This window comes from Bradyrhizobium arachidis, assembly GCF_024758505.1.
GTDB lineage: Bacteria > Pseudomonadota > Alphaproteobacteria > Rhizobiales > Xanthobacteraceae > Bradyrhizobium > Bradyrhizobium manausense_C.
Genome location: NZ_CP077970.1, coordinates 8008691 through 8692500 on the forward strand (window position 1 = coordinate 8008691; position 683810 = coordinate 8692500).

Annotated in this window: 651 protein-coding genes, 4 tRNA genes, 1 other RNA gene and 11 pseudogenes (2 of these 667 running past the window's edge); 292 read left to right on the forward strand and 375 right to left on the reverse strand. The window is 63.2% G+C overall.

Features of this window, described 5'->3' with window-relative positions:
- Positions 1 to 848 carry the 5' portion of an FAD-linked oxidase C-terminal domain-containing protein gene (locus KUF59_RS37145; protein WP_212460464.1) on the reverse strand. Its footprint begins 646 nt before the window's first position, so only the first 848 of its 1494 coding nucleotides appear in the window; it begins with the start codon at positions 846 to 848; the stop codon falls past the left edge of the window.
- Positions 849 to 1112: 264 nt separating this feature from the next.
- Between KUF59_RS37145 and cycA the strand changes: the two genes are divergently transcribed.
- Positions 1113 to 1520, forward strand: coding sequence for a cytochrome c-550 CycA (cycA, locus tag KUF59_RS37150; protein ID WP_212460463.1), 408 nt, complete (start codon positions 1113 to 1115; stop codon positions 1518 to 1520).
- A gap of 21 nt (positions 1521 to 1541) precedes the next feature.
- Here the strand turns inward: cycA and KUF59_RS37155 are convergent, their stop codons facing one another.
- Positions 1542 to 2498: an alpha/beta fold hydrolase gene (locus KUF59_RS37155; protein ID WP_212460462.1), complete on the reverse strand. Its 957-nt coding sequence runs from the start codon at positions 2496 to 2498 to the stop codon at positions 1542 to 1544.
- Between the two features lie 321 nt (positions 2499 to 2819).
- Here KUF59_RS37155 and KUF59_RS37160 point away from each other — a divergent pair, with 321 nt between their 5' ends.
- Entirely contained in the window at positions 2820 to 3002 is a 183-nt protein-coding gene (locus KUF59_RS37160; protein ID WP_212460461.1) for a hypothetical protein, read from the forward strand.
- A 63-nt stretch (positions 3003 to 3065) separates the two neighbouring features.
- On the opposite strand, the gene KUF59_RS37165 is transcribed toward KUF59_RS37160, so the two are convergent.
- The 4 genes from KUF59_RS37165 to KUF59_RS37180 form a co-directional block, all read right to left on the reverse strand.
- Positions 3066 to 3329 (reverse strand): hypothetical protein, encoded by a 264-nt coding sequence (locus KUF59_RS37165; RefSeq protein ID WP_212460460.1) that lies wholly within the window; start codon positions 3327 to 3329, stop codon positions 3066 to 3068.
- Between the two features lie 192 nt (positions 3330 to 3521).
- Positions 3522 to 4172 (reverse strand): tetratricopeptide repeat protein, encoded by a 651-nt coding sequence (locus tag KUF59_RS37170; protein ID WP_212460459.1) that lies wholly within the window; start codon positions 4170 to 4172, stop codon positions 3522 to 3524.
- A gap of 117 nt (positions 4173 to 4289) precedes the next feature.
- On the reverse strand, positions 4290 to 4415 hold the full coding sequence (gene ykgO, locus KUF59_RS37175) for a type B 50S ribosomal protein L36 (protein WP_006611362.1): 126 nt from the start codon (positions 4413 to 4415) through the stop codon (positions 4290 to 4292).
- Between the two features lie 210 nt (positions 4416 to 4625).
- Positions 4626 to 4868, reverse strand: a complete 243-nt coding sequence (locus KUF59_RS37180; RefSeq protein ID WP_212460458.1) for a MaoC family dehydratase — start codon at positions 4866 to 4868, stop codon at positions 4626 to 4628.
- 116 nt (positions 4869 to 4984) lie between these two features.
- Between KUF59_RS37180 and KUF59_RS37185 the strand changes: the two genes are divergently transcribed.
- From KUF59_RS37185 to KUF59_RS37195, 3 genes are read left to right on the forward strand one after another with little or no spacing between them, the layout of a single operon-like run.
- On the forward strand, positions 4985 to 5869 hold the full coding sequence (locus KUF59_RS37185) for an amidohydrolase family protein (RefSeq protein WP_212460457.1): 885 nt from the start codon (positions 4985 to 4987) through the stop codon (positions 5867 to 5869).
- 12 nt (positions 5870 to 5881) lie between these two features.
- A complete protein-coding gene (locus tag KUF59_RS37190) occupies positions 5882 to 6622 on the forward strand; it encodes a haloacid dehalogenase type II (protein ID WP_212460456.1) in 741 nt (246 codons plus the stop codon).
- Complete coding sequence (locus tag KUF59_RS37195) at positions 6619 to 7086, forward strand: YbaK/EbsC family protein (RefSeq protein WP_212460455.1); 468 nt, start codon at positions 6619 to 6621, stop codon at positions 7084 to 7086. Before KUF59_RS37190 ends, KUF59_RS37195 begins: the two co-directional genes overlap by 4 nt.
- A 445-nt stretch (positions 7087 to 7531) precedes the next feature.
- On the opposite strand, the gene KUF59_RS37200 is transcribed toward KUF59_RS37195, so the two are convergent.
- A complete protein-coding gene (locus tag KUF59_RS37200; RefSeq protein ID WP_212460454.1) occupies positions 7532 to 7870 on the reverse strand; it encodes a hypothetical protein in 339 nt (112 codons plus the stop codon).
- Between the two features lie 104 nt (positions 7871 to 7974).
- Entirely contained in the window at positions 7975 to 8964 is a 990-nt protein-coding gene (locus KUF59_RS37205) for a Bug family tripartite tricarboxylate transporter substrate binding protein (RefSeq protein ID WP_212460453.1), read from the reverse strand.
- A gap of 290 nt (positions 8965 to 9254) precedes the next feature.
- Between KUF59_RS37205 and KUF59_RS37210 the strand changes: the two genes are divergently transcribed.
- On the forward strand, positions 9255 to 9518 hold the full coding sequence (locus KUF59_RS37210) for a hypothetical protein (protein ID WP_212460452.1): 264 nt from the start codon (positions 9255 to 9257) through the stop codon (positions 9516 to 9518).
- Positions 9519 to 9545: 27 nt separating this feature from the next.
- Here KUF59_RS37210 and KUF59_RS37215 read toward each other — a convergent pair whose 3' ends face one another.
- Together KUF59_RS37215 and KUF59_RS37220 are read right to left on the reverse strand one after the other, a co-directional pair.
- Entirely contained in the window at positions 9546 to 10064 is a 519-nt protein-coding gene (locus KUF59_RS37215) for an REP-associated tyrosine transposase (protein WP_212460451.1), read from the reverse strand.
- A 48-nt stretch (positions 10065 to 10112) separates the two neighbouring features.
- Positions 10113 to 11057 carry a LysR family transcriptional regulator gene (locus tag KUF59_RS37220; protein WP_212460450.1) on the reverse strand — a complete coding sequence of 315 codons (945 nt, stop codon included), beginning with the start codon at positions 11055 to 11057 and terminating at the stop codon, positions 10113 to 10115.
- A 117-nt stretch (positions 11058 to 11174) separates the two neighbouring features.
- Here KUF59_RS37220 and KUF59_RS37225 point away from each other — a divergent pair, with 117 nt between their 5' ends.
- From KUF59_RS37225 to KUF59_RS37240, 4 genes are all read left to right on the forward strand, one after another.
- Entirely contained in the window at positions 11175 to 11927 is a 753-nt protein-coding gene (locus KUF59_RS37225; RefSeq protein WP_212460449.1) for an SDR family NAD(P)-dependent oxidoreductase, read from the forward strand.
- 37 nt (positions 11928 to 11964) lie between these two features.
- Complete coding sequence (locus KUF59_RS37230; RefSeq protein WP_212460448.1) at positions 11965 to 12663, forward strand: pirin family protein; 699 nt, start codon at positions 11965 to 11967, stop codon at positions 12661 to 12663.
- Between the two features lie 89 nt (positions 12664 to 12752).
- Positions 12753 to 13352 (forward strand): NAD(P)H:quinone oxidoreductase, encoded by a 600-nt coding sequence (wrbA, locus tag KUF59_RS37235; RefSeq protein WP_212460447.1) that lies wholly within the window; start codon positions 12753 to 12755, stop codon positions 13350 to 13352.
- Positions 13353 to 13418: 66 nt separating this feature from the next.
- Positions 13419 to 13556 carry a hypothetical protein gene (locus KUF59_RS37240; protein ID WP_212460446.1) on the forward strand — a complete coding sequence of 46 codons (138 nt, stop codon included), beginning with the start codon at positions 13419 to 13421 and terminating at the stop codon, positions 13554 to 13556.
- A 10-nt stretch (positions 13557 to 13566) separates the two neighbouring features.
- Here the strand turns inward: KUF59_RS37240 and KUF59_RS37245 are convergent, their stop codons facing one another.
- On the reverse strand, positions 13567 to 14037 hold the full coding sequence (locus KUF59_RS37245; RefSeq protein WP_212460445.1) for an Lrp/AsnC family transcriptional regulator: 471 nt from the start codon (positions 14035 to 14037) through the stop codon (positions 13567 to 13569).
- 121 nt (positions 14038 to 14158) lie between these two features.
- Between KUF59_RS37245 and KUF59_RS37250 the strand changes: the two genes are divergently transcribed.
- Entirely contained in the window at positions 14159 to 14701 is a 543-nt protein-coding gene (locus KUF59_RS37250) for an RBBP9/YdeN family alpha/beta hydrolase (protein ID WP_212460444.1), read from the forward strand.
- Between the two features lie 142 nt (positions 14702 to 14843).
- Here the strand turns inward: KUF59_RS37250 and KUF59_RS37255 are convergent, their stop codons facing one another.
- Positions 14844 to 15719 (reverse strand): LysR substrate-binding domain-containing protein, encoded by an 876-nt coding sequence (locus KUF59_RS37255; RefSeq protein ID WP_249140548.1) that lies wholly within the window; start codon positions 15717 to 15719, stop codon positions 14844 to 14846.
- A gap of 86 nt (positions 15720 to 15805) precedes the next feature.
- Between KUF59_RS37255 and KUF59_RS37260 the strand changes: the two genes are divergently transcribed.
- Positions 15806 to 16324, forward strand: coding sequence for a DinB family protein (locus KUF59_RS37260; RefSeq protein WP_309501009.1), 519 nt, complete (start codon positions 15806 to 15808; stop codon positions 16322 to 16324).
- 341 nt (positions 16325 to 16665) lie between these two features.
- Positions 16666 to 17043, forward strand: coding sequence for a VOC family protein (locus KUF59_RS37265; protein ID WP_212460441.1), 378 nt, complete (start codon positions 16666 to 16668; stop codon positions 17041 to 17043).
- Positions 17044 to 17165: 122 nt separating this feature from the next.
- Here KUF59_RS37265 and KUF59_RS37270 read toward each other — a convergent pair whose 3' ends face one another.
- Both KUF59_RS37270 and KUF59_RS37275 read right to left on the reverse strand, forming a co-directional pair.
- Complete coding sequence (locus tag KUF59_RS37270) at positions 17166 to 18038, reverse strand: GNAT family N-acetyltransferase (RefSeq protein ID WP_212460440.1); 873 nt, start codon at positions 18036 to 18038, stop codon at positions 17166 to 17168.
- A 207-nt stretch (positions 18039 to 18245) separates the two neighbouring features.
- Positions 18246 to 19544 (reverse strand): hypothetical protein, encoded by a 1299-nt coding sequence (locus tag KUF59_RS37275; protein WP_212460439.1) that lies wholly within the window; start codon positions 19542 to 19544, stop codon positions 18246 to 18248.
- Between the two features lie 71 nt (positions 19545 to 19615).
- Between KUF59_RS37275 and KUF59_RS37280 the strand changes: the two genes are divergently transcribed.
- Positions 19616 to 20821, forward strand: coding sequence for a glycosyltransferase family 4 protein (locus KUF59_RS37280; protein WP_212460438.1), 1206 nt, complete (start codon positions 19616 to 19618; stop codon positions 20819 to 20821).
- Here KUF59_RS37280 and KUF59_RS37285 read toward each other — a convergent pair.
- The 7 genes from KUF59_RS37285 to KUF59_RS37315 all read right to left on the reverse strand — a co-directional run bounded on the left by KUF59_RS37285 (position 20751) and on the right by KUF59_RS37315 (position 29313).
- The gene (locus tag KUF59_RS37285) at positions 20751 to 21908 is read right to left on the reverse strand and encodes a glycosyltransferase (RefSeq protein WP_212460437.1); all 1158 of its coding nucleotides are present in this window, start codon (positions 21906 to 21908) and stop codon (positions 20751 to 20753) included. The two genes, KUF59_RS37280 and KUF59_RS37285, sit on opposite strands and share 71 nt — an antisense overlap.
- Positions 21901 to 22905, reverse strand: a complete 1005-nt coding sequence (locus tag KUF59_RS37290) for a polysaccharide deacetylase family protein (protein WP_408918052.1) — start codon at positions 22903 to 22905, stop codon at positions 21901 to 21903. Before KUF59_RS37290 ends, KUF59_RS37285 begins: the two co-directional genes overlap by 8 nt.
- Positions 22902 to 23261: a hypothetical protein gene (locus KUF59_RS37295; RefSeq protein WP_212460435.1), complete on the reverse strand. Its 360-nt coding sequence runs from the start codon at positions 23259 to 23261 to the stop codon at positions 22902 to 22904. Before KUF59_RS37295 ends, KUF59_RS37290 begins: the two co-directional genes overlap by 4 nt.
- Positions 23262 to 23342: 81 nt before the next feature.
- Complete coding sequence (locus KUF59_RS37300; RefSeq protein ID WP_258767859.1) at positions 23343 to 24722, reverse strand: O-antigen ligase family protein; 1380 nt, start codon at positions 24720 to 24722, stop codon at positions 23343 to 23345.
- Positions 24719 to 25876, reverse strand: a complete 1158-nt coding sequence (locus tag KUF59_RS37305) for a glycosyltransferase (RefSeq protein ID WP_212460433.1) — start codon at positions 25874 to 25876, stop codon at positions 24719 to 24721. The genes KUF59_RS37300 and KUF59_RS37305 overlap by 4 nt, the downstream gene beginning before the upstream one ends.
- Positions 25873 to 28128 carry a GumC family protein gene (locus KUF59_RS37310; protein WP_212460432.1) on the reverse strand — a complete coding sequence of 752 codons (2256 nt, stop codon included), beginning with the start codon at positions 28126 to 28128 and terminating at the stop codon, positions 25873 to 25875. The genes KUF59_RS37305 and KUF59_RS37310 overlap by 4 nt, the downstream gene beginning before the upstream one ends.
- A 27-nt stretch (positions 28129 to 28155) precedes the next feature.
- Positions 28156 to 29313 carry a glycosyltransferase gene (locus KUF59_RS37315; protein ID WP_212460431.1) on the reverse strand — a complete coding sequence of 386 codons (1158 nt, stop codon included), beginning with the start codon at positions 29311 to 29313 and terminating at the stop codon, positions 28156 to 28158.
- Positions 29314 to 30028: 715 nt separating this feature from the next.
- Here KUF59_RS37315 and KUF59_RS37320 point away from each other — a divergent pair.
- Positions 30029 to 30370, forward strand: coding sequence for a hypothetical protein (locus tag KUF59_RS37320; protein ID WP_212460430.1), 342 nt, complete (start codon positions 30029 to 30031; stop codon positions 30368 to 30370).
- On the opposite strand, the gene KUF59_RS37325 is transcribed toward KUF59_RS37320, so the two are convergent.
- Positions 30344 to 34459, reverse strand: a complete 4116-nt coding sequence (locus KUF59_RS37325) for a bifunctional diguanylate cyclase/phosphodiesterase (RefSeq protein ID WP_212460429.1) — start codon at positions 34457 to 34459, stop codon at positions 30344 to 30346. The two genes, KUF59_RS37320 and KUF59_RS37325, sit on opposite strands and share 27 nt — an antisense overlap.
- Before the next feature lie 307 nt (positions 34460 to 34766).
- On the opposite strand from KUF59_RS37325, the gene KUF59_RS37330 reads away from it, so the two are divergent.
- The 3 genes and pseudogenes from KUF59_RS37330 to KUF59_RS37345 all read left to right on the forward strand — a co-directional run bounded on the left by KUF59_RS37330 (position 34767) and on the right by KUF59_RS37345 (position 38086).
- The gene (locus KUF59_RS37330) at positions 34767 to 35819 is read left to right on the forward strand and encodes an Ldh family oxidoreductase (protein WP_212460428.1); all 1053 of its coding nucleotides are present in this window, start codon (positions 34767 to 34769) and stop codon (positions 35817 to 35819) included.
- Between the two features lie 22 nt (positions 35820 to 35841).
- A pseudogene (locus KUF59_RS44145) lies at positions 35842 to 37210 on the forward strand (LLM class flavin-dependent oxidoreductase).
- 270 nt (positions 37211 to 37480) lie between these two features.
- Positions 37481 to 38086 carry a restriction endonuclease gene (locus KUF59_RS37345; RefSeq protein ID WP_212460427.1) on the forward strand — a complete coding sequence of 202 codons (606 nt, stop codon included), beginning with the start codon at positions 37481 to 37483 and terminating at the stop codon, positions 38084 to 38086.
- A gap of 21 nt (positions 38087 to 38107) precedes the next feature.
- Here KUF59_RS37345 and KUF59_RS37350 read toward each other — a convergent pair whose 3' ends face one another.
- The 4 genes from KUF59_RS37350 to KUF59_RS37365 all read right to left on the reverse strand — a co-directional run bounded on the left by KUF59_RS37350 (position 38108) and on the right by KUF59_RS37365 (position 41615).
- Positions 38108 to 38848 (reverse strand): hypothetical protein, encoded by a 741-nt coding sequence (locus tag KUF59_RS37350; RefSeq protein WP_212460426.1) that lies wholly within the window; start codon positions 38846 to 38848, stop codon positions 38108 to 38110.
- The gene (locus tag KUF59_RS37355; protein WP_212460425.1) at positions 38845 to 39795 is read right to left on the reverse strand and encodes an STM4504/CBY_0614 family protein; all 951 of its coding nucleotides are present in this window, start codon (positions 39793 to 39795) and stop codon (positions 38845 to 38847) included. Before KUF59_RS37355 ends, KUF59_RS37350 begins: the two co-directional genes overlap by 4 nt.
- Before the next feature lie 141 nt (positions 39796 to 39936).
- Entirely contained in the window at positions 39937 to 40995 is a 1059-nt protein-coding gene (locus tag KUF59_RS37360) for a S1 family peptidase (protein ID WP_212460424.1), read from the reverse strand.
- Between the two features lie 164 nt (positions 40996 to 41159).
- Positions 41160 to 41615, reverse strand: a complete 456-nt coding sequence (locus tag KUF59_RS37365; protein WP_212460423.1) for an Lrp/AsnC family transcriptional regulator — start codon at positions 41613 to 41615, stop codon at positions 41160 to 41162.
- A gap of 155 nt (positions 41616 to 41770) precedes the next feature.
- Between KUF59_RS37365 and KUF59_RS37370 the strand changes: the two genes are divergently transcribed.
- Positions 41771 to 45214: an indolepyruvate ferredoxin oxidoreductase family protein gene (locus KUF59_RS37370; protein ID WP_212460422.1), complete on the forward strand. Its 3444-nt coding sequence runs from the start codon at positions 41771 to 41773 to the stop codon at positions 45212 to 45214.
- A 3-nt stretch (positions 45215 to 45217) separates the two neighbouring features.
- Here KUF59_RS37370 and KUF59_RS37375 read toward each other — a convergent pair whose 3' ends face one another.
- Positions 45218 to 46129, reverse strand: coding sequence for a LysR family transcriptional regulator (locus KUF59_RS37375; protein ID WP_212460421.1), 912 nt, complete (start codon positions 46127 to 46129; stop codon positions 45218 to 45220).
- A 51-nt stretch (positions 46130 to 46180) separates the two neighbouring features.
- A complete protein-coding gene (locus KUF59_RS37380; RefSeq protein ID WP_212460420.1) occupies positions 46181 to 47113 on the reverse strand; it encodes a LysR substrate-binding domain-containing protein in 933 nt (310 codons plus the stop codon).
- A 97-nt stretch (positions 47114 to 47210) separates the two neighbouring features.
- Here KUF59_RS37380 and KUF59_RS37385 point away from each other — a divergent pair, with 97 nt between their 5' ends.
- From KUF59_RS37385 to KUF59_RS37400, 4 genes are all read left to right on the forward strand, one after another.
- Complete coding sequence (locus KUF59_RS37385) at positions 47211 to 47966, forward strand: TSUP family transporter (RefSeq protein ID WP_212460419.1); 756 nt, start codon at positions 47211 to 47213, stop codon at positions 47964 to 47966.
- A gap of 225 nt (positions 47967 to 48191) precedes the next feature.
- Positions 48192 to 49367 (forward strand): HlyD family secretion protein, encoded by a 1176-nt coding sequence (locus KUF59_RS37390; protein ID WP_212460418.1) that lies wholly within the window; start codon positions 48192 to 48194, stop codon positions 49365 to 49367.
- A 115-nt stretch (positions 49368 to 49482) separates the two neighbouring features.
- Positions 49483 to 51099, forward strand: a complete 1617-nt coding sequence (locus KUF59_RS37395) for an MDR family MFS transporter (protein WP_212460417.1) — start codon at positions 49483 to 49485, stop codon at positions 51097 to 51099.
- 35 nt (positions 51100 to 51134) lie between these two features.
- Positions 51135 to 51596 carry a carboxymuconolactone decarboxylase family protein gene (locus KUF59_RS37400; RefSeq protein ID WP_212460416.1) on the forward strand — a complete coding sequence of 154 codons (462 nt, stop codon included), beginning with the start codon at positions 51135 to 51137 and terminating at the stop codon, positions 51594 to 51596.
- Positions 51597 to 51772: 176 nt separating this feature from the next.
- Here KUF59_RS37400 and KUF59_RS37405 read toward each other — a convergent pair whose 3' ends face one another.
- The 6 genes from KUF59_RS37405 to KUF59_RS37430 form a co-directional block, all read right to left on the reverse strand.
- Positions 51773 to 52633, reverse strand: coding sequence for a D-amino-acid transaminase (locus KUF59_RS37405; protein ID WP_212460415.1), 861 nt, complete (start codon positions 52631 to 52633; stop codon positions 51773 to 51775).
- Between the two features lie 190 nt (positions 52634 to 52823).
- A complete protein-coding gene (locus KUF59_RS37410) occupies positions 52824 to 53555 on the reverse strand; it encodes an amino acid ABC transporter ATP-binding protein (protein WP_212460414.1) in 732 nt (243 codons plus the stop codon).
- 11 nt (positions 53556 to 53566) lie between these two features.
- Positions 53567 to 54259 carry an amino acid ABC transporter permease gene (locus KUF59_RS37415; RefSeq protein ID WP_212460413.1) on the reverse strand — a complete coding sequence of 231 codons (693 nt, stop codon included), beginning with the start codon at positions 54257 to 54259 and terminating at the stop codon, positions 53567 to 53569.
- Between the two features lie 3 nt (positions 54260 to 54262).
- Entirely contained in the window at positions 54263 to 54994 is a 732-nt protein-coding gene (locus KUF59_RS37420; protein WP_212460412.1) for an amino acid ABC transporter permease, read from the reverse strand.
- A 264-nt stretch (positions 54995 to 55258) separates the two neighbouring features.
- Positions 55259 to 56170: an amino acid ABC transporter substrate-binding protein gene (locus KUF59_RS37425; protein ID WP_212460411.1), complete on the reverse strand. Its 912-nt coding sequence runs from the start codon at positions 56168 to 56170 to the stop codon at positions 55259 to 55261.
- Between the two features lie 84 nt (positions 56171 to 56254).
- Entirely contained in the window at positions 56255 to 57640 is a 1386-nt protein-coding gene (locus KUF59_RS37430) for a M20 family metallopeptidase (protein WP_212460410.1), read from the reverse strand.
- Positions 57641 to 57833: 193 nt separating this feature from the next.
- Between KUF59_RS37430 and KUF59_RS37435 the strand changes: the two genes are divergently transcribed.
- The gene (locus KUF59_RS37435) at positions 57834 to 59213 is read left to right on the forward strand and encodes an LLM class flavin-dependent oxidoreductase (RefSeq protein ID WP_212460409.1); all 1380 of its coding nucleotides are present in this window, start codon (positions 57834 to 57836) and stop codon (positions 59211 to 59213) included.
- Positions 59214 to 59416: 203 nt separating this feature from the next.
- Here KUF59_RS37435 and KUF59_RS37440 read toward each other — a convergent pair whose 3' ends face one another.
- From KUF59_RS37440 to KUF59_RS37460, 5 genes are all read right to left on the reverse strand, one after another.
- Complete coding sequence (locus KUF59_RS37440; RefSeq protein ID WP_212460408.1) at positions 59417 to 61078, reverse strand: thiamine pyrophosphate-binding protein; 1662 nt, start codon at positions 61076 to 61078, stop codon at positions 59417 to 59419.
- Between the two features lie 108 nt (positions 61079 to 61186).
- Complete coding sequence (locus KUF59_RS37445; RefSeq protein ID WP_212460407.1) at positions 61187 to 61690, reverse strand: GFA family protein; 504 nt, start codon at positions 61688 to 61690, stop codon at positions 61187 to 61189.
- A 123-nt stretch (positions 61691 to 61813) separates the two neighbouring features.
- A complete protein-coding gene (locus KUF59_RS37450) occupies positions 61814 to 62941 on the reverse strand; it encodes an alkene reductase (RefSeq protein ID WP_212460406.1) in 1128 nt (375 codons plus the stop codon).
- A gap of 187 nt (positions 62942 to 63128) precedes the next feature.
- The gene (locus KUF59_RS37455; protein WP_212460405.1) at positions 63129 to 63992 is read right to left on the reverse strand and encodes an outer membrane protein; all 864 of its coding nucleotides are present in this window, start codon (positions 63990 to 63992) and stop codon (positions 63129 to 63131) included.
- 206 nt (positions 63993 to 64198) lie between these two features.
- A complete protein-coding gene (locus KUF59_RS37460; protein ID WP_212460404.1) occupies positions 64199 to 65695 on the reverse strand; it encodes an aldehyde dehydrogenase family protein in 1497 nt (498 codons plus the stop codon).
- Positions 65696 to 65897: 202 nt separating this feature from the next.
- Between KUF59_RS37460 and KUF59_RS37465 the strand changes: the two genes are divergently transcribed.
- Together KUF59_RS37465 and KUF59_RS37470 are read left to right on the forward strand one after the other, a co-directional pair.
- Positions 65898 to 66743, forward strand: a complete 846-nt coding sequence (locus KUF59_RS37465; RefSeq protein WP_212460403.1) for an SDR family NAD(P)-dependent oxidoreductase — start codon at positions 65898 to 65900, stop codon at positions 66741 to 66743.
- Between the two features lie 224 nt (positions 66744 to 66967).
- Complete coding sequence (locus KUF59_RS37470) at positions 66968 to 68503, forward strand: flavin monoamine oxidase family protein (RefSeq protein WP_283844325.1); 1536 nt, start codon at positions 66968 to 66970, stop codon at positions 68501 to 68503.
- A gap of 33 nt (positions 68504 to 68536) precedes the next feature.
- Here the strand turns inward: KUF59_RS37470 and KUF59_RS37475 are convergent, their stop codons facing one another.
- The 6 genes from KUF59_RS37475 to KUF59_RS37500 form a co-directional block, all read right to left on the reverse strand.
- The gene (locus KUF59_RS37475; RefSeq protein ID WP_212460402.1) at positions 68537 to 68743 is read right to left on the reverse strand and encodes a hypothetical protein; all 207 of its coding nucleotides are present in this window, start codon (positions 68741 to 68743) and stop codon (positions 68537 to 68539) included.
- A 100-nt stretch (positions 68744 to 68843) separates the two neighbouring features.
- Positions 68844 to 70046: a hypothetical protein gene (locus KUF59_RS37480; RefSeq protein WP_212460401.1), complete on the reverse strand. Its 1203-nt coding sequence runs from the start codon at positions 70044 to 70046 to the stop codon at positions 68844 to 68846.
- Complete coding sequence (locus tag KUF59_RS37485; protein ID WP_212460400.1) at positions 70043 to 71068, reverse strand: hypothetical protein; 1026 nt, start codon at positions 71066 to 71068, stop codon at positions 70043 to 70045. The genes KUF59_RS37480 and KUF59_RS37485 overlap by 4 nt, the downstream gene beginning before the upstream one ends.
- A gap of 126 nt (positions 71069 to 71194) precedes the next feature.
- Positions 71195 to 71446, reverse strand: a complete 252-nt coding sequence (locus KUF59_RS37490) for a hypothetical protein (protein ID WP_212460399.1) — start codon at positions 71444 to 71446, stop codon at positions 71195 to 71197.
- Between the two features lie 88 nt (positions 71447 to 71534).
- Positions 71535 to 71819, reverse strand: coding sequence for a YiaA/YiaB family inner membrane protein (locus tag KUF59_RS37495; RefSeq protein WP_212460398.1), 285 nt, complete (start codon positions 71817 to 71819; stop codon positions 71535 to 71537).
- A 49-nt stretch (positions 71820 to 71868) separates the two neighbouring features.
- Complete coding sequence (locus tag KUF59_RS37500; protein WP_212460397.1) at positions 71869 to 72564, reverse strand: PspA/IM30 family protein; 696 nt, start codon at positions 72562 to 72564, stop codon at positions 71869 to 71871.
- Positions 72565 to 72664: 100 nt separating this feature from the next.
- Here KUF59_RS37500 and KUF59_RS37505 point away from each other — a divergent pair, with 100 nt between their 5' ends.
- Positions 72665 to 73273, forward strand: coding sequence for a TetR/AcrR family transcriptional regulator (locus KUF59_RS37505; protein ID WP_212460396.1), 609 nt, complete (start codon positions 72665 to 72667; stop codon positions 73271 to 73273).
- A 238-nt stretch (positions 73274 to 73511) separates the two neighbouring features.
- The gene (gene hydA, locus KUF59_RS37510; RefSeq protein ID WP_212460395.1) at positions 73512 to 74966 is read left to right on the forward strand and encodes a dihydropyrimidinase; all 1455 of its coding nucleotides are present in this window, start codon (positions 73512 to 73514) and stop codon (positions 74964 to 74966) included.
- 9 nt (positions 74967 to 74975) lie between these two features.
- Here hydA and KUF59_RS37515 read toward each other — a convergent pair whose 3' ends face one another.
- Positions 74976 to 76292 carry a glycoside hydrolase family 3 protein gene (locus KUF59_RS37515; RefSeq protein ID WP_212460516.1) on the reverse strand — a complete coding sequence of 439 codons (1317 nt, stop codon included), beginning with the start codon at positions 76290 to 76292 and terminating at the stop codon, positions 74976 to 74978.
- 188 nt (positions 76293 to 76480) lie between these two features.
- Between KUF59_RS37515 and KUF59_RS37520 the strand changes: the two genes are divergently transcribed.
- The 3 genes from KUF59_RS37520 to KUF59_RS37530 are packed head-to-tail and all read left to right on the forward strand — an operon-like array spanning position 76481 to position 80300.
- Positions 76481 to 78001 (forward strand): DUF4153 domain-containing protein, encoded by a 1521-nt coding sequence (locus tag KUF59_RS37520; RefSeq protein ID WP_212460394.1) that lies wholly within the window; start codon positions 76481 to 76483, stop codon positions 77999 to 78001.
- Positions 78002 to 78015: 14 nt separating this feature from the next.
- On the forward strand, positions 78016 to 78717 hold the full coding sequence (locus KUF59_RS37525; RefSeq protein ID WP_212460393.1) for a response regulator: 702 nt from the start codon (positions 78016 to 78018) through the stop codon (positions 78715 to 78717).
- Complete coding sequence (locus KUF59_RS37530; RefSeq protein WP_212460392.1) at positions 78714 to 80300, forward strand: ATP-binding protein; 1587 nt, start codon at positions 78714 to 78716, stop codon at positions 80298 to 80300. The genes KUF59_RS37525 and KUF59_RS37530 overlap by 4 nt, the downstream gene beginning before the upstream one ends.
- 4 nt (positions 80301 to 80304) lie before the next feature.
- Here the strand turns inward: KUF59_RS37530 and KUF59_RS37535 are convergent, their stop codons facing one another.
- A complete protein-coding gene (locus KUF59_RS37535) occupies positions 80305 to 80451 on the reverse strand; it encodes a hypothetical protein (RefSeq protein ID WP_212460391.1) in 147 nt (48 codons plus the stop codon).
- A 170-nt stretch (positions 80452 to 80621) separates the two neighbouring features.
- Between KUF59_RS37535 and KUF59_RS37540 the strand changes: the two genes are divergently transcribed.
- The 7 genes from KUF59_RS37540 (at position 80622) to KUF59_RS37570 (ending at position 86007) form a co-directional block, all read left to right on the forward strand.
- A complete protein-coding gene (locus KUF59_RS37540; RefSeq protein ID WP_212460390.1) occupies positions 80622 to 81011 on the forward strand; it encodes a DUF3606 domain-containing protein in 390 nt (129 codons plus the stop codon).
- Positions 81012 to 81054: 43 nt separating this feature from the next.
- On the forward strand, positions 81055 to 81537 hold the full coding sequence (locus tag KUF59_RS37545) for a hypothetical protein (RefSeq protein ID WP_212460389.1): 483 nt from the start codon (positions 81055 to 81057) through the stop codon (positions 81535 to 81537).
- Positions 81538 to 81658: 121 nt separating this feature from the next.
- Positions 81659 to 82588, forward strand: coding sequence for an alpha/beta hydrolase (locus tag KUF59_RS37550; RefSeq protein WP_212460388.1), 930 nt, complete (start codon positions 81659 to 81661; stop codon positions 82586 to 82588).
- Positions 82589 to 82701: 113 nt separating this feature from the next.
- Entirely contained in the window at positions 82702 to 83925 is a 1224-nt protein-coding gene (locus KUF59_RS37555) for an ABC transporter substrate-binding protein (protein WP_212460387.1), read from the forward strand.
- A gap of 195 nt (positions 83926 to 84120) precedes the next feature.
- Positions 84121 to 85212 (forward strand): enolase C-terminal domain-like protein, encoded by a 1092-nt coding sequence (locus KUF59_RS37560; protein WP_212460386.1) that lies wholly within the window; start codon positions 84121 to 84123, stop codon positions 85210 to 85212.
- A gap of 91 nt (positions 85213 to 85303) precedes the next feature.
- Positions 85304 to 85606 carry a TonB-dependent receptor plug domain-containing protein gene (locus KUF59_RS37565; protein WP_212460385.1) on the forward strand — a complete coding sequence of 101 codons (303 nt, stop codon included), beginning with the start codon at positions 85304 to 85306 and terminating at the stop codon, positions 85604 to 85606.
- 224 nt (positions 85607 to 85830) lie between these two features.
- Positions 85831 to 86007 carry a hypothetical protein gene (locus tag KUF59_RS37570; protein ID WP_212460384.1) on the forward strand — a complete coding sequence of 59 codons (177 nt, stop codon included), beginning with the start codon at positions 85831 to 85833 and terminating at the stop codon, positions 86005 to 86007.
- Between the two features lie 81 nt (positions 86008 to 86088).
- Here the strand turns inward: KUF59_RS37570 and KUF59_RS37575 are convergent, their stop codons facing one another.
- From KUF59_RS37575 to cpdR, 3 genes are all read right to left on the reverse strand, one after another.
- Positions 86089 to 86304 carry a hypervirulence associated TUDOR domain-containing protein gene (locus tag KUF59_RS37575; protein WP_212460383.1) on the reverse strand — a complete coding sequence of 72 codons (216 nt, stop codon included), beginning with the start codon at positions 86302 to 86304 and terminating at the stop codon, positions 86089 to 86091.
- Between the two features lie 156 nt (positions 86305 to 86460).
- A tRNA-Val gene (locus tag KUF59_RS37580) sits at positions 86461 to 86535 on the reverse strand.
- A gap of 74 nt (positions 86536 to 86609) precedes the next feature.
- Positions 86610 to 86969 (reverse strand): cell cycle two-component system response regulator CpdR, encoded by a 360-nt coding sequence (gene cpdR, locus KUF59_RS37585; protein ID WP_140976363.1) that lies wholly within the window; start codon positions 86967 to 86969, stop codon positions 86610 to 86612.
- Between the two features lie 323 nt (positions 86970 to 87292).
- Between cpdR and KUF59_RS37590 the strand changes: the two genes are divergently transcribed.
- The 3 genes from KUF59_RS37590 to KUF59_RS37600 all read left to right on the forward strand — a co-directional run bounded on the left by KUF59_RS37590 (position 87293) and on the right by KUF59_RS37600 (position 90522).
- On the forward strand, positions 87293 to 88183 hold the full coding sequence (locus tag KUF59_RS37590; protein WP_212460382.1) for an N-formylglutamate amidohydrolase: 891 nt from the start codon (positions 87293 to 87295) through the stop codon (positions 88181 to 88183).
- A 570-nt stretch (positions 88184 to 88753) separates the two neighbouring features.
- The gene (hisN, locus tag KUF59_RS37595) at positions 88754 to 89536 is read left to right on the forward strand and encodes a histidinol-phosphatase (protein WP_212460381.1); all 783 of its coding nucleotides are present in this window, start codon (positions 88754 to 88756) and stop codon (positions 89534 to 89536) included.
- Positions 89537 to 89553: 17 nt separating this feature from the next.
- Positions 89554 to 90522 (forward strand): Bug family tripartite tricarboxylate transporter substrate binding protein, encoded by a 969-nt coding sequence (locus KUF59_RS37600; protein ID WP_212460380.1) that lies wholly within the window; start codon positions 89554 to 89556, stop codon positions 90520 to 90522.
- 148 nt (positions 90523 to 90670) lie between these two features.
- Here the strand turns inward: KUF59_RS37600 and KUF59_RS37605 are convergent, their stop codons facing one another.
- A complete protein-coding gene (locus tag KUF59_RS37605; protein WP_212460379.1) occupies positions 90671 to 91561 on the reverse strand; it encodes a LysR substrate-binding domain-containing protein in 891 nt (296 codons plus the stop codon).
- Positions 91562 to 91655: 94 nt separating this feature from the next.
- Here KUF59_RS37605 and KUF59_RS37610 point away from each other — a divergent pair, with 94 nt between their 5' ends.
- On the forward strand, positions 91656 to 92408 hold the full coding sequence (locus KUF59_RS37610) for a sulfite exporter TauE/SafE family protein (RefSeq protein ID WP_212460378.1): 753 nt from the start codon (positions 91656 to 91658) through the stop codon (positions 92406 to 92408).
- A 103-nt stretch (positions 92409 to 92511) separates the two neighbouring features.
- Here the strand turns inward: KUF59_RS37610 and KUF59_RS37615 are convergent, their stop codons facing one another.
- The 8 genes from KUF59_RS37615 to KUF59_RS37650 all read right to left on the reverse strand — a co-directional run bounded on the left by KUF59_RS37615 (position 92512) and on the right by KUF59_RS37650 (position 99132).
- Entirely contained in the window at positions 92512 to 92937 is a 426-nt protein-coding gene (locus KUF59_RS37615; RefSeq protein WP_212460377.1) for a DoxX family protein, read from the reverse strand.
- A 92-nt stretch (positions 92938 to 93029) separates the two neighbouring features.
- Positions 93030 to 93452 carry a nuclear transport factor 2 family protein gene (locus KUF59_RS37620; RefSeq protein ID WP_258767860.1) on the reverse strand — a complete coding sequence of 141 codons (423 nt, stop codon included), beginning with the start codon at positions 93450 to 93452 and terminating at the stop codon, positions 93030 to 93032.
- 120 nt (positions 93453 to 93572) lie between these two features.
- On the reverse strand, positions 93573 to 94568 hold the full coding sequence (locus KUF59_RS37625) for a DUF808 domain-containing protein (RefSeq protein ID WP_212460375.1): 996 nt from the start codon (positions 94566 to 94568) through the stop codon (positions 93573 to 93575).
- A gap of 180 nt (positions 94569 to 94748) precedes the next feature.
- Complete coding sequence (locus KUF59_RS37630) at positions 94749 to 95579, reverse strand: potassium channel family protein (protein WP_212460374.1); 831 nt, start codon at positions 95577 to 95579, stop codon at positions 94749 to 94751.
- Positions 95580 to 95669: 90 nt separating this feature from the next.
- A complete protein-coding gene (locus KUF59_RS37635) occupies positions 95670 to 95930 on the reverse strand; it encodes a GlsB/YeaQ/YmgE family stress response membrane protein (protein ID WP_212460373.1) in 261 nt (86 codons plus the stop codon).
- 26 nt (positions 95931 to 95956) lie between these two features.
- Complete coding sequence (locus tag KUF59_RS37640; RefSeq protein ID WP_212460372.1) at positions 95957 to 96424, reverse strand: YidB family protein; 468 nt, start codon at positions 96422 to 96424, stop codon at positions 95957 to 95959.
- A 483-nt stretch (positions 96425 to 96907) separates the two neighbouring features.
- Positions 96908 to 98473, reverse strand: coding sequence for an amidase family protein (locus KUF59_RS37645; protein WP_212460371.1), 1566 nt, complete (start codon positions 98471 to 98473; stop codon positions 96908 to 96910).
- A 26-nt stretch (positions 98474 to 98499) separates the two neighbouring features.
- A complete protein-coding gene (locus KUF59_RS37650) occupies positions 98500 to 99132 on the reverse strand; it encodes a LysE family translocator (protein ID WP_212460370.1) in 633 nt (210 codons plus the stop codon).
- Positions 99133 to 99358: 226 nt separating this feature from the next.
- On the opposite strand from KUF59_RS37650, the gene KUF59_RS37655 reads away from it, so the two are divergent.
- Positions 99359 to 101149 (forward strand): adenylate/guanylate cyclase domain-containing protein, encoded by a 1791-nt coding sequence (locus tag KUF59_RS37655; protein WP_212460369.1) that lies wholly within the window; start codon positions 99359 to 99361, stop codon positions 101147 to 101149.
- Between the two features lie 189 nt (positions 101150 to 101338).
- On the forward strand, positions 101339 to 104134 hold the full coding sequence (locus KUF59_RS37660) for a di-heme-cytochrome C peroxidase (RefSeq protein WP_212460368.1): 2796 nt from the start codon (positions 101339 to 101341) through the stop codon (positions 104132 to 104134).
- Positions 104135 to 104240: 106 nt separating this feature from the next.
- On the opposite strand, the gene KUF59_RS37665 is transcribed toward KUF59_RS37660, so the two are convergent.
- From KUF59_RS37665 to KUF59_RS37675, 3 genes are all read right to left on the reverse strand, one after another.
- A complete protein-coding gene (locus KUF59_RS37665; protein ID WP_212460367.1) occupies positions 104241 to 104966 on the reverse strand; it encodes a class I SAM-dependent methyltransferase in 726 nt (241 codons plus the stop codon).
- Positions 104967 to 104982: 16 nt separating this feature from the next.
- Positions 104983 to 106005, reverse strand: coding sequence for an adenylate/guanylate cyclase domain-containing protein (locus KUF59_RS37670; RefSeq protein ID WP_249140561.1), 1023 nt, complete (start codon positions 106003 to 106005; stop codon positions 104983 to 104985).
- A gap of 183 nt (positions 106006 to 106188) precedes the next feature.
- On the reverse strand, positions 106189 to 107136 hold the full coding sequence (locus KUF59_RS37675) for an alpha/beta hydrolase (protein WP_212460365.1): 948 nt from the start codon (positions 107134 to 107136) through the stop codon (positions 106189 to 106191).
- Between the two features lie 217 nt (positions 107137 to 107353).
- Between KUF59_RS37675 and KUF59_RS37680 the strand changes: the two genes are divergently transcribed.
- Together KUF59_RS37680 and KUF59_RS37685 are read left to right on the forward strand one after the other, a co-directional pair.
- Positions 107354 to 107824: an Hsp20 family protein gene (locus KUF59_RS37680; protein ID WP_212460364.1), complete on the forward strand. Its 471-nt coding sequence runs from the start codon at positions 107354 to 107356 to the stop codon at positions 107822 to 107824.
- A gap of 183 nt (positions 107825 to 108007) precedes the next feature.
- On the forward strand, positions 108008 to 108778 hold the full coding sequence (locus tag KUF59_RS37685) for an alpha/beta fold hydrolase (protein ID WP_212460363.1): 771 nt from the start codon (positions 108008 to 108010) through the stop codon (positions 108776 to 108778).
- A 155-nt stretch (positions 108779 to 108933) separates the two neighbouring features.
- On the opposite strand, the gene KUF59_RS37690 is transcribed toward KUF59_RS37685, so the two are convergent.
- Positions 108934 to 109704, reverse strand: coding sequence for a hypothetical protein (locus KUF59_RS37690; protein WP_212460362.1), 771 nt, complete (start codon positions 109702 to 109704; stop codon positions 108934 to 108936).
- 499 nt (positions 109705 to 110203) lie between these two features.
- On the opposite strand from KUF59_RS37690, the gene gltB reads away from it, so the two are divergent.
- Both gltB and KUF59_RS37700 read left to right on the forward strand, forming a co-directional pair.
- Positions 110204 to 114937 (forward strand): glutamate synthase large subunit, encoded by a 4734-nt coding sequence (gene gltB / locus KUF59_RS37695; protein ID WP_212460361.1) that lies wholly within the window; start codon positions 110204 to 110206, stop codon positions 114935 to 114937.
- 143 nt (positions 114938 to 115080) lie between these two features.
- Positions 115081 to 116532: a glutamate synthase subunit beta gene (locus KUF59_RS37700; RefSeq protein WP_212460360.1), complete on the forward strand. Its 1452-nt coding sequence runs from the start codon at positions 115081 to 115083 to the stop codon at positions 116530 to 116532.
- Between the two features lie 140 nt (positions 116533 to 116672).
- Here KUF59_RS37700 and KUF59_RS37705 read toward each other — a convergent pair whose 3' ends face one another.
- The gene (locus tag KUF59_RS37705; protein ID WP_212460359.1) at positions 116673 to 118415 is read right to left on the reverse strand and encodes an outer membrane beta-barrel protein; all 1743 of its coding nucleotides are present in this window, start codon (positions 118413 to 118415) and stop codon (positions 116673 to 116675) included.
- Positions 118416 to 118604: 189 nt separating this feature from the next.
- Here KUF59_RS37705 and KUF59_RS37710 point away from each other — a divergent pair, with 189 nt between their 5' ends.
- Positions 118605 to 119612 carry a KpsF/GutQ family sugar-phosphate isomerase gene (locus KUF59_RS37710; RefSeq protein ID WP_212460358.1) on the forward strand — a complete coding sequence of 336 codons (1008 nt, stop codon included), beginning with the start codon at positions 118605 to 118607 and terminating at the stop codon, positions 119610 to 119612.
- A 1-nt stretch (position 119613) separates the two neighbouring features.
- Here the strand turns inward: KUF59_RS37710 and KUF59_RS37715 are convergent, their stop codons facing one another.
- On the reverse strand, positions 119614 to 120156 hold the full coding sequence (locus KUF59_RS37715; protein ID WP_212460357.1) for a carboxymuconolactone decarboxylase family protein: 543 nt from the start codon (positions 120154 to 120156) through the stop codon (positions 119614 to 119616).
- A gap of 71 nt (positions 120157 to 120227) precedes the next feature.
- Here KUF59_RS37715 and KUF59_RS37720 point away from each other — a divergent pair, with 71 nt between their 5' ends.
- On the forward strand, positions 120228 to 120554 hold the full coding sequence (locus tag KUF59_RS37720) for a winged helix-turn-helix transcriptional regulator (RefSeq protein WP_212460356.1): 327 nt from the start codon (positions 120228 to 120230) through the stop codon (positions 120552 to 120554).
- A 158-nt stretch (positions 120555 to 120712) separates the two neighbouring features.
- On the opposite strand, the gene KUF59_RS37725 is transcribed toward KUF59_RS37720, so the two are convergent.
- The 4 genes from KUF59_RS37725 to hemH form a co-directional block, all read right to left on the reverse strand.
- Positions 120713 to 121156 carry an NfeD family protein gene (locus KUF59_RS37725; protein ID WP_212460355.1) on the reverse strand — a complete coding sequence of 148 codons (444 nt, stop codon included), beginning with the start codon at positions 121154 to 121156 and terminating at the stop codon, positions 120713 to 120715.
- 22 nt (positions 121157 to 121178) lie between these two features.
- Positions 121179 to 122177 carry an SPFH domain-containing protein gene (locus KUF59_RS37730; RefSeq protein WP_212460354.1) on the reverse strand — a complete coding sequence of 333 codons (999 nt, stop codon included), beginning with the start codon at positions 122175 to 122177 and terminating at the stop codon, positions 121179 to 121181.
- 276 nt (positions 122178 to 122453) lie between these two features.
- Positions 122454 to 123431, reverse strand: coding sequence for an ABC transporter substrate-binding protein (locus KUF59_RS37735; protein WP_212460353.1), 978 nt, complete (start codon positions 123429 to 123431; stop codon positions 122454 to 122456).
- A 41-nt stretch (positions 123432 to 123472) separates the two neighbouring features.
- A complete protein-coding gene (hemH, locus tag KUF59_RS37740) occupies positions 123473 to 124507 on the reverse strand; it encodes a ferrochelatase (protein ID WP_212460352.1) in 1035 nt (344 codons plus the stop codon).
- An 84-nt stretch (positions 124508 to 124591) separates the two neighbouring features.
- Between hemH and KUF59_RS37745 the strand changes: the two genes are divergently transcribed.
- Positions 124592 to 124990, forward strand: a complete 399-nt coding sequence (locus tag KUF59_RS37745) for an MAPEG family protein (RefSeq protein WP_212460351.1) — start codon at positions 124592 to 124594, stop codon at positions 124988 to 124990.
- A 173-nt stretch (positions 124991 to 125163) separates the two neighbouring features.
- On the opposite strand, the gene KUF59_RS37750 is transcribed toward KUF59_RS37745, so the two are convergent.
- From KUF59_RS37750 to KUF59_RS37765, 4 genes are all read right to left on the reverse strand, one after another.
- The gene (locus tag KUF59_RS37750) at positions 125164 to 125601 is read right to left on the reverse strand and encodes an acyl-CoA thioesterase (RefSeq protein WP_212460350.1); all 438 of its coding nucleotides are present in this window, start codon (positions 125599 to 125601) and stop codon (positions 125164 to 125166) included.
- Between the two features lie 86 nt (positions 125602 to 125687).
- The gene (locus KUF59_RS37755; protein ID WP_212460349.1) at positions 125688 to 126773 is read right to left on the reverse strand and encodes a nickel/cobalt transporter; all 1086 of its coding nucleotides are present in this window, start codon (positions 126771 to 126773) and stop codon (positions 125688 to 125690) included.
- A complete protein-coding gene (locus KUF59_RS37760; RefSeq protein WP_212460348.1) occupies positions 126770 to 127414 on the reverse strand; it encodes a DUF1007 family protein in 645 nt (214 codons plus the stop codon). The genes KUF59_RS37755 and KUF59_RS37760 overlap by 4 nt, the downstream gene beginning before the upstream one ends.
- A complete protein-coding gene (locus KUF59_RS37765; protein ID WP_212460347.1) occupies positions 127414 to 129504 on the reverse strand; it encodes a M3 family metallopeptidase in 2091 nt (696 codons plus the stop codon). The genes KUF59_RS37760 and KUF59_RS37765 overlap by 1 nt, the downstream gene beginning before the upstream one ends.
- A 135-nt stretch (positions 129505 to 129639) precedes the next feature.
- On the opposite strand from KUF59_RS37765, the gene KUF59_RS37770 reads away from it, so the two are divergent.
- The 5 genes from KUF59_RS37770 (at position 129640) to KUF59_RS37790 (ending at position 134480) form a co-directional block, all read left to right on the forward strand.
- Complete coding sequence (locus tag KUF59_RS37770; protein WP_212406018.1) at positions 129640 to 129894, forward strand: hypothetical protein; 255 nt, start codon at positions 129640 to 129642, stop codon at positions 129892 to 129894.
- A 703-nt stretch (positions 129895 to 130597) separates the two neighbouring features.
- Positions 130598 to 131740: a type III PLP-dependent enzyme gene (locus tag KUF59_RS37775; protein WP_212460346.1), complete on the forward strand. Its 1143-nt coding sequence runs from the start codon at positions 130598 to 130600 to the stop codon at positions 131738 to 131740.
- A 142-nt stretch (positions 131741 to 131882) separates the two neighbouring features.
- The gene (locus tag KUF59_RS37780) at positions 131883 to 132485 is read left to right on the forward strand and encodes a GNAT family N-acetyltransferase (protein WP_212460345.1); all 603 of its coding nucleotides are present in this window, start codon (positions 131883 to 131885) and stop codon (positions 132483 to 132485) included.
- A gap of 128 nt (positions 132486 to 132613) precedes the next feature.
- A complete protein-coding gene (locus KUF59_RS37785; RefSeq protein ID WP_212406020.1) occupies positions 132614 to 133000 on the forward strand; it encodes a RidA family protein in 387 nt (128 codons plus the stop codon).
- 37 nt (positions 133001 to 133037) lie between these two features.
- Positions 133038 to 134480, forward strand: coding sequence for a homospermidine synthase (locus tag KUF59_RS37790; protein WP_212460344.1), 1443 nt, complete (start codon positions 133038 to 133040; stop codon positions 134478 to 134480).
- A 107-nt stretch (positions 134481 to 134587) separates the two neighbouring features.
- Here KUF59_RS37790 and KUF59_RS37795 read toward each other — a convergent pair whose 3' ends face one another.
- Complete coding sequence (locus tag KUF59_RS37795; RefSeq protein ID WP_212460515.1) at positions 134588 to 134917, reverse strand: hypothetical protein; 330 nt, start codon at positions 134915 to 134917, stop codon at positions 134588 to 134590.
- 108 nt (positions 134918 to 135025) lie between these two features.
- Positions 135026 to 135742 carry an MgtC/SapB family protein gene (locus KUF59_RS37800; RefSeq protein WP_212460343.1) on the reverse strand — a complete coding sequence of 239 codons (717 nt, stop codon included), beginning with the start codon at positions 135740 to 135742 and terminating at the stop codon, positions 135026 to 135028.
- 248 nt (positions 135743 to 135990) lie between these two features.
- Between KUF59_RS37800 and KUF59_RS37805 the strand changes: the two genes are divergently transcribed.
- Entirely contained in the window at positions 135991 to 136962 is a 972-nt protein-coding gene (locus KUF59_RS37805) for an ABC transporter substrate-binding protein (protein ID WP_212460342.1), read from the forward strand.
- A gap of 151 nt (positions 136963 to 137113) precedes the next feature.
- Here KUF59_RS37805 and KUF59_RS37810 read toward each other — a convergent pair whose 3' ends face one another.
- Positions 137114 to 137344 (reverse strand): hypothetical protein, encoded by a 231-nt coding sequence (locus KUF59_RS37810; protein ID WP_212460341.1) that lies wholly within the window; start codon positions 137342 to 137344, stop codon positions 137114 to 137116.
- Between the two features lie 38 nt (positions 137345 to 137382).
- Complete coding sequence (locus KUF59_RS37815; RefSeq protein WP_212460340.1) at positions 137383 to 137664, reverse strand: hypothetical protein; 282 nt, start codon at positions 137662 to 137664, stop codon at positions 137383 to 137385.
- 543 nt (positions 137665 to 138207) lie between these two features.
- Here KUF59_RS37815 and KUF59_RS37820 point away from each other — a divergent pair.
- Positions 138208 to 138786 (forward strand): phospholipase A2 family protein, encoded by a 579-nt coding sequence (locus tag KUF59_RS37820; protein ID WP_212460339.1) that lies wholly within the window; start codon positions 138208 to 138210, stop codon positions 138784 to 138786.
- Positions 138787 to 139093: 307 nt separating this feature from the next.
- Here the strand turns inward: KUF59_RS37820 and KUF59_RS37825 are convergent, their stop codons facing one another.
- The 11 genes from KUF59_RS37825 to KUF59_RS37880 form a co-directional block, all read right to left on the reverse strand.
- Positions 139094 to 140272 carry an HlyD family secretion protein gene (locus KUF59_RS37825; RefSeq protein ID WP_212460338.1) on the reverse strand — a complete coding sequence of 393 codons (1179 nt, stop codon included), beginning with the start codon at positions 140270 to 140272 and terminating at the stop codon, positions 139094 to 139096.
- A gap of 37 nt (positions 140273 to 140309) precedes the next feature.
- On the reverse strand, positions 140310 to 140786 hold the full coding sequence (locus KUF59_RS37830; RefSeq protein WP_212460337.1) for a DUF3302 domain-containing protein: 477 nt from the start codon (positions 140784 to 140786) through the stop codon (positions 140310 to 140312).
- Positions 140787 to 142062: 1276 nt separating this feature from the next.
- Positions 142063 to 143082 (reverse strand): WD40 repeat domain-containing protein, encoded by a 1020-nt coding sequence (locus tag KUF59_RS37840; RefSeq protein WP_212460336.1) that lies wholly within the window; start codon positions 143080 to 143082, stop codon positions 142063 to 142065.
- Entirely contained in the window at positions 143082 to 144134 is a 1053-nt protein-coding gene (locus KUF59_RS37845; protein ID WP_212460335.1) for a CobW family GTP-binding protein, read from the reverse strand. The genes KUF59_RS37840 and KUF59_RS37845 overlap by 1 nt, the downstream gene beginning before the upstream one ends.
- 53 nt (positions 144135 to 144187) lie before the next feature.
- A complete protein-coding gene (locus KUF59_RS37850) occupies positions 144188 to 145057 on the reverse strand; it encodes a metal ABC transporter solute-binding protein, Zn/Mn family (protein ID WP_258770074.1) in 870 nt (289 codons plus the stop codon).
- A 5-nt stretch (positions 145058 to 145062) separates the two neighbouring features.
- Positions 145063 to 145932: a metal ABC transporter permease gene (locus tag KUF59_RS37855; protein WP_212460513.1), complete on the reverse strand. Its 870-nt coding sequence runs from the start codon at positions 145930 to 145932 to the stop codon at positions 145063 to 145065.
- A gap of 5 nt (positions 145933 to 145937) precedes the next feature.
- On the reverse strand, positions 145938 to 146693 hold the full coding sequence (locus KUF59_RS37860; protein ID WP_212460334.1) for a metal ABC transporter ATP-binding protein: 756 nt from the start codon (positions 146691 to 146693) through the stop codon (positions 145938 to 145940).
- 2 nt (positions 146694 to 146695) lie between these two features.
- A complete protein-coding gene (locus KUF59_RS37865) occupies positions 146696 to 146944 on the reverse strand; it encodes a hypothetical protein (RefSeq protein ID WP_212460333.1) in 249 nt (82 codons plus the stop codon).
- Positions 146945 to 147086: 142 nt separating this feature from the next.
- Complete coding sequence (locus KUF59_RS37870) at positions 147087 to 147587, reverse strand: hypothetical protein (protein ID WP_212460332.1); 501 nt, start codon at positions 147585 to 147587, stop codon at positions 147087 to 147089.
- Positions 147584 to 148195: a permease gene (locus tag KUF59_RS37875; RefSeq protein WP_212460331.1), complete on the reverse strand. Its 612-nt coding sequence runs from the start codon at positions 148193 to 148195 to the stop codon at positions 147584 to 147586. The genes KUF59_RS37870 and KUF59_RS37875 overlap by 4 nt, the downstream gene beginning before the upstream one ends.
- A 255-nt stretch (positions 148196 to 148450) precedes the next feature.
- On the reverse strand, positions 148451 to 149047 hold the full coding sequence (locus tag KUF59_RS37880) for a superoxide dismutase (RefSeq protein WP_212460330.1): 597 nt from the start codon (positions 149045 to 149047) through the stop codon (positions 148451 to 148453).
- 244 nt (positions 149048 to 149291) lie between these two features.
- Here KUF59_RS37880 and KUF59_RS37885 point away from each other — a divergent pair, with 244 nt between their 5' ends.
- Positions 149292 to 149819, forward strand: a complete 528-nt coding sequence (locus KUF59_RS37885) for a GNAT family N-acetyltransferase (RefSeq protein WP_212460329.1) — start codon at positions 149292 to 149294, stop codon at positions 149817 to 149819.
- Between the two features lie 80 nt (positions 149820 to 149899).
- The gene (locus KUF59_RS37890) at positions 149900 to 151285 is read left to right on the forward strand and encodes an MATE family efflux transporter (protein ID WP_212460328.1); all 1386 of its coding nucleotides are present in this window, start codon (positions 149900 to 149902) and stop codon (positions 151283 to 151285) included.
- A 19-nt stretch (positions 151286 to 151304) separates the two neighbouring features.
- Here the strand turns inward: KUF59_RS37890 and KUF59_RS37895 are convergent, their stop codons facing one another.
- Positions 151305 to 152453, reverse strand: coding sequence for a DUF3095 domain-containing protein (locus tag KUF59_RS37895; protein WP_212460327.1), 1149 nt, complete (start codon positions 152451 to 152453; stop codon positions 151305 to 151307).
- Here KUF59_RS37895 and KUF59_RS37900 point away from each other — a divergent pair.
- The gene (locus KUF59_RS37900) at positions 152453 to 152614 is read left to right on the forward strand and encodes a hypothetical protein (protein ID WP_212460326.1); all 162 of its coding nucleotides are present in this window, start codon (positions 152453 to 152455) and stop codon (positions 152612 to 152614) included. The genes KUF59_RS37895 and KUF59_RS37900 overlap by 1 nt on opposite strands.
- 41 nt (positions 152615 to 152655) lie before the next feature.
- On the forward strand, positions 152656 to 153033 hold the full coding sequence (locus tag KUF59_RS37905) for a hypothetical protein (protein ID WP_212460325.1): 378 nt from the start codon (positions 152656 to 152658) through the stop codon (positions 153031 to 153033).
- A gap of 24 nt (positions 153034 to 153057) precedes the next feature.
- On the opposite strand, the gene KUF59_RS37910 is transcribed toward KUF59_RS37905, so the two are convergent.
- The 5 genes from KUF59_RS37910 to KUF59_RS37930 all read right to left on the reverse strand — a co-directional run bounded on the left by KUF59_RS37910 (position 153058) and on the right by KUF59_RS37930 (position 157684).
- Positions 153058 to 153258 carry a hypothetical protein gene (locus KUF59_RS37910; RefSeq protein ID WP_212460324.1) on the reverse strand — a complete coding sequence of 67 codons (201 nt, stop codon included), beginning with the start codon at positions 153256 to 153258 and terminating at the stop codon, positions 153058 to 153060.
- A gap of 125 nt (positions 153259 to 153383) precedes the next feature.
- Positions 153384 to 154106, reverse strand: coding sequence for an SDR family NAD(P)-dependent oxidoreductase (locus tag KUF59_RS37915; RefSeq protein ID WP_212460323.1), 723 nt, complete (start codon positions 154104 to 154106; stop codon positions 153384 to 153386).
- Positions 154099 to 155484: a class I adenylate-forming enzyme family protein gene (locus KUF59_RS37920; protein ID WP_212460322.1), complete on the reverse strand. Its 1386-nt coding sequence runs from the start codon at positions 155482 to 155484 to the stop codon at positions 154099 to 154101. Before KUF59_RS37920 ends, KUF59_RS37915 begins: the two co-directional genes overlap by 8 nt.
- Entirely contained in the window at positions 155471 to 155716 is a 246-nt protein-coding gene (locus tag KUF59_RS37925; protein ID WP_212460321.1) for an acyl carrier protein, read from the reverse strand. The genes KUF59_RS37920 and KUF59_RS37925 overlap by 14 nt, the downstream gene beginning before the upstream one ends.
- Before the next feature lie 150 nt (positions 155717 to 155866).
- Positions 155867 to 157684, reverse strand: a complete 1818-nt coding sequence (locus KUF59_RS37930) for a long-chain-acyl-CoA synthetase (protein ID WP_212460320.1) — start codon at positions 157682 to 157684, stop codon at positions 155867 to 155869.
- Between the two features lie 196 nt (positions 157685 to 157880).
- Here KUF59_RS37930 and KUF59_RS37935 point away from each other — a divergent pair, with 196 nt between their 5' ends.
- Positions 157881 to 158861 carry a Bug family tripartite tricarboxylate transporter substrate binding protein gene (locus KUF59_RS37935; protein ID WP_212460319.1) on the forward strand — a complete coding sequence of 327 codons (981 nt, stop codon included), beginning with the start codon at positions 157881 to 157883 and terminating at the stop codon, positions 158859 to 158861.
- 93 nt (positions 158862 to 158954) lie between these two features.
- Positions 158955 to 159698, forward strand: coding sequence for an SGNH/GDSL hydrolase family protein (locus tag KUF59_RS37940; RefSeq protein ID WP_212460318.1), 744 nt, complete (start codon positions 158955 to 158957; stop codon positions 159696 to 159698).
- Positions 159699 to 159723: 25 nt separating this feature from the next.
- On the opposite strand, the gene KUF59_RS37945 is transcribed toward KUF59_RS37940, so the two are convergent.
- From KUF59_RS37945 to htpG, 3 genes are all read right to left on the reverse strand, one after another.
- Positions 159724 to 159990 (reverse strand): DUF3551 domain-containing protein, encoded by a 267-nt coding sequence (locus tag KUF59_RS37945; RefSeq protein ID WP_212460317.1) that lies wholly within the window; start codon positions 159988 to 159990, stop codon positions 159724 to 159726.
- A 427-nt stretch (positions 159991 to 160417) separates the two neighbouring features.
- Positions 160418 to 161677 carry a DMP19 family protein gene (locus KUF59_RS37950; protein ID WP_212460316.1) on the reverse strand — a complete coding sequence of 420 codons (1260 nt, stop codon included), beginning with the start codon at positions 161675 to 161677 and terminating at the stop codon, positions 160418 to 160420.
- 83 nt (positions 161678 to 161760) lie between these two features.
- Positions 161761 to 163626 (reverse strand): molecular chaperone HtpG, encoded by a 1866-nt coding sequence (htpG, locus tag KUF59_RS37955; RefSeq protein ID WP_212460315.1) that lies wholly within the window; start codon positions 163624 to 163626, stop codon positions 161761 to 161763.
- 251 nt (positions 163627 to 163877) lie between these two features.
- Between htpG and KUF59_RS37960 the strand changes: the two genes are divergently transcribed.
- Positions 163878 to 165017 carry an OpgC domain-containing protein gene (locus KUF59_RS37960; protein WP_212460314.1) on the forward strand — a complete coding sequence of 380 codons (1140 nt, stop codon included), beginning with the start codon at positions 163878 to 163880 and terminating at the stop codon, positions 165015 to 165017.
- A 7-nt stretch (positions 165018 to 165024) separates the two neighbouring features.
- Here the strand turns inward: KUF59_RS37960 and KUF59_RS37965 are convergent, their stop codons facing one another.
- Positions 165025 to 165828, reverse strand: coding sequence for an MBL fold metallo-hydrolase (locus tag KUF59_RS37965; RefSeq protein WP_212460313.1), 804 nt, complete (start codon positions 165826 to 165828; stop codon positions 165025 to 165027).
- Positions 165829 to 166021: 193 nt separating this feature from the next.
- Between KUF59_RS37965 and KUF59_RS37970 the strand changes: the two genes are divergently transcribed.
- Together KUF59_RS37970 and KUF59_RS37975 are read left to right on the forward strand one after the other, a co-directional pair.
- Positions 166022 to 167140: a pentapeptide repeat-containing protein gene (locus KUF59_RS37970; protein WP_212460312.1), complete on the forward strand. Its 1119-nt coding sequence runs from the start codon at positions 166022 to 166024 to the stop codon at positions 167138 to 167140.
- Positions 167141 to 167322: 182 nt separating this feature from the next.
- Positions 167323 to 168522 carry an MFS transporter gene (locus tag KUF59_RS37975; protein WP_212460311.1) on the forward strand — a complete coding sequence of 400 codons (1200 nt, stop codon included), beginning with the start codon at positions 167323 to 167325 and terminating at the stop codon, positions 168520 to 168522.
- Positions 168523 to 168538: 16 nt separating this feature from the next.
- Here KUF59_RS37975 and KUF59_RS37980 read toward each other — a convergent pair whose 3' ends face one another.
- Positions 168539 to 169393, reverse strand: a complete 855-nt coding sequence (locus KUF59_RS37980; protein WP_212460310.1) for an outer membrane protein — start codon at positions 169391 to 169393, stop codon at positions 168539 to 168541.
- A 283-nt stretch (positions 169394 to 169676) separates the two neighbouring features.
- Here KUF59_RS37980 and KUF59_RS37985 point away from each other — a divergent pair, with 283 nt between their 5' ends.
- A complete protein-coding gene (locus tag KUF59_RS37985) occupies positions 169677 to 170627 on the forward strand; it encodes a helix-turn-helix domain-containing protein (protein WP_212460309.1) in 951 nt (316 codons plus the stop codon).
- A 17-nt stretch (positions 170628 to 170644) separates the two neighbouring features.
- Here KUF59_RS37985 and KUF59_RS37990 read toward each other — a convergent pair whose 3' ends face one another.
- From KUF59_RS37990 to KUF59_RS38000, 3 genes are all read right to left on the reverse strand, one after another.
- The gene (locus KUF59_RS37990; protein WP_212460308.1) at positions 170645 to 172258 is read right to left on the reverse strand and encodes an acyl-CoA synthetase; all 1614 of its coding nucleotides are present in this window, start codon (positions 172256 to 172258) and stop codon (positions 170645 to 170647) included.
- A 126-nt stretch (positions 172259 to 172384) separates the two neighbouring features.
- Positions 172385 to 172873, reverse strand: a complete 489-nt coding sequence (locus KUF59_RS37995; protein WP_212460307.1) for a DUF2059 domain-containing protein — start codon at positions 172871 to 172873, stop codon at positions 172385 to 172387.
- A gap of 43 nt (positions 172874 to 172916) precedes the next feature.
- Positions 172917 to 174125, reverse strand: coding sequence for an OpgC domain-containing protein (locus tag KUF59_RS38000; RefSeq protein ID WP_212460306.1), 1209 nt, complete (start codon positions 174123 to 174125; stop codon positions 172917 to 172919).
- Between the two features lie 331 nt (positions 174126 to 174456).
- Between KUF59_RS38000 and KUF59_RS38005 the strand changes: the two genes are divergently transcribed.
- Together KUF59_RS38005 and KUF59_RS38010 are read left to right on the forward strand one after the other, a co-directional pair.
- Entirely contained in the window at positions 174457 to 174843 is a 387-nt protein-coding gene (locus KUF59_RS38005) for an MAPEG family protein (RefSeq protein WP_212460305.1), read from the forward strand.
- A 136-nt stretch (positions 174844 to 174979) separates the two neighbouring features.
- Positions 174980 to 175258, forward strand: coding sequence for a hypothetical protein (locus tag KUF59_RS38010; RefSeq protein ID WP_212460304.1), 279 nt, complete (start codon positions 174980 to 174982; stop codon positions 175256 to 175258).
- A gap of 83 nt (positions 175259 to 175341) precedes the next feature.
- On the opposite strand, the gene KUF59_RS38015 is transcribed toward KUF59_RS38010, so the two are convergent.
- On the reverse strand, positions 175342 to 176184 hold the full coding sequence (locus KUF59_RS38015; protein ID WP_212460303.1) for an FkbM family methyltransferase: 843 nt from the start codon (positions 176182 to 176184) through the stop codon (positions 175342 to 175344).
- Between the two features lie 693 nt (positions 176185 to 176877).
- Here KUF59_RS38015 and KUF59_RS38020 point away from each other — a divergent pair.
- The 4 genes and pseudogenes from KUF59_RS38020 (at position 176878) to KUF59_RS38035 (ending at position 180738) form a co-directional block, all read left to right on the forward strand.
- A complete protein-coding gene (locus tag KUF59_RS38020) occupies positions 176878 to 177195 on the forward strand; it encodes a hypothetical protein (RefSeq protein ID WP_258767862.1) in 318 nt (105 codons plus the stop codon).
- Between the two features lie 583 nt (positions 177196 to 177778).
- A complete protein-coding gene (locus KUF59_RS38025) occupies positions 177779 to 178507 on the forward strand; it encodes a hypothetical protein (RefSeq protein ID WP_258767863.1) in 729 nt (242 codons plus the stop codon).
- Positions 178508 to 178610: 103 nt separating this feature from the next.
- Positions 178611 to 178835 carry a hypothetical protein gene (locus KUF59_RS38030; protein ID WP_258767864.1) on the forward strand — a complete coding sequence of 75 codons (225 nt, stop codon included), beginning with the start codon at positions 178611 to 178613 and terminating at the stop codon, positions 178833 to 178835.
- 545 nt (positions 178836 to 179380) lie between these two features.
- A pseudogene (locus tag KUF59_RS38035) lies at positions 179381 to 180738 on the forward strand (IS701 family transposase).
- 30 nt (positions 180739 to 180768) lie between these two features.
- Here KUF59_RS38035 and KUF59_RS38040 read toward each other — a convergent pair.
- A protein-coding gene (locus KUF59_RS38040) for an IS5 family transposase (protein ID WP_258767866.1) occupies positions 180769 to 181534 on the reverse strand; the annotation gives its coding sequence in 2 pieces (ribosomal slippage) (positions 180769 to 180912 and positions 180914 to 181534; 765 coding nt in all).
- Between the two features lie 310 nt (positions 181535 to 181844).
- Here KUF59_RS38040 and KUF59_RS38045 point away from each other — a divergent pair.
- Together KUF59_RS38045 and KUF59_RS38050 are read left to right on the forward strand one after the other, a co-directional pair.
- On the forward strand, positions 181845 to 183707 hold the full coding sequence (locus KUF59_RS38045; protein ID WP_258767867.1) for an NAD(P)-binding protein: 1863 nt from the start codon (positions 181845 to 181847) through the stop codon (positions 183705 to 183707).
- 397 nt (positions 183708 to 184104) lie between these two features.
- On the forward strand, positions 184105 to 185070 hold the full coding sequence (locus KUF59_RS38050) for a PGN_0703 family putative restriction endonuclease (RefSeq protein ID WP_258767868.1): 966 nt from the start codon (positions 184105 to 184107) through the stop codon (positions 185068 to 185070).
- 450 nt (positions 185071 to 185520) lie between these two features.
- Here KUF59_RS38050 and KUF59_RS38055 read toward each other — a convergent pair whose 3' ends face one another.
- From KUF59_RS38055 to KUF59_RS38070, 4 genes and pseudogenes are all read right to left on the reverse strand, one after another.
- The gene (locus KUF59_RS38055; RefSeq protein ID WP_258767869.1) at positions 185521 to 185820 is read right to left on the reverse strand and encodes a hypothetical protein; all 300 of its coding nucleotides are present in this window, start codon (positions 185818 to 185820) and stop codon (positions 185521 to 185523) included.
- Positions 185817 to 186173, reverse strand: coding sequence for a hypothetical protein (locus KUF59_RS38060; protein ID WP_258767870.1), 357 nt, complete (start codon positions 186171 to 186173; stop codon positions 185817 to 185819). The genes KUF59_RS38055 and KUF59_RS38060 overlap by 4 nt, the downstream gene beginning before the upstream one ends.
- Before the next feature lie 34 nt (positions 186174 to 186207).
- On the reverse strand, positions 186208 to 186675 hold the full coding sequence (locus tag KUF59_RS38065) for a hypothetical protein (RefSeq protein ID WP_258767871.1): 468 nt from the start codon (positions 186673 to 186675) through the stop codon (positions 186208 to 186210).
- An 829-nt stretch (positions 186676 to 187504) separates the two neighbouring features.
- Positions 187505 to 188837: pseudogene (locus KUF59_RS38070) on the reverse strand (IS5 family transposase).
- A 293-nt stretch (positions 188838 to 189130) separates the two neighbouring features.
- On the opposite strand from KUF59_RS38070, the gene KUF59_RS38075 reads away from it, so the two are divergent.
- Positions 189131 to 189550 carry a hypothetical protein gene (locus tag KUF59_RS38075; RefSeq protein WP_258767872.1) on the forward strand — a complete coding sequence of 140 codons (420 nt, stop codon included), beginning with the start codon at positions 189131 to 189133 and terminating at the stop codon, positions 189548 to 189550.
- On the opposite strand, the gene KUF59_RS38080 is transcribed toward KUF59_RS38075, so the two are convergent.
- The 7 genes and pseudogenes from KUF59_RS38080 to KUF59_RS44465 all read right to left on the reverse strand — a co-directional run bounded on the left by KUF59_RS38080 (position 189547) and on the right by KUF59_RS44465 (position 196665).
- Positions 189547 to 190248: a peptidoglycan-binding domain-containing protein gene (locus KUF59_RS38080; RefSeq protein ID WP_258767873.1), complete on the reverse strand. Its 702-nt coding sequence runs from the start codon at positions 190246 to 190248 to the stop codon at positions 189547 to 189549. The two genes, KUF59_RS38075 and KUF59_RS38080, sit on opposite strands and share 4 nt — an antisense overlap.
- 99 nt (positions 190249 to 190347) lie before the next feature.
- The gene (locus KUF59_RS38085; protein WP_258767874.1) at positions 190348 to 191136 is read right to left on the reverse strand and encodes a protein-tyrosine phosphatase family protein; all 789 of its coding nucleotides are present in this window, start codon (positions 191134 to 191136) and stop codon (positions 190348 to 190350) included.
- Positions 191133 to 192044, reverse strand: coding sequence for a hypothetical protein (locus KUF59_RS38090; protein ID WP_258767875.1), 912 nt, complete (start codon positions 192042 to 192044; stop codon positions 191133 to 191135). Before KUF59_RS38090 ends, KUF59_RS38085 begins: the two co-directional genes overlap by 4 nt.
- Before the next feature lie 95 nt (positions 192045 to 192139).
- A complete protein-coding gene (locus tag KUF59_RS38095) occupies positions 192140 to 192520 on the reverse strand; it encodes a hypothetical protein (RefSeq protein WP_258767876.1) in 381 nt (126 codons plus the stop codon).
- 402 nt (positions 192521 to 192922) lie between these two features.
- On the reverse strand, positions 192923 to 194482 hold the full coding sequence (locus KUF59_RS38100) for a hypothetical protein (RefSeq protein WP_258767877.1): 1560 nt from the start codon (positions 194480 to 194482) through the stop codon (positions 192923 to 192925).
- A 953-nt stretch (positions 194483 to 195435) separates the two neighbouring features.
- Positions 195436 to 196179: pseudogene (tnpC, locus tag KUF59_RS38105) on the reverse strand (IS66 family transposase); the annotation flags it as partial.
- A 183-nt stretch (positions 196180 to 196362) separates the two neighbouring features.
- On the reverse strand, positions 196363 to 196665 hold the full coding sequence (locus KUF59_RS44465; RefSeq protein ID WP_408918053.1) for a transposase: 303 nt from the start codon (positions 196663 to 196665) through the stop codon (positions 196363 to 196365).
- Positions 196666 to 197746: 1081 nt separating this feature from the next.
- Here KUF59_RS44465 and KUF59_RS38110 point away from each other — a divergent pair.
- The 6 genes and pseudogenes from KUF59_RS38110 to KUF59_RS38135 form a co-directional block, all read left to right on the forward strand.
- Positions 197747 to 197941, forward strand: coding sequence for a hypothetical protein (locus KUF59_RS38110; RefSeq protein ID WP_258767878.1), 195 nt, complete (start codon positions 197747 to 197749; stop codon positions 197939 to 197941).
- Between the two features lie 178 nt (positions 197942 to 198119).
- The gene (locus KUF59_RS38115) at positions 198120 to 198614 is read left to right on the forward strand and encodes a hypothetical protein (RefSeq protein ID WP_258767879.1); all 495 of its coding nucleotides are present in this window, start codon (positions 198120 to 198122) and stop codon (positions 198612 to 198614) included.
- Between the two features lie 56 nt (positions 198615 to 198670).
- Positions 198671 to 199705, forward strand: coding sequence for a fatty acid desaturase (locus KUF59_RS38120; protein WP_258767881.1), 1035 nt, complete (start codon positions 198671 to 198673; stop codon positions 199703 to 199705).
- Positions 199702 to 201426, forward strand: a complete 1725-nt coding sequence (locus KUF59_RS38125; protein WP_258767882.1) for a sulfatase family protein — start codon at positions 199702 to 199704, stop codon at positions 201424 to 201426. Before KUF59_RS38120 ends, KUF59_RS38125 begins: the two co-directional genes overlap by 4 nt.
- A gap of 154 nt (positions 201427 to 201580) precedes the next feature.
- A pseudogene (locus tag KUF59_RS44470) lies at positions 201581 to 201778 on the forward strand (hypothetical protein); the annotation flags it as partial.
- Positions 201779 to 201839: 61 nt separating this feature from the next.
- Positions 201840 to 202071, forward strand: a pseudogene (locus KUF59_RS38135) (IS3 family transposase); the annotation flags it as partial.
- Here KUF59_RS38135 and KUF59_RS38140 read toward each other — a convergent pair.
- Complete coding sequence (locus tag KUF59_RS38140; protein ID WP_258767883.1) at positions 202041 to 204110, reverse strand: recombinase family protein; 2070 nt, start codon at positions 204108 to 204110, stop codon at positions 202041 to 202043. The pseudogene KUF59_RS38135 and the gene KUF59_RS38140 overlap by 31 nt on opposite strands.
- Positions 204100 to 204270, reverse strand: coding sequence for a hypothetical protein (locus KUF59_RS38145; protein ID WP_258767884.1), 171 nt, complete (start codon positions 204268 to 204270; stop codon positions 204100 to 204102). The genes KUF59_RS38140 and KUF59_RS38145 overlap by 11 nt, the downstream gene beginning before the upstream one ends.
- 423 nt (positions 204271 to 204693) lie before the next feature.
- On the opposite strand from KUF59_RS38145, the gene KUF59_RS38150 reads away from it, so the two are divergent.
- On the forward strand, positions 204694 to 204933 hold the full coding sequence (locus KUF59_RS38150) for a hypothetical protein (protein ID WP_258767885.1): 240 nt from the start codon (positions 204694 to 204696) through the stop codon (positions 204931 to 204933).
- Positions 204934 to 204958: 25 nt separating this feature from the next.
- Here the strand turns inward: KUF59_RS38150 and KUF59_RS38155 are convergent, their stop codons facing one another.
- The 6 genes from KUF59_RS38155 to KUF59_RS38180 all read right to left on the reverse strand — a co-directional run bounded on the left by KUF59_RS38155 (position 204959) and on the right by KUF59_RS38180 (position 227981).
- A complete protein-coding gene (locus tag KUF59_RS38155) occupies positions 204959 to 208726 on the reverse strand; it encodes a Tc toxin subunit A-related protein (RefSeq protein WP_258767886.1) in 3768 nt (1255 codons plus the stop codon).
- A gap of 18 nt (positions 208727 to 208744) precedes the next feature.
- On the reverse strand, positions 208745 to 217063 hold the full coding sequence (locus KUF59_RS38160; RefSeq protein ID WP_258767887.1) for a neuraminidase-like domain-containing protein: 8319 nt from the start codon (positions 217061 to 217063) through the stop codon (positions 208745 to 208747).
- A 55-nt stretch (positions 217064 to 217118) separates the two neighbouring features.
- The gene (locus KUF59_RS38165; protein ID WP_258767888.1) at positions 217119 to 217463 is read right to left on the reverse strand and encodes a hypothetical protein; all 345 of its coding nucleotides are present in this window, start codon (positions 217461 to 217463) and stop codon (positions 217119 to 217121) included.
- Between the two features lie 87 nt (positions 217464 to 217550).
- Entirely contained in the window at positions 217551 to 225503 is a 7953-nt protein-coding gene (locus tag KUF59_RS38170; RefSeq protein ID WP_258767889.1) for a SpvB/TcaC N-terminal domain-containing protein, read from the reverse strand.
- Positions 225504 to 226267: 764 nt separating this feature from the next.
- The gene (locus KUF59_RS38175) at positions 226268 to 227146 is read right to left on the reverse strand and encodes a M48 family metalloprotease (protein ID WP_258767890.1); all 879 of its coding nucleotides are present in this window, start codon (positions 227144 to 227146) and stop codon (positions 226268 to 226270) included.
- A gap of 10 nt (positions 227147 to 227156) precedes the next feature.
- Positions 227157 to 227981 (reverse strand): hypothetical protein, encoded by an 825-nt coding sequence (locus KUF59_RS38180; RefSeq protein ID WP_258767891.1) that lies wholly within the window; start codon positions 227979 to 227981, stop codon positions 227157 to 227159.
- Positions 227982 to 228734: 753 nt separating this feature from the next.
- On the opposite strand from KUF59_RS38180, the gene KUF59_RS38185 reads away from it, so the two are divergent.
- Positions 228735 to 228950: a hypothetical protein gene (locus KUF59_RS38185; protein ID WP_258767892.1), complete on the forward strand. Its 216-nt coding sequence runs from the start codon at positions 228735 to 228737 to the stop codon at positions 228948 to 228950.
- Between the two features lie 806 nt (positions 228951 to 229756).
- Here KUF59_RS38185 and KUF59_RS38190 read toward each other — a convergent pair.
- From KUF59_RS38190 to KUF59_RS38200, 3 genes are all read right to left on the reverse strand, one after another.
- Entirely contained in the window at positions 229757 to 230491 is a 735-nt protein-coding gene (locus KUF59_RS38190) for an HNH endonuclease signature motif containing protein (protein ID WP_258767893.1), read from the reverse strand.
- Positions 230492 to 231504: 1013 nt separating this feature from the next.
- Positions 231505 to 232041 (reverse strand): ImmA/IrrE family metallo-endopeptidase, encoded by a 537-nt coding sequence (locus KUF59_RS38195; protein ID WP_258767894.1) that lies wholly within the window; start codon positions 232039 to 232041, stop codon positions 231505 to 231507.
- On the reverse strand, positions 232038 to 232355 hold the full coding sequence (locus KUF59_RS38200) for a helix-turn-helix domain-containing protein (RefSeq protein WP_258767895.1): 318 nt from the start codon (positions 232353 to 232355) through the stop codon (positions 232038 to 232040). The genes KUF59_RS38195 and KUF59_RS38200 overlap by 4 nt, the downstream gene beginning before the upstream one ends.
- A 180-nt stretch (positions 232356 to 232535) precedes the next feature.
- On the opposite strand from KUF59_RS38200, the gene KUF59_RS38205 reads away from it, so the two are divergent.
- The 5 genes from KUF59_RS38205 to KUF59_RS38225 all read left to right on the forward strand — a co-directional run bounded on the left by KUF59_RS38205 (position 232536) and on the right by KUF59_RS38225 (position 236070).
- Complete coding sequence (locus KUF59_RS38205; protein ID WP_258767896.1) at positions 232536 to 232844, forward strand: hypothetical protein; 309 nt, start codon at positions 232536 to 232538, stop codon at positions 232842 to 232844.
- The gene (locus KUF59_RS38210; RefSeq protein ID WP_258767897.1) at positions 232837 to 233265 is read left to right on the forward strand and encodes a putative metal-binding protein; all 429 of its coding nucleotides are present in this window, start codon (positions 232837 to 232839) and stop codon (positions 233263 to 233265) included. Before KUF59_RS38205 ends, KUF59_RS38210 begins: the two co-directional genes overlap by 8 nt.
- A gap of 23 nt (positions 233266 to 233288) precedes the next feature.
- Positions 233289 to 233729: a hypothetical protein gene (locus tag KUF59_RS38215; RefSeq protein WP_258767898.1), complete on the forward strand. Its 441-nt coding sequence runs from the start codon at positions 233289 to 233291 to the stop codon at positions 233727 to 233729.
- A gap of 29 nt (positions 233730 to 233758) precedes the next feature.
- The gene (locus tag KUF59_RS38220; RefSeq protein ID WP_258767899.1) at positions 233759 to 235102 is read left to right on the forward strand and encodes a ThiF family adenylyltransferase; all 1344 of its coding nucleotides are present in this window, start codon (positions 233759 to 233761) and stop codon (positions 235100 to 235102) included.
- Positions 235103 to 235545: 443 nt separating this feature from the next.
- Entirely contained in the window at positions 235546 to 236070 is a 525-nt protein-coding gene (locus KUF59_RS38225) for a hypothetical protein (RefSeq protein ID WP_258767900.1), read from the forward strand.
- A 50-nt stretch (positions 236071 to 236120) separates the two neighbouring features.
- Here KUF59_RS38225 and KUF59_RS38230 read toward each other — a convergent pair.
- The 6 genes and pseudogenes from KUF59_RS38230 to KUF59_RS38255 form a co-directional block, all read right to left on the reverse strand.
- Positions 236121 to 236558, reverse strand: a pseudogene (locus KUF59_RS38230) (DUF2130 domain-containing protein); the annotation flags it as partial.
- Entirely contained in the window at positions 236507 to 237076 is a 570-nt protein-coding gene (locus KUF59_RS38235; protein WP_258767901.1) for a hypothetical protein, read from the reverse strand. The gene KUF59_RS38235 and the pseudogene KUF59_RS38230, both read right to left, overlap by 52 nt.
- Before the next feature lie 17 nt (positions 237077 to 237093).
- Positions 237094 to 237798 carry a thermonuclease family protein gene (locus KUF59_RS38240; protein WP_258767902.1) on the reverse strand — a complete coding sequence of 235 codons (705 nt, stop codon included), beginning with the start codon at positions 237796 to 237798 and terminating at the stop codon, positions 237094 to 237096.
- A 182-nt stretch (positions 237799 to 237980) separates the two neighbouring features.
- A complete protein-coding gene (locus KUF59_RS38245) occupies positions 237981 to 238181 on the reverse strand; it encodes a hypothetical protein (RefSeq protein ID WP_258767903.1) in 201 nt (66 codons plus the stop codon).
- 273 nt (positions 238182 to 238454) lie between these two features.
- A complete protein-coding gene (locus tag KUF59_RS38250; protein ID WP_258767904.1) occupies positions 238455 to 239285 on the reverse strand; it encodes a hypothetical protein in 831 nt (276 codons plus the stop codon).
- Between the two features lie 91 nt (positions 239286 to 239376).
- On the reverse strand, positions 239377 to 240495 hold the full coding sequence (locus KUF59_RS38255; protein ID WP_258767905.1) for a S1 family peptidase: 1119 nt from the start codon (positions 240493 to 240495) through the stop codon (positions 239377 to 239379).
- Between the two features lie 1209 nt (positions 240496 to 241704).
- Here KUF59_RS38255 and KUF59_RS38260 point away from each other — a divergent pair.
- The 3 genes from KUF59_RS38260 to KUF59_RS38270 all read left to right on the forward strand — a co-directional run bounded on the left by KUF59_RS38260 (position 241705) and on the right by KUF59_RS38270 (position 243371).
- Positions 241705 to 242097, forward strand: coding sequence for a hypothetical protein (locus KUF59_RS38260; RefSeq protein WP_258767906.1), 393 nt, complete (start codon positions 241705 to 241707; stop codon positions 242095 to 242097).
- Entirely contained in the window at positions 242064 to 242474 is a 411-nt protein-coding gene (locus KUF59_RS38265) for a hypothetical protein (protein ID WP_258767907.1), read from the forward strand. Before KUF59_RS38260 ends, KUF59_RS38265 begins: the two co-directional genes overlap by 34 nt.
- Before the next feature lie 528 nt (positions 242475 to 243002).
- On the forward strand, positions 243003 to 243371 hold the full coding sequence (locus KUF59_RS38270; RefSeq protein ID WP_258767908.1) for a hypothetical protein: 369 nt from the start codon (positions 243003 to 243005) through the stop codon (positions 243369 to 243371).
- Here the strand turns inward: KUF59_RS38270 and KUF59_RS38275 are convergent.
- The 3 genes and pseudogenes from KUF59_RS38275 to KUF59_RS38285 all read right to left on the reverse strand — a co-directional run bounded on the left by KUF59_RS38275 (position 243316) and on the right by KUF59_RS38285 (position 245816).
- Positions 243316 to 244647, reverse strand: a complete 1332-nt coding sequence (locus tag KUF59_RS38275; RefSeq protein WP_258767909.1) for a tyrosine-type recombinase/integrase — start codon at positions 244645 to 244647, stop codon at positions 243316 to 243318. The two genes, KUF59_RS38270 and KUF59_RS38275, sit on opposite strands and share 56 nt — an antisense overlap.
- Positions 244648 to 244976: 329 nt before the next feature.
- A pseudogene (locus KUF59_RS38280) lies at positions 244977 to 245198 on the reverse strand (GreA/GreB family elongation factor); the annotation flags it as partial.
- Between the two features lie 165 nt (positions 245199 to 245363).
- Positions 245364 to 245816: a hypothetical protein gene (locus KUF59_RS38285; RefSeq protein ID WP_212461989.1), complete on the reverse strand. Its 453-nt coding sequence runs from the start codon at positions 245814 to 245816 to the stop codon at positions 245364 to 245366.
- A 1328-nt stretch (positions 245817 to 247144) separates the two neighbouring features.
- Here KUF59_RS38285 and KUF59_RS38290 point away from each other — a divergent pair.
- Positions 247145 to 247483, forward strand: a complete 339-nt coding sequence (locus KUF59_RS38290) for a hypothetical protein (RefSeq protein WP_212461988.1) — start codon at positions 247145 to 247147, stop codon at positions 247481 to 247483.
- Positions 247484 to 247527: 44 nt separating this feature from the next.
- Here the strand turns inward: KUF59_RS38290 and KUF59_RS38295 are convergent, their stop codons facing one another.
- Together KUF59_RS38295 and KUF59_RS38300 are read right to left on the reverse strand one after the other, a co-directional pair.
- The gene (locus KUF59_RS38295; protein ID WP_212461987.1) at positions 247528 to 247935 is read right to left on the reverse strand and encodes a hypothetical protein; all 408 of its coding nucleotides are present in this window, start codon (positions 247933 to 247935) and stop codon (positions 247528 to 247530) included.
- Positions 247936 to 248156: 221 nt separating this feature from the next.
- Positions 248157 to 248525 carry a hypothetical protein gene (locus tag KUF59_RS38300; protein ID WP_212461986.1) on the reverse strand — a complete coding sequence of 123 codons (369 nt, stop codon included), beginning with the start codon at positions 248523 to 248525 and terminating at the stop codon, positions 248157 to 248159.
- A gap of 361 nt (positions 248526 to 248886) precedes the next feature.
- Between KUF59_RS38300 and KUF59_RS38305 the strand changes: the two genes are divergently transcribed.
- Positions 248887 to 249129 (forward strand): DUF3551 domain-containing protein, encoded by a 243-nt coding sequence (locus KUF59_RS38305; protein ID WP_212461985.1) that lies wholly within the window; start codon positions 248887 to 248889, stop codon positions 249127 to 249129.
- Positions 249130 to 249345: 216 nt separating this feature from the next.
- Here the strand turns inward: KUF59_RS38305 and KUF59_RS38310 are convergent, their stop codons facing one another.
- Both KUF59_RS38310 and KUF59_RS38315 read right to left on the reverse strand, forming a co-directional pair.
- Positions 249346 to 249864 carry a hypothetical protein gene (locus KUF59_RS38310; RefSeq protein WP_212461984.1) on the reverse strand — a complete coding sequence of 173 codons (519 nt, stop codon included), beginning with the start codon at positions 249862 to 249864 and terminating at the stop codon, positions 249346 to 249348.
- Positions 249865 to 249920: 56 nt separating this feature from the next.
- Positions 249921 to 251468 (reverse strand): acetolactate synthase large subunit, encoded by a 1548-nt coding sequence (locus tag KUF59_RS38315; RefSeq protein ID WP_212461983.1) that lies wholly within the window; start codon positions 251466 to 251468, stop codon positions 249921 to 249923.
- A gap of 270 nt (positions 251469 to 251738) precedes the next feature.
- On the opposite strand from KUF59_RS38315, the gene KUF59_RS38320 reads away from it, so the two are divergent.
- Complete coding sequence (locus KUF59_RS38320; protein ID WP_212461982.1) at positions 251739 to 252314, forward strand: L,D-transpeptidase; 576 nt, start codon at positions 251739 to 251741, stop codon at positions 252312 to 252314.
- Positions 252315 to 252397: 83 nt separating this feature from the next.
- On the forward strand, positions 252398 to 253213 hold the full coding sequence (locus KUF59_RS38325) for a DUF2927 domain-containing protein (RefSeq protein ID WP_212461981.1): 816 nt from the start codon (positions 252398 to 252400) through the stop codon (positions 253211 to 253213).
- 36 nt (positions 253214 to 253249) lie between these two features.
- Here KUF59_RS38325 and KUF59_RS38330 read toward each other — a convergent pair whose 3' ends face one another.
- Positions 253250 to 254056 carry a class I SAM-dependent methyltransferase gene (locus KUF59_RS38330; RefSeq protein ID WP_212461980.1) on the reverse strand — a complete coding sequence of 269 codons (807 nt, stop codon included), beginning with the start codon at positions 254054 to 254056 and terminating at the stop codon, positions 253250 to 253252.
- Positions 254057 to 254225: 169 nt separating this feature from the next.
- On the opposite strand from KUF59_RS38330, the gene KUF59_RS38335 reads away from it, so the two are divergent.
- Positions 254226 to 255071 carry a metal-dependent phosphohydrolase gene (locus tag KUF59_RS38335; protein WP_212461979.1) on the forward strand — a complete coding sequence of 282 codons (846 nt, stop codon included), beginning with the start codon at positions 254226 to 254228 and terminating at the stop codon, positions 255069 to 255071.
- 3 nt (positions 255072 to 255074) lie between these two features.
- On the opposite strand, the gene KUF59_RS38340 is transcribed toward KUF59_RS38335, so the two are convergent.
- The 3 genes from KUF59_RS38340 to KUF59_RS38350 all read right to left on the reverse strand — a co-directional run bounded on the left by KUF59_RS38340 (position 255075) and on the right by KUF59_RS38350 (position 257672).
- On the reverse strand, positions 255075 to 255335 hold the full coding sequence (locus KUF59_RS38340; protein ID WP_212461978.1) for a hypothetical protein: 261 nt from the start codon (positions 255333 to 255335) through the stop codon (positions 255075 to 255077).
- 96 nt (positions 255336 to 255431) lie between these two features.
- Complete coding sequence (locus KUF59_RS38345; RefSeq protein WP_212461977.1) at positions 255432 to 256544, reverse strand: M48 family metallopeptidase; 1113 nt, start codon at positions 256542 to 256544, stop codon at positions 255432 to 255434.
- Between the two features lie 3 nt (positions 256545 to 256547).
- Entirely contained in the window at positions 256548 to 257672 is a 1125-nt protein-coding gene (locus KUF59_RS38350) for a DUF898 family protein (RefSeq protein WP_212461976.1), read from the reverse strand.
- A 325-nt stretch (positions 257673 to 257997) separates the two neighbouring features.
- Between KUF59_RS38350 and KUF59_RS38355 the strand changes: the two genes are divergently transcribed.
- The 3 genes from KUF59_RS38355 (at position 257998) to KUF59_RS38365 (ending at position 261063) form a co-directional block, all read left to right on the forward strand.
- A complete protein-coding gene (locus tag KUF59_RS38355) occupies positions 257998 to 259263 on the forward strand; it encodes a cytochrome P450 (RefSeq protein ID WP_212461975.1) in 1266 nt (421 codons plus the stop codon).
- A gap of 88 nt (positions 259264 to 259351) precedes the next feature.
- The gene (locus KUF59_RS38360) at positions 259352 to 260626 is read left to right on the forward strand and encodes a cytochrome P450 (protein WP_212461974.1); all 1275 of its coding nucleotides are present in this window, start codon (positions 259352 to 259354) and stop codon (positions 260624 to 260626) included.
- A 5-nt stretch (positions 260627 to 260631) separates the two neighbouring features.
- Positions 260632 to 261063 (forward strand): PaaI family thioesterase, encoded by a 432-nt coding sequence (locus KUF59_RS38365; protein WP_212461973.1) that lies wholly within the window; start codon positions 260632 to 260634, stop codon positions 261061 to 261063.
- Positions 261064 to 261178: 115 nt separating this feature from the next.
- Here the strand turns inward: KUF59_RS38365 and KUF59_RS38370 are convergent, their stop codons facing one another.
- On the reverse strand, positions 261179 to 262099 hold the full coding sequence (locus tag KUF59_RS38370; RefSeq protein WP_212461972.1) for a LysR substrate-binding domain-containing protein: 921 nt from the start codon (positions 262097 to 262099) through the stop codon (positions 261179 to 261181).
- A 125-nt stretch (positions 262100 to 262224) separates the two neighbouring features.
- On the opposite strand from KUF59_RS38370, the gene KUF59_RS38375 reads away from it, so the two are divergent.
- Genes KUF59_RS38375 through KUF59_RS38385 form a run of 3 tightly spaced genes read left to right on the forward strand, consistent with a single transcriptional unit; the run spans position 262225 to position 265387 of the window.
- A complete protein-coding gene (locus tag KUF59_RS38375) occupies positions 262225 to 263397 on the forward strand; it encodes an acyl-CoA dehydrogenase family protein (RefSeq protein WP_212461971.1) in 1173 nt (390 codons plus the stop codon).
- Between the two features lie 9 nt (positions 263398 to 263406).
- The gene (locus tag KUF59_RS38380; protein WP_212461970.1) at positions 263407 to 264510 is read left to right on the forward strand and encodes a CaiB/BaiF CoA transferase family protein; all 1104 of its coding nucleotides are present in this window, start codon (positions 263407 to 263409) and stop codon (positions 264508 to 264510) included.
- Positions 264511 to 264535: 25 nt separating this feature from the next.
- Positions 264536 to 265387, forward strand: coding sequence for an HTD2 family dehydratase (locus KUF59_RS38385; RefSeq protein WP_212461969.1), 852 nt, complete (start codon positions 264536 to 264538; stop codon positions 265385 to 265387).
- Positions 265388 to 265513: 126 nt separating this feature from the next.
- Here the strand turns inward: KUF59_RS38385 and KUF59_RS38390 are convergent, their stop codons facing one another.
- A complete protein-coding gene (locus KUF59_RS38390) occupies positions 265514 to 266032 on the reverse strand; it encodes a MarR family winged helix-turn-helix transcriptional regulator (RefSeq protein ID WP_249140825.1) in 519 nt (172 codons plus the stop codon).
- 83 nt (positions 266033 to 266115) lie between these two features.
- On the opposite strand from KUF59_RS38390, the gene KUF59_RS38395 reads away from it, so the two are divergent.
- The 3 genes from KUF59_RS38395 to mdlC all read left to right on the forward strand — a co-directional run bounded on the left by KUF59_RS38395 (position 266116) and on the right by mdlC (position 270124).
- On the forward strand, positions 266116 to 267069 hold the full coding sequence (locus KUF59_RS38395) for an alpha/beta fold hydrolase (protein ID WP_258767911.1): 954 nt from the start codon (positions 266116 to 266118) through the stop codon (positions 267067 to 267069).
- Positions 267070 to 267107: 38 nt separating this feature from the next.
- Positions 267108 to 268334, forward strand: a complete 1227-nt coding sequence (locus tag KUF59_RS38400) for an ABC transporter substrate-binding protein (RefSeq protein ID WP_212461968.1) — start codon at positions 267108 to 267110, stop codon at positions 268332 to 268334.
- Positions 268335 to 268495: 161 nt separating this feature from the next.
- Positions 268496 to 270124 carry a benzoylformate decarboxylase gene (gene mdlC / locus KUF59_RS38405; RefSeq protein WP_212461967.1) on the forward strand — a complete coding sequence of 543 codons (1629 nt, stop codon included), beginning with the start codon at positions 268496 to 268498 and terminating at the stop codon, positions 270122 to 270124.
- A 74-nt stretch (positions 270125 to 270198) separates the two neighbouring features.
- Here the strand turns inward: mdlC and KUF59_RS38410 are convergent, their stop codons facing one another.
- Together KUF59_RS38410 and trhA are read right to left on the reverse strand one after the other, a co-directional pair.
- Positions 270199 to 270996: an SDR family oxidoreductase gene (locus KUF59_RS38410; RefSeq protein WP_212461966.1), complete on the reverse strand. Its 798-nt coding sequence runs from the start codon at positions 270994 to 270996 to the stop codon at positions 270199 to 270201.
- A gap of 34 nt (positions 270997 to 271030) precedes the next feature.
- Complete coding sequence (gene trhA / locus KUF59_RS38415) at positions 271031 to 271726, reverse strand: PAQR family membrane homeostasis protein TrhA (protein ID WP_212461965.1); 696 nt, start codon at positions 271724 to 271726, stop codon at positions 271031 to 271033.
- A 183-nt stretch (positions 271727 to 271909) separates the two neighbouring features.
- Between trhA and KUF59_RS38420 the strand changes: the two genes are divergently transcribed.
- The gene (locus tag KUF59_RS38420) at positions 271910 to 273379 is read left to right on the forward strand and encodes a YcjX family GTP-binding protein (protein WP_212461964.1); all 1470 of its coding nucleotides are present in this window, start codon (positions 271910 to 271912) and stop codon (positions 273377 to 273379) included.
- Complete coding sequence (locus KUF59_RS38425) at positions 273376 to 274404, forward strand: YcjF family protein (RefSeq protein WP_212461963.1); 1029 nt, start codon at positions 273376 to 273378, stop codon at positions 274402 to 274404. Before KUF59_RS38420 ends, KUF59_RS38425 begins: the two co-directional genes overlap by 4 nt.
- An 80-nt stretch (positions 274405 to 274484) precedes the next feature.
- Here the strand turns inward: KUF59_RS38425 and KUF59_RS38430 are convergent, their stop codons facing one another.
- Positions 274485 to 276056 carry a glycosyltransferase family 39 protein gene (locus tag KUF59_RS38430; protein ID WP_258770075.1) on the reverse strand — a complete coding sequence of 524 codons (1572 nt, stop codon included), beginning with the start codon at positions 276054 to 276056 and terminating at the stop codon, positions 274485 to 274487.
- Positions 276057 to 276297: 241 nt separating this feature from the next.
- Here KUF59_RS38430 and KUF59_RS38435 point away from each other — a divergent pair, with 241 nt between their 5' ends.
- The 4 genes from KUF59_RS38435 to KUF59_RS38450 all read left to right on the forward strand — a co-directional run bounded on the left by KUF59_RS38435 (position 276298) and on the right by KUF59_RS38450 (position 280121).
- On the forward strand, positions 276298 to 278031 hold the full coding sequence (locus tag KUF59_RS38435; protein WP_212461962.1) for an adenylate/guanylate cyclase domain-containing protein: 1734 nt from the start codon (positions 276298 to 276300) through the stop codon (positions 278029 to 278031).
- Between the two features lie 146 nt (positions 278032 to 278177).
- Positions 278178 to 279377, forward strand: a complete 1200-nt coding sequence (gene sorA / locus KUF59_RS38440) for a SorA family sulfite dehydrogenase catalytic subunit (RefSeq protein ID WP_212461961.1) — start codon at positions 278178 to 278180, stop codon at positions 279375 to 279377.
- A gap of 5 nt (positions 279378 to 279382) precedes the next feature.
- Positions 279383 to 279712: a SorB family sulfite dehydrogenase c-type cytochrome subunit gene (gene sorB, locus KUF59_RS38445; protein ID WP_212461960.1), complete on the forward strand. Its 330-nt coding sequence runs from the start codon at positions 279383 to 279385 to the stop codon at positions 279710 to 279712.
- Between the two features lie 208 nt (positions 279713 to 279920).
- Positions 279921 to 280121 (forward strand): cold-shock protein, encoded by a 201-nt coding sequence (locus KUF59_RS38450; RefSeq protein WP_212461959.1) that lies wholly within the window; start codon positions 279921 to 279923, stop codon positions 280119 to 280121.
- A gap of 246 nt (positions 280122 to 280367) precedes the next feature.
- On the opposite strand, the gene KUF59_RS38455 is transcribed toward KUF59_RS38450, so the two are convergent.
- Positions 280368 to 280829, reverse strand: coding sequence for an Lrp/AsnC ligand binding domain-containing protein (locus KUF59_RS38455; protein ID WP_212461958.1), 462 nt, complete (start codon positions 280827 to 280829; stop codon positions 280368 to 280370).
- Between the two features lie 113 nt (positions 280830 to 280942).
- On the opposite strand from KUF59_RS38455, the gene putA reads away from it, so the two are divergent.
- A complete protein-coding gene (gene putA / locus KUF59_RS38460; protein ID WP_258767912.1) occupies positions 280943 to 283942 on the forward strand; it encodes a bifunctional proline dehydrogenase/L-glutamate gamma-semialdehyde dehydrogenase PutA in 3000 nt (999 codons plus the stop codon).
- A 1-nt stretch (position 283943) separates the two neighbouring features.
- On the opposite strand, the gene KUF59_RS38465 is transcribed toward putA, so the two are convergent.
- Positions 283944 to 286070 carry a tetratricopeptide repeat protein gene (locus tag KUF59_RS38465; RefSeq protein WP_212461956.1) on the reverse strand — a complete coding sequence of 709 codons (2127 nt, stop codon included), beginning with the start codon at positions 286068 to 286070 and terminating at the stop codon, positions 283944 to 283946.
- Positions 286071 to 286295: 225 nt separating this feature from the next.
- Between KUF59_RS38465 and KUF59_RS38470 the strand changes: the two genes are divergently transcribed.
- Both KUF59_RS38470 and KUF59_RS38475 read left to right on the forward strand, forming a co-directional pair.
- A complete protein-coding gene (locus KUF59_RS38470; protein WP_212461955.1) occupies positions 286296 to 287501 on the forward strand; it encodes a CaiB/BaiF CoA transferase family protein in 1206 nt (401 codons plus the stop codon).
- Positions 287502 to 287599: 98 nt separating this feature from the next.
- Positions 287600 to 288244, forward strand: coding sequence for a glutathione S-transferase family protein (locus KUF59_RS38475; protein WP_212461954.1), 645 nt, complete (start codon positions 287600 to 287602; stop codon positions 288242 to 288244).
- Positions 288245 to 288247: 3 nt separating this feature from the next.
- Here the strand turns inward: KUF59_RS38475 and KUF59_RS38480 are convergent, their stop codons facing one another.
- The 3 genes from KUF59_RS38480 to KUF59_RS38490 all read right to left on the reverse strand — a co-directional run bounded on the left by KUF59_RS38480 (position 288248) and on the right by KUF59_RS38490 (position 291158).
- Entirely contained in the window at positions 288248 to 288412 is a 165-nt protein-coding gene (locus KUF59_RS38480; RefSeq protein WP_212461953.1) for a hypothetical protein, read from the reverse strand.
- A 58-nt stretch (positions 288413 to 288470) separates the two neighbouring features.
- A complete protein-coding gene (locus KUF59_RS38485) occupies positions 288471 to 290015 on the reverse strand; it encodes a hypothetical protein (RefSeq protein WP_212461952.1) in 1545 nt (514 codons plus the stop codon).
- Between the two features lie 96 nt (positions 290016 to 290111).
- A complete protein-coding gene (locus KUF59_RS38490) occupies positions 290112 to 291158 on the reverse strand; it encodes a hypothetical protein (RefSeq protein ID WP_212461999.1) in 1047 nt (348 codons plus the stop codon).
- Between the two features lie 295 nt (positions 291159 to 291453).
- On the opposite strand from KUF59_RS38490, the gene KUF59_RS38495 reads away from it, so the two are divergent.
- Together KUF59_RS38495 and KUF59_RS38500 are read left to right on the forward strand one after the other, a co-directional pair.
- The gene (locus KUF59_RS38495) at positions 291454 to 291825 is read left to right on the forward strand and encodes a Crp/Fnr family transcriptional regulator (RefSeq protein WP_212461951.1); all 372 of its coding nucleotides are present in this window, start codon (positions 291454 to 291456) and stop codon (positions 291823 to 291825) included.
- On the forward strand, positions 291822 to 292634 hold the full coding sequence (locus KUF59_RS38500) for an MBL fold metallo-hydrolase (RefSeq protein WP_212461950.1): 813 nt from the start codon (positions 291822 to 291824) through the stop codon (positions 292632 to 292634). The genes KUF59_RS38495 and KUF59_RS38500 overlap by 4 nt, the downstream gene beginning before the upstream one ends.
- A 209-nt stretch (positions 292635 to 292843) precedes the next feature.
- Here KUF59_RS38500 and KUF59_RS38505 read toward each other — a convergent pair whose 3' ends face one another.
- From KUF59_RS38505 to KUF59_RS38515, 3 genes are all read right to left on the reverse strand, one after another.
- The gene (locus KUF59_RS38505) at positions 292844 to 293341 is read right to left on the reverse strand and encodes a TPM domain-containing protein (protein ID WP_212461949.1); all 498 of its coding nucleotides are present in this window, start codon (positions 293339 to 293341) and stop codon (positions 292844 to 292846) included.
- A 5-nt stretch (positions 293342 to 293346) separates the two neighbouring features.
- Positions 293347 to 294237 (reverse strand): TPM domain-containing protein, encoded by an 891-nt coding sequence (locus KUF59_RS38510; RefSeq protein ID WP_212461948.1) that lies wholly within the window; start codon positions 294235 to 294237, stop codon positions 293347 to 293349.
- Positions 294238 to 294435: 198 nt separating this feature from the next.
- The gene (locus KUF59_RS38515) at positions 294436 to 295038 is read right to left on the reverse strand and encodes a LemA family protein (protein ID WP_212461947.1); all 603 of its coding nucleotides are present in this window, start codon (positions 295036 to 295038) and stop codon (positions 294436 to 294438) included.
- 247 nt (positions 295039 to 295285) lie between these two features.
- Here KUF59_RS38515 and KUF59_RS38520 point away from each other — a divergent pair, with 247 nt between their 5' ends.
- The 3 genes from KUF59_RS38520 to KUF59_RS38530 are packed head-to-tail and all read left to right on the forward strand — an operon-like array spanning position 295286 to position 298506.
- Positions 295286 to 296140 (forward strand): enoyl-CoA hydratase, encoded by an 855-nt coding sequence (locus KUF59_RS38520; RefSeq protein ID WP_212461946.1) that lies wholly within the window; start codon positions 295286 to 295288, stop codon positions 296138 to 296140.
- Between the two features lie 4 nt (positions 296141 to 296144).
- Positions 296145 to 297293, forward strand: a complete 1149-nt coding sequence (locus KUF59_RS38525) for an acyl-CoA dehydrogenase family protein (RefSeq protein ID WP_212461945.1) — start codon at positions 296145 to 296147, stop codon at positions 297291 to 297293.
- A gap of 16 nt (positions 297294 to 297309) precedes the next feature.
- Positions 297310 to 298506 (forward strand): acyl-CoA dehydrogenase family protein, encoded by a 1197-nt coding sequence (locus KUF59_RS38530; protein ID WP_212461944.1) that lies wholly within the window; start codon positions 297310 to 297312, stop codon positions 298504 to 298506.
- Between the two features lie 264 nt (positions 298507 to 298770).
- Here KUF59_RS38530 and KUF59_RS38535 read toward each other — a convergent pair whose 3' ends face one another.
- From KUF59_RS38535 to KUF59_RS38545, 3 genes are all read right to left on the reverse strand, one after another.
- Positions 298771 to 301092 carry a xanthine dehydrogenase family protein molybdopterin-binding subunit gene (locus KUF59_RS38535; RefSeq protein ID WP_212461943.1) on the reverse strand — a complete coding sequence of 774 codons (2322 nt, stop codon included), beginning with the start codon at positions 301090 to 301092 and terminating at the stop codon, positions 298771 to 298773.
- 185 nt (positions 301093 to 301277) lie between these two features.
- Complete coding sequence (locus KUF59_RS38540; RefSeq protein WP_212461942.1) at positions 301278 to 302153, reverse strand: dihydrodipicolinate synthase family protein; 876 nt, start codon at positions 302151 to 302153, stop codon at positions 301278 to 301280.
- 65 nt (positions 302154 to 302218) lie between these two features.
- Positions 302219 to 303196, reverse strand: coding sequence for a VOC family protein (locus KUF59_RS38545; RefSeq protein ID WP_258767914.1), 978 nt, complete (start codon positions 303194 to 303196; stop codon positions 302219 to 302221).
- Positions 303197 to 303419: 223 nt separating this feature from the next.
- On the opposite strand from KUF59_RS38545, the gene KUF59_RS38550 reads away from it, so the two are divergent.
- A complete protein-coding gene (locus KUF59_RS38550) occupies positions 303420 to 304286 on the forward strand; it encodes a S1C family serine protease (protein ID WP_212461940.1) in 867 nt (288 codons plus the stop codon).
- Positions 304283 to 304654 carry a response regulator transcription factor gene (locus tag KUF59_RS38555; protein ID WP_212461939.1) on the forward strand — a complete coding sequence of 124 codons (372 nt, stop codon included), beginning with the start codon at positions 304283 to 304285 and terminating at the stop codon, positions 304652 to 304654. Before KUF59_RS38550 ends, KUF59_RS38555 begins: the two co-directional genes overlap by 4 nt.
- A 2-nt stretch (positions 304655 to 304656) precedes the next feature.
- Here KUF59_RS38555 and KUF59_RS38560 read toward each other — a convergent pair whose 3' ends face one another.
- The 4 genes from KUF59_RS38560 to KUF59_RS38575 form a co-directional block, all read right to left on the reverse strand.
- Positions 304657 to 305730: a sensor histidine kinase gene (locus tag KUF59_RS38560; RefSeq protein WP_212461938.1), complete on the reverse strand. Its 1074-nt coding sequence runs from the start codon at positions 305728 to 305730 to the stop codon at positions 304657 to 304659.
- The gene (locus tag KUF59_RS38565) at positions 305717 to 306409 is read right to left on the reverse strand and encodes a response regulator transcription factor (RefSeq protein WP_212461937.1); all 693 of its coding nucleotides are present in this window, start codon (positions 306407 to 306409) and stop codon (positions 305717 to 305719) included. Before KUF59_RS38565 ends, KUF59_RS38560 begins: the two co-directional genes overlap by 14 nt.
- A gap of 97 nt (positions 306410 to 306506) precedes the next feature.
- Positions 306507 to 307058, reverse strand: a complete 552-nt coding sequence (locus KUF59_RS38570) for a hypothetical protein (protein WP_212461936.1) — start codon at positions 307056 to 307058, stop codon at positions 306507 to 306509.
- 126 nt (positions 307059 to 307184) lie between these two features.
- Positions 307185 to 309521, reverse strand: coding sequence for a Tex family protein (locus tag KUF59_RS38575; RefSeq protein WP_212461935.1), 2337 nt, complete (start codon positions 309519 to 309521; stop codon positions 307185 to 307187).
- 388 nt (positions 309522 to 309909) lie between these two features.
- On the opposite strand from KUF59_RS38575, the gene KUF59_RS38580 reads away from it, so the two are divergent.
- The gene (locus tag KUF59_RS38580; protein WP_212461934.1) at positions 309910 to 310197 is read left to right on the forward strand and encodes a hypothetical protein; all 288 of its coding nucleotides are present in this window, start codon (positions 309910 to 309912) and stop codon (positions 310195 to 310197) included.
- A 233-nt stretch (positions 310198 to 310430) separates the two neighbouring features.
- Here the strand turns inward: KUF59_RS38580 and KUF59_RS38585 are convergent, their stop codons facing one another.
- Positions 310431 to 311273 carry a hypothetical protein gene (locus KUF59_RS38585; protein ID WP_212461933.1) on the reverse strand — a complete coding sequence of 281 codons (843 nt, stop codon included), beginning with the start codon at positions 311271 to 311273 and terminating at the stop codon, positions 310431 to 310433.
- A gap of 199 nt (positions 311274 to 311472) precedes the next feature.
- Between KUF59_RS38585 and KUF59_RS38590 the strand changes: the two genes are divergently transcribed.
- Entirely contained in the window at positions 311473 to 312948 is a 1476-nt protein-coding gene (locus KUF59_RS38590; RefSeq protein ID WP_212461932.1) for an amidase, read from the forward strand.
- A gap of 15 nt (positions 312949 to 312963) precedes the next feature.
- Here KUF59_RS38590 and KUF59_RS38595 read toward each other — a convergent pair whose 3' ends face one another.
- Entirely contained in the window at positions 312964 to 313278 is a 315-nt protein-coding gene (locus KUF59_RS38595) for a hypothetical protein (RefSeq protein WP_212461931.1), read from the reverse strand.
- A 236-nt stretch (positions 313279 to 313514) separates the two neighbouring features.
- On the opposite strand from KUF59_RS38595, the gene KUF59_RS38600 reads away from it, so the two are divergent.
- The 6 genes from KUF59_RS38600 (at position 313515) to KUF59_RS38625 (ending at position 319687) form a co-directional block, all read left to right on the forward strand.
- Positions 313515 to 313970, forward strand: coding sequence for an RbsD/FucU family protein (locus KUF59_RS38600; RefSeq protein WP_212461930.1), 456 nt, complete (start codon positions 313515 to 313517; stop codon positions 313968 to 313970).
- A gap of 455 nt (positions 313971 to 314425) precedes the next feature.
- The gene (locus tag KUF59_RS38605; protein WP_212461929.1) at positions 314426 to 316087 is read left to right on the forward strand and encodes a type 2 periplasmic-binding domain-containing protein; all 1662 of its coding nucleotides are present in this window, start codon (positions 314426 to 314428) and stop codon (positions 316085 to 316087) included.
- A gap of 111 nt (positions 316088 to 316198) precedes the next feature.
- Complete coding sequence (locus tag KUF59_RS38610) at positions 316199 to 317314, forward strand: carbohydrate ABC transporter permease (RefSeq protein ID WP_212461928.1); 1116 nt, start codon at positions 316199 to 316201, stop codon at positions 317312 to 317314.
- A gap of 87 nt (positions 317315 to 317401) precedes the next feature.
- Complete coding sequence (locus tag KUF59_RS38615) at positions 317402 to 318262, forward strand: carbohydrate ABC transporter permease (RefSeq protein ID WP_212461998.1); 861 nt, start codon at positions 317402 to 317404, stop codon at positions 318260 to 318262.
- Between the two features lie 79 nt (positions 318263 to 318341).
- On the forward strand, positions 318342 to 319253 hold the full coding sequence (locus KUF59_RS38620) for a PaaI family thioesterase (protein ID WP_212461927.1): 912 nt from the start codon (positions 318342 to 318344) through the stop codon (positions 319251 to 319253).
- Between the two features lie 68 nt (positions 319254 to 319321).
- On the forward strand, positions 319322 to 319687 hold the full coding sequence (locus KUF59_RS38625) for a hypothetical protein (protein ID WP_212461997.1): 366 nt from the start codon (positions 319322 to 319324) through the stop codon (positions 319685 to 319687).
- 10 nt (positions 319688 to 319697) lie between these two features.
- On the opposite strand, the gene KUF59_RS38630 is transcribed toward KUF59_RS38625, so the two are convergent.
- A complete protein-coding gene (locus tag KUF59_RS38630) occupies positions 319698 to 320330 on the reverse strand; it encodes a 2-dehydro-3-deoxy-6-phosphogalactonate aldolase (RefSeq protein ID WP_212461926.1) in 633 nt (210 codons plus the stop codon).
- Positions 320331 to 320342: 12 nt separating this feature from the next.
- A complete protein-coding gene (locus KUF59_RS38635) occupies positions 320343 to 321254 on the reverse strand; it encodes a 2-dehydro-3-deoxygalactonokinase (RefSeq protein WP_212461996.1) in 912 nt (303 codons plus the stop codon).
- A 237-nt stretch (positions 321255 to 321491) separates the two neighbouring features.
- Here KUF59_RS38635 and KUF59_RS38640 point away from each other — a divergent pair, with 237 nt between their 5' ends.
- Entirely contained in the window at positions 321492 to 322589 is a 1098-nt protein-coding gene (locus KUF59_RS38640; RefSeq protein ID WP_212461925.1) for an LLM class flavin-dependent oxidoreductase, read from the forward strand.
- A 122-nt stretch (positions 322590 to 322711) separates the two neighbouring features.
- Complete coding sequence (locus tag KUF59_RS38645; RefSeq protein WP_212461924.1) at positions 322712 to 323266, forward strand: flavin reductase family protein; 555 nt, start codon at positions 322712 to 322714, stop codon at positions 323264 to 323266.
- A gap of 44 nt (positions 323267 to 323310) precedes the next feature.
- Here the strand turns inward: KUF59_RS38645 and KUF59_RS38650 are convergent, their stop codons facing one another.
- From KUF59_RS38650 to KUF59_RS38670, 5 genes are all read right to left on the reverse strand, one after another.
- The gene (locus KUF59_RS38650; protein WP_212461923.1) at positions 323311 to 325167 is read right to left on the reverse strand and encodes a sigma-54-dependent Fis family transcriptional regulator; all 1857 of its coding nucleotides are present in this window, start codon (positions 325165 to 325167) and stop codon (positions 323311 to 323313) included.
- 171 nt (positions 325168 to 325338) lie between these two features.
- On the reverse strand, positions 325339 to 328644 hold the full coding sequence (locus KUF59_RS38655) for an acetyl-CoA carboxylase family protein (RefSeq protein WP_212461922.1): 3306 nt from the start codon (positions 328642 to 328644) through the stop codon (positions 325339 to 325341).
- Between the two features lie 137 nt (positions 328645 to 328781).
- On the reverse strand, positions 328782 to 329186 hold the full coding sequence (locus KUF59_RS38660; RefSeq protein ID WP_212461921.1) for a YccF domain-containing protein: 405 nt from the start codon (positions 329184 to 329186) through the stop codon (positions 328782 to 328784).
- 84 nt (positions 329187 to 329270) lie between these two features.
- A complete protein-coding gene (locus KUF59_RS38665) occupies positions 329271 to 330953 on the reverse strand; it encodes a methyl-accepting chemotaxis protein (protein ID WP_212461920.1) in 1683 nt (560 codons plus the stop codon).
- Between the two features lie 118 nt (positions 330954 to 331071).
- Positions 331072 to 332334, reverse strand: coding sequence for a serine hydrolase domain-containing protein (locus tag KUF59_RS38670; RefSeq protein ID WP_212461919.1), 1263 nt, complete (start codon positions 332332 to 332334; stop codon positions 331072 to 331074).
- Positions 332335 to 332491: 157 nt separating this feature from the next.
- Here KUF59_RS38670 and KUF59_RS38675 point away from each other — a divergent pair, with 157 nt between their 5' ends.
- The gene (locus KUF59_RS38675) at positions 332492 to 332863 is read left to right on the forward strand and encodes a hypothetical protein (RefSeq protein WP_212461918.1); all 372 of its coding nucleotides are present in this window, start codon (positions 332492 to 332494) and stop codon (positions 332861 to 332863) included.
- Between the two features lie 35 nt (positions 332864 to 332898).
- Here the strand turns inward: KUF59_RS38675 and KUF59_RS38680 are convergent, their stop codons facing one another.
- Positions 332899 to 334047, reverse strand: coding sequence for a DUF3047 domain-containing protein (locus KUF59_RS38680; RefSeq protein WP_249140822.1), 1149 nt, complete (start codon positions 334045 to 334047; stop codon positions 332899 to 332901).
- 194 nt (positions 334048 to 334241) lie between these two features.
- Here KUF59_RS38680 and KUF59_RS38685 point away from each other — a divergent pair, with 194 nt between their 5' ends.
- On the forward strand, positions 334242 to 335279 hold the full coding sequence (locus KUF59_RS38685) for an AraC family transcriptional regulator (RefSeq protein ID WP_212461916.1): 1038 nt from the start codon (positions 334242 to 334244) through the stop codon (positions 335277 to 335279).
- Here the strand turns inward: KUF59_RS38685 and KUF59_RS38690 are convergent.
- Positions 335245 to 336075: a dienelactone hydrolase family protein gene (locus KUF59_RS38690; RefSeq protein ID WP_212461915.1), complete on the reverse strand. Its 831-nt coding sequence runs from the start codon at positions 336073 to 336075 to the stop codon at positions 335245 to 335247. The genes KUF59_RS38685 and KUF59_RS38690 overlap by 35 nt on opposite strands.
- Before the next feature lie 92 nt (positions 336076 to 336167).
- Between KUF59_RS38690 and KUF59_RS38695 the strand changes: the two genes are divergently transcribed.
- From KUF59_RS38695 to KUF59_RS38715, 5 genes are all read left to right on the forward strand, one after another.
- Complete coding sequence (locus KUF59_RS38695) at positions 336168 to 337094, forward strand: GlxA family transcriptional regulator (RefSeq protein ID WP_212461914.1); 927 nt, start codon at positions 336168 to 336170, stop codon at positions 337092 to 337094.
- A gap of 114 nt (positions 337095 to 337208) precedes the next feature.
- Positions 337209 to 337475, forward strand: coding sequence for a hypothetical protein (locus KUF59_RS38700; protein WP_258770076.1), 267 nt, complete (start codon positions 337209 to 337211; stop codon positions 337473 to 337475).
- 272 nt (positions 337476 to 337747) lie between these two features.
- Positions 337748 to 339013 carry a glycosyltransferase family 2 protein gene (locus KUF59_RS38705; protein ID WP_212461913.1) on the forward strand — a complete coding sequence of 422 codons (1266 nt, stop codon included), beginning with the start codon at positions 337748 to 337750 and terminating at the stop codon, positions 339011 to 339013.
- Entirely contained in the window at positions 339010 to 340056 is a 1047-nt protein-coding gene (locus tag KUF59_RS38710) for an HlyD family secretion protein (protein WP_258767915.1), read from the forward strand. The genes KUF59_RS38705 and KUF59_RS38710 overlap by 4 nt, the downstream gene beginning before the upstream one ends.
- A gap of 29 nt (positions 340057 to 340085) precedes the next feature.
- Positions 340086 to 340349 (forward strand): TackOD1 domain-containing metal-binding protein, encoded by a 264-nt coding sequence (locus KUF59_RS38715; protein ID WP_212461911.1) that lies wholly within the window; start codon positions 340086 to 340088, stop codon positions 340347 to 340349.
- 86 nt (positions 340350 to 340435) lie between these two features.
- Here the strand turns inward: KUF59_RS38715 and KUF59_RS38720 are convergent, their stop codons facing one another.
- From KUF59_RS38720 to KUF59_RS38735, 4 genes are all read right to left on the reverse strand, one after another.
- Positions 340436 to 342202, reverse strand: coding sequence for a methyl-accepting chemotaxis protein (locus KUF59_RS38720; RefSeq protein ID WP_212461910.1), 1767 nt, complete (start codon positions 342200 to 342202; stop codon positions 340436 to 340438).
- Between the two features lie 146 nt (positions 342203 to 342348).
- A complete protein-coding gene (locus KUF59_RS38725) occupies positions 342349 to 342549 on the reverse strand; it encodes an ABC transporter substrate binding protein (RefSeq protein ID WP_212461909.1) in 201 nt (66 codons plus the stop codon).
- Between the two features lie 188 nt (positions 342550 to 342737).
- Positions 342738 to 342812, reverse strand: a tRNA-Glu gene (locus KUF59_RS38730).
- Positions 342813 to 342868: 56 nt separating this feature from the next.
- Positions 342869 to 343204: a hypothetical protein gene (locus tag KUF59_RS38735; RefSeq protein WP_212461908.1), complete on the reverse strand. Its 336-nt coding sequence runs from the start codon at positions 343202 to 343204 to the stop codon at positions 342869 to 342871.
- On the opposite strand from KUF59_RS38735, the gene KUF59_RS38740 reads away from it, so the two are divergent.
- From KUF59_RS38740 to KUF59_RS38750, 3 genes are all read left to right on the forward strand, one after another.
- Positions 343203 to 344210 carry an RluA family pseudouridine synthase gene (locus tag KUF59_RS38740; protein WP_212461907.1) on the forward strand — a complete coding sequence of 336 codons (1008 nt, stop codon included), beginning with the start codon at positions 343203 to 343205 and terminating at the stop codon, positions 344208 to 344210. The two genes, KUF59_RS38735 and KUF59_RS38740, sit on opposite strands and share 2 nt — an antisense overlap.
- 217 nt (positions 344211 to 344427) lie before the next feature.
- Positions 344428 to 345327 (forward strand): RNA polymerase sigma factor RpoH, encoded by a 900-nt coding sequence (rpoH, locus tag KUF59_RS38745; protein ID WP_212461906.1) that lies wholly within the window; start codon positions 344428 to 344430, stop codon positions 345325 to 345327.
- Positions 345328 to 345662: 335 nt separating this feature from the next.
- Positions 345663 to 346004, forward strand: coding sequence for a hypothetical protein (locus KUF59_RS38750; protein WP_212461905.1), 342 nt, complete (start codon positions 345663 to 345665; stop codon positions 346002 to 346004).
- 60 nt (positions 346005 to 346064) lie between these two features.
- Here KUF59_RS38750 and KUF59_RS38755 read toward each other — a convergent pair whose 3' ends face one another.
- From KUF59_RS38755 to KUF59_RS38770, 4 genes are all read right to left on the reverse strand, one after another.
- Positions 346065 to 346688: a peptidoglycan recognition protein family protein gene (locus KUF59_RS38755; RefSeq protein ID WP_212461904.1), complete on the reverse strand. Its 624-nt coding sequence runs from the start codon at positions 346686 to 346688 to the stop codon at positions 346065 to 346067.
- Positions 346689 to 346716: 28 nt separating this feature from the next.
- Complete coding sequence (locus KUF59_RS38760) at positions 346717 to 347931, reverse strand: GGDEF domain-containing protein (RefSeq protein ID WP_212461903.1); 1215 nt, start codon at positions 347929 to 347931, stop codon at positions 346717 to 346719.
- A gap of 584 nt (positions 347932 to 348515) precedes the next feature.
- The gene (locus KUF59_RS38765) at positions 348516 to 349127 is read right to left on the reverse strand and encodes a LysE family translocator (protein ID WP_212461902.1); all 612 of its coding nucleotides are present in this window, start codon (positions 349125 to 349127) and stop codon (positions 348516 to 348518) included.
- A gap of 78 nt (positions 349128 to 349205) precedes the next feature.
- Positions 349206 to 349583: a response regulator gene (locus KUF59_RS38770; RefSeq protein WP_212461901.1), complete on the reverse strand. Its 378-nt coding sequence runs from the start codon at positions 349581 to 349583 to the stop codon at positions 349206 to 349208.
- A gap of 171 nt (positions 349584 to 349754) precedes the next feature.
- Here KUF59_RS38770 and KUF59_RS38775 point away from each other — a divergent pair, with 171 nt between their 5' ends.
- Complete coding sequence (locus tag KUF59_RS38775) at positions 349755 to 350585, forward strand: SDR family NAD(P)-dependent oxidoreductase (protein WP_212461900.1); 831 nt, start codon at positions 349755 to 349757, stop codon at positions 350583 to 350585.
- 177 nt (positions 350586 to 350762) lie between these two features.
- Here KUF59_RS38775 and KUF59_RS38780 read toward each other — a convergent pair whose 3' ends face one another.
- The 4 genes from KUF59_RS38780 to KUF59_RS38795 form a co-directional block, all read right to left on the reverse strand.
- A complete protein-coding gene (locus KUF59_RS38780; RefSeq protein ID WP_212461899.1) occupies positions 350763 to 351563 on the reverse strand; it encodes a lytic murein transglycosylase in 801 nt (266 codons plus the stop codon).
- 805 nt (positions 351564 to 352368) lie between these two features.
- Positions 352369 to 352779 carry a hypothetical protein gene (locus KUF59_RS38785; protein ID WP_212461898.1) on the reverse strand — a complete coding sequence of 137 codons (411 nt, stop codon included), beginning with the start codon at positions 352777 to 352779 and terminating at the stop codon, positions 352369 to 352371.
- On the reverse strand, positions 352739 to 353692 hold the full coding sequence (locus KUF59_RS38790) for a zinc metalloprotease (RefSeq protein ID WP_212461897.1): 954 nt from the start codon (positions 353690 to 353692) through the stop codon (positions 352739 to 352741). The genes KUF59_RS38785 and KUF59_RS38790 overlap by 41 nt, the downstream gene beginning before the upstream one ends.
- 55 nt (positions 353693 to 353747) lie before the next feature.
- Complete coding sequence (locus KUF59_RS38795) at positions 353748 to 355769, reverse strand: S41 family peptidase (RefSeq protein WP_212461896.1); 2022 nt, start codon at positions 355767 to 355769, stop codon at positions 353748 to 353750.
- A 408-nt stretch (positions 355770 to 356177) separates the two neighbouring features.
- Here KUF59_RS38795 and KUF59_RS38800 point away from each other — a divergent pair, with 408 nt between their 5' ends.
- Complete coding sequence (locus KUF59_RS38800) at positions 356178 to 356414, forward strand: hypothetical protein (RefSeq protein ID WP_212461895.1); 237 nt, start codon at positions 356178 to 356180, stop codon at positions 356412 to 356414.
- Positions 356415 to 356432: 18 nt separating this feature from the next.
- Here the strand turns inward: KUF59_RS38800 and KUF59_RS38805 are convergent, their stop codons facing one another.
- The 4 genes from KUF59_RS38805 to dnaG all read right to left on the reverse strand — a co-directional run bounded on the left by KUF59_RS38805 (position 356433) and on the right by dnaG (position 362739).
- On the reverse strand, positions 356433 to 356810 hold the full coding sequence (locus KUF59_RS38805; RefSeq protein ID WP_212461894.1) for a thiol-disulfide oxidoreductase DCC family protein: 378 nt from the start codon (positions 356808 to 356810) through the stop codon (positions 356433 to 356435).
- A gap of 45 nt (positions 356811 to 356855) precedes the next feature.
- Positions 356856 to 357767: a DUF817 domain-containing protein gene (locus tag KUF59_RS38810; protein WP_212461893.1), complete on the reverse strand. Its 912-nt coding sequence runs from the start codon at positions 357765 to 357767 to the stop codon at positions 356856 to 356858.
- Positions 357768 to 358195: 428 nt separating this feature from the next.
- On the reverse strand, positions 358196 to 360346 hold the full coding sequence (rpoD, locus tag KUF59_RS38815; RefSeq protein WP_212461892.1) for an RNA polymerase sigma factor RpoD: 2151 nt from the start codon (positions 360344 to 360346) through the stop codon (positions 358196 to 358198).
- Between the two features lie 383 nt (positions 360347 to 360729).
- Entirely contained in the window at positions 360730 to 362739 is a 2010-nt protein-coding gene (dnaG, locus tag KUF59_RS38820; protein ID WP_212461891.1) for a DNA primase, read from the reverse strand.
- A gap of 171 nt (positions 362740 to 362910) precedes the next feature.
- Between dnaG and KUF59_RS38825 the strand changes: the two genes are divergently transcribed.
- On the forward strand, positions 362911 to 363474 hold the full coding sequence (locus tag KUF59_RS38825) for a chlorite dismutase family protein (protein ID WP_212461890.1): 564 nt from the start codon (positions 362911 to 362913) through the stop codon (positions 363472 to 363474).
- On the opposite strand, the gene KUF59_RS38830 is transcribed toward KUF59_RS38825, so the two are convergent.
- The 3 genes from KUF59_RS38830 to KUF59_RS38840 form a co-directional block, all read right to left on the reverse strand.
- On the reverse strand, positions 363471 to 363869 hold the full coding sequence (locus KUF59_RS38830; protein WP_212461889.1) for a gamma-glutamylcyclotransferase family protein: 399 nt from the start codon (positions 363867 to 363869) through the stop codon (positions 363471 to 363473). The genes KUF59_RS38825 and KUF59_RS38830 overlap by 4 nt on opposite strands.
- A 71-nt stretch (positions 363870 to 363940) precedes the next feature.
- Entirely contained in the window at positions 363941 to 364756 is an 816-nt protein-coding gene (locus KUF59_RS38835; protein ID WP_258767916.1) for a transglutaminase-like domain-containing protein, read from the reverse strand.
- Positions 364757 to 364888, reverse strand: a complete 132-nt coding sequence (locus KUF59_RS38840; protein ID WP_258767917.1) for a hypothetical protein — start codon at positions 364886 to 364888, stop codon at positions 364757 to 364759.
- 91 nt (positions 364889 to 364979) lie between these two features.
- On the opposite strand from KUF59_RS38840, the gene KUF59_RS38845 reads away from it, so the two are divergent.
- Positions 364980 to 365783, forward strand: a complete 804-nt coding sequence (locus KUF59_RS38845) for an N-formylglutamate amidohydrolase (protein WP_212461887.1) — start codon at positions 364980 to 364982, stop codon at positions 365781 to 365783.
- A 59-nt stretch (positions 365784 to 365842) separates the two neighbouring features.
- Here KUF59_RS38845 and KUF59_RS38850 read toward each other — a convergent pair whose 3' ends face one another.
- The 4 genes from KUF59_RS38850 to KUF59_RS38865 all read right to left on the reverse strand — a co-directional run bounded on the left by KUF59_RS38850 (position 365843) and on the right by KUF59_RS38865 (position 369810).
- Positions 365843 to 366829 carry a DUF3592 domain-containing protein gene (locus KUF59_RS38850; RefSeq protein WP_212461886.1) on the reverse strand — a complete coding sequence of 329 codons (987 nt, stop codon included), beginning with the start codon at positions 366827 to 366829 and terminating at the stop codon, positions 365843 to 365845.
- 76 nt (positions 366830 to 366905) lie between these two features.
- On the reverse strand, positions 366906 to 367526 hold the full coding sequence (locus KUF59_RS38855) for a LysE family translocator (RefSeq protein ID WP_212461885.1): 621 nt from the start codon (positions 367524 to 367526) through the stop codon (positions 366906 to 366908).
- 288 nt (positions 367527 to 367814) lie between these two features.
- Entirely contained in the window at positions 367815 to 368357 is a 543-nt protein-coding gene (locus KUF59_RS38860) for a hypothetical protein (protein ID WP_212461884.1), read from the reverse strand.
- A 4-nt stretch (positions 368358 to 368361) separates the two neighbouring features.
- Entirely contained in the window at positions 368362 to 369810 is a 1449-nt protein-coding gene (locus KUF59_RS38865) for an LVIVD repeat-containing protein (RefSeq protein ID WP_212461883.1), read from the reverse strand.
- A gap of 113 nt (positions 369811 to 369923) precedes the next feature.
- Between KUF59_RS38865 and KUF59_RS38870 the strand changes: the two genes are divergently transcribed.
- The 3 genes from KUF59_RS38870 to KUF59_RS38880 are packed head-to-tail and all read left to right on the forward strand — an operon-like array spanning position 369924 to position 371210.
- The gene (locus KUF59_RS38870) at positions 369924 to 370238 is read left to right on the forward strand and encodes an ArsR/SmtB family transcription factor (protein WP_140977353.1); all 315 of its coding nucleotides are present in this window, start codon (positions 369924 to 369926) and stop codon (positions 370236 to 370238) included.
- Positions 370231 to 370698: an SRPBCC family protein gene (locus KUF59_RS38875; RefSeq protein ID WP_212461882.1), complete on the forward strand. Its 468-nt coding sequence runs from the start codon at positions 370231 to 370233 to the stop codon at positions 370696 to 370698. The genes KUF59_RS38870 and KUF59_RS38875 overlap by 8 nt, the downstream gene beginning before the upstream one ends.
- On the forward strand, positions 370698 to 371210 hold the full coding sequence (locus KUF59_RS38880; RefSeq protein WP_212461995.1) for an SRPBCC family protein: 513 nt from the start codon (positions 370698 to 370700) through the stop codon (positions 371208 to 371210). The genes KUF59_RS38875 and KUF59_RS38880 overlap by 1 nt, the downstream gene beginning before the upstream one ends.
- 173 nt (positions 371211 to 371383) lie before the next feature.
- Here KUF59_RS38880 and KUF59_RS38885 read toward each other — a convergent pair whose 3' ends face one another.
- Positions 371384 to 372154 (reverse strand): DUF2189 domain-containing protein, encoded by a 771-nt coding sequence (locus KUF59_RS38885; protein WP_258767918.1) that lies wholly within the window; start codon positions 372152 to 372154, stop codon positions 371384 to 371386.
- 133 nt (positions 372155 to 372287) lie between these two features.
- Positions 372288 to 373064 (reverse strand): DUF2189 domain-containing protein, encoded by a 777-nt coding sequence (locus KUF59_RS38890; RefSeq protein WP_258767919.1) that lies wholly within the window; start codon positions 373062 to 373064, stop codon positions 372288 to 372290.
- 278 nt (positions 373065 to 373342) lie between these two features.
- On the opposite strand from KUF59_RS38890, the gene KUF59_RS38895 reads away from it, so the two are divergent.
- Complete coding sequence (locus KUF59_RS38895) at positions 373343 to 375574, forward strand: ATP-binding protein (protein ID WP_212458559.1); 2232 nt, start codon at positions 373343 to 373345, stop codon at positions 375572 to 375574.
- An 8-nt stretch (positions 375575 to 375582) separates the two neighbouring features.
- Here the strand turns inward: KUF59_RS38895 and KUF59_RS38900 are convergent, their stop codons facing one another.
- The 6 genes from KUF59_RS38900 to KUF59_RS38925 all read right to left on the reverse strand — a co-directional run bounded on the left by KUF59_RS38900 (position 375583) and on the right by KUF59_RS38925 (position 380398).
- Positions 375583 to 376023: a hypothetical protein gene (locus KUF59_RS38900; RefSeq protein WP_212458557.1), complete on the reverse strand. Its 441-nt coding sequence runs from the start codon at positions 376021 to 376023 to the stop codon at positions 375583 to 375585.
- A gap of 2 nt (positions 376024 to 376025) precedes the next feature.
- Complete coding sequence (locus KUF59_RS38905) at positions 376026 to 376394, reverse strand: YybH family protein (protein ID WP_212458556.1); 369 nt, start codon at positions 376392 to 376394, stop codon at positions 376026 to 376028.
- A 74-nt stretch (positions 376395 to 376468) separates the two neighbouring features.
- Positions 376469 to 376939 (reverse strand): MarR family transcriptional regulator, encoded by a 471-nt coding sequence (locus KUF59_RS38910; protein WP_212458554.1) that lies wholly within the window; start codon positions 376937 to 376939, stop codon positions 376469 to 376471.
- A gap of 32 nt (positions 376940 to 376971) precedes the next feature.
- Entirely contained in the window at positions 376972 to 378582 is a 1611-nt protein-coding gene (locus tag KUF59_RS38915; RefSeq protein WP_212458553.1) for an acyl-CoA synthetase, read from the reverse strand.
- A 126-nt stretch (positions 378583 to 378708) separates the two neighbouring features.
- Entirely contained in the window at positions 378709 to 379845 is a 1137-nt protein-coding gene (locus tag KUF59_RS38920; RefSeq protein ID WP_212458552.1) for an epoxide hydrolase family protein, read from the reverse strand.
- A gap of 97 nt (positions 379846 to 379942) precedes the next feature.
- Positions 379943 to 380398, reverse strand: a complete 456-nt coding sequence (locus KUF59_RS38925; protein ID WP_212458550.1) for a GatB/YqeY domain-containing protein — start codon at positions 380396 to 380398, stop codon at positions 379943 to 379945.
- Between the two features lie 74 nt (positions 380399 to 380472).
- On the opposite strand from KUF59_RS38925, the gene KUF59_RS38930 reads away from it, so the two are divergent.
- The 4 genes from KUF59_RS38930 (at position 380473) to KUF59_RS38945 (ending at position 384933) form a co-directional block, all read left to right on the forward strand.
- On the forward strand, positions 380473 to 380841 hold the full coding sequence (locus KUF59_RS38930; protein WP_212458549.1) for a hypothetical protein: 369 nt from the start codon (positions 380473 to 380475) through the stop codon (positions 380839 to 380841).
- 259 nt (positions 380842 to 381100) lie between these two features.
- Complete coding sequence (gene carA, locus KUF59_RS38935; RefSeq protein WP_212458547.1) at positions 381101 to 382291, forward strand: glutamine-hydrolyzing carbamoyl-phosphate synthase small subunit; 1191 nt, start codon at positions 381101 to 381103, stop codon at positions 382289 to 382291.
- 229 nt (positions 382292 to 382520) lie between these two features.
- Entirely contained in the window at positions 382521 to 383054 is a 534-nt protein-coding gene (locus KUF59_RS38940) for a cupin domain-containing protein (protein WP_212458545.1), read from the forward strand.
- 415 nt (positions 383055 to 383469) lie between these two features.
- Positions 383470 to 384933, forward strand: coding sequence for a DUF1254 domain-containing protein (locus tag KUF59_RS38945; RefSeq protein ID WP_212458544.1), 1464 nt, complete (start codon positions 383470 to 383472; stop codon positions 384931 to 384933).
- A 10-nt stretch (positions 384934 to 384943) separates the two neighbouring features.
- On the opposite strand, the pseudogene KUF59_RS38950 reads toward KUF59_RS38945, so the two are convergent.
- A pseudogene (locus KUF59_RS38950) lies at positions 384944 to 385202 on the reverse strand (ferritin family protein); the annotation flags it as partial.
- A gap of 261 nt (positions 385203 to 385463) precedes the next feature.
- Between KUF59_RS38950 and KUF59_RS38955 the strand changes: the two are divergent.
- Together KUF59_RS38955 and KUF59_RS38960 are read left to right on the forward strand one after the other, a co-directional pair.
- The gene (locus KUF59_RS38955; RefSeq protein ID WP_258767921.1) at positions 385464 to 386699 is read left to right on the forward strand and encodes a M4 family metallopeptidase; all 1236 of its coding nucleotides are present in this window, start codon (positions 385464 to 385466) and stop codon (positions 386697 to 386699) included.
- Positions 386700 to 386749: 50 nt separating this feature from the next.
- A complete protein-coding gene (locus tag KUF59_RS38960; RefSeq protein ID WP_212458543.1) occupies positions 386750 to 387055 on the forward strand; it encodes a protealysin inhibitor emfourin in 306 nt (101 codons plus the stop codon).
- 32 nt (positions 387056 to 387087) lie between these two features.
- Here the strand turns inward: KUF59_RS38960 and KUF59_RS38965 are convergent, their stop codons facing one another.
- Entirely contained in the window at positions 387088 to 387627 is a 540-nt protein-coding gene (locus KUF59_RS38965; protein WP_212458541.1) for a Dps family protein, read from the reverse strand.
- A 113-nt stretch (positions 387628 to 387740) separates the two neighbouring features.
- Here KUF59_RS38965 and KUF59_RS38970 point away from each other — a divergent pair, with 113 nt between their 5' ends.
- Complete coding sequence (locus KUF59_RS38970) at positions 387741 to 388445, forward strand: class I SAM-dependent methyltransferase (protein WP_212458540.1); 705 nt, start codon at positions 387741 to 387743, stop codon at positions 388443 to 388445.
- A 338-nt stretch (positions 388446 to 388783) separates the two neighbouring features.
- On the opposite strand, the gene KUF59_RS38975 is transcribed toward KUF59_RS38970, so the two are convergent.
- Positions 388784 to 389155: an ArsR/SmtB family transcription factor gene (locus tag KUF59_RS38975; RefSeq protein ID WP_212458539.1), complete on the reverse strand. Its 372-nt coding sequence runs from the start codon at positions 389153 to 389155 to the stop codon at positions 388784 to 388786.
- A 110-nt stretch (positions 389156 to 389265) separates the two neighbouring features.
- Here KUF59_RS38975 and KUF59_RS38980 point away from each other — a divergent pair, with 110 nt between their 5' ends.
- The 4 genes from KUF59_RS38980 (at position 389266) to KUF59_RS38995 (ending at position 395284) form a co-directional block, all read left to right on the forward strand.
- The gene (locus KUF59_RS38980) at positions 389266 to 390435 is read left to right on the forward strand and encodes an MFS transporter (RefSeq protein WP_212458538.1); all 1170 of its coding nucleotides are present in this window, start codon (positions 389266 to 389268) and stop codon (positions 390433 to 390435) included.
- Between the two features lie 144 nt (positions 390436 to 390579).
- Positions 390580 to 394044 carry a carbamoyl-phosphate synthase large subunit gene (gene carB, locus KUF59_RS38985; RefSeq protein WP_212458537.1) on the forward strand — a complete coding sequence of 1155 codons (3465 nt, stop codon included), beginning with the start codon at positions 390580 to 390582 and terminating at the stop codon, positions 394042 to 394044.
- Between the two features lie 215 nt (positions 394045 to 394259).
- Positions 394260 to 394733, forward strand: a complete 474-nt coding sequence (gene greA / locus KUF59_RS38990) for a transcription elongation factor GreA (protein ID WP_212402281.1) — start codon at positions 394260 to 394262, stop codon at positions 394731 to 394733.
- 152 nt (positions 394734 to 394885) lie between these two features.
- Positions 394886 to 395284 (forward strand): DoxX family protein, encoded by a 399-nt coding sequence (locus KUF59_RS38995; RefSeq protein WP_212458536.1) that lies wholly within the window; start codon positions 394886 to 394888, stop codon positions 395282 to 395284.
- A gap of 3 nt (positions 395285 to 395287) precedes the next feature.
- Here KUF59_RS38995 and KUF59_RS39000 read toward each other — a convergent pair whose 3' ends face one another.
- Entirely contained in the window at positions 395288 to 395767 is a 480-nt protein-coding gene (locus KUF59_RS39000; RefSeq protein ID WP_212458535.1) for an Lrp/AsnC family transcriptional regulator, read from the reverse strand.
- A 269-nt stretch (positions 395768 to 396036) separates the two neighbouring features.
- On the opposite strand from KUF59_RS39000, the gene trxB reads away from it, so the two are divergent.
- From trxB to KUF59_RS39025, 5 genes are all read left to right on the forward strand, one after another.
- A complete protein-coding gene (gene trxB / locus KUF59_RS39005; protein WP_212458534.1) occupies positions 396037 to 397002 on the forward strand; it encodes a thioredoxin-disulfide reductase in 966 nt (321 codons plus the stop codon).
- Positions 397003 to 397007: 5 nt separating this feature from the next.
- Positions 397008 to 397931 (forward strand): LysR family transcriptional regulator, encoded by a 924-nt coding sequence (locus tag KUF59_RS39010; protein WP_212402277.1) that lies wholly within the window; start codon positions 397008 to 397010, stop codon positions 397929 to 397931.
- Positions 397932 to 398371: 440 nt separating this feature from the next.
- Positions 398372 to 399280 (forward strand): 4-hydroxy-tetrahydrodipicolinate synthase family protein, encoded by a 909-nt coding sequence (locus KUF59_RS39015; protein ID WP_212458532.1) that lies wholly within the window; start codon positions 398372 to 398374, stop codon positions 399278 to 399280.
- A gap of 357 nt (positions 399281 to 399637) precedes the next feature.
- Complete coding sequence (locus KUF59_RS39020) at positions 399638 to 399787, forward strand: hypothetical protein (protein WP_212458531.1); 150 nt, start codon at positions 399638 to 399640, stop codon at positions 399785 to 399787.
- A 125-nt stretch (positions 399788 to 399912) separates the two neighbouring features.
- Positions 399913 to 400062 (forward strand): hypothetical protein, encoded by a 150-nt coding sequence (locus tag KUF59_RS39025; RefSeq protein WP_212458530.1) that lies wholly within the window; start codon positions 399913 to 399915, stop codon positions 400060 to 400062.
- A gap of 75 nt (positions 400063 to 400137) precedes the next feature.
- On the opposite strand, the gene KUF59_RS39030 is transcribed toward KUF59_RS39025, so the two are convergent.
- The 3 genes from KUF59_RS39030 to KUF59_RS39040 all read right to left on the reverse strand — a co-directional run bounded on the left by KUF59_RS39030 (position 400138) and on the right by KUF59_RS39040 (position 402114).
- Entirely contained in the window at positions 400138 to 400815 is a 678-nt protein-coding gene (locus tag KUF59_RS39030; RefSeq protein WP_212458529.1) for a ParA family protein, read from the reverse strand.
- A gap of 546 nt (positions 400816 to 401361) precedes the next feature.
- Positions 401362 to 401730, reverse strand: coding sequence for a hypothetical protein (locus tag KUF59_RS39035; protein ID WP_212458528.1), 369 nt, complete (start codon positions 401728 to 401730; stop codon positions 401362 to 401364).
- Between the two features lie 120 nt (positions 401731 to 401850).
- Complete coding sequence (locus tag KUF59_RS39040) at positions 401851 to 402114, reverse strand: hypothetical protein (RefSeq protein ID WP_212458527.1); 264 nt, start codon at positions 402112 to 402114, stop codon at positions 401851 to 401853.
- A 326-nt stretch (positions 402115 to 402440) separates the two neighbouring features.
- Between KUF59_RS39040 and KUF59_RS39045 the strand changes: the two genes are divergently transcribed.
- A complete protein-coding gene (locus KUF59_RS39045; RefSeq protein ID WP_212458526.1) occupies positions 402441 to 403385 on the forward strand; it encodes an AEC family transporter in 945 nt (314 codons plus the stop codon).
- A gap of 18 nt (positions 403386 to 403403) precedes the next feature.
- Here KUF59_RS39045 and KUF59_RS39050 read toward each other — a convergent pair whose 3' ends face one another.
- Positions 403404 to 403991, reverse strand: a complete 588-nt coding sequence (locus tag KUF59_RS39050) for a DUF4126 domain-containing protein (protein WP_212458525.1) — start codon at positions 403989 to 403991, stop codon at positions 403404 to 403406.
- Positions 403992 to 404215: 224 nt separating this feature from the next.
- Here KUF59_RS39050 and KUF59_RS39055 point away from each other — a divergent pair, with 224 nt between their 5' ends.
- The 4 genes from KUF59_RS39055 (at position 404216) to KUF59_RS39070 (ending at position 406532) form a co-directional block, all read left to right on the forward strand.
- Entirely contained in the window at positions 404216 to 404602 is a 387-nt protein-coding gene (locus KUF59_RS39055; protein ID WP_258767925.1) for a nuclear transport factor 2 family protein, read from the forward strand.
- A gap of 103 nt (positions 404603 to 404705) precedes the next feature.
- Complete coding sequence (locus KUF59_RS39060; RefSeq protein WP_249140316.1) at positions 404706 to 404879, forward strand: hypothetical protein; 174 nt, start codon at positions 404706 to 404708, stop codon at positions 404877 to 404879.
- A 113-nt stretch (positions 404880 to 404992) separates the two neighbouring features.
- A complete protein-coding gene (locus tag KUF59_RS39065) occupies positions 404993 to 406162 on the forward strand; it encodes a helix-turn-helix transcriptional regulator (RefSeq protein WP_258767928.1) in 1170 nt (389 codons plus the stop codon).
- An 88-nt stretch (positions 406163 to 406250) separates the two neighbouring features.
- The gene (locus tag KUF59_RS39070; protein WP_212458522.1) at positions 406251 to 406532 is read left to right on the forward strand and encodes a hypothetical protein; all 282 of its coding nucleotides are present in this window, start codon (positions 406251 to 406253) and stop codon (positions 406530 to 406532) included.
- A 75-nt stretch (positions 406533 to 406607) separates the two neighbouring features.
- Here the strand turns inward: KUF59_RS39070 and KUF59_RS39075 are convergent, their stop codons facing one another.
- Positions 406608 to 407078 carry a GNAT family N-acetyltransferase gene (locus KUF59_RS39075; protein ID WP_212458521.1) on the reverse strand — a complete coding sequence of 157 codons (471 nt, stop codon included), beginning with the start codon at positions 407076 to 407078 and terminating at the stop codon, positions 406608 to 406610.
- A 102-nt stretch (positions 407079 to 407180) separates the two neighbouring features.
- Between KUF59_RS39075 and KUF59_RS44475 the strand changes: the two are divergent.
- Positions 407181 to 407309, forward strand: a pseudogene (locus KUF59_RS44475) (AEC family transporter); the annotation flags it as partial.
- A gap of 76 nt (positions 407310 to 407385) precedes the next feature.
- The gene (locus tag KUF59_RS39080) at positions 407386 to 407541 is read left to right on the forward strand and encodes a hypothetical protein (RefSeq protein WP_258767930.1); all 156 of its coding nucleotides are present in this window, start codon (positions 407386 to 407388) and stop codon (positions 407539 to 407541) included.
- Positions 407542 to 407747: 206 nt separating this feature from the next.
- Here KUF59_RS39080 and KUF59_RS39085 read toward each other — a convergent pair whose 3' ends face one another.
- From KUF59_RS39085 to KUF59_RS39095, 3 genes are all read right to left on the reverse strand, one after another.
- Positions 407748 to 408233, reverse strand: a complete 486-nt coding sequence (locus tag KUF59_RS39085) for a cache domain-containing protein (RefSeq protein ID WP_212458520.1) — start codon at positions 408231 to 408233, stop codon at positions 407748 to 407750.
- A gap of 490 nt (positions 408234 to 408723) precedes the next feature.
- The gene (locus tag KUF59_RS39090; RefSeq protein ID WP_212458519.1) at positions 408724 to 409722 is read right to left on the reverse strand and encodes an ABC transporter substrate-binding protein; all 999 of its coding nucleotides are present in this window, start codon (positions 409720 to 409722) and stop codon (positions 408724 to 408726) included.
- Between the two features lie 300 nt (positions 409723 to 410022).
- Positions 410023 to 411000, reverse strand: a complete 978-nt coding sequence (locus KUF59_RS39095; RefSeq protein WP_258767932.1) for an ABC transporter substrate-binding protein — start codon at positions 410998 to 411000, stop codon at positions 410023 to 410025.
- A 297-nt stretch (positions 411001 to 411297) separates the two neighbouring features.
- Here KUF59_RS39095 and KUF59_RS39100 point away from each other — a divergent pair, with 297 nt between their 5' ends.
- Together KUF59_RS39100 and KUF59_RS39105 are read left to right on the forward strand one after the other, a co-directional pair.
- Positions 411298 to 412218: an adenylate/guanylate cyclase domain-containing protein gene (locus KUF59_RS39100; protein WP_212458517.1), complete on the forward strand. Its 921-nt coding sequence runs from the start codon at positions 411298 to 411300 to the stop codon at positions 412216 to 412218.
- A gap of 252 nt (positions 412219 to 412470) precedes the next feature.
- Complete coding sequence (locus KUF59_RS39105) at positions 412471 to 414267, forward strand: flavin-containing monooxygenase (RefSeq protein WP_212458516.1); 1797 nt, start codon at positions 412471 to 412473, stop codon at positions 414265 to 414267.
- A 172-nt stretch (positions 414268 to 414439) separates the two neighbouring features.
- On the opposite strand, the gene KUF59_RS39110 is transcribed toward KUF59_RS39105, so the two are convergent.
- The 12 genes from KUF59_RS39110 to KUF59_RS39165 form a co-directional block, all read right to left on the reverse strand.
- Positions 414440 to 415444 carry an ABC transporter substrate-binding protein gene (locus KUF59_RS39110; protein WP_212458515.1) on the reverse strand — a complete coding sequence of 335 codons (1005 nt, stop codon included), beginning with the start codon at positions 415442 to 415444 and terminating at the stop codon, positions 414440 to 414442.
- Positions 415445 to 415673: 229 nt separating this feature from the next.
- Positions 415674 to 416654, reverse strand: coding sequence for an ABC transporter substrate-binding protein (locus tag KUF59_RS39115; RefSeq protein ID WP_212458514.1), 981 nt, complete (start codon positions 416652 to 416654; stop codon positions 415674 to 415676).
- Positions 416651 to 416854 carry a hypothetical protein gene (locus KUF59_RS39120; protein ID WP_212458513.1) on the reverse strand — a complete coding sequence of 68 codons (204 nt, stop codon included), beginning with the start codon at positions 416852 to 416854 and terminating at the stop codon, positions 416651 to 416653. The genes KUF59_RS39115 and KUF59_RS39120 overlap by 4 nt, the downstream gene beginning before the upstream one ends.
- Positions 416855 to 417490: 636 nt before the next feature.
- The gene (locus KUF59_RS39125) at positions 417491 to 418474 is read right to left on the reverse strand and encodes an AraC family transcriptional regulator (RefSeq protein ID WP_258767933.1); all 984 of its coding nucleotides are present in this window, start codon (positions 418472 to 418474) and stop codon (positions 417491 to 417493) included.
- A 400-nt stretch (positions 418475 to 418874) separates the two neighbouring features.
- Positions 418875 to 419282 carry a hypothetical protein gene (locus KUF59_RS39130; protein WP_258767935.1) on the reverse strand — a complete coding sequence of 136 codons (408 nt, stop codon included), beginning with the start codon at positions 419280 to 419282 and terminating at the stop codon, positions 418875 to 418877.
- A 257-nt stretch (positions 419283 to 419539) separates the two neighbouring features.
- Positions 419540 to 419665 carry a hypothetical protein gene (locus KUF59_RS39135; protein ID WP_258767937.1) on the reverse strand — a complete coding sequence of 42 codons (126 nt, stop codon included), beginning with the start codon at positions 419663 to 419665 and terminating at the stop codon, positions 419540 to 419542.
- Positions 419666 to 419670: 5 nt separating this feature from the next.
- Positions 419671 to 420258: a Swt1 family HEPN domain-containing protein gene (locus KUF59_RS39140; protein WP_258767939.1), complete on the reverse strand. Its 588-nt coding sequence runs from the start codon at positions 420256 to 420258 to the stop codon at positions 419671 to 419673.
- The gene (locus KUF59_RS39145; protein ID WP_258767941.1) at positions 420251 to 420868 is read right to left on the reverse strand and encodes a DUF5343 domain-containing protein; all 618 of its coding nucleotides are present in this window, start codon (positions 420866 to 420868) and stop codon (positions 420251 to 420253) included. The genes KUF59_RS39140 and KUF59_RS39145 overlap by 8 nt, the downstream gene beginning before the upstream one ends.
- Before the next feature lie 415 nt (positions 420869 to 421283).
- The gene (locus KUF59_RS39150; protein ID WP_258767942.1) at positions 421284 to 422267 is read right to left on the reverse strand and encodes a substrate-binding domain-containing protein; all 984 of its coding nucleotides are present in this window, start codon (positions 422265 to 422267) and stop codon (positions 421284 to 421286) included.
- Between the two features lie 141 nt (positions 422268 to 422408).
- Complete coding sequence (locus KUF59_RS39155; protein WP_258767944.1) at positions 422409 to 423461, reverse strand: ABC transporter permease; 1053 nt, start codon at positions 423459 to 423461, stop codon at positions 422409 to 422411.
- Positions 423454 to 425019 (reverse strand): sugar ABC transporter ATP-binding protein, encoded by a 1566-nt coding sequence (locus KUF59_RS39160; RefSeq protein WP_258767945.1) that lies wholly within the window; start codon positions 425017 to 425019, stop codon positions 423454 to 423456. The genes KUF59_RS39155 and KUF59_RS39160 overlap by 8 nt, the downstream gene beginning before the upstream one ends.
- On the reverse strand, positions 425016 to 426017 hold the full coding sequence (locus KUF59_RS39165; RefSeq protein ID WP_212458505.1) for a LacI family DNA-binding transcriptional regulator: 1002 nt from the start codon (positions 426015 to 426017) through the stop codon (positions 425016 to 425018). Before KUF59_RS39165 ends, KUF59_RS39160 begins: the two co-directional genes overlap by 4 nt.
- Positions 426018 to 426439: 422 nt before the next feature.
- Between KUF59_RS39165 and KUF59_RS39170 the strand changes: the two genes are divergently transcribed.
- From KUF59_RS39170 to KUF59_RS39210, 9 genes are all read left to right on the forward strand, one after another.
- The gene (locus tag KUF59_RS39170) at positions 426440 to 427753 is read left to right on the forward strand and encodes a tyrosine-type recombinase/integrase (RefSeq protein ID WP_258767946.1); all 1314 of its coding nucleotides are present in this window, start codon (positions 426440 to 426442) and stop codon (positions 427751 to 427753) included.
- Between the two features lie 647 nt (positions 427754 to 428400).
- The gene (locus tag KUF59_RS39175; protein ID WP_258767948.1) at positions 428401 to 429315 is read left to right on the forward strand and encodes a hypothetical protein; all 915 of its coding nucleotides are present in this window, start codon (positions 428401 to 428403) and stop codon (positions 429313 to 429315) included.
- A 185-nt stretch (positions 429316 to 429500) separates the two neighbouring features.
- Positions 429501 to 430937, forward strand: coding sequence for an SIR2 family protein (locus KUF59_RS39180; protein WP_258767950.1), 1437 nt, complete (start codon positions 429501 to 429503; stop codon positions 430935 to 430937).
- Positions 430938 to 430939: 2 nt separating this feature from the next.
- Positions 430940 to 431416 carry a TIR domain-containing protein gene (locus tag KUF59_RS39185; RefSeq protein ID WP_258767951.1) on the forward strand — a complete coding sequence of 159 codons (477 nt, stop codon included), beginning with the start codon at positions 430940 to 430942 and terminating at the stop codon, positions 431414 to 431416.
- Positions 431417 to 431646: 230 nt separating this feature from the next.
- A complete protein-coding gene (locus tag KUF59_RS39190; RefSeq protein WP_258767952.1) occupies positions 431647 to 432054 on the forward strand; it encodes a hypothetical protein in 408 nt (135 codons plus the stop codon).
- 290 nt (positions 432055 to 432344) lie between these two features.
- Positions 432345 to 432797, forward strand: coding sequence for a hypothetical protein (locus KUF59_RS39195; protein WP_258767953.1), 453 nt, complete (start codon positions 432345 to 432347; stop codon positions 432795 to 432797).
- A gap of 190 nt (positions 432798 to 432987) precedes the next feature.
- Positions 432988 to 434358: a hypothetical protein gene (locus KUF59_RS39200; protein ID WP_258767954.1), complete on the forward strand. Its 1371-nt coding sequence runs from the start codon at positions 432988 to 432990 to the stop codon at positions 434356 to 434358.
- Positions 434355 to 434672: a hypothetical protein gene (locus KUF59_RS39205; protein ID WP_258767955.1), complete on the forward strand. Its 318-nt coding sequence runs from the start codon at positions 434355 to 434357 to the stop codon at positions 434670 to 434672. Before KUF59_RS39200 ends, KUF59_RS39205 begins: the two co-directional genes overlap by 4 nt.
- Positions 434605 to 435564, forward strand: a complete 960-nt coding sequence (locus KUF59_RS39210; RefSeq protein WP_258767956.1) for a hypothetical protein — start codon at positions 434605 to 434607, stop codon at positions 435562 to 435564. The genes KUF59_RS39205 and KUF59_RS39210 overlap by 68 nt, the downstream gene beginning before the upstream one ends.
- A gap of 217 nt (positions 435565 to 435781) precedes the next feature.
- Here KUF59_RS39210 and KUF59_RS39215 read toward each other — a convergent pair whose 3' ends face one another.
- The 6 genes from KUF59_RS39215 to KUF59_RS39240 all read right to left on the reverse strand — a co-directional run bounded on the left by KUF59_RS39215 (position 435782) and on the right by KUF59_RS39240 (position 440263).
- Positions 435782 to 436099, reverse strand: a complete 318-nt coding sequence (locus tag KUF59_RS39215) for a hypothetical protein (RefSeq protein WP_258767957.1) — start codon at positions 436097 to 436099, stop codon at positions 435782 to 435784.
- A gap of 158 nt (positions 436100 to 436257) precedes the next feature.
- Positions 436258 to 436683 carry a hypothetical protein gene (locus KUF59_RS39220; protein ID WP_258767958.1) on the reverse strand — a complete coding sequence of 142 codons (426 nt, stop codon included), beginning with the start codon at positions 436681 to 436683 and terminating at the stop codon, positions 436258 to 436260.
- 10 nt (positions 436684 to 436693) lie between these two features.
- Entirely contained in the window at positions 436694 to 438454 is a 1761-nt protein-coding gene (locus tag KUF59_RS39225; protein ID WP_258767959.1) for a hypothetical protein, read from the reverse strand.
- Between the two features lie 230 nt (positions 438455 to 438684).
- Positions 438685 to 438761: transfer RNA gene (locus KUF59_RS39230), tRNA-His, on the reverse strand.
- Between the two features lie 253 nt (positions 438762 to 439014).
- Complete coding sequence (locus KUF59_RS39235) at positions 439015 to 439449, reverse strand: phasin (protein ID WP_212458504.1); 435 nt, start codon at positions 439447 to 439449, stop codon at positions 439015 to 439017.
- A 430-nt stretch (positions 439450 to 439879) separates the two neighbouring features.
- On the reverse strand, positions 439880 to 440263 hold the full coding sequence (locus tag KUF59_RS39240) for a phasin family protein (RefSeq protein WP_212458503.1): 384 nt from the start codon (positions 440261 to 440263) through the stop codon (positions 439880 to 439882).
- A gap of 307 nt (positions 440264 to 440570) precedes the next feature.
- Between KUF59_RS39240 and KUF59_RS39245 the strand changes: the two genes are divergently transcribed.
- Positions 440571 to 443951, forward strand: a complete 3381-nt coding sequence (locus KUF59_RS39245) for a PAS domain-containing sensor histidine kinase (RefSeq protein WP_258767963.1) — start codon at positions 440571 to 440573, stop codon at positions 443949 to 443951.
- Between the two features lie 662 nt (positions 443952 to 444613).
- Positions 444614 to 444997, forward strand: a complete 384-nt coding sequence (locus KUF59_RS39250) for a universal stress protein (protein ID WP_258767964.1) — start codon at positions 444614 to 444616, stop codon at positions 444995 to 444997.
- 168 nt (positions 444998 to 445165) lie between these two features.
- On the opposite strand, the gene KUF59_RS39255 is transcribed toward KUF59_RS39250, so the two are convergent.
- Both KUF59_RS39255 and KUF59_RS39260 read right to left on the reverse strand, forming a co-directional pair.
- On the reverse strand, positions 445166 to 445543 hold the full coding sequence (locus tag KUF59_RS39255) for a hypothetical protein (RefSeq protein ID WP_258767965.1): 378 nt from the start codon (positions 445541 to 445543) through the stop codon (positions 445166 to 445168).
- Between the two features lie 512 nt (positions 445544 to 446055).
- The gene (locus KUF59_RS39260) at positions 446056 to 446868 is read right to left on the reverse strand and encodes a response regulator transcription factor (RefSeq protein ID WP_309500894.1); all 813 of its coding nucleotides are present in this window, start codon (positions 446866 to 446868) and stop codon (positions 446056 to 446058) included.
- A 93-nt stretch (positions 446869 to 446961) separates the two neighbouring features.
- Between KUF59_RS39260 and KUF59_RS39265 the strand changes: the two are divergent.
- The 3 genes and pseudogenes from KUF59_RS39265 to KUF59_RS39275 all read left to right on the forward strand — a co-directional run.
- Positions 446962 to 447188 (forward strand): annotated as a pseudogene (locus KUF59_RS39265) (hypothetical protein); the annotation flags it as partial.
- Between the two features lie 29 nt (positions 447189 to 447217).
- Positions 447218 to 447448, forward strand: coding sequence for a hypothetical protein (locus KUF59_RS39270; protein ID WP_258767966.1), 231 nt, complete (start codon positions 447218 to 447220; stop codon positions 447446 to 447448).
- Positions 447449 to 447621: 173 nt separating this feature from the next.
- Positions 447622 to 448200 carry a hypothetical protein gene (locus KUF59_RS39275; RefSeq protein ID WP_258767967.1) on the forward strand — a complete coding sequence of 193 codons (579 nt, stop codon included), beginning with the start codon at positions 447622 to 447624 and terminating at the stop codon, positions 448198 to 448200.
- A gap of 155 nt (positions 448201 to 448355) precedes the next feature.
- On the opposite strand, the gene KUF59_RS39280 is transcribed toward KUF59_RS39275, so the two are convergent.
- On the reverse strand, positions 448356 to 449564 hold the full coding sequence (locus KUF59_RS39280) for an NnrS family protein (RefSeq protein WP_258767968.1): 1209 nt from the start codon (positions 449562 to 449564) through the stop codon (positions 448356 to 448358).
- A 139-nt stretch (positions 449565 to 449703) separates the two neighbouring features.
- Between KUF59_RS39280 and KUF59_RS39285 the strand changes: the two genes are divergently transcribed.
- Positions 449704 to 450414 carry a Crp/Fnr family transcriptional regulator gene (locus KUF59_RS39285; RefSeq protein WP_212456657.1) on the forward strand — a complete coding sequence of 237 codons (711 nt, stop codon included), beginning with the start codon at positions 449704 to 449706 and terminating at the stop codon, positions 450412 to 450414.
- 83 nt (positions 450415 to 450497) lie between these two features.
- On the opposite strand, the gene hemN is transcribed toward KUF59_RS39285, so the two are convergent.
- A complete protein-coding gene (gene hemN, locus KUF59_RS39290; RefSeq protein ID WP_258767969.1) occupies positions 450498 to 451850 on the reverse strand; it encodes an oxygen-independent coproporphyrinogen III oxidase in 1353 nt (450 codons plus the stop codon).
- Positions 451851 to 452038: 188 nt separating this feature from the next.
- Here hemN and KUF59_RS39295 point away from each other — a divergent pair, with 188 nt between their 5' ends.
- From KUF59_RS39295 to KUF59_RS39310, 4 genes are all read left to right on the forward strand, one after another.
- Positions 452039 to 452239 carry a hypothetical protein gene (locus KUF59_RS39295; RefSeq protein WP_258767970.1) on the forward strand — a complete coding sequence of 67 codons (201 nt, stop codon included), beginning with the start codon at positions 452039 to 452041 and terminating at the stop codon, positions 452237 to 452239.
- A 79-nt stretch (positions 452240 to 452318) separates the two neighbouring features.
- The gene (locus KUF59_RS44485) at positions 452319 to 453194 is read left to right on the forward strand and encodes a copper chaperone PCu(A)C (protein WP_408918054.1); all 876 of its coding nucleotides are present in this window, start codon (positions 452319 to 452321) and stop codon (positions 453192 to 453194) included.
- 126 nt (positions 453195 to 453320) lie between these two features.
- Complete coding sequence (nirK, locus tag KUF59_RS39305) at positions 453321 to 454418, forward strand: copper-containing nitrite reductase (protein ID WP_258767971.1); 1098 nt, start codon at positions 453321 to 453323, stop codon at positions 454416 to 454418.
- Between the two features lie 144 nt (positions 454419 to 454562).
- Entirely contained in the window at positions 454563 to 455441 is an 879-nt protein-coding gene (locus tag KUF59_RS39310) for a formylglycine-generating enzyme family protein (protein ID WP_258767972.1), read from the forward strand.
- A gap of 93 nt (positions 455442 to 455534) precedes the next feature.
- Here the strand turns inward: KUF59_RS39310 and KUF59_RS39315 are convergent, their stop codons facing one another.
- The 4 genes from KUF59_RS39315 to KUF59_RS39330 form a co-directional block, all read right to left on the reverse strand.
- The gene (locus tag KUF59_RS39315) at positions 455535 to 456479 is read right to left on the reverse strand and encodes an alpha/beta fold hydrolase (RefSeq protein WP_258767973.1); all 945 of its coding nucleotides are present in this window, start codon (positions 456477 to 456479) and stop codon (positions 455535 to 455537) included.
- A gap of 276 nt (positions 456480 to 456755) precedes the next feature.
- The gene (locus tag KUF59_RS39320) at positions 456756 to 457391 is read right to left on the reverse strand and encodes a GNAT family N-acetyltransferase (protein WP_212456664.1); all 636 of its coding nucleotides are present in this window, start codon (positions 457389 to 457391) and stop codon (positions 456756 to 456758) included.
- Positions 457392 to 457412: 21 nt separating this feature from the next.
- On the reverse strand, positions 457413 to 458063 hold the full coding sequence (locus tag KUF59_RS39325) for a 3-oxoacid CoA-transferase subunit B (protein WP_212406232.1): 651 nt from the start codon (positions 458061 to 458063) through the stop codon (positions 457413 to 457415).
- A 68-nt stretch (positions 458064 to 458131) separates the two neighbouring features.
- A complete protein-coding gene (locus KUF59_RS39330; protein ID WP_212456665.1) occupies positions 458132 to 458839 on the reverse strand; it encodes a CoA transferase subunit A in 708 nt (235 codons plus the stop codon).
- A gap of 260 nt (positions 458840 to 459099) precedes the next feature.
- On the opposite strand from KUF59_RS39330, the gene KUF59_RS39335 reads away from it, so the two are divergent.
- The 4 genes from KUF59_RS39335 to KUF59_RS39350 all read left to right on the forward strand — a co-directional run bounded on the left by KUF59_RS39335 (position 459100) and on the right by KUF59_RS39350 (position 464373).
- Positions 459100 to 461034, forward strand: coding sequence for an AsmA family protein (locus KUF59_RS39335; protein WP_212456991.1), 1935 nt, complete (start codon positions 459100 to 459102; stop codon positions 461032 to 461034).
- A 157-nt stretch (positions 461035 to 461191) separates the two neighbouring features.
- Positions 461192 to 462577 carry an ABC transporter substrate-binding protein gene (locus tag KUF59_RS39340; protein ID WP_212456666.1) on the forward strand — a complete coding sequence of 462 codons (1386 nt, stop codon included), beginning with the start codon at positions 461192 to 461194 and terminating at the stop codon, positions 462575 to 462577.
- Positions 462578 to 462652: 75 nt separating this feature from the next.
- On the forward strand, positions 462653 to 463525 hold the full coding sequence (locus tag KUF59_RS39345) for a carbohydrate ABC transporter permease (protein WP_212456667.1): 873 nt from the start codon (positions 462653 to 462655) through the stop codon (positions 463523 to 463525).
- Positions 463522 to 464373: a carbohydrate ABC transporter permease gene (locus KUF59_RS39350; protein ID WP_212406236.1), complete on the forward strand. Its 852-nt coding sequence runs from the start codon at positions 463522 to 463524 to the stop codon at positions 464371 to 464373. Before KUF59_RS39345 ends, KUF59_RS39350 begins: the two co-directional genes overlap by 4 nt.
- Here KUF59_RS39350 and KUF59_RS39355 read toward each other — a convergent pair.
- The 6 genes from KUF59_RS39355 to KUF59_RS39380 are packed head-to-tail and all read right to left on the reverse strand — an operon-like array spanning position 464348 to position 472047.
- Positions 464348 to 464869: a DUF6622 family protein gene (locus tag KUF59_RS39355; RefSeq protein WP_212456992.1), complete on the reverse strand. Its 522-nt coding sequence runs from the start codon at positions 464867 to 464869 to the stop codon at positions 464348 to 464350. The genes KUF59_RS39350 and KUF59_RS39355 overlap by 26 nt on opposite strands.
- A gap of 34 nt (positions 464870 to 464903) precedes the next feature.
- Positions 464904 to 465716, reverse strand: coding sequence for an ABC transporter permease (locus KUF59_RS39360; protein ID WP_212456668.1), 813 nt, complete (start codon positions 465714 to 465716; stop codon positions 464904 to 464906).
- 1 nt (position 465717) lies between these two features.
- Complete coding sequence (locus tag KUF59_RS39365; RefSeq protein WP_212456669.1) at positions 465718 to 466632, reverse strand: ABC transporter permease; 915 nt, start codon at positions 466630 to 466632, stop codon at positions 465718 to 465720.
- Positions 466629 to 467780, reverse strand: coding sequence for an ABC transporter ATP-binding protein (locus tag KUF59_RS39370; protein WP_212456670.1), 1152 nt, complete (start codon positions 467778 to 467780; stop codon positions 466629 to 466631). The genes KUF59_RS39365 and KUF59_RS39370 overlap by 4 nt, the downstream gene beginning before the upstream one ends.
- Positions 467781 to 467832: 52 nt before the next feature.
- On the reverse strand, positions 467833 to 469317 hold the full coding sequence (locus KUF59_RS39375; protein WP_212456671.1) for a glycerol-3-phosphate dehydrogenase: 1485 nt from the start codon (positions 469315 to 469317) through the stop codon (positions 467833 to 467835).
- Between the two features lie 39 nt (positions 469318 to 469356).
- Entirely contained in the window at positions 469357 to 472047 is a 2691-nt protein-coding gene (locus KUF59_RS39380) for a sensor domain-containing protein (protein WP_212456672.1), read from the reverse strand.
- Positions 472048 to 472252: 205 nt separating this feature from the next.
- Here KUF59_RS39380 and KUF59_RS39385 point away from each other — a divergent pair, with 205 nt between their 5' ends.
- Positions 472253 to 473356 (forward strand): NAD(P)/FAD-dependent oxidoreductase, encoded by a 1104-nt coding sequence (locus KUF59_RS39385; protein WP_258767974.1) that lies wholly within the window; start codon positions 472253 to 472255, stop codon positions 473354 to 473356.
- A 173-nt stretch (positions 473357 to 473529) separates the two neighbouring features.
- Here KUF59_RS39385 and KUF59_RS39390 read toward each other — a convergent pair whose 3' ends face one another.
- Positions 473530 to 473715 (reverse strand): YdcH family protein, encoded by a 186-nt coding sequence (locus KUF59_RS39390; RefSeq protein WP_212406244.1) that lies wholly within the window; start codon positions 473713 to 473715, stop codon positions 473530 to 473532.
- Between the two features lie 332 nt (positions 473716 to 474047).
- Here KUF59_RS39390 and KUF59_RS39395 point away from each other — a divergent pair, with 332 nt between their 5' ends.
- From KUF59_RS39395 to KUF59_RS39405, 3 genes are all read left to right on the forward strand, one after another.
- Positions 474048 to 474254, forward strand: coding sequence for a YdcH family protein (locus tag KUF59_RS39395; RefSeq protein ID WP_212456674.1), 207 nt, complete (start codon positions 474048 to 474050; stop codon positions 474252 to 474254).
- A gap of 140 nt (positions 474255 to 474394) precedes the next feature.
- Positions 474395 to 474619 carry a hypothetical protein gene (locus KUF59_RS39400; protein ID WP_212456993.1) on the forward strand — a complete coding sequence of 75 codons (225 nt, stop codon included), beginning with the start codon at positions 474395 to 474397 and terminating at the stop codon, positions 474617 to 474619.
- A gap of 34 nt (positions 474620 to 474653) precedes the next feature.
- A complete protein-coding gene (locus KUF59_RS39405; protein ID WP_212456675.1) occupies positions 474654 to 474905 on the forward strand; it encodes a hypothetical protein in 252 nt (83 codons plus the stop codon).
- Positions 474906 to 474911: 6 nt separating this feature from the next.
- Here the strand turns inward: KUF59_RS39405 and KUF59_RS39410 are convergent, their stop codons facing one another.
- A complete protein-coding gene (locus tag KUF59_RS39410; protein WP_258767975.1) occupies positions 474912 to 475685 on the reverse strand; it encodes a GGDEF domain-containing protein in 774 nt (257 codons plus the stop codon).
- A 143-nt stretch (positions 475686 to 475828) separates the two neighbouring features.
- Between KUF59_RS39410 and purE the strand changes: the two genes are divergently transcribed.
- Both purE and KUF59_RS39420 read left to right on the forward strand, forming a co-directional pair.
- The gene (gene purE, locus KUF59_RS39415) at positions 475829 to 476317 is read left to right on the forward strand and encodes a 5-(carboxyamino)imidazole ribonucleotide mutase (protein ID WP_212456677.1); all 489 of its coding nucleotides are present in this window, start codon (positions 475829 to 475831) and stop codon (positions 476315 to 476317) included.
- Positions 476314 to 477417, forward strand: a complete 1104-nt coding sequence (locus KUF59_RS39420) for a 5-(carboxyamino)imidazole ribonucleotide synthase (protein ID WP_258767976.1) — start codon at positions 476314 to 476316, stop codon at positions 477415 to 477417. The genes purE and KUF59_RS39420 overlap by 4 nt, the downstream gene beginning before the upstream one ends.
- A 44-nt stretch (positions 477418 to 477461) precedes the next feature.
- On the opposite strand, the gene aqpZ is transcribed toward KUF59_RS39420, so the two are convergent.
- Entirely contained in the window at positions 477462 to 478187 is a 726-nt protein-coding gene (aqpZ, locus tag KUF59_RS39425; RefSeq protein ID WP_258767977.1) for an aquaporin Z, read from the reverse strand.
- 263 nt (positions 478188 to 478450) lie between these two features.
- Between aqpZ and rpsU (KUF59_RS39430) the strand changes: the two genes are divergently transcribed.
- Positions 478451 to 478753: a 30S ribosomal protein S21 gene (gene rpsU / locus KUF59_RS39430; protein ID WP_212406250.1), complete on the forward strand. Its 303-nt coding sequence runs from the start codon at positions 478451 to 478453 to the stop codon at positions 478751 to 478753.
- A gap of 128 nt (positions 478754 to 478881) precedes the next feature.
- A complete protein-coding gene (locus KUF59_RS39435; protein WP_212456680.1) occupies positions 478882 to 479541 on the forward strand; it encodes a tetratricopeptide repeat protein in 660 nt (219 codons plus the stop codon).
- Between the two features lie 20 nt (positions 479542 to 479561).
- Here the strand turns inward: KUF59_RS39435 and KUF59_RS39440 are convergent, their stop codons facing one another.
- The 11 genes from KUF59_RS39440 to KUF59_RS39490 form a co-directional block, all read right to left on the reverse strand.
- On the reverse strand, positions 479562 to 480497 hold the full coding sequence (locus KUF59_RS39440; RefSeq protein WP_258767978.1) for a hypothetical protein: 936 nt from the start codon (positions 480495 to 480497) through the stop codon (positions 479562 to 479564).
- A gap of 91 nt (positions 480498 to 480588) precedes the next feature.
- Positions 480589 to 480873: a cupin domain-containing protein gene (locus tag KUF59_RS39445; protein ID WP_212456682.1), complete on the reverse strand. Its 285-nt coding sequence runs from the start codon at positions 480871 to 480873 to the stop codon at positions 480589 to 480591.
- 10 nt (positions 480874 to 480883) lie between these two features.
- Positions 480884 to 481981 (reverse strand): calcium:cation antiporter, encoded by a 1098-nt coding sequence (locus KUF59_RS39450; RefSeq protein ID WP_212456683.1) that lies wholly within the window; start codon positions 481979 to 481981, stop codon positions 480884 to 480886.
- Positions 481982 to 482043: 62 nt separating this feature from the next.
- Entirely contained in the window at positions 482044 to 482844 is an 801-nt protein-coding gene (locus KUF59_RS39455) for an alpha/beta hydrolase (protein ID WP_212456684.1), read from the reverse strand.
- A 22-nt stretch (positions 482845 to 482866) separates the two neighbouring features.
- The gene (locus KUF59_RS39460) at positions 482867 to 483052 is read right to left on the reverse strand and encodes a hypothetical protein (protein WP_212456685.1); all 186 of its coding nucleotides are present in this window, start codon (positions 483050 to 483052) and stop codon (positions 482867 to 482869) included.
- 19 nt (positions 483053 to 483071) lie between these two features.
- Positions 483072 to 484469, reverse strand: a complete 1398-nt coding sequence (locus tag KUF59_RS39465) for an NAD(P)(+) transhydrogenase (Re/Si-specific) subunit beta (RefSeq protein WP_212456686.1) — start codon at positions 484467 to 484469, stop codon at positions 483072 to 483074.
- Positions 484470 to 484508: 39 nt separating this feature from the next.
- Positions 484509 to 484826: a proton-translocating transhydrogenase family protein gene (locus tag KUF59_RS39470; protein ID WP_011089862.1), complete on the reverse strand. Its 318-nt coding sequence runs from the start codon at positions 484824 to 484826 to the stop codon at positions 484509 to 484511.
- Positions 484827 to 484837: 11 nt separating this feature from the next.
- A complete protein-coding gene (locus KUF59_RS39475; RefSeq protein WP_212456687.1) occupies positions 484838 to 485965 on the reverse strand; it encodes a Re/Si-specific NAD(P)(+) transhydrogenase subunit alpha in 1128 nt (375 codons plus the stop codon).
- Positions 485966 to 486106: 141 nt separating this feature from the next.
- Positions 486107 to 486259, reverse strand: a complete 153-nt coding sequence (locus tag KUF59_RS39480; RefSeq protein ID WP_212456688.1) for an aa3-type cytochrome c oxidase subunit IV — start codon at positions 486257 to 486259, stop codon at positions 486107 to 486109.
- A 164-nt stretch (positions 486260 to 486423) separates the two neighbouring features.
- Positions 486424 to 489405, reverse strand: a complete 2982-nt coding sequence (locus tag KUF59_RS39485; protein WP_212456689.1) for a cell division protein — start codon at positions 489403 to 489405, stop codon at positions 486424 to 486426.
- Between the two features lie 70 nt (positions 489406 to 489475).
- Positions 489476 to 490180, reverse strand: coding sequence for a TetR/AcrR family transcriptional regulator (locus KUF59_RS39490; protein WP_212456690.1), 705 nt, complete (start codon positions 490178 to 490180; stop codon positions 489476 to 489478).
- An 87-nt stretch (positions 490181 to 490267) separates the two neighbouring features.
- On the opposite strand from KUF59_RS39490, the gene KUF59_RS39495 reads away from it, so the two are divergent.
- Positions 490268 to 491065 carry a sterol desaturase family protein gene (locus KUF59_RS39495; protein ID WP_212456691.1) on the forward strand — a complete coding sequence of 266 codons (798 nt, stop codon included), beginning with the start codon at positions 490268 to 490270 and terminating at the stop codon, positions 491063 to 491065.
- Positions 491066 to 491119: 54 nt separating this feature from the next.
- Here KUF59_RS39495 and KUF59_RS39500 read toward each other — a convergent pair whose 3' ends face one another.
- The gene (locus KUF59_RS39500; RefSeq protein ID WP_212456692.1) at positions 491120 to 492673 is read right to left on the reverse strand and encodes a winged helix-turn-helix domain-containing tetratricopeptide repeat protein; all 1554 of its coding nucleotides are present in this window, start codon (positions 492671 to 492673) and stop codon (positions 491120 to 491122) included.
- Positions 492674 to 492843: 170 nt separating this feature from the next.
- Here KUF59_RS39500 and KUF59_RS39505 point away from each other — a divergent pair, with 170 nt between their 5' ends.
- Positions 492844 to 493092, forward strand: coding sequence for a YjiS-like domain-containing protein (locus KUF59_RS39505; protein ID WP_212456693.1), 249 nt, complete (start codon positions 492844 to 492846; stop codon positions 493090 to 493092).
- A 38-nt stretch (positions 493093 to 493130) separates the two neighbouring features.
- Here KUF59_RS39505 and KUF59_RS39510 read toward each other — a convergent pair whose 3' ends face one another.
- Positions 493131 to 495026, reverse strand: coding sequence for a M3 family oligoendopeptidase (locus KUF59_RS39510; protein WP_212456694.1), 1896 nt, complete (start codon positions 495024 to 495026; stop codon positions 493131 to 493133).
- A 139-nt stretch (positions 495027 to 495165) separates the two neighbouring features.
- On the opposite strand from KUF59_RS39510, the gene KUF59_RS39515 reads away from it, so the two are divergent.
- From KUF59_RS39515 to mepK, 3 genes are all read left to right on the forward strand, one after another.
- Positions 495166 to 496671 (forward strand): sigma-54-dependent transcriptional regulator, encoded by a 1506-nt coding sequence (locus KUF59_RS39515; RefSeq protein ID WP_212456695.1) that lies wholly within the window; start codon positions 495166 to 495168, stop codon positions 496669 to 496671.
- Between the two features lie 335 nt (positions 496672 to 497006).
- Positions 497007 to 499196 carry a L,D-transpeptidase family protein gene (locus KUF59_RS39520; RefSeq protein ID WP_212456696.1) on the forward strand — a complete coding sequence of 730 codons (2190 nt, stop codon included), beginning with the start codon at positions 497007 to 497009 and terminating at the stop codon, positions 499194 to 499196.
- Positions 499197 to 499504: 308 nt separating this feature from the next.
- Entirely contained in the window at positions 499505 to 501136 is a 1632-nt protein-coding gene (gene mepK, locus KUF59_RS39525) for a peptidoglycan L,D-endopeptidase MepK (protein ID WP_258767980.1), read from the forward strand.
- Positions 501137 to 501182: 46 nt separating this feature from the next.
- Here mepK and KUF59_RS39530 read toward each other — a convergent pair whose 3' ends face one another.
- The 4 genes from KUF59_RS39530 to KUF59_RS39545 form a co-directional block, all read right to left on the reverse strand.
- Positions 501183 to 502949, reverse strand: a complete 1767-nt coding sequence (locus tag KUF59_RS39530; RefSeq protein WP_212456698.1) for an adenylate/guanylate cyclase domain-containing protein — start codon at positions 502947 to 502949, stop codon at positions 501183 to 501185.
- A gap of 192 nt (positions 502950 to 503141) precedes the next feature.
- Complete coding sequence (locus tag KUF59_RS39535; RefSeq protein WP_212456699.1) at positions 503142 to 503564, reverse strand: DUF1801 domain-containing protein; 423 nt, start codon at positions 503562 to 503564, stop codon at positions 503142 to 503144.
- Between the two features lie 38 nt (positions 503565 to 503602).
- A complete protein-coding gene (locus tag KUF59_RS39540; RefSeq protein WP_212456700.1) occupies positions 503603 to 503875 on the reverse strand; it encodes a DUF2312 domain-containing protein in 273 nt (90 codons plus the stop codon).
- Positions 503876 to 504082: 207 nt separating this feature from the next.
- Positions 504083 to 504385, reverse strand: a complete 303-nt coding sequence (locus tag KUF59_RS39545; RefSeq protein WP_212456701.1) for a DUF1244 domain-containing protein — start codon at positions 504383 to 504385, stop codon at positions 504083 to 504085.
- A gap of 176 nt (positions 504386 to 504561) precedes the next feature.
- Between KUF59_RS39545 and KUF59_RS39550 the strand changes: the two genes are divergently transcribed.
- Together KUF59_RS39550 and pyk are read left to right on the forward strand one after the other, a co-directional pair.
- Positions 504562 to 505158, forward strand: a complete 597-nt coding sequence (locus KUF59_RS39550) for a DUF1036 domain-containing protein (RefSeq protein ID WP_212456702.1) — start codon at positions 504562 to 504564, stop codon at positions 505156 to 505158.
- On the forward strand, positions 505155 to 506591 hold the full coding sequence (gene pyk, locus KUF59_RS39555) for a pyruvate kinase (RefSeq protein WP_212456703.1): 1437 nt from the start codon (positions 505155 to 505157) through the stop codon (positions 506589 to 506591). Before KUF59_RS39550 ends, pyk begins: the two co-directional genes overlap by 4 nt.
- Positions 506592 to 506727: 136 nt before the next feature.
- Here the strand turns inward: pyk and KUF59_RS39560 are convergent, their stop codons facing one another.
- Positions 506728 to 507405, reverse strand: coding sequence for a TetR/AcrR family transcriptional regulator (locus tag KUF59_RS39560; RefSeq protein WP_212456704.1), 678 nt, complete (start codon positions 507403 to 507405; stop codon positions 506728 to 506730).
- Positions 507406 to 507663: 258 nt separating this feature from the next.
- Between KUF59_RS39560 and KUF59_RS39565 the strand changes: the two genes are divergently transcribed.
- Positions 507664 to 508644 (forward strand): phosphatase PAP2 family protein, encoded by a 981-nt coding sequence (locus KUF59_RS39565; protein ID WP_212456705.1) that lies wholly within the window; start codon positions 507664 to 507666, stop codon positions 508642 to 508644.
- A 101-nt stretch (positions 508645 to 508745) separates the two neighbouring features.
- On the opposite strand, the gene KUF59_RS39570 is transcribed toward KUF59_RS39565, so the two are convergent.
- The gene (locus tag KUF59_RS39570; protein ID WP_212406139.1) at positions 508746 to 508910 is read right to left on the reverse strand and encodes a Flp family type IVb pilin; all 165 of its coding nucleotides are present in this window, start codon (positions 508908 to 508910) and stop codon (positions 508746 to 508748) included.
- Between the two features lie 294 nt (positions 508911 to 509204).
- Here KUF59_RS39570 and KUF59_RS39575 point away from each other — a divergent pair, with 294 nt between their 5' ends.
- Positions 509205 to 510689, forward strand: a complete 1485-nt coding sequence (locus KUF59_RS39575; RefSeq protein WP_212456706.1) for a hypothetical protein — start codon at positions 509205 to 509207, stop codon at positions 510687 to 510689.
- Between the two features lie 112 nt (positions 510690 to 510801).
- On the opposite strand, the gene KUF59_RS39580 is transcribed toward KUF59_RS39575, so the two are convergent.
- Positions 510802 to 511041 (reverse strand): hypothetical protein, encoded by a 240-nt coding sequence (locus tag KUF59_RS39580; protein ID WP_212456707.1) that lies wholly within the window; start codon positions 511039 to 511041, stop codon positions 510802 to 510804.
- Positions 511042 to 511205: 164 nt separating this feature from the next.
- Here KUF59_RS39580 and KUF59_RS39585 point away from each other — a divergent pair, with 164 nt between their 5' ends.
- On the forward strand, positions 511206 to 511388 hold the full coding sequence (locus tag KUF59_RS39585; RefSeq protein WP_212456708.1) for a hypothetical protein: 183 nt from the start codon (positions 511206 to 511208) through the stop codon (positions 511386 to 511388).
- Between the two features lie 32 nt (positions 511389 to 511420).
- Here the strand turns inward: KUF59_RS39585 and KUF59_RS39590 are convergent, their stop codons facing one another.
- From KUF59_RS39590 to KUF59_RS39600, 3 genes are all read right to left on the reverse strand, one after another.
- Positions 511421 to 511636 (reverse strand): hypothetical protein, encoded by a 216-nt coding sequence (locus KUF59_RS39590; protein ID WP_212456709.1) that lies wholly within the window; start codon positions 511634 to 511636, stop codon positions 511421 to 511423.
- 63 nt (positions 511637 to 511699) lie between these two features.
- Positions 511700 to 511942, reverse strand: coding sequence for a transcriptional regulator (locus KUF59_RS39595; RefSeq protein WP_212456710.1), 243 nt, complete (start codon positions 511940 to 511942; stop codon positions 511700 to 511702).
- 97 nt (positions 511943 to 512039) lie between these two features.
- Positions 512040 to 512249, reverse strand: coding sequence for a cold-shock protein (locus KUF59_RS39600; RefSeq protein ID WP_212406143.1), 210 nt, complete (start codon positions 512247 to 512249; stop codon positions 512040 to 512042).
- 435 nt (positions 512250 to 512684) lie between these two features.
- On the opposite strand from KUF59_RS39600, the gene rpsU (KUF59_RS39605) reads away from it, so the two are divergent.
- Positions 512685 to 512948, forward strand: a complete 264-nt coding sequence (gene rpsU, locus KUF59_RS39605; RefSeq protein WP_212456711.1) for a 30S ribosomal protein S21 — start codon at positions 512685 to 512687, stop codon at positions 512946 to 512948.
- A gap of 104 nt (positions 512949 to 513052) precedes the next feature.
- Here the strand turns inward: rpsU (KUF59_RS39605) and KUF59_RS39610 are convergent, their stop codons facing one another.
- The 3 genes from KUF59_RS39610 to KUF59_RS39620 all read right to left on the reverse strand — a co-directional run bounded on the left by KUF59_RS39610 (position 513053) and on the right by KUF59_RS39620 (position 513960).
- Positions 513053 to 513331 (reverse strand): DUF1488 family protein, encoded by a 279-nt coding sequence (locus tag KUF59_RS39610; protein WP_212456712.1) that lies wholly within the window; start codon positions 513329 to 513331, stop codon positions 513053 to 513055.
- 73 nt (positions 513332 to 513404) lie between these two features.
- Entirely contained in the window at positions 513405 to 513701 is a 297-nt protein-coding gene (locus KUF59_RS39615; RefSeq protein ID WP_212456713.1) for a hypothetical protein, read from the reverse strand.
- Entirely contained in the window at positions 513694 to 513960 is a 267-nt protein-coding gene (locus tag KUF59_RS39620; RefSeq protein WP_212456714.1) for a hypothetical protein, read from the reverse strand. Before KUF59_RS39620 ends, KUF59_RS39615 begins: the two co-directional genes overlap by 8 nt.
- A 350-nt stretch (positions 513961 to 514310) precedes the next feature.
- On the opposite strand from KUF59_RS39620, the gene KUF59_RS39625 reads away from it, so the two are divergent.
- Positions 514311 to 514658 carry a hypothetical protein gene (locus tag KUF59_RS39625; RefSeq protein WP_212457008.1) on the forward strand — a complete coding sequence of 116 codons (348 nt, stop codon included), beginning with the start codon at positions 514311 to 514313 and terminating at the stop codon, positions 514656 to 514658.
- A 66-nt stretch (positions 514659 to 514724) separates the two neighbouring features.
- On the opposite strand, the gene KUF59_RS39630 is transcribed toward KUF59_RS39625, so the two are convergent.
- Entirely contained in the window at positions 514725 to 514970 is a 246-nt protein-coding gene (locus tag KUF59_RS39630) for a DUF6894 family protein (protein ID WP_212456715.1), read from the reverse strand.
- Between the two features lie 386 nt (positions 514971 to 515356).
- Between KUF59_RS39630 and KUF59_RS39635 the strand changes: the two genes are divergently transcribed.
- The 3 genes from KUF59_RS39635 (at position 515357) to KUF59_RS39645 (ending at position 517483) form a co-directional block, all read left to right on the forward strand.
- Positions 515357 to 516352: an ABC transporter substrate-binding protein gene (locus KUF59_RS39635; RefSeq protein ID WP_258767982.1), complete on the forward strand. Its 996-nt coding sequence runs from the start codon at positions 515357 to 515359 to the stop codon at positions 516350 to 516352.
- A 739-nt stretch (positions 516353 to 517091) separates the two neighbouring features.
- On the forward strand, positions 517092 to 517277 hold the full coding sequence (locus tag KUF59_RS39640) for a hypothetical protein (RefSeq protein WP_212456717.1): 186 nt from the start codon (positions 517092 to 517094) through the stop codon (positions 517275 to 517277).
- On the forward strand, positions 517274 to 517483 hold the full coding sequence (locus KUF59_RS39645; RefSeq protein WP_212456718.1) for a hypothetical protein: 210 nt from the start codon (positions 517274 to 517276) through the stop codon (positions 517481 to 517483). The genes KUF59_RS39640 and KUF59_RS39645 overlap by 4 nt, the downstream gene beginning before the upstream one ends.
- A 28-nt stretch (positions 517484 to 517511) precedes the next feature.
- Here the strand turns inward: KUF59_RS39645 and KUF59_RS39650 are convergent, their stop codons facing one another.
- From KUF59_RS39650 to KUF59_RS39720, 15 genes are all read right to left on the reverse strand, one after another.
- Positions 517512 to 517949: a DUF3052 domain-containing protein gene (locus KUF59_RS39650; RefSeq protein ID WP_258767983.1), complete on the reverse strand. Its 438-nt coding sequence runs from the start codon at positions 517947 to 517949 to the stop codon at positions 517512 to 517514.
- Positions 517946 to 518467: a DUF2867 domain-containing protein gene (locus KUF59_RS39655; protein ID WP_212456719.1), complete on the reverse strand. Its 522-nt coding sequence runs from the start codon at positions 518465 to 518467 to the stop codon at positions 517946 to 517948. The genes KUF59_RS39650 and KUF59_RS39655 overlap by 4 nt, the downstream gene beginning before the upstream one ends.
- A gap of 91 nt (positions 518468 to 518558) precedes the next feature.
- Positions 518559 to 520481 (reverse strand): ATP-dependent zinc metalloprotease FtsH, encoded by a 1923-nt coding sequence (gene ftsH, locus KUF59_RS39660; RefSeq protein WP_212456720.1) that lies wholly within the window; start codon positions 520479 to 520481, stop codon positions 518559 to 518561.
- A 257-nt stretch (positions 520482 to 520738) separates the two neighbouring features.
- On the reverse strand, positions 520739 to 521803 hold the full coding sequence (gene tilS, locus KUF59_RS39665; protein WP_212456721.1) for a tRNA lysidine(34) synthetase TilS: 1065 nt from the start codon (positions 521801 to 521803) through the stop codon (positions 520739 to 520741).
- A 78-nt stretch (positions 521804 to 521881) separates the two neighbouring features.
- Positions 521882 to 522937, reverse strand: coding sequence for a tol-pal system protein YbgF (gene ybgF, locus KUF59_RS39670; protein ID WP_212456722.1), 1056 nt, complete (start codon positions 522935 to 522937; stop codon positions 521882 to 521884).
- Positions 522938 to 523125: 188 nt separating this feature from the next.
- Positions 523126 to 523614 carry a peptidoglycan-associated lipoprotein Pal gene (gene pal, locus KUF59_RS39675; RefSeq protein ID WP_212456723.1) on the reverse strand — a complete coding sequence of 163 codons (489 nt, stop codon included), beginning with the start codon at positions 523612 to 523614 and terminating at the stop codon, positions 523126 to 523128.
- Between the two features lie 354 nt (positions 523615 to 523968).
- On the reverse strand, positions 523969 to 524850 hold the full coding sequence (locus KUF59_RS39680) for an AraC family transcriptional regulator (protein WP_212456724.1): 882 nt from the start codon (positions 524848 to 524850) through the stop codon (positions 523969 to 523971).
- A gap of 179 nt (positions 524851 to 525029) precedes the next feature.
- Positions 525030 to 525755 carry an N-acyl amino acid synthase FeeM domain-containing protein gene (locus KUF59_RS39685; RefSeq protein ID WP_212456725.1) on the reverse strand — a complete coding sequence of 242 codons (726 nt, stop codon included), beginning with the start codon at positions 525753 to 525755 and terminating at the stop codon, positions 525030 to 525032.
- A gap of 172 nt (positions 525756 to 525927) precedes the next feature.
- Complete coding sequence (locus tag KUF59_RS39690; protein ID WP_212456726.1) at positions 525928 to 528255, reverse strand: putative bifunctional diguanylate cyclase/phosphodiesterase; 2328 nt, start codon at positions 528253 to 528255, stop codon at positions 525928 to 525930.
- Positions 528256 to 528288: 33 nt separating this feature from the next.
- Positions 528289 to 528471, reverse strand: coding sequence for a hypothetical protein (locus tag KUF59_RS39695; RefSeq protein ID WP_212456727.1), 183 nt, complete (start codon positions 528469 to 528471; stop codon positions 528289 to 528291).
- Between the two features lie 33 nt (positions 528472 to 528504).
- Positions 528505 to 529881 (reverse strand): Tol-Pal system beta propeller repeat protein TolB, encoded by a 1377-nt coding sequence (gene tolB, locus KUF59_RS39700; RefSeq protein ID WP_212456728.1) that lies wholly within the window; start codon positions 529879 to 529881, stop codon positions 528505 to 528507.
- 16 nt (positions 529882 to 529897) lie between these two features.
- Positions 529898 to 530854, reverse strand: a complete 957-nt coding sequence (locus tag KUF59_RS39705) for a cell envelope integrity TolA family protein (RefSeq protein WP_212456995.1) — start codon at positions 530852 to 530854, stop codon at positions 529898 to 529900.
- Positions 530855 to 530864: 10 nt separating this feature from the next.
- On the reverse strand, positions 530865 to 531317 hold the full coding sequence (gene tolR, locus KUF59_RS39710; protein ID WP_212406158.1) for a protein TolR: 453 nt from the start codon (positions 531315 to 531317) through the stop codon (positions 530865 to 530867).
- 39 nt (positions 531318 to 531356) lie between these two features.
- Positions 531357 to 532073: a protein TolQ gene (gene tolQ, locus KUF59_RS39715; RefSeq protein ID WP_212456729.1), complete on the reverse strand. Its 717-nt coding sequence runs from the start codon at positions 532071 to 532073 to the stop codon at positions 531357 to 531359.
- Between the two features lie 357 nt (positions 532074 to 532430).
- Complete coding sequence (locus tag KUF59_RS39720) at positions 532431 to 533975, reverse strand: FAD-dependent oxidoreductase (RefSeq protein ID WP_212456730.1); 1545 nt, start codon at positions 533973 to 533975, stop codon at positions 532431 to 532433.
- 572 nt (positions 533976 to 534547) lie between these two features.
- Here KUF59_RS39720 and KUF59_RS39725 point away from each other — a divergent pair.
- A complete protein-coding gene (locus KUF59_RS39725; protein ID WP_212406184.1) occupies positions 534548 to 534835 on the forward strand; it encodes a hypothetical protein in 288 nt (95 codons plus the stop codon).
- A gap of 22 nt (positions 534836 to 534857) precedes the next feature.
- On the opposite strand, the gene KUF59_RS39730 is transcribed toward KUF59_RS39725, so the two are convergent.
- Positions 534858 to 535361 carry an SCO family protein gene (locus KUF59_RS39730; RefSeq protein ID WP_212456731.1) on the reverse strand — a complete coding sequence of 168 codons (504 nt, stop codon included), beginning with the start codon at positions 535359 to 535361 and terminating at the stop codon, positions 534858 to 534860.
- A complete protein-coding gene (locus KUF59_RS39735) occupies positions 535355 to 536878 on the reverse strand; it encodes a linalool dehydratase/isomerase domain-containing protein (RefSeq protein ID WP_212456732.1) in 1524 nt (507 codons plus the stop codon). The genes KUF59_RS39730 and KUF59_RS39735 overlap by 7 nt, the downstream gene beginning before the upstream one ends.
- 161 nt (positions 536879 to 537039) lie before the next feature.
- Between KUF59_RS39735 and KUF59_RS39740 the strand changes: the two genes are divergently transcribed.
- The gene (locus tag KUF59_RS39740; protein WP_212456733.1) at positions 537040 to 537687 is read left to right on the forward strand and encodes a TetR/AcrR family transcriptional regulator; all 648 of its coding nucleotides are present in this window, start codon (positions 537040 to 537042) and stop codon (positions 537685 to 537687) included.
- Positions 537688 to 537769: 82 nt separating this feature from the next.
- Positions 537770 to 539485, forward strand: coding sequence for a gamma-glutamyltransferase (ggt, locus tag KUF59_RS39745; RefSeq protein WP_258767984.1), 1716 nt, complete (start codon positions 537770 to 537772; stop codon positions 539483 to 539485).
- Positions 539486 to 539635: 150 nt separating this feature from the next.
- Here the strand turns inward: ggt and KUF59_RS39750 are convergent, their stop codons facing one another.
- The 4 genes from KUF59_RS39750 to KUF59_RS39765 all read right to left on the reverse strand — a co-directional run bounded on the left by KUF59_RS39750 (position 539636) and on the right by KUF59_RS39765 (position 543906).
- Positions 539636 to 540346 carry an SDR family NAD(P)-dependent oxidoreductase gene (locus KUF59_RS39750; protein ID WP_212456735.1) on the reverse strand — a complete coding sequence of 237 codons (711 nt, stop codon included), beginning with the start codon at positions 540344 to 540346 and terminating at the stop codon, positions 539636 to 539638.
- Between the two features lie 11 nt (positions 540347 to 540357).
- Positions 540358 to 541554 carry an ABC transporter substrate-binding protein gene (locus KUF59_RS39755; RefSeq protein ID WP_212456736.1) on the reverse strand — a complete coding sequence of 399 codons (1197 nt, stop codon included), beginning with the start codon at positions 541552 to 541554 and terminating at the stop codon, positions 540358 to 540360.
- Positions 541555 to 541588: 34 nt separating this feature from the next.
- Complete coding sequence (locus tag KUF59_RS39760; protein WP_212456737.1) at positions 541589 to 543175, reverse strand: class I adenylate-forming enzyme family protein; 1587 nt, start codon at positions 543173 to 543175, stop codon at positions 541589 to 541591.
- Between the two features lie 71 nt (positions 543176 to 543246).
- Complete coding sequence (locus KUF59_RS39765) at positions 543247 to 543906, reverse strand: 2-hydroxychromene-2-carboxylate isomerase (RefSeq protein WP_212456738.1); 660 nt, start codon at positions 543904 to 543906, stop codon at positions 543247 to 543249.
- Between the two features lie 207 nt (positions 543907 to 544113).
- Here KUF59_RS39765 and KUF59_RS39770 point away from each other — a divergent pair, with 207 nt between their 5' ends.
- Positions 544114 to 544623, forward strand: coding sequence for a winged helix-turn-helix transcriptional regulator (locus KUF59_RS39770; protein ID WP_212456739.1), 510 nt, complete (start codon positions 544114 to 544116; stop codon positions 544621 to 544623).
- Positions 544624 to 544644: 21 nt separating this feature from the next.
- Here KUF59_RS39770 and KUF59_RS39775 read toward each other — a convergent pair whose 3' ends face one another.
- From KUF59_RS39775 to KUF59_RS39795, 5 genes are all read right to left on the reverse strand, one after another.
- On the reverse strand, positions 544645 to 545412 hold the full coding sequence (locus KUF59_RS39775; RefSeq protein ID WP_212456740.1) for a serine acetyltransferase domain-containing protein: 768 nt from the start codon (positions 545410 to 545412) through the stop codon (positions 544645 to 544647).
- Between the two features lie 160 nt (positions 545413 to 545572).
- On the reverse strand, positions 545573 to 545830 hold the full coding sequence (locus tag KUF59_RS39780; RefSeq protein ID WP_212456741.1) for a hypothetical protein: 258 nt from the start codon (positions 545828 to 545830) through the stop codon (positions 545573 to 545575).
- A 77-nt stretch (positions 545831 to 545907) separates the two neighbouring features.
- The gene (locus KUF59_RS39785) at positions 545908 to 546072 is read right to left on the reverse strand and encodes a hypothetical protein (RefSeq protein WP_212457009.1); all 165 of its coding nucleotides are present in this window, start codon (positions 546070 to 546072) and stop codon (positions 545908 to 545910) included.
- A gap of 189 nt (positions 546073 to 546261) precedes the next feature.
- Positions 546262 to 546756: a DUF2852 domain-containing protein gene (locus KUF59_RS39790; RefSeq protein ID WP_212456742.1), complete on the reverse strand. Its 495-nt coding sequence runs from the start codon at positions 546754 to 546756 to the stop codon at positions 546262 to 546264.
- Positions 546757 to 546876: 120 nt separating this feature from the next.
- Complete coding sequence (locus KUF59_RS39795) at positions 546877 to 547617, reverse strand: TetR/AcrR family transcriptional regulator (RefSeq protein ID WP_212456743.1); 741 nt, start codon at positions 547615 to 547617, stop codon at positions 546877 to 546879.
- 199 nt (positions 547618 to 547816) lie between these two features.
- On the opposite strand from KUF59_RS39795, the gene KUF59_RS39800 reads away from it, so the two are divergent.
- On the forward strand, positions 547817 to 548008 hold the full coding sequence (locus KUF59_RS39800; RefSeq protein ID WP_212456744.1) for a hypothetical protein: 192 nt from the start codon (positions 547817 to 547819) through the stop codon (positions 548006 to 548008).
- A 117-nt stretch (positions 548009 to 548125) separates the two neighbouring features.
- On the opposite strand, the gene KUF59_RS39805 is transcribed toward KUF59_RS39800, so the two are convergent.
- The 5 genes from KUF59_RS39805 to KUF59_RS39825 all read right to left on the reverse strand — a co-directional run bounded on the left by KUF59_RS39805 (position 548126) and on the right by KUF59_RS39825 (position 550630).
- A complete protein-coding gene (locus tag KUF59_RS39805) occupies positions 548126 to 548491 on the reverse strand; it encodes a YciI family protein (protein ID WP_212456745.1) in 366 nt (121 codons plus the stop codon).
- Positions 548492 to 548525: 34 nt separating this feature from the next.
- Positions 548526 to 548948 carry a YciI family protein gene (locus tag KUF59_RS39810; RefSeq protein WP_212456746.1) on the reverse strand — a complete coding sequence of 141 codons (423 nt, stop codon included), beginning with the start codon at positions 548946 to 548948 and terminating at the stop codon, positions 548526 to 548528.
- Positions 548949 to 549069: 121 nt separating this feature from the next.
- Positions 549070 to 549486 (reverse strand): YciI family protein, encoded by a 417-nt coding sequence (locus KUF59_RS39815; RefSeq protein ID WP_212456747.1) that lies wholly within the window; start codon positions 549484 to 549486, stop codon positions 549070 to 549072.
- 120 nt (positions 549487 to 549606) lie between these two features.
- Positions 549607 to 549972, reverse strand: a complete 366-nt coding sequence (locus KUF59_RS39820) for a nuclear transport factor 2 family protein (protein WP_212456748.1) — start codon at positions 549970 to 549972, stop codon at positions 549607 to 549609.
- Positions 549973 to 549976: 4 nt separating this feature from the next.
- Positions 549977 to 550630: a glutathione S-transferase family protein gene (locus KUF59_RS39825; protein WP_212456749.1), complete on the reverse strand. Its 654-nt coding sequence runs from the start codon at positions 550628 to 550630 to the stop codon at positions 549977 to 549979.
- 338 nt (positions 550631 to 550968) lie between these two features.
- Here KUF59_RS39825 and KUF59_RS39830 point away from each other — a divergent pair, with 338 nt between their 5' ends.
- Entirely contained in the window at positions 550969 to 552636 is a 1668-nt protein-coding gene (locus tag KUF59_RS39830) for a methyl-accepting chemotaxis protein (protein WP_212456750.1), read from the forward strand.
- A gap of 200 nt (positions 552637 to 552836) precedes the next feature.
- Here KUF59_RS39830 and KUF59_RS39835 read toward each other — a convergent pair whose 3' ends face one another.
- A complete protein-coding gene (locus tag KUF59_RS39835) occupies positions 552837 to 553238 on the reverse strand; it encodes a cupin domain-containing protein (RefSeq protein WP_309500896.1) in 402 nt (133 codons plus the stop codon).
- Between the two features lie 65 nt (positions 553239 to 553303).
- Here KUF59_RS39835 and KUF59_RS39840 point away from each other — a divergent pair, with 65 nt between their 5' ends.
- Positions 553304 to 554092 (forward strand): SDR family NAD(P)-dependent oxidoreductase, encoded by a 789-nt coding sequence (locus KUF59_RS39840; RefSeq protein ID WP_212456751.1) that lies wholly within the window; start codon positions 553304 to 553306, stop codon positions 554090 to 554092.
- 49 nt (positions 554093 to 554141) lie between these two features.
- Positions 554142 to 554573 (forward strand): S49 family peptidase domain-containing protein, encoded by a 432-nt coding sequence (locus KUF59_RS39845; protein WP_212456752.1) that lies wholly within the window; start codon positions 554142 to 554144, stop codon positions 554571 to 554573.
- Between the two features lie 10 nt (positions 554574 to 554583).
- Here the strand turns inward: KUF59_RS39845 and KUF59_RS39850 are convergent, their stop codons facing one another.
- The 4 genes from KUF59_RS39850 to KUF59_RS39865 all read right to left on the reverse strand — a co-directional run bounded on the left by KUF59_RS39850 (position 554584) and on the right by KUF59_RS39865 (position 557387).
- Complete coding sequence (locus KUF59_RS39850) at positions 554584 to 554997, reverse strand: VOC family protein (protein ID WP_212456753.1); 414 nt, start codon at positions 554995 to 554997, stop codon at positions 554584 to 554586.
- Positions 554998 to 555021: 24 nt separating this feature from the next.
- Complete coding sequence (locus KUF59_RS39855) at positions 555022 to 555558, reverse strand: SRPBCC family protein (RefSeq protein ID WP_212456754.1); 537 nt, start codon at positions 555556 to 555558, stop codon at positions 555022 to 555024.
- 171 nt (positions 555559 to 555729) lie between these two features.
- Positions 555730 to 557022 carry an RNA polymerase sigma factor gene (locus KUF59_RS39860; RefSeq protein ID WP_258767985.1) on the reverse strand — a complete coding sequence of 431 codons (1293 nt, stop codon included), beginning with the start codon at positions 557020 to 557022 and terminating at the stop codon, positions 555730 to 555732.
- Positions 557019 to 557387, reverse strand: coding sequence for a YciI family protein (locus KUF59_RS39865; protein ID WP_212456756.1), 369 nt, complete (start codon positions 557385 to 557387; stop codon positions 557019 to 557021). Before KUF59_RS39865 ends, KUF59_RS39860 begins: the two co-directional genes overlap by 4 nt.
- A 145-nt stretch (positions 557388 to 557532) precedes the next feature.
- Here KUF59_RS39865 and KUF59_RS39870 point away from each other — a divergent pair, with 145 nt between their 5' ends.
- Positions 557533 to 558498, forward strand: coding sequence for a 2-hydroxyacid dehydrogenase (locus tag KUF59_RS39870; protein ID WP_212456757.1), 966 nt, complete (start codon positions 557533 to 557535; stop codon positions 558496 to 558498).
- Between the two features lie 86 nt (positions 558499 to 558584).
- Here the strand turns inward: KUF59_RS39870 and KUF59_RS39875 are convergent, their stop codons facing one another.
- Together KUF59_RS39875 and KUF59_RS39880 are read right to left on the reverse strand one after the other, a co-directional pair.
- Positions 558585 to 559163 (reverse strand): hypothetical protein, encoded by a 579-nt coding sequence (locus tag KUF59_RS39875; RefSeq protein WP_212456758.1) that lies wholly within the window; start codon positions 559161 to 559163, stop codon positions 558585 to 558587.
- A gap of 265 nt (positions 559164 to 559428) precedes the next feature.
- Positions 559429 to 560082 carry a TetR/AcrR family transcriptional regulator gene (locus KUF59_RS39880; RefSeq protein WP_212456759.1) on the reverse strand — a complete coding sequence of 218 codons (654 nt, stop codon included), beginning with the start codon at positions 560080 to 560082 and terminating at the stop codon, positions 559429 to 559431.
- 109 nt (positions 560083 to 560191) lie between these two features.
- On the opposite strand from KUF59_RS39880, the gene KUF59_RS39885 reads away from it, so the two are divergent.
- Both KUF59_RS39885 and KUF59_RS39890 read left to right on the forward strand, forming a co-directional pair.
- Positions 560192 to 560836, forward strand: a complete 645-nt coding sequence (locus KUF59_RS39885; protein WP_212456760.1) for a glutathione binding-like protein — start codon at positions 560192 to 560194, stop codon at positions 560834 to 560836.
- 152 nt (positions 560837 to 560988) lie between these two features.
- A complete protein-coding gene (locus KUF59_RS39890; RefSeq protein WP_212456761.1) occupies positions 560989 to 561693 on the forward strand; it encodes a type 1 glutamine amidotransferase in 705 nt (234 codons plus the stop codon).
- 65 nt (positions 561694 to 561758) lie between these two features.
- On the opposite strand, the gene KUF59_RS39895 is transcribed toward KUF59_RS39890, so the two are convergent.
- The 10 genes from KUF59_RS39895 to KUF59_RS39940 all read right to left on the reverse strand — a co-directional run bounded on the left by KUF59_RS39895 (position 561759) and on the right by KUF59_RS39940 (position 569119).
- Positions 561759 to 562226, reverse strand: a complete 468-nt coding sequence (locus tag KUF59_RS39895) for a nuclear transport factor 2 family protein (protein ID WP_212456762.1) — start codon at positions 562224 to 562226, stop codon at positions 561759 to 561761.
- Between the two features lie 80 nt (positions 562227 to 562306).
- The gene (ybgC, locus tag KUF59_RS39900) at positions 562307 to 562708 is read right to left on the reverse strand and encodes a tol-pal system-associated acyl-CoA thioesterase (protein ID WP_408918134.1); all 402 of its coding nucleotides are present in this window, start codon (positions 562706 to 562708) and stop codon (positions 562307 to 562309) included.
- A 114-nt stretch (positions 562709 to 562822) separates the two neighbouring features.
- A complete protein-coding gene (locus KUF59_RS39905) occupies positions 562823 to 563737 on the reverse strand; it encodes a metallophosphoesterase (RefSeq protein ID WP_212456764.1) in 915 nt (304 codons plus the stop codon).
- A 186-nt stretch (positions 563738 to 563923) separates the two neighbouring features.
- The gene (locus KUF59_RS39910) at positions 563924 to 564796 is read right to left on the reverse strand and encodes a DUF6869 domain-containing protein (RefSeq protein ID WP_212456765.1); all 873 of its coding nucleotides are present in this window, start codon (positions 564794 to 564796) and stop codon (positions 563924 to 563926) included.
- A gap of 87 nt (positions 564797 to 564883) precedes the next feature.
- Complete coding sequence (ruvB, locus tag KUF59_RS39915) at positions 564884 to 565936, reverse strand: Holliday junction branch migration DNA helicase RuvB (protein ID WP_212456766.1); 1053 nt, start codon at positions 565934 to 565936, stop codon at positions 564884 to 564886.
- Positions 565933 to 566352 carry a cytidine deaminase gene (locus tag KUF59_RS39920; RefSeq protein ID WP_212456767.1) on the reverse strand — a complete coding sequence of 140 codons (420 nt, stop codon included), beginning with the start codon at positions 566350 to 566352 and terminating at the stop codon, positions 565933 to 565935. Before KUF59_RS39920 ends, ruvB begins: the two co-directional genes overlap by 4 nt.
- Before the next feature lie 55 nt (positions 566353 to 566407).
- The gene (locus tag KUF59_RS39925) at positions 566408 to 566938 is read right to left on the reverse strand and encodes a hypothetical protein (protein ID WP_212456768.1); all 531 of its coding nucleotides are present in this window, start codon (positions 566936 to 566938) and stop codon (positions 566408 to 566410) included.
- Positions 566935 to 567552 carry a Holliday junction branch migration protein RuvA gene (gene ruvA, locus KUF59_RS39930; RefSeq protein ID WP_212456769.1) on the reverse strand — a complete coding sequence of 206 codons (618 nt, stop codon included), beginning with the start codon at positions 567550 to 567552 and terminating at the stop codon, positions 566935 to 566937. Before ruvA ends, KUF59_RS39925 begins: the two co-directional genes overlap by 4 nt.
- Positions 567549 to 568076 carry a crossover junction endodeoxyribonuclease RuvC gene (gene ruvC, locus KUF59_RS39935; protein WP_212456770.1) on the reverse strand — a complete coding sequence of 176 codons (528 nt, stop codon included), beginning with the start codon at positions 568074 to 568076 and terminating at the stop codon, positions 567549 to 567551. The genes ruvA and ruvC overlap by 4 nt, the downstream gene beginning before the upstream one ends.
- 296 nt (positions 568077 to 568372) lie before the next feature.
- Entirely contained in the window at positions 568373 to 569119 is a 747-nt protein-coding gene (locus KUF59_RS39940; protein ID WP_212456771.1) for a YebC/PmpR family DNA-binding transcriptional regulator, read from the reverse strand.
- Positions 569120 to 569324: 205 nt separating this feature from the next.
- Between KUF59_RS39940 and KUF59_RS39945 the strand changes: the two genes are divergently transcribed.
- Together KUF59_RS39945 and KUF59_RS39950 are read left to right on the forward strand one after the other, a co-directional pair.
- A complete protein-coding gene (locus KUF59_RS39945) occupies positions 569325 to 571079 on the forward strand; it encodes a methyl-accepting chemotaxis protein (protein ID WP_212456772.1) in 1755 nt (584 codons plus the stop codon).
- Positions 571080 to 571228: 149 nt separating this feature from the next.
- Positions 571229 to 572653, forward strand: a complete 1425-nt coding sequence (locus KUF59_RS39950) for a methyl-accepting chemotaxis protein (protein WP_212456773.1) — start codon at positions 571229 to 571231, stop codon at positions 572651 to 572653.
- 243 nt (positions 572654 to 572896) lie between these two features.
- On the opposite strand, the gene KUF59_RS39955 is transcribed toward KUF59_RS39950, so the two are convergent.
- The 5 genes from KUF59_RS39955 to KUF59_RS39975 all read right to left on the reverse strand — a co-directional run bounded on the left by KUF59_RS39955 (position 572897) and on the right by KUF59_RS39975 (position 575405).
- Entirely contained in the window at positions 572897 to 573721 is an 825-nt protein-coding gene (locus KUF59_RS39955; RefSeq protein WP_212456774.1) for a TIGR00282 family metallophosphoesterase, read from the reverse strand.
- Positions 573699 to 574295, reverse strand: a complete 597-nt coding sequence (locus KUF59_RS39960; protein ID WP_212456775.1) for a 5-formyltetrahydrofolate cyclo-ligase — start codon at positions 574293 to 574295, stop codon at positions 573699 to 573701. The genes KUF59_RS39955 and KUF59_RS39960 overlap by 23 nt, the downstream gene beginning before the upstream one ends.
- A 184-nt stretch (positions 574296 to 574479) precedes the next feature.
- Positions 574480 to 574640: non-coding RNA, 6S RNA (gene ssrS, locus KUF59_RS39965), on the reverse strand.
- A gap of 64 nt (positions 574641 to 574704) precedes the next feature.
- The gene (locus tag KUF59_RS39970) at positions 574705 to 575088 is read right to left on the reverse strand and encodes a cell division protein ZapA (RefSeq protein ID WP_212456776.1); all 384 of its coding nucleotides are present in this window, start codon (positions 575086 to 575088) and stop codon (positions 574705 to 574707) included.
- On the reverse strand, positions 575085 to 575405 hold the full coding sequence (locus KUF59_RS39975) for a DUF4164 domain-containing protein (protein WP_186294371.1): 321 nt from the start codon (positions 575403 to 575405) through the stop codon (positions 575085 to 575087). The genes KUF59_RS39970 and KUF59_RS39975 overlap by 4 nt, the downstream gene beginning before the upstream one ends.
- 411 nt (positions 575406 to 575816) lie before the next feature.
- Here KUF59_RS39975 and tkt point away from each other — a divergent pair, with 411 nt between their 5' ends.
- From tkt to KUF59_RS40020, 9 genes are all read left to right on the forward strand, one after another.
- Positions 575817 to 577802 carry a transketolase gene (tkt, locus tag KUF59_RS39980; RefSeq protein WP_212456777.1) on the forward strand — a complete coding sequence of 662 codons (1986 nt, stop codon included), beginning with the start codon at positions 575817 to 575819 and terminating at the stop codon, positions 577800 to 577802.
- A 144-nt stretch (positions 577803 to 577946) separates the two neighbouring features.
- Positions 577947 to 578954: a type I glyceraldehyde-3-phosphate dehydrogenase gene (gene gap / locus KUF59_RS39985; protein ID WP_212456997.1), complete on the forward strand. Its 1008-nt coding sequence runs from the start codon at positions 577947 to 577949 to the stop codon at positions 578952 to 578954.
- Between the two features lie 9 nt (positions 578955 to 578963).
- A complete protein-coding gene (locus tag KUF59_RS39990) occupies positions 578964 to 579092 on the forward strand; it encodes a hypothetical protein (protein ID WP_258767987.1) in 129 nt (42 codons plus the stop codon).
- A 27-nt stretch (positions 579093 to 579119) separates the two neighbouring features.
- Positions 579120 to 580313, forward strand: a complete 1194-nt coding sequence (locus tag KUF59_RS39995; protein ID WP_212456778.1) for a phosphoglycerate kinase — start codon at positions 579120 to 579122, stop codon at positions 580311 to 580313.
- 38 nt (positions 580314 to 580351) lie between these two features.
- Positions 580352 to 581419, forward strand: coding sequence for a class II fructose-bisphosphate aldolase (fba, locus tag KUF59_RS40000; protein ID WP_212456779.1), 1068 nt, complete (start codon positions 580352 to 580354; stop codon positions 581417 to 581419).
- 264 nt (positions 581420 to 581683) lie between these two features.
- On the forward strand, positions 581684 to 582709 hold the full coding sequence (locus KUF59_RS40005; protein WP_212456780.1) for a class I fructose-bisphosphate aldolase: 1026 nt from the start codon (positions 581684 to 581686) through the stop codon (positions 582707 to 582709).
- A gap of 2 nt (positions 582710 to 582711) precedes the next feature.
- Positions 582712 to 583404, forward strand: coding sequence for a thiamine phosphate synthase (locus tag KUF59_RS40010; protein ID WP_249140120.1), 693 nt, complete (start codon positions 582712 to 582714; stop codon positions 583402 to 583404).
- Between the two features lie 9 nt (positions 583405 to 583413).
- Positions 583414 to 584481 (forward strand): tetratricopeptide repeat protein, encoded by a 1068-nt coding sequence (locus KUF59_RS40015; protein WP_212456782.1) that lies wholly within the window; start codon positions 583414 to 583416, stop codon positions 584479 to 584481.
- A gap of 84 nt (positions 584482 to 584565) precedes the next feature.
- Positions 584566 to 585360 carry an inositol monophosphatase family protein gene (locus KUF59_RS40020; RefSeq protein ID WP_212456783.1) on the forward strand — a complete coding sequence of 265 codons (795 nt, stop codon included), beginning with the start codon at positions 584566 to 584568 and terminating at the stop codon, positions 585358 to 585360.
- Positions 585361 to 585493: 133 nt separating this feature from the next.
- Here KUF59_RS40020 and KUF59_RS40025 read toward each other — a convergent pair whose 3' ends face one another.
- From KUF59_RS40025 to KUF59_RS40045, 5 genes are all read right to left on the reverse strand, one after another.
- Positions 585494 to 588649, reverse strand: a complete 3156-nt coding sequence (locus KUF59_RS40025) for a multidrug efflux RND transporter permease subunit (protein WP_212456784.1) — start codon at positions 588647 to 588649, stop codon at positions 585494 to 585496.
- Positions 588650 to 588654: 5 nt separating this feature from the next.
- On the reverse strand, positions 588655 to 589845 hold the full coding sequence (locus KUF59_RS40030) for an efflux RND transporter periplasmic adaptor subunit (protein WP_212456785.1): 1191 nt from the start codon (positions 589843 to 589845) through the stop codon (positions 588655 to 588657).
- Between the two features lie 302 nt (positions 589846 to 590147).
- Complete coding sequence (locus tag KUF59_RS40035; protein ID WP_212456786.1) at positions 590148 to 590615, reverse strand: GNAT family N-acetyltransferase; 468 nt, start codon at positions 590613 to 590615, stop codon at positions 590148 to 590150.
- Between the two features lie 53 nt (positions 590616 to 590668).
- Positions 590669 to 591697 carry an SAM-dependent methyltransferase gene (locus KUF59_RS40040; protein WP_212456787.1) on the reverse strand — a complete coding sequence of 343 codons (1029 nt, stop codon included), beginning with the start codon at positions 591695 to 591697 and terminating at the stop codon, positions 590669 to 590671.
- On the reverse strand, positions 591694 to 592521 hold the full coding sequence (locus tag KUF59_RS40045; RefSeq protein WP_212456788.1) for a DUF1295 domain-containing protein: 828 nt from the start codon (positions 592519 to 592521) through the stop codon (positions 591694 to 591696). The genes KUF59_RS40040 and KUF59_RS40045 overlap by 4 nt, the downstream gene beginning before the upstream one ends.
- Positions 592522 to 592723: 202 nt before the next feature.
- Between KUF59_RS40045 and KUF59_RS40050 the strand changes: the two genes are divergently transcribed.
- The 3 genes from KUF59_RS40050 (at position 592724) to KUF59_RS40060 (ending at position 595342) form a co-directional block, all read left to right on the forward strand.
- Complete coding sequence (locus tag KUF59_RS40050; RefSeq protein WP_212456789.1) at positions 592724 to 593737, forward strand: flagellar motor protein MotA; 1014 nt, start codon at positions 592724 to 592726, stop codon at positions 593735 to 593737.
- A gap of 23 nt (positions 593738 to 593760) precedes the next feature.
- Positions 593761 to 594789 (forward strand): peptidoglycan -binding protein, encoded by a 1029-nt coding sequence (locus KUF59_RS40055; protein ID WP_212456790.1) that lies wholly within the window; start codon positions 593761 to 593763, stop codon positions 594787 to 594789.
- Positions 594790 to 594898: 109 nt separating this feature from the next.
- Entirely contained in the window at positions 594899 to 595342 is a 444-nt protein-coding gene (locus KUF59_RS40060; protein ID WP_212456791.1) for a GNAT family N-acetyltransferase, read from the forward strand.
- 171 nt (positions 595343 to 595513) lie between these two features.
- On the opposite strand, the gene KUF59_RS40065 is transcribed toward KUF59_RS40060, so the two are convergent.
- Entirely contained in the window at positions 595514 to 597376 is a 1863-nt protein-coding gene (locus KUF59_RS40065; protein ID WP_212456792.1) for an ABC transporter ATP-binding protein/permease, read from the reverse strand.
- Positions 597377 to 597578: 202 nt separating this feature from the next.
- Here KUF59_RS40065 and rpmE point away from each other — a divergent pair, with 202 nt between their 5' ends.
- The gene (gene rpmE / locus KUF59_RS40070) at positions 597579 to 597806 is read left to right on the forward strand and encodes a 50S ribosomal protein L31 (RefSeq protein ID WP_140980169.1); all 228 of its coding nucleotides are present in this window, start codon (positions 597579 to 597581) and stop codon (positions 597804 to 597806) included.
- Positions 597807 to 597873: 67 nt separating this feature from the next.
- On the opposite strand, the gene KUF59_RS40075 is transcribed toward rpmE, so the two are convergent.
- A complete protein-coding gene (locus KUF59_RS40075) occupies positions 597874 to 598578 on the reverse strand; it encodes a hypothetical protein (protein ID WP_212456793.1) in 705 nt (234 codons plus the stop codon).
- Between the two features lie 77 nt (positions 598579 to 598655).
- On the opposite strand from KUF59_RS40075, the gene KUF59_RS40080 reads away from it, so the two are divergent.
- Positions 598656 to 599135 carry a winged helix-turn-helix transcriptional regulator gene (locus tag KUF59_RS40080; protein WP_212456794.1) on the forward strand — a complete coding sequence of 160 codons (480 nt, stop codon included), beginning with the start codon at positions 598656 to 598658 and terminating at the stop codon, positions 599133 to 599135.
- A 211-nt stretch (positions 599136 to 599346) separates the two neighbouring features.
- Here the strand turns inward: KUF59_RS40080 and rcdA are convergent, their stop codons facing one another.
- Positions 599347 to 599859, reverse strand: coding sequence for a protease adaptor protein RcdA (gene rcdA / locus KUF59_RS40085; protein ID WP_212456795.1), 513 nt, complete (start codon positions 599857 to 599859; stop codon positions 599347 to 599349).
- A gap of 425 nt (positions 599860 to 600284) precedes the next feature.
- Positions 600285 to 600476, reverse strand: a complete 192-nt coding sequence (locus KUF59_RS40090) for a DUF1192 domain-containing protein (RefSeq protein WP_212456796.1) — start codon at positions 600474 to 600476, stop codon at positions 600285 to 600287.
- A gap of 111 nt (positions 600477 to 600587) precedes the next feature.
- Here KUF59_RS40090 and KUF59_RS40095 point away from each other — a divergent pair, with 111 nt between their 5' ends.
- From KUF59_RS40095 to KUF59_RS40105, 3 genes are all read left to right on the forward strand, one after another.
- Positions 600588 to 601586: an NAD(P)H-quinone oxidoreductase gene (locus tag KUF59_RS40095; protein WP_212456797.1), complete on the forward strand. Its 999-nt coding sequence runs from the start codon at positions 600588 to 600590 to the stop codon at positions 601584 to 601586.
- A gap of 165 nt (positions 601587 to 601751) precedes the next feature.
- Positions 601752 to 604628, forward strand: coding sequence for an EAL domain-containing protein (locus KUF59_RS40100; RefSeq protein ID WP_212456798.1), 2877 nt, complete (start codon positions 601752 to 601754; stop codon positions 604626 to 604628).
- Between the two features lie 105 nt (positions 604629 to 604733).
- Positions 604734 to 605846 (forward strand): D-alanine--D-alanine ligase family protein, encoded by a 1113-nt coding sequence (locus KUF59_RS40105; protein WP_258767989.1) that lies wholly within the window; start codon positions 604734 to 604736, stop codon positions 605844 to 605846.
- A 23-nt stretch (positions 605847 to 605869) separates the two neighbouring features.
- Here the strand turns inward: KUF59_RS40105 and KUF59_RS40110 are convergent, their stop codons facing one another.
- On the reverse strand, positions 605870 to 606568 hold the full coding sequence (locus KUF59_RS40110) for a GntR family transcriptional regulator (protein ID WP_212456800.1): 699 nt from the start codon (positions 606566 to 606568) through the stop codon (positions 605870 to 605872).
- Between the two features lie 140 nt (positions 606569 to 606708).
- Between KUF59_RS40110 and KUF59_RS40115 the strand changes: the two genes are divergently transcribed.
- The 5 genes from KUF59_RS40115 to KUF59_RS40135 all read left to right on the forward strand — a co-directional run bounded on the left by KUF59_RS40115 (position 606709) and on the right by KUF59_RS40135 (position 611552).
- Positions 606709 to 607608: a VOC family protein gene (locus KUF59_RS40115; protein WP_212456801.1), complete on the forward strand. Its 900-nt coding sequence runs from the start codon at positions 606709 to 606711 to the stop codon at positions 607606 to 607608.
- On the forward strand, positions 607605 to 609218 hold the full coding sequence (locus KUF59_RS40120) for a bifunctional 3-(3-hydroxy-phenyl)propionate/3-hydroxycinnamic acid hydroxylase (RefSeq protein ID WP_212456802.1): 1614 nt from the start codon (positions 607605 to 607607) through the stop codon (positions 609216 to 609218). The genes KUF59_RS40115 and KUF59_RS40120 overlap by 4 nt, the downstream gene beginning before the upstream one ends.
- On the forward strand, positions 609215 to 610060 hold the full coding sequence (locus KUF59_RS40125; protein ID WP_212456803.1) for a fumarylacetoacetate hydrolase family protein: 846 nt from the start codon (positions 609215 to 609217) through the stop codon (positions 610058 to 610060). Before KUF59_RS40120 ends, KUF59_RS40125 begins: the two co-directional genes overlap by 4 nt.
- Positions 610061 to 610148: 88 nt before the next feature.
- On the forward strand, positions 610149 to 611126 hold the full coding sequence (locus KUF59_RS40130; RefSeq protein WP_212456804.1) for a Bug family tripartite tricarboxylate transporter substrate binding protein: 978 nt from the start codon (positions 610149 to 610151) through the stop codon (positions 611124 to 611126).
- Between the two features lie 156 nt (positions 611127 to 611282).
- The gene (locus KUF59_RS40135; protein ID WP_249140121.1) at positions 611283 to 611552 is read left to right on the forward strand and encodes a hypothetical protein; all 270 of its coding nucleotides are present in this window, start codon (positions 611283 to 611285) and stop codon (positions 611550 to 611552) included.
- Positions 611553 to 611707: 155 nt separating this feature from the next.
- Here KUF59_RS40135 and KUF59_RS40140 read toward each other — a convergent pair whose 3' ends face one another.
- From KUF59_RS40140 to KUF59_RS40170, 7 genes are all read right to left on the reverse strand, one after another.
- Positions 611708 to 612733: a hypothetical protein gene (locus KUF59_RS40140; RefSeq protein WP_212456805.1), complete on the reverse strand. Its 1026-nt coding sequence runs from the start codon at positions 612731 to 612733 to the stop codon at positions 611708 to 611710.
- Positions 612734 to 612737: 4 nt separating this feature from the next.
- Complete coding sequence (locus tag KUF59_RS40145) at positions 612738 to 613961, reverse strand: vanadium-dependent haloperoxidase (RefSeq protein WP_212456806.1); 1224 nt, start codon at positions 613959 to 613961, stop codon at positions 612738 to 612740.
- Positions 613962 to 614546: 585 nt separating this feature from the next.
- Positions 614547 to 615437, reverse strand: a complete 891-nt coding sequence (locus KUF59_RS40150) for a DUF1259 domain-containing protein (protein ID WP_212456807.1) — start codon at positions 615435 to 615437, stop codon at positions 614547 to 614549.
- A gap of 81 nt (positions 615438 to 615518) precedes the next feature.
- Entirely contained in the window at positions 615519 to 615722 is a 204-nt protein-coding gene (locus tag KUF59_RS40155) for a hypothetical protein (protein ID WP_212456808.1), read from the reverse strand.
- A 201-nt stretch (positions 615723 to 615923) separates the two neighbouring features.
- On the reverse strand, positions 615924 to 616400 hold the full coding sequence (locus tag KUF59_RS40160) for a DUF3833 family protein (RefSeq protein ID WP_212456809.1): 477 nt from the start codon (positions 616398 to 616400) through the stop codon (positions 615924 to 615926).
- Between the two features lie 430 nt (positions 616401 to 616830).
- A complete protein-coding gene (locus tag KUF59_RS40165; protein WP_212456810.1) occupies positions 616831 to 617073 on the reverse strand; it encodes a hypothetical protein in 243 nt (80 codons plus the stop codon).
- Between the two features lie 10 nt (positions 617074 to 617083).
- Positions 617084 to 617341, reverse strand: a complete 258-nt coding sequence (locus tag KUF59_RS40170; RefSeq protein WP_212456811.1) for a DUF7662 domain-containing protein — start codon at positions 617339 to 617341, stop codon at positions 617084 to 617086.
- Between the two features lie 145 nt (positions 617342 to 617486).
- Here KUF59_RS40170 and KUF59_RS40175 point away from each other — a divergent pair, with 145 nt between their 5' ends.
- On the forward strand, positions 617487 to 618983 hold the full coding sequence (locus KUF59_RS40175; protein ID WP_212456812.1) for a sensor domain-containing diguanylate cyclase: 1497 nt from the start codon (positions 617487 to 617489) through the stop codon (positions 618981 to 618983).
- A 185-nt stretch (positions 618984 to 619168) separates the two neighbouring features.
- Here the strand turns inward: KUF59_RS40175 and galU are convergent, their stop codons facing one another.
- Positions 619169 to 620047: a UTP--glucose-1-phosphate uridylyltransferase GalU gene (galU, locus tag KUF59_RS40180; protein WP_212456813.1), complete on the reverse strand. Its 879-nt coding sequence runs from the start codon at positions 620045 to 620047 to the stop codon at positions 619169 to 619171.
- A gap of 203 nt (positions 620048 to 620250) precedes the next feature.
- Here galU and KUF59_RS40185 point away from each other — a divergent pair, with 203 nt between their 5' ends.
- A complete protein-coding gene (locus KUF59_RS40185; RefSeq protein WP_212456998.1) occupies positions 620251 to 621624 on the forward strand; it encodes a lytic murein transglycosylase in 1374 nt (457 codons plus the stop codon).
- A 159-nt stretch (positions 621625 to 621783) separates the two neighbouring features.
- The gene (locus tag KUF59_RS40190; protein ID WP_212456814.1) at positions 621784 to 623484 is read left to right on the forward strand and encodes an SGNH/GDSL hydrolase family protein; all 1701 of its coding nucleotides are present in this window, start codon (positions 621784 to 621786) and stop codon (positions 623482 to 623484) included.
- A 9-nt stretch (positions 623485 to 623493) separates the two neighbouring features.
- Here KUF59_RS40190 and KUF59_RS40195 read toward each other — a convergent pair whose 3' ends face one another.
- Together KUF59_RS40195 and KUF59_RS40200 are read right to left on the reverse strand one after the other, a co-directional pair.
- On the reverse strand, positions 623494 to 623868 hold the full coding sequence (locus tag KUF59_RS40195; RefSeq protein WP_212456815.1) for a CsbD family protein: 375 nt from the start codon (positions 623866 to 623868) through the stop codon (positions 623494 to 623496).
- 187 nt (positions 623869 to 624055) lie between these two features.
- A complete protein-coding gene (locus KUF59_RS40200; RefSeq protein WP_212456816.1) occupies positions 624056 to 624790 on the reverse strand; it encodes an SDR family NAD(P)-dependent oxidoreductase in 735 nt (244 codons plus the stop codon).
- Positions 624791 to 624892: 102 nt separating this feature from the next.
- Here KUF59_RS40200 and KUF59_RS40205 point away from each other — a divergent pair, with 102 nt between their 5' ends.
- Both KUF59_RS40205 and KUF59_RS40210 read left to right on the forward strand, forming a co-directional pair.
- Positions 624893 to 625672 carry an SDR family NAD(P)-dependent oxidoreductase gene (locus tag KUF59_RS40205; RefSeq protein ID WP_212456817.1) on the forward strand — a complete coding sequence of 260 codons (780 nt, stop codon included), beginning with the start codon at positions 624893 to 624895 and terminating at the stop codon, positions 625670 to 625672.
- A 97-nt stretch (positions 625673 to 625769) separates the two neighbouring features.
- Positions 625770 to 626657 (forward strand): TauD/TfdA dioxygenase family protein, encoded by an 888-nt coding sequence (locus KUF59_RS40210; RefSeq protein WP_258767990.1) that lies wholly within the window; start codon positions 625770 to 625772, stop codon positions 626655 to 626657.
- Between the two features lie 238 nt (positions 626658 to 626895).
- Here KUF59_RS40210 and KUF59_RS40215 read toward each other — a convergent pair whose 3' ends face one another.
- Positions 626896 to 627540, reverse strand: coding sequence for a YqgE/AlgH family protein (locus KUF59_RS40215; protein WP_212456819.1), 645 nt, complete (start codon positions 627538 to 627540; stop codon positions 626896 to 626898).
- 160 nt (positions 627541 to 627700) lie between these two features.
- Here KUF59_RS40215 and KUF59_RS40220 point away from each other — a divergent pair, with 160 nt between their 5' ends.
- The 3 genes from KUF59_RS40220 (at position 627701) to KUF59_RS40230 (ending at position 631183) form a co-directional block, all read left to right on the forward strand.
- Complete coding sequence (locus KUF59_RS40220) at positions 627701 to 628540, forward strand: protein-disulfide reductase DsbD domain-containing protein (RefSeq protein ID WP_212456820.1); 840 nt, start codon at positions 627701 to 627703, stop codon at positions 628538 to 628540.
- A 254-nt stretch (positions 628541 to 628794) separates the two neighbouring features.
- On the forward strand, positions 628795 to 630168 hold the full coding sequence (locus tag KUF59_RS40225) for a flippase (protein ID WP_212456821.1): 1374 nt from the start codon (positions 628795 to 628797) through the stop codon (positions 630166 to 630168).
- Positions 630169 to 630358: 190 nt separating this feature from the next.
- Positions 630359 to 631183 (forward strand): sulfite exporter TauE/SafE family protein, encoded by an 825-nt coding sequence (locus KUF59_RS40230; RefSeq protein ID WP_212456822.1) that lies wholly within the window; start codon positions 630359 to 630361, stop codon positions 631181 to 631183.
- 47 nt (positions 631184 to 631230) lie between these two features.
- On the opposite strand, the gene KUF59_RS40235 is transcribed toward KUF59_RS40230, so the two are convergent.
- The 12 genes from KUF59_RS40235 to cysG all read right to left on the reverse strand — a co-directional run bounded on the left by KUF59_RS40235 (position 631231) and on the right by cysG (position 642571).
- Positions 631231 to 632016 carry a 3-hydroxybutyrate dehydrogenase gene (locus KUF59_RS40235; protein WP_212456823.1) on the reverse strand — a complete coding sequence of 262 codons (786 nt, stop codon included), beginning with the start codon at positions 632014 to 632016 and terminating at the stop codon, positions 631231 to 631233.
- A gap of 1 nt (position 632017) precedes the next feature.
- Positions 632018 to 633199, reverse strand: a complete 1182-nt coding sequence (locus tag KUF59_RS40240) for a DUF3734 domain-containing protein (RefSeq protein WP_212456824.1) — start codon at positions 633197 to 633199, stop codon at positions 632018 to 632020.
- 90 nt (positions 633200 to 633289) lie between these two features.
- Complete coding sequence (locus KUF59_RS40245) at positions 633290 to 633793, reverse strand: CAP domain-containing protein (RefSeq protein WP_212456825.1); 504 nt, start codon at positions 633791 to 633793, stop codon at positions 633290 to 633292.
- A gap of 201 nt (positions 633794 to 633994) precedes the next feature.
- A complete protein-coding gene (locus KUF59_RS40250; RefSeq protein ID WP_212456826.1) occupies positions 633995 to 635029 on the reverse strand; it encodes a sulfate/molybdate ABC transporter ATP-binding protein in 1035 nt (344 codons plus the stop codon).
- The gene (gene cysW / locus KUF59_RS40255) at positions 635019 to 635924 is read right to left on the reverse strand and encodes a sulfate ABC transporter permease subunit CysW (protein WP_212456827.1); all 906 of its coding nucleotides are present in this window, start codon (positions 635922 to 635924) and stop codon (positions 635019 to 635021) included. The genes KUF59_RS40250 and cysW overlap by 11 nt, the downstream gene beginning before the upstream one ends.
- Positions 635925 to 635934: 10 nt before the next feature.
- The gene (cysT, locus tag KUF59_RS40260; RefSeq protein ID WP_249140144.1) at positions 635935 to 636720 is read right to left on the reverse strand and encodes a sulfate ABC transporter permease subunit CysT; all 786 of its coding nucleotides are present in this window, start codon (positions 636718 to 636720) and stop codon (positions 635935 to 635937) included.
- Between the two features lie 89 nt (positions 636721 to 636809).
- Positions 636810 to 637811 carry a sulfate ABC transporter substrate-binding protein gene (locus KUF59_RS40265; RefSeq protein WP_408918055.1) on the reverse strand — a complete coding sequence of 334 codons (1002 nt, stop codon included), beginning with the start codon at positions 637809 to 637811 and terminating at the stop codon, positions 636810 to 636812.
- Positions 637812 to 637923: 112 nt separating this feature from the next.
- On the reverse strand, positions 637924 to 638643 hold the full coding sequence (locus KUF59_RS40270) for a phosphoadenylyl-sulfate reductase (RefSeq protein ID WP_258767991.1): 720 nt from the start codon (positions 638641 to 638643) through the stop codon (positions 637924 to 637926).
- Positions 638644 to 638651: 8 nt separating this feature from the next.
- Positions 638652 to 639167 (reverse strand): DUF934 domain-containing protein, encoded by a 516-nt coding sequence (locus KUF59_RS40275; protein WP_212456831.1) that lies wholly within the window; start codon positions 639165 to 639167, stop codon positions 638652 to 638654.
- Positions 639154 to 640809: a nitrite/sulfite reductase gene (locus KUF59_RS40280; protein ID WP_212456832.1), complete on the reverse strand. Its 1656-nt coding sequence runs from the start codon at positions 640807 to 640809 to the stop codon at positions 639154 to 639156. The genes KUF59_RS40275 and KUF59_RS40280 overlap by 14 nt, the downstream gene beginning before the upstream one ends.
- An 11-nt stretch (positions 640810 to 640820) precedes the next feature.
- Positions 640821 to 641138 carry a DUF2849 domain-containing protein gene (locus KUF59_RS40285; protein WP_212456833.1) on the reverse strand — a complete coding sequence of 106 codons (318 nt, stop codon included), beginning with the start codon at positions 641136 to 641138 and terminating at the stop codon, positions 640821 to 640823.
- The gene (gene cysG / locus KUF59_RS40290; protein WP_212456834.1) at positions 641135 to 642571 is read right to left on the reverse strand and encodes a siroheme synthase CysG; all 1437 of its coding nucleotides are present in this window, start codon (positions 642569 to 642571) and stop codon (positions 641135 to 641137) included. Before cysG ends, KUF59_RS40285 begins: the two co-directional genes overlap by 4 nt.
- A gap of 254 nt (positions 642572 to 642825) precedes the next feature.
- Here cysG and cysD point away from each other — a divergent pair, with 254 nt between their 5' ends.
- The 3 genes from cysD to KUF59_RS40305 all read left to right on the forward strand — a co-directional run bounded on the left by cysD (position 642826) and on the right by KUF59_RS40305 (position 648012).
- Entirely contained in the window at positions 642826 to 643620 is a 795-nt protein-coding gene (gene cysD, locus KUF59_RS40295; RefSeq protein WP_212456835.1) for a sulfate adenylyltransferase subunit CysD, read from the forward strand.
- 19 nt (positions 643621 to 643639) lie between these two features.
- Entirely contained in the window at positions 643640 to 645577 is a 1938-nt protein-coding gene (gene cysC, locus KUF59_RS40300) for an adenylyl-sulfate kinase (RefSeq protein WP_212456836.1), read from the forward strand.
- 272 nt (positions 645578 to 645849) lie between these two features.
- Complete coding sequence (locus KUF59_RS40305; protein ID WP_212456837.1) at positions 645850 to 648012, forward strand: malate synthase G; 2163 nt, start codon at positions 645850 to 645852, stop codon at positions 648010 to 648012.
- Between the two features lie 95 nt (positions 648013 to 648107).
- Here the strand turns inward: KUF59_RS40305 and KUF59_RS40310 are convergent, their stop codons facing one another.
- Entirely contained in the window at positions 648108 to 648263 is a 156-nt protein-coding gene (locus tag KUF59_RS40310) for a Thivi_2564 family membrane protein (protein WP_212456838.1), read from the reverse strand.
- A gap of 270 nt (positions 648264 to 648533) precedes the next feature.
- On the opposite strand from KUF59_RS40310, the gene KUF59_RS40315 reads away from it, so the two are divergent.
- Positions 648534 to 650627: a methyl-accepting chemotaxis protein gene (locus tag KUF59_RS40315; RefSeq protein ID WP_212456839.1), complete on the forward strand. Its 2094-nt coding sequence runs from the start codon at positions 648534 to 648536 to the stop codon at positions 650625 to 650627.
- Positions 650628 to 650840: 213 nt separating this feature from the next.
- Positions 650841 to 652937 carry a methyl-accepting chemotaxis protein gene (locus KUF59_RS40320; RefSeq protein ID WP_212456840.1) on the forward strand — a complete coding sequence of 699 codons (2097 nt, stop codon included), beginning with the start codon at positions 650841 to 650843 and terminating at the stop codon, positions 652935 to 652937.
- Positions 652938 to 653100: 163 nt separating this feature from the next.
- On the opposite strand, the gene KUF59_RS40325 is transcribed toward KUF59_RS40320, so the two are convergent.
- Positions 653101 to 653748 carry a DUF2865 domain-containing protein gene (locus KUF59_RS40325; RefSeq protein WP_212456841.1) on the reverse strand — a complete coding sequence of 216 codons (648 nt, stop codon included), beginning with the start codon at positions 653746 to 653748 and terminating at the stop codon, positions 653101 to 653103.
- A 10-nt stretch (positions 653749 to 653758) separates the two neighbouring features.
- A complete protein-coding gene (locus KUF59_RS40330; protein ID WP_212456842.1) occupies positions 653759 to 654571 on the reverse strand; it encodes a L,D-transpeptidase in 813 nt (270 codons plus the stop codon).
- A 212-nt stretch (positions 654572 to 654783) separates the two neighbouring features.
- Between KUF59_RS40330 and KUF59_RS40335 the strand changes: the two genes are divergently transcribed.
- From KUF59_RS40335 to KUF59_RS40345, 3 genes are all read left to right on the forward strand, one after another.
- Positions 654784 to 655896: an AI-2E family transporter gene (locus KUF59_RS40335; protein WP_212456843.1), complete on the forward strand. Its 1113-nt coding sequence runs from the start codon at positions 654784 to 654786 to the stop codon at positions 655894 to 655896.
- Positions 655897 to 656009: 113 nt separating this feature from the next.
- Positions 656010 to 656381, forward strand: a complete 372-nt coding sequence (locus KUF59_RS40340) for an ElaB/YgaM/YqjD family protein (RefSeq protein WP_212456844.1) — start codon at positions 656010 to 656012, stop codon at positions 656379 to 656381.
- A gap of 169 nt (positions 656382 to 656550) precedes the next feature.
- Positions 656551 to 656994, forward strand: coding sequence for a hypothetical protein (locus tag KUF59_RS40345; protein WP_212456845.1), 444 nt, complete (start codon positions 656551 to 656553; stop codon positions 656992 to 656994).
- Between the two features lie 26 nt (positions 656995 to 657020).
- Here KUF59_RS40345 and KUF59_RS40350 read toward each other — a convergent pair whose 3' ends face one another.
- Both KUF59_RS40350 and KUF59_RS44490 read right to left on the reverse strand, forming a co-directional pair.
- Positions 657021 to 657410, reverse strand: a complete 390-nt coding sequence (locus KUF59_RS40350) for a hypothetical protein (protein ID WP_212456846.1) — start codon at positions 657408 to 657410, stop codon at positions 657021 to 657023.
- Between the two features lie 485 nt (positions 657411 to 657895).
- The gene (locus KUF59_RS44490; protein ID WP_408918056.1) at positions 657896 to 658171 is read right to left on the reverse strand and encodes a helix-turn-helix domain-containing protein; all 276 of its coding nucleotides are present in this window, start codon (positions 658169 to 658171) and stop codon (positions 657896 to 657898) included.
- Between the two features lie 1259 nt (positions 658172 to 659430).
- Between KUF59_RS44490 and KUF59_RS40355 the strand changes: the two genes are divergently transcribed.
- The 3 genes from KUF59_RS40355 to KUF59_RS40365 all read left to right on the forward strand — a co-directional run bounded on the left by KUF59_RS40355 (position 659431) and on the right by KUF59_RS40365 (position 664014).
- On the forward strand, positions 659431 to 661074 hold the full coding sequence (locus KUF59_RS40355; protein WP_258767992.1) for a recombinase family protein: 1644 nt from the start codon (positions 659431 to 659433) through the stop codon (positions 661072 to 661074).
- Between the two features lie 784 nt (positions 661075 to 661858).
- Entirely contained in the window at positions 661859 to 662056 is a 198-nt protein-coding gene (locus tag KUF59_RS40360; protein WP_258767993.1) for a hypothetical protein, read from the forward strand.
- 260 nt (positions 662057 to 662316) lie between these two features.
- Positions 662317 to 664014 carry a recombinase family protein gene (locus KUF59_RS40365; RefSeq protein ID WP_258770077.1) on the forward strand — a complete coding sequence of 566 codons (1698 nt, stop codon included), beginning with the start codon at positions 662317 to 662319 and terminating at the stop codon, positions 664012 to 664014.
- Here KUF59_RS40365 and KUF59_RS40370 read toward each other — a convergent pair.
- Positions 663971 to 664047, reverse strand: a tRNA-Met gene (locus tag KUF59_RS40370). The two genes, KUF59_RS40365 and KUF59_RS40370, sit on opposite strands and share 44 nt — an antisense overlap.
- A 336-nt stretch (positions 664048 to 664383) precedes the next feature.
- Between KUF59_RS40370 and KUF59_RS40375 the strand changes: the two genes are divergently transcribed.
- Positions 664384 to 665802, forward strand: a complete 1419-nt coding sequence (locus KUF59_RS40375; protein ID WP_212460512.1) for a coniferyl aldehyde dehydrogenase — start codon at positions 664384 to 664386, stop codon at positions 665800 to 665802.
- A 154-nt stretch (positions 665803 to 665956) separates the two neighbouring features.
- A complete protein-coding gene (locus tag KUF59_RS40380) occupies positions 665957 to 667549 on the forward strand; it encodes a GMC family oxidoreductase (RefSeq protein ID WP_258767995.1) in 1593 nt (530 codons plus the stop codon).
- A gap of 113 nt (positions 667550 to 667662) precedes the next feature.
- Here KUF59_RS40380 and KUF59_RS40385 read toward each other — a convergent pair whose 3' ends face one another.
- The gene (locus KUF59_RS40385; protein WP_212460301.1) at positions 667663 to 668424 is read right to left on the reverse strand and encodes an SDR family oxidoreductase; all 762 of its coding nucleotides are present in this window, start codon (positions 668422 to 668424) and stop codon (positions 667663 to 667665) included.
- Between the two features lie 113 nt (positions 668425 to 668537).
- Here KUF59_RS40385 and KUF59_RS40390 point away from each other — a divergent pair, with 113 nt between their 5' ends.
- The 3 genes from KUF59_RS40390 to KUF59_RS40400 all read left to right on the forward strand — a co-directional run bounded on the left by KUF59_RS40390 (position 668538) and on the right by KUF59_RS40400 (position 670999).
- Entirely contained in the window at positions 668538 to 669050 is a 513-nt protein-coding gene (locus KUF59_RS40390) for a CvpA family protein (RefSeq protein ID WP_212460300.1), read from the forward strand.
- Between the two features lie 180 nt (positions 669051 to 669230).
- On the forward strand, positions 669231 to 670013 hold the full coding sequence (locus tag KUF59_RS40395) for an SDR family oxidoreductase (protein WP_212460299.1): 783 nt from the start codon (positions 669231 to 669233) through the stop codon (positions 670011 to 670013).
- Positions 670010 to 670999 (forward strand): NADPH:quinone reductase, encoded by a 990-nt coding sequence (locus KUF59_RS40400; protein ID WP_212460298.1) that lies wholly within the window; start codon positions 670010 to 670012, stop codon positions 670997 to 670999. Before KUF59_RS40395 ends, KUF59_RS40400 begins: the two co-directional genes overlap by 4 nt.
- 3 nt (positions 671000 to 671002) lie before the next feature.
- Here the strand turns inward: KUF59_RS40400 and KUF59_RS40405 are convergent, their stop codons facing one another.
- Complete coding sequence (locus KUF59_RS40405; protein ID WP_212460297.1) at positions 671003 to 671434, reverse strand: DUF3775 domain-containing protein; 432 nt, start codon at positions 671432 to 671434, stop codon at positions 671003 to 671005.
- A 113-nt stretch (positions 671435 to 671547) separates the two neighbouring features.
- On the opposite strand from KUF59_RS40405, the gene KUF59_RS40410 reads away from it, so the two are divergent.
- The 4 genes from KUF59_RS40410 (at position 671548) to KUF59_RS40425 (ending at position 675197) form a co-directional block, all read left to right on the forward strand.
- Positions 671548 to 672402 carry an MBL fold metallo-hydrolase gene (locus KUF59_RS40410; RefSeq protein WP_258767996.1) on the forward strand — a complete coding sequence of 285 codons (855 nt, stop codon included), beginning with the start codon at positions 671548 to 671550 and terminating at the stop codon, positions 672400 to 672402.
- Positions 672403 to 672662: 260 nt separating this feature from the next.
- Positions 672663 to 673505, forward strand: a complete 843-nt coding sequence (locus tag KUF59_RS40415) for a fumarylacetoacetate hydrolase family protein (protein WP_212460295.1) — start codon at positions 672663 to 672665, stop codon at positions 673503 to 673505.
- A 195-nt stretch (positions 673506 to 673700) separates the two neighbouring features.
- A complete protein-coding gene (locus tag KUF59_RS40420) occupies positions 673701 to 674312 on the forward strand; it encodes a glutathione S-transferase family protein (protein ID WP_212460294.1) in 612 nt (203 codons plus the stop codon).
- Positions 674313 to 674327: 15 nt separating this feature from the next.
- The gene (locus KUF59_RS40425) at positions 674328 to 675197 is read left to right on the forward strand and encodes an MBL fold metallo-hydrolase (RefSeq protein WP_212460293.1); all 870 of its coding nucleotides are present in this window, start codon (positions 674328 to 674330) and stop codon (positions 675195 to 675197) included.
- A 127-nt stretch (positions 675198 to 675324) separates the two neighbouring features.
- Here KUF59_RS40425 and KUF59_RS40430 read toward each other — a convergent pair whose 3' ends face one another.
- Positions 675325 to 675867 (reverse strand): methylated-DNA--[protein]-cysteine S-methyltransferase, encoded by a 543-nt coding sequence (locus KUF59_RS40430; protein WP_212460292.1) that lies wholly within the window; start codon positions 675865 to 675867, stop codon positions 675325 to 675327.
- Positions 675868 to 676013: 146 nt separating this feature from the next.
- On the opposite strand from KUF59_RS40430, the gene KUF59_RS40435 reads away from it, so the two are divergent.
- Positions 676014 to 676832 carry an alpha/beta fold hydrolase gene (locus KUF59_RS40435; protein WP_212460291.1) on the forward strand — a complete coding sequence of 273 codons (819 nt, stop codon included), beginning with the start codon at positions 676014 to 676016 and terminating at the stop codon, positions 676830 to 676832.
- A 2-nt stretch (positions 676833 to 676834) separates the two neighbouring features.
- Positions 676835 to 677647 (forward strand): alpha/beta fold hydrolase, encoded by an 813-nt coding sequence (locus KUF59_RS40440; RefSeq protein ID WP_212460290.1) that lies wholly within the window; start codon positions 676835 to 676837, stop codon positions 677645 to 677647.
- Positions 677648 to 677848: 201 nt separating this feature from the next.
- Here KUF59_RS40440 and KUF59_RS40445 read toward each other — a convergent pair whose 3' ends face one another.
- On the reverse strand, positions 677849 to 678304 hold the full coding sequence (locus tag KUF59_RS40445) for a carboxymuconolactone decarboxylase family protein (protein ID WP_212460511.1): 456 nt from the start codon (positions 678302 to 678304) through the stop codon (positions 677849 to 677851).
- 132 nt (positions 678305 to 678436) lie between these two features.
- On the opposite strand from KUF59_RS40445, the gene KUF59_RS40450 reads away from it, so the two are divergent.
- The 5 genes from KUF59_RS40450 to KUF59_RS40470 all read left to right on the forward strand — a co-directional run.
- Entirely contained in the window at positions 678437 to 679306 is an 870-nt protein-coding gene (locus KUF59_RS40450; protein ID WP_212460289.1) for a sigma-70 family RNA polymerase sigma factor, read from the forward strand.
- A gap of 194 nt (positions 679307 to 679500) precedes the next feature.
- Positions 679501 to 680178, forward strand: coding sequence for a GntR family transcriptional regulator (locus KUF59_RS40455; RefSeq protein ID WP_212460288.1), 678 nt, complete (start codon positions 679501 to 679503; stop codon positions 680176 to 680178).
- A 113-nt stretch (positions 680179 to 680291) separates the two neighbouring features.
- A complete protein-coding gene (locus tag KUF59_RS40460) occupies positions 680292 to 681092 on the forward strand; it encodes a phytanoyl-CoA dioxygenase family protein (RefSeq protein WP_212460287.1) in 801 nt (266 codons plus the stop codon).
- 162 nt (positions 681093 to 681254) lie between these two features.
- Positions 681255 to 682565 carry an NAD(P)H-dependent oxidoreductase gene (locus tag KUF59_RS40465; RefSeq protein WP_258767997.1) on the forward strand — a complete coding sequence of 437 codons (1311 nt, stop codon included), beginning with the start codon at positions 681255 to 681257 and terminating at the stop codon, positions 682563 to 682565.
- Positions 682566 to 682850: 285 nt separating this feature from the next.
- Positions 682851 to 683810 carry the 5' portion of a TRAP transporter substrate-binding protein gene (locus KUF59_RS40470; protein WP_212460285.1) on the forward strand. It continues 132 nt past the right edge of the window, so 960 of the gene's 1092 nt are visible here — the first part of the coding sequence; its start codon is at positions 682851 to 682853; its stop codon lies off the right edge, out of view.

The following is a 683810-nucleotide window of genomic DNA, read 5'->3' on the forward strand; positions in this document are numbered from 1 at the left end:
AGCGGATAGCCGGCATGGACAAAAGCCTCCGCCGCGTGGATCGCGGGCTTGTCCATCATCTCCATGCCGCCGGGAATGATGCCGGCGCCGATGATGCGGGCCACGCATTCGCCGGCCGCCTCCACTTCGGCGAAGCCGACCATCAACGCGCGCGCCGTCTCGGGCTTCTGAAGGATGCGCACCGTGATCTCGGTGATGACGCCGAGCAGGCCTTCCGAGCCGGTGATGACGCCCATCAGGTCGTAGCCGGCGTTCTCGGCCGACTTGCCGCCGATCCGCAAGATCTCGCCGCTCATCAGCACGATCTCGCAGCCCAGCACGTTGTTGGTGGTCATGCCGTATTTCAGGCAATGCACGCCGCCGGAATTTTCCGCGACGTTGCCGCCGATCGAGCAGGCGATCTGTGAGGACGGGTCGGGCGCATAGTAGAAGCCGGCATGCGCGACCGCCTGGCTGATCGCGAGATTGGTGACGCCGGGTTCGGTGACGACGACGCGGTTGTCGAAATCGATTTCGCGGATGCGCTTGAACTTTCCGAGCCCCAGGAGCACGCCGTCCTCGAGCGGCAGCGCGCCGCCCGACAGCGACGTGCCGGACCCGCGCGGCACCACCTTGATGCCCTCGGCGGCACAATATTTCAGAACCAGCGACACCTGCTCGGTGGTGTCAGGGAGCACGACAACCATGGGCGGCTGCCGATAGGCCGTGAGCCCGTCGGACTCATAGACCCGCATCTCCGCCGGACTGTCGATCACGCCCTCGCCCGGCACGATCGCGCGAAGAGCGGCAACGATCTCACTGCGGCGCGCCAGGACCGCGGTGTCGCTCGCAGGCATCATGATGGCCATAGTCAGAAACTCTCCTCGCCGGCGCAATTTGTGCCGACAAATCAATCATGTCCGCAAGGCTTTGGGCAAGGCCTTGGGCAAGTCTCTGAGTAAGGCTTTGGGATGGTCATCCGAAGGTCCCATTGCTTTGTTGCAGCGCAAGTTCTCTCTGGGGCAAGTCTGGCATCGTGAAACCTGCCAAGGTTTCACGGCTTGTCCACGTACAGCGGACCTGCCAAAACCACGACCCTCAATCTGACCCCGGGAAGAGACGAAGAGCATCCTATGACAAAACTGACTTTGGGCGCACTGGTTGCCCTCGCCATGACCGCCGCAGCATCCAGCGCCATTTCTTCCAGTGCCATGGCGCAGGACGCCGCAGCCGGCAAGACGTCGTTCAACAAGTGCCTGGCCTGCCACGCCATCGGCGAAGGCGCCAAGAACAAGGTCGGCCCCGAGCTCAACGGCCTCAACGGCCGCAAATCCGGGACTGCGCCGGACTACAGCTATTCGGACGCGAACAAGAATTCCGGCATCACCTGGGACGAGGCGACCTTCAAGGAATACATCAAGGACCCGAAGGCCAAGATCCCCGGCACCAAGATGGCATTCGCCGGCATCAAGAACGAGACGGAGATCAACAATCTCTGGACCTTCATCGCCCAGTACGACAAGGACGGGAAGGTCAAGTAACGACCCAAGGCCCGGCGGCCGCTAATCGGCGGCCGCCGCCATCGGAACGATCCTCGCGATCAGCGCCTCGATCTCGCTCTTGACAAGATCCGGCACCGCGTTCTGCACCATGTGGCCGAGCTCGGGCAGCACGATCAGTTTTGCATTGGCGACCGTCGCGGCAAACGGCCGGGCGTGAATATTGGTCGACACTGTCTTGTCGGGCTCGCCCGCGATGATCACCGTCGGCACCTTGATCTCGCCATAGCGCGGAGCTTGCGCGGCGACGGCCTCCTTCAGCGTCACCAGATCGTAGGCGTTGGCGATGAACTCGCGCGGGCGCAGCAAGAGCGGCGTCGCTGAGTCCCTCACAAATCCATCCGGCATCAGTTGCGGCAGGAAAACGCTTTGCGCGCCGGGATCGAGCAGGAAATAGCCGAGCGGCAGCGTGACCGTGTAGGCGAGCAGAGGGCCGATCACCGGCGTTGCGATGATCCTGTTGTAGCGGCCGACGCCGCCGCGCCAGGGATGGGTCACCGGTGCGAGCATCACGAGGCCCGCGACACGGGCGGGATGATCGAGCGCGAGCCGCGTGCCGAGCGCTCCGCTCCAGGAATGCACCACGAAGATGGCGCGCGCGATGCCGAGCTTGGCAAGCGCCTCGTCGATCATGCGCGCCTGCACGTCGGGCGTGGAATCCGCGCGCCGTGCCCGCGTGCTCCAGCCATGGCCGGGACGATCGATCAGGATCACGCGATGATCCTTTGCCAGGAGATCGCCGAGCGGGCGCCGCATCGCTTCGAGATTGGAGCTCGCGCCATGCAGCATCACGATCGGCGGGCCGGAATCGCGCGGGCCGAGATCGACGACATGCAGCGTTGCGCCGGCCACCTCGACCATCTTACCCGGCGGCGGATATGCGCGCTCGACCGCCCAGACTCCGGCTTGCGTGATCAGCGCCAGCACAGCCAGCGCCGTCACGACGAGAATCATGGTCATGGAGATGGTCCGGGAAAACTTGGGCACACGACAGCTACGGTTCTAACCGATGACAGTTTCGCCCGTCGTCGGTTCCAGGGAAAGTACGGTCTGTGGATAGCGGGGGCATCTTTGACGTTAAAAAGCATAATAGAATCAGCGCCATTCCCGCAGGTTTCGGACCGACGGCATCGGCTTCATGCGACCGTCATCGCCTCGTCCATATAATCGCCACGGTCGGTTCGGCCATCTAGGGGCGGATGGTGCCGATCCTCCACGCGGGCTCCTTAAGGGAACGCGGGAACGACCGGCAGATTGGCCTGGTTTGAACCGGAGATACCTATGAGTGTCAGATCAAACGACGCTGCGATCGACGAGATCGTCGCGAGCTGCAATGGCGATCTGCGCGGTGCCGTGCGGGCGCTGCTGCTGATCAACGAGCATCTCGAAGCCGAACTTGCCAAGCTCTACGCCGCCGCCGCCGACCACAGCCTGGTCGAACGCGGCAACAACGCGCTGCATTAGCGCGCAAGGCGCTTCAGCTCTTTGTCTTGAGCATCACCTGATTGGTGTCGTTTCGAGCATCACCTAGTTGGTGTCGCTCTCGCCGTCCTTCTCTTCGTCGGGATTCACCGGCGGACAGGCACGGATCGTCGAGCGGGCAAGCTTCGCATCGCTCCGGGATCGATAGGGTCCGTCGCCGAACCAGATGTCGCCTGATATGACCGGGTTGCTGGTCACGATCTCACATTTGCCGGTGGCGTGATTGCCGACCACCCAGAACAGGCTATCGGCCAGCCCGACCGTTCCGGTCGCCAGCAGCAGGGCGCCTGCGGCTATCCAGCGTTTCATGGCTTCGCTCCTGCCGTTCATGTCATGCAGGTAAGCCCGCGCACGTCCGAAAGACATCCCTCGACGACGGGACGGATCGCCGCGTGGTTAATCCTTGCACGCCGCAATCGCTCAACAGCGCATCGAATTGGGAATTATTTTCTTGAGCATGATCTTTTCGGAAAACCGCTGCACACTTTTCCGGATCATGCTCTAGATGTCGCGCCCCTCGACCTTCTCGGTCAGCGACTTGACCTGATCGGGGATCTTGTCGAGGTGCGGATTGATGGCGAGCGCCTTGCGATAGGCATCGAGCGCGCGCTTATCGTTGCCGAGTTCCTGCATGATCATGCCGAGACCGGCGAGTGCACCGAAATGGCGGGGCTCGCGGATCAGCACCTGCTGGATGTCGGCGAGCGAGCGGCCGTAATCGTTCTGCATGTAGTAGAGCGTGGCGCGCCGGTTCCAGGCCTCGATATAGTCGGGACGCAACTTGATGACGGAATCGAGCAGCTTGATTGCAATATCGATTTTCTGTGCGTCGACCGCCGCCTTCGCCCGCGTCATCAGGAGTGCGGCGGTGTCGCTCGGGGTCTGGAGCCAGATCGCCCAGATCCGCGCCTCGACATGCTTGGCGCTGGCGTCATCGGGTGCCGCCTTCAGTGCTCCGAACAGGAAATCGAGATTTTTGCTGCGGTCGACCTTCGGCAGCTTGGCGGGCGCCTCCGGCAGCTTCTTCTGCTTGACCGGCGGCCCCTTGGGACCGTCTTGCACAGGGTTTTGCGCAATGGCCGGGGCGACGGCGGCAATCGCGGCTAGAACGACCGCCAGACGGAGGGAGCGTGCCAAGAATCTCACTGTCATGGTGAAAGTCTAAACGCGACAAGCCGCCCTTGCATAGCAAGGACGGCGTCAAAGTCGTGTGAGACCGTGGTCTTGCGGGCCGCGCGCGGGGCCTCAGCCGGGCAAATCAGCCGCTGATCAGCCTTGGCGAGCCTTGAAGCGGCGCTGCACCTTGTTGATCACATAGACCCGGCCCTTGCGGCGGACCAGGCGGTTGGCGCGATGGCGACCGCGCAGCGATTTCAGCGAGTTACGGACCTTCATGGCAGAATCCTGAACGTTCGAAAGGCCGTGTTCGGCACTACCGTTTCGGCACGCGCGAATGTGGCAAAATGAGATTTTTCCCGCCGGCGGACGACCGCCCGGGACGGGGCGGTTTCTAAGCCATGCGACCGGCGAATGTCAATGCGACCGGCCCCCTGCTCCGAGAAATCCTTGAAAACAACCCCACGCAAAGTAGGGAAACGGCCGTTTTCAGGCCGGGAACTCGACCAGGACCTCCCCGGTTGCAACCCGCTCGTCGTTCTGGTTCCGCACCACCATGTCGGTCAGGACCCACCCCAAGCGGGCGGTCGCCTGTTTGGACTTGATGATTCCCGAGGGCTGGATGGTGTCGCCGGGCCGGACCAGTTCGACCCAGCGGGTCTTGAGCCGGCGATGGACGGTTGAAGAAGACGTTGTCGTTAAAAGGAATCTGGAGCCCCGTTCCAATTCCATCGGAGCGAAATGGGCTCCAGCGCAGGAATCGCCAGCGACCAATGCAGCAATGGCGGCTTGCCAAATTCGTTATATGATATAATCAATTTGCGAAACGCGTTGCCGGGAGGACCCAGATGCCGAAACTCAAACTGCCTGACATCGAGAAAGTCATCGCGATCGACATCCACACCCATGCCGAGGAGCCCTGCGGCTGCCATCCCGACGACGGCTATGACGACTTCCAGGCGCAGATGGCGGAGTATTTCAAGTCGCCGAACAAGCATCCGCCAACCGTGCCGGAGACCGCGGCCTACTACCGCTCCAAGAACATCGCGGCCGTGATCTTCCCGGTCGATGCCGAGCGCGAGACCGGCTTCCGCCGTTACAACAATTACGAGATGCTGGAGGTCGCATCCGACCATCTCGACGTCCTCATTCCCTTCGTCTCGATCGACCCGCACAAGGGTAAGCTGGGCGCGCGCGAAGCGCGCAAGCTGATCGAGGAATACGGCGTCCGCGGCTTCAAATTCCATCCGACCATGCAGGGCTTTTACGCCAACGATCGCATGGCCTACCCGCTTTATGAAGAGATCAACAATGGCGGCGCGATCGCGCTGTTCCACACCGGTCAGACCGGTGTCGGGTCAGGCATGCCGGGCGGCATGGGCATGCGACTGAAATACTCCAACCCGATGTACATGGACGACGTCGCGGCCGACTTCCCCGACCTCAAGATCATCCTCGCCCATCCCTCCTTCCCCTGGCAGGAAGAAGCGCTATCGGTCGCGACCCACAAGCCGAACGTCTATATCGACCTGTCGGGCTGGTCGCCGAAATATTTCCCGCCGATCCTTGTGCGCTATATCAACTCGATCCTGCAGGATAAGATGCTCTTCGGCTCGGACTGGCCGGTGATCACGCCGGACAGGTGGCTCTCGGATTTCGCCAAGATCGACATCCGCGAAGAGATCCGGCCGAAGGTGTTGAAGGCGAACGCGAGAAAGCTGCTGGGAATCTAACGAGAGGTCAGCGTGACGATCAAAGCCGTCGTCTTCGACGCCTACGGAACGCTCTACGACATCCAGTCGGTCGCCGAGATCACCGAGGATGCGTTTCCGGGCTACGGCGAGATCATCACGCAGATCTGGCGCATCAAGCAGCTCGAATACACCTGGTTGCGCTCGCTGATGCAGCGCTACCAGGATTTTGCAGCTGTCACGCGCGACTCGCTCGCCTATACGCTCCGTGTGCTCGGCCTTGTCTACGAGCGCGAAGTGTTCGAGCGCGTGATCGAGAAGTATCTTCACCTCGATCTCTATCCGGATGCAACAGCGGCACTTGCGGCCCTGAAGCCGCACAAGCTCGCCATCCTCTCCAACGGCAGCCCGGACATGCTGGACGCACTCGTCCGCAACTCCGGTCTCGATCGGCTGCTCGACGCCGCGATCAGCGTCGATGCGAACAAGATCTTCAAGCCCGCTCCGCAAGCCTACGCGCTGATCGGCGACGTGCTCGGCACGCAGCCCGACGAGGTGCTGTTCGTGTCCTCCAACCCTTGGGACGTCGCGGGCGCAAAAGCGTTCGGGCTCAAGGTCGCCTGGATCGAACGGGTGACGCCCGAGGCCATGGCGCTGGCTTGCGTCGAGAACGAAGTCGTGGCACCGCTGACGATGTTCAGGGCGATCCGGACCCAGATGGACGAGCTCGGGTTCGCACCGGATCACCGTGTTCGCTCTCTCTCCGAACTGCCAGGAATTGTTGCCCGCTCATGAGTCTGGAATCCGTTCGCGCCTTCTTCGCCGAGAAAGCCCCCGAAATATCAGTGATTGAATCGCCGATCAGCTCGGCCACGGTGCCGCTTGCCGCCGAGGCCTATGGCGTCGAGCCCGGCCGCATCGCCAAGACGCTGTCGCTGCGGATTGGCGAGCGCGTGATCCTGATCGTTGCCGCGGGCACGTCGCGGATGGACAACAAGAAGGTGAAGGCGGCGTTCGGCGGCAAGCCGAAGATGCTCGGCCTCGAGGAAGTCGCCGAGATCACCGGGCACGAGGTCGGCGGCGTCTGCCCGTTCGGGCTGAAGGCGCCGCTGCCGATCTATTGCGACGTGTCGCTGAAGGCGTTCGACGTGGTGGTGCCCGCCGCCGGCTCAACCCACAGCGCGGTGCGCATCGCGCCCGATCGCATGGCCGAGCTGGTCGCGGCTGAATGGGTCGACGTCTGCGAGCACAGACCTTGAGCAGCCCAGGATGGGTCCGAAGTTTAGGCGACCTCGCGATCTAGCCGCCCCAACCACAGTAGGGACGGCAGCGATAGCGTCCCCCATGCAAGCCGCCGTGCCAACGGCCCCAGTGCCACCAACGCACTTGGACCGATTCACTCTCCTGCACTGTCGGCTTGGCGGCCCCGGATAAAGGAGTGAGCGGGGCAGCCATTGCAGGTGCACCGAGCGATATCGCACCAATCACGAAAAGCGCCGCAGCAATTCTAGACATGGCATCCCTCCAATCCGCGACCTCCGACCGCAATCAACTTGGCTGACTGCAATTCGTTGCTATGACGGCTTCGGGTCAGGACCGGCCGTCAAACCGCTGTCGCGCCAGAGGTTCAGTTTCGGGTCGTAGTCGGCGCGCCAACTGGGCGGCTGCTTGGCCGCCCGCGACCGACGTCCGCGCCTCTATGACCTAATCGTCCTCATCGTAATAGGGTTGCGGCGGGGGCCGCAGCGGCGGCGCTCTGTTATATTGTGGCGGCGCCGCCCGTCCGCGCGGGATCGGTTGCTGCTGATTGTTGGTTTCGAAGACCGCACGGCAACCATTCGAGAGCTGCGGCGTATTCTGCCGCAGGCACGCGACGATGCGGTTCACGTCGGGGATCTCTGAGCTGCACAGACGCCAGACATCGGGCGTGCAGGCCATCTGCTGTTCCATGGTGCCGCGGTATTCCTGCGCGGAGGCGGCGCTCTGCGCGAGGATGCCGCCGATGATGAGCGCCACACCCAGCGCAATCCGCCCTGTTCGCATGTTCCAGGTCCTTCCGGTTCACCAAATGCTGCTCAATCAATGAGGCACCGGAAGGTTCTGGACCAACAACTAAACGTGAAAGCAGAACGCGCCGCGTTTGGAACCTATTCCACCTTGCCGATCTTCTTCACCGCCGCGATCAGCCGCGCACTGTCCTCCTTGACGAATTTGGCAAACTCCGGCGCATCCTGATAGGCGACGAGACTGCCCGACGCCTCGAACGTCTTGATGACCTCGGGACTCTTCATCACCTGCGCCATCGCTTCGCGGAGCCGGGTGACGATCGGCGCGGGCAGCGCGCTCTGCCCGAACACGCCGGCCCAGATATACATTTCGACGTCCTTGTAGCCGAGCTCCTGGAAGGTCGGCACATCAGGGAAGCTCGCGATGCGTTGCGCCCCGCAATTGCCGAGCACGCGCAGCTTGCCGTCATCGACTTGCGGCTTCAGCGTGCCGGGTGCCGCCGCGATCGCCTGCACCGTGCCGCTGAGGATCGCCGTCAGCGCAGGGCCCGCGCCGCGGAACGGCACGTGCAGCAATTTGATGTCGGCGCTGCTCGCGAACATCTCCATCGCCACATGCAGCGTGCCGTAAGGACCGGACGAGCCATAGGTGATCTGTCCCGGACGCTTCTTTGCATCAGTGACGAAATCCTGCACCGTCTTCCACGGCGCCGATGCCGGCACCGCAAGCAGCGTGGGATCGGCGAGCACGCGCGCGATCGGCGCGAATTGCGAGACTTCATAGGCGACGGGACGATCGAACAGCCGATCGGCCTCGGGCAGCACTGCGAGCGAGGACAGCGTCATCAGAAGCGTGTGGCCGTCCGGCTCGGCGCGAGCCGCCGCCGCATTACCGACGGAGCCGCCGCCACCGCCGGCGCGATTGTCGACGATGACGGCCTTGCCGAGGATGCGCTCCAGCGCGAGCGCGACCGGGCGCGCGGCAAGATCGGCCTGGCCGCCGGCCGGAAACGGCACGATCATGGTGATGTTTCGCGAGGGATAGGCGCCTTGCGCGAAGCTGGTGCGTGAAAGCGCGGTTTGAGCCAGCGGCAGCATTGCCGCCGCGCGCAGGAGATCGCGTCGATTCATCGGATAGCCCCTCCCTCATTTCTTCTTGTTGCGGACGATAGCCTAAAGCATGATCCGGAAAAGTGCGCAGCGGTTTTCCGAAAAGATCATGCTCAAACAAAGAGCTAAGGCGCGATGACGATTCAACCTGGAATCATCGCGCCTTAGCGCAGCGATGCCTGTGAACAAAGGTATCTCTGTGCCGCCTCGATGCGGCGCCGAGCGGCCTGTTTACCTGACGTTATCCCTGTCCGCGCGCGCAGCGGAACGTTGCTTGATGCCTGGCGGTTAGCCGGCTGGGAGTATGTGGGATGAACGAGCTTGGCACCATCGACGGCGCCCTCGACGAGATGCTGGTCAATCTCGCAGGGATCGTGCTGCGGCTTTCAAGTCCGGCCATTACGAACACGCCGGACACTCGGCAGGCGCTGGCGCGCTCCGTCCATCAATATGCGGTCTGCGCATCGCGCTCTGCCGATCCGCGCGTGCACGCGTTGAAGGCACAGTTGGAAGCGACGTTGAAGCCACGTTTGCGGGTCATCGTGAGCAATGGAGCCAAATCGAAGGTGCCGTAGGGTGGGCAAAGCGAAGCGTGCCCACCATCATTCGCCAAACTGCCCTGCAATTTCCCGCATGTTCCCTCCCCAATCAGCAGCAAGAACGCCCTGCTCCACGTAACGACGAAAGCTGCTGTATGGCCAGTCGCTCACGCGCGACACGTGACCATGCTTTACCGGATTGAAGTGAATGTAGTCGACGTGCCGCTCCAGATCCGCATCATCGCGTATCGCATGTTCCCAGTAGCGACGCTGCCAGATGCCCTTCTTACGCTTGACCACCTTGCTTATCGAACGCGACCGAGCCTCCAAGCCTCGTGAAAAGCCGCTCTTGATCAGGCTCCATCGTGACGAGAAATCGCTGTCGTTCTCAGGAAGCTCCCAGATCGCGTGAAGATGGTCTGGCAGGATGCAGATAGCGATTGTCTCGAACGGGCTCCGTTGCTGAGCCGCACGATACGTCTTCCTGAGGCGATCGATCTCATCCACAAGCAAAGTGCTCGATCGGTCTGCGAGAACGATCGTGAAGAAGACCTTGCCCGTTGCTCGACGGTACTGAGGCATCTGTTGGTTTGTCAACGAAAGTGGTGGGCACGCTTCGCTTTGCCCACCCTACGAAGTCTTCGACGTTTTGGCACCCGACTTCGGGCGCCGCTTGCAGGTGAGCGGCAACTTTGCGGCAAGGAAGTCCGCGAGCACCTCGACGCGAAGAGGACGCGGGCCGCCGGGCGGCATCACCAGATGCACGGCGCCTTCCGCCTGCTTCCAGTCCTTCAGGATCACCTCGACCTCGCCGGAGGCAATCGCTTCACCGACGATGAACTCGGGAAGATCGGCGATGCCGAGTCCAGCGACGACCGCAGGCATCACGGCTTCGCCGTTGTTGACGCGAAGCTGCCCCGCCGGCCGCACGCTCGCCTGTTCGCCAGCAGCGTTGGTGTAGTGCCAGACATTCGGCGTGGAGAGATAGGCGTAGCTGAAGCATTTGTGCTCGGCGAGGTGCATCGGATGCGTCGGCCGCCCCTGGCGCTTGAGATAGGACGGCGCCGCCACCGTGTAGCGCGGCATGGTGAAGAGCCGCCGCGCGATCAGCGAAGAGTCCGGCAGCCGCGCGATGCGCAGCGCCGCGTCAAAACCATCGCCGATCAGATCGACGGTCGCATCGCTTAAGTGCAGGTCGACCGACACCTCCGGATAGGCCTGGAAGAATTCCGGCAGCAGCGGCGCCACCGCCTTCACCCCGAACGTCATCGGCACCGCGAGGCGCACGAGGCCGCGCGGTGCGACCGACTGCGCCAGCGCCTCGTTCTCCGCGGCCTCGCCATCGGCGAGCAGGCGCGCCGCCCGGTCGGCGAGTTTGTGCCCGGCATCGGTCAGCGCAAGCCGGCGTGAGGTGCGGTTGAAGAGCCGCGCGCCCAGCCGCTCTTCCAGCCGCGTCACCGCCTTGGAGACCGTCGCCTTGGACATTCCAAGTTCGCCGGCGGCGGCCGCAAACGACCGTAATTCCACGACTTTTGCGAAAATCGCGAGCGCCTCGAAATCCGGGAGTTTTGCCATGGGAACCGTCCGTCAGATGAATTTACAGAAACAATGCGTTTCGACAGTTTCTATTTCTATACCACAGGCGGAGGCTTATCCAAGAGCCATCAGGAATTCAGGAACTGGAGAAATCCAATGACCAAGAAGCTCTCAGGCAAGGTTGCCCTCGTCACCGGCGGCTCGCGCGGCATTGGTGCTGCGTCCGCCCGCGCCCTCGCCGATGAAGGCGCCGACGTCGCCATCAGCTATGTCGCCTCGCCCGACAAGGCCGAAGCCGTGGTCGCGGAATTGACCGCCAAGGGCGTCAAGGCGCGCGCTTACAAGGCAGACCAGGCTTCTTCCGTTGAAGTCGACCAACTCGTGAAGGATGTCGCGAAGGATTTCGGCCGTCTCGACATTCTCATCAATAATGCAGGCGTTGCCGTCGGTGGGCCGATTGGTGACGCCAACACGGATACCGCGGCGCTGGTCCGCCAGGACGCCATCAACGTGCACGGCGTGATCACCGCGATCAGAACGGCGTCGAAGCTGATGGATGACGGTGGACGCATCGTCACCATCGGCTCGGGCATCGCCAGCCGCGCCTCGTTCCCGGGCCTTGCCGATTACGCCGCCACCAAGGCTGCGGTCGTCGGCTACTCGAAGGGCGCAGCGCGCGACCTCGGGCCACGCGGCATCACGGTGAACGTGCTGCAGCCCGGCTCGATCGATACCGACATGAATCCGAAGGACGGCGGCGATTTTGCCGAAGCCCAGCGCACCCAGCACGCGCTGCAGCGTTTCGGCACTGCTGAAGAAATCGCAGCCGGTGTTGTCTTCCTCGCAAGCCCCGAAGCCTCGTTCGTGACAGGCACGGTGCTCAACGTTGATGGCGGCTTTGGCGCCTGATCGACACGACATTCATTCAGTTGAAGGAACTATTCCCATGATCGAACTCAGACCCTTTGCAAAGCTCGGCGGCGCCGATCACGGCTGGCTCAAGGCCAAGCATCACTTCTCCTTCGCGAGCTACTATGACCCCGCCAATGTGAGCCATGGGTCCTTGCGCGTATGGAATGACGACGAGATCGCGCCGAACACGGGCTTTCCCGCCCATCCGCACGCCAACATGGAAATCATCACCTATGTGCGCGAGGGCGCAATCACCCACCAAGACAGCCTCGGCAACAAGGGCCGGACCGAAGCGGGCGATGTGCAGGTGATGAGCGCCGGCAGCGGCATCCGTCACTCCGAATACAATCTCGAGCCGACCAAGACGAAAATCTTCCAGATCTGGATTGAGCCGACCGCGCGCGGCGGCCAGCCCACCTGGGGCTCAAAGCCGTTCCCGAAGGCGGACCGCTCCGGCAAGCTGGTGACGATTGCGAGCGGCGACGAGAACGATACGGACGCGCTGCCGATCCGCGCCAATGCCCGCGTGCTCGCCACCACGCTGAAGGCCGGCGAGAGCGCCGAATACGCCCCGCAGAAGTCGCGGCACCTTTATCTGGTGCCGGCGGCAGGCGCGATCGAGATCAACGGCGTGCGCGTCAATGCCCGCGACGGCGCCGCGATCCGCGACGAGGACAGTTTGAAGATCACGGCTCTGGAGGATTCCGAGCTGGTGCTCGTCGACGCGGCATAACCCCACACAGCGTCATGCCCGGCGCGATCCGGGCATGACGACTAAAATCATTCGAACAACTCACGACTTCAATTCAACGGAGACCACCCATGGCTAAAGTTCTCGTTCTCTACTATTCCGCCTACGGCCACATCGAAGCGATGGCGAATGCGGTTGCCGAAGGCGCGCGCGAAGCCGGCGCGACCGTCGACATCAAGCGCGTGCCCGAGCTCGTGCCGGCCGAAGTCGCAAAGGCATCGTATTACAAGGTCGACCAGGCTGCGCCCGTCGCCAAGATCGATGACCTCGCGAATTACGACGCGATCATCGTCGGCACCGGCACCCGCTTCGGACGGATGTCCTCGCAGATGGCGAACTTCCTGGACCAGGCCGGCGGGCTCTGGGCCAAGGGCGCGTTGCACGGCAAGGTCGGCGGCGCATTCACGTCAAGCGCGACCCAGCATGGCGGCCAGGAGACCACCCTGTTCTCGATCATCACCAACCTCCTGCATTTCGGCATGGTCGTGGTCGGCCTGAATTACGGCTTTGCCGGCCAGATGAAGCTCGACGAGGTCACGGGCGGCGCGCCCTATGGCGCCACCACCATCACCGGCGGCGACGGCAGCCGCCAGCCCAGCGCCAACGAGCTCGCCGGTGCGCGCTATCAAGGACGCGTGATCGCGGAGACCGCGAACAAACTGCATGGCTGATGCGTTCGGGGCGGCATTCTCTTTTGCGGATGCCGCCCCATCTAGCGGTCAGGAGCACCCGACGGCATGGCCGTAATTGAAATTCTCATGATGGCGCAGATGATCCGGCGGCCGGCGCAGGCGCTGGCACGGCGCTGGTATTGCCGCAGCCTGTTCCGCGCCTCGCGCGGCAGGCTGCACTGTACGGGGTGCTCGGGATCGTGACGACCTCGCGCTAGTCAGGCTTCTTCCTGAGCAGTTCGCGGCCAATCGGGCGAACGGCCTCGCTGCGCAGCACGAGCGACGTCGTCACCGCGCCGTATCCTGCGATCCGGTCCACGATCGTCTCAAGGTCTTCCGGCACAGGCACCAGCACCTTCAGCACAAAGCAGTCCTCGCCAGTCACGCGATGGACCTCGATGATGTTCGGAATCTCAGCGAACTTCTTCAGACAGGTCTTGATGTGTTCATGCGAGGTGCGCAGCCGGACCAGCGCCATCAGGCCGAGCCCGAGCGCACGCGGATTCACCCTGGCGCCGTAACCTTCGATGATGCCGGCCTCCTCGAGGCGCTTGACGCGCTCGGAGATTGCCGGCTGCGACAGGCCGACCGCGCGCCCGAGCTCGGACAACGGCACGCGCGCGTTCGCCTGTAGCGCTTCGAGGATCTTCATATCCTTGCTGTCGACGCTCCCGAAACGATCCAACCGAACTCTCCATTCCACCTTGAGATCATCGGCGAACGGGCCGCCCCGCCGATGACTTGCCATGTCATGCGTGACCCGGACCGTCCACACTGCGCACTCAACCAGATATCACGAGACCAGCATGCGCAAAATGATCACCCTTCCCGGCATCGGCGGCTCCGGTGACGCCCACTGGCAGACGCGCTGGGAGCGGACAGAGCCTCGCTTCACCCGCTTCGTACCCGCAAGCTGGGATCAACCTGACCTGGACGACTGGGTGCAGGCGCTGGAGCGCGCCGTGGCTGATAGCGATGAGCCTCCCGTGCTGGTCGCGCACAGCCTCGCCTGCCTGCTGGTGGCACATTGGGCCGCGCGGTCGTCGTCCCCGGTCGCCGGGGCGTTCCTCGTCTCCGTGCCGAATCCTGATGGACCTGCGTTTCCATCAGCAGCGGCCTCGTTTCGATCCGCGCCATCGGCACCGCTGCGCTTTGCCTCGCTCATCGTCGCGAGCAGCGACGATCCCTATGGCGATCTTGCTTATATCAGGCAACACGCACGCGACTGGCATGCGGGGCTGGTCACGGTTGGCGCGCTCGGACACATCAACGCGTCGAGCGGACTTGGCGACTGGGCTCAGGGACGGGGTTTGCTGGAAGCGTTCTGCGCCGGACTTGCGCGCCGATAGGCCGGCGTCATAACCACGGTCTGCAAGCAGCATTGACCCGGCCTTCAGGTGGCGCGGCGGTCTGCCGGAACCCTCTGCACGCCCTTACAAGTCCGGCTTGATCGGATCGCGGAGCGAATCTTGGAAAGTAGGGGATCGTCTCCTATGGGACGCAGGCATTAGGTGGGTTGTCGGTCTGCGCCTGACCGAGAAGCCATATCTCCAATCGCCTTATCGTCTCGGCACGCGATTTTTGCCCGCCTTTTGTGACGAGGTAATAGCCCTCAGGAAGAGGGACTGTTGCGTCGAGAGCGCGGAGGCGACCGCTCGCAAGATGGGGCGCAGCATAGGCGAGATCCATCGCAGCTATGCCCGCACCAGCTAGAGCAGCATCCATAGCCTGGGCTCGGGTCTCGACCACGACGCTCCGATCGGGTGGATCACCGACCCTACCTGATAAGCGCCACCAACGATTCCAATCGCGAAAGCGCGAGCGCGCGCGGATGACGGTACTATTGCTGGAAAGCTCAACGATATGCGGATGTGCGACGGGAAGCAATGTTTCGTTGAACAGGCGAGTTGCCGTGAGGCCTTTCCAATCGCCGAGGCCATGTCGAATAGCACAGTCGAAGTCTTCGTTCGTAAGATCGATCGTCCGGGTCGTCGTCGAGATCGCCAACTCCACATCGGGGTTCAGGTGTTGCCAATCCGGAAGGCGCGGGATCAACCAGTGTGAGGCGAACGTTGCAACAGTGCTGATCCTCAGTTGTCCACGCCGGCGCCGAAGGGGTGTCACGGCTGCTTCGATGCGGTCGAGCGCGTCACCCATAACCATCAGAAGGGATTCGGCGTCTTCTGTCAGTTTGCCGCATCGACCGACTTGGCGGACGAGCGTGACGCCGAGCTGACGCTCCAATTCTGCAATCCTGTGCGACAATGCCGACCGCGTCACGCCAAGCACTTCGGCAGCCTTGGATACGCTTGGTGCCTTCTTTAGCGCCGCGAGTGCCTGCAAGCCCCTTGTCGAAGGTAGATCCATGTCAATGTTCCCCGACACGATGCGTGAATATATCTCACACAATATCCCTTGCGAAGCCGCTACATTCCCGAGCGGAGGTTTGGATGATGACAGCCGTTTTCAGTCAGTTCGCTGCGTACAACCGATGGGCCAATGCTCGCCTTTACGCTGCTGCGCTAGCTCTGCCAGACGAAGCGTATCGGCGTCCGATCGGCGTTTTCTTCGGGAGCCTTCACGGGACGCTTAATCACCTGCTCGTCACAGATCGGCTCTGGCTCCGTCGTCTGACGGGTGAGGGTGAACACCCCGATCGACTCAACGCCATCATCCATGACGATCGGAATGAACTGGCACGTGCCCGTTTTAGGGAAGACGAGCGCCTGATCTCCGTGGTCGAAGCCTATAGCGATAGCGACTTGGATCGGGCGCATGGCTATCAGACGACCAGCGGTCAGCCACACGAGCAGCGGATCGCAGATATCCTCCAGCACCTTTTCAACCACCAGACGCATCATCGCGGTCAAGCACATGCTTGTTGCTCAATTCTAACCGGAAAGGAGCCGCCCTCCCTGGATCTCCTAGCGTTCCAACGAGGGGTCCCGGCGCCTTCAATATCGCTCGACTAAGAAAGCGGTCGCTTCGGTTTACCCCGTCAGTGTCACGCAGGCGAGGAATCTCAAGGCTCATCTTCCCTGCAGAGCTTTCGCTGCCCTGATAGGCGGCCTCCTCGCGGCGTTGCTGAAATTTGGCTGGTCTGGCCAGACGCAACGCTTCCGGGCAGGCCCCGGTTGGATGCTTACGGGATAGAAGCGGACATCAGCCAGCCGACGATCTCCGCTGAAACCGTCGAAAGTGACCCGAAGCGGTCATCTGGCTGTCCCAACTCCAACTCCCACCTTGAAGGTGACAAATTTTCAGACATTGAGAAGAGCGGACGAAAATTGTTGCATGACGTCGGAGTGTACGAATGAGCCCTTCCGGAGCTTTGATCGCGATCCTGCCGTGTAATGACCTTAATGCGTCGGAGCGGTTCTACAATCGACTGGGCTTTGCGCGCCCGGACAGTGAAAGGCCTGCTCCGGGAGAGCCCGACACCTATCGCATGCTGTCGAACGGGAAGGGCGGATATCTACATCTGACGGACGCGGTCGCGGGATGGCTAACGCCGGGCAGAAACCCTTTTGGGCTTTATCTTTACCTCGAGAGTGTTGATGCTGCGGCGCGCGAATTTCAGCAATCACCCGAAGACAAGCCGTGGGGGATGTACGAATTTGCGATCTCGGACCCAGATGAAACGTTGGTCCGTGTCGGTTGGCCAATTCCTCTCCGCACCGGAGCGCAATAATTCGTGTGCAACAGGTCCATCGTGACATTTTGCGTTGCGCTGCCGCACGACCTTGGATGCTATAGGAGCAAAGCGGACGTCTCACCGGTCAAATGACGTTGCCGGGTTTATAGGTACACGGCCTAGCTGTCGAACAGCGCGGCTTCGGTGAATGCGAGATCGCCGAGCCGCGGCGGCCGCGGGCCCTTTGCGTATTTCCGGCCGCGCTTCTCGGAATACCAGCCGACAATTCCCGGCACAGATCGGTTTGCATCGAAGCGAACGAGCAGACCGCCGCGCTTCGCGAGGAAGCGTCCGACATTTCCGGCAAACCTTGCGAGTTCGGCGGTGTCCCGGCAATAGAGCAGCCGATAGACCGGCACGAGATCCTTGACCTTGTGCTTCTGAAACACGAAGGGGTGGCAGCTGTCGCCATCGCGCACGACGACGCTGAGGCAGCCAAAGGACGCATGCTGACGCAGCAGATCGGCCTCGAAGACTGAAAGCCCGTCCGCATGGTCTTCCCTGAGCTGCTCGACGGTGGCGCGCGGCACAGGCCTCGCCAATGCGAGCGCACCGTACATCTGCCCCTTGCAATAGACCGAAAAGCCCTGCGCCTCCACGGACGCCCAGGTGTGCGGCGCCGGCGTGATGTTGAAATAGGTCACGCTCTTGTCGCGCGTTGCAGCTCGTACCATCTGCGAGCCGAACATCCTGAATTCGGGTTCGACATACCAGCTCGAAACATTGCAGCGAATGACGGCCTCGTCGCCTGCGCGCAGCTCCGAGAACAGCAGCAGGATGACGCCGACCGGCACGCCGCCACGATCGAGGCAATAGCCGAAGGCGGGATAGCCGGCCGGACGCGCACGCTGGGCGTGGCGCGCGAGTCCGCGACGCCAGTATTCGTTGGAGCGAAACGCAAAACCCTTGTTGAGCAGCGCGGCAATCGCCGGCAGATCGTTCTCGACGATCTCGCGAACCTTCAGACGCGGCCCGGTTGACGGCGCAGACATTGCATTCGGCGGATTTGATGTGTCCGTAAGATGCACGTGCGCGCGACCCAAATGATCCCTGCTGCGACAATCAGTATCACAGCCAAATTGACGCATGGTGGATAACAGTATGTCGCGTTCCATGCTTACAAAAGCAGCCGATAGCGGCGACTTCACTTGCGTTTACCTTAATGAAGCGCCCGCGCGCACAAGGATTTCCGGGCCGGATTACCGCCGCGGCACGCGGATCATGAACGTCTCGCCTTCGCCGAGATCGTTAAGCACGTTGCGTCCGCCGGTCGCGGCGGCGCGGCGGCGCAAGCCTTCCCAGCCCCATATCTCGACCGTGTGCGCCCAGTCGGGCAGCGTCAGCTCGAGCGCGCGGCCTGGCCGGTCGGTCCAGCCCTGCAGGTTCTGCCAGACGTAGAGCTCGGCGTCCGCACTCGTCAGCGTGGTGAGGCCGCGGCTCTTGTCGATCGACGTCAGCGTCATGTCGCCGGCGAGCCGCAAAATTGTCTGCAGCACCACGCCGCGAATCTCCGGCGACCACGGATTCTCGGTGACAGCCATGGCGTAGTGCGGACCATCGACTCGCGGCGTGTCCGCGAGATTCCATGGGAATGCCAGCGCCATGACAGGCGAACGCCCGTCCTGGCCGACCACGGCGACCTGGTCCCAGAACGCGCTCAGAAACAATTTGCCGAGCACCCTGGAGTCGTCCCACTCCCCTGCCCGCGCCACGTTGAATTCGGTGGCGTAGAACCTGACGTCGCGCTTGAGCCCCATCGCCTGCTTGACGCGGTCGAAGCAGGTTTGCGCGGAAAACTCGCGGCCGCGCGTGATCGGGTACCAGCGGTCATTGTAGTAGGTGTGGAGATCGATGCCGTCGAGGCGACCGTCTTCCAGCAGATCCGCGATCGCAGGCCCGTAGCCGCGCAAGGTGGCATCGAGATGCGAATTGCAGGTCGCAAAGCCGCCGGGCACGACGCGCAAGGTCGCATCGACGCTGTGCACGCCATCCGCAAGCCCCGCCAGGGCATCGTGGTAAGCCGGGCGCGGAATATTGGCCAGCACGTCAGGTTCGTTAATGGCCGAGAAGACAGTGGCGCCCCATCCCGAGATACCGTTTTCCTTCGCCCATTCACCATCCGGGCGGAATCGCTCCGCGATCGCCTTCCCGGCCTGGAACCAGTCGTTATACGATCCGATCGGTTGCGGAGGATCGAGCGTTTGATAGCTGCCGTCATATTCGAGCAGGATGATCGGCGTGATTCCGTTCTTGTGCGCTTCGAGCATGCCTGCATCGAAATCTCTGGGTGTCGGACTACGCGCGACCGTCCGCCAGCCGTAGGAATTCATTCGTCCCAGTTTGGCCCCGACGCCGTGCAGGGCCTCATAGAGCTGCTCCACCGCGGGCTTGCCAGCAAGATGCGTCACGAGGTTGCCACCGCCGATGCGATCCCTCAGCCGTTCACTGCCCGCACGGTCAATCGGCGCCGCCTGCGCCGCCGCCAGGCATGACGCCATGGTTAACGCGACTGCGACTATGTCACGCAAATTAGAACGAATTTGCAATGCGAGCTTCATAGATAAGCCCAATGACGCCTAGGATCGTCCAGGTCGTTCAGGAACTCAGCAGCGCCGGCGGCGTCGAAACCGTCGCCAGCGAGCTCGTGCGCATCTTTAACCGCAACGGCTTACCAAATGTTGTGCTGGCAAGCGCAGTCAGCAGCGATTTCGAGCGCACCGCGGGCATCGAGCGCATCATGCCCTGGCTCTCGCGGATTCCGACCCGCGGGCCGCTTCGCTATATCGGCCGGGCCATCGTGGTGCCGCTGTTCACGCTCGCGGTCACCCGCGCGCTGAGCCGCCATCCCGACGCCGTCGTGATCAGCCATGGCGACAGTTTCAAGGGCGACGTGCTGGTGGTGCACGCCGTCAACGCACAGAGCCTCGCCGAGAAGCGCAGCACCGGCCAGTGGCGCTGGCGGCTCAATCCCATGCATCTGTGGGTGAGCCTGCGCGAGCGCTGGATGATCGGCGGCTTGCGCTACCGCGTCTTCGTCGCGGTGTCCTCGCGCGTCACGCAGGAGCTGCAGCAATTCTATGACGTGCCGTCCTCCCGCATCCGCGTGATCTCCAACGGCATCGACCTCAATCGCTTCACGCCCGATCCGCAAGGTGGCCGGGCGATCCGCGCCGAACTCGGCATTCCCGCCGATGCAAAGCTGTTGCTGTTCGTTGGCCACGAATTCCACCGCAAGGGCCTGGCGCATGTCATCGCCGCCCTGGAGACGCTCGATGACAATGTCTGGCTGCTCGTCGTCGGCTCCGACGATCCTGCGCCCTATCGCAAGCTCGCGCACAAGGCGCGCGACCGGCTGATCTTTGCCGGCCATCGCTCCGACCTGCCGGCGATCTATTCGGCTGCGGATGCCTTCGTGCTCCCGACGGCTTATGAAACGTTTTCGCTGGTCTGCATGGAGGCCATGGCCTGCGCGCTGCCGGTGTTCGCGACGCCCGTCGGCGGCATCGAGGAATATCTGACCTGCGGCGTGAACGGCTTTCGGATCAAGCCCGATGCCGACGACATCGCAGCCACGATCGCCGACGCGTTTGCCGATCCGGCGCTGATGACCCGCATGAGGGAAGGCGCGCGCGAGACCGCACGCAAGTATAGCTGGGAGCGGATCGGCGCGCAGTATATCGAGCTATTGAAGCAGATCGACGCGATCAAGCGCGGTGGCGACGAGACGCTGGACGAGCGAGCGCCTCCGCTGCAGCCCGACACGCCGACACGATAGCGCTGGCCACCGCTTCGTAGGTGAAGCGCGCCTCGACATTGCGTCGCGCGGCCTGCCCCGTCGCCTGCACCAGCGCGGCATCGTCGGTGAGGCTGGCGAGCAGCTTGCTGAGGCTGTCCGGATCGCGCTCCGGCACGATCCATCCGCCTTCGCCGACGACGTCGGGAATAGCTCCACAGGTCGACCCGATCACCGGGATGCCGCAAGCTTGCGCCTCGATGATCACGCGTCCGAACTGCTCGCGCACGGCCTTGGTCGTCCGGGTCAGCAGCACCAGCGCATCGAGGCCGCGGATGAAGCTTGCGACGTCGGCAGGCGCGCCCCAGCCGCGAAAATCCACGCGTCCCGCAAGGCCGAGCTCATCGACGCGCCGGCGCAGCGTCTCCTCATAGGGTCCCTCACCCATGATGCTGAGCGACACCGGCGAGGCACCGCGCGCCATCGCGTCGAGCGCCTCATCAAGTCCCTTCTCCTCGATGATGCGGCCGACATAGCCGATCCGGAACGATTGTCCGTGCTTGGAGGAGCCGGGCGTAAAGGTCGAAACATCCACGCCGTAGCCGATCGGCGTCACCGGCCCTGCATAGCCGCGCGCGCGGACGACGGCGGTGGCGTCGGGGCTGCGCGACAGCAAATGGTCGGTGTGCTTGAGCACATGCTTGCGGATCGATTCGAACGGCGGCGGCAGCCGCTTGAGGATGTTCTGGTCCACCTCCAGCACCAGGGCCGCGCGTCGCCTGAGGATCTGCGCCTGGAGCGCAACGACGCTCCACGGCTCTTCCCAGAGATGGATGACGTCCGGCTCGAGCTCGCGCAACAGTCGGCGCAGCCCGGGATAGAAATGGAGATACCAGCTCATCGGCCCCGCATGCGGGATCCGGATCGGCAGCACGTGAACCGATACACCATCGGCCTGGAACGGCTCCGCCGTCATGCTGCGGCCGAACTCCTGCCAGGTCGCCGGCATCACCAGATGCATGTCGACGTCGGGCCGGGACGCAAAGTGGCGGTAGCGCAGTCGCCCGGCCTCACTGCTGACGGCCGGGTGCGCGATCGACACGATCCGCAGCGGCGCGCCGTCAGACACGCCCCAGCACCCTTGCGGCCGTGCCGGTGAAGCCTGTCAGATGCATCTCCATCGCAGCAAGGCTGCGATGGCCGCCATTGATGGTGTTGCGCGGCAGGCTGAACGCGTCGTGCCCGCGGCGCACCAGGCCCTTGCGCGTGGTGGAAGCGCTGCGGAAGCCCGCACGCTGCGCCAGCGCGAAATCGCGCGGACCGCAATCGAAGGCCCGGCCATAGGGAAACGCGAAGTGCTCGACCTGGATGCCGAGGCGCTCGTTGAGGCGCTCGCGCGACTGCTCGAGCTCCACCATCGCAGCCTCAGGCTCCAGCGAGGAAATACGTGCGTGGGTGACGGTGTGCGCGCCGATCTCGAACAGCGGATCCCGCGCAAGCTCGGCCAGCATCTCCCAGGAGATCGCGTGCTTCCAGTGCATCGCCTCGATATCGATGCCATTGGCTGCGCAGAACGCGGCATAGTGCTTTTCGGCGTCGGAACCATCCCAGGATGCGGCGATTCGATGATAGGCCGCGCGTTTCGCCTCGCTGCTCTCGACCACGACGGTCTCGTCGCCGACCCGCACGCGGTCGCGGTTGAGCAACGCGTCTTCAAGCCCGGACGACCACAGCGGGAGGGTTCCGTCGGGAATGCCGGTCGTGACGAACAGCGTCAGCGGCACCTTGTGCTTGCGGAACAAGGGCGCAATCACTTCGTACGTATCGCGATAGCAATCGTCGATCGAAAAGTTCACATAGCCGTTGCCGCGCTCGCCGCTCGACATGCGGCGCTGCGCCTCGCTCATCGTCACCACGTCCCAGTTCTGCGCTGCGAGATAGGCCAGGAATTTGTCGAGGAACGCGGCGTCGATATAGAAATTGCGATTGGGCAGCTTCTCCCAGAGTTCCGAAGGTGCTGCGCGATGAAAAGTAAACAGGCAGCCGCGCGGGCCGAGGGCGCGGTCAGTCACCCTGGCAAACGGTAGCGCAAGTGCACTGGCTGTGGCGAACAGCAACAATTTCAACTCAGCTCCCAACTCACGCGCAGTGTCCTGCGCACACGGTTCAGAACCGACAGTCCCATGTTGGGGAGCAGGAGCTCGACTGCGAAACCGATGCAGACGAGATAAGCGAGCCCCCCGATGAAAAGTCGAACCAGCAGTTCAATTAACGAATTCTGAATCCGCAGGTGGTGATCGACCAATAGCAGTACGAACAGCAGCGCAAAAGCCAGGAGTGTTAGGACGTTTCGCCGCTCCTCGCGCACCGACACCTTGCCGCGCAGAAGCATCAGGCCGCGAGATGCTTTTCCCAGGCTAAAATACAGCGAAATCCGCTCGGATGAGCCCTGAATCGACCACGCCCGAAGGTTAATGGACATGTTAACGATACACGCAGAAACAATGACGAACGCCGCCAGGCCGCAGCGATTTTGGAGCGCGAACGCGATGCCGCGCAGCGGTCATTCGGCCGATCCCTCGGCGAGCCGGGGCGTCAGCAGAACGGCAAAAGTCCAGAACAGGAATCCGGCCTCGCCGGAGGTGATGCTGGCGAGCGGCAACTGCGCCAGCGCACCGAGCGCAAGCGCGCCGACGATGACGGCGTCCGCGGTTTGATCGGCAAAGGCCGTGCTCAGCGCGTTGCCGATCGACCAGAACAGGGCGGCGAGACAGAGGCCGCCGACGATGATCCCCATCGAGAGCCAGCAGGCGATGATCATGCCGTCGATGGGCATCGCGCCCGCCGAGCCAACGTCCGTGATCGTGAAGCCGGAGCCGAACAGCGAGGAGTCCGGCAACTTCCACAGCGTGACGAATTCCTCGAGGCGCTCCTGCGCGCTGCCGTCCTGGGTGCCTTCGCCGAGGGTCGAGAGGCGCTCGCCGACGACGTCGCCGAACGGCGTCAGCGTCGCGGCCAGCACCAGCGCGACCGCGGTCCCGATCAGGATCATGCTGGCCCGCCGCCGCGTCGCGGAGAACAGCAGGCAAAACAGAATGCCGACGGCGAGCGAGATCCACGCCGTACGGTAGAGCGACAGCAGCAGCCCAAGGCCCGCCGGCAACGCGATCAGCAGGGCCGGCCAGCGCTTCTGCGAGAAGGCGAGCAGGAACAGCCCGACCGCGGTGAAGCTCGCATAGCTCGCCGGCGAGTTCATGGTGCTGAAGGAGCGAACGCCGTAGGGAATCGGCTGGCCGATCGACAGGATCGGCGCAAGCTGCATCCAGTACTGGTCCCATGCCGGCGGATCGACGTATTGATAGATGGCGTAGAGCCCCGTCACGGGCAGGATGACCAGAAATGCCGCCGTCGCGGCGTCGATCACTTCGCGCCTATTAGCGCTCAGCATCAGCACCGACGCATAGAGCAGCGGCGCCAGCCATTTCAGCGTGCCCGAAGCGGCATTGTTCCAGTCGGCCTGCGCCATGGACAGCATCCCGGCATAGATCACCGAGCAGGCGACGATGCCGAGCGGCCAGAACCATTTTGCCGGCACGTCCTCGGTCTCCAGCAGCCGCGGCAGATATAGCACGGGAACGAGGATCGCGAGCAGCGGCCCGATCAGCATCAGGCCGAGCGTATCGAAGCCGATCGCGAGATCAACGAGCCGGCGCACGAAGGGCGCGAACGTGAAGAGCACCAGCGCGGCCTGCAAATGCGCCGCGGCGCCCTGACGCCACGCATACCAGCCGACCGCACCGCAGCCGAGCACGAAGACCAGCCGCGACAAACCGCCGAGCACGCCACCGAGGCCGGCGATGACCGCCAGCAAGAGCACGGCCGCGAGCCAGCCCGGCAGCGGCCACACGCCCTGCCGTTGCGACGAGGCCAGGCTCGCGCTCATGTCGCGGCTCCCGTCTGCGCCTTGCGGATCACGAGCCCGATCGTGTCGAGCATCTGTTTCAGGCTGTAGTGCACGCGCGCGCGGACGGAGGCATATTCGAGCTGGCCGGAGAGCTGCTCGGGTTTTGCCAGCACGCCTGCTATTGCGTCGGCGAGCGCAGCGGCGTCGTTGGGCGGCACCAGCGTGCCGGCCTTGCCGCCCTCGAGGATGTCGGGCGCTGCACCGGAATTGGTGGCCACCACGGGCACGCCCGCCAGCATGGCTTCGACGAGGGTGCGACCGAACGGTTCCGGATCGATCGACGGATGCACCATGACGTCGACGGCCTTCATCAATTTCGGCACGTCGTTGCGATGACCGAGGAAGCGGATGCGATCCTCCACTCCCAGTTCGGCAACCAATCTGGTCAGCCGCGCTGCATAGTCCTGTTCCCCAAACAGCGCATCGCCCACGATGATGCAGTTCACACCGGCAAGTTTTGCAACGGCCTCGACCAGCACATGCTGGCCCTTCCAGGCGGCAAGGCGGCTGAACACGCCGACCAGCGGACCTGCGGGCAGGCCGAGCCTTTGCCGGAGTTCGCCGGGCGAGCTCGGATCCGGCTGAATGGCAAGGCCGTTCGGCACGACGTCGATGAGCTCGCGCCGGCCGCCTGCCTCGATGAACGCGGTGGCGGCAACCTCGGAGGGGACGATCACCTTCGTCGCGCAGGCGTTTGCGAGCAGCACCTGGGCCCGCCGCTGCGCTGCACCGAAATGATCGGAGCTGATGATGTCGTGCAGGTGCCAGATCAGCGGGCGCCGCGCAATCACGCTTGCGATCGCCGACAGGATGAAGGCCTTCTGTGAATTGGCATAGACGATGTCATGCCGGCGCGCGGCACGCGCGATCTCGAACACGATTGCCGCCATGCGCCCCGCGAGCGGGAATGCGCTCAACGGCGAGCTGTCGCGATGGAACTGCGACAGGCCCTTGCCCCATTTCGACGCAATGAGATTGAGCCGCTTGTCAGCGATCGCCTTGCTCAGGGGTCCAGTCTCGAACAGGAAGACCGAAGACTGCTGCCGTCCATCAATGACGTCGAGCAGAATCAGCTCAGCGCCGCCGATCTGCCCGGTGTGATCCACGAACAGGACGCGCTCGCTCGACATCATCCTGCCCTGGCATATGCTTCGGTCGGGATGAACGCCGGCTGATAGGCGTGGCTGCGCTGGCTTTCCTCCATCGTCACCGCGATCACGACACTGCCCGCACCGAGCGCCTTCACCTCAGTGATGACAGGCGCGGCGCGCCCCATCAGCGAACCGTCGCCCTTCAGGCAGACGATGGTGTGGTCGATATCAGCGAGGTAGTTGCCGGCATTGAGCGGTATCGGGCTGTCGATCAGGACGACATCGTAGCTGCCGACATTGCCGAGCAGATCGACGAGTCTCCTGCCGAACAGCATATTCGCGGCCCGCGCGCCCACGCCGCCGGACACCAGCACATCGAGATTCGGCACCGCCGTCCGGACCACCGCATCGCGGGCCGTCATCGAGCCGGCGAGAACGCCGAGCAGGCCGACGCCGCCCTCGATGCCGAGCGCGGCTTCAAAAGCCGGATTGAGCACGTCGCATTCGACGGCGAGGACGCGACAGCCGAATGCCGCGAGATGCTCCGCCAGCGCCAGCGTCGTCACGGTCTTGCCTTCGCCCGCGGCAGGCGACGTCACGACGATGCGTTGCGCGCCCTCGGCACTGCCGAGGCGCAGACCGAGCTTGAGATTGTGCAGCATCCACTGGAAATCGTCGTCGCTGACCGCGAGCCGCAACACTTCGAGAATCGGCAGCTTCAGATGCGACTGGAGGATGCTGCTGACGGGCGAGGCCTGCTGCGGCTCACGCAGCCGCGGCAGGCGCGCAATGATCGGGGCTCCCGTCATGGCCGAAAGCAGCGAGGATCGCTCGACCGGCATCGCTACGGGCACCGCGGTCGGCGGCGGCTCGTCCTTGGTTGCGGCGGCGTTCGTCGTCCCGGCTGCATCGTCCGGACGTGCCGCGCGGGACGGCGCCGGCTGCTCCGCGGCTGCGGGGCTCGGGTTGAGCCGCTCCGCAAGGAGAGCGGCGACAACACCCAGGATCAACGCCAACGTCGAGCCGGCTGCGAGGAACGGCAGCTTCTTGGGGAAGAACGGCTTGTTCGGCAGCTCGGCCAGGCTGACGAGCCGCGTCGAGCCCTGCAGCACGCGCCGCTCGGTCTCCAGCTCGCTCGCCTTCTTGTAGAGCTCGGCATATTGCTGGCGCTTGATCTCAGTGTCGCGCACCATGCTCTCGATCGAGGCTTCGTCCAGAGTCGCCGATCCGGCCTCGGCCTTCGCCGTCTCCATCTGCTTCTTCAGCGACGCCACGAGGTTGTCGTTGGCGTCATAGGCCTTCTGGGCGCTGGCGGCGATGTTCTGCATCTCGTCGGCGAGACGCTGCTGGATCAGCCCCTGCTCGCGCGTGAGCGCCATGATCGAGGGATGCCGCGGCCCCAGCACGCTGGTGGCGCTGGCGAGCTGCGAGCTCACCGTTGTCAATTGCTGCTTGAGATCGGCGATGGTCCGGCTCGACAGCACCGAGGGCGCGTCCGTCAGGCCGCGCGCCTGCTGCGACTTGATCTCCTGCAGGCGTGCAGCGGCCTCAGCCCGGGCCGCCTCGGCCTGCGAGAGCTGCTGGCCGATGCTCGACAGCCGCTCCGAGGTGATGGGCGCGTTGGCGCCGCGCATCAGGCCCTTGGTGCGGCGGAATTTCTGGATCTTCTCATCCGCCTGCCGCAACTGGTCGTCGAGCTGGCGCAGCTCCTGCCACAGCCAGGTCGTCGCCACCTCGCGGCTGTTGGCGCCTTCCGTGCGCTGGTCCTCGAGGAACGCCGTCGTGAGCGCGTTGGCCAGCGTCTTGGCGACCTCGGGTATGGCGGACTGGTAGGAGATGTTGATGACGCGCGAGCGGCCGGCCGACGACACCGTGAGATGGCCGTCGACAAGCTCGATGAACGCGGTGCTGTCCGTTCGCAGTCGCTGGCAGGCCTCGCCCGAACCGAACAGGCGGCCGCGCTCGCACTCCTGCGTCACGGCGTCCAGCACGCCCGGCGCGTTCATCACGATCCGCATCAAGCGCGGCGAACGAATGACCAGAAGCTGGCTTTCGAGGTCGGCCGGGTCGCCGATCTTCTGCGCCCAGGCGGGCGAAGCGTTGGCGACGCCCGGCTCCTGCTCGGCGACGATGACGGATGCGGTGGCGAGATAGCGGACCGGCAACACCAGGAGCGCAACGATCGTGAGCACGATCGTGCCGAGAAACACCGCAGCGAACAGCCGCCGGCGCCGCCAGATTCTACCCAATGATTCCAGACCGGATAAGGCTTCCGATACGCTCGCGTGCCTCATTCTTTTGTTCTCGGCACAATGGCGAGCCTATGCGATCAACCGAGGCGTCTCGAGCCCCTGGTCTCCCGCACGGAACCGCTCCAATTCCTCGTTCACGGCCGCAACGAACTGGTTGCGGAATCTCTCGGCCGAGAAGAGGGTCGCGCGATGGCGGCAATCCAGCCGCGAGATCGTCTTCTCCCTGGCGACAAACGACCGCACGCATTCGACGATCGACTGCGGGTCCGGCTTGTCGAAGAACATTCCGGTCGGACGCGGGCCGGACCCGGCAATCGACTCGCGCGCGCCGCCCTTGCCGAGCGCGAGCACGGGCGTGCCTTCCGACTGTGCCTCGACCAGCACGATGCCAAAATCCTCTTCGGCTGCGAACACGAAGGCCCGCGCCGTGGTCATCAGGTCGCGCAGGTCGTTGTCGGGCACGAAGCCGACGAACTTCACATTGGAGCCCGCGAGCTTCTTCAGCCGCTCGGCCTCGGGGCCGGCGCCGGCGACGACGAGCTCCAGATCGGGCATCTCGTTGAAGGCGCGCACGATCGGCTCGATCCGCTTGTAGGGCACCAGCCGACTAGCCGCGAGGAAGTGGTTGCCGACCGGCAGGATGACGTCACGGTTGGCGAGCGTCACCGGCGGATAGATGACCCTGGAGTCGCGGCCGTAGGTCTTCTTGACGCGACGGGCGACGAACTGGGAATTGGTGATGATGGCGTCGGGGCCGTGCGCCGTGCGCGCGTCCCACATCCGCATCTGGTGCAGGATCGACCGCGCAACCACGCTCTTGATGCCGGACTCCATCCCGCTCTCCTTCAGGTAGACGTGCTGAAGGTCCCAGGCATAGCGCATCGGCGAATGCACATAGGCGACATGCAACTGATCCGGCCCGGTGATCACGCCCTTTGCGACCGCGGCACTGCTGGAGATCACAAGATCGTAGCTCGACAGGTCGAACTGCTCGATCGCGAGCGGCATCAGCGGCAGATAGGAACGGTGATGCCGCTTGAGGAACGGCATCTTCTGCAGGAAGCTGGTGTGTGAAGTCTCGAAGCCGAGCTTGCGGCGATCTTCCGGGCGCAGCAGATCGAACAGCGTGTAGACGTCCGCGTTCGGATAGCACTTCAGGATCTCGCGAAGGACCTGTTCGGCGCCACCGAGAACGTAGAGCCAGTCGTGAACGATAGCGACGCGCATCTTGATTCCCACAAGCCAGGGCAATTTGATGAAACCCTTAAGGGTCCGGGGCGCGCGCACAACTCGTTCCTAAATTCCTAGTTAACCTGCTCTGGTTCCATCCCTGCTTTTTCGTCATTAACAGGTAAGAAAATTTTAAGTCTTGGTTTTGCGGGTCGAGCGCAGCCGATGCCGATGGAAGCTGCGTCGAAAACGGAGAAATGACGTCGGAATGATGCAGTTCTGGCTCTGAGTTACGAACGTAAATGACCTTAGTTAATAGGAGATTTCGCAATCGCGAAGATTTGCGGGGAATACCTTCAGCTTTCGAGCGAAATCGTGACACGATACGCCTCGATTGACGCTCGATTTGCAGCGCAGAAGCACGCTTTCGTGAGCCTTGAAGCCGCGCGTGCGACGCTTCACCGCGCCTCGTCGAACTCCCCTTCCGCGTCTTGACGTCAGGTAAACAAGCCGGATCGCCTTCGCCGCGGATCTTACCGAATGAGCCAATTTGAAAGGCTACCATGACGCAGTGATTGCCTTGCCGACCCGCGACCGGGGCGAGTAAAATAGCGGCAGTCAGTCGGCGTTCATGTCCTGCGACTGGTGCGCGTTTTGCGTACGGCAGCGTTGCAGCGGGGCGTTTGCCCGCATCGCGCAATCGACGTCCGATCGATTGTTTGAGGACGATGCCCGATCCGATCTTTCACGCGTGGCGGGGAGTTTTGCCGGAATGCACCAGGCTGCAGGCCTGCAGTTCGAGCGCATGATGGACGAGCTCGCGCGGTGGCGCGCGGTGCCCGAACACGAGCGCTCGCCTGCGCCGGCCTGGTGGTGGGGCGCTGCCATGGCCGTGCGCGACGCGCACGAGCCGATGCGACGCGCTTGGTGCAATCGGCTTGGCTTGCGCGACGGATCGAGCTTCGCCGACGGAGCGCACGCCGTTCTGGCGCTGTTCGGCGGACAGACCTCACTGCCCTGGGTTCACGACTTTCCGCGCATGAGAGACGATGCAGATCGCGACGTGCCAGATCTGCATCCGCAGCCGTCAGACGACAGCGCGTTTCAACCGTGACGACACGCCGTCGTCGCTGCCCGCTTGCTGGTCCGGCTGCAGCGGCGGGGAGATCGGAAGGCTCATCGGCCGCAGCAATTCGGCCATCTGCTGCGGCGGCAGCGGCTTTGCGACCAGATAGCCCTGCATCTCGTCGCAGCCATGGGTGCGCAGGAAAGCCTCCTGCTCGGCATTCTCCACGCCTTCGGCGACCACGGTCATGCCGAGCGCCTTGCCCATGCTGATGATCGCCTGGGCGATCGCCTGGTCCTCGCTGTCATGTGGCAGGTCGCGCACGAAGGAACGGTCGATCTTGATGGTGTCGATCGGAAAATGCTTCATCAGCGACATCGAGGAATAGCCGGTGCCGAAATCGTCGATGGCAAGGCGGATGCCGCGGCTCTGGATGGCGTCGAGCACTTTCAGCGCCCGGCCGACATTGCGCATCATCATGCTCTCGGTCACTTCGAGCTGCAGCAGCACGGGCGACATGCCGCTCGCCGCAAGCGCCTCGTCGACGTCCTGCAGGAGATGCTCGTCGGCGAACTGCCGCGGCGACAAATTGACCGCCATCGACAGCGGCAACAACCCGCGGCGCTGCCAGGCCATCGCCTGCGCGCAGGCTTCCTTCACGACCCAGCGCCCGATCGGCACGATCAGGCCGGTTTCCTCGGCGAGCGGAATGAACTGCGCCGGCGACACGCTGCCGAGCTCGGGATGGGTCCAGCGCAACAGCGCTTCCACGCCCGTGATCTGGCCGGTCTCCATGTCCACCTTGGGCTGATAGTGCAGCGAGAACTGCTCGCGCTCCAGCGCCCGGCGGAGCGCGCTTTCCAGCGACAGCCGCTCGATCGACTGCGTCTTCACTTCCTTGGAGAAGAAGCGGAAGCCGTTCTTGCCGTCTTCCTTGGCAAGATACATCGCCATGTCGGCGTTCTTGGTCAGGGTCTGGGCGTCCGCGCCATTGGCCGGATACATCGCGATGCCGATCGACGCCGTGGTGTGGCATTCGTGGCCGGCGAGCTCCATGGGCTGGCCGAGCGCAGCCAAAAGCTCGGTCGCAATGTGCTGGACGTCGTCGATGTCGCCGCACTGGTCGAGGATGACGACAAACTCGTCGCCACCGAGCCGCGCCACCACATCGCTCGCCCGCAGCGCCTTGCGCAGCCGGTTGGCGACCTCGAGCAGGAGGAGATCGCCGGCCTCATGGCCCAGCGAATCGTTGATCACCTTGAAGCGGTCGAGGTCGATGAACAGCACGGCGAACCGGCGCTCGTGACGGTGCGCCTCGTCGATCGCCTCGCGGAGCAACCCATTGAAGGTCTCGCGGTTCGGCAGATTGGTCAGGCTGTCATGCGAGGCCAGATATTCGATGCGCTCGTCCGCCCTGTTCTTGGCGTCGGCGCGATCAAAGTTCTCCATGGCGAAGGAAACATTGTCGGCGAGGCGCTGCAGCAGCTCGACGAATTCGCCGGTAAAAGTGTCCTGATCGATCGACATGTAGATCATGACGCCGACGGCCTCGCCGTGCGCGATGAGTGGGAATGAGGCGCCGGACCTTGCACCGTCGTTGCGGACGATGGCGTGGAAGGCAGCGACACGATTGTCGTTGAGATAGTCGTTGCTGATGCAGGGCTGTCGCGTGCGGAACGCCGTGCCAGCCATGCCGCGCCCTTCGGGGCGCGCCGGGTCGATGGAAAGCCTGACGTTGCGCGTGGTCTCCGCGGACGGTCCGGCCGCGGCCACGATCTCGAGCTGATCGCTGTCGGCCTTGGCGAGCGCGACGGTGGTCGAGGTAAACTTGGCACCGTTCGAGGCGGCCTGGCAGACCAGCTCGAACAGCTCGCTACGGGATTTCGCCCGCATGATCGCTTCATTGGTTGCGCTGAGCGCGGCGAACATGCGCGTCAAGCGCTCCTTCTGCGCCTCGGTCCGGGCCTTCTCCTCGGCGCGATCGAAATTGTCGAGGGCGAACGAGACGTTCTCCGCAAGGCGCTCCAGCAGCTCGACGAGGTCTGGCGTGAACGTCTCTGCTTCAGGCGCGAGGAACAGCAGGGTGCCGATGGGCTCGCGACCGGCGCGGAGCAGCGGGAAGCTCGCCGCAGCACGGGTGCCGTCCTCGACCGCCTTCGCGCGCCAATTCGCCGACCGCGGGTCGTTCAGATAGTCGTTGATCACACAGGGACGCAGCGACCGCAGCGACGTGCCGATGATTCCCTCGCCCTCGGGATGACCGGGCGCGATGGTGCAGGTTCTGCCGAACATCCGCTCGTGGTTGCGTCCCTTCGCAGCGACGACACGGACGACCTCACCGGCCGGATCCATCATCCCGATCGTCGTCGATGCAAACATCCCGCCCAGCACGGCCGCCTGGCAGGCGACCTCGAACAGCTCCTCGCGCGTCTTGGCGCGCATGATGGCTTCGTTGGTGGCGCTCAACGCCTGGAACATGCCGCTGAGCCTGTCGCGCTGCCTGTCGGCCCGCGCCTTCTCTTCCGCGCGGTCGAGGTTCTCCAGCGCAGAGGCGACGTTCGCCTGCAACCGCTGGAGCAATTCGACAAACTCCGGAGTGAATGTGTCGCGCTCCACGGCATTGAAGAGGAAGACACCTTCGACCCGACTGCCGTTGAACAGCGGCAAGGCGGCTGACGAATGTATGCCGGCGCGACGCGCGCTTTCGTGCCATGGCTTGATGCGCTGGTCGGCCAGGAGGTCGTTGCTGATATAGGTCTGGCGGGTCCGGAAGGCGGTTCCGGTCAACCCTCGTCCCTCCGGCACCGCGTCGGTGAGGGCGAAGGTGTAGTTGCGCAAGTCATCAGCGTGCGGTCCATAGCTCGACGCGACACGGAGCAGTTCCGCGTCAAGATCGGCCAGAAAGATCGTGGTCGAGGCGAATTTTGCACCCTGTACCGTGGCCTCGCAAACCAGATCGAACAGTTCGGCACGCGATCGCGCGCGCAGGATCGCCTCGTTGGTGGCGCTGAGCGCGGCATACATCCGCGCCAGCCGCTCCTCCTCGGCGGCGATCCGCGCCCTCTCCTCGTCGCGCGCAAAGTTGTCGAGCGCGAAGGATACGTTCTCCGCCATCCGCAGCAGCAGGCCGACGATCTCCCGGTCTTTCGCCCAGGACCGGCTGATGAAGAACAGCAGCACGCCGACGCTCTCGCCGCGCTTGATGAGGGGCGCGGCCACGCAAGCCGCGACGCCGGTATCGACGTTGACCTGCTCCCAGGGCGTCCCCTTGGTACGCAGGGCGAGATCGCCCTCAACGACGGGTTCTTGGGTCCGGAACACCTGGCCGGAAATGCCGCGGCCGAACGGATTCTCCGGATCGGTCGAATAGCGCGCCTGGGTGACGAGGTCGAGATTATCGCCCGTTCCGGCCACCGGCTTCAACCAGTGTGAACCCTGCTCGCGAAGCAGGACGATGGTCGCGATCGACTTGGCGCTGTGCACGGAGGCGTCGCAGACGAGCTGGTACAGTTCGAGCTCGGTCTTGGCGCGCAGGATGGCTTCGTTGGTCGCGCTGATGGCGCTGAACATGCGGTTCAGCCGCCGCATCGCCTTTTCGCCGTCGACGCGCGCCGTTTCGCGCTCGAGATTCTCAATCGCATAGGAGATGTTGGACGACATGCGCGTGAACAGCGAGACCATCTGCTCATCGAGCGATCCGGCCTCGGTGCGGGTGGCGAACAGTACGCCTATGCTCTTCCCGTTGCAGATCAGCGGCAGCGCCGCGGCAGCGCCGACGCCGGCCTTGGTGGCGCTTTCGCGCCAGGCCAGCGAACGCGTATCGTTCAGAAAATCATTGCTGATGCAGAGCCGCTGCGTGCGGAACGCCTCGCCGCCGACGCCCGACCCTTCAGGCGTCCCCTCCTCGGTGGTGATCTCGATCGAGCGCAGCCGCGGAACGTCCTCGCCGCAGCCGGCCGCAAAGCGCAGCCGCCGGCCGTCCGGCTCGACCAGGAACACGGAAACAGCCAGAAAATCCCCACTCGAAAACCCGGCGTCGCATACCCGTTGGTACAGCTCGTCCGGCGATTTCGCGTAGAGGATCGCTTCGTTGATGGCACTCAACGCTGCAAATGTGCGCGCGAGGGTCGTCTGCAAGGTCCTAGCTCCCGGGCATTCCTGCCTTTTTTCCCGGGCCCGTTATCGCGAGAAATCACCTAAGTGGTCGTTATTGCGCCCGGCAAACCATTCATCAGAGTGAACGAGCTGCGAACATCAGGCGCAAAACTGGTGGGAAAACTACGGTGAATGTATTGCGCAGAGGGCGGATGCCGGACGAACGCCCGTAGCTCTACGAATTTGCAGCCCTGCCTTGGTTTACAGGAGATTGATATCGCGCGGGCGCTTTGAGACGATGGCGATAACAATTGGCGCCCGCCAAGGGCGACCGCCCCGGGGAAACGCCATGCCGATCGTTCAGGCCGACCGCCTCACCCGCATCTGTACGGCGCTCCTCAGGTCAGCCGGAGCCTCCGCCGAAGAAGCCGACGCCGTTGCTGTGGGCTGCGTCAACGCCAACCTCGCCGGCCATGACTCGCACGGTGTCATCGCGGTGCCGACCTATATCGACCGTGTCAAAGCGGGGCACATCGTCCCGGGCGCGCCATGGACCATCATTCAGGAATCGCCAACAACGACGGTGATCGACGGTCATTGGGGCTTCGGTTTCCACGTCAACGCCAAGGCGATGGCGCTCACAATCGAAAAGGCCAAGACCGCGAACCTCGCCGCCTGCACCGTATTCCGGCAGAGCCATGTCGGCCGCCTCGCCGCCTACCCGCTGATGGCGATGCGCGAGGGCATGATCGGAATCGCGACGGCGGACTCCGGCCGCTCGCCAAAGCACGTCGCGCCGTTCGGCGGGCGCGAGGCGCGGCTCGGCACCAACCCGATCTCGATCGCGGTGCCCTCCGATCTCGACGCGCCGTTCTACCTGGACATGGCGACCTCGGCGGTCGCCGCCGGCAAGGTCCAGCTCGCGGTTGCCCGCGGCGAGCAGATCCCGACGGGGTGGATCATCGACGCCGAGGGCCGGCACACCACCGATCCCACCCAGTATCGCAAGGGCGGCGCGCTGCTGCCGCTCGGCGGCAGCGAGGGCTACAAGGGCAGCGGGCTCGCCGCGATGGTCGAGGTGCTGTGCGGCCTGCTCACGGGCCTCGGCTTCGGCGTCGAGCCGACCGGCCGTCACAACGACGGAACCTTCATGGCGGTGCTCAACGTCGCTGCGTTCCGGCCGCTGAAGGATTTCAAGAAGGAGGTCGCCGAGTTCGCGCGCTATCTGAAATCGACGCCGCCCTCCGAGGGCAGCAAGGGCGTGTTCTATCCCGGCGAAGTCGAGCATCTGCGCGCAGTCGAACGCCGGCAGAGTGGCATCGAGATCGAGGACGCCACGTGGGAGAACTTCCGTGCCCTCGCCCGCGACTACAAGCTCGATGAAGAGCTCGATCTCGCCTGATCCGGACAAGGAGAGCAACGGCATGACACGGCAGATGGTACTAGTCGGCTTCCTGCAGGCGCAGAACTGCACCAATTTGCCGAGCTCGTGGCGGCATCCGGACTCGCGCGAGGATTCCATGTCGGCCGATTATTACCAGGAGATCGCGCGCATCCTGGAAGCCGGCAAGTTTCATATGGCGTTCTTTGACGATCGCCTGGCAATGCCGGATCGCTACGGCAATGATCACGCCCACACCGTCGAATACGGCATCCGCTGCGTGAAGATGGACCCGCTGATCGTGCTTACCACCATGGGCGTGGTGACGGAGAAGCTCGGGCTGGGCTCGACCTGCTCGACCACCTATTTCGAGCCCTTCGACGTCGCGCGCCGTTTTGCAACGCTCGACCTGATGTCCGGCGGACGCGCCGGGTGGAACGTCGTCACATCGCTCAACGACGGCGAAGCGCTCAACATGGGCAAGGATTCCCACCCCGAGCACGACTCCCGCTACGACCGCGCCGACGAATTCATGGAAGTCGTGCTCGGCCATTGGGATACCTGGGAAGACGGCGCGCTGATCATGGACAAGACCAGCGGACGCTTCGCCGATCCGGGCAAGGTGAAGCGGCTCGACCACAAGGGCGTGGCTTTCAAGTCGCGCGGGCCGTTCACCGTGCCGCGCTCGAGCCAGGGCCATCCCGTCATCATCCAGGCCGGCGCCTCCGGCCGCGGCCAGCGCTTTGCGGGACGCTGGGGCGAGGTGATCTTCACCGCCGCGCGCAGATCTCGCAGGCGCCAAGGAAGGCTATACGGCCGTCCGCAACGAGGCCGCCAAGGCCGGCCGCGATCCCGACCAGATGTTCCTCTGCAACCTCGCGACGCCGGTCTGCGGCGCGACCAAGGCCGAGGCTGAGGACAAGATGGCGCTGATCAACAAGCTGCCGCTGCAGATCGACGCGCTGTCGCTGCTCGCGGAAGCACTCAACTACGATTTCGCGTCCAAGGGTCTCGACGAGCCGCTGACGACCGACGAGTTGAAGAGCATGCAGGGCATTCTGGGCATCCGCGACGGCGTGCTGAAGATGTCGGGCAAGAGCAATCCGAGCGCGCGCGATTTCGTCACCTTCTCCGGCCGCGGCCAGGTTCAGGACGCGATGGTCGGCGGCCCCAAGGAGATCGCCGACAAGTTAGAGGAGATGTTCGTCGAGCGCGGCTGCGACGGCTTTGTCATCGCCGCGACCTACGTGCCCGGCTCCTATGCGGATTTCGTCCGGCATATCGTGCCGGAATTGCAGCGCCGCGGACTGTTCCAGAAAGATTATCGCGGCAAGACGCTGCGCGAAAACCTCGGATTGAAGCGACCCGCTGCCGGCGCTTGGAAGACCCAGCCATCGGCCGCCGCCGAGTAACGAGAACAAAGGGATTTTGCATGCGCTGGCTGAAATTCACCGCCTCAGGCGTGACCTCCTGGGGGCTCGTCGCACGATGCCGCAGGATGGGTTAGCGAAGCTAACCCACCTCTTCATTCTCCCTCCGCGGAGACAGAAGTGGTCGGTTACGCTTCGCAGAACGTTCGATTTTCAATGTTGCGACTCGCGCCATGCAGAAGCATCCTGACGACCACCTGAATAGTAGGGAGAGGGCCGCGTGTTGCAGCGCATATTGGCGCAGGCTGTCCAATGATCGGCGGTTTCGGACGCATGGGGGTCGGCTTTGGGAAGCTCGGAGCGAGCAGCCCTCGAAAGCGGGCGATAGAGTCACTCAGCAATGCCACGGCTATAGCGTCAATTACGCTGGGCGGCCTCATCATTCCGGAGAGGCAAACTTCGGAAGGGGTTCTGATCAGGTCCTACGCCGCTGCGTGGATTGAGATCGCCCAGCAATTGAGCGAGGACTGGAGCCTGGCATTTCAGCTTAATTCCCGACAATGGGAGGAGATGCTCGCCGGCGCGATGAGTGCAGACGGATATGAAGTTACGCTTACGCCGAGGTCGGGCGATCATGGCCGCGATGTGATCGCGGTCAAGCACGGGATCGGCACCATCCGCATTCTTGGTTCCATGAAAGCCTATGCGCCAGATCACCTCGTCGGCCGCGACCATGTTGACGAGATGCTTGGGGTGCTCTTCAGGGAGGCCAACGCGAGCAAAGGCATAATTGCAACGACGTCTGACTTTGCACCACGTTTGTTCGAGGCGCCCAATATGAATCTGGTGATTCCTAGTCGTCTCGAACTGATGAACGGCGTGAAACTGCAAAAATGGTTGACCGATCTTTCAGATTAGTAGGCGTCGAAGAAGCAAAGCCTACAGCGTTTCGATCTGCTTGATCGCGTCCCAGCGCAGGAAACGCACCCTTTTTGTATCCATCGAAAAGAAGAGAATCCCCTTATCGCCGCCTCGGATAAGTCGTGCGGGAATCAACTTGTCATCAGCGCCAATCGTTTCGGATGCGCTTTGACTATTTATAATGGAGTGAGCTCGTTGAGCGCCGATCACGAATGACAGGACTAACGCTGCAAAAGCACACGTCACCATCAAGAAGGGCGAACGACCTTTCCACGCTACGTGTAAGGCTGGAGCGTTTAGCATGTAGACAAACAGGCCAACCAGCAGGAAACCAACGGCGTATTGACCAACCCAGGCTTCGACAAATATGACGAGGATCATTGTTGCAGCATACAATCGCTGCAACCATGGACGCGGTGTGACGTATTCTACGCAGCTACGGATCAAGGAGCCTAACTTGCTGACTCTCGGGTTGGTGTCACCGCTGGAGATAGTCGCATCGTGAAAGCCCAGCCGATAACTGTACCATCCGGTAGTAAACCAGAATAAGAGAACCGCAACGGGTGGGATCGCAAATGGCAGCGATTGCAGAGCAAAGACGAGATGTTCGCTCAAGCTGAAAAACGAAAAATAGCCAATACCGACTCCCGCGAAAAACCCAACATCGTAGGTAATCGCCAAAGAACTTGCGAGGAGAGGACCAGCGAAGGTCAAAACCTTCAGCGTGCTGTCGCCTAACGCGAACCTCTGTTCGCTCACAAGCGCTTCTCCGACTCGGACAGAAAGAGGATCGTTGAAGCCGTCATGTGAAGAACATACGCAACCAGTTCATCGGGGGGCTCGGGTCTGGCTTGCGTGCCGGAGCCATGACCAGCTTGGCGATTTCGTGCAGTCGGAATACCGGACTGAAGAACGGTTCGCAGAGCAGCAAAATGGCCTTGCCAAAATGATGGGATTAAAGCGTTTGACAGGCAGATATTGACCAGATCAGACGCGCTTGCCTTGTTCTTGTCATAAGCCCAGCCCTGCTTATCGCAAATTGCCTTCATCGTGCTCTCAAACGACTTGCAGGCGTCCACCAGCGCCTCTTCCTTCTTTCCATGTCGATAGTGCTCAAACGCGCTCAGGAATTCTTCCTGCGCACCGGCGAGGTGCTCGCCATGCAAGAGGGCGAGTGCAGGGATAACGACTTCACTGTGTACAAGCATCGAGTCCACTCGCAGAAGTTTGCCTTCCGTAAATTGATATCCCACTCCATGCTCCTTGAACCGGGTGTTCAACTCCTCGACGATGCCGTCAGCAATCTCTCTGTTCTTTCTACCGTAGAGATAGTGATCCTCTCCACAGTACACTTCGATTATTCGGAATGTTAATTCTATTGCATCAAGGATGCGGCCGTTGTCTTGTTCTTTAAGAAACCAGCCTACAAGGTCGTCTCTGGCTTCTCTTTTGTCCAGCGGATCGCGCGAATTAGACAGTCTGAACAATCCGTATTCACGACGGAGAATTTGAGCTATCTCGAGATAGGTGTTCTGAATTGTCCTTGTCTCAGCATCACCCGAACGATACTCAACGCCGATGGCATCGTTCCACATGTGGACGACTTGCGTTCTTAGAGCGGCTGGAATGCTGTCATATGTAAAAACGTCGGCCAATTGACCGAGTTCTTTCTTTCGTCGCTTTGAGTAAAGTTCCCAAACTGCCATTTTTCCCGTCCGCGCCTCGCTTCTTCCGAATCACGAATAATCACGGTGGCACAGTGCAAGGTAGCAACACGAGGGCTGGGACGTTTGTCCCGGTTATTCACAGGATGCTCAGCCCGCCGTCCGTCTAGCCGCGCTGGGACCCTAGAGTCCCGCTCCTTGGATATTCGCAATACCCTCATTTCCGCTCCTCATGAGATCGAGCAGGCTTTTGTTCTCGATTATTGGCAGGCCCATCATCGGTACAATCAGACATCCGCTTGCGTGATTGTCGTTGCTACCCAAGCTGCGGCTGACCACTCCCTTCGTTAGAATGCCCTCGCCAACCAAAATGGGGCTGCCACTCATCTTGCCAGGGATTTTGGCGTCAAATTCAAAGTTCGGCCCGGGCGTTGAATTTTGTTTCTCGGTTATATTGTCCGGGTAGATGTTTGTTACGGAGCCAACGGAAACAACCAGTTCAGGCTGATAGTCGTCGCCCACAAGTCGGATGTTCCTCATTTCGGGGTAACCAATCGCTACAGCGCGGTCGCCAAGTTTGAGATTGTACAAGCCGATGTTCAACGGCTGATATGGGCCAATCAAGGGGTGTTCCTGCACTTTGCAGACTGCAATATCGAGTAGCGGTTTAAATTCGGGCTTTTGATGTAGAAGCGGACTCACAACATCACTGCCCCAATAATACGCCCACTCGAATTCGCACATAAACCAATTCGCGTCCCGCATTACCGGATGAATGTGGAACGGAGCATTTTTCATAGCTGGGTTCGTGGGTAGCAACGCGCCGAAGTGCAAATCTTCGCTGAATTTGTGGGTCCTTTCGCCGACTTGAGTAAGACTCGAATAATTTTCGTCGGCCGGATCACGAAGCACGTGAGCGGCGGTCATCAATATGCCAGACGCGCTAATGAAAAAACCGGTGCCAATGCATCGAATCTCTTCATCGCCGTCAATCCAAGCTACGATAGGCACGATGCTCTGCCGAACTAAAAATTCGGTAGTGCCAAACGTAGCGAAGAAATTATTCATGATCTGACCCGGCCTTTGGGTCATAAGATTCACTTCATCATCGATTTTGAAATAGTCCTTCGAGAAACCCTTTCGTGGTTTCAGGTCTATGCCTGAAAGATCGTGCGTAGCCCAAACGCCCGCCGCATTCTTTCGCCAAATCGACTTTAGAATCCCGATTTCGTCTGTTGACATCTGTCAATCTGACCAATCTAAGAAATACGATCATACATTACATCCGTTACGTGTAGCGCGCACTGGATATAGAGGCAATGAACAGGGCGGACGCAAAAGCCCGGCCAGCGATATGCTGACCGGGCTGCTTCGCTAACCCACCCTACGAGAGCTTGCGCCGCAGCCTAGAACGGCAGCGCCACGCTCGTCTTGATCTCCTTCAAGATCACGTTGCTGCGCACGTAGCGGATGCCCGGAATCCGGAACATGAACTCGTCGAGGAATTTGTTGTAGGCCGCCATGTCGCGCACGACGACGCGTAAGTGATAGTCGGCGTCGCCCGTGGTCGCAAAGCACTCCAGCACCTCGCGACGTTTGGTTACCCGAGAAACAAACTCGTCGACGAATTTTGCGTCGTGCCGCTCCAGCGAAACATGGAGCACGGCCGACATCGTAAAGCCGGCACGCTCGCGCGCCACCAGCGCGGCGTAGCCCTGGATGACACCGCTTTCCTCCAGTGCGCGAACCCGCCGCCAGCAGGCCGAGGTCGACATGCCCACCTCGTCAGCCAGTTGCTGGTTGGTGGCGCGGCCATCCCTTTGGAGATGCGCGAGAATCTGCGCGTCTTGGTCTTCAACCATACGGAACCCTCAAATCGGTTGATTTTACCAAATCTCTATTGAATTTGCAAAATCATACCGTAATTCGGCTCTGCGCGGGAAATATAGGTAAGACCTACCAGCCCTCCGGGACTACCCTCGACCCATCCGCCAGTGATGCCGTCGCGAGGCTAGCCATGGACGCCATTTCCTCCCTCGACCCCTATGAGCTCTCCGACCGCTACGACCGCGAAGAGGGCCGGGTCTTCCTCACGGGCACGCAGGCCATCGTCCGCATCGCACTCGACCAGGCCAAGCGCGATCGCGCCGCGGGTCTCAACACTGCAGGCTTCATCTCCGGCTATCGCGGCTCGCCGCTCGGCGGCGTCGACCTCGAGCTCTGGCGCATCAAGGAGCGGTTGACGAACGATCGCATCGAATTTCTCCCCGCTGTCAACGAGGACCTCGCCGCAACCGCAGTGCTCGGCTCGCAGCAGGTGGAGACGCAAGGCGATCGCGAGGTCGATGGCGTGTTCGGGCTCTGGTACGGCAAGGGCCCCGGCGTCGACCGCTCGGGCGACGCGCTCAAGCACGGCAATGCCTATGGCTCATCGCCGCATGGCGGCGTGCTGGTTGTTGCCGGCGACGACCATGGTTGCGTCTCCTCATCGATGCCGCACCAGTCCGACGTTGCCTTCATGAGCTGGTTCATGCCGACGCTGCATCCGGCCAGCGTCAGCGAATATCTGGCGTTCGGCGAATATGGCTACGCCATGAGCCGCTTCTCCGGCATGTGGGTCGGCTTCAAGGCGATTTCGGAGATCGTCGAATCCGGCGCGTCGGTGGCGTTGCGGCCGCCACGGCAGTTCGTGCGTCCCGACTTCACGCCGCCGCCGGGCGGCCTGCATTATCGCTGGCCCGATCTGCCGGGACCGCAGATCGAGGAGCGGCTGGAGGCGAAGAAGCACGCGGTCTACGCGTTTGCCAAAGCCAATCCGATCGATCGCCACATCTACGACATTCGCAACGCCACCTATGGCATCGTCACGACCGGCAAAGCCCACCTCGACCTGATGGAAGCTCTGCGGCTGCTGGGCCTCGATGAAGCGGCCTGCCGCAAGATCGGCATCGACATCTACAAGGTCGGCATGGTCTGGCCGCTTGCGCTGCACGATGCCATGGAGTTCGTCAGGGGCAAGCGCGAGATCCTCGTCGTCGAGGAGAAGCGCGGCATCATCGAAAGCCAGTTCAAGGAATATTTTTACGACTATCCGGGCGCAAAACCCGAACGCATGGTCGGCAAGCATGACGAGACGGGCGCGCGGCTGATCTCTTGGATCGGCGAATTGTCGCCGCGTGCGCTGGCTGATGTACTCGCACGGCGGCTCGATCCGATGTTCAGGGGACTCGATCTCGTGACCCGCGCCGCCTCGCTCGTGCCGGAAGCCCAGCGCGTGATCACGGTCGCAGGCGCAACCCGCACGCCTTATTTCTGCTCGGGCTGCCCGCACAACACCTCCACCAAGGTGCCGGAGGGCTCGAAGGCGCTGGCCGGCATCGGCTGCCATTTCATGGCAAGCTGGATGGACCGCGAGACATCGTCGCTGATCCAGATGGGCGGCGAAGGCGTGAACTGGGCGGCCTCGTCGAAGTTCACAGGCGGAAAGCACATCTTCCAGAACCTCGGCGAAGGCACCTATTATCATTCCGGCTCGATGGCGATCCGGCAGGCGATCGCCGCCGGCACCAACATTACTTACAAGATCCTGTTCAACGACGCCGTCGCCATGACCGGCGGCCAGCCGGTCGACGGGCCCGTCAGCGTTCAGGCCATCGCCCACAGCGTCCGCGCCGAAGGCGTTTTACGCATTGCGCTGGTCTCGGACAATCCCTCGCAGTTCTCGTCGGCCGACCTGCCGAGTGGTGTCACGATCCATCCGCGCGAGGAGATGGACGCCGTGCAGCGGAGCTTGCGAGAAATCCCCGGCGTGTCCGTGCTGATCTATCAGCAGACCTGCGCCACCGAAAAACGCCGCCGGCGCAAGCGCGGGCAGATGGTCGATCCACAGCGCTTTGCCTACATCAACGATCTCGTCTGCGAGGGCTGCGGCGATTGCTCGGTCGAGTCCAACTGCCTCAGCGTCGAGCCGAAGGAAACGCCGTTCGGTCGCAAGCGGCAGATCAATCTCTCGGCCTGCAACAAGGATTTTTCCTGCCTCAACGGGTTTTGCCCGAGCTTTGTTACCGTCGAAGGTGCAACGCGGCGGAAGAAGACGGCAAGCGACATCGATGCGCCGGATCGAGCAACGGCGTTGCCTTTGCCAACGCCGGCAACGCTCGACAAGCCCTTTGATCTCCTGGTGACCGGCGTCGGCGGCACCGGCGTGATCACGGTCGGCGCCTTGATCGGCATGGCTGCGCATCTCGAACGCCGCGGCGTCTCGGTGCTGGATTTCACGGGCTTTGCGCAAAAGTTCGGCCCCGTGTTGAGCTACATCCGCATCGCCGCTAGTCCGGACGCGCTGCATCAGGTCCGCATCGACCAGGGTGCCGCCGACGCGCTGATCGGCTGCGATCTCGTCGTCAGTTCCTCGCCGAAGGCCTCCAGCACCTACCGGCAGGGAACGCGCGCCGCGATCAACACGGCGGAGATGCCGACCGGCGACGTCGTGCGCCTGCGCGACGCCGACCTCGCCTCGCCTGCCCGGCTGCGTGCCATCGGCCGCGTGATTGGCGAGAACAATTTCGCCACCATCAACGCCAACACGCTGGCCGAACGCCTGCTCGGCGATGCCGTCTATGCCAACATCATCATGCTCGGCTTTGCCTGGCAGCAGGGTTTGGTCCCGCTCTCGCTGCAAGCGCTGCTGCGGGCGATCGAGCTCAATGACGTCGCGGTGGAGCGCAACAAGCAGGCCTTTGCCTGGGGTCGGATCGCCGCGGCCGATCCCGCCTCTTTGCCGAAGCCCGACAACGCTCCGTCGACCGAAACGCTCGACCAGATGATCGATCGCCGCGCCGGTTTCCTCGCCGCCTATCAGGATGCAGCCTATGCGGCGCGGTACCGGACGATGGTCGCCCGGGTCCGCAGCGCGGAGGCCGCATTCGGTAGTGAGGCCCTGACTGACGCGGTGGCGCGCGCCCTGTTCAAGCTGATGGCCTACAAGGACGAATACGAGGTGGCGCGCCTGCACATGCAGACCGGCTTCCTCGACGAGCTTCAACGCGAGTTCGAGGATGGCTTCAGCGTCAACTATTATCTCGCGCCGCCCTTCCTGCCTGCGAGACGCGACGCCCGCGACCGGCCCCGCAAGCGCGCCTTCGGTCAATGGATTCAGATGCCGTTCGCCTTCCTCGCGCGATTGAAGGGTTTGCGCGGCACGCCGCTCGATCCGTTCGGCTACTCGGCCGAGCGGCGCGCGGAGCGGGAGCTGATCACCTGGTATGAAGCGCTGATCGAGGAGATGCTCGCCCACCTCGACGCGAGACGGTTGCCTCAGCTTCTCGCCATCGCCAAGGCGCCGATGGAGATCCGCGGCTATGGACCGGTGAAGGACGTCGCGATCGCAAAGGTGAAGGCCGAGGTGGCAAGTCGCCAGGCCAATCTCGCGGAAGGCAAAGAGACCGGACGCGCTGCTTGAGCCTCAGGAATAGGGGTTGATCAGCTTCTGATGCTCGGCGCTGTGGTGCACCAGCATATCGATGAAGGTCCTGACCTTGGCCGACAGATGGTGCTTGTGCGGATAGACCGCGTTCATCGACAGCTCGACCGGCCGGTATTCCGGCAAGAGGCGAACCAGGTGGCCGGCTTCGAGATCGTCGCGCACCAGAAAGCCGGCGGCGAGGCAGATCCCGGCGCCTTGCAGCGCCACGGTCCTCAAGGCCTCACCGCTGTTGGTGATCAGATTGCCCGCGATGCGCACCGATGCCGGCGCGCCCTTGCGATCGAGGAAGCGCCACTCCTCGCCAAAGGGATAGTTCACATGGCGGATGCAATTATGCGCGGCCAATTCGGAGAGCGCCTGCACCCGGCCATGCTTCTCGATGTAGGCATGCGAACAGCACAGCACGTGACGCCAGGTGGCAAGGCTCCGCACGATCAGGCTCGAATCCGGCGGCGCCGTCAGGCGGAGCGCAATGTCAAAACCGTCCTCGATCAGGTCGACATTGGCCTCGCCCATCTGCAGATCGACCTTCACTTGCGAATAGGACGAGAGGAATTCTGCCACGACAGGCGCGACGAACGGAACCATGTGGGTGGCGATGTGGATGCGCAGGGTGCCGCGCGGCGTCGATTGCAGCGCGCCCGCGATGTCATCGGCCTGCTCGATGTCGGCGAGGATCTGGATACAGCGGTCGTAATAGGCCTTGCCGATTTCGGTGAGGTTGACCTTGCGCGTGGTGCGATTGAGCAGCCGCACCCCGAGCCTGTCCTCCAGCGCCTGAACGTGATTGCTCACCATGGTCGTGGACATGTTGAGCTTGCGCGCTGCTGCGGAGAAACCGCCGGTCTCGACCACCCGGCTGAACACTTCGAGGCTGGTCAATCGGTCCATGTCCGCCGGATTATCCGCGTCTGATCGACAATCACGAGAAATTCACTGCGATTATCTATCAGATAGTCCACGCGGCTGCACCCGCCCACCTCTGCCGGCGACGTTCTTGTCCGCAAACGCATTGCGCAGCCAGGCGCGAAATGCCGACAAATTGGCATCGTCCTTGCGGAATGGGCGATAGACGAGGTACCAGGCGCGCCCCTTCGGCACCGAGAGTGCAAACGGCGCGACGAGACGGCCGGCCGCGATGTCATCCTCGACATAAGGACGCAGCGCCATCGCAACGCCGGCCCCGTCGACGGCGGCCTGCAATGCCATCGCGTAATTGTCGAAGGTCGGCCCGACGACGCGGCGCCGCAGATTGACGCCGGCAGCCGCCAGCCAGAGCGTCCAGTCCTCCGGCCAGTGCGATACCTGGAGCAGCGTCTCCTTCGCTAGCTGCGACGGTTGCTTCAGCCGCGCCGCGATCGCCTTGGTGCACACCGGAAACAGATCGGCTGAGAACAACGGTTCGGCCTCATAGCCGGGCCAGTTGCCGTCGCCGAGCAGCACGCCGCAAGTCCAATCGTCGCGATACGGATTGATGGCGCCGCCGGTCGCGAGCCGCACCTCGATCTCCGGATGCAGCTCATAGAAGCTGCGCAGTTTCGGGATCAACCATCGCACCGCGAAGGACGGACCGACACCGAGCGTGAGCACCGGTGTCGTCCGCATCGCGCCGACCTGCTCGGCAATGCCGGCAATGGCATCGAAGGCGGACGTCAGTCCCGGCTGCAACGCCTTGCCCTGCGCGGTGAGATCGAGCCCGTTCGGCCGGCGCTCGAACAACTGGAAGCCGAACCGCTCCTCGAGCAACCGCACCATGCGGCTGATCGCGGCCTGCGTGACATTCAGCTCGTCGGCGGCACCGACGAAGCTGCCATGGCGCGCAGCCGCCTCGAAGGCGCGCAATCCGTTCAGCGAAGGCAGGCGACGGCTGACCATAGGGATAGTTTTCCTGAGCCTATGGCCCAGATAAACCCGTTTGCGCGCGTGCTGTCAAACGGCCCATGAAGGCGCATCGCATTTCATGGAGGTCGCCATGATCAGCATGCCCTTCGCCGCAGCGCTCGCGGCGTCCGTGCTGTCCACGTCATTCGTCTCCGGCCTGTTCGGCATGGCCGGCGGGATGATCCTGATGAGCTTGCTGCTTTACCTGATGCCGGTGGCACCGGCCATGGTGCTGCACGGCATCACCCAGATCGCGGCCAATCTCGCCCGCGCCTGGAACTTGAGGCAGCACATCGTGCGGCCGGTGGTCGTGCGATACACGGCGGGTGCGCTTTTGGCCGGCGTGATCGTGGCCTCGGGCCTGGTCGCGCCAAGCAAGCCCGTAGCCCTAATTTTCATTGGCCTTACTTCGTTCGCGGGTCTCGCTTTGCCACACCGCCTGACCCCCAATGTCACGGCTCCAAGCCAGGCGATCGGTTGCGGCACGCTGTGTACAGGCCTGCAACTGATCTCCGGCGTCTCGGGGCCGATCCTCGATTTGTTCTTTGTCAGGACGGCCCTCGGCCGGAAGGAGATCATCGCCACCAAGGCCGCGATCCAGTCGATCGGCCACGTGCTCAAGCTGATCTATTTCGGCCGGCTGCTGCTGATCGAAGACGGCGGGATCTCTCCCTTGGCCGTGCTGCTCGCCATCGCCGCGGCGGTACTCGGCACCCTGCTGTCCCGCGGCCTGCTCGATGCCCTGACCGATATCGGCTTCGCGCTCTGGTCGCGGCGGCTGATCGCAGCGGCTGCCGCCGTCAGCCTCGCACAAGGCCTCGTCCTCGAATTCGGGAGCTTCAGATGAGTCCGTCACGCCCGTTAGCAGCAATCGCTCGTCAGTCCGGGCAATCGCTCTGGGGCAGTCGGAGGTCTTGCTCGCTAGACCATCACGGTGCCCACGCACAGGAGAGGAGACCAACGATGACAGGAGCAACTATCCACTCTGAATGGATAATCCTTCCAATATTTCACTGATTATCGTCCGAACCAGAAAAGCCGATGTTATCGGAAAGCCCGATAGGAGACCACCATGTCCGAGATGCCCCGCACCGCAAGCTTTCAGCAAGCCGCTGAAATCGCTATTGAAACACCAAAACCCTCGATTTCGGTCCGCAACGTGGCCCGGCGCGCGGCACTGGTGATCGCTCTCCTCGCCGGTACCGCTGCGGTCGCCTATTACGGCCACGACTACTGGATCAACGGCCGTTATCTCGAGACCACCGACGATGCCTATGTGAAGGCTGACTCCACGATCATCGCACCGAAGGTCTCCGGCTACATCGCGCAGGTCCTGGTCGGCGACAACCAGCCCGTGAAGGCGGGCCAGTTGCTGGCCGAGATCGACGATCGCGACTTCAAGGCCGCGCTCGGCCAGGCCAGGGCTGATGTCGCCGCGGCCGAAGCCGCTGTTCGCAACCTCGATGCGCAGATCGCGCTTCAACAGCCGATCATCGAACAAGGCACTGCCGACGTCGCGGCTGCGGAAGCGAATCTCAAGTTCGCGCAGGAAGAGCAGACCCGTTACGACGGCCTGATGAAGACCGGTTCCGGCACGGTGCAGCGCGCGCAACAGACCGACGCGGCGCTGCGCACCAGCACCGCGCAATTGCAGCGCTCGCAATCCGGTCTCCTGGCCGCACAGCGCAAGGTCGATGTGCTCACGACGGAGCGCGCCAAGGCAGTCGCCCAGCTCGAACGCGCCCGCGCCGTGGAGCAGCAGGCGGAGCTGAATCTCTCCTATACGCAGATCAAGGCGCCGGTCGATGGCACGGTCGGCGCGCGAACGCTGCGCGTCGGACAATTCGTGCAAGCGGGCACGCAGCTGATGGCGGTGGTGCCGCTGGACCAGGTCTATGTGGTCGCCAACTTCAAGGAGACCCAGCTCACTCATGTGCGCAACGGCCAGCCCGTCGAGCTCATGATCGATGGCTTCCACGGCACCAGGCTGAAGGGCCATGTCGACAGCCTGTCGCCGGCGAGCGGCCTCGAATTCGCATTGCTGCCGCCTGACAACGCCACCGGCAATTTTACAAAGATCGTGCAGCGCGTGCCGGTGAAGATCGTACTCGACGACACCAGGCTGAAGGGCCTGTTGCGCCCGGGCATGTCGGCCGAGCCGACCGTCAACACCAAGGCGACTGTCATCGCCGAGCGTGAAACCGCAAAGCGCGTCGCCGGCACCGCCGCGCGGCCGAACGGCGGCTAAAGCAAATCATCCGGCGCGATTATCAAGTCCTGCCGGATGATGCTTCCAGAACTCCGCTGATTATCGAACTCAGGCACCTGATGCATCCTGTCTCTGGACACGAGACGAGGCCCTCATGAGCACGCTCCAACCCACCCTCAACGCCGCTTCCGCCGTAAGCATCCCTGCCCCTGCGGCGCCCGCGACCTCAGCCGTCTCCGCAAAAACCTGGATCGCAGTTGCCGGCGCCACGCTCGGCGCCTTCATGGCGGTGCTCAACATCCAGATCGTCAACGCCTCGCTCGCCGACATCCAGGGTGCGATCGGCGCCGGCATCGATGACGGCGGCTGGATCTCCACCTCCTATCTGATCGCCGAGATCGTCGTGATCCCACTCTCCGGCTGGCTCGCACAGGTATTCTCGGTCCGCATCTATCTCCTCACCAACGCGATCCTGTTCCTGGCGCTGTCGATCGCCTGTGCCTTCGCGCAGGATTTGCCGCAGATGATCGCACTGCGCGCCGTTCAGGGCTTTACCGGCGGCACGCTGATCCCGCTCGCCTTCACGCTGATCATCACGCTGCTGCCCAAGGCCAAGCAGCCGGTCGGTCTTGCGCTGTTCGCGCTGTCGGCGACCTTTGCGCCCGCGATCGGCCCGACCATCGGCGGCTATCTCACCGAGAACTTTGGCTGGCAGTACATCTTCTACGTCAACCTCGTCCCCGGCATCATCATGATCGCGATGCTGTATGCCTCGCTGGAATCCAAGCCCATGAAGCTGTCGCTGCTGCGCCAGGGCGACTGGCTCGGCATCGTCACCATGGCGATCGGCCTGTCCGCGCTGCAGACCGTGCTCGAGGAAGGCAACAAGGACGACTGGTTCGGCTCGCCCTTCATCGTCAAGCTGTCGGTCATCGCCGCTGTCGCGCTCGGCCTGTTCCTGTGGATCGAGCTGACCACCGACAAGCCGCTGCTCAACCTGCGCCTGCTTGCCCGCCGCAACTTTGGCTTCGGCATCCTCGCCAACTTCCTGCTCGGCATCGCGCTCTACGGGTCAGTGTTCATCCTGCCGGTCTATCTGTCACGGATCCAGGGATACAATGCCGAGCAGATCGGCATGGTGCTGGCCTGGACCGGCCTGCCGCAACTCCTCCTGATCCCGCTGGTGCCGCGGCTGATGCAGCGTTTCGACGCCCGCCTCGTCATCGGGATCGGCTTTGCCCTGTTCGCCGCGTCGAACTTCATGAACATCTATATGACCAACGACTACGCCACCGATCAGCTGTTCTGGCCCAACATCGTGCGTGCCCTCGGCCAGGCCCTGGTCTTCGCGCCGCTGTCGGCGGTCGCCACCGCCGGTATCGAGGCGGAGAATGCGGGCTCGGCCTCCGGCCTGTTCAACATGATGCGCAACCTCGGCGGCGCCGTCGGCATCGCGCTGCTGCAGACGCTGCTGACCAAGCGCGAGCAGTATCACTCCAACGTGCTGATGCAGTCCGTCTCGATGCTGGAGCAGGCGACGCAGACCCGGATCGAGAAGCTGACGCAGTACTTCATGGCCCACGGCGTGGTCGATCATGCCGAGGCCGTGCATCGCGCCATCGCCGCCATCGGCAAGATCGTGCAGAAGCAGGCGTTCATCCTCGCGTTCAGCGACATGTTCTTCCTGCTGGGCGCCGCGCTGATCGTCGCGCTCGTCGCATCCCTGCTGCTGAAGAAGCCCGGCCACCTCGACGCCGGTGGCGCACACTGAGACCATCAACCCCGACCCGTCACAGGAGAACGACCATGAAGCCCCGCATGAATTTCTACCAGGCCGCCCCCGACACCATCAAAGCGCTGAGCGCGCTGGAGACGCAGATCCAGTCCACGGGACTGGAAAAATCCCTGATCGAGCTCGTCAAGATCCGGGCGTCGCAGATCAACGGCTGCGCCTTCTGCATCAACATGCACACCGAGGACGCCCGCAAGCGCGGCGAGACCGAGCAGCGCATCTATCTGCTGAGCGCCTGGCGCGAGTCCCCGCTCTACACCGACCGCGAGCGCGCTGCGCTGGCCTGGACCGAGTCGGTGACGCTGATCGCGGACACGCATGCGCCCGACGATGTCTATGAGCAGGTCCGCAAACATTTCTCGGAGGAGGAGACGGTCAATTTGACCATGCTGATCGCGACGATCAATGCCTGGAACAGGCTCGCAATTTCCTTCCGGGCGATTCATCCGGTGAAGGTGAAGGCGTCGGTGGCGTAATGCGCGGCACGGCCGCCGCAACGGCAGAGCCGTAGGGTGGGTTAGCCCCGTGGCCGCGCGAAGCGCGGTCCACTGGCGTAACCCACCACTTCTGTCACCGCGGAAACCAAAGAGGTGGGTTACGCCGCGTCGCCTGCGCTGCGCGCAGTCGCGGGGCTAACCCACCCTACGCAGCGCTAGCTCGCCGTCGCCTTGGCGAAATCGACATAAATCTCCCGCAGGCGCGTGGCCATCGGGCCGGGCTTGCCGGTGCCGACTGTCTTGCCGTCGATCGTGACGACCGGCTGCACGAACACCGACGCTGACGTGATGAAGGCTTCCTTGGCGGCAACCGCCTCGGCGACCGTGAAGGGACGCTCCTCGACGCGGAGCTGGCGTTCTTCGGCGAGCGCCACCACCGCCTTACGGGTGCAGCCCGGCAAAATGGCGTTGGAGTTCTGGCGCGTCACGATGACGTCGTCCTGGGTGAGGATGAAGGCCGAGGACGAGCCGCCTTCGGTGACGAAACCGTCCTCGAGCATCCAGGCCTCCGCGGCGCCGGCTTCGGCCGCGGCCTGCTTCGCCAACACCTGCGCCAGCAGCGCCACGCTCTTGATGTCGCGACGTTCCCAGCGGATGTCGGGCACCGTGATCACACCGACGCCGGTCTTGGCGGACGGCGCATCCACGATCTCCTTCTCGGAGACGAACATGACCAGGCTCGACTTGACGCCGCTCTTGGGGAACGCGAAGTCGCGTCCCGTATCGGCGCCGCGCGTGACCTGGAGGTAGACGAGGCCGCTGACCAGCTTGTTGCGGGTGATGAGCTCCTTCTGGATCTCGATGATGCGCGCAACCGTCTCCGGCAGTTTCAGCGCGATCTCGCCGACGGAACGCTCCAGCCGCGCCAGATGCGAGGCGTTGTCGATCAGCTTGCCGTCGAGCACGGCCGCGACCTCATAGATGCCGTCCGCAAACAGGAAGCCGCGGTCGAGGACCGAGACCTTTGCTTCCGAGAGCGGGACGAATGAGCCGTTGACGTAGGCGATCGAGTCCAAGGCAGGTCTCCTGAGGGCGAAGGGGGATTTGGCGCGCTTATACGCCAGTTAGGGGCTCACGACACCCCTCGTTTCGTCATTCCGGGGCATTCGCGTAGCGAATGAGCCCGGAATCCATTTCACCTCATGGACTGCCGCCCGATGGATTCCGGGCCCGCGCCAAGGGGCGCGTCCTGGAATGACAGAGGAGTTAATGCGACAAAATCTTCGACAAGAACTTCTGCGCGCGGTCGCTTCTCGGCTTGCCGAAGAAGTCGTCCTTCTGGGCGTCCTCGACGATCTCGCCACGGTCCATGAAGATGACGCGGTTGGCGACCTTGCGGGCAAAACCCATTTCGTGGGTGACGACCATCATGGTCATGCCTTCGCGGGCGAGGTCCACCATGACATCAAGCACCTCGCTGACCATTTCAGGATCGAGCGCCGAGGTCGGCTCGTCGAACAGCATGACGATCGGGTCCATGGCGAGCGCGCGTGCGATGGCGACGCGCTGCTGCTGGCCGCCGGAGAGCTGCGCAGGAAACTTTTCCGCCTGCTCCTTCAATCCGACGCGCTCCAGGAGCTGCATGCCCTTCGCCTTCGCCTTGTCCTGCCCCCGTCCCAGCACCTTGGTTTGCGCAAGGCAGAGATTGTCGATGATCTTGAGGTGGGGGAACAGCTCGAAGTGTTGGAACACCATGCCGACGCGCGAGCGCAGCTTTGGCAAATTGGTCTTGGGATCGTTGACCTTGGTGCCGTCGACGGAGATGTCGCCGCTCTGGAATGGCTCCAGCGCGTTGACGCATTTGATCAGCGTCGACTTGCCCGAACCCGACGGTCCGCACACCACGACGACCTCGCCCTTGGTGACGCTGGTGGTGCAGTCGGTCAGCACCTGGAAGGTCGGGCTGTACCACTTGTTGACGTGACTGATTTCGATCATGACCCAGAACTCTACCTGATGATGGCGATGCGCGACTGCAGGCGGCGAACGCCGAAGGACGCGATACAGGAGATGGTGAAGTAAACTACAGCCGCGAACAGATACATCTCGACCAGACGTCCGTCGCGCTGCGCGACCTTGCTGGCCGCGCCCAGGAAGTCGGGGATCGACAGCACGTAGACCAGCGAGGTGTCCTGGAACAGCACGATGGTCTGCGTCAGCAGCACCGGCAGCATGTTGCGGAACGCCTGCGGCAGCACGACGTAGCGCATGGTCTGCGCATAGTTGAGACCGAGCGCGCTTGCCGCCGCCGGCTGTCCGCGCGAGATCGACTGGATGCCGGCGCGCATGATCTCGGAGAAATACGCCGCCTCGAACATGATGAAGGTGATGAGCGAGGAGGCGAACGCGCCGACCTTGATCGGCCGCGGCGCGCCGGTGATCCACTGCCCGATATAGGGCACCAGGAAGTAGAACCAGAAGATGACGAGCACCAGCGGCAAGGACCGCATGAAGTCGACATAGAGGCCGGCGATGCGCCCGAGGATCTTGTAGCCGGACAGGCGCATCAGCGCGATGGCCGTGCCGAAGACCAGGCCGCCGAAAGCGGCGAGCGCCGTCAGCGTCAGCGTGAAGGTCATGCCCTCATAGAACAGATAGGGCAGCGAGCGGCGGATGACGTCGAAATCGAAACTGCCGAGCATTGGTTATTTCCCCGTGATGTAGCCGGGGATCGCGACGTAGCGCTCGAGGAAGCGCATCGCGGTCACGACGACGGCGTTGACGAGGAGATACAGGATGGTCGCGGCGGTGAAGGCCTCGAACACCTGGAACGAGAATTCCTGCATCGAGCGCGCCTGCCCGGTGAGCTCGATCAGGCCGATGGTGATGGCGACCGCCGTGTTCTTGATGGTGTTGAGGAACTCGGAGGTCAGCGGCGGCAGGATGATGCGGAAGGCCATCGGCAGCAGCACGTAGCGATAGCCCTGCACGGTGGTGAGCCCGAGCGCGGTCGCCGCCATCTTCTGGCCGCGCGGCAACGAGCCGATGCCGGCCTGCAATTGCACGGCGACGCGCGCCGACATGAACAGGCCGACGCCGATCGCGGCCGTCCAGAACGGCGCGTTCGGCAATTGCTTCAGCCACAGGCCGGCCGCGCGCGGCAAGATCTCCGGCAGCACGAAGAACCACAGGAACAACTGCACCAGGAGCGGCATGTTGCGGAAGAATTCGACCCAGCAGAAGCCGAACCAGTAGGCGCCCCGGGAGGGCAGCGTCCGCAGCACGCCGACGATCGAGCCGACGGCCAGTGCGATGATCCAGGCGAGCAGCGCCGTCTTGAGGGTCAGCACCAGGCCCGACAACAGCAGGTCGAGATAGGTGCCGGTCCCCATCGGGTTCGGCTCGAGAAATATCTTCCAGTTCCAATTGTAGTTCACGAGTCCCCCACGCGAACGCGACGATTACAAAAACCGAAATCGTCTATGCAAATGTCCGGCCATTCCCTCCAGATTGGCCGCACTCAACTCCCTCTCCCCGCGTGCGGGGTCGGGACGAGCAAGCTCGCCCTGCGAGGGTTGGCGTGGGGGCTCTCCACGAAGGAGGTGATAGTTGACCTCGTGGAGACTCCCCCTCACCCGGAATCCGCGCTACGCGCGAATTCCGGCCTCTCCCCGCAAGCGGGGAGAGGCGAAGAGTCCGTCTTACTTGTAGTCGTCCGGGCTCGGCGAGTCCGTCGGCTTGGCGAACTCGTTCTTCAACTCGGCCGAGATCGGCGTGTTGAGGTTCAGGCCCTTCGGCGGCACCTTTTCCATGAACCATTTGTTGTAGATCTTCTCGCCTTCGCCCGAGGTGTAGAGCGCGGCGGTCGCCGCATCGACCACCTTCTTGAAGGGCGCGTCGTCCTTGCGCAGCATGATGCCGTAGGGCTCGGGCTTGGAGAACGCATCCTTGGAGATGACGTAGTCGCCCGGCGCCTTCGAGCCGGCAACGAGACTCGCCAGCAGGATGTCGTCCATCACGAAGGCCACCGCGCGATCGGTCTCGACCATCAGGAAGGCTTCGGCATGGTCCTTGGCCGGGATGATGTTGGCGCCGAGGCCCTTAGCGACGTTGGCTTCAGTGAGCTGCTTGATGTTGGTGGTGCCGGCGGTCGAGACCACCGTCTTGCCCTTCAAATCCTCGATCGACTTGAGGCCGCTCGACTTCTTGAAGACGTAGCGGCTGGCGGTGAGGAAGTGGGTGTTGGTGAAGGCGACCTGCTTTTGCCGTTCGGCATTGTTGGTGGTCGAGCCGCATTCGAGGTCGATCGTGCCGTTCGCCATCAGCGGAATACGCGTCGCCGAGGTCACCGGGTTGAGCTTCACCTCGAGCTTGTCGAGCTTGAGCTCCTTCTTCACGGCATCGACGATCTTGAGGCAGATGTCCATCGCGAACCCGACGGGCTTCTGGTTGTCGTCCAGATAGGAGAACGGGATCGAGGAGTCGCGGAAGCCAAGGGTGATGGCCCCGGTGTCCTTGATGTTCTTCAAGGTGCCGGTGAGCTCCTGGGCACCGGCCTGGCTCGCGACCAAGGTGGCGGCGAGCGCGAGGCCTACGTTACGGAAATGTTTCACTTTTTCTCCCCTTATGGATAGTGCGGCCGGATGCTGGCACAAATTGGGCCGGATTAGAATGTGACTTTCGGCTCCCCCCAAAGTCTAACCCAGCGGGCGCGGCAGCTCCCCCAGATCCCAGAACAGGCCCGCCATTGTAGCAAGCGCCTCCTCGGTCAGGGGCAACAAAATGTGCTCGTTGGGGGCGTGCTGGGAGCAGCCGGGATAGGAGTGCGGGACCCAGATCGTCGGCAGGCCCAAAATGTCCGAAAACACGTCGTTGGGCAGCGAGCCGCCGAAATTCGGCAGAATCGCCGGCGCCTTCCCGGTGGTCTTCTGGACCGAGGCCGCGGCCCATTTGATCCAGGGACTGTCAAAATCGGTGCGCGAGGCGGCAAAGCTCTGCGCCGCCCGCACCTCGACCATCGGAAAGCCCTTCGCATCGAGATGGGCGCGGATCGCCTCGATCATCCCGTCGATCCTGGTGCCGACGACGAAGCGCAGTTGCAGCACGGCATTGGCGTGGCCGGGGATCGCGTTCGCAGGCTTCTCGATATTGCCCGAGGACACCGCCAGCACTTCCAGCGTATTCCAGGCGAACAGCCGCTCGGCGTCGGACAGGCCTTCCTCGCCCCAGTTCTCGGCGAGCGCGGGCTCGTCCGCGGTCGGCTCGACCTTCACATCGGCCAGGAAACTCCTGATCTGGTTGGTCAGCCGCGGCGGTTTCAGCGCATCGAGCTGAAGGCGGCCATTGCCGTCGACCAGCGTCGCAATCGCGTTCACCAGGATGGTCGCTGGGTTGGCGAGCACGCCACCCCAATTGCCGGAATGGTTGCCGCCATCGCGCAGGTTGACGTCGAGATGGATGCGGATGCCGCCGCGGCAGCCGAGGAACAGCGTCGGACGATCGGCTGACAGCCGCGGCCCGTCGGAGGCCATGAACAGATCGGCCTTGAGCGCGTCGCGATTGGCGTCGCAGACCTTGCCGAGATCGGGCGAGCCGATCTCCTCGCCCATCTCGACGATGAACTTTGCATTGAAGCCGAGCTTGCCGCCTCGGGCGTCGCGCACGGCGCGCAGCGCGGCCATGTTGATGCTGTGCTGGCCCTTGTTGTCGGCGGTGCCGCGGCCATAGACGCGCGCGCCTGAAATCGTCGTGCGCCAGGGATCGCGGTTGTCGCGCCACTCGCCCTCCATGCCGTCGACGACGTCGCCATGGCCGTAGATCAGCACGGTCGGCGCGGAACTGCTCTCGCGATGCTCGGCGATCAGGAACGGCGCCTTGCCGCTCGGGGATTCCACCATCCGGCTTTCGAAATCGAGCGCCGCGAACGCCGGCTGCATCTCCTGTTCCAGATAGGCGCGCAACTCGGCGGAGCGCGACCCGTTCTGGCTTTCGGTCTTGTAGGAGACGCGGCGATCGAGTTCGGTGAGGAAGGCGCCGGACGTGATGTCGTGACGGGCGCGGGCGATGGCGTCGGCTCTGGTCATTGCCTTCTTTAGCAGGGCTTCAGTCTGGAGCAAGTCTCACGACTTACGCGGGCTCGCAAAAGTGGACGAGGGTGCGAATTGGCTCTTGCCAAGAGTATGACTTACAAGAGTATGACTAATGCAAGAACTTCGCCAAGTTTCGCGCTGCATCTAACATTCCAAGAGCGCCGGGCTGAGGGCGCCGAGGGACAGCATGGCAAAAGAGATCAGGCTCAACGCATTTGCGATGAATTGTGTGGCGCATCAATCGCCGGGCCTGTGGACCCATCCCCGCGACCGCACCGCCGAGTATAACCGCCTGCCCTACTGGATCGATCTTGCCAAAACGCTGGAGCGCGGCCGTTTCGACGGGTTGTTCCTCGCCGACGTGCTCGGCGTCTATGACGTCTATGGCAACAGCCCCGACGCTGCATTGCGCAATGCAGCGCAGACACCGTCGAACGAGCCACTGCTGCTGCTCTCGGCGATGGCGGCGGTGACGAAAGATCTGGGCTTTGGCGTCACCTCCAACCTCTCCTACGAGCCGCCCTATCCGTTCGCACGGCGGATGTCGACGCTCGATCATCTCACCGAGGGGCGGATCGGGTGGAACGTCGTCACCGGCTATCTCGACAGCGCCGCGCGCGGCGCCGGCAAGCAGAAGCAGACCGGGCATGACGACCGCTACGACATCGCCGACGAATATATGGAGGTCGTCTACAAGCTCTGGGAAGGAAGCTGGGAGGACGATGCGGTGCTGCGCGACCGCACGCGCGGCATCTTCACCGATCCCGCAAAGGTTCATCGCGTCAATCATGACGGTGCGAACTACCGGATCAACAACACCATTCATCTGAGCGAGCCGTCGCCGCAGCGGACGCCCGTGCTGTACCAGGCCGGCACATCGCCGCGCGGACGGCAGTTCGCGGCACAGCACGCCGAATGCGTGTTCATGTCGGGTCCGTCGGCGAAGGTGATCGCGCCGCGCGTGTCGGCGATCCGCGAGACGGCGGCCGAGCTCGGGCGCAATCCCCAGGAAATCTTGATGTTCTCGATGATGACGATCATCCTCGGGAATACCGAGGCCGCGGCGAAGGCAAAATACGCCGACTATCGCGCGCACATCAACCCCGAGGGCGCGCTGGCGCTGATGTCGGGATGGACCGGTGTCGACTTCTCCGGCTACGAGCTCGACCAGCAGGTGCGCCACGTGCAGAACGACGCCGGCCGCAGCGCCATGGACAATGTCACGCGCGCCGACCCCGATCGGGTCTGGACGGTGCGCGACGTCATCGAACATGTCGGCATCGGCGGCGCCGGCCCCGTCGTGGTCGGCACGCCCGAGAGCGTCGCTGACAAGATCGAAGAGTGGTTTGAGAAGACCGACGTCGACGGCCTCAACGTCGCCTTTGCGATCTCGCCCGGCGATTTCGAGGACATTTCGGACATGCTGGTGCCGGAGCTGACGAAGCGCGGACGCTACAAGCCGGACTATGCGAAGGGCACGCTGCGGGAAAAGCTGTTCGGTTCAGGCCGCGCGCGGTTGGCCGCGCCACATCCGGCCGCGGGGTATCGGGTGGGGAAGAAGGGGTAGAGTTACAGGTCAGGTAGCCACGCGGGTTGCCACTCCCTCGGTGTCGTCCTGGCGAAAGCCAGGACCCATAACCCCAGGGAGAAGTTTTGCGAAGACTCGTCGTTCGGGATTAGCACCGCCCGCCGTCGATAGATTCCGCGGCATGGGTCCTGGCTTTCGCCAGGACGACGTTGGGGAGGCAGTGTGCGTCCCGCCCTACGTCCTTACACCTTCCCGTCCACCATCACCTCAATCAGTTTTGTACCCGGCCGATTGAATGCCGACGCAAACACCGACTTCAACTCCGCCGGATCCGTCACCTTGATCGCCTCGCAGCCCAGCGATTTTGCAATGCCTGCGAAGTCCACGGGCGGATCGACAAAATCCATGCCGACATAATTGTCATCGCCGTGGAAGGCGAGCAGGCGCTGCTTGATGATGCGGTAGCCGCCATTGTTGGCGATGACGACCGTGAGCGGCAGCTTGTGGTGCGCGGCGGTCCACAGCGACTGGATCGAATACATCGCGCTGCCGTCGCCGGAGAAGCACACGACGGGGCGTTCGGGGTTCGCGAGGCTGACGCCGACCGACGCCGGCAGGCCCCAGCCGATGCCACCCGAAGCCAGCCCGTGATAGCCGTAGCGGTCGCGATGCGGGCGCAGGTTCGTGATCTGCCGTCCCGAGGTAAGGCCTTCGTCGACGAGGATCCCGTGGTCGGGCATCGCCTCGACCATTTGCAGCACCAGGAAGTCCGGATCGATGGGGTTGCGGTCCCTGGTCTTTCCGATCTGCTCGACGAGAGCCGCGCGGCGCGCGGTCCAGTTCTTCGGCGCGAGTTCGGCGAGCCGCTGTTTCGCGCGGCTCGCGAGCGCCGCGCCGCCCATCTCCTTCAGCACCGGAATCAGCGCGCGCAGCGTTTCCTTCACATCGGCCTTGAGCGCAATCTCGACGCCATAGTTCTTGGCGATCTCCCAGTCGGCGAGGCCGATTTGCACGATCCCGAGTCCGTCCGGCAACGCATCGACCTCGCTGTAGACCGACATGCGCAGGGGATCGCCGCCGAGCGCGATCAGAAGGTCATGCGGCGCGAGCGTGTCGCGCGCGACTTTTTGCACGCGGGCGAGCGTGCCGACGAAGCTCGGGCTCTCGGAGAGGAAGTGCGCACCATAGGGCGTCGACGACTGATAGGCGGCGGCCCCGAGCAGTTCCGCAAGCTCGGCCGCCTCCTTCAGCGCGTCGCTCTTGACGACCTCGTCCATGGTGACGACGACGGGACGCTCGGCCTTGAGCAAACGTGCAGCAAATGCCCTCAGTGCCTCGTCGGATGGTTTCGTCCGCGCATCGATCCGGGTGGAGCGGCCGAGATCGATGCCGGCTTCGGCATTGAGGATATCGCCCGGCAGCGAGATGAACACCGGGCCGGTCGGCGGCGTGGTCGCGATTTTTGCCGCGCGGCGCACGATGCGCGGCAGGTCCTCCAGTCGCGTGACTTCCACCGCCCATTTCACCAGCGGCTCGGCCATGCGCACCAGCGGACCCGCGAGTACCGGCTCCATCAGCCCGTGACCCTGCTCCTGCTGGCCCGCGGTCAGGATCATCGGCGTGCCCGTGAACTGCGCGTTGTAGAGCGAGCCCATCGCATTGCCGAGGCCGGGCGCGACATGGACGTTGCAGGCGACAAGTTTTCCGGAGGCGCGGCTAAAACCGTCGGCGATCGCGACGACGAGGCTTTCCTGCATCGCCATCACATAGGTGAGATCGGGATGGTCCTTCAGCGCATGCATGATCGGCAATTCGGTGGTGCCGGGATTGCCGAACAGATGCGTAATGCCCTCGTCCTTGAGCAGCGCCAGAAACGCCGAGCGGCCGGTGATGCGGTTCTTCATTGTTCCTCCTGGCCGGACGGTCGTTGCCGCTGGGCACGGAGCGCATGATGACCGAATTCGCCAGATGCGCGCAAGGAAGCGCGCTCATGGCTGCCTTGCGCCAAGACCTCACATCTCGTCGTGGCCGAGCTCGAACGGGTCCTCGCCGCTAGCGCGCCTCCTCTTTTTCGAGCGCTGCCAGACCACGCCGGGAAAGCCTTTGAGCGGCACCAGCGGCTCGCCGGTGTAGGCCCATTCCTGAAGCTCTTCGATGGCGATGTGATAGAGCGGCTGCCGGCCGGTGCGTTCCTTGAAGAGCGCGCGAGGGATGTTGACCATGTGCTGAGAGCGCGGGCGCTCGTACATGATCGGCGTGCCGCAATGCGTGCAGAAGCTGCGCGTAGTCTTCGTGGCCTTGTCTTCGTAACGCGCCAGCGCGGTCTTGCCAGAGGTGATGCGAAACCGCTTCTTCCAGCTTCCGACATAGGTGGCGTAGGCCGCGCCATGGGCGCGGCGGGAGCTTGCCGAATGATCATGCCAGGCCCAGCGCGCGGGAACATCGATCTCGAAGGTCACCTTGCCGCACAGGCACTGGCCGGTGGCGGTTCCTGCGGCGACGGCGGCTTTGGCCATGATGTGTCTCTCCATCGTCATTGCGAGCGCAGCGAAGCAATCCAGACTGCCCATCGCGGAGAGAGAGTCTGGATTGCTTCGCTTGCGCTCGCAATGACGGAGATGGCGTTGTCCGCCGGAGGATCAAGCCGGCGTCAGCTCGTCATAGACAGGATAGTCCGTATACCCCTTCTCCTCGCCGCCGTAGAACGTCGCGCGGTTGTACGGCGTGATCGGATAGTCGTGCTGCAGGCGGCGCGGCAGGTCCGGATTGGAGATGAAGATGCGGCCGAAGGCGATGAGGTCGGCATGGCCGTCGGCGATCGCGGCATTCGCGGTCTCGCCGGTGAAGCCGCCGGCGGTCATCAGCACGCCGCTATAGAGCGGACGGAACAGTACCATGGCCGACGGCACGTTCTGCCAGTTGACCTCGGCGCGCCCCGAACCGCTCGAGCGCGGCTCGATGAAGTGCAGATAGGCCAGGCCGAGTCTGTCGAGCGCCTTGACGACATGGGTGTAGAGCGGCATCGGATCAGGCTCGCCGGATCCATTGGCGATGCCGTAGGGCGACAGCCGCACGGCGACGCGGTTCGCGCCCCAGACGTCGATCGCTCCTTGCGTCACCTCAAGCAGCAGCCGCGCGCGGTTCTCGATTCCGCCGCCATATTCGTCGGTGCGCTGGTTGCTGTGCGATTGCAGGAACTGCTCGAGCAGATAGCCATTGGCGCCGTGGATCTCGACGCCGTCAAAACCAGCGGCGAGTGCGTTCTTCGCGGCCTGCCGGAACGCCTCGACGACGTCCTTGACCTCCGTGGTCTCGAGCGCGCGCGGCGTCTCGTAGTCGCTGACCTTGCCGTCGGCGGTCATCGCCCTCATGCCTTCAGCCCTGATCGGAATCGCCGAGGGAGCCACCGGCAGCGCGCCGCCGTGGAACGAGGAATGCGAGACGCGGCCGACATGCCAGAGCTGAAGGAAGATGATGCCGCCCTTGGCGTGAACGGCATCGACCACCTTGCGCCAGCCCGTCACTTGCGCATCCGAATAGATACCGGGCGTCGCGGGGTTGCCGCGGCCGGTCGAGACGACCGGCGAGGCTTCGGCGATGAGCAGCCCGCCCTTGGTGGCGCGCTGGCCGTAATATTCGGCGTTGAGAACGCGCGGCGCAAAGCTCTCGCGCTCGGCCCGCATCCGCGTCAACGGCGCCATCGCGACGCGATGCGCCAGTCTGTATGGACCGACCTGCAACGGTTTGAACAACGCCGGAAACTTCATGTTGGCCCCAAATGGCTATGGAAGGACGGGCAACATATGAGAACCGACGCGCGCGCGGAAGCGGCCTGAATGGATGGCTGGCCAGACGAATACGGACGTCCTGGACCGGCACGGCCGCATTGTCCGCACGACGAAATGAAAAACCCCGGGCGATTACCCGGGGTTTGAGTCCGACGAGAGCCGCCGATCAGTATCTGGCGACGACCGGTCCGGAGTCGAACTTGTAGTTCAGACCGACCCGCGCGATGTGCCCCCTGAAATTCGCTGACGCGTCAAAGCCGCGATCCGGTCCCGGGGTGAACGGGAACAGCGGATTGAAGAAGGTATATTTCACGCTGTCGAGGTCATAATAAAGATATTCGAGCTTCACGCTCCAGTTCGAGGCGAAGCGATACTCGCCGCCGCCGCCCACCGTCCAGCCCGCGCGCCAGCTGTCCGCCGAGCCCGCACCGCAGATGATGTTCAGGCAGGGAACGCCGCTCACACCGGTGAGATCAACGATCGACGTCGTCGCCTTGACGTGGCCATAGGCGAGGCCGCCGGTGACATAGAGCAACCAGTCGGGCGTGACGGTCGCGCCGATGCGGCCGCGCACGGTGCCGAGCCAGTCGACCTTCTGCTCCTGCGTCGTGGTGAAGGTCGAGAAAAACGGCGCCGTGCCGGAGACCGTGGAACTGCCCTTGATGGCGGCCGCGGCGATGTCGGCCTCAACGCCCCAGACGAAGGCGCCGCTCTGCACATTGTAGCCGGCTTGCAAGCCACCCAATACGCCGCGCGGGTTGGTGGCAAGCGACGCCGGCACGACCCCGTTGGCGAGCGCGATGTCGAGGACACCCGCGGTGAAGGCCGGATTATGCGGCGCAAGATCGATCGCGCTGTCGCCCCAGCCGTAACCGAGGTTGACGCCGGCATAGAAGCCCGACCAATCGTAGGCCACGGACGCGGGCGGAGCCTTGTAGAGCGGCGCGCGTCCGGCAATGTCGGCTGCAAGCGCCGGCTGCAGCGAGGCGAATCCAACAGCCGCAAGGACGATCGAAGCGACGCGAAGCATGAACGTTATCCCAAATCTCAAAAATCCAACGCCGACCAGACCTAACCGGCCGGCGTTCGAAATGGGATAACGAACCGCGCAGAAACGCAGGCGACGCGCGCTTTCAACGTCGCCTGTAGTGCCCGGGCAACAACCTCAAGTCGCTGCAAGCAAGCCGCCGTCGCCGCAAGCAAGCCACATCGCTTGAGCCCGCACGCGATGGCGCGTCAGGCCGTCTTGATCCAGACCGCCTTCACGTTGAGATATTCCTCGACATGCTGCTTGCCGGATTCGCGACCGTAGCCGCTCATCTTGTAGCCGCCGAAGGGAACGGCGGGGTCCATCGCCTGGTAGCAATTGACCCAGACCGAGCCTGCGCGCAGCGACTTTGCGACCTTGTGCGCCTTGCTGACGTCGCGCGTCCAGAGGCCGGAGCCGAGGCCGAACGTCGTGGCATTGGCGCGCTTGATCAGTTCGTCCATGTCCTTGAATGCGATCGCGGAGATGACGGGACCAAAGATCTCCTCCTGCGCAATGCGCATATTATCCTGGACGTTGGCGAACACCGTCGGCTGCACGAAGAAGCCTTTTGACAGCGCACCTTCGGTGACACGGCCGCCGCCGGCGAGCGCCTTGGCGCCCTCCTTCTGGCCGATGTCGAGATAGCCGGTGACGCGCTCGAGCTGCTGCGCGGACACCAGCGGACCGATCTGCGTATTGGGATCGAGGCCGTTGCCGACCTGCAGCTTCTTGCCGAACTCGGCGACACGGCCGACGAACTCTTCGTAGATCGACTGCTCCACGAACAGCCGCGTGCCGGCGCTGCAGATCTGGCCGGAGTTGGCGAACACCGCCATCGCCGCGCCCGGAACGGCGGCGTCGAGATCGGCATCGGCGAACACGATGTCCGGCGACTTGCCGCCGAGCTCGAGCGAGACGCGCTTCAAATTGCCGGCCGACGCACGAATGATCGACTGGCCCGTGACATGCGAACCGGTAAAGGCGACCTTGTCGACGTCGGGATGCGAGGACAGTGCCGCACCTGCGGTCTCGCCATAACCCGGCACGACGTTGATGACGCCGGGCGGCACGCCCGCTTCCATCGCGAGCTCGGCGATGCGCAGCGAGGTGAGCGGCGCTTCTTCGGCAGGCTTCAACACCACGGTGCAGCCGGTCGCAATCGCGGGTCCGATCTTCCAGATCGTCGCGGTGAGCGGTCCGTTCCAGGGAATGATGGCGCCGACGACACCGACCGGCTCCTTCAGCGTGTAGGAGAAGATGTCGCCGGGCAGCGAGTTCTCGATGGTCTCGCCATGGATCGCGGTGGTCTGGCCGGCGTAGTAGCGCAGCATGCCGACGGCGCGCAGATGATAGGCGCGCGTGCGGCTGACGGGCGCGCCCATGTCGAGCGTGTCGAGCTGCGACAATTCGTCAAAATTCTTCTCGACGAGATCGGCGAGTTTCAAGAGCAGGTTCTGCCGCTCGAACGGCTTGACCTTGCTCCAGGGCCCCTCGAAGGCGCGGCGAGCGGCGGCGACCGCACGGTCGATGTCTTCCTTGTCGCCCTCGGCAACGGTTGCGAGCAATTCACCGGTCGCGGGATTGTGGGTCTCAAAGCGCTTGCCGGATGCGGCATCGACCCATTTTCCGTCGATCAGCATCTGCTTGTAGGACCCGTTGGCGAACGGATGGCGCGTGATCGGAATAGCCTGCGTCACAGCCATGGCTGCACTCCCTTTTCGGTTTCTTGGCTCGGGTGTTGATTGGTTTCGATCTGGGCGGGATCGTTATGGCGCCGAAACTACAGCGCGGGGGATTTTGCGTAAAGCTGCCGCGCGTAGACCTCCCATGCGTCCCGGTCGTGGTCAAAAGCTTGCCGTGATATAGGTCGATCGTTTTGCAGTGCCACCTCGCCGGAGACGATCCATGCCGCATCCCGCCATGACAGAAGACAACGTTGCCGTGATCACCGGGGGCGCCGCCGGCATCGGGCTTGCCGCCGCGCTGAAATTCGCTAGCCACGGCATGAAGGTCTGCATCGCAGATGTCGACCAGGGCCGGCTGACGGAAGCCGAAACAAAACTGTCATCGATCGTGGGTCGCGCGAATGTGATGGCATCCGTGGTCGATGTTGTCCGGCCTGAGACCATCGCGGAGTTGGAGGCCGCCGTGCGCGCGCGGTTCGGCGGCACCGACATCCTGATGAACAATGCCGGCATCCAGCCCGGCAGCACGCTGTTCGGCGCGCCGGACAATTGGCAACGCATCATCGGCGTCAACATGTGGGGCATCATCAACGGCGCGCGCATCTTCGCGCCCAACATGATCGCGCGCGGCAAAGCCGGCCTCATCATCAACACCGGTTCCAAGCAGGGCATCACCACGCCACCGGGCGATCCCGCCTACAACGTGTCGAAGGCCGGCGTGAAGGCATTCACCGAGGCGCTCCAGCATGAGCTGCGCAACACCAAAGACTGCAAGATCACTGCTCACCTGTTGATCCCCGGCTTCGTCTTCACCGGTCTGACCGCAAAGGGCCGCACCGAAAAGCCGGCCGGGGCCTGGACGCCGGAGCAAACGGTGGATTTCATGATGGAGCGGCTGGACGCCGGCGACTTCTACATCCTTTGCCCGGACAATGACGTGCCGCGCGCGCTCGACGAGAAGCGCATGCTCTGGGCGGCCGGCGACATCGTCGAGAACCGCCCGCCACTGTCGCGCTGGCATCCGGATTATGCGGACGCGTTCGCGACATTCGTGAAGGGCGACTAGACGCCGCGCGGCGTCGCGAGTCGGCCCAGGCCAGCAACCGACGAGCGTGGCGAGGACGCGTCCACGTGCGCGGCGCTATGTCCGAATCCCACCCTCGACACGACCCAAGGTTGCAGGCTAATCTCGCGTTTTATGACCGGCCCGAGACGGGCAGACCCCGCCGCTCATTTCAAGCGATCCGGCCGGCCGACATTGCTTCTTGATTTTGACTTGAGGATATTGACATGCGCTCGATCTACGCGCGGCTCAATCGCCGTTACGGCAAGAAGTTCATCGGCTTCGACCGTCAAAAGCTCGTCAGCGCGACTCTCGCCAAGCCACTGGTCGTTTCCGCCGCGACGCCACCACGCGACATGCCGCGTCTCGCGCGGGCCCGGCGCCGGCCGCGGGTCGCAATCGTCGGCGCGGGCTTCGGCGGCCTGATGGCCGGCTATACGCTTGCCCACCGCTGCGACGTGACGATCTTCGAGGCGCGCGAACGCGTCGGCGGCCGGGTCTGGAGCAAGAACAAGTCCAGCGGCGTGGTCGAAGCCGGCGGCGAGCTGATCGGCTACAATCATCCGCTATGGTTGGCGCTGGCGCGGCAGTTCAGGCTCGGCCTTTCGCTGTTCACGCTGGACTCGAATTTTGACGCGCTCGATCTCGATATGCCGATCTATCTCGACGGCCGAAAGATCTCGAACCCTATCGCCCTCAAGAACCTGTTCGAGCAGATGGAGGAATCGTTCAAGCGGATGGCGCGGCGCGCGCAGCACGTCCACAAGCATGCTCCGTGGCGGACCAGTGACGCCGATACACTGGATGGGCAATCCATGGCGGATTGGATCCGGGACGAACACTGCAAGCCTCTCGTGGAGCTCGCGATGAAGGAGCAGTTCAGCAACGACGCCGGTCAACCCGTCGAGCGTCAGAGCCTGCTCGCCAATCTCGCAGTGGTCCACGGCGGAGCACTCAAGGGACATCCGGGCGCCTTCTTCACCCAGACCGAGACGCTGCGCTGTTCGGAAGGCAATCAATCGCTGGCCGAGCACCTCGCCGAGGAAATCAGACGGGTCGGAGGGGTGGTTCATCTGTCGTCGCCGGTCACCGTCATCGACATCGACAAGGAGGGCGTGACGGTCACGCCGGAAGGCGCTTCACCCCATCTTGCCGATTACGTCGTGCTTGCGATTCCGCCGAGCCTGTGGCCTGGCGGACGCTTCGCCAAGATCGACATTACCCCGCAGCTTTCGCCCGACCACTACATCTCGATGGGCACCGCCGTGAAGTACCTTAGTCCGGTCAAGCGCCGCTTCTGGATCGACCATGGGCTGGCGCCAGCTGCGACCTCGAGCAGTTTTGGCGTCACGTGGGAAGGCACCGACAACCAGATCGCGCCGCATGGGCGCGAGGTCGAACTCAGCCTGTTTGCCGGCAGCGCGCCGGCGCACCGGGCGCTGCGGCAATGGGAGCGCGGCGGCAAGGCCGCCGTCGATGCCTTCTATGCGTCACGGATCGGCAAGGTCTATCCCGGCTACAAGGACAACCTTTCGCAGCAACCGGATTTCATCCCCTGGCCCGCGGATCCCTGGACCGGCGCCGGCTATTCCTGTCCCGCGCCGGGCGAAGTCACGCGGGCCGGACCGCTGCTCAACGGCGCGTTTCACAAACGAATGTATTTTGCGGGCGAGCACACCTGCTTTGCCTATTACGGCTACATGGAAGGCGCGCTGCAGTCCGGTCTCAAGGCCGGTTCGGCAATCCTCAGGGCAGTCGCGTAAAAGCGCGACAACGTCAGCCGATCTGACCGGCCTTCACAGCGTCTCCTGCTTGTGACCGCATTGCTTACAGGCGAACTTGACGCGCGTCTGGCCTTTCGGGGCCTGGACCCGGTTCGGCGCGCCGCACTTGCCGCAGATCGCCTCGATGCGGGTATCACCCTGCTTGACGGTGATGGTCTTCTTTTCCATGGACTCGCGGATCAGGCGCTCGGCCTCCTCACGCATGGACTGTTTTGACAAGGCTGTTCTCCGCTGCAAAGGCGGGAGACCCTTATCGCGCCTGCGTCCAAATCACAATCGGCAAAGTCGCCTCTTCACACCTCGACGATCACGCAATCCGTCAGGCGGTCGCTTTGTCCGTCATAATCAATATCCGCTGCACCAGCGCGATGGCGGTCTCGGTGGCGGGATCGGCCGAGATCACGGGAACTGCGAGCACGAGGAGGTCGACGGGATCGTCGGAGAGAATGACGACATGCGTCGCGCTGCTCGCGGCCAACAGCGAGACCAGCCGCTCCACCGCAGGATCGGTCGGCGGATGGCCCCATGGCGCATCCGACTGCCGCAACACACGATGCGTCGCCAGGCGGTTGCGCAACAAGGCGGGATCGTAATCGGCGAGATCGGCTTCGCGATAGCGCCGCGCGCTCTCGAACAGCGGATGTCGGACCAGCTCCGCGATGAGCTGGTCGCGCTTGGCGGCGGGCGAGATCGCGAGCGAGCTGAGAACGCCGGGCTCGCGCGATTCGAGGTAGGCACGCAGCGTATCGGTCATCAGGCCGATGGTCAGCACACCCGAGACGGCGATGACGCAGAAGCGCGCGATCTGGGCCGCATCGGCATCGGGGGCAACGAAGGCCGCGGCAAGACCAAGCAGCGCGGAACTCGCCAGCCGCAGCACGGTCAGCAGCACTCCGTGCCAGCGCGCCTCGCTGCTGGAACCGGCGATCAGCACCGCGGTGACCACCAGCAATGCGCCGAGGGCGCCGAGACGAACCGGCATATCCGGCATCAACGCCTGGAAATCGGTGACGATGAAGGGCAGCACAATGACGGCGCCGACGATCATGCGATCGATGCTGCGGTTTTCCGACGCCATCAGCGCATGGCGGTCGCGGGTAGCGAGCAGCCAGGCACAGGCGGCGAAGCCACCGACCTGAAACAGCGCCAGCGCGACGGCGTAGGGCGTCGCGAAATGGCCGAGACCCAGCGTGCCGCCAAAGCCGAGCACGATGGCGCCTGATATCACCGCCAGCTTGAGCACGCGCGGCGCATGCCGTCGCAACAGGCCCTCGGTGACAACAAGCGCGCCAAAGGGAATTGCCGCCGCTGGAATCGCCGAGAGATCGTCGAGCACTTCGTTTTGGGTCAGCCACGCCGTGGCGCGCAGGAGAAACAGCAGCGCGCCGATGCCGAGCGCGACCAGGAGACGGCGGGTGAGCGGACTGCGCGCATCGCGGCGGTAGAGCGCGAGCATGGCGACCGCGAGACCGATCACGCCGCAGAGATTGACGATCGCATCGGCAATGACGGCTGAACTCATCGGCCATTCCCCTGTCGGGGACGCAATGTGCCGAAGCTGCGAGTGTCATCCAGCCAATGCAGCACCGGCAGCACCAGCCGTTGCAGCGTCAGAAGCACCGACGCGGCGAACAGGCCGGGCAAGGAGCGGTGCGGCACCTGCTCCATCAAATAGCTGCGTGCGGCCGCAAGATCGATGCGGCCGATCTGGAGGACGTCGTCGCCCCTGCCGTAGTCGAGCTCGCGCGCGCAAAAGTCAGCGTATTGCGGATCACGATGCTTTGGCGCCTCGTCAAACGTCTTCTTCAGCGCGTCGGAGCCGCCGGTATAGGCGTCGGTGATGACAAAGCGGGCCTCGTCGAAGCCGGCATCGTCGCCGACGCCGAACACGGCACGATGCTGCCGCATGATGCCGCGGGCGAGTTGCAAATGCGCAAAGCTCTGCCGCGCGTCCGCGCGCGGCGACGGGTAGACGTCGGAAAAAGTCTCGCTGACCATGCCGACCACGGCCGGTACCTGCGTGACGTTGGAGATCCAGCGCGGGCGCAGGCCGTCGCGCGCGAACAGCACCAGCGTGGTCAGGCCGTAAAGCACCCAGGACAACCCCTTCCCTCGCGCCTCAGGGTCGACCATCACGAGCCCGAGATGGGTAATGTCCACCGGCGCGCCGTCAAGCTCGACCTGCATCACCGACAGCGCGTTGAAGGCGATCGGCTGGCCACTCGCCTCCTCCGAGATCAGCGTGACGATCGCGCGTGACAACCGCTCGCGCGCACCGGAGAAGATGCCGTAGGTCAATTGATCGGCCGGCAGGGTCTTGGCCGCGACCACGCGGAGCTGCGCGATCAGCCGCTCAAGCTCGTCCTCGGAAAGGGATACGCCCGGGCTTTCGACGATCCGCGTCACCAGGCCCGCATGCGTGCGCAGGCTGAGATCGATGCTCGGCTGGGTAAAGGCCTGCAGCCAGAACGCCGCATGGCGGCGCAGCCTTCCGGCCGCGCCGCGCAGATGTTGCCAGCTCTGTTCGCTCCCAGGATCCGCCATGCCGCCCGCCCGTGATCGGGATGGTTGTCGCGCGAGGCCATTAAGGAGCGATGAGTACCATTTTTTGGGACGGTTACACGGTAAAGGATGTCTTGCCGCGACCGCGGCACGAGCACCGCGGCCAGTTCAACTACGAGCACCAAAGTGGCCGATGAGGATCGAAAGCAGGAGCGGTGGAAAGAGCATGAGGTGCATGTGGAACAACCATTCTCCAGAAAGTCGCCCCTTAGTGGCGTAGGCGGCGATAACCGTGAGAGCCTCAGCAACGAAAATGCTGAACTGCCATGTTCGAATAATAGAGCCAATCAGCACGCCGGGCAGGATCGCAAAGGCGAATATCGGGGGCCAGCTAACCGCATACGAAAGGTAATCCAGCATGGCTCAGAGCCCCTCCATTAGTTAGGGCTGCGCGCAAAGGAAATGAGGCGGCGGATGATGCAGCATCCGCCGCCCCGGCTTCATCCGCTCACGCCGCGCGGGAGCCACGCTCGACTTCCATCAAGAGGCGCTCGGCCTTGGCGTCCTCGATGCGGTTCACGAGGCGACCGCTTTCGTGGTTGTCGCGCATCGTCTTGGTCATGGTGATGCAGGACTGCACCAGCATCAGAAAACCCATAATGAGGTAGCCCTTGATCGAGAGATCGACCGGCATGAGGAAGATGCCGATGCCGACCATGAAAGCGGAGGCGGCGAACGAGGCGTAGGTGAAGGCGACCCAGGCGGGGCTGTGGGACGGGGTGGTCGGGTTCATGACAGTCTCCTGTTGCTTGAGGTTGAGGTGAATGATCATCGTTTAGGTCTTAGGCAGTCGGCGTGCGCTTGGCCTTCAACCGCGCGAGCACGTCATCGGCGGTGGTCTTGAGCCGGGGGCCAAAGCCCTGTTCGGCGAGCTTCTCGGCGGTGGCGAGCGGACCGCTGGCCGCATCGAGCTCGATCAGGGCGTCATCGGCGGCCTGCGCTTCGATCTGCCGGTCGCGCAGGCGCTTCAGCGTCCTTTCGGCCTCGGACAGCGTCGACTCGTAGGGCCGGGCCGCTTCGATGCCGCCGCGGCGCAGGCCACGAACCGCCTCGGCTGCGCGCGCCACGCGCCGGCCGCGATCGAGCTCGGTGATACGCGCCTCGGCATTCGCGACCTGCCGCTTGAGGCGGGCAATCTCGGTTGCGAACAGCGTGCGCGCAGTCATCGCGGCGTCGCGATCGGCTTCCAGCCCGGCGATGGCCTGGGCCGCTTCCGTTGCGAGGTCCTCGCGACCGCCGTCGAGTGCCGCGGTCGCCCGCGTCTCGAGATCGGCGATGCGGGCGTTGGTCGCTTCCAGCCGGCGGCCCTCCTGCTGGTCCTGGGCAATCGCCAGGGCCAGCGTCCGCTTGCTGCGCTCGACGGCCGCGGCCGCGTCGCGCATCTGCTGATCGAGGATCAGAAGCGCCGATCTGTCTTCCAGCTCTTCGCCGGCGGCGGCCACGCTGCCGCGGAAGAGGGTCACTACGGTCTTGAACATTTGCTGCTCCCTGTTATGAGCATTGCTCACGGATGCTTTGTAGCACATCTTGAGCATTGCTCAAGATGTTTTTGAGCAACGCTCAAGATTGTGATTAACAATGTCTAAAGCCTTGGAACGACGAGAGAAACTAAGGGTTGACCTGATCCTGGCGGCGGAACGGATGATCGCCGAGCGGGGTTTGGCGGGGCTAAAGACCCGGGATCTGGCCCGCGAGATCGGCTGCGCCAATGGCGCGGTCTATAATCTGGTGGCCGACGTCGACGAGCTGATCCTGCGCGTCGGCTCGCGCACGCTCTCGCGGCTTGACCAAGCCCTCACCGCCGCCGAGGCCGTGGATGATCCCTCCCCGCAAGCGACGCTGATCCGCATCGCGGTCGCCTATTGCGATTTTGCCGCGAGCAATCTCGAACTCTGGCGCGCGCTGTTCGAGCATCGCATGGAGCGCGGCAAGGAGGTCCCCGACTGGGCGATCAGCGAACAGATGGAGCTGTTCCGCCACATCTACCGCCCGCTCGCCGCGCTGTTTCCGCAGCGCTCGGTGGAGGAACTGAGCATCACCGCGCGCAGCCTGTTCTCCGCCGTACACGGCATGGTGGCGCTCGGGCTGGAGCAGAAGCTCATCGCAGTGCCGCAGCCGGCGTTGCGCAGGGAGATATCAGCGCTGGTGCGCGCGACGCTGGACGGGCTGGTGGCGGGTATACGCTGAAGATTTGCGCCGTTCCGCCGATTTGCCTCGGCGAGTCAAATGGTTTGGTGAGACCGGCGAGGCATCACGCCGAACGAAGTCGGCTACTGTGCATGGGGTTGTTTCGATGTTTTGGTGTCGGGTCATGCCTCCGGCACCCACTGACTAAATTTTCGCCTGTCGAAGCCCGCGCGGCGACTCTAAGCTTTGCGCGGCGGCGCCCGACCGCTGTCCTCGCAACCTCTCCCCGGAGTGTCCCATGCCCCTCCTCATTCGCGGCGGCACCGTCGTCAATCATGATCACTCGCGCCGCGCGGACGTGCTGGTCGACGGCGAGAGCATCGTCGCGGTGGGGTCATCGATATCAGCGCCGACCGGCGCTGACATTATCGACGCCGGCGGATGCTTCGTAATTCCGGGCGGCATCGATCCGCACACCCATCTCGAAATGCCGTTCATGGGCACCGTCACCGCCGACGATTTCGAATCCGGCACCAAGGCGGCGCTATCGGGCGGCACCACCATGGTGGTGGACTTCTGCCTGCCCGATCCCGGCCAGTCGATGCTCGCGGCCTATCAGGACTGGCGGCACAAGTCGGAGAAGGCGGCCGCCGACTACGGTTTCCACATGGCGGTGACGTCGTGGTCGAAGCAGATCTATGACGAGATGGAGACCGTGGTCAAAACCTACGGCATCAACACCTTCAAGCACTTCATGGCCTACAAGGGCGCGCTGATGGTCAACGACGACGAGCTCTACAACTCGTTCGCGCGCTGCGCCCATCTCGGCGCCATGCCGGTCGTGCACGCGGAAAACGGCGACGTCGTCGCCTTGATGCAGGAGGCGCTGATCGCGCGCGGCGTCACCGGTCCGGAAGGCCACGCCTATTCGCGGCCGCCGGAGGTCGAGGGCGAGGCCACCAACCGCGCCATCATGATCGCCGACATGACGGGTACGCCGGTCTATATCGTGCACACGAGCTGCCGCGAGGCGCATGAGGCGATCGCGCGGGCACGCGCGGCGGGAAAACGCGTCTATGGCGAACCGCTGATCCAGCATCTGCTGCTCGATGCGCGCGAATATGAGAACAAGGACTGGGATCATTCGGCCCAGCGGGTGATGTCACCGCCGTTCCGTGACAAGTCGCATCAGGACAGCCTGTGGGCCGGGCTGCAATCCGGTTCGCTTCAGGTGGTCGCGACCGACCATTGCGCATTCACGACGGCGCAGAAGCGGTTCGGCCGCGACGATTTCCGAAAAATCCCGAACGGCACCGGCGGGCTCGAGGACCGCCTGGCGCTGCTGTGGACCGCTGGCGTCGCCACGGGACGGCTGACGAAGGAGGAATTCGTCGCGGTGACCTCGGCGAACATCGCACGCATCCTCAACATCTTCCCGCGCAAGGGTGCCGTCGCAGTAGGCTCGGATGCCGATCTCGTGGTGTGGGATCCCAAGGCCACCAAAACCATCAGCGCCAAGCGCCAGATGAGCAAGATCGATTACAACGTGTTCGAAGGTTTTTCCTGCACGGGCGGACCGGCGCTCACGCTCTCGCGTGGCCGGATCGTGTGGAAGGACGGCAATCTGCGCGCCGAAGCCGGCGACGGCCACTATGTCGAGCGGCCGGCCTTCTCTCCGGTGCATGTCGCGAATTCGACCTGGAAGGAGCTGACCGCTCCGCGCGCGGTGGAGCGCGGGGCGGTCACGCCCTAACGCGATGGCTCAGTCGACCTCCGCAATCCGATCCCCGGGGCGCATCTTGTCCAACCTCGCCTCGCTCGCACGCAGCATCGCCGTGTCGAGCTTGCCCTCGCGCGATCCATCCAGCGCGCATTTGAAGATGCGGTAGAACTGCGCGCCGTCATAGGCGACCAGCAGCAGGTCGACGCCGGCGTTGATTGCCTCGACTACGGCCTTGCAGACGTCGTGCTGGTAGATCGCGCCCATCACGAGGTCGTCGGTCATGACGACACCCTGGTGGTGCCATTTGTCACGGATGATGCCGTCGACGACGCGCTTCGAATGCGAGGCGGCGCGGTCCGGGTCGACCGCGGTCAGCGTCACGTGCCCAACCATGAGCGCTGCGCGTGAATGCGCCAGCACCTCACGAAAAGGCTGCCAGTCGGATGCCTCGAGCTCCGCGACCGTCGCGTCGAGGTTGGCGCTGAAATGATGGGTATCGGTGCGCACGCGGCCGATGCCCGGAAAATGTTTGAGCGTGGCGCCGACGCCCGAAGCTTCGAGGCCGCGCACATAGGCGCTCGCAATCGTGCCGACAACGACGGGGTCGGTGGCAATCGCGCGCTGGCCGATCAGCGTATGGAAGTCGAGCCGGTTACGCCGAACCGGCGGCTTGAGATCGAGAACGGGTGCGAGGTTGAGGTTGACGCCGAGCCCGGCGAGCTCGCGCCCATGGATGCGGCCGAACTCCTCCGCCTTGACCTGTTGGAGGTCAGGGGCGAGCCCGGCGAGCGTCGCCAGCGCCGGCACCCTCGTCAGCGGCGGCGAGAGATGGCCGACGATGCCGCCCTCCTGGTCGGCGGCGACGACGAGCGGCGGCAAGCCGGCGGCGCGACGCTTGTCCTGAAGCGACGCGATCTCGGCCTGCAGCTCGTCGATCGTCTTGCGGCGGAGGTTATGGCGGGTGACATAAACGCCGCCGATCAGGCCCTGCTCGGCGAGCCGCGCGACGTCAGCGAAGGACGAATAGCCGACCATGAAGTGCGGGCCGAGCTGCCGCGCCTCGGCGACGCTGGCGGTGAGGACATCGCGCTTGCGCAGCTCGAATGTGAGATGGGCCGCCGACATCAGGAGCGGCGGCAGGCACCAAAGCGCGATCAGCAGCTTTCCCATCGCGCGGCGCCAGTGCCCGCGGCGGAGAAGGAGGACAACGATGGCGATGCATGCGAGCACGAGCCCGATGTTTCCCGCGCCGCGCAGCGCAAGCAGATAGGGATCGTTCTTGTTCGCCGCGATGAATGCGGCCAGCGGTAAGGCAAGCCAGAGCAGGATGAGAGCGAAGCGACGCGCGAATGGCATGGATACCAACATGTGCAGGGCGACGAATGCTTCGCACCTATCAAAGCGCTTCGCGTCGCGCGAGGGGCGAAACGGCCTCTGCACGGAAACTGCACAAGACTCCTGAGATCGTGCAGAGGTCGATCCCATCGTCTGCACGCGAGCCGTCCAAGCTGGTCGTGTCCCCATCCACGAAAGGCCTTTTGGACATGACAAGCCTGGCACCGGCTGACGCGACCGAGATCCAGCCTGCGACGACATCATCCCTGCCGTTCAAGCTCGCGATCGTGCTGGCGCTCGCAGCGCTCGCCGACTTCCTGTTCTACAACGCATGGATCGGGCTGTCGCTCGCCGTCTTTGCCATTGCGGTTGCCGGCGGATCGTGGCTCGCCAACCGCACGACGCTCGATCGGCGGAGCACATTGGTCGGTGCAATCGTTCTGCTTGTCGGCCTCGTGCCCGCCATCGAGGAGGTCAATACCGTCTCGATTCTGTTCGTCATCATGGCGCTTGCACTCGGGCTTCTGCTCGCGACCAATCCGGATACGACCACGCTCGGCGACGGAGCACGCGCGCTGCGCAACCTGTTCCTGTTCGGACCGTTCAGGTTCTTCCTCGAGGTGCTGCAAATCTTCAGCCTGTCGTCGTTCACGCGGGGTATCGCCGCCTGGTTCCTGCCGGCGGTACTCAGCATCGTCTTCATCGCGCTGTTTGCGGCGGCTAACCCGCTGATCGAGCAGTGGGTCACGCTGCTCAATCCAAAGCTCATCCTCGACTATGTCAGCGTGGGGCGGATCCTGTTCTGGGCGATGATGCTGGCGCTGATCTGGCCGTTCATTCACGTCCGCTGGCGCAAGCGCCGCGCCAAAGCGGTCGCCGAAGCCGCGGAGCAGGAGCCTGCCGTCGCGGCCCGCGCCGAGTTCCTGGGCGCGCCGACGATTTTGCGCTCGCTGATCCTGTTCAATGTCCTGTTCGCCGCGCAGTCGGTGCTCGATGCGCTCTATCTCTGGGGCCATGCAGCACTGCCGGCCGGCGTCAGCTATGCGACCTACGCCCATCGCGGCGCCTATCCGCTGATCGTGACCGCGCTGCTCGCCGCCGCCTTCGTTCTGGTGGCGATGCGCCCGGGCGGGCCGGCCGAGAAGTCGCCGGTGATCCGTCTATTGGTCTACATCTGGGTCGGACAGAACGTGCTGCTGGTCGCCTCCTCGATCCTGCGCCTCGATATCTACGTGGCGATCTATCTCCTGACCTATTGGCGGATTGCCGCCTTCATCTGGATGGGACTGGTGGCGTTGGGGCTGGTCCTGATCGTCGCACGCATCATGCTGGAACGCTCGAACGAATGGCTCGTCGGCGCTAATCTGATCGCGCTCACGAGCGTGCTCTACATGGCTTCGCTGGTGAACTTCGATGCCATCATCGCCGACTATAATGTGACCCACAGCCGCGAAATGTCGGGCAAAGGCGTGCAGATCGACGTTAACTATCTCTCGCAACTCGGGCCGCAGGCCTTGCCGGCGATCGAAAAGGTGATGCAGCTTCGTCCCAACGAAGCCTGCCTTGTCGGCCGCCGCGATCGGCTATTAGAACGTCAGCGGCTGGACATGGCGTCCTGGCGGACCTGGGGTTTTCGGAGCTGGCGCCTGCAACGCAGGCTCGACGCCCAGGCCAAGGACCCGGCCAAGGACCCGGCCAAGGACCTGGCGAAGAGCCCGGCAGCCGGCTGAAGGCGGAGAGACTATTGGCGCATCGCATTCTCATTGTCGACGACGAAGGCCATATCCGCGAAGTCATCCGCGTCGCGCTCAGGAAGGCCGGCATGGACGTGATCGAGGCGCGCGACGGCAAGGAGGCATTGAGCCGCTTTGCCGCCGACAAGCCCGACCTGATCGTGCTCGACATCGGCATGCCCGAGTTCGACGGACTCGATGTCTGCCGCGAAGTGCGCAAGACGTCCGACGTGCCGATCCTGTTCCTCTCCGCGCGCGACGAGGAGATCGACCGCGTGCTCGGGCTCGAGATCGGCGGCGACGACTATGTAACAAAGCCCTTCAGTCCCCGAGAGCTGGTGGCCCGGGTCAACGTCATCCTGCGCCGGCTCACTCCGCGCAACGGCGAGGCCAAGGCTGCCTCCGTGCTGGCGCAAGGCGGCCTCTCGATCGACCCCGAGCAGCACGTGGCGTCGTTCGCGGGCACGGCGCTGAAGCTGACCGCGATCGAGTTCGGGATTCTGCGCGCGTTCCTGACGCGGCCGACCTCCGTCTTCAATCGCGAGCAGTTGATGCGGGCGGCGTATCAGCTCAATATCCAGGTCTCCGACCGCACCATCGACAGCCACATCCGCAACATCCGCGCAAAGCTTGCGGCGCAGAACTGCGACAATGTGATCGAGACCATTCACGGCGTCGGCTTCAAGCTTGGCCGCTGCGAGAAAGAGGCATGAGCCGCGCGCCCGACAAGTGGCGGCCGTCGCTCGGGTTCGTCATCTTCACGGTGCTGGCGACGGTCGCCGTGCTGCCGCTGGTCGGGCTGTTCTTTTTCCGCCTCTACGACAACCAGCTGATCCGCCAGACCCAGGCCGAGCTGATCGCGCAGAGTCGCGTCGTCGCCACGGTCTATGCCCAGGAGGTCGAGAAGCGGCTCGGCAGCGGCATCGAGCTGGGCGCCGAGGTGCCCTCAGGCGTGCTACCCGACCCTGGCGACCAGTTCACGCCGATCCGCCCTGCCCTCGATCTCGCCGGCAACGATCTGTTGCGGCGGCGCCCCGATGCGCTGCCGACCAACCGGCCGGCGGATCCGGCCTATGTGGAGATTGGCGCAAAGCTGACGCCGATCATCCGCGAGACCCAGAAGGTGACGCTGGCAGGGTTTCGCATCCTCGATCCGCAGGGCGTGGTGATCGCAGGCCGCGCCGAGGTCGGGCAATCGCTCGCCCATATCGAAGAGGTCTCCGACGCGCTGCACGGGCAATACCGTGCCACGCTGCGCAACCGCGTGCCGGACAAGGCGGTGCCGCCGATCTACTCCATCAGCCGCGGCGTCGGCGTGCACGTGTTCTCGGCGATGCCGGTGATCGTCAACAACCGCGTCGCCGGCGTGATCTACACAACGCGCACGCCGCGCAACATATTTGATCATCTCTATCAGGAACGCGGCAAGTTCATCCTGGCCGGCCTCGCCGTGATCCTCGGCACCATCGCGATCGGTCTCGTCTTCTCCCGCACCATCACGCTGCCGATGCGCGAATTGATCGAGCGCGCCGCCAGGATCGGCCGCGGCGACCGCGAGGCGTTCAAGCCGCTCCGGCACTACGGCACAAGCGAATTCGCCCAGCTTTCGCACAGCTTCCTCGGCATGGCCGAGCAGCTCGCACGCCGCTCCGACTACATCGCGACGTTCTCGGCGCACCTGACCCATGAGCTGAAATCGCCGCTGACCTCGATCAAGGGCGCGGCCGAGCTGTTGCAGGATTCGCTTCAGGACAAGCCGGGCGGCCTGACACCTGCCGAGCAAAAGACCTTCGTCGCCAACATCCTCAGCGATGCGGCGCGGCTGGAGGCGATGGCACAGCGATTGCGCGAGCTGGCGCGGGCGGAAAGCCTGCCGCAGAACGAGCGCACCGAGCTGGCTCCCGTGATCGGCGATCTCAAGACGCGCTTCCCGGCCGGTCATATCGAAGCCACCGGCAGCCTCGACCGTCCGATCGGCATGTCAGGCGAGAAGGCGCTGATCGTGCTTTCGCATCTCGCCGACAATGCGATGCGGCATCGCGCCAAGACGATCCGGCTCGAGGCGGTCGACGAGCGCACGAGCCTGCGGCTGACCGTGCGCAATGACGGCGATCCGATCTCGCCACCCAATCGGGACAGGATCTTCGATGCGTTCTTCACCACACGTCGCGACGCGGGCGGTACCGGGATGGGGCTGGCGATTGTGCGGGCGGTGATGGCGAGCCATGGCGGCTCGATCAGGCTCTTGCCGACCGAAGTCGGCGCGGCCTTCGAGCTTCAGTTTCCCATCGCGTAGGGTCTCAAATCGCAAAGACCCAGGCGGCGACGATGGCCCCGAGGGTGACGAGGCCAGCGATGGTCCAGCCTGCGGCATATTCCAGTTCGGGATGGCCGGTGGCCCGCATGATCTCGCGGGGGTCGGCCGTGTGTCTCCAGTGCTGTGACATGGCAGCCTCGCACACTGTTCGTCTTGGATATAAGTCGCGCCAGCCGGCTTTAGGTTCCTTCACGGACGCGAGAGGACGACGGAGCACATGCGTCCGAGGTTCTGACAGGATTGCTTTCCTACGGCCGGTTGCGTGCTAGAGTTGCGCGCCATCCACGGCAGGAGGGAAGCATGGCGGACAACAAGGCCAAGCAGGGCGGAGCGGATCGCGCCCTGATCGCACTCACCGAGAAATACGAGGTCGCCTACTGGTCCAAGAAGTTCAAGGTGACGCCGGCCAAGCTGAAATACGCGGTCAAGAAAGTCGGCCACTCCGCCAAGAAGGTGGAAGCCTATATCAAGGAACAGAAGCACCGCGCCTCCGACAAGGCCCGGATCGCGCTCAGCGAGCCCTATGAAGTCCGCTACTGGTCGAAGAAGTTCAAGATCACCCCGGCGAAGCTGAGGGCGGCCGTGGCGGCGGCCGGCCACTCCTCGAAGAAGGTCGCGGCCTATCTGACGGCGAGCAAGAAGAAGGCGAAGAAAGCCACCAAGAAGACTGCCAAGAAGAAGGCCGCCTGAGCGGCCATGTCACGACAGCGCGGCGCCAGACCGGAGGCAAAGCATGAGATCGGGCAGATTGATCCTCGCACTGGCGCTCGCGTTCGGCGGCGGCGCCAGCGCCCACGCCGCCTCGGGCTCGACCTCAGGTTCGACGGCGCTGGCATTGGCCGGCGTGGTCGCCACGAAGTCACCGCTGCTGACCTCGGCCGAGAAGAAGGCGATGGCCATGCTGTTCGCCGCCAACAGCGATATTCCCTACAATAAGCCGATCCTGGTGACGGCGGACCGCATCGTCTGCCGTACCAGCAATGTCGACATCACCGTCCGCTCCTGCGAGCTCACCTTCGGCAAGAAGGTCAAGACCGTGAACGGATCGACCGCCAACGAGGTCTTTGCCACCGAAGCCCTTGCCGGCGTTCCACCCGACGGCGCCGCGGGGTCGACCTTCGAAAGTCTGTCCAAGCTCAGCTGCACGATCGATCCCAACGCAATCAGGCAGAAGGACGGGTCGGGCGCCAATTGCACGTTCGAGACCGGGAACTAGGCAGAGCGTTTTGCACCGATCCCGGGCGCCGTCAAATCGCCCAAGACGAACGCGTAAGATAAGGCGACAGGACGAACCGGCATGGCATGCTGATGCTTGCCGCACGGGCGGCGTCACAACAATGAAAAACTTTTCTGCAATTGCCCCTCTTCTGATCGCAACAGCGGCCTCTGCGCATGGGCCGCTTCCCGCGCCCCAGCACCTCCCGTCCGATCTGGTGCGGGCGGGCCTCACCGAGGACGCCACCTCCGCCGGCGGCACCGCGCGGCTCTGCGAGCAGGTGTCGTTCGCGCGCGGCCTGCGTTACGGCGAGAGCGAGGCCAACGTGCTCGACGTCGCGACCAGCGAGACCAAGGCGACCGTGCCGCGGCCGATCCTGTTCTTCGTGGCCGGCGATACGTTCACCGGCGACAGCGCCGCACCCGACCTCGTCCATGACCTGCAGGACCAGGCGATGTGCTTCGCCGCGCGCAACGGCATGGTCGGCGTGCGTGTGAACTATCGGCTGGCGCCGTCGGCGCAGTGGCCGTCAGGCGCGAGGGACGTCGCGGCTGCACTGTCCTGGGTCCATCAAAACGCAGATCTCTTCAATGGCGACACCCGCGAGATCGTCGCGGTCGGCTATGCGGCCGGCGCCTTCCATGTCGCGAGCCTGCTCGCCCATCCCGAGCTGCAAAGCCCCGACACCGACGTTGCCGGCATCGTGCTGGTGTCCGGGATCTATCGGGCGGATAAGGACGCAAGCGACAGCGAGAAGGCGTATTTCGGGACAGACACCAGTGAATATGACAAGCGCTCGGTGTTTCCCGGTATCCTCAGGGTCGACGATCCGATTCTCTTGGCCTGGGCCGCGGCCGACCCCGCGGGCCTGGTGGCACAAGGCGAGGCGCTGAAGAAGGAGCTCTGCGCCAGCGGCCATTGTCCGCGCACCACGATCCTGCACAACCGCGACGGGCTCGCCTCGGTCTTCGGGCTCGACGGCTCCGCCGACAGTCTTGCCGAGCCGACGCTTCAACTCGTGCGGCAATTGGAAGCGCGCGGTTTGCCGTGAACGCGCGACGAGTCAGCACAACTGCCGCAAGGGATGCGGTCCCTTGACCTATATCAAGCGGCGCGCTCGCCGCTGACGACGACTCCGGATGAGGCCAAACATCGGGGTGGACCATGACCGTCAACAGCCGTCTGCTGATCGCCTTTGCCGTCGCGCTGACGTCGCTCGGCGCCATGTCCTCGCAACGCGCCGAGCAGGCCGAAAACGTGACGGAAATCCGCATCGGCAACATCATGCCGTATTCGGGGCCGCTGGCGGAATTCGGCGCCATTGGACAGGCCGAGGCCGCCTATTTCGACATGATCAACGATCGCGGCGGGATCAACGGCCGCAAGATCCGCTTCATCACCCGCGACGACAATTCCGACCCCGCCAACGCGCTGGAGCAGACCCGCAAGCTCGTCGAGCAGGACGACGTGCTGCTGATGTTCGGATCGTTCGGCACGCCCGGCAATCTCGCCACGCGCTGGTACTTGAACGAGAAGAAGATCCCGCAGCTCCTCGTCGCCTCGGGCGACGAGGAGCTGAGCCAGGCCAAGGCGTTTCCCTGGACCATGGGATGGCAGCCGCCGTTCCGGTCGGAGGGGCGCATCTACGCTAACTACATCCAGGCCTATTACCCGCATCGCAAGATCGTGGTGCTCTGGCAGAATGACCAGTTCGGGCGCATACTCTACAAGGGCATCCAGGAAGGTCTTGGCGATCTGAACCGCCTCGTGCTCGTCGACATCGCCTTCGACATCTCCGATGAGCATCTCGACGGGCACGTCTCGATCCTCAAGCGCGCGGGCGCCGACATCTTTGTCTTTCTCGGCGTGCCGTCGACGGCGGCCAAGGTGATCAAGCTGGCGGCGTCGCTCAAATGGCACCCGGTCTTCATCGTGAACGATGCCTCCGCCTCGATCGCGAATGCGATGGCGCCGGCCGGATTGGAGAATTCGGCCGGCGTGATCTCGGCGGCCTTTCTGAAGGACCCGAGCGATCCTGCATGGAAAGACGATCCTGCCATGAAGGACTGGTTCGCCTTCATGGACAAGTACCATCATGTCGAAAGCACGAACAATAGCGCCGCGCTCTATGGCTACGCCGCAGCCGAGGCGTTGACGCAGGTGCTGAAGCAATGCGGCGACGACCTGTCGCGTGACAACATCATGCGCCAGGCGGCCTCGCTCAGGGACCACCAGCCCTCCGTTGCGCTGCCGGGGATCAGGATGAACACTTCGCCGGACCGCTATCTGCCGATCAAGCAAATGCGGCTTGTCCAGTTCGATGGCCGCTCCTGGCAGCCATTCGGCGAGGTCATCGAAACCGCCTTCTCTGAGGTGAAGCGAAAATGACCGCGCCTGACGCCGTCTATTGACGTCGCAAACGCTCGCGCCGCTCCAACGCGCGACCGGACAAGGGCGCTCAACCGTGACGGTATGCAACCCCTGACTACGGCGGTGCGAGGTCTGAGGCTGTTTGCCTTGGCACGATGACCGTCTAACATCTGCACCGACCTGCATCCGATCCGTTTCACCTGGGAGCGAGCCATGCCCGAAGCCCTCCGCATCACCCGTTTCGTCGCGCGCGCCGTGATCGTCCCGATGAACCTGCCGTTGGAAACCTCGACCGGCGCTGTCGCGAAAGCGCCGCTGGTGCTGATCGACTGCGAAACCGATCAGGGCGTGCGCGGCCATGCCTATCTGTTCTCGATCACGCCCGCAGCGCTCAAGCCGCTGACGAGCATGGTGAGCGAGATGGCCGAGATGATCGCGGGCGACGAGCTGTTGCCGTTCGAGATCGAGCGCAAGCTGAGCCAGCGTTTCACGCTGCTTGGACTTGCCGGCTTGCAGCGGCTGGCGCAATCCGGCATCGACATGGCGGCGTGGGATGCGCTGGCACGTGCCCGCGGCCTTCCGCTCGCGCGCCTGCTCGGCGGCGCGCCAAAACCGGTGCGCGCCTACAATTCAAAGGGTCTCGGCATCATGCCGGCCGGCGCCGCCGTGGAGGAGGCGCAAAAACTGCTCGCCGAAGGCTTTCACGCCGCCAAGATCCGCGTCGGCCGCAACGATGCGCGCGAAGATCTCAACGTCGTCCGCGCGGTGCGAAAAGCCGTCGGCGACGAGGTGACGCTGATGTGCGACTACAACCAGGCGCTCTCGGTGACGGACGCGATCCACCGCGGCCGGATGCTCGACGATGAAGGCCTGCTCTGGATCGAGGAGCCGATCCGCCATGACGACTACCCCGGGAACGCGCGCATCGCGGCCGAGCTCCGCACGCCGATCCAGATCGGTGAGAATTTTGACAGCGCCTTCTCGATGCAATCGGCGCTGTCAGCAAAATCGTGCGACTTCGTGATGCCCGACGTGCAGCGCATCGGCGGCGTCACCGGCTGGCTGCGCGCCGCGGCGCTCGCCCATGCCGCCGGCATCGAGATGTCGACGCATCTGTTCTCGGAGGTCAGCGCGCACCTACTCTGCGTGACGCCGACCGCGCATTGGCTCGAATATGTCGATTGGGCCGATGCGGTGCTGGCCAAGCGGCTCGCCATCAAGGACGGCTTTGCCCTGCCGAGCGAAGAACCCGGCAACGGCATCGCATGGGACGAGACGGCGGTGAAGAAATATATGGTCGGGTGATCTAACTTGGCGTTGGCGCCCGCGCCAGATCATTTGATCTGCCACGGCAGGGGCAGTGTGCTAGGCTGGTTGCTCCGACAAGGGAGATCGCATGCCCGCAAACATGTTGCGAACGATCGCAATTGTCACCGTCTGCTTGTCCACCGGAGCATTTGCTGCTGACAGTGGACGGACGCGCCACGCGCCGGTTCAGAAACCGGCCACCGACCGCGGCTCCTTTGCCGATCCGGCAGCACCTTATAAAGCCGATCGCCTGTCCTGGACGCGGAAGGAACGGCCCGTCAATATTCCCGGGCAGACCACCGTGCTGACGCGGCAAGTTCTCGACGACATGAAGGCCACGAGCCTGCGGGATGCGCTGCGCTCGACCGCGGGCGTGACGGTTGGACGATAGGACGCACCCGCTATCGCGGTGTCCGCACAGTCCTTCGATGCCTGGCGGCGCGAAATCCTCCAGACACGATGCGAGCAAATGACAAGTGCAGTTTGTGCCAGACGTGATGCGCTGACGGAACATGCCGTAGCGTCGGACGAACACTCCCCGAGGTGCATTCCACATGGTTTTCTACCATAATGTGTGCGGGCAGATGGGAGCATCATGCGTGGGACAGGAAGACGATGGGGCGCTGGAAGCAGTCGTGGAGTGACGAGGACATCAAGAAGCTTAGGGCGCTCGCAGGCACCATGCCGGTGACGATGATCGCGAAGGAGCTTGGCCGCACCACCGGTACTGTGCTCGCGAAGGCCGTCGAGCAGAAGATTCCCATCCTGCTTCGACCGCGCGAGCTGGTTTGAGGCCGTTCAGTCGGGGCGCGTGGCGTGGCCGATCGTGAAGAAGGGATGAGAGGACGCCTCGTTAGCTCGGCTCGCGCCCCGTCAGCTCTTTAGCAACCGCAGCGCGCGGCCCTTGTGCATGGCGACGTGATCGGTCTTGTCGCTCTTGATCTCGTATTGCGGATCGTCCGCGCTCGCGTGGTGGACGTGGCCCTTGTAGTCGACATCCCCAGTGTGCACGCGGAGAATATGGCCGCGGACCCGGCCGGCCTCCGAGTTCCAGCTGACGTGATCGCCGCGCTTGAAGGTCTTTGGCATAAAGGAACAATGTCGGAGCGCCTTGGGGCGTTCCAATGAGCCTCGTCACGTCGAAAATTACGCTTCGCGCCGATGGATTTTTGGCTTCCGGGAAAAGCCCGCCTGCGCCCGCTGGGCTTCGGCGCGGCATCCGCCTCTCGCTTCGCGAGCGACGGATGGTGGGCACGACAGGGATCGAACCTGTGACCCCTACCATGTCAAGGTAGTGCTCTCCCGCTGAGCTACGTGCCCTAGAGGTCATTAACGTCGGGTGGGGTCCCTATAACGGCTCAGGGGACCCTGCGCAAGGATGCTCAGCGGCCGATTTAGGCCGCCAGCATCTTATTCACTTCGCTCACCAATTCGCGCAGGTGGACGGGCTTGGACAGCACCTTGGCGTTCTTGGGGGCCTCCGAATCCGAGTTCAGGGCCACTGCGGCGAAGCCGGTGATGAACATGATCTTGATGTCGGGATCGAGTTCCGAGGCGCGGCGGGCGAGCTCGATGCCGTCCATTTCCGGCATCACGATATCGGTCAGCAGCATCTCGAACGGCTCCTCGCGCAGCCGCTGATAGGCCGACATGCCGTTATCGTGGGAGGAAACCTGAAATCCGGCGTTTTCCAGCGCTTTGACCAGGAAACGGCGCATGTCGTTGTCGTCTTCGGCGAGCAGGATCTTGTGCATGGCTGGAAACGTCGAATCCCCGGAAACTTTACTGAGATCACTAAGCCCGACAGAGGGTAAATTTCGGGTGAAAAATGCACCTCTTTGCCGCGCGTGGCCGACCCTTTCTGGACCGGAACAGGACACGAATCAATCGGACCGCACCCGCAGGGTTAAGACACGTTCCAAATCATTTGCCAGCCCATTTCACGTTTTTTCGCTTGGCAGAATGGTTGCGATTCCTGACAATGAAAGCACATAAAAGCCTCGCGCGACCGGCCGAATCGCTTTTGTCCGGACCTTGAGCGGACCCGCGCGAAAGACCATGGGATGACGCCCAGAAGATGACCCGGTTTGACGGCGATCTGTCGCCACCGTTCGAGATCGTGGAGCCCAGGGAATGGCGGGCGCCGATCATCTTCAACTCGCCCCATTCAGGCTCGACCTATCCCGACGATTTCCTCGCCGCCTCGCGCATCGACCTGTCGACGCTGCGGCGTTCCGAAGATTCCTTCATGGACGAATTGGTCGGCCATTTGAGCGATCGCGGCTTCCCGGTCGTGCGCGTCAACTTTCCGCGCTCCTATGTCGACGTGAATCGCGAGCCCTATGAGCTCGATCCCCGCATGTTCGCAGGGCGCCTGCCGAGCTTTGCCAACACCCGCTCGATGCGGGTCGCCGGCGGTCTCGGCACGATTCCGCGGGTGGTCGGCGACGGCCAGGAGATCTACCGCGACCGCATCGCGGTCGACGATGCGCTGGAGCGGATCGAGGTGCTGTACAAGCCCTATCACCGCGCGCTGCGGCGACTGATAAACAAGGTGCACCAGATGTTCGGCACCGTGGTGCTGGTCGACTGCCACTCCATGCCGTCGGTCGGCGTCAGCCGAGACGAGCCGCGCCGCCCTGACATCGTGATCGGCGACCGCTACGGCACGAGCTGCGTGCCGCTCCTGCCCGACAGGGTCGAGGAGACCATGAGCGGGCTCGGCTATTCGATCGGGCGCAACAAGCCCTATGCGGGCGGCTTCATCACCGAGCACTACGGCAATCCGGCGAGCGGGCTGCATGCCGTGCAGCTCGAGCTCAACCGCGCCATCTACATGGATGAGCGGCGGCGCGAGCGCGGGCCCCGCTTTGGCCAGGTCGCGGCCGACTTCGCCGTGCTCGCCGACGTGCTGGCCACAACCATCTCGTTCGGCGATCTCGGTCCCTTCCAGGCTGCCGCGGAGTAAGTCCGCGCCATCAGAGCATCGCAGAAGGCGCGAGCGATTTTCGCTTGGGCAGCGCCGCGCGTCGCAAAGTGAAAGCGACGCTTCCGAAAATGCGGGCAAGAAAAAAGGGCCGCTTGCAATGAGCAAGCGGCCCAAGTCTAGGGAGGAAACGCCCAAGGAGGGCAGCGGTAACGCGAGGCGCTACCGCACCGCAACAATATGCGACTGCGCTGCACAAAGTGCAAGGGCTTTTGAGCGATTTCCTATGCAAAAAACACAGAGCTCCTTTGCCTCCGGAGAAACCCGGATTCAGCTGAATATCTAAATAAAATCAAATGCTTAGATATCGTTTGCATACCAACGAGGCATGTCCGGAACTAAGCTCTCATCACCGTGATCGATATTTGATCAGCGGATGGCTCAGTCAGCGGCACGATTTGCGGCATGCAAAATACCAGGGTGCAAATTAATACAGCGCTGCACGTCACAGGCGATTTGAGCTAGGCAATAACAAGCGTTCGCTCCGCTTTCGCTTTCCACTATCCGCGTTCGCCTCCACATTCTCTTGCCTGTCGAGTTGAAGGACCCGCTGTGACGGTGATCGATTTCTCAGCCTTCATCGGACGGCTCGCCACCGCCTCCGGCGAAACTATTTTGCCGTTCTTCCGCACGTCGCTGTCGATCGACGACAAGAGCAAGACCAAGGACTTTGACCCCGTCACCGAGGCCGACCGCGCGGCGGAGGCCGTGATGCGGCGGCTGATCAAGGCCAACTTCCCCCAACACGGCATCGTCGGCGAAGAGTTCGGCAACGAGCGCGAGGACGCCGACTATGTCTGGGTGCTCGATCCCATCGACGGCACAAAATCCTTCATCGGCGGCTTTCCGATCTGGGGCACGCTGATCGCGCTGTTGCACAAGGGCGCGCCGGTATTCGGCATGATGCATCAGCCCTTCATCGGCGAACGCTTTTCCGGCGACAACGGCTCGGCCAATTATAGAGGCCCCTCCGGCGAGCGCCGGCTCCAGGTCCGCCGCTGCGCCTCGCTCTCGGAGGCAACGACCTACACGACCAGCCCGCTGCTGATGAACGAGCGCGACCGCGCCATCTTCGGCCGCATCGAGATGGGCGCGCGTCTGTCGCGCTATGGCGGCGACTGCTACTCCTATTGCATGCTGGCCGCCGGCCATGTCGACCTCGTCGTCGAAACCGAGCTGAAGCCCTACGATATCGCGGCGCTGATTCCGATCATCACCGGCGCCGGCGGCGTCGTCACGACCTGGGAAGGCAAGCCCGCGCAGGGCGGCGGCCGCATCATTGCCGCAGGCGATCCGCGCGTGCATGAAGAAGCGTTAAAACTGCTCAACGGATAGGCCGGCGGGGAGCCTGCATGAAAAACTTGCGCAAGCTGCTCGCCGCGCTGTTGCTGCTGGCCCCATCCTTCGCACTCGCGCAGGACTATCCGACAAAGCCGATCAAGCTGATCGTGCCGTTTCCGGCCGGCGGGCCCAACGACATCATCGCCCGCGTGGTCGGCCAACGCATGTCCGAGCTGGCGGGACAACCGGTGCTGATCGACAACCGCGGCGGCCAGGGCGGCGTGCTCGGCACCGACGTCGTCGCCAAAGCCAACCCCGACGGCTACACGATCGCGATCACCAGCGCCGGCGCGCTCGCAATCAGCCCGAGCCTGGAAAAGGTCGCCTACGACACGCTGCGCGACCTCGCCCCGGTGACGCTCGTCGCCACCGTGCCGGAAATTCTGGTGGTTCCGAACAGCGTGCCCGCGCAAAACCTCAGCGAACTGATCGCACTCGCCAAGGCGCAGCCGGGAAAGCTCAATTTTGCCTCCACCGGGCCCGGCGGCCTGCCGCATCTTGCCGGCGAGCTGCTCAAATCCGCCGCCAAGATCGACATCGTGCACATCCCCTATCGCGGAGCAGCGCCAGCCGTGAACGACATGCTGGGCCAGCAGCAGGTGCAGATGGCGTTCTTCGACATGCCGATCCTGTTGCCGCAGATCCAGGCCAAGACGCTGCGTCCGATCGCGATCGGCTCGCTGACGCGGGCGCCGACCGCGCCCGACATCCCGACTTTGGCCGAAGCCGGTTTTCCCGACATGCATATCGAGAACTGGTACGGCATGGTGGCGCCAAAAGGCACGCCGCCGCAGGTCGTGGCCGCGCTCCACCGCCTCACCACGCAGGCGATGGCCGATCCGGCCGTAAAGGAAAAGCTCGCCGCGCAAGGCGCGACGCTGGTCGGCGACACGCCGGAGCACTTTCGCCAGTTGATCGCCGACGAGACCAGCCGTTGGGCCAAGGTGATCAAGGACGCCGGCATCGAGACGACGAAATAGCGAGGTCTTCTTCGCGAACGCGCTTCGCACAGGTGTTGCCACACCGTCATGGCCGGGCTTGTCCCGGCCATCCACGTCTTTCCCGCGCGGTGCAAAGAACGTGGATACCCGGGACAAGCCCGGGCATGACGAGTTCGGAGAGCGCTCCTCACATCGCCGCCGCGCGCAGATGCTCCACGAGCATCTTCGCCGGCCGCGGCAGCGTCTTGAAGCTGCGGGCGCAGATCACGAGGCGGCGGTTGGCCCAGGCGTCGCGCAGGCGCACCATCGCGATCGGCATCACGCGCGCGCAGCGACGAGCGGCGGCTTCCGGAACGAGAGCGACGCCAACGTCGGCGGCAACCATCTGGCAGATCGCATCGAAGTCGCGCAGGCGCGCACGAAAATGCAGGCGCATTCCGAGCCGCGCCGCGTGTTTTGAGATGTGGACCTGGAGCGCGGTGGCGCTGGTCAGCCCGACGAAATCGCAGCCGCTGGCCTCCTGGAAGTCGATCTGGCGACGCCCGGAAAACGGGCCGCGCCGCGACGTCACCAGTGTCAGGCGGTCCTCGTTGAAGGCGAACCGCTCGATATGGTTGGGCAGCGCGTGCTCCGCGGCAAAACCGAGATCCGCGGCGCCTGCGGTGATGGCGGCGGCGATGTCGGTGCTCTCGCGCTCCTCGATGTCGACGGCGACATCGCGATGCTCGCGCAAAAAGCCGGCGAGCGCCTTCGGGAGATGCTCCGACAGTCCCGATGTGTTGGCGAGAAAGTGCACGCTCGCCCTCACCCCGCTGGCAAAGCCTGCGAGATCACCGCGCATGGCATCGACCTGGTGCATGACGAGGCGGGCATGATCGAGCAGGCTTTCGCCGGCGGCGGTCAATTCCACGCCGCGACGGCCGCGCTTGAGCAGGGCAACGCCGAGCGAATCCTCCAGGCCCTTGATCCGCGCGCTGGCCGAGGCCAGCGCCAGGTTCGACCGCTCGGCGCCGCGGGTGATGCTGCGCTGGTCGGCGACCGCAATGAAGAGCTGAAGGTCGACGAGGTCGAAACGCAAGGGCGCCTCCTATAGCTTAGCCTTCGTTCACAACGAAGGCTGTCTCCGTAACCTCCAGATTGTGCCGGCGCGCGCGATCGGTCAATGTGGCGCCATGCTCGACCCGCTCCTCATCGCCATCGCCGCCGTTTTCCTGCTCGCCGGGTTCGTCAAGGGCGTAATCGGGCTCGGCCTGCCGACCGTGTCGATGGGCCTGCTCGCAGTCGCCATGGCGCCGAGCCGGGCGATCGCCATCGTCATCGTGCCCGCGATCGTCACCAACATCTGGCAGACCTTTGCCGGCCCCTATCTCGCCGACATCCTCAAGCGGTTGTGGCCGCTGATGATCGGCACCGTGATCGGTTGCTGGCTGAACGCCGGCGCGCTGACCGGCCCGCACGCGGCCTATGGCACCGTGGTGCTCGGCCTTCTGCTGGTGATCTACGCAATCATCGGCCTGAACAAATTCCATTTCCGCGTGGCGCCCGGCAACGAAAAGTGGGTTGGCGGCGCGGTCGGCGTCGTCACCGGCGTCATCTCGGCTTCGACCGGCGTGCAGGTGATCCCGTCGATGCCGTTCATGCAGGCGATCGGCATGGAGAAGGACGAACTGGTGCAGGCGCTCGGCGTGTTCTTCACGGTGGCCACCGTCGCCCTCGCCTTCAACCTCACCGCCGGCGGCTTGCTCAATGCGGCAACCGCGGTGCCCGGTGCGGTGGCAATGGCCTGCGCGTTCGGCGGCATGTATATCGGCCAGGCCGTGCGTGCGCGCATGCCGGCGGAAACCTTTCGCCGCTGGTTCTTGATCGCGATGATTTTGCTGGGCATCTACCTCATGGGCAGTGCGGTGCTGAAGGGATTTGGCTAGCAGCCTCTGCGAGATCTCGGCCTGTAGGGGCGACTTCGAATCGCTGTGCAAAGCACGCACGAAGACCCGCCGTGGCCGGCGGGTCCTCTGCAATGCAGCCAGTTCAGCGCGCGTGCGCCGCTGCCACAACTGCGCCGCCGCTCCGCAACAGACGCGCATCGAGGCTGATGGCGCCGGCGCCGAAGGCGAAGATCTGAAGCAGACCGCCTGCCATCATCACGTTCTTGAGGAAATGGATCATCTGGTTCTGGTCGGCGAAGTTGCCGTGGAACGCGACTGCGGCTGCCAACGAGAACACGGCAAGCGCCAGCGCGACCGGGCGCGTCTGATAGCCCGCGATCAGCAGCAGACCGCCGCCGAGTTCGACGAGAACCGCGACCGCGTAAGCCAGCGGCGGCACCGGCAGTCCGGCCGCGGCGATGTAGGCGGTCGTCGCACCATATGCGGCGAGCTTGCCGAAGCCGCTCATGGCAAAGGGGAGGCCGATCAGCAGCCGGCCGACGAGGGAAGCGTAGCGGGTCGTATCCATGGTAGTTGCTCCTGTGCTTGGTTGAAGTCCGACGGCTCGACGACGCGCGTCAGCGCTCGCCGCCGAGTAGAAAATTCGTTTCGCAATGCGGATTAGACGGGGACCGAGTCGAGATAGATGTAGAGGGCTGCGATCTTGCCGTTTCGCACGAGGATGAAGTCCTCGCCGGTGTAGGCCGGGGGCTCACCTTCGGGCCCCGATCCCCAGGCCAGCCGGGCCGAGTCGTGTAGGACCTGCGGCTCTCCGAACGGCGTATAGACGTAATGAGGATGAGTGCTTCGCAGATCGCCCGCGAACTTGTCGAGCGCATGGCGTCCGACGATGGCGCCGACGGGAGCGTGCACGACTGCGTCTTCGGCGTAGATCTCGCGGATCACTGCCCTCCGACGCTCGGGATCATTCTCGCCGAAGACCTCGGAGACGTTGCGCTTCAACAACGTCGCGATGAGGTCTGCGTCCTCGCCGACGGAGAGCCTGACGTCTTCTGCTTTCTTCGCTTTTGTCTGCCTTGTCATGGGTGAGCTCCTTCGCTGCACCCTCAAACTGACGCCGTCCGATTGAGATCGAAATAGAAATGATGGAAAGGCACCGTTTCTATTTTTGGCCCCTTACGACGCCTACTCTTCTGTCACCCCTCAGCCGCGCTTCGCACGGAGAAGCCGCTTCGAGAACGTCCACGCAGGAGCGATCACAAACCCGATCACGGGAATCGCTATTCCGCCGATCAGCAGGCCGACGATTCCAGACAGGACGGTTTCAACCGTCCATTTCATCGCGCCGGCAACAGGCGGCAGGGCGTGAGCTGCCGCTTCAGCCACGGATTCGATGGCATGGGCGACGGAATTCAGACCATAGGCTTCGAGCCCATGGACGATGATGCTGCCGCCAACCCAGATCATGGCCGCCGTGCCGACGACGCCGAGAAACGTCAGGAATCCCGGCATGCCGAGCACAAGTCCTCGTCCCAATGTGCGGCGCGTGAGATCGACAAATGACTTTCCATCGTGCCGCGCGAGAGCCACGCCGATGTCGTCGGCCTTCACGATCAACGCGACCACGCCATAAACCGCGATGGTGATGACTATCCCCACAATCGCCAGCACCAGCGCTTGCATCCAGAAGCTCGCATCGGGAACAGCCGCCAAGGTGATCGCCATGATTTCCGCGGAGAGAATGAAGTCGGTCTTGACGGCGCTGGCGACCTTCTTGTCCTCGAATGTCTCCGCGTTGATCGCAACCGTCCCGACCTCGGCTTCATGATCGTGCGCCTTGTGGGGCGCGATGGCCTCCAGAACCTTTTCAGCTCCCTCGTAACAGAGGTAGACACCTCCCAGCACGAGAAGGGGTATGAGCATCCGGGGAAAAAAGTAGCTGATGGCCAAGGTCGCAGGCAGCAGAATGAAAAGCTTGTTCCGAAGCGAGCCGGCGGCGATCTTGCCGACAATCGGCAATTCCCGGTCAGCCGAGAAGCCGAATACGTAACGCGGCGTCACCGCTGCGTCATCGATCACGACGGCGGCGGCCTTGGCTCCTGCCTTGACGGACTGAGCCGCCACGTCGTCGAGTGACGCCGCCGCGACCTTCGCGATCGCAGCGACATCGTCGAGCAGCCCGAGCAGCCCGATACTCATTGCAAATTCGCTTGATTTTCAGGAAGCAACTTGCAGTCCGCCTTCCACCTGTCCGACACCGTCGTCACCGCCGTATAACCTAAAGCGCGATGATTTTTGGTTGAATCGTCATCGCGCTTTAGCTCTTTGTTTGAGCATGATCTTTTCGGAAAACCGCTGCACACTTTTCCGGATCATGCTCTAGTCCGCGCCTTCGTCGGGTATATTCAACACGGTGCCACAGGCCTTGCAATGCACCGCGTCAACATCATGGCGCTGCAGGCCGCAGATCGGGCACGGAAACCGCACCTTGGAGGGCGCGAGCAATGCCTTGGCGAGATTCAGGAAAAGAGTGACGCCGAAGATCATGATCACGACGGTTATCAGGCGCCCGATTGTGCCTGGCAAGGTGATGTCGCCGAAGCCAGTCGTGGTCAGCGCGGTGACCGTGAAATAGAGCGCATCGGCATAGTTGGCGATCTGAGTATTGTGAGACCTCTGCGTCTCGTAGACGATTCCCGTCATGACGAAAACGAACACCGCGAGGTTCGCGACGGCAAAGACGACTTCCTCATTGCGCCGAAAGAAGGAGCTGTCGACCCGGAGCCGCGCCACCATCTGATAGTCGCGCAGCAGCCGCAATGTTCGAAAGGCGCGCAGGAAACCGCCGGCTTCTCCGGCAAGCGGCGCAAGAAATGAAATGATGACCACGATGTCCGTCCAGGTCGACAGGCGCGCAAAATCCTGCAGCGGCTGACGACTGATGATCAGCCGCGCGGAAAAATCCGCCAGGATCAAGACACCGAACACGATGTCGAGCGACTCGATGCCCTTGTTGCGAGGCAGGAACGACGTCGCAACGATGAACAGAACCGTAATGACATCGAGCCCGAGCAGGGCGTATCGGAATCGCACCCCGCCGGGCGTTTCGCCCTCATAGAGTTGCCGGAGCCTGCTTTTGAGCGTGTCAAATGGGGCAGCGACAAGAGCGAACAACCCAGGTTCATTCGGGTTGTTGCGCGAAACCACCATGGTCAGCGGATACCGATTGTCGTTGCTCGGGCCGTCCTCCCGTCAAGAGGAATGACGGGAGACTTTTCTTTCGCATCCACGGCAGGACAATCAAGCGGATCGACGCTGGCCGACGACGAATCCGTATATCGCCAGCAGGATGATCGCTCCTACGACGGCACCAATGAAGCCGGCGCCCTCGCCCGCCTTGTACCAACCGAGTGCCTGGCCGAGATAAGATGCCAGGATCGAGCCCACGATGCCCAAAATTGTCGTCAGTACGAACCCTGACGGCTCGTTGCTCCCGGGCATGATGAATTTGGCAACGACTCCCGCCAGAAAGCCTATAATAATCGTCCAGATGATGCTCATCGTGCTGTTCCCCGTAAGTGGTGAAATCAACTGGCGCGCGGAGGCAAACGGCCGTCGGGCGTATATCGGTCGATGGCCGTTGGCAGTTCTCGCGAAAGTCGCGCGAGAAGCTCTTCTCGGGACAGCCCGGTCTGCTGCTCCAGCGCGGCCAGGACATCAGGCCCGATGGCTTGCTGAAGCTGAGGAGGCGAGATCTCCTTGTTGGGGCCTGTGCCGACCCAGGATTCGGCTGCTTCCCCCTGTCCGTTCTTTGAGAATTGATCGAACAATTCGTTGAGACCGCCACCAAGCAGACTTCCGGCTCCCCCTCCTCCCAGCAGGCCGCCAAAGATACTCGACAGGTCGCCCTGTGCCGCGGCCTGTCCGCCGCTGCCGGGTTTGGACTGGCTGCCCGTCGCGCTGTTGAAAATTTCCATGAGCTTGTCCCGGTTCTGGTAGCCCGCGAGGGCAAGCATTCCAAGAAGCGCAGTCATTGAGGGCATTCCGCGGCTCATATTCGCCTCCTCCATTTGGAATTTGTGCTGCTTTGCGTTCGTTCACCCATCAAGCGAAATCATTCGAACATCGGCCAAGGCCGCTTCTGCCGCCTTGCTGATCTCAGATGCCGGCTCGGCCGAGCGGGTCGCAAGTCTTTCGGTTGCGGCAGCGCCCTGACTGACGCGGCGAGATTGTGACGGCCGGGGCGTGACCGGAGTCCTTGCCTCCCGACGGTACAGTCCGCTTGCTGAAGGAATTGACATGGATCAATGAAACGACGTCGTGGCGCGTTCGTCGCGCGTGCCGGCAGATACGTTTCGCCGCAGGTTCTTGATCGCGATGATTTTGCTCGGCCTCATGAGCAGCGCGCTGCTCGAAGGGCTCGGCTAAGGCATGATCCGGAAAAGTGCGCAGCGGTTTTCCGAAAAGATCATGCTCAAACAAAGAGCTAGAGCGCGATGACGATTCAACCTAAAGCCATCGCGCTCTAGCGCGCTGACTCACAAGCCTGGCGGCGGCTTGCGCTTGTTGGAGGCCTGCTCATAGGCGTAGGCCAGTCGCAGAAGCTTGTGCTCACTCCAGGCTCGCCCCGCAAAAGTGACGCCGAGCGGATAGTCCGGCGTGTCCTTGCCGTCGACCCCCGAGACGAAGCCTGCCGGCACCATGACGCTGGGATAGCCCGCCTTCGCTGATATCACGCAGCCGCCGCTGCCGGGGAACAGCACCGCGTCGAGCTTGTGCTGCTTCATGTAGGCGTCCATGCCGCGCGTTCTGGCGGCGAGCAGGTCCATGGCGCGTGCCGACTTGTACTCGCGCTCGCTCAGATCGCCCCTGGTGATGTCGGCGGCAAGGAACAGGTCCTGGCCGAAGCGTAGCGCCTTGTCGGCGTTCGCCTCGTTGAAGGCCACGATGTCGGCGAGGGTCTTGATCGCGGTGTTGGTCGCCCAATCCTCCAGATAGAGGTTGAGATCACGCTTCAGCTCATACAGGAAGACGATCGGCGGCGTCGCCAGATTGCCCTTGTGGCGGCTCAGCGGATTACGGTTGAGCACCGTCATGGTCGTGCCCGGCCCGCCGATCCAGCCCAGTGTCGGCATGTTGGCGCGCACGATGACGGCGCCCAGATCCCTGAGCAGCTCGATCGCCTCAGTCATGACCTTGGCCCAGCCGGCCGGCAGCTTGCCGTAGTAGCGATCGTTCAGCGGATCGGTGGGATCGCTCGGCACGCCGATCCGCGCGCCCTTCATCGCGTCGCGCGCGAGGCCGGCGGTGTAGTCGGCCGGCCGCCGCTGCCGCCCAGTCTCCGGGTCGAGCGGATCCTTGGCGGCCAGCACGTTCAGCAGCATCGCCGCATCGCGCACGGTGCGCGTCATCGGCCCTGCGGTATCCTGGCTGTGTGCGATCGGCAAAATGCCGGCTCGGCTGATCAGCCCGACGGTCGGCTTTACGGTGACGAGGCCGTTCTGGCTGGCGGGGTACAGCAGCGAGCCCGAGGTCTCGGTGCCGATCGAGGCGGCACATAGACCGGCCGCGACAGCGACCGCGGAACCCGAACTCGATCCGCCCGGCTGCACGATCGGAATGCCCTGATCGTCGAAAAGCGCCGGCGCATAGGGATTCTTCACCTGGCCGCCGAGCGAGGAGTAGCCCGAGGGCATGTCGATCGCGAGCATGTTGGCGAATTCCGTCAGGTTCGCCTTGCCCAGGATGACCGCACCGGCGTCCCGCAGCAGCTTGACGACGGTGGCATCGCCTCTGGCACGCGCGCCCTCCAGCGCCAGCGAGCCTGCAGTGGTGGGCTGCCTGTCACCGGTCGCGATGTTGTCCTTCAACAGGACAGGGACACCAGCCAGCGGCCGCTTGGCCGACGGCCTGGTGTCGTCGAGCTTGCCCGCAATCGCCAGCGCGTCGGGATTGAGCTCGCGTATCGCGTTGAGCTTGGATCCGCCGCGGTCGTAAGCCTCGATACGCGCCAGATACAATTTGGTTAGCGCGGTGGCGGTGACCTGCCCGCTGGCCAGCGCCTCGATGATATCGCTCATCGGCGCGTTCTCGAGCGGGAGCATGGCCTGCGCCTTCACGAGTCCACGCCCTACCGCGTCTCCAGCATCGCGACGCGAAAGCCGAGATAGATGAAGAGCCCGCCGAGCGCGCGGTTGATCCAGGCGATCACGCCTTCGGATCGCCGCAGGCGGTGCGCGGCCCTGGCAGCGAAAGCAGCCACGAACAGGCACCACAGCGTGCCCGTGCAGATGAAGATCAGGCCGAGCGTCAGGAAGGCGAGCGCCTTGTGCGGCGCATCGACCGCGACGAATTGCGGCAGGAAGGCGAGGAAGAATAGTGCCACCTTGGGATTGAGCGAGTTGGTCAATACGCCCTGCAAAAACACCCGCCGCAGCGAGGCCTTGTCGTCGCTCGCCGCCACGCCGGCAATCGCAGGCTTCGACCACAACATTTGCAGGCCGGTGAACAGGAGATAGCCGGCGCCGACCAACTTCAGGATCGAGAAGGCGGTGGAGGAGGCCATCAACAGCGCCGACAGCCCGATCGCCGCTCCCGTGACGTGGAATAAGCAGCCAAAGCTGATGCCGAGCGCGGCCGCCGCACCGCCTCGCCATCCCAATTGGAGGCTACGGCCGATGATGTAGACGGTATCGGGGCCCGGCGTGATGTTGAGCAAAAGGCCGGAGAGAACGAACAGCCAGAGTTCGTGAATGCCGAGCATGCCGATATCCAAAGCGCTGCGACGGGAGGGCAATAGTACCCCGGCTTAGTCGGTTCCTACGCCGCCGTCCACCTCCGGTCTTGCGTTGATTTACATCGAAATTGCATTGCCGATAACACTTCCGCTCCGCGTCTCGTGCTCTATAAAGACCCTGTTCTTGAAATGCCGGATTCGAAGAGACTGCCACGCGGCGGCCGGTCCCGGGTCCATTGGAGCCTTTTCGGATATGGAAAGACGCTTGGCCGCCATCGTTTGCGCCGACGTCGCCGGCTATTCGCGCATGATGGGCGCGGACGAGGCCGGCACCCATGCCGCGTTCAAGGCCCATCGCACCGCGATCCACCCGATCATCCTCAATCATGGCGGCCGCGTCGTGAAGAACACCGGCGACGGCTTTTTGCTGGAGTTTCCCAGCATCGTCGGCGCCACCGAGGCGGCGATCGCGATCCAGACCATGATGGCCGAGCGCAATCATCAATTGCCAGCCGACCGTGCCATGCAGTTCCGGCTCGGCATCCACATGGGCGACGTGATCTCCGACGAGGACGAGGTGTTCGGCGACGACGTCAACATCGCCGTCCGCCTCGAATCGGTGTCGGCGCCCGGCGGCATCGCGATTTCGGCCAAAGCCCATGGCGAGGCCGCCAAGCATCTCAGCGTGCCCCTGACCGACGCCGGCACGCACCGGTTCAAGAACATCAACCAGCCGGTCGGCGTCTGGACCTGGACGCCGGAAGGCGCCGCGCCACGGCGAGCTGACGCAGTCGTCACGCTTGGACAGCAATACCGCACCGCCATCGTCGGGGTGCTGCCCTTTGCCAATCTCTCCGGCGAGCACGACGAGTATTTTTCCGACGGCCTTACCGAGGATCTGATCCACGCGCTGTCGCTGCAATCCTTCTATCGTGTGCTCAGCCGCAACTCGACGTTCCCGTTCAAGGGCAAGAACGTCTCGACCCGCCTGATCGCGCGCGAGATCGACGCGACTTACCTGATCGAGGGCTCGGTGCGCCGTGCCGGGACCAAGGTCCGGGTCACCGCCGAGTTGATCGCGCCGGAGACCGGCGAGCAGATCTGGACCGGACGGTACGACCGCGACATCGGCGATCTCTTCGCGATGCAGGACGAGATCACGACCAATTTGTCGGCAGCGCTGGCGACCGAGATTTTCCGCGCGGAGGCTTCCGCACCGGCGCGCCTGACCACCGACGTGACCGCCTGGGACCGCTTCCTCAAAGGTCTTTCGCACTACTACCGGCAGACCAAGGAGGATTTCGACACCTCCATCGCCCTGTTCAGAGAGGCGATCGCGCTCGATCCAAAACTGTCGATCGCGCATGCCTATCTCGTCACCATCCAGATCCAGAGCATCCAGTTCGGATGGGTCAAGGGCACGCGCGAATTGTGGGCCGAGGCGCGGCATCTCGCGGAGACCAGCGTCCGGCTCGACCCACGCTCGTCGTTCGCGTTTTCGTGCCTGTCGTGGGTGGACGTGATCGACGGCCGTTACGAGGCCGGAATGGATGCCGCCAATCGCGCGGTTGCGCTCAATCCCTACGACATGGGCGCGCGCGGCGTGCTCGGGATCTGCCACTTCATCATCGGCGAGCATCGCAAGGCGATCGAGCTGTTCTCGATGGCCGTGCAGCGCGGCAACAGCGATCCGCGCTACCAATGGGCGACGCTGAATGCATTCAGCCATTATCTGCTGGGGCAATATGACGCGACGCTGTCATGGGCGCGCGAGCAGCTCTACCTCAATCCGAACCATTTGCAGGCGCTGGCGATCCGCGCCGCGGCACTGGCGCAATTGGGGCGGGCTGAGGAGGCCACTGAAGCGACCGGGGTGCTGCTGAGCAACTACCCCACCCTGACCGTCGATCGGCATCTCAAGAACTTCCATTGGAAACAGGCTGACGACCTCGCGCACTACCGCGAAGGCTTGCTCAAGGCCGGCGTCCCGCTCGGCAAATTGACCCTGGTCCAGACGGACGTGAAGCGGGCGGCCGATTCCTGAAGCGCCGGGCCGCGCAACGCGCGCCTGCCCCCATCCGGCACAGTTGACGCGGCTGTGAAGTAGGCAACACTTTGCTGCACGCTGAAGTAGTATAGTCTCCCAGACTGCGCTTTCGGTTTGTTAGGGATTTCTCCGGTTCTATCCGCGCGTCTCGTTTTCTCGATTCGTCGTTTTTCAGGATCCAGGGCCATGCCAGACCCCCACATTCCCCTCAACCCGCCGATCGAAGTCTCCAAGGACAATCCCTGCCCATTCCTGCGCGGCCTCGTCGGCGAGGGTTTTGTCAAGGCCGGCACCGTGCCACTCGGCACGCTTGCGAAAACGATTGGGGATGCGAGCGGCAAGACGGGATTGCCCAAGGTCAAGGCGCGCGTCGAGGTCCGTGGCGTCGCGCTCATCGCCAACGGCTTCCGTCACATCCTCAAGAGCGCATGGCAAGGCGCGCAACTCAACGACCTACGCAACGGCCCGCTGGACAAGCATGGCGCCGGTTCGCGCATCCTCAGCGTCGAGGGGGTCGTGAATGAGGACGAAATCGCGCGGCTGGCGACCTTCGGTCGCGACTATCCGGATCCGTTCGGCGGCGGCACCGAGCGCGGCCTCAACGCGCACGAGATCAAGACCTTCATGCGCGAGAACCTCGAGCGCGCCGGCGACGACGCGCGCTGGTACTACCCGCTGCTCATGAAAAACGAATGGCCGGTCCTGCTCGACATCATGGGCAAGGGTGAAGGCGACAACCGCTATCTCAGCGTGGCCGAGGTCCGGACGCTGTTCACCGAGCGGAAGTTTCCGCCACGGATCGAACAGCGGATCATCACCCGGCCCGTGATCACGCGCCGGCAGCGGGTCCTGCGCTATGTGGGCGCGGCTCTCGCCGCGCTGGTCGTGCTACTGCTTGCGAGCCTGCGTTTCCCCGACCAGTTCCAGCCCATGCTGCCGAAATTCGTCGGGCAGTTCATCGCCCCGTCATTGCCGGCGCATGTCGAGGCGAAGGAGGCCTATTGGCTCGAGCAGAACTGGGCGCTGGAAGACCGGCACTGGTTCCATCACGTAAGCCAGGGCACCGCGACGTTCCCGGTGCCCTATTCCTGGTTCATGGCGCTGGAGCAGCCGCGCCTCTACTTCTTCGCGCGGCCGGGACTGCTGAGCGACAGCGCCCATCTCGAGCGCTTCGGCTTCATTCCGAGCCCGAGGACGATCAACGCCGACGAGACCACGCTGCGCCGCTTCGGCTATGCCAACGTCTATGAGACGACGCCGGCGGTCCCTGCGCGGCAGTGGAATCCTCCGGTCAAATGGGAGACCCCGGTCGACAATGTCGGCGGCCTTCCGGTCGGTTTTGCGCGCATGACCGGCGTGCGCGATCCGGCGACGGGCCGGCAGGAGGAAGACAAGATCGGCCTGACCTGCGCCGCCTGTCACACCGGCCAGATCCACTACAAGGGCGTCGACATCCGCTTCGACGGCGGCCCGGCCATGACCGATCTCAAGAAGCTCGAGATCACGACCGGCCTGTCCATCGCCTACACGCTTTACGTACCGGGCCGCTTCACGCGCTTTGCGGATCGCGTGCTCGGCGCCTCCGCAAGCGATGCCGACCGGGAGGCGCTGAAGCAGAAGCTCGGCGCCATCGGTTCGTTCCTGCTCAACTGGCAGAAGAACTACGACAAGACGATCGAGGGCAAGAAAACCTGGGACGGCAAGCAGCAGCAGGATACGGAAGAGGGATTTGGCCGTCTCGACGCGCTCAACCGGATCGGCAACCAGGTGTTCGCCCAGGACCTGACGCTCAGCGGCATCGAGGGATTTGAAAAGAACCTGCATGCCCAGGATGCGCCGGTCAGCTTCCCGCCGATCTGGACCGTGCCCTGGCTCAAATACGCGCAGTACGATGCCTCGATCGAGCAACCGCTGATCCGCAATGCCGGCGAGGCGCTCGGCGTGACCGCGCTGCTCAACCTGTCCGATGCTTATCCCAACGGCACGATGTTCCGCACCTCGACCGACGTGAAGAATCTGCATTGGATCGAGGAGATGCTGCGGGGCTCCCCACCGAAGCCCAAGAAACAGCTCAGCGGACTGACGTCACCGAAATGGCCCTCGCAAATCTTCGGCGATGGCGCCTGGACGATCGACCCCGTGCGCGTCGAGCGCGGCCGGCAGCTCTATGCCGACATCTGCGTCGAATGCCATCTGGGCCCGGTCACCGATCGCGTGTTCGACGAGAAGTACAATGACAAGAGTGTGTGGGAGTCGAAACGCTGGGAACGCATCGGCGACGAGGACATCCTGAACCCGGTCCAGAAGAGTGTGAAAGGCATGGGCACGGACTCCGCGCAGGCCTATGTGCTGGAGAAGCGAATGGTTCAGGCTCCGGGCTTCCTCGACATCGATCCGACGAAAAAGCTCTATGACTGGTGGAAATGCGACAACCTGCCGACGGCAACGTCGACCGAGATGCCGTACTCGATCGGCCTGATGGCGCTCGTCGAGATCGTCGGCCGCAAGGCGATGAACGATGGCAAGGTCCCGCCGGACGAGCAGACGAAATGGTGGGGCGGCCGCAAGAACTGCCCCAATCCCGGTCCACAGCCGCCCGAGCCCGTCAAGGAGCCGCGCCCCTGGTACCGCGCACGCCCGCTGAACGGTGTGTGGGCCACCGCACCGTATCTGCACAACGGCTCGGTGCCCTCGCTCTACTGGATGCTCAGCCCTGCGCGCGATCGGCCAAAATCGTTCTGCATGGGCAATCGCGACTACGATCCGAAGCAGGTCGGCTTCGCGGTCGAGGATGGCGAGAGTTGCAAGACGGGCCAGACGCGGTTCTCGACCACGACGTGGAGCGGGACCGAGATCAATGGCAACAGCAACGCCGGCCATTCGTTCGAAGGAACGCCGGGACCGAACAATCCGGGCGTCATCGGCCGCATGCTCAAGGAAGACGAGCGCTACGATCTGATCGAATATCTGAAGACGCTATAGGGCCTGTGCTCACAGATTCGCCGCGCCCGCTTTGCTCCCGCAAGGCGGCGTTGCAGACGACATGACTGTTTGTCGGCATTGGCCGGCCGACGTGAACCATCGACGTTCAGTCGGCCAAGGGGCGCCGCACCGAAGCGACCCATTTGCCCCTCATGCCCGCACCGTCGTGCGATTTACGCATGGCCTTCCGCAACCCGATGATCTGGAATAAACGCAGCAGATCGCGCAAATCGTCTTCATCGCAATAGTGATGAGGCAGGAAGTCATCGTCCATCTCATCGAGATCAGGACGTTGGTCGACAAAGGTGCTGGGTTCGATTTCGGCGATCTGCCCGGCGGCGACCCGCTCGCGCAACAGCTGATAATCGAGACCGTCGGTACAGGGAAAATCGACCAGCAACAATCCGCCCGGCTTGAGTACGCGCCTGACCTGGCCAAGCGTCCGTATGATCTCTTCCCGTTTCTGATGATGGATCGTCGATGTCGACAAGACAGCATCGAATGTTCGGTCCGGCCAATGCACCGTGGTCATGTCGGAAACCTGTCCCTCAAAACTGATCCGACTGTCCGCGCACGCTTCCTGGGTCAACCGAATGCCGCTCGGCGAGATGTCGATTCCCGCCATGCGAAACCCGCAACCGCCCAGATGGATCACGTGCCGTCCAACCCCGCAGCCAAGATCCAGCACGAAACCTCCTGCTGCAATGGTTGCCGCCCATTCCATCACGGCTGGATCAGGGGCGGCGTAGCTCCCGTAGCGGGGATGTCCGTTGCCGTGTCGCCATATCAGTTCCCAGCCTACCCGTTCGTCTGATTTAGAAGCATTCGGCATGATTATCGGTCTTCGCCTAATCGATGTCTGTCGATCCCGCTTGCCTTGCGGGGGAAACGCTAAATACTTGCATGGGGCGCGCGACGTTCTTGAGAGCGATTTCGCCCATGTCGACGAAACATGCATTGATCCAGTCACGGACCTGATCGTGAACCGCACGGGTGATCGAAATGCCTCCGGCCGCAGTCATGCTTTCGATACGCGCTGCGATGAACACGTTGTCGCCCGTCAAGTCTTCACCTGTCGTTATGACATCTCCAACGTGGACTCCTATACGCAGCCGCATGCCTTTGTTGTCGCCAGCCGCGGCGGCTACCCGCTCGGTTTCCGCCTGAATGGCCATGGCGCAACCCACCGCCTGAACCGCAGTGGGAAATTCTGCCAGGAAGGCGTCGCCATTGACCCTGAACAGCCGGCCATCATGCTGTGCGATACTGGGCTCGATGATTTCGTAGCGAAGCGCGCTGAGCCGCTCCAGCGCGACCGCCTCGTCAAAGCTGGTATAGCCGTCCACGTCCGCGATGAGGATTGCGGCGAGGCGGCGCGTCAATCTGGCGGTCTTTGGCGCTACTGATTGAACGTCGCTGTTCATCCGAACGCGCCAGATTCGCATCGGATACGAGATATTCTTCAGAGATCGCGAACCCAAATCTTCAAGGATGACATTCGCCTTGCCGCGTATTTGTCGGTACGCGTCATCGGAAACACACACGCCTCCCGGTTCGGCGAGTGCCTCAAGGCGCGCAGCGATATTGACGGCATCGCCAAAGAGGTCGCCTCCCCTGACCATCACATCACCAACGTGCACGCCAATGCGGAAGTTGACGTGACGCTCGAGTGACAGACCGGAATTGGCCTCGGCCAGCGCTGCCTGCACCTCCACCGCGCATTGAATAGCTTCAACAGCACTGCCGAATTCTGCCAGCACGCTGTCCCCGGCGGTATTGGCGATGCGGCCTCGATGAACCGCAATCAGGCGGTCGAGGATGGCCCGCCGATGCGTCAAGCTCCGGAGGGTCCCGACCTCGTCGGCCCCCATCAATCGGCTATATCCTTCGACGTCGCCAGCGAAAATCGCGACCAGCCTGCGCTCTGTATCAGTCACTTCAGACCGAGCCCCTAAAGCCTGTCAGCAGCATATCGCGGGACAGGAAGAGAGGACACGTCAAAGATTGAGGCTTGCCGGGCGGACCGCGTCAGGCGTCTGAGACGACGTGGGGCCCTAGCCGAACAGTGGCGTGCCCGGCACGAAGGCATCGAACGCGGCCCAGAACTGGGCGCGGTAGCGATCCTGCTCCTGCAAGATCTCGTGCTTGGCGCCGGCGATCACGAGGTGCGAGCCGGCGCGCAAGTGATAGGCGAACTCCTCGATTGCCGCGGTCGATACGACGGTGTCGTTGGAAGCCGCCAGCATCAGGATCGGCTGGCGGATCTCCGAGGGGTAGTTCATGCCCTTGAAGGTATTCATGGCGCGGAACGCAGTATCGGCCCAGGCGATGGTCGGCGAGGCGAGGCCAAGCGTCGGATCTTCCTCCAGCACCGCGGCATTGCGGGCATAGCGCACGGGATCGCTGGTCAGGGGATTGTTGATGAAGGGATCCATTCCGGTAAGGCGGTCGTTGCCGCCGGGCACGTAGCGGCCGCCCTGCCCCATCAGGCGCAGCGTCTTGAGCAGCATCCGCGTCGGAAGTGCGGTGGTGCGGCCCGGCAGGTCGATCATCGGCGCCGACAGCACCATGCGATCGAACCAGCGTTTGCCGGAATGCGCGACGCGCAGCATCACCGCGCCGCCCATCGAATGGGCCAGCGCGAAGAACGGCGGCGGGCAATCCGGCAGCACCACCTGCTGCACGAAGGTTTCGACGTCGACCTCGAAGTCGGCGAAGTCGCGCACATAGCCCTTGCGCGGATCGCGCAGGCGGCGTGAGGAATGGCCCTGCCCGCGCCAGTCGATCATCGCCACCGCAAAACCGCGGTCGCGCAGGTCTCGCACCGTCTCGAAATATTTTTCGATGTATTCGGTGCGTCCGGCGAAGACGCAGACCGTGCCCTTGCGGCCCGCCGGCGGGGCCCAGCGCGCAAAGCGCAGCTCGGCGCCGTCGGGCGTCCTGATGGTGCCGCTGACGACGTCTTCGGGAACGGGATTGGCGGGGATCGAGACCAGCGTCATGATTGGAAGTGCTTGGGCGGGAAGTACTGCAATTCAAGGGGCGGAAGCGCCGAAAAGGCGCCGATATCGCCCTCTTGAACGCCGTCTCTGTCCACCCATATCATTTTCGTGCAGGCCGCTACCAGTGTTTCGGAACCGAAACATCAGGCTGCACACAACATGCCCGGCCCGATTGGCGGGCGGGTTTACACATAGTCGCTCAATGGAGGACTTTTATATGCGTAGCTACGACCTCACCCCGTTTTATCGTTCCACCGTCGGCTTCGACCGCCTCTTCTCCCTGCTCGACCAGGCGACCTCGGACGGCAGCCCCGGTTATCCCCCCTACAACATCGAGCGCACCGGCGAGAACGCCTACCGCATCACGGTTGCGGTCTCCGGCTTTGCCAAGGATGAGCTCTCCATCGTCGCGAAGGAAAACACGCTGACGATCAAGGGCGAGAAAGTCGCCAACGAGAACAGCAAGTCCGAAGTGCTCTACCGCGGCATCGCCGCGCGTGCCTTCGAGCGCGCCTTCCAGCTTGCCGATTTCGTGCAGGTGAAGAATGCCTCGCTCGAGAACGGCTTGCTCCATGTCGACCTCGTACGCGAGATTCCGGAGGCCAAGAAGCCGCGCCAGATCGCGATCAACACGGTCGCGCAAGGCGCGCCGGTGATCGAGGGCTCGGCCGAGAAGGCCGCCGCCTAAGCGAGCACGACTTCAACGATCCAAGTTGCGAAAGCGCCCCGGTGCCCCGGGGCGTTTTTGTTTGCGTTCACATTGTTGCCTTGGATGTGTTCGCGCCGCATCACGGAACGGTGAAGCGCGTAACGTCTGCGCCTTGCGATTCGTCCTTTGCGGTACCTGACCCAAGAAAGACGGAGACCGATCGTGAAACTTTGGCGCAGCCTTTTTGTCGCCGCGAGCCTTTTGGCCGCTCCCCTCAACCTCGCTCACGCGCAATCGGCACCGCCGGTGAAGGCGAAGAACGTCGTGCTGGTGCACGGCGCCTGGGCCGACGGATCGAGCTGGTCGGAGGTGATCCCGATCCTGCAGGCCGCCGGACTGCACGTCACCGCCGTGCAGAATCCGCTGTCGTCGCTGTCCGATTCGGTCGATGCGACCAAGCGCGCGCTTGCCGAGCAGGATGGACCGACCGTGCTGGTCGCGCATTCCTGGGGCGGCACCGTGATCAGCCAGGTCGGCACCGATCCGAAAGTCACCGGCCTCGTCTACATCGCGGCGCGTGCGCCCGACGCGAACGAGGATTTTGTCGCGCTGTCCAAGCAATTCCCGACCGGCCCGGTGCGCGCTGGCATCGTCGAGCACGACGGCTACACGAAGCTCTCGGAGGATGCCTTTCTAAAATATTTTGCCAATGGCGTCGCGCCTGACAAGGCGAAGGAGCTCTACGCCGTGCAATGGCCCACCGCTGCCTCGATCTTTGCCGGCCGCACCACCGAAGCCGCCTGGCATTCGAAGCCGAGCTGGTACGCCGTGTCGAAGAACGACGACACCATCAATCCCGATTTCGAACGCTTCCTTGCCAAGCGGATGAAGGCGACCACAGTCGAGCTCGATGCCGGCCACCTCTCGCTGGTGTCGCATCCGAAGGAGGTCGCGAATTTGATCCTGAAGGCGGCAGGATACGGGCAGAGCTGACCGGCCGCATCAGCACAGACGAAAAACGCTCCGGACAACCGGAGCGTTTTTGTTTTGCGCACCTCTCACCTCAACGTCGTCCCGGCGCAGGCCGGGACGACACTGTGGGTGGTGGCGCGTGACTTCCCTCAATCACGCGAGCCGAAGCGACGCGCCTAATCTAGCCCCTGCGCGGCCGGCATGCCCTGCGTCGGCAAAATCGTCGGGGCTGGCTTGGCCTGGCCTACGGTTGGTGCGGCGGCCTGTCGCGCGGACTCGGCGGGCTTCGCTTGCGTGGCGGCGGTTTGCTGTGCCGGCTGCGCAGGCTGAGCCTGCGGCGCCGGCTCGGACACGACCGGCTTAGCCACAGCCGCCGGGGCCACAGCCACCGGGGTCTCGCCGCGGTGGGGTGCTGCCTTCGGCAGTGGCACGCTGCGGCTTGCGACATGCGGCACCGGGGCCGGGGGCCGCGGGACCGCACTGCGGATGGCAGTCGGCGGCGGCAGCGCAGCCTGCGCCCCGTAGGGCGCGAGCGCGCCTTCCTCATAGGCCGGCTCCGCGCCGTAGGCAGGTACGAAGCGCAGGATCCGGCCGTCGCGGGCGTCGATCACCAGCCGCCCGTCGTCGCCGCGGCGGTCGATCACGGTGATGGTGTAGACAGTGCCCCGCAGCCGCGGGATGCCGAGCGGCGAAAAGCCGTTTTCGCGCAGCACGGCGTAGACCTCGGTCGCCGGCAGCAGCCCCGGCGCCTGCTCATAGCCGTAAGAGGAACCGTAGCCATAGCCGTAACCTTGCCGTGGCGGGGGCGGCGGCGGGCCCGGCGGACCGTAGGGACCGTCGAAATCCGAGGCCGCCACATAGGGCGAACGCACCAGCACCTGCGCATCGGCAGCAGATACCGCCAGAACCAGCGTGGCCGCAGCCACACATCCTGTGAAAAACTTCATGGTCGAGACGCTCCTGTCAGGCCTCCCGATGGCGGCGCTCTTTCGCTTGTTGGAGCGTGGCGCGCCTGGTCGAGGGCTGATCCGAAGCATCCGCGGGGATTCCGGCCTCCCTTCGACCTCCCTTGGGCCGGATCGCGGCACGTTTGCTTCAAATCCGGGGCGGACGTGCTGGAAAGCGGTGGCTGACACGTTCGGAATCGGGGACTTCCGCGCGCTTGTGTGATAGACAAAAGTTTGGCAAAGTGATCGTTAGGACAGGAAGACTGTCTCAATTTGCCTGCAAACCCGGCATGGGGCTTGCAGCGAAAAATGGCGCCTTCGCGCGCCAAGAAGTTACAGGCAAAGCCGTTCGTCGGGGACGTTGAACGCCTTGGCCTGAATTTAAGAAAATGCGGCTCGCAACGGACGAGCGGTGGCCCACTTTGCGGGTGCCGCGGGACGCCCAAGGTGCGCCGATCACGGCGGTGAGGCGTCTCGCCGCATGGAGAGGACGAGGACAATGAACGGGTCGCAATTCGAGCGCGCAAACATCGTGGCAGAAGAGCTGTCGGCGACGGTCGCCTCGAAAACGACCGATCCGGTTGAGGCGCATACGTTCCGCCCCCCTGCTGAAGGTCTCTACGATCCGAGCCTGGAGAAGGACTCCTGCGGCGTCGGCTTCATCGCCAACATCAAGGGCAAGAAGTCGCACGAGATCGTCTCCGACGCGCTCAGCATCCTCTGCAACCTCGAGCATCGCGGCGCGGTCGGTGCCGATCCGCGCTTCGGCGACGGCGCCGGCATCCTGGTGCAGATTCCGCACGCCTTCTTCGCCCGCAAGGCGAAGGAGCTCGGCTTCACGCTGCCCAAGCCCGGCGAGTATGCGATCGGCGCGCTGTTCATGCCGCGCGACACCGCCTGGCGCAACGTCATCAAGAGCATCATCGCCGACCAGATCAAGGCGGAAGGCCTGAAGCTGCTCGGCTGGCGCGACGTGCCGACCGACAACTCCTCGCTCGGCGTCTCCGTGAAGCCGACCGAGCCCGCCTGCATGCAGGTGTTCATCGGCCGCAACGGCGCCGCCAAGACCGAGGACGAGTTCGAGCGGAAGCTCTACATCCTGCGCAAGTCGATCTCGCAGGCGATCTACCAGCGCCGCGACCGCGGCCTTGCCGGCTATTACCCCTGCTCGCTGTCCTGCCGCACCGTGATCTACAAGGGCATGTTCCTCGCCGACCAACTCGGCAAGTACTATCCCGATCTGCATGAGGCGGACTTCGAGAGCGCGCTTGCGCTCGTGCACCAGCGCTTCTCGACCAACACCTTCCCGACCTGGTCCCTGGCGCATCCCTACCGGATGATCGCGCATAACGGCGAGATCAACACGCTGCGCGGCAACGTCAACTGGATGGCTGCGCGCCAGGCTTCCGTGAGCTCGGAGCTCTACGGCAAGGACATCAGCCGGCTCTGGCCGATCTCCTACGAAGGCCAGTCCGACACCGCCTGCTTCGACAACGCGCTCGAATTCCTGGTGCAGGGCGGCTACTCGCTGCCGCACGCCGTCATGATGATGATTCCGGAGGCGTGGGCCGGCAATCCCCTGATGGATGAGAAGCGCCGCGCCTTCTACGAATATCACGCCGCGCTGATGGAGCCGTGGGACGGCCCCGCCGCGATCGCCTTCACCGACGGCCGCCAGATCGGTGCCACGCTCGACCGCAACGGCCTGCGGCCCGCGCGCTATCTCGTGACCAAGGACGACCGCATCGTGATGGCGTCCGAAATGGGCGTGCTCAAGATTCCGGAGGACCAGATCGTCACCAAGTGGCGGCTGCAGCCGGGCAAGATGCTGCTCGTCGACCTCGAGCAGGGCCGCCTCATTCCCGACGACGAGATCAAGGCCGAGCTCGCCAAGAGCCATCCTTACGCCGAATGGCTCGAGCGCACCCAGATCGTGCTGGAAGAGCTCCCCGAAGCGACCGCCACCGGCGTGCGCTCCAACCTGCCGCTCCTGGATCGGCAGCAGGCGTTCGGCTACAGCCAGGAAGACATCACCATCCTGATGACGCCGATGGCCTCCACCGGCGAGGAAGCGACGGGGTCGATGGGCAACGACACGCCGGTCTCGGCGCTGTCGGCCAAGCCGAAGCCGCTGTTCACCTACTTCAAGCAGAATTTTGCGCAGGTCACCAACCCGCCGATCGACCCGATCCGCGAGGAGCTGGTGATGAGCCTGGTCTCGATCATCGGACCGCGGCCGAACCTGTTCGACCTGCAAGGCCTCGCCTCGACCAAGCGCCTCGAAGTGCGCCAGCCGATCCTGACCGATGCGGACCTCGAAAAGATCCGCTCGATCGCCGACCTCGGCGATTCCCACTTCAAGTCGCGCACGCTCGACACCACCTTCCACGCCGGCCTGGGTGCGGCGGGCATGGACCAGGTACTCGACGAGCTCTGCGCGCGCGCTGAAGCCGCGGTGCGCGAGGGCGTCAACATCATCATCCTGTCCGACCGCATGGTCGGCACCGACCGGATCCCGATCCCGGCGCTGCTCGCCTGCGCGGCCGTGCATCATCATCTGATCCGCGTCGGACTGCGCACCTCGGTCGGCATCGTCGTCGAATCCGGCGAGCCGCGCGAAGTGCATCACTTCGCCTGCCTGGCCGGCTACGGCGCGGAGGCGATCAACCCCTATCTCGCGTTCGAGACCATCATCGCGATGAAGGATCGCCTGCCCGGCTCGCTCAGCGATTACGAAGTCGTCAAGCGCTACATCAAGTCGATCGGCAAGGGCCTGCTGAAGGTGATGTCCAAGATGGGCATCTCGACCTATCAGTCCTATTGCGGCGCGCAGATCTTTGACGCGGTCGGCCTCAAGGCGGACTTCGTGTCCAAGTTCTTCGCAGGCACCCACACCCGCATCGAGGGCGTGGGCCTCGGCGAGATCGCCGAAGAGGCCGTGCGGCGCCATGCCGACGCCTTCGGCGACGCGCAGGTCTACAAGAGCGCGCTCGACGTCGGCGGTGAATATGCCTACCGCACCCGCGGCGAGGACCATGCCTGGACGGCCGAGTCGGTGTCGCTGCTGCAGCACGCCGCGCGCGGCAATTCGCAGGAGCGCTACCGCGCCTTCGCAAAGATCCTCAACGAGCAGTCCGAGCGTCTGCTGACGCTACGCGGCTTGTTCCGGATCAAGAGCGCCGAGGAAGACAAGCGCAAGCCGGTGCCGCTCGACCAGGTCGAGCCGGCCAAGGACATCGTCAGGCGGTTCGCCACCGGCGCGATGAGCTTCGGCTCGATCTCGCGCGAGGCGCACACCACGCTGGCGATCGCCATGAACCGGATCGGCGGCAAGTCGAACACCGGCGAGGGTGGTGAGGAATCCGACCGCTTCAAGCCGATGCCGAACGGCGACAGCATGCGCTCGGCGATCAAGCAGGTCGCCTCGGGCCGCTTTGGCGTCACCACGGAGTATCTCGTCAACTCCGACATGATGCAGATCAAGATGGCGCAGGGCGCAAAGCCCGGCGAAGGCGGCCAATTGCCCGGCCACAAGGTCGACGCCACCATCGCAAAAGTCCGGCATTCGACGCCCGGCGTCGGCCTGATCTCGCCGCCGCCGCATCACGACATCTATTCGATCGAGGATCTGGCGCAGCTCATCTACGACCTCAAGAACGTCAACCCGACCGGCGACGTCTCGGTCAAGCTCGTCTCCGAGATCGGCGTCGGCACGGTGGCCGCGGGCGTCGCCAAGGCGCGCGCCGACCACGTCACCATCGCGGGCTTCGAGGGCGGCACCGGCGCTTCGCCGCTGACCTCGATCAAGCATGCCGGCTCGCCCTGGGAGATCGGCCTTGCCGAAACCCACCAGACGCTGGTGCGCGAGCGGCTGCGCAGCCGCATCGCGGTCCAGGTCGACGGCGGCTTCCGCACCGGCCGCGACGTCGTGATCGGCGCGCTGCTCGGGGCCGACGAGTTCGGCTTCGCCACCGCCCCGCTGATCGCGGCGGGCTGCATCATGATGCGCAAGTGCCATCTCAACACCTGCCCGGTCGGCGTCGCGACGCAGGATCCCGTCCTGCGCAAGCGCTTCACCGGCCAGCCCGAGCACGTGATCAACTACTTCTTCTTCGTCGCCGAGGAAGTGCGCGAGATCATGGCCGCGCTCGGCTTCCGCAAGTTCAACGACATGGTCGGCCAGACCCAATTGCTCGACCAGACCAGGCTGGTCGCGCATTGGAAGGCCAAGGGCCTCGACTTCTCGAAGCTGTTCGTGAAGCAGAAGGAAGAGAAGGGCCAGAAGATCTATCATTCGGAGCTCCAGAACCATCACCTGGAGGCCGTGCTCGACCGCAAGCTGATCGAGAAGGCGCAAGCCACGCTCGACCGCGGCGCACCGGTCAAGATCGAGGCCGAGATCAACAGCACCAACCGCTCCGCCGGCGCGATGCTGTCGGGTTCGGTCGCCAAGATCTACGGTCATGCCGGCCTGCCGCATGACACGATCCATGTCAGCCTCAAGGGCACCGCGGGCCAGGCGTTCGGCGCGTGGCTGGCACACGGCGTCACCTTCGAGCTCGAAGGCGAAGCCAACGACTATGTCGGCAAGGGCCTGTCGGGCGGCAAGATCATCGTCAAGCCGCCGCGCAACAGCGCCATCGTGCCGGAGGAGTCGATCATCGTCGGCAACACCGTGATGTACGGTGCGATCGAGGGCGAGTGCTACTTCCGCGGCGTCGCCGGCGAACGCTTTGCGGTGCGCAACTCCGGCGCCGTCGCCGTGGTCGAGGGCGCCGGCGATCATTGCTGCGAGTACATGACCGGCGGCATCGTGGTCGTGCTCGGCAAGACCGGGCGCAATTTTGCAGCCGGCATGTCCGGCGGCATCGCCTACGTGCTCGACGAAACCGGCGACTTCGACAAGCTGTGCAACCTCAGCATGGTCGAGCTCGAGCCGGTGCTGTCGGAAGAGCTGATCAACGCCGGCACCTACAACCACTCCGGTGACCTCGAGGCGCATGGCCGGGTCGACGTGTTCAAGAACCTGCTCGACTCCGACGTCGAGCGGCTGCACGTCCTGATCTCGCGCCACGCGAAAGCCACCGGCTCCAAGCGCGCCGCCGAAATCCTTGCCAACTGGAAGGATTGGCTGCCCAAATTCCGCAAGGTGATGCCGGTCGAGTACCGGCGCGCGCTGCGCGAAATGGCCGCCAACGCGGACGCCGAGCCGAAAATCGCGATCGGGGCGTAAGTATCGGAACCCGTCATTGCGAGCGTAGCGAAGCAATCCAGAATCTCTCCTCGGGCGATAGCCTGGATTGCTTCGTCGCTTCGCTCCTCGCAATGACGGTGAGGAAACAACAAACGAACTAAGCGGCAGGGACTTCGGGTTTAATGGGCAAGATTACGGGCTTTCTCGAAATCGAACGGTATGATCGCAAGTACACCCCGGTCGCCGATCGTCTGAAGCACTTCAAGGAATTCGTCGTTCCCTTGAGCGAGAAGGAAACGCGCGACCAGGCCGCGCGCTGCATGAATTGCGGCATTCCCTATTGCCACGGCACCGGCTCGGTCGCGCCCGGCACGCCCGGCTGCCCCGTCAACAACCAGATTCCGGACTGGAACGACCTCGTCTATCAGGGCAACTGGGAAGAGGCCTCGCGCAACCTGCACTCGACCAACAATTTTCCGGAGTTCACCGGGCGCATCTGTCCGGCGCCGTGCGAAGCGTCCTGCACGCTCAACATCGACGACAACCCCGTCACCATCAAGACCATCGAATGCGCGATCGTCGACCGCGCCTGGGACAATGGCTGGCTGAAGCCGGAGATATCAGCGGAAAAGACCGGCAAGAAAGTCGCCGTGATCGGCTCGGGTCCCGCTGGGCTCGCCTGCGCGCAGCAGCTCGCGCGCGCCGGCCACGACGTCCATGTCTACGAGAAGTTCGCCAAGGCCGGCGGCCTGCTGCGCTACGGCATTCCCGACTTCAAGATGGAGAAGGGCGTCATCGACCGCCGCGTCGCGCAGATGGTGGCGGAGGGCGTCACCTTCCACTACAACAGCCATGTCGGCGCCACCGGCAACGTCGATCCGCGCGAGCTGTTGAACGAGTACGATGCCATCGCGCTCACCGGCGGTGCGGAAGCGCCGCGCGACCTGCCGATCCCCGGCCGCGAGATGGACGGCGTCCACTACGCGATGGACTTCCTGCCGCAGCAGAACCGCCGCGTCTCCGAGGAGCCGCTGAACGGGGTCACCGAGATCCTCGCCGGCGGCAAGCATGTCGTCGTGATCGGCGGCGGCGACACCGGAAGCGACTGCATCGGCACCTCGCTGCGCCAGGGCGCCAAGTCGGTGACCCAGCTCGAGATCATGCCGGCCCCGCCCGAGCACGAGAACAAGGCGCTGACCTGGCCGAACTGGCCCTTGAAGATGCGGACCTCCTCCAGCCAGGCCGAAGGCGCGGTGCGCGAATTCGCGGTGCTGACGCAAAAGTTTTCGGGCGAGAACGGCAAGGTCAAGAAGCTGCACTGCGTGCGCGTCGACGACAAGTTCAAGCCGCTTCCCGGCACCGAGTTCGAGCTCGACGCCGAGCTCATCCTGCTCGCCATGGGTTTTGTGCACCCCGTGCACGAGGGCCTGTTGAAACTGCTCGCGGTCGACCTCGACCCGCGCGGCAACGTCAAGGCCAACACGCTGGACTACCAGACCTCGCGTCCGAACGTGTTCTCCGCCGGTGATATGCGCAGAGGCCAGTCGCTGGTGGTATGGGCCATCCGCGAAGGACGGCTGTGCGCCAGGTCGATCGATACGTTTTTGATGGGGAAGACGGACCTGCCGCGCTGAGTTTGGCGCGAGCTGACCACCACGATTGAGACTGTCATCGCCCGCGAAGGCGGGCGATCCAGTATTCCAGAGACAGCGACGTAGTACGGAGAAGCCACGGCGTACTGGATGCCCCGCCTTCGCGGGGCATGACAGCGGGGCTAATTCTGCAACCTCACCCCCAGCATCACCACCGTCCCCTGTGAACCCGCGCCCACGACATTCGACTGCAGAATGTCGTGACGCAGCGTGCCCTTGATCCAGAGGTTGCGGTTGAGCTTGTAGATCAGGTCGCCCTGCATCGAGTAGGTCTTGTCGTTGCGGTTCAGGCCCTGGTAGTCGAGCGTGCCGTAGGTGAACTTGCCGATGGCAGTCAGCCAGCGACGGAAGTCGTGGTCGACCTCGGCGGTGTAGGTGCGCACCAGGACGCCCGAGCCGCCGGGGACGGCGGTTTCGGAGATTTGCGTGTCGGTGATGAATTTGACCGTGGTGAGCCCGCTCGCGTTCCACACCAATGAGCCCGTCGTGAGCAGGCCTTTCAACTGGCTGAGGCGCGGATCGACATAGTTGCGCGCGGTGTAGCCGATCGAGAGTTCGCCGATGAGGATGCGCGAGAACTCGAAGGACGTACCGACCTTGGCATAGCCGCCGTTGGAATCACGGAAGTAGCCGTTGCGGTCGGCGGGCTGGTCGTGCACGCGGGTGTCGCCCTCGACTTCCACGAACGGTTTCAGGCCCGGCTTGAGATCGTAGGAGACGCGCCCGACGCCACCATACTGGTTGTAGTTGCGGTCGTCGTTGCTGGAGGTCGAGCCGTCGGTGAGCTTGGAGTCCGTGTAGGCCGTGCGATCGACGGTGCCGCCGGCGGAGAGCTGGAGGCGGTTGAAAGTCTGGTCGACGCCAACCGTGGTGCCGAAGGTGGCATAGACCGGATACCTGGCGAGGCCGGCCTGGATGTTCGGGCTGCCGGGATTGTCGGTCGCAAGCCGCAGGCGCAGTTGCGAGGTCAGCTTGAGGTCGCGGTCGACATCGAGGCGGCCGTCGATATGGCCGGTGAAATCCGGACGGTCGATGTCGACAGGCGCGGGCGAAGCGGCGCCGTCGATGGTCGCGGGCAGCGTGTTGGTGTAACCGGTGAAGGAGCCGCGGAGGTCGGCGACCAGTGCGTGGCGTTCCCAGTCGGACACCGCCAAAAACTCCGGCGCGATCATGTAGAACGGCGAGCCGATCGGCTTGTTGAGGCGCGCGGGGTTGGTGTCGTAGCCGGTGGAGAGTTCGACCGCTCCCTTGAGCAGGAACGAGCCGGCGTAATCGCCGACCGCGCCGAACGGATCGTCGTCGGGCTTGAGGCGGCGGCGCGGCGGCTGGCCCGGCACGTTGCCGGCCATTGCCGGCGGCACCGGCGTCTTGGCGGCGTTGACCGAGGGCGGCGGCGCGATCGGCGGCGGCTGACCCGTGCTCGATCGCACCGGTGTCGGCGGAGGCGGCGTGCCCGGCCCCGGCGAGCGTTTTGGCCGCGCCTGCCCCGGATAATATTTTGGCTGCGTGCGCTTGCGGTTCAGCGAGTCATAGCCGGAGGCCGCAGCGCCGCTGGCGGGCTTCAGATCGTAGCTCGGAAGCTGGCCGATCCGCGTCGGCGCGGGCGGCGGCTCCTTCAGCTTGTTGAGCTCGCTGCCGGGCACCGAGGGTTGGTCGATCGTGCTGGCGGTGTCGGTCGTCGTCTTGCGGGTCGGCAGGTTCTGCTGCGCAACGAAGCCGCCCCGGTTGGGATTGAAGAGGTCCGGTGTCGTCATGGTCTGCGCCGCCGCCGGCGCGGCCTTGAGGGCGATCAGCGCAAGGCACGGCAAGGCGGCGCGAACGAGATGCGCGCGCTTGCTCCGGCCCCTGCCTGGAGGCGACCCCACGATGGAAAACTCCAACGAATTCATACGCTTCGAGGACGAGTTCCACCGTTTCGCGGAAAACGTCGTTAATGGAGTTAAAACAATTATGGTTAATGAGCCGTTGAGGGCGGAACGGGTTACGTCGCCTCTCCGTCCCGGCCGTGCTAAGGAGGCGGCGACGGGCGAACGCCCACCTCCCTGGATAGAAAAATGCCGAGTTCGAAACCGCTGATGACCTCATCATCCGGCCCCGCCTCTTCACCCGTCGAATCCGCGCTCCGCACGCTGGAGACGGAAGCAAGCGGCATCAGCGCGCTCTCCGCGGCCCTGAAGGGCCCGCTGGGCGCGACGTTCGCGGCAGCCGTCGAGATGATCCGGCAAGCCAAGGGCCGCGTCATCGTCACCGGGCTCGGCAAGTCCGGCCACATGGCGCGCAAGATCGCGGCAACGCTGGCCTCGACCGGCACGCCGGCCTTCTTCGTCCACACCGCCGAAGCCGCCCATGGCGACCTCGGCATGATCACTGCCGACGACGTCATCATGGCGCTGTCCTGGTCCGGCGAGCAGCCGGAAATGAAGACCCTCGTGAACTATTCGGCGCGTTTTGCGATCCCGATGATCGCGGTGACGTCGAACGCGGCGTCCTCGCTGGGCCAGGCCGCCGACATCGTGATCGAACTGCCGAAGGCGCGCGAGGCCTGCCCGCACAATCTGGCGCCAACCACCTCGACCATGATGCAGGTCGCGATCGGCGATGCCATCGCGATCGCGCTGCTGGAAGGCCGCGGCTTCACCGCGCTGGAATTCGCCCACTTCCATCCCGGCGGCAAGCTGGGCGCGATGCTGAAATTCGTGCGCGACTACATGCGCACGGGCGCGGAGATCCCGGTCAAGCCGATGGGCACAAAAATGTCGGATGCCGTGGTCGAGATGTCGGCCAAGGGGCTCGGCTGCGTCTGCATCGTGAACACCACTGGCGACGTCGCGGGCATCATCACCGACGGCGATCTGCGCCGCCACATGCGCCCCGACCTGCTCACGGTCGCGGTCGACGAGATCATGACCAAGCAGCCAAAAACCGTGCCGCCCTCGATGATGGCGACCGAGATGATCGAGGTCTTGAACTCACGCAAGATCACGACGCTGATCGTGACGGAAGCGAACAAGCCGGTCGGCATCGTGCATCTGCACGATCTGCTGCGCGCGGGGGTGGCGTAGGCTAGCGCGGAAACCGCGCCGCCTTCCCCTCCAGCGGCAGCCTCAACCCGTTCGCGAGATACGACACGGTACGATAGAAGCCGCACAGCAGCATGATTTCCAGAATCTGCGCGTTGTCGTAATGCGCCGACAGCGCTGCGAACTCGGGTTCATCGAGCGTCGCACGATGATGCAGCGCTTCGACCGCCGCGATCATGGCCTGCTCGGCCGGTGACCAGCACGGCGAGTTCGCATTGCCCAGCACCGTGGCGCGAACCTCCTCCTCGGTGAGGTGCGCAGCCCCGGCGAAAATCGCGACATGCACGCCCCACTCATATTCGCAACCATTCAGTGCGGTCGTGCGATCGATGACGATCTCACGCTGGCGCAGGGAGAGCGGCCCGGGATCGAGCAGGCTGCCGGCGCGAAATTTGTCCCAGGCGCGCGGATGGCCCGCCATCACCCGGAACAGCGTCAGCGGCGGCGCGCCGCGCATGATGCGGTCGAACTGGGCCTGAACTTCCGGTGGATATGGCGGCTCGAGCGGTGCAATGCGTGCTGACATGGCCGGCCTCTTTGCTACAATTATAGTAGCAATACGCTACACTATTTGTAGCATCGCGCAAGGGGGGCCGGATGGCAAAGCAGCAGGTGTCGAAACAGCGTGGCGTGCGCGGCTCGCGCACGGGGCGTCCGATCATGGCGCTGCTCGATCTGCTCGGCCGGCGCTGGGCGTTACGGATTTTGTGGGAGCTGCGCGAAGCCCCCCTCACCTCGCGCGCACTGCGCACCGCCTGCGACGAGGCCTCACCGACGGTGCTGCAGACCCGACTCGACGAATTGCGAGATGCGGGGTTCATCGAGCTAAGCGATGGCAGCGGTTACGGCCTGACCCCGCTCGGCCGCGAACTATGCGAGACGTTCATGCCGCTGCATCGCTTTGCGGAGCGGTGGCGGAAGTGAGCGCCCTCTTACCCTCCCCTGGAGGGGGAGGGTCGGCGCGTAGCGCCGGGGTGGGGTGACAGACTATCCATTGAAGCGGTGCCCGAGTGGAGGGATCACCCCACCCCGCTCGCGCTTCGCGCGATCGACCCTCCCCCTCCAGGGGAGGGTGGAAAGAGCTACGCCGCCGCCACGGTGAGATTCGCCCCGTCCACCTGCACCACCTTCACCCTGGTGCCGGCCGGTGTATCCGGGCCGGCAACGCGCCAGATGGTGTCGCCGAGACGCACGGTGCCGCTTCCGTCGATGATCGGCTTCTCCAGCGTGAACTCGCGTCCCAACAGCGCGTCGGCGCGCTTGTTGAGGAACGGGCTCGCATTCGCGTCCGTGCGGCCGCGCGCGAGCCGGCGCCACACTGGCACTGCCGCTGCCGCAAACACCGCGAACATCACGAGCTGCGCCTGCCAGGCCGGGTGAAACACGAACGACAGCAGCCCGACCAGCAGCGCCGCAAGCCCGAGCCAGAACAGGAAGACGCCGGGCGCGAACACCTCCAGCCCCATCAAGATGAAGCCGAAGATCAGCCAATTCCAGGTCCCCAACGTAACGAACATCTCGGTCATGACACGACCTCTGTGAAAAAATCTAAGGCCTCGGCGGCACGGCCGGCGGCGTGGGGCCGGTCGGCGGCACCGAGCCACGTCGGGCGGCGGCGGACGCGGCCGCAGCACTCTCGCCGAACGTGGCTTTCGCGATCTCGCCGATGCCGGCGAGCGAGCCGAGCATGCTCATGGCTTCCACCGGCAGCATGATGACCTTCTGGTTCGGTGAGTCCGCGAGTTGTCCGAACGCCTTGATATATTTGTCGGCGATAAAATAGTTCAACGCCGAGACGTCGCCCTTGGCGATGGCTTCCGACACCACCAGGGTCGCCTTGGCTTCGGCTTCGGCCAGGCGCTCGCGCGCCTCGGCATCGCGGAAGGCAGCCTCGCGGCGGCCCTCGGCCTGGAGGATCTGGCCCTGCTTGGCGCCCTCGGCGCGCAGGATCTCGGACTGGCGCTGGCCTTCGGCAGAGAGAATGTCGGCGCGCTTGACGCGCTCGGCCTTCATCTGCCGCCCCATCGCCTCGACGAGGTCGGCCGGCGGCACGATGTCCTTGATCTCGATGCGGTTGACCTTGACGCCCCAGGGCGAGACCGCGGCATCGACCACGCGCAACAGGCGCTCGTTGATCTCGTCGCGATGCGACAGCACCTGGTCGAGATCCATCGAGCCCATCACCGAGCGGATGTTGGTCATGGTCAGCACAGTGATCGCGTTGTTCAGATTGGCGACCTCGTAGCTCGCCTTCGCCGCGTCGAACACCTGGTAGAAGGCGACGCCGTCCACCGTCACGGTCGCGTTGTCCTTGGTGATCACCTCCTGCTCGGGAATGTCGATCACCTGCTCCATCATGTTCATCTTGCGCCCGACGCGATCGAAATAGGGCACGATCAGGTTGAGCCCCGGGCTCAGCGTCTGGGTGTATTTGCCGAATCGCTCGATGGTCCAGTCATAGCCCTGCGGCACCGTCTTCACGCCGGCCAGCAGCGTGACAATGACCAGCAATACCAGCGCAATCGCGAAAAAATCGAAACCGCTCATAGCTCCTCCAAGGCGGGAAAATGCGTTTCCCGCGCCGTTGATTGGTCGGGATCGCCACCCTACCGGTTCAGCGGTCGCGATTCACGTCGGCGCGGGAGCACGTTTCCACAAGAAGTACGGAGGCGGAACGGCCGCCGATAAGTATTGGCGAGCAGGCCCTTGAAACGGCACGGCGGCAACCTAGAGCATGATCCGGAAAAGTGTGCAGCGGTTTTCCCTCGCGACAAACGCGGAACGCGTTTGCGCGGAGATCATGCTCAGACAAGGAGCCACGCGCTACTCAACCACGGTATCGGCGATCGCGAGCAGCGACGGCGAGATCGTCAACCCCAGCGCCCGCGCGGTCTTCAGATTGACCGCCAGCTCGAATTTCGTGGGGTTCTGCACCGGCAGGTCGGCCGGCTTCGCTCCCTTCAGGATGCGATCGATATAGGACGCGGCCTGCCGCATCTGCTCGGCGCTATCAGTGCTGTAGGACATCAGCCCGCCCTCCTCGACGAAGCTACGGCTCCAGTACACGGCCGGGATGCGAGCCTCATCGACCGCCGCCAGCAGGCGCGCGCGGTTGGCGAGCGTGAAGAAATCCGGCAGCACGAGCAGGGCTGAATCCGTCCGCCCGGCCAGTGCCGCGATCGATGCCGCGTCGGTGACAGTGACGGCCTCGACCGCCACGCCGAGCGCGCGTCCCGCATCTTCGATCGTATGCAGCATGAGGCCGGCGAACGGCGCGGTCGCGGGATTGTAGACCACGCGCACACGGCTGACCTTTGGGGTGACCTGGGTCAGCATCTCCAGCCATTTGCCGGCCATCGGACCGTCGAAGTCCGTGAAGCCGGTGACGCTGCCGCCGGGACGGGCGAGACTTTCGACAAAGCCCTGGCCGACGGGATCGGTGACGACGGCAAAGACCATCGGCGTCGTCCCGGCCCGCTTGCGCAACTCTTCCACCGAGGGCGTGCCGATCGCGAGCAGGATGTCCGGATTGAGCCCGGCCAGCTCGCCGGCAAAGCGCCCGATCAGGGCGCGGTCGCCGCGGCCGCTGCGCCAGTCGATCTGGAGATTGTCCTGCTCCTTCCAGCCGCGCGCGGCGAGTGCTTCGAGGAGGACGGCGGTGCGGGTCTGGCCGATCGCATCATCCGCCGCCGTCACGGTCAGGACACCGAGGCGGCGTGGACCGGCCTGCGACTGCGCCCGTGCCGGAAACGGGAGCGCCAGGGCCGTACCGAGAAGCGCCAGGACATCGCGCCGTTTCATGAGAATTCCCGTCAGATCCAGCCTCTTCAGATCCAGCCTTTTCAAATCCAGCCCTGCAGCTCGCGCAGCACCAGCGTGCGGATGACGTCCATGCCGGCATCGCTGTCGTTGAGGCAGGGAATCGCGGCAAACTGCTCGCCGCCATTGTGCTTGAAGATCTCGGCGTTCTCCTGCGCGATCTCCTCCAGCGTCTCCAGGCAGTCGGCGGCAAAACCCGGCGTGACCACGGCGATGCGGCGCACGCCTTCGCGCGCGAGACGCTCCATGGTCTTGTCCGTATAGGGCTGCAGCCACTCGTCATTGCCGAACCGCGACTGGAAGGTCAGCAGCAGCTTTGTCTCGTCCATCCCCAGGCGGCGCCGCAGCGCGTTGGTGGTGGCGATGCAGTGGTCCTGATAGGGGTCGCCCTTGTCGACATAGCTCTGGGGCATTCCGTGGAACGAGGCGACGATCAGCTCGGGCTTGAAGGTGAGCGTCGCGAGATGGCCGTCGATCGAGGCTGCGAGCGCCTCGATATAGGCTTCGTCGTCGTAATAGGGCGGCGTCACCCGCAACGTCGGCTGCGCGCGCAGGCGCGACAGCACGCGAAACACCTCGTCGCACACCGTCGCCGAAGTCGAGGCCGAATATTGCGGATAGAGCGGCACCGCCAGGATACGGTCGCAGCCTTGCGCGATCAGCGCCTCGACGCCCGCGCGGATCGACGGATTGCCGTAGCGCATCGCCCAGTCCACCACGACATGCGTCCGGTCGGCGAGCGCGTCCGCGAGCTTCTCGGCCTGCGAGCGCGTGATGGTCTTGAGCGGCGACTCGTTCTTCTCGTTGTTCCAGATTTTTCGGTAGTCGAGCGCCTTGGTGCGCGGGCGGCGGCGCAGGATGATGCCGTTGAGAATGAGCTTCCAGACCAGCCCCTGGTCCTCGATCACGCGAGCGTCGGACAGGAATTCCTTGAGGTAGACGCGGACGCCCGGGGCATCGGCAGTGTCGGGCGTGCCCAGATTGACCAGCAGCACGCCGACGCGCTGCGCGCCTGATGCGGCTGGCTTCGACGTGCCGGTGGGGAGGACGGAGGTCATGACTGCCGTGGGTTCGCGCGTTGCACCGAACTTGTCAAGGCAAGGCGGTTTTCGCTAATTTTAGGCCGAACGGGGCGGGTAAAGATGACCCTTGCGGAATTGTGCGTCTTCGGAGCATTGCTGCTCTATCTCTCGACGATCGTCGCGATCAAATGGATCAGGATCGGACGCTTCGACAATGCGCGGCCGCGCGATGGCGCATTCTACGAGGATGCCATCGCCCAACGTGCACTGGGCGCGCACCAGAACGGCATCGAGACCTTCCCGTTCTTCGCCTTCGCGGTGCTGCTCGCCGAATACCGGGATTCGCCGCAACGCCTGATCGACGAGCTCGCGGCCCTGTTCCTGCTCGTGCGGATCGCCTACGTCTTCACCTATGTCGGCAACCGCCCGACGCTGCGCTCCATCCTCTGGAGCATCGGCTTTTTCATCAACGTCGCGATCTTCTTCATGCCGGTGCTGAAGCGCTTTTTGCCGGTATGAACACTCACTTGCTGACCCTCCCCTGGAGGGGGAGGGTCGGCTCACATTGAGCGCAGCGAGAATGTGAGACGGGGTGGGGTGACGGTCCCTCCGCGTCGAACACTGCCCGAGTGGAGAGATCACCCCACCCCGCTCGCGCTGCGCGCGATCGACCCTCCCCCTCCAGGGGAGGGTCACGCCGACAGATGCCGCTCTCGCGTCGCGATCAGGCCGCGCATCGAGGCCGGGATCGCGACCGGACGATGGCTCTGCTGGTCCGTGTAGACCCACACGATCTCGCCGGTGATGAGGGCCTCGTTGCCGCCCTTGAGGAAGATCGCCATCTCGAAGGTGAGGCTCGAATTGCCGATCCGCGCCACCCGCGCGCCGACGTCGATCTCCTGGTCAAACCGCGCCGGCGCCTTGTACTCGATCAGCGATTTCACGACGTGGAAGTCGATGCCGCTCTGCTTGGCATCGGCATACTGGTCGAAGCCGAGCGCGCGAAAATACTCGGTGATGGTGGTGTCGAAGTAAGTCAGATAATGCGCATTGAAGACGACGCCCTGGCCGTCGATCTCGGAATAGCGCACCCGGAACGGGTGAAAGAACCAGAAGTTTTCGCGCGACATCGATTTCCTCGGCCCAGCGTTCTTGTTTGTTCTATCGCCTGAATAGCCGACGGGACGCCGTCCTCAAAGCCCGGGCAGCGCGGCGGTTAGAAGCACGTCGTCCGCTCGACGGCGAGATAGCCGAACAGGAGGCCCGCGCCGAACAGCAGCACGAGTCCGGCGGCCCCAAACTCGATGCCGCGCATGAAAAGCACGCCGCTGCCGTCGCGGGCCGAGCTCAGGCGCCGCGCGATATCCTTGGCGGAGACCGCCACCACCGCGATGGTCGCAACCGTGATCGCGGTGCCCAGTCCCATCAAAAAGGTCGCGGCGATGCCGGCCCAGAACAGGCCCTGGGCGAGCGAGAACACCAGGACCAGGATTGCGCCCGAGCAAGGGCGGATGCCCACGGTGAGGATCGCGGCTAGCCCCCGCCGCCAGCCGCCGGGTCCGGCGAGCTCGCTCGGCGTCGGCCCATGCGAATGGCCGCAATGCTCGTCATGGACGTGGTCGTGGGAATGGGCGTGATCGCGGTGATGGTGGCCGTGATCATGATCGTGGTGGTGATGGTGATGCCCGTGGTCGTGATGCGCCGCGCCGGCGAGGGCCGGCACAGGCTGGCTCGCCTGAAGGGCGCGCATGAAGGCGCCGCCCTTGACCCAGACCAGGCGGGCGCCGAACGCCGCGATCAGGGCGTAGCTTGCGATCTCGATCACCTTCTCGGCGTTGCACATGGTTTTGGCGGTGGCGTTCAGCGCCCAGGCCGAGATACCGACGACGGCGACCGCCACCAGCGACTGCATCAGGGCCGACGCAAACGACAGCGCGATGCCGCGCCGCGCGGTCTCCTGATTGGCGACGAGATAGGACGAGATCACAGCCTTGCCGTGGCCGGGACCTGCGGCATGGAAGATCCCGTAGGCAAAGGAGATCGCGAGCAGCGTCCACACCGCCGAGCCGTCGGACTTGGCGGCGCGGATGGTGGTGGAGATCTCGCGGTAGAATTCCGACTGCTTTGCCAAGAGCCAGCCGACGATACCTCCGACCTCAGGGTCGGCAGCCGGCGCCGGACGCGGCGCGCCAAAGGGGTTTTGCGCCAGGAGATCGTGAAGCGCGGCGTCGGCAACAAGCACTGCGGCGATGAGCGCCGCAGCGGTGACGAGCCCGCGCGCGAGGGGCGATGTCGGGTTCACGGACAGTCCACGGTGATCTTGTTGGCGAACATAAGGCCGAAATTGGCGTTCTCGCCGTTCATGAAGGTCTGCTCGTTGAGCTTTTGCGCGCTCGCGGTGCCGTCGTTCGGACGCTCCAGCTTCATCTGGCAGCCGGCGGGGGCACCGACCAGCTTGACCGGCTCCTTGTCCGTCATCTTGAAGTCGATGAAGAAGGAGCGGTCGAACACTTCCAGCATCAGTTGCTTTGATTTGACCGGGTTCTTCAGCGGCAGCGTGAAGTGCAGGGTCAGCACGGTGTCCTTGTAGTCGAGGAAGTAGTCGATCGGCTCGTTGAAGCGCTCCTTCTTCCCGTCGGCCTTGGCGAAGGTGAAGTAGGCGTATTCCTTGAGCGACTCGACGTTGGTCTGGGCGAGCGGCGCCAGTTCCTCGCGGCTGTAGGTGCCCTTGGTCTTGCCCTCGAGCCCCTGCACCGCATAGGCCGAGAACATGTCGTCGAACGTCCAGGCGTGGCGCACGCCGGTGACCGAGCCATCCGGCGCATACAGCACCTCGCTGGTGGCCGTGATCCAGACATGCGGATGTGCCTGGGCCGCCCCCGCCGCCGCGAGCGAGAGAGCTGCGGCGAGCAGCAATCCGGAGAGGGCGCGTATCCAGTCCATCAGGCAGCCTTTGCGTTGTCCAACAGACCCCGGCGGCGCAACAGCGCGTCGGGCTCCGGCGGCCGGCCGCGGAAGGCCTCGTAGGCGGCCTCCGGATCGACCGATCCGCCCGTCGAGTAGATGTCGTCATGCAGGCGCTTGGCGACCGCGGGATCGAAGATGTTGCCGGCTTCCTCGAATGCGCCGAAGGCGTCGGCGTCCATCACCTCCGACCACATGTAGCTGTAGTAGCCGGACGCGTAGTGGTCACCGGAGAAGATGTGGCCGAATTGCGTAGGCCGGTGGCGCAGCGCGATCTCCTCGGGCATGCCAATCTTCTCGAGCTCCTTCTTCTCGAAGGCCCGCACATCCTCGGCGGCGGCCGCCGGCTGGGTGTGGAACTCGAGATCGACCAGCGCCGAGGAGACGAACTCGACGGTGGCAAAGCCCTGGTTGAACTTTCGCGCCGCGAGGAAGCGCTGGAGCAGGTCGTCGGGCAACGGCTCTCCGGTCTGGTAGTGGCGGGCGAACTGCTGGAGCACCTCGGGCCGCTCCTGCCAGTGCTCGTAGAGCTGCGAGGGCAGCTCGACGAAGTCGGTGAACACGGAGGTGCCGGACAGCGACGGGTAGGTCACATTGGAGAGCATGCCGTGCAGGCCGTGGCCGAACTCGTGGAACAGGGTGCGGGCATCGTCGGGCGACAGCAGCGAGGGTTCCCCGCCGGATCCTTTCGCGAAGTTGCAGACGTTGATGATGAGCGGCGCGACATCGCCGTCGAGCTTCTGCTGGTCGCGCAGCGAGGTCATCCAGGCGCCTGAGCGCTTTGACGGCCGGGCAAAGTAGTCGCCGTAGAACAGCGCCTTGTGGTTTCCGGCGCGATCCCGGACCTCCCAGACCCGCACGTCCGGGTGCCAGGCCGGCACGTCCTTGCGCTCGGTGAAGGTGATGCCGAACAGCCGCGTGGCGCAGTCGAAGGCGGCGGCGATCATGTGGTCGAGCGTCAAATACGGCTTGATCGCGGCGTCGTCGAAATTGGCGCGCTGAAGGCGGAGCTTTTCGGCGTAGTAGCGCCAGTCCCAGGGCGCGAGGCGGAAATTGCCGCCCTCCTGCGCGATCAGGGCCTGCATCTCGTCGCGGTCGGCGAGCGCCCGCGCCCGCGCCGGCTTCCAGACCCGCTCCAGGAGGCCACGTACGGCGTCGGGCGTCTTGGCCATGGAGTCCTCCAGCCGGTAGGCGGCGAAGGTCGGGTAGCCCAGTAGGTTGGCGCTCTCCTCCCGCAGCTTCAGGATCTCGACGATGGTGGCATTGTTGTCGTTCGGGTTGCCGTTGTCGCCCCGCGCCGTGAAGGCCTTGTAGACCTTCTCGCGCAGGTCACGCCGGGCCGAGCTCTTCAGGAAGGGCTCGGTCGAGGAGCGCGAGAGCGTGACGATGGCCTTGCCGGCCATGCCGCGCTCTTCCGCCGCAGCCTTGGCGGCGGCGACGAAACTCTCGGGCAGGCCCTCGCGGTCGTCCCCGCCGAGCTCCATGAACCACTCCTGCTCGTCGCCGAGCAGATGGTGGCTGAACGTGGTGCCGAGCTGGGCGAGCCGCTCGTTGATCTCGGCCATCCGCTTCTTGGCCTCCTCGGTGAGGCCGGCACCGGCGCGGTGGAAGCGGGTGTAGGTGCGCTCCAGGAGGCGGAGCTGCTCCGGCGTCAGGCCGAGCGCGGTGCGATTCTCGTGGAGCTGGGCGATGCGACCGAACAGCACAGCGTTCATCATGATCGGATTCCAGTGCCGCGCCATCCGCAAGGACACCTCCTTGTCGATCTCCAGGATCGCCGGATTGGAGTGCGCCGAGACGAGGTCGTAGAACACCGCCGCGACCTTGGTCAGCAGCTTGCCGGAGCGCTCCAGCGCCGTGACGGTGTTGGCGAAGTCGGGCGCCGCCGGGTCGTGGGTGATGGCCGCAATCTCCGCGGAGTGGTCCGCGAAGGCTTGCTCGAATGCGGGGAGGAAGTGCTCCGGGCTGATCTCGTCGAATGGCGGGGTCGCAAAGGGCGTTACCCAGGCCTTCAGGAGCGGGTTGGTCTCGGCCTGCGCGGGGCCGGTATTCTGGCGGGTTTCTGACATCGCTTGTCCCGATTTTGTGGTTCGATTGTTGCGGCCAGCTATAGCATGCGATGGGGCTTTTTTGGGCCATTTGGCCTTGCTCTGGGCGGCCTTTTCGGAGAGATTGCGGCCCTCTTAGACGAGGGATTTTGCCCCATGGACGCGCCTGCCTCTTCCTCCCGCCAGATCGTCTGGCCGAGCGTGATCACTGTCATCAGCGCCGCCATCCTGATCGGCGCCGAAGTGTTCGGCGCGGCCTTCGCCGGCGGCTGGGCGCTCGCGATTCTGTTCGGGCTCGACAACACCGGCGCGCACATCCTCCAGGCGGTGCTGTTCGGACTCGGCGTCCTCGTCATGACGGCCTTCATCCGCGCCGCGCAGCGCGTCGAGCCCTTCACGCGCCGCGTCTAGCGAGGCGAGTCGTCGCGCTCGGTCGCTCGCAGCGACGCGCGCGACGCTGAAGCTTAACGACCATTCATCTTCGGTGTCGCTCGCGCCTCACTGCGCAAGCAGTCGTTAGGCAAATCTGTCGCTAACCTAAAAAAATTCTTGCGAAGGCGAGTCAAAACGCTTATGTGCGGACTTGCCCAATTTCGCACGTGCCTGTGGTCGTGTGTCAGTCGGTAGGTATCCGGACAAGAGGCCGGACAGCCGCCAAGGGGTGAAGAAGCCGAGGGGCTCTTCGGAAGTGCGGAAGTCGGAAGACTTGAAAGTCGAAGGACTGACAAGTCGGAAGACGAAGCAAACGCCGGAGCGTCCAGCATCTCTCTCAAAGAGATGCCTTGTCGAAGGTGACTTCGCTCTTTGCAACCGTGACTGGCAGCCGGAGGCGAACCGGCGCACCCCGCTCTCAACGGGGGACGCGACTTAAAGCAACGACGGATCGGGCTTTTTTGGTCTCTACCGGCATTCCAACGCCGGCGCGGGCTACTGAAAAGGCTTGTCCTTCATTGCCAGGTGTGCGGGCGGGAAATTCCCAACCAATCCACGGCAGCACAGTCTGGTTTGAGTCTTTTGGCTTCGTTGCGCCTCCATCGCGCAATCTGGCCGGGGCACTCTTATCCGACGTCATTTTTTGAACGGATCCCCGTCGCTGGGCCGTTTGGAGGGTGCTATGACCGAACGTATTCAGGAATTCCTGCGCAACCGCCGCAGCGAGGGCCTCGACACCGAGCCGTGTCTCGTCGTCGACCTCGAAGTCGTGCGCGACAATTACCAGACCTTCGCCAAGGCGCTGCCCGACAGCCGCGTGTTCTACGCGGTCAAGGCGAACCCGGCTCCGGAAGTGCTGACGCTGCTGGCGTCCATGGGCTCCTGCTTCGACACCGCGACCGTCGCCGAGATCGAGATGGCGCTGGCCGCTGGAGCGACGCCGGACCGCATCTCCTTCGGCAACACGATCAAGAAGGAGCGCGACATCGCGCGCGCCTTCGCGCTCGGCATTCGCCTGTTCGCAGTCGATTGCGCCGCCGAGGTCGAGAAGGTCGCCCGTGCCGCCCCGGCAGCGAAGGTGTTCTGCCGCATTCTCTATGACTGCGCCGGCGCCGAGTGGCCGCTGTCGCGGAAGTTCGGCTGCGACCCGGAAATGGCTGTCGAGGTCCTCGACCTTGCCAAGCGTCTGGGCCTGGAGCCGTGCGGCATCTCCTTCCATGTCGGCTCGCAGCAGCGCAAGGTGAAAGCGTGGGACCGTGCCCTGGCGATGGCCTCGACCGTGTTCCGCGACTGCGCCGAGCGCGGGATCAACCTGACCATGGTCAACATGGGCGGGGGTTTTCCGACGAAGTATCTGAAGGACGTGCCGCCGGTTCTGCAGTACGGCCGTTCGATCTTCCGTGCGCTGCGCAAGCACTTCGGCAACCAGATTCCGGAGACCATCATCGAGCCGGGCCGCGGCATGGTGGGCAATGCCGGGATCATCGAGTCCGAGGTCGTGCTCATCTCGAAGAAGAGCGACGAGGACGAGGTGCGCTGGGTCTATCTGGACATCGGCAAGTTCGGTGGTCTGGCCGAGACCATGGACGAGTCGATCCGCTACGCCATCCGCACCGCCCATGACGGCGCGGACATGACGCCGTGCGTGCTCGCAGGTCCGACCTGCGACAGCGCCGACGTGCTGTACGAGAAGAACCCGTATCCGCTCCCGGTGACGCTCGAGATCGGCGACAAGGTGCTGATCGAAGGGACCGGGGCCTATACGTCGACCTACTCGTCGGTGGCGTTCAACGGCATCCCGCCGCTGAAGACCTATCACATCTGATAGGCCACATCTGATCCGCCTCTCTTTCGAGGCCTGACGAACCCGGGAGCCGGCTTGCCGGCTCCCTCCCCACATTGCCATTTCTGACAACGCTTGAGGCGCGTGCCGTTCGCACGCGGGTCCAAGCGGGGACTGACGTGCCATGACTGCTTCTCGGAAGCCACAGATCGCCCTCACCTCGAAAGCCGCTCCGTTCGCGATCCGAGCCGAGCGTGCTTCCGACGTCGCGATGCGTGAAGCGCTGCTCGATGCCTGTTTTGGCGAGACCCGCCATCAGCGCACCTGCCAGCGCCTGCGCGACGGACGCGCCCCCGCCGCCGGCCTCGCGCTGGCCGCGGTGCGCGAGGGAAAGCTCGTGGGAACCGTGCGGCTGTGGCACGTCAGCGCCGGAGGCAGGCCCGCGCTGGTCCTCGGACCGCTCGCGGTCGACCCTGCCTGCCGCGAGCTCGGGATCGGCGCCGCGCTGATGCATCAAGCGCTGGCCGCCGCCCGGGCGCGCGGGCACGCCGCCGTGATCCTGCTTGGGGACGCGCCCTACTACGCCCGCTTCGGCTTCACGGCCGAGAAGACCGGCGAGTTGTCGCTGCCGGGCGCATTCGAGCGCGACCGGCTGCTCGGCCTCGAATTCACTGAAGGTGCGCTGGATGGCGCCTGGGGCATGGTCGTCCCGACGGGCAAGCCCTTGCCCAAAGCGAGGGCAGTTCGCGCGGTGAAGGCCCCGCTCGCCGTGCCGCACGCGGCCTGAGGGCCGCGATCGCGCCTGCCGCACACACAGCCAGTCCCGCTGGGCGCTGATCCTTTAAGGGTTGCGCGCGGCGGCGAAATGCCCGTAAACCCCCGCGCAAAGCCCCCTTCAGTCGAGGTCCGAACAGCATGTCCCGTCGCCTGATTTCCACCGGCTCGCCCTTTGAAAAGACCGCCGGCTATAGCCGCGCCGTGATCGACGGCGACTTCGCCTTCGTCGCCGGCACCACCGGCTACGACTACACCACCATGACGATGCCAGCCGATGTCACGAGCCAGTCACGCAACTGCTTCAAGACCATCGAGGCGGCCCTCAAGGAGGGCGGCTTCGCGATGGCCGACATCGTCCGCGCGACCTACTACATCACCGACGCCAAGGACGCGGATGCGCATTTCGCCGTCTGCGGCGAGGTGCTCGGCGACATCCGCCCGGCCGCAACGCTTCTCGTCGTCTCAGGCCTCTACAAGCCCGAGATGAAGATCGAGATCGAAGTGACCGCGAAGCGCCGCACCTGATCCCACCAACACCTAGACGTTCTCCTGGAGATATTTGATGAGCCCCGCCTCGCAGATCTACGCGAAGATTACCGGCCCCATCGTCATGGTCGGCTTCGGCTCCATCGGCAAAGGCACGCTGCCGTTGATCGAGCGGCATCTCGATTACGACAAGTCGCGCATCACTGTGCTCGATCCCAAGGACGAGGGCCGCAAGGCACTTTGCGAGAAGCACAATGTCCGGTTCATCCAGCAGGGCCTGACCAAGGACAATTATCGCGACGTGCTGACCCCGCTGCTCACTGAAGGCGGCGGCCAGGGGTTTTGCGTCAATCTCTCGGTCGATACCGGTTCGACCGACATCATGGAGCTCTGCAACGAACTCGGCGCTCTCTATATCGACACCGTCAACGAGCCCTGGCTCGGCTTCTATTTCGATTCGTCGAAGGGCCCGGAAGCGCGCTCCAACTACGCCCTTCGCGAAGTGACGCTGGCCGCCAAGAAGGCGCGCCCCGCGGGCTCGACGACGGCCGTATCCTGCTGTGGCGCCAATCCCGGCATGGTCTCCTTCTTCGTCAAGCAGGCGTTGCTCAATGTCGCCGCTGACCTGAAGCTCAACGCCCCCAAGCCGAAGACCAAGGCCGAATGGGCGGACCTGATGCGGCAGGCTGGCATCAAGGGCATCCACATCGCCGAACGCGACACCCAGCGCTCCAAGAAGCCGAAAGAGCCTGATGTCTTCGTCAACACCTGGTCGGTGGAAGGCTTCCTGTCGGAAGGCGTGCAGCCGTCCGAACTCGGTTGGGGCACCCATGAAAAATGGATGCCCGAGAACGCGCGGACCCACGAAGCCGGCTGCGGCGCCGCCATCTATCTGATGCAGCCCGGCGCCAACACGCGCGTTCGCACCTGGTGCCCGACCCGCGGCGCGCAGTACGGCTTCCTCGTCACCCACAACGAGTCGATCTCGATCGCCGACTACTTCACGGTGCGTGACGCATCCGGCACGGCGATCTATCGGCCGACCTGCCACTATGCCTATCATCCGGCTGACGATGCCGTGCTGTCGCTGCATGAAATGTTCGGCCGCGCAGCGAAGATGCAGGAGAAGCACCACATCCTCGACGAGAACGAAATCGTCGATGGCATCGACGAACTCGGCGTGCTGCTGTTCGGCCATGACAACAATGCCTACTGGTACGGCTCGCAGCTCTCCATCGAAGAGACCCGCGCACTCGCGCCCTATCAGAACGCCACCGGCCTGCAAGTGACCTCCGCCGTGCTCGGCGGCATGGTGTGGGCGCTGGAAAACCCGAACGAAGGCATCGTCGAAGCCGACGAGATGGACTTTGATCGTCTGCTGGAAATCCAGCTGCCCTATCTCGGCCCGGTGAAGGGTTTTTACACCGACTGGACGCCGCTGACGGATCGCCCGGGCCTGTTCCCGGAGGACATCGACACGTCCGATCCCTGGCAGTTCCGGAATATTCTGGTGCGCTGAGGGGCACCCGCCGGCAAAGCATCGAAACAACCCCATGCACAGTAGCCGGCGCAACGGCTACGGATCGCGAAGCGATTGCGCGTGTGGGGCAAAAAGACGAGCGCCGCCTACTGCTTGTCCTTGATCGGCGGCGCGATCTTCTCGGCCGGGGCCGGCGGCAGCGCCGGCTTGGCCGCACCTTGCGTCTGCGGTTCGGGGCGCGCGGGCTGGGGGGCGGGCGTGGTCGGACGGTCGCCGCCGGGCTTCGATTCCGCCGGCGTCCTGGTCTGATCGTCGGACGGCGTGCCCTGCAGCGGCTGCGTCGCCTGCGCCATCTGCCGGTTCTCGGTCCGGATCTGTGCGATCGACAGGCCTGATACCACGACGCCCGCCGCGAACAGCGCACCGGCCATCAACAGGTCTCGTCTCACGCTGCGCTTGTCGTCATTGCCGGTCATGTCGCTCACCCGCGAGCCTTTCCACGGGATTCAACGAAATTGCCCGACGGCGGTTCCGTGGAAAGCCTGCGGCTCCGGAACCCCGGTTCACGCGGCAAAAGGCCCCGTTCAGTCGGTGGTCGAGACCTCCCAGGTGGCATGGCGCACGCCGCTCTGGCGCTGCATCTCGACGGCGACGGCGTTGAGCTCGTTCGGGTCAACGGCTGACGCGACCAGGGTTGCCACGATCTCCAAAATGTCGTCGCCGATCTCGACGACCTCGACATCGGCCACCGGATAGTTCGCCGCCTCCAGCTTCTCGACGAGACGGTCGCGCATGTCGGGCAGCGCCTCGGTCGTCACGGCAAGCTTGAAGTAATAGGTCGCCTCGGAACGCCGCTCGTCGAGCGGAATGCGGTTGATCGCGTTGACCAGCGGGCGCAGCAGCGTGTTGCCGGCGATGACGAACACGGTGAGCGCCACCGCCTGCGCGACCATGTCGGCGCCGGCGCAGGAGCCGACCGCGGCCGAGGCCCACAGCGTCGCCGCCGTATTCAGGCCGCGCACGTCCATGCCCTGCTTCATGATCACGCCGGCGCCTAGGAAGCCGATGCCGGAGACGACATAGGCGATCACCCGCACCCCGCCATCGGCGCCGGTCAGGTGCATGGCGAGATCGACGAAGGCGGCCGCGCCGACCGCGACCAGCACATTGGTGCGCAGGCCCGCCGTGCGCTGCCGATATTGCCGCTCGGCGCCGATCAGCGTGCCCAGCACGAAGGCCGTGAACAGGCTGACCAGCGTGTCAGCGAAGTCGGCGAACTGGAAGGTCGTCAGAAACCGCATGGCTATTGATACGGTTTGAAGATGACGATTGATTAGAGGTCCACAAGGCCGGTCAGCTCGGATTCCTTGAGTCCGCTTCTGGCCCGTAGCGGACCTGTCCCGCGCCTTCCGGCAAGGACCGCTTCTGACCCATTGCGGTCCTGCGCCACGCGTCGCATCTGCGACGCAGCATTTGAACCCGTGAGTGCGACGACCATCGAGACATGGTACTCTGCGTCCCATCGTCCTCAGGCCTCGATGAGGAGCGAATGAACCGGCGCGATTTCATAGCGGGTACTGCGACACTGCTAGTTTCGTCACGGACTTCGCGGGCAGAAGGGCCGCCTCGCCGGATCGGCTATCTTGATTCTGTGCTCAAAGAGTTGCCACGTTACAAGGTGTGGCTAGACAGCTTGCGCGATCATGGCTGGGTCGAAGGGAAGAACCTCATCATTGATTACCGGTCGATCGAGGGGCGTGCCGAGCGCATACCGCCTCTAGCGAACGAGCTCGTCGCTCTCAAGCCCGATGTGCTCGTTGGTGTGAGCCCGCAGATAGCTCTAGCCCTGAAATCCGAAACGGCAACCATTCCGATTGTATTCATCGCGGTGTTCGATCCCGTGGCGATCGGCCTTGTCCAAAGCCTGTCACGCCCTGGCGGCAACATAACGGGTCTTGCGACCTACGCGCCGGGAGATTGGATCGGAAAACGAATAGAAATCTTGCGGGAACTGGTTCCCAGCGCCTCCAAAATTGCGCTCTTGGTCAATCCCCGCAACCCGATTCACAGGCTGGTATTGGCCAATGAAGTATCCAGTACAGCCCGAAGCATGGGCGTGGCTCTGCCGATAGTCGAGGCAACCACGGCTGATGAACTCGATACCGCCTTTGCGTCGGCCGCCGCCCAGCAAGCCGACGCGATGATTGTTTTTAGCGACAATCTAACTGGTCAAGAGGCCCCGCGCGTTACCGCGCTCGCGGCAAATCATCATCTGCCTGCAATTTACCTTTTCGGACAAATCGCGACCGGCGAATTGATCGTGTACGGCCCCGACATAGCCGATCTGCTCCGCCGTGCTGGCGGCTACGTCGATAAAATTCTCAAAGGCACCAAACCTGCGGACCTACCAGTTGAGCAACCGACTAGGTTCGAGCTGACGATCAACATGAAGACTGCCAAAGCGCTCGGCCTCACTGTTCCGCCCTCGTTGCTCGTCCGCGCCGATGAGGTGATCGAATAGATATGCTTGCTGCCGCGCGCGAGCCCGGTTATGGCCCTTAGCAGACATGGCAGCCGGGTTCATCGACGTCCGCTTCCTTCGGTAGAGCGGTCACGGAGCGGGACAGGTCAGGACTTCAGCTTTTGACCCCACGTAAACCATTCGCGTTGATTTACGCGGCGCGTTCCTTGTCTGACTGCTCCTCTACGGCGGTCGCGGTTTCTTCCAACCCCTTTTCGTAATTGCCTGCGAACCTCTCAATACTATCGGCCCACATCCTCAGCATTGAGACCTGAAAGTGCATAATTGGCTTCAAGGCATTCATGCCGATTGCTGTCGCTGCGGCGATGCCTCTTTGTGGGTCGCGCGCGAAACGGTTTGAGTCAGCGGATTTGTCTGCCATGCTGTTCGCTCCTTCCCTCTGGCGTTATTTGCCTAAAGCTAGGTGTCGGGTTGAGCACTGCGTGATTCTAAACGTTCGGCCAAAATGTTATCTACCGCGAGCCTTGCAGCTCGGTCGTCATGCAATTCGTCCAGTTTTTTCAAGTAAGCGACAGCCGCTATTTGCAAGAGATCGAAATCATCTTCTCCGGTATCACAAAGATTGGCGACGTAGCGATAGAGGGCGGAACGCCGAGTATCGTTCTCGCTGATGCCGTTGTGTCGCAGCAAGTAGTTCCGCCAAGCAAACGCGCAGGCGCCTTCTGTGGCCTGAGAAGTCATGTGCACCTCCCAAAGGCCAGAGAAAGACTGACGGCCCGTTTCGTTCCGCGTATCTCTCAGATGTAATATTGTTCCGTAGCTGCGCTGCAAGGTGTTTGCAGCTGGACGACGTCGATGCTGCAGTCTGCAACTGTCGATAACCCAGTCGGTCAATGCGATTGGTTCGAACGGCCTTCGAGCGCACGCATTTCGAGTGGCGGGTTTGCGCGAATGATCGTGCGTGTGTTCCCCAGAAAATGAGACTGCACTACGTGCGAGACTTCCGGTTCTGGCCCCCAGCCGACCTGCCGGGCGCGTTCAGTCGTGGACCGCTTCTGACCCCCAAGTAGACGTTCAGTGCTGTTCAACCGGCCACAGCCTCCCGGCTGACCAGCGGGTATTTTTATCCGCAGCTCTTGGGTGCCGCCTTGCTGATCGGCAGTTCGCTTATACCCTGCATGATACAGGAATTGATGCGGTAGGCAGTGGCGCCCGCTCCATGTTTTCGACATGCGGTCACGCTAGATCGGCAGGGCAAAGTGGCCCACAAAAAGGGAGGTATCGATGTACATCAATTGGGACGTAACGATACGCTTTGATCCGAACTCAGTTCTGCCTTCCACAGAGCATGGCATTCCTGTTCCGAGCTACGGAAACTATGGTGGCCCAAACTATTCTGCTGGCGAAGAAGGTGGGAGGACTCCCGAGTTCGGGACAGCCGACTACTTGGCTCATCCTCCAAAGGACGATCTCGATCAGCTCTTTTATGCACACGATCTCGTCTATCAACATTTAAGAGATGGCACTGCGACCGCACTCCAGACGTTTGATGCAGACGCGAAACTGCTAGAGGGCATGTATGCGCTAACACAGTCAGAGCCGGCGCTGTTCGCTAACGACCCCGAAGCACTTCTCTATGAGGGGTTTGCCACTCTGGGCATTCTCGGCAAGATTGAAACTACGCCGGGTGAAAGTGAATATCTCCAAACAACGCTGCCTCCGGCCGAACAGCAGCTCTTCGCTGCCGCGGCAATACAAAGCTTTGAGACCGGACTCACTGAAACGCCAGGCAACGAATCCCGCAGCTTGCATGGCGCGTTGCACGTGTTCGAAGCTCATTTCGGAGATCTTCTGCTCGCGTAAGAGGAGCAGTTTAGAGGGACTGTCGATCGGCTATTTGCTGCCACGAGAAGGTCGCCCAACGGGGCGACCTTTGTTCGTCCCTCACGGCTTCCTTTGGGCTGCGAGTGTGTGCATGTCGGGCGGCAACATGTCTGAAGTTAGGGGTAGATCGGAAGTCGCTGGCTAACTGCTAGAATGACGCGATTGACCCGTAGCGGACCTGCCACCCGGTTCTGAAGTCCGGTTTTGACGCTAGCGGACACGACGCCGCGCCTATCTCGTTCTTCGCTCCCATTGCCGCCAACGGGGAAACGAGCGCGTGGCGTCACTAATGGTGGCCGCCCGATCCTCCACCACCCCCGCCATGTCCTTCGAGGAATACGTAATTCTGCCAACTGCGCATGCGCAGAAGGATTTTTCGGAGCAGTGACAGCTCGTGAAAATGCTCGGTGTAGATAGCGGCTTCGCCTTCCGAACCGAGCGGCACCTGGTAACCGGACACGTCATCGACGAGGTCAAGCCAGACCAGAGCCCGGTCTCCAGTCGGCGGCCCCTCGACATTCACTAGCGTGCCCGTGGTCTGAAGCTGGCCGCTGGCGATCGCATCAATCACGAGGCGGACCTTGGCCTTGAAGACGCGACCAGGTATGCCCTTGAACAGAACTTCACCTTCATTGCCAGGGCGAACACGCTGCAGGGTGTTTTGCTGGAACGCCGCTACCAAAGCCCGGTCCCTTTGGCTGTCGTTGACGAAAACCATGGCTGGACGGAAGGGCGCCGGGACCACATACACGCCCGGCCGCAGCGCCAGCTCGGTGACAAAGCCGCCTGTCGGGGCTCGAACAACGGTCTGGTCCAGATCGTATTGAGCATCCGCAAGCTCATTGCGCAAGCGCACGACGGCCGTATGTTCACCGTCAACTAATGCGCCGAATGCCTGTCGGGCTCGATCTTCTGCAGCAGCAGCCTCGGCGACCGTCTGTTTTGCCGCATCGAAGTTACGCGTTGCGGTGTCGAGTGTTGCCTTCGCCACAACGTTTTTCTGGAACAGCGTCAGCTGACTATCGTAGTTTTCCTGCGCGAGCTGCAGTTGGGCCTTCGCTTTTCCGGTCGCCGCCGAGGCCTGATCAACTGAAGCCCTGAGCTGGGCAACATTGGCCTCCGCGTCCGCCAGCCCCGCCCGCTTTTGCGCGACGACATATTCGTAAGGCTTGGGATCGATCTTGAAGAGAACTTCTCCGGCTTCGAGGTGCTGATTGGTACGGTCCTCAACCGGCACCTCGATCACGCGACCCTTCACCGCGGGGAGCACTGGGGTAACCGCGAAATAGATGCGTGCGTTGGTCGAAAACGGGTGGTTGTAGGCCATGGTTATGAACAGCAGCGCCAGGCCAACGGCGCCGCCGAGTACTGCTGTCACCAGCGTCCATTGATTGACCGGGATTCTGAAAATCTTGAAGATGGCATAGCAGAGTGCGGCGTAGGTCAATACGAGCAAGATTTCCATCTGCGACCTCCCACTCCGAGCTTTGAGCGAGCATCAGCTATCGCCGAGCACCTCGGCTCTTCGCATCTGCCCCTTCCGTCGCAGGAGCGCTCACCTCGGCAGCTGAACCCGATGATCCAGGCGACTCGACTGCAACCCGGCGCCCGCCTTTGCTCAATTGAGCTGCTCGATCTCCGATCTCGAGCTTGGCCTCGATCTCTGCCATGCGATGCCTGAGTTCCTCCAACTCAGCCACCGCCTCCTTCGGCGAGGCCGGCTCGCCCGGCTGGTGAGCGAACCCCCAGCCTCGATCCGGCTGATACATCATTGCCCAAATCCAAAGGAACGGCCACAGCACATGCAGCAAGAACAGGCTGATCCAGCCGGCGGCGTGGATCGCGTCCGCGTGCGGATGGTGACGCGCGTGCGCGATCTTGGCTGGAATGTCGTGGATCGCGATCATGCCGTACACCAGAACGATCACCACGAAGAACAGCAAGCCGAGTGCGAAGTAGTTCAGGAATGGATCTTCCATGTCACTTTCACATTTTGACTCTGGATCAAGAATCGTTCAACGCGCTGCGTGGGCTCCGCATCGTGCAGTGACCATCGTTCGAGCGTCGAGTGCACCGAATTTTAGTTCGGCAGCTCATTCGTACTGTGCGCACACGCCTCTTTGCCGGCGAATGCAGCGGCGGACGGCTCGACGGGTCTGGCAGATGGTGGTCCTCGCCACGCAGACGCCGTTAATGAGCGTTCGGCCTGGGCCGCAGCCTACGGCCACTTGCGTGATCATGTCGTCCGGCTGAGGTATCGGCGAGGCGTTATGGCATTTGCCGAGGTTGCAACCGCTAAGGCGAAGCCTGCCACAGCAATCAGTCGATTCATCTTGCCTCTCCCTTGATCGTTCAAGGCACTGACACTGCACAATGAAACGATACAACCTGCGAGGAGGCGAACCTTGACGTGGGTCAAGGTTTCAACAGTCCGAAAGAGAGCATGCGTCAAAGACGCTGACCAAAAACGAAGAGCAGCAATCGTGAGCACTCGGAACAGCGGGCCGCCGCGCCGGTGCCGATAAGGGTGACCGATGTCTGCTTGTGGCCCATCAGAGAAGTGACGACACCCCTCGTTGACGTCCGCTTAATGGAGCGGAGCGGACTGGATTTGCTCAGTCTGAGTTCTTCGCTTGTTGACCCGGAACGGGCATTTTGAACGTGTTGAAAGTCGGCGCCCCAAGAGTTTCACTAACTCGGTGGGTTGCTGGTATCAGCGCTGACGATGGCGATCGGTCTGACGCATAGTGTCTTCGTTCCACTAAATTGAACCATCGACATTTTTCGAAGGTGCGCGAAACATTTTCGTATCCCTGTAACTTAAGTTAATCGTGGGGCCTATCGAAAGGTCGCGATATGGAACCGACCAATCGAATATCGGACCACATCGACCATAAGACTGCCCGGTCGATCTGTGACGAGGTGGGTGACAGATTGCAACAGAGGTTACCTCTCGAAGCCTCGCCTCTGCCGCCCTACCTCGAACGTCTAGTCGATGAATTGCGCAAACAGGAGCGTCTTCCAATTGATGGCGTCGCAGCGCCCGCTAACCGTTTCCTTCATGCGACGCGGCGGGTAGTCGCTGCCGTTTGAGCGCGCAAAGAAGAAGTCGTCGCCGTTCCAAACCGGCGGCGGCTTTTTCGCAATCTTGTCGCTGGAAATGGTGGCGCAGGCCTTAAACGTAAACCTGTTGTCTTTCGATACAAGGAGTGCCGATGATTTGGAGAGAGCTTTCGGAAATATAAGACGCGTGCTCTAAAGATCCAACAGCCCCGCGTCGCCGCTCTCGTCGGAGAACGCCAGCAGCGTGCCCTTGGCGTTCCAGGCGAGTGCCGCGATCGGCGGGGTGCCGTTCTTGCGGACCAGGATCTCGGCGCCGTCCTCCAGCCGCACCATCAGGATGGTGCCGTCGCTATAGCCGGCGGCGAGGATGTCGCTCTTGGGATTGCAGGCGACGGCAACGACCCGCGCCTGGAGCGGCGCGAGCATTGCGGGCTCCTTGCCCATCGGGCCGTCCTTGCTGGCGAACGGCCACATGATGACGGTGTCGGCGCCCGAGGTCGCCAGCGCCTTGCCGCCCGCGCTCCAGGACATCGAGCGGACGCGAGCGGGATAGCCGGTCATGCGCATATGCCTGTTGTCGGCGAGCCGCCAGCCATGCAGCGCCGGCTCGTGCATCGCGGTGACCAGAAACTTGTTGTCCGGCGAGAAGGTGACGGCGTGATGCGAGCCGGCCCATGGCAAAAACTCCGCCGTCGCGGCCATGTTGGGAAACCACAGCGTCACACCATTGTAATGGGAGATCGCGACCCGCAGGCCTTTTGGCGCGAAGGCGAGACCGCCGACGGTCGAGGGCACCTCGAGCGACTTCTCCTCGCTCTTGCCGCTCTTGACGGTGGCGACCTTGCCGGCCGACCAGGCGAAGGCGCCGTCGGGATGCAGCGCCACCGCATCGATCCAACGCCGCTTGGGATCGGTGGCGAGCAGCTTCACTTCGCCCTTGGCGTCGAGCGCGACCACCTTGCCGTCGTCGCCGCCCATCACCAGGCGCTTGCCGTCGCTCGCGGTCGAGAGAATGCCGCCGCTATGCACGGCGACCTTGCTGACCTCTCCATTGGCATCGACCAGCGCGACGTTCTCCTCACCGCCGACAAAGGCAACGCGGTCGGACAGGAAGTGCGCGGATGTCACCGCCATTCCGAGCGCAACCGGGCGGACCCGGTTGGTGGCGGAGACGATGGAGCGGGATTCGTTGTCGGGATCGAACTCTGACATCACGAGACGATGCAGCTCTCAAAGCCCTTGCGAATGGCCTCTTCCGGCAATTCGCGGCCGATGAAGACCAGCCGGCTCTCGCGCGGCTCGCCGTCCTTCCATTTCCGCTGATGGTCGCCCTCCAGCATCATGTGGACGCCCTGGAAGACGTAGCGGTCGTCATCGCCGCGGAACGACAGAATGCCCTTCGAGCGTAAGATCTTCTGGCCCTCGGTCTGCACCAGGTTCTGGAGCCAGGGCATGAACATGCCGGGATCGAGCGGCTTGTCGGTCTTGAGGGAGAGCGACTGCATCTCCTCGTCGTGATAATGCTTCAGGCCATGGCCGTGATCATGGTGGTGGTGATGGTCGTGGCCGTGATGGTGGTGGTGATCATGGTCGTGGTCATGATCGTCGGCCTCCAGAAAGTCAGGCTCGATGTCGAGGATGCGGTCGAGATCGAAGGCGCCGCGATCGAGCACGTCGGCCAAGGCCACCGAGCAGCGCTCGGTGCGGTGCATCTTGGCGTAGGGGTTGATGCCGCGGATGCGGGCCTCGACCTCGGCAAGCTCGCCCTTGGAGACGAGATCGGTCTTGTTCAGCACGATGACGTCGGCAAAGGCGATCTGGTTCTTGGCCTCGGGCGCGTCCTTCAGCCGGTCGGATAGCCACTTTGCGTCTGCGACGGTCACCACGGCGTCGAGCCGGGCGTTCTTCTGCACGTCCTCATCGACGAAGAAGGTCTGCGCGACCGGCGCCGGATCGGCGAGACCCGTGGTCTCGACGATGATGGCGTCGAACTTGCCCTTGCGCTTCATCAAGCCGTCCATGATGCGCACGAGGTCGCCGCGCACGGTGCAGCAGATGCAGCCATTGTTCATCTCGAACACCTCTTCATCGGCGCCGATGATGAGGTCGTTGTCGATGCCGATCTCGCCGAATTCGTTGACGATCACGGCGTACTTCTTGCCGTGGTTCTCCGAGAGGATGCGGTTCAACAGGGTGGTCTTGCCGGCGCCGAGATAGCCGGTCAGGACGGTCACGGGAATCTTGGAAGACGTCACTTCAGACATAAGAACTCCGACATCGGGCATTGCGCGCGACGCGCGGCGGGGTGGCCCCCACCCTAATGGTCAAGCGCGCTGGTCAGGGCCTTTATATTGTGCCTGACCATGTCAATGTAAGTGGGGGCAGGCCCCTTTTCCGCCGTCAAACCGTCCGAAATCAGGGTCCCGCCGACTTTAGAACCGGTCTCAGCCGCGATCCGCCGGATCAGCCGGTCGTCACTGATATTTTCGAGGAAAACGGCCGGAATTTTTGCGGCCCGGACCTGGCTGATAATGGCCGCGATATCGCGCGCGCTGGGCTCGGTTTCCGTGGAAACCCCGAGCGGCGCGATGAACTGGATACCGTATTCGGCCGCGAGATAACCGAAGGCGTCGTGGGTCGAGATCACCTTGCGCCGTTCCGGTGGAATTTTCGCCAGGGTCTCACGCACTTCACGGTCGAGCGTTTCGAGCTTTTCCAGATAGGCCTTGGTCTGGGCGCGGAAGAACTCGGCATCATCGGGCGCGGCGGCGGCCAGCGCGTTGCCGATATTGGTCACGTAGACCCTGGCATTGGGGATCGACTGCCAGGCATGAGGATCGGCGCCCGAGCCGAGCTTCAAGGGCGCGATGCCGGCGCTGGCCGTGATGACGGTTGCCTTGCTACCTGACGATTGCACGAGACGCGGCAGCCAGCCTTCGAGGCCGAGACCGTTGACGATCACGAGTTTTGCGTCCGCGACCCGCTTCGCATCACCCGGCGCCGGCGCAAACACGTGAACGTCGCTGTTGGCGCCGACCAGCGTGGTGAGGTTGACCCGATCAGCCCCGATAGTGCGGACGAAGTCGGCGAGGATCGAAAAACTCGCAACGACGTTCAGCTTTTCAGCGGCGTGCGAGGGCGTGACCGCGAACTGCGACGCGAGCAGCAGGAACAGGATGCGCCGCATCGTCGTCATGCTTCGAGATGCCGGCCAGGAAACATCTGACGGACCAGCCCGCCGATGCGGCCGAACAGCACGGAGACGACGTAAAACACCGTCGCCACCAGGATGATCGCGGGGCCCGAAGGCACGCGGGTCTGGAACGACAGCACAAGCCCGGCATAGCCTGATACTGCGGCAGCGATCACCGCAATACAGATCATCGCCGTGAGATCCCGCGACCAGAACCGCGCGATGCCGGCCGGCATGATCATCAGGCCGACCGCGAGCAAGGTGCCGAGCGCCTGAAAGCCGTTGACGAGGTTGACGACGACGAGCGCGAGGAAGGCAAGATGCGCCGGTCCCCCGGCGCGGCTGACGGTGCGCAGGAACAAGGGGTCGACGCTCTCGATCACCAGCGGCCGAAAGATCACCGCGAGCACCAGCAGCGTGATGGTGGCGTTGAAGGCGACGACCAGCAGCGTCTGGTCGTCCATCGCGAGGATGTTGCCGAACAGCACGTGCAGCAGATCGATATTGGTGCCCTTGATGGAGACGATGGTCACGCCCAGCGCGAGCGAGGCCAGATAGAAGGTCGCAAGCGAGGCATCCTCCTTCAGGCCCGTCGAACGCGCGACGACGCCGGCGAGGATCGCGACCGCAAAGCCGGCGACCAGGCCGCCAAAAGTCATCGCGAACAGATTGAGGCCCGAGAGCAGGAAGCCGACCGCGGCCCCCGGCAGGATCGCGTGCGCCATGGCATCGCCGACGAGGCTCATCCGCCGCAGCATCAAAAAGACGCCGATCGGCGCACCGGCGAGCGACAGCGCAATGACGGCCGCAAGCGCGCGCCGCATGAACTCGAATTCGGTGAAGGGGCCGATCAGCGCGTCATAGATCATCCCGGTCACGCCGCCTGCGAGTGCGCGTCGTCGGCGCAGGCCGCCGCGCTGTCGTCGAAGGCCTCGCACATCCGCATCGCGACCATGAGGTTTTCCGGCGTCAGCGCCTCTGATGTCGGGCCCCAAGCCACCGGACCGCGTGCCAGCACCAGCGTCTCGCTAAAATGGTTGCGCACCATTTCGAGGTCGTGCAGCGCTGCGAGCACGGTGCGGCCCTCGCCATGCCAGCGCTTCACCAGCGCCAGCAGGTCGGTCGTCGTCTTGCTGTCGATGGCGTTGAAGGGCTCGTCGAGCACGATCAGGCGCGCATCCTGCAGCAGCACGCGCGCGAACAGCACGCGTTGCATCTGCCCGCCCGACAGCGTTTCGATGGGACGGTTCTCGAAGCCGGAGAGCCCGACGGCCGCGATGGCATCAAGGATCTTTTTACGCGCGGTCTTGCCGATGCCGCCGAACAGGCCGGTACCGCGCCAGAGGCCAGTGCCGACGAAGTCGAACACCGAGATGGGGAAGGAGCGGTCGATCTCGGCGCTCTGCGGCAGGTAGGCGATATCGCGCGCGTCGATACCGCCGAGATGAATGGAGCCGGCGAGCGGCTTGACGATGCCGACGATGCCACGGAGCAGCGTCGACTTGCCGGCGCCGTTCGGACCGATGACAGCGACCAGCGCGCCGGATGCGACCTCGCCCTTGAGGTGGTGAACCGCCGGATGGCGGTCATAGCCGAGCGTGACGTTGTGGAATTGAAGCTGCGCCGCCATGGTCACCTCATCGCCAGAAAGACGATGCCCCAGAGCACCGCGCAGACGGCGCTGGCCGCCATCAGGCGGCCGGCCATGGTCATGCGCAGGATCGACCAGGGCGCCGCCTGCGCCGGATGCGGCGCGGCGGGATCGTGGACATGGGCGTGCGTATGATCATGCCCATGCGCGTGGTCATGCCCGTGGCCGTGGGAATGCGCGTGGCCGTGCGAATGGTCGTGATGATGGGCGTGGGACGCGGCGGGAACCATGCCTGGGACGTTATATTATAACATTACCTCTGTCCACGACCGGCTCGCCGTCATTCCGGGGCGGCTCGAAGAGCCGAACCCGGAATCTCGAGATTCCGGGTTCGATGCTTTGCATCGCCCCGGAATGACGGTGGAAGCCGTCTCACGGCTTGCCGATCACCATGGCAATCGCCGCCGCCAGGAACGGGAACGGCACCGAGACCGCGCAGCGGAACCAGACGAAACGGGCCGGCATGAACGGGATTTCCCACAAAATCACCCGCTGGAAGGCAAACAGGGCCCAGGCGACGACATAGGCGACCACCTGCGGTACGCCCCCGCCCGACTTCAGCGCCACCGTGCCGATGGAGAAGCCGATCACGGGTCCGCCAGGGGTGGCGGCGCCGGCGACCACGGCAGTGATGATGCCGAGCCAGCCGCTGTCCGGCCCGAGCCAGCCGGTGATGACTGACTGCGGGATGATCGCCGCGATGTAGCCGGAGCCGATCACGCCGAGCGCGATGCGCGGCACGATGTTGATGAAGTCCATCGAGCCTTCGCGCAGCGAAGCCGTGAACACCGGCTGGCCGCGGCGGAAAGCGATCAGGCCGACGCCGATCACCGAGCCCCAGAGCAGGATGTCGATCAGTAGCGCGGCGCTCACGTCTCGGCCTCCTCTGTCACGCGCTTCGGATAGAGGCGGACATAGACGAAGCGGCCGAGCGCGCCCGCAAGCACCGGCAGCGGCAGCGAGATGATGATCCGCCACAGCGTGAAATCGGTGCCCATGATCGGGATTTCCCAGGCCACTGCGCGGCCATAGCCGATCAGCGTCCAGCTCACGACCATGGCGATCACGGCGCCGAAATCGGCGCCGACCGTGAGCAGCGCGCTGCCCACGGGATAGACGGTGAAGGGCCCGCCCGGCAGGATCGCGCCGAAGGCGGTGCCGATCAAAAGACCCTTCAAGCCGGATTTCGGCCCGAGCGAGCGCGACACCTTTTCGTGCGGCAAAATCTCCGAGATGAAGGCCCCGAGCAGGCAGCCTGCGAGCACGCGCGGGATGATGCCGCCAAACAGCGCGAGATCGTGGGTGAGGATGTCGAGCACGCCATCGGTGCCGTCGCGGCGCCAGACCAGCGCCGCACTGACCGCGACCAGCACGGCGATGAAGATGGTCGACCAGCCGATGGGTTTACGGATGCGCCCCGGCCGCGGCTCGGACTCCGCGTCCTCGGCAGGCGCCGGCTGTTTCGGGGAAGGTTCTGACAACGGGCTCGGATCTGGCGGGGTGGGATGCAAGACCTGATTAAAGACGCCGTCCGCGTGATGCAAACGGAACGATGATGGGGCTCATGCGCGCGCGGCGCAGGGCTCTGCGGGAATTCCGCGCAGCAAAAAAGGCGGCCGCGATGCGACCACCTTTTTCTATTCCGTCATTCCGGGGCGATGCGGAGCATCGAACCCGGAATCTCGAGATTCCGGGTCTGGTCCTTCGGACCATCCCGGAATGACCGAGTGACTCACTCACGCCTTGTCGAACAGCGACTCCACATATTCCCAGTTCACGAGGTTCTCGACGAACGCTTTCAGGTAATCCGGGCGGCGGTTGCGGTAGTCGATGTAGTAGGAGTGCTCCCAGACGTCGCAGCCGAGGATCGGGGTGGCGCCGTGTACCAGCGGATTCTCGCCGTTCGGGGTTTTTGAGATCTCGAGCTTGCCACCCTTGACCTGGAGCCAGCACCAGCCGGAGCCGAACTGGCCGACACCAGCGGCCTGGAAATCGGCCTTGAACTTGTCAAAGCCGCCGAGGTCCTCGTCGATCTTCTTGGCGAGCTTGGCCGGCAGCTTGGTGCCGCCGCCATTCGGCTTCATCCAGCTCCAGAAGTGGATGTGGTTGTAGTGCTGGCCGGCATTGTTGAACACGGCCGGGTTCTTGCCGAACGAGCCCTTGACGATCTCCTCAAGGGTCTTGCCTTCCCATTCGGTCCCCTTGAGCGCGTTGTTGCCGTTGGTGACATAGGCCTGATGGTGCTTGTCGTGGTGGAATTCCAGGGTTTCCTTCGACATGAATTGCCCGAGGGCGTCATAGGCGTAAGGAAGTGGGGGAAGCGTGAATGTCATGGGTTCTTGTCCGCAACTGGTGGGGAACGTGGCTTAACGGTCACCCCTTATAGAAGGTTCCTCGTCCGTAAAACACCGGTATTTGTGCAGACGGGTGATGCGGCGGCGTGGCTTGATGGCCCAATTGCGCGGCAGACCATCGGTCGTTCAGCAGGCCTGACGTTCGACGCAAAATATCATTGCGTTTGAGGCGCTTATAAAAGAACGAAGGCAGTGCCGGGCGAACGACGCGGAAGAGAGAATCATGAGCATCGAGATCGACATTTTGAACGGCAAGGCCTCGTGGCCGATCGCAAAGCCGCTGTTCGACGCGGTCTGGCCGCGCCATGAGACCGAGAAGCTGCCCTGGGGCCATATCGAATGGGCCGAACCCGATCTGCGCGTGCTGATCGAGGAGTCCGCGGGCGGGCTGGTCTGCCATGCCGGCATTTTTTTCCGCACCATCCTTTGGAACGGCCACAAGATGCATGTCGGCGGCATCGGCGGCGTGGCGACGCGCGAAGACTGTCGCGGCCGCGGCTATGCGACGCTGGCGCTGGAGGCCGCAACCCAGACCCTACGCGCCAACGAGGCGGCGCGGTTCGCGATCCTGTTCTGCCAGCCGCACAATTTCGCGTTCTACGAGGCGCGTGGCTGGCACCGCTTCACTGGCGAGGTCCATGCCGAGCAGGCCGAGGGCCGCATCCGCTACGATTTCATGACGCCCTTCGTCTTCGATCTCGGCCGCGCGCCGCGCCAGGGCACCATCGACCTATGCGGCCTGCCGTGGTGAGCCCTGCGTGGTGGAGGGCTGGCAGCACCGCCCCCGCCCTATAATATGTCACCCATCATCTAATTTCCGCCGCGTGACATATGACCATCGACGCCCCCGTTGACGCCGCCCCGGTTCGCGCCGCGGTCCCCTCCTCCATCAGCAACCTGCTGACCGCGCCGATCCTGCCGACGCTGCTGCGGCTCGCGATCCCCAACATGATCGCCATGGTCGGCAGCACGCTGGTCGCGATCGCCGAGACCTCCTATATCGGCCGGCTCGGCACCATTCCGCTCGCCGCGATCGCGCTGGTGTTTCCCTTCGCCATGCTGACGCAGATGATGAGCGCCGGCGCGATGGGCGGCGGCGTGTCGTCGGCGATCAGCCGCGCGCTTGGCGCCGGCAACCGCGAGCGCGCCGCGACGCTGGCGCTCCATGCCGCCATCATTGGCCTCTGCGGGGGGCTGTTCTTCACCGTGCTGATGCTGGTGTTCGGCAAGTCGTTCTTCACCCTGCTCGGCGGCCGCGAGCGCGTGCTGGAAGAGGCCAGCGCCTATTCGAGCGTGCTGTTCTCCGGCGCGGTCGCGATCTGGCTCGTCAACACGCTCGCCTCCGTGATCCGCGGCACCGGCGACATGCGGCTGCCTTCGATGACGCTGATCGGCGTCAGCCTGGTGCAGGTCGCGGTCGGCGGCACGCTCGGGCTCGGCCTGTTCGGCGTGCCGCAATTCGGCATGCGCGGGGTCGCCGCCGGCCAGTTGATCGCCTTCACGCTCGGTGCGCTGTTCTTCATCTGGTATCTCGCCGCCGGCCGCAGCCGGCTGGCGCTGAACTTTGCCGCGTTCCGCTTCGAGCGCGCGATGTTCCTGGACATTTTGAAGGTCGGCGCGCTCGCCTGTCTGTCGCCGCTGCAGACCGTGCTCACCATTTTGATCTTCACAAAGGTGCTCGCCACCTTCGGCACCGAGACGCTCGCCGGCTATGGCATCGGCTCACGGCTGGAATTTCTGCTGATCCCGATCACCTTTGCGTTCGGCATCGCATCCGTGCCGATGGTCGGCATGGCGATCGGGGCCGGCCAGGTGAAACGCGCGCGGCGCGTCGCCTGGACCGCGGCTGCGGCGTCCGGCATCACGGTCGGCCTGATCGGCCTGATCGTCGCGCTCGATCCGGCGCTGTGGGTCTCGCTATTCACGCGCGATGCCGGCGTATCCGCCGCCGCGCACGCCTATTTCCGCTTGGCCGGGCCCGCCTTCGCCTTCTTCGGCATGGGCGTCTCGCTCTACTTCTCCTCGCAAGGCGCGGCCCATGTCGGCGGGCCCGTGCTTGCCTCCACCGCGCGCCTGCTGATCGTCGCCATCGGCGGCGTCTGGCTCGCCACGATCACCGCGCCGGCCTGGACGCTGTTCGCGCTGGTCGGCGGCGCCATGGTGGTGTTCGGGCTTTTGACGGCGGCGTCGGTTGCCTTCGCGCGCTGGGGTAAATGAAGGCGGGCACGCCTCAGGCTCAAGCCGCCGCCATCGCCTTCAGCGCGGTTGCCGCCGTCGCATAGCCGCCTCGCGCGCCATCGATGAAGTGGACGTGATCGCTGCGCAGCGCCGACGGCGTGAAGCAGGTCATCATCGCCGCGTCCTGGCGGTGCAGCCCGTAACGGACGATGCCGTTCGCCGCCGCCGCGGCGAGACGCTCGCTCAATCCGCGCTCGAGCTCCGGCGTGCAGTCGAGGATCATGCGCAACCCGTCGTCATATTTGCGGAAGTCCGAGTTCTCCACCACCTGCTGCGTGTAGACTTTTGGCACGAAGCCGCCGACCTTGAGATCGAAGCGCACGATCACATAGGCGAACAGCGTATAGGCCAGCACGCCGAGGCGGCGCCTCAGCAGCGAGCCGCCGCGCTGCGCGCGCGCCTCGTAGTCGAGCCCCTGCGGCGGCCATTTCAGCGGCGGCCCCTGCGGCGGCACCGGCCGCCCCGCATCCGGGCTGCGTTCGACCAGCGTGAGGATGTCCTCGATCGCCTTGCGGAAGGCTGCCGGATCAGCGCCGCGCGCCGGCACCACCAGCACCGACAGGATCAGGCCGCGCGAAGCCGGAATCTCCTCGAATCGGCATGACAGGCCGGAGAGATCCGGCTGCGTGCCATCCGGCGCCTCCGCGACCGCGAACTCGCCGCGCTTCATCGCGGCTTCCGCCCAGCCAAGGCCGCCGCCGGAGAACATCGCATAGGACAAGTTCGCCGACGGCCCGAACCGCGCGACGCGCACGTCGAGTCCCTGCGCGCGGATCGCGCTCACCGGCACCAGCGCGACGCGCATCTTCAGATCCAGATCCTCCCGCACCCAGGTCGCGGTCGCGGCTAGCGCCTCGCGGGCGCGTTCGAGATCGCCAGGGGCGACCGCAAAACTGGCGCCGTCGCCGCCAAACACGAAGGGGAATTCCCGCCCCTCCAGCGCATTGGTGATCCCTGCGATGACGGCGGCGCCGGCCATGTTGACCGCCTTGTAGCGCTGCGCGGCGATCGCCTTGGTGGAATCGACGATGTCGGCGACCCCAATGGTCCAGTCGTCGGGCACGCGCGAATAGAGCGCGGGGTCCATCAGCTTGGCGAAGCCGCGGAAGACGGGGATGCTGCCGTAGAAACTGGACGCTGATGTCATTGTCAAAGCCGGAAGGTTGCTCGCCAAGATACGAAGAAGGTCGCGATCGGGTTCGTCGATCATTGGCTGAAACCGCGCCGGACAACAAGATCGCGCCGCGCTGCATTGCCGCAGGCCCGTCATTGATCGACATCAAACCGCCGACCACCAATGCCGTCTAGGAATTGACGGGGGTAGGAGAGTTGCGAACGGGACGATCGAGGTGGCCGACTTCAGCGACAAAGAGTCCATTCCGCCACTGCGCCGGCGCACGGGGCTGGATGCGGTCAGCGCGGTGAAAATGTCGGAAGACCTAACCGCCGCCGTCGATGCCTGGGCCGAGGCCCATCGGCTGACGCGCTCGGATGCGATCCGCGCGCTGGTCGAGATCGGCCTCCGGGCCGCGCCCGTGACCCACCCGGTCAATCATCCCGTCGCCGCCTATCCCACCGAGATCGAGGAACTTGCGGTGAGACAAATCGGCGAGATGCTCGATCCCGCGCTGCCGGCCGACGAGCGCGAGCGGCGCATCCGCCGCCTCACCGAGGGGCCGCCGGAGTTTTCAAGAGAGCGGATCGATCTGCGGAAGCCGCGGGACTGAAGCTGCGCGCAAGCAATACATTCGCTAATGCAGCTTCGTCTCTTCCTTGTCGCGCGCGGCCGGCGCGTGCATGTCGTGACAGCCGACGAGGCGGACGAATTGCTGCGGATACATTTCGTGACCGTGGTCGCCGGAATTTTGATGCGACATCGGCACGCAATTTGTGGCGCCCTGCCTGCTCTGCGAGGATTCCACGGATGTCCGGCCCAGATTTGAAGCGGTCATGAACTGCTCCCTGTCGATTAGGGCAGATCGATTGACGTACCGCCATCGATTGCGCGGCATCATAGGCACAAACCCGCCGAAAAGGAATTGAGTTGGCTCAACTCAATTATGGCAGCGATGTTCCCTTAAGCCGTATTGCCCGCATCGATGGTGAACACCGTGCCGGTGACGTTGCGGCCGCCCTCACCCAGCAGATATTCCACCATGCGCGCGACGTCATCGGTATCGGGCAAACGGCGCAATGCACTGCGGCCTGCGATGCGCTTGCGGCCTTCGTCCGACAGATTGTGCGTCAGCTCCGTGTCGATAAAGCCCGGCGCGATTGCATTCACGGTGATGCCGACCTTGCCGACCTCGCGCGCGAGCGAGCGGGTAAAGCCGGTCGCGGCCGCCTTGGTCGCGCCATAGACCGACAGGCCGTTATAGCCGGTGGAGGCGATGATCGAGGAGATGTTGATGATGCGCCCCTCGCCGTCAGCCATCATCTGCCGCACGACGTATTTCGACAGGATGATCGGCGACAACACGTTGAGCTGCACCAGCGCCTCGATCTCGGAATTGTGCATGGTCGCGAGCAGGCCTTCGGTGCCGAGGCCGGCATTGTTGATGAGGCCGTAGATCGGGCCAAATTCGTCGCGGAGCAATTTCGCGAAGGCTGGGATCGCGTCGATGACAGCGAGGTCGCAGGCGCGGAAATGCAGGCGGCCGTCCGCCTCGCTCTTTGCAGCCAGCAGCTCCTCGCTCTCGCGCCGCGCAGCCGCGATGACGTTGAAGCCGGTGCCCGCGAGACGCTTCGCGATCGCTAGGCCGATGCCGCGGCTGCCGCCGGTGACGAGAACGTTACGCATCTGATCGCGCCAGCTTTCCGGCCGGGGTGACGTCGAGCGCGTCGACGAAGCGGACCACCGCCGGCACCTTGTGGGACGCGAGCTGCGCCCGGCATTGCGTCACGATCTGGTCGCGGATCTCTTTTGCGCGCGCCGGATCCGTGCCGTCGGCCAGGATCACGTCGGCCACGACGATGCCGCCGGTGATCGGGCTCTTTCGCGATTTCGCGCGCGACATCCGCACATCCGGATGACGGTTGATAACGGCTTCGATCTCCTCGGGGTGAACCTTGAGACCGCCGATATTGATGATGCCGCCGCGACGCCCGACAAAGTAATAGCGGTCGCCGCGTAGCTCGACCATGTCGCCGCTATCGACAAAACCGTCGCAATCTGCGAGCGCGGTCGCATTGCGACCGACATAGGCGTGCGCGATGCGTCTGGAGCGGATGCGCAGCGAGCCGTCGACGACCTTCATCTCGACGCCGTTGCTGACCGTGCCGACGTAATCGGCCGGAAAACCTTCGAGCCCGTCATTGACGGCAAAGCCGACGCCGGCCTCGGTCGAGGCATAGGCGTGGCCGACCGATGCGGTGGGGAATGCTGCCTTCAAGCCGTCGAGCACCGCCTGGTCGGCAATCTCGCCGGAGAGGCGGACATAGCCCGGGGCGAACTTCGCGGCAGCGCCGCTCATCAGAAGCTTGCGCCAATGCGAGGGCGTGCCTGATATGTGCGAGACGCCGCGCTCGTTCAGCCGCGCGACGTGATCGCCGAGCGCTTCATGCGGATCGGACAGCACCATCGAGCCGCCGCTGAGCACCGCACGCAGGAAGATCTGAAGGCCGCCATAGCGGCGAATGTCGTAGAACGTCGCCCACACCGGTGCAGATCCCCGTGCGGGGCCTTCGGCGACGATTGCGCCCGTCAGGGCTTCGAGCGTATGCGCCGCGATCTTTGGTAGGCCCGACGTACCCGAGGTCAGCATCAGCCATTCGGTGGCGCGCTCAGTCTTCGCCGGCGCGCTTGCCGAGAGCGGCAATTGCGCCGTCACGATCAGCGCGATGGCCTTCTCAGTCCATTGCCCGGGATCATCGGTGACGACAGCGTCGATCTCGGCGTCCGCGATCAGCGCGTCGAGATGATCAGGATTGAGATCGGGCGGACACAGCAGCATGCGCCGCGCGACGCCGTCGAGCTCGATCATGGCAAGGCCGGATTTGAGCTGGTCCGACAGTTTCAGCAGCACGGAGCGGCCTGCCAGCTCACGCAGGCGCCCGCCCAAAACCGTGTGCGACAGGACGTCGGTCAGCGACACCACATGATGGGCGTCGGAGATCGTGCGGCCCTTGAGCTCCGGGCTCAGATAGTCGCGAAGCGCAAAAATCTCACGCGGGGACATTTTCGTAGGCCCGCACGAAATCCCCGATGGTCGAGGGGAACGCCGCGTCCTCGGAAATCGTGAAGGGGTCGGTGCCGATCTCGTCCTCGAGGCGGGCGACCAAGATGGCGAAGGCGAGCGAATCAAAACCCGTCTCATGCAGGGATAGATCGTCCGTCAGCGGCGGCAGCGTGACGTGCTGCTCCTGTGCGATCTGCTTGATGGCTTCAAGGATCTTTAACCTTACCGACATGGCCTGCTCGCTTCTTTATTGTTGCGGCGGAGTGTCGAGCACCCGCCTCCCAATGTGCTTGAGTATCTCGCGCTTTGTTTACCCGACAGAAGTAAATTCCTTCTTGGACAATTCAGATAAAATCCGACCTATCTCCGATTTTTCGTCGCTTCAGATTCGGATCGAGCCGTCCAGAATGGACGCATGGACGTTCCGGTCGAGCGCAACATAAACGCCCGATGTCGGGTCGGCGAAGAACAGGGGATCGGCGACCTTATCCGGATCAAATCCGTCACGCGCGAGCTCACCCTTCTTCTGCTTGAACGTATCGGTCGCATCGAGCTCGCGCGCGATGCGGATGAAGAGCGGGTGCGCATAGGCCGGCAGGCGTTTTGCAAGATGCGCGGCGAGACCTGAGAGATGAAAACCCTCGTTCACGACCAGCGCGCTCATGCCGGCGCGGCCGTCGGTGCCGGGGATGCTGACGCCGTAGGTGGTGGCATCGACGACGCCGGCGAAGTCGCGCACGGCATCGTTCACCTCTGACGTCGCGACGTTCTCGCCCTTCCAGCGAAAGGTGTCGCCGACACGGTCGACGAAGTGGAAAAAGCCCTTGTCGTCAAGCTGCATGAGATCGCCGGTGCGGAACCAGGCATCGCCCTTGGCGAGCACATCGCGCAAAACCTTCTTCTCGGTCTCGCCGGCATCCGTGTAGCCCTCGAAGCGGCCGCCGCCTTCATCGGCGACGCCGATGCGCCCGATGGCTTCACCCACCTCACCGCGCCCGCACGTCAGGCAAAGGCCGTCAGCGTTACGCAGCGGCGCGCCGGTGTCGGAATCGACCTTGACGATCGCCGCCGGGAAGCGATGCGCGAGCAGCGGCGGAATGCGGCCGATTGCACCTGGCTTGCCCTCGACGTTGAACAGCGAAAAATTGCCCTCGGTCGCGGCGTAGAATTCCAGCACGCGCGGGATGGCAAAGCGCTCCTGAAAGTCGTCCCAGATGTCGCCGCGCAGGCCGTTGCCGCAGACCAGCCGCAGGCGATGGCGGTTCTCGTATTCGGACGGCGGCGCCTTGAGGAGATAACGGCAGAGCTCGCCGATATACTGGAACAGCGTGCAATCGAAGCGCACGATGTCATTCCAGAAGTTCGTCGCCGAAAATTTTTCGGCAATAACCACCGAGCCGCCGGCGGCCAGCATGCTGCAGGGCGCGACGATGCCGCCGACCGAATGGAACAGCGGCAGGCAGTCGTAGAGCCGGTCCTGCGGCGTGGCGCCGGTGAGGCCGGCGAACCAAAGGCCCCAGTTGAGAATGCGGCGGTGGCTGATGCTGGCGGCCTTCGGCAGGCCCGTGGTGCCGGACGTGTAGATCAGCAGTGCACGGTCGTTGATGGTGACGTCGCCATGCTCCTCCGCCGTGAGCGGATCATCGCTGACGGCTGCGAGTGCGACGTCGATCGAGCGTTCTGCTCGGGCATCGCCATGCGTCCAGATCTTTGGCGACGATTTCAGATGCGGCGAGGCGCCTGCCAGTGCGTCCGTCAGATCATGGGCGACGATGAGATGAGAGGACTTTGCGACGTCGATGCAATGCGCCAGCGACGGTCCGACCAGCTTTGTATTGAGCAACGCCACCACACAGCCGACCCGACTGATGCCGAGCCAGGCCGCGAGATAGTCGGCGCCGTTCGGCATGATCAGGCCGACCGTATCGCCCTTGGCGAGACCGACCGAGCGCGCCCAGCGCGCATAACGGTTGATGCGCCGCGCCAGCGTGTCGTAGTCGATCGTCACATCGTCGGTGAGAAGCGCGGCGCGCTCCGGCTGGCGCCTGGCCCAATCATCCACGACATCGGCGAACAGCCGACCCTGCAGCGTCTCGATGCGCGCGGTGAGCTCGATCGCCTTCAGCCAGATCTTTGATGCGGAGGGAGCTTTGACAGCTTTGAACTTTTCTTGGGGCTGCTCGATGATGCCGGTGGTCATTGGCCTGTTCTTTCGGCAGGTCTCGTCTCTCGTGCAGTAGCTATAAACCGCGAGCCCCTGACCAGGTGTTAAGAGACAGGGTAAAACACAGTTAGTCCTGCATTAACGCCAGCTATCCTTTACCAAGCCGAAGGGAACGGCGTGCGGGCGCAGGCAAATCTTGCGATACGGGCCTTAACGAGAAGAAGAGGCTCCCATGATCAGCAAGAGAACTTTCCTTCAGTCGGCCGCCTGTGCCGCGGCCACCCTCGCCGCTGACAGCGCCTTTGCGGTCGGTAACCCCGCCTATCCCTCACACAGTGTGAAATGGGTCGTGCCTTATGCGCCGGGCGGCGCGACCGACGTGTTGTCGCGGCTGCTGTGTCAGCGCCTGTCCGACAGGCTCGGCCAGACTTTTGTGGTGGAAAACAAGCCGGGCGCCGGCGGCAATATCGGCACACAAGCGGTGATCGCGTCGGCGCCTGATGGCTACACGCTGCTGCTGACCTCGACGGCGAATGCGATCAACGCCTCCTTCGATCCGGCGTTGCCGTATGACTTCGCCAAGGGCATCGCGCCGGTTGCCGGCGTCGCGCGCATTCCGCTGGTGCTGGTCGTCAACAACGACCTGCCGGTGAAGTCCGTCGCGGAGTTCATCGCCTATGCAAAAGCCAATCCCGGAAAACTGTCGATCGCCTCCTCCGGCATCGGCACCTCGCTGCATCTCTCCGGCGAATTGTTCAAGGCGATGGCGGGCGTGCAGTTCACGCACGTGCCCTATCGCGGCTCCGCGCCGGGATTGACCGACGTGATGAGCGGCCAGGTGCAGGGCATGTTCGACAACGTGACCTCGTCCTTTGAGCTGGTGCGCGCCGGCAAGCTTCGCGCGCTCGGCGTGACCACGCGCGAGCGCTCCGACATCTTGCCGGATGTGCCAGCGATCGCGGATACGCTTGTCGGCTTTGAGACCAGCTCGTTCTACGGCGTCGGCGCGCCGCACGACACACCGCCCGAGATCGTCGGTCTCCTCAACCGCGAGATCGACACGGCGCTGTCCGATCCCGAGATCAGGCAGCGCATCACCGATCTCGGCGCCATCGCGCTGCACGGCAATGCGGCCCAGTTCGGCGGCATGCTGACCGAAGAAACTGCGCGCTGGCGAAAGGTCGTCGAGCTGTCGGGCGTGCGGAAGGAATAAGGGGAGACGTATCCCGCGCTAGGCGGTCTCGAACAAACGGGCTATCTTCTGCTCTACCTTGCGTTGTCCTGACTATGACAGGGAGGCGACCCCGTGGCTCTCGACCCTTCGCAGATTCCGGTTCACGCCGCGACGTTCGAGCAGCCGCTGATTATTCTTGCGAACCGCCTGCGAGCCGAAGGTCCTGCCAGGGTCGTTGCGATCGGCTCGTCGACCACGGCGGGCGAAGGCGGCATCGCACCCTATCCGCAACGGCCGCTGGCCGAGCTTCGGAACCGATTCCGGGGACCATTTCCCAAGGCCACGATCGATGTGATCAACCGGGGCGTCGGCGGCGAAGAGGCCCCTGCGGAGCTAAGGCGGTTCGACCACGACGTCTTCGATCTGAACCCAGACCTCGTCATCTGGCAGGTCGGCACAAATTCGGTCTGGCAACCTGCCGACCAGAACCCGCCCTCGTTCAGGGAAACCACACAAGCCCTTAATGACGGCGTAGACCTGCTGCTCGCCCGGCGGATCGACGTGATTCTGATGGACCTGCAATACGTGCCGGCGCTGCTGACACCGGCCAAGATCGACAAGGCGCTCGCGATGGTCGATGCGATCAGCCAGATCGCACACACGAAGGGCGTCAGTGTCTTTCGCCGATTCGAGCTGATGAAAGCCTGGCACGACGTGGCAGAAATCTCGTTCGACCGGATGGTCGACCCAGGCGATGACACCCGGCTGCACGCGAGCGACTGGACCACAGAAAAAATGGCCGCGCAGCTGGCCGGTGCGATTGTCGACGCGGTGAACAGGGCGCCACCGCCATCAGGAGGCGTACCAAGCAGCTAGCGCGGCATGCGACGCACTGGCAGCCCTAGTAGACCGGCTTGCGCCTGCGTGGCGGAGGAGGCTGGTTGCCGGCATAGTAGGGATTGACGTCGCACGTCGCGGCAAGGCCCGACGCTGTCGCCCTGCATTGTTCCAATGATGTGAATGAGCAGTCGAAATAGTCTGCTCCCATGAAGCTGCCCCCATAGCGATGCATGCAGACCGGATAGCGCGGATCGTACCTCTGGGCGTCGGCCGGCGAGGCCGCAAGCCACATGCCGACCGCCATGATGATCCCGAATGTCGTGCGCATGGTCTTCTCTCCCGCAACGGCGCGACGCAACGGTCGCGTGGAACCCTTACCAGACTGACACGCGGATACAACTGTCCCTCAGGCCGGTCGCCGCGCGCCTTATGCCACGCCTCCGACGAAGGAATAAAGTCGTGCGACCGCATATGTGCTCATATCCTAAGGTCGGACTCTCTCTTGGCCGCCCCTCTTGTGTTAGACTTCACGAATCACCGCGAAGCACCTTTCCGCACAGCGCACATTTCCCCGCACATGGATCCGTATCCCATGCTTGCGACCATACTTCTGTTGCTGGTTTTCGGACTGATTCCCTGCGCCGTCATCATTGCGGTCTACGAGCGCGCGGCGCACCGGACGCTGCGGCGAAAACACTGACACGAACCTGACGTCCGGGATCGGACCGACGCGGCTCTCTGCGCCGGATCATGCTCTAGCACGGCAGCAGGCTGGTCTTGCGGGCATAGTTGAGCATGGCGAATTCGATGCCGGGACCGCCCTCGACGACCATGCTGTCCTTGATCTGGTGAAACGCGAGCCCACCGTCGAGCGCATAGAGCTCGTCGGTCAGCGCCGCGAGGCGCTCGCCCCACTCCTTCTTGTCGTCACCATGGAAGTAGGCCTCGCGTCGGCGCTGGGTATCGCGGACATAGGGTTTTGCGAACATATCGAGGCCGCGCTGGAGGATCGCCGCCTGCGCGGTCATGCCGAGCTCGATCATAGCTTCCCGCACCTCGGGCGCGAGCGCGCCCTCCGAATTGTAGAAGAACTGGTGCACGCCTCCGTTCATGAACTCGTCGTTGAAGGCGGACATGACCAGCAGGGTGCGCTGTGGCCTCGTGAACGAGGCGAGGCGCTTCTCGATTTCCGGATAGGGCCGCCACAGCGAGACCATGTCCTTCCAGAGCGCAGACGTCAGGATGCGCAGACGATCTTGTTCGTTGAGATGGGCGCGCTCGCCCTCGATCCGCTGCCACAGTGCGGGCTTGCTCTCGACGAAGGCGGTGATGCGTTTGGCCAAAGCCGCCTTGCTGCCGAATTCGCGGGCGAGCGCCATCATGCGATAGTCAAAGGCGTTGAGCGGCGCAGGCCTGGAGGTGACGGCGTCGATCTGCGTGGACGGCTGGCTCCAGCCGTAGAAATTCCAGCGCGTGTCCCTATCGAGCGGGTAATCCTTGCCGAACAGCGCCATGGCACGGGTAAAGACGTCGTGCTCACGGGTCATGCCCGCCGCCTTCAGGGCGTCGCGGACCAGGGGCGCTGCGTCACCGGCTTCACCACTGAGGAACGTGTGCAGCCCGTCGCGGCCAAAATAGTGCCACAGCATATAGAGTGTCGCGAGGTTGCGGGCGTCCTCGTCCAGCGGGGCGATGAGCTTTGCATATGCTTCGTGGCCGTCGAGGATGACGCGCAAGCTGGCGTGGAGATTGACGTGCTCGATCAGGCTCCAGAACGGCACCTCGCTCAGTGCACCGGTCTCGCGCTCCGCCGGCGACGCCCGCAAGCGGCAGCCATTGTTGGCGGCATCGGGCTCGTGCGGAATGGGAATCCGCGTCTCGAGGATGCTGCGCGGCGATTTTGGCACATCCGGCTTGGTGCCGTCGTCAGAGGCCGCATACGCGGATGCGGACAGCGCGAGACCGAAAGCAAGCGCAAGGATGGGACGGAAGTGACGTGACGGGATGAATTGCATCCCCGTTCGTCGGGCGCGTCAACGACAGGGTTCAACGTGGACGCGCTTCTTGCCTAGTGCCGTCATTGCAAACGCTCGCCTCGTTAACCGAGGCCCTGTAGCACCAGCCGGTTCAGCCGCGCCGCGAATGCAGCCGGATCCTCCGGCAATTCGCCGTCGAGGATCTGCGCCTGCTCGAGCAGGAGCAGACTGAGGTCGTCGACCGTCGTCGAGCCGGCCGCTGCCTTTGCGATCGCGGTGACGAGCGGATGGCGCAGGTTGATCTCGAGGATCGGCTTCGAACGCTCGCCGCGGTTCTGCTGCGCCAGAATGCGCTCGAGCTCGCGGCTCGGCCCCTGGCTGTCAGCGACCAGGCAGGACGCGGAGCTGGTGAGCCGCGTCGACGCCTTGACATCGCTGACGCGTTCGCCGAGCGAGCCCTTGATCACGGCAATGGTCGCGGCCTCGTCGGCGGCCGGCTCGTCCTTCTTCTCTTCGTCGACGCGCGGGATCAGGTCGAGATTGAGATCGCCCTGGCTCAGCGACTTCAGCGGCTTGCCGTCGAACTCCGACGGCATCGAGGTCCAGAAGGCATCGACGGGATCGGTGAGCAACAGCACCTCGATGCCGCGCGCGGTCGCCGCTTCCAGCCGCGGATTCGACTTCAGCCGCTCGATGCTGTCGCCGACGAGGTAATAGATCTCGGTCTGGTTCGGCTTGAAATCGGCAACGACCTCCTTCAGCGCACGCTTCTCTCCGGTCGTGGTGGTGAAGCGCGACAGCGACAGGAGTTTTTCGCGGCGCTCGAAATCCTCGTAGATGCCTTCCTTGACGACGGCGCCGAACGCGTCCCAGATTTTTGCAAAGTTCTCCGCGTCCTTGTCGGCGAGGCTTTCGAGCTCGCTGACGACCCGGGTGGTCACGGCTTTCCGGATCTGCGCGAGCTGCGGATTGTTCTGCAGCATCTCGCGCGAGATGTTGAGCGGCAGGTCCTCGCTGTCGACCACGCCGCGGACGAAGCGGAGATAGCCGGGCAAGAGATCGGCGTCGTCGGTGATGAAGACGCGGCGCACGTAGAGCTTCACGCGGCCCTTGCGCGACGGCTCGAACAGGTCGAACGGCTTCGTCGACGGCGCGAACAGCAGCACCGCATAGGAGTAGCGACCTTCGGCACGATAGTGCAGCGTCATCGCGGGATCGTCGAAGGCGGTCGCGATCTGCTTGTAGGCCTGCTTGTAGTCCTCCGCCGTCAGCTCCGATTTCGACCGCTGCCACAGCGCGCTTGCCGAATTGATCTGGCGCGGCTCACCCTCTTCGGGCACCAGCTCGATCGGAAAGAGGATGTTGTCGGAATAGGCGCCGACGATGCGCTCGATCTCGTAAGCCTCGAGATATTTCTTGGCGTCATCCTTCAGATGCAGCACGATCTCGGTGCCCCGTGTCACGCGCGCCGCATCCTCGTCGCTGGCACGCGCGATCTCGAAGCCGGAGCCGCCGGAGGACGTCCAGGTCCAGACATCGCTCTCGCCGGCGCGGCGGCTGATCACCACGATCCTGTCGGCGACCATGAAGGCGGAATAGAAGCCGACGCCGAACTGGCCGATCAGGCCGAGGCCGTCCTTGGCCTCCTTCAGCTTGGCGACGAAGGCCTTGGTGCCGGAGCGGGCGATGGTGCCGAGATGGTCGATCAGCTCCTGCCGCTCCATGCCGATGCCGTTGTCAGCGACGGTGAGCGTTCCGGCCTGCTTGTTTGGAATGATGCGGATTTTTGGCGCCTCGCCCTCACCCAGCAGCGCCGGAGTGGCGATCGCCTCATAGCGGAGCTTGTCGCAGGCGTCCGACGCGTTGGAGATCAGCTCGCGCAGGAAGATGTCGGTCTCCGAATAGACGGAGTGCACCATCAGGTGCAGAAGCTCGGACACCTCGGCCTGGAAGGGCTGCGTATGCGCAGCCGTATCTGACGTCGTCATGCGTTTACCTGGTCAAATCCATCAGGGGAAAACCCGGATATAGCGCAGGAGAGCCAGGGATCAAGAGCTTGTGATCGATACCCGATGGCCTTCTGCAGGAACGGCTCCCCGCCGGGGCGGCCGAGGACGGCTCGAACCGGTCGAAGCCCCAGTGGGCCGCACGTTTCCTCTTCACGGAAACGCTACTCGGATACTGTGATTCTTGCCGCTAAAAGCGTCGCCCCTGCGATTGCCATCACCATACTTTAGCAATGAATTCGACCGCCAAAGCGAACCTCGCCGCATTCAGCCACGATGCCCGCCTCTATCTCACCCTCGGCATCGCCAATTGGTCGATCTTCATCGACCACATCCCGAACAATGTCGTTAACCTGCTGACGCTGCGGAATTTCGGCTTCAGCGGCGCAGCCGACCTGTTCGTGTTCGTGGTGGGCTATGGGGTTGCGATCATCCACGGCAAGATGGTGCTGGAGCGCGGCTTCGTGGTCGCAGCGACGCGCATCTTCCGCCGGGTCTGGCGGCTCTACGCCGCCTATGTGGTGCTGTTCGTGATCTATATCGACACGATCGCCTATGTCGCCTCGCAGTCGAGCTCGCCCGAGATCATCCACGAATACAACATCTCGGGGATTCTCGAGCATCCCCTGCGCATCCTGGTACGCGGGCTGGTGTTGCAGGAGGAGCCGCTGAATCTCGACCTGTTGCAACTGATGATCCCGCTGATGGCGTTCTTCCCGCTCGTCTTGTGGGGCCTGATGCGGCGGCCGAACCTGACGCTGCTCGCCTCCGTCGCGCTCTATGCGGCCGCACGATATTTCGGCTGGACCTACCGCCTCTACCCCGAGGGCGAATGGACCTTCAATCCGTTCTGCTGGCAGTTGCTGATGGTGCTGGGCGGCTGGTTCGCGGTCACAGGCGCGCCCAGCCGTCTGCACGGGCTATCGTGGCTGCGGGCACTTGCCGGCGCCTATCTGGTGTTGGCGATGGCGATCACGCTGGCGCGGCATTGGCCGCCGCTGGCCGCCTACGTGCCGGACGCCGTGCTCGGCGCGTTCACGCCGAACGACAAGGAGAACCTCGCGCCCTATCGCGTGCTGCATTTCCTCGCGCTGGCCTATCTCGCGACCTATCTGGTGCCGGCCGACCACCCGGCCTTGCAATGGCGGTTGCTCCAAATCGTCATCAAATGCGGCGAGGAATGGCTGGCGGTGTTCTGCATCGCCGTGTTCCTGTCCTTCGCCGCGCATCTGATCCTGATCACCGGCCCCAACCTGGTCGCCATGCAGATCGCGGTCAGCCTGCTCGGCTTCGCCGCGCTGGCGGCGGTGGCCTATTACGTCTCCTGGTCCAAGTGGCAGGATTTGCCTGCCGCTGCACGGCAGCGGGCGTAGTGCGGCTCTAGGCAATCGCGGCGAGATAGCGCGCGACAGATGCCGCGAAGGCGGCCTTCGCGCCCTCGGCGATATTGCGGCCCCACCAGGCGCCATAAATGCGCTCGAATGCAAACGGCGCGACGCTGTCCGCGATGCGGCGCACGGCGGCTGCGTTGAGCGGCGTGTAGTTCGGATAGGAGTACATGAAGCTGACGAAGCGGCGGTCCATCGTCACCTGCGCGATGTCGCCGGTGAGCAGCGCACCCTTGCCATCCGCGCCGCGCGCCCAATGCAGCATGGTTGCGCCGGCGAAATGGCCGCCGCTGCGCAGTAGAACGACATCGTCGGAGATGCGGTGAGTGTCGCCGGTCCAATGCACGACCGCGGGATGCGGCCGCGTCACCCATTGGCGATCGTCCGCGTGAAGATAGACCGGCGCGCCGCCAAAGGCGTCGCTCCAGTCGGCGAGCGCGCCATAGTAGTGCGGATGAGAGATCGCAATCGCCTTCAGTCCGCCAAGGGATTTGATATGAGCGATTGCCTCCGCCGTGGCGAGCGGAACGCAGTCCCACATCACGACGCCGCCGGCGTCGGGCACGAGCAACGCCCGTTGCCCGATCGCAAAGCTTGGCTCCAGCGCGAGGCCGGTGAGGCCAAGATCGTCGCGCCAGACCAGGCGGCAGCGCTGCGCCAGCTCCTCGCGGGTCAGGAACGTCTGGCCCCTCCAGTTCACATATTGGCGCTCGTCCTCGCAGATCGGGCACGCCGCGGGCGGCCTGTCGCCGGCAGGAAATTGCGCGCCACAGGTTTCGCAGGTCCAGAGAGGCATCGTCTTCGGCTCCTTGGCAGCAAGGCTGGTTACCACCTCGCGCAAATCGTTCCGGCATGGTTGCATCGTACAGATGCATGTGAAATATTCATCTATCTAAAAATGCATTTCATCAAAAACTGAGACCCTTACGACCAACCAGTCTCAGCACAATTCGTTGCTCCATATTTTTTTCCGACGCGGGAAGCGGCCAATGCACCAGGCATTTGCTCTATGGGGATACAGCATCAGTGCAGGCGAATTCCTGGCTGGTGTCGCGATCTACCTTGCTGTGGCGATCGCGGCGATCGTCCTCATACCTCGGATCTCGGTCAGGGGCGGGCACTACCACTCTCTCGACGCCAAAACCAAGATCGCCGACCTTCGCGGCAAGGTCAGGCAATCCGTCATCCAGGTGGTGGGCGGCATCACGGCGGTGGCCGCGTTCATCGTCACGATTCAACAAATCCGGGACAACGAGGACACCTTCAAGGGAAAGAAGGCCGATCTGCTCGCGAATTCCATTTCAGGCCTTTTCGATGACAAGGCAGCGCCGAAAGACACCGCAAAGGCGATGTATCTGCTGTCCTACATCGCGACGAGCGATCCCAGCTATCATCGCATCGTCTATGACGCACTTGCGACGCACGTCCGCACACTATCCGGGAGCGCGTGTCGCGAATTGGAAGACTCGGAGACGATGCAGAACCTCGATCTTCAACTCGCCCTGCGCGTCATTGGCGACCGGAGTCCTTCCGCTGATCCGACCAAGAAGCGCATCAATCTCGAAGGCTCATGTCTGATTGGCGCCGATATCCGGGATGAGCCCGGCATCGTCGCGGGTCTTCGCCGCGCGCGACTATCCAACTCCCTGCTCTATCGCGCCGACTTTACCGGGATCGATCTAACCGGAGCTGAATTGAAGGGCATCTACGCGAGCGATTACAAATCCTACAATTTTCAAGTGGCTGACGGCTATCAGTTCAACCGCGGTGTCGAAGGTGACGATCGCGGCAACGTCGACTGGGCGCCGGAAACCGAACGGCGAAAGCATATCCTGCTGTTCGTCGGCGCCACCCTGACCGACGTGGATTTCCAGACCGCCGAACTCGCAGGAGCCGACTTCAGCAGGGCGGACCTGACCGGCACCAAGTTCCTCTACGCAAATATTTCTCGCGCGAACTTTATCGGAGCGAAGGGACTGGACAAGTCGACGATCAGGGACGGATGCGTCGGCAACAAAGGCTTCGACGATGACGAGATGAAGCGCCAACAGCCGTATTTCTCGAAAGCTGACCGCGAGAAAATTGGCCCGATCAAGCCCTGCCCGTAAATCTCAACGCGAACAAGGCTCGTAACTCAGGCCCCGCATCGCGGGGCATGCGTCGTGCTCCATTCCAATACAGACCTGCACGAGATGGCGTCGAGGGCCGAACCGCAAGGGATTTAGGAACCAACGCGATCAACGCCGGTTACGTCTTCGCAACCCTTGAAGGGACCACGCCCGACATTTCGATGACATCGCGTTCCCGCTCACCCCGTCTCTGGCCCCTCCTCGCGCTCAATTTCTTCATGGCCGACATGCAGTCGGGCATCGGGCCGTTCGTCGGCGTCTTCCTGCAGGCGCATGGGTGGGCCAGCGGGATGATCGGCACGGCAATGACGATCGGCAATGTCGCGGGCATGCTGATCACCACTCCGATCGGCGGCTTCATCGACGCCAGCCGCAACAAGCGCATGTGGGTGGTCATTCCCGGGATCTGCGTCGTCGCGGCCTCCGCGATCATCCTGATCTCGCAGAATTTCTGGGCGGCGACGGCCTCGCAGGTCGCGCAATCGCTCGCCAGCGCCGCGATCGTGCCGGCGGTGACGGGCATCACGCTCGGAATGGTCAAGCAGAAAGGATTCAACCAGCAGAACGGCCGCAATCAGGCGTTCAACCACGCCGGCAACATGGTCGGCGCGGCACTGTCGGGCTATCTCGGCTGGGCCTACGGCTATGTCGCGGTGTTCGTGCTGGCGGCGGCCTTCGGCGCCATCGCGATCGCCTGCGTGCTGATGGTCCCGCCCCGGGCGATCGACGATCGCGTCGCGCGCGGCAGCAAAGAGGACGACTCGAAGGCGCCGCCGGACGCGATGAGGATGCTGCTGAAGCACAAGCCGCTGCTGGTGCTGGCGCTTGCGCTCGCGATCTTCCACCTCGGCAACGCCGCCATCGTTCCCCTCTACGGCCTCGCGGCGGTCGCCGACGAACAGGCCAACGGGCCGAGCTTCGTCGCAACGACCGTCGTCATCGCGCAAGGCGTGATGGTCGTGACGTCTCTGATCGCCATGAAGGTCGCCAGCAAGCGCAACTACTGGCCGGTGATCCTGGCCTCCTTCATGTTCCTGCCCATCCGCGGCGTGCTCGCCTTCTTCCTCACGGGCTGGTGGGGCGTCGTTCCCGTGCAGGTGCTGGACGGCATCGGCACGGGATTGCAGACGGTCGCCGTGCCCGGCATGGTCGCAAGCTCGCTCAACGGCACCGGCCGCATCAATCTCGGCCAGGGCGCCGTCATCACCGTGCAGGGCGTCGGCGCCAGCTTAAGCCCCGCGCTCGGCGGCTGGATCGCCGAATGGATCGGCTACGGTCCGACCTTTCTGCTGCTCGGCGGCTTCGGGATCGCCTCAATGGCGCTATGGTTCGCGTTTGGCGCTGCCGTGAAGAAGTACTGAGAGGCCGGGCCCGGCCTCACGGTGCAAATCGCCGGTTCAATCCAACCCTGAACGTGTGCAGCTCGATATCCCCTCCCGTCAGGCTGGTGCCGGGAATCGAGAGCGAGACGTTGCGACCGAGATTGAGGTAGAGATATTCTCCCTTGAGCGACCATTGCGGGGCGAACGCCCACTCGCCGCCTGCGCCGGCCGCGTATCCGATGTTGAAGCCGCTCGTGGCGGCGTGTCCGTCGAGCGCCGCCGGAAAGCCGGCGATCAAGATATTGTTGGTCAATCGGACATGGCTGCTGTCGAGGCTTGCCTTGACATGACCCCAGGCGAGGCCGCCCGTGGCGTAGAGCAGCCAGCCATTGCCGCCATAGCCGAGGCGGCCGCGCAGCGTACCAAAATAGTCGATCTCCTGCTTCACCCCGACCTGGCCCGCGTAGTTATCGAAATCGCCGATCAGGAAGACGGGCCGCAGCGCGTACGCGCCTGTCGCGGACCCACGAATGCCTGACGCGCTGATGTCGGCTTCGATGCCCGCTACCGTATGTCCGGATTGCCAGTTGTAGCCGGCCTGCACGCCGCCCAGCCAACCCGACTGCCCGACGCCGAGCGTGAACGGCGGAGAGGTCGTTGACGTGACCGGATTGATGCCGGGAAACGCCGGAAACAACGCCAGGAGTGCGCTCGGATCCACGGTCGCGCTGTTGCCGTTGCCGGTGCCATATCCGGCGTGAACACCTGCGTAGAAGCCGGTCCAGTCGAACATCGGCACTGGCGGGACGGCCTTGTAGGCGAGATCCGCGGCCATCGCGCCGCCTCCGGCATGCCCTCCGAAGATGAGCGCCACGACAATTGCAATCCGATATTTCGCCCGGCCCGACATCAAAGCATTCCTCTTCATCGTCACGTCGGCAGACGATAGGGCGAAGGCGGCCGCTGATCTTGGCGCGTGACGAACGACGAGATGGACTGAGGTGAAGGCGCGTCACATTCGCGGTCGCCTGTTGCGATCCGGGCACACCGGGCTGCGGCACCTCGTCACTGGCTCAGCGCGCTATCGCGAGTGGCCTTTCGCGCAATTCCGCGCTTTTCTCGTTGCCGCACTGCAGGCCAACGGCGAGGATGCACTCGCCCGAGATTGCCAACGAACGATTCCCGCCAGATCGATGACCCAGCCTCAACTCTCATTCGATGGCGACCCGAACGGTCCGGCCTATGAAATGTGGCGCGAGCAATTTTGCCGCCGGGTGGCGGCGGTCGATTTCGTTCCGGTCGGGGATGGGCGAGTTCACCGGACGATGACGCCGGTCATTCTTCCCCGCCTCAATATGTCGGCCTCATCAGGCACCCCGATGTCTTTCGTGTCGATGGGGACGAACGACGAACTGGTGATTACGACGTCGCCCAATTCGGCGTTGAGCGGGAAAATGGGAAATCGCCCGCTGGAGATCGCGGCCGGGGACATCACGATCGGCGATCCCTCGATCAAGGGCGCCTTCATCACGCAGACGGTACATGGTAATTTCCAGACCGCGCTGTTGCCGCGCAAGGCGCTGCTGCGCGCGTGCCCGAACGCCGAGGACCTGATTGCCGGGTCGATCGCCGGTGCCAGCCCGATCGCGTCGATGTTTTTGCGGTATTACGACCTCGCACTCGCGCATGCGACCGAGCTTCAGCCGGCGGAGCTCGACGCGGTCTCACAGCATCTGTTCGACCTCGCCGTGCTGATGATCGGGGCGCGCGGCACCGTGGCGGAGGAGGCCCGCTCGCGCGGCCTTGCGGCAGCGCGCCTCGAAATGCTCAAGTCCAACATCCTGGCACAACTGGACAGTCCCGCACTGTCGCTCACCAGCCTTGCAGCCGCGCACCGGATCAGCCCGCGCACCATCCAGTTGATGTTCGAGCAGGCCGGCGAGACCTATACCGGCTTCCTGCTGGAGCATCGGCTGCTGCGCGCCGACCGGCTGCTTCGCAATCCGAACCTGCGCGCGCGCAAGATCATCGAGATCGCGCATCTCGCCGGTTTTCAGGATGTGTCCTACTTCTATCGCGCGTTTCGCCGCCGCTTCGGACGGACGCCAGACGACACCAGGAAGCTGGCCGACGCGGCCGATTAGAGGCTGTCAGCTCCGTCTCAGGTGCCAAAATTCTTCTGGATCGCCTTGTCGAGGGTATCAGCCCCGACAAAACGCTGGCGCAGCTCGCGCTTGAGCAGCTTGCCGCTCGGGTTCTTCGGCAGGCTGTCGACGAAGATGACGCGCTTCGGCACCTTGAAATGCGCCATCTGGCCGGCGCAATGCTTGATGACGCCCTCCTCGTCGAGCGTCTCGCCGGTCTTCACCACGATGATCGCGGTGACCGCCTCGATCCAGCGCGGGTCCGGTAGGCCGACGACGGCGACCTCGGAGACCGCGGGAATGCGATAGACCATCTCTTCGACCTCGCGGCTCGCAACATTCTCGCCGCCGGTCTTGATCATGTCCTTCACGCGATCGACCACGGTGATGTAGCCGTCGGCATCGACGGTGGCGAGATCGCCGGAGTGGAACCAGCCGCCGGCGAATGCCGACGCGGTTTTCACGGGATCGTTGTAATAGCCGGACAGAAGATGCGGCGAGCGGTGCACGATCTCGCCGACCTCGCCGACCCCGACGTCCTCCATCGCCGTGTTGACGACGCGCGTCTCGACATTGATCGCAGGCTTGCCGGCCGAGCCCGCCTTGCGAAGCTGGTCTTCGGGCCGCAGCACGGTCGCGAGCGGCGCGATCTCGGTCTGGCCGTAAAAATTCCAGAACTTGACGTTCGGCAGCCGGCGCTGCAGCTCGAGCAGCACCTCCACCGGCATGATCGAGGCGCCGTAATAGCCCTTCTGCAACGTCGACAGGTCGGTCTTGTCAAAGTTCGGCGAGCGCAGCATCGCGATCCAGATCGTCGGCGGCGCGAAGAAAGCAGTAATTTTGTGAGCCGCAATCAGCGCCAAAATGTTGTCGGCGGTCGGCTTGCCCGTGATCACGCCGGAGGCGCCGAGATAGATTTGCGGACCCAGGAAGACGTCGAGCTGGGCGCAATGATAGAGCGGCAGCGCGTGCAGGACCTTGTCGTCCACGCTCATGCCACCGTCGATGACGCAGCTCACATATTGCCACATCACGGCTTCATGGCTCAGCATCGCGCCCTTGGGCAGCGATTCCGTGCCGCTGGTGTAGACGATCTGCGCGAGATCGCGGCTGTCGACGGAGGTTTCGAGGAAGGAGCCGTCGGGATGAAGGAGATCGTCGAAGGTGGTGAGGCCCGCAGGCGCCGTGGCGGGATCCTCGCCCGGCAGCCAGATCAGTTTCTCGACCGCGCAATCCTTGGCCGAAGCGGCGCGCGCAGCGTCCACGAAATCGGGACCGGTCGCGAGCAGCTTTGCGCCCGAGCTCTTGAGGATGAAGTTGATCTCATCGGGATTGAGCATGAAGTTGATCGGCACCAGCACCGCACCGATCCGCGCCACCGCGAAGCGCAGCGCGGCAAAGGCATGCGAGTTGCGCGACAGCACCGCGAGCCGGTCGCCCTTCGTCACGCCGAGGCCGGAGAGGCCGCGGGCCAGCCGGTTGCAGATCGCGTCCAGCTCCGCAAAGGTCCAGCTCACGCTGCCGCAGCTCAGACCGAGCTTACCGGGATCGCGCTGCGCCGAGCGGCGCAGGAGATCGCCAATCGCATGTTCGCGGGCTTTCGAAATGGTGGCTGCGATATCTCCGGTCATGGTGTCCTCCCAAAACCTGCCTTCTCGATCGTTTGAACCGACATGGCTTGCGTAAGGCCGCTATCGACGCGGGGCGGCCTTACGCGTATCCGTTTTGGTTCGGGCCGGGAAGGACCGGAAGCAGCCTCAGAGCTTGTGGCCCTTCTGGCGCAGCGCGTCGGTCAGGCGCTGCTTCAACTCGTCGGCGGCCTTGCGGCTGACGTCCTGGCCGATCTGCGCACTCTGCTGTGCGAGCGCGTCCGACTTCTCCAAGAACTTCTGACCGGCTGGCTGGGCGTAGAACGCCTCGATCTGGCGCAGCTCGTCGAGGGTGAAGCTTGCGGCATAAGCCGCGGCCATCTGGTCAATCATCGTATTGACGAACGGCGTGTAGATGCCGGAGCCGGGCGCGGTCAGCGCGTCGTAATCGCGCTCGATCTCCGGCCGGTCCTGCGCCACCGCGGGCCTGAGCTTGAGTAGGAGCTGCGGCAGCAGCGCGCGATATTGGTCCGCGATCTTCAGGGTGCCGACGAGTTTTCGCGCAATACCTAGCGCTTCGGGCGACGGCGTCTGTGCGGCCGCACTGACGGTGAGGAGCAGAAGAGCGCCGGCAATCGTCAACAGACCTCTCGACATGGACCTCTCCACGAAAAATCTCAACTCGACTGCGCGGGCCGTCTCAGCGGTTGGCGGGCGTCGCCGCCGCGGCCAGCTGCACGATGTCGCCGACGGGCTCCTCGACCTCGGTCACCCTGACGAACAGGTTCGGCACCCGCTTGGCACGGTCGAGCAGCCAGGCCACGACGACCATGACGACGATGCCGGCGAGGGAGACCGCGATCTGCTCCCAGACGCCCTTGGTGTACTGCGTCAGGATCCAGTGTGCGGAGAACGACAGGAAGACGCCGAGGCAGAAGATCGGCAGCGAGTTCTGGCCGCACAGGATCACCGGGCGCAGCCAGTTCGACTGCAGCGCCTTCCACTGGCGCGAGATGAAATAGGTGACCCAGATCGCCAGCGCCAGGAAATGGGTGAAGCGCAGCATGTCGAGGTCGGTCTTGTCGATCGGATAGATCGCCTTGATCATCCATTTCGGGATCATGGCTTCCAGCGTATGGACGTGCCAGGTCATCACGATCACCAAGGCGAAGGCCATCCAGGCCGCCGCAAGCGTCATCACCGGCTTGGACCAGACCCATTTCGCGACCTTGTCGATCTCGCCGATGCCGCACCAGGCCGCGAACACGAACATCAATTGCCAGCAGAACGGATTGAAATACCAGGTGGTGCCGGGCGGATAGGAGGCGACGTTCCAGTCGAACCAGCGCGACAGGATGTAGAGCACCACGGAGCCCGCCAGCGTGAGGTTCGGCCGCTTGGTCAGGCCCCACACCATGAAGGGCGCGATGAATACGAGCGAGATATAGAGCGGCAGCACGTCGAGATTGACCGGCTTGTATTTCAGCAGCACCGCCTGCCCGATCAGCTCGTCCGGGTGCTGGAGGAAGTTGAAGACGTTGAACTCGTGCTCGTACATCGGATTGTCGAAACGGCGCGCGGTGCGCGCGATCTGCGCGGTGAACAAGAGGAACAGCATGATGTGGGCGACGTAGAGTTCGGCCGCGCGGCGCCACAGCCGCTTGAGCGCAGCAAGAAACCAGCCGCCCGCGATGATCGGGCCATAGATCCATCCGATCAGATAACCCGAGATGAAGACGAAGAACTCCGCGGCGTCGCTAAAACCGTAATTGCGCAAGGTCAGCCACGCCACGACGTCGTGCGGGATGTGATCGAGGAAGATCATCCACAAACCGAAGCCGCGGAAGAGGTCGAGCCGGAGGTCGCGCTCGACCGGTGACAACAGTGCTGCCGGATCCCGTGCGGTCATGGCGCCACCCATCTACCCCTCAATGCTGCGCCAGCCCGGCGCAAGACGAAATCAATACTGGAAACATTACTGTAAAATGTCGCCTGCCCTGTTGGCGAGGCCACGCAGCGTATCACGTCCATAGCCAAAAAGCAGCGGACACGATCACGGACCGGCTGCCGTCCGGATGCCCACCTCGCGCTTCCCCGCGCCGCACAAATCGCGAGAGCGTCGGCATGCCAACCGGCCGCCGAGGCGCATCCCCGGCGTTGCGCCACCTTCCCGGCCGCGCCGCAATCTGGTTTGCTCTCGCCCATCCTTGGGGAGTGACCATTTGGGGGAGTCACCACGCATGAACGTCGCCATCATCTGCACCGCCTTGCTCGGCCTGTTGCTGTTCGGGCTCGGGCTCAACGTCTCGCTGCAGCGGCGCAGCAACCGCCGCAGCATCGGCTACGACCCGAGCCCGACCGATCCCGTCCACCGCGCCGTGCGCGCCCACGCCAACACCGCCGAATACGCCCCGTTCTTCGCCGTGCTCTTCCTGTGGTTCGCCGCCCACCCCGCGCCGCTCTGGATCACCGCCACCATCGTGATCGCCACGCTCGCGCGCTTCTCGCTCGCCGCGAGCCTCTTGTGGGGCAAATCGCTGAACCGCCCGAACCCGGCGCGGTTCGCAGGGGCGCTGTTTACGTATCTCAGCGGGTTGGTGCTGGCGGTGGGGCTGATGGTGGCGTGAGGGGGGCGTGGGTGGGGCGCCAATGTGATCGAGGCCCGCCTTCGTTGACCTTCATTCACTTCTTCGTTGTTGATACCGCAGCGAGGATTTCGCACACTGTTTCCGTTTGCAGCACTTTATTTTCAAAGGAGGCTACATGCAGTATTTGCAGAAGTTTTCTTTGGTCATCACGACGGCCGCCTTCATCACCATCGCCGGCACGGTCAGCGCGCTCGCCAATTCCTGCACGACGCAGGCCCAGGAGTGCAAGATCTGGGCAAGCAGTCAGGGCGCGCAGGCCAGCACCTATGCCGCCGCCTGCACGCGCGAAATCTCCGCCTGCATCAACAGGTGCAAGGGCGGCAAGAAGTTCTTCCTGGGCGTCTCCAAGGGAGCCGGCGGCGGCCAGCAATATCCGGTCGACGAGTGCAAGTGAGGCGCGCACCAACAAAAATGGCCCGCTTGATGCGGGCCATTTTCGTGTCATCGAAACGCTGATCCGGAAAAACCGCGTCGACCCTAGCGTCCGGAAACCTGCACCGACGCCATGTAATCGTGGATCGACCGATCGGGGATCGCCTTGCGCGCGATCAGGTGGTGAACGCAGTTCGCGGCAAGGTCGAACGAGCGGTAGCAATGATGGGCGATCATGGCGAGATGCATGAGTTGCTCGACCGTCATGTCGGCTGACCGCATGAAGTTTCTGACATAGACGATGTCGGCCTCCAGCAACTGGTTCATGGCCGCATGGGGATTGGACGGGTCGCTCAGGGGAGCGATCATGCGCTGCTTGACGGCCGTAAAGGCGTGGGGAACGAACCCCTGCTTGCGCAATTCGCCGTCGATATCGCCAAATGTCGGCTGCTCCTTGTAGAGGCAAAGAAACGAGACCTCCGTCTCAACGGCGACCGCCTGCTTCAGCTTTTGCCGCCCGCTGCCGAACACGGCCAGTTCCGAACCCTGAACGTCGATCTTCAGGAAATCCAGATCCCGGATTTCCAGGATATCGTCGAGCCGGCGGGTCTGGACCGGATGTTCGCTGACGACGCTGCCCCATTCGGTAAATTTCGCGAAATGCGAGAGCACGTTCTGGTCCGGCACCAGCAGGCTCGTCATTCCCGGCAGTCGGCAGAGACGCAGCTTTGCCTTGTGCCCGTTGCCGACGACATAGTGATAGTAGCTCTCGAGGTCGCTCTTGCGGGCATTGAGCTCTGCGAGCGCCTCGTCCTGCGGCTCGAAGCCGACGACGGTGCAAAGCCGTCGCTGCAGCATCGCCTTGTAGGGCGGCTCGCCATCGATCGGATTGGCCCCGACATCAACCACCGCGGTCAGCCGTGCCGGCTGGAGGAGGTTGTGCAGCAAGTCCGGCTCGTCGTTACTCATATGCGGGGAGGCCTGGGTGAGGAATTACAGTCGGCGCCAACCTATCACAGGCCAACGGAACAAGAGCGGAGCTGTGCACCGCTGATCGCCCAATCGATTGGACGATGCGTCTTCACGGCGAACTGCCTCGCAAAAACAAAAATGGCCCGTTTGATGCGGGCCATTTTCGTTGCCGGAACCGGTAAAGTCCGAACTTGGTTGCGGGGACTCGCAACCACCGATACCGACATTCGGTGATCGTCGCCGTTTGAAGTAGACAGCGGCGACATCCCGAGCGCAGTTAGAACTTCATAACGTGTTGATTTTTCTTAGCTAACGCATGTTTCAGTCCCATTTTTTCAGGCGAGAACTGCCGCCGTGGAACAGGTCGTCATGTTGCCGTGGGACATTACCAGAAGGCCAACACCGTGCTTGCGCCGGAAGATTCTGAGACGAGGCGTTCCTCTCATTCGAGCATTCCCCACAGTCGAGCTACCAGTACCTAACCGGCACGAAATTCCGCCAGAGGGTAGATGCCGTCGTCGAGAAATTGAACGATATCCACCGGGTTGACCGTGCGAAATGCCTCCATTGGCCTCGAAAGGCTCTGATTGTGATAGCAAGGATCGAGTAGAATATCGGATAGTTCCACTACGAGTTTTCCTTTGATTTCAACCGTCTAGGAGGTGGGATATGGGCAGGCCGATTGGTTCTCCAAACCGAGCGAAACCGTTCGCTGACGCACTTAGGGTGGCCCTGCTAAGCGGCGGCGGGCGCCGTCTCCGCATCATTGTCGAGCAGCTGGCGGTGAAAGCCGAGCAAGGCGACATGGCCGCCATCCAACAGATCGGGGATCGACTGGACGGCAAGCCATCGCAGGCAATCGAACGCGGCGAAGTCTCGGTAGAAATGCTGTCCGACGCTGAACTGTTAGCAATTATTCGAGACGGATCACACGAACCGAAAAATGAACCAGTCCTTATTTGCGGGCCTGACGCCCCAAGCAAATAACATCTGGACCGCGTTCAGTTTGGGGGCTGATTTGGGGATCGGCCTTTCCGCTTCCGGAAATAGTCAAATTACTTCAAATGAATATGCGATACTCGTGGCGGAGAGAGTGGGAGAAGTTTCCCGAATTCCTGTCCGTAGCGATATCAGGGGCTTACCAAACGTTCTCAGCCGACTTGTTTGTTGATTGTACCACCTGACTGTACCAGGTCCAGCGAAGTGGCCGTCTGGTGCGGGGAGAAACTAAATTGTCCGCCCTACGTAGGCTCCTCAACTCAGAGCTTGCGGACACAGCTGGAAAGCCGCACCTCGGATCGTCCCCAAAACCCGCCAATTTCGACCGCCAGGCAGCGGGGGTCACGCTGCCAGGTCGTTTAAGCGAAGTTCATCAACTTAAGCGCTCTATCGGCTACCACATGGGGATGGCTCGCGCTGGGCGTCCTATTTCCGGGCGATCGGTAGGATGTACGGGGAAGAAAATGCATTGTTCAGTCCAAGACGAAGTGCCCCGTAAACCAAACGGGGCCACTTGTATCCTGACACCCGTCCCCCCAGATTTCCGGTAAACCGCCTAGGAGGGGCGACGATGATTACCGAGGAAGATTTTGCGGCCGTGGCTGACTGCCCGCCGGATTTGGCGTTTGCGCGGCTTGAGAAGAAATTCCGGGACCGGCTCGAAACGAACCTTGAGAACTCCCAGAGCAACAATACCTGGGCGCATTACATCATTGAGTACATGAACCACACCCACGCTGCCGCCGAAGCGCTCGGGTTGGACTTCCTGGACCTCTTCTCAGTCCCCGATGAAGACAACACTTCAAACCTCCAAGACGTGCATAACGCCTTCCTCAGGGCCGTCGATAACTACACAGTACGCGCCCATATTCGAAATGTCCGGCATGGTCCGTCAAACTCGCTCCCGCTTGACGAGCACGACAAGAAACACATCCGGGCCTATGTCACCAAGATCAAGGAAATTGTCGAAGCCTCTGCCCTAGAGATCGGCAAGAAGGAAGCCTTGATGAATAAGCTGAATGCGTTCTTGGCTGAAGTCGATCGCGACCGCACTTCAATGCAGCGGTTCAGCGATTTCATGATGGGGCTGGCCAGGACTACCGCCGATGCGACCGAAGAGCTGGAGCCGACGTGGAAGTGGGCGCGTCTCATAGCCGCGATTTTCGGCGCTCGCTATGACGCCGAGAACGCCAAGCTGCCGCCGCCGCAGAAAAAGATCGAACCGCCGAAACCGAAACTCCCGCCACTTAGAAGCGTGAACGGCAGCCGTCGAGATATGGACGACGATATTCCCTTTTAGGAACATCTCGCTCGCCCGCGAAACGTCCCGACCCATCAGAGACCGGCCGACTGAGGATCAACAGGTTGACGTTCTGCAGGCCCTCCGGACCGCGCCTGACCATATGTTGGCCATCGCCGCAGCGTACGTGGACTACGCGCTTGAAATGGTCATCAAGGACGAGGACGGGCGGATGTTCGACGGCGCGCAGAACGCCTTTCTAGCTACGGCATCCTCAAAAATCGCCATCGCCTATGCCCGCCCGATTTGTCGAAAGGCCGTCGCGGGATGTTTTGCGGATCATCAACAAGGTCCGAAATATCTTCGCCCACTCTATGCACCAGATTGACTTCAAACACCCCGAGGTTTCTGCCAGGTGCCGAACCTGAGTTCGGTGCAGCGACGAAGCGATATGTGTCCCGACGCCGCGACCGCAGACCCGCGCTCGCTTTACTGGAATACATGCCTCGACTTCGTCGCCGCTTGGCGATTTCAGCGGCGCGGCATCCGGGAAGACGGCACTGGCATGATCGCCGTCCCGATTCGACGACGAGTAATCTGCACGACGACGAGTACTTTACTCCCTTCATTTCCGCTTCCTGGAATGAGGTGCCATGCCCATAGTTCGTCTCCAAGAATCCCGTTAATTTCGTGCTTGAAGAAAGCTCATCAGCCCGCATTGATCCAACAGATTGACCTACGCCACGGAGGAATATCCGCCCCGCCTTGAAGTTTGAGCCCTCAACGATCGCCTACACCGAGGCGAGTTTGTACTGGGCGCCTAATTTCAAGGTGCGCTAATGGATTGGATACTATCCCGAAACGCGAACTAGCACTACTTTGGCAGATTCGTCAGGTTAGCGAGCCTGTTAGGATTCCCGAATCGATTTTTCAATGATTCATAGGGGGTCGGCTTTGGAGGGCCGACCATGGGGAACGCGACGTCGGATTGGGAAGACCAGCTCGAGCGTTGGCTGAAGCCATTCCTGGATCGCTTGGGTCACAAGGCCCGGCGGCGGATGTGTCCGCGTTACATTGCGGGGCTGATCGGCCCTGGTGAGCGCAAGAGCATTCAACCGATGGCGGAGCGCTTTGCAGCGGGCGATTACGATCAGCTGCACCATTTCATCGCTGATGGCGTCTGGGATGCGACACCGCTGGAGACACAGCTGCTCAAGGAGGCCGACCAGCTCGTCGGCGGCGATGATGCGGTGCTGGTTATCGACGACACCGCAATGCCGAAGAAGGGCGAACACTCGGTCGGTGTCGCGGCTCAATATGCCTCGGCTCTTGGCAAAACGGCAAATTGCCAAACGTTGGTGTCGCTGACGCTTGCGCGCGGTGAAGTGCCGGTGATGATCGCATTGCGTCTCTTCGTACCCGAGAGCTGGACGAGCGATGTCGCACGGTTGAAGCGCGCCGGCGTACCGGTCGAATACCGAACGCCACGGTCCAAGCCAGAGATCGCTTTGGCGGAGATCGATCGCGCGATGGCAGCCGGCGTGCGCTTCGGTTGTGTGCTGGCGGACGCGGGATACGGCCACAGTGCGCCGTTTCGACAAGGGCTCACGGCACGCGGGCTGGCGTGGGCCGTTGGCATCCCGCGTCACCTCAAGGTGTACCCGGTCGGCGTCAAGCTTATCTGGCCGGTTGCGATGCGCGGGCGTCCCCGCAAGCGGTCGATTCCGGATATCCTGTCGCGCCCGTCCGAAGACATGCTCGCCGACGCCAAGTGGAAAAATGTGAGTTGGCGAACGGGGACCAAAGGCCGATTGAAAGCCCGTTTTGCTGCGGTTCGGGTGCGGATCGCCGATGGACCTCCCCAGCGGATCAAGGACAAAGGCCAGCAGCATCTTCCCGGCGAGGAGGCTTGGCTGATCGGCGAACACAGGACATCAGGGGAAAAGAAATACTATCTCGCCAACCTGCCCGCCGCGACAGATCTGCGCACATTAGCCGCCGCCATCAAGGCGCGATGGATATGCGAACAGGCGCATCAGCAGTTGAAAGAGGAGCTCGGGCTTGATCACTTCGAGGGGCGGTCCTGGCAAGGCCTGCATCGTCACGCGCTGATGACCATGATCGCCTACGCCTTCCTACAACACCGTCGCCTCGCCCAGGCGGGGCGGAAAAAAAAGAATCAACGGACCGCCGCCGCAGCCAAGCTTGCCGGCGGTACGCCACGCCATCATCGATCTCATCCTTCGACCGTCAGCTCAGCGATGCCCCTACTGCCGAAAACGAATCCGTGAAAAGCTGCAACTCAATCTGCCAAAGTAGTGCTAGGGCGTGGACTCATAACGCGCGGCCAGCCATAGCCGGATAGATGCGAGTTGGACGAAGGCAAGGTAGTTTCCCGCAAGCCTGTCGTATCGCGTCGCAACCCGACGACATTGTTTGATCCTGTTGAAGAACCGTTCGACCTGGGTTGCGAGCGCGATAGAGGTAGGCGCTGAAGCAGATCGGATCGCGGCGGTTGGTTTTTGGCGGGATATTGGCCCACGCACCCTTCCTCATCGCAAGCTCCCTGATCCAGTCGGCGTCATAGTCCCGGCCGGCAAGCAGCATTGATCCGGATTTGAGACGAGACAGCAGTTTTCCGGCAAGTCGAACGTCGTGCGCCTCGCCGGGGCTCAACGCAAGCCGTACCGGCAGACCATTGCTATCGACGACCGCGTGGATTTTGCTCGTCAGGCCGCCGCGTGACCTTCCCATCGATTGGCGCTGCTTCCTTGTGATGCATGCCCCATGCTGATGCACGCGGACAATCGAGGTGTCGATCATCTGGACAGCGGCATCATGGGCAGCGGCAAGTGCGTCTATGATGCGGCCCCAGACACCGGCCCGCCGCCAACGGACGAAGCGGTTGTAGCACGTGGTATACGGACCAAACGTCTCCGGCAGATCACGCCATGGTGCTCCGGAGCGCAGGACCCAGAAGATGCCATTGAGGACACGACGGCCGTTTACCCGAGGAACGCCACGCGGCTTGTTCGGCAGCATGGGCTTGCTGGCGATCCATTCATGATCGGCGAGTTCGTAGCGCATGATTCGAGCCCCCTGTCTGGAAGCTTGAATCACAGGGGTCTGGCCAAAGCAACGCTTCCGGGCAGGCCCGGTTGGACGCTTACGGAGTAGAAGCGGACTTCAACCAGCCGACAATCTCCGCTGAAACCGTCGAAAATGACCCGTTGCAGAAGGTCACATTCAGACGGTCGCCCTGCCATTTGGCCGTTGGGCGTATTATGCTGTCTCGGACGACACGCTTTCACGAAGGGCAATTCTGCCGACGGACCAGGGCCGCGATGGACCAGTAGAGCCCTGTTGCATATGTAGCGTTAGAGCAAAGGGTGAATTCATGAGATGGCACCCCGACGACATTTTGCAAGCTGCTGCGACCTCAATGGACCGCATCTATGCCGCCAATTGTTTCTCACGAAAAAATATTTCAATTGTTGACCAGCAATTTCGAACTCTCAATTTGTGCTACGCACTATCTGAATCCAAAAAACTCCGTATCGGCCCTAACAGCCACATTGCAATAATTGGGGCGGGATTTTCCGGCATGACATGTGCCGTCGCATTGGCTGCTCGGCACGACTGCGTAATCAGCGTCTTTGAAAGCGAACCTACTCTACTTAAAAATTTCCGAGAAGCCGGCTTTCGGTATCTTCACCCGGACTTAAACGCGCGCGAACGTCTGGAGGGTACGCGCCAAATCCGATTGCATAAATCAACAACTTTTCCCTTTCTAAACTGGTTTGGGGATTACGCCCCCCTCGTTGCAGAGGAGATTGTACGAAAGTTCAACCACTATCGCATGTATAGCAACATAGCACTTCATATCGAGGAGGTTATTGACCTGAAGGTTGAAAGTGGGCGGCCGACGGTGATTTTGAAAGATGCCCCGTTTTTCTTTCCAGTGCCAGGGCGGCGACACCTAGCTTGCGACGTGGTCATTATAGCCACGGGCTTCGGAAGTTATGGAATTAGCCCTCATACGAATGACGTTTCGTACTGGCATTCCGGTAACCCCGAATATTATTGGCCAATTCTTAGGCGCGAGAGGAAGGTGAAGGAACGCATTTTGATATCTGGAAATGGGGACAGTGGAGTAATTGAATTGGCTCATTTTTTGATCGGCGGATTTGCTCATGATAAAATCTTTCAGCATCTGCCGGACAGCGAGATATCCCTTCTTCAACGCGCTAACTATGCCGATGAGGTCAGGGCACTAACATTTCGCAGCGTTGAACAAGACGATGAGGAGCACCCGGAGCTCCCGGGACCGATCTCTTGGTACTGGCGCAAAAGAGCTAACGCTGGAGAAAATTCGATCAAGCCGATTAAGGGACGAACGGCAAGTGCACGAGAGGCACAAGAACTTTACGATAAAATCCATCTGCATCTGTCAACTCGTGAAGCATGGAGCAAACTTGAGCACAGCCTAGTCGAAACTATCGAAAAAGAGATTGAAGGGATCGCGAGCTTTGAGATTTGCAGACTCATAAAATCCCAATTTTCGAAAGAGAAGCGTCAATCCAACGACTACATCTACGAAGCCGAGATGAAGCGAACAATCGCAAAGGGCAGAGAGTTCTGTGTGACTATGATAGGTAAGACGCCGACGGTTTATTCACGCCGCCAAGCGCCTTCCAACTGGATGTTGCTTGGAGCAATGCAGAAGTATGGCAAATTCCAGTACATACAGGGGGTATTGGGAAATGTTAAGGTCGAGGAAGGACGCAAGTTCGCTGAGGTGCACCCAGTGGACTACGATGCGCCAGCCCGACGCCTCGAATTCGACAGGTTGATCATACGGCATGGACCAAAATATAACTTCGGAATCCGCAACAGCAAAATCTCTGCGGGATTTTCATCCTCTAAGTACCGAATGACGAGCAACAACCCTGTCTGTGAACTAACTGAGTTATTCAACTATTTCAGAACCATTCGATGGTACCTGATTTGTAGCAAGCCTATTCCATTCGACGACACGGGAAGCAAGGAAACACAGAAAAACCTTGAGCACCTTGACGAAACACTACTTAACAGTTGTCTGTTAAGAGAGGGGAAGAGGGCGAGACGCCTGTTCAAGTTGATCAAGACCGGGCGCGCAGAGAGCAAAAGCAGATTGCGGCAAATAAAGAGAGAGTTCTTAGAACTCAAGAATGCTACGAAAATAATGGCGGATAAGAGGAGGGGAGTTCGCCGCAGTTAGGGCCTGTCGAAGAGAGGCCTTCCTTTGGTCCAGACGAGGCCGGCATCGTCGCATGCGTTGTGATATCAGAATTGGCCCCATTGCTCCCTATTTTTAGCGCTCGCGATTGACCGCTCCTTGGGAGCAGGTCGCCTATTGGCCCCATCGCGACATATTGCGCTGCCGCATGAACTTGGTCGCCATAGGAGCGGAGCGGGCTAGGCACCAGTCACGTGATGCCGCCCGATTTATAGGTGCATAGCCTAGCGTTCCATCACACCCGTTGACTGTTTTGTGCAATTTCAGCAATTGTCCCGGTTCTAATCGCATTTCCAAAATTCGCTTTGCTGTGGGACTTCCCGGGGCACCGATTTCAACCGAGAGCGGCTGCTGTGGCGATTTTTGCGAGGGCTACTGAATGGCCAATACCTATCTACGCGATCTCAGAACGAGTTTTTCCTATTACCGAAATACTTACTTTTCCAACCAACCTGACTGGTTCGAACCGCGGCCTATTAATGGCGCTGTCGTTTTCAAGAAGGAATATCGCGACTGGAACCTGCTGATCCCCCCCTGCGGAGTAGCGGATCGCCAGCGGATCGTCGGAAAAATTCCAAAATCGAAGCGGCATAAGCATTTTGGCAGTATGCAGAGTTCACAAGCCCTCGCACAATCTGTGTTTGGCACGATTGAAGTTCTGGGTCGACTGCCGTTGTTGGCAACGGTCAGGGCAGAGGACGGCAGACCAGCATTTGGCCCATCACCAGACCGATCTGATCTCGAATTCGAGAAAAGCGTGACCACGCTTGGCGAGGTGGGGGACAGGGCGACCTCTGTGGACGTTTGGTTTGAGGGCTCATACCACGTCGCAGTCGAATGCAAGCTCGCGGAGGCTGAGTTCGGAACCTGCTCGCGTACACGTTTGAAAGAAACGGATGACAAGTTCGAGGGACAATTCTGTGATGGAAGCTATGCCAAACAGCGAGGACGCCAGCGTCGATGTGCGTTAGCTGAATTGAACATCGACTATTGGGAATATACCGAAAGCGCCTTCGGTTGGGCAGCCAACATCGACCATAAGAAATGTCCTTTGAGGGACACCTACCAGATTGTTCGCAACGTTCTGGCTGCCTGTGTTACAGACGACCATCGGCTCGATGAGAACGGTGGTCACGCGCTCATACTCTATGATCAGCGTAATCCTGCGATGTTGCCTGGCGGCAGGGGAGAATCCCAATGGCGTGACGCTTACGGCGCAATTCAGACTGCTGGCACATTGAGACGACTTTCGTGGCAGTCGCTCATGGCGCAGTGGCCTACCGATGAAGTCCTTGATTGGATGAAAGCGCGGCTTAAAGACAAATACGGGCTGCATCCCGATTAAGAGGTTTCTAAATTGCGTGCGACCACGGCGGGTAACTGGCTCCGGCACCTCAAAGATCGTCCTGAAAATTCCACCAATTCGGCCACCAGACCAGCGGGTTTTCGGCGCCAATCGTATCAAACTTCCAAATTCATCAGCCCTCATCGTTGTCCCTGATTGAGCCGCGCCACGGGAGAAAATCAAGCTCGCCTTGGAATTGGAGCCTCAACAACGGCCTACACCAGGGTGATTTCGTTCTGGGCGCCTTATTTTCAGGTGTCCTGTAGGGTTGGATGGCTAGGGAAAAAGCGAACTGGCGGGCCGTGGCTTCGAATGGCAGAGACATGCCTTTGCGCCTGCCTCGCCCACAGTGTGGTCCGCAGAGATGCGCTGCAACAACGCTGATCCCATCTTGGTCTCGTGGCGCCAGAATACTCGCCTCCTGCGGGCCGAAATTGAAGCCTGGTTGGACTACGGCTTGAACCGGTATCCGGGACAGAAGCGCTGGGTCGCCTTCGTCACGCTGATCTTGCCGTGGCAGACCTGATCGCACAGGGGTCCCAGGTCCAGCTCGGGATGTGCGTCCGTGAATGTGATCAGGTCCTTACTCTCCCCGGCCCCCGTCCTGTGCACCATAAAACATTGCGGTTGCTTCACAGAGACCGAGCAGGCGTCGAAGATGTACGCGATCGTGTCGCAGGTGGCGGTATCATATTTCGCGGCCTGAGCCGGGCTGATCAGCAGTGCCAGTACAATTAATTGTAATTTCATCCGGCCCTCCGTGTGCGAAATTTGAAACCTGGTTGGGCTAGGTCTTGCGCCACCCCGACGGGCAGAACCTGGACAGGGCCTCCGCGACGGTGAGTTGCCCGGCACAGACGCGACGGCACACGGCCTCGAACTTTCTGTGACAGCCAGTGGTCTGCGATCATCTGGCGGTACCCCTTGGCGTGGCCCGGCGGGTCGATCCAATTGCAGATGGTCTTGTTTATCCGGCTCTCGTTGCAGGTTTCGAGCATGTGCTCGACAGAGCTGCAGATCATGAACTGCCGCGACGGGGTGACGTCAGTCTCGGCAGCGGCCGGGGTGACGAGCAGCCCCAGGGCCAGAATGGCGTATTTCATCCCACCCTCCATCACATTGAGAACCTGGGCCGGGCTACGGCTTGGTTCGGGACGGCTTCAGTACCTTCGCGACCGGCGCTGCCAACCGGAGGGCGTCAGCAGCACTGATTTCCCCCCGCGAATAATGCCGCAGCATCGCGGCCTCGGCCTCCTGGATCACGATCTCAGCGTAGCCCGCGGGCGCGGGGCGCGGGCAGAACTTCTTCAGCGCCCGCTGCCATGTCGTCTTTTCGTGGCAAACCTGCTGGCACAGTTCGGGAAATGCGGTATCACTGAGGTGGTGGCGCTGCGTGATTACGTCGAGGTTGTCGCGGCTCCATCGTAGCCGTCTGTAGCCTACCCCGGCATCCATGCACGTGCCATCGACGGTATCATTAATGGTGTTAGCCATCTCCACGCAGTACCGGAAATACTGTTCCACGACGGCGCACTCTCGTTTGGTGTAGGTCTCGGCGACGGCCGGGGTGATGAGCAGCCACAGGACTAGGGCAACGCGATACATGAAAAAGCTCCTTTCAAATGAATGACCTAATGAGAGAAGATTAGCGAGTGCACGCCGTCAGTAAAGAGGACCAGACTAGGTCCAGAGGCCTCGCCGCTCACGATGTCGCAAGGCGACGCACTACAAATTCGTCTCCAAAATTCCCGTCAATTTCGGGCATGATGAACGCCGTTTCCGAGCCCGGATCGCCTCAGCGTGCAAATTCATCAGCCTCTCGGCGCTATGGCTAATTGGCTGCGCCACAGGAGAAAATCCGCCCCGTCTTGGAAGTTGAGCCCTCAACAGCGCCTACACCAAGGTGATCTCGTCCTGGCCGCCTTATTTTCAAATGGCGGTAGGATTGGATGGCTGAATGTATCGCGAGCTGGCGGGCTCTGGCTTGGTCTGGCAAAGGTATGCCATTTGTGCATTTGATATACACACCTCAGCAGATTTTCCCTGCTTCCTGTGGTGATCCTCGGAGCCTATGACGACCTAATGGAGGTGAACCGGCGGCGGATCGCACTCCTGGAGGAAATGGCGCGGCGGCTACCCGAAACGTGGCGGAGAGAGTGGGAGTCGAACCCACGATCGTGGTGCTGAACCAGTAAGTAGCCGGCGGCCGCCAGGCTCGGACCGCGCGCAACGGCTCTGCGAAAGAACCAAGCCGGTGCTTCAGGTCAGCCGACCACTCACAAAGGTCTGGTGGAAGTTCCATCATGCAGCAAGGCGAACTGACCCAAGCTGAACAGAGGCAACATGAGCAAATTCAGAAACAAGCGATTGGCCGAGGGACGTCGAGTCGGCGAGCAACTCTAGTCCGCCGTGAAGAACGCGGACGATCGCTGATTTAAGCGATCTTTTGTGCCAGGACGGTTTGAGCCAACGCCCGGATGATGACTCGCAAAAGCTCTGCGATCCATCGCAGGAGCAGGCCGATGTTGTAGCCGGCAGCGGCGAGGACGGCGTTGATGCGGTCGCCGAGGCGGCCCTTGAGATAGTTGCGATCCATGCGGTGCTCGGCCTTGACATGGCCGATGACGGGCTCGACAGCCGCACGACGCTTCATCTCGCGCCGGATGGAAGCGGTGACGCGGCGAACCTGACCAGAGATCCAGACCCTGAACCGATGCGGGTGGTTGTGACCGCGATACCCTTTGTCGACGTGGATGCGGCGAGCCTCCACGCCGGTGAGCTTCTCCATGTCGGCGATCACGGGGCCAAGCGTGTGGCCGTCGATGATTGCCGTGCAGGGCCTTGGTATGGAGCACGAACTGTCCGCCCTGCGGAGACGTTACGGGGGTGGCGATACTGACCTTGCAGCCGAACTCGTAAGGCGCGCGGGCTTTCCCCTTGCCGATGCACTCGACCTCCGGCGCATGTAATGCATAGACCTTGGGGCCGCGCTGATGCTGATCCTGGCTGCGCACCTGCTGCGCTAAACCGAGCAGCGGGCCGGAGCGAGCTTCCAGCACCGCATCGCCATCAATCTTGCGGCGAATGTCGCGGATGATCCGGCCAAGCCGTGTCCGTAGGAACTTGAGCTGGCGCCGGGCGCGTTTGAACTGGTGGGCGTGGGTATAGCGGCCGACCATGATGGCGGCGCGCTTGGCCAGGCGCAGATAGCTCTGGCGCAGCGGCACACGGTTGCGCTTGGCGAGCCCGACGAGCTTGATGATGGCCCGATGCATCAGCCGCGCGTCGGTCGGATGCGCAACGGCCTTGGGCTGGACCGTAGTATCGACCACCACCCGCTCCAGGTCGTTTGGACCAATGGCGCCAGTCTTGTGCGCCACCGACAGACTTTCCTGGATCAGCGCGACGAGCTGCTCCTCGCCGAGCCGCTGGCGCCAACGCGTCATCGACGATCGATCGAACGGCAAACGGTGGCAAAAGCTCAACTCGCCACAGAAGTATTGGTAGTAGGGATTCTCGATCCAGCGGGCGCACAGCACCTCATCTGACAGATTGTGCGTGTGCTTCAGGATGAACAGGCCGGCGACAAGCCGCGTCGGCAGGCCAGGCTGCCCCGGACCGATCTGGCACACCGAACCAAAACGGTCATCCAGAAACTTCCAGTCGATCAGCGCCGCCAACTGCACCAGCGGGTGGCCCATGTCGATGATTTGATCAAGCGCCGGAAGCAACAGGTCCTTCTGGCGATCGTCCCGCGGTTTGCTCATCGCCGTTCCCAATGCCGATGACCCGCCGCAAGGGAATCACGAATCGCTCGAAAGCAAAATCCCAAAACGCAAGAAAGCGCGGCCCAACACCCAGCTTTCCTGCAAAAACGAATACTTTATCGAGACAACTTCCGTCTATCTCTCAGGCCGATCGGAATTCTTCACGGGCGACACTCTACCCCCAACCAAGTCTCGGCAACTTCCAGCGATTGGCTCCTACAGCAGACTGATAAGCTTTCGTATGAAACCTTATCAGTTCGCCCAGTGACTCCGATTGTCTGAAAACGTTATCAGTGAACCAACTGACTCCGTTTCTGCGAAGTACTTATCGGCACGTCGAACAAGATTTTATTTTGCTGCAGCTTTCGGATCCAGCGCGCGGAGCCAACCATCACACGAACGTTAAAGTCTTCAATTGCTTTCTTTCCGGCTCCGCCGGGCCTTTCGGGCCTGCCCCGGCCTTGTCCGCGCACCTCAAAACGGCTGTAACGTCTGCCGACCACACCAATTTCTTCTGCGGCGCCAGCTCGGCGATCCGACTAAAGGTGCTGCATCCTTTCAAAACGGCACAGCTCTTCGGCCCGCCCGGGCTGGTCCCACCGCGCTCGGTTCGCCGGCATCCGAAGCCCGACCACATCGAGCGCTTGCCAGTCGGCTCCCCGTTCGCGCTGCAGCAATCGCGCAGCCTTGTGGTCTCACAACGGCCCGGCTAAAGGCCAATGTTCAACCGCCTTGCAGTCTGGGGGCCCACCTGTCCGTCAACCACGAGTCCTTTGACTGCCTGGAAAGCGGCGACCGCTGCGACTGTAAGGTCGCTGTACTCGCCGTTGATGGGACCCGGGTTGAAACCAAGTCCTTTCAAGGTGCGCTGAATGTCGCGAATGACGGATGCCTTCATGTTCGGTTGTCCCAGAGCGTAAAGCTCGCTTGGCTTCTCAAGCTCGAGATCCTCGCCCGGAGAGCCATACGTAAACTTCGGCAGAAGGATTCCCGTATCCCAATTGCGGCCCGATACCTTACCCTCACGGACTCCATAGGCCGTCCCCATCGCCTCAACGGTGCCGCCCTCACCATCACATACGACGATATGACCCATCATGCCTGGTCCAGGCGGATAACGAAGAAGAATGCCTCCAACCGTTGAGGCCGCCTGCTTCACGGCGACGCGCTTTCCGAGCCGCTGTGAATCGGCCTTCCAGGCGCCCGTGTATGCCTCAACCGTTGCGGGATTCCCGTTGTCATCAACGCAACCGTAGAGGAAGCCGCCAACCTGATAGACCAGCCAGGACATGAACTCCGCGCAATCCCACGGGCCGTGCCAGTTCTTGTTGTTCTTGGGCACGCAGACATTGACGTACCTCTCGCCGATACGCGTCCGGGCCAGCCGGAGCATTTTCTCGCCGTCCGTCATGCGATTTTCTCCTCAAATGAACCGTTCGACTACGTTTGCGGAAAATTCCTTGGCTCCGCTCGCCGCGTCTTGAGGATAAGTCCGGCGCAGCTCGCTCTTCTAGCGCGGTAAGCGCCAGACCGCATGCTGGCCCGCGATAGGCCCTTGGAAACATACCATTTGCTGTTGTTTCGCCGTGATCGAGAGTGATTCAATGGGCTTGAAATTGCGTATTTGTGCGAGGGACCGCTCCCTTGCCTTCTCCTCCAACGGCGTTGCGGTCGTGATCCAGTAGGTGACGGCCTCCTCGGCGCTCAATCCACAGAACTGACGAAGGGCGATGGCAGATGAAACCCCGGAAGCATGGTAGCCATTCCAGCAGTGAACCAGGATGGGTTCGTGATTGCCGCTCACGATCCTGTCGCGAATGGCGGTCAGAAACGTTTTTCGACCATGATCGGAATATTGAGGATGCAAAGCGCTGTAATTAAAGACGTTGGTCGTGCCATTTCGTTCACACTGCGTAGGCGCAGGCTTAAACCCGGAAGCACCATAGACATAGTATGCTTGTGAAAATCCTTCCTGACATAGGTTAGTGAGCCCCTCTTCGGGAAGAGGCCCGTTGTTTGGCAGCTGTGGTTTTCCATAGGCTGCGCGGTACGAATTATTAGCGCCTGCGCGATACAGGATACCGGGAAGGACTGCGCGGAAATTGCGCACTCCCCATAGGTCCGGCTTTCCCTGGCCATGATCGTCGACGGCGCTTTCGTAAAGCGTTGTGAGCGCATACCGTGCTTGGAAAGCCTCAACCGACTTCTGAAGGCTTTCATCATGATTTGCGGGTTCATCGGCGCGGCTAAGCGTTGCCGCGCAAAGAATCAACGACGCTAGATAAATTCTCCGCGTCATCGGCTCCAATCCGCAACGCATTGTTCGACCGCAGACGCGGTGGGATGAACCGTGCCCCCACGCTCATCCTTGGGAAACACGGCTCTGATGGATGCAACTCTGCTGAGCGAGCCTCTCAGTGAGCCGCGGCATGTCCCCTTTACGTATTGGTCGAGCATGCAATTGACCATGTCCCATTCGTCCGCCTTCGCTTTGCAGGCCTCCTTCCACACGACAGGCTGGCAGCTTTGGGTGCGCCTGAGGTTGTTTGCGACCACCGCCATGGCGGTGTTTCCAAACTCAGTCTTGAGACCGAGCGAGGCATAACGGGCGAGCCGCAGCTCATACTCCGCGAGCGCGTAGTCCATCTGCGCTTTACGAAATTCAACCGTCTTCAAAGCAGCGGCGAATGCCGACCGGAAATCTGGCTTGCACATCAACTCCGCCTGTTGGTTGGCCCGGCAGGTCCATTCCCGATCAAGGCATCCGTCTTTCGTCGGCAGGTTAAGCTTGTCGAATTGCGCGGCAAACGATGCAGGGCCGCGCTGTTGATAGGCCTTGAGCAGGCCCGGGAGGTTCGACGACGTCCAATCAAGGATGCCAAATGTCATGCCGTCGAGCCCAAAATAGCCATCAAAGTGCTTTTCCTGACATTGGCCCGACACCGCTTTCAGGAATTTTCCAAACCCGCCCGCATTAGCACACGAAGCGATCTCCCTGCAGATCTGGTCGGGAGCATGCCCGTTGGTATTCGGCCCGCATGGCGTCGTCCAAACCCTTTGCCCCGCACTATTCGGATCAAACCGCAACTTTCCGGCGGGTGGCGTTTGCCGGCATTGGTTGGCGCTCGGACAGAACTGTGCCGCGGCGGAGCCGGCGGCCATAACCTGAATAAATAGAGCTGTCAGGACGGTAAGCAACAGCTGCATGCAATTCTTTCCAAGCCAGATTTTCCAACGGGCGGCAAAGCCCCGAATGTCGCAGCATTTAGCGAGGTATCACTTATGAGCCAGGCAGCTCTGCTTCAGACAGTCCCGATCCAAAAGCTGTGATCAGAAATACCGTCAATCTGAGTCCCGTTTTGGTTGCGGAATATGGCGACTGGCGTTCGATTTAATGTCGTGACAATCGTGAGCTTCACGCCGTGAACCTCGAACTTGGCCGAAGCATCAGTACTCCCGTTCAGCGTGACCTCACATGAACCAGAAGCCGCAGCTGGACTGCCGTCGTTGAGTCGGATGCGGATCGTGACAGTGCCGGCTTGTCCGAATGCTTGGTAAGAACCTACAAAGTCTACTTCGCGGTCATTGAGAACGGTGAAGGTGCCAGATCCCACCTGAAAGAAGCCAACATAAATCCTCAAAACGCCACTATGGTTTCCGAAGTAGAGACTGAGTTTTGCCATATCTTGCTCGCAAGGTCTTCTTGCCGTATTGCATTCGCTCTAATTCTTGGAAACGCGGCAACATGCCCGCGCGTTCGGTTCAGCGCCTCGCTCTATTGTAATCGCGCAAACGCGTAACGAGTATCGACTACCGCTTTGTCGCGACCGAACCACTCAAGCGCACACCGCCCCCTTCAGTAACGTTACATTTAATTACGAAAACCTCGGCGCATGTAGGTGCCGAAGCGATAGCCAAGTTCAATGATATTGCCACCGATTCATTATACCGGCCGATACCACAACCTTAACAAGAAGTGCTGCGGGCTGCAATAGTCCTCGATTTTCGCCGGCCAGCCTGCCCCGTTCGGGAAGATTCTGCGTAGTCCGGGGGAGCCTATTTCAGCGTTTGGGGTGCCACCGAAGCTAGTGCGGAGCCGACGCCGCGACAGCTGGCGAGGATTGTTGGCTCGGCTTTTTGATCGCGATTCGCCCGCACATCCATTTCCGGCTTTCCATAGAGGCCGTGATCCAATCGAAATCATCGTACGCGACCAGCTTAGTCACCGCGGCTGTCTCGTTAAAAATCGGCTTGAGCAGAGCCACGTTCTCTATGCTGAGGGTCGCATCATCCTTGTCCGCTTTGAAAGCGAACAAGAGCGTCTTACCGCCATCAAGCTTTTGGCCAAGGTTCGTCGCTTGATAGCAGCCAAAGCGTCGGTATCCGGACTTCACGAAAAATTCCGCAAGATCCGCTCCGGCTGCATAATCCTTAGGTTCTCCGCCAAAAAGTTTGCTGACCGACTCATCGTCGAGCGTTACAGGCTCCTTCAGCGTCTTCGAAAATGCGGCTCTATCGGAGTTCGCGACCGGCTCCGAGCGCGTCAGCCTGGAAAGCGCATCTGTAAAGCGTTTCAGCCTGTTCTCGTCAAAATCAGGTTGGTATGGGACCGGCGCCTGCGGAGGGTGCTCTATAGTAGCCTCCTTAGGCGTAAGCACTTGGTTTGCTCTGCCTGCAAACTCCCACAAGCCCGACTTGATAGAAGCTGCTGCGATGGCATAGTCATCGCCTAGACACTGGCTGGCTTGTGCTGCCGTCAGTCCAGACCGGATACCTTTGTAAGCCAGCGCGTACGGAATGTCGTTTTCCTTTGAGAACCCGATTGCAACGAGATCTCCTGCGAGATTGGTACAAAGGCCTAGGTTATTGGCATCGATTTTCTGCGGCGAGGTGTCGATCTGCTTGCGAAAGAATTTCATAGCCGTGTCGCCACCGTCGTTTATAATCGACGGCACATATTTGACGTTAATCTTTACCGAGCTGAAAGCGGTTCTCACTTCGTAGTCGCCTGGCGATAGTCTTCTGCTGACTGGATAATTTTCCTCTGTATTGAGTGCCGACAGGGTTTTCTTCAGTGGATCCTCAGTATTTCCAAATGCGGTCAACTGGTCTTTTGTCGGGCCCGAGAGCTTTCCGTTGAACATCGCCCATAGCGGCGGGATTAAGCCAGCAACTGCATAGCCAAGACTAAGCAATATGCCGGGCTCGTTCTGCGTTGAATAATTTGCGTAGGCCTGCAAATAAAGTTCAGGGCCGCCGGTGATGTATTGCGTACTCAAGCATGCACCGCGATTGTCTATCTTGATCACGCCTTTGGTGATCGCAAATACCGGAAAAAATGCCACGCCGGTGGTTGGGACGGTAGTATTGCCGGCCGTGTCCGAACTCATGAGCTTGTCGTTGATGACGATGAAATGGCTCGATGTTGCATTCTCTCTGATGAAAATATTTGAGGCCTGCCCATTGGTCAGGTTGGCAAGTGCGTTGCAACTGAAGGTGAGCTTATAAATCCGCTGGTCGCTGAGAGGTGCCTCTTGCCGTGGATGGTAGAGGGTAAGGTCCATTGCAGCCGATTGAGCCAAAACGTTGCTGGGAATCGCTGAAGAGGCCAATCCAAGAACGGCAAGTAAAGTCACTGAGCGCATTAAGCTACCTCACGAATATCAGTCTTAGGTTTGCAGTTGCACGAAAGGGTGAATTCGAGCGCCCGCAGGTTTTGGACACTGCGGAGCCGGCCGTTCTTCCAAGGAAATTAGACTAGCTCAATATACTCGGAGATAGACTAGCGCGAATCATCCGGCAAAACAACTTGCAAGAGTGTGGCTTTGAAGAAAGCTAGCCAACGCTAGCTGCTAAGCTGAAACGTCCTGGCCGGGTCACGCGCGCCGGAGTATCCCTGCTCGGTTCGCGAGCACGATTCCTAGGGCTTCTTGGTCATAACGCGCGCGCATCTTTGCGTTGCAGCATGATGTCTTATAGACCTTTAGAAGCGCACTGGTTCGTTGCCGGTGAGCCCGGAACTAGCCACAAGCGAAGAAGGCGAACCGCTGAAGAAAGGCCCTCGTCGACCTTCGAGGAGCGGACCACCGCCCGACGTCCGTTGGTCCTCAATGGTAGGAAACTGAGCCGAACCTTCCTTGCGACCGAGCGTGTGGGTGTTCGCATTTCGGGCTGCCCAAGTTTGCGACGCCCTCCCGCTATTGGCCACCTAGGCTCGCCGAGATCGCCAGTTTCTGGTTGATTGCAACCTCAAGTATAGCTTTGATAGCGCCGGTCGTCGTCGCGAGGTGCCCAATGAGAATTTGCATTATTCTGCTGCTGGGATAATAGCGCCTTCCGTTTCGCTTGCTGAACCGCTGACGACCGGAACGACCGTACTGGTGCTTGGCAAATACACCGCGCCAGAATCTGACAAAGACAACAAGCCGCGCGGCATTAGCTGGACGGGCTGTCTCGGTCGCCCAGGCGATGCACACGCGAGTGTTTGGTCATCAATGACGAAACGAGAGCCAATGGACACAGGACTGGCACAACATTCTAACTCGCGCATAAGTTCGCGACGGCAACCTGCATCAGCTCGAAGGCCAGCCCCTCTAAACGGATCGACGTTGTTCATCTTCGCTGTCTGCAGCAGTGTTGCGATGGTCGCCCAGGTTCGTCCGCCGCCGTCGCTGCCAGCGAAGAGGCTATTCCTTCTCGTAATTGTTGGTGGCCTGATGGCGCGTTCGACAATGTTGGAGTCGAGCTCAATGCGGCCGTCGGTGAGGAAGCGTTCGAAGATGGCACGGCGCGAGACAGCATAGCGGATCGCCTCGGCCAGTTTTGATTTGCCGGAGATCCGCCGCAACGTCTGCTGCCAGAGATCGAAGAGATCTGCGACGACTGCCGCGGAGGCTTGTTGGCGCGCAGCAACGCGTGCGTCGGGGCTTTGACCGCGCACGGTCTTCTCGATCTGCCAGAGCTTTGCCATCCGCTCGACCGTCACCGTTGCCACTTCCGAGCTCCCTGCAACATGCAGCTCATAGAACTTGCGCCTGCTGTGTGACCAGCAGCCAGCCAATGTGATGCCATCATTGCCGCGATCGGGGCGCGCCAACTTGTTATAAGCGGCATAGCCATCTACTTGCAGGATGCCGCGATAACCATTGAGATGGCGGACCGCGCATTCGCCGGAGCGGCTGTCTTCGAAGCGATAAGCCACCATCGGCGGATCGCTGCGGCCAAAGGTTCGGTCATCTCGGGCATAGGCCCATAAGTAGGCCGTCTTCGTCGATCCGGAGCCGGGAGCGAGCGTCGGCAAGGTGGTTTCGTCGGCAAAGAGCCGTTCGGCCTTCTTGACGTCGCATCGCCCACAAGCGCAACAAGGCCATCGATACCTTTGCGGAAGTCGACTGGATGGCTGGCGAGGAACACCTTCAAACCAGAGGGGATCATGCCGAACGGACCGCCCGGATCACCCGCTGCAAGTGCGCCTCGTCGACATCCACGCCGGCGCGCACGACGACCTCGCCAATGGCAATCTCGATCACTGCGCCTCCCACAGACGCCACCACACCCTCGCAACTCGAGTGCCGCAAGCGATAATGCCGCTCGGCCTGAGCATCACGGCGCCAGGCGAATGCTGCGACGGGTGAATGCCGATCCGGCGGGCGATCGCCGATAGGCTCGCACCAGGCTCCAGCGCCTCTGTCACAACTTGCGCCTTGAACTCGTCCAACCAGCGTCGGCGAGGCTGCCGCGGCGCTCCCTCAAGACGGTCGGCGACCGCTTCGATCAAAGGTTCTAGTTCCAGAACTAGGCGCAGACATAGAAGCTCACATCGGCCCACTCAGCAGCCGATAGCCGATCGCTCACCCAGTCCGCTAGACGGGGTCTCTTTGCCACTTACGACCGTCACGTGGCGCGCCTTCGATCGCGAGGGTCTCATCGGTATTTACTAGCTGTGCTCCCGATAACGGGTATGAGGTTGTAAGTTAGTAACAGAGAGCTTTGCCGGATGACGCTCACGACCGAAGCGGCTCTTGCCAGTCCAGCCCGCAGTGCCAGCAGGATCCAACCTCGCAGTACCCGCTTGCGTAAGTTATCCTGACCGGTCTGCGACCAATGGCCCCTCAAATTGAACTTCACTAGTCAGTGAACCTTCGATGGTATATTCTCAGTCGTTGTTATTTAGCGATACTGCAAGTTGCAGCACTTGAGATCAATGGCGCGACAATAACGCGCTCGAACCGATCGGCCTTTGATCAGCAGCACTACAACGGGAGATTTAGTCGGAGCTGATGACCTCAGTACCGGAACGGGGGACTAGCATGTTATTCCTTCGCAAGGTCATAACCGCTTCGTTGGTGTTCATAGCTTGTGCCGCCCAAGATTGTTATGAGGACGTGCACGCAGCCAACGGCCTGTCCACGCTGTGGTCCCCTGCCATAACAATTGGGTCGCCAGCGGGGCGGGCGCTATCATATCTTGGCAAACAAAGCAGACGTCAACTACAACCTTTGCTTGTTGACCAGGAAGAGCTAGATCAATCCAAAGCGACAAGTCTCCAAAATATACTTAGACTTTGGCAGCAGATTACAACGTCAGGATCTTCGTTAACCTAAGAGCGAATGCGTATCTTCTTTCTATGCCGCCCTTGTCCGGCACGCTTTTGGGTATTGTTTTAGCCTATTTTTTTAGCGATTGAATGCACTATCGGAAGGAACGGATACTCTCGCGCTGTTTATCGCGCGGAAGGCGGACATGCGGTTAGATCGTTGCTCTACAAAAAGAGGTCGGACTCAACTCTGTATGCGGTACTCATCGACGGGATGACATTGACATAAAGACTATCGCTCTGGCTGCACGGTGAGAAGTTCGGTCTCACGCTGAACGACATTATGGAGCGCGCGAACGGAGAAGCAGACGACATGCACGAGGTGCACTACCAGATCATTGCCGCCGAAGCCGTGATCACAGGCCTTGAGGTAATCCACGGGATGGCCGAAGACGTCGGCTTGCTTGCTCTCAGCCGCATGAGCGAGGAAGCGTTGCTCGCGCATACGAAACGTACAGCGATCATGTCTGGCGCCGCGCGGTTGGGAAGCGCGCTCGGATTCACCTGAATCGCGGCTCAATACATATGGGAAGCTCACGGACAAGAAATCAGTACCGCCCCAGGGAGGCGGTCAGGATGGTCGATCGAGACAAGGGGCTGTTGGAAACTTGGGCAACAGCGCGTTTGCTGCAGCCCCTATTGAACGACGTCGCCGAGTTTCTGCATGACCCGATGGGAGGCAACTCATGAGGACAGGATCAGTGCTCGCTGCTGCTTGGGTTTCGTTAGTGTTGGTAAGTGGGGTTTACGCGAGTGGACCGAGCGGCCTTTATATCCTCGTTGAAGAGGTCGAACTTGGTCCAACAGCGGACGCGCCGGAGTGGATCAAAATCGGCGGCGTGTTTCATTCCGAGATCGACGTTGAGAGAGAGAACAGGTTTGATGATGGTAGTTGGGGGCCAAAGCGAGGATGGGCGCATTTTACCTTGCCGGATCGAAAAAAAGATCTGGCCCGCGCCGAATGGCGAGAACTTGCTACTTTGGCCGCGAAACCTGAAAAGGAAAAGAAGGTCGTGGCGTTCGGGTCCACCATGGCCCAGCGGCTCGATAGAAATGCAGCAGGGTTAGTCAGCGGAGAAAAGGAGAGCGCCCAATCTGTCCCGTACTACGTCGACCACGGAATGTATCTGATTCGCGATGACGCTCCGCCGGCGGTGGCTGTCAGAAAATTTCCGAAATAGTGAGCTCTGTCGTGGCGGAGTGCGATCTCCTCCGCAGACGCGAGGACACCGCTCTGGTGCTGCTTGCCTTCGGGCACGGCGGGCTGCTACTCGCCGTGCCCGTGCTGCCGGTGGTAGCTCTCGGTGTCTGGTGGAATTCCAACACAGTTGCGCACTACTTCCTGCACACGCCTTTTTTCCGTGCGCGCCCGCTTAATATCCTGTTCGGACTCTATCTCAGTGCCTTGCTCGGAATTCCGCAGTCGATGTGGCGCGAGCGCCATCTCGCACACCATGCCGGCGCTCCGCCGCGGTTTCACTTATCGCATAAGGTAGCCGCAGAGATTATGCTGATCGCCACGATATGGGGCTCAATGCTGGCGTTTGCATCGGGCTTTTTTCTCACGGTCTACGCGCCGGGCTACATCCTCGGCCTGACGCTCTGTGCACTACATGGCCACTACGAGCATCAGAATGGCAAGACAGTCAGCCACTATGGACTCGGATATAACTGGCTATTCCTCAATGACGGCTATCACGCCGAGCATCACGCGAATCCGCAGAGTTGTTGGGCCGCACTGCCGGAACTCATCCATCCCGACGCCGTTGCGAATCGCTGGCCGGCGATCCTACGCTGGCTTGACGCTTGCAACCTCGATGGGCTCGAGCGTCTGGTGCTGTGCTTTCCCTGGTTGCAGAAGTTTGTTTTGCGCCGACACGAGCGCGCGCTTGGTGCGCTATTGTCGGGACGGCGAGTCGCTCGCGCGGCGATTGTCGGCGGTGGGCTGTTCCCACGAAGCGCTTTGCTGCTACACCGGCTCATTCCAGACGCTGAGCTGGTAGTGATCGACGGTCGCATCGAGAATCTCGATATCGCGCGCGCCATGTTGCCCAGAGGTGTAGGGGTCGTTCATGACTGGTATGATCCGGAACGCCATCGCGGATACGATCTGGTGGTCATTCCGCTCGCTTACGTGGGGGACCGCGCAGCGCTCTACCGGCAGCCGCCAGCGCCCCTCCTGCTGGTGCACGACTGGGTATGGCGGCGGCGCGGTACGAGCCGCGTCGTGTCTTGGGTCCTGCTCAAGCGCCTGAACTTGATGCAGCCATGAGACCGCTCAGCTTGCTCTGCGTGCTTGTATTGGCCAAGGTCTTGGTGCTTTGGGACCGTGAATTCGTCTGGACGGCTTGGACCCCTTTGGCTTTTATCTGGCAGGATTTGCTGATAGTGGCGCTGTACGCCGCGCTCGACTCGGTAGTGCGACGCCCGTGGACAAGCTGGAGCGTTTACGCACTGTTGGTCGGTTACGCGGCGATAAATGTGCCGATCGCCCGCGCGCTTTCAAGTCCGCTGACCGTGCCAATGCTGCGCGCAGCCAGCAGCACGATAACGGACTCCATACTTTACTACGTCACCGGCCCTAATCTTCTGCGCGTCGCAGCTGTTCTGGTCCTCGCATTCGCGCTGCCCCTTACGCTGCCCAGCCTGCCGATGGTGCACCGTGTCAAAGCGATGATTGCGGTCGGCCTGCTTGTGGTGCTTGGGCCAGTTGCATCGGCCCGTGTCGAGACCGAGGGACTGCACCGGAACCCGGTGGTGGCGTTCGTAGTCACGGCACTGCCACGCGTTGCCGGCGTCCTGCATGACGCTGACTGGAGTCTCAGTTCCTTCGAAGCTAGGCAATCGCAGGACCTCACACAGTGGCGTGGCGCGGCCCGCGGGCGCAATATCATTATCATTCATCTGGAGTCCACGGCAGCGCGCTACCTACGATCCTACGGCGCCGTGGAGGACCCGATGCCTAACCTGACCGAACTCGCGGCACAGGCCATTCTTGCCGAGAACGCATATACGGTTTACCCGGAAACGATCAAAAGCCTGGTGGCGGTGCAGTCCGCTATATATCCAGCGGTTGACACGGAGGCCGAGCGCTACGAGCACCTCCCCGGGCCGACCCTGGCAAGCCTTCTGTCAATGGCCGGTTACCGCACGGGTCTGTTTCATTCCGGACGGTTTCGCTATCTCGGAATGGCTGAAGTCCTACGCAATCGCGGTTATGAGACGCTGGAGGATGCCGGGGATATCGGGGGCAAGCATGAATCGAGCTTCGGCATCGATGAAGAGTCGACGCTGCGCCGAATGCTCGCCTGGATTGATGCCGGCGGCGAGCGGCTGTTTCATCTAACGTACATGCCGATTGCCGGCCACCACCCCTACGTCACGCCGACCGCCGGTCCATTCCTCGAAGGTCATTTGATCGGCCGCTATCGAAATGCGCTACATTACAGCGATCATATTATCGGTAGTCTGGTGCAGGGACTGCGTTCCCGCGGCTTGTTGGAGCGCACGCTTTTGGTGATCTTCGGTGATCACGGAGAAGCGTTCGGTGAACACGCAGGGAATTTTGGCCATAGCATATTCATCTACGAGGAGAACATACGAGTACCATACCTCGTGGTGGCTCCAGGACTCATCCGCGCGCCGATTCGCTTGGGCCGGGTGGTAAGCCTAGTGGATACTGCGCCAACTGTCCTCGACCTTTTAGCGCTCGCACGACCCGCAAGCTTCCAAGGCCGATCGATCCTCGAAGATCGGCATAATATGGCATTGTTCTGCACCGACTATTCGCAGGGCCTCATTGGCCTGCGCGACGAGCGTTGGAAATTTATTCACAATCTTGACTCCGGCCGCTCACAGTTATTCGACCTGGAAAGCGATCCGATCGAGCGGATCGACCTCTCGTCCCAGCATCCGGAGCGCGTTGACACGTACCGTACGCATCTGCGGCGCTGGTCCGCCAACCAAAAGCACCTTGCCGCGGCAATCCCTTAATCGGCTGAGAGGAGTTTCACGACGAGCGCGCGCGCCCCACTGGGCACTTGGCGAACCGCGGCTAACCGCCTAAGCGATTCGGAATGCATTTGGATGATCGGAGGGCGCACGTCAGGCGAACTTGAGGTGCGAATTGCCCTCCATACCGGACCGCATGTGCGGAAACGATCAATCCAGAAGCAGGGCACAAGTTTGCACTGTGTGCGGGCAGAGAACACTGTTTCCGACATCGCTCGAAGACCATGTAACCCAGGATAACCCGGTGCGAGCGGTCGACGTGTTCGTCGACGACCTCGATCTCGACAAGCTCGGGGTTGTCGGTGTCCAGCCCCTCGATACCGGCCCACCCAGCATCACCTCGGTGTTTGTCGACAAACGATCTGGCGATCGATGAGTGCCCCTCCATGAAGACGCAACTCGCGACGGACCACGCCATTGTCTGCAGCATGAGCCGTTCCGACAATGTCTGGGACAATGCTGCGATGTAGAGCTTCTTCTCCTCGCTCAAGACCGAACGCACCGCCAACAAGAGCTACCGGACCAGAGGAGGCACGAGCCGATGTGTTCGACTACATTGAAAGATTCTACAACTGCGCATCAGAACACCCATCTGGCTATGTAATTGAAGAGAAGAGATTTTGTTGAGCGGGATGCGATCCCGCGGGGTGTTTTGGGTTCTGTCGCGCTCGTTCGGCGATAGATTGAGCAGCAGTTGTTATCAGCCAGGTGCGGGCGAAGATCCAAGGACCATCCGGCAGAGGATGGATGGATTCGATCTCACCGACTTCAGCGGCCAGCCGGAGCGTCTTGGGCGCGATCTTCAAGAGCTTTGCGGCCTTGCCAAGGTTGAGCCATGGCTCGATCCCGTCGTCGGCGGGCTTGAACACCGGGATGTGGTAGTTCGAGCGCATTGATGTGACGCGCTCGCGGGTCCAGCGATTGCCGTTGCCGGTCTTGAGGCCGTTGCGATTGAGAAGGCCGGCAATCAGATCGTCGCTGGCGATCACCACCAGTTGACGTACGGCCTGGATGATGTCGGCAGAGGTGCTGTTGCGTTGTCCGCGCCGGCGCTTCGGCAAGCGCAACTCGCTGTGGGCGCCACCCACCCAATGAACGATGAGAACGATCTCGGAGGCCACGTCGTCGATATCGGCCACGACCTCATGGATGAGGGTGCGCACAATGCGCTTCTTGAGGCGAGCATCCGTCGTCGGCGCATCCCAGACCGTTTTGAGGTTCGAGGCCAGAACGCCGAGCGAGACTGGATCAGCAAGGGGTGCGGGCGTCGCCGCATCATGCATGGCGATCTTGGCCTCAACCTCCGCCGTGTGAGCGAGCGCCCTGTTCCAGCGGGCTTCCAGTCCACTGGCCACCAGCCGATTCGCGGGATCAGCGGCATCGTATTGCCGGAAAGCCCTGTCGGCGGCATAGCGCGCCGCTTCGAGGTCGCGACTGAGAGCATCGCGTACCTGATCGCGCCGTTCCCTGGCTCCCTTGGCGGCAGCGGTTGCGGCGGCGACAGCGCCCGGACCGACGACTCCAAGCAGTGCTGCCTCGATGGCGTCATCGACGCGCAGTCCGCCGAAGGCGATGCAGTGGGACCCGCCATTGTCCATCCAGGCGCGGCTGCAGCTGTAGCGCGGGATATGGTTTTCCATGCCGGAGTACCGGAGTGTGAGCTTGCGACCGCAGCGCTTGCAGCGGATCAGACCGGCCAGCAACGCCTCACCATGCTTGGGCGCGCCGTGATGCCGACTGGTGGGAACATTGCTGCTGACCATGGTGCGAATCGCCTCGAACTTCTCCCAGCTCACATACCCTTCGTGAGTGTTGGGCTTCAGCGTCAGCCATTCGTTCCGCGCCTTGCGGCGGATCTTCACGCTCACGCCCGCGGTGCTGTATCCCGCCGCCACAGCTGTCTTACCATAGGCATAGGCGCCGCCGTAGACCGGGTTCTCAATGATCCGGTGGATGGCAGAGTAGTTTGGTCGCCGCCAGGCCGTGTCGCCGTTGGTCTGCTTCACCGGCAGATCGAGATTGTACTCGTGGAGCCAGCAGAGCGCCTGCCGCGCGCTGCCCAGTTCCTCGACCTTGTCGAACACCAGCTTGATCGCTTCCTGGACACGCCGATCCGGGTCTTTCTCATAACGGTCGCCGGCCTTCACGAAGCCGACGGGCGCTGTCACAACCAACTCGCCCCGGCGTGCCTTCTCGTAGCGGGCCGAGAGCCAGCGCTGGCGCAACAGATCCAGCTCGTACTCGTTGAGGCTGCCTTTGAGCCCGAGCAGCAGGCGGTCGTTGCCGTGCCTTGGCGCATAGATAGTCTCTTGATCGACCAGAACGGTATCGACCACGCGGCACATCTCGATGAGTTGCTGCCAATCCCGGCTGTTGCGGGCGAAGCGCGAGACCTCGCGGGCGCAAACCGCACCAACCTTGCCGAGGCAAACCTCCGCCACCATTCGCTCGAATCCGGCGCGTTGTATGCCGCCGGCGGCTGAACGACCGAGATCATCATCGATCACTTCAATTTCTGACCACCCGAGTGCCGTCAGCCGGTCTCGCATGGCGTATTGCAGCGCGCTGCTCTCGCGATTGTGCAACACCTGATGGGCCGAAGATTGACGCACGTAAAGAATCGCCTTGCGCTCCAGATGATGAGGCCTGACCTTGTCAGAGATCATGATCGACCTCCTTCGCGGGCGGCGTCGCTGTCATCGCAGCATGGTCGAGGATCAACTGCGTCATCAGGCTCGTGAGCGCTGCCCGCGCTTCTGCTGGCAGATCCAGCCATGTGGGCGCGCCGATGGCGCCGTTCGGCAGGCCACTCCCGAACAGATCCATCTGCTGCTGCGGCCGCGGTTGTCGATCGTGTCGGTATCCGCTCCCTGGCACTGCCGTCTGCCGTGACATGAGTCTCTCCCCGATTCTGGTCGTGAGAGGCTCTGGATGCGCCAGAAAGCAGGGCAGCTGATGGCGTTCGATCCTTCAACGCCAGATCGAGAAGCGCAGAGAGCGCCGAAAGTGCGTCAATGCTGACAAACGGCTGAGCTGTCAAAGGCTCAGCGTAAGGGCATACTGCCCGATCGAACATCCATGCTGGAACCTCCAACCATCGATCCGCTTGCGATCCATCAAGAGAGCAGCGGAAAGCGACATCATCAGCCTTCTCGACCCTTCCATGAACGCAAACTCGGCGACCAAACCAGGGATGATGTCGATAAAGAACCTCGCGAAGAACGGTCCTGTGGGCGTTCTTGAGCCTTGTTGTACAACACGACCCGCAGGCACTCGACCATCGGTTATCTCAGCCCGGTTGAGTTCGAGCGCAAGGTGGGATTACTCAACCCGGTGTTCATCAAACCGGCATCAGCTCAGGGTTTGAGTCTGGGGGTTCGCTACATCGCGATACCCGCTATCGCAGGAACGGCGACAGGCCTACTCCTCGGGAAGAGGCGTCTCACGGAAACCGACCAGCTCAATTTGCTGCTCGAGGCCGCTGCTTGAGCGCGGAGGATTCCGCAGCAGGACGCTACGTGCCGCTCCATGTAACTGCAATCCACAGGTCCCCGAGTTCCTTGTCGTCGAAAAAGAGCTTCAGGTCCCCTACAGGTGCAGCTGGCAAAGCCATGCTCGTGAAGTTTCCGGTGAGCACTTTTCCCATTGTCACATCCTTGGTGAGCGTGTCGTGCTTAGTTGCGCCGTCGGTCTTGTCCGCCTTGTCGAACACGTCGAGGGTCGCGGGCGTTGCCGCCTTGCTGCTACGCGCGACGACATCCACCCGGGTCACGCTGGTCAGGCGACCTTTGCTCCAGAACGGGTAGTGTTCCTCGCGAAGTCCGAGCTCGAGCACAAAGCGCTGGTTGGCACCAGGGACCTGCCCCTGGAACTTCGCCCACTCGTTTGGAAACTCGTCTCGAACAGAAAACAGTCGAACAGACCCCACTGCCTTCGCATCGTCGATCAAGGACTTCAGGTTGGTGATTGCTCCTTGACGGAGCAACGATCCACCCTCGCGGGCCGTGTAGCGGATGTGCAGAATAACGTCGCTGATCGTCTCGTAGTCGAACTGGACCGGATCGCCCTTGCTCGGGTTGCCAGGCAGTTCGAGCTGCCACTCGCTGATGGCTCCCGCGTTCTCGAACGGCAAGTAGCGCTCGTCGCGCGGATTCGTCTCGAAGAGACCGCCGTCGCTTTGCGCCGAACTCGTGATGATCGACTGCAGACTCCCAAAGTAGTCTTCGAACCGATCATCCTCCGCGTTCTCGCGAGCGTAGACTCCGTCGCGGAGAACCGGCGTCTTGCGGATGCCGCTCTTGAGCAGGCTTAGCGTGCAGTTTACGCTTGCATAGGGCCCGCTGACACACGGGATGCTGAGAGCCACCGACTTGATACGGCGGAAGTAGTGGCCTGGGCCATCCATGTCGAAAAGGGATTCAGGAAGCGCAACTGTGCAGCGGCCGGTCCTCCGTAAACTGAGCAGCGCGAGCGGGGCCACTTGGAGCAGGCTCACATGCTTGGTCATCTCGTATTCGCGCTGATTCAGCTCGTGGTACGCAATCTCCATCCGCTTGATGTCGAGGTACAGCTTCTCCCCAGAAAGGAGCCCTTCCTTCCCGGCGAGATAGCCGAACTGGAGATACGTCAGCTCTCGGTTTCCGAGTTCATGCTGCAGTGCGCGCTCGGCCCGTTTGGCCGCGTCAAACGCGATCTGGAAGCACTGGGCGTAGAGACCCTTCACCTCGCGCTTCATCCACGTGTAGAGCGCCTTGTTCGTCTTCTTGCCCGACTTCTGCGCTCCCTCCTCATTCAGGAATCGCTCGGTTTCCGCCGCGTGCTCCATCTGCTTTCGGTGGCTCTTCAACTCCTGCTCGGCAATGGCTTGTCGAAGCTCCGCCGCACGGAACTGCTTGAACGTCTGCGCGATCTCTCCGGCTGCCAAGTTGCTCTGGAACGCCCAATCTTGCTCGCGGCGATTGTATGTCCCCACGCGCGCAGAGCCGCCGGATTCGTAGGTTCGTTTCTCCGCGTCGGCCCGAGCAAAGCCGGCCCAAAACGACATCGCCCGCGATAATGCAGACCCCCCAAAACTCAGGTTTCCACCGATTCCCCAGAACTCAAACGCGACACCCAGCTCGGGCAGCAGGCTTAGCCCCGCGCCGATCCTCTCTTTTCCAGACGCCCCTTCGTTCAAGTCCCTTGCTTCCGCGAGCTTGGTGATCTCAGTCCGCTCGTGACTGCTCACGATCTTTCCCCCGGCGTCACCGAGGTTCTGGGCGATGTCGATCTCAATGTCGCGCAGAGCTACTTCGGGCTCCTTCATCGCGAACTTCATCTTCTCGAGGCTCTCGGCGTCTAGGTCGGTCCACGGCGGTATTGCTTTCTCGATTTCGTCGTCCTTCTTTCCCAGCTGCCGCTCGTAGTAGGTGTAGCGTTGCACGGCGAGCGCCAGAGACTTGAGCAACCCCTCCTTCGACTTGATTGCCTCATGCAGTTGTCCATACTTCACGTGCTCAGTCATCTCCATGACCACGCGCTCATGCTTGGAACGCAGAATCGCAAGGGCCTCGCCGTCCTCTTTCTCCATCGCCGAGAGCAGATTGTTGCCGAGCGACTTGACCTCTTGGACGATTTCGCCGGCCTTCTGCACCAGGATCTGGAAGCGCACCAGCGGAAGGGGCTGGTTGAGGCCGTTGACGATGGCTCCCACGTCCAAGCCTGCGGCTGCGGCTCGCGCCAGCATAGCCGGATCGATAGGTGGCTCGAACAGCGCCAGCTGACGAAAGATGCCCTGGATGTTCAGGCTATTGCGAATCTTGAAGAGGCGATCTGCGACAGTGTCCCAGTACCCGAGCAACTTGTCGTTGCGCGGAACCCCGAAGTACAGCGCCTTGTTTAAGCTGCGCACCGTCGCCAGGCGATCGCTCTCATCCGAGGTCTCCCCTGGGAACGGGAGGAGGTCGAAGGGGATATCGGCCTCAACATCGCGCATGACGGTGCCAAACTGCTTGAGGTCGTTCCTCAGGTTCGCGTACGTCTGTGGGCGACCCCCCCCCCTCTTCGGAACTGCCTCCGGGCGAGGTCCGAGGATGTTCGCGGCCAGCACGTAGATCATGAGCGCTTCGTCAATGGCTTCGCCCGTGTCCTGCCGGAACAACGAGTCGCCCCAGGCGATCAGGTTGTCCAGATACGCCATGACGGTCTTGTACATGTACGCTTGCTGCCGGTATCTCGCGATGACGTGCGGTCGGAAAGGGGCGTCCTTCCACGCCTCGATGCTTCGTACCGTCTCGTTGCGGAGTGCCTCGTCGCCGCCGGTGGCGAGGTTCACGAGGATGTCCTCGATTTGCTTGACGTCCATGTGCTGGAAGGGACGCACCTTCCAGAAGCGTTCGGGCGTGGGCCCCTCACTGTCATCCGTCGGATCGAAGAGGAAATGAAACCACCGTTGGGCTTCGGCGAAGCGCTGGTTCTTACTCAGATGGATAGCGATGGTGAGCGGAACGTGAAAAAAGAGCTCCCAGTTGTAAACCGAATAGGCGCCGCCCGAGGTGAAATCCAGGTCTTTGACCGGGTACGGCCGGTCAACGAGCTCCGACGGCTTGTATTTCGTCGGTGAGAAGATGTCAGCGTACAGGACCGGCACTGGCTTCCTCCTGAGGAGCGTCACCTGCGTTCCATTCGGGATGGTGAGCTGCGCTCCGCTGGCCAACACGACCGACGTGCCCGCCGGGAGTGTCGCTGAGCCTCCGTCGTTGAGCGTAATCAACGTCCCTCCAGGCGGGCTTATCTTCGCATCACCCAGGAGGACGGCTACCATGTCCTGAGACAGAGTGAATGCCGTGCCTGACTTCGGTGTCTCCCTCATCCCCTCCACAAGGGTCGCCGTCAGTCCATCAGGCAAAGCAGCGGGCGTGTGATGCTGCATCTTGGCGGAGTGTGCAATCAGGACCCCGCCGGGTGCCTGCACGTCCGCGAGCAGGGCGATAGCCGAGCCTGCGTCAACGATGATGTTGGTGTTCTTCATCAGCGCAACTTCGATGCTGCCCGGGAAGGAAGCGCCGGCTACGTACTCCGTGTCAGCGGCCTGCAGGCCCGCCGTCCCTTTGCGGAGTAGCCTTTGGGCGAGCTGTCCGACATGGGGGTGAAAGTGCGGGTAGAAGCGGTAGCTGACCTCGCGCTCCTGGGCCACGACGTACTTCGTCTCCTTCGCACCGATGACGCGCCCGGGAATGAAGACGATCTCCGTGTCGAGGTGCCCGTGGAACTTCCGGACCGGGGCGGTGGTAATTGGATTCATGGCTTTGTCTCCAACAGCTCAATGACCGATGGTGCCGCCGCCGAGGCCCATTGCCGTGTTCGCGCCGAAGCCCGAACGAGCGAGCGCATCAACGTTCTGTGCGAGGGTCGAGTTCAGGCCGGCGCTGCCAATGATGTTTAAGCCGCCCTGGACCTGATTCAGGCCGCCTTTCTCAACGCTAGCCGTACCGACGATCACGGTCGCGTTTCCCGCCCCGATGCTGCTGCCCGGATGGATATCCACTGTCGACCCACCCAGGGCGATGGCAGATCCGACTTCGGTGGACGGAAGAATCGTCGCGTCAAGGCGTCCCAATGGTCCTACGAGTTCGCCGTCGAACAGCAGGCCGGTCGCAGGGTTTACCAACCAATCTTCTCCTGGTTTCACCTTCACGAGCGACCTCGGATCGATAGGGCCGGACCAGGCCTGATCGCCCGGGGTAGGAACGGGCCACTTCCGTGGAATCTTAGGCTTAACTGGGATTTCCTTCCACCAGTCTGGATCCATCCAACCAGGATCTGGTTGGGGAGTGCGTGTCACCCATTCCTGCCACTCCTCGATGGTCCGCTCGGCGACGCTTGGTTCGACGAAAAGAGTGTGCCTGTTGTCCTGGTAGAACAGCGGCTTCATCAGCGAGGCAATTTCAGCGAGGCCGCTTTCTATGGCCTCTTGGACGGCCGCCGGATCGCTGGCGGCGATTGATGCGGCACTTGGGGCGCCGAGTGTAATGTTGTTGTCACAAAGAAGGATCGTGTACGAGCCGCTCTCCTGATCGAGGATGCTTGGCGTTTCAGGGGTCAGAGTATAACCCGACTGACCTGTCGTTATCCGGCTGTTGAAGGTGACCTTGAAGCGCCCGCTCCCCGCGTACTGCGTGGCATTCACAGTGTTTGCGCTGTACGGATTTGCTGGCGCGCTGCTGAACGTGGCCTTCTCTGGGATACTGTTTCGGCCGGCGAGGTAAAAGGACTGATCGAAGGGCGCGCGAAGGTGTATGTACACGCCGCGTTCTTCGCCGTTGTCATACGGCTCCTTGCTCACGTGAATGCCAACCATTCGAGGCACGATAGGAAAAGAGAACGTCCCCAGATCGCCTTGATCCACTTTGAACGTGCTGTCGGCCCTGAGCACCTGATCGCCGCCAGAATGGAGCCCACTGGATTCTCGAATCGTCCACTCGCCTCGCACGTATTCGCTCCAGTGAAGGTGAGCTTCCAGCTCAGACTCAGCGGCTTCAATACGGACAGAGTCCCCAGCCTTGATTGTACGCGCCTCACCGCCGGTCTGCTTGGGCCTCTCGAGGAACGTGACCCAGAAGAGGTAGAGACGATCACGCCAAACTACGGGAGCGAGATGATCACCTTCGATCTCGGCAGTCACCGGCTCCCACGGCGTCCACATCTGGTCTGCGTAGCGACGGTAGAAGTACTTGTGCGGTTCGCCGTGCGTTCGCCCAATAACGTGCAGCGTATTCGGCGCTGGGTCCGTTTTGTCCTCGAGATGCATGGCCACGATGTCCAGCCGCGCGAGTTCCTCGAGCTTCCTCAGGTAGGTGAGGAACGCGTCCTCGACGAGGTCGTTGGATACGTCGCCCTGCATCAGCGCACCCTCCAGATCGCTGAAGAGGTGCGTCTTGTCGTCGCGGAACTCCGGCTCGAGCCAGTTCTCTGGGAACAGGAAAATCTTTCGGTTCGCTTCCCAGACCCGGTAGCGCTTCATCCACTCCCATTGCTTGCCATTGATGAGCGCCGCAGGTGGAACGTTCGCTTCGAGATTGAGCAAGCACCGCTGGATGAACAGCTGCACGGACCCAATCGCCAGCCGGATGCGCGACGTCTGCACGACCGGCTCCATGCCGGGGTCGATGAGAAAGTACTCGTAGAGCTGCTCGATGCGAGCAAAGCCGCGCTGATGCATGACGTGATTCACCAAGGCGTCACGTTGACGCTGGCGAAGCTTGTCGAAGATCGGCTGTGCAAGACGCTGCCACACCTCGGGCTCAAAGCGCGCCTTGATGGCTTCCTTCAGGTCCCTCGCCACCGCGAAGCGCTGCTCTTGGGTTGCCCCAGCACCGGCAATTCGGGTCCAGCCAGCCACCGACGCAACCGGGACGCCGAAACGTTCGACCACCTCCAGCGCATACCACAACCGCCCCAGCGGCACTTCACTCGCGAACGCCGGCGAGGAGGCAAGCACCCTCGCGGCGGCCTTGACGGTGGCGTCATCCCGGCGCACGAGCTTTGCGATCGCCGAGTAGACCTTGTCGATGTCGCCGGTCTGATTGGTTTCGAACACGCCGATGAGATCGTCTGTGCCGCCGGCGGTCGCGCTCCTAATCCTCACGTACTCGAGCATTCGCAAGAACTGGCCGAAGAGGTCGGCAGCCCCGGCAGGAGAATCATCCACGACGACGGTGGGCATCTTCTTGAGGTCCAAGTTGCCGAAGTCACCCGCGTGGGTCAGCAAATAGCGGAGTTCGCGCTCATTCAGACCTAAGCCCTGCGCGAGACCGAGGGCCTTCGTCAGCAAGTTCACGGCGCGCTCGGCACCGCTAAGCGTAGTAATCGGATAGAGCGCAAGCTGGGACAGGTTGTCCTTCGGGCTCGCCTCCCCCTGCACCAGGATCCGCGCGTCGCCGCCTCCCAGGTTTCGCAGCTTGACGGTGAATCGGTACGGACCCCCCGGCTTCAGTTCGATGTACTCGTTCGGCTTGTCGCCCAGCACCGCACCGTCCGCGGCCGCCGCGCCGCTCCAAAATAGGCCCCCAGGCAGGTGCTCGAAACGGACCTCGACCGCTCCGTTCTGTTTGTCGAGCGCAACGAAGAACCGGTACGCGCCGGCGGCGCGCACTTCGAGGTAGCCATCGAATGTCGCGCTCCTCGCCGCCACGGGTCGAATCAGATTGTTGTTCTTGTCCTTGAGTCCAGTGTCGGCGTCTGGAAAGACAAGCGAACTAAGGGCTACACCGGTCCCGTCCGTCGAGGCGAAGAAGTCCACGCTCAGTCCGCGGTCGCCGGACGCAGACAGGGCCGCGAGCAGGGACTGCGTGCCGGCACCTCCCGACGGAACCAAACCGAGAAGGCGCACATCCGTTAGCAGTGATTCAGCGAGCACCGGCTCGGCTGCCGTATACGCGGTCAGCGCTTGGACCACAAATTGTCGGATCAGGCGCTCTTGCAAGAACGGCAAGAAGGCGTTCGCGAGCCGCGTACGTTGTTGCCGAAGTCGATTCTGCTGCTGAACCTCTGTCAAACCGGCAGGTGCCGGTGCGAACAGCAACGGAAAGTCCGCGGCATCGAGGAACCCGGTCGCGGGTTGAACATTTGCGGCTTGCTTCTGGAGGTGCTTCTCGAAGAAGGCGCGCGCCTGCTTCTCCACATCGTCCAGCAAATCGCTCAGAACCGCCGACGGCACGTGCGGGTTCGGTGGCACCGGTTTTGGCAACCGGGCCCGCAGCGCTGCCTTCTCGCCGGGGTCGAGCAGCACGCCTCGATACGTGAGCTTCTGCTCTTGCCGCACTCCGCTGTAGACGACCTCTCTGAACGCGGGTTCGCCGCTGAACCTCTCGACGTTGAGCTGATTGGCGAGTGCCACGGGCGATTTGGTGGCCGTGAACTCCGCGGTGCCGTTAATCATCGCCAAAAAGCGTTCGACCACATCGGGAGGCAGGACCAGACCGAGCTTCTGCCGCAGCACTTCCTCGCCCATCGCACCGGGATCCACGGGAATAGCGTTGTCGGAACGTATCGCTCGGATGCCGTCAGACAGCGTCTTCAAGAGCGCCAGCGTGCTTTCCCGGTTCGGGCGATACTTGCCGGTCTCGTCGAAGCGGTGCCTGAGCAGGTACTCGAGATCCTCCAACTTGAACGCGGTGTCCTTGACCTTCTCTCCGACCTCCACGAAACGTAGTGTTTGGGAGAAGGGATAGTCCTCCTCCAGCTTCGTTAGGGGATCAGCATGAAGCGCCTTGAATGGGTCAAGGTCGGAGAATTGCTTGAGAGCAATCAGCTCTTGCACCGACAGCTTCAACCCCTTCGCCAGCAGACCGTATCGGTACAGAAGCGAGACGTGGTCGAGCGACAGCGCGGCCGTATCCAGGGACTTGCTGGCATCCTCAAGGATCCGCCGCACGTCGTCTGGAGTGAGGCCCAGCGCGCCCTGCAGCGCCAACAGGTGCCCCTTGATGAGTAAAAACTCCTTGCCCTTCGTCTGCGCAGCATCGAGCAACCCGGGAAGGTTTGGGTTCGGCGACAGCGCGGCCAGCGCCGCCTTTTCGGCATCGGTGAGAACGCCTTGGAACGAGAGATGCTGAACCTCCTCAATGCCGTCGTATGCTATCTGGATTTTCGGCTCACCTGCGAACGGCGCCGGGTCGATCTTATCCGCCACCTTGACGTTCTCGAGCTGGACCTCGAACTGGCGCTTCTGTGCCGCTGTGGCGATCCAGGCCGCTGACAGGTAATGACCGAGCGGATGGTCGAAGACGTCGTCGGTCTTCAGAACGGCGCGGTTCAAGAACAGCTGTTCGTAGAGCGATTTCTTCCCGGTCGTCGGGAAGTTCGCCCACAGCATCGTCAGCTTCACACGGCTCTGCTTGCCTACGCGAATCTTGTCATCCAGCGCCTTAAGGTGCGCGAGATAGATCAGCGCAGTCATGAGCGGACGCTTTCGGAGCGTCGCCTTCTCGAAAGGCGCGTTGGTAGGCATGAAAGCACAAAGGGCGCGATCGGTCTCCTCGATGGTCCACCCCAGCTTCCGCCAGAGCCGCACAAACAGATTGAGCTTCAAGAAGGCGATTTCGTCCACCGCATGGCCGTCGGCGTAGCGCAGGACGGTGGAGTCGAAGTCGCAACCGGCATCCGGATCCGCAAGCACCAAGATTTGATCGAACGGAATGCCCTGCAGCTCGGCGTTGATCTGCACAACGGGCAAACCAAACTTCTTGCTGAACTCGTCGAGCAGCCCCTCGAAAGCCTCGATCTCGTTGATCGTCTGCCAGTCGTCCTGTGACAAGGCGTCGAAGCGCGCCTGCTTAGCGGCAGATAGCGCCGCCCGCTCCTTGGGGAGTCGCTGCCCTAGCGGCAATGCGGGGTCGAGAAGATCCTGGTTGTGGTCGTAGAGAGCTTTGTTATTGGCATCACGGCAGAGCCGGACACTGCTGATGCTGACGCGAAGCTTGTACAGCACCACGAGCTGATCCAGCCTCGGGTTGACGAAGGCCGTCTGCACGAGTTCGACGAGCTGCTTGTAAGTCACCCCCAGCCGACGCGACAGCGCCTTGGCGGAGTTGAGGTCGATCCGCTGCTTCGTGTCGGCATCAGTTGCTGCCGTCGTCGCCTCGGCCGCATTCTTGAACCCATAGAGTTCGTACCACTTCGCCAGAGGATCGGGATTCGTGAACAGGTCGATCTCAGTCGGCGACAGTCGCAACGACTCCAGGAAAATGCCTGCGCGATCGTAGACCTGCGCTGGGACGAAGAGGTCATCACTCGCACGGAGCACCTCGAGCACTCTCGACAGCGGCGTCTCGAAGTAGTCGCAGAACGCGCGCACAGTTTCGATCCACAGATCGAAGGGCAGCGTGAGCGGATACTTCGCATCGCGGACCTTATCGTACGCTTCGCGAATAATATTCTGAGGTTCCGCAAGGAGCTCGGGCGTGGTTGCGTCTCCGGTGTCGCGCGCCGCGGCGGCTTCGAGCCCGTCATGCGCGACGTAGTATTCAAGAATTTCGTTGACCAGATCGATGTATGGGAGCGCAGTGTTGGTATTCTCGCAGGTGAGCGGGATATATGGAAGGTCAGGCCGGCGCTCAATGAGCGCGTCGTAGGGCTTCTTGTACTTCGCGGTGTAGTCCTGACCGCCGTGCGCATCCTTCCAGCGAGCCAGAAAGTTCCCCCACACTTCCGGCTCGGCATCGACGAATTGGAGAATATCCACAAGATACGCCGCAGGACTGAGGACCGAGCGGCAGTGCTCGCACTCGCAGAAATCCATCGAGCCGAAGAGCGACTCCATGGTCGGGAAGTGCTTGATCAGCTCGTTCTTGGTGCTCTCGCGCACTTGCGCGGGTGCGGATATTCCGAACACAGGTAGTTCACTGTCGAGCTTCTTCGCGATGCTGAGCAGGTTGTATGTCACGCTGCTAACTTGCGTCGCCTTCCGGTACACAAGCCGAGACTCCGCTTGTGTGGGAACGGCCTTGTAGAGCTCAAGGTACTTCGCCGCGTGGAGCTTCATGAACTCCGATTCGGTGTACGCCATCACGTCATACGCCGACGTCATGCCGAGGGACAACAGAACGGGCATCGCCTCGTTGTTGGGCGTGATTTGGTAGACGCGCTGCAGCGCCGTAACGTGCTTCTCGATGGTGCCGAATTCGGCATCGGTGAGCCCTGCTCGTGCTCCGGCGTGCGTTTCGAAGAACGCTGCGGCCGGCGTCTGCCCTAGCCGGAAGCCCTGCGTCGCGGCGTTCTTGAGGAGCTGCACGGTCTTGTCCCGCGCGGCTCCGAGCCTGAACGAATCGGTTCCGTCGCGCTCGATTGAGCGCGCGACCACTTGGGTCGGGTAACTCAAACGCACCTTGCGGGCCATGTCCTCCGCCCACAGGTTGCGCCGTGCTTCGACGGTCGCACCGGCAAATGCGGGTGGAATCAAGGCTTCGAGCTGCTTCTTGTCGGCGTCCGTGAGGTTGTCGCGACGGTTCGCGGGAATTCCGGCCACAGCGTGGATTTCATCGACCCAAGGGCCGCCACGATCGAGATCCTTCTCGGCGAGCTCCGCGGGATCGCTCTTGTCCAAAGCTTGCTGGATACGGGCCGTCAGCTTCTCGCTGCCACCCGTGAGAAACGACACCTTGCCCTGGAGCTGGAGCTTGCGGACTTTCACATCGTCGAGCCCTTCCTTGCGTGCGCTGTCCCAAAGGTCGGTAGGCGCGCCTCGGTGGCTAAGGTACGCGGTTGCGAACTTCGCTTGATCTTGGTCGTTGAGCCCCGATGCCTTCAGCATCTCCGCGTACGTCGACCGCGACCCAGGGACTGCGATGGAGAGGCGAACCTTGCTCGCGAAAGTCGTGAATTGCTGCTTGAACTGCGCCACCGCCTGATCATCGAGCGCGACGATCCCAGCATCGCGAACCGTCTTGAGCGCACGCTCGGCGACGTCGGGTGCAACGTGGGCTAGCAGCAACTTGTCCGACGGCAGGCCAGCACGAAGGAGCCCGTACAACGCCTCGCCAGAGAGGCCCACGTCTCCATCCGCGCCCAGGCGCTGTGCCGTAGCCGCGCAGGTCAGTAGCCGCGCATCCCAGCCGGTGGCGCGGTTCAGAACAGTGAGGTCCTGCCGCTCGGCATTCTCCTTCGCGTCGGCTAGCTTCTTCAGGTCGCCTACGAGCGGTGCTACGTCTTCCGTAAGCCGCTTGTACTCCGGTGCCAACGGCTGCAGGGCGGCGGGTGCAACGAGATTCAGCGCGCGCCGCGCCTCTCCTGGGAGATCGTTCACCGGCTTCGAGAGCGGTATCTCATTGCCAGCACCATCGACGGCACGGACCTCCAGGCTGAGGGCCTTGCCCGCGGAATCGTACGCGAACGAGTACCGTCCCCCGGCGACGGTCGTAGTTTCCGCCAGCTTGGTGGCATTTCCCCCGAAGTCGCACCGGTACAGACGGAGCGTCAGCTTCTCGGCATTCAGGCCATGCTCCAGCACAACGCGACCCTCGAGTCTCTGCGCGGAAGGGGGCAAAGTGATCGGCACTTTGAGATCGATGATCTCCAAAGGCTTGGCGCCACGCACGACATCGGAGCTGGCAAGCGGTTTTTCGTCTTCACCGACCACCGAGACGCGCAGGTCAATTCGCCGAAGGTCGGGAAGGACGTCGTAGCGAATCGTGTAGCGACCTTCGCCATCGGTCGTATCCTCGCCGAGTCGTACGGCGCGCCCATCCACGACGTGGACAGCGAGAACTCGGACGCCCTTCAACGGCGCGCCGCTTTCTCGACGGACCTCACCGCCAACCACTTGGCTCGTAGGCCCAGCCGGTTGGTCCAGTAGGCCCCACTCCCGCAACAGCGCATTCAGCGCACCGGCGGTTGCAGAGTCGACTGCACCGCCCTCTCCGAGGTGCCGCTCTTGTTGGAAGATGGCAACTACCTTCCGAGTCGCATCTCCAAACGATTGCGCCTCGTACTCGCGCTGCAGCGCAGTCGCCAGCTCCCGGCGGGCCCGTTCGTCGTCACGAAGAACCGCAGTTCGCTCGAGGAGTTGCCGCAGTGCCTCCTGCAGATCGGCCACTTCGGGCCCCCTCATCTGCGGCCTTAAAGGGAAAGTGATGTTGTTCATGGCTTGGTCGCTCCTCGCGGGAACTACCCGCTCCCGTGCGTGCCTGACTTCTCGCTCACTCACGCCTGTGCTCGGCCTCTCGCCTGATCTCCAGGGGGATCTCCGATCCGTCTGGATTCAGCCAGTACAGAGCGCCGCGCCGTGCAAACTCCATCAGTCCATCGGAAGCCAGAGGCCTCTCGATCACGTTGCCCCGCTCTGGATTACTGATGGGGCCAATGAAGAAATAGAAGGCCTTGTCCTGTGCTTTCTTCGAGTCGACCACCATGCGCGGGCGCGGCCGCTCGTCCGCACCCGCAGCCAGGCGATAGTGGAGATAGAAATTCTCTCCGCGCTGTACGATGTACGGCCCCTCTTCGAACGGGACGTCTTGCAGCGCGACTCCAGGTTTCGATCCCATCGAACATGCTCCCAGGGCGAGCCAGCCCGTGCCGGCAAGCGTTAGCAGACTTCGTTTCACACTCGACGATCTCAGTCGGTTCACTCCTCAATGCGGGTACTGGCCCCAGGCATCCGCGGGATTTCCGGTGTATCCGCCCGTGCCGGCACCGGTTGGATCCGGGTCGCCGGGACCTGGGATGTAATTTCCCAGAAATGCGGCGGCTCGAACGGCCACCCTTCGCGGCAGCAGGAATCCGAGCAGGATGCCGAAGGTGTTCGCCACGATGTCCGTGGTGGAATCGAGGATGTGGTTCACCGTCCCTTGGGCGCGCTGTTCCGCCTGGAACGAACCCCGGTCGATCGGACTCTCATGGATCAGGCCGCCGATCCACAGCAGGACTGCACCGATGGGGCCCATGCGGTTGGCGAGCGCTGCATTAGTGGCGGCATGCCAGGAGTGCATGCCATTCTTTGCCGGATCCGAGGAAGAGCCGCGGGGATTCATCTTCCACACGATTGAATTGGCGTTCTCGATGTCGCCGGCGAGAGTTTTGGGGCCTTTGAAATTCACGCTGGTGCCTATCGGCGTATCCCACTTCTCGGCGACCACCTCCTTGAGGCCGATAATGCTAAGCGCGCCCAGGCCCATGTCCTTGAGGCCCTGGACGACGTTGTCGCTTTTCCAGGAAAAGATGCCGCCGATGCTCCTGATGGCGCCTGCCAGAATGTCCACGAGTCCTGCAAGTGGCGCGGCGATCAGCCCCGGCAGCCATTCGCGCATCCACTCGCTGGCGGCACGAAGACCGCTCACGATGGTCTCGAAGACTCCCTTGCCGCTAGCCTTGCTGGAGCCCGACTTCGCGGAAGACGACTTTGCGCCGGAAGACTTCGGGGCGGCGGCGGCAACGGCCGCCGCTCCGGTCATCGAGGATCCCGCCCCCTTCGGAGCGATAGCTACGCCTTCGCCCGCACCGCTTGCGCCCCGCGCCTGCAGATCCTGTGCCGCTGCCGAACGCGGCGCGCGTCCATCTGAATCGACCAGAGACGTTGGATGATTGACGACGTACGTATATAAGTTGAGCGACACCGCAATGGCGGGCACTGGCTCCGTCGGCTCGGCCGCCTTGCTGCGGCCCCGCTTCAGGCTCGTACTGCTCCCTCCAGACACCGGAATTCCGAGAGGATCAGCCGACGTCCAGCGCGCAAGCCACGGCGCACAGTAGCGTGCACCGTGATAAGTAAAGCCAGTTTCCTCATCTCTTTCCTTGCCCGTATATCGATAGCGCTTGAGGCTGACCTCGGCAACGCTGCGTCCAGCCTGTAACGAAGTCGTTCCGTACGGGTGGTATTCCTCGTACGCGATCAGCGCGCCGTCCTTGTCCAACTCCACACTGGACGAGCCGAGGTGGTTTCCGAGCTGGTATCGCTGCAGAGGCACGGGGCCATCGACCGCGTTTCCGTCCTGGATTGTCTGAGTTTCGACGAGCGCAATGCGCTGCTTATCGTCCAACACGTGCAGCGACTCTCGTGCAAGACTGATCCCGACTCCGTTGTACTCGCGATAGATCTCGAAGCCACCGAGGTACAACCGATCCTTTTTGCGCACGCCGTTCTGCGATTCGATGACCTTCCGTACGCGCTGACCGGCGCTGTTGTAGACGTAGTAAGCCGAGCCGCCGCCTCCTAGGTCGGCCTGCCGCAGATCATCCTTGAAGTCCCAGACCAAGGCCGCGAGACGCGGCATGGAGGTCATGTTGCCGTGGGGATCATGCGCGTAGGGCTCGACCTGATTGAGCCCGTTACCCACGGTGGTTCTCGTCAGCCGGTTGCTCTTCTTGCCTGCCTCGAGCAGGCTGTTCTCCTGGTAGTTGTAGCGGCGCGTCCAACCGGTACCGTTCGCGGCGTGGACGAGCGCCTCGAAATTGCCGACCGGATCGTACTCGTATCGCTCGGCGTAGTTGCGCAACGCCTGCAGATCGTTCGGATGTGCTCGATGGCCGACGAACGGGTAGTCGCGATAGTCGTCGTTCGGCGGATTGAAATCGAAGGTGTTCTGTCCGATGTGCTCGCGCCCCTCCGCTTGGATGAGCCGGTAGACGGCGTCGTAGGTGTACGCGCCCACCGGCTCGACGGTTTGGCCGGCTCGGATGATGGTCTTAAGCGCGGCGTCGTCGATCCGCGTGATGTTGCCGACAGGATCATACGAGTAGCGCAGGTCCTGCACCACCGAAGGATCTTTGAAAAGCTGCGATGCAGTCGCGTCGGAGGTTGCGGGGCGGGTCGTTTTCAGACGCGAGAGGCGAAAGGTGAGCGGGTCGTATTCGTACGTGGTGGTGGCGCCGTTTTTGTAATCGATCTGCACGCGCTGCCCCTTGGCGTTGTAGTCAACGTTCGTCACGAAGACAGTGGCAACGCCTGCACCGCGAAACCGCACATCGACCTTATCGAGGAGATTTGCCTCGTTAAAGGTCGACTGATAGACGCTTCCGTCCGGAAAGGTGACTATGAGCGGGCGGTTGAGGGCATCGAACGTCGTGCTGTTTGTGAAGGTGCCGTCTGTCGCCGCGGGGTTCTGCAGCCAATTCACGGCCAATTTGTAGTTCGGTAGCAAGTCGCGTTGTTGCTTAAGCAGATTGCCCTTGAAATCGTAAGCCACATTCGTGACCACGCCGGCGCGGTCGTAGCGTTGAAAGATCTGACCGCGGTGGTTGGCGGCATCGCCTTGGCCTTCGCCGTAGACCGTGCGCTCGGCAAGGCGCTCCGCACCGTTCTCCGTCACGAAGAGACCCGTGAGGCGGCGAAGCTCGTCGTACGTCATGCGACGCAAAAAAAGTCGGCTGTCCCAAGCGCGAATGGGCCTTCCGACCGCATCGCTCAGCATCCAGCGCTCACCTGCTTCCATGCTGGCTTGGCGAATCCGGTTGCCGAGGAGGTCGTAGTCGTAGCGCATGACGATGCGCCCAAGTTCGTCAACGATCGCGTTGCCCTGCGGGTCGATCCCCTTCTTGAAGGCGTCGCGCACCGCCCGCTGATTGCCCTCGATGTCGAGTTCCACGCGGGTGGCGTATCGTTCGTTGACAGCCGCACCGTTGCGCACGTAGTTGTTGTGAGCGAGCGTGATGAAGACGCGGCCAACGACATCGAGATGCACCGTGGTCGGCGTGTTCGCGTGCGCTTCGGCTTTTTGGGCCGCATCTCGCTCGGGCGCACCCATGGCGTTGTCGATTCGCTGCGCGTGCCACGTTTCCCAGTTCACGGGCTGAGTCTTGAAGTACTCACGAACGTAGCCCTTGATGTCTGGATCGGTGCGCGGATCTCCAGTTTGGTTGCCGCTTGGTCCGACAGTGTCGTTCACATCGAAAATCGTCTGCTTCCAGGGATCGAAGACAACTTTCGCGTAGTTGTGATTCGGATGCAGCGTAGCGACGACGCGCTCGATGGGGTCGTAGAAGAGCACGGGGCTGGCGCCCGTGTCCGTAACGTCAGGCTCGCCCTCGTAGAGGTAAGTCGCGCTGAAGAAGGGCTCGTACTGCTTGACGGGCTTGCCTTTGTTGTTGAAGACCGTCCGACCTGAGCCGACCCAGCGGCGGGGAGCATTTGCCGGCACCACCTTGCCTTGTCCGTCACGAACGAGATCGCCCGGGCGGATGTCTCCGCTGGGCAACGGCACTGGCGGCTGGCGCTGGGGCGCGTCGCCAGGCTCAGCCTGAATCTTCTTCTGGATCTCGCGACCAAACCCGTCCGAGAAGGAAAAGCTGAGCTGGATCTTGGTCTCACTGTCGCGCGCCGGTTCGAAGTGGGTTTCGCGCGCTAACGTACCTGCGAACGGGGGCTGCCCAGCCCGCTTGTAGCGATCGAGGTCATAAACGATGCGACTGGTCGCCTTGCCCAAAAACGTTGCCGCTTGTGCATGAGGATCGGCGAAGAAGGCTTGGAGGTTCGACAACGTCGGGTCCGCACTGAAGCCTTCCAGCAAGTCGCCGAGCGGCTCTCCAGGCTTGCCCATCACCGTGGTGGCGACAACCATCCCGAGCGCGTCGAAAGCCGACGCCGATCGGTTGCTATTAGCATCAATAACCCCTTTTGGTTGTAGAACGCGGTAGTCATTTATGGCCGCGACGGAGTTGCCGACCGGGTCTGTAGTTCGGATGACGAGCAGATCGTAGGCGTCGTATTCGACAATCGTCGTCTGGCCGAACGCGTCGGTAGCGCTCCGCGGAACGAAGAAGTGCTGGCGCGCCGCGCTCAACTCGGAGGCGAGGGTCAGCACGGGATTAGCCGTGTTCGCTCCCGAATCGAAGAAGACCTTGCCGGACGGTATCCACCAGTTCCCGTCCCAGGCGACGTATCCACCTTGATCACTGCCTTTTCCTTCGAGCAGTGCGTTCGGGTTCGGTAGCAGCGCCTCGTCGGGTTGACCGGCCTGCCTTCGCGTGAAGACCTGAGCAAGGAGCGAGAACGTCAGCGCCAGCTTGTAGGTCTCGCCCGGCAAAGCCTGCGACTCAACCTTGCCGAGCGGCGACAGGGTGCTCAGGTCGTCCTTGCGATAAAGCGTGCGCACGTGCTCGATGAGGCGTTTCTGCTTCTTGGTGACATCGGCCTTGAGTTCGTATGGAATTTCCGCCGCCGACGCGAGTAGGGCGAAGTTGTTCCCGAACCACTCCGCGAAGCTGAACCGCGCGCCCTTCGCGGGCGCGAACCCCGTCAGCTCGTAGCTTCGAGCCTCGGCTGCGAGAGGTGCGCGGTGATGCCCCGCTGTGAGAACTGCAGGGGGAATCTCGTTCTGCGTGTAGCTGCTCTCCGTGTACGTGATGAGCAGCTGAGACTGCTTCGCCTTGTCTTCCGCTGTCAGCGCCGGATCCGTCGAAGGCGTTCGACGACCATAGGCAACGGCGAGAGACTTCAAGACGTTCCCAAAGGGATCGACGTCGAGCGTGAGCGCGTGGCTGATGCGCGGGTCGGACGGATTGCGCTCGTAGTGGCTGCTGAGCACCTCGCGCGCATGGGCGAAGAAGACAGCATGCCGATTTTCTCCCCGCAGCTGCAGGCGCCGGAGTGTGAAGTTCTGCTCGACGACCGTGAAGGGCGTGGCCGCGCGCTTCTTCTCCTCAAGCGAAGAGTTGTGGGTCGCGTCGAGCGCGTACACCTCCTGGCGCAGCATCATGCCCTTGAGAGCACGGCACGCCTCGCGTTCCTCGTCGATGGTCAGACGCTTGGGCAGAACCGTGTCCGGAAGCCGCCGCTCCCTCGCCTCGTCGTCGGTGAGCCCCGGCTCTCGGTAGTACTCGCCGACATCCTTGTCATCGAGGAGGCCGGCGAAGAAGTCGGAGACGTGGTCTCGCCCTAGATAGATGCCCGTGTGAAACCAGGTCTTCGTCAGCACCGGTGGCACATGCGAAGCTGCATCGACGTTGGTAGCGCCTAGCTGCGCACCTGAGAAGGTCGCGAACTCTTCGGTGTCTTTCTGTTCGACCATTCCGAATCCACGAAACTCGCGCTCGACGCCGTCGAAGCAGCCGTGGTGGTACTTGTAGGAGGCGACGAAGCGATTACCACTGATGCGATCGAACGTCGTCATGCGTTCGACGACGTGCACCGGGAACGGCAGCCGCGTGATCCACGGCTTGCCCGCTAGTCTGTCCTCCAGATAGAACTTCGTGGAGGACGCGTATTCGACCTGCGTCTCGGCACCAAGGTTGTTCCTCGAGCGGACGAGCAGGTGAGGCTTTTGCCCGCCCATCAAGTCGATGTAGCGAATCGGGCGTCGCGAGTCGGCGGGCAGCGGCGATGACCAAACCAGGCACGCGGTTCCGTTTCCGAGCAGGTCGGCTGTTGATATCGACGATAGATTGTCGATGCGCTGGAAGGTCGGAAGATGGCGCGCTTTGCTCCAGCGGTTTCCCGACTGGTTGAAGTAGATGCGCACGCCGTCTCGATGCAGGTAGATGATGTCGGTCGTTCCCGAGCCGTCGATGTCGGCCAGCCGAATGCGTCGCTGCTCGAACTGATCTGGGTTATCGAACCATGGCGCGTTGTCCATGGTGACCTTGGCGCCGAAGCGGCCATAGCCGAGATTCGGCCAGTAGCAGACTTCGCCGTTCCGAATCCGCACCACGTCGGTGAGGCCGTCGCCGCAGAGATCGGCGAGGTAGATGGACTGCGTTTGGTCGGAGAGCACCAGACGTGGCCCGCGCTCCTCGTCGCGCGGCTGATGAACCTTACGAGCTGGGCCGAATCCGTCTTGCGCAAGGGATGGATGCCAGCTGAAGACGTTGTCTTCCGTGATGAGAACATCGGCGTGGCCGTCGCCGTCCAAGTCGATGAAGCGAAGATTTGGCTCGTTCCAACGAACGTTCGGCAGCTTGCTGAACGCTCGGAACGTATCCCAGCTCTCGTCTTGTGTCCGTTCGTAGAAGCCTGGGGCTGGGCCGGTGAACGACACCACATCGAGCTGACCGTCGCCCGATAGGTCGAGGAGCTGTGTCCCGCCACTCGCCATCGCGAACAACGAAGGCTTGGTGCGAACGACCTGCAGCGCTCCAAAACGGCCTTCTCCAAGATTTGGCTTGTAAAACCATGCCCCGGCCTGTTCCGTCAGGATTCCCGAAACGCCTTCGCCATCGAGATCAACCCATTGGTAGATAGAGCCGTCGACGCCGACCGGTAGATTCTCGGTCGCAGCGGCATCGAGGCACCGAATTTCATCTTGGATCTTTGCCTTGCTGTACTCGAAGGCGAGCGGAGGCAGGGCCCTCTTCAGATAGGTAATGTATTTGACGCCGTTACGTTCGACGACGACTTTGTCGTCATCGCGCACTAAACCGGACTGACTGATGGACTGAATGAACGACGCGAATTGCGTGCTGCCCTGGTGGCCGAGCTCGTCATCGATCGTCGGAGCCTTCGAATAGTCGAGATCCCTGTACTCGAACTCGATGGCGCGAACCAGGCAGGGCTCGTCGCCGAGTTCCGCAAGCCGGTCCTGATTCAGCTCGGCAAAGCGGTGGAACATCAGCACGCGACGGCACCGGCGGCACGAACGGATCTCGAAACCGGATCGATGCGATGAGAAGGCATCCGGTCGTACTGCCCACTTGCCGCCTGTCTTCCATGAGGCGCGAACAAGCTGGTGTTGCGCGTCTGCAGGCTGCCCTTGTGTGAGAGGAACCTCCTCGTAGTGGCCCTCGTCGTAATCGAACACGACCTCGAAGAGCCAGGTCGCCAGGGAAAGGTCTGGCTGAACGAGGCGTGAGACGCGATTGCCGTACTTGACCCGCTTGAGGTAGCGGTTGGCTGTGCGGGTGCGGTTGCGCTCGTTGGCCAGCGCCTGGTCGACCCCAGCATCGTTCTCGGACGCATAATCGTAGACGATCGCGTTACCCTTGTCGTCGTAGCTCGCGCAGATGAGCCAGGTGAAGACCCGCGTCGGATGCGCTGGATCAGGGCTAGCTGGATCGAAGATGCGAGAGTTGTTGTCGCGGCCGTATAGGGTCGTGACGTTCTCACGCGTGATCGAGCGCCAGTGGATCTCCCCGGTGGTTCGATTCGTCCATCGCTCGATGCGCGCGAAGAGACCCTCGACGCGCGGGCGATAGCGATGAATCGTGAAGCCCGGAGCGCCGACGTCATCCTTGGCCCTGCCACCGTCCGCCTCGAGAATAGGCACGAGGTCTTCCGCGCCGCAGAGGACGTAGACGTCCGACTCGCCGGCGTCGTCGTACTGAGGCAGCCCCTTCTCGGTCTTGCGCGTAATGGACGGGAGCGAGAGCGACCACCCGAAACCAAAGGGACCGTTGCCAGCCCCAGAATCATAGGAGAGCGAGAGCTGCGGCGTGAACCCCGCACGGCCGGGGCTTGTGGGGATCGGCACGGTCATCGAGCCGGTGCCGGTGACAGGGTTGGCGGCGAACTTCTCGCCCATCCCGCAGATGGCGCCGCCGCCCTTAGGAAGCGAGATGGATGGTAGCGGGCCGGTGCTGCGCGGTTGGCCGACGCTCGGCAAACGACTACTGCCGCCCGGGCGGTCCATTTCAGCTCTGCTCACGGACGCGTCGTGCATGTACGCACCCCGCGCGCTTCTCATCCTGGGATCGAAGACGTTAGGAAGCCGGAATTATGACTGCACAACCATCGCGTGAATAAATTAAACGCAGATTCTTTCATGAGAATGTTCTTTTGACAAGAGAAGCTTAGCGCGTAGGTTGTGCGGCAACTTGCCGCGAACCGCGAGTACCCCCTGCCTCGGGGGACGCTACAAGCATTGGACGCGAAGAGCAGGCGCGAAGGCCCGCCGGACGGCCCGCAACCGAAAAGCGAGAACGAGCGCTTCATGCGCTGCCTGGTTTGCGGTACCTTCGAGAGGCGGAATCTCACGACGTAACGGAGCACATCAATGCGCCGGAAAGCACGCAACTGTCACGCGGCGAAAATAGACTCCAAGACCGCTGCGGCACAAAGGCGCTACGAACGTTTTAGATCCATTCATTTAGTTTCGCGCGCAGTTACACGCCTGTTTCGCTGATGCTCGCGGCAGGGCACGATCTCCCGTCATCGGCGACATGGACCAGTACCATGACGGATCTGCGGTTATCGAAGTTTTGATTTGGAGAAGCACTCATGGGCCACGCAACCTCAAAATTCTGGAAGGCTGGGAAGACCTAGTCTTTGCTTCGGGTAGGAGCAGACCCACGCTTAAACTCCAAGTTTGGTGGAGCCGTTGCTCTCACACTGTGCCCTTCACGCGTAAGTCCGGCCGAGTATCGGGCTAGCGTCAAACCTACCCTCTCCGCCAGATCGCATTTTGACACGTGGCGGATAAATCCATTAACCCTGAGGCTCGAATGCAGCGTCGAGCTTCAACCAGCCCTTTCCGGGCACTTCTACAAGCAGCTTGTCGATTACCTGCTTAGCGAGATGATCTATAGTGTTCTCGTTCGTCTCTTGACCAGCCAAGTAGACCAGACGCAGGAAGCGAGCCACAAATTCAGGGTGAGCGCCTCCCGCGGTGATGCGAATCGGTTCGTTGTCCCCATCGCCGCTGTTGAAGATGATACCTACTCCCGGAGCCAATCGGTTACACGGAATTGGAAACGTCTCTGGACAGAGCTTCTGCCTAATGAGCGCATTTACAATTCCGAGTAGCATAGCGTAATCTTTCGGATCGCCGCGTTTCAGATTGCCGATCAGTCGCAGAGCGTATGCGTCGGCCGCGAGTTCTAAACGCTGTTGAGCGGGAACAAAGACGAGGTAGCCCGATAGTGGGTCCGCATAGTCACTGGTGACATGCTTGAGAGCGATGTGGCCGACCTCATGTGCGACGATCCATTTCAGCAAACGACGACGAACTTCATTAACCGTCGCCTGGGATTGCGAACGATCCATAATGTTGAGGTCAGAGGCTACGTTATCTACAAACCGCAAGTCGCATGTGATCGTGCGCTTAGCCGGATTCGCGACGCAACGATTGACGCGCTCATCGATAGAGGTGTCGGTGGAGTAGAACGTCTCAACGCGAAGTGAAAGCTGAACCGAGCCTTGGCGCAATAGAAACGTCGAAGTACGAATACTAGGTCCTGCGGGCAGGTTCAGCATAGAGTCGACCAACGCAACGAGATTTCCTGAACGCTTGGGCTGCTGCGAGATCGCGACCGAACTCCACCCGCTGAGCAGAAGACACGCAATTCCCAAAGCAGGCCAGCGCACTGCTACCCTCTCAGCTACGGGGCGGACGGAGAGCGAACTGAACAGCGTAGGCAAGGTTTGTTGAAAGGGCGGCGGCCCGCTCGAGCAGCGCTTTCTCTTGGTCCGGACAAGTGAGTTCAGACATTTCGAGCAGTCCTTTGAATTCGGTAGTATCGAATTGTTTGAATGCGTAGTACCCGGCTTCATCCTTAGTGTAATTATCGTTCATAAACCTCTCGGCGTCCTTACCCAAGGTGATGGCCAACGCCAGAGCAATAGCATGCATGCCAGAGGCGTCCCCGATCTTCTGATAGGCCACACTAGGTCCGACAACGCATTGCCTTGCAGCGGCATCCGTGTGAAGGGCAAGAAATATCTTGGATTTTAAGTGGGCTGTATAATCATCAGCACCAACCAACAGCACACTGAAAGGCTGTTTTCCGTTCTTTAGTTTTGCAAGCTGTTGCTGGAGCCCCACGGCAACCAAGGCGGCGATTTCCTGCTCCGATACGAACTTGCCTTGGCCCCCGGTACGACCGGTCTTTCTAGGATAGTGTCCGATTTGGACGACTACATCGTAGGTTTTGGCGAGATCACCGCGTTCCACGGGGGCGTTCTTATGAGCAGTCTTAGCCTTTCCTGCCCAAAACTTAGCGTCATCATCTGAAAACGCGAGCGGGGAAGGACGCTTGAGATTAGAAGCGAACTCTGTCTTGAGCAGTATAGCCAACTCTTCTTTTGTTATTCCAGGGGCAGGGCTCTGAGCTGCTAACCCCTCGTCATTCAGATCGCTTTGCGCATTTAACGGGGCAGCCAGAAGCAAAATGAGACTCAATCCGCAGACAAGTGGTCGCATGGTCTACACTCCCTTATGAACCCGGTCATCTGTGAGAGGAGCGCGTATCTCGGATGACAGGACACACCAGGAATGTCGCTGGCTCCGCAGACCGCGTCGCATACTTCGTACAGCTTACACGTAATCCAGCGCGCCCCGCAGGTCTGGCAACAATTTCCAATATGGGCAAGCTGAATGGGCGTGCAGTTTGAATAAGCAGAAGGGAAGTCTTGCGCCTGGGCGAACTGCCCCACACACGAGAAGCAGAGGGCAATAACTATGAGATAAATTAGCCGCAGCGGGGTCATTTGGCAGCTTCCAAAGAAACCTAGCGGTGGCAACAATATCGCGCAACCGTACCGTGTAGTCAATTATTCTGGTGTGCTGGCGGACATGCAGGAACGCTCGATTATCGCACTGAGATTGCGCAGAGTAGTCCACCGCATCGTACGTAAAGATCGCGGTTTAATGCGCCGCTTGCAACATCACATGCGTGGGTTGCACGAGATATTTTCTCCTCGCCAACTGCCCGTCGACAAGGAGTGCGGTCCAGGAAACGGTTTGGACTTTGGCCACGATCGCCCTCGAATTGGTAGGCGAACTTCGTAGGCTGACGGTCTCATTGAGTGCAAACTAGACCATGGCCATCTTCTTGGTCTCGGGGGCTCCCTGCAAGTGATCAGCGCTCATCCTTCGTAGGATCCCACTACTAAGACGACCAAGCAACTCCGATCGCTCAATTGCCGCGCAATCCAGAAGGCGATCGAGAGGATCGTGGGCAAGGCGCAGTATCGGTGCGCAGGCCATTGCGCGAAATCTTCATCATCCGCCGAGGCAGAGGCGTTGGACATCGCCTTCTTCGAAAAAATGACCCTGCTTAAAAACTGCATCCCAACCGGCGCATTCGAAAACTCTAAGTACTGTCCAAACGAACAACGTTCAGCGCGCTTTGGCCAAGGGGAAGCGTTTACTAGCTTCGGACTGGCGTAGAGAGTGCGATGAACCGATTGGTCCGAATTCAGTACAGCAAAGAAGCAGGAACAATCACGGGCTTCGGACCATCGAGCATGCCGTTGGTTGGATGGCAAGACACAGCAGGGTTATTGCCGCCATGACAATCGCGAAAACACACCTCGTTGGCTCGACAAGTTGTACAGGCAGTCTGTCCACCGCAGCTGCTGCAGCAGTTGCCAATCCCTTGCGCAGTTCGCACAGGTGTACAGTTCACGCAATCGCGTGCCCGATCGCCAGCCACAACTACTGAGGTCATCGCAATCAAAATCACCAATTGGGCAAAGAAGCTCTTCATAGGGGCCATCCTTCGATATGAGGCCATCCTTCAATCGGTGCGCGTATTAATACAATCCGCGTCCTAAGGTGTCAAATCCTCTCCCGCAACCTCAAATACCTCAAGGAAAGCTGGCAAATTTACCCCAAGTACTGGCAACGAGAGATTTCTCAAGAAAGGGATCATCCTGAAAGATCTGGACTGTAGCCCGAAGATGCCTGCTTAGACGTCCGGCATCTTTGCCCAAAGCGACAACCGCCCGGAGCTTCTGCACCTGAGGAAGCAGTTGGCCGCTAGGAAAATTTCGTTTCGCAGAAAAGCTTATCAGTTGGCCAACTGACTCCATTTGCGACCAAAGCTTGTCAGTCAGTCGACTAGCTGCATTTGAGTGATTTCCTTATCAGTGCTGCTTCAGTACCGCCAACTCTTCCCCAACTTGAAGGTGAGCGCTTGCGCAGCAGGCGAAGAACTGTGCGAGGCCCAATTTCAGGGCCCTCCTGGAAGACCGCTAGCGCCGGCCGTCCGCGCACCACTTCTTCAATTCGTGCAGGGGCACGGGTTTGAGACGATCAGGCGTGCGGTGCGCTCTTCGATGGCAAGTTGGGCATAAGATTTCTAAATGTTCTGCGATGGTGGTACGTATGCCTATCATCAGGGGAGTCGGATGATGTGCGTCAAGCATCGCAGCATTCGCGTTTGCAAAGCCGCAGGCCTCGCAAGTAAACGTACCGTGCCTTAACGCATTTAGGCGTTTTGCTTCCTTGCTGAGCGAGGCATCTCGTTCAGTCAGTTGCTGAAGCTTCCAATAACGCCGACCTTCTTCCTTCGCTACGGCCGGCAGTGAAGGCAACCTTGAGCTGACCAACCTGGGGGTACCATCATCAAAGAAATTCGCGCCAGCGGGAAGCCTAGCTGGTTCGAGTTCGGCGGCTCTCAATGCGTCGTAAAGTCGTTCGATTTGTTGTGGCCTAATGATTCCATCCTGCGCGCCAGCGAGGATCGTGCGGTCAAGGAATCCCAGATCTTCGATCAGTAGGGGCATTCCCACGAAGCGCCACACTTCGCGCAAAGCAATGGCTACTGGCCACTGAGCAAGCCGCCGCACTTCGTCTGGATCAGAGAGAAGTAGCGCCGTTGGGCCATAAACGGGGCTGAGGCGAACCAGGTCGACAACGCGCCCATCATTTTCTGGAAGGACGCTTTTCCCGCCTCCAATAGTTATGATGAAGGGTTGATCGGCCACTTTTTTTTGCTGCGGCCGCCGGCAATGAGTAATAGCCCTTGGCCCTGGGATTACCTCGTCCTCCGAAACAGAGTACGAAAGACGAAACTTGTCGGTAGACTGCTTTCACGCCCATCAACTGGTTGAGCGACGGAACGAGTTGAGACAACTTCGTCGCGCGTGCATGGGGAAGATAGATCTTTCCCTCGGTCAGCTCGTCGATTTTTCGTTTGAGCACCTCAGTGTTTGTTGGCCCAACATTGCCTGCCGGTTTGTAGCCAGTTATCCAAGCGCGTCCCCTGGTCTCAAGAACGTGGGAGATATTCTGCATGCGATATTCGATCGCCCATCGCTTCGTCCGGAAAGTCCTCCTGCCCTGAGCTTTTCGCGCATGGCTGTCTTGTTGATCTCGCGACCAGCGATTTCGTCCTCAAGCATATTCATATAGGCTTCAGCCGCCAGCGCTATCTCTTCAGCACTCCATCGCTCATCGGTTGAGTTTTCGTTCTGCGCTGACAATCGAAGCTCTCGGAATGGGTGGTCCGGGCGACTTGGACCAAGCGCCCGAGCAGAGCTCGTGACGCGACGCCTCGATCTCCGCGATCCAATCTAGAAATCAGGCTTCAGTTTGGCAACCTGACGGGAATTGAAGCGATCTGCGATGATCCGAGCGGTTCAATCGACCGCGCCGAACGGCCAGCCCTTCAACACGATATATTCATGAAAGACGCATTCCGATGAAGGGCAGACGACGCTGGGATGAACTGTTCCGTCAGCCGCAATTCGGTGGCCGCGGAGGGTCAGGCCATGCCCGTAAGGACAGGTCACGGAGGCCTTGAACCGCTTAATCACGGACGCATGGCATGGCGCCCAATGCATCGCCGGTGGATCGGTCGTCACTTCCGGAAAATAAGCTAGCACAGTGTAGCGCGGCCTATAGCGGGTAGATTTGGAAACGGTCGAAGCGGTCGGCGCAGCACGACGACCGAAATTTGACTTCAGCCGGTCAGCGATGGGAACAAGCCAGCATGGCATTAAAGTCTTCCGCGCGACGAAAGATTGATAAGACGCACGGTCATGGCCTGCGCACTGACGTTGTAGCGTTTCGCTAGCTTTTGCACGAGTGCAGCGTCCTCGACGTCGAGCACGAAGCCGGCTGTGTCGTTTCGCAGGAACGGTTCGGGCATCAACAAGGCCGCAGCAAAGGCGTTTGATTCAATCTCCTCGACGTCCTCGGCGGTCGACGATTCCGGCGAGCGCAGATTGATGCGAAAGGCGGTATCGAACCGAACTTCGCGTCCTACGTGAAGCATCAGGTGCCCGAGTTCGTGCGCGATTGTGAAACGCTTCCTTGCTGGCGACTGTTTTTTCTCGACGCCGATGATAGCAGAGCCGCCCTGGCGTAACAGAAGTCCGGAAATTTCGTTGTTAAACTCGCGTACCATGATCGAAGCGCCCTCGCCGCGGGCAATATTCTCGACGGGAACGGCCGGCCCCCTAACGCGGTATTTCTCAAGGAGATCACTGGTGAGCGCGTCGATCTTGGCGTAGCGGGCGCGCAGCACGGTCATGTGGCGCTCCGCGCCGAATGCTTCTTAACCGACGTGATGAATTGGCGAACGGTCGGCATCTCGGCCATTGCAGCCTCGGTCTTCTGAACGGCGAGCAGCTTCGGTCCTTCCGGCAATAGCGATGACGCAGACACGCCGAGTGCAGACGCAATCTCGACCAGTTGATCCACAAGCAGGCGCTGTCGTCCGCATTCGATATTGGTGATGGCGGTGCGCGACAGTCCTACGAGTGAACCTAATCCTTCCTGCGTCAGTTTCCCTTTGCGGGCGGCACGAATTTGGCGGCCGAGTTCTTCATTGAAGGTATCCGGCATTATCACGCTGAATCTAGGAGTAAATCTCGTCGAATCATATGCGGCGGCCCTCGCAATGTCAATTTGGCAAACATTACGGGTTCGTCCAAAATGTTCGTAATATTGACATCTTTTTATGTTGGAATTATAAACTGCAACGCCGGCCGGCGACTCGGCCGACCGAATTCGGAGAAAGATACGATGGATCAGGTAGTTCAGGAGCATGCCGACGATGTTCGCAAGGGCCACCATCACGACGTGGCGGTGGCTGTGATCACCCCTAAAGGCCTTTATCCGAGTGAGGACGAACTGGCGCGGGTCGACGAGAAGACCGTGGTCGCTGAGGTGCTGAAGCGCGCCGCGGACAAGCTGAAGATCACCAACACTACCGACTGGGTGGCGACGATCGACGGCAAGGAGATCGACACGCGCAAGACGTTCAAGGAACTGAACCTGTCGTGCATCGTCGAGATCGACTACCACAAGCACGAGGGCGGCGGCGGTGCATGAGGCTCTCGCCCGCGCCAACTTCGAGCAGGACGTGGCGGCGCTGAGCGACGCCGCAGCGTCCCGTCTCGGCTTGGTCGTGCATTCCAGGACGTTTCCCATTTTCGACGTCACCATCGAGCACAAGCCGGCGGTGCGCTTGCGCTTTCACGGCGAAGACTTCGACGAGAGACCGCCGGGCATCGACATCCTGAAGCCTGACGGGAGCAACTGGGCGGGACCGATGCCGCCGGGCGGCGTATTTAACGGCGGCCCGCACTCGGTGAAGGGCGGCCCGTTCATCTGCATGCGCGGCTCGCGCGAGTATCACACGCACAGCAGCCATGTGAACGACAACTGGGCCAACTACCGCAAGCAAGAGGGCATGGGGATCGTTGGCATCCTTCTCCAGCTCAACGGGGTGTGGCGGAAGGGTTTCCCGTAATGCTGCTCCGCTGTCCGATATCCTTGGTTGACGAGACCCTCGAAATTCTCCGGGCCGCCGGACGGCGCGGAACGGAAGGCATCGTGCTTTGGCTGGCTCGGCGCCCCCTCGGCGACGGCTCGCTCATCGCCGAGGCCTTTGTGCCCGAACACACTGCTGAAGTCGACGTGTTTCGCATCCCGCCCACCGGCATGACGGCGTTGATGGTGCACCTCAAGGCGAGAAAGCTCGCGCTCGCGGCGCAAGTTCACTCGCATCCGGCCGAGGCCTTCCATTCCCGCGCCGACGACGCTTGGGCGATCGTCTGTCATGAGGGCGCGCTCTCGATCGTAGTGCCCCAGTTCGCAAAGGGCGTCACGGCCGCGAACTTTCTTGATCGCTCGGCCAGCTTCTGCCTGTCGCCGGACGACCGCTGGCTAGAAGTGCCAGCCCACGACCTGCCGCAATACCTGATGCTGACCTGATGATTACACCAGCCCAAGAGAACGAACGGATGCTCGCCCGTATCCTCGGGATCGGCGAGGATGCCGCGGCCACCAAGCTCGCGCAGAGCTTTACGATCACCGCCGGGCCTGCGGAAGGTAGCCTGTTCGGAGAAGAACTGCACGAGGAGCTTGAGCGCACCCTGACCGCGGCGCCAGCAGAAGGCGGCTGTGACCTGGAGATTGTTATCCATGCCAGCCCGGCCCGCGCCTCAGCGCGGCAGCTGTTCGTGGCGATCACGGCAGATGCAGTCACGGTGTCGCGCTCGCCCTTGCCGTTCGAGAACGCGCCGCCGCTGCACGGGGTACAGAGGGTTATCGGTGCCTGCTTTGCGGCATCGGTCGCCATCGCGACGCTGATCGAGAACATTGAGTTCGCATCGGCCGCTGATCCTTTTAACATTCGGTTCGATGCGCTCGGCGCAACGCGAGACGTGCTTTCCGTGCCGATCCGGTTGGACGACACCGTGCTGGTCGGCGCGGGTGCCGTGGGTAACGGTTTTCTGCGCGCGGCACGGCACCTTGCCATCGAAGGTGAGCTCACCGTCGCCGATCCCAAGGCCGTTGGCGGCGGCAATCCGAACCGGTGCCTCTATTTCATGCCCGGCGACAACGGACAGAAGGCCGAAACGCTTGCCGCCCGCGCCCAGCCCGACTTTCCCCGACTGTCGCTGACACCGTTCGTCGGGACGTTTGCGGACGTCGTCCGGAAGCGTGGGCGGGTGAAGCGCGCGATCATCGGCGCGGACAGCAGGTCTGCGCGCCGCTCCGTCCAGGCCGATCTTCCTCTCGAGGTCATCGACGCTTCCACGACGGGCGCCGTGGAGGTAATCGTGCATTCGCACCGCCAGCCAAACCCGGATGCCTGCCTCGCCTGTATCTATCGTCACATCCCCGACGAGTTGGCGCGCGCGAAGGACATCGCGACCGGGCTCGGCGTCGAGCTAGCTGACGTAACGTCGGGCAACCTCATCGACGCAGGTGTCGCCAGCGCCATCGCGGCCAAGCATCCCGGCCTGGATGAACCCGCTCTCGTCGGCATGGCCTTCGATAGCCTGTTCAAGCAGCTCTGCGCCGAGCAGGCACTCTTGTCGGCCTCCGGCGAGCAGGTTCTGGCTCCTTTTGCCTTCATCTCCAATCTCGCCGGCGCGCTGCTTGCGCTTGAGCTGGCGCGTTTTGAGGCAGGCGCTCGGTTTGCAGATGGCAAGAACTATCTGTTCGCAAGTCCTTGGGCGCCGCCACACCCCCATTTGAGACGCAAACGGCCGAGCATTGACGGCTGCGAGTTTTGCGGCGATGCGACGACGCTTGCCGCACTTCGAGTGGTCTGGCCCGAGCTGAGGCCCGGCACCTGAGTGCACAGGTCCGCACCTGGTATTGGCTGCATGAATGACGCAAGGCCCAACGGCTTAGAACTGATGAGCTTTTGTTAGAAAGCTTATCAGTCCAGGAACTGACTCCATTCGATCAGATCTTATAGTCGACCGAATGTCTCGTAAGCCCTTACACCGTCTGAATTCCAAGACTGCAAGGCCCTTCTTTGACGCATGGTAACGGATGTAAGGGCTCCCTTTGGTTTTATTCAGCGCCATCGCGGCCGGCCGGGAATTCAAGGCCCGCAGCTTCAGCGGCCAGGCACAAGAAAGGCTCCGCGCGAGGGCTCCCTGTGCGACGCGCGTGGAAGCCCTTGCCGGCAAGCGCTGCGGGCCTATTCCCCCGACCCTTCCGACGGGGTGGTGCAGAGATTTAATGAGAACGCTAAGATCGACCCGTAGCAAAGTCTTCCGATGGATCGCGCATGCAGTCGCCAGAACCTGAACAACAGTTTGTGCTGAGAGAGCTATGGACACTCGCTTGGGCGGCATCGGTGCAACGCGTCAACCTGTATGCTGCAGGTTCAAGACAGTCCGGGCAACTGCGCGACAAGCTCCAGGAATTCATCACAACCCGGCTGCTTCCGCATTACGTTGGACCCTGCACCGAGCGGCAGCACTATCTCAACCTTGCGCAGTTGGTGGAATTCGGCACAGGGGCTCTCCCAGACTCCCTGCGAGACGGACGGTACAGATACGGCGTCGCTCAAAAGCTCCTCAATCTCGTGCTCAAGTACCACTGGTGCCTCGGCCAGATTTCCGAGCCGCCGCATTGTCCGATCGACAGGATCATCATCGAAAAGACCCACCTGCGCGGACGCGTCAACTGGACCGAGATCGTTGACGAGAACCAATATCGCGCGGTCATCGAAGCGGTGCGGCGCAAAGCCGAGCCGGAAAGCATTGCCCGCTGGGAACTGCTGAACTATCGCCGCCGCTCCAGCCGGTAGCGATTGAACTAACTAGAGCGATCGTGCGCCGCTTCGAGCAGGCTCGTATTTCACTCGGCGGCTTCAGCTGGCTGGCTCTTAAGCTCCGCAAATTTCGCCGCCATCGTGGGGTTGCCCCGGGTCAGCTTTTTGATCGTCACGTCCTGCGCCTTGTCGTTTGCAAGGCGAAGGTTGCGGTCAGCCCCGATCAAGGCATCTTTGGTCTTCTGCAGATGATCGATGGATTTATCGATCTCGGCGATCGCCGTTTGGAAATTTCGGGAGGCGAGGTCGTAGTTCTTGGCAAATCCGTTCTTGAACGTCTCAAGCTGGGTTTCGAATTGCGTGATGTCGATGTTTTGCGCCTTAACGAGCGCCAGTTCCGTCTTGTATTTCAAAGAGTTGGTAGCCGCGTTCCGCAGAAGCGTAATCATCGGCATGAAAAACTGCGGCCGGATCACATACATCTTTGGAAAGAGGTGGAAAACGTCAACGATATTGCCAGAATACCAATCTTGAGAATGGTTTTGCCTAAGCTGGCAAGACGTGCAGGTCGCTCGATTTTGTGATGGGCTCGAAAGCTATCGCGCTCGGCCTCTGATTCGTTAAGCCCGCGACGTAGTACGAACAGGTGGTCGCGACCAACCGTCGCTTCGGCCTTAAAGTCGCCCACAGCTTCGGGTGCCGCCTGCTGAATGATTGCGAAGCTTCCTTCGAAGCTGAGAGCCGTTATGCGGTCGTCATAAGTATGAAGATGGTCGAGATAGATCGAATGCGACTGCTGCTTATGCGCGGTGACCTTTTCCATAATTTGACGCTCAATATCGTCCAGCGCCTGCGTATCGGAAGCGGGCCGGTTTTGCGCCCCGCGTTCCTTCCCAAGCTCGGCGAGGCGCATTTCGTCAGCTATGCGATCGACGTTTAGATCGAGAAAAATGTCTGTTGCGGGTCGATAGGGATGTACAGGCTCGCTGAAAATGCTGCGTAAGCGCTGTAGGGCTGACTGCCGGTTACTGTTGGGACTCATAATTACGCAGCCTTGAACTAGATCTTTGATTTACGGCAACCGGCGGCTTCGGCCTCTGCCGTAGAGCAAAACCAACGCCGATCCGAGATGCGATCCATAGAAAGCCGATTATAAAATTTGCCGCCAGGCAGATGATAAATGCATTGATTGGCAGCCTTGAGATTGCCCTTAATGGCACAGTCGGGCGATGGCGGCTGGGCAACGACGGGCAGGAGCGACCGCTGCGCGTGCAAGGGGACAGCACTTGACCCGAGGATCACAGTGTCAGGATTCCTGTGCCGCCAATCCCACGGCGCGATGAATGCGCCACTCCAGAGCCCGAGCTTGTGCTGTTGGGCGAATTGCTCGTCAGCCACGTAAGCCATCGAATATTTACGAAACGCAAGCGCCCAACCATTGCGGACAAGCCAGCGTGAGACATCTTCGCCAGCGACTTTGCAGTCGCCTAAATGACGCTTGTAGAGGTCGACACCCTTCAGTTCACATGTCCAGGCGTGCGTACCGGCGTAGGCTCGAAGCTTGTTCCTAGCCTCGATGCCGCAGTCCCAGGTCCTTCCACCAGCATCCAAACAGATCTGATCGGTCTCTGGGGCGTCGATACCACTGAGACGTATCTTGGTGGTCCCCGCCCAGATCGTATCCGCATCTACGATGTCGGGCACGGCTTTCACTTCGCTGCCCAGCGCCGACGAAAAGGCAAGCAAGCACAAGATGATAGACACGGTAGAGCGCATTGCCAACGCACTGAATCTAGAGGGAGGGCGATGGTAAACAATGTATTACACTTTTTTGGCGAGAACTAGGAAAGGGCCATCTCCCGGGTGTGCGGCCGCAGTCTTGGTTAATCGCCCAACGCGAAGAGGCCCTCAATAGAGGGCCTCTTGAGGCTTCGACGACCGTCGCGCTAGCCGCGCTTCTGATCGTCCTGAGAACGCGGCTCCCGGAGCACGATCTTACCCGACACCGCAACGCCCGGCGCGATCACGATGTTGAATCCCTTCCCGTCGTCGTTCGGCCACGCCGCCCCTACGCGGGTCCAAGTTGCCTTACGACCGTCGCCACCAACAACGAACGCGTCGTGCGAGGGTGTTCTACTGTCGGCCATTGGTTTCCTTTTCAAATGTGAGGGTGTTTCCAGCGACGCGCTGTGTACACATGCTGACGCAACGCCTCGGCCGGTAAAGCCGTCAGGACGCTTTGTTGCTCAAGCAGGCAGCACCTAACTCCGATACGTGCTGGGGTGCCGGGGCGTCCCCGGCCGCGGGAGGTGTGGAGCGCCGCGCCGCGCTCCGCTGGCCGCTGGGTGACGCAGCCCTAAGCGGCCATGGGAAGGGTTCGGGGAGCGCCCTCCCCGATGCCGGCAAGCCGGCAACAGCTGCTAAGGCGCGGATTCAGGAGAGCTCGCATCTTCCTCGAAGGGAGACAGGCTCAGGCAGATCTCGGCCCTACCTCCGCAATCGCAAACAATCACGCCGCCTGCCTTGATTTTATGGTTGAGCAGATATCTTGTTCCCTTGCAGGACGGGCAAACATATTCGGTTTGACGCGGCCTTAGCTCAATCCTTGTCCCTTTCTCGGAAGCCACATCCCAAATGGTTCGGCAATTCGTGTTGGGACAGACAATGCCTTGCTGCGCCGTGAAGCTGCCCGCGCGGCGCTTGAACCTTCGACCGCATACGCAGTCGATCTCATAAAACTCGCCGAAGTTCGCATTATAGATCGGGGATGCAAGAGTGTGATCGATCACGGCGGCCACCTCCTCCGCCTTCTCGCGCATTGCGCCGTGGTCTGGGACGTTGCCGGTCTCAAATTGGTGCAAAGTCGGCGCATGCAGAAAGCTGCCGAGAGCGTTGTGAGAGCGGTTTGCCCATTTTAGGGTAAACCTTCGGTCCTCGCCCAGCGTCTCCATGCCCGCTGCGGGCTGGCCGTATACCTGCTCGACGCCCACCGAAACAGACGCGGTCTTGTCGGCGGTAGGATCGACTGTAAGCATCTGCGCGATGACGTCGCGTGGGGTCCATTTACGCATTGCGTCGTCCGGGACCTCATCCAGATAAGCGTCGAGCTGCTGGTAGGCGAGATATTCGATGGCCTGTCGCAGTTCAAGGCAGGCATAACGCGTCGCCGCTTCCTGATTCCGGGCGATCAGTTCTCTCGCGCGGGCAAGACACTCGCGCGCGCTCTGACGCAGCTCTCCTGAAATCGGCATAACCGCTCCTCGATAAAAGTGTTTCGCTTTCGGGAAGGCCGTCCTATCGAGCCACCCGAATAACATGCAATCGAACAGTCTGCCATTTCCGTTACTGGAATCCAACGGTTGAGAGCAAAGAGCGCGCAAAGCTAATCGGAACGGCAACTGCGCCGCTAAGGTCTTGCCGGTTTCCAATAACTATCGCAACAACCTCACCGCTTTTTCCAAATATGGGGCTTCCCGCGAAACCTGCGTTCAATGCAGTTGATAGAGCTATCTTGCCCGCGTCCTCGTTTAGCGACGTAACAATTCCTGATGCGATGGCCGAATCCAAACCCGTGGGGTATCCGAGCGCAAATACGGGATCCGCCGTTTGGAGCTGTTCACGTGATACTGTGATTGGAGCAAAGCCAGTATTTCCGCTTAACTTTATGAGCGCGATATTTAACTCTCGGTCGATCTTCACCATTTGGGCAGGAAGGCGCGGAGAGTCTTTCGATCGCAACGCGACCTCAATTTTTCTGGATTGAAGCGTGTCTGGGAACAAATGAGCAGCCGTAAGCGCATATCCGTCCTTACTTACGACGAAGCACGTTCCCTGCAGCTGGATTGTCGTCCCATTGGTCTCCATACCGGTTACCGAAATGAGCCCAACTGCCGCCATCGAGTCCCTGTATAGATCCGCCGGTGTTTTTGCTTTTTCCGTTGTTGGCGGAGGTGACGACGGATAGGCATCCTCACTCATGTTCGCGATCTTGTTCTTGGGGTCGCTGATGAAGTCTGCCGCAAGAAAGAATTTCAAATTTCTGATCTGGTCTTCTCGGCGCGGAGCTTCAGTCGCTTTGAGGATTAGCGTCGTTTCAAATTTTGCGCGATCGAGCCTCTCGGCCGCATCCTGCTTCTGCTTTTCGAGAGCGATATCCCCTCGAACTTTCAGCTCCTGAATCGCGATCTGAGACGCGTTTCGTCCGGCTTCAACGTCGCGCGCTGAAAAACTCTGTATTAGCCCACCAAGAATCGCGCTCAGCACGGCCAGCGCTGCACCGGCCACGGTCGCCTGTGCGGACGTAAATCTAATGCCGCGCCCTTGAGCAAGCTCAAGCTCTCTTTGCTTAAGAGCGCGGTCTTCTCGCCGCTCCTTAAGTTCAAGAAGCCGGTATCGCCGATCAAATCTGGCCTGGCGTTCCGCTTCCTTGGGGTCGACGCTACTCTTGCCCTTCTGGTTCATCCCCCGCTCCGGTCTTCCGATACTCGCACAATAACGTCATTTCTCCGGTGCTCGCAATGGTTGGCGGGGCGCTGGGTCGCTCCATCCGTTCTCAATTGTTTATTTGGGTTGGTCAGCTCTGGAGGTCTGAAATCACTCTCACCGTTTCCCTCAAAAGACGTTTCTAAACCGCTTTCCGCTCGTCCTTCTGATGCGGTCTTCGCGCTTTCGCCAGCTTCATAGCGGCAAGTGGCAAGCACTCTTCATCCGTTTCAGCCGCAAGCGGTGCAGCCCGCTGCCGACTGCGCAGGGCGGTACTCAAGAAGGCCGCGGCAGTCGCGACCGGAACGATGGAGGAAACAATGAGAGTGCTGTCAAACTTCGAACTGCAACGCCTGTCGCGCAATGAGCGGCATGAGGCCGAGGCGCTCTCACAGGACTGATTAGCTTTCTCTCAAAACCTTATCAGTTCGCTGTTTGCTGGGCTCGGGCTATTCGTTATAGTGACCGCATCGCCGAAGCTTGTCGCACCAGGCAAACTGATAAGCATATATTCTGTTGCGGCGATCAGCTGAATTGATAGAATCTAGCATTCGGTTTGATCAAGATGGCAGGCAAACAAGCCAAGATACTTTTCTGATCAAGCGGCGCAAGATTTGCTCTTTTTCGCCGATACGACTCGGCACCCGGATAGAAACCGCGTTATTATCTTACTGTCCCTAAAAGCTGGCCTGCGCGCGGCTGAGATTGCTAGGCTGACTTGGGACATGGTCGAGGGCGCCGAAGGCGAAATTGGCTCGACAATAGTAGTGCGGGATAGCGTTGCGAAGTAGCGACACGGCCGCCGCATTCCAGTCCAAGAAGATTTGCGACAAGCGCTGATGTCTTTGCGGCCGTCGTCTCCAGGAAACGGTCCAATCGTGCGATCCGAACGCGGCGGACCGATGACGCCATTGAGCATCGTTGTCTGGTTCAATCGGGCTTTTCAGACGACTGGCCTCAGAGGCTGCTCGTCTCACTCAGGGCGGCGAACCTTCATTACGCGCGCCGCGCGGCTTGTCCACAAGGCAGGCGGCTCCCACGGGACGTGCAGCTATTGGCCGGCCATCGCTCAATTCAGACGACGCAACGATACATCGACGGCGACAGCGACGCTCAACGGAGGTTGGTATCGCTCATCTAGCGAAATCACCGAAACGGCGCCGTGACAGGCCAACGCAAAGTGAGCCGATGGCATTTGCAGTCGACCTGATCAAATCCATTTGCGCGTTCGGCGTCGATCCGGACTTTACTGTCTCAGTTGACGGCACAGGCTCAATCGATTCTCGCTTGGTGTTTGCACTACGAGCGAACAACACGGCAGACCTGTTTGATTGGATGATGGACAGCTTTAGCTTCCAGGGAAGCTCGGATAGTGTCGCGCACTCCTATTTAGATTTGAACGGCAACGCGACCTGGCGGACGATCAAGTCCCGCTTGCCGCTCAACCAACCTGCCCTCTCCTCCCGAGCTATTGGACTTTCGAAGGTTGCCGCTACGATAAGACGAGCAAGTCATGCTCTCAGCCCGACCACATCGCATGTTGCCCCTTGCCGCGTCATCCCTTGCGCAATGGTCGACTGAACCAAACAAGCCTCTATCTGTTTATACGCGATCAGGCAAAATCCGACCTTGTTGGCTGGATAGAAGAACGCCTTAAGGAGATCGGCATTGCAGATAGCCGTGCAAGCCAGGAGGTGCTGATCGGGCCGATGCGGCACATCTTCGGGGTGTCGGACAAGGTCCTGGCGATGACGCTGTCAACCATACTGATGGCCGACCGCGCCAACCGACCGCGATGTTTCGACGTTGGCAGCCAGATGATCGTGGTCGACACGCTCGTACACAACCTCCTGAAACGGACTGGCATCTTGGCTGGATTAGACGCCGCTCACATGTACGGCCCGAAATGTTATCAGCACGGCGGCTGCGCAGAGATTTTGCGCCGTGTGGCCGAATGAGCTCAGGTAGGGCAGGGCGACCGCTCGAAAGTGGCACTGAAAGGCCGGGTATCTCGAAAGATCGCGATACTTCAATGTGAGAGTTTCGCCGCCCCGCGCGAGGACAACGCTTTCCCACCAACCGTCGCGCGGTCCCTCGTGATAGAGAACGAGATGCCCTTCCGCGATGTCATCCCAATTGCGAGGCGGCTTTGCAGCTGGCGTTTCCGTCACGGCAGGGCCCGCATTCGATTTCGCGACCAAAGCGGCGGGTGCCGCAGCCGCCTGAATTTGATCGAAGAGGACCCGCTGATTTAGAGTCAGCTAATCCGCCGCTCTGAACGTCTGATTCCGGTTTCCAAAGTACCGCACCAGAAACGACGTTATCGAACCGCTCCCGCGCTAAAGTTACTCGCCATCCTCGTGGGGACAATTCGTCCTATTTGTACGCCACAGCTACCCAGCCGCAATACCTGTGCTCTAGATCTCTTTCTTGCTCGAAAAGCCTCGATGTTAATGCGTCAGACCGAACATGGTCGGGAAGAAGGCATGGACAGCAAGGACGAAAAGACTAGGATCGAGGCATTTGGGTCGCAAGGCTGCGGGAAGATGCCGCACGCTACGAAGCGCCACCGCAAGAACCGCGGCGTGCCGCCACCAGCGGCTTTCGATATCGATACGCTGCCAGGTAGCTCCAATTTGACTGCTTTAGAGGCGGCCGCGGTCATCCGGCGCACGCCCGGCGCCCTAGAGCAGTGGCGGCGCGATTCGAGCCATCCGCTGAAATGGCGCTACGTTGATGGCCGGCCCCTCTATCGCGTCGATGCGGTGCGCGACTATCTGGCCAAGTGCGATAAGACCACTAAGATACCTCAGCCGCATAATGATCACGGAGACGGCCGAGGAGTTCGGCCTTGATCGGATCAAGCGGATTCGTCCGCTGCAGGCGCACGATTTTGCCGACCCGTTTCGCGTCGACCAACTCCGCAATGTAGTCGTGAGCCGCTTCGAACGCCATTTTTCGGATGATCCACTGTTCGTCGTGATTGTAGACCTGATCGATTCCGCTTGGCCTTTGCCCGACACACAGCCGCTGGATTTCGTTGTCGTAGCCGCAGCGAGACATGACGGTTCGCAAGCTGCGCCTTAGGTCATGCATGGTAAACTTGGCAACACCCGCTTCCTTGACCAGGCGGTTGACCATCTTGGTGAAGCCGGACATCTGGCCGCCGGTCTTTGGTGACGGGAAGACATAGTCTGACGTTGCGCGCTGGAAGTGTTTGGCGACCGCGAGCACCTCGTCCACGAGGTGGGTGCGCGGCACGTCGTGGTGCAGGCCCATCTTGGTCCACGCCGCATCGAAGGTGATACGGTCATCCATGATGTGCTTTTGCCACTTGATCATGGTTGGCTCGCTGCGGCGCGGGCCACCGAGCAGGCACATGCGTGTCAATAGCCCGAAAGCCCCGAGCTTGCCGGATGCTTGCCAGACCTTGATGATCTCCTCATCGGGCAGCGCGCGACCCTTCGTTCGGCGTCCGACCCTTTGCGCGCGGGTTTCCTTGGGCGCGCGATAGCCGGCGAGCACGTTGTGCTCGACATAGCCCTCGCCGACGCACCATTCGAGCAAGGTATGCACGTGCTTGCGCAAGTCCTTGGCTGCACCGCGCTTGCCGGTCTTGGCAATCTTGTCGACCGCAGCCATGATCTGCCGTCGCGTCAGGTCCTCCACGCCGCTCTCGGCGTGATCCTTGAGTCCGCGCCGCAGCGCCGACATTGCTGGCTTCCAGTTGACGACTTGACGTTCGGTCAAGGACATCTGGTAGGGACCATCTTCAACAATGAGGGTCGCGAGCGTGGTGCGCTGTTTCTCGGCTGCCTTTTGCCGCCTCGCCTCGCGCTTCGCGTCGTTCGGGTCCAAGCCCTTGACGACCTCGCCTGCGGCGATGGTGGCGGCCTTGCGCGCGGCCTTCTCATTATATTTGGGCCACGCGCCGAGGGTCTTGCGCTGGGTCCCCCTCACCCCCGGCTTGGTGAAGAAGTAGACCCAGGTCCGGCCGCCGGTGGCGCGCATGCGCAAGGCGAGGCCGGGCAGCTTGTCGTCGTGGAGATAATGCTGTGCCTTACCCGGCGGCAGCGTTGCATTGCGGATCACCGCATCGGTGAGTGTCAGCTGGTTGGCCGGCTCCGTCATGATTTCTTCCCTCTCTCTGTGCCCCGGTATGCCCCGCAAGAAGGGCGGTCAGCCTCGAACAGAACCGGGTCTCAGACCTCCCCCCCGTTTTTGTGCCCCAAGGGAATATCCGCGGCGGGCACAACGGGGGCATACAAAATGTAGTAAGGTCAACTATGGGCTCTTATGGCCGCATAAGACCATAACTCCCATTAATTCAAGGAATTACTACATCTTAACTATGGCCGGATTTGGTTAGCTCGGGTCTACGGATTGTGGTTCACACGGGAGAGGTCCAAGGTTCGATCCCTTGTGCGCCCACCATTCAAAGCCGCCGCACGCGCGCGCCATTACGCGATCGACAAAATCTCGATCTCCCGATTGCCCGCAGCGACGACGCCTCCGACCGCCTTCCCGATCAGCGATTTCGCGACCGGAGACACGAAGGAGATCGACCCGGCCTTCGGATCGGCTTCATCCACCCCGACGATGCGATAGGTCTGCACGCGACCATCGGCTCGGCTGAACGTCACCGTGCTGCCAAAGGCGACCGTCTCGGTCGACGTCGGACTGAGGGACAAGCGCGATGAGATTAGGATGAATCGTCATCGCGCTTTAGGTTATTGTTTGAGCATGATCTCCGCGCAAACGCGTTCCGCGTTTGTCGCGAGGGAAACCGCTTCACACTTTGCGCTAACGCGGCCCTTCGGGTCCGGATCATGCTCTAGATACCGCGATCAAAGATTCTTGTTGAGGTAATCACGAACCAGCAGCTTGTTTTGATTCGGCGTGAGACTGAAAAAGAACTTCACTGTTCCTTCGCCGTCCAGGGTCACCGATGGGGTGGACGCGCCACCGCAGGTCAGCGCCTTCACTTTTGCGCTCAAGGCTTCCTTGCCGAGAGAATCCGAGCAAATATCCTCCATCGCAGCCAGGGCCGCGGTACACCACGAGACGACGTTCTGGCTGGCGATCTGCGCGGAGTCGAAGCCGCTCCAGTCAAAGCCCGTCTTCAAACGCGTGCCACAGGCGCGGTCCGTGAGCTCGGCGGCATGCCCCAGCTCAGCTTCGCGTGAAGCGTGCATCCGCCGATCTTCCAACGATTCCGCCGCCGCGATGCGTACCCCAAGGCAGCTAAGCGCGAGCGCAAGCGCCGACCACTTCAGGCCACGGATCATTAGTCTATGCATTGAGTTTCTCCCTTGCATTCGTGCAACTGGCATTGCGTTACACCGATTAAAGCTCAGACGTTCATCCAATGGCTGGCTAATCGATCGCTGCCAGCACTCGCCGTTGCCTGTCGGCAAGAGCTGTATCGCCAAGCTTGGTCGCAAGTCGCCCTTTTCGGGTTCGAATAGCAGCAAGGCTGCCAGCGGATTTGATGTTGAGAAGGCTGCCTCCGCGGAAACACGAATCAACAGCTCTCGACGTCCCGCAAAGCGTAGGGCCTACTTTCCGCCTTCCCGCGGACGGTCGATTCCGTCTTCATGACCCAGAGCGTGAAGACCCGTGCTGTGTCGGTCGGATTGGCGTACCAGTTCGGCGGACCGGCGAACGTCGGCTCCGGGTCAACGACTTGCGCGTCGAGTACGGTATCCGCTTCACACGGGAGCGGTCCAAGGTTCGATCCCTTGTGCGCCCACCATTCCTTCCCGAACCATTTTGGTTGCAGACGATCATCGATGCCAGACGGCCGTTCGTGCCAGTGCAGCCTGACGCGGCCGTAAGCTGTTGCACAAACGTGCGAAAGCGGGATGAGATCGGGTTCTGCCCTGGGCCCTTGGTGACCCGTCGTACCAAAGCATCGAAACAACCCCATGCACAGTAGCCGATGGGGTCGGCCTGAGTGACTGCGCTTTTTCCGAAAATCACTTGACACGTCGGGCAAATCGGTGGCATGATGCCATCATCGGCAGCGCGTGCCTCATCGGCTTCCTCAAACGGACGTTTGCTCGCGTACCGGCCGCGCACCCGGCGCCTCGGCCACAAGAACTCTCCGTCGAGCGCGCAAAACCAAATTCGCACGCCATTCCCTGACCGACCAACCAATACCCAACGCGCACCAGGCACGGCTCCGATCCGCTTCCGAACACCCGGCGCGACCGTTGCGAGCAGCACAAGGGCGCGAGGTATGGGGACCAGGCGCCCTTGCACCTCTCCAATCGTCAGTTGCTCAAGGGTGTGAGTTCTTGGGGATCGCTTGGCCGCTGACGAACGCCGGATTACCGGGTCGAATCACTAGAACAATCTAATGTTGTGATTGAGGCAATATTCAATTTGGCACAAACTGCACATGCCGCCGGCCCGATTTGGTGGCATCTCCCACCTATGGGCGATGATGTGTTGTTCCGTAGGGTAGCCGTCGCGTTGGGACTGCCGGTGGTCCTCACGGCACGAGAGCCTTTTCCGTTCCGATGGAATCGGAACGGGGCTCTAGATTCTTGTTCTGACGCGTTTTCCTTACGCGAACCGGTCTCCACTTCGCTGGAAAACGCTCTAGCTGGTTTGCGCTGACGAGATGCGCGACCCCATTGCCGTTGCTACCATTGTTGATGCGTTGCGACAGGCCAACGGCGACAGCCGCACGCGGCTGCTTCTCCGGGAGGGAATGACTCTTGAGACTCTGATCGATGCCTTGCTGCGTGCTCCAGTGAGTGAGCGTGACGCAGCGAGGCTGATGACATTCGCGCTGGAGTCGGGCGATTTCGAAGTCACTCCGGACTTCACCAGCCGCCCCTCACATCTCAAGTTCATCTACGATCCGCCCAACTCCCTCCGTGTGGTCGATATTGTCATGCTGACGGAATCGCGCACATTTTCGAGCGACGATATTTGGCTGCGCCTGCGAGACGTCTAGTCACAGCGCGAGCGTGACTAGGCTGTCCGGCCCGGCACCGGGCCTCACCCGCGTTTCTTTGCCGCCTTCTTGGCCGATTTCTTGGCCTTCTTCGTCACTTTCTTCTTTGCAGCCTTCTTGGCCTTCAGCGCGCCGGGCTTGTGCTTGACCAGGCTGAATGCCGCCACGAGCGCATCTGCTCTGGCGGCTGCGGCGCCAGGCAGGTCCGTCACAGTGACCGTCGCGGAGAACGGCTCGTCGCCTGGATTTTTCCGGAAGACATGAAAGCGCGTGCGAGTCATCTTCGGGACGACGGTGCCGTCGCCCTTGAACAGTTCGGCTGTGTCATCCTTGGTGATGATGTGAACGTAAACGTCGGGAGCGCTCGTGTCGGAGCAAATGACCGAGCTGTCCTTGACCAATCCTCTGACGACTTCGCGGTGATCCTGATCGATCTGAATGATTTCGCTCATGGGCAATGACCTTTGGCTGCAATGAGATGGTCGCGTGCGCGAGCATCAAAGCGCAACCAAAGGCTGATGACAAGGGGTCAGCCTGCCGCGTGCGGCATGAGCAGGGCCGTCGGCCGTCACCACCTTGCTGAAACGAAACGGCGCGGATTGCGCGCTCCCTCATGGCTCGCCAACTTCCTGGAGAAGCAAGGCGAGCCCGGCCCGCTCGTTTCCATAAGCCTCTACTGCTTATCGAACGGGATGTACTGCTGGTACTGCTTCGGCACCGAAGAGCGGTAGCGCGACGGCACCGTACCGGAGTCGATGGAATGATCGATCTCCTGCTGGCGGGTCATCTTTTTCTTCGCCGGCTTCTTGTCGGCGGACTTCTTCGTATCCGTGGTCGTGGTCGTCGTGGTGTTGGTTGCGGCCGGCGCCGTGCCGGTGGTCGTGGTGGCGGCAGGAGCCGTCGTTGCCGCAGGCGCGGTCGTCGTCGCAGCCGGAGCCGCCGTGGTGCCGCCGGTGGCCGGTGTTCCCTGGGCCAGTGCGATCGGGGTCTGCAACATCAGCGCAAGCGCTGCAGCGGCAGCAAGCAAATATGACTTTTGCATCAGAACCTCCAAAGTGCCTGATCCGAATGGCGGAAGCGTAATCCCGCTCGTTGAACGGGTGCAAGCCTCGCCACCTCAGAGTTTCCATTCCGATAGAATCGGAATGGAAACTCCAGATCCTTGTATTGACGCGTTTCGCGACGCGAACCGGGGTCCACTTCGCTGGAAAACGCTTTTAGACCGGACGCCGCGGGCAAACTGTGGCCGACGTCACATAGCGAGGCACGGATGCGGCATCAGGATCCAGCAGTTCGAACGCGTTCCGGTGTGCCCGTACCAACCACGGGTCACCACCGCGCCGCCGGGACCACCGACGGCCGACCGCACATTGCCTCGTCAACCGCTTCTACAGGAGACCGAGATGCGTCGCCTCATTCCCGTTCTGGCATCGCTCGCCACGCTTGCCACTGTTGATGTCTCGGCGCAGGCGCAGGCCCAGCCCGCCGCCAATGATCACTACTGCCTGCAAGGCCGCCAGTGGGGCTACCCCGGCAATTGCCTGTTCACCACCTATCAGCAATGCCAGGCCACAGCCTCCGGCACCGACGCCTATTGCGGCATCAACCCGCGCTACGCGTTCCAGCAGCAGCGGCGGTATTACTGAGACCTTGCGGTCGAGACTCGGACCGCTGCTAGTGCGGGATGGCCTTCTTCGGCATGTCCGTCCCACAAAACTCGTCGTGGCCGGGCATAGCCGTCCGAAGGACGGCGTCGCTTCCGCTCGCCTATGTCCCCGGGCATCCACGTTCTTCGTGCCGCAGAAGAGGTCGTGGATGGCCGGGACAAGCCCGGCCATGACGATGCGGAAGGGGCTCGCGATCTACGGCGACCCGCCCAGCCCCGTCTCCTGCAGCCGCCCGGCGAACCAGGCGGAGAGCACGGGATCGAGCACGCCGCCGACATAGACCTCGGACATCGTGACGTTCTTGCCGGCGAGCACGACCAGCACTCCGATCCAATAGGCGAACCAGATGTGCGGGTCGGTCAGCGCCCTGAGCTTGTGCTGGTCATGCTCGAGCGGAGTGTGATTGGTCGCGTTGCGTACCTCGATGACGAGCAGATTGTTCGGGATCTCGCGCTGATGCACGGCGACGTCGGGATAGATCGACTTTCCCAGGTGGTCGTCGGTGGAGATGATGGTGCCATGCGGCAGGTGCAACGTGCGCTCGCCGAGCCGGTCGTAGTTGCAGTCGACCGACCAGCCCGAAAACTGCTTTTCGAGATAGACGGCGAAGCGGTGGGTCAACGCGCGCTCGCCGACGGCCTTTTCGAACAGGAAGGTTTCATGCGCGTAGAGCTCCCGAAGCGCCTCCACCACCTTGTTCAGCTCGGTCTGCATCGTGCCCCCCGACCCATCGGCGCTTGAGAGTGCGTGGTTGCGCCCGCGAGCTTATCTCACATCTGGACTTCGATCAGCCGCGGTCCCGGCTCGGCTACGGCCTCGGCGAGAGCCTTGTTGAGATCGTCCGCGTTGGTGACGGCGCGGCCCGGCACGCCCATGCCCTTCGCCATCGCCACGAAATCCAGCGTCGGACGATCGAGCCTGAGCATGTCGTTGGCGCGCTGGCCGGGTTCACCGGCGCCGACATTGTCGAATTCGCCGCGCAGGATCTGGTAGATGCGGTTGGCGAACACGATGGTGACGATGTTCAGGTTCTCGCGGGCCTGGGTCCACAGCGACTGGATCGTGTACATCGCGCTGCCGTCGCCGACCATGGTGATCACCTTGCGGTCCGGACACGCGATCGCGGCGCCGATCGAGAGCGGCGTGGAGAAGCCGATCGAGCCGCCCATGTTCTGGAGCCAGTCGTGCGGAGCCGCCGCCGCCGTCGGCGGAAAGAAGCCGCGGCCGGTGGTCAGGGATTCGTCGACCATGATCGCGTTCTCGGGGATGGCGCACGCGATCGCCTGCGCGATCGAGGCGAAGGTCAGCGCGCCGGTCGGCTTGACCAGCTCAGCCAAGGCCTGCGGCTTGACGTCCTTCGCACTCGCCTTCACGGCACCGGCGAGCGCCTCAAGGGCAGCGACCGAATTCTCGCCCCATGTGGTCATGCGATGCACCTCGCAGCCCTCGGGCTTGAGCATGCTCGGCTTGTTCGGATAGGCGAAGAACGCCACCGGATCGTCGGACTCGACCAGCACGATGTGACGGAATTTTGCCAGCATCGGCAGCGCATTCTCGATCACGTAGTGGATGCGGTCGATCGAGAAGCGGCCGCGGCCGCGGGCCATCTTGGGACGGAAGGTCGGGCCCATCACGGTGCAGCCGGTCTTGCCGGCGATGCGCTCGGCGAGCGCCAGACCCTTTTCGCTCAGCGCGCTGCCGGTCATCAGGAGCAGCGTGCCCTCGCCGTCTCCGTGCAGGATTCGTGCGGCCTTCTCGACCGCCTGCGGCGAATAGCTCGCGCGCTGTTGCTCGAGCTGCACCTCGGCGATGCCGTCGGCCTCGTTCCAGGCGGTGTCGGCGGGCAGGATCAGGGTTGCGATCTGCGGCGGCGCGCTCTTGGCAGCGGCAATCGCCGCAGCGCCGTCGGCGGCGACCGATCTGGAATCGGGCGAGGTGCGGACCCAGGACGACATCGGCCGTGCCAGGCCTTCGATGTCTGATGTCAGCGGCGCGTTGTAGCCGATATGGTAGGTCGCGTGCTGGCCGACGATGTTGACGATGCCGGAATTGGCCTTCTTGGCGTTGTGGAGATTGGCAAGGCCGTTGGCGAGCCCAGGGCCGAGATGCAGCAGCGTCGAGGCCGGCGAGCCCTTCATGCGGAAATAGCCGTCGGCCGCACCCGTCACCACGCCTTCGAACAGGCCGAGCACGCAGCGCATGCCCGGCACCTTGTCGAGCGCTGCGACAAAGTGCATCTCGGACGTTCCGGGGTTGGTGAAGCAGACGTCAACGCCACCAGCCACCAGCGTCCGCACCAGGCTTTCCGCACCGTTCATCGTTTTCGCTCCCGTCATCCCGCAACCTGTGGATCCGCCTTTCGATCAGTCATTGTTCGCCGTTTTCGTCAAGCCGATAGCCGGCATTGCTGCCCTGCCCGCACCCGCGATCGGACGGTTTGGCTAATACCGGTTTGACGGCGACGCCCGGTGTGGCCCGGCGGACGCCAATCGCCGGGGAATGCCGTTCTCACGGCCCCGTGGGTTGCGAAACGCCCGCAAATATGGCCTGTGATCCCTGTTGAATCGATTTTTTTGCTGGGGGAAGGAATGATCCGGTTTTTTGCCGCAACCGTTGCCACTGTCGCGGCTCTCACGATTAACGTCGGCGGCGCGTCCGCGGCGGGCATGATCGACTTCACGGGCACCGCCGGGGGCAGCTATCTCGGCGGCGGCGCGAGCCCGATTCCCCGGACCACCGTGATGTACGCCGGCAATTACGCGCCGGGTACGATCGTCGTGAACACCGCCGAGCGGCGGCTCTATCTCGTGCTGGCGAACGGCCAGGCGCTGCGCTACGGCATCGGCGTCGGCCGCGACGGTTTCCGCTGGAGCGGCGTGCACCGCATCAGCGCCAAGAAGGAATGGCCGGACTGGACGCCGCCTTCGCAGATGCTGGCCCGCCGGCCCGACCTGCCCCGCCACATGAAGGGCGGCATCGAAAACCCGCTCGGTGCGCGCGCCATGTATCTGGGATCGACGCTGTACCGGATCCACGGCTCCAACGAGCCTGAGACGATCGGACAGGCTGTGTCCTCCGGCTGCTTCCGCATGACCAATGACGACGTCACCGACCTCTACGGCCGCGTCTCGGTCGGAACCACGGTGGTGGTGCTGAACAGGTAGGCGCATTTGGCGCAGGCGGAACCCGAGGGGCTCCGCCTTGCGGTCTTGTGCGCCGGACGCGAATACGGCAGCGTTGGGTAGCAATGACCGCATTTTGCCCGCCTTCGCTTCTGTCGCGCGCCGCCCTGCTGACGCTGGCGGCGCTGGCCTTCGTAGGCGACATCGTCGCGAACGCCCATGCGGGCGAACTGCCGGCCATCGCGGCGCGGCAGCGCAGCGAACGCAAGATCTTCAGCGACGGCGAGATCGCCGAGGGCTTCCTCAAGACGGCCTTCGGCGCCGAATATCACCTTGCCGGCCGCGTCGACCGCATCCGCAAGTTCGACGCGCCGGTGCGCGTCTTCGCCGATGGTGACCGCGCCGACCGCAAGGCGCAGCTCACCAAGGTGGTGGCCGACGTCGCGAGCCGGGTGCAGCATCTCGACATCGCCATGACCGACAACAGCGAGGCCGCCAATGTGCGGGTCAAGCTGGTGCGTGACCGCGATCTCTACAAAACCCTCTCCACCTTCTACGGCGCCGACAAGGCGCGCGAGATCCGCTCCTCGCTCGATCCGCAATGCCTGTCCGGCTTCCGCAAGAACGAGCGCTTCGAGATCGAGCATTCCGACGTCATCCTGACGGTCGACAATGGCGACTTCGTCTTCCTCGACTGCGCCTATGAGGAGCTGTTGCAATCGCTCGGGCCGATCAACGACACCTCGAGCGTGCCCTGGACCATGTTCAACGACAATGTGTCGATGGGCTATTTCGATGTCTACGACCAGTACATCCTCAATTTGCTCTACGATCCCCGCATCAGGCCAGGCATGACGGTGCAGGAGGTGAAGGCGCTGCTGCCCGAAGTGCTCGCCGACGTGCGGATTTGGGTGAAGCAGGTGAACAACCTGGCGGATTGAGTCGATCCGTATCCGCGAGCGACGCCGGCTGGCAACTCAAATCTTCCGCGCCTTCGTCATCAAAAACTGCTGACGCAGGACGTTTGCAGACGGATCGAAGAACTCCGTGATCAGCGCTTCCAGCTCCGCGCGCAGGCTCTTCAGCTTGTCGGGCTCGTCCTTGTACTGCTGGACGACCTTTATGATCGGTCCGACCGAGGTCTCCATCATGCGCCGGACATGCTGCGGGCTCAGCGCAGACGGCGCCATCAGGTCCATCTCGAACGAGAGGTCCCCGACCTTGCCGGCAAGACGATCCGCAATGATCTTCGGATCACCCCATAACACTGGCGGAGCAACGCCTTCGGGCGGCGGGAGATGGCGTCCGACGAGCGCGAACATGCGGCCGGTGAAGAGATGCGGGGGCCAGGTGGAGAAAGCGATGATTCCACCGGGCTTCAACACGCGCAGCATCTCCGACACCGCGACCTCGGGACGCGGCGCGAACATATGGCCGAACTGGCTGATGACCGCGTCGAACTCGCCGTTGCCATAAGGAAGGTTCTCGGCGTCACCTTCCCTGAAGTCGATGTCCAACGTCGCAAGCGCGGCATTCTCCCGCGCGCGTTCGAGCAGAACCGGCGTGAGGTCGAGCCCCCTCACCTTGGCACCCCTGCGCGCCGCGGTGACCGTGGTCACGCCCGTTCCGCATCCGACATCGAGAACGCTCTGGCCGGCGACAATGCCTGCGAAGTTCACGAGCCTCGCCGCCGGCGGGGTCGTGAACGTCTCCATCGGCGCAAACGTCGACCAGACTTCCTTCTGGATGGACTTGAAGCCGGCAAACGGGTCCTGAGAACTCATGGTACTCTCCCTCTGCTTGAACTGGGCCTCTATGGGACAACGGACGTTGCCGCCAAGGTTCAAGGCCGGCGCGAGCCTACGTTGATTCAGATCAACGGGCAGGCGCGGCACCGATTGCGTAGATTGAGAGCGCCGAATTCCCGACGTGTTACGCTGACGGAATATTGAAATGATCACAGTTCCGGAACTCGTATCGCAAGCCTTGGGCTCGTTTCTCGCCGCAGAAACCAAGGATCGCTTCGGCGCTTCGAATGCCGGCTTGACCGAGCTGCTTCCGTTTGCGGCAAAACTCACCCTGGAGTGCATCGGCAACAGCGACGCCCTGTACCACAACATCGAGCATACGCTGCTGGTGACCCTGGCCGGGCATGACATCCTGACTGGACGCGCGCTGCTCCGGCCGACGACCGCGAACGATTATGCGAATTTCATCCTGGCGTGCCTTACCCATGACATCGGATACGTTCGCGGCGTCGTGCAAGGAGATGACGACGAGTCCTTCATTGCGGATGTCACGGGTGGCAGCATTCACCTTGCTCGAGGAGCGTCCGATGCCGCCCTTGCCCCCTATCATGTGGACCGCTCGAAACTGTTCGTCCTCGAGCGCCTGGACGCGGTCGAACAGCTTGACGCGAGCCGAATTGCCCGAGCGATCGAGTATACCCGCTTTCCCTACTCGATGTCGTCGAACGACAGCCTCATGGAAGAGGAAGGTTTGTTGTTGCGCGCCGCCGACCTGATCGGACAACTCGGCGATCCCAACTATCTGAGAAAGTCGAACGCGCTGTTCTACGAATTCGAGGAGATCGGGCTCAACAAGACGCTCGGCTACGCCACGCCGGCAGACATCGTCTACAAGTATCCGCAATTCTATTGGAACAACGTCGCGCCTCAGATTCAGACGGCGATACGCTATCTCAACGTCACCTCTCGCGGCCGTCACTGGATAGCAAGTCTCTACGGAAACGTGTTCCGGGCAGAGCGTGAAGTGAACTTGTCGGGACCGCAGCCGTAGTCATTACGGCTTATGCCAGGGAGTCCCGGGAGGCGAATTCGTCCTGCCAGTCTCGCTTGCGCCGCCTGTCAGCGCCTCGCCGGGCGCGCGGTCCAGCGGGGGACGAGGTTTGGCAAGGCCCGTCGTACCGGGCGGCGTCTCGTTGTTGGCCGTCCTTGTGTCGACCCGCGCAAGCGTCGAGACAAAGGCGGCCAGTATTGCGATCACCACCGCAATAGCGACAAATCCGATGGTGGTACGGTGGCCATCCCGCTCGCTACTCATGAGGGACCTCCACGCCAGCGTAGCAACGCCGCACGTCCTGGATGGTTCCCGGTCAGCACCCCGCCCCGGCGGCGTCAGCGGATGCGCGAGGCGACGTCAGACCTTCCCACTCGTCCCGCAAATCCCCTTCAGCGCTTTCCATTCCTGCGCCGTCAGCAGCGGCGGACCGCTCGGCGGCTTGTCTTCCTTGGTCATGCGCGCGAGGCGGTCTTCGGTCAGCGGGTGGCTCGCAAGGATGGTGATGCCCTTGCCGCCTTCCTTGCCGGTAATGCGGTACATCAGCTCCGCTGCAGGCTTTGGCGAGCGGCCGAGCGCGTGCATCATCTCGATCGCAAAAGTGTCGGCCGCCTGCTCGGCGTCGCGCGAATAGGAGGCTTCGACCACGCTGCGCGAGGCAAAAATCACGGCGCTGGAGCCGGTGACGTCGCCAAACAACAGGCCGATCAGGAACGAGGTGCCGCCGTTGTAGATCAGGCCGCGCATGTTGTCGTGATGCTTGAGATGGCCGAACTCGTGAGCGAGGATGCCGGCGACCTCGTCCGGATTGTCGGCCCTGTCGAGCAGGCCCTTGAGCATATAGACCTTGCCGCCGGGCAGTGCGAAGGCGTTGGGCACCGGTGTCGGCAGCACCGCCGATTTCACCGAAGCGTCGAGGCCGGCGGCGTCGCGGATGCGGTTCACGAGTTTTGTGAAGGCGGCTTGCCCTTCGGGATCATTGCAGACCCCGCCGCCGAAAATGGCTTTGACCTGGACCTCGGCGGCATCGCCGATCCGCTGTTGCAGCGCTTCTGGCACCAGGGGAGCGAGCCGGTCGGCCGCAAGCGGCATGCCGAAGAGAACGACGGCCACGAGGGAGGCCGCAGCCGCAACCGACCAGCCGACGATCCTTGCCACGCCGCGGCGGCTGGTCTGGTGCTCGTCGAGCCGCGCGCAACGGGCGACGATATCGGCCACAAGCCGCGTGTCGCGAATTTCCAGGCGCGCCAAAGGCGGCGCCGTGAGGCTCGACAGGCGCAGGAGCCCCGCCGGCGAGTCGGCGCGGCGGATATCGGCATAGGTCCAGGAGATCGGCGCTTCGCCGCTCTCAGCGATCTCGAGCTGGTCACCGAGCGCCAGCGTGACCTCGCGGCGGCAGCTGGTCACGCCGTCGAAGAAGATCGCGAGGCGGGCCGGCTGGTCTGCTGCAACTGGTTCAGACAATTCGCTCACGAGCTAGAATCCCGCAACATCGAGCCCGTCGGCAAAACCCTCGCCCAGCGCGCTGGCGAGCTCGCCGCTGGCGCGGACGTTTGCCGCCGTCTCGATGCCATGCACATGCGTCGTTTCCAGCACTTTGACCCAGAGATCGCGCCGGAGATAGACGCGCATGACGATGTTGAATGCAAGCGCCATGGCGAAATAACCGATCACGGTGAGCGCGAGCAGCGGGATGCTGTTGCCAAAACCGTCGGCGCCGATGACGTCCTCGAAGGAGCCGCCGCCGAGCTTGACGACGAAGGCGGTGCAGATGCTCACATAGATCCCGAGCGCCATGGACAGCAGCATGGTCCAGCCGATCACCTTCCAGTACAGGCCATAGAAGGCATCGTGCGGCAGCTTCGATTCCAGGCTGACGCCGCCGATGCGGATGCCGGACAGCCACCAGCGCCACTGCCGCGCCTTGAACTCCGCGTAGAAGAACGGCGCCAGCGGAAAGATGACGATCGCGACCGGGCTGAGCAGCCACAGCCACCAGCCGCGCTTGAAGAACGTCCAGCCGTCGCCGACGAAATCGCCGTTGAGATCGCCGTAATGCGAGTGCTGCATCTTGTAGCGCTCGAGCGAGGCCTCGCGCCACGGCAGCGCCAGACCGAGCGTCAGGAACACGAGCAGACCCCAGAGCATGGCGCGCAGCGAATAGGCCCAGCCGGAGCCGTCCATCCAGAACCGCACGCCGCGCCACACCGTGCGCGTCAGCCGATAGCGCCGCGCGCGGTAGATCGCGAATTGCCCGAACGCGTAGAAGCTGATGAGCAGCGGCGTCGAGGCAAAGCCCTGAAAACGCTCGACCTCGATGGTGACGAGGAAATAGGCGAGATAGATCGGCACCAGGATCGCGAGCGCGAACAGGAAGCCGAGCAGAAGCTCCTTTGCGCGCCCGGTATATTCGGCCGCATCGCCATTGACCGACGTGTTCGACCAGAGGTGCCGGCGGATGTCGGTGACCAGCCAGAACCGGTAGAAGCCGAAGGTAACGAGCTCCAGCGCCGCGCCCTTGGAGACAAGACGGGTGAACTCGCCGCGGTCGCCGGTGAAGTCGACCCGCGCCGGAGGCAGCGGTGGCGGCGAAACTGGCATTGGCGGGCCAACCGGGGCCCATTGAAAATCATTCACGGATCAACCTCGAATGGCACGCGAATCCCGACAAAACTATAGAGATTTGTCGGTTGCCGGGCCATGCCGGTTCGAGTCCGTAGCACCTTACTGTGACCTGCCCAACACTGGACCGCCTGCGTCGCGACTTGGGCCGACGCGGATCTTGGCGCGCAGACGTGATCTGATAAGGCTCGCTGTGGCAAAACTCGCCCTTGCCCCGACGCACGCAAACGGTTGTAATTGCACCCTAAAATACCGCAGCGCAGAATATCGAAGATCGCGCGCGACGTCAGGGAGAGAGCCGGCCATGCATGGCACCATGGAGAGCGCCGCGAAGCTCGACGCGTTGCGCGAGCGCGCGTCGTCACTGCCGCTGGAGCAATTCGATCCCGGCGATCCCGAACTGTTCAGGACCGATACGTTCTGGCCCTATTTCGACCGGCTGCGCCGCGAAGCTCCCGTGCACTACTGCAAGGACTCGATGTTCGGGCCGTATTGGTCGGTGACCAGGTACAACGACATCATGGAGATCGAGACCAATCATTCGGTGTTCTCCTCTGCCTCCTCGCTCGGCGGCATCACCATCCGCGACATCGACCCGGATCTGCGCCGCGAGAGTTTCATTTCCATGGACCCGCCGCGCCACGCTGCACAGCGCAAGACCGTGGCGCCGATGTTCACGCCGACGCATCTGGACGCGCTCGCGGCCAACATCCGCGCCCGCTCGGCCGAGTGCCTGGACAATCTGCCCCGCGGCGAGACGTTCGAATGGGTCGATCGCGTCTCGATCGAGCTCACCACGCAGATGCTCGCGGTGCTGTTCGACTTTCCCTGGGAAGACCGCCGCAAGCTGACGCGCTGGTCGGATGTCGCCACCACGATCCCCGGGCCCGACGGGCTCGTCGCCACCGAGGAGGAGCGGCAGGCCGAGCTGATGGAATGCGCGAACTATTTCGCGCGGCTGTGGAAGGAACGCATCGAACAGCCGCCGAAGAGCGACCTGCTCTCGATGATGGCGCATGGCGCAGCGACGCGCGACATGGATGCCAAGAATTTCCTCGGCAATCTGATCCTGCTCATCGTCGGCGGCAACGACACCACGCGCAACACCATGTCGGGCTCGATCTACGCGCTGAGCCAGCATCCGGACCAGTATCGCAAGCTGCGCGAGAACCCGGCGCTGATCGACAGTTTTGTGCCTGAAGTGATCCGCTGGCAGACGCCGCTCGCCCATATGCGCCGCACCGCGCTCGCCGATTTCGAGTTCCGGGGCAAGCAGATCAAGAAGGGTGACAAGGTCGTGATGTGGTACGTCTCGGGCAACCGCGACGAGGAGGCGATCGAGCGTCCCTACGAATTCATCATTGACCGCGCGCGGCCGCGGACGCATCTGTCATTCGGTTTCGGCATCCATCGTTGTGTGGGCCTGCGGCTCGCCGAACTGCAGCTCAAGATCATCTGGGAAGAGATCTTGAAGCGGTTCGATCATATCGACGTGGTCGGCGAACCCAAGCGGGTCTATTCGAGTTTCGTGAAGGGCTATGAGACCCTGCCGGTGAAGATTGCGGCGTGATCTTATAGCATATAACATTAACGCTTGCGACGACGCCCTCTCCCGCCCGCGCGGCGCGAGGCGAACGAACACACTGGAGCGACCGCCCATGAACATCCAAACGCCGGTCAAGGTGGACAAGGCCGAACGCATGCGCCGCGCCCGCGAGGAGGCCTATGCGACGCCGCTCGACAAATTCCATCCCGGCGCGCCGCGGCTGTTCCAGGACGACACGCTGTGGCCGTGGTTCGAGCGGCTGCGCAAGGAAGAGCCGGTGCACTACTGCACCAATGCCCCCATCGAGCCCTATTGGTCGGTCGTGAAATACAACGACATCATGCATGTCGACACCAATCACGGCCTGTTCTCCTCGGACTCGACGCTCGGCGGCATCTCGATCCGCGACGTGCCCCCAGGCTATGACTACCCGAGCTTCATCGCCATGGACCAGCCCAGGCATTCGGCGCAGCGCAAGACGGTGTCGCCGATGTTCACGCCGACGCATCTGGACGAATTGGCAAAACTGATCCGCCAGCGCTCGCAGACCGTGCTCGACAATCTGCCGCGCAACGAGACCTTCAATTTCGTCGAGCGCGTCTCGATCGAGCTGACGACGCAGATGCTGGCGACGCTGTTCGACTTCCCCTGGGAGGAGCGCCGCAAGCTGACGCGCTGGTCCGACGTCTCCACCGCGCTGCCCAAGAGCGGCATCGTCGCTTCCGCCGAGGAGCGGCGCCGCGAGATGGACGAGTGCTATGCCTACATGTCGAAGCTGTGGAACGAGCGCGTCAATTCCGAGCCGCGCGGCGACCTGTTGTCGCTGATGGCGCATAATCCGGCGACGCGCTACATGGACCCCGACAATCTCATGGGCAACATCATTTTGCTCATCGTCGGCGGCAACGACACCACGCGCAACACCATGAGCGGCTCGGTGCTGGCGCTGAGCGAGAACCCCGAGCAATACGACAAGCTGCGGAACAATCCGGCGCTGATCGACACCATGGTGCCCGAGGTGATCCGCTGGCAGACGCCGCTCGCCCATATGCGCCGCACCGCGCTGCAAGACACCGAGATCGGCGGCAAGCACATCAAGAAGGGCGACCGCGTCGTGATGTGGTACGTCTCCGGCAACCGCGACGAGGAGATGATCGAGAAGCCCAACGAGTTCATCATCGACCGTCCCAGGCCGCGCACGCATCTGTCGTTCGGCTTCGGCATCCACCGCTGCGTCGGCATGCGCCTTGCGGAGCTGCAACTGCGGATCGTCTGGGAGGAGATGCTGAAACGCTTCGACCGCATCGAGGTGGTCGGTGAGCCGAAGCGGATCTATTCCAGCTTCATCAAGGGCTACGAGTCGCTGCCCGTGCGGATCCCGGGCTGAACGCGATGGAGACCAATTCGATCGACATGCTGGCGGATATCATGGCGATGTCCGGCTTCCCGCATTCCGCAGGCATGCGTGTCCTCGCCGCCGAGCCCGGCAAGGTGTCGCTGGCGCTGGCGAAGAAGCCCGAGCTGACACAGTTCTTCGGCCATTTCCATGGCGGCGTGATCACGGGCCTTGCCGACCAGGCCGCCGGTGCGGCGGTCTCTACCGCGCTGCCGAAGGGCCGCATCGCCGTCACAGTGGAGATCAAGATCAACTTCCTCGGCCCCGCCGATGGCGAGGAGATCGTCGCGAACGCCGAAGCGATCCAGGTCGGCGGCTCGATCGCCGTCGCCAAGGTGGAGGTTGTCTCAGAGGCCAAGGGACAGCGGCGCGTCTGCGGCTTCGGCGTCGCCACCATGCGCGCAGTCGATATGCCGGCCCGGCCATGAACGTATCGGGCTATAAAATCCCGGCATGACTGGTCGCAAAAGATGCGAAGGGTCCGCCTCAGGCTTCTGCCTTAAATCGTGTTGAACCTGTTGAAGGAGCGGTCGGTGCGCTCCCTCAGGCCAGCTTGATGTCCCAGACGCCTTCCTTGCGGCAGGCCGCAATTTCCTCGCGCAGCAGTGCAGTGACGGCGGCGGTCGCCGTCGACACCGGGCGGTCGATCGGAGAGGCCACAATGAGCTCGCGTGACATCGGTTTTGAAATCGGCGCGGCCTCGAGCCGCCCGTCGGCAACCTCGCCATGGACCGAGGACGGCGGCAACAGCGCAAAGCCGAGCCCTTCCTCGACCAGGCTCGTGAGCACCCGGAACGAGTCGGCCTCGAGCTTGACGTCGAGCTTGATCTTCTTTTGCGCGGCCGCATGCTCGATCAGCGCGCGGAGCCCGTGCGAATGAGAGGGCAGCACCAGGCGCTGGCGCAGCAGCCAGCCGATATCGACGCTCTTCTTGCGCGACAGGCCGCAGCCCCGCGGGCCCACGGCGACGATCTGGTCGCGGCCGAGGCTCTGCGTGGTCAAATGCAGGTCGGCCGAGCGGCCGTAGAGGATCGCAAGATCCATCTCCGCGCGATGCAGCCATTCGACGAGATGGCCGCTGTAGCTTTCGACGATGCGCAGCGAAATGCCGGGATAGGTCTCGACGCAGCGCCGCGCGAAGCGCGCGGAGAGCACGCAGCTGACGGTCGGAACCAGGCCGAGCACCACCTGCCCCGAGGGCGGGCCCTGCGACGACTGGATGTCGTCGCGGATCTGATCGATCTGGCGGACGATGCCGGAGGTGCGCGCGAGCAGCAGGCGGCCGGCCTCGGTCAACACCATGCCGCGGCCGTTGCGCGTGAACAGCTCCGCGCGCAGTTCATGCTCCAACAGCTTGATCTGACGGCTCAGCGCAGGCTGCGCGACGCGCAACGTATCCGACGCCTTGCTCAGGCTGCCGAGCTCCGCGACGCAACTGAAGGTCCTGAGCTGACGGAAATCCATGCTTGCCAGTCTTCGAACGCTACTCCATACGCTATAACAAATGAGCATAGGGGGCTGGCGTTGTCCAGACAGCGCCGGCGAAGCGGCAGGTGCTATCCTTCTCTCCGCACCCAACGGGAAACGCCATGACGCAAGAACAACATCAACCCGAGGACGATCACGCCGACATCCGCGACGCCGTCGCAAAGCTCTGCGCGCAGTTTCCCGGCGAGTACTGGCGCAAGCTCGATCGCCAGATGACCTATCCGAAGGAGTTCGTCGACGCGCTGACCGAGGCCGGCTACCTCTCGGTGCTGATCCCCGAGGAATATGGCGGCGCGGGGCTGAAACTGTCGGCGGCCGCAGCCATCCTCGAAGAGATCCAGCGCGCTGGCTGCAACGGCGGCGGCTGCCACGCCCAGATGTACACCATGGGCACCGTGCTGCGGCACGGTAATGACGCGCAGAAGGCAAAATACCTGCCGAAGGTCGCGACCGGCGAATTGCGCCTGCAGGCCTTTGGCGTCACCGAGCCGACCAGCGGCACCGACACCTCCTCGCTCAAGACGGTGGCACGCCGCGAGGGCGACCACTACGTCGTCAACGGCCAGAAGATCTGGACCAGCCGCGCCGAGCACTCCGACCTGATGATTTTGCTGGCGCGCACCACGCCGAAGGAGAAGGCGAAGAAGCGCACCGATGGTCTCTCGGTGTTCATCGTCGACATGCGCGAGGCCCGCGGCAACGGGCTGGAGATCCGCCCGATCCGCACCATGATGAACCACGCCACCACGGAAGTGTTCTTTACGGACATGAAGGTGCCCGCAGAGAATTTGATCGGCGATGAGGGCAAGGGTTTTCGCTACATCCTCTCCGGCATGAATGCCGAGCGCATTCTGATCGCCGCGGAATGCGTCGGCGACGCAAAGTGGTTCATTGCGAAGGCGTCGAACTACGCCAAGGAGCGCGTCGTGTTCGGCCGCCCCATCGGCCAGAATCAAGGCATCCAGTTCCCGATCGCAAAGGCTTACGCCTCGATGCGCGCGGCCGAGCTGATGGTGAAGGAAGCCACCCGCAAATACGAAGCCGGCCTCGACTGCGGTGCGGAAGCCAACATGGCAAAAATGCTGGCGGCGGACGCCTCCTTCGAGGCGGCCAACGCCTGCATCCAGACCCATGGCGGCTTTGGCTTCGCCGAGGAATATGACGTCGAGCGTAAATTCCGCGAGACGCGGCTCTATCAGGTGGCGCCGATCTCGACCAACCTCGTGCTGTCCTTCATTGCCGAGCACGTGCTCGGCATGCCCCGTTCGTACTGAGGTCTTGCCATGGGAGCACTTGACGGGATCCGGGTGATTGCGGTCGAGCAAGCGGTCGCAGCCCCCTTCTGCTCCTCGCGCCTGGCGGATGCCGGCGCCGAGGTCATCAAGATCGAGCGGCCCGAAGGCGATTTCGCCCGCGGCTATGACGCGGCGGCCAAGGGACAGAGCAGCTATTTTGTCTGGCTGAACCGCGGCAAGCAGTCCGCGGTGGTCGATCTCGCCACCAAGGAAGGGCGCGCCGAGCTGGAGAAGCTGATCGCCAGCGCTGACGTTCTGATCCAGAACCTCAAGCCGGGCTCGATGGACAAGCTCGGTTTTTCGCGCGAGCGGCTTCTGAAGGACTATCCAAAACTGATTTCCTGCACCATCACCGGCTATGGCGACGAAGGGCCCTACGCGCATCGCAAGGCTTATGACCTCCTGATCCAGGCCGAGAGCGGGCTTGCCTCGATCACCGGCAATCCCGACGGCGCCTCGCGCGTCGGCATGTCGATCGTTGATGTCGCGACCGGCGCCACCGCGCATGCCGCGATCCTGGAAGCGCTGATCGGACGCGGACGCACCGGCAAGGGCGCCGACATCCGCATCTCCATGTTCGACGTGATGGCCGACTGGTGCACCGTGCCGCTGCTCAATGCCGAGGCCGGCAATCCGCCCAAGCGCATGGGCCTACGCCATCCCTCGATCGCGCCTTACGGCGTGTTCACCTCCAGGGACGGCAAGGACATTTTGATCTCGATCCAGAGCGAGCGCGAGTGGAAGACGCTGTGCGCCGAGGTGCTGGACCAACCCAATCTGCCCGCCGATCCGCGCGTCGCCAACATGGTCGAGCGCGTGCGCAACCGCGACTTCACCGACAAGACGGTCGCGGACAGCTTTGGCAAGATGACGCGCAATGAGCTCTTGAAGCGGCTGTCGGACGCCGACATTGCGTTTGCCGAGGTCAACACCATGGAAGATCTCACCAGCCATCCGCATCTGCGCCGCATCGAGGTCGACACGCCGAACGGCCGTGTCAGCTATCCCGCGCCGGCGCCGATCATCGTCGGCGAAACGCGTGCCTACGGCGCGGTGCCCGCGATTGGCGAACGGCCCAAGAAGCAGCCATAAGAAGTCATAACAAGGGCGAGGCGTCATGACCGAGAAGCTCGACATCGACCATTTGCGGCAATGGATCGGCCGCACCCAGGAGGCGACCGACACCGTTACCGCGCAACTCGTTAGGGGATTGCGCGCAACGCTGTTCCAGGACGTCGGCGAGCCCAAAACGGGCGACGCGGCACCGTTCACCGCGCACTGGTGCCTAGCGCAGCCGGTGTTTCCGATGTCGATGCTCGGCCCTGACGGACATCCGACCCGCGGCGGGTTCTTGCCGCCGGTGCCGCTGCCGCGCCGGATGTGGGCCGGCGGCGAGATCGAATTCTTGGAGCCGTTGCGCGTTGGCGACGACTCGACGCGGACCTCGCGCATTGCCGACGTCACGGTGAAGACCGGCTCGACCGGCACGCTGTGCTTCGTCGCGGTCGAGCACACCATCACCTCTCCGCGCGGCGTCGCAATCCGCGAGCGGCAGGACATCGTCTATCGCGAGATGACGAGCGCGCCGGCTACAGCGCCGGCGAAGGCACCGGCTCCGCCACCTAAGGCGCAGCATCGCGAGAGCCACGTTTCCGATGCCGTATTGTTGTTCCGCTACTCGGCGCTGACCTTCAACGGCCACCGCATCCACTACGACCGCGACTACGTCACCAAGGTCGAGGGCTATCCCGGCCTGATCTTCCACGGACCGTTGCAGGCCGCGCTGATCATCGAGATGGCGGCGAAGCTGCGCGGCAAAGCGCCGAAGAAGTTCACCTATCGCGGCCTGCAGCCGCTGTTCGAGGGGACGGAGTTTTCGGTCAACGCCAACGAGATCGAGGCCGGCATGGAGCTGTGGACGGCGAATGCCGAGGGGCAGCCGACGATGAAGGGCACGGCGGCGTGGTGATAGTCTCGCCGTCATTCCGGGGCGCGAAGCGAACCCGGAATCTCGAGATTCCGGGTTCGATGCTTCGCATCGCCCCGGAATGACGCTAGAGCGTGGTGACCGTCCGGATTACTTCGCGCTCGCCCTTCACAACTCATCGAGCGCCGTCCAATGCGGCACGTGCTCGGCGAGCTTGTCGAGCAGGCCCTCGAACAGCTTGCGTTGGGACGCGCTCAGACATGACAGCATCGCCCGTTCGCGCTCGCGCAGGGCTGGAATGTATTTGGCATAGAGTGCGCGGCCGGCCGGCGTCAGATATAGACGCTGGCGACGATTGTCTTTCCTGTCGACATCGCGACGCAGCAGTTTCTTCTTCTCCAGCGCGATGATCCCGCGGCTGATATTGGCCTTGAGGTGGCCTGAGAACTCGCAGATTTCGCTCGCGGTCACGCCCTCGCGGAAATTCAGGAAGATCAGCGTGACGATCTCCGGGCGGGTGATGCCGAGCTCCATCTCGATCTTCCGGAACGACGGCTCGCGGTAGAAATTCAGGACGTAACCCATCTTGTAGGCGATCCTGATTTCGGTCCCGCCAAGCACGTCCCTGGCGCTGTCCGCGTCCTCAGCAGTATCGGGCTTCGCCGCGCCTTTCTTAGATAGTCTCATATGTGACTTTCTCATTGCCTTCCGGATTGATCTCATCCTAACATCGCGACCGAACAGAACAGAACTCTGGGAGATCGCCGGCTGTGAACAAGGCGGGACCTGTCGCGGCCGCGCGACGGACGCATTTGCTGCGCGCGCAGGGGCCGTCGTGCTTCTACGCGGGCACCGAGGCGCATCCGATCTATGTCGACCACGTGCGGCCAGCAGCGGGCGGGGCGGAGAAAACGCCTGTCGTGATGGTGCATGGCGCGGCCCACACCGGCACCTGCTACATGGCGACGCCCGATCTGCGGCCGGGCTGGGCGCCGCGATTCGCTGGCACGGGCCGGCATGTGTTCGTGCCGGACTGGCCCGGCCATGGCCGCTCGCCGCAGCGGGCGGACTTTCCGACGCTGGGCACGGCCGACGTCGCCAACTCCCTGCTGGCGCTGCTGGAGGAGATCGGCCCCGCGGTGCTGCTCGTGCATTCGGCGAGCGGCCCGATGGCGTGGTGGATGACGGAGCGACGGCCCGATCTGATCCGCGCCGTCGTCGGCATCGCGCCCGGGCCACCTGCGAATCTCCTGAAGGATTTGCCTGACGATCCCGTCGCGGTGGCGGCGCTGCGCGATGATGCCGGCGCCGGCCGGCCGGTCCATGCCGCCGAGGATCGCCCGGTCTGGCTGAACGCCGAATTCGCGGCCGCCTCCTGGACCTACACGCCACGCTTTCCGCAAGATGCGTTCGAGCATTATTTCGCATCCATCGTCGCCGAAAGCCCGCGCATTCTGAACGAGCGCTTCAACATCGGCGGACGCGGCCTCAGGATCGGCGATCCCGACAAGCTCCGCGACCATCGCATTCTGATCGTCACTGGCGAGCTTGATCCGCGCCATCCGCGCGAGGTCGATGCTGCGACCGCAGCCTATCTCGGCGCCGACTTCGTCTGGCTGCCGGACCGCGGCATCACCGGCAACGGCCACATGATGATGATCGAGGACAACAGCGACGATCTCGCAGCACTGATCCTGACCTGGCTCGATGTGGCCGGCTGCTGACACGACCGAAAAATGAATTGGATGTGGAGGAGATGAAGATGAGATCGAACCTGCTCGGCGTGGCCCTGATCGCGCTGATCATTCCCTTCGCCGCGCAAGCCCAGCTCAGCAACGACGTCAGCGGCGACGCCGTGAGGATCGGCGTCCTGACCGATATGGCTGGCGTCACCGCCGATGTCACCGGCAAGGGTTCGCTGGTCGCTGCCGAGATGGCGGTTCGCGAAATCGGCGGCACCGTGCTCGGCAAGCCGGTTCAGGTGATCTCGGCCGATCATCAGCACAAGCCCGACATCGGCACCGGCATTGCCCGCCAATGGTTCGACGTCGAGGGCGTGGATGCGATCGTCGACGTACCGAATTCCGGCGTTGCGCTCGCGATCCAGGGCCTCGCGCGCGAAAAGAAGCGGATCGTGCTCTATTCCGGCGCGGGCACGACGGCACTGACCAACGAGCAATGCTCGCCGTTCGGCGTGCACTGGACCTACGACACCTACGCGGTCTCGCACGGAACGGCCTCCGCGGTCGTCAAGGCCGGCGGCACCTCGTGGTTCTTCCTCGCCGCCGACTATGCCTTCGGCCAGCAGTTGCAGAAGGACGCCAGCAACGTGATCGTGGCGGCCGGCGGCAAGGTGCTGGGCGGCGTCCGCCATCCGCTCAATACACCGGATTTCTCCTCGTTCCTGCTCACCGCGCAGTCTTCCGGCGCCAAGGTCATCGGCGTTGCCAATGCTGGTAATGACACCATCAATGCGATGAAGCAGGCCAATGAGTACGGAATCGTGAAGGGCGGGCAAAGTCTTGCGGCCATGATCCTGTTCTTGCAGGACATCCACACGCTGGGCCTGGAAGCCGCACAGGGCACGTATCTGACGACCGCATCCTACTGGGACATGAACGAGGCGACGCGCGCCTGGTCGAAGGAGTTCATGTCGAAGACCGGGATGCCGCCGTCGATGCTGCATGCCGGCGTGTACGGCGCGGTGCGGCATTATCTGAAAGCCGTAACCAAGGCCGGCACGGACGATGCCGAGAAGGTCGCGGCTGCGATGCGTGAGGTCCCGATCGATGATGTGTTCTCGCAGGACGCAAAACTGCGCGAGGACGGGCGCGTGACGCGCACGATGTATCTGGCGCGGGTCAAGAAACCGTCGGAGTCAAAGTATCCCTGGGACTATCTGGAGATAGTGCGCCCGATTCCGCCGGAGGAAACCGTGTGGCCGCTCGCAGAGAGCAAATGCCCACTGGTCAAGGGTACCTCGCGGTAACCTGCTTCGCCCGTATCGCGCTGCCCTCATCTTGACTTCGTCGGGCAATCCATCGAGAGGTGGGTTGCTTTCACCTTTGCTGAAGGGCTAAGGCGGACCAATCGTCGCTCTTGCTCGGCGCAGCGGCGGAACACAAGAAGATCATCAAGGGAGCCGCCCCGATGTCGTCCCGCAAGCCCGCTGCGACAAAGAGCAAGACGGTCACCGTCAAACAGACCACACTCGATCTGCTCCGTGGCTTCGGCATCAAGCGCGTGTTCGGCAATCCCGGATCGACCGAGCTGCCGTTCCTGAGCGACTGGCCTGACGACATCGACTACGTGCTGGCGCTCCAGGAGGCTTCCGCGGTCGGCATGGCCGATGGCTATGCGCAGGCGACCCGCAATGCCGGCTTCGTCAATCTGCATTCGGCGGCGGGCGTCGGCAATGCGCTCGGCAACATCTACACCGCGCACCGCAACCAGACGCCGCTCGTGATCACCGCCGGTCAGCAGGCGCGCTCGATCCTGCCGCTGCAGGCCTTCCTCTATGCCGAGCGCGCCTCAGAATTTCCGCGGCCTTACGTGAAATACAGCGTCGAGCCGGCGCGCGCCGAAGACGTGCCGGCCGCGATCGCGCGCGCCTATTACACCGCGATGCAGCCGCCTTGCGGGCCGACCTTCGTCTCGATTCCGATCGACGACTGGACCCATGCGACCTCGCCGATCGAGGCGCGCAAGGTCAGTCGCGAGATCGGCCCTGACATGGATGCGATGCAGGCGCTGGTGAAGGCGCTCGGCGCGAGCAAGCACCCTGCCCTCATCGTCGGCCCCGGCATTGATCGTGCCGGTGCGGTCGACCTGATGGTGCGCGTTGCCGAGAAGGCCAAGGCGTCGGTCTGGGTCAGCCCGTTTTCGGCGCGCTGTTCGTTCCCCGAGCGTCATCCGCAATTCGCAGGCTTTTTGCACGCCTCGCCGGGCCAGCTCTCGGATGCGCTGCGCCCGCATGACCTCGTCGTCGTGATCGGCGCGCCCGTGTTCACCTTCCATGTCGAAGGCCACGCCGCGATCTTTGATGGCGGCACGACGATCTTCCAGATCACCGACGATCCCGACGCTGCCGCGGTGACGCCGCTCGGCACCAGCATCATTGCGACCATGAAGCTGGCGCTCTCCGCGCTGCTCGGCCTGCTGCCGGACAGCAAACGCGCGGTGCCGAAGGGCCGCACGCTGCCGCCGGCCCCAAGGGCCGCCGATCCGCTGCCGGTCGAATTCTTGCTGCATTCGCTGTCGCAGGCGATGCCGGAGGACGCGGCGCTGGTCGAGGAAGTGCCCTCGCACCGGCCGGCGATGCAAAAGTTCATGCCGATGCGCGGCCAGGACAGTTTTTACACCATGTCGAGCGGCGGCCTCGGCTACTCACTGCCGGCATCGGTCGGCATGGCGCTGGGCCGGCCGAACAACCGCACCGTCTGCCTGATCGGCGACGGCTCGGCGATGTACTCGATCCAGGCGCTGTGGACCGCCGCCCAGCGCAAGCTGCCGCTCACAATCGTCGTCATCAACAATTCCGGCTACGGCGCGATGCGCTCCTTCAGCCAGGTCATGCAGGTGCGCAACGTGCCCGGGCTGGAATTGCCCGGCATCGATTTCGTCAAGCTCGCCGAGAGCATGGGCTGTGATGCGGTGCGCGTGACGAAGGCGGCCGAGCTTGGCGATGCGCTGAAGCGCGCCATGGCGTTCGAGGGGACGAGCCTGGTCGAGGTCGTGGTGGATTCGGCGGTGCCGCTGCTGTACGCGCAGAAGCATTAGGCGACGTACTACACCCTCACAACGTCGTCCTGGCGAAAGCCAGGACGACACCGAAGGTGCGGCGCGGGTGGGCCCTACTTCTTCCCAAACTCTTCCCGCATCTTGGCCTGGATCTTGGCCATGCCGCCGATCCAGCGGTCGTAGTTCTCGGTCTTCTTGCGCATGTAGCCGAGCACCTGAGGGTGCGGCAGGATCAGGAAGGTTTCCTGCTCGATGCCGGCGAGCGCGTCCTTTGCGACCTGCTCGGGCGAGAGATCGCCGTCGCCGGATTGCGGGCCCTTGGGGATCGAGCGCAGCATGTTGGTGTCGACGCCTTGCGGGCAGAGGATCGAGACCTTGATGTTGTCGGCCTTGTGCGAGATCGCGAGGTTTTCGGCAAAGCCGACCGCGCCGTGCTTGGTCGCCGAATAGGCCGGGCTGCCCACCTGTGACAGCAGGCCCGCCGCCGAGATGGTGTTGAGGAAATAGCCGCCGCCCCGCGCCTTCATGCGCGGTACCAGGTGCCGCGCGGCATAGACATGGGCCATGACGTGGATCGCCCAGCTCCGCTGCCAGGGCTCGTCAGAGGAGCCGCCCGCATTCACCGACATCGGATCAAAACCGCCGCCGATGCCGGCATTGGAGCAGAATAGCGCGATGGGCCCGAACTGGCGCTCGGTCTCGTCGATGACGTGCAATATGTCCTTTTCCTGCGCGACATCGCATTTGAAGGCGGCACCGTTCACCTCGGCCGCCACGGCGCGCGCGCCGGCGACCTCCATATCCGCGACCACCACCTTGGCCGCGCCCGCCTTGTGAAAAACTTCGCACAGCGCCCTGCCGATGCCATTGGCGCCGCCTGTGACGACCACGACTTTGCCGGCCACCTGCATCCGACGTCTCCTCTTATACCGCGATTGTTCTTGCTCAGCTCAACACGAGGTCGAGCACCGCAGTATAATGGCACGCCGCGCCGGCCAAGACAAAGCCGTGCCAGATCGCGTTCTGGAAGCGCAGGCGCCGCCAGGCGTGGAAGATCACCCCACAGGTGTAGAGCGCGCCGCCCGCCACCACGAACCACAGCGCCATGGCCGGCAGCGCCTTGACCACGGCGTCGTAGAGCATCATGCCGCTCCACCCCATCGCAAGGTAGATGCCGACCGCGACGCGGTCGAAACGGCCGGGACAGCAAAGCTTCAGCACGATGCCGAGGATCGCGACGCACCATACGCCGGCGAGCAGCGCGAGCGCGAACAGGCTGTCCTTCAGCTCCAGGATGAACGGCGTGTAGGTCGCCGCGATCAAGAGATAGATCGCGGAATGGTCGAAGCGCCGCAGCACCCATTTCGCGCGTGATACCGGCCAGAGATTATAGGTCGCCGACAGCACCAGCATCGACAAGAGGCCGGCGACGTAGATCGAGACCCCGACGACGTTGATGGCGCTGGCATAGATCGCAGTCAGCACCACCAGCACGGTCGCGGCGATGATGCCGGAGAGCACACCGATGGCGTGGACGACGCCGTCGGCGATCAGCTCGGCACGGTCATAATTCCAGCGGAACGCATCCGCCGCAGCGTGCACCGAGGTGGACGCGAATTGTTTCAGTCTGAAAACGGTCATGCCTGCCCACATGCAACAAGGACACATTCAGATATTGGTCTTTGGCAGTTAATGCCACGTTCAACGGCTGGTTCGCCCCAAAACGCGGTGGAAGTATGAAGCTTGATTTTCGTCAGACAGTTGCCACTTTTGTGACTAGTCCATTTTGCCTATTCCGCCGGCACGAGATCCCTCGCCTCCCCCATGGCATTCAGCTTCCAGGATATGGTCGAAGAGGCGCGCCTGTCGGCCCGGGCGCTGCTCGACTATGGCGAGCATTTCTTCAATCCGACCGTCCGGCTCGGCGTCACCGGCCTGTCGCGGGCCGGCAAGACCGTGTTCATCACCGCGCTGATCCACGGCCTGACCCGCGGCGGCCGCTTTCCGGTGTTCGAGGCCTATGCCTCGGGCCGGATCGCGCGCGCCAATCTGGCGCCGCAGCCGGACGACGCCGTGCCGCGCTTTGCCTATGAAAGCCATCTGCGCGCGCTGATCGAGGAGCGGCACTGGCCAAACTCGACCACCGATATCAGCGAGCTCCGCCTGGTGATCGATTACCAGCGCCAGAACGGCGCCGACCGCCGACTTACGCTCGACATCGTCGACTATCCCGGCGAATGGCTGCTCGATCTGCCGCTGCTCCAGAAAAGCTACGAGCAATGGTCGGCGGATAGCCTCGCGCTGTCGCGCGAAGCGCCGCGCGCGCATCTCGCCGTTGACTGGCACGCGCAACTTGCGACCCTGAAGCCGGAAGCGCACGAGGACGAGCAGGCGACACTGACGGCGGCAAAACTGTTCACCGATTACTTGCGCGCCTGCCGCGACGAGCGCTTTGCGATGAGCTTGTTGCCGCCCGGCCGCTTCCTGATGCCCGGCAATCTCGCCGGCTCCCCGGCGCTGACCTTTGCGCCGCTCGATGTCCCCATCGATGGACAGGCACCTGACGGATCGCTATGGGCGATGATGGTGCGGCGCTACGAGGCCTACAAGGACGTCGTGGTGCGGCCGTTCTTCCGCGATCATTTTGCGCGGCTCGACCGTCAGATCGTGCTGGCCGATGCGCTCTCCGCCTTCAACTCCGGTCCCGAAGCGCTGCACGATCTCGAAGCCGCGCTCGCCGGCATTCTGGATTGCTTCAACATCGGGCGCAGCACCATTCTTTCCAGCCTGTTCCGGCCGCGCATCGACCGCATCCTGTTTGCGGCGACCAAGGCCGATCATCTGCATCATTCGAGCCACGACCGCCTCGAGGCCGTGCTGCGCCGAGCGGTGGCAGGGGCGGTGAAGCGGGCCGAGAGCACCGGCGCCGAGATCGACGTCGTGGCGCTCGCCGCGGTGCGCGCCACGCGCGAGGCGCAGGTTTCCCGTGGCCGCGACAAGCTTCCCTCCATCCTGGGAACGCCGGCGGCCGGCGAAAGCGCCGGCGGCGAATTCTTCGACGGCAACACCGAGGTTGCGACCTTTCCGGGCGACCTGCCGGACGATCCCGAAGCGCTGTTCAACGGCAATGCTGCGTTTCGCGGTCTCTCCACGGCGGCCGCCGAGAAGAGCGATTTCCGCTTCCTGCGCTTTCGCCCGCCAAAGCTCGAGCGCGAAGGCGACGGCGAGCCGGCCCTGCCTCACATCCGCCTTGACCGTGCCTTGCAGTTCCTGATCGGAGACAGATTGCAATGAGCGAGCGATCCGAGCCACGGCGGCCGGCGACGTTCCGGCTGGACGATCCCGGCGTCGTCGTGACGGAAGCCGACGAGACCGGCCGCACCTTGCGCGGCACCATCCAGATCACGCCGGAGCCCGATCCGGCGCTGCTCCCCGTTCCCATCCAAACGCGGCTGCCGGCGCGGCGCGGTTTTCCCTGGGGCACGCTGTTCTGGTCGGGCCTTGCGGGGTTGACGCTGCTCGGCGTCGGCCTCGGCGTCGTTCATTTGGTCGAGGATCTGTTCGCGCGCAGCGAAACGCTCGGCTTCGTCGGCCTTGCCTTCGCCTTCGTCACCACGCTGGCACTCGCGGTCGTGATCGGCCGCGAAGCCTTTGGCCTGGCGCGGCTTGCGACCATCGAGAAGCTGCACCAGCGTGCGACTGAAGTCCTCGCGAGCGACGACCGCGCCGAGAGCCGCGCCATCGTGCAGGACCTGCTCAGGATCGCGCACCAGAATCCGCAGCTCGCGCGCGCCCGCGCCGCGCTGCAAAACCATGCCGGCGAGATCATCGACGGCGCCGACATGGTGCGCCTCGCCGAGCGCGAATTGATGGCACCGCTGGACGAGGAAGCGCGGCGACTCGTTTCGACAGCCGCGCAGCGGGTCTCGATCGTCACGGCCGTCTCGCCGCGTGCGCTGATCGACGTGCTGTTCGTGTTCGTCGCCTCGCTCCGCCTGATCCGCCAGTTGGCGCGGCTCTATGGCGGCCGGCCCGGCGCGCTCGGCATGATCCGCCTGCTCCGCCACGTCATCGCGCACCTTGCGATCACCGGCGGCATGGCGGCGAGCGACAGCCTGGTGCAGCAGATGCTCGGCCACGGCATCGCGGCAAAACTGTCGCAGCGCTTGGGAGAAGGCGTGCTCAACGGCCTCTTGACGGCGCGGCTTGGCCTCGCCGCGATCGACGTCACGCGCCCCCTGCCGTTCGCGGCACTGCCGCAGCCAAAACTGTCAGACCTCGCGACGGATTTGCTGCGGAAGAAGGACGACGAGGCGTAATCCTGAATCGTGCCACGCGGCACGCTTCACCCTCCCCTGGAGGGGGAGGGTAAGGGTTCGCGACAGATTCTATGGCTTCGCTAGCTGCGCAAACGGGCGACGGAGAGGAAGGCCAGCACGCGCCATTGAAACAGCGGCGAGTCCTTTGGCGGCGCGAGCTCCGGCGTCCAGCCGGTGAGCTTTTCCAGCGCATAGGTGTCCATGACGAGGCCGCGCCAGCGGCGCTCGACCTTTTCCAGCGGCTCGCGCTTCGCGGGAATCGTCTGCCAGAGCGCCGCGCGGTCGTCGGGCATGCGACCGACATAGATGCCGGCATGGCCGCGGATCCGGTCCATTCCGGGATCGCGAAAGCCCTGGAAGCGGCCGCGCTCGTTGATCTCGATGACGGGCACGCGGTCCCGCAGCAGCCAGCGCAGCATGGCATAGGTGCGGTAGTCCGTGGTCGCGACCCAGGTCGCACCGGTCTTGTCGAGCTGGGCCTCGACGCGCGCGACGACCTGCTCGTAGCCGGCTTCGCCGCCGATCGGATCGATCTTGCCGAGCAGATTGAACGGCGCGACCACGTAATAGAGAAACACGACGACGACGAAGGCGATGCCGGTCGTGACGGCCGTGTTGGCCCAGAACATCGTCGACTTGATCATCCAGGCCGGCCAGCCCTCGCGCGGCAGGATCGCGATGTTGATGGCGGCGGCGGCAAAGCCGACCGGCCACATGAACATCGGCCAGGTGTCGCCGACCCGCAGCGTCAGCGATTTCCAGAGGAAATAGAGGAACGGCACCAGCACCGCTGTCGACAGCAGGATGGCGACCGGCTCGCGCGCGCGATAGCCGCGCCATGCCGTCAGCGTCAGGCCGGACAGCACCACCGGCAGCATGACGAAACCGACCAGCCCAAATTGCAGGCCGATATAATCGCCGACCGTGCGCCATGAGAAATCGTAATCGGCGGTCGCGCGCACGAGCTGGAAGCGGAACGTGGCCCAATCATGCTGCGCGTTCCAGATCAGCACGGGCGAGAACACGACGATCGCGATCAGCGCCGCGAGCCAGGGATAGGGACTGCGCAGCCAGCGCCAACGCCAGTCGGGCACCAGCGCAAAGGCAAGGACCGCGGGCGCGAACATGATCGCGGTGAATTTTGCGAGCAGCGAGAGTCCTGCGAACAATCCGGCGAGCAACCACCAGCGGCCGTCGCCGCTCTGCGACAGAAGCACCAGCGACCAGATCATCGCGACCGCAAACGGGATCATCGCGATGTCGGGCGACACTTTTGACATCAACAGGCCGTAATAGAGCGCGGCCTCCGGCATCAGCACCGCAAACACGATCGCACGCACGTCATGCGTGACGCGGCGGACGATATCGGCGAGCAGGAGCTGCGTCACCAGCATCGCCACGATGCCACCGAAGCGGACGCCGAGCGTGGTGTCGCCAAAAATCGCGGTGCCAAAGCGGATGAACCAGGCGATGCCAGGCGGATGATCGAGGAAGCTCAGCACGCTCTCCTTCGACCAGGTCCAGTAATAGGCCTCGTCGGTGCGCAGCTCGATGACGCTGGCATAAACGATACGCAGCAGCGTCATCGCGGCGATCACGGCTGCCGCCAGGATGAGCGACCGCCGTGCGGCGTGGTCGGGCTTGGCTGTCATGTCGGGGGCTGTCGTCACGGGCGGCTTTTCCCCGACTTGGGGGGTGGAGTCAATGTGGGCGGCGTCTTGCTCCGCCGTCGTCCCGGATCGGCGCCACACCAACGCTTGCGCGTTGTCCTGGCTTGTCCGGGACGACAGAGTGTGCGGCGGCATGCCGCGCAAGTGATCGCACACGCTGTTCACTGCGGGAATTAAACTCTACGATGGCCGTTCTACTCCACAAGCTGATACACAACCGCCCATGGCCTCCCTTCAGACCAGACTAGCCGACCTCCTCCACGGCACCAGCGCGCGCCAGATCCGGCTGGTCTGCGGCGTCATCCTGTTTACCTATGTGGTCAGCCATTTCCTCAACCATGCGCTCGGCAATATCTCGGTCGAGGCCATGGAGGCCGGGGTCTATTACCACGTCCTGTTCTGGCAGTTCCTGCCCGTGACGATCGTGTTCTACGCGGCCGCGCTGATCCATGCCGGGCTCGGCGTGTTCGCGCTGTATCAGCGCCGGGAGTTTCGATGGAAGGCCGCCGAGCCGCTTCAGCTCGTGCTCGGCCTGAGCATCCCCCTGCTCGTCATGGCGCATGTGATCGGTATCAGGCTCGGCCTGACGCTGTACGGGCACGAGAAACTTTACCCGCAGGAGCTCTATCTGTTCTTCGTCCTGGCGCCCGCCCGGCTCTGGCAGATGACGATTTTGCTCGTGGTCGCCTGGGTCCACGGCTGCATCGGCATATATTTCTGGCTGCGCATGAAGACCTTCTTCACGCGTGCCGCGCCCTATCTGCTCGCAGCCGCCGTGCTGATCCCGACGCTGGCGATGCTCGGGATCTACCAAGGCGGGCGCAGCGTCGCCGCCGACAGCGACGACGCGGACTGGCGCAAGACGAATTACACGCGGGAGCAGGTCGGCACCGTTGCGGAAAACAAGGTGCTGGACCGCATCAGCGGCGGCCTCGTCATGGGCTATTTCGGCCTGCTCGGCATCGTGCTGCTGGCCCGCGGCGTGCGGGCGCTGCGCGAGCGGCGCGGCGGCATGATCGCGCTGTCCTATGGCAACGGCAAGACAGTGCGCGTGCCCAAGGGACTCAGCGTGCTGGAGGCGAGCCTGCGCCACAACGTCCCGCATGCCAGCGTCTGCGGCGGCCGCGCCCGCTGCTCGACCTGCCGCATCCGCATCATCGGCGATCACGCCGCCCTGCCGGAACCCTCGCAGCGCGAGGCCTTCGTGCTGACGCGCGTCGGCAGCAATGATCCGTCGATTCGCCTGGCCTGTCAGTTGCGGCCGACCTGCGATCTCTCGTTCTTCCAGCTGTTCATGCCACAGACGCTGGCGGCCAATGCGCAAGGATCGAGCCCGGCGCGGATCGGCCAGGAGCGCTATCTCGTCAGCCTGTTCGTCGACATGCGCGGCTCGACGCAACTCGCCGAGAAGCGGCTGCCGTTCGACACCGTCTTCATCGTCAACCGCTTCCTCGCGGCGGTGTCGCAGGCGGTGCTGGAGAATGGCGGCCAGCCGAACCAGTTCGTCGGCGACGGCATGCTGGCGCTGTTCGGGCTGACGGCCAGCCCGGAAGCAGCGTGCCGCCAGGCACTCAAGGCGGCCGCCGGCATCGCCGTCCATGTCGACGAGCTCAATCAGCTCCTCAGCCACGATCTGCGCCAGCCGATCCGCTTCGGCATCGGCATTCACGGCGGCGAAGTCATCATCGGCGATATCGGCTATCGCGATCACATCGTGTTCACCGCACTCGGCGATGCCGTCAACGTCGCGGCGCGGCTGCAGGACATGACCAAGACGCTCGCCTGCGAGGCGGTCGTCTCCGACGAGGTGCGGCTCACGGCCGGCCTTGCCGAGGACACCCTGCCGCAGCAGGAGGTCGCGATCCGCGGCCGCGACGAGCCGATGGTGGTCCGCGTCGTCGCGGACACCAGGCAGTTGTCCACCCTGGTCGACGGCACCGAACGCGCCGCAGCCTGAATTCCGAACATCACTTCTGCTGCAGCGCAGCGTCATGAGCACGCGGCGAAAGCACGAATTGACTTCGCCTGAGTGGAAGCAACAGATGCGCGTGGGGTTCGTGTGATGACTCGAACTCTTGAGAACAAGCTCCGTGGGGAGACAACATGATCGACAGACGCGACCTGCTCAAGGGAGCGGGCTTTGCCGCGTTGGCGGCGGGCCTCGGCTCCGCCAAGGCGCTGGCGCTGGACACCGTGACGCTGCCCTTCGCCAACGGCGAACGTCCGCTGGTGAGATATCCGCAGAAGCGGCCGATGATCGGCCTGACCAGCCGGCCGCCGCAGCTCGAGACGCCGTTCGCGGTGTTCAATGATGGTCCGATCACGCCGAACAACGCGTTCTTCGTCCGCTATCACCTCTCCGACCTGCCCTACAATCTCGATCCCGACAGGTTCACGCTCGAGGTCAAGGGCAAGGTCGACAAGCCGCTCAAACTGTCCCTGAAGGATATCCGCAAGATGAAGGCGACGGAGATCGTCGCCGTCAATCAATGCTCCGGCAACAGCCGCGGCTTCTCCGAGCCGCGCGTGGCCGGCGGCCAGCTCGCCAATGGCGCGATGGGCTGCGCGCGCTGGCGCGGCGTGCCGCTCAAGACCGTGCTCGATATGGCCGGCGTCCAGGCGGGCGCCAAGCAGGTCACCTTTGGCGGCATGGATGGTCCGGTCAGCGACAAGACGCCTGACTTCGTGAAGGCGCTCGATCTCGACCACGCTCGTGACGGTGAGGTGATGCTGGCCTATGGCATGAACGGCGAGGACCTGCCGTTCCTCAACGGTTTTCCGCTGCGCCTGGTCGTGCCGGGCTATTACGGCACCTATTGGCTCAAGCACCTCAACGAGATCACCGTCATCGACAGCGTCTATGACGGCTTCTGGATGAAGTCGGCCTATCGCATTCCTGATACGCCTAACAACGCGATCGAGCCGGGCACCACGCCGAAGTCGACGATTCCAATCAACCGCTTCACCATCCGCTCCTTCATCACCAGCGTCGCCGATGGCGCCAAGCTCAAGGCCGGCAGCACCACGCTGCGCGGCATCGCCTTCGACGGCGGCAAGGGCATCAAGGAGGTCGCGGTCTCGACCGACGGCGGCAAGACCTGGACGAACGCAAAGCTCGGCAAGGATCTCGGCAATTACGCCTTCCGCGAATGGAAGCTGCCGGTGAAGCTCGCGGCAGGCCCGGCCGAGCTCAGGGTCCGCGCGACCAGCAATTCCGGCGAGACGCAGCCGGACACGCCGCGCTGGAACCCGGCCGGCTATTTGCGCAACGTCGTCGAAACCGTTCGCGTGACCGCGGCGTGAGGAGAATGATCATGAAGCGGACCGCTCTCCCCCTGCTCGGCCTCCCCTTGCTCAGCCTCGCGCTCGCCGTCTGCATCAGTGCGGCGACCGCCGCCCCGATCGCCTACAAGACCCCGGACGAGACCGCGGCGTTCAAGCCGGGGCCCAATGTCGATGTGGTCAAGAACAACTGCACCGCCTGCCACTCGGTCGACTACGTCGCCACGCAGCCGCCGATGAAGGACAGGAAAGGCTTCTGGCAGGCCGAGGTGACCAAGATGATCAAGGTCTATGGCGCGCCGATCGACGATGCGGATGTCGGCAAGATCGTCGATTACCTGGCCGCGACCTATTGAGGGAGCTCGGTCGGGGCCTGTGTCAAATGATCGCTAAACGGGCAAAACCGGCAAAACCGCCACCAAGTTGAGCGATTTTCGGCCCTCGGCCGTTGTGGTTTGAGCTACCAAGCCCGCGACATTTTGCGTATCCTGTTAGGACCGAGCCGGCCGGTTTGCGGGGACTGGCGGCTCGTGCTCGTGGAGGAAGACCCGCGGAGAAGACGTGATGCCCAAAGGTACGGTCAAGTGGTTCAACCCGACGAAGGGTTACGGTTTCATTCAGCCCTCGTCGGGCGGCAAGGATGTGTTCGTGCATATCTCGGCAGTGCAGAAGGCCGGTCTGTCGACCCTCAACGAGGGACAGACGGTGGAGTACGAAGAGATCGCCAACCGGGGCAAGACGTCCGCAGAGAACCTCAAAGTTTAAGCCCAAGGCATTTTGCCGCTCCCGGATTCCATCCGGGAGTTGGGCCAAAAAAATTTTAAGAGACGATTGGGTGCATTCGACAGGGCTTGCGATTGCGCACACGCAGTTTCTTGCGTGCTAGGAACCTCTGATCGTTACCATGCATATGACAATCGCGGCGGCCGTTCCGATGGAATCGGAACGGGTGTGATTTGAACGCGTTTTCTTGACGCGAACCGGTATCCACTTCGCTTGAAAACGCTCTAGCTAGCCCACCGGCAGGGGTGCGTCGCGCTTGATCTCTTCCATCACGGCATAGGTACGCGTCTCGCGCACGCCCGGCATTGAGAGCAGCCGCTCGCCGAGAAAGCGGCGATAGGCCGTCATGTCCGGCAGCCGCGCCTTCACCAGATAGTCGAAACCGCCGGCGACCATGTGACACTCCAGCACCTCGGGCGCGAGCTTTACGGCGCGCGCGAACCGCTCGAAATTGTCGGGTGTGGTCTTGTCGAGCAGCACTTCGACGAACACCAGAAGCCCCAGCCCGAGCCGGTGCGGATTGAGTCGCGCGCCATAGCCCTCGACAAAGCCTTCGCGCTGCAGCCGCTTCAGCCGTTCGCCGACCGAGGTCGGAGACAGGCCGATCCTGTCAGCCAGGTCGACATTCGGAATCCGCCCATCCTCTTGAAGGATCGAGAGGATTTTACGGTCTGTGCGATCAAGATCCATACTATCTACGGCAAAATGACATCCTATGTTTATTTTCTAAGGCAAAATCCCTATTTTGTCTATCGAACTACGGCCAAGCGGGGATTACGTTCGAATCCGTCACAGGAAACGCCATGCCGAACGCTTTGCCGCCCTTCAGTGCGCCCTACGCGCCCGACGATGCCGAGATCGCCGCCGCCTTGCTGCGGACGGCTCACCTCTCCCCGCCGCAGGACGCGCGGATCGACCGGTCAGCGACGCGGCTGATCGAAGCCATCCGAACCAGTGACGACCGGCTTGGCGGCGTCGAGGACATGCTGCGGGAGTTCGCGCTTTCGACCAAGGAAGGGCTGGCGCTGATGGTGCTCGCGGAGGCGCTGCTCCGCGTGCCCGACGCCCGCACCGCCGATCAGTTCATCGAGGACAAGCTCGGCGAGGGCGACTTCATCCACCACGAGACCAAGTCGAGCGCCTTCCTGGTCAATGCCTCGGCCTGGGCACTCGGCCTGTCGGCGCGCGTGATCCAGCCGGGCGAGACGCCGGACGGCACGATCGGGCGGCTGGTGAAGCGGCTGGGCGCGCCCGCGGTGCGCGCCGCCACCCGCCAGGCGATGCGGCTGATGGGCAATCATTTTGTGCTCGGCGAGACCATCGAACAGGCGCTGGAGCGCGCGCGGCCGCGCTCGGGCCACCAGCCACGCTATTCCTTCGACATGCTTGGCGAAGGCGCGCGCACGGCGTCCGACGCAAATCGCTATTTCGACGCCTATGCCAGTGCAATCGAGACGATCGGCAAGGCCGCGGGTGATCGTCCCCTGCCCGACCGACCCGGCATCTCGGTAAAACTCTCGGCGCTGCATCCGCGCTTCGAGGCGATCGGCCGCGACCGCGTGATGCGCGAGCAGGTGCCTGATCTCGTCGATCTCGCCAAGCGAGCCAAAGCGCATGACCTCAACTTCACGGTCGATGCCGAGGAGGCCGACCGGCTCGAATTGTCGCTCGACGTGATCGCGGCGACGCTTGCCGACCCTGCGCTCGCCGGCTGGGACGGCTTTGGGCTGGCGATCCAGGCCTACCAGAAGCGCGCCCGCGACGTGATCGACTACATCGACAGCCTGGCCCGCGCGCTCGACCGCAAGCTGATGGTGCGCCTGGTCAAGGGCGCCTATTGGGACACCGAGATCAAGCGCGCGCAGGAGCGCGGGCTCGACAGCTATCCCGTATTCACCCGCAAGGCGATGACGGATCTCAACTACGTCGCCTGCGCCCAGAAGCTGCTGGCGCTGCGCCCTCGCATCTTCCCGCAATTCGCAACCCACAACGCGCTCACGGTCGCGACCGTGCTGGAGCTTGCAGGTGGCGACGGCGGCTACGAGTTCCAGCGCCTGCACGGCATGGGCGAAGCGCTCTATGAGCGGCTGGCGCAGGATCATCCCGGCATTGCCTATCGCACCTACGCACCGGTCGGCAGCCATCGCGACCTCCTCGCCTATCTGGTGCGGCGTCTGCTGGAGAATGGCGCCAACTCCTCCTTCGTGGCGCAGGCCTCGGACTATCGCGTGCCGGTCGCAACGTTGCTGCAGCGACCGGCCGATAGCGTGACCAAGCCGCAGCAGGCGAACCACCCCAGAATTCCGCTGCCGCGCGACCTCTTCGCGCCGGAGCGCAGGAATTCGCGAGGTGTCGAATTCGGCGAACGCGCCGCGCTCGATCGCCTGCTCGCCGACATTGCGAGCGAGGCAACCGATCTCAAGCCGGTCAGCGACGCCACGCCTCAACAGGCCAATGCTGCGATTGCCGCCGCGCGCGCCGGATTCGCATCCTGGAGCCGAACGCCGGCGGCCACGCGCGCGGCTGCGCTGGAGCAGGCTGCCTATCTGCTCGAACAGCGCGCTGCGCATTTCATGGCGCTGCTGCAACGCGAGGGCGGCAAGACGCTCGACGACGCGCTCTCCGAAGTTCGCGAAGCCGCCGACTTCTGCCGCTACTATGCCGCGCAGGGCCGCAAGCTGTTCGGCACTGAAGAGGCGATGCCGGGCCCGACCGGCGAGAGCAATGGGCTCGCCTTGCGCGGTCGCGGCGTCTTCGTCGCGATCTCGCCTTGGAACTTTCCGCTGGCGATCTTCCTCGGCCAGGTCACTGCGGCGCTGATGGCCGGCAATGCGGTGGTGGCAAAGCCCGCCGAGCAGACGCCGCGGATCGCAATCGACGCGGTCCGCCTGCTGCATGAGGCGGGTGTGCCGGCTTCCGCGCTGCATCTCGTTATCGGCGACGGCCACATCGGCGCTGCACTGACCGCGCATCAAAGTATCGCCGGCGTCGTCTTCACCGGCTCGACCGAGGTCGCGCGCGCGATCAACCGGACGCTCGCCGCCAAGGACGGACCGATCGTTCCGCTGATCGCAGAGACCGGCGGCATCAACGCCATGATTGCGGATGCGACCGCGCTGCCCGAGCAGGTCACTGATGACGTCGTCACCTCGGCTTTCCGCTCCGCCGGCCAGCGCTGCTCGGCGCTGCGACTGCTCTTCGTGCAGGAGGACGTCGCCGACCGCATGATCGAGATGATCGCAGGCGCCGCGCGCGAACTGCGGATCGGCGATCCCCGCGAGATCGCGACACACATCGGGCCGGTGATCGACGCCGAGGCCAAGCAGCGGCTGGACGCCCATATCGCGCGCATGACGAAAGAGGCGCGGCTGCATTTTGCCGGTAAGGCGCCCGAGGGCACCTTCGTCGCACCGCATATTTTCGAGCTCGCCGACGCCGGCCAGCTCACCGAGGAGGTTTTTGGCCCCATCCTGCATGTCGTGCGCTACCGCGCCGAGCATCTCGGTCGCGTGCTCAAGGCGGTCGAGCGCAGCGGTTTCGGGCTCACGCTCGGCATCCATTCGCGCATCGACGACACCATCGAGGCGATCATCGCGCGGCTCTCGGTCGGCAACATCTACGTCAACCGCAACATGATCGGCGCGGTCGTCGGTGTGCAACCGTTCGGCGGCAACGGCCTGTCCGGAACCGGCCCCAAGGCCGGCGGCCCGCACTATCTCGCGCGCTTTGCCACCGAGCAGACCGTGACGATCAACACGGCGGCCGCCGGCGGCAATGCGGCGCTGCTCGCGGGGGAAGAGTAGCTTACAGACAGGTGTCGTCCTTGTCGGCCTTCCCCGAATTGCCGCAGGGGATGCGCTTGGACAGCTGCTGGATCTTCAGCTTGGCCTGGTTCTGGGCAGCGATATCGAACACGCTCGTCGGCGTGAGCTGGGTGGCGCTGCGGTAGTCGCTGGTTGCCTTGTCCGGATCGCCCTTGGCCTCGTAGGCCATCGCCCGGGCGAAATAGCGCTCGATCGACGGGCGCTGTGCGATCGCCTTGCCGAGATCGTCGAGCGCCTTGTCGTATTGCTTCATCGACGTGAAGGCGATGCCGCGCAAGCCGAGCGCATCCGGATCGTTCGGCCGGGTGCCGAGCACCAGATCGAGGTCCGTCATGGCGCCGGCGGCATCCTTCTTGCCGAGATAGGCGCGTGCGCGGAGCGTCCGCACGAAGCCGTCGAAGGCGGGCGCCGTGCCGACGATATGGTCCAGCGCCACGATGGCGCGGTCGTATTGTCCGGAGATCAGCATCGCCAGCCCCTGTCCGAGCTCGGCGACCTGGTTGTTGGGATTGCGGTCGAGCGCGTTCTTGACGTCGACCAGGCCTTCCGCGTTGTTCCCCTTCAACAGCAGCACGAGCCCGCGCGAGGCGCGCGCCGTGTCGTTGACGGGGTTGAGCACCAGCGAACGATCGAAATCGACCACGGCCTTGTCGAACTGGTTCAGTCCCATATAGGCCTGGCCGCGCTCGGAATACGCCATGTAATCCTTGTCGTTGAGCGCGATCGCGCGGTCGAAATCGGCAATGGCGTCCTTGAATTTGCCGGTCAACCGGGTGGCCATGCCGCGGCCGACATAGGCCACCGCATTGTTCGGATTGGCACTGAGCGCCTGATTGGCATCGATCATGGCCTGATCGAATTGCTTCATGCCGATCGAGGCAATCGCACGGGAGGCCAGCAATGGCGAGTCGTTCGGCTTCATCCGGAGCAAGGCGTCGATGTCGGTCCGTGCCTCGGCGAAGCGGGACAAAGAGAGATTTGCGGCCACGCGCAATTTGAGCGCAGTCTCGTTGCGCGGGTTGCCGTCAAGCACCGTGTTGAGACGCGGCAGGGCTTCGGCATATTTTTTCTGCTGTAGCAACTGCGTGGCCTCGCTCAGGCCGGCCGGAGCCGCAGGAAATGTGCCCTTCGGTATGATCGCCATCGGCGCCGTTCCCGACGGAAGCGCAGGCGGTGGAGCGGCGACGACCTGCTTGGGGGCAGCGGACACGGCGGGAGCAGCGGGCGCCGCCGGCGCAGCCATCGCCGGCGCGCCTTGCACTTTCGCAAGCTCGGCCTGCATCGCGACGGCGGCCTGGCGCTGCTGCTGGGCAAACTGATCGTTCGGAGCGATCGACAGCACCTTGTCGAAATCCGCGATCGCACGCGCATAGTCGCCCTTGGAGCTGAAGACCTGCCCTCGCGCGAAATAGGAGCCGCGATCGGGTTGCGGCGTCTGCGCGATCGCCCGCGAAAAGTCCTCGATGGCGTGGTCGAGTTCGCCCTTGCGGCGATAGACCTGACCGCGCCAGAAGAAGGCGTTGGGCAAGCTCGCATTGATCGAGATCGCGGTGTTGAGATCGCTCATGGCCTGATCGAGCTGCGAGGTTTCGACATAAGTCCGCGCGCGCCCGACATAGGCCGGGGCATAGTCCTGCCGCAGGCTGATCGCCTGGCTGAAATCCGCGGCGGCGTCGGTCCACTGCTTCTGGTCGATTTTCAGGCCGCCGCGCGCCGCAAACGCATTCGCACTCTTGGGGTCGAGCTCGATGGCCTGGTTGATGTCGGCCAGCGCGCCGTCAAAATTAGCTTTGCGCTGCCGGGCGAAGCCGCGCGACAGCAAGGCGGGAACGGATTTCGGATTGAGCTCGACCGCGGCTTCCGCGTCTGCCAACCCCGCATCGAGGTTGGAGCGGCCCATGAACAGGCGCGACCTGTTCACATAGGCGCGCAAGCGATCCTCGGCAGGGCGCAATTGATCGGCGATGATGGCGGCGCAGCCGGATTCGATTTTAGTCGGGACGGGGCCACTGCAATCTTCGAGATCGCCCGCTCGCGCCGGACCAAACCCGCACAACAACCCGGTGAGCGCGACCGGCGCCATCAGACGGACGAAAGACGTCGACATGAACGACCCACCCCATTCGGCCGATCCGCTACGATCGGCTCGCGCGGCTGCCTACGCTCTACAACCTGAGCGGGCGGATTGCCATAAGAGTTTGGCATTCCGGCCAAGCCGCAGCCGCGGGCTCGGAACGTTGCATCCCGCCACAACATCGGTCAAATGAACGAACGGTTAGGAAGCGCGAATTTCAGCGCGCGGGAAACAATAAGAGCAAGGAGCTACGCCGCGATGCAAAAGGGTATTTTCGACGGCCTGAAGGTTCTGGACTGCGCGAGCTTCATCGCCGCCCCCGCTGCCGCGACCGTGCTGTCGGACTTCGGCGCCGATGTCATCAAGATCGAGCCGCCGGGCATGGGCGATCCCTACCGCAACCTGCCCAACCTGCCCGGCTATCCCGCGAGCGAGCACAACTTTGCCTGGCTGCTCGAAGCCCGCAACAAGAAGAGTCTCGCACTTGACCTCACCAAGCCCGAGGCGCAGGCCGTGCTCTACAAGCTGGTGGAGGAGACCGACGTCTTCATCACAAACATGCCGCCGCAGGTGCGCACCAAGCTCGGCATCACTCATGAACATCTCGCCCATCTCAACGAGCGGCTGATCTACGCCTCCTTCACCGGCTATGGCGAAAAGGGCGAAGAGGCCAACAAGCCCGGCTTCGACAGCAACGCCTATTGGGCGCGCTCCGGCCTGATGGACCTGGTGCGCGCGGACATCCACACCACGCCGGCGCGCTCGGTCGCCGGCATGGGTGATCATCCCTGCGCCATGGCGTTCTACGGCGCCATCGTCACCGCGCTCTATCAGCGCGAGAAGACCGGCAAGGGCTCGCACGTCGCCTCCAACCTGATGGCGAACGGCGTGTGGGCCGCAAGCGTGCTGGCGCAGGCAAAGCTCTGCGGCGCAAAATTCGGCGAGCGGCGGCCGCGCGAGCGCGCGCTCAACGCCGTGGCCAACCACTACCAGTGCAAGGATGAGCGCTGGCTGATCCTGACGCTGCTCAACGAGGAGCGGCAATGGCCGACGCTCGCCCGCTGCCTCGGGCGTGAGGACCTGATCGACGATCCCCGCTTCGCGACCAAGGCCGACCGCCACGCGCGCTCGGTCGAGCTGATCAAGATCCTGGACGACACGTTCGCCACCAAGGACCTCGCCGAATGGCGAAAGATCCTCGACGGCAACGGGCTGGTGTTCGGCGTCGTCGGCATCCTCGACGATCTGCCGACCGACAAGCAGATGCTCGACAACGAGGTGCTGGTGCCGTTCGAGAACGACACCATGCTCACGGTCAACAGCCCGATCTGGATCGACGGCGCCAAAAAGGTGCAACCGCGCAAGCCACCCGCCGTCGGCGAGCACAGCGACGAGATTTTGCGTCAGGCGGGCTACGACGAGGCGACGATCAGGAAGCTGCGGGCGGCAGGCGCGGTGGCGTAAGGGAAGCTCGCGCTACATACTCCGCTGTCGTCCCGGCGCAGGCCGGGACGAGGTTGTGAAAATTGCGCGCCTAAACAACATCTGCCTCGCGAGGCCCCATGCCCAGCTACCGCCTGCACTACTTCCCCGAATCCGGCAACAGCTACAAGCTCGCCCTGATGCTTACGCTCTGCGGCGAGCGCTTTGAGGGCGTGTGGACCGATTTTGCCGGCGGCGTCACGCGCACGGCCGAGTGGCGCAAGACCGTCAACGAGATGGGCGAGATTCCGGTGCTGGAGGTCGATGGCGTCAGGAAGACGCAGACCGCGCCGATCCTGCTGGGACTTGCCGAGCAATATGGCCGCTTCGGCGGCGACACCGCGGACGAGAAATTCGAGCTGCTCCGCTGGCTGTTCTGGGACAACCACAAGCTCACCGGCTACATGGCGACCTATCGCTTCATGCGGACGTTCGTGCAAAACGGGGATCCGCAGGTGTTGAAACATTTTCGGCGCCGGCTCGACGACTTCCTCGGCATTCTGGAGCAGCACCTTAAGCACAACGATTTCGCGATAGGCAAGAAGCCGACCATCGCCGACATCTCGATGATGGCGTATCTGCACTATCCCTGCGACGAGCACGGCTACGATTTTGCGCAAAGCCACCCCGCCATCCACGCTTGGCTCGGTCGCATGGCCGCGCTGCCCGGCTGGAGCTCGGCCTATGACCTTCTGCCCGGCAAGCGCCTGACACATTACGCGTAGCAACTACCGCGTCGCGATCCAGCCGAGTGTGAACAACACCGCGCCGATCATGACGGCAACGACGATCGCCCAGGTGCTGACGCGGATGTTGCCGGTGATCTGCCTGGCTTCCTCATTGCGCGCGATCTGGCGATTGCGCTCCTTGTTGGCGTCGCTGGTGTCGGTCATCGGTCACCGATTGGTTTGGTTGGCCATGTTGTCCGAGCATGACCGCGTCGATCATGCCCTACCGCGTCTTCACAAAGCACATTCCGATGCGGCTCGAGCTGCCCGCCGCCTGACAGCTGAGACCTTTAGCACAGGTCCATGACGTAAAACTCTTGTCGGCGCCGGCCGATCCTGGCCCCTGCAAGGAACAATGGGCGCCCCAGCCGTCCTGATATTCGGTTCCCGCAAGCTCCGTGCTGCCGCGCAGCTGTGGCCGACTGGCGAATCCGCGCGAAAAATCGGGACGTTTGCCGTCGCGGAAGGCAGTGAGGATATCGCGGCGGCGGACCTGGTCGCCAAAGAAATGCGGCGAGCCCGGCACGATGGTGGAAGTGGACGGCTTGTCCACCGTCCAGTCGACGCCCGGGAAATGGAAGCCGCCGATGCCGCGGGTCTGATGGCAACCGGCGCAGGTGATGTCGTTGAGCCGGCGCTGGAAGCCCGCCACCGAGCGGATGTTTTGCAAGCCGATGCCGCGATCCGCGGCCGTCTTGAGCGCACCGACGACGTCGCTCTCGCTGAATGCGGGATCGCGCTCGCCCTCCCCCTGCATCAGCCCGAATTCGGGTTGCAGGCTGGAGGGGGCGAGCCCGGCCGGCGTCGGCACGACGGCGCCCTTTGCGAGGAATTTCTCCGGGATCAGCACCGTGCCGCGATCAAAATCGCGCAAGTGCTCGGGCTCGAGCAGCCACGCCTTGAACTCGCGCCGCAGGCTCTCGTTCGCAAGCAGCCGCTCGCGGTCGATCTGATTTTCGAGCGGCGCCTCCTCGAACACTTTTGTGTCCGCGTTGTATTTGAACACTTTCAGAAGATAGTCGGTCCGGAAATCATGCAACGCCGATTTCGGAGCGACCGCAACTTGCGTGTTGGTCTCGATCCGATCGATCAGCGCATCCTGGGGAAACGGGAGGGCATCGACCAGGTCCTGCCACTTGTCATTGGCGAGCCAGCGCCGCGCGATCTCCGCGCAGGTGATGTGCTCGAGCTTGCGCGAGAGCTGCTGCGCGTCCCGCGCCTTCAGCACGAGATTGAGCGTCATCGGCAGGCGCATGGCCGCCTTGCCCTCCGAGGGGTTCGCCTCGAAGCGCGTGAGACGATAGATCAGGCGGATCTCGCCGCACGACTCCTCCGACACAAAGGCGCGGTCCATGCGGTTAACGATGCCCGCGAGCACGAAACGTGTCTGGTTGGATTTCAGCGTCGCGCGATCGAACAGCTGAACGTCAAAGCCCTCGCCGACGCCGATCGTCTCGTTCGGAAAGCTTGCCTTGTGGCGTGCGATGTAACGCTCGAACTCGGCGTCGATGGCGGGACGGATTTGCGCGAGCTGCTTGAGCCAGGAGAACAGCATGTCCGTCTCCAGCGGAAAATTCGCATTCCGCTCCCGCCACAGCAGTCGCGAGATCGAGAGCACGTCGTGCTGTTCGAACTCGCGCAGCAGATCGGGATCGGTGATCGCCGTGCCACGCTCGAGTGCGGTATCCTCCGCTGCCGACAGCGACGGCACGCCGTTGCATAGCGCGACGAAGGCAACGAGGATTCGCAAGACGCGGCCGTGGCTCATGCCTCCAATAACACCGCGACGTGACAGCTATTCAAGTAAAAAGGGGCGCCTCACATCGCGGTGAAGCGCCCTTTCGAAATGTGGATCGGATGCGACTTAGCGCGCGACGATCAGGCCCTTGGTGGTCACGACCACCCAGCGGCCGTCCTGGCGGCGGATCGCATCGACGCGGCCGAGCCCCGGCACGGGATCGCCGGCATAGACTTCATAGAGCCCCGAGCGGCTCTCGATCAGCGCGCCGCCATTGGCGACGTCACGCAACCGCCAGCCCTCGACCGTCGGCAGCCGGCCGACTTCGACTTTTGGCGGGGCGGCCGACGGCGCGGCTGCGGCGGCCTGAGCGGGCGCGGCGGCAGGGGCAGGAACAGGGGCAGGTGCAGCGGCGGCGACCTGCGCCGGCGCGATCGAGCCCGTCGTCTCCTTGGCCGCGACGGTCTGCGCGGGCGCAGCGGCCTGCGCGGCGCGAAGCTTGTCGACGCTGTCCGAGAGCTTGGCAAGCCTCGCCATCGGTTCGGCCTGCGCCTTCTCGAGCTTGTCGAGCCGGTCGTTGGTCTTGTTGAGCTGGCTCACACCCGTCTTGGAGGTGTGATCGAGATTGGCCTTCAGCGCGACGACGTCGGCATCGATCCGCGCGACCGAGCTTTCCAGCGCGCTGGTGTCGGCAGCCAGGGCTGGGGCTGGGGCCGGCGCCTGGTTCGATGCAAAATGCATGACGCCGGCGGTCGCCAGCGCGCCGCTGATGGCGCCGACCACGGCGGCGATCGCAACCACCGCGGCCATCGCGGACAGCCGGCGCGTGCCGCCTGCGGCCTTCTCCTCGGCCTTCGGCTGCGGGGCAAAATCCTCGCGTTCCCAGGCGCGGTCGGCGGGCGGCATCACGATCAGCTTGCCGAGTCTTGGCTCGACCTTGTCGTCAAGCTTGGGCTGCGCCTCGAGCTTCGGAGGCTCGATCCTGGTCGGCTCGATCTTGGTGGGTTCGATCTTGGGCGTTTCGATCTTGGGCAGCTCGACCTTGGGCGCCTCGGCCGTCGGCGCGTCCGGCTTGGGCGGCGCCTCATGATCGGGGGCGATCGACGGGGCGTCGATCCCGGCTTCCGGCGATGCAGCCTGGGCGGCGACTTCTGCGCCGGCCCGGTCGGACATTGTTTCGCTCACGGCTCAAATACTCCAGTCAGGATTGACCTTTTGGTAACTTTCATAGCTTGCGAAATCCTTACCTTCGGACCCGCTTACCGAAATTTTAGGAACTCATCGGGGGCCGAATTGCGCCGGGATCGTGGAACCGGCGTGGCAGTGTGCAACAGGATGTGATGGATGCTGCCCTGCGGCATCGCTCATGGCCGGGCGAAGCTGTTGTTTGCCTGACAAAATTCCCCGGTTAACATGGCGCTAACCGTCTCCCCAGCCAGAAGGCCGAGGGGGTGCCAGGAGAGGCACGATGGCGATCGAGAAGTGCATCAACGAGTTTGGCGTCGATGACGTCATCTTCGAGGAGGGCTCGACCGGGCGCGAACTGTTCGTCGTACTGGACGGCGAAGTCGAGATCGCCAAGGTCGGCGCCGGCACAAGGACCACCATCGTCAAGCTCGGCAAAGGCGAGTTCTTCGGCGAGATGGCCGTGATCGACGGCTCCGCGCGCTCGGCCACCGCCATTGCCTCTGCGCCAAACACGCGCGTGATGAAGATCAACCACGCGCGCTTCGTCTACCTCGTCAGCCAGCAGCCGGCCTTTGCGCTGATGGTGATGGATGCGCTCAGCAAGCGCTTGCGCGCCTCGAACGCCGTCACCTACCGGGCCACGCAGCCATGAGCGACCGCAAGCCGACGGTGTTTCCAATCCTTTTCAAGAACGACACCTGCTCGCTGATCCAGGCGGCTGACGACGTCTACCAGATCCGCTTCGCCAATCGCGCGGCCAATGCCTATCTGGTGCGCGGCTCGGCCCGCACCATCATGATCGACGTCGGCCTGACTTCGAATTATCAGGCGCTGGTCGAATGCCTCGCGTTCATCGACTGCCCGCCCGAAAAAATCGACATGGTGGTGCTGAGCCACGAGCATCTCGACCATATCGGCGCGGCCTGGCATTTTAACGAACGCAGGACATACATCGCGGCCCACCGGCTCGCCGCCAACAAGATCATGCTGCGCGACGATTTTTCGATGCTGAGAAAGATGTTCAACGAGCCGAACGTGCCGATCAACATCGACATCTGGCTCGAGGAAGGCAATCTGATCGACCTCGGCAATTTCCGCCTCAACGTGATGTACACGCCCGGCCACACCTCGGCCTGCATCACGCTGTTCGATCAGGACAAGGGCCTGTTGTTCGCCGCCGACACGCTGATGCCCGGCGGCGTGATGGGCGGCGTGTTCGGCTCGGGCAGCATCGCCGACTACATCCAGTCGCTGGAGCGCATCAAGGGACTGAACTCAAGGATCCTGCTGTCCGGCCACGGCCGGCTGTCCGATACGCCGCAGGACGACGTCCGCATCGCGATCGCCCGCTCGCATGCACTGCTGGAAGACACCGCGCAACTGTTCGACGCGCTGGATGCGCGCTCGAATTTCGAACCGATCATGCAGTCGGTGCGGGATTTGAACAAGTTGGATGATTAAAGCGGACTCGCGCCCGTACTAGCCCCGTCATCCTGAGGTGCGAGGGTTGCGGCGCAAATGCGCCGCAACAGGAGCCTCGAAGGATGAACGGCCCGGATGCAGCCGGGCCGTCGCCCTTCGAGGCTCGCCGAAGAGGCGAGCACCTCAGGGTGACGGTGAGAGGTCTGAGCACGCCGCTTCCAATGACAGAGCATGGGACGACGTTGGGGCTACATCACCACCGGCTGGTCCGGCAGCTCATTCGTATGCGGGCCTCCCGGCGGAAAGTGCTTGGCCAGCTCGCGCGACACCGCATCGATCCCTGCCAGCACGCCGCCTTCGAACTGACCAGCGCGAAACTCGGCTTCCATCGCGCGGCAGATCTTTTCCCAGCCATCAGCGCCCACCTTCGCGTCGATGCCGCGATCGGCGACGATCTCGACGTCGCGATCCGCAAGCAAAAGATAGATCAGGACGCCATTGTTGTGCGCGGTGTCCCAGATCCGCAAATGCGAGAAGACGTCGAGCGCGCGCCCGCGTGCCGGCTGGTTGCGGAACAGCGGACGGCCGTCGAGCGCGCCTTCCACCACGAAGCGGACCTGGCCGGAATGGGTGGTCTCGCTTTGCCTGATCGCCTGCTCGATCCGGTCGAGCACCTTTGGCGTAAAGATCTGCTTTGCCCGCCAATTGTGCTGCACGAGATGTCTGGCAATACGCGTGATGCTCATGACCGCTACCAGCTCCCCGACGCGCCGCCGCCACCAAAACTGCCACCGCCGCCGCTGAAGCCGCCGCTGCTGCTCGACGACGATCCGCTGCTCCAGCCCCCCGACGAGGACCCGCTCGACCACGAGCCGCCGCGCGACGATCCCGTGCCAGGCCCGGCCGCGTTGAGCAGGTCGGCCACGAATCCGATGATGAAGCCGATAATGCCGGCGATGATCGAAATCGTGACGGAGCTGACAAAAAACCACGCTATAATCGAAATGATGCCGCCGGCCACCAGTGATCCGAGCAGCCGCCCCAGGATGGCACGGAAGAACCCGCCGATCCCCAGTGAGCCGAACATTGTCACCGCAAAGAGCGGCCCGAACGCATCAAAATCAGAGTTATCGAAGTTCACATTGCGCGAGGGCGCAGGCAGCGGCTCGCCGTCGACCACGCGTATGATGCGGTCAACGCCGGCGCCGATGCCGCCGGCAAAATCGCCGCTCCTGAATTTCGGCGCGATATTTTCGTCGATGATGCGCCGGGAGGTCACGTCCGTGAGCGCGCCTTCGAGGCCATAGCCGACTTCGATGCGCAGATGCCGGTCGTTCTTGGCAACGATCAGGATCGCGCCGTCATCGACCTTCTTGCGGCCGACCTTCCAGGCCTCCGCCACCCGGATCGAGAATTGCTCGATGGTCTCGGGTTGCGTCGTCGGCACGATCAGCACCGCGATCTGGCTGCCCTTCCTGTCTTCGAACGCCTTCAGCTTTTGCGTCAGCGCGGCGATGTCGCCGCTCGACAGCGAGCCGGTCTGGTCGACGACGCGGCCGGTGAGTTGCGGCACCGCGACGTCGGCTGCCGCGGCGAACGCCCAGCCGAGGAACAGCGCAAGCAGCAACAACCTCGCTGTCATCGCCCGGCTCGCCGCCTTCGCCAAAGCTATGGCGGCCGAGCACCCCCGCGGCCCGGCGTAGCCTTGGCGGAGCCGGGACCGGGCGATCCAGTATCCAGGAGACGCCAGCGGGATATGGAGGGGCCGCTGCGTACTGGATTCCCCGCCTGCGCGGGGAATGACGGCGGAGGGGATGGCGCGCATGGGCAGCCGATGGCGCTACTTCGACGGCGCCGGGTTGAAATCGACCTTCGGCGCGGTCGAGATCTCCTTCTCGTTCTCGACCGAGAAGTTCGGCTTGTCCTTGTAGCCGAACATCATCGCGGTGAGGTTGCTCGGGAACGAGCGGACGGTGGTGTTATATTCCTGCACCGATTTGATGTAGCGGTTGCGCGCCACGGTGATGCGGTTCTCGGTGCCCTCGAGCTGCGACATCAGGTCCTTGAACAGCGCGTCCGACTTGAGTTGCGGATAGTTCTCGGTGACGACCAGGAGCCGCGACAGCGCGCTGGAGAGCTCGCCCTGGGCGGCCTGGAATTTCTGGAACGCGGCCGGATCGTTGAGGACCTCCGGCGTCGCCTGGATGCTGCCGACCTTGGCGCGCGCGTTGGTGACCCCGAGCAGCACGTCCTTTTCCTGCTGCGCAAAGCCCTTCACCGAATTGACGAGATTGGGGACGAGATCGGCGCGGCGCTGATACTGGTTCACGACCTCCGACCAGTTGCCCTTGATCTGCTCATCCTGGCTCTGGATGGCATTGTAGCCGCAATTGGTCAGACTCAGCGACGCGAGCGCCGCCAGCACGGTCAGGAACTTGCGCATGAAATTTCTCCCGGTGGAATCTCCGGGCCTAGATACCAGATTGAACCGCCCGGGTGTCGAGATTTTCTTCTGTCATTCCGGGGCGCGAAGCGAACCCGGAATCTCGAGATTCCGGGTCTGGTGCTGACGCACCATCCCGGAATGACGAGCGGGCGCAAAGCAACGTAGCCGGCTGACGCAAGCCTCTTGCCTATCTCCGGCCGGCATAGTCACATGGAGCCATAATAAGAACGCCACGGAAACGCCAATGACCTCGTTCGAGACCATCCTCGTGGAGAGGCCGGAGCCGGCAATCACCCGCATCGTGATGAACCGGCCCGACGCGCGCAACGCGCAGAACCTGCAGATGACATACGATCTCAACGCCGCCTTCGACGCGGCGGTGCAGGACGACGCGGTCAAGGTCATCATCCTGGCGGGTAGCGGCCCGCACTTTTCGGCGGGCCACGATTTGCGCCCGGGGCCTAAGAATTCAGCCGGCGTCGATTTTCCGCCGATCGGAAATTGGGGCGGCTTCGCCGAAGCTGGCGCCCACGGCCGCTTCGCGCGCGAGCAGGAGATCTATCTCCAGATCACGCGACGCTGGCGCAACCTTGCCAAGCCGACGATCGCGGAGGTGCACGGCAAGTGTATCGCCGGCGGGCTGATGCTGGCCTGGGCCTGTGACTTGATTGTCACCAGCGACGACGCGCAGTTCTGCGATCCCGTCGTCACCATGGGCGTGTGCGGCGTCGAATGGTTCGTCCATCCCTGGGAACTTGGTCCGCGCAAGGCCAAGGAATTCCTGTTCACGGCAGACAGCTGGAGCGCGCAGGAGGCGCACCAGCTCGGCATGGTCAATCACGTCGTGCCGCGCGCGGAGTTGTCGTCCTCGGTGCTCGCGCTGGCGCGCAAGATCGCGGCAAAGCCGTCCTTCGCGTTGAAGCTGACCAAGGAAGCCGTGAACCGTTCGGTCGATTTGATGGGCCAGCCTGCGGCGATCGACCAGGCCTTTGCGCTGCATCAGCTCTGTCACGCCCACAATCTTCAGGAATTTGGCATGATCGTCGACCCCTCCGGCCTGCACCCCTCGGTGCGCAAGCCGCCGACGGCCGCGGAGTAACGCAATGGATCTGAATTTGAGCGACGAGCAGCGGCTGCTACGCGAAAGCGCCGAGCGCTTCATCGTCGAGAGCTACGATGCCGATCATCGCCGCCGCATGGCGAACGATCCGCAAGGTTTTAGTCCTGATGTCTGGAAGCAGTTCGCCGAGCTCGGCTGGCTGGCGCTGCCGATTCCAGAAGCCTATGACGGGCTCGGCGGCGGCGCGGTCGACATCGGCATTTTGATGGAAGCCTTTGGTCGCGGCCTCGTGTCCGAGCCTTATATCGCGACCGTCGTGCTCGGCGCAGGCCTCGTCGAAAAATGCGGCAGCGAGCAGCAGAGGCGGGCCATTCTGCCGAAGGTTGGCGACGGCTCGCTCAAATTGGCATTCGCGCATTCCGAGCGCGTCGCGCGGTTCGATCTTTCCAACGTCGCGACCGTTGCCAACAAGACCGTGCAGGGCTGGCGCCTCTCGGGCAACAAGATCGCGGTGCTCGACGGCCACGCCGCCGATGAGATCATCGTCTCCGCGCATGTCCACGATCATCAGGGACCGTCGGGTCGGATCGGCTTGTTCCTGGTGCCGGCACAGACCCCGAGCCTCGTGATGTCAGATTTCGCGCGCCTCGGCGGCGGCCGCGCCTGCAACATCGAGCTCTCGGACGTGCACCTTACCGAAGACGCCCGGCTCGGCGGCGGCGAGGACACCCTGCCCGCGATCGAATGGGCGATCGACCGCGCCATGGCCGCGCTCGGCGCCGAAGCCGTCGGCATCATGCAGACGCTTCTGGACGCGACGCTGGAGTACACAAAAATCCGCAAGCAATTCGGCCGGCCGCTGTCGGCCAACCAGGTGATCAAGCACCGGCTCGCCGACATGGCGATCCAGTGCGACGAGTCGCGCTCGATGGCGCTGCGCGCGGCGCTGAAGGCCGACGCCGAGCCTGTCGAGCGCGCGCGAGCCGCCTCCGGCGCCAAGGCAAAGATCGGCAAATGCGCGCGCTTCGTTGGTGAACAATCGATCCAGCTTCACGGTGGTATGGGCGTCACGAATGAACTCGAAGTCGGCGCCTATTTCCAGCGGCTGGTCGCCTTCGACACGCTGTTCGGCGGCAGCGCGCACCACTATCGCCGCCATGCCGAGCTTGGCCGCGCCACCGTTCCGGCCTGACCGAAGGGAGCGCAACATGGATCTGTCCTTCAATGCCGAGGAGCGCGCCTTCCAGGCCGAGGTCAACGACTTCATCGCCAAGAATCTCACCGACGAGATGAAGCGCGCCACTGCGCTGACGCCGTCGGTGTTTTCCGACCCCGACATCGGCATGGCCTGGCAGCGCACGCTGCACGGCCGCGGCTGGGGCGCGCCGGGCTGGCCGGTCGAGCATGGCGGGCCGGACTGGACGCCGGCGCAGCGCTGGATTTTTGAGACCGAATGCGCGCGCGCCGGCGTGCCGAATGTCAACGTGATGGGCGTGAAGATGGTCGGCCCCGTCATCATCGGCTTCGGCTCGCCGGAGCAGAAGAATTTTTACCTGCCGCGGATTCTTTCCGGCGAGGACTATTGGTGCCAGGGCTATTCCGAGCCGGGCTCTGGCTCCGATCTCTCCTCGCTCAAGACGCGCGCGGTGCGCGAGGGCGACGACTACATCATCAACGGCACGAAGATCTGGACCACGCATGCGCACCATGCCAACCGCATGTTCGCGCTGGTGCGTACCAGCGATGGCCCGCGGCAGCAGGACGGCATCAGCTTCATCCTGATCGACATGAAGACCCCGGGCATCACGACGCGCCCGATCCTCACCATCGGCGGCGACCACGAGGTCAACCAGGTGTTTTTCGACGACGTGCGCGTGCCCATCGCCAACCGCGTCGGCGACGAAGGCAAGGGCTGGACCTACGGCAAATATCTGCTCGAGTTCGAGCGCGGCTCGGGCATTGCATCGGCCAAGCTGCGCGAAGGTTTGCGAGCGATCGCGGAGCTTGCGGAGTCCGACCTGACGGGACGCGCGATCGATGACGCTGACATCTGCACCCGCATCTCCGAGGTGGAGATCGACATTGACGCGCTGGAGATGACCGAATTGCGCGTTCTTTCGGCGCTGCAGACCGGGCAAAATCCCGGCGCGGTCTCGTCGATCCTCAAGCTGCGCAACAGCGAAATCCGCCAGGCGGTGACGCGGCTAGGCGCCGACGTCATCGGCCACGACGCCCTCGCCGTCGAGCCGATGCGCCCGCTCTACAAGCTCAACCACGAGTCGGCGATTCCGGAGGACATGCTCACGGTCATCCCGGAATATCTCAACGGCCGCGCCTACACGATCTTTGGCGGCACGTCGGAAATCCAGCGCGACATCATCGCGAAGATGATGCTGGGGATTTGAGGGGCGTGTGGCGCACCGCACTCCGCCGTCGTCCCGGACAAGCGAACTCTTGGCGACGCGTAGCGTCGTCCAGAGTGAGCGCTGATCCGGGACCCATAACCACAGGCGGATGTGGTTACGGGGGCTCGGAGTTGTCAGCTTCGCTCCACAACCGCTTCCTGTGGTTATCGCGACGAGCGCAAGCGCTCGCGCGGGGGTCCCGGATCGGCGCGCGCTTGGGGCGCGCTTGTCCGGGACGACAGGTGGGTATGTGGCGGGGGAGACCTAACCCGCCTTCGCTTCCCTGATCGCCTGCCAGATCTTTTGCGGCGTCAGCGGCGTGTTGAGCTGGGTGATGCCGAGTTCGCTGAGCGCATCCATCACGCCGTTGGTGACGCAGGGCGGGCCGCCGATGGCGCCGGATTCGCCGCAGCCTTTGGCTCCGAGCGGATTGGTGCGGCAGGGCGCGGAGTCGTCGAGCGTGACCACAATCGCGGGAACGTCGTCGGCGCGGGGGATGCAGTAGTCCTGATAGCTCGCCGTGAGGAGCTGGCCTTCGGCATCGTAGGCGACGCCTTCGTAGAGTGCCTGGCCGATGCCCTGCGCGACGCCGCCATGGATCTGGCCGGTCACCAGCATCGGGTTCACGGCAACACCGACATCGTCGACGGTGGTGTAGCGCACGACGCGGGAGACACCGGTTTCGGGGTCGATCTCGACCTCGCAAATATGGGTGCCGTTCGGCCAGCTCGGACCGTCGGCCTTTCCTTCCGAATCGACGCTGAGCTTTGCATCGCTCTCCTTCTCCGCGAGCTCGAACAGGCTGATGCGGCGGTCGGTGCCGACCACGGCGAGGACGCCGTCGCGGTATTCGATATCCTCGACCGAGGTCTCCAGGATGTTCGACGCCTTCTCCCGCGCCTTCTGAATCAAATCGTTGCTGGACACCGCGACCGCGGTGCCGCCGACGAACAGCGAGCGCGAGCCGACGCTGCCAAAACCGGTAGCGAGATCGGTGTCGCCCTGCACGATTTCGATCTTGTCCATGGGGATGCCGAGCGTGTCTGAGATCATCTGGGTGTAGGTGGTCTGCAGGCCCTGCCCCATCGCCATGGTGCCGGAATGCAGGATGACACGACCTTGCGCAGTCGCGTGCAGGCTGACTTTCTCGTTGTGGACGTTACCGCCGGTCCATTCGATGTAGGAGGTCAGGCCGCGGCCGTAGAGCAGGCCCTTCTTCTTCGCGGCGCGCTTGCGCGCGGCAAAGCCGTCCCAATCGGCGAGTTTTGTGGCGCGGTCGAGCAGGTGCGCGAAGGCGCCGGAATCGTAGACCTGGCCGGCCGCATTCCTGTAGGGCAGTTGCGCCGGCTTGATGTAGTTCGCTTTGCGGATCGCGCGCGGATCCATGCCGATCTTTCGCGCGGCAGCGTCAAACAGGCGCTCGACGATGAACACGGCCTCGGGCCGGCCCGCGCCGCGATAGGCGCCGACGGGAGCGGTGTGGGTCATCACCGTCTTCACCTCGAAATGCACCAGCGGCAAATCGTAGACACCGGTCTGCACGAAGGGACCGAGCACCAGCGGGATGATGTTGGCGGCACCCGACGAATAGGCGCCGGTGCAGCCGATCGACTTGACGCGATAGGCCAGCACCTTGCCCTTCTCGTCGAGGGCGAACGACGCGGTCGAGGTCAGATCGCGGCCATGCGTGCCGCCGACGAATTCGTCGGTGCGATCGCCGCGCCAGCGGATTTTCTTGTTCAGCTTGGTCGCGGCATAGGCGACGATGCCGTCCTCCGGATAGAGGTTGGTCTTCTGGCCAAAGCCGCCGCCGATGTCGCCGACGAGCACACGCACGCTGTCCAGGGGCCGCTTCAGCACGGCGCCCGCGAGCACGTCGCGGGTCGAGGCCGGCGTCTGCGACTGCACGTGCAGCAGCAGGCGGCCGGTCTTCTTCTCGATCTCGGCAATCGTCGAGCGCGGCTCCATCGCTGACGGCACCAGCCGCTGGCTGACGATGTCGAGCTCAACCGTATGCGCGGCCCTGGCGAAGGCGTCATCGACCTTGGCGGCATCGCCATAGCTCATCGCGCCGACGATGTTGTCGGGCGCCTCGCCCCACACCACGGGCGCGCCGGGTTTTACGGCTTCGACGGGATCGACGACGGCGGGCAGCACCTCGTACTCGACCACGATCGCCTCGGCCGCGCTCTGCGCCTCTACGCGCGACGTCGCGACCACGGCCGCGACCGACTCGCCGGCGTAGCGCACGATCTCATGGGCGAGCAGCCGCCGCGGCGGCACCGTCATCGGCTTGCCGTCGGGACGCTTGAAGATGTTGAGCGTCGGAATCTCGCCGATATTGTCCTTGACGAGGTCGGCGCCGGTGTAGATCGCGGTCACGCCAGCAAGCGCGCTGGCCGCGCTGGTGTCGATCGACAGGATCTTTGCGTGCGCATGGGGCGAGCGCAGCACGTGCAGCCACAGCGCGCCGTCTTCCGGCTTGTCGTCGATGAACTGTCCCTTCCCGGTGAGCAGCCTCTGGTCTTCCAAACGCTTGACGGGCTGCCCCGCTCCGAAACGCATATTGCCGGGAAGAATGTTCATTCCAATAGGTCCTCAAAGTGAAGTGCGGGCCGCCTTTTAGCGGATCGACGCCGGGCAGGCCAGCCGCGGTTTTGGGCGGGCTGGACCCACATTTTCACCCTCCATCATTCCGGGATGGTCCGAAGGACCATACCCGGAATCTCGAGATTCCGGGTTCGATGCTGCGCATCGCCCCGGAATGACGACTAACTCACCTCCCGCAGCGCCGCTTCCACCACCTTGCGTTGCTCCTCCGTCAGCGCGGCCTGCGGCGGGACGGGATCGCCAACGTCGTAGCCCTGGATTGCAAGGCCCGCCTTGATGCAGGCAGCGAGGTTGAAGCGGGCGAAGGCTTCGTTGATGCGCCACAGCTTCCGCTGCAGCGTCATGGCTGTATCCCAGCGGCCGGCCCTGCAGAGGTTGTAGAGCTCGACGCTCTGGCGCGGGATGATGCAGGCGGGCCCGGCCATCCAGCCGAGGCCACCGATCAGCATGACGGCGGCGGGAATGTGGGCGGAGGCCGAGAACACGCGGATGCCATCTCCGCAGCGGTTCATGATCGAGAGCAGCCGGCCGGTGTTGGTCGAGGCGTCCTTGATGTAGCCGATGCGCGGATGTTCGGCGAGGCGCGCGATCACGTCGAGCGTCAGATCGGAGCGCTGGAATTGCGGATTGGTGTAGATGACGACGGGAATGTCGACGGCATCAGCAATGCTGCGGAAATAGGATTCGATCTGCGCATCGGCAATCGGGAAGTAGGCTTCCATGATCGCCAAAATGCCGTTGGCACCGAGTTCCTGGTAGGCCCTCGCCTGCGCCACCGCGTCCGCCGTCGAAGTCGACGCCACGCCGGCCACCACCGGCACGCGACCCTTCGCAGCCTCGATCGTGGTCCGTACCACCGCCGTGCGCTGCGCGGCATTGAGATAGGCGAATTCGCCGGTCGAGCCGAGCGGCGTCAGTCCATGGACCCCAGCACCGATCAAATCGTCGCAGAGTTTGCCTAGGACTTTTGTGCGCACAGTGCCGTCGGCATCGACGGGCGAGACGAGATAGGGAAAGACGCCGTGAAATTCGGACATGTCGGGGGTGGATCCCGGAAAGCTGGGTTGCGCTCTCCGGGTCTTAGCAACGCGCGCAGCCTTGATCAAACCTTGATCAGCCGCACCCGCGTGCCCCAGGGATCGACGGCCTCGACGCCGTTCGCGAGCGCCTCGACCTTCGCGCCCGCCTTGCGCAGGCGCGCTTCCTGGGCGGCGAGCAACTCCTGCTTCTCAGTCACCAGCGAAAACCATGCGAGGCCCGTCATGCTGTCGTCGCGGCGGCCGGCGCCCTGGCTCTGCCAGACGTTCATGCCGAGGTGATGATGATAGCGGCCTGACGACAGGAACGCCGCGCCGTTGCGGCGGCGGGTCGGATCGAGGCCGACCGTGCCGTGATAAAAATTCTCCGCCTGCGCGAGATCGCCGACGCGCAGATGCATATGGCCGACGCGCAGGCTATCCGGCGCCTTGGCGTAGTCGCTGACGCGCGTGTTGGTGAGCGACAACAGGTCCGGGATGTTGAGCTCGTCGGTCGCCATCTTCACAGAACCCTCGCTCCACTGCCATTGCGATGGATCGCGATCGGCATAGACCTCGATGCCGTTGCCTTCGGGATCGTCGAGATAGACGGATTCAGAGACGAGATGGTCGGCAAAGCCCGACAGCGGCACGCGGTGGCTCGCGGCATGCACCAGCCAGCGCGCGAGATCCTTTCGCGTCGGCATCAAGAAGGCCGTGTGGTAGAGGCCGGCCGCGCTGCGCGGCTCGATCACCGCCTCGGGGCGCGCCTCCAGTACCAGCAGCTTGACGCCGCCGGCGCCGAGTTGCGCTGAGGCTGTGGAGCGCTCCATCACCGTCAAGCCGAGCATGTCGCGATAATAGTCCGCGACGACATCGATCTGCTTGACCCGCAATGTCACCATGCCGACCCGCATCGGCGTGCGGCTGGCATAGGTCGGCCCGCTGCCTTGACCACCGCCTTGCGTATTGCCCTCCGCCCGCGCCGCGCCTGCTGCAGCCGCGGCGAGCGAGGTCGCGCCGGCGAGTTGAAGAAGGGTGCGGCGGGTGAGGTCGATGGTCATCGTCGTGAGGCTCGCTGAAATGTCTTGCGCGCCCCGGGGGAGCGCAAACCTGCGCCCCCGGGGAGCACCAACCCGGCCGATTGCTACACTTTCCCGTGACCGGCTCCCAATCACATGTTCGTCGGATCGGCCTATCCGGGCACCGCAAAGCGCAGTCCTGCCCATCCGGCCAGTTTTCGCGGACCGCCCGACATCCCAGATTGAGGGCAACAGGAGCCTTGCCATGACCGACCTCACCCCCCTCACCTCGCTCTCATCAGCCCTAGCGGACGTCGTCGCGCGCGCCGCGCCGTCCCTCGTCTCCGTGCATTCCCACCGCCTGCGAGCCTCCGGCTTCGTCTGGAAGCCCGGCTTGATCGTCACTGCCGATGAGGCGCTGGCCGATGACGGCGACGTCGAGGTCAAGCTGCCGGACGGCAGCACGAAGCCAGCCAAAATTGCCGGTCGCGACCACACCACCGATATCGCGCTGCTGCGGGTCGAGACCGACATCACCCCGATCGCGCTGTCATCCACCGTGCCGGCGCTGGGCTCGCTCGCCGTCGTCGTTGCCGCCGACCGCGGCGCCGCGACGGCCGCGCTCGGCATGGTCTCGCTGGCGGGCGCGCCGTGGCGGAGCCTGCGCGGCGGCGAGATCGACGCCCGGGTCGAGCTCGATGTGCGCCTGCGCCACAGCCAGCAGGGCGGGCTCGCGCTCGACACATCGGGGCAGCCGTTCGGCATGGCCGTGCTGGGGCCGCGCCGCGTGCTCGTCATCCCCACGGCGACCATCGCGCGTGTCGCAGTGCAGCTCGAGGCGCGCGGCCGCATCGCGCGCGGTTATCTCGGGCTTGGCCTGCAGCCGGTGCGGCTCGATGACGGGGTCGGCGCGATGGTGATGAACGTCGACAACGCCGGGCCTTCGGCTGCGGCCGGGATCAGGCAGGGAGACGTGATCGTGGCCGTCAACGCCGAAAAGCTCTCCGGCGTGCGCGCGCTGGCGCGGACGCTGGGGCCGCAGAGCGTCGGCTCGACCGTCGACATCGCGGCGCGCCGCGGCGGTGAACCCGTCAGCTTCAAGGTCACGATCGCCGAAAGGCCCGAGGCGTGAGCGAAGACGATACGCCCGACATCGCGATCGCGCTCGATATCGACGATCCCGTGCTGGCTGACCGGCTGGCGGCGCTGCTCGACGGCGTCGCCGGCCTGCGTCTTGCCGCACCAGACGAGGCCGCGCTGACAATCGTCTCGCGCGACCGGCGTGCGGCGCCATCAGCCGATATCGCCCTGACGCCGCGCGAGCTCGACGTGCTCGGCCTGATGGCCGAGGGTGCCTCGAACAAGATGATCGCGCGCCAGCTCCGAATTTCCGTGCACACCGTGAAATTCCACGTCGGCTCGCTGCTCGACAAGCTCGATGCCACCGGCCGCACCGATGCGGTCGCGCATGCGGCCCGTCGCGGCGTGATCAATCTGTAGGGCTAGCCCTTGGTGCTCGGGAATGTGAGCTTGAATTCCAGCCCCGGCACGTTGTCGGAGAGCTCGATCTCGGCGCCATGGAGGCGCGCGATCGCCGCGACGAGGCTGAGGCCAAGACCATTGCCGGGCGTGTAGCGGCTCTGCTCGAGCCGATAGAAGCGCTTGAACACGTGGTCGCGCTGGTCGGCGGGAATGCCGGGGCCATCGTCGGCCACCGCGATCACGGCGCCGCCCTCGCCCGCCTTGCAGGTCACAATGACGCGACCGCTCGTACGGCCATGCTTGATTGCGTTATCGACGAGATTGGCAATCGCGTCGAACAGCAGGTCGCGGTCTCCGGTCACCGGCACGTTCTTCTCGCCCGCGAGGGTGAGACGGGTGCCGTCCTGCTCCGCCGCGGCATCGTAGAGCTCGACCACTTCGCTGGCGATCTCGGCCAGATTCAGGTCGCGAAACCCTCCCTTGCGGGCGCGGGTCTCGATCTCCGAGATCCGCGTGATCGAGGTGAACATGCCGAGCACCGCGTCGAGATCGGCGATGGTGTCGCCGATCAGCGCCGCATCGGTCTCGCTGTTGCGGGGCGCGTGATAGGCCTTCTCCAACCGCCCACGCATCCGCGTCAGCGGCGTGCGCAAATCGTGCGCGACGTTGTCGCTGACCTGCTTCACCTCCCCCATCAGCGTCTCGATGCGGTCGAGCATCTGGTTGAGATTTTCTGCGACGCTGTCCCATTCGTCATGGCTGCCGCGCAGTGGAATGCGCTGATCGAGCCCCGACAGCATGATGGCGCGGCTGGTGGCGTTGATCTGCTCGATCCGCCCGACCGTCCGCCGCGTCACCAGCACGGCGGCGACACCCGCCAGCACCAGGAGCAGCACGGCGAACGCGATCAGCGCCAGCTCGATCGTGGCCGCAAAGCTGTCGTGGTCGCCGACATCGCCGAGGCGGCTGCGCACATAGGCAAGCGTCGCGAAATAGACATAGGCTATGATCGCGGAGACGATCAGGCCGAACGTCGCGATCGCGACCAGCGCCAGCTTGAATGTCGAGGATTTGAGCGTCTTAGCCAGGAGCACGGAGACAATATCCGATGCCGCGGATGGTATGGATCAGCGGATAGGCCTGGGCATCGTCGACCTTGCGGCGGACGCGGCCGACATAGACGTCGATGATGTTGGTCGAGGGATCAAAATGCAGGTCCCAGACGTGCTGAAGCAGCATCGCACGGGAGACGACGCGGCCCTCGTTGCGCACGAGATATTCGAGCAGCTGGAATTCGCGCGGCAGAAGCGGAATCTTGCGGCCGCGCCGGCTCGCGGTGCGCGCGATCAGGTCGATGGCGAGGTCGCCGACGCGCAAGATGGTTTCCTTGGCGATGGTCTCGCTGCGGCGGCCGAGCGCCTCCAGCCGCGCCAGCAGCTCGACGAAGGAATACGGCTTGACCAGATAATCGTCGCCGCCGGCGCGCAAGCCGCGGACGCGATCGTCGACCTCGCCGAGCGCTGAGATGATCAGGAAGGGCGTGCTGACGCCATCGTCGCGCAACTGGCGCATCACGGTGATGCCGTCGATGTCGGGCAGCATGCGGTCGATGGTGATGACGGCGTAGTCGCGGGCGGTGCCGTGGCTCAGCGCCTCGCGGCCCGTTGCGGCGAGATCGACCTCATAGCCTGAGGTCGTCAACTCCTCCACGAGCTGGCCTGCGGTCTCCAGATCGTCCTCGACGACCAGGATGCGGCGGTGACCTCCCGTCATGACATGCTCCGCGCGACGATCGCCGCCAGACTATCCCGTTCCGGGGCAGGGCGGAACTGCCCGGCGACGATCGCGACAATGGTGCGGTCCGCCGATACTAATACCAGTCGTCCCCGCACACATTGACCCATTGCCAGCCATAGGGCGTCCAGGTCCTGCGCCAGCAGCCGTCGTCGTAATAGTTGGCGTAGACGAAGGGCGCGCCGACGAAGGCGAACCGGTGGAAGCGATGATGCCGGAAGAAGAAGGCGTGGCGTCCGACGAAGGGCCTGCCGTGCCAGGCCGTGCCGGCAAAGCGCGGCCCGAAGGCTGCGCGGGTCGCTAACGGCGCACCGGCAAAGCGTGCCCCGATGGCCGCGCGGGCGGCCATTGGCGCACCTGCGAAACGCGGAGCAAAAGCCGCACGCGCCATCGGCGCGCCGCCGAAGCGGGCGCCGCTGAAATGAGCTCCGCCCATGCCGCCAACCCGCATGCCACCGCCCATGCCACCGACGTGCATGCCGCCACCACCAAAATGCCCGCCACTGAAGCCGCCATGGCCGCCGCCGCCAAAGCCTCCACCGGGACCTCGCGCCAGCACCGGCGAAACGACGGCCACGGTCGCGGCGATCGTCGCCGCGACGAGGCCCGTGAGAAGCCTGTTGCTCATCGAAAAACCCTCCTGTCTTGCGGCGACCTGGCGCGCCGCGAGGAGGATTAGAAGATGAGACGGCGTGCCCGCCTTCAACTTACAAATGCGCCAGATTCTGACGCCGGAGTTAGTTTGGAAGGCTTGTCACACCCGCTTGCCGCCGCTCTTTTCCGCTGCGCGGCGCAATGCCTCGGCCAGCGCGCCGCCACCGGAGGATTCCTGCGGCTTGCGCAGGGCCGATGACGTCATCTTGCTTGGGCTGCGCGTATTGTCGCGCGCCATGCCCGGCGCGTCCTTCTTGGCACCGACCTCGTCGTCGAGCCGCAAGGTCAGCGAGATGCGCTTGCGGGCGACCTCGAAGTCCAGCACCTTCACCTTGACGATGTCGCCGGGCTTCACCACCTCGCGCGGATCCTTGATGAAGGTCTTTGACATCGCCGAGATGTGCACGAGGCCATCCTGGTGCACGCCGATATCGACGAAGGCGCCAAAGGCGGCGACGTTGGTCACCGTGCCCTCCAGGATCATGCCCTTCTGCAGATCCTTGATCTCCTCGACGCCTTCCTTGAACACCGCCGCCTTGAAGGCCGGGCGCGGGTCGCGGCCGGGCTTTTCCAGCTCGCGCAGGATGTCAGTGACGGTCGGCAAACCAAAGGTCTCGTCGACAAAATCCTTCGGCTTGAGGGTACGCACGATCTCGCTGCTGCCGACCAGCGCCTTGATGTCGCTCTTGGTGGCGCTCAGAATCCTGCGCACCACCGGATAGGCTTCCGGATGCACACCGGAGGCGTCGAGCGGGTCCTCGCCGCCGAGGATGCGCAAAAAGCCCGCACACTGCTCGAACGCCTTCGGTCCGAGCCGCGGCACGTCCTTCAGCGCTTTCCGCGACTTGAAGGGGCCGTTGGCGTCGCGATGCTGCACGATGCTCTGCGCGAGGCCCGCGCCGACGCCCGATACCCGCGCCAACAGCGGCGCCGAGGCCGTGTTGACGTCGACGCCGACCGCGTTCACGCAATCCTCGACCACGGCATCGAGCGATTTTGCGAGTTTTGCCTGACCGAGGTCGTGCTGGTACTGGCCGACGCCAATCGCCTTGGGCTCGATCTTGACCAGCTCGGCAAGCGGATCCTGCAAGCGCCGCGCGATCGAGACCGCACCGCGCAGCGTGACGTCGAGCCCGGGCAGTTCCTCCGAGGCGAAGGCCGAGGCCGAATAAACGGAAGCGCCGGCTTCGGACACCACGATCTTGTTCATCTTCAATTCGGGCAGGCGCTTGACGAGCTCGGTTGCGAGCTTGTCGGTCTCGCGCGAGGCGGTGCCGTTGCCGATCGCGATCAGGTCGACGCGATGCTTGATCGCGAGCTTGCCAAGCGTTGCGAGCGACTCATTCCACTGCCGCTGGGGCTCGTGCGGGTAGATCGCGGTGGTATCGACCACCTTGCCGGTCGCATCGATCACGGCGACCTTGACGCCGGTGCGATAGCCGGGATCGAGGCCCATGGTGACGCGGGCGCCGGCGGGCGCCGCGAGCAGGAGGTCGCGCAAGTTCGAAGCGAAGACGCGCACCGCTTCGGTCTCGGCCGCATTCCAGAGACGCATGCGCAAATCGATGTTGAGATGCACCTGGATTTTGGTGCGCCAGGCCCAGCGCACGGTGTCGATCAGCCAGCGATCGGCGGCGCGCTTGAGATCGGTGATGCCAAAGCGCTTCATGATCTTCAGCTCGTACGCGCCCGGTACGCCGGCGGGCGGCGCTTCCGGCTCGGCCTGAATCTGGAGATCGAGGATCTCCTCCTTCTCGCCGCGGAACATCGCCAAGATTCTATGCGACGGCAATTTCGTCAGCGGCTCCGAGAACTCAAAATAGTCGGCGAACTTTTCGCCCTCGGTGTTCTTGCCCTTGCGCACGGTCGAGGCCATGCGCGCATTGGTCCACACGTCCTCGCGCAAGGCGCCGATCAGGTCGGCATCCTCGTCGAACCGTTCGACCAGGATCGCGCGGGCACCATCGAGCGCGGCTGCGGCGTCTGCGACACCCTTCTCGGCGTCGACGAAGGTTTCCGCAAATACCTTCGGATCGGTGTCGGGCTTGGCCAGCAACTGGTCGGCGAGCGGCTCGAGGCCGGCTTCCCTGGCGATCTCCGCCTTGGTACGCCGCTTCGGCTTGAACGGCAGGTAGATGTCCTCCAGGCGCGCCTTGCTGTCGGCGGCCATGATGGAGGCTTCAAGCGCGGCATCGAGCTTACCCTGCTCGCGAATCGATTCGAGGATGGCCTTGCGGCGGTCTTCGAGCTCGCGCAAGTAAGCCAGGCGCTCTTCCAGAGTGCGCAATTGCGCGTCGTCGAGCGCGCCGGTGACCTCCTTGCGATAGCGGGCGATGAAGGGAACGGTCGAGCCTTCGTCGAGCAGCGTCACCGCGGCCTGGACCTGCTCCTCCCGTACACCAAGCTCTTGCGCAATCTTTTGATTGATGTTTGCCACGCGAGAATCCCTCTGTCCAAGCACGCGACGCAACCGAACACCGGCTACGGGGATGCCGCTTATGGACCAACCTCGGCCGATTCATCAAGGTGCGGCGGGGAACCTTCGACAGGGGATTTTATCGCGCAGGCCAAATCCGGTCATCCGCCATCTCGCCACATTTCTTCGTTGACGGCGGGAAACGAGTCCGGATCGTCGTCGTTCCGCACCGCGACGTACGCCTGCGGCCACACATGGTTCGCAAGAAACCATTTAGTATCGCGACGAAACGCTCCTGAAACAGAATAATCTCGAACCGGATGAACGATTTTGAATGTGGGCGCGACCCAAGTCCGATAGCGCTCGCGACCAGCAATGGTGCGTAGTCAAGATTCGAACGGAGATTGAGATGAAGCGTCTTTCTTTTATCACGGGTATCGCCTTGGTCGCATTGAGCGCAGCGGCAGCCTCGGCCGCGGAGCTCCCGAGCTATGAGGTCGCGGGCATGCCGATCTCGACTCATCAGGTCGCGGTGATCGGCGCCGCCAACGTGCAGGAGCAGTCCACAATCGCCTCGCTCAGCGCGGGCGGGATGCCGGCCTCTCCGGCCCAGATCATGGTGTTGTCGTCGCATCATCGGGTCGTGGAGCAGGCCGCGGTGGTTTCCTCCGACACGGTCGGCGTCTCGACGCGCTGACGTAATTCTCCCCCCCTTTTCCCTGAAGCAGCGACAGGAAGGACCGGATGCCAACTGGCATCCGGTCTTTCCACTTTTCCGCGCGCCGCGATATCCACTTCGCTTGAAAACGACCTATCGCGGCAGCCGGCCGCTATGCTTTGATGGCCGCGTCTGAGGCGAGCGATCGCCGATCTCACCGCCTACGACCTCTATCTGCGCTGAGGGACTGACTGCGGCCGCGAGCCGCCCGATCAGAAATCTGTCGCACGCTCAAGGTGGCTGCCGTCGTTCACGGTGAAGGCCATGGCTGCTACCGAGGCCCGGCCGCTTGTATAGACGCGCTGATGCGACAGTATGCAGGCGGCATAATCGGGAACGGCCTCACCCTCGGTCTTGCGGCGCTCCAGTTCGGCCATGGTGACGTTTCGGCACAGCCTTGGCGCAAAGGGCCGCATCCAGCCGTCGCCGTTGCCGCGTCCGACGATGACCAGCATCGATGCCGGCCGCGATCCTTTCCAGCTCACGACACAGGAGCTACCGCGCTGAAGCTGTAGCAATCCGCCGAGGGTCCCGAGGCCGAGCCCCTCCGGCAATGAGGCGCAGCGGTCCGTCGTCCAGTCGCCGTCGCCAAACGCAAGCCAGTTTTGAGGCGCCTTCTTGAAATGCTCCCTCAGCTCCGTCATCAACGACCGGTTCTGCAAGTCGATAGGTTGATCCGGATCCAGCTTGAACGGAAAGCGCGCCAGATCGCCACCCTCAGGGCCGACGACGAACATTCCGTAGACGTAACCGAGTCTCACGAGCTCCGGATGAGTCTCGACCAGCTTGCCGTCGAGCTTGACTTCGGCATAGCGCGCATCGAGCTGGAAGACCGTCGAGACGCGGGCTCCATACTTCTTCTCCATATCGGCCGTGAGCTGGTTGAAATCCGCCATGAGGAAGCTCCGGACCACGGTCGATGCGGATCGGATCGTCTGGGTCGATCGGGGAACGCGCCAGTCCTGCACCAGCTCGCCATAGGCCACGACACCCGCGACCGCGAAGATCGCGGCGATAGCGGCCGTCCATTTCAGCAGGCGTCCCGAAAATTGCACGTGCAGCCCTCGCGCCGATCCGGAGAATGGCGCCGGCCGCGCATTCTGAGGTTGTGCATCAGTGCGGCTTAAGACTTGGTGACTTCGGCACCCGCAATTGCAGCCATGCGCGAAACAGCGCAGCAGCTCTGCACGGGGGCTTTGTTGACTCGACCCCTTGCGAAACTAAGGTGGCGCCGCACGAAAGGGATTGAATCGTATGACTTTGCCGATGAGCTGGACTGAATGGGCGCAGCATGACGGCGTGGGGTTGGCCACACGCGTCAGGAAGGGCGAGTTGAAGCCCGCTGAATTGGCCCGTCAGGCAGCCGCCGGCGTTGCCAAGGTCGATTCCGCGCTGTCCGGCGTGGTCGAGCTGTTCGACGACGTGATCGCCGATCCGGCCAAGGACGGCGCCAACCTCACCGGTCCCTTCGCCGGCCTGCCGTTCCTGATGAAGGATCTCGGCCCGACCATGAAGGGCCGTCTCCAGGAAATGGGTTCGCTCTTGATGCGCGGCAATCGCGCCGCCGCCGATACATTCCTGACGACGAAATTTCGCCAGGCCGGACTGAACCTGATCGGCCGGACGACCACGCCGGAATTCGGCGTGTGCAGCTCGGCCGACAATCCGGCGGTCTACGTCACGCGCAATCCCTGGCACACCGACTACACGACCTGCGGCTCGTCAGCGGGGAGTGCCGCGATGGTCGCGGCCGGTGTGGTGCCGATCGCGCATGCGACCGACGGCGGCGGCTCGATCCGCATTCCCGCCGGCGTCAACGGCAATATCGGTCTGAAGGTCTCGCGCGGCGTGTTCTCGCTGGCGCCGATGATGTCCGATCTCACCGGCCTCGTCTCGATCCAGGGCTGCCAGTCGCGCAGCGTGCGCGACACCGCGGCCTTCGTCGATCATGCGAGAGGGCCCGCGCCCGGCGAGTTCATGCCGTTCTGGACCACCGCGCAGCCCTACACCGAGATGATCAAGCGCGATCCCGGCAAGCTCAGGATCGCGCTGTCGACGCAATGGGGCGACTATCGCGCGACGCCGCACATCGCAGCCGAGCTGGAGAAGACCGGCCGCTTCCTCGAAGGCCTCGGCCATCATGTCGACTTCGCGCTGCCCGAGCTCGACTTCCGTGCCGCGTTCGACGCGCAGACCACCTGCTACATCAGCAATTTTGCGGTGGTGATCTCCAACATGCTGGCAGCGCGCGGACTGGAGCGGCCGCCGGAAGATCTGATCGAGCCGATGAACATCCGGATCTGGGAGGCCGGCCGCCATACGAGCTTCGCCGACCGCGCGCGCATGCAGGCCGTGTTCAACACCACCTCGCGCGCATTCGGCGCCTTCTTCGAGCAATGGGACGTCATCCTGACGCCGGTCACCGCGCTGCCGACGCCGAAGGTCGGCACGAAGGAATATCTGACGATCTCGGACAATCCTGACGTCTATGACTGGTTCGGCAATCTCTGGCGCAACTTTGCCTACACGCCGCTGGCCAATCTCTGCGGCATCCCCGCGATCTCGCTGCCGATGGCAACCCATGAGCACGGCCTGCCGCTCGGCATCCAAGCCATTGCAAAACAGGCCAATGACGGCCTGCTTCTGCAACTGGCCGCGCAGATCGAGCGCGCCATCGACGGCAAGTGGAACGCGGGCCAGAAGCCCAAGGTGCATGTGACGAACGGCTGAGCGCCGCGACACGCGTCAGTTCTTGATCGCGGGAATAGGCTCCGCCTGGATCTGCCCCTGTCCCTGCTGAAACATGGTCAAGGCCTTGTCCAGCGCCTCGCGGAGCGCGGTGGCCGCCGCCGGGCTGCAACGGATGTGGCCGGTCTGGATCACGTCGATCCGGACGCCGGCACCGACGGGCATCAAGAGGTTCGTCGCCAGCTCGATCTGGATCGTGCCGTTGTGATGGCCGAAGCAGGACACGCCGTCGAAATAGACGAACGGCGCGCGCTCGGCGCTCGCCGGCGAAATGGTCACGCCCGCCTGGTTGGTCGTGTCGGGATCTGCCATGAGGGCTCCTTACAGTCTACGAATGGAACGATCTCGTAGCATGGTTGGTTCGCTTCGACCTGTCGAGCATGATCGCTCGGCAAGCCGGGGAAAATGATGGTCACGACTGCCGCGCAAAAAAACCAGCCCTCGCCCGCGCGATTCATGGTCTATGATGATCGCAGCATACCGCGGCGGCGTTGGCATCGGACAATCCGTCGCTTAGGAGAAGCCGTGGAAATCAAGGGAGGCGCTTCATGCTGAGGTCGATCGATCCACTTCTGAATGCGGATGTGCTCTATGCGTTGCGCGCCATGGGCCATGGCGACGACCTCGTGCTTTGCGACACCAATTTCCCGGCCGACTCGGTCGCGCGCCAGACCGTGCTGGGACGGTTGCTCCGCATCGACAACGTCACAGCAGGCCGGGCGGCGCGTGCGATCCTGTCGGTGCTGCCGCTCGACAGCTTTGTCGACACGCCGGCGTCACGCATGGAAATCGTCGGCCAGCCCGACGAGATCCCTCCCGTGCAGACAGAGGTGCAAGCCGAGGTCGACGCCGCGCAAGGCCGCGCTTTTCCGATGGGGTCGGTCGAGCGATTTGCCTTTTATGAGATCGCGAAGAAATCCTATTGCGTGATCCAGACCGGCGAACGGCGCTTCTATGGCTGCTTCATCTTCAAGAAGGGCGTCATTCCGCCCGACGCAACGTAAAGCGCGATGGCTTTAGGTCGAATCGTCATCGCGCTTTAGCTCTTTGTTTGAGCCGCTGCGCACTTTTCCGGATCATGCTTTAGCTCAATCAAGTCAGCATGATCCGACCGGCTGCGACGATGAACGCGAGATGCTTCCGCATGACCATATGACATCCAGACGACGGCAATCCCCGGATCCCAAATCGTTCATCATTCGCTGCGAGATGATCTGCGCTGCACATTGTCCAGGCTGACGCTCATCTCGCAGCGCGGGACTACAAGACTCCCCTCACCGATTTCGCGGCCGACGCCTGCGCCGGCTTCAACTCCGCGTGCATTCGTTGACATTGATTTGCGCCGTTGCATACTCGCGGCGGCCTCTGTCACCACCTCTACGACATACGGGTCCCACGTCTCCATGGTGCTCAGTCGCCCAAAACTTGACATGAACAACGTCAACATAGGGAGGGTTTCATGGTGAAACAGCAAGAGCACGATCAGCATCCCGCACTGCGGCCGAACCGGCGCTCGGTGCTGAAGGGAGCTGCCAGCGCTGCCGCCCTGGGTACGACCGGGGCGCTCGGCACGTTCTCCGAACTCGCATTGGCGCAGGCCAATCTGCGCGCCCAGATCACGCAAATTCCAGGTGTCGGCAAGGGCGCCCCGACCGACGCCGACTGGCAGAAGGTCGGCGAGCTTTGCCTTGGCCCGACCAAGGCGAGCGTCAAGGAGGGAGAGTTCAAGGGCGTCGAACTCTCCTTCATGGGATTGAACAACCAGAACCTGCACAATCTACTCTTCCGCGGCTTCCTGAAGCCATGGGAGGCCTATACGGGCGCGAAAATTTCCTGGATCGATCTCGCCCAGGCCGACTACAACCCGCGTTTGCAACAGGCGATCGCCACCGGCACAGTCGACTTCGACATTCTCGAGATGGGCGCGCCGTTCGAAGGCGATGTCTGCGGCAAGCGCCTGGCGTCGGAAATGCCGGACTGGGTCAAAAAGCAGATCGATATCGATGACTATGTCGATTATTTGAAGCCGCCGGTCGGCACCTGGAACGGCAAGACCTATCGCGTCACGATCGACGGCGACTGTCACAACTTCAACTACCGGACCGACGTCTTCTCCGACCCGGCTCTCGCCAAGGCCTGGAAGGACGCGGGCAATTCAACCGAATGGGGCGTGCCCAAGACCTGGCAGCAGGTCCAGGCGGTGACGAAATTCCTCAAGGGCAAGAAGATCAAGAACCAGAACGCATTCGGCTATCTCGATGCGCCAAAGCCCTGGGGCGGGTTCGGCTTCTATTTCCTTGGCAGCCGCGCCTCGGCTTACGCCAAACATCCCGACGACAAGGCGTGGCTGTTCGACGTGGAGACGATGAAGCCGCGCATCAACAATCCGGCCTGGGTGCGCGCCATCCAGGACGTGATCGACGCGCTACCCTTCGAGCCCGCCGATCAGCTCAACGCCGATCCGAACACCACCGGCTTCCAGCAGTTCCTGGCCGGCACCGGCTCGATGATCCCCTGGTGGGGTGACATCGGCCAGGTGGCGAAGGCGAGCGACACCTCGGTCATCGGCGATGTCGTCGGCTTCGATATCCTGCCAGGCTCGGACGATGTCTACAATTCCAAGACCGGCCAATGGGACAAGCTCGCGAGCGGCCCGAACCATGCCCCGAACTGCGCCTATCTCGGCTGGGGCGTCTATGTGATGGCAAGGGTCAATGGCGACGAGAAAAAGCACAAGGCGGCCTGGAGCGCGGCCGCGCATCTCGGCGGCAAGGACCTGTCGCTCTGGATGGTGATGTATCCCTCGGGCTTCCAGGCCCACCGCACCAGCCATTTCCAGTTCGACGAGTGGGTGGCCGCAGGCTACGACCGGAAGTACATCACCTCCTATCTGAACTCGCAGCTCGCCTCCTACAATCATCCGAACCGCGCGGTCGAGCCGCGTATCCCCGGCATCTTCCAGTACTACAGCATTGCGGAAGACGAACTGACCAAGATCTTCGCCGGCAAGGTTGATGCGCAAACCGGCGCGAACAACATTGCCGCGGCCTGGGAAAAGCTGACCGACCAGATCGGCCGCGAGAGGCAGATCGGGCTCTACAAGGCGTCTCTCGGCGCGTAGCTTCCCGAATTCCGCGAGACCATCGATCCTCGGCTGGCGCCGTTTCAGACGCCAGCCGAAAACTTGCCCCGCGGCAGAATCCGAGTTGATAATCGGCAGAGTTCGATCCTGATGCAGAGTCCAACACCGGTGACGGATAACCTGCCCAACAAGGCGCCACCGCGGGCGGCGATTAGCCGGAAGACCGCGGGCCGGACACTTGTCGTGCTGGCGTCGCTGGGACTCCTGCTCGTGCTCGTCGTCCAGGTCCTGCATACGACCGGCAGGATCTCAGCAGGGTTTTCCGATTGGCGCCCGATCCTCGCGGCCTATCTGATCTGGGCAGTCGCGATCTGCGGGGCACAGGTCCTGATCCGGGGCGAGCGCGGCCTGCGCGCGCTGTTTCTGCTGCCGGCGATCTTCTTCACCATTGCGGTCGTGATCTTTCCGACGATTTTCGGGATCTACATCGCGTCGCTCGATTGGAACCTCAGCTCGGTGGAAGGGCCGCGCTTCAGCGGCCTCGGCAATCTCGTCGGAATGCTGAACGATGCCTACTACTGGAACGCGCTCGGCAACATGATCTTCTACACCGTCGCCGTGCTTGGCGAGTACGCCATTGCGTTCGGCCTCGCGCTGCTCCTGAGCGCCGAGATCCGCGGAAGGAAGTTCTTTCGCGTCGTCTTCCTGCTGCCGATGATGCTCAGTCCAGTCGCCGTGAGCTGGATGATCGGCAAGTCGCTGATGGAATACCGTTTCGGCCCGGCGGCCACGCTGGCGCGCTATCTCGGATGGGACAATCCGGCCTTCTTTGCGTCGCCCTGGATGGCGCGGTTGAGCATCCAGGCGATGGACGCCTGGGTTTCGATCCCCTTCATCATGATCATCCTGCTCGCAGGCCTCCAGGCGATGCCGAAGGAGGTGCAGGAAGCGGCGAAGGTCGATGGCGCGAATTCGTGGCAGTCGTTCTGGCACGTGACCTTTCCAATCATGCTGCCGGTCAGCATCACGGTCCTCATCATCCGCATCATCTTCAAGCTGAAGCTCGCCGACATCGTCATCAACGTCACCGCCGGAGGGCCCGGCGGCGCCACCGACACGGTGTCGAGCTTCATCTATCGCGTGTACCGCGACCGCTCGAATGTCGGATACGGTACGGCGCTCGCGATGGTCTATCTCCTGATGATCATCGTCTTCCTGACCCTGCTGATGCGCCTATCCAAGCGCTGGACGCAGAAGGTCGTGTAGGAGCTTCGGAGGGGAGTTGCGCGATTGACCCTGTCGACACCGGCAAAGCCCATCCGAAGGCACCCCGTGGGGCCGCGCGCCAAGCGGATGCTGAGCCGCGCGCTGATCTACGCGGCGTTGCTGCTCTGGACGTTCGTCTGCCTGTTTCCGATCTATTGGACCGTCACGACGTCGTTCAAATCGGCCGTCGATGTGACGCAAGCCCACCTGATTCCCTGGCTTGATTTTCAACCGGACTGGAAAGGATGGCGCTCGCTTGGCCTGTCGCCGGATACGCTGTTCGGGACCTCCACGGCCCGCTCCGAATTTGTGAACCGGTTCGTCAACAGTATCATCACCTCGGTCGGCGCCTCGCTGCTGGCACTGATCCTCGGCTCGCTCGCGGCTTACGGCTTGAGCCGTTTTCGCTACAAATTCGCATGGATGCGCAACGACGATATCCTGTTCTTCTTCATGTCGCAGCTGATCCTGCCGCCGGTCGTGCTCGCACTGCCGTTCCTCGTCCTCTACAAGGCACTGACGCTGCTCGACACGCGATTTGGCCTGGTCATGCTCTACACCTTGACGGTCTTGCCGATCGTCATCTGGATCATGCGGGATCAATTCAATTCGATACCAATCGAGCTCGATGAAGCCGCTTTCGTGGACGGCCTTTCGACCTGGGGCGCATTCCTGCGCATCATCCTGCCACTTGCCGTTCCCGGAATGGTGGCCGCCTTCATCCTCTCGCTTGTGCTGTGCTGGAACGAATACTTTTTCGCGGCGCTGCTCACGAGTACCGACGCGAAGACGCTGCCGGTCATGGTAGCAAGCCAGACCGGCTCGCAGGGCATCAACTGGTGGTCGATGGCGGCACTGTCCACCGCGGCGATTGCCCCGCTCGTCCTTGTCGGAATTTTCCTTGAACGCTACATCGTCAGTGGCTTGACGACGGGCGCAGGAAAGTAGGCCTCTCAACGTTCCGTGACCTGCCTTGGGAGGCGCGCGATCCTTTGCGCGCGTCGGGCCACTGGTCTAAAACGGTGCCATGTCCAAATCGCAAAACACCGTGCTACCGTTTGAAGAGCTGGCCGAAGCCATCAGGGGCCGCCGCTCGGTCTATGGCCAGATCAGCGGCTTGCAGCTCGACCGCGCTGCACCTGGCGAGGCCTGGTCGAGCCTGCCCTATCGCCCCGTCTTCGTCGGCGACACCCAGACCGGCGTCCTGCATGGCGGCGTCGTCACCGCGATGCTCGACGAGAGCTGCGGCCTGGCGGTGCAGCTCGCGCTCGACGGCACGCGCGCGATCGCGACGCTCGATTTGCGCATCGACTACCAGAAGCCCGCGACGCCCGGCCTCGACATCAAGGCGCATTCGATCTGCTACCGCACCACCCGGTCGATCGCCTTCGTGCGCTCCACCGCCTATCAGGAGTCAGAGGACGACCCGGTTGCCACCGCGACCGCCTGCTTCATGATCGGCGCCAACCGTACCAACATGCTGATGGACCGGCCGGGCGGCGATCACGCCATTCCGACGCTGGACGCGCCGGAGGATCCGGGGAGTCCCTTCGCCAACAGCCCGTTCGCGCGCTGCCTCGGCATCCGCATCGTGGATGACGGCACGCTGATGATGCCGTTTTCGCCAAAGATCATCGGCAATCCGATCCTGCCGGCGATCCATGGCGGCATGACCGGCGCGTTTCTCGAGACCACGGCGATCGTCGGCCTGACGCGCGAGCTCGGCGTGTCGGCACCGCCGAAACCGATCGGCCTCACCGTCAATTATCTGCGCTCCGGCCGCGCGCTCGACAGTTTTGCCAACGTGTCGATCGTCAAGCAGGGCCGCCGCATCGTCGCCTTCGAGGCGCGGGCCTGGCAGGACGATCGCGACAAGCCGATCGCCTCCGCATTCGGCCACTTCATGCTGCGGCCGACGCCGGGCGTGGAGGAGGAATAGGCGGATTGGGGCTTGACGGCCGCGGCTGCCGCAACAACGATACCGTGTTCCCTGCGAAAGGTACCGCGGTGCGGCATCCCATCGACATCATCGCCATGTTCGCCGCCATCTGGCTGTTGGCGTCCATGGTGCTGGATGCAGTAACCCCGAAGGAATTGACGGCGGTCATGATCGGGATTGCAATCGGGCCTGCCGTCGTCATCACCGCGGTCTTCTATTATCTGCGCTTTCCGCGGATGGATTTCGCGGTGCTGTTCGCCGCGCTCTGGCTGATCTCGGACATCGCCATCGCGTTCATCTCGCCAAAGCCATTGCCGGGCTTCCTCATCATTCTCGGCTTCGTGCCGGCCCTGCTGGTCGGCGTGGTGCTGCACTGGCACCGCTTCGCGCGCCGGCACGAACGGCTGGTCTGGCCGTCGGCACGGCGAAGCTGACGAGCTCTCTCTAGTTACCCCCAAGAGCCTGGTCGTATGCTTCGATCGTCGCCTTGGCGCGCGCTGCGACGTCGGCGGCCGTCATGCCGGGCTTGTAAAGGCTCGAGCCCATGCCGAACGCGTGGACACCGACCTTCATATACTCGGCGAAATTTTTCTCGGAGATGCCGCCCACGGCAGCGACCACCGTGGTGGGGGCAAGCACGGCGCGGATCGCCGAAATGCCGGAGGATCCGAGCACGCTCGCCGGAAAGAATTTTAGGCTCGAGGCGCCCGACCTTGCGGCCAGCAGCGCTTCCGTCGGCGTGAACACACCGGGCATCGTCACCATGCCGTGCTTGCCGGCGCGCGCGATCACCTGCGGATCGACATTCGGAGCGACCAGAAGCCTGCCGCCGACATCATGAAGGCGGTCGACATCGTCGGTCGAGAGCACGGTGCCCGCACCGACGAGGACGCCGGCCGGCGCGCGCTTGACGGCGTTTGCGATCGAGCGGAACGGGTCGGGTGAGTTGAGCGGAATCTCGATCGCGGTCATGCCGGCCGCGATCAGCACATCCACGATGCCATCGGCCTCGTCGGGCTTCACGCCGCGCAGGATCGCGACCAGCGGTCGCTTCATCGGCGGGAACGGAACGCTCATGAAAGGATCCCCTTATCGTGTCCAGATGGCGAGCGCCGCCATGGAAAGCCCGCGGCGGACGGCTTCATCGGCGTCGACGACGCGGACCGTCGCCGACAATGTCTCAATTGCCGATCGGTAGCGCGCCGCGAGTTGACCCGACGCAATCAATGTCACGGCAGCACCGCGCGCGGCGGGAAGCTCCGCGGCCATCTCCAGCCCGATCAGCGTGCCGGAAATAGTCTCGCGCGCCGCGGCCGCCGTTCCTCCGAACAGGAGTTGCCGTGACCGCACCCGGAACAGCAGATTGGCGGCCTGCGCCGGTGCCTCGAAGGCCGCGACCAGCGCCGCATTGAAAGCTTCGCGGTCCTCCGCTTCGCCGGCTCCGTTGACGGCATGCGACAAGATCGTCTCGCGCGAGATGGCGCTGAAGAGCTCGCCGGTCATGAAGGTGGCGAAGCGCGCCACGGTGCCGCCGCGTACCGTCACCCATTTCGAATGCGTGCCGGGCATGCAGACCAGCGCGTCACCTGTGGCGTCCAGACCGAGCGCACCGAGCAACTGCGTTTCCTCGCCGCGCATCACGTCAGGCGCGCCTGTCTCACGCTGCGCGATGCCGGGCAGGATGCGGATATCGCGGGACTGGCCGGGAATGGAAACGGCGCCTTCCAGGATCGCCGCGAGACGCGCCGGCGTATCAATGTAGCCGGCCTCGACCCAGCCCTGTCGCGCGCCGGCCATACCGCAGATCAGCACGGGCAGATCGGGGCCAGCACCGACGGCATCGAGATGCGATTGCAGCACGGCGGCGAAACCGGTCTTGGCCGCGGCCGTCATGCCCTCATCGCTACGCCGCTCAGCGGTGATGTTACCGCCGCGGTCGATCAGCCAAAGCCGAAAGCTGCTGGTGCCCCAATCTACCGCGACATAGGCCGGCTCGCTCATCTCAATCGCTACCTTCGCATCCATCTTCGCACCGCCCGTCTCACCGGCAAGACATGTGTTGCGACGCTTGAGACGATCGTGGGCGCGCGCCTGTCGAGATACCGGCTATTGCCGGCTCAAACCAGCCCTTTCTCCACCCCTTGCCGCTCTTCAGACGCTGGCACACCGCTTGCTCCATGGCCGGAACCGCGCATCCAAGACGCGACCGCAAAGCAGCAACGAAAGAGAGGAAGCACCATGCAGATCGGCTACTTCACGATGCCTTCGCATCCGCCGGAGTGCGGCTTGAAGGAAGGGAACGACTGGGACCTGCAAACCATGCGCTGGCTCGACGAGCTCGGCTACCAGGAAGCCTGGATCGGCGAACATCACACCGCGCCCTGGGAGCCCAATCCGACGCCGGATCTCCTGATCGCGCAGGCACTGCTGCAGACCAAGAACATCCGCATCGGACCCGGCGGCTTCCTGTTGCCCTATCACCATCCGGCCGAACTCGCCAACCGCGTCGCGATGCTCGACCATCTCTCCGAGGGGCGCCTCAACTTCGGCGTCGCGGCCTCGGGCCTGCCGAGCGACTGGGCGATGTTCAATGTCGACGGCATGAGCGGCCAGAACCGCGACATGACCCGCGAGGCGCTGGAGATCATTTTGAAACTGTGGTCCGAGCCGGCCCCGTTCACCCACAAGGGCAAGTACTGGACGGTGACCAAGCCGGATACGATGTTCGATTTCCTCAAGCCCCACATCAAGCCGGTGCAGGCGCCGCATCCGCCGATCGGCGTCGCCGGGCTCTCGAAGAACTCTGACACGCTGAAACTTGCCGGCGAGCGCGGCTTCATTCCGATGAGCCTGAACCTCAATCCGGCCTATGTCGGCAGCCATTGGGATTCCGTGGAGATCGGCGCCGCCAAGACCGGACGCAAGCCGAACCGGCAGGACTGGCGATTGGTGCGCGAGGTCTTCGTCGCCGACACCGATGAAGAGGCCTGGAAGCTCTCGACCGGCGACATGATGGGCCGGATGATGAGCGAATACTTCTTGCCGCTGCTCGGCCATTTCGGCTTCAAGGACTATCTGAAGCACGCGCCCGACGTGCCCGACAGCGACGTCACCGTCGAATATTGCGCACGGCGGAACTGGATCATCGGCTCGCCGTCGACGGTCGCCGAGAAGATCGAGAAGATCTACGACGAGGTCGGCGGCTTCGGCGTGCTGCTGGTGTTCGGCTTCGACTACAAGCACAAACCGCAGGCGTGGCGACATTCGCTGGAACTGCTCAAGAACGAGGTGATGCCGCGGCTGAAGCATCTCGACGCAACGCGCAAGGCAGCCTGATGTCATCGCTCCCATTCCAAGGGAGCGGTGCCCAAAGCGCGGGTGAGGGATTACGGTTCCAGGCAAACCAAGTCCCTCACCCGGATCGCCAGGCGATCCCGGGTCTTTCAAGAGACCAGCGCATGAGCATCGACCCATCGAGTTTCAAGCAGGCCATGCGGCAATGCGCGGGCGCGGTCGCGCTGGTGACGGTCGGCGCCGAGCACGGCAAGCGTACCGGGCTGACCGTGACCTCGGCCTGCTCGCTGTCGGATAGCCCGCCCTCGCTGATCGTCTGCGTCAACCGCAACGCCAGCGCGCATGCGCGGATCCGCGAGGAAGGCGCCTTCGCCATCAACTTCCTCAGCGAGGAGCACGCGATGCTGGCGCTGACCTTCAGCGGGCAAAAGGGCGTCAATGGCGACGACCGTTTTGCCTTCGGTCAATGGACGACGGCCGCGACCGGCGCGCCGGTGCTGCAGGACGCAGTCGCCACATTCGACTGCGCGCTTGCGCAGGAGTTCGAGACCAAGACGCATTCGATCTTTGTCGGCGAAGTGCGCGGCGTTTCGCACTCCGCCGAGGCAACGCCGCTCGTGTATCTGCGCAGCGGTTTTCATACCCCGCGCGAGATGCGCGAGACCGTGTCAGTCGGCGATCTCGATTCGCGGCATCTGAGCTGGACGGATTTTTCGTGAGGCATATCTCTTCCTTCTCCCCTTGTGGGAGAAGGTGGCGCGAGCTACTGCCCCGGCTCGATCTTCAACAGCTTGATCTTGCGATAGAGCGTGGCGCGGCTGAGCTTGAGGGCGCGCGCGGCTTCCGTTACGCGGCCGCCATGCTTGCGCAAGGCTTCGATGATCGTCGCGCGTTCGGCCGAGAGCAGATCCGGCTCCTCGGCGCGGCCGCCGAACGGCGGCAGGTCGAGATCGGCATCGGCGATCACGCCATCCTCGGCCGTGCAACCGGCAAGCCGCAGCACGTGACGAAGCTGCCGCATGTTGCCGGGGAAGGGATAGGCAAGCAGCAACGACCACGCTTCAGGCGAGAGCTGGCAGTTTGGCGCCTCCTCGCGCGCGATATCGCGGATCAATTCGGCCTTGTCGGCGCGCTCGCGCAGCGCCGGCAATTTCACTTCCATGCCGCGCAGGCGGAAATAGAGATCGGCGCGGAAGGCGCCCTCTTCCGCCATGCGGCCGAGATCGCGATGAGTCGCGCTGATGAGGCGGATGTCGACGGGCACGGGCTTGAGCGCGCCGAGCGGCCAGACCTCGCGGTTCTCCAGCACGCGCAACAGGCGCGTCTGCAGCGCAATCGGCATGTCGCCGATCTCGTCCAGGAACAGCGTGCCGCCATCGGCCTGCACGATCAGGCCCCTTGAGCCGTCGCGCCGCGCGCCGGTGAAGGCGCCGGCCTCGTAGCCGAACAGTTCGGCATCGATCAGGCTCTCCGGCATCGCCGCGCAGTTCAGCGCGACATAGTGATTGCGGGTGCGGTTGCTCGCGGCATGGATGGCGCGCGCGAACACGTCCTTGCCGACACCGGTCTCGCCGTGCAGCAGGATCGGCAGATTGTGATCGCCGATGCGCGCGAGCCGCTTCACACTTTTGATCAGGCCGGGGTCGGCGCCTGCGAGCCGGTGCAGGCCGTCAAACCGGCCGACCGGGACATCTCGGCGCGCGACCGGCGGACGACGCGTGCGCCTAGTGTGCAGCGGTGGCGCAACATGTCCCTGCCCCATCGGACTGCCGTCGGCGCGTTGCAGCTCGATCGTATCGTCCGCGCCGCTGCCGGCTTGCATGTAGCGCGACAGATCGATGCCTGAAGCGATCATGCCGTCGGTGAGGCCCAGCATCATGCGCGCCGAACGGCAGGCGCCGACCACCCGGCGGTCGTCGTCATAGGCAATCAACCCGCTGCCACCGTCCCCCGGCACGGTCGCGATCCAGGCGTTGCGGAAATGATTGCGGAAGATGGTGCCCTCGATGCGGCGCGTCGCCTCCATCGTCACTGCGAGCGCGAGCTGATGCGCGGCGCGGCTGAGATCGTCACGGCAAGAGGTGATGTTCACGGCGCCCGCAAGCCGCCCGCCCGCGTCGAACAACGGCGTGACTGCGCAGGAGAAGATGCCCCACTGCTCGCGAAAATGCTCGTCGCGATGCACCAGGATCGGCTTCTGCTCGGCAAGCGCCGTGCCAAGCCCGTTGGTGCCTTCGAAGGATTCGGAGAAATTGGATCCGGTATAGACCTTCCAGCGCAGAAAGATGTCGGCGTCGGCCGCGCCCGGCAGGCGGCTGAGCAGCATGGTCGCGTTGGAATCGGCGAGATTGACGCAATAGCCGGCCTCGCGCAGCACGCGCGCCAAATCTTCGAGCTCGGGCGTGGCAAGCCGGATCAGCTCCTCCATCGGCTCGGCGACATGCCGCACCTCGGCCTCAGTCAACGTCTGCGGCGGGCCCTGGCGGGCCGGGTCGAGCTTATGGTTGATCAGGCAGCGCCGCCAGGACGTCGCGATGCGCGAGCCGGCATCGACGTCGGTCACCTCACTGGCGACGGACAAAACACGGGCGACATGGTTCGAGGCCGCGAGGCTGGCCATCCCGTACGTCTCCACCCTGAATTATTGTGCAAAGTCTGGCACCGCAGGCTGGGATGTCAATCGGGAACCGGTCTCCTCGTCATTCCGGGGCGATGCGAAGCATCGAACCCGGAATCTCGAGATTCCGGGTTCGCGCTACCGCGCGACCCGGAATGACAACGCAATAGCATCTCACCAGGTGTCGACGCAGGGGCGCTTCTTCGCCGTCCGCGCCAGTGGTTTTGGCACCGAGCGCAGGCCGGCCATGATCCAGCGGCGGGTCTCGGAGGGATCGATGACGTTGTCGATCTCGAACACCGAGGCGATCGAGACGGCCTTGCCGTTGGCGTAGAGCTCGGCGACCTTGTTGCGATAATAGGTCTCGCGCTCGACGGGGTCGGCGATCGCCTCCATCTCCTTGCGGAAGCCAAGCCGCACATAGCCTTCCAGGCCCATGCCGCCGAACTCGCCGGTCGGCCAGGCCGCGGTGAAGAAGGAGGCGTGGAAGCCGCCGCCGATCATCGACTGCGCGCCGAGGCCATAGCCCTTGCGCAAGACGATGCCGAACAGCGGCACGGTGAGGCTCGCGCCGGTGACGAACATGCGCGCGACGTGGCGCACGATCGCGGTCTTCTCGGCTTCGGGGCCGACCATGAAGCCCGGCGTGTCGCAGAGCGAGACGATCGGGATGTCGAAGGCATCGCAGAGCTGGAGGAAGCGCGCGGCCTTGTCGCCGGCGTCGGCGTCGATCGCGCCGCCGAGATGGCGCGGGTTGTTGGCGATCAGGCCAAAGGGCTTGCCTTCGATGCGGATGAAGGCGGTGATCATGCCGACGCCGTAGTCGCGGCGGATCTCGAGCACGGAGTCCGTGTCCGCGAGCAAATCGATCACGCTGCGGATGTCGTAGACGCGCAAGCGGTTCTCGGGGATCGCGCGGCGCAGCAGGCGCTGGTCAGGCGCCTTCCACTCAGGTACGGCGCCCTGGAAGTAAGACAGATACTTTTGCGCAACGCGCGTCGCCTCTTCCTCGTCCTCGACGAGGATATCGACGACGCCGTTCGGTGACTGGAATGAGACCGGGCCGACCTCGGCCGGATGATAGACGCCGAGGCCTCCGCCTTCGATCATGGCGGGGCCGCCCATGCCGATCGAGGCGTTCTTGGTGGCGATGATGACGTCGCAGCAGCCGAGCATTGCGGCATTGCCGGCGAAGCAATAGCCGGAGACGATGCCGACCACCGGCACGAGGCCCGAGAGTTTTGCGAACTGCACGAAGGACGGGCCGTCGAGGCCGGTCATGCCCAGCCGATCGGTATCGCCCGGGCGGCCGCCGCCGCCTTCGGCATAGAACACCAGGGGGATGCGCCACTGCTCCGCCAGCGTCAGCATGCGGTCGATCTTCTTGTGGTTCATGTGCCCTTGCGTGCCCGCGAGCACGGTGTAGTCGTAGGCGACCACCATGCAGCGCGCGCCGTCCGGGCCGAACGCCTCGGCATTGACCGTGGCCACACCCATGATGAGCCCATCGGCCGGCGTGTTCTTGATGAGGTCGTCGAGCTTGCGGCGTCGGCGCTGCGCCGCAATCGCGAGGCTGCCATACTCCATGAACGAGCCGTCATCGACGAGCTGCGCGACGTTCTCGCGCGCGGTGCGCTGATTGGTGTTGCGGCGGCGCTCGACGGAGGCCGGGCGGTTCTCGTCCAGCGTATTGGCCTGGCGCGCGATCAGCTCGGCAAGATCCGGGCGGATGTGGTTGAGATCGATGTCGGCTTCCTGCGACGTGGTGTCGGCAGCGACGTCCAGCGGCTCGAGATAGAGGATCGGCTCGCCGTGCATCAGGGTGACGCCGTCGCCCGCAACGAGCTTCATCACCCGGCCGCCCTGCTCGGCCATGACGAGATGCTCCATCTTCATGGACTCGATCACGGCCAGTTGCTGGCCGGGCCGCACGATCTCGCCCTCGGCGACCTGGACTGTGACCACCGTCCCCTGGAGGGGAGCTGCCACCATCACCGCGCCTTCCGGCACGACCTGTGCGACCGGCTTCGCCGCGCCATGCTCGCCGGCGTGGTCAGTGGCAGCGAAGAACAGCGGCCGCGCGGCGCCGTCGGCGGCTTCGACCAGCTTTGCGATGTTGCGATCGATGAAGTCGGTCGCGATGCGGTTGGTTCTGAAGTCGGGATGGGCGAGCACCGCCTGGAGGAAGGCGATGTTGGTGACGACGCCGTCGATCCGAAACTCGCGAAGCGCGCGCGAGGCTTTTGCGACGACGTCGTGCCAGGCCTCGCTCGGCGTGTGCACGATGACTTTTGCGAGCAAGGAGTCGAAGGCAGCGCTGGTCTTGTAACCGGCATAACCAAAGCTATCGACGCGCACGCCGGGCCCTGACGGCGGTTCGAACACCGCGAGCACGCCGCCGGTCGGATGCGTCGCGCCTGTCTCGTCCAGCGTCTCCATGTTGACGCGGAGCTGCATGGCATAGCCGCGCGGTCTTGGGATGGACGACTGCGCGAGGCCAAGCGAGGCCAGTGTAGCGCCCGAGGCGACCGCGAGCTGGGCGCGGACGAGATCGACCCCGAGCACCGCTTCGGTCACGGTGTGCTCGACCTGCAACCGCGGATTGGCCTCGATGAAGGCAAAACTCTCCTCGGCCGCGCCGTCGACCAGGAATTCAAAGGTGCCGAGATTGTCATAGGCCGCCGCGGTCGCAAGCTGCTTCGCCGCCTCGATGATGCGGCCGCGCAAGGGTTCGCTGAGCGAGGGGCTCGGCGCCACCTCGACCAGCTTCTGGTGACGGCGCTGGATGGTGCATTCGCGCTCCCAGAGATGGCTGATCGCGCCATGACGGTCGCCGATGATCTGCACCTCGATGTGGCGCGCCTTCCGGATCAGGCGCTCGGCATAGACACCCTCATAACCGAACGCAGCCTTGGCCTCCGACTGGCAGCGCGCATAGGCCTCTGCGAGATCCGATGCCTTCTCCACGATCCGCATGCCGCGGCCGCCGCCGCCTGCCATCGCCTTGATGACGATGGCGGCACTCTTGCCGAGGGATTCGAAGAACGCCTTGATCTCCTCGAGCGACGACGGACCGGAGGTGCCCGCGATGATCGGCACGCCGCAACGTTTTGCCAATTGCCGTGCCGCGACCTTGTCGCCGAACAGTTCGAGCGCGGCGACCTTCGGCCCGACGAACGCGATGCCCTGCGCGGCGCAGGCCCTGGCGAAGTCGGCGTTCTCGCTGAGGAAGCCATAGCCGGGATGCACGGCATCGCAGCCGGCGACTTTCGCCGTCTTCACCACGCTCTCGATATCGAGATAGGCCCGCGCACCGCGGCCCGGAATTTCGACCGCTTCATCGGCGACGCGGACATGCAGCGACAGCGCGTCATCAGCGGGATGGATCGCGACCGTGGTGATGCTGCCGTCTGCCGCGGCACGCGCGATACGGATGGCGATCTCGCCGCGATTGGCGATCAGAAGCTTTTTGAACGACATTGAGCGGTCTCCATTCGCCACAGGTTTTGCGGCGGACGCATGGAGACGTCAACTTCTGTCGAGCGCTGAGTCAAGGGAAACGGCTGTCGCGGCGCGTGCCGATGCCGCGAGCCGGAATATGAGCCCAGGCGGCAGTGTCACGCCGGCACGATCACCTTGCCGATCGGCCACAGCGCGATGCCGGCGAGCTTCAGATGCGCCCAGGCGAAGGGAATACCGATGATGGTCACCGCAAGGACGATCGCAGTGAGCACATGCCCGATCGCGAGCCACCAGCCGGCCAGCACGAACCAGATCAGATTGCCGATCACGCCGAGCGGGCCGGTCCCGATGTCGCTCTGGCCGGTGAGTTCGTCACGGCGCACCGCCCTGGAGCCGAACGGCAGCAGCGTGTACACGGCGATGTTGAACGCGGCACGCGCCCACGGCAGGCCGATGATGGTGACGGCCATGATGACGGCGGCAACCAGCCAGCCGAACGCCATCCACGCGCCGCCGATCAAAATCCAGAGGATGTTCAGGAGGATGGAAACAGGCTGCATGGCAAAACCCCTTGGGCGCGTCGGGAAGCTCCACCCTATTTAGGTGGCGCTTGCCCGACACGGTAGGTGTTGCCCTAACTCTCGTCAGGCCGCCCGCACGCCGGCGACGAAGGCGGTGACTTCGTCCTGCAGCGATTGCAGCTTGTGGGTCAGGCGGCCGCTCGATTGCAGCACCTGGCCTGCGGCCTGGCCGGTCTCCGAGGTGGCGTCGGTCACGCCGGCGATGTTCTGCGAGACCTGGTTGGTGCCGGAGGCGGCATCCTGCACGCTGCGGGCGATCGCCTGCGTGGCGGCGCCCTGCTCCTCGACCGCGGCGGCGATCGAGGAGGAGATCTCGTTGACCTCCATGATGGTGTTGCGGATGTTCTGGATGTTGCCGACGACCTGCTGCGTCTCGCCCTGGATCGCCGTGATCTGCGCGCTGATCTCGTCGGTCGCCTTGGCGGTCTGGCTGGCCAGCGACTTCACTTCACTTGCAACCACCGCAAAGCCCTTGCCTGCCTCGCCCGCGCGCGCCGCTTCGATGGTGGCATTGAGCGCGAGCAGATTGGTCTGCGAGGCGATCTGGTTGATGAGGTCGATGACCTCGCCGATCTTGTGCGCGGCCCGCGCAAGACCCTCGACGGTCTCGTTGGTGCGCTGGCCGTCGGCGGCCGCCTTGTCCGCCACATGGGCTGCCTGCGCGACGCGCTGGCTGATCTCTGATATCGACGATGACAACTGCCCGGCCGCAGACGCGACCGTCTGCACGTCGCCCGAGGCCTGCTGGCAGGCGGTGGCGACAAAACTCGCGCGCTCGGTCGCCTTGTTCGCGGTCTCCGACATGCCTTGCGCGGCCTGCTGCATCTCGCGCGCCTCGACGAAGACGTCGCGGACCACGGCCTGCACGCTCGCCTCGAACTTGCCGGCGAGATCGACCATCACGCGGCGCTTCTCGGCATCGGCCTGCCGCTTCATCTCTTCCTGCTCGGCATGCATCTGGCGCACCGCCGACGCATTGTCCTTGAACACGGCGAGCGCCTTGGCGAGGCCGCCGATTTCGTCGCGGCGGTTGGTATAGGGCACGTCGAACGCGGCATCGCCCGAGGCAAGCCGCTCGGTGAGGTCAGTGATCCGGGCGAGCGGGCGGGTGACGCCGCGGCCGATCAGGAACGAACTGATGAGCACGAGCGCGAGCACGCCGAGGCAGAGCCAGGCGAAGGTCATCGCGGTCTGGCGGAACACGGCATCGACGTCGTCGAGATAAATGCCGGTGCCGATGATCCAGCCCCACGGCTCAAATCCCTTCACGAAGGAGATCTTTGCCACCGGCTGCTCGAAGCCAGGCTTTGGCCAGAGATAGCTGTAGAAGCCGGCGCTCTGCTTCTTCACGACATCGACGAAGCCGAGGAACAGCGCGTTGCCCGCCGGATCCTTCATGCCGGACAGGTCCTTGCCGTCGAGCTCGGGCTTGATCGGATGCATGACCATCTTCGGGGTCATGTCGTTGATCCAGAAATACTCGACCTTGTCGTAGCGAAGACCCTTGATCTCGGCCATCGCCGCGGCCTGCGCCTGCTCGCGCGTCAGTTTTCCGCCGGCTTCGAGCTTTTGATAGTGGGTGAGGACGCCAAAACCGATGTCGACCATCTGCTGCGTCTTGGCCTGACGGTCGGCGACCATCTGGCCGCGCATCGTGTAGAGCGCGATCGGCGCCAGTGCGATCATGCCGACGAGGCCGATCGCGACAATCAGGACCAGCTTGAAACTGATACGGGAGAAAATCATCGTTACTCGCATGAATTGGCAATACTGATCTGTCAATTTAGCGGGAAATCTTTAGCGAAGAATTAAGCATTCGAGTTCCATCGCGGAATGCTTCGTCCGAGCGCCGATGCGCGCCCTGTCAGCTCTGGCGCAGCGCCTGGCAAATCCCGCGCTCGAACTGCCGGTAGGCCCTGAGCGCCGCGTGGTCGGCGAAGGGCAAAATCTGCATCATGATGACGCCGGCCACACGCATCGCCGGGTCGATCCAGTAATAGGTGTTGAACAGGCCCGCCCAGGTCATGCTGCCGGCACTGCGGCCATGCGCGACCGGATCGAGGTTGATCATGTTTCCGAGTCCCCAGCGCAGATGCGTGCCGGGGAAAAAATCCACGTCGTTCGAGAGCGCGGGATTGGTCGTCCTGAGGATTCCGGCCTCGAGATTGCCGATCTGGTTGGCGGACATCATGGCGACCGTGTCGACTGCGAGGATGCGCGCGCCGGCCAGGCTGCCCCCATTGAGCAGCGCCTGCAGCAAGGTCAGATAATCAGGCGCGGTCGAATAGATGCCACCGCCACCCGAAAATTTCTTGCCCTCGGTCGGCTTCTCCAGCGGTTTTGGCAAAAGCTTTCCGGCATGATCCCGCACATGCAGGCTGGCCTCGCGCACGCGTTGCTTTTCACTCAGCGCGAACACGGTGTCGTTCATGCCGAGCGGGCCCGTGATGTGATCGCGAAAGTAGCGGTCGATCGGCTCGCCGCTGGCGATCTCCACCATGCGGCTGACGCGATCGATGCTGCCGCCATAGGCCCATTTTTCGCCGGGATCGAACATCAGGGGCATGCGCGGCAGGGATTTGTTGCCGCGCGCCAGTGACACATAGCGAAGAACCAGGGGATCCCAGAGCTGATAGCTGAAGCCTGAGGTGTGCGACAGCAGATGGCGCAGCGTGATCGCCCTGGTCGCGTCGTGGAGTTGCGGCGCGCCGTTGCGATCGAAGCCGGCGAGAACCTGCGCCATGGCAAGCGTCGGGTCGATGTCGGTGGCCGGTGCATCCAGCCGCAGCTTGCCGCGTTCCACCAGTTGCAGCGCCGCGATCGAGGTCAGCAGCTTTACCATCGAGGCGATGCGAAAGATCGTGTCGGTCGACATGCGGGCTTCGCCCGCCATGCTGCGCAGGCCGAACGCGCCCTCATAGAGCACCGACCGTGCATTGGCGGCCATCGCCACCACGCCCGGAATCTCGCGGGCCGTCACACTGGCCTGCAAGGCGCCGTCGATGCCGGCGCTACGTATGGATTTCAGCGATGTCGCGGCGTGACTCGGGATGACGGGAACCACGCTCGCGGCAGCAAGCCCCATCGTCTGCAACAGCGCATCGCGGCGGCTGAGCCAGGCCGTCATGCAGCTTCCCCGCAAGCTGATCCGGTTTCCGAGGGATTGTAGACCCTGGCCGGCACGAGTGAAAGCGGGACGACCCACTTGAGAAATTGTTCCCGCTGGGATCAGATTGGACGGGAAGATGCCTGCCGCCGATCCGCGATCAGGGGCTTGAGACGACATGACGATGTCGATCGATCAATTGTGGAGCCTGCCCGAAACCGCGCTGATCGGCGCCTATGCCGAGGCGCGGCGCCGCTACGCCGAGAAGAAGCTCGAGCGCGACACACAACGGGCACGGCTCGAATGGATGCGGGCAAAGATGTTCGTCAACGCGTCCGGCAACGTCACCGAGCGCAAGATGGCGGTCGACGTGTCCGAGGAGCTGGCACGCAAGGGCCAAGAGGTCCGCGAAATCACCAGGGATCTCGACATGCTGAAGATCGAGGTCGACGTGATCGAGATGATGGTGCGGCTGCGCGGCGCCGGCGGCAGTCCGCCGGCTCCGGCCGAGGAGACAACGGAGAAGCCGGCAGAGGAAGAAGGCGGGTGATTTCGGGAGCCACCGCGCCTTTGCACCGTCTCGCGCTAAACCTTGTGCACTGCGTTGTCGCCTGTGGTGACCTTGATGTCGGCGTAGCGACAAGCGCCGTGGCGGCGCTGAAACGGCGCCACGGCCAGCAGCCAGATTTTTGAGATGGCCTTCGCCGATCCGCCGATATGGGCGGCGTAGTCCGCTGCGATGTCGCGTTCTTGCGCTTGCCAGGTTCCGAGGTCTGCCTTGCCGGAACGGACGATCATATGCGTCTCGATCGGATTCCAGGCGGGCAACGGGCATCGGAAGACCTTGCCTTCAGGCAGATGTTCGCTCCAGATGTAGGTCAGGTCCTGCCCGTCTTCGAACTTCACGCCGATCGAAAGATAGTCGTGGGTCGCAGCCTGATCCTCCGGGACGACGGACGGCAATTGATCGATCTTCCAGCGCCATGCGAGGCGCGGACGGGAGGCCAACGGAAGCGACAGTGGCCTCTCGATGATACTGACGTGGCCCGTGGTGTCGCAGATGATCTCGCCGTCGGCGCCCTGGCTGAAGATTTCCTGTCCACCGCCAAAACCGAGCAGGTTCGACCAACCAGCCGGCAGCTTGCCCCCACGCTCGAGACGCGCCAACTCGGACTTGAGCAGACCGCCAACGTCACCATGCGCAAGCAGACTCTTGATGCCCACACGGGCATCGCCGCGCCACAGCAGAGCGATACCGGTGATCTTGACGTCCGCCTTCTTGTAGATGTCTTCCGGCGTACCCAGCACCCCGTCCTCACTGGCCCATTCCGCGGCCGAACGTGCGACCTCGATCCGTCCATCCTGGGAGGCCGTCATGGTTCCTGTATCCAGCATCGGATTGTAGATCGGCCGGAGCCCGCGCGTGCGCGCGTGGAAGACCAGGCCGGGACCGAACCAAAGATCATGCTCGCGCGACAGCCACATTCGACCGCCCAGGAGGAACGTCACCTGCTGGCCGCGCGCCGCATCGAGCCCGAGATCGGTCCATGGCAGATCGGTGCCGTTGATCTCGAAAGGCTTGAAAGCAACCAGTTCAGGCGAACTCGCCTTCGCAATGATGTCCTTGATCCCGCTGACCACGTCAGCCGGAGCACTCTGCTCTGCCGCTTGCGCTGTCCGCAACGCAGGGGCAGCAAGGGGCAGGACGAGGCCGAGCGCCGATGCGCGCAACATGACATCACGTCGGGAAATTTTCCCGGCCGGAGACGATAAGCCCCAACAAGCAAAGCACATGTAGTCCTCCCTGGTCCCGATCGACGCGGGCGTTTGGCCGTATCATCGACGCGGATTCGAATGCTATGCTTTCGCTCCAAATTCAGCCTGCCATGATGTGCCGATGTGGCGGCTGATTTGGCGCGTGAGGGCAGATGCACCAGACCGGTTACACACGCGCGAGCACGCTGGGTCCGATTGCCAACGTCGTGGCGGCGGCCGGGGGATCGATAGAGCGGGTCTTTCGCCGCGCCGATCTTCCCCTCGCCTTGCTGGAATCACAGGACACGCTGTTGCCGCTGCGCGATCATTTCCGGCTGTTGATGGTGACCTCGCGGGAATTGCACGACGAAGTCTTTGCGGCCCGGCTTGGTCGCCAGACGTCGATGGCAGGCCTCGGCGTTTTCGGCAGATGGGTGACCCAAGCCCCGACCTTGCTCGAGGCGATCCAGCGCGCCGGAACGAGCCTGCCGCACATGCTGCAGACCGCCACGCAGCTGGTCATGCGCCGTCACGGCAGCGAAATTCACTGGTCGTATGAATTGGCCGACCCTGCGCGCGACGGGCGCCAGCAGAACGAGATGCTCGCGATCTGGTACATGATCGCTGTCATCAGGCATTTCACCGGCGCCTGGTGGCTGCCGAGCCGCATCATCTTTGGGGGCCTCCCAAACCGACTGCAGAGTCCGATCGGCGAATTGATGTGTACCGATACGTCTATTGGCAGCGCTGCCAGCGCTATCGTCTTCGATCGCCGGCTATTGACAGCCGTCAATCCGAATCTCGGACAGGGCGATGGGCTGACCGCGGGTGAACTCGGACGCATTTTTGACCTGCCGGATCCAGAAGACCTGCCGGGCCGTCTTTCCGTCCTGATCGAATTGGAACTGCTCGATCGGCGTCCCACTCTTTCACGCATCGAAAGCCGCTCGGGACTCGCGCGGCGAACGCTACAGCGCCGGCTCAGCGAAGCCGGACTGAGTTACAGCGACCTGTTGCGAAGCGCGTTGCAGCGACGGGCCATACGACTGCTGTGTCAGACGGATCGATCGATCACCGAAATTGCGTCAATGCTCGGCTATGACGACCCCGCCCATTTCAGCCGGGCTTTTGAGCGCTGGAGCGGCGTTCCGCCCAGCCGCTGGCGGCGGCTTCGGCTCAATGCGTTGGTGGCAACGCCAGCCTCAGCCTGAAGAATGCCAAAATCTCGTCGCGTGCCGCGATCGTCGGTTGGCCGGCCTCGTCGATCAGGTGCGCGGTTACGACGCTGTGCGGGGTCGTCACGTGGCGCGCGAAGAACGGCGCAAGATCGGTATTCGCCGCGCTGTCCGGAAGGACGCGAGCGATGAAGCGGTCGCCGAGCGCCTCCGCATAAGCCGCAAAGCGCTGCGCCATGCAGAACTTGTCGCCCTCGAAGCGATAGGCCATGACGGTCAAATCCTCCCGCTCGAGCCGTTCGCGGACCGCCCTGACTTCGTCCGGCGCGATTTCGATGCCGGCCGGGTTGTTCAGCGGCAGCGACGGCTGCGAGAGCACCGGCGCCAACATCGACGGCTCGAGCATCATCGTCAGCGCAAAGTTTCCCGTGAAGCACATCCCGATGGCGCCGACGCCGGGACCGCCGCACTCGCCATGCGCAAACCGCGCCAGCGACCGCAGCCACCGCGTCACCGGACTGGATTCGTTCGCGGCCAGCGCGCGAAACTCCGCGCTCACGCACGCGCGCTGAAAGATCGCGGCGCCCTCCTCCGCGCCTGGAACGGCGCCGTCGCGGCCGAACAATGACGGCATATAGAGGGTGAAGCCGGCATCGCGGACCCAGCGCGCGAACCGCGCGACATGCGGGCTGATGCCCGGCATCTCCGTCATCACGATGACAGCTGGCCCGGCGCCGGCCACGTAGACGCGCTTGCCGACGCCGTCGAGCGTGATGTCCCGGCGCGCAAAATCTTCCAGCGCATCGTCCTCTTTCATGGACCGCTTTGGCATTGGCACGACTCCCCTTGAGTGATGCCCCAGCGTTGCGATCTGGCGGCCGGCGGGCTAGTGTCAAAAATGACATTTATCGGGTATTTTTTGACATGACCAAGGTCGCGGTCGTCGAGATCGAGAAATGCATGGCCTCGAGCGCGGCGATCACCCACGACGTGCTGGCAACCGCCAACCGGATCGCTGCAAGGCGAGCGCCGCCGTTCGAGGTGACGACGGTGCGTTGCGGATCGCGCCGGCGCGACGTCGATCTGCGCGCCTTCGAGCTCATCATCGTTCCCGGTCTTGGAACGCCGACGGCGGACGAGCTGGAGCGGAAGCTGAAGAGCCCGGCGTGCCGCCATGCGGGCGACATGCTGACCGCTGCGTTCGGCCGCGGAGCCATGCTGGCCGCGTCCTGCGCGAGCACGTTCCTGCTGGCAGAGGCGGGCTTGCTCGAGGGACGGCGGGCGACCACGACATGGTGGCTCGCGCCGCTGTTCCGGCGTCGCTATCCCGACGTCGAGTTGCTGCCGGAGCGGATGGTCGTCGCCGATTGGCCGATCGCAACCGGCGGTGCGGCCATGGCGCAGATGGACCTGATGCTTGCAATCGTCAACCGGTTCGCGGGGCCTGGCCTTGCCAAAGCCTGCGCCAACTATCTGCTGCTGGACGAGCGGCGCTCGCAGGCGCCGTTCATGGCACTGACCTATCTGGCGGGCCAGGACGCGAAGATCGCCAGGGCCGAAAAGTGGGTGCGCGACAACATCGCGCGCGACTTTGCGGTCGAGGAACTCGCGAGAGCGGTCGCGCTGGCGCCCCGGACATTCGCGCGGCGGGTGGCCGCGACCTGCGGCGTTTCGCCGATCCAGTTCGTCCAGCGGATCAGGCTGGAGACCGCGCGCTTCCTGCTCGAGACAACGCGCCTGCCGGTCGACGAGATCGCGCGGCAGGTCGGCTATGCGGAGCCGTCGACGCTTCGCCGGCTGATCCGGCGCGACACCAAACATTCGCCCGGACATTTCCGCCCCGTCGCCTGAATGTTGCCGCGCGCGATGCCGCGGGGAACCACGAACGACCGAGGTCGAACAAAACGGCCGCTCGCGCGTCAACCCGGCTGGCGACATGAAGCCGGAGGTCAGGCCTTGAGGATTGTGTCTCATTCCGAAAGCCACATCGTCGAGCTCGACGATGGATCGCGCTGGCAGGTGTTCCCCGGCGACCTCGACATAACCCTCGGCTGGACGCCCGAGACCGATCTCAGGCTGACCCGCATCGACGGCGATGTGAGCCAGCATGCCCTGATCAGCGACGATGACGCAGGCCGCGTCCGGGTTCTGCCCGAAGGCGCGGACTGGCCGCAGGACCATGTTCAGGCGGAACTGAGATCGACGCGCCGGAGCGAGCGGGCGACGGAATGACGTGGAAGACGGCGCGCCGTTCGCGATAGTCCTGCAAACTTCGACGAGATTTTTATCCAGTTCCGGCCCTTGCGACGACAACGGCGCGGCCGGGCCCCGGTTGCCGCAAAGGGCTGGACTAAACTCGGAGTTGATGATCACATCTTCCCGCATTGATGCAGGCCAGAATGGCCCGGTCGACCCATAACATCGTCGTTCTGATGTGAGCGGCCGGGCTCTTTTCACCCGGGGGCACATCTGGCGTGGCCCGGTGTCCGGGAAGGCAGGTCAGCATGCGCGAGGCATTGCAGTGGATCGCCGATTCGAGCTGGACCCAGTTCGCGCTCGCCGTCATCATCTTCGACATTCCCCGCTATACGCTTTCGCTGCTGTCGCTCGCCCTGCTTGGCCTGACCAGACTGCTTGCCCAGGGCCAGACGCCCGTCCGCACGTCGGTCAGCGTGATCGTGCCCGCCTTCAATGGCGGCTCCGGCCTGCTTCGATCGGTCGAATCCCTCCGCCAGCAAACCCTGCCGCCGCTCGAGATCATCGTGGTCGACGACGGCTCCACCGACGACACGCGGGCGATTGCCGAGCAGGCGCGAGCGGCGGGGCTCGTCGACATGGTGATCTGCCACGGCACGCGCTGCGGCCGCAGCGCCGCGATCAATGCCGCGGCGCGGTTCGCAAGCGGCGAGTTGCTGCTGACGGTGGACGCCGACACCCTGTTCGAGCCGACGGCCGTCGCCAGGCTTGCATCCGCATTCGCCGATCCGCGCGTCGCGGGCGCAAGCTGCAACATTGCGATCAGCAACGAAACCAGCTCGATCTGGACGCGCCTGCAAGGCATCGAATACCTGATGTCGATCAGCGCCGGCAGGACGATCCTCGACATCGTCGGTGCGATTGCCTGCCTGTCCGGCGCCTGCTCGATGTATCGCCGCGACGTCTTCGTGCGTCATGGCGGGCTCGACGTCGGTCCGGGCGAGGACCTTGAGTTCAGCCTGCGGCTGCGCCGGCTGGGCTATCTCGTCCGCTTCGTGCCGGATGCCTGGGCCGAGACGGCGGGCGTCGTCAGCGGCCTCGGCCTCTTGCGGCAGCGCGCGCGGTGGGATCGCGACGCCTTGCGAATCCGCCTCATCACCTATGGCGAATTGCGGTTCTTCCATCGCTTCGAGCGGCTGCCCGACACGCTGCAAAGGCTGGACTTCATCCTGTTCGACCTGATCCCCACGCTCAGCCTTCCGTTCTATCTCATCTACCTCATGGTGCTGCTCGGCTCCGACGCCTTCCTGTTTCTCGCGGCGATTTATTTCGCGCTGGTGTGGATTTCGTTCTTCAACCTCGGCCTCGCCTTCGCCTTGTTCAAGCGCAAGCCGAGCTTCCTCAATCTCGGAGCGGCCCTGCTTTTCCCGATCTATCAAGGCGTCTGGCTGAAATGTGCCCGGCTGGTCTCCTACTCCTCCGAGATCATCTTCGCGTCCTCCAAGGACGATGACTTCGTGCCGCCGCGCGTGCGGCGCGCATTGTTTGCCGAATCGGAAGGAGCACACCGATGAACGTCGCCATCCACAGGCTCGATCCGAACGTTCCCGATCCGGTCGAAAGCCGCCGCAGCGCCGCGGGACGGCTGGTGCGCTTCGCCTATGCGACGGGCGTATTCGGCGTGCTCGGCTTCCTGGCGGTCTATTTCGGCGCTCAGCTGGTGTATCGGAGCGGACCGGGAACCGTGTCGTCGCCGCCGCACGTCGTTTCGCTGCCATATCTCGTGCAGGTCGCGGAGGTCACGGTGACGCCGGGCACCACGGTCAAGGCCGGCGACCGGATCGCACAAATTCGCTCCCCCGAGCGAGACAATGTCGTGGCGACATATATGCGAGCTCTCGCCAACATCGCGAGCCGGCGATCGGAACTGCGCATCCGGGAACGGGTCGCGCAGGAGACGCTCGAGGCGGCGAAGGCATACAGGCAAGTGACGGAAGACGCCGTCGACCAGATCGAAGCCTCGAGCGCGGCGAGCCTGACGTTTCGCCTCGAACTGCTGCGGGAGCGCGGCCTGGCGCGCAAGGCCGTCATTTCACAGGAGGCGGAGATTGCGGAGTCCGCTACGCAGCTCAAGGACCTGAACGATTTTGGGCAGCAGCTGCGCGACCATCTCGACGAGGTGGAACGGAATTTTGCCGGCGGGCGCGTGCAGGCGCCCATCGCCGGCATCGTCTCGACCAATCTTGCGAATGTCGGACAATCGCTGGTGGCGGGCACACCGATCGCCGAAATCCTCGATCCAACCGACATCTTCGTCGACTGGTACATTCCGAACGCCCGCCTGGTGGAGCCCAGGGTCGGCAATCGAGTGCTGGTCGTGTTCGGCAATCGTCGCATCGCCGGAACGATTGCGGAGATTTTGCCGGTGTCGCTCGTCTATGCCGCAAGCCGGCAACCGTTGACGCGTGACCGCCCCGCGGCCCAGATCGCACGCGTTCGGTTCGACGCGGAGGCTGCGCCGCCGCCGCTGAATTCAACCGTTTTCGTGCACATGTACTATACGAACCTGGCGTCACGGTTTGCCGCGTCGTTGGTCCGCCTGCTTGGCCTGCAATAGGCCGAGCGGTCAGAACGGAGGACACGAAGATGCAAATCAGCGCGAATCAATCGAATTGTCCGGTCTGCCAGAACCGGCTCGCGTTCGACCAGATCCTGCATCACATGGTCTGTGCCTATGTCGGACCGTCCGGCGATTTCGGCGAGACGGACGACGGCTATGTCTGCCCGAAGTGCCGGCGCGGCATCGTCTCAAGCGACCCGGCGTGCGAAATCGTCGGCACCAGTGCCCGGTGCAGCGCCTGCGGCAAGGAGATGATCGTGTCGCCGGCCGCGAGCACGATGAGGCGTTGAGTTTTAACGTGCTTCGCGCTGGCTGCCTAACCAGGGTCGGATACGCTACAGCAGGCTGCGATGCCCACAGCCAGGATGGTGAACGATCAGGCCGCGCGTACCGAATTCAGGAACCTGGCGACCTCCGTCTTCAGGCGATTGCTGTCCGACGACAGCGACTGTGCCGCAGATAGCACCTGAGAGGACGCCGAACCAGTCTCGCTCGCACCGCGCTGCACGTCGACGATGTTGGAGGACACTTGCTGGGTGCCTTGCGCAGCCTGCTGGATATTGCGGGAGATTTCCTGCGTCGCCGCGCCCTGCTCTTCGACCGCGGCCGCGATCGTAGAGGATATCTCCGATAGCTTCTCGATGGTCCCGCTGATGTCCTCGATCGCAGAGACCGATACCTGCGTCGCGGCCTGGATGCTGGAGACCTGCAGGCCGATTTCGCCCGTCGCCTTCGCCGTCTGTTCGGCGAGGGCCTTGACCTCGGAGGCGACCACGGCAAAGCCGCGGCCGGCGTCGCCGGCACGTGCGGCTTCGATGGTGGCGTTGAGCGCCAGAAGGTTGGTCTGACCCGCGATCGTGTTGATGAGCTCGACGACGTCGCCGATCCGGGCCGCCGCCTTGGACAATTCGCCCACCCGCTCCGTGGTCGAGCGCGCCTGACCGACGGCATCGGATGCCATGCGCGCAGACTCCTGCACCTGGCGGCCGATCTCATTGACCGAGGACGACAACTCCTCCGTGGCGGAGGCGACCGATTGGACGTTGGCGGTGGCCTCTTCCGAAGCCGCAGTCACCACGCCGGTCAGCTTCTGCGAATTCTCGGCTGTCGCCGTCAGCGTGGTCGCGGAAGCCTCGAGCTCGGTCGAGGCGGAGGACACTGTCTCGACGATCTTGCCGACCGCCGACTCGAACTGATCCGCGAGCCGGTGCATGTCCGCCTTGCGCTGCGCGGCGGCGATTTGCTCCTCTTTGGCCTTGGCTTCGGCCTCGTCGCGCGCCTTCTTCTCCGCAACCAGTTTGAACTTCTCGACCGCGCCGGCGACGTCGCCGATTTCGTCCTTCCGCCCAAGGCCCGGCAACACCACCGAAAGATTGCCCTCGGCGAGTTCGAGCATGGCCCTGGTCAGCGCGGCGATCGGACGAGCAATGGTGAAGACCGAGAATACGCAGGTGCCGATCAGGAGCAGCGTAACGGCGATGCCGATCGCCATCGCGTTATGTTCCGTCGACGCCATCGCCTGTTGCGCCTGGGTGCCGCCCTCTTCGGCGCGGTGCTTGGCGAATTGGATGACCTCATTGGCCAGCGCCTCGAGTTCCTTCGCTATGGGCGCAGCGACTTCGCGAGTGAGGCGATCGGCCTCATGACGGAATTTCACCAGGCGGGCCGCGGCCTCGGCCGGCAGTTCACTATTGCTGCCACGCTTTGACTCGATCGCGACAACTTCGCTCTGAGCCGCGGCGACCTGCCTTGCGGCATCATTGTTGTAGCGATCGACCAGCTCGGTCATCTTCTGAAGCCGCGCGCGGTTCTCGGGCGACTTCGACAGCTTGAGGGCCTCGCCGATGAAGTCCTGTGCAGATTTCTGACGAAGCGTCAGATATTCCTGTCCTGACTGCATTTCGGCAGCATTGTCCGCGAGTCGGATGTCGCGAAGCCCAACCATCATGCCGCGAACCGCAGCCTTCGCCTCGACCGCACTGCGGACGATAGTCTGTTGGCTGCCGGCGTACTCGTTCGCCGTTCCTGTCGTTGCGTTGCCGGTCATTTGGACCAAGATCAAGCCACCGACCAGCAGGATGCTGAGCAAGGAGGTAATCGCGAGCTTGGCCCCAATCCGCAAGTTCTGAATAGAACGCAACATAATTGGATTCTCTCTCCGGACGAACGTCCCAAAAAATGCGAACGCAACTCTTGCAAGCGATCGCCGGGACCATAGGATCGAGTTCCCAAGTTAACGTTAACCGGGGACAGCCGTAGAACTACGGAACAGAGGGCGCCATTGCCCGCCTATTCGATCACCTCGTCGGCGCAGGCGAGGAGCGATGAGGGAATCCGAAGCCCGACCGATTTTGCAGCCCAGAGATTGATGACCAGCTCCGTCCTCGTGATTTGCCGGAGCAAGTCGGCTGGCTTGTCGCCCCTGAGAATACGCGCCGCATAGGCTCCCATCAGATATCCGGCATCCGCAAAGCGGGCGCCGAAGCTCACGACGCCACCTCTTCCGCTTTTGTACGCAGGAGGAGGCGCCCGACAATCGCTAGCGATGTGAATGAAGTCCGCTGCCTGAAAGACTCGGCCGATGCAGTCTGCGGTGCGCAATCGGGCATCAAGCGACACAGCGCCGCCCGATGGAACGACTCGTGTCACTTCGGAGAATGTCGGAAAATGGCGAAGGCTGGCGCTCCCTAGGGGAATCGAACCCCTGTTTCAGCCTTGAGAGGGCCGCGTCCTAACCGCTAGACGAAGGGAGCGTGTGGAGTACCGAATAGCCTCGAAATCTGTCGTTCGCAAGGACCGAACGGGGATTTCATGGCTCATTGGCAAATTTCAGCCGTCCGACCGGTTTCAGCGTGTGGGCGTCGAAGGTGCGGATTTCCGTCACCCCGCCGACATCGATCGTGATCACCAGGCGGTCGCCGGCAACCGCGGTGGCCACGATTTTCGCGCCCTTGGGCAGCGTCGCGGTGATGTCAGCGGTCTCGGCCGCCCTTCCCTCCGACTTGAAAAGGCGGTAGCCCACCGCGATCAGGACGGCGCAGATCGCAAGCGCCGTCGTCAACCCCGCGATCAGCATCATCCGCCGCACCCGCGCAAACAGCGCGGCCTGCTCGGGGCTCGGTTCGGGAACAACGGTTTCGGTCATGGACGGCTCGGGTTCGGCTCAGAGGTTGGAGGTGACGGTCGCGGGCGACGAGGGATCGGCCCGGCTCGACCGCGTGCTGGCGGCGCGCTTGCCGGACCTGTCGCGATCGAGGCTGAAAGCCCTGATTCTGGCGGGTGCGGTGACGCGCGAGGCGGCCGCAATCCGCGACCCCGCTTATCATGTCGCCGCAGGCGATACGATCATAATCGACGTGCCGGAAGCCGCGCCCGCAGAGCCCAAGGGCGAAAATATCGCGCTCGACATCGTGTTCGAGGACGACGACATCATCGTCATCAACAAGCCAAAAGGCCTGGTGGTCCATCCGGCGGCCGGGCATGAGACCGGCACGCTGGTGAATGCGTTGATCGCCCATTGCGGCACCTCGCTGTCGGGCATCGGCGGTGTGCGCCGCCCCGGCATCGTGCATCGCCTCGACAAGGACACGACCGGGCTGATGGTGGTCGCCAAGAACGACCTCGCCCATGCGTCGCTGACCGCGCAATTCGCCGATCACGGTCGCACCGGACCGATGCGTCGCGGCTACATGGCTTTTGCCTGGGGCGTACCGAACCGGCACCGCGGCACCGTCGATGCACCGATCGACCGCCACCCGCATGCGCGGGAGAAGATGGCGGTGCGCCAGAGCGGCCGCGAGGCCGTGACCCATTGGGAGATCCTCGAGAGTTTTGCCGGGCGCGACGGCAAGCCGGTCGCCGCACTTCTTGCCTGCGAGCTCGAGACCGGACGCACCCACCAGATCCGCGTCCACCTCGCCCATATCGGCCATCCCCTGATGGGCGACGCTGTCTACGGCCCGCACTTCAAGACCAAGGCGAACCAGCTCGGGCCGGAGTCGCAGGCCGCCCTGACCGCCCTGGGACGGCAGGCCCTGCATGCTTATCTGCTGGTATTGGAGCACCCGAGAAGCGGAGAACTTCTCCATTGGGAAGCGCCATTGCCGGAGGATTTGCTTCTCCTCGAGGGGGCGCTGAAAGCGGCGCTATGACGCAGGCCGCTTCAGAAAGGCTTTACATTACAAAAAGTTATAGCGGCCACACGGGGACGTGACGTCAGTAATCCTTCCCTAAATGGCTCCTCATGGGGTATATTGCGCCTGCGTTGAAGAGATCAACGCGGAACATCGCAGCCCGGCCGGCTTTGACACAGCGGTCGTCTGCCTGGCCCGCCGCTATCGGGGGCCTGAACACTTTGGAGGGCGCTCAATGGCCCGTACAGCTACGTTGCCGGTTCTGAATGGAGAATCCGGCCTTTCCCGTTACCTCGCCGAAATCCGCAAATTCCCCATGCTGGAACCCCAGCAGGAGTACATGCTCGCCAAGCGTTGGCGCGAGCATGACGATCGGGACGCGGCGCATCAACTCGTTACCAGCCACCTCCGCCTCGTGGCCAAGATTGCCATGGGCTATCGCGGCTACGGCCTGCCGATCTCCGAGGTCGTCTCGGAAGGCAATGTCGGCCTGATGCAGGCGGTGAAGCGATTCGAGCCCGAGAAGGGCTTTCGTCTCGCCACTTACGCCATGTGGTGGATCAAGGCGTCGATTCAAGAGTACATCCTGCGTTCCTGGTCGCTCGTGAAGATGGGCACCACCGCGAACCAGAAGAAGCTGTTCTTCAACCTGCGCAAGGCGAAGAGCAAGATTTCCGCCCTGGACGAAGGCGATCTCCGCCCCGACCAGGTGAAGCTGATCGCGAGCCGTCTCGGCGTCACGGACCAGGACGTGATCGACATGAACCGCCGTCTCGGCGGTGACGCGTCGCTCAACGCACCGATCCGCGACGACGGCGAAGCCGGCGAATGGCAGGACTGGCTGGTCGACAACACGCCCAACCAGGAAGCCATGATGGCCGAGCACGAGGAGTACGATCATCGCCGTGACGCCCTCCATGGCGCCATGGGTGTGCTCAACGCGCGCGAACGCCGCATCTTCGAGGCGCGGCGCCTCGCCGAAGAGCCGATGACACTGGAAGACCTCGCAGCCGAGTTCGGCGTGTCGCGCGAGCGCGTCCGCCAGATCGAGGTCCGCGCCTTCGAAAAGGTGCAGGCCGCGGTCAAGGGCACGATCGCAAGGCAGGAACAGGCCGCGCTGGAAGCCGCGCACTGAGCGCAGCGTTTCAGCGCCATCAATTGGCGGATCGACGAACAAGGAAGCCGGCGGAAACGCCGGCTTTTTGTTTTGGACCAGAGGACTCTTCCCTTCTCCCCTTACAAGGGAAAAGGGTGCAGCGAAATGCGCGGCCGGCACGACGCCGGCCGGCCCTCAGCACGCGCAGTCTGATCGCATTTGCGACAAAAGCGTTGCGAGATTTAACTGATGCGAGCGGGCCCAAAGCATCTCCTGCCTCGTCTTCACGAAGCTTGCTTGAACCGGTTCAAAGGAGCAACCGACGAACGGGGCGTCAGACCACAGCATCACGAAAGACAGACGGACGAGACGCCGTGTCGATCATTCTGCAATCCACCGTGGGCGGCTTCTCCGCCGAGTTCATGCGCAAGCTGCGGCTCATTGAGCAGGCGATGCGCGAACACCGGCTCGATCCCTCGCAATTGGTGATCTCCAAGGACCGTGCGAGCACCGCGGCGATTCCCGGCGCCGGGGCGTTCTTCCATGACTACAGCGTGTTCTTCGGCGACGACCACTTCACCGTCACCGAGCCCAACGACATGCTTTTCCTGGACTATTTTTACAAGCGCGTGCTGGCGTCCGACGAGATGCCGGCATTGCGGCGGCCGGTGGGGCTGTTCAGGCGGCTGATCGGCTGGATGGCGTTGCCGGCTTGAACTCTTTCGCCATGCCGGGGCACGCGCAGCGCGTGCCCCGAATGACGTCCGGCTGGAGCCTCACTCGCCCCACTCCCGCGCGAGCGTCGCGAGCGCGCAGCCCTCGCAGTAGCGGGCGTCCTTGTAGTCGATCCAGTTGTGGGCGTAGACGCGCTCGCGCGGGATGTCGTAGCGGGCGCGCAGCACGCGCACGAGGATCCGCCACGCCGCGATCTGCGCCTCGGTCGGACCTTTGGCGACGTCGGGAAAATTGCCGGCGAACTCGACGCCAATGGAGTTGTCGCGCACCACCTGGCGATAGGTCGCCTTGTTGTCGATGTACTTGTTGTCGTTGCGGTTGGCGCCGTCGCCATGGGTCGGCACCAGGGTTTCCGCAACAGCCCAATAAACCGTGCCGTCGGTCTCGACCCACACGGTGACGCCGCGTCGCGTCGGGTTCTTGGCCTGCTCCAGCGCGCCGCCGCGTGCGGAGCCTGCCGGCCCCTCGGTCTGGTGCACGATGATGTTGCGCCACGGATGCGCCTTGGCGACGTCGCCCCAGGACGCGAGCCAGACGATTTTCAGGCCGGGAATCTCGGGCGCTCCCGACGACCGCGCGATGGTCGTGAGGTCGTTGGTCTCAGCCGCGACGGGAGAGAGGAGAAAGCTGGCGGCGAGCGCCGCCGCAAACAGGCGAAAAATCATTCGGTGCGGGTCCAATGCGACCCTGAACCTAGGCGTATTTGCGCGTCGCCTCAATCGGGCCCGGCGTGAGGTCGGGCTGCAGCGTCGGCATGGGATCGTAGGCCGCGTAATCGTTCTTGCCGTTCTTCTTGGCGGCGTAGAGCGCCTCGTCGGCATGGGCCATCAGCCGGTCCGGATACTGGCCGACGCCATAGTCCCATTGCGCGACGCCGATCGAGACCGCGATCGGGATGTCGCCGCCGGTGCAGGTTTCCGCATCCCTGCGGCAGACGTCGAGCACCCGGCGGGCGATCGCGGCGCCCTCCTGCAAATTGGACGACGGCAACACCACGCAGAACTCGTCACCGCCGGTGCGGGCGAGCATGTCGCCGGGACGGAGCCGGGTCTGCGCCATCAGGGTGAAATGCTGGAGGCAGGCGTCACCCGCGGCATGGCCGTGGGTGTCGTTGATGGTCTTGAAGCCGTCGAGGTCGATCACCATCAGCGAGAACGGCTCGCCGCTGCGCATCGAGCGGGCGCATTCCTCCGACAGGCGCTGCAGCAAATGGCGCCGATTGGCGACACCGGTGAGGTCGTCGAGCAGCGCGAGGTCGGCGACCTCGTTACGCAAGCGATCCATCGCCATCAGGAGGAAGCCGAAGTTGAGCGTCATCGACAGGAACAGGAGCCCGAGCACGACCACGGCATTGGCCTGGCCGCCTCCCAACGCCGAGAAGTCACCGCCAAGCAGGTTGCCGATCGCCCTTCCTGCATAAATGCCGGTGATCGTGATGATGACGAGGCCGGCGAGCCGCGCTCCCGGTGCGGCCCGGCCTTCCCGCTCCGACCACAGCAGTCTCAATGTCATTGCGAGCGGCAGTGATTGTCCCAGCGAATAGCACAGCATGCGCAACGGCGCGCTCTCGTAGACAAAGGTGAAGAAGACCATCGCGCCGACGCTTGAGCCCACGATCAGCGCGGTCGCCCGCCAGGAGACGGGCCGGTCATAGAAGCGGCGGATGCCCATGGCCGCGAGGCAGGCGGCAACGATCACGCCGGCGCCGCCAAGCAATAGCGGCGGCATGGAATCGAAGTAAAAGCGGGTCAACGCCGTTATCGCGCCGCCCGCGCCGACGAAGGCCGATGCGGCCCAGAACCGTGCTGCTTCGAGCTTGGGATAGGCGCGCGTCACATAGGCCCAGATCAGGCCAAGCGCCAGGAAGTTGATGACGAACACCACCCAGAGCGTCGGTACGTTCAACATGACGATCGCAGCACGCGCATCGTCCCGCTCCCATTGTTTGGCAGCCGTTCGGCCATAACCATCCCCGTTTTCTTGCGGACGAGAATGCGCGGGGTGCGCTTAACGGAGTCTCACTGCGATCTCTGAAACCACCGCCTTGGTTTTGGATTCATGAACGATCGTTCCGCATTCGCATATCGTTAGGCATGTCGATCGCCGCCACCAGCGCGTCGCCAAGACGGTCGCCAAGCCGGATTCGCGTGCAAAAATCACCCGAAAATGCATCTGAGCTGTGGATAACGTAATGACACAGATGTGACAGCACGGGGCAGGCGCCCGCGAATCTGCTGAGTTTAGCGTTGAGGATGTTGCGAGGCTGGCCCTCCGCCGAGCATCCCTCGTGTCGCGTTCCACCATTAACCCTTGAGAGGATACTATGGCTAAGAAAGCGAAGAAGGCGAAAAAGGCGAAGAAGGCCAAGAAGGCCAAGAAGAAGTAACGCTACTTCTTGTTCTTTGCCCGGGTGGAGCACGCTCCGCCCGGGCGTCAAAGCAGGATCGACAGACGGATTGAAAGCGGCGGGCTCGGGCCCGCTTTTTTATTGCCTAACGTTCGGCAAACGCCAGCTTGGCGCCGAGCGCGGCAAAGCCGGCGGCAAAGCTGCGGCGCAGCCAGGCCATCACGCGCGGGCGGGAGATGACGCGCTCACGGACGGACGCCGCGAACAGGCCGTAGACGACGAAGACCGCAAACGTCATCGCCATGAAGGCGCCGCTCAACTCCAGCATCCGCAGGAGCGGCTGGCTCTCGTCGACCGCAACGAACTGCGGCAGGAAGGCGAGGAAGAAGATCGAGAGCTTTGGATTGAGGATGTTGATCAGGAAGCCGGTCACGATCACCGACAGGCTCGAGCGCTCCTTGATCCGCCCCTCCACCGCCAGCACGCCGGTCTCGCGCAACGCCTGCCAGGACATGTAGAGCAGATAGACCACCCCGCACCATTTCAGCGCGGCAAAGGCGAGCGCGCTGGTGTGCAGCACGGCAGCGAGCCCCAGCATCGCCGCCGTCATGTGCGGCACGATGCCGAGCGTGCAGCCGAAGGCTGCCGCCACGCTCGCCCGCGAGCCGCGCGTCAGCGCAGCGGCGAGTGTGTAGAGCACACCGGTGCCGGGGGATGTGACCACGATCAGGGACGTGATGAGGAAGGACCAGGACATGCCCTGCCCTTAGCACTCTCCTTGCACTCGAGAAAGCGCGCCCTCGTTCAAGAAGGGGATCTGCCCTTCAAGAAGCCGTCAGGACAATTGGGCGATCTCGGCCTCGCGCAGCACGTCCAGCGGCGCCCAGGGCTTTGCCCAGAACTTTGCGCCGTCCGGCAAGGGCTGGGTCAGGGGACGGCCGGAGGTGACGACGACGTCGAGCCGCGGGTTGCGCGCCTTGGCGACGTAAGCCAGCTCGACGCCGGTCATGGAGCCGGCGAGCTGCACGTCGGTCATGAGGAGGCAAAGCCCCGGGGTGGTGGTCTCCTCGAGCACGGCTCGCGCATCCTCCGCGCGCTCGCAGGCAATGACGCGATAGCCGCTCTCCTCCAGCAGCAGGCTGAGCATCGCACGCTGCATGGAATCGTCTTCGACGATGAGCGCGGTCGCGCGAGATGGCCTGGCTTGTCCCATAGGCGTCCTCCTCCGTGCCGATCGTCGTCAAAAAGCAGTGGGATTAAGCCGATAGGGGGCTGGCCGGTTCGGTTCCAAATTGAGAAAGTTGCGGGAACCCCAATGCGCTCCGAACAGACCTGCATTCGCCGCCATCAATTATCGATCCAATTCTCAATCCTTGGAGCTGACATGACCACGATCCGCGGCGCCGCCGCCATTACCGGAGCTGCGAGCGGTATCGGCCGCGCGCTGGCGATCGAGCTCGCGCAGCGCGGCTGCGACCTTGCGCTTGCCGACCGCGATGAAGCCGGGCTGAAGGAGGTCGCGGCCGAGATCGGCCAAGGACGCAAAGTCAGCGTCCATCGCGTCGATGTCGGCGAAGCGAGCGAGATCGCGCGGTTCGCATCGGAGGCGATCGCGGCGCATCCGGCGCTCAGCATCATCGTCAATAATGCCGGCGTTGCGCTGCTCGGCCAGTTCGACGAGATCGACCAGGCGCAGATGGAATGGCTGTTCAACATCAATTTCTGGGGCGTCGTGCACGGCACGCGCGCGTTCCTGCCGCACCTGAAGACGAAGGGCGAGGCGCACATCGTCAACGTCTCCTCGATCTTCGGCATCATCGCGCCGCCCGGCCAATCGGCCTATGCGGCGGCGAAGTTTGCGGTGCGCGGCTTTTCCGAGAGCCTGCGCCACGAGCTCGCGGTGGCAAAGAGCCCGGTGAGGCTGTCCGTGGTGCATCCCGGCGGGGTCTCGACCAGCATCGTGCGCAATTCCCGCACCGGGGTCGGCGTCACCGACAATGAGCGCCGCTCGCAATCGATCGAGCGTTTCGACAACGCGGCCAAGACCACGCCGAAGGCGGCGGCGCTGCGCATCATCAAGGGGATCGAAGGCAACGAGCCGCGCATCCTGATCGGCAACGACGCGAGATTCATGGACCTCCTGCAACGCTTCCGCCCCGGCACGTACTGGGCGCCGCTGCAGCGAAGGCTGGAGAAGATGGCGCAGGGGAAGTGAGGGGGCGGAGATCGCCGAACAATGACGGTGTCATTCCCCGCGAAGGCGGGGAATCCAGTACACCGCGGCCCCTCCATATCACGTCACCGCCTCTGGAATACTGGATCGCCCGCCTTCGCGGGCGATGACAGCGAGAGTGTGGCACGAGCTCGCGCCGCACACTCAACTGTCGCCCCCTCACTCCCGCAACCTGTCCGCATAATACCCGATCGTCTTGCGGTAGATCAGCGCGCGGTTCCATTCGCGCATGGCTTCGAAATTCGCCGTGCCTTCGCCGTAAGGCACTCCCATCTTGAAGCCGCTGGTGTGCAGGAGGTTCGCGGTGGAGGCGAGCACGTCGGCGACGCTGTGGCGGAGATCGACGCGGCCGTCGCCGTCGAAGTCGACGCCGTATTTGATGTAGGACGACGGCAGGAACTGGGTTTGGCCGATCTCGCCGGCGAAGGCGCCGATCAGGTCGCGCAGCGGCAGGTCGCCGCGCTGCACGATCTTCAGCGCTGCGAGCAGCTCGCCCTGGAACAGCTCGGTGCGGCGGCAGTCATGCGCGAGCGTGGCGAGCGTGCGCACGACCGGCAGCTTGCCGATGTCGCCTTTGCCAAAGTCGCTCTCCAGGCCCCAGATCGCGACCAGGATCTGCCGCGGCACGCCAAACTTCTGCTCGATGCGCGTAAGCAGCGCCGCATGGCGCTGGAGCATCGCCTTGCCGCCATTGATGCGGCCGGCGCCGACGCGGGTCGCAACGTACTGCTCGAAGCTCTTGTTGAAGGTGTAGCGCTGGCGGCGGTCGAAGGCGAGCACGCTCGCATCCTGCGTCACGCCTGATAGCGCAGCGCTGGTCACGCTCGCCGAGACGCCGGCGGCCTGCGCCTCCGAGGTCATGCTGGCGATGAAGGTGTTGAAATCGCCGCCGCAGCGCGCGGCGAAGGACGGCGTGGCGAGGAGCACAAGCGAAGCCACGGCCGGACCAAATCTCAGCATGTAGAGTCTTTCCCAAATCATTGCGCAACGCGGCTGCGATCATGCCCGGGAACCGGTGGGCCGTCAAAGCGACACACGTCATCAGAACTGATCTCAGCCTGCGAGCCGCCCGACCTCGGAGCAGAGCGCAAAGCTGCTCACGAGCCAGCCGCAGCTCAACGTCTTCATCGTCAACCACACCGACACCAGGGTTGGCCGTTGCGCGATGAGACCGGGTGAAATTGGCGTTCGGGCGCCTCACCAAAAAAAATGTACGAAACAACCCCATGCACAGTAGCCGCGGCGTACGGGTATGACGACATGCGCATTTTCCGAAATCAACTTGACACGTCGGGCAAATCGGGTGTAAAAGAGGATCATCGGGCAATCCGCAGGAGAGCACACGCCAGGATGCGTTGCGGCGGCACGCTGGCGCCCGTTGCGGATCTGGAACTCCCGCAGATCCTTGCGCTTGTGCGCAAGACGGAACTGCCGCGACAGAGACGCGATCGCGTGCGCAATCGAGTTTTTTTGACGCGCCAGACAAAGTTGCGACGCTGAGATCGATGGCAAATATCCGTCAGCGATCACTTCTCAACGACTGCACAAAACGCTGTCACAATTTCCTTGCAAATCGCATGGCGAGGGATAGAATTCTATTTAAGGTTGTCGCCCCTCCAGCCCCGGACGACACTGAACGACCAACAATAAACGGCGGGCTTTCGGCCCGCCGTTTATTGGGGATGGCAGATCGGTTCGTCAGTCGCAGACGAACAGCCGCGCGGATCGCGGCGATAGATCTCGCTTCACATTCACGCGCTTCCCTTCAATCCGCCCGCAACTTGAGCACTTTGTCAGTGCATTCGACGATCGTCAGATGCTGCGGGATCGTCTCTGCGGGCCGGAACAAGTGAAGCGAAGCCCCCTCGCCGCGCGACCACGAGCCGTTGCGCGCACGCGTGCGATCATCGAGACCGGCCCCCAGAAACAGCACGGTGCCGTCGGCATGGAACTCAAACCAGTCGCGGCCGCGCGATGGTGGAAACACAAAACCTTGCGGCCGCAGCACCATGACGCCATTCGCGTCTTCCTCGCGCGAATGGCCCCACGTCCCGATAAGACATTCAAACTCGCTTGCTGCCACCGCTTCCTGGTTCCATTGCAATTCGCGCGGGCCGATCCACGCGAACCGCGTGTCAGGGCCCGGCTCCGGCCGCCACGCCAGCGAGCGCAGCAACCATGGGCTTGCCGATCATCGATCGCGGCCCGGCAAGCGTAGCACGTATTCGCGCAACCTGTCCCGGTGTGAACATGAACATCGAATCATCGTCGACATAGTCCATGTAGTTCATGAACATGTCGCCGCTCGGGGCATTGTGGCAACTGACATGCGGAAAGGTCGGCTTGCCGAAGTTCTCATGGTCCTGAACCGGCGTATCTCCGACCTTGTCGTCCGTGTTGCAGCCGGCCGCGTCTCCCCAGATGTGATAGAGGTCGAGCCAGTGTCCGACCTCGTGGGTCGCCGTCCGCCCCAGATTGAAGGGCGGTGCTGATGTGCCGCTCGTCCCGAACGCATTGTGAATAATGGCGACGCCGTCGGTCGCAGGCAGGCCGCCGGGAAACTGGGCGTATCCCAGCAGTTGGCGCGGCCCGTCGATCAGTTCCGGACAGACCCACATGTTGAGGTATCGGGTCGTATCCCAGGAGTCGTGTCCGCCTTGAGCAGTGAACTTCATGGCATTGTCGGTACCGAATTGCTGGACGTTGGTTAAGGTACGCGTGATGCCGGAGGTCGGTTGGCCCTGCGGGTCGATGGTCGCCAATGCGAATTCGACAAAAGCGTCTGCCACGAGCGGCTGGAATGCGCCGGGTACCTTCGCGGTATCGGGATTCTTCTTGCGATAGTCGTTATTGAGCACGTCGATCTGGCTCTTGATCTGCGCGTCCGCGATGTTTTCCGACCCGCCGCGGTGGATCACGTGGACCACAACCGGGATGACGGTCGGGACGGTGGGAGCCGGAAGCGCTCCCATGGCCATGGCCTGGGCCTCGATCGCCGCCCTCGCGCGAGCGTAGTCGGCATTGGTGCGCATCAAAGCCGCGTGAATGTCGTGGGCGCCGCAGGTGCGCCGGTCAGGTAAGTCCGCCATCTATGAAACCCCTCCCGTTGGATCCGAAGGACGAAACGCCCGAGGAAAAGCTCCGTCAGGCCTGCAATCGGCGACAGCAGACGAGCTTGCCGCCGGCGTAACCTCGCAATTCAATGCTCATCGCCGAAGCTGAGAGCCTGAACTCCTGGTTCTCAGGCAAAACAAATTTGACGGCACGATCAGCGACATTCCTCGAACCGCGCGGCCGTCCCTCGACGAAGACATCGACGTAGTCGACATTGTCGGTCGCGAGTTCGAACGACAACTTGTCGTTCGCTCGAGCCGACTTGACCTCGAACCTTCGGACCGGTTCGGTCAGTCCCGCGAGCTCCGCGGCAGCGCGCGCGAGCAAGTCCGGATTGTTATTGAGGACGTCGTTGCGCGTGAGCTTATGCTCGGCATTGGGCGTGACGCCGAGTTCTTCCAGCTCGGTGCCGGCTTCATCGCCGACGCGCAGCGTTCTCCGTATCGCTACGCGCATGCTCGCGCCCTTCGGCAGTTGATCGAGCGGCGACGGATTTCCTCCGGCCGCGAAGAACTGGCGAATGAGCTCGAGCGTCCAGACATTGGCGCCACCCGCGCCCGTATTTCTGTCGGTGCCGAGGATCCGTCCGATCTTGTGATCCTGGAATCCAGCCGAAAAGATATCGGTCGTGCTGTAACAGCGTGCATCAGTGATCAGGAGGACGGGGCCGTAGTAGCGCTGTCCGATGTCATTGCAGCGCTCGGGAGCAGTGATCGGGAAGGCGGCGGAGAATGCCGCTCCCGTCTCGACCGCCCGGTCGAGCGAAGGCGCCCAGCTCTTCAACTGGTCGACGGACTTGCAAAGCGTCGCGTTGGGCCTGGTGTTGATGAACTGCAGCCTGCACGGTTCGATGGTCCTGGGCGTCAGCAGTTGAAGCAGCCGCTCGCCCGCCCAGATCAATCCGCCGCCATTGCCGCGAACGTCGACGATGAGCCCGTTCTTCGGCATCTCGGGAAGATCTATGAGACGGAGGAACTCGTTGACGAACGCGACGTCGTCGCCGACGGAGAACGTGAAGATCCGCACATAGGCGTAGGCCTTTCCGCCTGAATTGACGACCTGGGCGGAGAATACGTCGGGCATGGTGGACTGCGTGCCGCTCACGGCGCTTTCGACTGCCACGGTTTCCGCTGCCGCGGTCTCCCCCGGTGCCGCGCCGGCCGCCATGCTCGTCACCCGGGCGTTGATACGTGCCGATTCGAGGTCGCGCTTGGCCTTGATCACGTGCTGGGCGAACAGCAGCTTGTTGATCCGCCGGAATGTATCGCCTTCCAGATCCAACCCCAGCGCGGCCGCTGCGGCACTGGGGACGTCGGGAGCCACCGCATCCGCTTCAGGCGGAAGTCCGATGATGGCCCAGTCGGCGCGAAACTCCAGCGCATTCCCGGCAAGATCCGTGTAGCCGATCACCACCCATTCCTCGTCGGGAGGCGGCGAGATGTTCATGGCGCGCTTCGTCAGACCCGCAACGCCGCGCGCGTGGCGCGCCGCCGGGTTGCTGCCCGCATGATAGGAGGCTGCAATCTCCACCGCGCGATCGATCGGCACGCCGTTCCAATAGGTGAGCTCGACGCCGGGGACGAAGGTCGCATGGCTAAAGCCCTGGACGGTTTGCGCAACGATGTATTTGCGCCGGCCGCCGTCGAAACATGCTTCGACACGGAACGGCAGGAACGCCGTCATCTGGGAAAAGTGGGATGGCAGTATGTAGTTGGTGTGAAGATCGCGAAGCGAGGTGAAGATATCCGTCATCTCGTGATGAAACGCGATCTCGCTGGCGAGCTGGGGCAGCCTGCGCTGCAGAAGGCGCAGACGCTGCAACGGATCCACCCCGTGCATCGCTCGCTTGAGGGGCAGGTGCGCATAGAATCCCTCCAGCAGCTTGATGGCCTGGTCGACGAGCAGATCAATCTCTTCCGGTGTCAGCTTGTCGATGGTCTGGAGGAACTCTCCGAGCCCCCTGCCTCCCGTGAAAGTCGCTCGCACGCTGTCGTCGGCGGCAGCGGCGAAGTCGCTCAGGCTGCCACCATCAGATTTGGGGATGCTTGCCATGATCCGCCCTCGGCAACGAACAACGAATAGAGACGTCCGCGCACGCCGGCGCGCGGTCAATGAACTAGGTAAGTAATTTCAACCTAAAAATGCTTTTTATCTACGATACACCTGTCGACGATCGCCTTCAAGTTGTCCGTGTGCGGGGTCGTCGGGATGACAGTGTGACCTCTTGCCACGGCACCCGAGCGGAGCCGGCACAAGAATAAACGGCGGGCTTTCGGCCCGCCGCCTACTGAGGCAAGGGCGTCATTGCGGTGTCGTATCAGACCTTTCGAGGCGCGTGAGGCTTCGACCCCAGCAATCACTTTCGTCGATCGATGGCGCGGGAGCTCCGCAGGCCCGGGCTCCGCGCTGAAGACCCGCAATATCATTTGACCGTGGCGCCCTTCTCGACCACAAGCGGCCATGGCCAAAAAACCCGGAACCAACCCCAAAGGCGAGTTCGCCTTTTTCAACGTCGTCTATGAAGACGATTCCCAACGCTCCAACCGCCGCGTGCCCACTGAGCTGCTCGACGGCCTCGACGGCGACGAACCCGCGCGCGGCTTCATCATGGAGCAGGACCGTGAGATCGCCGAGAAGTCGGGGCGACCGGCGCTGGGGATCAAGCGGATCGAGCGGGTCGGCGCGAAGAAGAAATAGGCGGGCAAAGACGCACGCTCACCAACGCCCGCTCCACTTGTTCCAGGCAAACAGCAGATCGGCAAAGCGGTCATAGAAGAAGCGCGTGAACGGCAGCGCCACGCGATTGCCGAACAGCGCCGCAAGCCACCCCTCCCCCGGCGTTATCCGCCACAGCGCAATCGCGACATCCGCGCCGACGATGAGCCGGCCGGCCTCATCGGTCGCATGCAGGCGGCGCCTGATGTCGTCGAGCGAGGCGCCAAACTGCGCCAGTACATCGGGCTGCTCGTTGATATCCTTGAACTCTACCGTGCCCGCGCGCACCAGCGCCAGCAGCTTGTTGCGCTGCCAGTCGATGCCGGCGTCGCAGACGGGGCAGCGGGTGTTGTAGTAGACGGTGAGATTGGCCGGCATTATCGAAGCGCCTTTCGTGTCGGAAGTACAAGCCGGCGGGCCGGACTACGCAGCTTGCCGCTCTGCCTCGCCGGAAGCCACCTTTGCAACTTCCGGCTCCAGCGTGGCGCGCGGCGCATTGACCAGGCTCACCAACGTGTAGCTGATGATGAGGAGTAGGAACCACGAGCCGAACTTGGCGGGCGATACCAGCGCCCATGCGTGCTGCTGGGACGGGTAGAGCCAGATTCTGGTGTAGGTGCCGATGTTCTCGGCAAACCAGATGAACGACGACACCAGCACGAGGCCGAGAGGCAGGGGCATGGAGCGGTAGTCGGCCCAGACCTTGAAGTAGATGGTGGTGCGTCCGAACACCAGAGCCGCTACGACAAAGAGCAGAACGCGCAGATCTACCACGAAATGATGCGCGAAGAAGTTCAGATAGATTGCAATGCTCAGCGCAATGAGCGCCGAGCGCGACGGGTGCCGCTCGAAGCGGAAATCGAACAGGCGCCATGCGCGGCATAGGTAACTTCCGATGCACGAATACATGAAGCCGGTGAACAGGGGCACGCCGCCGATCCGGAACAAGCTTGGCTCGGGATAGATCCACGAGCCCATCGAAGTCTTGAAGATCTCCATCACCGTGCCGACGACATGGTAGATGACGATGACCTTGGCTTCGTCGACCGTCTCCAGACGACTCGCAAGCAGGGCCAATTGCACGGCAATCATGCAGAGAAGCAGGAAATCATAGCGCGCGAGCGGCGCATTCGCCGGATAGAGCCGGTAGGTCGCAATCATCGACGCGACCGCGAAGCCACCGAAAAGGCACGCCCAGCCTTGCTTGACGCCGAAGCGAAGGAATTCATAGAGCCACGCCGTCGACCGGCGCCGCGCCATGAAGCGCCCCAGACGCCATTCGCCGACGATGAACCGGCGAAGCGGCGGCCAGTTTGCCGCGGCACTCGCCCGCATGATGCCGGCCGCAGACTCGCCTATGTCGGTTTGCCGATTGAATGTGTGATGCACGGCGGGAACCGTGCGCACCGACCGCGATCAAAACAAGGCGGATCTTTGCAGAATTTCCTGAGAGCCCAAAAACCTGCGACAGATCCACTGCACCGCCGCTTGCACAGGCGCATTCGCGGTGGGTGCAACTGGTCGAACGCCCGTCATCCCAACGGCATGTCGCATGTCGCGCAGGATCTTATGACGCTAAAGCGCGATGGCTTTAGGTTGAATCGTCACCGCGCTTTAGCTCTTTGTTTGAGCATGATCTTCTCGGAAAACCGCTGCGCACTTTTCCGGATCATGCTTTAGGCCCTCGTCAAACAAACGGCGGGCCTTCGCCCGCCGCTGTGTCCGATGGTTGCCCGGGTCAAGCCCGGGCATGACAATCTCGATCAGTTATCCAGGAAGCTCCGCAGCTTCCTCGACCGCGACGGATGCTTCAGCTTCCGCAGCGCCTTGGCTTCGATCTGGCGGATGCGTTCGCGCGTCACGCTGAACTGCTGGCCGACTTCTTCCAGCGTGTGGTCGGTGTTCATGCCGATGCCGAAGCGCATGCGGAGCACGCGCTCTTCGCGCGGGGTGAGCGAGGCGAGCACGCGCGTGGTGGTCTCGCGCAGGTTCGACTGGATCGCGGCGTCGATGGGGAGGATCGCGTTCTTGTCCTCGATGAAATCGCCGAGGTGCGAATCCTCTTCGTCACCGACCGGCGTCTCGAGCGACAAGGGCTCCTTGGCGATCTTGAGGACCTTGCGCACCTTCTCCAGGGGCATGCCGAGCTTCTCGGCAAGCTCTTCCGGGGTCGGCTCGCGGCCGATCTCGTTCAGCATCTGGCGCGAGGTACGCACGATCTTGTTGATCGTCTCGATCATGTGCACGGGGATGCGGATGGTGCGCGCCTGGTCGGCGATCGAGCGGGTGATCGCCTGCCGGATCCACCACGTGGCGTAGGTCGAGAACTTGTAGCCGCGGCGGTACTCGAACTTGTCGACGGCCTTCATCAGGCCGATGTTGCCTTCCTGGATCAGGTCGAGGAACTGCAGGCCGCGGTTGGTGTACTTCTTCGCGATCGAGATCACCAAACGGAGGTTGGCTTCCACCATCTCCTTCTTGGCCTGGCGGGCTTCGCGCTCGCCCTTCTGTACGGAGTGCACGATCTTGCGGAATTCGCCGATCTCCAGACCCGTCAGGGCTGCGAGCTGATGCACCTCGTGGCGGAGGTCCTTGATGCGGTCCTTCTCGTGGTGGACGAAGTTCTTCCAGCCCTTGGCCGAAAGCTTCGAGACCCGGTTGAGCCAGCGCGGGTCGAGCTCAGAGCCCTGGTAGTTGCGCAGGAAGTCGTCGCGGGCGACGCCGTGGCTGTCGGCGAGCCGCATCAGGCGGCCCTCGTGCGAGACGAGGCGCTTGTTGATGTCGTAGAGCTGCTCGACCAGTGAATCGATACGCGCCTGGTTGAGGCGCAGCGACTTCACCTCGACGATGATCTCGTCTTTCAGCTTCCTGTACTTGCGCTCCTGGTGCGGCGAGAGCGACGGCCCGTGCGAGGTGCTCTCGAGCTGGTTCTGGATGTCCTGCTCCTGGAGCTTGCGTAGCTTCTTGTAGTTGTCGGCGATCTTGTCGAAGATCTCGACGACCTTCGGCTTGAGCTCGGCCTCGATCGCCGCGAGCGACATCTGGTTCTCGAACTCGTCGTCCTCGTCCATGTCGGCTTCGGCAGCGGCCTCGCCCGGATCCTTCTCGGCTTCGCCACCATTGGGGGCGGCAGGCGCGGCACGGAACGGGGTCGGCGACGGCGGAGCGGCGGGCGGCGCGACAACGGGCGCAGCGCCAGCGGCCGCGGCCGCGCCTTCCGCAGGTGCCTCGCCGTTCTCGCCGGCGGGACCGCCGATCATCTGCGGGTTCATGCCGCCCTTGGCGTCGGGACCGGCATAGGTCGCTTCGAGATCGATGATGTCGCGCAGGAAGATCTTGCCTTCGTTGAGCTCATCGCGCCAGATGATGATGGCCTGGAAGGTCAGCGGGCTTTCGCAGAGGCCCGCGATCATCGCCTCGCGGCCGGCCTCGATGCGCTTGGCGATCGCGATTTCGCCTTCGCGGGAGAGCAGTTCGACCGTGCCCATCTCGCGCAGATACATGCGCACGGGATCGTCGGTGCGCTCGCCCGGCTCGCTCTTCTTGACCTCGGTGACGGCCTTCTGCGTGACCTCGACGAGCTCGTTGTCGGTATCGTCGTCCGAGGAATCCTTTTCCTCTTCCTCACCCTCGGCGTCGTCGGCCTCGGTGACGTTGATGCCCATGTCAGAGAGCATCGACATGATGTCTTCGATCTGTTCGGGCGAGGTCTGGTCGGACGGCAGCACTTCGTTGAGCTGATCGAAGGTCACGAAGCCGCGCTTCTTGGCCTGCTTGATCATCTTCTTCACTGCCGCGTCGGACAGATCGAGCAAGGGCGAGGGAGCGTCCTGGGAATCCTTCTCCGGAGCGTCCGCTGCCTTGTCGTCCTTTTCCTTGTCCTTCGCCTGCAGCGTCTTTGCCTTGGTGGCCATCCATTGCTCCTGAAACGCGCTTATCATGCAGGTGGCGTGCAGCACGCCTGCCTGAATTCACTTGAACCTGTTGCTCGCCGCTCTCGCTTCGCCAGATCTCGACACAGAAAGGGCGGCGCAAACGTCGTTCGCCACCCCCAAACCTATCTCGTCGGATTTACCTAACGCTTCGTGAGCACCTTTCGTGTCGCCGGCGAATGCAGGTTGAGTACCAACAGCGATTGCGCGGATTTATTCCTGACGCCTCTGTTTTGCCTGCGGCCGCCTGGGGCCAAAGTGCTACAAGACCGTTAAGCCTCGATTAACCCTGTTTCTGCCGCCAAACCTTGGATTTGGCGAGTCTTTTTGCGGTTCCGGTCGCTCCCGTCCGCATGATTCTTGTCTCACACGCTCTTCTGGACCCGGCCCGACAGCTCGCCAAACCCCTCGATCAGGGCCTCGGTGCCGTCGACTTCGGCCATCCTGGCCTTGACGTCGCGCAGCCATGCCAAATTGGCCTCGCTGGGGTCTTCCCCCAAGGCCAGCTCGGCGTCCTTCAACTCCCTAAGTAGGGAATGCCATTGCCGATGCAAGGCAACGAGCTGATGCCAGGTTGACAAAACGTCATCCCGTGCCGCGCCCTCCCGCGCGCCCCACACCGCCTGGGTCGTGATGGCCCGCTCAACCCTTTGAAGAAGCGGGATAAATCCGCCTTTCTCGAGGTCGGAGCGCATCTTCTCGGCCTGCTCGCCGGGATCGGGGCTGTGGTGGTGGTCATTGGCAAAAGCCGCGATGATGCCGGCCCGGAGCTTGTGCGCCTCGGGGTGGGCAAGCTCGAGGGCGGCCACCTCCTCCAAATGCTCGTGCAGCAGCCAGGGGTGGTTGATCAGGCTCTGCAGGATCAGGGCCTCGCGGCGGGAGACGGCGCTGCGCTGTCCCCGCATGATCGGGCTCGCCGCAAGCTGCGGGCTCGCCGCCTGGTAGGGGCCTGACGGTAACGAGGTGGGGATCGGGCCGCCGCGGCGGTTCGCGCCTGCGAATCGATTCGCGCCGCCGCCAGAGCCGCGCGGCTGAAAACTGCGGCCGCCATTGCCTCTAAAGTTGCCACGGCCGGCAAAATTGCCGCCGCGCCCGCCCTCGGGAGCAAAGGTGCGCTGAAGCCGCTCGGCGAGATCCTGGCGATAGTAGCGCCGCACGACCTCGTCGCGGATGCCGTTCGAGAGCTCATTGATGCGCGCTTCAAGCGCAGCGCGGCGCTCGGGCGTCACAAAGCTGCCGCCCTCCAACTCGCGCGACCAGATCATGTCGGCGAGCGGACGCGCTGATGCGAGCACCTCCTCGACCGCGCCGCGACCGCCGGAGCGCACGAGATCGTCGGGGTCCTGCCCTTCCGGCAACAGCGCGAAGCGCAGGCTCTTGCCGGGCGCGAGAAACGGCAAGGCGAGGTCCGCAGCACGATAAGCCGCCTTCTGTCCGGCCTTGTCGCCGTCGAAGCAGAGGATCGGCTCGTCCGCCATCTTCCAGAGCAGCGCGAGCTGGTTTTCGGTCAACGCAGTTCCGAGCGGCGCCACGCTGCCTGCAAAGCCTGCCGTGACCATGGCGATGACGTCGACATAGCCCTCGACCACGATGAGGGGCGCGCCGTCATGCGTGGCTTTGCGCGCGGTCGGGTGGTTGTAGAGATTGTCGCCCTTGTGGAAGAGCGGCGTCTCCGGCGAGTTGAGATATTTGGCTGGAACGTCCTTCTCCAGCGCGCGCCCGCCGAAGGCGATGACGCGGCCGCGCAGATCCGTGATCGGAAACATCACGCGATCGCGGAAGCGATCATAGGGCACGGGAATGTCGTCGCCGCCGATCAAGAGGCCGGTCTCGATCATGTCCTCGACCGAGACGCCCTGCTTGCCGAGATGCTCCTTCAGCGCGAAGCGCTCGGGTGGCGGCGGCGCATAGCCGATGCGGAACTGCAACTGCGTCGCCGGCGACAATGCGCGATCGGCGAGATAGCCGCGCGCTTTCGCGCCGACGCGCGAGGCCAGGGTCTCCGAGAAGAACTTTGCGGCGAGCTCCATGACGTCATGCAGCGTCCGACGGCGCTGCTCGTGGCGCGCGGCATCTGGCGTTGCCGCCGGCAGCGGCAGTCCCGCCATGCCGGCGAGCCGCTCGACGGCCTCGGCGAACGGCAGGCCGTCGGTCTCCATCACGAAGGAGATGATGTCGCCGTGCTTGCCGGAGGAGAAGTCGTGGTAAAATCCCTTCTGGTCGTTGACGTAGAAGGAGGGCGTCTTCTCCTGCTGGAATGGCGACAGCCCCTTCCACTCCCGCCCCGCCTTCTTCAGCTTCACGCGCTTGCCCACGACTTCGGAGACCGAAAGCCGGGCACGCAATTCGTCAAGGAATTGGGGCGTGAAGCGCATGGAATGAGTCTAGCGGACCGCGTGAGTCGGGGCGAACGATTACGGATATAGGGGCGGCCTGACGAGAAGTCAGGAATGTCGGGCTTATCCGAGTTATTCGACCTATGCACAGCCCCGTTATTGGCACTAGATGCGCTTGATCGCGGCCCGGTTCCACGCTTCGATAGCATCATGTTCACAACCTTTCGAGGCGGCCAGAGCGGGGGTTGGCGCGTCACCTCGATCTCACCCGTCAAGGGCGATCCCCTGCCATTCATGCCGGCGCTGTCGGTGGTATCCAGCGAGGCCATCGCGCTGCCGCTGGTGCCGTCGCGCAATTCCTGGCGGCTTGTCGGCGTCGCCAGCCATTTGCGCTACACCGAACGGGCCGAGAAGGAGAAGCTCCTCGCCGTACAGGCCGGGCTCGGACGCGTCGAGGCGACCTGCGCGGCCCTGATCCCGATCAGGAAGACCGCGGCCTGGTGGGATCTCACGCCTGAGGAGCGGCGCGCGATTTTTGAGGACAAGTCGCACCATATCGCCAGCAGCATGCGATTCCTCCCCGCGATCGCACGGCAGCTCTATCACTGCCGGGATCTCGGCGAGCCTTTCGACTTCCTGACCTGGTTCGAATATTCGCCGGCGCATGCTTCGCTGTTCGAGGAGCTGGTGGCGATGCTGCGCACGACCGAGGAATGGCGCTACGTCGAGCACGAAATCGACGTCCGCCTGGTGCGCGAGGTGCTGACGCCTTAGTGCTCCAGGAAGCGCCCCGACTCGATGCGGGGCAGTTCGGTGACCGGCCAGTTGTAGATATAGGTCCAGGCCTTGTCGGCGCTGCCATCCGCAAGCGTCACGTCGATCAGCCTGCGCAGATATTCGGTCGGCTCGGAAAAGCCCTCGCCGCAGGCCTCGTACATATCGAACTCACGCAAAAGCTCGTCCGGCGTGCGCAGGCGGAACAGCTCGCCATGGACGACGTCGGAGGCCGCGTCCGACAGCAGCAGGCCCGGATAGTGTTTTATGAGATAGAGCCGGCCTCGGCAGGTGGCGCTGCCGATGAAGTCGGCATGCGCGGAAAGCAGCCGCGCCATCGGATGGTCGAAGCCGCGCATCAGGGTGCCGTAGACGAAGAGACGATCTGAGGTCATGGAAGTTACTTACTGTCATTCCGGGGCGACGCGAAGCGTCGAACCCGGAATGACGAAACCTAGCGGCATTTTCAACCCACCGTCACCACCTCATCGCTGACCACCACAAACTTCTTCAGCTCCATCCGGCCAAAGCTCGTCGACAGCGCGACGTCGGCCGCGTCGCGGCCCGTCGCTATCAGGATGCGGCCGATGCGCGGGACGTTGTGGCGGGCATCGAAAGTGAACCATTTGCCGGACAGATACGCCTGAAACCAGCCGGAAAAATCCATCGGAAACGGCTCGGGCGGAATGCCGATGTCGCCCATATAGCCGGTGCAGTAGCGCGCCGGGATGCCCATGCAGCGGCAGAGGGCGACGGCCAGATGCGCAAAATCGCGGCAGACGCCGCTCCTCTGCTCGTAAACGTCATGCGCCGACTTCATGTGATGGGCGTGTTCGTAGCCGAAGGTGACGTGGCGATAAACGAATTCGGTGATGGCCGCGACGCGTTCCCAGCCTGGCTCCGTCTTGCCGAACAGCGACCAGGCGATGTCGGTGAGCTTGTCGGTCTCGCAATAGCGGCTCGGCATCAGATAGAGCAGCAGCTCGTTCGGCAGCGTTTCGATCGGCACCTGCTGCGCGGATGGCATCACCTCGTCCGGCAGCCCCGTGTCGCGCACCAGCGCGCTGCCTATCAGCGTGACGCCGCCGGCGGGCGCAACGAGGCGGCCGCAGATATTGCCAAAACTGTCGTGGTAGAAGCGGATCGGCACGTCGGGATCAGTGACGACCGTCTCCTTGCCGACGATGTCGGCCACGCGCGAGGGATGGATGTTGAGCATGATGACCATCGGCGTCGGCTGCGCAGCGGCGTAAGCGATCTCGAAGCCGACCTTGATGTCCATCTACGAATCCTCTGTCTCCAGCTCTTTGTCGCAGGCCTCGACCCCCGTGCTCTCCCCCGGATCGCCGAGTGCCTCCTGCTCGTGGCGCTTGCGATCATGTTCGGTCTTGTGATGAATCGTCAGCAGCGGCATCGTCCGTCGATCATGGTGATTTTGGGCGGACTAATCTATAGCGTTGGCTGCCCAATTTTAAGGGAACGTGCTTTTTACATAGGCAACCGGAATGGCTTTAGACGCGACTGACGCGCCACATCAACTCCTCCAAACGAACGATATTTTCCCGGTGTTTGAGGCCAATGCAGACGGCCGCTCGCCGTTCCTGCTCACCTCGGATCACCACGGGCGGGCTTTGCCGCGCGCGCTCGGCGATCTCGGGGTCAGCGAAAGCGAGCTGACGCGGCACATCGCCTGGGACATCGGGATTGCCGGCGTCGCCGAGCGGCTCGCAAAGATGCTCGACGCGCATTTGATCGCGCAGCGCTATTCGCGGCTGGTGATCGACTGCAACCGCCCGCCGGGCGTGGCGAGCTCGATTCCCGTCATCTCGGAGGCGACGACGATTCCCGGCAATGAGGGCATTTCGGGAGGGGCGCGGGACGCGCGACGGCGCGAGATTTTCGATCCGTACCATGCGCGCATCAAGGCGGCGATCGATGCGCGCGTGCACGCGAAGCGCCCGACCGTGCTGGTGGCGCTGCACAGCTTTACGCCTGTTTATGCCGGCGTCGCGCGGCCCTGGCACATCGGCACGCTCTATCATCGCGACACGTTGCTGCCGCGGCTCTTGTTGCAGCATTTGCGCGCGGAGAGCGATCTCGTCGTCGGCGATAACGAGCCCTATGCGGTGAGCGACCTCACCGACTACGGCATCCCCGTGCATGGCGAAGCGCGCGGCCTGATCAATACCGGCATCGAGATCCGCCAGGACCTCATCTCCGACCAGTCCGGCCAGCAGCAATGGGCCGAGCGCCTGGCGCGGATTTTTGGCGAGATCGAAGCAACGATGCGGGCGGAGGGGCTGGTCTAAATTCCTGTTTTGACGCGTTTTCTTTACGCGAACCGGTATCCACTTCGCTCGAAAACGCTCTAGCCGCCGCGCGTGACGACGAACAGCGCGAGCGCGGCGAAGATCGCGGCGATGCCCCACAGCACGTAAGCGATACGGCCGCCACCGCCTGGGTCGAGCGTCGCCTCGGCCGGGTTGTCGGGATTGACGTGGACCTCGACGCGGGCGCCGTCCTGATAGCGTGCCATCAGCTTCTCCAGCATCTTGTTCGAGGCCTGCGGCGTGTTCGCGGCGACGCGAGCCGCTTCATTGGTGTAGCTGACGTTCTGATAGCTGTAGGTATAGGACACGCGCTTGCCGAACATCTCGACGCCGCGCCTGCTGCTGTCGGGGTCGCTGGCCTCGTGATACGCCTCCATCTCCGACACCTTGATCGTGCCCGGCACCACCGGCCAGCGCTGCGCGATCGACGCCTGCCGCCGCACGGCGAGCGCGAACAGCGCAATGACGGAGCCGAAGGCGGCGAAGGCGACCACCAGACCCGCGAGATCGGGGCGGCCGATGTGGTGCGCGAGGTACTCATAGCTCTTGTTGAGGCCGAAGGCCGAGCCGAACAGGATTGCCAGCACGATGGCCGTGCCGATGCCGAGACAGCCCCACAGGCCTTTTGGCATGTCGCGTTCCAGCACCGCCCGATCGGGATGGCGCGGATTGTAGTAGACGGTGACGACGCTGCCGACGGGATATTTCTTCAGCGTCTCCGCGACCTGGAAATTGCCGAGATCCTCACCGATGGAAACGCGGTTACAACGCAGCTTGCGGCCGAAGACGGTGTATTCGTAAGTCACGTTGGCGAAGTTGCGGCTCTCCAGGCGGTAGCCGTCCTCGCGGTCGCTGTCGGAGACGCGGACCTCGCGCAGTTCGGCGGCAGAGGTGACCACCTTGCCCATCGTCTTCGGCCAGCGACTGGCTTCGCGCACCTCCCAGGTCTTGACCACGGCCGCAACGAGAATGAGCCCGAGCGGTGCGAGCAGCATCGCATAGACGAACCAGGGCAAATCGGGCACGGCAAAAAATCCTTCTTCGGCAATGCCCGGTTGGACGTGCGATTGCCGGAAAAGGTTCAATTTACGTAGGTCAGCCCTATTTCGCGCGGGTCAGCGCCAGCCAGATCCCGCCGCCGATCATGAAGCCGCCGGAGATGCGCGAGATCGCCCGCGTGCGCTCGGCCGAGAAGAATCTTCGCGCCCTGCCCGCCGCCAGCGCATAGAGCGCATCGGTCATCACGGCAGTGACCATGAAGGTGATGCCGAGCAGCGCCACTTGCGGGAAGTGCGGCTGGTTCATGTCCATGAACTGCGGGATGAACGCACCGAAGAACACCAGCACCTTCGGATTGGACAGCAGCACCAGAAAGCCCTGGAGGAAGAAGCCACCGCGCGGCGGCGGGGGCGGCTTGTCAACATCGACGCCTTCGACCGGCGACCAGATCAGCTTGATCCCGAGCCAGACGAGATAGGCCGCACCGGCAAAGCGTACCCAGTCGAACCAATAGCCCATGGTCGCCATCAGCGAGGTCAGACCGATCGCGACGATGCCGATCACGATCGCGAGCCCGGCTTGCGCGCCGGCGACGTTGGTCAGCGCCGCGCGGGTGCCATGGCGCAGGCCGTTGGCGATCACCAGCGTCACGATCGGCCCCGGCAGCAACGCCAGGGCAATGCAGGCGGCAAGGAAGGCGAGATAGGCTTGCATGGACATCATGGGGGAACTCGCTGGCAGGTTTGACGGCATTAATGCATGTCGGAGGCGGGAACGGAAGCTGGGCTGGCACACCTGCGCATCACAAATGCGGACGTCATACCCGCGACCCGGCTACGCCAAGGCTTCGCCGGGGCTCGCGGTCTTGGGGCGCCGAAACTTTAGCGTAGGCGGCAAGCGGGGTATCCAGTACGCCGCGGCATCTCCGTATCCCACGACTGCCTCTGGAATACTGGATCACCCGCTTTCGCGGGTGATGACGGCGGAGTTCGCGGCACGAACGCGCTCCCCTCACCGTCCATCCAGCGCCGCGAGAGTCCACGCCCTCATCGCCTCCATCTCGAGAAACGCGAGGGCCACGCGCTGCATGGCCGATTGCTCGTCCCTCCCCTGCATCACCGCAACGAGGAGATCGCAGCGGCGCGACACGGCGATGGCGGTGGCGGCGCGCTGCGCGCCGTCCGGCATGGTCAGCGCATAATGCCGCACCCGCCCCTGCATCTCGCCGAGCTTGACCACCTCACCACGGGCTACTGCGGCGAAGCGCGGCGCGATCAGGTCGACGTCGGCGACGCGGTCGACCTCGTCGTCATCGGCGACCCCGCGGTCGCAATTGCAGAAGCCGCGCTTGGCACGGACATAGAGCTCGACGCCGTCGCATGATGTGCCGTCGCAGCGGAAGGCACGCCCCGCGGGCCAACCGTCGCGCGGGAACGGCCAGGCGATCTCCTGCCAATGCGACCCATGCCGGGACGGCGCGATCTGATACGCGCCCACGCCCGACAAGGCACCGAGCGCGAACACCGCAACCAGCATGGTTGCAGCGCGCCGCATGATGTCAGTTCCGCGGCAGGCCGGCGGCGGCACGCGCCGCTCCGGTCAGTTCCAGGATATGCATGCCGGTATTGGCGCGGTCGACGATGTAGATGTAGCCGCGGTCGTCGGTTTCGACATTGTTGGTCTGGATCGCGACCTTGCAGCGCTCGCCGCCTTCGATCGGGATGCAGCGCTTGTCGGTCGCCTGCGTGATGGCCGGGATGAAATAACCGACCTCCTTTGGGCGATAGGGATCACGGATATCGAGCACGCGCACGCCGGCATTGAAGAAGGCGATGAAGACGAGCTTCTTGTAATAGACCGGCGCCATGCTTTCGTTCGAGGAGTGCGACCCGAAGCGGCCACCGCGCTGGCAGAATGCTCCGCCCGCCTCCGGCACCGTGAAGCTCGAGATCATCATCGGTCGGGTCTCGGTGGTGACGTCGGCAAACCACACCATCTGCCGCGCCTCGGCGCATTCGTTCAAAATCGCCTCGTCCACGATCATGACGATGTCGCGGGTCTTGCCGTCCTTGTCCTCCGCGAACTCCGTGATCGGCATGTCGAGCATCGGAAAGGTCGTGTGCGCGCCGTTGAAGCCGGACATCGGCAGCTTTGCGACTTCCGGATAGCGCAGATTCTCCGGCGTCGGCTCCTTGCCGCCGCCGAGCAGCTTCTCGCGATCGACGATCTGCAAGATGCCGCCCTTGTTGGTGCCATAGCCGAAATAGACGCGATTGCCGGCAGGTCCGGTCGAGATCGGCCCGTGCAACTCGGTCGGCACCGCGCCGGTCGAGCCCGGCTCCTGTCCGGGCAGGCCAAAATCCCTGATCTTCCGCGGCTGCGCGGGATCGGAGAGATCATAGATCTGCGTCATGCGGCGCGTGCGCCAGTCCGGGGCACCGGAAACGAGATAGGCAATGCCGGTGTCGCACTCCCACCAGTTCTTGTGCGTGTCCTTCAACCCGGCGATACGCGTGATGAGCACGGGATTGCTGGGATCGGCGACGTTCCAGATCTCATGCGCTTCGCCGCCGAAGGTTCTGAGCATGTAGACCGCATTGGGATCCCCCTTCGGCAGGGACTTGCCGTCGCAGACGCGCACCATCTGCGCGCCGCCGGATTCGTACTTGCCGGGCTGGCCCGGCAGGTGTCGCAGATATTTCGGGCGTGCGGGATCGGTGACGTCGACGATCGAGGTGCCGTTCGGTTCGGCCTGCCCCGTCAGCGGATTGACCGGCGCGGGTACGTCGTCGGTGCCGCCATGGTGGCCGATATAGGCGATCCAGCGGTCGCCCTGGTGATGGATGGTCGGCTGATAGGCGCTGCGCGCCTGCAGGTCGTTGAAGCCGACAAGCTTCATGTTGGAGGCTTCGGGCGGCGCGCCGACCACCTGCTGCTTCTGCGCCAGGGCACTGGCGCCGCACGCGAGAAGGACGAAGCATGCAGCGAGTTGGACGCGACCGATCATGTGGCCTCCCGGAACCAATCTTTGTTGGCTGACGCTAAAGGCTAACACAGCGATTTGCGTCCGCCAAAGTCGCATCTTGACATGCAACCATTTGGTTGCCTATTATGTCAGCCATGGACGAGGTCTTCAAAGCGCTGGCCGACGCTTCCAGACGGTCGCTCTTGGACAGGCTTCACGCCGAGAACGGGCAGACGCTGAACGAACTCTGCGAAGGCCTGGAGATGACGCGCCAGGCCGTCACAAAGCACCTTGCGATTCTCGAAGACGCCAACCTGATCACGACGATCAGGCATGGAAGGGAGAAGCTGCACTATCTCAACCCCGTGCCGATCCACCAGATCGGCGAACGCTGGATCAAGAAATTCGAGCGCAGCAAGCTCGCCGCGCTCAGCGAGTTGAAACGTCAACTGGAGAAGCGTGATGAGTAAGCCGCAATTCGTCTATGTCACCTACATCGAGACCACGCCTACGAGGCTGTGGCAGGCGCTGACGTCGAGCGAATTCACGCAGGCTTACTGGTTTGGCGCCGAGGTCAGGTCCGACTGGAAGGTCGGCTCCGCCTTCGCGCTCACGCTTGACGGCGAGATCACCGATTCCGGCGAGATTTTGGAGGCCGATCCGCCGCGGCGCCTGTCCTACAGTTTTAAGCACCAGAAATACGAAGAGCTGCGCGGCGAACCGATCTCGCGGGTGGTCTTCACCATCGAACCGTTCGGCCCGCTCGTGCGTTTGACCGTATTGCATGACGGCTTTGTCGAGGGCGGCAAGTATCTCGGCGCCGTCTCAAATGGATGGCCAGCGATCCTGTCCGGGCTCAAAAGCCTGCTGGAGACCGGCAAGGTGCTCGCTATTCCCCGCGCGGCGCTCAACAAGGGATTCGATGCGTGATGAAACTCGATCAGTTCAAGCCGCTGACGGTCTACACCATCTACATCGCGTCCACGCCTGAGAAGGTGTGGGAGGCGCTGACGACGGCGGAATTCAGCCGAAAATATTTCTCGGGCTTTGCGGTGGAGACCGAGCCTCGGCTCGGCGGCAAGTTCATGGTACGCGCACCCGACGGCTCGGAGCACATCAGTGGCGAGGTGCTCGAATATGATCCGCCGAACCGGCTGACCGTGAGCTGGAACGTCAACTGGCCGGACCTCGTCGAAAAGCTCGGCACCACGCTCGTCACCTACGAGATCGCGCAAGCCGGCGAGGCCGTCCGCCTCACCATGAGCGAACGTCACGATCGTCCGCTCAGCGACGACATCCTCTCCGGCGGCCGCACCGGCTGGCCCGCGATCCTCTCCGGATTGAAGAGCCTGCTCGAGACCGGGAAAGCACCGCAGATCAAGATGGCTCCGCCCGCGAAGATGCTGGACGCGCTGAAGGCGATGGGGATCAAGGTGCCGTGATCTCCGCCGTCGTCCCGGACAAGCGAACTCTTGACGACGTGTAGCGTCGTCAAGAGTGAGCGCAGATCCGGGACCCATAACCACAGGGAGAAGTTTGGCGAAGACTCGTGGTTACCAGTTCAGCCCACAACCACGCCCTGGGGTTATGGGTCCCGGCCTTCGCCGGGACGACTCTAAACCGGTGCCACGATCCGCCTGTAGAGATGCCACGTCGCGTGCCCGAGCACGGGCAGCGTGACGATCAGGCCGAGGAAATAGGGCAGCGCAGAGACGATCAGGAGCATCACGATGACGGCGGCCCAGCCGATCATCGGCAGCGGGCTCGTGACCACCGCGCGCACGCTCGTCACCATCGCGGTGACGAAGTCGACCTCGCGGTCGAGCAGCAGCGGGAACGACACCACCGTCAGCGAGAACAGGATCAGCGCCAGCGTAGCGCCTACCGCGTTGCCGATGGCGAGGAACAGCCGGCCTTCACTGGTCGTGAGAACCACCGTCACGAATTCCTGCAGGCTGGAGAACGAGGCGTGGGGTCCCAGCAGGAGCGAGATCAGGAGCCAGACCTGGTACATCCAAGCCACGAAAAAGAATAGCGCTACAAAGGCCATCCAGCCGATCTCGCTGCGCGACCTGATCGCTGACCAGATTGCACCAAAGGAGACCGGCTGGCCGGTCTCGCGCCGACGGCTGACTTCATAAAGGCCGATCGCCACGAAAGGCCCCATCAGCGCAAAACCCGCTGCCAGCGGATAGGCAAGATAGGCCATGCCAAGGGCGGTGAGACACAGAATGATGCCGATGCCGCCGGCCGCATACAGCGCGCCGAAGGCAAGGCCATAGATCGGTAGAGCCTGGAAATCTCGCAAGCCCTCCACAAGCGCTTCGGCGATGTCAGTCGCCGCAATCGGACGCACCACGGGATCGATTTTGCCAGAGATGGACATTGGCTTCCTCCACCTGTGTTGCAGGCGGGATCCTAAAGCGCGATGGTTTTAGGTTGAATAGTCATCGCGCTTTAGCTCTTTGTTTGCGCATGATCTTCTCGGAAAACCGCTACGCACTTTTCCGGATCATGCTCTAGGCCGGCAACGGTTCCACGAGCCGCCTGTAGAGATGCCACGTCGCGTGCCCGAGCACGGGCAGCGTCACGATCAGGCCGAGAAAGTAGGGCAGCGCAGAGACGATCAGGAGCATCACGATGACGGCGGCCCAGCCGATCATCGGCAGCGGGCTCGTGACCACCGCGCGCACGCTCGTCACCATCGCGGTGACGAAGTCGACCTCGCGGTCGAGCAGCAGCGGGAACGACACCACCGTCAACGAGAACAGGATCACCGACAGCACGGCGCCGACTGCGTTGCCGATGATGAGAAAGGTCAGGCCTTCGTTGGTCGTCAGCACCAGCGTCATGAACTCCTGAAAACTCGAGAACGAGGCGTGCAGGCCGAGCAAGAGCGCGATCAGGAGCCGCACCTGGTACATCCAGATCACGAACACGAACAGCGTGACGAAGGCCATCCAGCCGATCTCGTTGCGCGAGCGCACCGCGGACCAGATCGCGCCGAAGGAGACGGCCTCGCCGCGCTCGCGGCGGCGGCTCACTTCATAAAGGCCGATCGCGACGAACGGTCCGATCAGCGCAAAACCCGCGGCCAGGGGATAGGCGAGATAGACCATGCCGAAGGCGGTGAGGCAGAGTACGATGGTGATGCCGCCAGCGGCATAGAGCGCCCCGAACACGAGGCCATAGATCGGCAGCGCCTGGAAATCGCGCAGTCCTTCGACCAGCGCTTCGGCGATATCGGTCGCCGCCACGGAGCGCACCACCGGATCGACTTTGCCCGAGATGGACATGGCTTCCTCCACACATCGGCGCGATCATTCGTCGCGCGCAGAGTGGCCGCGATATTAGCGCCGCCGCGCGCCGCGTGCACGCGCGACTTGATGCCGGGATGACGGGAAGGCAGCGGTAACGCCGGGAGCTCCCTCCGGGAACCATCCGCCATGCGCACGGCTCGAAATCTGTGCCTTAGGGAAGGCTTTTCGGCACGATCCCTATGGACTGGACGGACGGTGGTGCCGCAGATTGGCTCATTCGAACCAGAACGTGCAATGCGCGGACCGCCCAACCAATGAGCTTGCGTACCCGGTTACTGATACTCGTCATCGCGGCCATGCTTGTGCCGGCGATTCTCGTCGGGCTGCGTTTCGCGCAGAATCGGACCAGCGAGATCAACGCTGCCCTGGCTAATCTGGCTGCGACGGCCAATGACATCGCGAGCGATCTGGACGAGAAGATTCAGGGCACCGCCCAGCTTCACTACGGTCTGGCCCGTGCGCGCGACCTCGACACGCGCGACAAGGCGGCATGCTCGGCGTTCCTGTCGGAAGTGCGCGAAGAATATCCGCAATTCACCGGAATATTGACCATCGATCCGGACGGCAGCCTGTTCTGCGACTCGCTGCGGACCAACCGCAGCCTCGATCTGAGGGATCGCGCGTATTTCAAGCAGGCGCTGGTCTCGCGCGATGTCGTTGCGCTGGAGCCGGTGTTCGGCCGGCTGACCGGCACATCGGTGCTCCAGATCGCATATCCCGTGCAATCGGAGGCGGGCACGCTGAAGTTCATCCTGCTCGCCTCGTTCAACCTGCGCAAATTCGCGGAGCATCACCACAAGCGACTGCTCGCCGAGAAGGACATCCTGCTCGTCGACCGCAAGGGAACGGTCCTGGTCACCTCGACGGGAAGCGGCTGGAGCGAGCCCGTCGGCGCGTCGATCGCGGGGTCCGACCTGTTCCGCTTCGCTGCAACGCCCGATCACGCGGCGTTTCGAGAGGTGACCGATCGCGGGGGCCGCACGCAGGTCTGGGCCGTCGCCCGCTCGCCTTCGACCCGCGATGCCGGTCTCTACATCATGGTCGGACGGTCCAAAGACGGACTGGTCGCGGCGGCGAACCGCCGGCTTTACGAGGACATGGCGATGCTCGCGGTGGCCTCGCTGCTGCTCCTGGCGGGCGTCTGGATCCTCGCGACCGTCAGCGTCGGGCGCCAGGTTGGCCGGCTCGCAACAATGGCGAAGAACCTTGGGCTCGGCGATCTCAGCGCGCGAATTCCACCTCCCCATCCGCGCGGCGAGCTCGGCGGGTTGATGACCTTGCTCAACGACACCGCCGAGTCGCTCCAGCAGCAACGCGCCGCCATCGCGGACCTCAGCCAGAAGCTCAGCCAATCCCAGAAGATGGAAGCCATGGGCCAGCTTACCGGTGGCGTGGCGCACGATTTCAACAATCTCTTGACCGTCATTCTCGGCAACTCGGAGCATCTTGCCGACAGGCTGGCGGGAAACAAGGAATTGCACCGGATCGCCGGCGATATCGTGACCGCCGCCGAACGCGGCTCCGACCTGACACGGAGCCTGCTTGCCTTCGCGCGCAAGCAGCCCCTGAGGCCGCGAGAGATCGACATCGCCGAAAAGGTTCTCGGCATGGAGCAGTTTTTGCGTCGGACCCTGGGCGAGCACGTCGAGTGCAGCTTCGCGCTCGACTCGGATTTATGGCTGACCAGCGTCGATCCCAGCCAACTGGCAACGTCCCTGCTCAACCTCGTGCTCAACGCGCGCGACGCCATGCCGGAAGGCGGCAAGCTGACAGTCGAGGTGCGCAACACCTCGCTCGGCGAATCCGACCTCGACGTCAACGGCGAGCCGCGGCCCGGTGACTACGTGATGGTGGCTGTGACGGACACCGGTAGCGGGATGACCACTGAGGTGGCGAGCCGCGCCTTCGAGCCGTTCTTCACCACCAAGGAGGTCGGCAAGGGGACCGGACTGGGCCTGAGCATGGTCTACGGGTTCGCGCAACAGTCCGGCGGACTCGTGCAGATGCAGTCCGAACCAGGACAAGGCAGTGTCGTCCGGCTGTTCTTTCCCCGCATAGCAACGACGCTGAACCAGGATCTGCCACAAGCCGAGCGGATCGTCGCAACCGACGGGAGCGAAACCATTCTCGTCGTCGAAGACGACGACATGGTGCGAGCCTATGTCGAGAACGAGCTGAGGGCGCTCGGCTACCGCGTCATCGCAACGTCGAACGGACCCGCAGCGCTGGAATTATTGCGCCGGCCCGGGGACATCCACTTGCTGTTCACCGACGTCGTGATGCCCGGTGGCATGTTCGGGCCGGAGCTCGCCAGACAAGCAACCGCTCTGCGGCCCGAGCTCAAGGTGCTCTTCACTTCCGGCTACAGCCAAAATCCCGTCAAGGCGCCGGACGGGGTCGGCGACGCCCTCATCCTGACGAAACCGTTCCGGCGGCAGGATCTTGCCGCGATGCTACGGTCCGCCCTGTCGGCGAGGTCGCGCTAGACGATGCTTCAGCGGAGCGCGGGCAGGACGGCCACGACGAGGTTGGCCACGAACAGCGTCGCGTCGATGACGAAGATCCTGAGCATCGGCCCCTTCAGCACCGGCCAATAGGCCACCCCGACGCGACCGCCGCGCTTGAGGATCGGCAGGTTGTAGGCGAACTGGCTGAAGTGACACGCGGAGAAGAACAGGAACAACGCGACCTGTGCTTCATTGCCCCCGAAGAAGGGCGGCCGCGATGCCAGGAGGTACAGTGATAAAAGTCCGATCGGCAGATTCATCCCGCCGAGAAACGCCACGCTGGCCTGTAACGTCGGCGCAATCGGATTGCCGCGCTCCTCCCGGGGCACCAGGATCTTCAGCGTATTGCCCTGGGCGATGCTGAACTGGATGAAGGCTGCAACGAACCAGAGTGTGTTGAGGAACAGGACAAAATCCGAGACGCGCATGGCTATTTTCCGTAGAAGGCTTCGCTGCGGATCACGCGGCCGGCACCGTCGAAATCCATGAATTCGCTGGCGCGTGTATCGCCCAATTGCCACCATACCGTCAGCCGCGCGATGGTATCGTCCCAGCTCCAACTCAAGATTTTCAGGTCCGCGCTCTCGATCGCGCCATAGGCCTGCCGCCAGTAGGCGCGAATGTTTTCGGCGCCGACGACGACAGGCGAATCCGTCAATTTGAGCGCCAATGGGCTGCGCATCTCGGCGTCTTCGGCAAAGTGCGAGACGACAGCGTCGATATCGACCCTGCACCAGCTTGCGCACCAAGCCTCGACAAAGCGCCCCATCGCCGCCCGGTCCATGACCCGTTCGCTCATGCTTCACCCTCCTCCGGCACCGCGGCGAAGGTGGCACAGCATCATTCTAACGTCAACTCGATTGACCTTAGAAGTTAGTTCTTGTCGGCGATGGCCTCCATCACGGCCATCCACGCCGCGGCGCTGGGCTGACCGACCCGATCAAATGCCTCACGCAGGACCTTGCGCTCGTAGCCCGACGCGCGTTGCTCGATGCGTTGCCCCTCTTGCGTCAGCCGCAGCAATTTGGAGCGATGCTGCTCGGGCGACCGCTTCGATGTCAGGAGTTCGCGCTGCAGCAGCAGGTTGAGCGGCCGGTTCAAGGCCTGCTTGGAAATCCCCAGAACCTCGATCAGTGTACCGATCGAGATATCGGGCCGTCGCGCGACAACATAGAGAATGCGATGGTGCGGACGCGAGAGCTCGAGCGTGGCGAGGTACTCGTCGGCCGCAAGCGTCATCCCGCGCCAGCCGTAATACATGAGCTCCAGCGCCGCGTCCAAATCGTGGAGTTTCTTGAGCGAAGCGCGGTGCAGGCCCGCGGCGGGAGAAGCAGTTTTTTGCATGAGTTGACCGCGTCGAATCCAGCGAAGAGAGGCTACCCTAGCGCCCGCAGCTCCCTTCGCAACACCTTCCCGGTCGCGGTCATCGGCAGCGTCTCGGCGAACTGCACGAAGCGTGGATATTCGTGGGCGGCGAGCTGCACCTTCACGAACTCCTGGATCTCGCGCGCGAGCGCCTCGTCCGGCGCAAAACCCGGGCGGAGCACGATCCAGGCCTTGATCGATTCCGTGCGGATCGGATCGGGGATGCCGACCACCGCTGCCATCGCGACGGAAGGATGCTTCATCAGCGTGTGCTCGATCTCGGACGGCCCGACGCGATAGCCGGCGGTGGTGATGACGTCGTCCTCGCGGCTGACGTACCAGAAATAGCCGTCCGCATCCTGCACGCCGAGATCGCCGGTGAGCAGGAATTCGCCGGCATATTTCTTTTTCGTCGCGTCCGGATTGCCCCAATATTCGAGCATGGTGACGGGGCATGGCTGACGCACGCCGATGATGCCGCGCTGTCCCGTGGGCTGCTCCTCGCCCTTGTCGTTGACGATGCGGACGTCGAAACCGGGCGTCGCCCGGCCCATCGATCCCGGGCGGATCGGGAACAGATTCGAGTTGCTGCCGATCACCAGATTGCACTCGGTCTGGCCGAACACCTCATGCGCGTCGATGCCAAAGGTCTCGCGCACCCAGCCCAAAAGTTCGCCACCGAGCGATTCACCGCCGGTAAAGATGCTGCGCAGCTTGACACCCGCATGCTTGACGCCGGCCTGCCGCATCAGCTTTAGCGCGGTCGGCGGCAGGAAGACGTTGCGGATGGAAAGATCTGCCATCATCTGCATCGCCGCCTGCGGCTCGAATTTGCGGGCGCGGTGACCGACCAGCGGAATGCCGTGATACCAGAACGCGAAGAGGCCGTTGACGAGCCCGCCGATCCAGGCCCAGTCGGCTGGCGTCCACATGAGATCGCCGGGACGCGGCAAAAAGTTGTGGCACATCTCGACATTGGGCAGATGGCCGAGCACGACGCGATGCGCATGCAGCGCGCCCTTGGGATTACCTGTCGTGCCGGAGGTGTAGATGATCAGCGCGGGATCATCGGCGGAGGTATCGACGGTCGCAAATTCCTCGGCCGCCGTTTCGATCGCCGGCCAGAACGGTTTTGCGCCGGCGTGAACGGCGCCGCTGGTGACATAGATGTCCTGCAGGTAAGGCAGCCGCTCGCGGATTTTCGTCAGTTTTTCCCAACCGGCCTCGTCGGTGATGATCGCCCTGGCTTGGGAATTCGACAGGCGGAATTCCAGCGCGTCTTCGCCAAACAACGCGAACAACGGGATCGAGATCATGCCGGAGCGGAACGCCGCCATATGCGCGATCGGCAGTTCCAGCGATTGCGACAAAAACACCGCGACGCGGTCGCCACGGTTCAGGCCGTCCGCCTTCAGCACATTGGCAAAGCGGCGCGACATCTCGGCGACCTCGTCGAAGGAGGTGCGGGTCACGGCGCCGTTCTCGTCGACATAGATCAGCGCCAGCCGCCCGCTGCCATCGGCATGACGATCGCAGCAGGCCTCGGCCATGTTGAAGCGCGCCGGGATGTCCCAGCGAAAATTGCGGTAGAGCTCGTCGTAGGTTTTTGCTTCGGTGAGCATGGTTTTGGGCGCCTTCCCAATCGTTTCTTATTGGCCAGGCAGTTTAAGCTCGTGGATGGCCGGGACAAGCCCGCCTGCGCGGCCGAAGCCGCTTCGGCGCGGCGAAGGCCCGGGCATGACGGCGCTTCAGCGCAGCGTCCGAAAAAACTTCCTGACGTCGCCGACAAAGAGCTCCGGCTGCTCGAAGGCAGCGAAATGGCCGCCCTTCTCCATCTCGCTCCAATGGGTAATGTCCAGAAAGTTCGGCTCCATCCAGCGGCGGACCGGCGTGATGATCTCCTTGGGGAACACCGCGACGCCCGTCGGCACGCTCACCTTGGGCGTGGTGCGGCGCCTGCCAAAACTCTCCCAGTAGAGCCGCGCGGAGGAGGCCGCCGTCTCCGTCGCCCAATACAGCATGACGTTGTCGAGCAGCTCGTCCCTGGTGAAAATGTTCTCGGGATGGCCGTTGCAATCGGTCCATGCCCAGAACTTTTCCAGGATCCACGCCGCCTGCCCACTCGGCGAATCCGTCAATCCGTAGCCGAGCGTCTGCGGACGCGTCGATTGCTGTTTTGAGTAGCCGGAGTCGAGATCGACGTAGTGCTTCAAGCCAGCGAGCGCCCGCTTCTCTTGCACCGTCGGCTCGCCATCGACCTTGGGCGCCGCGTTGAAGGCGAGCGTGATGTGGATGCCGGCGCAATGCGCCGGGTCTTGGGCGCCGAGCGACGTCGTCACCGCCGAGCCCCAGTCGCCACCCTGCGCGCCATAGCGCGCGTATCCGAGGCGATCCATCAGCTTCGCCCAGGTCGCGGCAATGCGGTCGACGCCCCAGCCGGTGGTCTTTGGCTTCGCAGAGAAGCCAAAACCCGGCAGCGACGGGCAGATGACATGGAACGCGTCGGCGGCGTTGCCGCCATGCGCGGCTGGATCGACCAGCGGCTCGATCACCTTGTGGAATTCGACGATCGAGCCGGGCCAGCCATGGGTGATGATGAGCGGCAGCGCATTGGGCTCCTTCGAGCGCACATGCAGGAAGTGGATGTCGAGCCCGTCGATCTCGTTGGTGAACTGCGCAAACCGATTCAGTTTTGCCTCGCGCGCCCGCCAGTCGTACTCCTTTTCCCAGTAACGGCAGATGTCCTGGATCCATTTCAGCGGCGCGCCCTGGCTCCAGTCATCGACCAGCTCCGCCTCCGGCCAGCGCGTCCGCGCAAGGCGCGCCTTGAGATCGGCAAGGACGGCGTCGCTGATGTCGATGCGGAACGGCGTGATGGCGTTCATCGGTTGCTCCCGATTTGTGTCTGCGAGGAGACTAGACCGGTTTGCAGCAACGACAAAAGGTGCCCATCCTCCCCTGGAGGGGGAGGGTAAGAGAGAGCTAGCCCGTCAGCGCCGCCTTCACCAAACCACTGGCTTTGCCAAAATCCATCTGGCCGGCGTACTTCGTCTTCAAGGCTGCGATCACCTTGCCCATGTCCTTCATGCCGGCAGCGCCGGTCTCAGTGACGATATCGGCAATCGCCTTCTTGACCTCGTCATCCGACATCTGTTTCGGCAAGTACGCGGAGATCACCGCGATCTCCTCGCGCTCCTGCGCGGCGAGCTCGGCGCGGCCGCCCTTGTCGTAGAGCTCGACCGCCTCCTGGCGCTGCTTGATCATCTTCTGGAGCACGCCGAGCAGGTCGGCATCGGACAGTGGCGGCTTGCCGTTGCCGCGGGCGTCGATGTCCGCGTTCTTGATGGTCGAATTGACCATGCGCAGCGTGGAGAGTTTTCGCTCGTCCTTGGCCTTCATGGCCTCCTTGATCGCATTGTTGATATCGTCGCGCATCATGGTCGCCTCACTTGGAAACAGTCCGGAAAGACTCGTCGTCTACAACAAGATCTGGGGTCTATATAGGTGCTTGCATGAAGACCGGAAAGCATCTGGCCATGTTGGCGGTCTGCCTGGTCGTGCTCTGGGGAAGCCGTTTCGGCCCCTACACTTGCAGCACGCTGCCGGGCTTTGCGAGCGAGACTAGCTCGTCCTGGCTCGTCCTCGCCATGCATGGCCTGTTTCTGATGCTTTTGCTGTACATGCCGGTCTATGACTTCATTTCCCTGCTGACCTACAAGCTCGGGTGGGAGAGCAGCTTCGATCCGCTGGTGGTCTACGAGGGTGAGTTCTCGACGCAACCGATCTCGCGAAAGGCCAGGCGATTCCTCTACGTGCTTGATATCGCGATCGTGGCTTTCGCCCTCCTGCCGCTATGGACCAAGGCGGCCTATTGCGCCTGAGCTCACGGCCTAGCTGGCAAGCCGTTCGATCGCCCACGCGGTCGCCTCGGGCTGTTCGGGCTGCGGCAGGACGCCAGCCCCGGAACCAGCGCAATCGGGGTCGTCCGGTCCATTATTGCCTCGCAAGCCTCTGAATTTGCCGGAAATTGTCCTGCGGAGCTTAGGTGCCTGCCGGGGTCTGTCAAATATGCAAAAACGCATGTGAATCCGGCCGCTTCCGCTTTGACGGCGGCGCCCGCGGGCTCTATGAAGCGGGCTCATGACACAATCCGAAAACGATCCCGCCTGGCCGGACCATAGACCGACCGCGCTCCTCGTGCTTGCCGACGGCACGGTGCTCGAAGGCTTTGGCCTCGGCGCCGAAGGGCAAGCGGTGGGCGAGGTCTGCTTCAACACCGCGATGACCGGCTATGAGGAGATTTTGACCGATCCCTCCTATGCCGGGCAGATCATCACCTTCACCTTCCCGCATATCGGCAATGTCGGGACCAACGAGGAAGATATCGAGACGGTGAACATGGCCGCGACGCCCGGCGCGCGCGGCGTGATTTTGCGCACCGCCATCACCGATCCCTCGAACTTTCGCGCCACAAAACATCTCGACCAGTGGCTGAAGGCTCGCGGCATCATCGGCCTGTCCGGCATCGACACGCGCGCGCTCACCGCGCTGATCCGCAGCAAGGGCATGCCCAACGCCGTGATCGCGCATTCCAGGACCGGCAAGTTCGACCTGCACGGGCTGAAGGAAGAGGCGCGCGAGTGGCCGGGCCTCGAGGGCATGGACCTCGTGCCGATGGTCACCTCCAGCCAGCGCTTCAACTGGGACGAGACGCCCTGGGTGTGGAACGAAGGCTTTGGCCGGCAGGAGACGCCCGAATTCAACGTCGTCGCCATCGACTACGGCATCAAGCGCAACATTTTGCGCCTGCTCGCCGGCGTCGGCTGCAAGGTGACGGTGGTGCCGGCCACCACGTCGGCTGACGACATTCTGGCGATGAAGCCTGACGGCGTGTTCCTGTCGAACGGTCCGGGCGATCCGGCCGCGACCGGCAAATATGCCGTGCCGGTGATCCAGCAGGTGATCAAGTCTGGCACGCCGACCTTCGGCATCTGCCTGGGCCATCAGATGCTCGGCCTCGCCGTCGGCGCCAAGACGAAGAAGATGCATCAGGGCCATCACGGCGCCAATCATCCCGTCAAGGACGAGACCACCGGCAAGGTCGAGATCACCTCGATGAACCACGGCTTTGCCGTGGACGAGAAGACCCTGCCGAAGGGCGCGACGCAGACCCACATCTCGCTGTTCGACGGCTCCAATTGCGGCATCCAGCTCGACGGCAAGCCGGTGTTCTCGGTGCAGTACCACCCTGAGGCCTCGCCCGGCCCGCGCGACTCGCACTATCTGTTCCAGCGCTTTGCCGATCTGATGCGGCAGAAGAAGAGCGCGTAACACTGCTCTCGTGCCCCGGGCGCAGTGCAGCACGCCGCTCCTCGCGGCGTGATGCGCTGCTGAACCGGGGCCAATGCTAGCTACACTCTCGTCTCTCGCACCTCTTTGGGTCCCGGATCTGCGCAGCAGCGTTACACGCTGCAGCGCGTCCGGGACACGAGACCTGTCGAGGAACACCTCCACACGCTAGAATGTTGTCCCGCTGCCATTTTGCAGCAGGAGCCTCGCCATGTCCGTCGTCCCTGACAATGCCGAGCCGCTCGCGATCGTCTTCGAGGACGACGGGCTCGTACCCAACAACATCCTCCCCTTCCTGGTCTATCAGGGCGCGGTGAAGCTCGATCCGCAGGCGCCTGAGGAAACCGTCGAAGGCCTGTTCGGCCGAAACGGCTGGGGCGGCATGTGGCGCAACGGCGTCTACGATTATCTGCATTATCACGCGACCGTGCATGAGGTGCTCGGCGTGGCACGCGGCGGGGCCCGCGTGCGCTTCGGCGGCGATCACGGGCAGGTGCTTGAGATCAAAGCGGGCGATGTCGCGATCCTGCCCGCCGGCACCGGGCATCAACTCGTGTCTGCGAGCCAAGACTTTTGCGTGATCGGAGCCTATCCGCCCTGCTCGAAAATGGAGATCACGCGCGCAACACCGGACAATCATGCGCGGGCGCTGAAGACAATTCCCGCGGTGAAGGTGCCGGAGTCTGATCCGGTGATGGGCAAGACCGGGCCGCTGGTTCGGTTGTGGAAACGCAGCGCGCCATAAGCGCGATTGCGGCAATTTGCCCCGCCGGATGCGAGGTCGATCGGTTCAAGCCGGTATCTTCATCCGTTGTCGAAACGCAGCAATCATCGGAAAGCGCCGGAAAAGCGCGCGAAACGGCGCGCCGGTCTGCCACCGCGGGGACGTCCGGGGTTGCCGCCGAGCATCGCCTCCTGAATCCTCGGCACGCTGGTGACCATCGTTCCTTCATGCTAACCTCATGGTTGTGGAGGCAGCCGAAGAAACCTTCACGATCTTTGGCATCAAGGCATTTTCTTAGCGGGTCCTGCACGCGCGGCGCGACGTGCAGCGAGCCGCCGCTTTCGCACGATCGATCATTCGCGTCCCACATTGGAGCAAGACGGGCCTGCCGGGCCCACACGTCATCTCAGCACGTACCAGCAGTGGAGGAGTCGACATGCTTCGAGGAATTCTGACGCTGACATTGTCTCTCTGCATCGGCGCGGCAACTGCGCCGGCGGCATTCGCGCAGAGCACGGCGACGCCGATCACCGAGCAAGAGGCGCACGCGATCGCAGTGGACTCCTATGTGTATTTCTACTCGCTGCTGTCGATGGATATTACGAGGAAGCAATTCACGAACGTCGAACCGGGCAAGGAGAACTTCAAGGGCCCGATGAACACGTTCGTCAACGTGCCCGAATACCCGCCCGCGGATTTCAAGGGCGTCGTGCGCTCCAACTTCGATACGCTCTACTCGGTCTCCTGGCTCGACATGACCAAGGAGCCCGTCGTCATCTCCGTGCCCGACACCGACGGTCGCTTCTATCTGTTGCCGATGCTCGACATGTGGTCCGACGTCTTTGCGTCGCCGGGCTGGCGAACAACCGGCACCAAGGCAGGGACTTTTCTGGTGACACCTCCGGGCTGGAGACCGGATCTGCGCGAGAGATTCGCCGAGGAGCTCAAGCTGCCGAAGGACACCCAGCGGATCGAGGCGCCCACGCCTTATGTCTGGGTGGTCGGCCGCACCAAGACCGATGGGCCCCCGGATTACGACGCGGTCCACAAGATTCAGGCCGGCTACAAGGTCGCCCTGCTGTCTGATTTCGGCAAGACGCCACGCGCGGTGGAAACCAAGATCGACCCGAGCGTCGATATGAAGACACCGCCGAAGGTTCAGGTCGACACCATGAAGGCCGGCCAGTACTTCGCCTACGCTGCGGAACTGCTCAAGCTCCATCCGCCTCATATCACGGACGAACCCATCATCGCACAGATGAAGCGGATCGGCATCGAGCCCGGCAAGAGCTTCGATATCGGCAAGCTCGACCCGGCTGTGCAGAGAGCGCTGGAGACCGCGCCGCAGGAAGGGCAGAAGCTGATGGCCTGGAAGGTGCCCACGTTGGCACGGGTGGCGAACAACTGGTCGATGAACACCGACACGATGGGCGTCTACGGCAACTACTACCTCAAGCGAGCCATCGTCGCGCAGGTGGGGCTGGGAGCGAACCTGCCCGAGGATGCGATCTATCCGCTCAATCTCGGCGACGCGTCCGGCAAGCCCCTCGACGGCGCCAGCAAGTACACCATCACCTTTGCCAAGGGCGCGACGCCGCCTGTCAACGCCTTCTGGTCGATCACCCTCTACGATCCGGAAGGCTTCCAGGTTGGCAATGCGCTGAACCGCTTTGCGGTCAGTAGCTGGATGCCCTTCAAGTACAATGCGGACGGCTCGCTCGACCTCTACTTCCAGAACGAAAGTCCGGGAAAGGAGCTCGAGGCCAACTGGCTCCCGGCGCCGAAAGGAGCCTTCAATCTGACCATGCGTCTCTACAGCCCGAAGTCCGAGGCGCTGACAGGCAAGTGGAATCCCCCGCCAATCGAGAAAGCACAGGTTACGGTGGGCTCGGCACAATAACGCCCCAGATTCACCCGCGTCCCGGATCGGCACTCGCTACGCTCGCTGGTCCGGGACGACATGACGCCGCGTTGCTCCCTTCCTGACAGCTCGCTTCGAACAGGAACCAGGTTCGACGCTCGGTCTCGTCGATGGCATCTCGAGCACAGCTGCGGCGTCGGTAATCTCGTGCTCGTCGCAGAGCTTGTGGGCTTTGCGCATGGCAGCGCGGCCATGTGCTTGTTGTCCTCCATCAGTTCGCGCGGCATCTCGCGCGACGGAACGTAGTCCACGCGAAGGCGCTGAAGACGATTCCCGCAGTGGTTGTCCCGGACAACGATCCGGTGACGGGCAAGGACGGCCCGCTGGTCGGATTGTGGAAACGGCGCTGACGTTTCCACGCTTTCGTACGAATCATCTTCACGCAATCGCGACATGGTCGCGCCTTGACTTCAGCTACCTCCGATAGATAATCGCTGAGGTTGTATTTCCTCCATTTTTATTTTGCTTTTTCTTCAAGCACCTTTTTCTCAGCACCATTGGAGTCGATCATGATGTTCTCAAGCCGTTGCCGCTGCATCAACTGCATCACCCCGCCTCACGTTCTCAAGAAGCTGCTCGACAACACCGACAGTCGCATCCGTGACGCCGCCCTGCGTACGCTGCTGTCGACGTCGCGCCTGCGCGGCGAGCGCAAAATCCGCGGGCTCGTTGCCGCCGCGGCCGCCCCGTCGTCGCACGGACGGCGAACGATATCGGACTGCGGCAATTCCACCATGCTCGGTTCGGCGACGGTCGCTCGTACAGAGGACGGCCCGAAGTCGAAGGACGACAGCGTCAACCGGGCATTCGAAGGCCTCGGCGACACGCGCGACTTCTACCAGCAGGTCTTCGATCGCGACTCGATCGACGGTAATGGCATGCGCCTCAATGGCTTCGTCCACTATGCCGACGGCTACAACAACGCGTTCTGGGACGGCAGCGAGATGGTGTTCGGCGACGGAGACGGCGTCCTCTTCACGGACTTCACCAAGTCGATCGACGTGATCGGACATGAGCTCACGCACGGCGTCACCGAACAGGCCGCCGGCCTGATCTATCACAATCAGCCGGGCGCGTTGAACGAGTCGATGTCAGACGTGTTCGGCTCGCTGGTCAAGCAATGGGTGAAGAAGCAATCGGCCGACCAGGCCGACTGGCTGATCGGCGCCGAAGTATTCACGCCCGAGATCGGCGCGGATGCGTTGCGTTCGATGAAGGAGCCGGGCAAGGCCTACAACAATCCGACGCTCGGCAAGGACCCGCAGCCCGACCATATGCGGAAATACGTCAACCTGCCCGACACGGATGACGGCGACAATGGGGGCGTGCACATCAACTCCGGCATTCCCAACAAGGCCTTCTACCTGACCGCGATCGGCATCGGCGGATTTGCGTGGGAGGCGCCGGGACACATCTGGTACGCCTCGCTGCTGGCGTCGAACCAGAACACGAACTTCCAGGAGTTCGCCGACACGACCTACCTCAAGGCGGGTCAGCTCTACGGTGCGCAGAGCGCCGAGCAGCAGGCCGTGGCTACAGCCTGGAAGGAGGTCGGTCTACAGATCAGCGGCCTCCACGCGCTGGCCGGGACGAGCAGTCGGATGGCTCGCGCCCGACGGGTGACGGCGTCAGCCAATGGCCACGACGATGCGGCAGAGGTCGCGCACAAGATCGCCGAGCTCTCCAGTCAGCTCACGGCGCTCTCGCGAACGCTGGAAGGCATGCAGCAGGGCCGGCCGCACTGATCGGGCGGGCCACCCGTGACTTGAAGGCCCGCCTTCGGTAATAGGTGGTTATGAAGATCAGCTTGGCGCAACACGGCGGTCAGGGCGCGGGAGTTTTGCTCCAGCGCCCTCCGCTCGTCCTCGATACCGCCACGCTCGATCCGGCTGCGGCGAAAGAGCTCAGCGAGCTCGCCGCCGCGGCCGTCGCGGCCGGCTCCTCGCCGCCGCGGCCCGCGGGCCTGCGCGACGCGATGTCGTATTCGATCTCGATCCAGGACCAGGGGCACGACACCGTGCTCACGGGTGCGGACACCGTCATGTCGCCGGAATTCGCCAAGCTGCTGGCGTGGTTACAGCGCCATTTCCGATCGCGGTGATTTGACGGCAGCGCGCCGGAAGGCATCCGGCGTCACGCCGCGTTGCTGCCTTCCTGGCGGCTCGCTTCGAACAGGAACCAGGTTCTGCGCTCGGTCTCGTCGATGAAGACCTCGAGCAGGGCTGCGGTGCCGGTGTCCTCGTGCTCGTCGCAGAGCTTGTGGGCTTTACGCATGGCGGCCGCCATGTGCTTGTTGTCCTCCATCAGCTCGCGCAGCATCTCGCGCGGCGGGACGTAGTCCTCGTTGTTGTCCTGGATGGTCTGCAGCTTGCCGACCTGGCCGATCGACTTCAGCGTCGCGCCGCCGAGCTTGCGGACGCGCTCGGCGAGCTGATCGGTGGTGGCGAAGATCGCGTCCGACTGCTCGTCCAGCATCAGATGGTAGTCGCGGAAATGCCGGCCGCTGACGTGCCAGTGGAAGTTCTTGGTTTTCAGGTACAGCGCAAAGGCGTCGGCCAGCAGCACGTTGAGCGCCTCCGAGATCTTGCTGACCGCCGCCGGCTCGAGATCGGTGGGGGTATCGAGATCGGGCGATATTTTATCGGATCTTGTGTCAGACTTGGCTTTGCTCACGGGGAACCTTCCTGTTAGGACCGCACATTGACGGCGCGCCGTCGCATCCCTTAACGCAGGCGATCAGCCGCAGTTCCTGCCCAGGAACTGCCTCCCCGGGACCCCTAGGTGTCATGGACGACTGGATCGATTATTACGATTCCACGCATACGATTTATGTCAGCAAGCTGCATCGCGACCTGCATTTCCAGATCATCGCGCGCGACATCATCGGCTACATCTCCGCATCGGACGCGACCGTGCTCGACTATGCCTGCGGCGAGGCGCTGTCGGCGGGCCAGGTCGCAGCCGCCTGCGGCAAGCTGATCCTGGCCGAGCCCGCGCCCGGCGTGCGCGGCCGGCTGATCGCGCGTTTTGCGCCGAACACCAAGATCCGCGTCCGCTCGCTCGATGACGTCAGGAAGATGACCGAGCAATCGGTCGACCTGGTCGTGATGAACTCGGTCGCGCAATACATGACGCCGGACGAGCTCGACGCAGCATTCACGGCGATCCGCCGGCTGCTCAAGCCGTCCGGAAAGCTGGTGCTGGGCGACGTGCTGCGGCCGGAGGTCGGCATGGGCCGGGACGTGACCGCGCTGCTCTCCTTCGGCGCGCGCCACGGCTTTCTCAAGGATGCGCTGGTCGGGCTGATTTCGACGGCGCTCTCCGACTACCGGCACCTGCGCTCGCGCGTCGGGCTGCAGCGCTACAGCGAGGACGAGATCACGGCAAAACTCGCCGCCGCCGGATTCTCGGCGCAGCGGGCCCACACCAATATCGGGCACAACCGCTGGCGCATGACCTTCATCGCGCGGCCGACCTTTGCGCGCGGTTAGGGTTAATGAATAGCTGAGGTGGCCTGTCGCACCCCGATCGGCGATGATCCCTGCGGCCCGGTGGCGGAAGCGTCAACGCGGGGACGGTGCATCGTCCTTTATCCTGGTTCAAATCCAGGCCGGGTCTCCAGCCTTCGCGGCTCTGCCGCTTCGGCTAGGCGAGCCAGCCTGCCACGCCGTAGCTCAACGAGCGGAGGCGGGCCTTCGCTGCTCCGCAGCTCTGGCTCGGCAAGCCCTATCATAGCGAAGGCTGCCACGGCGAAGCCCGAAGGGCGAAGCCGGGCTTCGCGCCGACGGGGCTCCGCGCGGCGCAGCCGCACTAGAGGCTCACCTCGTCTTCAATCCGCCTCGACCACATCGCACTCGGACAGAGGCTGAAGCCGATCGGCATCCTTGGCCGCTGAGTTGATCACGGCATCGAGCAGGCCCGGGAAGCGCGCGTCCAGATCCTCACGCCGCAGCCGCATCAGGCGGCTGGTGCCGACGATGCGGGTCTGCATCAGCCCGCATTCGCGCAGCTTGGCAAAATGGTAAGCGAGGTTCGACTTGCCGGCGAGGCCGTTGAAGTCGCCGCAACGAAGTTCGCTGCTGACACGTTCTTGCTGGGCGAGTTGGTAGACGATCGCCAGGCGGATCGGATCGCTCAGGCAATCCAGGACCATCGGCAGCTCGATTTGCTCGCGTGTGGGATGGAGAGGCGTGCGGCTCATGGTCCGTAATCATAGCAAAGGGTCCGCAATGTTCAATAGTTCTTGAACTTATTGACAGGCATATCGTCGTGATCAATAGTTCAATAAACATTGAACATAGGACTTCTCCAATGAGCGTGTTCTGGCTGGCCTTGGCTGCCTTCGCGATCGGAACCGAAGGCTTTGTAATTGCAGGTCTTTTACCGGCGATCGCGGGCGACCTGTCGATCTCCGTGTCGGCGGCTGGGCAGTTGGTCACTGCTTACGCCCTCACCTATGCGGTGGGCTCGCCGATCCTGGCCGTGACATTGAACAACATCGACCGCCGGACCGTGCTGGCACTGGCGCTCTCGACCTTCATCGCCGGAAACCTCGCAGCGGTGGTCGCCACAGGCTACGTGCTGCTGCTGGCTTCGCGGATGCTGATGGCCCTGGGCGCCGGGCTTTGCATGCCGACGGCGCTGGCCGTGTCGGTGGCAGTCGCCGCGCCCGAACGGCGCGGCCGCGCGGTCGCACTGGTCACTTCCGGCATTACGGTCGCGACCGTCCTCGGCGTTCCCCTCGGCAATCTCGTCGGCAGCCTGCTCGGCTGGCGCGCGACGTTCGTCATGGTCGCGCTGCTTGGTGCCGTCGCGCTCGCCGGGCTCCTGCTCGGCCTGCCTCGCGGGCTACCGCGGAACACCGCTTCGCTCGCCGAACGGCTGGCGGTGGCCCGTCACAGCAATGTGCTGATCGCGCTTCTGATTACTGTTCTATGGGCGCTCGGCGGCTTCACCGTTTTCACCTATTTCGCGGTCCCGCTGCGCGGCCTCGGATTCGATGCTTCGCAAATCAGCCTTGCGCTGCTTGTGTTTGGCGGAGCGGCCGCGATCGGGAACATGCTCGGCGGCATTCTGGCCGACCGGCTCGGCACGCTCGCGACCGCCGCGCTCGGGCTCGCCGGCATGGCGAGCGCGCTGATCCTGCATTCGCTGGTCCTGAAGCTGATGCCGGGGCAGGCGCATTATGCGGTGCTGGGTGCGATCTTCCTCTGGGGCATCTCGGGCTGGGCGTTCTATCCGGCCCAGGTCGCCAGCATCATCCGGATCGAGCCGCAGGCCTCGATGATCGCGCTCTCGCTCAACGCCTCGGCGATGTATCTGGGCTTTGCCATAGGCGGTGCCCTGGGCGGCGCGGTGCTGGCGACACTCTCGCCAAATGACCTCGGCTGGATCGGCGGCTCGAGCGTTGCGGCCTCGCTTCTGGTGCATCTTGCCCGTGGCTGGCAGGCGCGGCCCAAATCGCTGAAAATTGCCGGTTGATGGGCGTTTTTCGGGGTTTCGCCGCCCCGGAATCTGGTCTAAGACCCACCCGCGCGCGAGGGAGACTACCCCGCGCTCTCGGCTCAGGGGACGCGCAGTAGCGCGCCCTTTTTTTGTGCCCAATTCCCAGTCCGGCGAGAGTTGATGCCCAAACGTACAGACATCTCCACCATCCTGATCATCGGCGCCGGTCCCATCGTGATCGGCCAGGCCTGCGAATTCGACTATTCGGGCACCCAGGCGGTGAAAACGCTGAAGGAAGAGGGCTACCGGATCGTCCTGGTCAATTCCAACCCGGCCACGATCATGACCGACCCGGAATTGGCCGATGCGACCTATATCGAGCCGATCACGCCCGAGATCGTCGCAAAGATCATCGAGAAGGAACGTCATGTCGTTCCCGGCGGCTTTGCGCTCTTGCCGACCATGGGCGGGCAGACCGCGCTCAACTGCGCGCTGTCGCTGCGCCGGCAGGGCACGCTGGAAAAATTCGACGTCGAGATGATCGGCGCCACGGCTGACGCCATCGACAAGGCGGAAGACCGCCAGCTGTTCCGCAACGCCATGGAGAAGATCGGCCTGCAGACGCCGAAGTCGCGGCTTGCCAACGCGTCGGCATTGAAGAAGTCGTTCCGCGACAAATACCTCGCCGAGCGCGAAAAGCTCTCCGGCGCCGCCCTCGAAGAGCACGAGCGGCAGTGGACGCTGGGCGAGAGCGATCGCCGCAAGCGCTACCAGGAATACGCGTTCGGCCAGGCGATGATGGCGCTGTCCGAGATCGGCCTGCCCGCGATCATCCGCCCCTCCTTCACCATGGGCGGCACCGGCGGCGGCATCGCCTACAACAAGGAAGAGTTCCTCGACATCATCGAGCGCGGCCTGGACGCGTCTCCCACCAACGAAGTGCTGATCGAAGAATCCGTACTCGGCTGGAAGGAGTACGAGATGGAGGTGGTGCGCGACAAGAAGGACAATTGCATCATCGTCTGCTCGATCGAGAACCTCGATCCGATGGGCGTGCACACTGGCGACTCCATCACCGTGGCGCCGGCGCTGACGCTGACCGACAAGGAATACCAGATCATGCGCGACGCCTCGCTGGCGGTGCTGCGCGAGATCGGCGTCGAGACCGGCGGCTCCAACGTGCAGTTCGGCGTCAATCCGGAAGACGGCCGCATGGTTGTCATCGAGATGAATCCGCGCGTGTCGCGCTCCTCAGCGCTGGCCTCGAAGGCCACCGGCTTCCCGATCGCAAAAGTCGCGGCAAAACTCGCGGTCGGCTACACGCTCGACGAGATCGCCAACGACATCACCGGCGGCGCCACGCCGGCCTCGTTCGAGCCGACGATCGACTACGTCGTCACCAAGGTGCCGCGCTTTGCGTTCGAGAAATTCCCCGGTGCCTCCACCACGCTGACGACGTCGATGAAGTCGGTCGGCGAGGTCATGGCGATCGGCCGCACCTTCCAGGAGAGCCTGCAGAAGGCCTTGCGCGGGCTCGAGACGGGCTTAACCGGTCTCGACGAGATCGAGATCGAGGGGCTCGGCCGCGACGACGACAAGAACGCGATCCGCGCCGCCTTGGGCACGCCGACGCCGAACCGCCTGCTCCAGGTCGCCCAGGCCATGCGGCTGGGTTGGACCAATGAGGAGATCTTCAACTCCTGCAAGATCGATCCGTGGTTCCTTGGCGAGATGCGCGGCATCGTCGACATGGAGGAGAAGGTCCGCAAGCACGGCCTGCCCGGCAACGCCTTCGGCATGCGCACGCTCAAGGCCATGGGTTTTTCCGACGCGCGGCTTGCGGTGCTGGCGGAGACCACTGAAGCCGAGGTGACGGCCAAGCGCCACGCGCTCGGCGTGCGCCCGGTCTACAAGCGCATCGACACCTGTGCGGCCGAGTTCGCCTCGCCCACCGCCTACATGTATTCGACCTATGAGGCGCCATTTGCGGGCGCGCCCGCCGACGAAAGCACGCCGTCGGACAAGAGGAAGGTCATCATCCTCGGTGGCGGCCCCAACCGCATCGGCCAGGGCATCGAGTTCGACTATTGCTGCTGTCACGCCTGCTTCGCGCTGCATGACGCCGGCTATGAGTCCATCATGGTCAATTGCAACCCGGAAACGGTGTCCACCGACTACGACACCGCCGACCGGCTCTATTTCGAGCCGCTCACCGCCGAGGACGTGCTGGAGATCATCGCGACCGAGCGCAGCAAGGGCACGCTGCACGGCGTGATCGTGCAGTTCGGCGGCCAGACCCCGCTCAAGCTCGCACGCGCGCTGGAGGCCGCCGAAGTGCCGATCCTCGGCACCTCGCCCGACGCCATCGACCTCGCCGAAGACCGCGACCGCTTCAAGCGCGTGCTCGACAAGCTGCGGCTGAAGCAGCCCAAGAACGGCATCGCCTATTCGGTCGAGCAGGCTCGCCTCGTCTCCGCCGATCTCGGCCTGCCGCTGGTGGTGCGCCCGTCCTACGTGCTGGGCGGCCGCGCGATGCAGATCATCCGCGAGGAGAACCAGCTCAACGACTATCTGCTCGGCACGCTCCCGGAACTGGTGCCGGCCGACGTCAAGGCGCGCTACCCGAACGACAAGACCGGGCAGATCAACACCGTGCTCGGCAAGAACCCGCTGCTGTTCGACCGCTATCTCTCCGACGCCACCGAGATCGACGTCGACTGTCTCTCCGACGGCGAGGACACTTTCATCGTCGGCATCATGGAGCACATCGAGGAAGCCGGCATTCATTCGGGCGACTCCGCCTGTTCGCTGCCGCCGCACTCGCTCGACGCCGGCATGATCGCGGAGCTGAAGCGGCAGACGCGCGAGCTCGCGCTCGGGCTCGACGTGGTCGGCCTGATGAACGTGCAATATGCGATCAAGGACGGCGAGATCTACGTGCTCGAGGTCAATCCGCGCGCCTCGCGCACGGTGCCGTTCGTCGCCAAGGTGGTCGGCACGCCGGTTGCGAAGATTGCCGCGCGCATCATGGCCGGCGAGAAGCTCGCCGACTTCAAGCTGAAAGACGCCAGTCTCAAGCATGTCGGCGTCAAGGAATCGGTGTTTCCGTTCGCGCGTTTCCCCGGCGTCGACACGGTGCTGGGCCCCGAGATGCGCTCGACCGGCGAGGTCATGGGCATCGACCGCTCCTTTGCGGTGGCATTCGCCAAGAGCCAGCTCGGCGGCGGCACGCGGGTACCTGGCAAGGGCACGGTGTTCGTCTCGGTGCGCGAGAGCGACAAGATCCGCATCACCGACGCGGTGCGCCAGTTGCATTCGATCGGCTTCAAGGTGCTGGCGACCTCGGGCACCCAGCGGCACCTCGCCGATCAGGGCATCCCGACCGAGAAGGTGAACAAGGTGCTGGAGGGACGGCCGCACATCGTGGACGCCATCACCAATGGCGACGTCCAACTCGTCTTCAACACCACCGAAGGCCCGCAGGCGCTCGCCGACAGCCGTTCGCTGCGGCGGGCCGCCCTCTTGCATAAAGTGCCGTATTACACCACTCTTTCCGGGGCCGTGGCAGCCGCGCAGGGCATCCGTGCCTATCTGGGCGGGGACCTTGAGGTTCGCACCCTGCAGAGCTATTTTTCGGAAACCTGATCCGTTAGCGGGGGGCCGAGCTCCCGCTAAGTGATTGGCGGTGAAGCCACAATGGCCGGAGGAACTGTCCGGACGTTGTGGTTGTTCTGTTCCGGCGCCAGACCCACATAACCCTTCCGGCGGCCATGTGTTCGGCCCGCGGAAACACTGACGAATCAAAGGTTGCCTGCGCTCTCCGATTGTTGGGGGCGCACGACCGGAGGACGAGAGAGACGATGGAAAAGGTTCCGATGACCGTGGCCGGCTTTGCCGCGCTCGGGGAAGAGTTGAAGAAGCGCCAGTCCGAGGACCGTCCGCGGATCATCGAGCATATCGCGGAGGCGCGCTCGCACGGAGACCTCTCGGAGAACGCCGAATATCACGCCGCGAAGGAAGAGCAGTCCCACAATGAGGGCCGCATCGCCGAGCTCGAGGACAAGCTCGCGCGCGCCGATATCATCGACATCTCAAAGCTCTCTGGCGACACCATCAAGTTCGGCGCGACCGTCACCCTGGTCGACGAGGACACCGAGAAGAAGACGGTGTGGCAGATCGTCGGCGAGGTCGAGGCCGACGCCAAGAAAGGCCGCATCTCCATCACCTCGCCGCTCGCGCGCGCGCTGATCGGCAAGAAGAAGGGCGCTTCCGTCGAAGTCAACACGCCCGGCGGCGCCAAGGCCTATGAGATCACCAAGGTCGAGTGGCGCTAGTCACTATCCGCCCAATTCATCGAAAAGGCCGCGCCTCCTGCGCGGCCTTTTTTTGTGTCGCAACGTGTCCGGCGGCGGCCTGACACGATTGTGAACGGCCCGTTCCTCGGTCATCCTTGAGTCTGCTGCTCAGGACCTCAGAGGAGGACACGATGGACGTCGATCGCATCGCCGCGCAGAGCCAGCCCTATTTGCTCAGCCTCTTCCGCTTCATCACCGGACTCCTGCTGTTTCAGTTCGGTGTCGCAAAGCTGTTCAAGTTTCCGGCGGTCGAGATGTTCGCCGAGGTCACGCCGCTGTCGCTGTTCGGTGTTGCCGGCATGATCGAGCTCGTGCTCGGCGGTCTGTTGATGCTCGGGCTCCTGACACGGCTCGTCGCCTTCGTCCTGTCCGGCGAGATGGCGTTTGCCTATTTCATCGAGCATCTGCCGCACAGCTTCTTTCCGCTCGTCAATGACGGCACGCTGGCGATCCTGTTCTGCTTCGCATGCCTCTATCTGGCGTCGGCCGGCGGCGGGCCGATCAGCGTCGACGCGATGCGGCGGGCGTAGACTTCACCGCCGCCCCTTCACCTCGAGCGGCACGGCGGCTTCGTATTTGGAGTTGTGCAGCACCAGCGACGTGCGGACGTTTCGGACATGCGGGGCGGCCGTGAGGTGCGTGACGAAATCCTGGAAGGTCGCCATGTCGGGCGCGACGCATTTGAGGATGAAGTCGACCTCGCCCGACAGCATCCAGCACTCCCGTACCAGCGGCTCGGCGCGGACGAACTCCTCGAAGGCGCGCAAATCCGCCTCCGCCTGGCTCGACAGATGCACGGCGGCAAACACGGTGACGTCGAAACCGAGCTTTCGCGGGTCCAGGAGTCCACGATAGCCGTGGATGTAGCCCTCTTCCTCCAGCGCGCGGACCCGGCGTAGGCAGGGCGGCGGCGAGATGCCGACGCGTTTGGCGAGTTCCACATTGGTGATTCGCCCGTCGGCCTGGATCTCGGCGAGAATTTTGAGGTCGATCTCGTCTAGGTTCCGCGACACGTGATTGGAACTCCTGGCCTTATGGCGGTATCGGATGGCTTCGTCGCAATCCTCATAGCCCAGACTGGCGAAGATGCGCAATTTTATTGCGCGTGCACCGCACAGGACTTTCGTTCCAAGGTGGAAAATTCGGAGTGATGGGCTGCAATTCTTGCATAGCTGGCTGGAAGGCTTAGATTAGCTCTGACATTTCAGCGCCTCCGCGGCGCCTTCCCAGGCACTTTCCGCGCCCGCGCTGCAACTCCCCCGAGAGAGAGGCACCGGTCAACATGCGCGCGCCCATCCATGCCAAGGTCGTCATCATCGGCTCCGGCCCCGCCGGCTACACGGCGGCGATCTACGCCGCGCGTGCGATGCTCGAGCCGATCCTGATCCAGGGCATCCAGCCGGGCGGCCAGCTCACCATCACCACCGACGTCGAGAACTATCCGGGCTTCGCCGACGTGATCCAGGGCCCGTGGCTGATGGAGCAGATGGAGAAGCAGGCGGTGCATGTCGGCACCAAGATCGTCTCCGACCTCGTCACCAAGCTGGAGACCGCGCAGCGGCCGTTCCGCCTCACCTGCGATAGCGGTGACGTCTATCTCGCCGACACCGTGATCCTCGCGACCGGCGCGCAAGCGCGCTGGCTCGGGCTGCCGTCGGAAGCGAAGTTCCAGGGTGGCGGCGTGTCGGCCTGCGCCACCTGCGATGGCTTCTTCTATCGCAGCAAGAACGTCGTGGTGGTCGGCGGCGGCAACACTGCAGTCGAGGAGGCCCTGTACCTCACCAACCATGCCTCGCAGGTCACCATCGTGCATCGTCGCGATCATTTCCGCGCCGAGCGCATCCTGCAGGAGCGTCTGTTCAAGCACCCGAAGATCAAGGTGATCTGGGACTCCGCCGTCGACGAGATCTGCGGCACCGAGAACCCGAACAAGGTCACCCATGTTCGCTTGAGGAACGTCAAGACCGGCGCGCTGACCGACGTGCCGACCGACGGCATCTTCATCGCCATCGGGCACGCACCCGCGACCGAGCTCGTCAAAGGACAGGTGAAACTGAAACCGTCGGGCTATGTCGAGGTCGCCCCCAACTCGACCGCCACCTCCGTGCCGGGCCTGTTCGCCGCAGGCGACGTTGCCGACGAGACCTATCGTCAGGCCGTGACAGCCGCCGGCCTCGGCTGCATGGCGGCACTGGAAGCCGAACGATACTTGGCCCTGCGCGCCAGCGAGCGCGCCGCAGCGGAATAGAGATCATGCCCAGATCACGCGACGGATTTACAGATATGGATTGGGACAAGCTGAAGGTGTTCCACGCTGCGGCGGAAGCGGGGAGCTTCACGCATGCCGGCGAACAGCTCGGCCTGTCGCAATCAGCGGTGTCACGCCAGGTCTCGGCGCTGGAGCAGGAGCTCTCGGTCTCCCTGTTTCACCGCCATGCCCGCGGCCTGATCCTCACCGAGCAGGGCGACCTGCTCTTCCGCACCGCGCATGACGTGTTCATGCAGCTTCAGGCGGCGCGCGCAAAACTCACCGACAGCCGCGAGCGGCCGAGTGGCGACCTCAAGATCACCACCACGCCCGGCGTCGGCATCAACTGGCTGATCCCGCGTCTCGGCGAGTTCACCGCGCTCTATCCGGAGATCAGGATCTCGCTGATCGTCACCGACGAGGAGCTCGACCTCTCGATGCGCGAGGCCGACGTCGCGATCCGCACCCGCAAGCCGACGCAGCCGGATCTCATCCAGCGCAAGCTTTTTGCGATGGGCTTCCATGCCTATTGCTCGCCGGAATACATCAAGCGCTTTGGCACGCCGCGGACGCTGGAGGAGCTCGATGCGCACCGCATCATTACGCTCTCGGACGGCAACTTCGCGCCGCATCTGCAGAACCGCAACTGGCTTGTCGAAGCCGCCCGCAACGGCAGCGGCCCGCGCGAGGCCTATTTCCGGGTCAACAACATCCTCGGCCTCGTGCGCGCCTGTCAGCAGGGACTCGGGATCGCGGCACTGCCGGACTATCTGGTCGAGGACCAGAGCCGCTTGGTGCAGCTCTTCGGCGAGTCGGATTCGATCCAGCTCGATACGTATTTTGTCTATCCGGAAGAGCTGAAAACCGTCGCGCGCGTGCAGGTGTTCCGCGACTTCGTGGTGAGCAAGGCGCAGCGCTGGCCGTCCTGATTTCCGCATGACTGACATGCGACCTCGGCGGTTGCTGCAAGGCGTCAGGCGAGCCCATACTGTTTTCACGCTGAGCTTTCGCGTTGCGCATTTGTCCCCCTCCTCCAGTGGCGCGAGCGTTCAGTAATCCCTCTTGGAAGGTGATTGTGTCGGCCTCACGTGGCCAATACCTAAGCCGGGCTCTTTCGGGCCCGGCTTTTTTTCTGTCGGATTCGGCCTTCGCTTTCCGCGCGTGTTGACAGTTCCGCGCAGCCCGCGCATCATTTGCCAATGATCACGAAGTCGTGCGCAGCCATCTCGAAAAAAGGCCCCCATCCGGGGCCTTGGGATATTTGCGCGCAGTAGCTACGTCGTCATCGCCGCATTCTCAAAACCCCGCCGTCTGGACGGGGTTTTTTCATGTGCCCTCCGTCGCAGACCAAACTGACAGGAGAAGGAACATGACCGATCTGCGACATCATTTGCGCGGCCTCTGGCTGCCGCTGGTCACGCCGTTTCGCGACGGCCGCCTCGACGAGACATCGCTCAAGCGGCTGACGCGCCACTACACGGCAGAGGCCGTCGACGGCTTCATCCTTGGCGCGACGTCGGGCGAAGGCATGACACTGCGGACCGCTGAGCTCGAACGCCTGGTCGCGACCGTGCGCGACGAGATGGCGGCCGCGCGCCGCAGCGTTCCGATTCTGCTGGGGCTGTCGGGCGCCGACACGCAGGCGATGCAGGACCGCCTCGACGAGAGCGCCGACTGGCCGATCGACGGCTATCTGATCGCAAGCCCCTATTATGTGCGGCCCTCGCAGCGCGGACTGCTGGCGCATTTCGAGCGGCTTGCCGATCACGCCGCCTGGCCGCTGGCGCTCTACAACATCCCCTATCGCACCGCCGTCAACATGACGAACCAGACGCTGCTCCGTCTTGCCGAGCATCCAAACATCGTCGGTCTGAAGGATTGCTGCGCGAGCCGCGACCAGACCATCGCCTTGCTGCGCGACCGTCCCAAGGGTTTTCGCGTGCTGACCGGCGAGGACGCCAACTACCATGAGGCGCTCAGCGACGGCGCCGACGGCGGCATTTTGCTTTCGGCCCATATCGAGACCGCAACCTTCGCCGCCGTGCAAAGCGAATTGAAGCGCGGCAATGCCGATGCCGCGCTTGCGCGCTGGCAGGAGGTCGCGGAGCTGACGCGGCTCTTGTTCACCGAGCCGAGCCCGGCGCCGGCAAAGTACTGGCTGTGGCGCACGGGCCTGATCGACAGCCCGGAGGTGCGCCTGCCGATGGTGGAGATCGGCAGCGAGCTCGCAGCGACGCTCGATCGCGAGATCGAGCGCAGGGTGAAGGTGGCGGCGTAGCGTTCTTCGATCCGATGCACGGTGCGCGCTTACCCTCCCCTGGAGGGGTCCGCGACGAGCGGAGCTCGCGCGAGGGTCGGCTCACATGGAGCGAAGCGTAATGTGAGACGGGGTGGGGTGATCTCTCAACACGGGCACTGCTCGATGTGGAGAGACCGTCACCCCACCCCGCTCGCGCTGCGCGCGATCGACCCACGAGCGAGCTACGCTCGTCTCGGACCCCTCCAGGGGAGGGTAAGAAGCACCGTGGTTAACCCCGCGTGAATCCCTATCGCATTGCCGCATGACGCATCCACGTCTCGTTTACGCATCGAGTCCTATCGTTTCCCCCGAGAATAAAAATCAGAGGGGGAAACCATGGGGCTTCGTCACCGCGACGGCATTGCGCAGAATTATGCGCCTGCCGATCTGCTGCAGGGAATCTTGGTGATTTCGTCGTTCGGCTTCTGGGCCGTGATGCTCGGCCTGATGCCGGTGCTGCTGTTTCGCGTCTGGCTCGCCGGCTGATACAGACGCTGCCGTGGTTAATCCGCGGTAGTGCTTGTGTTCAAATGCGAGCGAAATCGCGACCGGGATTTTAAGCCGGCGCTGGTATCACTGAGCCCATAAGCGAAGAAATCGCGGGGGCGATCGTGAATACAGAAGGTAATTTGGCGCCTGTCTATCAGGCCGCCGATCAGCAGGGCTTTACCACCGAGGACATTCTCTGGGCCGCCGGCATCTGGTCGGTGATTTTGACGCTGTCGCCGGTCATCGTGTTCTACGTGCTGATGGTGGCGTAGCCACCTCAACACTGGCAGAAACGCAAAACGCGCGGACGACCGCGCGTTTCCGCCGGGCAATGAAGAAATTGAAACTTACGCTGCCTGCTTGTGCATCGCGCCCGAGGCCGACACCGTGCCGCGGATCGCCTTGACCGAACGCTCGATCGCGGCCCACAGCCTTGCAATCTCCTGTGCCGCCCGGCTCTCGGCCTGATATTCGCGCGCGCCTTCGCCGTGGCTCAGTGCCATCAACAAATCCGAACGATTGGTGATCTGACCGCCCCACACCGGTGCGCGAAACTTCGTCAACGCCTCGCGGGCGATGGTGACGATCGGGCTTTCGGCTTCGTCGCGGCGTGCGGGTGCACCGTTCAGCACGACCGCGTAGGGCTTGCGCGCCGCACGGCACATCTGAATCGTTTCCTGCACCGCGTTGACGTCGAACACGCCGGGCCGCGCCGGGATGATCACCATCGTGGCGTTGCGGATCGCGTCGTCGACGACGGCCGAGAGATTCGGCGGCGTGTCGATCAACACCCACTCATAACCGTCGCGCTTGGCAGCGGAGACGATACCGCTGACAGAATTCACCGCGGCCTTGATCGGCGGTTCGTTGGTGCCGCGCAGCTTGTGCCACAGCGTCAAGGACCCCTGCGGATCCGCGTCGACGAGCAGGATAGGCTTGGTCGCCTTGATCTGCGCTGCGAGATGTGCGGCCAGGGTACTCTTGCCCGAGCCGCCCTTACGCGATGCGAAAACAATAACGTTCATACCTCTGGCCTCCAGATTGACCCCAGGTCACGAAAATGAATCAGCGCGCTGATTCGTGAAAGAAAAATTTACCGGGAGTTGCGTCGGCGCCACGAAATAACAGGCGTGTTGGCTTTTGAGTCACACTGTACCGCGCGAGGCAGACACAAACCGCCATGAATAGCCTGTCGGGCAGGCAATCGTGCGCTTTTTGAGCATCCGATTGGGCCGAAGCGGAACGCAACCTGCCCGAGCAAACCGATTTTCGACTCTTTTCCGTCCGATCCGCCTGGTAATTGCTGCAGACAACCGGCGGCTCGACGCGAACAAACAGAGTCCGTTGAGTCATTTTGACTCAGGCGAGGCCACACCGTCATGGCCGGGCATAGGCGTCCGAAGGACGGCGTCGCTTCCGCTCGCCTATGTCCCGGCTATCCGCGACCTTTCCCGCCGCACGAAGAACGTGGATGCCCGGGACATCTAGCGCGAAGACGCGCTTCGCGCTTCTGCCCGGGCATGACGGAGGGAGCGCAGTTTCAACTTGGGAACGGATCGATCCGCCAGAGCCTAACCTTCGGTCTTCGGCTTCTTCTTCTTGCTCGCGCTCGTCGTCTTCTTGGTTGCGACCGGCTTGGGCTTCTTCGCTGTTGCGACCGGCTTGATGTTGGTCGGCCGTCCCGCGGCCTCGCCCGGCTCGGGGCCGGGCCGGAAGTGGGCCCGGCACTGCGGCGAGAGCTGCGACTTCCTCTGGATCATGCAGGCGGTGATGGCGTCGACGTTCGGAATGAACTGGCCGCACAGCCGCATCGCGTCGGGCGTGCAGGCCTGCTCCTGCTCCGGCGTATAGGCATGGCTGGTCGCGGGCGGGATCAGAACGGTGAGCGCGGCCGCAAAGGCCGCGGCACAGGCAAAACTCCCCAAGCGGAACGCCGGCATCCATCCCCCCATCGCCAAAGTCGAATCAAATGATGGGCGAACGCCTGCGGCTTGGCAAGGCAAGGTGGTGACGACATTTCGCCCCTGTGCGCTCCGGGCAACAGGGCGCCCGACCGTGCTCTAGCGGAAGACCAGCCAGACCAAGGGCACCAAAAGGCTGAGACTGACGCTGCCTGCGAGCAGCCCGCGGCCGATCTTGCCCAGCATGGACAACTGCGAGGGATCGCGATCGGGCAGCAGGTCGAGCCAGCGGCGGAAGCGGGAGAGCAGCCATCCGAGCAGATCAAGCAGCCAAAGGGTCAGGCGGAAGACAGCTTCGATCAGCCTCAGTACGAGTTCGATGACGACGTCAGCCGCTTCGAAGACGACCTCGAACAACTCCATACCCAACCCGCAACCGCTGTCGCCCGGTCCACTCCCGATGACTTGGGCACCGGGACGGCCCGCCGGGAGTAGCATGCCGGGCACAACTCCGTGATATCAGGGGTAAACCCTTGGCAGCGCTGGCGAGATCAGGTTCGGCCTTCCGGCTCGCAGGCCCCTCAAACAAAAACATCGAAACAACCCCATGCAAAGTAGCCGGCGGGGCCCGCGCCGTCAGTTGCTGATTTTACGAAATTCGGTTGACACGTCGGGCAAATCGGGTACATAATGCCATCATCGGTGGCGCGGGGGTTCGTCGGCTGGTATCGCCATGAAATGAGGGCCGCATGGCCACTGTGTTGATCGTCGCGCCGGTGTTTGCCCTGATCGCGGCCGGCTATGCGTCGGTGCTGTTTCGCTTCGTCTCCGAGACCGCGCACAAGGGCATCTCCGAATTCGCCTTCAGCATCGCCATCCCTGCCCTGCTCTTCCGCACCATCGTCGTGTCGGAATTCCCCGATGTCAGCCCCTGGCGGATGTGGGGCGCCTATTACGGCGCGCTCGCCATCACCTGGATCGCGGCGCTGGCGCTCTCGGCCCTGCTGCGCGCGCGGCGCGAGGATCGCGAGGACGGCGTCGTGTTCGCGATCGGCTCGGTCTACGGCAACATCGTGATGCTCGGCATTCCCTTGACGCTCTCTGCGCTCGGCAGCCAGGCCGCCGGTCCCCTAGCCCTCATCCTGTCGGTCAACACGCCGCTACTCTGGCTCTGCGGCACGCTGCAGATGGAATGGGTCGACCGCAGGCAGACCGGCTCGGCCGTGTCGATCATCGGGCCGGTGATTTTGGATCTCGCGCGCAACCCGATCATGCTGGCGATCGGTTTTGGCGTCGTCTGGCGCTTCACCGGTCTTGGTCTCAATCCCATCGTCGACAAGACGATCGAGCTGCTGGCGCAGGCGGGTTCGCCGGCGGCGCTGATCGCGCTCGGCATCAACCTGTTCCGCTTCGAGGTGAAGGGCGAAAGACTGACCGTCGTCGCGATGTGCGCACTCAAGCTGCTGGCGATGCCGGCGGCCGCCTTCGTGCTGGCAAAACTGTTGAACCTGCCGCCGACCGCGGCCGGCGTCGTCGTGCTGCTCGCGGCCATGCCGACCGGCGCCAACGCCTACATCTTTGCGGTTCAGTATCAACGGCTGGTGAACCCGGTGTCGGGCGCGGTTGCGCTGGGCACGCTGCTGGCGGCAGCGACGCTGCCGGTGGTGGTGGTGATCGTGGCGGGGGTGCACTGAGGCGCGACGGCCGCTCGGTCATCCGGGTGCATCGGAGCGAGGTGCCGGCCGGCGCAGGCGCAGGATCAAGCGGATCGCCAGCCAGAGCATGAGAGCGACGAGCGCGAAGGCCGCGACCGGCGCGGCCAAAGCAAGAATTGAAACGAGGAGCGCACCGCCCAGTTCGGCGGTCGCGACCGTCGAGTTGCCGAGGCCGGCCGTCATCACCGTCGATTTGGCGCGCACCGCCGCGGTGACGCCGTGCACGATTCCGGCCGTGCCGCCACCGGCGACGATGGCGGCGGTCCATTTCATCATCGGCGGCAGGTCTGCCATCGTCGCCGCCGACAAAATGGCACCGGCGATCATGGCGAAGGGCGCGGCGATGACATCGAGCAGATTGTCCACGCCGGGAATGAAATAGGCGCCGACTTCCACGAGCGCCGCCACGCCCAGCATCAGCATCGCGGCGGGTGTTCCGAGCCACGCAAAACCGTCGCCCAGCGGAAGCGTACCGGTATAGGCCGCCACGCTAGCAACCAGCATCGGCAAAAACACGCGAAAACCCGTCGCGGCCGCAAGGCCGACACCGAGCGCGATCGACAACACGAGATCGGAGTTCGACATGAGATCCCCAATCGGACGATAGGACGCGACCATCCTAGCGGGTCGACGCCCGATTTCCGAGATGTGCCATGGTGCCGGGCACGCTCCTGGCGGCGGCGATGTTGCCGGTGGTGGTGGTGATCGTGGCGGGGTGAGCCCCCTATTATGATTTTGCCTTCGCACGCAAAGGTCGCTATTTTGCGATGGTACCATCACGGGAGGCGGCTATGGGGAATCGCGAGGAAATGCTCGACGTCATCAAGCGCGCTTACGCCGCGCGCGGCGACGGTGATTTGGAGGGCCTGGTTGCAGCTTTTCATCCCCAAGGCTCGTTCAACTTGGTGGGCGACAGAAGCGCGCTCCACCTGACAGGAAGTGTGGAGGGGCACCCGACCCTGCGTGAGGCCTTCGGTCAATTCATCGCCCATTTCGATTTCCAGAAGCGCGAGATCCTGACCGAGCTGGTCGACGGAAATCGCGTTGCAGTCCAGTCCCGAATGGTCATCCGACATAATCCAAGCGGGAAGGTTTTCAGCACCGAGATTTTGGACCTGTTCAAGTTTCAGGATGGCAAGATCGTCGAGCTGGTCGAGTTTGCGGACACTGCGCTGGTCAAGGCCATCATCTCCTGACGCGCGATGGGTCTGGATTGAATCGCGCCAGGGAGGCGAGAAGCTCAGCAGCGGCCTGGTGTGAGCGCTCAAACTTGCTGGCGATGCCGGCGGTCGCCTTCGTATGGCCGGCGTCGTCGTGCTGCTCGCGGCCATGCCGACCGGCGCCAACGCCTACATCTTTGCGGTTCAGTATCAGCGGCTGGTGAACCCGGTGTCGGCCGCGGTGGTGCTGGGCACGCTGCTGGCGGCAGCGACGTTGCCGGTGGTGGTGGTGATCGTAGCGGGGGTGCCATAGCTCCGTGAGCGCATGACAACTGAATCTCACCTGCGAAGGAGCATCATTTTACCCATCCTGGCCCGTAAGTTTCGGCAAGTCTTGAGTTTTCCGCTATAGACTTGCGGGCGGACTTGCTCCCGGACTGCTCTCACGCGAAATTTGCTCGTCCTATCGAAAACACCTTTGGGGGAGGGTGCGAATTGGTCGACAAGCGAAAACTTGAGGACGTCAGTCGCCACATAGGAGAGGCTGTTCTCGATCCTCAGCAGTGGTCGACGCTGATGGAGGATATTTGCAAAGCCGTCGGCGCAACAGGCGCCGCAATGCTTCAGAGCGACATCCGAACCGAAGACATTCCGCGGACCGCGTCCGTCGCGGAATTCTTCGACAAGGGCTATTTTCAGAACAACTTGCACGTGGGTGACGTCCGCGCAAAACGAGGCGTGCCGCTGCTGCTGACCAGGACGAATGTGGTCACGGACGCGGACCTGTTCAGATCCGAAACCGAAATGCTGCGGGATCCTCTTTACGCCGCGCTTGGCGAGTGGGGGCTGAAATGGTTTGCGGCGGTTGGTTTCCGCGCAGGCCCGGCGCTCTGGGGTCTCACGATCCAGAGACCCCCTCAACAAGGTATGTTCGACGGCGATGAAGTCGCTATCCTGTCACAGCTTTCGTCGCGGCTGACCGAGGCTGCGACGCTCTCGACCGCCGTCGGTCGAACGGCCATTGCGAGTCTTACGAACGCGCTCGATCTGATGGAGCGGCCGGCGCTTGCGATCGACCGCCGCGGCGGCCTGCTTGGGATCAACAACAAGGCTGAAACCTATCTCGGTCGTGAATTGGTCGTTCGCGGCGGTCGGCTCTCGCTGACCGACAAGGATGCGAATACCGAGCTGATCCGACGGACAGATCAACTCCGGCTCATGTCGGATCTGCAAGCCGCACGTCTTTCGCCCGTGGTGATCAATCGCACGTCACGAAGGCCGCTGGTGCTGCAGCTCCTGCCCGTCCCGCCGGCCGCACGGAGCCCGTTTCTGGGCGCGCGCGCTATTCTCGTGCTCAAGGACCTGGAGAGGTCCGCCACGTTCAGCCAGGAGCTGATCGTCAAGCTCTTCAACCTCACCCCGGCACAAGCCAGGCTCGGCATCCGTGTCGCCAATGGCGCCTCGCTGGAAGAGGCTGCAGCCGAATTGGGAGTGGCCCTGGAAACCGCGCGAAATCACCTAAAAGCTATTTTTGCGAAGACCGACACCCACCGACAGGGAGAGCTGATCGCCCTCCTCAACAAGATCGCAAAGTAGGCCAGCGATCATCGGTTACGATTGTTTAACTGACACGCCCGACCATAGTCGGCTGAGCAAGCTGTCATTGACGCTCGGAAAAAGAAGCATGGCCCGCTCGATCCGAATTGATTTCGAGATACCAACAGCACCGGGGTTGGACCAAAATTTGGCCATACACGATTTGCGCAACTTCGCTGAAGAGCTGAGCTTGACACTGGGCGAACTAGGCCATTTGCCGATGGAGCAGGCCGATGCTGCAACAGACAGCGTAACGATCAGTGATATCAAGACGAGGAATGTTCGTCGCTGCCGCGAGCACGTTGAGGGACTACTCGAAAAGTACCACATCCGCGCAAACGTTATCGATCAGCCGCCGAATGCGATATGAGCTGCGCTGACATGCGCAAAATTTCCACTTAGGGTCAAAGGCCGAAGAACTCAGGGCGAGCGCAACTGGTCTGCTTCACCCCTGTTCGCAAGCCACGCGCTCCATCCGTGTGTCGGGAATGGTCACGCCCCGCTTGGTGGTCGAGCCCGAGCCAACAACTACAAATCCATGACGGTCATAGAACTCTTCTGCCCCGAGCACAGACTTCACGATCGAAATGATCGCCCCCCTCCGCGTGGCATCCTCAAGACATGCGGACAGGAGAACCGACCCTACGCCGCGACGCTGGAAATCGGGATGCACGAAGAGCGAGAGCAACTCGTCCTCTTGCCAACAGGCATAACCGATCACCTGCCCAGCATCGTCGGCGACGAAAAAGCGTTCGCCGGCTGCCGCTGCCCGGAGATAGCCCTGAGGCGTCCGACCTGCCATCCATGCCTCAATCTGCGCGCGGGTATAGCGGCCCAATAGCGTGCGTTCGAGGCACATGCCGTGGATGGCGTGAATTGCGTCAGCATCGCTCGGCGCCATGACGCGGACTATCATTGCAGGGCCCCTTACCAAAAGTTCGTAGATTAACAATCTCCCTGCAAAGTTGATGCTAGTCAAATCCTAAACCGGAACACTGCGAGCAAACTCAGCACTCTTATGGCCAAGACGATCGAACTCCTGGCGCAGGCGGGTTCGCCGGCCGCGCTGATCGCGCTCGGCATCAACCTGTTCCGCTTCGAGGTGAAGGGCGAAAAGCTCACCGTCGTCGCGATGTGCGCGCTCAAGCTCTCGGAGATGCCGGCGGTCGCGTTCGTGCTGGCAAAGCTGTTGAACCTGCCGCCGCTAGCTGCCGGCCGTCGTCGTGCTGCTCGCGCCGATGCCGACCGGCGCGAACGCCTACATCTTTGCGGTCCAGTATCAGCGGCTGGTGAACCCGGTGTCGGGCGCGGTGGCGCTGGGCACGCTGCCGGCGGCGGCAACGTTGCCGGCGGTGGTGGTGATCGTTGCGGAATCGTAGCGTCGCATCGCGACGCGAAGCCAATTTGCATCGGTCAAGTTCTTCTCGCGCTGACCTCCGCCCGCTCTGCAGCGCACTACGGACTTCACGCGAACATCGCGCTAGCTCCGAGAACGGCCACGAACGGACATCGCTCATATGATTTGAGAGAGGCCGCCAACCGAGGCGGCAGCGGACCCATACGTTCTTAAAGGATCATCCCAGTCTCACTGGGGATAAAAGCCTGAGGCTATTAAGCCCGGAACTCCATCGATCGTCACTTTGCTCACATAGGCCCATTTCTGCGACGGCTCGGTTTGTCCGGGCTTGGGAAACATATAGTCGACCCATCCCGATCCCTTAGTTTCGGCCGTTTTGATAATTTCGTTATGGAACAGCTTGCCCTTGGCGTCCTTCTGACCGCTCACGTTGGTCCCTTCGCGCATCGGAAAAGCGGGATTGAGCAATACGTTGCCCTTCAAATCGTAGGCGAACAAATATGTCGCGCCGTGAAACCACTCGCTGTCTTTTTTTCTGAACTCGGTAAAAGCTGCCTTGCCATCTTTATCGACCAGCACCGCAGCCTTATCGACCAGCGCTTTGGTTTGTTTTGCTTGCTCTGAAAGCGGTGGAGCATCTTGGGAAATTGCCGGCGAAGCAGCCGCAAGCAATGCAGCAATTATGAAGCCGATGGCTGGAGCCTTCGTGTTCATCGCGATCTCCCGATCATAGTTGGCAAAAAAGTTGCCAATTGGAGTTGGACTATCGCCCCCTTTCGTGACGAATAAGACGATACTGCCGAGGAGGCATCTTGAGAAGCCGCTCCAACTGAGCACGGTGCGAGGCAAGCGTCATGTCCGCGTCGACGACGGACACAGGCAACAACATTAAACTTTTGCAATGGTTGAGATTGAGGCTGGACGCACTGAACCTCTGGTCAGACTGTGCAAGATCAGTATCAACGGCTGGCGAACCCGGCGTCGGGCGCGGTGGCGCTCGGCACGCTGCTGGCGGCGGCGACGTTGCCGGTGGTGGTGATCGTGGCTGGATGGTAGTACCGCATCGCGAGCGCGAAGCCAATTTGCTTCGGTCAAGTTCTTCTCGCGCTGGCCTACTGCAGCGCGCTACGGACTTCACGCGAACATCGCGCCACGTCCGAGAAGGGCCACTTCCAGACTGATGCATTGCAGCAATCAGGAGTCTCTATTCGATCACCTCGTCGGCGCGGGCGAGCAAAGATGGCGGCACGTCGAGGCCAAGCGCTTTGGCGGTCTTGAGGTTGATGATCAGCTCGAAACTCGTCGGTTGCTCGATTGGAATGTCAGCGGGCTTTGCGCCCTCTAAGATCCTGACGATCATTTCAGTTTGTCTGCGAACGAGGTTCTTGAGCTTACTGCCGTAGGACACGATTGCGCCATGCTCAGCGAACTCGCGGAATGTTGCTATCACGGCAATTCGATGTATGGAGGCGAGGGCGACCAACCTTTCCCTTTTTGCAAACAACAGCGCATCGGTCGCGAGGATTATTGCGCGTGCTCTCTGTTTTTCAATATCGGCAAAGGCGAACTCGATCTCTTCGGGCCGCCGTACTCGCATCGATGACACTTCAATTCCCAGCCCCCCAGCCGCGCGTGTCAACTCCTCTGCTGATTTGAGGGTGTAGATCGCATCGGGATTGTACAGGACACCGACGCGTCGTTCTCCAGGGAACAGCTCCAGAAACAGCTCGAGATGTTTCGTCGCCAGATCGGGGGTCTGGCAGGTCACCCCCGTCAAATTGCCACCCGGCTTCGCTAGGCTGGTGGCCAACAGCTCGATCCCGCAGCCGACTCCGACAACGGGGACATTCCGAGTCACTTGTGTGGCCGCTGCGGCTAGTTGATAGCCACTCGTCCCCAGCACTTCGGCATCCGCTTCCAGCAATTCCGTGAAGAGGCGCGGCCCTTGCTCGAACCGTCCCTCTGCATACCGCATATCTATTCTCAGGTTCTTACCCTCGCGGTATCCAAGGTCGGCATAAGTACGGCGTGCGATTTCCCTAAGTTCGCGCGTGTTCTCTTCGTTTCCAGTGGCAACATAGCCCACGCGGCGGACCTTCGAACTTTGTTGCGCTTCGACAGTATGAATGGCCCAGAGCGAGAGGATTATGACCAGCAAAATATGGCCAAGCCGCCAACCCTGAAAACTAATCGACTTGTTCATTCGATCACCTCGTCAGCGCGGGCGAGCAACGAAGGTGGGACGGTGAGACCGATAGCTTTGGCCTTCTTGAGGTTGATGACGAGCTCAAATTTCGTGGCGCCGCTTTCACCCCACGCAGTGGACGATCGCAGCGGGCACGGTTAGCAGAGGCTCGCGACGCCTCATATGCCCGAACCGCAGGCATTGGTGACGGCGAGACTATAGCACCCTGAGTGGGATGCGGGTGGGCTTTCAGACTCGTTGTTGGGCGAGTCCGCTCAGGGTCCACAAGCAGACCCAGGCGCCGCAGCAAAAAGTACCTTATTCGAACACCTCGTCGGCTCGGGCCAGCAATGTCGGTGAGATCGCCAGGCCGAGCGCTTGCGCCGTTTTCAGATTGATCGCCACCTGGAATTTTGTGGGCTGCTCCACCGGTAGATCGGCGGGCTTGGCGCCCTTGAGGATCTTGTCGACGTAGAACGCGGCGCGCTGGTAAAGTTCCGGAAAATTGGCAGCCATGGAGACCAAGCCCCCTGCCGCCGTGGCATCCCGGCTACCCGACATGTACGCCAGCCGGTGCTTGGCCGCGAGCTCTACAAGGATCACCTGGTGTGGATCGAAGAACGGCACGACGATCACCGCTTGCGCCTCCGCCTTAGCCATGGTCGCGAAGGCGCTTCGGAACTCGCTGGGGCCCGGGATCAGTATCGGCTCAAACCGGAGGCCAGCTCTTGTGACCGCCAAACGCAGGTCCTCTACGAAGGGTCCGCTATACGGGGTTGTGGTCAGGGTCGCGGCGAGAACTGCGATGCAGCGAAGGTTCGGAATGAGTTCGCGGAGGAGCTCCACGCGCTTGCCTCCGATCTCAGCATCCATTCCTGATAGACCCGTGACGTTTCCACCAGGCCGAGCCAAGCTATCGATGACGCCCAACTGTAAGGGCGCGCCGTGCGGAGCCATGACAATCGGGATTGTTCGCGTGGCTGCCATGGCGGCCGAAACCGCTTGCGCATAATGCGCAACGATGACATCGGGGCTCAGTCGGACAAGTTCCTCGGCGTACTCCCTGGCACGATCGCTTCGCAAATCGGTATAGCGAAACTCGACCTTGATGTTTTCACCATCCGAGTAGCCGAGGGCGTGCAGACCGCGCCAGAATGCATCGGCGAACGGATGAGGTGGTGACGCGGACACCAGCACTCCAACAAAGGGGAATTTTCGTGGTCGTTGCGCGCGCGCCCCGAGCGGCCACGCCGTAGCCATTCCGCCGAGCAGCGTAAGGAACTCCCGTCGCCTCATGGGTATTCCCTGCATGCGAGGATGACACACCTTACCACGCCGTCGAAAAGACGTGTCGTGCATCACAGCATTTTGGCCCACCCGACTTCCGCAATGGGGCCATGACCGGTCTCTGGCATCCGGTGCCTGGTAAGTCGCAAGGACACCGCAATCCCACCGCTAATTTCGATTCAAGCAGACCTGAGGTTGGTATAAGATCACGGATCGCGAAACGCGGGTCCGGTCCCCCGTTTCAGGAATTACCGGCGGAATCGTGGACCTGACGGCGTCTGTCGGTCGGCTCACTTGGTGGCGCCTATGGCGAAGGCGAGATACTTCGAGATCGGCGTGGCCTGCCTCGAAATCATCGCGGTGCTGCTTGCGATCCTTGTGGCAGTGTACGTCTCCATCTGGATCGGCCTTCTCCTGCTCGTGCCGCTCCTCCTGGGACTGATCTCGCTGATTTGCAACTACGATGCCTGGGTCGTGCGACGGCTATCGACGCAAGACCACCCGCTGATATTGCCCCTGTGCAAGACTGGATTCGTGGGCAGGTACCGGCGAATGCTCAGGCTACTGCCATCGGACCCGCGATGCAGGTTCTGCATGGTGCCGTTCGGTGGCGTCGGCAAAGTGATCGGCATCAGACCGTCGGCGGCGAACCCACACTACTGCCGGAGCTGCTTCGAGGCCCTGCCGACAACAACCCACGAACTGGAAGTTGGAGTGCTTTTCGCGGACCTGCGTGGGTTCACCTCGTGGTCCGAGACCCACAGCTCGAGCGACGCGGCCGACCTGGTGAGCCGCTTCTATGCGAGCGCCAATCGCGTGCTGACCTCCGATGACGCCTTCGTTGACTTCATCGGGGACCAGGTGATGGCCATCTACGTCGTGGATATGCCCTCGCTCGGCGCGAGAACCGCGGACATCATGCTCGCAGCGACGAGACGGCTGGTCGACGCGGTGCGGCAGGGCGCGGAGTCGTTGCCGGTTGGCGCCGGAATGCACATGGGCAAGGCGCAAGTCGGCTCGCTGGCCACGGGAGAGGCGAAGAATTTTACTGCTATCGGGGACGTGGTGAACACGGCTGCACGCCTGCAGAGTGCGGCCCGAGCCAACGAGATCCTGGTTTCGGAGAAGGTTTACTGCGCGCTTTCCGGGGAGAAGCCCCAGGCGGACCGCACCACCCTGGGCCTGAAGGGAAAAGCCGAGCTATTGACCGCCTTCATCTTGCGCTAGCTCCGCCGCTTGGCCGAGTGTGGGAAGCGCCGCGCGGCTGCAATTGCTATGGCTCCTTTGGGCCAATCTCGACAGTTCTTGCAGTTGGCCAGCCACGTCCGATCTACCCAAGCGGTGTTGCTGCAGGCGAGCGCTGAGAGGCGCTGAAGCCGACCGGGAACCCTGCCGCGCGAGTCTGGATTCCCGCGATGGTTGGGGTAAGGTTACGCTGCCTGCGCAGAAAAAATTGCAAACGACATCCGGGAGGAAGCGATGCTCGACACCATGCTTAGCGCGCGCGTCCAGGTTTTCCTCGACAAGTTTGAAGCCGCGCTTGCGGCGGGCGATCTCGACGCCACCGTCGGAATGTTCGCTCCGGAATGCTACTGGCGCGACCTCGTTGCCTTCACCTGGAACATCAAGACCATGGAAGGCCGCGATCAGGTCCGCGACATGCTCGCGCATTGCCTCGCGCATGTGAAGCCGCACAACTGGAAAATCGCCGAAGGTGAAACGCCAACCGAGGCCGGCGGCGTGACTGAATCCTGGATCACGTTCGAGACCGATGTCGCGCGCGGATATGGACTCATCCGCCTGCAGAATGGTCAGATCTGGACGCTCTTGACGACCATGGCCGAACTGAAGGCACATGAGGAAAAGGCTGGCTTCAGCCGACCGCTCGGCGCCAGGCACGGCGTCAATCCCGGCGCCAAGACCTGGAAGGAACTGCGTGACGAGGAAGTCGAGCAACTCGGCTTCAAGACCCAGCCCTACGTGCTTGTCATCGGCGGCGGACAGGGCGGCATTGCGCTCGGGGCGCGGCTGCGCCAGCTCGGTGTGCCGACGATCATCGTCGAAAAGAACGCACGCGCCGGCGATTCCTGGCGCAACCGCTACAAGTCGCTCTGCCTGCACGACCCCGTCTGGTACGATCACTTGCCCTACATCGATTTCCCCAAGAACTGGCCCGTGTTCTCGCCCAAGGACAAGATCGGCGATTGGCTGGAAATGTACACCAAGGTCATGGAGCTGAACTATTGGACGAACACCGTGGCCAAACGCGCCAGTTGGGACGACACCAGGAAGGAATGGACCGTCATCGTCGAACGCGATGGCAAGGAGATTACTCTGCGGCCCAAGCAGCTTGTGTTCGCGACCGGCATGTCGGCCAAGCCGAACATGCCGAAAATCAAGGGCATGGAAGCGTTCAAGGGCGAGCAACACCATTCCTCACGCCATCCCGGCTCCGGCGGCTACAAAGGCAAGAAGGTGGTGGTGATCGGCTCGAACAATTCGGCCCATGACATCTGTGCTGCGCTGTACGAGGCCGGCATCGACGTAACGATGGTGCAGCGCTCGACGACGCACATTGTGCGCTCGGATTCGCTGATGGCGACCCTCGGTGATCTTTATTCCGAACGTGCCGTCCGCAGCGGAATGACCACGGCAAAGGCCGATCTGATCTTCGCTTCGCTGCCCTACCGGATCTTGAATCAGTTTCAGAAGCCGGTCTACGACAAGATCCGCCAGGATGACGCCGCTTTCTATGCCGGGCTTGAGAAGGCCGGCTTCAGGCTCGACTTCGGTGACGACGATTCCGGGTTATTCATGAAATATCTGCGCCGCGGCTCGGGCTATTACATCGACGTCGGCGCCTCACAGCTCATCATTGACGGCAAAATCAAACTGTTCGCTGGACAGGTCGAGGAAATCACGCCCAACGGCGTCAGGCTCGACAACGGCAAGGAATTGCCAGCGGACGTGATCGTCTATGCCACCGGCTACAGCTCGATGAACGGCTTTGTCGCCGATCTCGTCAGTCGGGACATGGCCGACAAAGTCGGCAAGGTCTGGGGCCTCGGCTCGAATACGACAAAGGACCCCGGCCCATGGGAAGGTGAGCAGCGCAACATGTGGAAGCCGACGCAGCAGGAAGGCCTATGGTTCCACGGCGGCAATCTGCATCAGTCGCGACATTACTCGCAATTCCTTTCCCTGCAGTTGAAGGCGCGCTACGAGAGCATCCCGACGCCGGTCTACGGCCTGCAGGCAGTCCATCACAAGGCCTGAAATTGCCGAGTGCACAGCGGGGCTCGCGGATTGCGAGCCCATGCCATTTCCGGGTCTCCGCACCCGCCAACGCAATGTCCGCCTTGTCTCGCTGAGCCGACATCGCTGACTTGATCCGCCATGTCGGAAAGGGACCAAACGCAGACTCATGCAGTACAGCAAATAGGCATCGCTATTCGATCACGTCGTGGGCGCGGGCGAGCAGTGTCGGCGGTAGAGTAACGCCCAACGCTTTCGCGGCCCTAAGATTGATGATGAGTTCATACTTGGTCGGCTGTTGAACCGGCATCTCCGCCGGATTGGCACCTTTGAGTATGCGATCGATGTAGCCAGCCGAGCCGCGGTATAGCTCGATCATGTCAATCGTGTAGCCCATGAGCAGGCCAGCTTCGACGTTTCCGCGGTAGAAACAAACTGACGGGAGCCTTAATTCGACAGCCAGGTCCGCGACGAGCCGCCGATACTGCAAATTTTCTATGGTCGCCGCCACATAGAGCGAATCCACGTGGTCTTGGGCCATCGCTGCGAAGACGCGTCGAAATTCGCGTTCGTCCACAGGAGAAGCCAAAACTGCGGGGATCAATGTGAGTCCAGCAGTCTCGGCCGCCTCTCGAGAGGCCCGTTCGGTGACTCCTTGCCATACCCTGGTCGACAGCAACCAAGCTATCCTCGACACCGCGGGAACGGCCTCTTTCAGCAGCTCGAGGCGCTTTGCTATTAGCTCTAGGCTGGCACCTATACTGAAACCTGTGATATTGGCGCCCGGACGCGACAGGCTGACCGCGAGTCCTTGGAGGACAGGGTCATCTGCGATCACGACGATTGGAATCGTGCTTGTTGTCGCTTTGAGCAGTCGGGCCATCCGGGTGTCGGGGGAAAAAATAATGTCAGGCTTGTTTGCCGCGACCTGACGGGCAAGCTGCGAAACCCGCTCCGCATCGCCGGCGGACGAGTACCACTCCACGGTTAGATTCTGCCCCTCATAATATCCCAACCGGCGCAGTTCTTCGAACAAGGCGGTCCAAAATTCACCTCTCGTCCCCGTCAGAATATCGATCGGATCGGTTTGAGCCAGGATAGCCAAGCGATAAGCCCGGCCCGGCTGCTGCGCGCGGGTCGTGAGCGGCCAAGTAGCCGCCAGGCTAGCAATCGCCTTGACAACATCGCGACGTCTCATGTTGCCGCCCCAGACTGGGGAAGGGACATCATAATCGCGAAGAGCGGCGTTCGAAAGCGAGCAATGTATCGCTTGCTGGGGGACAGGGATGACCGCTCAGGGTCACGAGCAGCGGTCACCGTAACCATCGTACAACGTCCGGTCTCCCGCAGACTGTCGACATGGCGACGGCTCGTTCGTTGGTCAGCTCGGGGCCAAATCCAGACTCATGCATCGCAGCACGCGAAACCTATTCGATCACCTCGTCGGCGCGGGCGAGTAACGCAAGCGGGAACGTCATGTTCAGGTCCCTAGCGGTTCTTGCGTTCAGAACTAATTCGACCTTCGTGACCTGCTGTACCGGCAAGTCTGCCGGCTTGTCGCCGCTAAGGATCCGGCCCGCATAGGTTCCGAGCAGACGATAGGCCTCGCCGTAGTTTGGCCCGTAGCTCGCGAGACCCCCAGCCGCCGCGTAGTCGCGTTCTGCATAGATCGCAGGAATTCGATGCCGCGCGGCGAGTTCAATGACGGCAGCACGATTGTTGGTAAAGACCGCATCGCCTCCGACCATAAGCGCTTCACAGCCGGCGCGACCCACGGCCTCAAAGGCGGCCTCAAATTCACCCGGCAAGTCGGTCTCTTGGATAAGCAACTGCACCCCCAGAGACTTCGCCGCCGCATTCAAATCTTCTTTCAGGTTTGCAAAGCGCAACGACGACGCGCTCAACAGAACGGCCAGCGACTGTGCAGCCGGGACTAGTTCTCGCAAGATCTCCAGACGTTTCGGGCCAAGTGGTGCGGTCAGGATGAAGACACCCGTCAGATTGCTCCCGGGACGATTTAGACCCTCAACGAAGCCGTTCGCAATCGGATCGAACCCTGTCAGGAACACTATAGGAATCGACTTGGTCGCTGCCTGAGCCACCGGCAGCGCGGGACTGGCGAGCGTGACGATCACGGCCACGTCGCGAACGATCAATTCCGTCGCGAGGCCACGTAGTGCAGCTGGCTGGTAGTCGGCGGCGCGATACTCGACCTCGTAGTCGCTACCCTCGACGAAGCCTGTTTCGGCCAGACCACGCCGAACGCCGCCAAAATTAGTGCGCACATCCTTGAGCGATCCTAGACCCAGACAACCGACGACGGGACGCTTCGCGCCCTGCGTCGGGGCCGGCGCCGCACTCGTCGCAAGAGCGGCAGACAATCCGAGACAAAACTCACGCCGCCTCATTCGATCACCTCGTCGGCAATTGCCAGCAAGTTCGCGGGCACGGCAATGCCGAGCGCCTTTGCGGTTTTGAGATTGACAGCGAGGATAAACTTGCTGGCCTGCTCGATCGACAGCATGTCCGTTTTTTTCTGGGCATACCCCAGCCGAGGGACAGTCACCGCGGTCGCGCCTATGAGTCCGATGAAATCACGCCGTCGCATGACCGCCTCCATCGACCACAGCGGCAGTTTAACTGCCCAATCCCAACTCTTGGAAGTCGTGCGGATCCCCGGACCGCCAATTATTGTTGGGTCTCAGATGGGTCAAAGGCTGACTTCGACAACCTGCTTGACCGGTACGCTTATCTCCTGAAAGCAGACATTGTAGCCCTCTGGGCAGAGGTCAGGCACGGGCCACATCCGGACTCATGCAGCGCACCATCATTCGGTCAGATCGTCGACGCGGTCAGCAGAGCTGGAAGGATGGAGACGTCGGACGCTGGCGTTGCCGCTGACGACGGCAGAAGGCCCCGTCGGTCATCCTGGTCCTAAACCAGTACAAGTGTATCGGGTGCAGTCCTGGTAAACACCCCGACACTCGAAGGATGGCAACTGGTTCAGACGACGACAGTCGCGATAGCGTGCACGACAGGTATTTATGCATTGCCGTTTAGCCGTCTGAGCGGCTGCTAAGGCGAAATCGGCATCGCGCGCATTGAGTCTTCCAATACTCAAGGACAGAGGCATTGCTAAGAGTACGCAGACGACGGCAAACGACTGCTTGGGGCATTTCATGGCTCAGCTCTCGCAAAAATCGAAAATGACGGACAAGTTTGGAGCGAGGTCGAAGATTGTCATTTACGTGTCAGCGACCGCGGAGGGATGAGAGACCGCGACTGCATGCCACCTGGGTTGACGCAATGTCTCCGACGGAGACTCTCCGAACAGCGCGTGGTACGCAACCGAGAAGCGCCCAAGCTCCCAAAAGCCATGGTCGGTCACAGTCCGGGTAACGGTTGCCGTGGACGGATGCGAGTGCAGGAGCGCCTGCCGTACTTGGTGCATTCGCCGCAAGGTGAGATAGCGGATTGGGCCCATGCCGATATGCTCTTCGCAGGACGCGCGAAGTGTTCGCTCTGCGACGCCGATGGCGGCGCAAATCTCGGTTAGATAGAGTGGCCGGTCGGGATTTGCCCTCAGGAATTCCACGAAACGGGTGAGCATGCGATCCTTACGGCAGCCGCCTGCGGTTCGCTCCAGAGGGTGGCCTTCGGCGAGACACCTCACCAGGATGTGAGTTAGCTCAGTCTCTAGCGCCCGGGTCACTTCCGGGAGCTCCAGAATGTCTGGGGTGTCATGAGCGAGCTGCCCTATGCTCTTGTGCAGCTTTAGTAGTCGACACATCAACGCAGAAGGCGGGCGAATAGTGGACTTGTAAGGTTTCTCCGGCAGTTCACGGCCGATGATGGCCTTGGCAGCAGCGGCCAGATCACCAGATGGAAGGGACACCGTTCCATAATGAAAGTCCGCATCAGATCGTTGATGTACGACGTCAGGCCTGTTCAAGACGATGTCGCCGGGCCGAACTTCCTGGCCGCAGTCCAGAAACGATGATGAATTACTTTCGGTAAGAAAGCCAAACGATCTGCGGCCAGGCTTTACGGCGACAGTATTGATCTCGGGCAGCGAGATGTGGATACGATGCATCCAAAGCCCGTTCATGCCGATTTGCGCGATTTCGGCATGGAAATTCCCCTTCGCTGTGGGTAATAGCTCGACATCGCAAAAAGGAAAAACCGCCTGACAGGCGGATGGATCATCAAGACTGAAAACTCTACTCAACGCCACTCTTTTCCCCCCCAAAAAATATTCGGTTGGGCAACTGCTTCTAAAATCGACGAGCAGTCAGGAGAACAGGCAATATTATCGCGTAGTTGTACCTTAGCTCCGCCGTAACTTGTGATCAATGTGAGATTGTTTGACCTAAATCAATGTACCGATTGTGACACGGAAACTTTGGGTCAAACTCGGAAGTCAGGACGCACAACCGGGAAGTCCGCTTTCCCTTCAAGAACCGACATCGTCAGGCGGGGCGTCAGGTCCGAAAGGTGCCAATTTCGACCTGCATCCCGTCGTCGAGCGGACGATCGAGCTGCTGGCGCAGGCGGGCTCGCCGGCGGCGCTGATCGCGCGCGGCATCGGTCAGGGAGTTCAAAAGTTTGTCTGACCGATATGCCACCGGTCAACGCACCGGGCGCTTCTGCAGTTTCGGCAATTTATTCGGATCGAATTTGGCTGGCTCCGTCGGCTCGGATGCCTGCGCCTGCTGCTCGTTGAAAATGAGCCTCCCCTCGAGCAGCACGCCCGGGAACTCATCGGCAAAGCCGACGTAAGTGGCGACCTTGCCGAGACACGTGCCGGACAGCTTGAGCTTCAATTCGACATCATTGCCGAAAACGGTTGTTAGCCCTTCGGTATGCTTCTTCGTCACGACGATCGCAGTGAAGCGATCTCCATCGCGTTCAAGCGATCCCTTGTACGTCATGACGCCATCACGGCCCCAGATCCGGCCGTCGGCGACGTGGACGATGCCAGTGCCCTCTCCCTGCGGCGTCTTGAACCAGGCCGCGTATGTGCCGTCCCTGAGCATGGAAGAGAAACCTCTTCGCCCGAGTGTTCACAAGCCGTCCATCTCGCCATCACCACAACTAACGTCAGGTTAATCGCGATGTCCGCAAGACTCCGGGATGCGTTCCATTTCGATCCATGACGAGATTGGCGGCCGGCTCACTCCAAGCCAGCGGCGCCTGATGTTCACTCCTCATGCCCCTGCCCCGCGGCCGGCGGCGTCGGGCTGCTCGCGGCCATGCCGTCCGACGCGCACGCCTATATTTTTGCGGTTCAGTATCAGCGGCTGGTGAACCCGGTGTCGGGAGCGGTCGCGCTGGGCACGCTGCTGGCGGCGGTGACGTTGTCGGTGGTGGTGGTCGTCGTCGTGAAGGAAAAACCCGGAGCCTGTGATCGGCAGGGCAATCCGATCAAAGTCCTACCACGCGATTCCAGTCAGCGATGTACATATAGACCCGCTGATATTCGGTCGGTAGCAGAACCCTATTGTGGGCAATGAAGTGCCTCGTCTTTTCGAGTTCATCTAGGCGCTGCTTTAGCCAGTGCTGTGTGGGCATTATGTCTTCGAAATGTTGCCACTTATCGACGATGATCGATGATAAATGCCCGAAATCTGTAAAGCCCAAGAGGTCAGATTTTTCGCCCTCAAGCCATGAATCATCCTGTGCTGCCTTTTGGCGGCCTTCAGCGAAGGCTTTGATTTTTGGTGGCAATTTTTCAACCCAGTCTGGTCCTTCTTTTTCTTCCAGCGTCTCACGGATCAGGGAACGAACCTCGTTTTCAAAACAATGAAGCACAACGTAAAGCCTGCCCATTTCCAGCGCTTGGTTGCGACGAACGAGCCCAAACGGTGATAGAGCCTCTGAGAGCAATCGCTCTTCGGCCTGCCCAACGTCTGCTCCAACCTGGATGCCTGCTGACTGAAATGTCGCCGCTTCTGATTCAAACATCAATCCGCGGAACATGAAGTCGCGGAGGGCTCGCCTTTGCTCAGTCAAGAAGATGCTCCCGCAAAGATTTGAAGATTGCGTTGAAGACTTCGACGTCCTTTGTAGAGGGTAAGTGAATCTGAATATTGTAGTGGAGCGTGGGACGGTGCGACGCAGACCGTCGGTCGTCCGCGTGCAGATGGTCTGCCTTTTCCGCCTTTATCTCCATTTTTGATTCTGTCGCCTTTGACGTGGGCGCAGACTTCAGGTCTGCCAAAGGAAGGAGCGACAGAAATGTACTGGTCATGAGCTTGGCTGGGCGTTCGCCGGTATTGTGAACGCTCTTAAATTTGCCCTCGATAAGCGCGCGGTCCGCCTCTGTTGGTTCTGCTTTGATTGTGAAGAGATCGGAATATGCCTCGCGCAATGCCTCGGCCATTACCCTGCGAGCCTGAGATTGATCACGATAGGCGTGATATCTCGCGGTGGGCGCTCCGTCAGAAGCTAGAAACCCGAGACTCTTTAGAAGGGGAATCAGCGCATGAAAACTTGCCGATTGAAAGCCGAGATCCTTGACGTACTGCCGTGTGAATTTATCGGGGGCTTGGCCATCCGATAGTCTTTTAAAAACTTCGGGAAGTTGCCCATAAACTTGAACATAGACATCCGGCAAAGCCATCTACAACTCCCAGTTTAGAATTGCGCGACGATACCCTCGCCGTTGGCAACGCTGGAGTCATTTTAGGACTTGCCCCCCAGTCTTTGGACCGAACGCCTCAGACGTCTCGTGGGCACATGCGGACGTGCCCTTCCGCTGACGAAGGACGGTCGTTAGGGTTCGTGGTAGCTCTGTCTGGAGTGGATTTTGAATGCTGGCGTAAGTACTTGATGTCGCTAGTACAGTTCGGTGGGCTCGAACCACCGACCTCCTGTCCGCGGACAGGCGCTTTCACCAACTGACCTACAACAGCATTCCGCGCGAGCCGCCTTTGGGCGCGGCCCGAACAGGCCGATTGCCAAGGGGCCCAGCCCCTAGCGAGCGCGGCCGATGTCAGGCCGCGCCCGCCACACCTAGCGATGTGCGAAAACCTCCTTCAGTTCTGCATCAGCTTCTTGGCGTTGTCGGGCGTGATCGCGGTGGTCGGCACGGTCACCACGGTCGACACCTTCTCGGCGCAGTCGAGCAGGATGGATTTTGCCATATCGATCGCCTCCGGGCCTCCGGTCGGATAGGTGAAGGTTGCCGCCCACTCGCCTTCCGCGACCGCGCGGATGCCGCCGGCGGGCCCGGGCAAGCCGTCGGTCCCGAGGATCTTCACCTGATCGAGCTTGCCGGCGCCCTTCGCCGCGAGGCGCGCGCCGGCGGCCATCATGTCGTTGCTGGCATAGACCGCCTTGATGTTGGGATGGGCCTGGAGCATCGCGGCGAACGCGGTCTGCGCCTTGTCCGGCAGCCAGTCGGCGGCCTGCTCGGCGACGACCTGGACCTTCGGGTTGTCCTTCACGCCGGACTTGAAGCCGTTGAGCCGTTCGACGGCGGGCGTCGAGCTCGGCAGGCCCTGCAGCACCGCCACTTCGCCGCCCTGCGGCAACAGCTTGTCGGCGACGTATTTGCCCGCCTCCTCGGCGATCTTGAAATTATCGCCGCCGATGAAGGCGGTATATTCCTTGCCGGCCTCGCCGACCGTCTTGCGGTCGAGCTCGATGACGGGAATGCCCGCCTTCATGGCCCGCGCCACGACCGGCGTCAGGGGCGCGGCCTCGAACGGCGAGATCAGGATCAGGTCGACCTTCTGGGTGATGAAATTGTCCATCTGCGAGGTCTGCGTGTTGACGTTGCCGGCGCCGTCGGCGATCTGCAGCTTGAACTGCGGCACCTTCTTCGCCGCAGCGGTGAGCTGGTCGTTGACGTGCTGGCGGTAGGGCTCGGCATTGTTGGCCTGCGAGAAGCCGATGATGAATTCCCCGGTCTTGCTGCACTCCTTGACCAGCGGTGCGGCCTGCGCTGCACCGGCAACGAGCGTCGCCGTGCCGGCGCCCAGCACCAGATTGGACCATAACTTTGATAGACGTCGCATGATGTCACTCCCCTGTTTGCCTGCTTGCCTGTTTGCCTCGAACGATCCGCTACGGACGAGCGGTCCCGTCCCGGCGGCAGGTCGCCGCCAGGTCTTCACGTCGCCACTTCACGTCGCCATTGGGGTCAACGACCCCAGGGGTCAACGACCCAATCCCTCGCGGCGACGAACGAGAGATTGAAGAACCGCGGCCACGACGATGATCGCGCCGGTCGCGAGCAGTTGCAGAGCCGCATTGATGTTGTTGAGCTGCAGGATGTTGGCGAGTGCGCCGAGCATGATCGCACCTGCGATCGTGCCGATCATCGAGCCGGCGCCGCCGAACAGGCTGGTGCCGCCGATCACCACTGCCGCGATCGCGGTCAATTCATAACCCGTGCCGTCATTGGCGCTGCCGAAATTGAACTGGCCGGCGTGGACGATGCCGGCGATGGCCGACACCAGACCCGTGATCGCATAGACCGAAATCTTGACCAGCGTGACCGGCACGCCGGAGAGCCGTGCCGCGCGCTCGTTGCCGCCGACCGCGAAGACATAGCGGCCAAAGCGCGTGAAGTTGAGCACGAAGGTGGCCACGATCGCGACGACGAGAAACACCAGGGTTGCGACCGGAACCGTGTTGTTGAAGAGCCGATCGCCCAGCACCGAGAAGATCGGTGGCGCAAGACCCGGACCGTTGCCGTAGGAGATGTTGATGTACTGGTTGTTGGAGATCACCAGCGCCATGCCGCGCGCGACCTGCAGGCCCGCCAGCGTCACGATGAAAGCCTCGAGGCGGAAGCGGGTCGAGATCGCACCTTGCGTGCAACCGAACAGGGCGCCGCAGGTCATCACGAACAGCAGGGTCGGAACCAGTCCCCAGCCCCAGGTCGTCATGATCGTGGCGGTAAGCACGCTGCACAGGCTGAGCAGCGCGCCGACCGACAGATCGATCCCAGCGGTGATGATGACGAAGGTCATGCCGACGGCGATGATGCCGGTCTCGGAAATCGCCCGTACGATGTTCGCGATGTTGTCCGGCGCCAGGAACAGGATGGAGCCGTGCCGCCGCGGCGAGAAGATGATGCCGCCGATCACAACGAAGATGAGGCCGATGACGCTCTGAAAGCGGACCGCGATGGCGAAGAAATCGAGACGGCGTGCCGGCGCGCCCGGCACGGCCGTGGACTTCACGAGCGTTGCGGCGTCATTCATCGCTGTCATCCTCACTGGATTCGGCGACCGCAAGGATGTCGTCCTCCGCGGCGCCGGCGGGAAACTCGGCAACCGTACGCCCGCCCCTCAGCACGACGATGCGATCGCAGAGGCCGATCAGCTCCGGCATTTCGCTGGAGGCGACGAGAATGCCGACGCCCTGCGCGGCGAGCTCGCGGATCCTGGCGTAGATCTCGCCCTTCGCGCCGACATCCACGCCGCGCGTCGGCTCGTCGAGCAGAAGCAGGCGCGGCTCGCCAAGCACCTCCTTGGCGAGTGCGACCTTCTGCTGGTTGCCTCCGGAGAGGGCGCCGACCGCGAGCTCCGGGCGCGGCGGCCGCACGTCGAATGACTTGATCGCCTGACGGGCGAGCCTGCCCTGGCGCGCTTGCGACATCAGGAAGAACGGCGACACGCGCCGCAGCACCGAGGCGACGAGGTTGCGTTCGACGCTGTCGCGCAGCATCAGGCCGGCGCCGCGGCGATCGTCGCTGACAAAGGCGACGCCGGCGCGGCGCGCCTCCGGGATAGAGGTCAGCCGCGCCGGCCGGTCCTCGACCTCGACGCGGCCCGACCAGGCACCGGGACCGCCCGCGCCATAAAGCGCAGAGAGCAGCTCGGTCCGTCCCGCGCCCATGATGCCGGCGAGACCGACGACCTCGCCGGCGCGCACGTCGAGCGAGACCTCGCGCGGCGCCCGCCAGCCGGCCCGCTGCCGGCGCGGGCGCCAGGCGGCCCGCTCCAGATGCAGCACACGGCCGCCGAACGCGCCGCTGCGGCGCGGATAGAGCTCTGCGAGCGGCCGTCCGACGAGCAGCGCCACGAGATCGGATTGCGGCGCAGTCGGCGGCGCCGTCCCTGCGATCCTGCCATCGCGCAGGACAGTCACGCGGTCGGCGACGCGCGGCACCTCTTCGAGCCGATGCGAGATGTAGACGATGCCGACACCGCGCCTTGCGATCTCGCGCATCACATGAAACAGCCGCTGCACCTCCGCGGCGGTCAACGCGGCCGTCGGCTCGTCCATCACGAGAATTCGCGACGCGTAGGTCAGGGCTTTTGCGATCGCGACGATCTGCCGCCGACCGACCGACAATTCACCGACCGGCTGATCGACATCCACATCGAAGCCGATCTCATCGAGCCTCGCCCGCGCCGCGCGGCGCATCGCGCCGCCGTCGAGCACGCCTGCCCGCGTCAATTCCCGGCCGAGGAACAGGTTGGCCGTCACATCGAGGCTCGGGACGAGATCGAGCTCCTGAAAGATCGTCGCGACGCCCGCGGCCTGCGCCGTGCGTGGATCGGTGAAGCGGACGGCGGCTCCGTCGATGCGGATCTCGCCCTGATCCGGCGCGATCACGCCGGAGAGAACATTCATCAGGGTCGACTTGCCTGCGCCGTTCTCGCCAAGCAGCGCGTGGATTTCGCCGCTCCTGAGATCGAAATCGACGCCGCGCAGGGCCTGCGCGCCGCCAAAGCTCTTGACGATGCCGCGCATGGCGAGCAGCGGGGCTTCGGAGCCCAGGGTTTGGGAGCTCGTGTGAGAGCCCGTGCTCATTTCGGCCTCGCGCAGGATTCGCGCTCGATGATGAGAGCGTCGAGCTGAATGGTGCGCCGCGCGCCTTGCGGAGCGGCAATCCGCTCCATGAGCAGGAAGGCGGCGCGCCGGCCGATCTCGGCGCAGGGCTGCGCGACCAGGGTCAGGCGCGGCTCGAAGCAATCGGCCCATTCGAAATCGTCGAAGCCGACAATCGAGATATCCTTTGGCACCCGCAATCCGCGCTTGTGGATCGCCTTCATGATGCCGATCGTCGCGAGGTTGTTGCCGCCGACCAATGCGGTGGGTGGCTGATCGAGATCGAGCAGGCGCTCTGCCGCCTGCATCGCGCTGTTCGTGGTCGCACTGCCGGTGACGAGAAGGCGTTCGTCGATCACGCCGCCGGCGCCGGCGAGGCCCTCGCGATAGCCGGCGATGCGCTCGAGCGTGGTCTCGAATCCGGGATTGCCGCCGACATAGCCGATACGGTGATGACCGAGCGCGGCGACCCGCTCGACGAGATTGCGCATCGCCTCGCGGTTGTTGATGCCGACCTGATCGAAGGCAGGATCGGGCATGCGATCCACCAGCACGCAGGGCAGCCCGACGTCGCTGAGATAAGCGAGCGCGCGACGCCCGGGATCGGGGCTGGGCGCGAGAATGATGCCGTCGACGCGCCGCTGATGCAGCGCCATGACCACGTCGAGCTCACGGCGCGGGTCATCCTCGGTGTCGGACAGAAACACCATCATGCCGAGGCGCGCACACTCGGTTTCGATCGCACAGATGATGTCGCTGAAATAGGGATTGGAAATCGAGGAGATGGCGATGCCGACCGAGCGGGTCGAAGCGGCCTTCAGGCTGCGCGCCATCATGTTGGGACGGAAGCTCAAGGCGGCGATCGCCGCTTCCACGGCACGCGCCGTGTCCGGCGCAACCCGCCGCGTGCCGTTCACGACATGCGAAACGGTCGAGACCGAAACGCCCGCTTTGCGGGCTACATCGGCGATGGTCGCCACGTCCCCTCCCGTGCCTGGATTTGCTAGGCAATCCAAATTTTGCGGGATTATGGCACGCGAAAACGTTTGCGCAATCGTTTTTCTAGCATTTTGTGAAACTTCAGGCGATGGCTCGTTGGCTGCCTCGCCCGTTGTTTCTGGCGCAATCCGGCCGCGTTAAGCGAGCCTCAGTCATTGATTTTGTTGGTACAGTTGGGTGGGCTCGAACCACCGACCTCCTGTTCCACAGACGCACCCCCGGTAATTCCAACGGAATTCATTGAGAACCATCGGGATCGTCAATGACGAATATATCAACCTTTTCATATAGTTATATGGTCTCTGGAGGCTTCAACTGATATCTTTTAGGTCCATCGGGGACGCGATCGAAATTGTCCGATCGCCACCCAAACGGCACCTAAATCGATGTCAGGGGATGCGTTGTGAGCGACGGGACAAGACAGGGGAAAAGACCCAAGGAGAACAGGAAGCAGCGTCTGAGCGACACGTGGATCGCACGACATAAGCTCACCCTCCCCCAGGAAGATTGGTTCGATACTGTGCGTCCGGAATTGATCCTGCGCATATCCTATGGAGGAGCGAAGACCTTCCGCGTCCGCCACAAGGAGAATGGTAAGACCCGCACGTTCAAGCTCGGTCGTTGGCATCCCGAGACGTTCAACGTCGAAGCAGCGAGGCGGGCCGCCAAATCCTTCAAGCCAGCGCCATCGATCTCGACGGACGGGATGACCGAGGATCAGGTTTGGTGGTTGACGGCGACATTCGCCCAAGTGATCGAAAAATACATATCTGAGGTTGTGATCAACTTCAGGACCGCCGACGAGACGAAGCGCTGCTACCGGCGATACGTCATCCCCGCCCTCGGCAAGAAAGTCTTCGTCGACCTCAAGAAGACAGACGCAGGCCTACTGCGGCGCACAATGAGGACGGAGAACGGGGAGCGGCAAGCCGACATCATCTTCGCCCTGATCCGCTCAATCATGTTCTGGGTTGAAGACGAGGAAGTTATCGACGGATACGAGTCCCCCCTTCGATATCGGCCCAAGCGCCGAGGCAAGAAGAAGCGACGCGGCGGAGGACGGGAACGCGTTCTCGACGATCACGAGCTCCGAATGGTCTGGCGGGCCGCGGAACAGATGGGCGGCCTTTACGGAGGCCTCGTTCGTCTTCTCCTCCTGACAGGTCAGCGTCGCCAATGTCTCGCGACGGCCACATGGTCCGAGATCGTCGATGGCACCTGGTACATCCGCGACGAAGGCGACGACGCCAAGGGGACGGGTCAAATCCTACGATTGCCTCCCCTCGCGCTCAAAATCCTGAGCGGACTGCCCCGCATCAAGGGCAACCCGTACGTGTTCGGCGTAGAGGACAAGGGAGAGCACAAACCGTTTAACAGCTTCTCCCAGCGGAAAAACGAACTCTTGGAACTGTTGCCGCGTCCGATCCCGCGATGGACCCTGCACGATCTCCGGCGAACCGCTCGCACGCGCCTAGAAGACATCGGCGTGGACATGCAGACGGGCGAGGTCGTGATCGGACATGCGTTGCCCGGCGTCAAACGCACCTATATCCGTTCGAAGTTCGAGGAGAAGCGTGCGGACGCTCTCTCCCGTCTCGCAATGCATATCGCGGAGATCGTCGGATCGTCCCCAGATCGGGGAGGGACGCCGCCCGCAGTGCCAAGAACTACGTCATCCGACAACGTTGTCCCGATCCGACGGACGCGCCGCGCGTGAGTGCGGACGCGCTCAGGGCGCGCTGCGTGCGTTTCTGAGCGATCCGGGAGGGATTGTAGGGGGACGCGCAGTGCGCACCCCACACCCGTTCCTAGCGGGACGTTCATCGGGCGTCATCAGGCGTTGACAGGACGTCTTTCTCTGAAGGACAATCTGATCGGAACCGCACGAGCGGTGGCGGCCAATGGCGGCGGAGCCAGGCCCTCGATTGTGACAGCTTCGCAATCCCATTTCTTTCGCGACCTTGTCGAATGGCAGGCTGCGATAGCTATTGGGCTCCGCCATGTCAGACGTAGTCAACGTTGACTTCAGTAACTCGGCATCTTTCTCAAACAACGAAACCCCTCGCGACCAACTGCTGGTTTCGCGAGATCAAGCCCGCGCAATGTTAGGCGGCATTTCCGTCTCTCATCTTCGCAGGCTTATGAAAGCTGGCGAGGTCAAGCCGATCTTCCTAAACGCAAGCTCGCGACCTCAACGCAACGGGAAGCTCTATTTCCGCGTGACCGATCTAGAAGCGCTAGTCGAGAAATACGCAAAGCGCGTCTCGATCTAAATCGAAAACGAAGCCCACACCTGTTGGCGCAGGCGTGGGCGATTTCGTCATTCCTTCAATGAGCAACAATCACCCGTGAGGAAGATCGTCAATGTTGATCTTACGACGCCCGTCGCGCGCGGACCAGCCTCCGCGATCTACACCCGCTGCCCCGTTCAAAGGAAGTATTCCGAGCGCGATGTATCGGTACATCGACAAGATAGCGTTCTGGATCGAGAAGCCGTTCAGTAAGGAAGAGAAGAATTTTATCCGTCAAGAATGCGGACCTGGCGGCACGGACCTCGACCGCGAGGAAGGAAAGCGTCGCGCACGTTTCGATCCTCGACTGATCCAGCGCATCGAGACAAGGCAACCAAGCCTTGCCTTGCTCAAATTCCTGAGCACCGTCCCGGGGCTCTATCTCAACATGCTCGAAATCACACTCGACCTTATCTTCGAGAGCGAAGAACATCGCGACGAGACCTGCGACTATCTCGACCGGTACCTCGTGAAGAAGAACCATCGAGGAGAGATCAGATATTTCAAGGGCACCCGATACACAGACCGCAGATGGGCACCTACGAATTTCGTGATGTATCGTCCAGAGTTCGCGAAAATGACCGGTGAACTCTACTGCCTGCATCTCGAATTCAGGGTCTGTGGCATCCGTGCTCTTTCTCGCATCGAAATCCGAGGCATGAGAGACCTAATCGAATTCGACCATCATGCATTCTGGAAATCTCGGCTGCTGCTGAGGAAGATAGGAGACTTCCCGCGTCTAGGCCGCATCTATTCCAACTCCGCGAGAAGGAAGAGGAAGCACACTCCCAAAAGACCGCGCATCTACAAGACCCGATCCGGATTTGAGTACCATACCGATGCTCGGATCGGTCAGACCCTATGGCGCGTCAAAGGGACGGTGCAGAAAATGATTGATGATGCACGGAAACTCAAAATCCCTGTCAGTCGCAGTTTGACTGCTATCGACAACACTGCGCTCCTTCCTCGACGGAAACGCGACAAATAGGGAATTCTCAATCGGCGCAACGGGATAGGCGATGTAAATGTCGAATGTCTTGCTAATAAGAGTAGGCCTCTCAAGCCCGGTACTGCACTGGATAAGTGTTGAGATACCTAAGCGCAACCTTGACGACGTAGGGGCGCGGGTGGAGTGTTCGCTTTTCCCACTCCTTAGATTGTCTCCTTCATTCCATGAAGCCTCATCTCCAGAGATTTGTAGACGATTATCTGGCCGAGTTAATTGAGGGCAACGCAGCGGTATTCGCGGGCGCGGGCCTATCGGTCCCGGCTGGATTTGTAGACTGGCGCGCGTTGCTCCGGCCCCTGTCTAAAGACCTTGACCTCGATATCGATCTCGAAACCGACCTCGTAGCCGTTGCCCAATTCCATGTGAACGCAAACGCGCAAAACAGGCACAAGCTCAACAAGGCTCTTCTCGACGCGCTCTCTAAGGATGTAAAGCCGACCGCTAATCACCGGCTTCTTGTGCAACTTCCCATTACAACGTTCTGGACGACGAACTACGACAAGTTAATTGAGAATAGCCTTCACGAAGCTGGTCGGGTCGTAGACGTGAAAAGCTCGGTACCGCAGATGTCGACAACGCGGCCGCACCGCGATGTAACAGTCTACAAAATGCACGGCGACATCGAGCGACCGAACGAAGCCATCATCACGAAGGACAATTATGAAGAATACCCCAAGAAGAGGGCGCCCTTCATCACGGCGTTAGCAGGTGATCTCGTCAAGAGGACGTTTCTATTCCTCGGCTTTAGCTTTACTGACCCCAATCTCGACCACGTTCTCACGCAGGTCCGCTATTACTTTTCAATCGATCAGCGCCAGCATTTTGCGATCTTTCGGACTCGGTCTAGGATGACCGGAGAGTCTGATGAGCATTTTGCGCATCACCTTGCAAGACAGAAGCACGTCATTGAGGATTTGAAGCGCTTCAATATCAAGGTTTTGCTCGTCGACGAGTATAGCGAGATAACCGAAGTGTTGACAGCACTCGTTAATCGATACCGTCGTCGCACCGTATTCATTGGCGCGAGTGCCTTTAATTTCGATCCTTGGGGCCAAGCTGCCGTAAGCGAGTTTGCCGAAGAGCTTGGTCGCGCGCTCATTGCGGACGGGACCCGGATTGCGACCGGCTTGGGCGCGGGAATTGGCGATGCGGTGTTCACGGGTGCTCTACGGGAGATCATGCGGACGAAGCTGAAGATTGACGACACTCTCGTACTGCGTCCGTTCCCGCAGACTGGTGACGCAAGCTCACTTCCGGCGCTCTGGGACGAATATCGGCGCGAAATTCTATCCCAAGCGGGGATTGCCTTGTTTTTGTTCGGCAACAAGGAGAGTGCAGGCAAGCCGATAAATTCGGATGGTCTTCAGCGGGAATTCGAAATCGCCCGAGAGGAAGGGCTCCCCGTACTTCCTGTTGGCGCCACGGGATCGGCGGCTAGCGCACTAGCGCAGCAGGCCCTAGCTGACCCCGACAAACATTTGCCTGAGTACGATACCGACGGCCGCGCTCGCTTAGAGGCTCTCAGCAAGCATACTGACGATCTCAAGTCGCTTGTAGCTCCGATTGTCGAACTTGTCCGTAAACTGCAGGGAAAGGGTTGATCGTGGCACGCCGAGTCTTCTTTAGCTTTCACTACGACCGAGACGTTCGCAGGATCCAACAAGTTAGGAACTCATGGGTCGTGCGTCAGCGTGGAGAGTCTCAACCCTTCTTCGATGGCGCCGATTTTGAGGAAGCAAAGCGACGCGCTGGTGGCATCGAAAAGTGGATTGAAGATCAGTTGAAGGGGTGCTCAGTCACCGCTGTTCTTTATGGAGCGGAGACCTACAACCGCCCGTGGGTACAGCACGAGATCAAGCGCAGCTACCAGCTTGGAATGGGCATCATTGCGATAGACATTCACAATCTCCGCGATCCGATCAACGGCACCGATAGGCAAGGTCGAAATCCCCTTGAGCACTGGAACGTCGAGGGAAAGCCGTTCACCTCAATCTATCGCACTTACGATTGGGTTCGCGATGATGGCTACAACAATATCGCTAGTTGGATCGAAACCGCAGCAAGAGCAGTTGGCCGATAGCTCTGCGCGCTCTTCGCGATCGCTGCACCCGCTCCAGATCGCGTGTTTTCGCCGGGACGCAGGAAGATACGTCCCGGAGACGTAACACCACCCAGAACCGCTCCCCTGCGCGAGAACCGAGATCCTAGCGCCGCATGGGAGGACAGGACGGATCGGGGCCCGAGGCGTGACAGCAGGGCAGTAAGTGCTACGATCCCCGTCCCTCGACAATCAGACCGAGGGACATCCCCATGCTCGACCAGAACAACGACTATTCATCCGCAGGCCCGGGCTTCAAACGCAGGCGTCAGCGGGAACGACTCACACTCGAGAAGAAACACCGATCCAAACCGTACCTGGGGAGGCCAAAGCCCGCAAAGGAGGAGACGACGAAAAGGGAGACGATGGATATCTCCCCGAGGGGACTGCGTGCACGCGTTCAGCGTCTCACACTCAGGCATGAGGCATTCGGGGACGTGTATGACGAATTGAAACGCGCGAACTTCCCCTCCTCTGCTGTCCTCTGTAGTGCTCTGCGCAATGAGACCCTCCAGATCGTCAAGCTCATGATCGAGGAAGGGCTCCTAGATAGGGAACGGCTGGACAGATATCGAAAGACGCACGCCAAAGACCTGCGGAAGAACAGGCAAGGCACCTAGTCTGTTTCCCGGTGTGAAATCGCGGTCGCGAGGGATCGAATACATCCCAAGATCATCCCAAAAGTGCACACAGCTGCGCACTCATCTCGCGATCTATTTTGTCGCTCGCATATTTGATCGCCGCGGATTTCGGACCACCTGATTATGAAACAGGTGGTCAGAACTCGAAATTACCGGGATTTTCCGCAAGAAATTCAACGCCGCATGCCCGGGTCTAGTCTTGGGTAGCCCCATGGGTATCATCCGAACAGAAAATAGAGCGATGTATTCGCAGACGAGATGCAAGTTCGATGCACGGGACCCTAAGACAAAACGCGAAGCCAAAACGCAAACGCAATCTATCGGCCGTCACATCCGGCCGTCGATTGTTTGCGGAACGCATCTCCACAACGGACTCTCCCAGAGGGCGCCGTTTCTCCGATCTCGTCCTCCGATACGTGGAAGACTGCGGGGGCGACGAGAAGATATCGGAAGCGACGCGTAATCTGATCCGTCGCATCGCGCTCCTGCAATGCGTCCTCGAAGACTGCGAAGCCGCCTACGTCAAGACTGGTGAAACGACCTTGGACGAGCGGCTTGAATATCAACGCCTCTCCAACACTCAATCCCGCTTGATGCGCAAGATCGGTTTGCTCGATGCAAAGCCCGACCGCGATGACGATGAGGACGATCTAGACCCCCTCACCTATGCGCAGAATGGCGGCAGCCGTCGTTCACGTCGAGAACGGTTAGACGGGGATTGATGCGATGGGTCTCAAACGCATCAGACTCTCAGATGCAGCCGAGACCCCCACCACACCCTCGAAACCGAAACCGGCCCACCTCACACTCCTCGATGCAATCGCAGACCCTCGATTGTTTGCGAAATTCTTCCCTGATCCCGAGTCTTGGCTTGCGTGGCGTGCATTCCTCGCATCGGCATTTGGATTGGACATGTCCGAGGAGGAGCTTGCGATCTATCGCAAGTGCACGGGTCGGAATGACCCACCCTCGCAACAGATGCGGGAATTGGTGCTCGTCATTGGACGACGCGGAGGCAAGTCGCGCATCCTCGCATTGATTGCAGTCTGGCTTGCGTGTTTTCACGATTATCGACCGTATTTGGATGCGGGCGAGCTTGGCGTCGTCCAGGTACTTGCAGCCGACAAGACCCAAGCGAAAGTTATCCTCCGATACGTCCGCGCCTTCTTCAAGAAGGTACCGATGCTCGCGCGGATGATCGCTCGCGATACACAATACGGTCTCGAACTGTCCAACTCCATCGCAATCGAGATCGTACCGGCCTCGTTCAAACAGGTCCGGGGCCGGACCGTTGTCGCGGCCCTCTGCGATGAGATCGCGTTCTGGTCGGACGAGGGCGCGAACCCCGACAAGGAGGTCATCGACGCGATCAGACCCGGCATGGCGACGATCCCGAACTCGATGTTGCTGCTCGCATCCTCGCCGTACGCCCGCAAGGGTGTCCTCTATTCGATGCACAAGCAGTACCACAGCAAGAACGACAAGCGCGTGCTGTGTTGGCAGGCGCCCACCGAGGTAATGAACCCCTCGATTGATCCGGATTTCATTGCGCAAGCTTTTGCCGATGATCCGACCTCCGCGTCCGCGGAGTATGGGGCTCAGTTCCGCTCCGACATTTCCAGCTTCGTCGCGCGGGAAGCCGTTGAAGCCGTCACGTCCGACGAGCGGGAACGGCCTTACCTTTCCCAGTATCGATATCACGCCTTTGCAGACGCCGCGGGCGGCTCCGGACAGGACTCGTACACCCTCGCAATCGGTCACGTCGAAAACGGCACTTGCATCCTCGACGTGATCAGGGAGGCGAAACCGCCCTTTTCACCGAAGGCGATTACAGAGCAGTTCGCGACCCTACTCAAGGCATACCGCGTGTCGAAAGTCATCGGCGATCGGTTCGCGGGCGAATGGCCGCGCGAGCAATTCCTCGAACATCGCATCACCTACGAACCGAGCGCCAAGCCCAAGTCGCAAATCTACGGGGAATTTCTTCCCCTGATGATGTCGAAGAAGTGCGACCTTCTCGACAACTCAAGGCTCACGACCCAGCTCGTTGGGCTTGAGCGCCGCACAGCACGATCAGGCAAGGACTCCATCGATCACGCACCTAACGGGCATGACGACGTAGCGAACGCGGTCGCGGGCGTCCTCACGTCCATGGGCGTCCGCAAATATCGCTACGTCGCCGATCTTTCATGGGTCGGAGAACCTAGCGCGGATTTCCGACCGGAACAGAGCCCGAGCGCTCAGAGACTAAGCCACCTACTCACCATGAAGGGATTACGATGATGAACGATACCCATGTCGTCGACAAGAACGGCCAACGCGTGCAACGCGCAAACGGCATCCTGCTCGACGGCGACCATTTGGTCGTCAAGATGCGCGTTATGGACGGCGTGCCGAGACCCGGCCTGTTCATGACGGATACGGCGCAGCCTCCGACCCGCGAGCAGTTGCAGCAGATGCGCGACACGCGAAATGCCGCGTTGTCGAATGCGTGGCGTCAGCCCGTAGGCCGCGACGCCTCTCCACCCATTGCCCAGTCACGCGACGAAGCTCTCGCTCTGCGGGATCAGAGCCTTCGAGACGCCTGGAGGGGTTAAACCAACCTGTCTGCGGCGTTACGACGCCGCGGACATCATCAGGAGAACGGCACGAATGTCAGACGGATCGAAGCTACCAAAGGGAGTTCAAGCGAAACTCCTGCACCTCGATGATGCGGCCCATCAGGCACAGGCCCTCATCTCCTCGACGATACGCCGCGTCGGAGAACTCGAACGACTTCTCGTGAACAACCCGGACGGCCCATCTTCCGATGCCATTCGCGAGGAGATTACGCTGTTACGGCGGAAGCAATCGAACCACGCGGATCGGTATCGAGAATGCGCCGACGTGAACGCCGCAATCAGACGATATCTCGAAAGCCTCCCCGCAAACGTCGTCGTCGAGGATGCAAAGCGGACAAAAGTGAAGCTCAAGCCGGGCGAGAATTATAGCACGGCTGTTGAACGTGTCCGCCGCGAGATCGCGGGTCTCGTCTCCGAGCGATTGCGCGTCCAGCAGGCGGGACTACCGATCGAGGAGATACGAGAGAAGGCAAGGGACTGGATAACACAGCGCAGTCGGCTTGCGCGCCCCTACGTCACCGCGAACCACGATCAGTTCACCGTCCGCTTCGATGTCTACGTCGAGAATGCGCCTATTCCCATCACCGACGTTGCCGCGATCATGGCGTGGCTCTACCCGGAACGTTTTGCCAAAAAGATTAATGAGATCATCGACCAGATGCCGAAACCTGTCCTCGCCCTATCTGCGGAGGAGAAGTCGCAGCGGCTCAGGGAGATCAAGGGCAGCCTCTATGAACTGGAGGTCGAGGAAGAGAGCCTGATTTCCGCCGCAGAGGAGCAGGGACACATCATCGCGCGTCGTGTCACCGCGGACCCGAAGGCGATCCTCGGCCTCGTCCTAAATCGCAGCAAGGCGAACGCAGCATGACAGTTTCCCTCCGTGGAGGTCGCCGCTTCCGCGGAGGGGAGTGGTTCCGGCCTGCGTGTGTGCCGTTCGCGGCCGGACGTGGACAAGTGGGGAGTGTCCACGCTTCATAGAAGAACCCCCACAGCCTGCGGCCGAAACGAATTCTCCTTGGCGTGGCAGGCGACCGTCGTCACCCCGATCCCCTGGTCCCAACCTGTCGGGGTGACGGCGGGTATCTTTAGGCGTTGACGCGCTCGATCTCTTTCTGAACCTCAAGCCAATTTTGATATTCCGTCCTCCGAATACTCGGAAAGGCGCAGGGTTCGCGTGTTCGAGCGAGATTGATACGGTTCAAATGACCAGATGCGCGCATCTCTCGGACCGATTTGTCATGCTGATCGAGCCGGCGTGATCTCAACGCCTTTTCAACGGCTACGAGATCACCCTCAGCGGCTCTCTTGATGAGTTTGTACCAACGTTGTTCGACAGCGAAACCCTTGCCGCTATCATAGGCCTGCTGGTATCCGACCATCGCGCAGTCGGTATCGTCTTGCATGAAATATCGAATTCTGGGCCTGGTCATAGGTCCTCCTCGCCATTTTGGGGGACGGGACCACATCCTCGCAGTGGCACGAGGCAGTTCAACACCAGTCGTCTGGAGTTTGGCCGCTGAAAGCATCTCAGCAAGTCGATTTGGAGTCAAGGAGACCCGGCTTAGCCTTTTAGAAATGCAATCAATCCAAAAACAAGCCCCGCAAAGAAGGCCAACGCGGAGACAACCGCCAGCCAGTTGGCCGCTACCATCGCTGCAGAGGACGTTGTCTTGTTTGTATTGGCCAACTCGGGAGATTTGTCGCGAATTGCGTGGAGCATCTCGTCATAGGAGAAGATTGAAAGTTGTATCAATGCAAACGCGATCGCAAAGGTCATGACGCCGAGAAAGAAACATACGCCGCCAAGTTTGATGAGAGGCAACATCGGCGGGCTTTTCGAGAAGCTGCTCAAGGCGACACCAGCCGCGACCACTCCCGCGCCGTTTCCCGCCCCGAGAACCTTAAGGGCTTCAGCCCACTTGTTCGCTAAATCAAATATTCCAAGTGGCTCAGTTTGCTTTTTGGACCACTCATCTGGCTCGGTCATCTATGAGAACTCATACGCCGGTTGCAGAGGTTTGGACCGGCTGGACCTTAGTCTCGATGTTGAGAATAGCGGCAGACCTTCCTTGACGACCTGTTTTATTCCAGTCGCCACCGTACGCAACGAGCTTGGTGCCGAAGACCACTATGCCAATCAATGGAAAACCGACATTGGTGCTCCCGAGTTCTATACCTGAGGAAAGCTGCATTACTCCAACGCGCCCCGTGGTGGTGCCGAAATAAAACGAGTCATTGTCGCGGGCAGATACACAGCAGTAAGTCGCGTCATTTGACGCTGTAATCATACGAGAGAACGCACCACCCGTGAGATTGACGTGACTGATGTGCCCCTCGCCGCAAACGACCAGCGTTTCCCTATTGACCACGTCCATGCTTGTAACCTCGTTAGGGACCTGCACCGTACGAAGCGTTCGCATGCTCTGATCGAGGAAGATTAGTTCTCTCTGGCTGGCTGCGATTACTTCACCGCCGTTGACGATCATGCATTGCAAACGGCGACCGATCTGCTCGTACGACTCATCGCTCATTTGCGAAAGTCGATCTTCAGCCAAAGTCCATCGTCGAACAATTCCGTCACGAGCACCGGAGACAATCGTTCCGCGCGATCCCTTCGTTCCCCATGGCGGCGACACTATTGAGATAATGCGCTCGCGCACGTGACTTCGATATCTCTCGTCCCGCCCATCCTCGCCTATCGAGACGACCAAACCGTCGTCTGTGCCGAGGGCCAAGACCTTCTCTCCAAATTCGTTCTCAAAGGTCTTCGCGGCGAACACGGCGCGGTCGTTGACTCGAAAACGCGGCTTGATCGTTCCAGTTCGAGGATCGGCGACCCAAGCACTACCATTCTTTCCGATCAGCAGAACGATGCTACCTTGCGGCGCCGCAGACAAAATAGGCTCGCCGTTATGATAGGTTTGCAGCTTGAGCTGCACGACAATCTCGACTTTTCGATCCAGATCGAGAAATGCCGTGTTGAGAAAGTCCGCAACGAGACGCGAAAAACGAGTCCCTTGATCCGCCAGTTTGCTCAAGTCACCGACCAGGCTTGCGGCCTTTTCATAGCTTGATTGGATTTTCTGCACCAACTGACGAAGCTCACCGACGACTCTATCAGCACTGTCGCTAAGCATCTTGAAGACGCCCTGATAGATGACCTTTTGTTCCGCCGAGAGCTTTATCGCGAAGACGCTCGCGCTAAGCCGTTGAACGGACAGTTTAACGCTCTTGAGCACTTCGAAGTTTGGATTAGAGCGATTGATCTTTAGGAGATTGAGATCGAGATGGCGCAATGAGCTATGCGCCTGCGTGATGACCTCGCCGGCGCTCTTGCTCATCGCATCAAGGGTCTGCGGCACGGCCGAACTGGCAATATGAGGGGTACGATGCAAGGCGACAATGTGGGCCTGCGCAGCCTCAAGCTCTTCCCTCTTAAGTTCTCGGAACGCGCGCTCCAGATCAGCGTATAGCCTGTCTCCGGCACCGAGTATCTGATCGACGGAATGAGCGGCATCCTCGTCAATGTCACGAAGCTTGTTTCGGAGATCGTAAAGGCCGTCGCGAATGATGAGGATGCGTTCGAGGTCTTCGGGCTGCCACTCCTCCGCGTCAAGCGCGAGAGAGTCGCAAAGGGCATCGAGACTGGTGCGGTCGATATAGTCGTTGAGCGGAATGTTCGTGCCGCCATTAGCAAGCGCCGACAGCGCTTCCGCGTCTTCCCGCACTCGGCCTAGCAGTTCCGCGCGACGATCCATTTGCACCAGCCCAAGCAGCCAATAGCGGGAAGGGAATCAGTTGATCGGTTGGACTCAACCTTACGGGAAAACGATCTTGGCTAAGAGATAGTTCGCGCTTTGTTCGGAGGCAATGAAATGCGCGTTGTTCCTGTGGATGGTCAAAACGATCCGTCGTTCCAGTTGATACCTAAATTCGGTACCTAAACAGATCGAACAAATCGCGACCAATGCTAAATAGTTGATTTTGTTGGTACAGTTGGGTGGGCTCGAACCACCGACCTCCTGTTCCACAGACAGGCGCTCTAACCAACTGAGCTACAACTGCATCCTGGCGAGCCGCCGATGGCGGCCTGAAAAGGCCGGTGCCATGGGGGGCTGAACGGGGCGGAAACTAGGTGCAACGGCCCTGTTTGGCAAGGCCGCAAAGCACCTGTTTCAGACGCGAAAACACGAACTTCAGAAGAAAAACCCGGGCCTTGCGGCCCGGGTTTGTGGATTTTTGTATTAACGCGTTTTCTTGACGCGAACCGGTACCCACTTCGCTCGAAAACGCTTCTCAATCGAAACGGACCAATCGATCAGGCGGCGGGCTTGGAGAATTTGGCCGCGCTGGCCTTGATCGGCTCGGCGGTCTGGGTCGCAACCCGCTGGCTGATCTCGAGGAGCTCCTTGGCCTGGGCCTGGAGCGTCTCGAACTGTTTCTTGCTGTGGGAGGTCCACAGCTCCAGCGCCTCGGCCGGCGACTTGAGGCCGATCAACTCCTGGGCGAAGTCCAGGTGCGCGGAGGTGTTGGCCTTCGCGAATTCCATCAGCTTGGCGGTGTACTCGCTGATGCCCTTGTTGGCGGTGGTGAACACCGCCTCGATAGTGCCGTTCTGGCTCTCGGCCGCATCCTTGAACTTGGCGTAGCTCTCGCGCGCCTGCGAAACGCCCTTTTCGGCGAACGCACGCATCTGCTCCGGCACCTCGAACGGAATGATCGAGGCGGAGAATGGATCTGTCGCACCTGTCATGGCAGTTGTCCCTGGTTTTGTTGAAGATCGAGTGAGCCGTCTGGCGCGCCCGCCGGCCGGGCTGGCGGGAACGTTGAACTGAAACGCAAAAACGAGATGGCTCGCTCGCGCTCCGCATTAGACACGCATATCATGTCAACATTGTGCATTGCAATGCAATCTGAGGTGCAGTGCCGCATTGCTGTCCCGCGAAAGGCGAAGTTCCTGGGGTGGGGAACTGGGGGTTGAAGCGGGCTTCGAGCCGCGAAGGGCACTCCCACCGTCATGCCCGGGCTTAGCCGTCCGAAGGACGGCGTCGCTTCCGCTCGCCTATGTCCCGGGCATCCACGAACTTTCTCGCGGCACGAAGAACGTGGATGGCCGGGACGTCTAGCGCGAAGACGCGCTTCGCGCTTCTGCCCGGCCATGACGAAGGGATGGGTCTCAGGCCTCAGTGCTTGACCTTGGTCGCGTCCATCGCGGCGCGGCCGACGGCCTGGCCGATCTCGCTCGCCTGCTCGCCGAGCGCGCGCATCTGGGCCTGCACATAGGCGCTGTGCAGCCGCATCACCTCGGACACGTCCTTGGCGTGCACCAGAGACTCCGCGTAGTCGAGCGAGGCCTGCACGTTGGTCTCGGCATTGCGAAACGCCCTGGCGCCGAGATCCTTGGCGCCGGCGCGCATGGCCTCGCCGCGCTCCTCCATCGAACCGGCCGCCGCCTGGGCCGTGCTGAGCCATTTTTCGAAGGCTTCGCGCGCCTGTTTGAAGCCGGATTCCGCCATGGATCGCATCTCCTGGGGAATCTCGAAACGATCATGTGCCTGTTGGGTCATGCTGTCACTCCTGTTGCATTTGCGGCGCGAGGCCGTCTTCGCTGATCAGCACCGTCAGGCTAGCGAGTGAAGGCTTAGCCGGTGTGACGGGGCAATGCCGCCAACCCCGTATTTTTCCGCAGTCCCCATGCACAGTCGCAACGCGGGAGCGGCTTGCGGGTTCATCCGAATTAAGGTTATCGCGGCTTATGGCCGCCGGCGGCGTGGACCTGTTCCCACGTGCGGGCGATACTAACCCTTTCTTAAGGCTGTCATTCGGCAGCCGGAACCCCAGACGTCGCGAGACACTGAGAGCAAGCCCGGTTGGATGAGTAGTTCGGATTTCCAGTTGCGCAGTGTGAGCGATCCGCGGCTGGCCGTGCATGCGACCTCCCCCTTGCCGGCATGGCTGTGGTCGCTCGACGGCACGCGCGTGCTGTGGGCCAATCCGGTCGGCGCAAAACTGTTTGGCGCTGATAACAGCAGCCAGCTCGCCACCAAAAAATTCGGACCCGCCGATCCGCATCGTCGCCAGGTCGCACGCCTCGCGCGCGAGCTGCGGGCGGGCGCCGCGGTGCGCATGGAGCGGCTGCGCGGTTTTGGCGCCTCGCTCGGCGTGCTCATGACCTGCGCCTGCCTGCGGCTGCAATTTTCCGACGGCAGCCAGGGCGTGCTGGTCACGGCCATGGATGCGCCGGCACGATCCATGCCGCTCAACGAACGCCTGCAACGGCTGGTCGAAGGCGCTGTTACGCCGATGGCGGCGTTCGCGACCGACGGATTGTTCATCGGCGCCAGCGAGGCCGCGCGTCCCTTGCGCGCCTGCCGCAATCTCGAAGAGGCCGGCCTCGAGCATGCGCGCAGCGATGCGCTGACACGGGGACGCGTCGAGATGCCCATCGGCAACGCTCATGTCGTCCTGCAACGCGTCGGCCTAGGTGCCGATATCGGACTCATCGCCATGGTCGAGCCGCAGACCGCGCCCGAGCCGCAGCCTGTCGCGCCGGAGAGCGTGACCGAGGCCGCCGAGGCGCAGCCGGCTCAACCCGTGCAGGACACGCCCGCAGCGCCTGCGGTGCCGGACTATGAGCAGCCGGCGCTGTCGAACGAGGCGCCGTCCGAATTCGCGCTGTTCGACGCCTTTGCCGAGCCGCTGGACATGTCACCGCCAGCCGAACAGGCCTTGCCGGAGCCGGCGCCGGTCGAAGCCGCAGCGCTGCAAACGCCTGTTGAAGACTCCGCTGAGGCCATTGTGCCGCCCCAAGTCGAGCCGATCACTGAGCGCATGGACGAGTCGCCACCAGCCGCGGAGCAGCCGGCGACGCCGCGCAGCCACCCCTTGCGCTTCCTGTGGCAGATGGACGCCGAAGGCCGCTTCGTGCTCGGCTCGGACGAGTTCATCCGCCTGATGGGCGCGCACAGCGCGGCCGGGTTTGGCCGTCCCTGGCCGGAGATTGCAGACGTCCTCGGGCTCGATCCCGCGGGGCGCGTCGCAAAAGCGCTCGCCACCCGCGACACTTTTGCCGGCGTCATCGTGAAATGGCCGGTCGACGGCGGCGAGCCGCTGAAGGTCGAGCTCGCGGGCCTGCCGGTCTACGACCGCGCGTGCAATTTTGCGGGCTTCAGGGGTTTTGGCGTGTGCCGCGATTTCGACGGCCTCAACAGGCTCGATGCGCTCCGGCGCTTTGAGCTGTTGAAGGAGTCGCCGGTCACGCACCGTCCCGCCGACATCATGGAGCCGGCCGAGATCGTGGAGCCCACCGACATCGCAGAGGGCGATGTCGTGCCACAGCCTCCGCCAGCCGAGTCCGACATTCCCGAAGCCGTCGCTCAACTGCCCGAACAACCCGTCGAAGCCGAACTATCAGAACAAACAGTCCAAGCGAATTCACAACAAACCGATTTGGATCAAGCCGTGGAAACGCCTCCCAATGTCGTGCCGTTCCGCCCATTAGGCGAAACCAAGGCGCCGGCGCTCACCCCCGTCGAGAACAGCGCCTTCAACGAGCTCGCCCGGCAATTGTCCGAGCGCCTGGAGCGCGAGCAGGACATCCTCCTCGCACCGACCGAACCGCAGCAGGTGGCGCAGGCCGCCGCCGAGCCGCCCGCCCCACACACGCCCGAGCCGCCGCAGGCGTTGGCGGAATGGCTGACCGAGCCAAAACCTGCGCCGCGCGGCGACAGCGCGCGCGACCGCACGCTGCTCGACCTGTTGCCGTCAGGCATCTTGATCTACCGCCTCGACCGTCTGCTCTACGCCAACCCCGCTTTCCTCGCGCGCATGGGTTTTGCGAGCCTGCACGCGCTGGAAGACGCCGGCGGGCTCGATGCGCTCTATGTCGCGCCCGGCGTCTCGTCCGCGAGCAGCACGTCGGAGGCCGGCACGCCGGTGACGGTTTCGGCCAGCCAGGAAACTGATGATGCGCCGGCCGATGGCGCCACCGAGGCGCATCTGCACACCATTTTCTGGGACGGTGAATCCGCGCATGCGCTGATCTGCGGCCTGCCCCAGGCAGCACCTGCTGAAGCCGAGATCGCGCCGGCGGACGAGATCGAAGAGGTCGAAGAGACTGAGCCTGACCACGAAGCCGAAGCCGGCCAGGCCAATGCGGAGGATCTCGCCGCGATCCTCGACACCACCGCCGAAGGCATCATCATGTTCGATGCCGAGGGCAACATCCACGCCTGCAACCGCAGCGCGGAGGCGCTGTTCGGCTATAACGGCGAGCAACTCTTGCAGCAGAACCTCACCACGCTGTTCGCGCCGGAAAGCCAGCGCGTGGTCGCCGACTATCTCGACAGCCTCAAAGGCCACGACATCGCGAGCCTGCTCGACTATGGCCGCGAGGTGCTGGGCCGCGAGAGCAAGGGCGGGCTCATTCCGCTCGCCATGATCATGGGCCGCACCCGGCCTGATGGTCCCAACTTCTTCGCCGTGTTCCGCGATCTCTCCCAGACCAAGAAGGACGAGAGCGAGATGCGCGAGGCGCAGCTTCTCACCGACCGCGCCGCCAACGCCAAGGCCGACATGCTGGCGCGCATCAGCCACGAGATTCGCACGCCGCTCAACGCCATCATCGGCTTTGCCGAAGTGATGATCTCCGAACGCTTCGGCGCGCTCGGCAACGAACGCTACGGCGAATACATGAAGGACATCCGCGCCTCCGGCGAGCGCGTGATCTCCATCATCGACGATTTGCTGGAGCTGACGCGGATCGAGACCGGCAAGCTCGATCTCTCCTTTGCCAATCTCAACCTCAACGATCTCGTCGAGGCCTGTGTCACGGTGATGCAGCCGCAGGCCAACCGCGAGCGCATCATCATCCGCACCTCGCTCGCCCATGCGCTGCCATCAGTGACGGCGGACGCCCGCGCGATGCGGCAGATCGCCATGAACCTGATCGGCAACTCGATCCGGCTCGCCAGCGCCGGCGGCCAGGTCATCGTCTCGACCGCGCTGACCGATCGCGGCGAGGTCGCCTTGCGCATCCGCGACACCGGCCATGGCCTCAGCGAGCGGGAGTTGGCCGCCGCAATGGAGCCGTTCCGCACCCCGCCGCCGTCGGACGCCGCAGACAATTCGGCGCTCAGCCTGTCGCTGACCAAGGCGCTGGTCGAAGCCAACCGCGCAAAATTCCACATCAAGAGCGCGGCGAATTCCGGCACGCTGATCGAAGTGGTGTTTTCGCAGGCGCTGGCAAGGGCGTGAGAGATCTCTCGCCCCGCAAGCTGCTCTTCCCTTCTCCCTTGTGGGAGCCCGATCAATCGAAAAAACATAACTATATTGCCTGCGCGGTGATGCCCGTGCCGTCGCCGAGCGATGCGCGCGGTCCCGCCCTCGGCTGGGGATAGGGGCTGAGTGCCAAGGGCGGGTGTCCACCGCGCCGGTTGTGGGAGGGACGGTGCGGCGAGTGTGATCCTCGCGGCTGCCATGGGCCACTGGTCCATGGGCCATTGCCCGTTCGGACAGTGCACCGCCATGCCGTCGCACTGTCGCTGCCTGCCGTCGTCGTGCGCGTGCTGATGGCGCTTGCCGTCCCTTGATGCGCACGGCGTGACCCGATGCGAGCGCTGGCGATGACCGGCGAAGGATGATCCCCGAGGAGGTGTCTTAGGTTCTGTGGAGGTCAGAGAAAGACGCGGGGGCCGGCCCGAGCGCACCTGTTGAGAATATATTTTGCGAGAAAATCCGTGGTGGCGGTTGCAGGGGAGTAGCGCAGAGAAATGACGCGAATGAGCCATGTGTGGACATCTGATTGGGTCGCAGCACGATGGGCCGATAGATTGATCTATCGCAAGACTGTATCCGAAACGCGCGGCCACTTAACGTTCCGAAGGCGGCGATACGTCCAAACAGTCGGGAGGTGAAGCATGTACCGGCATATTCTCATTCCGACAGACGGATCAAAGCTAGCGGAGCGTGGGGTGGTGCATGGGTTGGCGTTGGCGAAATTCGTTGGAGCCAAGGTCTCTGCAATCTACGTTGTGGAACCGCTTCTTGCAGTGACAGGCGACTTTGCGAGCGTATTGGATCGTGTGGCAAATGCGGCCAAAGAGGCTGGTGTTTCCTGCGGGACAATTCAGGTGGAGAACGTGCTACCCCATGAAGCCATCGTCGCAGCAGCCAAGGACAAAGGCTGCGATCTTATCGTTATGTCATCGCATGGGCATAGCGGACTGTCCGCAATCGTGCTTGGCAGTGTGACAAACAAGGTGCTGGCGCACACGAAAACCCCCGTACTGGTTTGTCAGTGAAGGTGAAGACCGCTCGATGGTCAAATAATCGCGCCGGGAGATGGAGATAATGTCCCGTGAGGGTCTTGGCTTTTGTGAATCCGCGGCGGCGCTCAAATTGCGATCGCGGTGCGCGAAGACGATGACTTTATCATCGGCTTCGAGCACCAGGCCAACGGGTCGCGCCGCTCAGTACGGATAGTACCCGCCGCCCGGGCAAACCCAGTTGCCATAGGCATCATAACCGCAGCCGCCGCGGTAGTAGGCCCCCGCCGCAGCGGCGCCGACCGCAGCCGCGCCCACTGCCGCCGCACCGACACCGTAGGGGCGATAGGCGTAGGCGCCCCGATAGCCATAGCGCCCGCCGCGCACAGCGACAGCACCGCCCCGGTATCCCCGGGCGGCGACCGCGCCGCCGCGGTAGCCTCGAGCTGCAACAGCGCCGCCGTGGAAGCCTCCAGCGCGCACGCCGCCGCCGCGGCCGCCGCGGGCGAACGCGTCATCGGGAGTGAAGGTAACCAGCAGCATGGCTGCGGCTGCCGAAGCGATGAGAATTCGATGCAACATCAGCGTTCTCCTTCTTCGAGAGAGGAAAGCCGCGGACACCCGCACATCACACCGAGCCGCGGGGTCCGTCCGAAGCCTCGCGCGCGGGAGCTTCGCGCTCTTGACCTAGATCAAACGCCTGACCTATTTCAAACGCCCGTTCATCTACGTGAACGACTAAATGTGTCCGATATTTCTCGTTCTCGACCTTGTCGAGCCAGCGGGAGGTCTGGGCATGGTCCGCTATGCCTCTAAAGCGGAAGCGAGTTCACTGCCTTGGGCTAATAGCCATGGCGGTGCAAAGGAAAATCGAAAAACGAAAACTGCAAATATACCGAAGTGGCGCGGTCGCGCTTACCCGGCATCCGCCACGGGCCCCAAAGTAACTTGAGCCCGATTGCGGGGGGGGCGTCATTTTTTCCGTCCCCGCCAGTTCGCGCGTATCGCGTCAGCGTTTGGGAGACGCAAAGGACGAACATGACGAATTCAATCCGGGCCCGTCGCGGGGGCAAAGGGCGTGGACGCCGCGTTGCCTAGTCGTCGCGCGGCGTAGGCTCCGGACCGAGCACCTCGAGCCGCTCGGCAATCCTGACCAGTTCAGCCACCGATTGCACCTGCATCTTTTCCATGATCACGCGTCGATGCTCCTTGATCGTTCGTTCGGTGCAGCCAAGTTCGCGCGCGGCATGCTTGTTTGTCTTGCCCCGTACAATGACCTCAAAGACCTGTCGCTGGCGCGGGGTCAGGATCGCTAGTCGGGCCCGAAGCGCCTCCAATTCGCCTCTTAGCGCGCGCTCTTTCTCGTGCCGCGCAATCGCCACTTTGATTGCTCTCAGCAGCTGATCCTCGCTTACAGGCTTGATAAGGAAGTTGTCTGCCCCCGCCTTGATCGCCTTCACTGTGATGCTGATGTCCGTATAGCCCGTCAGAAACACGATGGGCATCGTCCAGCCGAGTTCGGTCAAACGGCTTTGAAGCTCTGGGCCGCTCAATCCGGGCATCCGAACGTCCAGAAGAATACAACCCACGGCATTTTCATCTGGCCGCTGGTCCAGCAGTTGCTCAGCCGATGCACAAGTGACGACCCGGTACCCGGTCTTATCTAAAGTGAGTTGGATGGCTTTTCGGAACGACGCGTTGTCATCCACGACATAGACGATGTCGGGCAAATCTTTCTCCCAGACGAAAAGTAGCTGTGCTTGCTCTTCTTGTTGTTCGTGCAGCGCCTTCTCGCCCGGCAACATTGACCAGTCGCGTCGCTCTTGCAGCCAACTATCGATTTCGGATTGCCGAAGGGCAATTAAATTCAACGCGGCGGGCAGCATCGAAAGCGGAGGTGTGACCATAGCGACACAACAGTCGACCAAATGGCACGACGCCATCGATGAATTCGATCCGAACCGTGGACGGGGCAAAAAGGCGTCGCCGTCTGCCAGGCCTACGGCTTCCTGACGACCGCGCCGAACGCGGTGGTCGAGCGATCCATCCGAAGGCCATGCCCGTGATCCTGACCACCGACGAGGAGCGCGAGGTCTGGATGCGTGCGCCGTGGGACGAGGCCAAGGCGCTGCAAAGACCGCTGCCTGACGATGCACTCAGGCCGGGGCGTTCGGCGCTCCTACGCTGGCACTCCGGTCTCGCGGCGAATGGCCTTACGAGAGCTTGATGCCGCGAGTGAGGAGAACAGGCGGTCGCATGTCGCTCGAATTCACCGATGGCTCGCGATCCAAGCACACGCGCGGATGTGCGCGCTGGCGGTTCTTCCCCGCCTTCTATCGCGATGTCGGCAGGCGACCGTCATGGCGGCATCTTTTCGTCCGCGACGATCCGAGCGGCGCGTTCGAGCCGGGCAATGCCAGATGGCAAATTGCGGCGCGTATCGATGGGCGCGACCGACGACCCGGTCCCGGATGCGGAACGGCATGATCCAGATCAATGCCGCCGCTCGACTGCCGCCCAAGGAATTCGCGCAGTAAGTTGCTCAACCCGTTTCCGGCTGGACGCTTCGCAGTTGGGTCGCCGCGCTGGTGTGTGTGGTGGACCACCGCGACCCCCACGCCGCCGCCGCTTGCTGTTCGGTGATCCGGAGCATGTCACCAATGAAACGCTGTCTCGCTGCTTTCGCAATCGCCGCCAGCCTCTTCGCACCAGTGGCGCACGCCAACGATGCCTTGGAAGCCATGGTGCGGACCTACGTTCCGGTCGTCTCCCTCGCCAAAGTATGTGACATCCGGATCAATGACGCCACCTTGGGTGAGCACCGCGCCATGCTCGAAGCGGTGAAATCCGACCCGAACGCCGACAAACTCGCCTACCGCGTCCATTACGAAACGCAGACGGCCTACATCAAGGCCCGCGACGGAGGTCAACGGGTCGCCTTCTGCAGGGACTTCATCGCAGCCAACAGCCAATACGCCAAGGCGCGCTTCACCGCCGTGGTCGAGGACCACATGAGCGACGTCAGCACTAGTGTGCAGAAAGCGATTGCCCACAACGTCTGCGGTGCGCCCCCCGTCAAGCTGTCCAAGGCCGACTGGAAACCATACGCGCTCATCAAAAAGATGCTTCAGAACGAGCAAAAGTTTGCCAAGGAAAACGCCGAGACGAACGGCTGGAACGTCACCGAGGAAACGACAGCGGTCACGGAACAGTTCTGCGCGGCGGTAAATACCCGATGAGCATCACTGCCACCAATTGTCTGAGCCCCACCGATGCATCTCTGCGCGGCCCCGGTGGTCCGGCGAAGGGATGTTCAGCGTTGTACTTCATGCTGCGGCGTTGTCTTCCTTGTCGGCCCCGCGCATGAGTGGGTGCACTGAGCAAGCGGAGAGATTTAGCGTGCGACGGCTGCGGGACGAACCGTTGCGAGCGCGCGGAACCGCAGGCCGAGCAGCAGCGGGCCGAAGGCGATCGCGAAGCCGAGATAGGCCACGACCCAGGCAAAGGCTGCGACATGCAGCAGCGCGTCGCCATGCCAGGGCGCGACCGCCGCACAGACCCGCGTCAGCGCCGCAACAATGATCGCGGCATAGATCGCATGCGTCGCGGGCGAGGCCGTCAGCGCCTGCCCGGTATGGCCGAGGCTCGCACGCGTCATCACCGCGAGCGTCATGATGCCGGCGGCGCCCGCCATCCAGGCATGGATTCCCGCGCTCGGCGGCAGCACGCCGAAGGCGGCCAGCGCATGCAGCAGGAAGCCGAGGGGCACGAAGACATAGCCGATATGCAGGATCAGCAGCAGCCGCTCGCGTGCCGTGCGATCGCCGGCCCAGCGCGCGAGACGCACGAGATGGAAGAGGCCCGCGAGCGCCATCGCGACGCCGGTGGCCACGCTCAGCGGGCTTATGACCCAGGCTAGCAGCGTCAGCGCGCTCAAGGCGATGACGATGCCGTCGAAGCGGCCGAACGGCACCGGCAGGCGGCCGGGATTCTGCTTCACCAGCCAGTTGCGGGTGAAGCTCGGGATGATGCGGCCGCCGATCAGCGACAGCAGCAGCACGACCACTGATATGCCGAGGCGGATGCTGTAATCGGCGCTGCCTGCACGATGCGCTTCGAGATGGAAGGCGACGTTACCGGCCAGCAGCACCGTGACCATCAGCACGACAGGCAGATTGCGCCAGTTCTTGCCCGCCACGATCTCGCGCGCCGCGGCCGCGACGACCAGCGCAAGGAATGCCGCGTCGACGATCAGCGCAAACAGCCAGCCGGTCTCGGCAGACAGCGTCACCGCGATGCGCCCCGCAAGCCAGACGATCACCAGCCCCGCCAACGGCGTGCCCTGGATCGGCAGCCGGCCGGTCCAGTTCGGGATCGCCGTGAACAGGAACCCGGTGATGACCGCCGGCAGGAAGCCGTAGAGCATCTCGTGGACGTGCCAGTCGCGCGGCGCAAACGCCGAGGTCAGCGATATCTCGCCATAGAAGGCCGGCAGCCAGACCAGGATCGAAAGGGCAGCCTGGATCGCCGCCAGCAGGAAGAATGGCCTAAAACTGTGGGCCAGCAGCGGCCAGCCTTGATAGGTGCGGGGACGGCTGGCCATGGCGATACTCCGTGAATTCGGCTCTTTTTGACATCGGTTCTCAAGAGCAAAAATACCGCCGTCCGGCCGGCATGTTTTGCGCTATCGCAAATTACTGGACGATCGAAGGTGCCATGACACAGTCCGAACTGGAGGCACCATGGCCAAGGTCGACACGTCGCTGGTTGCGCATTTGCCGCTGTTCGCGGGGTTCAAGCCGGAGGAACTCGACGAGATCCTGCGCGAGGCCCGCTCGGCGCGCTTTCCGAAGAACAGCCATGTCTTCGAGCAGGGCGAGGACGCGCATTCCTTCTTCCTGCTGCTGCACGGCCATGTCCGCGCCGCCAAGACCACGCCGACCGGCGAACAGATCGTGGTGCGCTATGTCGCGACGGGCGAGACCTTTGGGCTCGCGATGGCGATCGGGCTGACGCAATACCCGGCCACCGCGACCGCGGTCGACGACAGCGTCGTGCTGGCCTGGCCGACCGGTACCTGGCCGCGGCTGGTGCAGAAATTCCCGGCGCTCGCCACCAACACGTTGCAGACCGTCGGCACACGCCTCCAGGAAACCCACACCCGCGTGCTCGAGATGTCGACCCAGCAGGTCGAGCAGCGCGTCGCGCATGCGCTGCTGCGGCTCGCAAAGCAGTCCGGTAAGAAGCTCGACCACGGCATCGAGATCGACTTCCCGATCAGCCGCCAGGACATCGCGCAGATGACCGGCACCACGCTGCACACCGTGAGCCGCATCTTGAGCGGCTGGGAGCAGCTCGGTCTGATCGAAGGCGGCCGCCAGCGCATCATTTTGCGCGAGCCGCACAAGATCTTTGTGCTGGCAGAGCAGAGCGCGGGCGGCGGGCCGGGGTAACGCATAGACATTTCCGTCATGCCCGGGCATAGCCGTCCGAAGGACGGCTATGCCCGACCATGACGAGTTCGTGGCAGACGACGTCACACCGCCCGACTATGCAGTTGCTTCGCCGTGTCGAGATGCGCGTCGAACGCGGCGGCGACGCTGCGCAGGAGGAAGCGGGAATCCCTGGCGACCGCGAGCTGGTCGCCCGAGAGCTCGACCACGCCGTCCGAGATCAGGTTTTTCAGCCGCGGCGCCGACTTCAACATTGCATCTGATGCCGTGCCGTGGCGGGCGCAGACCGCGCCGAGATCGACGCCGAAATCACACATGATGCGCTCGATGATGTCGGCGCGCAGCCGGTCGTCGTCGGTGAGCGCATAGCCCTTGACGGTCGCGAGGCTGCCGGCACCGATCGTCTGCGAATAAACGTCGGTCCGCACGTCGTTCTGGACGTAGCCCTGCGGCAGGTGCCCGATCGCGCTCGCCCCAAAGCCGATCAGGACTTCGCTGGCATCGGTCGTGTAGCCCTGGAAATTGCGCCGCAGCCTGTGCTCTCTGAAGGCGGCCGCCATCGGATCGTCGGGCAGCGCAAAATGATCGAGCCCGATCTGGATATAGCCGGCTTCCTTCAGCGCATTGGCGATCGCGCAGGACTGGTCGTGACGCGCAAGAGTATCGGGCAGGCGGGCCTCGTCGATCTTGCGCTGGTGCTTCTTGAAGCTCGGGACATGCGCATAGCCGAACACCGAGAAGCGATCGGGACGAAGCTCCAGGCAGCGCTTCACCGTGTCGATGCAGGAGGCGACGGTCTGGAACGGCAGCCCGTAGATCAGGTCGAAATTGACGCCCTCGATGCCGGCCCGCCGCAAATCCTCGGTGACCTTTTTGGTCTGCGCAAAGCTCTGCACGCGGTTGATCGCGACCTGCACGGCGGGATCGAAGCTCTGCACGCCGAGGCTGGCGCGATTGATGCCGGCGAGCGCCAGCGCATCGGTCATCTCTGATGTCAGCGTACGCGGATCGATCTCGATCGCGATCTCCGCCTGCGGTAGCACGAAGAAGGCGCGACGGATCGCCGCCATCAGCTCGGTGAAGGCGTCAGGCGCCATGATCGTCGGCGTGCCGCCGCCAAAATGGATGTGCTCGACCTTGATGCGGCGGCCGATGGCCTCGGCCACGAGGCCGATCTCGCGCAGCAGCACCGCCTGATAGGCCGCGACCGGGTCCTCGCGGCGGGCGACCTGGGTGTGGCAGCCGCAGTACCAGCACATTTTTCGGCAGAACGGGACGTGCAGGTAGAGCGAGGCGCTGACATTGGTCGGTATCTCGGCCAGCCATTTGGCGTAGATGTTCGGGCTCACCGCCGGCGAGAAATGCGGTGCGGTCGGATAGCTCGTATAGCGCGGCAAACGTTCCTCGCCGTAGGCCACCGCAAGATCGGTTCTCATGTCCAGTCCTCGATATCTGCCGACCGCGCGGCCCGTCTCTGATGGTCCTCCTCTACCGCGGATGGGCGCGCGCGACCTTGCGCTCGCTCAAAGTCGGGAGCGGGACGAGCTTGCGCTCGCGCAAAGCGGCCGTGCCGGATTTCGGCCATGGTGAGGCCTGATCACGCAACCTATGCGGAGTTCGGGTCATGGGACTGCTCGCCCTCGACATCGTGCTGTGGCTCATTCGCGGTCACATTCCGCGGTTCGACGATTTTCAGCCCCTGCCGGTGGCGCCGGTATCGGCCGGCGGCCGCCTGGTGCGCGCCTTCGCCGCCATGATCACCATCTTTGCCGCCCTGTCGCTCGCGGTCTGGGTGACGGTCTGGCTCGCCATCGCCCTCTTTTAGATTCTTGTTTTTGACGCGCTTTCTTGACGCGAACCGGTTCCCACTTCGCTGGAAAACGCTCTAACCGAAAGGCACCACCATGATCACCTCCCGACGCGCACTTTCCTGCGTGGCCGCTTTGTCGTGTCTCGTGGCGCAACCCGCTTATGCCGGAGACGCCAGACTCGGCGATCTCGTCGTCACCCGCGCCTGGAGCCGCGCGACGCCGGGCGGCGCAAAAGTTGCCGGCGGCTATCTCACTATCGAGAACAAGGGCACAACGCCGGAGCGCCTCAAGGCGGCCACGACCACCCTCGCCGCAAAGACCGAGATCCACGAGATGACTGTTACGAACGGCGTCATGACCATGCGCCCCATTGAGGGAGGCCTCGTCATCGCGCCCGGCGGCTCCGTGCAGCTGATGCCGGGCGGCGGCCATCTGATGCTGGTCGGGCTCAACACACCCCTGCACCAGGGCGATCAGGTGCCGGTGACGCTGTCGTTCGAACGCGCCGGCGACGTCAAGGTCACGCTCGACGTGCAGGCCGTAGGCGCGCAAGCGCCTGAACCCACACAGCGCGCGCAAGCGCCGGAATTTCCGCCGCGCGCCGAGATCGCCAAGCCCGCGACAACAGCGGCAACGACCGAAGATGACGAAAGCTTCTTCACCCATCTTCATGCCGAACGCGCGATGGCCAATGTCACCGTTACGCCTGGCCGCGCCGGTCCGGTCGAGATCGCGATCCAGCTTGAGGATGCGAATGAGTTGCCGCTTGCCGCTGATACCGTCGCCGTCACGCTCGGCAATCCCGAGCACGGCATCGCGCCGATCACGGCACGCGCGGAGCGCGTCGGTCACGATCAATGGCGGGTGAAAATGGCGGCGCCGCTGTCGGGCCGCTGGTCGCTCGGCCTCGCGATCGGTCTTGGTGCGTCCGACACGGTTAACGTCGTGTCGCCGATCCTGCTCAGGTAACTCACCTAAGGGGTGTTGCGGAGGCAAATCCGGCGGATGTTTGTCGCAGCGCAAACCTTCTTGCCAGGATCGGCGCAAACTCATGAGCGTGATTAAAACGTTTCAGATGGATGAAGGATGCTTCCCATGTTCACCCGCAGAGCCGCACTGATCAGCGCCGCCGTGACTTCCCTCATGCTGGCCGTCCCCGCTTTCGCCGCTGACGATCTCAAGCTGCCGCGGCAGAAGGTCGAGCTGGTTGCGCCGCCCTTCGTGCATGCGCACGAGCAGGCGACCAAGCAGGGCCCGAAGATCATGGAGTTCAAGCTCACGATCGAGGAGAAGAAGGTCGTCATCGACGACAAGGGCACCACCTTCCAGGCGATGACCTTCAACGGCTCGATGCCGGGCCCGCTGATGGTCGTGCACGAGGGCGACTATGTCGAGCTGACGCTGGTCAATCCTTCGACCAACACCATGCCGCACAACATCGACTTCCACTCCGCGACCGGTGCGCTCGGCGGCGGCGAGCTGACCCTGGTCAATCCCGGCGAGCAGGTCGTGCTGCGCTGGAAGGCGACCCGCACCGGCGTGTTCGTCTATCACTGCGCACCGGGCGGTCCGATGATCCCCTGGCACGTGGTCTCCGGCATGAACGGCGCCGTGATGGTGCTGCCGCGCGACGGCCTGAACGACGGCAAGGGCCACGCGCTCAAGTACGACAAGGTCTACTACATCGGCGAGCAGGACATGTATGTGCCGCGCGACGAGAAGGGCAACTTCAAGAACTACGACTCGCCGGGCGAGGCCTATACCGACACCGAAGAGGTGATGAAGAAGCTGATCCCGACGCATGTGGTGTTCAACGGCAAGGTCGGCGCGCTGACCGGCAAGAGCGCACTGACCGCCAAGGTCGGCGAGAACGTCCTGATCGTGCACTCGCAGGCCAATCGCGACAGCCGTCCGCATCTGATCGGCGGCCATGGCGACTATGTCTGGGAGACCGGAAAATTCTCCAATGCACCGGAGACCGATCTGGAGACCTGGTTCATCCGCGGCGGTTCGGCGGGGGCTGCGCTCTACAAGTTCCTGCAGCCCGGCATCTACGCCTATGTCACGCATAATCTGATCGAGGCCGCCAATCTCGGTGCCACCGCGCACTTCAAGGTCGAAGGCAAGTGGAACGACGATCTGATGACCCAGGTGAAGGCGCCTGCCGAAGTCCCGGCCTCCAAGACCAACTGACGACGAGAGCATGATCCGGAAAAGTGTGCAGCGGTTTTCCGAAAGATCATGCTCCAGATAAGAAACTAAAGCGCGATGACTTCCTGAAGTCATCGCGCTTTAGGCCGGCTCATCACCGGCCCCTTCTTCTTTCGGGGCAATACCATGTTGATCGCATTCAAACTGAAGGTGGCACTGGCCTGTGCCGCCGGTCTCGCAGGGCCGCTCGCGGTGGGACCGCTGGTCTCCGACGTGACGCTGCGTAGCGCAACGGGCTCACCCGAGATCGTCGAGATTGCGCGCGGTAGCTTTTCATATCGCGCGGCGGGCGACTTCACCCGCGCCGGCAAGCAGGCGGAGGCGCCGCTCGTCTCGGTGCGCTTCACGCGGCCGGTTGCGATCATGCGTCATCAGGTTTCCTCCGCCGATTATCAGACTTGCGTGCAGGACGGCGCCTGCCGCGCGCTCGATCGCGACGTCGCTGTTGCCCTCGACCGGCCGGCGGTGCAGGTGAGCTGGCACGATGCAGACGCCTACGCGAACTGGCTGTCACGCAAAACCGGCGAACGCTATCGCCTGCCGAGCGACGAGGAATGGGCCTATGCGGCCGGCAGCCGATTCAAGGACGACGGCGTGCCGGTCGACGCCAACGATCCGTCGAAGCGCTCGCTCAGCAGATATGAGCGCGAATCCGATCGCGCGTTCACCGACAACAAGCCTGATCCATTCGGCAAGGGCGGCGCCAACGAGCACGGCGTGTTCGACATGGCGGGCAACGTCTGGGAGTGGACCTCGAGCTGCTTCGTGCGCTCGCGGCAGGACGAGAACGGCAACGCCGCGCGCCCAACCATCAATTGCGGTGTGCGCATCGCCGAAGGCGCACACCGCGCCTACGTCACCGACTTCATCCGCGACGCCCGCGCCGGCGGCTGCGCGCAAGGCGTCCCGCCCGCCAATCTCGGTTTTCGCCTGGTGCGCGAGCCGAAGTCGTGGGTGGCGAGCGTGTCGGGACGGCTTGGCAAGGTTTGGGCGGCGAGGTCGTAGGTTCAGTCCCGTAGCCCGGGTGAGCGAAGCGACACCCGGGAATGGAGTCCCCGCATATCGCTGCGCTCATGCGGGCTACGACACTACACTTTGTCAGTCGGCGGAAGCGGGCACCGATTGTCGGAATGCGATGTAATCATTCGCGCAGCGATCGACCGCCTCCATCTGCGGCACGTGCCCGATCTGCTCCATGAGGATCGCCCGCGCGCCCGGGATCAGTCGCTTGAAGGTCTGCAATGCGGACGGCGGCACCAGCCGGTCGGAATCTCCCCAAACCAGCAGGGTCGGCGCGGCAATGCCGGGAAGCCGCCGCTCCAGATCGTAGCCCGCAACATCATCCGCGATCGTCTTGAAGATCCGCTTGTGGAGATCATAGTTGGCCGCCGCCCGGCGCCCCAACGCCTCCCAGAGGAAATGCGGCAATCGCGGCACCTTCACCATCGCGAGCTTCATGATGCCGGGCAGGTCCGACGGCGCGCGGCAGCAAAGCACGTACTCGCCGCGCCGAAACGCTTCCATCGCAATCCCGTCCTCGAGGTCGGAGGTCCCCGCCGCGGCGATCAGCCAGAGCGTCGACACCATGTCGGGATGGGTAGCCGCAAAGCCGGCACTGATCCAGCCTCCCATGGAATGGCCGGCGAGATGCACCCGCCGCAAATCAAGAGCCTGGATGAACTGCCGCAGATTTTCCACCTGAGCCTTGATGCCGTAGTCGGCATTGTCGGGCTTGTCGCTGTCACCGAACCCCGGCAGATCCAAGAGGATCACGCGATAATTCTGCTTCAGTTTCTCGGCGACATCCAGCATCGTGCCGCGGTCGACGCCCATGCCGTGAACCAGCACGAGCGGCTCGCCGCCACCGGCCTCCCAATAGACGATGTTGAATCCGGGTATGGAAATGCGCTTGTCCGCAAATCCACCCGCCTTCAGCCGAAGCGCCAACAGCCATCCGGCCGTGAACTCCGGAAAGACATAGTTGAGACAAACGAGCCCGATCAGAACGAGCGCACCCGCGACGCCAAGATATGTCAGCCACATGATCGTTCTCCCACCGTCCCGCATTCCGCTTCGCTGCATGCGGGCTACGATACTGTCCATCTGCGCGCCGCGAACGCTCACCTTATCACCGTCACCCTGAGGTGGCCGCTTCTTCAGCGGCCCTCGAAGGGCGACGGCCCGGCTGCATCTTGGCCGTCCATCCTTCGAGGCTCCCCATGCGGCGCATCGCGCCGCATGCATCGCACCTCCAGCGACAACGGCTTCGCCGTTGCGCGGGGATGACGGTGCCAGCAGTTCACATCGTTGCTCGCCCGATCAAATCTCCCGCGCAAACATCCGAAAGCCCGGCGCGCCGATCAGTGTTTCGAAGGCTGCATCGCGCTTCTCGTCCGCCAGGACAAATCCGGCCTTGGCATAGGCGCGTTCGGCGGGCTCGTTGCCGATCAGGAAGGAGATCGTCGCGCGGCGGTAGCCGACCGATCTCCCGTCATCGAGCGCACGCGCGAGCAGCGCCTGCACCAGGCCGCGACCACCATACGCAGGATCGGTCGCGACATGCTCGATCATCCAGTCGCCCTCGCCGCCTTGAACCCAGCAATTCCGGACATAGGCACCGCGCCGGCGGATCGCCTCAAACTCTGACGCGGTCAGCCCGGTCGCTGCGCCGACCTCCTCGATCGCGGCCCACGCCGCGGGGCCGGTGCCGGAAGCGGGCACCGCACAGAGCGCGGCGGCCGGTTGTCCCTCGCATTCGGCAATCAGGAATTTTGAGTGGTGCCACATCGACACCGTCTGCGCCGTCGCAATCCGTGCGATGAAATCACGGCACTGCGCGTCCGGCCAGCCGAGCGCGATGTCGAACCAGCCGCGCGGCCGGTAGCCGCGCTGTGCTGACAGGATCGTTCTTGAGATGAAGGCGGCGTCCTCGGGACGCGCTGACCTGATCGTCATGCGCGCCCCTTGCGAACAGCCTCAGGTGTTCTTCAGCGCGACGCGGAATTCGGCTTCGGTCTTTTCCTTGACCTCGTCGAGCGTGACGCCGTCGGCGAGCTCGATCAGCGCCATGCCGCCGTCGCCATGCTTGTCGATGGTGAAGACCGCCAGATCAGTCACGACCATGTCGACCACGCGTTCGCCGGTCAGCGGCAGGTTGCACTTCTTGAGCAGCTTTGCGCCGTCCTTGGCGGAATGCTCCATGACGACGACGACGCGCTTGACTCCGGCGACGAGATCCATCGCGCCGCCCATGCCCTTCACCATCTTGCCGGGGATCATCCAGTTGGCGAGATCGCCGTTCTGGGCCACCTGCATGGCGCCGAGGATCGAGAGATCCATGTGGCCGCCGCGGATCATGCCGAAGGAATCGGCGCTGGAGAAATAGGACGTCGAAGGCAGCTCGCTGACCGTCTGCTTGCCGGCGTTGATGAGGTCGGCGTCGACCTCGTCCTCATAGGGGAACGGGCCCATGCCGAGCATGCCGTTCTCGCTCTGCAGGCTGACGTCCATGCCGTCGGGGATGTAGTTCGAGACCAGCGTCGGAATGCCGATGCCGAGGTTGACGTAAAAGCCGTCGCGCAATTCCTTTGCGGCACGCGCAGCCATTTGTTCACGGGTCCAGGCCATCGTTGTGCTCCTGTCGATTCCTTAGTGGCGCATGATCTGATCGGAAAACCGGTGTCCACTTTTCCGGATCATGCGCTCGGGCGCGGGCGGGTGTTGCGGAATTCGATGCGCTTCGTGGCGTTGCCGACCTCGACGATGCGCTTCACGAAAAGACCGGGCGTGTGGATGTGATCGGGATTGAGCTCCCCGGCCGGCACCAGATGCTCGACCTCGGCGACCGTGATTTTGGCGGCGGTCGCCATCATCGGGTTAAAGTTACGCGCGGTCTTGCGGTAGATGAGGTTGCCCGCGGTGTCGCCCTTCCAGGCGTGGACGATGGCGAGATCGGCGAACAGGCCGCGTTCCATCAAATACTTCTGGCCGTCGAACTCCTTCACTTCCTTGCCTTCGGCGATCAGCGTGCCGACGCCGGTCTTGGTGTAGAAGGCCGGGATCCCGGCGCCGCCGGCGCGGATGCGCTCGGCCAGCGTGCCCTGCGGATTGAATTCGAGTTCCAGCTCGCCGGCGAGGAATTGCTGCGCGAACAGCTTGTTCTCGCCGACATAGGACGAGATCATCTTCTTGATCTGGCGGGTTTCCAGCAGGCGGCTGAGCCCGATACCGTCGACGCCGGCATTGTTGGAGACCACCGTGAGGTTCTTCACCCCGGAATCGCGGATCGCATCCGAAAGCGCCTCGGCGATGCCGCAGAGGCCGAAACCACCGGACATGATCATCATGCCGTCTTTCAGAATGCCTGACAGAGCCGACTTCGCGTCGGGATAGACCTTGTTCATGCAGCAAACCTTGGCTGAAGGGGCGTCTTATTGGCCGGGATTATTAGGCGAAATGGTCCGAAGCCGTCAATCTACGGGCTCCACCGCCTCCGCCCCTATGGTAGAGGGTGCCCACGCCGTGGGCATAACCGCCAGGGCGGCCTTGAAAGCGACAAGAAAACCCATCAAGTTGCGGGGGTTGGGCGAGGGGCGCGCAGGTTTCCCGCAACCGCCCCTCTTGGCCACCGACAACCAAACCCGATCAGGACATGCCATTGACGATGGCCCAAGGAATGAAGCGCCTGGGGACGCCGATTGCGGCGCTGCTCGGCGTAGTGCTGATCGCCCTGATCGCGACCTCCTGGCTGATCAACCGCGACGCGCTGCGCAAGGCGGTGGAAGCCCAGATCCGCGCCGTCACCGGGCTCGAACTCACGGTGGCCGGCTCGATCGACGTGTCGGTGCTGCCGGCGAGCTATGTTTCCTTTCATGACGTAGGCCTGAAGGGCGGCGGCGGCGCCGGCGACCCCGCACTTCACGTTGACGTGCTCACCGCGAATTTGCGGCTGCTGCCGCTGCTGCTGCAGCGGTTCGAGATCGCCGACCTGATGCTGCTGCGGCCCAAGATCCACGTCGCGCTGGAGCCCAATGGCGACAGCAACTGGACGCCGTTCATCCAGACCATCGCGCGCACCATGAAGCCCGGCGCCGACAACCAGATCTCGTTCTCCGAGATCAGGATCCAGGACGGCGTGCTCAACTATGAGGACATGGCGAGCCACGCGACCGAAAAATTCGAGGACATCGATCTGTCGCTGGCATGGCCCTCGATCTCGCGCTCGTTCGCGGCGACCGGCCAGTTCGACTGGCGCGGCGAGCGCGTCGACGGCTCGATCAGCTTTGCCGATTTCGTCGCAGCCCTGTCCGGCGACCGCTCGGGACTGAAAGCGCGGATCGTCAGCGCGCCGCTCAAGCTCGCCTTCGACGGCAGCGTCGCCAACCGCACCAGCCCGATGATGGAAGGCACGCTCACGATCGACAGCCCGTCCTTGCGCAACGCGCTGCGCTGGACCGGCCAGCCGTCGCCGGCGAGCGGCGGCTTCGGCCGTTTCGCGCTGAAGGCGCGCGCCAACGTGGTGGGTGCCTCGATCGCGCTCACCAATGTCAATGTCGAGCTGGACGGCAACGTCGCCGAAGGCGTGATGACCTACGCCAATAACGGCCGACAGACCTTGCAGGCCACGCTCGCCGCCGACGCGCTCGACTTCACGCCCTACATCTCCACCTTCCGCCTGCTCGCCAGCGGCGCGCGCGACTGGAACCGGCAGCTGTTCGATCTCAACGCGCTGCTCGCCACCGATCTCGACATGCGCCTGTCGGCGGCGAAGCTGACGATCGGACCGTCGAAGCTCGGCCGCACCGCGATCGGCGCGAATTTGCGCAACGGCACGCTCGCGCTTTCGGTCGGCGAGGCGCAGGTCTATGGCGGCATCGCCAAGGGCTCGTTCAACATCGCCCGCTCCGACGCGCAGGCCGACGTCAAGGCGCAATTCCAGTTCACCGATGTCGATCTCCAGGCCTGTGCGACCGAATTGTTCGGCGTCCACAAATTGTCGGGCCGCGGCAATATCAGCGTCGCACTCGTCGCCTCCGGCTCGAGCCCGTTTGGCCTCGCAAGCTCGCTCGACGGCACCGCCACGGTGACCGGGCAGAACGGCGCGATCTCGGGCTTCAACGCCGAACAGCTCTTGAAGCGGCTGGAGCGGCGGCCGTTGTCCGGCGGCGGCAATTTCCGCAACGGCTCGACGCCCTACGACACGCTCAACATCTCCGTAAAGTTCTCCGACGGCATCGCGACCGCGCAGGACATCCGCATCGAAGGACCTTCAGCCAAGATCACGCTGACCGGCACGGCTTCCGTGCCGTCGCGCGAATACGACATGAAGGGCGTGGCGAGCCTCAACGCCACCTCCGGCTTCGAACTGCCCTTCGTCGTGCAGGGGCCGTGGGACGATCCCCTGATCTTCCCCGATCCGGAAAGCCTGATCCGCCGCTCGCCCGCCTCCGCGCCGCTGCTCGACGCGGTGAAGGATCGCAAGACCCGCGACGCCGTGCGCTCGGTGCTCGAACGTTTCACCGGCGGCAAGCAGCCCGCCAGCGATACGGCGCCGGTGCCATCAGCGGAAAACGGCAAAGAGAACGCCAAATCGAATTGATCGACACGAATTGATGCGTCGATTAAATCAATTCGCGTGGCCCACGCATGATTTACCCGCGACCTTGGTCTGACAACATGCCGCTAGATCGCTCATGCGGCATGGGCTAGTGTTTTATCCAACCGGTTAAAAGATCGGTGGATTGAGGGAGAAAAACGTGAGATCCAAGGTTATTGGCGCAGTTTCGCTGGCGGTTGCAGCAGTCGGGCTGTTCGCAGTCACTGCACCCGCATTCGCCCAGCAGAAGACGATCACGGTCTGGTGGGGCAAGGGATTTTATCGGTCCGAAGACGACGCGCTCATCGAGACGATCAAGAAGTTCGAGGCCAAGACCGGCATCAAGGTCGAATTGTCGCAGTACGCGATCCAGGACATGATTCCGAAGACGGTCGCCGCGCTCGATTCGGGCACCGTGCCGGACGTTGCCTATTCCGACAGCTACGACGTGCAGGCCCAGGGCAAGTGGGCCTATGAGGGCAAGCTCGAGGACCTCTCCGACATCATGAAGCCGATCGAAGGCCGGTTCGTGCAGAACACGCTGGATGCGTCGATCCTCTATGACGACGTCGCCAAGAAGAAGGCCTATTACGGCTTCCCGCTGAAGCAGCAGAGCATGCACGTCCAGATCTGGAACGACATGCTGGAGAAAGCCGGCTTCAAGGTGAGCGACATTCCGAACACCTGGGAAGACTACTGGACGTTCTGGTGCGACAAGGTGCAGCCGGGCATCCGCAAGGCGACCGGCCAGCGCATCTACGCCGTGGGCCAGCCGATGGGCGTGGAATCCACCGACAGCTTCCAGTCGTTCTACACCTTCATGGACGCCTATCACGTCAAGCTGGTCGACGACGACGGCAAGCTGCTGGTCGACGATCCCAAGGTTCGCGAGAACCTGATCAAGGCGATGAAGGACTACACCGACACCTATATCCGGGGTTGCTCGCCGCCCTCCTCCACGACCTGGAAGGATCCCGACAACAACGTCGCGTTCCACAACAAGACCATCGTGATGACCCACAACTTCACGATCTCGATCGCGGCGAAGTGGTTCGAGGACTCCGGCAACCAGACGCTGACGCCCGAGCAGCGCGCAGCCGGCAAGAAGGCGTATGAGGAGGACATCATCACCGCCTCCTTCCCGAAGGCGCCGGACGGCTCGACCATCCGCTACCGCTCCGACGTCAAGACGGGACTGGTCTTCAAGGTGGCCAAGAACAAGGCCGAGGCGAAGCAGTTCATCTCCTTCCTGCTCGAGGAACAGAACGTCCGCCCGTATATCGAGGGTGCGCTTGGCCGCTGGTTCCCGGTGACCAAGGAAAGCCAGGAAAGCCCGTTCTGGCAGGCCGACAAGCATCGCAAGGCGGTCTATGCGCAGTTCAAGGGCGGCACCGCCGCGTTCGACTTCACCAAGAACTGGAAGTTCACCATCCTGAACAACGAGAACGTCTGGGCCAAGGCGATGAACCGCGTGGTCAGCGAGAAGGTGCCGGTGGACAAGGCGGTCGACGAGCTGATCGCCCGCATCAAGCAGGTGGCGGGCTGATCCCGGACTGATATCGATGTATGCTAGTACCGGTCGCGGACCTCCGCGGCCGGTTGCTTTCGGTGGGTAAGCGATATGGCGATCACATTATCTGGCTCAGACACAATCCCGGCCCCTCCTTGGTCCTCGCGCCTGACGACGGCGCAGGTCTGGGGCATTTTGCTGCTTGCGCCCTATCTGCTCGTCTTCCTCGCCTTCGTCGTCTATCCCGTCTGCTACGGCCTGTACCTGGCGCGCGATCCGCAAAACTATGTCGCGCTGTACAACGACCCGATCTTCGCGCGCGCCGCGGTCAACACGCTGATCTTCCTGGTCATCGGCATCAACGTGAAGATGCTGATCGCGCTGTTCCTGTCCGGCTTCTTCGCCCAGCAGCGTCCCTGGATCAAATGGCTCTCGGTGATCTTCATCCTGCCCTGGGCGGTGCCGTCGATCCCGACCATCCTGTCGGTGCGCTTCATGCTCAATCCCGAATGGGGCGTGATCAACCACCTCATCTTCTCCTTCACCGGCGATGACGGCCCGAACTGGCTGAACAATCCGGCGGTCGCGCTGACCATGGCGATCGGCGTGCACATCTGGAAGTCGCTGCCGTTCTGGACGCTGATCCTGCTGACCGGCCGGCTCGCCATCCCGCACGATCTGTACGAGGCATCCGAAGTCGACGGCGCCAACCCGTGGCAGAAATTCCGCTTCATCACCTGGCCGTCGATGCAGACGCTCTATGTCACCTGCACGCTGCTCTCGATGATCTGGACGCTCGGGGACTTCAACAGCGTCTATCTGCTCACTGGCGGCGGCCCGGCCGACCTGACGCATGTGCTGTCGACGCTCGGCATCCGCTATCTCCGGCTCGACCAGCTCTCGCTCGCGATGGCTTCCATCGTCGTCGCGATGCCGCTGGTGCTGCCGCTGGTCTATTTCATGATGAAACGGTTGTCGCGATGAAGCTTCCCACCCTCAAAGAAGTTGGCACGGAAGCCAAACTGCTGCTGATCGGCATCCCGGTCTTCATCTGGACCATGGTGCCGATCTACCACATGTTCCTGTTCGCGATCTCGCCGAAGGAGGACGCGTTCTCGGGCAAGCTGTGGCCGGATCATCCGACGCTGCACAACTTCCACATCGTGTTCTACCAGGAGCACTATTTCCTGCGCGACTTCTGGATCCAGTTCTGGAATTCGACTGTCATCGCGCTGTCTGCCGGCGCGTTGACATTGTTCATCGCGACCGCCGCCGCCTTCTCGATCTCGCGGCTGCGGGTGCCGGGCGGGCGCTGGGTGATGAATCTCGCGCTGTTCACCTACTTCATCCCGGCGGCGTTCCTCGCCGTGCCGATGTACCGCACCATGGGCAATTACGGCCTGCTCAACAATCACTGGTCGCTGATCCTGGCCATGGTGACGATTGCCTCGCCTTACGCGATCTGGGTGCTGAAACAGGCGTCCGACAAGCTGCCGGTCGAGCTCGACGAGGCCGCGACCATGGACGGCGCGACCACGCTGCAATTGTTCCGCCTGGTTTACGTGCCGCTGATGATGCCGTCGCTGGTCGCGATCGGCACCTATGCGGTGCTGCTCGCCTGGAACGAATATCTCTACGCGTTCCTGCTCCTGTCCAAGGACACCAACATCACGCTGCCCGTGGCGCTCGGCAACTTCCTCGCCGCCGACGACTCGCCGTGGGAGCTGTTGATGACAACAGGCTTCATCTACGCGCTGCCGCCGGCCGCGATCTATTACGCCTTCAAGCGCTACATGGTGGGCGGGCTCACGGCGGGGGCAGTGAAGTCTTGATATCTGCGGCGCGCTTGCGTCGGTAGGCAATCAGCAGCGCGATCAGCGAACCCAGGAAATAGCCGGCCGTCGCGCCCGAAATGGCGCGGCCCACGATGAAGGCGAGCGCACGCTCGCTCACGCTGATCGCCGAGATCACGCTGACCGTATATTGCAGCGAGAACACGACGAGATTCCGGACCAGGGCAAAAATGCTGCCGGGGCGGATGATCTCGCCGGTGACATGGTCCACGTCGAACGGACGCGGCGTCAGCACCCCGAGCGGCAGCAGCGCCAGCGCCGCCCCACACCATGCCACGAGCGGCCAGACGCTCGCCTGGGGGCCAAAACCGATCCGCGAGATGCCCCAGACGATGAACACCACAGGCACAATCAGCGCGCGCCAGATTTTTGTCTTGCGCGGCTGCATCGACTTGACGCCCTGCCAGACCAGATAGGCGAGCAGGGCCCAGACCCAGATTGGGGTGTGGATCAGGATCTGGTAGGCGAAGCTCATGTAACCGGAGATCATGGCCGCTCCCGTTGGCTGCCTATAGCGGCGCCGCGCTCTCGCCCTGCGAACTCGACAGTTTTGAAGCGAGCGAGGCGATCACGATGACGATCGCGATGAGCCCGATCACCAGCGTGCAGATCGCGTTGATCTCGGGTTTTACCCCGAGCCGCACCTCGGAATAAATCCGGATCGGCAGCGTCGCCGAGCCGGGACCGGTGGTAAAACTCGCGATCACGAGGTCGTCGAGCGACAGTGTGAAGGCCAGCATCCAGCCGGCGATGATCGCGGGCGCGATCAGCGGCAGCGTCACCGACAGGAAGGCGTTCACCGGATTGCAGCCGAGATCCATCGCCGCTTCCTCGAGCGAACGGTCGAGCGAGCCGAGGCGCGACTGCACCACGACGGCGACGAAGCACATGGTGAGCGTGGTGTGGGCGATCGTCACCGTCCAGAAGCCGCGTTCGGCGTTGAGCGCGACGAACAGCAAGAGCAGCGACAGGCCCGTGATCACCTCCGGCATCACCAGCGGCGCATAGAGCATGCCGGAGAACAGCGTGCGGCCGCGAAAGCGCTCGCCGCGCGACAGCGCGACGGCGGCGAGCGTGCCCAGCACGGTCGCGATGCTGGCTGAGGCGACCGCGACCCGCAGGCTCATCCAGGCAGCTTCGATCATGGCGCGGTCGTTGAAGAACTCGACGTACCAGCGCAGCGACCAGCCGCCCCACACCGTCACCAGCCGCGAGGCGTTGAAGGAATAGATGACGAGGATGACGATCGGCAAATAAAGGAAGGCGAGCCCCAGCGCGAGCGAGGCGACGTTGAAGCGGGAGAGCCGGGTTAGCTTGCGCATCCTACCTTCCCTGTTCCAGTTGCCGGCGCTGCAAGCGCTCGTAGAGCAGGAGCGGCACCAGCAGCACGGCCAGCAGCACGATGGCCGCGCTTGAGGCCACCGGCCAGTCCTTGTTGGTGAAGAATTCCAGCCACAGCGTCTGCCCGATCATCAGCGAGTTCGATCCGGCGAGCAGGTCCGGGATCACGAACTCGCCGACGATCGGAATGAAGCAGAGCAGGACGCCGGCGCCGACGCCCGGCAGCGACAACGGGAAGGTGACGAGCCAGAACACCTGCCACGGCGGCGCACCGAGATCGCTTGCCGCCTCCTCCAGCGCCGGCTCCATCTTGGCGAGCGTCGCGTAGAGCGGCAGGATCATGAATGGCAGATAGGAATAGACGATACCGAGATACATCGCGGTGTCGGTGGAGAGCCACACGACAGGCTTGTCGACGACATGCAGCGCCAGCAGGACCTGGTTGAGCAGGCCGTCATGCTGGAGGATATTGATCCAGGCATAGATGCGGATCAGGAACGAGGTCCAGAACGGCACGATGACCAGCACCATCGCCAAGGCCTGCCAGCGCCTTGGCAGCCGCGCCATGCCGTAGGCGATGGGATAGCCGATCAGAAGCAGGATCGCGGTCGACGTGATGGCGACGGTCACGCTGCGCACATAAGCGTAGATATAGAGGTCGTCGGAGACGAGCAGCTTGAAATTGTCGGCCGACAGCGCGCCAAACGCCGTCCTGATCGCCTCCCATCCCGCCGTCAGGTCGAACAGCGGCTCGTAGGGCGGCTGCGCGATCGCGGTCTGCGACAGGCTGATCTTCAGCACGAAAGCGAACGGCACCAGGAAGAACAGCGCCATCCAGAGATAGGGCGCGATCGCGGCGAACCGCGCAGGTCGCGCAAAGATGCGGCGCGCGCTCATTGGTCCAGCACCAGGCAATCGTCGGGCGTGAACCAGGCCACGACCTGCTGGTTCAGGCTGTAAGCGTCGACGTCGAGGCGCGCGGAGTTGGTCACCGACGACTGCACCATGCCGCCGGTATCGAGCTTCACTTTGTAGGTGGTGGCGCCGCCGAGATAGCAGATATCGGCGATCACGCCGTCCAGCTGGTTGATCGCCGATCTCTCGCCCACGGGCGCGCGACGCGATAGCTTGACCTTTTCAGGGCGGATCGCGACCGACAATTTGGCTCCAGCGATCGGCTCGCGCGGCTCAGCCGCAACCAGCGTGCCTGCATCGCCGGTGGCAATGACGAGACGGTGACCGTCGCGCAGTTTGAATTCGCCGTCGAACAGATTGATGTCGCCGACGAACTCCGCGATCCAGCGCGAGCGCGGCGCTTCATAAAGCTCGCGCGGCGGGGCGACCTGAACGAGCTTGCCTGCATTCATCACGCCGATTCGATCAGCCATGGTCATCGCCTCCTCCTGGTCGTGGGTGACGATGACAAAGGTCATGCCGAGCCGCCGCTGCAGCTCCATCAGCTCGGCTTGCGTGCTCTCGCGCAGTTTCTTGTCGAGCGCAGCCAGGGGCTCGTCAAGCAGCAGCACCTGCGGACGCCGCGCCAGCGAGCGCGCCAGCGCCACGCGCTGCCGCTGGCCGCCGGAGAGCTGGTCGGGTTTACGCTTCTCCAGGCCCGCGAGCTTCACCAGCGCCACCATCTCGGCCACGCGGGTCGCGATATCGGCGCGCGCCATGCCGGCGCGCCTCAGGCCGAAGGCGATATTGTCGTAGACCGACAAATGCGGAAACAGCGCGTAGTTCTGGAACATCATGTTGATGGGACGCTCGTGCGGCAGCGCCTGCGCGATGTCCGCACCCGCAAGCAGAATGCGGCCTTCATCGGGCGCCTCGAAGCCGGCGAGCATGCGCAAGAGCGTGGTCTTTCCGCAGCCGCTCGGGCCCAGCAGCGCAAAAAATTCGCCGGCCCTGATGTCGAGCGACACGCCGTCGACGGCCCGGAACGCGCCAAAATTCTTGACCACGCCGTCAATGCGCAGCAGCGGCTGTTTTGCAGCCGCATTCACCGCCCCCGCTGCTTCTTCAAGTCCGTGTCGTTCGTCAGCCATGTTCCGCGCCGGCCCCAATGCAGCCGCACGCTAGCTGCGGATCGCGCGCGGCTCAACCGGTTCGACGCGGGCCATTCACATCAGAGGTCGCCATAAACGCCGCCAGCGCGTCGCGGTCGGCAGGCGGCATGGTCAGGCCGAGTTTTGAGCGGCGCCACAGGATGTCGTCAGGGAAGCGCGCCCACTCTGACGTCATGAGGTAGCGCACCTCCGCACCTGTCAGTTCGGGGCCGAAGGCAGGGCCGAGTTCGTCCCGGCCTTTGGCGTCGCCGAGCACCGCTGAGAGCCGTGAGCCGTAGGCGGCGACGAGGCGCCGCGCCTGCGCGTCGGAGAGAAAGCGCCAGCGGTCGCGCGCGGCATCGACCTCGTCGTCAAAACGCTGCCAGGCGAAATCGCCGCCCGGAAGGGCCGCGCCCGCCGTCCAGGGCGGCGACATCGGATAGAACGGCGTCAGCCTTGTCACCGCGCGCTCGGCGCGCAGGCGCATCGTCGTCACGTCGCCGCCGAACATCGTCAGCAGCGGCGCCTTGCGCCGCCGTGCGTCGAACGCCATGCCGCCGTCCCGCCCCCGCGCGGATTCCTGCACCAGGTTGACGCCCGACAGGGTGCGCACCACGTCCGTCGGCTCGACGCGCTCGCGGAAGTAGCGGCTGGCGGCTTCGCAGAGATAGCTCACATCAGCGGCCGGCATGGCAACGATGGCGGGATCGCCCTTGAAGGAATGGGAGACGGTGCCGATCAGCGTGAAATCGCGCTCATAGGGGCTGGCGAAGATCAACCGCCCATCGCTGTTCTGAAACACATAGACGTTGTCGGACTCGAATAGCCGGCGCACCACGATCTGGCTGATCTGCACCGCGCCGGTGCGCGGCAGCGGCAGGCGCAGCACGGTCTCCACCACGCTCGAGGTCCAGGCGCCGGCGGCATTGGCCAGCGCCCGCGACGTGACGGCGTGGCGATGGCCGCGGTCGACCACGGCAAGCCGCCAGATATCGGTCCTGTCGGCCCGCACACAGCGCGCCCCGGTGCGAATGACGGAGCCGCGCTCGGCTGCGTCCAGCGCCGTAAGGACCGCGAGCCGGGAATCGTCGACCACGCAATCCGAATATTCGAAGGCCATGCCGAACGGCCGCTTCAGGGCATTGCCGACCGGATGATGCGTGATGTCGATGGTGGCGGATGACGGCAAGCCGCCCCGATCGGCGAGCCGGTCGTAGAGCAACAGGCCGGTGCGCACCAGCCATGGCGGGCGTTCGTCGGAATGCGCGGGGATGACGAAGCGCATCGGACGCACCAGATGCGGCGCGGTCGCGAGCCAGATTTTTCGCTCGGCGAGCGCTCGGCGGACGCGCCAGAAGCCACGGCGCTCCAGCACCGACAGATCGCCATGGATGAGATGCGGCGTCGCCGACGACGCCGCGCCGCCGAGATCGCCCTGTTCGAACAGGATGACCCGCAAACCCCGGCCGGCCGCATCACGCGCAAGGCTGACGCCGTTCAGTCCACCGCCGATGATCGCGAGGTCGTAGTCCGCCATGAACCCGTCGTGGGACGCGAAGAGAACGCTCCGTCACCACTAACCGGTCTTGAGCTCCAGCTCCATGGCATCTGCGCCGGCGCGGCCGATGAGGCCGGCATAGTGCCCGATCGGCAACGGCTTGCCGAGCAGATAGCCCTGCACGCCGTCGCAGCCTTCCTTGGCGAGGAAGGCAAGCTGATCGATCGTTTCGACGCCCTCGGCGATGATCGACATCTCGAGGCCATGGCCGAGATCGATCACGGCGCGGACGATCGCGGCGGATTGCGGGTTGCGGCCGAGATTGACGATGAAGGCGCGGTCGATCTTGATCTTGTCGAACGGGAAGGCCTGGAGATAGCTCAGCGAGGAATAGCCGCTGCCGAAATCGTCCATGGAGATGCGCACGCCCAGCGCCTTCAAGCGGCGGAGCAGCGCGAGGCCGCGGTCGAAATCCTCGATCAGCACGCCCTCGGTGATTTCGAGCTCGAGGCGACCGGGCGCGAGGCCGGTCTCCAGCAGGATCGAATGCACGAGGCCGACGACGTCGCCGTGCAGGAATTGCGCCGGCGACAGATTAACCGCGACCTGGAGCGGTTTTGGCCACGACGCCGCCTCACGGCAGACCTGGCGCAGGATCCATTCGCCCATCTCGACGATCAGGCCGCTCTCTTCCGCGATCGGGATGAACTCGGCCGGCGACACCTGGCCGCGCACCGGATGGGCCCAGCGCGCCAACGCCTCGAAGCCGATGATCTCGCTGTCGGCGACGGTCTTGCCCGCGATGCCCTGGGGCTGGAACGCCAGCGACAGCTCGCCGTTCTTGATCGCCTTCGACAGATCCTGATGCAGCACGCGGCGGTCGCGGATCTGCTGGTCCATCTCCGGCTGGTAGAGGCTGATCGTGCCGCGCGACTTCTGCTTGGCGCGGAACAGGGCCGCGCCGGCATTGGCGAGCAGCGAGGCGCCATCGGCGCCGTTATGCGGGAACACTGAGATGCCTGACGTCACGCCGGCGCGCACGGCGCGGCCGTCGATCAGGAATTCCTGGGCAAGCGCGTCGATGAGCTGCTGCGCCAGCGCCATGCCGGCCTCGGGCTGCTTGCCGTCGATGATCAGGCCGAACTCGTCGCCGGACAGGCGCGCCACCACACCGCCGCGCGCGGCGTCCTGGAAGCGCCGGGCGACCTCGACCAGGAGCTTGTCGCCGAGCGCGTGGCCGAAGACGTCGTTGACCTCCTTGAGGCCATCGAGGTCGACGCACAGCACGGCAAATTCCTCACCGGTGCCCTCGCAGGCCTCGATCATCTGCGTCAATGCCTGGAGGAAGGCGGCGCGGTTCGGCAGGTCGGTCAGGCCGTCATGATAGGCCATGTGCGCCATGCGCGATTCGGTCTGCCGGCGGTCGGTGACGTCTTCGTGGGTCTTGATCAGATATTGCGGCTCGCCCTTGTCGTCGAGCACGGTGGCGCGGCGGGTCAGGAACAGCCGCAGGCCGTCCTTGGTCGAGATCGGGTGCTCTTCGGTGATCAGCCCGCGCTTCTTGATGGCCGCCTCGTCGCGCGCGATGATGAGCTTGGCTTCCTTGGGATTGAAGATGTCGGCCGCGGTCAGGCCGGTGGCATCCTCACGCTTGCGGTTGAGGATCGTCTCGGCGCTGCGATTGGCGAGCAGGTAGCTGCCGTCCTTGACCTGCTCCACGATCAGCGCGACGGGGATGTTGTCGACCACGAGCTCGAGGAACTTCTTGGTGCTTTCCAGTTCCTCCGAGAGCGACTGGCGGTCGGTCACGTCCTCGAACAGCGCGATCAGGAATTCGGGCTGATTGTTCTGGTTGCGGGCAACGACCCTGACGGACGACAGCGCCCGCGTCTCGTCACCCCGCTCGACCTTGAGCTCGTTGCGGAATTGTCCGTTGGCCGATGCCAATGCCTTGCGGTCGGCTTCCTCGATGCTGGCCGCCGTGGCGGGACGAAATATCTCGTCGGCCCGCTTGCCCACGATGCGGTCGCGCGAGAAGCGCGAAAAGCGCTCGAAGGCGCGGTTGGCGAAGATGTAGCGCCCGTCCTCGATGTTCTTCGCGGCGACGCAGACCGGGACGTTGTCGAGCACCGATTCCAGGAATTGCTTGGTGGAGGCGAGCTGCCGCGACAGCTTGCGCTGCTCGCTGACGTCGAGATGGGTCGCCACCGAGCCGCCATTCGGCAGCACGAAGAATTTCACCAGGATGGCCCGCCCGTCCGCCAGCTCCGTGATCAGGCCGTTGGGGCTGGCGGCCTCCTCGTAGAACTTGTCGTCAGAGACGTCCAAGGCGCCGCGATTGCGTCGCAAGTTGAGGAGGTCGGTGCCGTCCATCAGCGGCCAAAGATCCGAGCGCGACAGACCATAGATATCGAGATAGCGGTCGTTGCAGAAGATGATCCGCCGCTGCGCATCGGTCATCACCACGCCCTGGTTGAGATTGTTCAGGGCCGAGGAGATGAAGGCGTTGCGCCGCAACTGCGTGCGCTTGGCGCGGCGCAATGAGGAGTGGATCCAGAGCACGATCGCGGCCACGAACGCGCAGACGGCGATACCGCCGATCAGGGCTTCCCAGATCAGGTTGGGATCGAGCTGGCCGATAGAGCTGGGCGTGGCGAAGGCGTCGGCAAGCGCAAGGGCACGCGCAGGCGTAATGGCACAGCCCAGGCACACTACGGCCTGCACAGGAATCAGAAGCGTGCCGCCCGCATGCCAGTTCTTGTCAGCCATCAGCCACCCGAGATTTCAACTGCGGATTGTCTGGCTTCACGGGTTTGGATCGGGTAAACGCCTGTACGCGCGAAAGAAAAATGTGGCGATAAGTGCGGCAATTGCCCTGACATGATAAACTCTTCGTTAAAATGGAACTGCCTGGCGGCGTATTTCCCAGGCAAAGCGGCCAATTCGTCCTCACTTTGGGAAGTCCTGCCCGACCATGGATAGAGTCGATTGCGTCGTTGTCGGAGCCGGAGTCGTCGGGCTTGCGGTGGCGAGGCGCCTTGCACACGCTGGACGCGAAGTGATCGTGCTGGAGTCCGAGGAGGCCATCGGCACCATCACCTCCTCGCGCAACAGCGAGGTGATCCATGCCGGGATCTACTACCGGGCCGGGAGCTGGATGGCGCGGATGTGCGTCAGCGGCAAGCACGCGCTGTACCGCTACTGCCAGGACCACGGCATCCCGCACAAGAATTGCGGCAAGCTGATCGTCGCGACCACTCCGAAAGAGACCGAGAAGCTGCAGTCGATCAAGGCCCATGCCGAGGCCAATGGCGTGCTCGACATGCAGATGCTGCCGGGCGAGGCAGCGCGGGCGCTGGAGCCGGCGCTCGCCTGCGACGCCGCACTGCTGTCGCCGTCGACCGGGATCGTCGACAGCCATGCCTACATGCTGTCGCTGCGCGGCGAGGCCGAAGCGGCCGGGACGTTCTTTGCCTTCCACACGCCCATCCTGCGCGCCAAGGCGGCGGGCGGTGTCATCGAAATCGAAGCCGGTGGCGAGGCGCCGATGACGTTGCAATGCAGCCTGCTCGTCAACGCGGCCGGTCTTTCGGCGACGACGGTGGCGCGCAACGTCGACGGCATGCCGCTGGAGCGGATTCCGCCGGCCTATCTCGCCAAGGGAAACTATTTCAGTTGCAGCGCCAGAGCGCCGTTCTCGCACCTGATCTACCCGGTGCCCGAGCCGGGCGGACTAGGCGTGCACCTGACGCTCGACATGGCGGGCCAGGCGCGCTTCGGGCCCGACGTCGAATGGGTCGAAGAGATCGATTACGCGGTCGATCCGGCGCGCGCCGAACGGTTCTATCCGGCGATCCGCAAATACTGGCCGACCTTGCCGGACGGCGCGCTGATGCCGAGCTATTCGGGCATACGGCCGAAGATCGTCCCGCCGGCGGTGGCGACGCAGGATTTCCTGATGCAAGGCCCGCGCGACCACGGCGTCGAGGGCCTGATCAATCTGTTCGGCATCGAGTCGCCCGGACTGACGTCGTCGCTTGCGATCGCCGACCACGTGGCCGAGCTCGCAAACATCTAACGTGCGCTGACTTCAGTCATCGCACGTTAGTTCTTTGCCTGACATGAAGTCCCGTCGCGCGAAATTGATCGCACAATGCGCGCGCATCGCGCGCACCCCACGCACAGGAATGAGCGCAATAGCTCTCATCCCTGCAAAGGGTGCGATGCCGATGTACTCGTTTACGGGGGTTACTAGTGGAGCGTGTCGTCCGAGTTATGTCGGAGTCGCTCGATCTGGTCCTTGACCATCAACTTCCGGCGCTTCAACTCAACAATTTGCAGGTCGTCTGTTGAAAGGTGCACGAGAGCTTCGTGCAATTCGTTTTCGAGAAGTTTGTGTTTCCGCTCCAATTCAACAAGATGTGCCTGAATTGTCATTCGAAACCTCCTCGGTAGGGGTGAACCTCAGGATTCGATCCGGACGAAGAAGTCTACATCACCGATTCGTTCTGTCGATGGGTATCCGTCGCCGCATTGTCATTTTTGCGAACCGATATGTAACGAACCGTGAGTACGGAACTGACGTCTGGAAATGTTCGTGATTTCAATGCGCTCCGTGCGGCGCGGCGCCGGTCCACCGAAATATCTTTCGCTGGAACGGTGGGAGACGGACCCAGATCGCTTGCGATCACGCCACGACAGGACGATAATTTCCACAGGGCTTCCACAGCCTTTCGCTACCTCATCGGGTTTTTCGGCTACCGCACATCATGATGAACGAAGACGAGCGCGAACTCGAAGCCGAGCTCGCCCGGTTGCAGCAAGAACACCGAGATCTCGATGCCGCGATCGATGCGCTGCATCAATCGCCGGCCCCCGACCTGTTGCGGCTCCAGCGGTTGAAGAAACGCAAGCTGTTGTTGCGCGACCGGATCGCCTTCATCGAAGACCAGATTACGCCCGACATCATCGCCTGAGACGCCGACCCGTTCTCCGTCGCGCGCCCCGCGTCCGCCGCGCGGGATTCCGCTTGACTCGTTTAGAACAAAGAGAGAACATTTGGACACCAGACGTTCCAGGGGAAACGCCAAGGAAACCCACCATGTCCGCCACGAAGATGTCCGCCACGACGCCCGCAGCCTTCGACAACAGCCATTATGAACAGGCCTGCGACCAGGCCATTGCCATGTGCGACGGCAATCTGCGCAGCACCATCAAGGCGCTGATCATGGCCAACGAATATCTGGAAGCGGAGCTGGAGGAATTGCAGGCCGCAATTTCGGCCGGCTGCATTCCGGACTCATCGCGCAGCAGGATGCGGAGCAAGAGCAGCGCCGCCTGACCAGATGGAGCCAAACCAGATTGGAGTTAAGACCATGTCCGATGTCACCTACTATGTGGCATTGCCGTTCCTCACCGACGACGACGGATCGGTTATCGCGGGCGCCGCCGAGGAATGCCAGACCTCGTCCGGCGCCTTGCGGCGCGCCGAGATGATGGCGCGCGTCGCCGGCCATATCGGCGCAATCGCATTCAGCCGCAGCGGCGATCCGCTGACCGGCGAATTCGGCGACGCCAAATTGCTACGGAAGTTCGGCAACGTGCCGGAAGATCTCAGCGCGCTCTAGCGCGCGCTAACCCGCGACGATCCTGATCCGCGGCTCGTGCCGGCGCTGCGCCTTGCGCACATACATCGCGGCATCGGCTTCTTCCAGCGCACGGCCTGCTTCGGCGTGCGAGCCGAGCAGCGCGACGCCGGCGGACGCACCGGCATTCACGCTCTGGCCGCGGAAGGTGAATGACAATTCGTCGATCGCCTCCTCGAACGTCACCGCCTTGGCCTTGGCGTCGGTCGCGCTGAGATTCCACAACAGCAGCGCAAACTCGTCGCCGCCGAGACGGCCGACCACATCGGAGGAACGGACCTGCCGCGTCAGCGTCGCGACAATCGTCTTCAAAACCTCATCGCCGGCGGCATGGCCGAACGCGTCGTTGATCGGCTTCAGCCGATCGACGTCGAGCACGATCAGGGCACCGCTGGCGCGGTAGCGCTTCATGTAGGCGATGGCGCGATGAAGCTCGCGCTCAAAACCGCGCCGGTTCGGGATGCCGAGCAGGAAGTCGGTATCGGCGGCAGCCTCGAGCTCGTCGATCCGCCGCAGCGCCTGGGTCAGCTTGGTCCGCAGGTTCCGGATCGTCGCCCTGGTATCGTCCGGTTTGACTCCGTTGGGCCTGGTCTTGTGCACGGCCTTCGCCGCCACCCGGCTTCGGGTCTTGCCGGCTTTCCGGCTTTTCGCGGGTGTCTTGGCAAGGCTCCTGGCAAGGCTCCTGGCAGGGCTCTTGGCGGGACTCTTGGCGGGGCTCTTCGCAAGCTTCCTGGCAGCTTTTGCCCTTTTTGGCTTTCTCATGGGCTTCCTGCTCAATGAAGGCTTGCGGTGATTCACCAAGACAGGATAGTCCATTCCCTTCCTCTTGCCACCGCCTTGCCAGCCGCCGGGCCGGACCCGATAATCTGGCCTATGTTTCTGTATTCCCGAGCACAATTCACGTCATGACCGCGCCGATCGCCATCATCATGGGAAGCCAGTCCGACTGGGAGACCATGCGGCACGCAGCCGAAACCCTGACCCAGCTCGGGGTCGCCAGTGAAAACCGCATCGTCTCGGCGCACCGAACGCCCGACCGACTGTTCGCCTTTGCCAGGGGTGCCAAGGCGGCCGGCTTCAAGGTCATCATCGCGGGCGCCGGCGGTGCTGCGCATTTGCCCGGCATGGCCGCGTCCTTGACGGAACTGCCGGTGTTCGGCGTGCCCGTCGAATCCAAGACCCTCAAGGGCGTCGATTCGCTTTACTCGATCGTGCAGATGCCCGCGGGCATCCCGGTCGGCACGCTGGCGATCGGCAAGGCCGGCGCGATCAACGCCGCACTGCTCGCGGCAAGCGTGCTCGCGCTCTCCGATCCGGCTCTGTCCAGCCGGCTGGCGGCCTGGCGCAAGGCGCAGACCGACGCCGTGGCCGAGCGCCCGGAGGACAAGGCGTGACTGGGACCAATCGGGTGAAGCTGAAGCCCGGCGACACCATCGGAATCCTCGGCGGCGGACAGTTGGGCCGGATGCTGGCGATGGCCGCGGCGCGGCTCGGCCTGCGCTGCCAGGTGTTCTCGCCCGATCCGGATTCGCCGGCCTTCGACGTCGTGCTCAACGCGACCTGCGCCGAATATGCCGACGTCGAGGCGCTGGAGCTGTTCGCGGGCGACGTCGACGTCATCACCTACGAATTCGAGAACGTGCCCTCCGCCGCCGCAATGGTGCTGGACGCGCGGCGTCCCGTGCTGCCCAACCGCAAGATCCTGGAGACGACCCAGGATCGTCTCGCGGAGAAGGATTTTGTGACGCGGCTCGGCATCGGTACCGCCGCTTACGCCGATGTCACCTCGGTCGCGTCGTTGCGCGAGGCGATCCTCAGGATCGGCCTTCCGGCGGTGCTGAAGACGCGCCGCTTCGGCTATGACGGCAAGGGCCAGGCGATCATCCGCGACGGCGACGACATCGCGAAGGTCTGGACCAGCCTCGGTACCAAGTCCGCGATCCTGGAAGCCTTCGTGCCGTTCGAGCGCGAGATTTCGGTGATCGCCGCGCGCGCGGCCGACGGCCAGGTCGAATGTTTCGACGTCACCGAGAACGAGCACCGCGACCACATCCTCAAGATCTCGCGTGCGCCTGCGCCGATCCCCGACGACCTCGCAGAAGAGGCGCTGCGCATCGCAGGCCAGATCGCCACCGCGCTCGACTATGTCGGCGTGCTCGCGGTCGAGATGTTCGTGCTCGCCAACGGCACGGGCCCGAAGGTGCTGGTCAACGAGATCGCCCCGCGCGTGCACAATTCAGGGCACTGGACGCTCGACGGCGCCTCCGTCTCGCAATTCGAGCAGCACATCCGCGCCATCGCAGGCTGGCCGCTCGGCAAGCCGGTGCGTCACGGCGAGGTCACCATGACCAATCTGATCGGCGACGAGATCACCCGGTACGAGGAATGGCTCACCGTTCCCGGGGCTACCGTCCACATCTACGGCAAGGGCACACCCAAGCCCGGCCGCAAGATGGGCCACGTCACCGAAGTCATCCGCCCTAACGGCAAGTAATCCAGCGAAGTGACGGGATCGCGCCGCGCGCGATCCCGCAGGAATCAGGCCGTCTTCACGCCCGCAACGACGCCGCTCGGTTCCTCGCTGAGCCAGCGATAGATCACGCCGCCGAGCGCGCCGCCGATCAATGGTGCGACCCAGAACAGCCAGAGCTGCGCCAGCGCCCAGCCGCCGACGAACAGCGCGGGCCCCGTGCTGCGCGCGGGGTTCACCGAGGTGTTGGTGACGGGGATGCTGACGAGGTGGATCATCACCAGCGCGAGCCCGATCGCAAGCGGCGCGAAGCCTGCGGGCGCACGGCCATGGGTCGCCCCCATGATGATGAAGAGGAACATCATGGTCATCACCACCTCGGTGAGGAAGCACACCACCATGCCGTACTGGCCCGGCGAGTGCGTGCCATAGCCGTTCGACGCAAAGCCCTTTGTCACGTCGAAGCCGGGTGCCCCGTTCGCAATCACATAGAGCAGCGCGGCGGCGACGATCGCGCCCACCACCTGCGCAATCACATAGGGCAGGATCTGGCCGGTCGGGAAACGTCCGCCGGCGGCGAGCCCGACCGTGACGGCCGGATTGAGATGGCAGCCCGAGATATGGCCGATCGCGTAGGCCATGGTGACGACGCTGAGCCCGAACGCCAGGGAGACGCCGACCAGGCCTATGCCGACCTGGGGAAAGCCGGCCGCGATGACGGCACTGCCACAGCCTGCAAATGTCAGCCAGAAGGTGCCGATGGCCTCGGCAGCGTATTTTTTGGTGTAGTCCATGTGGCGTCTCCCCTAATTCCAAAGGTTTCCGGATCGATCTCCGGGAACGGCCCCGTTCTTGGCGCCAAATCTCCCAAATCGGGGCTGCACGGGGGTATTTTCGCCCCATTTAATGGCTGAACTTGGCCCGAAATGCCGCCTGGCAGGTGGACATCCCAGGTTTTGTCTGATACATCCGCGCGCTCAAGGTTAAGGGCCTGCGCGTTTCGCCTTCCCCTTTGCTTTACCAGAATTCAAATCCGATCCACTGAAGAGGATGCCGCGTGCAGGTTCTCGTTCGCGATAACAATGTCGATCAAGCCCTCAAGGCGCTGAAGAAGAAGATGCAGCGTGAGGGTATTTTCCGCGAGATGAAGCTCCGCGGTCACTACGAAAAGCCCTCCGAGAAGAAGGCCCGCGAAAAGGCCGAAGCCGTGCGCCGCGCGCGCAAGCTGGCCCGCAAGAAGCTGCAGCGTGAAGGCCTGCTGCCGATGAAGCCGAAGCCCGTGTTCGGCGCCGGCCCCGGTGGTGACCGTGGCGCTGGCGGCCGTGGCGGCCCGGGTGCAGGTCCGCGCGGACCGCGCTAACGTTTGCCGGATTTGCAAGACTGAGTTTTCGATGACGCGGGCCCCAGGCCCGCGTTATTATTTTGTAGCGGTGCCTGCCAAAGGGACGGGGCACTACAGATGCGGCACCAGCGCGAGCGAACCCGTAGATGGCGACCCCTCTCCCTGAGCGTAGTCCGGCATGGCACCAACTTTGGCGCCAACGTTGGCGCAGCTCGGTCACGCTTGCCCTGACCGCGCTCGCGCTCACCGGCTGCTCGTTCGATCTGGGCTCGCTGATGCCGGAGAAGGAGAAGCCGCAGGACGCGCCCAAGGCTGCCGCTCCAGCCGAGACCGCCGTCAGCCCCGCCAGCGTCACCGAGGCCCAGACGCACACCACGCGCGGCCAGACGCTGGCAAAGTCCGGACAGACCGCGGAAGCGCTGGACGAGTTCAATCGCGCGGTCGCGCTCGATCCCTACAACGCGCAGGCGCTGTACGGCCGCGCGCTGATCTACCAGGCGAGCAATCAGCAAGAATTCGCGATTGCGGATTTCAGCGCCGCAAGCGGCCTCAATCCGCAGAAGGCCGAGCCGCTGCTCGGCCGCGCCACCAGCTATCTCGCGATCGGCAAGGTCAAGGAAGCCGCATCAGACCTGGACGAGGCGTCCGAGGCCGATCCGCACAATGCACAGGTCTGGACGACGCGCGGGCTCGCCTATGAGCGCCTGGGCGACAAGGCCAAGGCGGCGGCGTCCTACACCAAGGCCGTCGCCTTGCGCCCACGCGACGACGCCGCACGCAGCGGGCTTGCCCGCGTCGGCGGCTGAACACGCGGACGCGTGCCCGGCTAGTTCGGGGTGACGTTCTTCGGCAAGACCGCGTTGAACATCGACTTGACGCCCGACAGCATCTCGTCGGCCACATTGGTCTTGGGCTTTGACATGGGGTTGGGCATCGAGCCCGCCGCGTCGGCGCGCAGGTCGAGCGGCGGCGCGAGCACCGGAACCGGAATATCGGCCGGCGGCGTTAGTCGGTTGGCGTCATCGCTGCCGACCGATGCCGTATAGGGCGGGTTCGCAGGTGACGATGCGTAAGGCTCGGATGCCGGCGTCGACACCGTAATCGGCGGCGGTAGCGGGCGCACGGCCTGAGGGGCTGCCTCGATGGGCTTCTCGGGCGACTTGGCTTCAGGAGATTTGGCCTCGGGAGATTTGGCCTCGGGCGACTTGCGCAAGCGCTCGATCGCGGCGCGCGCAAGGTCGTTGGCATCCTGGTTGGCCGGCGTGGCGGCGGTTGCCGCATTGGCCTCGACCGCGGGAGCGGCGGCTGCGGGCGCGGAGACGACCGGCGCCGGGCTGGACGCCGGACTGGACTTGGTGACGGTCTTGGCGGCCGGCTGCCGGCCACGGGGCGCAGCCGGAGTTTCGTCCGCGGCTTTGGCCTCGGCCGGCTGGTCTGCCGCCTTTTCCGCGGGCTTGTCGACAGCGGGCTTGTCGGCGGCGGCCTTCTCGGCGGCAGGCTTGTCGGCAGGAGCCTTGTCGGCCACCGGCTTGTCCGTCACCGACTTCTCGGAGATGCCCTTGGCCTTGATTCCGGGACCAGGCAGGTTGGCGACGTCGGTCGGCTTGCCGTCCTTCTTGGTCTGGGCGGGCGCCACCGCAGCGGCAGGAGTGTCGGGCGCCGGCCTCGCGTTGATGTAGTGATTAACGATGTAGGCCCCGATGATCGTTGCGAGCACCGAGGGGAAGATATCCATCGAAATCTTGGTCAGATATTTCAGCATTCCGGCCACCACTCCCCGCGCGATCTGATGCGGGAACTTTGAGGCATAGTGAGGGATCAACTGCGACGGATCGATGGCAATTGTTTCCGGGTTACGGCTTCAGCTCAATCTCAAGGAATACGATCTCGGTTGAGGTTTCGTTAAGTACGTCGTGTTCCACCCCCGCCTTGCGGAAATAGGACTTGCCGGCCGCAAGCTGGGCCCTGGACCGCTCGCCATTGGGCGCCACGATGGTCATCTCCCCCGCGGTCACGGGAACGATCACATAGTCCATGCCGTGGGTGTGATGCCCGGTGGCACTGCCTGGCGCCAGCCGCCACTCCGTGACCCGGACCTCTGACGTGTCGACCTGAACTTCGGACCTGGCGGCTAACATTAGAACTCTCCTACGGCACGAACACCATGAACACGTAGACGGCAAATACCACCAGATGGACCAGCCCGAACAGAACGTTGGTCCTGCCCGTGCCGAAGGTCAGCATGCTCAGGAAGAAGGTCAGCAGCAGAAGCACGGTATTTTGGGGGTTGAGGCCCAGCACCAGCGGCTGGTCGAGCGCGTAGGTGGCGATCCCGACCGCCGGGATCGTCAACCCGATCGTGGCGAGCGAGGAGCCCAGGGCCAGATTGATGCTCTTCTGGAGGTCGTTCTTGCGCGCGGCCGATATCGCCGAGACGCCTTCCGGCATCAGGATCAGCAGCGCAACCACGAGGCCGGCGAAGGCTGGCGGCGCGCCGATCATGGCCGCGACGGCGTCGACCACCAGCGAAAACTTCTTGGCGAGCAACACCACGGCGAGCAGCGAGATCAGCAGCAGCACGATGCTGAGCGCCAGGATCTTGCCCGACAGATGGGCTGCACCGCCCTTGCCGTCCCCGGCATCGTTCACGAAGTAGTCCCGGTGCAGGACCATCTGGGTGTAGAGGAATACGCCGTAGAGCACGATCGTGACCAGGTCGACGAAGCCGAGCTGGAGCGCGGAATAGATCGGCCCCGGCGTGGTCAGCGTGTAGTTCGGCATGATCAGCGTCATGGTCGCCAGCACGAACAGGACGCTGAGATAGACGTTGGCGCCGGAGACCTGAAATCCCTGCTCGCGATAGCGCAGGCCTCCGATCAGAACGCAGAGGCCGACAAGGCCGTTGCACACGATCATCACCACCGCGAACACGGTGTCGCGCGCGAGCTCCGGAGCCGGCTTGTCGCCAAGCATGATTGTGGTGATCAGCGCGACCTCGATGATGGTCACCGCGAGCGTCAACAGCAGCGTCCCGTAGGGCTCGCCGATCCGTTCCGCGATCACCTCGGAGTGATGCACCGCCGCGAACACCGTGCCGAACAGGATCACCAGCAGGACGACCGCGAATACGAATCCGCCGACCGACACGGTGAAGCCGTAGCCCGTCGCGGTGACGATCAAGAACAAAAGCACGGCGAGTGCGGGAAAGATCCAGGACGACCGCGGCATCGGTCCGTGAGAGCTCATCTCGGCAAATCCTTCGAACGTGTCCGGCCGATTATGCGCGAGAAGATCGCGCCCGTCAGCCCTCAGTTGCCGTTGATGAAACGTCGCGCCGTCTCGATGGCGCCAAAGCCATCGAGATTCTCATGTCCGCCGCCCGGGAAGCGAACGAACTGTTTCGGCTCGTGAGCCAGCGCAAACAGCCTTTCGCCGAACACGATGGGAATCGCGGGATCGTCGGTGCCGTGCATGATCAGCAGCGGCACCGTGACGCGCGAGATCCGCTGATCCGAGCGAAATGGATCGCGCATCAGCAAACGCACCGGCACGATCGGGAACATCGAGGCGGCGACATCCACCGTCGAGGTGTAGGGCGCTTCCAGGATCAGCTTGCGAACCGGCTGCTCGGAGGCGAGCGCGACCGCGACTCCGGTCCCGAGCGAAAAGCCCCAGACGACGATGCGCTCCGCGGCATAGCGCGCCGTCGTGAAGGCGTAGGCGGCCGCGGCATCCCGCATCAGCCCCTCTTCGCTCGGCGACCCGCTCGAGCCGGCGTAGCCGCGAAAGGACAGCGCCACGAGACCGGTGCCGTCGGCAGTCATGCCCTTGAAGCGACTGACGCGGCCGGCGAGGAAATCGCCATTGCCATGGAAAAAGAGAATGACGGGACGGCCGGGCTTTGCCGGCACATGCCAGACGATGACCTTCTCGCCGTCGGACGTGGTCAGGACATGCTCTTCCGCCTCGGCGAGACCGGCAACGTCAGGGGCCGTGCGTCCGACCGGCGGAATCGGAAACAACATCTCGCGCTGCTTGAAATAGAGCAGCGCGAGGCCGGCGAGATAGCCGGCCGCAAGGATGATCGCGATCCACTTCAGGACTGTCATCGCTGCGCGGCCACTCCAGAATTCAGGGCTTGCGGCGGCTCTTGAGCAATTTCTGGACGTCGGCGCGGATGCTCTCGGGAATGGCGCGACAGCCGCATGCCGTCGCGTGCGCGACGTGCCACGCGATGCGCTGGGCCCGCGTGGCCGCCTTGGACACAGATTTGGGCGGCATGCGATTGGACCGGTGCCATTCCTTGTTGATGGCCACGGTCCGCTTCCCTTTCGCGTTACATCGCCTTGACGATGTTCTCGGTCACCTTCTTGGCGTCACCGAGCAGCATCATGGTGTTGTCGCGGTAGAACAAGGGATTGTCGATGCCGGCGTAACCCGAGGCCAGCGAGCGCTTGATGAACATCACGGTGCCGGCCTTCCAGACCTGGAGCACGGGCATGCCGTAGATCGGCGAGGTCTTGTCCTCTTCGGCGGCCGGGTTGGTGACGTCGTTGGCGCCGATCACGAAGGCGATGTCGGCCTGCGCGAATTCGGAGTTGATGTCCTCGAGCTCGAACACCTCGTCATAGGGCACGTTGGCTTCCGCCAGCAGCACGTTCATGTGGCCGGGCATGCGGCCCGCGACCGGGTGGATGGCGTACTTCACCTCGACGCCTTCCTTCTTCAGCATGTCAGCCATTTCGCGCAGCGCATGCTGGGCCTGCGCCACCGCCATGCCGTAGCCGGGCACGATGATGACCTTGGAGGCGTTCTTCATGATGAAGGCCGCATCGTCAGCCGAGCCAAGTTTTGCCGGCTTCTGCTCGCCGGTTCCACCGCCGGCTGCCGCGGTCTCGCCGCCAAAACCGCCGAGGATGACCGAGATGAAGGACCGGTTCATCGCGTGGCACATGATGTAGGACAGGATCGCGCCCGACGAACCCACCAGCGCGCCGGTGATGATCAGCGCGGAGTTGCCGAGCGTGAAGCCGATGCCGGCGGCCGCCCAGCCCGAATAGGAGTTGAGCATCGAGATCACGACCGGCATGTCGGCGCCGCCGATCGGGATGATCATGAGCACGCCGAGCACCAGCGCCAGGATGACGATCATCCAGAAGTCGAATGCGCTGCCGGAGACCACCAGCCCGACGATGAAGAACACCAGCGCGGCAGCGATCGCGATGTTGATGATGTGGCGGAACGGCAGGATGATCGGCGCACCGCTCATCCGCGCGGACAGTTTCAGGAACGCGATCACGGAGCCGGTGAAGGTCAGCGCGCCGATGGCGACGCCGAGCGACATTTCAACGAGGCTCTGCGCATGGATGTGGCCGGGCGTGCCGATGTCGAAGGCTTCGGGCGCGTAGAACGCGCCGGCGGCGACCAGCACCGCGGCCATGCCGACCAGCGAGTGGAAGGCGGCGACCAGTTCCGGCATCGATGTCATCGGAACGCGGCGCGCGATGACAGCACCGACCGCGGCGCCGATGGCGATGCCGACGATGACGAGCACCCAGGCGAGAGCGTCAGCCGGCGGATGGTTGGCAAGCGTGGTCGCGACCGCGATCGCCATGCCGATCATGCCGAACAAATTGCCCTGGCGCGAAGAGGCCGGGCTCGACAATCCCCGCAGCGACAGGATGAACAGCACCCCCGCCACGAGATACAACAATGCAGAGAGATTGGCGTTCATCTCAGGTCCCCATCTGTCCCGTCAGCCCGAGGTGGCCGCTTACTTCGACTTCTTCTTGTACATCGCCAGCATGCGCTGGGTGACAAGGAAGCCGCCAAAAATGTTCACGCAGGCGAAGATCAGAGCGACGAAGCCGAAGGCGCGTGCCCAGCCCGAACCGCTCGATACGTTCGCGACGCCGCCTGCGAGCAGCGCACCGACCACGATCACCGAGGAGATCGCGTTGGTGACCGACATCAGCGGCGTGTGCAGCGCAGGGGTCACCGACCACACCACGAAATAGCCGACGAAAACGGCAAGCACGAAAATCGACAGCCGAAACACGAAGGGATCGACGACCTGTGCAGCATGCTCCATGACGGATCTCCTTAAGCCTTCGGCTGGAAGTTCGGGTGGACGACGGCGCCGTCCTTGGTGAGCGCGGTCGCCTTCACGAGCTCGTCGTCCCAGTTGACGGCAAGCTTCTTCTCTTTCTTGTCGACCATCGTCTCGATGAAGGAGAACAGGTTGCGCGCGTAGAGGCTGGAGGCCGACGCGGCAACGCGGCCGGCGACGTTGGTGTAGCCGACGATCTTGATGCCATCGGTCTCGACGACTACACCGGCTTTTGCGCCCTCGACATTGCCGCCGCGCTCGACGGCGAGATCGACCAGCACCGAGCCGGGCTTCATCGACTTGACCATATCGGCGCTGACGAGCTTCGGCGCCGGCCGGCCCGGGATCAGCGCCGTCGTGATCACGATGTCCTGCTTCTTGATGTGCTCGGCGGTGAGCGCGGCCTGCTTGGCCTGGTATTCCTTGGACATCTCCTTGGCGTAACCGCCGGCGGTCTGCGCGTTCTTGAACTCCTCGTCCTCGACGGCGAGGAATTTTGCGCCGAGCGATTCCACCTGCTCCTTGGTGGCGGGGCGCACATCGGTCGCGGTCACAATGGCCCCCAGGCGGCGCGCGGTCGCAATGGCCTGAAGACCGGCGACGCCGACGCCCATCACGAACACCTTTGCGGCGGGAACGGTGCCCGCGGCGGTCATCATCATGGGGAAGGCGCGGCCGAAGGCTTCGGCGCCCTCGATCACCGCGCGGTAGCCCGCGAGGTTGGCCTGCGAGGACAGCACGTCCATCACCTGCGCGCGCGTGATGCGCGGCATCAGTTCCATCGCGAAGGCGGAGACGCCGGCATCGGCCATTGTCTTCAGAGCGGCCTCATTGCCGTAGGGATCCATGATGGCGATGACGAGCGCGCCGCGCTTGTACTGCGCGAGCTCGGAGGCCTCGGGGCGCTTCACCTTGATGATGATGTCGGCGTCCTTCAGCGCATCCGCGCTGACGGTGGCGCCCACGGCCGTGAACTCGGAATCCGGCAGACCCGACTTGATGCCGGCACCCGGCTCAACGGCGATCTCGGCGCCCAGCGCCTTGAACTTCTTCACCGTATCCGGCGAAGCGGCGACCCTCGGTTCCGACGGGTCGATTTCCTTGGCAACGGCGATCTTCATGGGCCCTCCGGCGGCGCGGGACAGCGCACGCACAAAAAAGTAGCGTTACTCCCGCAACGTTGGATACCGGTTTTAGAACCGGCTTGGATGCAAATTTTGTGGGCAGCCGCCGCCGCAGGCGTGGGCAGCCGCCGTGACGGATCAGGTGAGGAAGATCGCCATCAGGATCACGATCAGCGCGACCGAAACAGAGCCCCACTTCACCAGCTTGATGAAGCCCTCATAGGTCTGCTCGTGCGCAACGTAGTCGTTGCCGTCGGCGGTGGTGTACGCCACTTCGCTATGGTCAGCCATGTCTCGTCCCCAGTCGAAAGTCTAATCCTCGCGTGCCTTACCGCAAACAATTCGGCAGGGCAACGGCGCAACTGCCCAGTTTTCCCGCAAATAGGGTCATTTGGAATCCCAATTATCGCGGATCCAGCGGGTACCGTTCGTTCAACAGATGTTCTACGCCCACCCTACCCCTGATCGAGCCCATCCCCGGTGGCCGCGGCGACCCTGGGCCGTTCGATAACCGGCATCCCGAGGGCCTTGCGCACCTCGTCGATTGCGTCCTCGCCCGGCCGGGTAAACCGCGCCGTCCGTGGAGCGATGCCGGGGCCGACCGCCACAGGGTGGTCGCCGCCCAGGAAGCCGTGGGTGATGTGGAAGCCGAGCGCGCGGTAGACCTCGAACTGCTCCTCCGAGAAAAACTGATCGCCGGTGGTCTCGTGCGGGAAGCGATCGTTGCGCCGCGCGTAGTCGCGAATGTAGTCGTTCTCGTCGCCGGTCAGCGATGACTTGATGTAGACGAGATAGCCATTGTCGCCGCTGCCATAGTCGATGGTGCCGATGGCGACATGCATATGATCGCGCGGCCCATCGTCGTCCTCGTCCTGCGTAGGCGCTTGTTCGGCGTTGCGCGCCATCAATGTGCGCGTGCGATCGGCGACGGGCGTCCAGGGCAGATCGATCCGGACGCCGAGATCGATGCGGGCATAGCGCTGAAGCGTCATCAGCGAGCCGAAATTCATCGACGCATCGGCCTCCGCATCGACCGCAATGATCACCTTGCAGCGGCGGCGCAACAGCTCGTAGATGCCGAGATTTTCGATGTGGCCGCCATCGGTGAGGTAGACGCCGTCGCTGTTCTCGTAGAGACGGCCGGAGATTTCAGACCACAGGAATAGCGGCGTGGAACGGCGCTGCGGACGGGCGTCGGCATCGACATAGCGAGGGTTCCGCAGCCAGTAGCCCAGGCGCACATTGAGCAGCGCCAGTGTCGGCGTCAGCGCCCTGATCGAGTTCGAGCCCATGTTCGACGACGCCGCCGCCCCCGAGATAGCCATGGCGGTCGCGAGATCGAGGCTCCGCTCCAGGTTCTCGACCGCCGGAGTCTTGGCGTAGCGCGTCGCTTCGCTGCCGACATAGAGCGGCGAGAACACGAAGAAGTCCGCGTTACGGCCGCGCCGGTTGGCGAAGTCCGACCCCTGGATGTTCAGCGCCGTGTTGATGAGATGATAGGGCGCGCGCAGCCGCGGCCGGACGGGCTGATCGTCAGTCGCAACGTCGCCACTGCCAACCGCGTAGAGCTCGCTCAACTTCATCCGGTCGAGCGGCTTGAAATCGCGGCCCTGGTCGAGGCTCGCCTCGGCGCGGGCGATGTTGCCGTCAGCCGAACGGCTGGGATCGAACAGAAACGCCTTGCTGAGGCGATCGCGGTACAGACGGTGCAGCGAATTGGCGTTGGGCGTCAGCAACAGGGAGACGACGAACAGCAACAGACCGACGACAGCATAGAGCAGAGCCATCGGCAGACTGAAGGTATAGCCAAGTCTCAAAGCCGGCCCATGAAACAACGCCGGGACGCATGCTTCGATGACGTTGCCTGCCCGATGGGCCAGGAAATCGAGCCAGGCCGGGGCATGGGATTTTGACGTCACCCACTCGGTCTTCGCGGCAGCCGCCGTACTCTTCGGCGTGATCTCAGCCGAAAAGGTGCCGGCCCCGGTATCGAACGCGATCTTGCCCGCCATGCTTCCCTGCGCGGGCGCATCCGCCTTCACGGCGGCCATGCACTCCTGCTGCGCAGCGGGGCTCAGGGGCGGCTGGCAGTCGCGTGCGAGATCGTTGGCAATGCCCCAATAGGACAAATAGAGATAGGCGACCCAGATGATCAACGGCAGCGCCAGGCCGGCGATCCACAGCGCAACCCTGGCGACGATCGCAAGCACCAGCGACCCCCATTGCGAGGACACGCTGTTGCCCTTCATGAGTTCGATGAACTGCTGCCTGAAGGCGGTGACGAAGGCGCCGATCGGCGCAGCAATCGCCGCAAGCGATTTGATCCAGTTGACCGCGACGGCGCCCGCCGGTCCGCCCAACGCGGTGCTCTCGGCCACGTCGAACATCTGGACCAGCATGAAGGGCTGAAACTCGAAGAACGCGACCACCGCCAGCAGCACCAGGAAGGTTGCCCCCGCAGTCGGCCCGTGCGAGCGGAACTCCTGACGGTTCTCCGGGCTCGCAAACGAGCGCACGACCGCCCAGGCAAAGAACAGCAGCACGCCGATGATCGCCGTTGCGAGCGTCAGCGCGAAGTTCTCGACGCTGAGGAAGCGCGCGAAGTCGCAGGCGACGCCGAGCACCAGCGCGATGCCGGCAAGATAGGTGAACACGATACTCGGACCGGTTCCCTTGTCCGAGCGGGATGTCCAGTACAGGAGCCCGCTGATGGCGAGCAGGAGCAGGGAAATGGCGCCGCCGACGGCGGTGAAGCCGTAGGTATCAACGACGCTGAAATCGTGGAGCTCGCAGACCTTGCGGTCCCTGAGACCGACACCGAAAATATTCGCGACCGTCAGGCAACTCCGCAACGGAGTCGACCAGATGGTCACGGCAGCGAGCAGCAGCACGACCGGCAGCGTCAGCCCGATATTGGCGATCAGGCCCCGCACCACGATCGCAATCCCGGTCAGGACGTCGCGGACGCCGGCGGGGATCAGGTAGTTGGAATAATTTCTGATGTGTCCGACCGACGGCGTATCGCTGATCTCGCTGGCGGCCACGGTCCCTCCGGCCGGCCGCTCGCCGAAGACGAAACGTCGTGCCACCGTCATGGTCGCGCTGAGCGAGGTGCCGATGTAGCCCCCGCCGGATACGGTGGAGAGATAATCGATCCGTCCGATCAGGTTGTGGTGGTTCAGCGCCTGGAGCACCCCGAGACAAATCGCCGAGGAGCGGATGCCGCCGCCAGACAAAGCGAGCCCGGCGACATCGAGCATCTGGCAGGCGCCTACGCTCTCGGGGTCGAGTTGCCGGGCCGCCTCGCGGCGGGTGTTGATCGCCGCGATCTCCTCGCGAACGATCTGCTGGTGCTTCTCGCACCAGGGCGTTTCCTCTTCGAAGGCTGCGGCGTTCCGTGTCGCTCCAGGTCGCGCGGCCTGTCCCTGATCGGGCATGCGAGCCTCCCCAACGGGCAAAGACGATCGGCAATCAATAGTTGAAAAACGGCCTCAAGTATCTATGAGGTTAGTCTTGTGCCTGGCGCGAACGTTCAATGCCGGCGATCAGGATCTCGAGGCCGGTCTCAAAAGTCGCCTGGAAATGCGCCGGCTGAAAATACGGTGCAGCCGCCGCCAGATGCTTGAATTGGGCGGCGATCGTCTCGTTTGACACCGGTTCCGCCGAGGACGGACCCTTGGCGTAGCCGGCCGTCTCGTCCAGCGCGGCGCCGGTGAGGTAGTAGCCGATCTCGCGAAAATATGTCGCAGCCTCGCGATCGGAGAAGCCGGCCTCGCGCAAGATGCCGATGATCCCGTCGATATAGGCGACGCCCGCTTGCGTGTTGAGCCGGTGCACGGCGAAGAACGGAAAGAACGCGGGATGTTTTAGCGCCATGGCACGGAAGCCGCGGGCCGCGCGGCGCAGGCGCTCGCGCCAATCCCATTGCGGTTCCATCACGACCCGCGCCTGCCCCAGCATCAGATCGATCAGCGCGTCCATCAGATGCGCCTTGCTCGGGAAGTGATGGTAGATGCTCATCGCCTCGCAGCCGAGTTCGTCGCCGAGCCGGCGCGTCGAGAGCGCGGAAAACCCGTCGCGATCGACCAGCGTCATGGCGGCAGCAGTGATCCGCTCGCGCGACAGGGATAGCCCCCTTCCCCGCTCGCCCGCGGCGCTGCGCTTGCGCGATGCGCCGGGGCTGGTTTTCCGGGGTCTGGCTTTTCTGGTCATCGTCCCATGCTCGAATCCGCTTGCAACCTTACACTGGAAGGCTGTATTGTGAAGTCAGACTTACACTGTAAGGTTGGAGACGATGCGATGTCGGCTATTGACCTGTTCGGCCTGCTGGTGCCCGTGACCTATCTGGTGATGCTCGCGATCGAGAGCCTGGTCCCGGCGCGGCAATTTCCAGCCATCCCCTATTGGCGGCTGAAGGGTTTTTGCTTCCTGACGGTGCAGGGTCTGATTGCAACGCTGACCCCGCTGGTCATTCCCGAACCCTGGCTGGAGCGGCACCGGCTGATGGACCTGACCGGCCTCGGCGTGGTCTGGGGCGCGGCGCTAGGTTACGTCGTGCTCTCGCTCATCAACTATGTCTGGCACCGCAGCGCGCACACGTTTCCGGTGATGTGGCGGCTGTTCCACCAGATCCATCACAGCCCGCAGCGCATGGACATGTCGGGCGCCGCGCTCTTTCACCCGTTCGAGACGATCGCGTTCTTCGCGATCGCAACCGTCCTGACGACCCTGGTGCTCGGGCTCGATCCGGTGGCTGCGGCTGCGACCGGTTACATCGCCGCCTTCTACGGCTACTTCCAGCACATGAATATCCGCACGCCGCAATGGCTCGGCACCATCATCCAGCGGCCGGAGGCGCATTGCGTCCATCATCAGCGCGACGTGCACGCCTATAATTACGGCGACCTGCCGATCTGGGACATGCTGCTCGGCACCTTCCGTAATCCGGCGACGTTCGAAGGCGCCGTCGGTTTCGACAAGCCGGCCACCGATCGCTTCGGCGCGATGCTCGCCTTTGCCGACGTCAACGAACCCGCCGCCGGACCGAACAGCCTTGGTCGCGGCGCGAATTCAGCGAGCCAGCGCGCGTCCGCATAAGTCGCGAGTTGGGCCCAGAACCGGCAACGACAGAGCCAAGCGGGACACGCAACATTACTCGGGCAAACCCGCGGCGCGGAGGGAGGCGGTAATCCGTTCGCGGACCTCGATCGAACGGAACGGAACGGCCTCTCTGCCATGAGAGGCGTGGTAGTCAGGCTGAAGCTTCAATAACCGCGCGGCCGCCTCGCGGGCTTCGGCGACATGTCCGGCGCCAACGGAGTTCGCAATATAGGCTTCGAGCATGTTGGCATCGGCATTGAATTGCAGCACCTTCGCTGCCGAGACGCATCCCTCCTCGAACCGCCCTTGATGAAAATGCGCGAATGAGATCCCCAACCAGGTGGACGCCCGCAGGGGGTCGAAGGGGCTGAGCCTGATCATTCGCTCGAAGCTCTCGATGGCGCGTTCCGTCTCGCCGCACATCAGCGCCACCCAGCCGCGGGAATACCAGGCGATGGCGAGATTGGCGTTGAGGGCGACAGCCTGCTCGACCATGAACAATCCACGATCGTACTCGTGCCCGAAATAGGTCAGCACGTGGCCGCATCTGGCCAGCGTGAACGCATCGGAGTTTTCCGCTCTTGCTCCGAGGCGCGCAAGCTGAATGGCTTCAGCGCGCATGTCGGCGCTCAGGGGCAGGCCGCCAGTCACCTGTTGAACGAGAAAAGTCCACGCCGCCATGGCATAGGCCGCGGCGTAGTCCGGATCCCGCTCAATTGCCTTCTTGAAGAACTCACGCGCCTCCAATTGCGTCCGCCGCTTCGGCGCCAGCGCCATACCGCGCAAGTAGAGGTCGTAGCTGTCCAGCTTGTCGGTCGGCTTCTGGCGCGACCGCTCAATCTCGGCCTGCTCGAGTTTCGGCGCGATCAGACCGACGACGCTCATCGTGACCTGGTCCTGCAGGCCGAACACGTCCTCAAGCGCGCCATCAAAATTGTCAGCCCACAGATGTCGATCCGTTGCAGCCTCTACAAGCTGCCCAGTGATGCGGACCCGATGTCCGGCTTTTCGGACGCTTCCTTCCAGGACATAGCGAACGCCGAGTTCTCTGCCCACCTGTCTTACATCGACGGTGCGCCCCTTGTAGACGAAGCTTGAGTTGCGAGCGATGACAAACAGTGATTTGAAGCGCGAGAGCGCCGTGATGATGTCTTCCACCATCCCGTCCGCAAAATAATCCTGCTCGGGATCGCCGCTCATGTTCTCGAACGGCAGCACGACGATGGACGGTTTGTCGGGCACCGCAAGGGCGCTCTCGGGTGCAGCTTCGCCCGAATTCATGCCCGCGGCTTCTCGCGCCTCCCGCACCTGTCCGACGAAGCGGAATCCCTTGCGTGGCAACGTCTTGATCAGGCGCTGTTCCTCCCCGGAATCGCCGATTGCGCTTCGGACGGCATTCAGCCGGGTCGTCAGCGCCGCATCCGAAACGCTGCGCCCATTCCAGATCGTATTGATGAGGTCATCTTTGCTGACGACGCGCTCCCTGTTGCGGATCAGGTAATCAAGCAGATCGAACACCTGCGGCGCGATGGAGACGACGTTCGTCCCGCGGCGGAGCTCGCGCCGGTCGGTGTCGAACGCGTACTCGTCGAAGAGATAGCGCAAGGTGCGAATCCCCCGGGATCAGGATGAGGCCTCGGCGATGCCCTTGGTCTCGCTGAAGATCGCAAGAATAAGCCGCTGATGAGGAAAATGTAAGCTGCCGGTCAAGCATGCGCGTCGATCGCGCGGCACCTTCGCGCAGGTGGAAGGCACCGCCCAAGGGAGACACCGCAATGAGCACGACGCACGACGCAACATGGCTGGCCCGGACATCCATAACGACACGATATCTCTCCAACCTCATCTGGAGATGCTGGGATGCCCTGCAGGAGCACCTCGCGCGCCAGGACTTGCGAGCCACCTTGTCGGGCCTCAGTGACCGGGAGCTGATGGATATCGGCGCCCGGCGCGGCGAGATCGACTACCTCGCCTCGCACCGAGCCACCGACCCCCGCGACATCCGGGACCGGATGATGATCTGATAGCGCGCGCCCCGGCGCGAAGCGGCGTTCGCGCCGCTTCAGCCCATCGCTTCGAGTTCGTCGATCATCCCGGCGATGACGGACAGACCGCCATCCCAGAATTTGGGATCCTTGGCATCAAGCCCGAACGGACGCAGCAGCTCGGAATAATGCTTTGTGCCGCCGGCAGCGAGCATGTCGAGATAGCGCTCGGCAAAGCCCTCGGCGGCATGCTCGTAGACCGCATAGAGCGAGTTCACGAGACAATCGCCGAAGGCATAGGCGTAGACATAGAACGGCGAGTGGATGAAGTGCGGGATGTACATCCAGTAGCTCTCGTAACCCGCCTTGATCTCGATTGCCGGCCCCAGGCTCTCGCCCTGCACCGACAGCCAGATCTCGCCGATGCGCTCGGCGGTGAGCTCGCCGTTCTTGCGCTCGGTGTGGACGGCGCGCTCGAAGGAATAGAACGCGATCTGCCGCACCACGGTGTTGATCATGTCCTCGACCTTGCCGGCCAGCAGCGCCTGGCGCTGTTTTGCATTTTTGGTCTGGGCCAAGAGCCGCTTAAAGGTCAGCATTTCGCCGAAGACGCTCGCGGTCTCCGCCAGCGTCAGCGGCGTCGGCGCCATCAGCGCGCCGTTCCGCGCCGCCAGCACCTGGTGCACGCCATGGCCGAGCTCGTGCGCAAGCGTCATCACGTCGCGCGGCTTGCCCTGATAGTTCATCAGCACATAGGGGTGCGCGGACGGCGTGGTCGGATGCGAGAACGCGCCTGGCGCCTTGCCGGGCCGCACCGGCGCGTCGATCCAGCGATCGGTGAAGAAACGCTCGGCGATGTCGGCCATCTTCGGTGAGAAGCCGCGATAGGCCGTCAGCACCATGTTTCGGGCCTCCGGCCAGGCAATGGTGTCGGTCGCCGCAAACGGCAGCGGCGCGTTGCGGTCCCAATAAGCGAGCCGCTTCTTGCCGAACCATTTTGCCTTCAGGCCGTAATAGCGGTGCGAGAGTTTTGGATAGGCCGCGCGCACCGAGGCGACCAGCGCATCCACCACCTCGCGCTCGACGCGGTTGTTCAGATGGCGGGAATCCGCGACATCCTTGAAGCCGCGCCAGCGGTCTGAAATGTCCTTGTCCTTGGCGAGCGTGTTGGTGATCAGCGCGAAGGTGCGCTCGTTGGCCTTGAAGGTCTTTGCCAGCGCTTCGGCCGCGCTCTTGCGCTTGGCGCCGTCGCGATCCTGCAAAAAGTTGAGCGTCGGCTCGATCGCGAGCTCCTTCGCGCCGACCTTGAAACGCAGGCTCGATATGGTCTGGTCGAACAGCCGGTTGAAGGCGGAATAGCCGGTCTGTGCCTTCTCCAGAAAAAGCTGCTCGAGCTTGTCCTCGAGCTGATACGGCTTCTCCTTGCGCAGATCCTCGATCCAGGGACGATAATGCGCGAGCTCCGCCGCCTGCATCGCCCGCGCCAGAAGATCGTCATCGATGCGGTTGAGCTCGAGCGCGAAGAACAACAGATGGGTGGACGCTTCCGTCAGCCGTTCCGATACGTCGCCGTAAAACTTCGAGATCGCGGGACTGACGCTGTCGCCGGCATGGACGAGGCCGGCATAGGAACCGAGCCGGCCGGCGAGATCGTCGATCGCCTCATAGCGTCGCACGGCCTCGGCGAGCCATTTTCCGCCATCTTCGCCTGCACTACCTGTCGCGAGCTTGCCCTTGTAGTCCGTCTCAAACGCGACGCAATCGGCGGCCATCTTTTCCAGATCGCGCGCCACTTCCGGCGCGTCGATGCCGGAATAAAGGTCGGCGAGATTCCACTCCGGAAGCTTGCCGGTCTTGCTCGCGGGCTTGCCAGCTGACTTGGCCATCGATTTGGCTATCGATTTGGACTTTGCCTTGGCGACGGTTTTTTTGGTGTTCGGTTTGCGGAGAGCGGAAGTGGAGCGCGGAGACATCGTGCGAAAAACCTGTGTTCAACGATCGCAATGGTGGGGATCGCAATGGCTGGGGTCGGCAAGGTTTAAGAGTGCGTTAATCGGCATGGGCGAGAGTGCCCCGATTCGAGACAGATAGTTGTAGCGTGCGGGGAACACCATGGCTGCCAGTATTTTGATCGCGGACGACGACGCTGTACAGCGCCGGCTGGTCGAGAACATGGTGCAAAAATGCGGCTATGAGACGATCGTCGTCGATTCCGGCGACGCAGCGCTCGCCGTCCTCACCGCGCCGGATGCGCCGGCGATCGACGCGGTGGTACTCGATCTCGTGATGCCCGGCCTCGACGGCATGGGCGTGCTGGCGAAAATCCGCGAAGCCGGCCTCAACGTTCCCGTCATCGTGCAGACCGCGCATGGCGGTATCGACAATGTGATCTCGGCGATGCGCGCCGGTGCCGCTGATTTCGTGGTCAAGCCGGTCGGCATGGAGCGGCTCCAGGTCTCCTTGCGCAACGCGCTCAACACCTCCGCGCTCAAGGGCGAATTGCAGCGCATCCGTCACAGCCGCGAGGGGCGGCTGACCTTCTCCGACATCATCACCCGCGCCGAGGCGATGGCAGGCGTGATGCGCTCGGCGCAGAAGGCGGCGAATTCGTCGATCCCCGTTCTGATCGAAGGCGAGTCCGGCGTCGGCAAGGAGATGTTCGCGCGCGCCATCCATGGCAGCGGCGAGCGCAAGTCAAAGCCGTTCGTTGCGGTCAATTGCGGCGCGATCCCGGACAATCTCGTGGAATCGATCCTGTTCGGTCATGAGAAGGGTGCCTTCACCGGCGCGACCGAGCGCCACGCAGGCAAGTTCGTCGAGGCGCATGGCGGCACGCTGTTTTTGGACGAGGTCAGCGAGCTGCCGCTGACCGCGCAGGTGAAACTGCTGCGCGCGCTCCAGGAAGGCGCGGTCGAGGCCGTCGGCGGCCGCAAGCCCGTCAAGGTCGATGTCCGCATTGTCTCGGCGACCAACCGCAAATTGCTCGAGCGGGTGAAGCAGGGTCACTTCCGCGAGGACCTGTTCTACCGTCTCCACGTGCTGCCGCTGACCATCCCGCCGCTGCGGGCGCGGCGCGAGGACATTCCGCATCTGCTTCGCCATTTCCTGGCGCGCTTCGCCGCGGAGGAGAATCGCGCGATCGGCAGCGTCAGCGGCGAGGCCATGGCGCATCTGGCGCAGCTCGACTGGCCCGGCAACATCCGCCAGCTCGAGAACGCCGTGTACCGCGCGGTCGTCATGAGCGACGGCGACCAGCTCGAGCTTGCCGACTTCCCGCTGCTGTCGGCGCATCCCCATGAGGCGACGGACATCCCCACCGCGCCGCTGATCCTGGAGCCGATGGCTGCGCCGATGGTGCCCGCCATGGTATCGGGTAATGAAATACCGATTGCTCCGCTGCCTGCGGCGGGCACGCTCTCCATGCTGACCGGCACCGGAGATGTACGGCCGTTGGAAGAAATGGAGAACGAAATCATCCGCTTCGCCATCTCGCATTATCGCGGACAGATGTCGGAAGTCGCACGCCGCCTCAAAATCGGCCGCTCCACGCTCTACCGCAAATTGGACGAGGCCGGCGTTCCCGGACATGGCGGCAAAAGCGGCGAGGAGACGCACTGAACCGTCCCGCGTCGCCGCGTTCTGTTTATGGCCTAAATCGGGCACAAGTCCTTCGCATTACGGAGGATTTGAACCGTGACCGGGAAGTGACAGACAAAGGGAAAAGCGCGTGGCAAGAACGCACAATCCGTTGCAAAGCGGCTTCCTTGAAGTCAGTTTGTGGTGAGTTGTCCCGGGTAGCGCTGGCTGCAAAAACGGGGCCTGTATATCGTCTGCGTAGGGAATCGTTGCGTGCAGGCGTGCAACTTTCGACAAGCCGGCGCGGTTAGCCGAAGCCGATTAGACGATAACAAAGCTGTTCCATGAGGGGCAGTTCACCCGAGGGGTGCGACACAATGCGTGACTGTTTGAACCACCGTGCGGGCTTTGACCGCGTACTGATGACGGTCGCGGCGACCTTCCTCACGGTGTCGGCGACATCAGCGCTGGCGCAGGACCAGGCGCGCAGCAGCGCCGCCGAACTCGCGATCGAAGCCGCGATCCCGCGCCCCGAACCCGCCAACGTTCCGCCGCCGACCGCCGCCGACATCAAGCTCGACACCACGGCCACCGTGCCGGAGCCCGCCAAGGACTCCGTGAAAGCTGAAACCGCGCCCGCGCCCACCAAGGTCGAGAGCAAGCCCGCCGACGTCGCCGCCACGCCTCCCGCAACCATGCCTGCCGCCACCACGCCCGCCGCCGATGCACCGAAGGCCGATACGGCCGCGGCGCCCGCAACCCCGGCTGCACCCGCCGCCGCTGCGGCAACCCCGGCCGAGCCGCCGAAGGACGTCGCCAAGGAGCCGGCTTCCGAGCCCGTGAAGGCCGCCAGCAACGTCCCGGCCGCCGATCAGCCGGTCGCCGACAAGATCAAGGATGCGCTGGGCGCAAAAACCTCGCGCTATTTCGACCGCAAGAGCGAGCGCGCCGCCGTCGAGAAGTTTTATGGCGGGCGCGAATTCGCGCCGGTCTGGACGCAGGGCGGCAGCCTGACCGCGTCGGCCAAAGGCGTGATCGCGCGGCTGAAGGATGCCGCCTCCGAGGGCCTCAACCCGACCGATTATCCGGTACCGGATTTCGCCGCCGCCACCTCGCCCGATGCGCTGGCTGAGGCCGAGCTCAAGCTCACCGCCAGCATGCTCGACTATGCGCGCCAGGCGCAGAGCGGCCGGATGCACTACTCGCAGGTCAGCGCCGACATTCTCTATCCGGAGCACCCGACCGATCCGAACGACGTGCTCGCGAAGGTCACGACCGCGAAGGACGCCTCTGCAGCGCTCGACGGCTACAACCCGCCGCACAAGCTCTACAAGGAATTGAAGGCGAAGCTCGCGCAGTTGCGCGGCCAGGGCGAAGGCCCGGTGATCGAGATCGCCGATGGCCCGGCGCTGAAGTACACCCCCGCCAAGGGCAAGAAGCAGCCGGAAGTCGTCGTGGAAGATCCGCGCGTGCCGCAGCTTCGCACCAAGCTCGGCATTGCCGAGAATCCCAACGACACCCACTATGACGCGACCGTCGCCGAAGCCGTCCGCAAATTCCAGGACGGCGCCGAGATGAAGGCGACCGGCATCCTCGACGACAAGACCGTCAAGGCGCTGAACAGCCCGAAGCGCGACAAGCAGATCGACACCGTGCTGGTCAACATGGAGCGCTGGCGTTGGCTGCCGCGCGACCTCGGCACGCCGACGCTCGGCGACGCCTATGTGATCCTCAACATTCCCGACTTCACGCTGAAGGTGATGCAGCGCGGACAGCAGGTCTGGACCACGCGCGTGGTCACCGGCAAGCCGGGCAGCCACGCCACGCCGATGCTGACCGAGACGATGAAGTACATCACGGTCAACCCGACCTGGAACGTGCCGCCCTCGATCGTCTACAACGAATATCTGCCGGCGCTGCAGCAGGATCCGACCGTGCTCCAGCGCATGGGCCTGCGGCTCGAGCAGAACCGCGACGGCTCGGTGCACATCTCGCAGCCGCCGGGTGAAGCCAACGCGCTGGGCCGCATCCGCTTCAACTTCCCGAACAAATTCCTGGTCTACCAGCACGACACCCCGGACAAGCATCTGTTCGCCAGGGACGAGCGCGCCTTCAGCCATGGCTGCATGCGCGTGCAGTATCCGGATCAGTACGCCTCCGTGCTGCTCAACATCGCCCTGCCGAACGAGAAGTACACGCCGGAGCGCGTGCGCAGCATGTACGGCACGAGCGAAGTCGACCTGAAATTCCCGACCCCGATCCCGGTCAACATCACCTACCAGACCGCTTTCGTTGACGATGGCGGCAAGCTGCAATTCCGCAAGGACATCTACGGCCGCGACGCCGCGATGATCTCGCTGATGAAGGGCCGCGGTAAGGACCTGGAGAACATGGTCGCCCGTGCCCAGCCGAGCTACGCGCGCCCGGCGACGACGCTGCCATCGGGCGTCGCCTTCGCCAACAATGGCGGCTCCTCCGGCCCGTCCTTCTTCGAGCGGCTATTCGGGCCGCCCACCCCGCCCCCGGCCCCGGTTGGCCGCCGGCCGCAGCGCGTCTTCACCCGCTAAGCCTTGCCCGTTAGGCTTTGCGGCTTACGGCGTCAGAACAAAAATTCTTCAATGAAATCAGCGATCCCGTCTCCCGGCGGGATCGCTTAAAGTTAACCATTCTCCATCCAAGCTCCAGCAGCCGGCCTTTTTTCGCCACACTCGGCCGGTTAGGTCTGTATTCTGGACTTGGTAAGGGATTTGGGGGCGGGACGGTTAAATCAAGTTTTAACCATCTCGCTTTAAGAAAGCGTTCATCCTCTTTCGCGCGCTAGCGGGGTTGGCGGGAGAGTCCATTTTGAACGCTCGTCGACTGGGTGGGCTCATTCGTGCTGACTGGATTCGCACGCCAATTCGCTGCGTTGTCGTTGTCCCATGCGGGATTCAGGGCCGGTTCCAGGATCGGCCTGACGTCGCTGCTGTTGCTCGCGGGCGCAGGATCGGTTCATGACGCTACGGCGCTGAACGAGACCCGCACGCTCTCCTTCCACCACACCCATTCCGGCGAAGACCTCACCGTCACCTTCAAGCGCGACGGCCGTTACGACGAGGCGGCGCTGAAGCAGCTCAATCACTTCCTGCGCGACTGGCGCAACCAGGATGAGACGGTCATGGACCGTCACCTCTTCGACATCCTCTGGGAAGTTTATCGCGACGTCGACGGCAAGCAGCCGATCCAGATCATCTCCTCCTATCGCTCCCCCGCCACCAACGCCATGCTCCGCCGCCGCTCCTCGGGCGTGGCGCGCCACAGCCAGCACATGCTGGGGCATGCGATGGACTTCTTCATTCCCGGCGTGCCGCTGGAGCAGATCCGCGCCGCCGGCCTTCGCCTGCAGCGTGGCGGCGTCGGCTTCTATCCGACCTCCGGCTCGCCCTTCGTGCATCTGGACACCGGCAGCGTGCGGCACTGGCCGCGCATGACCTATGACCAGCTCGCCAAGGTATTCCCGGACGGGCGCACGGTGCATCAGTCCACCAGCGGGCCGATGAAGGGCTATGAGCTCGCGCGGGCCGATATCGAGCGGCGCGGCAACGGCGACGACGCTACGACCATCAAGGCGCCGAACTTCCTGGCCGCGCTGTTCAAGGGCAAGTCGGCCGCGCCCGCGACGAGCGACGAGGACGACGAGGGCGCACCGGCCGCGACCACCAAGCCGACTGCGCCGACCGTGGTTGCATCGGCCAAGTCCCCTGAAAGATCGCAAGCTGAAAAGGCGGCGGACCCGGTACCGGTGCCGCGCGCAAAACCGCAGATCGCCGCATCGCTGCAGCTCGCCTCCGCCGACGCACAGATCGTTGCCCCGCCCAAGGCCAAGCCCGCTCCGGTCGCCGAGAAGACAGCCGAGGCAAAACCGCAGACGCCGGCCGACATCATCAATGCACGCGGCTTCTGGGATACGCCCGCCGCGCCGCAGCAGGCCACGCCGGCCCAGGTCGCCGCCCTCAGGGCACGCCAGGCCGTCGCCTCCGCCGCCGACCCGCAGGCGACTTCGAGCGTCTCCGCCGCCGCCTATCAGGCGCTGGCCTACGCGCCGGCGGCCGCCTCGCCGGTCGATCGCACCAACATCGTTGCCGCTTCCGCGCCGATCCCGCGCGCGCCCCGTCCGGCCGCCGCGACCCGCGGCCTCGCGCCGGCCACCGAGATCAACACCGTCGTCGGCAAGAGCGGCCAGGGCGTGATCTCGACCTCGGCCCGGCTCTCCGCCGCCAAAGGCGAGAGCATGTGGCTCAAGATCGTGATGCTGGCGCCGAGCGCCAGCCGCGCGATGTCGGTGACACTGATGGGCGACGTCGACATGGGCGCGATGCGCGCCTATTTCATAAAGCCGCAGGCCGTGATCGCGATGGGCTTCACCGACGATCCGATGCAGGGCATGTCCTGCGACAGCTTCTCGGGCACTGCCACCGCGAAGCTTGAGACGACGTCCTTCGTCGTGCGCACCGCCTCGCTGCGGTAATTTCTCCCTCGTCCTGCTGTAAGCCGCAAACGACGTGCGGGGTGAATCACGCCGGCAAGCCGGCACCGAGAAGCCCCGCCTCGTGCCGCTGGCGGTCGACGTCGCGCTTGTAATGCTGGGTAAGGAGATAGGCGGCCACCGAAAATCCCGGCTCACGTTTGAGAACTTCCGCCGCGTGGGCGCCCGCCGCGACCGCATTGCCCATTTGCGCGAAGACCGCCGCGAGGAAGGCGTGATGGGTGTGATCGGGCCGCGATATCCGTGAAAAGGCGTCAGCGGCTTCGGCGTATTTCTCGGCGCAATAATAGGCGCGGCCGAGATGATTCCAGAAGCGTTCCGGGTGGTACGGGTTGAGCCGCATCGCCTTCTTGATCCAGTCGATCCCTTCCTCCGGCCGGCCCAGCCAGGTCAGGAGTTCGCCCTGTTGCACCACGACGAGGTCGTAGTTCGGGTTGAGCGCGAGCGCCCGCTCCTGATGGTACGTGGCCTTGTCATGGTCCTCGCGATTGAGATTGAGCGCGGCGAGGATGCGGTGGACGTCGCTGTCATTGTCGTCGAGCGCCAGCGCGATCTCCAACTCGGCAGCGACCTGCTGGAACGTGGCGTCGCGATCCGCGCACCAGCCGTAAACCCAGGTCTGGCCGAGGACACAGGCCTTCCAGGCATGCGCGTGCCCATAGTTCGCGTCGAGCGCAAGCGCCCGGTCGAGCAGAACCTGCGCCTGCGCATTGTCTTCGCGATTGGAGCGGTGGTGCAGCAGCTTCGCAGCCAGCACGCATTCATAGGCGGCCATATTGTCGGTCTGCTTGCGTTTCGCGCGGTCGTGGGTGGCTGCCTCGACGCGGCCGGGCAATGTCGCGACGATCGCGTGGGTCATCTCGTCCTGGATGGCGAAGATGTCCTGAAGCTCGCCATCATAGCGTTCGGCCCAGATGTGCTGATCGCTCTCCGCATCGATCAATTGCACGGTGACCCGGACGCGACCGCCGACCTTTCGCACGCTGCCCTCGATCACGTAGTCGACGCCGAATTCACGGCCGACGTCCTGTATTTTGACCGCCTTGCCCTTGTAGACGAACGTCGAGTTACGGGAGATAACCAGCAGGTCGTGAAAGCGCGACAGCTCGGTGATGATGTCTTCGGTCAGACCGTCCGCAAAGAACTCCTGCTCCGGATCGCCGCTCATGTTGGCAAATGGCAACACGGCGATGGACGGCTTCTTCGACTTGCCCGTCGCCTTTGCACCGCCCCTCGCGCTGTCTGGCGCGCCCGCCGACTCCTCCTCCAGTCGAATCCGGTAGACGCGAATTGGACGGACGATGTTCTTGACGTGTTGCTCGCCGATATCCTCGAATGCAACTCCGTCAAGGCGCTGACCGAGTTGGTCGCGCACCGCGCTCGAGATGCAAATTCCTCCGGGCTCGGCCAGCGACTCCAGCCGAGCCGCGACGTTGACGCCGTCACCGAATATATCGTTCTGGTCGACGATCACGTCGCCCAGATTGATGCCGATGCGGAATTGGATCCATCGCGGCGGCGGGACGTCGGCATTGCGTCGTCCCATCCGGCTCTGAACCTCGGCCGCGCACAGCACGGCGTCGACGACGCTGTGAAATTCGACGAGCATGCCGTCGCCCGTCGTCTTGATGATGCGGCCGCGATTTTTGGCGATGGCGGGATCGATGAGCTCGATCCGGTGAGTCTTGAGACGCGCAAGAGTGCCTGCCTCGTCGACCTCCATAAGCCGACTAAAGCCGACCATGTCAGCGGCGAGGACCGCAGCGAGCCTGCGCTCTGGCCCCGGCACATCCATTGCTCGGTCCCTTCACCGGGCAGTCTAGCAGACCAGCGGATTTTGCCCAAGCTTGATGCACGGCAGCTGCGGACCAACTCTAATCCTTGCGCCGTCCCGGCGCCGCGCAAGGGCAGGTAACGGCCAGTCCATGCAACAACTACGGCCTGTGCTCTTGGCTTCGCCGGAACGACGGCGCGCTCCAAGTTCGTTCTATCGCCCGGCCTTGCGATCCAGATGATACGTCAACGCCAGCGACAGGCAGATCGACAGCGGGCGCTTCGGCAGGGCACCGGCGACGCTCAACAGCAGCGCCCTGTTTTGCCGATACTCGAACGCGTCCGGAAGGCGATCGCGAAAAGTCTCGACCAGCGTGGTCTTGCAATTGAACAGGACCGCCGCGTGCGTCTCGCAACCCTTCACGCGCCCGAGCCGGATGGTGCTGCCGCTGCCCGTCTCCTCGGTGAGGTAGGCGGGCTCGCCCCATTTGAGGGTTTCGGTCAGCCGGCCAACCGCATCATGCGCCGCAGCGGTGGCGAAGATCAGCTCTCGCACCTGAAGCAGCCGCTTGCCGATCGGCGCCGGAAGAGCGCCGAAGGCCCGGCTCACCTCGCGCGGCAGCGGCGGCGCAGTCACGGTAGGTCCCTCCGGGACGACGGCAAGAGTGAATAGCCTCAGATCATTCCGAGCGCCTGCATATAGGTCTCGAGGATCGTCTCGGCCTCGGCGCGCTCGTTCGGATCCTGCTTGCGCAGGCGCACGATCGTGCGCAGTGCCTTCACGTCATAGCCGTTGCCCTTGCTCTCGGCATAGACGTCACGGATGTCGTCGGAGATCGCCTTCTTCTCTTCCTCCAGCCGCTCGATGCGCTCGATGATGGACTTGAGCTGATCCTTGGCAAATTTCGTTGCGGGCGCTTCTTCGTTCACGGCGGTGGCCATGGCCATCTCGTACTCCTAATGGAACTGGCAATTGAGAATGACGCCGGCGTTCTTGCACCGCGCGTGCTGGTTGGACCCTTAGGTTTGGCGGCCCTTCCGTCAAGGCAGCATCACGCTCGTCCACAGCGCGCCCACACCTTCCTGCGGCGAGGTCAAAAAAAGCTTGTGCGGCGGACGACTCAGCCCGCGCACCACGCGGCCGATGGCATTCCGTCAGTGCCCGGGATGGACCTTCTTCATCGCCTCGATCTGCTCGGGCGTGGCCGTGCCCTGGTACTTTTGTTTCCAGGTCTCGTAGGGCATGCCGTAGACGACCTCGCGGCTCTCGTCCTTGCTCAGCGCGACGCCCTTGGCGTCGGCGGCGTCCTTCAGCCAGTTGGACAGGCAATTGCGGCAGAAGCCGGCGAGATTCATCAGCTCGATGTTCTGGACGTCGGTCCGGCTGCGCAAATGCTCGACCAGGCGCCGGAAAGCGGCGGCTTCGAGCTCTGTTCTGGTTTTGTCGTCGATCGCCATAGTTGAAATCCTTGGCTGAAATCCTTGTCCGGTGATCTCGGGTTCTGGGCCTATCCCCTACGGGATTAGGTGGGCCTTGTCACAGATTTTGCCATATCGCAGCGCAAACAAGGGCTTCCTGGCAGTTCCAGCGGCTACGCGACATCGTCAATGATCTGATATACCTCTCCCCGACAATGATTGCCGAATCTCCCACCATCGCCCGACGTCCGTCCACCCTGCTCGCCGGCCTCATCCCGGTCGTGGCACTCGTGCTGCTGTGGTTGTCGACGAGCCCTGCCTCGGCCGACTTCCGTCTCTGCAACAACACCTCGAGCCGGGTCGGCATCGCGCTCGGCTACAAGGACGCCGACGGCTGGACCACCGAGGGCTGGTGGAATATCTCCTCGCGCACCTGCGAAACGCTGCTGCGCGGCACGCTGGTCGCCCGCTTCTATTACATCTACGCGATCGACTACGACCGCGGCGGCGAATGGTCGGGCCAGGCCTTCATGTGCTCGCGCGACAAGGAATTCACGATCCGCGGGACCGAGGACTGCCTGGCGCGCGGCTATGACCGGACCGGCTATTTCGAGGTCGACACCGGCGAGCAGCGCGCCTGGACGGTGCAGCTGACCGACGCCAATGAGCAGCCGGCACAGCAACGCGTGCCGGGGCTGCCGGGCACGGTGGGTCCTGGCGGCGGCGTGCCGGGTTTGCCCAATACAGCGCCGGGTGGTACGCCCCCGGGCTCGCCTGGCCTCCCGCCAGCCCAGCCCGGACCCAAGCCATGAGGCGACTACGCCGTATCAAGATCCTCGCGACGCTCGGACCCGCCTCCTCGGACCTCGCGATGATCCGCCGCCTGTTCGAGGCCGGCGCCGACATCTTCCGCATCAATATGAGCCACACCCCGCACGACAAGATGCGGGAGCTGGTGGCGACCATCCGCAATGTCGAGAGTAGCTACGGCCGGCCGATCGGCATTTTGGTCGATTTGCAAGGACCGAAGCTCAGGCTTGGTTCGTTTGCGGAAGGCGCGGTGCAGCTCCAGAACGGCCATACCTTCACGCTGGATTCCGACAAGGCGCCGGGCGATGCCACGCGCGTCCATCTTCCGCACCCGGAGATCTTGGCCGCGCTGCGGCCGGGCCATGCGCTGCTGCTCGACGACGGCAAGGTGCGGCTGATCGCGGAAGAGACCTCTAAGGAGCACGCGGTGACGCGTGTGGTGGTCGGCGGCAAGATGTCCGACCGCAAGGGCGTCAGCCTGCCCGACACCGATCTGCCGGTCTCGGCGATGACGCCGAAGGACCGCGCCGATCTCGAGGCGGCGCTGGTCACCGGCGTCGACTGGGTCGCGCTATCCTTCGTGCAGCGCGCCGACGATGTGATCGAGGCCAAGAAGATGATCCGCGGCCGTGCCGCCGTGATGGCCAAGATCGAGAAGCCGCAGGCGATCGATCGCCTCGCCGACATCATCGAGGCCTCCGATGCGCTGATGGTGGCGCGCGGCGATCTCGGCGTCGAGTTGCCCCTGGAGCGTGTCCCGAGCCTGCAGAAGCAGATGACGCGGATGGCGCGCCGCGCCGGCAAGCCGGTGGTGATCGCGACGCAGATGCTGGAATCGATGATCCAGTCGCCGGTGCCGACGCGCGCCGAAGTCTCCGACGTCGCCACCGCCGTCTACGAAGGCGCCGACGCCATCATGCTGTCGGCGGAGTCGGCGGCCGGCAAATTCCCGGTCGAGGCGGTCTCGACCATGAACCGCATCGGCGAGGAGGTCGAGCGCGATCCGACCTATCGGAACGTGATCACGGCGCAGCGCCCCACCCCGGAGAGCACGGCAGGCGATGCCATCGCGGATGCCGCGCGGCAGATGGCGGAAACGCTGGATCTGCCGGCCCTGATCTGCTGGACCAGCTCGGGCTCGACCGCGGTGCGGGTGGCGCGCGAGCGGCCAAAACCGCCGATCGTGGCGATCACGCCGAACATGACCACCGGGCGCAGGCTCGCGGTCGTCTGGGGCGTGCATTGCGTGGTGGCGGAAGACGCGCGCGACCAGGACGACATGGTGAGCCGCGCCGGCTCGATCGCGTTCCGCGACGGCTTTGTGCGTGCCGGCCAGCGGGTGATCATCGTTGCCGGCGTGCCGCTCGGCATTCCCGGCACCACCAACATGGTGCGCATCGCCTCGGTCGGCCCCGAGGGCGAGGCGAATATGTGACGTCAGTCATTCCGGGGCGTCCGCGCGGAACGCGCGGCCGAACCTCAGATGCGCAATTGCGCATCGGGGAACCTGGAGATTGTGGCGCGAGTTTCCGAGTTCGCCCGCGCTTTGCGCGGCCGCCCCGGAATGACTGCTAAGCCCCCACCAGCGCCTTCGCCGGTAATACCGTCTGCTGCACCACCAGGCCGCGTGCGCGGGCGTCCATGACGCCGACGGCGCGCAGCGCGAGCAGCGTCACGGTCTGCACGGCGTCGCGGAGCTTTGCCGGATCGTCGAGATTGTCGGGTGCGAGCGGCCCGACCAGGGCTTCATGGAGCGCGCCGAGCAGCGCGGTCGCGGCGAGCGCGGTGTCCTGCGCCGGCAGATGGCCGGCGCGCACGGCGGCATCGATGCGGGACGCGATCTCGCCGGCGATCTCGCGCCGGCTGGCAAGACGCGAGGCGCTCACATCGACGTCGACGGGTTCGGCCAAGATGCCCCAGGCGAGCTTGCGCTGGGACAGCGTGTGGACCGCCACCGTGGTGACGGCAGCCGCCAGGGCCGAGGACGGGCCAGGTGCTGCATCGGCCGCCCGGCGGATCGCGGCGAGCTCATCGCGGGAGACCTCGCCGATCAGCTCGGAGATCAGGTCGGCCTTGGAGGGGAAATAGCGATAGACCGTGCCGGCCGCGACATTGGCCCTGACGGCAACCGGCGCGATCTGCACCGCCACCATGCCGCCTTCGGCCGCCGCCTCGCGCGCCGCCGCCAAGATGGCGCTGCGTCGGGCGGCGAGGCGCTTAACCACTTGATGCGTCCGCCGGTAAACCATGGCGCGCTTCCTGTCCCCGCGCCGGGCCGACCGCTTCGGCCGAACGCTCTTTCACTGCTTTTTGGTGCAAATCGCCCCGCAAGAACTGAACAACTATTCACGCCGGATGACAAGACGCAAATTCGACGGCCCTTTGGGCGCAGTGCGCGAGCTGGATGGCTAAAAATGCAGCCATTTCATTCGTTAACAAATGACCACAATTCTTACCGCCGTCTTAAACGGAGTCCCCGACTGTAAACCACCAATCCTCGGTGCGGCATGGTCGACACGGACGCCAAAACTGCCTGGCAGCTTTTTCATGTGAACTGGCTTCCCATCATCGTCATGGGCAGCCTGCTCGCGCTTGCCGTTCTCCTCACCGACTTCGCGCTGGAGCCGGTCGCCTTTGGCGTGACGACGGCGATCGCAATGTCCTTTGTCGCGATCGCGTATCGTCACTGGCTGATCAGGGGTGAACTCGCCGATCCAAAACTGTTCTTCTCGCTCGGCACGATCGGGCAGGTCATTCTCACCTGTGCGATCGTCGGGCCGCTCAGCTACGTCGCTTGCGCGAGCGAGTGGCCGTTGCAGGACCACGCGCTGCTCGCCATCGATCGCGCGCTCGGCATGGATCCCCAGGCGATCGCGCGCTTCGTCAACGATCATCCCTGGCTCGCTCTCGTGCTCTCGCGCGGCTACGGCCTGATCAAATGGCCGCTGCTTCTCATTCCCATCGTGCTGGCGCTGACCGAGCGCTTCGTGCGGCTGCAAACGTTCATGCTCGCGATGAGCCTTGCGCTTGCGGTCACGATTGCGATCTCCGCCTTCGTGCCGGCGATCGGCACCTTCTACGGACTGCACCTGCCCGCGGCGCATTTCCCCGACATCAACACGTCGATGTATGCCGGGCAGTTGCGCGACATCCTCGCGCTACGCGACGGGAGCCTGCGCGAACTCGAGCTTCTAAAACTCTCCGGCATCGTCTCGTTTCCGAGCTTCCACGCCGCATCCGCCGTGCTCTACATGTGGGCGCTATGGCCCGTGCGCGGCGTCGGCGGCATCGCGGCCGCGCTCAATCTGCTGATGATCGCGGCAACGCCTGTCATCGGCGCCCACTACATGGTCGACGTTTTCGGCGGCATAGCGGTGGCGGCCGCGTCGATCTGGGCCGCGAACCGCTATCTGGAATGGTTTTGCCGTTCACAGGCCGTCACGCAGATGTCGCCGGTCCTGCAGCCCGGCCTCGGCATGAAATCGTAACAGGCTACTGCGCGTCACGCGCGATCGACATCGATCATGTCGGCACAAACGAAAAGAGCCCCGTCCAAGACGGGGCTCTTTTGATTCCAGATCGTTCCAGCTTACTTGAGGCTGGACGAGATCGAGCCGAACTTGGCGTTCAGCGTGGTGCCGAGGTTATTGACGACGGTGATGATGGCCAGCGCAATGCCGGCGGCGATCAGGCCGTATTCAATAGCGGTGGCGCCCGATTCATCCTTCACGAAGCGCGCGACGAGGTTCTTCATAGACAGCTCCAAAGAGTACACAAAGCTACAACTGGTCCGGTCTCTCGGCTTCCCAGCGCCGCCCGACCTGAAAACGACCGTAAAGCCAAAGAATTGCACCGCAGTTAATTCGATCGCGGAAACACAATGCGGTTTGCGTGTATTCGCCGATGGTAAACTGAAATCTAAAACAATCGGTTAAATCGTCCGGAAACATCTCCCGTCGACCGCACCGATTTACTGGAAGTTATGACCGCCATGGTCCAATGCGCCCCGCACGGGCTGAGCGGACCAGAACAACAACGACGAGGCGGCATGTCCCTTTCCTTCACCAACAGCATAGCCACGCAGAGCCGCGCGCGTGCGCTGGTGCCGCTATGCGTCGGCGCAGGCGCCTATCTGTTCTTCCTCTATATCGGCGACACGCTGCTGCAGGACTCCGACTCGTTCTGGCAGATCAAGATCGGGCAATGGATCCTCGATCACGGCGCCCTGCCCTACAGCGACTTCTATTCCTTCACGCGGCTTGGACAGCCCTGGATCTCGACCTCGTGGCTGTCGCAGGTCCTGTACGCACTCTCCTTCGCGCAATGGGGCTGGGCGGGGCCGGTGATCCTCACCACGCTCGCGATCGCGCTGTCGGCCGCGATCTTCGTCTACCTGCTCGATGCGCATCTGGAGATTCCGCGCTCGGTGCTGTTTGCGATGCTGGCGCTGTTCCTGTCGCTGCATCATCTCCTGGCGCGCCCGCACATCCTGGCGCTGCCCGTCATGGTGGCCTGGGTCGGCCTCTTGATGATGACGGCGGATCGCAAGAGCTCGCCGTCCTGGCTCTGGCTGCCGCTGATGTCGCTGTGGGCGAACCTGCATGGCGGCTTCGTGCTGGGCCTGGCGCTGATCGGCCCGATGGCGCTGGAAGCGGTCTGGACCGTCGACGCCAAAAAACGCGTCCCGCTGTTCCTGCGCTGGTTCGCCTTCGGCGTCGCCGCGCTGCTCGCGGCCTGCGTCACGCCCTATGGCTGGCGGACGCTGCTCGGCGCCACCAACATCCTCAATCTCGGCGAGCTCCTGTCGGTGATCTCCGAATGGATGCCGGCGAACTTCGCCACCTTCTCCGCGTTCGAGGGCGCCCTCCTCGGCCTGATCGCGATCGGATTCTATCGCGGCCTCGTGCTCTCGCCGCCGCGCATCCTCCTCATCCTGTTATTCACCTGGATGGCGCTCACCCATGTCAGGAGCATCGAGGCATTTGCGTTCCTGGTGCCGCTGGTGCTGGCAAAGCCGCTCGGCGGCTTGTCGCCGCTCGCCGAGCCGGACGGACAAGGTGAGACGTGGCCGGCGCGCTACGTCACGGCGCTCGGCGCGCTGATGATCGTCGCTGCGGCCTGGACCTCGACCGCGATCTACATGAACCATCACCGCTTCACCTTCACGATGACGCAGACGCCCGTCGCCGCCGTCGACCTGCTCCAGCAACGCAAGGCGCAGCGCATCTTCAACGCCTACCAGTTCGGCGGCTACCTGATCTCGCGCGACATTCCGGTGTTCGTCGACGGTCGCGCCGAGCTCTATGGCGAGACCTTCGTGATGGACTTCTTCAAGGCGGTGGAAGCCAAGAAGCTCGACAATCTGACGCGCTTGCTCGAGGAGCACCGGATCGATGCCACGCTGCTGGTGGCCGATGCGCCGGCCGCACAGGTGCTCGATCACATCAAGGGCTGGAAGCGGATCTATGCGGACGACATCGCCGTGATCCACGTCCGCGATGACGCGCAGGCTGTCCCGGCGACAGCGCGCTGACGCCTCGTTCCCACCAGAGTGCGAAAACAACCCCATGCACAGTAGCGGACGGTTTTGGGGGTGAATTCCGCCAAACCGCTGACACGCCGGGCAAATCAGCGCCAAACTGGAATTATCGCGAAATCCGCGCCGCTGCGCCGGCGCCCCCTCCACCAGCGCCTGTACTGATAAGCGTCGGCTTCCGCCAAAGGGCGGAGGCGACGATATGGAACAGACGCAGCGCCGGGGAGTTGATAATCATGCCTCGCATCAGCGCCTTGAAGAGTCGGTCGATTGTTGTCGACAGGGCGAGCCATTCTGCCGCAGCAGCAGGTGAGGAATTGACAAGGTGAGATCGAACCGGAGCGCTCATGCCGGGCTACTCCTGCTTGTTGATATGGCGCTCGCGATATGCCTGTCAGGGCTGATTGTCAGTCTTCTCAAGCTAGCCTGGTGACAGGACTTCAGACCTTTTCCGACGTCTGCCCGTTTCGGCTTGCGCAGCCAGAAGATATACAAGCTCTCGGAGGGAATAAAATGATCAAGAACGAAGCGAATGCCCGCCACCTGCGGGAAGCCAACAAGGCCTTCAAGGCGATCAAGAGTGAAAAACCAATGACCGATTACGCGAAGGCGCAGCAATCCATTCAGGAAAATCGCGAGCGCTTGAAGGCGGAGCGCCTGGCACGCGAAGTCAGCTCGAAAGACGCTGCAAAATAGCGCGGCGTTTTGCTCGCACTCCCGAAAGCGAACTAGAGCATTGAGAGCACGACGATCCCGTCTTCAAGCTCTCCTGCAGCGAGGCGCGCTCGCGCGATATGCTCGAACTCTTTCCGGTACTTGTGAAGATAGCTGAAGGCTTGCTTGTCCGTCTGAAACGTTGTCGTAAGTCTGCAAATTTGTCGCGCTGCGCCGAGCGCAAGAGCAAAAGTGATTGTTCCGCCGCCGTCTGACTTGGCTCTGGGCACGATCCGCTCTCTCCAGCTTGTACGCGGTCCTGGGTAGCCTCGTCGACGGTTGCCGAAGATTGATTATCGCGACAACTTCCTCGAGCGCTTCTTAGGCGCTGACGCCGGCAAGGTTACTGCAAGGGCTGCGTCGGCGGCTTCCTTGGCTTCGCGCAGATCTCGAAGCCGCGTCATGTTCTTTCTGATTTCGACGGCGTGCTTTTCGACATCCGCCAATGCGCGTGCTCCGTCCTCAGCGGCCAATCGTCTACGGTCGGAACGTGCGATGCTCTCGGGTGACGGTTCTGCCGATTTCATGGCGCTCATCCTCCACCCCCTTCCGCTATAGGCAAAACCCGCTCAATCCGGGGATCGAGCGGGCAGCATGGCCGTTTCAGTACATCCGTGAAACGGCACCAGGAGCTCAGGCCAGCGAGAGGTTCTCAGCGCTGACTTTGCCCCGCATCTTGTCGGTCTTGACCTCGAAGTTGACCTTTTGGCCCTCGGCGAGACCCGAAAGACCGGCACGTTCGACTGCGCTGATGTGAACGAACACATCGTTGCCGCCGTCATTCGGCTGAATGAATCCGAAGCCCTTTTGGCCGTTGAACCACTTAACAGTACCTGTCGTCATTTTCTTCTCCAAAGCGCGCAAGCGCATTCCGCGTGACGGTCACGCGGCAATTTCAACTTCGTCGATGTCTTTGGAAAAGGAGCCCGCGGGCGCGTTCAACAAGGCACAGCGGCTAATCGAATACGGTCAATGTACACGCTTTCTGCCGTTTTACAAGGGAGGAGGCTGATTTGTTTCAGGTGGGCACCTCTGGTGCCAATCGAGAGCAACGTCAAACGGGCGTGTCGACGCGCGCGAGGAAGGCTTTATCGATTGACAGGGACGTGCGGGAGTGGTCCGGTCTCTCCGCCGAACTGTATCGCCATGACGAGCAGATCCGCTTGTTCCAAGCCGGCGAAGAAGTACGCCGCTACGCTCATCCTCACAATCTCAATGCCCCTGCGCGATGGCTGCGTGCAGGCCTGTTCCAGTTCGCAGCCCAGCGAGGAGTCTCAATTGCAGGTACTTGTCCGCGACAACAACATCGACCAGGCGCTTCGTGTTCTGAAGAAGAAGATGCAACGCGAGGGCGTCTTCCGGGAAATGAAGCAGCGGCGCTCCTACGAGAAGCCGTCGGAGCGAAAGACACGCGAAAGATCCGAGGCCATTCGCCGCGCCCGCAAGCTCGCCCGGAAGCAGGCGATCAGGGAAGGATTGCTGCCAGCGCCCCCGAAGAAGAAGCTTCCGGAGCGCAAGGCGCCTTTGCCGCAAGTTACCTAGCAAGAAGCACGCCGCAAGAAGCACATCTGGCAAATGTGCCTTGGTGCCGGGAGGCTGCGCAGACGTCTCGTTTGAGCGATGCTGATTGTGGGACGTCGCATGTCCTATGTCCTGAAATCGACACCCCGCAGCACGATTCCGCGTGGGCTTCCTTCAAGCTCCGTCGCTCGATACTTGCCGGCCGCGCGCGCCTCAATGCGGTCGCGCAGGCGGATGAACTGGGCTTCGCGATGCTCGGGACGGACCTGCGGGCCGCGCTCTAGATAATCCATCGCGGAGGTCGAGATCGCGCAAGGAATTTCCTCGCCGCCGTCGCGCATCGAGAACACGACGATCATCCGGTCGTCTTCGTGGCCGATATAGTGGCCGCTGGTGAGGGTCATGACCTACTCCTCCAAGTAATGGCTTCCTGGCACAATCGTTTTTCAATTCGTTGTTCGCGCCACCGCGATCGTCTCAGCTCTCTTCATTGAGCCGAGCGAAATCGTCGAACAGCGCCGACACCAGGGCGCGATGGCGCGTGTCTTCCGCAGGCAGGCTCGCGGCATAGAGGTTGAGCAGATAGCGTGCCTTCGCTGCGGCCTCGGGCCATGACGCGGCGGGCTCCGTCATCAGGCGGTTTTCGATATCGGCCTCACGCTCGCGGAGCTGCCTGACATTGCTCTCGACTTCGGCGAGCGCGCGGCGCAGGTCCGTCGCCTTCTGCGCCGCCATACCGCGATGCTTGTCGAGATCAACGGGCTGGTCAGTCATTGGCGCCCCGCGCATCGGCGGCCTGCGCATTGGCAAGGTCGACGGAACCAATCGACAGCACCTCCATGGCGTCGCACGCGCCCACCGCGGGCACGATGATCGTCGTGGCGATGCGGCGATAGGCCGAGAAGGTCTCGCTCTCGATCGTCTCCTCGTCGGCGATCACTTCGTAGGCGCCAGCGGGCAGCAGCCGCTCGATGCCGCGGATGCGGAACGGACGCCTGAACGTGACCGTCTCCCGCCGCGAGCTGATGGTCATGCACGCCTGCCTTTTTGCAAGAGGGCCGCAACCGACCGGTAGCGACCATGCGCCCGTCGCGCGGCAATAGCCAGGACTTTCGCCACCACGCCGCATGCACTGACGCCGCAGCGTTGGCCCCACGCACAAGCGATATTCTTAGTCCTCGCTATTGGCGTGCCGCAGGCGTAGGGTCTCCGCATCACCGCACTTCCCAACGGCATCGACCGGTGACTGAGGGTCATGTGCGCTCCCGCCGACAGAGTTGCAGGAGCGTTCGATGTCGCGTTTTCGTGCCTCGGAATGGATCGTCCCGCCGGTGATCGTTCCACTGTTTCTTCTGCTTCTGGTGTGTGCCGCGGCCGTCCTCAATGGCTAGGACCACGCGCGTGCCCTATCTGGTTACGGGAACCAACGAGCATGGCAGCGCCAATCTCGGCCGCGTCAGCGCGAGCGTTGCGCTGCGCCTCGCACGAAAACTGCTGCGCGAGGGCTACATGGACGTGCGCATCTGCACGCCGCGCGGGCGCGTGCTGCAATCGGACGAACTGGACGAACTCGAACCCCCACAGGAGACGGACGTCATGGCCAAGGGACAGCAACGCAGCAATCGCGAAGCCAAGAAGCCGAAGAAGGAAAAAGCCAAGGTGATCACGGCGGCGCCGAGCCGCAAGGAGGCCGCCTGGCAGCCGGATTTCGGTCCGGCAAAGAAGAAATAGGCAAGGATCTTCCCATCGAGCGGGAGCCAGAAAGCGTTCATCTCCTCCCGTAAAATTAGAGACAGCCTACTGCTTCGGTTTTTCGACCGCGAAGTGAAGCCTGACCTGCATCACCGGGCCGGCTTCGTTCCGCACCTCAATCGCCATATGCCGTTTTGACAGGTCCGGAGAGCCATGCATCGCGTCCCGGGCCATGTCGACCAGGGACCTGGTCGCTTCGGTCTGCACCGCGCGAAGGCTCGAGAGTTCCAAACCTTCCTCATCAGCGAATAGGCCGTCGTCGTCGTGTAGATCGAAATAATACCGTGTCATTGAGCGCTCCCAACAGCAGGCGGGAGCGCACCGCGTCTCTCAGCCACCGACGCCTACGCGCAAAGCCCCGATCGGTGATGGATTGACAATAGGGCTGATGCCAAATGGTTGCTAAGCCGCAACGCCGTTGTCCATGATGCGAAGGGTCCGATTTTCGGAGCAGACAAAGTTCGTAGGCGATCCATCCTCGCTTGCAACGCCCCTTTGACCGATAGCCGAGTTGGCTTGTGGAGCTGCCCACGGGGGAGGAGAGGACTTCCGGTTACCCCGCTCGGCATTGTAGGAGAAACTCACCTCAAGCGAGGTTCCAGCCGATTCTCCGTACACCCGCTCCGTTGTAACCTGATAGGATCCAATATCGCTGGACCCTGAGGAGTCGTCTTGCAATGAGGCGGCGTGAGTTCACAGCCGTGCTGTTGCTTGCTGCTGCTATACGGCCTGCGCTGGCGCAGCAGCGCGCCATCCCTCGAATAGCAATCTTCCATCCTGCCATCCCGACGACACTGCTTACCGAAACCGGCGGTGGAACGGCCTGGCGTGCGTTCTTCGGTGAGCTGCGCCGCCTCGGTTATGTCGAAGGCCAGAGCCTGATCGTCGAGCGCTATTCGGCAGAGGGGCACCACGAGCGCTATGCAGACATCGCGCGGGCCGTCGTGGACAGCAATCCGGATCTGATCGTTACCGGAACCAATCCCGTCGTGCTCGCCTTCAAGGCGATCACCAGTCGTACCCCGATTGTTGCGTTCATGATCGATCCGCTGAAGGCAGCACTGGTCGCAAGCCTCGCCCGGCCGGGCGGCAATCTCACCGGCATCACGCTCGACGCCGGAATCGAAATTTGGGGCAAGCGCCTCGAGTTATTGAAGGAAGCCGTCCCCTCGACAAGCCGGACCGCCTTTCTCGGCATGCGCGAGGGGTGGGAAGGTTCGTTTGGACAGGCCATACGGGACGTAGCCAGCCGATTGGGAATCTCGCTGATTTCAATGCTGCCGAGCGCCGGCACCACGTCGGAGATCGAGCGTGTCTTTGCGGAGATGGCCGAGCAACGGCCTGACGCCGTGTTGATCACCGGCGAAGGCGACCTCTATGCCAACCGTCAATTGATCTCCGAGCTCGCGTACAAGTACCGCATGCCGACGATGTGTCCGTACCGCGACTACGTCGATGCCGGAGGACTGATGGCCTATACGGTGGACCTTGCGGAGCTGCTGAAGCACATGGCCCGAGACGTCCAGCGAATTCTCACCGGGACGAAGCCGGGCGACATCCCGATCTATCAGCCTACGAAGTTCGAGCTGCTGATCAACCTGAGGACGGCAAGAACGATCGGCCTTTCGTTGCCTGCGAACCTGCTGTCGCGCGCTGATGAAATGATCGAATGAAGTCCGCCATGGGCGGTCTAACCACCTCGTCTCACGCTGTCGATAAACCGCTGTTGCTCGCCGGGCGCGTAACCCTGGGAAGCTCCGGGATACGGTTCACCGAAACCATCGTCTTGTGACGGCCGGGAGCGCATCGGCCCCGACGGCGCATAGGCAAACCCCGAACGGGGGTCTGAGACAGTGACGCCCTGACTGGGAGGAACACTTGCATGCGACCGGCGCGCAGGATGCACCGATGCCGCGTTCGCAGCGCCGCACAGTGTGATCAAGAGGCCCAACGCCAAGATTGCACGCATTGCTTTTCTCCAATCGACAGCCGCTCGCACCTAAGTGGGGCTGACCCCGCGCTATCCCAACGACTGGCGGTTCACGATCAGTCACATCGGCGGCATTGCGGGCGCGGGGCGTCAACCTGATCCGCGGCTAGGTCCGGCGCCCACAAGAAACCTGCCGACGCGTTGGTCGGTGATGGCGAGTTCGCCGGGCCTTGAGATCGTTCCAAAAATATGCCCGCCCCATGAGGAGAAACATATGCGATCCGTCAGCATTTGCCCCGAGTGCGCCCTCGTCGGCGACAGCAAGAGGGCAAGTGCCGGCATTGATGCCGGCGGCGCACTCACGATCATTTTATTGGGTCGTAACCTCGGTGCAGCTTCGAAGCCGAAGGCGGCACCCTACATGAATTGGCATGATTACCATCATCTTATGATGGACATGCCACAGAACCTTTGGAGCCAACATGGGCGAAGTTGTTCAATTCGTATCGAGATCCGAGCGCGAGCGAGCGCGCCTTATTCGTGAGGCGCGCGCAATTTATGACAGCATCTTTCCGCCTGCCGACCCTAGCAGCGCACGCCAGGACAACGCCGGCCACGGGATCAGCGGAGCCAACGCCCATCGTAGCGACATGAGCAACCTGTCGTGATCAAGATCATCGCGGTCCTCTGCAGTCTCGCCTCGCCGGCAAATTGCCACGAGCAAATCGTCACCACCTCGGACTTCGCTCAGGTTTCGGTGCAGTCCTGCCTCATGGGCGCGCCGCAACTCGCCGAATGGATGAACCAGCACCCCGCCGAGCGCCTGGCAGCATGGCGCTGCGTGCTCGGCCAACAGAACGGTCGAGGAATCTAAGCCGGCGCGCCGCCGCGCCGCGCTCCTTCTATCTCGTTGCCTTCACGCGCTCCTTCACGGGGATCACAAGTTTTAATCCGGACCAGACCTCGTCGACGGCGCAGACCTTGACGTCGACAAGGCCGTTCGCGAGCGCAGTCTCGCGGATCACCGTCTCCGTCACATCAGTCGCGACGCCGGAGGCCTTCTTCGGCCACGACACCCAGATCATGCCGTCGGGTGCGATTGCCTTGCGGTAACCGCGAAGCTTGGCAGCGAGGCCCTTGGCCTCGGTGGCGAAGAGATGCACCTGGTCCAGCGGCGCCTTGGCGGCCTTCATGATCCGCACATCGGCCGGCAATTCGCCCACGATGGCTGTGTAGGCAGCCGGTGCCCCATCCACAAAGATGCGAAAGCCCGGCTTGATGCCGAGCTTCTGCACCGTCGACCTGCCGGAATAACCCGCCACGACCGCCTGCTCGTTCACAGCCGCTTCGCCGCAACGGCGTTCGACATCAGGATTCGAACACCTGCGCGATGGAAGGGAACGATGAAGAACAGATAGATCTTTCCATAGGCGTTATGGACGGTGCAGAGCGTCGAAACGACGACATTCGTCGCATCCCCCTCTTTCGCTTTCAGAACCGACAATCTGAAATCGAGGTGCTTGTTGTTTCGCCCGGCCACAATCTCATGCTCGGCGATGAAATAGATCGGCCACGGTCCGACCTTGTCGCCCACGCGGTATTCGCGCCTGGCGGTGGGCCTCATGATTTCGCCGACGGTTGGCGCCTCCAGGCCGAAGAGCTTCGCGATCACATTGCGGACGACCAGTATCGCCTTCATCCAGAGCGGCGTGTGGCCGAACAGCGCGAAGAAGATATCGACGATACCGGCGTCAGGCCGGGTGAGCGCGGCGCGGTAGGAATCGTGGAAATACGCGCTGCGCACAGCGTCCCGGTCAAGCGCGCTGCTAGGCGGAACATCGCATTCGACGACGTGCATTGCGGCCTCTCGACAGACCCCGATAGTTCACAAGAAAACGGGCGCATGACGCGCCCGTTTCATGGTCAATTTGTTTGCCAGCCGCCGAAGCTTACGACTGCGGCTGCGGCTCGAGGCCCGGATCCGGATCGGGACGCGGGCGCGGGCGACCTGACGGCGGCACCGCCGAGGTGCGCGGCCCGGAGGGCTCCAGCACCGACTCGCGGTTCGGCTTCTTGCCGGCGATGAGATCGTTGATCTCCTCGCCGGTCAGCGTCTCGAACTCCAGCAGGGCCTCGGCGATCGCTTCCCAGTCCTTGCGCTTCTCGGTGAGGATGCGGCGCGCCTCGTTCTCGCCGTCCTCGATCAGCTTGCGGACTTCCTGGTCGATCAGCTTCGCCGTCTCGTCGGAGATGTTGGTGCTCTGGGCAACCGAATGCCCGAGGAACACCTCCTGCTCGTTGCTCTGGTAGCGGACGCGGCCGAGCTTCTCGGACATGCCCCACTCCATCACCATGGCGCGCGCGATCCGCGTCGCGCTCTGGATGTCGGAGGTCGCGCCGTTGGTCACCTTGTCCGGACCGAATTTGAGGATCTCGGCCTCGCGTCCGCCAAAGATCATGGCGAGTTTGCTGACGCACCATTCGCGCGTGTAGGAGTGCCGATCGGTCTCCGGCAGCGACTGCACCAGACCCAGCGCGCGGCCGCGCGGGATGATCGTCGCCTTGTGGATCGGGTCGTGGCTCGGCACGTTGAGGCCGACGATCGCGTGGCCCGCCTCGTGATAGGCGGTCAGCATCTTCTCCTCCTCGGTCAGCACCAGCGACTTGCGCTCGGCGCCCATCATGACCTTGTCCTTGGCGTCCTCGAACTCGGCCTGGGTCACCATGCGCTTGTTGCGGCGGGCCGCCATCAGCGCGGCCTCGTTGACGAGGTTCATCAGGTCAGCGCCGGAGAAGCCGGGCGTGCCGCGCGCGATGGTCTTGAGGTTGATATCCGGCGCCAGCGGCACCTTGCGGACATGCACCTTCAGGATCTGCTCGCGGCCGACGATGTCGGGGTTGGCGACCATGACCTGGCGGTCGAAGCGGCCGGGGCGCATAAGAGCGGGATCCAGCACGTCGGGACGGTTGGTCGCCGCGATCAGGATCACGCCCTCATTGGCCTCGAAGCCGTCCATCTCGACCAGCAACTGGTTCAGGGTCTGCTCGCGCTCGTCATTGCCGCCGCCGAGGCCGGCGCCGCGGTGACGACCGACGGCGTCGATTTCGTCGATGAAGATGATGCAGGGCGCGTTCTTCTTCGCCTGCTCGAACATGTCACGGACGCGGGAAGCACCGACGCCGACGAACATCTCGACGAAGTCGGAGCCGGAAATGGTGAAGAACGGCACGTTGGCTTCGCCCGCGACCGCGCGCGCGATCAGCGTCTTGCCGGTGCCGGGAGGTCCGACCAGCAGCACGCCGCGCGGAATGCGTCCGCCGAGCCGCTGGAATTTGCCGGGGTCGCGCAGGAATTCGACGATCTCCTGCAGGTCCTGCTTGGCTTCGTCGACGCCCGCGACGTCCTCGAAGGTGACGCGGCCATGGGCCTCGGTCAGCATTTTTGCACGCGACTTGCCAAAGCCCATCGCTTTGCCGGCGCCGCCCTGCATCTGGCGCGACAGGAAGATCCACACGCCGATCAGCGCAATGAAGGGCAGCCACGAGACCAGCAGCGACACGAACCACGGCACGTTGTCGCCCGGCGGCTTGGCCGTGATCTGGACCTTGCTGTCATAGAGGCGCTTGACCAGCGTCGGGTCGTTGGGCGCGTAGGTCTGGAAGCTCGAGCCGTTGGTGAAGGTGCCGTGGATGTCCGGTCCCTGGATCACGACGTCGCGCACATTGCCGCGGTCAACCTCGCTCAGAAGCTGCGAGAAGGCGATGTCCTGGGAGGAAGCCCGCTGACCCGGATTCTGGAAGAGCGTAAACAACGCCAACAGCAGCAAGACGATGATGACCCAGAGGGCGAAATTGCGCAGATTGGCGTTCATAGATCTTCCTTCGTGGTCGCGCGGATCGCGGCCCTATTCCTTGGGCAGGCTTTCTTAGAGCAAGTGAGAGAAAATCCCCAAGGAATCCTCTCTGTTAGCTGCATACAATTTAGGTGCCGCCCCGGTCACTGCCAAGGGAACTAGATGGGACTATTTATCCCATCTTAGCCCGATTCCCGCTCAAATAATGGCCGGCCCGGGTTGGTTTTTCCGCTCTGGTTAAGGTGTCCTGAGGACCTGTCGGGAGCGAGCCGGTGTCATGATCCGCCCCTGACGCGCCGGGCCGGCGCCGGCACGATCTGGATGCGCCCCCGGGACAGGCTGACGAGGGCTCCAGCAAGCGTCTGTTTGATGCTGATATGGCCGGTTCCGCGCGGGCCCGTCTCGTCCGCGACGGCGCGGTCGAGGACCGCAAGCAGGGCCTCGACCTTGCCGAGCTCGGCCGGGCCCTCATGCCCGACCGCGTCGATCGCCCGCAACAGGAGCCGCAAGCGCACCTCCTCGGGCAACGCGGCGAAGCTGGACGCCTCAAAACTTCGCCCGCCCGCGTGGTGCGACAAGCGGTCGCGATCTCTCAGCGCGAGGAAGCGCTCGGCGCCATCGGCCAGCACGTCCACGGCAGCGTTGGCGCGGGCGAGGCGCGCGGCGAGCCGGGCCAGGTTGCGCACGTTGCCGCCTTCGGCCGCCAGCGCCGGCAACAGCGCCCGCAGCCGCGGGCGCGTGAAGGCCGGATCGCGGTTGGTCGGATCGTCGGCAAAACCGATCTTTGCACGCGCAAGCGTCGCGATAAGCTGCGACTTCGGGACGTCGAGGAACGGACGCGCAAGCGCGACACCGTCGCGCTGCGTGATGCGCGCCATCGCGGACAGGCCGACAATGCCGCTGCCGCGGAGCAGCCGCATCAACAGCGTCTCGGCCTGGTCGTCGCGGGTATGGGCTGTCAGCACGTGGGTCGCGCCGCTCGCGCGCGCGACTTTCACGAGCAGCCGGTAGCGCGCGTCGCGCGCAGCGGCCGGCAGGCCCGTCTTCGGCTTGGCGCCGGTCCAGCGCATCGTCCGGTGCGTCAGGTCGAGCGAACGCGCGAGCTGCTTGACCTCGCGCGCCTCGCGCGCGGCGTCCTTGCGCAGGCCATGATCGACGGTGACGACGATGAGTTTTGGGCCACGCGCAAGACTGCGCCGCCAGCGCGCGGCAAGCCACATCAGCGCCAGGGAATCAGGCCCGCCGGAGACCGCGAGCACCAGCGCAGGCGCGCCTCTCAGCTCCGCGAAGAGCGCTTTGGCGGCGGCTGCCGAAATCGGAGAGTTGTCGTCGTCTGACATGACGCTGCCCGAGAGAGCAAGCAAGGGATGGCCGGCCAATCTAGCGCACGGCCATCCGCATTGTCAGTCACTTGGAAGCTAGCACTTCACCCGCTTCTGCTCACGGTCGACGGCGGCTTTGACGCCGGCGGAGGCGCGCGGATATTTGCGTCCGATCTCGCCGAAGGCGGCACAGGCGGCCTCCTTCTCCTTCAGCGCGGCCAGCGACTGGCCGAGCCGCAGCAAGGCATCAGGGGCCTTGGCCGACTTCTCATATTTCGTGGTGACGGCGAGGAAGGATTCGGCGGCGTCGCGATATTGCTGGCGCTGGAAGAAGCTCTCACCGACCCAGTATTGGGCGTCGCCGAGCAGCGGATCGCTTGGATATTTTTGCGCAAAACTCTTCATGGTCTGCTCGGCGAGCGCGTAGTCCTTGCGCTGCATGTAGCCGATGCCGAGGTCGAACTCGTCGCGCGGCGTTTGGGCGGGCGGCTGGGTCGAGAGCCCGCCGCCGGCCGGCGCCGGATAGCCCGGCTGCGCCGCCTGAGGTTGGGATTGCGGCGTGCGGGCACCGGTGTTGGCAAGATCCAGCGGCTCTCCGGCACCACGTCCGCCGGGAGCGCCAACAGGGGCGCCCCCTTGCGACGGCATCGGCATCTGGCCGCCGCCGAGTGCGCGCGGCGCGCCCGGAGCGTTCGGATTCTGGCCCGGATCGAAGGCATCGCCCCGCCGGCGCGTGCCCGGCGCGCCCGGCGCCGGCTGCTCCTGGATGATCGGAGCGGGTGCGGCGACCTGCGGCTCATAGGGCTGCTGCTGGGCCGGCTGCTGCTGGCGATAAACCGGCGCGGCTTGGGCAGGGGCTTGGACAGGCTGTTGGTGCAGGGGCGGCGCGGCGGCGACGTTGGGCTGCACGGGCGCCTGGCCCGGCGTGGCCTGCGCCCCGCCCTCCAGTTGCCGGATGCGGTCCTCGAGCTGGCGGTTGCGGTATTGCAGCTCCTCGTTCTGGCCGGTGAGCTGGCGAAGCTGGTTTTCCAGCCGCTCGATCCGCATCTCGGCATCCACGTCTTCCGACTGCTGAGCAGATGCGGGCGAACACAGAGAGAGCAGCGCGGCAATCGCCACGGTGCCGGTAAAAGCCTTGATTGTAGATAACATCTTGCCCTGACGACGAAAGCGGCGTGGCGCGCGGCGGACAACTCGCCGGGCCGCACATAAAGGGAGGGAGTACGCCAAAACTGTGACTGCTACCAAAGGGTTTCTACGCCGCCCCCGCAAAACGAAACCGGCGCCCGAGAGGCGCCGGCATAGTCCATGTCTGAAGCTGAACGGAACCTGACTGATCGTCAGGAACTCGCGTTCAGCACGGTGACGGCGCGACGGTTCTGCGACCAGCAGGAGATGTCGTTACACACGGCGACCGGACGCTCCTTGCCGTAGGAGATCGTGCGCATGCGGTTCGGGTCGATGCCGCGCGAGGCCAGGAACGAGCGCACCGACTGGGCGCGGCGGGCGCCGAGCGCGATGTTGTATTCGCGGGTGCCGCGTTCGTCGGCATGACCTTCGATGGTGAAGCTGTAGCGCGGATAGCTCTGCAGCCACTGCGCCTGCTTCTCCAGGGTGACGATCGCCTGCGGGGTCAGATCGGTCTGGTCGCTCTCGAAGAACACGCGGTCGCCCACATTCACCACGAAATCCTGCTGGCTGCCCGGCGTCGCGGCGCTGGCCATCGCATCGGCACCCAGGTTCTTGTTGGCGCAGGCGCCCATCGACAGCGCGACCGCAAGCACTGCAGCCAGCTTCAATCCCTGGAGGAAACGCATAGGATATTTCATTCCGGAGCCTCCACGCTCACGTTAGTCCACTGCTTTCCGGTCTACAGGGGGTTGGTTAAGCGAACGTTCCGTCAACCTTGATGGGACGTTGCCACAGCCGGTCAAATGCCCCCGATCGGCCAAAAGCACCCACGATGGTTAATGGGTTGTAAATGTGGCGCGACGGTGAAGGCAAGCCGCAACAGCCGGCAAAAGCAGTGGTTTTGCCGGAACAATGGCCTTGCGGCCACAAGGAACGGAGGAATTAGCTGGCCTCAGGACTGCGCGGTGCCTGCGGCCGGCTTTGGTGCGGTCTGGCGCTGGCTCGCGATCGGATAAGGACAAGCCGCCATCCCAGACCTTATTTCAGCGGCGTTACTTCAGCGGCAAAAACAGTTCCGCGACCGTTTCATGCTCCGGCACTTCCGGGAAAAAGCTGAGTCGCTGGCAGTAGATCGGGAAGTCTCGCGCCTCTTCGCCGCTCGCCGGCAGCCAATCGTGATAGAGATAGAGCGCCGCGGGCTCCAGATTGTGGGTATTGCCGACAACGCGCAGCACCGCGCAACGTCCGCCGGGAATCACGCCGGCCTTGATCTGTTCGCCGTTCGCCTCAATCGGCCGGTCGGTCCCGACACACAGGTCCAGGCTATAGTCGGCCGGGGATGCGGGCCGCCTCTCGGAACGCCAGACGTTGAAGGTCGGACTTGTCTTGGGGTGCAGGTTAGCTGCCTTGCGCCAGGCGATGAACCGCTGGATGGTGTCGCCGATCGTCGCCGGGTCGCCCCGATGCTCCATGATCGCCACCGGCGTCGGTGCCACATCGCGGATCGTCACGTCGTCTGCGGTAAAGGTCTTGTGCATGCGCTTGCTCCTCGCATTGTCGAGAGGCCCGAAGGCCGCAAGCCACGGCTCCCAATCAGGAGATTTCCGAAACGACGAAGGTGATTGCCCAAAGCGTTGCCGAAAAGCGCGGGCGAAAGCATCCGGTGCGTCGTAACCGGCGTCCATCGCGATGTCCGTGACGCTTTCGTCGTCCCTGTAGGCCAGCAGGTAGGAAGCACGCTTCAAACGGGCAAGCTGGACATAACGATGCACGGACAACCCGAAGGTCGCCGTAAACTGCCGGTGGAAATGGAACTTGGAGAAGGCCGCGACGCGGCTCACCGTTTCCAGGTCAAGATCACCGTCAAGATGCTGGTCTATGTAGTCCAGCACCCGCTGCATCCGGGCATGGTAGTTTTGGAGCGCCGCCTTCATCGTTCCTCCGTGGCGGCACCAGCTAGTCGCTCATGGCCATCACGTGCTCGACCGATCTTGCGGTTTTGGATGGATTGACCGGAAACCTCTCACGACCGCTTGCAGGCGAGCATCGGCATTCGCGGTTCTCTTGACGCGAACCGGTCCCCACTTCGCTCGAAAACGCTTCTGTCGCGGGATCAGGACTGCGCGGTGCCTGCGACCAGCACCGGCTTCGGTGCGGCCTGGCGCTGGCTCGCGCGATCGAACAGCATCCGCCGCTCGAAGGCCGACGAGCGCAGGAACGGATAGCGGGCGAGCACCTTCTCGCGCACCGACGGAAGATGCGTGGCCATCAACCCGACCGGCTTGACGAGGCCGGGATAGAGCCGCGGCTCGCACCAGGTCTCCTGCAGGAACACCCGCCGATAGAACGGCTGGTGCTCGGCGCGCACGATCGCAAGCCCGTAGTCGGCATTGAAGTGAACGCCGGCGGTCGAGCCCAGCCGCACGGTTACGTAGGGCAGTTCAGGGAAGCGCCGCACCTTGTCGGGATCGGCGACGAAGCGGGTGGAATCGATGAACACCATGCCCTTGTCGAGCATGGGGTGCAGCACGTCGCCGAACAGCTCGACCGACGGCGACAGCCGCCATTCCGAGGTCAGCACGCTGATGCGGATCGAGCTGTAGAGTTCGCCATGCAGGTAGACGCCGAAGGTCCAGGCGTTGGGCGCGTCCTCGAACTGATCGGACACGCGCCCGTCGAGCGAGGCCTTGACCGCGCCCTCGCGCAGGTAAGCGCGATAGCGGAGCCGGTAGATCTCTTCTTTTTCTTCCGGGGTCTCCGCGAGGCGGTAGTCCACATGTTCCATCGGGTCCCAGGTCCGGCCATGAATGACCGGTTTGGGCTCGGCAGCGGACTTCATGCGGGGGGACTCCAACAACTTCAAAACAACTTTCGCGCGTGCGACAATTCATTAACAGCTTCTTAACGAAGAAGCAAAGCATTCAAATTGTTAGGGTTAACCCCGTAACTCTACGGGCGGCGCTACAGACAGTGCAGCGACGGTCCGCACCAATAGAACTATTGGGAAATACTTAGCCCCGGGAGGCGACGACCTGGAGCTGATCTTCCGGCCGACGACCATGGGACGCGTTGAGGAGCTGGCGCATCCGCACCGCCGGGACCGGGCGGCTGAACAGATAACCCTGCGCCTCGCTGACGGTGCCGTCGGTGCTGATCAGCTCGAGCTGCTCGTTGGTCTCGATGCCCTCGACCACGACCGACATGCCGAGATCGGCCGACAGCCGCGCCACGCCGCGGAGCAGCGTCAGCGGCCGATCGGTGTCGATGCCCTCGAGGAAGGAACGGTCGATCTTCACCTTCTGCATCGGGAAATTGTGCAGATAGCTGAGGCTGGAATAGCCGGTGCCGAAATCGTCGAGCGAGATGCTCACGCCCAACGCATGGAGCTGCGACAGGATGTCGTGCGTGAGCTGGGTGTTACGGAGCAGCGATGATTCCGTGATCTCGATCTCGAGCCGATGCGCCGGCAGTCCCGACACTTCGAGCGCGTAGCGGATTTCGCTCAAGACATCGCGCTGGTGGAATTGCTGCGGCGAGAAGTTGACGGCGACGCTGACGCCTTCGGGCCACTTCATGCATTCCATGCAGGCGCGGCGCAGGATCCAGCGGCCGAGATCGACGATCAGGCCCATGTCCTCGGCGACCGGGATGATGTCGACCGGCGAGACCGTGCCGCGCACCGGATGGTTCCAGCGGAGCAGCGCCTCGCAAGTGGTGATCTTGCCGGACTTGAGATTGACCAGCGGCTGGTAGAACAGCTCGAACTCCTCGTTCGCCAGCGCCTTGCGCAGGTCGAGCTCGAGGATGCGGCGGGCCTCGACGGTCGCAGCCATCTCGTCGCGGAAGAAGCAGAAGGTGCCGCGGCCGTCCGCCTTGGCGCGATAGAGCGCCATGTCGGCGTTCTTCAGCAGCGTGTCGGCGCCGACCCCTTCCGGCGAGGTCAGCGCAATGCCGACGCTGGCGCCGATCTCGACCAGATGGTTGTCGATCCGGTAGCGCTCGCTGAGCCGCTCGACGATGCGGCGCGCCAGCGCGGCGGCATCCTCGGGCGAATTGATGTTCTGCTGGAACACGACGAACTCGTCGCCGCCGAAGCGCGCGACGAAATCTTCGGGGCGGAGCATTTCGCGCAGCCGGTTGGCGACCGCGCAGAGAAGCTGGTCGCCGCAGGGATGACCGAGCGTGTCGTTGACCTGCTTGAACTGGTCGAGGTCGACGAACAAGAGTGCCGACATGCGCTCGGCGCTGTGCGAGATCGCGAGCAGACGTCCGATCTCGTCGCGGAAGTTGACGCGGTTGGGCAGCGCGGTGAGCTCGTCGTAGCGGGCGAGATGGCTGATCCTGGCCTCGGCATTGGTGCGCTCGGTGATGTCCTCGAGTAGCAGCACGGTGCCGCCGCCGGCCATCGGCTGGAACGTCCATGCCAGCGTGCGCCCGCGCGACAAATTGGGATCGGTGGTGACGATCTCCTTCATCTGCGCGTGCTCGATCTCGCTCAGCAGCATATTGCCGCTCTCGATGGACAGCGATCCGGCGGCGACGCAGGCGGAAACGATATCGGCGGCGCTGGCGCCGCGGGTGGTGAAATTATCCGACAGCTCCATCAGCTCGCTGAAGCGGTGGTTCATGACGGCGAGACGGCCGTCGGCGCGGAACATGCACAGCCCATGCGGCATGTTGTTCAGCGCGGTGTCGAACTGGCCGGCGAGCGCCGCCTCGCGCTCGCGCGCCACCAGCGCCTGCACGAAGATGCGCTGCAAATTGGTCGAGATCTTGCGCAGCGCCAGGAAGAACACCGTGCAGACCATCGACAGGCCGATGTAATAGATCGTGCCGTTCATCGCGAGCGCGATCGCGGTCGGGCCGCAGGCGAGCGCGACCTGGAGATGATAGATCCAGGGCCGGCCGTAGGTCCGGCCCACGCCCGCCGACACATAGCCGGTGGTGACGGTGAGGCAGATCATGTGCACGACGGCATCGTCGGTCGCGATCAGCGCGACCGTGCACCAGACGCCGAGCGCCAGCGCATAGAGCAGCGCCGCGATCTGGTAGCGCATCTCCCAGTTGGCCGCTTCCGTCGCGGTCAGCACGGACTTGCGCTTCATGTACCAGTGCGTGTCGAAACCGCGATAGATGCCGATCGTGCTGAGCAGGCCAACACAGATCCACAGCGCGGTCGAATCCGTCTTGAACGCAGTCATGCCGGCGGCGAGCGCAACCATCACCGCGCCCGCGAAAAGCGGCGCAGGATTCTGGAAAAGCGAGTCGATCAGCGCCGCGTAAATTGACGGCGAGACTTTTTGTTGATCGGACTCTCCGCTCTGACTTGCGAGCTGCATTTTGGTTGTACGCGTCCTGTTTGGCGCGTACTTTTACCCAGCCGGTATGAAGTCTTTCTGAGGGAACATCGTTAAAGTCGGGTGTTTTTGTAGGTTTTTCGAACCGATTTCTGCTGAAATATCAAGCAACTGGGCAAGCTTTGCCGACGGCAAGGTGAAGGAATGCTTGCCGCCGAGGAACATCGCCGAAAAATCGGCGCGGTTTTTCGAAAACATCGCGCGGTCGGACGCGCCGATACAACCGCGTCATCAGCCGGAGGTTGACGACAAGAGCGGCGACCAGGCCGGGTCGGACGCGTAGCCCGGCGTCGGCACCTTCTGCTCGTTGCGCCCTGAAATGTCGACGGAGTAGAGCGACGGCCCGCCGGCGCCGCCGGGATCGCGGAAGAACATCACCACGCGGCCGTTCGGCGCAAACGTCGGGCCCTCGTTGTGGAAGCCCGCGGTGAGGATGCGCTCGCCCGAGCCGTCGGGCTTCATGATGCCGATCGCGAACTGTCCGCCGCCCTGCTTGGTGAAGGCGATGTAGTCGCCGCGCGGCGACCACACCGGCGTCGAATAGCTGCCGCTGGTGTCGTCCTTGGAGAAGGAGATGCGCTGCGCAGCTCCGCCGCTCGCCGACATGACGTAGATCTGCGGCTTGCCGCCGCGATCGGACTCGAAGCAGATCCGCGTGCCGTCGGGCGAATAGGACGGCGAGGTATCGATCGCCGGCGTGTCGGTGAGCCGCGTGGTCGAGCGCGAACGCAGATCCATCACGAACAGGTTGGAGTTGCCGCCCTGCTGCAGGCTCATGATGACGCGCTGGCCGTCCGGCGAGAACCGCGGCGCAAAGGTCATGCCGGGGAAGTTGCCGACGATCTCACGCTGCCCGGTCTCGATATTGTAGAGATAGACCTTTGGATCGCCCTGGCCGAATTCCATGTAGGTGATTTCCTGAGAATTCGGCGAGAAGCGCGGCGTCAGCACGAGGTCGGAGCCGCGGGTCAGATAGCGCACATTCGCGCCGTCCTGGTCCATGATCGCGAGCCGCTTGACGCGCCGCTCCTTGGCGCCGGTCTCGTCGACGAACACCACGCGGCTGTCGAAATAGCCCTTGTCGCCGGTCAGGCGCTCATAGATCTGGTCGGAGATGATGTGGGCGATGCGCCGCCAGTATTCCGGCGAGGTGAAGTATTGCTGGCCGGTGAGCTGCTGGCCGGAGGCGACGTCCCAGAGACGGAATTCAGCCTTGAGGCGGCCGTCGGGCTGGCGCGTCATGCGGCCGGTGACGAGTGCCTGCGCGTTGATGGTCTTCCAGTTCTGGAATTGCGGCGCGACGTCGATGTTGCCGATGCGCTCGATGAAGGCGGCCTGGTCGATCGGGTTGAACAGCCCCGAGCGCTTCAGATTGTTGGTGATGACCTGCGTCACGCCGTTGCCGACCTCGCCGTCGGACGGCGAGCCCGGCACGAAATTGGTGATCGCGATCGGCAGCGGCGCAACATTGCCTTCGGTGATCTGCAGCTTGGTTTGTGCCTGAAGACGGTTCGGCAGCAACAGACCTGCGGCAGCACCGGCACCTCCGATCAGGAGCTTCCGGCGATCGATCGGCAAAGGAGACAAGGAAAATGACTTTACGGACATTGTGAGCTCTCAAACATCAGCTGCGGAACATCGTCTTGGGATCGAAATCGATGTCCATGTACTTCCACTGCTCGTACGTCTCTGTACGCAGCATGTTGTAGGGCTGGCCCTGAAGCACGGCGCGCACGGCGGCATCGGCCGCGGCTTGATAGCGCGTCGACGTTCCGGTCGAGACAACCTGCGGCGGCTGGGTCAGCCGGCGATCGGGACCAAGGTGAATGCGCACCGTGACGAACAGTTCTTCGGGATGCTCGATGCCGGGCTGGACGTTCCAGAGACTCGCAAGGCGCGCCCGCATCGCGTCAAGCTCGGACTGCGACAGCGTCGCGGCCGTGCCGCGCGCGGTGCCGAGCGAGGCGGATGCGTTCAACGTCGTGCCGGTGATCGCCTGACGCGTGGGATCGCGCTTGTCGATCAGCGCGGCGATCTTGGTCTGGTCGAAGACGCGCTCCTGCTTCGGCTTCGGCGGTTGCGGCTGAGCCTGCTGCGCGGGCTTGGTCTCCTGCTTCGGCGTCGGCTTCTTGGCTTCCTGCTTCTTGATCGCCTCGGCGATCGGATCTTCCTTGGCCGGGTCAGGCTTCTTTTCAGCCTGCTTCTGCTCTTCCTTCGGCTTGTTCTCGACGACCGGTTTTGGCGGATCGGGCTTCTTCTCGACCGGCTTCTCCACCGGCTTCGGCGGCGGCTGATCGGGCGCGGACGAGGTGACGATTTCCTTCTTCTCGGTCACCTTGCCGATATTGTCCTCGACGGGTTTTGCCTCGGCAACCTTCTCGACCATCGGCTTCGGCTTGTCCTTCTCGCCGGTCTTGATGCCCTGCGTGATCTTGGACAATTGGTCGGCGGAGATAATGTCGACCGGAAGCGATTCCATGGGCGGGGCTTCCATCGAGCGCGACGAAAAGGTGACCATCCCCCACCCAAGCACGAGGACATGGAGGGCAATCGACGCAACGAGTGTCTTGTCGACGTTCACCTTCACCGACTTAAGTCCCCTGCTCCACTTCGGTGACGAGCGCCAGCTTCTTGAAGCCGGCGCCGGACAGCCGGCCCATCACCTGCGCCACCGTGCCGTAATCGGCCTTCTTGTCGGCGCGCATGTAGATACGTTCCTCGAGGCCGCCGCGGGCATCCGTAATCGCCTTCAACTTCGGGATCAGCTCGTTGATCGCGACCTCGGTGTCGTTGATGAAAACCTTGCCCTTGGAATCGACCGAGAGCTGCAGCGGCTTCTGATCGTTGGTCTCGAGGCTCTTGGCCTGGCTCTGCGGCAAATCGAGCGGCACGCCGACCGTGAGCAGCGGCGCCGACACCATGAAGATGATCAGCAGCACCAGCATCACGTCGACCATCGGCGTGACGTTGATTTCGGCCATGACCGGCTTGCGCCGGCTGCGGCGGCCGCCGCCACCGGACGAACTGGCTACGTTCATCGCCATGATCTGAAGCCCACGCTCAAGCCCATACTATACCGTCCGTTACGCCCGCTCGTCGATCTGGCGGGACAGGATGGCCGAAAATTCATCCGCAAAGCCCTCCAGCCGCTGGGCCTGCCGGTTCACCTCGGACGTGAACTTATTGTAGAAAATAGTGGCAGGAATGGCGGCGATAAGGCCGATGGCGGTCGCAAACAGCGCTTCGGCAATACCGGGCGCGACCACCGCCAGAGAGGTATTTTTCGAGGCCGCGATCGACTGGAAGCTCGACATGATGCCCCAGACGGTGCCGAACAGGCCGACGAAGGGGCCGGCGGAGCCGACGGTGGCGAGCACCAGCAGGCGGCGCTCCAGCCGCTCGATCTCGCGGGAGATCGAGACGTTCATGACCTTTTCGATGCGCATCTGCAGGCCCGCGACCGAGCGGGCATGGCTTTCGAAGGACCGCTTCCACTCGCGCATCGCCGCCACGAAGCAGGCGGCCATCGAATGCGTCGGCTTGGCCGAGAGCGTGCGATAGAGCTCTTCGATCGACTCGCCGGACCAGAACGCCTGCTCGAAACGATCCATCGAGCGGCGGGTGCGGGCATAGAGGAAGATCTTGTCGATCGCGATCGCCCAGACCCAGACCGAGCAGGCCAAGAGTCCCAGCATGACCGCCTTCACGATCCAGTGAGCCTGCCAGAACAGCGCAATCAGCGACACGTCGGCGGAAGCCGCGACCGGAAGGGCTGACTGAGCGACGTCGGCCGGATTCATAGGCAGTATCCTCTCAAGGCGATCGATCCACGTCTTCCCGGGAGCAAAATGGGCTGCCGGATCCCCAAGGCCACGCACCCACGGCGCGGCTCGCAAGCCCGCTCAAAGCCTTGTCTTTTCGGTTTGCAGCGGCCCGTCCGAAGCCGGCCGTCTGCTTTCCCCGCCAAGATGTCAAAACTAAGGGCTCCGGGCGCGACTTTTACGCATGTACCAGACGCCAGCGATAGTTAATGCGGGGTTACCGCAGCCGAATTTGGCTGCCGGAATGGCTGGCGGTGCAGGGAGTTGGGCCGGGTGCTCTGGCTGGATTGGACCTGCCGGGCCCGCAAGTTGAGCCTGGTTCCCTCCCCCTTGCCTCTATTCCGCGGCCTGAACGCTGGGCGGGATCTGGATCGGCTCGAGCGGAGATACGGCGGGCCCATTGAGCGCAGTACCATCAGGCGCGAATTGAGACCCGTGGCAGGGGCAATCCCAGCATTGCTCCAGCGAGTTCCAATGCACGACGCAGCCAAGATGGGTGCAGCTTGCCGACAGCAGGTGCAATTCGCCGTGGCGGTCGCGGCAGGCGGCAATCTTCTTCAATCCGCTGCGAACCAGCCGGCCCTCTCCCAAGCGAAGCCGCTCCACCGAGGCTAGTGCCTCGGCGCCGAGATATTCCGCAATGTTCTTCAGCGGCGTGATGTTCTCGCTGATGAAGGTGGTGATGCTCTTGGAGATCTTGCGCTCGGGCAGATAGACGGCCTCCCAGCTGTTGCCGCCGATCGTAATCAGATCCGCAATCAGCAGGCCCGCCACCAGGCCATTGGTCATGCCTTGTCCGGAATCGCCGCTGACGAGAAAGACATGCGCTTCGTCCGGGCTGCGTCCGACGAAGCCGGTGAAGTCCGTGGGTTCGAGCACTTGGCCCGACCAGCGATGGGTGATCCCGCCGATCATCGGCAACCGCGCGCGCGTCCATTGTTCGAGTGCGGAAAAGCGCGCCTGACCATCGTCGGCCTCGCCGGACTTGTGGTCTTCACCGCCGACGATCACGATGTCCTCATCCGCCGAACTAGGCTGCAGGCGGACATAGTGATAGGGATCGAGCGTGTCCCAATACAGCGCATCCAGCAGCGAACCGACCGGGACCTTGGCTGCAATCACATAGGTGCGATAGGGCGCCTGTTTGGTATGGATCGGTACGCGCAGATTGACTGGCGAGTTCGTCGCGACAACGACGTCCGTGACCCGCACCTCGCCGCCTGACGTCTTGAGAACGATTTCTCCGCGGCCGCGCTCGATCGTCTCGACGCAGGTGTCACCGTAAAGCCTTGCGCCGAGCCGATGCATCGCTTTGGCCAATCCGGCAAGATATTTGGTCGGATGAAAGCGGGCCTGCCGGGGGAAACGAAGCGAGCGCGCAAGACCGCCTTGATGGATGGGTGTCGGATCGCTGCAAAACTCGACGGGGATTCCCAGCTTCCTGCAGCTTTCGAATTCCTCGTCCAGATGCGATGGCAACGTCTCCGGCGCCAACACCCAATAGCCATCGACGCGGCGGAAATCGCAGTCAATTCCCTCGGCAGACTGGATCGCCTGCGCGCGGTCGATCGCGGCGACGACGCTCTGATAGTACAGCCGTGCGCAATCCTCACCCCGAACCCTGATCAACTCCTTGTAGTCGTCGTCCAGGGCCGTTGCCAGATGGGCGGTGGTGCGCGCCGTCATTCCGCTGCCAATTCTGCCGCGGTCGAGCACGATGACCGAGCGCCCGCGCGCGGCCAGCTCATAGGCAACCGACAGGCCGGCGATGCCGGCGCCGACGACACCGACGTCGGCACGCTCCTGACCCGAGAAGCGCGAAGCCGCCGGGATGAATGTCTCCATCCAAAGCGACTTGGTTTCCTCATCCAGCACGTTCATGGGATTTGTCCTCTCGCGGACAAACGAAAGGCAAAGCACAAGCGTTCCCTTGTCGGGGATCGAGGGGCCGCGGCGTTTAGACCACGCGCACCGACAAGGTCCGCCTGCCCCGACTGAGCCTTAGCAAGCCGCGAAAATGGAGAAGGATCGCTTCCCCATGCACCAGCGCGTCGGCGCGGGCGAGCCCGATCGGAAAGGGGCAGCCATGGCGACAGGAACCTGTCTTTCTGCGGGACATTGCTCCCAAAAATCATTTTGGCGAGGTTTTGTCATGAGCATCAATCCCTCGTGGCGGTGATGAACACAATCGGCGCGCCGCCTAGTAGATCATCGTCACTGTTGGCGTAACCCGCCTCGTCCGTTGCCGCGGACCCGGCGGATTGCGCTTGCCCGATCGACGCGCCAAGCGCCGGCACCACAGATATGCAGTTTGTGCCTGACGTGACGACCATGTGACCTTGAGCGCTGTTGTCTTTGCCTGCAAGCCGCGTGAGAGTGCTGGTGGGCCGCTCGTCAAACAACTGATGGTAGTGGCTGGCGAACTGCCCGAGGACGTCACACGGGAGATCCGCATGGAACAGATTCTGATCAACCTCGTTGCGGGCGCGCTTGGTGGAATCGGCGCGGGGAAGTCGTCGCCGACATTCGATCTCGGAATGGCAGGCAACATCATATCCGGTTTGGTCGGCGGCGGCGTGCTCGGACAGATCGCGACGTTGCTGCTGCCGTCCGTCTTGGCCGCGGCGCAATCGGGAAATCTGAGCGTCGGCGGGATTGTGTCACAGGTTGTCGCCGGCGGCGCCGGCGGCGCGATCCTCACCGCGATCATCGGAGCCATCAAGAACAAGGCTGCCGCCTGATCCATCGACCAAGCGCCGGGCCCTACCCCTTCGCGAGGTGACCGCGGATACGCTCGATGATCCTGCCTGCTTCGGTCGCGTCGGGGAAATGATCGAGATAGTTGCCGCCCGGGTCGAGGAAGTAGGCAATGGCCGTGTGGGCGATTTGATAGCCGTCCGGATCGGCGGGGTCAGACTTGCGCTGTGCAAAGACCCGGAAGGATGTCTTCGCTTCCTCGATAGCTTGTTCGGGACCGGTGAGACCCAGGAAGCGGGGATAGCCCGTCTCCAGAAAGGTCTTCATCGCTTGCGGCGTATCGCGGGCCGGATCAACCGTGATGTAAAGCGGCTTGATCCGGCGCGCACCTTCATCGCCCAGGGTCTCGAGGACTCCGGACAGTTTTGTCAAAGCGCGAGGGCAGACCACGCGGCACGAGGTGAAACCGAAATAGACCAGTTGAAACCAGCCGTGAAAATCCTTCTCCGTGGCCTGCTTGCCGAAATGGTCGGTCAGGGTGAAGACCGGGTGGCCTGGTGCTCCTACCATGCAAGGACGAGGCTCGTGCGGCGGGACATGTTGAAGCGCATCTCCAACTGATCTCCTGCAACGATCACGCGCGGCGTATCAGCCGCGTCGTGTATGATTTCGGGCATGCCCGCCTGAACCGCGTTGTCAAAGACGAGGACGACGTCGGCTGCGCCTGCGACGGGGTCAAGCGCGAGCGCGAGCATGCGCCGCCCCGCATCATAGGTCGCGCGGCGTACATTGATGCCCTTTGAGAGCGAAGCCAGCGCCGGTGCCGCGAAATGGGCGTCGCTCAGCGGTCCCTCGAACAGTTTGCGTAAGCCATCCTTCACGTTGAGGCGCGCATAGCCAAGCAACACATTGCCGGTGTGCGGATCCATCACGGAGAGCCGGCCCTGCGCGTCGAAATGCTCATCCCGACGCGGATAATAATAGGCGCCGTTCTCGCGCACGGGATTCATGAACCGGTCGGCGTAGCCCAAGAGACGGGTCAGCGTTTCCTCATCGCCGACTTCAGCCGCCGCAACTGCGGCCCAGCCATGATCGCGTGCGGAGATGACCGGCGACATGTCGAGCTTGCGCTGGACCGCGGGCCGGATCCACAGCGTGTCGTGCGGCGCCGCCACGCTCCATTGGGCGATGTGCACAGGAAAGCGCTCCTCGACCAAAGCGGGCTTCCAGGCATGCATGAGAGCCGCGAGCCAGAAATCGACCCAGGGCGCTTCGGGCGGCGTCACCACCACCCGTTCCTTTTCCATGACCATCATGTTGAAATGGCCATCCGCGGTGACGACGCCGAAATCCGCCCAGGCCTTGTCATAGCCGTCCATCACGTCCTTGGCGTGGGAGGTGCCGTAGACCAGGTCATGCATGCGGAAGCCGATGATGGCCGGCTGATTGCATATCTGGAAGACGCAATTGGGTTCACAGGCGATGCCGAGGAAGCCTCGCTCGACCATGGCCCAATAGAGATGCTCGTTGAGTGAGCGCTCGTCATATGAGAAACGCAGGCTCCCGTCGCCCCAGAACATGGCCTGTACCGCGAAGGTCAACGCGCCTTCCTTCGCATAGCGGACGTCGCGAAAGAGATAGCGGTACATCAGCGCCATCGACTGGATGTAGGCGCTGTACATGATGTTGTCCTTGCCGACCGGATTCCATTGCGCCGGCAGCTCACCCTGGTTGCGATTGATCGGCCCGTTGCCGGTGCTGACATAGTGCCAATAGGCCCAGACATCGGGCGACAGCATCTTTTCGATCAACTGCTCGAAGGGTCGCTTGAAGAGGCCCGGCGCCGCCGGCAGGCGATGCACGTGAGTGAGTGCCAGCGCGTAGCTCATATAGGCGAGCTGGAATCGCAGGCCGCCAAAGTCCTCCTGCATCGTCGTCGGGCCTTGCATGCCAGACCAGTCGTCCGGAAGCTGGCCAGCCAGGTTGAGCATCCGGCGCAACGCGCCGACTTGCAGGTCATCGAGCTCGGGGAGCGACGCCGCCCATTTCAGCGGAGCGGCGATGCTGGACTCTGCGTTCGTGGCCAAAGGCGCCTCCTCTCTCTGGGGCGGGCGTGCAACGCTAGTGCGGTCGACGCCTTTCTGACTGCCCTCTCATTAAATTATACATATTTTGTCATTATGGACATATTTTGTCAATTTGGACAATGAGACTTCCCAAGGCAGACGCAACTTCCTATGGAATCTGCATGAGCAGGCGGCAAGAAATCGGGGCCGAGCGCCGGGAGCGCACGCGGCAGAAACTGTTGGCAGCGAGTGCGCGCGTGGTCGCAGAGCTCGGCGAGAAGAGGGCCAATATCGACGATTTCATTCGCGCAGCGGGCGTCGCGCGCGGAACGTTCTACAACCACTATTCCACGCGCAAGGAACTGCTCGACGATCTCTGGTCATCCGCAGGCCGCGCCCCTTTCCTTCAGATCCATAGAACCTGCGAAAGCCTGGAAGATCCCGCCGAACGGATCGCGACCGAGGCACGGCTCGTGTTCGCGTGCGCGGCCCGGAACGAGACCTGGGGATGGCTCGTCTATTCGATGTCGGCCGACAACGAGGCTGTTTCGGAGGATCTTCTGCAATATCCGAGGCCTGATCTGGAGATCGGCCGCAAGCAGGGTCGCTTCCAGTTCGACGACCTGATGGCGGCGTGCGATCTCGTCGTCGGTTCGGTCCGTTGGGGTCTGCGCGCAGTGCTCCAGGAAGGTCGGCCAGTTCGCAGTGGCGATGCCCTGTGCGTGATGCTGCTGAAGGCGCTCGCGATCGATGATGCAGAAGCTCATGAGATCGTTGCCCGCCCGATACCCGAGCTCGTCGAGCCTGTGGTGAGCGGTCATGCGCCCTGATAGGGTGCGCTCGTCGCTAACAACACGCGCCGGGATCACCGGCCTTCCCAGGGAGCCCCCTTTGCAACATTCAGGAACAGGCGTGCGGTGGACGGCCGCCGCGATCGTCTCGGTCAGCCTCACGACGTTCGGCCCTGCGCACGCAGCATCGGTTGCGCCGATCGCCGCCGAAAACGGCATGGTGGTTTCCGCGCAGCATCTGGCAACACAGGTCGGCGTGGACGTGCTCAAGCGCGGCGGCAACGCCGTCGATGCCGCAGTGGCAGTCGGTTATGCGCTGGCCGTCGTCTATCCAGCAGCCGGCAATCTCGGCGGCGGCGGTTTCATGACGATCCAGCTCGCTGACGGTCGCAAGACTTTCCTCGATTTCCGCGAGACGGCGCCCAAGGGCGCGACCGCCAACATGTATCTCGACAAGGACGGCAACGTCATCAAGGGTATCTCGACCAAGGGGCATCTGGCCGTCGGCGTTCCCGGCTCGGTGTCCGGCATGGAATATGCGCGTGAAAAATACGGCACCATGAAGCGCGCCGACCTGCTCGCCCCGGCTATTCAGCTCGCCGAGCAGGGCTTTGCGCTGGACCAGGGTGACATCGACTTGCTGCGCACGGCGACCAAGGATTTCGAGGAAGACCCTGCGTCCGCCGGCATCTTCCTCAACAACGGCAAGCCGTTCGAAGTGGGCGAGAAACTGGTGCAGTCGGAACTCGCGAAGACCCTGCGCGAGATCAGCAGCAAAGGCACCGACGGCTTCTACAAGGGCTGGGTCGGCAGCGCCATCGTGGCATCGAGCCAGGCCGGCAAGGGCCTGCTGACGCAAGACGACCTCGACGGCTACAAGACGCGCGAGCTCGCACCCGTCGAATGCGACTATCGCGGCTACCACGTGATCTCAGCACCGCCACCGAGCTCGGGCGGCGTCGTCATCTGCGAGATCCTGAACATCCTGGAGGGCTACCCGCTGAAGGAGCTGGGCTACCACTCCGCACAGGCCACGCATGTCCAGATCGAAGCCATGCGGCACGCCTATGTGGACCGCAACAGCTACCTTGGCGACCCGGACTTCGTGAAGAACCCGCTCGACCGCCTGCTCGACAAGAACTACGCGGCAAAAATCCGCGCCGTGATCGATCCGAGCAAGGCCGGCGTGTCCAAGGACATCAAGCCGGGGGTCGCGCCGCATGAGGGCAGCAACACCACGCACTATTCGATCGCCGACAAGGACGGCAACGCGGTGTCGGTGACCTACACGCTGAACGACTGGTTCGGCGCCAAGGTGACGGCGGCCAAGACCGGCGTCCTTCTCAACGACGAGATGGACGACTTCACCGCCAAGGTCGGCGTGCCGAACCTGTATGGCCTGGTGCAAGGCGAGGCCAACGCGATTGCCCCGGGAAAACGTCCGCTCTCCTCGATGAGCCCGACCATCGTCACCAAGGACGGCAAGACGGTCATGGTGGTGGGCACGCCCGGCGGCAGCCGCATCATCACGGCCGTGCTCCAGACCATGATCAATGCCATCGACTACGGCATGAACGCGCAGGAAGCCGTCGACATGCCGCGCATCCACCAGCAATGGCTGCCGGACCTGACCAACGTCGAGAACTATGCCCTGTCGCCGGATACGCAAAAGATCCTGGAAGGCATGGGCCACAAGTTCGGCCCGCCGCAGCCGGCCAACCATCTGGCGGTCATCATCGTCGGCGCGCCGTCGCTCAATGGCAAGCAGGTCGGCAACAACCGCTACTATGGCGCGAACGATCCCCGCCGCAACTCGGGGCTTGCTGGCGGGTATTGAGGGATGCGTAGGGTGGGTTAGCTTCCGCCGTAGCTCGAAGAGCGAAGGTGGAAGCGTAACCCACCACTTCTGTCGCCGCGAGAGAAGAGGTGGGTTACGCCAAGCGGACTGCGCTTCGCGCAGCCGCGGGGCTAACCCACCCTACAGAGATCACCATTTCTCCTTCGACGTGCGCACGTCGAGCTCGAACGACCACGCGCGTTCGGGCTGGCGGTAGAGGAACGCAAAACCGTCGACGATGCCCTCGATGCTGATCAGGGTCTCCTGCCGGCCCGCGGCATCCGGAAAGCGCGTCATGATCTTGTCGCCGGCAATCGCGCCGTCGACCACAACATGGCCGACATGGATGCCGTCGGCGGCGTATTCCTTGGCCATCGCCTGCGCCAGCGTGCGCAGGCCCGCCTTGGCGGAATTGAAAGCGCCGAAATTCGACCGTCCCCGCAGCGAGGCGCTGGCGCCGGTGAACAGCAACGTGCCGCTCTTCTTCGGAACCATGCGGCGCACCGCCTCGCGACCGAACAAGAACCCGCCGAAACAGGCGACGCGCCAGGCCTTCTCGAAATAGTCGGCCTCCATGTCGATGATCTTGCCGGGCGTGTTGTTGCCGGCGTTGTAGATCGCGAGGTCGAGGTCTTCGCCCGCGGCGTTGAAGAGGTCGACGATATCGGTTTCGCTGGTAGCATCGGCGACGGCCGGCACCGCCTTGCCTCCGGCCTTCTCGATGTCGTTGGCGACCGCCTCGAGCGCCGCCAGCGTGCGGCCCGCGACGATCACCTTCAAACCGTCGGCCGCAAAGCGCTTGCAGAGCTGGGCCCCGAGCCCACGGTCAGGTCCGACACCGATCACGATGGCCGTTTTCATGGCATGCTCCCTCAATTTCCGTCCGCGCTCAGCACGCTGCCGAACTGCTCCCACGAGCTTCCGGTCCAGCGCTGGAGCTGAAGTTGGGTATAGGCCATGCTGTTGTCGAGACCGGTGTTGATCGTCACTCCCGGGATGAGGGTCGGAAGCGACAGTCCACGGATGTTCCGCGCCTGCTTCAAAATGTTCTCGCGCGAGAGATCGTCGCCGCATTGCTTCAACACCTGCTCGAGGATCTGTCCCTGCTGGGTGCCGAACAGATAATTGGCATCGCCGATGTCGGCGCCGGGCAGGTATTTTGCAAAGTGCTCGCGGTACCAGTTCATACCGGGATCGCCTGCCCATTTCTTGTCGCCGGGATCCTTGAGCATCGTCGCAGCGATGATGCCGACCGCCTTCTCCGGCCCCGCGGGGACGATGGTCGAGGAGACCGAGGTCGACACCAGGTTGATCAGGAACAACGGCTTCCAGCCGATCTCGTCGGACTTCTTGATGGCCTGCGCCGCGAATTTCGGCGTGCCGGCAAAGAGAAACGCCTCTGCGCCCGACGATTTCAGCGCGACCACATGGGACTCGATCGTCGGCTCGGTCACCTCGTAGGAGGACACTACGACCTTCCTGTCGAAATCGTCCTTCAGATGCGCCTTGAACGCGGCGACAAAATCCTTACCCAGATCGTCGTTCTGATAGAGGATCGCGATCTTCGCGTTCGGCCGGGTCTGGGCGATGTACTTTGCGTAGATCCGCCCTTCCGTGTTGTAACTCGGCAACCCCGTGGTGGTCATCGGAAACTCGGCGAAGTTCGCGAACTTGGTCACGCCGCTCACCACGAAGAGGTGCGGCACCTTCTTCGCGTTGACGTATTTGATGGTGGCGCTGATGCCGGGCGTGCCGAGCGGGCTGAACAGAAACGCCACCTCGTCGCTTTCGACGAGTTTTCGCGTCTGCTCCACCGTCTTCGGTGGACTGTAGGCGTCGTCATAGGTAATCAGGTTGATCTTGCGACCGTTGATGCCGCCGCGATCGTTGATGGAATTGACGTAGGCGATCAGGCCCTTGCCGGTGTTGCTCAGGGGCGAAGCCGGTCCGCTGAACGGAAAGGTTGCGCCGATCCTGATTTCGGTCTCGCTGATTCCTTGCGTTTCGCAGGACGCAGCGCTCGCCATCGCGACAAGCAGAACGGCCGAGGCCGCCAGTGTTCTCAACATCCGATCCCTCCCCTTGCTCTTCCTTCCGTCGCAATCAGCCGACCGCAGCCGTACTGCCTGTTCGTGCGCTCGCGATCGCGAGATCGCGCAGCTTGTGCTTCAGGATTTTTCCGGTCGACGCCGCCGGCAAGGTGTCGAGCACCACCAATTCGCTCGGCCGCTTGTAGGGCGTGAGCTGGTTGGCCGCGTAGGCTGCCAGGGCTTCGGCGTCGATACTCGCGCCGAGCAGCAACTGCACGAAGGCGACGATTTCTTCGTTGCCCTCGACGGGGCGTCCGACCACGGCCGACTGCACGACGTCGCGATGCGAATTGAGCACCGCCTCGATCTCCGCCGGATAGACGTTGAAGCCGGAGCGGATGATCATCTCCTTGGTGCGTCCGACGATGTAAAAATGTCCGCGCGCGTTGACGCGGGCGAGATCGCCGGTGTTGAACCAGCCGTCGCGATCGATCCCAGCGGCAGTCTGGTCCGGGGCGCGGTAATAACCGAGCATGACGTTGGCGCCGCGCACATGCAGCTCGCCGACCTCGCCCGTGCCGACCGCCTTGCCGTCGCGATCTACGATCCGGTACGCGATGCCCGGCAGCAGCGGGCCGACCGATTCATCTGATACGGGATCGGCCTCGCGCACGCCGGTGAGGCCCGGTGAACATTCGGTGATGCCGTAGGCATTGAGCAGGGGAATGCCGAACTCGTCCTCGATGCGCTGCTTCAGGCTCAAATCCAGTGGCGCGCCGGCAACGCCCATCAGCCGCAGGCTGCCGCGCTTCAGCCGCGCGATGCCGTTGACGGATTTGTATTCGAGCAGGCGCTGATAGGTCGCGGGCACGCCAAAAATGGTGGTGATGCCCTCCTCCGCGATCGCCCGGGCAAGTGCGGCCGGATCGGCCTTTGCCACGACGTGCAGGGCGGCGCCGTGCATTAGCGTCGAGATCAGGAGGATCGAGTAGCCGACGATGTGCGACATCGGCAGCACGCCATAGATACGATCGCCGGGCGCGGTGCGGCGCATTAGCCCGGAGACCCTCGCCGCGACCAGCAGATTGCGATGGCTGAGCATCACGCCCTTCGGCGCGCCTGTCGTGCCGGACGTGTACATGAGGGCCGCGACCTGCCGCTCGTTGCCATCAGTGACGGGTTCGGCCTGCGTCGCATCGTTGAGCGGACCGACACCGATGCCGCCGAACGGACCGATGGCGCGGAGCTGCGCGCCAACGCGGGTCGCGTGATCGGCAGCCTCCTTCGACAGCGCGGCATTGAACATCACGCGGCGCGCGCCGCTATGGGCGGCGATCTGGTCGAGCTCGCGGCCCGACAGTCGCGGATTGACGGGAATGGCCCATGCATCGAGCGTGCCTGCGGCGAACAGCATGGCCCCGAGCGCGACGCTGTTCTCGCTCGCCACCATGACGCGGTCGCCGGGCCGGATCGCGAGCGCGGCGAGATCGCGCGCGGCGGCATCCACCGCATCGGAGAACTGCCGGTAGGTCCAGACACGACCGGCCTCGACGAAGGCCGGTGCATCGGGCGTGCTCGCGACGAAGGGGGCATAGACGTCGTGAACCCGTCGCGGCAGTTGCGCGATCAGCTCGTCGAACTCGGCGTCGGTCATGTCCATACGATCCTCCCTTGAAAGACGGCGCCGGCCCTTATGGGCTCTGTCGCGCGCGAGACGTCGAGCGCAGCGCCTCAGGCGCCAGCGGCAGAGGCGACGCGCGGCTTCGCCGCGCCAAGCTGCGCAACAATCTCCTCCTCGACGTCCCTGAGCTGGTCCTTGCCGAAAAACATCTCGTCATTGACGAAGAAGGTCGGCGAGCCGAACGCGCCGCGGTTCACCGCGTCCTGCGTCAGCTCCATCAGGCGGTTCTTCACTGCCGGCTCCTGCGACTTCGCCGCGATCAGGTCGAAGTCGAGGCCGGAGGCGGTGAGAGCCGAGCGCATCACCTGCGGATCGTCCATCTTCTTCGGCTCTTCCCACATGTGATGATAGACGGCGCGGAAATACGGCTCGAACAGGCCGAGCGCCTGCGCCGCCACGGCGCCGCGCATCAGTTGCAGCGTGTTGACCGGAAAGAACGGATTCGGGTTGAAGCCGGTGATGCTGTGCCGGCGCAGGAAGCGCGCGGTCTCGATAGTCATGTAGTCGCGCTTGTTCTTGATGTCGCGCAGCGTCTCCGCGGGCGAGGCATTGCCGGTCAGCTTGAAAATACCGCCGAGCAGCACCGGCACGTAGTCGAATTTGACGCCGGTACGGCGCTCGATATCGGGGATGACGCGGTCGGAGAGGTAGGCGTTCGGGCTGCCGAAGTCGAAGAGGAATTGCACCTTCACGGCTTGCGCATTCGACATGGACATCTCCCTCGCCTCGAGGCCGCTCTGGGCGGTCGATCTTGGCGAAGAGCCATATAGTTCTAAAATAGAACTGTCAACTTTTTCGTGAAATACCGCGATTTCTGGCCATTTCTGAAACGCTTCGTGGCTTTAATTCCGTTTTGGAATTTTGTATAAGACGCATGAGAACGTGTTGGAAAGTCAGACGCTTTTCGAGGACGAACGATGCGCTGGGACTCGCTTGAACAGGAACGCTGCTCGGTGGCGCGCACGGTCGCCGTGATCGGCGACCGCTGGAGCCTGTTGATCCTGCGCGACTGTTTTTTGCGCGTGCGTCGCTTCGAGGAGTTTCAGTCGCGGCTCGGCGTCACCCGTCACGTGCTGGCCGACCGGCTGAAGAAGCTCGTGCGCTTTGGCGTGCTGCGGCGCGCGCCCTATCAGCAGAACCCGACGCGCTACGAATACATCCTCACGCAGAAGGGGCTCGACCTCTATCCCGTGGTGATGACGATCGTGCACTGGGGTGACACGCACATGGTCGACGAGCGCGGCCGTCCCCTGCTCCATGAGCACAAGAACTGCGGAAAAATGTTCGATCCGGTGATGGTGTGCTCGGAGTGCGGCGAGCCGATCGTCGCCAAGCAGGTCCACGTCCATGCCGGCCCGGGTGCCGCGGAAGGTGCGGCCGAGGAACTAGCCGCCCGCGCGGCCGAACTATCGGCCCGCGCGAAATGAAGCCGGCGCCACCCGCAGCGATCAGGCCGCGGGGGCGGGCTCAGGACAATTGGTCAATCGCGCGGGATGGCCGACCGCGGTGCAGCCGGCAGGGACATCACTCGTCACGACCGAGTTGGCGCCGATCTTCGCGAAATCGCCGACGCGGATATCTCCGAGAATCGTGGCTCCGGCGCCGATAAAAACGCCGCGGCCGATGCTTGGACTGCGGTTGGGAAGCCCTCCCTGCCGGCCAATGCTGACATTCTGGAGTATAGTGACGTCGTCGCCCACCACGACATTTGCGCCGATCACGATTCCTGTCGCGTGATCCAGAAAAACCGATGATCCGATTCCCGCCGCGGGATGAATGCTGACTTGCAGGACGTTGGACGCCTCGTTCTGAAACAGCAGCGCCAGATCGATGTGATCGTGACGCCAGAGCCAGCTCGAGACGCGCCAGGCCTCGAGCGCAACGTAGCCCTTGAAGTGCAGGAGCGGCGACAACAGACCGGTGAGGGCCGGATCGCGGATCGCGATGGCTTGCAGGTCATGGCTCGCCGCCTCGACCAGCTCCGGCTGGTCGCGAAAGGCGTCGCTGCACAGCTTTGCAAATTGCGCCCGGGCGACCGCGTTACCACCAAGCCGGCGTCCGATCAGGTCGGACAGTGCAGCCGCCAGATCATGATGCGCAAGAACGGCATCCGACAGGGCTGCGCCGAAGACGGGATCGGCGGCGACCGCGCGTTGCGCCTCGGTGCGGATCTCCTGCCAGAGGTCGCCGCTCGATACGATCGTAGCTCTCGCCATCCGCCCTCCAGTCATAGCAGGGAGAACGAATATAGGATGCCCGCCGCCAGCGCGCCAGTTCAGGCGAAAGGCCCGCGCCCGGTCAAGCCGAGAGCATAGAGCCAGCCGCCGAGCGCGATCAGCACCGGCAGCACGTACAGCGCAAAGTCTTGCAGCACGATCATGCCTCAAGACTCCGTTGCACAAATGAGACGGCACGCTCGAGCGCGAGAGCGGCGAGCCAGTAGAGGAAGAGGCTGAGAAAGACCTTCCAGGATTCGCCGATCTGCGTATTCGGATAGAGTTCGACATGCGTCGGCCAGCCGCGCAGATACGCGATCGCCAACGGCACCAAGGCGCCGTAGCGGCCAAACAGCATCGACGCACGCTCCAGCAGCGCGAGGCGGTTCTTGATCTGCTTGCGTCGGGCGTTGGTCATGACGAACAAGATGGGCGCGGCGGAATGCCTCGCCTTCCCTGCTTTGTCGGCCCTAACCGCGTCCGGGTTCTGGCAATCTATCGATGCCGGGCCGGTTCTGTGACAACGCCACACAAGGAACGGCCGCAGTTGCGGAAATGGCAGTCACGATCGAGCGCACAGCCGCCATACACGAGGCCGACATAGCCGACCACCGCGACAAAGGTCGCGCCGAGCAGAAATCGGGTCCAGGCGTCCATCATGGGCATCGTCCACAAAGGCGCCGCTCCCGGTCGGAACGGCGCGCACGAAGCTTGGTGTCTGATAGCTGGGCCCAGGTTCTGCCCGCTCAAAACCAAACCGCCCGCCTGCGGATCTCGCAGACGGGCGGCTCGGGGCCATCAGGACTTTGGGGGCATTGCGCCTGAAGGCTTAGAGGCTCGGCTCAGTCTTCAGCCTTGCGGCGGCGACTGATCGTTCGGCGGAGTCGGACGCGGCTTGTGCTGCGCCATGAACTGGTCGAACTCTTCCTTGTCCTTGGCGTGACGCAGGCGATCGAGGAAGTTCTTGAACTCGACCTGCTCCTCCTCAAGACGCCGCAGCGTTTCCGTGCGGTATTCGTCGAAGGCGCGGTTGCCGGACGACGGCGGGCCGAAGCCGAAGCCAAAACCGCGGCGCTCCATGCGGTCGCGCATGCGGTCCATCTTGTACTGCATCCGCTCCATCTTGTTCTGCCAGCGATCGCCGTCGCGGTGACTCCAACACGTCATCTTTCTGCTCCCGAGTGTGAAAAAGAGAAGGGCAAGTCCGATCGGCCACCAGATGATGAAGCCGAGGATGGTCACGGCGATCCAGCCGGGATGCCAGGGCGTGTCGAGCATGTGGGGGCGATGATAGGTTTCGTCCGAAGGGCCGCGCCATCGATTGACATCTGCGGTGTAGGCCATTTCCCGTCTCCATCACGGCATTGCGCCGTTGTGAATGTAAATAACATTTACATAGCTAACCCATCTCTTGTTTTTGTCAAGCCAGCCGCCCGACAGGTCCGATCAATTATTTGCGCAATCTTATTTCGGCTTGCCCCAGGGGCCGCCGGGAGGGACCCCCGAACCGGAGGAGGCCTCCGGTGGGACCGGCGGCGGCTCGGCGCCTTTGGGCGGCGGGCGGCGGTCGGTTGGGAAGCCGAGGCCGCGCAGATAGATCAGCACTTCGGCTTCGAGAAGATCATCCGGGGACATCGGCAGCTTGCGCCGCGCCGCGTCACCGCGGGAGAACAGCGAGGCGACGCCGTGCGCCATCGACCAGATATGCAGCGCCATCATCATCGCGGGCGGACGCGGCGTGCCCGGGGGTGCGAGTGCTGCGAGCCGTTCGGCAGCGGCGCGAATGATGCTGAATGCGCGCTCGCTCGCGGCCAGCAAGGCAGGGTTGGCATCGGCCGGAAGGCCGGATTCGAACATCGCGGAATAGAAGGCTGGCTCCTCGCGGGCGAAGGCGAGATAGGCCTTGCCGACGCGCTCGAACGCCGAGACCGTGTCGGGCCGCCCGTCGTCCCAGGCCGCCGTCAGCCGCTGCTCGAACTGCTCAAAACCGCGCTGGGCAATCGAGGACAACAGCTCGTCGCGGTCGCGAAAATGCCGGTAAGGGGCTGCCGGGCTGACGCCGGCCATGCGCGCGGCATCGGCAAAGGTGAAGCCGGCCGCGCCCTTCTCGGCGATCAGCCCCAGCGCTGCCTGCAACAGCGCTTCCTTCAGGTTGCCGTGATGATAGCCGCGCTCGGCGCGGCGCTGCTCCTTGCGCCAGCTCATGTGAAAGGCTTTTACATGAGCCGGACGCGAAGGTCACTAGCAGGGGCAGATTTGGTGAACCGGATCATTCCGGGGGTGGCTCAGGTCTGACCCAACAGGCTTGCGCCTCACATTCGAAATCCGAGCGTTAACGCCCCTGTGTGTGGCCCCGGTGCCCAGCTTCTGTATGTTTCGCAGACAGCATCGATGGGTCCCCGCCATGCTTCCTGTGATCCTTGCCGCAATTCTCTATCTCAGCCTGATCTATGTGTGCGGGCGCTACACTGCGAAATTCGCGGCGGAGAGAGGACGCTCCAGGGCCGCCTGGTTCGTCATCGGCGGGCTGTTCTATCCTCTTCCGTATCTCGTCCTGGCGCTCTTGCCACCCCGCCGCAAGGCGACGCCGGCCTGACGTCCGACCGCAAACAATCGCGGTCCCTTGCGGAAGGGTGGTTACGGAAATTCAAGCCAAGGCCCGCCGGATTCCGGGTTCAATGCGACGCTCCGCCCGGAATGACGGCCGCCTGGACTAACCCGCTGGGATCGGCAGGACCGGCATCACCTCGACGCCCTCGCCCGGGAAGTTCGCGAAATGCGGATGGTTCTCGAACAGCTTTGCCGCGGCCGCCTGGGACGGGGCTCGCACCAACGTGAAGCCGGTGAGCTGGTTCGTAACGTCCGTGGCGCCATTTGCATCGATCTTCGTGGTCTTGCCGAGCGGGCCGCCCATCTCGACGATGACGGAGTGGTGCTTCTCGACCCAGCCTTTCCAGGCCTTGACGCCCTCGATCTCCTTGGCCTTGCGTTCGGCTTCGGGCAGCGCCATCCAGGCGGCCATCCTCGGGCTGGTTTTGCTGCCGATATAGACAGCGAGATAAAGGTCATTCGTGCTCATGGTCTTCTCCTGGTTGATTGCTGACGAAGGCGATCTAGCGGCGGGCCCTGCTGCCCTTCTGGAGCTCGGCAAAGCCCGCGGCGGCTTCCTGCACGTCCGGCGAAAAGTCGGTCATCTCCTGCACCTGGCGGATTTCGATCACCTCATTGGCCGAGGCCGGACACTTCTTGGCCCAGGCAATCGCCTCGGCACGCGAGGCAACCTCGATCATCCAGTAGCCGCCGAGCACTTCCTTGGCCTCGGCGAAGGGACCGTCGGTGACGAGGGGCTCGCCGGTGGCGAAGGAGACGCGCGCGCCCATCGACGGCGGATGCAGGCCGTCCAGCGTGATCAGCACGCCGGCGTCCTGTAGCTGCTCATTGTAGCGCATCATCGCGGCGACGCGCTCGGGATCGAGCTGCACGTCCGGCGGCGCGGTCTCATAGCCGAGAGGGATCATCAGCATCATGAAACGCATGGGTGTCCTCGTTTGCTTCGTCATTCCGGGGCGACGCGCTGGCATCGAACCCGGAATCCAGAGGTCGTGGAACGAGATTCCGGGTTCGCGCTTCGCGCGCCCCGGAATGACGGCTACGCCGTCACTTCTTCGCAGCGTAGGCGCGGGTGCGCTCTTCCTGCTCGCGCAGCTCCGGCGTAAGGGCTTCGCCAAAATCTTCCACGGCAAACACCTGGCGGATCTCGATCTCGGCGCCGGGTTCGAAGGGCGCGCGCTTCATCCAGGAGATTGCCTCATCAAGCGAGGCGGTCTTGATCAGCCAGAAGCCGGCGATCAGGTCGGACGTCAGCTTGAACGGGCCGCGCGTGACGCCGGCCGCGCCGCTCGCATATTTGACCCGCGCGCCCTTCACCGTCGGATGCAACCCCTCCCCGGCCTCGATCACACCGGCCTTGGCCATCTCCTCATTGAACTTGCCCATGGCGGCCAGCATGTCCGTCGACGGCATTTGGCCGGCTTCGGTATCCCGGTTCGCTTTTACGATCACCATGAAACGCATCGTCGTGCTCCGTTTGCTCTCGTTCTTCAGTCCGGGATCACCGGCGCTCATCCATAAGACGAACCAGCCCCTACGGCCCCGACACACCGGTGAAAATTATTTGCGAGGTCGAGGCGGGCACTAGCCCTGTTGCCGAACGAAGCTGCCGTGCTGATAGGTCGCACCGAAATAGACATCGATGCGGCGGACCTTGTCGCCGGCGAAGGCAAAGAACTCGGTGTTGCGAAAGCTCCTGCCATCTGTTGCCATGCAGCGATAGGTGACGAAGGCCTCATCGTCCCGGACGAAGATCCGCTCGATGTCATGGCGCGCGATCCACCCCGAGTCCCGAAAGCAACGCTCGAAATAGGTCGCCTTGTCGATGTTGTCGTCAAAGGGGCTGGTGAAGCGGAAATCGTCGGCCAGTGCGTCCGCGACACGCTCGCGGTCATTGGCGAGATAGGCCGCGAAGAGATCCCGGATCAGTCTTTCGCGATCGGCCGGCATGCGGTCACGCCTCCTTCGGGAACATGCCGAAATAGGGTTCGGCCTCCCGGAGAACGCGCGCGATCGAGGAACGTGCCTTCAGCCGCTCGACATAGGCCGCGATATTGCGGTGTTCGGGACCTAACGGCTCGACCCTGTCGGCATAGAACAGCGCGGGGAAGGCCGCGCAATCAGCGAGCGTGAAGACTTCGCCTGTGGCGTAGGGCCCGCGCGCCATCTGCTGCTCGATCATCGCATAGGACGAGCGGATCCGCGCCCGCGCCGCCGCGACCCCAAACGGGTCCTTGCTGTCCTGCGGGCGCAAGCGGTCGCCGACGATCTCCTGCATCGGAAGATGGACATAGAGATCGAACAAGCGGTCGGAGAGCCGCGCCTGCAAAGCAATGTCGGGATTTTCAGGGATGAGGCGCGTACGGCCGGGATAATGGCGGTCGATATATTCGATGATGATGCTGGATTCCGGCATCGTCTCGCCGCGCGCAGCATCGACCAGCACCGGAAACTTGCCGATCGGCCACAGCTTGAGAAACGTCGCGCGTTCGGCGGGGTCGCCGAGATTGACCAGGTTCGGCGTGAACGCGACGTCATTCTCGTAGAGCCCGATCAGGGCCTTCCAGCAGAAGGACGACAAGGGATGGAAATGCAGTGTGAGCGACATGGAAACTCCTGGTCCTCTTGGTCTTGGGATCGCGCATTCTTGGGATCGCGCATTGAAGACGAACCACCCACGTGTGAGCCGACGCCGCGCGACTGAGTTCCAGGCACGGCGCGAGGAATATTTTTCGCCACTTCCGTACAAATACGGAAGGTCAGCGGCATCAAAGTAGTGACCGCTGCCGTGAATATGAATGGGGAAACTCCGCAGATTGAAGAAGATGCATTTTCGGAAATCAAAGTGAGCCACCAGATCGACCGAGAGCGAGGTTCACGGTTGCTAAACGACCGCATGCAACCTTTGAGATCATTGCATCATCTGTCAGTTTATCGGGGCCCCTCATGTTCAACTTCCAAGGCAAAGCAAGAATCCAAAATGCGCTGGCCCAGGCCGCGGCGCTCGACCGCTCGCAGGCCGTGATCGAATTCAAGCTCGATGGCACCATCGTCTCGGCTAACGCAAACTTCCTCAACGCGATGGGCTACATGCTCGAGGAGATCAGGGGCAAACATCACAGCATGTTCGTCGATCCGGCCGAGCGCATGTCGGCCGCCTATCGCGAGTTCTGGGCCCGGTTGAACCGCGGCGAGTTCGAAGCCGCCCAGTACAAGCGATTTGCCAAGGGCGCCCGCCCGGTCTGGATCCAGGCTTCCTATAATCCGATCATGGACGGCAACGGCAAGCCGGTCGGCGTGATCAAGTTCGCGACCGACATCACCGCTCAGAAGGTCAAGAGCATGGAGGACGCCGGCAAGATCACCGCGATCAGCCGCGCCCAGGCTGTGATCGAGTTCAACATGGACGGCACGATCGTGACCGCGAACGAGAACTTCCTCAAGGCGATGGGCTATTCGCTCGCGGAGATCCAGGGCAAGCACCACAGCCTGTTCGTCACGCCCGAGGACCGCGCCGGTGCGGCCTATGCCGATTTCTGGGCGCGGCTCAACCGCGGCGAGTTCGAGGCCGGCGAGTACAAGCGCATCGCCAAGGGCGGCCGCGAGATCTGGATCCTCGCGACCTACAATCCGATCCTCGACGAGAACGGCAGGCCGTTCAAGGTCGTGAAGTTCGCAACCGACGTTACCGCGCAGAAGCTCAAAGCCGGCGACAATGACGGACAGATCGCCGCGATCTGCAAGTCGCAGGCGGTGATCGAGTTCAACATGGACGGCACGATCCGCACCGCGAACGAGAACTTCCTCGCCGCGATGGACTACTCGCTTGCCGAGATCCAGGGCAAGCATCACGGCATGTTCGTCGAGCCGAACGAGCGCAATTCGCCGGCCTATCGGCAATTCTGGGAGGCGCTCAACCGCGGCAAATACCAGGCGGCCGAATACAAGCGCATCGCCAAAGGCGGCCGCGAGATCTGGATCCAGGCGTCCTACAATCCGATCTTCGACCTCAACGGCAAACCCTACAAGGTCGTGAAATACGCCACCGACATCACCGCGCAGGCGATCGGCCGCAAGAAGGCCGACAATGCGCGCGGCCTGATCGAGGCGGTCGCCGCCGGCAGCGAAGAGATGAGCGCCTCGATCCGCGAGATCTCCGAGACCATGGCGAAGTCGCGCGAAAACTCCAAAGTGGCGACGACCCGGGTCGAGGCCGCCGACGGCCAGGCCCAGCGGCTCAATGCCGCCGCGCAGGCGATGCGCGGCATCGTCGAGATGATCTCGGGGATCACCGGCCAGATCAACCTGCTCGCGCTCAACGCCACGATCGAATCGGCGCGCGCGGGCGAGGCCGGCCGCGGCTTTGCGGTGGTCGCCTCCGAGGTGAAGAGCCTCGCCAACCAGGCCAAGCAGGCCACCGACACGATCTCCTCGGAGATCGATGCGCTGAACAGCATCTCCGGCGACGTCGCAAGCTCGCTGGGCGCGATCAAGAGCGCGATCGCCAGCGTCAACGAGTTCATCGCCTCCACCGCCGCCGCGGTCGAGGAGCAGAGCATCGTTACCGCAGACATGTCCGCCAACATGCAGCGCGCCTCCGCCGAGCTGGCGTAGGCCTCTCTCTCCACTCCCTCCCGTCATCCTGAGGTGCTCGCCACGCGACGCACCGCGTCGCGCGGCGAGCCTCGAAGGATGAGCGGCCCGGCTGGTGGCCGTTCGCCCTTCGAGGCCTCCGCTTCGCTCCGGCGCCTCCAGCGACAATGGCTTCGCCATTGCGCGGGGGTGACGGGAATAGGAAACACCTGATCTCGAATTTAGCCGGCGGCCCACCGACGCGTCGGCTCCGTTGCGCCCTCGGGCAGGGCTTCGAAGATCGGCGACGCGAGCACGGCGTGGACGTGCAGCGTAGCTACCCCGACGTTGCGAAAACCGTGCTTGCGATGGGCTGCTACCAGCACGGACTGACCGGCCGTCACCGTGACGCGCTCGGCGTCGAGCCAGATCTCGGCCTCGCCCTCGCGCACCGTCAGCACCTCCTCGACCGTGTGCGAGTGGGTCGGCGCGCCCGCGCCCGGCGCGACCCATTGCTCGAAGACGCAGAGCGCCGCAGAGCCGGTGCGCGCCGAGACAAGCATGCGCGTCTGCACGCCCGGCCGCCATTCTTCGAGAGCGCTGGGATCGATCGGCTGCATGACGTAGGCCTTTCTTGCCGGCACGAAAGCGCAGTAAAAGACGCAAAGGTCGCCCGCGCGACCCACGCGCAACAAGGATAGAGTAGCAAATGCCGACAGCTTCGCCAAAAGTCGCCCTCGTCACCGGAGCCGCGCGCGGCATCGGGCTTGCGACCGCCAAAAAGTTCCTGGCCGAGGGCTGGCGCGTGGCGCTGCTCGACATTGCGGGCGAGCAGTTGACGCAAGCGGTCGCCGAGATCGCGCGGCCGGATGAGACGCTGGCGCTGACCTGCGACGTCTCCGATGCCGCCGCGGTCAGCGCCGCGGTGAAGGCAATCGACCAGCGCTTCGGCCGGCTCGACGCGCTGGTCAACAATGCAGGCATCGCGGTGTTCGCGCCGCTGATGGAGACGTCGGATGCGGATTTTTGCCGCGTGCTGGAGGTCAATCTCACCGGCCCGTTCCTGTGCAGCAAGACAGCGGTACCCCTGATGCGCGAGCATGGCGGCGGCGCAATCGTCAACATCACCTCGATCTCAGCGGTGCGCGCCTCCACGCTGCGCTCGGCCTACGGCACCAGCAAGGCTGGGCTTGCGCACCTGACAAAGCAGCTCGCGGTGGAACTCGCCGCGCTCAACATCCGCGTCAATGCGGTCGCGCCGGGCCCGGTCGACACCGCCATGGCCAAGCAGGTGCACACGCCGGAGATCCGCGCCGATTATCACGACGCCATCCCGCTCAACCGCTACGGGCTGGAAGAGGAACTCGCCGAAGCGATCTATTTCTTCTGCTCGGAACGGTCGAGCTACATCACCGGACAAATTTTGGCCGTCGATGGCGGCTTCGATGCAGCCGGCATCGGGCTGCCCACGCTGCGCGGGCAGCGCCGGAACGGATAGCACTTCGTAGGGTGGGTTAGCCCCGCGGGATTGAACTTGTGGAGGCTTCATGCAACGCGTCGTCAAGGCCTGCATCCTCTCCGCCGCGTTGCTCCTTTCCGCACCGGCTGCGGCCGAAATCCGCATCATCCAAAGTCCCGGCGGGCAAGTCGGCCCGTTCCTCGAACTATTCGACAAGGTGCGCAAGACCGGCGAGCGCGTGGTGATCGACGGGCCCTGCCTGTCCGCCTGCACGCTGGTCCTGAGCATCGTGCCGGGTGAGCGCATCTGCGTCACCAAGCGCGCAGTGCTCGGCTTCCACGCCGCACGTTCGGTCGACCGGCGCGGTCGCTTCTATGCCGAGCCGGAAGCGTCCGACGCCGTGCTTGCTGCCTATCCCGGCCCGGTGCGCGACTGGATCAGCCGCCACGGCGGATTGACGTCGCGGCTGCTGGTGCTGAAAGGACGCGACCTCGCGGCGATCTATCCACGGTGCAGGTAGCCTAAGCCACTCACATCCCTTCCGCCGGGCAGTTCACCATCCAGGGGATGCCGAACTGGTCGACGCACATGCCAAAGCCCTTGGCCCAGAAGGTCTTGCTGAAGGGCATGGTGACGGTGCCGCCGTCGGCGAGCGCGTTGAACTTGCGCGCGGCTTCCGCGGGATCGGTGATCGTCAGCGAGATCGAAAAGCCCTGCACCTTCTGCACATGCTCGGGCGGCGCGTCGGAGGCCATCAGGATGCTGCCGTCGGGAAACGACATCCGCGCATGCATGACCGTCTTCTCACGGCCTGGTGCTGCCGGCATGTCCGGCGGCGCTTCGGACGCGCGCAGCATCGCGTCGATTTTGCCGCCGAGAACGCGGGCGTAATAGGTGAAGGCTGCTTCGCACTTGTCTTCATAGAACACATAGGGATTGAGCATGTTTCTCTCCTTGACGTGATGCGCCTACTTCTCGGTGAGCTTCTTCAGGCTGGCGAGGCCTGCCTCAAAATCCTTGCCGATCATGTTGTCGAAGTTCATGAACACCTGCATCACCTTGGACATGAACGGCGCGGGACCGTACATCGCCCATGTGACCAGTGTTGCATCACCCTGCGGCGCCATTGTGAATTCGGCCGTGTTGTGTCCCTCGAACGGCCGCTCGAAATCGAGCTTGATCCGGATCTTTGACGGCGTGCTCGCCTCGAGGATTTCCATGCGGCCGGCGCCGACATTGCTGTTCCCGTCCCAGGCATAGGTTGCGCCCTTGCCCCGCTCGGCGCCGCCAAAGGCGCGCTTCATGGCGGGATCGCGCCCCTCATAGGGCGACCAGCCGGTCCAGAAGTGGAAATCGGCGATCAGGGGATAGATCACATCCGCCGGCGCCTTGACGGCGAGCGAGCGTTCGACGCGAAAACTGTCGGGCTTGGTCGCGGCGAGCGCGAGGACGACGACGATCCCGACCGCAAGTACGACGGCAATGATGGTGATGGCTTTCAACATGATGGGCTCCTTCGTATGGCCCTAGGACGAAGAAGGGTGTGCGGGGCCGACAAGGGCGGAACGACAATTTTTCTGAACGTCATTCCGGGGCGGCTCGAAGAGCCGAACCCGGAATCTCGAGATTCCGGGTTCGGTCCTGCGGACCGCCCCGGAATGACGGCGGCGAGGCCCTCACTTCGCCTTCGCCCCTTTGCCTTTGCTGCCCTTCGGCTGGCTGTCCCTGATCAGCCGGTCGATATGCATGCGGATATGAGCGGCTTCGGCGGAGGTGTTGGCGAGCGCGATGGCGCGGTCGAAGGCGATGCGGGCTTCCTCGTTGCGGCCGAGCTGCATCAGGAAGGCGCCGCGCACGCCGTAGAAGTGAAAATAATTTGCGAGCTTTGGCGCCAGCGGCTCGATCATCGCAAGCGCCGCCTCGGGTCCGCGCACCTTCGAGGCCGCGACCGCGCGGTTGAGCGTCACCACCGATGAGGGCTGCGCCAGCTCGAGCGCGCCATAGAGCAGGTCGATCTGCGCCCAGTCAGTTTCCTCCGGCGTCGCCGCACGCGCATGAAGCGCGGCGATCGCGGCCTGGATCTGGTAGGCCCCGGTGCGGCGGTGGCGCATCGCCTTGTCGATCAGCGCGAGCCCCTCCGCGATCATGGGGCCGCTCCACCGCGAGCGGTCCTGGTCTTCGAGCAGAATCAGCGATCCGTCCGCCGCAAAGCGCGCTTCGCTGCGCGCATGTTGCAGCAACAGCAGCGCGGTGAGTCCCATGATCTCCGGCTCGCTCTGGAACAGCCGCAGCAGCAGCCGCGCCAGCCGGATAGCCTCCTCGCATAGTGGCTTTCGGATCTCGGCGGTGTCGCCGCTCGCCGAATAGCCTTCATTGAAGATCAGATAGATCATCGCCGCAACGCCGGCGAGCCGCTCGGAGCGCTCGATCGCGCCGGGCGCCTCGAAGGGCACGTCGGCATCCGCGATGCGCGCCTTCGCCCGCGTGATGCGCTGCTCCATCGCGGCTTCCGAGACCAGGAAGGCGCGCGCGATCTGCTTCACCGTGAGGCCGGAAACGATGCGCAGCGCCAGCGCGATCTGCTGCGTCGCCGGCAATTCCGGATGGCAGCAGATGAACATCAACCGCAAAATGTCGTCGCGGTAATGCGAGCCGTCGAGCCGCTCGGCGAGCGCGCCCTCGGCATCGTCGAGGTCGGAGATCGCCTGGTCGTCCTCGGGCAGCGGCTGCTGCTTGCGGTTGCGGCGCACCTCGTCGATCGCGACGTTGCGGCCGACCATGATCAGCCAGGCTGCGGGGTCGCGGGGCGGCCCGTTCTGCGGCCAGGTTTTCAGCGCGCGCAGGCACGCGTTCTGGAACGCCTCTTCCGCGGTGTCGAGATCGCGGAAATAGCGCAAGAGCGCGCCGACCGCCTGGGGACGCGCGGACGTGAGCGCGGTCTCGATCCAGGCGGCGTCGGTCTCGCTCACGTCAGATTCCCTCCGGGCCTGAACACGCCGACGGGACGCACCTCATAGGCGCCACCGGGATTCGCCGCCCCGAGCTCGCGCGCAACGTCGAGCGCGTCGTCGAGATTCTTGCAGTCGACGATGTAGAAGCCGAGCAATTGCTCCTTGGTCTCGGCATAGGGGCCGTCGATCACCAGCGGCGGATCCTCCTTGCGCAACGTCGCGGCCGCCGTGGTCGGCAGCAGCCGCGCCACCGGGCCGAGCCGGCCCTGGCTGGTGAGCTTGTCCTGCACCACGGCGAGTTTCTTCATCACGGCTTCGTCCTGTTCCTTGCTCCAGGAACCGACAAAATCCTCGTCGTGATAGCAAAGGATGGCATAGAGCATGGGCGACAAATCCTGTTCTCATGATGAAGACGACCCACTATGCCCCGCCCCGACATATCTGCGGAAATTTTTTGCAGGAAATGTCCCGCCAGTCGTGTCAATGAGACACCATGACACCGAGCTGCGGCAGAATGGGATACTGGGAATGACGAAAGGCGCGCTGGCCCTCCTGATCAACAGCAACGCGCAGAACTGGTCGCCGGAGCGCTGGAAGGCGCGGTTCGACGCAGTCTGCGGCGACCGCCTCGTGACGTTGCTGCCCAATGCCGGCCTCGATCCGGCAAGCGTCCATTATGCCGCGGTGTGGAAGCCGGTTCCGGGCACGCTGGCAGGCTTCCCGAACCTGCGCGCAATCTTCAATCTCGGCGCCGGCGTCGATGCGCTGATGGCCGACCGCACGCTGCCTGACGTGCCCCTGGTCCGCGTCGCCGTGCCCGATCTCACGGGGCGCATGACCGAATATGTCGTGCTGCACGTGCTGATGCATCATCGGCAGGAGCTTTACCTGCGGCAATCGCAGCGCGACAAGATCTGGGAGCCGACATATCAATGGCCGGCAAGCGCCGTCACGGTCGGCATCATGGGCCTGGGCACGCTCGGCATCGATGCCGCGGGCGCACTGAAGCGCATCGGCTTCCGCGTCGTGGGCTGGAGCCGCAGTGCGCGAACGGTCGACGGCGTCGAATGCCTTCACGGTGACGCCGGGCTCGATGCGTTCCTTGGGCAGAGCGACATCCTGGTCTGCCTGTTGCCGCTGACGCCGGAGACGCACGGCATCCTCAATCGCGGCGTCTTCGCAAAGCTCAATCGCAACGGACCGCTCGGCGCGCCCGTGCTGATCAATGCTGGCCGCGGCGGTTTGCAGAACGAGGCGGATATCCTCACCTGTCTCGACGACGGCACGCTGGGTGCCGCCTCGCTCGATGTCTTCGTGCAGGAGCCCTTGCCGGCGGACAGCAGGTTCTGGAGCCACCCCAAGGTGGTGCTGACCCCGCACAATGCGGCGGACACGGATGCGGACGAGATTTCGAAATACGTCGCGGCGCAGATCGCATGCTTCGAGGCCGGCAGCGCGCTGGAGAATGTGGTGGATCGGGCGCGGGGGTATTAGGCCCCACTGTCGTCCCGGATAAGCGCGCCCCTGGCGGCGCGAAGCGCCGTCCAGTAGCGCGCGCAGATCCGGGACGACGGATGTGATTAGCGGCGGGCGCCGAAAGCCAACGGCGAGGCGCCCGGCGGCAGCGTCGAATGGATGTCGCTGTCGACCAGTCCGGGGGATTGCTGCTGGGTGAAGCTCGCGCCGAAGGAGAGGCTGAGATTCGACGTCGGCCGGAACTCGATCCCCGCGCTGGCGCGATAGCCGCCCGGCAGCGTCGATGAGGTGGAGTCGAAGGGCGTCAACGGAGGAGCACCGGAGCCGTAATTGTATTTCAACGTGTCGAAGCCGGTGTAGAGCGTGACGGGCGAATTGGTGAAGTTGTAGCCGAACTTCACGCCTTCGGACGACAGCGCGCCAAAATTGCCGAACGCCCGCGCGTGATCGACGCTATTCATGCTCCACGCCGCGCTGCCGCGCGAGCTGGACATGAACCAGCCCTTCGGAAGCCCGGCCTGCGGATCGCTCGCATCGAAGGGCTGACTGTCATTCCAGCCCATCAGCCCGCTCGAGTTCATATAGGGGATCGGCGCGGCCTGAGCATGCGCCGTCCGCCCGCCCAGGCTGAGCGCCGCCAATACCAATGCGAGAGCAAACCCGCGTGCGAAACTGAACGTCATCCGTAGAACCATCGAGTGTTCGCGAATTATACGCGCAGGCTATCGCAAATGCCAGATTGCCAATTGACGGCACGGCGTCTCCACACATTCACTGTCGTCCTGGCGCAGGCCAGGACCCATAACCCCAGGGAGTCGTTGCAGCACGAGCTGATAACCACGAGTCATCGCCAAACTAGGCCCTGTGGTTATGGGTCCCGGATCAGCGCTGCACTCCTGACAACGCTGCGCATTGTCAGGAGCTTCGCTTGTCCGGGACGACAGCTTGCTATGAGGCACCAGCCCCGATCATCACGTCGATCGCGCCCTTCACGATCGCCTCGAGCTCCCTGCGCGGCACGCGGGCGCGGGAGCGGATGGCGATACTGTGCACGGTGGCTGACGCGACCTGCGCCAGCACGGCCGGATCGGCGCTGTCGGGCAATTCGCCCTTCTCCTTGGCGCGGCGGAAGCAGAGCGCAAACGCTTTGTCGAGTTCGACCAGGCCCTCCAGCACCATGGCGCGAATGTCGGGATCGCCGACGGCTTCGGAGGCCGCCGTCACCACGGTGAAGCAGCCGCGCGGTCCCGTTTCGCCGGAGAGATAGATGTTCAGCGCCGAGGCGAAAATGCGCTCCAGCCGCTCGCGCAGCGGCAACTCCTGGCGAAAGATGTCGCCCATCGCCGCGCGTGCCTCATCGCGGTAGCGCTGATAGCTCTTGATGTAGAGCTCGCGCTTGTCGCCGAAGGCGCCATAGAGGCTCGGCCGGTTCATGCCGGTCGCCTCGGAAAGATCGTCCAGGGACGTGGCCGCAAAACCCTGGGTGCGGAACAGATCGAGCGCCTTGCCAAGCGCGACATCAGGCTCATAGGCGCGCGGCCGGCCGCGACGCTTTGGCGGCGTCGGGTCGGAAATCGGCGACCCTTTGCTTTTTTGTACCATTTCGCAAGATATTCCTTGACCGTCCCCATATTATGCAAGACAGTACAAAAATCAACTTGGCCAGGTTGAACGACACTTCCCCTCAAGGAAATGCCCAAGGAGGCCCCAAGTGGATCTTTATTTCTCGCCCCTCGCCTGTTCGATGGCGACCCGCGTCGCGCTCTATGAAGCGGGCGCGGATGCGAACTATCTCGAGGTCGATTCCCCAAGCAAGACCGTGCTGAAGGACGGCTCGGATTTCCGCGCCGTCAACCCGATCGGCCTGGTGCCGACGCTGCGCACCGACGAGGGCGTGGTGCTGACGGAGAATGCCGCGATCCTGCAATATGTCGCTGATAGCTTTCCGAAATCCGGTCTCGGCACCGCTGAAGGCATCGACCGCACACGTCTGCATCAGTGGCTCTGCTTCATCGGCACCGAGCTGCACAAGGGGCTGTTCATTCCCGTGCTCGACCGCAAGGCGCCGCAGGAAGCCAAGGCCTATGTGCTGGAGAAGAACCTGTCGCGGCTCGACTATCTCGACAATCACCTGAAGGGCCGCGAATTCCTGCTCGACCATTTTACCGTGGCCGACGCCTATCTCGTAACCGTCATCAACTGGACCATGGCGACGCCGCCGATCGATCTCGCGAAATGGCCGAACGTGAAGGCGTATTATGAGCGGCTGAAGACGCGGCCTTCGGTCGCAAAAGCGATCGCCGAGGAGTTCGAGCTGTACAAGCACGAGCTCGCGCGGCGGAAGGCGGCGGCGTAAACGAAGCGCGGCCGCGCAACAGCCTCGGTGTCGTCCCGGCGAAGGCCGGGACGACACCGATTATTTGGCGCATGGCCTGCCTGCGCACGAAGACCTTGGTCCGGAGCAGCCCCAGTGCTACCTCAGCGCAACCGCAGGGGTTTCGCATCTCCATGGCACGCATCACCATCATCGAGACCGGGCACGTTCCCAAGAAATACCGCGAGCGCCACGGCTCCTTTCCGGACATGTTCGAGCGCATGGTTCGCGCCGCGGACCCCGCTGTCACGTTCGATATCGTCAGCATCCCTGACGGCGGGGCGCTGCCCGACCCTGATAAGGTCGATGCCGTTCTGATCACCGGTGCAGCCGCAGGCGTTTATGATGGCCTCGACTGGATCGAGCCGCTGGAAGATTTCGTGCGCGCCGTCCATGCCAGGGGGACGCCGATGGTCGGCGTCTGCTTCGGCCATCAATTGATCGCGCAGGCGCTCGGCGGCGTGGTGCAGAAATCCGAGAAAGGCTGGGGGATCGGCCGGCACGTCTACCAGGTGACGCCGGACAACGGCATCGTCGACGGCAACCAGCTTGCGATTGCCTGCTCGCACCAGGACCAGGTGATCGAGGCGCCCGCCGGCGCGCGCACGATCCTGTCGTCCGACTTCACGCCGCATGCCGGCCTTCTCTACGACAATGGCACCACGCTCTCCGTGCAGCCGCACCCGGAGTTCGACGTGGACTTTGCAAACGTCTGCTGCGAACTCCGCGAAGGCAAGGCGCCCGACGACGTCGTTGCCACGGCGAAAGCGTCGCTCGTCGAGCCGCTCGACAGCGCAAAACTCGGCGGCGTGATCACGAGATTTTTGACCAAAGCCTGACTTCACCTCGCCCCGCGCCCGTCCGCCGAAGCCTTGGCGAAGGCGGATGCGGGGAGAGGGAGAAGTTAGAACGGGCTGTCGCCCAGCCCCGGCACATCGGCCGGCCGCGGCCCCGGTGCCGCCCAGTGAAAGCGCCGGTCCTTCTCCGCAATCGCGATGTCGTTGATCGAGGCTTCGCGGCGCTTCATCAGGCCGTGCTCGTCGAACTCCCACTGCTCGTTGCCATAGGAGCGATACCACTGGCCGCTCGCGTCGTGCCATTCGTACTGGAAGCGCACCGCGATGCGGTTGCCGTCAAAGGCCCAGAGATCCTTGATCAGGCGGTAGTCGATCTCCCCGGCCCATTTGCGGGTGAGAAACGCCACGATCGCCTCACGCCCCTGGAAAACCTCCGAGCGGTTGCGCCAGCGGCTGTCCTCGGTATAGGCGAGCGCGACGCGCTGCGGGTCGCGCGAATTCCAGGCGTCTTCGGCCATGCGGGCCTTTTGCGCGGCGGTCTCTTTCGTGAAGGGTGGAAGCGGTGGGCGCGACATAGCTGGCCTCCTTCGGTTGAGGGGCGCAATCTATCGCCTGACGTCGCGGAGTCGATGGCCGAGTTCCAATCGCCCGATTGCTAAATCACATCGGCCTTCATCAGGGTGCGGATCGTTTTCGGGATCGGCTGGGCGCGGCCGCCGCTGATGAAGGCGACGCGTACCTCGGCCTTCACAAGCACGTCCTCGCCGCGCCGCACCTCCTGGTTCAGCATGATGGAGGCGCCATTCACCGCGACCGGCCAGGTGACGATGTCGAGGACGTCGTCCATGCGCGCGGGTTTCAGGAAATCCAGATGCATCGAGCGCACGACGAAGGCAAAGCCCGGGCTTTCGGTCTCGGCCTGCTCGAACAGCGAATGCTGCTCGGCGCCCATCAGTCGCAGATGATTGGTGCGCCCGCGCTCCATGAAGCGCAGATAATTGGCGTGGTAGACGATGCCGGAAAAATCGGTGTCCTCGTAGTAGACACGGACCTGCATGTGGTGGCGGCCGTCGCGGATCTCGCCGTCGAGATGTTCAGTCACGTCGCGCGCCTCGCTTCACGCCTCGGAAGCGCCCGTTTTGCGCAAAATCCGGCGGTTGCGCAAGCTTGGTTACGACACCGCGGGCGGTGTCCTCCCCAGCGTCACCAGCACGATTTCCGGCGGCACGCCGACGCGGACCGGCAAAATGCTGCAACCGAGGCCGCCGGAGACGATGACGTCGCATTTCAGCCGCACATGGCCATAAGCGAGCTTGACAACGTCGCCCGGCAAGGCCGGCGCCCAGCCGAGCAGGCGCACCTGGCCGCCATGGGTGTGCCCGGACAATTGCAGCGCGACGCGCGAAGGCACGCGCGGCGCGATGTTCGGCTCATGCGCGAGCAGGATGACCGGCGCGTCGTCCGTGACTTTTGCGAGCGTTGCGTTGAGATCGTCGACGCCGACGCGCGGCACGGGGCGGAAGCGCCGCGCCGGCATGTAGGCGAGCTGGTCGCCGAGGCCGGCGAGCCAGAACGGACGCCCGCCGCTGGTGAGGCGCACGACGTCGTTCTCGTAGACGGGAATGCCGGTGGCTTCCAACGCGCGATGGGCGATCGTCGGCCCGTGCCCGGCCCGCTGCACGATCTTGTCGTCCCAGTAGTCGTGATTGCCCATGATGGCGTGGACGCCGAGCGGCGCCTTGAGCTGGGCGAGCACGGCCGCCCATTCGTTCGCCGGGATGAAGCGCGTGACGCGGCGGTGGCCCGCGACGTAGTCGCCGAGCAGCACCACGATGTCGGCGTTCAGCGCATTGGTGCGCTCGACGATCCCCTCGATCCGCTCCAGCGACATCCAGGGATCGCAGGCATGGAGGTCGGCGAGCACGGCGATCTTGAGGGGGAAATCGGCCGGCCATTGCCGCGGCATCGGGTGATAGCGCTTGATGCGCAGCCGCATCGGCTCGACACCGACGCCATAGGCGGCGGTCGAGACGCCGAGGGCGGACAGACCGCCGATTGAGCCGAAGAATTGCCGCCGCGTGAGCATGAAGGACCGATCGTGATGCAAGCCTTAAAGCGCGATGGCTTTGGGTCGAATCGTCATCGCGCTTTAGCTCTTTGTTCGAGCATGATCTTCTCGGAAAACCGCTGAGCACTTTTCCGGATCATGCTTCAAATGACGCCCGATTGGAGCGGAATTGGGATGCGCTCGTGCAGTTCTTCAGCAGAAAGATTACCGGCGTCGAGGACCGCCGACCAGTGCGTCCATCCGCAGCTTCAGTTCCTCCGGCGCGCGGTAGTACCAGACGCCGCCAAGCAGCTGGTGAAAGCGGCGATTGGCGCGGGCCTCGCGCTCGATGCGATCGATGGTCGCAAGGCTGATCACCTCCTCGAGCGGGCCGGCGGCGAGCACCGACAGCAGCACGGGGTTGGTCTCGATCTTCAGGATTTCAAGGATCAGGTCGATCAAACCATCGGGATCGTCTTCGCGCAGGTCGCGCTCGCAATCCATGATCGCGAAGAAATTGTCGTCCCAGTCGCGGTCCGCCTTCGAGTACTCCTCGACCCACGCGCGGGCAAGATCCGGCACCGTCAACCTCTTGCAGTCGAGCGGCTCGCGCGGCGTGCGCTGCGCAGCATGGTCGGCGCGCCAGGCCGCAGCGTGAGCGATCTTGGCGATGCGCAACATCAGCGGTTGGTCCGGGGCGAAGTGAACGCCTCCGAGCAGCCAGCGCAGGCGTTCGCTATAGCGCGCCTCATGCTCGATCCGGTCGATCACCTCGTCGCCATGCATGTAGAGCAACGGGTGCAGGAGCTTGTCGCTGAGCTGCATCACGGTCGGCTTGTCGCTTTCGGTCTTCAGCACTTCCAGGATGAGATCGAACGCAGCCTGCGGCCGCCGGTGCGGCAGATGATCGAAATAGGTTTTCGTCGCAAGGATGCCGCCGGCCTGATCGCGACGGCTGACGCACTGGAGCGCGCACCACATCGACGCCAGTTCGGCGAGCGGCACGGAATCCAGAAACGCCTCGGTCTCGTCGGGCGTGTTCAGCTCCGGCTTGCCCGCAAGGGCGTCCAGCAGTTTTGCGTCTTGGGGCGACACCATGTCTCACTCCGGGCATGCGCGAGCAGCGATCGTGACCGCCGCAAGTTCGCATTAGTGCGGGAATGGAACAGGTGGGTTCAACGAGGGCTAATCCCCGTCGCTCTCGTCGCCGCCGAACAAGCCGAACTGCGCGGGATCGCGCGTCGGCTCGTTGATGCCGAGATGCTTGAAGGCGTGCGACGTCAAGAGACGGCCGCGCGGGGTGCGCTGGAGATAGCCGCACTGGATCAGATAGGGCTCGATGATGTCCTCGATCGCGTCGCGCGGCTCGGACAGCGCGGCCGCCATCGTCTCCACACCGACGGGACCGCCGCCATAGTTGAGCGCGATCGTCGTGAGGTAGCGCCGGTCCATGGCATCCAAGCCTGCGGCGTCGACCTCGAGCGCGCTGAGCGCATGATCGGCGATCTTGCGGTCGATCTGGTCGGCATTCGCGGCCGAGGCAAAGTCGCGCACCCGCCGCAGCAGGCGGCCGGCGATGCGCGGCGTGCCGCGGGCGCGGCGCGCGATCTCGTTGGCGCCATCGGCGGTCATGCCGACATTGAGCACGCGCGCGCCGCGGGTGACGATCTTCTCCAGTTCCTCGATGGTGTAGAAATTCAGCCTGATAGGGATGCCAAAGCGGTCGCGCAGCGGATTGGTGAGAAGGCCCGCGCGCGTGGTGGCGCCGACGAGCGTGAATTTCGACAGCTCGATCTTCACCGAGCGCGCCGCGGGGCCCTCGCCGATGATGAGATCGAGCTGAAAATCCTCCATCGCGGGATAGAGCACCTCTTCGACCGCGGGGCTCAGGCGATGGATCTCGTCAATGAACAGCACGTCGCGCTCTTCGAGGTTCGTCAGCAGCGCGGCGAGATCGCCGGCCTTGGCGATCACGGGGCCTGATGTCGCGCGAAAGCCGACGCCGAGCTCTTTTGCCACGATCTGCGCCAGCGTGGTCTTGCCGAGACCGGGGGGGCCTACGAACAGCACGTGGTCCAGCGCCTCGCCGCGCTTGCGCGCGGCCTCGATGAACACGGAGAGATTCTTGCGCGCCTGCTGCTGGCCGACGAAATCGGTCAGCGTCTGCGGACGCATCGCGGTGTCGCCGACGTCGTCGCTGCGGCGCTCGGGCGAGACCATGCGGGAGGGCGTGTTCATTCGCTTCCCCGCCTGTACTTGTTCGGCAGCAACTCACTGATGAGTGCGACCTTCGGCTCGCGGCCATTGTCGGGGACGATGACCCGCGCCTTGGCGTCATAGTCGTGGATCAGTTCGCGGCAGATGCCGCAGGGTGAGACCACCGCGATCTTGCCGGGTTCGCCGGGCTTGGGGTGGCGCACCGCGACGATGGTCTCGATGCCGTGGTCGCCGGTCTCCGTGATGGCGCGGCCGATGGCAATGGCTTCAGCGCAGACCGCGATACGGCCGATATAGGCATCGATGTTGACGCCGGTCACGATGCGGCCGTCGCGGGTTCGCATGGCGGCACCGACCTCCTGCCAGTCGTTGCGATAACGCTGGCTGATCGCTTCGGTCGCGGCGGCAATGAGTTCGTTGTCTTCGTTGCTCAACATGGCGGAAAATATGATCCTTCGTCACCCCCGGGCCCGACGATGCGGGAGGGCGTATTCATGCAGCGATGCTACCACGATGTAGAGGTTTCGCGAGCCACCAGCACAGGCTAGCCGGAATGACCGCCAGCACGGCGAGCATGGCCGAGAGCGTCAGCGCTTGTTGCGCGGACCGGACGCCCGGCAGGATCGCGGCCGACGATTCCGAGGGCACCACGAACGTGCCGAACACGACAAAGCCGGCGATGGCAATGACCGTGGCGACCCACGCCATCCAGATCATGTTGATGCCGGCATAGACCGAGGCCAGCGCGAATATCAGCCCGGCCGCGACCGACGGCAGGAACGACGTGAACATCGTCGCGAGCGCAAGCAACCCGACTGCGACCGAGATCAAGGTGCGCAAGGCGTCGAGCTCGAGCAGCGCGAGAAACATTTGCAACAGCGCCGCGCCGAACGCGACAACGATCAGGGAAACCAGCGCCGCGATCGTCAGCGGTCCCACAATCGAGAAAATCAGGACGATGCCGATCGCGCGCACGAAACGACCGGCAATGGCGCCGGCAGAATAATGGCGCGGCTCCTTCACTTCGCGAGCTCCTTCAAGCCCAGGCGGATCAATTGCGCCGTCTCGGCCTTCTCGCCGGCGCTGCGCGAAGCGGCGGCAATCGCGGCGGCCGCCTGCGGCTGGCCGTAGCCGAGATTGACGAGCGCAGAGATCGCATCCGCGACGGGGCGCGGCGCGCGCTGCTCGTCGACGGCACCGGCCAGATGCACCACCGCCGGATCGACATTGGCAAACGCCGGCGCCTTGTCCTTCAATTCGGTGACGATGCGCTCGGCAACCTTGGGGCCGACGCCCGGCGTGCGCGCCACCGCGGCCTTGTCGCGCAGCGCGATTGCATTGGCGAGATCGGACGGGTTAAGCGTGCCGAGCACGGCGAGCGCGACCTTTGCGCCGACCCCCTGCACGGTCTGCAGCAGGCGAAACCATTCGCGCTCGGTATCGCTGCGGAAGCCGAACAGCTTGATCTGATCCTCGCGGACATAGGTCTCGATCGAGAGCACGGCGGCCTCGCCCGGCGACGGCAGATGCTGCAGCGTGCGCGCCGAGCAATGCACCTGATAGCCGACGCCGCCGACGTCGAGGATGACATAGTCCTCGCCGTAGGAATCGATCAGGCCCTTGAGTTTGCCGATCATAGGCCGGCCACCTTCAGCCGCAGTGCTGCGCTCTGGCGGTGATGGGCGTGGGTGATGGCGATGGCGAGCGCATCGGCGGCGTCCGCCGAGGGCGGCTCGGCCTTGGGCAGCAGGATTTTGAGCATCATCGCGATCTGGTTCTTGTCGGCGTGGCCTGCGCCGACCACCGTCTTCTTGACCTGGTTGGGCGCGTATTCGGCCACCGAGATGCCGAACATCGCGGGCGCCAGCATGGCGACGCCGCGGGCCTGGCCGAGTTTCAGCGTCGCAACGCCGTCCTTGTTGACAAAAGTCTGCTCGACGGCGGCCTCCACCGGCTTGTGAGCGGACAGCACGGACGCGAGCCCCTCATGGATCGCGAGCAGCCGGCTCGACAGCGGCAGATCGCCTGATGGTTCCACCGAGCCGCAGGCAACGTAGATCAGCCGGTTGCCGTCAGCCTCGATCACGCCCCAGCCGGTGCGGCGCAGGCCGGGGTCGATGCCGATGATGCGAACGGGGCCGCGAATCGGGAGCGCAGTCATAGGCCAGTGATAGCGGCTGGCCGGCGCGGGGGAAACAGAAACGGAACGAAGTCCCCGGGGAATGGGTGCCTCGCGTGCTTGGGCCGCGCCACCCGCCACAAGCACAGCGTCATACCCCGCGACCCGGCTACGCCAAGGCTTCGCCGGGGCTTGTGGTCTTGGGGCGCCGAAGCTTTAGCGTAGGCGGCAAGCGGGGTATCCAGTACGCCGCGGCCTTTCCGTATCACGGCGCTGTTTCTAGGATACTGGATCGCCCGCCCTCGCGGGCGATGACAGTGGAAGTCGGGGGCCGCCCTTCACCCACCCATCTTCGCCATCAGCGCGTCGGAGATCTCGAAGTTGGCGTAGACGTTCTGAACGTCGTCGTGCTCGTTGAGCAGGTCCATCAGCTTCAAAAGCTTCTCGCCGGTCTCGTCGTCCACCGACACCGTGTTCTGCGGCTTCCAGATCAGCGCGGCCTTGCGCGGCTCGCCGAACTTGGCTTCCAGCGCCTTGGCGACGTCGCGATAGCCTTCGGTCGAGGCGTAGATCTCGTGGCCGTTCTCGCCCGAGATGACGTCGTCGGCGCCGGCCTCGATGGCGGCGTCCAGCACCGCATCGTCGGAGGCGACACTGCGGTCATATTCGATGATTCCGGTGCGGTCGAACATGAAGGAGACCGAGCCGGTTTCGCCGAGATTGCCGCCGGATTTTGTGAAGAAGGAGCGGATGTCGGAGGCGGCGCGGTTGCGGTTGTCGGTCAGCGCCTCGACGATGACGGCGACGCCGCCGGGGCCGTACCCCTCGTAGCGGATCTCGTCATAATTCTCGCCGTCACTGCCGAGCGCCTTCTTGATCGCGCGCTCGATATTGTCCTTCGGCATGTTCTCCTGCCGCGCGGCGATCACGGCGGCGCGCAGGCGCGGGTTCATGTTAGGATCCGGCGTCCCGAGCTTGGCGGCGACGGTGATTTCGCGGGCCAGCTTACCGAACAGCTTCGACTTCTGCGCATCCTGCCGCCCCTTGCGGTGCATGATGTTCTTGAATTGGGAATGTCCGGCCATGCGTGGTCTCTCGGGAATCGTCCGGGGTGTGGAGGTGGGAAAGCGCGGCCTTATAGGCCGCCAAGCCACCGATTTGAAAGAGGCTCTTATACTTTAAGGTAGTACCGTAGGGGCCTCTATGCCCAGATCTCAGGCACCTGTTAACCCTGATTTCATTCCGGACTGCGAAAATACTGCCGTCCCATCTCCCGACAAGAGTGACCTGATGGCGTTCGGACTATTTCGCAAGCGCGTCCCGGATGAGGCTGCGCCCCCGGCGACCCCGCAGGCTGCCCAGCCCGCCGTCGAACAGACCCCCGCCGCGGAAGGCGATTCGGCCAAGGAAATATTGGAACTGCTGGAACTCGAGCTCGGCGCCATGATCCGCCAGCTCGAGCGCGCGGCCCACTCGGTCGCCGGCGGTGCGGAAGCGACCGCGACCACGCTTGCGACCATCCGCGCGCGCACGGACGCGCTGACCGGGCGCAGCAGCGCCGCACAGTCGACGGCCACCACCTTCGCCAATGCCGCCGACAAGTTCACCCAGTCGGCGCAGGGCATCGGCGCCCAGGTGCGCGAGGCCGGCAAGCTCGCCGACCAGGCGAGCGCGGCCGCGCAGGAGGCCCGCGCCAATGTCGACCGCCTGCGCGAATCCTCCGCGGCCATCGGCAACGTCGTCAATTTGATCGCGCAGATCGCGCGCCAGACCACGCTCCTTGCTCTCAATTCCACGATTGAGGCGGCGCGCGCCGGCGCGGCCGGCAAGGGCTTTGCGGTCGTCGCCACCGAGGTCAAGGCGCTGGCGGTGCAGACCCAGAGCGCGACCGAAGAGATCACCAAGAAGATCGAGACCCTGCAGAAGGACGCCGCCGGCTCCGCCGACGCGGTGCATCGCATCTCGCAGGCGATCGAAGCGATCCGCCCTGTGTTCGAGACCGTCGACGGCGCGGTCGCCGAGCAGAACGCCACGACAAACGAAATTTCCGGCAACGCCGCGACCGCATCGCAATTCATCGTCTCCGTCGGCGACAGCGCCGCCGAGATCGACGCCGCCACGAAGGCGGCGGAAGCACATGGCGAGAGCGTCGCCAGCGCCGGCAAGGCCGTCACGACGTTTGCGCAAAAGCTCAAGTCGCGTTGCGCCGTACTGTTGCGGCAGAGCGAGCATGACGACCGCCGCCAGACCGAGCGGCTGCCCTGCCATCTCAAGCTCGAGATCAAGTCGGCGCGGGGTGCAGCGACCATGCCGGTCTACGAGATCGCGATGGGTGGCGTGTTGATCGGCGGCCCGGATGCCGGAAGGCTCGCAGCCAACGAGACTATCGACGGCGCGCTCGAACATGTCGGCGCCTGCCGGCTGCGCGTCACCGAACAGACCAAGGCCGGCGCGCGGGCGCAATTCGTGAACCCGAGCGCCGAGCTCCGCGAAAAGATCGAAGACAAGCTCTGGTCGATCCACGAGGAGAACACCGAGCTCGTGACCCGCGCCATGGAGGCGGGCAGCGCGCTGACCAAGATCTTCGAGCAGGCGGTGGCGCGCGGCGAGGTCTCGCTCGACGATCTCTTCGACACCGCCTACGCGGAGATATCAGGCACCAATCCGCAGCAATACCGCACCCGCTATCTCGACTGGGCCGACCGCGCGCTGCCGCCATTCCAGGAAGCGTTTTTGGCGAAGGAGCCGCGGATGGCATTCAGCGCCATGGTCGACCGCAACGGCTTCTTGCCGGTGCACAACAAGATCTATTCGCACCCGCAGCGTCCGGGTGACGTCGCCTGGAACACTGCCAACAGTCGCAACCGGCGTATCTTCAACGACCTGGCCGGGCTTGCTGCGGCGCGCAATACCCGCTCCTACCTGGTTCAGAGCTATGCGCGCGACATGGGTAACGGGAACACGGTGATGATGCGCGAGATCGACGTGCCGATCCGCGTGCAGGGCCGGCACTGGGGCGGATTCCGGACGGCTTACAAGCTCTGAAGCACGAATCGGGCTAACTAAAGTGCGATATGCACGCTTCCGTGCACGCTCAGGCAAGACCGGCGGTGCGAATCGCGCTCTAGAATCGCACAGGGAATGGAACGCCGCGTGGGTCGATCGATCGGCTCTGGCTGGAGGAAATTTGAAATATGTCCGTCGTGCAACTTGCAGTTTTGGACACCGCATCCAACCGGTCGCTGGCCGAACGTCTCATCGACCAGCTCGCCGACCGTATCGGCGGCCTCGGGGTGGAGCTTGCCGACATCGCCGGTAACGTCCAGGAAGTCGCAAGCCGCGTTTCCAACCAGTCGGAACGCTTCCACCACCTGCAGACGACGGCCGAGACGATGGTCTCGGCCAATCGCGACATCGCCAACGCCTCTCAGGCCGTGCAATCGACCACGTCGGCCGCGGTTGGCGAGATCGTGCAGTCGCGCAGCGCGGTAGATGCCGCGGTCCAGCACATCGCCGAGCTCGTCGAGGCGGTTGGGCGCATCGAGGCGCGGCTCGGCGCCGTCGGCTCGGCGCTGTCCCAGGTCGCAAAAGTCTCGGGCTCGATCGAGGCGATTGCCAAGCAGACCAATCTGCTCGCGCTCAATGCCACGATCGAAGCGGCCCGTGCGGGCAGCGCCGGCCGCGGCTTCGCCGTGGTCGCAAGCGAAGTGAAGAGCCTCGCCGAAGGCACCCGCCAGGCCACGCAGCAGATCTCCGACACCGTGCGCGATCTCGACGGCCAGATCGGCAGCCTGATCGGCGAAAGCAGCGACGCCTCGCTGCGCGCCAAGAGCGCGGGCGAAGGCGCCCAGCAGATCTCCGGCATCATTGCGCGCGTGCAGCAGGGCATTGCGTCGGTCGGCCTGGAGATCGACGGCGTCGCCCGGGCCGCGACCTCCAATCTCGGCCATTGCGACACCGTCATCACCGAACTCAGCGAGCTCGCAAAGGGCGTCGACCTCTCCTCGCGCGACCTCAGAAACGCCGACGAGCGCGTCGCAAAGCTCCTGGAGACCTCCGAAGGCCTGATCGCGCTGATCGCCGACAGCGGCGTGGAGACCTCGGATGCGCCGCTGATCCGCGTCGTCGTCGAGACCGCCAGGCACATCTCGGCCGAGTTCGAGGCCGCCATCGACCGCGGCGAGATCACGCTCGACAAGCTGATGGACCAGAATTATCGGGAAATCCCCGGCACCGATCCGAAGCAGTATCTCACCAAATACGTCGAATTCACCGACCGCGTGCTGCCGGCGATCCAGGACCCGATTCAAAAATCCGATCCGCGCATCGTGTTCTGCGTCGCCTGGGCCAAGGGCGGCTATCTGCCGACGCATAATCCCAACTACCGCCTGCCGCAGGGCAAGGATCCGGTCTGGAACAACGCCAATTGCCGCAACCGCCGCCTGTTCTCCGATCGCGCGGTGAAGAAGGTGGCGGCCAGCACAAAGCCCTTCCTGCTGCAAACCTATCGCCGCGACATGGGCGGCGGACAGTTCGTGTTGATGAAGGATCTGTCCGCGCCGATCATGGTGAAGGGCAAGCACTGGGGCGCGTTCCGGATGGGGTTTCGGCAGGGCTGAGGCCGGCAGGTAGCACCGTCGCCGCGAAGTGCGATGGTCCCCAATGTCGTCCCGGACAAGCGGAGCTCTGGCAACGCGCAGCGTTGCTAGAGCGGAGTGCCGATCCGGGACCCATAACCACAGGAAGCTGTTTGGCGAAGACTCGTGATCGCGGTTTCGCGCCACAACCACTTCCTGTGGTTATGGGTCCCGGATCTGCGCTTACGCTTGTCCGGGACGACAGTGAGTGTGTGGCGCCGCTTTTCAGCTCAACCAAAACCTCGGCGTCGCCGGCTCCAGCCGTCCACCTGCGCGCACCGGCGCGATGCGCAGCGCCAGCCCCGTTGCATCGTCCGTCTCCACGGCAACGCCGCTCAGCGTTGCAACACCCCCGGCGGGCTCGAAGCGGCCGGAGGGGATGCCTGAGGTGAAGCGGCGCAGCGGCTCTTCCTTCTGCATGCCGATGATCGAGTCGTAATCGCCGGTCATGCCGGCATCGGTCATGTAGGCGGTGCCGCCGGAGAGGATCTGGTGGTCGGCGGTCGGCACATGCGTGTGCGTGCCGACGACGAGGCTGGCGCGGCCGTCGCAGAAATAGCCAATGCCCTGCTTTTCGCTGGTGGCCTCGCAATGGAAATCGACGACGATGGCATCGGCCGCAACGCCGAGCGGACAGGCGCCGAGCTCGCGCTCCAGCGCCGCGAAGGGATCGTCGAACGGCGTCATGAAGACGCGGCCGAGCGCGTTGACGATCAGCGCATGCTTGCCGTTCTTGGCCTCGACCAGCGCGGCACCGCGGCCGGGCGTGCCACGCGGATAGTTGGCCGGCCGCACCAGGCGCTCCGCGCGCTCGATGAACACCAGCGCCTCGCGCTGGTCCCAGGAATGATTGCCGAGCGTCACCGCGTCGGCGCCGGCATCGAGCAGTTCCTGATAGATCGCCTCGGTGATGCCAAAGCCGCCCGCGGAGTTCTCGCCGTTGACGACGACGAGATCGAGCGACCAGTCGCGGATCATGCCGGGCAGATGTTCTGATATGGCCGCGCGCCCGGCACGGCCGACGACGTCACCCACGAAGAGAATGCGCAACTTCAGGACTCCGGAAATCGAAAACGTCGGATTCCGTTAGCACATAATCCAGCGCGACGTCGTGCGATAGTGCCGGAACCGCCTCGATCTCCTGCGCCGCGAACGCAATCCCGATGCCCAGCACGTGCTTGGTCTTGCGCAAATGCGCGAAGGTGAAGTCGTAATGGCCTGCGCCGTAGCCGATGCGATGGCCGAGACGGTCGAAGGCCGCGAGCGGCGTCAGCATGATGTCGGGGATCACTTCGGCGGCCGCCGGCGACGGCTCGGGAATACCGAGCGGGCCGAGCATCAGGCGGTCGTTCGGATGCCAGAGCCGGAAGATCAACGACTGGCCGCGCGCGGTGACACAAGGAAGCGCGAGCCGCGCACCGTCATCGGCGAGCTTGCGCATCAGGGGGGCCGGATCAATCTCGTTGCGGATCGGGGAGTAGCCGGACACGATAGTGCCTGGCAGCAGTTCGAACGGCAGGCCGCGCTTGGCGAGCTTTGTGGCAGCAGCGGCGCGTTTCTTTTCGCTGAGCGCATCGCGCTTGGCGAGGGCTTTGGCACGAAGTTCGGATTTTGAGTTGCTCATGCGCTTGGGGTCCCGAGGTCATCGTCCACGAGACGGACGATCCAGTATTACAGGAGCGGCGATGTTCTCACTCGAACGCCGCGGCGTACTGGATTCCCCGCCTTCGCGGGGAATGACCGTATCCAACAGGACCGCCGCAGTCTGACGCGCAAAGTTCGACAGGCACAAAACAGAAGGGCAGAAGTGCGAGGCCGCAATCGCCGTTGAAGCACTCGATCCCGGAGTTCCCTACGAAAGTAGGTGGGCACCATATGTCCGGATCCACGGACCCGGCCAGGGACAGTTCCCTAAAGGATCGATAAGGCCCCGGGGATATATGGCTCCTGACGCGCGTCACAGCCTCGCTTGGTCAATGTAACAACGATAGTTCCGAATCGCCAGCCCGGCCCTCGGTCATCGTGGTCGGCGATCAACCGATCGCGATCCCGTTGCCGACGGTCCGGTTCAGCACTTGCGTCGACTTCTCGATCCGCTCGGCCGCCGCGTTCAGCGCGTTGACGACGGCGGTCTGCGTGACCCGCGCGCGCTCGGCGGCGGCGTTACGGAAATCGCGCAGCTCGTTGACCTCGGCCTCCAGCGTGCGGACGCGATTGCCCGCATCGAACAGCTCGTCGCAGGCCATCAGCGCGGCCATCACCGTGAGCCTGGCATCGCCGATCTCGCCGAACTTGCCGCGCAGCATCTGGATGCGCGACTCGAAGCTCTCGGCCAGCTTCAACAGCCGCACTTCCTGCCCTTCCTCGCAGGCCATGCGGAATTGCCGGCCGTTGATGGTGACGTTGATGTGGCTCATGAGTCCTCTCCGGTATCGAGTACCGAACGTATCGTGACGATCGCGGCATCGAGCCGATCGGAGATGTCGCGGCTGGTGCGTTCGAGCTTGCGCGCCTTCACCAGCGCACCGTCGAGCTCATCGGCCAGACGCGAGCGATCGGCACCGAGCGCCTGAATGCGCGTCGCGAGTTCGTTCTCGTCACGATCGGCATCGCGGCGTCGTTCGACGGCGCTCTCCAGCGCGTCGAGCGCCGCCATGAGCCTGCGGGTCGCGATCTCGATCTCGAGGGCGGACGACTCCGTCATGGCAGAACTGGTGGCAGCGCGATCGCTCATGAAGCCTGCGGCAGACCTTGTTTCGGGGCCTTTGCATCGACGCCTGCCACCCGGCAAAAGACTCGGTTCGGCAAGCGGTTACACGCAAATATTTACGTGGCAGGAAAGCGAAGCGCAACGCCGCCCGGAAACTATGCACCGATAGATCGGGTTGCCATGGCATCCCGGTCCATCGTTCTCCGGGGGCGCGATCTCCGCGCAAACGCGATTTCCGCGCTTGTCGCGACGGACAGCCGGCCGCCACTTTTCCCGATCATGCCGCAGGCAACTTTTCGGGCGCAGAAGGCGTTTGATTGCCTTGGACTCCCGGAACCGAGATGCTATCCCAGCCCCGACCCGAGAGGCTGCCAAGCTCCTTCCCACGCGGCCCACACCGCCACCCAAGCGCTTCATTTCAGACGGATTTTCATCATGACGCAGGTCGACCAAACCCGTATGGCCAACGCGATCCGCGGCCTCTCGATGGACGCCGTCGAGAAGGCGAAATCGGGTCATCCCGGCCTGCCCATGGGCGCCGCCGACATCGCCACCGTGCTGTTCACGCAGTTCCTGAAATACGACACAGCGGCACCTAGCTGGCCCGACCGTGACCGCTTCGTGCTCTCGGCCGGCCACGGCTCGATGCTGCTCTATTCGCTGCTGTTCCTGACCGGCAATCCGGACATGACGCTGGACCAGATCAAGCAGTTCCGTCAGCTCGATTCGATCACCCCGGGGCACCCTGAGAACTTCCTCACCAAGGGCATCGAGACCACCACCGGCCCGCTCGGCCAGGGCATCTCGACCGCCGTCGGCATGGCGCTGGCGGAGAAGATGCTGGCCGCCGAATTCGGCAAGAAGATCGTCGACCACCACACCTACGTGCTCGCCTCCGACGGCGACCTGATGGAAGGCGTGTCGCAGGAAGCGATCGCGATGGCCGGGCACTGGAAGCTCAACAAGCTGATCGTGCTGTACGATGACAACGGCATCTCGATCGACGGCCCGACCTCGATCGCCGATTCCGTCGACCAGGTGAAGCGCTTCAAGTCCGCGGGCTGGGCCGCGGAGAAGATCGACGGCCAGGACCAGGCCGCAATCGCGGCCGCGATCACGCGCGCGATAAAGTCGAACAAGCCGACGCTGATCGCCTGCCGCACCACCATCGGCTACGGCGCGCCGCATAAGGCCGGCACCGCAAAGGTGCATGGCGAGGCGTTAGGTGCCGACGAGCTCAAGGCCGCCAAGGAGAATCTTGGCATCTCGCTCGAGCCGTTCTCGGTGCCTGACGACGTGCTGAAGGCATGGCGTGCTGCAGGCAGCCGCGGCGCTGCCGCGCGCAAGGAATGGGAAGATCGCCTTGGCCAACTCGGCAGCCGCAAGCGCGCCGAGTTCGAGCGCCGCCTGCGCCACGAGCGGCCGGCTTCGCTCGCCAAAGCGGTGAAGGCGTACAAGAAGGAGCTGCTGGAGAAGCCGATGGTTGCGGCAACCCGCAAATCCTCGGAAGCCGTGATCGAAGTGATTGCCGGCGCGATGCCGATGGAATTTCTGGCAGGCTCCGCCGACCTCACCGGCTCCAACAACAACAAGGCGAAGTCGGCCACAGCATTCTCGGCCAAGACGCCAAAAGGTCGCTTCATCCATTACGGCATCCGAGAGCACGGCATGGCCGCGGCCATGAACGGCATTTTCCTGCATGGCGGTTTCGCACCCAATGGCGCGACCTTCCTGGTGTTCACGGATTACGCGCGGCCGGCGATGCGGCTCGCTGCGCTGATGGGTGCGGGCGTCGTCTATGTGATGACCCACGATTCCATCGGCCTCGGCGAAGACGGTCCGACCCACCAGCCGGTCGAGCATCTTTCGGCCCTGCGCGCCATTCCCAACATGCGCGTATTCCGCCCCTGCGATTCCGTCGAGGTCGCCGAGTGCTGGGAGCTGGCGCTCAATCGCGTGGACGGACCGACGGTGCTGGCGCTGACGCGCCAGAACTTGCCGCAGCTTCGCACCACGGCGCCGAACGACAATCCCTGCGCGCAAGGCGCCTACGAGCTGGTCCCGGCGCAGGGCGAGGCCAAGGCAACGCTGTTCGCCTCGGGCTCCGAGGTCGAGATCGCGGTCGCCGCCCAGCGCCAACTCGCTGAGCGCGGCGTCCCGTCGCGGGTGGTCTCGGTGCCGTCACTGGAACTGTTGTTAGCGCAACCAGAAGCCAAGCGTGGCGCAATCATCGGCAACGCCCCGGTCAAGGTTGCGATCGAGGCCGCGGTACGCTGGGGCTGGGATGCCGTCATCGGCCAGGATGGTGAATTCATCGGCATGCATTCCTTCGGCGCCAGCGCGCCGGCCAAGGACCTTTTCAAGCACTTTGGAATTACCGCTGAGGCCGCAGTTAACGCTGTGCTGAAGCGCATTTCCTGAGTGTTGAGCTTGCCGGAAAAAAGGACTACCAAGCTCCCCATATGAACCAGTCCCGCCCGGCCGAACCGGGCGTCCGTCTAAAAAACCCTCGCAGGCGCGCTAGCCGCCTTGCGGGATGAAAATGGTCATTGAAGGAGACGAATGATGGTAGTCCGCGTCGGAATTAACGGTTTTGGTCGTATCGGCCGCAACGTCCTGCGGGCTATCGCCGAGTCCGGCCGCAAGGACATCGAGGTAGTCGGTATCAACGACCTCGGTCCCGTCGAAACCAACGCGCACCTGTTGCGCTTCGACTCCGTCCACGGCCGCTTCCCCGGCACCGTCACCGTCGATGGCGACTCGCTCAACCTCGGCTCCGGCAAGATCAAGGTGACGGCCGAGCGCGATCCGTCAAAACTGCCCTGGAAGGATCTCGGCGTCGACATCGCGCTGGAATGCACCGGCATCTTCACCTCGAAAGACAAGGCCTCCGCGCATCTGACCGCCGGCGCCAAGCGCGTGCTGGTCTCGGCGCCCGCTGACGGCGCCGACGCCACCATCGTCTACGGCGTCAACCACGACTCGCTGACCAAGGATCATCTGGTCGTCTCGAACGGCTCCTGCACCACCAACTGCCTCGCGCCGGTCGCCAAGGTGCTGAACGACCTCGTCGGCATCGAGACCGGCTTCATGACCACGATCCACGCCTACACCGGCGACCAGCCGACGCTGGATACGCTGCACAAGGATCTCTATCGCGGCCGCGCGGCTGCGATGTCGATGATCCCGACCTCGACGGGTGCGGCGAAGGCGATCGGCCTCGTGCTCCCCGAGCTCAAGGGCAAGCTCGACGGCGTCGCGATCCGCGTGCCGACCCCGAACGTCTCGGTCGTCGACCTCAAGATCGTCGCCAAGCGCGCCACCGACGTCAAGGAAGTCAACGCCGCGATGAAGCGCGCCTCCGAGCAGCAGCTCAAGGGCATCCTCGGCTACACGTCGGCGCCGAACGTCTCGATCGACTTCAACCACGACCCGCACTCCTCCACCTTCCACGAGGACCAGACCAAGGTGCAGAACGGCACGCTGGTGCGCGTGATGTCCTGGTACGACAACGAGTGGGGTTTCTCGAACCGCATGGCTGATACCGCCGTTGCGATGTCGAAGGTGATCTAAGGCTGCACAATGCTTCCTGCCTGGATCGGCGTCCCCGGCGCCATCCTGCTGCTCGCGTTCATCGCGTACGGCATCCGCCAGGGAATGAAGGTAACGACCAGGCAGGAAGGCGATCCGCCCGAGCGCGGCCCACCATAGTGCTGCCAGTAAGCGAGTGATCAGGACATGGCCAAATTCCGCACCCTCGACGACGTCAATGTGAAGGGCAAGCGCGTCCTGCTGCGCGTCGACCTGAACGTGCCCATGGACAACGGGCGCGTCACCGACGCAACGCGGCTCGAGCGCGTCGCGCCGACCATCACCGAGCTCGCGGACAAGGGCGGCAAGGTCATCCTGCTCGCGCATTTCGGCCGGCCCAAGGGACGTGATCCCAAGGAGTCGCTGAAGCCCGTTGCCGAAGCGCTGGCGAACGTCGTGAACAAATCCGTCGCCTTCGCCGACGACTGCATCGGCGAGCCGGCCGCAAAGGCCGTGGCCGCGATGCAGGATGGCGACATCCTGTGTCTGGAAAACACCCGCTTCCACAAGGAAGAGGAAAAGAACGATCCCGCCTTCGTCGCTGAGCTCGCAAAGCTCGGCGACATCTGGGTCAGCGACGCGTTCTCCGCGTCGCACCGCGCCCACGCCTCGACCGAAGGCCTCGGCCACAAGCTGCCGGCCTATGCCGGCCGCACCATGCAGGCCGAGCTCGACGCGCTGGAGAAGGCGCTGGGATCGCCGACCAAGCCTGTGATCGCGATCATCGGCGGCGCAAAGGTCTCGACCAAGATCGACCTGTTGGAAAACCTCGTCACCAAGGTCGACGCGCTCGTCATCGGCGGCGGCATGGCCAACACCTTCCTGCACGCCCAGGGCGTCGCGGTCGGCAAGTCGCTCTGCGAAAAAGATCTCGCCGCGACCGCGGTGCGGATCATGGAGAAGGCTGAGGCGGCGAACTGCGCCATCATCCTCCCCGTGGACGCCACCGTCGCCTATCATTTCGCCGCCAACGCGCCGTCGCACGCCTATGGGCTCGATGCGATCCCCGCCGACGGCATGATCCTCGACGTCGGTCCGCAATCGATCGTGCGCATCCATGCCGCGATCGACGACGCCGCAACCCTGGTCTGGAACGGCCCGGTCGGCGCCTTCGAGATGCAGCCGTTCGACCGCGGCACGGTGGCAGCCGCCCGACACGCCGCCGAGCGCACAAAAGCCAAGAAGCTGATTTCGATCGCGGGTGGCGGCGACACCGTCGCAGCGCTCAACCAGGCCGGCGTGGGCTCGGATTTCACCTATGTTTCGACGGCCGGTGGCGCATTTCTTGAATGGATGGAAGGCAAGCCCCTGCCCGGCGTCGAAGTCTTGCGCATCAAGTAAATAGCGGCCGAACTGGCCCAAACGGGAGAAAGATACAGATGGCTCGGATCACGTTGCGTCAATTGCTCGATCATGCGGCGGAGAACGACTACGGCGTCCCGGCCTTCAACATCAACAACATGGAGCAGGCCTTGGCGATCATGGACGCGGCCAACCAGGTCGACGCCCCCGTGATCATCCAGGCCTCGCGCGGCGCGCGCTCCTACGCCAACGACGTCATGCTCAAGCACATGATGGACGCGGTGACCGAGATCTATCCGCACATCCCGGTCTGCGTGCATCTCGACCACGGCAACGAGCCCGCGACCTGCATGACCGCGATCCAGGCCGGCTTCACCTCGGTCATGATGGACGGCTCGCTAAAGGCCGACGGCAAGACCCCCGGCGACTGGGACTACAATGTCGGCGTCACCAAGACGGTGACCACCATGGCCCATCTCGGCGGCATCTCGGTGGAAGGCGAACTCGGCGTGCTCGGCTCGCTCGAGACCGGCATGGGCGACAAGGAAGACGGCCACGGCGCCGAAGGCAAGCTGTCACACGACCAGCTCCTGACCAATCCGGACGAGGCCGTGAAGTTCGTCAGGGAGACCCGCGTCGACGCGCTCGCGATCGCAATGGGCACCTCGCACGGCGCCTACAAGTTCACGCGCAAGCCGGACGGCGACATCCTCGCCATGAACGTGATCGAGGAGATCCACCGCAAGCTGCCGAACACGCATCTCGTCATGCACGGCTCCTCCTCGGTGCCGCAGGAGCTCCAGGAGATCATCAACGCCAATGGCGGCAAGATGAAGCCGACCTGGGGCGTGCCGGTCGCCGAGATCCAGCGCGGCATCAAGAACGGCGTGCGCAAGATCAACATCGACACCGACAACCGCATGGCGATGACCGGCCAGATCCGGAAAGTGCTGAAGGACAGCCCGGAAGAGTTCGATCCGCGCAAGTACCTGAAGCCCGCCATGGAAGCCATGACCAAGCTGTGCAAGCAGCGGCTCCAGGAGTTCAACACCGCCGGCCAGGCTTCCAAGGTCAAGCGGGTCCTGACCACCGCCGAGATGGCCAAGCGCTACGCCAAGGGCGAGCTCGACCCCCGCGTCGCGTAGCGATCGCGCGGTGGCGTAAGGCCCGGCAAACACCCTCCTCCATCATTCCGGGGCGCCGCAAAGCGGCGAGCCCGGAATCCATAACCACAGTCCGGGGTTACGGATTCCGGGCCAGCGCCTGACGGCGCATCCCGGAATGACGACGTTCTTGTCGGTGCTGCCCTCCCCTCCCCGCTTTACCCTGCGACGAACGTTAACTCGGCAATTGCCCGAGAACGGTCTATTTTCCCGGGCAAGGCAGAATCGTTTTGGGAGGACCTCTCGATGAATCTGACTGAGCTCAACAAGATCGCAACCGCCATGGTGGCGCCCGGCAAGGGCATCCTTGCGGCCGACGAATCCTCAGGCACGATCAAGAAGCGTTTCGACGCGATCGGGGTGGAATCGACCGAGGACAACCGCCGCGACTATCGCGAGATGCTGTTTCGCTCCAGGGACGCCATGAGCCAGCACATCTCCGGCGTCATCCTCTATGACGAGACGATCTGGCAGAACGCGAAGGACGGCACGCCGCTCATCAAGCTGATCGAAGAGAGCGGTGCGATTCCCGGCATCAAGGTCGACGAAGGCACGCAGGCCCTGCCGATGTGCCAAGGCGAGCTCGTCACGGTCGGGCTCGACAAGCTCGCCGAGCGGCTGAAGAAATACTATGAACGCGGCGCGCGCTTCGCCAAATGGCGCGCGGTGATCGATATCGGCGGCGGCATTCCGTCGATGACCGCGATCAGCGTCAATGCCCATGCGCTGGCGCGCTACGCCGCGCTGTGCCAGGCCGCGCAGATCGTGCCGATCGTCGAGCCGGAAGTGCTGATGGACGGCGATCACGACATCGACCGCTGCTTTGAGGTAACGAGCCGCGTGCTCAACAAGACGTTCCAGGAATTGCGTGTGCAGCGCGTCGCGCTCGAAGGCATGGTGCTCAAACCCAACATGGCGGTATCAGGCAAGAAGTGCGCGAAGCAGGCCTCGGTCGCCGAGGTCGCGGAAAAAACCGTGCGGCTCCTGAAGGCCTGCGTGCCCGCGGCCGTGCCCGGCATCGCCTTCCTGTCCGGCGGCCAGTCGGATGAGGATGCGACCGCGCATCTCGACGCCATGAACCGGCTCGGTCCGCTGCCCTGGGGCCTGACCTTCTCCTATGGCCGCGCGCTGCAGGCTGCGCCGCAGAAGGCGTGGTCCGGAAGAGCAGACAATGTCGCCGCCGGGCAGCGCGCGTTCTCCCATCGCGCGCGCATGAACGGGCTTGCGAGCCAGGGCAAATGGGACTCGAGCCTGGAAAAGAAGGCGGCCTAGACTTGTCGAACAAATCTGCGACCAAGCCCGCGCCTGCGCGCCCCGCGCCGCGCCTCTATCTCGCGACGCCATTGGTCGATGATGCCGCCGCGCTCGTCGCCGAGCTTCCTGCGCTGCTCGCCGCCGCCGATGTCGCAGCCGTGCTGGTGCGCCTCAAGGAGACCGACCAGCGCACCATGATCTCGCGCGTGAAAGCGCTGGCGCCGGCGGTGCAGAACGCAGGCGCCGCGCTGCTCGTCGACGGCCATGCCGAGCTCGTCGCGCGCGGCGGCGCCGACGGCGCGCATCTCACCGGCATCGCGGCCTTCGAAGAAGCGGCGTCCTCCCTGAAGCCGGATCGCATCGCCGGCGTCGGCGGACTTGCGACGCGGCACGATTCCATGAGCGCGGGCGAGATGGGCGCGGACTATGTGCTGTTCGGCGAGCCTGACGCGGAAGGCGCGCGCCCCTCGACATCGGCGATCGCGGAGCGGCTCGACTGGTGGGCCGAGCTGTTCGAGCCGCCCTGCGTCGGCTTTGCCACGTCGTCGGCGGAAGCTTTTGAGTTCGCCGCGTCAGGGGCCGATTTCGTGCTGGTCGGCGATTTCATCTGGGCCGATCCGCGCGGAGCAAAGGCCGCATTGACCGATGTCGACGCGGCGATCAAGAAGGCCTATGCGGATGCGACCGCCTCAACCGGTGCGGAGCACGGATAGCCGATAACCATGATGCTCTCGCGCTCGATCAAGATCCTGTCCGCACTGATGCTGCTGACCGCGCCGGCGGCCGCGCAGATTTCGCTGACGCCGCCTGCGGCAACGCCCGCCCCTGCGCCCGAGAAGCCGAAGGCCGCAAAACCGCCCGCGCCCGCAAAGAAAAAGGAAGCCGCGCCGGCGCCAAAACCGTCGCCGAGCCCGCCGCCCGCTGCGACCGTGATCCCGGCGCCGCCGACCGACAATTCCAACGTCGACCTCGTGTACGGCGCCTTTCAGCGCGGCCAATACAAGACCGCGTTCGACCTTGCCACCGCGCGCGCGCAAGTCGGCGATCCCAAGGCCATGACCATGCTGGGCCAGCTTTATTCGGGCGCGCTCGGCATCAAGCGCGATTACGCCAGGGCGGCCGAGTGGTACAGGCGCGCGTCCGATGCGGGCGACCGTGAGGCGATGCTCGAGCTCGCGATGTTGCGCATGGCCGGCCGCGGCGGACCGATCGACAAGGGTGAGGCGGTGAAGCTGATGGCCTCCGCCGCCAAGCTCGGCCAGCCCAAGGCTGCCTACAATCTGGCCCTGCTTTATCTCGACGGGCAGACGCTGCCGCAGGACGTCAGGCGCTCCGCCGAGTTGTTGCGCCAAGCGGCCGACGCCGGACTGCCGGAAGCGCAATACGCGCTCGCGACCTTCTACAAGGAGGGCACCGGCGTGCCGAAGGACATCGACAAGGCAGTGCGGCTGCTCCAGGCGGCCACATTGGCCGACAATGTCGATGCCGAGGTCGAATACGCCATTGCGATGTTCAACGGCACCGGCACGCCGCAAAACAAACCGGCTGCCGTGGCACTGCTGCGCAAGGCGGCCCGCCAGAACAGCCCGATCGCACAGAGCAGGCTGGCTTGGCTGCTGGTCTACGGTGCCGGAACGCCGGTCGACAAGATCGAGGGTTTCAAATGGCACCTGGTTGCCAGAACCGCCGGCAAGGGTGAGCCTGAGCTTGACAAGCAGTTCTCCGAGCTCAATCCCGAGGACCGCGCCAAGGCCGAGGCCGCCGCGAAGAAATGGCTCGGGACCAAATGACTTGACGCGGGCCCGAGCGCAGGGCACCCCATCCCCCAGATCAAGCCGCTTGCCGCCGCTTCCCCCCAATCAAGACCGAAAATCATGCTGTATTCCGCAACTATCAACGTCATGGTCAAGGCCGCGCGCCGCGCCGGCCGCAGCCTGAAGCGCGATCTCGGCGAGATCGAGCATCTCCAGGTCTCGCTGAAGGGCCCGGCCAATTTCGTCTCGCTCGCCGACAAGCGCGCCGAGGAGATCCTGTACCAGGACCTCGCAAAGGCCCGCCCCGGCTACGGCTTCATCGGCGAGGAAGGGGGACAGCGCGAGGGCACCGACAAGAGCCACACCTGGATCGTCGATCCCCTCGACGGCACCACCAACTTCCTGCACGGCATCCCGCAATTTGCGATCTCGATCGGGCTTGCGCGCGAAGGCACAGTGATTGCGGGTGTGATCTACAACCCCGCCAATGACGAGCTCTACATCGCCGAGCGCGGCAAGGGCGCCTTCCTCAACGACCAGCGCCTGCGCGTCGCCGGCCGCCGCCAGCTCAACGAATGCGTGGTGGCCTGCGGCCTTCCGCATATCGGCCGCGGCGACCACGACCTGTTCCGCCGCGAGATGACCGCGATCCAGGATCAGGTCGCAGGGCTCCGCCGCTTCGGCGCCGCCTCCCTCGACCTCGCTTTCGTCGCCGCCGGTCGCCTCGACGGCTATTGGGAGCGCAATCTCCAGCCCTGGGACATCGCAGCCGGCCAGATTATGGTGAAGGAAGCCGGCGGCACCGTGAGCGACATCGACACATCAGGCGACTCGCTGGTGACGGGACATGTGGTGTGCGGCAACGAGTTCGTTCATGGCGAGCTGGTGAAGACGCTGCGGCCGCTAGCGAAGTAGAGCGCGCCTTCCTCCACGCTGTCATTCCGGGACGCGCCTCTTTGGCGTGGACCCGGAATCCATTCATCCGCAGCGCCTGTTGCCCGATGGATTCCGGGTTCGCGCTATCGCGCGCCCCGGAATGACGAGGAGGTTACGTCGGCTTCACCGGCGCCGGCGGCCCATGCATCTCGGCTTCCGTCTTTGCCTGCGGCTCCCGATCGCCCGCCAGCATGCGCTGCACGGAGACGAAGAACACCGGCACCATCAGCAGCGCCAAAATCACGACGGCAATCATGCCGCCCATCACGGTGGTGCCGAGCGATTGCTGGCTGGCGCCGCCGGCGCCGTGGGCGATCGCCATCGGCAGCACGCCGCAGATGAAGGCAAGGCCGGTCATCAGGATCGGGCGGAAGCGCAGACGGCAGGCTTCGATGGTGGCTTCCAGCAGCGGCTTGCCTTCCTTTCGCAGATCCTTGGCGAATTCGATGATCAGGATGGCGTCCTTTGCCGCGAGGCCGATGATGGTGATGAGGCCGACGGTGAAGTAGACGTCGTTCGGCAAGCCGCGCAGCATCGCCGCGATGACAGCGCCGGTGACGCCGAGCGGCACGGTGAGCAGCACCGCGAGCGGAATGGTCCAGCTCTCGTAGAGCGCGGCCAGACACAGGAACACCACGAAGATCGACAGCGCCAGCAGGAACGGCGCCTGCGAGCCCGACAGCTTTTCCTGCAGCGACTGCCCGGTCCATTCATAGCCAAAGCCGCGCGGCAGGCGGCCCGCGAGCCGCTCCATCTCGGCGATCGCATCGCCCGAGGTGAAGCCGGGCTTGGCCTCGCCGGAGATACGCACCGCCGGATAATAGTTGAAGCCGGCGATCTGCGTCGGACCGCGCGACCATTCGATCGAAGCGAACGAGGAGAACGGCACGAGCTGGCCGCGGCTGTTCTTGACGTTGTAGTTGAGAATGTCCTCGGTGCGCATGCGGTCGGCGCGGTCGGCCTGCACCACCACGCGCTGCATGCGCCCGCGGTTCGGGAAGTCGTTGATGTAGTTCGAGCCGAGATTGGTCGAGATCGTGTTGTTGATGTCCTCGAAGGTGACGCCGAAGGCGCCGGCCTTTTCGCGGTCGATCATGAGATTGACCTGCGGCGCTTCAGGCAGACCCTCGATATAGACCTTCTGCAGCACCGGGCTGGCATTCGCCTCCGCGATCAACTGATCGGCGGCGCGCATCAAGGCCGGATAGCCCTTCTGGCCACGGTCCTGGAGACGGAAGCTGAAGCCCGAGGAGTTACCGAGATTGTCGATCGGCGGCGGCTGCAGCGCCGTGATTTTTGCGTCGCTAACCGATGACAGATCGCGATTGATATCGCCAACGATCGCAGCCGCCGATTCCTTCGGGCCGCGCTCCGACCAGTCCTTCAGTGTGATGAAGGCCTGCGCGGTGTTCATGCCCTGGCCGGAGAAGCTGAAGCCGGTGAGGAAGGTGACCTCGTCGACGCCGGGTTTCTGCAGCAGATATTTTTCGACCTTCTCGATCACGGATTCGGTGCGCGGGTAGGAGGAATCAGACGGCGTCTGCACGTCGGTGGTGATAAAGCCCTGGTCGTCGATCGGCAGGAAGCCGCCGGGCAGGCTGACAAAGCCCCAGGAGAGGCCGACGAGCAGCGCGGCATAGACCAGCATCAGGCGCCCGGTGCGCTTCAGCGAGAAGCCGACGGTTTTGGAATAGCCCTCCTTGCCGCCTTCGAGCATGCGGTTGAACCAGCCGAACACGCCCTTTTTGGCATGGCCGTGACCTGCAGTGACGGGCTTGAGCAGCGTCGCGCAGAGCGCAGGGGTCAGCGACAGCGCGAGGAACGCCGAGAAGCCGATCGCGGCAACCATGGTGACGGAGAACTGGCGGTAGATGATGCCGACCGAGCCGGGGAAGAACGCCATCGGCACGAACACCGCCATCAAGACCAGCGTGATGCCGATGATGGCGCCGGTGATCTGCGACATCGCCTTGCGCGTCGCCTCCTTCGGCGGCAGCCCCTCCTCCGCCATGATGCGCTCGACGTTTTCGACCACGACGATGGCGTCGTCGACGAGGATGCCAACCGCGAGCACCATGCCGAACATGGAGAGCATGTTGATGGAGTAGCCGGCGAGCAGCAGCGTGCTGCAGGCGCCGAGCAGCGCCACCGGCACGACGATGGTCGGAATGATGGTGTAGCGGATGTTCTGCAAGAACAGGAACATCACCACGAACACCAGCACGACAGCTTCGACCAGCGTCATCAGCACCTTCTTGATCGAGGCTTCGACCACGGGCGTGATGTTGTAGGGGATCTCGTATTTGATGTTGGCGGGGAAGAAGCGCGACAGCTCCTTCATCTTGGCTTCGACGGCGCTTGCGGTCGCAAGCGCGTTGCCGGTCGGTGACATCAGCACCGAGAGGCCCGCAGTCGGCTTGCCGTTGAGGCGCGTGTTGAACTGATAGCTGAGGCCGCCGACCTCGACGCGCGCGACGTCGCGCAGGCGGACGGTCGAACCGTCGGCATTGGCGCGCAGGGTGATGGCGCCGAACTCGTCCGGGGACGCCAACTGGCCCTTGACCAGCACCAGCGCCGAGACGCGCTGGCCCTTGGCCGAGGGCTCCGCGCCGATGCTGCCCGAGGCGACCTGCGCGTTCTGGGCGGTGATCGCCTTGTTGACGTCGTCGACCGTCAACCCGTAGCCGACGAGCTTTGCCGGATCGATCCAGACGCGCAAGGATCGCTCGGTCGAATACAGCGTAGCGCGGCCGACGCCGGGGATGCGGCGGATTTCGCCGAGCACGTTGCGGATCATGAAGTCGCCGAGCCCGACCTCGTCCAGGCTGCCGTCGGTCGAATTCAGGGTGATGATCTGGAGCACGGCGCTCGAGGCTTCCTCGATCAAGATGCCCTGCTGGATCACCGCGCGCGGCAGGCGCGCCTCGACGCGCTTGATGCGGTTCTGCACCTCGACGGAGGCGTCGTTGGTGGAGGTGCCCGGCACGAAATTGGCGATGATCTCGACCTGGCCGAGCGAATCGCTGGTCGATTCGAAGTTGAGGATGCCGGAGGCGCCGTTCAACTCCTCCTCGATCAGCCGCGTGACGCTGTTATAGAGGTTTTCCGGCGACGCGCCGGGATAGCTGGTCGAGATCGAGATCGAGGGCGGCGCGATGATCGGATATTGCGCGATCGGCAATAACGGGATCGAGATCGCGCCGATCAAGCAGATGAACAGCGCGACGACCCAGGCAAAGATCGGCCTGTCGATGAAGAAGCTCGGCATGGCCGTTACCGGATGGTTTGCGCGTGCTGGGTGTCGGCAGCCGCGTCGGCCTCGGCCCAGGATTGCGGCTTGACCTTGTCACCGGCCGCGAACTTCTGGAACCCTTCGACCACGACCTTGTCGCCGGCCTTCAGCCCGTCGGTGACGAACCAGTGGCCGTCCTGCACCGAGCCGGTGCGCACCGGCTGAACGGCGATGCGGTTGTCGTCCTTGACGACGAACACCTCGCTGCCGCCGCCGCCATTGCGCTGGATCGCCTGCTGCGGCACCGCTATTGCGTCGGCGTCGAGGCCCTGGTCGATGCGGACGCGGACATACATGCCGGGCAGCAGCTCGCGCTTCGGGTTGCGGAACTCGCCGCGCAGCGTCACCTGCCCGGTATGGGCATCGACCTTGGCGTCGGAGAACAAGAGCTTGCCATTGAGCGAATAGAGCGTGTTGTCGTCGAGCACGAGGCGCACCTTGGCGGCATCGGCCTCGATGCGCTCGAGATCGCCGCTCTCGAAGGCGCGGCGGAGCTGATTCATCTCGGTCACCGACTGGGTGAAGTCGGCATAGATCGGGTCGAGCTGCTGGACGGTGGCAAGATTGGTCTCGTTCTGCACGACGAGCGCGCCTTCGCTGACCAGCGCGGCGCCGACCACGCCGTCGATCGGGGCCCGCACCGTCGCGTAATCGAGATTGAGCTTTGCACGCGCGAGTTCCGCCTTGCGTCCCTCGACCTCGGCATGGGCCTGGCGCTCGCTTGCGACCGCCTTCTCGTTCTCGGCTTCGGGCGCGGCGCGCTGGCTGGTGAGCAGGGCGACGCGGCGCGCCTGCTGCTGGGCCTGCTGGAACACAGCCTCGGCCTTGGCGACCGCAGCCTCGTTGGCCATCACCTCGACTTCGAACGGACGCGGATCGATGCGATAGAGCGGCTCGCCGGCCTTCACTTCGCTGCCCTGGCGGAACAGGCGCTCGACCACAATGCCTGATACGCGCGGTCGCACCTCGGCGACGCGCGTCGGCGCGATACGGCCGGGCAATTCGCGCACCACGGCGCGCGCCTGCGGCTTGACCACGACGATGCTGACATCGGGTTCAGGGGCTTGCGCGGCGGAGATTGCGGAACTGGATTCGTCGCAAGCTCCAAGGAGCGGCGCAAAGGCCGCGAGCATCACTGCGACGCATGCCGATCGCGCACGAAGTCCTGACATGGAGTGGATTGCCCCCAATGGTTGTTGCAAACGGAATCACGCTCCGCACGGCTGCCTTTTCAGGTGATTCCGTGCGGCTGATAGGGCCAAAATAGGTCAGTCTTATTGCGATGCAACGCGCAACGTAGGCGGCCCAATGTCACAGAAGCTATCGCACTGAGTGTAGGACCTTTTTCCGGACTCACCGGATTGTGAGTCCGGTTCCATCCTGCGCGACAGAACAACGCAATTGAGATTGAGTCACAGAGCATGCGCTCATGAAGGCGGCAGACGAATTCAGCTTTCGAGGGCGTTTGTGAAACTCAGTCGGAGCATTTCCCCTGTTCCTTTGTGAAACTCGGTGGACGCATGTAGTAAATGTCCCACTCTGCTTCGTCCGTCTGCTGGAAGCCGTGTCGTTGATAGAAGCGGTTCGATTCGCTGCCACGCAATGCGCCTAGCCGGATGGACATGCGCTGCGAATCGGCATCTGCGAATATCTGTCGAAGCACTGCTGCTCCGATTCCCTTTCCCTGATGTTCGGGCACGATGTACAGGTGGTCCAGGTGCCAGTGGTCCTCCTGAGGGCGAACCAAGACAAAGCCCACTCGGACACCATCGGCTTCGATGAAGCGGCACAGCGCTGGGTCAAAAGACGCCAAAAAACGATCCCGCGCACGCTCTGGGTTAAAGCGTCCGACACGCTCAAGGCTCTCGCGCATCGCGGCGATGCGAATGGCCACCAGAAGATCAGCGTCGGACTGCGTCGTCGGAGAGAAGGTCAGATTCACCGGAAAGCCGTAATGTCGCGCCCGAAGACATTATCGAGCATAGCTGGCCCACGCTACCCCGCCGCCTTCATCCGGTAGTGGCTGACGCCCCATTCGGTTCCATCGGCGTAGCCGAACAGGCCGGACGTTGCGAGGAAGAACCAGCGCCAGCGCCGCATCCACAATGCGGTCTCGTTGCCGTAGACGTTGCGCAAGGTGGCCTCGATCCGGTCGCGGCGTGCATCGAAATTGGCGAGCCAGTCGTTCGCGGTGCGCTGATAATGCGTGCCGCTCCAGCACCATTCCTTCTCGATCTCGAACAGGTCGCCATACTGCCGGACGAGGTGATGGCTCGGCATCACGCCACCGGTGAAAAAGTGCTGTGCGATCCAGTCCGCAGCGTCGGCCCGGTCGAACAGATAGGAGCCGGCGCGATGGGTGAAGATGTGCATGAAGAAGCGGCCGTCCGGATTGAGCCATGAGCGCACCCGCGTCATCAGCTTGCGCCAGTTCATCATGTGCTCGAACATCTCGATCGACACGATGCGGTCGAACTGGCCGTCGGGCGCAAACACGTTCATGTCTGCGGTGACGACGCGCAAATTCTTCAGGCCGCGCAGCCGCGCCTCCTCCTCGACATATTCGCGCTGCGAATGCGAGTTCGACACGGCGAGGATCTGCGCCTGCGGGAACAGCCGCGCCATCCACAGCGAGAGCGAACCCCAGCCGCAGCCGAGTTCGAGAATGGTCTGCCCGTCGGCGAGGTCGGCGTGCTCGACGGTCTGGCGCAGCGCCTCCTCCTCGGCCTCCTGAAGCGTGGTCGCATCCGTCTTGTAGAAGCAGGACGAGTATTTGCGGTTGGGACCGAGCACGTCGGCGAAGAAGGACGCGGGCACCTCGTAGTGCTGGGTGTTGGCGTCATCGGCGTGCTCGGCGATCGGCCGCAGCATCATCGCGCCGGCAAAGGCGGCATCACCGGCAGCGCTGCCGGCCGACAGGCGCGTCGCCGTGCGCGAGCACAGACGCTGGATCGCCGCGCGGATCACCAGATCCGGCAACGGCACGCGTTCGGCAGTCCCGATGATCGTGGAGACGACGCTCATGCGGCTACTCCCTCCTTGGGTGGTAAGGTTCTGGGTGGCAAAGGAAAGAACATGCTGGTTCGTGCCTGATAGGCGCGGTAGCGCTCGCCGCGCGAGCGCAGCATCTGCGCCTCCAGCGGCGGAATGCCCGTCACGTGGACCAGGATCCAGTACATGAAGACCGGCGCGAGCAGGCTCGCCCAGCCCCAGGCATAGCCGGCCGACAGCGCGATCACGGGATAGGCGAGCCAGGACAGCCATTCGAAGAAGTAGTTCGGGTGCCGCGACCAGCGCCACAGGCCGACATCGCAGACGCGGCCCTTGTTGGCGCCATCGTGCCGGAACCGCGTGAGCTGGGCGTCCGCCAGCGCCTCGCCCAAAATGCCGATCAGCAGGATCGCGGCGCCCAAGAAATCCTGAACGCGCAAGGCAGGCTCAGGGACGTGCGCGGCGACGAAGATCGCAAACACTGGCGGCACCGAGCCGAGCGCCTGGTTCTGGAGGAATATGAACATCCGCCGCGGCGCGTTCAGCCCCCATGCCCTGGCAAAGTCGGCATAGCGCGGATCATCCGTGATGCCTGATGTGCGGATCGCGATGTGGGTGCCGAGCCGGAGCGACCACAGCATCACCAGGGCTGCAACGAGCCATTGCCGCGCATTCGGTCCCGCGCCCGCGACCGGCCACAGGGCGCCCCCGGCGCCGACCAGCCCAACCGCGAAGGTCCAGATGGTGTCCACCCAGCCTGAATTGCCGGTCCGCTCTCGCACGACCCAGGCGAGCGCCATCAGAACAGCCAGCGACAGCGCGATAGCGGCAAGAGCACCGAGATACGTCGTCGTCATGCAAAAATTCCGACCTAAGCCCAAGGAAACGGAGGAGGAACGCCGAAGTTTTGCAATATACGTCAGGCTTCAAAGCGCGGTTTCAGCTTTGGGTTCCCCCGCCCCTTGCCGAAATCGGCCAACCTCGCCGCTTTTTTCCGGCTGGCGCTGTGCCATAGTGCCAAAACGCCCGCCTGACGCTTCGTAATGGATGACATCGGCCATGCCGCCTGGGACTTCGCCCCGCTCCCCCATGGAGATCGAGCTCACAAAACTGTCCTCCCCCAGCGTGTTCCTGGTTCGGATGCTGGTCTTCCTGGTGCTCTGCTCACTGGTGGGGGTCGTGCTCTACAAGCAGATCATCGTCGCCTTCTTCGCCAATCCGGGCCTTAACGCCCTGATCGGGGGTGTGCTGTTCATCGGCATCATCCTGGCCTTCCGGCAGGTGATCCGGCTCTACCCGGAGGTCTCCTGGGTCAATAATTTCCGGATCGCCGATCCCGGTCTTGCCCCCGCCCGCCACCCGAAACTGCTGGCGCCTATGGCGGCGATCCTCGGCGGCGAGCGTTCCGGGCGGATGTCGATTTCGCAGACGACCATGCGGCACCTGCTCGATTCGATCGCGACCCGCCTCGACGAGGCCCGCGACATCTCGCGCTATATGACGGGGTTGCTGGTGTTCCTCGGCCTGCTCGGCACATTCTGGGGCCTGATCGAGACGGTCGGCTCGGTCGGCAAGGTGATCGACGGACTGAAGGTCGGCGGCGATGCCGGCGCCCTGTTCGATACGCTCAAGGAAGGCCTCGCCGCCCCGCTCGGCGGCATGGGCATCTCGTTCTCGAGCTCGCTGTTCGGTCTCGCCGGTTCCCTGATCCTCGGCTTCCTCGATCTGCAGTCGAGCCAGGCCCAAAACCGGTTCTACACCGACCTCGAAGACTGGCTCGCCACCACGGTGCGCGAATATGGCCGTGGCGAAGCGACCGGTGGCGGGGCTGGCCTTGCCTCCGGCGAGCTGCAGGCGGCGGTCGAGCGGCTGCGCGGGGTGCTCGAGGAGGGCAGCGCCAGCCGCGGCACGACGGCGGCGATGGCAAACCTTGCGGAAGCCATCCAGGCGCTGGTCCAGCATATGCGGACCGAGCAGCAGATGATCCGCGAATGGGCCGACGGCCAGGGCGAGCAGAACCGCGAGATCCGCCGCCTGCTCGAACGCCTCGCGCGCCAACCCGAGAAGAGTTGATCAAAAAAATCTGAGAGGCCACCATGGCTCTTGCCCGCAGCCGCCGCAGCGACGGCCCCTTCAACTACTGGCCCGGATTCGTCGACGCGCTGTCGACGCTGGTGCTGTCGATCGTGTTCCTGCTCTCGGTCTTCCTGGTCGTGCAGTTCTTCCTGTCGCAGGAGGTCACGGGCAAGGACAAGGCGCTGGAGGCGCTCAACGCCAGGATCGCGCAGCTCACCGAGATGCTGTCGCTGGAAAAGCTCGGCAAGCTCTCACTCGACGACCAGGTCTCACAATTGAAGGCCGGACTCGTTTCGGCCGAGAGCGAGCGCGACCGCCTGAAGGGCCTCTATGAAGGCCTCGCCAATGCCGGCAACGACGCGCAAGGCAAGGCGTCCGAGCTCACCAAGGCGCTGGATTCGGAGAAGTCGGTCTCGGCGCGGGCGCTCGCGCAGATCGAGGTGCTGAACCAGCAGATCAGCGCGCTACGCCGGCAACTCGCCGCGCTGGAAGAGGCGCTCAATGCCTCCGAAAAACGCGACAAGGAATCGCAGAGCCGGATCGCCGATCTCGGTTCTCGCTTGAACGTTGCGTTGGCGCAGCGGGTGCAGGAATTGTCGCGCTATCGCTCCGAATTCTTCGGCCGCCTGCGCGCCATTCTCGGCAACCGGCCGGACATCCGCATCGTCGGCGACCGCTTCGTGTTCCAGTCCGAAGTGTTCTTCGACACCGGGCAGGCGACGCTGTTGCCCGAGGGCCGCGCCGAGCTCGATACGCTCGCAACCGCCCTGATCGAGCTCGACAAGAAGATCCCGGCCGAGATCGCCTGGGTGCTGCGCGTCGACGGCCACACCGATATCCGCCCCGTCACCGGGATAAACTTCAAGTCGAACTGGGACCTGTCGGCGGCGCGCGCGATCTCGGTGGTGCAGTACCTGGTCTCGCTCGGCGTGCCGGCGCAGCGCCTGGTCGCCGCCGGCTTTGGCGAATTCCAGCCGCTCGATACCGGCAACACCGAAGAAGCCTACAAGCGCAACCGCCGCATCGAGCTGAAGCTGACGGAACGGTAGTGGCTTCCCTTATGGCAGTCATTCCGGGGCGATGCGAAGCATCGAACCCGGAATCTCGAGGTTCCGGGTCTGGTGCTTGCGCACCATCCCGGAATGACGGTGTAACTCAATGAGCACCCACATCCGCCCCTACGCGGCCGCCGACGAGGCGGCCGCGATCGACGTCTGGCATCGCACCTGGCAACAGGCCTATCCGCAGATCGACTTTGCGGCGCGGCTCGACTGGTGGCGCGAACGCTGGCGCAAGGAGCTGGTGCCGAAGGCCGAGATCGCGGTCGCGGAGCTGGACGGCACGCTGATCGGCTTCGTCACCATCGACGGCGAAGGCTACCTCGATCAGCTCGTGGTCGCGCCGGAGCATTGGGGCTCCGACGCCGCGCGGCTGCTGGTGGACGAAGCCAAGCGCCTCTCACCCGGCGGCATCACGCTGCTCGTCAACAAGGACAACGCCCGCGCCATCCGCTTCTACGAGCGCAACGGGTTTGCCCATGCGGGCGATGACGTCAATCCGACCTCGGGGCGGCCGGTGCTGAAGATGGCGTGGAAGCCGTAGGGGTGGAAGCCGTAGCCGTTGCAGCCGGCCCCACACTCCGCTGTCATGCTCCGGCTTGACCGGGGCATCCAGTACGCCGCGGCTTCTCCGTATCCCATTACTGCCTCTGGAATACTGGATCACCCGCCTTCGCGGGTGATGACGCCTGAGAACGGGGAAGCAGGCGAGCTCTCACGCCCCTTCGAACTGCAACCGTGCCAGCCGTGCATAGAGCCCGTTCGCCGCAACCAGCTCGGCATGCGTACCCTGCTCGACGATCCTGCCCTGGTCCATCACCAGGATGCGGTCGCAGGACAGCACGGTCGCGAGGCGGTGCGCGATCACGATGGTGGTGCGGTGGCTCATCAGCTCTTCCAGCGCGGTCTGCACCAGCGTCTCGCTTTCCGCATCCAGCGACGAGGTCGCCTCGTCCAGCAGCAGGAGCGGCGCGTCGCGCAAAATGGCGCGCGCAATCGCGATGCGCTGGCGCTGGCCGCCTGACAGCGTCACGCCACGCTCGCCGAGCGGCGCTTCAAAACCCTCGGGCAGGCGGCGGATGAATTCGGCGGCATGCGCGAGCTCGGCGGCACGCTCGACCTCGGCATCGGTCGCATCGGGCCGGCCGAAGCGGATGTTTTCGCGCGCGGTCGCGGCGAACACCACGGATTCCTGCGGCACCAGCGCGATGCGGGCGCGTAGCTCGCGCGGATCGGCCGATTTGAGGGGCACGCCGTCGAGCGAGATCGCGCCCGTCGTGGGATCGTAGAAGCGCAACAGAAGATGAAACAGCGTGCTCTTGCCGGCGCCGGAGGGGCCGACGATCGCGACCTTCTCGCCGGGGCGCACCGCGAGCGACACGGCATCGAGCACGTTGACATCGGGCCGCGCCGGATAGGCGAAGGAGACCTTCTCAAAGCCGACCTCGCCGCGCGCAGGCGACGGCAGCGCGCGTGGCGCAGCCGGCACGGTGATCTCGGGCTGGACATGCAAAATCTCGAACAGGCGTTCGGCAGCACCTGATGCCGCCGAGACCTCGCCCCAGACTTCGCTGAGCTGGCCGAGGCCGGCGGCCGCAAACGCCGCGTAAAGCACGAACTGGCCGAGCCGGCCCGGCGTGATGCTTCCGGTGAGCACGTCATGCGAACCGATCCAGAGGATCGCGACCACGCTCGAGAACACGATGAAGATGATGATGGCCGTGAGCACCGCACGGGCCTGCGTCGAGGTGCGCGCCGCCTCATAGGCTTGCTCGACCTCGCCACCAAAACGGCGCTGTGCAAAAGCTTCGCTGGTATAGGCCTGCACGGTGCGGATCGCGCCGACCAGCTCGGACGCATAGGCCGAGGCGTCGGCGAGCGTGTCCTGCGCGTTGCGCGACAGCCGCCGCACCCAGCGCCCGAAGGCAACCAGCGGCAGCACGATGAGGGGAATGGCGAGCAGCACGAAGCCGGACAGACGCGGGCTCGTGATCACCATCATCGCCACCGCGCCAAAAAACATCATCAGATTGCGCAGCGCGATCGAGACGGAAGCTCCGACCGCGGACTTGATCTGGGTGGTGTCGGCGGTGAGCCGCGAGACCAGCTCGCCGCTGCGCGCGGAATCGAAGAATTTTGGCGACAGCGACAACAAATGGGCGAACACGTCGCGCCGGAGATCGGCGACGATGCGCTCGCCGATCGTCATCACGAGGTAGTAGCGCGCGGCACTGGCGAGAGCGAGCACCGCGACCACGGCGATCATGACCGAGAAGTAGCTGTTGATCAGCGCGATGCCTTCCGGCGTCAGGCCGAAATCGATCATGCGCCTGACCGCGACCGGCACGAGCAGCGTCGTCAGCGCCGCAATCGTCAGCGCGATGAAGGCGAGCATGGCGCGGCCGCGATAGCGGGCGACATAGGGCGCAAGCGCGAGCAGCGGCCGCAGTCGCGCGCGCCCCTTGGCCGGTTCCCTGGCCGGCTGCTCGATCAACTCGGCTTCGATCGAGGGGGTTTCGGCGGGCTTGGTCGCGCCCTTGTCGCGATAGCCATCGTCAAGCCGTTCCACAGCGCTCATGAGCTCAAGACCCAAAGGATGAAGTCCGCTCCCAATAGGCCGGTGAAAGGGGAGTGGCAAATCCGGGGTGTCCCTTAGGGGCTCCCCCGGTTTTACCGGCCGCCAATGGCTTGTTTTGGGGGGCTTCGTGGGGTATAGAGCCGCCCAAATCCGTCATTCGATAGCCACTCAAGATGAGGCGCCGGGGCGCCGAGGAATTGCCATGAAAGCCGAAATTCACCCGAATTATCATACGATTACGGTCGTGATGACCGATGGCACCGAGTACTTGACCCGCTCCACCTGGGGCAAGGAAGGCGACAAGCTGCACCTCGACATCGACCCGAAGTCGCACCCGGCCTGGACCGGCGGTACCCAGCAGCTCATGGACCGCGGCGGCCGCGTCTCCCGCTTCCAGAAGAAGTTCTCGGGCTTCCTCAAGAAGGATTGATCGGCCCCATCAGGCCGAGACGAAGAACGCCCCTGGCTCGCCAGGGGCGTTTTTGTTTGTCGCGGCGTCACGCGCCTCGCGCGATCTGCACACCCGCGACGGCAAAGAACACCGAGCCCAACGCGATCGATAGGCCTGCGCCCTGCCCCATGGGCAGCCCCAGGAAGCAAGCGAGGGCGGCGAGGCTGGCCGCAACGCCGATCGCCACGCCGAGCAACGCCATCGATCGGCTCAGCATTGGCGCTTGTGCGCGCGTTTCGTCGGCGAGCGCCAACGCAGTTCCGGATCCGAACGCCAACGTCCCCAGCATGAATAGGGCATCAAACAGAAGCTTGAAGCCGGCGAAGGCGGCAGCGCCGTCGCCGCGAGCGGCCATGGGGCCGAGGACATAGCCCGCGACAGCATCGACCAGGATAAACACGACGATGCTGAGCAGGATCGCAGTCCAGCCTGCCGCTGCGGTACTCCGTCCGCGCCGCGCAAGTTCCAGCACGATCAGGAGAGCGCCCGTCGCCATCACGACATCGGAGAAAATCCCAACCCTTCCCGCGGCGGACAACATGCCTGCACCGGCAGCAGTCCCTGCGAGCGCGAGATCGATCGGAAAAGCCGGCAAGGCCGCGGCGGGCGGCGCTAACGCGTAGAGCGCGCTGGTGACGGCGACGCCGAACGAGCCCAGCGCGAGCGCTGCGCCGGCCGCTCTCTGAATGGACACCGTGCCGCGCCCTGACGTCGGCCGGCCGGCGAGATCAAGCGTGGCTGAACTGGCCATGGCAAAGCTCCCTGTTGCCAATCTTCAGGATTGGTTGCAGAGTGAAACCATACACATTTTGGTTTCACTCTGCAACCATGGCTGGCAAGACCGACCTGTCCGAACTGAACTGTTCGCTGGCCCGCACGCTCGATATCGTCGGCGACTGGTGGACACTGCTCGTGATCCGTGACGCCTTTCTCGGCGTCAGGCGCTTTGGCGATTTCCAGCGAAGCCTCGGGATTGCGAAGAACATTCTGGCGACGCGGCTGGAGCGTCTGGTCGCCGACGGCATTCTGGAGCGCAGCGGTCCGGACAAGCGCCCGCAATATCAACCGACGGAGAAGGGCCGCGCGCTGGTGCCTGCGATGGTCGCCCTGATGCAATGGGGCGACAAATATGCATCGTCGGGCAAGCCGCCGGTCACCGTCACGGATGCCGAGGGTCGGCCGGTGTCGCCTGTCAAATTGCAAAGCCGCGGCGGTGAGGTCAGCGCAACCGCAATCCGCTTCCATCCAGGACCCGGCGCGAATGCACGAACGCGCGCCTTCTTCGACGCGCTGTCGACGGAGGATTAGTTTTTTGTTTGTGGACGGGTCACCCGTCATCCTGAGGTGCGAGCCGTGCGGCGCAACGCGCCGCATGGAGAGCCTCGAAGGATGAACGGCCCCCGCATCGACAGCCGGGCCGTCGCCCTTCGAGGGCCGCTGAAGAAGCGGCCACCTCCAGCGACAACGGCTTCGCCGTTGCGCGGGGGTGACGGTTCAATTGCCGCGATGTCTTGAGGTCTTACCGCTCGAACGCGGCCTTGAGCGCGTTGAGCTGCGGCACCAGGGGATTGCCGATCGGCACGCGTTCCGGGGCCGGTGTGTGAATGCTGGTGTCGAGGCGGCGCACGCGCGACTGCAGGCTCATCGAGCGCGAGATCAACGTCTGCAACTGCTCCGGCAATTTCTCGATCGTATCAGTGGGGCCGGGATCGGCGGCGGTGAGCTTCACCTTGGTCTTCTCGCGATTGGCTTGGACCAGCGTCATCTCGCCTTCCTTCACCGCGCGGTGCAGCAGCAGCCAGGAGGCGAGTTGCATCAAGCGCGTGGTGAGCCGCATGCTTTCGGTCGCGTAGGTGAGGCTGACGGCGCGATCGAGCGCCTTGGCCTCGGTTCGGCCGGCGCCATCGAGATAGGCGGCGGTCTCCTCGACCAGATCCATGCCTTCGCGGAACAAGGTGCTGAACGCGGCGGAATTGGTGAACCGCTCGCTGAGTTGAACCAGAGCGCCCTCGGCTTGCGAACGGTCCGACATGGTTAACGCCCCTTACGCCACAGTTTACTGTTTGACCTGCCCGGTTAACGCGCCGGGTTATGATGAACAAATCATTGCGCGGGCGGGGTGCGGAGTCCAGCGGCAACCGCGTTTACGGTTACCGCGCGCTCTGGGCCCACGATGAGTGACGAAAACGTCACAAGCCTCGGCGCACGGGGGCGCGCGGCGCAAAAAAAGAGCCGCCGGAGACCGGCGGCTTTGAAAGTTGATAACAGGGAGGCGTCAAACAGAGTGGACAGGAGCCACTCGGTGTCCAAACGAGGACAGTTCCAGTCATAAACTCGAAAGCTTAATCGACCGTAAACGAGCTAATTTTTTCAGGCTTCGTTAGCCACGTCGGCCATTGGCCGAGTGGTGGCGGGAACAATCCCTCCCCCACGTCGCTCCGGCGAAGGCCGGGGCCACTACTTCTTGAAAAAATGATCCGCCGCATCGCGCGAGGCGCGCTTCTTGGTGGCGGCTTCCTCGAGTCTGGCGATCTCGGACTTCAACAGCGCGATGCGTTCGGTCAATTCCTCGACCGACAAGAGTGAGAGGTCCTGTCCGACCTCGTGGCTGATCTTCTTGCGCGGACGATCGTCGTCTTCGATTGCCATCAGCTTCCTCCTGTCCGTCATGCGGTCGACGAGGCCCTGGCGGTTGCCAGCGCTGGGCGGGCTGGCTAATCAGGGGCCACGTTCGATCTCGCTCTCCTCGAAGGACAAATCATGGAAAAGCTGCCTGCGCAAATGACCGTGGTCGCCATCTCAAAACCCGGCGGTCCGGAGGTGCTGATCCCGGAGACGCGTGCGGTGCCGCAGCCCGGTCCGGACGAGATTTTGGTCAAGGTGCTCGCCGCCGGCGTCAACCGGCCCGACGTGGCGCAGCGTTCCGGCGCCTATCCGCCGCCGCCCGGCGCCAGCGATCTGCCGGGGCTCGAGATTGCCGGCGAAGTGGTTGCGGTCGGCAGCAATGCCAAGCGGCACAAGATCGGCGACAAGGTGATGTCGCTCGTCGCAGGCGGCGGCTATGCGCAATATTGCATCGCCCAGGACGCGCAGGCGATGACGGTGCCATCAGCTTTGTCGATGCAGGAAGCCGGCGCCCTGCCGGAAACGCTGATGACGGTCTGGCACAATGTGTTCGAGCGCGGCGGACTGAAGGCGGGCGAGACGCTGCTGATCCATGGCGGCTCCTCCGGCATCGGCACCATGGCGATCCAGCTTGCAAAAGCGTTCGGCGCGAAGGTGATCGTCACCGTCGGATCGCAGGACAAGATCGATGCCTGCCTCAAGCTCGGGGCGGACCGCGCGATCAATTACAAGACGGAAGACTTCGTTGCCGTGGTCAAGGCGGAAACCAACAATGCCGGGGCCAATTTGATCCTCGACATGGTCGCCGGCGACTATGTCGATCGCAACTACGATGCCGCCGCGGTCGACGGCCGCATCGTCCAGATCGCAACCCTCAACGGCCCGAAAGTTAACGTCAACATCGCCAAGGTGATGGTGAAGCGCCTGACCCATACCGGCTCGACGCTGCGTCCCCGTAGTAATGCGGATAAGGCGGCGATGGTGGCGGCGATCGAGGCCAAGGTGATGCCGCTTTTGCGCGAAGGCCGCGTCAAGCCGCTGATGGACAGCACTTTCCCGCTGGAAAAGGCTGTTGATGCGCACCGGCGGATGGAGACGTCAGCACATATTGGCAAAATTGTGTTGGCCGTATAGCTCGCACGCTCCCGACGCGACCGGAAACCCTTTGATTTTCCTCGCTTTCGTGGCATCTATCCCGGGTAGCCGAACCACCCCGCCCGGGCGGGAAACGGCTGACTCTTAAGGGCTTAGATTTAAGCGCTTGCATCTCGAGTTTGCGTCAAACGCGGAGAACTGACCTTGCGTCTGATCAGGCGCCTCGCGCCCATAGCGCTGGGCCTCATGGTTCTTGTCGCCGCGTTGCCTGCACGCGCGCTTGACGCCGTCAGCGTCCGCAGCGATGCGCCTGCGATCGACCTGACCGCCGTCCTCGAGCACCAGCGCAGCGACGCCGACCGCATCCAGGTCTCCACCGCGCCCGCCACCGACGGCATCGTCCGCCGCATCGAGGTCCGCGCCCGCGAAGGCGGCCAGAACTGGGTGGTGTTCGCGCTCGCCAACAACACCGACGACCAGCTCGACCGCCTGATCGTCGCGCCGCACTACCGCATCGTCTCCTCAGGGCTGCTGTGGCCCGACCTCGGCCTGTCGCGCATCGCGACCATTACGCCGTCGACCGGCGATCGTCCCGAGCGGCAGGAGAGCCCAACCGCCGACGTCTTCCGCATCACGCTCGACCCCGGCGCCGTCATCACCTTCGTCGCGGAGCTGCGCACCGACAAGCTGCCGCAGCTCTATCTGTGGGAGCCCGAAGCCTACAAGGACAAGGTCAACTCCTTCACGCTCTACCAGGGCATCGTGATCGGCATCTCCGGCCTCTTGGCGCTGGTGCTGACCATCCTGTTCGTCGTGAAGGGCAGCATCATGTTCCCCGCCGCCGCGGCGCTGGCCTGGGCGGTGCTGGTCTATATCGGCGTCGACTTCGGCTTCTGGGGCAAGGTGCTGGACATGTCGAACAACGCCGAGCGCATCTGGCGCGCGGCGGGTGAAGCGATCTTGGCGGCAACGCTGCTCGTGTTCCTGTTCGCCTATCTCAATCTCAGCCGCTGGCACGTACGCTATTCGCATATCACGGTCGGCTGGCTCGCCTTCCTCGGCTCGCTGGTCGCGCTCGCGCTGTTCGATCCCGCGGTCGCCTCCGGCATCGCGCGCATGTCGCTGGTGCTGATCGCCTTCGCGGGCTTTGCGCTGATCGTCTATCTCTCCACCCACGGCTTTGACCGCGCGGTGCTGCTGATCCCGACCTGGTTCCTCCTGGTGGTCTGGGTGGTCGCGGCCGGCATGACGGTCGCGGGCTCCGTCACCAACGACATCGTCGGTCCTGCCCTGCTCGGCGGCCTCGTGCTGATCGTGATGCTGATCGGCTTCACGGTCATGCAGCACGCCTTCGCCGGCGGCGGCGCCACGACAGGCGTCGTCTCCGACATCGAGCGCCGCGCGCTCGCGCTGGCCGGCTCCGGCGATCTGATCTGGGACTGGGACGTCTCCGCCGACAAGGTTTTTACCAGCCCGGAAACCGAGGCGCTGCTCGGCCTCAAGCGCGGCACGCTGGAAGGCCCCGCCGCAACCTGGCTGGAGGTGCTGCATCCGCTCGACCAGGACCGCTTCCGCGCAGCGCTCGACAGCGTGCTCGACCAGCGCCGCGGACGGCTGGTGCAGGATTTCCGCCTGCGCACGCCGGACGGCCATTTCATGTGGTTCGCGCTGAAGGCGCGGCCCGTGGTCGGCTCCGACGGCGAGGTCTCGCGCGTCGTGGGCACGCTCACCGACGTCACCGAGCTGCGCAACGCCGAAGAACGCCTGCTGCACGATTCCGTGCATGACAACCTCACCGGCCTGCCCAACCGCAAGCTGTTCATGGATCGCCTGAACGCGGTCGCGAATTTCGCAAAGACCATGCCGACGTTGCGGCCGACGCTGATGGTGATCGACCTCGATCGCTTCAAGCAGGTCAACGATTCCGTCGGCATCGCGGTCGGCGATTCCATTTTGCTGACGCTGGCCCGCCGCCTCACCCGCATCCTCAAGCCGCAGGACACGCTGGCGCGGCTCGCGGGCGATCAGTTCGGCCTGATCCTGCTGTCGGAGCAGGACCCGGCGCGGATCACCAATTTCGCCGAGACCATCCGCAAGACCATCCGCGCGCCGATCGCCTTCAACGATCGCGAAATCTTTTTGACCGCATCGATCGGCCTGGCGCTGTCCGATCCGCAGACGCAGCTCACGGACGAGATCATCAAGGACGCCGAGCTTGCGATGTATCATTCCAAGCGCATCGGCGGTGATCGCATCGACGTCTACAAGCCCGCCATGCGCGCGCGGAAAACCGATCGCCTGACGCTCGAGAGCGAGCTGCGCCGCGCCATCGAGCGCCAGGAGATCACGATCCTCTACCAGCCGATCGTGCGTCTGGAAGACCGCTCGATCGCCGGCTTCGAGGCGCTGTCGCGCTGGGATCATCCAAAGCTCGGGCGCATGGCGCCGTCGGAATTCATCACCATCGCCGAAGAGACCGGCCTGATCGTCGACCTCGGCATGTTCGTGCTCGACCAGACCGCAAAGCAGCTCTCGGTCTGGCAGCGCGCGATGCGCTCGCGCGAGCCGATCTTCGCCTCCGTCAACGTCTCCTCGCGGCAGCTTTTGCGCCACGACCTCATCCACGACATCCGCACCGTGCTGTCACGCTCCTCGGTGGCGCGCGGCACGCTGAAGCTCGAGCTGACGGAATCGCTGGTCATGGAGAATCCGGAGCACGCAGCGCAAATGCTGACGCGGATCCGCGAGCTCGGCACCGGCTTGTCGCTCGACGATTTCGGCACCGGCCATTCCTCGCTGGCCTACCTGCAGCGCTTCCCGTTCGACACCATCAAGATCGACCAGTCGTTCGTGCGCACCACGAGCCGCGGCACGCGCCCGGTGATCCTGAAGTCGATCATCGCGCTGGCGCACGACCTCGGCATGGACGTGGTCGCGGAAGGCGCCGAGACCGATTCCGACGCCGTCGAGCTCTACCAGTTAGGTGCCGAATACGCGCAGGGTTTTGCCTTCGGCGAGCCGATGGACGCGGATGCTGCGATGCGCCTGCTCACCGAAGTGCGGCTGGAAGCGGCGAGCTAGGGCGCGTAGCACGCACACGCGTGCACACTCCCCCACACAACAAGCGACATCCCCGGATCGAAGCTGCTACAGTCAGCTTCGCGCGCATGAACCCATGGGAATGAGATGGACGGTCGCAAGCTCCGGGTCGCAATCCTCTTCGGCGGACGATCGGCCGAGCATGACGTGTCGCGGGCGTCGGCGGCGAATGTGCTGCGCTCGCTCGATCAGGATCGCTATGAGACGGTCCTGATCGGAATCACGCGGGAGGGCCGCTGGATCGCGGCCGATGCCCGCAATGGTGCTGGAACAGGTAGCACGGCCTTGGTCGTTCCGCAGGATGGACCGCAGGTCTCGCTGCTTCCCGGCGGCGGCGGCAAAGCGCTGCTCACGGACGATACGGGATCGCAGGCACGCCCGCTTCCCGCCTTCGACGTCGTCTTCCCGGTCCTGCATGGCCCTCACGGCGAAGACGGCACCGTGCAGGGTGCGCTCGAACTGGCCGACGTTCCCTATGTCGGATCGGGTGTGCTCGGCTCCGCGGTCGCAATGGACAAGGACGTCGCCAAGCGACTTTTGCAGGATGCGGGGCTGCCGATGGCCCGCTTCATCGCGATCACGGCGCCTTCGACCATCGACTATGATGACGCCGTCCAAGCCGTCGGCACCAAAGAGCTGTTCGTAAAACCTGCGAACATGGGCTCATCGGTGGGCGTGTCCAGGGCGCGAACCGCCGAGGAGTTCGCTGAAGCCTGCAAGCATGCATTCCGGTTCGACAGAAAAATCCTGATCGAGCAGAGCGTGCCGTCGGTTCGCGAGATCGAGTGCTCGGTACTGGAGGATGCGAGCGGCGAGGTGCGCGCATCCGAGCTCGGCGAAATCGTGCCCGACGACAAGCACGGCTTCTATTCCTACGATGCCAAATATATCGACGCCGGCGGCGCCAGTCTCGTCGTGCCTGCCCGGCTGGCGCCTGACCTGAGCGAGGCGATCAAGCTGCTGGCGATCAAGACATTCAAGGTGCTGTGCTGCGAGGGCATGGCACGCATCGATTTCTTCCTGAGCGGTCAGGACGTCTTCGTGAACGAAGCCAACACGCTGCCGGGCTTCACGAACATCAGCATGTATCCAAAGCTCTGGGAAACCAGCGGCCTGCCGCAATCGAAACTGATGGACGTGTTGATCGCGCATGCCATCGCGCGCCATCGGCGGTCGAGGACCGTTTCGGTGCATCGCTAGTCGAGCAGCAGCCGCGAACCGTACTACCCAATCACTCCGTCGAGATCGGAATAGATGACGTCGGCCGTGCGCTGATAGTGTTGCTGCAGGAGACGCACGGCTTCTTCGATGTCCTTCGCAAGGACTGCCTGCAGGATCTCGCGGTGCTCGGCGCCGACCTTGCGCGCCGGATAGGCCTTTGCGATCGACATCATGCGATAGCGATAGAGCCGATCGGCAAGCTGTTCGCAGAAGCCGAGCAGCGGCCGCGACCCGCACAGGCCGATCAGCGTCGCGTGGAAGGCGCGGTGTACCTTCTCCCAATCCGGATTGTCCTCGAAAGTGTCGGCCTTGAGCGAGCGCGGCGTGCGCTCGAGCCGGTGATGCGCCACCAGCAAAGACTCTTCCCACGCCTGCGTCGCATTCTGCATGGACTCGCGGAGCGCCAGGCCTTCGACCCAGCATTTGGTCTTGGTCAGCTCCTGCAGCTCTTCCCTGCTGACCTCCTTCACATAGAAGCCGCGCTGCTCCATGCCGACCACGAACTCTTCCGTCGTCAGGCGGTTGAGCGCCTCTCGCAGCGGGGTCTGCCCGACATTGTATTGCTCCATCAGGAAGCGCGATTGCAGCTTGCGGCCAGGCTCCAGCCGCGTGGTCAGGATGTCGGCCTTGAGCCGCGCATAGATCGTCGTCGCCAGCGTTGCCGGCTGGTCCGCCTTCTGGCTTGGCAGGTCAGAGCTCATGGGCGCCCATGGGAATCATCGGCTTTTTTGTACATCAGCCACCTCCCATGCAATAATTTATAAATTATTGCTTTACTAGCTTTTTTCTACATATTAAGGAGCTGGTCGCGAGTTCGCGTTCCCAATACCAAGGAAGCCCAATGTCCGATTTTCCGGTGGCGGCCCTGCGTAGCGTCGAGATCACGACGCCGCACCTCGCCGGTTCGGTCGAGTTCTACACCGCCGTCTGGGGTCTCGACGTCGCGGCGGAGGCTGACGGCACGGTGTACCTCGCGGCAACGGGCAGCGACTTCCACGTCCTCGAACTCACGCCTGGTGAAGCGACCTCGCTCCGCAAGGTCAGCTTCCGCACCCGCTCGCACGAGGATTTGCACCGCCTGTTCGACCGCACGCGGCAGGCCGGCTGCGAGGTGATCAGCTCGCTCGCGCCATCGCGCGCGCCGTCGGGCGGCGAGAGTTTTGTGGTTCGCGAGCCGCAGGGCTGCGCGATGGAGTTCGTCCACGGCGATCGCACCAAGCCGGCTCGCGTGATCGCCGACCGCCCCGAGCGGCTGGCGCATGTCAACATCAACAGCGCTGACGTCGAGAAGCTTTCGGCCTTCTACCAGGACGTTTTGGGATTCCGGCTGTCGGACCGCTCGAAGCTGATGGCCTTCCTGTGCTGCAACAGCGACCACCACGCGATCGTGCTGGCGGAGGCTCCGCGCAACGGCCTCAACCACGTAGCCTTCCTGATGCCCGATCTGGAATCCGTCATGCGCGGCTCCGGCCGCATGATCGATCACGGCCATCCGATCGGCTGGGGCGTCGGCCGGCACGGCCCGGGCGACAATGTGTTCGCCTATTTCGTCGATCCGACCGGCGCCGTCATCGAATACACCGCCGAGGTTTTGCAGATCGACGACAGTTACGTTGCGAAAGGTCCGGGCGACTGGGTCTGGCCGCCGGGACGAACGGATCAATGGGGCATTGCTCCGCCGAAATCCGAGGCCTGCAAGGCAGCGCAGCTATCCGTTCCCTTCACGACGGCGCCCACATGACGGCTGATGCCACCGGCTATGACGTGCTGATCGTCGGCTTCGGGCCGACCGGCGCCGTTGCCGCTAGTTTGCTTGGCCGCCTCGGCCATCGCACGCTGGTCATCGACCGGCTCACGGACGTCTACGACAAGCCGCGCGCGATTGCGCTCGATCACGAGATCTTTCGCCATTTCGACAATATGGGCCTCGCCGAGGCGATCTCGCCTTATATCGAGCCCTTCACCGCCTCGCAGCATTTTGGCGTCGACGGCCAGTTGATCCGGCGCATCGACATGGTCGCAAAGCCCTATCCGCTCGGCTACACGCCTAGCATGGTGTTCAGCCAGCCCGCGGTCGAGGCCGAGCTGCGCCGCCATGCGACCAGTTTTCCCAACGTGCGAGCCGAGCTCGGCGTCGAGCTGCTCGATCTCGTTCAAACCTCCGATCGTGTCGAAGCAAGGCTGAAGGACGCCGACGGACGGCAGCGTTCCGTGACGGCGCGCTACGTGCTCGGCTGCGACGGCGCCTCGAGCACGGTGCGCGAGATCGCCGGCCTTCCGCTCGAAGACCTCACCTTCGACGAACCCTGGCTCGTGGTCGACGTCCGCGTGAACCAGGACGCGCTCGTCAAACTTCCGCAATGCTCCGCGCAATTCTGCAATCCCGCGCGTCCCGTCAGCTTCCTCATCGGCCCGAAAAACCACCGCCGCTGGGAGATCATGCTGCTCCCCGGCGAAGACGCGCGGCAGATGGAGCGGCCGGAGAACGTCTGGAAGCTGCTCGCACCCTGGCTGACACCGCAGGACGGTGAATTGTGGCGCGCGGCGTCTTACCGCTTCCACGCCCTCGTGGCTGCCGATTGGCGTAACGGAAGGATCCTGATCGCCGGCGACGCCGCCCATCAGCAGCCGCCGTTCATCGGCCAGGGCATGTGCCAGGGCCTGCGCGACGCCACCAATGTGGTCTGGAAGCTGGATCGCGTGCTCAGGGGCACATCGCCCGACAGCCTGCTCAATAGCTACACCGTCGAGCGCAAGCAGCACGTGATCGAGCTGACCGGCAAGATCAAGGCGATCGGCCAGTCGATCTGTGAACGCGACGCGGCCGCGGCGCGTCAACGCGATGCGCAACTTTTGGCGCAAGGCGGCGGCAAGCCGCTGCAGATCACGCGGCAGGAAATCATTCCGCCGTTGCGCGATGGCTTGGTCGCCCGTCACGAGACGCCTGCGCGCGGCAGCCTGTTTCCGCAGCCCCGGATCGCAAGTGAAGGCTCCGTGCGCTTGCTCGACAAGGTGACGGGACCCGGCTTGCGTGTCTTCATCGACGGCCGCACCAGTGAGGCCGCCGCCCTCCTCGCGCTCTGCGCCGCGCATGCAGAAATATCGGCAGCGGCAATCGCCCCTCCCGGTACACCTGATGCGCTCGAAGAGACCGAGGGCGTGCTCCAAAACTGGTTCGACCGCCACGGCGTTATCGTCGCGGTCGTTCGGCCCGACCACTACGTCTTCGGCACCGCGCGCAATGCCGCTGAACTTGCCGATCTCCTGAGCGAGATCGATCTGCGTTTGCGCGACGTCCCTGCCGGGCAGGCCAACAAGATTCCCGATCTGAGAATGGAGAAAACGCCGTGAAACTGGCTACTGTTGCGATCGACGGCCGCACCACCTGGGGCATCGTCGAAGGCGAGACCTTTTTGGATGTCGGCGCAGCTCTCAAGGCGGACTATGCCGACCTCAAGGCGGCAATCGGCGCGCGGTTCGCAGGCGTTGCGGATGCAAGGTCGGCGGCCGCTGGCGTTCCGATCTCGAACGTCACCTGGCTGCCGGTCATTCCGAACCCGGACAAGATTTTGTGCGTGGGCCTGAACTACGAGACCCACCGCAAGGAGACCGGTCGCGCCGAGGTCGAGCACCCCACCATCTTCTCGCGCTACGCCAACAGTCAGACCGGGCATTTGCGGCCGATCGTGCGGCCGCGCGTCTCGACCGATCTCGATTTCGAAGGCGAGCTCGCGGTCATCATCGGCAAGGCGGGGCGCTACATCTCCCGCACTGAGGCCATGGGTTACGTCGCCGGCTATTCCTGCTACAATGACGGCAGCATCCGCGATTTCCAGCGTCACACGCATCAGTTCACGCCGGGCAAGAATTTTCCGGATACCGGCGCGTTCGGGCCCTGGATGATGACGCCGGACGAGCTCGGCGCGCTCGACGAACTCAAGCTCGAGACCCGCCTCAACGGCCAGGTCGTGCAGGAGGCGCGGATCAAGCAGATGATCTTCGATATCCCGCGCCAGATCGAATATTGCTCCACCTTCACGCGGCTCGAGCCCGGCGACGTCATCGTCAGCGGAACGCCGGGTGGCGTCGGCGCGCGGCGCGAGCCGCCGCTCTGGATGAAGCCCGGCGACGTCGTCGAGGTCGAGGTCGAACGGCTCGGCGTGCTGCGGAATGTCGTCACGGACGAGGCCTGATCGGAAGGCGGCAGCCCGCGACCGCGCGGGCTGCGCCCTCATTGCAAAGCGACCAAGACCGCAAAGCGGCACCTTCCAGGAGGAACAGATGTTTAGACCAACCCGTCGTGTGCTGCTGACCGGCGCTGCGCTTTGCCTCTCCGTTCCGGCCTTCGCCGAGTCCTGGCCGCAACGGCCGGTGACGGTCGTGGTGCCGCAGCCGGCGGGCAACAGCCCGGACGTGATGTGCCGCCTGATCGCGGACAAGCTGTCCCGCGCCTTCGGGCAGCAATTCGTCGTCGAGAATCGTGCGGGCGCCGCAAACCTCGTCGGCACGCAGTCGGTCGCCCGTGCTGCCGCGGACGGCTACACGTTCCTGTTTGCCACCTCGGCCGCGCTCGTCACCAACCCCTATACGTTCAAAAAGCTCCCCTACGATCCCGTGAAGGATTTTGTCCCGGTCGCGATGGCGGCCCGCAGCAACCACGTCCTGCTCGTCAATCCCGAGGTGAAGGCCAAAACGCTGCCGGACCTGATCGCGCTGGAAAAATCGGCACCCGGCTCGTTGAGCATGGCGGTCGACGGCGCGCGCAACCTCTCGGGCCTGATCGCGCAAGCCATCAACAAGCACGCCGGGACCGGCTTTGTCCTCATCCCCTACAACACGACCACGAATGCGATCCAGGACGCCGTGACGGGGCGCGTTCAGGTGACGATCCAGGCGGCGTCCATCGCTGAGGCCTTCATCAAGGCGGGTACGCTGCGGCCGATTGCCGTTGCCGGCGCCAAGCGGATCGACTCTTTGCCGGACGTTCCAGCGATCGCGGAAACGCTGCAAAGCGTCGATCTGCAGGGCTGGTTCATGTTCATGGCACCTAGCGGCACGCCCGCAGACATCGTCGACAAACTGAGCGCCGAGATCGCAAAAGCCCTGGAATCACCGGAGGTGCGCGAGCGCGCTCCTGCCCTCGGCTTCGACGTCCGTATCGGCGATGCGGTGACGCCTAAAGGCGCAAAGCGCTTCCTCGACGACCAGCTCACCTCTTCCGGCAAGATCATTCAGGCACTCGGTATCGAGCCTGAATAGCCGAGGGTCCGGCCCTGCGCCGCGAAGGACCTCGCCTGGGCCGCAACCGTCGTTGATCTACGTCAACGTTCCCGATCCCTGGTGCTCCCTACTTCTCGCGCCGCACGACCGGCGAGCCGCCACCTTTGGTTCGCGCGCGCGAAAAGGAGTATCACCATGCATGTAAGGAAACGTCTTTCGATTGGGGCGATGACAGTGACGGGAATTGCCGCCAGCGCCCTGCTGGGAGTTGCAGGTGTAGCTCTTAGCGCGGCCCCCGCCGGCGCGGTCGTATACTGTCAATATGTCGACTACCCGCCGAGCTGCGTTGCAAGACCCGGCGTCGTGCTGAGGCCGCGCCCCGTGGCGCGTGCAGCGGTGCGGGCCAACACGGCGAGCCCAACCAATCTGAATGGCGGCGTCAACCGCGTTGGCGTGCGGCGGTAAAGGATTTACGTTCATCGCTCGTTTGCCGTTGTTTTCTCTATCGACTTTCGGCGCCGGCGTAGCTGTGGGCCGGCGGACGCGACGCTGCGATGCGGCTGCCACGGAGTGCGGCCGCATCTCGTATATTGCGACTTCTCGACGCTCAAGCGTCGTCATCAGTTTCGGTGTGTGGCCTCCCATTCTCTGGCAGCCTTGACTGCCTCTTCGAAGGCTCCGCCGCCGTCGAGTAGCGCGCGTTTAACCGCGGGCTCCAGCGGCTGTTCGATACCGCTATCGTCGAGCGGCATCCTGTCCTCGCGCACCGCGGCCATCAATCGGGCGATTTCCCCTGCCGCGTGGGCAGGTGTGTGCATCAGCACCAGCCGGCGCATCTTCCAGGGATTGTTTGGCACGTGACAGTTGCCGCACTGGGCGTCGCGCATTCTCAGCGCCAGCGTCCTGTATGTGAAATCGACCTTGGGCAGATATGGATTGTCCTGCCGAAACAAGCCATCAAACAGCGTCACGCGCGGCTGCAGGCGCCCGTCCTTGTCCATCCACATCCATTGGCCGTCGAATTTGGGCCATGTCGGTTCGGTCAAGACGACGGGCTTGTCGTGACCGCGTTCCGTGAATTGCCCGATGACGATCTTCGCGGTCTTCGGATCTACCCAGAGCAAAACGGAATTGGCGGCCTGATAGACCCCCCACTTCGCCTCGTCATGCCAGAACGGGTAAGGATATTCCCCCGGTGGCAGCAAGTTGCGAAATCCTGCCCGTAGACGCACCAGGTACAATCGCTCGCGCGCGACGAACTCGATGCTGTACTCACCGCTGTACATGAACAGGGGAAGATACAGCCCGGCAATCACGTCGGATGCAAACTGCGTCAGATTGGTGTCCTTCAGCGCTGCCCCGGCGTCTTGATTCCGGCGGCCCCACAATAGTCTCGGCGAGAGGCTGCGCCGCAGCATGGAGTCGCCGAACAGATTGTGCCGGCATTCGTCAAATGCCACCTGGCTCGAGGGTGAAGCAGGGGGGCAGACTCGTTGTAATTCGAGCGCGACGTCGGAGGCCATCTGTGCGACTTGATCGCCAAGGTCGGGAAGGTCGTCGTCGATCTCTGCGGCCTCCGGGGCAAGCAAGGCGGCGAGCAGCAGCGCGCCACCGGCTACCAAGCGCTGCGCGATCGCGCCGAACATGGGCCTACCGCGTCGGCGTCATGTAATTTGCCACAAGATGGTCGGCAATTTTGTGCCCCATCGCTTCTCCGACTTCGAGCGAATTGCGGAAATGAATACCGCCCCAGATGCGCACCTCTTTGTGCTCCTGGTCCATCTGCGCAAAGCTTGCGTATTGGCGTGTCAGACGCGCGTCGGAAGTATCAGTCACGACGAAACCTTCCGGAGCACTTCCGAAAACAGCTTCCAGAACGCCACGCGCCGCGCCCGCGTTGATCCCGGCTTGCGACGGATACTCCGGATGCATTGGCGTCGTGTTCAGAGGCTGCCAGCCTGCATCGCGCTCGGTCGCGTCGTTGCCATCCTGATCGCCGTTGCGGATCGCAGTGATCGGTCGCCAGAAGTTGTATTGGAATTTGGCGTCCCAATCGACGATGAAGCAGTTGGCGAGAGCCATGGACATCAGCGCAAACACTCTCGCGCTGTCTGCCACGGAAAGGCCGCGACGAGCCGAGACTTGCCAGGCCGCCTGGTACCATGCGGGCCCAAGGTTGGCCTGTGTCCAGAAGCGCACGGCGTCCGACTGCGCGTCGGTTCGCTTGGTGCTTTTCACGCCGCCCATTTCCTTGGTTTCGTTGTAGTCGCGTGCGTAGAGAGCACTGTCCAGGGCGGGAGGTCGACCCGGCCGGAATTGGCTCGCGCTGTCCATGCCCCACGGCTTGGCTGTGGCATATTGCGGGAAGAGGGGTGGCGTTGTTGGCACCCACACGCCAGGCGCGGTGATCGGGCGGTACGTGTCGGGCACGTTTGTCGCATCGCTCCGCCGTTCGTCGAAGACGGCAGCTGCAACCTTCTCGCCTATTGCGATACCAGCAACGCGTGCGGAGTCTTCCGGAATGGCTTGCATGGTCTCTGCAAAGGCCGCATCGATCCGCGCCTTCTGACCGGGATATTGGCGCATCAAGATTTCGCGCGCAGCCGCTGCCGCCGCGGCCTCTGCCGAGGCGCGCGGGTCAATCGGAAACTCCGCCCGGGTGTAACGGGAATATTGATTCTGCACCGAGTTGACCGCGTCCGACATTGACACGTTCACCAGAGCCAAGCTGCGGGTCCACGGATTGCCGGCGACGTTGACCGCTTTCATCACGTCCAAGGCGGTGATGTTCCAGTCGGCGATGACGTCGGCGCGGGCCAATGTGGTGCCTGAAATCAAGGCCAAGCCGACGATTGCAGATTTCAGTACGTTCATCGTTGCCTCCTTCTCCGAAAGATGGATTTTCCAGACGGCTGGCGATGTGATTTGAAACGTACCCTCGTGATCCTTCTGATCATGCGCGCAGTCGCATCATGCAACAGTGTCGCTGCGCTCGCGCCCGGGGAGTATTCCGGGTTGGCTCCGCGGAACCATAGCGCCGCCAGCAGCCGAAAAGCACTACACGTGTGTCAGACACCTCCTCAAAAGGTTCAACCACAAACCTATGAACGGGAATGTCAACATGGCTGCACCTGTGGCGCGAGTCTGAAAAGTGTTCGCTGGTGCTACGGATGTAGATGCTGAAGACGTGACCGAAAAAGAGCTACATCTCGTTGACGCGCGGCAAGGTTAAGCAATAGATCAAGGTGGAACTTGATTGATTGCGCGCGGTCGATCTGGGCAGGCGTGTCGAACGGTCGGCCGCACGCGGGAGGATTTGGTGGCGTCGGTTCCGCGAGACCTTCATCCCTGGTTTCTTGTTGTTCCATCTTTCGGTTTTCGGCGCCAAGGCGTGGCTGCGAGAGCACCCTACGCGATGGCGCCGCGGCCGATGCCAGCCTTATCCGAGGCAGACACCCGCTAATGCAGCACGACCGCAATCTTTTCCAGGGCCGCTCGCACGCCTTGCGCCAACTTCCTGGCTTCGTCATTGGCCCAGAAGTGGCAGAAGAACAGCCGCGGCTGTTCGTCCAGCATGTGACTGTGAAGCGCGGTCACCTCGATGCCGTTGCTGCGCAATGCCTTGATCACCGGATTGACCTCGTCTCCAGTCAGCACGAAGTCGCCGGTGATGGCCGCCTTGCCGCCACCGGTGGACTGGAAGTTGATCGCCTCCGCGACACCCATCGGCCCAGGTGGCGCAAGCTGCATGCCGGCTTCGCTGACGGCATCGCGGCGCGGCACGGCAAACTGATAGACGCCACCATTGCTCTGGCCCTTGGCGCCGATGATCTCGTCGAGTTGGGCGGTGTCGAGATCGACAGCCGGCGGCGGCGCAGCACCGACCGTGCTCGCAAGCGGCGTCTTGCTGGCTGAGAGCGCCTCGCGGATGACGCCGGCCATCTTCACGGGATCGCCGTGGCCGCCGACATGCATGTAGAAGGTGGCTGGAGCCGCGCGCAGCAGATGGTTGTGCACGGCCGTGATTTCCAACCCGCCCTCGATCAACCTGAGCATGACCGGATTGATCTCGGTCTCCAGCAACACGAGATCGCCCATCACCATCGCGCCACCATGCGCCGGCCTGAACGCAACCCAACCGCCAAGCGCGAACGCCGGCTTGATGGCAACGCCGTCCAAGGTTACCGCCAGATCGCTGCGCGGAAATCCGTAGCGATGCGCATCGCCTGACACCGCGGCCTTTCTGCCGAAGACCTCATCCACCTTCTGCCAGTCGATGTCCTGTGCGCCTGCGGCGGCGTTCAGGGACGCCGCCAGGATCGAGGCCAAAAGCCAGACCATGTTACGCATCGGAATCTCCTCCTTGTTCTAGAGCGTTTTCCAGCGAAGCGGATACCGGTTCGCGTCAAGAAAACGCGTCAAACCAAGTAGCTAGAGCCCCGTTCCGATTCTGTCGGAACGGGGCTCTAGCCGGTCGATTCCCATTGCACGAAGGCCGATTTCAAAACCTCGCGTGACCTGCGCCCGGTCGCCGAAAAAGACGACTGAAGAACCTGTGTCGGATGGCGTCCCCAGTTTGGGATCGACCGGTTCATGAATTCCAGATGGTGATTTCGGAAGGTCTTGTTCGTCCATGCGCAATCCCCTCGACAAATCGAGTGCTGCACAGAGCTTGGACGACGAGCGTCTGAAGGGGAGTCTGCACGTCCCCGCTAGTCTTTTACTCCGCGCGTCCGGGAGGCGCGACACCGCAGCGCGGAAACTCGCCGGTCGGAACTTCACAACCCCGTGCGCCGGCCTTTCCTTGCGAAACCTCCACGTGGTCGAGGTCGGCTACTAAAGTCGGCGATAGGTGACATGGGCGGTCGCGAAGGGAATGCCTGCACGCCCCGCGCTTCCCCGTACAATGCAGGCGCGCCCATCAATGGCGTAGAACCAATCGTCAAAATTCAGCTTGGTGGAATGGCCGCCCGCCTGAGGCGTGTTTCGCGTGTACTTCCAGTGAAAGGCGCAGCCCGCCTGTTCGCCCGTCGCTTCGCCTTCCAGGCCGTTCTCGTGGCCTGAGTACTGCCCTTCTCCGAGCTTTCGAATGGTCCAATGCAGCGTGTCGCTATGGCCGTCATCGAACTCGTAGGTTTCGGTGAAGAGCACAGTGTCCGTTTCTTCCTCGAGCGTGACGACGGCTGTGATGGTGGCGCGCTTCTGCAAGCCGCCAATCAGGCTCTCGACGACAGCCCAGCCTTCGAGCCGGCCGACAAAGAACGTTTCGGGCAGGAAGGCGGGTTCGGTCCGTTTGAAATCCTCGATAGCCATGGTGATACCCGAGTCCGACGTTGCGGCGCATCAGCGCTCATCGACGTGCAACGATAACGCCCAGCATGAAGGCTACGATCAGCGAGGGTAGCGGGGCCTCACGGACGAGGTCCCGAACAATGCTCTTCCATTGCCCTGGTGCTTGCCCCGTCTCCAGCGACTGCCGGACCTCGGAGGCTGCGTGGCGTATCGTCGCTGTCGCTTCTGCGAGCCTGGAAGGCTCATTTGCGGATTGGCTTTCGGTCATGGCGGTGTCCTCCTCCGAAACAAGGGAGGGCGGGACGATTTGTTCCTGCACTAGGACCGGGGTCGTTGCGCTGCCTCGGCTAGCTCGAGGCTAACCCGCAACGCAGTCTCGAAGACGCTGCCCCGCTGTGTTACAAAGTGGACCGAAGCCCGGCTGCAGGGAAGGATGCTTTGTAACGCAATGCTACTCACGCCTGCGGCGCAGCCCTAAGCCCAGCGCAAATCCCACCAGCAGCGATACCGCCGCAAGACCGCCCCACACCATGCCGGCCTTTTCGAGATACACGTCCTGCGAGACCGGATCGTAGCAGCGGCCGAGTTCGTTGAAGCAGTCGCGCCAGCGCCAGTAGCGCGCCTCGAAGGCGAGCGCGAACAGCACGCCGAGTGCGACCAGCACGGCGGCGAGAACGCCCCTCAGCCAGCGCATGATCGGGAGGTCACCGCGGCGTCTTCATCTTCGTGAACCGCACGCTGGCGCCGTCGGGCATCCGTACCGCCTTGAAGCCTGCGGCAAGGCAGGCCTCGCGTTGCGGCATCTGGATGTCGGGGCTGCGCAGGCTGTCCCACCATGAGGCACGTTGCGCCGCACGCGGCAGCGCCGCGCCGATGATTTCCTCGATCTCTTCGAAGCTCAGCACGAACTCGGCCTGCTTCTGCCGCTTCAGATAATCGCGCAATGGGTCGTAGTCGTTCACCGCAGTCCTCAAACCGTTCGTCCGTACCGGTTCTGCCTGAAAGCGATAGAGGCGGAAACCATTTTTTAACCGATCGCGGCAGCAACGTCGCGATTTAAGCACTACTCAAGAATTCAGGCGCATCCGTAAGTGTCGGGAGCAAACGATGCGGTTCGGATGGCGCGACGGCGCGGCCAAGCGCCCCTGGCGGATTTCGGCGAAACTACTGATCATCTCGTCCGTCGTGACGGTGATCGGCTTTTCCGCCATTTGCGTCAACGTCATGCTCGACATGCGCCGGGGCGAGGAGGCGCTGGCCCGCCAGACGCTGGAGAACCTCGCCACCACCATCGAGGCCGATATCGGCCGCAACATCGAGATCTACGATCTGGCGCTGCGCGCCGTCGCCAGCAACATGCTGCTGCCGGAGCTCTCGGCCGTCTCGAAGCCGATCCGCCAGTTGATCCTGTTCGACCATGCCATCACCGCACGGCATTTCGGCGCGGTTCAGGTCTTCGACTCCGACGGCAAGCTGACGATCGACGCCTCCACGCTCGATCCTGTCCCTGAGAACCGGAGCGATGAGGATTACTTCAAGGTCCATCGCGACAACCCGAACGCCGGCCTGTTCATCAGCCGCCCGATGCTGTTCCGCGGCGCCTATGCCATCGTGCTCTCCAGGCGCATCAGCGACCAGGACGGCGGCTTCATGGGCGTCGTCGCCGGCTCGATCCGCTTCAGCTATTTCCACGAGCTGTTCGAGCGGCTGACGCTCGACCCCGAGGACACCATCACGGTGCTCAAGCGCGACCGCACCATCATGATGCGGCGCCCGTTCGACCTCGACATCATCGGCAAGAACCTCGCCGATCGCGCGAAATGGAAGCCCGACAACCTCAAGGCTGGCGGGACCTATTCCGGCCAGGGGCCGGTGGATGCGACGCCGCGGCTATACGCACGCAGCAACGGCGGGGGCCCCTTGTTCGTCGTGGCCGGCAAGCCGCTGTCCGCCGTGTTTGCGCTCTGGAAGACCGAGGCCTTCCGGATCGGCGCCGTGGTGCTGACGCTGATCCTGTTCATGCTGGGCTCGACGCTGGTGCTGGCCCGCGAGATCGGCCGTCGCGCCGACGCCGAGAACAAGCTCGAGGAGATGGCGACGACGGACGCGCTCACGGGCCTGCGCAACCGCCGCAAGTTCGACCAGGTGATCGATCTCGAATGGCGGCGCGCGGTTCGTCACGGCTCGCCGGTCGCGCTGTTGATGATCGATGCCGATCATTTCAAGGCCTACAACGACACCTACGGCCACCAGGCCGGCGACCAGGTGCTGGTCGGTATCGCGATCTGCATCTCCGATTCCGTGCGCCGCGCCGGCGATTGCGCCGCGCGCTATGGCGGCGAGGAATTTGCCGTGCTGCTGCCGGATACGTCGGCGGACGATGCGTTCAAGGTCGCCGAGAAAATCCGCACCAAGGTGCAGGGCTGGTCGGACGATCAGTCGATGTCGACCGTGTCCTGCGGCGTCGCGAGCCTCGTTCCCATGGCCGGAATGGACTGGTCGATCCTGGTCGCCGCTGCCGACAAGGCGCTCTACGCGGCCAAGGCCGGCGGCCGCAACCAGTCCGTGGTCGCGAACATCCCGAAGCTGTCGCTGGTGGCTTGAGGGCCGCCTGTACCGTCAATCGGGCAAGCAGCAAGCCACGCACTCACTTTTGTCGGGCGCGTTGATTTACCCGACGCGTCAAACACTTCCGCAATACCAGTCCGGTAACGCCCGCCAACCCCACGCTACTGTGCATGGGGTTGTTTCGACACTTTGGTCAGAGGGGCCACTAAAGCCTCAGGCTTTCACTGCCCGAGATACTTCTTCATCTCCGCGATCAGCCCGTCGCGCAGCTCGGGGCGCTTGAGGCCGAAGGCGATGTTGGCGCGCAGGAAGCCGGCCTTGGAGCCGCAATCGTGGCGCTCGCCCTCGAACTCGACGCCGTAGAAGGCCTGCTTCTTGGCAAGCGTGATCATCGCATCGGTCAACTGGATCTCACCGCCGGCGCCGCGCTCCTGCGTCTCCAGAATCTTGAAGATCTCCGGCTGCAGGATGTAGCGGCCGGTGATGGAGAGGTTGGACGGCGCGGTGCCCTTCGGCGGTTTCTCGACCATGCCGTCGACCTCGAAGATCTTGCCGCTGCGCTTTCCCACGCCGCAGATGCCGTATTGGTGCGTGAGCTCCGCGGGCACCGGCTCGACCGCGATCAGGTTGGACTTTTCGCCGAGCTTGGCTGCGGCCTCGATCATCTGCTTCAGGCAGCCCGGCGTGTTCAGCACGAGCTCGTCGGGCAGCACGACCGCGAACGGCTCGTTGCCGACGATGTCGCGCGCACACCACACGGCATGGCCGAGGCCGAGCGGCGCCTGCTGGCGCGTGAAGCTGGTGGCGCCGGCCGGAGGCTGGTTCTCCGCCAGCACGTCCTGCTCGGCCTTCTTGTTGCCGCGCGAGGCCAGCGTCGTGTCGAGCTCGAACATGCGGTCGAAGTGATCTTCGATGACGGCCTTGTTGCGTCCGGTGACGAACACGAAATGCTCGATGCCGGCCTCCCTCGCCTCGTCATAGACGTACTGGATCAGCGGCTTGTCGACGATGGTGAGCATTTCCTTGGGCATCGCCTTGGTGGCAGGCAGGACGCGGGTGCCGAGGCCGGCGACCGGGAAGACGGCTTTGCGGATTTTCATGGGATCGATCGAATACCTTGGAACGTGAAGGGAGCAATGAGGTGTTGCTAGCCGCTTTGCAGCCGGCAACAAAGGCGGATGTTGGGCCCCCGCCGGCAAGACTTTAGGCAGGGAGCGCCTACAAAACTTCACCTTTGTTAAGATATTGGCAACCGTAACAGGGCCTCCTGATGCCGGATCTTGGAGGAAACCAGGTGGGAACGATGCGACCGACGGCGGGACTGGCAAAATTGTCCGGCGCGACCATGATGGCGGCTGCGCTCCTGTTCCCGCTCGAGGTGCGCGCGCAGGCCTCCAACAACGGCCTGTCCAACCTGTTTGGCGGGATCTTTTCCGGCCCAAACGCCGGCCCCTCGCAACCGGCGCAGGGCACGGACGGACCGAAACCCTGGAGCGGCGAGGACGGTGCTTCCGGCCATCCGCTGATGACGGCGGCCGCGATCCGCCAGGCGGCGGCGAACTTCGACGCCTGCGTCCAATCGATGTGGCCTGATGCCGCACGGCGCGGCGTGACCCAGGAGAATTTTCAGCGCTTCACGACGGGCCTCTCGCCCGATTTGCGCATCATGGACCTGATGGATTCGCAGCCGGAGTTCACAAAATCGATCTGGGACTATCTCGACATCCTCGTGAACGACAACCGCCTCGCCAAGGGCAAGGAGGTCCTCGCCAAATACAAGGCGCAGTTCGACGCGACCGAAAAGGCCTATGGCGTCGACCGCTACATCATCGCCTCGATCTGGGGCATCGAATCCAACTACTCGACCCAGATGGGCGATCGCAGCGTGCTGCAATCGACCGCGACGCTCGCCTGCATCGGCCGCCGCCAGGCCTATTTCAAGGACGAGTTTCTCTCGGCGCTGGAGATCCTCAATCGCGGCGATCTGCGTCCCGAACAGCTCCGCGGCTCCTGGGCCGGCGCGTTCGGTCCGACGCAGTTCATGCCGACCGCCTTCAAGCGCTTTGCCGTGGACGGCGACGGCGACGGACGGCGCGACGTCGTCGACAATCCGACCGACCTGATTGCGTCCACCGCCAACAATCTGAAGAAGGACGGCTGGCAGGCCGGCCAGACCTGGGGCTTTGAAGTCGCCGTGCCCCAGGGCTTCAACTACATGCTGGCCGACCGCGCCAAGGCGATGACGATCGCGCAATGGGAGAAGCTCGGCGTCGTCAGGGCCAACCGCCAGCCGTTCCCGCATCCGGCCGAGAAAGCCTATCTGCTCGCGCCCGCCGGCGCGGCAGGTCCGGGCTTCCTGATGCTGCAAAACTACCGCGTGATCATGAAGTACAACCCGGCCGAGGCCTATGCGCTCGCGATCGGGCATTTTGCCGACCGCCTGCGCGGCGGCCAGCCCTTCGTGCAGCCCTGGCCGCGCCAGGAGCGCGAATTGTCCCGGACCGAACGGCTGGAGCTCCAGCAGCTTTTGGCCCAGCGCGGCTTCTACAAGGGCACCCCGGACGGCCAGTTCGGCGGCCAGACCCGGGAGGCCCTGCGCAACTTCCAGGCCTCGATCGGAGCCCCCGCCGACGGATTTGCCTCCTCCGACATGCTGGAACGGCTCCGCGGGCGCTGAAAGGCGGCCAAAAGTAACCCTGAACGCGGAATTCGGCCCAAATCCTTGACGGGACTGGCCGATCGCCGGTGTATGACGTAATCAAATCTGCCCGTTTGCGGCCCGATTCCGCTATTATGTTTGCCGTCTCCAAACTCCCTTGCGCGTGCCCGAAATCGCATGTCAGAGCCGAAGCCGAAATCATTCTTCAAGGCGTTGACCCAGACCGGCCCGTTGATCGCGCTGGGGACGGCGCTTGCGATCCTGGTTTCGATTGCCGGACCTGCCTCGGCGCAGTTCTTCAACTTCCCCGGATTTGGCGGACCGTCGCGGCCCGCGCCACCGCGCAGCGGCGGTGGTGGCGGCGGCTGGTTCGGCGGCGACTTCTTTGCGCCCTTCCAACAGCAACAGCCGCAGGCCCCGCGTCAGGATTTTTCGCGCGCACCGGCGCCGGCCAAGCGCGACACCGTACCCGAGCGCAACATTTTGGTGATCGGCGACGGCATGGCGGACTGGCTCGCCTACGGCCTCGAGGACGCCTATGCCGAGCAGCCCGATATGGGCGTGATCCGCAAGCACAAGACGACGTCCGGCCTGATCAAGTACCAGCCGCGCGGCGAGCCCTCGGACTGGACGGCGGCCGCCAAGAGTATTCTCGAGACGGAAAAGCCGGACGCCATTGTCGTCATGCTCGGCCTCAACGATCGCATGGCGATGCGTGAGCCGGCAGCCGACAAGACCGACAACAAGGCGACAGACAAGAAGAACGACAAGAACGCGCGCGGCAAGCCGCCGGCCAAACCCGGTGACGCCAAGCCGGACGCGTCAGCCAAGCCGGATGAAAAGCCCGCCGACAGCGACCTGCCGCAGGACGACGCCGACAATGCCGATACGCCGCAGGTGACGGCGCCCGAGAAGACCGCGCGCTCACCCAACGGGCTCTACGAATTCCGCGACGACCGCTGGGTCGAGCTCTACAGCAAGAAGATCGAGGAGCTGATCGGCGTGCTCAAGGCCAAGGGCGTGCCGGTGCTCTGGGTCGGCCTGCCCGCGATCCGAGGGCCCAAGGGAACGGCCGACATGCTGTTCCTGGATTCGCTCTATCGCGAAGGCTCCAACAAGGCCGGCATCACCTATGTCGACGTCTGGGACGGTTTTGTCGACGAAGCCGGCCGCTTCCTGCAAAAGGGTCCCGACTTCGAAGGCCAGATCCGCCAGCTGCGCACCGGTGACGGCGTCTATTTCACAAAGCCCGGCGCGCGCAAGCTCGCCCACTATGTCGAGCGCGAGATCACGCGCCTGCTCGCCGGACGCTCCGGCCCGATCGCGCTGCCGAGCGAACCGGCGACGCCTGACACCAGCGCCGAACCCGGCAAGCCGGCACCGCGGCCGCTCGCGGGGCCGATCGTGCCGCTGGTTGCGGCCTCGATCTCGGCCGATCAATTGCTGGGTGGACCGGGATCGCGCCCCGCGGCCGTCGATGCACTTGCCGCGCGCACGCTTGTGAAGGGCGAACCGCTGAACGCGCCCGCGGGCCGCGCCGACGATTATTCCTGGCCCCGCCGTGAAGTCGGTCGTGAGCAGGCCAAGGGCGACACGCCGATGGCCGCGACCACGCCTGGCGAGAACGGTGCAAATCCGGGTGCGGCGGCCGCGATCGCGCCGCCAAAATTGTTGCCGAAGAAGCCGCCGTTACAGCAACCGCCGCAGCAGGCGACACCGTCGCTGCGCGATTTCTTCGGCTTCGGCTCGCCCTCTCCGCCCCCGCCTCCGCCGCGGCAGTTCGCGCCTCAGCCGCGCAATCCGGCCAACCCGGCGATCCCGCGTCCGCCGGGCAGCGTCGGACGATCGGCCGAACTCCCGGGCGCTCCAGTCCGCTGAACTGTTGAGTTAGCCGTAATAACGCCAGCGCGGCGGCGGACGGCGCGCGGGGCGCGACATCAACAGTGCAAGCGCAAAGCCGATGCCGCCTGCAACCAGCAGCGCACCGAGCGGATTGTCGTGCACCCTCTTGGCGAGCGCCTGCGAGCCGTCGCGGAACGTCTCGCCGCCGGCCTCATAGGCATCCTTCGCGTAAGCGGCTGCGGTCTCGCCGGCCTCGCGGGCAGCGTCCTTTGCCTGACCGTACAGATCTTGCACGGAGCCGGCGGCTTCGCGTGCGCGGCCGGAGGCCTGCGTCTTTGTGTCCTGCGCGATATCGCCGACGGCGCCTTCCACGCGCCCGGCAAACTCCTTGGCTGATCCGACGATCCGATCCTTGTCCATGATGGTTCTCTCCCTCGGGGCTCAGCCGAAGTAACCGATCAGGCGCGGTGCGGTTCCAAGCGCGCTTTCGTCGCGCGTTAGCCTTTCGTTTGAGCATGATCTCCGCGCAAACGCGTTCCGCGTTTGTCGCGAAGGAAAACCGCTGCGCACTTTGCGCTAACGCGGCCCTTCGGGTCAGGATCATGCTCTAGAGAATGAGCCCGCCATCGACCACGAGGGTCTGGCCGATCATGTACGACGACAGCGGCGAGGCCAGGAACAGGGCCGCGCCCGCCATGTCGGCCGGCGTGCCCAATCGCCGCAGCGGAATGCGCGACAACGCGCCTTCGAGCCGCTTGGGATTCGCGGTCGTCACCTTCGTCATCTTGGTGTCGACGAGCCCCGGCGCGATGCCGTTGACGCGAATGTTGTCCTCCGCCCAGGCTTCCCCAAGCGTCCGCGTCAGACCGACCGCGCCGGTCTTGGACGCGTTGTAGGCCGGGTTGCCCATGGTGGAGTGATAGGCCGCCGTCGACGAGACCATGATCAGCGAGCCCTTGGAATCCCGCAACATGGAATGAAAACGCGTCGCGCACGCCATCAGGCTCATCAGATTGATCTCGACGACCCTGCGAAATCCCGCCATCTCGAATTCACCGCGACGATAGATCACCGCGCCCTGCGCGAGCACCAGCACATCCAGCCGATCGAACGACGGCTTGAACGCCTCGATTGCCTTGGCATCGCTGACATCGAGCTGTGCGTAAGCGAGTCCCGTGAGATCGGAGCCATCCTCCGGTGAATAATCCTTTGCGTTGGCGCGCGTGCCGCAGACCAAGACATGCGCGCCCTTGGCGCGAAAGGCCTGCGCGATGCCGTTGCCAATGCCGCTGGAACCGCCGACGACCAGCACCTGCTTGCCGCTGAAATCGAGCTCGTTCATCGCGTGATCCTCCGCTTGTTTTTGGTTTGTTTGACCTGTGTGCGGATCGGTGCCAGCCTTGTCAATTGCATAACAAGAAGCAAACAGGCCCAGGGAAGCAGCATGTCCGAGTTCAAGGAGTTGAGCCGGTCCGTGAAGGGACTGACTGTTCTCGTCACCGGTGCGGCCAGCGGCATGGGACGCGCCACCGCGCGCGTCTTCGCCGCAGACGGCGCCAATGTCGCGGTCACCGACTACGATGCTGCCGGTGCAGAAACCGTTGCGAAAGAGATTGCTACAAGCGGCGGCTCGGCAAAAGCCTGGAAGCTCGACGTCTCCGACGCGCGCGAGATCGTGTGCGTGGTCGATGCTGTCGCTGCGCAGTTCGGCGGGCTCGACGCCGTCGTCAACAATGCCGGCATTTCCGTGCGCGTGCCGATCGACGATCCTGGTTACGAAGAGGCCTGGGCGAAAGGCATCGCCGTGATGCTGACGGCGCATCCGCGCATCATCCGCGCGGCACTGCCTTACCTGCGCAAGTCGAAGACCCCGCGCATCGTCAACATCGCCTCCACCGAAGCGCTCGGCGCCACCGCAACGCACAGCGCCTATTCGGCCGCGAAAGGCGGCGTCGCCAGCCTGACGCGCTCGCTTGCGGTGGAGCTTGGCCGCGAAGGCATTACGGTGAACTGCATCTGTCCGGGCCCGATCCGCACCGCCATCACCGATCGCATCTCGGAAGAGCACAAGACGATCTATGCCAAGCGCCGCACCGCACTCGGTCGCTACGGCGATCCCGAGGAGGTCGCGCACATGACGCTGAGCCTGTGCCTGCCGGCGGCGTCCTTCCTGACCGGCGCGGTGATCCCGGTCGACGGCGGCCTGATGGCGCGCAACGCCTAAGAGGTATGCCGCCGGACCGTTGACATCACCCGACGCGGGAGTAGCTTTTTCTGCAAACAGGGCGGGCAAACCGCTCGCAGATGCGGGAGAGAACGCCATGACGATCGCCATCCGGCAGCTTCAGAAGCATTTTGTCGGCGAGGTCTCCGGCCTCGATCTGCGTCAGCCGCTAACCAACGAGCAGGCACGCGAGATCGAGGCGGCCATGGACAAGTATGCGGTGCTGGTGTTCCACGACCAGGACATCACCGACGAGCAGCAGATGGCATTCGCGCTCAACTTCGGCCAGCGGGAAGACGCGCGCGGCGGCAACATCACCAAGGAGAAGGACCACCGGCTCACCTCGGGCCTCAACGACGTCTCCAATCTCGGCAAGGACGGCAAGCCGCTCGCCCGGGACAGCCGCGCCAATCTGTTCAACCTCGGCAACTGCCTCTGGCACTCCGACAGCTCGTTCCGGCCGATCCCTGCAAAGTTCTCGCTGCTGTCGGCCCGCGTGGTCAATCCGAAGGGCGGCAACACCGAATTCGCCGACATGCGAGCGGCCTATGACGCGCTCGACGACGAGACCAAGGCTGAGATCGAGGACCTGATCTGCGAGCATTCGCTGATGTATTCGCGCGGCTCGCTCGGCTTCACCGAATATACCGATGAAGAGAAGGAGATGTTCAAGCCGGTGCGGCAGCGGCTGGTGCGCACCCATCCCGTGCATCGCCGCAAGTCGCTGTATCTGTCATCGCACGCCGGCAAGGTAATCGGCATGAACATGCCGGAGGGACGACTGCTCTTGCGCGACCTGAACGAGCACGCGACGCAAGCGGAGTTCGTCTATGTCCACAAATGGAAGCTGCATGACCTCGTGATGTGGGACAATCGCCAGACCATGCACCGCGTCCGCCGCTACGACCAGTCGCAACCCCGCGACATGCGCCGCGCCACGGTCGCCGGCACCGAGCCGACGGTGCAGCAGCAGGCGGCGGAGTAGACGCAGACCGCGAAGTAGCAACGCGCTCTGCCGTCGTCCCGGACAAGCGCAGCGAAGCGGAGCGCAGATCCGGGCCCCTTAACCACAGGGAACAGTTTGGCGAAGACTGGTTGTTACCAGCCCGCTTCAACAACTGCTTTCTGGGGGTATGGGTCCCGGATCTGCGCTCCGCTCTGGTCAACGCTGCGCGTTGCCCGGCAACGCGCTTGTCCGGGACGACAGCGGAGGCGGTCAGCAGCTACGCGTGCCCTGCCTCGTTCGACAGCATGCCGGGATCGATGCCGATCTTGCGCAGCGCGCGGGCGTACTTCTCCTCGACATCGTCGCCAAAAATCAGATCGGCGTCTGCGTCGCAATGCAGCCAGCCATTGCTCTGGATTTCGGTCTCGAGCTGCCCCGGTGCCCAGCCGGCGTAGCCGAGCGCGAGGATGGCGTGCTTCGGCCCGGAGCCGTTGGCGATCGCTTTGAGGATATCCACGGTTGCCGTGAGACAGACGCCGTCATCGATCCTGAGCGTCGCGTTTTCGATGAAGAAGTCGCTGGAATGCAGCACGAAGCCGCGGCCGGTATCGACCGGGCCACCGCGCAGCACCTTCATGCTTTCGGCGTTTTCCGGAAGCTTGATCTGCGCGCCCTTCTTGATGATACCGAGTTGCATCAGCAATTCGGGAAAATCGATGCTACCCGCCGGATGATTGACGATGATCCCCATCGCGCCCTCGGCGGAATGGGCGCAGAGATAGATCACCGAGCGCTCGAAACGGGAATCGCCCATGACGGGCATCGCGATCAGCAGCCTGCCGTCGAGATAGCCGGCCGAAGTCGGGACCGCGGGGCCGGCCATTGCGGTGCTGTCGCCAGTCCTTTTACCTTCAGGAGCCATGGTGAAGCACTCCGGTTTGCATTCCTATCCTGATGTCGGGCTGGGCGGCTGTCAAATCAAGGCTTGCCGGCGCGGATTTCCAAGCCTTCCTTTGATTTCGAAGGCATCCTTCACAAGCAATTCAATGGTTTGCTCCGGGGCGACCCTGTAAAGACGTGCCATGTTCAGCATAGTTCCCGCGCACGCCGCGATCGCTGTCGCCGCAACCCTGCTCGTGTCGGCGCAATCGACCATCGCCCACGCCGACGATTCCTCGCCCTGGCAGCGCGACAGCCATTCCGCCGTCCGCCTTTTGGCGGGATCGCGTAGCGGCGCGGTCCTGCTCGGCGGGATCGCGTTCCAGCTCCAGCGCGGCTGGAAGACCTATTGGCGCACGCCGGGCGATTCCGGCGTTCCGCCGCGGTTCGACTTCTCGAAGTCGGACAATGTCGAGGCGGTGACCGTGCTCTGGCCGGCGCCGCTGAAATTCGATGACGGCGCCGGCGGTCATTCGATCGGCTATCACGACCAGATCGTGCTGCCCTTGCGCATCGTCGCCAAGACCGCCGACAAGCCGGTGACGCTGCGCGCCGAGATCAACTATGCGGTTTGCGAAAAGCTCTGCATCCCCGTCGAGGCCAAGGCCGAGCTCGGTTTCAACAGCGTCGCCTCGACCGAAGACGCGGCATTGTTCGCGGCGCTCGACACCGTGCCCAAGCCGGCCAATATCGGCGATCCCAATCCGCTGACGATCCGCGACGTCAAGCGCGAGGGGGCTGGCAAGGTCGCGGTCGACGTGGTCACGCCTGATGCGCGCGACGTCAATCTGTTCGTGGAGGGTCCGACGCCCGATTGGGCGCTGCCGATCCCGACACCGCTCGAGCGCGGCGCGGCAGGCGTCAAACGCTTCATGTTCGATCTCGACGGCCTGCCGCCCGGCGCCAGGCCGGACGGCGCGGCGCTGAAGTTCACGCTGGTCGGCCCGGAGAAGTCCTACGAGTTCAATATCAATCTGGATTGATTCTCGCTGTCGTCCCGGACCAGCACCGCACAGCGGCGCGCCGATCCGGGACCTATAGCCACAGGGATGGTGCGAGCTGGCGATCACGAGTCTTCGCCAAGCTTCTCCCTTGGGTTATGGGCCCTGGCCCCCCGTGCGCAATTGCGCACTAGGCCGGGGCGATGTCGGTGTGGCCGTAGCGGCCACCGTTTCTTAACGAATGGTTGCTAGGCCAGACCCTGCCGCATCGTGCGGGACGTGAGGGCAGCTTCGACGTGGCCGTGATGGACGCACAAGGCGCAACGACGGAGCCTGTCGGGCTGATCGCGCGGCTGCGCGCGAAAATGGCGGGCGGCGGCGGAACGAGCGAGGCCTCGCTGACCCGGCGGCTCGCCGGCACCATCTTCATCATCCGCGTGATCAGCGCGGGCATGGCCTATCTCGCCCAGATCCTGCTCGCGCGCTGGATGGGCACCTCGGACTACGGCGTCTACGTCTATGTCTGGACCTGGGTGTTGCTGCTCGGCAGCATGATGGATTTTGGCATCTCGGCCTCCGCGCAAAAGATCATTCCGGAATATCGCACCAGCGGCGAGCACGCGCTCTTGCGCGGCTTTCTCTCGGGCAGCCGCTGGCTGACCTTCATCGTGTCGGCGCTGGTCTCGCTCGGGTTGGCCGGTATCGTCAGACTGCTGTCGCCGTGGATCGATCCCGCATCGGAGCTGCCGCTCTATATCGGCTGCATGACGCTGCCGGCTTTCGTCGTTGCGAATACCCAGGACGGCATCGCGCGCTCGCATGACTGGATGCAGCTCGGCCTGATGCCGCAATTCATCATCCGCCAGGCGCTGATCATCGGCATCACGGCCGCCGCCTTCGTGCTCGGCTTCCATCTCGGCGCCACCGCCGCGATGGTCGCAAGCGCGGGTGCGGTGTGGATCGCGATGGCCGGACAGATGGTGGTGCTGAACCACAAGCTGTCGGGCCATATCGAGGCGGGTCCGAAGGCCTACGACATCCGCGGCTGGCTTGCCGTCTCGCTGCCGATCCTGCTGGTCGAAAGCTTCTACCTGCTGCTGTCCTATACGGACGTGCTGGTGCTGCAGCAGTTCCGCCCCTCCGACGAGGTCGGCGTCTATTTCGCCGTGGTCAAGACGCTGGCGCTGGTCTCGTTCATCCACTACGCGATGGCGGCGACGACGGCGCATCGCTTCGCCGAATACAACGCGCTCGGCGACAAGGCGCGGCTGTCGGCCTACGTGGCGCACGCCATCAACTGGACGTTCTGGCCGTCGCTGGCTGCGACGGTCGCGCTGCTCGCCGTCGGCAAGCCACTGCTCTGGCTGTTCGGGCCGCAATTCGTGGTTGGCTACGACATCATGTTCGTGGCCGCAATCGGCCTCGTGGTGCGTGCCGCGATCGGCCCGGTCGAGCGCCTCCTCAACATGCTCGGCCACCAGAAGATCTGCGCGCTGGCCTACGCGCTGGCATTCGTCATGAACGTCATCCTGTGCATCGCGCTGGTGCCGCGTTTCGGTGGCCATGGTGCTGCCGCCGCAACCTCGATTTCGCTCGCATTCGAGACCGTGCTGCTGTTCTGGATCGTGCGGCAGCGGCTCGGCCTGCACGTGCTGGCGTTCGGGCGGTAGGCTGATCCGGGCCATCGGCGCTCCGCAAAACGCCTGTTTCGCCAAATCAAGTCGAGCAGGTCAATTCGGCTCCCGCATCTGATACGGCAGCACGATTTTTCTTATTTGGTCCAATCAGTTGCGACCCAGAGCAAGTTTATTCTACGTCATATTGCCTGACCAACGAGATAGACCTAGATTCCTCCCAGACATGATTGATCCGCTTTACGTCGCATCGGGCTTCGGCGTCGGCCTGCTTGTCGGAATGACGGGTGTCGGCGGCGGGTCGCTGATGACACCGCTGCTGATCCTGTTGTTCGGCGTGCACCCGTCGACGGCCGTGGGGACCGACCTTCTGTACGCCGCCGCCACCAAGGCGGGCGGCAGCGTCGTGCATAGCTGGTCCCGCAGCGTGCATTGGCCCGCCGTCGCACGGCTCGCCTGCGGCAGCCTCCCGGCGAGCGCGCTAACGCTGTTCGTGCTCTGGAAGCTCGACCTCAAGAGCGATACCGAGCGCAGCCTGGTCAATCTGGTGCTGTGCTTTGCGCTGGTCCTCACAGCGACGTCGCTGATCTTTCGCAAGTCCATCATGGAGCGCTATCGCCGACGCCTGGAAGGCGTCGACGATCGCACTACGGCAATTGCAACCGTGATCACCGGAGCTGTGCTTGGCGTGCTGGTCTCGATTTCGTCGGTCGGCGCCGGTGCGGTCGGCGTGACCGTGCTGCTGCTGCTCTATCCCCGTCTGCCGATGGCGACCATCGTCGGCTCCGACATCGCGCATGCCGTGCCGCTGACGCTGGTGGCGGGGATCGGACACTGGGCGCTCGGCGATGTCGACTGGTCGCTGATGGGCGTGCTGCTAATGGGATCGCTGCCGGGCATCGTGATCGGCAGCTACAGCGCGACGCGCGTGCCGGAAACCGTGCTGCGGTTGACGCTTGCCAGCGTCCTCGTCGTGGTCGCCGGCAAGATTGCCTTTGCAGAGCTCAATCTGTCGTCGGTCATCGTGACGGCGCTGGCCTGGACGCATTGAGGCGGGAACGGCGGACGTCGTCCGCCATTCCCTTGTCAAAACGCGGCCTACGCCGTCCAGCCGCCGTCGATCGAGAGGTTGGCCCCCGTGATCTGCGCGGCGTCGTCGCCGCACAGGAACAGGGCGAGGGCTGCGACCTGCTCCGAGGTGACGAATTCCTTGGTCGGCTGCGCGTCCAGCAGCACGTCGTTGATGACCTGCTCGCGGGTCAGGTTGCGCGCCTTCATCGTGTCGGGGATCTGCTTCTCCACCAGCGGCGTCCAGACATAGCCCGGGCTGATGCAGTTGCAGGTGATCTTGTGGGTCGCAACTTCCAGCGCCACGGTCTTGGTGAGGCCGGCAATGCCGTGCTTGGCCGACACATAGGCCGACTTGAAGGGCGAGGCGACCAGCGAATGCGCCGAGGCCGTATTGATGATGCGGCCCCAGCCCTTCTTCTTCATGCCGGGCACCGCCGCGCGGATGGCGTGAAATGCCGAGGACAGGTTGATCGCGATGATCTGGTCCCACTTCTCGACCGGAAACTCCTCGATCGGCGAGACGAACTGGATGCCGGCATTGTTGACGAGGACGTCGACCGAGCCAAAGGTCTTTTCGCCGAGCGCGATCATCGCGGCGATCTCCGCCGGCTTGCTCATGTCGGCGGGCGAATAGATCGCCTTCACCTTGAAGTCGGACTCGATCGCCGCGCGCTCCTTCTCGATGTCGGCGGGCGCACCGAAACCGTTGATGACGACGTTGGCGCCGGCGGCGGCGAAGGCGCGCGCATAAGCGAGCCCGATACCGCTGGTCGAACCGGTCACGACGGCGTTCTTGCCTGACAGAGTACCCATTTCATTCGCTCCTGGTTGAGGCCGGGGGCGCGGTGACGTCCCCCGTGAGATCGTAAGTCACCATGGTCTCGCCGGATTGCGGCCGCTCGAGCCAATCCTTGTGGCGCATCGACAGATGCACGTCGCGCACGCCGGCTTCCCAATGCTCGACCATGGCGAGGTGAGAAAAGTCGTAGTCCTTGGACGAGGATTCGTAGTTCTTGCTGCGATAGATCAGGTGCACCACCGTGACAGTGCTTTCGCGCGCCGCCTTGGCGAGGAATTCGACGTCGGGATCGTTCTTCAGGTAATCCGGCAATTTGCTGATCAGGTCGCGCACGGCCCTGCGGGCATTGTGCAACTGCTTGTTCTTGTCCGTGTTCATCCGCGTCCGGCTGGAAAAGCGGATGTCCTTCTCACGCTCGGCGGCCTCGAGCAGCGAGGTCGGCAAGTCGCCGCGCGCCGAAAACAGGTCGACCTGGAAGATCAGCATGTCGCGATCGACCTCGGCATCGAGCACGTAGTCGAGCGGCGTGTTCGAGGCGATGCCGCCATCCCAATAGTGCTCACCGTCGATAATGACGGAGGGAAAGCCCGGCGGCAGCGCACCGGAAGCCATGATGTGCTCGGGGCCGATCTTCTTACCGAGCTTCTTGAACTCATAATTGTCGAAATATTTGAAGTTGCCCGAGGTGACGCTGACCGCTCCGACGGACAGGCGCGTCTTCAGATCGTTGATGCGATCGAAATCGACCAGTCGCTCCAGCGTCCTCTTCAACGGCGTGGTGTCGTAATAGCTTTCCGCCTCCGGATGGCCGGGCGGCCACAACGGCGCGGGCGGGACACGCGGGACGAAGAAGCCCGGCACACCGAAGGTCGCGATCAGCGCGGCGCTCGTAGAGTTGAACAGCTCGCGGCTCTGATCGCTCTTTCCGATCGGCTTCCACGGCACCGGCGCCGCGACCATCTCCCAAAACTCCTTCAGCCGCTTGACGCGGGTGTGACCCTCATTTCCCGCAATGATGGCCGCATTGACGGCGCCGATCGAGATGCCGGCGACCCAATCCGGATCGAAGCCGAAATGACACAAGGACTGGAACGCGCCGGCCTGATAGGAGCCGAGCGCGCCGCCGCCCTGGAGCACCAGGACGCGCTGCGCATTGGCGGGGATTCTGCTCGATGCCGGCCCGGAATGATCGGTCATGGGGATCAGTCAAATGTATCGTTAGGAAATGGCGCGCCACCGTGGCGTCAGTTCACCACGGCGTCAATGCATCCGGAGATCAAGACTGGCTTATCGGGGGTCCGTTGACGCCAAAATCATCGTCCAGAACACCTTGTATTTGGTGCCCGGAGCATAGCCCGCCGCGATGCCCAATTTTGTGACACCGCTCTTGAGCATATTGGCCCGGTGCGGGGGCGAGTCGCGCCAGCCGGAAAACGCTTCCGCCAGCGTGTGATAGCCGGCCGAGACGTTCTCGACCGCGACGGTGGCCGGATAGCCGCCGGTGTTGAGGCGCTTGGCCAGCGGCGCACGGACGTCGTGGTCCATCTTGTTGGCGGCGGCCATTGCCTGCGACTGGGATTCCGCCAGTTTCATCAGATCGGGATCGACGATGACGGTGCCGAGCCCGTTATTCTGGCGGTATTGGGAGATCATCACGGCGGCGGCCTGCGCATCGAGCCGCGCGCCGGGAGCAGCCATGTCCGTGTACATGGACGGTTGCTGGACCGGCGTTTCAGTGCCCGCGCAGCCGGCGAGAAGCAAAGTGATGAGAATTGCGGCCGCGGCGCGCATGAATCAGCCCCCAGGAGACGGGCCGTTGTTGCATACCAACCGTGGCTGAAAGGTGAATTTTACGGAAATTTGGTCCGTCATTCCGGGGCGATGCGACGGGACCGCGCAAAGCGCGGCCCGGAGCATCGAACCCGGAATCTCGCGCCACAATCTCGAGATTCCGGGTCTGGTCCTTCGGACCATCCCGGAATGACGGGATCCCTAGCCCGCAAATATCCGGTAGCGGCGCGGCTCCAGCCCGACACGATCGCCGGAACGCAGTTCCCTGTCACGGGGCGCGTCGATCTCGATGGTCTCGCCGCCGAACAGCGCGACCTCGGCGCGCTGCACGGGGCCAAAAGTCCGCACATGCTGCACGGCGCCTTCGAAGGCGCCGCTGCCGGGCGGGCCGACCAGCATGTCGTGTCGCCGCACGAACAGCTTTGACGCGCCAGGCGACAGCCCGTCGGCCGCGAGAGCCAGCGGCCGGTCGCCGAGCCGGACTGCACCATCGGCGACATCAACCGGCAGCACGATGGATTCGCCGATGAAGCCGTGCACGAAAGCGGTGGCGGGATTGTCGTAGACGTCATCGGGCGAGCCGATCTGCTCGATCTTGCCCTTGTCCATCACCACGACGCGGTTGGCGACTTCCAGCGCCTCCTCCTGGTCGTGGGTGACGAAGATCGAGGTGACGCTGATCTCATGATGCAGAGAGCGCAGCCATTTCCGCAGCTCTTTTCGCACTTTCGCGTCGAGCGCGCCAAAGGGTTCGTCGAGCAAGAGGATGCGCGGCTCGATCGCGAGCGCGCGGGCCAGCGCAATGCGCTGGCGCTGGCCGCCGGAGAGCTGGCTCGGATAGCGGTCGGCGAGCCAGTCGAGCTGCACGAGGTCGAGCAGCTCCTTCACCCGCGCGCGGATCGCGGCCTCGTCCTTGCGAACGGCGCGCGGCTGCACGCGCAGGCCGAAGGCGACGTTCTCGAACACCGTCATGTGGCGGAACAGCGCGTAGTGCTGGAACACGAAGCCGACATGGCGCTCGCCCGCGCCCCGCGCCAGCGCGTCCTCGCCGTTGAAGAAGACCTCGCCGGAATCGGGCCAGTCGAGGCCGGCGATGATCCGCAGCAGCGTGGTCTTGCCCGAGCCGGATGGGCCGAGCAGCGCCACGAGCTCGCCATTGTCGACCTTGAGGTCGACGCCGTCGAGCGCGGCAAAGGTGCCGAACTTCTTGACGAGATTCTTGACTTCAATGGTCACGGGGTTCGTGTCCTTCGTCCAGATGACGTTCGAGAACGGTTTTGGCGATCAGCGTGATCAGCGCCAGCATCGCGAGCAGCGAGGCGATCGCGAAGGCCGCGACGAACTGATATTCGTTGTAGAGGATCTCGACCAGCAGCGGCATCGTGTTGGTCTCGCCGCGGATGTGGCCGGAGACGACGGAGACTGCGCCGAACTCGCCCATCGCGCGCGCATTGCAGAGCAGGACGCCGTAGAGCACGCCCCATTTGATGTTGGGCAGCGTGACGCGGAAGAAGGTTTGCAGGCCGGAGGCGCCGAGCGAGATCGCGGCCTCCTCCTCCTGTGTGCCCTGCTCCTGCATCAGCGGGATCAGCGCGCGCGCCACGAACGGGAAGGTCACGAAGGTGGTCGCCAGCGCAATGCCGGGCACCGCGAACAGGATCTGGATGTCGTGCTCGCGCAGCCACGAGCCGAAATAGCCCTGAGCGCCGAACAGCAGCACGAAGACGAGGCCGGAGATCACCGGGCTCACCGAGAACGGCAGGTCGATCAGCGTGATCAGGAACGTCTTGCCCCTGAACTCGAACTTTGCGATCGCCCAGGCCGCGACGAGGCCGAAGACGAGATTGAGACCGACCGAGATCGCCGCCACCAGCAGCGTCAGCCGGATCGCGGCCAGCGCTTCCGGCTCCGACAGCGCGGCGAGATAGGCCAAAATGCCCTTGGAGAAGGCCTGCGCGAATACCACGACCAGCGGCAGCACCACGAACACGCTGAGGAACAGGATCGCGAGCGAGATGATGGCGATGCGGACCGCCGGAGGCTCGGTACGGAGGTTCCTTCTTGCGGCCTCCGCATGCGCGCGCGCCTCGGGCGAGGCAAGGGCGACGGTATCGGTCAATTGCATCGTCATCGCGCAACCCTCATTGTGCGGGCACCCGGTCCCGCGCCCAGCGCTGTAACCGGTTGACGGCGAAGATGATGACGAAGGATACGACCAGCATGACGACCGCAATTGCGGTCGCATCGGCGTAGCGGAATTCGGACAGCCGGATCACGATCAGGAGCGGCGCGATCTCGGACACGTTCGGCAGATTGCCGGCGATGAAGATCACCGAGCCGTATTCCCCGACCGCGCGCGCAAAGGCGAGCGCAAGTCCCGTGAGCAGCGCTGGCGCCAGGCTCGGCAGGATGACGCGCGTGATGGTTTGCCAGCGGCTCGCGCCAAGGCTTCCGGCCGCCTCCTCGATCTCAGGATCGAGGTCCTGCAACACCGGCTGCACGGTGCGCACGACGAAGGGGATGCCGATGAAGATCATGGCAACGAAGATACCGACCGGCGTGAAGGCGACCTTGATGCCGAGCGCCGCAAGCGGCGCCCCCAGCCAGCCCTTTTCGGCAAACAGCGACGTCAGCGCAACGCCGGCTACCGCGGTGGGCAGAGCAAAGGGCACGTCGACGATGGCATCGAATATCCGCCGGCCTGGGAAGCGATAGCGCACCAGCGCCCAGACGATGATGCTGCCCATCACGAGGTTGACGCAGGCGGCCGCAAAGGCGAGCCCGAAGGAGACCCGCAGAGCATTCAGCGTCCGGCGGCTGGAGAGGATGTTCCAGAACTGCTCAGGGCTAAGCTCGAGCGAGCGCAGGAAGAGACCGGCCAGCGGAATCAGGATGATGATCGACAGCCAGGTGAGCGTCAGTCCCATCGTGAGACCGAAGCCCGGCAATGTCCGGCGTCGTACTGCGATTGCGCTCACCAGGCCCCCTGCTTCAGCCCTCCAAAAACGGCGCCCGATCAGTTCTTGTAGATCTGATCAAAGACGCCGCCGTCGGCAAAATGTTCCTTCTGCGCCTTGGTCCAGCCGCCGAAAACGTCATCGATCGTGAACAGATCGACCTTGGCGAATGAATTTTCGAACTTCTTGGCGATCTCCGGATCGCGCGGACGATAGAAATTGCGTGCGGCAATTTCCTGACCTTCCTTGGTATACCAATACTGAAGGTAGGCATCGGCGACACTGCGCGTGCCCTTTTTATCGGCAACCTTGTCGACGATCGTCACCGGCGGCTCGGCCAGGATCGACAGCGGCGGCGCCACGATCTCGAACTTGTCCTTGCCGAACTCGCGCTGCGCGAGGAAAGCCTCGTTCTCCCAGGCGAGCAGCACGTCACCGACGCCGCGCTCGACGAAGGTGACGGTGGCGCCGCGCGCGCCGGTGTCGAGCACCGGGACGTTTTGATAGAGATTTGCGACGAATTGCTTGGCCTTGTCGGCCGCGCCGAACTTCTTCTGCGCAAAGCCCCAGGCCGCGAGGTAGTTCCAGCGCGCGCCCCCCGACGTCTTCGGGTTCGGCGTGATGACGGCGACGCCCTGCTTGATCAGATCGTCCCAGTCCTTGATGCCCTTGGGATTGCCTTTGCGCACCAGGAACACGATGGTCGATGTATAGGGCGAGGCATTCTGCGGCAGGCGCTTCTGCCAATCGGCAGCCGTCAATCCCTTGGCCGCGATCGCGTCGATGTCGTAGGCGAGTGCGAGCGTCACCACGTCGGCCTGGAGACCATCGATCACGCTACGGGCCTGCGATCCGCTGCCGCCATGCGACTGTTTGATCTCGACGCTCTTGCCGGTCTCGCGCTGATAGGCGTTCGCAAACGCCTTGTTGAACTCGACATACAGCTCGCGCGTCGGGTCGTACGACACGTTCAGCAGATTGACGTCAGCAGCGAAAACCGAGTTTGCCCACAGGAGGCCCGCGACGATCGGCGCAATACGGCGGATCATGTCTCTCTCCATTCACCTCAACGACGTCAGTGTCGACGAGGACATGCGGACATAACTCGGTAGAAAGCGGCTCCAAGTCAACGGAACCGGATTTTCTTGTTCGCAGCGTCGCAGCCTTGTTGTGCTACGAAATCTTCATCGTGTGAATGCCGCATTCTGTCTTGGCCCGGCCGCGCCAGCGACCGGCGCGCGCATCCTCGCCTTCGCTCGTCCGGCTGGTGCAGGGCATGCATCCAACGGACAGGAAGCCTGACGCTTGCAGCGGATGCTGCGGCAATTTGGCACGCGCATAGATCGCGTCGATGTCCTCGCGCGATACATCGGCGAACGGATTGAACTTCAACCGCGCGCCGTCTTCCTCGACCACCGGAATCTCGGCACGCGCGCCGCCCTGAAAACGCTTGCGGCCGTTGATCCAGGCTGAGAACGGTTTGAGCGCCCGCGCCAGCGGTTCCACCTTGCGGATGCGGCAGCAGGCGTCGGGATTGGAGAACCACAGATCGCGATCGGGATCCTCGCGCGACAATGTCTCCTCGAGCGGCTTGATTGACCGCACGTCGCGCAAGCCCAGCGTCGCGATCAGCGTATCGCGATAGGCGAGCGTCTCCTCGAACAGCCAGCCGGTATCGAGAAAGATCACGGGAATTGCCGGATCGACGTCGGCCATCACCTTGAGCAGTGCCGCCGACTCCGTCCCGAACGACGACACCAGCGCAAGCTGCTCGCGCCCGACCGTCTTCAGCGCAGCGGCGATGATCTCCGCCGGTGAGGCGCCCCGGAGCTGACGCGCGAGCTCGGCCGCAGGCGGCAGAGCTATCGGCGACGACGGAGCAAGCTCAGACACAGTCACACTCACGTGCCGACACCTTCCGAATGGCGCAATTGCATGCGCCGGTGCAGCGCCGTGATGCGGCCGTCGCCGGTCGGCTGGTAGAACACCGAATAGCGTTTCACGGTCTGCGCAAAGGCTTCCGCGTCGGCCTGCTTCCTGACCTCGAAGCTGTCGAAGCCAGCGCGCAGCATGAACACGAACTGGTCGCGCAGCACCTGGCCGGTGGCCCGCAGTTCGCCGCGATAGGCATAGCGCTCGCGCAGCAGACGCGCCTGGCTGTAGGCACGTCCGTCGCGGAAGGTCGGGAACACCAGGGCGACGGCGGCGAGCCTGGCAAGATGCGGCACCAGCTCCTCGATATCGCGGTTGTTCGGCCAGATCACGCCGAGCCTGCCCGCGCGCGCAAGCAGAGCGTCCGTGTCCTTCACGAAACGATCGGCCGAAACCAGGATGTCGCCGCTTGCGGGAAGCGGCGCATCGTCGGCCAGCCGGGTAAAAGTATCGTCGGCGATCTTTCCGCCCTTAACGAGTGGCATAGACCCGCTCCTTGAATGGTTCGACGCCGAGGCGCTTCACGGTATCGATGAAAAGCTCTTCCGGCCGCTCGCGCAGTGCCAGATAGGCCTCCACGACATCCTCGATGACGTCGGCGACTTCCTCGAATTTCACGCCGGGTCCGATCAGATTGCCGAGCGCGGCGTTCTCGTCGGCGCGGCCGCCGATGGTGATCTGGTAGACCTCCTCGCCGTTCTTCTCGACGCCGAGAATACCGATATGACCGACATGGTGATGGCCGCAGGCATTGATGCAGCCGGAGATGTTGATGTGCAGACGGCCGATCAGATTGGCGAGCTCGTGATTGGCAAAACGCCGCGTCAGCTCCTGCGCGATCGGAATCGAGCGCGCATTCGCCAGCGAGCAGTAATCCAGCCCCGGGCAGGCGATGATGTCGCTGATCAGGTTGACGTTCGGCGTCGCGAGCCCGAGCTTGTCGAGCGCCCGCCACAGCGCGGGCAGGTCGCGCTTGGCGACGTGGGGCAGCGCCAAATTCTGTTCGTGACCGACGCGGATCTCGCCGAAGGAGTATTTTTCGGCGAGGTCGGCGAGCGCATCCATCTGCTCGGCGGTGGCGTCGCCCGGAGGGCCGCCAACGGGCTTCAGCGAAATGGTGACGATCGAGTAGCCCTGGACCTTATGCGAGGCGACCGAGTTCTTGCGCCACGCCTCGAACGCGGGATCGGCCGCGGCCTGGCGCAACTCGTCCGGCATGTGCGGCAGCTTCTCATAGGCCGGATAGCTGAAGCGGGAGCGGATGTCCTCGATCACCTCGTCGTCGATCTGGAGCGACGAGCCGCGGATGTGCTGCCACTCGTCCTCGACCTCGCGCGAAAATTTCTCGATGCCGAGTTCGTGCACCAGGATCTTGATGCGCGCCTTGTAGATGTTGTCGCGGCGGCCATACTGGTTGTAGACGCGCAGGATCGCCTCGACATAGCTCAGGATGTCGCGGCCATGCACGAAGTGCTTGATGGTCTTGGCGATGAACGGCGTGCGACCGAGCCCACCGCCGACCAGCACCTCGAATCCGGTCTCGCCCTTCTCGTTCTTGACCAGGCGCAGGCCGATGTCGTGGATCTTGATCGCGGCGCGGTCGTGATCCGACGCGGTGATCGCGATCTTGAACTTGCGCGGCAGGAACGAGAACTCCGGATGCAGCGTGGTGTGCTGACGCAAGAGCTCCGACCAGATCCGGGGATCCTCGATCTCGCCCGGCGCGACGCCGGCCCACTGGTCCGAGGTGACGTTGCGCATGTTGTTGCCGGAGGTCTGCATCGCATGGATGCCGACTTCGGCGAGATCGGCCAGCGCGTCCGGCAACTCGGCGAGCTTGATCCAGTTGAACTGGATGTTCTGCCGCGTGGTGAAGTGGCCGTAACCGCGGTCGTAGCGACGCGCGATGTGCGCGAGCCGGCGCAGCTGATCCGACGACAACGTGCCGTAGGGGATCGCGACGCGGAACATGTAGGCGTGCAGTTGCAAATAGACGCCGTTCTGAAGGCGCAAGATCTTGAACTCGTCCTCGGTGAGCTCGCCGGAAAGGCGGCGCTTCACCTGGTCACGAAATTCCGAGACCCGCTCGTTGACCAGCGTGCGGTCGATTTCGTCGTAAGCATACATGGGAGATTGCCTTAAACCTGAACCGGCAGCCCGATGGTAACGCCGGTGCGGCGGATCTGTTCGCGCAGATTGCCGGGTGCGATCTTGCCGTCATCAGCGACCTGGACCGGCGCGATATAGGCGCCGACCGCGCCGAGATCGTCGGCGACGGATTCGGCAAGCAGAGCCTTGGCGTCGTCGGAGTTACGCACGATCGCGGCATCCGTCAGGTCCGCCGACCAGTTCCTGGCGGCGGTGCGATAGATCACCGCGCCATCCCAGGTGCGGTTGGCGGTCACGACCGAGGGGCCGGCAATTCTGATTTTCTTCTGTTCAAGCGGAGAGGTCATGCGGCTGCTTCCAATAGGTCCGAGATGATTTGGGTGGTGATTTGTTTGGGGTTTTGGCTGATGGCGCCGGCATGCCGGACCACGTCGCCGATGATGAGAATGGCGGGACCGCCTTCGATCCGCGCGATGAGCTCTGGCAATTCGCCGAGCGTGCCGATCGCCGCTTGCGCATCGGGCCGCGTGACGCGCGCAAAAACGCCGACCGGCGTTTCCGGCGAGCGGCCGGCGGCGAGCAGGCCTGCGCGCACCGACGGCGCGGCGGTCATGCCCATGTAGACGACGACGGTTGCTTTGGTGTCGGTCAGGGTCGACCAGTCGACGGTCTCGGCGTCGTGCGCCTTATGCGCCGTCAGGAAGGTGATTCGCAGCGCTTCCTGCCGGAACGTGAGCGGCACTTCGAAAGCCGCCGCACCGCCAATAGCTGCAGTGATGCCCGGCACGATCGAATAGGCGATGCCGGCCGCACGCAGTGCTTCCACCTCTTCGCCGCCCCGGCCGAAGACGAAGGGATCGCCGCCCTTCAACCGCACGACGCGCTGGCCGGACTGCACGGCCTCGATCATCAGCCTGTTGATGGCATCCTGGCCGATGCCGGGCTTGCCGACGCGGCGGCCGACCGCAATGCGCGCCGTATCGCGGCGGATGCGGTCGAGAATTTCGGGTGAGACCAGCTCGTCATAGAGGACGAGGTCGGCGTCCTGGAGCGCACGCAACGCCTTGATGGTCAGGAGATCGGGGTCGCCGGGACCGGCGCCGACCAGCGCAACAGAGCCTTCCGGCTTGTCGGCCCGGGCAAAGGCTGTTGCGTCGGAAATCCTGTCGAGCGCGGCTTCGGCTTCGGTCTTGCGTCCGGCGAGCACCAGCGCGCCGATCGGGCCGTCGATCACGCGCTCCCAAAACCTACGGCGCAGCTGGAATTCAGGAAGACGCGCATGAATGGATTTGCGAAAGCCACCGATGAACTCGGCAAGCTCGCCGATCCGCGCCGGCAGCAGCGCCTCGATCTTTTCGCGCACGCGCCGCGCCACCACGGGCGAGGAGCCGCCGGTGCCGATCGCAACCACGACCTCGCCGCGATCGACGATCGCCGGGAAGATGAAGCTGGAATGTTCGAGGTCGTCCATCACATTGACGGGCAGGCCGAGCGATTTTGCGCGCGCCGACATCGCAACACCGATGTCACCGGCGCCGGCGCAGACGATGGCGATGATGCCGGCGAGATCGGCCGTCAAAGGATCGCCGTCGGAGAAGACAACGCCCGCCGCAACGTCGTCGGCAAGGCCGGCGAGGTCGCGATTGCCGTCGATCGCATGCACGCGCAGGCGCGCACCGGCCGCGGCGAGCACGCGCAACTTGGCACGCAAAAGCTCGCCCGAGCCGATGAGAACCACCGGACCGGCCTTGAGATCGAGGAACACCGGCAAGAACCGCATACGATACTCGCTTCCCCCACAAACGGGGTTGACTGGAATTATTTTCTATATATGTCTCGTTTCGAGCACGCAAAGAGAAAATTTTTTCTTCTCTTTTGCAGCGCACCCGTAGAATTTTCGCCTCCCAAGGCAAAGGGCCAGAGATGCATCTTCTCAAGGACGATTCCGCTGCTGATGGATTGCGCAGGCCAGCTCTCGCAGAGCAGGTTAACGCGCGAGAATTTTCTGCTCATTTGGCAGCATCACCCCCGAGCATGGACCATCTCGATCAGCTCGAAGCGCAGAGCATCTACATCTTCCGCGAGGCGTTCGCCCGGCTGAAGAAGATCGCGCTCTTGTGGTCGCTCGGCAAAGACTCCAACGTGATGATCTGGCTGGCGCGCAAGGCGTTCTTCGGCCGCATGCCGTTCCCGGCCCTGCATGTCGACACCGGCAAGAAATTTCCGGAGATGTATCGCTTCCGCGATCACTACGGCAAGGAGTGGGAGCTCGATCTGCGTGTCGAGCCCTGCCCGCCGATCGACGCCGTCGATCCGACGCTGCCGCCGGCTGCGCGCTCGGCCGCGCGCAAGACCGAGGGCCTGAAGATGGCGCTGGCCAAATACGGTTTTGACGGCCTGATCGCCGGCATCCGCCGCGACGAAGAGGCGACGCGCGCCAAGGAGCGCGTGTTCTCGCCGCGCGGCCTGGAGGGCAATTGGGACGTGCGCGACCAGCCGCCGGAATTCTGGGATCACTTCAACGCCTCGCCGCCGCAGGGCGCGCATCTGCGCATCCATCCGATCCTGCATTGGACCGAGGCCGACATCTGGGCCTACACCAAGCGCGAGAACATCCCGATCATTCCGCTGTATCTTTCCCAGAACGGCAAGCGCTATCGCTCGCTGGGTGATCAGGACATCACCAATCCGGTCGCTTCGACAGCGTCCAGCATCGACGAGATCCTGGTCGAGCTCGAACAGACCAAGGTGCCGGAGCGCGCGGGCCGCGCGCTCGACCACGAGACCGAAGATGCCTTCGAGCGGCTGCGCGTCGCCGGCTATCTCTGATCAAGGACGCGAGCCTCGTATGAACATGATCGTCACCTCCGCTTCGCCGGCCACCCCGAACGGCACCACGTCGATGCCAAATGGCACGACGCGGCCACAAGTCCGCATCGTCATCGTCGGCCATGTCGACCACGGCAAGTCGACCCTGGTCGGCCGCCTCCTGCACGAGACCGGCAGCCTGCCCGAGGGCAAGCTCGAAATGCTCAAGGCCGTCAGCGCGCGGCGCGGCATGCCGTTCGAATGGTCGTTCCTGCTCGACGCGCTGCAGACCGAGCGCGACCAGGGCATCACCATCGACACCACCCAGATTCGCTTCCGCACGAATTCGCGCGACATCGTCCTGATTGACGCGCCCGGCCACGCTGAATTCTTGCGCAACATGATCACCGGCGCCTCGCAGGCCGACGGCGCGGTGCTGATCATCGATGCGCTCGAAGGCGTGCGCGACCAGACCCGTCGGCACGGCTATCTCTTGCACCTGCTCGGCGTGAAGCAGGTCGCCATCGTCGTCAACAAGATGGACCGCGTCGACTTCGGCGCCGATCGCTTCAAGGAGATCAGCGACGAGATCACGGCACACCTTCAAGGTCTCGGCGTCACGCCGACGGCGGTGATCCCGATCTCGGCGCGCGACGGCGACGGCGTCGCCGAGCGCACCGATCGCATCGGCTGGTACAAGGGCCCGACCGTGGTCGAGGCGTTGGACCGGCTCGAGCCGGCGCGGCCGCTGGAAGCTCTCGCCTTGCGCCTGCCCGTGCAGGCGATCTACAAGTTCGACGATCGCCGCATCGTCGCAGGCCGCATCGAATCCGGCAGCCTCGCCGCCGGCGAGGAGATCGTGATCATGCCTGCCGGCAAGATCGCCAAGATCAAGTCGGTCGAGAGCTGGCCGGTGACGCCGGTCGCCGGACGTCAGGGCGCCGGCCGTTCGGTCGGCATCACGCTCGACCGCGAACTGTTCATCGAGCGTGGCGACATCATCGCGCATGCGGGAACGAGCCCGCGCGAAACGCGGCGCCTGCGCGCGCGCATCTTCTGGCTGCACGACAAGCCGCTCGCCAAGGGCGATCAGCTCCTGGTGCGTTGCGGCCCGAAGGAAAGCCGCGCCACCGTGGTTGCGATCGAGAAGGCAGTCGATCCCGGCGAGCTCGAAAGCAGCGAGAACAAGGCGATCGGGCGCAACTATGTCGGCGAGATCGACATTTCTCTTTCGAATCCGATTGCCACCGATCCCTACACGGAGAATCCGCGCACCGGCCGTCTCGTGATCGAGGTCTCCGGGCGCATCGCCGGCGGTGGTCTGGTGCTGTCGGTTGATGCCGGTCAGCGCGCCGTTCCTGTCGATATCGTGCCGGTCGAATCCGCACTGCGTCCGGACGAACGTTCCGCGCGCTATCAGCACAACGGTGCCGTGGTCTGGCTCACCGGCCTTCCCGCCTCCGGCAAGTCGACGCTGGCGAGAGCGCTGGAACGTCGGCTATTCACCAATGGCGGTTCGCCGATCCTTCTCGACGGCGACACGCTGCGCGCTGGCTTGAACAGAGACCTCGGCTTCTCTGCTGCGGACCGCAGCGAGAACATCCGCCGGCTTGCGGAAGTCGCAACCCATCTCGCCCGCAACGGCCATATCGCGATCGTCGCCGCCGTCTCACCGGCCCGCGAGGACCGCGCCGCGGCGCGCCGCATCGCCGACACTACCTTCCGCGAGATCCATGTCGCGACACCGGCAGAGGTCTGCGAGGATCGCGATCCCAAGGGCCATTACAAGAAGGCCCGTGCCGGCGCACTTCAATCCTTCACCGGTATCCTCAACGACTATGAAAAGCCGGAGGCTGCAGAACTCGTGATCGACACGTCGAGGCGGACGGTCGCCGAGGCGGCAGACGAGATCGAGCAGATGCTGAAGACGACCGGCGTACTGTTCGACGAGGTCGTGGACCTCGCGGCGAATATTTGAGCTGTAGTTCATCCGCTTGCGCCGCTGCGTTCCCTCCCCCCTTGCGGGGGAGGGAGCGCAGTCTGCTCCGCGGCGTGCAGCCGGGCTCAATTGCGAATGCGACGAGCTGAATCACCACCTCGTCTTGACATTTTGACAGACTTTAGGGGCCTTCTCACGGCCCCGGTTTTGGGGCTAATAGAGCCCCGAAAGCCGCCCTTTATGGGCGCATTTTGCTGCCGCCGGGTCAAAAGGTAGCCAAAAACAGCCAATTTCCAACAAGAAAGCCCATCATGAAACGCGTCGACGCCCACGGACTGAAGATCGCCCCTGTTCTCTTTGATTTCATCGCCAAGGAAGCGACCCCGAAGACGGGAGTAGCCCCTGACGCGTTCTGGGCCGGGCTTGCTGCGATCATCAGGGATCTCGCGCCGAAGAACCGCGAATTGCTCGCCTTGCGCGATACGCTGCAAGCCAAGATCGACGACTGGCATCGCACCAGCAAGGGCAAACCGTTCGACATCGAGGCCTATACCGCGTTCCTGAAGCAGATCGGCTATCTCGTCCCGGAGCCTGCGACGCAGAAGGTCGAGACCGCCAACGTCGACGACGAGATCGGCAAGATCTGCGGCCCGCAACTCGTCGTTCCCCTGACCAACGCCCGCTATGCGCTGAACGCCGCGAACGCGCGCTGGGGCTCGCTCTATGACGCCTTCTACGGCACCGACGCGATCCCGCATGATGCGAGCGACACGGCCAAGGGCTACAGCAAGGCGCGCGGCGACAAGGTGATCGCCAAGGCAAAAGCCTTCCTCGATGCGGCTGCGCCGCTCGCGACCGGAAGCCACACCGACGTCACTGCCTACAGCGTGGTCGCGGGCCAGCTCGCAGTGAAGCTGAAGAGCGGCAATGCCACGGCGCTGAAGAACGCCTCGCAGCTCGCCGGCTATCAGGGCGATGCAGCCGCGCCGAGCGTGGTGCTGCTCGTCAACAACGGCCTGCATGTCGAGGTGAAGATCGATCGCAGCAACACGATCGGCAAGGACGATCCGGCCGGCGTCGCCGACGTCAATATGGAAGCCGCCGTCTCCACCATCCTCGACATGGAAGACAGCGTCGCCGCCGTCGACGCCGAGGACAAGGTGCTGGTCTATCGCAACACCCTCGGACTGATGAACGGCACGCTGTCGGCCGATTTCGAGAAGGGCGGCAAGACGCTGACCCGCTCGCTGAATGCCGACCGCGTCTACAAGACGCCTGATGGCGGCGAGCTGAAGCTGCACGGCCGCAGCCTGCTCTTGATGCGCAATGTCGGCCATCACATGTTCACCGACGCCGTGCTCGACGACAAGGGCGAGGAGATTCCGGAGGGCCTGCTCGACGCCGCGGTCTCGGGCCTGCTCGCGATCCACGACCTCAAGGGCAACTCGAAGACCAGGAACAGCCGCACCGGCTCGGCCTACATCGTCAAGCCGAAAATGCACGGCCCCGACGAGGTGTCGTTCACCTGCGAGATCTTCGATCGCGTCGAAAAACTGCTGTCGCTGCCGGAGAACACGCTCAAGGTCGGCATCATGGATGAGGAACGGCGCACCACCGTCAACCTCAAGGCCTGCATCCAGCGCGCCTCCAAGCGCATCATGTTCATCAACACCGGCTTCCTCGACCGCACCGGCGACGAGATCCACACCTCGATGGAAGCGGGTCCGATGATCCGCAAGAACGAAATGAAGGCGCAAGCCTGGATCAAGGCCTACGAGGACTGGAACGTCGACATGGGCCTGATCGACGGCCTGCCCGGCCATGCCCAGATCGGCAAGGGCATGTGGGCGGCGCCCGACAAGATGGCGGACATGCTGCAGCAGAAGCTCGTCCATCCGCAGGCCGGCGCCACCACCGCCTGGGTGCCCTCGCCGACGGCGGCGACGCTGCATGCACTGCACTACCACCAGGTCAACGTCACCGCACGGCAGCAGGAGCTCACCAAGGGCGGACCGCGCGCAAAGCTCTCCGACATCCTCACCATTCCGGTATCGAAGTCGAACTGGGCGCCCGATGACGTCAAGCAGGAGATCGACAACAACTGCCAGGGCATTCTGGGTTACGTCGTGCGCTGGATCGACCAGGGCGTCGGCTGCTCGAAGGTGCCCGACATCCACGATGTCGGCCTGATGGAAGACCGCGCCACTCTGCGAATCTCCAGCCAGCATCTGGCGAACTGGCTGCATCAGGGCGTCATCACGGAAGCGCAGGTGATGGAGTCGCTCAAGCGCATGGCCGTCGTCGTCGACAAGCAGAACGCCGGCGATTCCCTCTACAAGCCGATGGCGCCCGCCTTCGACGGTGTCGCCTTCAAGGCGGCCTGCGACCTCGTCTTCAAGGGCCGCACGCAGCCGAACGGCTACACCGAATACATCCTCACCGCCCGCCGCCGCGAGGCGAAAGCGGCCGGCTGATCGCAGTCAGCAGTGAGACGTCCAAAGCCCCGGCCAAGCGCCGGGGCTTTTTGCTTGCGTAGTCGCGTGGCCCGGATGAGCTACAGCTTTCCGGCCTAAAACACCGCCAGATATTTCAGCAGCGAGACGATGCCGATGAGGATGACGATGACGCGCGCGATCTGCTTGGCGCGGCCGTCCATCGGCAGCATGTTGATGAGATAAAGAACCAGGATGACGACGAGAAAGGTGACGAGTACGCCGACCAGCATTGCAGGGCCCCCTTTAGGCATTTGTTAATGACAAGCTAACGCGGGGCGCGGCATTTCGGTTCCATCAGATGCAACCCATTACAACTTCTAGGAAATGCGTACTTCTACGGCAGAGCCTGCTGCCTAAAATTTTACCCTTTTCCTTCCAGATGCCTTTACCGCCTGCGGCCGCCCGCAGGCTGCAGATGATTGCTTTGAAGAAGCGCCCTTCCCTGCTTCGAATTTGCCGGGGTGCGTTACCGAACGTCGAAATTGGAATTGGGGGCCTCGATGCTGAATCGCCTGACCGTGTCCGCACTGCTGAAGGCCGTGATCGCGATCACGTCTGTCTGCGTGGTGATTGCGCTCTCGCTCACTGCGCATGAATCCTGGCAGCGCTTGCGGACCGCCGATCGCATCTCGCTGATCGCGGATACTTCCGCCGACCTGTTCAAGGCGATGCACAATCTACGCACGGATCGCTCGACCACCAACCGGCTCCTGAATGCGACCGAGCCGATGGACGGCGAGATCGAGAAATATCTGCGCGGGATCCGCGGCAACGAAATGCCGGCGATGGCGCACGCCCTCGATTTGCTGCCGAACATCGAATTTCCACAGGCCGGCACGCTGGTGCCCGAGCTCGCGCGCCTCCACAAGCTCCTGACCGAGCAGCAGAAGCAATTCTGGGAGGAGGTGGCCAAGCCCAAGGAGCAGCGCCGTGCGAGCCTGCCGAAGGACTATATGGAGACGACGCAAGGTCTCCTGGATACGCTGGACAAGCTCTCCAACGTCCTGGCCGCAACCATCAACCACCAGGATGCGGCGATCGACCAGCTGCTCTCAATCAAGCAGAACGCCTGGCTCCTGCGCAACACAGCGGGCGAAGCTTCGCTGATCGTCTCGACCGGCCTCAATGCCGGTCGCATCGCGCCGGAGCCCCGCCTCGCCTATACCCAATACGTCGGCGGTATCAACGCGCTGTGGAAGGCGCTGGAATTGTCGGCGTCGGGCATGCAACTGCCGCCGGCCCTGTCCTCCGCCTTGGCCGCGGCCAGGACCGCCTATTTCGACCCGCAATATCTGGCCCTTCGCGATCGGCTCGCCAACACGCTCGCGAATGGCGAGAAGGCGGAAATGACCGCAAACCAATGGACTCCCGTCACGGTGGGTCGCCTGGCTACCGCAGTTGCCGTCGCCGAGGGCGCGCTCGAAGCCGCCAAATCCCATACGCTGGAGCAGCACGCAGCGGCCCAGCGCGCGCTCATCGTGCAGCTCACGCTGTTGGTGCTGGCTCTCGGGCTCGCCGGCGGCGCGATCATGCTGGTGACCGGTCGCGTCATCAGGCCGCTGCAGAGCATACAGAACGCGATGCTGAAGGTCGCAGGCGGCGACCTCTCGGTCGACAGCGGCTATCTCGATCGCAAGGACGAGATCGGCGCGCTCGCCGGCGCATTGGAAACGTTCAAGCAGCAGGCGATCGACAAGCTGAAGATCGAAGCCCAGGAGCGCGACCGCAATGTCGGCGCGGCGGCCCGTCAGAAGGCGATCGAGGCCTATGTCGGCGAGTTCGAGGGCGTGGTCCGCAAGACCCTCGGCGAGCTCTCCGACGCCTCGGGCGAAATGCGCAAGACCTCCGGCGATCTCTCCGCCGTGTCGCGCCAGACCAATGAGCGCGTCCAGGTCGCCGGCAAGGCGTCCAACGACGCCTCGATGAGCGTCGACAGCGTGGCCGCCGCCGCCGAAGAGCTCAGCGCCTCCATCAACGACATCAGCCAGCAGGCCGCACACGCCGCGGGCATCGCAAGCCGCGCCGTGAGCCAGGCCCGCGACACGGATGGCACGGTGCAGGGGCTGGCGAAATCGGCCGGCCGCATCGGCGAGGTCGTCGGCCTGATCAACACCATTGCCGCGCAGACCAATCTGCTCGCGCTCAACGCCACGATCGAGGCGGCACGCGCGGGCGAAGCCGGCCGCGGCTTCGCCGTGGTCGCCTCTGAAGTGAAATCGCTGGCAAGCCAGACTGCGAGGGCGACGGAAGAGATTTCCGAGCAGATCGCCGACATCCAGAAGGTGGCCGGCGATGCCATCAACGCCATTCAGGCGATCGGCGGCATCATCGGCGAGGTGAACGAGGTTGCGACCGCGATCGCCGCTGCCGTGCAGGAACAGGGCGCCGCGACCCAGGAGATCACCCGCAGCACGCAATATGCAGCGCAAGGCACCAAGAACGTCTCGGACAACATCGCCGGTGTCAAAGCCGACGCCGACACCGCGGCCGGTGCCGCCGACAACGTCAAGCACGCCTCCGAAATACTGGAGAGCCAGAGCCAGCAGCTCGGCCAAGAGGTCAGCGACTTCCTCGGCAAGATCAGGGCGGCGTAGGCTCCAGCGCCTCATCGAATTCGTCATTGCGAGCGTAGCGAAGCAATCCAGACCGCCGCCGCGGAACAATTCTGGATTGCTTCGCTACGCTCGCAATGACGGTGCGATTAGTAACACTCCCTTAACCTCTCCCCACCCGCGCACCCGCCGGGCGTTACAACTCTGTTTATTCCTTTTTGCGAACAATGCCCTCGGGTTCGGGGGATCTCCATCATGCTGAAACGTTTGACCGTTTCGACGCTGCTTCAGTCCGTCATTGCGCTGCTGGCGGTTTGCGTGGTGGCGCTGCTGGTAACGACCGCATGGCAATCCTGGGAGCGGTTGCGCTCGACCGGCCACATCTCGGCGGTCGCCGACGCCTCCACCAACGCCTTCAAGGCGATGCATAATCTGCGCACCGACCGGTCGTCTACACCGCGCATGTTGAATGCGGAGGCCGCGGTCTCGCCCGAGATCGACAAATTCCTCCACGGCATCCAGGGCGCCGAGATGCCCGCGATCCGCTCCACCGCCACGCTGCTGCCCTCGATCCCGTTCGCCGAACAGGCCACGCTCGTGGGCACGTTGAACCAGCAGGTCGAAAAACTCGCGACGCTGCAGGCGGAAGCCTGGGACGAGATGCGCAAGCCGAAAAAGGCCCGCCGCGCGGCCCTGTCCAAGGAATACACCGATCTCACCGGCGCCCTGCTCGTGACGCTGGAGAAGATCACCGCGAATCTCGCAGCCTCGGTCAACCACACCGATCCGCTGATCAACCAGTTGCTGTCGATCAGGCAGGCGGCCTGGCTGCTGCGCAATACTGCCGGTGAAGCCTCCGATCTGGTCGCGACGGGGCTCGTCGCCACCGGCAGCCTCCCGATGGAGGCGCAGCAGATCTACACCAAGACAGTCGGCGCGATCGAGAACGCCTGGAGCGGGTTGGAATCCTCGACGCTCGGCATGCAGCTCTCGCCGCAGCTCGCCAAGGCGATGGGTACCGCGCAGTCCGCCTATTTCAACCCGGACTATCTGGCGCTCCGCGACAAGCTGATCGACCAGATCATGGTCGGCTCGAAGACCGACATGACCGCCGACCAATGGACGCCGGAGACGGCGCAGCGCATGGGCACCGCGGTGGCGGTCGCCGAGCGCGCACTCGACGAGGCGCGCGACTACGCCGCCGAGCAGTACGCCTCTGCCGGCCGCGCGCTGGCCGTGCAGATCGCGATGCTCACCTTCGCAATCCTGCTGACGGCCGGTGCCATGATCGCGGTGACGCGCCGGGTCATCCGTCCGCTGCACAACATTCGCGACGCCATGCTGAAGGTCGCCGGCGGCGATCTCTCGGTCGACAGCGGCTATCTCGACCGCAAGGATGAGATCGGTGCGCTGGCCGGCGCGCTCGAAACCTTCAAGCAGCAGGCGAGCGAAAAACTCGCGATCGAGGCCCAGGAGCGCGAACGCAATGCCGGCGCCGCCGCGCGCCAGCGTGCGGTCGAAAGCTATGTCGGCGAATTCGAGGGCGCGGTGCGCAAGACGCTCGACGAGCTCTCCGAAGCGTCCGGCGCGATGCGCAAGACTTCGGGCGATCTCTCCGCCGTGTCGCGCCAGACCAACGACCGCGTCCAGGTCGCCGGCAAGGCGTCAAACGATGCCTCGATGAGCGTGGACAGCGTCGCCTCGGCGGCGGAAGAGTTGAGCGCCTCCATCAACGACATCAGCCAGCAGGCCGCACATGCCGCGGGCATTGCGAGCCGCGCCGTCAGCCAGGCCCGCGACACCGACGGCACCGTGCAGGGTCTTGCGAAGTCGGCGAGCCGGATCGGCGAGGTCGTCGGCCTGATCAACACCATCGCCGCGCAAACTAATCTGCTCGCGCTCAATGCCACGATCGAAGCCGCACGCGCGGGTGACGCCGGCCGCGGTTTTGCGGTGGTCGCTTCCGAGGTCAAATCGCTGGCGACCCAGACGGCGAAGGCGACCGATGAAATCTCCGAGCAGATCGCCGACATCCAGAAGGTGGCCGGCGACGCCATCAATGCCATCCAAGCGATCGGCGGCATCATCGGCGAGGTGAACGAGGTTGCGACCGCAATTGCGGCCGCCGTGCAGGAACAGGGCGCCGCGACCCAGGAGATCACCCGCAGCACGCAATATGCGGCGCAGGGCACCAGGAACGTGTCCGAGAACATCACGGGCGTCAAAGCCGACGCGGATGCCGCAGCCGCGGCCTCCGACAACGTCAAGCACGCCTCCGAGCTGCTGGAGACGCAGAGCCGCCAGCTCGGCCATCAGGTGACCGACTTTTTGGGGAAGATCAGGGCAGCCTAGCCAAACAACCGATGTCGTCCTGGCGAAAGCCAGGACCCATAACCACCGGCTTTCGCAATTGGCAGGCTGGTGGCATCAGCGGTGTGCAACACTCCCTTTCGGGGTAATGGGTCCTGGTTTTCGCCAGGACGACGTGCCGAGAGAGCTCGACCCACGTCAGTCACTACTCCTTCGCAACGACGGGCATGCGGCGGAAGCGCGCCTTCACCGAATCTGGCAAGGGCGAGAAGTTCACCGCTGTGCCGCGCCTGTCGTCCGCGCTGCGGTTGGCCATCACAAGACCCCCGGCACTTGCGACGATGTCGCCCTTGCGCAGCGTCGGATCGTTCTCGACCTTGACCTGCGTCAAACCGACGGGATCCTTGCCGTTGCAGGTGCAGCCTGCCACCAGCTCGTTGCGAAAGCGGAACGCGTTCGGCAGGTCGGAATAGGATTTGCCGTTCTCGGTCGCCGCATCCTCGATATTGCTGCCGTAGACCAGCGTCGTCTCGCTCGACGGGCAAAAACTCTTGCAGGACTGCGCCTTGCTCTCGCTATCGGCTCCCTGGGCCGGGAAGTAGCGGCCGTCGCAACCGCGCACGCAATAGGCCTGGCCGCCGCCATAGCGCAGCCGTGGGGCCTCGCCGCGCGGCATGTCGTCGTCCGGGAATGGCACCCGGATCTGCGGCGACGGCCGCCGTCCGAACGCGCCGAACAAGGCGGAGAAGAAGTCTTCTGCCTGGGCTGACGACACCAGCGCCACGCTCAGCGAGGCGGCGAACAGAGCCGCCGCCACCCCGCTTGTCAGTCCACCGATCGAACGCCTCACCATGCCACCTCGCTCAATTCACTGACGACGTCGAGATGTTCAGGGCCTGGCGGCCTGACGGCAGCGTCGTTGGGGCCGGGCGCTTGCGCACGGCGTCGCCGCCGCGTGCCATCAGCGGCGCGTTCTTCGGCAGGACGACCACCTTGGTGCCGACATTGACCCGGCCGAACAGATCGGTGACGTCTTCATTGGTCATGCGGATGCAGCCGGACGAGACGAACTTGCCGATCGTGGTGGGATCATTGGTCCCATGGATGCGGTACTCGCTCGAACCGAGATACATCGCCCGTGCTCCGAGCGGATTGCCGGGACCGCCGGCCACGAAGCGCGGCAAATAGGGCTGGCGCGCGATCATCTCTGCCGGTGGATGCCAGTCTGGCCATTCCGCCTTGCGGCTGATCGTCTGCACGCCTGCCCAGGTAAAGCCCTCACGGCCGACGCCGACGCCGTAGCGGATCGCGCGCCCCTGGCCGAGCACATAGTAGAGCGACGTGTTCGCGGTATCGATGATGATGGTGCCGGCTGCCTCGTTGGAGGGGAAGCTGACGATGGTGCGGCGCAGCCGCTCCGGCAGCACCGCGTCGTCAGAGGCTTGCGGCGGTTGCACCGCATCATCCTGCGTCGCGTAGCCTTGGGTCGCATAGCCTTGGGTCGCATAGCCTCGGGCCGTGTAGCCCGGAGCAAAGGCCTGCGGCTGCATCGGCGCATAGAACAGCGTCTGCGCGCTCGCGGCACTGAGCGGCACCGTCAGCAGTGTTGTCGTGAAGACAAGGATGATGAGAGCGCGCGGCGAACGCCGGCGGAGGGATGCAGATAACTCGGTCATGTGCTGCCCCGTTTGAATCAGAGTGCATCAGGGTGATGCGCTGCCCCAACAAACGCGGTGACGACGACTCAAGTTCCGCCCCTGCACGCGGCCGTGACGTCACAGTCAAGCGAACGCGACTTCACGAGTCCGCGATGGAACCGCCTAGGACTGTCTGCGTTCACCGGGATATGGGCCGCGCGGGCAATGGGCTCCGTGCGGGGAGAACGATTGTGCGCGTCCTTCCCAGTGAACGTCTGATTTCCGGCAACGACGAGGGCACACCCCTTCCCGACAGCAAGAGCGAATTGCCGCCAGTGATCCGGCGGACCGAATTCGTTGCCTTTGCACTGGCTGGGATGTTCGTCATCTGTGTCGTCACCGTCCTCTATGTCGGCAAGCCGTTTTTCCTTCCCGTGGTGATGGCGTTCGTGACCGGCACCATGCTATCGCCGGCCGCGAGCTTCCTGGAGAAGCGGAACGTGCCACGCTCGCTCGGGGCCGTGCTGATCGTGGCCACGGTCACAGCCGTCGTCGTCTTCGTCGTCGGCCTGATCGCAGCCCCGGTGATGGAATGGAGCTCGCGCCTGCCGGAATTGGCGGCACAGCTCAAGGACAAGCTGCACATCTTCGACCGGCCGCTCGCGCTCTGGCAGGAGCTGCAATCCATGCTTGGCGGCTCCGAGGGCCTGCCGAGCCTTCAGATGCCCAAATTCGAATGGGTGCAGCCGGCGCTGGAATTCCTGTCGCCGACCTTCACCGAGTTTCTCCTGTTCTTCGTCACCCTGATCCTGTTCATCGCGAGCTGGCGTGACCTGCGGCGCACGCTGATCATGACGTTCGGCGATCGCGACGCGCGGCTGCGCACGCTGCGGATCCTCAACGAGATCGAGGTCCATCTAGGCAATTATCTTCTGACCGTCACTGTCATCAATATCGGGGTCGGCATTGCCACCGGCATCGTCTGCGTGCTGACCGGCATGCCCAATCCGGCCGGTCTCGGTGCGCTCGCTGCAACCCTCAATTTCATCCCGATCATCGGACCGGTCGCGATGTTCGCCGTGCTCGTCCTGGTGGGTCTCGTCGCGTTTCCGACGATCGGCGGCGGGCTGATGGCGGCGCTCGCCTTCGGCGGCCTCACCTTCCTGGAGGGACATTTCATCACACCGACGATCATCGGCCGGCGGCTGGCGCTGAACACCCTCGCCGTTTTCCTGGCACTCGCCTTCTGGACGTGGCTGTGGGGGCCGATGGGTGCCTTCCTGTCCTCGCCACTCCTGATCGTCGGATTGATCCTGAAGGAGCATCTGTTGCCGCCGGATTCGCCGCAGCTTCCAGGAGACTAAACAAGCGATTGAACGTGGGATTGGACGGCGTTTGATGCGGTTTCCGCGCACGGAACTTCCCGGGGAGCGAAACGTTTCCCGGCTAGCTCACCGTCCACAGTTCGGAGCTTTTGATGTCAATGAGCAATGGCGAAACCGGAATGAGAGACTGGACTGACAAGTCCACCAGAGAACGCCTCGAGAAGGATGTAGCAGCCGTGAAAAGCGATATCGCCGCCCTCACCGACCAGATTACCGATGCACTCAACACGTTCGCGAATTCGGCGGGCAAGCAGGCCCGGCGCGGCTACAAGCAGGCGCGCCAGAATATGGATTCGACGCTCGACGACATGTCGGAGCGCGGCAGCGCCATGATGGGCGCGGCGCAGGACGCGGCCTCCTCGCTCGAGGAGACATTGGAAGAGGCGATTACGGAGCGGCCGCTCGCGACCGTCGGAATTGCGCTCGGCATCGGCTTCCTGATCGGCCTGGCCTGGCGCCGCTAGAGCATGATCCGGAAAAGTGTGCAGCGGTTTTCCGACAAGATCATGCTCAAACAAGGAGCTAAAGCGCGATGACGATTCAACCTAAATTCTTCGCGCTTTAGCGCCAAAAGCAGCGTTGACCGCGGCGCAGTGCGGCGCCGCTTCTGCCTGAGGGAGATGAGAGGCGACAATGTTTCAGCGCATCATGGACGGCATTCGCGCATCGACCGGCACGACCGTGCGCCTGACATCTCTCGCCTTTGCCGCCGGCCTCGCGCTGTTCGTGACGACCTCGTTCCTGTGCGCGGCGGCTTTCATCGCCGTGCTCCAGGCCTATGGACCCGTGCAGGCTTGCCTCACTGGGGCCGGCATATTCTTCCTGCTGACGCTGCTCGCCGGTCTTTGCTATGTCGCGTACAAGAAGGATGCCGAGAAGCGGGCGGCAAGAGCCGCAAAAGCCTCGGCGCAAAGCATGCTTGCCGATCCCATGCTGATCGCGACCGGCTTGCAGGTCGTCCGGGCCATCGGCGTCAAGCGGCTGGTGCCGATTCTCGCGATCGGCGGCCTTGCGCTGGGGATTTTGGCGAGCCGCGCGGGCGCGGCGGACGATGCGTCGGCCGAAGCGGCCGAATAAGAGCTTCAGCTAAAACGTCGTGCCGGTCAGGTCACGCAGCGTCCGGGCTGCAGCAGCTTGGCGACCTCCGTCAGCGAGCTGACCACGGGTTCGCACGCGATCGTCGGCTTGCGGTTCCTCTGCAGCAGCGTGGGCGATTTGGCCGCATTGCCGGTTTCGATCACGGCAGGAACGCGCAGCAAGACTGACGTATCCTTGAGATCGTTGAGGCGCATCGACACTGTGCGCGTGGGAACCGCCGACGGTTTTGGATCGGCGACGCGGTCGGCCTTCCCGGCGCGGTTGACGTTATGGCTCGGCTTGTCCGCAACGGCCTGCCAGCGGTCGGCGAGATCATGGCCCGAGGCCAATTGGACGGCACCGAGCGTCAGTGTGACGGCGACTGCACCGAAGAAAGCTTTGCTGATCTGTGACATGGCTGTTCGTCCCTCGCCCCATGGCGATCGACGGAACAACGCTGCCGAAACATCCAGAGTTCGGACGCGCCCCGATCACTTAACCGTGTGCAAAATATTTTGAGGAGAGGCGGAACGACTTCTGCCACCGGGAGTCATCCCTGCAGCCGGTTATTCCCCCCTGCCCCATAAACCGGCGACGTAGGGCGCGACTGTGGTGATGCCAGTCGCGCCTTACTTTTTTCGACGAAAATCTACTATACTTGGGAAGCCGCCCCACCATCCGCCCACCATTGCACATTTGGACGAACCGGCCGGAAGTCCTGATCGTTGGAACTGCGGGGCACGCTCGCGGTATAGTGAAGCTAGGAATCCGTCGGATCACGGCAGATGGAAGGAACGCAGTGAGAGCTGTGCGCGCGGTGCGACAAGTATGGAAATCAACGCGAGTCCGGCTGCAGGCAAGCGCATCCCGTCAAGCTGAAAGGCCGCGGGCGTGGGTGCAGTTACCCGAGCCTCTCTTTGCCGCTGGCGCTTGAACAATTCACGTCGAGCAGTGATTGAAGTGAAGATACAAGCACCAAGCGCCGACGTCCGACGGACCTCGTGTCCAGTTTTCCTGCGCCTATCAACTCGTAGAGCATGGTACGCCCCAGGCCTGTGGCTTGGCACGCTTCATCAATCGTACAGGTCAACCGCTCGGCAAACGGTATTTTTCTTTGGTCGGAAGGCTTCGAGGCGGGGAGATCCTGCTCGACTTGTTCTCCCGGATTTCGACGCATAGGCTCCGCCTCTCAAACTCGACTGACGAGAGTTGCTTGAGCAGCCAAAAAACGTCAATGCGAACACATGAGCGCCGCCGCGTACTATGGCGAAAACCAGCGATGATTAGAAAAAGTTCGGCTTGCGGTTTCGGGTCGAACTTTTTTCGGTCTTCGCTGCTGCGATCGCGAGACCGGCCTCCGCATTCCAAGAAGCCATTTGGTGACGAGAAGGACGCCTAGGACACGGAGGACCAGTTCAGGCGTCGACCGATCAACGGATAGGGGCCGTTGTGTCATACTGCTCCGATTTCGGAAAGTTCGGCATAGCGAAGTTCCGGCACCAGCGGACCTGTTCTGTTCGGCGGAGCCGCGGCATGCGCGCGTCGGTGCTCGGTCCTAACAAAGGGATTGCCAAAGTCAGCTTGCCAAATACCTGCGCGAGTATCTCATTTCTGCGCGAAGCTACCAGCACCATCTCACGCCTCCATCGGGAGGATTTCTGTCAGGCCTCCGGAGCTCAAATAGGAAGCAGGACCAGGCACCGCGCATTCATTAGACCTAATCGATTGCGCCACCGCGCGACCGGCAGCCGATCGGTTGAGCTTAATCCGCATGCTCTTCTTTCACTATCTGGTCGGCAATGCCGCCGCGCATGGGGAGGATTAAGCCGCGCTTTACAGAGCCGACGTGCCTGACCTCGCCCCGCTTTATGATGCGTCTGTACGGCCGCCTACTCGCGCCTGGCCAAGAAGCTTGCCACGACGCTTGGCGGGCGCTCGGTCCCGGATACGATTCAATTGCAGCACTTGCTAACACTCGTGCCTGCAACACGCGGCGTGCGGCATCTACTCATAAAGGATATCCAGAAATCGGCGAGGCGGATCCGAAGAGCAGCGGATGATCTGCTTGTGGAGTTGGAAGAAGCAGGCATCGGTCCCGGCATTTTCAAACCTATCCGAGCGGCGATTGACACACGCGCTTCCCATCTATTGCGGATTATAGAGAAGGCTTGAAACAGCCGACGTATAAGACGGCCTAATGCGCTAAATATGCGCATCACCGAAGTCAAGTTACTCTTGCCCGCATCGCGCCCTCCGCCAATGGTCGTTGCAGATGACGCACTCGAACAAGCTGCGTGGGGCGCAGCCGCGAAGAGAGGCGACCGCCCCCAACTGCACCGGCGCCGATGGCGGGGCTTTCCAATTGAAGTAATTCTTGCTGCAGGCGTCGTACAGGTGTTTGATTTGCTCCAGGTCGTGTAAGGTTTAGAAGCGAGAATGATGGCCAACGCGCCCGAGGTCCATAAAGCTCATCTGGTACGATCGGAGCTTGGCATGAGAGCGGCACAATACGTCCGCATGTCGACACAGCGCCAGCAATACTCGATTCAGAATCAGGCTGCTGTGATTGCAGCATACGCACACGCCCATAGCCTGACGATTGTACGAACCTATCGCGACGAGGGTGAGAGCGGTCTGCTCATCAAGAACAGGGCCGGCCTTATACAGCTCATCAAGGATGTCCAAACAGGAGAAGCCGATTTTGGTCATGTTCTAGTCTATGACGTAAGCCGGTGGGGCCGCTTTCAGGACGTCGACGAGAGCGCGTATTATGAATTCGTCTGCAAACAGGCGGGCATCAAGGTAACATATTGTGCTGAGCTGTTTGACAATGACGGCAGCATGCTCTCCAGCATCGTCAAGAACATCAAGCGAGTAATGGCGGCGGAGTACAGCCGCGAGCTTTCAGCAAAGGTTCACATTGCGCAGTGCCGGTTCGCGCGACTTGGCTTCAAGCTCGGAGGTCGCCCTGGTTATGCACTGTTGCGGGAACTTGTCGATCAGAGTCAGCAGTCACGAGGTGTGCTGAAGAACGGTGATCGGAAGTACCTCACGACTGATCATATCCGAGTGCGACCCGGCATTCCCGACGAAGTAGCCGTGGTGAAGTGGATCTTCGAGCGATTCCTGCAGATAAAGTCGGAAGCGATTATCGCCCGGGAGCTAAACCGGAGGGCCATACTCACGAACACAGGAGTTCGGTGGACTCGTGCAGCGGTTAACAGAGTGCTTAGAAACGAGAACTACATTGGAAACCAGACCTTTAACCGCCGATCACGCAAGTTGCGGCGGACCTGCACCTGCAATCCTCCCGAATTTTGGATCACCAGCGAGGGATGTATCGAGCCGATCATCGAACGCGAAGCCTTCCTGAAGGTAAATAAGATTATTGAGGAACGGCGTGTCGACCTCACTGAAGAGGAGATGCTTGCCCGTCTACGCCGAACGCTGCTCAAGGAAGGACGCCTGAGCTCCGCTATCATAGCCAGCACGATAGGTCTTCCCTGCACCTCCACCTATCAAACTCACTTCGGCAGCTTGATGAACGTGTATCGGCTGATTGGCTACGCTCCCAAGCGCAGCTATGGGTTTCTTGAGTCGCGCCCGCGGTGGGCGGAGCAAGAGGCCAAGCTCGGCTCTCAGATCGCCATGGCCATCAGGAAAGCCGGTGGTCGCACCGCCTCTGGCAACAGGACGGGTTACTTGCGCGTGGATGGATCGGTCAACATCTCAATTCGATCAGCCCTCTGGTGCGGAAGGCAAAATCGAGCGCCGTACTGGTCGATCAAGCGTAGAGCACGCCTGCCTCAGGGCTGGATTGCCGCCATCAGGCTGTCTGAGCATAACGAGTCGGTGCTCGATTACGTGCTGCTGTCGACCCACGAGAAAGTAAAACGAACCATAAACTTTTCTGAGAGGGCTCGCGTTCGCCGTGGAATCGCTCGCTTTGATACTACTGACGCTCTGGCTCGAGCGATCACGAAGCGAGTAACTCGGAAAGGCCGTTCTTCCCCAGCGCCACAAGGCAAGCGATCGAGACCAAAGCAGCCCAAGGCCAAGAACGCCCGCGCGCGGCGCTGATCAAACGCAGGTACAGAACTCCGCGAAGCAGTGCTTCACAATTCTTTTAGAAGCTCAGATCTCGAGACCTTCTCACTTGCCGCGTTTCGCTGTCTAGGAGCGACATGCCTCGCCGTTGGCTTTGCCCCACTACTCGTTCAGCGTCCCGCGACGGAGGCCAGCGTGCCTGCCCATAATGGCCCATTGATCGGATCCAGGCCTTCATCAGTGCTGTCGACCGCGCGTCATCTGGCGCCGTCCAGAGATCAACCTTCGCGGCGGGACCGAGATCAAGGAGCATGACCCCAGCTCTTTGTACCGGAACCCGTCACACCATAAGGCATGGAACGCCTTGACGGCGGCTTGAGCGAAAGTCGCCGTGTTGGCGCTCGCGATGGCAAGCGTAACGCCCGGTCGCATGATATTGCGAATCACACCAGGCTTGAACGGATTGCTCTCCACCAAAAGGCTCACGTAGTGCCGTTGCAAGAGCCTGACGACGGTTTTAGCGATTGCCATCCTTGCCCTCGCCAAAAGCAACCGCAAAACCAACGAAATCAACCGCTATTCCGCCGCTCATAACGGTCTAGTTACAGGCTTGATTCCGGCCAGCTCCGTAGTAACGCATTGTGGAACGCGCTGCTCAGTCCCGGTCGAGCAAGGAATACCGTGACCAAGCTCCTGCGCCGGCCACCTCGTTTCTGCGCCAAGCTACCCAATAACCGCACGCGCGACCCGAAGCTCTTTCCTTTCGTCGATGCCTCCTTTTGGTTGGCGGCAAGCGATCGTAGTGCGGGGTGGAGGCATGGCCTTCAAGAACGAACACACTCGGATCGAGGCGTTCGGGTCGGCGGATAAACCTGCTGCCGGGAAGAACCTTGTAGATGAATCTGTCCTGCATCTCGCCCGTCTCATTGGGCGGCAGATAGCTCGCGAAGAGTTTGAACGGCGGCACGGCAAGGCGACACGACCTTTCCGACGCAAGGGCGAATTAACGACCTGAAATAGGGCATAGCAAATTGTGCAGCTTCGCAGCCCGCTTTTCTCAGTTATGCCTCACCATCGAGACGCCGAAGGTAAGCAGACGGTTCATTTCGCACCGACGTAAGTCATCGCTTTAGGGCTAGTCTGCGAGCGAACCAGTTGGGTTTTCATCCCGCAAAGGTTGTTCGGGCTAATTAAAGCCAACTTCCTCTGATTGTTCCAGCAATTGCATAGCGGTGCTGTGCACTTGATCGCGGGGAAACCGTAAGGAGCTTGTCGATGACTCGCGTTGCGCTTTATGCCCGTTATTCGTCCGACAATCAGCGTGATGCGTCGATTGAGGACCAGTTTCGGATCTGCCGAGAGCATGCGAAGCGCGAGAAATGGAAAATCGTCAACTCCTATAAGGATGCCGGCATCTCTGGCGCCAGCATGATCCTCCGGCCGGGCATTCGGGCTTTGTTGCAGGATGCTCAATGCGGCGCGTTCGACATTGTTTTGGCTGAGGCCTTAGATCGTATCAGCCGCGATCAGGCCGACGTGGCTACTCTATTCAAGCAATTGCGCTTCGCGGGCGTGCCGATCCTCACGTTGGCGGAAGGCGAGATCAGTGAGCTTCACGTTGGACTTAAGGGTACGATGAACGCGCTGTTTCTCAAGGACCTTGCGGCCAAAACGCACCGAGGTCTACGGGGGCGCGTGGAGGACGGCAAGTCGGGTGGCGGACTCTGCTATGGCTATCGCGTCATCAAGAAGGTGGATGAGCGTGGCGACCCAATCCGCGGCGATCGTGAGGTTGATCAAGCCCAGGCCAACGTGGTCGCTCGCATTTTTCGCGATTTTGCGAAGGGGATCAGTCCGCGCACGATTGCCAAGACCCTCAATGATGAGGGTGTGAGTGGACCGGAAGGAAAGCTATGGAACGACACAACTATCCGCGGGCACGCTAAGCGCGGGACCGGTGTTATCAACAACGAGTTGTACGTTGGTCGCCTAGTCTGGAACAGACAGCGCTATGTAAAGGATCCGTCGTCGGGGCGGCGCGTGTCGCGCCTCAACCCAGAGTCAAAATGGATCGTCGCCGACGTTCCAGAACTGCGCATTCTCGATGACGCGCTTTGGCAGGCGGCTAAAGCTCGTCAGACCGAAATTGCAGACAAATACGTCAACGTGACTGAGGCCATCCGGGAACACCATGCTAAAAATCGGCTGAACAGCGCGCGCCGCCCAAGGTCGTTGTTGTCCGGATTGACCTTCTGCGGCTGCTGCGGCGGCCCCTATTCGCTGCGAGGTGCGGACCGCTTCGTTTGCTCTGCGCACGTTACTAACGGCTCTTGCTCGAACGGCAGGACCATTCCGCGCGAAGAACTCGAACGGCGCGTCCTGGCCGGATTAAAGGACCGGATGATGGCGCCGGAGGTGGTTGCCGAGGCGATGCGCACCTATGCAGAAGAGACAAACCGGCTCAATCGCGAACGGCGTTCAAACGGTGAAGCTTGGCGATCGGAACTGGCCAAGGTGGAGAAGCAGATCCAAGGGATAGTTGAGGCCATCAAAGAGGGCATGTTCCAGCCGTCCATGAAGGCGGCGATGGATGGGCTCGAAAATCGCAAGGCAGAACTGGTCACACTTCTCGGCGAAAGTCAGTTGGATGTGCCAGATATCCTGCCGAGCACCTCAAAGGTTTACGCCAGAAAGGTCGGACGTCTCACAGAAGCGCTGAACCAGCCGGAAGACCGGACGGAGGCCACAGAAGCGCTACGCAGCCTGATCGAGCGCATCGTCCTGGAACCTGGTCCCAATCGTGGCGTGCTGAACGCGACCCTCTATGGCGAATTGGGCACGATCCTGGGCTGGATGACCCGCCAAGATCATGAAAACTCTACCAAAACGAAAACTCCCGCAGCGGTGGCTGCGGGAGTGTCGGTATCGGTGGTTGCGGGGATAGGATTTGAACCTATGACCTTCAGGTTATGAGCCTGACGAGCTACCGGGCTGCTCCACCCCGCGTTAAACCGTTGCACGCCTTCGCAAAATCCGCCGACGGGCGAGGGACCAGCGCTTGTCGCGTGGCGTTCGCGTCCCAAAGGCTTCCTTGGAAGGCAACCCTGATGGCGCTGAGGCCGTCGGGCGCGGGGGTTATCTATCAACCCGGGTTGGCTTTGGAAAGGCCTGAGGCGACGTTTTTTTCGACTTTATGACAGGTGAAATGGCGGCCTCTGGGGGCAAAAAAGCCAGCCCTTGCCATAAGTTCCGCAAAGGGCCAGCTTGCGGCAACAACATAAGCCGGGAACGCCATTTTGGGGAGAGCGCCTTGTTAGGGAGAGCGCCTTGGATCAGCCGCTGATGAGCGCGCCCCTGCGCGCGCTGGACGACGCCTTCCATGCCATGGTCGAACGGTCGCGCACCTCGCCCCCGCCGAGCCTGGGCGAGCGGCACGACCGGCTGGCGCGCTTAAGGGCCGTGGTCGCGGACAATGAGGAGCGCTTCCGCCAGGCGATCTCGGCCGATTTCGGCCACCGCTCGGCGGTCGAGACCACCATCGCCGAGACGCTGCTGGTGTTCTCCGAGGTGCGCCACGCCACAAAGCACCTGAAGAGCTGGATGGCGCCGCAGCGCATCGCCACCGCGCTGCAATTCCTGCCGGCGCGCAACCGGCTGTTTCCACAGCCGCTCGGCGTCGTCGGCATCATCGCGCCCTGGAATTATCCGCTGCAGCTCGCACTGGCGCCCGCGATCGGCGCGATCGCGGCCGGCAACCGTGTCATCATCAAGCCGAGCGAGCTGGTGCCGCATTTTTCCGCGCTGCTGCGGGAGCTTGTGGCCGCGCGATTCGATGCCACGGAGATGCTCGTTACCGGCATCGAGAACGAGGTCGCAAAAGCGTTCCCCACCCTGCCCTTCGATCATCTTGTCTTCACCGGTTCGACCCGGGTCGGCCGGATCGTCGCTGAAGCCGCAGGCCGCAACCTCACGCCCGTGACGCTCGAGCTCGGCGGCAAGTCGCCGGCGATTGTCGATCCCTCCGCCGACCTGGAAGAAGCCGCCGAGCGCATCGCCTATGGGAAGCTGCTCAACGCCGGGCAGACCTGTATCGCGCCCGATTACGTGCTGGTGCCGGAGGCCTCGCTGCAGGCGTTCGCGGAAAAGGTGCGCGCGCATATGCGGCGCATGTTCGGCACCGATCCCAACAACAAGGATTACACCTCCATCATCTCCGATCGGCATTATGCGCGGCTGGAGCGGCTGGTGGCCGATGCCGCGCAGCGCGGCGCAAAGATCCTGCAGCCGGCGAAGGCCGATGATCCCAACTGGAAGGCGCGGCGGAAATTCCCGCCAACGCTGGTGGTCGGCGCTACGCCTGAGATGGCGATCATGCAGGAGGAGATTTTTGGGCCCGTGCTGCCCGTGATGGGCTTTCGCGAGGCAGCCGAGGCTATCGCCTTCATCAACGGCCGCGACCGGCCGCTGGCGCTGTACTGGTTCGGCAAGGACCGCACCGCGCGCGACGAGGTCTTGATGCGCACCGTGTCCGGCGGCGTCACCGTCAACGACTGCCTGTTCCACTTCACGCAAATCAACCAGCCGATGGGCGGCGTCGGCGCGTCCGGCGCCGGCGCCTATCACGGCGAATGGGGGTTTCGGACGTTCAGCAAGCTGAAGCCGGTGTTCTATCGCTCAAAACTCAACCGGCTCGCGGATCTCTACCCGCCCTATGGCGGCAAGATCGCGCGGCTGGAGAAGATGATGCGGTTCATGTCGTAGTTGTAGCTCGTCATTCCGGGGCGCGACGAAGTCGCGAACTATGGTGCGCAATTGCGCACCTAAGAATCCATTGCGCCACCGTCTCTGCGGTCAAATGGATTCCGGGTTCGCGCCAAGAGGCGCGCCCCGGAATGACGACGGAGGGGGAATACAAGTGACCGACACATTCGATTTCGTGGTCGTAGGCGCAGGCTCCGGCGGCTGCGCGGTGGCGGGGCGGCTGTCGGAGGATGCGGCGACATCCGTGGCGCTGCTCGATGCGGGGGGACGGAACGACAATTGGCGGATCACCACCCCGTTCGGGCTCGCGCTGCCCTACAGTGCGGCCAACTGGGCATTCGACACCGTGCCGCAGAAGGGCTTGAACGGCCGTGTCGGCTATCAACCGCGCGGCAAGGGCCTTGGCGGCTCCTCGGCGATCAACGCCATGGTCTACATCCGCGGCAACAAATGGGACTACGACCACTGGGCCTCGCTCGGCAATGCCGGCTGGTCCTATGCGGACGTGCTGCCCTATTTCAAGCGCTCGGAGAACAACGCCGATTTCGACGGCGAGTATCATGGCAAGGGCGGCCCGCTGCATGTCAACAGGCTGCGCTCGGACAATCCAATCCACGACGTCTTCCATCAGGCTGCGCGCGAGGCGCAGTTCCGCATCCGCGAGGACTTCAATGCCGAGGACCATGAAGGGCTCGGCAGCTACCAGGTGACACAGCACAATGGCGAGCGCTGGAGCGCGGCGCGCGCCTATGTGCATCCTCACATCGACAAGCGCACGAATCTGCGCGTCGAGACGGGGGCGCAGGCAACAAAGATCCTGTTCGAAGCAGGGCGCGCGGTCGGCATCGAATATGTGCAGGGCAAGCAGACGAAGCAGCTGCGCGCCCGCCGCGAGGTGATCCTCGCCTCCGGCGCCTTCCAGTCACCGCAACTCCTGATGCTGTCGGGCGTCGGCGATGGCGAGGCGCTTCGCGCACACGGCATCGGCGTCGTGCACCATCTGCCGGGCGTCGGGCGCAATCTGCAGGACCATCCGGATTTCGTGTTCGTCTACGCCTCCGACTATCCGCATTTCGTGCACGCATCGCTCGGCCGATTGCCATCCCTGCTCCGCGCCATCCAGCAGTATCGCAGCAAGCGGCGCGGCCTGATCACCACCAACTTTGCCGAGTGCGGCGGTTTTCTGAAGACCCGGCCCGATCTCGACGTGCCGGACATCCAGCTTCACTTCATCATCGCGATGCTCGACGACCATGGCCGCAAGAAGCACAAGGAAGCAGGCTTCTCGTGCCACGTGTGCCTGCTGCGGCCGAAGAGCCGCGGCAGTGTCTGGCTGAAGAGCGCCAATCCGCTCGCAGCGCCGATGATCGATCCGAATTTTCTGGGCGAGGAGGAGGATGTCGAGACGATGGTCGCAGGCTTCAAGACCACGCGACGGCTGATGGAGACGCCTGCGATGCGCGCGTTGCAGAAGAAGGACATGTTCACGGCTGACGTGAGAACCGACGACGACATCCGCAACGTTCTGAGGAACCGCGTCGACACCGTCTATCACCCCGTCGGCACCTGCAAGATGGGCACGGATGCGATGGCCGTGGTCGATCCGAAACTGAAGGTGCACGGGCTGGAAGGTCTTCGCATCGTCGACGCCTCGATCATGCCGACCCTGATCGGCGGCAACACCAATGCGCCGACGATCATGATCGGAGAGAAGGCGGCGGATATGATCAAGGCGGAGATGCGGTAGTGTGAAGCTGTCGCGTCGTTTTCCGCTGTCGTCCCGGCCTAGTGCGCAATTGCGCACGGGGGCCGGGACGACAGCGATATTGTGGCTGCGCTTGTCCGGGACGACAGTTTGCCTCACCCCAACAAAAACCCGCCATCCACCGTCACCACACTGCCCGTCATGTAGCGCGACGCTTTTGAGGCCAGCAGCAGAATCGCGCCGTCGAGATCGGATTCGGCGCCGACGCGGCGCTGCGGGATGCGTTTGGTGAGGCGCTCGCCGGCGGGCGTGGACCAGAAGTCGTGGTTCATCTCGGTGTCGATATAGCCGGGCGCCAGCGCGTTGATGCGGATGTTCTGCCCCGCAAGCTCCAGCGCCATCGCTTTCGTCGCCTGAATCATGCCGGCCTTGGAGATCGCGTAAGGCGAGACCGCCTTCAACACGCCGGTGCCGAGCACGGAGGCGATGTTGACGATGTTGCCTTCCTGCTTGCGTGCGATCATGCGCCGCGCGAGCTCGGTCGCCAGAAAGTAGGCGCCCTTGAGGTTGGCGCCGATCACGGCATCCCAATCCGCCTCGGTCTGCTCGGTCGCAAGCTTTTCGATCGCGATGCCGGCATTGTTGATCAGCACGGTGATCGGACCGAGCGCGGCTTCCGCGGCATCGACCGCGCCCGCGATCGAAGCGGTGTCGGTGACGTCGAGCGCCACGGCCGCGGCGCGGCCGCCCTTGGCGCGGATCTCGTCCTCGATTGTCTTCAGCTTGTTCGTCTGCCGCGCCGCGAGCACGACCGCGGCACCATGGGCGGCGAGAACGCGCGCAAATTGCCGACCCAACCCCTGGCTCGCGCCGGTGACGAGGATGGTTTCGGTGCTGACGTCGAAGATCTCTGACATGGACTGAGTTCCCGAAAGGCCTTGCTGCCCCATCACTACAGACGATTTTAGCGATCTGAAACCGGATTGATCGCTTCGCTGTTCATTGTCTCAGGTACAGGCAGGACCTCACGATGAACAGTTTCGATCTCGCGGTCTCTTCGGCGCTGGCGATCGCGATCGGCTTCGGCTTTCGGACCGGGCTGCTCCGCAGCGCGATGACGATCCTGGCCTATCTGCTCGCCGCTCCCATCGCCGTCTGGCTGATGCCTGTCATCGCGCCGCAGCTCACGCGCGATCCTGCCGCGACCTTTTTGCAGAACTGGGTGTGGTTCTTCGGCATCTTCCTGGTCGTGGGCATGGCGCTCGGCCATCTCGGCCGCCTCGCGCTCAACGACACCGCCGCGGCAGCCGGCCTGCCGGATCGTCTCGGCGGCGCCGCGCTCGGGGCCATCAGGGTCGGCCTCGTCGCGGTTACGCTGGTGCTGGTGTTCGACCAGATCGTACCCGCCAACCGGCAGCCGCCGTTTTTGGCCGGCTCGCAGCTCCGCCCGCTGTTCTCGGCGGCCGGACAGATGGGTTTCAAATCGCTGCCGCCGGAGGCCGCCGCCGCCATCGACCGCATCAAGAAGGAACGGCGGATCTAGATTCTTGTTTTGACGCGTTTTCTTGACGCGAACCGGTGTCCACTTCGCTTGAAAACGCTTTACGGATTCATGGCACGCGGGCGCGCCATGCGTTTTGATGCGGGCCCGTCCCTTATCAGCGGCGTTGATGTTGGCTAGAGTGCCGCGTCCAAACCCATCCGACATTACGGGAGTGAAACAGTGGATCTTGGGATCAAGGGTCGCCGCGCCATCGTCTGCGCATCCAGCAAGGGCCTCGGCCGTGCCTGCGCCATCGCGCTTGCCGAAGCAGGCGTTCACGTCACGCTGACCGCGCGCGGCGCCGAGGCCCTGAAGACAACGGCCGACGAGATCAGGAAGGCGTATCCTGATGTGACCGTCACCGAGATCGTCGGCGACATCACGACGCCGGCAGGGCGCGAGGCCGTGCTCAAGGCCTGTCCGGATCCGGACATTCTCATCAACAATGCCGGAGGCCCGCCGCCCGGCGATTTCCGCAACTGGACCCGCGACGACTGGATCAAGGCGATCGACGCCAACATGCTGACTCCGATCGAGCTGATCAAGGCAACCGTCGACGGCATGATGGCGCGAAAATTCGGCCGCATCGTCAACATCACCTCGGCCGCGGTGAAGGCACCGATCGACATCCTCGGCCTCTCCAACGGCGCGCGCGCCGGCCTCACCGGCTTCATCGCCGGCCTGTCGCGCAAGACCGTGATCAACAACGTCACCATCAACGGCCTGTTGCCGGGCCCGTTCGAGACGGACCGTCTGACCGGCACAGCCAAGGCCGAAGCCGCCAAGCGCGGCGTCACGCCGGAACAGATTCTGGCTGATCGCGCCAAGCAGAATCCCGCCGGCCGCTTCGGCCAACCCGACGAGTTCGGCTATGCCTGCGCCTTCCTGTGCGGCGCGAAGGCCGGCTTCATCACGGGACAAAACATTCTGCTCGACGGCGGCGCGTTCCCGGGCACGCTGTGAGAGCAGTCTGGTACGAACAAGTGGGACCGGCGGCCGACGTCCTCACCTATGGCGAGATGCCGACGTCGGTCGCGGGCCCCGGCGAGGTGCGCATTCGCCTGGAGGCCTCCGGCGTCAATCCCGCCGATGTCGGAAGGCGCGGCGGCAGTTATCGGGCGATGGAATATGCGCGCGTGATCCCGAACAGCGACGGCGCCGGCTTCATCGACCAGGTCGGTGACGGCGTGACGCGGTTCAAGATCGGCGATCGCGTCTGGCTGTTCAACGGCCAGCGCAATGGCCGCGCCTTTGGCACGGCTGCGGAATATATCGCGCTCGCCGAATGGCTGGTGACGCCGCTGCCGCAAAACCTGTCGTTTGCCGAAGGCGCAACGCTCGGCATTCCCGGCATGACGGCGTGGTGCGCACTGTTCGCGGACGGGCCGATCGTCGGCAAGACGGTGCTGGTCACGGGAGGTGCCGGCGCGGTCGGCCATTATGCCGTGCAGCTCGCCAAATGGGGCGGTGCGAAGGCGATCGCGACCGTGAGCTCGGCCGCGAAGGCCGAGCAGGCGCGGCGCGCGGGCGCCGATTTCGTGATCAATTACAGGGAGGACGACGTCGTCGCGAAGGCCATGGCGTTCACGAGCGGGCGCGGCGTCGACCATGTCGTCGACGTCGACTTTGGCGGCAACATCGCGACAACGCTTAAGCTCATGGCTGTCAACTCGACGATCGCCGTCTATGCCACCAACGGCAATCGGACGCCGACGGTGCCGATGCGCGATCTGATGGAGAAATGCATCAATCTGCGTTCGCTGGTGCTGTTCGCGCTGCCGCCTGCGCTGCTCACTGCTGCGCAAGCCGACATCTCAAAGTGGCTGGCCGCAGGACCGCGCATCCACAACATCGCCGGTCAGTTTCCGCTCTCGGACACCGCGCAGGCCCACATGGCCGTCGAGAAGGGCGACAAGGTCGGGACCGTCATCATCGACTGCGCGCGGTAATCACTACGGCACCGGCGTCGTCCGCTCGTCAGTCCAGTCGAGGCCAAAAGTGTCGAGACCATCGGCCAGCAGGTCGCCCAGCATCGGCTCGCCCAGGAGATAGCGCGCCGTTTCGGCCCTCGGGTTGCGATATTCTCCGCGCGCCTCGACGGCGCGGGCGCGCAGATCGTCCCAATCGTCGATCCCGCCATCGCCCCGCCCCAGCCACGTCAGCGTGACCAGATCGATCTGCTCGTCCTCGTTCAAGGCCCTGATGAAGCCGCCGAGCTCACGGGCGACCGGATCGGAGGCGTTGTCCTCCAGCACGTCGATCTCGTCGTCATCGGCGGGATTTGAGCCGGTGTCCGGATCGGCCGCCGCTTCCTTGACGTCGAATTCGCGGGCCTTTGCGATCAGGAACGCGACCTTGTCGACGGAAATCGCGAGCTCTGGCATGGCTCCCTCCTTGGTTGCCGCGATAACGCCGCACTGCATCAGATGATCCATTGCGCCAGCAGGCGGAAACCCGCATCTTTCCCCGCCAAAGCAAGAACAAGGGAAACGCAGGAATGTCGTGGAAGGTCGGCAAGGTCAGCATCACCAGGTTCGTGGAAATGGAGACGGTGGGCTCGACCCGTTTCATCCTTCCTGCCGCGACCAACGACGAAATCCAAAAAATGCCCTGGCTCATTCCGCATTTCGCCACCGAGGAAGGCCGGCTGAAGATGTCGATCCACTCGCTGGCGGTGGAAACGCCGACGCGCCGCATTTTGGTCGACACCGGGCTCGGCAACGACAAGCAGGGCCGCAACGTCCCGACCTGGAACAACCGCAACACGCCGTTCCTGGAGACCATGACTGCGGCAGGCTTTGCGCCTGACAGTTTCGACACGGTGCTGTGCACCCACCTCCATGTCGACCACGTCGGATGGAACACGAAACTCGTCGACGGCGGCAAATGGCAGCCCGCCTTCCCCAAGGCGCACTATTTGTTCGGCCGGACCGAATATGAGTACTGGCGCGACAATTCGACGGAGCCGGACAAGGCAGCGCTGTTCGCGGATTCGATCAAACCGATCGTCGATGCCGACAGCGCAAAGCTGATCCCTGATAACCATCAGCTCTGCGACGAGATCAGCCTGATCCCGACACCCGGCCACAGCCCCGGCCATATGAGCGTGCTGATCCGGTCCGAGGGCGAGCAGGCGCTCCTCACTGGTGACGCCGCGCATCATCCCTGCCAGATGGCGCGTCTCGACTGGTCCTCGACTGTCGATGCCGATCCAAGGCAGGCGGCCGAGAGCCGGCGCACGCTGTTCTCGCGCTTTGCCGACACCCCAACGCTGGTGATCGGCGGGCATTTTTCCGGCGGCCATATCCGGCGGGATGGGGACGCGTTCAGATATGTGGCGCTGCAATCGTAGGATGGTAGGGTGGGTTAACCCCGCGGATTGCGCGAAGCGCAAACCGCTCGGCGTAACCCACCACTTCTGCCGATACGGTAAGAAAAGAGGTGGGTTACGCCAGCGGACTGCGCTGGCGCGCAGCCGCAGGGCTAACCCACTCTACATCGCCTACCGAATTGAGAGGGCTGCAATGCACGGCCTGATCGGCAGTTGAAATTCCCGCCGCCCTGTTCCATGAAGCCATTTAACCAACCGGTCCATCCCAGGGAGAGACGAGAATGAAGCTTGTTCGTTACGGCGAAAAGGGTGCGGAAAAGCCCGGCCTGATCGACAAATCCGGCCAGTTGCGCGACCTCTCGGCGCATGTGAAGGACCTCACCGGCGAGGCCTACTCGCCGGAATCCCTGAAGAAGCTCGCAAGCCTCGACCCGGCCTCCCTGCCGGCGGTATCAGGCAAGCCGCGGTTCGGCTCCCCCGTCACCGGCATCTCGAAATTCGTCGCGATCGGCCTCAACTATAGCGACCACGCCAAGGAGACGGGCGCTGCCATTCCGACCGAACCGATCATCTTCCTCAAGGCCAACACGTCGCTGTCAGGCCCGAACGACGCGGTCGAGAAGCCGCGCGGCTCGACCAAGCTCGACTGGGAAGTCGAGATCGCCGCGATCATCGGCACCCGTGCAAAGTATGTCTCGGAAGCCGACGCGCTGAATTACGTCGCCGGCTATTGCGTCTGCAACGACGTCTCCGAGCGCAATTTCCAGACCGAACGTCTGGGTCAGTGGACCAAGGGCAAGTCGCACGACACGTTTGGCCCGGTCGGCCCGTGGCTCGCCACCAAGGACGAGATCAAGGACGTGCAGAACCTGTCGATGTGGCTCGACGTCAACGGCCAGCGCCGCCAGACCGGCTCGACCAAGACCATGATCTTCACGATGGCGAAGTGCATTTCCTACGTCTCGCAGTTCATGACCTTGCTGCCCGGCGACATCGTCACCACGGGCACCCCGCCCGGCGTCGGCCTCGGCATGAAGCCGCCGACCTTCCTCAATGTCGGCGACGTCGTGACGCTGGGCATCGAGGGGCTTGGTGAGCAGCGGCAGGAGATTATTGCGGCATGAGCTTGTACGTGCGCTGACACACCCACGGTCGTCATGCCCGGGCTTGTCCCGGGCATCCACGTCTTGCGGTAGTGCCTTGCGAAGCGACGTGGATGGCCGGGCATAGGCGAGCGGAAGCGACGCCGTCCTTCAGACGGCTAGGCCCGGCCATGACGGATGAGAGAGCCATCGCGAAGTCATTGTAGGATCTGTTCAATGAAACTCACCTTCTCCCCCGCCTCGCCGTTCGCCCGCAAGGTGCGCATTGCCGCGATCGAGCTTGGGCTGATCGACAAGATCGAGCTGGTCCCCGCCACCGTCGCGCCCGGCCAGGCCAACGAAGAGTATTCGCGCATCACGCCGCTGAAGAAGCTGCCGGTTCTGATCACCAATGACGGCGATGTCATTCTGGATTCCTACGTCATCGTCGAATATCTCAACGAGATTGCCGGCGGCAGCCTGATCCCGGAATACGGGCCGCAGCGCTGGAAGGCCAAGACCGATCATTCGCTGATCAACGGCATGCTCGATTCCATGCTGCTGTGCCGCTACGAGAAGATGGTACGGCCGCAGGGATCGCAGTGGCAGGCGTGGTCCGACGACCACTGGAACCGAGCCTGGAGCGGCATGGCACGGTTCGAGAACCAGGGCGAGCTCTTGAACGGCCCGTTCGGCATTGCCCAGATCGGTCTCGTCTGCGTGCTCGGCTATGCCGATTTCCGCTTCGCCGATTGCGGCTGGCGCAAGGCGTTTCCGAAGCTCGATGCCTTCCATCAGAAGATGCTGGAGCGGCCGTCGGTAAAGATCTCGGTGCCGCCGGCGGCGTAAGCGAATGGAGTTTCCATGAGCCTCAAATTTTCGGTCGGCGATCTCACCATCCAGCGCGTCATCGAGCAGGAAACCACCTTCCTGCCGGCGCTGGAGCTGTTGCCCGGTCTCACGCCCGAGGTTTTGGCGGAGAACCGCGCGTGGATGAGAGAGGCGAAGGCGCTGGATGACCAGGACACGCTGATCCTGTGCTTCCAGTCCTACGTCATCAGGACGCCGCATCACACCATTCTGGTCGATAGCTGCATCGGCAACGACAAGCCGCGGCCAAATCGTGCGAAATGGAACATGAAGACCGACGACACCTATCTCGGCGGCCTTGCCGCGGCCGGGATCGCGGTCGAGGACATCGACTTCGTGATGTGCACGCATCTGCATGTCGATCACGTCGGCTGGAACACGCGGCTGGAGAACGGCCGCTGGGTGCCGACCTTCCCCAAGGCGCGCTACGTGTTCGCCAAGACCGAGTTCGACTATTGGACCGAGCAGAACGCCAAGGCACCCGTACCGCCCTTCGTCGACAGCGTGCTGCCGGTGGTCGAGGCCCGGCGGCATGAGGTCGTCACCAACGACCATGAGATCGGCGACCACGTCCGCATCCTGCCGACACCGGGCCACACGCCCGGCCACGTCGCCTTCACCTTTGGCCGCGGCAAGGACGATGCGGTGTTTTCAGGCGATCTCATGCATTCGCCGATCCAGACGCTGTATCCGGAGATGTCGATGAAGTTCGACGTCGATCAGGCGCTTGCCGCAAAAACGCGCCGCAGTTTCCTGGAGCGCTATTGCGACACCGACACGCTGTGCTGCACCGCGCATTTCCCCTCGCCGTCGGCGGGAAAGATCAAGCGCAGGGGGAATGGGTTCGTCTGCGCGGCGGTGTGAGCTGCAACGCACGCTGCGTAGGGTGGGTTAGCGAAGCGTAACCCACCTCCTATGCTTCCGCGTCGGCAGACGTGGTGGGTTACGCCTTCGGCTAACCCACCCTACCGCCTCCGCGCACTCGGCCACCTCAATCAAACAAGCTCGGCGTGTGATTGACGATCGCGCCTTCGATCTCGAGCATCTTCAATTTCGTCACCACGCCGCCATTGGCGGAGAAACCGCCGGGCTTGTTGCCGGCCGCCAGCACGCGATGGCAGGGCACCACGATCGGGCATGGATTGCGGCCGAGCGCCTGGCCGACGTCGCGCGACAGCTCGACGCCGCCGAGGCGCTTTGCGATGTCGCCATAGGTCAGCGTCTTGCCGGGCGGAATGCTGCGCGCGATCGCGTAGACGCCGCGATTGAATTCGGGAACGCCGTCGAGGTCGAGCGGAATGTCGGTAAGGTCATCGGTCCCGCCCGCGAGCAATTTGACGATGCGGTCGATCACCTGCTGCACCTCCGCTGTGGGTGCAGCTTCACCGGCCTCGGGATGGCGCTGATGGATGCGGGTGCGGATCTTCTTTTCGTCACCCATCGGCAGCTGCACGCCGTTGATGCCGCGCGGGCCCCACTCAATGCCGCAAAGGCCGATTTCGGTGTCGAACAGGGCAAAATGCTGGTCAGTCATGGTTCAGTTCCCGCTTGCGTCCCCGACGCATGCCCCACCGTGATCTCATGCCCAAATCTAGGCTTGGAAATAGTTGCGATCCACCCGGATTCCGGGAATCTTGCACAGCTGGTTCCAGTCGAAATTCCCCTGCCCGCGAGCCAAAAATGCAAAGCCTGCACGTCAACGGATACGACATGGCCTATCTCGACGTGGGCGAGGCCAATTCTCGCCCGCCGCTGGTTTGCGTGCACGGCTCGCTGAGCGATTTCCGCATCTGGGGCTGCGTGCTCGGTCCGCTCTCCAGGCAGCACCGCCTGATCTGCGTCAGCCTGCGGCACTTCTTTCCGGAGCAGTGGGACGGCGTGGGCGACACCTACTCCATCAGCCAGCATGTCGACGACGTCATAGCCTTCATCGAAAAACTCGACACCGGCCCGATCGATCTGATGGGCCATTCCCGCGGCGGGCACATCTGCTTCCGCGTCGCGCAAAAGCGGCCGGACCTGCTGCGCCGGCTGATTCTCGCCGAGCCCGGCGGCGAGCTCGATGCGAGCCTTGATCCGGACTACGCCGGCGGCCCCTCTCCGCTGCTGGCACGCTTCACGGCCTCGGCGGAGAAGATCGCGGCCGGTGACGTCGATGGCGGTCTCGCTGTGTTCGTGGACACGCTGGAGGGGCCAGGCACCTGGCCGCGGCTGCCGGCAATCGTGAAGCAGAATCTGCGCGACAATGCCTATACGCTGATCGGCCAGGTCCGCGACAATCGCCCGCCGTTTTCCAAGGCGGATGCCGAGTCCATCAAGATGCCGACGCTGTTCATCCTGGGCAGCCGCACAAAAGGCCTGTTGCCAAAAGTGCTGCATGCGCTCGCCGCGCACGTGCCCTATTCAAAGACGGTGATCATCGAGAGAACGACGCATCCGATGTTCGAGCAGGCGCCGCAAAAATACTCTGAAATCGTGCTCGACTTCCTAGCAGGCTGATCATGCAGACACTTCGCGTCAACGGATACGACATGGCCTATCTCGACGTCGGAGAAGGCCCGCCGCTGGTCTGCGTGCACGGCACGCTCGGCGATTTCCGCACCTGGTATTCGGTGCTCGGGCCGCTGTCGAAGAAGCGTCGCGTGATCTCGGTCAGCCTGCGGCATTTCTTTCCGGAAGCTTGGAACGGCGCCGGCGACGATTACAAGATGGCGCAGCATGTCGCCGACGTCACCGCCTTCATCGAACAGATCAAACCCGCGCCGGTCGATTTGATGGGCCATTCCCGCGGCGGACACATCGCGTTCCGCGTCGCGCAGGCGCGGCCGGATCTGTTGCGAAAACTGGTGCTGGCCGAGCCCGGCGGCGATCTCGATGCGACGCTGCCGCTGCCTGAAGGCACACCAGCGCATCCGCCACTCGCTGCACGCACGGTGCGCTCGGTCGAGATGCTCCGCGCCGGCGATATCGAGGGAGCGCTGCAAAACTTCTTCGAGGGCATAGAGGGCGACGGCTCATGGCGGCGCGTGCCGGCAGCCGCCAAGCAGCAGCTGCGCGACAACGTCGTCACCTTCCTCGGCCAGATCAACGAGCAGCGAAAATCCTATACGCGCGCGGATGCGCTGGCGATCAGGACGCCCACACTGCTGATCGGCGGCGGCGCCACCACGGGCAGCCTGTCGTCGATCTGGCGCGTGCTCGCCGAGCATATCGAAGGCGCGAAGACGGCGGTCATTCCGAACGCAGGCCACTGGATGTTCGAGCAGGCGCCGCAGGCGTTTAGCGATGTGGTGACGGAGTTTTTGGCGGGCTGACTCTTACCCTCCCCTGGAGGGGTCCGAGACGAGCGTAGCTCGCTCGTGGGTCGGCTCACATTGAGCGCAGCGAAAATGTGAGACGGGGTGGGGTGACGGTCTCTCCGCATTGAACACTGCCCAAGTGGAGAGATCACCCCACCCCGCTCGCGCTGCGCGCGATCGACCCTCCCCCTCCAGGGGAGGGTAAGAAAAGCATCGTCACACCTTCCACACACCTACCGGCATCTTGATTGCGACGTTCAGCCGGTTCCAGACGTTGATCGCGGCGATCGCCAGCAGCAGCGTTGCGAGCTCGGCTTCGTCAAAATGCTTGTCGGCCTCGTTCCAGATGTCGTCAGGCACGGGATCGGCGCGATCCGACAGCCTGGTCAGCGCCTCCGTGAGCGCCAGCGCGGCGCGCTCGGCTTCAGTGAAATAGGGCGTGTCGCGCCAGGCCGAGACCGCAAAGATGCGCTCCTCGGTCTCCCCTAGCTTGCGCGCGATCTTTGGATGCATATCGACACAGACGCTGCAGCCGTTGATCTGGCTGGCGCGCAAATGCACGAGTTCCAGGAGCTTTTCCGGCAGGCCCTGCTTGGTGAGGTTGCCGAGCGATTGCAGGACGTTCATGGCGTCGGGGATGACCATGACCGGGTGATTCATGCGGGCGTGCATCATGTCTTGTCTCCATCTGTGGCGCCGGCAGGCCTGCCGGCTGATTTTCGACGGTTCCGGCGCCATTTCTGTCACATCGGCCGGATTCGCTTCGTCATAGCCATGACGGACGGCAAACAGGGAACGTGACCGATGACCCCAAAAAATTTCGATGACAATTTTCTGGCCCGACAATTCGAGGCCAACCGGGATCATCTGCGCGGCGTCGCCTATCGGATGCTGGGCTCGCGCGGCGAGGTCGACGATGCCGTGCAGGAGACCTGGCTCAGGGTCAGCCGCTACGACACCAGCGAGATCGCGAATTTGCGGGGCTGGCTGACCACCGTGGTCGCGCGCATTTGCCTCGACATGCTGCGCGCGCGCAAATCGCGCCGCGAGGATCCGCTTGGCCCGCAGGTGCCGGAGCCCGTGGACGAGGCCCGCGAGAGTGAGGCCGAGATGGCCGATTCCGTCGGCACAGCACTGCTCGTGGTGCTGGAGACCTTGCAGCCGGCCGAACGCCTCGCCTTCGTGCTGCACGACATGTTCGCCGTTCCTTTCGAGGAGATCGCGCCGATCGTCGGCCGCTCGGTGGAGGCCTCGCGGCAGCTTGCCAGCCGCGCACGGCGCCGCGTGCAGGGCGCACCTCAGCCGCAAGCGGACTTCAGCCGCGAGCGAAGAATCGTCGACGCATTTCTCGCCGCCTCGCGCGAAGGCGATTTCGAGGGCCTGCTCGCGGTGCTCGATCCTGATGTCGTCATGCGGGCCGACCAGGCTGCGGTGCGGCTCGGCACGCTCGCCGAGATCCGCGGTGCTGACGCAGTCGCGCAGGCGTTCAAGGGGCGTGCGCAGGCCGCACGGCCGGCGCTGGTCAATGGCGAGCTCGGCGTCGCCGTCATCTTCGGCGGACGTCTCCGCATCGCGCTGCGCGTCACCTTTAGGGGCGACCGGATCGTCGAACTCGAGGCGGTGGCCGATGCGGAGCGGCTTGGTGCGTTCGAGGTGGATGTGCTGGAGCGCTAGCCGCGCCTTGGTGCCGGCACGATCGCGATCGGAGAAGAACGTGGATGGCCGGAACAAGCCCGGCCATGACGAAACAATCATATTTTCAACAGCTTAAGTAGCCGCCGGCAAGCCGAACGCTCCTGCCTTGACGCCTCCCCTGCCCGGGGAGTAGCTTCGCATACGGAATTCCGTATTCCGAAGGAGCTGCCAGCGTGATCCCTCTCGACCCGCTCCCCAATCTGATCGACCAGGTCTATGCGCGGATCCTGGAGGCGATCACCGATCGCACGCTGCAGCCCGGACAGCGCATCACGCAGAACGAACTCGCCGACAAGCTCGGCGTCTCGCGCCAGCCGGTGTCGCATGCACTGCATCTGTTGCATCGGCAGGGGCTCGTCGCCGAGAGCGGCAGGCGCGGCTTTGAAGTCACCCAGCTCGATCCTTCGCGCATCCGTCAGCTCTATGAGGTGCGCGGTGCGATCGACGCGCTGGCGGCGCGGCTCGCCGCCGAACGCGCGAAGAACGATGCCGCGGGACGCGCGCGCCTCGAAGCGGCGCTGCGCGCCGGCCACCGCATCACGCGCAAGACGTCGTTGAACGAGCTGATTGCGCTCGACGTCGACTTTCACCGCGCGATCTATCAGCTCGCCGGCAATCCCGTCATCGAGGCGACCATCGCGCCGCAGTGGCCGCATATGCGCCGCTCGATGGCAACCGTGCTCTCCGAGCTCGACTATCGCGAGAGTGCGTGGGCCGAGCATGCGACGATCGCAAAACACATACTCGCGGGCGAGACGGCTGCTGCCGAACGCGCCGCGCTCGCGCATGCGCAAAACGCCGGACGAATGACTGAGGAGCGATTGAGGGCGACGGAGGAGACGGCGGCGTAACTAGCTGTCATTCCGGGGCACGCGAAGCGTGAACCCGGAATCTCGAGGTTCCGGGTTCGGTCCTTCGGACCGCCCCGGAACGACAACAATAAACAAACAGGAGGATGCGACCCATGAAACTGACCCAGGAGCAATTGGAGTTCTTCCACCGCGAGGGCTGGCTGTTCCTGCCCGAACTGTTTGCCCAAGAGGAGGTCGATTTCCTCGCGCGCGAGGCGGTCGCCATTTACGACGCCAACCGCCCCGAAGTCTGGCGCGAGAAGAGCGGCGCGCCGCGCACGGCCTTTGCCGCCCATCTCTACAACGAGGCTTTTGGCGTGCTCGGCGCCCATCCGCGCATGATCGAGCCGGTCGAGCAGGTGTTTGGCGAGCCGGTCTACATGCATCAATTCAAGATCAACGCAAAATCGGCCTTCACCGGCGACGTCTGGCAGTGGCACCAGGATTACGGCACCTGGAAGCGCGACGACGGCATGCCCGAGCCGCGCGCCATGAACATCGCGATCTTCCTCGACGAGGTGATGCCGATCAACGGCCCCCTGATGCTGGTGCCGCGCAGCCAGAATGCCGGTGATCTCCAGGCCTCGCATGACCTCTCGACGACGTCCTACCCGCTGTGGACGCTGGACGAGGACACCGTGACGCGGCTGGTCAAGCAGGGCGGCATCGTGGCGCCGACCGGAAAGCCCGGCGGCATGCTGATGTTCCACGGCAATCTGGTGCACGGCTCGAGCGGCAACATCACGCCCTACCCGCGCAAGATCGTGTACCTGACGCTGAACGCGGTCTCCAACTACATCCGCACACCGACGCGGGCGGACTACATCGCGCACCGCGATTTCACGCCGATCAAGACCGTGGACGACGACGCGCTGCTGCGCCTGGCACGTGCGCCGCGGCAGGCGGCGGAGTAGGACGATCTTGCGTCCACGGGCGTCATGCCCGGGCTTGTCCCGGGCATCCACGCCTTGACACGATCACGGCGGCAAGACGTGGATGGCCGGGTCAAGCCCGGCCATGACGACCGGAGAGTTCGCACACGTCTCTTCGAAATCAAGAATCCTTGGATCCTTCCCATGAACCTCTTCTCCCTCCTCCAAGCCCGCCGCAGCGCCGGAAAACCCGTGCGCGTGGCGTTGATCGGTGCCGGGAAATTCGGCTCGATGTTCTTGTCCCAGGTGCCGCATGTGCCGGGGCTGGAGGTGTCAATCATCATCGACCTCGACGGCGACCGCGCACGCGAGGCCTGCCGCACCGTCGGCTGGGACGCCGAGCGGATCGCCGCGACCGTCTTCACCGACGACGGCGTGCGTGCGATTGCCGGCGGCGCGATGGATGTGGTGGTGGAGGCGACCGGAAATCCCGCCGTCGGCATCCGCCACGCCCGCGCAGCAATCGCCGCCGGCAAGCACATCGTGATGGTGAATGTCGAGGCCGACGTGCTCGTGGGGCCGCTGCTCGCCGAGGAGGCGCGCAAGGCCGGCGTGGTCTATTCGCTCGCCTATGGCGACCAGCCGGCACTCACCGCAGAGATGGTGGACTGGGCCCGCGCCACCGGCTTTCGCATCGTCGCCGCCGGCAAGGGCACAAAGTATCTGCCAGCCTATCACGACGTAACGCCCGACGGCGTCTGGCAGCACTATGGCCTCACCGCGGGCGAGGCACAGTCGGCCGGCATGAATCCGCAGATGTTCAACTCCTTCCTCGACGGCACCAAATCGGCGATCGAGATGGCCGCGATCGCCAATGCCTGCACGCTGGACGTCCCGTCGCAGGGCCTGCTCTTTCCGCCCTGCGGCGTCGACGACCTCCCGCACATCATGCGTCCCCGCGACAAGGGCGGCGTGCTGGAGCGGTCCGGCGTGGTCGAAGTGGTGTCCTCGCTCGAGCGCGACGGCCGGCCGGTGTTCCGCGACCTGCGCTGGGGCGTCTATGTCGTGCTGGAGGCGCCGAACGACTACGCGGCGGACTGTTTCAAGCAATACGGGCTCAAGACCGACGCGAGCGGGCGGTTCGCGGCGATGTACAAGCCGTATCACCTGATCGGGCTCGAACTGAACGTCTCGGTGCTCTCGGCCGCGCTGCGCAACGAGGCCACCGGCCAACCCTACGGTTTTCGCGGCGACGTCGCGTCGGTCGCCAAACGCGATTTGCGCGCGGGCGAGATGCTCGACGGTGAGGGCGGCTACACGGTGTGGGGCAAGCTGGTGCCGGCGGCGGAAAGCCTGAAAGCGGGCGCGCTGCCGATCGGGCTCGCCCACCGCCTCAAGCTGAAGCACGACGTCGGCCATGGCGAGATCGTGCGCTGGAGCGACGTCGAGTTCGATCCGAACAACGACACCATCAGGACGCGCAAGGCGATGGAAGCGGCGTTCGCGAAATCCTGACATGTGCCCAAGTGTCGCCCGGCTGCCGGACGGGGGCGTCGACTTAGACTTTCGTCCAGCCGAAGCGGCGGGCCCTTCGCAGTTGCGGTGGGGGCTAACCGCTTGATTATCGGGGGACGCCGGGCCATCCTCCCTCGCGGAACCGCAAAGCTCGGAATTCCAACAACAAGGGCCCAAAAGGGTCCACGGGAACGCTCAACAAACAACGTCGATCACTCGGCGCAGACAAGACGACACCAAGATCGTCCCCATTGTCGAGATGTCGGCAGTAATGGAGGGATACGCATGAAGCGTCGTGATTTCCTGAAGGTGACGGGCGCTGGCCTGGCTGCAAGCACGGCCGTTGCCGCGCCCGCGATCGCGCAATCGATGCCCGAGGTGCGGTGGCGGCTGGCCGCAAGCTGGCCGAAGGCACTGGATACGCTCTATGGCGGCTGCGAATATTTCTGCAAGCGCGTCGCCGAAGTCACCGACAACAAATTCCAGATCCAGCCGTTTGCGGCCGGCGAAATCGTCCCGGGCCTGCAGGTGCTCGACGCCGTGTCGAACGGCACGGTCGAGATGGGCAACACCGCGCTGTACTACTACTGGGGCAAGAACCCCGCCTTCACCTTCGGCACGTCGCTGCCGTTCGGATTGAACACCCGCGCGCACATCTCCTGGCTGCTGTTCGGCGGCGGCACCGAGATGCTCAACGACCTGCTCAAGGAGTACAACACGATTGGTCTTCCGACCGGCTCGACCGGCGCCCAGATGGGCGGCTGGTTCCGGAAGGAGATCAAGGGAATGGACGACTTCAAGGGCCTGAAATTCCGCGTCGGCGGTTTCGCAGGCACCATCATCGCCAAGGTCGGCGGCGTGCCGCAGCAGATCGCGGGCGGCGACATCTATCCGGCGCTGGAAAAGGGCACGATCGACGCCGCCGAATGGGTCGGTCCCTATGACGACGAAAAGCTCGGCTTCGTGAAGGTCGCAAAATACTACTACTATCCCGGCTGGTGGGAGGGCACCGGCCAGGGCCACAACGTGATGAATCTCGACAAGTGGAACGCGCTGCCCAAGCACTACCAGGCCGCGATCGAGACCGCGTCGCGCGACACCTTCACCTGGGTCACCGGCAAGTACGACTACGTCAACCCGCCGGCGCTGAAGCGCCTGCTGGTTGCGGGTGCGATCCTGAAGCCGTTCCCGCAGGAAGTGCTGGAGGCCTGCTACAACGCGGCCAACGAGATCTATGCCGATCTC

Coding starts and splice junctions, on each gene's coding strand:
- KUF59_RS39815 (WP_212456747.1), bottom strand. CDS start 549,486: ATGCGTTTCATGGTGATCGTAAAAGCGAACCGGGATACCGAAGCCGGC.
- KUF59_RS39550 (WP_212456702.1), top strand. CDS start 504,562: ATGATTGCCGAATCTCCCACCATCGCCCGACGTCCGTCCACCCTGCTC.
- KUF59_RS39285 (WP_212456657.1), top strand. CDS start 449,704: ATGGCCAAGGTCGACACGTCGCTGGTTGCGCATTTGCCGCTGTTCGCG.
- KUF59_RS39095 (WP_258767932.1), bottom strand. CDS start 411,000: ATGAGGCGACGGGAGTTCCTTACGCTGCTCGGCGGAATGGCTACGGCG.
- KUF59_RS39255 (WP_258767965.1), bottom strand. CDS start 445,543: ATGTTGCATCGAATTCTCATCGCTTCGGCAGCCGCAGCCATGCTGCTG.
- KUF59_RS38650 (WP_212461923.1), bottom strand. CDS start 325,167: ATGGCCAGCCTCGCGGCCTCGAACCATGTCGCCCGTGTTTTGTCCGTC.
- KUF59_RS38710 (WP_258767915.1), top strand. CDS start 339,010: ATGAACGTCGCCATCCACAGGCTCGATCCGAACGTTCCCGATCCGGTC.
- KUF59_RS38845 (WP_212461887.1), top strand. CDS start 364,980: ATGGCTTTAGACGCGACTGACGCGCCACATCAACTCCTCCAAACGAAC.
- KUF59_RS38915 (WP_212458553.1), bottom strand. CDS start 378,582: ATGCTCACCGAAGCAAAAACCTACGACGAGCTCTACCGCAATTTTCGC.
- KUF59_RS44490 (WP_408918056.1), bottom strand. CDS start 658,171: ATGCGTCGAAATCCGGGAGAACAAGTCGAGCAGGATCTCCCCGCCTCG.
- KUF59_RS38085 (WP_258767874.1), bottom strand. CDS start 191,136: ATGACGCGGAGAATTTATCTAGCGTCGTTGATTCTTTGCGCGGCAACG.
- KUF59_RS39585 (WP_212456708.1), top strand. CDS start 511,206: ATGATCAAGAACGAAGCGAATGCCCGCCACCTGCGGGAAGCCAACAAG.
- KUF59_RS39070 (WP_212458522.1), top strand. CDS start 406,251: ATGGCCCGCTCGATCCGAATTGATTTCGAGATACCAACAGCACCGGGG.
- tolR (WP_212406158.1), bottom strand. CDS start 531,317: ATGGCGATGAACGTAGCCAGTTCGTCCGGTGGCGGCGGCCGCCGCAGC.
- KUF59_RS39465 (WP_212456686.1), bottom strand. CDS start 484,469: ATGAACGCCAATCTCTCTGCATTGTTGTATCTCGTGGCGGGGGTGCTG.
- KUF59_RS38940 (WP_212458545.1), top strand. CDS start 382,521: ATGTCCGTCGTCCCTGACAATGCCGAGCCGCTCGCGATCGTCTTCGAG.
- KUF59_RS39600 (WP_212406143.1), bottom strand. CDS start 512,249: ATGACGACAGGTACTGTTAAGTGGTTCAACGGCCAAAAGGGCTTCGGA.
- KUF59_RS38330 (WP_212461980.1), bottom strand. CDS start 254,056: ATGAGTTCTCAGGACCCGTTTGCCGGCTTCAAGTCCATCCAGAAGGAA.
- KUF59_RS38390 (WP_249140825.1), bottom strand. CDS start 266,032: ATGAGACTATCTAAGAAAGGCGCGGCGAAGCCCGATACTGCTGAGGAC.
- KUF59_RS37395 (WP_212460417.1), top strand. CDS start 49,483: ATGAGCACGCTCCAACCCACCCTCAACGCCGCTTCCGCCGTAAGCATC.
- KUF59_RS39960 (WP_212456775.1), bottom strand. CDS start 574,295: ATGAGCAACTCAAAATCCGAACTTCGTGCCAAAGCCCTCGCCAAGCGC.
- KUF59_RS38955 (WP_258767921.1), top strand. CDS start 385,464: ATGATGTTCTCAAGCCGTTGCCGCTGCATCAACTGCATCACCCCGCCT.
- KUF59_RS39845 (WP_212456752.1), top strand. CDS start 554,142: ATGCAACGCGTCGTCAAGGCCTGCATCCTCTCCGCCGCGTTGCTCCTT.
- KUF59_RS40135 (WP_249140121.1), top strand. CDS start 611,283: ATGCATGTAAGGAAACGTCTTTCGATTGGGGCGATGACAGTGACGGGA.
- KUF59_RS38765 (WP_212461902.1), bottom strand. CDS start 349,127: ATGTCCTGGTCCTTCCTCATCACGTCCCTGATCGTGGTCACATCCCCC.
- KUF59_RS40305 (WP_212456837.1), top strand. CDS start 645,850: ATGAAACGCGTCGACGCCCACGGACTGAAGATCGCCCCTGTTCTCTTT.
- KUF59_RS38780 (WP_212461899.1), bottom strand. CDS start 351,563: ATGCTGAGATTTGGTCCGGCCGTGGCTTCGCTTGTGCTCCTCGCCACG.
- KUF59_RS37570 (WP_212460384.1), top strand. CDS start 85,831: ATGGGGCGCTGGAAGCAGTCGTGGAGTGACGAGGACATCAAGAAGCTT.
- tolB (WP_212456728.1), bottom strand. CDS start 529,881: ATGTCCGTAAAGTCATTTTCCTTGTCTCCTTTGCCGATCGATCGCCGG.
- KUF59_RS40345 (WP_212456845.1), top strand. CDS start 656,551: ATGTTTCAGCGCATCATGGACGGCATTCGCGCATCGACCGGCACGACC.
- KUF59_RS38050 (WP_258767868.1), top strand. CDS start 184,105: ATGGCCAATACCTATCTACGCGATCTCAGAACGAGTTTTTCCTATTAC.
- KUF59_RS39640 (WP_212456717.1), top strand. CDS start 517,092: ATGGGCGAAGTTGTTCAATTCGTATCGAGATCCGAGCGCGAGCGAGCG.
- KUF59_RS37435 (WP_212460409.1), top strand. CDS start 57,834: ATGGCAAAAGAGATCAGGCTCAACGCATTTGCGATGAATTGTGTGGCG.
- KUF59_RS38340 (WP_212461978.1), bottom strand. CDS start 255,335: ATGAGTAGCGAGCGGGATGGCCACCGTACCACCATCGGATTTGTCGCT.
- KUF59_RS38000 (WP_212460306.1), bottom strand. CDS start 174,125: ATGACCGCACGGGATCCGGCAGCACTGTTGTCACCGGTCGAGCGCGAC.
- KUF59_RS38665 (WP_212461920.1), bottom strand. CDS start 330,953: ATGATTTTCTCCCGTATCAGTTTCAAGCTGGTCCTGATTGTCGCGATC.
- KUF59_RS39275 (WP_258767967.1), top strand. CDS start 447,622: ATGAAACGCTGTCTCGCTGCTTTCGCAATCGCCGCCAGCCTCTTCGCA.
- KUF59_RS39270 (WP_258767966.1), top strand. CDS start 447,218: ATGTCGCTCGAATTCACCGATGGCTCGCGATCCAAGCACACGCGCGGA.
- KUF59_RS37930 (WP_212460320.1), bottom strand. CDS start 157,684: ATGACCACCGGCATCATCGAGCAGCCCCAAGAAAAGTTCAAAGCTGTC.
- KUF59_RS39805 (WP_212456745.1), bottom strand. CDS start 548,491: ATGAGCACGAATGACCTTTATCTCGCTGTCTATATCGGCAGCAAAACC.
- KUF59_RS37970 (WP_212460312.1), top strand. CDS start 166,022: ATGCACCAGGCATTTGCTCTATGGGGATACAGCATCAGTGCAGGCGAA.
- KUF59_RS37850 (WP_258770074.1), bottom strand. CDS start 145,057: ATGCGGCGCATCCTGTTCCTGCTGCTCGCGTCGCAGTTCGCGGTCACG.
- KUF59_RS39245 (WP_258767963.1), top strand. CDS start 440,571: ATGAGTAGTTCGGATTTCCAGTTGCGCAGTGTGAGCGATCCGCGGCTG.
- KUF59_RS38155 (WP_258767886.1), bottom strand. CDS start 208,726: ATGAATCCAATTACCACCGCCCCGGTCCGGAAGTTCCACGGGCACCTC.
- KUF59_RS38065 (WP_258767871.1), bottom strand. CDS start 186,675: ATGTATCGCGTTGCCCTAGTCCTGTGGCTGCTCATCACCCCGGCCGTC.
- KUF59_RS38855 (WP_212461885.1), bottom strand. CDS start 367,526: ATGATGTCCATGCAAGCCTATCTCGCCTTCCTTGCCGCCTGCATTGCC.
- KUF59_RS38080 (WP_258767873.1), bottom strand. CDS start 190,248: ATGACGGACGGCGAGAAAATGCTCCGGCTGGCCCGGACGCGTATCGGC.
- KUF59_RS38520 (WP_212461946.1), top strand. CDS start 295,286: ATGACCTCGTTCGAGACCATCCTCGTGGAGAGGCCGGAGCCGGCAATC.
- KUF59_RS39610 (WP_212456712.1), bottom strand. CDS start 513,331: ATGACCCTCACCAGCGGCCACTATATCGGCCACGAAGACGACCGGATG.
- KUF59_RS39850 (WP_212456753.1), bottom strand. CDS start 554,997: ATGCTCAATCCCTATGTGTTCTATGAAGACAAGTGCGAAGCAGCCTTC.
- KUF59_RS40350 (WP_212456846.1), bottom strand. CDS start 657,410: ATGTCACAGATCAGCAAAGCTTTCTTCGGTGCAGTCGCCGTCACACTG.
- KUF59_RS38195 (WP_258767894.1), bottom strand. CDS start 232,041: ATGACCGTGCTGCGCGCCCGCTACGCCAAGATCGACGCGCTCACCAGT.
- KUF59_RS38465 (WP_212461956.1), bottom strand. CDS start 286,070: ATGTCGACGTCTTTCGTCCGTCTGATGGCGCCGGTCGCGCTCACCGGG.
- KUF59_RS38430 (WP_258770075.1), bottom strand. CDS start 276,056: ATGACAGCCAAGCCCGACCACGCCGCACGGCGGTCGCTCATCCTGGCG.
- KUF59_RS39975 (WP_186294371.1), bottom strand. CDS start 575,405: ATGAGCGATCGCGCTGCCACCAGTTCTGCCATGACGGAGTCGTCCGCC.
- KUF59_RS38810 (WP_212461893.1), bottom strand. CDS start 357,767: ATGCGGGCGAGTGCCGCGGCAAACTGGCCGCCGCTTCGCCGGTTCATC.
- KUF59_RS37375 (WP_212460421.1), bottom strand. CDS start 46,129: ATGGACCGATTGACCAGCCTCGAAGTGTTCAGCCGGGTGGTCGAGACC.
- KUF59_RS40195 (WP_212456815.1), bottom strand. CDS start 623,868: ATGGACAAGGATCGGATCGTCGGATCAGCCAAGGAGTTTGCCGGGCGC.
- KUF59_RS37265 (WP_212460441.1), top strand. CDS start 16,666: ATGAGCCCTTCCGGAGCTTTGATCGCGATCCTGCCGTGTAATGACCTT.
- KUF59_RS39145 (WP_258767941.1), bottom strand. CDS start 420,868: ATGGCTTTGCCGGATGTCTATGTTCAAGTTTATGGGCAACTTCCCGAA.
- KUF59_RS40330 (WP_212456842.1), bottom strand. CDS start 654,571: ATGACCGAGTTATCTGCATCCCTCCGCCGGCGTTCGCCGCGCGCTCTC.
- KUF59_RS39880 (WP_212456759.1), bottom strand. CDS start 560,082: ATGGTACAAAAAAGCAAAGGGTCGCCGATTTCCGACCCGACGCCGCCA.
- KUF59_RS39335 (WP_212456991.1), top strand. CDS start 459,100: ATGGCCCAAGGAATGAAGCGCCTGGGGACGCCGATTGCGGCGCTGCTC.
- KUF59_RS38645 (WP_212461924.1), top strand. CDS start 322,712: ATGAGCATCGACCCATCGAGTTTCAAGCAGGCCATGCGGCAATGCGCG.
- KUF59_RS37660 (WP_212460368.1), top strand. CDS start 101,339: ATGCCAGACCCCCACATTCCCCTCAACCCGCCGATCGAAGTCTCCAAG.
- KUF59_RS39830 (WP_212456750.1), top strand. CDS start 550,969: ATGTTCAACTTCCAAGGCAAAGCAAGAATCCAAAATGCGCTGGCCCAG.
- KUF59_RS38275 (WP_258767909.1), bottom strand. CDS start 244,647: ATGACGGAGCCGGCCAACCAGCTGACACTCACCGATGCGGTGATCCGC.
- KUF59_RS39450 (WP_212456683.1), bottom strand. CDS start 481,981: ATGAGCTCTCACGGACCGATGCCGCGGTCGTCCTGGATCTTTCCCGCA.
- KUF59_RS39890 (WP_212456761.1), top strand. CDS start 560,989: ATGGCACGCATCACCATCATCGAGACCGGGCACGTTCCCAAGAAATAC.
- KUF59_RS38310 (WP_212461984.1), bottom strand. CDS start 249,864: ATGCAGACCGAGCTGAACAAGGTGGTGGAGGCGCTTCGGGAGCTCTAC.
- KUF59_RS38610 (WP_212461928.1), top strand. CDS start 316,199: ATGCAGAGTCCAACACCGGTGACGGATAACCTGCCCAACAAGGCGCCA.
- KUF59_RS38480 (WP_212461953.1), bottom strand. CDS start 288,412: ATGACCGACACCAGCGACGCCAACAAGGAGCGCAATCGCCAGATCGCG.
- KUF59_RS39330 (WP_212456665.1), bottom strand. CDS start 458,839: ATGAACAAGGTCTATCCCGACGCGAAGTCGGCTCTGTCAGGCATTCTG.
- KUF59_RS38895 (WP_212458559.1), top strand. CDS start 373,343: ATGAGCTTGCGTACCCGGTTACTGATACTCGTCATCGCGGCCATGCTT.
- KUF59_RS37780 (WP_212460345.1), top strand. CDS start 131,883: ATGACTGCTTCTCGGAAGCCACAGATCGCCCTCACCTCGAAAGCCGCT.
- KUF59_RS39655 (WP_212456719.1), bottom strand. CDS start 518,467: ATGCACGTCGTCGAATGCGATGTTCCGCCTAGCAGCGCGCTTGACCGG.
- KUF59_RS37975 (WP_212460311.1), top strand. CDS start 167,323: ATGACATCGCGTTCCCGCTCACCCCGTCTCTGGCCCCTCCTCGCGCTC.
- KUF59_RS39280 (WP_258767968.1), bottom strand. CDS start 449,564: ATGGCCAGCCGTCCCCGCACCTATCAAGGCTGGCCGCTGCTGGCCCAC.
- gap (WP_212456997.1), top strand. CDS start 577,947: ATGGTAGTCCGCGTCGGAATTAACGGTTTTGGTCGTATCGGCCGCAAC.
- KUF59_RS39995 (WP_212456778.1), top strand. CDS start 579,120: ATGGCCAAATTCCGCACCCTCGACGACGTCAATGTGAAGGGCAAGCGC.
- KUF59_RS37255 (WP_249140548.1), bottom strand. CDS start 15,719: ATGGATCTACCTTCGACAAGGGGCTTGCAGGCACTCGCGGCGCTAAAG.
- KUF59_RS40435 (WP_212460291.1), top strand. CDS start 676,014: ATGCAAAGCCTGCACGTCAACGGATACGACATGGCCTATCTCGACGTG.
- KUF59_RS37390 (WP_212460418.1), top strand. CDS start 48,192: ATGTCCGAGATGCCCCGCACCGCAAGCTTTCAGCAAGCCGCTGAAATC.
- aqpZ (WP_258767977.1), bottom strand. CDS start 478,187: ATGGACTACACCAAAAAATACGCTGCCGAGGCCATCGGCACCTTCTGG.
- KUF59_RS37610 (WP_212460378.1), top strand. CDS start 91,656: ATGCTCGACCCGCTCCTCATCGCCATCGCCGCCGTTTTCCTGCTCGCC.
- KUF59_RS38670 (WP_212461919.1), bottom strand. CDS start 332,334: ATGACGGCCTGGCTCAGCCGCCGCGATGCGCTGTTGCAGACGATGGGG.
- KUF59_RS39310 (WP_258767972.1), top strand. CDS start 454,563: ATGTTGATCGCATTCAAACTGAAGGTGGCACTGGCCTGTGCCGCCGGT.
- KUF59_RS38030 (WP_258767864.1), top strand. CDS start 178,611: ATGTTGGCCATCGCCGCAGCGTACGTGGACTACGCGCTTGAAATGGTC.
- KUF59_RS39790 (WP_212456742.1), bottom strand. CDS start 546,756: ATGGCCTACACCGCAGATGTCAATCGATGGCGCGGCCCTTCGGACGAA.
- KUF59_RS40425 (WP_212460293.1), top strand. CDS start 674,328: ATGAGCCTCAAATTTTCGGTCGGCGATCTCACCATCCAGCGCGTCATC.
- KUF59_RS38910 (WP_212458554.1), bottom strand. CDS start 376,939: ATGCAAAAAACTGCTTCTCCCGCCGCGGGCCTGCACCGCGCTTCGCTC.
- KUF59_RS40245 (WP_212456825.1), bottom strand. CDS start 633,793: ATGCGCGCCGCGGCCGCAATTCTCATCACTTTGCTTCTCGCCGGCTGC.
- cysC (WP_212456836.1), top strand. CDS start 643,640: ATGAACATGATCGTCACCTCCGCTTCGCCGGCCACCCCGAACGGCACC.
- KUF59_RS38675 (WP_212461918.1), top strand. CDS start 332,492: ATGACGATGTCGATCGATCAATTGTGGAGCCTGCCCGAAACCGCGCTG.
- KUF59_RS38770 (WP_212461901.1), bottom strand. CDS start 349,583: ATGGGACAAGCCAGGCCATCTCGCGCGACCGCGCTCATCGTCGAAGAC.
- KUF59_RS40315 (WP_212456839.1), top strand. CDS start 648,534: ATGCTGAATCGCCTGACCGTGTCCGCACTGCTGAAGGCCGTGATCGCG.
- KUF59_RS40385 (WP_212460301.1), bottom strand. CDS start 668,424: ATGTCAGAGATCTTCGACGTCAGCACCGAAACCATCCTCGTCACCGGC.
- KUF59_RS40365 (WP_258770077.1), top strand. CDS start 662,317: ATGACTCGCGTTGCGCTTTATGCCCGTTATTCGTCCGACAATCAGCGT.
- KUF59_RS38300 (WP_212461986.1), bottom strand. CDS start 248,525: ATGCAAAAGTCATATTTGCTTGCTGCCGCTGCAGCGCTTGCGCTGATG.
- KUF59_RS37560 (WP_212460386.1), top strand. CDS start 84,121: ATGCCCGAAGCCCTCCGCATCACCCGTTTCGTCGCGCGCGCCGTGATC.
- KUF59_RS38615 (WP_212461998.1), top strand. CDS start 317,402: ATGCTGAGCCGCGCGCTGATCTACGCGGCGTTGCTGCTCTGGACGTTC.
- KUF59_RS38655 (WP_212461922.1), bottom strand. CDS start 328,644: ATGTCGTTCAAAAAGCTTCTGATCGCCAATCGCGGCGAGATCGCCATC.
- KUF59_RS39690 (WP_212456726.1), bottom strand. CDS start 528,255: ATGCAGCTCGCAAGTCAGAGCGGAGAGTCCGATCAACAAAAAGTCTCG.
- KUF59_RS40130 (WP_212456804.1), top strand. CDS start 610,149: ATGTTTAGACCAACCCGTCGTGTGCTGCTGACCGGCGCTGCGCTTTGC.
- KUF59_RS38510 (WP_212461948.1), bottom strand. CDS start 294,237: ATGACAGCGAGGTTGTTGCTGCTTGCGCTGTTCCTCGGCTGGGCGTTC.
- KUF59_RS38760 (WP_212461903.1), bottom strand. CDS start 347,931: ATGTTGAACGTACCGACGCTCTGGGTGGTGTTCGTCATCAACTTCCTG.
- KUF59_RS38115 (WP_258767879.1), top strand. CDS start 198,120: ATGAGGACAGGATCAGTGCTCGCTGCTGCTTGGGTTTCGTTAGTGTTG.
- KUF59_RS40160 (WP_212456809.1), bottom strand. CDS start 616,400: ATGGCTATCGAGGATTTCAAACGGACCGAACCCGCCTTCCTGCCCGAA.
- KUF59_RS40150 (WP_212456807.1), bottom strand. CDS start 615,437: ATGCGTAACATGGTCTGGCTTTTGGCCTCGATCCTGGCGGCGTCCCTG.
- KUF59_RS37885 (WP_212460329.1), top strand. CDS start 149,292: ATGAGCATCGAGATCGACATTTTGAACGGCAAGGCCTCGTGGCCGATC.
- nirK (WP_258767971.1), top strand. CDS start 453,321: ATGTTCACCCGCAGAGCCGCACTGATCAGCGCCGCCGTGACTTCCCTC.
- KUF59_RS38860 (WP_212461884.1), bottom strand. CDS start 368,357: ATGCGGCGCGCTGCAACCATGCTGGTTGCGGTGTTCGCGCTCGGTGCC.
- KUF59_RS40465 (WP_258767997.1), top strand. CDS start 681,255: ATGAACCTCTTCTCCCTCCTCCAAGCCCGCCGCAGCGCCGGAAAACCC.
- KUF59_RS37385 (WP_212460419.1), top strand. CDS start 47,211: ATGATCAGCATGCCCTTCGCCGCAGCGCTCGCGGCGTCCGTGCTGTCC.
- KUF59_RS38595 (WP_212461931.1), bottom strand. CDS start 313,278: ATGGCAGATCCCGACACGACCAACCAGGCGGGCGTGACCATTTCGCCG.
- KUF59_RS38160 (WP_258767887.1), bottom strand. CDS start 217,063: ATGAACAACATCACTTTCCCTTTAAGGCCGCAGATGAGGGGGCCCGAA.
- KUF59_RS38635 (WP_212461996.1), bottom strand. CDS start 321,254: ATGAGCGAGCCGGCCTATGTCGCGGTAGATTGGGGCACCAGCAGCTTT.
- KUF59_RS39040 (WP_212458527.1), bottom strand. CDS start 402,114: ATGGAGTTGTTCGAGGTCGTCTTCGAAGCGGCTGACGTCGTCATCGAA.
- trxB (WP_212458534.1), top strand. CDS start 396,037: ATGCGCGCGCCCATCCATGCCAAGGTCGTCATCATCGGCTCCGGCCCC.
- KUF59_RS40205 (WP_212456817.1), top strand. CDS start 624,893: ATGTCCGAGTTCAAGGAGTTGAGCCGGTCCGTGAAGGGACTGACTGTT.
- KUF59_RS37360 (WP_212460424.1), bottom strand. CDS start 40,995: ATGTCAACAGACGAAATCGGGATTCTAAAGTCGATTTGGCGAAAGAAT.
- sorB (WP_212461960.1), top strand. CDS start 279,383: ATGATCATGAAGCGGACCGCTCTCCCCCTGCTCGGCCTCCCCTTGCTC.
- KUF59_RS39250 (WP_258767964.1), top strand. CDS start 444,614: ATGTACCGGCATATTCTCATTCCGACAGACGGATCAAAGCTAGCGGAG.
- KUF59_RS39155 (WP_258767944.1), bottom strand. CDS start 423,461: ATGAATGACGCCGCAACGCTCGTGAAGTCCACGGCCGTGCCGGGCGCG.
- KUF59_RS39770 (WP_212456739.1), top strand. CDS start 544,114: ATGCGCTGGGACTCGCTTGAACAGGAACGCTGCTCGGTGGCGCGCACG.
- KUF59_RS39015 (WP_212458532.1), top strand. CDS start 398,372: ATGACCGATCTGCGACATCATTTGCGCGGCCTCTGGCTGCCGCTGGTC.
- KUF59_RS38960 (WP_212458543.1), top strand. CDS start 386,750: ATGAAGATCAGCTTGGCGCAACACGGCGGTCAGGGCGCGGGAGTTTTG.
- KUF59_RS37860 (WP_212460334.1), bottom strand. CDS start 146,693: ATGGCGGCGCAGCTTCAATTCCACAACGTCACGCTCGGCTATGACCGC.
- KUF59_RS40045 (WP_212456788.1), bottom strand. CDS start 592,521: ATGACGACGACGTATCTCGGTGCTCTTGCCGCTATCGCGCTGTCGCTG.
- KUF59_RS37320 (WP_212460430.1), top strand. CDS start 30,029: ATGCACCAGGCTGCAGGCCTGCAGTTCGAGCGCATGATGGACGAGCTC.
- KUF59_RS39395 (WP_212456674.1), top strand. CDS start 474,048: ATGATGAACGAAGACGAGCGCGAACTCGAAGCCGAGCTCGCCCGGTTG.
- KUF59_RS37370 (WP_212460422.1), top strand. CDS start 41,771: ATGGACGCCATTTCCTCCCTCGACCCCTATGAGCTCTCCGACCGCTAC.
- ruvC (WP_212456770.1), bottom strand. CDS start 568,076: ATGACTGCGCTCCCGATTCGCGGCCCCGTTCGCATCATCGGCATCGAC.
- KUF59_RS38320 (WP_212461982.1), top strand. CDS start 251,739: ATGATCCGGTTTTTTGCCGCAACCGTTGCCACTGTCGCGGCTCTCACG.
- KUF59_RS37200 (WP_212460454.1), bottom strand. CDS start 7,870: ATGCGAACAGGGCGGATTGCGCTGGGTGTGGCGCTCATCATCGGCGGC.
- KUF59_RS40110 (WP_212456800.1), bottom strand. CDS start 606,568: ATGAGCTCTGACCTGCCAAGCCAGAAGGCGGACCAGCCGGCAACGCTG.
- KUF59_RS38020 (WP_258767862.1), top strand. CDS start 176,878: ATGGGCAGGCCGATTGGTTCTCCAAACCGAGCGAAACCGTTCGCTGAC.
- KUF59_RS38805 (WP_212461894.1), bottom strand. CDS start 356,810: ATGCCGGCCAATCTCACCGTCTACTACAACACCCGCTGCCCCGTCTGC.
- KUF59_RS40310 (WP_212456838.1), bottom strand. CDS start 648,263: ATGCTGGTCGGCGTACTCGTCACCTTTCTCGTCGTCATCCTGGTTCTT.
- KUF59_RS39400 (WP_212456993.1), top strand. CDS start 474,395: ATGTCCGCCACGACGCCCGCAGCCTTCGACAACAGCCATTATGAACAG.
- KUF59_RS38450 (WP_212461959.1), top strand. CDS start 279,921: ATGCCCAAAGGTACGGTCAAGTGGTTCAACCCGACGAAGGGTTACGGT.
- KUF59_RS40120 (WP_212456802.1), top strand. CDS start 607,605: ATGACGGCTGATGCCACCGGCTATGACGTGCTGATCGTCGGCTTCGGG.
- KUF59_RS40055 (WP_212456790.1), top strand. CDS start 593,761: ATGGCTCTTGCCCGCAGCCGCCGCAGCGACGGCCCCTTCAACTACTGG.
- KUF59_RS39090 (WP_212458519.1), bottom strand. CDS start 409,722: ATGAACAAGTCGATTAGTTTTCAGGGTTGGCGGCTTGGCCATATTTTG.
- KUF59_RS39765 (WP_212456738.1), bottom strand. CDS start 543,906: ATGTCGAATGCGCAAGCCGTGAAGGTGCAATTCCTCTTCGACTTCGGC.
- KUF59_RS37775 (WP_212460346.1), top strand. CDS start 130,598: ATGACCGAACGTATTCAGGAATTCCTGCGCAACCGCCGCAGCGAGGGC.
- KUF59_RS38795 (WP_212461896.1), bottom strand. CDS start 355,769: ATGGCAAGCATCCCCAAATCTGATGGTGGCAGCCTGAGCGACTTCGCC.
- KUF59_RS38995 (WP_212458536.1), top strand. CDS start 394,886: ATGGACGTCGATCGCATCGCCGCGCAGAGCCAGCCCTATTTGCTCAGC.
- KUF59_RS40040 (WP_212456787.1), bottom strand. CDS start 591,697: ATGAGCGTCGTCTCCACGATCATCGGGACTGCCGAACGCGTGCCGTTG.
- KUF59_RS39750 (WP_212456735.1), bottom strand. CDS start 540,346: ATGAAAACGGCCATCGTGATCGGTGTCGGACCTGACCGTGGGCTCGGG.
- KUF59_RS38605 (WP_212461929.1), top strand. CDS start 314,426: ATGGTGAAACAGCAAGAGCACGATCAGCATCCCGCACTGCGGCCGAAC.
- KUF59_RS39470 (WP_011089862.1), bottom strand. CDS start 484,826: ATGGAGCATGCTGCACAGGTCGTCGATCCCTTCGTGTTTCGGCTGTCG.
- KUF59_RS37440 (WP_212460408.1), bottom strand. CDS start 61,078: ATGAAGAACCGCATCACCGGCCGCTCGGCGTTTCTGGCGCTGCTCAAG.
- KUF59_RS38840 (WP_258767917.1), bottom strand. CDS start 364,888: ATGCCGCTGCTGACGATTCATCACAAGACCGAACATGATCGCAAGCGC.
- KUF59_RS40460 (WP_212460287.1), top strand. CDS start 680,292: ATGAAACTGACCCAGGAGCAATTGGAGTTCTTCCACCGCGAGGGCTGG.
- hemN (WP_258767969.1), bottom strand. CDS start 451,850: ATGAGAACCGATCTTGCGGTGGCCTACGGCGAGGAACGTTTGCCGCGC.
- KUF59_RS37270 (WP_212460440.1), bottom strand. CDS start 18,038: ATGTCTGCGCCGTCAACCGGGCCGCGTCTGAAGGTTCGCGAGATCGTC.
- KUF59_RS39785 (WP_212457009.1), bottom strand. CDS start 546,072: ATGATGGACGCCTGGACCCGATTTCTGCTCGGCGCGACCTTTGTCGCG.
- KUF59_RS37490 (WP_212460399.1), bottom strand. CDS start 71,446: ATGCTGGATTACCTTTCGTATGCGGTTAGCTGGCCCCCGATATTCGCC.
- KUF59_RS38755 (WP_212461904.1), bottom strand. CDS start 346,688: ATGATTTTTCGCCTGTTTGCGGCGGCGCTCGCCGCCAGCTTTCTCCTC.
- fba (WP_212456779.1), top strand. CDS start 580,352: ATGGCTCGGATCACGTTGCGTCAATTGCTCGATCATGCGGCGGAGAAC.
- KUF59_RS38255 (WP_258767905.1), bottom strand. CDS start 240,495: ATGAACCAGAAGGGCAAGAGTAGCGTCGACCCCAAGGAAGCGGAACGC.
- KUF59_RS39540 (WP_212456700.1), bottom strand. CDS start 503,875: ATGGCCATGGCCACCGCCGTGAACGAAGAAGCGCCCGCAACGAAATTT.
- KUF59_RS38370 (WP_212461972.1), bottom strand. CDS start 262,099: ATGGATTTCCGTCAGCTCAGGACCTTCAGTTGCGTCGCGGAGCTCGGC.
- KUF59_RS37535 (WP_212460391.1), bottom strand. CDS start 80,451: ATGTCACAGCACTGGAGACACACGGCCGACCCCCGCGAGATCATGCGG.
- KUF59_RS37400 (WP_212460416.1), top strand. CDS start 51,135: ATGAAGCCCCGCATGAATTTCTACCAGGCCGCCCCCGACACCATCAAA.
- KUF59_RS38010 (WP_212460304.1), top strand. CDS start 174,980: ATGCAGTATTTGCAGAAGTTTTCTTTGGTCATCACGACGGCCGCCTTC.
- KUF59_RS39035 (WP_212458528.1), bottom strand. CDS start 401,730: ATGCCGGCGTTCCGCTTGGGGAGTTTTGCCTGTGCCGCGGCCTTTGCG.
- KUF59_RS37985 (WP_212460309.1), top strand. CDS start 169,677: ATGACCCAGCCTCAACTCTCATTCGATGGCGACCCGAACGGTCCGGCC.
- ykgO (WP_006611362.1), bottom strand. CDS start 4,415: ATGAAGGTCCGTAACTCGCTGAAATCGCTGCGCGGTCGCCATCGCGCC.
- KUF59_RS40285 (WP_212456833.1), bottom strand. CDS start 641,138: ATGACCTCTCCGCTTGAACAGAAGAAAATCAGAATTGCCGGCCCCTCG.
- KUF59_RS37295 (WP_212460435.1), bottom strand. CDS start 23,261: ATGTCCATTAACCTTCGGGCGTGGTCGATTCAGGGCTCATCCGAGCGG.
- wrbA (WP_212460447.1), top strand. CDS start 12,753: ATGGCTAAAGTTCTCGTTCTCTACTATTCCGCCTACGGCCACATCGAA.
- KUF59_RS37355 (WP_212460425.1), bottom strand. CDS start 39,795: ATGGCAGTTTGGGAACTTTACTCAAAGCGACGAAAGAAAGAACTCGGT.
- KUF59_RS37215 (WP_212460451.1), bottom strand. CDS start 10,064: ATGCCTCAGTACCGTCGAGCAACGGGCAAGGTCTTCTTCACGATCGTT.
- KUF59_RS37680 (WP_212460364.1), top strand. CDS start 107,354: ATGCGTAGCTACGACCTCACCCCGTTTTATCGTTCCACCGTCGGCTTC.
- KUF59_RS40210 (WP_258767990.1), top strand. CDS start 625,770: ATGACGATCGCCATCCGGCAGCTTCAGAAGCATTTTGTCGGCGAGGTC.
- KUF59_RS39575 (WP_212456706.1), top strand. CDS start 509,205: ATGTCCCTTTCCTTCACCAACAGCATAGCCACGCAGAGCCGCGCGCGT.
- KUF59_RS37830 (WP_212460337.1), bottom strand. CDS start 140,786: ATGGAAGATCCATTCCTGAACTACTTCGCACTCGGCTTGCTGTTCTTC.
- KUF59_RS40005 (WP_212456780.1), top strand. CDS start 581,684: ATGAATCTGACTGAGCTCAACAAGATCGCAACCGCCATGGTGGCGCCC.
- trhA (WP_212461965.1), bottom strand. CDS start 271,726: ATGACCGTTTTCAGACTGAAACAATTCGCGTCCACCTCGGTGCACGCT.
- KUF59_RS39685 (WP_212456725.1), bottom strand. CDS start 525,755: ATGAAGTCCGCTGCCGAGCCCAAACCGGTCATTCATGGCCGGACCTGG.
- pyk (WP_212456703.1), top strand. CDS start 505,155: ATGAGGCGACTACGCCGTATCAAGATCCTCGCGACGCTCGGACCCGCC.
- KUF59_RS39260 (WP_309500894.1), bottom strand. CDS start 446,868: ATGGTCACACCTCCGCTTTCGATGCTGCCCGCCGCGTTGAATTTAATT.
- carA (WP_212458547.1), top strand. CDS start 381,101: ATGACACAATCCGAAAACGATCCCGCCTGGCCGGACCATAGACCGACC.
- KUF59_RS37460 (WP_212460404.1), bottom strand. CDS start 65,695: ATGGCTGTGACGCAGGCTATTCCGATCACGCGCCATCCGTTCGCCAAC.
- KUF59_RS40325 (WP_212456841.1), bottom strand. CDS start 653,748: ATGGTGAGGCGTTCGATCGGTGGACTGACAAGCGGGGTGGCGGCGGCT.
- KUF59_RS37365 (WP_212460423.1), bottom strand. CDS start 41,615: ATGGTTGAAGACCAAGACGCGCAGATTCTCGCGCATCTCCAAAGGGAT.
- KUF59_RS39875 (WP_212456758.1), bottom strand. CDS start 559,163: ATGACGTTCAGTTTCGCACGCGGGTTTGCTCTCGCATTGGTATTGGCG.
- KUF59_RS37530 (WP_212460392.1), top strand. CDS start 78,714: ATGAGCCGCGCGCCCGACAAGTGGCGGCCGTCGCTCGGGTTCGTCATC.
- KUF59_RS37180 (WP_212460458.1), bottom strand. CDS start 4,868: ATGGAATTGGAACGGGGCTCCAGATTCCTTTTAACGACAACGTCTTCT.
- KUF59_RS38100 (WP_258767877.1), bottom strand. CDS start 194,482: ATGCGCTCAGTGACTTTACTTGCCGTTCTTGGATTGGCCTCTTCAGCG.
- KUF59_RS38640 (WP_212461925.1), top strand. CDS start 321,492: ATGCAGATCGGCTACTTCACGATGCCTTCGCATCCGCCGGAGTGCGGC.
- KUF59_RS39940 (WP_212456771.1), bottom strand. CDS start 569,119: ATGGCCGGACATTCCCAATTCAAGAACATCATGCACCGCAAGGGGCGG.
- KUF59_RS39105 (WP_212458516.1), top strand. CDS start 412,471: ATGCTCGACACCATGCTTAGCGCGCGCGTCCAGGTTTTCCTCGACAAG.
- tilS (WP_212456721.1), bottom strand. CDS start 521,803: ATGTCAGACGACGACAACTCTCCGATTTCGGCAGCCGCCGCCAAAGCG.
- KUF59_RS37745 (WP_212460351.1), top strand. CDS start 124,592: ATGACCCTTGCGGAATTGTGCGTCTTCGGAGCATTGCTGCTCTATCTC.
- KUF59_RS38505 (WP_212461949.1), bottom strand. CDS start 293,341: ATGAGCATCACGCGTATTGCCAGACATCTCGTGCAGCACAATTGGCGG.
- pal (WP_212456723.1), bottom strand. CDS start 523,614: ATGAAATATCCTATGCGTTTCCTCCAGGGATTGAAGCTGGCTGCAGTG.
- KUF59_RS38400 (WP_212461968.1), top strand. CDS start 267,108: ATGAGATCGAACCTGCTCGGCGTGGCCCTGATCGCGCTGATCATTCCC.
- KUF59_RS39100 (WP_212458517.1), top strand. CDS start 411,298: ATGGCGAAGGCGAGATACTTCGAGATCGGCGTGGCCTGCCTCGAAATC.
- KUF59_RS39740 (WP_212456733.1), top strand. CDS start 537,040: ATGAGCAGGCGGCAAGAAATCGGGGCCGAGCGCCGGGAGCGCACGCGG.
- KUF59_RS39545 (WP_212456701.1), bottom strand. CDS start 504,385: ATGGCGATCGACGACAAAACCAGAACAGAGCTCGAAGCCGCCGCTTTC.
- KUF59_RS37305 (WP_212460433.1), bottom strand. CDS start 25,876: ATGATGTCGAGCGAGCGCGTCCTGTTCGTGGATCACACCGGGCAGATC.
- KUF59_RS37515 (WP_212460516.1), bottom strand. CDS start 76,292: ATGCCATTCGCGCGTCGCTTCGCTCTCATCCTGCTCTGGCTTGCCTTA.
- KUF59_RS38295 (WP_212461987.1), bottom strand. CDS start 247,935: ATGAGCGAAATCATTCAGATCGATCAGGATCACCGCGAAGTCGTCAGA.
- KUF59_RS39485 (WP_212456689.1), bottom strand. CDS start 489,405: ATGCCCGATCAGGGACAGGCCGCGCGACCTGGAGCGACACGGAACGCC.
- KUF59_RS39220 (WP_258767958.1), bottom strand. CDS start 436,683: ATGACCGAGCCAGATGAGTGGTCCAAAAAGCAAACTGAGCCACTTGGA.
- KUF59_RS39110 (WP_212458515.1), bottom strand. CDS start 415,444: ATGAGACGTCGCGATGTTGTCAAGGCGATTGCTAGCCTGGCGGCTACT.
- KUF59_RS38865 (WP_212461883.1), bottom strand. CDS start 369,810: ATGATCGGTCGCGTCCAACTCGCTGCATGCTTCGTCCTTCTCGCGTGC.
- KUF59_RS37715 (WP_212460357.1), bottom strand. CDS start 120,156: ATGTCAGCACGCATTGCACCGCTCGAGCCGCCATATCCACCGGAAGTT.
- KUF59_RS37765 (WP_212460347.1), bottom strand. CDS start 129,504: ATGTCAGAAACCCGCCAGAATACCGGCCCCGCGCAGGCCGAGACCAAC.
- KUF59_RS39320 (WP_212456664.1), bottom strand. CDS start 457,391: ATGACGATCAGGTCAGCGCGTCCCGAGGACGCCGCCTTCATCTCAAGA.
- KUF59_RS39325 (WP_212406232.1), bottom strand. CDS start 458,063: ATGGCCTGGACCCGTGAACAAATGGCTGCGCGTGCCGCAAAGGAATTG.
- KUF59_RS39970 (WP_212456776.1), bottom strand. CDS start 575,088: ATGAGCCACATCAACGTCACCATCAACGGCCGGCAATTCCGCATGGCC.
- KUF59_RS38495 (WP_212461951.1), top strand. CDS start 291,454: ATGGCGATCGAGAAGTGCATCAACGAGTTTGGCGTCGATGACGTCATC.
- KUF59_RS39055 (WP_258767925.1), top strand. CDS start 404,216: ATGCTCGACGTCATCAAGCGCGCTTACGCCGCGCGCGGCGACGGTGAT.
- KUF59_RS37735 (WP_212460353.1), bottom strand. CDS start 123,431: ATGAAACGGCGCGATGTCCTGGCGCTTCTCGGTACGGCCCTGGCGCTC.
- KUF59_RS38170 (WP_258767889.1), bottom strand. CDS start 225,503: ATGCACGACGCGTCCGTGAGCAGAGCTGAAATGGACCGCCCGGGCGGC.
- KUF59_RS40190 (WP_212456814.1), top strand. CDS start 621,784: ATGTCAGAGCCGAAGCCGAAATCATTCTTCAAGGCGTTGACCCAGACC.
- KUF59_RS38380 (WP_212461970.1), top strand. CDS start 263,407: ATGGGAGCACTTGACGGGATCCGGGTGATTGCGGTCGAGCAAGCGGTC.
- KUF59_RS39240 (WP_212458503.1), bottom strand. CDS start 440,263: ATGACCCAACAGGCACATGATCGTTTCGAGATTCCCCAGGAGATGCGA.
- KUF59_RS39205 (WP_258767955.1), top strand. CDS start 434,355: ATGATGAACGATACCCATGTCGTCGACAAGAACGGCCAACGCGTGCAA.
- cysD (WP_212456835.1), top strand. CDS start 642,826: ATGGACCATCTCGATCAGCTCGAAGCGCAGAGCATCTACATCTTCCGC.
- KUF59_RS37520 (WP_212460394.1), top strand. CDS start 76,481: ATGACAAGCCTGGCACCGGCTGACGCGACCGAGATCCAGCCTGCGACG.
- KUF59_RS40235 (WP_212456823.1), bottom strand. CDS start 632,016: ATGGGTACTCTGTCAGGCAAGAACGCCGTCGTGACCGGTTCGACCAGC.
- KUF59_RS37760 (WP_212460348.1), bottom strand. CDS start 127,414: ATGGACTGGATACGCGCCCTCTCCGGATTGCTGCTCGCCGCAGCTCTC.
- KUF59_RS39870 (WP_212456757.1), top strand. CDS start 557,533: ATGACGAAAGGCGCGCTGGCCCTCCTGATCAACAGCAACGCGCAGAAC.
- KUF59_RS38905 (WP_212458556.1), bottom strand. CDS start 376,394: ATGAGCGAACGGGTCATGGACCGGGCGGCGATGGGGCGCTTTGTCGAG.
- sorA (WP_212461961.1), top strand. CDS start 278,178: ATGATCGACAGACGCGACCTGCTCAAGGGAGCGGGCTTTGCCGCGTTG.
- galU (WP_212456813.1), bottom strand. CDS start 620,047: ATGAAAATCCGCAAAGCCGTCTTCCCGGTCGCCGGCCTCGGCACCCGC.
- KUF59_RS39360 (WP_212456668.1), bottom strand. CDS start 465,716: ATGCGCAAGCTAACCCGGCTCTCCCGCTTCAACGTCGCCTCGCTCGCG.
- KUF59_RS39570 (WP_212406139.1), bottom strand. CDS start 508,910: ATGAAGAACCTCGTCGCGCGCTTCGTGAAGGATGAATCGGGCGCCACC.
- KUF59_RS37790 (WP_212460344.1), top strand. CDS start 133,038: ATGAGCCCCGCCTCGCAGATCTACGCGAAGATTACCGGCCCCATCGTC.
- KUF59_RS38880 (WP_212461995.1), top strand. CDS start 370,698: ATGAAACTCGATCAGTTCAAGCCGCTGACGGTCTACACCATCTACATC.
- KUF59_RS38220 (WP_258767899.1), top strand. CDS start 233,759: ATGCTCGCCCGTATCCTCGGGATCGGCGAGGATGCCGCGGCCACCAAG.
- KUF59_RS38420 (WP_212461964.1), top strand. CDS start 271,910: ATGGCATTCAGCTTCCAGGATATGGTCGAAGAGGCGCGCCTGTCGGCC.
- KUF59_RS38110 (WP_258767878.1), top strand. CDS start 197,747: ATGCACGAGGTGCACTACCAGATCATTGCCGCCGAAGCCGTGATCACA.
- KUF59_RS39225 (WP_258767959.1), bottom strand. CDS start 438,454: ATGGATCGTCGCGCGGAACTGCTAGGCCGAGTGCGGGAAGACGCGGAA.
- KUF59_RS40165 (WP_212456810.1), bottom strand. CDS start 617,073: ATGCGCTGGCTGAGGGGCGTTCTCGCCGCCGTGCTGGTCGCACTCGGC.
- KUF59_RS37700 (WP_212460360.1), top strand. CDS start 115,081: ATGGGCAAGATTACGGGCTTTCTCGAAATCGAACGGTATGATCGCAAG.
- KUF59_RS38975 (WP_212458539.1), bottom strand. CDS start 389,155: ATGAGCCGCACGCCTCTCCATCCCACACGCGAGCAAATCGAGCTGCCG.
- tolQ (WP_212456729.1), bottom strand. CDS start 532,073: ATGAATCCGGCCGACGTCGCTCAGTCAGCCCTTCCGGTCGCGGCTTCC.
- KUF59_RS37785 (WP_212406020.1), top strand. CDS start 132,614: ATGTCCCGTCGCCTGATTTCCACCGGCTCGCCCTTTGAAAAGACCGCC.
- KUF59_RS37635 (WP_212460373.1), bottom strand. CDS start 95,930: ATGAGCATCATCTGGACGATTATTATAGGCTTTCTGGCGGGAGTCGTT.
- KUF59_RS39455 (WP_212456684.1), bottom strand. CDS start 482,844: ATGACAGTCCTGAAGTGGATCGCGATCATCCTTGCGGCCGGCTATCTC.
- KUF59_RS38715 (WP_212461911.1), top strand. CDS start 340,086: ATGCAAATCAGCGCGAATCAATCGAATTGTCCGGTCTGCCAGAACCGG.
- KUF59_RS38590 (WP_212461932.1), top strand. CDS start 311,473: ATGACTTTGCCGATGAGCTGGACTGAATGGGCGCAGCATGACGGCGTG.
- KUF59_RS39490 (WP_212456690.1), bottom strand. CDS start 490,180: ATGACCAGAAAAGCCAGACCCCGGAAAACCAGCCCCGGCGCATCGCGC.
- KUF59_RS40440 (WP_212460290.1), top strand. CDS start 676,835: ATGCAGACACTTCGCGTCAACGGATACGACATGGCCTATCTCGACGTC.
- KUF59_RS39945 (WP_212456772.1), top strand. CDS start 569,325: ATGGCGTTCGGACTATTTCGCAAGCGCGTCCCGGATGAGGCTGCGCCC.
- KUF59_RS38455 (WP_212461958.1), bottom strand. CDS start 280,829: ATGGATCTTGATCGCACAGACCGTAAAATCCTCTCGATCCTTCAAGAG.
- KUF59_RS37410 (WP_212460414.1), bottom strand. CDS start 53,555: ATGATCGAAATCAGTCACGTCAACAAGTGGTACAGCCCGACCTTCCAG.
- KUF59_RS37465 (WP_212460403.1), top strand. CDS start 65,898: ATGCCGCATCCCGCCATGACAGAAGACAACGTTGCCGTGATCACCGGG.
- KUF59_RS37890 (WP_212460328.1), top strand. CDS start 149,900: ATGACCATCGACGCCCCCGTTGACGCCGCCCCGGTTCGCGCCGCGGTC.
- KUF59_RS38525 (WP_212461945.1), top strand. CDS start 296,145: ATGGATCTGAATTTGAGCGACGAGCAGCGGCTGCTACGCGAAAGCGCC.
- KUF59_RS40060 (WP_212456791.1), top strand. CDS start 594,899: ATGAGCACCCACATCCGCCCCTACGCGGCCGCCGACGAGGCGGCCGCG.
- KUF59_RS37545 (WP_212460389.1), top strand. CDS start 81,055: ATGAGATCGGGCAGATTGATCCTCGCACTGGCGCTCGCGTTCGGCGGC.
- KUF59_RS38720 (WP_212461910.1), bottom strand. CDS start 342,202: ATGTTGCGTTCTATTCAGAACTTGCGGATTGGGGCCAAGCTCGCGATT.
- KUF59_RS37825 (WP_212460338.1), bottom strand. CDS start 140,272: ATGGAAATCTTGCTCGTATTGACCTACGCCGCACTCTGCTATGCCATC.
- cysT (WP_249140144.1), bottom strand. CDS start 636,720: ATGGGACTGACGCTCACCTGGCTGTCGATCATCATCCTGATTCCGCTG.
- KUF59_RS37880 (WP_212460330.1), bottom strand. CDS start 149,047: ATGACATTCACGCTTCCCCCACTTCCTTACGCCTATGACGCCCTCGGG.
- KUF59_RS38885 (WP_258767918.1), bottom strand. CDS start 372,154: ATGTCCATCTCTGGCAAAATCGATCCCGTGGTGCGTCCGATTGCGGCG.
- KUF59_RS39780 (WP_212456741.1), bottom strand. CDS start 545,830: ATGACCAACGCCCGACGCAAGCAGATCAAGAACCGCCTCGCGCTGCTG.
- KUF59_RS37185 (WP_212460457.1), top strand. CDS start 4,985: ATGCCGAAACTCAAACTGCCTGACATCGAGAAAGTCATCGCGATCGAC.
- KUF59_RS37645 (WP_212460371.1), bottom strand. CDS start 98,473: ATGCTCCCGCTCGAGAACGCGCCGATGAGCGATATCATCGAGGCGCTG.
- KUF59_RS37895 (WP_212460327.1), bottom strand. CDS start 152,453: ATGACATCAGCGTCCAGTTTCTACGGCAGCATCCCCGTCTTCCGCGGC.
- KUF59_RS38530 (WP_212461944.1), top strand. CDS start 297,310: ATGGATCTGTCCTTCAATGCCGAGGAGCGCGCCTTCCAGGCCGAGGTC.
- purE (WP_212456677.1), top strand. CDS start 475,829: ATGACCGCGCCGATCGCCATCATCATGGGAAGCCAGTCCGACTGGGAG.
- KUF59_RS40175 (WP_212456812.1), top strand. CDS start 617,487: ATGCGGTTCGGATGGCGCGACGGCGCGGCCAAGCGCCCCTGGCGGATT.
- KUF59_RS38305 (WP_212461985.1), top strand. CDS start 248,887: ATGCGTCGCCTCATTCCCGTTCTGGCATCGCTCGCCACGCTTGCCACT.
- KUF59_RS38485 (WP_212461952.1), bottom strand. CDS start 290,015: ATGAGCCACGGCCGCGTCTTGCGAATCCTCGTTGCCTTCGTCGCGCTA.
- KUF59_RS38360 (WP_212461974.1), top strand. CDS start 259,352: ATGAACATCCAAACGCCGGTCAAGGTGGACAAGGCCGAACGCATGCGC.
- KUF59_RS39480 (WP_212456688.1), bottom strand. CDS start 486,259: ATGGCTGACCATAGCGAAGTGGCGTACACCACCGCCGACGGCAACGAC.
- KUF59_RS37725 (WP_212460355.1), bottom strand. CDS start 121,156: ATGACCGAGATGTTCGTTACGTTGGGGACCTGGAATTGGCTGATCTTC.
- KUF59_RS40015 (WP_212456782.1), top strand. CDS start 583,414: ATGATGCTCTCGCGCTCGATCAAGATCCTGTCCGCACTGATGCTGCTG.
- KUF59_RS38630 (WP_212461926.1), bottom strand. CDS start 320,330: ATGAGCGTTCCGTTCCCGCCGATGAAGCGACCGCTGGTCGCGATCCTG.
- KUF59_RS39820 (WP_212456748.1), bottom strand. CDS start 549,972: ATGCCGGCCGATCGCGAAAGACTGATCCGGGATCTCTTCGCGGCCTAT.
- KUF59_RS38245 (WP_258767903.1), bottom strand. CDS start 238,181: ATGGCCGACAGTAGAACACCCTCGCACGACGCGTTCGTTGTTGGTGGC.
- KUF59_RS38925 (WP_212458550.1), bottom strand. CDS start 380,398: ATGATGCGCGACGATATCAACAATGCGATCAAGGAGGCCATGAAGGCC.
- KUF59_RS38775 (WP_212461900.1), top strand. CDS start 349,755: ATGACCACGATCCGCGGCGCCGCCGCCATTACCGGAGCTGCGAGCGGT.
- KUF59_RS38375 (WP_212461971.1), top strand. CDS start 262,225: ATGACGCAAGAACAACATCAACCCGAGGACGATCACGCCGACATCCGC.
- KUF59_RS37495 (WP_212460398.1), bottom strand. CDS start 71,819: ATGAACCCGACCACCCCGTCCCACAGCCCCGCCTGGGTCGCCTTCACC.
- KUF59_RS37155 (WP_212460462.1), bottom strand. CDS start 2,498: ATGACCATGATTCTCGTCGTGACGGCGCTGGCTGTGCTGGCGCTGATC.
- ftsH (WP_212456720.1), bottom strand. CDS start 520,481: ATGAACGCCAATCTGCGCAATTTCGCCCTCTGGGTCATCATCGTCTTG.
- KUF59_RS40200 (WP_212456816.1), bottom strand. CDS start 624,790: ATGAACGAGCTCGATTTCAGCGGCAAGCAGGTGCTGGTCGTCGGCGGT.
- KUF59_RS40340 (WP_212456844.1), top strand. CDS start 656,010: ATGTCAATGAGCAATGGCGAAACCGGAATGAGAGACTGGACTGACAAG.
- KUF59_RS37230 (WP_212460448.1), top strand. CDS start 11,965: ATGATCGAACTCAGACCCTTTGCAAAGCTCGGCGGCGCCGATCACGGC.
- KUF59_RS39345 (WP_212456667.1), top strand. CDS start 462,653: ATGGCGATCACATTATCTGGCTCAGACACAATCCCGGCCCCTCCTTGG.
- KUF59_RS37455 (WP_212460405.1), bottom strand. CDS start 63,992: ATGCTTCGCGTCGCTTCGATCGTCCTTGCGGCTGTTGGATTCGCCTCG.
- KUF59_RS39595 (WP_212456710.1), bottom strand. CDS start 511,942: ATGAGCGCCATGAAATCGGCAGAACCGTCACCCGAGAGCATCGCACGT.
- KUF59_RS37840 (WP_212460336.1), bottom strand. CDS start 143,082: ATGTCAGAGTTCGATCCCGACAACGAATCCCGCTCCATCGTCTCCGCC.
- KUF59_RS37675 (WP_212460365.1), bottom strand. CDS start 107,136: ATGACGCTGGTCTCGATCCCCGCCAATCCCGTTCCCGAAGACGTCGTC.
- KUF59_RS39440 (WP_258767978.1), bottom strand. CDS start 480,497: ATGCTGAAATATCTGACCAAGATTTCGATGGATATCTTCCCCTCGGTG.
- KUF59_RS40420 (WP_212460294.1), top strand. CDS start 673,701: ATGAAACTCACCTTCTCCCCCGCCTCGCCGTTCGCCCGCAAGGTGCGC.
- KUF59_RS38565 (WP_212461937.1), bottom strand. CDS start 306,409: ATGACGGGAGGTCACCGCCGCATCCTGGTCGTCGAGGACGATCTGGAG.
- KUF59_RS40445 (WP_212460511.1), bottom strand. CDS start 678,304: ATGCACGCCCGCATGAATCACCCGGTCATGGTCATCCCCGACGCCATG.
- KUF59_RS39010 (WP_212402277.1), top strand. CDS start 397,008: ATGCCCAGATCACGCGACGGATTTACAGATATGGATTGGGACAAGCTG.
- KUF59_RS40360 (WP_258767993.1), top strand. CDS start 661,859: ATGGCCTTCAAGAACGAACACACTCGGATCGAGGCGTTCGGGTCGGCG.
- KUF59_RS37815 (WP_212460340.1), bottom strand. CDS start 137,664: ATGACTTCTCAGGCCACAGAAGGCGCCTGCGCGTTTGCTTGGCGGAAC.
- KUF59_RS39405 (WP_212456675.1), top strand. CDS start 474,654: ATGTCCGATGTCACCTACTATGTGGCATTGCCGTTCCTCACCGACGAC.
- KUF59_RS39625 (WP_212457008.1), top strand. CDS start 514,311: ATGGCTAGGACCACGCGCGTGCCCTATCTGGTTACGGGAACCAACGAG.
- KUF59_RS40105 (WP_258767989.1), top strand. CDS start 604,734: ATGGACGGTCGCAAGCTCCGGGTCGCAATCCTCTTCGGCGGACGATCG.
- KUF59_RS37600 (WP_212460380.1), top strand. CDS start 89,554: ATGAAAAACTTGCGCAAGCTGCTCGCCGCGCTGTTGCTGCTGGCCCCA.
- KUF59_RS38335 (WP_212461979.1), top strand. CDS start 254,226: ATGATCACAGTTCCGGAACTCGTATCGCAAGCCTTGGGCTCGTTTCTC.
- KUF59_RS39385 (WP_258767974.1), top strand. CDS start 472,253: ATGGATAGAGTCGATTGCGTCGTTGTCGGAGCCGGAGTCGTCGGGCTT.
- ybgF (WP_212456722.1), bottom strand. CDS start 522,937: ATGTTATCTACAATCAAGGCTTTTACCGGCACCGTGGCGATTGCCGCG.
- KUF59_RS38145 (WP_258767884.1), bottom strand. CDS start 204,270: ATGGATCTGTTCGGGAGTGGCCTGCCGAACGGCGCCATCGGCGCGCCC.
- KUF59_RS38580 (WP_212461934.1), top strand. CDS start 309,910: ATGAAGCGTCTTTCTTTTATCACGGGTATCGCCTTGGTCGCATTGAGC.
- KUF59_RS38690 (WP_212461915.1), bottom strand. CDS start 336,075: ATGCCAAAGCGGTCCATGAAAGAGGACGATGCGCTGGAAGATTTTGCG.
- KUF59_RS38490 (WP_212461999.1), bottom strand. CDS start 291,158: ATGTCCGACCGGGCCGGCGCAGAAGTCGCCGCCCAGGCTGCATCGCCG.
- KUF59_RS40220 (WP_212456820.1), top strand. CDS start 627,701: ATGTTCAGCATAGTTCCCGCGCACGCCGCGATCGCTGTCGCCGCAACC.
- KUF59_RS37865 (WP_212460333.1), bottom strand. CDS start 146,944: ATGGTTCCCGCCGCGTCCCACGCCCATCATCACGACCATTCGCACGGC.
- KUF59_RS38205 (WP_258767896.1), top strand. CDS start 232,536: ATGGATCAGGTAGTTCAGGAGCATGCCGACGATGTTCGCAAGGGCCAC.
- KUF59_RS38570 (WP_212461936.1), bottom strand. CDS start 307,058: ATGAGCAACAGGCTTCTCACGGGCCTCGTCGCGGCGACGATCGCCGCG.
- KUF59_RS37670 (WP_249140561.1), bottom strand. CDS start 106,005: ATGGGGGCCGACGAGGTCGGGACCCTCCGGAGCTTGACGCATCGGCGG.
- KUF59_RS37165 (WP_212460460.1), bottom strand. CDS start 3,329: ATGAAACGCTGGATAGCCGCAGGCGCCCTGCTGCTGGCGACCGGAACG.
- KUF59_RS40415 (WP_212460295.1), top strand. CDS start 672,663: ATGAAGCTTGTTCGTTACGGCGAAAAGGGTGCGGAAAAGCCCGGCCTG.
- KUF59_RS37550 (WP_212460388.1), top strand. CDS start 81,659: ATGAAAAACTTTTCTGCAATTGCCCCTCTTCTGATCGCAACAGCGGCC.
- KUF59_RS39920 (WP_212456767.1), bottom strand. CDS start 566,352: ATGTTGAGCAACGAAGACAACGAACTCATTGCCGCCGCGACCGAAGCG.
- KUF59_RS38045 (WP_258767867.1), top strand. CDS start 181,845: ATGAGATGGCACCCCGACGACATTTTGCAAGCTGCTGCGACCTCAATG.
- KUF59_RS39630 (WP_212456715.1), bottom strand. CDS start 514,970: ATGACACGGTATTATTTCGATCTACACGACGACGACGGCCTATTCGCT.
- KUF59_RS38410 (WP_212461966.1), bottom strand. CDS start 270,996: ATGCAGGTGGCCGGCAAAGTCGTGGTCGTCACAGGCGGCGCCAATGGC.
- KUF59_RS39775 (WP_212456740.1), bottom strand. CDS start 545,412: ATGGCGAGAGCTACGATCGTATCGAGCGGCGACCTCTGGCAGGAGATC.
- KUF59_RS39085 (WP_212458520.1), bottom strand. CDS start 408,233: ATGAACACGAAGGCTCCAGCCATCGGCTTCATAATTGCTGCATTGCTT.
- KUF59_RS39680 (WP_212456724.1), bottom strand. CDS start 524,850: ATGAAGGCGGCGCTCCAAAACTACCATGCCCGGATGCAGCGGGTGCTG.
- KUF59_RS37555 (WP_212460387.1), top strand. CDS start 82,702: ATGACCGTCAACAGCCGTCTGCTGATCGCCTTTGCCGTCGCGCTGACG.
- KUF59_RS40155 (WP_212456808.1), bottom strand. CDS start 615,722: ATGGACGAACAAGACCTTCCGAAATCACCATCTGGAATTCATGAACCG.
- dnaG (WP_212461891.1), bottom strand. CDS start 362,739: ATGCGCTTCACGCCCCAATTCCTTGACGAATTGCGTGCCCGGCTTTCG.
- KUF59_RS38500 (WP_212461950.1), top strand. CDS start 291,822: ATGAGCGACCGCAAGCCGACGGTGTTTCCAATCCTTTTCAAGAACGAC.
- ruvB (WP_212456766.1), bottom strand. CDS start 565,936: ATGAACACGCCCTCCCGCATGGTCTCGCCCGAGCGCCGCAGCGACGAC.
- carB (WP_212458537.1), top strand. CDS start 390,580: ATGCCCAAACGTACAGACATCTCCACCATCCTGATCATCGGCGCCGGT.
- KUF59_RS38620 (WP_212461927.1), top strand. CDS start 318,342: ATGTCCAAATCGCAAAACACCGTGCTACCGTTTGAAGAGCTGGCCGAA.
- KUF59_RS39530 (WP_212456698.1), bottom strand. CDS start 502,949: ATGGATGTGCCGGGGCCAGAGCGCAGGCTCGCTGCGGTCCTCGCCGCT.
- KUF59_RS37575 (WP_212460383.1), bottom strand. CDS start 86,304: ATGCCAAAGACCTTCAAGCGCGGCGATCACGTCAGCTGGAACTCGGAG.
- KUF59_RS38425 (WP_212461963.1), top strand. CDS start 273,376: ATGAGCGAGCGATCCGAGCCACGGCGGCCGGCGACGTTCCGGCTGGAC.
- KUF59_RS40145 (WP_212456806.1), bottom strand. CDS start 613,961: ATGAACGTACTGAAATCTGCAATCGTCGGCTTGGCCTTGATTTCAGGC.
- KUF59_RS39760 (WP_212456737.1), bottom strand. CDS start 543,175: ATGGACATGACCGACGCCGAGTTCGACGAGCTGATCGCGCAACTGCCG.
- KUF59_RS40230 (WP_212456822.1), top strand. CDS start 630,359: ATGATTGATCCGCTTTACGTCGCATCGGGCTTCGGCGTCGGCCTGCTT.
- KUF59_RS37640 (WP_212460372.1), bottom strand. CDS start 96,424: ATGAGCCGCGGAATGCCCTCAATGACTGCGCTTCTTGGAATGCTTGCC.
- KUF59_RS40355 (WP_258767992.1), top strand. CDS start 659,431: ATGATGGCCAACGCGCCCGAGGTCCATAAAGCTCATCTGGTACGATCG.
- KUF59_RS38685 (WP_212461916.1), top strand. CDS start 334,242: ATGCACCAGACCGGTTACACACGCGCGAGCACGCTGGGTCCGATTGCC.
- KUF59_RS40275 (WP_212456831.1), bottom strand. CDS start 639,167: ATGCCACTCGTTAAGGGCGGAAAGATCGCCGACGATACTTTTACCCGG.
- KUF59_RS37210 (WP_212460452.1), top strand. CDS start 9,255: ATGAACGAGCTTGGCACCATCGACGGCGCCCTCGACGAGATGCTGGTC.
- KUF59_RS39380 (WP_212456672.1), bottom strand. CDS start 472,047: ATGGCTGACAAGAACTGGCATGCGGGCGGCACGCTTCTGATTCCTGTG.
- tkt (WP_212456777.1), top strand. CDS start 575,817: ATGACGCAGGTCGACCAAACCCGTATGGCCAACGCGATCCGCGGCCTC.
- KUF59_RS37450 (WP_212460406.1), bottom strand. CDS start 62,941: ATGAAGTTTCCGGCGTTGTTCAAACCGTTGCAGGTCGGTCCATACAGA.
- KUF59_RS37445 (WP_212460407.1), bottom strand. CDS start 61,690: ATGGCCAAAGCCGCCGTCGCCGCAGGAACCGCCACCGGCCAGTGCCTG.
- KUF59_RS38550 (WP_212461940.1), top strand. CDS start 303,420: ATGACCGACCTCACCCCCCTCACCTCGCTCTCATCAGCCCTAGCGGAC.
- KUF59_RS38365 (WP_212461973.1), top strand. CDS start 260,632: ATGGAGACCAATTCGATCGACATGCTGGCGGATATCATGGCGATGTCC.
- KUF59_RS37935 (WP_212460319.1), top strand. CDS start 157,881: ATGATCAGCAAGAGAACTTTCCTTCAGTCGGCCGCCTGTGCCGCGGCC.
- KUF59_RS37720 (WP_212460356.1), top strand. CDS start 120,228: ATGGCAAAGCAGCAGGTGTCGAAACAGCGTGGCGTGCGCGGCTCGCGC.
- KUF59_RS40320 (WP_212456840.1), top strand. CDS start 650,841: ATGCTGAAACGTTTGACCGTTTCGACGCTGCTTCAGTCCGTCATTGCG.
- KUF59_RS37330 (WP_212460428.1), top strand. CDS start 34,767: ATGCCGATCGTTCAGGCCGACCGCCTCACCCGCATCTGTACGGCGCTC.
- KUF59_RS37750 (WP_212460350.1), bottom strand. CDS start 125,601: ATGTCGCGCGAAAACTTCTGGTTCTTTCACCCGTTCCGGGTGCGCTAT.
- KUF59_RS37380 (WP_212460420.1), bottom strand. CDS start 47,113: ATGGTCAGCCGTCGCCTGCCTTCGCTGAACGGATTGCGCGCCTTCGAG.
- KUF59_RS37500 (WP_212460397.1), bottom strand. CDS start 72,564: ATGTTCAAGACCGTAGTGACCCTCTTCCGCGGCAGCGTGGCCGCCGCC.
- KUF59_RS38055 (WP_258767869.1), bottom strand. CDS start 185,820: ATGAAATTACAATTAATTGTACTGGCACTGCTGATCAGCCCGGCTCAG.
- KUF59_RS40030 (WP_212456785.1), bottom strand. CDS start 589,845: ATGTCAGGACTTCGTGCGCGATCGGCATGCGTCGCAGTGATGCTCGCG.
- KUF59_RS37310 (WP_212460432.1), bottom strand. CDS start 28,128: ATGAGGCACGCGAGCGTATCGGAAGCCTTATCCGGTCTGGAATCATTG.
- KUF59_RS39235 (WP_212458504.1), bottom strand. CDS start 439,449: ATGACAGGTGCGACAGATCCATTCTCCGCCTCGATCATTCCGTTCGAG.
- KUF59_RS38800 (WP_212461895.1), top strand. CDS start 356,178: ATGGCCAAAAAACCCGGAACCAACCCCAAAGGCGAGTTCGCCTTTTTC.
- KUF59_RS39800 (WP_212456744.1), top strand. CDS start 547,817: ATGCTTCCTGTGATCCTTGCCGCAATTCTCTATCTCAGCCTGATCTAT.
- KUF59_RS37160 (WP_212460461.1), top strand. CDS start 2,820: ATGAGTGTCAGATCAAACGACGCTGCGATCGACGAGATCGTCGCGAGC.
- KUF59_RS39855 (WP_212456754.1), bottom strand. CDS start 555,558: ATGTTGAAAGCCATCACCATCATTGCCGTCGTACTTGCGGTCGGGATC.
- KUF59_RS37625 (WP_212460375.1), bottom strand. CDS start 94,568: ATGAGTATCGGGCTGCTCGGGCTGCTCGACGATGTCGCTGCGATCGCG.
- KUF59_RS40020 (WP_212456783.1), top strand. CDS start 584,566: ATGCTGTATTCCGCAACTATCAACGTCATGGTCAAGGCCGCGCGCCGC.
- KUF59_RS37345 (WP_212460427.1), top strand. CDS start 37,481: ATGATCGGCGGTTTCGGACGCATGGGGGTCGGCTTTGGGAAGCTCGGA.
- KUF59_RS38270 (WP_258767908.1), top strand. CDS start 243,003: ATGGACAGCAAGGACGAAAAGACTAGGATCGAGGCATTTGGGTCGCAA.
- KUF59_RS40065 (WP_212456792.1), bottom strand. CDS start 597,376: ATGAGCGCTGTGGAACGGCTTGACGATGGCTATCGCGACAAGGGCGCG.
- KUF59_RS38870 (WP_140977353.1), top strand. CDS start 369,924: ATGGACGAGGTCTTCAAAGCGCTGGCCGACGCTTCCAGACGGTCGCTC.
- KUF59_RS39445 (WP_212456682.1), bottom strand. CDS start 480,873: ATGTTAGCCGCCAGGTCCGAAGTTCAGGTCGACACGTCAGAGGTCCGG.
- KUF59_RS39565 (WP_212456705.1), top strand. CDS start 507,664: ATGGTCGACACGGACGCCAAAACTGCCTGGCAGCTTTTTCATGTGAAC.
- ruvA (WP_212456769.1), bottom strand. CDS start 567,552: ATGATCGGCAAACTCAAGGGCCTGATCGATTCCTACGGCGAGGACTAT.
- KUF59_RS39475 (WP_212456687.1), bottom strand. CDS start 485,965: ATGAAGATCGCCGTTGCCAAGGAAATCGACCCGTCGGAACCGAGGGTC.
- KUF59_RS39865 (WP_212456756.1), bottom strand. CDS start 557,387: ATGCTCTATGCCATCCTTTGCTATCACGACGAGGATTTTGTCGGTTCC.
- KUF59_RS37430 (WP_212460410.1), bottom strand. CDS start 57,640: ATGACCAGAGCCGACGCCATCGCCCGCGCCCGTCACGACATCACGTCC.
- KUF59_RS39825 (WP_212456749.1), bottom strand. CDS start 550,630: ATGTCGCTCACACTGCATTTCCATCCCTTGTCGTCCTTCTGCTGGAAG.
- KUF59_RS38355 (WP_212461975.1), top strand. CDS start 257,998: ATGCATGGCACCATGGAGAGCGCCGCGAAGCTCGACGCGTTGCGCGAG.
- KUF59_RS39435 (WP_212456680.1), top strand. CDS start 478,882: ATGGCGACCCCTCTCCCTGAGCGTAGTCCGGCATGGCACCAACTTTGG.
- KUF59_RS38945 (WP_212458544.1), top strand. CDS start 383,470: ATGCTTCGAGGAATTCTGACGCTGACATTGTCTCTCTGCATCGGCGCG.
- KUF59_RS39175 (WP_258767948.1), top strand. CDS start 428,401: ATGTTGATCTTACGACGCCCGTCGCGCGCGGACCAGCCTCCGCGATCT.
- KUF59_RS37260 (WP_309501009.1), top strand. CDS start 15,806: ATGACAGCCGTTTTCAGTCAGTTCGCTGCGTACAACCGATGGGCCAAT.
- KUF59_RS39905 (WP_212456764.1), bottom strand. CDS start 563,737: ATGCTCACGCGGCGGCAATTCTTCGGCTCAATCGGCGGTCTGTCCGCC.
- KUF59_RS37415 (WP_212460413.1), bottom strand. CDS start 54,259: ATGCTCGGCAGTTTCGATTTCGACGTCATCCGCCGCTCGCTGCCCTAT.
- KUF59_RS39190 (WP_258767952.1), top strand. CDS start 431,647: ATGCTCGACCAGAACAACGACTATTCATCCGCAGGCCCGGGCTTCAAA.
- KUF59_RS37470 (WP_283844325.1), top strand. CDS start 66,968: ATGCGCTCGATCTACGCGCGGCTCAATCGCCGTTACGGCAAGAAGTTC.
- KUF59_RS37565 (WP_212460385.1), top strand. CDS start 85,304: ATGCCCGCAAACATGTTGCGAACGATCGCAATTGTCACCGTCTGCTTG.
- KUF59_RS39115 (WP_212458514.1), bottom strand. CDS start 416,654: ATGAGGCGGCGTGAGTTTTGTCTCGGATTGTCTGCCGCTCTTGCGACG.
- KUF59_RS37250 (WP_212460444.1), top strand. CDS start 14,159: ATGCGCAAAATGATCACCCTTCCCGGCATCGGCGGCTCCGGTGACGCC.
- KUF59_RS39810 (WP_212456746.1), bottom strand. CDS start 548,948: ATGCGTTTCATGATGCTGATGATCCCTCTCGGCTATGAGACCGCGCCG.
- KUF59_RS39510 (WP_212456694.1), bottom strand. CDS start 495,026: ATGTCTCCGCGCTCCACTTCCGCTCTCCGCAAACCGAACACCAAAAAA.
- KUF59_RS37650 (WP_212460370.1), bottom strand. CDS start 99,132: ATGCTCGGCATTCACGAACTCTGGCTGTTCGTTCTCTCCGGCCTTTTG.
- KUF59_RS38980 (WP_212458538.1), top strand. CDS start 389,266: ATGAGCGTGTTCTGGCTGGCCTTGGCTGCCTTCGCGATCGGAACCGAA.
- KUF59_RS39910 (WP_212456765.1), bottom strand. CDS start 564,796: ATGGTGTCGCCCCAAGACGCAAAACTGCTGGACGCCCTTGCGGGCAAG.
- KUF59_RS39020 (WP_212458531.1), top strand. CDS start 399,638: ATGGGGCTTCGTCACCGCGACGGCATTGCGCAGAATTATGCGCCTGCC.
- KUF59_RS39150 (WP_258767942.1), bottom strand. CDS start 422,267: ATGCGACGTCTATCAAAGTTATGGTCCAATCTGGTGCTGGGCGCCGGC.
- KUF59_RS38200 (WP_258767895.1), bottom strand. CDS start 232,355: ATGCCGGATACCTTCAATGAAGAACTCGGCCGCCAAATTCGTGCCGCC.
- KUF59_RS38875 (WP_212461882.1), top strand. CDS start 370,231: ATGAGTAAGCCGCAATTCGTCTATGTCACCTACATCGAGACCACGCCT.
- KUF59_RS39720 (WP_212456730.1), bottom strand. CDS start 533,975: ATGAACGTGCTGGATGAGGAAACCAAGTCGCTTTGGATGGAGACATTC.
- KUF59_RS40050 (WP_212456789.1), top strand. CDS start 592,724: ATGCCGCCTGGGACTTCGCCCCGCTCCCCCATGGAGATCGAGCTCACA.
- KUF59_RS37300 (WP_258767859.1), bottom strand. CDS start 24,722: ATGAGCGCGAGCCTGGCCTCGTCGCAACGGCAGGGCGTGTGGCCGCTG.
- KUF59_RS44485 (WP_408918054.1), top strand. CDS start 452,319: ATGATCACCTCCCGACGCGCACTTTCCTGCGTGGCCGCTTTGTCGTGT.
- KUF59_RS39505 (WP_212456693.1), top strand. CDS start 492,844: ATGAGCACGACGCACGACGCAACATGGCTGGCCCGGACATCCATAACG.
- KUF59_RS39580 (WP_212456707.1), bottom strand. CDS start 511,041: ATGAGCGCTCCGGTTCGATCTCACCTTGTCAATTCCTCACCTGCTGCT.
- KUF59_RS39045 (WP_212458526.1), top strand. CDS start 402,441: ATGGCCACTGTGTTGATCGTCGCGCCGGTGTTTGCCCTGATCGCGGCC.
- KUF59_RS40280 (WP_212456832.1), bottom strand. CDS start 640,809: ATGTATGCTTACGACGAAATCGACCGCACGCTGGTCAACGAGCGGGTC.
- KUF59_RS37480 (WP_212460401.1), bottom strand. CDS start 70,046: ATGAGTTCAGCCGTCATTGCCGATGCGATCGTCAATCTCTGCGGCGTG.
- KUF59_RS37665 (WP_212460367.1), bottom strand. CDS start 104,966: ATGCCGAATGCTTCTAAATCAGACGAACGGGTAGGCTGGGAACTGATA.
- KUF59_RS39615 (WP_212456713.1), bottom strand. CDS start 513,701: ATGACTGACCAGCCCGTTGATCTCGACAAGCATCGCGGTATGGCGGCG.
- KUF59_RS37240 (WP_212460446.1), top strand. CDS start 13,419: ATGGCCGTAATTGAAATTCTCATGATGGCGCAGATGATCCGGCGGCCG.
- KUF59_RS38350 (WP_212461976.1), bottom strand. CDS start 257,672: ATGCCAGTTTCGCCGCCACCGCTGCCTCCGGCGCGGGTCGACTTCACC.
- KUF59_RS37620 (WP_258767860.1), bottom strand. CDS start 93,452: ATGACAAGGCAGACAAAAGCGAAGAAAGCAGAAGACGTCAGGCTCTCC.
- KUF59_RS37615 (WP_212460377.1), bottom strand. CDS start 92,937: ATGGATACGACCCGCTACGCTTCCCTCGTCGGCCGGCTGCTGATCGGC.
- KUF59_RS39560 (WP_212456704.1), bottom strand. CDS start 507,405: ATGGTTTACCGGCGGACGCATCAAGTGGTTAAGCGCCTCGCCGCCCGA.
- KUF59_RS37845 (WP_212460335.1), bottom strand. CDS start 144,134: ATGTCTGAAGTGACGTCTTCCAAGATTCCCGTGACCGTCCTGACCGGC.
- KUF59_RS40450 (WP_212460289.1), top strand. CDS start 678,437: ATGACCCCAAAAAATTTCGATGACAATTTTCTGGCCCGACAATTCGAG.
- KUF59_RS40430 (WP_212460292.1), bottom strand. CDS start 675,867: ATGACTGACCAGCATTTTGCCCTGTTCGACACCGAAATCGGCCTTTGC.
- KUF59_RS40215 (WP_212456819.1), bottom strand. CDS start 627,540: ATGGCTCCTGAAGGTAAAAGGACTGGCGACAGCACCGCAATGGCCGGC.
- KUF59_RS38695 (WP_212461914.1), top strand. CDS start 336,168: ATGACCAAGGTCGCGGTCGTCGAGATCGAGAAATGCATGGCCTCGAGC.
- KUF59_RS38900 (WP_212458557.1), bottom strand. CDS start 376,023: ATGCGCGTCTCGGATTTTGTCCTGTTCCTCAACACACTCTGGTTCGTT.
- KUF59_RS37945 (WP_212460317.1), bottom strand. CDS start 159,990: ATGCGCACGACATTCGGGATCATCATGGCGGTCGGCATGTGGCTTGCG.
- KUF59_RS37915 (WP_212460323.1), bottom strand. CDS start 154,106: ATGCGTAACGTTCTCGTCACCGGCGGCAGCCGCGGCATCGGCCTAGCG.
- KUF59_RS39495 (WP_212456691.1), top strand. CDS start 490,268: ATGTCGGCTATTGACCTGTTCGGCCTGCTGGTGCCCGTGACCTATCTG.
- KUF59_RS39840 (WP_212456751.1), top strand. CDS start 553,304: ATGCCGACAGCTTCGCCAAAAGTCGCCCTCGTCACCGGAGCCGCGCGC.
- KUF59_RS38250 (WP_258767904.1), bottom strand. CDS start 239,285: ATGCCGATTTCAGGAGAGCTGCGTCAGAGCGCGCGCGAGTGTCTTGCC.
- rcdA (WP_212456795.1), bottom strand. CDS start 599,859: ATGTCGGACCGTTCGCAAGCCGAGGGCGCTCTGGTTCAACTCAGCGAG.
- KUF59_RS39520 (WP_212456696.1), top strand. CDS start 497,007: ATGCGTGACTGTTTGAACCACCGTGCGGGCTTTGACCGCGTACTGATG.
- KUF59_RS37540 (WP_212460390.1), top strand. CDS start 80,622: ATGGCGGACAACAAGGCCAAGCAGGGCGGAGCGGATCGCGCCCTGATC.
- KUF59_RS38435 (WP_212461962.1), top strand. CDS start 276,298: ATGGCCTCCCTTCAGACCAGACTAGCCGACCTCCTCCACGGCACCAGC.
- KUF59_RS39120 (WP_212458513.1), bottom strand. CDS start 416,854: ATGCGACGGCGTGATTTCATCGGACTCATAGGCGCGACCGCGGTGACT.
- KUF59_RS39370 (WP_212456670.1), bottom strand. CDS start 467,780: ATGGCTGACGAACGACACGGACTTGAAGAAGCAGCGGGGGCGGTGAAT.
- KUF59_RS38660 (WP_212461921.1), bottom strand. CDS start 329,186: ATGCAGCCTGTTTCCATCCTCCTGAACATCCTCTGGATTTTGATCGGC.
- KUF59_RS39730 (WP_212456731.1), bottom strand. CDS start 535,361: ATGGTAGGAGCACCAGGCCACCCGGTCTTCACCCTGACCGACCATTTC.
- KUF59_RS39950 (WP_212456773.1), top strand. CDS start 571,229: ATGTCCGTCGTGCAACTTGCAGTTTTGGACACCGCATCCAACCGGTCG.
- KUF59_RS39515 (WP_212456695.1), top strand. CDS start 495,166: ATGGCTGCCAGTATTTTGATCGCGGACGACGACGCTGTACAGCGCCGG.
- KUF59_RS38260 (WP_258767906.1), top strand. CDS start 241,705: ATGGCATTTGCAGTCGACCTGATCAAATCCATTTGCGCGTTCGGCGTC.
- KUF59_RS37990 (WP_212460308.1), bottom strand. CDS start 172,258: ATGACCGGAGATATCGCAGCCACCATTTCGAAAGCCCGCGAACATGCG.
- KUF59_RS38235 (WP_258767901.1), bottom strand. CDS start 237,076: ATGAGTCCCAACAGTAACCGGCAGTCAGCCCTACAGCGCTTACGCAGC.
- KUF59_RS37730 (WP_212460354.1), bottom strand. CDS start 122,177: ATGAGCGGTTTCGATTTTTTCGCGATTGCGCTGGTATTGCTGGTCATT.
- KUF59_RS39390 (WP_212406244.1), bottom strand. CDS start 473,715: ATGACAATTCAGGCACATCTTGTTGAATTGGAGCGGAAACACAAACTT.
- KUF59_RS38890 (WP_258767919.1), bottom strand. CDS start 373,064: ATGTCCATCTCGGGCAAAGTCGATCCGGTGGTGCGCTCCGTGGCGGCG.
- KUF59_RS37995 (WP_212460307.1), bottom strand. CDS start 172,873: ATGTCGAGAGGTCTGTTGACGATTGCCGGCGCTCTTCTGCTCCTCACC.
- KUF59_RS38740 (WP_212461907.1), top strand. CDS start 343,203: ATGGACGGCTCGGGTTCGGCTCAGAGGTTGGAGGTGACGGTCGCGGGC.
- KUF59_RS40240 (WP_212456824.1), bottom strand. CDS start 633,199: ATGACCGATCATTCCGGGCCGGCATCGAGCAGAATCCCCGCCAATGCG.
- KUF59_RS39180 (WP_258767950.1), top strand. CDS start 429,501: ATGAAGCCTCATCTCCAGAGATTTGTAGACGATTATCTGGCCGAGTTA.
- rpoH (WP_212461906.1), top strand. CDS start 344,428: ATGGCCCGTACAGCTACGTTGCCGGTTCTGAATGGAGAATCCGGCCTT.
- KUF59_RS39365 (WP_212456669.1), bottom strand. CDS start 466,632: ATGAGCGCGCGCCGCATCTTTGCGCGACCTGCGCGGTTCGCCGCGATC.
- KUF59_RS39160 (WP_258767945.1), bottom strand. CDS start 425,019: ATGAGCACGGGCTCTCACACGAGCTCCCAAACCCTGGGCTCCGAAGCC.
- KUF59_RS38285 (WP_212461989.1), bottom strand. CDS start 245,816: ATGCATAGACTAATGATCCGTGGCCTGAAGTGGTCGGCGCTTGCGCTC.
- KUF59_RS38515 (WP_212461947.1), bottom strand. CDS start 295,038: ATGCGCAAGTTCCTGACCGTGCTGGCGGCGCTCGCGTCGCTGAGTCTG.
- KUF59_RS40410 (WP_258767996.1), top strand. CDS start 671,548: ATGTCGTGGAAGGTCGGCAAGGTCAGCATCACCAGGTTCGTGGAAATG.
- KUF59_RS38920 (WP_212458552.1), bottom strand. CDS start 379,845: ATGAACGCCATCACGCCGTTCCGCATCGACATCAGCGACGCCGTCCTT.
- cycA (WP_212460463.1), top strand. CDS start 1,113: ATGACAAAACTGACTTTGGGCGCACTGGTTGCCCTCGCCATGACCGCC.
- KUF59_RS37590 (WP_212460382.1), top strand. CDS start 87,293: ATGACCCGGTTTGACGGCGATCTGTCGCCACCGTTCGAGATCGTGGAG.
- KUF59_RS38680 (WP_249140822.1), bottom strand. CDS start 334,047: ATGTTGCGCGCATCGGCGCTCGGCCTCGTCCTGCCCCTTGCTGCCCCT.
- KUF59_RS37855 (WP_212460513.1), bottom strand. CDS start 145,932: ATGATCTATGACGCGCTGATCGGCCCCTTCACCGAATTCGAGTTCATG.
- KUF59_RS39075 (WP_212458521.1), bottom strand. CDS start 407,078: ATGATAGTCCGCGTCATGGCGCCGAGCGATGCTGACGCAATTCACGCC.
- KUF59_RS39130 (WP_258767935.1), bottom strand. CDS start 419,282: ATGCTCAGGGACGGCACATACGCGGCCTGGTTCAAGACGCCGCAGGGA.
- KUF59_RS37655 (WP_212460369.1), top strand. CDS start 99,359: ATGGAAAGACGCTTGGCCGCCATCGTTTGCGCCGACGTCGCCGGCTAT.
- KUF59_RS37920 (WP_212460322.1), bottom strand. CDS start 155,484: ATGTCCCCGCGTGAGATTTTTGCGCTTCGCGACTATCTGAGCCCGGAG.
- KUF59_RS39990 (WP_258767987.1), top strand. CDS start 578,964: ATGCTTCCTGCCTGGATCGGCGTCCCCGGCGCCATCCTGCTGCTCGCG.
- KUF59_RS38545 (WP_258767914.1), bottom strand. CDS start 303,196: ATGACCATCGACCTCACCCGCCGCACCCTTCTTCAACTCGCCGGCGCG.
- KUF59_RS37960 (WP_212460314.1), top strand. CDS start 163,878: ATGAATTCGACCGCCAAAGCGAACCTCGCCGCATTCAGCCACGATGCC.
- KUF59_RS39795 (WP_212456743.1), bottom strand. CDS start 547,617: ATGAGCTGGCGCAAGGAGCAGCGCCGCGCCGAGCGCGGCTATCATCAC.
- KUF59_RS39695 (WP_212456727.1), bottom strand. CDS start 528,471: ATGTTTTCGAAAAACCGCGCCGATTTTTCGGCGATGTTCCTCGGCGGC.
- KUF59_RS37910 (WP_212460324.1), bottom strand. CDS start 153,258: ATGACCGCTTCAAATCTGGGCCGGACATCCGTGGAATCCTCGCAGAGC.
- KUF59_RS37220 (WP_212460450.1), bottom strand. CDS start 11,057: ATGGCAAAACTCCCGGATTTCGAGGCGCTCGCGATTTTCGCAAAAGTC.
- KUF59_RS40265 (WP_408918055.1), bottom strand. CDS start 637,811: ATGGAGAGAGACATGATCCGCCGTATTGCGCCGATCGTCGCGGGCCTC.
- KUF59_RS39215 (WP_258767957.1), bottom strand. CDS start 436,099: ATGCAAGACGATACCGACTGCGCGATGGTCGGATACCAGCAGGCCTAT.
- KUF59_RS37795 (WP_212460515.1), bottom strand. CDS start 134,917: ATGACCGGCAATGACGACAAGCGCAGCGTGAGACGAGACCTGTTGATG.
- KUF59_RS38385 (WP_212461969.1), top strand. CDS start 264,536: ATGACCGAGAAGCTCGACATCGACCATTTGCGGCAATGGATCGGCCGC.
- KUF59_RS37195 (WP_212460455.1), top strand. CDS start 6,619: ATGAGTCTGGAATCCGTTCGCGCCTTCTTCGCCGAGAAAGCCCCCGAA.
- KUF59_RS39200 (WP_258767954.1), top strand. CDS start 432,988: ATGTCCGAGGAGGAGCTTGCGATCTATCGCAAGTGCACGGGTCGGAAT.
- KUF59_RS37630 (WP_212460374.1), bottom strand. CDS start 95,579: ATGGTGGTTTCGCGCAACAACCCGAATGAACCTGGGTTGTTCGCTCTT.
- cysG (WP_212456834.1), bottom strand. CDS start 642,571: ATGCGGTTCTTGCCGGTGTTCCTCGATCTCAAGGCCGGTCCGGTGGTT.
- gltB (WP_212460361.1), top strand. CDS start 110,204: ATGAACGGGTCGCAATTCGAGCGCGCAAACATCGTGGCAGAAGAGCTG.
- KUF59_RS38060 (WP_258767870.1), bottom strand. CDS start 186,173: ATGAAATACGCCATTCTGGCCCTGGGGCTGCTCGTCACCCCGGCCGCT.
- KUF59_RS38315 (WP_212461983.1), bottom strand. CDS start 251,468: ATGAACGGTGCGGAAAGCCTGGTGCGGACGCTGGTGGCTGGTGGCGTT.
- KUF59_RS40080 (WP_212456794.1), top strand. CDS start 598,656: ATGGCTGGCAAGACCGACCTGTCCGAACTGAACTGTTCGCTGGCCCGC.
- KUF59_RS40405 (WP_212460297.1), bottom strand. CDS start 671,434: ATGCCAGAGCTCGCGATTTCCGTCGACAAGGTCGCGTTCCTGATCGCA.
- KUF59_RS37810 (WP_212460341.1), bottom strand. CDS start 137,344: ATGGCAGACAAATCCGCTGACTCAAACCGTTTCGCGCGCGACCCACAA.
- KUF59_RS39350 (WP_212406236.1), top strand. CDS start 463,522: ATGAAGCTTCCCACCCTCAAAGAAGTTGGCACGGAAGCCAAACTGCTG.
- KUF59_RS40375 (WP_212460512.1), top strand. CDS start 664,384: ATGAGCGCGCCCCTGCGCGCGCTGGACGACGCCTTCCATGCCATGGTC.
- KUF59_RS37225 (WP_212460449.1), top strand. CDS start 11,175: ATGACCAAGAAGCTCTCAGGCAAGGTTGCCCTCGTCACCGGCGGCTCG.
- KUF59_RS38790 (WP_212461897.1), bottom strand. CDS start 353,692: ATGGCGGACTTACCTGACCGGCGCACCTGCGGCGCCCACGACATTCAC.
- KUF59_RS37690 (WP_212460362.1), bottom strand. CDS start 109,704: ATGAAGTTTTTCACAGGATGTGTGGCTGCGGCCACGCTGGTTCTGGCG.
- hemH (WP_212460352.1), bottom strand. CDS start 124,507: ATGACCTCCGTCCTCCCCACCGGCACGTCGAAGCCAGCCGCATCAGGC.
- mdlC (WP_212461967.1), top strand. CDS start 268,496: ATGTCGTCCCGCAAGCCCGCTGCGACAAAGAGCAAGACGGTCACCGTC.
- KUF59_RS39635 (WP_258767982.1), top strand. CDS start 515,357: ATGAGGCGGCGTGAGTTCACAGCCGTGCTGTTGCTTGCTGCTGCTATA.
- KUF59_RS38225 (WP_258767900.1), top strand. CDS start 235,546: ATGCAGTCGCCAGAACCTGAACAACAGTTTGTGCTGAGAGAGCTATGG.
- KUF59_RS40390 (WP_212460300.1), top strand. CDS start 668,538: ATGAACAGTTTCGATCTCGCGGTCTCTTCGGCGCTGGCGATCGCGATC.
- KUF59_RS37925 (WP_212460321.1), bottom strand. CDS start 155,716: ATGTCGGTAAGGTTAAAGATCCTTGAAGCCATCAAGCAGATCGCACAG.
- KUF59_RS38095 (WP_258767876.1), bottom strand. CDS start 192,520: ATGGCAAAACTCAGTCTCTACTTCGGAAACCATAGTGGCGTTTTGAGG.
- KUF59_RS39725 (WP_212406184.1), top strand. CDS start 534,548: ATGGAACAGATTCTGATCAACCTCGTTGCGGGCGCGCTTGGTGGAATC.
- KUF59_RS37770 (WP_212406018.1), top strand. CDS start 129,640: ATGGACGCGCCTGCCTCTTCCTCCCGCCAGATCGTCTGGCCGAGCGTG.
- KUF59_RS38830 (WP_212461889.1), bottom strand. CDS start 363,869: ATGACCTCAGATCGTCTCTTCGTCTACGGCACCCTGATGCGCGGCTTC.
- KUF59_RS38470 (WP_212461955.1), top strand. CDS start 286,296: ATGCAAAAGGGTATTTTCGACGGCCTGAAGGTTCTGGACTGCGCGAGC.
- KUF59_RS37205 (WP_212460453.1), bottom strand. CDS start 8,964: ATGAATCGACGCGATCTCCTGCGCGCGGCGGCAATGCTGCCGCTGGCT.
- KUF59_RS38970 (WP_212458540.1), top strand. CDS start 387,741: ATGGACGACTGGATCGATTATTACGATTCCACGCATACGATTTATGTC.
- KUF59_RS40090 (WP_212456796.1), bottom strand. CDS start 600,476: ATGGCAATCGAAGACGACGATCGTCCGCGCAAGAAGATCAGCCACGAG.
- KUF59_RS37275 (WP_212460439.1), bottom strand. CDS start 19,544: ATGGCGTCATGCCTGGCGGCGGCGCAGGCGGCGCCGATTGACCGTGCG.
- KUF59_RS39030 (WP_212458529.1), bottom strand. CDS start 400,815: ATGAACGTTATTGTTTTCGCATCGCGTAAGGGCGGCTCGGGCAAGAGT.
- KUF59_RS40185 (WP_212456998.1), top strand. CDS start 620,251: ATGCGACCGACGGCGGGACTGGCAAAATTGTCCGGCGCGACCATGATG.
- KUF59_RS39050 (WP_212458525.1), bottom strand. CDS start 403,991: ATGTCGAACTCCGATCTCGTGTTGTCGATCGCGCTCGGTGTCGGCCTT.
- KUF59_RS38540 (WP_212461942.1), bottom strand. CDS start 302,153: ATGTCCGAATTTCACGGCGTCTTTCCCTATCTCGTCTCGCCCGTCGAT.
- putA (WP_258767912.1), top strand. CDS start 280,943: ATGCCGAACGCTTTGCCGCCCTTCAGTGCGCCCTACGCGCCCGACGAT.
- KUF59_RS39315 (WP_258767973.1), bottom strand. CDS start 456,479: ATGTGGCTGACATATCTTGGCGTCGCGGGTGCGCTCGTTCTGATCGGG.
- KUF59_RS39410 (WP_258767975.1), bottom strand. CDS start 475,685: ATGAGAAAGCCAAAAAGGGCAAAAGCTGCCAGGAAGCTTGCGAAGAGC.
- KUF59_RS37965 (WP_212460313.1), bottom strand. CDS start 165,828: ATGCCTCTCTGGACCTGCGAAACCTGTGGCGCGCAATTTCCTGCCGGC.
- KUF59_RS37485 (WP_212460400.1), bottom strand. CDS start 71,068: ATGGCGGATCCTGGGAGCGAACAGAGCTGGCAACATCTGCGCGGCGCG.
- htpG (WP_212460315.1), bottom strand. CDS start 163,626: ATGACGACGTCAGATACGGCTGCGCATACGCAGCCCTTCCAGGCCGAG.
- KUF59_RS37170 (WP_212460459.1), bottom strand. CDS start 4,172: ATGACAGTGAGATTCTTGGCACGCTCCCTCCGTCTGGCGGTCGTTCTA.
- KUF59_RS39195 (WP_258767953.1), top strand. CDS start 432,345: ATGCACGGGACCCTAAGACAAAACGCGAAGCCAAAACGCAAACGCAAT.
- KUF59_RS37950 (WP_212460316.1), bottom strand. CDS start 161,677: ATGCAATTCATCCCGTCACGTCACTTCCGTCCCATCCTTGCGCTTGCT.
- KUF59_RS37805 (WP_212460342.1), top strand. CDS start 135,991: ATGAACCGGCGCGATTTCATAGCGGGTACTGCGACACTGCTAGTTTCG.
- KUF59_RS38705 (WP_212461913.1), top strand. CDS start 337,748: ATGCGCGAGGCATTGCAGTGGATCGCCGATTCGAGCTGGACCCAGTTC.
- KUF59_RS39060 (WP_249140316.1), top strand. CDS start 404,706: ATGGCCGGCGTCGTCGTGCTGCTCGCGGCCATGCCGACCGGCGCCAAC.
- KUF59_RS39295 (WP_258767970.1), top strand. CDS start 452,039: ATGGGACTGCTCGCCCTCGACATCGTGCTGTGGCTCATTCGCGGTCAC.
- KUF59_RS38535 (WP_212461943.1), bottom strand. CDS start 301,092: ATGAACATTCTTCCCGGCAATATGCGTTTCGGAGCGGGGCAGCCCGTC.
- KUF59_RS37710 (WP_212460358.1), top strand. CDS start 118,605: ATGCCGAGTTCGAAACCGCTGATGACCTCATCATCCGGCCCCGCCTCT.
- KUF59_RS37505 (WP_212460396.1), top strand. CDS start 72,665: ATGTCTAAAGCCTTGGAACGACGAGAGAAACTAAGGGTTGACCTGATC.
- KUF59_RS37315 (WP_212460431.1), bottom strand. CDS start 29,313: ATGCGCGTCGCTATCGTTCACGACTGGCTCTACGTTCTCGGTGGCGCC.
- KUF59_RS38090 (WP_258767875.1), bottom strand. CDS start 192,044: ATGCAGCTGTTGCTTACCGTCCTGACAGCTCTATTTATTCAGGTTATG.
- KUF59_RS37980 (WP_212460310.1), bottom strand. CDS start 169,393: ATGTCGGGCCGGGCGAAATATCGGATTGCAATTGTCGTGGCGCTCATC.
- KUF59_RS38325 (WP_212461981.1), top strand. CDS start 252,398: ATGACCGCATTTTGCCCGCCTTCGCTTCTGTCGCGCGCCGCCCTGCTG.
- KUF59_RS39895 (WP_212456762.1), bottom strand. CDS start 562,226: ATGTCGCGCCCACCGCTTCCACCCTTCACGAAAGAGACCGCCGCGCAA.
- KUF59_RS37820 (WP_212460339.1), top strand. CDS start 138,208: ATGTACATCAATTGGGACGTAACGATACGCTTTGATCCGAACTCAGTT.
- rpoD (WP_212461892.1), bottom strand. CDS start 360,346: ATGGCCACCAAGGCAAAGACGCTGCAGGCGAAGGACAAGGAAAAGGAC.
- KUF59_RS40095 (WP_212456797.1), top strand. CDS start 600,588: ATGGAAAAGCTGCCTGCGCAAATGACCGTGGTCGCCATCTCAAAACCC.
- KUF59_RS39755 (WP_212456736.1), bottom strand. CDS start 541,554: ATGTTGAGAACACTGGCGGCCTCGGCCGTTCTGCTTGTCGCGATGGCG.
- KUF59_RS37280 (WP_212460438.1), top strand. CDS start 19,616: ATGACGCCTAGGATCGTCCAGGTCGTTCAGGAACTCAGCAGCGCCGGC.
- KUF59_RS40025 (WP_212456784.1), bottom strand. CDS start 588,649: ATGCCGAGCTTCTTCATCGACAGGCCGATCTTTGCCTGGGTCGTCGCG.
- KUF59_RS38140 (WP_258767883.1), bottom strand. CDS start 204,110: ATGATCTCTGACAAGGTCAGGCCTCATCATCTGGAGCGCAAGGCGATT.
- KUF59_RS39355 (WP_212456992.1), bottom strand. CDS start 464,869: ATGAGCTTCGCCTACCAGATCCTGATCCACACCCCAATCTGGGTCTGG.
- cpdR (WP_140976363.1), bottom strand. CDS start 86,969: ATGCACAAGATCCTGCTCGCCGAAGACGACAACGACATGCGCCGTTTC.
- KUF59_RS40115 (WP_212456801.1), top strand. CDS start 606,709: ATGTCCGATTTTCCGGTGGCGGCCCTGCGTAGCGTCGAGATCACGACG.
- hydA (WP_212460395.1), top strand. CDS start 73,512: ATGCCCCTCCTCATTCGCGGCGGCACCGTCGTCAATCATGATCACTCG.
- ybgC (WP_408918134.1), bottom strand. CDS start 562,708: ATGCAGGTCCGTGTCTACTACGAGGACACCGATTTTTCCGGCATCGTC.
- KUF59_RS38600 (WP_212461930.1), top strand. CDS start 313,515: ATGCTGAGGTCGATCGATCCACTTCTGAATGCGGATGTGCTCTATGCG.
- KUF59_RS38005 (WP_212460305.1), top strand. CDS start 174,457: ATGAACGTCGCCATCATCTGCACCGCCTTGCTCGGCCTGTTGCTGTTC.
- KUF59_RS38180 (WP_258767891.1), bottom strand. CDS start 227,981: ATGCGACCACTTGTCTGCGGATTGAGTCTCATTTTGCTTCTGGCTGCC.
- greA (WP_212402281.1), top strand. CDS start 394,260: ATGGAAAAGGTTCCGATGACCGTGGCCGGCTTTGCCGCGCTCGGGGAA.
- KUF59_RS40075 (WP_212456793.1), bottom strand. CDS start 598,578: ATGGCCAGTTCAGCCACGCTTGATCTCGCCGGCCGGCCGACGTCAGGG.
- KUF59_RS38125 (WP_258767882.1), top strand. CDS start 199,702: ATGAGACCGCTCAGCTTGCTCTGCGTGCTTGTATTGGCCAAGGTCTTG.
- KUF59_RS38290 (WP_212461988.1), top strand. CDS start 247,145: ATGCGCGACCCCATTGCCGTTGCTACCATTGTTGATGCGTTGCGACAG.
- KUF59_RS38735 (WP_212461908.1), bottom strand. CDS start 343,204: ATGACCGAAACCGTTGTTCCCGAACCGAGCCCCGAGCAGGCCGCGCTG.
- KUF59_RS37800 (WP_212460343.1), bottom strand. CDS start 135,742: ATGCGGTTTCTGACGACCTTCCAGTTCGCCGACTTCGCTGACACGCTG.
- KUF59_RS39620 (WP_212456714.1), bottom strand. CDS start 513,960: ATGACCATCAGCTCGCGGCGGGAGACGGTCACGTTCAGGCGTCCGTTC.
- KUF59_RS38825 (WP_212461890.1), top strand. CDS start 362,911: ATGTTCACAACCTTTCGAGGCGGCCAGAGCGGGGGTTGGCGCGTCACC.
- KUF59_RS38025 (WP_258767863.1), top strand. CDS start 177,779: ATGATTACCGAGGAAGATTTTGCGGCCGTGGCTGACTGCCCGCCGGAT.
- KUF59_RS38835 (WP_258767916.1), bottom strand. CDS start 364,756: ATGGACATCAAGGTCGGCTTCGAGATCGCTTACGCCGCTGCGCAGCCG.
- KUF59_RS38165 (WP_258767888.1), bottom strand. CDS start 217,463: ATGGGATCGAAACCTGGAGTCGCGCTGCAAGACGTCCCGTTCGAAGAG.
- KUF59_RS38930 (WP_212458549.1), top strand. CDS start 380,473: ATGAAGACCGGAAAGCATCTGGCCATGTTGGCGGTCTGCCTGGTCGTG.
- rpmE (WP_140980169.1), top strand. CDS start 597,579: ATGAAAGCCGAAATTCACCCGAATTATCATACGATTACGGTCGTGATG.
- KUF59_RS38475 (WP_212461954.1), top strand. CDS start 287,600: ATGCCCAGCTACCGCCTGCACTACTTCCCCGAATCCGGCAACAGCTAC.
- cysW (WP_212456827.1), bottom strand. CDS start 635,924: ATGACGATGCAATTGACCGATACCGTCGCCCTTGCCTCGCCCGAGGCG.
- KUF59_RS39375 (WP_212456671.1), bottom strand. CDS start 469,317: ATGGCGGACTACGACCTCGCGATCATCGGCGGTGGACTGAACGGCGTC.
- KUF59_RS40140 (WP_212456805.1), bottom strand. CDS start 612,733: ATGTTCGGCGCGATCGCGCAGCGCTTGGTAGCCGGTGGCGCGCTGCTG.